The organism is Microbacterium paraoxydans (assembly GCF_019056515.1).
GTDB lineage: Bacteria > Actinomycetota > Actinomycetes > Actinomycetales > Microbacteriaceae > Microbacterium.
In genome coordinates, this window is the sequence record NZ_CP064873.1 from 1,747,034 (window position 1) to 2,635,600 (window position 888,567).

The 888,567-nt window shown below is 70.4% G+C and carries 887 protein-coding genes, 20 tRNA genes, 3 rRNA genes, 2 other RNA genes, 7 pseudogenes and 1 riboswitch (2 of these 920 only partly in view); of the genes and pseudogenes, 326 read left to right on the forward strand and 593 right to left on the reverse strand.

Annotated features, from left to right (window positions below):
* The 14 genes from metK to efp all read right to left on the reverse strand — a co-directional run.
* Positions 1-123, reverse strand: the beginning of a protein-coding gene (metK, locus tag IZR02_RS08315) for a methionine adenosyltransferase (protein ID WP_025103489.1). It extends 1,071 nt beyond the left edge of the window; the window shows 123 of its 1,194 coding nt (coding positions 1-123); it begins with the start codon at positions 121-123; its stop codon lies off the left edge, out of view.
* Between the two features lie 88 nt (positions 124-211).
* The gene (rpoZ, locus tag IZR02_RS08320) at positions 212-466 is read right to left on the reverse strand and encodes a DNA-directed RNA polymerase subunit omega (protein WP_025103490.1); all 255 of its coding nucleotides are present in this window, start codon (positions 464-466) and stop codon (positions 212-214) included.
* Positions 467-575: 109 nt separating this feature from the next.
* Positions 576-1,487 carry a guanylate kinase gene (gene gmk, locus IZR02_RS08325; RefSeq protein ID WP_025103491.1) on the reverse strand — a complete coding sequence of 304 codons (912 nt, stop codon included), beginning with the start codon at positions 1,485-1,487 and terminating at the stop codon, positions 576-578.
* A complete protein-coding gene (pyrF, locus tag IZR02_RS08330; protein ID WP_025103492.1) occupies positions 1,480-2,325 on the reverse strand; it encodes an orotidine-5'-phosphate decarboxylase in 846 nt (281 codons plus the stop codon). Before pyrF ends, gmk begins: the two co-directional genes overlap by 8 nt.
* Positions 2,322-5,609: a carbamoyl-phosphate synthase large subunit gene (gene carB / locus IZR02_RS08335; protein WP_025103493.1), complete on the reverse strand. Its 3,288-nt coding sequence runs from the start codon at positions 5,607-5,609 to the stop codon at positions 2,322-2,324. The genes pyrF and carB overlap by 4 nt, the downstream gene beginning before the upstream one ends.
* Positions 5,609-6,787, reverse strand: a complete 1,179-nt coding sequence (gene carA, locus IZR02_RS08340) for a glutamine-hydrolyzing carbamoyl-phosphate synthase small subunit (RefSeq protein WP_025103494.1) — start codon at positions 6,785-6,787, stop codon at positions 5,609-5,611. Before carA ends, carB begins: the two co-directional genes overlap by 1 nt.
* Positions 6,784-7,296: a PH-like domain-containing protein gene (locus tag IZR02_RS08345; RefSeq protein WP_025103495.1), complete on the reverse strand. Its 513-nt coding sequence runs from the start codon at positions 7,294-7,296 to the stop codon at positions 6,784-6,786. Before IZR02_RS08345 ends, carA begins: the two co-directional genes overlap by 4 nt.
* Positions 7,293-8,597: a dihydroorotase gene (locus tag IZR02_RS08350; protein ID WP_025103496.1), complete on the reverse strand. Its 1,305-nt coding sequence runs from the start codon at positions 8,595-8,597 to the stop codon at positions 7,293-7,295. The genes IZR02_RS08345 and IZR02_RS08350 overlap by 4 nt, the downstream gene beginning before the upstream one ends.
* On the reverse strand, positions 8,594-9,559 hold the full coding sequence (locus IZR02_RS08355; RefSeq protein ID WP_217316376.1) for an aspartate carbamoyltransferase catalytic subunit: 966 nt from the start codon (positions 9,557-9,559) through the stop codon (positions 8,594-8,596). Before IZR02_RS08355 ends, IZR02_RS08350 begins: the two co-directional genes overlap by 4 nt.
* On the reverse strand, positions 9,556-10,086 hold the full coding sequence (gene pyrR / locus IZR02_RS08360) for a bifunctional pyr operon transcriptional regulator/uracil phosphoribosyltransferase PyrR (RefSeq protein ID WP_025103498.1): 531 nt from the start codon (positions 10,084-10,086) through the stop codon (positions 9,556-9,558). The genes IZR02_RS08355 and pyrR overlap by 4 nt, the downstream gene beginning before the upstream one ends.
* A gap of 84 nt (positions 10,087-10,170) precedes the next feature.
* Positions 10,171-11,748, reverse strand: coding sequence for a Rieske 2Fe-2S domain-containing protein (locus IZR02_RS08365; protein WP_025103499.1), 1,578 nt, complete (start codon positions 11,746-11,748; stop codon positions 10,171-10,173).
* Between the two features lie 80 nt (positions 11,749-11,828).
* On the reverse strand, positions 11,829-14,783 hold the full coding sequence (locus IZR02_RS08370) for a DEAD/DEAH box helicase (protein ID WP_025103500.1): 2,955 nt from the start codon (positions 14,781-14,783) through the stop codon (positions 11,829-11,831).
* Positions 14,784-14,826: 43 nt separating this feature from the next.
* Positions 14,827-15,237, reverse strand: coding sequence for a transcription antitermination factor NusB (nusB, locus tag IZR02_RS08375; protein WP_025103501.1), 411 nt, complete (start codon positions 15,235-15,237; stop codon positions 14,827-14,829).
* 3 nt (positions 15,238-15,240) lie between these two features.
* Positions 15,241-15,801, reverse strand: coding sequence for an elongation factor P (efp, locus tag IZR02_RS08380; RefSeq protein WP_025103502.1), 561 nt, complete (start codon positions 15,799-15,801; stop codon positions 15,241-15,243).
* 175 nt (positions 15,802-15,976) lie between these two features.
* Between efp and IZR02_RS08385 the strand changes: the two genes are divergently transcribed.
* Entirely contained in the window at positions 15,977-16,315 is a 339-nt protein-coding gene (locus tag IZR02_RS08385; RefSeq protein WP_025103503.1) for a hypothetical protein, read from the forward strand.
* A 10-nt stretch (positions 16,316-16,325) separates the two neighbouring features.
* Here IZR02_RS08385 and aroQ read toward each other — a convergent pair whose 3' ends face one another.
* The 12 genes from aroQ to IZR02_RS08445 form a co-directional block, all read right to left on the reverse strand.
* Positions 16,326-16,766 carry a type II 3-dehydroquinate dehydratase gene (gene aroQ, locus IZR02_RS08390; protein WP_025103504.1) on the reverse strand — a complete coding sequence of 147 codons (441 nt, stop codon included), beginning with the start codon at positions 16,764-16,766 and terminating at the stop codon, positions 16,326-16,328.
* On the reverse strand, positions 16,763-17,287 hold the full coding sequence (locus IZR02_RS08395) for a GNAT family N-acetyltransferase (RefSeq protein ID WP_025103505.1): 525 nt from the start codon (positions 17,285-17,287) through the stop codon (positions 16,763-16,765). The genes aroQ and IZR02_RS08395 overlap by 4 nt, the downstream gene beginning before the upstream one ends.
* Positions 17,284-18,372: a 3-dehydroquinate synthase gene (aroB, locus tag IZR02_RS08400; protein ID WP_025103506.1), complete on the reverse strand. Its 1,089-nt coding sequence runs from the start codon at positions 18,370-18,372 to the stop codon at positions 17,284-17,286. Before aroB ends, IZR02_RS08395 begins: the two co-directional genes overlap by 4 nt.
* A complete protein-coding gene (locus IZR02_RS08405; RefSeq protein ID WP_025103507.1) occupies positions 18,369-18,887 on the reverse strand; it encodes a shikimate kinase in 519 nt (172 codons plus the stop codon). Before IZR02_RS08405 ends, aroB begins: the two co-directional genes overlap by 4 nt.
* Positions 18,871-20,100 carry a chorismate synthase gene (gene aroC / locus IZR02_RS08410; RefSeq protein ID WP_025103508.1) on the reverse strand — a complete coding sequence of 410 codons (1,230 nt, stop codon included), beginning with the start codon at positions 20,098-20,100 and terminating at the stop codon, positions 18,871-18,873. Before aroC ends, IZR02_RS08405 begins: the two co-directional genes overlap by 17 nt.
* 57 nt (positions 20,101-20,157) lie before the next feature.
* Complete coding sequence (locus IZR02_RS08415) at positions 20,158-20,970, reverse strand: shikimate dehydrogenase (protein WP_025103509.1); 813 nt, start codon at positions 20,968-20,970, stop codon at positions 20,158-20,160.
* 4 nt (positions 20,971-20,974) lie between these two features.
* Positions 20,975-22,516, reverse strand: coding sequence for an endolytic transglycosylase MltG (gene mltG / locus IZR02_RS08420; protein WP_025103510.1), 1,542 nt, complete (start codon positions 22,514-22,516; stop codon positions 20,975-20,977).
* 2 nt (positions 22,517-22,518) lie between these two features.
* Positions 22,519-22,992, reverse strand: a complete 474-nt coding sequence (gene ruvX, locus IZR02_RS08425) for a Holliday junction resolvase RuvX (RefSeq protein ID WP_025103511.1) — start codon at positions 22,990-22,992, stop codon at positions 22,519-22,521.
* Positions 22,989-25,649 (reverse strand): alanine--tRNA ligase, encoded by a 2,661-nt coding sequence (gene alaS, locus IZR02_RS08430; RefSeq protein WP_025103512.1) that lies wholly within the window; start codon positions 25,647-25,649, stop codon positions 22,989-22,991. Before alaS ends, ruvX begins: the two co-directional genes overlap by 4 nt.
* Positions 25,650-25,704: 55 nt before the next feature.
* A complete protein-coding gene (locus IZR02_RS08435; protein ID WP_025103513.1) occupies positions 25,705-25,893 on the reverse strand; it encodes a hypothetical protein in 189 nt (62 codons plus the stop codon).
* A gap of 110 nt (positions 25,894-26,003) precedes the next feature.
* On the reverse strand, positions 26,004-26,633 hold the full coding sequence (gene rpsD / locus IZR02_RS08440) for a 30S ribosomal protein S4 (protein WP_025103514.1): 630 nt from the start codon (positions 26,631-26,633) through the stop codon (positions 26,004-26,006).
* A gap of 181 nt (positions 26,634-26,814) precedes the next feature.
* Positions 26,815-28,179 carry a replication-associated recombination protein A gene (locus tag IZR02_RS08445; RefSeq protein ID WP_025103515.1) on the reverse strand — a complete coding sequence of 455 codons (1,365 nt, stop codon included), beginning with the start codon at positions 28,177-28,179 and terminating at the stop codon, positions 26,815-26,817.
* A 100-nt stretch (positions 28,180-28,279) separates the two neighbouring features.
* On the opposite strand from IZR02_RS08445, the gene IZR02_RS08450 reads away from it, so the two are divergent.
* Positions 28,280-28,582 (forward strand): hypothetical protein, encoded by a 303-nt coding sequence (locus tag IZR02_RS08450; protein ID WP_025103516.1) that lies wholly within the window; start codon positions 28,280-28,282, stop codon positions 28,580-28,582.
* Positions 28,583-28,597: 15 nt separating this feature from the next.
* Here IZR02_RS08450 and IZR02_RS08455 read toward each other — a convergent pair whose 3' ends face one another.
* A complete protein-coding gene (locus IZR02_RS08455; protein WP_025103517.1) occupies positions 28,598-29,350 on the reverse strand; it encodes a winged helix-turn-helix domain-containing protein in 753 nt (250 codons plus the stop codon).
* Positions 29,347-31,137: an FAD-dependent oxidoreductase gene (locus IZR02_RS08460; protein ID WP_025103518.1), complete on the reverse strand. Its 1,791-nt coding sequence runs from the start codon at positions 31,135-31,137 to the stop codon at positions 29,347-29,349. Before IZR02_RS08460 ends, IZR02_RS08455 begins: the two co-directional genes overlap by 4 nt.
* A 278-nt stretch (positions 31,138-31,415) precedes the next feature.
* Between IZR02_RS08460 and IZR02_RS08465 the strand changes: the two genes are divergently transcribed.
* Complete coding sequence (locus IZR02_RS08465; RefSeq protein ID WP_025103519.1) at positions 31,416-32,768, forward strand: DUF349 domain-containing protein; 1,353 nt, start codon at positions 31,416-31,418, stop codon at positions 32,766-32,768.
* A gap of 59 nt (positions 32,769-32,827) precedes the next feature.
* Positions 32,828-33,376: a type IV toxin-antitoxin system AbiEi family antitoxin gene (locus IZR02_RS08470; RefSeq protein WP_025103520.1), complete on the forward strand. Its 549-nt coding sequence runs from the start codon at positions 32,828-32,830 to the stop codon at positions 33,374-33,376.
* Here the strand turns inward: IZR02_RS08470 and IZR02_RS08475 are convergent.
* The 10 genes from IZR02_RS08475 to pdxS all read right to left on the reverse strand — a co-directional run bounded on the left by IZR02_RS08475 (position 33,363) and on the right by pdxS (position 43,612).
* Complete coding sequence (locus tag IZR02_RS08475; protein ID WP_025103521.1) at positions 33,363-35,615, reverse strand: RelA/SpoT family protein; 2,253 nt, start codon at positions 35,613-35,615, stop codon at positions 33,363-33,365. The two genes, IZR02_RS08470 and IZR02_RS08475, sit on opposite strands and share 14 nt — an antisense overlap.
* A gap of 65 nt (positions 35,616-35,680) precedes the next feature.
* Positions 35,681-36,670: a protein translocase subunit SecF gene (gene secF / locus IZR02_RS08480; protein WP_025103522.1), complete on the reverse strand. Its 990-nt coding sequence runs from the start codon at positions 36,668-36,670 to the stop codon at positions 35,681-35,683.
* A complete protein-coding gene (gene secD, locus IZR02_RS08485; RefSeq protein WP_025103523.1) occupies positions 36,670-38,400 on the reverse strand; it encodes a protein translocase subunit SecD in 1,731 nt (576 codons plus the stop codon). The genes secF and secD overlap by 1 nt, the downstream gene beginning before the upstream one ends.
* A 55-nt stretch (positions 38,401-38,455) precedes the next feature.
* Entirely contained in the window at positions 38,456-38,857 is a 402-nt protein-coding gene (locus IZR02_RS08490; protein WP_308195758.1) for a preprotein translocase subunit YajC, read from the reverse strand.
* A 72-nt stretch (positions 38,858-38,929) separates the two neighbouring features.
* Positions 38,930-39,955, reverse strand: coding sequence for a Holliday junction branch migration DNA helicase RuvB (gene ruvB, locus IZR02_RS08495; RefSeq protein WP_025103525.1), 1,026 nt, complete (start codon positions 39,953-39,955; stop codon positions 38,930-38,932).
* Positions 39,948-40,568 (reverse strand): Holliday junction branch migration protein RuvA, encoded by a 621-nt coding sequence (gene ruvA, locus IZR02_RS08500; RefSeq protein ID WP_025103526.1) that lies wholly within the window; start codon positions 40,566-40,568, stop codon positions 39,948-39,950. Before ruvA ends, ruvB begins: the two co-directional genes overlap by 8 nt.
* A 9-nt stretch (positions 40,569-40,577) precedes the next feature.
* Positions 40,578-41,162, reverse strand: coding sequence for a crossover junction endodeoxyribonuclease RuvC (ruvC, locus tag IZR02_RS08505; RefSeq protein WP_025103527.1), 585 nt, complete (start codon positions 41,160-41,162; stop codon positions 40,578-40,580).
* Between the two features lie 45 nt (positions 41,163-41,207).
* A complete protein-coding gene (locus IZR02_RS08510) occupies positions 41,208-41,969 on the reverse strand; it encodes a YebC/PmpR family DNA-binding transcriptional regulator (RefSeq protein WP_025103528.1) in 762 nt (253 codons plus the stop codon).
* A 169-nt stretch (positions 41,970-42,138) separates the two neighbouring features.
* Positions 42,139-42,729 (reverse strand): pyridoxal 5'-phosphate synthase glutaminase subunit PdxT, encoded by a 591-nt coding sequence (gene pdxT, locus IZR02_RS08515; protein WP_025103529.1) that lies wholly within the window; start codon positions 42,727-42,729, stop codon positions 42,139-42,141.
* Positions 42,719-43,612 (reverse strand): pyridoxal 5'-phosphate synthase lyase subunit PdxS, encoded by an 894-nt coding sequence (pdxS, locus tag IZR02_RS08520; RefSeq protein WP_025103530.1) that lies wholly within the window; start codon positions 43,610-43,612, stop codon positions 42,719-42,721. Before pdxS ends, pdxT begins: the two co-directional genes overlap by 11 nt.
* Positions 43,613-43,701: 89 nt before the next feature.
* Between pdxS and IZR02_RS08525 the strand changes: the two genes are divergently transcribed.
* Together IZR02_RS08525 and pdxY are read left to right on the forward strand one after the other, a co-directional pair.
* Positions 43,702-45,009: an aminotransferase class I/II-fold pyridoxal phosphate-dependent enzyme gene (locus tag IZR02_RS08525; RefSeq protein ID WP_217316377.1), complete on the forward strand. Its 1,308-nt coding sequence runs from the start codon at positions 43,702-43,704 to the stop codon at positions 45,007-45,009.
* Between the two features lie 46 nt (positions 45,010-45,055).
* Positions 45,056-45,907, forward strand: coding sequence for a pyridoxal kinase PdxY (pdxY, locus tag IZR02_RS08530; RefSeq protein ID WP_025103532.1), 852 nt, complete (start codon positions 45,056-45,058; stop codon positions 45,905-45,907).
* A gap of 119 nt (positions 45,908-46,026) precedes the next feature.
* Here pdxY and IZR02_RS08535 read toward each other — a convergent pair whose 3' ends face one another.
* The 3 genes from IZR02_RS08535 to IZR02_RS08545 form a co-directional block, all read right to left on the reverse strand.
* Positions 46,027-46,581, reverse strand: coding sequence for an HIT family protein (locus tag IZR02_RS08535; protein ID WP_025103533.1), 555 nt, complete (start codon positions 46,579-46,581; stop codon positions 46,027-46,029).
* The gene (gene thrS, locus IZR02_RS08540) at positions 46,578-48,530 is read right to left on the reverse strand and encodes a threonine--tRNA ligase (RefSeq protein WP_231729614.1); all 1,953 of its coding nucleotides are present in this window, start codon (positions 48,528-48,530) and stop codon (positions 46,578-46,580) included. Before thrS ends, IZR02_RS08535 begins: the two co-directional genes overlap by 4 nt.
* 121 nt (positions 48,531-48,651) lie before the next feature.
* On the reverse strand, positions 48,652-49,011 hold the full coding sequence (locus IZR02_RS08545; protein ID WP_025103535.1) for a YnfA family protein: 360 nt from the start codon (positions 49,009-49,011) through the stop codon (positions 48,652-48,654).
* A gap of 50 nt (positions 49,012-49,061) precedes the next feature.
* Between IZR02_RS08545 and IZR02_RS08550 the strand changes: the two genes are divergently transcribed.
* The 6 genes from IZR02_RS08550 (at position 49,062) to IZR02_RS08575 (ending at position 53,954) form a co-directional block, all read left to right on the forward strand.
* Positions 49,062-49,439 carry a DoxX family protein gene (locus tag IZR02_RS08550; protein ID WP_025103536.1) on the forward strand — a complete coding sequence of 126 codons (378 nt, stop codon included), beginning with the start codon at positions 49,062-49,064 and terminating at the stop codon, positions 49,437-49,439.
* A complete protein-coding gene (locus IZR02_RS08555) occupies positions 49,436-50,785 on the forward strand; it encodes a cryptochrome/photolyase family protein (RefSeq protein ID WP_025103537.1) in 1,350 nt (449 codons plus the stop codon). The genes IZR02_RS08550 and IZR02_RS08555 overlap by 4 nt, the downstream gene beginning before the upstream one ends.
* Before the next feature lie 61 nt (positions 50,786-50,846).
* Positions 50,847-51,551: a hypothetical protein gene (locus IZR02_RS08560; RefSeq protein WP_025103538.1), complete on the forward strand. Its 705-nt coding sequence runs from the start codon at positions 50,847-50,849 to the stop codon at positions 51,549-51,551.
* 14 nt (positions 51,552-51,565) lie between these two features.
* On the forward strand, positions 51,566-52,186 hold the full coding sequence (locus tag IZR02_RS08565) for a copper resistance CopC family protein (RefSeq protein ID WP_025103539.1): 621 nt from the start codon (positions 51,566-51,568) through the stop codon (positions 52,184-52,186).
* An 11-nt stretch (positions 52,187-52,197) separates the two neighbouring features.
* Positions 52,198-52,728, forward strand: coding sequence for a copper chaperone PCu(A)C (locus tag IZR02_RS08570; RefSeq protein ID WP_025103540.1), 531 nt, complete (start codon positions 52,198-52,200; stop codon positions 52,726-52,728).
* Positions 52,728-53,954, forward strand: a complete 1,227-nt coding sequence (locus IZR02_RS08575; RefSeq protein WP_025103541.1) for a Dyp-type peroxidase — start codon at positions 52,728-52,730, stop codon at positions 53,952-53,954. The genes IZR02_RS08570 and IZR02_RS08575 overlap by 1 nt, the downstream gene beginning before the upstream one ends.
* 10 nt (positions 53,955-53,964) lie before the next feature.
* On the opposite strand, the gene IZR02_RS08580 is transcribed toward IZR02_RS08575, so the two are convergent.
* Both IZR02_RS08580 and IZR02_RS08585 read right to left on the reverse strand, forming a co-directional pair.
* The gene (locus IZR02_RS08580) at positions 53,965-54,717 is read right to left on the reverse strand and encodes an MBL fold metallo-hydrolase (protein ID WP_029989313.1); all 753 of its coding nucleotides are present in this window, start codon (positions 54,715-54,717) and stop codon (positions 53,965-53,967) included.
* On the reverse strand, positions 54,714-55,208 hold the full coding sequence (locus IZR02_RS08585; protein ID WP_231729437.1) for a DUF6098 family protein: 495 nt from the start codon (positions 55,206-55,208) through the stop codon (positions 54,714-54,716). The genes IZR02_RS08580 and IZR02_RS08585 overlap by 4 nt, the downstream gene beginning before the upstream one ends.
* A 200-nt stretch (positions 55,209-55,408) precedes the next feature.
* Here IZR02_RS08585 and IZR02_RS08590 point away from each other — a divergent pair, with 200 nt between their 5' ends.
* On the forward strand, positions 55,409-55,882 hold the full coding sequence (locus IZR02_RS08590; RefSeq protein ID WP_025103544.1) for a DUF4383 domain-containing protein: 474 nt from the start codon (positions 55,409-55,411) through the stop codon (positions 55,880-55,882).
* A gap of 76 nt (positions 55,883-55,958) precedes the next feature.
* Here IZR02_RS08590 and IZR02_RS08595 read toward each other — a convergent pair whose 3' ends face one another.
* The 5 genes from IZR02_RS08595 to IZR02_RS08615 form a co-directional block, all read right to left on the reverse strand.
* Complete coding sequence (locus IZR02_RS08595; RefSeq protein WP_025103545.1) at positions 55,959-56,288, reverse strand: DUF7882 family protein; 330 nt, start codon at positions 56,286-56,288, stop codon at positions 55,959-55,961.
* Positions 56,289-56,460: 172 nt separating this feature from the next.
* Complete coding sequence (locus tag IZR02_RS08600) at positions 56,461-56,781, reverse strand: hypothetical protein (RefSeq protein WP_025103546.1); 321 nt, start codon at positions 56,779-56,781, stop codon at positions 56,461-56,463.
* A gap of 206 nt (positions 56,782-56,987) precedes the next feature.
* A tRNA-Val gene (locus IZR02_RS08605) sits at positions 56,988-57,062 on the reverse strand.
* Positions 57,063-57,089: 27 nt separating this feature from the next.
* Positions 57,090-57,160, reverse strand: a tRNA-Cys gene (locus IZR02_RS08610).
* 52 nt (positions 57,161-57,212) lie between these two features.
* Positions 57,213-57,285 (reverse strand) — tRNA-Gly (locus tag IZR02_RS08615).
* A 151-nt stretch (positions 57,286-57,436) separates the two neighbouring features.
* Here IZR02_RS08615 and IZR02_RS08620 point away from each other — a divergent pair.
* Positions 57,437-57,509: transfer RNA gene (locus IZR02_RS08620), tRNA-Val, on the forward strand.
* Between the two features lie 52 nt (positions 57,510-57,561).
* Here IZR02_RS08620 and IZR02_RS08625 read toward each other — a convergent pair.
* Positions 57,562-59,226, reverse strand: a complete 1,665-nt coding sequence (locus IZR02_RS08625; RefSeq protein ID WP_217316378.1) for an alpha-amylase family protein — start codon at positions 59,224-59,226, stop codon at positions 57,562-57,564.
* A complete protein-coding gene (locus IZR02_RS08630; protein ID WP_025103548.1) occupies positions 59,223-60,188 on the reverse strand; it encodes a TIGR03885 family FMN-dependent LLM class oxidoreductase in 966 nt (321 codons plus the stop codon). The genes IZR02_RS08625 and IZR02_RS08630 overlap by 4 nt, the downstream gene beginning before the upstream one ends.
* A 103-nt stretch (positions 60,189-60,291) precedes the next feature.
* Here IZR02_RS08630 and IZR02_RS08635 point away from each other — a divergent pair, with 103 nt between their 5' ends.
* On the forward strand, positions 60,292-60,717 hold the full coding sequence (locus IZR02_RS08635) for a GIY-YIG nuclease family protein (RefSeq protein WP_025103549.1): 426 nt from the start codon (positions 60,292-60,294) through the stop codon (positions 60,715-60,717).
* Positions 60,718-60,828: 111 nt separating this feature from the next.
* Complete coding sequence (locus tag IZR02_RS08640) at positions 60,829-61,002, forward strand: hypothetical protein (RefSeq protein ID WP_153244978.1); 174 nt, start codon at positions 60,829-60,831, stop codon at positions 61,000-61,002.
* Positions 61,003-61,062: 60 nt separating this feature from the next.
* On the opposite strand, the gene IZR02_RS08645 is transcribed toward IZR02_RS08640, so the two are convergent.
* The 4 genes from IZR02_RS08645 to zapE all read right to left on the reverse strand — a co-directional run bounded on the left by IZR02_RS08645 (position 61,063) and on the right by zapE (position 64,556).
* Entirely contained in the window at positions 61,063-61,449 is a 387-nt protein-coding gene (locus IZR02_RS08645) for an SPW repeat domain-containing protein (protein ID WP_025103550.1), read from the reverse strand.
* A gap of 83 nt (positions 61,450-61,532) precedes the next feature.
* Positions 61,533-62,126 carry a type II toxin-antitoxin system PemK/MazF family toxin gene (locus tag IZR02_RS08650; protein WP_025103551.1) on the reverse strand — a complete coding sequence of 198 codons (594 nt, stop codon included), beginning with the start codon at positions 62,124-62,126 and terminating at the stop codon, positions 61,533-61,535.
* A gap of 19 nt (positions 62,127-62,145) precedes the next feature.
* Positions 62,146-63,384: an ammonium transporter gene (locus IZR02_RS08655; protein ID WP_025103552.1), complete on the reverse strand. Its 1,239-nt coding sequence runs from the start codon at positions 63,382-63,384 to the stop codon at positions 62,146-62,148.
* A gap of 134 nt (positions 63,385-63,518) precedes the next feature.
* Complete coding sequence (gene zapE / locus IZR02_RS08660) at positions 63,519-64,556, reverse strand: cell division protein ZapE (protein ID WP_025103553.1); 1,038 nt, start codon at positions 64,554-64,556, stop codon at positions 63,519-63,521.
* A gap of 144 nt (positions 64,557-64,700) precedes the next feature.
* Here zapE and IZR02_RS08665 point away from each other — a divergent pair, with 144 nt between their 5' ends.
* A complete protein-coding gene (locus IZR02_RS08665; protein ID WP_025103554.1) occupies positions 64,701-65,594 on the forward strand; it encodes a sulfurtransferase in 894 nt (297 codons plus the stop codon).
* Between the two features lie 18 nt (positions 65,595-65,612).
* Complete coding sequence (locus IZR02_RS08670) at positions 65,613-66,044, forward strand: SufE family protein (protein WP_025103555.1); 432 nt, start codon at positions 65,613-65,615, stop codon at positions 66,042-66,044.
* On the opposite strand, the gene IZR02_RS08675 is transcribed toward IZR02_RS08670, so the two are convergent.
* Positions 66,028-67,185, reverse strand: coding sequence for an alpha/beta hydrolase family protein (locus IZR02_RS08675; protein ID WP_025103556.1), 1,158 nt, complete (start codon positions 67,183-67,185; stop codon positions 66,028-66,030). The two genes, IZR02_RS08670 and IZR02_RS08675, sit on opposite strands and share 17 nt — an antisense overlap.
* A 25-nt stretch (positions 67,186-67,210) precedes the next feature.
* Between IZR02_RS08675 and IZR02_RS08680 the strand changes: the two genes are divergently transcribed.
* The 4 genes from IZR02_RS08680 to IZR02_RS08695 all read left to right on the forward strand — a co-directional run bounded on the left by IZR02_RS08680 (position 67,211) and on the right by IZR02_RS08695 (position 72,395).
* Entirely contained in the window at positions 67,211-67,792 is a 582-nt protein-coding gene (locus IZR02_RS08680; protein WP_025103557.1) for a DUF3000 domain-containing protein, read from the forward strand.
* Positions 67,785-68,978: a ribonuclease D gene (locus IZR02_RS08685; protein ID WP_025103558.1), complete on the forward strand. Its 1,194-nt coding sequence runs from the start codon at positions 67,785-67,787 to the stop codon at positions 68,976-68,978. The genes IZR02_RS08680 and IZR02_RS08685 overlap by 8 nt, the downstream gene beginning before the upstream one ends.
* Positions 68,979-69,051: 73 nt before the next feature.
* A complete protein-coding gene (locus IZR02_RS08690) occupies positions 69,052-70,257 on the forward strand; it encodes a thiolase family protein (protein WP_062766611.1) in 1,206 nt (401 codons plus the stop codon).
* Positions 70,254-72,395 carry a 3-hydroxyacyl-CoA dehydrogenase NAD-binding domain-containing protein gene (locus IZR02_RS08695; RefSeq protein WP_025103560.1) on the forward strand — a complete coding sequence of 714 codons (2,142 nt, stop codon included), beginning with the start codon at positions 70,254-70,256 and terminating at the stop codon, positions 72,393-72,395. The genes IZR02_RS08690 and IZR02_RS08695 overlap by 4 nt, the downstream gene beginning before the upstream one ends.
* Here the strand turns inward: IZR02_RS08695 and IZR02_RS08700 are convergent, their stop codons facing one another.
* The 3 genes from IZR02_RS08700 to IZR02_RS08710 are packed head-to-tail and all read right to left on the reverse strand — an operon-like array spanning position 72,396 to position 76,597.
* Entirely contained in the window at positions 72,396-74,060 is a 1,665-nt protein-coding gene (locus tag IZR02_RS08700) for a GMC oxidoreductase (protein ID WP_025103561.1), read from the reverse strand.
* Positions 74,050-74,964, reverse strand: coding sequence for a YegS/Rv2252/BmrU family lipid kinase (locus IZR02_RS08705; RefSeq protein WP_025103562.1), 915 nt, complete (start codon positions 74,962-74,964; stop codon positions 74,050-74,052). Before IZR02_RS08705 ends, IZR02_RS08700 begins: the two co-directional genes overlap by 11 nt.
* 1 nt (position 74,965) lies before the next feature.
* The gene (locus IZR02_RS08710) at positions 74,966-76,597 is read right to left on the reverse strand and encodes an FAD-binding oxidoreductase (RefSeq protein WP_231729438.1); all 1,632 of its coding nucleotides are present in this window, start codon (positions 76,595-76,597) and stop codon (positions 74,966-74,968) included.
* A gap of 20 nt (positions 76,598-76,617) precedes the next feature.
* On the opposite strand from IZR02_RS08710, the gene IZR02_RS08715 reads away from it, so the two are divergent.
* Both IZR02_RS08715 and IZR02_RS08720 read left to right on the forward strand, forming a co-directional pair.
* On the forward strand, positions 76,618-77,226 hold the full coding sequence (locus IZR02_RS08715; protein ID WP_025103564.1) for a TetR/AcrR family transcriptional regulator: 609 nt from the start codon (positions 76,618-76,620) through the stop codon (positions 77,224-77,226).
* Positions 77,223-78,665: a glycerol-3-phosphate dehydrogenase/oxidase gene (locus tag IZR02_RS08720; RefSeq protein WP_025103565.1), complete on the forward strand. Its 1,443-nt coding sequence runs from the start codon at positions 77,223-77,225 to the stop codon at positions 78,663-78,665. The genes IZR02_RS08715 and IZR02_RS08720 overlap by 4 nt, the downstream gene beginning before the upstream one ends.
* A 28-nt stretch (positions 78,666-78,693) precedes the next feature.
* On the opposite strand, the gene dxs is transcribed toward IZR02_RS08720, so the two are convergent.
* The 5 genes from dxs to dut all read right to left on the reverse strand — a co-directional run bounded on the left by dxs (position 78,694) and on the right by dut (position 85,563).
* Positions 78,694-80,634, reverse strand: a complete 1,941-nt coding sequence (gene dxs, locus IZR02_RS08725) for a 1-deoxy-D-xylulose-5-phosphate synthase (RefSeq protein WP_025103566.1) — start codon at positions 80,632-80,634, stop codon at positions 78,694-78,696.
* A gap of 155 nt (positions 80,635-80,789) precedes the next feature.
* Entirely contained in the window at positions 80,790-83,669 is a 2,880-nt protein-coding gene (locus IZR02_RS08730; RefSeq protein WP_197426452.1) for an aconitate hydratase, read from the reverse strand.
* Positions 83,670-83,777: 108 nt separating this feature from the next.
* Positions 83,778-84,512 (reverse strand): DUF3159 domain-containing protein, encoded by a 735-nt coding sequence (locus tag IZR02_RS08735; protein ID WP_025103568.1) that lies wholly within the window; start codon positions 84,510-84,512, stop codon positions 83,778-83,780.
* Positions 84,509-85,096 (reverse strand): DUF3710 domain-containing protein, encoded by a 588-nt coding sequence (locus tag IZR02_RS08740; RefSeq protein ID WP_025103569.1) that lies wholly within the window; start codon positions 85,094-85,096, stop codon positions 84,509-84,511. The genes IZR02_RS08735 and IZR02_RS08740 overlap by 4 nt, the downstream gene beginning before the upstream one ends.
* Positions 85,093-85,563 (reverse strand): dUTP diphosphatase, encoded by a 471-nt coding sequence (dut, locus tag IZR02_RS08745; RefSeq protein ID WP_025103570.1) that lies wholly within the window; start codon positions 85,561-85,563, stop codon positions 85,093-85,095. The genes IZR02_RS08740 and dut overlap by 4 nt, the downstream gene beginning before the upstream one ends.
* Positions 85,564-85,575: 12 nt before the next feature.
* On the opposite strand from dut, the gene IZR02_RS08750 reads away from it, so the two are divergent.
* The gene (locus IZR02_RS08750; RefSeq protein ID WP_025103571.1) at positions 85,576-86,040 is read left to right on the forward strand and encodes a DUF3093 domain-containing protein; all 465 of its coding nucleotides are present in this window, start codon (positions 85,576-85,578) and stop codon (positions 86,038-86,040) included.
* 75 nt (positions 86,041-86,115) lie between these two features.
* Here the strand turns inward: IZR02_RS08750 and IZR02_RS08755 are convergent, their stop codons facing one another.
* The gene (locus tag IZR02_RS08755; RefSeq protein ID WP_025103572.1) at positions 86,116-86,409 is read right to left on the reverse strand and encodes a DUF4193 domain-containing protein; all 294 of its coding nucleotides are present in this window, start codon (positions 86,407-86,409) and stop codon (positions 86,116-86,118) included.
* 199 nt (positions 86,410-86,608) lie between these two features.
* Between IZR02_RS08755 and sepH the strand changes: the two genes are divergently transcribed.
* Entirely contained in the window at positions 86,609-87,658 is a 1,050-nt protein-coding gene (sepH, locus tag IZR02_RS08760) for a septation protein SepH (protein ID WP_025103573.1), read from the forward strand.
* A 15-nt stretch (positions 87,659-87,673) separates the two neighbouring features.
* Here sepH and IZR02_RS08765 read toward each other — a convergent pair whose 3' ends face one another.
* Positions 87,674-88,795, reverse strand: a complete 1,122-nt coding sequence (locus IZR02_RS08765) for an alkaline phosphatase family protein (protein ID WP_025103574.1) — start codon at positions 88,793-88,795, stop codon at positions 87,674-87,676.
* Between the two features lie 44 nt (positions 88,796-88,839).
* On the opposite strand from IZR02_RS08765, the gene IZR02_RS08770 reads away from it, so the two are divergent.
* A complete protein-coding gene (locus tag IZR02_RS08770) occupies positions 88,840-91,281 on the forward strand; it encodes a DNA gyrase/topoisomerase IV subunit A (RefSeq protein WP_025103575.1) in 2,442 nt (813 codons plus the stop codon).
* 60 nt (positions 91,282-91,341) lie between these two features.
* On the opposite strand, the gene IZR02_RS08775 is transcribed toward IZR02_RS08770, so the two are convergent.
* Positions 91,342-93,453, reverse strand: coding sequence for a DNA gyrase/topoisomerase IV subunit B (locus tag IZR02_RS08775; RefSeq protein WP_025103576.1), 2,112 nt, complete (start codon positions 93,451-93,453; stop codon positions 91,342-91,344).
* Between the two features lie 181 nt (positions 93,454-93,634).
* On the opposite strand from IZR02_RS08775, the gene IZR02_RS08780 reads away from it, so the two are divergent.
* Positions 93,635-93,853 carry a DUF7455 domain-containing protein gene (locus IZR02_RS08780; RefSeq protein WP_025103577.1) on the forward strand — a complete coding sequence of 73 codons (219 nt, stop codon included), beginning with the start codon at positions 93,635-93,637 and terminating at the stop codon, positions 93,851-93,853.
* A gap of 26 nt (positions 93,854-93,879) precedes the next feature.
* Here IZR02_RS08780 and IZR02_RS08785 read toward each other — a convergent pair whose 3' ends face one another.
* Together IZR02_RS08785 and IZR02_RS08790 are read right to left on the reverse strand one after the other, a co-directional pair.
* The gene (locus IZR02_RS08785) at positions 93,880-94,917 is read right to left on the reverse strand and encodes an alanine racemase (RefSeq protein WP_025103578.1); all 1,038 of its coding nucleotides are present in this window, start codon (positions 94,915-94,917) and stop codon (positions 93,880-93,882) included.
* An 11-nt stretch (positions 94,918-94,928) separates the two neighbouring features.
* Positions 94,929-95,633 (reverse strand): alanine racemase, encoded by a 705-nt coding sequence (locus tag IZR02_RS08790; RefSeq protein ID WP_231729440.1) that lies wholly within the window; start codon positions 95,631-95,633, stop codon positions 94,929-94,931.
* 84 nt (positions 95,634-95,717) lie between these two features.
* Here IZR02_RS08790 and IZR02_RS08795 point away from each other — a divergent pair, with 84 nt between their 5' ends.
* Positions 95,718-96,734, forward strand: coding sequence for a sugar-transfer associated ATP-grasp domain-containing protein (locus IZR02_RS08795; protein ID WP_025103580.1), 1,017 nt, complete (start codon positions 95,718-95,720; stop codon positions 96,732-96,734).
* 98 nt (positions 96,735-96,832) lie between these two features.
* Here IZR02_RS08795 and IZR02_RS08800 read toward each other — a convergent pair whose 3' ends face one another.
* From IZR02_RS08800 to IZR02_RS08810, 3 genes are all read right to left on the reverse strand, one after another.
* Positions 96,833-97,525 (reverse strand): coenzyme F420-0:L-glutamate ligase, encoded by a 693-nt coding sequence (locus IZR02_RS08800; RefSeq protein WP_029989267.1) that lies wholly within the window; start codon positions 97,523-97,525, stop codon positions 96,833-96,835.
* The gene (locus tag IZR02_RS08805; RefSeq protein WP_370670652.1) at positions 97,525-98,718 is read right to left on the reverse strand and encodes an RNA polymerase sigma factor; all 1,194 of its coding nucleotides are present in this window, start codon (positions 98,716-98,718) and stop codon (positions 97,525-97,527) included. The genes IZR02_RS08800 and IZR02_RS08805 overlap by 1 nt, the downstream gene beginning before the upstream one ends.
* A 215-nt stretch (positions 98,719-98,933) precedes the next feature.
* Positions 98,934-99,875, reverse strand: a complete 942-nt coding sequence (locus IZR02_RS08810; protein WP_025103583.1) for a proteasome assembly chaperone family protein — start codon at positions 99,873-99,875, stop codon at positions 98,934-98,936.
* A 114-nt stretch (positions 99,876-99,989) separates the two neighbouring features.
* On the opposite strand from IZR02_RS08810, the gene IZR02_RS08815 reads away from it, so the two are divergent.
* The 3 genes from IZR02_RS08815 to sucB all read left to right on the forward strand — a co-directional run bounded on the left by IZR02_RS08815 (position 99,990) and on the right by sucB (position 104,683).
* The gene (locus IZR02_RS08815; protein WP_025103584.1) at positions 99,990-101,468 is read left to right on the forward strand and encodes a leucyl aminopeptidase; all 1,479 of its coding nucleotides are present in this window, start codon (positions 99,990-99,992) and stop codon (positions 101,466-101,468) included.
* 5 nt (positions 101,469-101,473) lie between these two features.
* Positions 101,474-102,847, forward strand: coding sequence for a dihydrolipoyl dehydrogenase (lpdA, locus tag IZR02_RS08820; protein WP_025103585.1), 1,374 nt, complete (start codon positions 101,474-101,476; stop codon positions 102,845-102,847).
* A 66-nt stretch (positions 102,848-102,913) separates the two neighbouring features.
* Positions 102,914-104,683 carry a 2-oxoglutarate dehydrogenase, E2 component, dihydrolipoamide succinyltransferase gene (sucB, locus tag IZR02_RS08825; protein ID WP_025103586.1) on the forward strand — a complete coding sequence of 590 codons (1,770 nt, stop codon included), beginning with the start codon at positions 102,914-102,916 and terminating at the stop codon, positions 104,681-104,683.
* Between the two features lie 16 nt (positions 104,684-104,699).
* Here the strand turns inward: sucB and IZR02_RS08830 are convergent, their stop codons facing one another.
* Positions 104,700-106,133, reverse strand: coding sequence for a hypothetical protein (locus IZR02_RS08830; protein WP_157544461.1), 1,434 nt, complete (start codon positions 106,131-106,133; stop codon positions 104,700-104,702).
* Positions 106,134-106,297: 164 nt separating this feature from the next.
* Between IZR02_RS08830 and IZR02_RS08835 the strand changes: the two genes are divergently transcribed.
* Entirely contained in the window at positions 106,298-107,008 is a 711-nt protein-coding gene (locus tag IZR02_RS08835) for a DUF4191 family protein (protein ID WP_025103588.1), read from the forward strand.
* Positions 107,009-107,065: 57 nt separating this feature from the next.
* Here the strand turns inward: IZR02_RS08835 and IZR02_RS08840 are convergent, their stop codons facing one another.
* Positions 107,066-108,253, reverse strand: a complete 1,188-nt coding sequence (locus tag IZR02_RS08840; RefSeq protein WP_025103589.1) for a RimK family alpha-L-glutamate ligase — start codon at positions 108,251-108,253, stop codon at positions 107,066-107,068.
* 18 nt (positions 108,254-108,271) lie between these two features.
* Between IZR02_RS08840 and IZR02_RS08845 the strand changes: the two genes are divergently transcribed.
* Complete coding sequence (locus IZR02_RS08845; RefSeq protein WP_036292426.1) at positions 108,272-108,760, forward strand: ATP-dependent zinc protease family protein; 489 nt, start codon at positions 108,272-108,274, stop codon at positions 108,758-108,760.
* A 3-nt stretch (positions 108,761-108,763) separates the two neighbouring features.
* Here the strand turns inward: IZR02_RS08845 and IZR02_RS08850 are convergent, their stop codons facing one another.
* Positions 108,764-109,159 carry an RDD family protein gene (locus IZR02_RS08850; RefSeq protein ID WP_025103591.1) on the reverse strand — a complete coding sequence of 132 codons (396 nt, stop codon included), beginning with the start codon at positions 109,157-109,159 and terminating at the stop codon, positions 108,764-108,766.
* 147 nt (positions 109,160-109,306) lie between these two features.
* On the opposite strand from IZR02_RS08850, the gene glnA (IZR02_RS08855) reads away from it, so the two are divergent.
* The 6 genes from glnA (IZR02_RS08855) (at position 109,307) to IZR02_RS08880 (ending at position 113,286) form a co-directional block, all read left to right on the forward strand.
* A complete protein-coding gene (glnA, locus tag IZR02_RS08855) occupies positions 109,307-110,731 on the forward strand; it encodes a type I glutamate--ammonia ligase (protein ID WP_025103592.1) in 1,425 nt (474 codons plus the stop codon).
* Between the two features lie 204 nt (positions 110,732-110,935).
* A complete protein-coding gene (locus tag IZR02_RS08860; protein WP_025103593.1) occupies positions 110,936-111,121 on the forward strand; it encodes a hypothetical protein in 186 nt (61 codons plus the stop codon).
* 103 nt (positions 111,122-111,224) lie between these two features.
* On the forward strand, positions 111,225-111,947 hold the full coding sequence (locus IZR02_RS08865) for a hypothetical protein (RefSeq protein ID WP_025103594.1): 723 nt from the start codon (positions 111,225-111,227) through the stop codon (positions 111,945-111,947).
* 92 nt (positions 111,948-112,039) lie between these two features.
* Positions 112,040-112,429, forward strand: a complete 390-nt coding sequence (locus tag IZR02_RS08870) for a hypothetical protein (RefSeq protein ID WP_025103595.1) — start codon at positions 112,040-112,042, stop codon at positions 112,427-112,429.
* Positions 112,426-112,710 (forward strand): WXG100 family type VII secretion target, encoded by a 285-nt coding sequence (locus IZR02_RS08875; RefSeq protein ID WP_025103596.1) that lies wholly within the window; start codon positions 112,426-112,428, stop codon positions 112,708-112,710. The genes IZR02_RS08870 and IZR02_RS08875 overlap by 4 nt, the downstream gene beginning before the upstream one ends.
* A 90-nt stretch (positions 112,711-112,800) precedes the next feature.
* A complete protein-coding gene (locus tag IZR02_RS08880; protein ID WP_025103597.1) occupies positions 112,801-113,286 on the forward strand; it encodes a hypothetical protein in 486 nt (161 codons plus the stop codon).
* 66 nt (positions 113,287-113,352) lie between these two features.
* Here the strand turns inward: IZR02_RS08880 and IZR02_RS08885 are convergent, their stop codons facing one another.
* Positions 113,353-113,745: a VOC family protein gene (locus IZR02_RS08885; protein WP_025103598.1), complete on the reverse strand. Its 393-nt coding sequence runs from the start codon at positions 113,743-113,745 to the stop codon at positions 113,353-113,355.
* Positions 113,746-113,881: 136 nt separating this feature from the next.
* Between IZR02_RS08885 and IZR02_RS08890 the strand changes: the two genes are divergently transcribed.
* Positions 113,882-115,261 (forward strand): serine/threonine-protein kinase, encoded by a 1,380-nt coding sequence (locus tag IZR02_RS08890; protein WP_139833344.1) that lies wholly within the window; start codon positions 113,882-113,884, stop codon positions 115,259-115,261.
* A 148-nt stretch (positions 115,262-115,409) separates the two neighbouring features.
* Positions 115,410-116,513: an AI-2E family transporter gene (locus IZR02_RS08895; RefSeq protein ID WP_374460143.1), complete on the forward strand. Its 1,104-nt coding sequence runs from the start codon at positions 115,410-115,412 to the stop codon at positions 116,511-116,513.
* Here IZR02_RS08895 and IZR02_RS08900 read toward each other — a convergent pair whose 3' ends face one another.
* Genes IZR02_RS08900 through IZR02_RS08915 form a run of 4 tightly spaced genes read right to left on the reverse strand, consistent with a single transcriptional unit; the run spans position 116,514 to position 122,045 of the window.
* On the reverse strand, positions 116,514-117,434 hold the full coding sequence (locus IZR02_RS08900; protein WP_025103601.1) for a diacylglycerol/lipid kinase family protein: 921 nt from the start codon (positions 117,432-117,434) through the stop codon (positions 116,514-116,516).
* Between the two features lie 48 nt (positions 117,435-117,482).
* Positions 117,483-120,458 (reverse strand): bifunctional [glutamine synthetase] adenylyltransferase/[glutamine synthetase]-adenylyl-L-tyrosine phosphorylase, encoded by a 2,976-nt coding sequence (locus IZR02_RS08905; protein WP_062766617.1) that lies wholly within the window; start codon positions 120,456-120,458, stop codon positions 117,483-117,485.
* Positions 120,459-120,465: 7 nt separating this feature from the next.
* Positions 120,466-121,803 (reverse strand): type I glutamate--ammonia ligase, encoded by a 1,338-nt coding sequence (gene glnA / locus IZR02_RS08910; protein WP_025103603.1) that lies wholly within the window; start codon positions 121,801-121,803, stop codon positions 120,466-120,468.
* A 2-nt stretch (positions 121,804-121,805) separates the two neighbouring features.
* Positions 121,806-122,045, reverse strand: coding sequence for a hypothetical protein (locus IZR02_RS08915; RefSeq protein ID WP_025103604.1), 240 nt, complete (start codon positions 122,043-122,045; stop codon positions 121,806-121,808).
* An 81-nt stretch (positions 122,046-122,126) separates the two neighbouring features.
* On the opposite strand from IZR02_RS08915, the gene ppgK reads away from it, so the two are divergent.
* Positions 122,127-122,873 (forward strand): polyphosphate--glucose phosphotransferase, encoded by a 747-nt coding sequence (ppgK, locus tag IZR02_RS08920; protein ID WP_025103605.1) that lies wholly within the window; start codon positions 122,127-122,129, stop codon positions 122,871-122,873.
* An 89-nt stretch (positions 122,874-122,962) separates the two neighbouring features.
* On the opposite strand, the gene rnpB is transcribed toward ppgK, so the two are convergent.
* The 4 genes from rnpB to IZR02_RS08940 form a co-directional block, all read right to left on the reverse strand.
* An RNA gene (rnpB, locus tag IZR02_RS08925) (RNase P RNA component class A) lies at positions 122,963-123,319 on the reverse strand.
* Positions 123,320-123,343: 24 nt separating this feature from the next.
* Complete coding sequence (locus IZR02_RS08930) at positions 123,344-125,044, reverse strand: bifunctional 3'-5' exonuclease/DNA polymerase (RefSeq protein ID WP_025103606.1); 1,701 nt, start codon at positions 125,042-125,044, stop codon at positions 123,344-123,346.
* 22 nt (positions 125,045-125,066) lie between these two features.
* Complete coding sequence (locus IZR02_RS08935) at positions 125,067-125,804, reverse strand: zinc ribbon domain-containing protein (protein WP_025103607.1); 738 nt, start codon at positions 125,802-125,804, stop codon at positions 125,067-125,069.
* Positions 125,805-125,841: 37 nt separating this feature from the next.
* Positions 125,842-126,225 carry a YchJ family protein gene (locus IZR02_RS08940; RefSeq protein ID WP_217316379.1) on the reverse strand — a complete coding sequence of 128 codons (384 nt, stop codon included), beginning with the start codon at positions 126,223-126,225 and terminating at the stop codon, positions 125,842-125,844.
* A gap of 100 nt (positions 126,226-126,325) precedes the next feature.
* Here IZR02_RS08940 and IZR02_RS08945 point away from each other — a divergent pair, with 100 nt between their 5' ends.
* A complete protein-coding gene (locus tag IZR02_RS08945; protein WP_025103609.1) occupies positions 126,326-127,165 on the forward strand; it encodes an aldo/keto reductase in 840 nt (279 codons plus the stop codon).
* Between the two features lie 11 nt (positions 127,166-127,176).
* Here the strand turns inward: IZR02_RS08945 and IZR02_RS08950 are convergent, their stop codons facing one another.
* Entirely contained in the window at positions 127,177-128,013 is an 837-nt protein-coding gene (locus tag IZR02_RS08950; RefSeq protein ID WP_025103610.1) for a helix-turn-helix transcriptional regulator, read from the reverse strand.
* A 100-nt stretch (positions 128,014-128,113) separates the two neighbouring features.
* Between IZR02_RS08950 and IZR02_RS08955 the strand changes: the two genes are divergently transcribed.
* A complete protein-coding gene (locus IZR02_RS08955; protein WP_025103611.1) occupies positions 128,114-128,878 on the forward strand; it encodes an SDR family oxidoreductase in 765 nt (254 codons plus the stop codon).
* 34 nt (positions 128,879-128,912) lie between these two features.
* Here the strand turns inward: IZR02_RS08955 and IZR02_RS08960 are convergent, their stop codons facing one another.
* Positions 128,913-129,866: an L-lactate dehydrogenase gene (locus tag IZR02_RS08960; protein WP_025103612.1), complete on the reverse strand. Its 954-nt coding sequence runs from the start codon at positions 129,864-129,866 to the stop codon at positions 128,913-128,915.
* Between the two features lie 64 nt (positions 129,867-129,930).
* Positions 129,931-130,818 carry a TIGR01777 family oxidoreductase gene (locus tag IZR02_RS08965; protein WP_025103613.1) on the reverse strand — a complete coding sequence of 296 codons (888 nt, stop codon included), beginning with the start codon at positions 130,816-130,818 and terminating at the stop codon, positions 129,931-129,933.
* Between the two features lie 128 nt (positions 130,819-130,946).
* Between IZR02_RS08965 and IZR02_RS08970 the strand changes: the two genes are divergently transcribed.
* The 3 genes from IZR02_RS08970 (at position 130,947) to IZR02_RS08980 (ending at position 132,372) form a co-directional block, all read left to right on the forward strand.
* Positions 130,947-131,108, forward strand: a complete 162-nt coding sequence (locus IZR02_RS08970) for a hypothetical protein (protein WP_217316380.1) — start codon at positions 130,947-130,949, stop codon at positions 131,106-131,108.
* A 140-nt stretch (positions 131,109-131,248) separates the two neighbouring features.
* A complete protein-coding gene (locus tag IZR02_RS08975) occupies positions 131,249-132,127 on the forward strand; it encodes a tyrosine-type recombinase/integrase (RefSeq protein WP_217316381.1) in 879 nt (292 codons plus the stop codon).
* On the forward strand, positions 132,124-132,372 hold the full coding sequence (locus IZR02_RS08980; protein WP_217316382.1) for a hypothetical protein: 249 nt from the start codon (positions 132,124-132,126) through the stop codon (positions 132,370-132,372). The genes IZR02_RS08975 and IZR02_RS08980 overlap by 4 nt, the downstream gene beginning before the upstream one ends.
* 15 nt (positions 132,373-132,387) lie before the next feature.
* On the opposite strand, the gene IZR02_RS08985 is transcribed toward IZR02_RS08980, so the two are convergent.
* The 21 genes from IZR02_RS08985 to IZR02_RS09085 form a co-directional block, all read right to left on the reverse strand.
* Positions 132,388-132,654: a hypothetical protein gene (locus IZR02_RS08985; protein ID WP_217316383.1), complete on the reverse strand. Its 267-nt coding sequence runs from the start codon at positions 132,652-132,654 to the stop codon at positions 132,388-132,390.
* An 11-nt stretch (positions 132,655-132,665) separates the two neighbouring features.
* Entirely contained in the window at positions 132,666-132,944 is a 279-nt protein-coding gene (locus IZR02_RS08990; protein WP_217316384.1) for a hypothetical protein, read from the reverse strand.
* The gene (locus IZR02_RS08995) at positions 132,941-133,645 is read right to left on the reverse strand and encodes a hypothetical protein (RefSeq protein WP_217316385.1); all 705 of its coding nucleotides are present in this window, start codon (positions 133,643-133,645) and stop codon (positions 132,941-132,943) included. Before IZR02_RS08995 ends, IZR02_RS08990 begins: the two co-directional genes overlap by 4 nt.
* Entirely contained in the window at positions 133,635-134,441 is an 807-nt protein-coding gene (locus IZR02_RS09000; RefSeq protein WP_217316386.1) for a hypothetical protein, read from the reverse strand. Before IZR02_RS09000 ends, IZR02_RS08995 begins: the two co-directional genes overlap by 11 nt.
* 12 nt (positions 134,442-134,453) lie before the next feature.
* Positions 134,454-136,154, reverse strand: coding sequence for a hypothetical protein (locus IZR02_RS09005; RefSeq protein WP_217316387.1), 1,701 nt, complete (start codon positions 136,152-136,154; stop codon positions 134,454-134,456).
* The gene (locus IZR02_RS09010; protein ID WP_217316388.1) at positions 136,151-136,510 is read right to left on the reverse strand and encodes a hypothetical protein; all 360 of its coding nucleotides are present in this window, start codon (positions 136,508-136,510) and stop codon (positions 136,151-136,153) included. The genes IZR02_RS09005 and IZR02_RS09010 overlap by 4 nt, the downstream gene beginning before the upstream one ends.
* Positions 136,507-137,787, reverse strand: coding sequence for a hypothetical protein (locus IZR02_RS09015; protein ID WP_217316389.1), 1,281 nt, complete (start codon positions 137,785-137,787; stop codon positions 136,507-136,509). Before IZR02_RS09015 ends, IZR02_RS09010 begins: the two co-directional genes overlap by 4 nt.
* Complete coding sequence (locus tag IZR02_RS09020) at positions 137,784-138,260, reverse strand: hypothetical protein (RefSeq protein WP_217316390.1); 477 nt, start codon at positions 138,258-138,260, stop codon at positions 137,784-137,786. The genes IZR02_RS09015 and IZR02_RS09020 overlap by 4 nt, the downstream gene beginning before the upstream one ends.
* A 7-nt stretch (positions 138,261-138,267) precedes the next feature.
* Positions 138,268-138,687 (reverse strand): hypothetical protein, encoded by a 420-nt coding sequence (locus IZR02_RS09025; protein ID WP_217316391.1) that lies wholly within the window; start codon positions 138,685-138,687, stop codon positions 138,268-138,270.
* Between the two features lie 6 nt (positions 138,688-138,693).
* Positions 138,694-139,116, reverse strand: coding sequence for a hypothetical protein (locus IZR02_RS09030; protein WP_217316392.1), 423 nt, complete (start codon positions 139,114-139,116; stop codon positions 138,694-138,696).
* Complete coding sequence (locus tag IZR02_RS09035; protein WP_217316393.1) at positions 139,106-139,528, reverse strand: hypothetical protein; 423 nt, start codon at positions 139,526-139,528, stop codon at positions 139,106-139,108. Before IZR02_RS09035 ends, IZR02_RS09030 begins: the two co-directional genes overlap by 11 nt.
* A gap of 19 nt (positions 139,529-139,547) precedes the next feature.
* A complete protein-coding gene (locus IZR02_RS09040; RefSeq protein ID WP_217316394.1) occupies positions 139,548-141,269 on the reverse strand; it encodes a hypothetical protein in 1,722 nt (573 codons plus the stop codon).
* A 3-nt stretch (positions 141,270-141,272) separates the two neighbouring features.
* Positions 141,273-142,379, reverse strand: coding sequence for a hypothetical protein (locus IZR02_RS09045; RefSeq protein WP_217316395.1), 1,107 nt, complete (start codon positions 142,377-142,379; stop codon positions 141,273-141,275).
* 37 nt (positions 142,380-142,416) lie between these two features.
* Positions 142,417-142,611: a hypothetical protein gene (locus IZR02_RS09050; protein WP_217316396.1), complete on the reverse strand. Its 195-nt coding sequence runs from the start codon at positions 142,609-142,611 to the stop codon at positions 142,417-142,419.
* Positions 142,608-144,236 carry a hypothetical protein gene (locus tag IZR02_RS09055; RefSeq protein ID WP_217316397.1) on the reverse strand — a complete coding sequence of 543 codons (1,629 nt, stop codon included), beginning with the start codon at positions 144,234-144,236 and terminating at the stop codon, positions 142,608-142,610. Before IZR02_RS09055 ends, IZR02_RS09050 begins: the two co-directional genes overlap by 4 nt.
* The gene (locus IZR02_RS09060; protein ID WP_217316398.1) at positions 144,233-144,409 is read right to left on the reverse strand and encodes a hypothetical protein; all 177 of its coding nucleotides are present in this window, start codon (positions 144,407-144,409) and stop codon (positions 144,233-144,235) included. Before IZR02_RS09060 ends, IZR02_RS09055 begins: the two co-directional genes overlap by 4 nt.
* Positions 144,410-144,488: 79 nt before the next feature.
* Positions 144,489-144,806, reverse strand: a complete 318-nt coding sequence (locus IZR02_RS09065; RefSeq protein WP_217316399.1) for a hypothetical protein — start codon at positions 144,804-144,806, stop codon at positions 144,489-144,491.
* Positions 144,807-145,067: 261 nt separating this feature from the next.
* Positions 145,068-146,363 (reverse strand): DNA primase family protein, encoded by a 1,296-nt coding sequence (locus IZR02_RS09070; RefSeq protein ID WP_217316400.1) that lies wholly within the window; start codon positions 146,361-146,363, stop codon positions 145,068-145,070.
* Positions 146,364-146,596: 233 nt separating this feature from the next.
* On the reverse strand, positions 146,597-146,854 hold the full coding sequence (locus IZR02_RS09075) for a hypothetical protein (RefSeq protein WP_217316401.1): 258 nt from the start codon (positions 146,852-146,854) through the stop codon (positions 146,597-146,599).
* Positions 146,851-147,078 (reverse strand): hypothetical protein, encoded by a 228-nt coding sequence (locus IZR02_RS09080; RefSeq protein ID WP_217316402.1) that lies wholly within the window; start codon positions 147,076-147,078, stop codon positions 146,851-146,853. The genes IZR02_RS09075 and IZR02_RS09080 overlap by 4 nt, the downstream gene beginning before the upstream one ends.
* Positions 147,068-147,271, reverse strand: a complete 204-nt coding sequence (locus tag IZR02_RS09085) for a helix-turn-helix domain-containing protein (RefSeq protein ID WP_217316403.1) — start codon at positions 147,269-147,271, stop codon at positions 147,068-147,070. The genes IZR02_RS09080 and IZR02_RS09085 overlap by 11 nt, the downstream gene beginning before the upstream one ends.
* 170 nt (positions 147,272-147,441) lie before the next feature.
* Here IZR02_RS09085 and IZR02_RS18105 point away from each other — a divergent pair, with 170 nt between their 5' ends.
* Positions 147,442-147,654, forward strand: coding sequence for a helix-turn-helix domain-containing protein (locus tag IZR02_RS18105; RefSeq protein ID WP_367997129.1), 213 nt, complete (start codon positions 147,442-147,444; stop codon positions 147,652-147,654).
* Here the strand turns inward: IZR02_RS18105 and IZR02_RS09095 are convergent.
* Positions 147,614-147,686: transfer RNA gene (locus IZR02_RS09095), tRNA-Val, on the reverse strand. The two genes, IZR02_RS18105 and IZR02_RS09095, sit on opposite strands and share 41 nt — an antisense overlap.
* A 153-nt stretch (positions 147,687-147,839) precedes the next feature.
* Here IZR02_RS09095 and aceE point away from each other — a divergent pair.
* The 6 genes from aceE (at position 147,840) to IZR02_RS09125 (ending at position 155,464) form a co-directional block, all read left to right on the forward strand.
* Positions 147,840-150,566: a pyruvate dehydrogenase (acetyl-transferring), homodimeric type gene (gene aceE / locus IZR02_RS09100; protein ID WP_025103614.1), complete on the forward strand. Its 2,727-nt coding sequence runs from the start codon at positions 147,840-147,842 to the stop codon at positions 150,564-150,566.
* Between the two features lie 31 nt (positions 150,567-150,597).
* Positions 150,598-151,794 (forward strand): PucR family transcriptional regulator, encoded by a 1,197-nt coding sequence (locus IZR02_RS09105; RefSeq protein ID WP_025103615.1) that lies wholly within the window; start codon positions 150,598-150,600, stop codon positions 151,792-151,794.
* A 97-nt stretch (positions 151,795-151,891) separates the two neighbouring features.
* Positions 151,892-152,812: an ACP S-malonyltransferase gene (locus IZR02_RS09110; RefSeq protein WP_025103616.1), complete on the forward strand. Its 921-nt coding sequence runs from the start codon at positions 151,892-151,894 to the stop codon at positions 152,810-152,812.
* On the forward strand, positions 152,809-153,810 hold the full coding sequence (locus IZR02_RS09115) for a beta-ketoacyl-ACP synthase III (RefSeq protein WP_025103617.1): 1,002 nt from the start codon (positions 152,809-152,811) through the stop codon (positions 153,808-153,810). The genes IZR02_RS09110 and IZR02_RS09115 overlap by 4 nt, the downstream gene beginning before the upstream one ends.
* 69 nt (positions 153,811-153,879) lie before the next feature.
* Positions 153,880-154,128 (forward strand): acyl carrier protein, encoded by a 249-nt coding sequence (locus tag IZR02_RS09120; protein ID WP_017202249.1) that lies wholly within the window; start codon positions 153,880-153,882, stop codon positions 154,126-154,128.
* Positions 154,129-154,225: 97 nt separating this feature from the next.
* A complete protein-coding gene (locus IZR02_RS09125; protein ID WP_025103618.1) occupies positions 154,226-155,464 on the forward strand; it encodes a beta-ketoacyl-[acyl-carrier-protein] synthase family protein in 1,239 nt (412 codons plus the stop codon).
* Positions 155,465-155,550: 86 nt separating this feature from the next.
* Here the strand turns inward: IZR02_RS09125 and IZR02_RS09130 are convergent, their stop codons facing one another.
* On the reverse strand, positions 155,551-156,228 hold the full coding sequence (locus IZR02_RS09130; protein ID WP_025103619.1) for a YczE/YyaS/YitT family protein: 678 nt from the start codon (positions 156,226-156,228) through the stop codon (positions 155,551-155,553).
* A 95-nt stretch (positions 156,229-156,323) separates the two neighbouring features.
* On the opposite strand from IZR02_RS09130, the gene IZR02_RS09135 reads away from it, so the two are divergent.
* A complete protein-coding gene (locus tag IZR02_RS09135) occupies positions 156,324-157,727 on the forward strand; it encodes a PLP-dependent aminotransferase family protein (protein ID WP_025103620.1) in 1,404 nt (467 codons plus the stop codon).
* 139 nt (positions 157,728-157,866) lie between these two features.
* Here IZR02_RS09135 and IZR02_RS09140 read toward each other — a convergent pair whose 3' ends face one another.
* Complete coding sequence (locus IZR02_RS09140) at positions 157,867-158,370, reverse strand: DUF3145 domain-containing protein (protein ID WP_025103621.1); 504 nt, start codon at positions 158,368-158,370, stop codon at positions 157,867-157,869.
* Positions 158,371-158,552: 182 nt separating this feature from the next.
* Positions 158,553-159,326: a hypothetical protein gene (locus IZR02_RS09145; RefSeq protein ID WP_025103622.1), complete on the reverse strand. Its 774-nt coding sequence runs from the start codon at positions 159,324-159,326 to the stop codon at positions 158,553-158,555.
* Between the two features lie 176 nt (positions 159,327-159,502).
* Here IZR02_RS09145 and IZR02_RS09150 point away from each other — a divergent pair, with 176 nt between their 5' ends.
* The 3 genes from IZR02_RS09150 to IZR02_RS09160 are packed head-to-tail and all read left to right on the forward strand — an operon-like array spanning position 159,503 to position 163,097.
* On the forward strand, positions 159,503-161,506 hold the full coding sequence (locus tag IZR02_RS09150; protein WP_025103623.1) for a DUF262 domain-containing protein: 2,004 nt from the start codon (positions 159,503-159,505) through the stop codon (positions 161,504-161,506).
* Positions 161,503-162,759, forward strand: coding sequence for an alpha/beta fold hydrolase (locus IZR02_RS09155; RefSeq protein WP_197426453.1), 1,257 nt, complete (start codon positions 161,503-161,505; stop codon positions 162,757-162,759). Before IZR02_RS09150 ends, IZR02_RS09155 begins: the two co-directional genes overlap by 4 nt.
* Positions 162,760-162,812: 53 nt before the next feature.
* Entirely contained in the window at positions 162,813-163,097 is a 285-nt protein-coding gene (locus IZR02_RS09160) for a hypothetical protein (protein WP_025103625.1), read from the forward strand.
* A gap of 69 nt (positions 163,098-163,166) precedes the next feature.
* Here IZR02_RS09160 and IZR02_RS09165 read toward each other — a convergent pair whose 3' ends face one another.
* The 3 genes from IZR02_RS09165 to glgA form a co-directional block, all read right to left on the reverse strand.
* Positions 163,167-163,424 (reverse strand): type B 50S ribosomal protein L31, encoded by a 258-nt coding sequence (locus IZR02_RS09165; RefSeq protein WP_025103626.1) that lies wholly within the window; start codon positions 163,422-163,424, stop codon positions 163,167-163,169.
* Between the two features lie 120 nt (positions 163,425-163,544).
* Positions 163,545-164,330: an ABC transporter ATP-binding protein gene (locus IZR02_RS09170; RefSeq protein WP_025103627.1), complete on the reverse strand. Its 786-nt coding sequence runs from the start codon at positions 164,328-164,330 to the stop codon at positions 163,545-163,547.
* Positions 164,331-164,347: 17 nt separating this feature from the next.
* A complete protein-coding gene (gene glgA, locus IZR02_RS09175) occupies positions 164,348-165,532 on the reverse strand; it encodes a glycogen synthase (protein ID WP_025103628.1) in 1,185 nt (394 codons plus the stop codon).
* A gap of 69 nt (positions 165,533-165,601) precedes the next feature.
* On the opposite strand from glgA, the gene IZR02_RS09180 reads away from it, so the two are divergent.
* Genes IZR02_RS09180 through IZR02_RS09190 form a run of 3 tightly spaced genes read left to right on the forward strand, consistent with a single transcriptional unit; the run spans position 165,602 to position 168,267 of the window.
* Complete coding sequence (locus IZR02_RS09180) at positions 165,602-166,843, forward strand: glucose-1-phosphate adenylyltransferase (protein WP_025103629.1); 1,242 nt, start codon at positions 165,602-165,604, stop codon at positions 166,841-166,843.
* Positions 166,844-166,891: 48 nt separating this feature from the next.
* Complete coding sequence (gene serB, locus IZR02_RS09185) at positions 166,892-167,527, forward strand: phosphoserine phosphatase SerB (RefSeq protein ID WP_025103630.1); 636 nt, start codon at positions 166,892-166,894, stop codon at positions 167,525-167,527.
* A 38-nt stretch (positions 167,528-167,565) separates the two neighbouring features.
* Positions 167,566-168,267 carry an alpha/beta fold hydrolase gene (locus IZR02_RS09190; protein WP_025103631.1) on the forward strand — a complete coding sequence of 234 codons (702 nt, stop codon included), beginning with the start codon at positions 167,566-167,568 and terminating at the stop codon, positions 168,265-168,267.
* A gap of 15 nt (positions 168,268-168,282) precedes the next feature.
* Here IZR02_RS09190 and IZR02_RS09195 read toward each other — a convergent pair whose 3' ends face one another.
* On the reverse strand, positions 168,283-168,993 hold the full coding sequence (locus IZR02_RS09195; protein ID WP_025103632.1) for a beta-ketoacyl-ACP reductase: 711 nt from the start codon (positions 168,991-168,993) through the stop codon (positions 168,283-168,285).
* 140 nt (positions 168,994-169,133) lie between these two features.
* Between IZR02_RS09195 and IZR02_RS09200 the strand changes: the two genes are divergently transcribed.
* Genes IZR02_RS09200 through IZR02_RS09215 form a run of 4 tightly spaced genes read left to right on the forward strand, consistent with a single transcriptional unit; the run spans position 169,134 to position 171,031 of the window.
* Positions 169,134-169,637 (forward strand): DUF4190 domain-containing protein, encoded by a 504-nt coding sequence (locus IZR02_RS09200; protein ID WP_025103633.1) that lies wholly within the window; start codon positions 169,134-169,136, stop codon positions 169,635-169,637.
* 52 nt (positions 169,638-169,689) lie between these two features.
* The gene (locus tag IZR02_RS09205) at positions 169,690-170,034 is read left to right on the forward strand and encodes a DUF3099 domain-containing protein (RefSeq protein ID WP_025103634.1); all 345 of its coding nucleotides are present in this window, start codon (positions 169,690-169,692) and stop codon (positions 170,032-170,034) included.
* Positions 170,031-170,225: a hypothetical protein gene (locus IZR02_RS09210; RefSeq protein WP_025103635.1), complete on the forward strand. Its 195-nt coding sequence runs from the start codon at positions 170,031-170,033 to the stop codon at positions 170,223-170,225. The genes IZR02_RS09205 and IZR02_RS09210 overlap by 4 nt, the downstream gene beginning before the upstream one ends.
* Positions 170,222-171,031 carry an SURF1 family cytochrome oxidase biogenesis protein gene (locus tag IZR02_RS09215; RefSeq protein ID WP_025103636.1) on the forward strand — a complete coding sequence of 270 codons (810 nt, stop codon included), beginning with the start codon at positions 170,222-170,224 and terminating at the stop codon, positions 171,029-171,031. The genes IZR02_RS09210 and IZR02_RS09215 overlap by 4 nt, the downstream gene beginning before the upstream one ends.
* Before the next feature lie 176 nt (positions 171,032-171,207).
* Here the strand turns inward: IZR02_RS09215 and IZR02_RS09220 are convergent, their stop codons facing one another.
* Both IZR02_RS09220 and IZR02_RS09225 read right to left on the reverse strand, forming a co-directional pair.
* A complete protein-coding gene (locus IZR02_RS09220; RefSeq protein WP_025103637.1) occupies positions 171,208-171,801 on the reverse strand; it encodes a pyridoxine/pyridoxamine 5'-phosphate oxidase in 594 nt (197 codons plus the stop codon).
* 22 nt (positions 171,802-171,823) lie between these two features.
* On the reverse strand, positions 171,824-173,422 hold the full coding sequence (locus IZR02_RS09225; protein ID WP_025103638.1) for an ABC-F family ATP-binding cassette domain-containing protein: 1,599 nt from the start codon (positions 173,420-173,422) through the stop codon (positions 171,824-171,826).
* Between the two features lie 167 nt (positions 173,423-173,589).
* Here IZR02_RS09225 and IZR02_RS09230 point away from each other — a divergent pair, with 167 nt between their 5' ends.
* From IZR02_RS09230 to IZR02_RS09245, 4 genes are all read left to right on the forward strand, one after another.
* The gene (locus IZR02_RS09230; RefSeq protein ID WP_025103639.1) at positions 173,590-174,207 is read left to right on the forward strand and encodes a DedA family protein; all 618 of its coding nucleotides are present in this window, start codon (positions 173,590-173,592) and stop codon (positions 174,205-174,207) included.
* 5 nt (positions 174,208-174,212) lie between these two features.
* Complete coding sequence (locus tag IZR02_RS09235; RefSeq protein ID WP_025103640.1) at positions 174,213-175,481, forward strand: sensor histidine kinase; 1,269 nt, start codon at positions 174,213-174,215, stop codon at positions 175,479-175,481.
* The gene (locus tag IZR02_RS09240) at positions 175,478-176,149 is read left to right on the forward strand and encodes a response regulator (RefSeq protein ID WP_025103641.1); all 672 of its coding nucleotides are present in this window, start codon (positions 175,478-175,480) and stop codon (positions 176,147-176,149) included. The genes IZR02_RS09235 and IZR02_RS09240 overlap by 4 nt, the downstream gene beginning before the upstream one ends.
* 96 nt (positions 176,150-176,245) lie before the next feature.
* Positions 176,246-177,553 (forward strand): acyltransferase family protein, encoded by a 1,308-nt coding sequence (locus IZR02_RS09245; protein WP_025103642.1) that lies wholly within the window; start codon positions 176,246-176,248, stop codon positions 177,551-177,553.
* Positions 177,554-177,556: 3 nt separating this feature from the next.
* Here the strand turns inward: IZR02_RS09245 and IZR02_RS09250 are convergent, their stop codons facing one another.
* Together IZR02_RS09250 and IZR02_RS09255 are read right to left on the reverse strand one after the other, a co-directional pair.
* Positions 177,557-178,150, reverse strand: a complete 594-nt coding sequence (locus tag IZR02_RS09250; protein WP_025103643.1) for a CbiQ family ECF transporter T component — start codon at positions 178,148-178,150, stop codon at positions 177,557-177,559.
* Entirely contained in the window at positions 178,147-178,860 is a 714-nt protein-coding gene (locus IZR02_RS09255; RefSeq protein ID WP_025103644.1) for an energy-coupling factor ABC transporter ATP-binding protein, read from the reverse strand. The genes IZR02_RS09250 and IZR02_RS09255 overlap by 4 nt, the downstream gene beginning before the upstream one ends.
* A gap of 50 nt (positions 178,861-178,910) precedes the next feature.
* Here IZR02_RS09255 and IZR02_RS09260 point away from each other — a divergent pair, with 50 nt between their 5' ends.
* Positions 178,911-179,495: a TetR family transcriptional regulator gene (locus IZR02_RS09260; RefSeq protein ID WP_025103645.1), complete on the forward strand. Its 585-nt coding sequence runs from the start codon at positions 178,911-178,913 to the stop codon at positions 179,493-179,495.
* On the opposite strand, the gene IZR02_RS09265 is transcribed toward IZR02_RS09260, so the two are convergent.
* The 7 genes from IZR02_RS09265 to sufB form a co-directional block, all read right to left on the reverse strand.
* Entirely contained in the window at positions 179,458-180,828 is a 1,371-nt protein-coding gene (locus tag IZR02_RS09265; RefSeq protein WP_025103646.1) for an MFS transporter, read from the reverse strand. The two genes, IZR02_RS09260 and IZR02_RS09265, sit on opposite strands and share 38 nt — an antisense overlap.
* The gene (locus tag IZR02_RS09270) at positions 180,825-181,979 is read right to left on the reverse strand and encodes a MalY/PatB family protein (RefSeq protein ID WP_029989286.1); all 1,155 of its coding nucleotides are present in this window, start codon (positions 181,977-181,979) and stop codon (positions 180,825-180,827) included. The genes IZR02_RS09265 and IZR02_RS09270 overlap by 4 nt, the downstream gene beginning before the upstream one ends.
* 93 nt (positions 181,980-182,072) lie before the next feature.
* Positions 182,073-182,402 carry a metal-sulfur cluster assembly factor gene (locus IZR02_RS09275; RefSeq protein WP_017202280.1) on the reverse strand — a complete coding sequence of 110 codons (330 nt, stop codon included), beginning with the start codon at positions 182,400-182,402 and terminating at the stop codon, positions 182,073-182,075.
* Between the two features lie 9 nt (positions 182,403-182,411).
* On the reverse strand, positions 182,412-183,182 hold the full coding sequence (gene sufC / locus IZR02_RS09280) for a Fe-S cluster assembly ATPase SufC (protein ID WP_025103648.1): 771 nt from the start codon (positions 183,180-183,182) through the stop codon (positions 182,412-182,414).
* A 3-nt stretch (positions 183,183-183,185) separates the two neighbouring features.
* Positions 183,186-183,512 carry a non-heme iron oxygenase ferredoxin subunit gene (locus IZR02_RS09285; protein ID WP_025103649.1) on the reverse strand — a complete coding sequence of 109 codons (327 nt, stop codon included), beginning with the start codon at positions 183,510-183,512 and terminating at the stop codon, positions 183,186-183,188.
* Entirely contained in the window at positions 183,509-184,714 is a 1,206-nt protein-coding gene (gene sufD, locus IZR02_RS09290) for a Fe-S cluster assembly protein SufD (protein ID WP_025103650.1), read from the reverse strand. The genes IZR02_RS09285 and sufD overlap by 4 nt, the downstream gene beginning before the upstream one ends.
* Positions 184,715-186,133 carry a Fe-S cluster assembly protein SufB gene (gene sufB, locus IZR02_RS09295; protein WP_025103651.1) on the reverse strand — a complete coding sequence of 473 codons (1,419 nt, stop codon included), beginning with the start codon at positions 186,131-186,133 and terminating at the stop codon, positions 184,715-184,717.
* Positions 186,134-186,365: 232 nt separating this feature from the next.
* Between sufB and IZR02_RS09300 the strand changes: the two genes are divergently transcribed.
* Positions 186,366-187,487, forward strand: a complete 1,122-nt coding sequence (locus IZR02_RS09300) for a COX15/CtaA family protein (RefSeq protein ID WP_025103652.1) — start codon at positions 186,366-186,368, stop codon at positions 187,485-187,487.
* 68 nt (positions 187,488-187,555) lie between these two features.
* Positions 187,556-188,041: a hypothetical protein gene (locus tag IZR02_RS17885; RefSeq protein ID WP_025103653.1), complete on the forward strand. Its 486-nt coding sequence runs from the start codon at positions 187,556-187,558 to the stop codon at positions 188,039-188,041.
* On the opposite strand, the gene IZR02_RS09310 is transcribed toward IZR02_RS17885, so the two are convergent.
* Positions 187,987-188,892 carry a heme o synthase gene (locus IZR02_RS09310; RefSeq protein WP_029989291.1) on the reverse strand — a complete coding sequence of 302 codons (906 nt, stop codon included), beginning with the start codon at positions 188,890-188,892 and terminating at the stop codon, positions 187,987-187,989. The two genes, IZR02_RS17885 and IZR02_RS09310, sit on opposite strands and share 55 nt — an antisense overlap.
* A 249-nt stretch (positions 188,893-189,141) precedes the next feature.
* On the opposite strand from IZR02_RS09310, the gene tkt reads away from it, so the two are divergent.
* Genes tkt through pgl form a run of 6 tightly spaced genes read left to right on the forward strand, consistent with a single transcriptional unit; the run spans position 189,142 to position 197,239 of the window.
* Positions 189,142-191,238, forward strand: a complete 2,097-nt coding sequence (tkt, locus tag IZR02_RS09315) for a transketolase (protein WP_025103655.1) — start codon at positions 189,142-189,144, stop codon at positions 191,236-191,238.
* Complete coding sequence (gene tal, locus IZR02_RS09320; RefSeq protein WP_025103656.1) at positions 191,235-192,347, forward strand: transaldolase; 1,113 nt, start codon at positions 191,235-191,237, stop codon at positions 192,345-192,347. Before tkt ends, tal begins: the two co-directional genes overlap by 4 nt.
* Entirely contained in the window at positions 192,344-193,951 is a 1,608-nt protein-coding gene (locus IZR02_RS09325) for a hypothetical protein (RefSeq protein WP_025103657.1), read from the forward strand. Before tal ends, IZR02_RS09325 begins: the two co-directional genes overlap by 4 nt.
* 20 nt (positions 193,952-193,971) lie before the next feature.
* Entirely contained in the window at positions 193,972-195,522 is a 1,551-nt protein-coding gene (zwf, locus tag IZR02_RS09330) for a glucose-6-phosphate dehydrogenase (protein ID WP_025103658.1), read from the forward strand.
* On the forward strand, positions 195,519-196,454 hold the full coding sequence (locus IZR02_RS09335; RefSeq protein WP_025103659.1) for a glucose-6-phosphate dehydrogenase assembly protein OpcA: 936 nt from the start codon (positions 195,519-195,521) through the stop codon (positions 196,452-196,454). The genes zwf and IZR02_RS09335 overlap by 4 nt, the downstream gene beginning before the upstream one ends.
* Before the next feature lie 5 nt (positions 196,455-196,459).
* A complete protein-coding gene (gene pgl, locus IZR02_RS09340) occupies positions 196,460-197,239 on the forward strand; it encodes a 6-phosphogluconolactonase (RefSeq protein WP_025103660.1) in 780 nt (259 codons plus the stop codon).
* Here the strand turns inward: pgl and IZR02_RS09345 are convergent.
* Positions 197,233-198,273 (reverse strand): DMT family transporter, encoded by a 1,041-nt coding sequence (locus tag IZR02_RS09345; protein ID WP_051582195.1) that lies wholly within the window; start codon positions 198,271-198,273, stop codon positions 197,233-197,235. The two genes, pgl and IZR02_RS09345, sit on opposite strands and share 7 nt — an antisense overlap.
* Before the next feature lie 61 nt (positions 198,274-198,334).
* Here IZR02_RS09345 and def (IZR02_RS09350) point away from each other — a divergent pair, with 61 nt between their 5' ends.
* Both def (IZR02_RS09350) and IZR02_RS09355 read left to right on the forward strand, forming a co-directional pair.
* On the forward strand, positions 198,335-198,901 hold the full coding sequence (gene def, locus IZR02_RS09350; RefSeq protein WP_025103662.1) for a peptide deformylase: 567 nt from the start codon (positions 198,335-198,337) through the stop codon (positions 198,899-198,901).
* A gap of 116 nt (positions 198,902-199,017) precedes the next feature.
* Complete coding sequence (locus IZR02_RS09355) at positions 199,018-199,533, forward strand: septum formation family protein (RefSeq protein WP_025103663.1); 516 nt, start codon at positions 199,018-199,020, stop codon at positions 199,531-199,533.
* Between the two features lie 64 nt (positions 199,534-199,597).
* Here the strand turns inward: IZR02_RS09355 and IZR02_RS09360 are convergent, their stop codons facing one another.
* Complete coding sequence (locus IZR02_RS09360; RefSeq protein WP_025103664.1) at positions 199,598-201,010, reverse strand: PucR family transcriptional regulator; 1,413 nt, start codon at positions 201,008-201,010, stop codon at positions 199,598-199,600.
* Positions 201,011-201,124: 114 nt separating this feature from the next.
* Between IZR02_RS09360 and IZR02_RS09365 the strand changes: the two genes are divergently transcribed.
* Both IZR02_RS09365 and IZR02_RS09370 read left to right on the forward strand, forming a co-directional pair.
* Positions 201,125-202,222 carry an alcohol dehydrogenase catalytic domain-containing protein gene (locus tag IZR02_RS09365; RefSeq protein WP_025103665.1) on the forward strand — a complete coding sequence of 366 codons (1,098 nt, stop codon included), beginning with the start codon at positions 201,125-201,127 and terminating at the stop codon, positions 202,220-202,222.
* A gap of 46 nt (positions 202,223-202,268) precedes the next feature.
* On the forward strand, positions 202,269-203,705 hold the full coding sequence (locus IZR02_RS09370) for an APC family permease (RefSeq protein ID WP_025103666.1): 1,437 nt from the start codon (positions 202,269-202,271) through the stop codon (positions 203,703-203,705).
* 118 nt (positions 203,706-203,823) lie between these two features.
* On the opposite strand, the gene IZR02_RS09375 is transcribed toward IZR02_RS09370, so the two are convergent.
* From IZR02_RS09375 to dusB, 5 genes are all read right to left on the reverse strand, one after another.
* Positions 203,824-203,899, reverse strand: a tRNA-Asn gene (locus IZR02_RS09375).
* Positions 203,900-203,996: 97 nt separating this feature from the next.
* Positions 203,997-204,770 carry an ATP-binding cassette domain-containing protein gene (locus IZR02_RS09380; protein ID WP_025103667.1) on the reverse strand — a complete coding sequence of 258 codons (774 nt, stop codon included), beginning with the start codon at positions 204,768-204,770 and terminating at the stop codon, positions 203,997-203,999.
* A 36-nt stretch (positions 204,771-204,806) separates the two neighbouring features.
* On the reverse strand, positions 204,807-206,675 hold the full coding sequence (gene dnaG, locus IZR02_RS09385) for a DNA primase (protein WP_025103668.1): 1,869 nt from the start codon (positions 206,673-206,675) through the stop codon (positions 204,807-204,809).
* Positions 206,675-208,060: a deoxyguanosinetriphosphate triphosphohydrolase gene (locus IZR02_RS09390; protein ID WP_025103669.1), complete on the reverse strand. Its 1,386-nt coding sequence runs from the start codon at positions 208,058-208,060 to the stop codon at positions 206,675-206,677. Before IZR02_RS09390 ends, dnaG begins: the two co-directional genes overlap by 1 nt.
* Complete coding sequence (gene dusB, locus IZR02_RS09395; RefSeq protein WP_217316599.1) at positions 208,050-209,222, reverse strand: tRNA dihydrouridine synthase DusB; 1,173 nt, start codon at positions 209,220-209,222, stop codon at positions 208,050-208,052. The genes IZR02_RS09390 and dusB overlap by 11 nt, the downstream gene beginning before the upstream one ends.
* A 40-nt stretch (positions 209,223-209,262) precedes the next feature.
* On the opposite strand from dusB, the gene IZR02_RS09400 reads away from it, so the two are divergent.
* Both IZR02_RS09400 and IZR02_RS09405 read left to right on the forward strand, forming a co-directional pair.
* Positions 209,263-209,757 (forward strand): glutathione peroxidase, encoded by a 495-nt coding sequence (locus IZR02_RS09400; RefSeq protein WP_025103671.1) that lies wholly within the window; start codon positions 209,263-209,265, stop codon positions 209,755-209,757.
* 143 nt (positions 209,758-209,900) lie between these two features.
* Complete coding sequence (locus IZR02_RS09405) at positions 209,901-211,097, forward strand: metallophosphoesterase family protein (RefSeq protein WP_217316404.1); 1,197 nt, start codon at positions 209,901-209,903, stop codon at positions 211,095-211,097.
* A 64-nt stretch (positions 211,098-211,161) separates the two neighbouring features.
* On the opposite strand, the gene IZR02_RS09410 is transcribed toward IZR02_RS09405, so the two are convergent.
* On the reverse strand, positions 211,162-211,836 hold the full coding sequence (locus IZR02_RS09410) for a DsbA family oxidoreductase (protein WP_025103673.1): 675 nt from the start codon (positions 211,834-211,836) through the stop codon (positions 211,162-211,164).
* 52 nt (positions 211,837-211,888) lie between these two features.
* Between IZR02_RS09410 and IZR02_RS09415 the strand changes: the two genes are divergently transcribed.
* The gene (locus IZR02_RS09415; RefSeq protein ID WP_025103674.1) at positions 211,889-212,497 is read left to right on the forward strand and encodes an ATPase AAA; all 609 of its coding nucleotides are present in this window, start codon (positions 211,889-211,891) and stop codon (positions 212,495-212,497) included.
* On the opposite strand, the gene IZR02_RS09420 is transcribed toward IZR02_RS09415, so the two are convergent.
* On the reverse strand, positions 212,440-213,240 hold the full coding sequence (locus IZR02_RS09420; RefSeq protein WP_025103675.1) for an isoprenyl transferase: 801 nt from the start codon (positions 213,238-213,240) through the stop codon (positions 212,440-212,442). The two genes, IZR02_RS09415 and IZR02_RS09420, sit on opposite strands and share 58 nt — an antisense overlap.
* The gene (gene recO / locus IZR02_RS09425) at positions 213,237-213,980 is read right to left on the reverse strand and encodes a DNA repair protein RecO (protein ID WP_025103676.1); all 744 of its coding nucleotides are present in this window, start codon (positions 213,978-213,980) and stop codon (positions 213,237-213,239) included. Before recO ends, IZR02_RS09420 begins: the two co-directional genes overlap by 4 nt.
* Positions 213,981-214,014: 34 nt before the next feature.
* Here recO and IZR02_RS09430 point away from each other — a divergent pair, with 34 nt between their 5' ends.
* Complete coding sequence (locus IZR02_RS09430; RefSeq protein ID WP_025103677.1) at positions 214,015-214,707, forward strand: trimeric intracellular cation channel family protein; 693 nt, start codon at positions 214,015-214,017, stop codon at positions 214,705-214,707.
* Between the two features lie 66 nt (positions 214,708-214,773).
* Here IZR02_RS09430 and IZR02_RS09435 read toward each other — a convergent pair whose 3' ends face one another.
* Positions 214,774-215,487 (reverse strand): TetR/AcrR family transcriptional regulator C-terminal domain-containing protein, encoded by a 714-nt coding sequence (locus tag IZR02_RS09435; protein WP_025103678.1) that lies wholly within the window; start codon positions 215,485-215,487, stop codon positions 214,774-214,776.
* A 66-nt stretch (positions 215,488-215,553) separates the two neighbouring features.
* Between IZR02_RS09435 and IZR02_RS09440 the strand changes: the two genes are divergently transcribed.
* Positions 215,554-215,934, forward strand: coding sequence for a VOC family protein (locus IZR02_RS09440; protein WP_025103679.1), 381 nt, complete (start codon positions 215,554-215,556; stop codon positions 215,932-215,934).
* A 73-nt stretch (positions 215,935-216,007) separates the two neighbouring features.
* On the opposite strand, the gene leuA is transcribed toward IZR02_RS09440, so the two are convergent.
* Positions 216,008-217,762: a 2-isopropylmalate synthase gene (gene leuA, locus IZR02_RS09445; RefSeq protein WP_025103680.1), complete on the reverse strand. Its 1,755-nt coding sequence runs from the start codon at positions 217,760-217,762 to the stop codon at positions 216,008-216,010.
* A gap of 168 nt (positions 217,763-217,930) precedes the next feature.
* On the opposite strand from leuA, the gene IZR02_RS09450 reads away from it, so the two are divergent.
* The gene (locus IZR02_RS09450; RefSeq protein WP_025103681.1) at positions 217,931-218,578 is read left to right on the forward strand and encodes a hypothetical protein; all 648 of its coding nucleotides are present in this window, start codon (positions 217,931-217,933) and stop codon (positions 218,576-218,578) included.
* Here the strand turns inward: IZR02_RS09450 and IZR02_RS09455 are convergent.
* From IZR02_RS09455 to lepA, 15 genes are all read right to left on the reverse strand, one after another.
* On the reverse strand, positions 218,575-219,516 hold the full coding sequence (locus tag IZR02_RS09455; protein ID WP_115642548.1) for a quinone oxidoreductase family protein: 942 nt from the start codon (positions 219,514-219,516) through the stop codon (positions 218,575-218,577). The genes IZR02_RS09450 and IZR02_RS09455 overlap by 4 nt on opposite strands.
* Positions 219,517-219,559: 43 nt before the next feature.
* A complete protein-coding gene (locus IZR02_RS09460) occupies positions 219,560-220,030 on the reverse strand; it encodes a hypothetical protein (RefSeq protein ID WP_025103683.1) in 471 nt (156 codons plus the stop codon).
* Positions 220,027-221,010 carry a hypothetical protein gene (locus IZR02_RS09465; RefSeq protein ID WP_025103684.1) on the reverse strand — a complete coding sequence of 328 codons (984 nt, stop codon included), beginning with the start codon at positions 221,008-221,010 and terminating at the stop codon, positions 220,027-220,029. Before IZR02_RS09465 ends, IZR02_RS09460 begins: the two co-directional genes overlap by 4 nt.
* Positions 221,010-221,531, reverse strand: coding sequence for an RNA polymerase sigma factor (locus IZR02_RS09470; protein ID WP_025103685.1), 522 nt, complete (start codon positions 221,529-221,531; stop codon positions 221,010-221,012). Before IZR02_RS09470 ends, IZR02_RS09465 begins: the two co-directional genes overlap by 1 nt.
* A gap of 54 nt (positions 221,532-221,585) precedes the next feature.
* Entirely contained in the window at positions 221,586-222,482 is an 897-nt protein-coding gene (gene era / locus IZR02_RS09475) for a GTPase Era (protein WP_025103686.1), read from the reverse strand.
* Complete coding sequence (locus tag IZR02_RS09480; RefSeq protein WP_025103687.1) at positions 222,475-223,767, reverse strand: hemolysin family protein; 1,293 nt, start codon at positions 223,765-223,767, stop codon at positions 222,475-222,477. The genes era and IZR02_RS09480 overlap by 8 nt, the downstream gene beginning before the upstream one ends.
* Positions 223,764-224,225 (reverse strand): rRNA maturation RNase YbeY, encoded by a 462-nt coding sequence (gene ybeY / locus IZR02_RS09485; RefSeq protein WP_025103688.1) that lies wholly within the window; start codon positions 224,223-224,225, stop codon positions 223,764-223,766. The genes IZR02_RS09480 and ybeY overlap by 4 nt, the downstream gene beginning before the upstream one ends.
* On the reverse strand, positions 224,222-225,247 hold the full coding sequence (locus IZR02_RS09490; protein WP_231919667.1) for a PhoH family protein: 1,026 nt from the start codon (positions 225,245-225,247) through the stop codon (positions 224,222-224,224). The genes ybeY and IZR02_RS09490 overlap by 4 nt, the downstream gene beginning before the upstream one ends.
* Before the next feature lie 46 nt (positions 225,248-225,293).
* The gene (locus IZR02_RS09495) at positions 225,294-225,641 is read right to left on the reverse strand and encodes an HIT domain-containing protein (protein WP_025103690.1); all 348 of its coding nucleotides are present in this window, start codon (positions 225,639-225,641) and stop codon (positions 225,294-225,296) included.
* Positions 225,642-225,678: 37 nt separating this feature from the next.
* Positions 225,679-226,407, reverse strand: coding sequence for a 16S rRNA (uracil(1498)-N(3))-methyltransferase (locus tag IZR02_RS09500; RefSeq protein ID WP_025103691.1), 729 nt, complete (start codon positions 226,405-226,407; stop codon positions 225,679-225,681).
* Positions 226,408-226,409: 2 nt separating this feature from the next.
* A complete protein-coding gene (gene dnaJ / locus IZR02_RS09505; protein WP_025103692.1) occupies positions 226,410-227,522 on the reverse strand; it encodes a molecular chaperone DnaJ in 1,113 nt (370 codons plus the stop codon).
* A 36-nt stretch (positions 227,523-227,558) separates the two neighbouring features.
* Positions 227,559-228,590, reverse strand: a complete 1,032-nt coding sequence (gene hrcA / locus IZR02_RS09510; protein ID WP_025103693.1) for a heat-inducible transcriptional repressor HrcA — start codon at positions 228,588-228,590, stop codon at positions 227,559-227,561.
* Between the two features lie 109 nt (positions 228,591-228,699).
* On the reverse strand, positions 228,700-229,917 hold the full coding sequence (gene hemW / locus IZR02_RS09515; protein WP_025103694.1) for a radical SAM family heme chaperone HemW: 1,218 nt from the start codon (positions 229,915-229,917) through the stop codon (positions 228,700-228,702).
* Entirely contained in the window at positions 229,917-230,570 is a 654-nt protein-coding gene (locus tag IZR02_RS09520) for a DUF1990 family protein (RefSeq protein WP_025103695.1), read from the reverse strand. Before IZR02_RS09520 ends, hemW begins: the two co-directional genes overlap by 1 nt.
* 203 nt (positions 230,571-230,773) lie before the next feature.
* Positions 230,774-232,642, reverse strand: coding sequence for a translation elongation factor 4 (lepA, locus tag IZR02_RS09525; protein ID WP_025103696.1), 1,869 nt, complete (start codon positions 232,640-232,642; stop codon positions 230,774-230,776).
* Positions 232,643-232,884: 242 nt separating this feature from the next.
* Here lepA and IZR02_RS09530 point away from each other — a divergent pair, with 242 nt between their 5' ends.
* The 5 genes from IZR02_RS09530 to IZR02_RS09550 all read left to right on the forward strand — a co-directional run bounded on the left by IZR02_RS09530 (position 232,885) and on the right by IZR02_RS09550 (position 239,383).
* On the forward strand, positions 232,885-233,868 hold the full coding sequence (locus IZR02_RS09530; RefSeq protein ID WP_025103697.1) for an ABC transporter permease: 984 nt from the start codon (positions 232,885-232,887) through the stop codon (positions 233,866-233,868).
* Between the two features lies 1 nt (position 233,869).
* A complete protein-coding gene (locus IZR02_RS09535; RefSeq protein ID WP_025103698.1) occupies positions 233,870-234,808 on the forward strand; it encodes an ABC transporter permease in 939 nt (312 codons plus the stop codon).
* Positions 234,805-236,733: an ABC transporter ATP-binding protein gene (locus IZR02_RS09540; RefSeq protein ID WP_025103699.1), complete on the forward strand. Its 1,929-nt coding sequence runs from the start codon at positions 234,805-234,807 to the stop codon at positions 236,731-236,733. The genes IZR02_RS09535 and IZR02_RS09540 overlap by 4 nt, the downstream gene beginning before the upstream one ends.
* Positions 236,734-236,865: 132 nt before the next feature.
* A complete protein-coding gene (locus IZR02_RS09545) occupies positions 236,866-238,578 on the forward strand; it encodes an ABC transporter family substrate-binding protein (protein ID WP_025103700.1) in 1,713 nt (570 codons plus the stop codon).
* Positions 238,579-238,651: 73 nt separating this feature from the next.
* Positions 238,652-239,383: an alpha/beta fold hydrolase gene (locus IZR02_RS09550; RefSeq protein WP_025103701.1), complete on the forward strand. Its 732-nt coding sequence runs from the start codon at positions 238,652-238,654 to the stop codon at positions 239,381-239,383.
* Here IZR02_RS09550 and IZR02_RS09555 read toward each other — a convergent pair.
* Together IZR02_RS09555 and IZR02_RS09560 are read right to left on the reverse strand one after the other, a co-directional pair.
* The gene (locus IZR02_RS09555) at positions 239,375-240,613 is read right to left on the reverse strand and encodes an MFS transporter (protein WP_025103702.1); all 1,239 of its coding nucleotides are present in this window, start codon (positions 240,611-240,613) and stop codon (positions 239,375-239,377) included. The two genes, IZR02_RS09550 and IZR02_RS09555, sit on opposite strands and share 9 nt — an antisense overlap.
* Entirely contained in the window at positions 240,610-241,983 is a 1,374-nt protein-coding gene (locus tag IZR02_RS09560; RefSeq protein WP_025103703.1) for a glycoside hydrolase family 1 protein, read from the reverse strand. Before IZR02_RS09560 ends, IZR02_RS09555 begins: the two co-directional genes overlap by 4 nt.
* Before the next feature lie 220 nt (positions 241,984-242,203).
* Here IZR02_RS09560 and rpsT point away from each other — a divergent pair, with 220 nt between their 5' ends.
* Complete coding sequence (gene rpsT / locus IZR02_RS09565) at positions 242,204-242,464, forward strand: 30S ribosomal protein S20 (RefSeq protein WP_025103704.1); 261 nt, start codon at positions 242,204-242,206, stop codon at positions 242,462-242,464.
* A 67-nt stretch (positions 242,465-242,531) separates the two neighbouring features.
* Here the strand turns inward: rpsT and holA are convergent, their stop codons facing one another.
* Positions 242,532-243,569, reverse strand: a complete 1,038-nt coding sequence (gene holA, locus IZR02_RS09570; RefSeq protein ID WP_025103705.1) for a DNA polymerase III subunit delta — start codon at positions 243,567-243,569, stop codon at positions 242,532-242,534.
* A gap of 34 nt (positions 243,570-243,603) precedes the next feature.
* Positions 243,604-245,967 (reverse strand): ComEC/Rec2 family competence protein, encoded by a 2,364-nt coding sequence (locus IZR02_RS09575; RefSeq protein ID WP_254385343.1) that lies wholly within the window; start codon positions 245,965-245,967, stop codon positions 243,604-243,606.
* A 261-nt stretch (positions 245,968-246,228) separates the two neighbouring features.
* Here IZR02_RS09575 and IZR02_RS09580 point away from each other — a divergent pair, with 261 nt between their 5' ends.
* Positions 246,229-246,978, forward strand: coding sequence for a DUF2510 domain-containing protein (locus IZR02_RS09580; protein WP_025104949.1), 750 nt, complete (start codon positions 246,229-246,231; stop codon positions 246,976-246,978).
* A 7-nt stretch (positions 246,979-246,985) separates the two neighbouring features.
* Here IZR02_RS09580 and IZR02_RS09585 read toward each other — a convergent pair whose 3' ends face one another.
* From IZR02_RS09585 to IZR02_RS09595, 3 genes are all read right to left on the reverse strand, one after another.
* Entirely contained in the window at positions 246,986-247,585 is a 600-nt protein-coding gene (locus IZR02_RS09585; protein ID WP_025104950.1) for a ComEA family DNA-binding protein, read from the reverse strand.
* Between the two features lie 169 nt (positions 247,586-247,754).
* Entirely contained in the window at positions 247,755-250,319 is a 2,565-nt protein-coding gene (gene leuS, locus IZR02_RS09590; RefSeq protein ID WP_029989824.1) for a leucine--tRNA ligase, read from the reverse strand.
* 46 nt (positions 250,320-250,365) lie between these two features.
* A complete protein-coding gene (locus IZR02_RS09595) occupies positions 250,366-251,688 on the reverse strand; it encodes an anthranilate synthase component I family protein (RefSeq protein ID WP_025104952.1) in 1,323 nt (440 codons plus the stop codon).
* Between the two features lie 41 nt (positions 251,689-251,729).
* Between IZR02_RS09595 and IZR02_RS09600 the strand changes: the two genes are divergently transcribed.
* Genes IZR02_RS09600 through IZR02_RS09610 form a run of 3 tightly spaced genes read left to right on the forward strand, consistent with a single transcriptional unit; the run spans position 251,730 to position 254,296 of the window.
* Entirely contained in the window at positions 251,730-252,401 is a 672-nt protein-coding gene (locus IZR02_RS09600; RefSeq protein WP_025104953.1) for a DedA family protein, read from the forward strand.
* Between the two features lie 4 nt (positions 252,402-252,405).
* Entirely contained in the window at positions 252,406-253,431 is a 1,026-nt protein-coding gene (locus IZR02_RS09605; protein ID WP_025104954.1) for an App1 family protein, read from the forward strand.
* A 1-nt stretch (position 253,432) separates the two neighbouring features.
* Complete coding sequence (locus tag IZR02_RS09610) at positions 253,433-254,296, forward strand: hypothetical protein (RefSeq protein WP_025104955.1); 864 nt, start codon at positions 253,433-253,435, stop codon at positions 254,294-254,296.
* Positions 254,297-254,299: 3 nt separating this feature from the next.
* Here the strand turns inward: IZR02_RS09610 and IZR02_RS09615 are convergent, their stop codons facing one another.
* From IZR02_RS09615 to IZR02_RS09635, 5 genes are all read right to left on the reverse strand, one after another.
* Positions 254,300-255,373: a glycoside hydrolase family 3 N-terminal domain-containing protein gene (locus IZR02_RS09615; protein WP_240183580.1), complete on the reverse strand. Its 1,074-nt coding sequence runs from the start codon at positions 255,371-255,373 to the stop codon at positions 254,300-254,302.
* Between the two features lie 140 nt (positions 255,374-255,513).
* Positions 255,514-256,170 carry an SDR family oxidoreductase gene (locus IZR02_RS09620; RefSeq protein WP_025104957.1) on the reverse strand — a complete coding sequence of 219 codons (657 nt, stop codon included), beginning with the start codon at positions 256,168-256,170 and terminating at the stop codon, positions 255,514-255,516.
* 28 nt (positions 256,171-256,198) lie between these two features.
* Positions 256,199-256,726 carry a hypothetical protein gene (locus IZR02_RS09625; RefSeq protein WP_025104958.1) on the reverse strand — a complete coding sequence of 176 codons (528 nt, stop codon included), beginning with the start codon at positions 256,724-256,726 and terminating at the stop codon, positions 256,199-256,201.
* On the reverse strand, positions 256,723-257,514 hold the full coding sequence (locus tag IZR02_RS09630; RefSeq protein WP_025104959.1) for a hypothetical protein: 792 nt from the start codon (positions 257,512-257,514) through the stop codon (positions 256,723-256,725). Before IZR02_RS09630 ends, IZR02_RS09625 begins: the two co-directional genes overlap by 4 nt.
* Before the next feature lie 42 nt (positions 257,515-257,556).
* A complete protein-coding gene (locus tag IZR02_RS09635) occupies positions 257,557-258,624 on the reverse strand; it encodes a flavin-containing monooxygenase (protein ID WP_025104960.1) in 1,068 nt (355 codons plus the stop codon).
* A gap of 135 nt (positions 258,625-258,759) precedes the next feature.
* On the opposite strand from IZR02_RS09635, the gene IZR02_RS09640 reads away from it, so the two are divergent.
* From IZR02_RS09640 to IZR02_RS09655, 4 genes are all read left to right on the forward strand, one after another.
* Positions 258,760-258,832, forward strand: a tRNA-Ala gene (locus IZR02_RS09640).
* Between the two features lie 173 nt (positions 258,833-259,005).
* The gene (locus IZR02_RS09645; protein WP_025104961.1) at positions 259,006-260,139 is read left to right on the forward strand and encodes a hypothetical protein; all 1,134 of its coding nucleotides are present in this window, start codon (positions 259,006-259,008) and stop codon (positions 260,137-260,139) included.
* A 195-nt stretch (positions 260,140-260,334) separates the two neighbouring features.
* Positions 260,335-261,537: a DUF3500 domain-containing protein gene (locus IZR02_RS09650; protein ID WP_062766681.1), complete on the forward strand. Its 1,203-nt coding sequence runs from the start codon at positions 260,335-260,337 to the stop codon at positions 261,535-261,537.
* Positions 261,538-261,640: 103 nt separating this feature from the next.
* Positions 261,641-261,814 (forward strand): hypothetical protein, encoded by a 174-nt coding sequence (locus tag IZR02_RS09655; protein ID WP_164498152.1) that lies wholly within the window; start codon positions 261,641-261,643, stop codon positions 261,812-261,814.
* A 63-nt stretch (positions 261,815-261,877) separates the two neighbouring features.
* On the opposite strand, the gene IZR02_RS09660 is transcribed toward IZR02_RS09655, so the two are convergent.
* The 11 genes from IZR02_RS09660 to rplU all read right to left on the reverse strand — a co-directional run bounded on the left by IZR02_RS09660 (position 261,878) and on the right by rplU (position 269,528).
* A complete protein-coding gene (locus IZR02_RS09660) occupies positions 261,878-262,135 on the reverse strand; it encodes a hypothetical protein (protein WP_164498151.1) in 258 nt (85 codons plus the stop codon).
* Between the two features lie 138 nt (positions 262,136-262,273).
* Positions 262,274-262,963, reverse strand: coding sequence for an SDR family oxidoreductase (locus IZR02_RS09665; protein WP_025104964.1), 690 nt, complete (start codon positions 262,961-262,963; stop codon positions 262,274-262,276).
* Position 262,964: 1 nt separating this feature from the next.
* Complete coding sequence (gene rsfS / locus IZR02_RS09670) at positions 262,965-263,345, reverse strand: ribosome silencing factor (RefSeq protein ID WP_025104965.1); 381 nt, start codon at positions 263,343-263,345, stop codon at positions 262,965-262,967.
* Positions 263,345-264,406, reverse strand: a complete 1,062-nt coding sequence (locus IZR02_RS09675; RefSeq protein WP_025104966.1) for a hypothetical protein — start codon at positions 264,404-264,406, stop codon at positions 263,345-263,347. The genes rsfS and IZR02_RS09675 overlap by 1 nt, the downstream gene beginning before the upstream one ends.
* Positions 264,403-265,005 carry a nicotinate-nucleotide adenylyltransferase gene (gene nadD, locus IZR02_RS09680; RefSeq protein ID WP_029989831.1) on the reverse strand — a complete coding sequence of 201 codons (603 nt, stop codon included), beginning with the start codon at positions 265,003-265,005 and terminating at the stop codon, positions 264,403-264,405. Before nadD ends, IZR02_RS09675 begins: the two co-directional genes overlap by 4 nt.
* A gap of 6 nt (positions 265,006-265,011) precedes the next feature.
* Positions 265,012-265,233 carry a hypothetical protein gene (locus IZR02_RS09685; RefSeq protein WP_025104968.1) on the reverse strand — a complete coding sequence of 74 codons (222 nt, stop codon included), beginning with the start codon at positions 265,231-265,233 and terminating at the stop codon, positions 265,012-265,014.
* A 67-nt stretch (positions 265,234-265,300) separates the two neighbouring features.
* Positions 265,301-266,554, reverse strand: a complete 1,254-nt coding sequence (locus IZR02_RS09690) for a glutamate-5-semialdehyde dehydrogenase (protein WP_025104969.1) — start codon at positions 266,552-266,554, stop codon at positions 265,301-265,303.
* 9 nt (positions 266,555-266,563) lie between these two features.
* Positions 266,564-267,349: a glutamate 5-kinase gene (proB, locus tag IZR02_RS09695; protein ID WP_025104970.1), complete on the reverse strand. Its 786-nt coding sequence runs from the start codon at positions 267,347-267,349 to the stop codon at positions 266,564-266,566.
* Complete coding sequence (obgE, locus tag IZR02_RS09700; protein ID WP_025104971.1) at positions 267,346-268,845, reverse strand: GTPase ObgE; 1,500 nt, start codon at positions 268,843-268,845, stop codon at positions 267,346-267,348. The genes proB and obgE overlap by 4 nt, the downstream gene beginning before the upstream one ends.
* A gap of 98 nt (positions 268,846-268,943) precedes the next feature.
* Positions 268,944-269,201, reverse strand: coding sequence for a 50S ribosomal protein L27 (gene rpmA / locus IZR02_RS09705; protein WP_025104972.1), 258 nt, complete (start codon positions 269,199-269,201; stop codon positions 268,944-268,946).
* 18 nt (positions 269,202-269,219) lie between these two features.
* A complete protein-coding gene (rplU, locus tag IZR02_RS09710) occupies positions 269,220-269,528 on the reverse strand; it encodes a 50S ribosomal protein L21 (protein ID WP_025104973.1) in 309 nt (102 codons plus the stop codon).
* A gap of 213 nt (positions 269,529-269,741) precedes the next feature.
* On the opposite strand from rplU, the gene IZR02_RS09715 reads away from it, so the two are divergent.
* Positions 269,742-270,011 (forward strand): DUF4031 domain-containing protein, encoded by a 270-nt coding sequence (locus tag IZR02_RS09715; protein WP_025104974.1) that lies wholly within the window; start codon positions 269,742-269,744, stop codon positions 270,009-270,011.
* Here the strand turns inward: IZR02_RS09715 and IZR02_RS09720 are convergent.
* Positions 269,973-272,426 carry an Rne/Rng family ribonuclease gene (locus tag IZR02_RS09720; protein ID WP_025104975.1) on the reverse strand — a complete coding sequence of 818 codons (2,454 nt, stop codon included), beginning with the start codon at positions 272,424-272,426 and terminating at the stop codon, positions 269,973-269,975. The two genes, IZR02_RS09715 and IZR02_RS09720, sit on opposite strands and share 39 nt — an antisense overlap.
* Before the next feature lie 282 nt (positions 272,427-272,708).
* Here IZR02_RS09720 and IZR02_RS09725 point away from each other — a divergent pair, with 282 nt between their 5' ends.
* Positions 272,709-273,320, forward strand: coding sequence for a vitamin K epoxide reductase family protein (locus tag IZR02_RS09725; protein ID WP_025104976.1), 612 nt, complete (start codon positions 272,709-272,711; stop codon positions 273,318-273,320).
* Positions 273,321-273,387: 67 nt separating this feature from the next.
* Here IZR02_RS09725 and ndk read toward each other — a convergent pair whose 3' ends face one another.
* From ndk to IZR02_RS09750, 5 genes are all read right to left on the reverse strand, one after another.
* Positions 273,388-273,804: a nucleoside-diphosphate kinase gene (ndk, locus tag IZR02_RS09730; protein WP_025104977.1), complete on the reverse strand. Its 417-nt coding sequence runs from the start codon at positions 273,802-273,804 to the stop codon at positions 273,388-273,390.
* Position 273,805: 1 nt separating this feature from the next.
* Positions 273,806-274,222, reverse strand: coding sequence for a DUF4233 domain-containing protein (locus IZR02_RS09735; protein ID WP_231919630.1), 417 nt, complete (start codon positions 274,220-274,222; stop codon positions 273,806-273,808).
* The gene (locus tag IZR02_RS09740) at positions 274,219-275,571 is read right to left on the reverse strand and encodes a bifunctional folylpolyglutamate synthase/dihydrofolate synthase (RefSeq protein WP_217316405.1); all 1,353 of its coding nucleotides are present in this window, start codon (positions 275,569-275,571) and stop codon (positions 274,219-274,221) included. Before IZR02_RS09740 ends, IZR02_RS09735 begins: the two co-directional genes overlap by 4 nt.
* Complete coding sequence (gene ileS / locus IZR02_RS09745) at positions 275,568-278,972, reverse strand: isoleucine--tRNA ligase (protein WP_217316406.1); 3,405 nt, start codon at positions 278,970-278,972, stop codon at positions 275,568-275,570. The genes IZR02_RS09740 and ileS overlap by 4 nt, the downstream gene beginning before the upstream one ends.
* A 312-nt stretch (positions 278,973-279,284) precedes the next feature.
* A complete protein-coding gene (locus IZR02_RS09750) occupies positions 279,285-280,136 on the reverse strand; it encodes an endonuclease domain-containing protein (protein ID WP_240183581.1) in 852 nt (283 codons plus the stop codon).
* 381 nt (positions 280,137-280,517) lie between these two features.
* Between IZR02_RS09750 and IZR02_RS09755 the strand changes: the two genes are divergently transcribed.
* Positions 280,518-281,159: a pentapeptide repeat-containing protein gene (locus IZR02_RS09755; RefSeq protein ID WP_025104982.1), complete on the forward strand. Its 642-nt coding sequence runs from the start codon at positions 280,518-280,520 to the stop codon at positions 281,157-281,159.
* Here IZR02_RS09755 and IZR02_RS09760 read toward each other — a convergent pair.
* The 11 genes from IZR02_RS09760 to IZR02_RS09810 form a co-directional block, all read right to left on the reverse strand.
* Entirely contained in the window at positions 281,149-282,657 is a 1,509-nt protein-coding gene (locus IZR02_RS09760) for an ATP-binding cassette domain-containing protein (protein WP_025104983.1), read from the reverse strand. The two genes, IZR02_RS09755 and IZR02_RS09760, sit on opposite strands and share 11 nt — an antisense overlap.
* The gene (locus IZR02_RS09765) at positions 282,654-283,466 is read right to left on the reverse strand and encodes an ABC transporter permease (RefSeq protein ID WP_025104984.1); all 813 of its coding nucleotides are present in this window, start codon (positions 283,464-283,466) and stop codon (positions 282,654-282,656) included. Before IZR02_RS09765 ends, IZR02_RS09760 begins: the two co-directional genes overlap by 4 nt.
* Positions 283,463-284,410, reverse strand: a complete 948-nt coding sequence (locus IZR02_RS09770) for an ABC transporter permease (protein WP_025104985.1) — start codon at positions 284,408-284,410, stop codon at positions 283,463-283,465. Before IZR02_RS09770 ends, IZR02_RS09765 begins: the two co-directional genes overlap by 4 nt.
* Positions 284,411-284,456: 46 nt before the next feature.
* Complete coding sequence (locus IZR02_RS09775; RefSeq protein WP_025104986.1) at positions 284,457-286,070, reverse strand: ABC transporter substrate-binding protein; 1,614 nt, start codon at positions 286,068-286,070, stop codon at positions 284,457-284,459.
* Positions 286,071-286,152: 82 nt separating this feature from the next.
* Positions 286,153-287,703, reverse strand: a complete 1,551-nt coding sequence (locus IZR02_RS09780; RefSeq protein WP_217316407.1) for a serine hydrolase domain-containing protein — start codon at positions 287,701-287,703, stop codon at positions 286,153-286,155.
* Complete coding sequence (locus IZR02_RS09785) at positions 287,700-288,413, reverse strand: type 1 glutamine amidotransferase (RefSeq protein ID WP_025104988.1); 714 nt, start codon at positions 288,411-288,413, stop codon at positions 287,700-287,702. Before IZR02_RS09785 ends, IZR02_RS09780 begins: the two co-directional genes overlap by 4 nt.
* On the reverse strand, positions 288,410-289,522 hold the full coding sequence (locus IZR02_RS09790; RefSeq protein WP_029989836.1) for a dipeptidase: 1,113 nt from the start codon (positions 289,520-289,522) through the stop codon (positions 288,410-288,412). Before IZR02_RS09790 ends, IZR02_RS09785 begins: the two co-directional genes overlap by 4 nt.
* 1 nt (position 289,523) lies before the next feature.
* Entirely contained in the window at positions 289,524-290,411 is an 888-nt protein-coding gene (locus IZR02_RS09795; RefSeq protein WP_025104990.1) for an aminotransferase class IV, read from the reverse strand.
* 32 nt (positions 290,412-290,443) lie between these two features.
* Positions 290,444-291,460 (reverse strand): o-succinylbenzoate synthase, encoded by a 1,017-nt coding sequence (gene menC, locus IZR02_RS09800; RefSeq protein ID WP_254385345.1) that lies wholly within the window; start codon positions 291,458-291,460, stop codon positions 290,444-290,446.
* A 127-nt stretch (positions 291,461-291,587) separates the two neighbouring features.
* Positions 291,588-292,277 carry a MurR/RpiR family transcriptional regulator gene (locus IZR02_RS09805; RefSeq protein ID WP_025104992.1) on the reverse strand — a complete coding sequence of 230 codons (690 nt, stop codon included), beginning with the start codon at positions 292,275-292,277 and terminating at the stop codon, positions 291,588-291,590.
* Entirely contained in the window at positions 292,274-293,050 is a 777-nt protein-coding gene (locus IZR02_RS09810) for a GNAT family N-acetyltransferase (RefSeq protein WP_162817581.1), read from the reverse strand. Before IZR02_RS09810 ends, IZR02_RS09805 begins: the two co-directional genes overlap by 4 nt.
* Before the next feature lie 93 nt (positions 293,051-293,143).
* On the opposite strand from IZR02_RS09810, the gene IZR02_RS09815 reads away from it, so the two are divergent.
* The 8 genes from IZR02_RS09815 to IZR02_RS09850 all read left to right on the forward strand — a co-directional run bounded on the left by IZR02_RS09815 (position 293,144) and on the right by IZR02_RS09850 (position 302,687).
* On the forward strand, positions 293,144-294,292 hold the full coding sequence (locus IZR02_RS09815; RefSeq protein ID WP_025104994.1) for a M20/M25/M40 family metallo-hydrolase: 1,149 nt from the start codon (positions 293,144-293,146) through the stop codon (positions 294,290-294,292).
* A gap of 314 nt (positions 294,293-294,606) precedes the next feature.
* Positions 294,607-296,412 carry an ABC transporter substrate-binding protein gene (locus tag IZR02_RS09820; RefSeq protein ID WP_240183582.1) on the forward strand — a complete coding sequence of 602 codons (1,806 nt, stop codon included), beginning with the start codon at positions 294,607-294,609 and terminating at the stop codon, positions 296,410-296,412.
* 71 nt (positions 296,413-296,483) lie between these two features.
* Positions 296,484-297,527 (forward strand): ABC transporter permease, encoded by a 1,044-nt coding sequence (locus tag IZR02_RS09825; RefSeq protein ID WP_025104996.1) that lies wholly within the window; start codon positions 296,484-296,486, stop codon positions 297,525-297,527.
* Positions 297,524-298,438, forward strand: a complete 915-nt coding sequence (locus IZR02_RS09830) for an ABC transporter permease (RefSeq protein WP_025104997.1) — start codon at positions 297,524-297,526, stop codon at positions 298,436-298,438. The genes IZR02_RS09825 and IZR02_RS09830 overlap by 4 nt, the downstream gene beginning before the upstream one ends.
* 1 nt (position 298,439) lies before the next feature.
* Positions 298,440-300,089: an ATP-binding cassette domain-containing protein gene (locus IZR02_RS09835; protein ID WP_025104998.1), complete on the forward strand. Its 1,650-nt coding sequence runs from the start codon at positions 298,440-298,442 to the stop codon at positions 300,087-300,089.
* A complete protein-coding gene (locus IZR02_RS09840) occupies positions 300,086-301,048 on the forward strand; it encodes a S66 peptidase family protein (protein ID WP_025104999.1) in 963 nt (320 codons plus the stop codon). The genes IZR02_RS09835 and IZR02_RS09840 overlap by 4 nt, the downstream gene beginning before the upstream one ends.
* Positions 301,045-301,878 (forward strand): serine hydrolase, encoded by an 834-nt coding sequence (locus IZR02_RS09845; RefSeq protein ID WP_025105000.1) that lies wholly within the window; start codon positions 301,045-301,047, stop codon positions 301,876-301,878. The genes IZR02_RS09840 and IZR02_RS09845 overlap by 4 nt, the downstream gene beginning before the upstream one ends.
* Complete coding sequence (locus tag IZR02_RS09850) at positions 301,875-302,687, forward strand: serine hydrolase (protein WP_025105001.1); 813 nt, start codon at positions 301,875-301,877, stop codon at positions 302,685-302,687. The genes IZR02_RS09845 and IZR02_RS09850 overlap by 4 nt, the downstream gene beginning before the upstream one ends.
* Before the next feature lie 12 nt (positions 302,688-302,699).
* Here the strand turns inward: IZR02_RS09850 and IZR02_RS09855 are convergent, their stop codons facing one another.
* Entirely contained in the window at positions 302,700-303,749 is a 1,050-nt protein-coding gene (locus tag IZR02_RS09855) for a P1 family peptidase (RefSeq protein WP_025105002.1), read from the reverse strand.
* Positions 303,750-303,906: 157 nt separating this feature from the next.
* On the opposite strand from IZR02_RS09855, the gene valS reads away from it, so the two are divergent.
* Together valS and IZR02_RS09865 are read left to right on the forward strand one after the other, a co-directional pair.
* Positions 303,907-306,501 (forward strand): valine--tRNA ligase, encoded by a 2,595-nt coding sequence (valS, locus tag IZR02_RS09860; RefSeq protein ID WP_025105003.1) that lies wholly within the window; start codon positions 303,907-303,909, stop codon positions 306,499-306,501.
* Complete coding sequence (locus IZR02_RS09865) at positions 306,501-306,710, forward strand: hypothetical protein (protein ID WP_025105004.1); 210 nt, start codon at positions 306,501-306,503, stop codon at positions 306,708-306,710. Before valS ends, IZR02_RS09865 begins: the two co-directional genes overlap by 1 nt.
* 83 nt (positions 306,711-306,793) lie before the next feature.
* Here IZR02_RS09865 and IZR02_RS09870 read toward each other — a convergent pair whose 3' ends face one another.
* Genes IZR02_RS09870 through tdh form a run of 4 tightly spaced genes read right to left on the reverse strand, consistent with a single transcriptional unit; the run spans position 306,794 to position 309,899 of the window.
* Positions 306,794-307,012 carry a hypothetical protein gene (locus IZR02_RS09870; RefSeq protein ID WP_025105005.1) on the reverse strand — a complete coding sequence of 73 codons (219 nt, stop codon included), beginning with the start codon at positions 307,010-307,012 and terminating at the stop codon, positions 306,794-306,796.
* Entirely contained in the window at positions 307,009-307,623 is a 615-nt protein-coding gene (locus IZR02_RS09875) for an ArsR/SmtB family transcription factor (protein WP_025105006.1), read from the reverse strand. Before IZR02_RS09875 ends, IZR02_RS09870 begins: the two co-directional genes overlap by 4 nt.
* Before the next feature lie 54 nt (positions 307,624-307,677).
* Positions 307,678-308,856 (reverse strand): glycine C-acetyltransferase, encoded by a 1,179-nt coding sequence (locus IZR02_RS09880; RefSeq protein ID WP_025105007.1) that lies wholly within the window; start codon positions 308,854-308,856, stop codon positions 307,678-307,680.
* Entirely contained in the window at positions 308,856-309,899 is a 1,044-nt protein-coding gene (tdh, locus tag IZR02_RS09885; RefSeq protein ID WP_025105008.1) for an L-threonine 3-dehydrogenase, read from the reverse strand. Before tdh ends, IZR02_RS09880 begins: the two co-directional genes overlap by 1 nt.
* A gap of 81 nt (positions 309,900-309,980) precedes the next feature.
* Here tdh and IZR02_RS09890 point away from each other — a divergent pair, with 81 nt between their 5' ends.
* From IZR02_RS09890 to IZR02_RS09900, 3 genes are read left to right on the forward strand one after another with little or no spacing between them, the layout of a single operon-like run.
* Entirely contained in the window at positions 309,981-310,913 is a 933-nt protein-coding gene (locus tag IZR02_RS09890) for a LysR family transcriptional regulator (protein ID WP_025105009.1), read from the forward strand.
* 9 nt (positions 310,914-310,922) lie between these two features.
* The gene (locus tag IZR02_RS09895; RefSeq protein ID WP_217316408.1) at positions 310,923-312,974 is read left to right on the forward strand and encodes a M3 family metallopeptidase; all 2,052 of its coding nucleotides are present in this window, start codon (positions 310,923-310,925) and stop codon (positions 312,972-312,974) included.
* A 19-nt stretch (positions 312,975-312,993) separates the two neighbouring features.
* Positions 312,994-313,491 carry a GyrI-like domain-containing protein gene (locus tag IZR02_RS09900; RefSeq protein ID WP_025105010.1) on the forward strand — a complete coding sequence of 166 codons (498 nt, stop codon included), beginning with the start codon at positions 312,994-312,996 and terminating at the stop codon, positions 313,489-313,491.
* Positions 313,492-313,499: 8 nt separating this feature from the next.
* Here IZR02_RS09900 and clpX read toward each other — a convergent pair whose 3' ends face one another.
* From clpX to IZR02_RS09955, 11 genes are all read right to left on the reverse strand, one after another.
* The gene (gene clpX / locus IZR02_RS09905) at positions 313,500-314,768 is read right to left on the reverse strand and encodes an ATP-dependent Clp protease ATP-binding subunit ClpX (RefSeq protein WP_025105011.1); all 1,269 of its coding nucleotides are present in this window, start codon (positions 314,766-314,768) and stop codon (positions 313,500-313,502) included.
* Between the two features lie 117 nt (positions 314,769-314,885).
* Positions 314,886-315,410, reverse strand: a complete 525-nt coding sequence (locus IZR02_RS09910; protein ID WP_029989844.1) for a hypothetical protein — start codon at positions 315,408-315,410, stop codon at positions 314,886-314,888.
* A gap of 103 nt (positions 315,411-315,513) precedes the next feature.
* Positions 315,514-316,365, reverse strand: a complete 852-nt coding sequence (locus IZR02_RS09915; RefSeq protein WP_025105013.1) for an aldehyde dehydrogenase family protein — start codon at positions 316,363-316,365, stop codon at positions 315,514-315,516.
* The gene (locus IZR02_RS09920) at positions 316,362-317,804 is read right to left on the reverse strand and encodes an aldehyde dehydrogenase family protein (RefSeq protein ID WP_025105014.1); all 1,443 of its coding nucleotides are present in this window, start codon (positions 317,802-317,804) and stop codon (positions 316,362-316,364) included. Before IZR02_RS09920 ends, IZR02_RS09915 begins: the two co-directional genes overlap by 4 nt.
* Positions 317,805-317,814: 10 nt before the next feature.
* Positions 317,815-318,816, reverse strand: coding sequence for a deoxyribose-phosphate aldolase (gene deoC / locus IZR02_RS09925; protein WP_025105015.1), 1,002 nt, complete (start codon positions 318,814-318,816; stop codon positions 317,815-317,817).
* Positions 318,813-319,748, reverse strand: coding sequence for a sugar-binding transcriptional regulator (locus tag IZR02_RS09930; RefSeq protein WP_025105016.1), 936 nt, complete (start codon positions 319,746-319,748; stop codon positions 318,813-318,815). The genes deoC and IZR02_RS09930 overlap by 4 nt, the downstream gene beginning before the upstream one ends.
* A 154-nt stretch (positions 319,749-319,902) precedes the next feature.
* On the reverse strand, positions 319,903-320,544 hold the full coding sequence (locus IZR02_RS09935) for an ATP-dependent Clp protease proteolytic subunit (protein WP_025105017.1): 642 nt from the start codon (positions 320,542-320,544) through the stop codon (positions 319,903-319,905).
* Between the two features lie 17 nt (positions 320,545-320,561).
* Complete coding sequence (locus tag IZR02_RS09940) at positions 320,562-321,149, reverse strand: ATP-dependent Clp protease proteolytic subunit (protein WP_025105018.1); 588 nt, start codon at positions 321,147-321,149, stop codon at positions 320,562-320,564.
* An 81-nt stretch (positions 321,150-321,230) separates the two neighbouring features.
* Positions 321,231-321,725 carry a tetratricopeptide repeat protein gene (locus tag IZR02_RS09945; RefSeq protein ID WP_025105019.1) on the reverse strand — a complete coding sequence of 165 codons (495 nt, stop codon included), beginning with the start codon at positions 321,723-321,725 and terminating at the stop codon, positions 321,231-321,233.
* 72 nt (positions 321,726-321,797) lie between these two features.
* Entirely contained in the window at positions 321,798-323,276 is a 1,479-nt protein-coding gene (gene tig, locus IZR02_RS09950) for a trigger factor (RefSeq protein ID WP_025105020.1), read from the reverse strand.
* Positions 323,277-323,336: 60 nt separating this feature from the next.
* Positions 323,337-323,410 (reverse strand) — tRNA-Pro (locus IZR02_RS09955).
* Positions 323,411-323,504: 94 nt separating this feature from the next.
* Between IZR02_RS09955 and IZR02_RS09960 the strand changes: the two genes are divergently transcribed.
* A tRNA-Gly gene (locus IZR02_RS09960) sits at positions 323,505-323,578 on the forward strand.
* Positions 323,579-323,649: 71 nt separating this feature from the next.
* Positions 323,650-324,879, forward strand: coding sequence for a hypothetical protein (locus IZR02_RS09965; RefSeq protein WP_025105021.1), 1,230 nt, complete (start codon positions 323,650-323,652; stop codon positions 324,877-324,879).
* A gap of 56 nt (positions 324,880-324,935) precedes the next feature.
* On the opposite strand, the gene IZR02_RS09970 is transcribed toward IZR02_RS09965, so the two are convergent.
* The 16 genes from IZR02_RS09970 to IZR02_RS10045 form a co-directional block, all read right to left on the reverse strand.
* Positions 324,936-325,289, reverse strand: coding sequence for an RNA polymerase-binding protein RbpA (locus IZR02_RS09970; RefSeq protein ID WP_025105022.1), 354 nt, complete (start codon positions 325,287-325,289; stop codon positions 324,936-324,938).
* Entirely contained in the window at positions 325,289-325,537 is a 249-nt protein-coding gene (secG, locus tag IZR02_RS09975; protein ID WP_025105023.1) for a preprotein translocase subunit SecG, read from the reverse strand. The genes IZR02_RS09970 and secG overlap by 1 nt, the downstream gene beginning before the upstream one ends.
* An 80-nt stretch (positions 325,538-325,617) precedes the next feature.
* Positions 325,618-326,409: a triose-phosphate isomerase gene (gene tpiA, locus IZR02_RS09980; protein WP_025105024.1), complete on the reverse strand. Its 792-nt coding sequence runs from the start codon at positions 326,407-326,409 to the stop codon at positions 325,618-325,620.
* The gene (locus tag IZR02_RS09985) at positions 326,400-327,614 is read right to left on the reverse strand and encodes a phosphoglycerate kinase (RefSeq protein ID WP_025105025.1); all 1,215 of its coding nucleotides are present in this window, start codon (positions 327,612-327,614) and stop codon (positions 326,400-326,402) included. Before IZR02_RS09985 ends, tpiA begins: the two co-directional genes overlap by 10 nt.
* A gap of 10 nt (positions 327,615-327,624) precedes the next feature.
* A complete protein-coding gene (gap, locus tag IZR02_RS09990) occupies positions 327,625-328,635 on the reverse strand; it encodes a type I glyceraldehyde-3-phosphate dehydrogenase (protein ID WP_025105026.1) in 1,011 nt (336 codons plus the stop codon).
* Positions 328,636-328,750: 115 nt separating this feature from the next.
* Positions 328,751-329,377, reverse strand: a complete 627-nt coding sequence (locus tag IZR02_RS09995; RefSeq protein WP_025105027.1) for a superoxide dismutase — start codon at positions 329,375-329,377, stop codon at positions 328,751-328,753.
* Between the two features lie 161 nt (positions 329,378-329,538).
* The gene (gene whiA, locus IZR02_RS10000; protein WP_025105028.1) at positions 329,539-330,516 is read right to left on the reverse strand and encodes a DNA-binding protein WhiA; all 978 of its coding nucleotides are present in this window, start codon (positions 330,514-330,516) and stop codon (positions 329,539-329,541) included.
* A 63-nt stretch (positions 330,517-330,579) separates the two neighbouring features.
* Positions 330,580-331,452: an RNase adapter RapZ gene (rapZ, locus tag IZR02_RS10005; protein WP_025105029.1), complete on the reverse strand. Its 873-nt coding sequence runs from the start codon at positions 331,450-331,452 to the stop codon at positions 330,580-330,582.
* Between the two features lie 35 nt (positions 331,453-331,487).
* Positions 331,488-333,392, reverse strand: coding sequence for an excinuclease ABC subunit UvrC (gene uvrC / locus IZR02_RS10010; RefSeq protein ID WP_025105030.1), 1,905 nt, complete (start codon positions 333,390-333,392; stop codon positions 331,488-331,490).
* On the reverse strand, positions 333,392-336,280 hold the full coding sequence (gene uvrA / locus IZR02_RS10015) for an excinuclease ABC subunit UvrA (RefSeq protein WP_025105031.1): 2,889 nt from the start codon (positions 336,278-336,280) through the stop codon (positions 333,392-333,394). Before uvrA ends, uvrC begins: the two co-directional genes overlap by 1 nt.
* Before the next feature lie 9 nt (positions 336,281-336,289).
* Positions 336,290-336,865, reverse strand: a complete 576-nt coding sequence (locus IZR02_RS10020; RefSeq protein WP_025105032.1) for a hypothetical protein — start codon at positions 336,863-336,865, stop codon at positions 336,290-336,292.
* Complete coding sequence (locus IZR02_RS10025; RefSeq protein WP_025105033.1) at positions 336,862-338,169, reverse strand: DUF58 domain-containing protein; 1,308 nt, start codon at positions 338,167-338,169, stop codon at positions 336,862-336,864. The genes IZR02_RS10020 and IZR02_RS10025 overlap by 4 nt, the downstream gene beginning before the upstream one ends.
* On the reverse strand, positions 338,166-339,137 hold the full coding sequence (locus IZR02_RS10030; RefSeq protein ID WP_025105034.1) for an AAA family ATPase: 972 nt from the start codon (positions 339,135-339,137) through the stop codon (positions 338,166-338,168). Before IZR02_RS10030 ends, IZR02_RS10025 begins: the two co-directional genes overlap by 4 nt.
* Positions 339,134-339,604 carry a hypothetical protein gene (locus IZR02_RS10035; RefSeq protein WP_240183583.1) on the reverse strand — a complete coding sequence of 157 codons (471 nt, stop codon included), beginning with the start codon at positions 339,602-339,604 and terminating at the stop codon, positions 339,134-339,136. Before IZR02_RS10035 ends, IZR02_RS10030 begins: the two co-directional genes overlap by 4 nt.
* Complete coding sequence (locus tag IZR02_RS10040) at positions 339,601-340,356, reverse strand: DUF4129 domain-containing protein (RefSeq protein ID WP_025105036.1); 756 nt, start codon at positions 340,354-340,356, stop codon at positions 339,601-339,603. Before IZR02_RS10040 ends, IZR02_RS10035 begins: the two co-directional genes overlap by 4 nt.
* A gap of 63 nt (positions 340,357-340,419) precedes the next feature.
* The gene (locus IZR02_RS10045; protein ID WP_025105037.1) at positions 340,420-340,863 is read right to left on the reverse strand and encodes a MarR family winged helix-turn-helix transcriptional regulator; all 444 of its coding nucleotides are present in this window, start codon (positions 340,861-340,863) and stop codon (positions 340,420-340,422) included.
* 39 nt (positions 340,864-340,902) lie between these two features.
* Between IZR02_RS10045 and IZR02_RS10050 the strand changes: the two genes are divergently transcribed.
* A complete protein-coding gene (locus tag IZR02_RS10050) occupies positions 340,903-341,151 on the forward strand; it encodes a hypothetical protein (protein WP_025105038.1) in 249 nt (82 codons plus the stop codon).
* 12 nt (positions 341,152-341,163) lie between these two features.
* On the opposite strand, the gene IZR02_RS10055 is transcribed toward IZR02_RS10050, so the two are convergent.
* From IZR02_RS10055 to coaE, 3 genes are read right to left on the reverse strand one after another with little or no spacing between them, the layout of a single operon-like run.
* Positions 341,164-341,511 carry a TfoX/Sxy family protein gene (locus IZR02_RS10055; protein ID WP_217316409.1) on the reverse strand — a complete coding sequence of 116 codons (348 nt, stop codon included), beginning with the start codon at positions 341,509-341,511 and terminating at the stop codon, positions 341,164-341,166.
* 11 nt (positions 341,512-341,522) lie between these two features.
* Positions 341,523-343,595, reverse strand: coding sequence for an excinuclease ABC subunit UvrB (gene uvrB / locus IZR02_RS10060; RefSeq protein WP_217316410.1), 2,073 nt, complete (start codon positions 343,593-343,595; stop codon positions 341,523-341,525).
* Positions 343,596-343,652: 57 nt separating this feature from the next.
* Positions 343,653-344,252, reverse strand: a complete 600-nt coding sequence (gene coaE, locus IZR02_RS10065) for a dephospho-CoA kinase (RefSeq protein WP_025105041.1) — start codon at positions 344,250-344,252, stop codon at positions 343,653-343,655.
* Between the two features lie 126 nt (positions 344,253-344,378).
* Between coaE and IZR02_RS10070 the strand changes: the two genes are divergently transcribed.
* From IZR02_RS10070 to IZR02_RS10080, 3 genes are read left to right on the forward strand one after another with little or no spacing between them, the layout of a single operon-like run.
* Entirely contained in the window at positions 344,379-344,936 is a 558-nt protein-coding gene (locus IZR02_RS10070) for a hypothetical protein (RefSeq protein ID WP_025105042.1), read from the forward strand.
* Between the two features lie 36 nt (positions 344,937-344,972).
* A complete protein-coding gene (locus IZR02_RS10075) occupies positions 344,973-345,488 on the forward strand; it encodes a signal peptidase I (RefSeq protein WP_025105043.1) in 516 nt (171 codons plus the stop codon).
* The gene (locus IZR02_RS10080) at positions 345,485-346,015 is read left to right on the forward strand and encodes a hypothetical protein (protein ID WP_162817582.1); all 531 of its coding nucleotides are present in this window, start codon (positions 345,485-345,487) and stop codon (positions 346,013-346,015) included. Before IZR02_RS10075 ends, IZR02_RS10080 begins: the two co-directional genes overlap by 4 nt.
* A 26-nt stretch (positions 346,016-346,041) precedes the next feature.
* Here IZR02_RS10080 and IZR02_RS10085 read toward each other — a convergent pair whose 3' ends face one another.
* From IZR02_RS10085 to rpsA, 7 genes are all read right to left on the reverse strand, one after another.
* Positions 346,042-346,614: a CoA-binding protein gene (locus tag IZR02_RS10085; RefSeq protein WP_025105045.1), complete on the reverse strand. Its 573-nt coding sequence runs from the start codon at positions 346,612-346,614 to the stop codon at positions 346,042-346,044.
* Positions 346,611-347,915 (reverse strand): O-acetylhomoserine aminocarboxypropyltransferase/cysteine synthase family protein, encoded by a 1,305-nt coding sequence (locus tag IZR02_RS10090; protein ID WP_025105046.1) that lies wholly within the window; start codon positions 347,913-347,915, stop codon positions 346,611-346,613. The genes IZR02_RS10085 and IZR02_RS10090 overlap by 4 nt, the downstream gene beginning before the upstream one ends.
* On the reverse strand, positions 347,912-349,918 hold the full coding sequence (gene acs, locus IZR02_RS10095) for an acetate--CoA ligase (protein WP_025105047.1): 2,007 nt from the start codon (positions 349,916-349,918) through the stop codon (positions 347,912-347,914). The genes IZR02_RS10090 and acs (IZR02_RS10095) overlap by 4 nt, the downstream gene beginning before the upstream one ends.
* A complete protein-coding gene (locus IZR02_RS10100; RefSeq protein WP_025105048.1) occupies positions 349,909-350,766 on the reverse strand; it encodes an ABC transporter permease in 858 nt (285 codons plus the stop codon). The genes acs (IZR02_RS10095) and IZR02_RS10100 overlap by 10 nt, the downstream gene beginning before the upstream one ends.
* Entirely contained in the window at positions 350,763-351,803 is a 1,041-nt protein-coding gene (locus IZR02_RS10105) for an aliphatic sulfonate ABC transporter substrate-binding protein (protein WP_025105049.1), read from the reverse strand. Before IZR02_RS10105 ends, IZR02_RS10100 begins: the two co-directional genes overlap by 4 nt.
* On the reverse strand, positions 351,800-352,651 hold the full coding sequence (locus IZR02_RS10110; protein ID WP_025105050.1) for an ABC transporter ATP-binding protein: 852 nt from the start codon (positions 352,649-352,651) through the stop codon (positions 351,800-351,802). Before IZR02_RS10110 ends, IZR02_RS10105 begins: the two co-directional genes overlap by 4 nt.
* A gap of 144 nt (positions 352,652-352,795) precedes the next feature.
* Positions 352,796-354,250 carry a 30S ribosomal protein S1 gene (gene rpsA / locus IZR02_RS10115; RefSeq protein ID WP_025105051.1) on the reverse strand — a complete coding sequence of 485 codons (1,455 nt, stop codon included), beginning with the start codon at positions 354,248-354,250 and terminating at the stop codon, positions 352,796-352,798.
* 234 nt (positions 354,251-354,484) lie between these two features.
* Between rpsA and IZR02_RS10120 the strand changes: the two genes are divergently transcribed.
* The 3 genes from IZR02_RS10120 (at position 354,485) to IZR02_RS10130 (ending at position 356,765) form a co-directional block, all read left to right on the forward strand.
* On the forward strand, positions 354,485-355,018 hold the full coding sequence (locus IZR02_RS10120; RefSeq protein ID WP_205272909.1) for a hypothetical protein: 534 nt from the start codon (positions 354,485-354,487) through the stop codon (positions 355,016-355,018).
* A 263-nt stretch (positions 355,019-355,281) separates the two neighbouring features.
* Entirely contained in the window at positions 355,282-355,782 is a 501-nt protein-coding gene (locus IZR02_RS10125) for a hypothetical protein (RefSeq protein ID WP_162817583.1), read from the forward strand.
* Positions 355,783-355,814: 32 nt separating this feature from the next.
* Positions 355,815-356,765, forward strand: a complete 951-nt coding sequence (locus IZR02_RS10130) for a 5'-3' exonuclease (protein ID WP_036293159.1) — start codon at positions 355,815-355,817, stop codon at positions 356,763-356,765.
* A 12-nt stretch (positions 356,766-356,777) separates the two neighbouring features.
* Here the strand turns inward: IZR02_RS10130 and IZR02_RS10135 are convergent, their stop codons facing one another.
* A complete protein-coding gene (locus IZR02_RS10135; protein WP_217316411.1) occupies positions 356,778-357,764 on the reverse strand; it encodes a PHP domain-containing protein in 987 nt (328 codons plus the stop codon).
* A 2-nt stretch (positions 357,765-357,766) separates the two neighbouring features.
* Positions 357,767-358,836: pseudogene (trpD, locus tag IZR02_RS10140) on the reverse strand (anthranilate phosphoribosyltransferase).
* Positions 358,837-359,028: 192 nt separating this feature from the next.
* Here trpD and ctaE point away from each other — a divergent pair.
* From ctaE to IZR02_RS10175, 7 genes are all read left to right on the forward strand, one after another.
* Positions 359,029-359,682 (forward strand): aa3-type cytochrome oxidase subunit III, encoded by a 654-nt coding sequence (gene ctaE, locus IZR02_RS10145; RefSeq protein ID WP_025105057.1) that lies wholly within the window; start codon positions 359,029-359,031, stop codon positions 359,680-359,682.
* 20 nt (positions 359,683-359,702) lie between these two features.
* Positions 359,703-360,503, forward strand: coding sequence for a cytochrome bc1 complex diheme cytochrome c subunit (gene qcrC, locus IZR02_RS10150; protein WP_025105058.1), 801 nt, complete (start codon positions 359,703-359,705; stop codon positions 360,501-360,503).
* 36 nt (positions 360,504-360,539) lie between these two features.
* A complete protein-coding gene (gene qcrA / locus IZR02_RS10155) occupies positions 360,540-361,616 on the forward strand; it encodes a cytochrome bc1 complex Rieske iron-sulfur subunit (RefSeq protein ID WP_025105059.1) in 1,077 nt (358 codons plus the stop codon).
* Positions 361,613-363,427: a cytochrome bc1 complex cytochrome b subunit gene (qcrB, locus tag IZR02_RS10160; protein ID WP_025105060.1), complete on the forward strand. Its 1,815-nt coding sequence runs from the start codon at positions 361,613-361,615 to the stop codon at positions 363,425-363,427. The genes qcrA and qcrB overlap by 4 nt, the downstream gene beginning before the upstream one ends.
* Positions 363,428-363,505: 78 nt before the next feature.
* Positions 363,506-363,919, forward strand: coding sequence for a RidA family protein (locus IZR02_RS10165; protein WP_025105061.1), 414 nt, complete (start codon positions 363,506-363,508; stop codon positions 363,917-363,919).
* Positions 363,916-364,440: a GNAT family N-acetyltransferase gene (locus tag IZR02_RS10170; protein ID WP_025105062.1), complete on the forward strand. Its 525-nt coding sequence runs from the start codon at positions 363,916-363,918 to the stop codon at positions 364,438-364,440. Before IZR02_RS10165 ends, IZR02_RS10170 begins: the two co-directional genes overlap by 4 nt.
* A gap of 80 nt (positions 364,441-364,520) precedes the next feature.
* The gene (locus IZR02_RS10175) at positions 364,521-364,940 is read left to right on the forward strand and encodes a rhodanese-like domain-containing protein (RefSeq protein WP_025105063.1); all 420 of its coding nucleotides are present in this window, start codon (positions 364,521-364,523) and stop codon (positions 364,938-364,940) included.
* A 63-nt stretch (positions 364,941-365,003) separates the two neighbouring features.
* Here IZR02_RS10175 and IZR02_RS10180 read toward each other — a convergent pair whose 3' ends face one another.
* The 5 genes from IZR02_RS10180 to IZR02_RS10200 form a co-directional block, all read right to left on the reverse strand.
* A complete protein-coding gene (locus tag IZR02_RS10180; protein ID WP_025105064.1) occupies positions 365,004-365,438 on the reverse strand; it encodes a cytochrome c oxidase subunit 4 in 435 nt (144 codons plus the stop codon).
* Positions 365,439-365,441: 3 nt separating this feature from the next.
* The gene (gene ctaD / locus IZR02_RS10185; RefSeq protein ID WP_025105065.1) at positions 365,442-367,175 is read right to left on the reverse strand and encodes an aa3-type cytochrome oxidase subunit I; all 1,734 of its coding nucleotides are present in this window, start codon (positions 367,173-367,175) and stop codon (positions 365,442-365,444) included.
* A gap of 3 nt (positions 367,176-367,178) precedes the next feature.
* The gene (gene ctaC, locus IZR02_RS10190; RefSeq protein ID WP_051582271.1) at positions 367,179-368,105 is read right to left on the reverse strand and encodes an aa3-type cytochrome oxidase subunit II; all 927 of its coding nucleotides are present in this window, start codon (positions 368,103-368,105) and stop codon (positions 367,179-367,181) included.
* Between the two features lie 109 nt (positions 368,106-368,214).
* Entirely contained in the window at positions 368,215-368,577 is a 363-nt protein-coding gene (erpA, locus tag IZR02_RS10195) for an iron-sulfur cluster insertion protein ErpA (protein WP_025105067.1), read from the reverse strand.
* 67 nt (positions 368,578-368,644) lie between these two features.
* Positions 368,645-370,048, reverse strand: coding sequence for a dipeptidase (locus tag IZR02_RS10200; RefSeq protein ID WP_025105068.1), 1,404 nt, complete (start codon positions 370,046-370,048; stop codon positions 368,645-368,647).
* A gap of 45 nt (positions 370,049-370,093) precedes the next feature.
* Between IZR02_RS10200 and IZR02_RS10205 the strand changes: the two genes are divergently transcribed.
* Positions 370,094-370,666 (forward strand): DUF3043 domain-containing protein, encoded by a 573-nt coding sequence (locus IZR02_RS10205; RefSeq protein WP_025105069.1) that lies wholly within the window; start codon positions 370,094-370,096, stop codon positions 370,664-370,666.
* On the opposite strand, the gene IZR02_RS10210 is transcribed toward IZR02_RS10205, so the two are convergent.
* The 27 genes from IZR02_RS10210 to IZR02_RS10340 all read right to left on the reverse strand — a co-directional run bounded on the left by IZR02_RS10210 (position 370,641) and on the right by IZR02_RS10340 (position 398,973).
* A complete protein-coding gene (locus tag IZR02_RS10210; RefSeq protein WP_025105070.1) occupies positions 370,641-371,678 on the reverse strand; it encodes a quinone-dependent dihydroorotate dehydrogenase in 1,038 nt (345 codons plus the stop codon). The genes IZR02_RS10205 and IZR02_RS10210 overlap by 26 nt on opposite strands.
* A 10-nt stretch (positions 371,679-371,688) precedes the next feature.
* Positions 371,689-372,159, reverse strand: coding sequence for a transcriptional regulator NrdR (nrdR, locus tag IZR02_RS10215; RefSeq protein WP_025105071.1), 471 nt, complete (start codon positions 372,157-372,159; stop codon positions 371,689-371,691).
* Positions 372,160-372,169: 10 nt separating this feature from the next.
* Positions 372,170-373,474 (reverse strand): histidinol dehydrogenase, encoded by a 1,305-nt coding sequence (gene hisD, locus IZR02_RS10220; protein ID WP_025105072.1) that lies wholly within the window; start codon positions 373,472-373,474, stop codon positions 372,170-372,172.
* Between the two features lies 1 nt (position 373,475).
* Positions 373,476-374,738 carry a hypothetical protein gene (locus tag IZR02_RS10225; protein WP_025105073.1) on the reverse strand — a complete coding sequence of 421 codons (1,263 nt, stop codon included), beginning with the start codon at positions 374,736-374,738 and terminating at the stop codon, positions 373,476-373,478.
* Positions 374,739-374,805: 67 nt separating this feature from the next.
* The gene (dnaE, locus tag IZR02_RS10230) at positions 374,806-378,324 is read right to left on the reverse strand and encodes a DNA polymerase III subunit alpha (RefSeq protein WP_025105074.1); all 3,519 of its coding nucleotides are present in this window, start codon (positions 378,322-378,324) and stop codon (positions 374,806-374,808) included.
* 38 nt (positions 378,325-378,362) lie between these two features.
* Positions 378,363-379,427, reverse strand: a complete 1,065-nt coding sequence (locus IZR02_RS10235; protein WP_162817584.1) for a hypothetical protein — start codon at positions 379,425-379,427, stop codon at positions 378,363-378,365.
* A complete protein-coding gene (locus IZR02_RS10240) occupies positions 379,402-380,004 on the reverse strand; it encodes an RNA polymerase sigma factor (protein ID WP_025105076.1) in 603 nt (200 codons plus the stop codon). The genes IZR02_RS10235 and IZR02_RS10240 overlap by 26 nt, the downstream gene beginning before the upstream one ends.
* 39 nt (positions 380,005-380,043) lie before the next feature.
* On the reverse strand, positions 380,044-380,625 hold the full coding sequence (locus IZR02_RS10245) for a GNAT family N-acetyltransferase (RefSeq protein WP_025105077.1): 582 nt from the start codon (positions 380,623-380,625) through the stop codon (positions 380,044-380,046).
* Between the two features lie 57 nt (positions 380,626-380,682).
* A complete protein-coding gene (locus IZR02_RS10250; protein WP_025105078.1) occupies positions 380,683-381,603 on the reverse strand; it encodes an RluA family pseudouridine synthase in 921 nt (306 codons plus the stop codon).
* Between the two features lie 2 nt (positions 381,604-381,605).
* Complete coding sequence (gene lspA, locus IZR02_RS10255; protein ID WP_036293163.1) at positions 381,606-382,178, reverse strand: signal peptidase II; 573 nt, start codon at positions 382,176-382,178, stop codon at positions 381,606-381,608.
* A 9-nt stretch (positions 382,179-382,187) separates the two neighbouring features.
* Positions 382,188-382,790 carry a DivIVA domain-containing protein gene (locus tag IZR02_RS10260; RefSeq protein ID WP_025105080.1) on the reverse strand — a complete coding sequence of 201 codons (603 nt, stop codon included), beginning with the start codon at positions 382,788-382,790 and terminating at the stop codon, positions 382,188-382,190.
* Between the two features lie 181 nt (positions 382,791-382,971).
* The gene (locus IZR02_RS10265; RefSeq protein ID WP_025105081.1) at positions 382,972-383,271 is read right to left on the reverse strand and encodes a YggT family protein; all 300 of its coding nucleotides are present in this window, start codon (positions 383,269-383,271) and stop codon (positions 382,972-382,974) included.
* A gap of 3 nt (positions 383,272-383,274) precedes the next feature.
* Positions 383,275-383,748, reverse strand: coding sequence for a cell division protein SepF (locus tag IZR02_RS10270; protein ID WP_025105082.1), 474 nt, complete (start codon positions 383,746-383,748; stop codon positions 383,275-383,277).
* 43 nt (positions 383,749-383,791) lie between these two features.
* The gene (locus IZR02_RS10275; RefSeq protein WP_025105083.1) at positions 383,792-384,499 is read right to left on the reverse strand and encodes a YggS family pyridoxal phosphate-dependent enzyme; all 708 of its coding nucleotides are present in this window, start codon (positions 384,497-384,499) and stop codon (positions 383,792-383,794) included.
* Positions 384,496-385,650, reverse strand: coding sequence for a cell division protein FtsZ (ftsZ, locus tag IZR02_RS10280; RefSeq protein WP_025105084.1), 1,155 nt, complete (start codon positions 385,648-385,650; stop codon positions 384,496-384,498). The genes IZR02_RS10275 and ftsZ overlap by 4 nt, the downstream gene beginning before the upstream one ends.
* 162 nt (positions 385,651-385,812) lie before the next feature.
* Complete coding sequence (locus tag IZR02_RS10285) at positions 385,813-386,736, reverse strand: FtsQ-type POTRA domain-containing protein (RefSeq protein ID WP_025105085.1); 924 nt, start codon at positions 386,734-386,736, stop codon at positions 385,813-385,815.
* A gap of 3 nt (positions 386,737-386,739) precedes the next feature.
* The gene (murC, locus tag IZR02_RS10290) at positions 386,740-388,140 is read right to left on the reverse strand and encodes a UDP-N-acetylmuramate--L-alanine ligase (RefSeq protein WP_025105086.1); all 1,401 of its coding nucleotides are present in this window, start codon (positions 388,138-388,140) and stop codon (positions 386,740-386,742) included.
* Between the two features lie 42 nt (positions 388,141-388,182).
* The gene (locus IZR02_RS10295; RefSeq protein WP_025105087.1) at positions 388,183-389,259 is read right to left on the reverse strand and encodes a UDP-N-acetylglucosamine--N-acetylmuramyl-(pentapeptide) pyrophosphoryl-undecaprenol N-acetylglucosamine transferase; all 1,077 of its coding nucleotides are present in this window, start codon (positions 389,257-389,259) and stop codon (positions 388,183-388,185) included.
* Positions 389,256-390,461, reverse strand: a complete 1,206-nt coding sequence (gene ftsW, locus IZR02_RS10300) for a putative lipid II flippase FtsW (protein ID WP_025105088.1) — start codon at positions 390,459-390,461, stop codon at positions 389,256-389,258. The genes IZR02_RS10295 and ftsW overlap by 4 nt, the downstream gene beginning before the upstream one ends.
* On the reverse strand, positions 390,430-391,965 hold the full coding sequence (gene murD / locus IZR02_RS10305) for a UDP-N-acetylmuramoyl-L-alanine--D-glutamate ligase (protein WP_025105089.1): 1,536 nt from the start codon (positions 391,963-391,965) through the stop codon (positions 390,430-390,432). The genes ftsW and murD overlap by 32 nt, the downstream gene beginning before the upstream one ends.
* A complete protein-coding gene (gene mraY, locus IZR02_RS10310) occupies positions 391,955-393,061 on the reverse strand; it encodes a phospho-N-acetylmuramoyl-pentapeptide-transferase (protein WP_025105090.1) in 1,107 nt (368 codons plus the stop codon). Before mraY ends, murD begins: the two co-directional genes overlap by 11 nt.
* A complete protein-coding gene (locus tag IZR02_RS10315; protein WP_025105091.1) occupies positions 393,058-394,470 on the reverse strand; it encodes a UDP-N-acetylmuramoyl-tripeptide--D-alanyl-D-alanine ligase in 1,413 nt (470 codons plus the stop codon). Before IZR02_RS10315 ends, mraY begins: the two co-directional genes overlap by 4 nt.
* Before the next feature lie 27 nt (positions 394,471-394,497).
* Positions 394,498-396,267 (reverse strand): peptidoglycan D,D-transpeptidase FtsI family protein, encoded by a 1,770-nt coding sequence (locus IZR02_RS10320; RefSeq protein WP_025105092.1) that lies wholly within the window; start codon positions 396,265-396,267, stop codon positions 394,498-394,500.
* 25 nt (positions 396,268-396,292) lie between these two features.
* Positions 396,293-396,865 (reverse strand): hypothetical protein, encoded by a 573-nt coding sequence (locus tag IZR02_RS10325; protein WP_025105093.1) that lies wholly within the window; start codon positions 396,863-396,865, stop codon positions 396,293-396,295.
* On the reverse strand, positions 396,862-397,800 hold the full coding sequence (rsmH, locus tag IZR02_RS10330) for a 16S rRNA (cytosine(1402)-N(4))-methyltransferase RsmH (RefSeq protein ID WP_025105094.1): 939 nt from the start codon (positions 397,798-397,800) through the stop codon (positions 396,862-396,864). Before rsmH ends, IZR02_RS10325 begins: the two co-directional genes overlap by 4 nt.
* Positions 397,801-397,903: 103 nt before the next feature.
* On the reverse strand, positions 397,904-398,335 hold the full coding sequence (gene mraZ / locus IZR02_RS10335; RefSeq protein WP_025105095.1) for a division/cell wall cluster transcriptional repressor MraZ: 432 nt from the start codon (positions 398,333-398,335) through the stop codon (positions 397,904-397,906).
* A gap of 263 nt (positions 398,336-398,598) precedes the next feature.
* Complete coding sequence (locus IZR02_RS10340; RefSeq protein WP_025105096.1) at positions 398,599-398,973, reverse strand: DUF3040 domain-containing protein; 375 nt, start codon at positions 398,971-398,973, stop codon at positions 398,599-398,601.
* An 84-nt stretch (positions 398,974-399,057) separates the two neighbouring features.
* On the opposite strand from IZR02_RS10340, the gene IZR02_RS10345 reads away from it, so the two are divergent.
* A complete protein-coding gene (locus IZR02_RS10345; protein ID WP_051582272.1) occupies positions 399,058-400,161 on the forward strand; it encodes a polyprenyl synthetase family protein in 1,104 nt (367 codons plus the stop codon).
* 6 nt (positions 400,162-400,167) lie between these two features.
* On the opposite strand, the gene IZR02_RS10350 is transcribed toward IZR02_RS10345, so the two are convergent.
* Entirely contained in the window at positions 400,168-400,524 is a 357-nt protein-coding gene (locus IZR02_RS10350; protein WP_025105098.1) for an Rv2175c family DNA-binding protein, read from the reverse strand.
* A 130-nt stretch (positions 400,525-400,654) separates the two neighbouring features.
* Between IZR02_RS10350 and IZR02_RS10355 the strand changes: the two genes are divergently transcribed.
* Both IZR02_RS10355 and pknB read left to right on the forward strand, forming a co-directional pair.
* Complete coding sequence (locus tag IZR02_RS10355; RefSeq protein WP_025105099.1) at positions 400,655-401,791, forward strand: LysM peptidoglycan-binding domain-containing protein; 1,137 nt, start codon at positions 400,655-400,657, stop codon at positions 401,789-401,791.
* 76 nt (positions 401,792-401,867) lie between these two features.
* Positions 401,868-403,823, forward strand: a complete 1,956-nt coding sequence (gene pknB / locus IZR02_RS10360) for a Stk1 family PASTA domain-containing Ser/Thr kinase (RefSeq protein ID WP_025105100.1) — start codon at positions 401,868-401,870, stop codon at positions 403,821-403,823.
* 61 nt (positions 403,824-403,884) lie between these two features.
* On the opposite strand, the gene IZR02_RS10365 is transcribed toward pknB, so the two are convergent.
* Both IZR02_RS10365 and IZR02_RS10370 read right to left on the reverse strand, forming a co-directional pair.
* Complete coding sequence (locus IZR02_RS10365) at positions 403,885-405,225, reverse strand: class II 3-deoxy-7-phosphoheptulonate synthase (protein WP_029989865.1); 1,341 nt, start codon at positions 405,223-405,225, stop codon at positions 403,885-403,887.
* Positions 405,226-405,272: 47 nt separating this feature from the next.
* Positions 405,273-405,962 (reverse strand): lysophospholipid acyltransferase family protein, encoded by a 690-nt coding sequence (locus IZR02_RS10370; protein ID WP_029989867.1) that lies wholly within the window; start codon positions 405,960-405,962, stop codon positions 405,273-405,275.
* Between the two features lie 151 nt (positions 405,963-406,113).
* Between IZR02_RS10370 and IZR02_RS10375 the strand changes: the two genes are divergently transcribed.
* Entirely contained in the window at positions 406,114-407,946 is a 1,833-nt protein-coding gene (locus IZR02_RS10375) for an AMP-dependent synthetase/ligase (protein WP_025105101.1), read from the forward strand.
* Between the two features lie 92 nt (positions 407,947-408,038).
* Here IZR02_RS10375 and def (IZR02_RS10380) read toward each other — a convergent pair whose 3' ends face one another.
* The 3 genes from def (IZR02_RS10380) to IZR02_RS10390 all read right to left on the reverse strand — a co-directional run bounded on the left by def (IZR02_RS10380) (position 408,039) and on the right by IZR02_RS10390 (position 413,487).
* Complete coding sequence (gene def, locus IZR02_RS10380; RefSeq protein WP_025105102.1) at positions 408,039-408,530, reverse strand: peptide deformylase; 492 nt, start codon at positions 408,528-408,530, stop codon at positions 408,039-408,041.
* Complete coding sequence (locus IZR02_RS10385) at positions 408,530-410,014, reverse strand: MinD/ParA family ATP-binding protein (protein ID WP_025105103.1); 1,485 nt, start codon at positions 410,012-410,014, stop codon at positions 408,530-408,532. The genes def (IZR02_RS10380) and IZR02_RS10385 overlap by 1 nt, the downstream gene beginning before the upstream one ends.
* 65 nt (positions 410,015-410,079) lie before the next feature.
* The gene (locus IZR02_RS10390; protein WP_025105104.1) at positions 410,080-413,487 is read right to left on the reverse strand and encodes a pyruvate carboxylase; all 3,408 of its coding nucleotides are present in this window, start codon (positions 413,485-413,487) and stop codon (positions 410,080-410,082) included.
* 92 nt (positions 413,488-413,579) lie between these two features.
* On the opposite strand from IZR02_RS10390, the gene IZR02_RS10395 reads away from it, so the two are divergent.
* The gene (locus IZR02_RS10395; protein WP_025105105.1) at positions 413,580-414,392 is read left to right on the forward strand and encodes a ParA family protein; all 813 of its coding nucleotides are present in this window, start codon (positions 413,580-413,582) and stop codon (positions 414,390-414,392) included.
* 69 nt (positions 414,393-414,461) lie between these two features.
* Here IZR02_RS10395 and IZR02_RS10400 read toward each other — a convergent pair whose 3' ends face one another.
* The 3 genes from IZR02_RS10400 to IZR02_RS10410 form a co-directional block, all read right to left on the reverse strand.
* Entirely contained in the window at positions 414,462-415,007 is a 546-nt protein-coding gene (locus tag IZR02_RS10400; protein ID WP_025105106.1) for a MerR family transcriptional regulator, read from the reverse strand.
* A gap of 99 nt (positions 415,008-415,106) precedes the next feature.
* Positions 415,107-415,793: a transcriptional regulator FtsR gene (ftsR, locus tag IZR02_RS10405; RefSeq protein WP_025105107.1), complete on the reverse strand. Its 687-nt coding sequence runs from the start codon at positions 415,791-415,793 to the stop codon at positions 415,107-415,109.
* Positions 415,793-416,275: an FHA domain-containing protein gene (locus tag IZR02_RS10410; RefSeq protein ID WP_025105108.1), complete on the reverse strand. Its 483-nt coding sequence runs from the start codon at positions 416,273-416,275 to the stop codon at positions 415,793-415,795. Before IZR02_RS10410 ends, ftsR begins: the two co-directional genes overlap by 1 nt.
* 100 nt (positions 416,276-416,375) lie before the next feature.
* Here IZR02_RS10410 and IZR02_RS10415 point away from each other — a divergent pair, with 100 nt between their 5' ends.
* Together IZR02_RS10415 and lpdA (IZR02_RS10420) are read left to right on the forward strand one after the other, a co-directional pair.
* Complete coding sequence (locus IZR02_RS10415) at positions 416,376-417,029, forward strand: copper resistance CopC family protein (protein WP_025105109.1); 654 nt, start codon at positions 416,376-416,378, stop codon at positions 417,027-417,029.
* A 9-nt stretch (positions 417,030-417,038) separates the two neighbouring features.
* Positions 417,039-418,436 (forward strand): dihydrolipoyl dehydrogenase, encoded by a 1,398-nt coding sequence (gene lpdA, locus IZR02_RS10420; RefSeq protein ID WP_025105110.1) that lies wholly within the window; start codon positions 417,039-417,041, stop codon positions 418,434-418,436.
* Positions 418,437-418,489: 53 nt separating this feature from the next.
* On the opposite strand, the gene IZR02_RS10425 is transcribed toward lpdA (IZR02_RS10420), so the two are convergent.
* The 6 genes from IZR02_RS10425 to IZR02_RS10450 form a co-directional block, all read right to left on the reverse strand.
* Positions 418,490-419,611 carry an FAD-dependent oxidoreductase gene (locus tag IZR02_RS10425; RefSeq protein WP_025105111.1) on the reverse strand — a complete coding sequence of 374 codons (1,122 nt, stop codon included), beginning with the start codon at positions 419,609-419,611 and terminating at the stop codon, positions 418,490-418,492.
* On the reverse strand, positions 419,598-420,323 hold the full coding sequence (locus tag IZR02_RS10430) for a methyltransferase domain-containing protein (RefSeq protein ID WP_025105112.1): 726 nt from the start codon (positions 420,321-420,323) through the stop codon (positions 419,598-419,600). Before IZR02_RS10430 ends, IZR02_RS10425 begins: the two co-directional genes overlap by 14 nt.
* A complete protein-coding gene (locus IZR02_RS10435; protein ID WP_029989872.1) occupies positions 420,320-421,477 on the reverse strand; it encodes a type III polyketide synthase in 1,158 nt (385 codons plus the stop codon). The genes IZR02_RS10430 and IZR02_RS10435 overlap by 4 nt, the downstream gene beginning before the upstream one ends.
* A gap of 62 nt (positions 421,478-421,539) precedes the next feature.
* Positions 421,540-422,151, reverse strand: a complete 612-nt coding sequence (locus IZR02_RS10440; protein WP_025105114.1) for a CYTH domain-containing protein — start codon at positions 422,149-422,151, stop codon at positions 421,540-421,542.
* Complete coding sequence (locus IZR02_RS10445) at positions 422,144-422,359, reverse strand: hypothetical protein (protein WP_025105115.1); 216 nt, start codon at positions 422,357-422,359, stop codon at positions 422,144-422,146. The genes IZR02_RS10440 and IZR02_RS10445 overlap by 8 nt, the downstream gene beginning before the upstream one ends.
* Positions 422,360-422,406: 47 nt before the next feature.
* On the reverse strand, positions 422,407-422,877 hold the full coding sequence (locus tag IZR02_RS10450; RefSeq protein ID WP_025105116.1) for a prepilin peptidase: 471 nt from the start codon (positions 422,875-422,877) through the stop codon (positions 422,407-422,409).
* Positions 422,878-423,007: 130 nt separating this feature from the next.
* Here IZR02_RS10450 and IZR02_RS17890 point away from each other — a divergent pair, with 130 nt between their 5' ends.
* The 4 genes and pseudogenes from IZR02_RS17890 to IZR02_RS10465 all read left to right on the forward strand — a co-directional run bounded on the left by IZR02_RS17890 (position 423,008) and on the right by IZR02_RS10465 (position 428,798).
* Positions 423,008-423,403: a hypothetical protein gene (locus IZR02_RS17890; RefSeq protein WP_254385348.1), complete on the forward strand. Its 396-nt coding sequence runs from the start codon at positions 423,008-423,010 to the stop codon at positions 423,401-423,403.
* Complete coding sequence (locus tag IZR02_RS17895) at positions 423,394-423,810, forward strand: hypothetical protein (RefSeq protein ID WP_254385350.1); 417 nt, start codon at positions 423,394-423,396, stop codon at positions 423,808-423,810. Before IZR02_RS17890 ends, IZR02_RS17895 begins: the two co-directional genes overlap by 10 nt.
* On the forward strand, positions 423,807-425,342 hold the full coding sequence (locus tag IZR02_RS10460) for a DNA polymerase Y family protein (protein WP_025105118.1): 1,536 nt from the start codon (positions 423,807-423,809) through the stop codon (positions 425,340-425,342). Before IZR02_RS17895 ends, IZR02_RS10460 begins: the two co-directional genes overlap by 4 nt.
* Positions 425,342-428,798: pseudogene (locus IZR02_RS10465) on the forward strand (error-prone DNA polymerase). The gene IZR02_RS10460 and the pseudogene IZR02_RS10465 overlap by 1 nt, the downstream one beginning before the upstream one ends.
* A 33-nt stretch (positions 428,799-428,831) precedes the next feature.
* Here IZR02_RS10465 and IZR02_RS10470 read toward each other — a convergent pair.
* Positions 428,832-429,212 carry a hypothetical protein gene (locus IZR02_RS10470; RefSeq protein WP_025105120.1) on the reverse strand — a complete coding sequence of 127 codons (381 nt, stop codon included), beginning with the start codon at positions 429,210-429,212 and terminating at the stop codon, positions 428,832-428,834.
* A 388-nt stretch (positions 429,213-429,600) separates the two neighbouring features.
* Positions 429,601-429,816, reverse strand: coding sequence for a hypothetical protein (locus IZR02_RS10475; RefSeq protein ID WP_025105121.1), 216 nt, complete (start codon positions 429,814-429,816; stop codon positions 429,601-429,603).
* Between the two features lie 84 nt (positions 429,817-429,900).
* On the opposite strand from IZR02_RS10475, the gene IZR02_RS10480 reads away from it, so the two are divergent.
* Positions 429,901-430,764: a DUF72 domain-containing protein gene (locus IZR02_RS10480; RefSeq protein WP_025105122.1), complete on the forward strand. Its 864-nt coding sequence runs from the start codon at positions 429,901-429,903 to the stop codon at positions 430,762-430,764.
* 17 nt (positions 430,765-430,781) lie between these two features.
* Here IZR02_RS10480 and IZR02_RS10485 read toward each other — a convergent pair whose 3' ends face one another.
* Positions 430,782-431,363 (reverse strand): NADPH-dependent FMN reductase, encoded by a 582-nt coding sequence (locus IZR02_RS10485; RefSeq protein ID WP_029989877.1) that lies wholly within the window; start codon positions 431,361-431,363, stop codon positions 430,782-430,784.
* Between the two features lie 128 nt (positions 431,364-431,491).
* On the opposite strand from IZR02_RS10485, the gene helR reads away from it, so the two are divergent.
* The gene (helR, locus tag IZR02_RS10490) at positions 431,492-433,621 is read left to right on the forward strand and encodes an RNA polymerase recycling motor ATPase HelR (protein ID WP_025105123.1); all 2,130 of its coding nucleotides are present in this window, start codon (positions 431,492-431,494) and stop codon (positions 433,619-433,621) included.
* A gap of 43 nt (positions 433,622-433,664) precedes the next feature.
* Positions 433,665-433,823: a hypothetical protein gene (locus tag IZR02_RS10495; protein WP_162817585.1), complete on the forward strand. Its 159-nt coding sequence runs from the start codon at positions 433,665-433,667 to the stop codon at positions 433,821-433,823.
* Positions 433,824-433,826: 3 nt separating this feature from the next.
* On the opposite strand, the gene IZR02_RS10500 is transcribed toward IZR02_RS10495, so the two are convergent.
* The 10 genes from IZR02_RS10500 to IZR02_RS10540 all read right to left on the reverse strand — a co-directional run bounded on the left by IZR02_RS10500 (position 433,827) and on the right by IZR02_RS10540 (position 442,431).
* Positions 433,827-434,039 carry a DUF2188 domain-containing protein gene (locus IZR02_RS10500; protein ID WP_029989879.1) on the reverse strand — a complete coding sequence of 71 codons (213 nt, stop codon included), beginning with the start codon at positions 434,037-434,039 and terminating at the stop codon, positions 433,827-433,829.
* The gene (locus IZR02_RS10505; protein ID WP_025105124.1) at positions 434,039-434,356 is read right to left on the reverse strand and encodes a hypothetical protein; all 318 of its coding nucleotides are present in this window, start codon (positions 434,354-434,356) and stop codon (positions 434,039-434,041) included. Before IZR02_RS10505 ends, IZR02_RS10500 begins: the two co-directional genes overlap by 1 nt.
* Positions 434,357-434,476: 120 nt before the next feature.
* The gene (locus IZR02_RS10510; protein WP_025105125.1) at positions 434,477-434,932 is read right to left on the reverse strand and encodes a DUF6389 family protein; all 456 of its coding nucleotides are present in this window, start codon (positions 434,930-434,932) and stop codon (positions 434,477-434,479) included.
* Positions 434,933-434,940: 8 nt separating this feature from the next.
* The gene (locus IZR02_RS10515; RefSeq protein ID WP_025105126.1) at positions 434,941-435,291 is read right to left on the reverse strand and encodes a hypothetical protein; all 351 of its coding nucleotides are present in this window, start codon (positions 435,289-435,291) and stop codon (positions 434,941-434,943) included.
* A gap of 82 nt (positions 435,292-435,373) precedes the next feature.
* Positions 435,374-435,547: a hypothetical protein gene (locus IZR02_RS17900; RefSeq protein WP_254385353.1), complete on the reverse strand. Its 174-nt coding sequence runs from the start codon at positions 435,545-435,547 to the stop codon at positions 435,374-435,376.
* Positions 435,548-435,580: 33 nt separating this feature from the next.
* Positions 435,581-436,837, reverse strand: a complete 1,257-nt coding sequence (locus IZR02_RS10520; RefSeq protein WP_254385355.1) for a purine-cytosine permease family protein — start codon at positions 436,835-436,837, stop codon at positions 435,581-435,583.
* Positions 436,838-436,906: 69 nt separating this feature from the next.
* Positions 436,907-438,550 carry an amidohydrolase gene (locus tag IZR02_RS10525; protein ID WP_025105128.1) on the reverse strand — a complete coding sequence of 548 codons (1,644 nt, stop codon included), beginning with the start codon at positions 438,548-438,550 and terminating at the stop codon, positions 436,907-436,909.
* A gap of 19 nt (positions 438,551-438,569) precedes the next feature.
* Positions 438,570-439,673, reverse strand: a complete 1,104-nt coding sequence (locus IZR02_RS10530) for a C45 family autoproteolytic acyltransferase/hydolase (RefSeq protein ID WP_025105129.1) — start codon at positions 439,671-439,673, stop codon at positions 438,570-438,572.
* Positions 439,670-441,391 carry an amidase gene (locus IZR02_RS10535; protein WP_025105130.1) on the reverse strand — a complete coding sequence of 574 codons (1,722 nt, stop codon included), beginning with the start codon at positions 441,389-441,391 and terminating at the stop codon, positions 439,670-439,672. The genes IZR02_RS10530 and IZR02_RS10535 overlap by 4 nt, the downstream gene beginning before the upstream one ends.
* On the reverse strand, positions 441,388-442,431 hold the full coding sequence (locus IZR02_RS10540; protein WP_025105131.1) for an agmatine deiminase family protein: 1,044 nt from the start codon (positions 442,429-442,431) through the stop codon (positions 441,388-441,390). The genes IZR02_RS10535 and IZR02_RS10540 overlap by 4 nt, the downstream gene beginning before the upstream one ends.
* A gap of 72 nt (positions 442,432-442,503) precedes the next feature.
* On the opposite strand from IZR02_RS10540, the gene IZR02_RS10545 reads away from it, so the two are divergent.
* Complete coding sequence (locus IZR02_RS10545) at positions 442,504-443,142, forward strand: TetR/AcrR family transcriptional regulator (RefSeq protein WP_025105132.1); 639 nt, start codon at positions 442,504-442,506, stop codon at positions 443,140-443,142.
* A gap of 88 nt (positions 443,143-443,230) precedes the next feature.
* Here IZR02_RS10545 and IZR02_RS10550 read toward each other — a convergent pair.
* Positions 443,231-443,307 (reverse strand) — tRNA-Pro (locus tag IZR02_RS10550).
* A 108-nt stretch (positions 443,308-443,415) separates the two neighbouring features.
* Between IZR02_RS10550 and IZR02_RS10555 the strand changes: the two genes are divergently transcribed.
* The 5 genes from IZR02_RS10555 (at position 443,416) to IZR02_RS10575 (ending at position 447,102) form a co-directional block, all read left to right on the forward strand.
* Entirely contained in the window at positions 443,416-444,024 is a 609-nt protein-coding gene (locus IZR02_RS10555; RefSeq protein ID WP_025105133.1) for a GNAT family N-acetyltransferase, read from the forward strand.
* Positions 444,021-444,476, forward strand: a complete 456-nt coding sequence (locus IZR02_RS10560) for a hypothetical protein (protein WP_025105134.1) — start codon at positions 444,021-444,023, stop codon at positions 444,474-444,476. Before IZR02_RS10555 ends, IZR02_RS10560 begins: the two co-directional genes overlap by 4 nt.
* Positions 444,477-444,538: 62 nt before the next feature.
* A complete protein-coding gene (locus IZR02_RS10565; protein ID WP_025105135.1) occupies positions 444,539-445,207 on the forward strand; it encodes a lysoplasmalogenase family protein in 669 nt (222 codons plus the stop codon).
* Positions 445,207-445,581 carry an RNA-binding S4 domain-containing protein gene (locus IZR02_RS10570; RefSeq protein WP_217316413.1) on the forward strand — a complete coding sequence of 125 codons (375 nt, stop codon included), beginning with the start codon at positions 445,207-445,209 and terminating at the stop codon, positions 445,579-445,581. The genes IZR02_RS10565 and IZR02_RS10570 overlap by 1 nt, the downstream gene beginning before the upstream one ends.
* Before the next feature lie 39 nt (positions 445,582-445,620).
* Complete coding sequence (locus tag IZR02_RS10575) at positions 445,621-447,102, forward strand: HNH endonuclease signature motif containing protein (protein WP_217316414.1); 1,482 nt, start codon at positions 445,621-445,623, stop codon at positions 447,100-447,102.
* Positions 447,103-447,279: 177 nt separating this feature from the next.
* On the opposite strand, the gene IZR02_RS10580 is transcribed toward IZR02_RS10575, so the two are convergent.
* The 20 genes from IZR02_RS10580 to IZR02_RS10675 all read right to left on the reverse strand — a co-directional run bounded on the left by IZR02_RS10580 (position 447,280) and on the right by IZR02_RS10675 (position 470,073).
* Positions 447,280-448,227, reverse strand: coding sequence for an NUDIX domain-containing protein (locus tag IZR02_RS10580; protein ID WP_025105138.1), 948 nt, complete (start codon positions 448,225-448,227; stop codon positions 447,280-447,282).
* Positions 448,228-448,289: 62 nt separating this feature from the next.
* On the reverse strand, positions 448,290-449,810 hold the full coding sequence (der, locus tag IZR02_RS10585; protein WP_025105139.1) for a ribosome biogenesis GTPase Der: 1,521 nt from the start codon (positions 449,808-449,810) through the stop codon (positions 448,290-448,292).
* Positions 449,803-450,501 carry a (d)CMP kinase gene (gene cmk, locus IZR02_RS10590; protein WP_025105140.1) on the reverse strand — a complete coding sequence of 233 codons (699 nt, stop codon included), beginning with the start codon at positions 450,499-450,501 and terminating at the stop codon, positions 449,803-449,805. Before cmk ends, der begins: the two co-directional genes overlap by 8 nt.
* Positions 450,494-451,630: a prephenate dehydrogenase gene (locus tag IZR02_RS10595; RefSeq protein WP_025105141.1), complete on the reverse strand. Its 1,137-nt coding sequence runs from the start codon at positions 451,628-451,630 to the stop codon at positions 450,494-450,496. Before IZR02_RS10595 ends, cmk begins: the two co-directional genes overlap by 8 nt.
* Complete coding sequence (locus IZR02_RS10600; RefSeq protein WP_025105142.1) at positions 451,627-452,424, reverse strand: pseudouridine synthase; 798 nt, start codon at positions 452,422-452,424, stop codon at positions 451,627-451,629. The genes IZR02_RS10595 and IZR02_RS10600 overlap by 4 nt, the downstream gene beginning before the upstream one ends.
* A complete protein-coding gene (scpB, locus tag IZR02_RS10605) occupies positions 452,421-453,044 on the reverse strand; it encodes an SMC-Scp complex subunit ScpB (RefSeq protein WP_025105143.1) in 624 nt (207 codons plus the stop codon). The genes IZR02_RS10600 and scpB overlap by 4 nt, the downstream gene beginning before the upstream one ends.
* Entirely contained in the window at positions 453,034-453,906 is an 873-nt protein-coding gene (locus IZR02_RS10610) for a segregation and condensation protein A (protein ID WP_025105144.1), read from the reverse strand. The genes scpB and IZR02_RS10610 overlap by 11 nt, the downstream gene beginning before the upstream one ends.
* Positions 453,890-454,723: a ParA family protein gene (locus tag IZR02_RS10615; RefSeq protein ID WP_164498181.1), complete on the reverse strand. Its 834-nt coding sequence runs from the start codon at positions 454,721-454,723 to the stop codon at positions 453,890-453,892. Before IZR02_RS10615 ends, IZR02_RS10610 begins: the two co-directional genes overlap by 17 nt.
* Before the next feature lie 157 nt (positions 454,724-454,880).
* Entirely contained in the window at positions 454,881-455,783 is a 903-nt protein-coding gene (gene xerD / locus IZR02_RS10620; RefSeq protein ID WP_025105146.1) for a site-specific tyrosine recombinase XerD, read from the reverse strand.
* Between the two features lie 2 nt (positions 455,784-455,785).
* Entirely contained in the window at positions 455,786-456,382 is a 597-nt protein-coding gene (locus IZR02_RS10625; RefSeq protein WP_025105147.1) for an NUDIX domain-containing protein, read from the reverse strand.
* Positions 456,375-458,069 carry a CTP synthase gene (locus IZR02_RS10630; protein ID WP_029989884.1) on the reverse strand — a complete coding sequence of 565 codons (1,695 nt, stop codon included), beginning with the start codon at positions 458,067-458,069 and terminating at the stop codon, positions 456,375-456,377. The genes IZR02_RS10625 and IZR02_RS10630 overlap by 8 nt, the downstream gene beginning before the upstream one ends.
* 26 nt (positions 458,070-458,095) lie before the next feature.
* Positions 458,096-459,778 carry a DNA repair protein RecN gene (gene recN, locus IZR02_RS10635; RefSeq protein ID WP_025105149.1) on the reverse strand — a complete coding sequence of 561 codons (1,683 nt, stop codon included), beginning with the start codon at positions 459,776-459,778 and terminating at the stop codon, positions 458,096-458,098.
* Entirely contained in the window at positions 459,775-460,692 is a 918-nt protein-coding gene (locus IZR02_RS10640; RefSeq protein ID WP_025105150.1) for an NAD kinase, read from the reverse strand. Before IZR02_RS10640 ends, recN begins: the two co-directional genes overlap by 4 nt.
* Positions 460,689-461,486: a TlyA family RNA methyltransferase gene (locus IZR02_RS10645; RefSeq protein WP_025105151.1), complete on the reverse strand. Its 798-nt coding sequence runs from the start codon at positions 461,484-461,486 to the stop codon at positions 460,689-460,691. Before IZR02_RS10645 ends, IZR02_RS10640 begins: the two co-directional genes overlap by 4 nt.
* Entirely contained in the window at positions 461,483-461,662 is a 180-nt protein-coding gene (locus IZR02_RS10650; RefSeq protein WP_025105152.1) for a hypothetical protein, read from the reverse strand. Before IZR02_RS10650 ends, IZR02_RS10645 begins: the two co-directional genes overlap by 4 nt.
* 49 nt (positions 461,663-461,711) lie before the next feature.
* Positions 461,712-462,701, reverse strand: a complete 990-nt coding sequence (locus IZR02_RS10655; protein WP_115642589.1) for an HAD-IIA family hydrolase — start codon at positions 462,699-462,701, stop codon at positions 461,712-461,714.
* Positions 462,702-462,760: 59 nt separating this feature from the next.
* Positions 462,761-464,734: a primosomal protein gene (locus IZR02_RS17905; protein WP_231729467.1), complete on the reverse strand. Its 1,974-nt coding sequence runs from the start codon at positions 464,732-464,734 to the stop codon at positions 462,761-462,763.
* A gap of 75 nt (positions 464,735-464,809) precedes the next feature.
* Positions 464,810-464,926 (reverse strand): 5S ribosomal RNA (gene rrf, locus IZR02_RS10665).
* 111 nt (positions 464,927-465,037) lie between these two features.
* Positions 465,038-468,140 (reverse strand): 23S ribosomal RNA (locus IZR02_RS10670).
* Between the two features lie 408 nt (positions 468,141-468,548).
* A 16S ribosomal RNA gene (locus IZR02_RS10675) occupies positions 468,549-470,073 on the reverse strand.
* Together the 16S, 23S and 5S rRNA genes form the textbook arrangement of a ribosomal RNA operon.
* A gap of 596 nt (positions 470,074-470,669) precedes the next feature.
* On the opposite strand from IZR02_RS10675, the gene IZR02_RS10680 reads away from it, so the two are divergent.
* Positions 470,670-472,004: a CoA transferase gene (locus IZR02_RS10680; protein WP_025105253.1), complete on the forward strand. Its 1,335-nt coding sequence runs from the start codon at positions 470,670-470,672 to the stop codon at positions 472,002-472,004.
* A gap of 33 nt (positions 472,005-472,037) precedes the next feature.
* On the opposite strand, the gene IZR02_RS10685 is transcribed toward IZR02_RS10680, so the two are convergent.
* From IZR02_RS10685 to IZR02_RS10700, 4 genes are read right to left on the reverse strand one after another with little or no spacing between them, the layout of a single operon-like run.
* On the reverse strand, positions 472,038-472,850 hold the full coding sequence (locus IZR02_RS10685; protein WP_025105254.1) for a DUF4184 family protein: 813 nt from the start codon (positions 472,848-472,850) through the stop codon (positions 472,038-472,040).
* A gap of 12 nt (positions 472,851-472,862) precedes the next feature.
* Positions 472,863-474,164 (reverse strand): tyrosine--tRNA ligase, encoded by a 1,302-nt coding sequence (gene tyrS / locus IZR02_RS10690; RefSeq protein ID WP_157544335.1) that lies wholly within the window; start codon positions 474,162-474,164, stop codon positions 472,863-472,865.
* 52 nt (positions 474,165-474,216) lie between these two features.
* The gene (locus tag IZR02_RS10695) at positions 474,217-474,999 is read right to left on the reverse strand and encodes a hypothetical protein (protein ID WP_025105256.1); all 783 of its coding nucleotides are present in this window, start codon (positions 474,997-474,999) and stop codon (positions 474,217-474,219) included.
* Positions 474,996-475,640: a SatD family protein gene (locus tag IZR02_RS10700; RefSeq protein ID WP_025105257.1), complete on the reverse strand. Its 645-nt coding sequence runs from the start codon at positions 475,638-475,640 to the stop codon at positions 474,996-474,998. The genes IZR02_RS10695 and IZR02_RS10700 overlap by 4 nt, the downstream gene beginning before the upstream one ends.
* A gap of 59 nt (positions 475,641-475,699) precedes the next feature.
* Here IZR02_RS10700 and IZR02_RS10705 point away from each other — a divergent pair, with 59 nt between their 5' ends.
* On the forward strand, positions 475,700-476,284 hold the full coding sequence (locus IZR02_RS10705) for a DUF1349 domain-containing protein (RefSeq protein ID WP_025105258.1): 585 nt from the start codon (positions 475,700-475,702) through the stop codon (positions 476,282-476,284).
* 22 nt (positions 476,285-476,306) lie between these two features.
* Here IZR02_RS10705 and argH read toward each other — a convergent pair whose 3' ends face one another.
* The 23 genes from argH to infC form a co-directional block, all read right to left on the reverse strand.
* A complete protein-coding gene (gene argH / locus IZR02_RS10710; RefSeq protein ID WP_217316415.1) occupies positions 476,307-477,734 on the reverse strand; it encodes an argininosuccinate lyase in 1,428 nt (475 codons plus the stop codon).
* On the reverse strand, positions 477,734-478,663 hold the full coding sequence (gene argF / locus IZR02_RS10715; RefSeq protein WP_025105260.1) for an ornithine carbamoyltransferase: 930 nt from the start codon (positions 478,661-478,663) through the stop codon (positions 477,734-477,736). Before argF ends, argH begins: the two co-directional genes overlap by 1 nt.
* Positions 478,660-479,865 carry an acetylornithine transaminase gene (locus IZR02_RS10720; RefSeq protein WP_025105261.1) on the reverse strand — a complete coding sequence of 402 codons (1,206 nt, stop codon included), beginning with the start codon at positions 479,863-479,865 and terminating at the stop codon, positions 478,660-478,662. Before IZR02_RS10720 ends, argF begins: the two co-directional genes overlap by 4 nt.
* Positions 479,862-480,779 carry an acetylglutamate kinase gene (gene argB, locus IZR02_RS10725; protein WP_025105262.1) on the reverse strand — a complete coding sequence of 306 codons (918 nt, stop codon included), beginning with the start codon at positions 480,777-480,779 and terminating at the stop codon, positions 479,862-479,864. Before argB ends, IZR02_RS10720 begins: the two co-directional genes overlap by 4 nt.
* The gene (argJ, locus tag IZR02_RS10730) at positions 480,776-481,933 is read right to left on the reverse strand and encodes a bifunctional glutamate N-acetyltransferase/amino-acid acetyltransferase ArgJ (protein WP_025105263.1); all 1,158 of its coding nucleotides are present in this window, start codon (positions 481,931-481,933) and stop codon (positions 480,776-480,778) included. The genes argB and argJ overlap by 4 nt, the downstream gene beginning before the upstream one ends.
* Complete coding sequence (argC, locus tag IZR02_RS10735) at positions 481,930-483,006, reverse strand: N-acetyl-gamma-glutamyl-phosphate reductase (protein WP_025105264.1); 1,077 nt, start codon at positions 483,004-483,006, stop codon at positions 481,930-481,932. Before argC ends, argJ begins: the two co-directional genes overlap by 4 nt.
* Before the next feature lie 239 nt (positions 483,007-483,245).
* A complete protein-coding gene (locus IZR02_RS10740; protein ID WP_025105265.1) occupies positions 483,246-485,393 on the reverse strand; it encodes a bifunctional hydroxymethylpyrimidine kinase/phosphomethylpyrimidine kinase in 2,148 nt (715 codons plus the stop codon).
* The gene (thiM, locus tag IZR02_RS10745) at positions 485,390-486,238 is read right to left on the reverse strand and encodes a hydroxyethylthiazole kinase (RefSeq protein ID WP_025105266.1); all 849 of its coding nucleotides are present in this window, start codon (positions 486,236-486,238) and stop codon (positions 485,390-485,392) included. The genes IZR02_RS10740 and thiM overlap by 4 nt, the downstream gene beginning before the upstream one ends.
* A riboswitch (TPP riboswitch) is annotated at positions 486,229-486,322 on the reverse strand. (Overlaps the previous gene by 10 nt.)
* Before the next feature lie 7 nt (positions 486,323-486,329).
* Positions 486,330-487,301: an NAD-dependent epimerase/dehydratase family protein gene (locus IZR02_RS10750; RefSeq protein WP_025105267.1), complete on the reverse strand. Its 972-nt coding sequence runs from the start codon at positions 487,299-487,301 to the stop codon at positions 486,330-486,332.
* A gap of 259 nt (positions 487,302-487,560) precedes the next feature.
* Positions 487,561-488,280, reverse strand: coding sequence for a DUF402 domain-containing protein (locus tag IZR02_RS10755; RefSeq protein ID WP_062764620.1), 720 nt, complete (start codon positions 488,278-488,280; stop codon positions 487,561-487,563).
* A 59-nt stretch (positions 488,281-488,339) separates the two neighbouring features.
* A complete protein-coding gene (pheT, locus tag IZR02_RS10760; protein WP_126893644.1) occupies positions 488,340-490,859 on the reverse strand; it encodes a phenylalanine--tRNA ligase subunit beta in 2,520 nt (839 codons plus the stop codon).
* A complete protein-coding gene (gene pheS, locus IZR02_RS10765) occupies positions 490,859-491,899 on the reverse strand; it encodes a phenylalanine--tRNA ligase subunit alpha (protein ID WP_217316416.1) in 1,041 nt (346 codons plus the stop codon). The genes pheT and pheS overlap by 1 nt, the downstream gene beginning before the upstream one ends.
* Positions 491,900-491,948: 49 nt before the next feature.
* Positions 491,949-492,875, reverse strand: coding sequence for an amino acid ABC transporter permease (locus IZR02_RS10770; protein ID WP_025105271.1), 927 nt, complete (start codon positions 492,873-492,875; stop codon positions 491,949-491,951).
* Entirely contained in the window at positions 492,872-493,519 is a 648-nt protein-coding gene (locus IZR02_RS10775; RefSeq protein ID WP_025105272.1) for an amino acid ABC transporter permease, read from the reverse strand. Before IZR02_RS10775 ends, IZR02_RS10770 begins: the two co-directional genes overlap by 4 nt.
* Positions 493,520-493,604: 85 nt before the next feature.
* Positions 493,605-494,519, reverse strand: a complete 915-nt coding sequence (locus IZR02_RS10780; protein WP_025105273.1) for a glutamate ABC transporter substrate-binding protein — start codon at positions 494,517-494,519, stop codon at positions 493,605-493,607.
* Positions 494,520-494,565: 46 nt separating this feature from the next.
* A complete protein-coding gene (locus IZR02_RS10785) occupies positions 494,566-495,312 on the reverse strand; it encodes an amino acid ABC transporter ATP-binding protein (RefSeq protein WP_025105274.1) in 747 nt (248 codons plus the stop codon).
* Between the two features lie 262 nt (positions 495,313-495,574).
* Positions 495,575-496,537, reverse strand: a complete 963-nt coding sequence (locus IZR02_RS10790; protein WP_025105275.1) for a TAXI family TRAP transporter solute-binding subunit — start codon at positions 496,535-496,537, stop codon at positions 495,575-495,577.
* Positions 496,534-497,907, reverse strand: coding sequence for an ATP-binding protein (locus IZR02_RS10795; protein WP_025105276.1), 1,374 nt, complete (start codon positions 497,905-497,907; stop codon positions 496,534-496,536). Before IZR02_RS10795 ends, IZR02_RS10790 begins: the two co-directional genes overlap by 4 nt.
* Positions 497,908-497,910: 3 nt before the next feature.
* Positions 497,911-498,582 (reverse strand): response regulator transcription factor, encoded by a 672-nt coding sequence (locus IZR02_RS10800; RefSeq protein WP_025105277.1) that lies wholly within the window; start codon positions 498,580-498,582, stop codon positions 497,911-497,913.
* Between the two features lie 24 nt (positions 498,583-498,606).
* A complete protein-coding gene (locus IZR02_RS10805) occupies positions 498,607-499,419 on the reverse strand; it encodes a TrmH family RNA methyltransferase (protein WP_025105278.1) in 813 nt (270 codons plus the stop codon).
* An 88-nt stretch (positions 499,420-499,507) separates the two neighbouring features.
* On the reverse strand, positions 499,508-499,894 hold the full coding sequence (gene rplT, locus IZR02_RS10810; protein ID WP_025105279.1) for a 50S ribosomal protein L20: 387 nt from the start codon (positions 499,892-499,894) through the stop codon (positions 499,508-499,510).
* Between the two features lie 32 nt (positions 499,895-499,926).
* Positions 499,927-500,121, reverse strand: a complete 195-nt coding sequence (gene rpmI / locus IZR02_RS10815) for a 50S ribosomal protein L35 (RefSeq protein ID WP_025105280.1) — start codon at positions 500,119-500,121, stop codon at positions 499,927-499,929.
* Between the two features lie 72 nt (positions 500,122-500,193).
* Positions 500,194-500,808 (reverse strand): translation initiation factor IF-3, encoded by a 615-nt coding sequence (gene infC, locus IZR02_RS10820; RefSeq protein ID WP_102209100.1) that lies wholly within the window; start codon positions 500,806-500,808, stop codon positions 500,194-500,196.
* 257 nt (positions 500,809-501,065) lie between these two features.
* Between infC and IZR02_RS10825 the strand changes: the two genes are divergently transcribed.
* Positions 501,066-501,464 (forward strand): DUF1844 domain-containing protein, encoded by a 399-nt coding sequence (locus IZR02_RS10825; protein ID WP_025105282.1) that lies wholly within the window; start codon positions 501,066-501,068, stop codon positions 501,462-501,464.
* An 18-nt stretch (positions 501,465-501,482) separates the two neighbouring features.
* Here IZR02_RS10825 and IZR02_RS10830 read toward each other — a convergent pair whose 3' ends face one another.
* From IZR02_RS10830 to IZR02_RS10855, 6 genes are all read right to left on the reverse strand, one after another.
* Positions 501,483-502,280, reverse strand: coding sequence for an SseB family protein (locus IZR02_RS10830; RefSeq protein ID WP_025105283.1), 798 nt, complete (start codon positions 502,278-502,280; stop codon positions 501,483-501,485).
* Positions 502,264-503,010 carry a bifunctional 1-(5-phosphoribosyl)-5-((5-phosphoribosylamino)methylideneamino)imidazole-4-carboxamide isomerase/phosphoribosylanthranilate isomerase PriA gene (gene priA, locus IZR02_RS10835; RefSeq protein WP_025105284.1) on the reverse strand — a complete coding sequence of 249 codons (747 nt, stop codon included), beginning with the start codon at positions 503,008-503,010 and terminating at the stop codon, positions 502,264-502,266. Before priA ends, IZR02_RS10830 begins: the two co-directional genes overlap by 17 nt.
* Before the next feature lie 112 nt (positions 503,011-503,122).
* Positions 503,123-503,758, reverse strand: a complete 636-nt coding sequence (gene hisH, locus IZR02_RS10840; protein ID WP_025105285.1) for an imidazole glycerol phosphate synthase subunit HisH — start codon at positions 503,756-503,758, stop codon at positions 503,123-503,125.
* Positions 503,755-504,372 (reverse strand): imidazoleglycerol-phosphate dehydratase HisB, encoded by a 618-nt coding sequence (gene hisB / locus IZR02_RS10845; RefSeq protein ID WP_025105286.1) that lies wholly within the window; start codon positions 504,370-504,372, stop codon positions 503,755-503,757. The genes hisH and hisB overlap by 4 nt, the downstream gene beginning before the upstream one ends.
* The gene (locus IZR02_RS10850; RefSeq protein ID WP_029989964.1) at positions 504,369-505,463 is read right to left on the reverse strand and encodes a histidinol-phosphate transaminase; all 1,095 of its coding nucleotides are present in this window, start codon (positions 505,461-505,463) and stop codon (positions 504,369-504,371) included. Before IZR02_RS10850 ends, hisB begins: the two co-directional genes overlap by 4 nt.
* Positions 505,464-505,522: 59 nt before the next feature.
* Positions 505,523-505,891 (reverse strand): LysM peptidoglycan-binding domain-containing protein, encoded by a 369-nt coding sequence (locus tag IZR02_RS10855; RefSeq protein ID WP_025105288.1) that lies wholly within the window; start codon positions 505,889-505,891, stop codon positions 505,523-505,525.
* Positions 505,892-506,174: 283 nt separating this feature from the next.
* Here IZR02_RS10855 and lexA point away from each other — a divergent pair, with 283 nt between their 5' ends.
* The gene (gene lexA / locus IZR02_RS10860; protein ID WP_025105289.1) at positions 506,175-506,861 is read left to right on the forward strand and encodes a transcriptional repressor LexA; all 687 of its coding nucleotides are present in this window, start codon (positions 506,175-506,177) and stop codon (positions 506,859-506,861) included.
* A gap of 82 nt (positions 506,862-506,943) precedes the next feature.
* Here lexA and metE read toward each other — a convergent pair whose 3' ends face one another.
* Both metE and IZR02_RS10870 read right to left on the reverse strand, forming a co-directional pair.
* Positions 506,944-509,253, reverse strand: coding sequence for a 5-methyltetrahydropteroyltriglutamate--homocysteine S-methyltransferase (metE, locus tag IZR02_RS10865; protein ID WP_025105290.1), 2,310 nt, complete (start codon positions 509,251-509,253; stop codon positions 506,944-506,946).
* Positions 509,254-509,274: 21 nt separating this feature from the next.
* Complete coding sequence (locus IZR02_RS10870; protein ID WP_025105291.1) at positions 509,275-510,222, reverse strand: methylenetetrahydrofolate reductase; 948 nt, start codon at positions 510,220-510,222, stop codon at positions 509,275-509,277.
* Between the two features lie 184 nt (positions 510,223-510,406).
* Here IZR02_RS10870 and IZR02_RS10875 point away from each other — a divergent pair, with 184 nt between their 5' ends.
* Positions 510,407-512,269 carry a S9 family peptidase gene (locus IZR02_RS10875; RefSeq protein WP_025105292.1) on the forward strand — a complete coding sequence of 621 codons (1,863 nt, stop codon included), beginning with the start codon at positions 510,407-510,409 and terminating at the stop codon, positions 512,267-512,269.
* A 10-nt stretch (positions 512,270-512,279) separates the two neighbouring features.
* Here IZR02_RS10875 and smpB read toward each other — a convergent pair whose 3' ends face one another.
* From smpB to ftsE, 3 genes are all read right to left on the reverse strand, one after another.
* Positions 512,280-512,756: an SsrA-binding protein SmpB gene (gene smpB, locus IZR02_RS10880; RefSeq protein ID WP_025105293.1), complete on the reverse strand. Its 477-nt coding sequence runs from the start codon at positions 512,754-512,756 to the stop codon at positions 512,280-512,282.
* Between the two features lie 68 nt (positions 512,757-512,824).
* Complete coding sequence (gene ftsX, locus IZR02_RS10885; RefSeq protein ID WP_025105294.1) at positions 512,825-513,739, reverse strand: permease-like cell division protein FtsX; 915 nt, start codon at positions 513,737-513,739, stop codon at positions 512,825-512,827.
* Complete coding sequence (gene ftsE / locus IZR02_RS10890; protein WP_025105295.1) at positions 513,736-514,842, reverse strand: cell division ATP-binding protein FtsE; 1,107 nt, start codon at positions 514,840-514,842, stop codon at positions 513,736-513,738. Before ftsE ends, ftsX begins: the two co-directional genes overlap by 4 nt.
* A 174-nt stretch (positions 514,843-515,016) precedes the next feature.
* On the opposite strand from ftsE, the gene IZR02_RS17910 reads away from it, so the two are divergent.
* On the forward strand, positions 515,017-516,372 hold the full coding sequence (locus IZR02_RS17910) for a DUF2510 domain-containing protein (RefSeq protein WP_051582284.1): 1,356 nt from the start codon (positions 515,017-515,019) through the stop codon (positions 516,370-516,372).
* A gap of 57 nt (positions 516,373-516,429) precedes the next feature.
* On the opposite strand, the gene prfB is transcribed toward IZR02_RS17910, so the two are convergent.
* Complete coding sequence (prfB, locus tag IZR02_RS10900; RefSeq protein ID WP_025105296.1) at positions 516,430-517,539, reverse strand: peptide chain release factor 2; 1,110 nt, start codon at positions 517,537-517,539, stop codon at positions 516,430-516,432.
* A gap of 122 nt (positions 517,540-517,661) precedes the next feature.
* Between prfB and IZR02_RS10905 the strand changes: the two genes are divergently transcribed.
* Positions 517,662-518,903, forward strand: coding sequence for an MFS transporter (locus IZR02_RS10905; RefSeq protein ID WP_051582285.1), 1,242 nt, complete (start codon positions 517,662-517,664; stop codon positions 518,901-518,903).
* Between the two features lie 12 nt (positions 518,904-518,915).
* Here the strand turns inward: IZR02_RS10905 and IZR02_RS10910 are convergent, their stop codons facing one another.
* The 4 genes from IZR02_RS10910 to IZR02_RS10925 are packed head-to-tail and all read right to left on the reverse strand — an operon-like array spanning position 518,916 to position 520,359.
* Positions 518,916-519,356, reverse strand: a complete 441-nt coding sequence (locus tag IZR02_RS10910; RefSeq protein ID WP_025105298.1) for a pilus assembly protein TadG-related protein — start codon at positions 519,354-519,356, stop codon at positions 518,916-518,918.
* Positions 519,353-519,787, reverse strand: a complete 435-nt coding sequence (locus IZR02_RS10915; protein ID WP_025105299.1) for a TadE family protein — start codon at positions 519,785-519,787, stop codon at positions 519,353-519,355. The genes IZR02_RS10910 and IZR02_RS10915 overlap by 4 nt, the downstream gene beginning before the upstream one ends.
* Positions 519,777-520,178, reverse strand: coding sequence for a TadE/TadG family type IV pilus assembly protein (locus IZR02_RS10920; RefSeq protein WP_025105300.1), 402 nt, complete (start codon positions 520,176-520,178; stop codon positions 519,777-519,779). Before IZR02_RS10920 ends, IZR02_RS10915 begins: the two co-directional genes overlap by 11 nt.
* 1 nt (position 520,179) lies before the next feature.
* Complete coding sequence (locus IZR02_RS10925) at positions 520,180-520,359, reverse strand: hypothetical protein (RefSeq protein ID WP_025105301.1); 180 nt, start codon at positions 520,357-520,359, stop codon at positions 520,180-520,182.
* Between the two features lie 106 nt (positions 520,360-520,465).
* Here IZR02_RS10925 and IZR02_RS10930 point away from each other — a divergent pair, with 106 nt between their 5' ends.
* Positions 520,466-520,645, forward strand: coding sequence for a hypothetical protein (locus IZR02_RS10930; RefSeq protein ID WP_025105302.1), 180 nt, complete (start codon positions 520,466-520,468; stop codon positions 520,643-520,645).
* A 10-nt stretch (positions 520,646-520,655) separates the two neighbouring features.
* Entirely contained in the window at positions 520,656-520,928 is a 273-nt protein-coding gene (locus tag IZR02_RS10935) for a hypothetical protein (protein WP_126893634.1), read from the forward strand.
* A 24-nt stretch (positions 520,929-520,952) separates the two neighbouring features.
* On the opposite strand, the gene IZR02_RS10940 is transcribed toward IZR02_RS10935, so the two are convergent.
* Genes IZR02_RS10940 through IZR02_RS10970 form a run of 7 tightly spaced genes read right to left on the reverse strand, consistent with a single transcriptional unit; the run spans position 520,953 to position 526,052 of the window.
* Positions 520,953-521,249: a DUF7882 family protein gene (locus IZR02_RS10940; protein WP_025105304.1), complete on the reverse strand. Its 297-nt coding sequence runs from the start codon at positions 521,247-521,249 to the stop codon at positions 520,953-520,955.
* 40 nt (positions 521,250-521,289) lie between these two features.
* A complete protein-coding gene (locus tag IZR02_RS10945) occupies positions 521,290-522,228 on the reverse strand; it encodes a type II secretion system F family protein (protein WP_025105305.1) in 939 nt (312 codons plus the stop codon).
* Positions 522,225-523,082 (reverse strand): type II secretion system F family protein, encoded by an 858-nt coding sequence (locus tag IZR02_RS10950; RefSeq protein WP_025105306.1) that lies wholly within the window; start codon positions 523,080-523,082, stop codon positions 522,225-522,227. The genes IZR02_RS10945 and IZR02_RS10950 overlap by 4 nt, the downstream gene beginning before the upstream one ends.
* Positions 523,079-523,789, reverse strand: a complete 711-nt coding sequence (locus IZR02_RS10955; RefSeq protein ID WP_217316417.1) for an ATPase, T2SS/T4P/T4SS family — start codon at positions 523,787-523,789, stop codon at positions 523,079-523,081. Before IZR02_RS10955 ends, IZR02_RS10950 begins: the two co-directional genes overlap by 4 nt.
* Before the next feature lie 3 nt (positions 523,790-523,792).
* Complete coding sequence (locus IZR02_RS10960; protein ID WP_217316418.1) at positions 523,793-525,265, reverse strand: recombinase family protein; 1,473 nt, start codon at positions 525,263-525,265, stop codon at positions 523,793-523,795.
* Positions 525,265-525,717 (reverse strand): ImmA/IrrE family metallo-endopeptidase, encoded by a 453-nt coding sequence (locus IZR02_RS10965; RefSeq protein ID WP_217316419.1) that lies wholly within the window; start codon positions 525,715-525,717, stop codon positions 525,265-525,267. Before IZR02_RS10965 ends, IZR02_RS10960 begins: the two co-directional genes overlap by 1 nt.
* Positions 525,714-526,052 carry a hypothetical protein gene (locus IZR02_RS10970; protein ID WP_217316420.1) on the reverse strand — a complete coding sequence of 113 codons (339 nt, stop codon included), beginning with the start codon at positions 526,050-526,052 and terminating at the stop codon, positions 525,714-525,716. Before IZR02_RS10970 ends, IZR02_RS10965 begins: the two co-directional genes overlap by 4 nt.
* Positions 526,053-526,194: 142 nt before the next feature.
* Between IZR02_RS10970 and IZR02_RS10975 the strand changes: the two genes are divergently transcribed.
* The 6 genes from IZR02_RS10975 (at position 526,195) to IZR02_RS11000 (ending at position 529,618) form a co-directional block, all read left to right on the forward strand.
* Complete coding sequence (locus tag IZR02_RS10975; RefSeq protein WP_217316421.1) at positions 526,195-526,404, forward strand: hypothetical protein; 210 nt, start codon at positions 526,195-526,197, stop codon at positions 526,402-526,404.
* A 455-nt stretch (positions 526,405-526,859) separates the two neighbouring features.
* Positions 526,860-527,105, forward strand: coding sequence for a hypothetical protein (locus IZR02_RS10980; protein ID WP_217316422.1), 246 nt, complete (start codon positions 526,860-526,862; stop codon positions 527,103-527,105).
* Entirely contained in the window at positions 527,102-527,443 is a 342-nt protein-coding gene (locus IZR02_RS10985; protein ID WP_217316423.1) for a hypothetical protein, read from the forward strand. The genes IZR02_RS10980 and IZR02_RS10985 overlap by 4 nt, the downstream gene beginning before the upstream one ends.
* Positions 527,440-528,372, forward strand: coding sequence for a YqaJ viral recombinase family protein (locus tag IZR02_RS10990; RefSeq protein ID WP_217316424.1), 933 nt, complete (start codon positions 527,440-527,442; stop codon positions 528,370-528,372). Before IZR02_RS10985 ends, IZR02_RS10990 begins: the two co-directional genes overlap by 4 nt.
* The gene (locus tag IZR02_RS10995) at positions 528,369-529,193 is read left to right on the forward strand and encodes a recombinase RecT (RefSeq protein WP_217316425.1); all 825 of its coding nucleotides are present in this window, start codon (positions 528,369-528,371) and stop codon (positions 529,191-529,193) included. Before IZR02_RS10990 ends, IZR02_RS10995 begins: the two co-directional genes overlap by 4 nt.
* Complete coding sequence (locus tag IZR02_RS11000; protein ID WP_217316426.1) at positions 529,190-529,618, forward strand: HNH endonuclease signature motif containing protein; 429 nt, start codon at positions 529,190-529,192, stop codon at positions 529,616-529,618. Before IZR02_RS10995 ends, IZR02_RS11000 begins: the two co-directional genes overlap by 4 nt.
* Before the next feature lie 5 nt (positions 529,619-529,623).
* On the opposite strand, the gene IZR02_RS11005 is transcribed toward IZR02_RS11000, so the two are convergent.
* A complete protein-coding gene (locus tag IZR02_RS11005; protein ID WP_217316427.1) occupies positions 529,624-529,938 on the reverse strand; it encodes a hypothetical protein in 315 nt (104 codons plus the stop codon).
* A 26-nt stretch (positions 529,939-529,964) separates the two neighbouring features.
* Between IZR02_RS11005 and IZR02_RS11010 the strand changes: the two genes are divergently transcribed.
* The 13 genes from IZR02_RS11010 to IZR02_RS11070 all read left to right on the forward strand — a co-directional run bounded on the left by IZR02_RS11010 (position 529,965) and on the right by IZR02_RS11070 (position 535,914).
* Positions 529,965-530,786, forward strand: coding sequence for a DNA adenine methylase (locus IZR02_RS11010; RefSeq protein ID WP_217316428.1), 822 nt, complete (start codon positions 529,965-529,967; stop codon positions 530,784-530,786).
* Positions 530,787-530,949: 163 nt separating this feature from the next.
* Complete coding sequence (locus IZR02_RS11015; protein ID WP_217316429.1) at positions 530,950-531,348, forward strand: HNH endonuclease; 399 nt, start codon at positions 530,950-530,952, stop codon at positions 531,346-531,348.
* Positions 531,326-532,006 carry a hypothetical protein gene (locus IZR02_RS11020; RefSeq protein ID WP_217316430.1) on the forward strand — a complete coding sequence of 227 codons (681 nt, stop codon included), beginning with the start codon at positions 531,326-531,328 and terminating at the stop codon, positions 532,004-532,006. The genes IZR02_RS11015 and IZR02_RS11020 overlap by 23 nt, the downstream gene beginning before the upstream one ends.
* Complete coding sequence (locus tag IZR02_RS11025) at positions 532,006-532,347, forward strand: hypothetical protein (RefSeq protein WP_217316431.1); 342 nt, start codon at positions 532,006-532,008, stop codon at positions 532,345-532,347. The genes IZR02_RS11020 and IZR02_RS11025 overlap by 1 nt, the downstream gene beginning before the upstream one ends.
* Entirely contained in the window at positions 532,344-532,583 is a 240-nt protein-coding gene (locus IZR02_RS11030; RefSeq protein ID WP_217316432.1) for a hypothetical protein, read from the forward strand. Before IZR02_RS11025 ends, IZR02_RS11030 begins: the two co-directional genes overlap by 4 nt.
* Before the next feature lie 2 nt (positions 532,584-532,585).
* On the forward strand, positions 532,586-533,188 hold the full coding sequence (locus IZR02_RS11035) for a 2'-5' RNA ligase family protein (RefSeq protein WP_217316433.1): 603 nt from the start codon (positions 532,586-532,588) through the stop codon (positions 533,186-533,188).
* Positions 533,188-533,685, forward strand: coding sequence for a single-stranded DNA-binding protein (locus IZR02_RS11040; protein ID WP_217316434.1), 498 nt, complete (start codon positions 533,188-533,190; stop codon positions 533,683-533,685). The genes IZR02_RS11035 and IZR02_RS11040 overlap by 1 nt, the downstream gene beginning before the upstream one ends.
* Positions 533,669-533,935 carry a hypothetical protein gene (locus tag IZR02_RS11045; RefSeq protein WP_217316435.1) on the forward strand — a complete coding sequence of 89 codons (267 nt, stop codon included), beginning with the start codon at positions 533,669-533,671 and terminating at the stop codon, positions 533,933-533,935. Before IZR02_RS11040 ends, IZR02_RS11045 begins: the two co-directional genes overlap by 17 nt.
* Positions 533,932-534,318, forward strand: coding sequence for a hypothetical protein (locus tag IZR02_RS11050; protein ID WP_217316436.1), 387 nt, complete (start codon positions 533,932-533,934; stop codon positions 534,316-534,318). Before IZR02_RS11045 ends, IZR02_RS11050 begins: the two co-directional genes overlap by 4 nt.
* Entirely contained in the window at positions 534,315-534,920 is a 606-nt protein-coding gene (locus tag IZR02_RS11055) for a hypothetical protein (RefSeq protein WP_217316437.1), read from the forward strand. Before IZR02_RS11050 ends, IZR02_RS11055 begins: the two co-directional genes overlap by 4 nt.
* The gene (locus IZR02_RS11060; protein WP_217316438.1) at positions 534,917-535,312 is read left to right on the forward strand and encodes a hypothetical protein; all 396 of its coding nucleotides are present in this window, start codon (positions 534,917-534,919) and stop codon (positions 535,310-535,312) included. The genes IZR02_RS11055 and IZR02_RS11060 overlap by 4 nt, the downstream gene beginning before the upstream one ends.
* 28 nt (positions 535,313-535,340) lie before the next feature.
* Positions 535,341-535,712, forward strand: coding sequence for a hypothetical protein (locus IZR02_RS11065; RefSeq protein ID WP_217316439.1), 372 nt, complete (start codon positions 535,341-535,343; stop codon positions 535,710-535,712).
* Positions 535,705-535,914 carry a helix-turn-helix domain-containing protein gene (locus IZR02_RS11070; RefSeq protein WP_217316440.1) on the forward strand — a complete coding sequence of 70 codons (210 nt, stop codon included), beginning with the start codon at positions 535,705-535,707 and terminating at the stop codon, positions 535,912-535,914. The genes IZR02_RS11065 and IZR02_RS11070 overlap by 8 nt, the downstream gene beginning before the upstream one ends.
* A 123-nt stretch (positions 535,915-536,037) precedes the next feature.
* Here the strand turns inward: IZR02_RS11070 and IZR02_RS11075 are convergent, their stop codons facing one another.
* Positions 536,038-536,205: a hypothetical protein gene (locus IZR02_RS11075; RefSeq protein WP_217316441.1), complete on the reverse strand. Its 168-nt coding sequence runs from the start codon at positions 536,203-536,205 to the stop codon at positions 536,038-536,040.
* A 458-nt stretch (positions 536,206-536,663) separates the two neighbouring features.
* On the opposite strand from IZR02_RS11075, the gene IZR02_RS11080 reads away from it, so the two are divergent.
* From IZR02_RS11080 to IZR02_RS11105, 6 genes are read left to right on the forward strand one after another with little or no spacing between them, the layout of a single operon-like run.
* Positions 536,664-537,158 (forward strand): hypothetical protein, encoded by a 495-nt coding sequence (locus IZR02_RS11080; RefSeq protein WP_217316442.1) that lies wholly within the window; start codon positions 536,664-536,666, stop codon positions 537,156-537,158.
* Positions 537,151-538,485, forward strand: a complete 1,335-nt coding sequence (locus IZR02_RS11085; RefSeq protein WP_217316443.1) for a PBSX family phage terminase large subunit — start codon at positions 537,151-537,153, stop codon at positions 538,483-538,485. The genes IZR02_RS11080 and IZR02_RS11085 overlap by 8 nt, the downstream gene beginning before the upstream one ends.
* A 13-nt stretch (positions 538,486-538,498) precedes the next feature.
* Positions 538,499-540,058: a hypothetical protein gene (locus tag IZR02_RS11090; protein ID WP_217316444.1), complete on the forward strand. Its 1,560-nt coding sequence runs from the start codon at positions 538,499-538,501 to the stop codon at positions 540,056-540,058.
* Positions 540,051-540,311 carry a hypothetical protein gene (locus tag IZR02_RS11095; protein WP_217316445.1) on the forward strand — a complete coding sequence of 87 codons (261 nt, stop codon included), beginning with the start codon at positions 540,051-540,053 and terminating at the stop codon, positions 540,309-540,311. The genes IZR02_RS11090 and IZR02_RS11095 overlap by 8 nt, the downstream gene beginning before the upstream one ends.
* A gap of 16 nt (positions 540,312-540,327) precedes the next feature.
* The gene (locus IZR02_RS11100) at positions 540,328-540,741 is read left to right on the forward strand and encodes a hypothetical protein (protein ID WP_217316446.1); all 414 of its coding nucleotides are present in this window, start codon (positions 540,328-540,330) and stop codon (positions 540,739-540,741) included.
* Between the two features lie 46 nt (positions 540,742-540,787).
* Positions 540,788-541,972 carry a phage minor capsid protein gene (locus IZR02_RS11105; RefSeq protein ID WP_217316447.1) on the forward strand — a complete coding sequence of 395 codons (1,185 nt, stop codon included), beginning with the start codon at positions 540,788-540,790 and terminating at the stop codon, positions 541,970-541,972.
* A 118-nt stretch (positions 541,973-542,090) separates the two neighbouring features.
* On the opposite strand, the gene IZR02_RS11110 is transcribed toward IZR02_RS11105, so the two are convergent.
* On the reverse strand, positions 542,091-542,255 hold the full coding sequence (locus tag IZR02_RS11110) for a hypothetical protein (protein WP_217316448.1): 165 nt from the start codon (positions 542,253-542,255) through the stop codon (positions 542,091-542,093).
* 143 nt (positions 542,256-542,398) lie between these two features.
* On the opposite strand from IZR02_RS11110, the gene IZR02_RS11115 reads away from it, so the two are divergent.
* The 17 genes from IZR02_RS11115 (at position 542,399) to IZR02_RS11195 (ending at position 556,360) form a co-directional block, all read left to right on the forward strand.
* The gene (locus tag IZR02_RS11115) at positions 542,399-543,037 is read left to right on the forward strand and encodes a hypothetical protein (protein WP_217316449.1); all 639 of its coding nucleotides are present in this window, start codon (positions 542,399-542,401) and stop codon (positions 543,035-543,037) included.
* An 18-nt stretch (positions 543,038-543,055) separates the two neighbouring features.
* Positions 543,056-543,967: a P22 phage major capsid protein family protein gene (locus IZR02_RS11120; RefSeq protein WP_217316450.1), complete on the forward strand. Its 912-nt coding sequence runs from the start codon at positions 543,056-543,058 to the stop codon at positions 543,965-543,967.
* A gap of 12 nt (positions 543,968-543,979) precedes the next feature.
* Complete coding sequence (locus tag IZR02_RS11125) at positions 543,980-544,330, forward strand: hypothetical protein (RefSeq protein ID WP_217316451.1); 351 nt, start codon at positions 543,980-543,982, stop codon at positions 544,328-544,330.
* A gap of 48 nt (positions 544,331-544,378) precedes the next feature.
* Positions 544,379-544,439, forward strand: a tRNA-OTHER gene (locus IZR02_RS11130).
* 30 nt (positions 544,440-544,469) lie between these two features.
* Complete coding sequence (locus IZR02_RS11135; protein ID WP_217316452.1) at positions 544,470-544,946, forward strand: Rho termination factor N-terminal domain-containing protein; 477 nt, start codon at positions 544,470-544,472, stop codon at positions 544,944-544,946.
* 2 nt (positions 544,947-544,948) lie between these two features.
* A complete protein-coding gene (locus tag IZR02_RS11140; protein ID WP_217316453.1) occupies positions 544,949-545,368 on the forward strand; it encodes a hypothetical protein in 420 nt (139 codons plus the stop codon).
* A 10-nt stretch (positions 545,369-545,378) separates the two neighbouring features.
* Positions 545,379-545,723 carry a hypothetical protein gene (locus IZR02_RS11145; RefSeq protein WP_217316454.1) on the forward strand — a complete coding sequence of 115 codons (345 nt, stop codon included), beginning with the start codon at positions 545,379-545,381 and terminating at the stop codon, positions 545,721-545,723.
* Between the two features lie 9 nt (positions 545,724-545,732).
* Positions 545,733-546,098 (forward strand): hypothetical protein, encoded by a 366-nt coding sequence (locus tag IZR02_RS11150; protein WP_217316455.1) that lies wholly within the window; start codon positions 545,733-545,735, stop codon positions 546,096-546,098.
* 125 nt (positions 546,099-546,223) lie between these two features.
* Complete coding sequence (locus IZR02_RS11155; RefSeq protein WP_217316456.1) at positions 546,224-546,637, forward strand: hypothetical protein; 414 nt, start codon at positions 546,224-546,226, stop codon at positions 546,635-546,637.
* A 44-nt stretch (positions 546,638-546,681) separates the two neighbouring features.
* Complete coding sequence (locus tag IZR02_RS11160; protein WP_217316457.1) at positions 546,682-547,428, forward strand: hypothetical protein; 747 nt, start codon at positions 546,682-546,684, stop codon at positions 547,426-547,428.
* 20 nt (positions 547,429-547,448) lie between these two features.
* Positions 547,449-548,003 (forward strand): hypothetical protein, encoded by a 555-nt coding sequence (locus IZR02_RS11165; RefSeq protein WP_217316458.1) that lies wholly within the window; start codon positions 547,449-547,451, stop codon positions 548,001-548,003.
* 198 nt (positions 548,004-548,201) lie between these two features.
* Positions 548,202-551,192 (forward strand): phage tail tape measure protein, encoded by a 2,991-nt coding sequence (locus IZR02_RS11170; RefSeq protein WP_217316459.1) that lies wholly within the window; start codon positions 548,202-548,204, stop codon positions 551,190-551,192.
* Positions 551,185-551,982, forward strand: a complete 798-nt coding sequence (locus IZR02_RS11175) for a hypothetical protein (RefSeq protein ID WP_217316460.1) — start codon at positions 551,185-551,187, stop codon at positions 551,980-551,982. The genes IZR02_RS11170 and IZR02_RS11175 overlap by 8 nt, the downstream gene beginning before the upstream one ends.
* A gap of 12 nt (positions 551,983-551,994) precedes the next feature.
* On the forward strand, positions 551,995-554,754 hold the full coding sequence (locus tag IZR02_RS11180; RefSeq protein ID WP_217316461.1) for a hypothetical protein: 2,760 nt from the start codon (positions 551,995-551,997) through the stop codon (positions 554,752-554,754).
* Positions 554,755-554,772: 18 nt separating this feature from the next.
* Positions 554,773-555,495 carry a hypothetical protein gene (locus tag IZR02_RS11185; RefSeq protein WP_217316462.1) on the forward strand — a complete coding sequence of 241 codons (723 nt, stop codon included), beginning with the start codon at positions 554,773-554,775 and terminating at the stop codon, positions 555,493-555,495.
* Positions 555,495-555,995, forward strand: a complete 501-nt coding sequence (locus IZR02_RS11190) for a hypothetical protein (protein ID WP_217316463.1) — start codon at positions 555,495-555,497, stop codon at positions 555,993-555,995. The genes IZR02_RS11185 and IZR02_RS11190 overlap by 1 nt, the downstream gene beginning before the upstream one ends.
* Positions 555,992-556,360 (forward strand): hypothetical protein, encoded by a 369-nt coding sequence (locus tag IZR02_RS11195; protein WP_217316464.1) that lies wholly within the window; start codon positions 555,992-555,994, stop codon positions 556,358-556,360. Before IZR02_RS11190 ends, IZR02_RS11195 begins: the two co-directional genes overlap by 4 nt.
* Before the next feature lie 80 nt (positions 556,361-556,440).
* On the opposite strand, the gene IZR02_RS11200 is transcribed toward IZR02_RS11195, so the two are convergent.
* The 7 genes and pseudogenes from IZR02_RS11200 to IZR02_RS11225 all read right to left on the reverse strand — a co-directional run bounded on the left by IZR02_RS11200 (position 556,441) and on the right by IZR02_RS11225 (position 559,332).
* Entirely contained in the window at positions 556,441-556,728 is a 288-nt protein-coding gene (locus IZR02_RS11200) for a hypothetical protein (RefSeq protein ID WP_217316465.1), read from the reverse strand.
* Positions 556,725-557,021 (reverse strand): hypothetical protein, encoded by a 297-nt coding sequence (locus IZR02_RS11205; protein ID WP_217316466.1) that lies wholly within the window; start codon positions 557,019-557,021, stop codon positions 556,725-556,727. The genes IZR02_RS11200 and IZR02_RS11205 overlap by 4 nt, the downstream gene beginning before the upstream one ends.
* A gap of 46 nt (positions 557,022-557,067) precedes the next feature.
* A complete protein-coding gene (locus tag IZR02_RS11210) occupies positions 557,068-557,397 on the reverse strand; it encodes a hypothetical protein (protein ID WP_217316467.1) in 330 nt (109 codons plus the stop codon).
* 10 nt (positions 557,398-557,407) lie between these two features.
* A complete protein-coding gene (locus IZR02_RS11215; RefSeq protein WP_217316468.1) occupies positions 557,408-557,680 on the reverse strand; it encodes a hypothetical protein in 273 nt (90 codons plus the stop codon).
* A 110-nt stretch (positions 557,681-557,790) separates the two neighbouring features.
* Positions 557,791-558,087, reverse strand: a pseudogene (locus tag IZR02_RS17915) (DUF7882 family protein); the annotation flags it as partial.
* A gap of 203 nt (positions 558,088-558,290) precedes the next feature.
* A complete protein-coding gene (locus IZR02_RS11220) occupies positions 558,291-558,566 on the reverse strand; it encodes a hypothetical protein (RefSeq protein WP_217316469.1) in 276 nt (91 codons plus the stop codon).
* 424 nt (positions 558,567-558,990) lie between these two features.
* Complete coding sequence (locus IZR02_RS11225; RefSeq protein WP_217316470.1) at positions 558,991-559,332, reverse strand: DUF7882 family protein; 342 nt, start codon at positions 559,330-559,332, stop codon at positions 558,991-558,993.
* A 153-nt stretch (positions 559,333-559,485) separates the two neighbouring features.
* On the opposite strand from IZR02_RS11225, the gene IZR02_RS11230 reads away from it, so the two are divergent.
* Both IZR02_RS11230 and IZR02_RS11235 read left to right on the forward strand, forming a co-directional pair.
* Positions 559,486-559,827 (forward strand): DUF7882 family protein, encoded by a 342-nt coding sequence (locus IZR02_RS11230; RefSeq protein WP_217316471.1) that lies wholly within the window; start codon positions 559,486-559,488, stop codon positions 559,825-559,827.
* A 119-nt stretch (positions 559,828-559,946) separates the two neighbouring features.
* Entirely contained in the window at positions 559,947-560,255 is a 309-nt protein-coding gene (locus IZR02_RS11235; RefSeq protein ID WP_217316472.1) for a DUF7882 family protein, read from the forward strand.
* On the opposite strand, the gene IZR02_RS11240 is transcribed toward IZR02_RS11235, so the two are convergent.
* The 3 genes from IZR02_RS11240 to IZR02_RS11250 are packed head-to-tail and all read right to left on the reverse strand — an operon-like array spanning position 560,252 to position 561,587.
* A complete protein-coding gene (locus IZR02_RS11240; RefSeq protein ID WP_217316473.1) occupies positions 560,252-560,614 on the reverse strand; it encodes a hypothetical protein in 363 nt (120 codons plus the stop codon). The two genes, IZR02_RS11235 and IZR02_RS11240, sit on opposite strands and share 4 nt — an antisense overlap.
* 56 nt (positions 560,615-560,670) lie before the next feature.
* Positions 560,671-561,021: a hypothetical protein gene (locus tag IZR02_RS11245; RefSeq protein ID WP_217316474.1), complete on the reverse strand. Its 351-nt coding sequence runs from the start codon at positions 561,019-561,021 to the stop codon at positions 560,671-560,673.
* A gap of 35 nt (positions 561,022-561,056) precedes the next feature.
* Positions 561,057-561,587: a Flp pilus assembly complex ATPase component TadA gene (locus IZR02_RS11250; RefSeq protein ID WP_217316475.1), complete on the reverse strand. Its 531-nt coding sequence runs from the start codon at positions 561,585-561,587 to the stop codon at positions 561,057-561,059.
* A gap of 101 nt (positions 561,588-561,688) precedes the next feature.
* Here IZR02_RS11250 and IZR02_RS11255 point away from each other — a divergent pair, with 101 nt between their 5' ends.
* The 6 genes from IZR02_RS11255 (at position 561,689) to IZR02_RS11280 (ending at position 565,385) form a co-directional block, all read left to right on the forward strand.
* Complete coding sequence (locus IZR02_RS11255) at positions 561,689-562,081, forward strand: hypothetical protein (RefSeq protein WP_025105308.1); 393 nt, start codon at positions 561,689-561,691, stop codon at positions 562,079-562,081.
* 94 nt (positions 562,082-562,175) lie between these two features.
* Entirely contained in the window at positions 562,176-562,970 is a 795-nt protein-coding gene (locus IZR02_RS11260) for a glycosyltransferase family 2 protein (protein WP_025105309.1), read from the forward strand.
* Positions 562,967-563,815: an endonuclease/exonuclease/phosphatase family protein gene (locus IZR02_RS11265; protein WP_025105310.1), complete on the forward strand. Its 849-nt coding sequence runs from the start codon at positions 562,967-562,969 to the stop codon at positions 563,813-563,815. Before IZR02_RS11260 ends, IZR02_RS11265 begins: the two co-directional genes overlap by 4 nt.
* The gene (locus IZR02_RS11270; RefSeq protein ID WP_025105311.1) at positions 563,812-564,393 is read left to right on the forward strand and encodes a hypothetical protein; all 582 of its coding nucleotides are present in this window, start codon (positions 563,812-563,814) and stop codon (positions 564,391-564,393) included. Before IZR02_RS11265 ends, IZR02_RS11270 begins: the two co-directional genes overlap by 4 nt.
* A gap of 67 nt (positions 564,394-564,460) precedes the next feature.
* Positions 564,461-564,542 (forward strand) — tRNA-Leu (locus tag IZR02_RS11275).
* Between the two features lie 78 nt (positions 564,543-564,620).
* A complete protein-coding gene (locus tag IZR02_RS11280; protein WP_217316601.1) occupies positions 564,621-565,385 on the forward strand; it encodes a DedA family protein in 765 nt (254 codons plus the stop codon).
* 12 nt (positions 565,386-565,397) lie between these two features.
* Here the strand turns inward: IZR02_RS11280 and IZR02_RS11285 are convergent, their stop codons facing one another.
* Complete coding sequence (locus IZR02_RS11285; protein WP_025105313.1) at positions 565,398-566,210, reverse strand: Ku protein; 813 nt, start codon at positions 566,208-566,210, stop codon at positions 565,398-565,400.
* A 57-nt stretch (positions 566,211-566,267) separates the two neighbouring features.
* Between IZR02_RS11285 and ligD the strand changes: the two genes are divergently transcribed.
* A complete protein-coding gene (ligD, locus tag IZR02_RS11290) occupies positions 566,268-568,247 on the forward strand; it encodes a non-homologous end-joining DNA ligase (protein ID WP_025105314.1) in 1,980 nt (659 codons plus the stop codon).
* A 12-nt stretch (positions 568,248-568,259) separates the two neighbouring features.
* Here ligD and IZR02_RS11295 read toward each other — a convergent pair whose 3' ends face one another.
* The 4 genes from IZR02_RS11295 to murI all read right to left on the reverse strand — a co-directional run bounded on the left by IZR02_RS11295 (position 568,260) and on the right by murI (position 571,484).
* The gene (locus tag IZR02_RS11295) at positions 568,260-569,180 is read right to left on the reverse strand and encodes a cation diffusion facilitator family transporter (protein WP_025105315.1); all 921 of its coding nucleotides are present in this window, start codon (positions 569,178-569,180) and stop codon (positions 568,260-568,262) included.
* Between the two features lie 100 nt (positions 569,181-569,280).
* Positions 569,281-569,874 carry an RdgB/HAM1 family non-canonical purine NTP pyrophosphatase gene (gene rdgB / locus IZR02_RS11300; protein ID WP_029989975.1) on the reverse strand — a complete coding sequence of 198 codons (594 nt, stop codon included), beginning with the start codon at positions 569,872-569,874 and terminating at the stop codon, positions 569,281-569,283.
* A gap of 2 nt (positions 569,875-569,876) precedes the next feature.
* Entirely contained in the window at positions 569,877-570,614 is a 738-nt protein-coding gene (gene rph / locus IZR02_RS11305) for a ribonuclease PH (RefSeq protein WP_025105317.1), read from the reverse strand.
* A 33-nt stretch (positions 570,615-570,647) separates the two neighbouring features.
* Positions 570,648-571,484 (reverse strand): glutamate racemase, encoded by an 837-nt coding sequence (gene murI, locus IZR02_RS11310; RefSeq protein WP_025105318.1) that lies wholly within the window; start codon positions 571,482-571,484, stop codon positions 570,648-570,650.
* Positions 571,485-571,547: 63 nt separating this feature from the next.
* Here murI and IZR02_RS11315 point away from each other — a divergent pair, with 63 nt between their 5' ends.
* Positions 571,548-572,873, forward strand: a complete 1,326-nt coding sequence (locus IZR02_RS11315; RefSeq protein ID WP_025105319.1) for a nicotinate phosphoribosyltransferase — start codon at positions 571,548-571,550, stop codon at positions 572,871-572,873.
* 6 nt (positions 572,874-572,879) lie between these two features.
* On the opposite strand, the gene IZR02_RS11320 is transcribed toward IZR02_RS11315, so the two are convergent.
* Genes IZR02_RS11320 through IZR02_RS11330 form a run of 3 tightly spaced genes read right to left on the reverse strand, consistent with a single transcriptional unit; the run spans position 572,880 to position 576,098 of the window.
* On the reverse strand, positions 572,880-573,146 hold the full coding sequence (locus IZR02_RS11320; RefSeq protein WP_025105320.1) for a DUF3039 domain-containing protein: 267 nt from the start codon (positions 573,144-573,146) through the stop codon (positions 572,880-572,882).
* Between the two features lie 40 nt (positions 573,147-573,186).
* On the reverse strand, positions 573,187-574,752 hold the full coding sequence (locus IZR02_RS11325; protein WP_025105321.1) for a hypothetical protein: 1,566 nt from the start codon (positions 574,750-574,752) through the stop codon (positions 573,187-573,189).
* On the reverse strand, positions 574,728-576,098 hold the full coding sequence (locus tag IZR02_RS11330; RefSeq protein WP_025105322.1) for an ABC transporter ATP-binding protein: 1,371 nt from the start codon (positions 576,096-576,098) through the stop codon (positions 574,728-574,730). The genes IZR02_RS11325 and IZR02_RS11330 overlap by 25 nt, the downstream gene beginning before the upstream one ends.
* Here IZR02_RS11330 and IZR02_RS11335 point away from each other — a divergent pair.
* From IZR02_RS11335 to IZR02_RS11355, 5 genes are all read left to right on the forward strand, one after another.
* Positions 576,073-576,795 carry a hypothetical protein gene (locus IZR02_RS11335; RefSeq protein ID WP_162817589.1) on the forward strand — a complete coding sequence of 241 codons (723 nt, stop codon included), beginning with the start codon at positions 576,073-576,075 and terminating at the stop codon, positions 576,793-576,795. The genes IZR02_RS11330 and IZR02_RS11335 overlap by 26 nt on opposite strands.
* A 188-nt stretch (positions 576,796-576,983) precedes the next feature.
* Complete coding sequence (locus tag IZR02_RS11340; protein WP_025105324.1) at positions 576,984-577,676, forward strand: NTP transferase domain-containing protein; 693 nt, start codon at positions 576,984-576,986, stop codon at positions 577,674-577,676.
* A 79-nt stretch (positions 577,677-577,755) separates the two neighbouring features.
* Complete coding sequence (locus IZR02_RS11345) at positions 577,756-578,745, forward strand: hypothetical protein (protein WP_062764698.1); 990 nt, start codon at positions 577,756-577,758, stop codon at positions 578,743-578,745.
* Between the two features lie 87 nt (positions 578,746-578,832).
* Positions 578,833-580,422, forward strand: coding sequence for an acyl-CoA carboxylase subunit beta (locus IZR02_RS11350; RefSeq protein WP_374209026.1), 1,590 nt, complete (start codon positions 578,833-578,835; stop codon positions 580,420-580,422).
* Positions 580,419-580,661, forward strand: coding sequence for an acyl-CoA carboxylase subunit epsilon (locus tag IZR02_RS11355; RefSeq protein WP_308195714.1), 243 nt, complete (start codon positions 580,419-580,421; stop codon positions 580,659-580,661). Before IZR02_RS11350 ends, IZR02_RS11355 begins: the two co-directional genes overlap by 4 nt.
* 196 nt (positions 580,662-580,857) lie before the next feature.
* Here IZR02_RS11355 and IZR02_RS11360 read toward each other — a convergent pair whose 3' ends face one another.
* The 4 genes from IZR02_RS11360 to IZR02_RS11375 are packed head-to-tail and all read right to left on the reverse strand — an operon-like array spanning position 580,858 to position 585,049.
* On the reverse strand, positions 580,858-581,880 hold the full coding sequence (locus IZR02_RS11360; RefSeq protein ID WP_025105328.1) for a hypothetical protein: 1,023 nt from the start codon (positions 581,878-581,880) through the stop codon (positions 580,858-580,860).
* Positions 581,877-583,112, reverse strand: coding sequence for an ATP-binding protein (locus tag IZR02_RS11365; RefSeq protein WP_025105329.1), 1,236 nt, complete (start codon positions 583,110-583,112; stop codon positions 581,877-581,879). Before IZR02_RS11365 ends, IZR02_RS11360 begins: the two co-directional genes overlap by 4 nt.
* Positions 583,102-583,761 carry a response regulator transcription factor gene (locus IZR02_RS11370; RefSeq protein WP_060923517.1) on the reverse strand — a complete coding sequence of 220 codons (660 nt, stop codon included), beginning with the start codon at positions 583,759-583,761 and terminating at the stop codon, positions 583,102-583,104. The genes IZR02_RS11365 and IZR02_RS11370 overlap by 11 nt, the downstream gene beginning before the upstream one ends.
* A gap of 43 nt (positions 583,762-583,804) precedes the next feature.
* Complete coding sequence (locus tag IZR02_RS11375; RefSeq protein WP_025105331.1) at positions 583,805-585,049, reverse strand: class I SAM-dependent RNA methyltransferase; 1,245 nt, start codon at positions 585,047-585,049, stop codon at positions 583,805-583,807.
* A gap of 23 nt (positions 585,050-585,072) precedes the next feature.
* Between IZR02_RS11375 and IZR02_RS11380 the strand changes: the two genes are divergently transcribed.
* Both IZR02_RS11380 and IZR02_RS11385 read left to right on the forward strand, forming a co-directional pair.
* On the forward strand, positions 585,073-585,708 hold the full coding sequence (locus IZR02_RS11380; protein WP_029989986.1) for a Maf family protein: 636 nt from the start codon (positions 585,073-585,075) through the stop codon (positions 585,706-585,708).
* A gap of 78 nt (positions 585,709-585,786) precedes the next feature.
* Positions 585,787-587,553 carry an acetyl/propionyl/methylcrotonyl-CoA carboxylase subunit alpha gene (locus IZR02_RS11385; protein WP_029989988.1) on the forward strand — a complete coding sequence of 589 codons (1,767 nt, stop codon included), beginning with the start codon at positions 585,787-585,789 and terminating at the stop codon, positions 587,551-587,553.
* An 82-nt stretch (positions 587,554-587,635) separates the two neighbouring features.
* On the opposite strand, the gene IZR02_RS11390 is transcribed toward IZR02_RS11385, so the two are convergent.
* On the reverse strand, positions 587,636-589,084 hold the full coding sequence (locus IZR02_RS11390) for an NAD(P)H-quinone dehydrogenase (RefSeq protein ID WP_025105680.1): 1,449 nt from the start codon (positions 589,082-589,084) through the stop codon (positions 587,636-587,638).
* A 48-nt stretch (positions 589,085-589,132) separates the two neighbouring features.
* Between IZR02_RS11390 and IZR02_RS11395 the strand changes: the two genes are divergently transcribed.
* The 3 genes from IZR02_RS11395 to IZR02_RS11405 are packed head-to-tail and all read left to right on the forward strand — an operon-like array spanning position 589,133 to position 591,899.
* Positions 589,133-589,966: a purine-nucleoside phosphorylase gene (locus tag IZR02_RS11395; RefSeq protein ID WP_025105679.1), complete on the forward strand. Its 834-nt coding sequence runs from the start codon at positions 589,133-589,135 to the stop codon at positions 589,964-589,966.
* Positions 589,963-591,633: a phospho-sugar mutase gene (locus tag IZR02_RS11400; protein ID WP_025105678.1), complete on the forward strand. Its 1,671-nt coding sequence runs from the start codon at positions 589,963-589,965 to the stop codon at positions 591,631-591,633. The genes IZR02_RS11395 and IZR02_RS11400 overlap by 4 nt, the downstream gene beginning before the upstream one ends.
* A gap of 2 nt (positions 591,634-591,635) precedes the next feature.
* Positions 591,636-591,899 (forward strand): HPr family phosphocarrier protein, encoded by a 264-nt coding sequence (locus tag IZR02_RS11405; RefSeq protein WP_025105677.1) that lies wholly within the window; start codon positions 591,636-591,638, stop codon positions 591,897-591,899.
* A gap of 3 nt (positions 591,900-591,902) precedes the next feature.
* Here IZR02_RS11405 and IZR02_RS11410 read toward each other — a convergent pair whose 3' ends face one another.
* The gene (locus tag IZR02_RS11410; protein WP_025105676.1) at positions 591,903-593,825 is read right to left on the reverse strand and encodes a BglG family transcription antiterminator; all 1,923 of its coding nucleotides are present in this window, start codon (positions 593,823-593,825) and stop codon (positions 591,903-591,905) included.
* Between the two features lie 163 nt (positions 593,826-593,988).
* On the opposite strand from IZR02_RS11410, the gene IZR02_RS11415 reads away from it, so the two are divergent.
* From IZR02_RS11415 to IZR02_RS11445, 7 genes are read left to right on the forward strand one after another with little or no spacing between them, the layout of a single operon-like run.
* On the forward strand, positions 593,989-594,306 hold the full coding sequence (locus tag IZR02_RS11415; protein ID WP_025105675.1) for a PTS sugar transporter subunit IIB: 318 nt from the start codon (positions 593,989-593,991) through the stop codon (positions 594,304-594,306).
* On the forward strand, positions 594,303-594,584 hold the full coding sequence (locus IZR02_RS11420) for an HPr family phosphocarrier protein (RefSeq protein WP_025105674.1): 282 nt from the start codon (positions 594,303-594,305) through the stop codon (positions 594,582-594,584). Before IZR02_RS11415 ends, IZR02_RS11420 begins: the two co-directional genes overlap by 4 nt.
* Positions 594,581-596,266, forward strand: coding sequence for a phosphoenolpyruvate--protein phosphotransferase (gene ptsP, locus IZR02_RS11425; protein WP_025105673.1), 1,686 nt, complete (start codon positions 594,581-594,583; stop codon positions 596,264-596,266). The genes IZR02_RS11420 and ptsP overlap by 4 nt, the downstream gene beginning before the upstream one ends.
* Entirely contained in the window at positions 596,263-597,897 is a 1,635-nt protein-coding gene (locus IZR02_RS11430) for a PTS mannitol transporter subunit IICB (protein WP_025105672.1), read from the forward strand. Before ptsP ends, IZR02_RS11430 begins: the two co-directional genes overlap by 4 nt.
* Entirely contained in the window at positions 597,894-598,328 is a 435-nt protein-coding gene (locus tag IZR02_RS11435) for a PTS sugar transporter subunit IIA (protein ID WP_025105671.1), read from the forward strand. Before IZR02_RS11430 ends, IZR02_RS11435 begins: the two co-directional genes overlap by 4 nt.
* Positions 598,325-599,479 carry a mannitol-1-phosphate 5-dehydrogenase gene (locus tag IZR02_RS11440; protein ID WP_025105670.1) on the forward strand — a complete coding sequence of 385 codons (1,155 nt, stop codon included), beginning with the start codon at positions 598,325-598,327 and terminating at the stop codon, positions 599,477-599,479. The genes IZR02_RS11435 and IZR02_RS11440 overlap by 4 nt, the downstream gene beginning before the upstream one ends.
* Before the next feature lie 37 nt (positions 599,480-599,516).
* Entirely contained in the window at positions 599,517-600,263 is a 747-nt protein-coding gene (locus IZR02_RS11445; protein WP_025105669.1) for an alpha/beta hydrolase, read from the forward strand.
* Here the strand turns inward: IZR02_RS11445 and IZR02_RS11450 are convergent.
* From IZR02_RS11450 to IZR02_RS11495, 10 genes are all read right to left on the reverse strand, one after another.
* Positions 600,260-601,129: a carbohydrate kinase family protein gene (locus IZR02_RS11450; protein ID WP_025105668.1), complete on the reverse strand. Its 870-nt coding sequence runs from the start codon at positions 601,127-601,129 to the stop codon at positions 600,260-600,262. The two genes, IZR02_RS11445 and IZR02_RS11450, sit on opposite strands and share 4 nt — an antisense overlap.
* A gap of 27 nt (positions 601,130-601,156) precedes the next feature.
* Entirely contained in the window at positions 601,157-602,263 is a 1,107-nt protein-coding gene (locus tag IZR02_RS11455; RefSeq protein ID WP_025105667.1) for a polysaccharide deacetylase family protein, read from the reverse strand.
* A 1-nt stretch (position 602,264) separates the two neighbouring features.
* Positions 602,265-603,380 carry an adenosine deaminase gene (locus IZR02_RS11460; protein WP_025105666.1) on the reverse strand — a complete coding sequence of 372 codons (1,116 nt, stop codon included), beginning with the start codon at positions 603,378-603,380 and terminating at the stop codon, positions 602,265-602,267.
* Between the two features lie 48 nt (positions 603,381-603,428).
* The gene (locus tag IZR02_RS11465) at positions 603,429-604,742 is read right to left on the reverse strand and encodes a thymidine phosphorylase (protein WP_025105665.1); all 1,314 of its coding nucleotides are present in this window, start codon (positions 604,740-604,742) and stop codon (positions 603,429-603,431) included.
* The gene (locus IZR02_RS11470; protein ID WP_025105664.1) at positions 604,739-605,137 is read right to left on the reverse strand and encodes a cytidine deaminase; all 399 of its coding nucleotides are present in this window, start codon (positions 605,135-605,137) and stop codon (positions 604,739-604,741) included. Before IZR02_RS11470 ends, IZR02_RS11465 begins: the two co-directional genes overlap by 4 nt.
* Before the next feature lie 28 nt (positions 605,138-605,165).
* Positions 605,166-606,449: an ABC transporter permease gene (locus IZR02_RS11475; RefSeq protein WP_025105663.1), complete on the reverse strand. Its 1,284-nt coding sequence runs from the start codon at positions 606,447-606,449 to the stop codon at positions 605,166-605,168.
* Complete coding sequence (locus tag IZR02_RS11480) at positions 606,449-607,756, reverse strand: ABC transporter permease (protein ID WP_025105662.1); 1,308 nt, start codon at positions 607,754-607,756, stop codon at positions 606,449-606,451. The genes IZR02_RS11475 and IZR02_RS11480 overlap by 1 nt, the downstream gene beginning before the upstream one ends.
* On the reverse strand, positions 607,753-609,267 hold the full coding sequence (locus tag IZR02_RS11485; RefSeq protein WP_025105661.1) for an ABC transporter ATP-binding protein: 1,515 nt from the start codon (positions 609,265-609,267) through the stop codon (positions 607,753-607,755). The genes IZR02_RS11480 and IZR02_RS11485 overlap by 4 nt, the downstream gene beginning before the upstream one ends.
* A gap of 105 nt (positions 609,268-609,372) precedes the next feature.
* The gene (locus IZR02_RS11490) at positions 609,373-610,491 is read right to left on the reverse strand and encodes a BMP family lipoprotein (RefSeq protein WP_025105660.1); all 1,119 of its coding nucleotides are present in this window, start codon (positions 610,489-610,491) and stop codon (positions 609,373-609,375) included.
* A 147-nt stretch (positions 610,492-610,638) separates the two neighbouring features.
* Positions 610,639-611,754 carry a mannose-1-phosphate guanylyltransferase gene (locus IZR02_RS11495; RefSeq protein ID WP_025105659.1) on the reverse strand — a complete coding sequence of 372 codons (1,116 nt, stop codon included), beginning with the start codon at positions 611,752-611,754 and terminating at the stop codon, positions 610,639-610,641.
* A gap of 165 nt (positions 611,755-611,919) precedes the next feature.
* Here IZR02_RS11495 and sdhC point away from each other — a divergent pair, with 165 nt between their 5' ends.
* The 6 genes from sdhC (at position 611,920) to IZR02_RS11525 (ending at position 617,597) form a co-directional block, all read left to right on the forward strand.
* Positions 611,920-612,354, forward strand: coding sequence for a succinate dehydrogenase, cytochrome b556 subunit (gene sdhC, locus IZR02_RS11500; protein WP_081811659.1), 435 nt, complete (start codon positions 611,920-611,922; stop codon positions 612,352-612,354).
* Complete coding sequence (locus tag IZR02_RS11505) at positions 612,354-612,794, forward strand: succinate dehydrogenase hydrophobic membrane anchor subunit (RefSeq protein WP_025105657.1); 441 nt, start codon at positions 612,354-612,356, stop codon at positions 612,792-612,794. Before sdhC ends, IZR02_RS11505 begins: the two co-directional genes overlap by 1 nt.
* A 19-nt stretch (positions 612,795-612,813) precedes the next feature.
* Positions 612,814-614,640 carry a succinate dehydrogenase flavoprotein subunit gene (gene sdhA, locus IZR02_RS11510; RefSeq protein ID WP_025105656.1) on the forward strand — a complete coding sequence of 609 codons (1,827 nt, stop codon included), beginning with the start codon at positions 612,814-612,816 and terminating at the stop codon, positions 614,638-614,640.
* A 2-nt stretch (positions 614,641-614,642) separates the two neighbouring features.
* Positions 614,643-615,410, forward strand: coding sequence for a succinate dehydrogenase iron-sulfur subunit (locus tag IZR02_RS11515; protein WP_025105655.1), 768 nt, complete (start codon positions 614,643-614,645; stop codon positions 615,408-615,410).
* A gap of 132 nt (positions 615,411-615,542) precedes the next feature.
* A complete protein-coding gene (locus IZR02_RS11520) occupies positions 615,543-616,748 on the forward strand; it encodes a YihY/virulence factor BrkB family protein (RefSeq protein WP_025105654.1) in 1,206 nt (401 codons plus the stop codon).
* A 9-nt stretch (positions 616,749-616,757) separates the two neighbouring features.
* The gene (locus tag IZR02_RS11525; RefSeq protein ID WP_025105653.1) at positions 616,758-617,597 is read left to right on the forward strand and encodes an exodeoxyribonuclease III; all 840 of its coding nucleotides are present in this window, start codon (positions 616,758-616,760) and stop codon (positions 617,595-617,597) included.
* Here IZR02_RS11525 and IZR02_RS11530 read toward each other — a convergent pair.
* Positions 617,591-618,256, reverse strand: a complete 666-nt coding sequence (locus IZR02_RS11530; protein ID WP_231729471.1) for a DUF4166 domain-containing protein — start codon at positions 618,254-618,256, stop codon at positions 617,591-617,593. The genes IZR02_RS11525 and IZR02_RS11530 overlap by 7 nt on opposite strands.
* Before the next feature lie 62 nt (positions 618,257-618,318).
* Here IZR02_RS11530 and trpS point away from each other — a divergent pair, with 62 nt between their 5' ends.
* Both trpS and IZR02_RS11540 read left to right on the forward strand, forming a co-directional pair.
* Positions 618,319-619,323: a tryptophan--tRNA ligase gene (trpS, locus tag IZR02_RS11535; protein ID WP_217316476.1), complete on the forward strand. Its 1,005-nt coding sequence runs from the start codon at positions 618,319-618,321 to the stop codon at positions 619,321-619,323.
* 26 nt (positions 619,324-619,349) lie between these two features.
* Positions 619,350-619,973: a hypothetical protein gene (locus tag IZR02_RS11540; protein WP_025105650.1), complete on the forward strand. Its 624-nt coding sequence runs from the start codon at positions 619,350-619,352 to the stop codon at positions 619,971-619,973.
* Positions 619,974-619,994: 21 nt separating this feature from the next.
* Here IZR02_RS11540 and pth read toward each other — a convergent pair whose 3' ends face one another.
* A complete protein-coding gene (gene pth, locus IZR02_RS11545; RefSeq protein ID WP_025105649.1) occupies positions 619,995-620,576 on the reverse strand; it encodes an aminoacyl-tRNA hydrolase in 582 nt (193 codons plus the stop codon).
* 96 nt (positions 620,577-620,672) lie between these two features.
* Entirely contained in the window at positions 620,673-621,290 is a 618-nt protein-coding gene (locus IZR02_RS11550; protein WP_025105648.1) for a 50S ribosomal protein L25/general stress protein Ctc, read from the reverse strand.
* A gap of 224 nt (positions 621,291-621,514) precedes the next feature.
* Between IZR02_RS11550 and IZR02_RS18025 the strand changes: the two genes are divergently transcribed.
* Positions 621,515-621,640 (forward strand): hypothetical protein, encoded by a 126-nt coding sequence (locus IZR02_RS18025; RefSeq protein ID WP_255218687.1) that lies wholly within the window; start codon positions 621,515-621,517, stop codon positions 621,638-621,640.
* Here the strand turns inward: IZR02_RS18025 and IZR02_RS11555 are convergent.
* On the reverse strand, positions 621,625-622,149 hold the full coding sequence (locus IZR02_RS11555) for a gluconokinase (protein WP_025105647.1): 525 nt from the start codon (positions 622,147-622,149) through the stop codon (positions 621,625-621,627). The two genes, IZR02_RS18025 and IZR02_RS11555, sit on opposite strands and share 16 nt — an antisense overlap.
* Before the next feature lie 17 nt (positions 622,150-622,166).
* Positions 622,167-623,225 (reverse strand): D-2-hydroxyacid dehydrogenase, encoded by a 1,059-nt coding sequence (locus IZR02_RS11560; protein WP_025105646.1) that lies wholly within the window; start codon positions 623,223-623,225, stop codon positions 622,167-622,169.
* 163 nt (positions 623,226-623,388) lie between these two features.
* Here IZR02_RS11560 and gndA point away from each other — a divergent pair, with 163 nt between their 5' ends.
* A complete protein-coding gene (gene gndA / locus IZR02_RS11565) occupies positions 623,389-624,843 on the forward strand; it encodes an NADP-dependent phosphogluconate dehydrogenase (protein WP_025105645.1) in 1,455 nt (484 codons plus the stop codon).
* Between the two features lie 51 nt (positions 624,844-624,894).
* On the opposite strand, the gene IZR02_RS11570 is transcribed toward gndA, so the two are convergent.
* The 3 genes from IZR02_RS11570 to IZR02_RS11580 all read right to left on the reverse strand — a co-directional run bounded on the left by IZR02_RS11570 (position 624,895) and on the right by IZR02_RS11580 (position 628,455).
* The gene (locus IZR02_RS11570; RefSeq protein WP_025105644.1) at positions 624,895-626,145 is read right to left on the reverse strand and encodes an FAD-binding oxidoreductase; all 1,251 of its coding nucleotides are present in this window, start codon (positions 626,143-626,145) and stop codon (positions 624,895-624,897) included.
* A gap of 76 nt (positions 626,146-626,221) precedes the next feature.
* Positions 626,222-626,941 (reverse strand): ABC transporter ATP-binding protein, encoded by a 720-nt coding sequence (locus tag IZR02_RS11575; RefSeq protein ID WP_197426482.1) that lies wholly within the window; start codon positions 626,939-626,941, stop codon positions 626,222-626,224.
* Between the two features lie 47 nt (positions 626,942-626,988).
* Entirely contained in the window at positions 626,989-628,455 is a 1,467-nt protein-coding gene (locus IZR02_RS11580) for an ABC transporter permease (RefSeq protein WP_025105642.1), read from the reverse strand.
* A gap of 164 nt (positions 628,456-628,619) precedes the next feature.
* Here IZR02_RS11580 and IZR02_RS11585 point away from each other — a divergent pair, with 164 nt between their 5' ends.
* Positions 628,620-629,348 carry a response regulator transcription factor gene (locus IZR02_RS11585; RefSeq protein WP_025105641.1) on the forward strand — a complete coding sequence of 243 codons (729 nt, stop codon included), beginning with the start codon at positions 628,620-628,622 and terminating at the stop codon, positions 629,346-629,348.
* A 26-nt stretch (positions 629,349-629,374) separates the two neighbouring features.
* Positions 629,375-630,862, forward strand: coding sequence for a sensor histidine kinase (locus IZR02_RS11590; protein ID WP_025105640.1), 1,488 nt, complete (start codon positions 629,375-629,377; stop codon positions 630,860-630,862).
* A gap of 432 nt (positions 630,863-631,294) precedes the next feature.
* Here the strand turns inward: IZR02_RS11590 and IZR02_RS11595 are convergent, their stop codons facing one another.
* The 6 genes from IZR02_RS11595 to IZR02_RS11620 form a co-directional block, all read right to left on the reverse strand.
* Positions 631,295-632,869: an FAD-dependent oxidoreductase gene (locus IZR02_RS11595; RefSeq protein WP_217316477.1), complete on the reverse strand. Its 1,575-nt coding sequence runs from the start codon at positions 632,867-632,869 to the stop codon at positions 631,295-631,297.
* Entirely contained in the window at positions 632,866-633,759 is an 894-nt protein-coding gene (locus IZR02_RS11600) for an FAD:protein FMN transferase (RefSeq protein ID WP_025105638.1), read from the reverse strand. Before IZR02_RS11600 ends, IZR02_RS11595 begins: the two co-directional genes overlap by 4 nt.
* 15 nt (positions 633,760-633,774) lie before the next feature.
* Entirely contained in the window at positions 633,775-634,251 is a 477-nt protein-coding gene (locus IZR02_RS11605) for an FMN-binding protein (protein ID WP_025105637.1), read from the reverse strand.
* A gap of 92 nt (positions 634,252-634,343) precedes the next feature.
* The gene (locus IZR02_RS11610) at positions 634,344-635,378 is read right to left on the reverse strand and encodes a ribose-phosphate diphosphokinase (RefSeq protein WP_025105636.1); all 1,035 of its coding nucleotides are present in this window, start codon (positions 635,376-635,378) and stop codon (positions 634,344-634,346) included.
* 7 nt (positions 635,379-635,385) lie between these two features.
* Positions 635,386-636,816, reverse strand: a complete 1,431-nt coding sequence (glmU, locus tag IZR02_RS11615) for a bifunctional UDP-N-acetylglucosamine diphosphorylase/glucosamine-1-phosphate N-acetyltransferase GlmU (protein WP_025105635.1) — start codon at positions 636,814-636,816, stop codon at positions 635,386-635,388.
* Position 636,817: 1 nt separating this feature from the next.
* Positions 636,818-636,889, reverse strand: a tRNA-Gln gene (locus tag IZR02_RS11620).
* 123 nt (positions 636,890-637,012) lie between these two features.
* On the opposite strand from IZR02_RS11620, the gene IZR02_RS11625 reads away from it, so the two are divergent.
* Positions 637,013-637,522 carry a GNAT family N-acetyltransferase gene (locus tag IZR02_RS11625; protein WP_025105634.1) on the forward strand — a complete coding sequence of 170 codons (510 nt, stop codon included), beginning with the start codon at positions 637,013-637,015 and terminating at the stop codon, positions 637,520-637,522.
* Positions 637,519-638,013 (forward strand): MarR family winged helix-turn-helix transcriptional regulator, encoded by a 495-nt coding sequence (locus tag IZR02_RS11630; RefSeq protein WP_025105633.1) that lies wholly within the window; start codon positions 637,519-637,521, stop codon positions 638,011-638,013. Before IZR02_RS11625 ends, IZR02_RS11630 begins: the two co-directional genes overlap by 4 nt.
* A 178-nt stretch (positions 638,014-638,191) precedes the next feature.
* Here IZR02_RS11630 and IZR02_RS11635 read toward each other — a convergent pair whose 3' ends face one another.
* Positions 638,192-638,662, reverse strand: a complete 471-nt coding sequence (locus IZR02_RS11635; RefSeq protein WP_025105632.1) for an RrF2 family transcriptional regulator — start codon at positions 638,660-638,662, stop codon at positions 638,192-638,194.
* Positions 638,663-638,724: 62 nt separating this feature from the next.
* On the opposite strand from IZR02_RS11635, the gene IZR02_RS11640 reads away from it, so the two are divergent.
* Positions 638,725-639,474, forward strand: a complete 750-nt coding sequence (locus IZR02_RS11640; protein WP_025105631.1) for an SDR family oxidoreductase — start codon at positions 638,725-638,727, stop codon at positions 639,472-639,474.
* 218 nt (positions 639,475-639,692) lie between these two features.
* On the forward strand, positions 639,693-640,616 hold the full coding sequence (locus IZR02_RS11645) for a pseudouridine synthase (protein WP_025105630.1): 924 nt from the start codon (positions 639,693-639,695) through the stop codon (positions 640,614-640,616).
* 6 nt (positions 640,617-640,622) lie between these two features.
* On the opposite strand, the pseudogene IZR02_RS11650 reads toward IZR02_RS11645, so the two are convergent.
* The 6 genes and pseudogenes from IZR02_RS11650 to IZR02_RS11675 all read right to left on the reverse strand — a co-directional run bounded on the left by IZR02_RS11650 (position 640,623) and on the right by IZR02_RS11675 (position 647,933).
* Positions 640,623-641,281, reverse strand: a pseudogene (locus IZR02_RS11650) (methionine ABC transporter permease).
* Positions 641,281-642,324, reverse strand: coding sequence for a methionine ABC transporter ATP-binding protein (locus IZR02_RS11655; RefSeq protein ID WP_025105628.1), 1,044 nt, complete (start codon positions 642,322-642,324; stop codon positions 641,281-641,283). Before IZR02_RS11655 ends, IZR02_RS11650 begins: the two are co-directional and overlap by 1 nt.
* Positions 642,325-642,429: 105 nt before the next feature.
* Positions 642,430-643,332, reverse strand: coding sequence for a MetQ/NlpA family ABC transporter substrate-binding protein (locus tag IZR02_RS11660; protein WP_025105627.1), 903 nt, complete (start codon positions 643,330-643,332; stop codon positions 642,430-642,432).
* Between the two features lie 101 nt (positions 643,333-643,433).
* Complete coding sequence (locus IZR02_RS11665) at positions 643,434-645,218, reverse strand: Na+/H+ antiporter (RefSeq protein WP_025105626.1); 1,785 nt, start codon at positions 645,216-645,218, stop codon at positions 643,434-643,436.
* Between the two features lie 39 nt (positions 645,219-645,257).
* The gene (locus IZR02_RS11670) at positions 645,258-647,126 is read right to left on the reverse strand and encodes an ABC-F family ATP-binding cassette domain-containing protein (protein ID WP_025105625.1); all 1,869 of its coding nucleotides are present in this window, start codon (positions 647,124-647,126) and stop codon (positions 645,258-645,260) included.
* 42 nt (positions 647,127-647,168) lie between these two features.
* Positions 647,169-647,933, reverse strand: a complete 765-nt coding sequence (locus tag IZR02_RS11675) for an alpha/beta fold hydrolase (protein ID WP_025105624.1) — start codon at positions 647,931-647,933, stop codon at positions 647,169-647,171.
* Positions 647,934-648,035: 102 nt separating this feature from the next.
* Between IZR02_RS11675 and IZR02_RS11680 the strand changes: the two genes are divergently transcribed.
* Together IZR02_RS11680 and IZR02_RS11685 are read left to right on the forward strand one after the other, a co-directional pair.
* On the forward strand, positions 648,036-649,442 hold the full coding sequence (locus IZR02_RS11680; protein WP_062764752.1) for an HNH endonuclease signature motif containing protein: 1,407 nt from the start codon (positions 648,036-648,038) through the stop codon (positions 649,440-649,442).
* Positions 649,443-649,540: 98 nt separating this feature from the next.
* Entirely contained in the window at positions 649,541-650,722 is a 1,182-nt protein-coding gene (locus tag IZR02_RS11685; protein ID WP_025105622.1) for a Cmx/CmrA family chloramphenicol efflux MFS transporter, read from the forward strand.
* A 113-nt stretch (positions 650,723-650,835) separates the two neighbouring features.
* Here the strand turns inward: IZR02_RS11685 and IZR02_RS11690 are convergent, their stop codons facing one another.
* The 7 genes from IZR02_RS11690 to rsmA form a co-directional block, all read right to left on the reverse strand.
* A complete protein-coding gene (locus IZR02_RS11690; RefSeq protein WP_025105621.1) occupies positions 650,836-651,954 on the reverse strand; it encodes a substrate-binding domain-containing protein in 1,119 nt (372 codons plus the stop codon).
* Positions 651,955-652,013: 59 nt separating this feature from the next.
* Positions 652,014-653,384, reverse strand: coding sequence for a multiple monosaccharide ABC transporter permease (mmsB, locus tag IZR02_RS11695; RefSeq protein ID WP_025105620.1), 1,371 nt, complete (start codon positions 653,382-653,384; stop codon positions 652,014-652,016).
* Entirely contained in the window at positions 653,381-654,994 is a 1,614-nt protein-coding gene (gene mmsA, locus IZR02_RS11700; protein WP_438803943.1) for a multiple monosaccharide ABC transporter ATP-binding protein, read from the reverse strand. Before mmsA ends, mmsB begins: the two co-directional genes overlap by 4 nt.
* A gap of 60 nt (positions 654,995-655,054) precedes the next feature.
* A complete protein-coding gene (locus IZR02_RS11705; protein WP_025105618.1) occupies positions 655,055-656,068 on the reverse strand; it encodes a LacI family DNA-binding transcriptional regulator in 1,014 nt (337 codons plus the stop codon).
* 120 nt (positions 656,069-656,188) lie between these two features.
* Positions 656,189-657,121, reverse strand: coding sequence for a 4-(cytidine 5'-diphospho)-2-C-methyl-D-erythritol kinase (locus IZR02_RS11710; protein ID WP_025105617.1), 933 nt, complete (start codon positions 657,119-657,121; stop codon positions 656,189-656,191).
* A 7-nt stretch (positions 657,122-657,128) separates the two neighbouring features.
* Positions 657,129-658,196, reverse strand: coding sequence for an L-glyceraldehyde 3-phosphate reductase (mgrA, locus tag IZR02_RS11715; RefSeq protein ID WP_025105616.1), 1,068 nt, complete (start codon positions 658,194-658,196; stop codon positions 657,129-657,131).
* 9 nt (positions 658,197-658,205) lie between these two features.
* Positions 658,206-659,075, reverse strand: coding sequence for a 16S rRNA (adenine(1518)-N(6)/adenine(1519)-N(6))-dimethyltransferase RsmA (rsmA, locus tag IZR02_RS11720; protein ID WP_025105615.1), 870 nt, complete (start codon positions 659,073-659,075; stop codon positions 658,206-658,208).
* Between the two features lie 73 nt (positions 659,076-659,148).
* Between rsmA and IZR02_RS11725 the strand changes: the two genes are divergently transcribed.
* Positions 659,149-660,435, forward strand: coding sequence for an MFS transporter (locus IZR02_RS11725; protein WP_025105614.1), 1,287 nt, complete (start codon positions 659,149-659,151; stop codon positions 660,433-660,435).
* On the opposite strand, the gene IZR02_RS11730 is transcribed toward IZR02_RS11725, so the two are convergent.
* The 10 genes from IZR02_RS11730 to rsmI all read right to left on the reverse strand — a co-directional run bounded on the left by IZR02_RS11730 (position 660,414) and on the right by rsmI (position 672,486).
* Positions 660,414-661,292, reverse strand: coding sequence for a TatD family hydrolase (locus tag IZR02_RS11730; protein WP_025105613.1), 879 nt, complete (start codon positions 661,290-661,292; stop codon positions 660,414-660,416). The genes IZR02_RS11725 and IZR02_RS11730 overlap by 22 nt on opposite strands.
* Positions 661,293-661,309: 17 nt before the next feature.
* On the reverse strand, positions 661,310-662,887 hold the full coding sequence (gene metG / locus IZR02_RS11735) for a methionine--tRNA ligase (protein ID WP_025105612.1): 1,578 nt from the start codon (positions 662,885-662,887) through the stop codon (positions 661,310-661,312).
* 49 nt (positions 662,888-662,936) lie between these two features.
* Positions 662,937-664,106: a glycoside hydrolase family 1 protein gene (locus IZR02_RS11740; RefSeq protein WP_217316478.1), complete on the reverse strand. Its 1,170-nt coding sequence runs from the start codon at positions 664,104-664,106 to the stop codon at positions 662,937-662,939.
* 41 nt (positions 664,107-664,147) lie between these two features.
* Positions 664,148-665,848 (reverse strand): ABC transporter ATP-binding protein, encoded by a 1,701-nt coding sequence (locus IZR02_RS11745; protein ID WP_029990120.1) that lies wholly within the window; start codon positions 665,846-665,848, stop codon positions 664,148-664,150.
* A gap of 5 nt (positions 665,849-665,853) precedes the next feature.
* The gene (locus IZR02_RS11750; RefSeq protein ID WP_025105609.1) at positions 665,854-666,786 is read right to left on the reverse strand and encodes an ABC transporter permease; all 933 of its coding nucleotides are present in this window, start codon (positions 666,784-666,786) and stop codon (positions 665,854-665,856) included.
* Positions 666,783-667,763 (reverse strand): ABC transporter permease, encoded by a 981-nt coding sequence (locus IZR02_RS11755; RefSeq protein WP_025105608.1) that lies wholly within the window; start codon positions 667,761-667,763, stop codon positions 666,783-666,785. The genes IZR02_RS11750 and IZR02_RS11755 overlap by 4 nt, the downstream gene beginning before the upstream one ends.
* A complete protein-coding gene (locus IZR02_RS11760; protein ID WP_062764756.1) occupies positions 667,760-669,424 on the reverse strand; it encodes an ABC transporter substrate-binding protein in 1,665 nt (554 codons plus the stop codon). Before IZR02_RS11760 ends, IZR02_RS11755 begins: the two co-directional genes overlap by 4 nt.
* Positions 669,425-669,580: 156 nt before the next feature.
* Positions 669,581-670,675 (reverse strand): LacI family DNA-binding transcriptional regulator, encoded by a 1,095-nt coding sequence (locus IZR02_RS11765; RefSeq protein WP_025105606.1) that lies wholly within the window; start codon positions 670,673-670,675, stop codon positions 669,581-669,583.
* 210 nt (positions 670,676-670,885) lie between these two features.
* On the reverse strand, positions 670,886-671,524 hold the full coding sequence (locus tag IZR02_RS11770; RefSeq protein ID WP_025105605.1) for a class I SAM-dependent methyltransferase: 639 nt from the start codon (positions 671,522-671,524) through the stop codon (positions 670,886-670,888).
* Between the two features lie 140 nt (positions 671,525-671,664).
* Positions 671,665-672,486: a 16S rRNA (cytidine(1402)-2'-O)-methyltransferase gene (gene rsmI, locus IZR02_RS11775; RefSeq protein WP_025105604.1), complete on the reverse strand. Its 822-nt coding sequence runs from the start codon at positions 672,484-672,486 to the stop codon at positions 671,665-671,667.
* 83 nt (positions 672,487-672,569) lie between these two features.
* Between rsmI and IZR02_RS11780 the strand changes: the two genes are divergently transcribed.
* Positions 672,570-674,123 (forward strand): dolichyl-phosphate-mannose--protein mannosyltransferase, encoded by a 1,554-nt coding sequence (locus IZR02_RS11780; protein WP_025105603.1) that lies wholly within the window; start codon positions 672,570-672,572, stop codon positions 674,121-674,123.
* 33 nt (positions 674,124-674,156) lie between these two features.
* Here IZR02_RS11780 and IZR02_RS11785 read toward each other — a convergent pair whose 3' ends face one another.
* From IZR02_RS11785 to IZR02_RS11815, 7 genes are all read right to left on the reverse strand, one after another.
* On the reverse strand, positions 674,157-674,636 hold the full coding sequence (locus IZR02_RS11785; RefSeq protein ID WP_025105602.1) for an Lrp/AsnC family transcriptional regulator: 480 nt from the start codon (positions 674,634-674,636) through the stop codon (positions 674,157-674,159).
* Position 674,637: 1 nt separating this feature from the next.
* A complete protein-coding gene (locus tag IZR02_RS11790; RefSeq protein ID WP_025105601.1) occupies positions 674,638-676,029 on the reverse strand; it encodes an amino acid permease in 1,392 nt (463 codons plus the stop codon).
* Complete coding sequence (gene hisC / locus IZR02_RS11795) at positions 676,026-677,129, reverse strand: histidinol-phosphate transaminase (protein ID WP_025105600.1); 1,104 nt, start codon at positions 677,127-677,129, stop codon at positions 676,026-676,028. The genes IZR02_RS11790 and hisC overlap by 4 nt, the downstream gene beginning before the upstream one ends.
* Before the next feature lie 165 nt (positions 677,130-677,294).
* Positions 677,295-679,094, reverse strand: coding sequence for a thioredoxin domain-containing protein (locus IZR02_RS11800; protein WP_025105599.1), 1,800 nt, complete (start codon positions 679,092-679,094; stop codon positions 677,295-677,297).
* Between the two features lie 40 nt (positions 679,095-679,134).
* Positions 679,135-679,704 carry an FMN reductase gene (gene msuE, locus IZR02_RS11805; protein WP_025105598.1) on the reverse strand — a complete coding sequence of 190 codons (570 nt, stop codon included), beginning with the start codon at positions 679,702-679,704 and terminating at the stop codon, positions 679,135-679,137.
* Between the two features lie 163 nt (positions 679,705-679,867).
* Positions 679,868-680,704, reverse strand: a complete 837-nt coding sequence (locus IZR02_RS11810; RefSeq protein ID WP_025105597.1) for an aldo/keto reductase — start codon at positions 680,702-680,704, stop codon at positions 679,868-679,870.
* 55 nt (positions 680,705-680,759) lie between these two features.
* Positions 680,760-681,983, reverse strand: coding sequence for a heparan-alpha-glucosaminide N-acetyltransferase domain-containing protein (locus IZR02_RS11815; RefSeq protein WP_231729478.1), 1,224 nt, complete (start codon positions 681,981-681,983; stop codon positions 680,760-680,762).
* A gap of 66 nt (positions 681,984-682,049) precedes the next feature.
* Between IZR02_RS11815 and hrpA the strand changes: the two genes are divergently transcribed.
* Positions 682,050-686,024 (forward strand): ATP-dependent RNA helicase HrpA, encoded by a 3,975-nt coding sequence (gene hrpA, locus IZR02_RS11820; RefSeq protein ID WP_217316479.1) that lies wholly within the window; start codon positions 682,050-682,052, stop codon positions 686,022-686,024.
* Positions 686,025-686,047: 23 nt separating this feature from the next.
* Positions 686,048-686,992 (forward strand): quinone oxidoreductase family protein, encoded by a 945-nt coding sequence (locus tag IZR02_RS11825; RefSeq protein WP_025105595.1) that lies wholly within the window; start codon positions 686,048-686,050, stop codon positions 686,990-686,992.
* A gap of 4 nt (positions 686,993-686,996) precedes the next feature.
* On the opposite strand, the gene IZR02_RS11830 is transcribed toward IZR02_RS11825, so the two are convergent.
* The 8 genes from IZR02_RS11830 to IZR02_RS11865 all read right to left on the reverse strand — a co-directional run bounded on the left by IZR02_RS11830 (position 686,997) and on the right by IZR02_RS11865 (position 695,979).
* Positions 686,997-687,605: an alkylhydroperoxidase domain protein gene (locus tag IZR02_RS11830; protein ID WP_025105594.1), complete on the reverse strand. Its 609-nt coding sequence runs from the start codon at positions 687,603-687,605 to the stop codon at positions 686,997-686,999.
* A complete protein-coding gene (locus tag IZR02_RS11835) occupies positions 687,602-688,249 on the reverse strand; it encodes a CMD domain protein (RefSeq protein WP_062764760.1) in 648 nt (215 codons plus the stop codon). Before IZR02_RS11835 ends, IZR02_RS11830 begins: the two co-directional genes overlap by 4 nt.
* Positions 688,246-689,313 (reverse strand): putative FMN-dependent luciferase-like monooxygenase, encoded by a 1,068-nt coding sequence (locus tag IZR02_RS11840; protein WP_025105592.1) that lies wholly within the window; start codon positions 689,311-689,313, stop codon positions 688,246-688,248. Before IZR02_RS11840 ends, IZR02_RS11835 begins: the two co-directional genes overlap by 4 nt.
* Complete coding sequence (locus tag IZR02_RS11845) at positions 689,310-690,938, reverse strand: dipeptide ABC transporter ATP-binding protein (protein ID WP_025105591.1); 1,629 nt, start codon at positions 690,936-690,938, stop codon at positions 689,310-689,312. Before IZR02_RS11845 ends, IZR02_RS11840 begins: the two co-directional genes overlap by 4 nt.
* A complete protein-coding gene (locus IZR02_RS11850; RefSeq protein WP_025105590.1) occupies positions 690,935-691,828 on the reverse strand; it encodes an ABC transporter permease in 894 nt (297 codons plus the stop codon). The genes IZR02_RS11845 and IZR02_RS11850 overlap by 4 nt, the downstream gene beginning before the upstream one ends.
* Positions 691,825-692,802 (reverse strand): ABC transporter permease, encoded by a 978-nt coding sequence (locus tag IZR02_RS11855; protein WP_025105589.1) that lies wholly within the window; start codon positions 692,800-692,802, stop codon positions 691,825-691,827. Before IZR02_RS11855 ends, IZR02_RS11850 begins: the two co-directional genes overlap by 4 nt.
* 16 nt (positions 692,803-692,818) lie before the next feature.
* Positions 692,819-694,453: a TIGR04028 family ABC transporter substrate-binding protein gene (locus IZR02_RS11860; protein WP_025105588.1), complete on the reverse strand. Its 1,635-nt coding sequence runs from the start codon at positions 694,451-694,453 to the stop codon at positions 692,819-692,821.
* 131 nt (positions 694,454-694,584) lie between these two features.
* Positions 694,585-695,979: an NtaA/DmoA family FMN-dependent monooxygenase gene (locus tag IZR02_RS11865; RefSeq protein WP_025105587.1), complete on the reverse strand. Its 1,395-nt coding sequence runs from the start codon at positions 695,977-695,979 to the stop codon at positions 694,585-694,587.
* 103 nt (positions 695,980-696,082) lie between these two features.
* Here IZR02_RS11865 and IZR02_RS11870 point away from each other — a divergent pair, with 103 nt between their 5' ends.
* Together IZR02_RS11870 and IZR02_RS11875 are read left to right on the forward strand one after the other, a co-directional pair.
* A complete protein-coding gene (locus IZR02_RS11870; RefSeq protein WP_025105586.1) occupies positions 696,083-697,078 on the forward strand; it encodes a Gfo/Idh/MocA family protein in 996 nt (331 codons plus the stop codon).
* Positions 697,071-698,051 carry an NYN domain-containing protein gene (locus IZR02_RS11875; RefSeq protein ID WP_025105585.1) on the forward strand — a complete coding sequence of 327 codons (981 nt, stop codon included), beginning with the start codon at positions 697,071-697,073 and terminating at the stop codon, positions 698,049-698,051. Before IZR02_RS11870 ends, IZR02_RS11875 begins: the two co-directional genes overlap by 8 nt.
* A gap of 25 nt (positions 698,052-698,076) precedes the next feature.
* On the opposite strand, the gene IZR02_RS11880 is transcribed toward IZR02_RS11875, so the two are convergent.
* From IZR02_RS11880 to IZR02_RS11910, 7 genes and pseudogenes are all read right to left on the reverse strand, one after another.
* Complete coding sequence (locus IZR02_RS11880) at positions 698,077-699,084, reverse strand: sugar phosphate isomerase/epimerase family protein (protein WP_217316480.1); 1,008 nt, start codon at positions 699,082-699,084, stop codon at positions 698,077-698,079.
* A 44-nt stretch (positions 699,085-699,128) separates the two neighbouring features.
* The gene (locus IZR02_RS11885; protein WP_025105583.1) at positions 699,129-699,980 is read right to left on the reverse strand and encodes a sugar phosphate isomerase/epimerase family protein; all 852 of its coding nucleotides are present in this window, start codon (positions 699,978-699,980) and stop codon (positions 699,129-699,131) included.
* Positions 699,981-700,058: 78 nt separating this feature from the next.
* Positions 700,059-701,264, reverse strand: a pseudogene (locus IZR02_RS11890) (substrate-binding domain-containing protein).
* Positions 701,265-701,266: 2 nt separating this feature from the next.
* The gene (locus IZR02_RS11895; RefSeq protein ID WP_025105581.1) at positions 701,267-702,316 is read right to left on the reverse strand and encodes an ABC transporter permease; all 1,050 of its coding nucleotides are present in this window, start codon (positions 702,314-702,316) and stop codon (positions 701,267-701,269) included.
* Positions 702,313-703,449, reverse strand: coding sequence for an ABC transporter permease (locus tag IZR02_RS11900; protein ID WP_025105580.1), 1,137 nt, complete (start codon positions 703,447-703,449; stop codon positions 702,313-702,315). The genes IZR02_RS11895 and IZR02_RS11900 overlap by 4 nt, the downstream gene beginning before the upstream one ends.
* The gene (locus IZR02_RS11905; RefSeq protein ID WP_025105579.1) at positions 703,446-704,966 is read right to left on the reverse strand and encodes a sugar ABC transporter ATP-binding protein; all 1,521 of its coding nucleotides are present in this window, start codon (positions 704,964-704,966) and stop codon (positions 703,446-703,448) included. The genes IZR02_RS11900 and IZR02_RS11905 overlap by 4 nt, the downstream gene beginning before the upstream one ends.
* Positions 704,963-706,072, reverse strand: coding sequence for a Gfo/Idh/MocA family protein (locus IZR02_RS11910; protein WP_025105578.1), 1,110 nt, complete (start codon positions 706,070-706,072; stop codon positions 704,963-704,965). The genes IZR02_RS11905 and IZR02_RS11910 overlap by 4 nt, the downstream gene beginning before the upstream one ends.
* Positions 706,073-706,187: 115 nt before the next feature.
* Between IZR02_RS11910 and IZR02_RS11915 the strand changes: the two genes are divergently transcribed.
* Entirely contained in the window at positions 706,188-707,405 is a 1,218-nt protein-coding gene (locus tag IZR02_RS11915) for an ROK family transcriptional regulator (protein WP_025105577.1), read from the forward strand.
* Here IZR02_RS11915 and IZR02_RS11920 read toward each other — a convergent pair.
* Entirely contained in the window at positions 707,357-708,493 is a 1,137-nt protein-coding gene (locus IZR02_RS11920; protein ID WP_025105576.1) for a Gfo/Idh/MocA family protein, read from the reverse strand. The two genes, IZR02_RS11915 and IZR02_RS11920, sit on opposite strands and share 49 nt — an antisense overlap.
* Positions 708,493-709,299 carry a sugar phosphate isomerase/epimerase family protein gene (locus IZR02_RS11925; RefSeq protein WP_029990100.1) on the reverse strand — a complete coding sequence of 269 codons (807 nt, stop codon included), beginning with the start codon at positions 709,297-709,299 and terminating at the stop codon, positions 708,493-708,495. Before IZR02_RS11925 ends, IZR02_RS11920 begins: the two co-directional genes overlap by 1 nt.
* Before the next feature lie 105 nt (positions 709,300-709,404).
* Between IZR02_RS11925 and IZR02_RS11930 the strand changes: the two genes are divergently transcribed.
* Genes IZR02_RS11930 through IZR02_RS11940 form a run of 3 tightly spaced genes read left to right on the forward strand, consistent with a single transcriptional unit; the run spans position 709,405 to position 711,671 of the window.
* Positions 709,405-710,046 (forward strand): TetR/AcrR family transcriptional regulator, encoded by a 642-nt coding sequence (locus IZR02_RS11930; RefSeq protein ID WP_025105574.1) that lies wholly within the window; start codon positions 709,405-709,407, stop codon positions 710,044-710,046.
* A gap of 9 nt (positions 710,047-710,055) precedes the next feature.
* Positions 710,056-710,688, forward strand: coding sequence for a DUF4166 domain-containing protein (locus tag IZR02_RS11935; RefSeq protein ID WP_025105573.1), 633 nt, complete (start codon positions 710,056-710,058; stop codon positions 710,686-710,688).
* Positions 710,685-711,671 (forward strand): epimerase, encoded by a 987-nt coding sequence (locus tag IZR02_RS11940; protein ID WP_025105572.1) that lies wholly within the window; start codon positions 710,685-710,687, stop codon positions 711,669-711,671. The genes IZR02_RS11935 and IZR02_RS11940 overlap by 4 nt, the downstream gene beginning before the upstream one ends.
* Positions 711,672-711,690: 19 nt before the next feature.
* Here IZR02_RS11940 and IZR02_RS11945 read toward each other — a convergent pair whose 3' ends face one another.
* Genes IZR02_RS11945 through IZR02_RS11970 form a run of 6 tightly spaced genes read right to left on the reverse strand, consistent with a single transcriptional unit; the run spans position 711,691 to position 715,666 of the window.
* Positions 711,691-712,494: a MerR family transcriptional regulator gene (locus IZR02_RS11945; protein ID WP_025105571.1), complete on the reverse strand. Its 804-nt coding sequence runs from the start codon at positions 712,492-712,494 to the stop codon at positions 711,691-711,693.
* Positions 712,484-713,026, reverse strand: a complete 543-nt coding sequence (locus tag IZR02_RS11950) for a VOC family protein (RefSeq protein WP_025105570.1) — start codon at positions 713,024-713,026, stop codon at positions 712,484-712,486. Before IZR02_RS11950 ends, IZR02_RS11945 begins: the two co-directional genes overlap by 11 nt.
* Positions 713,027-713,059: 33 nt before the next feature.
* Entirely contained in the window at positions 713,060-714,004 is a 945-nt protein-coding gene (locus IZR02_RS11955) for a DUF1214 domain-containing protein (RefSeq protein ID WP_025105569.1), read from the reverse strand.
* Positions 714,005-714,037: 33 nt separating this feature from the next.
* Positions 714,038-714,424, reverse strand: a complete 387-nt coding sequence (locus IZR02_RS11960) for a PLDc N-terminal domain-containing protein (RefSeq protein ID WP_025105568.1) — start codon at positions 714,422-714,424, stop codon at positions 714,038-714,040.
* 39 nt (positions 714,425-714,463) lie between these two features.
* Positions 714,464-715,393 carry an aldo/keto reductase gene (locus tag IZR02_RS11965; RefSeq protein ID WP_025105567.1) on the reverse strand — a complete coding sequence of 310 codons (930 nt, stop codon included), beginning with the start codon at positions 715,391-715,393 and terminating at the stop codon, positions 714,464-714,466.
* Between the two features lie 54 nt (positions 715,394-715,447).
* Positions 715,448-715,666, reverse strand: a complete 219-nt coding sequence (locus IZR02_RS11970) for a helix-turn-helix domain-containing protein (RefSeq protein WP_238695601.1) — start codon at positions 715,664-715,666, stop codon at positions 715,448-715,450.
* A 94-nt stretch (positions 715,667-715,760) separates the two neighbouring features.
* Between IZR02_RS11970 and IZR02_RS11975 the strand changes: the two genes are divergently transcribed.
* From IZR02_RS11975 to IZR02_RS11985, 3 genes are read left to right on the forward strand one after another with little or no spacing between them, the layout of a single operon-like run.
* Positions 715,761-716,132, forward strand: coding sequence for a helix-turn-helix domain-containing protein (locus IZR02_RS11975; protein WP_231729480.1), 372 nt, complete (start codon positions 715,761-715,763; stop codon positions 716,130-716,132).
* Positions 716,133-716,156: 24 nt separating this feature from the next.
* Positions 716,157-716,549, forward strand: coding sequence for an ImmA/IrrE family metallo-endopeptidase (locus tag IZR02_RS11980; protein ID WP_025105565.1), 393 nt, complete (start codon positions 716,157-716,159; stop codon positions 716,547-716,549).
* 38 nt (positions 716,550-716,587) lie between these two features.
* Positions 716,588-717,190 (forward strand): GNAT family N-acetyltransferase, encoded by a 603-nt coding sequence (locus IZR02_RS11985; protein ID WP_025105564.1) that lies wholly within the window; start codon positions 716,588-716,590, stop codon positions 717,188-717,190.
* Between the two features lie 24 nt (positions 717,191-717,214).
* Here IZR02_RS11985 and IZR02_RS11990 read toward each other — a convergent pair whose 3' ends face one another.
* Positions 717,215-717,421: a hypothetical protein gene (locus tag IZR02_RS11990; RefSeq protein ID WP_025105563.1), complete on the reverse strand. Its 207-nt coding sequence runs from the start codon at positions 717,419-717,421 to the stop codon at positions 717,215-717,217.
* A gap of 88 nt (positions 717,422-717,509) precedes the next feature.
* Here IZR02_RS11990 and IZR02_RS11995 point away from each other — a divergent pair, with 88 nt between their 5' ends.
* Positions 717,510-718,121, forward strand: coding sequence for a flavodoxin family protein (locus tag IZR02_RS11995; RefSeq protein ID WP_025105562.1), 612 nt, complete (start codon positions 717,510-717,512; stop codon positions 718,119-718,121).
* A gap of 9 nt (positions 718,122-718,130) precedes the next feature.
* On the opposite strand, the gene IZR02_RS12000 is transcribed toward IZR02_RS11995, so the two are convergent.
* The 4 genes from IZR02_RS12000 to galU all read right to left on the reverse strand — a co-directional run bounded on the left by IZR02_RS12000 (position 718,131) and on the right by galU (position 721,082).
* Complete coding sequence (locus IZR02_RS12000; protein WP_025105561.1) at positions 718,131-718,442, reverse strand: DUF7882 family protein; 312 nt, start codon at positions 718,440-718,442, stop codon at positions 718,131-718,133.
* Between the two features lie 149 nt (positions 718,443-718,591).
* Complete coding sequence (locus IZR02_RS12005; RefSeq protein ID WP_025105560.1) at positions 718,592-719,455, reverse strand: hypothetical protein; 864 nt, start codon at positions 719,453-719,455, stop codon at positions 718,592-718,594.
* Positions 719,456-719,537: 82 nt separating this feature from the next.
* Positions 719,538-720,149 carry a GNAT family N-acetyltransferase gene (locus IZR02_RS12010; protein ID WP_029990092.1) on the reverse strand — a complete coding sequence of 204 codons (612 nt, stop codon included), beginning with the start codon at positions 720,147-720,149 and terminating at the stop codon, positions 719,538-719,540.
* Positions 720,150-720,194: 45 nt separating this feature from the next.
* A complete protein-coding gene (gene galU, locus IZR02_RS12015; RefSeq protein ID WP_025105558.1) occupies positions 720,195-721,082 on the reverse strand; it encodes a UTP--glucose-1-phosphate uridylyltransferase GalU in 888 nt (295 codons plus the stop codon).
* A gap of 40 nt (positions 721,083-721,122) precedes the next feature.
* Here galU and IZR02_RS12020 point away from each other — a divergent pair, with 40 nt between their 5' ends.
* Genes IZR02_RS12020 through mscL form a run of 3 tightly spaced genes read left to right on the forward strand, consistent with a single transcriptional unit; the run spans position 721,123 to position 722,463 of the window.
* Positions 721,123-721,719 carry a 5-formyltetrahydrofolate cyclo-ligase gene (locus IZR02_RS12020; protein ID WP_025105557.1) on the forward strand — a complete coding sequence of 199 codons (597 nt, stop codon included), beginning with the start codon at positions 721,123-721,125 and terminating at the stop codon, positions 721,717-721,719.
* Between the two features lie 15 nt (positions 721,720-721,734).
* Positions 721,735-722,007, forward strand: coding sequence for an FmdB family zinc ribbon protein (locus tag IZR02_RS12025; protein ID WP_025105556.1), 273 nt, complete (start codon positions 721,735-721,737; stop codon positions 722,005-722,007).
* A 24-nt stretch (positions 722,008-722,031) separates the two neighbouring features.
* Entirely contained in the window at positions 722,032-722,463 is a 432-nt protein-coding gene (gene mscL, locus IZR02_RS12030; protein WP_025105555.1) for a large conductance mechanosensitive channel protein MscL, read from the forward strand.
* A gap of 71 nt (positions 722,464-722,534) precedes the next feature.
* Here the strand turns inward: mscL and IZR02_RS12035 are convergent, their stop codons facing one another.
* Entirely contained in the window at positions 722,535-722,732 is a 198-nt protein-coding gene (locus tag IZR02_RS12035) for a hypothetical protein (protein WP_025105554.1), read from the reverse strand.
* Positions 722,725-726,405, reverse strand: coding sequence for an AAA family ATPase (locus IZR02_RS12040; RefSeq protein WP_231729482.1), 3,681 nt, complete (start codon positions 726,403-726,405; stop codon positions 722,725-722,727). The genes IZR02_RS12035 and IZR02_RS12040 overlap by 8 nt, the downstream gene beginning before the upstream one ends.
* 227 nt (positions 726,406-726,632) lie before the next feature.
* Between IZR02_RS12040 and IZR02_RS12045 the strand changes: the two genes are divergently transcribed.
* Positions 726,633-727,145 (forward strand): methylated-DNA--[protein]-cysteine S-methyltransferase, encoded by a 513-nt coding sequence (locus IZR02_RS12045; RefSeq protein ID WP_025105552.1) that lies wholly within the window; start codon positions 726,633-726,635, stop codon positions 727,143-727,145.
* A gap of 63 nt (positions 727,146-727,208) precedes the next feature.
* Here the strand turns inward: IZR02_RS12045 and IZR02_RS12050 are convergent, their stop codons facing one another.
* Both IZR02_RS12050 and IZR02_RS12055 read right to left on the reverse strand, forming a co-directional pair.
* Complete coding sequence (locus IZR02_RS12050) at positions 727,209-728,846, reverse strand: solute symporter family protein (RefSeq protein ID WP_025105551.1); 1,638 nt, start codon at positions 728,844-728,846, stop codon at positions 727,209-727,211.
* On the reverse strand, positions 728,843-729,190 hold the full coding sequence (locus IZR02_RS12055) for a DUF485 domain-containing protein (protein WP_025105550.1): 348 nt from the start codon (positions 729,188-729,190) through the stop codon (positions 728,843-728,845). Before IZR02_RS12055 ends, IZR02_RS12050 begins: the two co-directional genes overlap by 4 nt.
* 109 nt (positions 729,191-729,299) lie before the next feature.
* Here IZR02_RS12055 and IZR02_RS12060 point away from each other — a divergent pair, with 109 nt between their 5' ends.
* Together IZR02_RS12060 and IZR02_RS12065 are read left to right on the forward strand one after the other, a co-directional pair.
* Positions 729,300-730,157: a LuxR C-terminal-related transcriptional regulator gene (locus IZR02_RS12060; protein ID WP_025105549.1), complete on the forward strand. Its 858-nt coding sequence runs from the start codon at positions 729,300-729,302 to the stop codon at positions 730,155-730,157.
* A 90-nt stretch (positions 730,158-730,247) separates the two neighbouring features.
* Positions 730,248-730,610 (forward strand): histone-like nucleoid-structuring protein Lsr2, encoded by a 363-nt coding sequence (locus IZR02_RS12065; protein WP_025105548.1) that lies wholly within the window; start codon positions 730,248-730,250, stop codon positions 730,608-730,610.
* Positions 730,611-730,627: 17 nt separating this feature from the next.
* On the opposite strand, the gene IZR02_RS12070 is transcribed toward IZR02_RS12065, so the two are convergent.
* Positions 730,628-731,260 carry a MarR family winged helix-turn-helix transcriptional regulator gene (locus tag IZR02_RS12070; RefSeq protein WP_025105547.1) on the reverse strand — a complete coding sequence of 211 codons (633 nt, stop codon included), beginning with the start codon at positions 731,258-731,260 and terminating at the stop codon, positions 730,628-730,630.
* A 75-nt stretch (positions 731,261-731,335) separates the two neighbouring features.
* Here IZR02_RS12070 and idi point away from each other — a divergent pair, with 75 nt between their 5' ends.
* The 8 genes from idi to IZR02_RS12110 are packed head-to-tail and all read left to right on the forward strand — an operon-like array spanning position 731,336 to position 739,240.
* The gene (idi, locus tag IZR02_RS12075; protein WP_025105546.1) at positions 731,336-731,857 is read left to right on the forward strand and encodes an isopentenyl-diphosphate Delta-isomerase; all 522 of its coding nucleotides are present in this window, start codon (positions 731,336-731,338) and stop codon (positions 731,855-731,857) included.
* 3 nt (positions 731,858-731,860) lie between these two features.
* Entirely contained in the window at positions 731,861-732,943 is a 1,083-nt protein-coding gene (locus IZR02_RS12080) for a polyprenyl synthetase family protein (protein ID WP_025105545.1), read from the forward strand.
* The gene (locus IZR02_RS12085) at positions 732,940-733,848 is read left to right on the forward strand and encodes a phytoene/squalene synthase family protein (RefSeq protein ID WP_025105544.1); all 909 of its coding nucleotides are present in this window, start codon (positions 732,940-732,942) and stop codon (positions 733,846-733,848) included. The genes IZR02_RS12080 and IZR02_RS12085 overlap by 4 nt, the downstream gene beginning before the upstream one ends.
* Positions 733,845-735,437 carry a phytoene desaturase family protein gene (gene crtI, locus IZR02_RS12090; RefSeq protein WP_025105543.1) on the forward strand — a complete coding sequence of 531 codons (1,593 nt, stop codon included), beginning with the start codon at positions 733,845-733,847 and terminating at the stop codon, positions 735,435-735,437. The genes IZR02_RS12085 and crtI overlap by 4 nt, the downstream gene beginning before the upstream one ends.
* Entirely contained in the window at positions 735,437-735,784 is a 348-nt protein-coding gene (locus IZR02_RS12095) for a lycopene cyclase domain-containing protein (protein WP_025105542.1), read from the forward strand. The genes crtI and IZR02_RS12095 overlap by 1 nt, the downstream gene beginning before the upstream one ends.
* Complete coding sequence (locus IZR02_RS12100; protein ID WP_025105541.1) at positions 735,781-736,119, forward strand: lycopene cyclase domain-containing protein; 339 nt, start codon at positions 735,781-735,783, stop codon at positions 736,117-736,119. Before IZR02_RS12095 ends, IZR02_RS12100 begins: the two co-directional genes overlap by 4 nt.
* Positions 736,116-737,009 (forward strand): prenyltransferase, encoded by an 894-nt coding sequence (locus IZR02_RS12105; RefSeq protein WP_025105540.1) that lies wholly within the window; start codon positions 736,116-736,118, stop codon positions 737,007-737,009. Before IZR02_RS12100 ends, IZR02_RS12105 begins: the two co-directional genes overlap by 4 nt.
* Positions 737,010-737,053: 44 nt before the next feature.
* Positions 737,054-739,240, forward strand: coding sequence for an MMPL family transporter (locus tag IZR02_RS12110; protein ID WP_025105539.1), 2,187 nt, complete (start codon positions 737,054-737,056; stop codon positions 739,238-739,240).
* An 18-nt stretch (positions 739,241-739,258) separates the two neighbouring features.
* Here the strand turns inward: IZR02_RS12110 and IZR02_RS12115 are convergent.
* From IZR02_RS12115 to IZR02_RS12130, 4 genes are all read right to left on the reverse strand, one after another.
* A tRNA-Arg gene (locus IZR02_RS12115) sits at positions 739,259-739,332 on the reverse strand.
* A 48-nt stretch (positions 739,333-739,380) separates the two neighbouring features.
* Positions 739,381-739,878: an HNH endonuclease gene (locus IZR02_RS12120; RefSeq protein WP_025105538.1), complete on the reverse strand. Its 498-nt coding sequence runs from the start codon at positions 739,876-739,878 to the stop codon at positions 739,381-739,383.
* A gap of 307 nt (positions 739,879-740,185) precedes the next feature.
* A complete protein-coding gene (locus IZR02_RS12125) occupies positions 740,186-740,905 on the reverse strand; it encodes a M23 family metallopeptidase (protein ID WP_231729484.1) in 720 nt (239 codons plus the stop codon).
* Positions 740,906-741,249: 344 nt separating this feature from the next.
* Complete coding sequence (locus IZR02_RS12130) at positions 741,250-741,951, reverse strand: metal-dependent transcriptional regulator (RefSeq protein ID WP_025105536.1); 702 nt, start codon at positions 741,949-741,951, stop codon at positions 741,250-741,252.
* Between the two features lie 101 nt (positions 741,952-742,052).
* Here IZR02_RS12130 and serC point away from each other — a divergent pair, with 101 nt between their 5' ends.
* Positions 742,053-743,165, forward strand: a complete 1,113-nt coding sequence (serC, locus tag IZR02_RS12135; protein ID WP_025105535.1) for a phosphoserine transaminase — start codon at positions 742,053-742,055, stop codon at positions 743,163-743,165.
* Between the two features lie 9 nt (positions 743,166-743,174).
* Here serC and IZR02_RS12140 read toward each other — a convergent pair whose 3' ends face one another.
* Together IZR02_RS12140 and IZR02_RS12145 are read right to left on the reverse strand one after the other, a co-directional pair.
* Positions 743,175-743,798: a DUF3027 domain-containing protein gene (locus tag IZR02_RS12140; RefSeq protein ID WP_025105534.1), complete on the reverse strand. Its 624-nt coding sequence runs from the start codon at positions 743,796-743,798 to the stop codon at positions 743,175-743,177.
* Complete coding sequence (locus IZR02_RS12145) at positions 743,782-744,162, reverse strand: cold-shock protein (RefSeq protein ID WP_025105533.1); 381 nt, start codon at positions 744,160-744,162, stop codon at positions 743,782-743,784. The genes IZR02_RS12140 and IZR02_RS12145 overlap by 17 nt, the downstream gene beginning before the upstream one ends.
* Before the next feature lie 116 nt (positions 744,163-744,278).
* On the opposite strand from IZR02_RS12145, the gene IZR02_RS12150 reads away from it, so the two are divergent.
* The 3 genes from IZR02_RS12150 to IZR02_RS12160 are packed head-to-tail and all read left to right on the forward strand — an operon-like array spanning position 744,279 to position 747,945.
* Positions 744,279-744,554, forward strand: a complete 276-nt coding sequence (locus IZR02_RS12150; protein WP_025105532.1) for a hypothetical protein — start codon at positions 744,279-744,281, stop codon at positions 744,552-744,554.
* 10 nt (positions 744,555-744,564) lie between these two features.
* A complete protein-coding gene (locus IZR02_RS12155) occupies positions 744,565-746,268 on the forward strand; it encodes a helicase-associated domain-containing protein (protein WP_025105531.1) in 1,704 nt (567 codons plus the stop codon).
* A gap of 36 nt (positions 746,269-746,304) precedes the next feature.
* Entirely contained in the window at positions 746,305-747,945 is a 1,641-nt protein-coding gene (locus IZR02_RS12160) for a DNA repair helicase XPB (protein WP_217316482.1), read from the forward strand.
* Between the two features lie 15 nt (positions 747,946-747,960).
* On the opposite strand, the gene IZR02_RS17920 is transcribed toward IZR02_RS12160, so the two are convergent.
* Both IZR02_RS17920 and IZR02_RS17925 read right to left on the reverse strand, forming a co-directional pair.
* Entirely contained in the window at positions 747,961-748,179 is a 219-nt protein-coding gene (locus IZR02_RS17920) for a hypothetical protein (RefSeq protein ID WP_051582300.1), read from the reverse strand.
* 45 nt (positions 748,180-748,224) lie between these two features.
* Positions 748,225-749,028: pseudogene (locus tag IZR02_RS17925) on the reverse strand (hypothetical protein); the annotation flags it as partial.
* A 58-nt stretch (positions 749,029-749,086) separates the two neighbouring features.
* Here IZR02_RS17925 and IZR02_RS12170 point away from each other — a divergent pair.
* The 3 genes from IZR02_RS12170 (at position 749,087) to IZR02_RS12180 (ending at position 751,946) form a co-directional block, all read left to right on the forward strand.
* Complete coding sequence (locus tag IZR02_RS12170) at positions 749,087-749,779, forward strand: response regulator transcription factor (RefSeq protein WP_025105529.1); 693 nt, start codon at positions 749,087-749,089, stop codon at positions 749,777-749,779.
* A 61-nt stretch (positions 749,780-749,840) separates the two neighbouring features.
* Positions 749,841-751,532, forward strand: a complete 1,692-nt coding sequence (locus tag IZR02_RS12175; protein WP_025105528.1) for a sensor histidine kinase — start codon at positions 749,841-749,843, stop codon at positions 751,530-751,532.
* Between the two features lie 126 nt (positions 751,533-751,658).
* Complete coding sequence (locus tag IZR02_RS12180; protein WP_025105527.1) at positions 751,659-751,946, forward strand: WXG100 family type VII secretion target; 288 nt, start codon at positions 751,659-751,661, stop codon at positions 751,944-751,946.
* 72 nt (positions 751,947-752,018) lie between these two features.
* On the opposite strand, the gene groL is transcribed toward IZR02_RS12180, so the two are convergent.
* From groL to IZR02_RS12200, 4 genes are all read right to left on the reverse strand, one after another.
* Complete coding sequence (groL, locus tag IZR02_RS12185; RefSeq protein ID WP_025105526.1) at positions 752,019-753,638, reverse strand: chaperonin GroEL; 1,620 nt, start codon at positions 753,636-753,638, stop codon at positions 752,019-752,021.
* 124 nt (positions 753,639-753,762) lie between these two features.
* Positions 753,763-754,329, reverse strand: coding sequence for a LytR C-terminal domain-containing protein (locus tag IZR02_RS12190; RefSeq protein ID WP_029990089.1), 567 nt, complete (start codon positions 754,327-754,329; stop codon positions 753,763-753,765).
* Between the two features lie 71 nt (positions 754,330-754,400).
* Positions 754,401-754,661: a DUF3263 domain-containing protein gene (locus tag IZR02_RS12195; protein ID WP_025105525.1), complete on the reverse strand. Its 261-nt coding sequence runs from the start codon at positions 754,659-754,661 to the stop codon at positions 754,401-754,403.
* Positions 754,662-754,670: 9 nt separating this feature from the next.
* Positions 754,671-755,663, reverse strand: a complete 993-nt coding sequence (locus IZR02_RS12200; RefSeq protein WP_025105524.1) for a DUF2332 domain-containing protein — start codon at positions 755,661-755,663, stop codon at positions 754,671-754,673.
* A 71-nt stretch (positions 755,664-755,734) separates the two neighbouring features.
* On the opposite strand from IZR02_RS12200, the gene msrB reads away from it, so the two are divergent.
* Complete coding sequence (gene msrB / locus IZR02_RS12205) at positions 755,735-756,139, forward strand: peptide-methionine (R)-S-oxide reductase MsrB (protein WP_025105523.1); 405 nt, start codon at positions 755,735-755,737, stop codon at positions 756,137-756,139.
* A pseudogene (locus tag IZR02_RS12210) lies at positions 756,136-756,738 on the forward strand (nitroreductase family protein); the annotation flags it as partial. The gene msrB and the pseudogene IZR02_RS12210, both read left to right, overlap by 4 nt.
* A 77-nt stretch (positions 756,739-756,815) precedes the next feature.
* Here IZR02_RS12210 and IZR02_RS12215 read toward each other — a convergent pair.
* Complete coding sequence (locus tag IZR02_RS12215; RefSeq protein ID WP_036293476.1) at positions 756,816-757,730, reverse strand: DMT family transporter; 915 nt, start codon at positions 757,728-757,730, stop codon at positions 756,816-756,818.
* A 164-nt stretch (positions 757,731-757,894) separates the two neighbouring features.
* Between IZR02_RS12215 and IZR02_RS12220 the strand changes: the two genes are divergently transcribed.
* The 4 genes from IZR02_RS12220 to IZR02_RS12235 are packed head-to-tail and all read left to right on the forward strand — an operon-like array spanning position 757,895 to position 761,539.
* Positions 757,895-758,806: an ABC transporter ATP-binding protein gene (locus tag IZR02_RS12220; RefSeq protein ID WP_025105520.1), complete on the forward strand. Its 912-nt coding sequence runs from the start codon at positions 757,895-757,897 to the stop codon at positions 758,804-758,806.
* The gene (locus tag IZR02_RS12225; protein WP_025105519.1) at positions 758,803-759,627 is read left to right on the forward strand and encodes an ABC transporter permease; all 825 of its coding nucleotides are present in this window, start codon (positions 758,803-758,805) and stop codon (positions 759,625-759,627) included. Before IZR02_RS12220 ends, IZR02_RS12225 begins: the two co-directional genes overlap by 4 nt.
* Positions 759,628-759,635: 8 nt before the next feature.
* Complete coding sequence (locus tag IZR02_RS12230) at positions 759,636-760,874, forward strand: sensor histidine kinase (RefSeq protein ID WP_025105518.1); 1,239 nt, start codon at positions 759,636-759,638, stop codon at positions 760,872-760,874.
* Positions 760,871-761,539 (forward strand): response regulator, encoded by a 669-nt coding sequence (locus tag IZR02_RS12235; protein WP_025105517.1) that lies wholly within the window; start codon positions 760,871-760,873, stop codon positions 761,537-761,539. Before IZR02_RS12230 ends, IZR02_RS12235 begins: the two co-directional genes overlap by 4 nt.
* Positions 761,540-761,546: 7 nt before the next feature.
* Here IZR02_RS12235 and IZR02_RS12240 read toward each other — a convergent pair whose 3' ends face one another.
* The 3 genes from IZR02_RS12240 to IZR02_RS12250 form a co-directional block, all read right to left on the reverse strand.
* A complete protein-coding gene (locus IZR02_RS12240; RefSeq protein WP_025105516.1) occupies positions 761,547-762,500 on the reverse strand; it encodes an aldo/keto reductase in 954 nt (317 codons plus the stop codon).
* Between the two features lie 192 nt (positions 762,501-762,692).
* Positions 762,693-762,765, reverse strand: a tRNA-Thr gene (locus IZR02_RS12245).
* Positions 762,766-762,807: 42 nt separating this feature from the next.
* Positions 762,808-763,758: a DsbA family protein gene (locus IZR02_RS12250; protein WP_025104315.1), complete on the reverse strand. Its 951-nt coding sequence runs from the start codon at positions 763,756-763,758 to the stop codon at positions 762,808-762,810.
* Between the two features lie 228 nt (positions 763,759-763,986).
* Between IZR02_RS12250 and IZR02_RS12255 the strand changes: the two genes are divergently transcribed.
* A complete protein-coding gene (locus tag IZR02_RS12255) occupies positions 763,987-765,090 on the forward strand; it encodes an ABC transporter ATP-binding protein (RefSeq protein WP_025104314.1) in 1,104 nt (367 codons plus the stop codon).
* 77 nt (positions 765,091-765,167) lie between these two features.
* Entirely contained in the window at positions 765,168-766,469 is a 1,302-nt protein-coding gene (locus IZR02_RS12260) for a DUF4032 domain-containing protein (protein ID WP_025104313.1), read from the forward strand.
* A gap of 36 nt (positions 766,470-766,505) precedes the next feature.
* Here IZR02_RS12260 and IZR02_RS12265 read toward each other — a convergent pair whose 3' ends face one another.
* From IZR02_RS12265 to IZR02_RS12285, 5 genes are all read right to left on the reverse strand, one after another.
* Positions 766,506-767,147 carry an NAD(P)-dependent oxidoreductase gene (locus tag IZR02_RS12265; RefSeq protein ID WP_025104312.1) on the reverse strand — a complete coding sequence of 214 codons (642 nt, stop codon included), beginning with the start codon at positions 767,145-767,147 and terminating at the stop codon, positions 766,506-766,508.
* 15 nt (positions 767,148-767,162) lie between these two features.
* Positions 767,163-768,167 carry a 23S rRNA (guanosine(2251)-2'-O)-methyltransferase RlmB gene (rlmB, locus tag IZR02_RS12270; RefSeq protein WP_025104311.1) on the reverse strand — a complete coding sequence of 335 codons (1,005 nt, stop codon included), beginning with the start codon at positions 768,165-768,167 and terminating at the stop codon, positions 767,163-767,165.
* The gene (gene cysS, locus IZR02_RS12275; protein ID WP_025104310.1) at positions 768,160-769,566 is read right to left on the reverse strand and encodes a cysteine--tRNA ligase; all 1,407 of its coding nucleotides are present in this window, start codon (positions 769,564-769,566) and stop codon (positions 768,160-768,162) included. Before cysS ends, rlmB begins: the two co-directional genes overlap by 8 nt.
* A 9-nt stretch (positions 769,567-769,575) precedes the next feature.
* On the reverse strand, positions 769,576-770,823 hold the full coding sequence (ispD, locus tag IZR02_RS12280; RefSeq protein WP_025104309.1) for a 2-C-methyl-D-erythritol 4-phosphate cytidylyltransferase: 1,248 nt from the start codon (positions 770,821-770,823) through the stop codon (positions 769,576-769,578).
* 68 nt (positions 770,824-770,891) lie between these two features.
* Complete coding sequence (locus IZR02_RS12285; RefSeq protein ID WP_025104308.1) at positions 770,892-771,374, reverse strand: CarD family transcriptional regulator; 483 nt, start codon at positions 771,372-771,374, stop codon at positions 770,892-770,894.
* 134 nt (positions 771,375-771,508) lie between these two features.
* Between IZR02_RS12285 and IZR02_RS12290 the strand changes: the two genes are divergently transcribed.
* The gene (locus tag IZR02_RS12290; protein WP_025104307.1) at positions 771,509-771,979 is read left to right on the forward strand and encodes a hypothetical protein; all 471 of its coding nucleotides are present in this window, start codon (positions 771,509-771,511) and stop codon (positions 771,977-771,979) included.
* A gap of 58 nt (positions 771,980-772,037) precedes the next feature.
* Here IZR02_RS12290 and IZR02_RS12295 read toward each other — a convergent pair whose 3' ends face one another.
* Both IZR02_RS12295 and IZR02_RS12300 read right to left on the reverse strand, forming a co-directional pair.
* Positions 772,038-772,721: a response regulator transcription factor gene (locus IZR02_RS12295; protein ID WP_025104306.1), complete on the reverse strand. Its 684-nt coding sequence runs from the start codon at positions 772,719-772,721 to the stop codon at positions 772,038-772,040.
* The gene (locus tag IZR02_RS12300) at positions 772,718-773,941 is read right to left on the reverse strand and encodes a sensor histidine kinase (RefSeq protein WP_025104305.1); all 1,224 of its coding nucleotides are present in this window, start codon (positions 773,939-773,941) and stop codon (positions 772,718-772,720) included. Before IZR02_RS12300 ends, IZR02_RS12295 begins: the two co-directional genes overlap by 4 nt.
* A 214-nt stretch (positions 773,942-774,155) precedes the next feature.
* On the opposite strand from IZR02_RS12300, the gene phoU reads away from it, so the two are divergent.
* Positions 774,156-774,854, forward strand: a complete 699-nt coding sequence (gene phoU, locus IZR02_RS12305; RefSeq protein ID WP_025104304.1) for a phosphate signaling complex protein PhoU — start codon at positions 774,156-774,158, stop codon at positions 774,852-774,854.
* Positions 774,855-774,933: 79 nt separating this feature from the next.
* Here phoU and IZR02_RS12310 read toward each other — a convergent pair whose 3' ends face one another.
* Positions 774,934-775,683, reverse strand: coding sequence for a phosphoglyceromutase (locus tag IZR02_RS12310; RefSeq protein ID WP_025104303.1), 750 nt, complete (start codon positions 775,681-775,683; stop codon positions 774,934-774,936).
* Between the two features lie 59 nt (positions 775,684-775,742).
* Between IZR02_RS12310 and IZR02_RS12315 the strand changes: the two genes are divergently transcribed.
* Positions 775,743-776,564 carry a class I SAM-dependent methyltransferase gene (locus IZR02_RS12315; RefSeq protein WP_025104302.1) on the forward strand — a complete coding sequence of 274 codons (822 nt, stop codon included), beginning with the start codon at positions 775,743-775,745 and terminating at the stop codon, positions 776,562-776,564.
* A gap of 15 nt (positions 776,565-776,579) precedes the next feature.
* On the opposite strand, the gene ygfZ is transcribed toward IZR02_RS12315, so the two are convergent.
* The 3 genes from ygfZ to IZR02_RS12330 all read right to left on the reverse strand — a co-directional run bounded on the left by ygfZ (position 776,580) and on the right by IZR02_RS12330 (position 778,748).
* Positions 776,580-777,695 carry a CAF17-like 4Fe-4S cluster assembly/insertion protein YgfZ gene (gene ygfZ, locus IZR02_RS12320; protein ID WP_025104301.1) on the reverse strand — a complete coding sequence of 372 codons (1,116 nt, stop codon included), beginning with the start codon at positions 777,693-777,695 and terminating at the stop codon, positions 776,580-776,582.
* Between the two features lie 12 nt (positions 777,696-777,707).
* Positions 777,708-778,310 (reverse strand): FABP family protein, encoded by a 603-nt coding sequence (locus IZR02_RS12325; protein WP_025104300.1) that lies wholly within the window; start codon positions 778,308-778,310, stop codon positions 777,708-777,710.
* A 147-nt stretch (positions 778,311-778,457) separates the two neighbouring features.
* Entirely contained in the window at positions 778,458-778,748 is a 291-nt protein-coding gene (locus IZR02_RS12330) for a hypothetical protein (protein ID WP_025104298.1), read from the reverse strand.
* A gap of 74 nt (positions 778,749-778,822) precedes the next feature.
* On the opposite strand from IZR02_RS12330, the gene IZR02_RS12335 reads away from it, so the two are divergent.
* The 7 genes from IZR02_RS12335 (at position 778,823) to pstB (ending at position 787,030) form a co-directional block, all read left to right on the forward strand.
* On the forward strand, positions 778,823-779,506 hold the full coding sequence (locus IZR02_RS12335) for a winged helix-turn-helix transcriptional regulator (RefSeq protein WP_025104297.1): 684 nt from the start codon (positions 778,823-778,825) through the stop codon (positions 779,504-779,506).
* A 45-nt stretch (positions 779,507-779,551) separates the two neighbouring features.
* On the forward strand, positions 779,552-781,720 hold the full coding sequence (locus tag IZR02_RS12340; RefSeq protein ID WP_025104296.1) for an RNA degradosome polyphosphate kinase: 2,169 nt from the start codon (positions 779,552-779,554) through the stop codon (positions 781,718-781,720).
* Positions 781,717-782,703 carry an NUDIX hydrolase gene (locus IZR02_RS12345; RefSeq protein ID WP_025104295.1) on the forward strand — a complete coding sequence of 329 codons (987 nt, stop codon included), beginning with the start codon at positions 781,717-781,719 and terminating at the stop codon, positions 782,701-782,703. The genes IZR02_RS12340 and IZR02_RS12345 overlap by 4 nt, the downstream gene beginning before the upstream one ends.
* A 225-nt stretch (positions 782,704-782,928) precedes the next feature.
* Positions 782,929-784,032, forward strand: a complete 1,104-nt coding sequence (locus tag IZR02_RS12350; RefSeq protein ID WP_025104294.1) for a phosphate ABC transporter substrate-binding protein PstS — start codon at positions 782,929-782,931, stop codon at positions 784,030-784,032.
* Between the two features lie 106 nt (positions 784,033-784,138).
* Positions 784,139-785,122, forward strand: coding sequence for a phosphate ABC transporter permease subunit PstC (gene pstC, locus IZR02_RS12355; protein WP_025104293.1), 984 nt, complete (start codon positions 784,139-784,141; stop codon positions 785,120-785,122).
* A 1-nt stretch (position 785,123) separates the two neighbouring features.
* Entirely contained in the window at positions 785,124-786,221 is a 1,098-nt protein-coding gene (gene pstA / locus IZR02_RS12360) for a phosphate ABC transporter permease PstA (RefSeq protein WP_025104292.1), read from the forward strand.
* 29 nt (positions 786,222-786,250) lie between these two features.
* On the forward strand, positions 786,251-787,030 hold the full coding sequence (pstB, locus tag IZR02_RS12365) for a phosphate ABC transporter ATP-binding protein PstB (protein ID WP_025104291.1): 780 nt from the start codon (positions 786,251-786,253) through the stop codon (positions 787,028-787,030).
* 79 nt (positions 787,031-787,109) lie between these two features.
* Here pstB and IZR02_RS12370 read toward each other — a convergent pair whose 3' ends face one another.
* From IZR02_RS12370 to IZR02_RS12390, 5 genes are all read right to left on the reverse strand, one after another.
* A complete protein-coding gene (locus IZR02_RS12370; RefSeq protein WP_025104290.1) occupies positions 787,110-787,994 on the reverse strand; it encodes an aminodeoxychorismate lyase in 885 nt (294 codons plus the stop codon).
* 171 nt (positions 787,995-788,165) lie between these two features.
* Complete coding sequence (locus IZR02_RS12375) at positions 788,166-788,795, reverse strand: hypothetical protein (RefSeq protein WP_025104289.1); 630 nt, start codon at positions 788,793-788,795, stop codon at positions 788,166-788,168.
* Between the two features lie 29 nt (positions 788,796-788,824).
* Positions 788,825-789,604 carry an anti-sigma factor gene (locus IZR02_RS12380; RefSeq protein WP_025104288.1) on the reverse strand — a complete coding sequence of 260 codons (780 nt, stop codon included), beginning with the start codon at positions 789,602-789,604 and terminating at the stop codon, positions 788,825-788,827.
* The gene (sigK, locus tag IZR02_RS12385; RefSeq protein ID WP_025104287.1) at positions 789,601-790,203 is read right to left on the reverse strand and encodes an ECF RNA polymerase sigma factor SigK; all 603 of its coding nucleotides are present in this window, start codon (positions 790,201-790,203) and stop codon (positions 789,601-789,603) included. Before sigK ends, IZR02_RS12380 begins: the two co-directional genes overlap by 4 nt.
* Positions 790,204-790,234: 31 nt before the next feature.
* A complete protein-coding gene (locus IZR02_RS12390) occupies positions 790,235-791,947 on the reverse strand; it encodes a cytochrome c biogenesis protein DipZ (RefSeq protein ID WP_025104286.1) in 1,713 nt (570 codons plus the stop codon).
* A gap of 167 nt (positions 791,948-792,114) precedes the next feature.
* Between IZR02_RS12390 and IZR02_RS12395 the strand changes: the two genes are divergently transcribed.
* Both IZR02_RS12395 and IZR02_RS12400 read left to right on the forward strand, forming a co-directional pair.
* Complete coding sequence (locus IZR02_RS12395; RefSeq protein WP_025104285.1) at positions 792,115-792,774, forward strand: fasciclin domain-containing protein; 660 nt, start codon at positions 792,115-792,117, stop codon at positions 792,772-792,774.
* Between the two features lie 135 nt (positions 792,775-792,909).
* Positions 792,910-792,982: transfer RNA gene (locus IZR02_RS12400), tRNA-Lys, on the forward strand.
* Positions 792,983-792,990: 8 nt separating this feature from the next.
* Here IZR02_RS12400 and IZR02_RS12405 read toward each other — a convergent pair.
* The gene (locus tag IZR02_RS12405; protein WP_029989569.1) at positions 792,991-793,455 is read right to left on the reverse strand and encodes a hypothetical protein; all 465 of its coding nucleotides are present in this window, start codon (positions 793,453-793,455) and stop codon (positions 792,991-792,993) included.
* A gap of 158 nt (positions 793,456-793,613) precedes the next feature.
* Between IZR02_RS12405 and IZR02_RS12410 the strand changes: the two genes are divergently transcribed.
* Positions 793,614-794,159, forward strand: a complete 546-nt coding sequence (locus IZR02_RS12410; RefSeq protein ID WP_025104283.1) for a type 1 glutamine amidotransferase domain-containing protein — start codon at positions 793,614-793,616, stop codon at positions 794,157-794,159.
* Positions 794,160-794,162: 3 nt separating this feature from the next.
* Here the strand turns inward: IZR02_RS12410 and IZR02_RS12415 are convergent, their stop codons facing one another.
* Positions 794,163-794,681 (reverse strand): CGNR zinc finger domain-containing protein, encoded by a 519-nt coding sequence (locus IZR02_RS12415; RefSeq protein WP_025104282.1) that lies wholly within the window; start codon positions 794,679-794,681, stop codon positions 794,163-794,165.
* A 25-nt stretch (positions 794,682-794,706) separates the two neighbouring features.
* Between IZR02_RS12415 and IZR02_RS12420 the strand changes: the two genes are divergently transcribed.
* Positions 794,707-794,925, forward strand: coding sequence for a hypothetical protein (locus IZR02_RS12420; protein WP_025104281.1), 219 nt, complete (start codon positions 794,707-794,709; stop codon positions 794,923-794,925).
* Here the strand turns inward: IZR02_RS12420 and IZR02_RS12425 are convergent.
* From IZR02_RS12425 to IZR02_RS12480, 12 genes are all read right to left on the reverse strand, one after another.
* Positions 794,906-795,439 carry a DUF1697 domain-containing protein gene (locus IZR02_RS12425; RefSeq protein ID WP_025104280.1) on the reverse strand — a complete coding sequence of 178 codons (534 nt, stop codon included), beginning with the start codon at positions 795,437-795,439 and terminating at the stop codon, positions 794,906-794,908. The genes IZR02_RS12420 and IZR02_RS12425 overlap by 20 nt on opposite strands.
* Positions 795,436-796,017 (reverse strand): isochorismatase family protein, encoded by a 582-nt coding sequence (locus IZR02_RS12430; RefSeq protein WP_025104279.1) that lies wholly within the window; start codon positions 796,015-796,017, stop codon positions 795,436-795,438. The genes IZR02_RS12425 and IZR02_RS12430 overlap by 4 nt, the downstream gene beginning before the upstream one ends.
* 77 nt (positions 796,018-796,094) lie before the next feature.
* Positions 796,095-796,167 (reverse strand) — tRNA-Thr (locus IZR02_RS12435).
* A 69-nt stretch (positions 796,168-796,236) separates the two neighbouring features.
* Positions 796,237-797,790 carry an alpha/beta hydrolase gene (locus tag IZR02_RS12440; RefSeq protein WP_025104278.1) on the reverse strand — a complete coding sequence of 518 codons (1,554 nt, stop codon included), beginning with the start codon at positions 797,788-797,790 and terminating at the stop codon, positions 796,237-796,239.
* Positions 797,787-798,944 carry a DNA polymerase III subunit delta' gene (locus tag IZR02_RS12445; protein ID WP_025104277.1) on the reverse strand — a complete coding sequence of 386 codons (1,158 nt, stop codon included), beginning with the start codon at positions 798,942-798,944 and terminating at the stop codon, positions 797,787-797,789. The genes IZR02_RS12440 and IZR02_RS12445 overlap by 4 nt, the downstream gene beginning before the upstream one ends.
* An 87-nt stretch (positions 798,945-799,031) precedes the next feature.
* Positions 799,032-799,661, reverse strand: coding sequence for a dTMP kinase (gene tmk, locus IZR02_RS12450; RefSeq protein ID WP_025104276.1), 630 nt, complete (start codon positions 799,659-799,661; stop codon positions 799,032-799,034).
* The gene (topA, locus tag IZR02_RS12455) at positions 799,658-802,534 is read right to left on the reverse strand and encodes a type I DNA topoisomerase (RefSeq protein ID WP_025104275.1); all 2,877 of its coding nucleotides are present in this window, start codon (positions 802,532-802,534) and stop codon (positions 799,658-799,660) included. Before topA ends, tmk begins: the two co-directional genes overlap by 4 nt.
* Before the next feature lie 78 nt (positions 802,535-802,612).
* Positions 802,613-802,942, reverse strand: coding sequence for an Rv3654c family TadE-like protein (locus IZR02_RS12460; protein ID WP_025104274.1), 330 nt, complete (start codon positions 802,940-802,942; stop codon positions 802,613-802,615).
* Positions 802,942-803,322: a TadE family type IV pilus minor pilin gene (locus IZR02_RS12465; RefSeq protein ID WP_025104273.1), complete on the reverse strand. Its 381-nt coding sequence runs from the start codon at positions 803,320-803,322 to the stop codon at positions 802,942-802,944. The genes IZR02_RS12460 and IZR02_RS12465 overlap by 1 nt, the downstream gene beginning before the upstream one ends.
* Positions 803,319-803,519 (reverse strand): DUF4244 domain-containing protein, encoded by a 201-nt coding sequence (locus tag IZR02_RS12470; RefSeq protein ID WP_025104272.1) that lies wholly within the window; start codon positions 803,517-803,519, stop codon positions 803,319-803,321. Before IZR02_RS12470 ends, IZR02_RS12465 begins: the two co-directional genes overlap by 4 nt.
* 37 nt (positions 803,520-803,556) lie before the next feature.
* Positions 803,557-804,456 (reverse strand): type II secretion system F family protein, encoded by a 900-nt coding sequence (locus tag IZR02_RS12475; RefSeq protein ID WP_025104271.1) that lies wholly within the window; start codon positions 804,454-804,456, stop codon positions 803,557-803,559.
* Positions 804,450-805,454 carry a TadA family conjugal transfer-associated ATPase gene (locus IZR02_RS12480; protein ID WP_025104270.1) on the reverse strand — a complete coding sequence of 335 codons (1,005 nt, stop codon included), beginning with the start codon at positions 805,452-805,454 and terminating at the stop codon, positions 804,450-804,452. The genes IZR02_RS12475 and IZR02_RS12480 overlap by 7 nt, the downstream gene beginning before the upstream one ends.
* Before the next feature lie 400 nt (positions 805,455-805,854).
* Between IZR02_RS12480 and acs (IZR02_RS12485) the strand changes: the two genes are divergently transcribed.
* Positions 805,855-807,822, forward strand: a complete 1,968-nt coding sequence (acs, locus tag IZR02_RS12485) for an acetate--CoA ligase (protein ID WP_025104269.1) — start codon at positions 805,855-805,857, stop codon at positions 807,820-807,822.
* Between the two features lie 98 nt (positions 807,823-807,920).
* Here acs (IZR02_RS12485) and IZR02_RS12490 read toward each other — a convergent pair whose 3' ends face one another.
* Together IZR02_RS12490 and IZR02_RS12495 are read right to left on the reverse strand one after the other, a co-directional pair.
* Positions 807,921-808,379: a RidA family protein gene (locus tag IZR02_RS12490; RefSeq protein ID WP_025104268.1), complete on the reverse strand. Its 459-nt coding sequence runs from the start codon at positions 808,377-808,379 to the stop codon at positions 807,921-807,923.
* Positions 808,376-808,600 carry a hypothetical protein gene (locus IZR02_RS12495; RefSeq protein ID WP_025104267.1) on the reverse strand — a complete coding sequence of 75 codons (225 nt, stop codon included), beginning with the start codon at positions 808,598-808,600 and terminating at the stop codon, positions 808,376-808,378. Before IZR02_RS12495 ends, IZR02_RS12490 begins: the two co-directional genes overlap by 4 nt.
* An 89-nt stretch (positions 808,601-808,689) precedes the next feature.
* On the opposite strand from IZR02_RS12495, the gene IZR02_RS12500 reads away from it, so the two are divergent.
* The 5 genes from IZR02_RS12500 to IZR02_RS12520 all read left to right on the forward strand — a co-directional run bounded on the left by IZR02_RS12500 (position 808,690) and on the right by IZR02_RS12520 (position 813,688).
* Positions 808,690-811,251: a transglycosylase domain-containing protein gene (locus tag IZR02_RS12500; RefSeq protein WP_025104266.1), complete on the forward strand. Its 2,562-nt coding sequence runs from the start codon at positions 808,690-808,692 to the stop codon at positions 811,249-811,251.
* Positions 811,242-812,183 (forward strand): metallophosphoesterase, encoded by a 942-nt coding sequence (locus tag IZR02_RS12505; RefSeq protein WP_025104265.1) that lies wholly within the window; start codon positions 811,242-811,244, stop codon positions 812,181-812,183. Before IZR02_RS12500 ends, IZR02_RS12505 begins: the two co-directional genes overlap by 10 nt.
* 119 nt (positions 812,184-812,302) lie before the next feature.
* Positions 812,303-812,379 (forward strand) — tRNA-Pro (locus tag IZR02_RS12510).
* Between the two features lie 68 nt (positions 812,380-812,447).
* Positions 812,448-812,924 carry a VanZ family protein gene (locus IZR02_RS12515; protein WP_025104264.1) on the forward strand — a complete coding sequence of 159 codons (477 nt, stop codon included), beginning with the start codon at positions 812,448-812,450 and terminating at the stop codon, positions 812,922-812,924.
* Positions 812,921-813,688 (forward strand): HAD-IIB family hydrolase, encoded by a 768-nt coding sequence (locus tag IZR02_RS12520; protein ID WP_025104263.1) that lies wholly within the window; start codon positions 812,921-812,923, stop codon positions 813,686-813,688. Before IZR02_RS12515 ends, IZR02_RS12520 begins: the two co-directional genes overlap by 4 nt.
* 85 nt (positions 813,689-813,773) lie before the next feature.
* On the opposite strand, the gene IZR02_RS12525 is transcribed toward IZR02_RS12520, so the two are convergent.
* From IZR02_RS12525 to ffs, 16 genes are all read right to left on the reverse strand, one after another.
* Complete coding sequence (locus tag IZR02_RS12525; protein ID WP_025104262.1) at positions 813,774-815,051, reverse strand: alpha-hydroxy acid oxidase; 1,278 nt, start codon at positions 815,049-815,051, stop codon at positions 813,774-813,776.
* A 10-nt stretch (positions 815,052-815,061) separates the two neighbouring features.
* Entirely contained in the window at positions 815,062-815,784 is a 723-nt protein-coding gene (locus IZR02_RS12530; protein ID WP_025104261.1) for a FadR/GntR family transcriptional regulator, read from the reverse strand.
* A 154-nt stretch (positions 815,785-815,938) separates the two neighbouring features.
* The gene (locus tag IZR02_RS12535) at positions 815,939-816,592 is read right to left on the reverse strand and encodes a thymidine kinase (RefSeq protein ID WP_025104260.1); all 654 of its coding nucleotides are present in this window, start codon (positions 816,590-816,592) and stop codon (positions 815,939-815,941) included.
* A 9-nt stretch (positions 816,593-816,601) separates the two neighbouring features.
* On the reverse strand, positions 816,602-818,074 hold the full coding sequence (locus IZR02_RS12540; protein WP_025104259.1) for a malate:quinone oxidoreductase: 1,473 nt from the start codon (positions 818,072-818,074) through the stop codon (positions 816,602-816,604).
* A gap of 46 nt (positions 818,075-818,120) precedes the next feature.
* Complete coding sequence (locus tag IZR02_RS12545) at positions 818,121-819,191, reverse strand: aspartate-semialdehyde dehydrogenase (protein ID WP_025104258.1); 1,071 nt, start codon at positions 819,189-819,191, stop codon at positions 818,121-818,123.
* Between the two features lie 351 nt (positions 819,192-819,542).
* Positions 819,543-820,823, reverse strand: a complete 1,281-nt coding sequence (locus IZR02_RS12550) for an aspartate kinase (protein ID WP_025104257.1) — start codon at positions 820,821-820,823, stop codon at positions 819,543-819,545.
* Positions 820,824-820,904: 81 nt separating this feature from the next.
* Positions 820,905-821,819 carry a DMT family transporter gene (locus IZR02_RS12555; RefSeq protein WP_062765027.1) on the reverse strand — a complete coding sequence of 305 codons (915 nt, stop codon included), beginning with the start codon at positions 821,817-821,819 and terminating at the stop codon, positions 820,905-820,907.
* Positions 821,816-822,409 carry a recombination mediator RecR gene (gene recR, locus IZR02_RS12560; RefSeq protein ID WP_025104255.1) on the reverse strand — a complete coding sequence of 198 codons (594 nt, stop codon included), beginning with the start codon at positions 822,407-822,409 and terminating at the stop codon, positions 821,816-821,818. Before recR ends, IZR02_RS12555 begins: the two co-directional genes overlap by 4 nt.
* On the reverse strand, positions 822,409-824,667 hold the full coding sequence (locus tag IZR02_RS12565; protein WP_062765031.1) for a DNA polymerase III subunit gamma and tau: 2,259 nt from the start codon (positions 824,665-824,667) through the stop codon (positions 822,409-822,411). Before IZR02_RS12565 ends, recR begins: the two co-directional genes overlap by 1 nt.
* 126 nt (positions 824,668-824,793) lie before the next feature.
* Positions 824,794-827,301: a glycoside hydrolase family 65 protein gene (locus IZR02_RS12570; protein WP_025104253.1), complete on the reverse strand. Its 2,508-nt coding sequence runs from the start codon at positions 827,299-827,301 to the stop codon at positions 824,794-824,796.
* The gene (locus IZR02_RS12575) at positions 827,298-828,056 is read right to left on the reverse strand and encodes a beta-phosphoglucomutase family hydrolase (protein WP_025104252.1); all 759 of its coding nucleotides are present in this window, start codon (positions 828,054-828,056) and stop codon (positions 827,298-827,300) included. The genes IZR02_RS12570 and IZR02_RS12575 overlap by 4 nt, the downstream gene beginning before the upstream one ends.
* 99 nt (positions 828,057-828,155) lie before the next feature.
* Positions 828,156-829,376, reverse strand: coding sequence for an acetate/propionate family kinase (locus IZR02_RS12580; RefSeq protein WP_025104251.1), 1,221 nt, complete (start codon positions 829,374-829,376; stop codon positions 828,156-828,158).
* The gene (gene pta / locus IZR02_RS12585; RefSeq protein ID WP_025104250.1) at positions 829,373-831,502 is read right to left on the reverse strand and encodes a phosphate acetyltransferase; all 2,130 of its coding nucleotides are present in this window, start codon (positions 831,500-831,502) and stop codon (positions 829,373-829,375) included. The genes IZR02_RS12580 and pta overlap by 4 nt, the downstream gene beginning before the upstream one ends.
* 62 nt (positions 831,503-831,564) lie before the next feature.
* On the reverse strand, positions 831,565-832,314 hold the full coding sequence (locus IZR02_RS12590) for a hypothetical protein (protein ID WP_254385359.1): 750 nt from the start codon (positions 832,312-832,314) through the stop codon (positions 831,565-831,567).
* A complete protein-coding gene (locus IZR02_RS12595) occupies positions 832,259-832,867 on the reverse strand; it encodes a rhomboid family intramembrane serine protease (protein WP_025104248.1) in 609 nt (202 codons plus the stop codon). Before IZR02_RS12595 ends, IZR02_RS12590 begins: the two co-directional genes overlap by 56 nt.
* A 48-nt stretch (positions 832,868-832,915) precedes the next feature.
* Positions 832,916-833,012: signal recognition particle sRNA small type (gene ffs / locus IZR02_RS12600), an RNA gene on the reverse strand.
* Between the two features lie 116 nt (positions 833,013-833,128).
* Between ffs and IZR02_RS12605 the strand changes: the two genes are divergently transcribed.
* The 3 genes from IZR02_RS12605 to IZR02_RS12615 are packed head-to-tail and all read left to right on the forward strand — an operon-like array spanning position 833,129 to position 837,570.
* On the forward strand, positions 833,129-834,118 hold the full coding sequence (locus tag IZR02_RS12605) for an AAA family ATPase (RefSeq protein WP_025104247.1): 990 nt from the start codon (positions 833,129-833,131) through the stop codon (positions 834,116-834,118).
* A gap of 10 nt (positions 834,119-834,128) precedes the next feature.
* On the forward strand, positions 834,129-835,319 hold the full coding sequence (locus tag IZR02_RS12610; RefSeq protein WP_025104246.1) for a DUF58 domain-containing protein: 1,191 nt from the start codon (positions 834,129-834,131) through the stop codon (positions 835,317-835,319).
* Positions 835,306-837,570: a transglutaminaseTgpA domain-containing protein gene (locus tag IZR02_RS12615; protein ID WP_025104245.1), complete on the forward strand. Its 2,265-nt coding sequence runs from the start codon at positions 835,306-835,308 to the stop codon at positions 837,568-837,570. The genes IZR02_RS12610 and IZR02_RS12615 overlap by 14 nt, the downstream gene beginning before the upstream one ends.
* Positions 837,571-837,589: 19 nt before the next feature.
* On the opposite strand, the gene trhO is transcribed toward IZR02_RS12615, so the two are convergent.
* The 12 genes from trhO to mpaB form a co-directional block, all read right to left on the reverse strand.
* The gene (gene trhO, locus IZR02_RS12620; RefSeq protein ID WP_025104244.1) at positions 837,590-838,498 is read right to left on the reverse strand and encodes an oxygen-dependent tRNA uridine(34) hydroxylase TrhO; all 909 of its coding nucleotides are present in this window, start codon (positions 838,496-838,498) and stop codon (positions 837,590-837,592) included.
* Between the two features lie 29 nt (positions 838,499-838,527).
* Complete coding sequence (locus tag IZR02_RS12625) at positions 838,528-839,259, reverse strand: hypothetical protein (protein WP_062765034.1); 732 nt, start codon at positions 839,257-839,259, stop codon at positions 838,528-838,530.
* Positions 839,256-839,984, reverse strand: coding sequence for a hypothetical protein (locus IZR02_RS12630; protein ID WP_025104242.1), 729 nt, complete (start codon positions 839,982-839,984; stop codon positions 839,256-839,258). The genes IZR02_RS12625 and IZR02_RS12630 overlap by 4 nt, the downstream gene beginning before the upstream one ends.
* Positions 839,981-840,703, reverse strand: a complete 723-nt coding sequence (locus IZR02_RS12635) for an ATP-binding cassette domain-containing protein (protein WP_115642562.1) — start codon at positions 840,701-840,703, stop codon at positions 839,981-839,983. Before IZR02_RS12635 ends, IZR02_RS12630 begins: the two co-directional genes overlap by 4 nt.
* On the reverse strand, positions 840,700-842,385 hold the full coding sequence (gene mpaP, locus IZR02_RS12640) for a daptide biosynthesis intramembrane metalloprotease (RefSeq protein WP_157544375.1): 1,686 nt from the start codon (positions 842,383-842,385) through the stop codon (positions 840,700-840,702). The genes IZR02_RS12635 and mpaP overlap by 4 nt, the downstream gene beginning before the upstream one ends.
* On the reverse strand, positions 842,382-843,194 hold the full coding sequence (gene mpaM / locus IZR02_RS12645; RefSeq protein ID WP_025104239.1) for a daptide-type RiPP biosynthesis methyltransferase: 813 nt from the start codon (positions 843,192-843,194) through the stop codon (positions 842,382-842,384). The genes mpaP and mpaM overlap by 4 nt, the downstream gene beginning before the upstream one ends.
* A gap of 68 nt (positions 843,195-843,262) precedes the next feature.
* Positions 843,263-843,382 carry an MpaA3 family daptide-type RiPP gene (gene mpaA3, locus IZR02_RS18030; RefSeq protein WP_301178377.1) on the reverse strand — a complete coding sequence of 40 codons (120 nt, stop codon included), beginning with the start codon at positions 843,380-843,382 and terminating at the stop codon, positions 843,263-843,265.
* A gap of 10 nt (positions 843,383-843,392) precedes the next feature.
* Entirely contained in the window at positions 843,393-843,518 is a 126-nt protein-coding gene (gene mpaA2 / locus IZR02_RS18035; protein WP_257721411.1) for an MpaA2 family daptide-type RiPP, read from the reverse strand.
* Positions 843,519-843,561: 43 nt separating this feature from the next.
* Positions 843,562-843,696: an MpaA1 family daptide-type RiPP gene (mpaA1, locus tag IZR02_RS18040; RefSeq protein ID WP_255218700.1), complete on the reverse strand. Its 135-nt coding sequence runs from the start codon at positions 843,694-843,696 to the stop codon at positions 843,562-843,564.
* Between the two features lie 271 nt (positions 843,697-843,967).
* Positions 843,968-844,873: an iron-containing alcohol dehydrogenase gene (locus IZR02_RS12650; protein WP_217316483.1), complete on the reverse strand. Its 906-nt coding sequence runs from the start codon at positions 844,871-844,873 to the stop codon at positions 843,968-843,970.
* The gene (gene mpaD, locus IZR02_RS12655; RefSeq protein ID WP_025104237.1) at positions 844,870-846,129 is read right to left on the reverse strand and encodes a daptide-type RiPP biosynthesis aminotransferase; all 1,260 of its coding nucleotides are present in this window, start codon (positions 846,127-846,129) and stop codon (positions 844,870-844,872) included. The genes IZR02_RS12650 and mpaD overlap by 4 nt, the downstream gene beginning before the upstream one ends.
* On the reverse strand, positions 846,126-847,193 hold the full coding sequence (gene mpaB / locus IZR02_RS12660; RefSeq protein WP_231729494.1) for a daptide biosynthesis RiPP recognition protein: 1,068 nt from the start codon (positions 847,191-847,193) through the stop codon (positions 846,126-846,128). The genes mpaD and mpaB overlap by 4 nt, the downstream gene beginning before the upstream one ends.
* Before the next feature lie 165 nt (positions 847,194-847,358).
* Between mpaB and IZR02_RS12665 the strand changes: the two genes are divergently transcribed.
* Positions 847,359-847,446: transfer RNA gene (locus IZR02_RS12665), tRNA-Ser, on the forward strand.
* Between the two features lie 52 nt (positions 847,447-847,498).
* Here IZR02_RS12665 and IZR02_RS12670 read toward each other — a convergent pair.
* The 7 genes from IZR02_RS12670 to IZR02_RS12700 form a co-directional block, all read right to left on the reverse strand.
* Positions 847,499-848,101: a GNAT family N-acetyltransferase gene (locus tag IZR02_RS12670; RefSeq protein ID WP_157544377.1), complete on the reverse strand. Its 603-nt coding sequence runs from the start codon at positions 848,099-848,101 to the stop codon at positions 847,499-847,501.
* Positions 848,102-848,119: 18 nt separating this feature from the next.
* The gene (locus IZR02_RS12675) at positions 848,120-848,761 is read right to left on the reverse strand and encodes a phosphatase PAP2 family protein (RefSeq protein WP_231729495.1); all 642 of its coding nucleotides are present in this window, start codon (positions 848,759-848,761) and stop codon (positions 848,120-848,122) included.
* Between the two features lie 47 nt (positions 848,762-848,808).
* The gene (locus tag IZR02_RS12680; RefSeq protein ID WP_062765042.1) at positions 848,809-849,975 is read right to left on the reverse strand and encodes a cystathionine gamma-synthase; all 1,167 of its coding nucleotides are present in this window, start codon (positions 849,973-849,975) and stop codon (positions 848,809-848,811) included.
* A 54-nt stretch (positions 849,976-850,029) separates the two neighbouring features.
* The gene (locus tag IZR02_RS12685) at positions 850,030-851,400 is read right to left on the reverse strand and encodes a cystathionine beta-synthase (RefSeq protein WP_062765045.1); all 1,371 of its coding nucleotides are present in this window, start codon (positions 851,398-851,400) and stop codon (positions 850,030-850,032) included.
* 122 nt (positions 851,401-851,522) lie between these two features.
* A complete protein-coding gene (locus tag IZR02_RS12690; protein WP_025104231.1) occupies positions 851,523-852,491 on the reverse strand; it encodes a carbohydrate ABC transporter permease in 969 nt (322 codons plus the stop codon).
* A complete protein-coding gene (locus IZR02_RS12695) occupies positions 852,491-853,828 on the reverse strand; it encodes a carbohydrate ABC transporter permease (RefSeq protein WP_025104230.1) in 1,338 nt (445 codons plus the stop codon). The genes IZR02_RS12690 and IZR02_RS12695 overlap by 1 nt, the downstream gene beginning before the upstream one ends.
* Before the next feature lie 111 nt (positions 853,829-853,939).
* Positions 853,940-855,262, reverse strand: a complete 1,323-nt coding sequence (locus IZR02_RS12700; protein WP_062765048.1) for an ABC transporter substrate-binding protein — start codon at positions 855,260-855,262, stop codon at positions 853,940-853,942.
* Positions 855,263-855,545: 283 nt separating this feature from the next.
* Here IZR02_RS12700 and IZR02_RS12705 point away from each other — a divergent pair, with 283 nt between their 5' ends.
* Positions 855,546-856,550 carry a LacI family DNA-binding transcriptional regulator gene (locus IZR02_RS12705; RefSeq protein ID WP_062766962.1) on the forward strand — a complete coding sequence of 335 codons (1,005 nt, stop codon included), beginning with the start codon at positions 855,546-855,548 and terminating at the stop codon, positions 856,548-856,550.
* 66 nt (positions 856,551-856,616) lie between these two features.
* Here the strand turns inward: IZR02_RS12705 and rplL are convergent, their stop codons facing one another.
* The 3 genes from rplL to IZR02_RS12720 all read right to left on the reverse strand — a co-directional run bounded on the left by rplL (position 856,617) and on the right by IZR02_RS12720 (position 858,824).
* The gene (rplL, locus tag IZR02_RS12710) at positions 856,617-857,000 is read right to left on the reverse strand and encodes a 50S ribosomal protein L7/L12 (protein ID WP_025104227.1); all 384 of its coding nucleotides are present in this window, start codon (positions 856,998-857,000) and stop codon (positions 856,617-856,619) included.
* Positions 857,001-857,048: 48 nt separating this feature from the next.
* Positions 857,049-857,537 (reverse strand): 50S ribosomal protein L10, encoded by a 489-nt coding sequence (gene rplJ / locus IZR02_RS12715; protein WP_025104226.1) that lies wholly within the window; start codon positions 857,535-857,537, stop codon positions 857,049-857,051.
* A gap of 327 nt (positions 857,538-857,864) precedes the next feature.
* Entirely contained in the window at positions 857,865-858,824 is a 960-nt protein-coding gene (locus IZR02_RS12720; RefSeq protein WP_217316484.1) for a hypothetical protein, read from the reverse strand.
* A 255-nt stretch (positions 858,825-859,079) separates the two neighbouring features.
* Between IZR02_RS12720 and IZR02_RS12725 the strand changes: the two genes are divergently transcribed.
* Complete coding sequence (locus IZR02_RS12725; RefSeq protein WP_025102329.1) at positions 859,080-859,760, forward strand: YqaJ viral recombinase family protein; 681 nt, start codon at positions 859,080-859,082, stop codon at positions 859,758-859,760.
* A gap of 30 nt (positions 859,761-859,790) precedes the next feature.
* On the opposite strand, the gene IZR02_RS12730 is transcribed toward IZR02_RS12725, so the two are convergent.
* Positions 859,791-860,675: a LysR family transcriptional regulator ArgP gene (locus tag IZR02_RS12730; protein WP_217316603.1), complete on the reverse strand. Its 885-nt coding sequence runs from the start codon at positions 860,673-860,675 to the stop codon at positions 859,791-859,793.
* Positions 860,676-860,744: 69 nt separating this feature from the next.
* On the opposite strand from IZR02_RS12730, the gene lysE reads away from it, so the two are divergent.
* Positions 860,745-861,398: an L-lysine exporter gene (gene lysE, locus IZR02_RS12735; protein ID WP_217316485.1), complete on the forward strand. Its 654-nt coding sequence runs from the start codon at positions 860,745-860,747 to the stop codon at positions 861,396-861,398.
* Positions 861,399-861,402: 4 nt separating this feature from the next.
* On the opposite strand, the gene IZR02_RS12740 is transcribed toward lysE, so the two are convergent.
* The 9 genes from IZR02_RS12740 to IZR02_RS12780 all read right to left on the reverse strand — a co-directional run bounded on the left by IZR02_RS12740 (position 861,403) and on the right by IZR02_RS12780 (position 867,130).
* Entirely contained in the window at positions 861,403-861,759 is a 357-nt protein-coding gene (locus tag IZR02_RS12740; protein ID WP_217316486.1) for an iron chaperone, read from the reverse strand.
* Positions 861,760-861,799: 40 nt separating this feature from the next.
* Entirely contained in the window at positions 861,800-862,603 is an 804-nt protein-coding gene (locus IZR02_RS12745; RefSeq protein ID WP_302183145.1) for an amino acid ABC transporter ATP-binding protein, read from the reverse strand.
* Complete coding sequence (locus IZR02_RS12750) at positions 862,590-863,255, reverse strand: amino acid ABC transporter permease (protein ID WP_217316487.1); 666 nt, start codon at positions 863,253-863,255, stop codon at positions 862,590-862,592. Before IZR02_RS12750 ends, IZR02_RS12745 begins: the two co-directional genes overlap by 14 nt.
* Before the next feature lie 3 nt (positions 863,256-863,258).
* The gene (locus tag IZR02_RS12755; protein WP_217316488.1) at positions 863,259-864,074 is read right to left on the reverse strand and encodes an amino acid ABC transporter substrate-binding protein; all 816 of its coding nucleotides are present in this window, start codon (positions 864,072-864,074) and stop codon (positions 863,259-863,261) included.
* A 197-nt stretch (positions 864,075-864,271) separates the two neighbouring features.
* Positions 864,272-864,961, reverse strand: coding sequence for a 50S ribosomal protein L1 (gene rplA, locus IZR02_RS12760; RefSeq protein ID WP_025102336.1), 690 nt, complete (start codon positions 864,959-864,961; stop codon positions 864,272-864,274).
* Between the two features lie 11 nt (positions 864,962-864,972).
* Positions 864,973-865,404, reverse strand: coding sequence for a 50S ribosomal protein L11 (gene rplK / locus IZR02_RS12765; RefSeq protein WP_025102337.1), 432 nt, complete (start codon positions 865,402-865,404; stop codon positions 864,973-864,975).
* Positions 865,405-865,668: 264 nt separating this feature from the next.
* Entirely contained in the window at positions 865,669-866,703 is a 1,035-nt protein-coding gene (gene nusG, locus IZR02_RS12770) for a transcription termination/antitermination protein NusG (RefSeq protein WP_025102338.1), read from the reverse strand.
* Positions 866,704-866,745: 42 nt separating this feature from the next.
* Positions 866,746-867,018, reverse strand: coding sequence for a preprotein translocase subunit SecE (secE, locus tag IZR02_RS12775; RefSeq protein WP_025102339.1), 273 nt, complete (start codon positions 867,016-867,018; stop codon positions 866,746-866,748).
* A 39-nt stretch (positions 867,019-867,057) separates the two neighbouring features.
* Positions 867,058-867,130: transfer RNA gene (locus IZR02_RS12780), tRNA-Trp, on the reverse strand.
* A 192-nt stretch (positions 867,131-867,322) separates the two neighbouring features.
* Between IZR02_RS12780 and IZR02_RS12785 the strand changes: the two genes are divergently transcribed.
* Together IZR02_RS12785 and IZR02_RS12790 are read left to right on the forward strand one after the other, a co-directional pair.
* A complete protein-coding gene (locus IZR02_RS12785) occupies positions 867,323-869,143 on the forward strand; it encodes an HSP90 family protein (RefSeq protein WP_217316489.1) in 1,821 nt (606 codons plus the stop codon).
* Positions 869,144-869,171: 28 nt separating this feature from the next.
* Entirely contained in the window at positions 869,172-871,964 is a 2,793-nt protein-coding gene (locus IZR02_RS12790; RefSeq protein WP_217316490.1) for a hypothetical protein, read from the forward strand.
* A gap of 63 nt (positions 871,965-872,027) precedes the next feature.
* Here IZR02_RS12790 and poxB read toward each other — a convergent pair whose 3' ends face one another.
* The 8 genes from poxB to gabT form a co-directional block, all read right to left on the reverse strand.
* The gene (gene poxB / locus IZR02_RS12795) at positions 872,028-873,752 is read right to left on the reverse strand and encodes a ubiquinone-dependent pyruvate dehydrogenase (protein WP_025102342.1); all 1,725 of its coding nucleotides are present in this window, start codon (positions 873,750-873,752) and stop codon (positions 872,028-872,030) included.
* A 40-nt stretch (positions 873,753-873,792) separates the two neighbouring features.
* A complete protein-coding gene (locus tag IZR02_RS12800; protein WP_025102343.1) occupies positions 873,793-874,230 on the reverse strand; it encodes a pyridoxamine 5'-phosphate oxidase family protein in 438 nt (145 codons plus the stop codon).
* Positions 874,231-874,352: 122 nt separating this feature from the next.
* Complete coding sequence (locus IZR02_RS12805) at positions 874,353-875,717, reverse strand: NAD-dependent succinate-semialdehyde dehydrogenase (protein ID WP_062765093.1); 1,365 nt, start codon at positions 875,715-875,717, stop codon at positions 874,353-874,355.
* 25 nt (positions 875,718-875,742) lie between these two features.
* A complete protein-coding gene (locus IZR02_RS12810) occupies positions 875,743-877,209 on the reverse strand; it encodes an NAD-dependent succinate-semialdehyde dehydrogenase (protein WP_060923240.1) in 1,467 nt (488 codons plus the stop codon).
* 14 nt (positions 877,210-877,223) lie between these two features.
* Complete coding sequence (locus IZR02_RS12815; RefSeq protein ID WP_062765097.1) at positions 877,224-878,780, reverse strand: APC family permease; 1,557 nt, start codon at positions 878,778-878,780, stop codon at positions 877,224-877,226.
* On the reverse strand, positions 878,780-879,664 hold the full coding sequence (locus tag IZR02_RS12820; RefSeq protein WP_062765100.1) for a universal stress protein: 885 nt from the start codon (positions 879,662-879,664) through the stop codon (positions 878,780-878,782). Before IZR02_RS12820 ends, IZR02_RS12815 begins: the two co-directional genes overlap by 1 nt.
* A complete protein-coding gene (locus tag IZR02_RS12825; protein WP_062765104.1) occupies positions 879,664-881,046 on the reverse strand; it encodes a flavin monoamine oxidase family protein in 1,383 nt (460 codons plus the stop codon). The genes IZR02_RS12820 and IZR02_RS12825 overlap by 1 nt, the downstream gene beginning before the upstream one ends.
* 91 nt (positions 881,047-881,137) lie before the next feature.
* Complete coding sequence (gene gabT / locus IZR02_RS12830) at positions 881,138-882,499, reverse strand: 4-aminobutyrate--2-oxoglutarate transaminase (protein WP_062633027.1); 1,362 nt, start codon at positions 882,497-882,499, stop codon at positions 881,138-881,140.
* A gap of 93 nt (positions 882,500-882,592) precedes the next feature.
* On the opposite strand from gabT, the gene IZR02_RS12835 reads away from it, so the two are divergent.
* Positions 882,593-884,101 carry a PucR family transcriptional regulator gene (locus tag IZR02_RS12835; protein WP_217316491.1) on the forward strand — a complete coding sequence of 503 codons (1,509 nt, stop codon included), beginning with the start codon at positions 882,593-882,595 and terminating at the stop codon, positions 884,099-884,101.
* A gap of 330 nt (positions 884,102-884,431) precedes the next feature.
* On the opposite strand, the gene IZR02_RS12840 is transcribed toward IZR02_RS12835, so the two are convergent.
* Positions 884,432-884,821 (reverse strand): riboflavin kinase, encoded by a 390-nt coding sequence (locus tag IZR02_RS12840; protein WP_062765112.1) that lies wholly within the window; start codon positions 884,819-884,821, stop codon positions 884,432-884,434.
* Complete coding sequence (locus IZR02_RS12845; RefSeq protein ID WP_060923367.1) at positions 884,818-885,327, reverse strand: flavin reductase family protein; 510 nt, start codon at positions 885,325-885,327, stop codon at positions 884,818-884,820. The genes IZR02_RS12840 and IZR02_RS12845 overlap by 4 nt, the downstream gene beginning before the upstream one ends.
* Before the next feature lie 103 nt (positions 885,328-885,430).
* Here IZR02_RS12845 and IZR02_RS12850 point away from each other — a divergent pair, with 103 nt between their 5' ends.
* Entirely contained in the window at positions 885,431-886,033 is a 603-nt protein-coding gene (locus IZR02_RS12850; protein ID WP_085606337.1) for a PadR family transcriptional regulator, read from the forward strand.
* A gap of 31 nt (positions 886,034-886,064) precedes the next feature.
* Here the strand turns inward: IZR02_RS12850 and IZR02_RS12855 are convergent, their stop codons facing one another.
* The 3 genes from IZR02_RS12855 to IZR02_RS12865 all read right to left on the reverse strand — a co-directional run.
* Positions 886,065-886,949, reverse strand: coding sequence for a ribokinase (locus IZR02_RS12855; protein WP_217316492.1), 885 nt, complete (start codon positions 886,947-886,949; stop codon positions 886,065-886,067).
* Positions 886,942-888,321, reverse strand: a complete 1,380-nt coding sequence (locus tag IZR02_RS12860; RefSeq protein WP_062765121.1) for an NtaA/DmoA family FMN-dependent monooxygenase — start codon at positions 888,319-888,321, stop codon at positions 886,942-886,944. Before IZR02_RS12860 ends, IZR02_RS12855 begins: the two co-directional genes overlap by 8 nt.
* Positions 888,322-888,431: 110 nt before the next feature.
* Positions 888,432-888,567, reverse strand: partial view of an ABC transporter permease gene (locus tag IZR02_RS12865; protein WP_062765124.1) — the end only. The gene runs 713 nt beyond the window's last position; only the last 136 of its 849 coding nucleotides appear in the window; the start codon falls outside the window, past its right edge; the stop codon is at positions 888,432-888,434.

Genomic DNA, 888,567 nt, shown 5'->3' on the forward strand with positions numbered 1-888,567 from the left:
GACCCGGGAGGCCGGGTCCTTCGCGAGTAGTCCGTCGAGGATGCTGTCCGAGATCTGGTCGCAGATCTTGTCCGGATGCCCTTCGGTGACGGACTCGGACGTGAACAGACGCAGCGCGCTCATCGATGCTCCAGAACGGGGACGGACGGTGGGAGGGTGTGGCACCCATTCTGGACCGCGCCACCGACGTCGGGGCGGCGCGGTCGTCGAGTTACTCCGCGTGACGCAGGCGGAGCTTGTCCTCGTTGATCTCGTGCAGGGCGATGGTGAGCGGCTTGTCCTCGACCGAGGAGTCGACGAGCGGGCCCACGTTGTCGAAGAGGTTCCCCTCGTGCAGGTCGGAGTAGTAGTCGTTGATCTGACGGGCGCGCTTGGCCGCGTAGATCACGAGCTCGTACTTGGAGTCGACGCGCTCCAGCAGGTTGTCGATGGGGGGATCGATGATGCCGTTGTTGCGTCCGGCCATGGGTGGACCTCCTGATCAGGCGACGGGATTCGCCGCGAAGACGGTGCTGCGGGCGCGCGACCCTTCGACGAGCTCAGGGACCGGCGTGGTGCTCGACCCTGGAATCAGGTCAGCGCGCAGAGCTTGTAGACAAGTCTACGACCTCGCGAGCGGCGGTGGCGACGTCCTCGTTCACGATGAGGTGGTCGAACTCGTTCTGCGCCGCCAGCTCGACCTTCGCGGTCCGCAGCCGGCGGGCTCGCTCCTCGGCGTCCTCGGTGCCCCGGCCGACCAGTCGGTGCACCAGCTCGTCCCAGCTCGGCGGCAGAAGGAAGATGAGGGTCGCCGACGGCTCGGCCGCGCGCACCTGGCGCGCGCCCTGCAGGTCGATCTCCAGCAGCACCGTCTTCCCCTCGGCCAGGGCGGCGTCGATGGGAGCGCGCGGGGTGCCGTAGCGCGAGCGGTTGTGCACGACCGCGTATTCCAGCAGCTCGCCGTCGGCGATCAGGCGGTCGAACTCGGCGTCATCCACGAAGTAGTAGTGCACGCCGTCGATCTCGCCCGGGCGTGGAGGTCGGGTGGTCGCCGAGACGGACAGATGGATCTCGGGGTTGTTCTCGCGGATGTGCGCGGCGACGGTCCCCTTGCCTACGGCCGTGGGACCGGCGAGGACGAGCAGTCGGCTGCGCGCCCCGCGGGGCGCAGGTACGGGGAACCGGTCGTCCAGCCACTCCTCCAGCACCCGGCGCTGCCGGGCGCCCAGCCCGCCGAGCCGCTTGACCGGAGAGATGTGGAGCTGCTCCAGCACGCGGTCGCGCTTTCCCGCGCCGATCGCCGGGAGGGCCAGGAGGAAGTCGGTGATGCGCATGGACCCCTCGACCGAGTCGGGGTCCTCCGTCGCGCGATGCAGCACGGCCTGCGGGGTGACGACGCGCATCGTCAGATCCCGCTTGAGCGAAGCCCTGGCGCGTCGTCTCTCGACCGCACGGCGGGCGGCGGCGGCCCTGTCGACCTCGGGGACGGTGCGGCGTTCCTCAGCCACGGCTGACCTCTCGATACTGGGCGGCGCGGTCGGCGATCGTCTCGGCGAGGGCCGCCGGGCCCGCGGAGAGGAGGCTGCGGCTCTCGCTCGCGATCACCGAGGCGGCCTGGGGGCCGAAGCGGCGGGCGAGATCCGCGGGAGTGGCGCCCTGCGCGCCGAAGCCGGGGGCGAGGATCGGGGCGACGGGCGCGAACGGCGCGAGGCCGGCCTCCGCCGCGTCCACGGTGGCGCCGATGACGAAGCCGAAACTCCCCCACTCCCCCGCGGGCGTCGCGGCGGCGTTCCGGCGCGACACCTCGGCGACCACGGCCGCGGACACGGTCTCGCCGTCCGCGGTCGTCGCGCGCTGCAGCACGGTCGCCTCGGGGTTGCTGGTCGCCGCGAGGACGAAGAGCCCCTTGCCGTGCTCCTCAGCCAGGGCGAACGCGCCCTCCAGCGCACCGACGCCGAGGTACGGGTTCACCGTCAGGGCGTCCGCCTCCAGAGGCGCACCGGCGGGCAGCCAGGCCTGCGCGTAATCCACCATCGTCGATCCGATGTCCCCGCGCTTGGCATCGGCGATCACGAGCAGTCCGGCCGCCCGCGCGGCGGCGAGCACGTCCTCCAGCGCGGCGAACCCAGCGGCGCCGTACCGCTCGAAGAACGACACCTGCGGCTTCACGACACCGACGCGACCGGCGGCCGCCTCGACGGTACGGAGCCCGAACTCCCGGACTCCGGCGGCGTCGGCGGTCAGCCCCCACGCCGCCAGCAGAGCGGCGTGGGGGTCGATGCCGACACAGAGCGGACCGTGCGCCTCCAGAGCGGCGCGGGCTCGCCTGCCGAAGCGTTCCGTCATACCGCGGCCATCCGGTCCTGGGCGTACTCCTGCAGGCTCTTGACCTGGAAGCCCTCGTGCGCGGCGTCCATCCCGCTCACCGCCGCGCCGAGCACGGCGATGGTCGTGAAGAGCGCCTTGTCGGCGGCCACCGCGGCGGCGCGGATCTCGTAGCCGTCCGCACGGGCTGCCCCACCGGACGGGGTGTTCACGACGATGTCGATCTCCCCGTCGTTGATGAGGTCGACGATGTTCCGGGCGCCGGACTCCTGAGTCTCGCTGTACTTCTCGACCACCGTGACCGCGATGCCGTTGCGGGACAGGATCTCAGCCGTGCCCTCGGTCGCCACGATCGTGAAGCCGAGCTGCTGGAGGCGGTGCGCCGGGAGGATCACCGCGCGCTTGTCGGAGTCGGCGACCGAGATGAACACGGTTCCCGAGGTCGGCATGCCGCCGTAGGCCGCGGCCTGGGACTTCGCGAACGCGGTCGGGAAGTCGCGATCGATGCCCATGACCTCGCCGGTCGAGCGCATCTCCGGGCCGAGGACCGAGTCGACCGTCTTGCCGTCGGCGGTGCGGAACCGCTTGAAGGGCAGCACGGCCTCCTTGACCGAGACCGGAGCGTCCAGCGGGACGCGCGAGCCGTCCTGCGCGGGCAGCATCCCCTCGGCGCGGAGATCGGCGATGGTGGAGCCGGCCATGATGCGGCTGGCGGCCTTCGCCATCGGGATGCCCAGCGCCTTGGAGACGAAGGGCACCGTGCGGCTGGCCCGGGGGTTCGCCTCGATGACGTAGAGCACGCCGGCGCTGATCGCGAACTGCACGTTCAGCAGACCGCGCACGCCGACGCCCTGCGCGATGGCGAGGGTGGCCTCGCGGACGCGGTCGACGTCGCTGCGGCCGAGCGAGACCGGCGGCAGTGTGCAGCTCGAGTCGCCGGAGTGGATGCCGGCTTCCTCCAGATGCTCCATCACGCCGCCGATGAAGAGGTCGGTGCCGTCGTACAGGGCGTCCACATCGAGCTCGATCGCGTCGTCGAGGAAGCGGTCGACCAGGAGCGGCTTGCCCTCCTCGATCACGACCTCACCGGCGGTCCGCACGAAGTAGTCGCGCAGCGCGTCGGTGCCGTAGACGATCTCCATGCCGCGGCCGCCGAGCACGAAGCTCGGGCGCACGAGCACCGGGTAGCCGATCTCCTCGGCGATGCGCACCGCGCCCTCCACGTCGATCGCCGTGCCGTTGCGCGGCGCGAGGAGTCCGGCCTCGTCGAGCAGGCGCGAGAACAGCTCGCGCTCCTCGGCCAGGTCGATGGCCTCCGGGCTCGTCCCCAGGACCGTGTAGCCAGCCGCCTCGATGCCCTTCGCGAGCCCGAGCGGGGTCTGCCCGCCGAGCTGGCAGACGACGCCGAGGATGGTGCCGCTCGCCGCCTCCGCGTCCAGGACCTCCAGCACGTCCTCGAGCGTCAGCGGCTCGAAGTACAGCCGGTCGGACGTGTCGTAGTCGGTCGACACGGTCTCCGGGTTGCAGTTGATCATCACGGTCTCGAAGCCCGCGTCGGACAGCGCGAACGAGGCGTGCACGCAGGAGTAGTCGAACTCGACGCCCTGACCGATGCGGTTCGGGCCGGAGCCGATGATGACGACCTTGGTGCGGTCGGACGGCGCGACCTCGGTCTCGGCGTCGTAGCTCGAGTAGTGGTACGGCGTCAGCGCGGGGAACTCCCCTGCGCAGGTGTCGACCGTCTTGTAGACCGGGCGGATGCCGAGGCCGTGGCGCACGCCGCGGATCTCGGCCTCGCTCTCGCCGCGGAGCTGGGCGATCTGCACGTCGGAGAATCCGTGCTCCTTGGCGTAGCGCAGAGTCGCGTCGTCCAGCTCGCCGGCGGTGCGGACGACCTCGGCGACCTCGTTGATGAGGACGATCTGGTCGAGGAACCAGGGGTCGATGGCCGTGGCCTCGAACGCCTGCTCGATGGTCGCGCCCTTGCGCAGCGCCTGCTGCAGGGTGACGATCCGGCCGTCGGTCGGGGTCTTCGCGATCTCGAGCAGTTCCTCGACGGTGCGCGGCTCCTCGCCCCAGTGGAAGCTGGAGCCCCGCTTCTCGAGCGACCGCAGCGCCTTCTGCAGCGCGGTGGCGTAGTTGCGGCCGATGGCCATCGCCTCGCCGACCGACTTCATGGTCGTGGTGAGGGTGGCGTCGGCGGCCGGGAACTTCTCGAACGCGAAGCGCGGGACCTTCACGACCACGTAGTCGAGCGTCGGCTCGAAGCTGGCCGGGGTCACGCCGGTGATGTCGTTCGGGATCTCGTCGAGGCGGTAGCCGAGGGCGAGCTTGGCCGCGAGCTTGGCGATCGGGAAGCCGGTGGCCTTCGACGCCAGGGCGCTCGACCGGGAGACGCGCGGGTTCATCTCGATGACGATGATGCGCCCGTTCTCCGGGTTGACCGCGAACTGGATGTTGCAGCCACCGGTGTCCACGCCCACGGCGCGGATGATGTCGATGCCGATGTCGCGGAGCTTCTGGTACTCGCGGTCGGTCAGGGTCAGCGCCGGCGCCACCGTGATCGAGTCGCCGGTGTGCACGCCGACCGGGTCGACGTTCTCGATGGAGCAGACGACCACCGTGTTGTCGGCGGTGTCGCGCATGAGTTCGAGCTCGTACTCCTTCCAGCCGAGGATCGACTCCTCCAGGAGCACCTCGGTCGTCGGCGAGTCGCGCAGGCCGGCGCCGCCGATGCGGCGCAGGTCCTCCTCGTCGTAGGCGAACCCGGACCCCAGCCCACCCATCGTGAAGGACGGGCGCACCACGAGCGGGTAGCCGAGCTGCTCGGCACCGGCGAGGAGGTCGTCCATGGTGTGGGCGATGACGCTCTTGGCGACGTCCGCGCCCGCCTCGAGGACGAGCTCCTTGAAGACCTGACGGTCCTCGCCCTTCTTGATGGCGTCCACCTTCGCGCCGATGAGCTCGACGTCGTACTTCTCGAGGATCCCCTGCTCGTGCAGCGCCATCGCGGCGTTGAGCGCCGTCTGACCGCCGAGCGTCGGCAGGATCGCGTCGGGCTTCTCCTTGGCGATGATCGTCTCGATCACCGCGGGGGTGATCGGCTCGATGTAGGTCGCGTCGGCGAAGTCGGGGTCGGTCATGATCGTCGCGGGGTTGGAGTTGACGAGGATGACCCGGACGCCCTCCTCACGGAGGACGCGGCACGCCTGGGTGCCGGAGTAGTCGAACTCGCAGGCCTGGCCGATGACGATCGGGCCGGAGCCGATGACGAGGACGGAGCGGATGTCGTCGCGCTTGGGCATTACTTTGCGTCCTTCTTGTTCGCGATGACCATGTCGCGGAAGCGGTCGAAGAGGTAGTTGGCGTCGTGCGGTCCGGCCGCCGCCTCGGGGTGGTACTGCACCGAGAAGGCGGGGATGTCGAGGGCGCGCAGGCCCTCCACGACGTTGTCGTTGAGGCCGACGTGGCTGACCTCGACCTTGCCGTAGCCGTGCGGGCTGTCGAAGGAGCCCTCCAGGGGCGCCTCGACGGCGAAGCCGTGGTTGTGCGCGGTGATCTCGACCTTGCCCGTCTGCTTGTCCAGCACGGGCTGGTTGATGCCGCGGTGGCCGAACGGCAGCTTGTACGTGCCGAGACCCAGGGCCCGGCCGAGGAGCTGGTTGCCGAAGCAGATCCCGAAGAAGGGCAGCCCGTCGTCGAGGACCGCGCGCAGCAGTTCGACGTGGTCGCCCGACGCCGCGGGGTCGCCGGGACCGTTCGAGTAGAAGACGGCGACCGGCTCGATCGCCCGGATCTCGTCGATGCCCACGTCCTGCGGGAGGACGTGCACGTCGAACCCGCGGGCCGCGAGGTTGTCGATCGTCGCCTGCTTCACGCCGAGGTCGAGCACGGCGAGGTTGCCGATGCGCTCCCCCCTCGCCGGGGTGACGGTCGCGCTCTGGACGGACACCTGCGCGGAGAGGTTGAGGCCGGTCATCTCCGGGGCCTCGCGGACGATGCGCAGCTGCTCCTCCGGGTCGAGCTCCGCCTCCGCACCCGAGAAGATGCCGCCCCGCATGGAGCCGGCGGAGCGGATGTGGCGGGTAACCGCGCGCGTGTCGATGCCGCTGATGCCGACGATGCCGTCCTCGACGAGGACCTCGTCGAGAGAGGCGTTCGCCCGCCAGTTCGAGACGACGCGCGAGGGGTCTCGCACGATGTAGCCGGCGACCCAGATGCGGCGGGACTCGGTGTCCTCGTCGTTCATGCCGGTGTTGCCGATGTGCGGGGCGGTCTGCAGGACGATCTGTCCGGCGTAGGACGGGTCGGTGATGGTCTCCTGGTATCCCGACATGCCGGTGGCGAACACGACCTCGCCGAGGGTGCGCCCGCGCGCGCCGTACGCGCGTCCGCGGTGTCGGGTGCCGTCCTCCAGGACGAGGACGGCGGGGTCGGGAAGGCGGGCCGCGGAGGCCTGCGGGGAGGAAGTCGAGAGGGTCATGACGAGGCTCCTGTGTCAGGGGCGGCGGGGATGAGCCGCTGCAGGTCGGAGATGAGGGTCGGGAGGTCGCCGCCGGTGAGGCGCACATAGCTGTCGACGACGGTCGTGTCGTCGACGTGCCACGAGATGCGCACGAGCCCGCCGGGCTCCACGACGCGATCGATGGTGACGGTCGCGCGGTCGATGGAGACGAGGCGGTCGGCGGCGAGGAAGACGGTGGGGGCACCGTCCAGGGCCAGCGCGATGCCGCGGTCGGTCACAGCCAGCTCGCCGCGTGCGCGGAACGCCAGCGGGGTGATCGCGAGCCGTTCGAGGGGCTGCTCGTGCCGAGTTGTGGACACGTAGAGCACCTCGTCGCGGCGCGTCACCTCCGCGTGCTCCGGCACCCCGAGCGGGGCCGTGTACGCGGCATCGCGCCGCACTCGTCGTCGCCAGGCGAACAGCATCGAGAGCAGGATCAGCAGCGCGACGGCGATGATGATCGCGACCGCGAGGTCCCGTGCGCTCATGCGCCGAGCTCCTCGACGACGGCGCCGCCGTCGACCGTGAGGACGCCGCCGTGCACGGTGTACTCCACGCGGCCCGGCAGGGCGCGGCCCAGGTAGGGCGAGTTCACGCTGCGCCCGTGCAGGTCCGCGGCGGTGAACACACCGTCGACCGCGGGGTCGTACAGCGTGATGTGCGCGGGCTGCCCGGCTTCGAGCGGCGTGCCGTGGCCGGAGAGCCGGCCGATGCGGGCGGGCGTCGCGCTCATGACCCGGGCCACGTCGGCCCAGCCGATCAGGCCGGTCTGCACCATCGACTGGTGCACGACCCGCAGGGCGCTCTCCAGACCGACCATGCCGTTCGCGGCGGCCTGCCACTCGCACGCCTTGTGCTCGCTGGGGTGCGGTGCGTGGTCGGTCGCGACGATGTCGATCGTGCCGTCGGCCAGGCCCTCCCGGACCGCGAGGACGTCCTCCTCGCGGCGCAGCGGCGGGTTGACCTTGAACCGCGCGTCGTAGCCGCGGACGAGTTCGTCCGTGAGCAGCAGGTGGTGCGGCGTGACCTCCGCCGTCACGTTGACACCGCGCTTCTTGGCCCAGCGGATGATGTCCACCGAGCCTGCCGTCGACAGGTGGCACACGTGCAGCCGCGAGCCGACGTGCTCGGCGAGGAGCACGTCGCGGGCGATGATCGACTCCTCGGCGACCGCCGGCCACCCGGCCAGCCCGAGCTCGGCCGAGACGGTGCCCTCGTTCATCTGGGCGCCCTCGGTGAGTCTCGGGTCCTGCGCATGCTGGGCGATGACGCCGTCGAAGGACTTCACGTACTCCAGAGCCCGGCGCATGATCAGCGGATCCCACACGCAGAAGCCGTCGTCGCTGAAGACCCGAACCTGGGCACGGGAGGTGGCCATGGCGCCCAGCTCGGCGAGGCGCTCGCCCTTCTGCCCCACCGTGACGGCGCCGATCGGCTGCACGGTCGCGTAGCCGGCCGCCTCGCCGAGGGCGAGCTCCTGCTCGACCACGCCCGCCGTGTCGGCGACCGGGGAGGTGTTCGGCATCGCGAACACGGCGGTGAACCCGCCCGCGGCGGCCGCTCTGGTGCCGGTGAGGATCGTCTCGGAGGCCTCGAACCCCGGCTCGCGCAGGTGGGTGTGCAGGTCGACGAGGCCCGGCAGCGCGACCAGGCCCGCGGCGTCGATCACCCGCGCGCCGGTGCGGGTGAGCCCCGTCCCGACCTCGGCGATGACGCCGTCCTCGATGATGATGTCGGCGCCGTCCGCGCCGAGCAGCTGTGCACCGGTGATGACGAGGGTCTCGCTCACAGGTCTCCCCCTCGTTCGTCGTCTCGTTCTCCTGCCAGCAGCAGGTACAGCACCGCCATGCGCACGGAGACCCCGTTCGACACCTGTTCCAGCACCGTCGAACGGGGGGAATCGGCAGCTTCGGAGGAGATCTCCAGTCCCCGGTTCATGGGTCCGGGGTGCAGGACAATGCTACCGCCCGGCAGAGCCGCCACGCGCCGTGCGTCCAGGCCCCACCGGCGCGAATACTCCCGCTCAGTCGGGAAATACGCCGCGTTCATCCGCTCGAGCTGGATGCGCAGCATCATCACGGCGTCCGGCCCCTCCGCGAGGGCTTCGTCCAGGTCGTAGACCACGCGGACCGGCCATAGGGACACGTTCTGCGGAACCAGGGTCGGCGGCGACACGAGCGTGACCTCGGCGCCGAGCGTGGTGAGCAGCCAGACGTTGGAGCGCGCCACGCGGGAGTGCAGCACGTCGCCGACGATCGTCACCCGGAGACCGGAGAGGTCGCGTCCGCGGCTCTCCGCACCGAAGCAACGCTTGCGGATGGTGAAGGCGTCGAGGAGCGCCTGAGTGGGGTGCTCGTGCGTGCCGTCGCCCGCGTTCACGACGCCGGCGGAGATCCAGCCGCTCGTGGCGAGCGTCTGCGGGGCGCCGGAGCCGGGGTGCCGCACGACGACCGCGTCGGCGCCGATCGCCTCGAGCGTCTGCGCGGTGTCCTTCAGGCTCTCGCCCTTGGAGACGCTGGAGCCCTTGGCGGCGAAGTTGATGACGTCGGCGGACAGGCGCTTCGCGGCGGCCTCGAAGGAGATGCGGGTGCGCGTGGAGTCCTCGAAGAAGAGGTTCACGACGGTCTTCCCGCGGAGCGTCGGGAGCTTCTTGACCTCGCGGGACTGGGTGTCGGCCATGTCCTCCGCGACATCGAGGATGCGCAGGGCGGTCGCTCTGTCGAGCGTGCGGGTGTCGAGGAGATGCCTCATTCGCCGATCGTCACCTCCTCGGCGCCGTCGTTCTCGAACAGACGCACGTTGACGCGCTCGGTGCGCGCGGACGGGATGTTCTTGCCGACGAAGTCGGGGCGGATGGGAAGCTCCCGGTGTCCGCGGTCGATGAGGATCGCGAGCCGCACGACGGCGGGACGGCCGATCGACTGCAGGGCGTCGAGCGCGGCGCGGATGCTCCGGCCGGAGAACAGGACGTCGTCGACGAGGACGACCGTCTTCCCGTCGATGCCGCCCGCGGGGATCTCCGTCGGCTGCGGCGATCGCGTCGGGTGCTTGGCGAGGTCATCGCGGAAGAGCGTCACGTCGAGGGATCCGACGGGGACGGAGACCTGCGCGATCTCGCTGATCAGCGCGGCGAGCCGGTGGCCCAGCGTCACGCCGCGGGTCGGGATGCCCAGCAGGACGAGGTCGTCGGCCCCGCGATTGGACTCGAGGATCTCGTGCGCGATCCGGGTCAGCGCTCGTGAGATGTCGGCTTGGTGCAGCACAGTGCGCACACCCATCAGCCGCTCCCTTCTCCGCCTCACAGGACGGTGTTAAAGGTTGCTTGTGATCTCAGTCTATCGGAGCGCTCAGGCCTCCGCAGATCAGCTCGCCTCGCGGAGCACCGGATCCGTCACGTCGTCGATCTTCGAGGAACGGATCGGGTGGCCGCTCGTGGAGAGGCAGCGTCCGGTCTTCAGGTCCCACTTCCAGTCGTGCATGCTGCACGTGAGGATGCCGTCCTCGTCAACCTTCCCCGTCTTGGTGAGGTCGGCGCGCAGGTGCGGGCAGCGGCGCTGGACGACCCAGTCGCCGATCTCCGCGTCCTCGGTCTGGTCGGTCTGCTCCTGGTACCAGTTCTCGACGTACTCGATCCGGTCGACCGAGAGGCACTTCAGGAACGTGGTGAGGAACTCGTTGAACTTGCCGCTGCGGCCGACCGAGAACTGCATCGACAGGAAGATCGAGTTCGACCAGTCGATCTCGTGGTCGCGGATGTTCGTCGAGACGAGGTCGGCCGGGATCGTGTACCAGTACACGCACTCCTCCCCCGCGTACTCGCGGACCTTGGCGCGCGGGAAGTCGACCACCATGTCCAGCTCCCCGATGCGGAAGCGGACGTGCCCGCCGACCCCGAGGCGGATGGTGCGCGACTTCTTCAGCAGCGGCTCCCACCACTCCTTGATCGCGGCCAGCATCTCGTCCGGCGGGATGATCTCGGCGCGCGAGGCCTCCTCGTCGCGGATCTCCTGCTGGCGGGTCGCGCGCTGCTCCTCCAGGTACTCCCACTTCTCGTCGAAGATGTGGGCGAGCTCGGCCTCGGTGTAGAGCGTCTGCTCGGTGGTCACCGCACCGCCGTCGATCGTGACGAGCGTGCCGGGGACGAAGAGCTGCCCGTCGTACTTCGGGGCCAGCTCCTTCATGTGCGCGATGAACTGCTTCTGGTCCGTGAAGATGGACTCGCCGTTGCGGCCCATCCCGTTGAAGTCGAAGAGGTCGTCGCGGAGGAACATGGGCGGACCCGCCATCGGGAAGACGTGCGGAGCGTCGACCTTCTCGATGTAGTACATCGCGCGCTTGTTCTGCGCCTCGCGCTTGAGGCGGGCGAAGTTCTGCTTCGCGTCCAGCGGCAGGTCGTAGACCATGGGCCACCAGATCGCCCCGGAGACCTGCGTGAAGTAGGCGTCGGGCTTCCCGAAGTGCAGCAGCTTGTCGAGATCGAGCGGGTGCGAGTCGTTCTGGTTCAGCATCGAGCCCGTGCCGTCGTCCACGCTGAGCGACGAGTCGCCGATCGGGCCGTCGCTCGGTGCGCGCAGCGGGGTGATCATCATCTTGAGCGCCCCGCGCTCGATGATCTCGCCGGCGGGCGCGTAGGTGATGTTCGTGTAGCCGAGCGCCCGGATGTCCTGCTCCAGGTCGTCGATCGGATACTCCGGCAGGAGCACCTCGATGTCCTTGCGGATGTACCGCTCCAGGAGCGCCGGGTCGAAGTGGTCGCGGTGCCGGTGCGAGATGTAGAGGAAGTCGGCTTCACGACCGTAGCGCTCCCAGTCGAGCGCGCGGTTGTCCGGGAACGGGAACCAGGACCCGAAGAAGGACGGGCCGAGCACCGGGTCGCAGATGATGTTGCCGCCCACCGTCTCGATGAACATGCCGGCGTGGCCGAGTCCCGTGATCCGCATTGCATTCCTCTCGAAGATGAACCGTTCGATTGTACCGACGGCTCCCTGAGCTCCCGGCGGGACGGGCCGGGGAAAACGGTCTAGTCGTCGAAGAGACCGCGGATGTCGTCGGCCGTGAGCGCCTGGGCGAAGAGCGCGTCGTCATCGAGCACGGCGGTGAACAGGCGGGCCTTGCGGCGTTGCAGCGCGAGGACCTTCTCCTCGATCGTTCCGCTGGCGATCATGCGGTAGACGAACACCTGGCTGCGCTGGCCGATGCGGTGCGTGCGGTCGACGGCCTGGGCCTCGGCGGCGGGGTTCCACCACGGGTCGAGGAGGAACACGTAGTCGGCCTCGGTCAGCGTGAGCCCGAACCCGCCGGCCTTCAGGCTGATGAGGAAGACGGGCTGCTCCCCCTCCGCGAAGTCCGCGACCACCTGCTCGCGATGACGCGTCGAGCCGTCGAGGTGCGCGTACGGGATGCCGGCGGCGTCCAGACGCGCGGCCGCCATGTCGAGGAAGGACGTGAACTGGCTGAACACGAGCGCGCGGTGCCCCTCCGCCTGCAGCTCGACGATCCGCTCCAGGAGCTCGTCGAGCTTGCGGGAGCCGAGGCGCGCGTCGGCCGGGTCGATCAGCGCCGGAGCGAGGCTCAGCATCCGCAGCAGCGTCAGGGAGCGGAACACGATGAAGCGGTTGCGGTCGAGATCCTCCAGCAGGCCGAGCACCTTCTGCCGCTCCCGCTGCAGCACCGTCTCGTAGAGCTCGCGATGCCCCGCGCTCAGCTCGATCTCCAGCACCTGCTCCTGCTTCGGCGGGAGGTCCGGGGCGACGAGCTCCTTGGTGCGGCGGAGCACGAGCGGGCGGATCCGTCGTCGGAGCTGCGCGAGGCGGCGCTGCCGGTACGGTCCGCCCTCCGCGTTCTCCGGGACCTTCCCCTGCTCGATCGGCTGGATGTAGTGCTCGCGGAACTTCCGCGCGGAGGCGAACAGGCCGGGTGCCGTGAGCTTCAGCAGCGCCCAGAGCTCCTCGAGGCTGTTCTCCAGCGGCGTGCCCGTGACCGCGATGGTGACGTCGGACGGGAAACGCGCGACGGCACGATGCAGCTTCGTCGCCGGGTTCTTCACGAACTGGGCCTCGTCGAGGATCAGCCCGGCCCAGGTGACGCCCGCGAACCCCTCCTCGTCGAGCCGCGCGACGGCGTAGGTGGTGAGCACCACGTCGGCCTCGCGAGCCACGGCGGCCACGGCAGGCCCGGCGGTCGAGTCGCGGGTGATCACGCGGAGACCCGGAGCGAACCGCGCCGCCTCGGTGCGCCAGGTCGCCAGCACGGATGTCGGCACCACCACGAGGAAAGCGCGTCCCTCCCCCGCCGCACGGGCGTGCAGGATGAGCGCGAGCAGCTGGACCGTCTTCCCGAGACCCATGTCGTCGGCGAGGATGCCGCCGAGCCGATGCGACCAGAGGAACGCGAGCCAGTCCAGCCCCTCCTTCTGGTACGGCCGCAACTGTGCGGTGAGCCCCGGAGGGAGGGGCACCGCCGGCACCGCAGTGGCGCTGCGCAGTCCGTCGGCGGTGGCCCGCCAGCTCACCGCGGGAAGGGCCTCGTCCGCCAGATCCTCGAACTCCTCCCACAGATCCGTCTGATGCCGACTGATCCGCGGGCCCGTCTCCCACTCGTCCAGATCCCCGGCCTCGTCCAGGAGGTCGCGCAGACGGTCGAGCGCCGGGTGGTTCAGGGAGAAGTAGCTGCCGTCGACGAGCAGGAGCTTCCGCCGGCCCGCGCTCAGGGCCGTGAACAGCGGCTCGAAGGGGATGTTCCGCCCGTCGATGCGGACGATCACGCCGAGGTCGAACCAGTCGGGGTCGGTGCTCTCCACGGTCGAGACCGTGATCTCCGTCTCCCCGGCGAGCTCGCGATACGTCTTGCGTCGGCCCGACACCTCCACCTCGACGCCCTCCGCCTCCACGGCGGGGACGACGCGGGTCATGAACTCCGCGGCCGCCACGTCGTGGAACGCCCCCGCGGGGGCGAACGCGACGCCGTGCTCCTGCCAGACGTTCCGGATCCGATGCGTCACAGAGGCTTCGGCGTCCGGATCGCGCACGGCCTCCGGACCCGGCGTGAACGGCACCCGCCCGAAGCCGCGATAGTCCCACTCGACGGTGTACCCCACGGTGTCTCCGCGACGGAACGCCACCCGGAGCACGGCACGGGGCGGTGGGAGGTCGGGGAGCGCGACGCGGCCGACCGCGCGGACGGGAAGACGGCGCGCGAGGAGTGGATAGGCGTCCTGGAGGAAGGCCGCCTCCTCCGCTGCGGGGACGACGAGCATCCCGGCCCGGAGCAGCGACGGCGCGGGCCCTGCGAGCGGAAGCTCCGCGAGCGTCACCTGCAGGCGCGACCCGCTCTGCGCGACCTCGTACACGCCGGAGCGCCCGAGGGCGCGGATGCTGCCCGGCAGCGTCTCGCGCCCGTCCAGGGTCACGACCGGACGGACGACGAGGCCGCCGTCGTCGTCACGGGACACGGTCGCCGTCAGTTCTGCGGTGTCGGCGAGGACGAGCGTCGTCGACCGCTGGGCCGCCACGAGCGGGATGCCGAGGTCGGTTGCCGACCGCAGATGCCCCCAGAGGAGCCGCGACTCGATGAGGTCGGCGACGAGCCAGTCCCCCGCCGTGCCGGAGAGCAGCGCGTCGCGCGCGATGCTCAGCAGATCGGCGAACCACCGCGACTGCTCCCGACCGTACTGGTCCGGCGCGCGGCGGACCGCGTCCCAGGTGGCGGACCCGAGCACCCAGGACCCCGTCGCCGCGCTCCGCTCCAGCGGACGGATGCCGAGGAGGATCTCCCCCACACCCTTGGCGACGTCACGGGGAGTCGCGGTGCGCTGCGGGCGTGAGGCCCACGGGTTGGCTCCTCGGGCGTCGCGGACGCGCACCTCGAACCCGAGCGCGAGGGGGGTCGCCGCCGCCGGGGCAGCGCCGGCGTCCAACAGGGCACGCCAATCCCGCGCCCCGTCTCCCGGGGTGGCGGAGGCGGGCGGGCGGATCATGAGACGATCCTGCCCGCCACCGCCGACACCGCTGCTGCGGCGCTCAGGCCGAGCGGGCGACGCGGGCGAGCACGCCGTGCACGAACGCGCCCGACTCGTCGGTGGAGAACTCCTTCGCGAGCTCCACCGCCTCGTCGATCGCGACCGCGGTCGGCACGTCGTCGTTGTAGAGGATCTCCCACGCGCCGATGCGCAGCAGGGCGCGGTCGACGGCGGGCATCCGCTCGAGCTTCCAGTCGCGGCTGTGGGTCGTGATCTGCTCGTCGATCTCGTCGCGCTGGTCGATGATGCCGTCGACGATCTCGCGGGCGTACAGCCACGACGCCTCACGTGCGGGCTCGTTCGCCGCGCGCTTCGCCTCGGCGGCGAGGGCCACCGCGACCTCGTCGCCGCGGACGTCGGCCGAGAACAGGATGTCGAGCGCGCGCTTGCGCGCCTTCGTGCGGGCGCTCACGCCTTACTTCTCGCGGCCGAGGTACTCGCCCGTGCGGGTGTCGACCTTGACCTTCGTGCCGGTCTCCAGGAACAGCGGGACCTGGATCTCGTAGCCGGTCTCGAGCGTCGCGGGCTTGGTGCCGGCGGACGAGCGGTCGCCCTGCAGACCGGGCTCGGTGTAGGTCACCTCGAGGATGACCGAGGCCGGGAGGTCGATGTAGAGAGGGTTGCCGTTGTTGAGGGCGATGGTGACCTGCTGGTTCTCGAGCAGGAAGTTCTTCGCGTCGCCGACCGTGGCCGCCGGCAGCGTGATCTGGTCGAAGTCGGTCTGGTCCATGAACACGAACCCGTCACCGTCGGTGTAGAGGTAGGTATAGTCCCGGCGGTCGACGTTCTCGATGTCGATCTTCGCCCCGGCGTTGTACGTGCGGTCCACGGTCTTGCCCGAGACGACGTTCTTCAGCTTCGTGCGGACGAAGGCGCCGCCCTTGCCGGGCTTGACGTGCTGGAACTCGATGACGCTCCAGAGCTGCCCGTCGATGCTGAGGACGACGCCGTTCTTGATGTCTGCGGTGGATGCCATGTGCGAGGAGTTCCGTTCCTGAGTCCGTGGGGGCCGGGGTCGGCCGACAGTCGATTCTACGGGATGCCCGGCGCAGGCCGTCGCGGGGCACGATAGACGCTCCTCCGCGAGACCGGAAGCCCCGTGACGATGCCCGTGGCCCCGGGCAGCGTGGACGAGGACAGGAGGAATCGACATGAGCGAAGACGATCGCGACCGGGACCCGACCAGGATGGCGAATCAGCCGGCGCTGCGGACGTCGTCCGGGGCGGTCTGGCTCATCGTCGCCACGATCTTCACGGCGGTCAGCCTCGTGCCCCTGATCGGGATCGTCCGCAGCGGCGGCGCGGCGGGAACCGTCGGCCTGGTGACCGCGATCATCCTGGTCATGGGCCTGGTCGCGATGGTCGTCATCCGCCTCGCGGTGTCGAGCGTGCGGCCGCGGCTCCGTGCGCTGGCCGCCTGCTTCGTCGCCATGGCCCTGGTGACGCTCGTGGGCATCACGGTGTGCGTGCTGCTCGTCGGCCTGCCCTGATCCCGCGCGCTCAGAGCTGCGCGACGAGGTCCCGCACCGCGTCGGCGTAGCCCTCCACGCCGCGTCCGATGACACGGACCGCGGCGACGTCGTGCAGGTACGAGTGGTGACGGAACTCCTCGCGGGCGTAGACGTCGGAGATGTGCACCTCGGCGAACGGCAGGGCGATGCCGGTGAGTGCGTCGCGCAGGGCGACGGAGGTATGGGTGAGGCCGCCCGGGTTGATGACGATGCCCGCGCAGTCCGCCCGCGCGTCGTGGATCGCGTCGATGAGCACGCCCTCGTGGTTGCTCTGCAGCGCCCGCACCTCGAACCCGAGCGCGGCGGCGGCCTCGGCGGTGATCCGCTCGACGTCGGCGAGGGTCGCCGTGCCGTACACCTCGGGTTCGCGGGTGCCGAGGAGGTTGAGGTTGGGGCCGTTGACGAGCAGCAGCCGACGCGGGGCGCTCATGCGGGCACGCTCCCGGTGTCGACCAGCTCGCGGCGCATGACCCATTCCCGCCCGAAGTTGGCCGTCTCGATCTCCCCGGTCCGGACGAACCCGTGCCGACGGTAGACCGCCTGCGCGCGCTCGTTGTCGACGTGCACCTCGAGTACGAGCGCGCGGAGGCCGCGATCGCGGGCCCAGGCCGCCGCGGCGTCGAGGAGCGCATCGATGACGCCCGCACCGCGATGCGTGTCCACCACGTAGACCCCGACGACCAGCCCCGCCTCGTGCTGCTCGCGATGCGGAAGCACGGTCACGGTCCCGGTCCAGGCGCCGTCGTCGGCGATCGCGACGAACTGCGCCGCGGCGGCGTCGCCCGCGGCATTCGCGGCACGCTCCTGCCAGAAGCGGTCGGGCTGTGCGGCGGCGTGCTCGACGGTGTCGAGGAAGGCCATCGGTGCGGCCGGGTCGGCGAGGGCCTGCAGCCGCAGCGCCTTGACCTCCCGCCAGTCCTCCGGTGTGATGCGCCGGACGGCGATGCTCATGCGCCGATCTCCTGGTAGGCGGCGAAGAGCAGCGACTCATCCGGCGCCTGGAGCACGGTGGGCTTGGCGATGTCGTCCAACAGGATGAAGCGGAGCATGCCGCCGCGGCTCTTCTTGTCGCGCTGCATCGTCGCGAGCAGCTGCGGCCAGGCACCGGCCCGGTACGACGTCGGCAGGCCGAGCGACTCGAGGATCGTGCGGTGGCGCTCCGCGGCGGCGTCCGACAGCCGCCCCGCGAGCCGGGACAGCTCCGCGGCGTACAGCATGCCGATCGAGATGGCCGCCCCGTGCCGCCAGCGGTACCGCTCGGCGTGCTCGATCGCGTGGCCGAGCGTGTGGCCGTAGTTCAGGATCTCCCGCTGCCCGGCCTCGCGGAAGTCATCCGAGACGACCTGCGCCTTCATGTCGATCGCGAGCTCCACGGCCCGGCGGAACTCGTCCGTCGTGGTGTCGACCGCGCGCGCCGGATCGGCCTCGACGATGTCGAGGATCTCCGGGGCCCAGATGAAACCGGCCTTGACGACCTCCGCGAAGCCGGCGGTGGCCTCGTTGGGGCTCAGGCTGCCCAGTTCGTCGAGGTCGCCGACGACGGCGCGCGGGGCCCAGAAGGCGCCGACGAGGTTCTTGCCCTCCGCGGTGTTGACGCCCGTCTTGCCGCCCACGGCGGCGTCCACGAGGCCGAGGACGGTGGTGGGCACCTGGACGATCTGGATGCCGCGCAGCCACGTCGCCGCGACGAAGCCGGCGAGGTCGGTCACCGCTCCCCCGCCGTAGCCGACGACGGCGTCCGTCCGGGTGAAGTCGGCCTGGCCCATGACCTGCCAGCAGAAGGCGGCGACCTCGATGCGCTTGCCCTGCTCGGCATCCGGGATCTCGGCGAGCAGCACCTCGCGCGGGCCGTCCGCGGTGTCGGCGAGGAGCCGGTCGCGGAGCTCGGCGGCGCGGGCCGCGAGGGTCGGCGGGTGCACGACGAGGATCTTGCGGACGCCCGGCGCGAGAGCCGCGGACACCTGGTCGAGGATCCCCCGTCCGATCGTGATGTCGTAGGCGTCGTTCCCGGTGACGCTGATGGTCGTCGTGCTCATCGCTGTTCTCTCCTCCATGCCACGATCTCGTCCGCGATGCGCTGCATCGGACGCCGCGAGGTGTCGAACGTGGTCGACGCCACCTCGTCGTACCATCCTCGCCGTTCGGCGAAGATGCGCTTCCACTTCTCGACCGGGTCCTCGCCCGCCAGCAGCGGGCGCGTCCCGCCGCGCAGGCGGTCGGCGACGGCGGCCTCGCTCACGGTGAGGAAGACCACGGGGTGGGCGCGCAACAGCGCGCGCGTCTCCGGATCCGTGACGGCGCCGCCGCCGAGGGAGATCACGCCGCCCTCGGCGAGGGCCTCCCGGACCGCCGCGCGCTCCAGGTCCCGGAAGTGGGCCTCGCCATGCGTGGCGAAGATCTCGGGGATCGGGCCGTGCGCGGCGACGATGCGCTTGTCGGTGTCGACGAAGGCGACGCCCAGCCGCCGCGCGACCCGTCGCCCGACGCTGGTCTTGCCGGCCGCCATCGGTCCGACGAGGACCAGCGTCAGGGGCTCAGCCTCGTTCGTCATGCGCGATGAGCGCCGCCTCGGACGCGGGGGCCGTGCGCAGCTCCGCCGGGATGCCGTCGAGGTACCCCTCCAGGTTGCGGCGCGTCTCGCGGATGCTGTCGCCGCCGAACTTCTCCAGCACGGCGCGCGCCAGCTCGATCGCGACCATGGCCTCGGCGACGACCCCCGCCGCGGGCACGGCACAGACGTCGGAACGCTGGTGGTGCGCGGTCGCCTCGTCACCGGTCGCCACGTCGATCGTGCGCAGCGCATGAGGCACGGTCGCGATTGGCTTCATGCCGGCGCGGACGCGCAGCACGGTTCCGGTCGACATGCCGCCCTCGGTGCCACCGGCACGATCGGTGCCGCGGGCGATGCCGTCGGCGGTGGCGAAGAGCTCGTCGTGGGCGGCGGAGCCGCGGCGGCGCGTGGTCTCGAAGCCGTCGCCGACCTCCACGCCCTTGATGGCCTGGATGCTCATGAGCGCCTGGGCCAGCCGGGCGTCCAGGCGGCGATCCCAGTGCACGTGGGAGCCGAGCCCCGGCGGCAGGCCGTACGCGAGGACCTCGACGATGCCGCCGAGGGTGTCGCCGTCCTTCTTGGCGTCGTCCACCTCCGCGACCATGAGCGCCGAGGTCGCGGGGTCGAAGCACCGCAGCGGGTCGGCGTCCAGGGCGTCCACGTCGTCCGGTGTCGGCAGCGCCGCGCCATCCGGCACGCGCACCGGCCCGATGGAGAGCGTGTGGCTGACGAGTCGGATGCCGAGCTCGCCGAGGAAGGAGCGGGCGACGGCACCGAGCGCCACGCGGGCGGCGGTCTCCCGGGCGCTCGCGCGCTCGAGGATCGGACGGGCCTCGTCGAAGTCGTACTTCTGCATGCCCACGAGGTCGGCGTGGCCCGGACGGGGCCGGGTCAGCGGGGCGCCACGTCCGCGAGAGCGGTCGGTGAGCTCCACCGGCTCCGGGTTCATGACCTCGATCCACTTCGGCCACTCGGTGTTGCCGATGCGCAGGGCGATGGGACTGCCCAGCGTCTTCCCGTGCCGGACGCCACCGGAGATCGTGAGCTCGTCCTGTTCGAACTTCATCCGGGAGCCGCGTCCATAGCCGAGCTTGCGGCGGGCGAGGTCGGCCTGGATGGCCTCGGACGACACCGGGACGCCGGAGGGCAGACCCTCCATGACGGCGATGAGTTCTGGGCCGTGCGATTCGCCGGCCGTGAGCACGCGGAGCATGTGCTCTAGTCTCCCATGCGTTTCCCCCGCGCCGTGCCGCGTTTCGTCGGGCGGCGCTCAGAGGGTGGCACGCATCGCGGCGAGGACGGCCTCCTCGTCCGGCAGCGGCGAGACCGGGTCGCCGTGCAGGAAGATCCGGATCTGCCGGACCGCCTGATGCAGCAGCATCCCGAGCCCGGAGACCACCGGCGCCGGACCCCATGCCGCCGCCAGGGCGGACGGCCAGGGCGCGTAGGCGGCGTCGAACAGCGTGCCGCCGCCCTGGGCCAGTCGGGCGGCACTCTCCGGCGGAAGCACGGTGCCGGAGGGCAGGGTCGCCACCGTGAGGTCGACGGCGCCCTCCACCTCGTCGAGCGGTCGCGGGGTGACCACGACGCCGCGTCGCTCCCCGATCCCGACGAGCCCCGCGGCGCGCTCCGGCCGACGGGCGGCGACCTCGACCCGTGTCGCCCCCAGGTCGGCGAGAGCGACGAGGGCCGAGGCCGCCGTGGCTCCGGCGCCCAGGATCCGCGCCGTCCCGATCTCGCGGATGCCGGCGTCCCCGAGCGCATCGACGATCCCGCCGACGTCGGTGTTGAATCCGGCCGGGGTCTCCGAGAGCAGGAGCGTGTTGACCGCGCCGGTCAGCTCCGCGTGGGCGTCTCGGGTGGCGGCGTATCGGTACGCCTCCTCCTTGAGCGGCATCGTCAGGGACAGGCCGCGCCAGGTGTCGTCGAGCGCCTCGACCGCGTCCGTGAAACCCTCCGCGCCGACCTGACGGCGCCCGTATTCCCAGTCCAGTCCGAGCACCGCGTAGGCCGCAGCGTGCAGCTCCGGCGACCGTGAGTGCCCGATCGGGTCGCCCCAGACCGCCAGCCGTCTCCGGTTCACCGCGTCAGCAACCGGCGTCGGGGTTCGCGCGGCACCAGTCCCGCCACTTCTCCACGCCCCGCTCGTGCTCCGCGAGGGTCTCCGAGAACTGCGTCTCGCCGGTCTCGAGGTTGACGGTGACGAAGTAGATCCACGGCCCGTCCGCGGGGTGCATCGCGGCATCGATCGCGGCATCGTTCGGGCTCGCGATCGGCGTGGCCGGAAGCCCCTTGTTCACGTAGGTGTTCCACTCGTTGGGGTCTTCCAGAGCCTCGGCCGAGCTCGAGACCACGCCCTCGTGCAGGGAGCCATACCCGTACTGCGCCGTCGAGTCCATCTGGAGCAGCATGTCGTCGTCGAGGCGGTTCTGGATCACGCGGGACACCTTGGCGAAGTCGTCCGTGCGGCCTTCGCGCTGGATGATCGAGGCGATCGTGAGGATCCGCTGCGCGTCCTCGTCCGGGACGCCGGCGGCGGCGAGCGATTCGCGCGTCCGGTCGACCATGCGCTGGATGACCTGCGTCGCGGTGACCTCGGGGTCGAACGTGTACACCGCGGGGAACAGCCACCCCTCCAGGCTCTGCGCCTCCACCCCGTACGCGGACGGATCGGCGACGGCTGCCTCGAGGTCGGCCAGCGGCATCCCGAGAGTCTCCGCCATGGACGGCAGGGCCGATTCGATCGTCCCGCCCTCCGGCATGGAGACGGTGTTCTCGAGCTTGTTCTCCTCGTTGCGGAGCGCGGCGAGGGCATCCTCCGCCGTCATCTTCTTCTGCAGGCGGTAGACGCCGGGATAGAAGGTCACCGCGATGTTCTCGTCGATGAGGTAGTCGTAGAAGACGTCCTCGGTCTTCGTAACGCCGGCTTCGTACAGCGCCGTCGACACGGGGCCGCCCGTGTCGCCCTGCTTGATCGTGACGTATACCTCACCGGTCGCCTGACCGGGCTCCCAGTCCTTCGGCTCCCCCCACCCCATGGCGTCGGCGATGCGGTCGCCGAAGGTGTTGGCGACCCAGACTCCGCCGGCGGCGATGCCGCCGAGGATCACCAGGACGATGATCAGGGCGACGAGGCAGCCCTTGCGGCGCTTCTTCTTGGTCGGCGCGCCGTGATCGCGGCCGTCGTCCTGGGCGGCGAAGATCTCGTCGAGCCCGCCGCCCAGCGCCGGTGCGGGGTCTTCGGTGCCGGTCGACCGGCGCGGCCCCGGAGCGGGGGTCTCATCCGCGCTCGTCGCGGCGACGGGCATCGCGCGTGTCGCGACCGGTTCGGCATCCGCGCCGGGCACGGCCGGCCGCTGGTCGTTCGCCCGTGTCTCCGCAGTGGTCGCCGCCGACGCCGAGACCGGACGGGCGGGCACATCGGCAGCGGGTGCGACACCGGGGTCCGGAGCGGGCGGGGCCTCCTGCTCGCGCGCCGCGGCCTCCCTGGCCGCACGGCGGGATCCGGGCGCCGGCGTGTCGTCTCCGGCGGTCGGGACCTGCGGGGACGGAGCGGGGAGGTTCTCGAACAGATCCCCCAACCGGGTGCTCTGCTCGTGCTCGGGCGCACGGCTCTCGCGTTCGGACATGTTCAGGCGGGCTCCTCGTCAACGGGGACCGGGGCACCGGCCGGGTTTCCGGTGCTCTTCTCCGTGTCGATCGCCTGCTGCAGCAGCACCACGGCGGCGACCTGATCCACAATGCTACGAGAGTTCTTCTGTGATCGCCCAGAACTCCGCAACGCCGCATGCGCGGAGACGGTGCTCAGACGCTCGTCGACGAGGCGTACCGGCACACCGCTCCGCGCCTGGAGAGCCGCCGCGAACTCGCGCGCATCCACCGTCGACGGCGTGTCGGCACCCTGCATGTTCACGGGCAGCCCGACGACGATCTCCAGCGGCTCGTACTCCGCAGCCAGCTCCGCGATGCGCGAGAGCGAGCGCTCGTCGCGGGGCACGGTCTCGACGGGGACGGCCAGCATGCCGTCCGGATCGGACCGGGCCACGCCCACGCGGGCCCGGCCGACGTCGATGCCGAGCCGGACCCCGCGGCGATAACCGCTCACGCGCGGCGCAGCTCCTGGGAGACGGCCTCGAGCGCGGCGGGCAGCGCCGCCGCGTCGGTGCCGCCGCCCTGGGCGACGTCGTCACGCCCACCGCCGCCTCCGCCGAGCACACCGGCGGCGCGCTTCGCGAGCGCACCCGCCTTCGCACCGGCACTGCGCGCAGCCTCGTTCGTGGCGACGACGACGACGGGGCGACCGTTGACGACCGCACCGAGCGCGACGACCGCGGGATCGGAACCCAGCCGGTCGCGCACGCCGTTGACGAGCTCGCGGACATCGTCCGCGGAGGCCACATCGCCCAGCGTCTGCGCCGCCACGCGGAAGTCTCCGACGCGCGTCGCGGCCTCGGCGATGGCGGGAATGCGCCCCGCCCGCTCCTTCGCCTCGAACTGCGCGATGCGCTTCTCCGCGGCCTTGAGGCTTGCGGCGAGATCGGCGATCCGCTCAGGGAGCTGCTCGCGCGGGGTCTTCAGGGAGGCGGTGAGCTGCGACACGAGAGCCCGCTCCGCCGCGAGCTCACGGAACGCATCCGCGCCGACGAGAGCCTCGATCCGGCGGTTGGAAGCGCCGACCGACGACTCCCCCACCACGCTGACCAGGCCGATCTCCGCGCTGGTCGACACGTGCGTGCCGGCGCAGAGCTCGCGCGACCACGGGCCGCCGATGTCGACCATCCGCACGACGTCGCCGTACTTCTCGCCGAAGAGCGCCATGGCGCCGGCTTCCTTGGCCTCGTCGAGCGTCACGATGCGGGTGGTCACCTCGAGGGCGTCCTGCACGGCGCGGTTCGTGATCTCCTCGATCTCCGTGCGGGTGTCCGTCGACAGCGCCTGCGACCAGGCGAAGTCGAATCGCATGTACCCGGCGCGGTTGAGCGACCCGGACTGCGTGGCCGTCGGACCGAGCGTGTCGCGGAGGGCGGCGTGCACGAGGTGGGTGGCGGAATGCGCCTGGCGGGCGGCGCGGCGGTTGGCGGCGTCGACGATCGTCGTCGCGATGTCGTCGACCGCGACCGTGCCGCGGGAGACCTCGACCGTGTGGCTGATCAGCCCGGGGACCGGACGCTGCACGTCGAGCACCTCGAGCTCGTAGCCCGGGCCCACGATGGTGCCCTTGTCGGCGACCTGGCCGCCGGACTCGGCGTACAGCGTCGTCTCGGCGAGCACCACCTCGGCGATCTGGCCCTCGGCGGCGCTGCGCACCGGCGCGCCGTCGACGAGCAGGCCGAGCACACGCGACTCCACCTCGAGGGCCGTGTAGCCGTCGAAGCCCGTCTCGCCCAGCGCGCGCAGGTCGCGGTACACCGAGACATCCGCGAGCTGGCGCTTGCGGTTGCGGGCGTCGTCCTTCGCGCGCTGACGCTGCTCCTGCATGAGGGAGTCGAACGCGGCGCGGTCCACATCCAGCCCGGCCTCTTCGGCGACCTCCAGGGTGAGGTCGATCGGGAAGCCGTAGGTGTCGTGCAGCAGGAACGCCTCGGAACCGCTGAGGGTCTTCCCGCCGCCCTTCTTCGTCTCGTCGAGCGCGAGGTCGAGGATGGTCGATCCCTGCGCCAGGGTGCGCCGGAAGGTCTCCTCCTCGGCGAAGGCCGCCGAGGAGAGCACGGACCAGTCCCGCTCCAGCTCCGGGTACGCCGACTTCATCGCGTCGCGGGAGGCGGCGAACAGCTCGGGGAACGCGGGGTCGTCGACACCGAGGAGCCGCATGGCGCGCACGGTCCGGCGCATGAGGCGCCGCAGGATGTAGCCGCGGCCCTCGTTCGACGGACGCACGCCATCGGAGAGGAGCATGAGCGAGGAGCGCACGTGATCCGCGATCACCCGGAAGCGGACGTCATCCTCGTGGACCGCACCATAGCGGCGGCCGGAGAGCTCGACGGCGCGGTCGAGCACCGGACGCACCTGGTCGGTCTCGTACATGTTCTCGACGCCCTGCTTGAGGAACGCGACGCGCTCCAGTCCCATGCCGGTGTCGATGTTCTTCATCGGCAGTTCGCCGACGATGTCGAACTCGGTCTTGCCGCGGATGTTCTCGATGAAGTCCTGCATGAACACGAGGTTCCAGATCTCCAGGAACCGCGAGTCGTCGACAGCCGGGCCGCCGTCCTTGCCGTAGGCCGGGCCGCGGTCGAAGAAGATCTCGGAGTCAGGGCCACCGGGACCGGGCTGCCCGGTGTTCCAGTAGTTGTCCGCGCGGCCGAGGCGCTGGATGCGCTCCGGCTTGAGTCCGATGATGTCGCGCCAGATCGCCTCGGCCTCGTCGTCGGTCTCGTAGACGGTGACCCAGAGATCCTTCTCGTCGAAGCCGAGGCCGCCGTCGGCCTCCGAGCTCGTGAGCAGCTCCCAGGCGTAGCGGATCGCGCCTTCTTTGAAGTAGTCGCCGAACGACCAGTTGCCGAGCATCTGGAAGAACGTGCCGTGACGCGCGGTGCGCCCGACCTCCTCGATGTCGTTGGTCCGGATGCACTTCTGCAGGTCGGCGATGCGCGGATGCGGCGCCGGGACCACGCCCGTGAGGTACGGGATCATCGGGACCATGCCGGCGACCGTGAACAGCAGCGAGGGGTCGTCGCTGACCAGGGATGCCGAGGGGACGATGAGGTGGTCGTTCTTCTCGAAGTAGGAGAGGTAGCGCTGCGCGATTTCCGCAGTTTTCATAGGAGTGCCGGATGTCCTTGCGTGAGGTGGCGCGCCGAGGCGCAGATGCGGGGGGTCAGTTCTCGCCCGGCTCGGTCAACCGAGCCTCCTGCGCGCGATACGCGTCGCTGAGGATCGCGGCGAGGCCGTTGAGGCGGGCGTCGACGTCGGCCAGGATGTCGTGGCCCCGCGGGTCCTTGTTCATGAAGTGAGCCGCGACGAAGCCGCCGATCACGCCGATCAGGAACCACAGCACATTCTTCATGTCGTCATCCTTGCCCTAGAGCCGCGAAGGCGCGGTCTCTCCATCGTAGGCGGAAACGACAGGAGGCGTCGGGAACCCCGACGCCTCCTGCCTGATGCTCTTCCGCTGGATCAGCGGGCCGCGTAGTACTCGACGACGAGCTGCACTTCACAGGTCACGGGGACCTCGGCGCGCTTCGGACGACGGACCAGACGGGCCTGGAGCTTGTCGAGCTCGACCTCGAGGTAACCCGGAACGGCCGGCAGGACCTCGGCGTGACCGCCGGCGGCCGCCACCTGGAAGGGCTCGAGGCCCTCGCTCTTGGGCTTGACGTGGATGAGCTGACCCGGCTTCACGCGGAACGACGGGCGGTCGACGAGCTGGCCGTCGACGAGGATGTGACGGTGCACGACGAGCTGGCGCGCCTGTGCCGTGGTGCGGGCGAAGCCCGAACGCAGGACGAGGGCGTCGAGACGCATCTCGAGGAGCTCGACGAGGTTCTCACCGGTCAGGCCGTCCTGACGACGGGCCTCGTTGAACGCGATACGCAGCTGCTTCTCGCGGATGCCGTACTGCTCGCGCAGACGCTGCTTCTCACGCAGACGGACGGCGTAGTCGCTGTCGGCCTTGCGCTTGGTACGGCCGTGCTCACCCGGAGCGTAGGGACGCTTCTCGAGGTAGCGGGCGGCCTTGGGGGTGAGGGCCACGCCGAGGGCGCGGCTGAGACGCACCTTGCGGCGGTCCTGGGACTTCGTGACCACGAAGTTATCCTTCCGATGACGTGGACGTGGATTTCACGTCCGACGGACGTATCACCGCGTTCTGCCTCGGGGCGCACGCCGGGGTGCCGTCGAGGTGGGGTGTGAACGAGGAGATGCCCGAAAACTCGGTTTCGAGCCGCTCAAGTCTAACAGACGGCGACAGACGCCCGAGGTCGTCGGCTCACCGGTCGCCGAGGATGCGCCGGATGCGCTCCAGCCGTGCGCTGATGTCGCGCTCCGCGCCGAGGTTCTTCGGCTCGTAGTAGTGCCGCCCGTCGAGCTCGTCCGGCAGGTACTGCTGCGGCACGATCCCGAACTCGCTGTCGTGCGCGTAGCGATAGCCGCGGCCGTGCCCGAGGCGCTTCGCCCCGGGGTAGTGCGCGTCGCGGAGGTGAAGGGGCACGCGCCCGAATCCCCCCGCGCGGATGTCGGCGATGGCGGCGTCGATGCCGACGTAGGCCGCGTTCGACTTCGCGGTCGTCGCCAGATACACGGTGGCCTCGGCGAGCGGGATGCGCCCCTCCGGCATCCCGATGAAGGCCACCGCGTCGGCCGCAGCCACCGCGATGCCGAGGGCCTGGGGGTCGGCGAGCCCCACGTCTTCGGAGGCGGAGATGACGAGCCGACGGGCGATGAACCTCGGGTCCTCCCCTGCCTCGATCATGCGGGCGAGGTAGTGCAGCGCGGCGTCCGGGTCGGAACCGCGGATCGACTTGATGAAGGCGCTGATGACGTCGTAGTGCTCGTCGCCCTGGCGGTCGTAACGGAGCAGAGCCTTGTCGACGGCCTGTGCCACGTCGTCGGCGGTGACCTCCGGGACGACCGTCTCCCGGTCTTCGCCGTCGTCGTCGGCCTCGGAGGCGGCGGCGTGCGACAGCGCCACGGCAGCGGCGGCCTCCAGTCCGGTGAGGGCACGACGGGCGTCCCCCGACGCGAGGCGGATGAGCGCCGACCGCGCCTCATCGCTGAGCGCGACCGTACCGGAGAGTCCGCGGGCATCCGACACCGCGCGGTCCACGAGCACCCCGATGTCGTCATCGGTGAGCGGCTGCAGCGTGAGCAGCAACGACCGGGACAGCAGCGGCGAGATCACCGAGAACGAGGGGTTCTCCGTGGTCGCGGCGATGAGGATGACCCACCCGTTCTCCACGCCGGGCAGCAGCGCGTCCTGCTGGGCCTTGGTGAAGCGGTGGATCTCATCGAGGAAGAGGATCGTCGTCTGCCCGTAGAGGTCGCGCTGGGTGATCGCCTCCTGCATGACCTCCCGGACGTCCTTGACGCCGGCGGTGATGGCCGAGAGCTCGACGAACCGGCGGCCGGACGAGCGGGCGATGGCCTGCGCGAGCGTGGTCTTGCCGGTGCCCGGCGGCCCCCAGAGGATGATCGACACCGCGCCGGGCGAGCTGGCCTCCGGGTCGGCGAGAGCCACGATGGGCGACCCGGCCCGCAGCAGGTGGCGCTGCCCCGCGACCTCGTCCAGCGACACCGGGCGCATGCGCACGGCGAGCGGTGTCTGCCCGGAGAGCAGGGCGGAGGGAGAGGACATTCCTCCAGGCTAACGGCGGCCGGGGACACGAGGCGAGGCCGGGCCCCCGGTAGGCTCTCAGGCGACGTCGTGGACCGGCGTCGGACGGGAGAGACAGGGCATGGCCGCACGCGGTTCCAAGAAGGCGCAGACACGCACCGAGGCGGAGCGCGCTCGGCTGCACACCGCCCGCACCCGCTGGCACCAGGATCAGATCCGCCGACGCACCCGCGACAACGCCATCGCGATCACGGTCGGCGCCCTCATCGTCGTGGGCGCGATCGTCAGCCAGGTCGTGCATGCGCAGGTGACCGCTCCGGAACCGACGCCCACGCCGTCGCCGACCTCGTCGATCGCTCCCTCCCCGACCCCGAGCGATGCGCCCAGCCCGGTGCCGACGGCTTCCGAGACGCCGACGGAGTGAGGCTCTCCGGCGTCGTCAGTCCTCGTCGAGGACGGCGAGCCGGTACCCGCGCTTGACCACGGTCTGCACGAGGTCCCCGTCGCCGAGGGCGTCCCGCAGCCGCGCCACCGCCACCTCGACCGCACGGGCGCTGCGTCGACCGCCGGGCAGCACCTGGCCGATCTCCGCCCTGGTGAGCACGCGCCCGTCGGCGATGAACAGGGCCTCGAGGATGCTGACCGCGCCGCGGGAGAGCGGGACGAAGCCTCCGTCGATCAGCGCGCCTCCGCTGCGCACCGCCAGGCGCCCCACCGCCGTCCGTCGCTCGAGGACCCCGTACGTGAGCGGGGCGAGAGCGCTCCGGGCGAGGTCGTCCGCGGTGGGCCCGCACGACGTCGATGCGGGCAGGCCGCTCTCCGCCAATCGCGCGGTCGCGGCGGCGTCGGTCGTGGCGAGCAGCAGGCGGGACGCACGTGAGCGTTCGCGGATGGCGTCGAGCATGCCCAGTCGTTCCACGGTGGCGAGCCACCCGGGTAGGGCCTCCGCCACGGGGAACAGCACCGCGTCCACCTGACCGGACGCGATCCGGTACAGCGTCCGCTTGGTGCCGGCCGGGATCGCGTGGTCCGTCCGGGGCGAGGTGATCCGGACGACATCCGAGCCGGTCGCAGCGAGGATCCGCAGAAGCGTGTCGACGTCGACCGGCTCCGGGCGCACCGGCCGCGGCACCTCGACCACCACGACGCGGCAGCCGACGAGCGCCGGAGCAGGACGCGGGGGCGCACTCATGCGGAGCCCTCCGCCGACCTCGCAGTACCGGCGCGTCGCCGTGTCCGCGGCGGGTGCCGGACGACGCCGATCGGGCCTCCGGGCCGCGCGAGGTCCGCCCCGCCGATCAGGGTCTCCGGAACGACGGCGCCGGCGCTCCGCAGGTCCGCGAGTGCATCCGGTATGTCCTCCGCCCGGAGCCCACTGACGGCGAGGAGCCCTCGATCGACCCGTACCGTCGCCTCGCGTCGTGCCGCGAGATGACCCACGACGAGGAGCAGCGTCCCGTCGGACTCGTCGCCGACGCGCACCTCCAGGACGGGAGCGGCCGTCGTCCCGCGGAGACGCACCTCGGAGCGAAGGCTTCCGCGGTCGCCGGGCCGTACGCCGACGTTCACCTCGGCGCGCCCCTGCAGCGCGAGCGCGAGACGGCGGAGGCAGGGGCCGCAGCCGCGGCTCTCGACCGCACCGTTCAGAGCCTCCGCGACGGTTCGGATCCCGCGGTCCGCGAGCTCCGCTGCCAACACCTCCAGCGGCGAGCACCGCAGCCCATGTGCGCAGGCCTCCGCACCGTCCGCGGCCACGGCGGCGGCCAGGAGCGCCCGCGCCGCCCTCTGACCGTCGAGCGACCCGGGCGCGAGACCGGCGAGAGAGGCATCCGCCGACGCGCCGATGACCGTCACGCGATGCACCACGCGGGCATCCTCGGAGAGCACGACCTCCCCGAACACGCGGTCTCCCCCGCTCGGAAGAGGGATGTCGACGGTCGGCCCGTCACCGTCCGGGAGACGCAGGGTCACGACCTCGATACCGCCGGGACTCCCGCGCCATCCGTGTCCCGCGGGGCTCGCGATCCGAGCGCCGAGCAGGGCGGCCGCCGCTCGATCCGCGGACGCCAGGGCCGCCTCCGTGCCGCCGGATGCCGGGTCCGCGGCGACGTCGCCGATCGCGAGGACGCGCGGGTCGGACGTCCGCCCGTCCGCGTCCACGAGGACACCGCCGCCCGGCCGCGTGGGGAGCCCGGCGTTCCGTGCCAGCTCATCCCGTGCCCGCGCACCCGTCGTCAGGATGAGGTCGGTCCGTGCGAACGTGCCGTCCTGGAACTCCACGGCCGTCACCGCGCCCGTCGCGTCGGGGTCGACGCGGGTCACCCGCGTCCGCGTCCGGACCGCGATACCGCGCGCCTCGACGATCCCGCGGAGTGCGCTCGCCCCGGGAACCGTGAGCTGTGCGGGCAGCAGGCGGTCCGCGGTGTCCACGATCGTCGTCTGCACCCCGGCGTCGTGCAGCGCGCATGCGGCGTCCACTCCGCCCTCGTCGCCGCCGACGACGACCGCGCGCAGCGCCCGCGGCATCTCCGTCGCACGGACGGCGAGGAACGCACGCAGCATGTGCGCGTCCTCCATCGCGCGCAGGACGAACGAGCCACGGGCACGGATCCCCGGCACGTCGAGCCGCTGGGCATGGGTGCCGGTCGCGAGGACGAGCGCGTCGTAGTCGTACCACCGGTGCGACCGCGTCCGCACGCGGTGCCCTCCCCTGTCGATCCGCAGGACCCGGTCGTCGTCGATGAGGCGGACGCGGTCGTCACGGAACGGCGCGCGATCGAGCTCGCCCGCCGACGCCGGAGTGCCTCCGACGATGCGCGCCACGACGGAGCGGTCGTAGGGCAGGCGCCCCTCGTCTCCGAACACCGTGATCCGCACGGCACGGTCCGGGTCCTCCAGCATCCGTGCGACGAAGCGGTGCGCCGCCGCCCCCGCCCCCACGACGACGATCTCCGCTGTGCGCGCTGCGTTGTCGTCCATGGAACTCCTGTCGACCTGGGGACTGTCGTGGTCGCGACGATAGGAGCGCCGTGTTACCCGCAGATGACGCGCAGTGTGTCCTGCATCGAACGTTCTGCTCACGAAACGGTAACGTCCCTCCCCGCGAGACCCCGCCTCGTCGCCGAGACCCCGCCTCGTTCGCGCACGAATCGCGGGGTCTCGGCGGGAAGACGGGGTCTCGCGGATCAGAGAGGGCGTACTAGGCTGAGCCTCGTCCTTTCCGCCTCCCGCGGCGTGACCGCGCAAGGAGAATCACCGTGTCTGCCAACGAGCCCGCGAAGCCGACCCCGCCCGTTCCCACCCCGCCCGCCGTGCCGATGCCGCGGAAGACGCCGACTCCGGCCGCCGTCGCCCCGGCCGCCGCGAAGCCGACTCCGGTCTCGTCCGCCGGCGAATGGGGCCGTGTCTCCGAAGACGGCACCGTCGAGGTGCGCGAGGGTGAGTCCTGGCGCGTCGTCGGTCAGTACCCGGACGGCACCCCCGACGAGGCCCTGGCCTACTTCGTCCGCAAGTACGACGACATCGCCTTCAAGGTCGTCGCCCTGGAGCAGCGCCACCAGGCCGGCGGCGCCTCCGCGAGCGACCTGTCGAAGCAGGCCGCGCACCTCATCGACGAAGCCACGGACGCCGCGGCCGTCGGCGACCTCGCCGGTCTCCGCGATCGTCTCACCGCGCTGACCGCGTCGCTGTCCGAGGCCACGGCCCAGGAGGCACAGCAGGCGAAGGAGCTCGTCGAGCAGGCGGTCGCCGAGCGCACCGCCCTCGTCGAGCGTGCCGAGGCCATCGCCGCCCGCGACCTGAGCAAGGTGCAGTGGAAGCAGGTCACCGCCGAGCTCAACGAGCTGTTCGAGGCCTGGCAGGCCCAGCAGCAGAACGGTCCGCGCCTGTCCAAGGGCGTTTCGCAGCAGCTCTGGAAGCGGTTCCGCGACGCCAGGGCCGTCGTCGACAAGCACCGCCGGGCGTTCTACTCCGAGCTCGACGATGCGCACAAGGCCGCGCGCGACGCGAAGTCCCGACTGGTCGAGCGGGCCGAGGCGTTGGCGCCGCGCGGCGTCGACGGCATCCCCGCCTACCGCTCCCTCCTCGACGAGTGGAAGACGGCCGGACGCGCCGGACGCAAGGCCGACGACGCCCTGTGGGCACGGTTCAAGGCCGCCGGCGACGCCCTCTACGCCGCCCGCGCCGAGCAGGCCGCCGCCGAGGAGGCCGACTCCGCTCCCAAGATCGAGGCCCGGCAGGCGCTGCTCGAGCAGGCCAAGGCGGTCGCCGACGAGCCGAACATCAAGCGCGCCCGCGCCCTGCTCACGCGCATCCAGCGGGAGTGGGACGAGGTCGGCCGCATCTTCCCGCGCGACAAGGAGCGTGCGCTCGACGACAAGCTCCGCGTCATCGAGCAGGCGCTCAAGGCCCGCGAGGACGTCGACTGGAAGAAGAACAACCCGGAGACCAAGGCGCGAGCGAACGACATGAGCTCGCAGCTGCACGAAGCCATTGAGAAGCTGGAGGCCGAACTGGCCGCCGCCGAGAAGGCCGGTGACAGCAAGGCCGCCAAGGAGGCCGCGGACGCCCTCGAGGCCCGTCGCGCCTGGCTCAACGCCCTCGGCGGCTGAGCTCTCCACAGGTCCGGCCATCTCCGTCTGAGCGGGGTGCGCGACGCCACACTGGCGTCATGCACCCCGCTCTGCTCTATCTCCCCGGTTCGCGCCTCAGCCGGCCGGAACTCTGCGCCGCCCGCCTGGACGGTCATGTCGTCGAGATCGGCGACGCCTACATCCCCGCGGACCTGCCGGAGTCCGCCGACGTGCGGGCGAGCAGCATCGCCACGCTCATCCAGGAGGGCGCCGCCGCCTGCGGGCCCAGTGCCGCCTGGATCCACGGCGCCCGCGACGAGCCGCCGGCCGTCCATCACGCGCGGCGCTGCGTCGAGCGGCGGGTGCGTCCGCGCGTGCACGCCAGAGTCGTCTTCCACGACACCAGGCTTCCTCGGACGGACGTGCAGCTGCTCGGGGGGATCGCCGTCTCCACGCCCGTCCGGACGATGTGCGACCTGGCCACGAGTCTGCACCGGGACCCGCGGGTCCTCCCGTGGATGCAGGCGCTCGCTCAGGCCCACCCGGAAGCGCTCGACGACGCCATCGGCAGCCTGCGGACCCGGTCGCGCGTTCCGGGCAGCGTCAGCGGCCTCGCCGCACTGGAGCGGCTGGTCAGGAGGAGGTGACGCGGTACACGTCGTAGACCGCGTCGATCCGGCGCACCGCGTTCAGGACGCGGTCCAGGTGCACGGCGTCGCCCATCTCGAACACGAAGCGGCTCAGCGCCAGGCGCTCGTCGGTCGTCGACACGGTCGCCGAGAGGATGTTCACGTGATGCTCGCTGAGAACCCGCGTGACGTCCGAGAGGAGGCCGGAACGATCGAGGGCCTCGACCTGGATCTGCACCCGGAAGACGCTCTTCTTCGTCGGCGCCCAGGAGACCTCGACGAAGCGGTCCTGCTCGCCGCTGAGGGCCTTCACGTTCACGCAGTCCGCCCGGTGCACGGAGACGCCGCTCCCCCGGGTGACGAACCCGACGATGGGGTCGCCGGGGACGGGCGTGCAGCACTTCGCCAGCTTCACCAGGATGTCGTTCGCGCCGCGCACGAGCACGCCCGAGTCGCCACCCCGGGTCTCTCGGGTCTGGACGCTTCCCGGCAGGTCGATCGCCCCGGTGGTGGGCTCGTCGGTGGCGACGAGCGCGGTGACCTTCTCGAGCACCGACTGCGTCGAGACGTGCCCCTCGCCGACGGCGGCGTAGAGACCCGAGACGTCCTCGTAGTGCATCTGGTGGGCGACCTCGGTGAACGAGTCCTGGCTCATCAGACGCTGCAGCGGCAGGTTCTGTCGGCGCATCGCGCGCGCGATCGCCTCCTTGCCCTGCTCGATGGCCTCCTCGCGGCGCTCCTTCGTGAACCAGCCGCGGATCTTGTTCCTGGCTCGCGTGCTCTTGACGAAGCCGAGCCAATCCTGGCTGGGCCCCGCGTCCGGGTTCTTCGAGGTGAAGACCTCGACGACGTCGCCGCTCTTCAGCTCCGACTCCAGCGGCACCAGGCGTCCGTTGACCTTGGCGCCCATGGTGCGGTGCCCGATCTCGGTGTGCACGGCATAGGCGAAGTCGACCGGGGTGGCGCCGGCCGGGAGGCCGATCACCCGCCCCTTCGGCGTGAAGACGTAGACCTCCTTGGCGCCGATCTCGAACCGCAGGGAGTCGAGGAACTCCCCGGGGTCCGCGGTCTCGGCCTGCCAATCGGAGATGTGCGCCAGCCACGCCATGTCGGTGTCGGAGGCGCGGACCTCGGCCTTGCCGCCGCCGTTCATCCGCTCCTTGTACATCCAGTGCGCGGCGACGCCGTACTCCGCCTGGTGATGCATCTCGTGCGTGCGGATCTGGATCTCGACCGTCCGTCCGGCCGGGCCGATCACGGTCGTGTGCAGCGACTGGTAGAGGTTGAACTTCGGGGTGGCGATGTAGTCCTTGAACCGGCCGGGCAGCGGCGTCCAGCGGGCGTGGATGGCGCCGAGCACGGCGTAGCAGTCGCGCACGGAGGACACGAGGACCCGGATGCCGATCAGGTCGTAGATGTCGTCGAACTCGCGGCCGCGGATGACCATCTTCTGGTACACCGAGTACAGCTGCTTGGGCCGGCCGACGACCTTGCCGCGGATGCGCAGGTCGCGGAGGTCCTCGTCGATCTCCTCGATGACCTGGCTCAGGTACTTCTCCCGCTGCGGGGTGCGCTGGGCGATGAGGCTGTGGATCTCGTTGTAGATCTTCGGGTGGAGGACGGCGAAGGAGAGGTCTTCGAGCTCCGACTTGATCGCCTGGATACCGAGGCGATTGGCCAGCGGCGCGTAGATCTCGAGCGTCTCCTTGGCCTTCTTCGCCGCCTTCTCCGGCGGGACGAAGCCCCAGGTGCGGGCGTTGTGCAGCCGGTCGGCGAGCTTGATGAGCAGCACGCGGATGTCCTTCGACATCGCGACGATCATCTTGCGCACGGTCTCGGCCTGTGCGCTCTCGCCGTACTTGACCTTGTCGAGCTTGGTCACGCCGTCCACGAGCATCGCGACCTCGTCGCCGAACTCGGCGGTGAGATCGGTGAGCGCGTAGCCCGTGTCCTCGACGGTGTCGTGCAGCAGGGCGGCCGCGATCGCCCGCGGGCCGAGCCCGAGCTCCGCGAGGATCTGGGCGACGGCGAGCGGATGCGTGATGTACGGCTCGCCGCTCTGCCGCTTCTGTCCCTCGTGCTTCTCCTTCGCCACGGCATAGGCGCGGGAGATGACCGCGAAGTCGCCCTTGGGGTGGTTCGCCCTGACGGTGCGGATCAGGTTGTCGAGATCGTTGATCCGGGACGCACGCGAGAAGATGCGGGGCACCAGCCGTCGCAGACTCGAACCCTGCGATGCCGTCTGCGGCTCCGCCATCCACTCACCTCCGAATCAGACAATCCTACGCGCGCTGAGCGGGGGTCGGCCCCGCGGCGGGGGCGTCAGGCGTCGACAGCCGCTTTGCTCCGTGCCGCGCGGATACGCGCGTCGCGCTCCTTGATCTGCGGCTCGTTCTCGCGGAAGAGCGAGTACAGCGGCGCGGCCACGAAGAGCGTCGAGTACGTCGCCACGAGGATGCCCACGAAGATCGACAGCGAGATGTCGGTCAGCGTCTCCGCCCCGAGCCAGAAGGCGCCGATGAAGAGGATCGCACCGACTGGCAGCGCGGCCACCACGGACGTGTTGATCGAGCGGATGAGGGTCTGGTTCACCGCGAGGTTGACCGATTCCCCGAACAGTCGCGACGTCTTCTCCCCGTCCTCCGTCGTGTTCTCCCTGATCTTGTCGAACACCACGGTGGTGTCGTACAGGGAGTACGCGAGGATCGTCAGGAAGCCGATGACGGCCGCCGGCGAGATCTCGAATCCGGCGAGGGCGTACACGCCGACGGTGATCACGAGCACGTCGAGCAGACCGATGATCGCGGCCGCCGACATCTTCCACGTGCGGAAGTAGATCGCGAGGATCAGGAAGGTCAGTGCGAGGAAGATCGCCAGGCCCCACAGCGACTGCCGGGTCACGCTCTCGCCCCAGGCCGGGCCGATGAACGAGGAGGCGACGGCGTCCGGCTCGACACCGTAGGCGTCGGCGAGGGCGCGCGCCACCTGCTGCGTCTCACCCTCGGTCATCTGGTCGGTCTGCACGCGGACGTCCTGGTCGTTGACGATGACCACCTTGGTCGCCGCGCCGGGGACGACCGACTGCACCGCTTCGGTCGCGGTGTCCTGATCCGTGGTGTCCGGTGCGGTCACCGTGAACTGCGAGCCGCCGGTGAACTCGATCGAGAACTGGATCGGACGGAACAGCGGAACGAGCGCGGAGCCGACGACCAGGGCGATCGCGATGATGAACCAGAGGCGGCGGCGCCCCACGAACGGGAAGGAGGTCTTGCCCGTGTAGAGGTTGTTGCCGAACTCATTCATGGAAGGCATCAGTTGTCTCCCTCCCTTCCGGCCGTGGTCTGTCTCTCGGCGGCGAGGGCCTCCGCCCGCTTGCGCTCGGCGATGGTCTGCCGGCGATCCGCCTCTCCGCGCGAACGCGCGTTCTTCGCCCCGCGCCCCGCGGACGCCGTGGCGACCTCGCGGTATTGCGAGCGGCTCCGGTACACGGCGCCCAGGGCCTCCGGATCCAGACCGGAGAGCTTGTGCCCGCCGCCGAAGAACCGCGTACGAGCGAGCAGCTGCATCACCGGGTGGGTGAAGATCACGAAGATCAGCACGTCGATCACGGTGGTGAGGCCGAGCGTGAACGCGAAGCCCTTCACCGTCGAGTCGGCGAGGATGTACAGCACCACCGCGGCCAGGACGTTGATCGACTTGGAGATGTAGATCGTCCGCTTCGCCCGACCCCAGCCGTCCTCGACGGCACCCGTGATCGACTTGCCGTCGCGCAGCTCATCGCGGATGCGCTCGAAGTAGACGATGAAGGAGTCGGCGGTGAAGCCGATGGACACGATCAGGCCCGCGACGCCGGCGAGCGACAGGCGGAAGCCGATCCGCCACGCCAGGATGCAGATGACGATGTAGGTCAGCACCGCCATCACCGCGATGGACGCGATGATCACCGTCCCGAGCGCCCGGTACGACAGCAGCGAGTACACCGCCACGAGCGCGAGGCCGATGAGGCCCGTGATGAGACCGATCTGGAGCTGCTGAGTGCCGAGGGTCGCGGAGATCGTGTCCGAGCTCTGCACCTCGAAGCTGAGCGGGAGGGCTCCGAACTTGAGCTGATCGGCCAGGGTCGTCGCGCTCTCCTGCGTGAAGCTGCCGGAGATGCTGGGGCGGCCGTCGAGGATGACGCCGTTCATGCGTGGCGCGCTGATGACCTCGCCGTCGAGCACGAAGGCGAACTGGTCGCGCGGCGACAGCCCGTCGATGCGATTCTGGTTGAGCCGGGTGCTCACCTGGCCGAAGGCGTCCGCGCCGTCGCCGTTCATGGTGAGCTGCACGATCCAGGCGCCCGAGCGCGGGTCGCGTCCCGCCGTCGCGTCGGTGATCGCGCGGCCGTCGAGTTCCGCCGGGCCGAGGATGAACTTCGCGGTGTCGTCGGGCGAGCAGGCGATCACCGGCTCGTCCTTCGGCGCCTTGGACGGGTCGTTGGACGGGTTGGCGCAGTCGTACGCCTGGAACTCCGCCGCGAGCTTGTCCGTGACCCACGACAGGTCGCTGGCGTCGGTGGGCTCGGCCGTGGGCTCGGCGTTCAGCGAGGGGTCAGGGCTCGGGTACGGGGTGGAGTTGCCGTCCTCTCCGACGAACTCCGTGCTCGCGGCCGTGGTGTAGAGCACCGGACGGAACTCGAGCTGGGCGCTGGACTGGATCCGCTGCCGCGTCTGCTCGTCCGCCTCACCGGGGATCTGGACGACGATGTTGCGTCCGCCCTCGGTGGTGATGTCGGCCTCGGCCACACCGGAGGCGTCGACGCGCTGGCGGATGATCGCAGCGGCCTGGTCGAGCTGCTCCTGCGTCGGCGCTGCTCCGTCCTCCGTCTCGGCACTCAGGATGATCTGGGTGCCGCCCTGCAGGTCGAGCGCGAGCTCGGGTGTCCACGAGCTCTGCTTGAAGACGTACACACCCAGCGCGTTGATGCCGAAGAGCACGCCCGTCACGAGGAGCAGGCCGAGGAGGACCCGCCAGGCGTGACGGACAGGAGAGGATGAAGCCACGTGTGTTCAGCTTTCTGGAAGGACGGTGATCCGGGAGGCCGCGACGGCCTTCGTCTTACTTGTCGTCGGCGTCCCGCTCGAGGCGGGCGCGGGTCTCCTCGGGCGTCTCGACCGCGGGGGCGGCGGTCTCGTCGACGCTGTGATCGTCCACGCCGTCGACGGGCGCGTCGACGATGGCGTCCTTGGGCTCCACGATGCGGAGGATCGCCTGGCTGTGCACCTCGATCACGGTGCCGGGCGCGATCTCCACCAGGGCCGGGGAGTCGAGGTCTTCGGCGTCGTACGCGACGATGGTGCCGTAGATGCCGCCCTGCAGCAGGACCTTGGCGCCGGGAACCGTCTTGGTCGCCTTCTCCTCCTGCTCGGCCTTCATCTGCCGGGTGCGCTTGCGCGTGTTGAAGATCATGAAGATCAGCAGGACGGCGAGGAGTCCGAAGAGGACAAATTCCATGGGCATGGGGATGGCGCCTTTCTCAGGTGCACGCACCAGCCTTTGGGCGCACAGCGGTATCGGGGAAGTCTTCAGCGATTATAGGTCATCCAACTTCAGCATCCCGTCCGGGTGCGCCACGCCGAGGTGGGCATACGCCTCCGGCGTCGCGACCCGCCCGCGGGGGGTGCGACCGAGGAAGCCGATCCGCACGAGATAGGGCTCGACCACGCTCTCCACCGTCTCCGGCTCCTCTCCCACCGCCACCGCGAGGGTGCTGAGGCCGACCGGTCCGCCGCGGAAGCGCCGCACCAGGGCGTCCAGCACCGCGCGGTCCAGTCGGTCCAGGCCGATCGCGTCGACGTCGTAGAGGTCCAGCGCGGCCTGGACGCCGCGCAGGGTCGCCGCACCCCCGCCATGGACGAGCGCGTAGTCGCGGACGCGACGCAGCAGGCGGTTGGCGATGCGCGGGGTCCCGCGGGACCGTCGCGCGATCTCGGAGAGCGAGTCCGTCGGGAGGTCGACGCCGAGCACGGAGGCGGAGCGTCCGATGACCTGCTCGAGCTCGCCCTCGTCGTAGAACTCCAGGTGACCGGTGAAGCCGAAGCGGTCGCGGAGCGGATTGGGCAGCAGCCCGGAACGCGTGGTGGCGCCGACGAGCGTGAACGGGGAGAGCTCCAGCGGGATGCTGGTCGCCCCCGCGCCCTTGCCGACCATGATGTCGATCCGGTAGTCCTCCATCGCGAGGTACAGCATCTCCTCCGCCGAACGGGCCATGCGATGGATCTCGTCGATGAAGAGCACCTCGCCGGGCACGAGGCTCGACAGCAGCGCCGCGAGGTCGCCGGCGTGCTGGATGGCGGGACCGCTGGACATGCGCAGCGGGCGGTCGCTCTCGTGCGCGACGATCATCGCCAGCGTGGTCTTGCCGAGTCCCGGGGGCCCCGCGAGCAGGATGTGGTCCGCAGGACGGGACTGGATGCGGGCCGCCTCCAGGAGCAGCTGCAGCTGTCCGCGCACCTTCTGCTGCCCCACGAACTCGCCGAGGCTCGACGGCCGGAGAGCGCCCTCGATGGCGAGCTCGGACTCGTCGGTCGGCTCAGTCGGATCGAGGGCGTCAGCCACGGCTCTGGCCTGCCTGCGCCGGACCGAGCAGCGCGAGCGTGCGCCGCAGCAGCAGGGCCACGGAGGCTCGCTCGGCATCCGTGGCGTCCGTCGCCGTCTGGGTCGCCGCCTCCGCCGCGACCTTCTCCGACCAGCCGAGGCCGACCAGAGCCACCGTCACCTGGGCGACGACATCGTCCCCTCCCGAGGCGGCGGGCGCCGACGGGGCGGCCACGGCCTGGACCTTGCCGGCGAGCTGCACGACGATGAGCTTCGCGGTCTTCGGTCCGATGCCGGAGACCCGGCGGAACGGCGCATCGTCCTCTGCGGTCACGGCCTCCGCGATCTGGTCAGCGGTGAGGTGCGACAGCACCCCGAGCGCCGACTTCGGGCCGACGCCGGTGACGCTGAGCAGCAGGGTGAAGATCTCCAGCTCGCCGCGGTCGGCGAAGCCGAACAGCGAGAGCGAGTCCTCCCGCACGATGAGGCTCGTGTGCAGGAGGAGCTTCTCCCCCACCGTCGCGGTGTGGGCGACATCGGCGGGGACGGCGACCGCGAAGCCCACGCCCCCGACGTCGATGATGACCTGGTCCGGCGTCGTGTGCAGCACGGTGCCGTGCAGAGAGGAGATCATTCCGACAGTCTAGGAGCCGGCTCGTAGATATGTTCGAGCGACACGCTCCGCGTCGGCCCAGGCACGCTGCGCGGGAGTGAGGCCACCCTCCGTCCGCCTCGTCGAGGGAGCGCCGCGGCGCCAGGCGTGACACAGGGCGATCGCCAGGGCGTCTGCCGCGTCCGCGGGCTGCGGAGGCGCGTCCAGCCGCAGGATCCGGGCGATCATCGCCTGGACCTGGCGCTTGTCGGCGGACCCGTACCCGGTCACCGCGGCCTTCACCTCGCTGGGCGTATGGGTCGCCGCCGGCAGGCCGGCCTCGGCCGCGATCAGGAGGGCGACCCCGCTCGCCTGCGCCGTGCCCATCACCGTGTGCGTGTTCTGCTGGGCGAACACCCGCTCGACCGCGACGGCATCGGGCCGGTGCTCGGCGATCGCGGCGCGGATCCCCGCAGCGACGATCGCGAGCCGGTCGCCGATCTCCGCATCCGGGGCGGAGCGGATGACCCCGACGTGGACGAGCGTGCCCCGACGAGCGCGATCGACGTCGACGATGCCGACACCGCACCGGGTGAGTCCCGGGTCGATTCCGAGCACGCGCAACGAAGTGGTCACCTGACCAGGCTAGGCCGCGCGCCGCGTCGCCGGCTCGCGCCGCGCCTACGCGTCGTCGTTCTCGAGCTCTGCCTGGACCTCGGGCGACAGATCGAAGTTGCTGAAGACGTTCTGCACGTCCTCGCTGTCCTCGAGCGCATCGATGAGGCGGAACACCTTGCGAGCGGTCTCGGCGTCGATCTCGACCTTGAGGTTCGGCACGAACTCGACGTCGGCCGACTCGTACTCGATCCCCGCGTCCTGCAGCGCGGAGCGGACGGCCACGAGGTCGCTCGCCTCGGTGATGACCTCGAAGCCCTCGGCGTGCGGCTCGATCTCCTCGGCCCCGGCCTCCAGCGCCGCCATCATGACGTCGTCCTCGGTCGTTCCCTCGGAACCGACGACGATGACGCCCTTGCGGCTGAAGTTGTACGCCACGCTGCCCGGGTCGGCGAGGGTGCCGCCGTTGCGGCTGAGCGCGGTGCGCACCTCGGCCGCGGCGCGGTTCTTGTTGTCGGTCAGACACTCGATCATGAGGGCGACGCCGTTGGGCCCGTAGCCCTCGTACATGATCGAGGTGTACTCGACGGCCTCACCGCCGATGCCGGCGCCGCGCTTGATGGCGCGGTCGATGTTGTCCTTGGGGACCGAGGTCTTCTTCGCCTTGAGCACCGCGTCGAAGAGCGTCGGGTTGCCCTGCAGGTCGGCGCCGCCCAGCTTGGCCGCGACCTCGATGTTCTTGATGAGCTTGGCCCAGGACTTCGCACGGCGCGCGTCGATGACGGCCTTCTTGTGCTTGGTCGTGGCCCACTTGGAATGCCCGGACATAAGTCTCCGCTCGTCGTCTGCGCCCCGGAACGCCGCCCAGGGCGTCGTCCAGTCTATCGAACCGTGCCGCGGCACCGCTGTTGTCCCGCTCGCGCAGGCGTTCGCGCGAGTTCAGGCACCTGCGCGCGCACGCGCCTGATCTCGCGCGCGGGCCTGACCCACGACACCGTCAGCGGCGCGAGACCCGGTCGAGGAAGCGTCGGTGGAACCGCGTCTCGTTGGTGATCTCCGGGTGGAAGCTGAGTCCGAGCAGTCCGTCCTGCTCCACTCCGACCACGCGACCGTCGGGCAGGGTCGCGAGCACCGAGGCCTGCGGCCCGACCGCCTCCACGACAGGTCCGCGGATGAAGGCGGCCGTCACCGGCTCGTCGAACGCGGGCACGGTCAGCTCGGCCTCGAACGATTCGGCCTGACGCCCGAACGCGTTGCGCCGCACGACCGCATCGAGTCCGCCGAAACTCTGCTGTCCGTCGATCGCGTCGACGACCTCATCGGCCAGCAGGATCAGCCCCGCGCAGGTGCCGAGCACCGGCATCCCGTCCGCGATCGCGTCGCGGATCGGCTGCTGCAACCCGAACAGCCGGGCGAGCTTGTCGATCACGGTCGATTCGCCCCCCGGGATCACGAGTCCGTCGACCCGGGCGAGCTCCTCAGGCCGACGGACCAGCGCCACGTCGGCGCCGAGCACTTCCAGGAGCGCGGCGTGCTCCCGCACGTCCCCCTGAAGCGCGAGGACGCCGACGCGCGGGCTACCAGCCACGCTCGGCGAGGCGGTGCGGCGCAGGCAGGTCGCTGACGTTGATGCCGACCATCGCCTCGCCCAGGCCGCGCGAGACCTCGGCGATCACCTTCGGGTCGTCGAAGAACGTGGTGGCCTTGACGATGGCCTTCGCCCGCTCCGCGGGGTTGCCGGACTTGAAGATGCCGGAGCCGACGAAGACGCCGTCGGCGCCGAGCTGCATCATCATCGCCGCGTCGGCCGGGGTCGCGACGCCACCGGCGACGAAGAGCACCACGGGGAGCTTCCCGGTCTCGGCGATCTCCGCGACGAGCTCGTACGGTGCCTGCAGCTCCTTCGCGGCGACGAACAGCTCATCCTTCGGCAGCGCGGTCAGCGCCGCGATCTCTCCCCGGATCTTCCGGATGTGCTTCATCGCCTCGGAGACGTCACCCGTGCCGGCCTCACCCTTGGAGCGGATCATCGCGGCGCCCTCGTTGATACGACGCAGCGCCTCCCCCAGGTTCGTGGCTCCGCAGACGAACGGCACGGTGAAGCCGAACTTGTCGATGTGGTTCACGTAGTCGGCGGGCGAGAGCACCTCGGACTCGTCGATGTAGTCGACGCCGAGCTCCTGCAGCACCTGCGCCTCGACGAAGTGCCCGATCCGCGCCTTCGCCATGACGGGGATGGACACCGCGTCGATGATGCTGTCGATCATGTCCGGGTCGCTCATCCGCGAGACCCCGCCCTGCGCACGGATGTCCGCGGGGACACGCTCCAGCGCCATCACGGCGACGGCACCGGCGTCTTCGGCGATCTTCGCCTGCTCGGCGGTGACGACGTCCATGATGACGCCCCCCTTGAGCATCTCGGCGAGACCGCGCTTCACGCGTGCGGATCCGGTGGTGGGCTGCTCGGTCATGGGGGTCTCCTGTCGGATGATCCGAAATCGGTTTTGATCTAGATCAAAGGTAGCACTGTCCGATCCACCTAGAATCTCGGAGGAGGATCATGAGCGAGCAGATCAGGGGAACCACCGCGGCGGAGATCGCGGACAGCGTGCGCGCCCTCCGGGATCATGGCACGCTCCGTCCCGGCGAGGTCCTCCCTCCCGTGCGCGAGCTCGCGGCGACGCTCGGCGTCAACCGCAACACCGCCGTCGCCGCGTATCGCCAGCTCGCCCAAGCGGGACTCGTGCACTCGCGCGGGCGCGCGGGCACGGTCGTCGCGGGCGTCGACGTCGTGCCGCAGGAGGGCTACGCGCCGGACACCGTGCTCCGCGACATCGGCACCGGCAACCCTGACCCGGCGCGCATCCCCGACCCGTCGCAGGCGCTCGGCACGATCGGTCGTCGTCCCGTGCTCTACGGAGAGCCGGTGATCGACCGCGGTCTCGAAGCGTGGGCGCGGGAGTGGATGGGCGCCGACCTCCCCGGTCACGACTTCCGGGTCACCGTGACCAGCGGTGCGGTGGATGCCGTGGAACGTCTGCTCGCGCAGGCGCTCATGCGTGACGACGCCGTGGCGCTCGAGGACCCCTGCTTCCTCGCGAGCATCCACACCGTGCGGCTGGGCGGATACCGGGCCATCACGGTGCCGGTGGACGAGGAGGGGATGACCGTCGACGGTCTCCGCGCCGCTCTGGACGCGGGCGTCCGCGCCGTCATCTGCACCCCGCGCGCGCAGAATCCGACGGGGGTGAGCCTCTCCCCCGCCCGCGCCGAGGCGCTGCGGGGCGTGCTCGCCGACCACCCCTATGTGCTCGTCATCGAGGACGACCACTTCTCTCTGCTCTCCCAGCGTCCCTACGAATCGCTGATCGGACCCGAGCACCGGCGATTCGCCCTGGTCCGCTCGGTGTCGAAGTTCCTCGGCCCTGACATGTGCCTCGCGCTCGCGGCGACCGACCCGGAGACGGCGGAGCGCCTCGCGATGCGGCTCAGCCCCGGTACCACGTGGGTCAGTCACCTGCTGCAGCGCCTCACGCTCGCCCAGCTCACCGACCCCGACGTCCGCGAGGAGATCGCGGAGGCGGGCCGGCACTACGCCGCGCGGAACGCCGCGTTCGCGGGACGCCTGCGCGCGGAGGGGATCGACGCGCCCGACCCCGACGGCCTGAGCCTGTGGGTCGGATTCGAGAAGCCCGCGCGCACCGTCGCCGACCACCTCATGCGGCGCGGCTGGCTCGCGCGCACCGGTGACGACTTCGCGCTCGACGAGCGCGCCGAGCCCTCGCATCACCTCCGACTCACCGTGCACGACCTCTCCGAGGACGACACGGAGACCCTCATCGCCGACCTCGTCGCCGCCGGACGATGACCACCCGACGCGGGCACCGCCCCGCCAAGAATGAAAGGGACCGGGTATGAAGATCCTGTCCATCCAGTCCGCCGTCGCGTACGGTCACGTCGGCAACTCCGCCGCCGTCTTCCCGCTGCAGCGCATCGGCGTCGAGGTGCTGCCGGTCTACACCGTGACGTTCTCGAACCACACCGGCTACGGCGCCTGGCGCGGCCCGCTGATCGACCCGGCCGACGTCGGCGAGGTCATCACCGGCATCGAGGAACGCGGCGTGTTCGGTTCCATCGACGCCGTGCTCAGCGGCTACCAGGGCAGCGAGGGCATCGGCGACGTCATCATCGACGCGGTCTCCCGGGTGAAGGCGGCCAACCCGGAGGCGTTGTACGCATGCGACCCGGTCATGGGCAACGCCAAGTCCGGCTGCTTCGTGGCTCCGGCCATCCCGATCCTGCTCCGCGAACGCGTGGTTCCCGTGGCCGACATCATCACGCCGAACCAGTTCGAGCTCGGCTTCCTCACCGAGACCGAGCCGGACACGCTCGAGTCCACCCTCGCCTCGGTCGACCTCGCGCGGGCGATGGGGCCGCGCACGGTGCTCGTCACGAGCGTCGAGCGGCCCGACCGCGAAGAGGGCACGATCGAGATGCTCGCCGTCGACGACGCGGGCGCCTGGCTCGTGCAGACGCCGCACCTGCCGATGAAGGCCAACGGCTCCGGAGACGTGACGGCCGCGCTGTTCACCGCGCACTACGTCGCCACCGGAAGCGCGCAGACCGCTCTGGAGCGCACCGCCTCGAGCGTCTACGACCTGCTTCAGGCCACGCTCGACTCGGGCGAGCGCGAGCTGCAGCTCGTCGAGGCGCAGGAGTTCTACGCGAACCCGCGGATGCAGTTCACCGCCCGCCACGTGCGCTGACTCCTCCCCGACCTGGGTCCCTGAGCGGGCCCGCCTTGGGTCCCTGAGCCTGTCGAAGGGCCTGAGCCTGTCGAAGGTGGGTCAGCGACCCAGAGGCGGCTCAGCGACCCAGAGGCGGCTCAGCGATCGGCGGCGGGCCAGGCCTCCGCGACGGCCTCCCGCACCTCACCGAGGAGCTGCGGGAGCGCCTTCGTCTTGGCGATGATCGGAAAGAAGTTCGCGTCCGAGCGCCACCGAGGCACCACGTGCTGATGCAGATGCGCGTCCACGCCCGCTCCGGCCACCGCTCCCTGGTTCATCCCGAGGTTGAAGCCGTCGCAGCCCGAGACCTCGCGGAGCACGCGCATCGCGGTCTGCGTGAGCGCACCGATCTCCGCGACCTCCTCGGGCGTCGCCTGGTCGTAGGTGGCGATGTGCCGGTACGGGCACACGAGCAGGTGCCCCGAGTTGTACGGGAACAGGTTCAGCAGCACGTAGGCGGTCTCCCCACGCGCCACGATGAGCCGCTCGGCATCCGGGTACTTCGGCGCCTCGCAGAACGGGCATTCCTCGCGCAGTGGTTCCGGCCCGGCCTGGATGTACGCCATCCGATGCGGGGTCCACAGCCGCTGGAACTCGTCGGGCACCCCGACGAGACGGGAGGCGTCCTCGAGGTCCGCCTCACCGCCCGTCATGCGAGGTCACCCGCCTTCAACACCAGCGCGTGCGAGGCGATGGCGGCGCTGATACGGCGCACCGCGTCGGCCACCGGCACGCCGTTCTCCTGCGTGCCGTCGCGGAAGCGGAACGACACCGTGCCGGCGGCGCGGTCCTGCTCCCCCACGATGAGGATGACCGGGACCTTCGCCGTGGTGTGATTCCGGATCTTCTTCTGCATGCGGTCGTCGGAGTGGTCGACGTCGGCCCGCACGCCCGCCGCGCGCAGCTGCGCGATGACGTCGTCCAGGTAGTCGCCGTACTGCTCGGCCACCGGCACACCCACCACCTGGCTCGGCGCGAGCCAGAGCGGGAAGTCGCCGGCGTAGTGCTCGAGGAGGATCGCGAAGAAGCGCTCGACGGAGCCGAGGAGCGCCCGGTGGATCATCACAGGCCGGTGCTTCTGCCCGTCGGGACCGGTGTACTCCAGCTCGAAGCGGTCGGGCTGGTTGAAGTCGAGCTGGATCGTCGACATCTGCCACGTGCGGCCGATGGCGTCGCGGGCCTGCACCGAGATCTTCGGGCCGTAGAAGGCGGCGCCGCCCGGGTCGGCCACGAGCTCGAGACCGGACTCGATCGCGACCTCGCGCAGCGTGTCGATCGCCGTCGACCACTGCTCGGGCTCGCCGAGGAACTTCGGGTTGCCCTCCTCGTTCGTCGAGAGCTCGAGGTAGAAGTCGTTGAGGCCGTAGTCGCGGAGCAGGTCGAGGACGAGGTTCAGGTTGGTGGTGAGCTCCTCCTTGACCTGGCCCTGGGCGACGTAGATGTGCGCGTCGTCCTGGGTCAGACCGCGCACGCGGGTCAGCCCTGACAGCGTTCCGCTCTTCTCATAGCGGTAGACCGTGCCGAACTCGGCCAGACGCAGCGGCAGCTCCCGGTAGGAGCGCCCGCGCGAACGGAAGATGAGGTTGTGGAACGGGCAGTTCATCGGCTTGAGGTAGTAGTCCTGGCCCTGGCGGGTGACGTTGCCCTCGTCGTCGACGACCTCGTCGAGGTGCATCGGGGGGAACATGCCGTCCGCGTAGGTCTGCAGGTGCCCCGACGTCATGAAGAGATCCTTCTTCGTGATGTGCGGGCTGTTGACGAGGTCGTAGCCGTTGCGCAGCAGGTGCTTGCGCAGGTTCTCCTCGATCTCGTAGCGGATGATGCCGCCCTTGGGATGGAAGACCGCCAGCCCCGAGCCGATCTCGTCCGGGAAGGAGAACAGGTCCATCTCGGCGCCGAGCTTGCGGTGGTCGCGACGCTCGGCCTCGGCGATGCGCTCCTGGTAGGCGCGCAGCTCGTCCTTCGTCGGCCATGCGGTGCCGTAGATCCGCTGGAGCTGCGGGTTCTTCTCGCTCCCCCGCCAGTACGCGGCGGCGATGCGGGTGAGGTCCCAGCCGTTGCCGATCATGCGCGTGTTGGGCAGGTGCGGACCGCGGCAGAGGTCCTTCCAGACGACCTCGCCGTCACGGGTGGTGTTGTCGTAGATCGTGAGCTCGCCCTCGCCCACCTCGACGGAGGCCCCCTCGGCGATCTCGGCAGCACCCTGGGTCCCTGAGCCTGTCGAAGGACCCTTGAGTCCGATGAGCTCGAGCTTGAACGGCTCGTCCGCGAGCTCCGCACGAGCCTCTTCGTCCGTCACGACGCGACGGACGAAGCGCTGGCCCTCGCGGACGATGCGCTGCATCTCCTTGGAGATCGCCTTGATGTCCTCCGGCGTGAACGGGGTGTCGACGCCGAAGTCGTAGTAGAAGCCGTCCGTGATGGGCGGACCGATGCCGAGGTTCGCCTGCGGGTTGATCCGCTGCACCGCCTGGGCCAGCACGTGCGCGGTCGAGTGACGCAGGATGTTCAGGCCGTCGGGGCTGTCGATCGTGACGGGCTCGACGTCGTCGGTCTCGGTGACCGTCGCGGCGAGGTCCTTGAGGACGCCGCCGACGCGCATGGCGACGACGTTTCGGTCAGAGAACAGGGCGAAGCCGTCGGTCGGCTGGGCGTTTTCAGGCACTGATCACTCCATCTGGGTCTGGATCTAGGCTACTCGTCCGCTCGCGGGTCGCCGACCGTCACGCGGCGGTCTCGGACAGCGGATCCGCGACCGTCGGCGCGAAGATGATGATCGCCGCCCCGGCCAGCGCCACCACGGAGCCGATCACGTCCCACGACGTGGGGCGGAATCCGTCGACGATGACGCCCCAGGCGAGGGAGCCGGCGATGAAGATCCCGCCGTACGCGGCCAGGACGCGGCCGAAGTTCGCATCCGGCTGGAGAGCCGCGATGAATCCGTAGGCGCCGAGCGCCATGACCCCGAGGACCGCGAACAACCAGCCCCTCTCCTCCTTCACCGCCTGCCAGATGAGCCAGGCGCCGCCGATCTCGGCGATGGCGGCGAGGAGGAAGAGGACGGTGATGCGCAGCACGGTCATCGCCTCAGTGTGGCAGGCACGGCGTCCGACGGGGACGGTAGCGTGGGCGCATGACACGGACGATCGCCCGCTGGCTCCTCGCTCTCGCCCTCGGCGCGATGGGCGTGCTGCACTTCACGCAGACACGCGGGTTCCGGGTCGTCGTGCCCGACTGGGCGACCCGCCTCACCCGGATGGACAAGGACGCGATCGTCCTGGCGTCCGGTGCGGCCGAGGTCGCGCTCGCGGCGGGGCTGGTGGCGCTGCCCCGCGAGCGCCGTCGGATGGGAGTGGCGACGGCCGGTTTCTTCGCCGCGGTCTTCCCCGGCAACTGGCATCAGTGGCGCACCGGGCGATCGACGCCGGGGCTCGACACGGACCGGCGGCGGTTCGGCCGCCTGTTCCTGCAGCCGCTGCTGGTCGCCTGGGCGCTGTGGGCGACCCGATGACGTCGCCCTCGATCGTCTGGTTCCGCGACGATCTCCGCCTGGCGGACAACCCCGCGCTGCGTGCCGCCGTCGAGCGCGACGAACCGATCATCGCGCTCTTCGTCCTCGACGAGGAGTCCCCCGGCATCCGTCCGCTGGGCGGCGCGGCGCGCTGGTGGCTGCACCATTCGCTGGCCTCGCTCGCCGAGCGGCTGCAGGAGAAGGGGGCGACGCTGGTGCTGCGGCACGGGCCCGCCGACCGGATCGTGCGGGAGCTGGTCGCCGAGTCGGGCGCCGGAGCGGTCTTCTGGAACCGCCGCTACGGGGCGGCCGGGCGCGAGATCGACGCGGGGCTGAAGGCGACGCTGCGCGACGACGGCCTCCAGGTCGCGTCTTTCGCGGGGTCGCTCCTGCACGAGCCGTGGACGGTCACCACCGGGAGCGGCACGCACTATTCCGTCTTCACGCCGTTCTGGCGGGCCTGTCTGGCCCTTCCGGCCCCGCGCGCTCCGCTCCCCGAGCCCCGCGAGCTTCGCGGCGCCGGCCGGCGGCTCCGCTCCGATCCGCTCGACGACTGGGGCCTGCTGCCGACCGCCCCGGACTGGGCGGGCGGACTCCGCGAGACGTGGGAGCCCGGCGAGCCCGCCGCACGCCGCCGGCTGCGGCACTTTCTCGGCGAGGACCTCCGCACGTACGATCGCGCTCGCGACGCCCCGGCCGCCGGTGCCACCTCCCGGCTGTCTCCGCGACTGCGCTGGGGCGAGCTCAGCCCCTTCACCGTGTGGCACGAGGCGATCGACGTCGACGGGGCCGGCGGATTCCTCTCGGAGATCGGCTGGCGCGAGTTCGCCTGGCACACGCTGTTCCACTTCCCGGATCTCGCGACGAAGAACCTGCGGCGCGAGTTCGACGCGTTCCCGTGGCCTCCCCTGGACCCCGCACGCCTGGAGCGGTGGCAGCACGGCGAAACCGGAGTCCCCCTCGTCGACGCGGGGATGCGGGAGCTCTGGCACACCGGGTACATGCACAACCGGGTGCGGATGGTCGCCGCATCGTTCCTCGTCAAGAACCTCCTCATCGACTGGCGCCTCGGCGAGGAGTGGTTCTGGGACACGCTGGTGGACGCCGACGACGCGAGCAACCCGTTCAACTGGCAGTGGGTCGCGGGTTCCGGCGCCGACGCCGCCCCGTACTTCCGCGTGTTCAACCCGGAGTTGCAGGCCAAGAAGTTCGACGGCGAGGGGCAGTACGTGGGGCGCTGGGCCGCAGACGCCCCCACCGAGCCGATCGTCGACCTCGGCGAGACCCGCAAGGCAGCGCTCGCGGCCTACGACGTCGTGAAGCGCTCCGGAGCACCGCGGAGCTGACGCCCGGCTCACGCCCGGCTCATGCCCGCGGCGACGGCCGCCGCATGGCAGACTGGTGCCCGTGAGCCCGTCCCGCAAGCCCGCCGTCGTGCGGGGCTTCGCGACCTCGTCGCTCGCGATCTTCGTGGCTCTCGCCGGTCACGTGAGCGGCGGCGGAGAGATGCCGGGCCCTCTGGGCATCCTGGTGCCCTGGCTGTTCGCCTTCATGGTGAGCGTGCTCCTCGCCGGACGGACGCTCTCCCTCACCCGTCTCACCCTCTCGGTGGCTGTGAGCCAGTTCCTCTTCCACGTGCTCTTCGTGCTCGGCACGGTCAGCGCGTCCGGCGTGGCTCTCCGTCACGTGCACGGCGCTCCGCTCGTGCTCCCCGCGGCCGAGGGCACGGCCGTCGTCGCGACCGCCGACGCCTCGATGTGGCTCGGGCACGCCCTCGCCGCCCTCCTCACCGTGACGGCGCTCCACCGCGGGGAGCGGCTGCTCCTCACCCTGCGCGCTCTCGCCGTCCGACTGGTCCGCTGGGTGCGTCGGCGTGCGGACGCGACGCTCGCCCCGCGCGCCGCTGCTTCTCCGTTCCGCCTCGCCGGGCTCTTCCTCGTGCCGGCGGGCCGCGGTCTTCGCCTCCTCACTCCGCTTCTCGGGCGCGCCCCGCCCTCTCTCCCCGCGCTCTCATCCGCGCCCGCGGCCTCCCGCCGTGCGGTGCGTCCTCGCGCCGTCCCCGGTGACGCGCGCGTCCGAACGCAGGTACCCGCGTCGCTCGGCGACGTCTGAAGAGAGGCTCTTCCATGTCCCCTGTCCGCAGATTCGCGGTCGGGGCGGTGCTGGCGGCTGTCGCGATCCTCGCGACGGCGGCGCCGGCGACCGCCCATGACCAACTCATCGAGAGCAGCCCCGCCGACGGGGAACGGCTCGACACCGCGCCCGTCAGCGTCACGATGACGTTCTCGGGCGAGCTCCTCGTCCTCGACGAGTCGACCGCCGGGGCCGTCGTCCTCGTCGTCGACGCGGAGGGCGAGGACTGGGCGACGGGCGAGGTGGAGGTGCGCGGACGGAACGTCACCGCTGCCCTCCTGCCCGACATGCCGGACGGCGGGTACCAGGTGCGCTGGCAGGTCGTCTCCGAGGACGGGCACCCGATCGCGGGGGTCATCCCCTTCGCCGTCGGAGACACCGTTCCGCTGGAGTCGACAGGGAACCCGGAGCCGACCGCGTCCGCCACGGGCGGATCGTCGACCGCATCGGATCAGAACGCAGACGAGACGGGCGGCCCGGTCCGGGTCCTGCTCGTCGGCGGGGCGGGCGCGGCACTCGCCGTCGCCGCCTTCGCCCTCCTCCTCATCCTCCGCCGCCGTCGCGCGGCCGCCGTGCCGCCGGAATCCGGCGACGACACGGCAGAGAACTCCTGAAAGGCATCATCATGAACATTCGCACTTCCCTCCCCCGCCTCGGCGCGGCGATCGTCCTCTCGCTCGTCGCGCTCACCGGGTGCACCGCGCCCACAGCCGAGACACCGACCAGCGCCCCCGCCGGTGACGATCTCCGGATCGACGACGCCTGGGTCAAGGCCGCCGACGACGGCATGTCCGCGGCTTTCGGCGTGCTCGTCAACGAGGGCGAGGAGGACGTGACGGTGACATCGGTCGCCTCCGCCGCCTCGCCGATGATCGAGCTGCACGAGACCGTGGAGAACGAGGCCGGAGAGATGGTCATGCGGGAGATCGCCGGGGGTTTCGTCGTCCCCGCCGGCGGCAGCCTCGCCCTCGAGCCCGGGGGGAATCACATCATGATGATGGACCTCTCCGAGCCTCTGGAAGCCGGTGACGAGGTCGCTTTCACCGTCACCCTGTCGGACGACTCCACGTTCGAGTTCGCCGCGCCGGTGAAGGACTACTCCGGCGCGAACGAGAACTACGACGGCGCCGACGACCACGAGGGCATGGACCACTGATGGCCGCGCGCGTCTCGGGCGCGCGCACCGGCCGCACCGGCTCGACCCGGCGGCAGTTCCTCCTCGGAGGGGCTGTCGCCGGTGTCGGCGCCGCCGTCGCGGTCGGGGCCGACCTCGCCCTCACGCGAGCGGACACGGAGGCTCCCGCGGCCCCCGCACCGCTCAACGGCTCCCTCACAGTCCCGTTCCACGGTGTCCATCAGGCCGGGATCGACACCCCTGCCCAGGCGCACGGCTCGTTCGTGGCGCTCGACCTCCGGCCGGAGGTCGACCGCGACGGACTCCGCCGGCTCCTGCGTATCCTCACGGACGACGCGGCGCGGCTCACCCAGGGACGATCGGCGCTCGCGGACTCGGAGCCGGAGCTCGCACTCGCCCCGGCCCGGTTGACCGTCACGTTCGGCTTCGGCCCGACTCTCGTGGCACGGGCCGGCAACAGCAGTCCGTCCTGGCTCGCTCCGCTGCCCGCCTTCCGCGTGGACCGCCTGCAGCCGGAGTTCTCGGATGGGGACCTGCTCCTCCAGCTCGCCGCCGACGACCCTCTGACCGTCGCGCACGCGCAGCGCATGCTCCTGAAGGACGCGCGCGGCTTCGCGACCGTGCGATGGATCCAGCAGGGCTTCCGCCGGGCACACGGCACAGAGCGACCGGGCACGACCATGCGCAATCTCTTCGGCCAGGTCGACGGCACGAGCAATCCGCAGCCGGGGACGGACGACTTCGACCGGGTGGTCTGGAGTGAGGACGGCTGGCTGGCCGGCGGCACGGGCATGGTCCTGCGCCGCATCCGCATGGACCTCGACGCCTGGGACCGCCTGGATCGCGGGGGCCGCGAGGCCTCGGTGGGGCGGACGCTCCGCGACGGTGGGCCGCTCACGGGGACGTCGGAGTTCGACGAGCCGGACTTCGACGCGACGACGGCCATCGGGTTCCCCGTCATCCCGGCGTTCGCGCACATCCGGCGCGCACGCGGGGACGGGACGGAGCGCATCTTCCGACGGGCGTACAACTACGACGAGCGCCCGGCCGGAGGCGGCGTCTCCGAATCCGGGCTGCTCTTCGCCGCGTTCCAGGCCGACGTCGCGCGGCAGTTCGTCCCCATGCAGCAACGGCTCGACGAGCTCGACCTGCTCAACGAGTGGACCGTCCCGATCGGATCCGCCGTGTTCGCCGTACCCCCGGGATGTGCGGAGGGCGGCTACATCGGGGAGACGCTGCTCGACTGAGGCCGAGCAGTCAGTGGGGTCCGCGTCGCCGCGCCGCAGCGACCGCGGGCCCCACACCGTCCAGGATGGGTTCTCCGTGGCCGGTCAGGACGACTCGCGCGCTCGTCCGGGCAAGAGTATCCAACGAATCCATCGCTTCGGTGGTGTCGGCCGTGGCCGCCCTGGCGACGATCTGGGGCACGGTCTCGCCGGTGTACGGGTCGAGCGTCACGAGGGCGTCGCCGGCGATGAGCACCCCGGACTCCTCGAACAGGTATGCGCAGTGCCCTTCCGTGTGCCCGGGAGTCCACAGCGCGATCGGGGTGCCTGGGGTATCGATCGGATGCTCGTGCCGCACGCGCGGCTGCGCCTCGACGCCCCGGACGTTCAGCGCTCCGGCGAGTGCCATCCGGGTGATGGTCGGGATCCCCCGCGGATGGGTGAGCACGTAGGGGACGCGCGGTGAGGCCGGACGGTAGCTGTACGGATGACGAGCCAGGTGTGCGTCGCGAGGGTGGACGAACACGGAGACCCCCTCCTCGTGCAGCCCGCACGCGACACCGACGTGGTCGAAGTGCCCGTGCGTCAGGACGACCGCATCGATGTCTGTCTCTTTCGCCGCGAGGTGACCGAGCAGGTCGCGCAGCACGCCCCTGCTGCGCGGCAGTCCCGCATCGAACAGCGTCAGCCCGTCCGCGGTCTGCACGAGGTAGCAGTTGACGTCCGCCACGCTGATGCTGAAGAAGCCGGGAACGACCTCCGTCCACTGCCGCCCTCTGCTCATCCCCGGTCCTCCTCGTCGTCGGCGGGCCCGCGCCCCGCATCGAAGTTGCGCTCGTACCGCTCCCTGGCCTCGAGCAGCACGTGTGCGCCGATCACGGCGATCGGCTCCACGTCCGTCAGCAGCGGCTCGCAGTCCGGGCCGCGGCCGCAGTGCTCGCCCCGGAGGACCCAGGCGATGCGCTGCGGATCCTGCTCGGCGAGGTGCCGGTACTGGCAGAGTTGGCGCGCCAGCCAGTCCTCCAGGGGACGCGTCCACCACCGCTCGGCGTCGAGAGGATTGACGGAGAGCCCGGGGAGCTCCAGTCCGCTCTCGGTGTCGACGCTGGAGCGGCGGGCGTCCGCGTCCGGTCCCTCGGAGTAGCGGACATGCAGACCGGGGCATGCGCGGACGACCGCGGCCAGCTGCGCCAGGTGGTCGATGCGTCGCAGCCCGGTCGCAGCGTCGCGATCGGTCGAGGTGCCGCAGGTGCGGTCGAGAGCGGCGTCGGTCATGGGCTGAGCGTAAGAAGCGGCCGTGACGACGCCGAGGGGGATTGACAATCCGGGCTTGGAGCTCATCATCGCCGGAGCGACCGCGGACGCGGACGCGGACGCGCGAGAAGTTACCGCGCCGCTTCCGCCGCGTCAATGCCCTCTCAGCCCGCACCCAGGGGTTCTACCTTCGGGCAACCGCACCCACCTTGGAGGGGATCATGAGCGACACCACCCGCACTACCCGCTACGCCGAGACACCGATCCAGAAGACGGCGCTGATCGTCGGCATCGTCTTCCTCATCGTCGGTATCGCCGGCTTCATCCCGGGCCTGACCCACTCGGCCGAACACCTGCACGGAGCCGGAGCAGCATCGGAGGCCCTGCTCCTCGGCCTCTTCCAGGTCTCGGTCCTGCACAACGTCGTGCACCTGCTGTTCGCCGTCGCGGGCATCGCGCTCGCCGCCTCGCCGCGCGCCTCCCGCCTCTACCTCATCATCGGCGGGCTCGCGTACCTCGTCGTCTGGCTGTACGGCCTCGTCGCGGTCGGCAACGAGCAGCTGAACTTCCTGCCGGTGAACAACGCCGACAACTGGCTCCACCTCGGTCTCGCGATCGGCATGGTGCTGCTGGGCATCTTCGTCAGTCGAGAGCCGCGCGTCCCGCGGAACGGCGCAGGCACCGCGCGCGTCTGACACTCGGTGCACCCCAGACGGGACGCCTCCTCCTCGTCTCGCGGAGGGGGCGTCCCGTCTGTCGCCGTCCCGTGCCCTACGACAGGTCCAGGTTGCCGGTGACGGCTCTCCCGGCCGGCTCCGGCACGAGATACAGGCCGCTCGGCGAGTTCGCCGTGTACGCCAGCGCGTCGACCCAGGCGCGGTTGATCTCCGGCTGGCGGCTGCCGACGTACTTGAACACCATAGAACTCCCGGCGTGGAGCCAGACGGTGATCCGTCCGCCCCCGACGCTGGCGTCCTCCTTCCAGGTGTACGGGAAGGGCTCGCCCCGCCGCAGCTTCGCGGTCATCACCAGCTGCAGATGCCGCAGCGCGCGGTCCTCGACCTCGACCTTGGTGCTTCCGTCGTAGATGAATCTGCCCATGTCCGCCCTTCCTGAGATGATCGCCACGAGGTCTCGTCCCACGGAGGTGCGATCGTCGATCGCCGGTGGTGATGTCCGTCCACCCTGTCACCGGCACCGCACCCGGGAAGACGAAGACACCGTTGTGCGGACAGGAAACGAACAGTTCGTGCGAGCGGTGTCCATTCCCCGGTCACCCCTCCGCCGGCTGCACGGCATTCCCCCAGACCCAGCAGCGGTAGGTGCGCTCGCCGGCACGGAACTCTATGCCCGCCGCGAGCGGAGTGGAGCGGACGACCTTGGCCTCCACGCGGATCGCCTCCGGGCCGAACCGCACCCACGCCCGCACCCGCCGCTGGAGCGCGTGCGGATAGACGGTGACGGCGGACTCGCGCAAGGCGAGCTCGCGATCGGACAGGGACTGCAGGGGGCCGCGGCGTGCGGCGGCCTCGATGGCCTGATGCTGCGACCGCATGTCGTTGTACGCGGAGAGCGCGCGACCCGAGTTCCCCACACCGGCTCCTTCCTCCGGCCTCTTCCAGGATACCGATACTCGAACACATCTTCGAACTCGATCCCGAGGGCGCAGACACGCAGATTCGCACCGAGGTCGCAGGGCTCCGCCGTGAGACTGCGACCTCGCGCGGATCTGCGACCCCGCGCGGGGGAAGGATGCCCCGCGGGCAAGAAAAAACCCCCGGCAGAACCGGGGGTTTCAGGTGGTGCGCGATACTGGGATCGAACCAGTGACCTCTTCCGTGTCAGGGAAGCGCGCTACCGCTGCGCCAATCGCGCCCGTTGGGGCTATTCAGTTTTCCCGTGAGGTGGCGACGGGATTCGAACCCGTGTAAACGGCTTTGCAGGCCGGTGCCTAGCCGCTCGGCCACGCCACCGTGTGGATTGACCCCACGTGCCGCCGATCTTCGAGAAGATCTACTGCACTCGAGCGGATGACGAGACTCGAACTCGCGACCCCAACCTTGGCAAGGTTGTGCGCTACCAACTGCGCTACATCCGCATTTCGTTCCCGGTTGTCCCGGGCACTTATGAAACATTAGCCGATGATCCGCGCTCCGCCAAACCCGTGGCGAATCTCGCGCGTGTCTCCCCGACTGGTCATCGAGGCGCTCGCGGGTCGGGTAGTATCGGTTGACGTACCCCGCGGGTATGGGCGATTGGCGCAGTTGGTAGCGCGCTTCCTTCACACGGAAGAGGTCATCGGTTCGAGTCCGGTATCGCCCACAGAATCCCTCCGAAGGCCCCGATCATCCGGGGCCTTCGGTGTTTCCACCGGTCACAGGACCCTGCCGTCCCCCGGTCGCGAGACCCGCAGCCACCGATAGCCGTACGCGGGAAGCTCCAGCTCCACCCCGCCGTCGTCGTCGAGGGGCACGCGCCGCGCGTCGAGGAGGTCGACCAGGGTCGTGCCCGCGGGCTCCTCCCCCAGTCGGAACCGCGTCGTCGCCGGCCGCTCCGCGAAGTTGTGGACGGCGATCGTGCGCCCGACATCCGCCTCCAGGGAGTGCACCAGCAGGGCGTCCTGCGGCTGGTCGATGACGCGGAACATCCCCCACCCGAGCTCGGGCGACACCCGGTAGCGCGCGGTCAGGTCGCGGATGAAGTGCAGCAACGATCCCCGGTCCTCGAGCTGCGCGGCGGCGTTCACGTGCGTGGGCGCGTACCCGTCCGTCGGCACCGGCGCGACCAGCCGGGAGGGACGCGCATCGGAAAAGCCGCCGTTGCGATCCGCCGACCACTGCATCGGGGTGCGCACGGCCTGCCGCCCCTCGATGGCGATGTTCTCGCCCATCCCGATCTCCTCGCCGTAGAACAGCACCGGGGTTCCGGGGAGGGTGAAGAGCAGGCTGTAGGCCATCCGGATCCTCCGGGGATCGCCTTCCAGCATCGGCGGGAGGCGTCGGGTGATCCCGCGCCCGAACACCCGCTGCCGCTCGTCCGGCGCGAAGGCCTCGAAGACCTCCTGGCGCTCGGCGTCGCTCAGCTTGTCGAGGGTGAGCTCGTCGTGGTTCCGGAGGAAGTTCGCCCACTGCACCTCGGGCCCGAGGACCGGGCGGGCCGTGAGCGCCTCGACGAGCGGCGCGGGATCGCGGCGGGCGAGCGACAGATAGAGCGCCTGCATCGCCACGAAGTCGAACTGCATGGTCAGCTCATCGCCGTCCGCACCCCCGAAGTACGCCCGCTGCTCCTCGTACGGCAGGTTGACCTCGCCCAGCAGGATCGCCTCACTGGACCGCCGCTGCAGGAAGCGCCGCATGTCGCGCAGCAGCTCGTGCGGGTCGGGGAGGTCGGACGTCTTCGGGACCTCGAGGAGGAACGGCACCGCATCGACCCGGAACCCCGAGACGCCGAGCTGCAGCCAGAACCCGATCACCTTCGCGATCTCATCTCGGACCACGGGGTTGGCGATGTTGAGGTCGGGCTGGTGCTCGTAGAAGCTGTGCTGGTACCACTGCCCCGACTTGTCGTCCTTCGTCCAGATCCCGTCGGCCTGCCCGGGGAACACCGTGTTCTTCTGGCCCTTCGGCGGTGCATCGTCCCGCCAGACGTAGTAGTCGCGATAGGGCGAGTCGACGCTCCGGAGCGCCGCGCGGAACCACGGGTGACGGTCGGAGGTGTGGTTGACGACGAGGTCGACGATCACGCGGATGCCGCGGTCACGGGCGGTGCGGATCACCTCCACGAGGTCGCCGTGGGTCCCCAGGCGAGGGTCCACGCCGTAGAAGTCGCTGACGTCGTAGCCGTCGTCGAGGTCAGGCGAGGGGTAGAACGGCATGAGCCACAGGCACGTCACGCCCAGCTGTGCCAGATAGTCGATCCGCTGCGCGAGGCCGCGGAGGTCGCCGACGCCGTCGCCGTCCCCGTCCAGGAAGGTCTCCACGTCGAGGCAGTAGACGACGGCCGTCTTCCACCACAGGTCGCTCGTGTCGGTGATCTTCATGTGCGCTCCCTCAGGGCGGGCAGGATCTCGGACGCGGCCGCCTTCAGGAACCCGGTCTGCTCCCGACCGACGTGGTGCAGATAGATCCGGTCGAAGCCGACACCGACGAGCTCCGCCAGTCGTCCCGCGAGGGAACGGGCGTCATGATCGACGAGGACCGCCTTGCGCAGCCCCGCTTCGTCGACCTCGCCCACCGCCGCGTCGAAGTCCTCCGGCTGCTCGATGTTCCACGCGAGCGGCGGGGTGACGACGCCCTGCCGCCACTGCTCCTTCGCGGTCGCGTAGGCCTCGGCATCGTCGGCGCCCCAGCTCACGTGGGTCTGCAGGATGCACGGCCCCTGTCCCCCGGCGGAGCGGTAGGCCTCGACCACCCTCCGGAGCGCGGACGGCTCCTGGGCGACGGTCGCGAGCCCGTCCGCCCACCCGGCCGCCCACTCCGCGGTCTCCGGGCTGACGGCGGTGGCGAAGAGGGGTGGCGGCTGCGCCGGTCGGGTCCAGATCCGCCCGCGGTGCACGCGCACGAGACCGTCATGGTCGACCTCCTCTCCGGCCAGCAGCCGGCGGATCACGTCCACGCTCTCGCGTAACCGCGCGTTCCGGACGTCCTTGGCGGGCCAGACGTCGCCGGTCACGTGCTCGTTCATGGCTTCCCCGCTGCCGAGCGCGGCCCAAAACCGTCCGGGGAACATCTCCTCCAGCGTCCCGAAGGCCTGTGCGACGATCGCCGGGTGGTATCGCTGTCCCGGCGCGTTGACCATGCCGATCGGGAAGCGGGTGCGGGCCAGCGCCGCGGCGATCCAGCTGAACGCGAATCCCGACTCCCCCTGCTCGGGCAGCCACGGGGCCAGGTGATCGGAGCACATCGCCCCGTCGAAGCCGGCCCACTCCGCGCTGACGACCGCGTCGAGCAAGGCGCTGGGCGGGATCTGCTCATGGGAGGCGTGGAATCCGATGAAGACCATAGGCCGAGTCTGGCAAGCGACGACGCCCCACGGCAGTGGTTGACAGAAGCGCCGGGTACTGGCAGGTACGGCCGATGTCCGAGGGCGGACGTAGGCTGCACCGGTGCCGAAACCCCGCCTTCTCCCCGGACCCTGCCCGCTCTGCGGCGGTGTCACCGGGCTGCGGACGGACGATGCCTGGCATTGCGCGCTCTGCGGCTGGCGCTACGGAGACTCCCCCGACCCCGACCTGCCGTTCCCGCGGATCGACGTCGTGTACTACCTCCGGTACGACCGCAGGGTGAAGATCGGCACGAGCAGGCAGCCACGGCGCAGACTCGCGAGCATCCGTCATGACGAGCTCCTCGCCTTCGAACGGGGCGACCGGGTGCGCGAACAGCAGCGTCACCGCGAGTTCGCCTCCGCGCGCGAAGGCGGCGAGTGGTTCACCCTGACGCCCGAGATCCGCGCTCACATCGCCCGCTTGCAGCAGGACGGCGACCCCTGGCACCAGTACGCCCGCTGGCTCAGCGCCGCTCTCCGGGGCTGAGCCGCCTATCACCACGCGCCGGATCGCACCAGGGGATCCCGTCCTTCGCGGACGGCAGGCAGACTCGCCGATGAACGGGCGCACCCGGCGCCCCGCGTGAGAGGACCGGACATGAACGGACGAGAGAACATCCCCGCCGACGACGTCAGCGCGCAGGATCCGCTCGCCGGCGACGGGAGCGGCGACCCGAACAGCGACCGCCAGTTCCTGCAGGATCTGCCTCCCGCCCAGGTCGACACCGAGCAGCAGCAGGAGCATCAGGCCGAGGCCGACGACGAGGAGTAGTCCTCGCGACGACGAGGGGCGACCGGATCGGCATCCGGTCGCCCCTCGTCGTGTCCGGCGTCAGGCAGTCGCGGCGCGTCCGCGGGTGCTCTGCGGCTGCGGCTGGGAGAACAGCACGACGACGATGACGGCGGCACCGACGACGACATGCGGGAGCCAGACATTCAGCGCCTCGCCCGCGAAGCCGAACAGCCACGGCGACAGGGCGAGGAAGAGGCTCGCGACGATGTCGAAGACGAGGTGCACGGGCATGGGGATCAGACCGAACGGACCCCACTCGTACTTCGTGAAGAGGCTGTAGACGATGAGGCCGACGCCGAGGACGATCGGGATGACGACGGGGGCTCCGCCCATGCCGGCGAAGCCGAAGAGCCAGGGCGCGGCGATCAGAGCGATTCCGACGACGTAGTCGAGAACTCCATGGACCTTGGTCGGGATGAAACGCATGATTCCTCCTTGGGTGCCGCCGGCGGCGACTCACAGGTAGGTTCGGAGCCCTGCCCTCATCGGATGGGAACGCGGCATCCGCCTCAGCTCTGTGCCCACCCGTATCGCCGCTGGAGCGCCGCAGCGACCCGGGCGTACCGGGTACGGTCCAGGGCCGCTGCCTCCCGGCGGAGACCACGCTCGTGGACGCTGTAGAGCTGTTCGATGTCGACCCAGGACTCGCGGCCCTGCCCGTCCCACTCCCCGCTCCCGATCGAGAGGTAGTCGCGGTCGCCGTCGTGCGGCCGGCTGGTCATCCGCACCGCGTACACCCGCTCGGAGGACTGCCGCCCGATCACCAGCACCGGTCGGTCCTTGCCTCGGCCGTCGTTCTCCTCGTACGGCACCCAGGTCCAGACGACCTCGCCCGCATCCGGGGCCCCGTCCCGCTGCGGCGCGTAGGACACACGGACGGCCGGCATGCGCCCGGCGTCGAGCCGCACGGTCTCGGTGCCGCGGGCGCGTCCCGGCTCGACGCCGGCATCCGATGCCGACCGCCGCTCGCGCTCCTCGGCCGTCCGCAGACGCGCGTCCGGGCGCCGCGGACCGGGAGAGGTCCGCGACGCCCGGGGGGAGCCCACTGCTCGGCGCAGGAGATCCGCGAGTGTCTTCAGGATGCCGTTGCTGGTCGTGCCCACACGGTCACCCTAACCGTCGTTACGCGTTCGCGAGTGCGTAGCCCTCCTCGCCGTGGACGACCTGGTCGACACCGGCGATCTCGTCCTCGTTCGTGATGCGGAACCCGATCGTCTTCTGGATCACGAAGCCGATCACCCAGGCGACCACGAAGGAGTAGATCAGCACGCCGGCGGCGGCGATCACCTGGACGGCGAGCTGACGGGCGTCGCCGCCGACGAAGAGGCCGGTGCCGGTGGCGAAGAAGCCGAGGTACACGGTGCCGATGAGACCGCCGACGAGGTGGATGCCGACCACGTCGAGCGAGTCGTCGAACCCGAGGCGGAACTTCAGCTCCACCGCGAGGGCGCAGACGATGCCGGCGACCGCGCCGAGCAGGAGGGACCACCCGGGGGTGAGGTTGGCGCACGCCGGGGTGATCGCCACGAGACCCGCCACCGCACCGGAGGCGGCTCCGACGGAGGTGGGCTTGCCGTCCTTGATGCGCTCGATGAGGATCCAGCCGAGGATCGCCGCCGCCGTCGCGCCGAGCGTGTTCAGGCCGATGAGGCCGACGCCGCCCATGTCCTCGGCGAGCCACTCCGCACCGGCGTTGAAGCCGAACCAGCCGAACCACAGCAGGGCGGCGCCCAGCAGCGTCAGCGGCACGTTGTGCGGCTTGAGGATGCCCTTCTGGAAGCCGATGCGCTTGCCGAGCACCAGGGCGAGGGCCAGCGCCGCGGCGCCCGCGTTGATGTGCACCGCGGTGCCGCCGGCGTAGTCGATCACGCCGATGCCGCTGTCCTCGCCGAACAGGGTGGTGCCGAGGTTCATGATCCAGCCACCGCCCCAGACCCAGGCGGCGACCGGGAAGTAGCCGACCGTGGCGAAGACGCCCGCGAAGATCAGCCAGCTGCCGAACTTCGCCCGATCGGCGATCGCCCCGGAGATGAGGGCGACGGTGATGATCGCGAAGGTGGCGCCGTACGCGACGCTGAGGAGGGCGACGTTCGACCCCTCACCCGAGGCGAGGCTGGACAGGCCGATGTCCGCGAACGGGTTGCCCGCGAAGGCCGTCGGGCTGTCCACGGCGCTCATCGAGAAGCCGAAGAGAATCCACAGCACGGCGACGAGTCCGATCGAGCCGAAGCTCATCATCATCATGCTGACGACGCTCTTCGCCTTGACGAGACCGCCGTAGAAGAACGCGACGCCGGGGGTCATGAGCAGCACCAGTGCCGTCGCGGTGATCGCCCACGAGATGTTGCCGGGAGCATCCATAGGAAAACCTCACATCCGAAGTAGTTGAGAGCTTCAGTGTGACCACGGGCGATTTCGCCCATGCGTGAGGTTTGTTTCCCCGCGGTTACAGCCCGGCTCCGCGTGTGAACATCGCGTTACGCGGGCCTGCGGGCTTACGCAGAATGCGTGAGCGCGTTGAGCCGGGAGATGGCGCGCAGGTACTTCTTGCGGTAGCCGCCGGCGAGCATCTCGTCGGAGAACACGGCGTCGAGCCCGAGGCCCGTCGCGAGGATCGGGATCTGGGCGTCGTAGACGCGGTCGACGAAGGCGACGAACCGCAGGGCCTCGGACTGGTCGGTGAGCTGGCGCACGCCCCGCAGCCCCACCCGGTGCAGGCCGTCGATGAGCCGGATGTAGCGCGAGGGGTGCACCTGCGCCAGGTGCCGGATGAGGTCGTCGAACGCGTCGTCAGAGACGGCGCCGTCCGCCGCGGCGGCGTCCACGGCGGCGCTGTAGGCGGCATCGTCCAGCGCCACGGCGTGACCGTCGATCGCGCGCTGCCGGAAGTCGACGCCGTCGATGCGCAGGGTCTGGAAGCTGTCCGACATCGCGTGGATCTCGCGCAGGAAGTCCTGCGCGGCGAAGCGCCCCTCGCCGAGCGCGTTCGGCGGCGTGTTGGATGTGGCCGCGAGCCGGGTGCCGGTGGGCACGAGCTCCCCGAGCAGGCGCGTCATGACCATGGTGTCGCCCGGGTCGTCGAGCTCGAACTCGTCGATGCAGAGCAGATCGGCGCCCTTCAGGAGGTCCACGGTGTTCTTGTAGCCGAGGGCACCCACCAGGGCGGTGTACTCGATGAACGAGCCGAAGTACTTCCGTCGCGCCGGCATCGCGTGGTAGATCGAGGCGAGCAGATGGGTCTTGCCCACGCCGAAGCCGCCGTCGAGGTAGACGCCGGGCTTGAGCTCCGGCTCCTTCTTGGCCCGGCTGAACAGACCGCCGCGCTTGACGGGAGCGCCGCGTCCTGCGAAGCGGAGCAGCGTCTGCTTCGCCTCCTCCTGGGACGGGTACGCGGGGTCCGCCCGGTAGCTGTCGAACGTGGCGTCGTCGAACTGCGGCGGCGGCACGAGGCTCGCGAGCATCTCGGGTCCGCTGACCGTCGGCGTGCGCTCGGTGAGGTGGACGGTTCCGGTGCGGGTGGTCGGGTCGGTCATCACGGTCCTGAATCAGGCAACGGCCTGTGTCGAAGTCTTACGGATCGGGTCCCGGGGGCGCGCGGAGGATCTATCGTCGAAGGGACGGATCCACACTACGCCGTCCGCACCGCACGCTCGCCCGCTCACCGCTACGGAGACCCCATGGCCATCGAGTTCGACTCCTCCTCCCCCAAGTTCGCCGAGTACGCCGAGCCCGGCCGCCTGGTGACGACCGAGTGGCTCGCCGCCCACCTGGGAGAGCCCGGCCTCGTGGTCGTCGAGTCGGACGAGGACGTCCTCCTCTACGAGACGGGCCACATCCCCGGAGCGGTGAAGGTGGACTGGCACACCGAGCTGAACGACCCGGTGGTGCGGGACTACGTCGACGGCGAGGGCTTCGCCGAGCTGCTCAGCCGCAAGGGCATCGCCCGCGACGACACGGTCGTGATCTACGGCGACAAGAACAACTGGTGGGCCGCCTACGCGCTCTGGGTGTTCTCCCTCTTCGGCCACGAGGACGTGCGCCTCCTCGACGGCGGTCGTGACCGCTGGATCGCGGAGGGCCGCGAGCTCACCCGCGAGGCGACGAACCGCCCCGCCACGGAGTACCCGGTGGTGGAGCGGGACGACACGGCCATCCGCGCCTACAAGGAGGACGTGCTCGCCCACCTCGGCAACCCGCTCATCGACGTGCGCTCGCCGGAGGAGTACAGCGGCGAGCGGACCACGGCTCCCGCCTACCCGGAGGAGGGGACGCTGCGGGCCGGCCACATCCCCACCGCGCAGAGCGTGCCGTGGGCGAAGGCGGTCGCCGAGGACGGCGGCTTCAAGAGCCGTGCGGAACTCGACGCCATCTACCGGGACGGCGCCGGGCTGCAGGACGGCGACGACGTCGTGGCCTACTGCCGCATCGGGGAGCGCTCGAGCCACACGTGGTTCGTGCTGAAGCACCTCCTCGGCTTCGAGAACGTCCGCAACTACGACGGCTCGTGGACCGAGTGGGGCAGCGCGGTGCGCGTCCCGATCGTCACGGGCACGGAGCCCGGCACCGTCTGAGGTGGGAGAATGGCGGGGATGAACGCCTCCGCCCTGCCCGAGACCCTCGCCGAGATCCGCGACGGATTCCTGGAGACCCCGGAATCGGACCGCCTGCTGCTGCTCCTGGAGTACGCGGACGAGCTGCCCGCCGTCTCCGACGAGGTGGCGGCGCATCCGGAGATGTGCGAGCGCGTCGCGGAGTGCCAGTCGCCGGTCTACATCTACGTCGAAGTCCACGACGACGTCGTGACCATGCACGCCACGGCTCCGGAAGAGGCGCCGACGACCCGGGGCTTCGCGAGCATCCTCGTGCAGGGCCTCACGGGGCTGACGGCGGACGAGGTCCTGGCGATCCCCGAGGACTACCCGCAGTCGATCGGGCTCACGAAGGCGGTGTCACCGCTGCGGATCGGCGGCATGACCGGCATGCTGATGCGCGCCAAGAACCAGGTCAGGCAGAAGCGCTGAGCCCCTGCGCCGCGAGCCACTCCGTGATCGCGGTGGTCCAGCCCTTCTCGTCGTAGTTCCAGAGCTTGGTGTGCCTCGCGACCGTGAAGCGCGGCATGGTGACGAGGTCCGGCCGCGCCTCCTGCAGGGCGTGCGAGGCGTCCGCGGGAACGAAGCCGTCGTCGTCGCTGTGCAGGATGAGGATCGGCGCGTGCAGTTCGTCGGCACGGGCGACCATGTCCAGGCGGTCGAACAGGATGGGTTCGTCCGCACCGCTGAGCTTCGCCGTGAGCGGCAGCTGCAGCGCCCCCATGGCGAGGGCGGGCAGGGGCTCGCGCACTCGGGCGACCCGCGCCTGGAAGCGCAGCACGGTGCGCCAGTCCACGACCGGCGACTCGAGGATGATGCCCGCGATACGATCGCGATGGCCGGAGTTGACCGCAGCCTGCAGGGACACCGCCCCTCCCATGGACCAGCCCATCAGCACGACCCGCTCGGCGCCGTGACGCAGCGCGTAGGCGATCCCGGCGTCCACGTCGCGCCACTCCGACGCCCCGAGGGCATAGGCGCCCGCTCTGGTGCGCGGGGCCTCGCCGTCGTTGCGGTAGGACACGACGAGAGTGGGCAGCCCAGCCGCGTGCATCACCGGCACGGCACGGAGGCATTCGGCCCTGGTCGTGCCCCGACCGTGCACCTGGATGACCCAGGTCGAGGAGTCCCCGGGGAAGAACCATGCGGGGCACGGCCCGGCCGGAGAGCCGATGAGCACGTTCTCCCAGCGCAGGTGCAGCTCGCTCGGCGACGTGTAGTAGCTGCCGCTGAAGGACGCTCCTCGGTCCACTCTGGCGCCGGGTTCGATCTTCGTGAGGAGCTTGCGCCGCACCGTCGTGCCGTCGGCGCTGAGGACGGCACCGAGCTTGACGTAGCCGTAGGTGCCCGTCGTGAACAGGCCGTATCGCCCCGGGAGCTCGGTGTCGAGCGTGCGGCGGAGCTCGATCGTCTGAGCGCCGGTGTCGATCGCGAGGATCTCGGTGTCCTGGATGCGGCTTCGCAACGGGGTGACGACCCGGCGCGCCACCGCGATCACGAGGACCCCGACGGCAGCGCCCACAGCGAGGAGCGCGGGGACAACGATCGCAACGGCGTGCCTGAGACTCTTCATCGCCTTCCGACTCTAGCCTGTTGCCGTGACCGCACACCCCGAGGCCGGGACGCCCTTCGACGCCGCCGTGGCCGAACTGCGCGCGACCGCGTTCCGAGACGACATCGCGGTCCGTGAGATCCCCACGCCCCAGAATCTGGCCCCCTTCGCGATCGCCCTGTCCGCCGACGTCCGCCCGGGCGAGGACGGCGACTCCGTGTACGGGACCGGACGGTTCATCCTGCTGCACGATCCGGACGAGCCGGATGCCTGGGGCGGCGCCTGGCGCATCGTGATCTTCGCCCAGGCGCCACTCGAGACCGAGATCGGCACCGACCCCCTGCTCGCCGACGTCACCTGGTCGTGGCTCGTGGACGCGCTGGATTCCCGGGACGCGATCTACCACTCCCCGTCCGGCACGTCGACGAAGACGCTGTCGAAGGGATTCGGGGGCCTCGCCGACGAGGGCGACGGCGCACAGATAGAATTGCGGGCGTCCTGGACTCCGGAGGGCCCGTTCCGACCGCACGTCGAAGCATGGGCCGAGCTGGTCGGAATGCTGGCGGGGCTTCCGCCGGGTTCCGAGGGCATCGCCGTGATCGGCGCGCGAAAGGCTGTACGTGACTGAATACTCCGTGATCTCCGAAACCGAGGAGTTCCGTGCCGCCTGCGCTGCGCTCGCCGCAGGCACCGGGCCGGTCGCCGTCGATGTCGAGCGGGCGTCCGGCTTCCGCTACTCGCAGCGGGCCTATCTGGTTCAGGTGTTCCGGCGCGAGGCCGGGGTGTTCCTGTTCGACCCGCCCGCGATCGGCGACTTCGCTCCCCTGCAGGAGGCCATCGGCGACGTCGAGTGGGTGCTCCACGCGGCCAGCCAGGACCTCCCGTCGCTGCGCGAGCTGCACCTGGAGCCGAAGGAGATCTTCGACACCGAGCTGGCGTCCCGTCTGCTCGGTCACGACCGGGTGGGTCTGGCCGCCGTCGTCGAGGACACGCTCGGCATCACCCTGAAGAAGGAGCACTCGGCGGCCGACTGGTCCACCCGTCCGCTGCCCGACTCCTGGCTGGACTATGCCGCGCTCGACGTGCTGCACCTCGTCGACGTCCGCGACGCCCTCGTCGCCGAGCTCGAGGAACAGGGCAAGACCGCGTTCGCCGCGCAGGAGTTCGCCGCCACCCTGGCGCGCGCCCCGAAGGCCCCGCGCGAAGACCCCTGGCGGCGGCTGAGCGGGCTCCACCAGGTGCGCGGCGCCCGCAACCTCGCCGTCGCCCGCGCCCTGTGGGAGGCGCGCGAGATGTACGCGCAGCAGCAGGACATCTCGCCCGGGCGCCTCGTTCCCGACCGCTCCCTCGTCGCCGCGGTCCTCGCCAACCCCCCCTCCAAGCAGGCTCTCGCGGGAGTCAAGGAGTTCCAGGGTCGCGCGAGCCGCACCCAGCTCGACCGGTGGTGGCAGGCGATCGTCGACGGCCGTGCCGCCGAGACGCTGCCGCGCGAGCGTGTGCCCAGCGACGCACTCCCGCCGCCCCGCGCCTGGGGCGACCGCAACCCGGAGGCGGACGCCCGCCTGAAGGCCGCCCGTCCCGCCGTCGAGGCCGTCGCGGAGGAGCTGGGCATGCCCACCGAGAACCTCCTCACGCCCGAGTACCTGCGCCGGGTCGCGTGGGACGGCCCTGGGACGACGGCGGAGGAGATCGGCGCCGCGCTCTCCGCGCTCGGAGCCCGCCCCTGGCAGGTTGAACAGACTGCACAGAAGATCGCCGACGCCTTTGTAGAGGCGGCGCAATCGCCGGACACCACGTCCGCGACCGCTTCGTAGGTTCGATCCAACCGATTCCTCCCGGTTTCCGGCCGTTCATAGACTGAGGCCACCGCACTAACTTGGAGGCAGAGTGGCCGAGATCTCGGACGTCTTCTTCGTCGATGGAGTGCGCACCCCCTTCGGGCGCGCCGGCGAAAAGGGCATGTACTGGAACACCCGCGCGGATGACCTCGCCGTGAAGGCGACCATCGGCCTGATGGAGCGCAACGCGGCCGTACCGGCGGACCGCATCGACGATGTCGCCATCGCCGCGACGAGCCAGACCGGCGACCAGGGGCTCACCCTCGGGCGGTCGGTGGCGATCCTCGCCGGACTCCCCCAGACCGTCCCCGGACTCGCGGTGGAGCGCATGTGCGCCGGCGCGATGACGAGCGTGACGACCATGGGCGCCTCGATTGGCGTGGGCATGTACGACCTCGCCCTGGCGGGCGGTGTCGAGCACATGGGGCACCACCCGATCGGCGCGAACGCCGACCCCAACCCGCGTTTCGTGGCGGAGAAGATGGTCGACCCCGGAGCCCTCAACATGGGCGTCACCGCGGAGCGCATCTTCGACCGCTTCCCGCACCTCACCAAGGAGCGCTCCGACCGCTACGGCATGCGCAGCCAGCAGAAGGTGCAGGCCGCCTATGACGCCGGCAAGATCCAGCCGGATCTCGTGCCGGTCGCGATCAAGGGCGCCGACGGCGCCTGGGGCCTGGCCACCGAGGACGAGGGCCGCCGACCGCAGACCACGATGGAGGACCTCGCCGGCCTCAAGACGCCGTTCCGTCCGCACGGCCGCGTCACCGCCGGAACGTCTTCGCCGCTCACCGACGGCGCGACGATGTCGCTGCTCGCCGGCGGCAGCGCCGTCAAGGAGCTCGGCCTCGCGCCGAAGATGCGGATGGTCTCGTTCGCCTTCGCCGGCGTGCAGCCCGAGATCATGGGCATCGGCCCGATCCCGTCGACCGAGAAGGCGCTCAAGAAGGCCGGCCTCAACATCTCCGACATCGGTCTGTTCGAGCTCAACGAGGCGTTCGCCATCCAGGTCATCTCCCTCCTCGATCACTTCGGCATCGACGACGACGACCCCCGGGTGAATCCGTGGGGCGGCGCGATCGCGGTCGGCCACCCGCTGGCCGCTTCCGGCGTCCGGCTCATGATCCAGCTCGCGGCGCAGTTCGCGGAGCGCCCCGACGTGCGCTACGGCCTGACGGCGATGTGCGTCGGTCTCGGGCAGGGCGGCTCCGTCATCTGGGAGAACCCGCACTACGACGGAAAGAAGAAGAAGTGAGCTACGACGACGTCGACTTCTCGCCCATCCAGGCGCTCACCGAGGGAGAGGTCGTCACGCACTCCCCCGTGCGCGACATCCGCCTCGCATCGGGCAAGGTCCTCGCCCTGATCACGCTGGACAACGGTCGTGACCACACCCGTCCGAACACCCTGGGTCCGGCCACCCTCACCGAGCTCGGCGCGACGCTGGACGGCCTCAAAGCCCGCGCGGCGGCCGGCGAGATCCAGGCGGTCGGCATCACCGGCAAGCAGTACATCATGGCCGCCGGCGCCGACCTCTCGGACATCAGCAAGGTCGGTTCGCGTGACAACGCGCGGCTGATCGCCCAGCTCGGCCACAAGGTGCTCGGGAAGCTGAGCGAGCTCGGCGTGCCGTCGTTCGCGTTCGTGAACGGCCTGGCGCTCGGCGGCGGGCTGGAGATCGCCCTGAACTCCACGTACCGCACGGTCGACGCCTCGGCCGCGGCCGTGGCACTGCCCGAGGTCTTCCTCGGCATCATCCCCGGGTGGGGCGGCGCCTACCTCCTGCCGAACCTCATCGGCATCGAGAACGCCCTCGAGGTGGTCATCTCCAACCCGCTCAAGCAGAACCGCATGCTGAAGCCGCAGCAGGCCTTCGACCTGGGCATCTTCGACGCCATCTTCCCCGCGGCGAACTACCTCGAGAACTCGCTCGCCTGGGCGGACGCGGTCCTCGGCGGCACGAAGGTCGTGCGCAAGAACGAGCCGGGCAAGATCGAGCGCCTCACCAAGTGGCCGATCGCCATCAAGATGGCGCGGGGCATGCTGGAGTCCAAGATCGGCACCGTGCCGAAGTCGCCGTACGCGGCTCTCGAGCTGCTCGACAAGGCGAAGAGCGGCACCAAGGCGGAGGGCTTCGCCCGCGAAGACGAGGCCCTGGCGGAACTGGTGACCGGCGATCAGTTCGCCGCGTCGATGTACGCCTTCGACCTCGTGCAGAAGCGCGCGAAGCGCCCGGTCGGCGCCCCTGACAAGGAGCTCGCGAAGAAGGTCACCAAGGTCGGCATCATCGGTGCGGGTCTCATGGCCAGCCAGTTCGCGCTGCTGTTCGTGCGCAAGCTCCAGGTGCCCGTGCTGATCACCGACCTCGACCAGGCGCGCGTCGACAAGGGCGTCGCCTACATCCACGAGGAGATCGGCAAGCTGGAGGCGAAGGGCCGCGTGGACGCGGACACCGCGAACAAGCTGCGCGGTCTCGTCACGGGCACGACCGACAAGACCCTCTACGCGGACTGCGACTTCGTCATCGAGGCGGTCTTCGAAGAGGTCGGCGTCAAGCAGCAGGTCTTCGGCGAGATCGAGAAGATCATCGCGGAGGACGCGGTGCTCGCCACGAACACCTCGTCGCTGTCGGTCGAGGAGATCGGCGCGAAGCTGGCCCACCCGGAGCGGCTCGTCGGCTTCCACTTCTTCAACCCGGTCGCGGTCATGCCGCTGATCGAGATCGTGAAGACGCCGGCGACGGCGGACACCGCGCTGTCGACCGCGTTCGTCGTCGCCAGGAACCTCGGCAAGAACGCGGTGCTCACCGCCGACGCCCCGGGCTTCGTGGTGAACCGTCTGCTCGCAAAGGTCATGGGCGAGGCGGCGCGCGCCGTCTACGAGGGCACCCCGATCGCCGACGTCGAGAAGGCGTTCGCACCGCTCGGCCTGCCGATGGGCCCCTTCCAGCTCATCGACCTCGTCGGCTGGAAGGTCGCCGCGCACGTGCAGGACACGATGGTGCGCGCGTTCCCGGACCGCTTCTACGCGAACGAGAACTTCCACGCCCTGGCCGAGCTCGACCAGGTCGTCGAGAAGGACAAGGGCGGCCGTGTGGTCGGCTGGACGAAGCAGGCCGAGAAGGTCCTGGCGCCCGCCGTCGGCAAGAGCCCGGCGTCGGCGGCCACGATCCTGCAGCGCGTGCAGGACGGTCTCGCGACCGAGATCAAGCTGATGCTCGACGAGGGCGTGGTGCCGGAGGTCGAGGACATCGACCTGTGCCTCATCCTCGGCGCCGGCTGGCCGTTCATCGATGGTGGGGCGTCGCCGTACCTCGACCGCGAGGGGGCCTCCGAGCGCGCATTCGGCGGCTCGTTCCACACCCCGCAGATCCGCGGCATCCAGAACCGCTGATCAGCTCTCCGCAGGGGGTCGCGCCGTGGGCGTGGCCCCCTGTGTCGTCCGCGGCGTCGGACGGGTATCCGGCTCGCCGTTGCGCGGCCAGTGCGACAGCGCGTGCTCCGCGAGGGCGGTGATGGTCAGGGACGGGTTCACCCCCGGATTCGCGGGCACAGCGGCGCCGTCGACGACGTGCAGCCCGGGGTGCCCCCAGACGCGCTGATACTCGTCCACGACACCCTCCTCCGGTGCACCGGAGATCACCGCTCCCCCGAGGAAGTGCGCGGTGAGCGGGATTCCGAAGACCTCGGGCCAGGAGCCGCGCGCCGCCGTGGGCACCCCGCCCTCACGCTGCAGACGCGCGGCGATGGCTCGGGCGGCGCGATGCGCCTCGGGCAGGTGACTGGGGTTCGGCGCGCCATGCCCCTGGGCACTCGTGAGCCGCGTCCGGCCGAGGCGACGCCGCAGGGACAGGGTGAGCGAGTTGTCGGCGGTCTGCATGACGAGCGCGATGATCCCCCGTTCGCTCCAGCGCCGGAGGGAGGCGAGGCGGAGGGCCTGCACGGGTCGGCGCAGCACCTGCCCCGCGAGTGCGGCGAGGCGGCCCGGCAGGGCGCGGTCGCCGGGGACCAGCACGGTGGCGAGAGCGCCCATGAGGTTGGATCCCGGACCGTAGCGGACGTTCTCGACATGGGTGCGGTCGTCCACGTGGAATGAGGTGGTGATCGCCACGCCCCGCGCCAGCTCCACCCGCTCCGGCACCCGGACGGCGACGGCGCCGTCCAAGGCCTCCGAGTTCGTCCGGGTGAGCCGGCCCACGGCGTCGGAGATCCGCGGAAGCGCGCCCGACGCCTTCATCCGATGGAGGAGCTGCTGGGTGCCCCAGGTCCCCGCCGCCAGCACGACCTCTCGTGCGATGACGGTCTGCTCACGCCGCCGGAACCAGGCACCACTGCGTCGTGTCGTGACCGAGAAGCCGCCGTCCGGCAGCTCGCGCACCTCGGTGACGGTGCGCAGCGGCTCGATGACCGCCCCGCGGCGCTCGGCCAGGGCGAGGTAGTTCTTCACGAGGGTGTTCTTCGCGCCGACGCGGCAGCCGACCATGCAGTTCCCACAGAGCGTGCAGCCTGTGCGCTCGGGGCCCTCCCCGCCGAAGAACGGATCAGCGACCCGCTTCCCCGGTTCCCCGAACCACACGCCGACGGGTGCGCGGCGGAACGTCGCGCCCACCCCGAGGTCCTCGGCGGCTCCGGCCATGATCCGCTCGACCGGTCCGTCGTGCGGATAGCGGTCCACCACGCCGAGCATGCGCCGGGCTGTGGCATAGTGCGGGGCGAGCGCGGTGCGCCAGTCCCGGATCGATGCCCACTGCGGGTCGGCGAAGAACGCCGCGCCCGGTTCGTACAGCGTGTTGGCGTAGTTGAGCGACCCCCCGCCCACTCCCGCACCGGCGAGGATCATGACGTGCGGAAGCCGATGGATGCGCTGCACCCCGAAGCACCCGAGCGCCGGGACCCAGAGGTAGCGACGCACGTCCCAGCTGGTCTTCGCGAAGTCCTCGTCGGCGAATCGCCGCCCGGCCTCGAACACGCGGACGCGGTAGCCCTTCTCCGTGAGCCGGAAGGCCGCGACGGAGCCGCCGAAGCCCGAACCGACGATGACGACGTCCTCATCGAACATGCGCGTCCCTCCGCTCCACCCGGGTCATGACGGTCAGCGCGCCCGCGCGGATCGAGATCGTGCAGGTCTCCTCGCCGACACGCTCGCCGTCCGCGTAGGCCACGAGACCCGGGGCGGCGACGGTGACCGTGCGGGCCCGGACGTGCCGCACCTCCCGGCGCGCCAGGTGCGTCCCGCGCAGGAGGAGCGGGAACAGTCGCACCAGGCGGAGGCGGCCGAGGGGACCCACGGCGACGATGTCGAGGACGCCGTCGTCCGGGGCGGCGCCGATGCACACCGGCATACCCCCGCCGTAGCTCGCGGTGTTCCCGACCGCGACGAGCGTGCCGGGTGCCGCCGTCTCCGGGCCGTCATCGACGCGGATCGTGAAGTCGAACGGACGCAGCCGGACGAGCTCGACCAGCAGCGCGAGGTAGTACCGCAACGCGCCGGAGGGCCAGCGGAGGCGGTTGGTGCGATCGCTCACCCGGGCATCGAAGCCCAGCGCCGCCACCGTGAGGAACAGCGAGGTGCCCGTCGCGGTCCGCACCTCGCCGATGTCGATGGCACGGGGCACGCCGGTCAGCGCGAGTTCCACGGCCTCCGACACGTCCGCGCGCGGCAGCCCGAGCGCGCGCGCCAGATCGTTCCCCGTGCCGGCGGGAACCACCGTCACCGGGACACCCGCCGCACACACGACCTCGAGGATGCCCGAGAGGGTGCCGTCGCCGCCCACGACGACGAGTCCGTCCGGTCCCGCGTCCAGGGCCACCGCGGCCAGCCGCCTCGTGTCGGCAGCCGAACGCCCGGCGTACACGCGCACGTCCGCCCCGCGCCGTCGGAGGTGAGCGAGCGCGTCGTCCGCGACCCGCTGCCCGCGGCCCTTGCCGGACAGCGGGTTCGACAGCACCGCGATGTGCCCCATCTCAGACGGTCGTCCCGATCGGGACATCGGCGAGGACGGCGCCCGGGTTCATGATGCCGCGGGGATCGAGCTCCCGCTTCACGGCAGTGAGGATCCGCATGCCGGTGTCCCCGATCTCCTCCGCGAGCCACGGGGCATGATCGCGACCCACGGCGTGATGGTGGCTGATGGTCCCGCCGTTCGCGAGGATCGCGTCGTTCACTCTCCCCTTCACGAGCGCCCACGCGCCGAGGGGGTCCCGTCGCAGCCCGGCGAGGACCGTGAAGTAGAGGGAGGCGCCCGTCGGATACACGTGGGAGACATGGCACATGATGTATGAGCGGGCATCCGCCGCGTCGAAGCCGTCCCGCAGGGCCGCCTCGACCGCTTCCTTCAGAGTGCGCAGGTTCGACCAGGTCGTCGCGGTCTCCAGCGTCTCGCAGAACACCCCGGCGTCGAGCAGAGCGTCGCGCAGGTACGGACCGTCGAATCGTCCCGCCGCCCAATCCTCCGCGTCGCCGGTGCCGGCACTGCGGCCGCCTGCCGCAGCGAGGATCGCGGCGGTCCGGTCCCGGCGGCCGGCGGCGTCCTCGCCCTCGAACACCGTCACGACGCCGGCTCCCTTCGCGAGAGCCTTCCCGATCCGGCCGACCTGGGCGAGGCTCACCGCGGTCTCGGCTTCGTCGGAGAGGCGGATGACCGTGGGACCCGCACCGTGCTGCACCACCCGCCGGAGCGCATCGGCGCCGCGGTCGAAGTCCGGGAAGGTCCACGACTCGAAGATCCGGTCCGTCGGCACCGGATGCACCCGGACCCGGACCTCGGTGATCACGCCGAAGATCCCCTCAGAGCCCAGGAAGAGGCGGACGAGGTCGGGGCCGGCGGCCGATCCCGGTGCGCGGCCGAGGTCGAGGTCCCCCGTGGGCGTCGCGACCCGGATCCCCGTCACCATCGCGTCGAAACGCCCGTTGCCCGCGGAGTTCTGTCCGGAGGATCGGGCGGCGGCGAAACCGCCGATCGTGGCGTACCGGAAGCTCTGCGGGAAGTGCCCGAGCTCGAACCCCTGGGCGCCGAGCAGCGCTTCGGCCTCGGGTCCCGTCGTGCCCGCCGCGAGAGTCGCCTGACCACTGAGCGGGTCGAGGTGGAGCAGCCCGGAGAGTCGACGCAGGTCCAGGCTGACGACGGCACGATGCCGGCCGGTCTCCGGATCCAGCGCACCGACCACGCTCGTTCCTCCGCCGAACGGGATGACGGCGATCCCGCGCTCCCCCGCCAGAGCGAGGCAGGCGCGCACGGCGTCGTGGTCCGCAGGGAACACCACGGCGTCGGGCGCATCCTGCTCGGGATGCCGTCGTCGCAGAAGGTCGGGGGTGGAGCGTCCTCCGGCGTGCCGCAGGCGCACCGACGTCGTGACGTCCACCGCATCGGGGCGGACCACCGCCGCCAGCGCGTCGCGATCATCCGCGGTCAGTCGCGAGGGCCGCACCCGCACGTCATCCAGCGCCGGCGGACGGGGCGGACGGGGAACACGACCCAGCAGCAGGGGCAGCAGGCCGCGCACCGCGAGCGGAAGGTCTTTCGCCCGGTCCGGATCGCCCCAGCCGTTCCAGCGCATCTCGGGCCTGTCGGCCCCTCTGCCGTTCGCCTGCTCCATGGGTTACAGTGTGACACATCATGGAAGAACGTCAACCGCTCGCCGTGCGCTCGGAGATCCTCGCGCCGACCTGGGACGCCACGCAACGCCGGGTGCTCGACGCCGCCGACGAGCTGCTCGTCCGCGCCGGCGTCCACGGGGTGACGATCGCCGCCCTCGCGCGTCGTTCCGGTCTCAGCCGGCCCACCATCTACCGGACGTGGCGGGATGCCGACGACGTCGTCCGATCCGCGCTCCTCCGGCGGGTCGCCGACCTCCTCAGCCGGTTCCCCGCGACGACCGGCTCCCGGGACGCGCTCGTCGCGGACGTGCTGCGGTTCACCTCCCTGTTCCGGGCCGACCCCGTGTACGGCCACCTCCTCGACGAGGAACCCGAGGCGTTCACGCGCTACACCCTGCACCGGGTGGGGTCCAGCCAGCGACTCATCCTCCAGTGGCTCGCCGACGCGATCGCGGCGGCGCAGGCCCAGGGCTCGGTTCGCGCGGGTGACCCCGGCGAGATCGCCGTCATGCTGCTCCTGATCGCCCAGTCCGCCGTGCTGTCGCACGGCACGGTGGCCGACCTCATCGACGAGAAGGCGTGGGAACGCGAGCTCCGCGCCGCGCTGGACGGCCACCTCCGGCCATGACCCCCGCCCCGACTGCCCTCCACGCGGCCCGCCGCCGAAGCGATCTCGCCGCGGCGGCAGACGGCACCTGCGACGTCCTCGTGGTCGGCGGCGGGATCACCGGGACGGGCGTGGCCCTGGACGCCGCGTCGCGCGGTCTCCGGGTGACCCTCATCGAGGCGGAGGACCTCGCCTTCGGGACGAGCCGGTTCAGCTCGAAGCTCGTCCACGGCGGCCTGCGGTACCTCGCGACGGGCGACGTGGCGACGGCGCGCGAGAGTGCGCGGGAGCGGCATCTCCTGATGTCGGTGATCGCGCCCCACCTCATCCGTCCGCTCGGACAGCTGCTCCCGTTCGCCCCCGGTGTCAGCGGCCGCCAGCGGGGGGCCGGGGCGGCGGGGATGGCGATGGGCGACCTCCTCCGGCTGCAGGCGCGCACGAGCGCGAAGACCCTCCCCGGGCCGCACCCCGTCGGGGCCGCGAGGGCGCTGCGCCTGTTCCCCGCCCTGAACCCCCGCGGACTGCGCGGCGGCATGGTCACGTACGACGGCCAGCTGTCCGATGACGCCGCCCTCGTCGTCGCGGTCGCGCGTACGGCGGCCGGTCTCGGCGCGCGGATCCTCACCAGGGTCCGCGCCGAGCGGCTGCACGCGGACGGCGCTGCAGCGACGGACACGCTCACCGGGGAACGCATCGATATCCGGGCGCGGACGGTCATCAACGCCACCGGGGTGTGGGCGGCGACCCTCGACGACGGCCTCACCCTGCGCCCGAGCCGCGGCACCCACATCGTCCTGGACGCCGCGGATCTCGGCGATCCGGCCGCGGCGCTGACCATCCCGCTGGAAGGTTCTGTCAGCCGCTACGTGTTCGCCCTGCCACAGCGCGGCGGGCGTGTCCTCGTCGGTCTCACCGATGTCGACGCGCCGGGTCCCATCCCCTCCGTCGCCGAGCCCACCGAGGCCGAGATCGGCTTCCTCCTGGAGACACTGAACCGCCTGCTCGCGGTGCCGGTGGCGCGGGACCGCGTCCGCGGAGCCTTCGCCGGCCTCCGTCCGCTCGTCGACACCGGAGCGGCCGAGACCGCAGACGTCTCCCGTCGGCATCTCGTGCGCGCCTCCGCCTCGGGGGTGATCTCCGTTCTCGGCGGCAAGCTGACGACCTACCGGCGGATGGCCGAGGACGCCGTGGACCTGGCGGTGCGGCAGTACGGCCTCCGTGCCGGCCCCAGTGGCACCGCGACCCTGCGCCTGATCGACGATTCCGCACCGGGCGATGTCGTCGAGGGCGGCGCACTCTCCCGCGCCGCCGTCGAGCACGCTGTGCGTTCGCAAGGCGCGATGACCGCAGCCGATGTGCTCGACCGCCGCACGCGGATCGGGCTCGTCTCCGACGACCGCGCCCGAGCCCTTCCGGCGGTGGAGCGGATCGTCGCCGAGACCCTCGCCGACCTGCCCTGACGGGCAGCGGACGCCGGGGGATCCTCCGTCAGTGACGCTCGTGGAGCGGGAGCTCGATCGCGCCGGTCTCACCGGCGTGGCGGGCCTTCGGGATGCGGGTGCCCAGCACCTGCGCCACGACGTCCTGGGCGATCTTCGAGGCGGTGAGACCGGCGTCGGCGAGGATCTGATCGCGCGACGCGTGATCGATGAACTCGTCGGGAAGGCCCAGCTCGTCCACCGCAGTGTCGATCCCCGCCTCGCGGAGCACCTGCCGCACGCGGGTGCCGATGCCACCCACGCGGATGCCGTCCTCCAGCGTGATCACCAGGCGATGCCGCGCCGCCAGCTCGACCACCGAGGGCTGCACCGGGATCGCCCACCGCGGGTCGATCACGGTGGCGCCGATGCCCTGGGCGCGCAGCCGGTCGGCCACGTCGAGAGCCAGAGCGGCGAACGGGCCGATGGCGACGATGAGGACGTCTTCGCCCTCGCCGCGCGCCAGCACGTCCACGCCGTCCGCGAGGCGCTCGAGCGCCGGCAGATCGGCCGAGACGTCGCCCTTCGGGAAGCGGATGACGGTCGGAGCGTCCTCGACGGCGACCGCTTCGTCCAGCGCCTCGGTCAGACGCGCACCGTCACGGGGCGCCGCGATGCGGATGTGCGGGACGATCTGCAGCATGGCCAGATCCCACATGCCGTGGTGACTCGGGCCGTCGGGACCCGTGACGCCGGCCCGATCGAGCACGAAGGTCACGCCCGCGCGGTGCAGCGCGACGTCCATGAGCACCTGGTCGAACGCCCGTCCCATGAACGTGGCGTACACGGCGACGACCGGGTGCAGGCCGCCGTACGCGAGTCCGGCGGCCGAGGCCACCGCGTGCTGCTCGGCGATGCCGACGTCGTAGACACGGTCGGGGAAGCGCTCCGCGAAGGGGGCGAGGCCGGTGGGCCGGAGCATCGCCGCGGTGATGGCGATCACGTCCGAGCGGCGCTCGCCGACCTTCACGAGGGCGTCGGAGAAGACGTCGGTCCACCCGCGGCCGCCCGAGGACAGCGTCTCCCCCGTCGTCGGGTCGATCTTGCCGACCGCGTGGAACTGGTCGGCCTCATCGTCGCGGGCCGGCTGATACCCGCGGCCCTTCTCGGTGATCGCGTGCACGATGACGGGTGCGCCGTAGGACTTCGCCAGCTCCAGGGTCTCCAGCAGCGCCGGAAGATCGTGGCCGTCGACGGGACCGAGGTACTTGATGTCGAGGTTGGAGTACAGGGCCTCGTTGTTGGTGAACCGCGAGAGGAATCCGTGGGTGCCGCCGCGCACTCCGCGGAACACCGCTCGACCCACCGGCCCGAACGCGCGGAAGAGGCGATCGGACTTGTGGTGGAGGTCCTTGTACGCCGCCGCAGTGCGGACCCGGTTCAGGAAGCGGGACATGCCGCCGATGGTCGGCGCGTAGGAGCGGCCGTTGTCGTTGACGACGATCACGAGGTTGCGGTCGTTGTCGTCGGAGATGTTGTTCAGCGCCTCCCACGTCATGCCGCCGGTCAGCGCGCCGTCGCCGACGACCGCGACGACGTGTCGGTCCGCGCGGCCGGTCGCGGTGAGTGCTCGGGATACGCCGTCGGCCCAGCTCAGCGAGCTGGAGGCGTGAGAGGACTCGACGACGTCGTGCGGGCTCTCCGCACGCTGCGGGTAGCCCGCGAGCCCCTCCCGGACGCGCAGCTTCGAGAAGTCCTGGCGGCCGGTGAGTATCTTGTGGACATAGGACTGGTGGCCGGTGTCGAAGATGAAGGGGTCGTCCGGCGAGGAGAACACACGGTGCAGGGCGATCGTGAGCTCCACGACACCGAGGTTGGGACCGAGGTGCCCACCCGTCTGCGAGACGTTCTCGACGAGGAAAGCCCGGATCTCCGCAGCGAGTTCTTCCAGTTGCTCCGGCGAGAGCCGATCAAGATCGCGCGGTCCAGAGATGCTCGGAAGAATGGGCATCTGCGCCTCCTCACAGGCCTCGGCAGAGCGTCCGAACGGGTGCGGACGTCTTCCCGATCCTACCGCTCGGAGCCGGGAATCCCCCGAGGGCGGGAGACCCTTGACACGCCGAAGGGGCCCGTGTCCGTGGACACGAGCCCCTTCGTCGTCGCGGCTCAGACGAGCGAGCGCAGCACGTACTGCAGGATGCCGCCGTTGCGGTAGTAGTCCGCCTCACCGGGGGTGTCGATGCGGACGACCGCGTCGAACTCGACGGTCTGCTTGCCCTCGGGCGAGTGCTCGCTCGGGGTGGCGGTGACCTTGACCGTCTTCGGGGTGACGCCGTTGTTGAGCTCCTCGAGTCCCGTGATCGAGACGATCTCGGTGCCGTCGAGACCCAGCGACTCCCAGCTCTCGCCGGCGGGGAACTGCAGCGGGACGACGCCCATGCCGATGAGGTTGGAGCGGTGGATGCGCTCGAAGCTCTCCGTGATCACGGCCTTGACGCCCAGGAGGCTCGTGCCCTTGGCCGCCCAGTCGCGGGACGAGCCGGAGCCGTACTCCTTGCCGCCGAAGACGACGAGCGGGGTGCCCTGCTCGGCGTAGTTCATGCACGCGTCGTAGATGTACGACTGCGGGCCGCCCGGCTGCGTGAAGTCGCGGGTGTAGCCACCCTCGACGACCTGTCCGTCGTTCACGGCCGAGACCATGAGGTTCTTCAGGCGGATGTTCGCGAAGGTACCGCGGATCATGACCTCGTGGTTGCCGCGGCGCGAGCCGAAGGAGTTGAAGTCCTTGCGGTCGACGCCGTGCTCCGTGAGGTACTGGGCCGCGGGGGTACCCGGCTTGATGTTGCCGGCCGGCGAGATGTGGTCGGTGGTGACCGAGTCGCCGAGCGTCGCCATGACGCGCGCACCTTCGATGTCCTTCACCGGGGTGAGCTCCATCGTCATGCCGTCGAAGTACGGGGCCTTGCGCACGTACGTCGAGTTCTCGTCCCACTGGAACGTGTCGTCGTCCGGCGTCGGCAGGTTGCGCCAGCGCTCGTCACCGTCGAACACGGTGGCGTACTGCTTGATGAACTGGTCGCGCGAGATCGACGAGTCGACGATCTCCTGGACCTCGTCCGGCGAGGGCCAGATGTCCTTGAGGAACACGTCGTTGCCGTCCGCGTCCTTGCCGAGCGCGTCGGTCTCGAAGTCGAAATGCATCGAGCCGGCGAGGGCGTACGCGATGACCAGCGGCGGGCTGGCCAGGTAGTTCATCTTCACGTCCGGGCTGATGCGGCCCTCGAAGTTGCGGTTGCCCGAGAGGACGGCCGTGACCGCGAGGTCGTGCGAGTTGATCGCCTCGGAGACCTCTTCGATGAGCGGTCCCGAGTTTCCGATGCAGATGGTGCAGCCGTAGCCGACCGTGTAGAAGCCGAGGCCCTCGAGGTCCTTGTCCAGACCCGACTTCTCGTAGTAGTCGGTGACGACCTTCGAGCCGGGGCCGAGCGTGGTCTTCACCCACGGCTTCTGCTTGAGGCCCTTCTCCCGCGCCTTGCGGGCGAGGAGGCCGGCGGCGATCATCACCGACGGGTTGGACGTGTTGGTGCACGACGTGATGGCTGCCAGGGTGACGGCGCCGTTGTCGAGGATGTACTTCTCGCCCTCGGGAGTCGTGACCGGGACCGGGTTCGACACGTTGGCCGGCGCACCGCTGCTGATGTGCACGGGACGCGTGGTCGGCTCCTCCTCGCCGGGGACCTGACCGGGGTCGGACGCCGGGAAGGAGTGCTTGGACTCGAGGTCGACGATGTCGTCGCTGGTCGACGCCGTGGCGTAGTTCAGGATGTCCTGCTCGAACTGCGTCTTCGCCTCGGAGAGGAGGATGCGGTCCTGCGGGCGCTTCGGGCCGGCGATGGACGGGACGACCGTGCCGAGGTCGAGCTCCATGTACTCGCTGAAGACCGGCTCGTGGGAGGCGTCGTGCCAGAGCTTCTGCTCCTTGGCGTAGGCCTCGACGAGCGCGACGGCCTCCTCGCTGCGGCCGGTGAGGCGCAGGTAGTCGAGGGTGACGTCGTCGATCGGGAAGATCGCGGCGGTCGAGCCGAACTCGGGCGACATGTTGCCGATCGTCGCGCGGTTGGCCAGCGGCACCGAGGCGACGCCCTCGCCGTAGAACTCGACGAACTTGCCGACGACGCCGTGCTTGCGCAGCATGTCGGTGATGGTCAGCACCACGTCGGTCGCGGTCACGCCGGCGGGGATCTCACCTGAGAGCTTGAAGCCGACGACGCGCGGGATGAGCATCGACACGGGCTGGCCGAGCATCGCGGCCTCGGCCTCGATGCCGCCGACGCCCCAGCCGAGCACGCCCAGTCCGTTGACCATCGTGGTGTGCGAGTCGGTGCCGACACAGGTGTCGGGGTAGGCCTGGAGGACGCCGCCGTTGGTGCGGTCGTAGATGACCTTCGCCAGGTGCTCGATGTTCACCTGGTGGACGATGCCGGTGCCGGGGGGTACGACCTTGAAGTCCTGGAACGCGGTCTGGCCCCAGCGGAGGAACTGGTACCGCTCGCCGTTGCGCTCGTACTCGATCTCGACGTTGCGCTCGAGGGCGTTCTCGGTGCCGAAGAGGTCGGCGATGACGGAGTGGTCGATGACCATCTCGGCCGGCGAGAGCGGGTTGATCTTGTTCGGGTCGCCGCCGAGCGCCGTGACGGCCTCACGCATCGTGGCGAGGTCGACGATGCAGGGCACGCCGGTGAAGTCCTGCATGACCACGCGCGCCGGCGTGAACTGGATCTCCGTGTTGGGCTCCGCGTTGGCGTCCCACGACCCGAGCGCCTCGATCTGCGCCTTCGTGACGTTCGCGCCGTCCTCGGTGCGAAGCAGGTTCTCCAGGAGGACCTTGAGGCTGAAGGGGAGCTTGTCGAAACCGGGCACCGTGTCGATGCGGAAGATCTCGTAGTCGGTGCTGCCGACCGTCAGGGTGCTCTTGGCACCGAAGCTGTTCACCGTGGACACGAATCCGTCTCCTTCTATTCGGATGGGAGCGACAGGCGCCTCCATCTTGCTCGCCGGTGCGGCCGCGCGGCTAGCAAGGGGGACCTAACCAGTCTGCTCCGCGCTGGTCACCGGCGAAAGCCCGTGATTTATCTTGATGTCGAGATAAATCTATCACGCCGCCGCGGGGTCGTCGTGCGACGACGCGCGGGGATAGAGCGCACGGACGACCAGCCAGGTCACCGCGATCAGGGGCGCGAACAACGGCAGTCCCATCACGAGCTTGAGGGTCCCGAGAGCGGTGACGTCGCCGGCCAGGTACAGCGGGAACTGCACGATCAGTCGGGCGAAGAACAGCGCGGCCCAGGCGATGCCCAACCAGAAGAAGGCCCGCCGCTTGCGACGGTCCGCACGCCAGGCGGTTCCCTCCCCCATGAGGAAGCCGACCGCGAGACCGATGACGGACCAGCCGATGAGCGCCGAGACGAGGATCGCCGACCCGTAGACCGCGTTCGTGATGAGGCCGGGGACGAAGTTGTCCTCGCCGCGGCCCGTCCACAGGGCCAGACCGGCGGCGGCCACGGCCGCGATCAGTCCGCCGAGGGCGGCCGACGGCGGAGACTTCTGCACCAGCCGGACGACGGTGAACACGGCGGCCAGACCGACGGACACTCCGAGGGGCAGCAGCAGGGGCTCAGGCCGAAGGGTGAACAGGATCACGAACGCGAGGCTCGGGAGCACCGACTCAAGGATCCCGCGCCAGCCGCCCATGGCCGACCAGACGACCTTGTGCGTGCTCGCGCTCTCGGACGGGTCGAGCCCGGCCTTGCGCGCGGCGCCGCCGAGTGCTGCTCCGAGGATCTCCGACGCGCTCTGCGTGCGCGGCTCCTCGGCGTCCGGCGTGGTCACGCGGAGCCCGGCGTCGCCGGCATCTTCAGCGGGATGAGGTCGCGCGGCGGCATGGGCGCTCCCCCGCGGACGACGACGATCGAGCGGAAGAGGTCCTCGACCTTCGCCGCCGCCTCCGGGTCGGACGCCGCCGCACCGCCGATCACACCGCGCAGGAACCAGCGGGGCCCGTCGATGCCGATGAAGCGCGCGAGGCGCAGGCCGGAGCCTTCACTGGCGGTCGCGGGCACCTCCGCGAGCAGCTCCTTGCCGAGCGGCCCCTCGCGCTCCTCGACGCGACCGCCCTGCGCCTTGACCTGGTCGCGCAGCTGGACGCGCGTCTCGTCCCACAGACCGCCGCTGCGCGGAGCCGCGAACGGCTGCACCTGGAGCGACGACTCGGCGTAGTCGAGCCCGACCGCCACGATGCGCTTGCTCTGCTCCTCCACCTCGAGCCGCAGGTTCAGTCCCTCGCGCGGCAGGATCTTGATCCCGCCGAGGTCGATGTACGGGCGGACGGGGTTCGCCTCGGAGTCGTCGAACGGGCCCTCGGTGGCGCGGTTCTCCGGCGCCGACTTGGAAGGAGTCTCGTTGCTGTCGGTCATTTCGCCTGTCCTGCTTCGTTCTCGGGGGTCTGTGCCTGGTAGCCGGTCGAGCCGAATCCGCCGGCGCCGCGAACGCTGTCCGGCAGCTCGTCGACCGGGAGGAACCGGGCACGGGTGACGGGCATCACGATGAGCTGTGCGATGCGATCGCCGACGGCGACATCGTACGCGCTGTGGATGTCCGTGTTGATCAGGCTGACCTTGATCTCGCCCCGGTAGCCGGCGTCGACGGTGCCGGGAGAGTTCACGATCGAGATACCGTGCTTCGCCGCGAGACCGCTGCGGGGCACCACGAAGGCCGCATAGCCGTCCGGCAGCGCGATGCGCACGCCGGTGGGAACGAGAGCGCGCTCCCCCGGCTCCAGCCGCACGGCCTCGGCGGCGACGAGATCGGCTCCGGCGTCACCCGGATGCGCATAGCCGGGGACCGCTGCGGCGATAATGGGGACATCAACGGAATCGGTCACCCCATGAGGCTAATGCAGAACCCCGCAACGGACGCACGTCCCCGCTACCACGAACGCCTGGCCCCCAGCCTGTGGCTGCTGGTCACGATCGCCCTGGCGGGACCGATGGTGTCCCTGATCTTCGTGCCGGTCGGCTCGACCTTCGCGCTGCTGCTCGGCGGAGCGGTGTCCGCGCTGCTCGTGGTGGCGGCCATCGCCCTGGCTCCGGTCGTCTCGGTGCAGGACGGCGTGCTCCGCGCCGGACCCGCCCACATCGACGTGCGCCACCTCGGCGAGCCGGTGGCGCTGACCGGCGACGAGGCACGGGCCGCACGAGGACCGGAGCTCCCGGCTCGCGGGTGGCACCTCATCCGCGGCGGCATCGACGGTGTCGTCGTGGTGCCGAACATCGACGAGGCAGACCCCGTCATCGCGTGGACGATCTCGACCAGGACGCCCGATCGGCTCGCCGCGGCCATCCGCGCGGCGCGGGGCTGACCGCCCCCCGGAGAAACGACAGCGCGCCCCTGACCGGATGGTCGGGGGCGCGTGAGGCGTCGCGCAGAGGGCTGCTCAGGCAGCGCACTCCTTGCAGATGGGGCCATCGGGTCCCTCGTGGTCGAGCTGCGAGCGGTGCTTCACGAGGAAGCAGCTCATGCAGGTGAACTCGTCCTGCTGCGCGGGCAGCACGACGACATCCAGCTCGAGATCGGAGAGGTCCGCGCCCGGGAGATCGAAGTTCGACGGGTTGTCGGAGTCCTCGTCTCCGGTCGTGCCGGACAGCTTGTCCGGCACACGCTCCTTGAGGGCTTCGATCGACTCGGAGTCGTCTTCACTCTTTCGGGGAGCGTCGTAATCGGTTGCCATGCGGTGAATCTCCACTTTCATGGTGCGAGTGGGCGGGTGCGCCGTCGGGTAATCGGCGGCCATAGTTTGCATGACCGGCGGGCGTTTCGCAAATGCCCTCCCATGCGACAGGGCAAACTCACGGCACGCCCGCCGTATTCCCTCTCCCGACGCGTCTCCCGTGACACCATGAACGCACACCCATCAGAGGGGCATTCGCATGGAAAACGTCACCATCGTCGGCACAGAAGCAGGAGTGCTCGTCCTCGCGACCGAGGCGGGCGAGCGGTTCGCGCTGCCCATCGACGCCGTGCTGCAGCGGGAGATCCGCCGCGCGACCCGCCAGGCCGAGCCGGCGGCGCAGAAGCTCGCCGCGAGTCCGCGGGACATCCAGGCCCAGATCCGCGCCGGTCTCACCGCCGCAGAGGTCGCGGAGCTCCTCGGGATCAGCGTCGACGACGTCGCGCGCTTCGAGGGTCCCGTCCTCGCCGAGCGGGAGCACATCATCGGGCAGGCGCTCGCCGTCCCCGTCCTCATCGGCAGCGAGGTCGAGCCCGACGCGCAGCCGACGTTCGGCGCCGCGGTGCGCGCCAAGCTGGCCGAGGTGGGCGCGTCGTCCGAGCGCTGGGCGAGCTGGAAGGAGGAGTCCGGCTGGATCATCAAGCTGGAGTTCTCCGCCAACGACGTCGAGCACGACGCGCGTTGGAGCTTCGACCCTCGGCGGAGCGCCCTCTCGCCGCTGAACGCCGACGCCACGCAGCTCTCGCGACAGGGGTCCCTGCCGGAGGGCCTGATCCCGCGTCTGCGAGCCGTGGAGGCCGACCGCGCCGCCTCGCCCTACAAGGACGACAGCCGCTTCGACTCCGGCGCCTTCGGACCGCGCCTCGTCCCGGCTCCCGCGGCCGAGGCAGAGGAGCCGGCGCAGCCCGAGCGCTCGGCGCCGGCGGTCCAGGACGCCGCGATCAACCGCGCCCCCGACGCCGCCTCGACGAGCCCCGAGACCGCCGATCTCCTCGAGGCCCTGCGCCGTCGCCGCGGCCAGCGCGAGGCGGCGCCGATCGAGCACGAGATCGAGGACGTTCAGGACGACACCGATCCGATCGCCCTCTTCGCCGCATTGGAGGAGCCGGACGACGAGCCCGCGGCCCCGGAGCCCACGCCTCGTCAGCCGTCCTCGAACGACGCCGGCGACAGCGGCGGCCGTCGGCGGCGCCGCAACGCCATGCCGTCGTGGGACGAGATCGTCTTCGGAGCACGCACCGACGAATGACCGCGGTCGCTCGCGTCAGGAGGCGAAGGCGCCGAGCCGCAGGAACGGCACCCTGGTCTCCTCCGGGGTGAGTGCGCCGTGCTGCCCGATCATGCCGCGGTTGCGCTGGTCCTCGGCCGTGCCGTCGTAGAGAGCGCGCACACCCGTGGCGGCGATCAGCACGTCACCGATCCGGGACCGGGCGTCGTCGCTGACGACGGGGCCGAAGAGACCGGCCCGCAGCGCCTCCTCCCGGGTGGCGACCTCGGCCACCCCCTCCAGATCGCGGCGCAGACGCGTGGCCAGCACCGCGGTGTCGGAGTCCGGCTCCCGGTACAGGTGCAGCATGCGAGGCTCGCCCCCGACGTGCCGGATGCCGACGAGATGCTCCTCCTCGAGCACGACCTGCCGATGGGACGGTACGTCGACCATGCCGTGATCCGAGGTCACCACCACGCCCACGCGCGGCGGGACGCGGACCGAGAGCGCGCCGTCGATCCGCTCCAGCGCGGTGACCCATTCCGCGGAGTCCACCCCGTGCTTGTGCCCCGCCTTGTCGACCTCGGGCAGGTAGCAGTAAACGAGGGAGCCCGGGTTCTCCGCGGCCAGCGCGTAGGAGGCCTCGACCCGTTCCTCCGGCGTCGCCGCGGGGACGAATGTCGCGCCGCGGAGGGTCGCACGTGTGAAGCCGCTGTGCGCGTACGCCGCCAGCCCCACGGCGAAGGCCGGCCGGCCCGTCGCCGCCATGCGCTCGAACACCGTGGGGGCGGCCTGCCAGGTGAGCGGGTCCAGACCGTCCGTCTCCCACCCGCTGAGCTGATTCACGAGGACATCCCGCTCCGGATCCCGGACGCGATAGCCGACGAGACCGTGCTGCCCCGGCCAGACCCCGGTGGTGAGACTCGTGAGGGCGGCCGCCGTCGTCGTCGGGAAGACCGTCTGCGCGATGTCCTTCTTCGTCATCGTCGCGGTGAGCGAGCGGGCGTGACCGGCGTGCCCGCGGAGGCTGATCGCCCCGAGGCCGTCGATCACCACGAGCACGGTCGAATCGACGCGCGGCAGCGTGGCGGATTCGCCGCGGAGAGCGGCGCACAGGTCGTCCGCCACCCCGACGACGCTCCGGGCGCCCGGCGGCGCGGACGGTAGCATGAAGGACATCCGAGCCAGTCTGACACAGGCTCCCGTACGCCCTCAGGAAGTCCATGCCGAAAACCCCGCCGCCCGAGCCTGTCGAGGAACGCATCCAGGACATCGATCTCTCTCACGAGATGCAGGGCTCCTTCCTGGAGTACGCGTACTCCGTCATCTATTCGCGGGCACTCCCGGACGCCAGAGACGGCCTCAAGCCGGTGCAGCGCCGCATCCTGTTCCAGATGGCCGAGATGGGCCTGCGCCCGGACCGCGGCCATGTGAAGAGCGCCCGGGTCGTCGGCGAGGTCATGGGAAAACTGCACCCCCATGGCGACTCGGCGATCTATGACGCGCTCGTCCGCCTCGCGCAGGAGTGGGCCCTCCGGGTGCCGCTCGTCGACGGTCACGGCAACTTCGGATCCCTGGACGACGGCCCCGCCGCCGCGCGGTACACCGAGGCGCGTCTCGCCGCCCCCGCGCTCTCGCTCACCGAGAACCTCGACGAGGACGTCGTCGACTTCATCCCGAACTACGACGGCCAGTTCCAGCAGCCGGCCGTGCTGCCCGCGGCTTTCCCCAACCTGCTCGTCAACGGTGCCAGCGGCATCGCGGTGGGCATGGCGACCAACATGGCGCCGCACAACCTCATCGAGGTCGTCGCCGCGGCGACCCACCTGCTCGAGAACCCGGACGCCACCACCGAGGACCTCATGGAGTACGTCCCCGGTCCCGACTTCCCGTCGGGCGGGATCCTCATGGGGCTCGACGGCGTCAAGGACGCCTACACGACCGGGCGCGGTGCCCTCAAGGTCCGCGGGCGGACGTCGATCGAGCCGCTGGGCCCCCGGCGCACGGGCATCATCGTGTCGGAGCTGCCCTACATGGTCGGTCCGGAGCGTCTCATCGAGAAGATCCGCGACGCGGTGCAGGCGAAGAAGCTGCAGGGCATCAGCGACGTCACCGATCTCACCGACCGCAACCACGGCCTCCGCGTCGCCATCGGGATCAAGACCGGTTTCGATCCGAACGCCGTGCTGGAGCAGCTCTACCGGCTCACCCCGCTGGAGGACTCCTTCAGCATCAACAACGTCGCCCTCGTCGACGGCCAGCCCCGCACCCTCGGGCTCAAGGAGATGCTCAGCGTCTACGTCGGCCACCGCATCGAGGTCATCACCCGCCGCAGCCGGTACCGTCTCGCCCGCCGGGAGGAGCGCCTGCACCTGGTGGAGGGTCTGCTCATCGCGATCCTCGACATCGACGAGGTCATCCAGGTCATCCGGTCGTCGGACGACACCGAGCAGGCCCGCACCCGGCTCCGGTCCGTGTTCGACCTCAGCGAGCCGCAGGCCGAGTACATCCTCGAGCTGCGGCTGCGACGTCTGACCAAGTTCTCGCGCATCGAGCTCGAGGCGGAACGCGACGCCCTCCTCGCGGAGATCGCGTCGCTGCGCGAGCTGCTCGCCAGCCCGGCCCTGCTGCGCGCGGCCGTCGCCCGGGAGCTGGACGCCGTGGCCGAGGCGTACGGGACGCCGCGGCGCACCCTGCTGATGAACGCGGCCCCGCCGAAGCCCCGTGCGACGAAGGGCGCCGTCGACCTGCAGATCGCCGACGCGCCGACCACCGTCGTCCTCTCGACGACGGGCCGCGCCGTGCGCGTGGACCTCGGCGAAGGACAGGAGTTGACGGCTCCGGCCCGGCGGAGCAAGCACGATGCCATCCTCGCGACGGTCGAGACGACGGTCCGCGGCGAGGTCGGGGCGCTCACCAGCACGGGACGCGTCGTCCGCTTCTCCCCCGTGGACCTGCCCTCGGTGCCGGGCACCTCGGTGCAGCTCGCCGCGGGGACTCCGCTTCGCGACTACCTGGGGATCACGACCAAGAGTGAGCGCATCCTCGGGTTCGTCCGTTTCGACAGCGAGACCCCCGTCGCGCTCGGCACCGCCCAGGGCATCGTGAAGCGCATCGTGCCGTCGACCCTGCCCGTGCGGCCCGACCTGGAGGTCATCGGCCTCAAGACCGGAGACTCCGTGGTCGGTGTGGCCGACGCGGCGGATGACGCCGACCTCGTGTTCCTGACGACGGATGCGCAGCTGCTGCGGTTCTCGGCCTCGACGGTCCGCCCCCAGGGCGCGCCGGCCGGCGGCATGGCGGGCATCAAGCTCGGCTCGGGCGCCTCCGTCCTCTTCTTCGGCGCCGTCCGCCCGGACACCGATGCCGTCGTCGCCACGGTGTCGGGCGCGGAGAGCATCCTGCCCGGCACCGATCCCGGCCGCGCGAAGGTCTCGGCCTTCACGGAATACCCGTCGAAGGGCCGCGCGACCGGCGGCGTCCGCGCCCACGCCTTCCTGAAGGGCGAGGACCGCCTCACCGTCGCCTGGGTCGGCCCGAACCCGGCTCTGGCCGTCGACCCCACCGGCGCGGTGCGCAAGCTGCCGGACGTGGGGGCACGACGCGACGCCTCCGGTCAGCCGATCGACGGCGTCATCGGCAGCATCGGCCGCACGCTCGTCTGATCCGTTCCACGAAGAAGGGGACCCGGCCGCGCCGGGTCCCCTTCTTCGTGACTTCTGCTCTCAGGCGTCGATGGACTCACGGGAGAGCTGGTCGGCGGAATCGATGATGAACTCCCGCCGCGGGGCGACCTCGTTGCCCATGAGCAGTTCGAAGACGCGGCCCGCCGCCTCGGCGTCCTCCATCCGGACGCGGCGGAGCAGACGACCGGAGCGGTCCATCGTCGTGTTCGCGAGCTGCTCGGCGTCCATCTCGCCGAGACCCTTGTAGCGCTGGATCGGCTCGTGCCAGCGCTTGCCGGCCTTGCGGAGCTTCGCGAGCAGCGCGTGCAGCTCCTGCTCGCTGTAGGTGTAGATCGTCTCGTTCGGCTTGGATCCCGGGTTGATGACGATGATCCGATGCAGCGGCGGCACGGCGGCGAACACCCGTCCGTGCTCGATGAGGGGCCGCATGTAGCGGAAGAACAACGTGAGCAGGAGGGTGCGGATGTGCGCGCCGTCGACGTCGGCGTCGCTCATGAGGATGATCTTCCCGTAGCGCGCGGCGTCGATATCGAAGGTCCTCCCGGAGCCGGCCCCGATCACCTGGATGATCGACGCGCACTCGGCGTTGGACAGCATGTCGCCGACCGACGCCTTCTGCACGTTGAGGATCTTCCCGCGGATCGGCAGCAGCGCCTGGAACTCGCTGTTGCGCGCGTTCTTCGCCGTGCCAAGGGCCGAGTCTCCCTCGACGATGAAGAGCTCGCTGCGCTCCACGTCGTTCGTCCGACAGTCGACGAGCTTGGTCGGCAGGGTCGAGGACTCGAGCGCGTTCTTCCGGCGCTGCGTCTCCTTGTGGGCGCGTGCCGACACGCGGGCCTTCATCTCGGAGACGATCTTGTCGAGCAGCTGCGTGGCCTGGCTCTTGTCGTCGCGCTTGGTGGAGGTGAAACGCTGCTGGAGGTCCTTCCGCATCACCTGGGCCACGATCTGGCGCACGGCGGGCGTGCCGAGCACCTCCTTCGTCTGACCCTCGAACTGCGGCTCCGGCACGTTGACCGTGAGGACCGCGGTGAGGCCGGCGAGGACGTCGTCCTTCTCGAGCTTGTCGTTGCCGACCTTGAGCCGGCGGGCGTTCTGCTCGACCTGGCTGCGGAGCACCTTCAACAGCTCCTGCTCGAAGCCCTGCTGATGCGTACCGCCCTTCGGCGTGGAGATGATGTTCACGAAGGAGCGGATGCGGGTGTCGTAGCCGGTGCCCCAGCGCAGGGCGATGTCGACGGCGCAGACGCGCTCGACCTCGGTCGCCACCATGTGCCCGTCCGGCTGCAGGACCGGGACGGTCTCGGTGAACGTCCCCTCCCCCTGGATGCGCCAGGTGTCGGTCACCGGCGGGTCGACCGCGAGGTAGTCCACGAACTCGGAGATGCCGCCCTCGTAGAGGTACGACGTCTCCACGGGGCCGGTCGGCGCACCGTCCTCCCCCACCCCGGCGCTCGCGGCGCGCTCGTCGCGCACCACGATCTCGAGCCCGGGGACCAGGAAGGCCGTCTGACGCGCCCGCGTCTCGAGCTCGGCGAGCTGGAACGCGGCGTCCTTGGTGAAGATCTGGCGGTCGGCCCAGTACCGCACCCGGGTGCCGGTGACGCCGCGCGGCGCCTTGCCGACGACGCGCAGCTCGCTGTTCTCCTCGAACGGGGTGAACGGCGCATCGGGCCGCTTCTCCCCCGAGTCCTGGAAGATGCCGGGCTCACCGCGGTGGAAGGACATCGCGTAGGTCTTGCCGCCGCGGTCGACCTCGACGTCGAGGCGCTCGGAGAGGGCGTTCACGACCGAGGCCCCGACGCCGTGCAGACCGCCCGATGCCGCATAGGAGCCACCGCCGAACTTCCCTCCGGCGTGCAGCTTCGTGTAGACGACCTCGACGCCGGTCAGACCGGTTCGCGGCTCGACGTCGACGGGGATGCCGCGACCGCGGTCATGCACCTCGACGCTGCCGTCGTCGTGGAGGATGACGTCGATGCGCGAGCCGTTGCCGGCCACCGCCTCGTCGACGGAGTTGTCGATGATCTCCCAGAGGCAGTGCATGAGCCCGGGCGAACCGTTCGAGCCGATGTACATGCCGGGGCGCTTGCGGACCGCCTCGAGTCCTTCGAGCACCTGGAGATGATGGGCGGAGTACTCGGCATTCACAATCTCCGAGTCTATTCGCGGGAGGGAGCCGCCCCTCGCAGACACTCCCCGGGTCGCCGCGTTCGCGGGTGCGCGCGTACGCGCTGAGCGAAACACGCCGTCGACCGGGCATGCCCCCAGGTGCAGCGTGGTTGTATTGAGCACGACCAACAAGGACGCCGACACCCGAGGAGGCCCCGAGATGAATGCAACGACCGAACGTGAGACCTCCGCTGTCGAGTACCGCCTGACCGCGATGGACCGCTGCGACTCGTGTGGAGCGCAGGCCTACATCGCCGCCGAGGTCAACGGTTCCGAGCTGCTCTTCTGCGCCCACCACGGCCGCAAGTACGAAGAGAAGCTGCGCAGCGTGGCCACGAGCTGGCACGACGAGACCGCTCGTCTCATCGAGACGGTCTGATCAGCGCCTGAGCCGGTCGAACCGGTTCAGTCCACGACCCTCCGCCGAATCCGCGGACCGAGGCGGGTGAGGATCTCCTCGCCCACCGTATCGATCCGCTCGGCGAGGGTCGTTGCTGTCTCCTCCCCCTGTGCGCCGGGGCCGAAGATCGTCACCTCGTCGCCGACCGCCATCCCCGGCCAGCCTTCGACAGTCATCGTGGCGACATCGATGGTCGAGACCGCACGCGAGCCGGCGGGGGTGCCCACCGTCATCCCGGCCAGCGTGGAGGGGACGCCGTCCAGGCTCCCGACGGCGACGATCGCGCTCTCGCCCTCCACCCGCACGACCGGCGCGACGAGACGCGCCGCGGGACGAACCCCGTCGAGGTCCGGACCGTCCGCCGAGCGGATGCCGTAGCAGAACGCGCCGATCCGCGACACGGTCCCGCGCAACTCGGGTCGCCACCAGGACGCGGCCGAGGCCGTGAGGTGTACAGACCCCGGCTGCGGCCCGGTCAGGCCGACCTGCCGGACGGCGTCGAGGAACACGGCCTGCGCCTCGTCGTCCTCGGCATCGCTCGCCTCGGCGATGTGGCTCCAGACGCCGACGAGGGCGAGTGCGCCGGAGCGCTCGGCGTCTCGGGCTTCGGCGACCGCGGCCGCCCAGTCCTCCGGGCGCACGCCGTTGCGATGCAGCCCGGTGTCGATCTTGAGGTGGATCCGTGCGCGCACGCCGAGGACCTCCGCCCGCGCGGCGATGCGCCGGAGATACTCGACCGTGCCGACGCCGAGCTCGATGTCCTGCAGGAGCGCCTCGTCGATCTCCTCATCGGTCGAGGTCGCCCAGGCGAACACCGTCACCTCTCCGCCCGCGATGCGCCGGACCTCGACGCCTCCGCGCACGTCATAGCTGCCGAACGAGGTCACCCCGGCCTCGAGGGCCGTCTCGACCGCCCAGCGGAGCCCGTGGCCGTAGGCGTCGTCCTTGAGGACCAGCATCAGCGTGGAGTCGCCGAGGCGGTCACGGACCGCCGCGATGTTCGCGCGGAAGACGGCACTGTCCAGACGCAGTTCGGGGCGCATCGGGCCTCCCATCATGCCTCCCATCCGCGCACGGCGTGCGCTCCCGGGACCGCGACGAGCTCGGCCGGGGTCATCCGGGTCAGCTCCGCCCAGCGCGCGATAGCGCCGGAGGCGGGTCCGGTCCCTCCGAAATAGGTCACCGCGTCGCCCACCTCCGCGAGAGCGCCCTGGAGGTCGATGACGCAGACGTCCATCGCGACACGCCCGACGATAGGGTGCAGTGCGCCGTCGATCTCCACGTCCGCGTGGTTGCCCAGGGCCCGGACGACGCCCTGAGCGTAGCCGCCCGTCACGAGCGCGACCGTGGTGTCCGCCGCCGCCCGGAAGGTGTAGCCGTACGAGACGGCCTCTCCCGCCCGCAGGCGCTTGGTGGACATGACACGGCCAACCAGACGCATGACCGGAGGCGTCGTCGGGAGGCCCTCCGCGGATGGCAGCCCATAGAGGAGACGGGGATCGAGGTCCGGCTCTCCAGTGGTCGTGGCGGTGATGCCTTCGAGACGGAGCGCCTCGACCTCTCCGGGAGAGTCCACGAGGACCTCCTCCGCTCCCGCCGCGGTCACCGCCTGGGCGACGGCGAGCAGACCGTGACCCCACGCATCGCGCCGGAGGTCGGCCCGGCGACCCCCCGCCCGGATCGCCGCGGACGCGCCGGCAGCGAGGGCCGAACGCGAGATCATCGCCTGCGGAAGCGCACTCGAACTCGTCTCACACACGTGCTCCAGCCTAGCTTCCGCGCTCCCAGGAGCCTGGGGGCTCCCCGCGTAGACTGGGACGTCGATCCCTAGACCCGGAGCTTCATGTCTCGTCTTTCTCTCGCGCCCCGCATCCGCTACCTCCTCGGCCGTGCCCGCCGCATCGACGTCGGTTCCGTCTTCGAACGTGCCAAGGAGGCCTCGGCCCAGCATCACCGGCCCGTGCCCACGATCGTCGCCGACATGCTCTGGTCGGCGGCCCGTCACAACGTCGGCTTCCAGGACTACATCGACTACGACTTCGCGATGCTGAACCGCGCCGAGCGCGAGACGTACATGACGCACCCCGTGTCCAACCAGCTCTCGCAGAAGTACGACCACCCCGACTTCCGCTGGATCTTCCAGGACAAGATCGAGTTCAACCGCAAGTTCTCCGCGCACCTGCACCGCGAGTGGATGGTGGTCGAGGAGGGGAACGCCGACGAGGTCCGCGCCCTCACGGAGCGCCTCGGCACGATCGTCACGAAGGAGCCGGTCGGTCAGGCCGGCACCGGTGTGCACCGGTATCACGCCGCCGACATCACGGACTGGACCGAGTTCCACCGCGGCCTCCTCGATCGCGGCGAGCTGCTGATCGAAGAGGTCATCCGTCAGCACGACGACCTGGCAGCGGTGTGCCCCGGGACTGTGAACACCACGCGCATCACCGCGTTCTTCGACGGCGAGAAGGCGCACATCCTCGCGATGGCGCAGAAGTTCGGCCGCGGCGCGGTGAGCGATCAGATGACATTCGGCGGCTTCTACACGATGCTCGACGAGAACGGGCACGCGGTGGGGGCCGGCTACGACTCGCACGGCCACGTCCACGAGACGCACCCGGACTCCGGGTTCCGCATCGCCGACTTCCAGCTGCCGTACATGGACGAGGTACGCGCGTTCATCGATCAGGTCGCCCGCGTCGTGCCGCAGGTGCAGTACGTGGGCTGGGACGTCGTCGTGACCCCGGACGGCCCCGTGCTCGTCGAGGGCAACTGGGGCGCGGGCGTGTACGAGAACAAGCCCAGCGTCACCGGTATCCGGACCGGGCACAAGCCGCGCTACCGCGAGGTCATCGGCTTCTGACCCTGTCGAAGCGTCGACCCGGCCCCTTACGCGCAAACCGGCCCCTTGCGTTCGCACGCAAGGGGCCGGTTCGTTCGTAAAGGGGTGGGTCGACCTGCTCAGACCGCGCGGACGATGCCGAGCGGGGTGGACTCGAGGCCCTGACCGAGCGGGTTGTCACCCAGGATCTTCACCAGCCGCAGCTCCCCCGCCTTGTCCAGCGTGGAGCCGAGGATGTTGCCGCCGAGATCGTTGATGTCGACCACGGCCACCTCGGCCTGGCCGCCGATCAGCGTCTTCAGGTGCGCCGCGACCCGGTCCGGGTCCTTCGGCCCGAGCACCACAGCCTCGTTGTACGGAGGGATGGTGTGCTTCGTCGGGCCGTCGATCGCGCGCGCCTTGTCCCCCGCGATGCGGTAGAAGTCGCCCTTGCGCCCGAAGGCCTTGGTGACCGCCGAGACGGCCGCCGCGAAGAGGATGCGCGGCGTACCGCACTCGCGCAGCGCCATCTCCATCGTCTCCGGCATGCCGAGACCGATGCCGTACGGCGTGCGGGTGACGTACTTCGACAGGAACAGCGCGAGCTTGCGCGGCTTGATCTCGTCGAGGCGGTAGGACCGCCCCTGCGTGATCGCGACGATCTTCTCGGTCACGAAGAGGAGGTCGCCCGGTTGGACGGCATCCTTGGCGTACTCCGTGATGATGGCGTCGAGATCGTCGTCCGGCATCACGACACGGGTGCGCAGCGGAATCCGCGCGTAGCTCTTTCCGTCGACGCTCGCCTCGAGCGCCTTGCCCTCGTTCGCCTGCATCACTCGAGGTAGTCCCGCAGCGACTGCGAGCGGCTCGGGTGGCGCAGCTTGGCCATCGTCTTGGACTCGATCTGGCGGATGCGCTCACGCGTCACCCCGAACGTGTCACCGATCTGGTCGAGCGTCTTCGGTTGACCGTCGCCCAGGCCGAAGCGCATCCGGATCACGCCGGCCTCGCGCTCCGAGAGCGAGTCGAGGAGCTGCTCGAGCTGACGCTGCAGCATCGTGAAGCCCACGGCATCGGCGGGGACCACGGCCTCGGTGTCCTCGATGAGGTCACCGAACTCGCTGTCGCCGTCTTCGCCGAGCGGCGTGTGCAGGGAGATCGGCTCGCGACCGTACTTCTGCACCTCCACGACCTTCTCCGGAGTCATGTCGAGCTCGCGGCTCAGCTCTTCCGGAGTGGGTTCGCGACCGAGGTCCTGCAGCATCTGGCGCTGCACGCGGGCGAGCTTGTTGATGACCTCGACCATGTGCACCGGGATGCGGATCGTGCGGGCCTGGTCGGCCATGGCGCGGGTGATGGCCTGACGGATCCACCAGGTCGCGTAGGTCGAGAACTTGAAGCCCTTGGTGTAGTCGAACTTCTCGACCGCGCGGATGAGACCGAGGTTGCCCTCCTGGATCAGATCCAGGAACTGCATGCCGCGACCGGTGTAGCGCTTGGCGAGGGAGACGACGAGACGGAGGTTCGCGCCGAGGAGGTGGCTCTTCGCGCGCTGACCGTCACGGGCGACCCACTGCAGGTCGAGTCCGAGCTGGCTCGTCTTCTCGGCGGGAGACATCGCGGAGAGCTTCTCCTCCGCGAACAGACCCGCCTCGATGCGCATCGCGAGCTCGACCTCTTCGGCCGCGTTCAGCAGTGCGACCTTTCCGATCTGCTTCAGGTAGTCCTTGACCGGGTCGGCGGTCGCGCCGGTGATCTGGGTCGAGTAGACCGGGACCTCTTCGTCGTCCTTGGAGGAGATGACGATCGCACCGGTCGGCAGCGGCTCGGTGAAGGCCGGCTTCGCGTCATCCTCCTCCTCGTCGCCCGCGGCGTCTTCGGAGCCCTCGGCCGCAGCGGCGTCGTCTTCCTCGACGACGTCGTCCGACTTCTTCTTCTTCGCGGGGGCGCGCTTGGCCGCGGCACGCTTGGGCGCGGGAGCCGCTTCGGTCGCTTCGACGTCCTCGACCTCGGGATCCGCGGTGATCTGATCGGCCTTCTTCGTCCGCGTGTTCTTCGTCGTGGCAGGAGTCACGTTTCGCCTTTCACGGGGCCGCTGGGAGACCCCGGGACATTTCGGACACTAGTAAGACCCTTGTCAAGTCCAGCGCTCGAAAACACTGATTGACAACGGGTCGGACTCCTAGTATCGCACACGTATGGCGATGAGGACGCATTCGCGCCCGATCTGCACGGACGGATTCAGCCGCGGCCCGGCTTGTCGTCGTCGCCCGACGGACGGGTGGCGAGGTAGCGCTCGAGTTCGGCCGCGAGCTCATCGGCGCTGGGCAGGTCGCGTTCGCTGAATCCGCCCTCGTCGTACGAGTCGTCCTCGGGGTCACGGCCGGCCATGTAGGCGTCGTAGCGACGTTCCAGGTTGTGCACCATCTGCTGCAGCTCGTCGTTCGCCGCGACCTGCTCGTCGACCCGGGCGATGTAGTCCGCGCGCCGCTCCTGCACGGCGTCCAGCATGAGCACGAGACCGGTCGACGCCATGAGCTTCTCCGCCGCCGCGCTGACCGCCTCGGGGTTCTCGGTCTCGGCGAGGTAGTGCGGCACGAGGAGGACGAAGCCGACGACGCGTTCCCCGCGCTCCGCGAACCGGTACTCGAGCAGGTGACCGGCAGTGGCGGGCACCTGCGTGCGCGGACGCCACACGGAGTGCGACACGACGAGGTCGCGCCGGTTCCCGCTCACCGTTGTCCCGATGGGACGCGTGTGCGGCACGGGCATGGCGATGGAGTGCACCCAGTGCAGTCCCGACGCCTCGAACTCCGCTGCGAGGTCCAGCACCGTCTCCGCGAAGGCGTTCCAGGCGAAGTCGGGCTCGTAGCCCGTGAGGAGGAGGAACGGACGACCGAGCGCGTCCGTGGCGAGGGAGAGCTCGAGTCGGGGCGGGCGGAACTCGGCGAGGTGGTCCTGGTCGAACGAGATCACGGGGCGACGCGCGCGGTAGTCGAGGAGCACGTCGTTGTCGAAGATCGCGAGCGGCTGCGGCGACGTCGTCTCCCTCAGGTGATCGATGAGCCCCGACACCGCACTGCCCGCGTCGGTGAATCCGGTGAGCAGCATCACGAGAGGCAGGCCGTGGGGCACCGTGGGAGCGTTCGCGACGCGTTCGTGGATCTCTCCGGAGAAGGGCATGTCTCCATGCTACGAGCCGCACCCGGACCCGGGCTCTGACCTGTCTCGCTGAGAGCGAACACACCCCGCCGGGCGGGCCGACGACCCCGGGGCGGAGATCCTAGGATGGAGACCATGACGCTTCCCGTGCTCTCGCACACCACCGATCAGTTCCCCGGAAGCGCTGCCGATGCCGCAGTGCTCGTCGTCCCCGATCTCTCCGAGTCGGCCGAGTCCCTGGCGGCTCACCCCGGTCTCGCCGACGTCCTCGCGGGCATCGGCTTCACCGGCGCCGCCGGAGCGTTCGCGCGGGTCTACGCCCCCGAGGTGACGACGCTCCCCTTCGCGGTCGTCGGCGTCGGCTCCACCATCGACGACGCGTCCGTGCGCAGCGCCGCCGGCACGGCTCTCCGGTCCCTCACCGGCTTCGACACCGTCTCGCTCGGCCTCGCCTCCGGACTCGAGGCGCACGCGGCCGCGGCGGCGGAAGGCGCCGTCCTCGGCGGCTACCGCTTCGACGACTATCGCGCCGAGAACGGCAGGAAGAAGCGGGCGACGGCGGTCGTCGTCCACGCCCCGCTCGACGACGCGACGATCGCCCGTGCCCACGCGACGGGCGAGGCCGTCGCCCTCATCAAGGACCTCGTGAACGTGCCCGCCGAGTGGCAGAGCCCTGCGCAGCTCGCGCAGAGCGCCGCCGACAGCGTCGCCGACCTCGACGTCACCGTGCAGATCCTCGACGAAACCGCTCTCGCGGAACAGGGCTTCGGCGGCATCCTCGGCGTCGGCCAGGGCTCCGACCGGCCGCCGCGTCTCGTCCGCCTCGACTATGCGCCGGCGGACGCGCAGCGCCACATCGCCCTCGTCGGCAAGGGCATCACCTTCGACACCGGCGGCCTGTCGCTGAAGCCCGCGGCCTCGATGGTCGGCATGAAGTTCGACATGGCCGGTGCCGCGACCTCCCTCGCCGCCCTCCGCGCCATCGCCGCCCTCCGCCTCCCCGTGCATGTGACGGCGTGGCTCTGCATCACCGACAACATGCCGTCCGGCCGCGCCCTCCGCCCCGGCGACGTCATCCGCATCCTCGACGGCACCACCGTCGAGGTGCTGAACACCGACGCGGAAGGGCGCCTCGTCCTCGCCGACGGTCTGGTCGCCGCGAGCCGCGAGAACCCCGACGTCATCATCGACGTCGCGACCCTGACCGGCGCGATCGTCGCGGCCCTCGGCCACCGTCACACCGGCGTCTTCGGCGACGACGAGACGGTCGCGGAGTTCCTCGCCGCCGCCGCGCGCACGGGGGAGCCGGCGTGGCACATGCCTCTGCCCGCCTACATGGAGGAGACGCTCGACTCCCCCATCGCCGACATGATCAACGCCAACATGGGAGATCGGATGGGCGGCGCGTCCTTCGCCGGCCTCTTCCTGCGGCGCTTCGTCGGCCGTACCTCGGACGCGGACGACGCGCCGCGCATCCCCTGGGTGCACCTCGACATCGCGGGCTCCGGTGAACACGCCGGCGCCCCCTACGGCTTCACCGAGAAGGGCCCCACGGGGGCGATGGTCCGATCGATCATCGCCTTCGCCGAAGCAGCATCCCACCCGGAGGCATGACACCCATGACAACCCACACCTTCGACATCGTCGTCCTGGGCGGCGGCAGCGGCGGGTACGCCGCGGCACTGCGAGCGAGCGAGCTCGGCAAGTCCGTCGCACTGATCGAGAAGGACAAGGTGGGAGGCACATGCCTCCACCGCGGGTGCATCCCCACGAAGGCGCTGCTGCACGCCGCCGAGGTGGCGGACCACGTGCGTGACGCCTCCTCCGTGGGAGTCACGGCCTCGTTCGGCGGGATCGACGTCGCCGGGGTGCGCACCTACCGCGAGGGCATCGTCGCCAAGAAGTACAAGGGTCTCGAGGGGCTCGTGAAGGCGCGCGGGATCACGACGGTCACCGGACTCGGTCGCCTGAACGCGGACCGGAGCGTGAGCGTCGGCGACGACGTCTACGTCGGCACGGACGTGATCCTCGCCACCGGCTCCTACAGCCGCTCGCTGCCGGGGCTCGAGATCGGCGGCCGGATCCTGACCAGCGAGCAGGCCCTCGCCCTGGACGTCATCCCCGAGCGCGTGCTCATCCTGGGCGGCGGCGTGATCGGCGTCGAGTTCGCGAGCGTGTGGCGCTCCTTCGGCGCCGAGGTGACGATCGTGGAGGCCCTGCCCCACCTCGTCCCGAACGAAGACATCGCGATGAGCAAGGGGCTCGAGCGCGCGTTCCGCCGCCGCGGTATCCAGTACTCCCTCGGCGTGCGCTTCCAGAGCGCCACGCAGGACGACTCGTCCGTGACCGTCACGCTGGAGGACGGCACGGAGTTCACCGCCGACTACCTCCTCGTCGCCGTCGGCCGCGGCCCCGCCACCGCCGACCTGGGCTTCGAGGAAGCCGGCGTGCGTCTGGACCGCGGGTTCGTGACGGTGGACGGCGACCTCCGCACCGATGTCCCCGGTGTGTGGGCGGTCGGCGACATCGTCCCGGGTCTCCAGCTCGCTCACCGCGGGTTCCAGCAGGGCATCGCGGTCGCCGAGCGCATCGCGGGTCTCTCCCCCGTGAACGTGCCCGACGTGCAGATCCCGAAGGTCACCTACTCCAGCCCCGAGGTCGCCTCGGTCGGTCTGACGGAGGAGGCGGCGGTCGCCGCGCACGGTGCCGACGCCGTCCACTCCTACGAGTACAACCTCGCGGGGAACGGGAAGAGCGAGATCATCGGCACGGGTGGCCTCGTCAAGGTCGTCCGCCTCAAGGACGGACCCGTCCTCGGTGTGCACCTCCTCGGCGACCGCGTCGGAGAGCTCATCACGGAGGGGCAGCTCGCGGTCGCGTGGGAAGCCCACCCGGAGGACATCGCGCCGCTCATCCACGCCCACCCGACCCAGAGCGAGGCCCTCGGCGAAGCCTTCCTCGCACTGGCCGGAAAGCCCCTGCACGCCCTCTGAGCACCAACCGGTGCCCGAGTCACTAAGCTAGACAAGCGTCATACAACTTCTGAAGGAGACTCAGTCATGAGCACATCCGTGGTCCTCCCCGCTCTCGGTGAGAGCGTCACAGAGGGTACGGTCACCCGCTGGCTCAAGCAGGTGGGAGACACCGTCCAGGCGGACGAGGGCCTGCTCGAGATCTCGACCGACAAGGTCGACACCGAGATCCCCTCCCCCGTCACCGGCGTGATCGAGGAGATCCTCGTGGCCGAGGACGAGACCGTCGAGGTCGGTGCTCTGCTGGCCCGCATCGGTGACGGCAGCGGCGCGGCCCCTGCCGGCGATGCCCCTGCCGCCGCCGAAGCCGCTCCGGCCGAAGCCGCCGCCCCCGCCGCTCCGGAGCCCGCCGCGGCTCCCGCAGCGGAGCCGCAGGCTCCCGCCGAGTCCGCGCCCGCCGAGGCCGCCCCTGCGGCTCCGTCCGGCGACGCGACCGACATCGTGCTCCCCGAACTCGGCGAGAGCGTCACCGAGGGCACCGTCACCCGGTGGCTCAAGCAGGTCGGCGACTCGGTCGAGGTCGATGAGGCGCTCCTCGAGATCTCCACCGACAAGGTCGACACCGAGATCCCGTCGCCGGTCGCCGGCGTGCTGCAGGAGATCGTCGCCGGCGAGGACGAGACCGTCGAGGTCGGCGCCGTGCTGGCACGTGTCGGTTCCGGTGCTGCTCCCGCGGCTCAGCCCGAGGCTCCTGCCGCTCCGCAGGCCGAGGCTCCCGCCGCGCCGGCCCCGCAGGCCGAGACTCCGGCTGCACAGCCCGATACTCCGGCTGCTCCCGCTCCGCAGGCCGAGGCCCCCGCCGCGCCGGCCCAGCCCGCTGCTCCCGCACAGCCCGCTGCTCCGGCACAGCCCGCGCAGACCGAGGCTCCCAAGCTGTCGCTGCCGACCGAGAGCGACAACCTCTACGTGACCCCGCTCGTCCGCCGTCTGGCTGCGCAGCAGGGCGTGGATCTGGCCACGGTCAAGGGCACCGGCGTCGGAGGCCGTATCCGCAAGGAGGATGTCCTCAAGGCGGCCGAGACGGCGACCGCCGCACCGGCCGCCGCCGCGGCACCGGCTCCGGCACCGCTCGAGGTGTCGCCGCTGCGCGGGACCACTCAGCCGATGTCGCGCCTGCGCAAGGTCCTCGCCAAGCGCGCGGTCGAGTCGATGCAGCAGACCGCTCAGCTCACCACCGTGGTCGAGGTCGACGTCACCGCTCTCGCCGAGTACCGCGACAGCGTCAAGGCGTCCTTCCTCGAGAAGACGGGCGACAAGCTCTCCTTCCTCCCGTTCTTCGCGCTGGCGGCGGCGGAGGCCCTGCAGGCCTTCCCGATCATCAACGCGACGGTCGACGGCGAGCAGATCGTCTACCCGGCCTCCGAGAACGTCTCGATCGCGGTCGACACCGAGCGCGGTCTGCTCACGCCGGTGCTCCGCGACGCGGCCTCGAAGAACATCGCCGAGATCGCCCACGAGATCGCCGACCTCGCGGCGCGCACGCGCGACAACAAGCTGAAGCCGGACGAGCTCGCCGGCGGCACGTTCACGCTGACCAACACCGGTTCGCGCGGCGCGCTGTTCGACACCCCCGTGGTGTTCCTGCCGCAGTCGGCGATCCTCGGCACCGGCACGGTCGTCAAGCGCCCGGGTCTGGTCAAGGTCGGCGGCACCGACGCGATCGCGGTCCGCTCCTACGTGTACCTGGCTCTGTCGTACGACCACCGCATCATCGACGGTGCCGACGCGGCCCGCTTCCTCGGTGCGGTGAAGGCCCGCCTCGAGGCTGCGCAGTTCAGCGGTCAGCTCGGAGCCTGATCCGGCGGCTTCGCCCTCACCTCGGCTGGTCCGCGACGCGATACGCGTCGCGGACCAGCCATTTCTCGTCCACCCACACCAGTACGACGATCATCGCCCCCGCGCCTGAGCCTTCTCGAGCCGCGGACGACGACGACAGCTCCAGCACGGCGATGTCTCCGTAGCGATCCACCAGCACAGGGTCGTCACCGCCGATGAGCTCTGCCGCGACCGCCCTGATCGCCGGCGCTCCCCCCGCGATCGCCGTCGCGCACACCGGATCCTCTCGCGACTCGCACTCCGCGATCCGCGTGATCACGTCCGGCAGGGCGGCCAGCGGATCATCGACCGCCGGTGGCGTGGCGCCCGCGGTGGGCGACGGCATCGGCGACCGCGCGGGTTCCCGCGAGGTCTCGTGCGCGGGATCCGACGTCGACGGACGCGCGGTCGTCGCCGTACCCGCATCGGGGCTTCCGACCGCAGACCCCTCTCCTCCGCTGGGCCACAACGACCCGGCGACGAGCACAGCCGCCGCGCAGACTCCGGCGACGACGAAGATCCGCGCCCGGCGGGGCCGTGTGCTCCGCCGCTCCGTCCCTCGGGGCGCTGCGACCTCGCGCGGGCGGACGAGGGCGCGCGCTCGGCCGGAGAGGTGGTCGAGGAAGGCGCGAAGGGCGGCGACGACCGTCGCTCGCTCGCGCACGCGGAGACGGTCCCGCGGCACGCCGGTCTCCCGCAGCCGACTGCGCGTGGCGGAGTCGGCTCGGAGGCGCCGGAGCGCCGTGGCGGCGCCGACGGAGGCACCCGTCTGATCCTCGGTCGCAGACTCCAGCGGCCGCGGCGCCGCGATCTCCAGCAGCTCCCGCTCCCCTTCTTCGAGCAGCCGTCGCGGTACACGGCGTTGCGCGGCAGCCGTGCGGAGATGCTCCCGGAGGCGATCGAGGACGCGGATCAGCGCCTTGTCCGCGCAGTCCGCGTGCAGGCGATCCAGGACTGCCAGGACCGCCGACGCCGCGTCCTGGCCCGCTCCCGGCACGAAGACAGGACGGCCGCGTTCGGTGAGCCACCAGGCCCCCGGCACCTCGGCGGCCGGCATCGGCCCCAGCTCGCTCAGCCCGCGCAGCATGCTCACGACGACCGTGCTGATCTCCCCCGAGGACAGCCCTCCCCGCGCTCGACCGGCCCGCTCCAGGAAGACGTGCAGAGTCTCCGTGCACCACGGAAGCAGCACGTCGTGTCCGCGCGCGCGACGGACGACGTCGAGAGGGGCGGCGACGTGCTGCGACCCCGCGTACCGCCACCCCGCCCATCCGGTGAGGCCCTCCGCATCGCGGCGCACGACCGGACCATCCGGCGAGGCGACGAGAGCGCCCTCCAGGGGTCCCTCCCCAGGATCCAGGAGCCGGATCGTGCGATGAGCCTGCGGCAGTACGGCCTGGTCGAAGGGCGGATTCTCACGCTCATCTGTCATGCGACCCATCCCAACCGATCGCCACGGTCCCGTCCGCGCATTCATCCGCTCCGGGACGGGATCCGGAACCGGGCCGGACTGTGCAGGAGAGATCAGGCGCCGTCCTCTCCGCTGCACGCGAACGGCGGCATCGCAAGGCTCTCGGACTCGGTAGGCTGGTCTCCATGGCAAAGCGTGCTCCCGAACCCGAGAAGCGTCCTGGGTTCTTCTCCCAGATCAAGTCCCTCTTCCGGTTCACGCGCGAGGCCTACCCCTGGCTCCCCTGGGCGCAGGCCGCGATCCTCATCGGCGGCGTGCTCCTCGGTCTCCTGGCCGGCTACCTGATCCCGCCGTTCCAGGTGTGGACCCTCGTCCTGTGGGCCATCACCGGCCTCATGCTCGGCGTCCTCGGCGCCCTCTTCCTCATGACCCGACTTTCGACCTCGGCCATGTACACGAAGATCGACGGCATGCCCGGTGCGACGGGTCACGTGCTCAGCACCAGCCTGGGTCGTCAGTGGCAGGCCTCCGAGACACCGGTGGGCATCAACCCGAAGACGCAGGAGGCCGTGTACCGGACGGTCGGCCGCGGCGGCATCGTCGTCGTCGGCGAGGGCGCCCGCGGACGCCTCACTCGACTGGTGAACGAGGAGCGCAGCCGGGCGCAGCGCGTCGCCCACGGCGTGCCGATCACGGTGCTCTACGTCGGACACGGCGAGGACGAGGTGCCGATCGCCGACCTCGCGAAGACCATCAAGAAGCTTCCGAAGGCCATCGACAAGGCCACCATGGCGGCCGTCATCCGCCGCATCGACTCGGTGTCGCAGTCGCTGTCGTCGCTTCCCATCCCGAAGGGCATCGACCCGACGAAGGTACGGGCGCAGCGTCCGCGCTGACCCGCGCCCCGGAACCGCGAAGCGCGGCCGTCCTCATCGAGGGCGGCCGCGCTTCTCTCATTCCGAGAGCGGCTGCTTGGGGAGGCGGCGCACCTTCGCCCGCCGGCGACGACGCTCGGGGATCATCGAGCGCATCTCATCGAGCTTGCCGAAGCAGAACAGGCGGTCGTCGGCCTCGAGGACCACGTGCTTGCGCGGGTTCGGGATGACGCTGACTCCGCGGTGCAGCGTGAGCACCGTGATGTCGCGTTCCCACAGGCCCGCCTCCCCCAGCGTCTTCCCGACGAGGTCCGCGGCGCCGTGGACCATGAGCTCGGCGACGCCGTACCCCGTGGAGACGGTGAGGCGCTGCCGCACGTCGATCTCCGGGAAGGCGACCTGACCGGCGATGTAGTCGATGATCGCTCCCGCGACGTCGAGCTTGGTCGCGGTCTCGATGCCCTGCAGGCCCGGGGAGGAGTTGACCTCCATCACCAGGGGTCCCTCGTCCCCCTCCAGCATGTCCACGCCGGCGACACGGAGGCCCATGATCTGGGCCGAGCGCACCGCGGCCCGCTCGTAGACGGGGTCGAGCTCGATCGCCTCGACCGAGCCGCCACGATGCACGTTGGAGCGGAACTCGTCTCCGGCCGCCGAGCGGCGCATGGCCGCGACCACGCGGTCCCCGACGACGAGCGCGCGGATGTCGCGCCCCCGGCTCTCGGCGATGAACTTCTGGATGAGCACGTTCTGCTTGGTGGAGTGGAGCGTCTCGATGATGGCCTCGGCCACCTTCACCTGAGGCGCGAGGATGACGCCGATGCCCTGGGTGCCCTCGAGCAGCTTGATCACCACGGGAGCGCCGCCGACGCGCTCGATCGCCGGTCGCACGTCGGCGCGGTTGCGCACGAAGGCGGTCGGCGGCATCGCGATGTTGTGCCGGGAGAGGATCTGGTTCGCCCGCAGCTTGTCGCGCGCGCTGGAGATGCCGTTCGCCGTGTTGGGGGTGTAGACGTCCATCTGCTCGAACTGCCGCACCACGGCGGTGCCGAAGTACGTGATCGAGTTGCCGATGCGGGGCAGGATCGCGTCGTAGTCGCTGAGCTGCCGGCCCCGGTAGTGCAGGTCGGGCTCATCGGAGGTCAGGTCGATCGCGAAGCGCAGCGTGTTGAGCACCTTCACGTTGTGGCCCCGCTGCAGTGCGGCCGCGCGGAGGCGTTGGGTGGAGTACGCCTGCGGCGCACGGGACAGCACTGCGATCTTCACGGGGGATTTCCTGCCAGGATGTATCAGGTGAGTAGGTCTACCCATTCAAACACCCTTACGGGGTGGCGCGAGTGGGTGAGCCTGCCCGATCTCGGCGTCGACTGGATCAAAGCCAAGATCGACACCGGCGCCCGCACCTCGTCCCTGCACGCGTTCGACATCCAGGAGTTCGAGCGCGACGGCGAGGCCTGGGTGCGTTTCCGCGTGAAGCCCTGGCAGGACAGCCAGGAGGACGCGGTCGTCGTGGAGTCCCCCATCCACGATCGCCGGGCCGTCCGGAGCTCGTCCGGGCACGCGCAGGAGCGTCTCGTCGTGCAGTTGATGATCCGGCTCGTCGACCGCGAGGTGATGGCCGAGGTCACGTTGAGCAACCGGGACGAGATGGGATTCCGCATGCTGATCGGCCGGGAAGCGCTGCGTCGCGGCTACGTCGTGGATCCGGCGCGTTCCTTCCTCGGAGGTCGCGCGCCCCGTGAGGCACGTCGGCGCAACCGCGGCCGCGCCTGAGCGTCAGGCGCGGATGAGGACCGTTCCCACGGCCTTGTCGTGCAGGCCACGCTGATCCGGATCCCACACCACGGCCGGGATCACGATCAGGAGCAGCAGCGTGCGCACGATCGGGCGCCACAGGCCGACCCATCCGCCGTCGAGACGGACGACGCGCATGCCGAGGATGCGGTGCCCGGGGCTGCCGCCCGCGGTCGGGATGAAGAGGATCTGCACCACGCCGAAGATGAGCAGCGTGGCGAACGGGTCGTACTGGAAGAACGCGACGGAGAGGATGACAGCTGCCGTCCAGTCGATCGCGAGGGCCCCGATCCGACGTCCAGGGCGACCGATGCTCCCCGGTCCGGACTCCGGGAGTCCGAGTCGCTCACCGGGGTACGTGTTCACAGCATCCGTCACCCCTCCAGCCTACCGAGGCTGTGGATGCCCTCTGATCCTGCTCACGCTGTAACACGGACGAAACAAAGCGGATACCGTGGAGAAATCCCCCGTCCGTACTGTGCAGAGTGGCCCCGAAGCCATCGATCCGCATCACAGGAGTCGTACATGTTCAAAGATTCGTCCGAGGTACTGGCCTACATCAAGGAGAACGACGTCAAATTCCTTGACATCCGTTTCACCGACCTCCCTGGTGTGCAGCAGCACTTCAACATCCCTGCGGCGACGGTCGACGAGGCCTTCTTCACGGACGGACAGCTGTTCGACGGCTCCTCCATCCGCGGCTTCGCCAGCATCCACGAGTCGGACATGCAGCTCATCCCGGATGTGACGACGGCGTACATCGACCCCTTCCGCGAGGCGAGCACCCTCGTGATGATCTTCGACATCTACAACCCGCGCACCGGCGAGATCTACTCGAAGGACCCGCGTCAGGTCGCGAAGAAGGCGGAGAAGTACCTCACCTCCACCGGCATCGCCGACACCGCGTTCTTCGCCCCCGAGGCCGAGTTCTACATCTTCGACGACGTGCGCTACTCCGTGACCGCCGGCGAGAGCTTCTACAAGGTCGACTCCGAGGAGGCCGCGTGGAACACCGGCCGCGAGGAGGAGGGCGGAAACCTCGCCAACAAGACCCCCTACAAGGGCGGCTACTTCCCCGTCAGCCCGGTCGACAAGACGGCCGACCTGCGCGACGACATCACCCTCAAGCTCATCGATGCGGGCTTCATCCTCGAGCGCTCCCACCACGAGGTGGGAACGGCCGGCCAGCAGGAGATCAACTACCGCTTCGACACCATGGTGCACGCGGCGGACGACATCCTGAAGTTCAAGTACATCGTCAAGAACACCGCCGAGGAGTGGGGCAAGGTCGCCACCTTCATGCCGAAGCCGCTGTACGGCGACAACGGCTCGGGTATGCACACCCACCAGTCGCTGTGGAACGACGGCAAGCCGCTGTTCTACGACGAGGCCGGCTACGGTCAGCTCAGCGACATCGCGCGGTGGTACATCGGCGGCATCCTGGCGCACGCGCCGGCACTGCTCGCCTTCACCAACCCGACGCTGAACAGCTACCACCGTCTGGTTAAGGGCTTCGAGGCTCCGGTCAACCTGGTCTACTCGGCCGGCAACCGCTCCGCCGCGATCCGCATCCCGATCACGGGCTCGAACCCGAAGGCCAAGCGCATCGAGTTCCGCGCCCCCGACGCCTCGGGCAACCCGTACCTCGCCTTCGCCGCGCAGCTCATGGCGGGCCTCGACGGCATCAAGAACCGCATCGAGCCGCACGAGCCCGTCGACAAGGACCTCTACGAGCTTCCGCCCGAGGAGGCCAAGAACATCCCGCAGGTGCCGAACTCCCTGCTGGACTCCCTCGAGGCGCTCCGCGCCGACCACCAGTTCCTCCTCGAGGGCGGCGTGTTCACCGAGGAGCTCATCGAGACCTGGATCTCCTACAAGTACGAGAACGAGATCCTGCCGATCGCTCAGCGCCCGCACCCGTTCGAGTACGAGCTGTACTTCGGCGTCTGAGCCGACCGCGGATCGCGAGAGAGCCCGTCCCCATCTGGGGGCGGGCTCTTTCGCCGTCCGGGGGCCGGGAGATGACGGCAGTCCTACCCCTCCGTACTCATTCGAGGTTTTTTCATTCACGGATCCAGACATATCGCTGTCTTCTGACTCCGTCTTCGCCTATGCTCGATCCCGCAGCCGGGGGGCTCGCAGGAAGAGGGCGGCATGTCGCAGGACTATGAGGTCGACACGGACGTGTTGCGGACGATGGCGGCGAAGACGCGGCGCATCGTCGCAGACATCGGGGCGACCGACCTCACCCCGCCGACGAGCGCCGGCCACGAGTGGGTGGTCGCAGAGCCTCTGAGCGGTTCGCCGAAGCCTGGTCTGCGGGCCTCGCAGCCCGGGTGACGGACTCCGACGAGTTCACCGAGCGTTTGGCGACGACGGCCCGGGTCTTCGACGAGGGGACGGATGCCGCGAAGGCCGAGGTCGACGCGATGATCTGGGAAGAATGATGGAGCTCGGGCAGACCGGCTCCGCGGTGTTCACCCTTGCTGTCGTGCAGCCGTTCCAGGCCACGATGGACATGCTCGCCGTCTCCGCGCAGACGCTCTGGGAGCACCCGGACATCATCCTCGAACTCCTCGGCGGGGCTGCGACCTTCATCGGAGGCGCCGCACTCGCTGTCGGCGGCGCAGGCCTGACGGTGACCGGCGTCGGTGCCCTCGCCGGCGCTCCCGCCATCGCCGCAGCAGGCATCGGCGTCGCCGGCGTCGGTGCAGGACTCATCGGCGATGCAACCGGGCGGTCGTTCCGCGAAACCGACCGAGCCTCCGACTCCCGCAAGGGTGTCGATCGCGGGGATGGGCGCGACACCGGTGGGCGCTATGCGAATGGCCAGGAGATCAGGCCCTGGGTCGACAAGGAGAAAGTCGGACTCGACGAGTATGCCTCTGAGGCAGGGGTCGACGTGATTCGAAGGAAAGTTCACGTCACCTATGAGGGCGCCCCGCAAGCGAGCCGCTCGTACGACGGGTTGGTCAAGAATAATGACGGGTCGAACACCTATACCGGAATCGAGGTCAAGTCCGGCTCGGCTATCGATGAGTATGGCAGGGCATCGAGCACCCAGCGCCAGTTCGACGATGCCGTAAACGCAGGTACGCCCGCGCGCGGCAAACTAGACGGTGATGACATCATCATCACGCGAGTAGAGAGCAGGGATGTCCCATGAGAGCGCCATTTACGCATGGCGAAGAAACACCCAGCGGGCAGCGCGGCTGGATCACGGACAGCTTCCGCCCCATTCCCGCGCATCTGAGGCTCATGCTGGGCCACCTGGACGGCGAGCGAAAGCTGACCTACATAATCTGGCCCGGATCCGATCCCTCCAGCACCGTGGGCTTCCGCGAGCCTGCCGGGGATACCTTCATGCAGGCGGCAGGCTCTGCCGACGCAATGACGGTGGAGGTGAAACTGCCTGGACCTGACGGTGAGAGCCACTTGTATACGGTCGGGCGTGCCGAGCCCGTCGACGGGACGACGACGCTGATCCCGATCAGTCAGACCCGTGCGGTGCGCGTGTTCTCGAACGAGGTGTTCACAGCAGACGAAGCCGCGGTCATCTTCTACACGTACTACCTCACCGACGCCGTCGCTCAGCCGTACGTCCTCCGCGAGCTCGACCTCAGCCAGGAGCTGTCGGAGGAACGATGAGAGTCGCGGTCCGCCACGACGCCATTAGCGACACGGTCGCGCGTCTCGCTCTCACCGTCCGGCGATTCGAAGACGCGCTCGATGGCCTCGACGCGGAGGCCACCCTGCTGCGATCCTCATGGTCCGGTGAGGCCCATGCCGCATACGACCGCGCCCACCACGACTGGGACACCGCCATCCGCGGCATGAAGGCCGCCCTCGCCGAAGCCAATCGACGACTCATCACCGCCAACGCCATCTCCATGGAGACCGCCAGCACCGCCGCCCGCCTCTGGAAGTGACGCTCATACGGTTCGGGATGGAACCCCCGCCCGCGCCAAACCGGACGGCGAAGACATCGTCGTCACACGAGTAGAAACGCAGGTTGTGCCTTGACGTTCAAGCCCACCCACGCCTCGGCCTCTCCCTCGGGACTCTACGGATTCGTCACGGACGCGTACCGTCCCATCCCTGACGAGCTCTGCTTCATGTTGGGACGCCTCGACGGGGAAACGAAGTTCACGTGCAGCATCTGGCGAGCCGAGAACCCTGAGAAGGGATTCGTCACGCCGGAAGACCTGACCGGCTCCTTCATCCAGGCGGCGGGATCAGCCGATGGCATTACTGTCGAAGTCCGACTTCTTGGACCTGACGGCAAGAGCCACCTCTATACGATCGGGCGCCCTGAGCCCGTCGACGGGACGACGACGCTGATCCCGATCAGTCAGACCCGTGCGGTGCGTGTATTCTCGAACGAGGTGTTCACAGCAGACGAAGCCGCGGTCATCTTCTACACGTACTACCTCACCGACGCCGTCGCTCAGCCGTACGTCCTCCGCGAGCTCGACCTCAGCCAAGAGCTGTCGGAGCAACGATGAGAGTCTTGGAGACCGCCAGCACGCCGCCCGCCTCTGGCGGTAACGGCGCTCCGGGCAGGGCCCGCGTCAGCGCTCCTCGGCGACGATCTCGGCCTTGAAGCCCGCGGAGTTCTCCAGCCATCCGGCGTAGTGATCCGGCCCACCGGCGTGCGGGTAGCGCTCCGCGTACAAAGGCCGCCAGCCGTGCTCGGGCGCCGCCGCCATGATCGCGTCCACTCGGTCCCGCGGGCCCGCAGCGAAGGCGAGATGGTTCACGCCCGGGGCACGACGATCGTGTTCACTGCCGCTGAGGTTCGGGGATGTCGTGAGGGTGACATACGCGCCACCCGCCTCCCAGGACTCGCCCTCGGGCCACGCGCTGGCGCGGACGAAACCCACCGCACCGAGCAGCCACCCCCACTCCGCTCGCGACGACACGAGGTCGGCGACCCAGACCTCCACGTGGTGAATCCCTGCCATCCGTCCAGTCTCTCAGCTCCCCGTGGATCCTCCATTGCAGGTGTCGGGCTCTACGTCAACCCCAACGCGTCGCTTTTTTTGCGCGGATACGGTGAAGACATCGTCGGGATACCCGGTCCCGCCAGTGGAGGACGCCGTGATCACCCAGGAAGCCCCGCCCACCGCCGCGCTTCTGGACGGCCGCTACCGCCTGGCGGAGGCCGTCGGCATGGGCGGGATGGCGACCGTGTACCGCGCGGAGGACATCGCGCTCGAACGCACCGTCGCGGTGAAGATGTTCCGCGAGTCCGACGATGCCGTACTGTCCGTGGAGCGGGTGCATTCGGAGAAGGCGCTCCTCGCGGGCCTCAACCACCCGGGCCTGGTCACGCTCCTGGACGCGCACCTCGAGCCCGGACGACCGAAATACCTCGTGATGGAGTACGTGCCGGGACCGACGCTGAGCAAGCGCATGGCCCGCGCGACGGTGACCCCGCGCGAGATCGCCACGATCGGGGCGGACATCGCCTCCGCCCTCCACGCCGTGCACAGCGCCGGCATCGTGCACCGCGACATCAAGCCCTCGAACGTCCTGCTCACGCCGCCCTTCGACACGAACGGCAGGTGGAGCGCGAAGCTCGCCGACTTCGGGATCGCCTGCGCCATCGACATGTCCCGTGTCACCACCCCCGGGATCGTCCTCGGGACGCTGACCTACATGGCACCCGAGCAGCTGCGGAACGGCGACATCCGTCCCGCGGTCGACATCTACGCGCTCGGTCTCGTCCTGTTGGAGGCGCTCACCGGCAAGCCTGGGTTCGCCCCCACCCTCAGCGTCGAATCCGCCCTCGCCCGTCTCCACATCGCGCCGGAGATCCCCGCGGAGTTGGGATCGGAGTGGGCCGCACTGCTCACCGCGATGACGGCGATCGAGCCCGAAGCACGGCCGCACGCTCTGGAGGTCGAGAGCGAACTGCGCCGGCTGATCGATCTCCCCGTCACCGAAGAGGTGGCAACGGATGTCACCGTGCCGCTTCCCGCGCCGACCGCAGGCGCCCTCCCCCGGACGCGCGCCGAGGCTCGCGCCCGCCGTCGCGCCGCCGCGGCGCACCCCGCCCCGTCCCCGGCACGGCGTACGCGCCGTCGTCGCGAGTCTCTCCTCATCGCCGCGGTGGTCGTGCTCGGCGTGGTGACCACCGCCTCCGCAGCACTGCTCGGACACGGCGAGCAGGCTCTCGCGAGCTCGGGCGCCGTGTCCGATGGCGCGTCGAGGATCGTCGAGGGCGTCGAGGACCTCGTGCCGGTCGAGCCGGCTCCCGCGGACACCCTCGTCGACTCGGAGCCGGCAGAGACCGTCGCCGTCGAGCCGGTGGCCGCGACCCCTGTGGCACCGACCGCATCGGTCACCGAGTCGGTCGCCGAGGAGAGCCTGCCCGAGAACGCCGCACCGCAGGCGCAGGAGAACCGAGGCAAGAGCCCCGGCCGCGACGGCAACAACGGCAAGGGCAACAGCGGCAAGGGCAACAGCAGCCACTGATCCGACGCTCCCGACGCCCGCCGAGCCGGCGGGTGTCGCTGAGCAGCGCGCGGGACCGGGTGGAGGATGATCGAGTGTCGAGTATCGACAGAGGGAGGGGACCATGCGTCGCAGGAAGTTGATCGCACCGCCGGATCAGGCACCCAGCGTGTCCGCGCAGCGACGGTCGCCGTCGAGTGTGGTCGCCGGCGCCAGGGCGAACCCGTTCATGTTCGGTCTCCTCGGTGCCCTCGGGGTTCTCGTCGCGCTCATGATCGGCGGCATCGTCGGCCAGCTCGCCACCGTGCTGGTCTACATCGGCGTCGCGCTCTTCCTGGCGCTCGGCCTCGATCCGATCGTGCGGTTCATCGAGCGCAAGCTCCCCCGTCCGGCGGCGGTCGCCGTAGTCGTGATCGGGGTTCTCCTCGCCTTCGCCGGGATCATCCTCGCCATCGTCCCCACCCTCGCGGAGCAGATCGGGAACCTGATCAAAGACGGTCCGAAGATGATCGAGGACTTCACGAACAGCGCCTGGTTCCAGGACGTCAGCGGACAGTTCGGCGGCACGATCAAGGACGCCGTCGACGGCGTGGTCGGCTTCGTGCAGAACCCGGACAACTTCCTCGACATCGGCGGCGGTGTCTTCGCCGTCGGCGCCGGAATCGCCGGCGGCCTGACGGGCATCACGATCGTGGTCATCCTCACGCTCTACTTCATGGCGTCGCTGCGCAGCATGAAGCGGGTGGCTGCCCGGTTCGTCCCGGCGTACCAGCGCGACACGTTCAGCGAGCTCCTGGAGGACGTCTCCAGTGCCGTCGGGCGCTACGTCATCGGTCAGGCGAGCCTCGCGCTCACCAACGGCATCCTGAGCCTCATCTTCCTGACCATCATCGGAGCGCCGGTGCCGGCGCTGCTCGCACTGATCGCCTTCATCGGCTCGATGATCCCGCTCGTCGGAACCCTCTCGGCGTCGATCATCATCTCGCTCATCTGCCTGTTCGTCTCGCCGACGACCGCGCTGATCGCGATCATCTACTACCTGATCTACATGCAGATCGAGGCGTACGTGCTCTCTCCGCGGATCATGAACAAGGCCGTCGACGTCCCGGGCGCACTGGTCGTCATCGCCGCAGTGGCCGGTGGCGCGCTCGGCGGGATCCTGGGTGCGCTCGTCGCGATCCCGGTGGCCGCGAGCATCATCATCATCGTGCAGAAGGTCGTCTTCCCCAACCAGGACAGGAAGAAGACGCCGCCCGCGGTGACCGTCGCCTGATCAGCGGACGAGGACGGCGCCCGGCTGCACGCGCACGGTGAAGGCGTCGATCTCGCCGACCTCCTCGCCGTCGATCTCGAACATCTGCGGCGTGGCGAGCTGCACGCGGATCCGCTCCGCCGACACGTGGGTGGTGGAGTCCGTGCTGACCGCCTGATCGACGTTCCCGATCATGCGACGGATGCCGTTGTCCCAGACGACCGAGCGGACGGTGTCGAGCCACTGCAGCGCGCCGTCGGAGCTGATGAGCAGCATGTCGAGGAGGCCGTCGTCGAGGACGGCGTCCGGAAGCAGGCGGATGCCGCCCTGGAGCATGCCGCAGTTGCCGACGAGCAGCGTGTGCCCGCGCACCTCCTCCGGCTCGTGGTCGTCGAGCTGCAGCGTGATGTCCGTCATCTCGGTGCCGGCCAGTGCGCGCCCCATCGCCTCGACGTAGGCGAGCCAGCCGGCGCGATCCTTGAGGTCGTCGTTGGTCTCCACGAGCATCTGCGCGTCGACCCCGAAGCCGACCATGACGGAGAAGGCATGCTCCTCGCCGTCGAACTCCACCCAGCCGAGGTCGATGCGGTGGGGCTCCGAGTCGCGGATGTGCTCGAGCGCCGGCAGCACGCCCTCCAGCGGCACACCGAGGTTGCGCGCGAGCAGATTGCCCGTGCCCTGCGGCACGATCCCGAGAGCGACATCGGTTCCGACCAGAGCTTCCGCGACGGCGCGGATCGTGCCGTCGCCGCCGACCGCGATGACGAGAGCGCAGCCCTCCTCCACGGCCTTCGCCGCGACGCCGCGACCGGGGTCGTCCGGGGTGGTCTCCCCCCAGCGCACATCGGCTTCCTCGCCGAACGCGAGGGTCACCGCTTCCCCGAGGACATCCCGGTCGGACTTCGTCGGGTTCCAGATCACGCCGATGCGAGGAGAGGTCATACGCTCACTCTGAGCGACGGAGGACGATCGTGCAACTCGACCGGCCGTCTAGCCGTAGAAGAGCTGCTCGAAGGTCCGCCGGGCGCGCCGCGTGACCGCCAGGTAGTCCTCCTCGAGTGGTGTCGCCGACCGGGGCGGATAGCCGAGCAGACGGGCCAGGGCATCCAGCTGACGGCGGTCGGCCGGCAGGATGTCGCTCGTCTGCCCCGTGAGCAGGGTGATGCCTGAACGGAGACGGCTCGACAGCAGCCAGGCCGCCCGCAAGCGCTCGGCGTCGTCCTCCTCGACGAGCCCGGCGGCGACCGCGGCGTCGAGTGCGTGCAGCGTGGACGTGGTGCGGAGGCCCGGGACGTCGGTCGCATGCTGCAGCTGGAGGAGCTGCACGAGCCACTCCACGTCGCTGAGAGTCCCCGGCCCGAGCTTGAGGTGACGACGGGGGTCGGTGCCCTGCGGCAGCCGCTCCCCCTCGACGCGCGCCTTGATCCGCTTGATCTCCCGGAGCCCTTGGAGGTCGACCGTCTCCGGGTACCGGATGCTGTCCGCGAGCTCCATGAACCGTCCGATGAGCTTCGTGCTCCCGGCGACACCGCGCGCCCGCAGGAGCGCCTGCGCCTCCCAGGACAGCGACCAGCGGCGGTAGTAGGCCGCGTAGGCGTCGAGGGACCGCACGATCGGACCGTTGCGCCCCTCGGGCCGCAGACCCGCGTCGAGGTCAAGGGGCAGGCGATGATCCGTCAGATGCTCGCGGAGCCCGGCCACGATCCGCGTCGCGAGCTTCTCCGCTCTGCCCGGGTCGACGCCGTTCGCGTCGTACACGTACAGCACGTCCGCATCGGACCCGAAGCCGAGCTCGGCGCCGCCGAACCGCCCCATGCCGATGACCGCGAAGTCGAGCGCCGTGTCCTCGGGCGGCACGACCTCGCGGAGGACGGCGCGGAGGCCGGCCTGGATCGTCGCATCCGTGATGTCGGTGAGCGCGGTGGCCACCTCCTCGATGGTGACGACATCGAGGACGGCCGCCATCGCCGTGCGCAGGAGCTCGCGACGCCGCAGGGCCCGGACGGCCCGCAACGCGTCGGCGACCGTCTCATGGCGCGTCTGGATTGCTCGGGCCTCGTCGTCGAGCGCCTGCGCGCTCCGTGGACGCAGTCGCTCGGCGCTGTCCAGCCACGCCACCGACTCCGGGATCCACTCCAGCAGCTCGCCGATGTACCGCGAGGACGACAGCAGTCGGGTGAGGCTCTCTGCCGCACCGGAGGAGTCCCGCAGCATGCGCAGGAACCACGAGGTATCCCCCAGCCGCTCGCTGATGCGGCGGAACGCGAGGAGGCCGTAGTCGGGGTCGCTGCCGTCCGCGAACCAGCGCACCATGACGGGCATGAGGTGCCGCTGGATCGTCGCCTTGCGGCTGAGTCCGCGTGTCAGCGCGCCGATGTGGCGCAACGCTCCCGCCGGGTCGCGGAACCCGATCGCGGCGAGCCGGTCGTGAGCCTGCTCCGCGGAGAGGGTGCGCTCCTCCTCGGGCAGTCCGGCCACGGCGCTCAGCAGCGGGCGGTAGAAGAGGCGGGTGTGGATGTCGCGCACCTCGCGGCGGACGCTCTCCCAGCGCGCCCAGACGCCCTCCCCCGTCTCAGCCAGCTTCGTGCTGCGCGCCAGGATGCGCAGGCCGGCCGGCGTCTTGGGCATGAGGTGGGTGCGGCTGAGGTCGCGCAACTGCAGACGGTGCTCCATGAGCCGCAGCACCCGATAGTCGTCCGCGAAGGTGCCCGCATCCGCCCGGCCGATGTAGCCGCCGGCGACCAGGGCGTCCAGGCTCTCCAGCGTGCCACGCGTGCGCAGCGACTCGTCGGTGAGACCGTGTACGAGCTGCAGGAGCTGCACCGTGAACTCGATGTCGCGCAGCCCGCCCGCGCCGAGCTTGAGCTGGTACGGGGCGTCCTCCGGGTCGATGTGCTCCATGACCCGCTCGCGCATGCGCTGGACGCTCTCGACGAACTCCTCCCTGGCGGCACTCGACCACACGCGCGGCTGCACCGCGTCGATGTAGGCAGCGCCCAGGTCGGGGTCGCCGGCCAGCGGACGAGCCTTCAGCAGAGCCTGGAACTCCCAGCTCTTCGCCCACCGGTCGTAGTACGCGACGTGCGACGCGAGGGAGCGCACGAGGGCGCCCTGCTTGCCCTCCGGGCGCAGCGCCGCGTCGACCTCCCAGAGCGGCGGCTCGACCTCGATGGCGCTGAGGTTGCGCATGGTGTCCCTGGCCAGGCGCGTGGCGATGTCGATCGCCTGCGGCTCGGAAAGCGCCTCTTCATCCGCCGTGCCGCCGACGAAGATGACGTCGACGTCGCTGACGTAGTTGAGCTCCCTCGCGCCGGCCTTCCCCATGCCGATCACGGCCAGCTGAGTGGCAGCGACGGCGTCCCGACCGGCGGACGGCGCCTGGTGGGTGCGGGCGATCGCGAGCGAGGCCTCGAGGGCGGCGCCGGCGAGATCCGCAAGGGAAGCGGCGACCGCGGCGACGACCTCTTCGGGGCGCGAGTGACCGAGATCGAAGGCGGCGATCTCCGCGAGGTTCCGCCGATACGCGACGCGGAGCGCCACGACCGTCCCGTCGTCCGCCGCGTCGGCGAACCCGTCCTCCGCCCCGACGGCGGCGAGGAGGCGATCGCGCCACACGTCCGCCGTGGGGAGCACGTCGATCGGTGCGGCCAGCACGTCCAGCTCGTCGGGATGCCGCAGGAAGAACTCCGCCAGTCCTACAGAGGCACCGAAGACGCGCCAGACGCGCCGGCGCGTCTCCTCGTCGTCCGCGAGCGCCCGCAGCGGGGCAGGGTCTCGTCGAGCGACCCGCAGCATCCCGCGAACCGCCGCATCCGGGTCCGCCGCGACGGCCGCCTCGAGCAGCATCGCGCGCGGCACGCCGAGCAGGCTCTCGAGCTCCGCCAGCGACGCCGCGGCCTCGCTCAGCTCAGCGAACCCGAGCCGGGCGAGGGCCGAGAGCGAGACGGAGGCGTCGGGGCGAGCCATGCCGCGCTCAGAGGAGCTCGAGGTTGTTCTTCAGCTCCAGCGGCGTGACCTGGCCGCGGTACGCCTCCCACTCCTTGCGCTTGTTGAGCAGCACGTAGTTGAACACCTGCTCCCCCAGCGTCTCCGCGACGAGCTCGGAGGCCTCCATGTACTCCAGGGCGTGGTCGAGGCTGGCGGGCAGGGCGGAGTAGCCCAGCGCCCGGCGCTCGGCGTCGCTCAGCGCCCAGACGTTGTCCTCCGCCTCCGGCGGAAGCTCGTACTCCTCCTCGATGCCCTTGAGACCGGCGGCGAGCATGAGCGCGTACGCGAGATACGGGTTCGCCGCGGAATCGAGCGCGCGGTACTCGACGCGCGAGGACTGCCCCTTGTTCGGCTTGTACATCGGGACGCGGACGAGAGCGGACCGGTTGTTGTGGCCCCACGTGATGAAGCTCGGGGCCTCGTCGCCGCCCCAGAGCCTCTTGTACGAGTTGACGAACTGATTCGTCACGGCGGAGATCTCGTTGGCGTGCTTGAGCAGGCCCGCGATGAAGTGACGGCCCGTCTTGGAGAGCTGGTACTTCGCGCCCTCCTCGTAGAACGCGTTCTGATCGCCCTCGAACAGCGACATGTGCGTGTGCATGCCGCTGCCGGGCTGGCCGCTGAGCGGTTTCGGCATGAACGTGGCGTACACGCCCTGCTCGATCGCGACCTCCTTGATGACCGTGCGGAAGGTCATCACGTTGTCTGCGGTGGTGAGGGCGTCGGCGTAGCGGAGGTCGATCTCGTTCTGGCCGGGGCCGCCCTCGTGATGGCTGAACTCCACGGAGATGCCGAGGTCTTCCAGCATGCGGACCGAACGACGACGGAAGTCGTGCGCCGTGCCCCCGGGGACGTTGTCGAAGTAGCCGGCGGAGTCGACGGGGACGGGCCCCTCAGGACCGAACGACGACGACTTGAGCAGGTAGAACTCGATCTCCGGGTGCGTGTAGAACGTGAAGCCCGCATCGGCGGCCTTCGCGAGCGTCCGCTTCAGCACGTGACGGGGATCGGCCACCGCGGGCTGTCCGTCGGGCGTGGTGAGGTCGCAGAACATGCGCGCGGTCGGGTCGATCTCCCCGCGCCACGGCAGCGTCTGGAAGGTCGTCGGGTCGGGCTGGGCGAGCAGATCGGACTCGTACGTGCGGGTCAGCCCCTCGATCGCGGAGCCGTCGAACCCGATGCCCTCGGCGAAGGCGCCCTCGACCTCGGCCGGCGCGATGGCGACGGACTTGAGCGTGCCGATCACGTCGGTGAACCACAGGCGCACGAACTTGACGCCGCGCTCCTCGATCGTCCGGAGGACGAAGTCCCTCTGCTTGTCCATGGCTACTCTGCGCCCTGGCCCTTCTCCGCACCGAAGCCGCTGGACGGCTTCGCGTCCCAGCCCTGCTCCGCGGCCTCTTCCTCGGCCCAGGCACGCGACCGCTCCTTGAGCACCTCGGGGGCGCGACGCGCCTCGGCCTCGGTGTCGAACGGGCCGATGCGGTCGATGGACGGCGACAGCATGCCGAACTCGACCTCGCCCGTGACGGAGTTGTACCAGTACTTGTGATCGCCGTCGGTCATGGCTGCTCCTTCTTCCCGCGAGCGGTTGGGGTGATGTCATCGATCCTACTGGCGTGCACCGTGGTCGCTAAGCTATCGGCCATGGCAAAAGCGATCGGCGTCGACATCGGCGGCACGGGCATCAAAGCGGGAATCGTCGACCTCGAACACGGCACCATGGCCTCGGATCGGGTGCGCGTGCCCACTCCGGCCGGCGCGGCACCGGAAGACGTCCTCGTCGCGGTGCAGACGGTCCTGAAGACGCTCGACGTCCACGAGTCGACCCTGCCGCTCGGCGTGGCGTTCCCCGCGATCGTCAAGCGCGGCAAGACCCTGTCCGCGGCGAACGTCTCGAAGGAGTGGATCGACTTCGACGCCGAGCGCTTCTTCCGCGACGGCCTCGGCCGCAACATCGTCTTCGTGAACGACGCCGACGCCGCCGGTGTCGCGGAGGCCCGCCACGGAGCCGCCCGCGACGTGCTCGGCTTCACGCTGCTGACCACGCTCGGCACCGGGATCGGCTCCGCGTTCCTGTACGACGGCGTGCTGCTTCCGAACACGGAGCTCGGCCACCTGAACTTCCGCGAGTACGAGTCCGTCGAGACCTATGCGGCCACCTCGGCGCGCGAGCGCGAGGGCCTGAGCTGGGAGGAGTGGGCCGAGCGCCTGCAGGCGTTCTACTCCCACATCGAGTTCCTGTTCAGCCCCGACCTGTTCGTGGTCGGCGGCGGCGTGTCGAAGAACGCGGGCGACTTCCTGCCCCTGCTCGACCTGAAGACGCCGATCGTCCCCGCGATCCACCGCAACAACTCGGGCATCATCGGCGCGGCCTCGCTCGCCGGCGACTGACCCTTCGACACGCTCAGGGCCCTTCGACAGGCTCAGGGACCCAAACGAGAAGGCCCCGATGGAGTCATCGGGGCCTTCGGCGTTCGAGGCGAATGGGCCGACCTGTACGCCGGGTTCTGTTCCGGGGTTCTTCGCCCCTTCGACGGCCATCTCTCTCGGCGACACGTTGCCGTGCCGCTCCAGCGGTCTACCCGAGGACTCGGCGGGCCGCGTCATCATCCTCTGTCTGACCTTGCTCCGGGCGAGGTTTACCTGGCGGGCCGTGTCACCACGGCCCCCGGTGGTCTCTTACACCACCCTTTCACCCTTACCCCTCGCGGGGCGGTCTGCTCTCTGTGGCACTGTCTCGCGGATCACTCCGGGTGGGTGTTACCCACCGCCCTGCCCTGTGGAGCCCGGACGTTCCTCGGTGCGGTTGCCCGCCACGCGACCGTCCAGTCGACCCATTCGCCCCTCCAGTCTACGGGGCCTCACTTCTCGGCGGAGTCCGCAATGCGCAGATCGAGCGGCACGTCGATCGGGAAGGTGCCGAACAGGCGGGTGGTGGCGACGGCAGCGGCCTCGCGGACGGCGTCGGCCGCGGCCTCCGCGTGCTCCTGCGGTGTGTGCAGGATGACTTCGTCGTGCAGGAAGAACGCCAGGTGCGGCTCCCGGGCGAACGGCCCCGATGCCTCGGCCGCGCCGAAGACCTCGGGAAGCTGTGCCAGGCGGTGACGGATCTCGGCGAGCCAGATGAGCGACCACTCCGCCGCGGTGCCCTGGACGACGAAGTTCCGGGTGAAGCGCCCCCACTCCCGTGCGCGGCGGCGGGCGTGGGAGACAACGGCGGGATCGGCGTCGGCGCCCGTGGCATCAGCCTGCAGCCGCATCCACTCCGTGGGCGGACGCGGCGAGGAGCGACCGAGCCAGGTGGACACGATGCCGCCGTCCTCCCCGACACGCGCCGCGTCGTCGACGAGCGCCATGGCGCGGGGATAGACCTTCCGCAGCCGGGGAACGAGTCGCCCGCTGTCGCCGCTGGTGGCGCCGTACATCGCACCAAGAACCGCGTACTTCGCCTCCTCGCGGGTCGCGACGGCACCCGACGCGACGACCCCCGCGTAGAGATCGCCGCCGCGTGCCGCGGCCGCCATCGCCTCGTCGGCCGCCATGGCCGCGAGCATCCGCGGCTCGAGCTGGGCGACGTCCGCGACGACGAGGGCCCAGCCCGGATCCGCACGCACAGCGGGGCGGAGGTTGCGCGGCAGTTGCAGCGCGCCGCCGCCGGCCGATGCCCACCGTCCGGTCACGACGCCCCCGGGGATGTACACCGGGCGGAAGCGGCCGTCCTGCACCCATTCCGACAGCCAGGTCCAGCCGTTCGCGCTGAGCAGTCGAGACAGCTTCTTGTAGGCGAGGAGCGGTTCGATCACGGGGTGTTCGTGGGCCGACAGCTCCCACTTGCTCGTGGACTCCACCGACACGCCCACGCGGTGTAGCGCCCGCAGCAGCTTCGGCTGACTGTCCAGGTGCAGCGTGGGGTCGTCGAGCAGCGCCCGCACCTCGTCGCCGCGCTCCACCATCCGTCGGGGCAGCCCGCCCGCAGCCGGACGAGCGCCAAGGGTCTCGGTGAGGATCGCGTCGTGCACCCCGGCGTCCCACGGGAGCCCCGCGACGCGCATCTCCTCGGCGATCAGCCCGCCGGCCGACTCTGCGGCGCACAGCAGCGTCAGGCGTCCATCGGCCGCCTCCGCCATCACGGTCCGCTGCGCGCGGTACTGCTCGAGTGCCGCGGCGATCGCGTCCTCGCCGGACTCCTCGTCGAGGACATCGAACAGGGAGGGGGTCGTGTCGACCGGGTCGCGGCGCTCCCATGCCGCGGCGGGTGCCAGCGGCGTGGACACCATGGCCGTGTCGCGCAGGATCGCGTGACAGAGGACGAGGTCGTGGCTGCGCGTGATCCTGACGCCTTCGCTCAGGAGCAGCGCGTAGATCTCGGCCGCGCTGCGGATGATCCACCGCGGGGCGTCGGCGGCTTCGACCGCGGCCACCCATCCCGCGAGTTCCGCCGCGGGCAGGAGCGTGCGCTGCTGCTCCTCGTCGTGCTCGTCCAGCTCGATCGCGGCGTACTCCCCCGCACCGAGGCCGACCAGCGCGAGGCGTCGCTCCGGGCCCGACGCCGGCGCCGTCACGGGCGGTGCAGGCCGGATGCGCTCATGACGAGAGTCCCGACTCCTCGGTGCGCACGAGGATGCAGCCGCACTCGGGGCAGGAGACGACCTCGTCCTCGGGCGCGCGACGGATCTCGTTGAGATCGGTGCCGGGCAGCATCATGCGGCAGCCTTCGCAGGTTCCGCGGGTGAGGAGCGCGGCTCCGGCGCTGTTCGCGGCGCGGCGATCGTACTCCGCGAGAAGCGGCGCGGGAACGGTGGCGGCGACCGCCTCCCGGTCGCGGGCGAGCTGGGCGCCGAGCTCAGTCGCCGCGGCGACGTCGGCCTTGCCCTGCGCGGTGAGGGCACTCCCCTCCGCGGTCGTCGCGTCCAGCAGCGCCTGCTGGGCGGCCACGGCGGCGTCGGCTTCCTCGACTCGGCCCATGACGTCGAGCTCCGCGTCCTCCAGGTCACTCAAACGCTTGGCGAGGCTGGCGAGCTCGTGCTCCAGAGCCTGCGCCTCCTTCGGGTTGGTTGCCGCCGCGAGGCGCTGGGCGTCGCGGTCGCGCCGCTGCTCGGCCAGCGCGACGTCCGACTCCAGCCGCGAGAGCTCGGTGCGGGCGTCGTCCCTGGCGCCGGTCAGGACCGTGAGCTCGCGGAGCTGCTCCTGACGGATGGCGACGAGCTCGGCGATCCGGCCCGCCTGGCTCGGCTGCGTGCGGGCGCGCTCCGCCTGCGCGATGCGCCGGTCGAGGTCCGCGATGTCGAGCAGGGTGCGCTGGTTCTCCGGGGTGCCGTTCACGCTCTCAAATCTACTCGCTGCCGGGCCGAGGGCCGCATCACCGGATGTCGCCGTCCACGTAGAACCACGTCCGGTTCTCACGGAAGAAGCGACTGCGCTCGTGCAGCGATCCGCGCGTGCCGCCCTGCCGCCAGAACGCCTCGAACTCGACCACGCCCTCCGTGTCGAACGGGCCGCCCGCCACGCGGTCCACGATCAGCAGACGCCGCCACTCCAGGTCCGCCTCGAAGGTGATCGTCTCCGGTCGCGTCTCCGGGTGCCAGGTGCGGAGCAGGTACGCCCCGTCCTCCCGCACGAAAGCGGTGTACCGGGAGCGCATCAGCCGCTCGGCGGTCGGGGCAGGAGCGCCGTCGAGGAGCGGTCCGCAGCAGGCGGCGAACGTATCCCCCGAGGCGCAGGGGCAGCGGGCGGACTCCGTCATGGGAGCGCGACGATCAGGGTCATGCCTGCCAGCATCGCGCGGAGGACCGTGTCGCGCCAACTCGCCCTACGCTGGAGGCACGCCAACGCCAGGAGCACCGATGACCACTGTCCCCACCTTCCGCGCCCACAACGGCTTCGCCCTGCCGGCACTCGGCCTCGGCACGTATCGGCTGAACGGCGACGCCGGAGCCGACGCGGTCGCCCAGGCCCTCCGTGCGGGATACCGCCTCGTGGACTCCGCGTTCAATTACGAGAACGAAGGCTCCGTCGGGCGCGGCGTCGCGGCCTCCGGCGTCCCCCGCTCCGAGGTCATCGTGACGACGAAGCTCCCCGGACGGCACCATGCCCGCGCGACGGCGACCGCCAGCATCGAGGAGAGCCGTTCCCGCCTCGGCCTCGACGCGACCGACCTGCACCTCATCCACTGGCCGAACCCGAGCCAGGACGAGTACGTCGAGGCGTGGGAGGCGCTCGTGGACGCCCAGGCGCGGGGCGTCGTCCGCCAGATCGGCGTCTCGAACTTCCTCCCCGAGCATCTCGAGCGCATCGAACGGGAGACCGGGGTCCGGCCGGTCGTGAACCAGATCGAGGTGCACCCGTACTTCCCGCAGGAGGAGCAGCTGGCCTACCACCGGGAGCACGGCATCCTCACCGAGGCCTGGAGCCCGCTGGGGCGTGCGCAGGCCCTCCTCGACGAGGACGTCGTCCGCGAGGTGGCCGCCGCTCACGACATCACGCCCGCGCAGACCGTCCTCGCCTGGCACGTGGCCAGGGAGACGGTCGCGATCCCGAAGGCGTCGTCCGCGGAGCACCAGGCCGCGAACCTCGCCGCCGCCGCCGTCGTGCTCGACGACGCGGAGGTCGCCGCGATCACCGCACTCGGACGCGCGGACGGGCGCCTGTTCGACGGCGATCCCGCGGTGCACGAGGAGTCCTGAGCGGGGAGGGCTCAGACGCTCTGCGTGCCGAGCACGCGCAGGAACTCCAGCTTCCCGGCCGCCTCGCTCCCCGGCTGCGCCGTCAGGACGATGAGCGCCTGCGACTCGTCCTCGGTGAACAGCGCCTGGCAGTCCACCTCGATCTCCCCGAGCTCCGGATGCACGATCACCTTGTGCTGCTCGAAGCGACGGGCGACCTCGTGGGCCGCCCAGAGCCGCACGAACTCGGGACTCCGTTCCGACAGATCCGCCACGATCTCCCCCGCCCGCGACCGCGCGCCCATGGTGCCGTACGCCGCGCGCAACGCCGCCACCAGCGCCCGTGACTGCCGGGGGTGATCGACCTCCCGGTACCGACGCCGTTCCTCCTCCGGTCGCGCGAACCAGCGATGGATGCCGCTCCGGTCGAGCCCGGTCAGACCGCTCGCGTCTCCGATCAGCGCGCGTGAGGCGTCGTTCTGCACCAGCACCTCGTCGAGAGCCGAGACCACGAACGCCGGGGTGTCGTGCAGACGGTCGAGCACGCGGAGGATGCCGGGACGGACGTAGTCGGTGATCACCGCGCGATCGGGAGCGCTGAGCCCGCTGAGCCGGTAGAGGTAGTCGCGCTCGTCCGAGGACAGCCGCAGCGCACGGGCGAGGGCGGCGAGGATCTGCGCGCTCGGCTGCGGGCCCCGACGCTGCTCGAGACGCGTGTAGTAGTCCGTCGACATGGTCGCCAGCTGTGCGACCTCCTCGCGGCGCAGTCCGGCCGTCCGTCGCCGAGTCCCCTCGGGCAGGCCCACGTCGGCAGGACGCAGCGCCTCCCGACGGCGCAGGAGGAAGTCGGCCAGGGCGTCACGATCCATCCGTGCAGTATCCCCCGGACGCGTGAGGGGATCCAGGGACCGCCGATCCCCCGATCAGCCGTCTCTGGAACGGCGCGGGCGCAGCGCCGAGGCTGGGGCCATGGACATCACCGGAAACACCATCTTCATCCCCGGCGCGACGAGCGGGATCGGTCTGGCGCTGGCCCTCCGGCTGCAGGCGCGCGGCAACACCGTGATCGTCGGGGGACGCCGAGAGGACCGGCTGGTCGCGATCGCTGCCGCGCATCCCGAACTCCACACGATCCGCATCGACACGGCCGACCCGGCGAGCATCGACGAGGCCGCGGCCGCGGTGCTCGCCGCGCATCCGACGCTGAACGTGCTGGTCACGATGGCCGGCATCATGCGGGCGGAGGACTGGACCGCGCCGGCCGGCTTCCTGTCCACCGCCGAGGAGACCGTCACGACGAACATCCTCGGCCCGATCCGCCTCATCGCGGCCTTCATCGAGCACCTGCAGGCCCAGCCCTCGGCGACCATCATGACCGTCTCCTCCGGTCTCGCCTTCGCACCCCTGAAGGTCACGCCCACGTACAACGCGAGCAAGGCGGCGATCCACATGCTCAGCGAGTCGCTGCGGCTGCAGCTCGCGGGCACGACTGTCGCGGTGCAGGAGCTCGAGCCGCCCGCCGTGCGCACGGACCTCATGCCCGGGCATGCGGAGAACGAGGCCGCACTGCCCCTCGACGCGTTCATCGACGAGGTCATGACGCTCATCGAGACCCAGCCCGACGCGACCGAGATCCAGGTCGAGCGGGTGAAGTTCCTCCGCTACGGCGAGGCGCGGGGCGACTACGACGAGGTCGTGGCGGTGCTCAACCGCACGGATCCGCACGGCCGGTGAACCCCGGTGGGGCGGTCCGCCGCCCCACCCGCCGTCACTCCTGCAGGGATGCGGCGACCGCGGTGAGCGCCTCGGCGGACTGCCGCAGCAGCTCGAGCTCGCGATCCGAGAACGCGGTCGTGCGGATCGGGAGGGCCCCGGCGGCGCTGACGATCGACGGCACGGACAGGGCGACGCCGTCGATCCCGTGGAAGTCGCGGAGAACCGTGCTCACGGGCATCACCGCATGCTCGTCCCGGAGGATCGCCTCCACGATGCGCGCGCTGGAGAGCCCGATCGCGTAGTTCGTGGCGCCCTTGCCCTGGATCACCTTGTAGGCGGCGTCGCGGACGTCGACGGCGATCTCGTCCAGCTCCTCCAGAGTGAAGCGCGGGTGCCCCGGGGTCTCCCAGTCGAGGATCGGGACCGTGCCGATCGTCGCCCGCGACCAGAGCGGGAACTCGGTGTCGCCGTGCTCTCCGATGATGTGGGCGTGCACGCTGGCCGTGGACACGCCCGCCCGCTCCCCCAGCTTCCAGCGCAGCCGAGACGTGTCGAGCACGGTGCCCGACGCGAAGATGCGCTCCGGCGGCAGTCCTGTCTCCTGCTGCGCGATGACCGTCAGCACGTCGCACGGGTTCGTGACGATGACGTAGACCGCATTGGGCGCGACCGACAGCAGCTCCGGCATCATGCGCCGGATGATGCCGGCGTTCACTCCGGCGAGCTCGGTGCGCGTCTGACCCGGATTCTGCTTCGCTCCCGCCGTGATGACCACGACATGGGACCCGGCCGCCACCGAGATGTCGCTGCCGCCGATGATGTCGCTGCTGCCGGTGAACTGCGTGCCGTGCGCGAGGTCGAGCACCTCCGCCTCGACCTTCTCCGTCGCGATGTCGTACAGGACGACGTGGCGGGCCGAACCGCGGATCAGAGCCGCATAGGCCACGCTCGATCCGACGCTTCCGGCGCCGACGACGGTGAGCTTCGAGTTCTCGATGATCTCCATGCGCCCATCCTGACAGCGCGGGCGCCGCGACGGCAGGGGTCTCGCCGGGAGAATCGCGTCGTCGTCAGACCGCCGCGGCCACCGCATCCGCAGCGGTGCGATGGGTGAAGCGGAAGCCGGACTGCTGCAGCGCCTCAGGCCGCACGTCCGCATCCGGAAGCAGCAACGATTCGGCGGCGTCGCCGAGAGCGAGGCGTAGGGCCCACCGGGGAGCGGGCACCCAGAACGGCCGATGCATCCGCTGCGCGAGCGCGCGACCGATGTCGTTCGCGGACGCCCGGGTGGGCCCGGTGAGGTTGACCGGCCCCGCGAGCTTCGCGTCGAGGACATGGCGGATGCCGCGCACCTCGTCGTCCAAGGAGATCCACGGCCAGATCTGCGTACCCGGCCCCAGCGGGCCGGCGAGGCCGAGCTTCGTCAGCGTGATCATCGGACGGAGGACACCGCGGCGGTGGATCACCGGCGCGGTCCGCAGCAGGGCGACCCGGGTGTGGTCTTCGGCCCGTCGCGCCGCCGTCTCCCAGCGCACGGTGAGGTCGGCGAGGAAGGTGCTCCCGGGACCGGAGTGCTCGGTGAGCACCTCGCCGGGCGCCGATCCGTAGTAGCCCACGGCGGAGGCGGAGAGGAACGCCGGCGCGTCGGTGCGCAGCGCACGCAGGGCCGTGGTCAGGGTGTTCGTCGCGTCGAGCCGCGACTCGACGAGCTGACGGCGATATGCTCGCGTCCACGGGAGCCGGCCGACGCTCGCGCCTCCGAGGGCGACGACGGCCTCCGCTCCCGCGAGCGCATCCGGGTCGAGCGCGGTGTCCCCCGGCGACCATTCGATCTCGCCCTCCGCCTGCGGAGGACGTCGCACGAGGGTGCTGACCTCGACCCCGTCCGCCCGCAGGGAGGCGGCCAGAGCGGAACCGATGAGGCCTGATGCCCCGCTGATGACGATGCGTCGCGCCATTGCCGCTCCCCGCTGCAAACGTTACGGGTGGGCCCTGCCGGGATCGAACCGACGACATCCACGGTGGAGTCCCCACGATTGGCACCAATCGTAAACCTCTTCGCGGGACGGGAGGCATCGTGACTCGCATGGTGAACGCCGCGGTCGTCGCCGCCGCGCTTAGCCAGATGACGGAGGTCGCGATGGATCGGGACAACATGCAGTCCGTGCGTCTCTCGATCTTGAAGCGCCGCATCGTGTCACTCCAGAACCACGTCGACGAGCAGTCCGTCGAGGTCGATACACCGTAGCGGCCGCGTGCTCGCGTGAACGACGCGCTCAGCGAATCGCCGCGATTCCTGGGCGCGTCGGTCGTCGCGGGCGTTTTGCAACGCTCCGTACGGTCATCTCACAGGCTCTGGAGGGGGCCTTCCATACCGAGGAGAGACACATGCACTTCCAGGACATCACCGCCCTTGAGATGTTCATCGACTACCAGCGCGCGCAGAACCTCGCCGTGACGACGATCCGCAACCGAAGGAGCATCCTGACGACCTTCGCACGGCGGACCGGGACGCTCGTCGAGTGTGACGTGTTCACCCTGCGCCGGTACATCGGCCGCGACGACGCCGTGAGCGCCGGCACCCGCCGCACCGAGCGCGGCGCGCTCATCGCGTTCTACACGTTCCTGCAGGACGAGGGCCTGCGGGCTGACAACCCCGCGGCGAAGCTGCCGGTGGTGCGCGTGCCGAAGGGGCAGCCGCGGCCGTTCACGCCGGAGCAAATCGACGCGATGCTCACGTCGGGCGCGTACGCGAAGACGCGGGCGATGATCCTCCTGGGGTACTACCAGGGCTTCCGTGTCTCGTCTATCGCTCGCGTGCACGGCCACGACATCGACATCGAGGGGCGCACCATAGCGACGCTCGTCAAGGGCGGCAAGGAGCGACGTCTCCCGCTGCACGAGGTCATCGCCGACCTCGCGCTCACGATGCCCCGTGACGGCTACTGGTTCCCGGCTCGCGGCGGGCAGGGTGGCCACATCCGAGCATCGTCCGTAACCGACCTCATCACGAAGGCGAAGGTGCGCGCTGGGATCACCGACCCGAAGCTCACGCCGCACTCGCTCCGCCACGCGTTCGGCACAGACCTCGTGGAGCAGGGGGTGGACATTCGCGTCGTCCAAGAGCTGCTCGTGCATGAACACCTGTCGACGACGCAGATATACACCGCGGTCAGCGAGCGCCGGAAGCAGGACGGCATCCGCACGCTCGCCCCGCGCGAGGTGCCCGCTCGGTCCGGGAGGGGTGCCGCTAAGATCGCGGCATGACGAAGCAGACCCGGATCATCGTGATTGTCGGCTCGGCCGTGGCCGCGCTACTCGTCGCCGCGATCATCGTGGGCGCCGTCATCCTCAACACGCTGCGTCAGCAAGCGGAGAACGATGCCTATCAGGAGTGCATGGCGCGTCACGGGTACGCGGCGGACGCTCCTCCGCCTGCCGCGGGTGAGGCCGATCAGGACGCTTTCCTGAGAGACATCACCGCGGCGGCGGAGGAGTGCTACCAGCGTTAGCTTGAAGGTGGTCGGCTAGCGCGGGGTGTTCTTCGCGGCTAGGGCGAGCCCGCCGATCGCGAGGAATGCGGCGACGACGTTGAGGACGTGGGCGCCGATCTCCGTGGAGAACACACCGAGCACCACCAGTAGCGGCACCAGGGCCGCGATGATGCCGTACAGCCACGCCCGGACGGCGGGAGAGGGCACCCAACGGTTCGGGGTGAGCGTTGCGCGTTCCTTCGCCTCAGCGCGGGATCGCGGAACGTCGCCGAATGCGGTGCGCAGATTGTCGTTGCTCATTGTGCTTCCTTTCATGGGGTGATGATGTTCCAGAGGGCGACTCCGGCGCTGACGAGCAACGCGAGGACGCCCATCACGCGGCCCCACTGTGCGGCGCTGTCCTCTTCGAGGTCGAGGAGTCGTTCGTCGTGTCGGGCGATGGTCTTGCCCTTCTCGTTCAGCCGGCCCTCGTGCTGCTTGATGGTGTCCTCGTGCTGGTCGAGGCGCTGGTCGTGGCGGGCGAGTGTCGCGGTGAGCATGCCCTTGATCTCGGCGACGCTGATGCGGAGGTCGTTGTCGCTCTCGCTCACTCCTCCTTCACCGCCTCGCCAAGCGCGGCGCTGATCTTCTGGTCGAGCTCGTCGAGCCGCCGGCGCGTGCTGCCGCCCGCTCCTGGTGCGTTGCTGCCGCCCTCCGCGACCTTGAGCCAGTCCAGGTCCTGGCGGACGGTGGTCTTGCGGGCTGTCGAGCCGCCGACCTGGTTCTTTACGTGCAGAGCGTCCGCCGCGGCGGCCTCCGCTGCTGCCTGAGCGGCCTTGGCGGCGTCCACTGCTGAGCGGAGTAGCGCGCGGGCTTCGTCGTCGAACATGTCGTCTTCCTCCTGGTGTGCGGGTGTTGGGTAGCTGATGGGCTGGTCGAAGATGTGGTCTGTCCAGCCGAGGTAGGGGCGGTTGATCTGGCGCTGTCGCTCGTCGATGGTGCAGACGCCGACGACTCCGAAGCGCGGATAGTCGGTCGCGACGACGCGACCATCGCCGAGGCTGATGACGACGTCGCCGGCGGCGGACCCGGGGCGGGCTCCGAACCACACGGGCACGCCGGGCGGTGGGTTCCGGTCGCCGTGGTGGCCTTCGGTGCGCTCCCACGCCTGCAGGGCCGTGTAGGCGGATCGGCCGGTGGATGCGCCGTGTGCCTTGTATGCCTGCCACACGTAGTGCAGGCATGCGCCGTGGTGTCGGAGGGTGCCGAAGTTGAGCAGCGTCTGCGCCGCTGCGGTGCCGTCAACGCTCATCGGGGGCCTCCAGTGCGTCGAGGCGCTGCGCGAGGAGGTCGACCGCCTGGTGGAGCTGCGCGTTCTGAGCGATGAGGAGCGCGATGAAGTCGATGCTGTCGGGCACCAGTTCGCCGTCGTGCTCGGCGTAGACGACGAACGGCTGCAGGTCGTCGGACTCGGCGAGGCGTTCGGCGATCCATCCGTACTTCCATGAGCCGTCCCCGGTGCGCATCTGGAAGCGGTGCAGGTCGGGGAAGATGTCGCCGAGGCTGGCGGGGTCTATCGCGCTGATGTACTTCTTGTACCGTTCCGACGACGCACCGCGCGAGAGCCGGCCGTCGCCGTTGATGTACGCGACGGCGTAGCTGACGGTGGCGGGGGCCGCGGCGGGCACGATGAGATGAGCGCCGTCGAGTCCGAGGTTGCCGGTCATGGTGTCGCCGGTCTTCTTGACGAGACCGGACGTGTCGATTCCGACGCCCGCGACGGCCTGATCGACGTACAGCTTCGGTGCGTACTCGCCATTGGTGGACGGCATCGGGCCGGTGAGTGACCCGTTCGACCAGCGCCGGGCGACGGCGCCGCCTGTGGGGCTGGTCTCGGCGTCCAGGGTCGCGGCGCTACCGAGCCCGAGGTTGGATCGCACCTGCGCGGTCGTGGGTGCGGTGGTGCCCTTGACGCCGGCCCACACGCGGTTGAAGAACCGGGCGATGTAGTCGCGGGTCGTGTTGTCCTCGTCGTCGAGCGTGTTCGCGAGCGCTGCGCCGTTCACGAGCGCCATGCCCGCGGCGAGAGCGTCGTCTCCGGTAGCCATGTGCTTCCTCCCTTACAGGTCGTTGATGGTGCCCGTCAGGGCGTTGATGGTGCCGGCGAGCAGGTCGATGCTCCCGGCCGGGACGAGAGTGGTTCGCGACTGGATGGTGAGGGTGTCGTCGCCGAGGTTGAATGTGACCGCGCCGATGGTGCCCTTGAGGGTGGAACCGTCCTCGCGGGCGATGCTGAGCAGCTGCTCCGCCCGTTCGGTCCACAGCGGGATACCGGCGACCGTCGTCACCCGGCCGCGGTCCTGCGCCCGCCGCACCATGGCTTCCGCCCGCCCGGGTCCAGGCCACGGGTCGGTCAGCTCGACAGAGGCGACCTTGCGGGGCGTCGGAGTGAGGGCGAAGGTGTCGCGGCGGACCCGGTAGATGCCGTCGCGCCCCGTCCACCGGTACGTATAGACCGCGGCGTCGAACCATCCATCGTCCGTGTCGATGCTGATCTCGTCCTCAAGGCGCGTGAGGTTGACACCCCACCGCCACGCCGACGAGCCCGCGGCCTGATACTTGGCATCGCGGAGTGTCCAACCACGCTCTTCGTCGCACACGAGGCGGAGGCCGTTGGCCTTAAGGAGCGGGGCGAGGAAGTCGAGCACGGACTGTCCCGGTTGCCACACTAGGGCGTCCGGGTCGCGCTCGATGGTCGGTTCGCGGTGCGAAGTGGACAGGTTCGCGTCGCCGGTCCAGGTGTAGGCATAGATCGCGTCATTGATGGTGTACCCGTCGAAGTACGGCGCGAGCTCGTCCGACTGGACAAGCTGCCAGCATGTCGCCTCTACCGTCGATCCGGCTGCGAGCGGACCGGCCACGCGCATGATGAGCCGCGCCTGTGTCGCGCCGCTGGGAGCCTTGACGTTTTCGAGGGTGAGCCACGCCCATGGCGAGGAACCGGCCCCGGGGTCGCTCATGGTGACCGTTGGGCCGGCCACTTCGCCGAGCGGGTTGCCGTCCTTGTCCAGCCAGAAAATGCGAGCCCACGCCGAGCGGACGGCGGCGCCGCCGCCAGCGATGGAGAACCGGCCGGCGACGCGGAAGCTGTAGACCTCGCCAGGGCGGACGCTGGCGGTCTTGCGCCACTCCGCCCACGTCGATGCGACCGCGGTCAGGGTGGCGGTCGCGCAGGTGGTCGTACCGGTGCCGAGCACGCTGCTGATCCCGGTCGTGTTCGCCAGGGTGGCCGTAGCGCCACCGAACGCTACCGATGTCGTGGTTGTCGATCTCGGGTCTATCGCGAGGTTGTCGAGCGCCCACTGTGCGGTCACGTTCGCGTCGGTGGTTCCCGCGGCGAGGGATGCCCCGATCTTCCCGAGCACGTAGTTGCACACCGCGCGCAGTGACGCCTCATGAGCGCGAGGAGCGCGGTCCTGAGTCAGGGGCGCGTAGTCCGCTGCGAGGGCCTCATCGCTCGCGAGGGTGACCGTCGCGGTGCCCGTCGCATGGTCGGGCACGACCCGCCGTACAGCGAGGTTGAAGACCCGAGGGGCGTCGTCGTCGCGCCGCGCTTCGATCACCACGCGCCGGCCGGCGCGCGGGTCGATCCGGTCGAGGAGTGCCGCGTCGGCGGTGATGGTGATCGTCGCCTGGACGTGTGGGATGCGCGAGGCGTCGAGAGACACATCACCGGGGTTGTCGAGGTCGAGCGCGAGCGGCACGTCGCCTGCAGGGTCCAGCAGCCGCGCGGCGTAGGTGTGAGTGGAGGCGACGGTCACGGGAGCACCTCGCGGAAGGGAACGTCGAGCAGCCACACCTTGCGCGTCTCGTCGTCGAGGCGTGGCGTCAGTTCGCCCGGACCGACGACGAACGCCATGCCGACCTCCGGCAGGTCGGGGTCGTCGTATGTGAACACTTCTCCGCGCACCAGGACGGCGGCGGCCGCCCACGCTGCCGCCCGATCCGCGAACACGAGCGGCAGGGTGCCTGCACGCATGCCGGCGGGGCGGAAGGTTACGTCGGGGTCGGGGCGTCCGAGGATGTCGTGGACGAGCGTCCGCGTGGGGATGCTCGCCGAATACCCGTCCTGGATCGTCGGGGTGATGACGCCGTTCGCGTGTGTGATCGTGGTCACTTGTCCCACCCCATATGGTTCGCGAACCCGGCGTTGAGGCGCGCTGTAACGGTCATGGTGCGAGGTCGCGTGAGGGCGTCGAGGTCGACGCGCACCTTGTCGAGCCCCGTCACCTGCGCATTGAAGGTGGTGGTGTGGGAGTCGGGCACGGCGTTGATGTCACCCTCCACACGCTTGATGTCTTCGGTGGCTCGCTGGGTCGCGGCGTTGATAGCGACTTCTGTCTCGTCAGGGAGCCGGTAGATCGCATTTCCGACCTCATCGACTTCACCCGTGGCAACGCCCGCCGTGGTCGCGAACTCGTAAAGCGCGCGCTCGTTGAGCCGTACGGCGTCGGAACCGCTGAGGTATCCCTCCTCGGTAGCCTTGAGCACGGCCTCCAGTTCCCGCACGCGACCGGACGTGACGGAGGTCGTCATGCCGTTGCTTGCGAAAGCCTCGGTCAGCCGGTCGAGCTTGTCCCCACCGGACGCCAGAGCGTCGATGACGTCCACCCGATCCCATTCCGAGACGTTCGCGAGGTCCAATACCTGCTTGTACTTCTCGGTCTCGCTCGTCCAGGCGGCGATGCGCTCCGTGTACCCGGCTGCCGAGAGAGCGCCCGCAACGTCGTACGCGAGACCGAACGCGGACTCGCGAGCCTCGTCCGCGGCCTCCTGCACTTCGTTGAAGTGATTGACCATGACGCCCGCCGCTGCTGCGACGGCGAGGCCCGCGGCCGCGCCAGCAGGACCGAAGTCGGCGAAGGCGTTGGCAGCGACTTCTTGGCCCAGCTCGGCGATGGACTCGAAGGAACCGTCGAAGCTCGCCGCCGTCTCGCGAGCGGACTGCATCGCCTCATCTTTGAGGCCCTTGACGCCTTCCTCGGCCTTCTGGAAGCCGCGGGCGCTGGAGTCGCCGATGTCGTCGAATGCGTCCTCAGAGCGACGCTGCACGTCCCGGAGCGAGTCTTCGATCCCGTCGAGAGCACGCTCGCCGTCGCGGCCCGCGTCCTTGAGTCCGTCGCCGACACCCTCGACCGCGCGTTCCGCCTGCCGCGCGGAAAGGCCCATGCCGCGCAGAGCGTCCTTGATGTCGTCGTCGGACTTGCCCGCCTTGCGAGACGCCTCCACGAGCTTGGACGCGAACGAATCGACGGGCCCGCCCGCGCGCGAGGACTCGGCGCCCACGCCGTCGACCGCGGCCTCCAGGTCGGAGAGGGCCTTCTGGCCGTCCTTCGCGCCCTTCGCGACGCCGGATGCGTTGAGGCCGATGTCGATTTCGAATCGCTTGCTCATGCTCCTGTGGCTTTCTCGATGGTTTCGGCGACCGTCCGGTAGGCGGTCTGTGCGTAGAGGGACCAGGCCCGCGGGATGAACTCGCGGAGCGCTGGATAGACGACTCGGCCGGCCTTGGCGTAGTGCCAGAACTGGCGTTGCGTTCGTCGGGTAACCGAGCCGCGGCGGGTCTGATAGGTCGCGTAGTCCTCGCGGTACGCGCCGAACTCGGTCTCGCGGGGGAACTTGCCATTCGCCCCGGCGATGAGCTTCGCGCCACGGTCGGAGACGTAAACGGTGGACGGGCCCACGAGGCGCTTGTGGAAGATCGCCTCGCCAGGAGCTTTCTCGGCCAGGACCTTCCGCCACTCCGGGACGATGACCGCCTTCGTCTGCGCGCGGGCTTCCCTCGCGACCTCACGCGGGATGGTGGCCATGACCTGCACGAGCGCGGTCAGCGTGGGGCTGCGCCGCACGTCGAGCTGCATGGCCACCACCCGCTTACGCGCCGGAGCCCACGGGCACCGGGCGCGGACGACCCTGCACGCCGTGGGACACCGAGGATGTAGCCACGGTGTTGACCTGCCCACCGATGGAGCCGGGCGCGATGAACACGTCGACCTCCCACCCGAGGCCGCCGCGCTTCGGCTCGAACAGGAGAGTGACCATCTCACCCTCGTGCTCGAACAGGAACATCGAGAGCGAGTCCGGCGTCTCCCAGTCCTGCGCGTAATCGAGCTGCGTCGCCCACACCGTCGAGGTCGGGAAATTGTAGGTCGCGTCCGGGCTGAGTCCGTTGAAGGTCACCGTGCCCGTCGTCGGGGTGATGGTCACACCCGAGATCGCCTTCTCGAAGTCGAAGGTCGCGGCACGGACGAGACAGTCGCGGAGGACGATGGGCTTGGCATCGATCTGAGGCATGGTTATCTACTCCTGTGTGAGGTCGGCGGGCGCCGGCGGGTCGGTGGTCGGGTTCGTGGTGGAGATGGTGATGCTGAGCCGCCACCCGAAGTAGGCGTCCCAGAACACCGACTTGGTGGCGCTGATGCGGTAGACCGCGGGAGCCGTATAGACGGCCTCGAACAGTTCGGCGACCGACTCGTCGGCGTCCGCCTCTCCCTTGCGCACGTCGGTCTTGTTCGTGACGATGCACACGTCGACCGTCGCCGCGATCTTCGCGAGCGGTGCCTCGGGGAGCGGCTCGAACGCGGTGTACTCCAGCCACATGAGCGGGCCCGCGAGCGAATGCATGGACGACGGGATTCCGCCCTCGATCTTCCAGTCCTCGGGCACCCGAGGCGCAAGCAGGCCGAGGACGTACTCGCGGACAGTGGGAGTCTCATCGGACACGAGGGCCTCCCTGCACCGGGCGGATGATCTGCTTGATGGTCTTGTCGAGCGGCCTCGGCGTGAACGTGAACTGCTCCATTCCCGCGTCGCCGCCGCCGGACACGCGCCCGGCGTTCCAGAGGTTCGTGGCCTGCTGGAGCTGCGCGTACACGAAGTTGATCGGCGGGTCGGTCGGGTCGACGCCGAGCAGCGCGAGAACGTCTCCGAGGCGCTCGGCGAGGCCGAACCGGACGAGTGCCAGCTCGACCGCGCCAGTAAGCGTGGCGGTCTCGGGAGCGTAGGCGAGGACCTGGATGCGGGCGGTCTCCAGGAGGAATCCGCACACTTCGAGGTTCTCGATGGGGGCATCCGGCCACGCGGCGATGAGACGCTGTTGTGCCTCGTCGCTCGTGGCGGTGTACCACTCAGCCATGCCTACGCTCCCGTTCGGCTCAGGCGTCAGCGACGCCGATGTGGACGACCGCCTCCGGGCGGACGATGAGACGCTGCAGGTAGCCGTGGATCGCCTTGTCGATGCCACCGCGGGCGAGGTCAATCGCGTCGATGTGGAGCGGGCCATTGGAGAGCTCGTCGAAGTCGACGGCGTTCTTGGTGCCGACGATGACGGACGGGGTGTCCTCGATGCCGGTGTCGCCGACCACGATGCGCAGACCGTCCGCGGTGATGCCCTCGTCGGTGTTGGCTCCGAAGTTCACGAACTCGGGCACGAGGTCCTTCGGCGTGTAGAGGATCTCCTCGTACGCCGCCTCGTTGGCAATGGCGAAGGTCGGCACGTCGCGGCGCCCGTCGGCCTTCTTACGCCGCACCGCCAGCACGCCCTGGATGAGCTGGCCCATCGCTCCGGCGTAGTCGTGGCCGTCGACGCCGGGGTAGACCTGCGGGGCGATGGGCGCGCCCGCGACCTGGACCCAGGTGTCGAGTGCGATCTCGTCGGACCAGACGAGGTGGTCCTCGACGATGAGGCGGAGGAACGCCTCGACGACCTCCGCTCCACCGGGCAGGTCGAAGAACTCGCGGGCGATGTCGACGCCGAACGCGAACCGGAACAGCTCCGACGCGGCCGACTCGGTGAACCCCGTCCCGGACTTGATGGGCTGCTTGTTGCCCGCCCAGGTGCCGTCGAAGTGCTCGACTCGCGCACCCGCGGTGCCCCGCTCCAGGGTGTAGCCCTTCTTGCCGGCGGCGGTGATGTTCGTGCCGAGGTTGCCAAGGGTGATGTACTGCCGCTCGTACGGGATGCCCTGGTAGAGCGGGCCGAGCCAGTTCGGCTGGAGCACTTCGCCACCAGCGGGCAGGGAGCCCGCGCCGCTGATGGTGATGTCCGAGAGAGCGGCGAGGACCGCGGCGGCTTCGGCGGGCGCTTCGCCGCCGAGCTTGAAGGCGTCCTTCGCTGCCGCGAAGGCGGCGAACACGGGCTGGAGGTTCGCCGGCCGCGGCGTCGTGGTGGCGGCCGGGGCACCGTTGCGGTGCGTGGCGGGGATAGCGGTTGCGGACACTTCGTTCTCCTGTTCGGTTTCGACCTCGGCATCCGCTTCGGTCTGTTCCTCGGTGATGGTGGTGGTGATGGTGGTCTCGGTGCCGTTCTCGGTGGCCTCCTCCGTGGTCACGGAGTCGTACACACGGCGGTAGGTGCGACCGTCCTCGTCGGTGTAGATGACCTCGGAATGGTCTTCGGCGACGGTGGCCTCCTCGCCGGTCTCCAGCTCGACGGTCTCGTCGTCGATCTCGGCGTCCGCCGCGAGGACCTGAGCGGACGGGAACGCACCGCGTGCGACCTTGGCGGCGGCGGCGAGCACACCGCCCGTGGCGCGGCCGTTCTTGATGCCAGTCTTGAACTCGGCAGACAGGCACCGCCGGGTGGTGTCGGCGAGGGCGGCGTCCCCGGCGGCAGTGCGGCCGATTGCGAACGTGGCCATGATGCCGACGGTGGTCTCCCATAGGCGCGTCGCGCGTCCGATGGGACGGAAGCGGTCGTGGTCCTCGTTGATGGACACGACCGAGGGGTCCTCGGGGATCGCGATGTCGCCCGCCATGACCGTGAATCGGCCGACGTTGGTGCGGCCCTCCTCGCCGTAGGGCAGGAGCAGGCCGGTCAGGGTGCGCTCGTCGAGGTTGGCGAGGACCTCGCCACCTTCGATCTGGATGTCGGGCATGGGTCAGTCCTCACTCGTGGGGTTCGTGTTCGGGGCGGGGATCGCGTTCTGCGCTGTCAGGTCGCCGCGGATGGACAGGCCCTCGTCGCACACGTCGTCGAGCGACATCCGCGCCTCGAAGGCGAGCATCATGCCGCGAGCGAGACCGAAGTCCCACAGGTCGGAGCGGGCCCCGCCGTTCGCGACGCCCTGGTAGCGCATCTCGGTGCCGCCTCCGCCGCCTCCCTGGCGGACGGCCTCCAGGATCGAGGCGGGTAGGGCGGTGTGATTCGCGATGTCGAGGCGGGCGGCGTTGCGCCCCGTCTCGTACAGGTCGACCTGCACCTGACCGGGCATCCCGACCTTCACGTAGGACGGGTGCACGGCGGTCGCATGCTTGGTACGGTTCCGGATCCACTGGTCGAGGAACTCATCGATCTCGGGGTCGTCCCACTGGTCGTACACCGAGCCGTCGACTTCGAGGGTCGTCAGCGGGATCGGGTTCTCCAGGCGCTGCTGGTAGACGGCCTCGACGTTGCGGGCCTGCCGGATGGTGTCCGCTCCATCGACCAGCAGACCGTTCTCTCCGTAGCCGAGGGGAATGGCGATGATCTTGGCGGTGTACTCGGTGGGCACGCGCTCGTCGGTGATCTCGATGATGCCGTGCTCGTTGATCTTCCACAGGCCGAACGGGATGTGCAGGCAGTCGGTCATGTCCTCGGTGAAGCCGAACGCGGCCCACCCGTTGAAGAACCAGTCCGACGCGGCGCCGTACATGCGGTGGTACGGGGCGACGCCGGACTGCGAGTTCGTCAGCCACTCGGGCTGGTCGTCGGTGCGGGCGTCGTTGTCCATCTGGAAGAACGGGATGGACGCGAGCTGCCGGCAGATGATGCCGTGCGCGCGCTTCACGCCCGGGAGGCGGAGCGCGATCTCGCGGGTGAGCGGGAGGACGGTACGGTCGAGGAGCCCGCCGAGCGCGTCGTCAACCGCCCAGGTAACGATGTTGTCCTGCGGCGACCACGGCGAGACGATCGACACCGGAGGCTTCGCGGGAGGCGTGAGCAGCTCGGTCGCCGCGCGCTTGGCGTAGACCTGCTCGATGTTCCGTCCGAAGATTGAGAATCCCACGTGATGAACGATCAGGCGGGTATCCCACAGCGGAAAATCAGACGGCGTGTCGGAGCTTGCGACGGAGCTCCGACAGTGCGTCCTGCGCCTGCGTGTCCCCGGGGTGTGCGCGCTTCTCGTGAGCCGCGGCGCGCTCCCATGCTTCGAGCTTCGAGAACGCGAACGCATGCCAGACACCGCATGTCTCGCAGACGATCACGATGCTGATCTGCGTGCAGTCGAGACGAATCATCGGGTGCCTCCGAATCGGAACATGTCGCGCGGGCTCTTGGTATGGGGCACCTCGTCGAGGAACCGGAGCGCGAGCGCCGCCGCCTCGATGGGCGAGGTGTCCAGCTCCGGGTCGGAGTCCGGCGGGCCGAACCGGAACGTGCCGTAGTTGCCGAACTTCTGCCGCTTCACCGCCCGCGCCGCGCGCTCCAGAGCGGGGTGGTAGTAGATCACGAGGTCGTCGTCCTCGAGAGCTTTGAGCATCCCCACCGTGGACTTCGGGATGTCGGCCTGCCGAGTGCCCTCCATCACCGGCCGAGGGCTCGCCTTCGCCAGCGCCCCGGCCACCTGCTCGGTGTAGCCGAAGGCGTCGTACCAGAGCTTCGCGCCCGTGCGGCGCAGGCGGAGCAACACCTCACGCTCCAGGTTCGTCGTGCCCTGCTGGTGCCACCACAGCGCGACCGCGCGCTTCCGCCGCGGCTCCTCCTCGCCCGCGATCTCCAGCGCCTCCGTCACCAGGTCACCCGGCTCGTGGTAGTCCCATGCGATAGCGAGCGACCCGCCCAGGCCGAGGTGGTGGACCTTCAGCGCGGCGGCGTACCGCTCGGGGAGCGCCTCGGGGAACGGGAGCTTGCGGAGCGCGCGGTCAAGCTGCGCCGGTGGGATCGCGACGTCGGCCGCGCCCTCGGTCCCGAACTGGCCTCCGTACTCGATGAGGAAGTCGTCGAGGGGCCAGCGGTCGAACGACCGGCGCACTGCCTCGACTGGCGTGGTGAATCCGACGCCGGGGTGGTGGAGCTCGATGAACTCCCGCATCCGGCCGCCCGTCGCTCCCGTCTTCGGGTGCGGCTGGTCCGGCTCCCACGACCCGAGCTGTGCACGGTCGACGGTCTCCGGGATGCCGTGCCACGCGACCGCGGCGTCCTCATCGTGCAGCGCCTCCCACAGCAGGTTCCCGGTCCGCCACTTCTGCCCGGTCCCGGCGAGCACGAACTGGGCGCCGATCTTCGTGTCCATCGTCGGGATGACCGCGCGCGTCACGTCCTCGCCCTGCTCGATGTCGGCCTCCGCCGCCTCGTCGCCGAACGCCATGTCGAAGCCGCCCGACCGGAATCCCTCACCGTTCGGCGTGTACACGTTCAGGTACGAGCCGGTCGCCGTGAAGTGCAGGTGCTCGGTGCCCTTGCCGACATTGATCTGGACCGGGCTGTCGCGCCGCGACGGGTATAGCCGGTCGAGGTGCGACACGATGTCCTTCCGGAACCGCTCCCCCGCCTTCGCCCCGGTCGTGAACATCGTCCACCCCACCTGGTAGTCCTCGCGGTGCCAGCACCGACCGAGCATGACCGCCTGCACCCCCGTCGTCTTCGTGGACCGGCGCGGCTCGAAGATCGCGTTCATGAAGCGGCCGGCGGCGAGGAGGTCCGCCACCATGAGCTGCATCGGCGACGGCCCCTTCCCGCCGTCGCCCGCGCGCTGCCGCTCGTCCAGGCGGAGGAGCCGCGCCCCCGTGATGAACTCCCCGCGCGACTGCTCCGTCGTCACGAGGTCGTCGAGCCGGATCGCGCCGAGGTGCTCAATCTTCGACCGCCACTCCAGCCAGTTCGCTTCGGACCGCAGGTCGGCCAGCGTCGGCGTCGCGCTCACCGCTCCTCCACCCATTCTGCCTTGATCCGCCAGCCACTCCCGTCACGCTGCCAGTCCCATGACTCGACGGTGACGAACGCCTCACCGGGGAGCAGCGCGAGCGCGGCGAGGAGCTGCTCGGCGCGGGGCGTCCCGTCGAACGGTCCGACCTCGGTGGACATCTGAATCTTCATCGTTTTCTCCAGTTCAGGGGGGGATTTTGCTCTTGGAGCCGAAGGCGGGGGTTGCACGGCGACCCAAAAAAAGACGCGGTCACCATGGCGCGAGCCCTTCGCGCGTCGTCGCCCGGCGTGGTGGCGGCTGAGGTCGAGAGACGCGACCGTTCGTGATCGCGGCGCCACGACGTCCACCCTCTGACCGGTTGCTGCTCACGGTCTCGGGCGCGAGGTTCGAGATCGCGTGTCCGCCTTCCGGGTCGAGGTGCCCCACGTCGAAGGGCCGACCTGGCGTGAGGAGCTTGCCGGTCCGCCAGCAGTACACGTCCTGCCCATGGCGCCAGGCGGCGCGCACCTGGGCGCGCACGATGCGGGCGTTCGCGAGGTACTCGGGGTCGCGGTGCTTGCTGGTCATGTGGTCCTCCCGGTCCAGGTGGTCCAGGCAGTTCGCCTATCTCTTCTTCTTCTCTCTTATGTGTGATGGGTTGGAGAGAGGGTGGACCGCCTGGACCAACCCGCTCCCCCACCGGCATCGCGCCTGGACCAGTGCCTGGACCGCGCCTGGACCCGGGGCTGGACCACCCGCATTCCATCGGCCGAAGGTCTCTCGATGAGGGGCGCGGGGAGCGGGCGCGGGTGGACCGCCCCGCTGCCTGGACCGCCTGCCTGGACCGCATCAGTCGACCGTCGAAAGGGTCACGGCGATGCCCTCGTAATGCCAGGTGCGCGAGGAGCCGACGCGGGGGCGGGTGCGGGTGATGCCCATCTGCTTGAGTCGGAGCCCGAAGGGGCCCGACGCGAGCGGTGAGTAGCCGTTGCGGCGGCACCACCCGGAGTACTTGCGGTACACGTCGGCGGTGGGGCTCATGTGCTCGGGGCCGAGGAACACGGCCTCGTCCTCGTCGAGCCACAGCATGAGCGGGTCGGCGGCGTCGTGGAGACGGGTGGTGGCTTCCTGAGCGGCCTGGGGCGGTGCGAACTTGCCCCGCTGCATGAGGCGGCGAAGTCCCTCCATTGCGTAGCGGAAGATGCCGGGGGCGTCGTCGAAGAGGAGTTGCTCGTCGAAGGGGCCGGAGCCGTCGACTTTCTGCACGAAGTCAATGACCTCCCAGCGTCGGCGCCAGCCGATGGAGTTGTCGGAGGTGCGGAAGAACTCGTTCGACGCGAAGATCGGGACCGCGTAGGGCACGAACTCGAAGGAGTGGCCGAACTTGCGGGATGCGCTGATAGAGTCGCCGCCGGTGATCTCCTTGAGGATTTGGGGGTCGGACAGGAACCGACTGGAGAGGTCGCCGCTGATGTTCGCGGTCTTGCCGTACAGGCCTGAGGTGGCGAAGCGGTCGTCGACGAGCTGGTGCATGCTGATGCTGGAGTAGTTCGCGCGCCCGAGGAGGTAGCGGATGACTCGGAGCATGGTGCCCTTGCCGTTGCCGCCCTCGCCGTAGAGCAGGAAGATCTTCTGCAGCGGGTTGCCGGTCATGAGCAGGTACCCGAGGACCTCCCACATGTGTCGGTGGAGCTCCGGGTCTTCGCCGAGCACCTGCTGGAGCCATTCGAGGAAGGTGTGTGGGATCGCGATGGGGTCGTACGCGATCGGAAGCTTGGTCAGCGCGCCGAGCATTTCGTTGTGCTCGGTGAGCCGGTCCTCTTGCCACCAGTAAATGCCGTTCTCCAGCACGATGTAGTCGAGGTAGCCGCGCGGGAGGTCGGGGAGGCCGACCTCGGGAAGATCGATGTTCAGGAGGTGCGCTTGGACCTGCCCGAGGACCGTGGTGGAGAACTTCGCGCCGAGGGCCTTTGCGACGCGCTTGGTGACGACGTTCTCATCGCGGACGTAGACGCCCTCGCGGTACTCGTATAGGTCGCCTTCGACACCGCGGCCGAGCCGCGTGGGCTCAGCCGCGATGTAGTCAGCGAGGAGGGTGGCGTCAAACTTGCCCGTTTCGGCGTCCAGGAACGATGGGGCGCTCATCCGTCACCTCCTCGGCGATCCTCACGAGGCAGCGCGCGCACCGGATGCCGGCGACGACGACCATGCGTCCGCCTCGGACTTCGACCACGCCAACGGGCTCGGGCGAGTGAAGCCCGAACAGGCATCCGAGGCTCACTGGTCGCCTCGGGCTTCGGAGTGGTCATGGACCCAGCAGCCGAGGCGATAGGCGAGGTATGCCCCGGCGATGATGAGCAGGTAGGTGCCGTTCACGATCACGACTCGTCCTCCGCTTCGTCGGAGAGGCGAAGGGCGAGCTGCCCGAGGAGCATACGAGCGTCCTGGAGCTGCACCTGGACAGCCTCGTGGTCAATGCCGCGGGTGTTCGGCTTCTCGGGCAGGTAGCCGAGATAGAACTCGACCTTGCGGATGTTCTCCAGGCATGCGCGCAGGTCACCCCACATCGACACGATGCGGTGTGTCGGGCGGAGCTTTATGATGCTCTCCGCTGCCGCTTCCACGTCGCGGGTCACTTCGTCGTCCTCACGCCGTCCGGCCATAGCCATGCTCCGTTCTCGTCGAGCCCTTGGCTCGCGCGGTGGTAGAACTCCGCGAGTTCCTCGGGTGTGTAGTTCGCTTTCGCGTACCAGTGGTCGCGGTCGACCGTGACCGCGTGCAGCTCGTCGAGCAGGCGCTCCCGCTCGCCGATGAGCCAGAGGTACGCCTCGTGCGATACGTGCGGTCGCTCATGCGGCATCCCAGGGCCCCTGTGCGAGTCGCGCCTCGATGGACGCTTCCAGGTACCGGCGGTGGCTACCCTCGCCGCCCGGGCGGATCGCGACGATGACGCCCTTGTCAGCGAGGCGGGAGAGGGTGCGGGGATCGACGCCGAGAGCAGCCGCCGCGACGCCGGGAGTGACCCATCTGTCCTGAGTAGGCTGATTCGTCATACCGGCGAGAGTACAGGACAAAACGGACTAATCAAGCACTTCGGTCAATTCACTTGTCGAAGTGTCCGAAATGTCCATATGATGTCGATATGGAGACACAGCAGCAGAATCGAGTCCAGGCCGTCAAGCGTCAGATGGACGCCGAGGTCGGCCGCCGCGTCCACATGCTCATGTGGGACCAGCAGCTCACGCAGACCGCCTTCGGCGCGCGGGTCGGTATCGACCAGAGCGCACTGGCCAAGAAGCTGCGCGGCCAGCGCGGCTGGAGCCTCGACGAGGTGGCCACCGTTGCCGCCGAGCTGGGCGTGAGCGTGTCCTACCTGTTCGGTGAGGGTGAGGGTGTGGGCCCTGCCGGGATCGAACCGACGACATCCACGGTGTAAACGTGGCGCTCTACCAGCTGAGCTAAAGGCCCTGGTGCGCTCAGTCTATCCGGGCGCGGATGCGCACCCGTGTCGTGGAAGAGGGATAGGCTGAGGTCGGCGCGCGTTGTGCACGGCCGACAAGGCTGCCCGTGTCGCTTCCCGTTTCCTTGGCATGACCTGCCAGCTTGACGAAAGGTTCCCCCGTGACCGTCCACGACCAGGATCCGTACTCTCAGGGCCCCCTCGACAGCGATCCGGAAGAGACCGGTGAGTGGCAGCAGTCGCTCGACGAGCTGGTGGACGCCAAGGGCCACGGCCGCGGGCGCGAGATCATGCTCAGCCTGCTCAAGCGCTCCAAGGAACTGCACCTGAACGTGCCGATGGTTCCGACCACCGACTACATCAACACCATCGCCCCGGAGAACGAGCCTGAGTTCCCCGGCGACGAGGAGATCGAGCGGCGCTACCGCGCCTGGATCCGCTGGAACGCCGCCATCACGGTGCACCGCGCCCAGCGCCCCGGCATCGGCGTCGGCGGTCACATCTCCACCTACGCGTCCTCGGCGGCGCTGTACGAGGTGGGCTTCAACCACTTCTTCAAGGGCGCGGACCACCCCGGTGGCGCCGACCAGATCTTCATTCAGGGCCACGCCTCCCCCGGCACCTACGCCCGCTCCTTCCTCGAGGGTCGCCTCACCGAGGACCAGCTCGACGGCTTCCGCCAGGAGAAGTCGCACGCGCCGAACGGCATCCCGTCGTACCCGCACCCGCGCCTGATGCCGGAGTACTGGCAGTTCCCGACCGTGTCGATGGGTCTCGGCCCGATCAACGCGATCTACCAGGCGATGTCGAACAAGTACCTCGAGAACCGCGGCATCAAGGACACCTCGCAGTCGCACGTCTGGGCCTTCCTCGGCGACGGCGAGATGGACGAGGTCGAGAGCCGCGGTCAGCTGCAGGTCGCCGCCAACGAGGGCCTCGACAACCTCACCTTCGTCGTGAACTGCAACCTGCAGCGTCTCGACGGCCCGGTGCGCGGCAACGGCAAGATCGTCCAGGAGCTCGAGTCGTTCTTCCGCGGCGCGGGCTGGAACGTCATCAAGGTGATCTGGGGCCGCGAGTGGGACGACCTGCTCGCCCGCGACACCGAGGGCGCACTGCTCAACCTCATGAACGTCACCCCCGACGGCGACTACCAGACGTACAAGGCCGAGTCCGGCGCGTACATCCGGGAACACTTCTTCGGCCGCGACGAGCGCGCCGCCGCGCTGGTCAAGGACTACTCCGACGACGACATCTGGAACCTCAAGCGCGGTGGCCACGACTACCGCAAGGTCTACGCCGCTTTCAAGGCCGCGACCGAGCACAAGGGCAAGCCGACGGTCATCCTCGCGAAGACCGTCAAGGGCTACGGGCTGGGCCCGCAGTTCGAGGGCCGCAACGCGACCCACCAGATGAAGAAGATGACGCTGGACAACCTCAAGACGTTCCGCGACGCGATGCACATCCCGATCACGGACGCGCAGCTCGAGGAGAACCCGTACCTGCCCCCGTACTACAACCCGGGACCGCAGGACGAGACGATCCAGTACATGCTCGAGCGCCGCAAGGCCCTCGGCGGCTTCCTCCCGGAGCGCCGCTCGACGCACGTCGGCCTGTCCCTTCCCGAGGAGAACGCCTACGCGCTCCCGAAGAAGGGCTCCGGCACGCAGGAGATCGCCACGACCATGGCGTTCGTCCGTCTGCTGAAGGACCTGCTGCGCTCGAAGGAGTTCGGCCACCGCATCGTGCCGATCATCCCCGACGAGGCGCGCACGTTCGGCATGGACGCGTACTTCCCGACCGCGAAGATCTACAACCCCAACGGCCAGCACTACACGTCGGTCGACCGGGAGCTGCTGCTCGCCTACAAGGAGAGCCCGCAGGGACAGATCGTCCACGTCGGCATCAACGAGGCCGGTGCTCTCGCGGCGTTCACCGCCGCGGGCACGTCGTACGCGACGCACGGCGAGCCGCTGATCCCGATCTACATCTTCTACTCGATGTTCGGCTTCCAGCGCACCGGTGACGCCCAGTGGGCCGCCGGCGACCAGATGGCCCGCGGCTTCATCATCGGCGCCACCGCCGGACGCACCACCCTCACGGGTGAGGGCCTCCAGCACGCCGACGGACACTCGCACCTGCTCGCCTCGACCAACCCGGCGACGGTCTCCTACGATCCCGCGTACGGCTACGAGATCGCGCACATCATGCGTTCCGGTCTCGAGCGGATGTACGGCGGGCAGCACGAAGACCCGAACGTCATGTACTACCTCACGGTGTACAACGAGCCGATGGTCCAGCCCGCGGAGCCGGCCGACGTGGATGTGGACGGCATCGTCCGCGGCATCCACCGCGTCTCCGTCGGCGAGGGCGACGGCCCCCGTGCCCAGCTCTTCGCCTCCGGCGTCGGCCTGCCGTGGGCGCTCGAGGCCCAGGAGCTGCTGAAGAAGGACTGGGGTGTCGTCGCCGACGTGTGGTCGGTCACCTCGTGGACCGAGCTGCGCCGCGACGGCCTCGCCGCCGACGAGCACAACTTCCTCCACCCGGACCAGGAGCCGCGCACCGCGTACCTCACGCAGAAGCTCCAGGGCGCCGAGGGTCCCGTCGTCGCGGTCAGCGACTTCATGCACGCCGTGCAGGACCAGATCCGCCCGTGGGTCCCGAACCGCTTCGCCACGCTCGGCGCCGACGGCTTCGGCTTCTCGGACACCCGTGCCGCGGCCCGCCGCTTCTTCAAGATCGACGGACCGTCGATCGTCGTGCGCACGCTGCAGGCGCTGGCCGAGGAGGGCAAGGTCGACCGCGGCCTCTCCGCCCAGGCCATCGAGAAGTACCGCCTGCACGACGTGAACGCCGGCACGAGCGGCAACGCAGGCGGCGAAAGCTGAGCCCTCGGTGACAGCTGCCTCCGCCGCTGGCATGGACAAGGCCGCCACGCTCACCTGGCTGCGCCGGATCTCCGGCGACATCGCCACGGTGACGATCAAGCGGCTGGAGGACACCCTCCCCTGGTACGCCGACATGCCACCGGCCCGCCGCTCCGCGGTCGGGCTGGTGGCGCAGGCGGGCATCACCTCGTTCATCCAGTGGTACGACGACCCGACGTCCACCCCGTGGATCGCCGCGGACATCTTCGCCGCCGCTCCCCGTGAGCTGCTGCGGAGCGTGAGTCTGCAGCAGACCCTCCAGCTCATCCGCGTCACGGTCGAGGTGACCGAGGAACGGGTGGCGGGCAAGGGCGAGCACCTTCGCGAGGCCATCCTGCTCTACTCGCGGGACGTGGCGTTCGCCGCCGCCGACGTCTACGCGCGCGCCGCCGAGGCCCGCGGCCTCTGGGACGCGCGGCTCGAGGCGCTCGTCGTCGACTCGATCCTCACGGGCGAGGCCGACGAGGAGCTTCCCAGCCGGATCGCCGCTCTCGGGTGGCACGGCCACGGAGAGGTCGCGGTCCTCGTGGGCACCACGCCTCCGCAGTTCGACGTCGACCTCGTGCGTCGCACGGCGCGGAAGCTCGCGGTCGACGTCTTGATCGGCGTGCAGGGCTCGCGCCTCGTGCTCGTGCTCGGACGCGCGCGCGTCGAGGGCCAGGAGGGCGAGGACGAGGAGCTCGGGTTCCAGGAGATCGCGGCCCGTCTGGAGCCGTCGTTCGGCCCGGGGTTCGTCGTGCTGGGGCCGGCTGTCGCTGCCCTCGTCGACGCCAGCCAGAGCGCGCGTGCGGCGCTGGCCGGATTCGCGGTGGCTCGCGCCTGGCGGAGCGCACCGCGGCCCGTCGAAGCCGACGACCTGCTCCCGGAGCGCGCCCTCGCCGGCGACCCTCTCGCGAAGCAGACCCTGATCGAGCGCATCTACCGCCCGCTGCAGGCGCACTCGACCGACCTCGTCACGACGCTCTGGAGCTATCTCGACAACGGCCGTTCCCTCGAGGCGACGGCCCGCGAGCTCTTCGTGCATCCGAACACCGTCCGCTACCGCCTGAAGCGGGTGAGCGAGGTCATCGGGTGGGACGCGACCGGGCCCCGCGAGGCGCTCATCCTGCAGACGGCGCTCATCCTCGGCTCCATCGGGGCCGCGGAGCAGGTACGCCGCCGTCCGCCGCTGCGCCGCCCTCCGCGCTGACCCACCCGGTGCATTCTGTGCGCCACACACAAGGGTTCCGCGCAATCTTGTGATGGATCATCCACCGTTCTGCCGCGATCGTTGGCAGACTGGGTGGGTGATTGTCGTCGTCTGCCCTGGACAGGGCTCGCAGACCCCCGGATTCCTCGCCCCCTGGCTCGAGCTCGACGGAGTGGAGGAGCGTCTCGCCACCTACTCCGAGGCCGCGCAGGTCGATCTCCGCACGCACGGCACCGAGTCGGACGCGGACACCATCCGCGACACCCGGGTCGCCCAGCCGCTGATCGTGGCCGCCTCCCTCGTCGCCGGTGATGCTCTCGTGGCCGCCGCCGGTCGCCGCGCGGACGGCATCGCCGGGCACTCCGTCGGGGAGATCGCGGCGCTCGTCGGCAGCGGCGTGCTTGACGCCGCGACGGGCATGCGCCTCGTCGGCATCCGGGGGCGGGCGATGGCCGATGCCGCCGCCCAGACCCCGACGGGGATGAGCGCGGTCCTCGGCGGCGATGAGGAGACGCTCCTCGCCCGCCTCGCCGAGCTCGGCCTCGCGCCGGCGAACTTCAACGGCGGCGGGCAGATCGTCGTCGCCGGTCCTCTCCCGGCCCTGGCAGCTCTCGCCGAGGAGCCGGTCAAGGGCACCCGCGTGGTGCCGCTCCAGGTCGCCGGAGCGTTCCACACCGACTACATGGCCTCCGCCGTCTCGGCGCTCCGCGACGCGGTCGCCGACGTGCAGCCGTCCGACCCCGAGATCACGCTCTGGACCAACCGCGACGGCTCGGTCGTGACCGACGGAGCGACGGCGCTCGACTACCTCGTCGATCAGGTCTCCTCCCCCGTCCGGTGGGACCTCTGCATGACCTCCTTCGCCGACGCCGGGGTGACCGGCGTCATCGAGCTCGCCCCCGCGGGCGCCCTCGTCGGTCTCGCCAAGCGCGGCCTGCGCGGCGTGCCGACGGTCGCCGTGAAGACCCCCGAAGACCTCGAAGCCGCCGTCGCGCTGCTGAACGGAGAAGCCGCATGACCGCCTCCCTCGCCCAGATCGCCGGGCCCGCCTACACCCGCATCTACGCGTTCGGCGCGGCTCGCGGCGAGAACGCGGTGCCCAACGAAGACCTCATCGGGCCGATCGACTCCAGCGACGAGTGGATCCGTCAGCGCACCGGCATCGTCACGCGCGCCCGGGCGGACAAGGAGACGGACGCCATCGACCTCGCGACCGCGGCGGCAGCCGAGGCCATCGAGAAGTCGGGTGTCCCCGCCGACCAGGTCGATCTCGTCATCGTCGCGACCATCAGCAACCCGAAGCAGACGCCGTCGGTCTCGGCCATCGTCGCCGACCGCGTCGGGGCCAACCCGGCCGCGGCGTATGACATCAACGCGGCCTGCGCCGGCTACGCCTATGCGGTCGCGCAGGCGGATGCGCTCATCAAGGCCGGAGCCGCCCGCCACGCCCTCGTGATCGGCACGGAGAAGCTCTCCGACGTCGTCGACCCGGCCGACCGCAGCATCTCGTTCCTCCTCGGCGACGGCGCCGGCGCCGCGCTCATCGGCCCCAGCGACACGCCGGGCATCGCCCCCGCGGTCTGGGGCAGCGACGGTTCCAAGGCCGACGCCGTCGGTATGAACGGCACCCTCACCGACTTCCGCGACGGCGTGGTGCCGTGGCCGACACTCCGCCAGGAGGGCCCGACGGTCTTCCGCTGGGCCGTGTGGGAGATGGCCAAGGTCGCCCGGGAGGCGCTGGCCAAGGCCGGGATCGAGGCCTCCGACCTCGCCGCCTTCATCCCGCACCAGGCCAACATGCGCATCATCGACGAGTTCGCCAAGCAGCTCGGTCTGCCGGAGACCACCGTCATCGCCCGCGACATCGAGACCACCGGCAACACGTCGGCCGCCTCGATCCCGCTCGCCAGCCACCGCCTCATGGCCGAGCACCCGGAGCTCTCCGGCGGCCTCGCCCTGCAGATCGGCTTCGGCGCCGGCCTCGTCTTCGCAGCCCAGGTCGTCGTCCTCCCCTGAAGACGCGTCGACCTTCCCTAGACTGTTCCACGGTTCCGAATACAACCCGCAAGAAAGAGGAAGACCACCATGGCTTTCACCAACGATGAGGTCCTCGCCGGCCTCGCAGAGCTGATCACCGACGAGACCGGCATCAACGCCAGCGAGGTCGCCCTGGAGAAGTCGTTCACGGACGACCTCGACATCGACTCGATCTCGATGATGACGATCGTCGTCAACGCCGAGGAGAAGTTCGGCGTCACCATCCCGGACGACGAGGTCAAGAACCTGAAGACCGTCGGCGACGCCGTCAACTTCATCGTCGCGGGCCAGGAGTAATCCCGGCAGGATGCCACCCTCGCCCCGCGCGGGGCGTGGCATCCTCCGGCCCTGCCCATCCCCCGCACGAACTCGTTTCGACAAGGAACCACACCTCATGACCAAGCGCATCGTCGTCACCGGCATCGGCGCCACCTCCGCCATCGGCGGGACGGCCCCGGAGAACTGGGACAACCTTCTCGCCGGTGCCTCCGGCGCCCGCACGATCGAGCACGACTGGGTGCAGGAGTACGACCTGCCCGTCACGTTCGCCGCCTCCGCGAGCGTCCGCCCGGAAGAGGTGCTGCCCCGCCACGAGGCGAAGCGTCTCGACCCCTCTTCGCAGTTCGCGCTCATCGCGGCGCGCGAGGCCTGGGAGGACGCGGGCTCGCCCGAGGTCGCTCCCGAGCGCCTCGGCGTCGACTTCGCGACCGGGATCGGCGGCCTCTGGACGCTGCTCGACGCCTGGGACACGCTGCGCGAGAAGGGCCCCCGCCGGGTCATGCCGCTGACCGTGCCGATGCTGATGCCGAACGCGGCCGCCGGCAACCTGTCGCTGCAGTTCGAGGCCCGCGCCTATGCGCAGACCGTCGTCAGCGCGTGCGCCTCCAGCACCGAGTCGATCATCCACGCCTTCCACCACCTGCAGGAGGGGCTGGCCGACGTCGTCATCGCCGGCGGCACCGAGTCGGCGATCCACCCGATCACGATGGCCGCGTTCGCGTCCGCGCAGGCGCTGTCGCGCCGCAACGACGACCCGGCCCACGCCTCCCGACCCGGCGCGATCGACCGCGACGGCTTCGTGATGGGCGAGGGCGCCGCGGCCCTCATCCTCGAGACCGAGGAGCACGCCAAGGCCCGCGGCGCGAAGATCTACGGCTACGTCCTCGGCGGTGGCGTGACCGCCGATGCGTACCACATCACCGGCAACGACCCGGAGGGCAAGGGGGCGGCGCGTGCCGTGATCCAGGCACTCGAGGAGGCCGGCATCACGCCCGACCAGGTGACGCACATCAACGCCCACGCGACCTCGACCCCGGTCGGCGACCCCAACGAGTACGTCGCGCTGAAGAACGTCTTCGGCGACCGGATCGACGAGATCCCGGTGTCGGCCACCAAGGCGTCGACCGGGCACCTCCTGGGCGGGACCGGCGCGCTGGAGGCGATCTTCTCCCTCCTCGCGCTGCGGGACCGCGTGGCTCCGCCGACGATCAACATGACCGAGCCGGACCCGGAGGTGCCGTTCCGTCTGTCCGGAGAGGCGGCTCCGCTCGGCGACGGCCCGCAGATCGCCATCAGCAACTCGTTCGGCTTCGGCGGACACAACGCCGTGCTCGTGCTGGGCGGCGTCGACTGACCGTTTCCGCGTCCACGATGAAGGCCCCCGGGATGTGATCCCGGGGGCCTTCATCATGCGCGGTCCGCTCTGCCCCTTCGACGGGCTCAAGGGCCCAGGGGCGCGCTGGCCCCGACGGCGAGGCGCTGCGAACGCTCCCGGCGGCGGCGCTCGATCCGCGGGAGGAACCAGCCGATCAACGGGCCGACGCCGAAGGCGAACAGCACGGTGCCGACGCCCACCGGACCGCCGAGCAGGAAGCCGATCAGCAGCACGGACCCCTCGATGACCGTCCGCGCCAGCCAGACCGGCCATCGGGTCACCCGGACGAGCCCCGTCATGAGTCCGTCGCGCGGTCCGGGGCCGAAGTCCGCCGCGATGTAGAGCCCGGTCGCGAACGCCAGCAGCACGAGTCCGAAGACGAACATGGGCGCCCCCACCCACACGGACGGCGGAGCCGGCAGCACGAGGAGCGTGAGGTCGGCGAACGGGCCGATGAGCAGCGCGTTGAGCAGGGTGCCGAGACCCACCCGTTGGCGGAGCGGGATCCACAGCAGCAGGACGACGATCGAGATCAGCACCGTGACGAGTCCGTACCCGAGTCCCGTCCAGCGCGCGACACCCAGCGAGAGCACGTCCCAGGGCGCGACGCCGATGCCGCCTCGCACCATGAAGCCGAGGGCGACGCCGTAGAGGAAGAGCCCGCCCACGAGCTGCACCAGCCGCTCGACCAGGTCTCGACGGCTGGTCGCGGTGAACGGCAGGAAGACGGCACGGAAGAGCATCTCTCCATCGTGGCCCGGACGAAGGCGGGACGAGGCCGACCACTGAGCGAAAAGTGGTCTGCACATGGAAGGCCACTTTGCGGCAGGCTGGAGGCATGGCCTCCCGTCTCGTCACTCAGCTCGGCACCCAGGACATCGACGATGCCTCGGCGTCGGGCCTGGCTGACCGCATCAGGGCCCTCATCCTCGATGGACGACTCACGGTCGGCGAGAGACTGCCGAGCGAACGAGCCCTCGCCCTCGAGCTGAGGCGGTCACGCTCGACCATCACCCGCGCCTACGGCGTTCTCGAGGCCGGCGGCTACGTGTCCCGGCATCATGGCGGAAGCACCAGAGTGACCCTCCCGCACGGCCCGTCGGCCGCCGCCCCCGACGCGGACGACGAGGCGATCGACCTGTCGATCGCCTCGATGGACTCGACCCCCGGCCTGTACGACGCGACCGTGCGGTCCCTCCCCCGGCTGGCGGCCCTGCGGGGGACGAGCGGCTACTCGCTGCAGGGCCTTCCCGAGCTCCGAGAAGCCGTGGCCCGCCGATTCACCGAACGCGGCGCGGCGACCTCGGCCGACGAGATCATGATCACCTCGGGCGCCCTGAACGCCGTCAACCTCATCCTCACGGCGATCGGCCGCCGCGGCGAACGCGCCCTCGTGGAGCAGCCGACCTTCCCGCATGCGCTCGAGGCTCTGCACCGGCACGGCTACCGCCTGGTGCCGACACCGGTCGACACCGACGGCTGGGACGCCCGGCACCTCACCGACACCCTGCGGACAGCGCGCCCGCACGTCGCGTACCTCATCCCGGACTTCCACAACCCCACCGGAGCGACGCTGCCGCAGGAGGAGCGGTCCCGGATCGCGACGACGGCCCGCAACACCGGCACGCACCTGATCGTCGACGAGACGACGGCGGAGCTGGACATCGACCGGGGATGGGCCCCGACGCCGATGGCAGCCGAGGGCCCGAACGTGATCACGGTGGGATCGATGTCGAAGATCGCGTGGGGAGGCATGCGCATCGGGTGGATCCGCGCCGAGCGCTCGGTCATCGCCCGGCTGCTGGCCGCCCGCCCCTCGTTCGAGCTCGGCACGGCCCTCCTCGAGCAGTGCATCGCCGTGGAGCTGCTCGACGACGTCCCGGCACTGACCCAGCACGTCCGGCGACGCCTCACGGCCGGACGGGAGGCCGTGACCGCGGGAATCGCCGGGATCCCGGGGATGCGGATGCCGGAGACGCCCGGCGGCCTCTCCGCCTGGATCGATCTCGGCGCTCCCCTGTCGACGACCCTCTCCCTCGCTGCCCGCGAACGGGGACTCATCCTGCCGCCCGGACCGCGCTTCACGACCGGCGGCGTGCTGGAGCGGCGACTCCGGATCCCGATCACGCTCCCGCCCGAGCGTGCGACGGAGGCGATGACGCGCCTGGCGCAGGCCCGGGCGGACGTGCGCGGCGGTGGAGTGAACACCGTCGACGACCTCGCGCACGCGGCCGTGATCTGACCGGCGCAGACGAAGACCCCGCCCGGTCTCCCGGGGCGGGGTCTTCGTCGAGCGGAGCGCGGATTCGTCTTCTCAGCGTCCGGGATCACTCACCGGAATCCGATACTCACGCCTCCGCGCTCCCGGTATCGACGGTCGGTCAGCCGACCTTGTGGAGCCAGACGACGCGCGCGTCGTCGCTGGCGTGACGGAAGGGCTCCAGCTCCTCGTCCCAGGCGGAGCCCAGGGCGATGTCGAGCTCGCGCTGCAGCTCGACGGCGTTGCCCGCGGCGATCTCCATCGCGTAGCGGATGCGGTCCTCGCCGATGACGATGTTGCCGGCGGCATCGGTCTGGGCGTAGTGGATGCCGAGGTCCGGCGTGTGCAGCCACCGACCGCCGTCACTGCGCGGCGTCGGGTCTTCCGTCACCTCGAATCGGAGGTGCTCCCAGCCCCGGATCGCGGTCGCGAGGGCAGCACCGGTACCGACGGGACCGTCCCAGTAGAACTCGGCGCGGCGCGCGCCGGTCAGCACGGGCTGCTCGGTCCAGTCGAAGTTCACCGCACGCCCGATAGCGCGACCCACCGCCCATTCCAGGTGCGGGCAGAGCGCGCGAGGCGCCGAGTGGATGAACACCACTCCGCGTGCGTAAGCCGTCGCCATGATCTCTCCGTTTCATCAGGTGCGTCTTCCCCTACGACCTGAACCACGAAGTGGCGAGAGTATGCGGTTGTGCGCCCATTCTCGCCGAGTTCCCGCGAAATCACAAGCGTGTGATTCGACGACGAAGGCCCCGGTCCGTGGACCGGGGCCTTCGGGCGCTTCGACGAGCTCAGCGACCCAGCTCAGGCCTCGCTCATGGCCTGCTTGACCTGCTGGCCCTTCGCGGCGTAGTAGGCCGCGCGAGCGGCGTCCTTGCGGGCCTGCTCGGCGTAGCCGAACTCGAGCACGTCCTGCGGGACCTCGACGTTCGGGACGTCGTCGGTGCCGTGGTACTTCTCGATGTAGGCGTCGAGCTCAGGACCGGAGGTCCACGAGGTGATGAGGCAGTAGCGCGGGTCGGTGCCGTTGTGCGTAGCCGCGTGCCACAGACGCTGGGTGTCGACGATGAGTTGCGCGCCGGCCGGGAGGGCGATGCGGTACTCGATGCTGGGGTCCGTGCGGTTCTCACGCAGGACGAAGTAGCTGTCCTTGTCGTCCGTCAGGTTGAAGAACCCGCGGACGACCCAGCCGGTGCCGTCCGGGTTCAGGCGGTTGTTGTCGTCCTGGTGGAGGTTGTAGAGGCAGTCGCCGTACGGGGTCGGCTGCAGCTCGATGACGCGGCAGCGGCCGACGTTCGCACCGGGCTCCTGCGCGCGGCGCGTGAGGTTCGGGGCCTTGGCGGTCTGCTCGTCGATCCAGACGCCGTCCTTGTCGGTGCGCGGCGGCTTGTGGTTCCAGAAGCCGTTGCACTCGATGTCGCCGAAGGCGCTGGCGAGGGGCGCGAACCGGGTGTCGCCCGAGGACTTCCAGTCGACGTACTCGATGTCGAGCCATTCCTTGGGGTCGGCCTCCTGGTCGTAGCTGTCGAGGACGACGAAGCCCTTCTCCTCCAGCGCTGCGGACTTGATGTATCCCATGATCGAGTCATGTTCCTTTCATCGGGGGCCAGCACGTTTTAACAGGCCCTGATAAGGCAAGGCTAACAGCGGGACCTGGCCCTCCCCCGGAGGGTCGCCGTGGATAAGCGAATAGACTGGGCGGGGCACCCGGCGCGTCCGTGGCGCCTGTCGCTACGGGAGGACGAGACACCAGCATGAGCACCGCGACCAACGTCGAGGCGACGGCAGTCAACACGATCGAATGGCTCGCGGCGGGACGCACGACCATCGTCGTCCCGGTCTACCAGCGGCAGTACCGCTGGGACATCGGCGGCTGCGAGCGGCTCCTCTCCGACGTCAGGGCGGTGGCGGCGGAAGACGACGCGCATCGCCACTTCATCGGTTCGATCCTCTCCGCCGAGGACGGCTCCGGTCCGGACGCCGACCTCATCCTCATCGACGGGCAGCAGCGCCTCACCACGCTCATGCTCCTCGTCGCCGCGCTGCATCACGCGGTGCGAGACCGCGATCCGGAGCTCGCCGCCGACCTCGCCCGCGTGCTGGTCCGCCCCGACGATCCCGAGCGCACGAAGCTCCGTCCGCACGACGCCTGGGCCGATCTCTACGAGTCGGTCGTGCTCGATCGCCGGGACGACGTCGACCGCGAATCGCGCTTCGACGACAACTACGCGTTCTTCCGCAGCCAGATCCATGCCGACGAGGTGCCGTTCATCTGGCAGGGGCTGCAGCGCCTGGAGCACGTCTCGATCACGCTCGGCGCCCAGGCCAACGCGCAGCAGATCTTCGAGAGCCTGAACTCCACCGGCGAGCCGCTGCGGGATCACGAGCTGATCCACAACTACATCCTCATGGGGCTGAACCACGCCGAGCAGTTGGATGTGGAAGCGCGGTTCTGGCTGCCGATCGAGCAGCACACGGGCGAGGCGATCGGCGCGTTCTGGCGCCACTACCTCGTGCTCGTGACGGGGCGTGAGGTGGCGGCGAACGGCGAGCACGGCGTGTACAGCGCCTTCCGCCAGTCGTTCCCGCGCGTCGACGTCGCCCACCTCCAGGCCGACGCCGAGACGTGGCGGCACTATGCGGAGATCTACGGCATCCTCCTCGATCCGACGAAGGAGCAGGACCCGGAGATCGCGCGGCAGCTGAGGTACGTGAACACGTTCGGACGCTCCTCCTCCCCGCTGGTCATGAGCGCCTACAGCGATCACGCGCGTGGCCTCATCGACCGGAGTCAGCTCCTCGAGACGCTCGAGTGGCTGCAGGCGATGTTCCTCCGTCGCGCGCTCGTGAACCTTCCCGCCGAACGCCTGATCGCCCGTCTTTGCCGTGCCCGTCGCGACGGACACGACGCCCTCGCCCGCGCCATCGCGCGCATCACCCCGTCGGACGAGCGGGTCAGCGCCGTGCTCAAATACAGCGAGCTGCCGTATCCGGCCTACGTGCTCGGTCGGCTCGAGGGCGTCGACGACGTGGACGGCTTCGACGTCGAGCACATCGTGCCCGCCGTGCCCGGCGACGCCTGGTCCGGCGACGGCGTGCGTCCCTGGAGCGAGCACTCCGAGGACGAGCAGAACAGCCACCGCGCCCTCGCACCGACCCTCGGCAACCTCACGCTGCTGGAACAGGGGCTAACGGAGCGGGTGTTCGGCGCTTCCTTCCCCGCCAAACGCGATGAGGCCTACGCCCGCAGCGCGGTACCGGCCACCCGCGCCCTCGCCGCGGAGGAATCCTGGGGCACGGCGGCCATCACCGCACGAACAGTGGCGCTGACGGACGACCTCGTCCGCGTGTGGGCACGGCCCGCGCTGCCCGAGATCGACGACGACGGCCTCACCCCGATCCTCGACGCCGTGCGCCGCCGCGGCTGGCCCGCGGGGTGGGAGCGCGAGTTCGACTACGTGGAGTACCGCGGCGAGCGGTGGGAGGTCTACGACGTCAAGCACCTGTTCAACCGTGTGTTCCGTCGCGCCTGGACCGACACGACCGAGGCCGCTCTGGCGTACTGCGCGACCCACGGCGGCCCGATCTACCGCGACAAGGCGTGGAAGGGGCAGTGGGACGACCTCGATGACACGCACTTCCTCTACATGGGCTGGGACTCGAACTACATGATGACGGCCGTCCAGGGCGTCCTCGACGAGTCGGGCATCGCCGCGGAGGTCTTCGTGAAGTACTCCTACATCGGGAATGTGATGTGACCATGACCACTGTCATCCGCCGCCGCCTGCTCGACCTCGCCGTCGAGGAGCACACGCTCACGGTCCCCCTCGTCTGGGACGACCCGGCAGACACCCGCACGATCGACGTGTTCGCCCGCGTCGTCGCACGCGAGGGCGGCGAGGCGCTCCCCTATCTGGTCTTCCTGCAGGGCGGGCCGGGCCACGAGGCGCCGCGCCCCTTCCACTCCTCCGCGGCACCGGCGTGGCTGGATCAGGCCCTCGCGCACTACCGGCTCGTGCTCCTGGACCAGCGCGGCACCGGCCTCTCCTCCCCCGTCGGCGACGGCGACCTCGCGCAGGGCGCCGAAGGCGTCGCCGAGTACCTGACGCACCTGCGTGCCGATGCCATCGTGCGCGACTGCGAGGCACTGCGGGAGCATCTGGGGGCATCGACCTGGAGCGTCCTCGGTCAGTCGTTCGGCGGCTTCACGACGCTGGCCTACTTGTCCACCCACGCGGATTCCCTCGACGACGTCTTCATAACCGGCGGTCTCAGCACGGTCGAGCGCGATCCGGACGAGGTGTACGCGCTCTGCTACGACAAGATGCGCACGGCGTCCGAGCGGTACTACCGGCGCTTCCCGGAGCACCGCGACGTCATGCGACGCCTGATCGATCTCGCGGACGCCGGTGACCTCGTCCTCCCCGACGGCGAGGTCGTATCGCGTTCACGCCTCCGCTCGGTCGGCTCCGCTCTCGGCACCGACGACGGCTGGCAGACGGTCTGGTCGCTGCTGGAGCGGGATCCCGCGTCCAACGCCTTCCGGCACGACCTCCAGCACGCCATGCCCTTCGGCGGCCGCAACCCGCTGTACTACGCCTTCCACGAGTCGAGCTATGCGAACGGACACACCACGCGGTGGTCCGCCGAGCGCGTCGAGCCGACCGATTTCCGCGACGATCCGACGCTCTTCACGGGCGAGCACATCCGCCGCGAGTGGGCCGACACCGTCCCGGCGCTGCAGCCCTGGCGGGAGGTGACGTCGATCCTGGCGGAGCACCCCTGGCCGCGGATCTACGACACCGCCGCCCTCGCCGCCTCCGGGGCGACGGGCGCGGCCGCCGTGTACGTGAACGACGTGTACGTGCCCGTGGAGTTCTCGCTGGAGACCGCCCGTCTCCTCCCCGGCGTGACGCCCTGGGTGACGAGCGAGCACGAGCACAACGGCCTGCGGACGGGGCCCGTGCTGGAGCGACTGATCGACCTCGCCCACGGACGCCGCCTCCGCTGACCTCCGCCGCGCGACGGGTGCCATCGCCGCGCTCGGCGATCTATCCTGGGGCCATGGAACATCTGCTCGGGTGGACCACGATCGTCCTCGTGCTCGGCACGGGACCGGTGCTGTTCTTCGTGGGCATCCGGCATTCCCTCTCCCGTCGTCCCGTCGAGGAGAAGTACGAGCAGGCCGGGTCCGGAGGGCTGGTCGGCGTCTTCGACGCGGTGTGGTCCCCCACCGCGCACGAGGCCGGCCAGGAGCGGGACCGGCAGACCCGGCGCACGGCCCCGGCGCCGACCCCCGGAGATCCGCCGGGCCGCATCGAGCGCGGACGCATCGTCGTCGACGTCTGAGCGACTCGCCCACCCCGCGCATGACGAAGGCCCCGCACTCCGAGGAGTACGGGGCCTTCGTGGGCGGTCTTACTTGGAGGAGCCGCCGAAGCCCTTGAAGCGCTGGTTGAACTTCTCGACGCGGCCGGCCGAGTCCATGATGCGCTGCTTGCCCGTGTAGAAGGGGTGCGAGGCCGAGGAGATCTCGACGTCGATCACCGGGTACTCCACGCCGTCCAGCTCGATCGTCTTGTCGCTCGTGACGGTGGAGCGGGTAAGGAAGGTCTCGCCCGAACCCAGGTCGCGGAACACGACAGCCTTGTACTCGGGGTGAATGTCAGTCTTCATGGGATTCCTTTGTTGCTGCCCTGGATTGTGCCAGGGACGAGGGAAGTCTGTGGTGCCGAACGCACCAAGGATCGATTCTACCAGTACTTCGACAAGCTCAGTAACCCATCGGAACCGAGGTCAGGAGGCGGCGCGGGCGGAGTAGCGCCCGTCCTCGCTGCTGAGCGCGATCGGCATGCCGAAGGTCTCGCCGAGGGCGTCCGCGGTGAGCGTCTCCGCGATCGGGCCCGCGGCGACCACGGCGCCGTCGCGGATCAGCAGCACGTGCGTGAACCCGACGGGGATCTCCTCGACGTGGTGGGTGACCATGAGCATCGCGGGCGTCGTCGGCGCCGACGCATAGCCGCCGAGCAGAGCCAGCAGCTCCTCGCGCGACCCGAGGTCGAGCGAGGCCGTCGGCTCGTCGAGCAGCAGGAGCTCCGGGTCCGTCATGACCGCCCGGGCGATCTGCACGCGCTTCTGCTCGCCGTCGCTCAGCGTGCCGAAGGTGCGGTCGGCGAGGTGCGCGAGACGCCAGTCGCCCAGCACGCGCAGCGCACGCCGCTCATCGATGTCCTCGTAGCTCTCGTTCCAGCGCCCGAGCACGGAGTACGCCGCCGTGAGGACGGTGTTGAGCACCGTCTCGTCACGCGGGATGCGCTTGGCCATGGCGGACGATGCGAACCCGATCCGCGGACGGATCTCGAAGACGTCGGCGCGTCCGAGTGTCTCGCCGAGGACGGTGACCGTGCCCGAGGTGGGGTGCATCAGCGTGTCGGCGAGCTGCAGCAGGGTCGTCTTCCCCGCACCGTTCGGCCCGAGGATCACCCATCGCTGATCGTCAGAGACCTGCCAGGTCACGTGATCGATGATGTTGCGCCCCTCTCGGCGCACGACGACGTCGGTGAACTCCAGAGCGATCGGCATACCGAAAGCCTATCGGCTCAGGCGGACAGCTCTGCGTAGAGCGCGCGGGTCTCGTCGGCGATCGCGCCCCAGCTGAATTGCGTGCGGGCCCGCTCCCGACCGGCCTCGCCGTACTCCCGCGCCCGCGCCGGATCCGTGGCGACCTCGGTGAGGACTGCCGCGAGATCGGCGACGAAGCGGTCGGGGTCGGTCGGTGTGCCCGTGCCGTCCTGCACCTGCTCGATGGGGACCAGCCGGCCCGTCACGCCGTCGTCGACGACCTCGGGGATGCCGCCGGTCGCGGTTCCCACGACGGCGGCTCCGCAGGCCATGGCCTCGAGGTTCACGATCCCGAGCGGCTCGTAGACGGAGGGGCAGACGAAGGTGGTCGCCGCGGCCAGGATCGCCGACAGCTCGTCCCGCGGCAGCATCCGCTCGATCCACACCACGCCCTCCCGGGTCTGCTGCAGCAGCCGCACCCCCTCCTGGACCTCCGCCATGATCTCCGGCGTGTCCGGAGCACCGGCGCAGAGGATGAGCTGGACCTCGGGCGGCAGCAGCCGTGCCGCCTGCAGGAGGTAGGGCAGCCCCTTCTGCCGTGTGATGCGTCCGACGAAGACGACCGAGGGGCGCTCAGGATCCATGCCGATCGAGGAGAGGAAGGCCGGATCCTGCACCGGACGCCAGCGCTCGACATCGATCCCGTTGTGGATCACCCGGACCCGCGCGGGGTCGACCTGCGGATAGCTGCGGAGGATGTCCGCGCGCATGCCGGCGCTCACGGCGATCACCGCGGCGGCGTTCTCGTAGGCGAGCTTCTCGATGCCGCTCGACACGGCGTAGCCGCCCCCGAGCTGCTCGGCCTTCCACGGCCGCAGCGGCTCGAGGCTGTGCGCCGTGAGCACGTGCGGGATCCCATGGAGCTGGGAGGCGAGGTGTCCGGCGAAGTTGGCGTACCAGGTATGGCTGTGCACGACGTCGGCGCCCGCGATGGCCGACACGATCTCCAGGTCCGTTCCGAGCGTCTGCAGCGCCGGGTTGGCGGCGGAGAGGCTCTCGGGAGCGCGGTAGGCGAAGGTGCCCTCCTCGTCGCGCGGCGCGCCGAATGCTCGCACCGTCACATCGATGTCCCGACGCAGTGCGGAGACGAGTTCGGCGACGTGCACACCCGCGCCTCCGTAGATCTCCGGCGGATACTCCTTGGTGATCATCTCGACTCGCATGCCTAGACGCTATCGAGCGGGTTGTCCAGATGCTAGTTCCCCGCGCCGAACGGGATCTATGGTGGACCCATGTCCGCTCCAAAGAAGGTCTTCGGGATCATCCTCGCCGGCGGCGAGGGCAAGCGACTCATGCCGCTGACGGCCGACCGCGCAAAACCGGCCGTCCCGTTCGGCGGCCAGTACCGCCTGATCGACTTCGCCATCTCGAACCTCATCAACTCCGGGCTGAGACAGATCGTCGTCCTGACCCAGTACAAGTCGCACAGCCTCGACCGGCACATCTCGCAGACGTGGCGGATGTCGGCGCTGCTCGACTCGTACGTCGCCTCGGTCCCGGCCCAGCAGCGGCTCGGCAAGCGGTGGTTCTCCGGATCCGCCGACGCGATCCTGCAGAGCATGAACCTGATCAACGACGAGAAGCCCGACATCGTCGTCGTGATCGGCGCCGACCACGTCTATCGGATGGACTTCCGCCAGATGCTCGAGGCGCACATCGAGTCCGGCGCGAAGGCGACGGTCGCGGGCATCCGTCAGCCGCTCGCCCTGGCGTCCCAGTTCGGGGTCATCGACGCCGATCCGGAGTCCGGACGCATCCGGCAGTTCCTCGAGAAGCCCACCGACGCCACGGGTCTGTCGGACTCCCCGCACGAAGTGCTGGCCTCCATGGGCAACTACATCTTCGACACCGACGCCCTCATCGCGGCGGTCGAGGCCGACGGCGAGCTGCCGACGTCGAGTCATGACATGGGCGGCGACATCGTCCCGTACTTCGTCGACCGCGGCGAGGCCGGCTACTACGACATGAAGCAGAACGAGGTCCCGGGGTCTTCCCCGCGCGACCGCTCGTACTGGCGCGACGTGGGGACGATCGACTCGTTCTTCGACGCGCACCGGGACCTGATCTCGACGCTTCCGATCTTCAACCTCTACAACATGGAGTGGCCGATCCACTCGCAGGCGGTCAACTCCCCGCCGGCGAAGTTCGTCCGCGACTCCGTAGGGCGGATCGGCAACGCGATCGACTCGATCGTCTCGCTGGGGTCGGTGCTCTCCGGCACGCACCTCGAACGCAGCGTCGTGGGGCCGTGGACCCTGGCCGGCGGCGGCTCGACCATCACGGACTCCGTGGTGTTCGATCACGTCCACGTCGGTCAGGGCGCCCGCGTGCACCGCGCGATCCTCGACAAGAACGTCGTGCTCGCCGACGGCGCCACGGTCGGCGTCGACCGCGAACGCGATCTCGCCCGCGGGTTCACGGTCACGGAGTCGGGGATCACAGTCGTGGGCAAGGGCGTGTTCATCGAACGCTGACGCGTCATGCGGCGTGGGCTCCGGTCCCCCGGTCGCTAGGCTCGGGGGGTGACCACCGCGCGATTCCTCGTCGTCCTCGATGCCGATTCCACGCTCATCCGGAACGAGGTGATCGAGCTCCTCGCCGAGGAGGCCGGCCGTCGCACCGAGGTGCAGGCGGCCACGGAAGCCGCGATGCGCGGGGAGATCGACTTCGCGACCAGCCTCCGCTCCCGGGTGGCTACCCTCGCGGGCGTTCCCGTCGAGGCGTTCGCCCGCGTTCGCGCCCGCGTCGAGCCGACTCCGGGCGTCCGCGACCTCACCACCGCCGTACACGCACGGGGCGGCGTCGTCGGCGTCGTCTCCGGCGGGTTCCACGAGATCCTCGACGACGTCGCACCGGGGCTCGGCGTGGACCGGTGGCGGGCGAACCGCCTCGAGGTCGCCGACGGCGCGCTCACGGGGCGGGTGGGCGGTGACATCGTCGACGGCGCGGCCAAGGCCTTCTGGCTGCGCACCTGGGCGGAGGAGCTCGGCGTGGCGCCGCACGCGACCATCGCGATCGGCGACGGCGCCAACGATCTCCCGATGATGGCGGTCGCCGGCCTGGGGCTCGCTTTCAACGCCAAGCCCGCCGTCCGCGAGTCCGCGAGCCTGGTCATCGGCCCGGTCGACCTCGGAACGGTCATCCCGCTCCTCCCCTGACCCTGGCCGATGTCCGGGGCCGGGTCTACGGTCGGGTCATGGACATCATCCTCATCCCCGGCCTCTGGCTCGACGCCTCCAGCTGGGACGACGTCGTGCCTGCCCTCGAGCGCGCCGGCCACCGCCCTCATCCGCTGACCATGCCCGGGCTCGACGCGTCTGCGGAGACGGCGGCGGGTGTCGGGATCGACGACTGGGTCGCCGCCGCGGTCGCCGCCGTCGATGCCGCGGAGGGCGACGTGGTGGTCGTCGGACACAGCGGCGGAGGCAACGTCGCCTGGGGCGTCGCCGACGCGCGACCGGACCGCGTGGCCCGGGTCGTCTTCGTCGACACCGTGCCGCCGCCCCCGGGCTCGGGCATCAGCGAGTTCCCGGTGCAGGACGGCGTCGTCCCGTTCCCGGGCTGGGGTTTCTTCCCCGACGAGGACGTGCACGATCTGGACGACGAGACTCGTGCGAGGACGGCCCCGCTCACGCACAGCGTCCCCGCGCGGGTGCCGACGGACGAGCTCGCTCTGCACGACCACGACCCGGCACGGTATCGCATCCCGGTCACCCTGCTGATGGGAGGGCTGGACCAGGACGCCTTCGACGCGGTGATCAGCCAGTGGGGTCCGTACGCCGAGGAGTATCGGGCGATCGGCGACGCCGAGGTCGTCCGGATCGGCTCGGGACACTGGCCGCAGTTCTCGGCGCCCGAGCGTCTCGCGGAGCTCCTCGTGCGCGCGATCGATCGCTGACGAGGACCGCTGGGGTCAGTGCCCCATGCCGAGACCGCCGTCGACCGGGATGACGGCGCCCGAGATGTAGCCGGCGTCGTCGCTCGCCAACCAGGTCACGACGCCCGCGACCTCATCCGGCGTCGCGAACCGCCCCGCGGGGATGTTCGCCTTGTACTGCTTCTGCGTCTCCTCGGGGAGCTCCGCCGTCATGTCGGTCTCGATGAAGCCGGGTGCCACGACGTTGGCCGTGATGCCGCGCCCGCCGAGCTCGCGCGTGAGCGAGCGGGCGAAACCGACCAGCGCGCTCTTGGAGGCGGCGTAGTTCGTCTGCCCGGCGGAGCCGTACAGGCCCACGACGCTGGAGATGAGGATGACCCGTCCGAACCGTGCCCGCAGCATCGCCTTCGACGCACGCTTGACGACGCGGAAGGTGCCGCCGAGGTTCGTGGCCACGACGCTGTCGAAGTCGTCCTCGCTCATGCGCATGAGCAGGGTGTCCTTGGTGATGCCGGCGTTGGCGACGACGATCTCCACCGGACCCAGCTGCTGCTCCACCTCGGTGAAGGCCGCGTCGAGAGCGGCGGCGTCCGTGACGTCGGCGCGCACCGTCAGGGTGCCTTCCGGACCCTCTCCGCTGCGAGCGGTCACCGCCACCCGGTAGCCCTCCCGCACGAAGCGCTCGGCGATAGCGCGGCCGATGCCGCGGTTGCCTCCGGTGACGAGGACGACGCGCTCCGCGCTCATGGGACACTCCTGGGTCTGGGGTCGAGGGCCGGGGTTCCGGGCCGTGATCGATCCTAGCGACGTTGCCGTGCCGCCTTCACGACGACGGTTTGACAGACCGGGAGCCTCCTGGGACTCTGAGGGCGACGAAAGGCACCAGCGTGAGCGATCCCCGTATCTCAGGTTCGTCCGGCGAGCAGCCCCCGGCCTTCCCCCCGGCTCCCGGTTCCGCCCCGGCGTACCCGGGGTTCCCGCCGGCACCGCAGGCGAACGCCGCCACGCAGTCGTCTTCGGCGCCTCAGCAGTACTCGGCGCCTCAGCAGTACGGGGCCCCGCAGCAGTACGCGGCCCCGCAGCCGTATGGAGCCGCGCCTGCGCGGCCGTCCAGCGGACTCGCGATCACCTCCCTCGTCTGCGGCATCGCCGGTGTCGTGCTGTTCTGGGCGATCGTGCCGATGCTCGCCTCGATCGCGGCCGTGATCACCGGTCACATGGCGCTCGGACAGATCCGTCGCACTCCCGGTCTCGGCGGCCGCGGCATGGCGATCGCCGGGCTCATCCTCGGCTACGTCATGATCGGCGTGCTGGTCTTCACCATCGTCTCGACAATCATCGGCCTCGTCGTCTTCGGCGCCTTCACCCTGCCGTTCGTCTTCGCGAGCTGACGCCTCGCCCGGGCATGCCGATGTCGCCACGGCGGCGTAGGCTGGAACCATCGTGAAGAACGCACGTCGAGTCCCGGCCGTCACCTCACTGCCGCAGTCCCCGCGGGATGAGGGAGACCATCGTGTGCGCCGGTATGCCCTGACGATGACGATCCGCATCGTCTGCTTCGGGCTGATGTTCTTCGTGCAGCCGTTCGGCTGGTGGACCTGGGTGTTCGCGCTGGCCGCCGCCGTGCTCCCGTACATCGCCGTCGTCTTCGCGAACGCCGGCAGCGACAGCACGGAGACCGCCGCCGAGTCGCCGATGCGCGAGATCGACGCGCCGCCCGCACCGTCGCTTGCTCCGGAGACCGCCCCCGACGTCATCACCATCCGCGAAGGCCGCACCGACCGATGAGCGCGCTCATCTGCTCGCGCGCCGGCTGCCGGAGCGCGGCCACGAGGCAGGTCGTCTGGCGCAACCCGCGTATCCACTCCGCCGATCGCGAGAAGATCTGGCTGGCGTGCGAGGAGCACGTCGGCTTCCTCCACGACTACCTCGCCGCGCGGGACTTCCCGGTGACGGTGCGAGACGGGGTGCCTTCATGAGCAACCGCCTGACCCGCTGGGGCGTGTACGTCCTCATCGCCATCGGCTTCGCGATCGCCTGCGTCTTCCTCTCCAACTGGCAGTTCGAGAGGAACGAATCCCGCGCTGAACAGATCGCGCTGGTGGAGCAGAACTACGATGCCCCGGCCGTCCCCCTCGCCGACGTGGTCGCCGACGACGAGCTCGACCCCGCAGACGAATGGCGCCCCGTCACGCTGCAGGGCGAGTACCTCGCCGACGAGCAGCTCCTGGTCCGCAACCGTCCCCACGGCGGAACGAGCGCGTTCGAGGTGCTGGTCCCCTTCCGCGATGCCGACGGTCGTGTGCTCATCGTCGACCGCGGCTGGGTGGCCCCGGGCGAGGGCGAGCTCCCGGACGCTGTCCCCTCTCCGCCGTCCGGTGAGGTCACGGTGACCGTCCGCCTGCGCCCCGGCGAGCCGCTTCCCGGGTCCGGACGCGGGGCTCCGGAGGGCCAGGTGCCCACGATCCACCTCCCGTCCATCGCCGACCTCGTCGGCGACGAGGTGATCACCGGTACGTACGGACGCCTGGTCGAGGAGCAGCCTGCCGCCGACACGGCGCTGGGCGGCTTCGAGTCCCCCACCGACGACCCGGGTCCGCACCTGTCCTATGCGATCCAGTGGATCCTGTTCGCCATCATGGGCTTCATCTTCATCGGGTACATCATCCGCACGGAGATCGTGAAGCACCGCGAAGAGGTCGAGGGGAAGCCGGCACCGGTGAAGGCACCGAAACGCCGCGACCGCGACGCGGATGCCGAGGACGAACTGCTCGACGCGCGCTGACCGGGCCGGGGAGCGTCACGCGAACGCGAGAACACGCCGGACGTTGCGCTGCCCGGCACCCTTTCGATCCCGGACGGCCCGCCCTGCCGACCCAGGATGGGAAACGGGCCTCTTGGACCGTCGGCACGCACCATTTCGATCCCCGCCTGCGGGGCGCCTCCGGTCGTTCTCGATGTCTAGCGCTCGCGAGCAGAGCCCGTGACGGCATGCCGCCATCCGCGGCCGACGACGTCATAGACGATCCGGGTGTGGTTCCGGTCGGACGCCCCCTGCCAGAACTCGACCCGCGTCGGAACCACCCGCCACAGCACCCAGTCCCCCGGTCGGAGACCCGCGCGGGCGCTCTCGGAGCGGGCCGCGAGGTCGGCGTCGCTCTCGGCCGCCGACGCCTCCTCCACGGTTCCTCGGACCCGGATCGCGCGCCGCTGCGGCTGCCACCAGAGGTTCAGTGCCGCAGCCGGACGCGTACCGAGCTGCGCGGCCTTCCGGGAGGACCGGGCCCCGGCGAACGCCCAGCCGCGCGCGTCCACGTCCTTGAGGATCAGGGTGCGCGCGTCCGGGATGCCGTCGGCGTCCACCGTCGCCAGCGTCGCCGCGTGCGGTTCGGGGACGCCGGCCGCGGCCGCCGCGCGGAGCCACTCCCGGAAGAGCAGCACCGGATCGTCGGGAAGGTCGTCGAGGTGCAGCGGCGGCGCCGTCCCGGTGAGGGTGGGCTGCGCACGCAACCACGCCGCGAGTTCCGAGGGAGGAAGGATCGGGTGCGCCGCCATCCTCCGACTATGCCACGTCCCGCTACGCGAGCTCGATGAGGTCCTGGTACTCCTGGCTCCAGATGTCCTCGACGCCGTCGGGCAGGATGAGGACACGCTCGGGGTTCAGCGACTGCACCGCGCCGGGGTCGTGCGACACGAGCACCACCGCGCCCTCGTAGTGGGCCAGTGCCCCGAGGATCTCCTCGCGGGAGGCCGGATCGAGGTTGTTCGTGGGCTCATCGAGCAGGAGGAGGTTCGCGGACGACACGACGAGCGTCGCCAGCGACAGCCGGGTCTTCTCGCCACCGGACAGCACGCCCGCCGGCTTGAGGACGTCGTCGCCGGTGAACAGGAAGGAGCCGAGGACCTTGCGGGCCTCCGTCTCCGTGATGTGCGGAGCGGCCGACACCATGTTCTCGAGGACCGAGCGGCTGACGTCGAGGTTCTCGTGCTCCTGCGCGTAGTACCCGACCTTGAGACCGTGTCCGGGCTCGAGCTGCCCGGTGTCCGGCTTGTCGACACCTGCCAGCATGCGCAGCAGCGTCGTCTTCCCCGCACCGTTGAGACCGAGCACGACGACCTTGGAACCGCGGTCGATCGCGAGGTCGACGTCGGTGAAGATCTCCAGCGAGCCGTACGACTTCGACAGCCCGGAGGCCATGAGCGGGGTCTTGCCGCAGGGGGCGGGCTTCGGGAACCGCAGCTTCGCGACGCGGTCCTCCTGACGCACGTCCTCCAGCCCGGAGAGGAGCTTCTCGGCGCGCGCGAGCATCTGGTGCGCTGCTGCCGCCTTCGACGCCTTCGCTCCGAACCGCGCCGCCTGCTGCTGCAGGGTCGTCGCCTTCTTCTCGGCGTTGGCCCGCTCCTTCTTGCGACGCTCCTCGTCCGCGGCGCGCTGCCGCAGATAGTTCTTCCAGTTCATGTTGTAGATGTCGATGACCTGGCGGTTGGCGTCGAGGTAGAACACCCGGTTGACCGTCTCGCCCACGAGCTCGACATCGTGGCTGATGACGATCAGCCCGCCCTTGTAGTTCTTGAGGAACTCGCGCAGCCACACCACGCTGTCCGCGTCGAGGTGGTTGGTCGGCTCATCGAGGATCATCGTCTGCGCGTCGGAGAAGAGGATGCGCGCGAGCTCGATGCGACGACGCTGGCCGCCGGAGAGGGTCGACAGCGGCTGGTCGAGGATGCGGTCCGGCAGCGAGAGGTTGTGCGCGATCGACGCGGCCTCGGCCTCGGCCGCGTAGCCGCCCTGCGCCTCGAACTTCTCAGTGAGCGCGGCGTAGCGCTTCATCGCCTTGGCGGCCACCGCAGGGTCGTCGGACCCCATCGCGAGCGAGGCCTCCGTCATGCCGAGGTTGAGCTGGCCGAGTCCGCGGGCGTCGAGGATCCGGGTACGGGCGAGGTCTTCCGGATTGCCCGAACGGGGGTCCTGCGGCAGGTAGCCGAGCTCACCCGACCGGGTGACGGTGCCACCCGAGGGCAGCACGTCGCCGGCGAGCACCTTGGTGAGCGTGGTCTTGCCCGCTCCGTTGCGTCCGACGAGGCCGATCTTGTCGCCGTCGGACACACGGAACGAGACGTTCTCCATCAGCAGGCGCGCGCCAACGCGGATCTCGAGGTCGTGCACGGCAAGCACAGCGGACGTCCGTTCGTTCGGGAGGAGGGTGATGGCCGAGCGGCCAGCCAACCAGTATATGCCGCCGCGCCTGTGGCGACGCCCGGCACGGATATCCCTCTCCAGGGTGACCGAGGCGATACCCCGGAGTGATGTCCCTCTCCCCACCCGCTGCTTACGGTGCCGGAGTGGACATCCTCAACGATCTCATCCTGCAGGCGATCGCCTCCCCCTGGCTGTACGCCGTGCTGTTCGCGGTGACCGTGATCGACGGGTTCTTCCCGCCGGTCCCGAGCGAGACGGTCCTCGTCGCCGCGGCGGCGGTGGCCGCGTCCACCGGTGACGGCGACATCGTGCTGCTGGGCGCCGTCGCCGCCCTGGGGGCCGCGATCGGCGACAACATCGCGTTCCTCATCGGGCGCCGACTGGGCACGACGAGGTTCGCCTGGATGCGGCGCCCCCGCGTCGCCGCCGCCTTCGCCTTCGCGCAGCGCGCCCTCGACCGCCGCAGTGCCACGCTGATCCTCGGCGCCCGCTACATCCCGATCGGACGCGTCGCGGTGAACATGTCCGCCGGAGCGCTCGGGTTCCCCTGGCGGCGGTTCCTCCCGCTGAGCCTCATCGCCGGTGTGAGCTGGAGCGTGTTCAGTCTCGCGATCGGGCTGCTCGCCGGCGCCTGGCTGCACGACCAGCCCGTGCTCAGCGCCGCGATCGGCATCGTCGTCGCGTTGCTCGTCGGTGTGATCATCGACCGGATCGCGGCGCTCCGCCGACGCCGTACGCCGGTCGCGCACCTGGCAGGATGAGACGCATGGCACGCCGCCGAGAGCGCACCCCGCGCCCGCCACGGATGAGCCGTCGCACCGGCGCCCTCGTGGCGCTGACTGCGGCGGTCGTCGTGCTGTACGCGCTCCTCGTCTCCCTGCAGACGGTGCTCTCCGGCACGCCGCTGCCCCTGTCCTTCCTGCTCGGCGCCGCCGTGTGCGGCGCTCCCCTCCTCGTCCCCTCCCGGCCGCGGACGGCGATCGTCGTCTTCGCCGCCGGCGCCTTCCTGCTGCCGCTCCTCGTCGAGCCGGCGCGCGCGATCCACTCCCCCTGGCCCTGGTCGGTACCGGCGCTCCTGGCCTTCGTCCTCCTCGTGGGCGTGATGTCCTTCGTGCAGGGAGCCCGCCTCGGAGGCCTCACCCTCGTGATCGGCGCACTGACCTCGCTGACGGCGCCGCTGCTGCGCCCGGACATGGTCGCGACGCCGGCGAGCTCCGGCAGCACCACCGCCAATCTCATCGTGACGACCTCGGTCGCTGCCGCGATGCTGCTCATCGCCGTCCTCGTCGCCGGTCGCGTGCGTGTCGCCGCGGAGCTCACGAGGGAGAAGGAGCACAGCGCGCTGGAGGAATCCCGGCGCGCTCTCGTGGAGGAGCGCACCCGGATCGCCAGGGAGCTGCACGACGTCGTGGCGCACAGCATGTCGGTGATCCAGGTGCAGGCGTCGACCGCGCGCTACCGGATCGCGGACCTCGACGCCGAGGCCGCCGCCGAGTTCGACGACATCGCCGCCACCGCGCGCACGTCGCTCACCGAGATGCGGCGCATGCTGGGAGTGCTCCGCACCGAGGACCAGCACGCCGAGCTCGCACCGCAGCAGGGACTGGACGACGTTCCGGCCCTCGTCGACACGATCCGCCGGGCAGGAGTGGAGGTCGGCCTCGTGCTGGAGGGGATGGAAGCGGCCTCCGCGGCCGGACCTGGCGTGCAGATCGCCGCCTTCCGCATCGTGCAGGAGGCGCTGAGCAACGCCGTCCGCCACGCGCCCGGTGCCCGCGTCACCGTCCGGCTCCATGCCGACGCCGATGCCCTGCACATCCGTGTGCACAACGCCGCACCGCCGCAGGCGACCGAGAGCCCCTCCGGCGGCTACGGCCTCCGAGGAATGCGCGAGCGCGCCGAACTGCTCGGCGGAAGCCTCGCCGCCGGGCCCTCCGACGACGGCGGCTGGACCGTCGAGGCCGCCCTGCCGCTGTCTGCAACGGCCGTACCGCCCACCCCGACCGCCTCGGCGGAAGACAAGGAGAACCCGTGACGATCAGCGTGCTCATCGCCGACGACCAGGCGATGGTCCGCGCCGGTTTCGCCGCCCTGCTGGACGCGCACGAGGGGATCCGCGTGGTGGGCCAGGCGGCCGACGGCGCGGAGGCCGTGACGCTCGCCGCGCGGCTCGATCCCGACGTCATCCTCATGGACGTCCGCATGCCGGAGCTCGACGGCATCGAGGCCACCCGCCGCATCCTCGGTCCGTCGTACCCTGCCGCGCACGTGCCGCGGATCCTCATGCTCACCACCTTCGACATCGACGACTACGTCTACGACGCCCTCGCCGCCGGGGCCAGCGGGTTCCTCCTCAAAGACGCTCTGCCGGAGGAGCTCGTCCATGCGGTCCGCGTGGTGGCCGGCGGCGATGCGCTCCTCGCCCCCAGCGTGACCCGGCGCATGATCGAGCAGTTCGCCGGACGGCGGCCGGCCTCGCGGCGGTCGGCGACGGCCCTCGCCGAACTCACCGACCGCGAGCGGGAGGTCCTCGTCCTCATCGGCAAGGGCCGGTCGAACACCGAGATCGCGGGCGACCTGTTCATCGCGGAGCAGACCGTGAAGACCCACGTCGGCAAGGTGCTCGCGAAGCTCGGCCTCCGGGACCGCGTGCACGCCGTCATCCTCGCCTACAACACCGGCCTGGTCGAGCCCTCCGCCTGAGTCACCCCTGCGTAGGGGTCAGGACGGCACCACGGAGTGATGTCCCGCCCACCACCGCCTCCATAGCCTCCGAGGACACCGTTCCCAGGAGGACTCATGGTCATCGCCGCGGCTCCACGCCTCAGCACCCCCGCCCCCGCCCCCGCCCCCGCTTCATCCGGCCACGCGGGTCACCGCGACACCGGCATCGACGTCGTGCGCGCCCTCTGCGTGCTCGGTGTCGTCCTGCTGCACGCCGTCATGGTCGGGGTCACGGTGTCCGAGACCGGACCGGTGTTCGAGAATGCGAGCGACGGCACGAGCTGGATCGCCCCGCTGAGCTGGCTGCTGCAGGTGATGCCGCTCTTCTTCGTGATCGGCGGATTCTCCGGGCTCCTCGCGTACCGCCGCCTCCGCGCCCGCGGCGGGAGCGCGACCGCCTTCGTGGCCGGTCGGGTGCACCGGCTCCTGCGCCCGGCCCTGTTCACGGTCGGCGCGGTCGGGGTCGCGCTCGCGGTGCTCACCGTCCTCGGTGTCGCGCCGGATCTCATCGCCGTCGCCGGCTTCCGATACGGACAGCCGCTGTGGTTCCTCGGGGTCTTCCTGCTGTGTCAGGCGCTGCTCCCCGCGCTCGTCGCCCTGCACGAGCGCGCGCCCCTGCGCACGATCACCGTCCTCGCCACCGCGGCCGTGGCGGTCGATGTCCTGCGGGCCGTGACCGGGACGGACGCCGTGGGCTTCCTCAACCTCGCTTTCGTGTGGTTGACGATGCAGCAGCTCGGATTCCTCCTCGCCGACGGCCGCGTGGACGCCCTTCGTCGCCGGACCCGCGTCACGATAGGCATCGGCGCCCTCGGGGTGCTCGTCGTCCTGTTCCTCATCGGCGCGTACTCCCCCGACCTCATCGCTAACATCAACCCGCCCACGTGCGCCCTGCTGCTGGTCGGGCTGATCCACACGATCCTGTTCTCCCTGTACCGGCCGCACATCGGGCGCCTCAGTCTTCGCCGTCCGGTGGCCGCGTTCACCGCCTTCGTCACCCGGCGGACGATGACGATCTACCTCTGGCACATGCCGGTGCTGCTGGCGATGGCCGGGGCGACGGCCCTGGTCGCCCTCCTCGGCGGATTCACTCTGCCCACGCTCGACAGCGCGGAGTGGTGGGCCGCCCGCCCGCTGTGGCTCCTGACGGCTGTCGTCCTCACCGCGCTGGTCGCGGTCCGTGTCGACCGGTTCGAGAATCACCCCTCGCCGCAGGCCACGTCCTCGCGGCGCCGCCTGGCCGTGGGAACCGTCCTCGGTCTCGCCGGAGTGGTGCTGCTGCTCGTCCTCGGCACGACGGTCTCCACCGCCGCCCTCGCGGTGCTGCTCCTGGTCGCGGCGCTGCGGCTTGCTGGTCACACCGGACGCCCCGTCCTGGCGTGACCGTCAGCCGACTCCGCGGGCCGCGAGGGCATCGCCGACCTGATCCGCGTGGCGCAGCGTCAGCACGAGCAGCGGCACCACGCTGCGCACGCCCAGGCGGACTCCTCGTGCGCGCTCCGCGTCCCGCACCCGCTGCGCGAGTCCGGCCACGACGGGAACCATGGTCAGCGTGAGCGACACCGCCATCGACACCGCCTCCGGATCGACCCCGACGCGCCGCAGCGGACGCAGGAGGCGCTGCAGCACGGCCAGGAGATCGGCCATGCGCGTGGTCAGGGTGAGGAGGGCGGCGAGCAGCAGCAGCACGGCGACCCGCCCGGTGCTCACCCAGGCGGCGACGGGAGACACGAAGACGGCGAGGGCGATCGCGAGCACGAGCAGGACCGCACGCAGCCGCCACAGCTCCGTCACCGCGGCGGAGAGCGGCACCCCCGCGATCGGGTAGAGCGCGAGCACGGTCGCGAGGCAGACCGCGATGATGAGCGGCCCCTGCGGGAACAGCGTCAACGGGAGCGCCGCGATGGCGAGACCCGCCAGCTTCGGACCGGCCGGCACCCGATGCAGCAATCCCGCACCGACCGGGGACGGCACGATCATGCGCACAACCGACGGTAGCGTGCGATGACCGCCTCGGGCTCTCCCTGATCGACGACGCGCCCGCCGTCGAACAGGACGGCGGTGTCGCAGCGGGCCGCGAGCTCGAGATCGTGGGTGACGATCAGCACCTGCGCCTCCTGCGACAGAAGGAGGTCTCCGATCCGCCGCGCGTTGCGCAGGTCGAGGAGTGTCGTCGGCTCGTCCGCCACGATCAGCGCCGGCTCGGCGAGGAGCACCGCGGCGAGGGCCAGCATCTGCTTCTGTCCTCCCGAGAGCGACGACGCCGGGATGTCGGCGTGGGCACCGAGACCGTGGCGCTCCAGGGTCTCCTGCACGCGGGCGGCGATCTCGTCACGGGGCCGCCCTCGGAGCGACAGCGCCAGATCCTCGGCCGGAGTCGGCATCAGGATCTGGGCATCCGGATCGGTGAAGACGAAGCCCACCCGGCGGCGCACGGCGGTCCGCTCCCGGAGCGCGTCGAGGCCGTGGACGGTGACCGTTCCTGTGGTCGGCGTCATGAGGCCGTTCAGCAGCCGGGCGAACGTCGACTTCCCCGAGCCGTTCGCTCCGATCACGGCGATGCGCGGTGCGGTGAGCTCCAGCGTCACGTCGTCGAGGAGCACGCGGTCGTCGACGGTCACGCCCACGCCGTCGAGACGCAGCGTCCCCGGCTCCGCGATCGTCGTCGCGTCCCGCTCCCGCCAGCGCATGCATCCTCCTGAACACCGTTCACCTGAACGCCGTTCACTATAGTGGGGGCATGAGTCCCGAGACGAATCCCGCCCGTCACGATCGGGAGAGCGTCGCACGGACCGCCCTCGCCCTTCTCGACGAGGTGGGGTTGGCCGATCTCTCCATGCGCCGCATCGCGGCCCGGCTCGACGTGCAGCCGAGCGCTCTCTACTGGCACGTGGCGAACAAGCAGGAGCTCCTCGCCGACCTCGCCGATCGGATCACCGCGACCGTCCCGGACGGAGCGGAGGGCGTCCTCGCGACCGCCCGCGCGCTCCGCGACGCCCTCTTCGCCTACCGGGACGGCGCCGAGCTCGTCCTCAGCACCTACGCGCTCCAGCTCGGCTCCGCGCATGCCCGCGACGCCCTGGTCGCCGCGCTCCGCACCGAGGGGGCCGCCGATGCCGAGGACCGCGGGGCGGCGATCCTGCACTTCGTGCTCGGCCATGCCACCCTCGTCCAGCAGCGGATGCACGCCGACAGCCATGGCGCACTCCCGGCCTCCGGCGAGGTCGACGTCACCGCGGGCCTGGACCGGGTGTTCGACCTCGGCGTCCTCGCCCTGGCCGGTGAGCTCAGCGCACCGATGACTCCGCGGCGTGCCCGAGCCTGAGCCCGGGGATCACCGCGAGCAGCACCAGCCCGACACCGAGGACGAACACGACGGCGAACGCGTCCGCGCCGCCGCCGAGGGTGGCGACGGCGAGCCCCGCCAGCGCGATGGCCACCGCCGAACCCGTGGCATCCGAGATCGACAGCGCCGAGGAGTTGAATCCCTGGTTCGTCTCGTCCGAGTAGGCCAGCGTCAGCACGGTGAGCCGCGGATACAGCAGCCCCATGCCGCCCCCGGCGAACGCCCACCCGACGATCACGAAGACCGGGGAGGCATCGAACGCCGCTGCGGCCAGGACGCAGAGCATCGCCACGAGCAGTGCGCCGAGGCTGAGCGCCGTGATGCGGTGATTGCCCAGCCGCTCACCGTAGCGGCCCTGCGCAGCCGACGCCCCGGCCCAGGCGAAGGCCGCGAGCATCAGGGCGACTCCGGCCCAGGTCGCGGAGAAGTCGAACTTCCGCATCAGCAGGTACGGGATGTAGGCCTCGGCGGCGAAGAACGCCCCGGCTGCGATCCCGCGCATGAGCACGACGCTGGGGAGCCCGGCGCCCGCGCGCAGCGTCCGTCGTGGCAGGAGCGGCAGCACGACGACGCCGATCGCGAGCACGGCCCCCAGTGCCACCGGCCACCCGATCGCCGGATCCAGCTCGGCGGACAGTCCGATCACCACCGCGAGCACCGCCACGACGACGGCCAGCAGCAGACGGGTGAGCAAGGCCCGGCGGTCTTGCGGCTCCCCGCGGCCGAGATCGACACCCCGCAGACGGGTCGCGATCATCGAGAACGCGATCGCGGTCAGGACCGCCACGCCCAGGAACGCCCAGCGCCAATCGAGGTACTCCGCCACCGCTCCCGCGAGGAAGGGTCCGATCATCGACGGGACCACCCAGGCGGCCGCGAACGCCGCGAACACCCGGCCGTGCAGGTGCGGCGGATACAGCCGCGCGACCACGACGTACAGGGCCACCGTCTGCCCACCCGCGCCCAGCCCCTGCACCAGTCGTCCGATCAGGAACTGGGGCATCGTCGTCGCGAACCCGGAGATCAGCAGCCCCAGGATGAAGAGGCCGACGGCGGCGTACAGCGCGCCGCGCGGACCACGCGCGTCCGACCAGGACCCCGCCGCGACCATCCCGATCACGCTGGTCGCGAGCGTGCCGGCGAAGGCGACCGCATACAGCGACTCCCCGTCCAAGGCGTCGCTGACGATCGGCATGACCGTGGTCACCGCCAGGGCCTCGATCGCGGCGAGGAAGATCAGGGCGACGGCACCCAGGGTCACCCAGAACCGGCTGCGGTCCCAGATCGTGGCGGTGGGATCCGCCGCCGTCATCGCTCGACGAGCGCGGCGATGCGCTCGATCGCCTCGGTGAGGATCTCCGGGCTCGTGCCGAAGTTGAGTCGCACGTGCCCGGCCCCTTCCTCGCCGAAGGCCGGGCCGAAGTGCAACGCCACCTTCGCCTCGCGGAGGATCTTCCGGGCGGGGTTGTCTCCCCAGCCGAGGGCGGAGAGGTCGATCCACGCGAGGTATCCCGCGTCCGGAAGGCGATAGCGGGCGGCGGGGAGGTGACGGGCGAGCAGGTCCTCCAGCAGGACACGGTTCTCGTCGAGCGTGCACAGGAGGCCGTCGAGCCACGCGTCGCTCTCCTCCGAGAACGCGGCGACGGCGGCGAGCAGACCGAACTGCCCCGTCCGCCACTCCACCTCGACCGGCAGGTCGCGCACGACCGCGGACGTCTCCTCCGCGGCGGTGACCATGAGCGCGCACTTCAGCCCCGCGAGGTTGAACGCCTTGCTCGCGCTGACGACCGCATAGCCGATGCGAGCCGCCGCGTCGCTCACGGCGAGGAACGGCGTGAATCCCGCGCCCGGCTGGGTGAGCGGCGCATGGATCTCGTCGGAGACGATCGTCGCGCCGTACTCCTCGGCCAGTTCGGCCAGCGCGGACAGCGTCTCCCGATCGTGCACGGTGCCGGTCGGGTTGTGCGGGTTGCAGAGGAGCATGGCCGTCGCGCCGTCCTCGAAGGCGGCGCGGATCCCGTCGAGGTCGAGCTCCCAGCCGGTCCCCGTGTCGCGCAGCGGGACGCGCTGCACCTCGGCACCGGCCTCGGCGACGAGGTCGTAGAAGGGCGGGTAGACCGGCGGCGTGACGACGACGCGCTCCCCCGGCTGCGTGACGCGACGGAGGATCTCGACGATGCCCATGCTCACGTCCGCCGTGCTGCGCATCCGCGCCGGGTCGGGGCGCCAGCCGAAGCGACGCTCCGCGAAACCCGCATACGCCTCCGCCAGCGGTGTCCGCGAGGCGATGTACCCGGTGTCCCCGAGATCCAGCGCCCGCTGCAGTGCGGCGGTGATCGCCGGGGCGAGCGGGAAGTCCATCTCCGCGACGAAGAGGGGCAGCACGTCCTCGGGATACTCCCGCCACTTCTCGCTGGTGCGCTCGCGCAGCTCCGACAGCGGCAGGGCCTTCACCGACAGCATTCGTCCTCCGATTCTCCCCGCGTCGATGCGGAGACGTCGAAGCGGGCGTGCCCGGCACGCCCGCTTCGTCTGGTGGTCAGGTGACCGGAACGCTCAGATCGCGAAACCGAGCGCACGCATCATGTCGCGCCCGTCGTCCGTGATCCGCTCGGGTCCCCACGGCGGCATCCACACCCAGTTGATGCGGAAGCGGTCCACGACGTTGTCGAGGGCCTGCGCCGTCTGGTCTTCGAGGACATCCGTGAGCGGGCAACCCGCGCTGGTCAGCGTCATGTGGATGACGAGAGCGTCGTTCTCGTCATCCCAGGCGAGGTCGTAGATGAGTCCGAGGTCGACGACGTTGATCCCGAGCTCAGGATCCATCACGTCCTTGAGAGCCTCGGTGACCGCGTCGTACTTCTCGTCCGTCAGGGTCGCTGTCATGCGATCAGCCTACGCCTCGATGGGAGCGGAGGGGTCGAGGAACCGGTCGTAGCCCTCGTTCTCCAGACGGTCGGCGAGCTCGGGGCCGCCCTCCTCGACGATCTTGCCCGCGACGACCACGTGCACGTAGTCGGGGCGGATGTAGCGGAGGATCCGGGTGTAGTGCGTGATGAGCAGCACACCGAGGCCGGTGGACTCCTTCGCGCGGTTGACACCCTCGGAGACGATCTTCAGCGCGTCCACGTCGAGGCCGGAGTCGGTCTCGTCGAGCACGGCGAACTTCGGCTTGAGCACCTCGAGCTGGAGGATCTCGTGGCGCTTCTTCTCGCCGCCCGAGAAGCCCTCGTTGACGTTGCGCTGCGCGAACTTCGGGTCCATGCGGAGGTTGGCCATGGACTCCTTGACGTCCTTGGTCCACTGCCGGATCGAGGGCGCCTCGCCGTCGAGCGCGGTCTTCGCGGTGCGCAGGAAGTTCGTCACGGTCACGCCGGGGATCTCGACCGGGTACTGCATGGCGAGGAACAGACCGGCGCGGGCGCGCTCGTCGACGCTCATCGCCAGGACGTCCTCACCGTCGAAGGTGATGGAGCCGGAGGTGACCGTGTACTTCGGGTGGCCGGCGATCGTGTAGGCCAGGGTGGACTTGCCGGAGCCGTTGGGGCCCATGATGGCGTGGGTCTCACCGGTGTTCATGGTGAGGGTGATTCCGTTGAGGATCGGGGTGGTCCCCGCCTCGGTCTCGACCGTCACATGCAGGTCGCGGATCTCGAGAACAGACATTCTTCAGACTTCCTTCGTCACAGCGGGATCGATGAGCACGTCGTCGCCGTCGATCTCGACGACGTAGACCGGGACGGGCTCATATGCGGGGAGATTCTGGGGCTTGCCGGTGATCAGGGAGAAGGCCGAGCCATGCGCCCAGCACTCCACCGTGTCACCTTCCACGAAGCCCTCGGACAGCGAGATGTCGCCGTGCGTGCAGGTGTCGCCGATGGCGTGGATGACGCCCTCGCCGTCCTTGATGACCGTGATCGGCACACCGTCCGGCTCGACGCGCAGCGGCGTGTCCTGCTCCAGCTCGGAGACGCCGCAGACGCGCTGCGCGGTCACGCGTCCACCTCGGCGAGCTCGGCCTCGATGGCGGCCAGCAGCTCCGACTCCAGGTCGGGGATGCCGAGGCGCAGCACGATGTCGGTGAGGAAGCCGAGCACCACCAGTCGTCGGGCCTCGTCCTCCGGGATGCCGCGGGCCTGGAGATAGAAGAGCTGCTCGTCGTCGAAGCGGCCGGTGGCACTCGCGTGCCCGGCGCCGACGATGTCGCCCGTCTCGATCTCGAGGTTCGGGATGGAGTCGGCGCGTGCGCCCTCCGTGAGCACCAGGTTGCGGTTGGCCTCGTAGGAGTCGGTGCCGGTGGCCTCCGCCCCGATCAGCACGTCGCCGATCCACACGCTGTGGGCGCTCTCGCCCTGCAGCGCACCCTTGTAGAGCACGTCGCCGGTCGTGTGCGGGCCTTTGTGGTGCAGGTACACCTGGCTCTCCAGGTGCTGACCGGAGTCGGCGTAGGACAGCCCGTAGAGGTATCCCTCGGAGCCGGCACCGGCGAGCTCGACGCTCGGGTTCACGCGCACCACGCCGCCGCCGAAGCTCACGACGAAGTGCTTGAGCGTGGCGTCGGCCGCGACCCGCGCCTGGTGGGCGGCCGCGTGCACGGCGTCGTCGTCCCACTGCTGCACGGAGACGACGGTGAGCTTCGCGCCGTCGCGGACGATGATCTCGACGTTCTGGGCGTACTGCGCCGAGCCCTTGTGCTGCAGCACCACCGTGGCGGCGCTGTGCTCGAGGGCCTCGATCACGATGTGGGCGTCCGCCCGGCGGTCGGCACCGGCGCCCGTGAGCGACAGGAAGATCGGCGATGCGACCTCCTCCTCGCGCGGGATGCGGATGTGCAGGGCCTCGGAGGCGCCCCGCCACGCGACGGCGGCGGTGATGTCCTCGGCGAGGAAGACCTCACCGCGCGGAGCGGTGCCCGCCGTGAGCGGTGCGGCCACATACTGCTCACCGGACGTGAAGTGGTAATGCACGCCCTCCTCGCCCTCGGCCGTGCGGAACAGCGGCGTGAGCGCGGCCACCGGCGTGTGCTTCCAGTTCACCTCGCGGCCGGTCGGCGTGCCGAAGTCGTCCGGGTCGAACGAGTGCGGACGCTCGGAGCGGGTCTGCACCGGGACGAATCCGGCGTCCGCCACCTGGGCGGCCGGGTCGATGTGCGCGTTCGTGTGCTGCGCCTCGCTGGGCGCTGTCGTCGAGGCCGCCATTTAGCCGACCGATCCTTCCATGCCCATCTCGATGAGCTTGTTCAGTTCCATCGCGTACTCCATCGGCAGCTCGCGCGCGATCGGCTCGATGAAGCCGCGCACGATCATCGCCATCGCCTCGTCCTCGGGCATGCCGCGGGACTGCAGGTAGAAGAGCTGCTCCTCGCTGACCTTGGAGACCGTGGCCTCATGGCCGAGCTGCACGTCGTCGACCCGGATGTCGATCGCCGGGTAGGTGTCGGAACGGGACTTGGTGTCGACGAGCAGCGCGTCGCAGCGGACGGTGTTCGCCGAGTGATGGGCGGCGGCGTCGACACGGACCTCGCCGCGGTAGCCGGCACGGCCACCGCCGCGGGCGATCGACTTCGAGACGATCGACGACTGCGTGTACGGCGCCATGTGGATCATCTTCGCGCCGGCGTCCTGGTGCTGACCGGGCCCGGCGAAGGCGACGGAGAGGGTCTCGCCCTTGGCGTGCTCACCCATCAGGTAGATCGACGGGTACTTCATCGTCACCTTGGAGCCGATGTTGCCGTCGACCCACTCCATGGTCGCGCCCTCGTGCGCCACGGCGCGCTTGGTGACCAGGTTGTAGACGTTGTTCGACCAGTTCTGGATCGTCGTGTAGCGCACGCGGGCGTTCTTCTTCACGATGATCTCGACGACGGCCGAGTGCAGGGAGTCCGACTTGTAGATCGGGGCCGTGCAGCCCTCGATGTAGTGGACGTAGCTGTCCTCGTCGGCGATGATCAGGGTCCGCTCGAACTGGCCCATGTTCTCGGTGTTGATCCGGAAGTAGGCCTGCAGCGGGATCTCGACGTGCACGCCCTTGGGGACGTAGACGAACGAGCCGCCCGACCAGACGGCGGTGTTCAGCGCGGCGAATTTGTTGTCGCCCGCGGGGATGACCGTGCCGAAGTACTCCTCGAAGAACTCGGGGTGCTCGCGCAGGGCGGTGTCGGTGTCCATGAAAATGACGCCCTGGGCCTCCAGGTCCTCGCGGATCTGGTGGTACACGACCTCGGACTCGTACTGCGCGGCGACGCCGGCGACGAGGCGCTGACGCTCGGCCTCGGGGATGCCCAGGCGCTCGTACGTCTCGCGGATCTCCTCGGGGAGGTCTTCCCAGCTCTGCGCCTGCTTCTCGGTGGAGCGGACGAAGTACTTGATGTTGTCGAAGTCGATGTCGCTGAGGTCGGCACCCCAGGTCGGCATCGGCTTGCGGCCGAAGAGCTGATAGCCCTTGAGACGGGTCTTCAGCATCCATTCCGGCTCGTTCTTGAGGGCCGAGATCCCGCGGACGACCTCTTCCGAGATCCCGCGTTTCGCGACGGCACCCGCGGCATCCTCATCGTGCCAGCCGAATTCGTACACCCCCAGACCATCGAGCTCCGGGCGGTCGATCAGCACATCCGACATGCAACACTCTCCTCACAGGTCCCAAACGGTGTCATCCGCCCCGACACACCTGATCCCCGTCGAGTCTGCGGGAGCGGGTGCCGTTGGTGGGGCCCTCATCACGGGCGCTTCCATCGCGCCTAAACTGTTGACGATGCTTCAGCGCTGTCAGCGCTCATCGCAACAATCCGATTCTACAGGTTCCGCCTGACGGACGGGCCGTGCGCCACGTCTTCGACGGGCCGGAGGACTTATGCCCGAGACGACCATCCCCGCCCCCTCGACGACCGGGGCGACCGCCTCCCCCCGCTCCGCGGTGTGGGGTCGTGCGCTCACCGTCTTCGCGTGGCTGTCGTTCCTCAGCGAGACGATCATCATCGGCACCGGCGGCGCCGTGCGGCTGACTGGATCCGGCCTCGGCTGCACCGAGTGGCCGCTGTGCACGCCCGAGTCGCTCGTCCCGATCGTCGAGGTGCAGGGCATCCACGGGATGATCGAGTTCGGCAACCGGCTGATGACCGGCGTCGTCGGGATCATCGCGATCGCCGTCGTCCTGCTCGTCCTGCACACCATCAGCGGCCGCCGGGCGCTCATCGACGCCCTGTGGTTCGCCGTCGGCGGTCTCGCCGGCGCGGCCGTCGCCTTCGCCCTGGTCTCGCTCACCGACTTCCCGGCGTTCCCCGTCGCGTCCGCCGTCCTCCTGGTCGCGGTGATCGCGGCGGCGGTCCACTCGGTGCGCACGACGCCCGCCCGGCGGGATCTCGTCCTCCTCGCCTGGCTCGTGCTGATCGGCGTCGTCGCACAGGCCCTGGTCGGCGGCATCACCGTGCTCACCGGCCTGAACCCCTTCATCGTCGGGTTCCACTACACGTCGTCGCTCCTGCTCGTCTGCATCACCGCCGCGTTCCTCGTGCGGCTGGCGACTCCGGAAGGACCGCGCGAGCGGGCCGTCCCCACCTGGTTCGCGATCGTGACGCACGTCACCGGCCTCGCCCTCGCCGTGACCATCCTGTTCGGCGTGCTGACGACCGGATCGGGCCCGCACTCGGGCGACGCCGACGTGCTTCGCCGCGGCTTCGACGCCACGGTCCTCGCCCACGTCCACTCCTGGCCGGGCTACATCCTGGCCGCCCTCGTGCTCTTCCTGACGGTGTCCGCCTGGGTCCTGCGCCTCGAGCCCCGGCGGTGGCTGCTCGTGCTCGTCATCGCGATCCTCGTGCAGGTGGCCGTCGGCGTCTGGCAGGCGCGGGAGGGGCTGCCGCCCGTGCTCGTGGGCATCCACATGGTCCTTGCATCGCTGTCGGCCGCGACCTACACGGTCGTCGTGCTGCACCTCAAGCGCACCGCGTCCGTCGTACCCGCCCCCGTCGATTGACCTGCCGCACAGACGATCCATAGCGCGCGCACCGGGCGCTCATCACCGCATCGACCATCGTGGTCGACATGAACAAGACACTCACCCGCAGCGCCGGGTTCTGGCTCCTCATCGTCGTCTCCCTCGCCGCGGTCGGGGTCGGCGGCTGGATGATCGCCGGACAGGTCGGCACGATGACCACGACCCTGATGGACGGCACCGCCACCGGTGTCGAGGTGTACGTCGGTCAGTCGCTCGTCGTCGTCGGCGCGGTCGTCCTCGGCGCGGGCCTGGTGGGCCTGCTCCTGTCGCTCGGCCTCGTCGCCGCGCGCACGCTCGTCGCCACCCCCGTCACCGCCGCGCCGGTCGTCGAGCACGAGGCGCCGAGCATCCAGGACGAGACGATCGAGACGGTCTCAGTCCCGCGCGACGAGCCCGCTCTCCGGACCGCCGATGCCGAGTTCGCAGAGCCGCAGGTCGATGCGGAGCCTCAGGCTGACGAGCCCCAGGCCGACGAGGATCAGAAGGGCAGCAGCGGGTCGATCGCCACGGCGACGAACAGCAGCGTCAGGTAAGTGATCGAGGCGTGGAAGACTCGCATCGGCCGCGCCTCGGTCCCCCGCACTGCCTGGTTATACAGGCGGTGCGACTCATAGATGAACCAGCCGCCGAACACCAGGGCGGAGACGGTGTAGACGAGGCCCATGCCGGCGATCGGCACGAGCAGCAGCGAGCAGGCGACCGTGGCCCACGCGTACAGGATGACCTGCAGGCCGACCTGCGACGCGTTGCGGGTGACGCCGAGCATGGGCACGTCGACATCGTCGTAGTCGTCCTTGTACTTCATGGACAGCGGCCAGTAGTGCGGCGGCGTCCAGAGGAAGACGAGCAGGAAGAGGATGAAGGCCGGCCAGTCGAGCGAACCGGTGACGGCGGACCAGCCGATGAGGACCGGGAAGCACCCCGCGATTCCGCCCCAGATGATGTTCTGCTCGGTGCGGCGCTTGAGGATCATCGTGTAGATCACGACGTAGAAGAAGATCGCGGAGGCCGACAGGATCGCCGTGAGCGGGTTCGTGGTGAACCAGAGCCACACGGTCGACACGATCGCGAGCGTCCACGAGAAGATCAGGGCGCCACGCGGGCTGACCTCGCCGGTCACGAGCGGCCGGTTCTCCGTGCGGTGCATGTGCGCGTCGATGTCGCGGTCGAGGTACATGTTGAACGCGCCCGCCGAACCGGCGCTCATCGATCCGCCGATGACCGTCGCGAGGACCAGCCAGAGATCGGGCAGTCCGCCCTGCGCGAGGAACATGACCGGAACGGTCGAGACGAGGAGGAGTTCGAGGACCCGGGGCTTCGTCAGAGTGACGTAGGCGCTCACCGTGCGACCGATGGACGACTTCCGTACGGTCTGATCAGACATCGTCGAGATCTCGATCGCCTCCTCCGCGCGCGTTACCGGACAACCTCTCCAGTGTATGACACGCCGTGACGCGTTCCGCGCCTTCCACCCCTCAGTCGCCGGGACCGTCCCCGCTATGCTGAGAGCACTCGCGCGCCCGGTGCTGCGCACAACCCCGCCCGTCTCCCGGACGATGCGGGATGCGCCAGGGAAGTTGCGGATGCGCCAGGGAATACCGGCGCCCTCGAAACTGTCGGAAAGGGCATGAACGTGTCGGAATTGCAGTGGGACGAGATCGATCGACGCGCGGTGGACACCGCCCGGATCCTGGCGGCCGATGCGGTCGAGAAGGTCGGCAACGGTCATCCCGGCACGGCGATGAGTCTGGCTCCCGCCGCCTATCTGCTCTACCAGCGGGTGCTGCGGCATGACCCGACCGACACCGACTGGCTCGGCCGCGACCGCTTCATCCTGTCGGTCGGCCACTCGTCGCTGACGCAGTACGTGCAGCTCTACCTGGGCGGTTTCGGGCTCGAGCTCGACGACCTCAAGGCACTCCGCACCTGGGGCTCGAAGACCCCCGGCCACCCCGAGTACGGCCACACCAAGGGCGTCGAGATCACCACGGGCCCGCTGGGCCAGGGCCTCGCCTCGGCGGTCGGCTTCGCGTACGCCGCCCGGTACGAGCGCGGCCTCTTCGACCCCGAGGCCGCAGCGGGCACGAGCCCGTTCGACCACTTCGTCTACGTGATCGCGGGCGACGGCGACCTGCAGGAGGGCGTCACCAGCGAGGCCTCCTCGCTCGCCGGCCACCAGCAGCTCGGCAACCTCATCGCGATCTACGACTCGAACCAGATCTCCATCGAGGACGACACGAACGTCGCCTTCACCGAGGACGTCGCCGCTCGCTACGAGGCCTACGGCTGGCATGTGCAGACCGTGGACTGGAAGAAGACCGGCGAGTACGTGGAGGACGTCGCCGAGCTCCACGCCGCGATCGAGGCGGCCAAGGGCGAGACCGACAAGCCGTCGCTCATCATCCTCAAGACCATCATCGGCTGGCCGGCTCCCGGCAAGCAGAACACCGGGAAGATCCACGGATCGGCGCTCGGAGCCGACGAGCTCGCCGCCACCAAGAAGGTCCTCGGGTTCGACCCGGAGCAGACCTTCGTCGTCGCCGACGAGGTGCTGGAGCGCACGCGCGGCCTCGCGGAGCGCGCCGCCGAGGCCCGCGCCGCCTGGCAGGAGTCGTTCGATGCCTGGGCGGCCGCCAACCCCGAGCGCAAGGCCCTGCTCGACCGTGTCGAGGCCCACGAGCTCCCCGCCGACATCGCCGACGCGCTCCCCGTCTTCGAGGCCGGCAAGGACGTCTCGACCCGCGCCGCGTCCGGCCAGGTCATCAACGCGCTGGCCGCGCAGCTCCCCGAGCTCTGGGGCGGCTCCGCCGACCTCGCCGAGTCGAACCTCACGACGATCAAGGACGCGCCGTCGTTCATCCCCGCCGAGTGGTCGACCCACGAGTGGTCGGGCACCCCGTACGGCCGGGTGCTGCACTTCGGCATCCGTGAGCACGCCATGGGCGCGATCGTCAACGGCATCGTGCTGCACGGGCCCACGCGCGCCTTCGGGGGCACGTTCCTCATCTTCAGCGACTACATGCGTCCGGCCGTGCGCCTGGCCGCGCTGATGAACGTGCCGAGCGTCTTCGTCTGGACGCACGACTCCGTCGCCCTCGGCGAGGACGGCCCGACGCACCAGCCGATCGAGCAGCTCGCGACGCTGCGCGCGATCCCGAACCTGGCCGTCGTCCGCCCGGCGGACGCCAACGAGACCGCCGCCGTGTGGCTCGAGATCCTCCGGCGCCACGAGGGCCCGGCCGGCATCGCGCTGACCCGCCAGAACATCCCGGTGTTCCCGCGCGGCGAGGGCGAGGCCTCGGGCGACACCTTCGCCTCCGCCGCCCAGGCCGCCAAGGGCGCCTACGTCCTGGCCGAGGCGCCGAACGGCACTCCGGACGTCATCATCGTGGCCACCGGCTCCGAGGTGCAGCTCGCGGTGAACGCCCGCGAGGTGCTCGCCGGCGAGGGCGTGAACGTCCGCGTGGTCTCCGCCCCCTCGCTGGAGTGGTTCGCGGAGCAGGACGAGGCCTACCGCGAGAGCGTGCTGCCGTCGTCCGTCACCGCCCGCGTCTCGGTCGAGGCCGGTTCCGTGCTCACGTGGCGCGGCATCGTCGGCGACCGCGGCCGGTCGGTCGGCATCGACCACTTCGGCGCCTCCGCCGACTACAAGACCCTCTTCGAGAAGTTCGGCATCACCACCGAGGCCGTCGTCGCGGCCGCCCGCGAGACCATCAAGGAGAACGCATGAGCACCCCCACCGCCCAGCTCGCCGCCGCCGGCGTCAGCATCTGGCTCGACGACCTCTCGCGCACCCGGATCTCCTCCGGCAACCTCGCCGAGCTGATCGCGTCGCGCAACGTCGTGGGCGTCACCACGAACCCGACCATCTTCGCGAACGCGATCACGGACAAGAACGACACGTCCTACGACGCGCAGGTCACCGAGCTCGCCGCGTCCGGAGCCTCGGCCGAGGACGCGGTGTTCGCCGCGACGACCCAGGACGTCCGTGCCGCGCTCGACGTCTTCCGCCCGGTGTGGGAGGAGTCCGGCCACGTCGACGGACGCGTGTCGATCGAGGTCTCCCCCGACCTCGCCCACGACACCGACGGCACCGTTGCGCAGGCCAAGGAGCTCTGGGACCGGATCGACCGCCCCAACCTCCTCGTGAAGATCCCGGCGACCAAGGCCGGCCTCCCGGCCATCACCGAGGCGATCGCGAACGGCATCAGCGTCAACGTGACCCTCATCTTCAGCCTGGAGCGCTACGCCGAGGTCATCGAGGCGTACCTCACGGGACTCGAGCGCGCCAAGGAGGCGGGCATCGATCTGTCCACCATCCACTCCGTGGCCTCGTTCTTCGTCTCCCGGGTCGACACGGAGACGGACAAGCGCCTGAGCGCGATCGGAACGGACGCGGCCGCCGCGCTGAAGAGCAAGGCGGGCCTCGCGAACGCCCGACTCGCCTACGAGCTCTTCGAGAAGACGTTCGCCGAGAAGCGCGCGCAGGATCTCCTCGCCGCCGGCGCCAACGTCCAGCGCCCGCTGTGGGCGTCCACCGGCGTCAAGGACCCGAACCTCCCCGACACGCTGTACGTGACCGAACTGGTCGCGGACGGCGTCGTGAACACGATGCCGGAGAAGACCCTCGAGGCGACGTTCGACCACGCCGTCGTCACCGGAGACACCATCACCGGCGGCTACGAGGAGGCCCGCGAGGTCTTCGCCGGGCTCGCCGAGGTGGGCGTCGACTTCGACGCCGTCACCGAGGTGCTCGAGAAGGAGGGGGTCGCGAAGTTCATCGACTCCTGGCACGACCTGCTGGCGCAGGTCACCGAGGCTCTGGAGGCACAGCGATGACCTTCGCCATCCACGCATCGGGCGCGGCGCGCGTCGCCATCGAGGAGACCGTGCCGGCCCTGGTCCACGACCTCGTCGCCTCCCGCATCACCGGTGGCGACGCCACGCTCTGGGGTCCGGCCGCCGAGGCCGAGGCGTCGGTCCGGCTCGGCTGGGTCCAGGCTGTCTCGGTCTCCCGCCCGCTGGTCGCGGAGATCGTCGCACTGCGCGAGGAGCTCGCGGCGAAGGGCGTCACGCGCGTGGTCCTCGCGGGGATGGGCGGCTCCTCGCTCGCTCCCGAGGTGATCGCGCAGACGTCCGGCGTCCCGCTCACGATCCTCGACTCCACCGCCCCGGGACAGGTCCTCGCGGCGCTCGACGAGGGTCTCGCCGAGACGGTCCTCGTCGTGTCCTCGAAGTCGGGCTCCACGGTCGAGACCGACTCGCAGCGCCGCACCTTCGAGGCCGCCTTCCGCGACCTCGGCATCGACCCCACCGAGCGGATCGTCGTGGTCACCGATCCCGGTTCGCCGCTCGACGCCTCCGCGCGCGAGGCCGGCTACCGGGTCTTCAACGCCGACCCGAACGTGGGCGGCCGCTACTCGGCGCTGACCGCCTTCGGCCTCGTGCCGTCAGGACTCGCCGGCGTCGACATCGACGAGCTCCTGGACGAGGCCGAGGCCTCCCTGCTCGAGGTGGCCGTGGACTCCGCCGACAACCCCGCGCTCCGTCTCGGGGCCGCGATCGCCGCCACGAGCCCCCGCCGCGACAAGCTGGGCCTGATCACCGACGGCACGCACATCAAGGGGCTGCCGGACTGGATCGAGCAGCTGATCGCCGAGTCCACGGGCAAGGAGGGCACCGGCATCCTCCCGGTCGTCCTGCTCCCGGTCTCGCCGGAGCTCGACCCGGTCCCCGCCGACCTCCAGATCGTGCGCCTCGTCGACGACGCCAACGAGTTCCACCTGCACGAGCGGCACGAGGGCGAGATCCTCGTCAGCGGCACGCTCGGCGCGCAGTTCATCGTCTGGGAGTACGCGACGGCCATCGCCGGGCACCTCCTCGGCATCAACCCGTTCGACCAGCCCGACGTCGAGTCGGCCAAGGTCGCCGCCCGGGGCCTGCTCGACGCCCGCCCGGAGCCGACGGCGCCCGCGTTCGTCGAGAACGGCGTCGAGGTGCGGGTCTCCGATCCCGCCCTCGCCGTCTCGGGCACGGTCGAAGGCGTGCTGGACGCCCTCTGGGCCCAGCTCCCCGCCGACGGCTACGTGTCCATCCAGGCCTACGTCAACCGCCTCGAGGTGCCGCAGCTCCAGGGCCTGCGCGAGCTGGTCGCCGCCGACTCGGGGCGTCCGACCACGTTCGGATGGGGACCGCGCTTCCTGCACTCCACGGGCCAGTACCACAAGGGCGGGCCCGCGCAGGGCGTGTTCCTGCAGATCCTGGAGCGCACGGACGTGGATCTCGAGATCCCCGACCGCCCGTTCACGTTCGGGCAGCTCATCCAGGCGCAGGCGGCCGGTGACGCGGGTGTGCTCGCGGAGCACGGACGGCCCGTCGTCTCGCTGACGATCACCGAGTCCTCGGATGACGTGCTCGCCCTCTTCGAAGCCGCACAGAAGTAACCGCAGGAGAGCCCCCACCGATGTCTGTACCCATCTCGCGCGGGCACAACCCGCTGCGCGACCCCGACGATCGTCGTCTCAACAGGATCGCGGGGCCCAGCGCCCTCGTGATCTTCGGCGTGACGGGTGATCTGTCCCGCAAGAAGCTCATGCCGGCGGTCTACGACCTCGCGAACCGGGGGCTCCTGCCTCCGGGGTTCGCGCTCGTGGGCTTCGCCCGCCGCGACTGGGAGGACCAGGACTTCGCCCAGGTCGTCTACGACGCGGTGAAGCAGCATGCCCGCACGCCGTTCCGCGAGGAGACCTGGACACAGCTGCTCCAGGGCATCCGGTTCGTCTCCGGCGAGTTCGACAACCCCGACTCCTTCCGCAAGCTGCGGGAGACCGTCGAGAAGCTCGACGTGGAACGCGGGACCATGGGCAACCACGCCTACTACCTCTCGATCCCGCCGAAGGACTTCCCGCTCGTCGCGAAGCAGCTCAAGGACTCGGGGCTCGTGGGCGAGGACGCGGACGACGACGAGCGCTGGCGGCGCGTCGTGATCGAGAAGCCGTTCGGGCACGACCTCGAGTCGGCGCGCGCTCTCAACGCGGCCCTCGAAGTGGCGTTCCCCGCCGACTCGATCTTCCGCATCGACCACTACCTCGGCAAGGAGACGGTGCAGAACATCCTCGCGCTGCGCTTCGCGAACGAGCTGTACGAGCCGATCTGGAATCGCAACTACGTCGACCACGTGCAGATCACGATGGCCGAGGACATCGGCGTCGGCGGTCGTGCCGGATACTACGACGGGATCGGCGCCGCACGCGACGTCATCCAGAACCACCTGCTCCAGCTCCTCGCGCTCACGGCGATGGAGGAGCCCATCAGCCTCTCCGCCGAGCATCTGCGGGCCGAGAAGGAGAAGGTCCTCGCGGCGGTGCACGTGCCGGAGGATCTCTCCCTCGCCACGGCGCGCGGACAGTACGCCGGGGGCTGGCAGGGCGGCGAGAAGGTCACCGGCTTCCTCGACGAGGAGGGGATGAACCCCGAGTCGACGACGGAGACCTACGCGGCCATCAAGCTGGAGATCGACACCCGTCGCTGGGCGGGCGTGCCGTTCTACCTGCGGACGGGCAAGCGCCTCGGCCGTCGCGTGACGGAGATCGCGGTGGTGTTCAACCGTGCGCCGCAGCACCTGTTCGGCCGCGGCAACGCCTCGGAGCTGGGGCAGAACGCCCTCGTGATCCGCGTCCAGCCCGACGAGGGCGTCACGATCCGCTTCGGTTCGAAGGTGCCGGGCAACGGCACGAACGTCCGCGACGTGACGATGGACTTCGGCTACGGCCACGCGTTCACGGAGGCGAGCCCGGAGGCGTACGAGCGTCTGATCCTCGACGTCCTCCTGGGCGACCCGCCGCTGTTCCCGCGGCATGAGGAGGTCGAGCTCTCCTGGAAGATCCTCGACCCGGTGGAGAAGTACTGGGCCGCCCAGGGCGGTCCGGTGGAGCAGTACGCGCCCGGCTCGTGGGGACCGGCCTCGGCCGACGACCTGCTGGCCCGCGACGGACGAGTCTGGAGACGCCCGTGATCATCGACCTTCCCGACACGACCGTCAGCCAGGTCGCCAAGCAGCTCGTCAAGGTGCGCGAGGAGGGCGGCGCCGTCGCCCTCGGCCGCGTCCTCACCCTGGTCATCGCCGCGCGCAAGGGCGTCGCGGAGGCCGCGATCGACGCCGCGAACGATGCGTCGCGCGAGCACCCGATGCGCGTGATCGTGCTGACCACCGGCGACGGCGAGTCCCGTCTCGACGCGCAGATCCGCGTGGGCGGAGACGCCGGAGCCAGCGAGGTCGTCGTGCTGCACGCGCACGGCGACGCCGCGAGCAACGAGGAGAGCCTGCTGACCGGCCTGCTCCTCCCCGACGCCCCGGTCGTGGCCTGGTGGCCGGACGAGGCCCCCACCTCTCCCGCGACCTCCCCGCTCGGCCGCATCGCCCAGCGCCGGATCACCGATGCCGCCACCTCGCCCGACGTCCGCGACCGGCTCGCCCTCCTCGGACGCACGCACGCCCCTGGTGACACCGATCTCGCCTGGACGCGCCTGACGCACTGGCGCGAGCAGCTCGCCGCGGTGCTGGACCAGCCGCCGTACGAGACCATCACCGCCGTCGAGGTCCGGGGCGGGAGCGCCTCGCCCTCCACCGCGCTGCTCGCCGCGTGGCTGCAGATGGCACTGGACGTCCCGGTGCGGTGGTCGTACGAGGACCCGGAGCACTGGCAGGAGGGCATCAAGTCGGTGCGCCTCACCCGGGAGTCCGGCGACATCCTCCTCGAGCGCCCCTCGCCCGGCGTCGCCGTGCTCACCCAGCCGAACCAGCCCGACCATGACCTGCACCTGCCGCGGCGGACGCTGCGCGAGTGCCTCGCGGAGGAGCTGCGCCGGCTCGACCCCGACGTCCTGTACGGTCGAGTGATCACGGAGGGCTGGGAGAAGCTCGGTCCGCCCGAGACAGGAGAGTGATCTCGATGCCGGGATCGTCCGCAGAGAAGCGAGTCGTGGTCGAAGCCACCCCGACCGCCCTCGCCCTCCGGGTCGCCGATCGCTTCCTCACCCGCGTCCGCGCGCGCACGCGCAACGGGCGGTTGGCCCACATCGCGCTGACGGGCGGGTCGATGGGCGGTGCCGTCCTGCGCGCCGTCCGGGACAACCCGCGGTCCGCCGAGATCGACTGGTCCCTCGTGCACTTCTGGTGGGGGGACGAGCGGTACGTGCCGCGGAACGACGCGGACCGCAACGCCCTCCAGTCCCGGGAGGCACTGCTCGACCACATCGACGTCCCCGCGGAGAACGTGCACGAGGTCGCCGGCTCCGACAGCGGTCTCGAGCTCGATGAGGCCGCCGCGGCGTACGCCGCCGAGCTCGCCCGTTTCGGCACCGACGACCACCCCTGGCCGTCCTTCGCCGTGTGCTTCCTCGGCGTCGGACCGGACGGCCACATCGCCTCGCTGTTCCCGGACCGCGAAGAGGTCACCGTGACCGATGCCGCGGCGCTCCCGGTGCGGGACTCCCCCAAGCCCCCGCCCGAGCGGGTGACCCTCACCCGCCCGGTGCTGAACGCCTCCAAGCGGGTCTGGCTCGTGCTCACGGGCGCCGACAAGGCGTCGGCGCTGGGCCTCGCCCTCGCCGGTGCCAGTTACACGAGCGTTCCCGCGGCCGGCGCCAAGGGGCGCAAGCGGACGGTCTTCTTCGTCGACGAGGCCGCGGCATCCGAGGTCTCCCCCGACCTCATCGACCAGGCCTACTGAGCGTCGGGGTCGCGCCTCTCGGGCGTGTCCGGGTGCTCCGGCGCGCTCGGCGCCGGCGAGGTCGGAGGGGCCACCGGGTCGCTGCCCCGGGTGATCCCGAGGTCCTGGCTCTCGCTGAGGACCTGCGGATGGAAGCGGGCGAGTCCGACCACACCCCAGACCGCGATGCCGCCGGCGACGCCGAAGATGATGAAGACCCACCAGGGCGCCGCGGCGGCCTCACCGAGCACGAGCATGCCGATGAGAACGGCCACCATGGGGTCGACCACCGTCAGGCCCGCGATGACGAGGTCGGGCGGACCGGAGCTGTATGCGGTCTGCACGAAGTACGCGCCGACGGCACCCGCCGAGAGCAGCGCGAGCAGGCAGACCGCGGTGATCCACTCGAACTGGCCCGCCTCGATGCGCTTGATGATGACCTTCGCGAGGGTGGCGACGAAGCCGTAGAGGATGCCGGCGCCGATGATGTAGAACAGCGCGCGCATCCGATGCCGGAGGATGAGCCAGCACGCCCCGAGCACGATGATCACGACGAGCAGGATCGCGAGGATGACGAACAGCTCGCGGTCCGTGACCTCCTTCTCCGTGGCGTAGATCGCAGCGAAGAACACGAAGAGGAAGATGCCGCCGACGCAGGCGATGATCGCGGTGAGGGACTGCCTCGTGGGGGCGTGACCGGAGATGCGGGCGTTGAGGAGCGTCGTGATGACCAGGGCGATGGCGCCGAGCGGCTGCACCACGATCAGCGGCGCCTTGACGAGCGCTGCGAGCTGGCAGACGATCGCGAGGCCCAGCATGAGCGTCCCGATCACCCAGGACGGTCGCGTGAACAGGCGCTTGAGCTGATCGAGGCTGAGACCGGCCGCGCCGTCGGAGCCGCTGAGCCGCTCGACCTTCTCCACGCCCCGGTGCTGGTACTGCGCGCCGAGCGACATGAACACCGCACCGGCGAGGGCCAGCGGGATCCCCAGGAGGAGGCCGGGGTTCTGGAACGCTCCGACCAGCTGGTCGCCGACGTCCTCGACCGTCCCCATCCACACCCCTGCGCTCACAGTACGACCCTACCCGGAGAGTGCCGCCGACTAGGGTTGTGACGTGGCTGTCCTTCCGATTCGCATCATGGGCGATCCCGTCCTGCACTCCCCCGCCTCCCCCGTCGAGGCGATCACCGACGAGATCCGCACCCTCGTCGCCGACATGTTCGAGACCATGGATGCCGCGCCCGGCGTCGGCCTCGCCGCCCCTCAGGTCGGCGTGCCGCTGCGGATCTACACGTACTCCTACGTCGACGACGACGACCAGCCCTGGCGCGGTGTGCTCATCAATCCGGAGCTGTGGATGACGCCCCCGGAGCCGGGCGCGCCCGACCCCGAGCTGGAGTCGGAGGGCTGCCTGTCCTTCCCGGGCGAACGGTTCCCGTTGCGTCGCTCCGATCGCGTCCGCGTGACGGCGACCGATCTGGACGGCGGCCCGGTCACGCTGGAGGTGGACGGCTGGCGCGCTCGCATCATGCAGCACGAGTTCGACCACCTCGACGGCGTGCTCTACATCGATCGCCTCTCGGACTCCGACTGGAAGACCACGCAGAAGATCGCCCGCAAGCGGGGCTGGGGGCGCCCGGGGGCCAGCTGGCTGCCCGGCGTCGACGACCTCGAAGGCTGATCGCGTTCAGCCGGCGCACAGCATTCTTCAAGTTGCATCATAGACTCCGGGCACTATAGCGTGTTCGCGGCGGGGATATTCAGCATGCCCCGCGTCACGCTCTGAAGGGGAAATCCATGATGAAGTCGCGCACCCGTCGCGCACTCGTGCTCACCGGTTCGGCCGTCGCCGTCTCGCTCGCTCTCACCGGTTGCAGCGCGATCAACAGCATTCTCGGCGGCGGTCGCGCCGACGCCGACCGCGACGAGGAGACCGGCCAGGTCACCGAGAGCGCGAACATCGACGTCTTCTCCGTGAAGCTCGGCGACTGCATGCTCGAGACCGGCTCCGGGATGCTCACCGACGCGAACGTCGTGCCGTGCTCCGAGCCGCACGACGAAGAGGTCTTCTACGAGATCAAGATGGACGACGGCGAGTACTCGGAGGACGCCATCAGCGCCGCGTCCGAGGAGTGCATCGGCGACGCGTACACGTCCTTCGTCGGCGTCTCGTACCAGGACTCCGCTCTGGACGTGACCACGCTCACCCCCAGCCAGGACTCGTGGGAGCAGGCCAACGACCGCGTGATCCAGTGCATCATCGTCGACCCGGCCGGCCAGGTCGAGGGATCGCTCAAGGGCGCCGCGCGCTGATCCGACCGCGTCTCCACGAAGGGCTCCGCCGCAAGGCGGGGCCCTTCGTCGTCCCGGTGGCTCGTCAGCCGTCGGAGGCGCGGAGGGCGAGCCACGCGGCGACGCGGTCGTCCGGATCGGAGAGGGAGAGCCCGGTGAGATCCTCGATCCGTCGGACGCGGGTCGTCAGCGTCTGTCGGTGGATGCGCAGCCGCGCCGCGCTCTCGCTCCACGCCCCATTGCACGCGAGGAACACCCGGAGGGTGTCGAGGAGCTCGGCGGGCCGCTCGGCCGCGCGCAGGGGGTCGAGCAGACGCGCGAGGCGAGTGGTCTGATCCGGGTCCAGCGCCCCGAGCACGAACGACACCGTCGGAATGGCCTCGTAGCGGACCACGCGTTCGCCGCCGGTGCGCGCGGCCTCGCAGGCGTGCCGCGCCTCGTCGATGCTGCGGGCGAGGGCATCCGTGCCCGCCGGTCGGCCGAGACCGAGATAGAGCGTCGATGCGAACGCCCGGGCGCGATGCGCGATCTGCTCGGCGTGGTCTTCGCGAACGACACCCTGGACGATTCCCCGTTGTGACGTGAAGACGTGCTCCGCACCGAGCTCGTCGAGCCAGAGGCCGAGCAGATGCTCGACGTCGACACCGCTGGTGCGGGAGGCGAGGGCGAAGCCCACCAGCACGCGCTCGTGCACGCCCCAGCGGCGGAGCAGACGAGCGGCCTCCTCCCCTCCCTCGCGCACGGTCTCGAACATCATGGAGCGGCCGAGGCGCTCCAGCTGACTGCTGTCCCGGGTGCGCATCAGGAGATCGAGCAGCGCCGCGGCCTGCGAGCTCAGTTCCCGACCACGGCCGGAGCTGTCGTTGCGCGGAGCGGTCACGAGCTGCGCGGTGATGTCCTGGCCCGGACCGACCGGGTGCACCTGCAGAGCGCGATGCCGCACGCGCACCGGGCGGCCGACGGCGACGGCGATCGCGTCGTCGATGTGCAGGCTTCCGGCACCGGCCGTGGTGATGACCTCGCCGTGCCGATCCAGGAGCACCGCCCACCCGTCGATGCGGTGCGCCAGCTCCGCGATGACGCCGGTGATGCCGCTGCGCCGCGCCGCCAGGGTGAGCACCCGCATCGCCGAGGTGATCGCGCGGGCCTCCGCCGCCTGATCGACCGCGAGGAGCGAGGTCAGCGTCGGGACGAGCAGCGACGGCGGCATCGGCGCCCCGACGATCGCCGTGATCCCCGCGTCCCGCACGGCTTCGCGAAGACGGGGGCCGTCGTCGCTGGTGACCACCACGGTCTCCCCCAGCGCGGCACCGCGGTCGCCGTCGACACCGAGGAGCGCGGCCTCTTCGGCCACGACGAGCGTCGCATGGAGCGGATCCACCGGCGGACCGAAGTCGTCGAGGGGAAGGACCGCGTTGACCGGCCGCGCTCCGGGGACAGCGCCCGGCAGCAGTTCCGCACGGAGATACCTGGCCACGGAGGCGACGTCACGAGCCACCTTCCGATCATACAGATTGTCGAAGAGCGCTCACTCTGTTCACCCTTCTGTCGGATGCCGAGGGCTTCCGCTCTCTCCTAGCATCGTGCGCATCCCCACTTCCCGAAGGATGTCATGAAAGCTGTTGTCTTCCGCGACCCCCAGTCGCCCATCGAGTTCGTCGACGTCGACCTCGCTCCGCCCCGCGCCGGTGAGGTGCGCGTGCGCATCGCCGCCGCCGGTGTCTGCCACTCCGACCTGCACGTCAAGCGCGGCGAGTGGGATGCCGCCGCTCCCCTGGTCATGGGCCACGAGGGCTCCGGCGTCGTCACCGAGCTGGGCGAGGGCGTCACCACGCTTGCTGTCGGCGACCACGTCGTGCTGAGCTGGGTGCCGCCGTGCGGCGAGTGCCGCTACTGTCGCGCAGGTCACGAGGCGCGCTGTCAGAAGGTCGCCACCGTGGTCGCTCCCCTCGGCGTGCTCTTCGACGGCACATCCCGGCTGAGCCGCGACGGCGAGCAGCTGCACCACTACCTGGGCGTCTCGTCCTTCGCGGAGGAGGTCGTCGTCCCCGCATCCGGAGCCGTGAAGGTCCGCGACGACGCGCCCCTCGACGTCATCGCCGTGGTCGGCTGCGCGGTCGCGACCGGTGTCGGCGCCGTCCTGAACACCGCCGCCGTGGAACCGGGGTCGACGGTCGCCGTCATCGGCTGCGGTGGCGTGGGCCTCAACGTCGTCCAGGGCGCACGGCTCGCCGGTGCCGAGCGCATCGTCGCGATCGACGTGCGGCCGGAGAAGACGCAGATGGCCCTGCAGTTCGGGGCCACGGACCGCATCGACGCCTCCCAGGGCGATGCCGTGGCCCAGCTGCGCGAACTCATCCCCGACGGCGTCGACTACGCCTTCGACGCGATCGGACGCACCTCCACGACCGAGCAGTCCATCCAGATGCTCGGACTCGGCGGCGCCGCCGTCATCGTCGGGCTGCCGCCCACGGGAGCACGCGCCTCGTTCGAGCCGCTCGTCCTCGCCGAGGCCGACCAGCGCATCCTCGGCTCGAACTACGGCTCGGTGCGGCCGTCGATCGACGTCCCCGCGCTCGTGGACCGCTACATGGACGGGCAGCTGAAGATCGATCCGCTGATCTCCGGTCGCCGTCCGCTCTCCGAGGCCGCCGCCGCCCTGGACGACCTCGACGGCGGCTCGGCACTGCGCACCCTCCTCATCCCCTGACCGCCGCGCGCGGCCCCCATCCCTGAAACCCGAATCCAGGAGAACCATGTCAGACACCGTCGTCGCCCCGCCCGGCGCCCCGCAGGATGCCGGGCTCCGCACCGGCGTCATGAGCGGACCCGAGCTCGCCGCCCAGGCCATCGCCAACATCGCCCCCAGCGCCGTCATCGCCTTCACGGCCGCCGCCATCTTCCTCGGCGCCGGGAACGGCACCATCTACGCCTTCGCACTGGCCACCATCGTGATCCTGTGCGTCGGCTACTGCGTGGTGGTGTTCGCCCGCAAGCACGCCTCCGCAGGCTCGCTGTACACCTACGTGTCGAAGGGCCTCGGCCCGTTCGGCGCCTTCCTCGCCGGGGTCACCCTGCTGATCGGCTGCTTCGGCATCGCAGCGGCCTCCCTCAGCGGCTCGGTCAGCTACATGGGGCAGTTCCTGAGCATGCTGGGCCTCCCCGCCCAGGGGCTCGGCTGGGACATCGGCCTGGCGATCGTGCTCGGCGGGCTGGCGACGCTGTTCACCATCCGCGGCATCCGGCTCTCCGCCCGGGTCTCGCTCGTCCTCGAGCTGCTCTCCGTCGGCATCATCCTCGTGCTCCTCATCGCGGCGCTCGCGTGGGCGGGCCCCTCTGCGTGGGACCCCGCGCAGGTGCTCGCGACCGGCTCGTCGTTCCAGGGCATCGCGTCCGGCATGGTGCTGGGCATCCTGGGCTTCGTCGGCTTCTCCTCTGCGGACGCCCTCGGACGCGAGGCCAAGGAGCCGTACAAGGCGATCCCCCGCGCCATCATGTGGAGCGCCCTCGGCGTCGGCGTGCTCTACGTCTTCGCCGCCTACACGCAGATCGCGGTCCTCGGCGACGACCTCGCCACCGCCGCGAGCCCGCTGGAGAGCATGTCCGCCCTCATCGGCATGCCGGGCTGGTTCGCGGCCGTGCTCACGTTCGGCGTCTCGGCGTCGTTCTTCGCGGTCGTCGTCGCGCCGCTCAACGTGATCGGCCGCATCGTCTACGTGATGGGCAAGGAAGGCGTCGTCGCGGAGCGCTTCGGCCGCACGCACGAGCAGCACCTCACGCCACACCGCGTGCTCATCCTCGCCGGCGCCGCGGCGATCACCGTCGACATCGTGCTGCTGGTGGCGGGAGCGGCGACGGGCGACATCCTGGTCTGGGTCAACACCTGGGGCACCTACGGCTACATGGTCGCCTACGCCCTCGTCGCCATCGCCTGCGTGGTCTACACGCAGCGGGCGAAGATGCGGAACGGCCTCGTGAAGGTGTGCGCCACGGTCGCGGTCGTGACGATGGCGTACGTCTTCTTCGCGAACGTGTGGCCCGTGCCGTCCTTCCCCTACAACGTGATCCCGTACGTGTTCCTCGTGACCGTCGCCCTCGCGCTCACCCGGTACGCCTACCTCGCCCGTCGTCGCCCTGACGTCATCGCCCGGATCGGCAACACCGAGACGAGCGCCATGGAGGGCGTCGGCTGAACCGTCCTCCCCGACAGGAAGAGCCCCTCCGCGAGGAGGGGCTCTTCCTGTGTCCCGGGGCGCAGACGAGCGGTCCGGGAACGAGAGAAGCCCCCTCCGTGGAGGGGGCTTCTCTCGTTGGCTCCCCGGCTTGGACTCGAACCAAGAACCTGCCGGTTAACAGCCGGCTGCTCTGCCAATTGAGCTACCGAGGAATGTGCGCCGCGGTGCGGGCAACTCGTCAAGCTTAGCAAACTCGAGACGCTGTTCGTGACACCGCGCCGCCTTCCGCGACCCTCGGGCGTGTCGCGCTCAGCGGCGGGAATCCGACTCCGCATTCGGCACCCAGAGCAGGTCCTTGCCGACGCCCCGCGCGACGACGTGGCCCCCGCGCAGCATGAGCGTCTCCGCGTTCAGCTCGCGGATGAAGTCCGCGTCGTTGGTGACGAGGAGAGCCGCCATCCCCTCCTCCTTGCGGCGCCGGGTGATGGCGTCGAAGACGACAGGTCGCACCTCCAGATCGAGGTTCGCGAGGATCTCGTCGGCGATGAGCACCCGCGGCTCCAGCACGAAGGAACGGGCGATCGCGACCCGCTGGCGCATGCCGGCGCTGAGCTCGTAGGGGAACTTCGCGGCGGTCCCGAGCGGCAGGTGGAGCTCGTCGAGGAGCGTCGCCACCCGGATGGAGAGCGCCCGGGTGTTGACGCGCTTCTCCCGGATGAGGATCGGCTCGGCGATGACCTCGTTGACCGTCAGCTGCGGCGGCAGGTCCGCCCCGGCACCCTGCGGCACGAAGCCCGTGCGGTAGGTGAGGATGCGGTGCTTGCGACCCGGACGACGGATGTCGATGCCGCAGACCTGCGCCCGGCCGCCGACGACGCGCACCGAGGGATCGGTGGAACCCGCGAGCGCGGCGACGAGGGTCGACTTGCCCGAGCCGGTCGGCCCCGCGACGCAGATGAGCCCGCCGGGGGCGAGCGAGAACGTCACGCCGTCGACCGCGCGATTGGGCGTGCCGTGGCCGATCCGGTCGATGACCAGATCGGAGCACTCGATCGCATTCGAGGATTCGGGCGTGCGGGGCATGTATCCATCCTGCCGTCTCGTCCGGGACCGTTCCGGTTACGACTCGGCGAAGAACCGCTGCCGCTCCACGTCGATGTCCCGCAGTCGTACCCGCAGCGCGCGCCCGCCGTCGGAGTCCGCAGGGACGCGCTGGACCGCGCCCAGCAGCTCCTGCTTCTCGTGCTCGAGCTGCCGCACCACCAGCCGTCGGGCGAGATCCGTCGCCGACGCCACCGCGCCGGCCTCGTCCCGCGCCGGGAACGGCGTCATCAGCAGCTCGCCCGCAAGCGAGCGGTACGGCTCGCGCACGCTGTTCACCGCGTCCGTCACCCAGCCGGGACGGCTGCGATCGGGGGCGGCGGCGACCGCCTCGCGCACGGCATCGAGGCCGGGCGTGCGGAACGGCTCCGCGAGCGCTCGCGTCAGCAGCGCCGCATCGATCTGGTGACCGTACTGCAGGGCGCCCATGAGCGCATCGCGCTCCACGGCGACGTCGGGCGAACGGGGCAGGCTGGCGAGCGTCACGGCCGCGACGACCGGCCCGCCCGTGGCGGGATCGACCCGCGGCGCGGCCTCCCGACGGGCCTGAGGAGCGGCCGCCTGCGCACCGCGCGCGGCGCGCTCGACCTCCCCATGCACCTCGGTCGGGTCCATGCCGAGTCGGCGTGCGAGTACCCGCTCGTAGCCGGGGCGCAGCAGGCGGTCGCGGATCTCCGCCACGATCGGGGCCGCGGCACGGAGGGCGCCGACCCGGCCCTCGACCGTGGAGAGGTCGAAACCCGCGAGCTTGCGGTCGATGGCGAACTCGAACATCGGCTGCTTCGCGTCCATGAGGCCGCGCACCGCCGCGTCCCCGCGCTGCAGCCGGAGGTCGCACGGGTCGAGGCCGTCCGGGGCGACCGCGACGAACGTCTGCGCGTTGAACCGGTCGTCCTCCGTGAACGCCCGCAGCGCGGCCTTCTGTCCCGCCTCGTCGCCGTCGAAGGTGAACACCACCTCACCGGACGCGTTGTCGTCGCCCATGACCCGGCGGAGCACCTTGATGTGCTCGGCGCCGAACGCGGTGCCGCAGGTCGCGACCGCGGTCGTGAGCCCGGCGAGGTGGCAGGCCATCACATCGGTGTAGCCCTCGACGACCACGACCCGGCGCGGGTCGCCGCGGGCGATGTCGCGCTTGGCGAGGTCGAGCCCGTAGAGCACCTGGGCCTTCTTGTAGATCGGGGTCTCGGGGGTGTTGAGGTACTTGGGGCCCTGGTCGTCATCGAACAGCTTGCGGGCGCCGAAGCCGATGGTCTGCCCCGACACGTCGCGGATCGGCCAGACGAGGCGGCCGCGGAACCGGTCGTACACACCGCGCTGGCCCGTGGAGACGAGTCCTGCGGTGCTCAGCTCCTCGCGCGTGAAGCCCTGGGCGGTCAGCGCCTTGAGCATGCCGTCCCATCCCCGAGGGGCGAAGCCGACGCCGAAGTGCGCAGCCGCCCCGGCGTCGAAGCCGCGCTCCCCGAGGAACCGGCGGGCCGCCTCCGCATCCGGCGACAGCAGCTGGGACCGGAAGAACTCCGCCGCGGCCGTGTTCGCCGCGTACAGCCGGCTGCGGCCACTGGTCTCCGGCGCCGCACCTCCGTCCTCGTAATGCAGGGTGTAGCCGATGCGGCCCGCGAGCCGCTCGACCGCCTCCGTGAAGCTCACGTGGTCCATCGCGCGGAGGAAGGAGTACACGTCGCCCGACTCCCCGCAGCCGAAGCAGTGGTAGTAGCCGACCTGCTGACGCACGTGGAAGCTGGGGCTCTTCTCGTCGTGGAACGGGCACAGTCCCTTGAGGGACCCGACCCCCGCCGATTTGAGGGCGACGCGCTCCCCCACGATGTCCGCGATGTTGGTGCGGGCCTTGACCTCGTCGACGTCGGCCTGCCGGATGCGGGGCATCAGCGGGCGCCTTCTGCGACGGGCCGCCTCTCGACAGGCGTGCGCGCGCCGGGGCGCGCATGACGCGGCGTCCAGATGCCGACCTCCGCCGGGTCGATCTCCCCGACCAGGCGGTTGTGCCAGTCGATCGCACTCTGATCGGTCAGGCTCGCGATCTGATCCACGACGACCCGCGCCCGCTCCGCGTCGCTCTCGGCGGCGACGAAGTCGGCGGCGAACGCGGGCTCCAGCACGTCGGCGCCGGCCGACCACAGGGTGTCGGTCGACCACAGGGCGTCGGCCAAGCGCTTCAGCACTCGGCGCTGCTCCTTGTATACGCCCTTCCTGGCATCGATCGTGACGATCGCCTGACCCATGATCCCCTTGAGAACCGCGATCTCGACCTCGACGACGCGAGGCACGATCACGTGCGCGTTGTAGCGGACCAGGCGCGTGCCCCCGAAGGCCTCCCGGGTGGCCGAGACCGCCGCGCGCGCGAACCGGCCGATGAGGTCGCTGGTGAGGTTCTTGAGCCGGGCGAGATCCTGCCGGGAACGATCGAAGGACGCCAGCCACATCGGCTGCGAGGCGAGCCGGTAGAGGGCGTCGGCGAGTTCGTCGCGCGTGAAGTCGTAGCCGACCCATTGCTGGATCCGGCTGAGCAGGGCCTCGTGCGCCGCCGGGTCGGCGAGCTGCGCGACGTCGACGTAGCCGTTGACGATCGCGTCCTCGAAGTCGTGCACCGAGTAGGCGATGTCGTCGGAGAGGTCCATGATCTCGGCCTCGATGCAGCGCAGCCGCCCCGGTGCTCCGTCGCGCATCCAGCGGAACACGGCCTCGTCCTCCGGGTACACGCCGAACTTGAGCCGACCCCCCGGGTCGGGGACGGGGCTGTCGACGGTCCACGGATACTTGCAGGTCGCGTCGAGACTCGCCCGCGTGAGGTTCAGGCCGACGGAGGAGCCGTCGGAGTCGAGCACCTTCGCCTCCAGCCGGGTGAGGATGCGCAGCGACTGGGCGTTGCCCTCGAAGCCGCCGATGGCCGCCGCCCACTCGTTCAGCGCCCGCTCGCCGTTGTGACCGAACGGCGGGTGGCCGAGGTCATGGCTCAGACACGCGGTGTCCACCACGTCCGCGGAGACCCCGAGCGCCGCGGCGAGCTCCCGGCCGACCTGCGCGACCTCGAGCGAGTGGGTCAGACGGTTGCGGGCGAAGTCGGCCGTGCTGGCGGGGCTGAGCACCTGCGTCTTCGCGGCGAGCCGCCGCAGAGCCGCCGAGTGCAGCACGCGCGCGCGGTCGCGGGCGAAGTCGTCCCGCTCGGAACGATGGGTCTCCGCGATGAAGCGCTCCGCGTCGCGCGGGTCATAGCCGTCGGCGCGCGCGCCGACCCGGGGGTCATCCGCCACTGTTCTCGATCTCCGCTCCACGCATCATCTCCGACGCGGACGAGGCGAGCTCGCGCGACTCCAGCCACTTCTCCGGAAGGGCCGTCTTCTTCGGGTGTCCCGCGCGGCCGCGCTGCCCTTCGGCGTCCGCGCCGGGGTACGGAGCCGCACGGTCGAGTCGGCCCAGCAGGTCGTCGATCTCCTGCAGGCTCGACGCGGTGGCGAGGCCCGTGCGGATGTCGCCGCCCACCGGGTAGCCCTTGAAGTACCAGGACACGTGCTTGCGGATGTCGCGGCAGCCGCGGTCCTCGTCCTCGAAGAACTCGACGAGCAGCTCCGCGTGCCGGCGGAAGGCGTCGGCGACGAAACCGAGGGTCGCGTCGACCGTCTTGCCCTCGCCCCCGAAGGCGAGAGCCAGCTGTCCGAACAGCCACGGGCGGCCCAGGCACCCGCGGCCGACGACGACCCCGTCGCAGTCGGTCTCCGCCATCATGCGCACGGCGTCGTCGGCCGACCAGATGTCGCCGTTGCCTAGCACGGGAATGCTGGTCACGGCCTGTTTGAGCTCACCGATCGCACTCCAGTCGGCGTGACCGGAGTAGAACTCGCTCGCGGTCCGGGCGTGCAGAGCCACGGCGGCGGCTCCGGCATCCTCCGCGGCACGTCCGGCGTCGAGGAAGGTGAGGTGGTCCCGGTCGATGCCCTTGCGCATCTTGACGGTGAGCGGGATGTCGCCGGCGGCCTTGACGGCCTGATCAACGATGTCTGCGAAGAGCTTCGACTTCCACGGCAGCGCCGCACCGCCGCCCTTGCGCGTGACCTTGGGGACCGGGCAGCCGAAGTTCAGGTCGATGTGATCGGCGTGGTCTTCCGCGACGATGATGCGGACGGCCTCGGCGATGGTCTTCGGATCGACGCCGTAGAGCTGGATGGAGCGTGGCGTCTCGGACTCATGGTGCCGGATGAGACGCATCGTGGTCTCGTTGCGTTCGACCAGCGCGCGCGAGGTGATCATCTCGCTCACGTAGAGGCCGGCCCCGTACTCCCGGCACAGGCGTCGGAAGGCCGTGTTCGTGATCCCGGCCATCGGCGCGAGGACGACCGGCACGTCGAGGTCGATCGGGCCGATGCGGAGGGGGCGGGCGGGGCGGTGGCGAGAGTCATGGCGTGTCCATTCTCCCAGACCCGGAGCCGGTGGGGATGCGGCGACCTAAGCTGTGCATATGACCGATCCCGCCCTCCGTTCCATCCCCTTCACCGACGCCCAGGGCCAGCAGAAGACTCTGGACGATCTCGGCGCCGACGTGGTGCTCGTGGTGAACGTCGCCTCGAAGTGCGGGCTCACCCCGCAGTACGAGCAGCTGGAGGAGCTGCAGCGCCGGTTCGGCGACCGCGGCTTCACCGTTGTCGGCTTCCCCTGCAACCAGTTCTTCGGCCAGGAGCCCGGTTCGGTCGACGAGATCCTCGAGTTCTGCTCCACGACGTACGGCGTCTCCTTCCCGGTGAACGACAAGGTCAAGGTCAACGGCAAGAACGCCGCCGAGCTGTACAAGGCTCTCAAGGAGACGCCGGATGCCGGCGGCAAGGCCGGCCGCGTCGAGTGGAACTTCGAGAAGTTCCTGGTGCTCCCGGACGGGGATGTGCTGCGCTTCCGCCCGAAGCAGAAGCCCGATGCGCCGGAGATCGTCCAGGCGATCGAGGCCGCGCTCCCCCGCTGAGCGTCGTTCACCTCCGCGTCACGCGCGCACCGCGTCCCGGCGCTCGACGAGGCCGCCGTCGTTCACCGTCCGGTCTCTCCGCGGACATCTGGCGTCCCTAGTCTCACCGCGGCGACACGCGCCGAAGACGAAGGAGACCACGAATGCCCGACCGACTGCCCCTCAGCCGGCGAACTGTCCTCACGGCCGGAGCGCTCGGCGCGCTCGGCACCGCCCTCCCCCTCGGAGCCGCTCCTGCCGCCGCGGTGACCGTCCCGGCATCGCCCGGCGCGGCCCACGCGCGCAACCTGCGCTTCCGCGCGGACGGCACCTTCAAGGTGGTGCAGTTCAACGACACGCAGGACGACGAGCTGACCGACCGCCGCACCGTCGAGCTGATGGAGAAGGTGCTCGACCAGGAGAAGCCGGACTTCGTCGTCATCAACGGCGACGTGATCACGGGCGGCTGCGAGACGCGGCTGGCGGTGAAGCAGGCGATCAACAACGTGGTCATGCCGATGGAGTCCCGTCGCATCCCCTGGGCGGTCACCTACGGCAACCACGACGAGGACTCGCTGCCGCAGTCCGGCGTCGATGAGGCGGGGATGCTGCAGATCTACCGGTCGTACGAGTACAACGTGAACGCCGAGAACACGCGCGGCGTGACGGGCACGAGCAATACGATCGTGACGATCGGCTCCGCCGCGAAGAAGAACCGGGAGGCGTTCGCGCTCTGGCTGATGGACTCGGGCCGCTACGCGCCGGACGCCATCGACGGCCAGGACTTCGCCGGCTACCCGGCATGGGATTGGCTGCGCATGGACCAGGTCGCCTGGTACCGCGACCAGTCGCAGCGGCTGGAGCAGCGCCGAGGGCGCAAGGTCCCGGGCCTCATGTTCCTCCACATCGCCCTGTGGGAGCACCGCTTCATGTGGTGGGGCGGTGTGGACACCCGCACGGCGGCCGATGCCGCCCGCGGCAGGGCCCGCCACGGCATCGTCGGGGAGCGCAACGAGGACGAGTGCCCCGGGCCGTTCAACTCGGGGATGTTCAACGCGATCCTCGAGCGCGGCGACGTGAAGGGCGTGTTCGTCGGCCACGACCATGTCAACGACTACATGGGCGACTACTACGGCGTGATGCTCGGATACGCTCCCGGCACCGGCTTCGGCGCCTACGGTCTGGCCGGCGCGGAGCGCAATCGCCTCCGGGGCGGCCGGGTGTTCGAGCTGACGGAGGCCGGCGAGGAGGTCACGATCGCCACGCGCGTCGTCTATGCGCGGGACGTCGGCATCGACCTGACGGCGAACGATCAGCCGATGGAGCCGCTCCCCCTCGGACCGCGCCAGCAGCGCCTCTGAGCCCGGGCAGCAGAACGGCGGGGACCCCCGACCCGGGGTCCCCGCCGTCGTCTGTCGATGCGGGTCAGGCCTCGACGGCCGCGCTGCGCTGCGCCCAGAGATCGCGGATCACGTTCTCGAACGCCGCCGGTGGCTGCGCGCCGCTGATGCCGTACTGACCGTCGACCACGAAGAACGGCACCCCCTGGATCCCGTAGGCGCGAGCCTGCGCCTGGTCCTGGCGGACGTCGGCGAGGTACTGCTCGCTCTCGAGTGCGGCGCGGGCGCGATCGGCATCGAGGCCCACCTCGGCGGCGAGGGCGACGAGATCGTCGATGCGTCCGACGTGCTTGCCCTCGGTGAAGTAGGCGGACATGAGCCGCTCCTCCATCTCGTGCTGGCGGCCCTCGGCCTTCGCGAAATGCAGCAGCTCGTGCGCCTTCACGGTGTTCGTGTGCTGCAGCAGGTCGAACCGGTACTGCAGGCCCGCGTCCGCGGCGACGTTCGTGACGTTGGCGAGCATCTGCTCGACCTGCGTGCGCGGCATCCCCTTGTGCCCGGAGAGGAAGTCGATCTCGTCGCCGTCGAAGTCGACCGGGGTGTCCGGGGAGAGCTCGAACGAGTGGAAGGTGACCGTGACCTGCGGAGCGTCCTCGTCGGCGGAGACCGCCTCCAGCCCCTTCTCGAGGTTGCGCTTGCCGATGTAGCACCAGGGGCAGGCGATGTCGGACCAGATGTCGATGGAGATGGGTTCAGTCACACCGTGATCAACCGCTCGGGCGTCCGACGTATTCCGTCAGTAGAATCCTCGGATGCTCTCCGCCGACGATCCCCTGCCCTTCCGGCCCGCTCGGGTGCTCGTCGCGGGCGTCACAGGGTCGGGGAAGACGACTCTGTCCCGACGGCTCGCCGCCCTCTGGGACCTCCGTCACGTGGAGATCGACGGCCTGTTCCACGGCCCGGACTGGACCCCGCGGGCGGAGTTCCTCGACGACGTGCGCGCCTTCGCCGCGGAGGAGCGCTGGGTGACCGAGTGGCAGTACACGAGCAAGGGCACCGACGAGATCCTGACCCCGAGAGCGCAGCTCGCGCTCTGGCTCGACTACCCGTACCGCGTGGTGCGGTCGCGTCTGCTCCGGCGCACCCTCAGCCGCAGCATCCTCCGCACCCGGATGTGGAACGGCAACGTCGAGAAGCCGATCTGGCGGATGCTGGGGGCCCCGCCGGAGGAGAGCATCCTGGCCTGGCAGACGAAGACGCTGCGAACCTGGTCCGAGCGCTTTCCCGCGGTGCAGGAGCGCTTTCCCCACCTCACGATCGTACGACTCACGCATCCGCGCGAGACGGAGCGCTGGCTGCGGGCTCAGGCCGAGGTCGGGGTGTCCACGGCGCCGCCGAAGCGTCGGTCGCGGGAGAGGTAGACCCCGATCGCGCGCCAGAGCTCCTCGCGCGAGAAGTCCGGCCACAGGGTGTCGAGGAACACCATCTCGGCGTAGGCCGACTGCCACAGCAGGAAGTTGGAGGTGCGCTGCTCCCCCGAGCTGCGCAGGAACAGGTCCACGTCCGGCATGTCGGGCACGTAGAGGTGACGACGGATCATCTTCTCGCTGATCGCGTTGGGCTTCACCCGCCCGGCCGCGACATCGGCTGCGATGGCCCGCATCGCGTCGACGAGTTCGACCCGACCGCCGTAGTTGACGCACATGGTGAGGGTGAGCACGTCGTTGTCGCGGGTCAGCTGCTCGGCGTACTGCAGCTCCTTGATGACGCTCCCCCACAGGCGCGGCTTGCGCCCCGCCCACCGCACACGCACACCCCACTCGTTGAGCTGATCGCGGCGGCGGTGCAGCACATCGCGGTTGTACCCCATGAGGAAGCGGACCTCCTCGGGGGAACGGGCCCAGTTCTCGGTGGAGAACGCATAGACGGAGAGGTGCTTCACGCCGGCCTGGATCGCGCCGGCGACGACGTCGAGCAGCACCTCCTCCCCGGCCTTGTGGCCCTCGATGCGGTTGAGGCCCCGGCGGTTCGCCCAGCGCCCGTTGCCGTCCATGACGATGGCGACGTGCTCCGGGACGGCCGGGAACGCGGGCGGGTACACGCCGGTCCAGTCGATCGGCCGATACGGCACGGCGTCCTTGTGCGTGTAGGGCTTCGGGCTCACCGTGCTCCTTCTCCGGGGGTGGACGACACGTGCGCGAGCGAGCGGATGCCCCGCTCCAGGTGCCACTGGGCGTACGCCGCGACGAGACCCGAGGCGGCGGCGGTGTCAGCGTGCGGCGCCGCGTCGATGAGGTCCCAGTCGCCGCGGATCAACGCGCGCAGCAGTGTCAGGGTCTTCTCGGCGATCCGCGGGCTCCCGGCGGGTGCATCGGCGTGGCAGACCAGGCCGCCCAGCTGCGCGACGAAGACGGAGTGCGGCCCCGGAGCCCCGCAGCGCGCGCAGTCCTCGAGGGACGGTGCCCACCCCGAGAGGGACATGACCCGCAGCAGGTACGAATCGAGGATGCTGCGCGGAGCGTGCTCGCCGCGGGACAGCGCCCGCAGCCCGCCGACAAGCAGGAGGTACTGCTCCGGGGTGGCCTCGGCGTCGCTGAGCCGATCCGCCGTCTCGACCATGGCGTTCGCGGCGGTGAACCGGTCGTAATGCGCGGCGATGTCCGTGCCGTAGGCTCCGAGCGACTCGGCCTGCTGCACGATGTCGAGCGAGCGGCCTTCGTAGAGCTGCACGTCGGCGACCATGAACGGCTCGAGGCGGGAGCCGAACTTCGACGAGGTGCGCCGCACGCCCTTGGCCACCGCGCGCACCTTGCCGTGCCGCCGGGACAGCATCGTGACGATGCGATCCGCCTCGCCCAGCTTGTGGGTGCGCAGGATCACCGCTTCGTCTCGGTAGGTGGGCACCCTTCGATTATCCTCCGTGCGCGACAATGGACGCGTGACCGAACCGCTCTTCACCATTCCGCTGTGGGCGGACCTCCTCGGCGTCGGCCTCGGCGGAGTGCAGGGCGCGATGTTCGCCGCCGGATTCCAGGGCCAGCGCCGGCTCGACTGGCTGGGCGTCGCGATCATCGGGATCATGATCGGCATGGGCGGCGGTCTCATCCGCGACATCCTGCTCGGACAGACGCCCGCCACCCTGCAGAACCAGTGGTACCTGGTCACGGCCGCGGGTGCCGCCCTGCTCGGCATGCTGCTGGCCGGACTCTTCACGCGGCTCAACACCGCGATCGTGGTGCTGGACGCCGTCGTGATCGGCATGTTCGGCGCCTTCGGGACGAGCAAGGCGCTCGCCTTCGGCATCCCGGAAGTGCCCGCGGTGTTCATCGGGGTCTGCGCCGCGGTCGGCGGGAGTGTGCTCCGCGACATGCTGATGGGCCTGCCGACGGCGATCATGCACGTCGGCTCGCTGTATGCCGTGGCCGCGGCCGCCGGATGCACGTTCATCGTCGTGGCGAACGCCGTCGGGATGCCCATCCCCCTCGCGGCCGTCATCGGCATCGTCGTGACCGCCGTGATCCGGATCCTCGCCGTGACGTTCGATGTTTCGCTTCCCGAGCAGCGCCGTCTCTACCGCCGCAAGGTCGCCGCCGAGACCGGTGCCATCCCGATCGTGAAGCCCCAGGACTGACTTCGAATCGCCCGATTGGCTCCATCCCGCCGCTGAATACGACCGATCGCGCGATTCGAACGACGATCAGGTGGCGGCGAGCCCGTCGATCACGCGCGCGAGGCCGAACTCCCACGCTGTTCGAGCGTCATAGGGCGCGCCCAGGGCTTCCCCGGCAGCCTGGCCCACCGACCGGGCGAGCGGCAGGTCGTCACCCAGGTAGGCCGCCAGACGCGGTGCCGCTTCCGCCCACGAGGCGGCGAACGACTCCGCACTCTGCTGCTCGCGCATGCGCGCCGCCGCGGAGAGGGTGAAGTCCAGCACGAAGCTCAACGCCGCGTCGCGCTCCACGGCGCCGAGGCCGAGGCCGTCGAAGGCGTGGAGCTCCCGGTCGTACTTGGCGATGGTGCCGGGGCCGAGTGCGACCCGCGGATCCCGGACATCGATGAGCCACGGGTGGGTGCGGAAGAGGCGCAGGTTGTCCTCGGCGATCGCCCGAACCGCCGCACGCCATCCGGAGGCCTGCGCAGGCGCGACCAGCATCCTGGCGTGCATCGCGTCCGCCATCAGGACGAGCAGGTCGGCGCGGCTGTTGACGTGCGTGTAGATCGACATCGGCGTCAGGTCGAGGCTCTGCGCGAGAGACCGGATGGTCACCGCGCCGAGCCCGTCGGCGTCAGCCAACACGACAGCGCGGTCGACCACGTCATCCGTCGAATGACGCGCCTTCGGTCCGCGCTGTGGGGTCGCGGGAGCCACGGGGCTGTGCCGCCAGAGCAGATCGACGAGGTTCTTGGTCATCGGGAATAGCCTAGACCGCTCGCGCCTTAACACTGTACACTGTACAGACTTTCGATAAGGAGAACCGTGAACATCACGCAGACCGCCCTCTCGCTCAACGTTCCCGACGTCGCCGCCTCCGCCGCCTTCGCCATGACGCACTTCGGGTTCGAGGAGGCGATGTCCGCGGAGGGCTTCGTCTCGTTGCGGCACCCGGGGCCGGTGCCGAACGTCATCTTCCTCGAGACGGGGCTGTCGACGTTCCGCCCGGAGGAGATCGCCGGATCCGCCGGTCAGGGAACTCTGATCGTCTTCGTCGTCGACGAGATCGACCAGGAGTTCGCCCGGATCGCCGCCGCGGGCGCTCGCGTGGTCACCCCTCCCGAGACCGAACCCTGGGGCGAGCGGTACTGCCAGTTCGCCGACCCCAACGGCCTCATCTGGCAGCTGGTGCAGTGGGTGGCCTGATCCCCCACTTCGAATCGCGCGATTGGCCCCATCCGGCGGCCGGAGACGACCGATCGCGCGATTCGAACGAGGATCAGACGGCGGCCAGCTCCTGCTGACGGCTGCGGATCGACCGGTTCACACCGGACACGATAGCCTTGAGCGATGCGGTGGAGATGTCGCCGTCGATGCCGACGCCCCACAGGCGCTGATCGCCCACCTGCAGCTCGACGTAGGCCGCGGCCTGCGCGTCCCCACCGGCACTGAGAGCGTGCTCGACGTAGTCGTAGACCGTGATGTCGAAGCCCTGACCACGCAGCACCTCGACGAACGCGGCGACCGGACCGTTGCCGTTGCCCGACACGGAGACCTCCTGGTCGTCGTCCCGCAGCACGACGTCGAGCACGACGTCGCCGGACATGTCGCTCCGAGTCTGCGTGGCGAGCAGTTCGAACCGGCCCCACTTCGCCTCGGTGTCCACGGCGGGCAGGTACTCGTCGGTGAAGATCGACCAGATCTGCTCGCTGGTGACCTCGCCGCCCTCGGCATCCGTCTTGGCCTGCACGACCCCGGAGAACTCGATCTGGAGCTTGCGCGGCAGGTCGATCGCGTGGTCGGACTTGAGCAGGTACGCGACGCCGCCCTTGCCCGACTGGGAGTTCACGCGGATGACGGCCTCGTAGGAGCGACCGAGGTCCTTCGGGTCGACGGGCAGATACGGCACGGCCCATTCGATCTCGTCGACCGTCACGCCCTGCGCCTCGGCCCTGGCGGCCATGGCCTCGAAGCCCTTCTTGATGGCGTCCTGGTGCGAGCCGCTGAACGCCGTGAAGACGAGGTCACCGGCCCACGGGCTGCGCTCGGGCACCGGCAGCTGGTTGCAGTACTCGACCGTGCGCTTGACCTGGTCGATGTCGCTGAAGTCGATCTGCGGATCGATGCCCTGCGTGAACATGTTGATGCCGAGCGCGACGAGGTCGACGTTGCCCGTGCGCTCCCCGTTGCCGAACAGGCACCCCTCGATGCGGTCGGCTCCGGCCATGTACCCCAGCTCGGCCGCGGCGATCGCGGTCCCGCGGTCGTTGTGCGGGTGCAGCGACAGGATCACGTTCTCCCGGTGGTTCAGGTGACGGCTCATCCACTCGATCGAGTCGGCGTAGACGTTCGGCGTCGCCATCTCCACCGTCGCGGGGAGGTTGATGATGACCTTGCGGTCCGGCGTGGGTTCGAAGATCTCGATGACCTGGTTGCAGACGTCGACCGCGAACTCCAGCTCGGTGCCGGTGTAGCTCTCCGGGGAGTACTCGTAGTACACCTGCGTGTCCGGGATGGTCTTCTCGAACCGGCGGCACAGCCGAGCGCCCTCGAGCGCGATGTCGATGATGCCCTGCTTGTCGGTGCGGAAGACGACCTCGCGCTGCAGAACGCTCGTGGAGTTGTACAGGTGCACGATGGCCTGCTTCGCACCGGCGATGGCCTCGTAGGTGCGGGCGATCAGGTGCTCGCGCGCCTGCGTCAGGACCTGGATCGTGACGTCATCCGGGATGAGGTTCTCCTCGATCAGCTGACGCACGAAGTCGAAGTCGGTCTGGCTCGCCGAGGGGAAGCCGACCTCGATCTCCTTGTAGCCCATGCCGACGAGCAACTCGAACATGACGCGCTTGCGCTCGGGCGACATGGGGTCGATGAGAGCCTGGTTGCCGTCGCGGAGATCGACCGCGCACCAGCGGGGCGCCTCCGTGATGCGGGCGTCGGGCCAGGTGCGGTCAGGCAGGTGGACGGCGATCTGCTCGTGGAAGGGCCGGTACTTGTGGATCGGCATCGCGGACGGGCGCTGGGTGTTCTGCATGATGGGGCTTCTTCTCTTCGTCACAATGAACGGGCCAACACAAGCGCCGCGACGAGGCAGGCCCTAGCTCTAGGACTCGTCGCGGCAGCTAAGAAGAAGCAGACCGCCGAAAGGCATGTGGTCATGCTAGCACCTGAGACGATCCGTCCACGCGCGACACTGGTCGGTATGAGGTCCTTCCGCGATCGCTCTCCCCTCGCCTTCGGCGCCGCGACGGCTCTGCTGCTCCTGGCCGGTTGCACCACCGCCCCGGGAGCGTCCGCACCGCCGACGAGCACGACGGTGCCGTCAGACACGCGCTGGGAGGAGGCGGAGCCCGCGCCACCGACAGGACCCGTGGTCGGCACCGGAACCGTGCTCGACGAGTCCGGGGATGTCCGGCTGTGCCTCGGCGCGATCCGCGAGTCGTATCCCCCGCAGTGCGACGGTGTGCCGCTCGACGGGTGGAGCTGGGACGGCGTGGACGGCCGCGAGACGTCCGGAGAGACGCAGTGGGGGGCCTACGCGGTCACCGGCGCCTGGGACGGCGAGCGGTTCACGGTGACCGAGCCGCCTGCTCTCCTCGCGCTCTACGATCCGATGGCGCCGGAGGACCCCACCGGCGGCGTGGACGGCACCAGCACGGCGGAGGAGCTCGACCGCGTGCAGAACGACATCGCCGGCCGCCTCGGCGCGGAGGCTCTCGCGCTGTCCACCGATCGCGGCTACGTCTGGCTCCAGGTCGTCTGGGATGACGGTTCCATGCAGAACGCCGCGGATGAGGAATACGGCGAGGGCGTCGTCATCGTGACCTCGGCATTGCAGGAGATCGGCTAGCCGTCGGGGATCAGCGCGAGCTTGCCGCCCGGGTGCCCGGTGGCGAGGAGGCGATGGGCCTCCGGCGCCTCGGTCAGCGGGAAGGTCCGTGCCACAGGGACCACGAGGTCGCCGTTCTGCGCCAGAGCGAGGAGTTCGCTGCGCACCTCGTCGCGGAACCGGGCGCTCTCCGTCATCGACCCGGCGATCGCGAGGAAACCCTCGGCGGACGCCCGCGACGGGTTCGCGATCGTGACGATCCTCCGGCGGTCCGCCACCAGGCTCAGGGAGACGTCGACGGCTTCGTCGGTCCCCACCGCATCGAGAGCCGCGGCGACCGGATTGTCCGCCAGCGCGCGCACCCGATCCGCGAGCCCGGCACCGTAGGCCACGGGGATGCCGCCGAACCGCCGCACCTCGTCGAAGCGCTCCGGGCTCGCCGTGCCGATCACCCGGACGTCCCGCAGCCGGGCCTGCTGCAGCACGCTGACCCCCACCGCACCGGATGCACCGTGCAGCAGGATCGTCTCGCCCGGGGCCGCACCGGTGACGGCGAGCATCTCGGACGCGGTCGTGCCGACGAGCAGGAGGTTCGCCGCCTCGGGGTGCGCGAGCGTCGTCGGCTTCGCGAAGACCGTGGCAGCCGGCACCGTGAGCTCCGTCGCGTACCCGCCCCGGACGCGGAAGGCCACGACCTCGTCGCCGACCCCGGCGTCGCCCGAGCCGATGCGGGTCCCGGGGCCGATCGCCACGAGCTCACCCGAGAGTTCGTACCCGATGGCGACCGGGAACTCGAGCCCCGGCCGAGCGGCCGCCACATGCTTCGCGTCGGCCGGATTCACCCCGGCGGCACGCACCCGGATCGTGACCTCGCCCTGGCGCGGCGGCGCGGGGACGTACTCCTCGAAAGCCCACGACTCGGGAGGCCCGGCCGTCGTCGCGACCCAGTGCTTCGCCATGCCCTCGCCCCTCATCGTCTCCTGTACCGGCCCGCCCCGGCTCTCAGAGGAAGCAGCGGATGTTGGTCGCGGAACCCGAGACGTTGCTCCAGGCATTGGCGTTGACGGTCGCCAGCACCGAGGCCCCGTTACGCACCTGCATGTACCCCGAGGTCCGCGCGTTCGCCGCGGAACGTGTGGCGAACGACGACGGGATGGTGATGGTGGTGCAGCTCCCCCAGCTCAGCATGCCGCCGCCGAGGTTGGAGGCGTTGTACGCGCAGATCCGCCCGGTCGCGCAGGAGCCGACGGAGCGCGCCGCGACCCGCGACGTCGCCGGGGCCGGTCGGTACTCCATGTCGAGTTTCGGCCAGACGGCGCTGCCGCCGTCGGTCACCACACCGCCGGGAACCTCTTCGAGCAACTGGGAGAGCTGGGGATCGACGGGCTCCTCGGCTGCCGCGACGGCGGGGCCGCCGGTCACGACGAGAGCCAGGGCCACGAGAACCGCGGTCAGCGGGCGCGAGTGCTTCATTGCACGACCTCCTCAGGGATGTCCCACATCCGGTAGTCCACGACCGCACCGGCCGGGAAGACGCCGTCGTCCTTCAGGACGGTTCGCTCGATGCCGACGATGCGGCCGGTGTCGAGGGACACCAGAAGGTCGTCGCTCACGATGCCGTCCGCGGACAGCACGCGGATACCGGCGACAGGACGCCCGAGGCGGTCGGTGGACTCGCCGAGCGCCTGCGCTCCTCCGGAGGCCTCGATGAGCGTCAACACCTCGGCGTGCTGCGCGTTGGTGAGCGTCCACTGACCGAAGACCGAGGTGAGGGCGGTCACCACCTCGAAGGCCGTCGGGTCGTCCGGCATGCCGAACGCCTCCAGGAGCGCCCGCACGTCGGCGGCGGACTCCCCCGGCGCGGCGACGACCGGGGTCTCGAACTCGCCGGGGGCGAAGGTCACGCGCGAGGCCACCTCGCCGCTGCTCACGATCTCGGAGTCGCCGTTCGCGACCGCGTCCTCGGGATCGTAGGGGACGCCATTGATGGCGAGGGCCTCCCCGGAGAGGTCTTCCCGCCAGGTGAACGTCGAGAACTGCGGCATGACCTCGGTGCGCCCCGTGTCCATCTCCGCGTTGAACGACCAGGACGCGGTCCGCACCGAGCGCTCCGGGTCGGCGGGCGGCGCGAACACCGTCAGCTCGGTCTCCGCGTCGGCCACGATGTCGCTCAGAGAGCCGGTGCTCTCGAAGACCAGCGGCGACGGAGTACCCGCGACGGCGGACTGCGGCGGAGTGAGGGCCGCGAAGGCGATGGCGACCGACGCGGCGGCGGCGGCCAGCCCTGCGGCCCAGCCGATCGTCCGGGTCCGCCGGCGGCGCTGCGGCGCGCGAGCGGACCGGATGATGCGGTCGCGCGCGGCGATCGCACGCGCGTCCGGCTCGGCGTCGCGCGGCGTGCGCGCGGGATCGGCCTCGACGAGCACGCGCTCGAGCAGGGCATTCTCAGGCATCACGCACTCCCCGTCTCCTCCAGTCCCAGCGTGGCGCGCAGCCGTTCCTCGGCCCGCGCCAGCGTCTTCCGCACCCGGGACTCGGAAGCGCGCAGCAGCTCCGCAATCTCCCCCACCGCGAGTCCATCCCAGTACGTGAGCATGATGATACGCCGTTGCCCCGGAGTGAGGACACCCAAAGCTCTGAGGACTTCGCTGCGCCCGAACCCGCCGAGGGTCTCCGGGTCGCCGGAGAGCCCCGCGTGCACGGCATCGATCGCACCGTGCGCGGTGGGAGAACGCCGAGCGCGGGCACGAAGGTGGCGGTCGGTCTGTCGGAGCAGCCAGACCTTCCCGGGGGGACGGGTCGGGCGCAGCCGTGACCACGCGACGAGGAACACCTCCGACACGATCTCACTGACCTCGTCGTCATCGGGGACGACGCCCTCGATGTGGTGGCGCACCGTCGCCCAGTGCTCGTCGAACACTCGTGTGAAGACCTCGTTCCGCAGCGAGCTCGGGTCTTCGCCGCGGCCGATCATGTCGGTGGGGTCGGCGGTCGGCCCGCCGCCTCCGACGTCCTGCTGCCCGGCATGTCAGAACCCGAGCCGCCCGAGCTGCTTCGGATCGCGCTGCCACTCCTTCGCGACCTTGACATGGAGCCCGAGGAAGACGCGGGTCCCGAGCAGTTCCTCGATGCCGGCGCGGGCGCGCGCTCCCACGTCGCGGAGGCGCTTGCCCTTGTGGCCGATGATGATCGCCTTCTGGCTGTCCCGCTCCACGACGATGGAGGCATGCACGTCGGTGAGGTCGCTGTCTTCGCGCGGGGCGATGTCATCGACGACGACGGCGATCGAGTGCGGGAGCTCGTCGCGCACGCCGTCGAGGGCGGCCTCGCGGATGATCTCCGCGATCCGGTCCTCGGCGGACTCGTCGGTGGTGACGCCCTCGGGGTAGAGCGCGGGCCCCTCCGGCATGAGCTGCAGGATCTCGTCCGCCAGCACCTCGAGCTGATCCCGCGTCAGCGCCGACAGCGGGATCACCGCCGCCCAGTCCTCGCGGAGGGAGTCCACCTCCATCAGCCGTTCGGTGATCTCATCGCGCCCGGCGGCATCGGTCTTCGTGACGAGGGCGATCTTCTGCGCCCGCGGGTAGCCGTCCAGCGAGGCGGCGATCCGGCGGTCGCCGGGACCGACCTTCTCGGTGGCGGGCACGCAGAAGCCGATCACGTCGACGTCGCCCAGGACCTGCTCGACAAGATCGTTCAGCCGCTCGCCGAGGAGTGTGCGCGGCTTGTGGATGCCGGGGGTGTCGACGATGACGAGCTGCCCGTCCGGACGGTTGAGGATGCCTCGGATCGCGCGGCGCGTGGTCTGCGGCTTCTCGCTGGTGATGGCGATCTTCTCGCCGACCAGGGCGTTGGTGAGCGTGGACTTGCCCACGTTCGGCCGCCCGACGAAGGTCACGAACCCGCTCCGGGTGTCTTCAGTCATCGCGCCGCTCTCCTTCATCCTGCACTTCTTCGGGCTCTGCCGCCCGTTCCACGAACACCGTCGCGATCCCGCGCCCCCGCCCGCGCGACGCGCCCCCGGTGAGCACGAGCCCGTGGACGGTCGCCGTCGCACCGGGCTGCGGCACCTGGCCGAGCGTCTTGCCGAGCAGGCCGCCGATGGAGTCGACGTCCTCGTCCTCGAGCTCCAGACCGAACAGATCGCCCACGTCCTCCAGCGAGAGCCGGGAGCTCACCCGATAGCGGCCGTCGCCCAGGTCGACGAACTCGGCGGACACCTGATCGTACTCGTCCGAGATCTCCCCCACGAGCTCCTCGATGAGGTCCTCCAGGGTCACCAGGCCGGAGATCCCGCCATGCTCGTCGATCACGAGGCAGACGTGCACGGCGTCGCGCTTCATCTGCTGCAGCAGCGTCTCTGCGCGCATCGACTCGGGGACGAACGTGGCCGGCCGGGCGATCGGACGGATGGAGGCCGCGCGCCAGGCGCTGTCGTCCCGGTACGCGAACTGCACGAGGTCCTTGAGGTACAGCACCCCGACGACGTCGTCGGCCTCATCGTCGACGACGGGCATGCGGGACACCCCGCGATGAAGGAAGAGCGACATGGCCTCGTCGGTCGTCGCCTCCGCACCCACGGTGACCATCTCGGTGCGCGGCACCATCACCGCCCGGACGAACTGGTCGGTGAAGTCGAACACCGAGTGGATGAGGTCGCGGTCGTCCTCCTCGATGAGGTCGTTGGACGCGGCCTCATCGACCATGCTCAGCAGCTGGTCCTCGCTGGAGAACGAACTGCGTCCGGTCCCCGGCGTGACACGGTTTCCGAGGACGACGAGCCCCTGGGCGATGGGACCCAGGATGATCCGGAGTCCGCGCACGATGGCCGCGCTCCCGCGGATCATGCTCTCGGCGTGCTGGTGACCGAACGTCCGCGGACTCGCCCCGACGAGGACGAAGGTGATGCCGGTCATCAGGATGGCGGCGGCGAGCATCGCCCACCAGATGTTCTCGAAGACGATCGTGAACGCCACGGTGACGAGCACGGCGGCCGTCACCTCCGCGAGGACACGGATGAAGGCGACGGCGTTGACGTGCGCGTCGAGGTCGGCGGCGATGCGCCCGAGGGCCTTCGCACGGCGTCCCTCGGTGGCCATGTCCTCCAGCCCGGCGCGCGAGGTCACGCCGTATGCCGCGTCGATCGCGGCCATGAGGCCGCCGAACGCCACCAGCAGCACCGCGGCGACGAGCAGCAGCAGCTCCGTCATCGCCGGCGGCGCTCGGACGCGGCGAAGCCCTGGATGAGCTGCTTCTGCAGCCCGAACATCTCCCGCTCCTCATCCGGCTCGGCGTGGTCGAACCCGAGCAGGTGCAGCAGTCCGTGCGTGGTGAGCAGGATGAGCTCGTCCATGAGGGTGTGGCCGGCGGCCTGCGCCTGCGTCTCCGCGACCTGCGGGCAGAGGACGATGTCGCCGAGCAGCCCGGGAGGCGTCGGACGGTCCTCGGTGCCGGGCCGGAGCTCGTCCATCGGGAAGCTCAGCACGTCGGTCGGCCCCGGCTCGTCCATCCACTGCACGTGCAGCGCCTCCATGGCGCCCTCGTCGACGAGCACGATGGCCACCTCGGCGTCCGCGCTGACGTGGAGCTGCGCGAGGTTGAAGTCTGTCAGCCGCTGCAGCACGGTCTCGTCGACATCAATGGCCGACTCGTTGTTGATCTCGATCATGAGAGCCCTCGTTTCGGCATGCGGTCGCGTGGTCCGGGTCGCTGGGCGCCGCGGCGCTCGGCGCGGTTGGCGAACTCGTGCGCCTGCTCGCGCTCGGCCCGCTGCGCCACGCGCCGCTCGTCGTACTCGCTGTAGGCGTCGACGATGCGCCCCACCAGGGAGTGCCGGACCACGTCGTCACTGGTGAGACGGGAGAAGTGGATGTCGTCGATGCCGTCGAGCACCCGGGTGACCAGGCGGAGGCCGGAGGCGCCCTGCGGAAGGTCGACCTGGGTGATGTCGCCGGTGACGACCATCTTCGTGCCGAACCCGAGACGCGTGAGGAACATCTTCATCTGCTCGGGCGTGGTGTTCTGCGCCTCGTCGAGCACGACGAAGGAGTCGTTGAGGGTGCGCCCGCGCATGTACGCGAGGGGCGCGACCTCGATGGTGCCCGTCGCCATCAGGCGCGGCACGATCTCCGGATCCATCATCTCGTTGAGCGCGTCGTAGAGCGGCCGCAGGTACGGATCGATCTTGTCGGTGAGCGTGCCGGGGAGGAACCCGAGGCGCTCCCCCGCCTCGACCGCCGGACGGGTGAGGATGATGCGGGTGACCTCCTTGCGCTGCAGCGCCTGGACCGCCTTCGCCATCGCCAGGTAGGTCTTGCCCGTTCCGGCCGGACCGATGCCGAACACGATCGTGTTCTCCTCGATCGCGTCGACGTACTCCTTCTGACCGAGGGTCTTCGGCCGGATCACCTTGCCGCGCGTGGAGAGGATCGCCTCGCCCAGCACCTCGCTGGGCCGCGGGCCACCGTCCTGACGCAGCATGCGCGCCGAGCTGGACACGTCGCTCGGGGCGAGATCGTGCCCGGCCTTGGTCATCGTGAGGAGCTCGTCGACGAGGGTCTTGGCTTTGGCGACGGCCTCGCGCGCGCCCGTGAGCGTGATCTCGTTGCCGCGCACGAGCACCTGTACGTCGCGGTGCTCGCGCTCGAGCATCCGCAGCAGACGGTCCTGCGGTCCGAGCAGCTGCACCATCGCGACGCCGTCGGCGTAGAGCCGTTCGGTGACGTTTTCCTGATCGTCAGAAGCCAACGAGCTTGTTCTCCTCGAGGTTGCCGAGCACATGGGCGTGCACGTGGAAGACGGACTGCGCGACGGTCGCGCCGTTGTTGAAGATGAGGCGGTACTCGCCGTTGGCGTGTTCCTCCGCGACGCGCTTGGCGGCGGCTACCATCTCGGCCAGCAGCGCGGGATCCCCGGCCGCGAGCTCGGTCACGTCGCGGTACTCCTCGGTCTTGGGGATGACGAGCACATGGAGCGGCGCCTGCGGATCGATGTCGCGGATCGCGAAGACGCGGCCCGTGTCGAGCAGGATCTCCCCGGGGATGTCCCCGGTGAGGATGCGCGTGAAGATCGAGGGTTCGCTCATGCTCTCAGCTTACTGGGGGGACGCGCGGCGCGGCCGGTCACCAGCGCCCGAGGGCCGCGGACAGCACGGCGATGGCCGCGGGGCCCGCCGTGGACGTGCGCAGCACGGTGTCGCCGAGCAGCACGCGTTCGGCGCCCGCGGCGGTGAGCTTCTCGAGCTCCTCCGGAGCGATCCCGCCCTCCGGACCCACCACGAGCACCAGGTCACGGTCATCCGGCACCAGGGCGGAGAGCCGCGCGGGCGCGGTCGGGTCGAGCAGGAGCACGCGCTGCGTCGCCGCGCGGGTCGCGAGCTGTGCGGTCGTCTCCGGGGCGGCCACCTCGGGTACCCAGGCACGGTGCGCCTGCTTCGCGGCCTCGCGGACGATCGTCGCCCAGCGCTCGCGTCCCTTCACCGCCTTCGGCCCCTCCCAGCGCGACACGCTGCGACCCGCCTGCCACGGCACGATCTCATCGACGCCCAGTTCGCACGCGGCCTGCACGGCGAGCTCGTCGCGGTCGCCCTTTGCGAGCGCCTGCACGAGCACGAGGCGCGGGCTCGCCGGCTCGTGCTCGACGCGCGCGGTGATCCGGACATCGACGCGCGACGGCGACACCTCTTCGGCCACGCCGGTCAGCCAGATGCCCCGACCGTCACCGACCGTGACGGCCTCGCCGACGCGCAGCCGCCGGACGACGGCCGCATGCTTCGCCTCGGCCCCGGTCAGGGAGACGAGGCCACCCACCGCGGCATCACCCGCGGATTCGACGAGGAAGTGCAGCGCCACGATCAGTGGGCGCGGAACCGGTCGCGCAGCTTGGAGAACAGGCCCTGCTGGAACTGCGCGAGCTGCGGGCCCGGCGCCTTGTTCTTCTTGGCGAAGTCCTCGATGAGCTTGCGCTGCGCGGAGTCGAGCTTGGTGGGGGTGACGACCTGCACGCCGACGCGGAGGTCGCCGCGCTGGGTGCCGCGCAGCGGCGTGATGCCTCGGCCCTTGATGGTCAGCACGTCACCGGACTGCACGCCGGCGCGGATCTCCAGGTCGACCTCCCCGTCGAGTCCCTCGATCGAGGTCTCGGTGCCGAGGATGGCGTCGGTCATGGACACCTCGAGCGTGGCGAGCAGGTCGTCGCCGTCACGGCTGAAGGCGGGGTGCGGGTTGACCGTGACCTCCACGTAGAGGTCGCCGTTCGGGCCGCCCGCGCGGCCGACCTCGCCGGAGCCGGGGAGCTGCAGCCGCAGTCCGGTCTCGACGCCCGCCGGGATGTCGAGGGACACCGTGCGGCGCGAGCGGACGCGTCCCTGCCCGCCACAGGTGCCGCAGGGGTACGGGATGGTCGTGCCGTAGCCCTCGCAGGTGCCGCACGGCTGGGAGGTGACGACGTTGCCGAGAAGGCTCCGCACCTGACGCTGCACGTGCCCCGTGCCGCCGCAGATGTCGCAGGTGACGGGCGACGTGCCCTCCTGGCAGCACGAGCCCTGACAGGTCTCGCAGAGCACGGCCGTGTCGACCTCGATGTCGCGGTGTGCACCGAAGACCACATCGCCGAGGTCGAGGGTGACCCGGACGAGCGCGTCCTGACCCCGCTCTCGCCGCGACCGCGGGCGGGCGCCGCGTCCGCCACCCTGCGACGCGCCGAAGAACGTCTCGAAGATGTCGCCGAAGCCTCCGAAGCCTCCGAAGTTGTTCGCGCCGTCACCGCCGCCCATGTCGTACCGGCGGCGCGACTCCTCGTCGCTGAGCACGTCGTAGGCGTGCGTGACGAGCTTGAACTTCTCCGCAGCCTCCTCCCCCGGATTCACGTCCGGGTGGAGCTGCCGTGCCAGGCGCCGATACGCCTTCTTGATCTCGTCGGTGGAAGCGTCCCGGGACACCCCGAGAACCTCGTAGTGGTCCGCCACAATCGCCTTTCTGCGTGTGATTTCCGTGGGGCCGCGTCAGCGGCCGGCCTCGTCGTCGTCGAGCATGCGTGACAGGTAGCGGGCGACCGCCCGCGCTGCCGCGAGGTTGCTCGGATAGTCCATCCGGGTCGGGCCCATGACGCCGACCCGCGCGGTCCCCGAAGGCGCCGCGTAGTTGCTGGCGACGATCGATGCCTCGCCGAGCCCGAAGGAGGCGTTCTCGGTGCCGATGCTCGCCGCGAGGCCGTGCTCGTCCGGCACCATCTCGCTCATCAGCCGCAGCAGCGTGACCTGCTCCTCGATGGCCTCGAGGAGGGGGTGGATGCTGCCGCGGAAGTCCTGTTCGCGCCGCGCCAGGGTCGCTGCTCCGGCCATCACGAGCCGCTCCTGCCGGAAGCCGCCGAGTTCGTCGATCACGACGCCGGCGAGGGTGCGGAGCACGCGATCCTGCGGCGTCTCCTCCGTGGCGAGCAGCGCCTGAAGCCGGTCGGAGGCCGCCGCGATCGCCTGCCCGGTGATGAGGGCGGACAGTCGCGCGCGCAGCACGGCGAGGTCGGCCTCGTCGATCGCGTCCGGCAGAGCGGTGATCCGCTGCGACACCCCACCGGCGTCCGTCACCAGGACCGTGAGGAGCCGGTTCGGGGCCAGCGTCACGAGCTCCACGTGAGTCACGTGCGCCCGCGCGAACGACGGATACTGCGCCAGCGCGACCTGGCCGGTGAGCTGCGTGAGGACGCGGACGGTCCGGACCATCAGGTCGTCGAGGTCGGCCGGGTCGGCGAGGAACGACTCGATGGCGGAACGCTGAGCGGTGGAGAGAGGACGGAGCTGGGCGAGGTGATTGACGAACACCCGGTAGCCCTTGTCCGTGGGGACGCGCCCGGACGACGTGTGCGGAGCCGTGATCAGCTCCTCGTCCTCCAGCTGCGCCATGTCGTTGCGGATGGTCGCGGCCGAGACCCCGAACGAGTGCCGGTCGACGATGGAACGGCTGCCCACGGGCTCGTGCGTCTCGACGTAGTCCTGCACGATCGCGCGGAGGACCTGCAGCCCTCGCTCTGTGACCATGGCTTCCCCTTCCCGCCGACCGGATGCTGGCACTCTGCTGCCCTGAGTGCCAATCCTACCTCCTGCGACCGGGAGATCTCCGAAGGCGGGGCAGCGCCGGTGGAGCCGCTCAATCCGTCAGTTCGCGCACGACGGCGTCGGCGAGGAGGCGGCCGCGGAGCGTGAGCTGCACGCGCCCGCGGATCGCCGCCGGCGCATCGATGAGCCCGTCGGCGATGAGGCCGGCGATGCGGTCCCGGTTCTGCTCCGGGACGTCGGTCACCGCGATCCCCTCACGGATGCGGCTGAGGAGGAGGATGCGCTCCAGGGTCCGCGCCTCCGGGTCCGGACGTTCGCGCCCGGCCGCCGGCGAGGACGAGGCGGCCAGTCGCTGCGCGTAGGCCGCCGGGTGCTTGACGTTCCACCACCGGAGTCCGGCGACGTGGCTGTGGGCGCCGGGGCCGAAACCCCACCAGTCGCTCCCCCGCCAGTACGCGAGGTTGTGCCGCGACCGCTGCCCTTCGCTGCGGGCCCAGTTGCTGACCTCGTACCACTCGAACCCGGCGGCGGCGAGGCGCTCGTCCGCCAGCTCGTACATGTCCGCCTGCAGGTCGTCGTCCGGGGTCGGCACCTCACCGCGACGGATCTGTCGCGCGAGCTTCGTGCCGTCCTCGATGATGAGGGCATACGCGGAGACGTGGTCGGACTCCAGGGCGAGGGCGGCGTCGAGCGAGGCCTCCCAGTCGGCGAGGCTCTCCCCCGGTGCGCCGTAGATGAGGTCGACGCTGACCGCGAGTCCTGCCTCCTTCGCCGCGGCGACGGCGGTGCGGACGTTCTCGGGCCGGTGCGTCCGGTCGAGCGCGGCGAGGACGTGCGGGACGGCGGACTGCATGCCGATGGACAGCCTCGTGACCCCCGCCTCGGCGAGGATGCGCGCGACCTCCGGGGTCACGGTGTCGGGGTTGGCCTCGACCGTGACCTCCGCGCCCGGTGCGAGTCCGAACGCCGCGGTGGCCGCTCCCAGCATGCGGGCGAGATCTCCCGCGGGAAGCAGCGTGGGCGTGCCGCCGCCGAAGAACACCGTGTCCATCGGGCGCAGCGCTCCGGCCTCGTCCAGCACCGTACGCGCGAGGGCGATCTCGCCGATGAGGGTGGACGCGTAGTCCTCCTGCTTCGCCCCGCGGAGCTCACCGGACGTGTACGTGTTGAAGTCGCAGTAGCCGCAGCGCACGCGGCAGAACGGGATGTGCAGGTAGGCGGAGAACGGCGTCTCGACGGAGATCGGGAGATCGGCGGGGAGTCGCCCGTCCGCGGGCGCCGGATCCCCGAGCGGAAGTGGTCCCGCCATCACACCGGAGTCGCGTAGAGCGGGGAGATCGCGCGGAGGTAGCGCGCGAACAGCTCGCGACGGCGGCGCTTCATCAGGGCGGGGACGAGCCGATAGAGCAGCGTGTTCGGGGCGTCGAAAGCCCGGACCGTGAACCAGACCTCGTCGTTGTCCTCGCGCCAGTCCACGTCGAACGACTCCTCGCCGCTCACAACGGAGCCCCCGACCGTGCCCAGCACGAAACCGATTCGCCGGGTCTCCTCGGTGACCGAGATCACACGCAGCTCGGAGTCGGCGCGCATGCCGCCGACGCGACCGCGGAGGTGGAGTGTCATGCCCGCGCCCACGAAGGGCATCCCCTCGGCGTCGTAGCGCGGCTCCACATCCCGCTTGCTCGGCGCGATCGGATTGCCCTCGGCGTCGAAGCTCACGCCCGCATAGGCGGGGCCGGGAGCAGGGCGGACGTCTTCCACGGACAGCCCGGCCGCACGCTGCGCCGTCCACGACAGCAGGGCTTCGCCGGCCGTCTGGAAACGCTCCTCGCCACTGCCGATCCGCCAGGATTCCTCCGCCGGGATGCTGCGCTCCGGCGGGTACTGCATCAGATCGGGGGCGTGGGTCGCACCCACGGCCGCATAGTCCACCGTGTCGTCTCGGAAAGTCCCGCGCCGCATGAGATCCAGCCTACTTCGGGTTCCCTGAGCGAACACCCCCCGCGCCGCACGCCGTCACATCCCCGGGAGGGCTGGGCCCCTGATGCTGGGTCCCTGAGCCTGTCGAAGGGTGGGTCCCTGAGCCTGTCGAAGGGTGAGTCCCTGAGCCTGTCGAAGGGTGGGTCCCTGAGAACCGCGCGCTTCGACAAGTTCAGCGGGGTGGGCTACTTCTTGTCCTTGGTCTCGACGTCGCCGGAGAGCGCAGCGATGAACGCCTCCTGCGGAACCTCGACGCGGCCCACCATCTTCATGCGCTTCTTGCCCTCCTTCTGCTTCTCGAGGAGCTTGCGCTTGCGGGTGATGTCACCGCCGTAGCACTTGGCGAGCACGTCCTTGCGGATCGCGCGGATCGTCTCCCGGGCGATGATGCGCGCACCGATCGCGGCCTGGATCGGCACCTCGAACTGCTGGCGAGGGATGAGCTTGCGCAGCCGCTCCGCCATCATCGTGCCGTAGGCGTAGGCCTTGTCCCGGTGCACGATCGAGCTGAACGCGTCGACCTTCTCGCCCTGCAGGAGGATGTCGACCTTGACCAGGTCGGCCTCCTGCTGCCCCGACGGCTCGTAGTCCAGGGAGGCGTAGCCCTGCGTCTTGGACTTGAGCTGGTCGAAGAAGTCGAACACGATCTCGCCGAGGGGCATGTTGTAGCGCAGCTCGACGCGCTCCTCGGAGAAGTACTCCATGCCCAGCAGCGTGCCGCGCCGCGACTGGCACAGCTCCATGACGGTGCCGACGTAGTCCTTGGGCAGCAGGATCGCCGCCTTCACCATCGGCTCCGACACCGAGCCGATACGGCCGTCCGGGTACTCGCTCGGGTTCGTCACGGTCACCGTCTCGCCGGTGTCGCTCGTCACGACCTCGTAGATCACGCTCGGGGCGGTGGTGATGAGGTCGAGGCCGAACTCGCGCGAGAGGCGCTCGGTCACGATCTCCAGGTGCAGCAGGCCGAGGAAGCCGCAGCGGAACCCGAAGCCGAGCGCCACGGAGGTCTCCGGCTCGTACTGCAGCGAGGCGTCGGAGAGCTTGAGCTTGTCGAGCGCCTCGCGCAGTTCCGCGTAGTCGCTGCCGTCGATCGGGTAGATGCCCGAGAACACCATCGGCTTCGGGTCCGTGTAGCCGGGAAGCGCCTCCGCCGCGGGCTTGCGCGCGTTCGTGATCGTGTCGCCGACCTTCGACTGCCGCACGTCCTTCACGCCGGTGATGAGGTAGCCCACCTCGCCGACGCCGAGACCCTTGGTCGGGGTGGGCTCCGGGCTCGACACGCCGACCTCGAGGGCCTCGTGGTTCGCGCCGGTGGACATCATCTGGATGCGCTCGCGGGGCGAGAGGCTGCCGTCGACCATCCGCACGTAGGTGACGACGCCGCGGTAGGCGTCGTACACGGAGTCGAAGATCATGGCCCGCGCGGGTGCGTCCGCATCCCCCACCGGAGCCGGGATCTCCTCGACGATCCGGTCGAGCAGATCCTCGACCCCCATGCCGGTCTTCCCGGACACGCGCAGCACGTCCTCCGGCTTGCCGCCGATGAGCGAGGCGAGCTCCTTCGCGTACTTCTCGGGGTCTGCGGCGGGGAGGTCGATCTTGTTGAGGACAGGGATGATGTGGAGGTCGTTCTCCAGCGCGAGGTAGAGGTTGGCCAGCGTCTGGGCCTCGATGCCCTGCGCGGCGTCGACGAGGAGGATGGCACCCTCGCACGCGGCCAGCGACCGGGACACCTCATACGTGAAGTCGACGTGACCGGGGGTGTCGATCATGTTGAGCGCGAACACCTCGTCCGGGCCCTGCGCCTGCCCCAGGGCCCACGGCATCCGCACCGCCTGGCTCTTGATCGTGATGCCCCGCTCCCGCTCGATGTCCATGCGGTCGAGGTACTGGGCGCGCATGTCCCGCTCCGCGACCACGCCGGTGATCTGGAGCATGCGGTCGGCCAGGGTCGACTTGCCGTGGTCGATGTGGGCGATGATGCAGAAATTACGGATCTGCGCAGCCGGCGTCGCGGCAGGCTGAAGCGGGGTGAGAGCGCGTGGGGACATGTCCCGTCGATTCTACGGTGAGGGTCCTCATAATCCCCATTCGTGCGTATCGGTGATAGTCTCCCGAAGTTGCCCGGGATCAATCCGTGACACCGGATCCCGTAAGCGATACGACTCCGTCACAGACTCCGTGAGGGCTGTCGCGTCGCGCGGAACGGCGGATGAAACCCGATCATCCGCCCGGCTCAGCGTTGCGTCGGCAGACCCCGAGCGCGTCTGGAGAAGAGAAAGACAAATCCCCCTTGATCAAGTACCTCGCGCGCCGTGCCCTCGGCTGGCTGCTCATGATCGTGGTCGCGACGAACCTCACCTACTTCCTCGCGTGGGGCTTCCTCGATCCGCGCAGCAACTACGTGGGTCGTCGCCCTCCGCTCACCGAAGAGCAGATCGTGAACACCCTCGCTCCCCGCAACCTGAGCGACACCGTCCCGCTCATCGAGCGGTGGTGGACGTGGCTCACCGGCATCCTGCTCCGCTGGGACTGGGGCGTGAGCCCGACGGGCGGATCCGTCAACGAGCAGGTCGCCTACCGCATGTGGGTCAGCGCGGAGCTCGTCCTCGGCGCGACGATCCTCACGACGGTCCTCGGCATCGCGCTCGGCGTGTACACCGCGTCTCGGCAGTACAAGCTCGCCGACCGCATCGGCCAGGCGACGAGCATCATCACGCTCAACATCCCGATCGTCGTCGCGGCGTTCGCGATCGTCCTGCTCGCGATCGGCCTGAACAACGCCACCGGCACCCGCATCTTCTACGTGACCGGTAACGCCAGCCAAGGGGTCGAGGGCTTCTTCCCCACCCTCATAGACGTGCTGCAACACCTGACGCTGCCGACGATCGCGCTGGTGCTCACCGGGTACGCGAGCATCCACTTCCTGCAGCGGTCGCTCCTGCTGGACAACATCAACGCCGATTACGTCCGCACGGCCCGCGCGAAGGGCCTGACCAAGCAGCAGGCCATCCGCAAGCACGCGCTCCGGACGTCGCTCATCCCCGTCGCCACGCAGGTCGCCTTCACGATCCCCGCGATCTTCACCGGAGCGGTCCTGACCGAGACGATCTTCGCGTGGAACGGCATGGGCCGGTACTTCATCGAGACCATCACCAAGAACGACATCCACGGAACCGTCGCGATCGCCGCCTTCGGTGCGGTCCTCACGGCGATCGGCGCCATCCTCGCCGACATCGCCGTCGTCGTCCTCGACCCGCGCGTGAGAGTGAGCTGACATGAGCACCGACATGCTCGACCCGACCATCCACCCGGAGCCGGAGACCGCCGGCCCCGAGACCACCCGCGTCGCCACCAAGCGGCTGTCGAAGTGGACGCTGTACTGGCGACGCTTCTCCCGGAACCGCGGAGCCCTCATCGGCCTCGTGATCTTCGTCGTCCTCGTGCTGTTCGCCATCGTCGGGCCCTTCATCGCCCGGTACGACCACATCGAGCTCGACTTCCTGAACCTCAGCACTCCCCCGTCCGCGGAGCACTGGTTCGGCACGAACAACGCCGGAAACGACCTCTTCGCCCAGGTCGCCGTCGGCTTGCAGCGGTCGCTCATGATCGCCATCACCGTCTCCGTCGGCGTCACGATCGTGTCCGCGCTCGTCGGCACGGCCGCGGCCTACTTCGGCGGCTGGACCGAGCGCATCTCGCTCCTGGTCATCCACTTCATGATGGTGATCCCGAGCTTCCTCATCCTCGCGATGATCTCGAACAAGGCCGGCGGTGACTGGCGCGTCATCGCCCTCATCATGATCTTCGTGATCGGGTGGTACTTCCCCGCCCGCGTCATCTGGACGATGGCCCTGTCGCTGCGCGAGCGCGAGTACGTCAGCGCCTCCCGCTACATGGGCGTCGGCGGCATGCGCATCGTGCTCCGCCACCTCCTGCCCAACATCGGCTCGCTCCTCGTCATCAACTTCACCCTCGGCGTCGTCAACGCCGTGGTGACGGAGACGGGCCTGTCCTTCCTCGGCTTCGGCGTCAAGATCCCCGACGTGTCGCTCGGTGCCCTCATCGGCGCCGGCTCGAGCTCGCTGACCACGGCGCCCTGGCTGTTCTACTTCCCGGCGGCGGCGCTGACCCTGCTCACCGTGTCGATGGCGCTCATCGCCGACGGCCTGCGCGACGCCCTCGATCCCACCTCGGCTGCTGGAGGCCGCGCATGACCAACGTCCTCTCCGTCCGCGACCTCAAGGTCAGCTTCGCCTCCGAGGCCGGCCGTGTCGACGCCGTCCGCGGCGTCTCCTTCGACCTCGAAGCCGGCAAGACCCTCGGCATCGTCGGCGAATCCGGTTCCGGCAAGTCCGTGACCTCGCTCGCGATCATGGGTCTCCTCGACGAGAACGCCAAGGTCACCGGCTCGATCATGTACGACGGGCAGGAGCTCGTCGGCATGAGCGACAAGCAGCTGTCGGTCATCCGCGGCAACGGCATGTCGATGGTCTTCCAGGACCCGCTGACCTCGCTCACGCCGGTCTACACGGTCGGCGATCAGCTCATCGAGGCCCTCACGGTCCACCGCGGCCTGTCCAAGAAGGACGCCTGGGACCGCTCCGTCGAGCTGCTCAAGCTCGTCGGCATCACCGAGCCCGAGCGCCGGATGAAGTCCTTCCCGCACGAGTTCTCCGGAGGCATGCGGCAGCGCGTCGTCATCGCCATCGCGATGGCCAACGATCCGAAGCTCATCATCTGCGACGAGCCCACCACGGCCCTCGACGTCACCATCCAGGCGCAGATCCTCGACCTCATCGAGAAGGCGCAGGACGAGACCGGCGCCGCGGTGATCATGATCACGCACGACATGGGCGTGGTCGCCCGCACCGCCGACGACGTGCTCGTGATGTACGCCGGCAAGCCCGTGGAGCACGCGCCCGTGCGCGAGCTGTTCCACAAGACCCGCATGCCGTACTCGATCGGCCTGCTCGGCGCCATCCCCCGCGTGGACAAGGCCGAGAAGGAGCCGCTGACCCCCATCAAGGGCAACCCGCCGCTGCTCATCAACCTGCCGGACGCCTGCCCGTTCGCCGACCGCTGCCCGATCGTCATGGACGCCTGCCGCGCCAAGGAGCCGGAACTGCTCCCCGTGCCGACGGGCTCGGGCGACCTGCACCAGGCCGCCTGCATCCGCGCGCACGAGATCGAGGACGGCGGCCTCCTCGGGGGCCTGCCCGTCTACCCCGTCCGCCCCGTCCCGGAGAGCGACCTCACACGGACGCCCCGCGAGGAGCGGCCGATCACGCTCGAGGTGAAGAACCTCCGCAAGACGTTCCCGTTGGTCAAGGGCGCGTTCCTGAAGCGCAAGGTCGGCGAGGTCCAGGCGATCAAGGGCATCAGCTTCGACGTGCGCGAGGGCGAGACGATGGCCATCGTCGGCGAGTCGGGCTCGGGCAAGACGACCACGCTGCTGCAGATCATGGACATGGTCAAGCAGACCGACGGCGACATCGTCATCGCCGGCACCAGCGTCAACGACATCCACAGCCGCAAGGTCGAGCGCGCCCTGCGCCGCGACATCCAGATCGTCTTCCAGGACCCGATGGGAGCCCTCGATCCGCGCATGACGGTGGCCGACATCATCTCGGAGCCGCTCTTCGCGATCGGCACGCCGAAGGAGGAGGCGCACCGGCGGGTGGACGAGCTCATGGACCTCGTCGGGCTCAACCCCGCGCACAGCGACCGCTTCCCGCAGGCGTTCTCGGGTGGTCAGCGGCAGCGCATCGGCATCGCCCGGGCCCTGTCGACGAACCCCAAGATCGTCGTGCTCGACGAGCCGGTGTCCGCGCTCGACGTGTCGATCCAGGCCGGCGTCATCAACCTGCTCGACGAGCTCAAGACCAAGCTCGGGCTGTCGTACCTCTTCGTCGCGCACGACCTCTCGGTGGTGCGTCACATCGCCGACCGCGTGGCCGTGATGTACCTCGGCGAGTTCGTGGAGCACGGCGACGTCGACCAGGTCTTCGACGACCCGCAGCACCCGTACACGAAGGCGCTGCTGTCGGCGATCCCCGTGCCGGATCCCGACATCGAGCGCACCCGCGAGCGGGTGGTCTTCGACGCCGAGACGATGTCGACGAAGCCCGCGACGGTCTGACCCGGATCCCATGCGCGCGTTCCTGGTCACCGTCCGATAACGGTTAGGCGGCATTCACCGCAGCGCCGTGTTCCGGGATACAGCGCGAACTAGTCTTCCCTTTATGAAACGCCGAAAGGCGAAAGGAGCACCATGAAGAACAAGAAGTTGCTGGGGGCGGTCGCGGTCGGCGGCGCCCTCGCACTCGCCCTCGCGGGCTGCGCGAGCGGTTCCGGGAACACCGGTGGCGGGGACAACGGCGAGAAGGTCGAGACCAAGACCGCCGACTACAACCCGCAGGACCGCAGCAACCTCCAGGAAGGTGGCGAGGTCAACTTCCCCATCAACGAGATCCCGGAGCAGCTGAACGGCTTCAACAGCGATGCCAGTGCTGACACCGCTCGCCTGTGGTCGTGGTACATGCCGCAGATCCTCCTGGTCTCGCCGGAGGGCGAGGTCACGAAGAACGACGCCTACCTCGACGCGTACGAGATCGGCGAGGAGGATGGCAACACGACCATCACCTTCACGTTCAAGGACGAGGCGCACTTCAACGACGGCACCGACATGGACTGGACGTCCGTCGACGCCACGTGGAAGGCCAACCGCTCCTACGACGAGGGCTTCAACCCGAACGCGACCGACGGCTACAAGCAGATCAAGACCGTCGAGCAGGGTGACACCGCGAAGACCGCCGTCGTGACGTTCGACGGCATCTACGCCTGGCCGTCCATGGCGTTCCTCACGGGTGGCGTCCTGCACCCGGACATCGCCGACCCGGCCGTGTTCAACGAGGCCTTCATCGGCAACATGCACCCCGAGTGGGGCGCCGGCCCGTACACCGTCGACACGTTTGACGCGAACGGCGGCTTCGTCTCGTTCAAGCCGAACCCCGAGTGGTGGGGCAACGCGCCGCTGCTCGACACGGTCACCTTCACGGCCATGGAGCCCGACGCCTCGATCAACGCCTTCAAGAACGGCGAGATCGACATGGTGGGCGCCAACACCAACGACCGCCTGAAGCAGGTCCAGGAAGTGGACGACACCGTCGTCCGCCGTGCGCAGCAGACCGCCAAGACGGTCCTGCTCGTCGACGCCGACAAGCCGCAGTTCGAGGACATCGACGTGCGCAAGGCGTTCTTCCTCGGCGTGAACGTCGACCAGCAGAAGCAGATCGCGTGGAACGGCCTCGGCTACGAGGAGCCGGTCGCCGGTTCGCTCAACCTGTACTCGTTCCAGGACGGCTACAAGGACTCGTTCGCCGAAGCCGGTCTGAAGCACGACGTCGAGGGCGCCAAGAAGCTCCTCGACGACGCCGGCTGGACCGAGGGCGAGGACGGCATCCGCGAGAAGGACGGCGAGAAGCTCTCCGTCACCTTCCCGATCTTCGGTGAGGACCCGACCATCGAGGCCCTCGCGAAGTCGCTGCAGGCGCAGCAGAAGGAGATCGGCATCGACCTCAAGATCGATGTCCGTGCCTCCGCCGACTTCTCCAGCGACTTCACCACGAAGAACTGGGACGTCGTCTCGCTCCGCTTCACCGACTCCGACCCGTTCGGCCCGGCCTGGTTCTGCCAGCTCTACTGCTCCGACAGCGGTCTGAACCTGTCGGCGACCGGCACGGAGGAGATCGACCAGCAGATCGCCGACGAGGTCGAGAGCCAGAAGGACGCGGAGTCCTGGACCACCGCGGCGATGGACCTCGAGCCGAAGATCATCGAGCAGACCTGGGGCCTCATCCCGCTGTACAGCGGCCCCTCGATCTACGTGGTCAAGAACGGCCTGGCGAACCTCACGCCGGAGCCCTACGTCGGTCTCGACCTGTTCGGCGTCACGCCGGTCGAGAACGTCGGCTGGGAGAAGTAACATCCTCTGACACCTCGTGTCGAAGCGGGGTCGGTGGTCCATCCACCGGCCCCGCTTTCCTTATGCTGAAGGCGTGACCGTCCAGACCGTCCTCGTGCACGGCATCCGCACGTCGGCCACCATGTGGCGGTCGCAGATCGAGTACCTGGGGGCACGCGGGCTCCCCGTCACCGCCGTCGACCTCCCCGGCCACGGCAGCCGGATGGACGAGGACTTCACCCTCCACGAGGCGCTGCACACGATCGATGCGGCCGTCCGCGCCGCGGCCGAGACGGGCCCCGTGCTGCTGGTCGGCCACTCCATGGGCGGGCTGCTCTCGCTCGCGTACACCGGTGGCGCTGAGCCTCCGCCCGTCGACGGACTCGTCGCCGCCGCATGCACCTCGCTTCCCCGCGGCGCCGGGCTGCGCGCGTACCGCCTGTTCGCCCGGGCGGTCGACTCCCTGCCCGACCGTGGCATGTGGCTGACGCAGCGCATGCTCGCCGCGACGATCCCCGAGGAGAATCGCGGAGACTTCGCCGCCGGTGGGTACGCCCTCGACATCCAGGACCAGACGCTGCGCAGCCTCGCCACCCTGGATGTGGCGGCCGCCGTCCCCCGCATCCAGGTGCCCCTCTGGTTCGTGAACGGCCAGTACGATCAGCTCCGGCTTAACGAACCCCTGTTCCGGCGCCTGGCCCCGGAGGCGGAGCTCATCGTCGTGCCACGGACCACGCACCTGATCACGGCCATGCGCCCGCGGGTGTTCAACGCCGTCCTCTCCCTCGCGATCGCGACGATCGAGCAGCGCACGGCGTCAGGCTGAGAGCACCCGAGGCCGCGCGGCGGCGGTGAGCGCTCCGCCGACGAGCGACAGGATGGCTGCCGCGAGGAAGACGAGCCAGAACCCGCCGGCCAGCGCGACGAGGCCGGCCCCGAGGACGGGCCCGATGAGCTGTCCGAGGGCGGCGGTGACGTTCACGATGCCGAGGTCGCGCGCGTGGTCCTGCTCATCCGGGAGCAGGTCGGCCGCGAACGCGAGCCCCACGGTCGAGAAGGCGCCGTAGCCGACGCCCATGAGCGCGGCGGCGATCATCGTCATCTCGAAGGTGGGCAGAGCCACGATCACCACACCCGACGCCGCCTGGACGACCGTGGCCCCCACGGCGAGCCGGCGGCGCTCCCCGGTGCGGTCGGAGATGATCCCGGTGATCACGGAGGCGAGTACCACGAAGACCGTGTAGACGACGATCAGCAGGAGGAGGTTGTCCTGTGCGGTCGTGCTCTCCTGTCCGAGCCCGTGGAGGAGGAAGAAAAGGAACAGCGCCGTGCCGAGGGCGTTGCCGATGTTGGTGACGAGCCGGCCCGAGAGCATCCAGGCGAAGTCGCGGTCGCGGAGCGACGCCAGGCGGGGCCGCCCGATGCGCTGAGGGCGCAGCGCCTCCGTGCTCGGCGGGTCCGGCAGCCGCAGTGCCGCCGCGACGCCCACCACCGCGATGATGCCGGCGAGGAGCAGATACCCGGCGACGATGCCGAGGCCGAGCAGCACGACGAGTCCGACCCCGAGCACGATCCCGACCGCCTGGCTCGACCCGACCGCGGCGGATGCGGCACCGCGCTGCGTCGTCGGGAGCTGGTCGGCGATGAGCGCGGTGAACGCGGCGGAGGAGACGGCGACGCCGATCGAGACGCCGACCCAGCCGGCGCCGACCGCCCACGGGCCGTCGGCGAAGCCGGTGAGGACGAGACAGGCAGCCGTGAGCGCGACCCCTCCCAGAGCCCATGGCCGCCGCCGATGCGCGCCGGCGCGGGCGCGATCCGAGAGTGCCCCGGCGAGCGGCCCGGCGACGACGCCGGCGAGGCCACCCAGTCCGAGCACGATCCCGGAGGAGACGACGCCGCGGATCCAGTCGTCCTCCGGAGTGTCGAGCTGCAGCGGGAGGAGGAGCTGGACCGGGGTGAGCTGGACGGTCCAGATCGCGAGCCAGGCGAGGGTGAACAGCGACATCCAGCGCAGGCCCGCTCGGTGGGTGCCGAGGCCCGGGGTCGCGCTCATGCGCGTGCCGCCTCGGCGTCTTCGGCTGCGCGCGCACCCGCGATGAGGTCGCGGTACCAGCCGTAGGAGGCCTTCGGGGTGCGCTCCCCCGTCGAGAAGTCCACGTGCACGAGGCCGAACCGCTGCGTGTAGCCGTCCGTCCACTCCCAGTTGTCGAGCAGCGACCAGACCGTGTACTCCTCGACGGGGACGCCGGCGTCGATGGCCTCGCCCACCGCGTCGATGTGCGCGGAGAGGTAGGCGATCCGATCCGTATCCTCCACAGGGCCGGCGACGTCGGGCTCCGGGAAGGATGCCCCGTTCTCCCCGATGATGATCGAAGGCATGCTCGGGTGGCGGCGGTGCAGATCGATCAGGAGGTCGCGCAGCGCGGACGGCATGATCGGCCACTCGGGACCGAACCCGGTGACGGGCACTCCGGGAGTCGGAACGATCTCGAACGGGATGTCGTCCTCGGCGGCGGCGGCGGTGACCGTGGTCGGGTTGTAGAAGTTCACGCCGTAGAAGTCGATCGATCCCGCGATGCGTGCGAGGTCGTCACCGAGGACGGGCAGCGGCGGGAGCCCGAGGACCTCCAGGTCCGGTGTCGTCCCGGAGAGGAGCGGCTCGCTGAACAGCCGGTTGTGCAGGAGGTCGTACACCGCGGCCGCGGCCTGATCCTCCTCGGTGTCCCGCAGCGGCAGGACCCAGGTGTGGTTGTTGACGAGTCCCACGCTCGCCGCGCCACGGGCATGCAGCGCCTCGGCGGCTCGGGAATGGGCGAGCAGCTGGTGATGTGCGGTCGGAAGGGCGCCGTAGAGGAGCTGCCTTCCGGGTGCGAGCGCGCCGACGGCGTAGCCCTGCAGAGTGGTCATCGCGGGCTCGTTCAGCGTGTACCAGGACGACACCCGGTCTCCGAGGCGTGCGGCGACGAGGGCGGCGTACTCGCCGAAGCGCTCGACGGTATCGCGGGCCAGCCAGCCGCCGTCGGCCTCGACAGCGCTCGGCAGCTCCCAGTGATAGAGGGTCGGGAACGGGGTGACGCCGGCCGCCAGCAGACCATCGACGACGCGCGCGTAGTGGTCCAGCGCCGCGACGTTCCCGGGGCCGCGTCCGTCCGGCTGCACGCGCGCCCAGGGGATCGAGAACCGATACCGATCGAGCCCGAGACCGGCCACCAGGGCGAGGTCATCCGCCACGCGGCGATAGCTGTCGCAGGCCGGCTCCGCCGTCGAGCCGTCCCGGATGCGTCCCGGCTTGGCGATCTCGTCGTCCCAGATCGACCGGCCCGCGCCGTCGGCGCGGCGGGAACCCTCGATCTGGACGGACGAGGTGGCGGCGGACCAGCGGAGCCGCGCACGCGCGGCCGGGTCGGTGCTGAGGGGGGTCATCGGGCTCCTGACGTCGTCGTCGTTGTGGATGATTCTGCACCCGGTCCCACCTCCCGCGCGACGGCGTCTCGCCCGAGTGGCGTCGTTTCGCACGATCCCGCCCGGTACTGGTAGACTCGACTCTTGGCTTGCGTGTGGGTTCTTCCCTCACGACCGCCGTGCAGCAGCCCTCTTCTGCTGCCGGCACTCCGAATCACTCCTGTACAGAAAGCGTCCACACGTGGCAAACATCAAGTCGCAGATCAAGCGCAACAAGACCAACGAGAAGGCTCACGAGCGCAACAAGGCCGTGAAGAGCGAGCTGAAGACTCTCGTCCGCCAGACCCGCGAGGCCGTCGCCGCCGGCGACAAGGCCGCCGCCGAGAAGAGCCTGAAGAAGGCCTCGGTCAAGCTCGACAAGGCCGTCAGCAAGGGTGTCCTGCACAAGAACCAGGCGTCGAACCGCAAGTCGGCGATCGCCAAGCAGGTCTCGGCTCTCTGAGCTTCTGACTTCCGAAGGCCCGTCTCCTCGTGAGGCGGGCTTTCTGCTTTCCCGGGAGGCGGGTGCCCTAGCCTCCGAACGGCTCACGGGTGGCGATGACCGTCACCATGCGCTCGAGCGCGAAGATGGGGTCGCGCGCCGCACCCTTGACCTCGGCGTCGGCGCGCGCGGTCGCCTGGATCGCCATCCCCAGGGAGCGCTCGTTCCAGCCCGCCAGGTCGCGACGCGCGCGGTCGACCTGCCAGTCCTTCATTCCGAGGCGCTGGGCGAGCTGTCTGCTGGGCTCACGGTTGCCGGCGACGCGCGCCATCGTGCGCAGCTTCATCGCGAACGCGGCGACCATCGGCACCGGGTCCGCGCCGGAGGACAGGGCATGGCGGAGCGCCACGAGAGCCTCGCCGTAGCGTCCGGCGATGGCGGTGTCGGCGACGACGAATGCCGACACCTCGACCCGGCCGCCGTAGTACTTCGTGACGACCTCTTCGGTGATGTCGCCCTCGACGTCGCCGATGAGCTGCTGACAGGCGGCGGCGAGCTCGGTGAGGTCGTCGGCGAAGGCCGAGACGAGCGCTCGGAGTGCCGGCGGGGCGATGCGCTTCTTCGCCGCCTTGAACTCCCCCGCCGCGAAGTCGACCCGGTCGCCGTCGCGCTTGATGGCGGGGCACGCGATCTCGATCCCGCCGCCCGTCCCCGCGCGCAGCGCATCGAGGAGCTTCTTCCCGCGGACGCTGGCGCCCGTGTGGCGGAGCACGACCGTGGCCCCCTCCTGCGGGTTCTCCAGATACCCGATGGCCTCCTGGAGGAAGGCGTCAGAGCACTTCTCCACGCCGGACACGCGAACCAGGCGCGGTTCTCCGAACAGCGACGGCGAGGTCAGGGAGAGCAACGTGCCGGGAGCGTAGTCGTCGGCACGGACGTCGCTGACCTCGAGCGCCGGATCCTCCGCACGGAGGTAGTCGCGCACCCCGGCGATCGCGCGCTCGGCGCAGACCTCTTCCGGGCCCGAGACGAGCACCAGCGGCGCGGGGTGCGGCTCCCGCCACGACACCTGCGGGATCTTCGTGGCCTTCGCGCCGCCGCGGGAGGGAGGACGGGAAGCTGCCATGGGACCAGCCTACCGGCGGTGTCGGACACCCGACTCAGGGCGGCGCGACATCGGTCCAGACGCGGAGGGCATGGTCCTCGATGCCGAGCAGGGTGCGACCGTCGCGGTCGGTGCGGTAGACGTGCGCGCCGAGAGCCGACAGCAGCTCCAGGGTCTCCCGACGCGGGTGTCCGTAGTCGTTGCCCGCGCCGACCGTGATGAGCGCCGCGCTCGGATGCAGACCCTCGTACAGAGCGGGCTCCTGATCAGCGCTCCCGTGGTGGGCGATCTTGACCACGTCGTATCGTGTCAGCGGCGTATCGCGGAGCAGCGCGCGTTGCGGGGCCGCGGAGAGGTCGCCCAGCAACAGGGCGCGCGGCACTCCTCCCCCGGCGAACTCGGTGACGACGCTCGCATCGTTGCCCGGCGGGAAGGCGACGCTGTCCTTCCGCGGCCAGAGCACCCGCCACGATGCTCCGCCGAGAGTGCCCCGGTCTCCGGCGCCGACCGCGCGGAGGGCCGCGCCCGCCCGCGCCAGGCCATCGAGCACGCGCGCATCGGCATCGTCGGCGGGTGGTCCGTGCAACACGGTGTCCACTCGCCCTTCGAGCACGGCCGCACCACCGACGTGGTCCGCGTCGAAGTGCGTGAGCACGAGCAGGTCGATGCGGTCGATGCTCAGCGAGCGGAGGCAGGCGTCGAGCGCCCCGGGGTCCGGACCGGTGTCGATGAGGGCGATCGCGTCCTGCGAACGCACCAGGATCGCGTCGCCCTGGCCCACGTCGCACGCGGCGATCGCCCACCCGTGCGGCGTCACCAGCGGGGCGAGCGGACCGTCGACCAGCACGCGGGAGGCGCCAATGGACGCCACGACGATGAGAACGCCGGCCGCCACGCATCGGACGATGGTGAGGACGCCGCCGGACATCGAGGGCCCCGGCCGACGAGACCACACCGTCACGACGTCCGGGCGCGTGACGTCCCGTAGGCGCGGCCTTCCGCGGCAGCACACGATGGCGATCGCGACGCTCACCAGCGCGACCAGGGCAGCGCTGCCGAGCCCCGCGGGGAGGAGCACCTGAGCGCCGGGGAGCCCGGAAGTGACATGCGCGACGGTCGCGATCCACGCAGATGGCAGCCAGGCGCACGCGGTGAGCAGATCCGCGACGGGTGGGAGAGGCGCAGCGAGACAGGCGACGAGCCCGATCACCGTGGCGACCGGCGCGGCCGGCTCGGCGAGGAGGTTCGCGACGACCGAGACGAGCGACTGCTGCTCCGCGAACAGCGCGATGACGGGCGCGCACGCGAGCTGCGCCGCCAGAGGGACGGCGATCGCGAGGGCCAGCGGACCGGGCAGCCAGCGAGCAATTCCGTTCGCCAGCGCCGGGGCGAGCAGGATGAGGGCCCCGGAGGCCACGGCGGACAGCGCGAACCCCGGCGTCGATGCGAGCCAGGGATCGGCGACGAGGAGCGCGCCCACGCACAGGGCCAGGATCCCGGCGCCTGCGCTCGGCCGCCCGACGAGGATCGACAGCATGCCTGCCGCGGCCATCGTGGCGGCCCGGATGACGCTCGGCTCCGGCGTCACGAGCACGACGAAGGCCGCCAGCGCGAGGGCCGCGAGCACGACCCGCAGCGCTCGCGTCCCGCCGCTCAGCGCCGCGATCGCGAACACCGCGGCGACCACGATCGCGCAGTTCGCCCCGGACACGGCGGTGAGGTGGCTGAGGCCGCTCGTACGCATGTCGGCGTCGACTGCGGCAGGCACAGCGGTCGTGTCGCCCACCGCCAGCCCCGGAAGGAGCCCGGCGCCGGGTTCCGGGAGCCGCGTCGCGCGCTCCACGAACGACCGGCGGAGGTCGGCAGCGAATCCGAAGACGCCCGGTGCGGACCGTTCCACCGTTCCCGCGGTGACGAAGACGACGAGGGCCGCCCGCTCCCCCGCATCCGTTTCCGCACTCTCTCCGGTCACCCGCACCTGCGCACCGAGGACGAACCCCTCCCCTTCCTCGATGCCGATGCGCACCGGACCGGCCGCCGGCGCCACGGCCCCGGGCGCACCGATGCCGCTCAGCTGCACGTCCATCCACAGACGCCCATCGCGTCCCACGGACGCCGACGACGAGACTTCACCGACCGCTTCGACGGCTCTGCCTCCCCACGCGTGCACGGCGTCACGGCCCGCGGACTGTGCGAACACGGTGAACGCCACGGCCGCCGCCGTCGCGAGAACCACGATGACCAGTCCCCCGATCGTCGCGACTGCGCGGCGCCGGATCGCCAGAGCGGCGCCGATGATCCCCGCGGCCGCCAGGCATCCACCCGCCACCCACGCCGCCGCTCCCGGCACGAACACGCAGACCAGGGCCACACCCCAGGCACCGACCGCCACCGGCAGTAGGCGCAGATCGCCCGTCACGCCGATCCCTCCTCGGGCCCCAGGGACGAACGCTGCCTCTCATGCATCGGATCACCCTAGAGTCGCGCCGGCGCCCACTCCGCCCGCCGCGACCGCCGCCGCACGAGCGGAGGACAACGACCCCGGAGGTCAGGGTGTGGAGGAGCACTTCTCCGATGAGGAGACCGCCGGCGTCGGACGCGGTGACGACCTCGTCGGAAGCGATTGAGTAGCCTGGGTACTGGCGCGCGGCGGACGCTGCCGCGACGAGGAGGAGAGCGCATGAGTGTCCCGGCTGGGTGGTACGACGATGGTTCCGGGCGCCAGCGGTGGTGGGACGGAGCACGGTGGACCGACGCCTACGCTCCCCCTTCGGCTCCGACGAATCCCTCGCTGCCTCATCCCGAGGCGCCGACATACGGGTCGGCCGCCCCGGCGCAACAGGTCCCTGACGCTGCTTCTCGGCCGACGCCGGTCCTCGGGTTCATCGGGCTGGGCCTGGCCGTCCTCGGCGCCGTTCTCGCCTTCATCCCCGTGTTGTTCGTGGTCGGCGCGGTGATCCTGTTCGCCGGGTTCGTCGTGTCGCTGATCGGGTTGTTCACGAAGAACGCCGCGAAGTGGCCGTCGATCGTCGGCATGGTCGTTTCGGTCGTCGGCGCCGTGATCGGGGTCATCGTGCTCATCGTGTCGCTCGTGCTGGCCTCGTCGGCGCTGAACGACTCGTTGCCCGCCGAAAGCGCGCCCCCGGCCAGCGCCCAGCCATCGGACCCGCCGAGCAGCGCCAGTGAGAGCCGTCCGACACCTGAGGAGATCGGCGCGTCCGCGGAGGAGATCAACCGGTCGAACGGCCTGACCACCTATGACGATATGCCGGACTTCTATCCCTGCGTCGGGCAGTACGTCTACGACTCCGCGTTGTCCGATGAGAGCGTCCAGCTCCTGGTCGACGGACGCGATCCGCTCGAGTCCGAGCGGGAGCTGGCGACCCAGGTGATCACGGATGCCACGCTGACCTGCGATCCCCAGGGGTAGGCGACTCTCACACGCGCACCCCGTCTCGCAGCCCCTCCAAGACCTTCTCCCCGATCCCCGGCACCGCCAGGAGATCGTCGACCGTGCGGAACCGACCGTTGTCCTCGCGCCACGCGACGATACGCTCGGCCAGCGCCGGCCCGATTCCCGGGAGCTCCTCCAGAGCCGCCTGATCCGCGGTGTTCAGATCGACGGTCCCGTCTCCGGATGGCGGCGCCGACGGGTCGGCGACAGCACCTACGACCGGAACCAGGATCTGCTCACCGTCCTCGACCCGGCGGGCGAGATTGACCCCCGCAAGGTCGGCGGCGTCCGTCGACCCGCCGGCGGCCGCGAGAGCGTCGACGACCCGGGAGTCGGCGCGCAGGACGTACAGGCCCGGGCGCTCGACCGCCCCGAGCACATGCACGTAGATCTCCGCGGGCGCGGGCTCGACCGACGCCGAGCTCTCCGCGAGCGGAACCGCCTCGACGGACGACGGTTGACCCCGCACCAGCCCGAGGCCGACGGCCGTGGAGAGCGCGACGATCGCCAGCACGACCGCCGCGCCGAGTCCGAGGCGGAGCCTCCGACGGGGCGGAGGAGGTGGAGGCGGGGACGAGGTCATCCGGTCACCCTAAGCTCCGCGCCCACCGCCTCCCGGCTCCGGACACAGCGACCGTGGAGAGACGCTCAGACGGGACTCGTCGTGGAGGACGGCCGTTCCCGGTCGCGACGTGATCCGGGCATCATCCCTTCGCACCGGGGGAGGCGGAACCGCGGAGCACGCCGAGGACTCAGCCCTTGACGACGATGCTGACGATCTTCGGGGCCCGCACGACGACCTTGACGATCTCCCGATCGCCGATCGACCGGATGACGCGCTCATCGGCGCGCGCCAGCGCCTCGAGCTCGGCCTCGCCGATGCGTGCCGGCACCTCGAGCTGCGCGCGGACCTTGCCGCCGATCTGCACGACCGCGGTGACGGTGTCCTCGACGAGCAGCGCCGGATCGGCGGAGCGCCACGACACGAGGCCGACGGACGGCTCGTGTCCCAGGATCTCCCACATCTCCTCCGCGGTGTGCGGGGCGATGAGGTCGAGCATGACGGCGATGGTCTCCGCCGCCTCACGGACGGCGGGGTCGGCAGCACCGGCAGCGCCGTCGATCGTCTTCCGGGTCACGTTGACCAGCTCCATCAGACGGGCGACGAGCACGTTGAACTTCGTCTGCTCGACCAGCGCGGGCGCTTCGGCGAGCAGCTTGTGCGTCGCGCGGCGCAGGGCCGCGTCGCCCCCGTCGAAGACGACGTCGACGGGGCTGGCGACCTCGTGCGCGATCCGCAGAGCGCGCGCGAGGAACTTCTGCGCACCGGTGGTCGACACGTCCGCCCAGTCCTTGTCGTCCTCCACCGGACCGGCGAAGGCCAGACCGACGCGGAGCGCGTCGGCACCGTGGGCGTCGAGCTCCTCCTGGAACAGCACCAGGTTGCCCTTGCTCTTCGACATCTTCTGGCCGTCGAGCAGCACCATGCCCTGGTTGATCAGGTTGGAGAACGGCTCGGTGAAGTCGATCAGCCCCATGTCGAAGAGCACCTTCGTGATGAAGCGTGCGTACAGCAGGTGCAGGATCGCGTGCTCGACACCGCCGATGTACGAGTCCACCGGGGCCCAGCGCGCCGCCTGGGCGGGGTCGAACGCCACCGTGTCGCTGTTCGGCGACAGGAACCGGAGGAAGTACCAGGAGCTGTCGACGAAGGTGTCCATCGTGTCCGGATCGCGCAGCACCGGGTCGCCGGTCTCCGGATCCGTCGTGCGCACCCAGCTCTCGGCGCCGCCCAGCGGGGACGTCCCCTTCGGCTTGAGGTCGAGGCCCTCGACGCTCGGCAGCTTGACCGGCAGCCGGTCCTCCGGCACCGGGACGATGCGGCCGTCCTCGGTGTGGAGCATCGGGATCGGCGTGCCCCAGAACCGCTGCCGCGAGATCAGCCAGTCGCGCAGGCGGTAGTTCTTCGCCGCCCGGCCCGTCCCCGTGGCCTCCAGCTGCTCGATGGCGCGTGCGATCGCGTTGCGCTTCGACAGTCCGTTCAGCGGACCGGAGTTGATCATGCGTCCTTCGCCGGTGAGGGCGACGCCGGTCTTCGCCGGGTTCTGCTCGTCGAGCGCGGCGTCCGCATCGATCGGGACGCCGTCCTCGTCCACCTCGATGACCGGCATGGCACCGGTGACCGGAGCGGTGGTGTCGACGACGACCTTGACCGGCAGGTCGAACGCGCGTGCGAAGTCGAGGTCGCGCTGGTCGTGTGCCGGGACCGCCATGACGGCGCCGTGCCCGTAGTCGGCCAGCACGTAGTCGGCCGCCCAGATCGGCAGCTTCTCGCCGTTGACCGGGTTGATCGCGTAGCGGCCCAGGAAGACGCCCGTCTTGGGACGGTCGGTGGACTGCCGATCGATGTCGGTGGTCTTCTGCACCTCGGCCAGGTAGGCCTGGAAGCGCTCGCGCACCTCGGGCTCGGCGTCCGCCGCGATCTCGGCGGCCAGGTCACCGTCGGGCGCCACGACGAAGAACGTCGCGCCGTGCAGGGTATCCGGACGGGTCGAGAACACCGTCACCGGCTCCTCGCGGCCCTCGATGCGGAAGTCGACATCGGCGCCGACGGAGCGGCCGATCCAGTTGCGCTGCATCTGCAGCACCTTGTGCGGCCAGAACCCCTCGAGCTGGTTCAGGTCGTCGAGCAGGCGGTCCGCGTAGTCGGTGATGCGGAAGTACCACTGGGTGAGCTTCTTCTTGACGACCTCGTAGCCGCAGCGCTCGCAGCGCCCGTCCACGACCTGCTCGTTGGCCAGCACGGTCTGGTCGTTCGGGCACCAGTTGACCGGGCTCTTCTTCCGGTACGCCAGGCCCCGCTCGTACATCTTCAGGAAGAGCCACTGGTTCCAGCGGTAGTACTCGGGGTCGGACGTGTGCAGCACCCGGCTCCAGTCGAAGGAGACGCCGTACTGCTGGAAGCCCACCTTCTGCTGCGCGATGTTCTGGTACGTCCACTCGCGCGGGTCGGCACCCTGGCGGATCGCGGCGTTCTCCGCCGGCAGGCCGAAGGAGTCCCACCCGATCGGGTTCAGGACGTTGTGGCCCCGGTGCCGCCAGAAGCGGGCGACGATGTCGGAGTACAGGTAGTTCTCCGCGTGCCCCATGTGCAGGTCGCCGGAGGGGTACGGGAACATGGCCAGCACGTAGCGCCGCGGCCGGGTGTCGTCGTCTCCGCCCGTGAGGAACGTCTCGTGCTCCGCCCAGTACTTCTGCCACTTGGCCTGGATGGCGTGCGGCGAGGAGAACTCCTCGTCGACGGGAGCGGTGGACATGTTCTCGGACAACGAACGCACGACCAATCTGAAGGGAAAAACGGGATCAGTTCAGGATATCGGAACGCCAGGTGGCGGGCATTTCCGCGCCCAGCGCCGCGAGCGGGGCGCGGGCCTTCGTGGCGACCTCACGCACCTCGGCCGCGGGCACCGATCCCCACGTGATCCCGCCACCGGCGCCGACGAACGCCGCCTCCTCGTCCACGACGATGCTGCGGATGACCATCGCGAGATCGAGAGCACCGTCGACGCCGATGTAGCCGAAGCAGCCGGCGTAGATGTCGCGAGGGGCGCCCTCGAGGTCGTGCAGCTGCGTCATCGCCGACAGCTTCGGTGCTCCGGTCATGCTGCCGGCGGGGAACGCCGCCTCCAGCAGTGCCCCGACCGTGATCCCCTCCGCGGCCGTGCCGCTGACCGTGCTGACGAGCTGATGCACGGCCGGATAGCTCTCGACCTCCCAGAGACCGTCGACCCGGATCGACCCCGGCACGCACACCCGGGAGAGGTCGTTGCGCATGAGGTCGACGATCATGACGTTCTCGGCCCGCTCCTTCGGATCCGCGGCGAGCTCTGCGGCGAGCGCGGCATCGGTCGCGGCATCGGCACCCCGAGGACGCGTGCCCTTGATGGGACGGGTGCGGATGACGCCACCGCCGGCGTGGAGGAACTGCTCAGGGCTGGCACTGAGGAGCGCACGTCCCCCGATGCGCAGGAATCCCCCGTGGTGCGCCGGCGTCGCCGCCCGGAGCCGCCCGTACACCGCGACGGGGTCGTGGGCCCCGGGCACGGTGAACCGCGTCGTGAGGCAGAGCTGGTAGGCGATCCCGGCGTGGATGAGGTCGCGGCAGCGGTCGATGAGCTGCTCGTACGCGGCGGGAGTATGGCGGGCCTCGGCGACGTGTCGGTCCTCCACTGCCCGCGGCGTCGGCGCCTCGGGGCCGGCGTCGCTCAGAAGGGACTGCAGCCAGCGCTCCCCCTCACTGGTCTCCTCCTCCGGGGCCAGCAACCACAGGCGGTGCGCGTCGTGATCGACCGCCACGGCCCTGGTCACGCGCAGCCACGTCCGGGCTTCCGGCTCCGGCTCGGTGGCGACCGGAGCTCCCGCGCGCGCGGCTCCGCTCTCGTAGTCGCGCCAGCCGACCCATCCCCCGCGGAACGGCGGCATCCCGGCCTCGACGGACCCGGCATCCAGGCGCACGTCCTCCGGAAGCGGCTCCGCGACCCCGGTGCCGAGGAAGCTCCATCCCTCGACGGCGTCAGCGCCCGCATCGAGCCAGAACACGTCCGCCGGCCGCTGCGCGAGCACCCCGAAAAGTCGCTCCGGCGCCACCCAGGACGGCAGGGCTCGGGGGGTCAGGCGGTCGGGCACCTTTCCAGCCTAGGACCGGGCTGCTCCCGTATCCTCATGGGGTGGACGACCTCCTGCTCTGGCTCCTCGACACCGTGCAGTCGATCGATCCGGTCACGCGCACCTTGGTCGCAGGTCTCGCCGTCATGCTGGAGACGAGCATCCTCATCGGCCTCATCGTCCCCGGCGACACGATCGTCATCATCGCCTCGATGGGCGTCGCCACTCCCCTCGAGGGCATCGCGATGGGCGTGGCCGTCGTCGTCGGCGCCCTCATCGGCGAGAGCATCGGCTTCTGGCTCGGCCGCTGGCTGGGCCCGTACATCCGTGCCTCCTGGCTCGGACGGCGGATCGGCGAGCACAACTGGGTGCGCGCGGAGAACTACCTGGCCCGACGCGGCGGCATCGCCATCTTCCTCTCCCGCTTCCTCCCGGTCCTCCATTCCCTCGTCCCCCTCACGGTGGGGATGAGCGAGTACCCCTACCGGCGCTTCCTGGCCTGGACGACCCCGGCCTGCATCATCTGGGCCTCGGCGTACGTGAGCGTCACCTCGCTGGCGGCCGGGAGCTTCCGCGAGCTCGTCGACCGCGTGCACTTCGCGGGCTACCTCTTCGTGGGAGTCATCGCCCTGTTCCTCGTGCTCGCCTACCTGGGCAAGCGGCTGCTGCACCGTCTCGAAGCTCGTCATCTGGAGGCCCCGGCGGCGGAGTCCGACGCCGACGTGAAAGACTGAGGCAATGGCCCCCGCACCCCCGGCGCCCAGGATCCACTGGTTCGCCCGTCTCGAGCACCGCCTGCACGTGTGGCGCGAGGGACGAGCGCGCCGCCGCGGCCGGAGCGCCACCGTGCTGCCCTTCCCGGGCTACGGCGGCCCCGGGTGGGTCCGTGTGCTCGGTCGCGTGCTGATCGTCCCGCCGCAGCGCCGCGGCCGCGACGGGGAACCGGCGAGCATCCGCGGCTGGCGCAGCTTCGTCGGCATCCCCGTGGGTTTCGCCTCGGTCGACGTGCATGTCGGCGACAGCACGCATCGGGTGGTCGCCGACCGCGGCGGCGTCATCGACACCGTCATCCGCGCCGACCTCGAACCCGGCTGGCAGACCTTCACGATCACCGTCGAGGGACAGGAGCCGATCGAGGCGCGGGCCTTCGTCGTCGCGGAGAGCACCCGGTTCGGCGTCGTCTCCGACGTCGACGACACGGTCATGGTCACGGCGCTCCCCCGGCCCTTCATCGCCTTCTGGAACTCGTTCGTCGTCGACGAGCACGCCCGCATCCCGGTCCCGGGGATGGCCGTGCTGCTCGACCAGCTGCTCCGGCAGCACCCGGGGGCTCCGATGGTCTACCTCTCCACCGGCGCCTGGAACGTCGCCCCCACGCTGTCGCGGTTCCTCGGTCGTCACCTCTTCCCCGCCGGCTCGCTGCTGCTGACCGACTGGGGCCCCACGCACGATCGCTGGTTCCGCAGCGGGCGCGACCACAAGCTCACGAACCTCCGGCGACTGGCCACCGAGTTCCCCGACATCAAGTGGCTCCTGATCGGCGACGACGGCCAGCATGACGAGGCGATCTACACGCAGTTCCAGGAGGAGTACCCGGATTCGGTCGCGGGTGTCGCGATCCGGCGGCTGCTGCCTGCCGAGGCGGTGCTCGCCGGCGGCCGTGCCGAGATGGAATCCCATGACGCGGACGAGGTGCCGTGGGTGAGTGCCGAGGACGGCGCGGGCCTGCGCGACCAGCTCGGCGACGCCGGCATCCTGCACTGACATGATCCTCACCCGTGACGACTGGCTTCGGCGCGAGGACGCGCATCGGGAGCGGGCCGACGCGCTGACCGCCTCGCACCGAGACCGTGTGACGCGCGGCGAGAAGCACCCGGTGTGGGACTTCCTCTTCACCTACTACGGCTACAAGCCCGCGCAGCTCCGCCGCTGGCATCCCGGAGCGGGTGTGGAGCTGGAGGAAGCCCCCGAGCGGGCGGCATGGCGCTGGTACGCCCCCGGGGTCACCCCCGCCGGCGTGACGCCGGATGCCGGGCGCTTCGCCGCCGAGAAGCCCGAGCTCGCTCGCCTCGTCGCCCTCATGCTGCGCCGCACGGGTTCCCGGCCCGGGCAGTTCGGCTGCTTCGGTCTGCACGAATGGGCGATGGTCTACCGCGCCGCAGAGCATCGGCATGCCGTCCCCCTCCGGCTGGGGCAGGCGGGCACGGATGCCGTGGTGGAGGCGCACGATCTCCGCTGCACGCACTTCGACGCCTTCCGGTTCTTCACGCCGGAGGCGGTGCCTCGCAACCGGGCGGCGTTGACGAGAGAGGATCAGCCCCTCCTCGAACAGCCCGGCTGCCTGCACGCCGGCATGGACCTGTACAAGTGGGCGATGAAGCTCGGCCCGCTCGTTCCCGGAGAGCTGCTGCTGGACGCGTTCGAGCTGGCGCGCGACATCCGGCTGCTCGACATGCAGGCCGCCCCGTACGACCTGTCGGCGTGGGACGTCGAACCGGTACGCATCGAGACGCCGGAGGGCAAGGCCGAGTACGTCCGGCGCCAGCGTGATTTCGCGGACCGTGGCGCCGCCCTCCGCGCCTCCCTCCTCACCGCCTGGCTCGGCCCGGACGAGCGCGCCGCCGCCTGAGCGTCAGCCGGCGCCGCAGTCCCCGCAGACCGCCCACGACGACGACGCTGCGGCGAGCTGCAGACGCAGGGTGAGCACCCGGGTCGCCGCGTCCTCCAGACGCTCGGCGGGCAGCGTCCCGGCGTCGACCGCCGCGGCGATCCCCGCGGCCATGTCGGTCGCGGTCTGGGCGGTGGACCCCGCGATCATGAGCACGAGGTCGTTGCCGGCCGCGACTGCGGCGACGCCGTTCGCGACCGGATCGGCGTACGCGGGGTCCCCCGAGGACAGCAGCATGCCGAGGTCGTCCGTCACGGCCACGCCGTCGAAGCCGAGCTCCTCCCGCGCGATGCGATGCCACTCCGCGGAGAGCGACGCCGGACGGGAGTCCACGGCGGTGTACGCGAGATGGCCGTACATGAGCACCGAGGCGCCGGCGTCGATGCCGGCGGCGAACGGCACGGCATCCGCTTCGCGCCAGGCGGCCTTCGTCATGCCGGTGCTCGGGATCGCGTGATGGGAGTCGCCCGGCGCCGCTCCGTGCCCGGGGAAGTGCTTGAGCGTCGACGCGACGAAGTGCTCCTGCGCCGTAGTCGCCGCCGCGGTGCGGTCGGCGGCATTCTTTGGATCGATGCCGAGGGCCCGCCCGAAGATGAACGAGCCGCGGTCCGCGGGAACGTCGGCGACGGTACCGAAGTCGACGGTGATCCCGGCGCGCGCGACGAGCGCGCCCCGGGCCGCGAAGGCTGCCGAGGTCTCGGCGACCGGACGGCTCTTCAGGGTCGTCGACGCCGGGAAGGTGTCCCAGGGCAGGCGCGAGACGATGCCGCCCTCCTGGTCCACCGCGATCAGCGGCGGGAGGGAGGGGTCGACGGTCAGCGCGGCCGTCAGCGTGCGGAGCTCTTCCTCCGTGGCCGGGATGTTCCCGCCCATGAGGATGAATCCGCCGAGCCCCGACTGCATATAGGCACGCAGCGCCGCCGGATCGGTCCCGCCGATGTGTCCCATCACGATGGACGATGCCTGCTCCGCGGTACTCATGTCCGCGACGAGAGCGGCGGCCTGCTGTCGGAGCTCGCCGGGCTCTGCGGCCTGCACCGATACCGCCTCAGCGGGCTCCGTGCTGGACTGGGCAGCCGCCGACGCGCAGGCACCTCCCACGAGGACGATCAGGACGAGCGCGGCGCCGGCACCTCGCCGTGCCCGGCGCCCGAGGGACCGACTCCGCTTCATCGCCCTCAGCGCGCGAGCGCCTCGGCGATCGGCACCGAGGTCTCCTCGTCGCCGTTGCCGAAGCGGATCGTGCGCCCGATCGTGCCCGGGTCCTCCAGGGTCGCGACGATGACCGCCGCGACGTCGGCGCGGGAGACCTCGCCGCGCCCCTCCGGATCGATGCGGATGCGACCGGTCGGGTCATCGAAGGTCAGCGTGCCGGGGCCGAGGATCGTCCCGTCGAGGTCGGAAGCGCGCAGGTGCTCGTCTGCGGCCCACTTCGCGTCGGCGTACGGGAAGAAGGAGTCGTCCTCCGGGACGCCGTGATCGGCCGTGGAGCCGATCCACGACACCATGACGTAGCGTCGCACGCCCGCGCGCTCCGCCGCGTCCATGGTCCGCTCCGCCGCGTCGCGGTCGACCGCGTACGTACGCTCCGGGCTCCCGCCTCCGGCACCCGCCGACCACACCACGGCATCGTGTCCGCGGATGATCTCGGTGAGGGCGTCGACGTCCATGGTCTCGATGTCGGCGACGAGCGCGATCGCGCCGCCGTCCTCCACCTCCGTCACGTGATCGGGGTTCCGGATCACCCCCGTGACCTCGTGACCGCGGGCGACGAGGAGCGGGGCGAGCAGCAGGGCGATGCGGCCGTGGCCGCCGAAGACGAGGATGCGCGACATGTCTTCACCCTACGCGCCCCGACTGACGTCAGCCCGGGGTCTGCGAACTGTCGATGACGAAGGCCTGCGGATGCGAGGGGAGGTACCGCACGACGACAGGCGTCCCGGTCGGGATCCACGCGTCACGGTCCGGGTACACGGCGGGGGTGAAGAAGTCGCTCTCCAGCGTGTACTCGGTGCCGTCGGCCGCCGTGAACGTCACCCAGTCCCCGTCGACCGTACCCGTGGTGGGACGACCGTTCTCGAAGATGTACGCGCGGGTCACCGGGACACCGGTCAGGCTCAGGATCCCGATGATGAGGGAACCGAGCATCACGAAGGCCAGGACGCGGAAGAACACGCGGACCACGGAGCCACCGACGCTGCCCCTGGATCGCGTGCCCGCCGGAACAAGGCCTTCCCGCTCACGGACAGCCCGCAGCGAGCCGCCTCCGGTCGTGCCTCGCGCGGAGACCGCGAACAGCCCGAGGATCGAGAACGCCGCGATGAAGACCATCGCATAGCCGTGCGCGGCGGGGAAGTTCACCAGCCACATCAGCGTGTCGAGGGGGTTCATCGTGCCGCCTCCTTCTCGATCGTGACGGCGACCGTGTGCGGGTCCTCCCGCCGGTAGAACGCCCAGATCGGTGCCCCGACCTGCAGGCGCGACACGGCCTGCGGGTAGACGAACACGGTGGTGTCGGCCTCCCACGACTCTGCCCCCTCGGGGGCCACGAGCACCTTCAGCGCGAGTTCGCTCTGCCCCTCACGGCGCCGTCCGGTCGGACGCACCTCGACGACGGACGCGGGCACCTGGGTCCCCGTCGTACGCGCGCGGACCTGGGACGGGTCGATGAGGCCCCGGTCGATGCGCCACTGGAGCATCGCCTCTCGGACGCTCGGGTCGCTGAGGTCGGCGAGCTCGACCGTGTCGGGGTCGTCGACGTTGTAGCGGACCGGGACGGGCTGCCCCACCTGCAGCGCTCCGACGTCACCGGCGTCGAGCAGCATGCGCAGCTGTCCGATGAAATCGTCGCCGACGCTGGGGCTGACCCGGATGAACAGGTCGTACTGGGGCACGTCGTTCACGGTCACGCCGGTGCGCGACATCTCGACGACGGTGCCGACGCCGATCTGCGCCAGCCCGCGAACCTTCTTGCGCCGCGCCAGACCCGACATCGATCCGCCGAAGGTGAGCAGCAGACCCCACGCCACACCGATCACGATGGGGCCGCCGAGACCGTCACCGCTCGCGAACGGGAGGATCGACTCGCGCTGGTTCACACCGAACAGGCCTTCCCCCACCCACACCACGAGCCACGCGGAGAGCAGCAGCCAGACGACGGTCAGGACGATGCGCAGCATGCCTCCCAGCGTATCCACAGGACGCGCCGGACGACGAACCAGTCAGGACGAGACCGCGGCTCCCGTCTTCGCGAGCGCCCGGACGACACCGGCCGCAGCGGCCCTCCCCGCCCGGTTCGCGCCGATGGTGCTCGCGGAGGGGCCGTACCCGACGAGCTGCACCCGGGAGTCGGCCACCGCCGTCGTACCGCGGCCGCCGCGGTCGAGCTGGATCCCACCCGCGGCACTGCGCAGGTGGAGCGGGGCGAGGTGGCCGATGGCCGGCCGGAACCCCGTCGCCCACAGGATCACGTCCACCCGCTCGAACGATCCGTCGGCCCAGCGCACGCCGTCGGGCTCGATGCGCTGGAAGAGCGGTCGACGGTCGGCGTACGCGCCCAGGCGCTCCGCTTCCCGTTCCTGGGGGCGCAGCATGAGACCCGTGACGCTGACCACGCTCTCCGGGGGCAGGCCGGCCGCCACGCGCTTCTCGACGAGCGCGACCGCGGCGGCACCGGCCTCCGGCGTGAAGTCGTCGTCGCGCCAGACGGGCGGACGTCGAGTGACCCACAGGGTCTCGGTGAGAGGAGCGAGGGCACCGAGGAACTGCACGGCGGACGCACCGCCGCCGACGACCAGCACCCGCTTGCCGAGGAAGTGCTCGGGGCCCGGGTAGTCGACGGTGTGGAACTGCTCCCCGAGGAACGTCTCCATCCCCGGATAGTGCGGGAGGAAGGGTTGCGTCCAGGTGCCCGTCGCGTTGACGAGGGTGCGAGTGCGCCACTCCCCCTCGTCGGCCTCGACGACCAGGACCCCCGCGTCATCGTGGACCCGACGGACGTGCACCGGCCGCAGCACCGGCAGATCGTGGGCCTTCTCGTACGCGGCGAAGTACTCCGGCACCGCGATGTTGGCCCGGCGCCCGTCCCGCGGCGGCGCGGTGTCTCCCGGGAGCTCCGCGACCCCGTGCACGTCGCGCATCGTGAGGGCGTCCCACCGGTGCTGCCAGGCTCCCCCGGCCCGCGCATCGGCGTCCAGCACGATGTGCTCGATCCCGCGGCGGCGCAGGTGGAACGACGCCGACAGCCCGGCCTGGCCGGCGCCGATCACGATGCTGTCGAGAGTGCTCACGATGGATCGAACGCCGTCGCTCCTCCGGATGTTCCTCGTGTACCGACGCGCCCGGGCGGCCCGTCCCGATTGGTGCGGATGCGGATTCGTGTAGTAGTGTTTTCACGTTGCCCGGAGCACTCCGGAACAGCGTCTGGGCCTGTGGCGCAGCTGGTAGCGCACCTGCATGGCATGCAGGGGGTCAGGGGTTCGAGTCCCCTCAGGTCCACGAAAAACCCTCGGTTCGCCGGGGGTTTTCGTGTTTCCGCGGCGTGCTGCATCACTCGAGATCAGGCGCCCGCGCTCCATCAGGCATTCACTGACCTCCCTGCCTGATGCCGCGCCATCGCCTGACTGAGGAGCATACGAAGACGAAACAGTCATCACGGTAGCGTGTTACATATGCATGCTTCCGTCGCGCGACGCGGTCGCCGCTTCGCTCCCGTGATCGTCGGTGTTCTCGCCGTCCTCGCGCTCGGCATCGGCGGGGTGATCGCGTGGCGCTTCCTCGCCCCCACCCCGTCGAACTACGAGGGACTCGACGCCACCGACAAGGAGATGCTCACCCAGCTGTCGGAGCAGGACGACGTCACAGCGGCACATGCCCCGGAGATCTGGACGGACGCCTACCGGTATGAGGACCAACCGCTGGTTCTGCTGCGCACGGACGGGGAGAAGAGCTCCTTCTGGTCGCACGCGATCCTCGTCAACATGAGCGGTGTCACGGACACCTCCGGCATGACGAAGATCGACGTCCCCGGGGCCACCCACCTCGATGACGTCCGCATCAGCCGGACGTTCGCCGTCGGGGACGCGCTGCTGTACGCCCCGTCCAACTTCGGTGTGATCGAGGTGGGCGGCGATGATGTCCTCGCGTTCAAGTACAACCAGACGATGCTCGACACCGAGACCACGACGTCACAGGGCTTTCAGCGCTTCTCCCTGCACGAGAACTTCCACGTCACGAAGCAGGGGCTCGACCCGGAAGCGCCCGGCGCCTGGCCGTGGGAGGCCGGCGGCGCGATACCGGACTACCCGCACACGGAGGCGCAGTACGAGCTGCTGCGCGTGGAGGCGCGGATCTTCGACCGGGTCGAATCGGAGACCGATCCGCAGGCGCTGGCGACCCTCGCGTCCGACCTCGCCACCGTGCGCATGGCGCGTTACACGACGTGGCCGACCCTGAAAGCGGAGATCGAGCTGGAGGCCATCGAGGGGACGGCGACCTACGTCGAGCGGGCCTTCGACAGAGCACGAGGTCTCACTCCCGTGCAGAGCACCTTCACCGACGGTCTCGACGCGCTGTTCGACGACCCGGAGCAGCAGACCGTCCTGGAACGCGACTACTCCTACTTCACGGGTGCACAGCTCGGCCTCCTCCTCGACCGCATCGCTCCCGACTGGAAGACGCAGATCGAGCCGGCTCCCGTCGGGTCCGCGTCGACCCCGTTCGCGACGCTGCAGCGCGTGACCGGCGTGACCACGGCACCCGACGAGGCACAGCTCCGCACGATCGTCGACCGCTACCTCCCCTGATCCCGCTCGACCTCAGGCATTCGCGCGACAACAGGCTCCGATGTGCCAGGTCGCCTGATCTCGCGAGCGGGCCTGAGGCGGCGTCCCGGACATCGCCCGGAAAAACACGGTGTGGCGTGGCCGCGGCTCCATCGTCATAGGAAGGACATCGACAGATCATAGGGCCGCCACCGGTCCCCTTTCTACCGTGGAGGCATGAACACGACATCCTCTCCCGCGCAGAAGCGCCTCGCCTGGCTCTCCGGCCTCGTCCTCGCGGGCGGCCTCGTCTTGAGCGGCTGCGCCGCAGCCACGACCGCCGAATCGACGACCTCTGCCTCGTCATCCGCCTCGGCTTCCGCCGCCGCGTCGACGGAAGCCGGAACGACGGCGGGGACGATCGCCGACACGTCCGCAGCCGCCGCAGCCTTCCTCGCGACGCTGACCGACGAGCAGAAGGAGACCGTTCTCTACGACTTCGACGACGAGACGAAGACGACCTCGTGGTCGAACTTCCCGGTGACCTTCGTGCAGCGGGCCGGTCTGAACCTCGTCGACCTGACCGAGGAGCAGCGGACAGCGGCGCTCGCCGTGCTGGAGTCTCTCCTCAGCAACGAGGCCTACGCCACCGTGACCGGGATCATGGGGGGCGACGAGTACCTCGCCGAGAACAGCAGCAGCACCGAGGATTCCCTCGGGCAGTACTACATCGCCTTCTTCGGCGATCCGACGGCGACCGACAGCGCCTTCGAGGTGCAGTTCGGCGGGCACCACCTCGGTATCAACGCCACGCTGGACGGCAGCACCGACGCGATCACGTTCGCGCCCACGCACCTCGGCGTCCAGCCCGCCGTCTACACGAACGAGGACGGCGAGGAGGTGCAGCCGTTCGACGGGATCTACACGGACGCCTTCGCGTTCTTCGACAGCCTCACCGCCGACCAGCAGGCCACGCTGACCTCCGGCGATGTGAGCATGTGCGCACCGGGCGACACGTGCGATTTCGTCAGCGGAGCCGGGCTGTCCGGGGCCGACCTCTCCGACGAGCAGCGGGACCTGCTGCTCCAGCTCATCGCGAACTGGGCCGGGATGAGCGACGAGGAGACCACGGCGTCCACGCTGGCCGACATCGAGGAGACGCTGGATGACACCGTCATCGCCTGGTCCGGGGCGACGACGTACGACATGAGCACCGGGAACGGCATCGACTTCTCGATCTCCGGCCCGAAGGTGTACGTCGCGTTCCAGGCGCAGCAGGGCTCTGCGGGCGCCGACGTCGACGGCGTGACCACGTCGGGCTGGGGGCACGTGCACACCATCTACCGCGATCCGACCAACGACTATGCGAACAGCGTCACCCAGCAGGCCGCGTCCGGCATGGGCGGCCCGGGAGGCGGCGGCACGCCCCCTGCTTCCTGAGGTCGGAGCCGGCTCCGTAGCCGCCCCCGCCACGGCCCGTCAACGGTCTCCCCAGGGTGCGCATGCCGGCGTAGACAGAGGGCATCCGACGAAAGGAGACGACATGTCCAACACGACTCCCCCGATCCCGCCTCTCCCGCCGATCGCCGACGGGGACGCCGACGACGTCCCGACGCGCGAGGTGGACGGCGAAGAAGTGCTCGACGAGGATGCGGACGACGCCCAGATCGACAGTGCGGAGGCCGACCGCGCCGCCGTCGCCGGCGACGACGACTGATCCGGACACAGGAAAGGGCACCGCCTCCTCACGGAGGGGTGCCCTTTCTCACGCGGAGCCGGCTCAGGTGGCCAGCAGCGGCGGTCGATGCGGGATCGCGATGGGACGCGTCGCCCGGCTCGCCCCCTGCATCCGCTCGACCTCCTCCAGCACCTCGAACGCCGTGCCGTATCGGATCGCGAGCGGAAGATCGCGCAGCCACGTCACCTCGACTTCGGTGTCGGCGAGCTCGTACACGCAGGCGACGACATGGCGCGGGTCGTTCGGGGGATAGCGCAGATCGTTGATCACCCACTCCGACGGCGTGATGCGGTGAAGCACGAAACGGGGATCAGGAACTTCTGACATCAGTCGGCCCTCCAGGACTCTCTGATGACGAGCCTCGGATACCCCGCCAGGGAAGGGAAGGGCCTTGACACCCTCACGAGGAGGTGCAGGAGAATGGTGTGATCGGCTCGTTCAGCCTTGGGGACGCACCGTGAGATCCGTGAGGTGGGCGTCCCGCGGCAGGTCGAGCGCGGTGAGGATCGTCGTCGCCACCGCCTCCGGCGTGATGAACCGCGTCGCGTCGTACTCCTGGCCTTCCTGCCGGTGCACCCGCTCCTGCATGGGCGTCGCCGTCCGCCCCGGATACACCGAGGTCACGCGGATACCGTGCTCGGCCTCCTCCTGCCGCAGCGCGTCAGCGAGAGCCCGCAGGCCGTGCTTCGAGGCCGCGTAGGCCGACCACCCCGGGCTCGCCCGGAGCCCGGCGCCGGAATTCACGAACACGACGTGCCCCCGCGAGACCCGGAGCACGGGCAGCAGGAGACGGGTGAGCTCCGCCGGGGCGACGAGATTGACGGCGAGCTGCTGGTCCCAGAGCGCCGGGGTGAGCTCCCCCACCGTCCCGAGATCGACGACGCCGGCCGCGTGCACCAGGGAGTCGATGCGATCCGGCAGACTCTGCTTCGAGAGCGCCCACGAGAGGCGTCCCGGCTGGGCGAGGTCGCCGACCAGGGTCGAGACCCCCGGCAGCTCCTCGGCGATCTGTCGCGCGCGTCCCGCGTCGCGCGCGAGCACCACGACGTCGTCGCCGCGCTCCACGAGCCGTCGGGCGAGGACCGCGCCGATGCCCGACCCCGCACCGGTCAGCAGGTGCGTGGCCATGTCAGGCGTTGTCAGCCGACGCTTCGGCGACTTCGAGCGGGATGACCGGGCAATCCTTCCACAGACGCTCCAGGCCGTAGTAGACCCGCTCCTCCTGGTGGAAGACGTGGACGATGAGGTCGCCGAAGTCCAGCAGCACCCAGCGCGCCTCGGCACGCCCCTCCCGGCGCACGCGCTTGTGTCCGGACTCGACGAGACGGTCCTCGATCTCGTCGGCGATCGCGGCGACGTTCCGCTCGCTGTTGCCGGTCACGAGGAGGAAGATGTCGACGAGCGGAAGCGGCTCGGAGACGTTCAGTGCGACGAGGTCCTCACCGCCCTTGGCCACGGCGGCGTCGGCGGCGATGCGCAGCATCTCTTCGGCGGTTTCGGGTGATTGCATCAGAAGACGTTTCCTGTGAAGGCGATGACCAGGGCCGTGCCCAGGCCCAGCGCGAGGGCGCCCGCGACGATGGCGGCGATCAGCATCAGCCGGTTGCCCTTCTCGGGTGCCGGCGGACGGATCACCTCGCCGGCGGGCTTGATGGTGCTGACCGCGGAGCTCGCCGCGATCGGAGTCGGGGACGACGCGGGCGGGAGTTCCCCGTCGATAAGGACGGCGTCGACCTCTTTGCCGTCCGTGGTGCCGTGAGCGTGCCCCTGCGAACCGAGCCCCTTGGGCAGTTCGTAGGACCCCGTGACGAGGATCTCGCCCGTGGAGGCCACCGGCCCGGACAGCGAACCCTCGCCGGCCGACGGCGTAAAGATCAGGGCGTTCGGTGCCGAGTGCTGGGTGCCCCCGGAGTCGTTCGAGGTGAGCAGCTCGTCGAACGAGGGACGGAACGGCGCGGGCTCGGCGGGTGCATCCTCCTGGAGCACCCCCTCCCCGAACGTCGGGCTCACGGTCGGGCGCTCGCCCGCCTCGATGTCGTCGTCGACCTCCTCCTCGAGGAGATCCTCGTCCGAGGCCTCGTCCTCCGCGGAGACGCCGAGTACCTCCGACAGATCCTCCGGAGCCGACTCCGTCTGCGCACCCTCGTCCTCGACGAGGGGCACCGTGCCGACGGTATCGGCGACGTCGGCGGCGCTGACGGGCTCCGCGGCGACCTCGTCATCGACGACGTCGTCCTCCTCCGTCGGTGCCGCCGGCTGCTGATCCGCCGCGACGTCGTGCCCGGCCTGATCCTCCGCGCCGTGGACCGGGACCGAGGCGGTCTTGATCTTCTCCTGCTCCCGCGCCTGGCGGCGGGTCAGCGGAGCGGCGCCGGGCTCGACGGGGCCTTCGGCGACCGGCGCCGGGGGGACGACGACGGGCTCGGCGGCGCGGGGCAGCGGCTGGGCGGGAGGAGCGGACTCCGCGGCGGCCTTGGCCTCTTCCTCGCTGATGATCGGGGTGGATCCCGTCAACCGGATCTCCCGCAGCTGCTTCCGCGTCAGCGGACCTCGCTGATCCGATGTGCTCATGCCTTGCTCCGATACAGATGATGCTTCGCGATGTACTGGACGACCCCGTCGGGGACGAGGTACCAGACCGGTTGATCGTCACGGACACGCTCACGACAGTCCGTCGACGAGATCGACAGCGCCGGCACCTCGAGCTGGCTGACGTCGTCGCTCGGGAGGCCGTCGATGCTCAGAACGTGTCCTGGGCGGGAGACCGCGACGAAGTGGGCCAACTCCCACAGTTCATCATGGTCTCTCCAACTGAGAATTTGCGCCACGGCATCGGCGCCACTGATGAAGAACAGCTCGGCGTCCGGACGCTGGGCCTTGAGATCGCGGAGGGTGTCGATCGTGTACGTCGGTCCCGCGCGGTCGATGTCGACTCTGCTCACTGTGAACTGCGGATTGGACGCCGTGGCGATCACGGTCATCAGGTAGCGGTGCTCGCTGGGCGTCACGTCCGCCTTCTGCCACGGGCGACCCGTCGGGACGAACACCACCTCGTCGAGATCGAACGAGTGCGCGACCTCGCTGGCGGCGACCAGGTGGCCGTGATGGATCGGATCGAAGGTGCCGCCCATCACGCCGATGCGCGGTGCGCGCGTGGTCGCGGTGCTCATGAGGGCCTAGTGGCCGTGTCCCGCCTCGTGGTCCTTGCCGTGCTTGGCCGCCCAGGCCTCGGCCTTCGCCGAGTGACGGTTCGCGACGTTCTTGTACGACAGCGTCACGATCCCGAGCGCGGCGAACACGATCGCGGCGATGACTCCGAAGATCAGGGTGTCGAGGGCCACGTTGCCGTGGTGCTCGGTCTCTGCGGCGGCCATCGCGATCTGTGCGACGAGGTTCATCCTGACTCCGTTCGTGGCGTGCTGTCTCGGGGGTCCTGTGGGGATACAGCGTCCCCCAGTCTAGCCCTCACCCGCGCGTCTGACCGGCCCCACGCGCGAGCCATTTCGTACTGGTCAGTTCGGCGAGCCCCATCGGACCGCGCGTGTGCAGCTTCTGCGTCGAGATCCCGACCTCGGCGCCGAAGCCGAACTCGGCCCCGTCGGTGAACCGGGTCGAGGCGTTGGCCATCACGACCGCGGAGTCGACTTCGGCCAGGAAGCGTTCCGCGTTGCGCGCGTCGGTGGTGATGATCGACTCCGTGTGACCCGTGCTGTAGCGGCGGATGTGGTCGAGAGCGTCGTCGAGGCTGTCGACCACCTTCATGGCGACGTCGAGGCTGAGGTACTCGGTGGCCCAGTCCTCCTCCGTGGCCGGGATCACGTTGGCGACGAGGCCCGCCACGACATCGTCGCCGTGGATCGCCACGCCCTCGCTCATGAGCGCGCTCGCGACGAGGGGGATCAGCCGCGGGGCGGCCTGCCGGTGCACGAGGACCGTCTCGACCGCGTTGCACACGCTCGGCCGCTGCACCTTGGCGTTCACGACGATGTCGCAGGCCCAGTCGTCCGGGGCGCTCTCGTCGAGCAGGATGTGCACGTTCCCCGCACCCGTCTCGATGACCGGCACGGTCGACTCCGTCACGACGGTCTCGATGAGACCGGCGCTGCCGCGCGGCACGAGCACGTCGATGAAGCCGCGGCCGTGCATGAGCGCCTTCGCCCCGTCGCGCCCGAAGTCGTCGACGGTCTGGATCGCCTCCGGCGTCACGCCCGCCGTCCCGACGGCGGCGCGCATCACGTCGACGAGCACCGTGTTCGAATCGCGCGCGGCGCTGCCTCCGCGCAGGACCACGGCATTGCCGGATCGCAGCGCGAGAGCCGCGATGTCGACGGTCACGTTGGGACGCGCCTCGTAGATCGCGCCGACCACCCCGAACGGGACGCGCACCTGCTCGAGGGCCACGCCGTTGGGCATCCGATGGCCACCCACCACCCGGCCGACGGGATCGGGCAGCGCGGCCACCTGCCGGACGGCGGCTGCGAGAGCCGACACCCGCTTCTCGTCGAGGCGGAGCCGATCGATGAGGGACTCGCCGATTCCGTCGTCACGCCCGCGCGCGACATCGCGCTCGTTGGCCTCGATGATCCGGGCGGCGTTCGCCTCGAGGGCGACGGCGACGGCTTCCAGCGCCCGCGCCTTGTCGTCGCTGGTGAGGGCGGCGGTCTCCCGCGAGGCCTCCTTGGCCCGCTCCAGGCGCGTCTGAGGGGTGAGGTCGGTCATCCGCCCAGTCTAGGAGGTGGCCGGCTCGAACCAGGTTCCGATGTCGGCACCCGCGAGCGCCTGGGCGACGAGGTCCGCGCTGGTCACGAGGACGCCGATGCCGGAAGCCGCGGCCAGCCGGGCGGCGGAGACCTTCGTGGCCGCTCCCCCGGTGCCGACGCTGTTGACGACGGTGGCGCCGAACTCCAGCCCGGAGAGATCGGCGTCGGGGGCCACGATGTCGATGGGCTCCGCACCGGGGTCGCTCGGCGGGCGCGTGTACAGCGACTCGATGTCGCTGAGGAGGATGAGCGCGTCGGCCTCGATGAGCTGGGCGACGAGAGCGCCGAGCCGGTCGTTGTCGCCGAAGCGGATCTCCTGTGTCGCAACGGTGTCGTTCTCGTTCACGATCGGCAGGATGCGCAGCCCCAGCAGACGCTCCATGGCGCGACGCGCGTTCGACCGCGACGTCGGGTTCTCGAGGTCTCCGGTGGTGAGCAGCACCTGACCGGCGACGATGTCGAAGGGCCGCAGGGCCTCCTGATACCGGTAGACGAGGATGTTCTGGCCGACCGCGGCCGCGGCCTGCTGCGTGGCAAGGTCGGTGGGCCGCGCGTCCAGGCGGAGGAAGGGGATGCCGGACGCGATCGCTCCCGACGACACGAGCACGACCTCTGCTCCGCGGGCGTGCGCCGCGGCCAGCGCCTCGACGAGCACCGGGATGCGCCAGGACGACTCGCCGCTGATGGACGACGAGCCCACCTTGACGACGATCCGCGTCGCCGTCGCGAGGTCGGCGCGCGTGCGTGCGGTCACGCCTCGTCCTCGCGGTAGGTGGCCAGGCGCTCGGCCTCCAGCTCCGCGCGCGCCTGCGCCTTGGCGTCCATGCGCTCGTAGTACTGCTCGCGCCGCTCGGACGTGGTGCGGCGGGCGTTCGGCGCCAGACGCGGGTCGGTGCCGCGTGGCGCCGTCATGAGCTCGGCGGCGGAGCTCATCGTCGGCTCCCAGTCGAAGACGATGCTGTCGCCTTCGCCGATGACGACGGTCGAACCCTGCACGGCGCCGAGGCGGAAGAGCTCGTCCTCGACGCCCAGCTTCTCCAGACGGTCGGCGAGGTAGCCCACGGCCTCCTCGTTCTGGAAGTCGGTCTGCTGCACCCAGCGCACCGGCTTCTCGCCCAGGATGCGGTAGATGTTGCCGTAGGTGCCGCCCTCGACGCGGATCGTGAACGGCTTCACGGAGCCCTTCGGCCGGATGACGACGCGCTCGCGCGGCGCCTCGACCGCGGTCTCCTTGCGGTGCTGCTCGACCAGCTCGCCGAGCGCGAGTGTGAGGGGGCGCAGCCCCTCGTGCGAGACCGTGGAGATCTCGAACACCCGGAAACCACGGGCTTCCAGGTCAGGACGCACGAGGTCGGCGAGGTCACGGGCCTCCGGCACGTCGACCTTGTTCAGCGCCACGAACTGCGGGCGCTCCAGCAGCGGCGTCTGCCCCTCCGGCACCTCGTACGCGGCCAGCTCGGCGAGGATGACGTCGAGGTCGGAGATGGGGTCGCGGTTCGGCTCCAGCGTCGCGCAGTCGAGCACGTGCAGCAGGGCGGAGCAGCGCTCCACGTGCCGCAGGAACTCGAGTCCGAGCCCGCGGCCCTCGCTGGCGCCCTCGATGAGGCCGGGCACATCGGCGACGGTGTAGCGGAAGTCCTCCACCTGGACGACACCGAGGTTCGGGTGCAGCGTCGTGAAGGGGTAGTCGGCGATCTTGGGCCGTGCGGCCGAGATCGCGCCGATGAGGCTCGACTTGCCCGCGGAGGGATAGCCCACGAGGGCCACGTCGGCGACGGTCTTGAGCTCGAGCACGACATCGCCCTCGAAGCCCGGGGTGCCGAGCAGAGCGAACCCGGGAGCCTTGCGCTTGGGGGTCGCCAGGGCCGCGTTGCCCAGTCCGCCCTGACCGCCCGCGGCCACGACGAAGCGCTCGCCCGGCTCGATCATGTCGATCAGGACGTCGCCGTTCGGGTTCTTGACCACGGTGCCGACCGGGACGGGAAGCTCCAGGGTCTCGCCGTCGAAGCCGGAGCGGTGGTCGCCCATGCCCGGTCCGCCGTTGCCCGACGAGCGGTGCGGCGAGTGGTGGTACGACAGCAGCGTGCCGGTCTGCGTGTCGGCGACGAGCACGATGTCGCCGCCGTCGCCGCCGTTGCCGCCGTCCGGACCGCCGAGGGGCTTGAACTTCTCCCGGTGCACGGAGACGCAGCCGTTGCCGCCCTTGCCTGCACGCAGGTGCAGAGTGACGGTGTCGACGAACGTGACCATGTGCGAGTCCTTCGGTTGCTCAGGGTGCCTGACGGCAGATACACGGACGGGGCGAGCCGAAGCCCGCCCCGAACCGGATGTTTAGCGTGGTGCTGTGATCACTCAGCAGCAGCGACGATGTTGACGACCTTGCGGCCGCCCTTCGCGCCGAACTCGACCGCACCGGCGGCCAGAGCGAACAGCGTGTCGTCGCCACCACGGCCGACGTTGGCGCCGGGGTGGAAGTGGGTACCGCGCTGGCGGACGATGATCTCGCCGGCGAGGACCTGCTGACCGCCGAAGCGCTTCACGCCGAGGCGCTGTGCGTTGGAGTCACGACCGTTACGGGTGGAGCTTGCGCCCTTTTTGTGTGCCATGTCCTGGTCTCCTCGGTCTTACTTGATGCCGGTGATCTTGACGCGCGTGAGCTCCTGGCGGTGGCCCTGACGCTTCTTGTAGCCGGTCTTGTTCTTGTACTTCTGGATGACGATCTTCGGGCCGCGGAGGTTGCCGACGACCTCAGCCGTGACGGTGACCTTCGCCAGCGCGTCGGCGTCGGTGGTCACCGTGGAGCCGTCGACGAGCAGCACGGCGGGCAGCTGGATCTTGTCGCCCTGGGCAGCCTGAACACGGTCGAGCTGAACGATGGTGCCGACCTCGACCTTCTCCTGCCGGCCACCGGCGCGCACTACTGCGTAAACCACTTCATACCTGTTTCGTTGGGGAGCACGCGGCTCCGAGAATCTCACGGGAAGACTGTTGCTTGCATGCGTCGCTGGTACGACGGGCGCGAATGCAAGACTCTCCGCTTCGGCCGTCGAGGACGAGGCGGCATGCGCACCAAGGGACTACTTTACCGGATGCCGGACGACCTCGCAAAGTGAGCCGGGTGACGGGGCCGGTCGTAGGCTGACGGAGTGACCGTACTCGTCGACGACCCCCGCTGGCCCGCCCACGGACGCCTGTGGGCGCACCTGGTCAGCGACGACAACCTCGACGAGCTGCACGCGTTCGCGCGCAGCCACGGGATCCCGGCGCGGGCCTTCGACCTCGATCACTACGACGTCCCTGAGGACGCGGTCCCCCGGCTCATCGCCGGCGGTGCACAGCACGTCTCCGGCAGGGAGCTGGTGACCCGCCTGATCGCGTCAGGCCTCCGGGTCCGCGGACGCGACCGGCGCCACTGACGCCTCCGAGCTCACGGACACCGGCGTGCCGGAGAGCGCGGCGGTGGTGACCCGACGCCGTCCACGACCCTGACCCGGCGCCTTGGGCTCCGGGAGCGCGTCCAGGACCGAGTCGAGAAGCTCCTCGGTCGGCGTCTTCGGCCCCTTGCGGTCCCCGCGCTTCTTCCGGGCCTTCTTCGGGCGCTCCGACGCGGGAGCCGGTGCGGGCTCGGCGGCCGGAGCCTCGGCGACCGCGTCACCGGCAGGCGCGATCGTGGACGCGGCGATCTGCGCGAGGGCCGACTTGGCCCCCTCGGTGATGCTGTGGGTCACCGGCGGGGCGGCGGGGGCGGAGTGGTTTCCGCCGCCGTTGCCGTTGCCGTTGCCGCCGTTGCCGCGCTGGCGGCGTCCGCCGTTGCCGTTGCCGCCGTTGTTGTTGTTGTTGCCGTTGCCGTTCGCGCGGTGCTTCACGACCGGGTCGTGGTGGACGATCACGCCGCGACCCGCACACACCTCGCACGCCTCGCTGAAGGTCTCCAGCAGGCCGAGGCCGAGCTTCTTGCGCGTCATCTGCACGAGACCGAGCGAGGTGACCTCGGCGACCTGGTGCTTCGTCCGGTCGCGGCTCAGGCACTCGATGAGTCGACGCAGCACGAGGTCGCGGTTGGACTCCAGCACCATGTCGATGAAGTCGACGACGATGATGCCGCCGATGTCCCGCAGACGCAGCTGGCGGACGATCTCCTCCGCGGCCTCGAGGTTGTTCTTGGTGACGGTCTCCTCGAGGTTTCCGCCCGAGCCGACGAACTTGCCGGTGTTGACGTCGACGACCGTCATGGCCTCGGTGCGGTCGATCACGAGCGAGCCGCCGGAGGGCAGCCAGACCTTGCGATCCAACGCCTTCTCGATCTGCTCGGTGATCCGGAACGCGTCGAACGGGTCGACGTCGTCCTCATAGGCCTCGACGCGCTCGAGCAGGTCGGGCGCGACGCTCTCCAGGTACGCCCGGATCGTGCGCTGCGACTCCTCGCCCTGGATGAGCATCTTCGTGAAGTCCTCGTTGAAGACATCACGGACGATCTTCACGAGCAGGTCGGGCTCGGCGTGCAGGAGCGCGGGGGCCTGCTGGCTCTCGACCTGCTTCTGAATGTGCTCCCACTGCGAGGTGAGGCGCTGCACGTCGCGGGTCAGCTGCTCCTCGGTGGCGCCCTCGGCCGCCGTGCGGACGATCACGCCGGACGACTCCGGCAGCACCTCCTTGAGGATGCGCTTGAGTCGCGCGCGCTCGTTGTCGGGCAGCTTGCGGCTGATGCCGTTCATCGAGCCGCCGGGCACATACACCAGGTAGCGGCCGGGCAGCGAGATCTGGCTCGTGAGGCGGGCGCCCTTGTGCCCCACGGGGTCCTTGGTGACCTGGACGAGCACGCGATCGCCCGGCTTGAGCGCCAGTTCGATGCGACGGGGCTGGTTGCCGGTCTCGACGCCGTCCCAGTCGACCTCGCCCGAGTAGAGCACGGCGTTGCGGCCGCGACCGATGTCGACGAACGCGGCCTCCATGCTGGGAAGCACGTTCTGCACGCGACCGAGGTAGACGTTGCCGATCAGCGAGGCGTCCTGATTGCGGGCGACGTAGTGCTCCACGAGCACGCCGTCCTCCAGCACCCCGATCTGCGTGCGGCCGTTCTTGGAGCGCACGACCATCTTGCGGTCGACGGACTCCCGGCGTGCGAGGAACTCGGCCTCGGTCACGACCGGACGACGACGACCGGCGTCGCGGCCGTCACGACGGCGCTGCTTCTTGGCCTCGAGGCGCGTCGAGCCCTTGATCGCCTTCGGCTCGGTGATGTACTCGACGACGCGCTGGCGCTGCCGCGGCTCGTCGCGCTGGTCATCGCCCTCGGAGCCGCCGCGGCGACGACGCCCGCGGCGCCCTCCCCCGGACTCGTCCTGGTCGCGCTCCGGCGTACGGTCGTCACGACCGGGGCGGGCAGGAAGCGGGACGATCTCCGGTGCATAGAAGTGCAGCTGGGTCGACACCTGCGACACGAAGACCTCGGGCAGCAGTCCGAGCGACACCGCGGTGACGGCCGCGGGCTTCACCGGCTGCGCAGGGGCCTCGGGCTCGGCAGGGGCCTCGGGCTCGGCAGGAGCCTCGGACTCGGCAGGAGTTTCGGGCTCGGCAGGAGTTTCGGGCTCGGCAGGAGTTTCGGGCTCGGCAGGCGCCTCGGACTCCGCGGGAGCCTCGGACTCCGCGGGAGTTTCCGACTCCGCGGGAGCCTCGGACTCGGCAGGAGCATCCTCCGTCAGAGCCTGCGCCGCGGGAGCCTCGCTCTCCGCCTCGAGCTCTGCGGCGTCGGTGGGCGCCGTCAGCGGCTCCGCGGCATCAGCCGGGGCGTCGAGGGCGGGGGCGTTGTTGTCATTGTTCTCATCGGCCATCTCTGGCGTGCTCCCTGGCACGGTCCACTGCGTGTCCCGTGAAATCTCATGCGGCACCCGCGGGTGCCGCGAACTCAATCGGCCTGCGACCGGCTCATGGCTCTGGTCGCGTGGGGCATGGGCCCCGAAGTCTGCTCGACGCGTGTCGCGGCAACGCCGTTCATCGCATCACAGGTCATTATCGCACCAAGTCGGTCCGATCGCGGCATCCCGTCGCTCACCACCCGTTTTCTCCGGGCGGTTCTCGCCCTTTCCATAGCCGTCGCTGGGATAATCCTGAGCATGAGCGAGCAGCGCACCCGCCCCGTCGTCTATGCCGTGTGGTTGATCATCGCGAGCGTCATCGGCTGGTACGCCGCCTTCCAGCTCACCGTCGAGAAGTTCGCACTGCTGGAGAAGCCGCAGGAAGCGCTCGGGTGCGATCTCAGCCCGTTCATCCAGTGCAGCGTCAACCTGCAGTCGTGGCAGGGATCGGTGTTCGGCTTCCCGAACCCGATCATCGGTCTCACCGGCTGGATGGCGCCGCTCGTCGTCGGCGTCGCGATCCTCGCCGGGGCGCGGTTCCCGCGGTGGTTCTGGGCGGCGTTCGGGGCGGGCATCACCTTCGCCTTCGGCCTCGTGTGCTGGTTGATCGCGCAGAGCCTGTACAGCCTCTTCGTGCTCTGCCCCTGGTGCATGGTCACCTGGGCCGTGACGATCCCCACCTTCTTCGCCACGATGGTCCATCTGGCCCGCAACGGCACCTTCACAAGCAACGCGAAGGTCCGAGCGCGCGCCGAGAAGCTCATGCCGTGGGTGCCGCTGGCGACCGTCATCGCGTACGCGCTCATCATCTTCCTCGCGCAGCTGCAGGGACTCGACTTCCTCGGCGAGATGGCGAAGATCCTCTTCTGATCTCTCCGTGAGAACGACGAAGCCCGTCCGCCATTCCGGCGGACGGGCTTCGTCGTGAGGGTCGGGATCAGTCGAACCAGATGCCCAGCTCGCGGGCGGCCGACTCGGGGCTGTCCGAGCCGTGCACGAGGTTCTGCTGCACCTGGAGCCCCCAGTCGCGACCGAAGTCACCACGGATGGTGCCGGGCGCGGCGGTCGTGGGGTCGGTCGTGCCGGCGAGAGAGCGGAAGCCCTCGATGACACGGTTGCCGGCGAGACGGATCGCCACCGAGGGGCCGGACATCATGAACTCGAGCAGGGGCTCGTAGAACGGCTTGCCCTCGTGCTCGGCGTAGTGCGCGGCGAGCAGGTCGCGGTCGGGCTCGACGAGGCGGATGTCGACGAGGGCGTATCCCTTCGCCTCGATGCGGGCGAGGATCGTGCCGGTGAGGCCGCGGGCGACACCGTCCGGCTTGACGAGGACGAGGGTTTCTTCGGTGGCCATGTCATTCACTCTCTGTGTCTGCGTTCTGCGCGGTCGGAGCCCCGCTCGGGCGTCGTGCGTCCAGGCGTGCCCCCATGATGGTCGCATACGCCCACATGCCGCCGAAAATCAGGACGACGAGAAGCACCGCAGGGACGGCGATGGCCGACAACGCGACCACGATCTGCACGATCCACCCGGCGGGGATCGCCCAGGGCTTCGTGATCATGCCCGCGATGACGACGCAGGCCACGGCCACGACGGCACCGCCCACGATCCCCCACCACTGCTCGATGCCCGCCGGCAGAGCCTTCAGGCCGAAGATGGTGAGGCCGACGAGGAAGACGACGATCGCCTCGAAGCCGAGCACCACCGGGGCGAGCTTCTGCACGAGGGTGCGCGGGGCGCGCGGTCGACGCGGGGCGGCGGCGGCACTCATGCGCGCCACCCCGACTTCCAGTCCTCCTCTTCGGAGAGCGCGATCGCCTCGCCCGCGAGCACGACGGAGCCGGCGATGACCACGGCCCGACGATCCGACGAGGCCGCCCATTCCCGGGCCGCGTCCGCGGCGTCTGCGAGGGACGGGTGCACGGTGGCGCGCCGTCCGGCCTGTTCGACGAGATCGGCGATGAGGTCGGCATCGCTGGCGCGGTCCGACTCCGGCGCGGTCGCGAAGACGTGCGCGGCGGCCGGCGCGAGCCGCGCGACGATCCCCGCTGCGTCCTTGTCCGCGAGGACGCCGAGCACCAGGCCCCACTCGTCGAAGTCGAAGCTGTCGTCCAGCGCCTGGGCGAGCGCCGCGGCGCCGTGCGGGTTGTGCGCGGCGTCGACGATGACGGTGGGAGCGATGCCGAGGAGCTGCAGGCGGCCGGGAGACGTGCTGCCCTGGAGTCCGTCGGAGATCACGCCGCCGGCGATCGCCTGGCCGGCGCCGCCGATGAGCGACTCGACGGCGGCGACGGCCAGCGCGGCGTTGTGGCCCTGGTGCGCGCCGTACAGCGGCAGGTACTCCTCCTCGTACTGCCCCGCGAGGCCCCGGATGGTGAGGAGCTGACCGCCGACGGCGAGCTTCTGCTCGGCGAGCCCGAAGTCCTCGCCTTCGAAGGCGATGGTGGCATGGCGCTCCGCGGCCACGCGGCGCAGCACCTCGGCGGCCTCGGCGGGCTGGTGGGCGGAGACGACGGCGGCGCCCTCCTTGATGATGCCGGCCTTGACCTGGGCGATCTCGGCGATCGTGCTTCCCAGGCGGTCCGCGTGGTCGATGTCGATCGGAGCGAACACCGCCACGTCGCCGTCGGCGGTGTTCGTGGAGTCCCACTCCCCGCCCATGCCGACCTCGAGCACGAGCACGTCGACGGGTGCGTCGGCGACCGCGACGAAGGCGAGGACCGTGAGGAGCTCGAAGAACGTCAGCGGGGCCTCCCCCGCCGCCTCGAGCTCGGCGTCGACGATCCCCACGAACGGCTCGATCTCGTCCCAGGCGTCGGCGACGGCCTCATCGGAGATCGGCTCGCCGTCGATCATGATGCGCTCCGTGAAGCGCTCCAGGTGCGGGCTCGTGAACAGGCCGGTGCGCAGGTCATGGGCACGCAGCAGGCTCTCGATCATCCGCGCGGTCGACGTCTTGCCGTTGGTGCCGGTGATGTGGATGACGCGGTAGGTGCGCTGCGGATCGTCGAGGTACTCGAGGATCCGCGCCGTCCGCTCCTTGCGTGGCTGCACCCAGCGTTCCCCGGCACGGCTCAGCAGCGTCTCGTAGACGGCGTCGGCCCGGTCTCTCGCACTCATGCGCCCACCTTCTCCAGGTTCGTGTCGATCGTGACGAGGAGCGGCGCCTTCCCGGCCCCGAGGGCCTTCGCCCCGCTCCGATGCACGCCGTCTCCGGGGCTGGTGACCTCGTCGACGAGCCGGTCGAGGTCGTCGGTCGGCTGCACGGCGAACGCCACGGCGAGCGTCTCGGCGGCGATGAGGTCGGCATGGGTCTCCAGCGCCGCCGCCTCCGCGGGAGCGGCGTTGAGGGCCAGCACGATCCGGTCGCTGACGTCGAGCCCGGCGTTCTTGCGCGCCTCCTGCACGACGCGGATGGCGTCGCGGGCGATGCCCTCGGCTTCCAGCTCCGGCGTCGTGTCGGTGTCGAGCAGGACGAACCCTCCGGACGGGACGATGGCCAGGGCCTCCCCCTCGGGGCGACCCGTGGTCTCGAGGACGAGGTCGTACTCGGCGGGCTCCAGCTCGATGCCGCCGGCGGTCACGACGCCGTCGGTCTCGGACCAGTCACCCGAGCGCGCGGCCTGGATGGCCTTCTGCACGTCCTTGCCGAGGCGCGGACCCGCGGCGCGGGCGTTCACGCTCAGCCGGTGGCTGATGCCATACTCCCCGGCTGCCTCATCGGTCAGCGGGACGAGCTCGACGGTCTTCACGTTGAGCTCCTCGCGGAGGATGTCCTCGAACTGGCCGAGGTCGCCCGCGAGCGGAGAGACCACCGTGAGCCGTGCGAGCGGCAGGCGCACGCGCAGCTTCTCCTTCTTGCGCAGCGCGTTGCCGACGCTCGACAGCTCACGGACGGCATCCATGGCGTCGCGGATCTCGTCGGCGGCAGGGAACTGATCCGCATCCGGCCAGTCCTGCAGGTGCACGCTGCGCCCGCCGGTGAGACCCTGCCACACGCGCTCGCTGATCAGCGGGACGAGCGGCGCGGCCACGCGGCACAGCGTCTCCAGCACGGTGTACAGGGTGTCGAACGCCTCGCGGCTCTTCGGGTCGTCCGTCACGCCCACCCAGAACCGGTCGCGCGAACGGCGGATGTACCAGTTCGTCAGCACCTCGCCGAAGTCGCGCAGTCGCGCGGACGCGGTGGTCGAGTCCAGACCCTCCAGATCGGCCCGGACCTCGCGGACGAGGTCGCCCAGCCGCGCGAGGATGTACCGGTCGAGGACGTCGGTCGAGTCGGTGCGCCACGACGCCTCGTACCCGCCTCCCTGGGGTGCCGAGCCTGTCGAAGCATTCGCATACGTCGCGAAGAAGTACCACGAGTTCCACAGCGGCAGCAGGAACTCCCGCACGCCGGACCGGATGCCCTCCTCGGTGACGATGAGGTTGCCGCCACGGAGCACTGCGCTCGACATCAGGAACCAGCGCATCGCGTCGGACCCGTCGCGGTCCAGAACCTCGGACACGTCGGGGTAGTTCCGCAGCGACTTCGACATCTTGTAGCCGTCGCTGCCGAGCACGATGCCGTGGCAGCTGACGCCCGTGAACGCCGGGCGGTTGAACAACGCCGTCGAGAGCACGTGCATGACGTAGAACCAGCCGCGGGTCTGGCCGATGTACTCCACGATGAAGTCGGCCGGGGAGTGCGAGTCGAACCACTCCTGGTTCTCGAACGGATAGTGCACCTGGGCGTAGGGCATCGAGCCGGAGTCGAACCACACGTCGAAGACGTCGCCGATGCGCCGCATCGTGCTCTTGCCCGTGGGGTCGTCGGGGTTCGGCCTGGTCAGATCGTCGATGTAGGGGCGGTGCAGGTCCACCTCGCCCTCGGGGTTGCGCGGCAGCGTGCCGAAGTCGCGCTCCAGCTCCTCCAGCGAGCCGTAGGCGTCGACGCGCGGGTACTCCGGGTCGTCGCTCTTCCAGATCGGGATGGGCGAGCCCCAGTAGCGGTTGCGGCTGATCGACCAGTCGCGGGCGCCCTCGAGCCACTTGCCGAACTGCCCCTCCTTCACGTTCTCCGGCACCCAGGTGATCTGCTCGTTGTTCGCGAGGAGGTCGTCCTTGATGTCGGTGACCCGGATGAACCAGCTCGACACGGCCTTGTAGATGAGGGGGTTCCGGCAGCGCCAGCAGTGCGGGTAGGAGTGCTCGTAGCTCTGCAGCCGGACCAGGCGACCGTTGTCGCGGATGATCCGCACGAGCGGGGTGTTCGCGTCCATCCACAGCTCGCCCGCGACATCCGTGACGTTCGGGAGGAAGCGCCCGCCGTCGTCGAGGGACAGGATCGTCGGGATGCCCGCAGCGCCGGCGACGCGCTGGTCGTCCTCACCGTAGGCGGGTGCTTGGTGGACGATGCCGGTGCCGTCGGTGGTGGTGACGTAGTCGTCGACGAGGATGCGCCAGGCGTTCCCCGTGCCGTAGGTCTCCTCGTCCGCGTAGTAGTCGAACAGGCGGTCGTAGGTGACGTCGGCCAGCTCCGCACCGCGCAGCGTGGCGTCGACCGCGGCGAGCGCGTCCTCCGGGCTCTCGTAACCGAGATCCTTGGCGTACCCGCCGAGCAGATCCTTCGCGAGCAGGTAGCGGTGCGCAGAGGCCTCGACCGCGAGCTGGTCGGCCGAGGGAGCGGCGCGCCCCTGGTGCACGTCGGAGGCGCCGGCGGGACCGGCGGGCAGCACGACGTACTCGATGTCCGGCCCCACGGCGAGCGCGAGGTTGGTCGGCAGGGTCCACGGGGTCGTCGTCCAGGCGAGGGCGCGCACGCCGGTGAGCCCGAGCGCCTCGGCCTTGGCGCCGGTGAGCGGGAAGGTGACCGTGACCGACGGGTCCTGTCGCATCTGGTAGACGTCGTCGTCCATGCGCAGCTCGTGGGCGGACAACGGCGTCTCATCGCGCCAGCAGTACGGGAGCACACGGTAGCCCTCGTAGGCGAGCCCCTTGTCGTACAGGGTCTTGAAGGCCCAGAGCACGCTCTCCATGTAGCCGAGGTCGAGCGTCTTGTAGCCGCGCTCGAAGTCCACCCACCGGGCCTGGCGGGTGACGTAGTCCTCCCACTCCCGCGTGTACTTCAGGACCGAGGAGCGCGCCTTCTCGTTGAAGACGTCGATCCCCATCTCCTCGATCTCGCTCTTCTCGGTGATCCCGAGCTGCTTCATCGCCTCGAGCTCGGCGGGGAGCCCGTGGGTGTCCCATCCGAAGACGCGGTCGACCTTGTGCCCGATCATGGTCTGGAAGCGCGGGAACACGTCCTTCGCGTAGCCCGTGAGCAGGTGGCCGTAGTGCGGCAGACCGTTCGCGAAGGGAGGGCCGTCGTAGAACACCCACTCGGGAGCGCCTTCGCGCTGCTCGATGGAGGCGCGGAAGGTGTCGTCGGTCTTCCAGAAGTCGAGCACCTCCTCCTCGATCTGCGGGAAGCGGGGGCTCGGCGCCACAGTGGTGGCCTGGTCGGCGGCGGGGCCGAAGGAGGAGCGCGGGTAGGTCATGGTCTCTCGCAGTGGTCGTCGTGGCGGATGCTGCTGCGAGGACGATCCTCGCGGACCGCGGTACCACCTCGCGTGCCCCTGCGTCCCCTCGACAAGCTCAGAGACCCACGGACCACTCTCACTGCGGCTGTGACGGGCCTGCCCCGCTCGGTTCTACTGAGTCCGTCGCCGGACCGTTCTTCCGAGAGCTCCCCGGTGATGGCCGGATCGATGCTCGTGTGCCCATTGTACGCGTGCTCCTCCTCCCGCGGATTCTCTTCGACGTCGCAGGACCCGGGGACATCCCTGCGACCCGGGGCGGGATCTGCGACATCACGCCGTGCGAGCACGATGCAGTCCCTGGGCGACGGCGCGCATGACGAGGTCCTGCACCGCGGGCCACTCGTCCATCACCTGGTGGTAGCCCAGACGGATGACGTGGTAGCCGCGCAGCTTCAGCTCCGCCTCGTGGCGGTTGTCCTGGTCGCGCTGGGCTCCGACATGCGTGCCGCCGTCGATCTGCAGCACGAGCCGCTCGCCGATCAGGGCGTCCACTCGGTGCCCGGCGATCCACGTCTGGAAGCGCAGCGGCAGCCGGAGCCAGCGCAGTCGCACGCGCAGGTAGGTCTCGAGCCCCGCATCCGCGAACGGCAGCGCCTCGGCCAGGAGCCGCCGCGCGCGCGGTCCCCAGCGGAGTCGGAGCAGGCTCTCTCGATCGACGAGCCCCTTGTTCAATGCCGACTCCCAGGTCGCGAGCGCCTGTTCGTACGGCTCGCACGTGGACACCAGGCTCAGCACGTTCTCGATCGGGTCCTCCAGGGCATCGGGGTGTCGCGGGACCAGAGGCCGAGCCCAGTGCACGCGGGCCTCCGGCGGCTTCCCGCCCCGGCTGCCCGGGCTGGCCGCGAGGTGAAGGCGCGGTCTCTCGTCGTGCACCCAGATGCCCAGCCGCCGCGCCTGCGTCACGCACGTCAGCAGAACACCGTGTTGCGCCGCGGTCACCCGACGCGGATCGGCGTCGGGCAGCGCCACCCACCCCACCCGCACCCGCTGGATCATCCGCTCCGAGACCGCCGTCTCGAGGTCGTACCGGCTGACCCCGTATTCCCGGAGCCGCTCGACCCGCGCGACTCCGTCGACCTCGCGCATCGCCTGCAGCAGCCGTGCCCGCCTCATCCCGTTCATGCCCCCGATGCTGCTCCCCATCCCCTCCCGTGCTCCCCACCCCGGCCAGCTCCTCCCATTCCCTGTGCACAACTCCCCCCACACCCCCTCCCGTGCAGCCCGAGTCCCTCTCCTCCGGACCCCCGCTCGATGTCGCAGATTCCCGCCCACGTCGGAGGAACCCGCCGAGGGCCTGCGACGCGGCGCAGATCAGCGATCTCTCGCAGGCTGAGGCCCGGAGCCACGGAGCTGGGTCAGGGCCGCGGTGGGCCGGGGCCAGGTCGCAGATTGGGACTCCTGTCGCAGGGGCTGCGCGAGAGGGGGCGACACGGTGAGGATCTGCGACCTGGGACCGGAGCAGGACGGAGTGAGGGTGTCGGAGCGAGGACATAGCCTCGGAGGATGCCGAACTCCCCGACCGCACCCCGTGTGTCCGCGCCCGACCTCCCGCCCGTGCTGGAGCCCCGTGAAGCCGCGCGCCGGGCCGACCTCCTCGCCGCCGCGCTGGAGCTCACGGGCACCGTCGACCTCGCGTACGCCACGCTCGAGCAGTGCGCGGTCCAGGCGGACGCCGACAGCATCGACCTCACCGGGGCCACGCTCCTCGACGTCGACCTGCCCGAACCGCGCATCGCGTCGCTCCGGCTGCGGAACGCGAGCATCCGTCGACTCCGGATCACGGGCGGCCGCATCGGGACCCTCGACCTCGGTGACGCCCGCGTGGCCGAGCTCGAGCTGCGGGACGTGCGCATCGACTACCTGAACCTGGGCGCCGCCCGCGCCGAAGACGTCGACGTCGTGGGATGCGCCGTCCGCACGATCGACATCCCGCAGGCCGAACTGACACGCGTCCGGTTCCAGGCCACGCGCAGCGACGAGGTCGACCCCCGGGGCCTGCGCGCGAAGGACGTGGACCTCCGCGGCCTCGACGCGCTCTCCTACCTCGACGTCCAGAGCCTGCGCGGCACCACGCTCTCGTCGGTGCAGGTGCAGCAGCTCGCCCCGGTGATGGCGGCCGGGCTCGGGATCACCGTCACGGACTGACGGGGCCGCTGGCCGCGAGCAGCTCCCGGGTGAACGGATGCTGCGGCGCCGCGAACACCGCCGCCGTGGGCCCCTGCTCGACGATCCGGCCGTCCTGCATGACCAGGACGTCGTCCGCGACGGCGCCGACGACGTCGAGGTCGTGGGAGACGAAGACCATCGTGAGCCGCCGCTCCTCCTGCACCCGCCCGAGGAGCCGGAGCACCCGCTCGCGCACCGAGGGGTCGAGGGCGGAGACGGGCTCGTCCAGCACCAGCACGTCCGGGTCCGCCGCGAGAGCGCGGGCCAGGGCCGCCCGTTGCCGCTGCCCGCCCGACAGCGCCGCCGGCCGTCGGGCCGCCAGACTCGCATCGAGCCCGACCTCCGCGAGCAGCGCCGCCACCCGCTTCCGACGCGCACCACGCGGCACCCCTCCCGCCTCCAGTGCCTCCTCCAGCGACCGCCCGACCGTCCACCGCGGGTCGAAGGCGCCGAGCGGGTTCTGGTGCACGAGCTGCACGCGCGGCGTTCCGGTCCAGCGCAGCACTCCGGTGTCCGGCCTCTCGACGCCCACCAGCATCCGGGCGAGGGTCGTCTTGCCCGATCCGGATTCGCCGACGATGCCCAGCGTCCGACCGGCAGACACCGTGAACGAGGCGTCGACGACGGCGGCCACCCCGCCGAACGCCTTGGACACCTCCTCGGCGACGACCACGACGTCCGAGGACGCCGCACGCTCCTCCCGCGGCTCATGCATCGTCGCCGCGATGAGCTGCCGCGTGTACGGGTGCTGGGGGGCGGCGAGCACCTCCGCGACCGGGCCGGACTCCACGATCCGGCCGTCCTTCATCACGAGCACGCGATCCGCCACCCGCCGCACGGCCGCGAAGTCGTGGCTGATGAACACCACGGCGGTGCCGTCGTCGGCGATCTCCCGCAGCAGCACGAGGATCCGGGCCTGCACGGTCGCGTCCAGGGCCGTGGTGGGCTCATCAGCGACGAGCACCGCGGGGTTCCCGGCGAGCGCCGAGGCGATGAGCGCGCGCTGCCGCAATCCTCCGGAGAGCTCCTGCGGACGCTGCCGTGCACGGCGGTCGGGGTCGGGCATCCACACCCGTCCGAGAAGCTCCCGCACCCGCGCGGCGAGGGCCGCGCGCCCGCGCACGAGGCGGTGCAGCCGCAGCGGCTCGGCGATCTCGTCCGCGATCCGTCGCAACGGGTCCAGTGACACGAGGGCGTCCTGCGAGACGAGGCCGATCCTGGTCCCCCGGAGCCGCCGCCAGCCGCGCTCGGTCAGGGTGGCGGCGTCCACCCCGTCGATGCGGAGCCGGTCGACGGCGACGTCTGCCGTCGGCGGCGTGAGGCCGAGCAGAGCGCGGGCCGAGAGCGACTTCCCCGCCCCCGACTCCCCCACGATCGCCACGCACTCGCCGGCGTCCACCGTGAACGAGACGTCCTCCACGACGGGAGTCCCCGCGAAGGCGATCCGCAGCCCCTCGACCTCCAGCGCCGCACTCATGCGTCCCTCCCGTCCGCCCGCGCTCGGAGGATGCGTCCGACCACCGTCGCGCACACCACCGTCAGCGTGATCGCGAGTCCGGGGAAGACCGACACCCACCAGGCCTGTCCGAGCACATTGCGCCCGCCGGCGAGCATGAGGCCCCACTCCGGGGTCGGCTCGGACGGCCCGAGGCCCAGGAAGCTCAGTCCGGCGGCGGCGAGGATGCTCGACCCGATGCCGATGGTCGCCAGCACGCTCAGCGCACCCAGCACCCCGGGCACGACGTGGCGGCGGAACGCCCGCAGCGGCGGCACGCCGAGGATCCGGGCGGCCTCGACATGCTCGGCCACGCGCAGCGTCCTGGTCTGCACGCGGGCGAGGCGCACGTACACGGGTGCGGCGGCCAGCGTCACCGCGATGGCGATGTTCACCGGTCCCGGACCCAGCACGGCCACCACGACGAGCGCCACCAGGAACTCCGGGAACGCCATGAGCACGTCGTTGATGCGCATGAGCGTGACGTCCACACCCCGAGGCGACATGCCGGCGAGCGCCCCCACGAGCAGGCCCGCGGCGAGGGCGATGGCGGTGGCGAGAAGCCCGATCCCGACCGAGCGCCCCGCGCCGAACACCACGCGGGAGTACACGTCGCGGCCGCTCTGATCGGTGCCGAAGAGGTGCTCGGCGCTCGGCGGCAGCAGAGCGGCCCGGACCTCCGTCTGCAGCGGATCGTGCGTGGCGAGCAGCCCCGGCCACAGGGCGGCGACGGCGACCACGACCAGCACGACCGCGGCGGAGCCCAGCAGGATCCGCTGCCCCCGACTCATCGGACGACTCCGGGTCGGGAGGAGGCGGCGACACGGGGGTCGATCAGCGGATGCACGAGCTCCACCACCACGTTGATGACGACGAACACGAGAGCGCTCAGCAGGATGATCCCGGTGAGGACGGGGAGATCGCGGTCGTTGATGGCGGCGAGGGTGACCCGCCCCAGGCCGGGCCGGGCGAACACGGTCTCGACGAGAAGCGCACCCCCGAGGACCGAGCCGGTGAGGTAGGCCGCGAGGGTGACCGCCGACGCGGCGCCGTGGCGCACCCCGTGCCGCAGCGTGAACCAGGTGGGTCCGGCACCCCGCGCACGCACCGTCTCCGCGAAGGGCATCCGTTCCGCCTGCATCAGCCCATCACGCAGCACCTGGCTGAGCAGTGCCGCCACCGGGAGGGCGAGCGTGATCGCCGGGAGGACGATGGTCGCCGGATTGCGGGTGCCCGAGACGGGGAACCAGCCGAGACCGAACGCGAAGACGCTGAGCAGCAGCAGCCCGATCCAGAACACCGGCGAGGAGAGCACCACGAGCTCGACGCCGGCGGCCACCGTGCGCCCGACACGGCCCCGCACGAAGACCGCCACCGCGAGGGCGAGGACGACGGCGATCCCCAGCGCCAGGGCCGAGAGCTGCACGGTCGCGCCCAGTTGCCGTCCGATGACCTCGGTCACCGGCAGCCGCAGCTGGTACGACTCGCCGAGGTCACCCCGGGCGAGCTGCCCGATGAAGCCGACGTACTGCTCCAGCGGCGGGCGGTCGAGACCGAGATCGGCGCGGATGCCGTCCTTGACCGCCTCGCTCACCTGCGCCTGCGGCCCCAGCATCACCGAGACCGGGTCGCCGGGGATCACCCGGAAGGCCAGGAACGCCACCGTCGCGGCGCCCCACAGCACGATGACCACCGAGGCGAGGAGCCCGAGGGCGCGGCCGAGCACCGCCTTCACGGTTCGATCACTCCGCCCGCTCCCTCGAAACGACGGCCGCCGGATGTCAGCCGAGTCTCACATCGTAGAAGAGCGGCCGCCCGTAGAGGTCGTAGTCCAGACCCTGCACGCGCTCGCCGACCGCTGTGATCGCCGAGGGGCTGTAGAGCGGGACGATGGCCGTGTACTCCGCGTTCCACTCCTGCAGCTGCGTGTAGAGCTCGTTGCGGGCGTCCTGGTCGCTCGACGCGACGGCCTCTTCCAGGAGCGCGTCGATCTCCGGGTCGCTCACCTGCGAGGCGTTCTGGAAGCCGTCGGTGTGCAGGTGCGCACGGAGGAAGTCGGCATCCACGCCGGAGAAGCCCCAGTCGGTGAGGTCGAACGTCTTCGGCTCGTACTGGGCGTTGTAGGCACCGGGCTCCAGCTCCTCGCGCTGCACCTCGAAGCCGATGGCCTTGAGATCCGACTGGATCGCGTTGGCCAGCGCCGCGCGGTCGTCGGGGACCGGGGTCCAGGCGATCCATCGCACGGACAGGCGCTCGCCGTCCTTCATGCGGATGCCGTCGGCGTCGCGCTCCGTCCAGCCGGCCTCGTCGAGCAGGGCGTTCGCGGCGTCCTGATCGAACGGCCAGGAGTCCTCCAGCGACGCGTCATAGCCCGGGGTCGTGCTGCCGAGGACGCTCCACGCCCGCGGGAACTGCCCGAAGTAGATCTCCTCGACCGCCGCGTCGACGTCGATGCCGCGGGCGAACGCCTGCCGCACCTTCTCGTCGGCGAAGACGCCGTACTTCTCGTTCAGGTAGAGCGAGTAGGGCAGTCCGGGGTACTCCACCGAGTCGACCGTGACGCCGGCGTCGTCCAGACCGGCGACCTGGTTCGGCGGGATGTTACTGGCGAGGTCGGCTTCGCCGCTCTCGATCACTCCGGTACGCACCGACGCCTCCGGCTGGATCTGCACGCGCAGCGTCTCGAACGCCGGAGCCTTCGTCTCGTGCGGACCCCAGGCGTAGTCGTCGTTGCGCGTGTAGACGATCTCCTGGTCGGCGGTGTACTCGGTGAGCACGAAGGGTCCGGTGCCGACCGTGACGTCGGGGCCGCCCGCCTTGAGCTTGTCGGCCGACTCGGCGAGCACGGCCGGCGAGTAGAAGCCGAGCTGCGGGGTGCTGGCCGCCTGCAGGAACGGCGCATACGGCTGCGTGAACGAGACCTTCACCGTGTGGTCGTCGACGACCTCGGTGCCGGCGTAGAAGTCCGCACCGAGCATGCTCGCCGCCTGGGCCGAGGCGGTCTCCGGGTCGACGATCCGGTCGAAGTTCGCCTTCACGGCCTCCGCGTCGAACGGCTCGCCGTCGGTGAAGGTCACGTCGTCGCGCAGCGTGAAGGTGTACTCCGTGCTGTCCGGCGAGACGTCCCAGCTCTTCGCGAGCCACGGGCTGAACGTGCCGTCGTCCTCCTGGAACACCAGGGAGTCGAGCACCGCGCGCTGCACCATGCCGGAGACGTCGAGCTGGCTCACCTGCGGGTCCATGTGCCCCGCGGACAGGTTCGCGCCCTCGATCGACCACACGAGCTCACCGCCGTCGCTCTCCGTGGACGGGCCGGCGCACGCGGTCAGCACCAGGGCGGTGGCGGCGGCGAGCGCGGCGAGGGGCAGGAGGCGACGCACAGGGGTGGCGGGCATGGGGATTCCTCAGAACGGACGGGTCGGGATGTCTCCATCCTAGGGCGGTTTTTTGGACCCGGTCGATCTGTGCGACCCGGGATCAGGGCGACCGCAGGATGATCCGGTGTCGCTCTGCGGCCCCGGCCCCTTCCCCCTCGACACGCGTCTGCCCTGGCGCGACGACTGCCGCGCTCACCCCTTGCACGCGAGGCTCCGGCAGCCCGACCAGCCGCACGTCGACGAGGAGGTCGCCGCGGTCCCCCGCGATCCGCCAGCGCAGCTCGGCCTCCGTCGCCGCGGCCACCACACGGTCGGGGAACGGATCCTGGTCCGCGCGGAATCCGCCGATCTCCTGGACCTGTGCCTCCAGCCGGGCATCGCGGACGTCGGCCGGGATGTCATCGAGCACGTCGGCCGGGATGTCATCGAGCACATGGTCGGCGAGGAACGGGTACGTGGCGGCGGGCCGTCCCGAGCGGATCGCGGCGTCGAGAGCCTGCGCGGCGGCGACCGTCTCCGCCCACGGGTGCAGGACCGCGGAGGGGGCGTCCGTCCGTTCGAGCAGCTGCTGGAGCGCGGCGCCTGCGATCCGCCGGGCGCCGAACTCGTCGGAGTTCCCGAAGGCGACGACGCCGATGCCGCTGGCCGCGTGCCAGCGCATGTGCGCCGAGAATCCGGGAAGACCGCCGGAGTGCTGCACGATCCGCCCGAACCGCCGGTCGTCCTCGACGAAGAGGCCGTAGCCGTAGCCGGCCCCCGCGAGATCGCGCCCGTCGAACATCGCCGACGGCACCGGGATGGGGGTGCGGGCCTGCTGCAGCTCCCGTCGCGACGCCGGAGCCAGCACGGCGGGCGCCAGCGGGTCGTCGGTGAAGGCCGAGCCGAGGAACCACATCCATCTCGCGATGTCGTCGACGGTGCTGAACATGCTGCCGATGCAGCCGAGTGCGCCGGCCCCCACGAACGGCTCGGGGCGGAACGTGGTGCCGTCGTCGAACGTCCGGAATCCGCCGGCCAGCGTCTCCGGCGCGTAGCCGTCCGACACGTGCGCCGTCCGGCGCAGCCCGAGGGGCCCGAGCAGAGTCTCCCGGATCACGTCCTCCACGGCCCGGTCCGTCACCGCTTCCACGACGCGGCCGAGCAGCGACTGGCCGAGGTTGGAGTACTGGTAGACGGTTCCCGGCACGGCCGCGAGGTGCACCCCACCGGCGAACACGGCGGCGATCTCCGCACGGGAGGCGCCGAGATGCCGGTCCACCCAGGCGTTGTCCTCCCCCAGACCGGACCGGTTGGAGAGCAGCAGGTCGCCGGTGACCTCGACGTCCGCACCCCGATGCCGTAGCCGGACCTCCGGCAGATAGGTGCGGATCGGCGCGTGGAGGTCGAGCAGCCCGCGGTCTCGAAGGGAGAGCACGGTGGCGGCCAGGAAGCTCTTGGACATCGAGGCGATGCGGAAGACGGTGTCCCGCGTCGTCGGGGCCTCATCGGCGCGGGGATGGCCGTGGGTGAGCACTGCGCGGACGCTTCCCCGTTCGGCCACGGCGGCGATGGCGGCCGGGGCGGCACGACGCGCGCGCTCGTCCAGGCCGTGGCGGAGTGCCTCCGCGGCGGACTCGGCGGTGACGAGGAGATCCGCATCCTGCCCGGTCATACGGGGACCCCGGCGCGCACCTCGTCGGCGAAGGCCTCGATGAGCGCGCGGCTGGCCGCGGTGTTGTGGTCGTGCACGCGCTCGGCGGCGGCGATGAGGGCGGGAAGCGAGCGTCCCTCTCCCCGCAGTGCCGCGTCGTCCCAACGGGCGAGGTCGGCCGCGGAGGCCTCGGGATGGAACTGCACGCCGCGCACCCGCGCCCCCAGCCGGAAGGCCTGGTTCTCGACGTCGGCGCTCGTCGCCAGCAGCACCGCCGCGGTTGGCAGCCGCGTGATCATGTCCTGATGGTTCTCGATCATCGGAGCCTCATCGCCGAGGGCCGCGAACAGGGCGTCGGCACGTCCTGCGGCGGTGGGGCGGATGGGGGTCGCGCCGCGTTCGATGGGTCCGGTCTTCTCGGCGACCTCGCCGCCGGCCACGTGGGCGAGCAGCTGACCGCCCAGGCAGATGCCGAGGGTGGGGAGGTCGCGGTCGATGGCCTCCGCGGCGAGCGCCCGCTCTGCCGCGAGCCACGGCGCGCGGTCATCGTCGTCCGGCATGAGCCCGCCGCCCAGCATGACGAGTCCGGCGTATCCCTCCAGGGAGGCGGGCAGCGGCTGCTCGGCTCCCACGACCTCGTCGACGTCGATCGCCTTCTCCCGCAGCCAGGTGCCGAGGCGGCGCGGGCCGGAGCTCGCGGAGTTCACGATCACGAGGACGCGCGGGTTCACAGCGCCCCCTCCCGCGCCGTCGTGTCGACCGCCGGCACGAGCGCGGCCGCGGCGGGCTCTCCCGCGCGGCCGGCGAGGAAGGCCTCGTGGTCGGGGTCCGACGCCTCCAGCACGCGGAGGACGTTCTCGTGCGCCGCCGCCCGGAGGTCGTCCTCCGACCAGCCGCGATGCCGCAGCTCGGCGAACAGCGCCGGGTACCCCGAGACGTCGCCGAGACCGTCCGGCATCACATCGGAGCCGTCGTAGTCGGCGCCGATCCCGACCGCATGCGCGCCGGCCACGCGACGCACGTGATCCAGGTGATCGGCGACGTCCGCGACGCCGACGCGGGGGGCCTCTCCCTCTCCCCCGGCTTCCCACCAGTCGCGGCGGGCCTGCGAGACGAACGTGGGGACGAACGGCACCATCACGACGCCGCCCTGCGCGCCGATCGCGGCGAGCACGTCGTCCGGCACGTTGCGAGGATGGTCGCACAGGGCGAAGGCGCCGGAGTGGCTGACCATCACCGGGCGGGTCGTGATCTCCAGGGCATGCCGCATGGTCGTCGGAGCGACGTGCGAGAGGTCGACGAGCACACCGATGCGGTTCATCTCGCGCACCACCTCGCGTCCGAAGTCCGTCAGACCGCCGTGGCGCGCCTCGTCGGTCGCGGAGTCCGCCCAGGCGATCGTCCGCGACCAGGTGAGGGTGAGATACCGCGCGCCGAGACGCGCGAACTGCCGCAGCACGGCCAGCGATCCGCCGAGCTGGTCGCCGCCTTCGATGCCGATGAGCGAGGCGATCCTCCCCTCCGCCATCGCCGCACGCGCGTCGGCCGCCGTCCGAGCGATCGCGAAGCGCTGCGGGTGGGCGTCGACGAGGCGGTGCACGAAGTCGATCTGCTCGAGCGTGGCCACCACCTGCTCCGCCCCTTCCAGCACGGGATCGACCCAGACCGACCAGAACTGGCCGGCGACCCCGCCCGCGGTCAGTCGCGGCAGATCCGTCTGCGTGGCCGCCACCGGGCCGGAGAGCTCCGCGACCCGGTAGCCGAGCAGCGTCCTGCTCGCCCAGGCGAGGTCGTTGTGGCCGTCGATCACCCGATCGATCGGCAGGTCCGCGTCGACCATCTCAGTCCTCTCGTCCATCCAGCACCGTGTTCATCCGCGCGGTGAGCACCGGGTCCACGGCGTGCGCGACGCCGTCCAGCTCCCGCACGGGCACCGCACCGCGGGTGCTGGAGCAGAGCCAGAGGGCGTCCGCCCGCTCCAGATCGTCCCGCATCATCGGACCGACGCGGGAGGGCACCTCGGCGAGTCCCGCGAAGACGTCGGCCTGGGTCGTCCCGGGGAGCACCCCGTACTCGGGCGGTGGCGTGACCAGCGCCCCGTCGAGCCGCGCGATCAGCGTCGACCGCGGCCCTTCGAGGACGAACCCGTCGGCGCTGACGAAGACGACATCGTCCGCACCCCGGCTCCGTGCCTCCCGCAGGGCCGCCTGGTTCACGGCGTAGGCGAGGGACTTCGCTCCCTGCAGCAGCCAGGGCGCCGTCTCCATGACGTCGTGCCGGTACCCGCGGTCGAGCACCACCGCGGAGACGCCCCGCGCGCGGACGGCCTCCGGGTCCTCTCCCGCGAAGCCGAGCACCCACCCCGTCGGTCCGGCCGGGTCGATCTCGTCCCCGCGGGTCATCGCGAACTTGATCGAGGCGATCTCCCCGTCGCGGAGCACTCCGGGGCGGGAGACCTCGGCGGCCGCGCGGCGCACCGCCCGCGCCCACAGCTCGCGGCCTGGCGCGGGCAGCCCCAGGAGCTGCGCCGAACGCTCCATCCGCACGAGATGCGCCTCCAGGGCCTGCGGCCTTCCTCCGCGCACCACGGCGGTCTCGAACACGCCGTCGCCGCGGGTGACGCCGAGGTCGGTCGCCCGGATGATCGGCTCCCGCGGATCGACGGCATGGATTCCGTCCTCCGCCGCCTCGGCGGCGAGATCGAGCCGGTACAGCAGCAGTGCGCGCATGGGATTCCGCTCTCGCAGGGTTCGGGGGCCGGTCAGCCCGCGGTCAGGACGGCCTCAGGGGCCTCGGCCGCGGAGGAGTCGAAGACGCGGGACGCGTCACGGGCGATGCGCTCGGCGAGCACCTCGTGTCCGATCCCCGGTCCGGTGGGGACCGTGACGCGACCGGCGACGGCGGTCACCGGAGGTGCGATGATGTCCGACTCGTAGTACTTGTCCGATCCCGACACATCCGACGGCAGCAGGAAACCGGGGAGCGAGGACAGCGCGACGTTCGCAGCCCGCCCGACGCCGAACTCGTGCATCCCGCCGCACCACACGGGGATGCCCGCGTCCCGCGCCACGTCGTGCGCCGCGCGGGCGACGGTGAGCCCGCCCATCCGCGACACCTTGATGTTGAGGACCCGCCCCGCCCCCAGCCGGATCATGGTCCGCAGGTCGCCGAGGTCGACGACCGACTCGTCCAGGCACACGTCCGTGTCGAGCCGCGCCTGCAGATCAGCGTGGGCCACGAGATCCCGCGGCGCGAAGGGCTGCTCGATCATGGTGAGCGCCTCGCGATCCAGGCGTGCGAACACCGCGGCCGCCCGCTCGTCATCGGCATACGCGCCGTTCGCGTCCACGTGAAGGTCGAGGTCGGGGTAGGCGGCGCGCACCGCACGCACCGGCTCCACATCCCAGCCCGGAGCGATCTTGAGCTTGACTCGGGGGTAGCCGGCGGCGCGCTGCAGCTCCACTTGGGCCAGCAGCTCGTCGATCGACGGCTCGATGCCCAGCGACACCCCCGCGACGACCTCGTCGCGCGTCCCGCCGAGGGCCGCGGCGAGCGCGATCCCCCGCCTCCGGGAGGCCAGGTCCCACACCGCGCCGGAGAACCCGGCCTTCGCGAACTCGTGCCCGCGGACTCGCGCCCATGACGCCTCCAGCTCCGCCGGGTCCTCCCCCTCGGCACGGAGCAGCGCGGGCACCAGGTAGCGGGTCGCGATCTCCCACGCGGTGACCGTGGTCTCCGCTCCGTAGAACGGATCGGACGGCGACGCGATCTCCCCCACCCCGTCTGGCCGTCGGCATCGGTGACCTCGACGAGCACGTGCTCGATGCCGGACTTGCGGTGCGAGCTCGTCTCGAAGCTGTGACGCAGCGGCTGACGCAGGGCGAAGAGCCGGACGCGGACGACCCTCACGCGTCCTCCTCCGGGCGGGCCCGCGCGGTCTCGGGGCCGTAGAGACCCAGGCGCGCCACCAGCCGGTCACGTTCGGCGAGCCGCCGTCGCGCTCCCTTCGCGCTCGCCGTGGTGAGCGCGCTCAGCAGGTGGCACACCGCCGCGACCGGGGTCGGCGAGTCGGCGTACGACGCCGATCCCGTGCGCACCCGGATGAGCGAGGTCGCGATGGATGCGAGCGGGGCGTCCTCGCTGTCGGTGATCACGACGAGCTGACCGCCCGCCTCGTGGAAGAGCCGCCCGAGCCGCACGGTCTCCTCCCGGTAGCGCCGCAGGGAGAACGCGATGAGCACGTCGCTGGCCCGGACGTCGGTGAGCACGGTGAGCGGCTGCAGCGCGTGCCCGTCGACGAGGAAGACGTTCGACAGCGTCGCCGAGAGATCCGCGTTGAGGAGCTGCGCGTACGCCGCCGCCTTGCCCTCGCCGGCGACGTACCGTCGCCGGGCGCCGAGCAGCAGCGCCGCGGCCTGCGGCACCTGGGCCGAGCGGCTGAGCTCCTCGAAAGTCTGGGCGAGCGTGCGCTGCTCGGTCTCGATGATCCGCGCCTGGATGCTCTCGGCGGAGAGGTTGGTGCGGATGCGCTCGCCGTAGCGGTCTCGCGGAGAGACGAGGTCGCGATCCTCCTGGTCGTGATCGTGGTCGTTCATGCCGTGCCCTCTCGAGGTGTCGCGCGGTAGACCGCCGTGTCGTCGTCGAGGCGCGTGGCCCCGACGAGGACGTCCCCGCGGCGGAATGCCGCGGTCATCGTCCGCTCCAGATCCCGCCGCAGCACCGCGCGCTCCTCGGCGTCGAGGGCGCCGGGTCGCGTCGGGATCGCGATCCAGGTGCCGCCGTCCGCCGCCACGGCCCGCCCCCAGTCGTCCGGCCCGAGCACGGGAGGGACGGGAAGGGACCGGCGGGTCGGACGATCGGCGACGTCCAGATCCCAGGAGACCACCAGGCGGTCGGTGTCGGGGCGGGCGTAGTAGTCGCGCTCGTACGCGATGCCGACGGCGCCGAGAGAGCTCAGATTGAAGTGCGCGTTGCGTGACAGCAGCGGATCGAACGTCCACCGCATCGTCCGCTGCCCCCAACGCAGGGCCACGGCACGCTGCGCGAGCTTGAGCGCCTGGCCGACGCCGCGTCCCTGGTGCGCGGCATCGACGGCGGCCGCCTGCGAGTAGTGGAAGGACGCGCCGGTGGTGTCACAGCCGGCGAACCCGTACGCGAACCCGATCAGCTCCCCGTCGTCGGCGAAGGCGCCGACCGCGGAACCGCCGTTGCGGGCGAGGGCGGTGAGCAGGTTGGCGTTGAGGGCGTACTCGTTCTCCGTGTATGCGAAGACGCGGGCGTACAGCGCGGCGGCCTCACGGAACTCGGTGTACCGGGTGAGCTCGCGGCAACCGTGGGCGACACCGGCGGCCACCGAAGAATGAGGCACGATACGTTTCCTAAGATCGAGGAGTCCTGCTGCTGAGAGCGATGCTATCGGCGGGTTGCGGGGCGATCAAGGGGCAAGATACGGTTCGTAACCGTGACGACTCTCTCGGCAGTGCGCGACGGGGACCATCCTTCCGACGACATCATCGCGCTCGTGCGCGAACTCGTGCTGATCGAGACGCCGAGCCGCGACACGGAGGCGAGCGCCCGCATCGCCGACCTGCTGTCCGCCTGGTTCGCCGGCGTCGGCGGCAGCGTCCAGCGGATCCCGCACGAGCTCGGGACCGATCTCGTCATCGACGTCCCCGGTACCGGAGACCCGGTCCTCCTCGTCGGCCACACCGACACCGTCTGGCCGGCGGGCACGCTGTCGGACGACCTGCCGTGGGCCGAGGACGGCGATGTCGTGCGCGGCCCCGGTGCCTACGACATGAAGGCCGGCATCGTGGTGATGCTCGAGGCCCTGCGGCACCTGCAGTCCGTGCCGCTCGCACAGCGGCGCGCCGTGCGGATCGTGCTCGTCGCGGACGAGGAGATCGGCTCCCCCGTCTCGGGCCCCCAGCTCGCGGAACGGGCCAGGGGCGCGGCCTGCGCCATCGGATTCGAGTCCCCGCATCCCGACAGTGCCCTCAAGGTCGGCCGCCGCGGCAGCGCCCGGGTGCGCATCGCCGTCACCGGCCGCGCGGCCCACGCCGCCCTCGACCCCGAGCATGGCGTCTCCGCGATCGACGAGCTCGTCGACCAGCTCCTCCGGGTCCGCACGATCGTGGCCGACCCGGAGCTTCCGAGTCCGGTGCTGTGCAACGTCGGCGTCATCGACGGCGGCGCGAGGACCAACGTGGTGCCGGCGCACGCGGCCGCCGAGATCGGCCTCCGCTTCCAAGACCCGGACAGCGAGCAGCGCGTCCTCAGCGCCCTCCAGGAGCTGGCACCGGTGCGCCCCGGCGCCCGCCTCGACGTCGCCGTGCTGAGTGCCCGGCCCGCCTGGCAGGCCTCGGCGGAGGACACCGACCTCCTCGCCCGGATCGCCGCGGCTGGTGCCGCGCTCGACCAGCAGGTCGACGGCCGCCCCGCGGCCGGCGCGGGCGACACGAACCTCCTCGGCGGACAGGGTCTGCCGACCGTCGACGGCTTCGGCCCCCGGGGTGGCGGTGCGCATGCGCTGGACGAGCACTTCCTGCGCTCCTCCCTGCACGAGCGCATCGCGCTCCTGCGTGCCGTGCTCACCGTCCCGGCGGAGTGACGATACGATTCCGGTTCCCGTGCCCGACCCGAACCGGCCCGAGATACGTTCCGGATGTCCGCGTCGAGGAGTCATCCTTCACTCCCGTCGTTCCGATGCGCGCATCCTGGCATCCGCGTGTTTCCGCCGTGTTACACCCCCTCGACGGCCGGTGATCTTTCCGATCTGCGCGATTTTTCTTCCGCGATACGCATCGAATGTCTTGACCACGGGGCCGTCTTCCGCTTGCATGGTCAGCACCGACCCGGCTTCACTGTGGATCCGGGCGGCGCCCGAAGGGACCTTCCATGCGTCTTGCCCCCCGCTCCAGAACCGTGCGAAGTCTGACCGCCGCCGCGATCGCCTCCGCGCTCCTCCTCGCCGCTCCGGTCGGTGCCGCTCAGGCGCAGTCCGTCAGCGCCGCCACCGAATCCCCGGCCTCCGACACGACGCTCCGGATCGCCACCTCCGGATTCGTGGACACGTTCAACCCGTTCATCTCGATCTACCTGACGCCGACGAACATCATCCGGTACGTCTACGAGTCGCTCGTGCAGAACGACGCCGAGGACGGCTCCCCCACGAAGGGCCTCGCCGACAGCTGGGAGGCGACCGACGGCGGCCAGACGTGGACCTTCACCCTCCAGGACGATCTCGTCTGGTCGGACGGCGAGCCCATCACCTCCGCCGATGTGAAGTACACGTACGACCAGATGATGACGGTGCCCGCGCTCGGTACCGCCAACGGCAACCTCGTCTCCAACTTCGACACCGTCGAGACCCCGGACGACAAGACCGTCGTGATCACCCTGAAGACCCCGCAGGCCCCGAACCCCGGCTCGGAGATCCCGATCGTCCCGAAGCACATCTGGGAGGAGGTCGACGACCCGACGACCTTCACCAACGACGCGGACGTGGTCGGCTCCGGCCCGTTCGTCCTCGACAGCTACTCGGCCAACCAGTCCATCGTGCTGAAGGCGAACGAGAACTTCTGGCGCGGCGCCCCCAAGATCGACGCGATCCAGTACGTGTACTACACGAACTCGGACGCCCAGGTGCAGGCGCTCAAGGCGGGCGACGTCGACCTCGTCACCGGCCTCACCCCCACCCAGTTCTCGGCACTCGAGGGCGTCGACGGCATCACCACGCACTCCGGTGAGGGCCGCCGCTACCACTCGATCAGCATCAACGTCGGTCAGCAGACCCGCGACAACGTGCCCTACGGCACCGGCAACGCCGCGCTGAAGGAGCTCGAGGTGCGCCAGGCCATCCGTCTCGGCACCGACACGGCCACCCTCCTCGACAAGGTCCTGGACGGCGAGGGCACGCTCGCGACGAGCTTCATCCCGGCGTCCTTCCCGAAGTGGCACCTCTCGGATGACGACGACGTGATCGTCGGCTTCGACCCCGAGGCCGCGCAGGCGAAGCTCGACGAGGCGGGCTGGGTCCCCGGCGCCGACGGCATCCGCGAGAAGGACGGCCAGCGCCTGAGCCTGCGCCTGCTGACGGACGCGGACGACGCGAACGAGCAGTCCATCTCCGACTTCTTCGTCCCGTGGATGAAGGACATCGGCATCGAGATCACGGTCGAGTCCACCGACTCCGACACGATCAGCGCGAAGGCCACCTCCGGCGACTACGACCTGTACTTCAGCGGCTGGTCGGTCAACCCCGACCCGGACTACCAGCTGGGCATCAACACCTGCATGAACCTGCCGACCGCGACCGACGGCACCGGCGGCACCACGCAGGACGGGTACTGCAACCCGGAGTTCGACGAGATGTACGCCGCGCAGCGCTCCGAGATCGACGCCGAGAAGCGTCAGGAGATCGTGCACGACATGCTCGCGCTGAACTACACCGACACCGCGCAGGTCGCCACCTGGTACGCCAACTCGTTGGAGGCCTACCGCTCCGACCGCTTCACGGGCTTCACGCTGCAGCCGAAGGACGGCGGCATCATCGCCAACCAGGCCGGCTACTGGGGCTACCTCACCGTCGAGCCCGTCGAGGGCGCGACCGCCGGCGGCACCGGCACGAACACCGGACTCCTCATCGGAGGCATCGTCGTGGGGGTGGTCATCATCGGAGGGCTCATCTTCTTCCTGATCCGTCGCCGCAACATCGCCGACGTCGAATGAGTCCGGAGAGACGCCGCGGGTGGCGGGCCTCCGCCCCCGCGGCGTCTCCCGGTCCGCTGTAAGGAGACCCCATGTCCAACGCGGTACCCCCGTCCACCTCCGCCATCGCGACGAGCGCCGCGGCCGAGGAGCAGCCGAAGGGCGTCGGCGCCCTCCGCTACTTCCTGGTCAAGCTCGGCGGCGCGGCCATCAGCCTGGCGATGGTGATCCTCCTCGGATTCTTCGCCTTCAAGATCCTGCCGGGCGATCCGGTGGCCTCGATCGCCCGCGAGCGCGGGATGAGCGCCGAGCAGGCCGACCAGCTGCGCGAGCAGCTCGGTCTGAACAAGCCCCTGTGGCAGCAGTTCATCGACTACCTCGGCAACGTCTTCACCCTGAACTTCGGCACGAGCTACGTCTACCGCACGTCGGTGTCCGACCTCATCGGCCAGTACTTCTGGAACACGATCCTCCTCACCGGCACGGCGGCGATCATCGCGATCGCCCTCGGCCTCTGGCTCGGACAGAAGGCGGCCTGGAAGCACGGCTCCACCTTCGACCGCGTCGTCTCCGGCACGTCGCTCGTGTTCTGGTCGGTGCCGACCTTCTGGCTGGCCCTGCTGCTCCTGATGGTCTTCGGCGGCACGCTGCACTGGTTCCCGACCGGAGGCATGGTCTCCCCCAACCCGCCCACCGATCCGGTCGGCGCGGTCCTGGACGTGATCTCGCACATGGTGCTCCCGGTGATCACGATGGTCGCGGTCGTGTACGCGCAGTACCTCATGGTGATGCGCAGCTCGCTCCTCGAGGAGATGGGCGCCGACTACCTCACCACCGCGCGGGCCAAGGGCCTCCGGGAGGACCTCGTCCGCCGTCGGCACGCCGTCCCCAACGCCCTGCTGCCGACCGTCACCCTCGTCTTCATGCACATCGGCGGTCTCATCGCCGGGGCCGTCACGGTGGAGACGGTGTTCTCCTGGCCCGGGCTCGGGAAGCTCACCTTCGAGGCCATCTCCGGCCCCGACCTCCCGCTCCTGCAGGGCACGTTCGTGGTGTTCTCCACGATCATCATCGCGATGAATCTCATCGCGGACCTCATCTACCGGCAGCTCGACCCGAGGGTGAGGCGCGCATGACCACGGCATCCCCGACCATCCGTTCGCCCCGCGCCCTGGCGTGGCACCGCCGCGGCACCGCCTTCGTCGACTTCTGCCGGCAGTTCGCCCAGCACCGGGCGGGCATGGTGGGCCTCGTCTTCCTCGTGATCGTGGCGCTCATCGCGATCTTCGCCCCCGTGATCGCCCCCGCCAGCATGCTCGACGTCACGAAGCTCGTCGACGTGCAGCGCTTCGCCCCGCCGTCCTGGGACCATCCCCTCGGCACCGACCATCAGGGGCGCGAGATCTGGGTCCGCATGGTGTGGGGCGCCCGGGTGTCCCTGCTCGTCGGCCTCGCCGCCACGGCGATGTCGATGATCATCGGCACCCTCGTCGGTCTCTCGGCCGGCCACTTCACCGGCTTCTTCGGCGGGCTGATGATGCGCATCATCGACTTCTTCCTCGTGCTGCCGTCGCTGATCCTCGCGATCGTGCTGTCGTCGGTGCTGAGCCGCGGCGTCTGGACGATCATCATCGCGATCGGCCTGACCTCCTGGGCCGGCACCGCCCGCGTCGTCCGCGCGCAGACCCTGTCCGTCGAATCGCGCGACTACATCGAGCGCTCGCGGGCCCTCGGCGCCGGGCACTGGCACATCATCATGAAGCACCTCCTCCCCGGGGTGCTCCCGCTCGTGCTCGCCAACACGACCCTCACGGTCGGCTCGGCAATCATCTCCGAATCCACCCTGGCGTTCCTCGGCCTCGGCGACACCACGCTGCAGTCGTGGGGCTCGATCCTGAAGAACGCGATGGACGTCTCCGCCGCGACCAGCGGTTACTGGTGGTACGTGCTCGTGCCCGGCATCGCCATCGTCCTCGTCGTGCTGTCGTTCACCCTGATGGGCCGCGCCGTCGAGAACATCACCAACCCGACGCTGAGGAGCCGCTGAGATGCCCGACCTGATCTTCGACGACGTCTCCATCACGTACCGCACCTCGGGGCGGTCGGGTCGGGACGAGGTGGCGGCCGTGCGCAACGTCTCGCTCACCCTCCCCGCCGGGCAGACGCTCGGCATCGCCGGCGAGTCCGGCTCCGGCAAGTCCACTCTCGCCATGAGCGTCCTCCGGCTCCTGCCGCGCAACGCCCGGCTCAGCGGCCGCGTGCTGCTCGGCGACCGGGACGTCGCCACGTTGTCCTTCGGGCAGCTGCGCGCCGTGCGCTGGGCGCAGACGTCCATCGTGTTCCAGGGCGCGATGCACTCGCTCAACCCGGTCCGCACGGTGGGCTGGCAGCTCCTGGAGGCGCTGGAGCTGCACGCCTCCGACCGATGGAAGGGCGAGAAGGCGCGCAAGGAGCGGGTCCGGGAGCTGCTCGACATCGTCGACCTGCCGCAGCAGAAGAGCGAGTCGTACCCGCACGAGCTCTCCGGCGGCCAGAAGCAGCGCGTGATGATCGCGATGGCCCTCGCGTGCGATCCCGAGGTCATCATCGCGGACGAGCCGACCACCGCACTCGACGTGATCGTGCAGAAGCAGATCCTCGACATGATCTCGCGTCTGGTGGCGGAGCGCGGCATCTCGATGCTCATGATCAGCCACGACCTCTCGGTGCTCGCCACGGCGTGCGACCGGATCGCCATCATGCGCGACGGCGAGCTCGTCGAGGTCGGCGAGAGCTACGCGGTCTGCACGACCCCGCAGGAGGCGTACACGCGACAGCTCGCCGACGCCTTCCCCACGATCGGCGACCCCGCCTCGCGGATGGCCCCGGTGACGCGGCACGGCCGCGATGCGGACGAGGTGCCGGAGATCACCCACGGCGACGAGGTGCTGCTGGAGGCGCGCGGAGTCAACGTCACCTACCGCTCCGGCGGGCGCCCCGTGCATGCGGTCCGCGACGTCGACCTCTCGGTGCGCAAGGGCGAGATCGTCGCGCTCGTCGGCCAGTCCGGCTCCGGCAAGTCGACCCTCGCCCGCGCGCTCATGGGCCTGCAGCCCGCCGACCCCGGGTCGCAGATCCTCTTCGATGGCGCACCGATCCCGTCGAAAGGTCGCGACCTCGCGCGGTTCCGCTCGCAGGTGCAGCTCGTGCTCCAGGACCCGTGGGCCGCCCTGAACCCCAAGCACAGCGTCTACGAGTCCGTCGCCGAGGGGCTGCGCGTGCAGCGCTTCCCCGGCGACGAGCGCGAACGCGTGGCACAGAGCCTCGCCGACGCGGAGCTCACCCCGCCGGAGCGCTACTTCGGCGCCATCCCGCAGGAGCTCAGCGGCGGGCAGCGACAGCGCGTCGTCATCGCCGGTGCGCTCGCCGTGCAGCCGCAGCTGCTCATCGCGGACGAACCCGTCGCCTCGCTCGACGCGTCCGTGCGCGGAGAGATCCTCGGACTCATGCTGGAGCTGCGCCGCCGCCTCGGGCTCTCCGCCCTCGTCATCACGCACGACCTCGGTCTCGCCTGGAACATCGCCCACACGGTCGCGGTGATGTACCACGGACAGATCGTCGAGCACGGACCCACCGAAGAGGTGCTGCTGAACCCGCAGCACGAGTACACCCGGCACCTGCTGTCCGCGGCGCCGCGCATCGAGGAGAAGACGGCATGAGCACCCTGACGGAGGCGGCGGTGTCGCCGTATCTCGACACGGCTCCCCTGCAGCCCGGCGACACGGTGGCGATCGTCTCGCCGTCCGGTCCCGGCAACGAGGAGAACACGCAGCGCGCCGTCGGCTACTACGAGTCCTGGGGGCTGAACGTCCGGGTGGGTGAGCATGTCCTCACGCTCCACCCGCGCGCGTCGTACCTCGCGGGGCCGGACGACCTCCGCCGCGCCGACCTCGTCGACGCCTGGCTCGATCCGGACGTGGACGCCGTCGTCACGGCTCGCGGCGGCTACGGTGCCCTGCGCCTCCTCGACGGCATCGACTGGGCCGACATGCGCCGCGGGGCGCTGCGCCGGGACGGGCGGCCGAAGCTCCTCACGGGCTCGTCCGACGTGACCGCCCTGCACGAGACGTGGCGCGCGCACCTCGACGTCGCGACGCTCTTCTGCCCGATGGCAGGGAACAACGTCTTCCGCGATTCGGAGCAGGTGCGCGACGACGTGCAGCGCTGGCTCTTCGAACCCTGGCGCGGGCGGGAGCTCATCGGCCCGAAGACCGAGATCATGACGCCGGGCCGCGCCGAAGGGCGCTTCACGGGCGGCAACCTCAGCCTGCTCGCCGCCGGACTCGGCGCCCCGGAGGCGGACGTCCCCTCCCCCGGCATCCTGTTCCTGGAGGACATCACCGAGGAGCCGTACCGCCTGGACAGCTTCGTCACGCAGCTCCGGCGCGCGGGCCGTCTCGCCCAGGCGACGGGCATCGTGCTCGGCTCCTGGCACGAGTGCGGCGACCTCGACCTCGTCCACGCGCTCATGCGGGACGAGTTCCAGGACGCCGGGGTCCCCGTGCTGTGGGAGCAGGGCTTCGGCCACGACCCGCACGCCCTGACCATCCCGCTCGGTGTCGACGGGGTGCTGGACGCGACCGGCGACGAACCCCGCCTCACGGTGGGACGGCCATGATCGCCCTTCCGCCCCTCGATCCCCGCGTCACCTGGTCGATCCGGCTCGTCGACGCCGGCACCGGGGAGACCCTGGCCGAGCACGAGCCGCACACGCAGTGCGAGACCGCGAGCATCGGCAAGATCTTCCTGCTCCTCGAGGTCGCTCGACGGCTGGAGGCGGGCGCGCTCGCCGAGGACGACCGGATCGCGATCCCGGACGAGCACCGCGTCGAGGACTCCGGGCTGCTGTACCGCATGCACGATCAGCGCATCACGGTCCACGATGCGGCGCTCCTCGTCGCGGCGGTGAGCGACAACCTCGCCACGAACGCCCTGATCCACCTCTGCGGCCTGGAGGAGGTGCGAGCCGTCGCTCCGGCACTCGGGTACCGCGACACCGCCCTGCACGACTACATCCGCAATGAGCGCACCCCCGACCTGCCCTGGACGCCGTCGTTCGGCACCGCGGCCGAGCTGTCCGACGTGATGCGCCGACTCGGGGCGGGCGAGGCGTTCTCCCCCGCGGTGAGCGCCCGGGTGCTGGACTGGCTCGCCGCCGACACCGACACGTCGATGACCGCCGACGCCTTCCTCCTCGACCCCCTCGCCCACGTCGAGGCCGAGTATCAGGGCATGGTGCTGCGTCACAAGACCGGCAGCGTGAGCTTCGCCCGCGTCGACGTCGGACTGCTGCGGGGCCCGAGGGCCGCCGTCGCGTATGCGGTCGCGGCGAACTGGAAGGACTCCGCGGCCGACCTCCGCGCGCCCGTGCTCGACGACATGCGCGCCGTCGGCGAGCTCATCCGTGCGCACGTGACCGAGCGTGCACGGGACGAGGAGGACGTATGAGCGCGATCGACGTGGAGCTCCCCGACGAGAACGGCACGGTGTGGTCGATCCTCGTCCAGGACATCGACTCCGGCGAGGTGCTGCTGCGCCATGACCCGGAGGCGGTGCAGGACACGGCGAGCGTCGGCAAGATCTTCCTCCTGCACCGCCTCCTCGCCGAGGTGGACGCCGGCACGCGGACTCTGGACGAGCGCGTGACCCGAAGGCCGGTCGAGGCGATCGAGGACTCCGGCCTCTGGTACCTGCTGCAGGCGTCCGAGCTGTCGCTGTACGACGTGGCCGCGCTCATCGGGGCCGTGAGCGACAACGCCGCGACCAACACGCTGGGCCGCGTCATCGGCATCCCGACCGTGCAGGAGCACACGCGCGCGCTCGGCTACACCGCCTCGGCCCTCGACGACATCGTGCGGTGGCCGATCCCGCCCGGTGCCCCGAAGACGCTGTCGCACGCCAACGCCGCGGAGCTCGTGCTCTTCATGTCGCGCCTAGCCGATGGGACCGATCTCTCCCCCCCCTCGGCCGACACGCTGCGCCGCTGGCTGGGCGCGGGCATGGACCTGTCGATGGTCGCGTCGGCGTTCGACCTCGACCCGCTCGCGCACTGGGGCTTCGATCGCGGCGTCTGGCTGTTGAACAAGACCGGCACGATCTCCCGCGTCCGCGCCGACACCGGGATCGTCATGTCCCCTACCCGCCGGATCGCCTACGCCGTCCTGGCGAACTGGGACCGGGGTGCCGACGGACGCGGACCGGTGCTGGCCGCCATGCGCCGCATCGGCGAGGGCATCCACGCCGCGCTCGCCGACTGAGACCGCCGCGGCTCAGACGACCCCGGCGCGGGCCAGGCGTTCCCGCACCCGGTCGATCGGCACCGCGTGCGCCGTCCGCCCCTCGGGGCCCACGGTGGTCTCCGCGGCGAGCACCGAGTTGACCAGGGCCTCCTCGACCGCGTCCATCGTCGCGGCGAAGAGCGGCGAGAGCTCGTCGTCCGCCGCCGGACCGCCGTCCGCTTGGTCGTGCACCGAGAAGGCGATCGCGTAGTCGCCGCTGCCCTGCGCATAGTCGGCGCCGACACCGCGCATCGCGAACACGGCCCTGTTGGCCACGCGGCCCAGCTGCCGCCCCTCGACGGGCGCGTCCGTCGCGACGACGATCATGCAGGAATTGCCGACGGGCTGTGCCGGAGCATCGGCGAGGAGCTCCTCCGCGGGCAGCGGGACGCCGGCGATCCGCAGCGTGCCGCTGAAGTTCGTCTGCACGAGCGCCCCCACGGTGCGCGAGCGCCCCGCGACCTCGACCAGCCGCGATGCCGTGCCGATGCCGCCCTTGTACCCGAGGGCGACGGTCCCGGCACCGGCGCCCACACCTCCCTCGGCGACCGCACCCGGAGTCGCCGCGGCCAGCGCCGCCGCCACCTGCTCCTCCCCCACGGCTCGGCGACGGATGTCGGAGAGGAATCCGTCATTCGTCTCGCCCACCACCGGGTTCAACGTGGTCGTCCGTGCGTGCGCCGGCGTCGCCAGCAGATGCCCGAGCAGCGCGTCCGCGACGCGGAACACGGACAGCGTCGAGGTCAGCAGGATCGGCGTCTCCAGCGCCCCGAGCTCCCGGAGCTGTGTGGCGCCGACGAGCTTGCCGTAGCCGTTGCCCACGGAGAGGTTCGCGGGAAGGCTCCGACGCTCGGCGGCGAGGGCGTCGGGGACGATCGCCGTCACGCCCGTGTGCAGACCGTCGCCGTGCAGCGTGGCATGCCCCACCCGCACACCGGGGACGTCGGTGATCGCGTTCTCCGCGCCGCGCAGGAAGGCTCCGGACGGCACACCGAGGTCGGCGAGACGGGGACGGGAGGACGAGGACGACGGCGGTGTCATGCTCCGATCCTTCCAGCGTCGGAGGGACCGACCGCAGCGCCGCGCCGGAGGCTCCGCCGGGTCGAGCGCCCCGCCCGTGCGCTCGGTAGACTGGGCGGCACCACCCACACTCAGGCACGCTCACACAGTGCCGCATACATCGCTCGAGGAGACCTCCATGTCCGCCATTCCCGACAAGCCCGCACTCGAAGGTCTCGAAGCGAAGTGGGACGCCGCCTGGGCGGAGCAGGGCACATACCTGTTCGACCGTCTGCGCGCCGCCGAGCTCGGTCGTGAGGGCGTCTACTCGATCGACACCCCGCCGCCCACCGCCTCGGGCAGCCTCCACATCGGTCACGTGTTCTCCTACACGCACACCGACGTCAAGGCCCGGTATGAGCGCATGCGCGGCAAGACCGTGTTCTACCCGATGGGCTGGGACGACAACGGTCTTCCCACCGAGCGCCGCGTGCAGAACTACTACGGCGTGCGCTGCGACCCGTCCCTCCCCTACGACGCCGACTTCACCCCGCCGTTCGAGGGCGGCGACAACAAGTCGAGCCGGGCCGCGGACCAGCAGCCGATCAGCCGTCGCAACTTCATCGAGCTGTGCGAGCGCCTCACGATCGAGGACGAGAAGCAGTTCGAGGCGCTGTTCCGTCAGCTCGGGCTGAGCGTGGACTGGACGCAGACCTACCGCACCATCTCCGACGACACGATCCGGCAGAGCCAGCTCGCCTTCCTCCGCAACATCGAGCGCGGCGAGGCGTACCAGGCCCTCGCGCCGACGCTGTGGGACATCGACTTCCGCTCCGCGATCGCGCAGGCCGAGCTCGAGGACCGCGACCAGCAGGCCGCGTACCACACGATCGAGTTCCCCTTCGCGGACGGCTCCGGCTCCATCGCGATCGACACCACGCGCCCGGAGCTCCTCCCCGCGTGCATCGCGATCGTGACCCACCCCGAGGGACCGCACAAGCACCTCATCGGCACCAAGATCCGCACGCCCTACTTCGGCGCCGAGATCGAGATCCACGGCCACCACCTCGCCCAGCCCGACAAGGGCACGGGCGCGGCCATGGTCTGCACCTTCGGCGACGTGACCGACATCATCTGGTGGCGCGAGCTGCGCACCACCGCCGGCGAGTCCCTGCCGAACATGACGACGATCGGTCTCGACGGCCGCTTCCTCCCGGAGGCCCCCTCGATCGTGGCCGACGCCGACGCCCGCGCCTGGTACGCGGAGAACGTGGCGGGCAAGACCGTCTTCAGCGCCCGCAAGGCGATCGTGGAGAAGCTGCAGGAGACCGGCGACATGACCGCCGTCGGCAAGCCCTTCCAGCACGCCGTGAAGTTCTTCGAGAAGGGCGACCGCCCGCTCGAGATCGTCTCGACCCGGCAGTGGTACATCCGCAACGGCGCCCGCGACGGGGAACTGCGCGATCAGCTCCTCGCGCACGGCACCGAGCTGGCGTGGCACCCCGACTTCATGCGGGTCCGCTACGAGAACTGGGTCGGCGGCCTCACGGGCGACTGGCTCGTGTCCCGGCAGCGGTTCTTCGGCGTGCCGATCCCGCTCTGGTATGCGCTGGACGAGAACGGTGAGCGCGACTACGACCGGGTGCTCACCCCGGATGCGGCCGCGCTGCCCATCGACCCGACCACGGATGTGCCGGCCGGCTACACCGAGGCCCAGCGCGGCGTGCCGGGCGGGTTCGACGCCGAGGCCGACATCCTCGACACGTGGGCGACCTCGTCGCTGACCCCGCAGCTCGCGGGCGGCTGGCAGCGCGACGAGGAGCTGTGGCAGCTCACCGCTCCGTTCGACCTGCGCCCGCAGGGACAGGACATCATCCGCACCTGGCTCTTCTCGACCATGCTGCGCTCCACGCTCGAAGACGGCCGCGCCCCGTGGAAGAACGCCGCCATCTCGGGCTTCATCGTCGACCCCGACCGCAAGAAGATGTCGAAGTCGAAGGGCAACGTGGTCACCCCGGCCGACGTGCTCGACGCCCACGGCTCGGACGCGGTGCGGTACTGGGCGGCGTCGAGCCGCCTCGGCATGGACGCGGCCTTCGACCCGCAGAACCCGACCCAGGTGAAGATCGGCCGGCGTCTCGCGATCAAGGTGCTCAACGCCGCCAAGTTCGTGCTGTCGTTCCCCGTGCCCGAGGGCGCTCAGGTGACGCACGCGCTCGACGCCTCGATGCTCACGGCACTCGACGGCGTGGTGGCCGAGGCGACCGCGGCCTTCGACCGGTATGACGCGGCGCGGGCGCTGGAGCTGACCGAGGCGTTCTTCTGGACCTTCTGCGACGACTACCTGGAGCTCGTGAAGGAGCGCGCCTACAACCAGAACGACGTGGGCCAGGCCTCGGCCGCCCTCGCGCTGCGTCTGGCGCTGTCCACGCTGCTCCGCCTGCTCGCCCCGGTGCTCTCCTTCGCCACCGAGGAGGCCTGGTCGTGGTTCGAGGAAGGCTCCGTGCACACCGCAGCGTGGCCCGAGAAGCTCGGCATCGAGGGTGACCCGGCCGTGCTGGCCGCCGCGAGCGAGGCGCTCATCGGCATCCGGCGCGCGAAGACCGAGGCGAAGGCATCGCAGAAGACCCCGGTCTCCCGTGCCGCCATCGCCGCTCCCGCCGCGAAGGTCGAGGCCCTGCGCGCCGCAGCGGACGACCTCCGCGCGGTCGGCCGCATCGCCGAGCTCGAGATCACCGAGGCGGAGGAGTTCGCGGTCACCGCGATCGAGCTCGCCCCGGTCGAGGCCTCCTGATGCAGCTCGGCACGCGGTGGGCCACGGGTGCTCAGCCGCCCGCGTCGGTTCCCGAGGCGCTGCGTCCCGCGATCGCCGAGGTCGAGTCCCAGGGCCTCACCGGCCACTGGACCCTCACCTGGCTCGAGGGCCGCGCGATCGCCGAGCTCGACGCCGGCTGGGAGGTCCTCCAGACCCCCTCCGGCGAGGTCATCGCCCGCCCCTTCTGATTCCGAGACCCCGCTTCATCGTCGAGACCCCCTCCTTCCCGCGCGGGAAGGAGGGGGTCTCGACGCGTACCCGGGGTCTCGTGTCAGCGGCGCGGGGCTCCGAGCTGCGCGAGGAGATGATCCACGGCGTGCGGGTCGTGGCGGCGGGCCTGCTGTTCGCGGAGGAGGTCGAGGGCGAGGGTCCGCCGCTGTGCGCGCCGTTCGATCCGGTGCTCGACCACGGCGGTGACCCGGTCGGCGAGGCGCAGCAGGCCGCGCTCCGTCCGTGTGGGACGGACGAGGTGCAGCGTCGCGGCGGTCATGATGCCTCCCCCGTCTCGGTTGTGGCCGCACCGTCCGGAGTCGGCAGATCGAAGATCTCGGCACGGAGGGAGACGCGGCGCACGTCGGGTCCCTCCTGACCGCGGTACTGCGCGATCGCCTTCTCCACGACCGCCTCCAGCTCGGCCCGCAGCGACATCGCCTGCTCCGCGGTCATGTCGAGGTGCGTGGTGATCGTCACGCCGACGTCGCGCCAGCCCTCGGGGACCTCGGACTCCGGGCGGTTGAGGTACCGCATCAGCGTCTCGTGCCGGAGTCGGAAGAACTCCGAGGTCACGATCTGCGCCGCAGCGCGGTTCGCCGGCGACATCTGCTCGTCCGGCCCCGGCACGTCGATCCGGCCCTTCGGACGCTCCCACCATCGCTCCCGTGCCGTGCCCCGGCCTTCCACCTCGCGGATGAGGTCGTGAGCGGCGAGGGCGCGGAGGTGGTAGCTGGTGGATCCCGAGGTCTCCCCCACGAGCGCCGCGAGAGAGCTCGCCGTCTGAGGACCACGAGAGGCGAGCAGATCGAAGATCCTGACCCGCAGCGGATGGGCGAGCGCCTTGAGCGCCCCCGCATCGAGCGTCCGTACCTGCGTCTCGTTCGTCATGAATGCAAAGATACGCTTGCAAACAACTCTTTGCAAGCGTTTCTTTGCATACGGTCAGCTCACGGAATCCCGGGCCGCGACGAAGGCCGCCACGCACCGCTCCACCTGGTCGGGGGTGTGCGCGGCGGAAAGCTGCACCCGGATGCGCGCCTTGCCCCGCGGCACCACCGGGAAGCTGAACGCGGTCACGTACACGCCTTGGTCCTGCATCGCCGCGGCGATTCTGGCTGTGAGACCGGCATCGCCGAACATGACGGGCACGATCGGGTGCTCCCCCGGAAGCAGGTCGAACCCCTCCTCCGCCATCCGGGCGCGGAACAGGGCCGCGTTGTCGCGCAGCCGCGCTCGGAGGTCGGCCGATCCCTCGACCAGGTCGAGCGCGGTCAGCGTGCCGGCCACGATGGCCGGAGCGAGGGTGTTCGAGAACAGGTACGGGCGGGAGCGCTGACGCAGCAGCGCGACGATCTGCGCGTGCGAGGCGACGTACCCGCCGGAGGCGCCGCCCAGCGCCTTGCCGAACGTGCCGGTGTAGATGTCCACGCGATCCGCGACGCCGCACAGCTCCGGCGTCCCGCGTCCGTTCTCGCCGACGAAGCCGACCGCGTGCGAATCGTCCACGAAGACGAGCGCGTCGTAGCGTTCCGCCAGGTCGCAGATCTCGGCCAGCGGGGCGATGTAGCCGTCCATCGAGAAGACACCGTCGGTCACGATCACGCGGAACCGGGCATCGGCGGCCGCCCGCAGCTGCTCCTCCAGATCCGCCATCTCGCGATTGCGGTACCGGAGCCGGCGCGCCTTGGACAGCCGGATCCCGTCGATGATGGACGCGTGGTTCAACTCGTCCGAGATGATCGCGTCCTCGGCGGAGAACAGCGTCTCGAAGACACCGCCGTTCGCGTCGAAGCAGGAGGAGTAGAGGATCGCGTCATCGGTGCCGAGGAAGTCCGCGAGCCGACGCTCCAGTTCGAGGTGCTGCTCCTGCGTGCCGCAGATGAAGCGGACGCTCGCGAGCCCGTACCCCCACTCGTCCAGGGCCGTCCGGGCCGCAGCGAGGATTCGCGGGTCGTCGGCCAGCCCCAGGTAGTTGTTGGCGCAGAAGTTGAGCACCTCGGCGCCGTCGGCCGTGATCTCCGCCCGCTGCGGTCCGCGGATGCCGCGCTCGCGCTTGGTGAGCCCCGCCTCCTCGATTCCCGCCAGCTCCTGCGCCACATGGTCCTTGAATGTCGCGTACATCACAGCTCCGTCCAGTCGAGGATGATCTTGCCCGTTCCGGCGGACTCCGCCGCCGCGAATCCGCGCTCCCAGTCGCGCGCCGGCACGACCTCGGCGATCACCCGGCCGATCGCTTCGCGCAACGTCGCACTCGTCTGCAGCATCGCCCCCATGGCGTTCCATGTCTCGAACATCTCGCGACCGTAGATCCCGGTGATCGTGAGCATGTGCGTGACGAGCTTGCCCCAGTCGATGTCGAACCCGGTCGACGGCAGCCCGAGCATGGCGATGCGTCCGCCGTGGTTCATGTTGTCGATCATCGCCGGGAGCGCCGACGCCGCGCCGCTCATCTCGAAGCCGATGTCGAAGCCCTCGCGCATGCCGAGCGCCCGCTGCGCGTCGCGGATCTCCTGGCGGGAGACGTCGACGACCTCGTCGGCTCCCATCCCGCGCGCCATCTCCAGGCGCGGCGCGCTCACGTCGGTCCCGACGATGAAGCGGGCGCCCGCATGCCGGGCGACGGCGATCGCCATCAGGCCGATCGGACCGCACCCGGTGACGAGCACGTCCTCGCCGACGAGCGGGAAGCGGAGGGCGGTGTGCACGGCGTTGCCGAGCGGGTCGAAGATCGCGCCGAGCTCCGGGGCGACCTCGGCGTGGTGGACGCACACGTTCGTCGCCGGCAGCGAGAGGTACTCGGCGAAGGCGCCGTCGCGCTGCAGCCCGAGTCCGATCGTGCGGATGCACATCTGCCGCCGCCCGGCACGACAGTTCCGGCAGGTGCCGCAGACGATGTGTCCCTCGCCGGACACCCGGTCGCCGACCGCGATGTCGTGGACGAGCGGCCCGACCTCGACGACTTCCCCGTAGAACTCGTGTCCCGGGATGAGAGGCGCGGCGATCGCGGAGGCCGCCCAGTCGTCCCATCGCCGGATGTGCAGATCGGTTCCGCAGATGCCGGTGCGGAGGACACGGATGACGACCTCGCCGGGACCTGCGACGGGGTCGGGACGCTCCACGAGCGCGAGGCCAGCGCCGGGTTCCTCCTTGAACAGAGCTCTCATGCTCTGATCTCATCGCATCCGTTGCTGTAGAACAATCGGCATCTTCTGCATCCGCTCTGTAGTAGGAACTAAACTGTCGTCGTGGAACTCCACCAGCTCCAGATCCTCCGCGAACTCGGAGCGCTGGGAAGCGCGACCGCCGTCGCCGAGGCGCTCCGGGTCACCCCCTCCGCGGTCTCGCAGCAGCTCGCCGCGCTGCAGCGCTCCTTCCCGGCCCCGCTCACCCGTCGCCAGGGCCGCACCCTCGTGCTGACCGCCGCCGGCGAGGTGCTGGCGGCAGCCGGAGCCGAGGCCATCGACGCGATGGCGGCGGCGCGCCACGCGCTGGACGACTTCGAGGGCGCGGCGACGGGCGAGGTGAGCATCAGCGGCTTCCACAGCGTCGGTCAGGCACTCTTCGGCCCGCTCGTGCGGGAGCTGTCCGGCAAGGACCACGCCCCGACCGTGCGTCTCACGGACGAGGACGTCGCGCAGAGCGAGTTCCCCGGGCTCACCGCGCGGTACGACCTCGTCCTCGCCCATCGGATGGAGCACTCCGCGCCGTGGCCGACCGAGGGTGTCCGCGCCGTGGGTCTCGTCCGCGAGCCTCTGGACGTCGCCGTCTCCGCCGAGCACCCTCTCGCCGGTCGCCGCACCCTCTCGCCGGACGAGATCGCCGACGAGCAGTGGGTGACGAGCCGTGTGGGGTACTCCCCCGACGACGTGCTCCGCGCCGTCGCCGCCGTCGCCCGCCGCCCGGTCGAGGTCCGGCACCGCATCAACGACTACGGTGCGGTGTCGGCGGTGGTCGCGGCCGGCGGCGTCCTGGGGATGCTTCCCCGGTTCACCTCGCGCAGCGTGGACGATCGCGCCATCGTGCGCATCCCGCTCCGAGGCGTGAGCACGCACCGCATGATCGACGTCCTGGCACGACCGGAGAACCTGCGCCGCCGCTCGGTCCGTGTCGTCGTCGATGCCCTGCGAGAGGTGATGACCCGTCTGAGCGCGGAGCGTTCCGGGGACGGCGATGGCTAGGCTCGGAGGATGAGCGACGCCACGAACCCGCTGCTGCAGCCGTCGACCCTCCCCTTCGGGCTCCCGGACTATCGGGCCATCCGTCCGGAGCACTACCTCCCCGCCTTCCGCGCCGGGTTCGCGGAGCAGCTCGCCGAGGTCGCGAACATCACCCGCGTGCGGTCGATGCCGACGTTCGAGAACACCCTCGAGGCGCTGGAGAGGTCCGGCGCGCTCCTCGACCGAGTGGCGCACGCGTTCTACACGGTGAGCTCCGCCGATGCCACGCCGGAGATCCAGGAGATCGACGAGGAGCTCGCGCCACTCATGGCCGCCCACCAGGACGCGATCACGCTCGATGCGGCCCTCTACGCGCGCGTGGCCCACGTGTACGAGCAGCGCGAGGCGCTCGACCTCGATCCTGAGCAGCGGTATCTCGTGGAGCGCCACCACCGCGAGATGACGCATGCCGGCGCCGCGCTCAACGACGAGGCGAAGGCGCAGCTCACGGCTCTGAACCAGAAGCTGTCGGTGCTCACGAACACGTTCGAGCGGAACCTGCTGAGCGATACGAACGACCTCGCCGTGGTCTTCGACGCCGCGGCCGACCTGGAGGGCCTGAGCCCGGGTGAGCTGTCCGCCGCCGCACGCGCCGCGGCAGACCGCGGGCTCGACGGCCGCTACCTCCTCACGCTGCCGCTGTTCACCGGCCATCCGGCGCTCGCCCGGCTCGCGGTCCGGGAATCCCGTCGCCGGATCATGGCGGCGTCGCGCGCGCGGGGCTCGCGGGACAACGGCAACGACAACCGTCCGGTGCTGCGCGAGATCGTGCGCCTCCGCGCCGAGCGCGCGCGCCTCCTCGGCTACGCCTCGCACGCCGCCTACGTCACCGCCGATGAGACGGCGGGCTCCCCCGAGGCCGTCGAGCGGATGCTGCGACGACTGGCCGCGCCGTCCGCCCGCAACGCCCGCGCCGAACGGGACGCGCTCCAGGCCATCGTCGACGAGACCGAACCGGAGCCCTTCCCCGTGGAGGCCCACGACTGGGCGTTCTACACCGAGCGCGTGCGCACCGCCCGCTACGACATCGACACCGCAGCCCTGCGCCCCTGGTTCGAGGCGGAGCGCGTGCTGCAGGACGGCGTGTTCTTCGCGGCGACCCGCCTGTACGGGGTGACCTTCCATGAACGACACGACCTCGCGGCCTACCACCCGCAGGCCCGCGTCTTCGAGGTGCGCAACGCCGACGACTCCCCGCTCGGGCTCTACGTGCTCGACCTCTACACCCGGGACTCCAAGCGCGGCGGCGCCTGGATGAACGCGATCGTCAGCCAATCCCGTCTGCGCGGCAGCGCCCCGGTCGTGGTCAACAACCTCAACGTCCCGCAGCCCGGGGACGGCGAGCCCACCCTGCTGACGCTCGACGAGGTGACGACGCTGTTCCACGAGTTCGGGCACGCTCTGCACGGCCTGTTCGCCACCGTGACCTACCCGCATTTCGCCGGGACCAACGTGTTCCGCGACTTCGTCGAGTTCCCCAGCCAGGTGAACGAGATGTGGATCCTCTGGCCCGAGGTCCTCGACCACTACGCCCGGCACCACGAGACCGGCGAGCCGCTGGATCTCGCCATCGTGGAGCGGCTGCGGGCGACTGCGACCTTCGACCAGGGGCACGCGACCAGCGAGTATCTCGCCGCGGCGTGGCTGGATCAGGCGTGGCACCGGCTCTCCGCCGACGACGCAGTGGACGATGTCGCCGGCTTCGAGGCGGCCGCACTGGCGGACATCGGCCTCGACGATCCCGCCGTTCCGACCCGGTACTCCTCCACCTACTTCGCCCACGTCTTCTCCGGCGGCTACAGCGCCGGGTACTACTCGTACATCTGGAGTGAGGTGCTCGACGCCGACACCGTGGAGTGGTTCCGGGAGAACGGCGGCCTCACCCGCACCAATGGAGACCGCTTCCGCGACCGGCTGCTCGGCGTCGGCGGCGCGAAGGACCCGCTGGCCGCCTACCGCGACTTCCGCGGTCGAGACGCCGAGATCGAGCCGCTCCTGAAACGCCGTGGACTCGATTCCTGAGTCGTGAGACCCTGAGCGCATGGACGCATTCCCCGACGCTCCCTTCGGCCCCGCAGACACCCTGGAGCTGGACGCCGTCCCCCTGGCCGTCATCCGCCACGAGGGCATCCGGATCGCCGACCTCCGCGATGCCTTCGACTCCGGATACGCGGCGATCGGTGCCGCCTTCGCTGCGGGCACCCTGATTCCGGCCGGCCCGGCGCTCGCGATCTACCACGGCGATCCGATGGGCGTGTTCGACCTGGAGCTCGGCTTCCCGGTGCAGGCCCCACCCTCCGACCCGATCGCCACGGGCGACGGAACTGCCATCACCGCCTCGACCCTGCCGACCGGGCGGGCCGTCGCGAGCAGCGTCTTCGGTTCGTATGACGGTCTCGGTACTGGGTGGGCCGGGCTGGTCGCGCGCGCCGCGGAGGCGGGGCTGCACCCGCGCGGCGTCTGGATCGAGGTCTACGTCTCGGACCCCGGTGTCGATCCCGACGAGCTCCGCACGGACCTGCTCATGCCCGTGGCCTGAGCAGGCGTTCAGGCGCTCTTGCGCTTGCGCTCCATCACGATGGTGGGCGGGGCGCCCTCGTCGACGGCGGCACGGGTGATGATCACCTTCGCGACGTCCTCGGCAGAGGGGATCTCGAACATCACCGGACCGAGCACGTCCTCGAGGATGGCACGGAGTCCACGGGCCCCGGTCTTGCGCTCGACGGCGAGGTCGGCGATCGATCGCAGCGCGTCCTCCTCGAACTCGAGCTGGACGCCGTCGAGCTCGAACATGCGCTGGTACTGCTTGACGAGGGCGTTGCGCGGACCGGTGAGGATGTCGATGAGGGCGGCCTGGTCGAGCGGTGACACGTTCGTCACGACGGGCAGACGACCGATGAACTCCGGGATGAGACCGAACTTGTGGAGGTCTTCCGGGAGCACCTCGCTGAACAGGTCGAGGTCCTTGCCCTTGTCGTGCAGCGGAGCACCGAAGCCGACACCGTGCTTGCCGACGCGCGCCGAGACGATGTCCTCCAGACCGGCGAAGGCGCCGGCCACGATGAAGAGCACGTTCGAGGTGTCGATCTGCAGGAACTCCTGGTGCGGGTGCTTGCGACCACCCTGCGGCGGCACCGAGGCGACCGTGCCCTCGATGATCTTCAGCAGCGCCTGCTGCACGCCCTCGCCCGACACGTCGCGGGTGATCGACGGGTTCTCGGCCTTGCGGGCGATCTTGTCGACCTCGTCGATGTAGATGATGCCCTGCTCGGCGCGCTTCACGTCGTAGTCGGCGGCCTGGATGAGCTTGAGGAGGATGTTCTCGACGTCTTCGCCGACGTAGCCCGCCTCGGTCAGTGCCGTCGCGTCGGCGACGGCGAACGGCACGTTGAGGCGCTTGGCGAGCGTCTGCGCCAGGTAGGTCTTGCCGCAGCCCGTGGGTCCGATGAGCAGGATGTTGCTCTTGGCGATCTCGACCTCTTCGGCCTTCTGCTCAGCAGGCTGCAGGGTGCCGTGAGCGCGCACGCGCTTGTAGTGGTTGTAGACGGCGACGGACAGCGCACGCTTCGCGGGCTCCTGTCCGACGACGTACTCCTCGAGGAACGTGAAGATCTCGCGGGGCTTCGGCAGCTCGAACTCGGCGACACCCTCGGCGGACGACTCCGCCATGCGCTCTTCGATGATCTCGTTGCAGAGCTCGACGCACTCGTCGCAGATGTACACGCCGGGTCCGGCGATGAGCTGCTGCACCTGCTTCTGGCTCTTTCCGCAGAAAGAGCACTTGAACAGGTCAGCGCTTTCACCGATGCGGGCCATGCGCGTCCTCCTCGGGGGGATCAGGATCGTTCTTCGAGCCTAACCGCTGCATACGACACCGGGCCGCATTGGCGACGAGTCGTTCGGCGGGTCCGGCGGACGACGGTGTCTCCGACGTCATTCCGCGGGGAGGCAGCCGCCGTCCATGATGTATCCGCCGACCTCGACACGGACCTCGTCGGGACGCACCTCTCCGAAGACGCAGCCACCCTCGGGACCGTCGGCCCCGAACGCCACCGCGCGCGCATCTCCCCGGGCGACGTGATGGACGAGGCCGACCTCGCGCAAGGCATCCTGGACGGCGGTCACGGAGATCGTGCTCTCCGTGCGCAGCGCTTCGAGACGCACGCGGAGGTCCGCCACCGGCTGCTCGGCGGCCGCCCGCGCCTCGACCGACGTCTCCATCCGCTCACGATGCCGGTCGTTCTGCTCCATCGCGTGTTCCGGGTCGTACGGCGCACACTCCGGCGGAAGCTCGGCGCCGTCCACCTGCGGGCAGGCGGCGGTGGGCGTCACAGTCGGCGTCGGCTCTCCGGCGGCGACGCCGGCCGGCGCCGCAGCGCAGCCGCCGAGCAGCAGGATCGCCGCCAGCACGAGCGTCACTCGCCCGGGGCGGGCGCGGACGCCGGAGATCGCCATCATGCCGCCATGAAACCACAGCACCGGCGTCGCCCGCACGCTGCTCGCACGACGAGGGCCCCGCCGCGCGGTGCGCGACGGGGCCCTCGGTCATCCTGACGTGTCGTCAGACCATGCTCTTGGTGTGCCAGACCGTCTTGACCTCGGTGAACGCGGCGATCCGCTCCGGCGAGGCGACCACGTCGCCGGGGGCGAGCACGCGCTTCAGCGTCTCCGCCGCGGCGATCTGCATGTCGACCCACTCCAGCGCGCCCGCGCCGGCGAGATCGAGGGCGTTCACATCCTGGTGCGAGGCGAGCCACGGCGCGATCTCCGCCGGCGAGCCGGTGAGCACGTTCACCACGCCCCCGGGGACATCACTGGTCGCGAGCACCTCGGCGAGACTGATCGCGGAGAGCGGGTACTGCTCGCTCGCGACCACCACGACGGTGTTCCCGGCGACGAGGGCCGGGGCGACCACCGAGACCAGGCCGAGCAGCGCCGAGTCCTGCGGGGCCACGATGGCGACCACACCGGTGGGCTCGGGCACCGAGATGTTGAAGTACGGACCGGAGACGGGGTTCGCGTTTCCCGCCACCTGGGCGTACTTGTCGCACCAGCCGGCGTACCAGACCCAGAGATCGATCGCCTCGTCGACCTGCGCCGTGGCCGCCGAGGACGAGATGCCCTCCTGCGCCACGATCTCGTCGACGAACTGCGCGCGACGCCCTTCCAGGACCTCGGCGACCCGGTAGAGCACCTGGCCGCGGTTGTAGGCCGTCGCCCCCGACCAGCCCTTGACGGCGGCGCGCGCGGCGACGACCGCATCGCGGGCGTCCTTGCGGGAGGCCTTGGCGGCGTTGGCGAGGAAGGCGCCCTTGCGGGAGACGACCTCGTACGTACGTCCGGACTCGCTCCGGGGGAAGGCCCCGCCGATCGCGAGCTTGTAGGTCTTCGGAACGGTCAGTCGCTTGCTCATGCTGCGGCTCCCTTGAGATAGGCGGTGAGACCCTGGCGACCGCCCTCGCGGCCGTACCCGGACTCCTTGTAGCCGCCGAACGGGCTCGACGGGTCGAAACGGTTGAACGTGTTCGCCCACACGACGCCCGCGCGCAGCCGGTCGGCGACCGCGAGGATGCGCGAGCCCTTGTCCGACCAGATGCCGGCGGAGAGACCGTACGGGGTGTTGTTGGCCTTGGCGATCGCCTCGGCGGGCGTCCGGAAGGTGAGGACCGACAGCACCGGCCCGAAGACCTCGTCGCGGGCGATGCGGTGCGAGGCCTCGACGCCGGTGAAGATCGTCGGGGCGAACCAGAACCCCTGCTCCGGGATCGCGCAGTCGGCGGTCCAGCGCTCCGCGCCCTCGGCCTCGCCGATGTCGCTGAGCTCACGGATTCGGGCGAGCTGCGCGGCGGAGTTGATCGCGCCGATGTCCGTGTTCTTGTCGAGCGGGTCACCGAGACGCAGCGTCGACAGCCGGTTCTTCAGCCGGTCGACGACCTCGTCATGGATCGACTCCTGCACCAGCAGGCGGCTGCCCGCACAGCACACGTGGCCCTGGTTGAAGAAGATGCCGTTGACGATGCCCTCGACGGCCTGATCGATCGGCGCGTCGTCGAACACGATGTTCGCGGCCTTGCCGCCCAGCTCCAGCGTCAGCTTCTTGTTCGTCCCCGCCACGGCGCGGGCGATGTCGCGACCCACACCCGTCGAGCCGGTGAAGGCGACCTTGTCGACGTCCGGGTGACGGACCAGGGCGGCACCGGTCGCCCCGGCTCCGGTGACGATGTTCACGACACCGGCGGGGAGATCGGCCTGCTGCAGGATCTCGGCGAAGATCAGTGCCGTCAGCGGCGTGGTCTCGGCCGGCTTGAGCACGACCGTGTTCCCGGCCGCCAGCGCGGGCGCGAGCTTCCACGCGAGCATCAGCAGCGGGAAGTTCCACGGGATGACCTGACCGGCGACGCCCAGCGCACGCGGGTTCGCACCCAGACCGGCGTAGTCGAGCTTGTCGGCCCAGCCCGCGTAGTAGAAGAACCAGGACGCGACGAGCGGCACGTCCACGTCGCGGCTCTCCCTGATGGGCTTGCCGTTGTCAAGGCTCTCGGCGACGGCGAGCTCGCGGGCGCGCTCCTGCACGAGGCGGGCGATGCGGAACAGGTACTTGCCCCGGTCGCGGCCGCTCATCCGCGACCAGACCTTGTCGTAGGCGCGACGGGCCGCGGCGACGGCGCGGTCGATGTCCGCGTCGTCGGCGGAGGCGATCTCGGCGATCGCCTTCTCGGTCGCCGGGGAGATGGTGCGGAAGGGGGTGCCGGAGCCGTCGACGAACTCGCCGTCGATGAACAGCCCGTAGCTGTCCTTGAGGTTCAGCACCGCCGTGGACTCCGGAGCCGGAGCGTATTCCAGGAATGACATGTCGGGTGTCCTAGTCGATCGTGACGTAGTCGGGGCCGGAGTAGTGGCCGGTGGTGAGCTTCTGGCGCTGCAGGAGCACGTCGTTGAGCAGGCTCGAGGCGCCGAAGCGGAACAGGTGCGGCTGGAGCCACTCCTCCCCCACGGTCTCGGCGACGGTGACGAGGTACTTGACCGCGTCCTTCGACGAGCGGATGCCGCCGGCGGGCTTCACGCCGATGCGCTCCCCCGTCCCGCGATACCAGTCGCGCACCGTCTCCAGCATGAGCAGCGTGGTCGGCAGCGTCGCCGCCGGCTGCACCTTGCCCGTCGAGGTCTTGATGAAATCGCCGCCGGCGAGGATGCCGAGCCAGGAGGCACGCTTGATGTTGTCGTACGTGTTCAGCTCGCCGGTCTCGAGGATCACCTTGAGCGAGGCGTACGAGCCGTCCTCACGGCGGCACGCCTCCTTGACCTGAGCGATCTGATCGAACACCAGCCCGTAGCGGCCGGACAGGAACGCACCACGGTCGATGACCATGTCGATCTCGTCCGCACCCGCGGCGACCGCTTCCGCGGTGTCGGCGAGCTTGATCGCGAGGGAGGACCGGCCGCTCGGGAAGGCGGTGGCCACCGCGGCGACCGAGATGAGGCCGTCGTCGGGGTCGCCGTGCAGGCTGCCGAGAGCCTCGACCGCTCCGGCGACCATGTCGCCGTAGACGCAGACCGCGGCGACGCGGGGCGTCGAGGGGTCGGCGGCGTCGGGGTTCTTCGCCTTGGCGACGAGCGAACGGACCTTGCCAGGGGTGTCCGCCCCCTCCAGCGTGGTCAGGTCGATCAGCTTGATGATCGTGTCGAGTGCCCATGCCTTCGACGTCGTCTTGATGGAGCGCGTGCCGAGGCCGGCAGCGCGCTGCTCCAGCCCGACGGCGTCCACACCGGGGAGGCCGTGCAGGAAGCGACGGAGGGTCGCGTCGTCCGGCTCACCGCCGAGGACGTCCACCGCCGTCCTGCGGCTGAGTTCTGTCGTCGTCACTGTTCCTCCAACAATGCTCGTGCTGTGGTCTCATCGGTCACCAGGACCCCGCACAGGCCGCTGGTCACGACCGTGCGCGCGATGTCGTGCTTGGCGGGACCCGCCGTCACGAAGATGGCCCGCGCGGCGCCGCGCAGGCGGTCGAGCGAGACGCCGACCGTGCGGGCGTCCAGCTGCGGGTCGACGATGTTGCCCTCGGCGTCGACGTAGCGCCCGAGGACGTCGCCGACGGCACCGCGGCGCGCCAGCTCCTCCACATCGGCGGCCGTGAGATAGCCGTTCTCGACGTGGGCGGAGGTCGCATCGCACGGTCCGGCGGTGAACAGGAACGCCTGAGCGTCCGCGGCCTCCTCCAGCACGGCCGCGACGGTGCGGTCGCCCTCGATGGCCTGCTTCGTCTCGACGTGCTCCAGGATCGCGGGGCTCGGCAGCAGGGAGACCTGGCCGGAGGCGCGCTGGGCGATGGTCACCGCGAGTCCTGCGGCCCCGCCCGAGCGCCGGTTGAGGCTGACACCGCCGTTGAGCTGCACGACGGTGACGCCGTTCGCCCAGCCGTCGGGCAGGGCCTCGGCCACGGCGCGGAGGGTCTTGCCCCAGCTCACGCCGAGCGTGCGCGGAACCGGACGGAGGGCGGTCAGGAAGTCGGCGGCCGCCTGAGCGACGCGCTCCAGGGTGCCCTCGTCGCCCTCCGGCGAGGGGACGACCACGGCGTCGGTCAAGCCGAACCGCTCCGCGAGCTCGCGTTCGAGGCCGAGCCGACGGGCGCGCGGGTGGACGATCTCGATGCGGACGATCCCCCGCTGCCGCGCCTGCGTGAGGAGGCGCCCGACCTTCCAGCGGGAGATCTTCAGGAGACCACCGATCTCGTCCTGCGTCTTGTCCTCGTCGTAGTACAGCTCGGCGACCCGGACCATGAGCAGATCTTCTTCCACGGTGTCCTCCTTCCTCCTCCAGGGTAGGCCGGATTCAGCGTTCGCGCACCCATCTGCTCATATGCGCAGTCCCGCCATCCTCCCGCGCGCATCCGCCGGAGACGCGAGAAGGACGCCCGTCGATTCGACGGACGTCCTTCTCTGCGGATGCGGACTACGCGCGCTTGCGCGAGGTGAGCACCTGGTCGACGATGCCGTACTCCAGCGCCTCGTTGGCCGAGAGGATCTTGTCGCGATCGATGTCGCGGTTGACCTGCTCGACCGGCTTGCCGGTGTGACGGGCCATGGTCTCCTCGAGCCAGGTGCGCATGCGGAGGATCTCCGCCGCCTGGATCTCGATGTCGGAGGCCTGACCGTGCCCGGCCTCCCCCATCGCCGGCTGGTGCATCAGCACGCGGGCGTTCGGCAGCGCCAGACGCTTGCCGGGGGCACCGGCCGCGAGCAGCACGGAGGCGGCCGAGGCCGCCTGGCCGAGCACGACGGTCTGGATCTGCGGCGCGACGTACTGCATCGTGTCGTAGATCGCCGTCATCGCGGTGAAGGAGCCACCGGGCGAGTTGATGTACATGGTGATGTCGCGCTCGGAGTCCTGGCTCTCCAGGACGAGGAGCTGTGCCATGACGTCGTCGGCCGACGCGTCGTCGACCTGCACGCCGAGGAAGATCACGCGGTCTTCGAACAGCTTGTTGTACGGGTCCTGGCGCTTGAAGCCGTAGGCGGTGCGCTCCTCGAACTGCGGCAGCACATACCGGCTGGAGGGCAGGTTTCCGGCGGACTGGAACGTGGGTGTGTACATGGTGTCCTCTCGAATCCTTACTCGACGCCCGTGCCGCCGCCGCCGGTGACGTCGCTGGCGTGCTCGCGGATGTGGTCGACGAAGCCGTACTCGAGGGCCTCCTCCGCCGTGAACCAGCGGTCGCGGTCGCCATCGGCGTTGATCTGCTCGACGGGCTTGCCGGTCTGCGACGCCGTGATCTCGGCTAGGCGCTTCTTCATCGACAGGATGAGTTGCGCCTGGGTCTGGATGTCGCTCGCGGTGCCGCCGAAGCCGCCGTGCGGCTGGTGCAGCAGCACGCGGGCGTTCGGCGTGATGTAGCGCTTGCCCTTGGTGCCGCTCGTCAGCAGCAGCTGGCCCATCGACGCGGCCATGCCGATACCGACGGTGACGATGTCGTTCGGCACGAACTGCATCGTGTCGTAGATCGCCATGCCCGCGGTGATCGAGCCGCCGGGCGAGTTGATGTAGAGGTAGATGTCCTTCTCGGAGTCTTCGGCGGCGAGAAGGAGGATCTTCGCGCAGATCTCGTTGGCGTTGTCGTCTCGCACCTCCGAGCCGAGCCAGATGATGCGGTCCTTCAGCAACCTGTCGAAGACGCTTGTCGCGACGAGGGGTTCAGCCATGTCAGCTCCTGCTTCCGTGTTTCAGTGATTCGAATCTACCGGCGCGCGCACAGCCCCTAGGTCGTGTTCGCCGTCGGCATATCAGGTGTCGCTGCCCGCGATCTCGTGCGCGTACGCCGTCATCGACCGGTGGTAGCGCGGCAGGTGCGGGACGAGCGCGAGGATGGCCACCGACAGGCCCTGCGCGGGCCGGCCGGCACTCGCGAGGATGAGGGCGTGCACCACCGCGACCGCGTCCCGATACGGCCCGTCCGCCGCGATCTCCTCCTCGGCGCGGATCACCCGCAGCGCCTCGTCGTAGTCTCCGAGGTTGCGCAGCGAGCTCGCGAGCTGGATCACGCACTGCGGGCGATGCTCCTCGTCGAGGCCGAGCGCCAGGGCGCGACGGTACAGCTCCACGGCCTCCGCCGGGCGTCCCGCGGAATCGCGGGCACCGGCGCGCTCGAACTCGGCCCTGGCGTCGTCCGCACCCCGCTCGGCGGCGAGGGCGTCGATGCGCGCGATCGTCTCGTCGCCGACCTCCTCTCCGGAGGCCTCCGCCCACACCTGCTCGATGCGGTCGTCCCAGCTCGTCATCCCGTCGTCCTTCCCTCGATGAGAAAGAGGGCGGATGCCGCAGCACCCGCCCTCTTCACTCGACCGTGCCGATCACTCGGCGGTGTCGGCGTCCTTCTTGGCCGGAGCCTTCTTCGCCGCCGGCTTCTTGGCGGCGGGCTTCTTCTCCGCAGCGGGCTTCTCGTCCGCGTCGGCATCCTTCTTGGCGGCCGCCTTCTTGGCGGGGGCCTTCTTCTTCGCGGCCGGCTTCTCCTCGGCCTCGGCGGGCTTCTCGTCCGCGGACTCGGCCTCGTCGTCGGTCACGACGAAGTCGGAGAGGTCGACGGCCTTGCCGTTGGTGTCCACGACCTTGACCTTGCCCAGGGCGATCGCGAGCGCCTTGTTCCGGGCGACCTCGCCGACCAGCGCGGGGAGCTGGTTCGAGGACTGCAGCGCCTCGACGAACTCCTGCGGCGCCATGCCGTACTGCGCGGCGGACTGGATGAGGTACTGCGAGAGCTCCTCCTGCGAGACCTGCACGTCGGCCTGCTCGGCGATCGTGTCGAGCAGCACCTGCGTGCGGAACTGCTTCTCGCTGGCCTCGGTCACCTCGGCGCGGTGCACGTCGTCCTCGAGACGGCCCTCGCCCTCGAGGTGGTTGTGCACCTCGTCCTCGATGAGCTGCGGCGGGACCGGGATCTCGATCTGCGCGAGCAGCGTCTCGACGAGCTTGTCGCGGGCGGCGGAGCCCTGCGTGAAGACGCCCTGCTGCTCGACGCGCTCGCGCAGGCTGTCGCGCAGCTCGGCGATCGTGTCGAACTCGCTCGCGATCTGCGCGAACTCGTCGTCGGCCTCGGGAAGCTCGCGCTCCTTGACGGCCTTGACGGTGACGGAGACCTCCGCCTCCTTGCCGGCGTGGTCGCCGCCGACGAGGGCGGAGCGGAAGGTGGTGTCCTCACCGGCGGTGAGCGACTCGATCGCGTCGTCGATGCCCTCGAGGAGCTCGCCGGAGCCGATCTCGTAGGAGACGCCCTCGGCGCGGTCGATCTCGGCGCCGTCGATGGTGGCGACGAGGTCCAGCTCGACGAAGTCGCCCTTGGCCGCGGGGCGGTCGACGGGGATGAGGGTGCCGAAGCGGGCGCGCATGTTCTCCAGCTCGGCGTCGAGGGCGGCCTCGTCGGCCTCCACGGCGTCGACCTCGAGGGTGATGCCCGCGTAGTCGGGGAGCTCGATCTCCGGCCGCACGTCGACCTCGACGTCGACGAGCAGGTCGCCCGAGAAGTCCTTCTCGTTCGGCCACTGCGTGATCTCGGCCGACGGGCGTCCGACGATGCGGAGCTTGTGCTCGGCGGTCGCCTCGCGGAAGAACTTGTCCAGGCCCTCGTTCACGGCGTGCTCGATGACGGCGCCGCGGCCGATGCGCTGGTCGATGATCGGAGCGGGCACCTTGCCCTTGCGGAAGCCGGGGATCTGGACGTCCTGCGCGATGTGCTCGTAGGCGTGCGCGATGCTGGGCTTGAGGTCGTCCGGGGTGACCGTGATGGTGAGCTTGACCCGGGTCGGGGTCAGCTTCTCGACGGTGCTGTTCGCCATGCTGGTGTGTTCTCCTTGTGGTTTCCGCGCAGAACGCGGCTGGAAGGTCGTGGGGTCGAGTCGGGGCGACAGGAGTTGAACCTGCGACCTCCCGCTCCCAAAGCGGGCGCTCTACCAAGCTGAGCTACGCCCCGGGGAATCCGCACGCAGATTCAGCCCAACCGAGTCTAACGGACAGGAGCATGCCCGACCGTCCGCTATGATCGATGGAGTCCGGACTCCGGTTCCGGGGGTGTAGCTCAATGGTAGAGTCTCAGTCTTCCAAACTGATTGCGCGGGTTCGATTCCCGTCACCCCCTCCACGTTGTCACCTCGGTCGAATACGCTGACAGGATCAGCTCCCGACCGGAAGGCCTGCCGAGATGAGCGCCTCGTGACCGCCCCTCCGCCGTCGGTTGCCGCGACCGCCATGGTGCCGGCTCCGGGTGGGCATCGCCTCCCGGCCGTCCTCTCCTCGCCGTCAAGCGTGCCCCGGCCGCCGCGCGACCGGCGATCGCTCAGGGGCGTCCTCGCCGGCACCGTCGGCACGGTCGCGGTGTTGACGGGTCTCGGCATCACGCAGCTCGTCGCGAACCAGGGATACGACGAGGCCGCCAGCGGGGTCGAGGACGCCACCCGATCGGTGACCGCCCAGCAGACGGAACTCCGGCAGCGGACCGCCGATCTGATCGCGGCGACGGATGCCGGCCACATCATCATCGACACCGGCGCGCCCGCCCTCGCCGTCCCCGACGACCTCTGGGCGGCCCTGGACTCCGCCGTGGCGGAGGGCGAGACCACTGGCGGCGAGGCCGAGGACGTCCTCGCGACGCGGCTCCCGGCCGACGAGACGAAACCCGGCTGGTTCTGGGACCTCTTCGCCGCGACGAGCCGTCTCGCCGCGGACCAGAGCATCCTGCGCGACGTCGCCGAGTCGATGGACAGCGCCTCCGCGTCCGCCGCCGCGAGCGTGGACGCGGTGCGGACGACCGGCGTGTCCGTGCTCACCGCCGCGGCCGAGGCCGCGGGCGACTTCGAGACCGCGCATCCGTCCACTCGCAACGCCGCCGTGATCGCTCTGCGCGGAGCCGCATCCGACGCTCTCGCCGTCACCGAGGTCGACGACGCGGCCGCGGCCGCCTATGTCGCCCTGCAGCAGGCCGCCACTGAGGTCGTCTCCGCGGAGAACGCGGAGCTCGCGGAGAAGGCCGGTCCGCTGCAGAACGCCCGCCTCGAGGTGGAGGCGTTCGCGCGGTCTCTCGCGCCCGGCGTCCTGCTGGAGTTCGACTGGGCCCCGCTCGTCAACGGCGCCGGTTACAACGGCAGCATGGGCGGGTACACCACCTGGTGGTGGGACGATCCGGGGCGCGCGGTCATCCAGCTGTCGGACTCGGTGGCGGAGCAGTGGCCCGCCGAACGCAGCCGCGCGCTCGTCGCCCATGAGGTGGGCCATGCCATCAGCGTGAAGTGCGAGGGCATGTACGACTCGTCCACCCAGGACAGCATCGAGAAGTGGGCGACGGCCTGGGCGATCAGCATGGGCTTCACGGACGACGCCAACGGGGTCTGGGCCTACGGGTATCCCCCGCAGAACTACATCGACGCGGCGGCCGGCTGCCGCTGAGACGGAAGAAGCCGCCGTGGTCACCACGGCGGCTTCTCCTCTCGCTCAATCGGCGGTCACTGGCCCCGACGCTCGCGAAGCTGGGTGAGGGCGTCCTCCAGGAGCTGGACGGCCTCCTCGTCCGTGCGACGCTCCTTCACGTAGGCCAGGTGCGTCTTGTACGGCTCGGCCTTGGCGACGGCAGGAGGGTTCTCCTTGTCGCGCCCGGCCGGAAGACCGGACTGCGGGTGGTCGATGATCTCCGGGATCTCCTCCTCGGGGAGACCGGCGGCGAAGTAGCGGACCGTCTCGTTGCCGAGACCGTCCCAGTACGACACCGCGATGCGGTCGGCGTGGTAGCCGTGGTCCTGCTCCCCCATGGGACCGGAACCGACGCGGGTACCGCGGATCGCGTTTCCACCGGTAGCCATCAGATCACCTCGAACTTCGTGATGAGGCCGAGCGCCACGATGGCGATGAACCACGTGAGCGCCAGGACGACGGTGAAGCGGTTCAGGTTCCGCTCCGCGAGACCGGAGGAGCCGACCGCAGTGGTCATGCCGCCGCCGAACATGTCGGACAGGCCGCCGCCGCGACCCTTGTGCAAGAGGATGAGGAGAGTCAGCAGGACGCTGGTGATGCCCAGCACGACCTGCAGGACGAACTCGAGAATTGCCACGGAAAGAGCCTTTCGCTGGGGCCGGAGCGCCCCCGTAACGGTCAAGTATACGGTGCAGCGGGGCCGGAGCCCCGCCGCACTCACACGCCGACGTGCTTCTCGAAGCGGATGATCGCCGCGAACTCGTCGACGACGAGGCTCGCGCCGCCGACCAGAGCGCCGTCCACGTCAGGCTCGCGCATGAAGCTGGCGATGTTCGCCGCCTTGACCGATCCGCCGTAGAGGATGCGGGTGCGGGCCGCCGCCTCGTCGCCGAGGACCTTCGCGATCACGCCGCGGAGCGCCGCGCAGACGTCCTGCGCCTGTTGCGGGGTGGCCGCCTGGCCCGACCCGATGGCCCAGACGGGCTCATACGCCACGACGATGTCGGCCGACGGGGAGACGCCCTGAAGGGCGGCTTCGAGTTGTCCGGCCGGAACGGCGCTGGCACCGAACTTCTCCAGGTCCTCCGCCGTCTCGCCCACGCAGATCACCGGGGAGAGGCCGTGCTTGAGCGCAGCCTTCACCTTGCCGGCCACGATCTCGTCGGACTCGGCGTGGTACTCGCGACGCTCGGAGTGGCCGATGATGACGTACTTCGCGTCGAGCTTCGCCAGGAACGCCCCGGAGATCTCGCCGGTGTACGCACCGGAGTCGTGCGCCGAGACGTCCTGCGCACCGAACGCGAACGGGATCTTGTCCGCGTCGATCAGCGTCTGCACGCTGCGGATGTCGGTGAAGGGCGGGAAGACCGCCACCTCCACGGATCCGTCCTCGTGCTTGGCGTCCTTCAGCGTCCAGTGCAGCTTCTGCACGAACGCCACCGCCTGCAGGTGATCCAGGTTCATCTTCCAGTTGCCCGCGATCAGCGGGGTACGGGAGCTCACGCCCATCCGAGGACCTCCAGCCCAGGTAGTTTCTTGCCCTCGAGGAATTCGAGGCTCGCGCCGCCGCCGGTCGAGATGTGCCCGAACTGGTCGTCGGTGAATCCGAGCTGGCGGACGGCAGCGGCGGAGTCGCCGCCGCCGACCACGCTGAGGCCGTCGACCTCGGTCAGTGCCTGCGCGACCGCCTTGGTTCCCGCAGCGAAGGCCGGGAACTCGAACACGCCCATCGGGCCGTTCCAGAACACCGTCTTCGATCCGCGGATGACCTCGGCGAAGCGCGCGGCGGTCTCCGGTCCGATGTCGAGGCCGATGCCCGACGAACCGAACGCCGTCTCCTCGATCGCGTCCGCGGCGGCCACCTCGTGGTCCGCGTCCGCACCGAAGGAGGCGGCGACGACCACGTCGGTCGGGAGCACGAGCTCCACGCCGCGCTCGGCCGCCTCGGCGATGTAGCCGCGCACGGTCTCGAGCTGGTCCTCCTCGAGGAGACTCGACGCGACGGCGTGCCCCTGTGCCTTCAGGAAGGTGAAGAGCATGCCGCCACCGACGAGGATGCGGTCCACCCGCGGCAGCAGGTGCGAGATGACTCCGAGCTTGTCGCTCACCTTGGACCCGCCGAGCACCACCGCGTACGGCCGCTCCGGGTTCTCCGTGAGGCGATCGAGCACATCGAGCTCGGTCGCGATCAGGAGCCCCGCCGCCGAGGGCAGCAGCTTCGCGAGGTCGTAGACGCTCGCCTGCTTGCGGTGCACGACGCCGAAGCCGTCGGAGACGAGCACGTCGCCGAGCTCCGCGAGCTGCGCCGCGAAGGCACCGCGCTCGGTATCGTCCTTCGACGTCTCCCCCGGGTTGAACCGGAGGTTCTCGATCACGACGACCTGACCGTTCTCGAGGGACGCCACGGCGTCCTTCGCGGCCTCGCCCACGGTGTCGCCGGCGAAGGCGACCGGGGCGCCGAGCAGCTCGGACAGCCGCTGGGCGACCGGCTCGAGGCTGTACTGCGGGTCGGGCGCGCCGTCGGGGCGGCCGAGGTGCGAGCAGACGACGACGCGGGCGCCCGCGTCGATGAGGGTCTTCAGGGTCGGCAGCGAGGCGCGGACACGGCCATCGTCCGTGATGACCCCGTCCCGCAGGGGGACGTTCAGATCACAACGGACGATGACGCGCTTGCCCTCGAGCGAACCCAGTGAGTCCAGGGTGCGCAGAGTCATGTGTCGGAGCTCAGATGCGCTCGGCGACGTACTCGGTCAGGTCGACGAGACGGTTGGAGTAGCCCCACTCGTTGTCGTACCAGCTCGAGACCTTGATCAGGTTGCCGCTGACGTTGGTGAGCGTGGAGTCGAAGATCGACGAGTGCGGGTTGTGCACGATGTCGCTCGACACGATCGGGTCCTCGTTGTACTGCAGGTACCCGGCCAGACGCCCCTCGGCCGCAGCCTTCTTGTAGGCCTCGTTGACCTCGTCCACCGTGAGGTTCTCGCGGTCCGTGATGAGCGTCAGGTCGACGATCGAGCCCGTGGGAACCGGCACGCGGTAGGAGGAACCGCTGAGCTTGCCGTTCAGCTCCGGGAGGACGAGGCCGATGGCCTTCGCGGCACCCGTCGAGGCCGGCGTGATGTTGATCGCGGCGGCGCGGGCGCGGCGGAGATCCTTGTGGGGACCGTCCTGCAGGTTCTGGTCGGCGGTGTAGGCGTGGGCCGTCATCATGAAGCCGCGGTCGATGCCGAAGGCGTCGTTGAACACCTTGGCCAGCGGCGCGAGGCAGTTCGTGGTGCAGGAGGCGTTGGAGATGATGTGGTCCGTCTCCGGGTTGTACGTCTCCTCGTTCACGCCCATGACGATGGTGCGGTCGTCACCCGTGGCCGGAGCCGAGATGAGGACCTTCTTCGCACCGGCGTCGATGTGCTTGCGCGCGGCGTCAGCGTTGGTGAAGAAGCCGGTCGACTCGATGACGATGTCCACGCCCAGCTCGCCCCACGGGAGGTTGGCGGGGTCACGCTCTGCGAAGGCCTTGATCTCCTTGCCGTCGACGGTGATGCTGTCGTCGTCGTACGTGATCTCGGCGTCGAGGACGCCGCTGACCGAGTCGTACTTCAGCAGGTGTGCCAGGGTCTTGTTGTCGGTGAGGTCGTTGACCGCGACGATCTCAAGGTCTGCTCCCTGCGCGAGAGCTGCGCGGAAGTAGTTGCGTCCGATGCGGCCGAAGCCGTTGATACCGATCTTGACAGACACTCAGGTCTCCCTGTTTCTCATGCGCCGAGCGCCGCCGTCGAGCGTGCGCCATGCGCGGGTTTTTTGGCTGAGATGGCGCCCCGACGAGCCGTGGGCCCGCCGGGACGCGACCCGATTACGACAGTACCAGCAGGCCGTTCGTCTGCTGACGGGCGACCTCGAGGCGCTGGGCGACGTTCTCCCAGTTGGCGATGTTCCACGCGGCCTTGACGTAGTCGGCCTTCACGTTGAGGTAGTCGAGGTAGAAGGCGTGCTCCCACATGTCCAGCTGGAACAGCGGGATGGTGCCCTGCGCGGTGTTCGACTGCTGGTCGAAGAGCTGCTGGATGATGAGGCGCGAGCCGATCGAGTCCCAGCTCAGGACGGCCCAGCCGGAACCCTGGATCCCGGTGGCGGCGGCGGTGAAGTGCGCCTGGAACTTCTCGAAGGAGCCGAAGTACTCGTCGATGGCCGCCTTGAGCTCGCCCTCGGGCTGGCCGCCGCCGTTCGGCGAGAGGTTGGTCCAGAAGATCGAGTGGTTGACGTGGCCGCCGAGGTTGAACGCGAGGTCCTTCTCGAGCTTGTTCACATTCGCGAGGTTGCCGCTCTCGCGGGCCTCGGCCAGCTGCTCCAGGGCGGTGTTGGCGCCCGCGACGTAGGTCGCGTGGTGCTTGTCGTGGTGCAGCTCCATGATCTTGCCGCTGATGTGCGGCTCGAGAGCGGCGAAGTCGTAGGGAAGGTCGGGGAGCGTGTAGGTTGCCATATCGCATTCATCCAATCCGCGCCGCGCCGCGGCGCTTGCCGATGCTCCGCGTCGCCGATGTGCGACGGAGAGCGGACGACTTTCATCCTACTGACGACAACGCCTCGGGTGTCCGGATCCTTCCGGGGGTTGACACGCCGTCCAGGGCGGCGTCACCCGGATCAGACGTCGAGACCGGCGGGGACGGCGGCCTCGGTCCCCGGGATGCCCTCCTGCTGCGCGCGCTTGTCCGCCATCGCCAGCAGGCGGCGGATGCGGCCGGCCACGGCGTCCTTGGTGAGCGGAGGGTCGGCGTGGTGACCGAGCTCGTCGAGGCTGGCGTCGCGGTGTGCGAGGCGGAGCTCGCCGGCGACACGGAGGTGGTCGGGCACCTCGTCGGCCAGGATCTCGAGAGCGCGCTCGACACGGGCGCACGCCGCCACGGCGGCCTGCGCGGAACGGCGGAGGTTCGCGTCGTCGAAGTTGACGAGACGGTTGACGCCGGCGCGCACCTCGCGGCGCTGTCGCAGCTCCTCCCACGCGAGAGCGGTGCGCTGGGCGCCCATCTCGCTGAGGATGGTGCGGATCGCCTCCCCCTCGCGCACGACGACGCGGGGAAGCCCGCGGACCTCGCGCGCCTTCGCGGCGACACCGAGGCGGTGGGCGGCACCCACGAGCGCCATGGCGGCCTCGGACGACGGGCAGGCGACCTCGAGCATCGCGGAGCGGCCCGGCTCGCTCAGCGAACCCGCGGCGAGGAAGGCCCCGCGCCAGAGGCCGGCGATCTCCGCACGGGACCCCGTGGTGAGGCGGTTCGGCAGTCCGCGGACCGGGCGGCGACGCTGGTCGAGCAGTCCGGTCTGGCGGGCAAGGGTCTCCCCCTGCGCGATGACGCGGACGGCCCAGCGGGCGCCGTCGTTGGCGGTGCTCGACTGCACCTGGGCGATCTCCGGGCGGACGCCGTAGATCTCGGCGAGGTCGCGGGCCACACGGCGGGCGAGGGTCTCGGCATCGACCTCCGCTTCCACCGCCACACGGCCGGCGATGGAGTGCAGACCACCGGCGAACCGGAGGATGGCCGTCACCTCAGCGACGCGCACCGTCGGGGGTGCATTGCGGATGCTGACGAGCTCAGCCTTGACGTCGGTGGTTAGTGCCACGAGACTCCTTCACGTTCACGCGCCGGGTCGCGACGCAAACCTCCAGCTTACTCGCTCGGGGGCCTATTCCCTGCCGAGGTCACGGTGGCGGACGTTGACCGCGACGCCCGGGATTCCCGCCAGTCGACGGGCGAGCTCCTCGGACATGGCGACCGAACGGTGCTTGCCGCCCGTGCACCCGATGGCGATCGTGGAGTGGCTCTTGTTCTCGCGCTGATACCCCTCGAGGACGGGCACGAGAGCCTTCGCGTAGGCGTCGAGGAACTCCTCCGCGCCGTCCCGGGAGAGCACGTACTCCCGCACGGTCTCGTCCTGCCCGGTGAGACCGCGCAGGTCCTCGTTCCAATACGGGTTCGGGAGGAAGCGCATGTCGGCCACGACGTCGACGTCGGTGGGCAGCCCGTACTTGAAGCCGAAGCTGAGCAGGGTGACCCGGTGCCGCGCCTCGCCCTCCTCCGAGAAGATGTCCGAGACCTTGGTCGCGAGCTGGTGGATGTTCAACGCCGAGGTGTCGATCACCAGATCCGCGGCCTCGCGGATCGGGGCGAGCCGGGCGCGCTCGGTCCGGATGCCGTCGAGGAGGGTGCCGTCGCCCTGAAGCGGATGCGGGCGCCGTACGGCCTCGAAGCGACGGACGAGGACGTCGTCCGAGGCGTCCAGGAAGAGCACGCGGATGGATCCCCTGGTGCGCAGCACGCGAGCGACACCCGGGAAGTCGTCGAAGAGGTTGCGGCCGCGCACGTCGACCACCGCCGCGACCTTCGGCAGCGCGTCGCCCCCCATGCCGGTGAGATCGAGCAGCGGTCGGAGGATCTGCGGCGGCAGGTTGTCGACGACGTACCAGCTGAGATCCTCCAGCGCGTTCGCCACCGTGGTCCGACCCGCGCCGGACATCCCGGTGACGATGAGGAATTCGCCCTGTTCCCCGTCAGACATCGCTCACTGCTCCTTCTCCCCCTCGGCCTCCCAGCCTAGCGAGTGGACAGGTGCGTATGGATGTTCTGGGCGAGCACCGGACCGATCCCCTGGACCTCCTGGATCTGCTGAGGTTCCGCGGCACGCAGCGCGGTGACCGACCCGAAGTGCTTGAGGAGGACCTTGATCCGCGAGGCCCCGAGACCAGGGACCTCGGCGAGCACCGTGGTGATGTCCTTCTTGCGCTTCTTGCGCTGGTGCGTGATGGCGAACCGATGCGCCTCGTCGCGAAGACGCTGGAGCAGATAGAGGGATTCGCTCGTCCGCGGCAGGATGACCGGGAAGTCGTCTCCCGGCAACCAGATCTCCTCCAGACGCTTGGCGATGCCGCAGACCGCGATCTCCGTGTGTCCGGCGTCGCGCAGTGCTCGCGCGGCGGCCTCGACCTGCGGCTGACCGCCGTCCACGAGCAGCAGCTGCGGCGGGTAGGCGAACCGGGGCTTCCGGCGCACCCCCGCCTCGCCGACGTCTTCCGCGACCACCTCGTCGGTGGTGGGGTCGACGGTCTCCTGCTCTTCCGGGCGGTCGAGGTAGGCGAGCCGACGCCGCAGCACCTGGTACATGGAGTCGGTGTCGTCGGTGGTCTCCGCGATGTTGAAGGTGCGGTACTGGTCCTTGCGCGGCAGCCCGTCCTCGAACACGACCATGGACGCCACCACGTTGGTGCCGCCGAGGTGCGAGATGTCGAAGCACTCGATCCGGAGCGGTGCCTCCTCCATCCCCAGCGCCTCCTGGAGATCGGTGAGCGCCTGCGTGCGCGCGACGTAGTCGCTCGTCCGACGCGTCTTGTGCCTGATCAGCGCCTGCTGGGCGTTCAGGGTGGCCGTGCGCATGAGGTCGGCGCGCTGGCCGCGATGCGCCACGGCGATCTCGACCTTCCGGCCCCGGCGTTCGCGCAGCCACACCTCCAGCTCGGAAGCGTCGTCGGGAAGCACCGGCACGAGGATGCGGCGCGGCACGTCCTGGGCCTCGCCGTACGCCTGCTGGAGGACCTGCTCCACGAGCTCCCCACCCGTGATGTCGATCTCCTTCTCGATCGTCAGGGCCCGGACGCCTCGAACACGACCACCGCGGATGACGAAGTGCTGCACGGCGGCGGCGAGCTCGTCCTCCGCGATGCCGAACAGGTCGGCGTCCTCGTCGGCCGGGAGCACGAGGGCGCTCTTGCCGAGCACGGCCTCGATCGCCGAGAGCTTGTCACGGTATTTCGCGGCTGCCTCGTAGTCCATGGCCGCCGACGCCGCGAGCATGCGCTGCGTGAGCTCGCGGGTGAAGCGTTCATCACCGCCCGCCATGAATGCGACGAAGTCGTCGACCATGGCGCGATGCTCCTCGATCGACACCGTCATCGAACACGGCCCACCGCACTTGCCGATCTGCCCGGGGAAGCACGGACGCCCCGTCTGCATCGCCCGCTTGTAACTGGCGTCGCTGCACGTGCGGATCGGGAACGCCTTGATCATCAGGTCGATGGTCTCGTGCACCGCCCAGACCTTCGGGTACGGACCGAAGTAGCGGGCCCCGGGGATCTTCCGGTTGCGGGTGACCAGCACACGCGGCGCCTCGTCCCCGAGCGTCACCGCCATGAACGGGTACGACTTGTCGTCCCGGTACTTGACGTTGAACGGCGGATCGAACTCCTTGATCCACATGTACTCGAGCTGGAGGGAATCGACGTCGGTGGGCACGACGGTCCACTCCACCGACGCCGCCGTCGTCACCATCCGGCGTGTGCGCTCGTGCAGTGTCCGCAGCGGAGCGAAGTAGTTCGACAGCCGCTGACGGAGGTTCTTCGCCTTCCCGACGTACAGCACCCGGCCGTTGGCATCGCGGAACCGGTACACCCCCGGGTCGGTCGGGATCTCGCCCGCCCGGGGCTTGTACGGCAGCCCGTCGGCCATCAGCTGGCCTTCCGCGCGGAGCGCCCCTCACCCAGGATCTCGGCGAGGAACTGGCCGGTGTGGCTCTCCTCGACCCGCGCGATCTGCTCCGGCGTGCCGGTGGCGAGGATCGTGCCGCCGCCGGAACCACCCTCCGGACCCAGGTCGATCACCCAGTCGGCCGACTTGATCACGTCGAGGTTGTGCTCGATCACGATGACCGTGTTGCCCTTGTCGACCAGACCGTTCAGCACCTCGAGGAGCTTGCGCACGTCTTCGAAGTGCAGACCCGTCGTCGGCTCGTCGAGCACGTAGATGCTCCGACCGTTGCTGCGGCGCTGGAGTTCGGTCGCGAGCTTCACGCGCTGCGCCTCACCGCCGGAGAGCGTCGTCGCGGACTGCCCGAGGCGCACGTATCCCAGCCCCACGTCGACCAGGGTCTTCATGTAGCGGTGGATGGCCTGGATCGGCTCGAAGAACTCGGCCGCCTCCTCGATGGGCATCTCCAGCACCTCGGCGATGTTCTTGCCCTTGTAGTGCACGGCGAGGGTGTCGCGGTTGTACCGCTTGCCGTGGCACACCTCGCAGTCCACGTACACGTCCGGGAGGAAGTTCATCTCGATCTTAATCGTGCCGTCGCCCGAGCACGCCTCGCAGCGTCCGCCCTTGACGTTGAAGCTGAACCGGCCCGGCTGATAGCCGCGGACCTTCGCCTCGGGCGTCTCGCTGAAGAGCGTGCGGATGCGGTCGAAGACACCGGTGTAGGTCGCCGGGTTCGATCGCGGGGTGCGGCCGATCGGCGCCTGGTCGACGTGCACGACCTTGTCGAGGTTGTCGAGCCCGGTCACGCGCGTGTGCTTGCCCGGCACCGTCCGCGCCCCGTTGAGCCGCGACGCGAGCACCTGATACAGGATGTCGTTCACGAGGGACGACTTCCCGGATCCGCTGACGCCGGTGACCGCGGTCAGCACGCCGAGCGGGAAGTCGGCCGTGACATTGCGGAGGTTGTTGGCGCGGGCGCCCACGACGCTGAGCATGCGCTTCTTGTCGATCTTGCGGCGCTTCGCCGGCATCGGGATCTCCCGACGGCCCGAGAGGTAGTCCCCGGTCATCGATTCGGTGTCGGCGAGCAGCGCCGAGTAGGGCCCGGAGTGGACCACGGCACCGCCGTTCACGCCGGCCCCCGGGCCGATGTCGACGACCCAGTCCGCGGCCTCGATGGTCTCCTCGTCGTGCTCGACGACGATCAGGGTGTTCCCGAGGTCGCGCAGCGTGAGCAGCGTCTCGATGAGCCGGCGGTTGTCGCGCTGGTGCAGTCCGATCGACGGTTCGTCGAGGACGTAGAGCACGCCGGTGAGACCGGAGCCGATCTGCGTGGCGAGGCGGATGCGCTGGGCCTCGCCTCCCGACAGCGAGCCGGCCGAACGGCTGAGGTTGAGGTAGGACAGACCGACCTGGAGGAGGAAGTCGAGGCGCAGGCGGATCTCACGGAGCACCTGCGCGGCGATCTTGGCCTCGCGGTCGGTGAGGTGCAGCTTCTCCATGAAGGCCCGGGCGTCGGCCAGGCTCAGGTGGGAGACCTCGGCGATGGAGTGACCGTGCACCTGCACGGCCAGCACCTCGGGCTTGAGACGGTCGCCGTTGCAGACCGGGCACGGGACCTCGCGGAGGTACTCGCCCCACCGGCTGCGCTGGGTGTCGGACTCGGCCTGCAGGTACTGCCGCTCGATGTACGGCACCACGCCCTCGAAACCGGAGGCGTAGCGCATCTCACGGCCGTAGCGGTTCTTCCACTTGACGGTGACCTTGTAGTTCTCTCCGCGCAGGACTGCTTCCTTGACGTCGGAGTGCAGTTCGCGCCACGGGGTGTCGAGGGAGAAGTCGAGGTCGCGGGAGAGTCCTTCGAGCAGGCGCTCGTAGTACTGGAAGAGCCCCTTGCCCTGCGTGGTCCACGGGATGATGACGCCCTCGCGGATCGAGAGGTCTTCGTCGCCGAGCATCAGATCGACGTCCACCGACATGCGGGTGCCGAGGCCCGAGCAGGCGGGGCAGGCACCGAACGGCGCGTTGAAGGAGAACGTGCGCGGCTCGATCTCGGTGAGGGTGAGCGCGTGGCCGTTCGGGCACGCGAGCTTCTCCGAGAACGTCTGCCAGGCGTCGTCGCCCTCGCCGTCCACGTAGTTGATCTGCACGACCCCACCGGCGAGACCGAGAGCGGTCTCCACCGAGTCGGTCACGCGTCCGAGGATGTCGGGCGAGGCGACGAGGCGATCGACGACCACCGCGATGTCGTGCTTGTAGCTCTTCTTGAGCGTCGGAGGCTCGGCCAGCTGGATGAGCTCGCCGTCGACGATCGCCCGCGAGTAGCCCTTCGCCCCGAGCTCCCGGAACAGGTCGACGAACTCGCCCTTCTTCTGGGAGACGATCGGCGCGACCACCTGGTAGCGGGTGCGCTCCGGGAGCTCCATGAGCTGGTCGGCGATCTGCTGGACGGTCTGCCGCTGGATCTTCTCCCCGCACACCGGACAGTGCGGAACGCCGATACGCGCCCAGAGCAGACGCATGTAGTCGTAGATCTCGGTGATCGTGCCGACCGTGGACCGGGGGTTGCGGTTCGTCGACTTCTGATCGATCGACACCGCCGGGCTCAGCCCCTCGATGAAATCGACGTCCGGCCGGTCGACCTGACCGAGGAACTGCCGCGCGTAGGCGCTCAGCGACTCGACGTACCGGCGCTGCCCCTCGGCGAAGATCGTGTCGAAGGCGAGGCTCGACTTCCCCGATCCGGAGAGGCCGGTGAAGACCACCAGCGAGTCGCGGGGGATGTCGATGTCGACGTTCTTGAGATTGTGCACGCGGGCGCCGCGGACACTGAGTTTTCCTGGGGAAGCAACGGGGACGATGGGCACCGAACAAGTCTACGAGGGGCCACGGACATCGGCTCCGAGAACGCCGAACGCCCCGGTTCCTGCGGCCGCCACGTCAGCCCGTCTCGCAGCGCGGACCGCGAGCAGGACCCCACCCAGCAGCATCGCCGCGGCGACCGGTGCCAGGAGCGCGGTCGTCCCGGTGATCTCCCGCTCGGTGAGCAGCCAGACTCCGAACGCGACCGGCTGGGTGAGCAGCTGGACCGTGAGGAAGCGGCCGGCGGTCGGAAGCAGGACCGGGAGGGCCACCCGCGAGGACGGCGGCACCACGAGACTCAGCGACGCGCACACGTGCAGAGCATGCACGCACAGCAGCGCCAGCGCCGTCCGGCCGGGATCCGGCTCCGTGAGTATCACCCCGAACGGCAGGCACGCGAGCGCCACCCAGGCGGCGAGGCTGCGCGGGATCGCGGCGGCGACGAGCGCGGCGAGCACCGCGATGCCCTGCCACAGCGGGAACGGGATGAGCAGCAGGGCCCCGCAGGCCGCCACGGCGACCATCGCGAGCCGGATGACGATGCCCGGCACCGCGGCGCCGGTGCGGAACGAGCGGACGGAACGACTCATCGGCGCCCCGTCCCCCGGCGCGTGAGACGACGCGCCGCCAGCCGCATCGCCGCATCGGCTCCGCTCGACCACGGCACCACCTCGACGCCCGCGTGGTCCAGCTCCGTCAGGATGTCGGCGCGTTCGGCGAGCAGCGTGCGAAGCGCGATCCGCTGTTCCCTGGTGAGGCGGGTCGCCTCCGGCACAGGGAGCACGTCGACCGCCACGACGGCGTGGCCCGCGGCACGCCAGCTCGTCGCCAGCCGCGCGGCGACCCCGTCGACGAACGTCGAGAGCACGAAGACGATCGAGCCGGGCGGCACCACCGGCGAGCGACGATACGAGGGGTCGGCGCCGAGGCCGGTGGCCGCGATGGCGCGGCGGAGACGGGCGAGGTGCCGCACTCCTCCACCGGACGGCAGCGACACCCCGTCCGGGGAGAGCGCGTGATAGGCGACCCGGTCCCCGACGCCGATGGCGGCCGTGGCGATCGCGAGGGCAGCCTCACGCGCGTGATCGAGCGACGTGACCCCGGAGCGATCGGCGTCGCCGCTCCCCCACGCGGCGACGACGGCACCCAGGTCTTCCGCGGTGTCGATCGCGATGACCACCGAGGAATCGCTCAGCGCGCCGTCCCTGCGCACCAGGAGGTCGCCGGGGCGACGGGCGGCTCGCGCGGTCGCCCGCCAGTCGACCCGCCGGAGCTCATCCCCCGGGACGAAGGGCTGGATGTCGCGGAAGTCCCCACCCTGACCGGGGCGCGAGCCCGGATGGGCACCGTGGAGTCCGGTGAGTCGCGGCGCCACCGGGAGGGTGCTGATCCGCACGCCGCGCGGGGGCGCGTTCCAGGCGACGGCCGTCCGGGGAAGGAGCCCCGTGACCCACGCACCGTCGAGGTCGGATCCCCGCGCGGTCACGCCGAGCGGCTCACTCGGCCCGGAGTGCTGCAGAGCACTGCGGGCCGTGACGCACGCGGCGCCGGGCCGCACGTCCGCGAGGCCGGTCCGCCGCCCGTCCTGATCCACCGCGACCTGGACGGCGTCGGCCGTCAGCAGCACGTCCACGGTGGTCCGCACCTCCGGGCGGTCACCGTCGCCGACGGCCTGGGCCCGCAGCGCGATGCGTGCGTGTCCGGGACGGGGGCGCGAGAGGAGCGCCCAGCCCGCGGTCAGCGCCAGCGGCAGCCCGAGGGCGACGACGTCCGGACGCGAGGAGGCGAGCCCGACCGCCGCGAGGATCGCGCCGCCGGCGATCCCGAGCGCGATGACCGGCGTGCGCCGCCACGTGAGTGCGGCGGTGGACTCGACCGCCGTCTCGTCCGTCACGGCGTCGTCGCGACCGTCGGAGGCACCGGCGTCCGAGCCAGTGCCGCGTCCACCACCGTCCGCGGATCCACGCCCTGCGCCCAGGCCTGCGGCGTCAGCGTCAGGCGGTGAGCGAGGACGGGCACCGCGATGCGCTTGATGTCGTCCGGCCGCACATACGCCCGGCCGTCCAGCGCGGCGAGCGCGCGGCCGAGGAGGACGAGCGCCTGCGAGCCGCGCGGGGACGCGCCGACGGCCACCGTCGCCGCCTCGCGGGTGGCGCGGGCGAGTTCGACGGCGTACCGCACGACGTCGGGATCGACGTGGATGCGCTCGACCGCCGCCTGGAGGCGCTGGAGGCCCTCCGCGTCCAGAACGGGTGCGACCTCGACATCCGGGCTCTGCCGGTCGACGCGGTCCAGGATGATGCGCGCCTCCTCCTCAGCGCCGGGATAGCCCACGGAGAGCCGCACCATGAACCGGTCGAGCTGGGCTTCGGGCAGTGCGTACGTCCCCTCGTACTCGATCGGGTTCGAGGTCGCGATCACGTGGAAGGGTCCTGGGAGGGCGAACCGATTGCCCTCCACCGTCACCTGGCGCTCGGCCATGGCCTCGAGCATCGCCGACTGCGTCTTCGGCGTCGTCCGGTTGATCTCGTCCGCGAGCAGCAGGCCCGTGAAGAGGGGGCCGGGGCGGAAGGCGAACTCTCCGGTCGAGGGCGAGTACACGTACGAGCCGGTGACGTCGCCGGGAAGCATGTCAGGAGTGCACTGCAGCCGACGGAAGTCCAGGCCGAGGGCCCCCGCCAGACTCCGCGCGGCGAGCGTCTTGCCGAGGCCGGGGACGTCCTCGAAGAGCACATGTCCCCCGGCAAGGATCGTGGCGAGCGCCAGAGTCAGAGGCTCGTCCATCCCGACCACCGCTGTCCGGACGCCGGCGAGCACGCGGCGTCCGACGTCTGCGATCTGCGCGGTCTCATCGTTGGTCATGAAGTCTCCTCCGTGTCGGTCGGGATGCGGTCGAGGGCGTCGAGGACGCGCTCGATGTCGGCACGCTGCACGTCACGCGCGTGCAGGGACGCTCGAACGCCGTCCCCCAGCATCGCGTCGATGCGCGGGTGGTCGTCAGGATCGTCGAGGTCGAGGCCGCGATGGGCGAGGCGGCGCCGGACGACCCCCTGCACGCGCCGCACGACGACGTGCCCGGCGACGCCCGTGCGGGTGTTGATCGCCCAGGCCATCCGCGACACGTCCGAGCCGCGCGATTCCGCTCTCGGCGCCTCCGGCGGCCACACGACCGCCTCGTCGACGAAGACCTGTCGGGCGGCCCCGACCACCGCGAGCAGGAGGAGGGTCCAGGCCACGGCGAAGGCGGCAGGCACTCCGAGCACGAGGAGCACGGTGAAGAGAGCGGCCCCGACGAGGGCGCTGATCACCGTCACGACGATGCCCTTCACCGCCACCCCTCCTTGATGCCCCGGAGGGCGACCACGGCGCTCTGTCGGTCCTGCTCGTCTGCGACCAGCCCACCGAAGCGGACCCGCTCGTACAGCCCCTGGAGCCGGAGCACGTCGGCCGCGATGCTCCGGCGGGCACCGACCACCCGGGCTGTGAACTCCGCCGGCGTCTCAGCGGCTCCGCGACCGTGGCCGGCGTCGGCGGCGGATTCCTCCAGTCCGACCCACGCGGCGACGATCGCATCACCGGGATCGGGCCTCGCTGTCACGGTGCGCAACGCGGCGGAGACCCCGCGGCGGATGACCTCCTCGTTCGGAGGTACCGCGGGAGTGCTGCCACCGTCCTCCCCGGCGGCAGCGGTGACCTCACGACGATCGAGCGGACGTGCCTGCCACAGCCGTCGGAGGAAGCGGAGGAGCTGACGCAGGACCACGAGGACGAGGGCGAGGACGGCCAGCGTCAGCAGCGCCCCGAAGACCACCCCGAGAATCTGCGCGAGAGCGGATTCGCCCCAGGACTCCGGGGGCGGTGGTGTCCCGGTCGTCGACGGGACCGGGAGGACGAGGTCCTCCGGGGGCGGCGGCGTGCTCTCCGGTCGGGACGACGAGAACTGCGGGGTGCCCTGTCCCGCGGCAGCGAGCATGAGGACCCCGAACAGTCCGGCGATCGCGGCGAGGCCGAGCAGCGGCGCGGTCGCCCCTGACCGGCGCACGGCCTCCGGTGCACGGACCGGAGGCTCTGGGCGCGACATGCCTCCACCCTAGGGGCGCGGCCCGAGACGGCCCCGTTCCGCACCGGGGTGCCGCGGAACGGGTCAGCTCTGATCGGGGCGCCGCCCCGCGAAGGCCCCGAGCCCGTCACGGAGAGCGGCGATCTCGCCGATGCCCATCCCCACGGCGGCCATCACCTGCCGCGGCACATCCACGGCCCTCGCACGCAGAGCCGCTCCGGCATCGGTGAGCGTGATCTCCAGTCGGCGCTCGTCTTCACTGCTGCGCTGGCGCGTCACCAGGCCGTCGGCCTCGAGCCTCTTGACGAGGGGCGACGCGGTCGCGGGCTCCAGCGCGAGGTCGGCGGCGAGGTCGTTCAGGGTCCGCGGCGACCGCTCCCACAGGGCGAGCATCACCAGGTACTGCGGGTGCGTCAACCCGAGCGGCTCGAGGATCGGCCGGTAGATCGCCACGACGTTCCGCGCCGCCGTGACCACGGCGAAGCAGAGCTGATTCTCGAGCCGGAGCAGATCGTCGGTGTCAGTCACGGTCCCGACTATACATCTGCACGAATCATTAGTACACTAATGAACATGTCACGCGACTCCAGCCGCCCCCCTCTTCGCACCCGCATCCGCGAGGCGGGGGGCCTTTACGCCTGGGTGAACACCAACCTCGTGCGTCTCGCCGGTCCGGCCTCGGTCGGGCCGTACGAGAAGACGCCGCCGCCCAGCGCCGCGGAGCGCGCCGAACGGGCCTGTCCGCTGTGCGGCGCGCCGATGACCGAGCACGAGATCGATCGCTCGGGCCCGAAGACCCTGGTGCACTGCCCGTAAGCTCCCTCGGCGTCAGCCGTCGTCATCGGCGAGCGCGGCGCTGACCGACTCCCGGGCCATGTCGATCCACGTCATGAGCGCGGCATCGTCGGCGATCGCCGAGGCTGCGACATCGATCCAGCCGGACCCCATGGTGCGGGATCCCATCACGGCACGCGCGGCCCCGGGCAGCGTCACGGCGACAGCCCCGTTCTCCTCATCCACGCGGACGAGAAGCGTCCCGTCCTTCCGGGCGCCCACGAGGATGCGCCCCTCGTCGAGGAATGCCCTGGTCCCGAACATCCGGCGCTCCTCGATGGAAGGGTCGGCCCCGAGCAGTGCGCGGACGCGGTCCGCGAGTTCCTCTCCTGCGGCATCCATCTCGGCTCCGTCTACGCGTGCCCGGCCCGCTCCATCGACCGGAGCTCCTTCTTCAGATCCTGCACTTCGTCGCGCAGGCGCGCGGCGAGCTCGAACTTCAGCTCCGCGGCCGCCGCGAGCATCTGATCGGTGAGGTCCTGGATCGTGGCCTCCAGCTGCTGAGCGCCCTCGGCCGCGATCCCGGTGCGCCGCAGGTTCGGTGTCGGCGACTTGCCCTTGCCCGATGCGCGGCCCCGGCCGGACATCAGCTCCGCCGTATCCTGACCCTCGCGCGCCAGCACCTCTGTGATGTCGGCGATGCGCTTGCGCAGCGGCTGCGGATCGATGCCGTGCTCCTTGTTGTACGCGATCTGCTTCTCACGCCGACGGTCGGTCTCCTCGATGGCCTTGGCCATGGAGTCCGTCATGTTGTCCGCGTACATGTGGACTTCACCCGAGACGTTGCGCGCCGCGCGGCCGATCGTCTGGATGAGTGAGGTCCCGGAGCGGAGGAAGCCCTCCTTGTCCGCGTCGAGGATCGCGACGAGCGACACCTCCGGGAGGTCGAGTCCTTCGCGCAGCAGGTTGATACCGACCAGGACGTCGTACACACCGGCGCGCAGTTCGCTGAGGAGCTCGACGCGGCGCAGGGTGTCGACGTCGGAGTGCAGGTAGCGCACGCGCACGCCGTGCTCACCGAGGAAGTCGGTCAGCTCCTCCGCCATCTTCTTCGTGAGGGTCGTGACGAGGACGCGCTCGTCCCGCTCCACGCGAAGCCGGATCTCTTCGAGGAGATCGTCGATCTGCCCCTTCGACGGCTTGACGATGATCTCCGGGTCGACCAGGCCGGTCGGGCGGATGATCTGCTCCACCACGCCGTCGGCGATGCCCATCTCGTACTTGCCCGGGGTGGCGGACAGGTAGACGGTCTGCCCCACGCGGTTCTTGAACTCGTCCCAGCGCAGCGGTCGGTTGTCCATCGCGCTCGGCAGCCGGAATCCGTGGTCGACGAGGGTGCGCTTGCGGGACGCGTCGCCTTCGTACATCGCGCCGATCTGCGGCACCGTGACGTGGGACTCGTCGATGACGAGCAGGAAGTCGTCCGGGAAGAAGTCGAGGAGCGTGTGCGGGGGCTCGCCGGGCATGCGTCCGTCCATGTGACGCGAGTAGTTCTCGATGCCGGAGCAGAATCCGAGCTGCTGGAGCATCTCCAGGTCGAAGGTCGTGCGCATCCGGAGGCGCTGCGCCTCGAGGAGCTTGCCCTGACGCTCGAACTCCTTCAGCCGCTCCTCCAGCTCGTGCTCGATGGTGCCGATGGAGCGCTGGATGACGTCGGTGCCCGCGACGTAGTGCGAGGCGGGGAAGATCGGCACGGCGTCCAGTTTCTCGATGACCTCGCCCGTGAGCGGGTGCAGCGAGTAGAGCGCCTCGATCTCGTCGCCGAACAGCTCGATGCGGATGGCGTGCTCCTCGTACACCGGGATGATCTCGATCGTGTCGCCGCGCACGCGGAAGTTTCCCCGCGAGAAGTCGACGTCGTTGCGGTTGTACTGCATCGCGATGAACTGACGGATCAGGGCGTCGCGGTCGTACCGCTCCCCCACCTGCAGCGCGACCATGGCGCGCAGGTACTCCTCCGGAGCACCCAGGCCGTAGATGCAGGAGACGGTCGACACCACGACCACGTCACGCCGGCTCAGCAGGGAGTTCGTCGTCGAGTGTCGGAGCCGCTCGACCTCCGCGTTGATCGAGGAGTCCTTCTCGATGAAGGTGTCCGTCTGCGGGACGTAGGCCTCGGGCTGGTAGTAGTCGTAGTACGAGACGAAGTACTCGACGGCGTTGTTCGGCATGAGCTCGCGGAACTCGTTGGCGAGCTGTGCCGCGAGGGTCTTGTTGTGCGCGAGCACGAGCGTGGGACGCTGCACCTGCTCGACGAGCCAGGCCGTGGTCGCCGACTTGCCCGTTCCGGTGGCGCCGAGCAGCACGATGTCGGTCTCGCCCGCGTTGATACGGGAGGCCAGCTCGGCGATGGCCTGCGGCTGGTCACCGGCAGGGGCGTACTCGCTGATGACCTCGAAGGGGCGGACACTGCGGGTGGGCTGCATACATCAAGCGTATGCCGCCCCTCCGACATCGGGGCCGCGTCCGGCGGCGACACCGCTTCAGCTCGCGCGGAGCCGGTTCCAGAGCGCGTCCGTCTGGGCCAGCGTGTCCGCGATCGATCCTGCGGTGTCGATCACGACGTCGGCGATCGCGAGCCGCCGGTCGTCCGGAACCTGGGCGGCGATCCGTCCGCGGGCGTCGTCCGGCGTCATCCCGCGCAGGTGCACGAGCCTCTCGAGACGGACCTCCTCCGGGGCATGCGCGACGACGATCGCATCCCAGGGGTCGTCGACACGAGCCTCCACGAGAAGCGGCACGTCGTACACGACGACGGCATCCGGATCAGCCTGGAAGGCGGCGTCGAAACGACGCTGGGACTCGGCCCGTACGGCCGGGTGCACGATGGCGTTCAGCTGTGCGAGACGGCCCGGATCGGCGAACACGGTCGCACCGAGAGCGGCTCGGTCGAGCGACCCGTCTTCGGCGATGACCTCGTCACCGAACGTCCGCGCGATCGCGCCGAGCACCGCGGATCCGGGCGCCTGCACCTCGCGCACGATCCGATCCGCGTCGACGACCACCGCGCCGAGTTCGGCGAGCCGGTTCGCGATGGTGGACTTTCCCGACGCGATGCCTCCGGTGAGAGCGATGAGCGGCATCCGACCATCCTGCCACGCCTGTCCGAGGGCGGCGCACGACGCTGCCGCCGAACAATCGGGAAAGCTTCGGTCCCTCTTGAGGAAGACTTGACGGTCCCCTGAGGTGCGCTGCGTAACGTCGAAGCCATGACGAACACGGATGCCCCCGCACGCCCTGACCGCACCGAGCGACGCTCCCGGCGGCGCCCGATCATGGCGTTCGCGCTGGCCGTGCTCGCGACCGGAGGGATCGGTGCCGCGCTCACGAGCGCCGCGTGGACCGACAACACCTTCTTCAGCGCCCCGGCCGCAGGAGCCACCTTCAACCTCCAGGGTTCCACCGACGGGACCACCTGGAAGGAGTCGGCCGCGAAGAACAGCATCGAGCTCGTCGTGCCCGCGGAGAAGCTGGCCAACCTGCTCCCGGGCGAGGCCCGCACCATCAAGCTCTGGGTGAAGAACGCCAGCTCCGTCAACGCCGCACTCACCTCGACCGTCGAGTACGCCCCCGGCAACACGGCGACGGACTTCACGGTCAAGCCGACGGCGACGATCACCGGGCTCGCGGCGTCGCTGACCTCCTCCGGCTCCACGGCGACCGATGAGTTCGACCTCGTCGTCACCACCCCGGCCGACTGGCCGACGAGCAACCAGGGCAAGACCGGCACGATCCTCGTCACGGTCTCCGCCACCGCCACCAACTGACCCCTCGCCCCGCAGCAGAGAACGAAGAGACGAACCGTGGTGCAGATCCTCCGCCGGCTCGCCCTGCCCGTGCTCTGGGCGCTGGCTGCCACGGGCGTGGGCTGCGGCGTCGTCTGGGGCGCCACGGCGATCGGGCTCATCCAGCCGCTCGTCGTGATCTCGGGCTCGATGGAGCCCGGGATCATGACGGGCGATCTCCTCATCGCCACGAAGGTCCCCGCCGACTCTCTGGAGGTGGGCGACGTCGTCAGCCTCCGGAGCGCGCTGACCGACTCCCTGGTGACCCATCGCATCACCGCCATCGAAGCCGCCGACGGCGCGCGCACGATCACCATGAAGGGCGACAACAACGAGTTCTCCGACGCTCTCGACTATCCGGTGACCGGCGATGCCTGGAAGCCGGCGGTGCAGCTTCCCGGTTGGGGGACCGCCATCATGCGGATGACCACGCCCGCCGTCGCCGTCCCGCTGCTCCTCGGACTCCTGGGGCTGCTCGGCCTGAGCATGATGAGCCCCGGGGAGCGACCGGCGCGGAAGCCGCTGACCACGTGATGCCGGCACGACGGGTCTCCCCGATGGCCGGCTTCGCGGTCGCGATGGCGTTCGTCTTCCTGGCCGTCGCCCAGGGAAGCGTCTCGACCACCACCGCGGCGTGGACGGATCGAACCGTGGTCACGGCGACGGTGACGTCCGCCTCGACATGGTTGTCGCCGTTCGCGGGGAACACGTGCAAGGCCTACAGCAGCCCGTCGGCAGCTCCCACCAGCTGCGCGATCACGGCGATCCGCTACGAGGAGATCAGCGACACCTCCGGCCACTTCTACATCAGCACGAACGCCCCGGGCGGGTCGCACCACGTCGACGTCGACGTGGATCTGAAGAAGGCGACGGGCCTTCCCCGGACGTGGACCTCGTGGACCGCTGCGGGGGTGCTCCCGGGCAGCCACGTCACGCCGGACCCCGCGTGGACGTGCTCCTCGTTGCCCCGGCTCACCGGCCGCAGCCTCGACTGGCACCTCACCGACCTTCAGGTTGCCGTGACGCTGCAGCGCACCACGGCGAACACGATCTGCACCTGAGCCTCCTGGGCGGGGCGCGGCACCCCTCAGCGCGCGAGCAGCTGCCGTCGGGAGCTGATCACCCCGGTGTCGAAGCCGGCGAGATGCAGGCCGCCGTGGAAGCGGGCGTGCTCGATCTTGATGCAGCGGTCCATGACTACCGAGAGCCCGGCCGCCTCCGCGATCGCGGCGGCTTCCTCGTTCCAGGAGCCGAGCTGGAGCCACAGGGTCTTCGCGCCGCTGTCGATCGCCTCCTGCGCGACCCCTGGGAGGTCGTCGTGACGACGGAACACGTCCACGATGTCGGGCTGCACGGGCAGGGCACTCAACGACGGGTAGACCGGCTGGCCGAGGATCTCGGTCTCCCTCGGGTTCACGAGATAGACGTCGTAGGCCGTGCTCGAAAGCAGGTAGGTCGCGACGAAGTACGAGGCCCGCGACGGATTCCCGGAGGCACCGACGATGGCGATCGATCGCGCCCGCCGCAGCAGTCCGAACCGCTGCGGCTGCGAGGGCCCGGTCCAGGTGCGGCCCGGCTCGACGGCAGCGGGGAGCGCGCAGCTGGCGGCATCCGTGGTCGACGGGATGGCGCAGGCGTCGCCGGCGGAGGTCGTGCTCATCGGTGGGCTCCCGTCGCGAGGGTGAGGGCCTGGTCGAGGTCCCAGATGATGTCCTCCGCGTCCTCCAGGCCGACGGAGATGCGGATCAGGTCGGGGCGCACGCCCGCGGCGACGAGCTGCTCCTCGGTGAGCTGGCGGTGCGTGGTGGAGGCCGGGTGGATCACCAGGGTGCGGGCGTCGCCGATGTTGGCGAGGTGGGACGCGAGCTGCAGGTTCTCGATGAACGCCTCCCCCGCGGCGCGGCCGTCCTCGGCGGCGACCCCGAACGCGAACACGGAGCCCGGTCCCAGCGGCAGATATCGCGCGGCACGCTCGTGATGCGGATGACCGTCCAGCCCCGCCCAGGTGACGTAGGACACGCGGGGGTCGGCGGCCAGCCACTCGGCGACGACCCGGGCGTTGGCGATGTGGGCGTCGATGCGCTGCGGCAGCGTCTCCACGCCCTGCAGGAGCGCGAAGGCCGACTGCGGGCTCAGCGCCGGCCCGATGTCGCGCAGCTGCTCGGAGCGCAGCTTGGTCAAGAATCCGTACTCGCCGAAGTTCCCCCACCAGGAGATCCCGCCGTAGGAGGCCACCGGTTCGGTCATCTGCGGGAACTTGCCGTTCCCCCAGTCGAAGGTGCCCTTCTCGATGACCACGCCGCCGAGGGTCGTGCCGTGACCGCCGAGGAACTTCGTGACCGAGTGGATGACGATGTCCGCCCCGTGTTCCAGCGGGCGCGCGAGGTACGGGGTGGCCAGCGTGGCGTCGACGACGAGCGGCACCCCCGCCTCATGCGCGACGGCGGCGAGACCCGCGATGTCGGCGATCTCGCCCGACGGGTTCCCGATCATCTCGACGTAGACGACCTTGGTCTCCGGACGGATGGCCGCGGCGAAGTCGGCCGGGTCGGAGGAGCTGACGAACGTCGTCTCCACGCCGAACCGTCGCAGGGTGACGTCGAGCTGCGTCACCGTGCCGCCGTAGAGCTGCGCGGCGGCGACGACATGATCGCCCGCGCCCACGAGGGCGGCGAACGTGATGAACTCGGCGCTCATCCCGGAGGCGGTCGCCACCGCCCCGATACCGCCTTCCAGCGAGGCCAGCCGCTCCTCCAGGGCGGCGACGGTGGGGTTGCCGATGCGCGAGTAGATGTTGCCGTACTTCTGCAGCGCGAAGAGGTTCCCGGCGTCGGCCGCATCGTCGAAGACGAACGACGTCGTCTGGTAGATCGGCACCGCCCGCGCTCCGGTGGCGGCGTCCGGTGTGCCGCCGGCGTGCAGAGCGCGCGTGCGGAACCCGAAGCGGTGGTCCTCGGTCATGATGTCCTCGATTCTGCGGCGAGAGCGCCGGCGATGTCGTCGACGGCCCAGGGGTTCTGCAGTGACGTCGTGTCGCCGAGGGCCTGCGGAGTGCGTCCCGCGCGCCGATCCTGTTCGGCATCCCAGAGCTGCGCGAGCAGGCGGCGCATGATCTTCCCCGAGCGTGTCTTGGGCAGGTCCGGCACGACGACGACGTGCTTCGGCTTCGCGACCGGACCGATCGCGCGGGCGACCTCAGCGCGCAGCGCGTGCGCGTCGATCTCCGCCCGGCCGGACGGGGTGACGAATGCCACGACCGCCTGCCCGGTGACCGGATCCGCCACGCCGGCGGACCCGGCTTCGCCGACGGTCTCGTGCGCCACGAGCGCCGACTCGATCTCGATCGTCGAGAGGCGATGACCGGACACGTTCACGACGTCGTCGAGCCGGCCCAGGATCCAGATGAACCCGTCGGCGTCCCGGGCCGCCCCGTCTCCGGCGACGTAGTAGCCGCCGTGCGCGCCCACGCCGGCGTACGCGGACCAGTACGCGTCGCGGTAGCGCTCCGGGTTCCCCCAGACGGTCCGCGCCATCCCCGGCCACGGGCGCCGGACGACCAGCGTCCCGGATCGGCCCGGCGCCACCTCGTCCCCGTTCTCGTCGACCACCGCGACGTCGATGCCCGGAAGCGGGACCGACGCGGAGCCGGGCTTCAGCGGCGTGATGCCGGGCAGGGGGGCGATCATCGCGGCGCCGGTCTCCGACTGCCACCACGTGTCGATGACGGGGAGCTCCTCCCGCCCGAAGTTCCGGCGGAACCACACCCAGGCCTCCGGATTGATCGCCTCGCCCACCGTGCCGAGCAGTCGCAGGGTCGACAGGTCGTGGCCGCTCGGCAGCTCGTCGCCGAACCAGGTCATGAACGTCCGGATGAGCGTCGGGGCCGTGTAGTAGACCGTGACGCCGTAGCGCTCGATGATCTCCAGGTGCCGCTCGCGGCGCGGAGTGTCCGGCGTGCCCTCGTAGATGACCTGGGTGAGCCCGTTCGACAGCGGCCCGTAGATCTCGTAGGTGTGGGCCGTGACCCAGGCGAGGTCGGCCGTGCACCAATGGACGTCGTCGGGTTTGGCGTCGAAGTGCGCCCAGTGCGCCCAGCTCGCGTGGGTCAGGTAGCCACCGGAGGTGTGCACGAGGCCTTTGGGCTTCCCGGTCGTGCCGGAGGTGTAGATGATGAAGAGCGGGTGCTCGGCGTCGAAGGCCTCCGCCCGATGCACGGTGGGAGCCGTGTCGACGACATCGTGCCACCACACGTCCCGGCCTTCGGTCCACGGGACGCTCTGTCCGGTGCGACGGAGCACGAGGACGTGTTCGAGGTCCGGCAGTCCCGCAGCGGCGGCATCGGCGGCGGATTTGACCTCGGTCGCCGTCCCCCGCCGGAACTGGCCGTCGCTGGTGACGAGCAGCTTCGCCCCGGTGTCCTCGAGCCGGAACCGCACGGCCTCCGCGGAGAACCCTCCGAACACGAGCGAGTGGACGGCTCCGATCCGCGCGCACGCGAGCGTGACGACCACGGTCTCCACGAGCACGGGGAGGTAGATCACCACGCGGTCCCCCGGTCGGATCCCGAGGTCTTCCAGCGCGTGCGCCGCCTGGGCCACACGACGCTGCAGGTCGGCGTAGGTCACCGAGATCCGGTCGCCGGGCTCCCCTTCGAAATGCAGCGCGACCTTGTCTCCGCGTCCGGCATCGACATGACGGTCCACGCAGTTCACCGCGACGTTCAGCCGCCCGCCGAGGAACCACCGCGCCGCGGGGACGGCACCGTCGACGGGCGGCTCCCACTCGTGCACGGCCGTCCACGGCTCGGCCCAGTCCAGTCGGCGCGCCGCGTCCTCCCAGAAGGCCAGAGGATCAGCGGCCGCGCGCTCGTAGGCGTCCGCGGTCACGTTGGCGTCGAGGAACGCGGGCGACGGAGGATAGACCCGTTCCTCCTGAAGCCGAGCCTCGGTCGTCGTCACGTCCATCGCCGCAGCAGGTACTTCTCCAGCAGCGCGAGCACGCCGTTGGTGATCGTGCCGAGCAGCGCGAGCAGCACGATGGAGAGCAGGATGCGGTCGACGCGCCCCGTGCTCTGGGAGTCGGTCAAGAGGAAACCGAGCCCCATGGACGAGGCGATCAGCTCGGCGGCGACCAGGAACAGCCACGCCTGGGCGAGGGCGAGGCGCAGGCCCGCGACGACGGACGGCACGACGGCCGGGAGCTGCACCGTCCGGAACAATGACCATCCGTGCAGGCTGAAGGAGCGTCCCGCCTCGACGAGCTGCGGGTCCACGTGCCGGAGCGCGGAGGCGACGGTCGTGTAGACCGGGAAGAACGCACCGATCGCGATGAGGGTCACCTTGGACTCCTCGCCGATCTGCATCCACAGGATCAGCAGCGGCACCCAGGCGAGCGACGGCACCGCGCGAACCGCGGCGAGAGTCGGGCTGAGCAGCACGTCACCCCAGCGCGAGAGCCCGACGATGCCGGCTGCGGCGAGGCCGACGACCGAGCCGATCGCGAATCCGAGCAGCACCCGCTGGACGGAGATGGCGATGTGGGTCCAGAGCTGTCCGGTCTCGGCGAGTTCCACCCCGGCCTGGAAGACCGACGCCGGCGCCGGGAGGCGGTACGGCTCGATGAGGCCGGCCGTCGTGACCACCTGCCAGGCGATGAGGATCGCGGCCGGGAGCAGGAGACCCCCGACGATCCGTACGGCGGGCGGCAGACCTCGCCGTGATCCTCCCGTCCCCCGCCGGGGAGCACCCTTCGCGAACTCGAGCGCGTCCCGCGATTCCGCCGGGACGACCACCCGATCCTCAAGACCGGTCACTCGCCTGCGCCCGCCTTCGTCGCGAAGGTGTCGTTGATGATGCTGGACAGCGCCTTGTCGACGGATTCCTGCCCACCCTGGACGTCGCCGGACTCGACGAGCACCGGAGCGATCTTCTCGAGCACCGCGAGCTGGTCATCACCGGGGACGCCGTCCACGTCGAGGTTCGACCGCTCCTGGATGACCGTGGTCGCGACCTCGAGGTCGATACCGGCGACCTCTGCCAACAGGGCGGCGGTCTCCTCCGGATTCTCCAGCGCCCACGCACGCGCCTCCTCGTAGGCGTCGACGACGGCCTGAGCGAGGTCGGGGTGGTTGTCGATGAAGTCCTCGGTCGCGTTGAGGAAGCCGTACGTGTTGAAGTCGACGTTGCGGTAGATGAGCTTGTCGCCCGACTCCTGCTCCGCGGCGGCCATGATGGGGTCGAGACCCGCCCATGCGTCGACCGAACCGCCGTCGAGCGCCGCGCGGCCGTCGGCGTGCTGGAGGTTCTGCACCTCGACGTCAGCCAGCGACAGCCCGCCCTCCTCCAGGGCCTGGAGGAGGAAGAAGTAGGGGTCCGTGCCCTTGGTGGCCGCGACGGAGGCACCCTTGAGATCCTCCACCGAGGTGATGTCGCTGTCGGGCCCGACGACGATGGCCGACCACTCGGGCTGGGAGAAGATGTCGATCACCTGGATCGGCGAACCGTTCGCGCGGGCGAGCAGCGCGGCCGAGCCCGCCGTCGACCCCACGTCGACCGAACCCGAGCGGAGGAGCTCGTTGGCCTTGTTCGAGCCGGCGGACTGCACCCATTCGACGGTGACGTCGTCGCCGAGGATGTCCTCCAGGATGCCCTGGTCGCGGATCACGAGGCTGAGCGGATTGTAGGTCGCGAAGTCGATGGACAGCGTGTCCGCCGACCACTCGCCGTTCCCGGCCGGGGTGGACTCGGCCTCGGCGGACGCGTTCTCCCCGGCGACGCAGCCGGTGGCGACGAGCATCATCGTCCCGGCGACGGCGATCGCAGGGATGATGCGGCGGGTGATGGTGCTCATCGGGTCTCCTCGGGGGTGTGGTGGTGCGTGTCGACGCCGAGCCCTTCGAGGAGCTCGGCGCGCAGGTCGGCGAGGCCGCGGTCGGCGCGGTCTCGAGGGCGGATGCCGGGGACGCGGATCGTCCGCGCGACGGACGACGCGGTGTCGTCCGCGTCGCCGACGGTGCGCAGCAGCAGCACGCGGTCGGCGAGATAGAGCGCCTCCTCCACGTCGTGGGTCACGAGCAGCACCGTGGTGAGCTCGGCCGCGTGGATCTTCAGGAGCAGGTCGTGCATGCGGAGGCGCGTGAGGGCGTCGAGCGCGCCGAACGGCTCGTCGAGCAGCAGGACTCCGGGGTTCCTGGCGAGAGCCCGGGCGAGGGAGGCCCGTTGCGCCATGCCTCCCGACACTTCACGGGGGCGCTGGTCGGCGGCGTGCTCGAGTCCCACGAGCTGCAGGAGTTCGCGGACCCGGGCGCGTCCGGCGCGGCGGGAGACGCCCCGGGGAAGACCGAGCTCGACGTTCTGCGCGAGCGTACGCCACGGGAGCAGCCGCGGCTCCTGGAACGCGATCGCCGTGCGCTCGTCGACGTCGGCGACACCGGAGCCGTCCAGACGGATCGTCCCGCGCGTAGGGGTGTCCAGTCCGCCGATGAGGCGCAGCAGCGTCGACTTCCCGCACCCGGACGGACCGACGACGGCGACGATCTCCCCGGCGGCGATATCCAGGTCGATGCCGCGGAGCACCTCGCGTCGCCCCTGAGCGAGCGGGAACGACCGCGCGATGCCGTCCAAGCGCACGGGTTGTGCGGAGCCCGACGTCGTCGGGGCCTCAGCGGTGCGCGACGCAGCGGGCAGGAGGGCGGTCATGTCCCCATGCTGTCGGAGGCTCCGGAATGTTACGAATGCGGTCGTAACGTTGCGTCACGCAGCTGCTCCGCCGGATACCGGGCATGCGAAAAGGGCCGCCACACCCGCCGTGAGGCGGGGTGACGACCCTTTTCGGAGTGGTGCTTAGGAGTTGCCGCCCGAGAGCTTCTCGCGCAGAGCCGCGAGAGCCTCGTCATCGGCGAGCGTGCCGGCGCCGGCCGACTCGCTCGAGAAGGACTGGCCGCCGAAGTCGTCGCCGGCCGCAGCCTCGGCCTCGGCCGCCTTCGCGACCTGAGCCTTGTGCGCCTCCCAGCGAGCCTGGGCCGCAGCGTACTCCTGCTCCCATGCCTCGCGCTGGGCGTCGAAGCCTTCCTTCCACTGACCGGTCTCGGCGTCGAAGCCCTCCGGGTACTTGTACTCGCCGTTCTCGTCGTACTCGGCGAGCATGCCGTACAGAGCCGGGTCGAACTCGGTGCCGTTGGGGTCGACCGACTCGTTGGCCTGCTTCAGCGACAGCGAGATGCGACGACGCTCGAGGTCGATGTCGATGACCTTGACGAAGACCTCTTCGCCCACCGACACGACCTGCTCGGCCAGCTCGACGTGCTTGCTGGAGAGCTCGGAGATGTGCACGAGGCCCTCGATGCCGTCGGCGACGCGGACGAACGCACCGAACGGAACGAGCTTGGTGACCTTACCCGGCGTGACCTGACCGATCGCGTGGGTGCGGGCGAAGACCTGCCACGGGTCCTCCTGCGTCGCCTTCAGCGACAGGGAGACGCGCTCGCGGTCGAGGTCGACCTCGAGGATCTCGACGGTGACCTCCTGGCCCACCTCGACGACCTCGGAGGCGTGCTCGATGTGCTTCCAGGACAGCTCGGAGACGTGCACGAGGCCGTCCACGCCACCCAGGTCCACGAACGCACCGAAGTTGACGATCGAGGAGACGACACCCTTGCGGACCTGACCCTTGTGCAGGTTGTTCAGGAACGTGGTGCGCGACTCCGACTGCGTCTGCTCGAGCAGCGCGCGGCGGCTGAGGACGACGTTGTTGCGGTTCTTGTCGAGCTCGAGGATCTTCGCCTCGATCTCCTGGCCGAGGTACGGCGTGAGGTCGCGGACGCGACGGAGCTCGATGAGCGAGGCCGGGAGGAAGCCACGGAGGCCGATGTCGACGATGAGTCCACCCTTGACGACCTCGATGACCGTACCGGTGACGACGCCGTCGTTCTCCTTGATCTTCTCGACGTCTCCCCAGGCGCGCTCGTACTGTGCGCGCTTCTTGGAGAGGATCAGGCGGCCTTCCTTGTCCTCCTTCTGGAGAACCAGGGCCTCGACCTCGTCGCCGACCTTGACGACCTCGTTGGGGTCGACGTCGTGCTTGATCGAGAGCTCGCGCGAGGGGATGACACCCTCGGTCTTGTAGCCGACATCGAGCAGGACCTCATCGCGGTCGATCTTGACGATCGTGCCCTCGATGATGTCGCCGTCGTTGAAGAACTTCAGGGTCTTCTCGACCGCGGCCAGGAAGTCCTCAGCAGATCCGATGTCGTTGATGGCGACCTGCTTGGTGGCCGGGGCGGTCGTTGCGGTAGTCATGTAGTGGGTTGTCCTTGTGAATGGATACTCGGGCTGCGGAGCATGGCCGCGCACGGCCGGGATGTGCTTCGCAGCAGGTGGATTGTGGTGTGTTCGTCACCTGGGCATGCGTGTACACGCCACGAGTGACAGTTCAGGCTATCAGAAGTTGCCGTCCGCGAAAGAGCGGATTCGTGCGAGCTTCTCTGTGGATAACGTCGGCGCAGCTCCGTCCATTCCGCGTACGGTGGCCCGGTGATGTCGCCCACCGCTCTCCGCATGCTCGCCGTGCTGGCCCTCGGCGTCTCGGCCCTGTCCGCCTGCGCCCCCGCTCCGGAGCCCACGCCGACCCCCTCCCCCGCCTTCACCTCCGAGGAAGAGGCCTTCGCCGCCGCCGAGGCGACCTTTGCCGAGTACACCAAAGCGACCAACAGTACAGACCTGCAAGACCCAGCCACGTTTGAACTGGTCTACGCCTGGCTGGCCGACGACGCAGCTACTTCTGCGCGAGAGAACTACAGCCGGCTCCACGCCGCAGCCATAGTTCGCTCAGGTGAATCCAGCTTCGACCGGATGGAGATCCAGAGTTACGCCGACTCGGAAGTGACAGCCAATTTGTGCCTGGACGTCTCGGAGGTATCGCTGAAGAATCCAGACGGCACATCGGCAGTGCCAGACGATCGACCACCCCGCCAACCAGTCAATGTTGAGTTCGTCGCTGCCACCACGAGCACAGGCCTTGTGATCTCGTCGATCACCTCATCGGAGGCGCTGCAATGCGAGCCCTAGGTGGCGTCACGCTCACTTCTCTGGTCCTGTTAGCCGTGACGACGCTTGCCGACCTCCCAGACAACGGCCAACCCCAAGCCGGTTTCGATAGCGGATGGACGGCATCGCGCAATGGCTCGCTAGTTGTCCGTGCGCAGCAAGAACGAACTGTGACGAGCGATCAGTCAGCTGCCCAACGAGATCGCTCCGCCCCAGAACCAAAACGCGAACCGTGCAAGACGGACACGGCGCTGAGCCGGTCGTGCGGCATGTACGGAGTGCGGGTGACGGAGGAGTCCGAGCACCCGCTCACGATCGAGGACCTCGCACGGTTCGCGCCGGACCCCGTGACGACGACAGCGGAGCCCGGGAACGCCGGCGTCGTGGGGATGGCGACGAACTTCGTGGCGACCGTCGCGGCGCACACGGCGAGCGGCACACTCCTCGACCGGCCGGTGACGGTGCGCTTCACACCCGCACGGGTCGTCTTCGACCACGGCGACGGGACGACGGCCACCGCGCCGGACGGCGGCCGCACGTGGGCGACGCTCGGCCAAGCGCCCTTCACCGCGACCCCCACGAGCCACGTCTACACCCGACGCGGCACCTACACGACGAGGACGACGGTCGCCTACACGGCGGAGGTCGACGTCGGCGGGGGCTGGTTCCCGGTGTCCGGCGAGCTTTCGGTCGATGGCGCATCAAGGCAGATCCGCATCTACGAGGCGACCACCGCGCTCGTGGCACGGACGTGTGAAGAACGACCCGCGGCTGCGGGCTGCTGAGCACCCCGTGGGGCACGCTCTACCCTGAATCCATGACCCGCGCCGAACGCCTCATGCTGCTCGACACCGCCAGCCTCTACTTCCGCGCGTTCTACGGCGTCCCCGACAAGGTGACAGCCCCCGACGGCTCCCCCATCAATGCGGCGCGCGGCCTGCTGGACATGATCGCGAAGCTCGTGACCACCTATCAGCCGACCCACGTCGTGGCGTGCTGGGACGACGACTGGCGCCCGCAGTGGCGAGTGGACCTCATCCCCAGCTACAAGACGCACCGCGTGGTGGAGGTCGTGGCGGGTGCGCCCGACGTCGAGGAAGTGCCCGACCCGCTGGAGGCGCAGATCCCGCTGATCCGCGAGACGCTCGCGGTCCTCGGCATCCCGATCGTCGGCGTCGCCGAGCATGAGGCGGATGACGTCATCGGCACCCTCGCGACGCACGCGACGATGCCCGTCGACATCGTCACCGGCGACCGCGACCTGTTCCAGCTCGTCGACGACGAGCGCGACGTGCGTGTGATCTACACGGCGCGCGGCATGAGCAACCTCGAGGTCGTGACGGACGCCACTGTGGTCACCAAGTACGGGGTGCTCCCCTCGCAGTACGCGGACTTCGCGACGATGCGCGGCGATGCGTCGGACGGACTCCCGGGCGTCGCCGGGATCGGCGAGAAGACCGCCGCCACCCTGCTGCAGAAGCACGGCGACCTCGTCGGCATCCGGGAAGCCGCGGAAACGGGCGAGGGCATGAGCGCCGGCATCCGCGCGAAGATCCTCGACGCGCAGGCGTATCTCGATGTCGCCCCCACGGTCGTCGCCGTCGCCACGGAGCTCCCGATCACCGCTCCCGATGTCGCGCTGCGAGCCCTCACGCCGGACGAAGCGGCGGAAGCCACGGCCCTCGCCGAGCGCTGGAACCTCGGAAGCTCGATGACCCGGGCCGTCACCGCGGTCACCGCGGCCGCGAGCCAGATCACCGAGGGCTGACGCGGCCGGACCTCACTCCGCCCAGGCGAGGAGGCGCGACAGACCCCACGTCGTGACGATGCGCGACGCCGGCACCCCGGCGCGCTCCGCACGTTCGGCGCCGTGGTCCAGCAGAGAGAGCTGTCCGGGAGCGTGCGCGTCGGAGTCGATCGAGAAGAGGCATCCGGCCTCGAGCGCGATCGCGATGAGCTCGTCCGGCGGGTCCTGACGCTCGGGCCGCGAGTTGATCTCGACCGCCACCCCGTTCTCCGCGCACGCCGCGAACACCGCGGCGGCATCGAAGGCCGAGGGCGGGCGCGTGCCCCGGTCGCCCTGGACGAGCCGGCCGGTGCAGTGTCCAAGGACGTTCACCCGAGGATGCGAGACAGCCGCGATCATCCGCGCGGTCATCGCCCGTCCGTCCATGCGGAGCTTGGAATGCACCGAGGCGACGACGATGTCCAGGTCCGCGAGGAGGGCGTCCTCCTGATCGAGCGCTCCGTCTTCCAGGATGTCCACCTCGATGCCGGCGAGCAGTATGAAGCCGTCCCCCGACTGCGCCCGCACCTGCGGGATCTGCTCGCGGAGCCGCTCCGCCGACAGCCCTCGCGCCACACGGAGGCGTGGAGAGTGGTCGGTGATGGCCTGGTACTCGTGGCCCTGCGCGCGGGCGGCAGCGGCCATCACCTCGATGGACGTCGTCCCGTCCGACCACTCGGTGTGGGCGTGCAGGTCTCCGCGCAGCTTCCCGCGGAGCACCGACACCTTCTCTGGTTCCACGTCGCCGCGGAGCTCCACGAGGTACTCCGGCACCTCTCCTGCCTGCGCCTGGCGGATGACGGCGAAGGTCGACTCCCCGATGCCCTTGGCCGCTCGCAGACGCGTCGGGTCGCCCTGCACGTCGGACGGAAGATCCTGGAACGTGGCCGCCGCCTGGCGGAACGCCTTGGCCCGGTAGCGCGACGCCCGCTCGCGCTCCAGCAGCGAAGCGATCTCGAGCAGCGCGTCGACCGGGTCCATGCTCACTCCTTCGGCGCGGCCAGCTCGCGACTGACGCCGATCCACTGATCCAGCTTGGCCAGGGCGCGCCCGTCGTCCACTGCGGCGGACGCACGGGCGAGCGCATCGCGGAGCCGCTCGAGGATCGGCCGCTGCACCTGGGTCGCGTCCTGCGACAGCTCGAAGGCGACGATGCCGGCAGCGGCGTTGAGGAGCACGATGTCCCGTACCGGCCCCTGCTCCCCGCGAGCGTCCGGCGGAGGATCTCGGCGTTGTGGGCGGGAGAGCCGCCGATGAGGTCGGAGAGGTCGGCGAGCGGGATGCCGAGGTCACGGGGATCGAGGTCGTGCTCGTGGATGTCTCCACGGGTGACCTCCCAGATGCGGCTGTGCCCGGTGGTCGTGAGCTCGTCGAGGCCGTCGTCGCCGCGGAAGACCAGCGCCGTCGCTCCCCGGGTGCGGAAGACGCCGGTGATCAGCGGGACGCGCTCCATCTGGGCGACACCGACCGCGTTCGCCTCGGCACGCGCGGGGTTGCAGAGCGGGCCGAGCATGTTGAACACCGTAGGAACGCCGAGCTGCGAGCGGACGGCACCGGCGTGCTTGAACCCGGGGTGGAACGCCCCCGCCCAGGCGAAGGTGATGCCCGTCCGGTCGAGGATCGAGGCGACCGCCGCGGGGTCGAGGGAGAGCTCGAGGCCGAGTGCACCGAGGACGTCGGAGGAGCCCGAGGCCGAGCTCGCGGCGCGATTGCCGTGCTTGACAACGGGGATGCCCGTGGCACCGATGATGACGGCGGCCGTCGTCGACACGTTCACCGTCCCGACGCGGTCGCCGCCCGTGCCCACGATGTCCAGCACGTTCGGCGAGACCGGCAGAGGCACGGCCGCCTCGAGAATCGCGTCGCGGAAGCCGACGATCTCATCGATCGTCTCCCCCTTCGCCCGCAGAGCGACGAGGAATCCGGCGAGCTGCGCCTCGGAGACGTCGCCCTTCATGATCTGGCGCATGGCCCACGTCGACTCCCACACGCTGAGGTCGCGACGCTCCAGGAGAGAGGTGAGCACATCGGACCAGGTCAGGGAATCAGCCATGTGTGCGATCCTATCGGCGCGGAGAAAACGTGCAGATCGATCCGGGCGAGCGCGCAGCCCGCGGAAGAGCGACGTTTCCCGCGTATTCACCGGGTATTCGCAGTGTTTTCTTAGGGTCCCCTAAGTCCTCGACGGGCGAATCGAGGGGCGCGGGTGCAAGAATCACGCCCGCGGATCGGCCATAATGGAGGGGTGACGACCTCAGCGACGTATGCCCCGGCGGCGAGAACCATCAAGCGGCCCAACCCGGTAGCTGTCGGCACCATTGTGTGGCTCGGCAGCGAGGTGATGTTCTTCGCGGGACTCTTCGCGATCTACTTCACCCTCCGCAGCACTTCCCCCGAGCTGTGGGCCGACCGTACCGAGCTCCTGAACGTGCCGTTCGCGGCAGTGAACACGGCGATCCTCGTGCTCTCCTCGTTCACCTGCCAGATGGGCGTGTTCGCGGCCGAAGACCTGCAGCCGTACAAGATCGGCAAGGGCCAGAAGAACGGCGCCGGCCGCCGTCGCCTGTTCGGCTGGGGCATGGTCGAGTGGTTCTTCCTCACCTTCGCCCTCGGCGCGATCTTCGTGTCCGGCCAGGTGTGGGAGTACGCCCAGCTCGTCGCAGAGGGCATGCCCATCCAGGCGGACTCGTACGCCTCGGCGTTCTACCTCACCACCGGCTTCCACGCCCTCCACGTCACCGGCGGACTCGTCGCGTTCCTCCTGGTGATCGGCCGCGCGTACGCCGTCAAGAACTTCCGGCACAAGGAGGCGACCTCCTCGATCGTGGTGTCCTACTACTGGCACTTCGTCGACGTCGTCTGGATCGTGCTGTTCTTCGTTATCTACTTCCTGAAATAAGAGCGGAGCTGATCCCCGAGATGGCACGAGAGAAGAAGCGCCGTTCGAGCGGTCGTCGCAGCCCACTGGCGGCGGCCGCGCTCATCGGAGCAGGCCTCATGATCACCGGCGCGGTGTACGCGGGTGCGACCGCGGCATTCGCCGCCAACGACGCCCCCACGGCATCGACGCAGCTGACGGTCGAGGACGGCGAGAAGCTGTTCACGGCGAACTGCGCCACCTGCCACGGCCTCGACCTGGAGGGCACCCCCAACGGCCCGAGCCTCTACGGCGTCGGCGAGCTGGCGGTGGAGTTCCAGGTGTCGACCGGCCGCATGCCGCTGCAGATGCAGGGACCGCAGGCTCCGCAGAAGGAGCCGCAGTTCACCGAGGAGCAGATCCTCGCGATGGCGGCCTACGTGCAGTCCGAGGCCCCCGGCCCGACGTACCCCGCTGACGAGATCATCGACGGCGAAGGCGACGTGGCGCACGGCGCCGAGCTCTTCCGCGTCAACTGCGCGATGTGCCACAACGTGGCCGCCGCCGGTGGCGCTCTCACCGAGGGCAAGTACGCTCCGGCCATCACGGAGACCAGCGCGCTGCACATCTACGCGGCCATGGTCACCGGCCCGCAGAACATGCCGGTCTTCGGCGACATGAACCTGTCCGACGAGGACAAGCGCGACATCATCTCGGCTCTGCTCTTCCAGCAGCAGTCCGTCCAGATCGGCGGCTTCTCCCTCGGCTCGCTCGGACCGGTCTCCGAAGGCCTGTTCGTGTGGATCTTCGGTATCGGCGCTCTGGTCGCCATCACCGTGTGGATCACGGCGAAGTCCAACTGACGCTTATTCATCGAAGAGGAACGTACGAGGAGCACCATGGCACACGACGACGACTCGCAGGCTCTTGACAGGGCCTACCAGCCCTCTCCGGGGCTGGGTGTCGCAGTCAGCGATCCCGTGCAGAACCCCGGGCTTCCGCCGCACCGCGAGCGGATGACCGACAAGGACCCGCGCGCCGAGAAGGCCGCCGTCCGCACCGTCTACACGCTGTTCTACCTGTCGCTCGCCGGCAGCATCTGGGCGGTCGCCGCCTACATGCTGTTCCCGATCGAGAGCGGCGCTCTCATCGACATCCGTCAGAACAACCTCTTCATCGGTCTCGGCATCGCGCTCGCGCTGCTGGCCCTGGGCATCGGCGCGATCCACTGGTCGAAGGCCCTCATGTCCGACAAGGAGCACGTCGAGCTCCGCCACCCCACCCGGGGCAAGGACTCGACGCGTGAGGCGGCCATCAAGGCCTTCGCCGACGCCAACGAGGAGTCCGGCTTCGGTCGCCGCACGATGATCCGCAACTCGCTGTTCGCGGCGATCGTCGCGTCGATCATCCCCGGTGTGACGCTGTTCCGTGGCCTCGCCCCGCACTCCACGCCGGACGACCCCACCGCGGGCGACCCGGTCGCGCTGCTGAAGCACACGATGTGGGATGAGGGCATGCGCCTCGTCCGCGACCCCGACGGCACCCCCATCCGTGCCGCCGACGTCACGCTCGGCTCCGCTTTCCACGTGATCCCGGAGGACCTCGCGGAGCTCGGTCACGATGAGGGCTACCTCGAGGAGAAGGCCAAGGCCATCGTGCTGATGATGCGCCTCCGCCCGGAGCAGCTCATCGAGGCCGAGGACCGCAAGGACTGGTCCTACGACGGCATCGTCGCGTACTCCAAGGTCTGCACGCACGTCGGCTGCCCCGTCGCGCTGTACGAGCAGCAGACCCACCACCTGCTGTGCCCGTGCCACCAGTCGCAGTTCGACGTCACGGACCACGCGAAGGTCATCTTCGGCCCGGCCGCTCGGCCGCTGCCTCAGCTGCCCATCACCGTGGACGACGAGGGCTACCTCATCGCACGCAGCGACTTCACCGAACCCGTCGGCCCGAGCTTCTGGGAGCGCCATTGAGCACCGCAACGCTGTCCAAGGACGAGAAGGACACCAAGGCGCCTCTCGGCGGCCGCTTCGTCGGCGCCGCGTCGAACTACATCGATGAGCGCACGAGCCTCTCCGGCTTCGTCAAGGAGCTCGGTCGCAAGATCTTCCCCGACCACTGGTCGTTCATGCTCGGTGAGATCGCGCTCTGGAGCTTCGTCGTCGTGTTCCTCTCCGGAACCTTCCTGACGTTCTTCTTCCAGGCGTCGATGGTGGAGACCCACTACACCGGCGCCTACGCCCCCATGCGCGGTATCGCGATGTCCTCGGCTCTCGAGTCGACGCTGCACATCTCGTTCGACCTCCGCGGCGGCCTCCTGGTCCGCCAGATCCACCACTGGGCCGCGCTCGTCTTCATCGCCGGCATCGGCGTGCACATGCTGCGCGTGTTCTTCACGGGCGCGTTCCGCAAGCCGCGCGAGCTGAACTGGGTGATCGGCTTCGTGCTGTTCATCCTCGCGATGGCCGAGGGCTTCACCGGCTACTCGCTCCCCGACGACCTGCTCTCGGGCAACGGTCTGCGCATCATCGACGGCATGATCAAGGGTCTCCCCCTGATCGGCACCTGGACCTCCTTCCTCCTCTTCGGCGGCGAGTTCCCGGGCACCGACATCGTGGGACGCCTCTACACCCTGCACATCCTGCTGCTCCCGATGCTGGTGATCGCCTTCATCGCGGTGCACCTGATGCTCATGATCATCAACAAGCACACGCAGTTCGCCGGCCCCGGCCGCACGAACGACAACGTCGTGGGCTACCCGATGATGCCGGTCTACATGTCCAAGATGGGCGGCTACCTGTTCATCGTCTTCGGCACCATCGTGCTGATCGCGACGTTCTTCCAGATCAACCCGATCTGGAACTACGGCCCCTACGACCCCTCCCCCGTCTCGGCCGGTACGCAGCCGGACTGGTACATCGGGTTCGCGGACGGCGCGCTGCGCCTGGCCCCGTCGAACTGGGACATCGTGTTCCTCGACCACACCTGGTCGTTCGGAATCCTGGCTCCGGTCGCCGTGCTCGGTCTGTTCATCGTCATCGTCGCGATCTACCCGTTCATCGAGGCGTGGGTCACCGGCGACAAGCGCGAGCACCACATCGCCCAGCGTCCGCGCAACGCGGCCACCCGCACCGCGATCGGCGTCGCCGGCGTCATCTTCTACGCGGTCCTGTGGGCGGCGGCCTCGTCCGACCTCATCGCCACGCACTTCATGCTCACCATGGAAGGCGTCATCCACACGCTGCAGGCGCTGCTGTTCCTGGGCCCGATCATCGGCTACTTCGTCACGAAGCGCATCTGCATCGCGCTCCAGAAGAAGGACCGCGAGATCGTCCTGCACGGCTTCGAGTCCGGACGCATCGTCCGCCTCCCCGGCGGCGAGTTCATCGAGGTGCACCAGCCGGTCGACGTCTACGACCGCTGGAAGCTCATCGACGTCGACGGTTACGAGCCGCTGGTCGTCCGCCCGAACGCCAAGGGCCGCATCCCGTGGACGGAGAACCTCCGTTCTGCGATGTCCCGCTGGTTCTTCGAGGACCGTCTCGCCCCGCTCACGCAGGCCGAGATCGACGCCGCCGATGCGCACCAGCATCACGTCACTGCGGGGAACGAGGAGGCGGAGGCCGCCGAGATCCAGGGCGCTCACGAGCGTGCCGGGTTCCCGGACGCGCCGCTCACGGTCGACGAGACGCACGTCGACGAAACGCCGAACACGCCCAGCACGGTGATCTCGACCGAGCCCGTCAAGAAGCCTCGGAAGAAGAAGTCGGAGGACGACGAGTAGTCGTCACTCCCCTTCGATGAAGGCCCCGTCCGTTAGGACGGGGCCTTCATCGTTCTCCCCTGATGAGAGGATCGTCTCATGTCTTCGGTCGTCCGCCTGCTCCGTGCTCCCCTCCTCGCCGACACCCCGTACGCGTACGCCGCCACCGCCCCCGCTGACGCGCGTCTGGTCTTCCTGGCCGGAGCCTGCCCGTTGGAGGACGATGGGACGACCACCGCCCCCGGAGACTACGCCGCTCAGGCGGCACGGTGTGTCGAGACGCTGCAGGGCGCGCTCACGGCTGCCGGCGCCACTCTGACGGATGTCATCAGCACGCGGGTCCTGGTGGCCTCCTCCGCGCAGCGGGACCTCGTCACGGCCTGGGACATCGTCCACGCCGCGTTCGGGCCTCACGACGTCCCCAGCACCCTCCTCGGCGTGACTGTCCTCGGCTACGACGACCAGCTCGTCGAGATCGAGGCGGTCGCCGCTCTGCCCGCGGACCGTGCATGACCACCCTCATCCGACACGCGACGGATCAGGACCATGCCGTCCTGGAGGAGATCGAGCGCGCCGCTGACAGCCTTCTGACCGATCGCTTCGGTGCCGAGGACTGGCCCCCGCCGTCGACAGCCGACGACCGCCGGCGCGCCGAGGGATTCGTCCTGGTGGCCACCTGCTCCCCTACGACGGAGGCTTCCGGCGGACTCGAGGTGCCGGTCGGGTTCGTGCAGGTGCTGGAGGGACCCGGGTACGCCCATCTGGAGCAGTTGTCCGTCCACCCCGGCTCCGGTCGCCGCGGTATCGGTCGCGCCCTCGTCATGGCGGCCCAGGACGAGTCCCGCCGTCGGGGCCGCACACAGCTCACGCTGCGCACATACGCGGACGTCCCCTGGAACGCCCCTTTCTACTCCCGCTGCGGCTTCACGGAATCCACGCCGGACACCGACTTCCTCCGTGAGCTCGTCGCCGTCGAAGAGCGTCTGGGCCTGACCCGGTACGGACGGCGGATCCAGATGACCGCGGCGCTCTGACCGGCCACGACGGCAGGATTCGCGCGACGCACGACGGTATCCCTCGGTCGTCGGCGCCCGCGCGTCCCTAGTCTGGGCTCATGATCGATCGCCTTGACTACTTCGCCGCCCGCCTCGCCTTCGAGACCGACCCCAGCGACGTGCACGCCGACCGTGCCGCCGGCCGCGCTCTGGTCGTGGTCGACGTCCGCTCGAGCGAGGCGTTCGCTCAGGGGCGCGTGTCCGGCGCGCTCCACATGCCTCACAGCGAGATCGCGCACCGCGCCCCGGAGGAGATCCCGGCGGATGCTGAGGTCGTCGTCTACTGCTGGAGCCCCGGATGCAACGGCGGTGTCCGCGGCGCGCTCGAGTTCGCTCGTCTCGGCTATCGCGTGCGCGAGATGATCGGCGGCTTCGAGTACTGGGCCCGCGAGGGATATCCCATCGAAGACGCCGAGGGTGTGCACCACCGTCCCGTCGACCCGCTGACCGGGATCCCCCGCATCCGCACCCGCGTGTGAGCGGATCGCAGGAACGAAGAAGGCCCCCGGAGTGATCCGGGGGCCTTCGGGTTGTGAGGAGACTCAGCGGGCGAAGTTACCGCGGTAGTACTCGTAGACCCAGCCGACGATCGCGACCACGAAGATCGCGAGACCGATCGGGAGCAGGAAGTGACCGACCGCCAGGCCGACGACGAACACTCCCGCCGAAGCCGCGAGCACCAGCGGCCACCAGGACCACGGGCTGAACTCGCCGAGCTCGGGGTCACCGTCGTCGATGTCCGACGTGAGGATGTCCTCGGGCAGCTCACCGTTCTGCGCCTTGTGCGTCCGGTCGAGGTAGAAGGCGACCATCGCGCCCATGAAGGCCGAGAAGAACAGGGCGACGGTGCCGACCCACTCGATCTGGTTCACCAGCGGAAGCCCGGGATGAGCCAGGATGTTCCAGCCCGTGTAGACGACGCCGACGAGGGCGAAGAACGCGGTCAGGACCCACCAGATGATGACGTTGTCGCGCATGGCTCAGTGGCCCTCTCGCTCGCCGGGTGCGGTGGTCGCGAACTCCGCGGCCTCCGGGTGGTTCAGGTCGAACGCCGGACGCTCGCTGCGGATGCGCGGGATCGACGTGAAGTTGTGCCGCGGCGGCGGGCACGAGGTCGCCCACTCCAGCGAGGCACCGTAGCCCCAGGGGTCGTTCACGGTGACCTTCGGCGCCTTCCGCGCCGTGATCCAGACGTTCAGGAAGAACGGCAGCATCGAGGCGCCGAGGATGATCGCACCGATCGTCGAGACCTGGTTCTGCCACGTCCAGCCGTCCGCCGCGGAGTAGTCCGCGTAGCGACGCACCATGCCGTCGACACCGAGCCAGTGCTGGATGAGGAAGGTCATGTGGAAGCCGACGAACAGCATCCAGAAGTGCACGTAGCCGAGGCGCTCGTTCAGCATGCGACCCGTCCACTTCGGCCACCAGAAGTAGAAACCGGCGAACATCGCGAACACGACCGTGCCGAACACCACGTAGTGGAAGTGCGCCACGACGAAGTAGCTGTCGCTGAGGTGGAAGTCCAGCGGCGGGGCCGCGAGGATCACACCGGTGAGGCCACCGAAGACGAACGAAACGAGGAAGCCGAGCGAGAACACCATCGGGGTCTCGAACGTCACCGAGCCGCGCCACAGCGTCCCGATCCAGTTGAAGATCTTCACACCCGTGGGCACCGCGATGAGCATCGTCATCAGAGCGAAGAACGGCAGGAGCACGGAGCCGGTGACGTACATGTGGTGCGCCCACACGGCGACGGACAGGGCCGCGATCGCGATCGTCGCGTAGACCAGGGTCTTGTACCCGAAGATCGGCTTCCGGCTGAACACCGGGAAGATCTCCGAGACGATGCCGAAGAACGGCAGCGCGATGATGTAGACCTCGGGGTGTCCGAAGAACCAGAAGAGGTGCTGCCAGAGCAGGACACCGCCGTTGGCCGGGTCGTAGATGTGCGCACCGAGCACGCGGTCGGCGGCGGCGGCGAAGATCGCCGCGGCGAGGACCGGGAAGGCCATCAGGATCAGGAGGCTGGTGATGAGCGTGTTCCAGCTGAAGATCGGCATGCGCCACATCGTCATGCCGGGAGCACGCATCGTGATGATCGTCGTGATGAAGTTCACCGCACCGAGGATCGTGCCGAAGCCCGAGATGCCGAGACCGAGCATCCAGAGGTTTCCGCCCGCTCCTGGCGAGAACGACGCGTTGGCCAAGGGCTGATACGCGAACCAGCCGAACGAGGCCGCACCCTGCGGGGTGAGGAAGCCGGCGACCGCGATGGTCGAGCCGAACAGGAACAGCCAGAAGGCGAAGGCGTTCAGACGCGGGAAGGCGACGTCCGGAGCACCGATCTGCAGCGGCAGGATCGCATTAGCGAAGCCGGCGAACAGCGGCGTCGCGAACATCAGCAGCATGATCGTGCCGTGCATCGTGAACAGCTGGTTGTACTGCTCCTTCGTCGGGACGATCTGCATGCCCGGCGCGAACAGCTCGGCACGGATCACCAGCGCCATCACGCCACCCAGGAGGAAGAACATCACCGAGGCGATGAGGTACATGTACCCGATCGTCTTGTGGTCCGTGGAGGTGATCCACTTGACGACGATGTTGCCCTTCTGCTCGACGCGGGAGGAGCTCATCAGAGCAGCCTGGCGCGCGGGCAGGGTGGTGGGACGGGAGCGAGGTGCCTCGTCGGTGCGAGGAGCTTCAGTGGTCGACATGGCTTACTCCTCTCCTTCCTCGGTGTCGGTCTTCCCGGAGGTGCCGGGGAGGTTCGAGAGACGGTCGTACGCGTCGGTGATGTCCCCGGTGTTGCCCTCTTCCTCGAGGGACTCGAGGTAGGCGGCGTACTCGTCCTGCGAGACGACCTTCACGTTGAAGAGCATCATCGAGTGGTACTCGCCGCAGAGCTCGGCGCACTTGCCGGCGTACTCGCCCTCACGGGTGGGGATGAAGGACCAGGAGTTGTCCTTCCCGATGAACATGTCCTTCTTGTAGAGGAAGTCGATGATCCAGAAGGAGTGGATGACGTCGCGCGACTGCAGGTTGATGGTGACCTTCTGGTCGACCGGCAGCACCAGGGTCGGCAGCTCCGCCTGGTCGATGTTGCCTTCCGCGTCGGGCTGGGCCTGGATGCCCATGGTCCACACGGTGTCTTCCTCGGTCTCGCCGTTGTACTGGAAGTCCCATGCCCACTGCTTGGCGATCGCGGTGATCTCGACGTCGGGGTCGTCCCACTTCGTCTCGATCTCGGTCTGGTCGCGAGCCGTGAAGAAGAACATGCCCAGCACGAGGATGAGCGGCACGATCGTGTAGAAGATCTCGATCGGCATGTTGTAGCGCATCTGCACCGGGAGGCCGGTCTGGCCCTTGCGGCGGCGGTACGCGATCGCAGCCCAGGCCATGAGGCTCCAGGTGACGACACCCACCGCGAGGAGCACGATCCAGGAGTTCACCCAGAGGGACGACACGCGCTCCGTCTGGTTGGTTGCTGCCGGACCACCATCCACGAAGCCCGGAAGAAAGCCGTTCAGCTCGGTGGGAGTACATCCCGCCAGAGCCACAGCTGCCACAACTCCCACAGGGAGTGCGGCCCAACGAAGGCGGCGTTTCGAGGGCACGATGCACCTTTCAGATCGCGGACAAGGCATGTCCAAGTCTAGAGCAACCTCACACCTGATTCATGCCAACCATGCAGGTTGAGAAGCGGAACGGCCGCCGTCACGGGACGTGACGGCGGCCGTTCGCGGGAAGAACGTGTCAGTGGAAGCTGTCGCCGCAGGCGCAGCTGCCCGCCGCGTTCGGGTTGTCGATGGTGAAGCCCTGCTCCGAGATGGTGTCCTTGAAGTCGATCGAGGCGCCGTCGAGGTAGGGAACACTCATGTTGTCGACGATGACCTCGACACCGTCGAAGTCGACGGTCTCGTCGCCTTCGAGGTAGCGCTCGTCGAAGTAGAGCTGGTAGATCAGGCCCGAGCAGCCGCCGGGCTGCACGGCGACACGCAGACGGAGGTCGTCGCGGCCCTCCTGCTCGAGAAGGTTCTTCACCTTCGTGGCGGCGGCGTCCGTCAGCTTGACGCCGTGTGCGCGGGTGGTCTCTGCGGACAGGGTGGTGTCGCTCATGTCGCTCCTCGTGACGGGGCCGGGTACGTGCTCTTCGACGATTCTACCGCCGGTGCGGACGGAAGGCTCAGATCTCCCGCGCGTTCATGCGGGCGAGGAGCAGGGCCTCGGTCGCCACGGCATGCCGGAAGGTGTCGAGATGCAGAGACTCGTTCGGGCTGTGCGCGCGGGAGTGCGGATCCTCCACGCCCGTCACGAGGATCTGCGCCTCCGGGAACTCGCGCACGAGGTCGGCGATGAACGGGATCGACCCGCCGACGCCCAGGTCCACCGGAGCGACCCCATACCCGTCGCGCATCGCGTCGCGGGTGAGGGTGACCGCCCACCCGCTCGTGTCCACGAGGAAGGGGTTGCCGAGGTCGACGTCCGAGAAGGTCAGCTCGGCGCCGAACGGGGCGTGGGCACGGAGGTGCCGCTCGAGAGCCTCGTAGGCCTCCTGGCCGGACTGTCCGGGGGCGACACGTGCGCTGATGACCACGGTCACCTCCGGGAGCAGCGTGTTCGACGCCGCCGCGACGCTCGTCGCATCGATGCCGATCACGGTGACGGAGGGCTTGTTCCAGATGCGGCTGAGGATCGTGCCGTCGCCGATGGGCGTCGTCCCCGGGAGGAGCCCGGCCTCGTCGCGCAGCGTCTCCTCGGTGTACTCGGGTGTCTCGGCGTCCCGAGCGGTCATGCCCTCGACCGCGACGGAGCCGTCCTCGTTCCACAGGGTGGCGAGGAGACGCACGGTCGCCATCATCGCGTCGGGCACCGCGCCACCGAACATTCCAGAGTGGGACGCGTGGTCGAGCGTGCGCACCTTCAGGGTGAAGCGTGCGTTGCCGCGGAGGGAGACGGTCAGGCCCGGCGTGACGGAATCCCAGTTGCCCGAGTCCGCGACGACGATCGCATCGGCGCGGAGGGCGTCCTTGTTGTCGGAGAGGAATTGCGCGAAGGACCGCGAACCGTACTCCTCCTCCCCCTCGACGAACATCGCGATCCCGAGGTCGAGGTCGTCGCCGAGCACGTCGGCGACCGCGCGGATCGCGCCGATGTGGGCCATGATGCCGGCCTTGTCGTCCGCGGCGCCGCGTCCGTACAGGCGGCCGTCACGCACCGTCGGCTCGAACGGCGGCGTCTCCCACAGGGCGTCCTCCCCCGGAGGCTGCACGTCGTGGTGGGCGTAGAGGAGGATCGTCGGCTTCCCGTTCCGCGCCGCGCGCGTCGCGAGGACGGCGGGCTGGCCCTGCTCGTCGGTGCCGGGGATGTCGGCACGGAGCACCCTCACCTCGTCGAAGACACCGGTGCCGCGCGCGAGCGTGGCGACGGCGTCGGCGCTGCGCTCGAGCTGCGTCTGGTCGAAGGCCGGCCAGGCCATGCCGGGAATGCGCACGAGGTTCCCGAGGTCCGACAGCGCGGACGGGATACCGGTGGCGACTGCTTCGAGGACGGCGGCGTCGGACTCGCTGGGAAGTGCAGGTGAGGTCATGCGAGTAATCTTAAGGCGACCCACCCCAGCGAACCGAGGAACCTCGTGGCCACTACCCCCGCCTCCCCTTCGACGAACGACGACGCCCCCCAGACGCCTGCCGTCGGCAAGGGACGCGCGACGCCGACCCGCGCCGAGCAGGAGGCCGCCCGCCGCCGCCCCCTCGTGGCGAACACGAAGGAGGCCAAGGCCGCGGCCCGCGCCGAGCTCAACGAGCGCCGCGCGAAGGCACAGGCCGGCATGGCCGCCGGTGAGGAGAAGTACCTCCCCGCGCGCGACAAGGGCCCGCAGCGTCGATGGGTGCGCGACTACGTCGATGCCGGCTGGCACCCCGCCGAGTTCGTCATGGGCGTCATGGTCCTCGTCATCCTGGCCTCGCTGCTGCCGACGAACATGATGATCTCGTTCTACGCGTACCTGTTCATGATGGTGTACCTCGTGATCGCGATCGGCGGCATGATCCTCCTCGGCATGCGGGTCAAGCGCAAGGCGGCCGCGAAGTTCGGCAAGGACCGCGTCGAGAAGGGTCTCGGCTGGTACGCCGGCATGCGGGCTCTGCAGATGCGCTTCATGCGCCTGCCCAAGCCGCAGGTCAAGCGGGGGCAGTACCCCGACTGACCAGTCCGCGGTTGATCTCGCGGCCCCAGAACGGGCCGCGGTAGAGGAACGCCGTGTAGCCCTGGACCAGGGTCGCCCCGGCATCCAGACGCTCCTGCACATCGGCGGCCGTCTCCACACCGCCCACCGCGATCACGCAGAAGTCCTCCGGCACCGCCGCACGGACGACCCGGAGCACCTCCAGCGACCGCTGCTTGAGCGGAGCCCCCGAGAGCCCCCCGGCGCCGGCCGCTTCGACGACGGCCGCATCGGTCCGCAGGCCGTCACGGCTGATCGTCGTGTTGTGGGCGATGATGCCCGCGAGCCCTTCGTCGACCGCGAGCCGCGCGATCGCGGTGATCTCGTCATCCGGCAGATCGGGGGCGATCTTCACGAGCAGCGGAGTGGACGCGGCCGCGTCACGGACGGCGCGCAGCAGCGGCGCCAGGGTCTCGACCGCCTGCAGGCCCCGCAGCCCTGGGGTGTTCGGCGACGAGACGTTGACCGCGAGATAGTCGGCGAGCGGAGCGAGTCTGGTGGCGGAGGCGACGTAGTCGGCGACCGCGTCCTCGACGTCCACCACGCGGCTCTTGCCGATGTTCACGCCGATCACCGTGTCCGGCGCGCCGCGGCGGAGCCGGGCGAGGCGGCGGGCTGCGGCATCCGCGCCCCGGTTGTTGAAGCCCATGCGGTTGATGACCGCCCGGTCCTCGACCAGCCGGAACAGGCGCGGCTTCGGGTTGCCCTCCTGCGGGACTGCCGTGATCGTGCCGACCTCGACGTGGCCGAAGCCGAGCGCCGCGAGTCCGCGGACCCCGACGGCGTTCTTGTCGAACCCGGCGGCGACGCCGAACGGTGACGGGAACGTGAGCCCGAGGGCTTCGACCCGCAGCGAGGGGTCCGGGCGGGTCATCGCACGGGTGGCCCACGAGAACGGCGGCACACCGAGGACGCGGATCACCGCCATGCCGGCGTGGTGGGCGAACTCGGGGTCGAAGCGCGAGAGGACGGCGCGGAAGAGCAGCGGATACATCCCTGCCAGATTACCGGTCCGCCGCCTCCGCCTTCGCGTGGTCGGCCCGGAGGTCGCTGATCGCGGACTCGAAGTCCTCGAGCGAGTCGAACGCCTGGTAGACGCTCGCGAAGCGGAGGAAGGCGACCTCGTCGAGCTCACGCAGCGGGCCGAGGATGGCGAGGCCGATCTCGTTCGTGTCGAGCTGGGAGACCCCCGTCTGCCGGACCGCCTCCTCCACGCGCTGAGCGAGGATCGCCAGGTCCGCCTCCGTCACGGGACGCCCCTGGCAGGCCTTCCGCACGCCGGAGATGACCTTCTCCCTGCTGAAGGGCTCCATGACGCCGGAGCGCTTGATGACGTTCAGGCTCGCGGTCTCCGTCGTGGAGAACCGTCCGCCGCATTCCGGACACTGTCGACGCCGACGGATGGACAGGCCGTCGTCGCTGGTGCGCGAGTCGATGACGCGCGAATCGGGGTGACGGCAGAAGGGGCAGTGCATCTGACAGATCCTACGCGGTGAAACGGGCCTCGATCGCCTCGCCGTGGGCGGGGAGCACCTCGGTGTCGGCCAATGCGACCACGCCCTCCCGGACCGCCGCCAGAGCGGCACGGTCGTACGAGACGACCTGCTGCGGGCGGAGGAACGTGTAGGCGCCCAGGCCCGGGGCGTAGCGCGCCTGCCCTCCGGTGGGCAGGACGTGGTTGCTCCCGGCCATGTAGTCGCCGAGGCTGACCGGGGTCTGATCGCCGACGAAGAGGGCACCGGCGCTCGTGAACGCGGCTGCCGCCTCCTCCGCATCCGCGAGGTGCAGTTCCAGGTGCTCCGGGGCATACGCGTTGCTGAACGCGACAGCCATCGCCCGATCGTCCACGAGCACGATCGCCGACTGCGGTCCGGACAGTGCGGCCGCGACGCGCTCGCTGTGCCGCGTGCGCCCCGCCTGCCGTTCGACCTCTCCCCTGACCTGCTCCGCGATCTCCGCGGAGTCCGTCACGAGGACGGCAGAGGCCTGCTCGTCGTGCTCGGCCTGGCTCACGAGGTCGGCGGCGATGAGCCGCGGGTCGGACGTGGCGTCCGCGACGACGAGGATCTCGGTGGCCCCGGCTTCGGAGTCCGTGCCGACCACGCCCGCGACGGCGCGCTTCGCGGAGGCGACGTAGTTGTTGCCCGGTCCGGACACGACGTCGACGGGATCGAGTCCCAGGCTTCCGACGCCGTGGGCGAGGGCTCCGATGGCTCCGGCTCCGCCCATGGCATAGACCTCGGAGACCCCGAGCAGCGCGGCCGCAGCCAGGATGGTCGGGTGCACGCGGCCGTCCTCATCCGCCTGCGGTGGCGAGGCGAGGGCGATCTGCTGCACCCCGGCGACCTGCGCGGGCACGACGTTCATGACGACGCTCGACGGGTAGACGGCCTTGCCGCCGGGGATGTAGACCCCGACGCGGGAGACCGGCTGCCAGCGCTGCGTGATGGTCGCGCCGTCGCCGAAACGTGTGACCTGCGGGGCCGGCACCTGCGCGGCCGACGCCGATCGCACGCGTCGGATCGCCTCCTCCAGGGCCGCGCGCACTGTGGGGGCCAGCCCCTCCAGAGCTTCCTGGAGGTGGGACGCGGGCACCCGCACCGCGTGGCCGGTGACGCGGTCGAAGCGCTCCGCCTGCTCGCGGAGGGCCTCCTCGCCGCGCTCCCGGACATCGTCGACGAGACGCGCGGCGGTGTCCAGAGCCTCGGCCCGCGCCTGAGTCGCGCGCGGGACGGCCGCGAGCATGTCGGCGGGCGAGAGCTCGCGCCCCCGCAGATCGATCGTGCGCATGTCAGCCCTTCGTGATGCCGGCGATGTCGTGGAGGTAGCCGATGCGGCCGTCGTCATGACGGACCACGAACGCGCCGCCCCGATCCTCGATCACGAGGGCCCAGGCCGTCGGACCGATACGGAAGATCGGCTCGCCGCGCTCGTCGTGCACGTCGCGCTCCGTCGGCGCGAGGATCCAGAAGGGCTGCGCCACGTCCGCGTTCTCGCGCGGCGCGGCGTACCCGTCCTCACGGCTGTCGCCGACGACCGGGTGCACGGCCGTCGCGTCGTCCGCCTCCGGTTCCCGGTATGCGGCGAGCTCTTCCTCGGTGAGCGCCTTGGCTCCGAGGAGGGACTCGATGCTGCCGGTGTCCGACACGATCTCGGGCTGCTCGCCACGGGAGCGACGCGAGTACGGCGGGGCGTACTCCGGCTCGGAGGAGACGGGAACGGTTCCGGTTCCCCCTCCGGAGGCGTGCGCGGTGAGCGGGACCCGACCCGCGTCGTCCGCGATCCCGCCGTCGGCGGCGTCATCGGAGCCTTCATCGGAGGCCGCATCAGCGGTGCGGGCCTCTGCAGGAGCGACATCCGCCGTCGACGATGCGCTGTCGGGAGTCGCGATCACGGCGGTCACATCCTCCGCCGGAGCCGCGGTGGCCACGGACGGCGACGCGTCGGCCTCCGCGGCGGCGGTGGTGTCCGTGGTCGTCTCGGGACGCGGACGAGGGATCACGGGACGGACCGGGTTCGCGTTGCGGTGCGCGAGAGTGACGAGCCGCCCCTGGAAGTCCTCCTTGAGGCCCGGGATGAGCGGGGCGAAGACGGTGAGCACGACGAGCGCGGTCGACGTGATGACTTGCACGACGGCGTTCCAGGGCAGACCCCAGTTGCCGGTGGAGATGACGGCCGAGAGGGCGAGCCACAGGTTGCCGGCCCACACGCACGCCGAGACGGAGAAGGCCACGGAGGCGAACTGATCGATGCCGAGCGACCCCACGCGGCGGATGCCGTCGGGCGAGAACCGCCGGAGCACGAGGAGGAACACGGCGACCGTCGGCACGCCGATCGGCAGGATCCACTGGATGCCGATGCCCCAGAGCGAGATCCCCCCGCTGAGTGGGAAGAAGGACACGAGGAAGGAGACCAGCCAGACTCCGACGATCAGCAGCTCGCGCAGCGTGAATCCGAGGATACCGTACTCCGGCGTGACCTCGTCGTCGTAGAGGACGCCGTCCTCGTCGCTGAACACCGCCTCGGCATCCGGCTCGGGAAGATCCGTGCTCATAGTCGTCCTTTCCTCATCGGCGCACCACGACTTTCCGGTGCTCTCGACGGCTCCCGATCCTACCCGCTCACCCCAGACAGGTTGGTCCGAGCAGCGACTTGAGGTCGCCGAAGAGGTCGGCCGACACCTTCACGGGCATGGGCACCTCGAACACCTTCGCGGTGCCTCCGCGGTGCACGCGGAGCAGCACCTCGGTGTCGCCGCTGTGCCGTCGGAGCACCTCGGCCAGCTCGGTCATGACCCGTTCCGTCGCGCGCTGCTCGGCGAGGACGAGCGACAGGGGCCCTGCCGCATCGAAGGAGCCGACGTCGGGGGCGAAGGCGGACTGGGCATGCAGGTTCAGGCCGTCGTCGCGGCGGGAGACGCGCCCACGCACGGCGAGGATCGCATCCTGCTGCAGCGTGTGCTGGAACTCGAGGTAGGTCTTTCCCATGAACATCACGGTGACCTCGCCGTTGAAGTCCTCCACGGTGATCATGCCGTAGGGGTTGCCGCTCGCCTTCGCCACACGGTGCTGCACGCTCGTGACGAGGCCCGCCACGGTGACCTGATCGCCGTCCTGCAGGTCCTCGGAGTTGTTGAGGTCGTGGATCGAGATCGAGGCGTGCTTGGCCAGCGGCACCTCGAGACCCGCGAGCGGGTGATCCGAGACGTAGAGGCCGAGCATCTCGCGCTCGAAGGCGAGCTTGTCCTTCTTGATCCACTCCGGACGCGGAGGGACCTTCGCGGGTGCCGCCTCCTCCATGCCGTCATAGAGACTGTCGAAGTCGAACCCGATGGCGCCCTGCGCCTCGTTGCGCTTCCTGTCGACGGCCGCCTCCACGGCGTCTTCGTGGATCTCGAGGAGCGCCCGACGGGTGTCCCCCATCGAGTCGAAGGCGCCGGCCTTGATGAGCGACTCCACCGTGCGCTTGTTGGCGACGTGCAGCGGCACCGTGTCGAGGAAGTGATGGAAGGAGGTGAACCGCTCATCCTTGCGCGACTGCACGATGCCGTCGACGACGTTCGTGCCGACGTTTCTGACCGCCCCGAGACCGAAGCGGATGTCGTCGCCGACGGCCGCGAAGAAGTTGATCGACTCCGAGACGTCCGGCGGGAGCACCTTGATCCCCATCCGGCGGCACTCGTTCAGGTAGAGCGCCATCTTGTCCTTCGAGTCGCCGACGCTCGTGAGGAGGGCGGCCATGTACTCGGCCGGGTAGTGCGCCTTGAGGTAGGCGGTCCAGTACGACACGAGCCCGTAGGCAGCGGAGTGCGCTTTGTTGAAGGCGTAGTCCGAGAACGGCAGGAGGATGTCCCAGAGAGCCTTGACCGCTCCCTCCCCGAAGCCGCGCTCGGTCATGCCCGCCGCGAAACCGGCGTACTGCTTGTCCAGCTCGGACTTCTTCTTCTTTCCCATCGCTCGGCGCAGGATGTCTGCCTGACCGAGGCTGAACCCGGCCACCTTCTGCGCGATCGCCATGACCTGCTCCTGGTAGATGATGAGCCCGTAGGACTCCTCCAGGATCTCGGCGAGCGGCTCCGCCAGCTCGGGGTGGATCGGGGTGATCTCCTGCTGCCCGTTCTTGCGCAGCGCGTAGTTGGTGTGGGAGTTGGCTCCCATCGGCCCGGGACGGTACAGCGCGATGAGGGCCGAGATGTCTCCGAAGTTGTCGGGCTTCATGAGCCGCATCAGCGAGCGCAGCGGCGGACTGTCGAGCTGGAAGACGCCGAGCGTGTCGCCGCGGGCCAGCAGTTCGTAGACGGCGGGGTCATCGAGACCGAGGTGCTCGAGATCGAGCTCCTCGCCCCGGTTCATGCGGATGTTGTCGAGCGCGTCCGAGATGATCGTAAGGTTCCGGAGGCCCAGGAAGTCCATCTTGATCAGACCGAGGGACTCGCACGACGGATAGTCGAACTGCGTGACGATCTGACCGTCCTGCTCGCGACGCATGATCGGGATGATGTCGAGCAGGGGCTCGGACGACATGATGACGCCGGCGGCGTGCACGCCCCACTGCCGCTTCAGCCCCTCGAGGCCGAGCGCGCGGTCGAAGACCGTCTTCGCCTCGGGGTCGGTCTCGATGAGAGCCCGGAACTCGCTCGCCTCCTTGTAGCGCGGGTGCGCGGAGTCGAACATGCCGTCGAGGGGCATGTCCTTCCCCATGACGGCCGGGGGCATCGCCTTGGTGAGCCGCTCCCCCATGCTGAACGGGAAGCCGAGGACACGACCGGCGTCCTTGAGGGCCTGCTTCGACTTGATCGTGCCGTACGTGACGATCTGTGCGACCCGCTCGGACCCGTACTTCCTGGTCACGTACTCGATGACCTCGCCGCGGCGGCGGTCGTCGAAGTCGACGTCGAAGTCGGGCATCGACACGCGGTCCGGGTTGAGGAACCGCTCGAAGATCAGACCGTGCTCGAGAGGGTCGAGGTCGGTGATCTTCATCGCATAGGCGACCATCGAACCCGCACCGGAGCCGCGCCCCGGACCGACCCGGATGCCGTTGTCCTTGGCCCAGTTGATGAAGTCGGCGACGACGAGGAAGTACCCGGGGAAGCCCATCTGGAGGATGATGCCGGTCTCGTACTCGGCCTGCTTGCGCACCTTGTCCGGGATGCCGTTCGGGTACCGGTAGTGGAGGCCCTTCTCGACCTCCTTGATGAGCCAGCTGTCCTCGGTCTCGCCCTCGGGGACCGGGAACCGCGGCATGTAGTTCGCCGAGGTGTTGAACTCCACCTCGCAGCGCTCGGCGATCAGGAGCGTGTTGTCGCAGGCCTCCGGGTGGTCCCGGAAGAGCTGCCGCATCTCGGCCGCGGTCTTGATGTAGTACCCGTCGCCGTCGAACTTGAAGCGGTTCGGGTCGTCGAGCGTGGAGCCGGACTGCACGCACAGCAGGGCCGCGTGGGCGTCGGCCTCGTGCTGGTGGGTGTAGTGCGAGTCGTTGGTCGCCACGAGCGGGATGCCGAGGTCTTTCGCGAGACGCAGCAGATCCGTCATGACCCGGCGCTCGATCGACAGGCCGTGGTCCATGATCTCGGCGAAGTAGTTCTCCTTGCCGAAGATGTCCTGGAACTCCGCTGCGGCCGCGCGGGCGGCGTCGTACTGGCCGAGCCGCAGCCGCGTCTGCACCTCTCCGGACGGGCACCCCGTCGTGGCGATGAGCCCCTTGCCGTACGTCTGGAGCAGCTCGCGGTCCATACGCGGCTTGAAGTAGTACCCCTCCATGCTCGACAGCGAGCTCAGCCGGAAGAGGTTGTGCATGCCCTCCGTGCTCTGGCTCCACATGGTCATGTGGGTGTACGCGCCCGAACCCGACACGTCGTCGCTGCGCTGGTCTGCCGAGCCCCACTGCACGCGGGTCTTGTCGCTGCGGTGCGTGCCCGGGGTGACGTACGCCTCGAGGCCCACGATGGGCTTGATGCCGGCGTTGCGCGCGGCGTTGTAGAACTCGAACGCCGCGAAGGTGTTCCCGTGGTCCGTCACCGCGATCGCCGGCATGCCGTAATCGGCGGCCGCCTGCGTCATCGCGTTGATCTTCGCAGCCCCGTCGAGCATCGAGTACTCGCTGTGCACGTGCAGGTGGACGAAGGAGTCGGATGCCATGCTTCGAGTCTACGTACGGCCATCGACATCGGCCGGCCTCACGGCACCTCGTCCACAACTTCGGTGACGACGCTCGTCGTCGACTCCGGCGTGTCGCCGATGACCCCTCCTGACCCGTAGCCCTCCGCGATCGAGTCCACGAGTCCGTGATCCGTATCGACGACGATGGTCGTCGTCCGGTGGCCGGGAACCGCATAGCGCAGCGTCGCCGTGCCGTCACCCTCGTCGACCAGCTCGAAGCCCGGGATCAAGGCGATCGCGCGGAAGAAGGCCGCTCTCAGCTCGGCCGGCATGAGGTTGATCGCGGACGGGTCGGAGAGGCTCGCCACCACCCACCGATCACCCTCCGCACCGGTCAGGCCGGAGCGGGCACGCAGCCAGTCCCGCAACGCCGACGGTTCCCGCGGCATCTCCTCGTAGTACGGGCGATAGCCGTCCGCCAGGTGCGGGACGGGTGCCGGATCGCCGTCGCCGACCGGCCAGGCGCCGCCCGGGAGGACCTGCACAGTGCCGCGCTCGCGGATCGCCGCTCCGGGTGACGAGGGCCACTCCTGTGCGGCGCGCGTGCCCTGCGCGCCGAACGACCGTACGACTTCGGCGTTCCCCCAGTCGTAGAACCAGTCCGCCGAGCGGTCGGCAGGGACGTACAGCACCCGCGTGTCCCTGACCAGGACGGCGGCGTCCCCCGTGTCGCGGGAGGCGTTGAAGGCGAAGGTGTCGTCGTCGCCGTCGTCGGCGGCGTCTCGATCCCAGAACTGGACGAACTCGTCGACGGTCTCGATCCGGATGTACTGTCCCGCGCCCGGGGCGAGGTCCTGGGCGTCGACGGTGACGCTCGCCGCCTGCTCGAGCACCGCCGCAGCGGCGGCATCGGGCATCACCGGGAACAGGAGGCCTCCGGCTCCCAGCGCCACCACCGCGGCTCCGGCCGTCAGCCCCCCGATGACGAGGCCGGTCCACACCCGCGCCCGTCGTCGCCCGCCCCGCGGAGCATGTGCGGCGGACACCGCGGTCGCCAGAGCGGCGCGGGCACGGCGGACGCTCTCCTCCGACGGTTCCGCCTGATCCGCACCGAGGTCACGCACTCGTTCCATAAGCAGCATCGCTCTCCTCCTTCGCCATCCATGTCAGTCGGGTCTGCCCGCGCGAACCCGGCGGGGCGAGTCGTCGTCGCACCCGGTGGAGCCGCGACCGCACCGTCCCGACCGGGATGCCGAGGGCCTCGGCGATCTGCTCGTATGTGAGGTCGCCCCACGCATGCAGGAGAAGCACATCGCGGTCTCGGGCGGGAAGTCCGGCGATGCGGGGCGCGAGCGCTCGCAGGGCCGCGTCGGCGTCCAGCCGCGCATCCGAGGCCGCGTACGGGTGCTCCCCGGGTCCGGCCGCGGCGGACGTGGCTTCGAAAGCCCGCCACTGCCGCACTTCGGCGGCACGGTGCCGCTTGACCATCCGCGTGGCGATACCGAGGAGCCACGGGAGGGCCGACACGACATCGAGATCGAAAGACGCCCGACGGCGGAACGCGACCAGGAACGTCTCGCTGAGCACGTCGTCGACCGCATCCTCGCCCACCCGCCGCCGGATGTACCCGCCGACCGGGCGCACGTGCCGCTCGAAGATGGCGGAGAACGCCCGCGGCTCGTCGAGCGACCGGGCGATGACCTCGCTGTCTGTGTTCACACTCTGTATTGCCGTATTGCCCGGGAAGCGGAATCCGGTTCACGCTTTCTCGCGGAGGTCCAGCCGCATGAGCACGCGAGGGAAGCCGTCGAGGACCGAACCCGTGTCCGCCGCCTTCTCGAACCCCGCGTTCTCGAAGAGCCGCCGGGTCCCGACGTACGCCATCGTGAGATTGACCTTCGCCCCGGCGTTGTCGACCGGATAGCCCTCGATCGCGGGCGCGCCTCGTTCCCTGGCATAAGCGACGGCGCCTTCGATGAGAGCGTGGGAGACCCCCTGCTTGCGGTGCCCAGGGCGGACCCGGAAGCACCACAGCGACCACACGTCGAGGTCGTCGACATGCGGGATGAGGCGATTGCGCGCGAAGCTCGTGTCGCGTCGAGGGTGCAACGCCGCCCAGCCGACCGGCTCGTCGTCGAGGTAGGCGAGCACGCCGGGAGGAGGATCCTGGTGGCAGAGCTCACGCACCCGCTCGGCCCGTGCGGGACCGCGAAGGGAGACGTTCTCCTTGTTGCCGATCCGATAGCTCAGGCAGAAGCAGACGTTCGACGTCGGTTTCTTCGGTCCCACGACCGCCGCGACGTCGTCGAAGACCGTCGCCGGGCGCACCACGATGCTCATGCGGTCAGTGTGGCGGAGACCACGGACACCGGCGGACGGACGCCCCGACGGGTGCCGCTATTCCCCGCGCAGCACGTCCAGCGCGTGCTGGAAGTCCTCCGGATAGGGCGAGGCGAACTGCACCCACTCCCCTGTCGTCGGATGGGCGAAGGCCAGCTGATGCGCATGCAGCCACTGACGCGTGAGTCCGAGGCGGGCCGAGAGTGTCGGGTCGGCCCCGTAGAGCGGGTCCCCGACGCACGGGTGCCGGTGCGCCGCCATGTGCACGCGGATCTGATGCGTACGGCCCGTCTCCAGGTGGATCTCGAGCAGGGAGGCACCGGGAAAGGCCTCGAGCGTCTCGTAGTGCGTCACGGAGGGCTTGCCGTCCGGGACGACGGCGAACTTCCAGGAGTGGTTCGGGTGCCGACCGATCGGCGCATCGATGGTGCCCACGAGCGGGTCCGGATGCCCCTGCACCACCGCGTGGTAGATCTTCTCGACCGTGCGCTCCTTGAACGCCCGCTTGAGAGCGGTGTAGGCGGCCTCGCTCTTGGCGACGACCATGAGTCCGCTCGTCCCCACATCCAGACGGTGCACGACGCCTTGACGCTCCGGTGCACCGCTGGTGGCGACGCGGAACCCCGCGGCGGCGAGGGCACCGACGACCGTGGGCCCCTCCCACCCGAGCGAGGGGTGGGCGGCGACGCCCGTCGGCTTGTCGACGACGACGATGTCGTCGTCGTCGTAGACGATGCCCAGCTCAGGCACCGCGATGGGGACGATCTTCGGCCCCTCCTTCGGCTCCCACTCGACATCGAGCCAGGCACCGCCCCGCAGGCGGTCCGACTTGTCGAGGGTGACGCCGTCCAGGCGGACGCCGCCGGACGCGGCCACCTCCGCCGCGAAGGTCCTCGAGAACCCGAGGAGCTTGGCGAGGGCGGCGTCGACCCGCGTGCCGTCGAGCCCGTCCGGGACGGGCAGCGAGCGGGACTCCACGCTCAGCGCCCCTCGGACGCGGCGGCGGCCTCGGCGTCCTCGTCGGTCTCGACCGGGGCGTGGTCGCGCTCACGCGTGCCGTCGAACCGGAGGCCGAACACCACCAGCAGGGCGACCGAGATCATCCCGGTGACGATGAAGATGTCGGCGACGTTGAAGATCGCCGGCATCATCCACGGCATGGAGATCATGTCCACGACGTGACCCACGGGGAACCCGGGCTCCCGGAACAGACGGTCAGACAGATTCCCCAGCACGCCCCCGAGGAGGCAGCCGAGGACGACCGCCCAGAGACGCGACCGCAGGCCAAACGCCTTCCAGACGATGACGCCCGCGACGACCGCGAGGGCGATGGTGAAGATCCACGTCACGCCAGAGCCGAGCGAGAACGCCGCGCCGGGATTGCGCACGTAGTAGAGCTGCAGGAACTCTCCGAGAACCGGGACCGCCTCGTGCAGCGGCAGGTTCTCGATGGTGAGGTACTTCACAAACTGATCGGCGGCCAGCACGACCGCTGCGAGAATCGCAACGATCGCGCCGGCCGCCGACCGACGAAGGGGACGACGTCCTGACAAGAGGGCGCCTTACAGGCCGATCGCGGAGACCGGCGTCGAGTCCGTGGAGCCCGACTTCTCGTCGAGCTCGCGGAGCTGGCCCTCGATGTAGCCGCGGAGCTGCGAGCGGTAGTCGCGCTCGAAGTTGCGCAGCTCGGTGATGCGGGCCTCCAGCGTGTTGCGCTCGCGCTCGAGACGTGCGGTCTCCTCGCGCTGCTTCGCCTCGGCCTCGGTGCGGATGCGGGCGACCTCGGCCTCGGCCTCGGAGATGAGCTGGTTGCGCTTGGCCTCACCCTCGGCCACGTGCTCGTCGTGCAGACGCTGCGCGAGCTCGATGATGCCGGCGGTGGCGGTGGCGGAGCCGGTCGGTGCGGCGTCGGCGGCGGGGGCCTCGGCCGCGGGGGCCGGGGTGGATGCAGCGGCAGCCGGCTCGGCGGCGGCAGCGGGAGCAGGGGTGGAACCCGACTCGTACGCGGCGAGCTTCGCCTTCAGCTCGGCGTTCTCCTCGAGAGCCTTGCGCCACTCGATGACGATCTCGTCGAGGAAGTCGTCGACCTCGTCCGGGTCGAAGCCGTCCTTGAAGCGGACGTGCTGGAACTGCTTGGTGACGACGTCATCCGGGGTAAGTGCCATGGGTGGCTCCTCTTTCGATGAGTTCGATTGCCAGTACCGATGTATGGCGTGTTCGTGATGTGGCGCGAACCCGGGGCGCGCACCTGGGTGCCAGCATAGCCCCCGAGCCTTGGGGTCGCGATGCCACGACACCCAGGCTCGGAGAACTCGCAGCCGTCCCCGGGCGCGACACGCGGGGTGGTCAGCGGATGAACAACCGGACGATGTTCATCAGGATCAGGACGACCAGAAGGGTCAGCGCGAAGCCGAAGTCCAGCGAGAGCTGACCGATGCGCAGCGGCGGGATGATCCGCCGGAAGAACCGGATGGGCGGATCGGTGACGGTGTACACCGCCTCCGCGGCGACGAGGCCAAAGCCCTTCGGACGCCATTCCCGATTGAACATCGGGATGTAATCCAGGATGAGCCTCGCGAAGAGCACGAGGATGTAGACCAGCAGCACCAGATGGACGATGCTGGCGAGGACCGAGACCAGCTGCACGGTCTACGAGTGGTCGAAGCCCGCAGACTCGGCGTCTGCGTGCGCGATACCCCCGTGACCGGACACCGCGATGTTCTCCGGCGAGAGCAGGAAGACCTTGGAGGTCACCCGCTCGATCCGGCCGTAGAGGCCGAGGGAGAGACCGCTCGCGAAGTCGATGAGGCGGCGCGCGTCGGCGTCGCTCATCTGGGAGAGGTTGATGATGACCGGGACGCCCTCGCGGAAGCTCTCCGCGATCAGCTGGGCGTCGCGGTACTGCTTCGGGTGGACGGTGAGGATCTCGTTCACGGCTCCTGCTGCGGGCTGGCGGACGGCGACGGGACGACGGAGCGGCGTGACGGGGGCCGGAGCCGGCTCTTCGCGCTCACGCTCGCGCTCGCGCTGGGCGCGCGCGGGTGCCGGCGTCTCCTCTTCGTAGACCTCTTCCTCGTCGGCGAGGCCGAGATACACCATGGTCTTCTTCAGCGGGTTACCCATCGTGTCCTCCGGTTCGAACGTTTCGGGCTGGTCTTGTCACAGGTTAACCCCGGGCGGGGCGCGGTCCCGTGATTGCGGAACCGATCCGCAGGTGTGTCGCGCCGGCGGCGATGGCCTCGGCGAAGTCGCCGGTCATCCCGGCGGAGATCCACGTCGCGTCGGGAGCGACGGTCCGCACGTCGGCGGCGATGTGGTGCAGACGGGCGAAGGCGCTCGCGGGGTCCTCGTCGAGGGGCGCGACGGCCATCACGCCCCGGAGCCGCAGCGAGGGCAGGCTGAGCACGTGCTCGGCCAACGCCACCGCCGACGCCGGCGCCACCCCTCCCCTGCCCTCGTCCTCGGTGAGGTTCACCTGCACGAGCACGTCGAGCACCTCGTCGGTCTCTGCGGCACGATGCAGGGCGTCGGCGAACCGGTCACGGTCCACGGAGTGCACGACGTCGGCGCTCCGCCGGATCGCCGCGGCCTTGTTCGTCTGTCCCTGTCCGATGAAGTGCCACTCGAGGTCGAGCGCGGAGAGCTCGCCCGCCTTGGCGGTGAGCTCCTGCTGTCGGTTCTCCCCCACCGCGTGCACCCCGAGGGCATGCAGATCGCGCACCAGCGAAGCGGGGTGGAACTTCGTGACGACGATCCGGGTGATCTCCGCGGGAGACCGCCCGGCGGCACGCGCGGCGTCGGCGATCCTGTCGTCGATCGCCGACAGCCGCGCGGCCAGATCCGATGGCGCCGAGGCGCCGACCGGTGTCGTCACTTCAGGAATTCGGGGATGTCGATGTCGTCGTCGGCGAAGGCCGGCTCGATGCTCGTCGCCGGCGTGCGCGGTGCCGCGGGCGCCGGGGCGGGCTCGGGCGTGCTCTTCTCGGCGGCAGGCTCGCTGGTCTCCGACAGCGCCACCTCGGGAAGGGACGCGGTCGAGGGACGCGAGACGACCATCGGGTCCAGTCGCAGCGAGGGCTCCCCGCCGTCGAAGCCCGCGGCGATCACGGTCACCCGCACCTCGTCGCCGAGCGTGTCGTCGATGACCGTGCCGAAGATGATGTTGGCCTCGGGGTGCGCGGCCTCCTTGACGAGGTCCGCCGCGTCGTGGATCTCGAAGATGCCGAGGTTCGAGCCACCCTGGATCGAGAGCAGCACCCCGTGGGCGCCTTCGATGGAGGCCTCGAGCAGCGGCGACTCGACGGCGAGCTCCGCCGCCTTGATCGCGCGGTCGGCGCCGCGGGCCGAGCCGATGCCCATCAGGGCGGATCCGGCGCCCTGCATGACGGACTTCACATCGGCGAAGTCCAGGTTGATGAGACCGGGGGTCGTGATGAGGTCGGTGATGCCCTGCACACCGGCGAGGAGGACCTGGTCGGCGGTGGCGAACGCCTCGATCATCGAGATGCCGCGGTCGCTGATCTCGAGCAGACGGTCGTTCGGGACGACGATGAGGGTGTCGACCTCTTCCTTCAGCTTCGCGACGCCCGCCTCGGCCTGGCTCTGGCGGCGACGCCCCTCGAAGGAGAACGGCTTCGTGACGACACCGATGGTGAGCGCACCGATCGACTTCGCGATGCGGGCCACGACGGGAGCGCCACCCGTTCCGGTGCCACCGCCCTCTCCGGCGGTGACGAAGACCATGTCGGCACCGGTCAGCGCCTGCTCGATCTCCTCCGCGTGGTCCTCTGCGGCACGACGACCCACCTCGGGGTCGGCACCGGCACCGAGGCCGCGGGTGAGCTCGCGGCCCACGTCCAGCTTGACGTCGGCGTCGCTCATGAGCAGCGCCTGGGCGTCGGTGTTGACGGCGATGAACTCGACTCCGCGGAGACCGAGCTCGATCATGCGGTTGACGGCGTTGACGCCGCCACCGCCGACGCCGACGACCTTGATCACGGCGAGGTAGTTCTGGTTCTGGCTCATGGCCGGCCTCCGATTAGTAGAGCCTGGAAGGGGGAACCTTAAACCTCAACTAGAGGTGTAAAGTATTTCCCGGTATTGCGTTCTCTCAGATCGAAGGTAAGCGCCGCCCGCCCGCGCGCCCGCAACGCCGTGGGCGTGTCGCGCCATTCCTGCGGAAAGCGTTCAGCCGACGACCGCGACGTCGGGCGAGGTCACGTCGATCGACGAGGCCGTGGGGTTCTTCACGAGCGCCGCGGAGAGCGCGAGCGCCTTCAGCGCGCTGTCTTCCTCGCTCCCCCACACGACCGTGAGGCCGGAGTCGAGGGTGAGGGTCACGTCGTCCGCCGTCGAGGCACGGACGCCGGTGAGGGCGCTGCGGATATCGGCGGGGAGGGCACGCACGACGAGCCCGGCGCTGCGGAACGCCGAGGAGTCCACGCCGCCCTCGACCTCGACGAGCGGCTGACCTGCCGGGCGCTCCTCGGTCGTCGAGAGCGCGACGCCCGCGGCGTCCACGAGGGTGAAGCCGGCACCGGACTCGATCACGCCGATCGGTGTGCGCTCGACGATGCGGACCGTGAGGTCGTGCGGGGGTCTCGCCTCCAATGCGTAGGTCTCGATGAGCGGGAAGGCCAGCAGCGCGGCCTTGACCTCACTGGTGTCGACGAGCGCGAGCGGCGTTCCCATCTGGTCCGCCAACGCACCCTCGATCACCGCCGGATCGATCGTGGTCGTCCCGGTGACCGTGATGCGCTCGACCGCGAAGAGCGGACTGTAGGCCGCCGCGACGCTTCCGCCGATCAGCAGCACGATCGCGCCGACGACGCTCAGCCAGGTGATGCGGCGCCGACGCGAGCGCTGGGTGAACCGACGGATCTCCGCGCGGAGGGCCTTGCGACGCGCGCGCGCAGCCCGCCAGACGTCCATCGAGGAGCTCGGGACGTCCGCTTCCTGCTCCCCCTCGACCCCGGGGGCGACGAGATGGTCCTGGACAGCCTCGTCCGCCGGCGACGGAGCGGCACGGCGGCGGCGGAGGCTGCGCGCGGATGCGGCGTCCGTCTCCTCCGGTGCATCCGGGGCGCTCGGGAGCGGGGGCGGCCGGCGCATGGGCTACGCCCCGTCGGTCCGGCGCAGCGAGTCCAGCACCTGCGGGATGATCTGATAGACGTTGCCGCAGCCGAGGGTCACGACGAAGTCGCCGTCGGTCGCCACGGATGCCGTGTAGTCGGCCGCCTCCTGCCAGTCGGCGACGAAGTGCACGCGGGAGGGGTCGTGGAACGCGCCGCTCACCAGCTCGCCGGTGACGCCGGGCACCGGATCTTCCCTGGCACCGTAGACGTCCAGCATCACGGTGTGGTCGGCGAGCTCCTCCAGGACGTCCGCGAACTCCTGGTACATGTGCTGCGTCCGCGAGTAGGTGTGCGGCTGCTGGATCGCGATCAACCGTCCGGAGCCGGCGATGCTGCGCATGGCTTCGAGCGCCGCACGCACCTCGGTCGGGTGGTGGGAGTAGTCGTCGTAGACCGTGACCCCGCGCTCCTCGCCATGACGCTCGAGACGACGGACGGTCCCCGCGAAGCCTTCGACGGCGCGCACGGCGTCGCGGAGCGGGTGGCCGAGCGCGAGCAGCACGGCGACCGCCCCGGTGGCGTTGATCGCGTTGTGCACGCCGGGGACGGCGAGCTGCATTCGCTCGGTCTCGCCGCCGTGCGAGACGACCGCGGCGACGGGACCTGCCGTGACGATCTCGCTGACCCGGACGTCGGCACCCTCGGCCTGACCGAACGTCAGGACCCGCGGGTGGGACAGTCCTGCCAGCACCCGGAGCGCGCCAGGGTCGTCGCTGGAGATGACGACCGCCTCCGACGCGGCGTCCGCGAAGCGCACGAAGGCGTCGTGGAAGGCCTCGTCCGAGCCGTAGTGGTCGAGGTGGTCGGGGTCGACGTTCGTGATGAGCGCCACCGCCGTGTCGTAGAGGAGGAAGGTGCCGTCCGATTCGTCGGCCTCGATGACGAAGAGGTCGCCGCTCCCGGTGGCGCTGGACGTGCCGAGCTGCTCGATCACGCCACCGTTGACGAAGTGCGGATCGGCGCCGAGGTCACGCAACGCGGTGACGATCATGCCCGTCGAGGTCGTCTTGCCGTGCGCACCCGCCACCGAGACGAGGCGTCGCGTGCCGATCAGCCAGTGCAGCGCCTGGGACCGGTGGATGACGTGGAGGCCCCGCTCCTTGGCGGTGACGAACTCGGGGTTCTCCGGCCAGATGGCGCCGGTGTGCACGACCGTGTCGGCGTCGCCGAGGTGGGCGGCATCGTGACCGACGTGCACCGTCGCGCCCGCGGCGGCCAGCGCCCGCAGGTTGTCGCTGTCGGCACGGTCGCTGCCGGAGACGCGGATACCCGCGTCGAGGAACATCTTGGCGAGTCCGCTCATCCCGGATCCACCGATGCCGATGAAGTGCGCGGAGGTGATCGTGTCGGGGATGGGGAGGGAGAGGTCGGGTCTGATCATGTCCGCTTCAGTCTACTTTTCGTTCGCGTCCGGGCGGCGGCGTCACGCCGCACCGAGGGCACGATCGATCATCGCCACGACGTTCTCGGTCCCGGTGCGGGTGCCCACGGTCTCCGCGGCCTCCGCCATCCGCCGGATGCGGTCGGGATCGCCGAGCAGCGGCACGACGATCCGCCGGACGGCGTCGCCGTCGAAGGTCGCGTCGTCGAGGAGCTGCGCGGCACCGGCGGCCACGGCCGATCCCGCGTTCAGACGCTGCTCCCCGTTGCCCACCGAGTACGGCACGTACAGCGCGGGGATGCCGAGCGCGCTGATCTCGCTGACCGTCGCCGACCCCGAGCGCGACACGATGAGGTCGGCCAGGGCGAACGCCAGATCCATGCGGTCGACGTACCGCCGGAGGGCATAGCCGGCGACGCCCGGATCGGGAAGGCCGCTGCGCTCCCCCGTCACATGCAGCAGTTGCCAGCCCCCGGCGAGGATGTCGCGCCAGGAATCCGCCAGAGCGTCGTTCAAGCGCTGCGCTCCGAGCGAGCCGCCGAAGACGAGCAGCACGGGGCGATCGGGGTCGAGCCCGAAGTACTCCGCGGCCTCGGCGCGCCGTGCCACCCGGTCGAGCGTGATGACCTCGCGCCGCAGCGGCATGCCGACCACCTCGCTTCCGCGGAGGGGCGTCCCGGCGAACGCGACGCCCACGCCCGCGGCCGCACGGGCACCGAGCACGTTCGCCAGCCCGGGCTTCGCGTTGGCCTCGTGGACGACGAAGGGCACGCGCTCGCGACGCGCGGCGACGTAGGCGGGTGCGGAGGCGTAGCCGCCGAAGCCGACGACGACGTCGATGCCGCGCTGCCGGATGTGCGCGCGCACCTGCGCGATCGCCCGACGGAATCGCGCGGGGAACGCGGCGGCCTGCGCGTTCGGCCGCCGCGGGAACGGCACCTTGTCGACGATGAGCAGCTCGTAGCCGCGCTCGGGGACGAGGCGGGACTCCAGGCCTTCGGCCGTGCCGAGCACGAGGACCGTCGCGTCGGGGTCGCGCTCGCGGAGCGCGTCGGCGACGGCGAGCAGCGGATTGACATGGCCGGCGGTGCCACCGCCGGCGAGGAGGTACGAAGTCACCTCGCGACCCTACCCCGCTCGGCTGACTGCTTCTCGGCGACCGGGATGGTCCGCGCGAAGGCCAGCAGCACACCGCAGGCGATGAGCACGGCGAAGAGCGCCGTCCCTCCCTGGGACATGAAGGGAAGGGGCACACCCATCACCGGGAAGACCCCGATGACGACGCCGATGTTCAGGACGGCCTGGCCGACGATCCAGACCGTGATCCCCCCGGCCGCGACGCGGATGAAGGGGTCCGAGGTCTTGCGGATCACGTGGAACGCGCCCACCGTGAAGAACGTGAAGAGGGCGAGCACGACGATGCAGCCGATCAGCCCCAGCTCCTCGCCGACGATCGCGAAGATGAAGTCGTTGCCGGCGGCGGGCAGCCACCCGTACTTCTCCTGGGAATTGCCGAGACCGAGGCCGAAGACACCGCCGGAGGCCATGCCCCAGATGCCGTGGATCGACTGGTAGCAGTCCGTGTAGTACAGCGCCATGTCGTCGCAGGTGGCGGTGATGCGGCGCATGCGGTCCTCGCTGGAGAGCGCGTACGCCAGCACCGCGACCACGCCCAGGATCATCGGGATGATGAACAGCCGCAGCTTCACGCCGGAGAAGAAGAGGCAGCCGAGGAGGATGAGGACCATCACCATCGCGGTGCCGAGGTCCTTGCCCGCGAGCACGGTGCCGATCGCCAGCGCGCCGACCGGCACGACGGGGATGAAGACGTGGTGCCAGGTGCCGAGCATGGTCTGCTTGCGCAGCAGCACCGCGGCGATCCACAGGGCGAGCGCCAGCTTGAGGAACTCGGACGGCTGCATCTGGAAGCCCGCCACCTGGATCCAGTTCCGGTTTCCGCCGTCGGCGATGCCGAGCGGCGTGAACACCAGGAGCTGGAGGGCCACCGCGCCGAACAGCGCCGGCCAGGCCATGCGCTTGAGGAACTCCACGGGGAAGCGGCTGATGAGGAACATCATCGGGATGCCGAGCAGGGCGAACACACCCTGCCGGAGGGCGCCGTCCAACGGGTTCTGCGCGTTGGCCACGGCGGTGGCGCTCGTCGCGGACAGCACCATGACGAGGCCGAAGATCGTGAGGAGCAGGGCGGTCGACGCGATCAGCAGGAACTCGGTCGAGACCGGCGTGAACCGGCGCCCGAGCGAGACCCGGGCCGCGAGCCCGCCCGACTCAGACCGCGGAGGGCGAGCCACCTGCGTCATCGGTGCTCCCCCGATCGATCCATTCCTGCACCGCTTCGGCGAAGCGGTGGCCGCGATCCGCGTAGCTGGAGAACTGGTCGAAGGATGCGGCGGCGGGAGCGAGGAGCACGGTGCCCTCCCCGTCGACGATCCCCGCCGCGATCTCCACGACGCGGTTCATGACCTGTCCAGTGTCGCCAGCATCGACCTCGAAGACCGGCACCGTCGGCGCGTGTCGCTCGAATGCCGCGACAACGGCCGTGCGGTCCACTCCGATGACGACCGCCGCGCGCGCGGTCGAGCCGGCGTCCGCGACGAGATCGGCGATGTCGACGCCCTTGAGATCGCCGCCGACGACCCATACCGCGCCCGGGTACGCGCGCAGCGAGGAGGCGGCGGCGTGCGGGTTCGTCGCCTTGGAGTCGTCGATCCAGGTGATGCCGGCATGCCGCGCGACCACCTCGATGCGGTGCGCGTCCAGCCGGAAGCTCTGCAGCGCCCCGTGGATCGCCTCGGGCTCGATTCCGAGGGACCGGGCGAGAGCACTGGCGGCGAGGATGTTCTGCACGATGTGCGGGGCCGACAGGCCGGCGGCCTCCAGGTCGGCGACCGTCGTCAGCTCCAGGGCACTGCGGGCCCGGTCGTCGAGGAAGGCCCGATCGACGAGCAGCCCCTCCACGACGCCGAGGTCGCTCGGGCCGGGGATGCCCAGGTCGAAGCCGATGGCACGAGCGCCCTCGACGACCTCGGCCTCCTCGACCATCCGCCGCGTGGCCTCGTCGGCCTTGTTGTAGACGCAGGCGACGCGGGTGTTCCGATAGACCAGGGCCTTCGCGTCCCGGTACGCCTGGGCGCTGCCGTGCCAGACGAGATGATCGTCGGCGAGGTTGAGGCAGACCGCGGCGTGCGGGAAGAGCTCCCCCTCCGGGCGCGACAGGCCGAGATACCAGAGCTGGTGGCTGGAGAGTTCGACGACGAGCACGTCGAAGCCGGCCGGATCCCGGACCGCGTCGAGCACGGGGACGCCGATGTTGCCGCAGGGTGCGGCGCGCAGTCCGCCGGCGACGAGCAGCGTCGCCGTGAGCTGGGTCGTGGTCGTCTTGCCGTTGGTGCCGGTGATGAGCACCCAGTCGGCCGGCGTGCCGTCCGCGCGGAGGACCTTGTCGCGCACGCGCCAGGCGAGCTCGACGTCGCCCCAGAGCGCGATGCCCTCGTCCCGGACCCAGCGGATGACGGGGTGCGACGGAGCGAAACCCGGGGAGGCGATGACGACCTCGGGCGCGAACGCCGTCAGCGCCTCGGGCACGGCGTCCAGCGGACCGAGCTCCAACCGGGCGCCGATGACGGGGAGCAGACGGGCGTACTCCTCCTCCGCCGACGCGCTGAGCACGAGGACGTCGGCACCGAGCTCGGCGAGGGTGTCGGCGACGGAGAAGCCGGTCATGGAGAGGCCGAGGACGGCGACGCGCAGGCCACGCCAGTCGGCGTGCCAGCTCGTCAGCCCGGCCAGGCGCTCAGCCGACACGGGTCAGCCATTCCACGTAGAAGAGACCGACGGCGGAGACGGCGAGCAGACCCGCGATGATCCACATGCGCACCACGATGGTGACCTCCGACCATCCCCGCATCTCGAGGTGGTGGTGGAACGGGCTCATGAGGAAGAGCCGCTTGCCGCGGGTGATCTTGAAGTAGGCGCGCTGCAGGATCACGGATCCGGAGGCGAGCACGAAGACACCGGCGATGATGAGGAGCAGCAGCTCGGTACGGGTCATGACCGCCATCGCGGTGATGACGCCGCCGATGGCCATCGAACCCACATCTCCCATGAACACCTTGGCCTTCGGGGCGTTCCACCACAGGAAGCCGATGAGGCTGGCAGCGAACGAGGCCGAGATGATGGCGAGGTTGAACGGGTCGCGCACCTCGTAGCAGCCGCCGAGGGAACCGGGGTCTCCGCCGATGCAGGGCTGCTTGAACTGCCAGAACGCGATGAGGCTGTACGCACCGACGACGATCACGCCCGCACCGGCGGCGAGGCCGTCGAGGCCGTCGGTGAGGTTGACGCTGTTGGAGGTCGCGACCCCGATGATCGAGATCCAGGCGAGGTAGAGGATCCAGCCGAGGATGACGCCGAACGCGAAGAGGTTCAGCCACGTGATGTCGCGGAAGAGGGAGATGGACGCACTGGCCGGCGTCTGCCCCCACTTGTTCGGGAAGTTCAGCGCCACGATCCCGAACGGGATCACGACGATGAGCTGCCCGATCACCTTGCGCCACCCGGAGAGCCCGAGGCTGCGCTGGCTGCGCACCTTCATGTAGTCGTCGATGAACCCGACCACGCCGAAGCCGACCATGAGCCAGATGACGAGGATCGCGGACAGCGCCGGGGTCTCGCCGCTGACGAGGACGCCGGTGAAGTAGCCGACGATCGAGCCGAGGATGAAGATGACCCCGCCCATCGTGGGCGTGCCGCGCTTGGCCTCGTGGCTCGGGTTGCCGGCGGCTTCCGGGGTGCGGATGACCTGCCCCCAGCCCCACTTCCGGAAGAGCCGGAGGAAGACGGGAGTCAGGAAGAGAGTGAAGGCGAGCGAGATGGCCGCCGCCATGATGAGGGACCTCACGAGAACAATTCTCCCAGACGATCGCCGAGATGCCGGAGGCCCACGGAGTTGGACGACTTCACGAGGACCCGGTCGCCGTCGCGCAGCTCGGTGCGGAGGTACTCGAACGCGGCGTCCTGGTCCGGCAGATGCACGGCCTCGCTGTCCCACGATCCCTCGCCGACGGCGGCGAGGTACAGCCGACGGGCCTCCGGGCCGACCACGACGATGCGCCGGATGTTGAGGCGCACCGCGAGGAGGCCGATGCGGTCGTGCTCCTCCCCCGCGCTCTCGCCGAGCTCGCTCATCGCGCCGAGGACGGCGACGGTGCGCTCGTCGGGGCCGGTGATCTGGGCGAGGGTCCGCAAGGCGGCTGCCATCGAGTCGGGGCTGGCGTTGTACGCGTCGTTGATGATGCGGACGCGGTCGTTGCCCAGGGGCTGCATGCGCCAGCGCTCGGCGATCTCGACGGTCTCCAAGCGGGCGACGGCGTCGGCAGCGGCCACACCGAGCTCGACGGCCGCGGTGATCGCGGCGAGGGCGTTCGTGACGTGGTGCGCGCCGAGGACGCGCAGCCGCAGCGGCAGCCGCTCCCCCGCGACCTCGATCACGCACTGCGTGCCGGAGGCCGAGACCTCGATGTCGCGCGCGTGCACGGCGGCCGCGGCGGACTGGCCGAAGCCGACGACCCGGAGGCCGCGGCTCTCCGCGAGCTCGCGCATCGCCCACACCCGGGCGTCGTCGGCGTTGAGCACGGCCGTGCCGGGCACGCGGGCCGCGGCGACGAGCTCGGACTTGGCCTTCGCGGTGGCCTCGATGCCGCCGAAGCCCCCGGCGTGCGCCATCCCGACCATGAGCACGACGACGAGGTCGGGCTCGACGAGGCCGGCGAGCCGCGCGATGCTGCCCGGCGCGGCGGCGCCGAACTCGCTCACGAGGAAGCGGGTGTCGTGCGTGACGCGGAGCATCGTCACCGGGGCGCCGACCTCGTTGTTGAAGGACTTCACCGGAGCGACGGTCTCGCCCTCGTCCTCGAGGATGCGGGCGAGGAAGTTCTTCGTCGTCGTCTTGCCGTTGGAGCCGGTGATGCCGACGATGCGCAGGTTCCCGCCGGCGCGTACGCGCGCCACGACCTCGCGGGCGAGGTCGCCGAGCGCGGCGACGGCATCCGAGACGACGATCTGTGAAACCGCGACGTCGACCGGACGCTCGACGATCGCCAGCACCGCGCCGGCTTCGACAGCGGCGCCGACGAAGCGGTGTCCGTCCGTCTCGGCTCCGGGCTTGGCGACGAAGATCGACCCGGCCTCCATGGTTCGGGAATCGGTGTCGACGATGCCGTCGACCACCGTCTCCGGCGTGTGCTCTCCGGCCACGCGCAGCTCACCACCGACGGCGGCGGCGATCTCAGCGAGCGTCAGGGCGATCATGTCATCTCCATGCGCGGCTCTCGCCGGCTATCCGAACTTGGGGAGGAGCGCGTCCATCGGGACAGAGGACGGCATCACGCGATAGGTCTTCATCACCTGCGTCATCGCCTTCTGGAAGGCGGAAGCGGTGGCCGCGGACGATACAACCTTAGTCGGCTCGTCGAGGGTCACCACGACGACGTACTGGGGGTCGTCGACGGGAGCGAAGCCCACCATGCTGGTGTAGTAGACGCCCGCCTTGTAGCCGCCCTTGCCGTCGGACACCTGTGCGGTACCGGTCTTGCTGGTCACGCGATAGCCGGGCACCTGGATGCGATCCGCGTTCCCGCCCTGCACGGCCACGTTCTCGAGCATGCGCGTCAGATCGGCCGCGGTCTGCTCCTTCACGATCTGCTCGTGCTTCGGCTTCGGGGTCTCCGTGACCGTCCCGTCGGGTGCGGTGCAGGACTCGACCATCGTCAGGTCGATCTTCTCCCCGCCGTTGGCGATGGCCTGGTATGCGCCGGCGAGCTGAGGAGCCGTCACGGTGAAGTACTGGCCGAACGTCGTGGTGTAGAGCGACTGGCTGTCCCAGTCGCTCACCGGGTGGAGGATGCCCCCCACCTCGGAGGGGAAGTCCAGCGTCTTCTGACCCACGCCGAAGCGCTGCAGGTAGTCGTAGCGGACCTCGGGGGCGACCATCGTGCCGAACTTCGACAGCGCCGTGTTGGACGAGTCGATCAGTCCGCCGGCCAGCGTGTAGTTGTACGCGGGGTGGCTGAACGCGTCGTTGACCACGGCGCCGTTGGGGAAGGTCTCCCGCGACGAGGCCGTGACGGTGCTGAGCGGAGTGAGGCCGGCACCCTCCATCGCCGCCGCCGCCGTGATCGCCTTGAACGTCGAGCCCGGCTCGAAGTCGCGGTGGAAGATCTGGCTGTAACGGGTCTCCGGCGTCGAGGAGTCCAGGTCGTTGGGGTCCATGGCCGGCCACTCGGCGGCGGCGCGGATCTTGCCCGTGCCCACCTCGACCACCGTCACGGTCCCGCCCTTCGCGCCCTGCTTCTGGGCCTCCTCGCCGACCATCTGCTGGAGGTACCACTGGAGGTCGCTGTTGATCGTGAGCTGCACGGTGCCGCCGTTCACGGCGTCGGTGACGGACTCGCTGCCCGGGATCACGACCCCGTCCTTGCCCTTGCGGTACGTCTTCTCACCGTCCACGGGCGCGAGGCACGACTCCTCGAGCTGCTCCACACCGGCTTTGGCCTCGCCCGTGTTGTCGAGGAAGCCGAGCACGTTGCCGGCGACCGCGCCGTTCGGATAGACCCGCGTCTCACGCGGCTTCAACGCCAGGTAGGACCCGAGGCCGAGGTCGCGGAGCGCGATGTACTGCTCGGTGTTCAACCCGGTCTTCAAGGGCGCGTACTGGCTGTTCGGGTTCTCGGCCAGGGCGTCCGAGACCCGCTTGCGGATCTCGTCGCCCGGCACGCCCGTGATCTCGGCGATCTTCTCGGAGGCCTCGGCCCACGGCAGCGCCGGGTCCTTCTCCTCCGTGAGTCGGATCACCTGCGGGCTGAGCTGGGCGTCGTACACCATGACGCTCGACGCGAGGACGGTGCCCTCCGCGTCGACGATGGAGCCGCGCTGTCCGGGGATCGTCGACCCGTCCCCGATGTGCTCGAGGGACTGGCTGACGTGCTCGTCGGCGCTCACGACCTGGATGTCGATGAGGCGGACGACGAACGCCACCAGCACCGAGAGGATGACCGCCAGTGCGACGACGGTGCGTCGCCGCGGTCCGCGCGTGGCTCGTGTCGTCATGGGATCTCTCCGTCGATCGGGATGGTCAGTGGGTCGTGGGGCTGGGGAGGCCGTCGGTGAGGGCGGGCGGCAGATCCGTCGCGGGCGGAGTCCCGCCTGTGGACTCCTCCGCGGTCTGCTCCGCCGCGGGCGTCTCCTCGGTGACGAGGACGTTGCCGACGGCCGCCGGTCCGTGGGGGTCGACCGTCGAGATCCCCTCCGCGCCGGCACCGGCGCCGAAGACCGCGCCGTCGCTGAGACGCAGATACGAGGGCGCTCCCGCGACGACCATGCCGAGGTCGGCCGCATTGCCGGCGAGCACCTGCGGAGAGCTCAGACCCGTGAGCTCCTCCTTCAGTGCATCCGTGCGGAGATCGAGCTCGCGCTGCTGGGAGGTGAGCCCGGCGAGGGTGAACGAGTCCTGCGTGATGGCCAGGGAGAGTCCGACCTGCGCGGCACCGATCGCCAGGGCTCCGCCGAGGGCGACGAGCGCGTAGGCGAGCTTCGGCTTCCGCCGCCGCGCCGGCGCCGTCACGGGCTGGAGGCGGCGCTCCGGGGTCTTCTCCGGGACGACCGGCTGCAGCGGCAGGGTCGGCTTGCGGACTGCGTTCATGCTCATGCGCTCTCCCGCACCTTCTCGGCGGCGCGCAGGCGCACCGGTATCGCACGCGGGTTGCGTGCGCGTTCTTCGTCGTCGGCGAGTTCCGCCCCCTTGGTCAGGATGCGGAATCGGGGGGCGTGCTCCGGCAGCTCGACAGGGAGGCCGGCGGGCGCCGTCGAGGAGGACGCGGCGGCGAAGGCCTGCTTCACCAGCCGGTCCTCGAGGGACTGGTACGACATCACGACGATGCGACCGCCGACGGCGAGAGCGTCCATCGCGGAGGGGATGGCGTCCGCGAGCACGTTCAGCTCCGCGTTGACCTCGATGCGCAGCGCCTGGAACACGCGCTTCGCGGGGTGCCCCGCACGCTGTGCCGCGGCGGGCGTCGCCGCCACGAGGATGTCCACGAGCTCCCCGGAGCGGGTGATCGGCTGCTTCTGGCGGGCGTCGATGATGAAGCGGGCGTACCGTGCGGCGAGCTTCTCCTCGCCGTACCGCTCGAAGATGCGGCGCAGGTTCCCCTCGCTGTACGTCGCGATGACGTCGGCGGCGGTGATGCCCTTCGTCTGGTCCATCCGCATGTCGAGCGGAGCGTCCTTGGAGTACGCGAAGCCGCGTTCGGCCTCGTCCAGCTGCAGCGACGAGACGCCGAGGTCGAAGAGGATCCCGGCGGCGCCCTGGGCGTGCAGACCGATCTCGTCGTAGACCGTGTGGACGAGCGTGACGCGGTCGCGGAACCGGGCGAGCCGCTCCCCCGCGATCTTCAGCGCGTCGGTGTCGCGGTCCAGGCCGATCAGGCGGATGCCGGGGAAGCGCTCGAGCAGCGCCTCCGAGTGCCCGCCCATGCCGAGGGTGGCGTCGACGAGCACGGCGCCGTCCTCCTGGAGGGACGGCGCGAGGAGCTCGACGCAGCGGTCGAGCAGGACGGGGGTGTGGATGTCGCGGAGGTTCATGATCTCTCTCGGGTCCGACCTTCGGCTCTGATCCCCCTCCGCTTCTCGACCCGGCACCGGGGAAGTGTGTCGGGGCGGGAGCGGCGGGGCATCACAGCCGTGGTCAGAACAGTCCGGGAATCACCTCCTGCTCCAGCTCGGCGTAGGACTCCTCGCCGGCGGCGAGGTAGGCGTTCCAGCTCTCCGCATCCCAGATCTCGGCGTGGGCGCCGACTCCGGTCACGATGAGCTCCTTCTGAAGACCCGCGTACTGACGCAGGTGGGCGGGGATGGTGATGCGGTTCTGGCTGTCGGGCATCTCCGCACTGGCACCGGAGAGGAACATGCGCATGAAGTCACGCGCCTGCTTGTTGGCGAGCGGGGCCTGACGGATCCGCTCGTGCATCGCCTCGAACTCGGCCGTGCTGAAGACGTAGAGGCACCGCTCCTGACCCCGGGTGACGACGATGCCGCCGCCCAGGTCCTCGCGGAACTTCGCGGGAAGGATGACCCGTCCCTTGTCGTCCAGCTTCGGTGAGTGCGTGCCCAGCAGCATCGGCCATCACCCCCTCTCCGTCCGGCCAACTCGAGGTGCGCCCCACTTTACTCCACTTTCCTCCACATTCCTACGATGAATCCCGCGTATCGCGCCGCGGTTCGCGACCCGCACGCTCGCGACCCGCGAGATTCCGCGGTGGAGCAAGGTGGAGGGCGAGTGGAGGGCCAGTGGAGGACTCACACGGCGTCAACGGACCGAAGACACGAAAAAGCCCGGATGCTCAGCATCCGGGCTTCGTGGTGGAGGAGAAGGGAGGGGGCTCAGTGACCGTCCTGGCGCCGATCCCACCGGTCATTCATGCGATCCATGAAGGAGGAGGAGTCCTGCCGCTTCGGGGCGGTGCGCGTGCGCGTCTCTGCCGGACCGCTGCGCCGGACCGGGGTGACGGCCAGCATCACTCCGCCGAGCATGGCCGCGAATCCGATGACGCCGACCACGATGCCCCAGACGTCGCCGAGGATGACACCCACGACCAGTCCGCCGATGCCGGCGAGCAGGAGGAGGGCCCCGTAGACGAGGTTGCGATAGCTCAGCGTGCGATCACCCGACGGCGCGCTCACGACGTCGGCGTCATTGTGCAGGAGATGGCGTTCCATCTCGTCGAGCAGACGTTGCTCCTGTTCGGAGAGTGGCATCTCATCCCCCTCGGGTATCGTGCCCTCCAGTCTACGCGCGAGCAGCGTCCGGGGCTAGCGGTTCCCGCCTCACATCCTTTACGTATGCTGGGAGTCGTGCCGTCCCCCACCCCCTCCGTCGCTGAGGCCGTAGCCGCGCGACTGGACCTCTTCCTCGACCGCATGCGAGCCGAGTCGGCCGAGTACGGCGAGGACGCCGCCGCCTTCCTCGCCGCGGCGGCGGACACCCTCTCCGGCGGCAAGCGCCTGCGCGCCCGGTTCTGTCACGCCGGGTGGCGTGCGGTCGCCCGGTTCCGCGATCGTCGCGCGGTCGAGGACGACCACCTGTGGGACGCCTGCGCCGCCCTCGAGATCTTCCAGTCGGCCGCTCTCGTCCATGACGACCTGATCGACAACTCGGACACCCGTCGAGGACGCCCCGCCGCCCACCGCGCACTCGAGTCCTCGCACCGCGCCGCCGGATGGTGGGGCGACGCCGCCGCCTTCGGGCGCGCCGGATCCGTCCTGCTCGGCGATCTCCTCGTGGCCTGGAGCGACGACCTCCTGGAGTCGGCGCTCGACGGGCACGCCGAGGCGAGGACCGTGCGGGCGGAGTATGCCCGGATGCGGCGCGACGTCACGACCGGGCAGTTCCTCGACATCGCCGAGGAGTCGGCGTGGAGCGTGAGCGACGACCGCGAGCACGCCGAGCGGGCGCTCCGCGTCGCCTCGCTGAAATCGGCGCGCTACAGCATCGAGCAGCCGCTGGTCCTCGGAGCGAGCCTGGCCGGCGCCGATGCCGACCAGACACGGGCGCTGCGCCGCTTCGGGCATCCGCTCGGTCTCGCCTTCCAGCTGCGCGACGATGTGCTCGGCGTGTTCGGCGACGCCGCCGTCACCGGGAAGCCCGCGGGCGACGACCTGCGGGAGGGCAAGCGGACCGTGCTCATCGCCTTCACCAGGGAGCGCCTGGACACCTCGGCCCGCCGGGTGCTCGACGAGATGCTCGGCGATCCCGACCTGTCGGCATCCCAGGTCTCCTTCCTGCAGGAGACGATCGCCGGAACCGGGGCTCTGGACCGCGTCGAGACGATGATCGCCGACTACGCCAGGGACGCCGACCGCGCACTGACCGGCGCGCGCCTCGACGACGCAGCGGTCGGCGAGCTGCGCGACCTCGCCAGGGCCGCCACCGTGCGCTCCTCCTGAGCAGGCTCAGGCGAGCGTGCGCGCGAGCCGGCGCACCTCGCTCTTGTGCCCCGCGAGGAGAGAGGCGATCGGCGAACGCCCGAGGGTTTCGTCCTCGGCGAGCAGCCAGTCGATCAGCTCGTCGTCGGAGAACCCGGCGTCCTGCAGCACGATGATCGTTCCGCGCAGCGAGCTCAGCGGCTGTCCGTCCACGATGAACACGGAGGGGACCGCGAAGACACCGCTGCGGCGCGAGCCGACGAGGTAGTGCTCGTCGATCAGGCGTCGCACGCGACCCAACGGCTCGCCGAGGACCTCGACGAGGTCGGGCATGGTCAGCCACTCGAGCGCGGAGTCAGGGGTTGCAGCGACGTTCTCAGACACGGTGCCACTATCTCACCTCCACGGCCCGGTCGCATGTTCGTCACTTCCGTCCCATGCGTCACACCCGTCACTTCTGTTGACATCTCTATACATCCGTGTCAGCGTGAAGTGCTCGAAAAGGGGGCCCGACGTGATCCTGCAGACAGCCGTGGCCGGCGCTCTCGCCGCCACCCTGACGGCGACACCCGCCGCCGCACCCGCACCACCGCTCGCACCGCACGAACGCCAGCGCGTCGCTCCGACGCGCGTCGTACCCACGCAGAACGTGCCGCCGGGGCACGTCGTGCAGCCGGGCGACACGGTCGCCGGCATCGCCGGTCGGTACGGGCTCCGGACCGCCGACGTCCTCAGCTGGAACGGGCTCTCGATGCGCTCCGTGATCTACCCCGGGCAGACTCTCTCCCTGCGGGCACCTGCGGCGGCTCCGGCCCCGGCCGCGACGCTCGCCTCTGCCGCGGCGAAGACGCACGTCGTCGCGGCCGGCGACACGGTGTTCGCCATCGCCCGGACGTACGGGACCTCGGTGAGCGCCGTCCTCGCCGCGAACGGCCTGCCCCAGGGCGCGATCATCTACCCGGGCCAGAAGCTCGTCGTCTCCGCGGGTGCACCCGGAGCCCCCGCGGCCGCGCCGGCCGCAGCGCCGTCGACGCCCGCCCCCGCACCGGCCGCCGCCACGCACACCGTGGCCGCCGGTGAGACGCTGTTCTCGATCGCGCAGAAGTACGGCACCACGACGCAGTCCCTCTTCGCCTGGAACGGCCTCGAAGCCTCGTCGATCATCTATCCCGGTCAGAAGCTCGCCGTCCAGGGTGCTCCGGCGCCGACGCCCGCCGCCGCCCCGAGCGGCCAGCGCACCGCCGCCCTGAATGCGGAGCAGGCGGCCAATGCCTCCCTCATCATCCGCATCGGCCGTGAGCTGGGCGCCTCCGACCGCGCGATCGCCACCGCTCTGGCGACGGGGATGGTGGAGTCGGGTCTGCGGAACCTCGACTGGGGAGACCGGGATTCGCTCGGCCTGTTCCAGCAGCGCCCCAGCACGGGCTGGGGCACGCCGGAGCAGATCATGGATGCGGAACGGAGCACGCGGGTCTTCTACGGCGGAACCGGCGATCCCAACGGCGACGTCACCCGCGGTCTGTTCGACATCCCCGGGTGGGAGTCGCTGTCCTTCACCGACGCGGCGCAGGCCGTGCAGATCTCCGCCTACCCCGAGCGCTACGGGCAGTGGGAGACGCAGGCGTACGCGTGGCTCGCCCAGCACGGGTGACGATTCCGGAAATCCGGATGCGTCGAGGGGTGAGGCGTTCCCGGGGCTTTCAGCCAATCGTCCATAGACTTCTGTCGTGACGACCAACCATCAGGCCGACCCCCTCATCGGGCGGCTTGTCGACGGTCGCTACCGCGTCCGCGCGCGGATCGCCCGCGGCGGGATGGCCACCGTGTACGTCGCCACCGACCTGCGCCTCGAGCGCCGCATCGCCCTGAAGGTGATGCACGCGCACCTCAGCGACGACTCGGCGTTCCAGAGCCGGTTCATCCAGGAGGCCCGCGCGGCCGCCCGTCTGGCCGACCCGCACGTCGTCAACGTCTTCGACCAGGGGCAGGACGGCGAACTCGCCTACCTCGTCATGGAGTATCTGCCGGGCATCACCCTGCGCGAACTCCTCCGCGAGCAGAAGCGCCTGACCGTCGCCCAGACGATCACGATCATGGACGCCGTCCTCGCCGGACTGTCCGCTGCGCACCGCGCCGGGATCGTCCACCGCGACGTCAAGCCGGAGAACGTGCTGCTCGCGGAAGACGGCCGCATCAAGATCGGCGACTTCGGCCTCGCCAGGGCCACCACGGCCAACACGGCAACCGGCCAGCAGCTGCTCGGGACGATCGCCTACCTCGCGCCCGAGCTCGTTACGCGCGGCACGGCCGACGCCCGCAGCGACATCTACGCGCTCGGCATCATGCTCTACGAGATGCTCGTCGGCGAGCAGCCCTACAAGGGCGAGCAGCCGATGCAGATCGCCTTCCAGCACGCCACCGAGTCGGTGCCCCGCCCCAGCGTGCGCAACCCCGCGGTCCCGGAACAGCTCGACGAGCTCGTGCTCTGGGCGACGGAGAAGTCGCCGGACGAGCGGCCCGACGACGCACAGCAGATGCTGGAGCGTCTGCGCGGGATCGAGCGCGAGATCGGCGTCGCCCCCGCGGTGACCCGGACGACCGGCTCCGCCCGCGACCAGGCGGACTCCGGCGACCTCACCAAGGTCATGCCGGGCACGATGGTGCTCCCGGAGCCGGCGACGGCGACCTCCCCGGGGATCGACAACGCCACCATCCTCCGTCGGCGGGCCTCGAAGCGCCGCGCCCGCGGCACCTTCCTGCTGTCCCTCGTGCTCCTGCTCGCGGTCCTCGCCGGCGGCGTGGGCTGGTGGTTCGGCTCCGGCCCCGGTTCGCTCATCGCGGTCCCCGATGTCGCGGGACAGACGTACGACGAGGCGGCGGCCGACCTCACCGAGGCAGGCTTCGAACCGACGCAGCGCGACGAGTTCTCCGTCGACGTCGACAAGGGCATCGTCATCGAGACCGATCCCGGCACCGGGGCCAGGGTCGACAAGGGCACCACGGTCGCCGTCGTCGTCTCCGCCGGCCCCGCCTCGCACGAGCTCGCCGCCGTCGCCGGGCAGTCGGCCGACGACGTCCGCGCGGCGCTGGCGGCGGCGAACCTGGAGATCACCGACGACGAGGAGTTCTTCACCGACGCGGCGAACGGCTCGGTGATCAACGTGCGCATCACCCCTCGGGACGGCGGCGACGCCTTCGGCTGCGAAGAGGGCTGCACGGTGCATGAGAAGGACACCGCGACCATGCAGGTCTCCCGCGGCGCCGTGCCCGACGTCACGGACATGACCGTCGCTCAGGCCACCGAGGCGCTGACCGGCAAGGGACTCAAGGTCGCCGAGGAGAGCATCTACCGCCCGAGCGACTCCATCGGCAAGGACCGCGTCATCGGATACGCGGACCGCGCCGAGGAGGGTGCCTGGCGACCGGGCGAGACCATCCAGCTCATCATCTCGCAGGGGCCGCCGCTCTTCGACGTCCCCGATGTGTCGGGCATGACGCGCAACGAGGCCACCGCCGCCCTGCGTGACGCCGGCTTCACGTGGAGCTACACGAGCAGCACCGGACTCCCCGACTCCGTCTGGGACCTCCTCGCGAACGAGAACACGCGGGTGGAGTCGTACAGCCCATCCGAACCGCAGCGCAAGGGCACGAGCATCACGCTCACCATGGGCTTCGCCGGCTGAGACCGAGACGACGAAGGGGCCGGAACATCGTTCCGGCCCCTTCGTGCATCCGCCTCGCGGATCAGCGCTTCTCGAGCTCCTCGGCCACGAGGAACGCCAGCTCCAGCGACTGCATGTGGTTCAGGCGCGGGTCGCACAGGCTCTCGTAGCGGGTCGCGAGCGCGGCCTCGTCGATCTGCTCCGACCCACCCAGGCACTCGGTGACGTCGTCTCCCGTCAGCTCGACGTGGATGCCGCCGGGGAACGTGCCCACCGCACGGTGCGCCTCGAAGAAGCCGCGGACCTCGTCGACGACGTCGTCGAAGCGACGCGTCTTGTAGCCGGTCGGCGTGGTGATGCCGTTGCCGTGCATGGGGTCGGTGACCCACAGCGGCTGCGCGCCGGATTCCCGGACGGCCTCCAGCAGCGGGGGCAGCGCGTCGCGGATGCGTCCGGCGCCCATGCGCGTGATGAAGGTCAGGCGTCCGGGCTCGCGCTCCGGGTCGAGCTTGTCGATCAGCGCCAGCGCCGTCTCCGGCGTCGTGGTGGGACCCAGCTTCACGCCGATCGGGTTCCGGATCTTCGAGAAGTAGTCGACGTGCGCGCCGTCGAGCTCGCGCGTGCGCTCCCCGATCCACAGGAAGTGGGCCGAGGTGTTGTACGGGGTGTCCGTCCGGGAGTCGATGCGCGTCATCGGGCGCTCGTAGTCCATGAGCAGGCCCTCGTGCCCGGTGAAGAACTCGACGCGCTTGAGCTCGTCGAAGTCGGCGCCGGCGGCCTCCATGAACTTGATCGCCCGGTCGATCTCCGCGGCCATGCGCTCGTAGCGTTGGTTGGCGGGGTTCTGGGCGAAGCCCTTGTTCCAGGAGTGCACCTCGCGGAGGTCGGCGAATCCACCCTGCGTGAACGCCCGGATGAGGTTCAGCGTCGACGCCGCGGTGTGGTAGCCCTGCAGCAGACGACCGGGGTCGGCCTGACGCGAGCCCTCGGTGAAGTCGTAGCCGTTGACGATGTCGCCGCGGTACGCCGGGAGCGTGACCTCGCCGCGGGTCTCCGTGTCGCTGGAGCGCGGCTTGGCGAACTGCCCGGCCATGCGTCCCATCTTGACGACCGGCATCGAGGCGCCGTACGTGAGCACCACGGCCATCTGCAGCACCGTCTTGATGCGGTTGCGGATCTGCTCGGCGGTCGCGCCGGCGAACGTCTCGGCGCAGTCGCCGCCCTGCAGCAGGAAGGCCTGCCCCGAGGCGGCCCGGGCGAGACGGTCGCGGAGGTTGTCGACCTCACCGGCGAAGACCAGCGGCGGAAGGCTCGAGATCTGCCGGGAGACGTCGGCGACGCGGTCGGCGTCTGGCCACTGCGGCTGCTGCTTGATGGGAAGCGAGCGCCAGGCATCAAGGGCTTCGATGTGGTGCGGGAGCATGCGTCCAGCCTAGTGGGCGGCGACACCGCCGAGACGCGCCCTGGAGCCTATGTGACGCGGCTCGGGAGGCGGTCCTTGACGGTCGATGCGTAGACGTCCTCGTACTCCTGCTGACCGAGCCGCTGGAGCGCCACCATGATCTCGTCCGTGACCGAGCGGAGGATGTAGCGGTCGTTCTCCATCCCGGCGTACCGGGAGAAGTCGAGGGGCTCGCCGATGACGATCCCGACCCGCATGACGCGCGGGATCCGCCGGCCGATGGGCATGGCCGTGTCGGTGTCGACCATGATGACCGGGATCACGGGGACCTTGGCTTCGAGTGCCATCCGGGCGATGCCGGTGCGGCCGCGGTAGAGCTTGCCGTCAGGGCTGCGGGTGCCCTCCGGATAGATGCCGAGGAGGTCGCCCCCGCCGAGCACCTGGAGACCCGTGTTGAGCGATGCCTCCGAGGCCTTTCCGCCCGAGCGGTCGATGGGGAGCTGCCCGGTCGCCTTCATGAAGAAGCGGGTGGACCACCCCTTGAGGCCCCGCCCGGTGAAGTAGTCGCTCTTCGCGAGGAACGACATGGGCCGGTCGATCACGAGCGGTAGGAAGATCGAGTCCGCGAAGGAGAGATGATTGCTGGCGAGGATCGCCGCTCCGGTCGCGGGCACGTTCTTCCGCCCCACGATCCAGGGGCGGAACACGGCCTTGACCACGGGGCCGATCACGACGTACTTCATCAGCCAGTAGAACATCGAGGTGAAGTCTAGCGCCGTGTCGCGGATCGTCCCGCCGTTCCCCCTCGCGGCCTCGGGAAAGCGACTCAGTTTCACCCTGACCGCGACCCGGTGCCATGCCCTAGACTCGGACCAACGCCCGTGCCCGACCGGTACCGAAGGAGCTGCCGTGGTCCAGTTTGAAGTCCCCGCGATCGTCCCCGCCGATCCCGACGCGAACGTCGCCGACCTGCTTGCGAAGCGCGTCGAGGCGACTCCCGACCGGGCGCTGTTCTCCGTCCCGCAGGGCGACGGATGGCGCGACATCACCGCCGCCGACTTCGAGACCGCGGTGATCGCGCTCGCGAAGGGCTTCGCCGCCGCGGGCATCCAGCCCGGCGAGAAGGTGGGCTTCCTCGCCCGCACCACCTACGAGTGGAGCCTCGTCGACTTCGCCCTCTTCTACGCCGGTGCGGTGATGGTGCCGATCTACGAGACGAGCTCGCCGTCGCAGATCCAGTGGATCCTCGAGGACTCCGGCGCCATCGCCCTCCTCGTCGAGTCGCCGGAGCACTTCGCCCGCGTCGACGAGGTGCGCGGCGACCTGCCACTGCTCCGGGAGGTCTGGCAGCTGCACCTGGGCGCGATCGACACGCTCACCGCCCAGGGGGCATCGGTTTCCGACGAGGAGATCCAGCGCCGTCGGAACCTCGCCGTCGGCTCCGACATCGCCACCCTCATCTACACCTCGGGGTCCACCGGGCGACCGAAGGGCTGCGTGCTCACGCACAGCAACTTCGTCGAGCTGTCCCGCAACTCCGCGAAGGCCCTCGACGAGGTCGTGCAGACGCCGGGGTCCTCCACCCTCCTCTTCATCACGACGGCACACGTCTTCGCCCGCTTCATCTCCATCCTCAATGTGCACGCGGGGGTGCGCACCGGTCACCAGCCGGACACGCGCCAGCTGCTCCCGGCCCTCGGCTCGTTCCAGCCGACCTTCCTCCTCGCAGTCCCCCGCGTGTTCGAGAAGGTCTACAACTCCGCCGAGCAGAAGGCCGAGGCGGGCGGCAAGGGCAAGATCTTCCGCGCCGCCGCCGACGTCGCGATCGAGCACTCCCGGCTGCTGGAGGAGGGCAAGAAGATCCCGTTCGGGACGAAGCTCAAGTTCGCGCTGTTCAACAAGCTCGTCTACTCCAAGCTCCGCGAGGCCATGGGCGGCAAGGTCGTCTACGCGGTGTCCGGCTCCGCTCCCCTGGGCGCCCGCCTCGGTCACTTCTTCCACAGCCTCGGCGTCGTGATCCTCGAGGGCTACGGCCTGACCGAGACGACCGCCCCCGCGACCGTGAACCTCGCCTCGAAGTCGAAGATCGGCACGGTCGGTCCCGCCCTTCCCGGCGTCGGGGTGCGTCTCGCCGACGACGGCGAGATCGAGGTGCGCGGCATCAACGTCTTCAAGGAGTACTGGAACAACCCGGAGGCCACCGCCGAGGCGTTCAGCGACGGCGGCTGGTTCCACACCGGCGACATCGGCAGCTTCGACGCCGACGGGTTCCTCACGATCACCGGACGCAAGAAGGAGATCATCGTCACGGCGGGCGGCAAGAACGTCGCCCCCGCGGCCCTGGAGGACCCGATCCGCGCGAACCCGATCGTCGGGCAGGTCGTCGTCGTCGGCGACCAGCGTCCGTTCATCTCGGCGCTCGTCACGCTCGACCCCGAGATGCTGCCGACGTGGCTCGCGAACAACGGCCTCGACGAGAAGATGACGCTGGCGGAGGCCTCGACCAACCCGCAGGTTCGGGCCGAGGTCCAGCGCGCGGTCGACGCAGCGAACGAGCGGGTGTCGCGTGCGGAGTCCATCCGCAAGTTCACGATCCTCGACTCGGAGTGGACGGAGGCCTCGGGCCATCTCACCCCGAAGCTGTCGATCAAGCGGAACATCATCATGAACGACTTCGCCGACGAGATCTCCGCGATCTACGACGAGCCCGTCGCCACCACCAACGTCGCGATCGGCGGCTGACGCCCCTCGTCGACCCACCCCCTTCTGACCGAACCGGCCCCTTGCGCTCGCGCGTAAGGGGCCGGTTCGTACGAGAAGGGGTGGGTCGACAGCTAGAACCAGGAGCTCTCGCGCACCTCGCGCATCGCGACCTTCCGCGTCTCCGGGTCGAGCCGGGAGAGGAAGAGCGTGCCGTCGAGGTGGTCGGTCTCGTGCTGGAGCGCCTGCGCGAGCAAGCCGTCGCCCTCGAGCACCACGGGCTGTCCGTCGAGGTCGATCCCCTCGACGCGGGCCCAGGGATGGCGCTGGGCGTCGTGCCAGAGTCCGGGGACGGAGAGGCAGCCCTCCCCCGTGGGCTCCGGCTCGCCGCGCACCTCCGTGAGCACGGGGTTGAGGACGTACCCGATCTCGCCGTCGACGTTGTAGCTGAAGGCGCGCAGCGCGACGCCGATCTGCGGGGCCGCCACGCCGGCGCGCCCCGGAAGCTCGACGGTCTCCAGGAGATCGGTTACCAGGGCGCGCACGCCGTCGTCGATCTCCTCGATGGGCGCGCACACCGTCCGCAGGACCGGGTCGCCGAAGATGCGGATCTCGCGAACCGTCATCAGGCGGCCTTCGTCCGGAGGCCCTCGACGAGGAGCGCGGCGAGTTCCCGCGCCGCCTTCCGGGTCTCGGGGAGGAGGTTTGCGAAGACGATCGTCCCGCCCGCGGCGATCTGCGGGTCGTACGGCACGCGCACGACGCTGCGGGTCCGCGACGCGAAGTGCGCCTGCAGCTCTCCGAGGCGGACGAGCGGCGTGCCCGGGGTCGACTGGTTGAGCACCACGATGGCGTCGCGCGCCTGTTGCGCGTACCCGTTGGTCTCGAGCCACGTGAGCGTCTCGGAGGCCAGCCGTGCCTCGTCGACGCTGAGACCGGAGACGATGACGATCTGGTCGGCGAGATCGAGGGTCGCCGACATCACCGAGTGGACGATCCCGGTACCGGTGTCGGTGAGCACGAGCGAGTAGTAGTGCGCGGCGACGTCGGCGACATCGCGGTAGTCGCTGTCACTGAAGGCTTCGGCGACACGGGGATCGGCGTCCGACGCGAGCACGTCGAGGCGCGTCGCATCCCGAGCCACGATCGCGGAGATGTCGTGGTAGCCGCGCACGTCGTCCCGGATGCGGACGAGGTCGCGCACGGACTTGCCGTGCGCGGCGCGCTGCACCCGGTCGGCGAGAGTGCCCCGATCGGGGTTCGCGTCCACCGCGATGACACGGTCCTCCCGCGCGTCCGCGAGGGCCATGCCCAGGAGCGCCGTGACGGTGGTCTTGCCCACCCCGCCCTTGCGGGAGAGCACCGGCACGAAGCGGGCGCCGCCGGCGAGCGGGGCCGCGATGCGCGCGGTCAGCTCCTTGCGCTCGCGCGCACGGCGCCCGTCGCCGATGTTCAGCCGCCGACCGGACAACGTGTAGAGCAGGTGACTCCACCCGCCCTCGGGTTCGGGCTTGGCCACCCGGTGCGGGTCGAGGAGGCGATCGGTCGTGAGGAGGTCCGCGGACTCGCGAGCGGACTCCCCCAGCTCCCCCAGACGCTTCGCGGTGAGGGTCACATCCGTCCGGGGCGCCGGACGTGCGGGCACGGAGGCGGCGGGTGTGTCGTCGGCTTCGGGCATCGTGGTCTCCTTCTGCACGGGCACCTGCGGGGCCCGCGCCGGTTTCGCGGCCGGGACCTCCGCACGGTCGGCATCGGCCTTCGCGAGGAAGAGGGCGGCCGCCTTCTCTTCGGCGGCCCGCTCCGGCGCGGCAACCACGGCCGGCACCGGCTCCTCCACCACGACCGCGTCGATCACCTCGTGGATGCGCGGCGGGTCGAGGACGGGCGTCTGCGCGGAGGGGAGGGTGAGGTCGTCGACGACGAGATCGATCCCGACCTCTCCCTCCACCACGCCGTCATCGGCGAGGTCGTCGTCCTCCTCCGCCGGCAGGGTCACCCGCACCTGCGCGGTCCCGCCGAGGATGCCGATGCCGGCGGTGTCGACGGACGCGGCGTCGTCGAGCACTCCCAGCGGACTGTCCTCGGGGTCGGCGTTCTTCTTCGCGGTCACGTGTCACTCCCAACCTGTGCGGGCCTCGGGATGCGCCCAGGGTGCGCGGCCTCGCCCGCACAAGATTAGTGCGCCGGTCGGATCACGACCAAAAGATCACCCGCGTCCACCTGCTGCGTCTCGGCGATGGCATGCCGCTCCACGACCCCGTCCACCGGGGCGGTGATGGCGGCCTCCATCTTCATCGCCTCGATCGACGCGACCGGCTCGCCGGCCCGCACGGTCGCGCCCACCTCGGCCTTGAGCGTGACCACGCCGGAGAACGGCGCGGCCACCTGGCCGGGCACCGACGTGTCGGCCTTCTCCACCTCGTGCGCGTCGACAGCGATCGAGCGATCGCGCACGAACACGGGCCGGAGTTGACCGTTCAGAGTCGTCATCACGGTGCGCATGCCCTTGTCGTCCGCCTCACCGATGGCTTCGAGACCGACGTAGAGCTGTACCCCTCGGTCGATCTCGATGAGGTGCTCCTGGCCGGGGACCAGGCCGTAGAGGTAGTCGCTCGTGTCGAGCACGGACAGATCGCCGTACTGCTCGCGCCGCTCCGCGAACTCGGCCGTGGGGGCGGGGAAGAGCAGCGTGTTCAAGCGGGACCGGCGCTGGGCGCTCGTCCCCGCCAGCTCCGCCTCGTCCTGCTCCGTCAGCGCCGTGAGCCCCGTGCGCACGGAACGCCCCGCGAGCACCTTGGAGCGGAAGGGCTCGGGCCAGCCACCGGGGAGGTCGCCGAGCTCTCCGGCCATGAACCCGACCACGGAGTCCGGAACGTCGTACTTCTCGGGGTTCGCCTCGAAGTCTGCGGGGTCGGCCTTCACCGCGGCGAGGTGCAGGGCGAGGTCGCCCACGACCTTCGACGACGGGGTGACCTTAGGCACGCGTCCGAGGATGCGGTCCGCGGCGGCGTACATGTCCTCGATGAGCTCGAAGTCGTCCGCGAGGCCGAGAGCCTTCGCCTGCTGCCGGAGGTTCGACAGCTGTCCGCCGGGGATCTCGTGGTGGTACACGCGCCCCGTGGGCCCCGGCAGCCCGGACTCGAACGGCGCGTACTGGCGACGCACCGCCTCCCAGTACGGTTCCAGGTCGGAGACCGCGGCGAGGGAGATCCCGCTGTCCCGCTCCGTGTGGGCGAGGGCGGCCACGAGAGACGACAGCGACGGCTGGCTGGTCGTGCCGGACAGCGGGGCCGACGCGGCGTCCACCGCATCGACGCCGGCGGTGCTGGCCGCGAGCAGGGTGGCGAGCTGTCCGCCCGGAGTGTCGTGGGTGTGCAGGTGCACGGGCAGGTCGAAGCGCTCCCGGAGCGCCGAGACGAGCTTCGCGGCGGCGGCGGGACGGAGCAGTCCCGCCATGTCCTTGATCGCGAGGATGTGCGCACCCGCGGCGACGATCTGATCCGCGAGCCCCAGGTAGTAGTCGAGGGTGTAGAGCTCCTCCGCCGGATCCAGCAGATCGCCGGTGTAGCAGAGCGCGACCTCCGCGACGGCCGTCCCCGTGGCGCGGACCGCCTCGATCGCGGGGCGCATCTGCTCCACGTCGTTGAGCGCGTCGAAGATGCGGAAGATGTCGACGCCGCTCGCCGCCGCCTCCGCGACGAAGGCCTCGGTCACCGCCGTCGGGTACGGCGTGTAGCCGACCGTGTTCCGGCCGCGCAGCAGCATCTGGATCGCGACGTTCGGCAGGGCCGCGCGCAGCTTGTCGAGCCGCTCCCACGGGTCCTCGCCCAGGAAGCGGAGCGCCACGTCGTAGGTGGCGCCGCCCCAGGCCTCGACCGACAGCAGCTCCGGTGTCAGCCGGGCGAGGTACGGCGCGGCGGCGACGAGGTCCTTCGTGCGGACGCGGGTCGCGAGCAGCGACTGGTGCGCGTCGCGGAACGTCGTGTCCGTGATCGCGAGCGCGCTCTGCGCACGCAGGCCGCGCGCGAACTCCTCCGGGCCGACCTCGAGCAGCCGCTGCCGGGAGCCGGGCGCCGGTTCGGCGGCCAGGTCGATCGGCGGCAGTTTGGTCGCGGGGTCGATGACGCCGGGATGCGCACCGTGCGGCTTGTTCACCGTCACGTCGACGAGCCAGTTGAGGATCTTGGTCCCGCGGTCCTTCGACTCGCGTCCGCGGAGCAGCTCCGGGCGCTCGTCGATGAAGGACGTGCTGACGTCGCCTCGGATGAACGCCTCGTCGTCGAGCAGCGCCTGGAGGAAGGGGATGTTCGTGGAGACGCCGCGGATGCGGAACTCGGCGAGGGCACGGCGCGCGCGGGCGACGGCGGCCGGGAAGTCGCGTCCGCGGCACGTGAGCTTCGCCAGCATCGAGTCGAAGTGCGGGCTGATCTGAGCGCCCTGGTGCACGGTGCCGCCGTCCAGGCGGATCCCCGCGCCGCCGGGCGAGCGGTAGGTCGTGATCTTCCCGGTGTCGGGACGGAAGCCCTGCGTCGGGTCCTCCGTGGTGATGCGGCACTGCAGTGCGGCACCGCGCAGGTGCAGGTTCTCCTGCTGCAGTCCCAGCTCGGCGAGGCTCTGCCCCGCGGCGATGCGCATCTGGCTCTGCACGAGGTCGACATCGGTGACCTCCTCGGTCACCGTGTGCTCGACCTGGATGCGCGGGTTCATCTCGATGAACACGACCTCGCCGGCGCGCTCCCCCGCCGTCTCCAGGAGGAACTCGACGGTCCCCGCGTTCTCGTAGCCGATCGAGCGGGCGAACGCGACGGCGTAGCCGTGCAGGGCCTGGCGCACGTCGTCGTCGAGGTTGGGGGCGGGAGCGATCTCGACGACCTTCTGATGCCGCCGCTGCACCGAGCAGTCCCGCTCGAACAGGTGCACCGTCTCACCGGTCTTGTCCGCGAGGATCTGCACCTCGATGTGCCGGGGCCGCACGACGGCCTGCTCGAGGAACATGCGGGGATCGCCGAAGGCGCTGCCGGCCTCCCGCATGGCCTCGGCGAGGGCAGGGCCGAGATCGCCCATCGTCTCGACGCGCCGCATGCCACGGCCGCCTCCCCCGGCCACCGCCTTGGCGAAGAGGGGGAACCCGATCTCCTCCGCCTGGGCGACCAGGGCGTCGACGTCGTCCGAGGCCTCGGTGGACCGGAGCACGGGGACGCCCGCTTCGACGGCGTGGCGCTTCGCCTCCACCTTGTTGCCGGCCATCTCGAGGACCTTCGCAGGCGGCCCGATGAAGACGATGCCGTTCGCCGCGGCCTTCTCCGCCAGCTCGGGGTTCTCCGAGAGGAAGCCGTAGCCGGGGTAGATGGCGTCGGCGCCGGCCTCGGTCGCGACGCGGATGATCTCGTCGACGTCGAGGTAGGCGCGGACCGGATGGCCGCGCTCGCCGATCTCGTACGCCTCGTCGGCCTTGAGCCTGTGGACCGAGCCGCGGTCCTCGTGCGGGAAGACGGCGACGGTGCGCGCCCCCACCTCCACGGCCGCTCGGAATGCCCGGATCGCGATCTCGCCACGATTCGCCACAAGGATCTTCTGGAACATGCACACCTCTGAGAGCTCGATGCACGGCCGAAGCACGCACATGGGGCGGGGCTGAGTGTTCCCCCAGCCTAGGGGAAGGTAACGTGGAGTCCGTGCACGTACTCAGCGTCAGCTCTCTCAAGGGAGGCGTCGGCAAGACGACCGTGACACTCGGGCTGGCCTCCGCGGCTTTCGCCCGGGGTGTCCGGACGCTCGTCGTCGACCTCGACCCGCAGTCCGACGTCTCCACCGGGATGGACATCCAGGTCGCGGGACGACTCAACATCGCCGATGTGCTGGCGAACCCGAAGGAGAAGACCGTCCGTCAGGCGATCACCTCCAGCGGCTGGGCCAAGGTCCACCCCGGCACGATCGACGTGCTGATCGGCAGTCCGTCCGCCATCAACTTCGACGGCCCGCACCCGAGCGTCCGCGACGTGTGGAAGCTCGAGGAGGCCCTCGCGGCAGTTGAGGCCGACTACGACCTCGTGCTCATCGACTGCGCCCCGTCGCTGAACGCCCTGACGCGAACGGCGTGGGCCGCCAGCGACCGCGTCATGGTCGTCACCGAGCCCGGCCTCTTCTCCGTGGCCGCGGCGGACCGTGCGCTCCGCGCGATCGAGGAGATCCGCCGGGGCCTCTCCCCGCGCCTCCAGCCGCTGGGCATCGTGGTCAACCGCGTCCGTCCGCAGTCGATCGAGCACCAGTTCCGCATCAAGGAGCTGCGGGACATGTTCGGTCCCCTCGTGCTCTCGCCCCAGCTGCCCGAGCGCACCTCGCTCCAGCAGGCCCAGGGCGCCGCGAAGCCTCTGCACATCTGGCCCGGCGACTCCGCACAGGAGCTCGCCGCCGACTTCGACCAGCTCCTCGACCGCATCATCCGCACGGGCCGCGTCCCGGTGCCGGAGAACGGACCGCAGAGCTGACCCCGCGGAACGACGAAACGGCCATCCTCTTCGAGGGTGGCCGTTCTTCGTGAAGCGGGAGGGGACGCGTCAGGCGGTGCGCTTGGCGCGACGGGCCGACAGCTCGTCGACGGGGTCCGGTGCGGTCGGATCGAACGCGACGAGCGTCGACTCCACCTCGCGGAGGACCTTGCCCACCGCGATGCCGAACACGCCCTGGCCGCGGCTGACGAGGTCGATCACCTCGTCGTTCGACGTGCAGAGGTAGACGGAAGCGCCGTCGCTCATGAGGGTCGTGCCGGCGAGGTCGCGGATACCCGCACGGCGCAGCTCGTCCACCGCGGTGCGGATCTGCTGCAGGGAGATGCCGGTGTCGAGCAGGCTCTTGACGAGCTTGAGCACGAGGATGTCGCGGAAGCCGTAGAGGCGCTGCGATCCGGAGCCGTTCGCACCGCGCACGGTGGGCTCCACGAGCTCGGTGCGGGCCCAGTAGTCCAGCTGACGGTAGGTGATGCCGGCGGCACGGGCCGCCACGGCGCCGCGGTAGCCGACCTCGTCGTCCATCGCGGGCAGACCGTCCGTGAAGAGGAGTTCGGTCACGAACCGCGGGTCGCCTGCGAGCTCATCCGCATTCATCTGAAATCCTCCCTGGAACGGTTATCTCCACGGTAGAGCAGGGTCCCGGCACCGGCAACGACATCCGTGCGACGCCGAAGGTGTGTCGCAATCAGTTCGTTACGAAAGGATCCGGGTGAGCGCGTCCTTCACGAAGAGTGTCCGCACATCGTCGATCCGCGTGGCCAGCTCCGGGGCCAATTCGTTGGCGCGAGCACGGGACGCCGCGTCCGTGCGACGCAGCAGCGTGGAGAGCGCCGACTCGATGAGCGACACCTCACGCTCGGCGCCCTGCCGCAGGGAGCGCAGGTGCCGAGGCTCGATGCCATGCCGATCGAGGGCGACGAGCCCGCGGAGCAGCGCGACGGTGGATTCCGGGTACGTCTCCTGGGCGGTGATGACACCCGTGCTGATCGCGTCGTTCAGCAGCTGTGGTCCCGCGCCCGCCGCGGCGAGCATCTCCTCACGGCGGTACCGACGCGGCGCAGGGGCGATGGAGGGCGGCGGCGCGAGCGCGGCGGTCTCGCCGGACGCCTCCGCCTCATCGAGCTGCTCGCGGATCACGCTGAGCGGAAGGTAGTGATCCCGCTGCAGCGTGAGGCCCAGGCGCAGCCGCTCGATGTCGGACGCGGAGAACTTGCGGTAGCCGGATTCGGTGCGGGAGGGGCGGACGATGCCCTGCACCTCGAGGAACCGCAGCTTGCTGGAGGTCAGGTCGGGGAACTCCGGGGTGAGGCGGGCGAGCACCTGACCGATACTCAGCAGGCCCGCGGACGCCGAGCGTTCGCGGGCGGGAGTCGCCGCCATCAGGCGTTCGCCGCGCGGTCGAGCGGAGAAGCGAAGAAGTTCAGACGGAACTTGCCGACGCGCAGCTCGGAGCCGTCCGCGAGGGCGCTGCGATCGACGCGCTCCCCATTCACGTAGGTGCCGTTGAGGGAGCGCTGGTCGATGATCTCGAACGTCGTCCCGGTACGGGTGATCTCCGCGTGACGACGGGACACCGTGACGTCGTCGAAGAAGATGTCGGCCTCCGGGTGACGACCGACGGTGGTGACGTCGGTGTCGAGGAGGTATCGGGCGCCGGCGAGGGCGCCGGAGCGGACGAGCAGCAGCGCGGAGCCCGAGGGCAGCGCCGCGATGGCCGACTGCTCGACATCGGTCAACTCCACGCCGAACGGCACGAACGACAGATCGGAATCGTGCCCGAACGTCTGCGTCACATCGTGTCTCGGCTCGCCGGAGCGATGGATGGCGGCTTCACCGGCCGGTCGGCTGTCGCTGTCTGTCACTGTGCCCTCCTGGTCGTCCAGACTATCCGATCCGAAGGGGTGCGCGGGAGGCCGCTTTCGCACTCAGCGGTCCCATACCGGGGATTCATAGGCTGGACTCGTGAAGACCACAGCCCTGCGCCGCACGGCGGCCCCGATCGCCCTCGCGGCCACCCTCCTCGCCGCGTTCCTCGTCCTCTTCTCCCCGCTGTCGGCCTCGGCCCACGACGCCCTCGTGTCGTCGTCGCCCGCGGCGGACAGCAGCGTGGAGACCCTGCCGGCGGAGCTGACCCTGACGTTCAGCGCCAAGCTCATCGACGGGGAGGGGGCGACGGAGCTCACCGTCACCGATCCGGCCGGCGAGTCCGTGATCGACGGCGCCCCGACGGTCGACGGCGCGATCGTGACCCAGCCCCTGACCGGTTCGGGGCCCGCCGGCGAGTACCGCGTCGTGTGGAGGGTCGTCTCGAGCGACGGCCACCCCACGTCCGGCAAGTTCTCCTTCACCGTCACCGTCGGCGACGAGGGCGCCGCGACGGACGAGCCCACCACCGCTCCCCCGACGGCAGCACCGACGACGGAGCAGACCGCCACCCCCGAGGCGACCGCGACGACGACGCCGGACGCCGGAGAAGACGCCGGAGCCGCTCCGGCGTGGATTTGGGTGCTCGTGATCCTCGGCGCGCTCGCGGTGCTCGCCCTCGTCATCTGGCTCACCCTGCGCGGTCGTCGGCGCCCCGCTCCGACCGATTCCGACGCCCCCTCGGAGCGATAGGCTTAAGGCATGCCACACTACGACGTCGTCATCCTTGGTGCAGGTCCTGGCGGATACGTCGCTGCGGTTCGCAGCGCACAGCTCGGCCTGTCCACCGCGATCATCGAGGAGAAGTACTGGGGTGGTGTCTGCCTCAACGTCGGCTGCATCCCTTCCAAGGCGCTCCTGAAGAACGCGGAGATCGCGCACACCCTGAACCACAAGGCCGACTTCTTCGGGATCTCCGGAGAGTTCACGATCGACTACGGCAAGGCGTTCGACCGCAGCCGCGTCGTCGCGGACGGCCGGGTCAAGGGCATCCACTTCCTCATGAAGAAGAACAAGGTGACTGAGTACGACGGCCGCGGCACCTTCACCGGCCCCAAGGCCATCTCCGTCGCGAAGGCGGACGGCTCCACCGAAGAGGTCACGTTCGACAACGTGATCATCGCGACCGGCTCCAAGGTGCGCCTGCTCCCGGGCGTGCAGCTCAGCGACAACGTCGTGACCTACGAGGAGCAGATCCTCTCCCGTGAGCTGCCGAAGTCCATCGTGATCGTCGGCGCCGGCGCCATCGGCATGGAGTTCGCCTACGTGATGACGAACTACGGCGTGAAGGTCACGATCATCGAGTTCCTCGACCGCGCCCTCCCCAACGAGGACGCCGACGTGTCGAAGGAGATCACCAAGCAGTACAAGAACTACGGCGTCGACATCCTCACCTCCACCAAGGTCGAGTCGGTCGTCGACAACGGCTCCTCGGTGACCGTGTCGTACACGGGCAAGGACGGCCAGCAGGCGTCGATCGAGGCCGACAAGGTGCTCATGTCGGTCGGGTTCGCCCCGAACGTCGAGGGCTTCGGACTCGACAAGACGGGTGTGAAGCTCACGGAGCGCGGCGCGATCGACATCGACGACCACATGCGCACCAACGTCGAGGGCATCTACGCCATCGGCGACGTCACCGCCAAGCTGCAGCTCGCCCACGTCGCCGAGGCGCAGGGCGTCGTCGCGGCCGAGACCATCGGCGGCGCCGAGACCATGACGCTGGGCGACTACCGCATGATGCCGCGGGCGACGTTCTGCTCGCCGCAGGTCGCCTCGTTCGGACTCACCGAGCAGCAGGCCAAGGACGAGGGGCGCGAGATCAAGGTCGCGACCTTCCCGTTCATGGCCAACGGCAAGGCCCACGGCCTCGGCGAGCCGGTCGGCTTCGTCAAGCTCATCGCCGACGCCGAGCACCTGGAGCTCATCGGCGCGCACATGATCGGCCCCGACGTGTCGGAGCTGCTGCCCGAGCTCACCCTCGCACAGAAGTGGGACCTCACGGCTCTCGAGCTGGCCCGCAACGTCCACACGCACCCGACGCTGTCGGAGGCACTGCAGGAGGGCTTCCACGGCCTCGCCGGCCACATGATCAACTTCTGATCCGACGCCTCGAGAAGGCCCGGTCCGCGCATCGCGGACCGGGCCTTCTCGCGTCACAGGCCGCGCATGGTGATGAGGCCGGTCGTCCACCCGCGCAGCGCTGAGGAGCCGAGCACGCCGACCAGGCCCTCCCGCGCGGCGACGACCGGCGCGATCGCCGGAGCACCCATCGCCATGAAGAACGCGGAACGACGATGCGCCTTCCGCGCGGTCCGCTGGACCTCCCGGGCGAAGCCGTTCAGGACCGGGACGGCGCCCCGGCCGGTCCGGCTCAACGCGGCCGCCAGCCGGAGCGCATCCGCCCAGCCGAGGTTCATGCCCTGACCGCCGATGGGACTCACCTCGTGCGCGGCGTCCCCGAGCAGGACGATCCGTCCGCGGTGCAGCCGCCGTGCCGCGTGCTGAGCGGCGCGGAACGACGAGACCGCCGCCGCGGGGTCCACGTCGAGGAGGTTCCCCGTCCGGCGCCCGACGATGTCCGCCAGCTCGCCGGCGGACGCCACCGTCCGGTCGCCGTCTTCGCGCACCACCCAGCGGCACCGTCCACCCGGCAGCGGGAAGGACTCGACGAGGCCGTCCGGCTCGAAGTACAGCACGGCGCGATCGTCGGCCTGCGGATCGTCGACGTCGAGCATCGCGTAGCCGGCACTCCCCGACCGCCGACCCCAGCCGGCGCCGAACGCCGCCCGCAGAGGACTCCGCACACCGTCGGCGACCACCACGACCGACGCCGTCTCCTCGACGGGCCCGTGCTCACCGTCGATCCCGACCCGGACGAGCGGACCGTCGTCATGGACGGCCCGGACGGCGGAGCCGAGCTGCAGCGCATCGGGTCGCAGCGTCTGCAGGCGGTCGCGCAGCAGCTCCTCGGTGCGGGGCTGCGCCAGCGTGAGGATGGGACGCTCGGGAGGGAAGGTCAGGGCGGCGAGCCGTCGCCCGCGGCTGCGGACCTCGCCGCTCGAGAGGCGGAGCGCCGCGGAGCGGACGTCGGCGCCCACTCCGGCGGCGTCGAGGGCATCGAGCCCCGGACGATGGATCCCGATCGCCCGCGTCTGCAGGCCCGGCTCGGCGCGACGCTCGCATACGCGCACCCGACGACCGTCCTGCGCGACGAGACAGGCGAGGAGCAGCCCGACCGGACCGCCCCCGACCACGAGGACGTCATGGTCGACCATCCGCACCCTCCCAGCGCAGCTCCAGACGAGCGGGCAGGTGCGAGCGCACCTCCCAGCCCGGCGGGGCGACGGCCGCGAGCTCCTGCGGAGTGTACGAGCGGCGGATGCTCAGGAGACCGTCGACCCGGATGAAGGACCCGGCGAGGAGGTTCCGCGCGAACGGCCAGGTTCCTGCCGCGAACGCCCCGTAGGCCAGGCGGCTGCGGGCGATGTCGTGGTGGGAGATGAGTCCACGGTCACCCACCAGCGCACGGGAGTCGTCGAGCACCGCGTGCAGTGCTGCGGCGTCGAGGTGGTGGAGGACGTGGTTGGAGAGCACAACGTCATAGGTGTCGCCCGCCGCCACGAGGTCGCCGGAGAGCGCATGGCGATAGTGGATGCCTGCGCCGTCGTCGTGCGCCGAGGCCCAGCGGATCGCACGCTCGTCGGCGTCCAGAGCGGTGATGTCGGCGCGGAGGCCGTCGCGTCGCAGTCTCCGGACGAGGTCGCGGCACAGGTCTCCCCCGCCGGCGCCGATGTCGAGGATGCGCAGCGGACGCCCGGCGACCGCCCGCGGGCGGATGTCCCGCCGGTACAGCCGCCCGGGGCGCGAGACGACCGCGTTCACGGCGCTGAAGCGCCGGTACGTGCGACCGAGTGCCTCCTCGTCGGCGGCGGGGTCGTCCATGAGCTCGACGAGGTCGACGGCGCGCGCCGACAGATCCACGCTCACGGTGCGGGCGCGACGACGGTCAGCAGCGCGCTCTCGGCGGTGAGCCCCGGGCCGAAGGCCATCGCCGCCACGCGGTCGCCGGGTTCCGCATCCTCCTGCTCGAGGATGCGCTTCAGCACGAACAGCACGGTCGCACTCGACATGTTCCCGTACTCCCGGAGCGTCTCCCGCGCCGGTCGCAACTGCCCGTCACTCAGCGCCATCCGCTCCTGCACGCGATCGAGGATGCTCCGCCCGCCGGGATGGATCGCCCAGTGGCGCACCCGGTCGCCCACCCGCCCGGCGGCGAAGGCCTCCGCCAAGCCGTCCTCCCGCCCGTAGAGCGGGGCGAGCGCTCCGATGATCGACTCCCCGATGATCTGCGGGACGGCGGTGGAGAGGATCATCTCGAAGCCGGAGTCGCCGATCGTCCAGGCCATGTCGTCCACGCCCTCCGGCACGATCGCCGTGTGGAAGCCGTCGAGCCGGAGCGCAGGGACGGTCGTGGGAAGGTCCCGTGCCGTCACGATCCCGGCGGCCGCCCCGTCGGCGAACAGGGAGGAGGCGACGATGGTGTCCGGGTCCTCGGAGGAGCGCAGGTGCAGGGTGCACAGCTCGACGCTGACGACGAGGACGACGGCGTTCTCGTCGGCCGCGCAGAACTGGCCGGCGGCGCGGAGGGCCGGCATCGAGGCGTAGCACCCCATGAAGCCGAAGTGATAGCGCTGGACGGCATCGGACAGGCCGAGCCCGCGCACGATCTCGTACTCGGGGCCCGGGGCGTGGAAGCCCGTGCAGGAGACCGTGATGACGTGCGTCACGTCCGCCGGGCTCAGGTCGGGGTCCGCCTCGAGGGCGCGGCGCGCGACCTCGACGAAGAGACGGGAGGCCTCGCGCGTGTAGACGTCGTTGCGTGCCCTCGTACCCGGCGCCAGCAGCTGCCCGGAGACGCGATCGTAGAACAACGGGTCGTCCGGGGAGGCGTCGTCGGCCAGCTCCGCGATCACGGTGTGTCGCGTGTCGATGCCGGAGACGTTGAACGACGTCGCCACGATGCGCTGCGCCAGCCGTCCCAGGCCGGGCTGGGCGGCGAAGACGTCGCGCACCTGCTCCTGCACGAGGACGGTCTCGGGGACGATCGTCTGCAGCGATCGGAGCACGGGCGGTCGACTCATGTGGTCACTCAACCACCCTGCAACCGCACGCGGAAAGGGGTTGCATCCGAGGAGTCGGCGGCCTAGAAGCCGAGAGCCCGGGCGAGCTTCGAATCGGAGCCCGCCTCACGGCCGCCGGCGGCGTGCACCGCACGCTCGATCGCCGCGAAGAACGCCGCACGACCGGCGTCGTCGGACGGGCCTGCGGGGCCGAGCTCGACCTCCCACTCCCGCCAGGCTCGGCGAGTCCCGCTGCGCAGGTCGGTCGCGCGCACGTGGTCGTCCACGAACTCCGCCACGACGCCGTCCGGTCCGGTGAGGAGGTAGGCCGTTCGGTCGTTCTCGATGCGTGCGAGAGGCTCCAGCGGCGCAGTGGTCCAGGCGGCGATCGCTGCGCGCACCGCCGTCGGGACCTCCTCGCCGCCGAGGGGCCAGCCCTGCTCGACCCGGCCGTCGCCCTGCCGCGGGCCCTTGATGTGCCAGCCCTCGTCCGGTCCCCCGGAACGACGGCGCACCGCGACGCCGGCGCGGGCCAGCGTTCCGTCCGCGGTGTCCAGGTAGCGGGCGTCGAGAGCGCGATGCTCACCGGGCGAGACCGCATCGACGCCGGGGATCGCCGTCCAGTCGGGCAGGGGCGTCCCGTCGTCGACGTCGTACTTGCGCTCGACCTCGACGGTGCGAGAGGGCTCAGTCATCCTCGAGCGTGAGGTCTTCGAGGGCTTCCTCGAACCAGTAGTCGATCTCTGTGGGGCCGTCGCCCTCGCCCGTGTTCTGCGGCTCGCCGCGGCGGTTGTAGACCACCTGCGTCTCGCTGTAGGGGACGATCAGCTTGTCGTCCGCATCGTCGTCGAGGGGGATGATCTGCCCGTCCAGCGGGCCGCCGTGAAGTCGTGCGAGTGCCATGTGCCCAGGGTAGCGCCGCCCTCCCCCATTCGGGGCGACCTGCGCGGTCAGCCGCCGAGGACGCCGAGGACGGCCCCCGCGATCATCCACGGCCCGAAGGCGATGCGGGTCCTCCGATCGGCCCGGCCCGCGGCGAGGAGCACGAGCGCGTAGACCGCTCCGAGCACGAAGGCGGACACCGCGCCGAGGAGGAAGGCCCCCCAGCCGTGCCAGGCGAGGACGAGCCCGATCACCAGGGCGAGCTTCACATCGCCTCCGCCCATGCCCGCCCGGCTGAGCAGCCGCAGGGCCGCATAGAAGCCGCCGAGCACGAGGGCTCCGAGCAGGCCCCGCCCCAGAGCGGCGGCGTCGGTGGTGACGACGGCGTCGGCGACCGCCGCCAGGAGCAGCAGGAACAGGGTCGGCAGCACGATGCGGTTCGGGAGCCGATGCGTGCGCGCATCGATCACGGTCAGCAGGATGCCGATCGCGAGGAGGCCGCCGTGCACGAGGCCGAGGAGGGCGAGACGGATGTCCATCCCGGCAGGGTAGGGGGATCCGGGACGGCGCGGAGCGCCCTGTGGACAACCCGGAGGGCGATGTCGGATGTACGAACTAGCGTCAGTCGCGTCACTTGCTTTATTCGTACATATCTTCGAGGATGGACACATGGGGATCGGGCTCGATGCGATGACCGCGCTCTCTCCGACCAGCGATACCCGCGCCGGAGAGGTCCTGCGACTGCGCCGCGAGATCAGCCGGATGCAGCGGCGGCGCAGCGAGCACACCCTCCTCCCCCTCGATCCCGCCTTCGCCGCGCTGCTGCCGGACGAGGGACTGCAGACGGGCACCTCGTACACCGTCTCCCCCTCGCCCGCCCTCGTGCTCGCCCTGCTCAGCGCCTCCTCCGGCCGCGGGCACTGGTGCGCGGTGATCGGCATGCCCACCCTGGGGGTCGAGGCCGCCGCCGCCTACGGCATCGATCTGAGCCGCCTGATCCTCGTCCCCGACCCGGGGACCGCTGGCTCGCCGTCGCATCCGCGCTGGCCGAGGTGGTGCCCCTGATCGCCGTGCAGCCCACGACCAGGGCACGCGACGCCGATGTGTCCCGACTCAGCGCCCGTCTGCGCGACCGCGGGTCCACGCTGCTCGTGGCGGAGGAACCGGGTGCGGGGCGCTGGGCGCAGAGCGAGGGGACCATCCGGCTCCACGACCCGGACTGGCATGGGCTCGGCGAGGGGTGGGGGCTGCTCTCGGACTGCACGGTGACGGTAACGGCGCGGACCAGGCACAGCCCTCGCGCCTCGAGCGTGCGCGTCCGACTGCCCGGCGGACACGGAGCCGTGGAGACCGCGGCCGCGGAGCTGACTGCTCTGCCACCGCTCGTTCCCTCTGCGACGGGCAGCGCCGTGGCGACAGACGATGCTGTGGCCGGGTCGTCCGACCTCCTCTTCTGGGCGGAGGCAGGATGAACGCCCCGCTCCGCGTCCTCGTGCTCTGGTTCCCCGATTGGCCGCTGCGAGCGGTGCTGGGCGGAGGCCCGCACCCGCCGACGGCCCTGGTGCAGGCGAACACGGTCGTCGCCTGCACCGCATCGGCCCGCGCACACGGCGTCCGCATCGGCCAGCGCCGCCGCGTCGCCCAGGGCCTCCTCTCCTCCTTGCAGGTCCTCCCCCACGACGCCGAGAAGGACGAACGCGCCTTCGTCCCCGTGCTGCAGCTCATCGAGAAGCACGCCCCGGGCGTGACGCTGCTGCGCCCCGGCCTCGCGATCCTGCGCGCCCGCGGCATCGCCCGCTATCACGGCGGGGAGACCGAGGCGGCGACAGCCCTGTCCGCGGTCCTCGCCGCTGCCGGCTTCCCCGAAGTGCGTGTCGGCGTCGCCGACGGACCCTTCACCGCCGAGATCGCGGCCCGAGGAACGGCGTCCTGCACGGTCGTGCCCCCGGGCGGCTCCCGGGAGTTCCTGGCCCCCTACCCCGTGCAGGTGCTCCGCGACGAGCAGATCAGCGATCTCCTCCTCCGCCTCGGCGTGCGCACTCTCGGCGAGTTCACCGCGCTCGCCCCTCTCGACGTCCGCGACCGCTTCGGCGAGCACGGTGCCCGCCTGCAGGCCCTCGCCGCCGGCGCCGACTCCCGACCTCTGGCTCCCCGGCCGCCCGACCCCGAACTGGCCAGGACCATCGAGTTCGAGTCCCCTCTCGGGGGCACCGACCAGGTGGCCTTCGCCGTGCGGCAGACCGCCGATGCCGTGATGCTCGCCCTGGCGGACGCGTCGCTCGTGTGCACCGAGGTGCGGATCGACCTGACCGACGACGACGGCGCCGTCCACTCCCGCACCTGGCTGCACCCGACGAGCTTCGACGCCGCCGACCTCGTGGACCGCGTGCGCTGGCAGCTGGAGGCGCTGGCCGCCCTGACCGCGAGCGCGCCCGTCGACGAGGCCAGGGCATTCGGGGGCATCGTGGCCGCCCGCCTCCTCCCCGTCGCGGTGGATGATGCGGCCCACCACCAACCGGGGCTCTTCGGCTCGGGTACCGATGAGCGATTGCATCACGCGGTCTCCCGGGTGCAGACCATGCTGGGGCATCAGGGCGTGGTCACCGCCGCCCTCTCCGGAGGGCGCTGGCTCGCCGATCGTCAGGTGCTCACGCCGTGGGGCGAGCGCCCGGTCCCGCCTCGTGATCCACGGTCCCCCTGGCCGGGGAGCCTCCCCGACCCTCTCCCCTCCGAGGTGTTCCGCCCACCGCGCCCCATCGGCGTCGTCGCCGCGGACGGGAGCACGATCGACGTCGACGATCGCGGCGCCCTCACGCATGACCCCGCCCGCATCGACGGGGCGACCGTGCAGGCCTGGGCCGGCCCGTGGCCCGTGCACGAGCGGCGGTGGAGCACGGGCGGCGGCAAACGAGGCCACCGGCTCCAGATCGTCGACGACCGCGACCGCGCCTGGCTGGTCTTCCTGGCCGGCGAGCGCTGGTGGGCCGAGGGGAGGTACCGCTGATGGGCTGGCACAATCCGCCGTTGACCTGGGATCAGCTCGAGCGCACCCTCAGCGGCGAGTCCACTCCCGAAGCGACCTCCGCACCGCGGGGGCTCCGCCCGGATCCCGGACCGGTGAGTCGTCCGCGGAAGCTCGTCCCCCCGACCCTCCCGGAGCGCCCGGAGGAGGCGGTGCCCTATGCCGAGCTGCACGCGCACTCGTCCTACTCCTTCCTCGACGGGGCGTCCTCCCCCGAGGATCTGCTCGCGGAGGCCGAGCGTCTCGGCCTGAGCGCGCTCGCGCTCACCGACCACGACGGGTTCTACGGCGCCGCGCGCTTCGCCGAGCTGGCGGAGCTCATGGAGCTGCGGCTGCAGACCGTCTACGGCGCCGAGCTCTCCCTCGACCTCCCCTCCGCTCCGCAGGGGGCCGCCGACCCGCCGGGCACGCATCTGCTCGTGCTCGCCCGGGGCCTCGAGGGGTACCACCGCCTGTCGGGGGCGATCACTGCGGCCCAGCTCCGCGGCGGAGAGAAGGGACGCCCGGTCTACGATCTCGACGAGCTCGCGGCGACCGCCGACGGGCACTGGACGATCCTCACCGGCTGCCGCAAGGGGGCGGTACGACAGGGGCTGGAGGCCGGGGACGCCGCCGCGCCGCTGCGCCACCTCGTCGACCTCTTCGGACGCGACAACATCGCCGTCGAGCTCTTCGACCACGGCGATCCGCTGGACACCCGGCGCAACGACGACCTGGCCGACCTCGCCCGCCGGATGCGGCTGCCCGTCGTGGCGACCAACAACGTGCACTACGCCCGCCCGGATCAGGCCCCTCTCGCCGAGGCGGTGGCCGCGGTCCGCGCGGTCCGGAGCATGGACGAGCTCGACGGCTGGCTCCCGGCCCATGGCGGCGCGCACCTGCGCAGCGGCGCGGAGATGACGGCGCGCTTCCGGCGGTACCCCGGTGCGATCTCGCACGGCCTGGAGCTGGCTGCGGCCTCGGCCTTCCCACTTCGGATGGCGCGCCCGGCCCTCCCCCGCCAGGACGTGCCGACGGGACACACCCCGATGAGTTGGCTGCGGCACCTGGTCTGGGAGGCGGTTCCGTCGAAGTATCCGCGGCTGGACGAGGACGGCCGTCGGCGCATCGCCCGCGAGCTCGACGTGATCGAGGAGAAGGACTTCCCCGGATACTTCCTCATCGTGCACGGCATCGTGGCGGAAGCCCGGCGACGCGGCATCCTCTGCCAGGGCCGGGGTTCCGCGGCGGCGAGCGCGGTCTGCTACCTGCTGGGCATCACCGCGGTCGATCCGATCCTCTACCGTCTCCCCTTCGAGCGCTTCCTCGCCACCACCCGCACGGAGGAGCCGGACATCGACGTGGACTTCGACTCACGGCGCCGGGAGGAGATCATCCAGTGGGTCTATCGGGAGTACGGCAGGGAGCGGGCGGCCCAGGTGGCGAACGTCATCCAGTACCGTCCGAAGAACGCGGTCCGCGACATGGCCAGAGCCCTGGGGCACTCCCCGGGGCAGCAGGACTCCTGGTCGCGGCAGGTGGACGGCTGGGGATCGGGACTCGAACCCGTCGAGGGCCACGACATCCCCGAGACCGTGCTCGACTACGCAGCCGAGCTGCTGAAGGCTCCGCGGCACCTGGGGATCCACTCGGGCGGCATGGTCCTCACGGCCCGGCCGGTCGGCGAGGTGGTGCCGGTCGAGCACGCCCGCATGGAGGACCGCACCGTCATCCAGTGGGACAAGGACGACGCCGCCTTCATGGGGCTGGTGAAGTTCGACCTCCTCGGCCTGGGCATGCTCGCGGCGCTGCAGCACTGCTTCGACCTGGTCCGGGAGGCGACGGGCGAGGAGTGGACGCTGGAGACCCTGCCGAAGGAGGAGGCCGGCGTCTATGACATGCTCTGTCGGGCCGATTCGATCGGCGTCTTCCAGGTGGAGTCCCGCGCGCAGATCGGGCTGCTCCCGCGGCTGCAGCCGCGGCGCTTCTACGACCTCGCCATCCAGATCGCCCTCATCCGCCCCGGGCCCATCCAGGGCGGCGCCGTGCACCCGTTCGTCCGTCGGAAGATGGCGAAGGACAAGGTGGACGAGGCCAACCGGGAACGGGAGGCCAGGGGCGAGCCCCCGGAGGAGTTCCCCATCCCCTACCCGCACAGCGACCTCGAGGACATCCTCGAGCGGACACTCGGCATCCCCATCTTCCAGGAGCAGCTCATCCAGATGGCCACGGCCGTCGGGGACTGCACGGCCGACGAGGCCGACCTGCTGCGCCGGGCGATGGGGTCGAAGCGGGGTCTGGAGAAGATCGAGAAGGTCAGGGACAAGCTGTACGCCGGGATGGCCCGCCGCGGGCTCGTCGACGAGGCCGCCGACCGGATCTACGCGCAGATCCAGGCGTTCTCGAACTTCGGCTTCGCGGAGTCCCATTCGCTGTCCTTCGCCCTGCTCGTCTACGCGAGCTCATGGTTGAAGCTGCACTATCCGGCCGCGTTCCTCGCGGGCCTGCTGCGGTCGCAGCCGATGGGCTTCTACTCCCCCGCGACCCTCACGGCGGATGCCCGTCGGCACGGCGTGGAGGTCCGGCGCCCGGATCTCCACCTCTCCGGCGCCACCGAGACCCTCGAACCCCTCACGCCCGACGCCGCAGGGACGACCGGGAGGGACGACTGCCTGGCCGACCCGCAGCCGCCCGTGCATCGGTTCGACCGGAGCGCACCGGACGAGTCCGCGGCGCACCGGCGGGACGGACGGTACGCGGTGCGCCTGGGGCTCAGCGGCATCCGCGGGATCGGAGTGCCGATGGCAGAGCGCATCGTCGCCGAGCGGGAAGCGCACGGCCCTTACCGCGATCTGCACGACCTCGTGCGCCGGACCGACGCCACGGCCGCGCAGTTGGAGGCCCTCGCCACCGCCGGAGCCTTCGCGTGCCTCGGGTTGGAGCGCCGGGAGGCCATCTGGCTCGCCGGGGCCGCTGCGGAAGACCGCGCCCGATTCCTCCCGGGGACCACGGTGGCGGTGCAGCCGCCGCTGTTCGCCGACCAGACCAGCTACGAGCGCCTCTCGGCCGATCTCTGGGCCACGGGCATCTCGACCGACGACCACCCGATGACGCACTTCCGCGACGACCTCCGGGCTCGCGGCGTCCTGACGGCCGCAGACCTGCAGCGCCACGAGACCGGACGACGCGTCGAGGTGGCCGGTCTCGTCACCCATCGACAGCGCCCCGCCACGGCCGCCGGCGTCACCTTCGTCAACCTCGAGGACGAGAGCGGGTTGGTGAACGTGATCTGCTCGACGGGGGTCTGGGGCCGGTTCGGTCGCATCGCCCGGGAGTCCCCGGCGCTCATCATCCGCGGCATCCTCGAGCGCTCCCCGGAGGGGGTCGTCAATGTGCTCGCCGACGCCTTCGAAGACCTCCGCACGGGGGGTCATGCACCGCTCGCGGGACTTCCGATGACCCCGGTGCGGGAGGGGCCCCGGCCTCCGGCGGTCACCAGAAGCGTTCGGGCTCCTCCGGCGGGGGACGGTCCGATCCACCCCAGCGATCCGCCTCGGCCTTGGCCGCGTTGACCGCCGCATCCGCGCCGCGCAGAGCGATGCCCGCGCCGCTGGCCGACGGCCCGATGGGGTCGATGAGCAGCGACGTCCGCGGAGCGACGCCCACCGCCACCGTGCAGTCGAGGACACGGCCAATCCAGTGCGTCACCTCAGCTCGGGGCTCCTCGGCGCGGCGGTAGCGGATACCGGTGTCCAGGTCGAGCAGCGAGAGGACGACGGGCTCCTGCGTCTGGGGGTCGACGAGTTCGGAGACCTCGACCCGGTGCCCGACCGGGAGTGCGACCTGACCGGCGAAGACGAGCATCCTGTCCATGTCCCCACCCTACGGAACGGTCCGTATCGGCGACAGGGCCGGGAGCCGAGCAGAATTTTCGAAGAAACTTTTGTCCCCCAAATGGCGGACAAGAGGATTAAGGGATATTCTGCTCTTCGTAGCGGGGGCTACCGGCTGAATCTCTGGGGGATCGGCCGTAGAGACAGCGAGACTTCGCCGCCTCCCCAACCGTCCGGGTAGGACGGTGAGCCCTCTCGGCAGCACCGGGTTGGGGCGGTCCCGTCGAGAGGGCATACCCCGCGGCTAGCCATCGTCCCGCTGAGCGTCAACCCCGGCGAGGGAGCGCACCGCTCGGGCTACGGTCGTTCGTCATGACGCCTCTCCCCTGTCTCGAACGCCGCCCCGGCGCACCTGCTGCCGGAGGCCGTCAGTCGTCGGCGGGCTCGTCGAGGCCGTCCTCATCCAGCGGCACTTCGATGCGCTGCTCCGCGGCGTCCGCCGGGTCCGCCTCGATGGGGTGCAGCTCCGGCGCCGCGGGGGTCGGCGCTTCCGGATCCTCGGGAACCTCCTCGGCAAGCCGCTCCTGCTCCTGCAGGTCGGCCTCGGGCTTCACATCGTCGATCGGATGGTCATTGAGCGACATGGCTCGTCCTCCTTCGGTGTGGATGCCTCCAGCCTGCCGAGGCCGCACGACAGCGGCAAGGGGCTTGACCCGACGGAGCCGGCCATGAAGAGGAAGAGCACGCAGGGCCGGGTACGCATCGGCGTCTCCGGGTGGCGGTACGCCCGGTGGCGCGGCGACTTCTACCCGCGCGGCCTCCCGCAGCGTCGAGAGCTGGAGCACATCGGATCGCAGTTCCCCACCGTCGAGCTCAACGGCTCGTTCTACTCCCTGCAGCGGCCCGAGAGCTACCGCCGGTGGGGCGCGAGCGTTCCCGACGACTTCGTGTTCGCGGTCAAGGGCTCACGCTACGTCAGCCACATGCTGCGACTGCGGAACGTCGAGCAGGCACTGGCGAACTTCTTCGCGTCGGGCGTCCTCGCCCTCGGTCCCCGCCTCGGCCCGATCCTGTGGCAGCTCCCCGAGCGCCAGCGCTTCGACCCGGAGCTCCTGGAGTCCTTCTTCGACGCGCTTCCCCGGACGACGGCCGACGCTCTCGCGCTCGCCCGGCGGCATGACGAGCGGCTGCAGGACCGGGCGTGGCTGGAGATCGATGCCGACCGCCCGCTCCGCTATGCCCTCGAACCGCGTTCCGCTTCCTTCGCCGACCCCTCGAGCCTGAGGCTCCTGCAGCATCACGGGGCTTCCCTCGTCATCGCAGACACCGCAGGCAAATGGCCGCGATTCGATGCCCTCACCGCGGACTTCGTCTACATCCGTCTCCACGGCGCGCAGATGCTCTATCACAGCGCCTACACCGAGACCGAGCTGCGGGAGTGGGCGGCGCTCATCCGCGGGTGGGCCGACGGGACCGGCGCCGACGACGGGAGGCCACGCGACGTCTTCGTGTACTTCGACAACGACGCCCGCGGGCACGCGCCTCACGACGCGCTGGCGTTGAGCGCGCTCGTGGCGGACGCGCCTTCCTGACGCGGCGAGCGCGGCGGCTACCGGTCGCCGACGTGACCCGGAGCGGTGAGCGACAGCACCCGCTCGACGAACGCCGCGTACTCCTCCATGTAGTGCGCGAGGAACTTCTCGGTGTCGGCGTCGTGCACCTGACCGTCGGCGCCGAAGACCTCGGGCCGGAACGTGATGTACGCCTCCGGGGCGTTCAGCTGCGGCGCGTTGAGGAAGCTCAGCACGCTCCGCATCGACGACTGCATGACCGCGGTGCCGATGGCTCCCGTCGAGGCGCCGATGATGCCGGTGGGTTTGCGTGCGAACGAGTTGTGACCCCAGGGTCGCGAGCCCCAGTCGATGGCGTTCTTCAACGCCCCGGGGATCGAGCGGTTGTACTCCGGCGAGACGAGCAGCAGACCGTCCGCCCCCTCGATCGCGCTCTTGAACGCGGTGACCGCAGCGACGGGTTCGAGCTCGTCGTCGCGGTTGTAGAGGGGGAGGTCACGGATCGGGATCTCCACGAGTTCGAGGTCCGGCGGGGCGAGCCGTACGAGCGCCGTGGCCAGGACGCGATTGATCGAGTCCGATGCGAGGCTGCCGATGAGGTAGCCGATCCGATGGGTCATGGTGAGGTCCCCTCGTCTCCGTGCATCTCCAGGATATCGCCGGGGTGGGGGCTTGCCACAAGGCCCCCCTCGGGAGGCAGAATCGACGGCTCGCGTGCCCCCGCATGCCCTCGCGAAGGAGATGTCCCGTGCTCGACCCCTTTGATCTGTCCGACGACCACGCGGCGAAATCCGCAGACGACCTCATCGCCGCCGACCGCGCCCACCTCCAGCGCCTCGGCGCCGCTCTGTCCCGGGAACAGGACGCCCTGACCGCTCGTCTCGCCCTCGTGCGCCGGCAGGCCGCGGACGCGGGCGTCACGGCGGTCGATCGCGACCTGGAGATCCGCCGCCTCAGCGCGACGCTGCGCCTGCGGGAGCGGTACGGCATCGACATGTGCCTGGGCCGGATGACCCCGGCGGCCGGACCGCCGGTGTACATCGGTCGCGCCGGGGTGTCCGATGCGGACGGCACCCGCCTGCTGGTCGACTGGCGGGCTCCGGCAGCGGAACCGTACTTCGCCGCGACCTGGGAAGACCCCCGGGGCCTCCTCTCCCGGCGACGGTACCGGTGGAACCGAGGCAGGATCACGGACTACTGGGACGAGGCGCTGTCGCCGGAGGGCCTCGACGGCGCCGCCTCCCTCGACGACCAGTCCGCTTTTCTCGCGAGCCTCGGCGCACACCGGACCGGGCGCATGCGGGACGTGCTGGCGACGATCCAGGCGGATCAGGACGCCATCGTGCGCGTCCCTTCGCCCGGCGCTCTGGTCGTGGACGGCGGCCCCGGCACCGGGAAGACCGTCGTCGCGCTGCACCGGGCGGCGCACCTCCTGTACGCCGAGCCGCGGCTGACCACCGGCGCCGGGGGCATGCTGCTCGTAGGACCGAACCCGCAGTACCTCGGCTACGTCGAGGACGTGCTGCCGAGCCTCGGCGAGGACACGGTGCGGTTGTGCACTCTGCGTGATCTCACTCCCGAGGGCGCGGGCGCGATCGCGGAGACGGATTCCCGCGTGGCCGAGCTCAAGCAGCGCCTCGACCCGGAGCTGGTGATCGCGGCGGCGGTCTCCGAGCTCACCCGGCCGCCGATGCACGCGCTCCGCATCGAGGCGCCGTGGGCCGATCTCTGGGTGAGCCGAGAGGACTGGGCCGATCTGTTCGCCCGTGCGGATCCCGCGTCGCCGCACAACGAGGCTCGTGACGAGGTGTGGGAGGAGGTGCTGGAGATGCTGGTGGACCAGGTTCGTGATCCCGAGGTCCCGGAGTCCTCCGTCCGTCGGTGGCTGCGGCAGGACGACGATCTCACGACGACGTTCGTACGCGCGTGGCCGCTGCTCTCTCCGGCGGCGGTGGTCGCCACCCTGTGGGCGTCTCCGGCGCTGCTCTCCCGGTGCGCGCTGGATCTCCCGGCGGAGGAGCTCGCCTTGCTGCACCGCGCAGAGGGGGCGCCGTGGACGGACGCCGACCTTCCCCTGCTCGATGCCGCGCACCGTCGGCTGGGCGACCCGGAGGCCGTGCGGGAGCAGCACCGCCGGCAGGTCGCGGCCGCGGCGGCGCGGGAGCAGATGTCCGCCGTGGTCGACCACCTCGTCGAGAGCGATGACAGCGAGATGAAGGTGATGTCGATCCTGCGCGGTGCCGACGCGCGGACCGTGCTCGCAGGAGCGGACGTTCCTCCTCCGCTCCCCCCGGACGAGCTCGCCGGCCCGTTCGGGCACATCGTCGTGGATGAGGCACAGGAGCTCACCGACGCGCAGTGGCGCACCCTCATCGCACGGTGTCCGTCCCGCAGCTTCACGGTGGTGGGCGACCGAGCCCAAGCACGGAGGGCGTTCACGGAGTCGTGGAGCGAGCGTCTGCAACGCCTCGGCCTGCGGAACGTCCGGGTCTCGTCGCTCCGGGTGAACTACCGCACGCCCACGGAGGTGATGACTGTCGCCGCACCGACCATCCTCGAGGCCCTGCCCGACGCCAACGTCCCGGTGTCCGTGCGGGAGAGCGGAATTCCGGTCCGGCACGGGAACGCCGTCGAGCGTGACGAGGTGGTGGCGGAATGGCTCGCGGCGAACCCGGAGGGAGTCGTCGCGGTCATCGGCGACCCGGGGTTCGCTCCGCGGCCCCGGGTGCGCGCGCTGAGCCCGGAAGGGGCGAAGGGACTCGAGTTCGATCTCGTCGTCCTGGTGCGCCCGGAGGCGCTCGGCGAGGGCCGGACGGGAGCGGTCGACCGCTACGTCGCCATGACCCGTACGACGCGGGAGCTCGTGGTCCTGCGGTGAGCACCCCCTGGTCCTGGCGGACCGGGCGCTCTAGCCTGGGGCGATGACGAACGGCGAGGGGGCGGCACCGCATTGCCCGGAGGACGATGTCGTGATGCTCGCCATCCCCGGTGGCTGGAGGTGCCCGGATTGCGGACACCTCCAGCAGGCGCAGGATGTCGAGGAGCCGGAGGCTCCGGACGAGTTCACGCCGCGGCGGTGACGATCAGGCGTCGTCGGGTGCGCCGCCGTCGGTGATGGTGCCCGTCGGCTCACTGTGCTCGATCTCATGGCGGGCACCGTGCTCCGCCGCGAGGGCTTCCCCCTCCTCGATCGCCTCGTCGCGGCTGGTGTAGCTGCGGGAGAGCTCGGGAGCGCCGTCCACCTCGTTGACCCATTGCCCGTTCTTCGACCGGGTGACGACTGCCGTGATGGCCATCAGACGTCCCCCGGCCCCAGGTCGCCCTGTCCTTCTTCGCCGAGATCGGCGAGGACCGGGTCCTCTCCCTGGCTCTCCGGCTGCGGCGCGGAACCCGGCAGGTCCTCCGCCGGCACCTCATCGTCGGGGTCGGGGATCTCGTCGGGATCGCGGCCGGTGGCGGTCGACGGCTCCAGATCCTCCGGTGCCGCCCCCTCGTCGAGGGCTTCCGTGCGCTCCCAATCGGCCTGCGCGGGATCGTTGCTCGGGTCGGCCTCGGTGGTCGCGTCGCCGTCGCGCAGCGGCTGACCGCCGACGTCGTCGGGTGTCGATTCCATGTCTCCTCCTTCGATCGGGCTGCCCCCAGTCTCCCGGCTGGACTCTGAGTCGCCGAGGGGCTTGAGGAGACCTCGCCGAGCCGCTAGGTTTCGGAGCCGGATGGGACGGTCAGGAGCGGGTCAGGCGTAGCCGAGATCGGGAGCACCCACCCAGAAGAGGCCCTCCCTCGCGCCGGCCGGGAGCAGGCCTTCTATCCATTCGGCGACGACCACGAGGACGGCTTCCTCCAGGCGATCCCGCGCCCATCTGCGCGGGCGCGAGGGCACCGCGGGCTCCCAGCCGTCCGCGGTCCACTCCACACCGAACAGGTGGCGCTGGTCGTCGAACCGCCGGTCCAGGTCGAAGGCGTCGGCCCCGTCGAACCGCGCCCAGACGTCGAAGGGGCCCTCGCCGTCCTGGTCGACGAAGACGTCGATGAGGATCGCTTCCACACCGCTCTCCGCTTCGACGGCGGCCCGATGTAGGGCACCCAGCGCGGCGGCGACGCGCTCGCTCTCCCGGTCGAGCACGGTTCGCAGGGCGCGGGCGTAGGGCTCGGTGCCGTCCGCCTGCTCTGCTGTCTCCGGAGCGCTCATGGAAGGTGTCAGGCCTCGGAGTCGATGAGCTCGAGGAGCTTCCGCAGCTCGTCGCGGATCTCCTCGTGGTCATACTGTCCGGCGCGGCTCTCCCCCGAGATCACGCCGGAGCGACGCACCTTCCGGAAGTCGCCGAAGGGAAAGCTGTACGCCTTCTTCGTCTCCGGGTTCTCACTCTTGTCGATGCCGAGGTGCCAGTGGGCGAACTCCGTCCATCCGTGCTCGTCGATGAAGCGGTTCTCGTCTTCTGCGCTGGGCGCTGCCTCGGACCAGTCGTCGCGTTCATCCCGCACGACCTTGCCGTCGCGGACGAGGGAACGCGCGAGCTTCAGCGCCGGTCGGTTCAGTTCGATAGCCATGGGGGAACGGTAGGACGCGGGACGGTGGCGCCGCACCCCCTTGACGCCCGAGCCCGAAGAGAGCAACCGGAGGCCGCCCGGCTCAGCCGCCGATCTGCGTGCGCACCGTGCGTCCTGCGAGCACGGCGTACAGGCCCATCGAGACCAGGAGTCCCACCGGCACCGAGAGGTCGAGCCCGCCCAGCGCCGCGCCGAGCGGGCCGGTCCACACGGTCGTCGACAGGAACATCGCGGTGGCGAAGCCACCGGCGACCACGGAGACGAGACCCGGGATGCCGAACCCGCCGGTTTACCAGAACCTGCCGCCGGACCGTTCGTCGAACAGGTCGGTCCCGGAGTAGCGGTTGCGGCGCAGGACGATGTCGGCGACGTAGACGCCCATCGTGGGCACGGAGATGATCAGCAGGAACTGCAGCATCAGGTTGACGGCGCTGATCAGGTCGGATGCCACGACGAGCACGATCGTGAACGCGCAGCCGAGCGCACCGATGAGGATCGCGGAGGGGATGCGGCGGATCGGCACGCCGATCGACTGCAGGGCCATGCTCGCCGTGTAGGTCGTCATGCCGTTGAGCGAGATGCAGTTCACCAGGACGCCCAGTACGAACAGCGGGGCGAGCCAGACCGGCAGCTTCTCGAGCAGGGAGTACTCGATGCCGTTCGCGAGACTGTCGGGCCCGATGGAGCCGCCCAGCACGACGCCGAAGGCGGTGATGAGCACCGCGGGGAAGAGCTGTCCCAGCGCGGTCGCGCCGATGATGCCGGACGCTTTGGTGTCGCGTGGCAGATACCGGGCCATGTCGGCGCTGTTGCTGAACGACAGCGGCGACGATGCCATCAGCGCGAACGCGATCGTGATGCTCACCCACAGCGGCAGACCGCTGAGCGGCTCGGGCTGCGCGAATCCCCCATCCAGCGCGGGGGCGATGAAGCCGATGACGAGTGCGAAGATCACGAACAGCCCGATCGAGATCGCCAGGTAGGCCTTCAGGATGAGGGCGTGACCGTACACGGCGACGACCACGGTGATCGTCGAGACCACGACCGCCACCAGGATCGATGCCGCGATCGGATCGGGGAAGCCCCACCGCACGAGCAGTTCGCCGCCGATGAACGACGCCGCCACCCAGTTCAGCGCGAGGAAGACCCCCGAGATGAACCAGCCGTAGAACGCGATGACGATCTTGTTGCCGTGGATGCCGTAGATCGCTCGCTGGACCACCGAGCCGGAGGTGCCGGCTGCCGGTCCGGAGATGGCGACGATACCCGGCAGCAGAGCGAGCGCGCTCGATGCCAGAATCACGAGCAGCGCCTGCCAGATCTCCAGGCCGAGCACGAGCGTCATCGAGGCGCCGACCGTGATGTTCAGCACGCTGACGCCCGGTGCGCTCCAGACGAAGAACAGATCGCGCGCTCTCCCGTGCCGTTGGGCGTCGGTGATGAGTTCGATGCCCCGCGTCTCGGGGGTGCTCGCGGAGTCGACGAAGTCGGATTCGGATCCGGGCGCGACGGCACCAGGAGCGGGGATGGCGGATGTGTCGGACATGACGGTCCTTCCAGGACGGGCACCCTCCTGCGTCACTGCAGGGGGCGTTCGGGATTCAGGAGCGGGAGCTCATGGCCGCCGGTAGGCGACCTCGCCGTGCACGAGGGTGAGCAGCACGGCACCGGTGAGCAGGTCGTCGGTCGGCGCGGACAGCGGGTCGATGTCCAGCACGGCGACGTTCGCGAAGAAACCGGGCGCGATCCGGCCGTAGGCGTCGTCGATCGCGCCGACGTGGGCCGCGCCGGACGTCGCCGCAGCGAGTGCCTGCGCGGCGGTGAACGCACGCTCCGGGTGGTACGGCGGCAGCGCGCGGTCGATCGAGGATCGCCCGGACATCGCGATGAACAGGTTGTGCAGAGCCTCGTGGGGTGCGGTGGGGGCGTCGGTACCCAGCGCGATGGGAACATCGACGTCGCGGAACCAGTTCCACGGGAAGCCGTCCTCGGCGCGCTGATCTCCGAGCATCGCCATCCAGTTGTCCAGGATGGCGGGGTCGCAGTGCACCGGCTGCATGGATGCCGCGATGCCGTGCGCGCGCATCCGTGCGACCGTCTCGGGCGCGACCGACTCCAGGTGCTCGATGCGCGGGCGGCGGGCGGTGCCGGTGCCGTTCGCCCGCTCACAGGCCTCGACGAGGTCGACGGCTAGTGCGCTCGCCGCGTCTCCGATCGCGTGCATCGCGAGCTGCAGGCCGGCGTGGTCGGCGGCGATCGCGACCGGCGTCGCGGCCTCGCGGCTCCAGATCGGGTCGGCGTTCGAGCCGTCGGCGTACGGGCGCACCATCGCGGCGGTGCACGCGTCGATCACGCCGTCGAGGATGAACTTCACCCCGACGACCTTCAGCCACGGCGTGCCCGTGGCCTCGAGTTCGTCACGCAGCTGGACCGCACGCTCGACCTGGGCGAGATCGGATGCCGGGTCGCCGGTCGAGCTCAGCCACCAGTGCGCGGTGACCGGGAACGGCAGCCGACCGTCGCGGTCGAGCCGACGCCGCAGCGCCGCCATCGGCTGCTCCGTCATCCCCATGTCGGCGGCGCCGGTAACGCCGGCCGCCAGGTACGCGGCGAAGGCGAGCTCCAGGTGGCCGTCGACCTCCTCCTCGGTCCGGATGCCGTCGAGATAGTCCGCGAGCAGATCCATGGCCGCGGTCTCGAGCAGGAACCCGGTCGCCTCTCCGTCCTCGCCCCGCACGACCTGGCCGCCGATCGGGTCGACGGTGTCGCGGTCGATTCCGGCAGCGCGCAGCGCGGCTGTGTTCACCCAGGTGCTGTGCAGGTCGTTCGCGTCGAGGAAGACCGGGATGTCGTCGATCACCTCGTCGATCATCGCCGCGGTCGGCTGGGTGACGCCGTCGGGCAGCGCATCGAACAGCCAGCTGACGCCCTCGATGATCGTCGCGTCCGGGTTCATCCCCCGCGCCTCGAGCAGCCGCTGCTGGATCTGTGCCACCGAGGTGCAGTCGCGGAGTTGCACCTTGCCCTGCGCGTGGCCGAACATCGCCAGGTGCGCGTGCGCCTCGATGACACCGGGCATCACGAAGGCCCCGTCAAGGTCCACGACCGCGGCACCCTCACCTGCCGCGGAGCGGACCTCCGTCTCCGTGCCGACAGCGAGGATGCGATCGCCGCGCACGGCGAACGCGGACTGCACCGGAACATCCGCGAACCCGTCGAAGACGGTGGCGTTGCGATAGACGGTGGCGGTGTCGGTCATGGTGGTCCCTTCGATCGGGTCAGAGCGCGAGCGCCAGATGCGGGCGGGTGGCGGTTTCAGCCGGAGTGCCGTCGAGCACGTCGGCCCGACGACCGACGGGGTCGAGCACGACGGTGGCCAGGCTGGCCCACCGCTGTCCCATCGGAAGCGCGAGGTCGGGTACGCAGGTCACCGGAGGCTCGCGGTCGCCGGTCACGAGCATCGCGCGCAGCTGCTCGGCATCCGTCGGTGCGCTGGCCGACAGCAGTCGGCCCCGCAGGAAGTCCCAGCGCTGACCGGAGTCGGGCTGGTACAGCCAGGTCTTCTCGTGCGCCGCCGGCGCTTCGGTGAGGAAGTGATTCGTGCGCAGCCAGGTTCCCTCCGTGATAGCGGGCGCGGAGAACACGCCTTCAGGGCTGATGTCGAGCAGCACGGCGTCGCCCGCGGCGTCGAAGAGCGCGAACGAGCCGGAGCTCGTGACCGGCGCCTCGCGCACCAGTTCGACGGCGTGCGCGACACTGGAGGCCTCCTCGAGCACGAGAGCGGCGAGCACGTGCATCGGGATGCCCTCGGGCCGGTCGGACCGGTGCCCGAGGATGTTGAAGTGCAGCGCGACGCCGGCGCTGTTCAGGCCGATCTTGCCGAGGATGCCGCATTCGGTGAGCCCGGCGTAGTCGTGGACGCCGCCGCGCGAGATGATCGTGTGCCAGTACGGCGCGATCTCCATGTGCCAGTCCCACGTCTGCACGCCGAGGGTGCGCGCGCGGCCGTCCGCATCGCGGATCGAGCGCACGATGGTCGAGCACTCCCCCGGCGGTACGGCGACGCTGCGGGAGAGGATCTCCGTTCGCGCGTTCAAGGCTGCGACGCGCCAGATCTCGGCGTCCGCACCGGCGGCGATGCCCTCGATCTGCGCGCGCAGCGCCGGACGGTGGGCGTCGACTGCGTCGAGCAGCCGCTCGGCGTCGTCGCGCACGGTCTTCTCGTCGACGGCGCCGAGGCGGAAGAGCCGATCATACGCGTCGATCGTGCCGGGCAGAGTTTCCCGCAGCTGCCTGCCGCGCTCGACGCCGCGCTGGAGCGGATCCGAGGCATCGGCCGTGATCTGCAAGCGCCGCTCCGGGCGCGGAAAGGGCGACGTCACGAGATTTCCTCTCCGGGAAGAGCGGAAGTGCGCGGCGGTGCAGTACGGCGCTCGCCGGTCGCCTCGAACGCGGCGGCGAGGCGCAGCAGGGCGGTATCGTCCCAGCCGCGGCCCGCGATGGTCAGACCCACCGGCATCCCGATGTCTGCCGTCGTGCCCATCGGCACCGTGACGGTCGGGATGCCGAGATGTCGGATCGCGAGATTCCCGTTCGCGACCCACACGCCGTTGCGCCAACCCGCGTCGGCGGATGCCGGGTTCACGTCCATGTCGGCGGGGCCGACGTCGGCGACGGCGGGGAAGATCACGGCGTCGAGGCCGAGCGCGTCCATCCACTCCTCGAGGTCGACGCGGCGGGTCTCCTCGAGCCCGCGCACACCCTCCTCGAGATACGGGATGTCGGTGAATGACGCGTACGGGCGCTCGCGGACGAAGGCCGGATACTCGGCGATCTCGTCGTCGAAGCCGGTGTAGCGATCCGGGAGGGCACCTTCCGGATGCGGGAAGATGCGCGCGCCGTCGACGAGGTCGAGCCGATCGAGCGCGGGGTCGCCGTTCGCGCGCAGGAAGTCGTCCCACGCCCAGGCGGAGAGATCCTCGATCTCGGAGCGCAGGAACCGCTCGGACACCAGTCCCCTGGTGCGCACGGTCGGCGCCCCGGCGCGGTCACCCTCGTAGTTGGTGACGACCGGGAAGTCGACGTCGACCACGTGGGCGCCGGCGTCTTCGAGGTCTCGGCGCGCTTGCTCCCAGAGCTCGATGACGGACGCCCTGGTCACGATGCGCTGCCCGGTCGCGCCTCCGATGGTGGTGCCGGTGCCGGCATCCGGATCGGCATTGACGTACATGCGCGGCACGCCGAAGCGCCGGCCGGCGAGAGCGGAACGAGGGTCGGCCACGGCGAGGTCACGGTACGACGCCGGACGCACCTCGGATGCGGCAGGGATACGCGCCCACGGCTGGGCGCGCCAGAAGTCGCCGCGGACGTCGGCGTCGTCGGCGACGATCACGTCGAGCACCTCGAAGAGATCGGCCATCGTGCGGGTATGCGGCACCACGACGTCCATCGTGGGCACCAGCGGCCAGTTGCCGCGCACCGAGATGACGCCGCGGCTGGGCGTGTATGCGCAGAGGGCGTTGTTCGACGCCGGTGCCCGACCGCTCGACCAGGTCTCCTCGCCGAGTCCGAAGGCAGCGAAGCTCGCGGCGGTCGCGGTGCCCGATCCGTTGGAGGAGCCGGATCCGAACGCACTGGTCAGCCAGTCGGCGCTGTACGGACTCTCCGCCCGTCCGTACACACCGCGCTGCATCCCGCCGTTCGCCATCGGTGGCATGTTGGTCAGGCCGAGGCAGATCGCCCCACCGGCCCTGAGCCGTTCGATCGTGAACGCGTCCCGCTGCGCGACCAGATCCACGAACGCCGGGGAACCGCATGCCGCAGTGAGCCCGGCGACGAGGTAGCTGTCCTTGGCCGTGTACGGGATGCCGTCCAGCGGGCCGAGCGAGTGCCGGGCCGCCCTGCGGGCATCGGACGCCGCGGCTTCGGCGAGGGCGTCGGGGTTGCGGACGACGACCGCGTTGAGCGCGGTCTCGGTGCCGGGTGCGTCGTAGGCGTCGATGCGGGCAAGATAGGCCTGCACCAGCGCGACGCTGGTAGCTGCACCGGTCTCGAGTGCTCGCCGCAGATCCGCGATGGACGCGTCGACCACATCGATCATGCGGGTGCCTCGCTCGTCGCCGGCTGCTGCTGGGTGATGCAGTGGATGCCGCCGCCGCGCGCGAAGATCGGGCGTGCGTCGACGGTCACGATCTGTCGCCCGGGGTACGCGGCTCCGAGGATATCCCGCGCACGGGCATCGGCAGCGTCCTCACCGAACCCGCACGCGATCACGGCGTCGTTCACGATGAGGTGGTTGATGTAGCTCCAGTCCACGAAGCCGTCGTCGTCGCGGAGAGTCTCGGGGGCCGGGACGTCGATGATCTCGAGCGGGCGGCCCGCGGCATCCGACTGGTCCTGCAGGAACGCCTTCAGCTCCCGCGTGACGACGTGGTCGGGGTGTCCCGCGTCGTCCTGGCGGTGCAGCAGCACCCGGCCCGGAGCGGCGAACGCGGCGACGATGTCGACGTGTCCGTTGGTGCCGAACTCGTCGTAGTCGCGCGTGAGGCCTCGGGGCAGCCAGATGGCTGTGGTCGCGCCGATCGTGCGTGCGAGTTCGGCCTCGACGCGGCCTCTGTCGGCGTAGGGGTTGCGGTTCGGGTCGAGCTGCACCGTCTCGGTGAGCAGCACCGTGCCCTCGCCGTCGACGTGGATACCGCCGCCCTCGTTCACGAGCACCGAACTGATGTGCTCGGCTCCGACGTGTGCGGCGACGATGCGCGCGACGCCGGCCGACACCTGCCACTCGGCCCACGCGGGCGCACCCCAGCCGTTGAAGATCCAGTCGACCGCGCCGAGGACGCCGGGCCGATCGTCGTCGAGGACGAAGGTCGGGCCGAAATCGCGCATCCAGAACTCGTCCAGCGGCGACTCGACGATCTCGACGGCCGAGCCGAGCATGTCCCGCGCCCGCGCCATCTCGGTCGGGTCCACGACCATCGTCACCGGTTCGAACTCGGCGATCGCCAGGGCGACGTCGGTCCACGCGCGGTACGCGGTGTCGCGCCAGGCGGCACCGTCGCCCAGGTTGACGCCCACGCGCGGAAACGCCATCCAGGTGCGTTCGTGCCGATCGCCCTCGTGCGGCATCCGCCAGCCCATGTCATCTCCTTCGCCGACAACGGCTTGTTGGTCACGTGACCAATACAGGAATGTTCCTACACTGGAGGCACCATGTCAACATCCGATACGCGGCCACGGACCAGGAAGACGCCGGAGCAGCGCGCCGGCGAGATCTACGACGCCGCGATCGCGATCGCCAGGGAGAAGGGACTGTCCGCACTGACGCTGCGGGCGGTCGCCAGCAGGGCAGGGGTGGCGCCGGGGCTCGTCTCGCACTACGCATCGAGCATGGATGAGTTGGTCTCGCGCACCTTCCGCGAGCTCACGGCATCCGAACTGGACGACGTCCGCACCCAGGCCGAGACCGAAAGCGAGCCGGCGGCACGGGTGGCACGGATGATCTCCACGGTCCTCAGCAGCGATCACGACGACATCACGCTCGTGTGGGTGGACGCCTGGTCCCTCGGCCGCGGCAGCGCGGCGCTGTCGGTGGCCATCGACGAGCAGATGAGCGCCTGGCAGTCGTTCATCGCGCAGCTCATCGAGGAGGGCCGGCGCTCCGGCGTGTTCCGCACCGACGACACGGATGCCGTGGCCTGGCAGATCCTCGCCATGATCGACGGCATCGCAGCGCATGCGCTGACCCGCCGTACCGACGCCGCGCTGTTCGCCGCTCGGTTGGCACAGGCCTGCGAGACGCTGGTCGGCGCGCCCCAGGGGACGATCGCGGAGCTCCTTCCCACGCGCTGACGGTCGCGGAGGCGTGCCCTCTTCGTGCCCTCGGCGATCCCAGGAATGCAGAAGGGCCGGAACCTCGTGCGAGATTCCGGCCCCGAAATGGTCGGGCTGACAGGATTTGAACCTGCGACCCCTTGACCCCCAGTCAAGTGCGCTACCAAGCTGCGCCACAGCCCGTTGTTCTGCACTCTCGCGCAGGCAACTCCCCTATCTTAGCCGCACCAGAGGCCCTCTCGCGAACCGAGCCGTTGCGGGGTGTCGGAAGCTGCTTGTACCGTCGCCTGCATGTCGACGATCACGACCGCGCTGGCGACGACCGCCCGCTGGGATGACGTGCAGCACGCGCTCACCGGCGGGGGCGATGGGGCGAGCTGCCAGTGCATCTGGCCGGTGCTGCCGAACAAGGACTGGAATCAGACCACCACGCCTCAGCGCACCGATATGTTCCGCGCCGAGATCGACGAGGGTCCCCCTCCGGGACTGGTCGCGTACGTCGACGGCGAGGCCGCGGGCTGGATCCGTATCGGACCGCGCACCCGGCAAGCCCGGATCCCCCGCACCCGCATGATCGCCGCCTCGAGCACCGAGCCGTTCGACGACGAGTCCGTGTGGGCCGTCACCTGCTTCGTCGTCCGCAGGGAGCATCGGGGAACCGGGCTCAACACCGAACTGCTCGACGCCGCGATCGCCTTCGCGCGGGAGTCGGGTGCCCGTCTCATCGAGGGGTATCCCGTCGACACCCGCGGCGAGAAGCAGCGCGCGAACGATCTGTACCACGGCACGATCAGGACGTTCCTCCGCGCGGGTTTCACGGAGAAGGCGGTGATGAAGCCGGGGCGCGTGCTGGTCGCCCTGGAAATCGCACCGAACGGGAGCGATAGCGTGAAGGCATGAGCGCCGCGAACTCCTCCCTCGACGATCCCGACCTCGGACCGCTCCACCGGGCGACCTCCGAGCTCGACGACGGCTCCGTCCTCACCCACGACTGGTTCGTCGGCAGCGTCGAGGTCGACGGCAGCACCTACGAGCTGATGGTCGAGGGCGCATCGCCAGGCGTTGTCGCTCCGCTGCTCCCTCGGCTGCGTGCGGTCATCGCCGGCCTCCCGGGCCTCCGCCGCGTCGCCTCGGATGCCGTGGTGACAACGTCCAGCACCGGAGACCCAGACCCCAGCGACCTGGACGAGGCGGCGGACGACCTGGACCTCGAGACCATCGAGGCCTCCGGCGACGGCACCGTCGTCCTCCACTTCACAGACTCCTGCGGCGAGCACTTCCCGGAGGGCTACTGGCCCGCCGTGCACCTCGATGCCGAGGGTGCCGTCGCGACGGTCACCGTCGAGTCCTGACGCGGGCCGGTCCGATCGACCGCCTTCGGGACGACATGCCCCTCCGGTCATACGATGGAGGGATGCAGCGCCGCACCCTCCCGCCCGCGACCGTGTGGGCGTTCGTCCCCTACGCCGTACTCTCCGCCTTGCACGTCGCGCTTCTCGCACTGGACCACGATCTCGCGGCTCCGACGAAGCTGCTGCTGATGCCACTGCTCGCGGTACCGGTCCTGGTGGCGGCGCGGCGAATCCACCCACCCGTGACGGTGGCCCTGCTCCTCGTCGCCGTGCTCTTCTCCTGGCTGGGCGACGGCGCGGGCGCGCTGTTCCCCGCGGCACCCGAGCTTCCGCTCATGCTCGCCTTCTTCGGCCTCGCGCACATCGCCTACATCGTCCTCTTCGCCCGCCACCTCGCGCGCCGTCGCCTGCCGTGGTGGACCGCGATCTACGCCGTCTGGTGGCTCGCGATGATCCTCGTCCTCGGCCCGCACACGGGCCCGCTCCTCGTCGGCGTCGCGCTGTATGGCCTGCTCCTCGCGGGCACCGCGGCGTTCGCTGCGCGATGCCATCCGCTCGTCGCGACGGGCGGGGCGTTCTTCCTGGCGAGCGACACGATCCTCGCTTTCCGACTCTTCCTGCCCGACGCGCTCCCGGCCTGGAGCAGCCCCGCCGTGATGCTCACCTATACGCTCGGCCAGGGCCTGATCGTCGCCGGCGCCCTCGTCTCCCTGCAGCGGAGGGCCGCCTGATGGTCGACAGCGCGCGGGTGGACAGCTGGCTCTGGGCGGTGCGCGTCTACAAGCCCCGGTCAGCGGCGACCACCGCATGCCGTGCGGGGCATGTGCGCGTCAACGGCGACAAGGCGAAGGCTGCACAGGCGGTTCGCGTGGGCGACGAGCTCCGCATCCGCATCGCGGGTTTTGACCGGATCCTGATCGTGCGCCAGATCCTCGTCAAGCGCGTCGGCGCGCCGCTCGCCGCCCTCGCCTACGAGGACCGGACGCCGGAACGCGAGCCGCAGGCAGCCCTCGGCGTCCGGGACCGGGGCGCCGGACGACCGACGAAGCGGGAGCGTCGGGACATCGATCGCCTCCGCGGACGAGGCGATATACAACACGACTGAACCCTTCCGCGATTCGAACATACGTTCTAAAATCGAGGTATGACGAACCAGCCGACCGATCCCCTCAGCCTGGAGGAGCGGCGGCGCGTGCGAGACGCCTGGGCTGAGACTCGTCGACGCATCGCGGCGCTGGAGGCAGAGGCTGCCGAGCTGCTGGTGGCGCAGATCGCTTTCCATGACGAAGACGTGGCCGCGGCCCCGCACCACCGCGATGCCATCCACCGCTCGATGGTCGCCGAGTACGCCACGGCGGCGCGTCTTTCCACCGGCACCATGGAGTTCGCGTTCGCTGATGCTCTCGCCCTGAGCACGGCACTCCCCCGCGTGCGAGAGGCCTTCCACACGGGGGCTCTGAGCTCCGCACACGTCCGGGAGGTCGCACGAGCGAGCGCCGTGGTGGCCGAGGCCATCCGCAACCGTGTCGTCGCGCCAGAGACGATGGCACTGTTCGAGACGGCGGTGCTCGTCGTCGCCGAAGCCGAGACCGCGGCGCGCACGCGGGGGCATGCCCGCCGCGTCGCCTCCGCGCTCGTCGGCGAGACGATCACGGAGCGACACCGCCGCGCCGCAGACGAGCGCTGCGTCACGGTGCGATCGGTCGACGACGGCCTCGCGGTCCTGACGGCCATACTCCCGGAATGGGCGGCGGTGGCGATCGCCGACCGGTTGAGCCAGCTCACCCGCACGGTGATCCAGGCCCGCGATGCGGGTCCCGCGCGTGATGCGGGGACTGCGCGTGATGCGGAAACTGCGCGCGATGCGGCATCGGGGTCGGATGAAGCGACGCCGCGTCTGGCACCTGCGCACCACGAAGTGCTGACCGCCGACCGCTTCGCGACGGATCGCCCGTGCGGCGAGACTCGGTCGGACACAAAGATCTCCAGCGTCGACGGCGACACCTTCGCCCTCGATCCCGAGGCGGAATCGCTCCCCGCAGACACCCGCACCTGGAGCCAGGTGCAGGCCGACCTTCTGACCGATCTGCTCCTCACCGCCGATCCGAGCGCCGTCGAGGGCGACGGTCTCATCGGGGTGCGCGGCCGCCTGCAGGTGACCGTGGCGGCGACGACCCTCGCAGGGCTCGACAACCGTCCAGCCGAACTGGACGGACACGGCGCTCTGCACCCGGACATCGCGCGAGCTCTGGCCGGTCGCGACGGGGGCTGGACGCGGTTGTTCCTCGATCCGCACGGGCAGGTCATCGAAACGGACGCCTACAGCCCGACCGAGAACATGCGCCGGTTGCTCCGGGCTCGCGATCAGCACTGCCGGTTCCCCGGATGCCGCCAGCCGGTACACCGCTGCGACATCGACCACACCTGGGATCACGCGAAAGGCGGCCCGACCCGCGTCGACAACCTCGCGCATCTCTGCCGCGGGCATCACGTGCTGAAACACCCCGATATCCCGGAGGCTCACCGCTGGACGGTACGGCAGCACCCCGGCGGGGTCCTGGAATGGCGAAGTCCCCTCGGCGCGGTCCACACCGATCACGGCCCGCGTCGGGTCGCCTTCGTCTGAAACGCGCCGCCATCACGACGACGGGTCCTTCGAGCGCAGTGGCGCAGGCCACGTCGATCCGCGCCAGGCCAGACCACGTCGTGCCGCGCCACGTCAGACCACGCCGTACCGCGCGAAGTCAGACCACGCCACCGTACGAGTACCGGGATCCGCGGAGCGTGGCGCCCGCGTCTCGCTCTAGGCGTCGAGAAGACGGAGGAGCCAGCCGCTCGGGCGCACCTGCGCCCCGGCGGCCTCGACGCGGGACTGCAGCTCGCGGTCACTGGTCACCGCGAGAACCGGCGACGCGCCCGCGACCCGGCGTTCGACCTCGGCCACGATCGCGTCGTCACCGGCGCCCTCCGCACGCACGACGTCCAGGGCTGAGCCCGCGACTCCCGCTTCTGCGGCCGCCGCATCTGCCGGCGATCCCCCCGCAGCGGCCTCCGCGATGTCCCGCGCACGGCCTTCCACGACGAGCGAGACCTCCGGGAACCAGGCGTCCCCCGCGAGGCCGAGGTCGTCCGCGGGCACGGCCAGCCCGGTCAGACGATCGCGCAGTCGTGCGGCGGCTCCGGCGCGATCCTTCCACCAGCCGTCCGGCACCGAGCCCACGACATTGGCGGCGTCGACCACGACCACCGGGTGCGCCGAGAGCTGAGCCCGCAGCATCGGCCACGCCGCACCGAAGCCGGGGTGCAGGGGCAACCCGTCCACGTCCTCGACGGGCACCCACGACAGCGCGACGCTCTCGGGGTCGCTGATCACGGGGTCGAACGGCGTCCGCACATCGGCTACGACGGTGGTGTACGACCAGATGCCGAGGTCGAGCACGCTCGTGAAGCGCGGCCGCACCGCGCCATCCGGCACTCCCGCCTCCTCCTGCGCCTCCCGCACGGCGCCCACGATGGCCGCCTCGCCCTCGTGCAGCGCGCCGCCGGGCAGGCCCCACGTGCCGCCGAAGTGGCTCCACGCCACGCGATGCTGCAGCAGGATGCCGCGCTCCGGGTCGACGGCGAGGAGACCGGCCGCACCGAAGCGCCCCCAGTACCGCTCACCGGTGTCCGCGACCACCCAGGCATCGCCCGGATCGCGGGGCCCCTCGGGGCGACGCGGTTCACCGGCGGCGGGAGGTACGACAGTCACCCCCTCAGCTTTTCACAGCATCGGGGCTCCGGCGCCACCGCCGCGACATGCGCGGCAACGAGTCAGCGCTGGCGACGCTCCCGCACACGCATGTTGATGACGATCGGCGTGCCCTCGAACGGGTAGAGCTCGCGCAGGCGGCGCTGGATGAACCGGCGGTAGCCCGGGTCGAGGAAACCGGTCGTGAACAGCACGAACGTCGGCGGACGGGTCGAGGCCTGCGTCCCGAAGAGGATGCGCGGCTGCTTCCCGCCGCGCACCGGGTGCGGGTGCTCGGCGACGAGCTCGGCGAGGAACGCGTTGAACTTGCCGGTCGGGATGCGGCGGTCCCAGTTCTCCAGCGCCATCTCGAGCGCGGGGACGAGCTTGTCGAGGTGACGACCCGTCTTCGCCGAGATGTTGACCCGCGGGGCCCAGGCCACATGGGCGAGGTCCTGCTCGATCTCGCGCTCCAGGTAGCGGCGGCGGTCGGCGTTCTCCAGGTCGTCGTCGTTGAGGCGATCCCACTTGTTGAACGCCAGGACGAGCGCGCGACCGGACTCGAGCACGAGGTCGATGATCCGCACGTCCTGCTCGCTGATCGACTCCGACACGTCGAGGACGACGATGGCGACCTCGGCCTTCTCCAGCGCGGCCGACGTGCGCAGCGACGCATAGAAGTCGGCGCCCTGCGCCATGTGCACGCGGCGACGGATACCGGCCGTGTCGACGAGGCGCCACATCTTGCCGCCGAGCTCCACGACCTCGTCCACGGGGTCGCGCGTCGTGCCGGCGAGATCGTTGACGACCACACGCTCCTCCCCCGCGGCCTTGTTCAGCAGCGAGGACTTGCCGACGTTCGGGCGTCCGAGGATCGCGACGCGGCGCGGGCCGCCGATCTCCTGCTTCGCCACCGCGGAGATCTCCGGCAGCTTCGTCAGCACGGCGTCGAGGAGGTCGGCGACACCACGACCGTGGATCGCGGAGACCGGGTGCGGCTCCCCGAGACCGAGGTTCCACAGGGCGGCCGCTTCCGGCTCCTGACGCGCGTCGTCGATCTTGTTGGCGACGAGGAAGACCGGCTTGCCGCTCTTGCGCAGCAGCTTCACGACGTGCTCGTCGGTCGAGGTGGCGCCCACCATGGCGTCCACGACGAACAGCACGACATCGGAGAGGTCGATCGCGACCTCGGCCTGCGCCGCGACCGAACGGTCGATGCCGCGGGCGTCGGGCTCCCAGCCGCCGGTGTCGACGACCGTGAAGCGGCGGTCGTTCCACTCGGCCTTGTACGTGACGCGGTCGCGGGTGACGCCGGGGGTGTCCTCCACGACCGCCTCGCGACGGCCGAGGATCCGGTTCACGAGCGCGGACTTGCCCACGTTCGGCCGCCCGACGATCGCCACCACGGGGAGCGCAGGCAGGAACTCGATGCCGTCCTCGCCCAGCGCCACGCCGGCGAGGAGCGCGGCGTCCTCGTCGTCGAGTTCGTAGTCGGCGAGCCCGGCGCGCAGGGTCTCCGCGCGCTGCTCGGCGAGCTGGTCATCGATCTGCTCGAGCTTCTCGGCGAGCTGGTCGGGACCGCCTTCATATTCGTCGTCAGCCACGGTCTGCTCCTCGGAGTCGTTCGATCACCGAGAGGACGGCGTCGATGGTCTGGGGGAAATCGAGTGCGGTCGAGTCGACGACCTCCACGCCCTCCGCGGCGTTGAGGAAGTCGACGACCGCACTGTCGGAGGCGTCGCGCTTGTGCAGGGCATCCGCCACGGCGGCGGCGTTCTCGCCCGCGAGTTCGCCCGCGCGACGGGCGGCCCGCACCTCCGGTGCCGCGGTCAGCAGGATGCGCACGGGGGCATCCGGTGCCACGACGGTCGTGATGTCGCGTCCTTCGACGACGACGGCCGGGTACGGCGCCTCGGCGACCAGCGCCCGGAAGAGCTCGTTGACCTGGGCGCGCACCTCCGGCACGCGGGCCACGCCGCTCACGGCACCGGACACGCGGGGTTCGCGGATCGCGTCCGTCACGTCGACGTCGCCGACGCGCACCGTGCGGTCGTCCGGATCGAGCCCGAGGCGGACGGGGAAGTCGGCGGCCGCGGCGCGCACGGCCTCAGCGTCGTCGGTGTCTGCACCGCGATCGAGCACATGCCAGGCGAGAGCCCGGTAGGCCGACCCGGTGTCGAGGTAGCCGAAGCCCTCGCGACGCGCGATCGCCTTGGAGACGCTCGACTTCCCGGACCCGGCGGGCCCGTCGATGGCGATGAACTTCGTGGCGGAGATGGTGGAGGTGTCAGTCATTGGTGTTCCCTGCGATGCGCCAGCCGCGTTCCTGGAGCCCGGTGATCGCGCCGTGCAGCGCCGCGGGGTCGACACTGATCTCGGCGAGGCCGAACTGCGCGCCCGGAGAGTGCTCCAGTCGCAGGTCCTCGACGTTGACGCCCAGCTCGCCGAGCTCGCCGAACAGGCGACCCAGCTGACCGGCGGTGTCGTCGACCATGACGACCAGTGTCTCGAAGCGTCGGTTCTGCCCGTGCTTGCCGGGAAGGCGCTCGACGCCGTCGTTGCCCTGGCGGATGGTCTCGGCGAGCACGCGTCGGGCACCCGGGGCCCCGGGAGCGCGCAGCGCGTCGGCGACCTCGCTCAGGTCGGTCGCGAGCGCGTCGAGGATCTCGACGACGGGACCGGCGTTGGCCCCGAGGATCTGCACCCACAGTTCCGGAGCGGACGCGGCGATGCGCGTCGTGTCTCGCACGCCCTGCCCGGCCAGGCGGAGAGCGCCCTCCTCGGCCCCGGCCAGACGACCGGCGAGGAGGCTCGCGACGACCTGCGGCACGTGCGAGGTGAGGGCGACGGAGCGGTCGTGCTCCTCCGGAGTCATCTCCAGCGGCATCGCGCCGACGTCGAGGGCCAGCGCCTCGACCAGCGCGAGGTCGCGCGCGGTGGTGTCCTCGTCGCGGCACACGACCCACGGCCGGCCGATGAAGAGATCGGCCCTGGCCGAGATCGCCCCGCCGCGCTCCCGACCGGCGAGCGGGTGCGAGCCGATGTAGCGGGCGAGGTTCACGCCCCGCTCCCGGAGTGTGCGGAACGGCTCGAGCTTCACGCTCGCGACATCGGTCACGACGGCGTCGGGGTACCGCTCGAGCTCGGCCTGGATCACGTCGGCGGTCACGTCCGGCGGCACGGCCACGACGACGAGCACCGGGGCGTCGTCATCCTGCGGAAGGCGTCCGGCGCCGTAGTCGACGGCGAGGCGCAGCTGCGCAGGGGACGCGTCGGTGAGGACGACGTCGATGCCCTTCGCACGCAGGGCATGGCCGACGCTGGCACCGAGCAGCCCGGCGCCGACGATGCGCACGGTGCCGGACAGACGCGGCGCCACGGCACCGCTCTTCCGCGCCGCGGGCGCACTCGTCGTCTGGGTCATTCGCTCTCCTGCTCGCCTGGCGCCTCGGCGACACCGGATTCCCGGCGCGCGAGAGTCAGCAGCGCGCCGAGTTCGATTTTACTCAGTTCCCGCGTCCGGCCCGCCGGGAGGGTTCCCAGGTGCAACGGACCGAACTGCCGCCGCACGAGTTCCGTGACCGGATGGCCGACCGCGGCCATCATCCGGCGCACGATCCGGTTGCGGCCGGAGTGCAGCGTGAGCTCCACGAGGCTCGAGCCGCGCGACGTGTCCAGCAGCCGAGCCTTGTCGGCGGCGATGGGGCCGTCCTCCAGCTCGATGCCCTTCGTGAGCTTCGAGATGGTCTGCGCCGTCACGCTCCCCTCGACCTTCGCGATGTAGACCTTGGTGACGCCGAAGGAGGGATGCGCGAGGACGTGCGCGAGCTCGCCGTCGTTGGTGAGCAGCAGCAGTCCGCTGGTCTCGGCGTCCAGACGCCCGACGTTGTACAGCCGCTCCTCGTAGTCCTTCGTGAAGCGTCGGAGATCGGGGCGTCCGCTCTCGTCGCGCATGCTGCTGACCACACCCGTCGGCTTGTTCAACATCACGTACCGCTTGGACACGTCGAGCTGCACCGCGGTGCCGTCCACGTCCACGAGGTCCCGCTCCGGGTCGATGCGGCGGCCGAGCTCGGTGACCACCTGGCCGTTCACCCGGATGCGTCCCTCGACGATGTACTGCTCGACGACCCGACGGGAGGCGACACCAGCCGCGGCGAGCACCTTCTGCAGTCGCACGCCCTCGGGGGCGCTGGAATCGTGGGCGTCGGTGGTCATCGGACCGTCCCTTCGTCGAAGCCGTCGGCGCCGTCGTCGAGGAGCGGCGAGATCGGCGGAAGCTCATCCAGAGAGTTGATGCCGAGATGCTGGAGGAGTGCATCGGTTGTGCCGTAGTTGATCGCGCCGGTCTCGGAATCGGCGAACAGTTCGGTGATCAGCCCCCGCGCGAGGAGGGTGCGGACCACGGAGTCGACGTTGACCGCGCGGATCGAGGCCACCTGGCTCCGGGTCACCGGCTGCTTGTACGCGATCACCGCGAGCGTCTCCAGCGCCGCCTGGGAGAGCCGGGCCGGCGCCTGACCGCCGACGAACTCCGCCACGACCGGATCGAGGTCCTCGCGGACGTAGAGCCGCCATCCACCGCCGACCTCCCGCAGTTCGAAGCCGCGCCGCGGACCCGCGCCTCGACCGTCGTAGTCCTCGACCAGCGACTCGACCGTCTGCCGGACGGCGGGCACCGGCGCGCCGACCGCGGCGGCGAGGGCCACCAGGCCGATCGGCTCGTCGACGATGAAGAGGATCGCCTCCACACGCTCGCTGAGCGGCAGCTCGGAACCCGTCGCGGCGTCGGGCTCGTCGGGGAGGCCGGTCTCTGCCGCGGTCACGTCATCGGTCATAGTCGGCCCCCAGGGTCGCGAGTGTCTCGTCCGACCAGGAGTCGGCGGCCCAGCGGAGGGTGAGCTCCCCGAGCGGTTCCAGTTGTTCGAAGGAGAGCGCCGCGTGGCGGTACAGCTCCAACACCGAGATGAAGCGGGCCACGACGATACCCGGCTCCGAGACGCCCGCGACCAGCTCGCGGAAGCTCAGCGACTCGGTGCCGCGCAGCAGCGTGACGACGATCGCGGCCTGCTCGCGGATGCTGACCAAGGGCGCATGCAAGTGGTCGAGTCCGACGTGCGGGATCTCCTTCGGCGCAAAGGCCAGCAGCGCCAGCGCCGCGAAGTCGTCGGGCGTGAGCGACCAGACGAGCTCTGGTGTCTGCTTCCGGTGCTTCTCCTCCAGCGGTACCGCACGCACATGACGGCGGTCCTCCCGCTGCAGGCACCGCGAGAACCATGCGGAGACCTCTTTGAACGCGCGGTACTGCAGGAGACGGGCGAAGAGCAGGTCGCGCGCTTCGAGCAGGGCGACGGCCTCGGCGTCGACGAGCTCGCCCTGCGGCAGCAGGCCCGCCACCTTCATGTCGAGCAGGGTCGCGGCGACGACGAGGAACTCCGACGCCTGGTCGAGCTCCTCCTCGTCCTCCAGGTCGGCGAGGTACGCGATGAACTCGTTGGTGACGGCGCTCAGCGACACCTCGGTGATGTCCATCTCGTGCTTCGAGATGAGGTTCAGCAGGAGGTCGAAGGGGCCGTCGAAGTTGGACAGCGAGACGCGGAACCCAGCGGCATCGTCGGCGGAGGACGGCTCCGCGGTGTCGATCGCCTCGGCGGGTGCCGGGACCTCAGCGGTACCGAGCTCGTCAGGCGACGGCGCCACGGGCGACCAGCTCCCTGGCCAGCCGCAGGTATGCCTGTGCGGCCGCGTGCTCCGGAGCGAACTCGGTGATCGGGACCCCCGAGACCGACGCGTCCGGGAACTTCACGGTGCGGCCGATGACGGTCTCCAGCACGTCGTCGCCGAACGCCTCCACGACGCGCTCCAGCACCTCGCGCGAGTGCAGCGTGCGCGGGTCGTACATCGTCGCCAGCAGGCCGTCCATCTCGATGGAGGGGTTGAGCCGGTCGCGGACCTTGTCGATGGTCTCGATGAGGAGCGCGACACCGCGGAGCGCGAAGAACTCGCACTCGAGCGGGATGATGACGCCGTGCGCCGCCGTCAGCGCGTTCACGGTCAGCAGACCGAGCGACGGCTGGCAGTCGATGAGGATGACGTCGTACTCCCCCGCCACCTGGCGCAGCACGCGGGCGAGGATCGTCTCGCGGGCGACCTCGTTGACGAGGTGCACCTCCGCGGCGGAGAGGTCGATGTTCGCGGGAAGGACGTCGAGACCGGGCACGTTCGAGTGCACGATCGCGTCGTGCGCATCGCGCTTCGTGTCGAGCAGGAGGTCGTAGACCGTCGGGACGTCGTGTGTCTGGATGCCGAGACCGGCGGACAGCGCGCCCTGCGGGTCGAAGTCCACGGCGAGCACCTTGCGGCCGTACTCCGCGAGCGCGGCGGCGAGGTTGATGGAGGTCGTCGTCTTGCCGACGCCGCCCTTCTGGTTGCAGAGCGCGATGATGCGGGCCGGGCCGTGCGACTTCAGAGGCGCCGGGATCGGGAAGCCCTGGTACGGACGGCCGGTGGGTCCCATGGGGGTGTCGTCGGCCTTCTGCGCCTTCGCCCTGGACTTCGCCACTTTCTCAGCCACCGGTTCTCCTGCTCCTTCGTGCTTGCTCGATTGTAGCCGCCCAGCGTTCCCCAGCCGGCTCGGCGCGCGGCGGTCCCGGTACCGGCCGCGGCCTGCGCGGTCAGCGCGCCCGGGGATGAGAGGTCGCGTAGATGTCGCGGAGGGCGTCCACCGACACATGCGTGTAGATCTGCGTCGTCGCGACCGAGGAGTGCCCCAGCAGCTCCTGCACCACCCGCACGTCGGCACCGCCCTGCAGGAGGTGCGTCGCGAACGAGTGGCGCAGCGTGTGCGGGGAGACCTCGGTCGTGAGCTGTGCGCGCTCCGCGGCGGAACGGATCACCAGCCAGGCGCTCTGTCGCGAGAGCGGGGCACCGCGTGCGCCGAGGAAGAGCCGGGCCGATGCGCGGCCCTTCGCCGCGAGCTCCGGGCGAACCCGGGTGAGGTAGGCGTCGACGGCGGCACGGGCGTACGACCCCACCGGGACGATGCGCTCCTTCGAGCCCTTGCCCCGCAGGCGCAGCACCTCGCCGTGCGCCATGTCGTCGACGTCGAGCCCGACCGCCTCCGACACCCGGGCGCCCGTGGCGTAGAGGAGCTCCAGGAGCGCCCGGTCGCGGATGCCGAGCGGCTCCTCGGCCGACGGCGCGGCGAGCAGCCGCTCCACCTGGTCGATCGTGAGCGCTTTCGGCAGCGGGCGCGGGGTCTTGGGCGGGCGGAGCCGTCCGGTCGGATCGTCCGCCTCGATGCCCTCACGGGCGAGGAACCGGTGCCAGCCGCGCACCGAGGACTGCAGGCGCGCCAGACTCGTCGCGGCCGGGGGCGGCTCCGCCGAGGCGCGGTCGACGATGAAGCGGTCGACGACGGCGGGCGTGATGTCCGCCGTGTCGTCGATCCCCTCCGCCGTGAGCCAGTCCCGGTAGCCCTCGAGGTCCCGCCGGTAGGCGCCGACCGTGTGCGCGCTGAGCCCGCGCTCGATCGTGACGTGACGCAGATACGCGTCGAGAGCGCGATCGAGCTGCATGCTCAGCTCCGGTCGCGCAGCCTCTGCGCGGTCGCCAGCACGCCGAGCGCGAGGATGCCGTTGCGCAGGCGTCCCGCCAGGACTCCGGCGACCGCCTCCTCGAGGGGAAGCCAGGCGAGACGGATGTCCGCCTCCTCGTCTTCGCGGGCGTGCGCGGCCGCGGCGGCGGTGAGCCCCGTCGCGAGGAACACCTGGATGAGCTCGTCGTTGCCTCCCGGCGTCGTCCACGACGACACCAGGGGCTCCCAGTGCGCGGCGACGAGGTCGGCCTCCTCCGCGAGCTCGCGACGGGCGGCCGCCACGGGCTCCTCCCCCGCGATGTCGAGGAGGCCGGCCGGCAGCTCCCAGTCGCGGTGGCGGATCGGGTGACGGTACTGCTGGATGAGCAGCACCCGTCCCTCGTCGTCCAGCGCGAGGATCGCGACGGCCCCGGGGTGGGCGACGTACTGTCGCACGATCTCGCCCTCGCCGTAGCGGACCCGGTCGGAGCGCACGTCCCAGACGCGCCCCTCGTAAACGAGGTCGCTGCTCACGACCTCCGGCTCGAAGGGCTCGTCGCGCAGCGGCTCCGCGACGGCCGGCGCCTCCGACTCACTCATCGACGGGCACGTCGAACAGCTCGCTCGCGCGGTGGCGGGCGATGGCCGCGCCGACGAGCCCGCGGAACAGCGGGTGCGGGTCGGTCGGACGCGAGCGCAGCTCCGGGTGCGCCTGGGTGGCGATGTAGTACGGGTGCACGTCACGCGGCAGCTCGACGTACTCGACGAGGTCGAGTTCCGGGTTGAGGCCCGAGAACACCAGGCCGGCCTCGGACAGGCGATCGCGGTACGCGTTGTTCACCTCGTAGCGGTGGCGGTGACGCTCGGACACCTCGGCGGCGCCGTAGACCTCGCGCGCCAGCGAGCCCTCCGCGAGAGCCGCCTGGTAGAGGCCGAGGCGCATGGTGCCGCCCAGGTCGCCGCCGTCGAGGATCTCGATCTGCTCGGCCATGGTCGCGATGACGGGCTCCGCGGTGTCCGGGTCGAACTCGCTGGACGAGGCTCCGGCGATCCCGGCCACGTCGCGGGCGTACTCGATGACCATGCACTGCAGACCCAGGCAGAGGCCGAGGGTCGGGATGCCCTGCTCGCGGGCGAACTTCAGCGCACCCAGCTTGCCCTCGATGCCGCGGATGCCGAAGCCTCCGGGGACGCAGATGCCGTCCAGCTCGGCCAGCTGCTCCTGCGCGCCCTCGGGGGTCTCGCAGAGGTCGGACGGGATCCAGCGGATGTTGACCTTGGTCTCCTGCGCGAAGCCGCCCGCCTTGAGGGCCTCCGTCACGGAGAGGTAGGCGTCCGGAAGGTCGATGTACTTGCCGACGAGACCGATCGTGACCTCGTGCTTCGGGTTGTGCACCGCGTGCAGAACCTTGTTCCAGCGCGTCCAGTCGACGTCGTCCGCCTTCTGGTCGAGCCCGAGGCGGCGCACGATGTAGGAGTCGAGGCCCTGCTCGTTGAGGGTCGACGGGATGTCGTAGATGCTCGGCAGGTCGACGGTGTTGATGACGCCTTCGACGTCGACGTCGCACATCAGGGCGATCTTGTTGCGGTTGCTCGCGCTCACCGGGCGATCGCTGCGGAGCACGAGGGCGTCGGGCTGGATGCCGACCTGGCGGAGCGCGGCAACCGAGTGCTGGGTCGGCTTGGTCTTCTGCTCGCCGGACGCTCCCATGAACGGCACGAGCGAGACGTGCACGAAGAACACGCTGTCGCGGCCGAGCTCGTGACGCAGCTGGCGGGCCGACTCGAGGAACGGCTGCGACTCGATGTCGCCGACGGTGCCGCCGACCTCGGTGATGATCACGTCGGGACGCGGGTCCTCGGTGGCCTGCAGCCGCATGCGGCGCTTGATCTCGTCGGTGATGTGCGGGATGACCTGCACGGTGTCGCCGAGGTACTCGCCGCGACGCTCACGGGCGATCACCTGCGAGTAGATCTGACCGGTCGTGACGTTGGCCGCCTCGGACAGGTTGATGTCGAGGAAGCGCTCGTAGTGCCCGATGTCGAGGTCGGTCTCCGCACCGTCGTCGGTGACGAACACCTCGCCGTGCTGGAACGGGTTCATGGTGCCCGGATCGACGTTCAGATACGGGTCGAGCTTCTGCATGACCACGCGGAGTCCGCGAGCGGTCAGGAGGTTGCCCAGGCTGGCCGCGGTGAGCCCCTTGCCCAAAGACGAAACGACACCACCAGTCACGAAGATGTGCTTGGTCGTGTCGTTCTTGGGCCCCGCAGAAGAAGAGTTCATCACGGGCTTCTATCCTAACAGTTCATTCAGACGCCGAGGCTGAGAAGCTCGCGGGCGTGGGTGAGTGCGGCATCGGAATCCGCGAGTCCGGAGAGCAGACGGGCCATCTCGGCCTCGCGCTCCTCCCCGTCGAGCCGCCGCACGCTGGACGCGGTGACGGCGCCGTCGTGCGATTTCACGACGGTGAGATGGTTGTTCGCGAAGGCGGCGACCTGCGCGAGATGGGTGACGGCGATCACCTGAGACTTTTCGGCGAGTCGGGCGAGTCGCCGACCCACCTCGATCGCCGCCGCGCCGCCGATGCCCGCATCGACCTCGTCGAACACGAAGGTGGGCACGGGATCGGTCGCCGCGATGACGACCTCGATCGCGAGCATCACCCGCGACAGCTCGCCGCCGGAGGCGCCCTTGGCGACCGAGCGGGGTTCGGCGCCGGGATGCGGGGCGAGCAGGATGGCGACGTCGTCGCGGCCGTGGGTGCTCTCGGCCCCCGGGGCCACAGAGACCTCCAGGCGCGCGTCCGGCATCGCCAGCGCGTGCAGCTCGGCGGTCACGGCCTCGCCGAGTCGGCCGGCCGCCTCGCTCCGGGCCGCGGTGAGAGCGTCGGCCCGGGCGTCGAGCTCCGTCCTGGCCGCGTCGCGCTCGGCGGTGAGGCGTTCCAGGCGCTCTCCGTCGTCGTCGAGTTCGGCCAGCCGCGCGGATCCGGTCTGCCACAGCGCCAGGGCCTCCGCCAGCGAGCCGTGCTGACGGATGAGGACGCCGAGCGCGGCCCGCCGCTCCTCGACGGCGGCCAGCTCGTGCGGACCGGACTCGTCGAGGTCGGCGAGGAAGCCGGAGAGCACACCGGCGGCGTCGGCAATGCGGTAGCCGATGTCGGCCAGGGTCTCCGCGACCTCCGCGAGCTTCGGGTCGGACACGCGCTCGATCGCTCGGCGCGCTTCCGCGACCAGCGCCGAGGCATCGGGCTCGCCCTCCTCGTTCGAGAGGGCTCCGTGGGCCAGGGCGGCGGCGACGCGGAGTTCCTCCGCGTTCGCGAGGCGCTCGGCACGAGCCGCCAGCTCCTCGTCCTCGCCCTCCTCGGGGGCGGTCGCCTCGATCAGGGCGAGGTCCTCCCGCAGCCGGGCGGCCTCCTCGGCACGCCGGTCACGGTTCGCGGTGATGTCGATGATCTGGGCGTCGAGCGTTCGCCAGCGCTCGAACGCGGCCTGGTACTCCTCCAGCGCCCGGGCGATCGGTTCGCCGCCGAAGCGGTCGAGGGCGTCGCGCTGCGCGGCGGCCGACCGCAGCCGCAGCTGCTCGGACTGTCCGTGCACGACGATGAGCTCGTCCGCGAGCGAGGACAGCACTCCTGCCGGCGCGGCCCGCCCGCCGACGCTCGCGCGGCTGCGGCCCTCGGCGCTGAGGGTGCGCGAGACATAGAGCTCAGCGGTGCCGGCACCGGCCGGCTCCAGCTCTCCCCCGGCCTCGGCCACGATGTCGGCGACCTCGCCCTTCTCGGGCACGATCCACACCCCGGCCACCGAGGCCTGCGCGGCTCCCTTGCGCACGGCGCCCGAGTCGGCGCGCTGGCCGAGGAGCAGCCCGAGCCCGGTGACGACCATGGTCTTCCCCGCGCCCGTCTCTCCGGTGATGGCCGTGAAGCCGGGGCCGAGCGGTAGGACGGCGTCGGCGATCACGCCGAGCCCCTGCATGCGCATCTCCTCGATCATGCGTCGCTCCTCCGCTCCTGTCCGCGCCATCCTTCGACGGGCAGCTGGAACTTCCGCACGAGACGGTTCGTGAACGCCGTGGGGTGCAGACGCGCGAGGCGGACCGGGCGCGACGAGCGGCGCACCACGACGCGGGCTCCCGGCGGAAGGTCGTGGGAACGACGGCCGTCGCACCAGAGGATGCCGGAGCCATCCGTCCGCTCCAGCATCTCGATCGCCACGGCCGCCTCGGGGCTCACCACGAGCGGCTTCGCGAAGAGCGCGTGCGCCGACAGCGGGACCACCGCGATGGCCTCGACCGTCGGCCAGATGACCGGGCCGCCGGCGGAGAAGTTGTAGGCGGTCGAGCCGGTCGGCGTGGAGATGACCATGCCGTCGCAACCGAAGCTCGACAGCGGCCGCCCGTCGATCTCGAGCACCACCTCGATCATGCGCTCACGGCTCGCCTTCTCGACAGTCGCCTCGTTCAGGGCCCAGGTCTCGAAGACGACATCGCCCGAGGCGTCCTTCACGCGCACCGACAGTGCCAGGCGCTCCTCGACCTCGTAGTCACGGGCGATGACGCGGCGCATCGCGTCGTCCATGTCGTCCCGGTCGATCTCCGCGAGGAAGCCGACGTGACCCATGTTGATGCCCAGCACCGGAGCGCCGCTGTCACGGACGAGCTCTGCCGCGCGGAGGATCGTGCCGTCGCCCCCGAGCACGATCGCGAGCTCGAGAGTCGCCGGTCCGGAGGCGTCCAGCACCTCGACGTCCGCGAAGAACGCATCGACCGCGGCGAGCTCGGCATGGTCGTCGGCTGCCAGGACGGGACGGACCCCCGCACCGCGGAGGGCGTCGATCACCCGACGGGCGGCCGCGACGGTGTCGACGCGACCCGCGTGGGCGACGACCAGGATCCTGCGCTCGTTCATCGTCCCCCTGCCAGCCGGTTGATGGTGTCCATCCATTCTGTCGGATTGCTGCCGCCGCCCGGCACGAGGTGCACGAGATACTCCGCATTGCCGTGTGTCCCGAGGATCGGGGAGGAGACGATCCCCGCCATCCCCATCCCGGCATCCCACGCGCTCCACACCACGCGGGCGACGGCATCGGCCCGGGTGGCGGGGTCGGTGACGAGGCCGCCGCGCACCGCGGTCCTCCCGACCTCGAACTGCGGCTTGACCAGCAGCAGCACGTCGGCGCCCGGCGCGGCCACGGCGACCACCGCGGGAAGCACGAGCTCGAGCGAGATGAAGGAGAGGTCGCCCACCACCAGGTCGGGCGACGTGGACTCCCCTGTCGCTGCGGTGAGGCTGTCACGCGTCATGTGCCGCACGTTGAAGCCCTCGACGGCGATGACGCCGGGGTCGGCGGCGACCGCGGGGGCGAGCTGGCCGTGGCCGACATCCACGGCGAGGACACGGCGAGCGCCGCGTTCCCGCAGCACCTGCGTGAAACCGCCGGTCGAGGCCCCCATGTCGAGCGCGAGGCGTCCCTGCACCGGGATGCCGAAGCCGTCGAGCCCGGCGATGAGCTTGTGCGCCGCGCGGCTGACGTAGTGGTCGGCGCCGGCGACCGTGATGGTGTTGTCGTCGCTGACCGCGGTCGAGGCCTTCACGACCGGGCGGCCGTCGACGCTCACGAGGCCGTCGGCGATGAGGGTGGCGGCATGCGTGCGCGAACGGGCGAGTCCTCGGGCGGCGAGGGCGGCGTCGAGTCGCGTCATCGTGGTCCCGGGGTCTCCCGCAGGTCGTGCCGGGATCCGCTCTCGAGTCGTCGCGAGAGTTCGTCGTGCAGGGCCGAGTACGCGTCCGCGCGTGCGGCGAGCGGCTGCCCTTCGATCAGGCGCAGACGACTCCACAGGCCGTCCGTCGGCGCGCTGGTCGTCGTCTCATCGCTCACGCTTCCACTGTACGCGGCGCCGCCGACGGGCGGCGGCGCCACGCGTGGCTCAGGGGCGGTGGAACGGGTCCGCGTACAGCCGTTCCGGAACACGGAGGACGAACACCGGCGTCCCGGACGCCCAGATCGCGGCGGCGCCCGCACGGAGCAGATCGAGCTGGTCGCCGGACTCGGCGACGATCTCGACGTCTGCGCCTCGGACGCGGACGGCAGCGCCGTTCACGTCGAACACACCGTCGGTCACGGTGGGCTCGGGGTACGGCTCGTGCAGACCGCGCAGGTCGCCGAGGATGTAGGTCGGGCGCGATCCTTCGGGCGCGGCGAGGACGTGCTTGGGACGGTCGATACCGGTCAGCACCAGGGCGGACTCGATGCCCGCACGGCTGGCGCCCATGATGTCGGTGTCGAGGCGGTCACCGATGAAGAGCGCCTTCGCCGCGCCGAAACGGGCGAGCGCCTCCTCGAAGATCGGGGTCTCCGGCTTGCCCGCCACCGTCGCCAGGCGACCGATCGCGGTGTGCACGGCGGACACGAGAGTGCCGTTCCCCGGGGCGACGCCCCGCTCGCGCGGGATCGTCCAGTCGGTGTTCGTGGCGATCCACGGGATGCCGCCCTCGTCCTCGGGGACCTTGAGCGCGAACGCCGCCTCGGCGAGGTCGGTCCAGGCGACCTCGGGCGCGAAGCCCTGGACCACGGCCTGCGGCGCGTCCTCGGCGCTGCGCGTGACCGTGTACCCGGCCTTCTGCACCTCGTCGACGAGGCCGTCGCCGCCCACCACGAGGATGGTCGCCGGCGCCGGCACGATCCCGGACAGCAGACGCATCGCCGCCTGCGGGCTCGTGACGACGTCCTGCGGAGCCACGTCGAGCCCGAGACTCGTGAGGTGCGCGGCCACCGAGGCGTCGGTGCGCGAAGCGTTGTTCGTGATGTAGCCGAGGCGCACCGCGTGAGCCGCCGCATTCAGGCTCTCCACCGCATGCGGCAGAGCGCCGGGACCGGCATAGACCACGCCGTCGAGGTCGGCGAGGACGGTGTCCATGCCTTCGAGCGGCGTGCGTCCCGTCGGGCGCTTCCGCGCCTTCGCTGTGAAGAGCCCCACTACGCCTCCGGCTTCTCGGACGCGGAGGGCGAGTCGTCCTCCGTCTCGTCGTCGTCCGTCTCGTCGTCCTCGCCGAGCATCTCGCGCACCTCGTCCTCGATGGACGGCTCGGCGGGCTCGGGGGCCTCGGTCGTGTCGGGAGCTTCGGCCGCGTCGTCGGCTTCGGTCGCGTCGTCGGCCTCGTCCTCGGCCTCCTCCTCGTCCTCGACAGAAGCGACATCAACGTCGGAGAACTCGTCGTCGGAGAACCCGTCCTCGATGAGGCCGTCCTCCACGTAGAGCTCTTCGTCGCCGGCCTCGTCGACACCGAGAGCCTCGGCGGCGACCTCGGCACGGCGCGCCCAGAACTCGGCTTCGTCCGTACGCCCGAGGTCCTCCAGGACGGCGGCGCGCGCGGCGAACAGCGCGGGGCTCCACTCGAATGCGCGGTCCGGGTCCAGCTCCGGGATCTCGAGCTCTCCGAGCGCCAGCTCGAGGTCTCCCTGGTCGAGCCGGGCACCCGACATCGCGATAGCCAGGGCGACTCGCACGGGCGTGGTCAGAGCTGATCGGTCCACCGCCCGACCGGTCTCGAGGGCGCGGTCGGGGCGCCCGATACCGCGCTCGCTGTCGACCATGAGGGCGATCTGGTCATCCTTACCGGAGATCCGGCGGTAGGTACGCAGCTCGCGCAGCGCCAAGGCGAAGTCGCCGGTCGCATAGGCGGTGATGCCGAGGGTCTCGCGGACGATCGCGATCCGGCCGGCACGACGCGACGCCGCCAGCGCATGCTCGTGCGCCAGAGCGGGGTCCTCGTCGATCAGCCGGGAGGCCATCGCCAGGTGACGAGCGACGAACTCGGCGTTCTCTTTGCTCAGCGTCTTCAGCTCGTTGCGCGCGGACGGGTGCAGGTCGCGCGCGGTGACCTCGTCCGGGACGCGGGGCTCGTCGAAGCGCGGACGCTCGTTCGCCGCGTTGGCCGGACGCTCCCGCCCAGCCCCGCCGCGCTGCGGGAAGGGCCGCGACCGGTCACTCCCCCGCTCACGCTCGAACCCGCCCTCGCGACGCGGAGCGGAGTCACGGTTGTAGCCGCCCTCGCGACGAGGACCGGAGTCACGGTTGTAGCCGCCTTCGCGACGCGGAGCGCTGTCCCGGTTGTAGCCCCCCTCGCGACGGGGCGCACCACCGTCGCGGTTGTAACCACCCTCGCGGCGAGGGGCACCACCGTCACGGTTGTAGCCACCCTCACGACGGGGCGCACCACCGTCACGGTTGTAGCCACCCTCACGACGGGGCGCACCACCGTCACGGTTGTAGCCGCCCTCACGACGGGGCGCACCATCGCGGTTGTAACCACCTTCGCGACGCGGGGCGCCGTCACGGTTGTTGTAGCCGCCCTCGCGACGAGGCGCACCACCGTCACGGTTGTAGCCGCCCTCGCGACGCGACGCACCATCACGGTTGTTGTAGCCACCCTCACGTCGCGGAGCACCATCGCGTTTGTAACCACCCTCACGACGCGGAGCGCTGTCACGGTTGTTGTAGCCGCCCTCGCGACGAGGCGCACCACCATCGCGGTTGTAACCACCCTCACGACGCGGAGCACCACCATCACGGTTGTAGCCACCCTCACGACGCGGAGCACCGTCACGGTTGTTGTAGCCGCCTTCGCGACGAGGCGCACCACCATCGCGGTTGTAGCTGCCTTCACGGCGGGGGGCAGCACCGTCACGGTTGTTGTAGCCGCCCTCGCGACGAGGCGCACCACCATCGCGGTTGTAGCCGCCCTCACGACGCGGCGCACCACCATCACGGCTGTAGCCACCTTCGCGACGCGGGGCACCGTCACGGTTGTAGCCACCCTCACGACGCGGGCCGCGGTCGCCGGAGCGAGATGCGCCGTCGCGGTAGACGGGGCGACCTCCGGAAGGACGATCGTTGCGCTGGTTCCTGTCGTCGTTGCGACGTGGACGGCGCTCTTCCTCTTCCGGCATGGTGCTCCCTGTTCTCTTCGTGCTGTAAACGCAAAATGGCCACCCAACGATGGGTGGCCATTTCGACTAAAAGGAGTCCGGCGGTGTCCTACTCTCCCACAGGGTCCCCCCTGCAGTACCATCGGCGCTGTGAGGCTTAGCTTCCGGGTTCGGAATGTGACCGGGCGTTTCCCTCACGCTATGGCCGCCGAAACACTATTGATGTTTCAATCAAACCTAAAGCAATGATGAATCATTGTTGAAGGTAGTTCTCGACCGTACATCGAGAACCACTCAGTGGACGCAAGCACCAACAAACGGTGTGTTATCAAGTCATCGGCTTATTAGTACCAGTCAGCTGCACACGTTACCGTGCTTCCACATCTGGCCTATCAACCCAGTAGTCTGGCTGGGAGCCTCTCACCCGAAGGTATGGAAGTCTCATCTTGAGGCCGGCTTCCCGCTTAGATGCTTTCAGCGGTTATCCATCCCGAACGTAGCTAATCAGCGGTGCTCCTGGCGGAACAACTGACACACCAGAGGTTCGTCCAACCCGGTCCTCTCGTACTAGGGTCAGATCCTCTCAAACTTCCTACGCGCGCAGCGGATAGGGACCGAACTGTCTCACGACGTTCTAAACCCAGCTCGCGTACCGCTTTAATGGGCGAACAGCCCAACCCTTGGGACCTACTCCAGCCCCAGGATGCGACGAGCCGACATCGAGGTGCCAAACCATGCCGTCGATATGGACTCTTGGGCAAGATCAGCCTGTTATCCCCGAGGTACCTTTTATCCGTTGAGCGACAGCGCTTCCACAAGCCACTGCCGGATCACTAGTCCCGACTTTCGTCCCTGCTCGACCTGTCAGTCTCACAGTCAAGCTCCCTTGTGCACTTACACTCGCCACCTGATTGCCAACCAGGTTGAGGGAACCTTTGGGCGCCTCCGTTACTTTTTGGGAGGCAACCGCCCCAGTTAAACTACCCACCAGGCACTGTCCCTGAACCGGATTACGGTTCGAAGTTAGATATCCAGAGTGACCAGAGTGGTATTTCAACAATGACTCCACGGTAACTGGCGTCACCGCTTCAAAGTCTCCCACCTATCCTACACAAGCCACACCGAACACCAATACCAAGCTGTAGTAAAGGTCACGGGGTCTTTCCGTCCTGCTGCGCGTAACGAGCATCTTTACTCGTAATGCAATTTCGCCGAGTTCGCGGTTGAGACAGTTGGGAAGTCGTTACGCCATTCGTGCAGGTCGGAACTTACCCGACAAGGAATTTCGCTACCTTAGGATGGTTATAGTTACCACCGCCGTTTACTGGGGCTTAAATTCTCAGCTTCGCCTTGCGGCTAACCGGTCCTCTTAACCTTCCAGCACCGGGCAGGCGTCAGTCCGTATACATCGTCTTGCGACTTGGCACGGACCTGTGTTTTTAGTAAACAGTCGCTACCCACTAGTCTCTGCGGCCTCCAAACGCTTTCGGAGCAAGTCCTAATACGTCGAAGGCCCCCCTTCTCCCGAAGTTACGGGGGCATTTTGCCGAGTTCCTTAACCACGATTCTCTCGATCTCCTTGGTATTCTCTACCTGACCACCTGAGTCGGTTTGGGGTACGGGCGGCTAGAACCTCGCGTCGATGCTTTTCTCGGCAGCATAGGATCATCCACTTTTTATCCGCATCGTGTCTCAGCCTGTATGAGTCGCGGATTTGCCTACGACTCGGCCTACGCACTTGCACCAGGACAACCATCGCCTGGCTTGGACTACCTTCCTGCGTCACACCTGTTAATACGCTAACCGCACCAGCATGGGGTCACGTGCTCCCCTCCACGGTGTCACCCGAAGGCGACGATGTGAAGGCTCGGACGTTTAGCACCACTGGATTAGCTTGGGCGGTTCTTCGCCGGTACGGGAATATCAACCCGTTGTCCATCGACTACGCCTGTCGGCCTCGCCTTAGGTCCCGACTTACCCAGGGAAGATTAGCTTGACCCTGGAACCCTTGGTCTTTCGGAGGACGTGTTTCTCACACGTCATTCGCTACTCATGCCTGCATTCTCACTCGTGTAGCCTCCACGGCTGGTTTCCACCGCCGCTTCGCTGGCCACACGACGCTCTCCTACCCATCAACACGGCTGGACCACGAAGGCCTACCAATAATGTCAATGCCACAACTTCGGTGGCGTGCTTGAGCCCCGTTACATTGTCGGCGCGGAATCACTTGACCAGTGAGCTATTACGCACTCTTTCAAGGGTGGCTGCTTCTAAGCCAACCTCCTGGTTGTCAGAGCAACTCCACATCCTTTCCCACTTAGCACGCGCTTTGGGACCTTAGTTGGTGGTCTGGGTTGTTTCCCTCTCGACTATGAAGCTTATCCCCCACAGTCTCACTGCTGCGCTCTCACTTACCGGCATTCGGAGTTTGGCTGACGTCAGTAACCTTGTAGGGCCCATCGGCCATCCAGTAGCTCTACCTCCGGCAAGAAACACGCAACGCTGCACCTAAATGCATTTCGGAGAGAACCAGCTATCACGAAGTTTGATTGGCCTTTCACCCCTATCCACAGCTCATCCCCTCAGTTTTCAACCTAAGTGGGTTCGGTCCTCCACGACGTCTTACCGTCGCTTCAACCTGGCCATGGATAGATCACTTCGCTTCGGGTCTAGGACATGCGACTGAATCGCCCTATTCAGACTCGCTTTCGCTACGGCTACCCCACACGGGTTAACCTCGCCACATATCGCTAACTCGCAGGCTCATTCTTCAAAAGGCACGCTGTCACACCTACCAGGGGTGCTCCAACGGTTTGTAAGCAAACGGTTTCAGGTACTATTTCACTCCCCTCCCGGGGTACTTTTCACCTTTCCCTCACGGTACTTGTCCGCTATCGGTCATCTGGGAGTATTTAGGCTTATCAGGTGGTCCTGACAGATTCACACGGGATTTCACGGGCCCCGTGCTACTTGGGATACTCTCCACGCCAGAACACGCATTTCGACTACGGGGTTGGCACCCTCTATGACCGGCCTTTCAAGACCGTTCGTCTATACGCTTCTGTAACGTCGCCAGCTCGGCAGAACTGACTGGTGAGTCCCACAACCCCGAATATGCAACTCCTGCCGGATATCACACACACTCGGTTTAGCCTGATCCGGTTTCGCTCGCCACTACTAACGGAATCGCGGTTGCTTTCTCTTCCTGTGGGTACTGAGATGTTTCACTTCCCCACGTTCCCTCTACCCGCCCTATATATTCAGGCGGGAGTCACTAGGTCGGCACGCCGCCCAGCGGGGTTTCCCCATTCGGACACCCTCGGATCAAAACTTGCTTATCAGTTCCCCGAGGCTTATCGCAGATTGCTACGTCCTTCTTCGGCTCCAGATGCCAAGGCATCCACCGTTTGCTCTTAAAGACTTGAAATCACATGAGTTTGAATCAAAAACCCGACCAGTCCGAAGACTGAATCAGAAATTGACTAATGATCTTTAAGATCATCTTGCGCAACTGATCAAAGACCAGTTGCAAGATGCTCGCGTCCACTGTGTAGTTCTCAAAGTACGGGCGGTACCCCTCACCACCTCCCCAACCGGAGAGACAACAAGAGGCCCAGAGGTACAGACCAGATCCCGAAAGACCCGCATCCGGTCCCTCAGGACCCAACAGCGTGCAGGCACCGAAACCCATCCCCCCAACGTTCCTGCAGCAAGCTGCGTACTAATCAGAGAAACAATCTCGATGCCATGTCAAATGTTCCACCCATGAGCTCCCAGCGAAGAACGTGTGCCTTCGATCTGGGTTCTGGACGCCGAAGCGTCAGATGCTCCTTAGAAAGGAGGTGATCCAGCCGCACCTTCCGGTACGGCTACCTTGTTACGACTTAGTCCTAATTACCGATCCCACCTTCGACGGCTCCCTCCACAAGGGTTAGGCCACCGGCTTCAGGTGTTACCGACTTTCATGACTTGACGGGCGGTGTGTACAAGACCCGGGAACGTATTCACCGCAGCGTTGCTGATCTGCGATTACTAGCGACTCCGACTTCATGAGGTCGAGTTGCAGACCTCAATCCGAACTGGGACCGGCTTTTTGGGATTCGCTCCACCTCACGGTATTGCAGCCCTTTGTACCGGCCATTGTAGCATGCGTGAAGCCCAAGACATAAGGGGCATGATGATTTGACGTCATCCCCACCTTCCTCCGAGTTGACCCCGGCAGTATCCCATGAGTTCCCACCATTACGTGCTGGCAACATAGAACGAGGGTTGCGCTCGTTGCGGGACTTAACCCAACATCTCACGACACGAGCTGACGACAACCATGCACCACCTGTTTACGAGTGTCCAAAGAGTTGACCATTTCTGGCCCGTTCTCGTATATGTCAAGCCTTGGTAAGGTTCTTCGCGTTGCATCGAATTAATCCGCATGCTCCGCCGCTTGTGCGGGTCCCCGTCAATTCCTTTGAGTTTTAGCCTTGCGGCCGTACTCCCCAGGCGGGGAACTTAATGCGTTAGCTGCGTCACGGAATCCGTGGAATGGACCCCACAACTAGTTCCCAACGTTTACGGGGTGGACTACCAGGGTATCTAAGCCTGTTTGCTCCCCACCCTTTCGCTCCTCAGCGTCAGTTACGGCCCAGAGATCTGCCTTCGCCATCGGTGTTCCTCCTGATATCTGCGCATTCCACCGCTACACCAGGAATTCCAATCTCCCCTACCGCACTCTAGTCTGCCCGTACCCACTGCAGGCCCGAGGTTGAGCCTCGGGATTTCACAGCAGACGCGACAAACCGCCTACGAGCTCTTTACGCCCAATAATTCCGGATAACGCTTGCGCCCTACGTATTACCGCGGCTGCTGGCACGTAGTTAGCCGGCGCTTTTTCTGCAGGTACCGTCACTTTCGCTTCTTCCCTGCTAAAAGAGGTTTACAACCCGAAGGCCGTCATCCCTCACGCGGCGTTGCTGCATCAGGCTTTCGCCCATTGTGCAATATTCCCCACTGCTGCCTCCCGTAGGAGTCTGGGCCGTGTCTCAGTCCCAGTGTGGCCGGTCACCCTCTCAGGCCGGCTACCCGTCGACGCCTTGGTGAGCCATTACCTCACCAACAAGCTGATAGGCCGCGAGCCCATCCCCAACCGAAAAATCTTTCCAAACGCAGACCATGCGGTCACGTCACATATCCAGTATTAGACGCCGTTTCCAGCGCTTATCCCAGAGTCAGGGGCAGGTTGCTCACGTGTTACTCACCCGTTCGCCACTGATCCACAAGAGCAAGCTCCTGCTTCACCGTTCGACTTGCATGTGTTAAGCACGCCGCCAGCGTTCATCCTGAGCCAGGATCAAACTCTCCGTAAAAAGAAATTGCATACGAACCGGGGAAAAACCGGAACGCAGCGAGTTTGATGCTGACCAAAGAGACGAATTCATTGCTGACTTCATCCGTTGCCAACCCCACAAAGAGGTTGGTCTTTGATCCAAAGGAATTCTCACCCAGCCGAAGCTAGACGAGGATAATTTGGCATTTGACAAGTGCACGCTGTTGAGTTCTCAAGGATCGGATGCTCCCACGACCCAGCCATCACAACCAGGCCCGCAGGGCAACTTCTATATCTTAGCCATCCCGACCCGCTTGTCAAATCGGCGCGCCGCGCGGATCTTGGATCCGCTGCGCAGCCGGTGACAGCCGCAGAAGGGGTGGATCTCCCATCCTAGGCGCAAGCGCCGGATCTCTCAAGTGAGAGTGGATCGGGAGTGGTTCTCCGCTTGAGGGGGGTGAAGCTCTGGGCTTCTCCGCTTCCCTGTGGGGCGAACAAGTAATAAGTTACGTGGATTCCGGGGGTCTGGCAAATCGGGCGCACCACCCCGGGCGTGTCGCGGGCGCCCCGCGCCGGGATTCGGCCGGATCAGCGGCTGTTTCCGGCGGTATCCGGGGGCGGAGTAGCATCACGCCCATGCGCACTCCCTCCTCCGACACCACTGCCGATCTGCTCGTCCGTGTGTGGCGGGACACGGGCGTCGCGCCCCTCCCCGCGGACTCCCTCGCGTCACTCCGCACTCTCGATCCGGTGCCCCTCGCCTCGCGCACGGCGACCGCAGAGCTGGCTCTCGCCAGTGTGGCCGCGGTGACCGTGGCCGCCGGACTCGACCCCGGGTCCATCGATCCCCGACGCGTGGCCGTCGCCTACCGGAGCGACCGCTACCTGCTGGTCGACGGAACTCCCCCGCCGGTGTGGGCGCCGCTCTCCGGGTTCTGGGAGAGCGGCGACGGGTGGGTCCGCACACATGGCAACTACCCGCACCACGCTCGAGCGCTTCGCCGCGCACTCGGTCTGTCCGGCTCGGCGGGTGCGGAGACCGTGACCCGCAGGATGTCGACCCTCTCGACCGACGAGGCCGTGGGCCTCATCTCCGCGGCGGGCGGACTCGCCGTGGCCGTGCGTCACGAGGACCCCGAGGCCGACCGGGCGCAGCGAGCTGCTCCGCTCCTCGATGTCGCGGTCGCCGACCCCGAGGGCGGACGAGCGAAGGACCGACGGACCTCGTCTCCCGACGTCTCGGCGCGCGCTCCGCTCGCCGGCCTCCGTGTCCTGGACCTCACCCGAGTGATCGCGGGGCCGGTGTGCACACGGACGCTCGCTCTCCTCGGCGCCGACGTGCTGCGTCTCGACCCGCCGCAGCTCCCCGAGCTCCCGTGGCAGCACCTCGACACCGGCCATGGCAAGCGCTCCGCACGCCTCGACGCCCGGTCCCCCGAGTTGCACGCCCTTCTGGAGTCGGCGGATGCGGTCGTGCTCGGATACCGGCCCGCCTCGCTGGACCGGCTCGGCCTCTCCCCCGACGCTCTGGTCGAGCAGCACCCGGGTCTCCTCGTCGCGCAGCTCAGCGCCTGGGGACCCGATCATCCCGAGCGCGCCGGTTTCGACAGTCTCGTCCAGGCGGAGAGCGGCATCGCGATGATCGAGGGCGACGACGGACGGCCGGGCGCCCTCCCCGCCCAGGCGCTGGATCACAGCAGCGGATATCTTCTCGCCGCCGCACTCACCCGCCTGCTCCGTTCCCGCGACGGGCGCTCGCGCATCGTGCGCACCTCCCTGCGCCGGGTCGCCGCCGAACTGCTGGGGATGCCGCGCACGACCGCTGCCGTGCGCGCGCCGGAGATCGACGCCTCGGCGCATCTCGCGCGATTCGACGTGGACGGGACCCCGGTCGTGACGGCGGCACCCGCGCTCCCCGGGCTCAGGTTCGAGGCCCCGCACGCATGGGGCACGGACGCACCACGCTGGTGACCCGGCTTCCCGACGTGCCGCGTCCGCTGCGGGTCAGACCGCGGAGCGCGGCCGCCGCACGGCGAGGACCACGCAGAGGACCAGGGTGAGCAGGCCCCACACCGCACAGGCCGGCGGCAGCACCCGATACGCGAGATGCTGCACCGTGAACTCGGCGGAGAGCGGGCCGAACGCGAGCAGTCCGCCGACCCACGCGAGCACGAGGATCACCGGCAGCGAGAGCCACCACGCGACCCGCACGACCGTCGGAAGGATCCGGGGCGCATGCGTTCGCGGGGTCGCACGACGCAGCCACAGTGCCGCCCAGATCGCCAGACCCAGCAGGCCGAGCGCGCTCGAGGCGTACTGGAGCCACTTGTAGCCGTCGAACGGACCCCACGAGTTCGCGAGCGCGGGCAGCAGATCGACGCCCCACCGCGACTCATGCGTGAACGCGTCCCAGAGGATGTGCGAGAGCACCCCCAGTATCGCGGAGAGCACGAGCAGGACCGGATACAGCGACCGCGCACCCCGATACCGGGGACGATCGTCGCGGGTCAACGCCTCGACCCCGGCCCGGAGTCCGCTCGCGCCCCACCCGGCGGGCAGCCGCGTGCTCACCCAGTCGGGCAGCAGCTCCAGGGTCGCGGGGCGCAGCAGCACACGCCACAGCAGGAAGAGCATGAGCGCGAGCAGAGCCGTCCACAGGACGTTGACCGGATCGTGCAGGAAACCGTAGTTGAGCCCGACGTTCCGCAGGAACAGCGAGATGTCCGGCGTCATCGCTCCGATCGCGATCGCCGCGGGGACCAGGGGCGTGCGCACGAACGGCAACGCCACGATCGCGTGACTCGGGGTGAACGGCATGCCTGACCGGGATCAGCCGAGGAAGACGCCGGCGAGAGTCTTCTTCCCGCGACGCAGCACCGAGACACCCCCGGGAAGCGTGCCCTGCACGGTCGCGGAGTCGTCCTCCACCCGATCGCCGTCGAGGGACACCCCGCCCTGCGCGATCGCGCGACGGGCCTCCGACAGACTCGACACCAGCCCGGTCGCGACGAGTGCGTCGACGACCGGAGTACCGGCGGCGACCGTCGCGTGCGGGAGCTCGTCCAGAGCCGTGCGCAGCGTCGCCGCGTCGAGAGTGGTCAGGTCGCCCTGCCCGAACAGCGCCTCGGACGCCGCGATCACGGCCGCCGTCGCCTCCACACCGTGCACCGTCGCGACGACCTCGAGCGCGAGGCGCTTCTGGGCGGCGCGGCGGAACGGCTCCGTCGCCACGAGTTCGGCGTACCCCTCGATCTCGGCCCTGGTCAGGAACGTGAAGACCTTGAGGCGTTCGATCACGTCGGCATCGGCCGTGCTGAGCCAGAACTGGTAGAACGCGTAGGGGCTCGTGAGCTCCGCGTCGATCCAGATCGCGTTGCCCTCGCTCTTGCCGAACTTCGTGCCGTCGCTGTTGGTGATCAGCGGCGTGCCGATCGCGTGCACGGACGCGCCCTCGACGCGGTGGATGAGATCCGTCCCGCTAGTCAGGTTGCCCCACTGATCCGAGCCGCCCGTCTGCAGCACGCAGTCGTACTGGCGGTAGAGCTCGAGGAAGTCGAGTCCCTGGAGGATCTGGTAGCTGAACTCGGTGTAGCTGATGCCGGCGTCGGAGTTCAGGCGCGCGGCCACCGCGTCCTTCTTCAGCATCGTGCCGACGCGGTAGTGCTTGCCGATCTCCCGCAGGAAGTCGATCGCGGAGAGCGGCGCCGTCCAGTCGAGGTTGTTCACCATGCGGGCGGCGTTGTCACCCTCGAAGCTGAGGTACCGCTCGACCTGGCCGCGCAGGCGGTCGACCCATTCCGCCACCGTCTCGCGGGTGTTGAGCGTGCGCTCCGCAGTCGGCCGGGGATCGCCGATCAGGCCGGTGGAGCCGCCGACGAGACCGAGCGGCTTGTGCCCGGCGAGCTGGAGGCGGCGGAGCAGGAGCAGCTGGACCAGGTGCCCGAGATGCAGACTCGGTGCCGTCGGGTCGAAGCCGCAGTAATACGTGACGGGGTCTCCCGCGAGCAGGGCGCGCAGCGCCTCCTGGTCGGTGGACACGTGGACGAGGCCACGCCACACGATCTCGTCCCACACGTTCTCGAACGTGGGGTCGATCGCCTGCGGCGCGGTCGTCAGAGCGGGAGTTGACACGCGCTCCAGGCTAGCAGCGCGCGACCGTCCCGCTGCGTCGCGGGCGGGGGTGTCAGCTGTGCGCCGCCCACCAGACGAGGAAGGCTGCACCGAGGCCGATCACCCAGCTCACGAGGCTGCCGACGAGGAAGTACTCGGCACGCGCGCCGGTCTCCCCGTCTCGGGAGATCTCCGGGAAGCGGACGATGCCCTTGGCGGCGAGCATGGCCGCGAGCACCGGGTACGCCGCGGCGAGCGTGAGGATCATCACGAGCACGCGTTCCAGCGGGCCGATGAGCCGCCCGCCCTTGAATCCGTGGCGGGGATCGGCGGGGATCACGGCGGACACCGCAGGGGCGTCGGCCTCCGACCGGTCGGAGGGTACGGGCTCGGGCGCGACGGTCCCCGAGACCTCGGCCGGGCGCCAGGTGTGCTCGCCGTCGAGAGCCGCACGGACGACGAGGTTCGCGGATTCGAGGAGGAAGACGCCGGCACCGAGCGCGAGCACCGCGAGATCGAACGGCACCTCGCCGAAGGGCGAGCGGAGCGTCCAGAGCTCGCCGATGAGACCGGACGTGCTCCTCGACCCGCCCCAGACCACGGCGGCGATGCTGAGGGCGGCCAGCGCGACCGCCGGCCAGAACCCGGCCCGGGACGGCCCCTCGTCCGGCATGCTCCACGCCCACAGCGCCCCGGCACCGAGCCCCAGGAGCGCGGGCAGCAGCGCATCGCCGCCGATGCCGAGGAGGAGGACCACGGCCGCGGCCACGACGAAGCCGATCCACCGCCGCGGCACGAACTGCCGGACGAGGTCGGTCGCGCCGACGGCGAGGAGGACGAAGCCGGCGAGGATCATGCGGACTCCCCCCGGAGCGCGGCCACGCCTTCGATGAGAGCGGCGGCTCCCGCACTCCGCAGCGACTTGGAGACGCTCGGCTGCGAGATGCCCTCCTGGGCGGCGAGCTCCTGCTGGGACCGGCCGACCAGGCGTCCGTAGGTGAGGTGGCGTTCGCGCGTGCTCATCGCCCCCACCAGCTCGTCGCGCGCGAGGACGTAGGCGTTGGACGCGGCGATCACGGTCTCCATGACCTCATCCTGACCCGGGGCGCCGACAATCCAGGTGCGCGTGCGCGGCACGGCGCGCTGTTCGCGTGCGTGGACGGTCTCGATCGCGGCGCGTGCCGCGTACCACCCGGGTCCGTCGGCCAGCTCGCCGTGCACCGAGGTGACCGGCCTGACCTCGCCGACGCCGATGCCGAAGCGGAAGGCGAGACCCTCCGGGAGGCGGAGCTGGACCATGAGGAGGGAGAGGAGCGCGTCAGGCAGTGCGCGGTAGACGCCCTGCTGCTCGTCCCCTACCGTGGGCGTGAGCGGGTGGATGGCCAGCGGGCGATCCTGTTCCACCTGTGCGATGGTCTCGTCCAGCGCGCGCTGCGCAGCACCGCGGTCCCGGAGTTCCCGGGACCCGACGATGTCGGCGATCACAGCGACGACCATGACATAACCGTAGCACGAATATTCGCTGTTTATGCCCTTATCAGCTATAGATGGGAAATATGCCTGAATCACGCATCATCAACTGGACCGATGCCACCTGGACCCATGCCCCCGCCTGGACACACGTCGACGGTCACCTCGACGCCACCGCGGCCGAGGGCAGCGACGCCTGGCGCCACACCGCCTACGGTTTCGTGCACGACACGGAGCACGCGCTGCTCGCGCCGCTCGCGGTCGGCGAGGCGATCGAGGTCGCGTTCCGTGCGCCGTGGGAGGGGCAGTTCGACCAGGCAGGGCTCTTCGTGCGCGCCGATGAGGAGCACTGGATCAAAGCGGGCGTCGAGTTCGCCGACGGCCACCTCGGTCTCGGTGCCGTCGTGACCGCCGGCCGATCCGACTGGTCGGTCGGCTACGTCGACGACTGGCGCGAGAGCGAGATCACGGTCAGGGTCAGCCGCTGGGCGGACGCGATGATCGTGCGCGCCCGGGCGGACGACGGCCCCTGGCGCCTGGTCAGGGTGGCTCCCTTCCCCGGCGATGCGACCGTCTCCGCGGGACCGTTCCTCGCCGCGCCCACCCGCGCGGGCCTGACCGTCCGGTTCACCCGGTGGGAACGCTCGGCCGCCGACGGCGAGCTGCACTGAGGCGAGGCCGCCGCCGGAGCGATTACAGGCCGAGCGCGTGCGCAGCGGCCTGCGCGCGGGCGACGAGCTCCGCGCGCTGCTCGGCCACGCGCTCCGGAGCGGTGCCGCCGACGCCCGTGCGCGACGCGACGGAGCCCTCGATCGTGAGCACCTCGCGGACCTCGGGGACGAGGTGCGGCGACACCGACAGCAGCAGCTCGTCGGAGGCGTCCTCCAGCCCGATCCCCTGCTCCTCGCAGGCACGGACGAGCGCGCCGGAGATCTCGTGGGCGTCGCGGAACGGCACGCGCCGCTTCACCAGCCACTCGGCGACATCCGTCGCCAGGGAGAACCCCTGGGGGGCGAGCGCGGCCATCCGCTCCGTGTGGAAACGCAGCGTCGCGATCATCCCGGCGAACGCCGGCAGCACGACCTCGAGCGTCCGCACCGAGTCGAACACCGGCTCCTTGTCCTCCTGCAGATCGCGGTTGTACGCGAGGGGCAGGCCCTTGAGGGTCGCCAGCAGGCCGGACAGGTTGCCGATGAGACGCCCGGACTTGCCGCGCGCGAGCTCGGCGATGTCCGGGTTCTTCTTCTGCGGCATGATGCTGGATCCCGTGGAGTAGCCGTCGTCGAGGGTGACGAAGCCGAACTCCCGCGTGTTCCAGAGGATGATCTCCTCGGACAGGCGGGAGAGGTCGACCCCCGTCATCGCCGCGATGAACGCGAACTCCGCCACGACGTCCCGCGCAGCGGTGCCGTCGAGGGAGTTCTCCGCCGGCCGGTCGAGGCCGAGCTCCGTCGCGACGAGCGCGGGATCCAGGCCCAGGGTCGACCCCGCGAGTGCTCCCCCGCCGTACGGCGAGACACCGGCGCGACGGCGCCAGTCGACGAGGCGCTCGAGCTCGCGCACCAGCGGCCAGGCGTGGGCCTGGAGGTGATGGGCGAGCAGCACCGGCTGTGCGTGCTGCAGGTGCGTGCGGCCGGGCAGGATCGCGTCGGGATGCGCCTCCGCCTGTGCCACGAGCGCATCGATCACGCGCAGCAGGTCGCGCGCGATCACCCGGGCGTGGTCGATCAGGTACATCCGCACGAGCGTGGCGATCTGGTCGTTCCGGCTGCGGCCGGCGCGGAGGCGTCCGCCCAGCTCCGGACCGAGCTCGGCGATCAGCGCCTGCTCGAGTGCGCCGTGCACATCCTCGTCGGTGGGCAGCGGCTGCAGGGTGCCGTCGGCGACCTTGCGCGCGACGGCGTCGAGGCCCTCGTGCATCCGGGCGGCCTCATCCGGCTCCAGGTACCCCGCGGCGGCCAGCGCCGTGGCATGCGCGTGGGATCCCGCGATGTCGTACGGCGCCAGGATCCAGTCGAAAGGCGTCGACCGGCTCAGCTCGACGAGCTCCGGCGACGGACCGGTGGCGAACCGCGCGCCCCAGAGCGCGCCCTCGTTGGTGCCTTCGCGCGAACCGGCCATCACGCGTCCTTCTTCCCGAGAAGCCAGACCAGCAGGGCCTTCTGGGCGTGCAGGCGGTTCTCCGCCTCGTCCCACACCACGCTCTGCGGACCGTCGATGACCGCGGAGTCCACCTCGTAGCCGCGGTCAGCGGGCAGGCAGTGGATGAAGATCGCGTCGTCGTGCGCGAGCTCCATGGTCTCGGGCGTGACCTTGTAGCCCCCGAGATCGCGGATCCGCGCGAGCTTCTCCTCCTCCTTGCCCATCGACACCCAGGTGTCGGTGACGACGACGTCGGCGCCGGCGGCCGCCTCGACCGGGTCGGTGAAGAGCGTGATCGATCCGCCGGTCTCCCCGGCGCGGCGGTCGGCCGCTTCGATCACGTCGGCGCGCGGCGCGTAGTCCTCCGGCGAGGCGATGCGCACGTGCATGCCGGCCGTGACGCCCGCGAGCGCGTAGGAGTGCGCCATGTTGCTCTGGCCGTCGCCGAAGAACGTCAGCGTGAGGCCCTTGAGGTCGCCCTTGTGCTCACGGATCGTCAGCAGGTCGGCGAGGAGCTGGCAGGGGTGGAAGTCGTCGGACAGCGCATTGATCACGGGGACCCGGGTGCCGGCGGCCATCTCCTCCAGCCCCGACTGCGCGTAGGTCCGCCACACGATCGCGGCGACCTGGCGCTCGAGCACGCGGGCCGTGTCGGACGGCGTCTCCTTCCCGCCGAGCTGGCTGCTCGCCGTGGAGATGATGAGCGGCGTGCCGCCGAGGTCGGCGATACCGACGGCGAACGAGACGCGCGTCCGGGTGGACGACTTGTCGAAGATCACGGCGACGGTCTGCGGGCCGGCGAGGCTCTTGTCCGCCCAGCGATCCTTCTTGAGCTCGAGCGCGAGATCGAGGATCTCCGCCTGCTCGGCGGGCGTCAGATCGTCGTCGCGCAGCAGGTGGCGGGTCATGCGGGGACCTTTCCGGTGGCGGAGGTGTGGACGTCGGAGAGAGCGGCGGCGAACAGCTCGCGGAACTCCGCCAGCTCCGCGTCTCCGATGGTGAGCGCCGGCGCGACGCGCACGGTCTCGGGGTTGGCGGCGTTGACGATGAGACCGCGGTCCTGCGCGGCGGCGACCACCGCACCCGCCACGGGCTGCGTGAGCGCGACGCCCACGAGGAGTCCGCGGCCGCGGACGCCGCCGACCAGCGGAGAGTCGATGCCGAGGATGATGTCCCGCAGCTCGGCGCCACGGCGCGCGGCGTTGTCGACGAGGTCGGCGCGCTCGATCTCGGCCAGCACCGCGTCCGCCACGGCCGTCGCGAGCGGGTTGCCGCCGAACGTGGAGCCGTGCGAACCGGGTGTGAACAGGGCGCTCGCGGCCCCGTAGGTGACGAGGGCGCCGATCGGGAATCCGCCGCCGATGCCCTTCGCGAGCGTGATGGCGTCGGGCGTGATGCCCTCGTGGCTGAATCCGAACCAGGCGCCGGTCCGGCCCGCGCCCGTCTGGATCTCGTCGACGATGAGCAGGGCGCCGTGCGCGAGGGTCAGCGAGCGTGCCGCGGCGAGGTAGCCCTCGGGCAGCTCGACGACGCCGGCTTCACCCTGGATCGGCTCCACGATGACGGCGGCGACCCGGTCGTCCATCGCGGCCTCCAGCGCTTCGATCGTGGCCGGGATGTGCTCCACGCCTCCGGGCATCGGCGCGAACGGCGCACGCATCGACTCCTTGGCCGTGAGCGCGAGCGAGCCCATCGTCCGGCCGTGGAAGCCGTTCTCCAGTGCGAGGATGCGCGGACGCTCCGCCCCGCCGTGCAGACGGGCGAGCTTGAACGCGGCCTCGTTGGCCTCGGCACCCGAGTTCGAGAAGAACACGCGACCATCGATCCCCGCGCCGGCAAGGCGCTTGAGTCGGGCGGCGAGCGCGAGCTGCGGCGGAGTCGCGAAGTAGTTGGAGACGTGCGCGAGGGTGGCGGCCTGCCGGGACACCGCATCGACGAACACCGGGTGCGCGTGACCGAGGGAGGTCACCGCGATGCCGGCGAGGAAGTCGAGGTAGCGTCGGTCTTCGGCGTCCCACAGGTACGAGCCCTCACCGCGGGTCAGCAGCGCGAGGCGCTCCCCCGCGTTGAGCACGAGATCACGTGCCGCGTCGTCCTGCCAGACGGTCATGCCGTCGCCCCTTTCTCTCCCAGGACCACTTCGGTCCCGATTCCCTTGCTGGTGAACAGTTCGACGAGCACCGAGTGCGGCACCCGTCCGTCGATGATCGCCGCCGCGTCGACGCCGCCCTCGACCGCATCGAGGCACGCGCGCATCTTCGGGATCATCCCCGACTCGAGGCGCGGAAGCATCTCGACGAGCGCGTCCGACGTCAGGTGCGACACGAGCGAGTCCCGGTTGGGCCAGTCGGCGTACAGCCCCGGCACGTCGGTGAGGATGACGAGCTTGCGGGCCCCGAGGGCCACGGCCAGCGCGGCAGCCGCGGCATCCGCGTTGACGTTGAGCGACTGCCCCGGGTGGTCGAGGTCGGGCGCGATGCTCGACACGACCGGGATCCGCCCTGCGGCGAGATGGTCGAGCACCGGCGTCGGGTCGACCTGGACCACGTCGCCCACGCGGCCGAGGTCCACCTCCTCACCGTCGATCATCACACCGCGACGGCGACCGCCGAAGAGCCCGGCGTCCTCGCCGCTGAGCCCGGTGGCGATGGGGCCGTGCGAGTTGATCTTCGACACGAGTTGCGGGTTCACCTGTCCGGTGAGCACCATCCGCACGACGCCGATCGCCTCGGTGTTGGTGACCCGGTACCCGCCCTTGAACTCGCTGGGGATCTCCAGCCGCTGGAGCATGTCGGAGATCTGCGGCCCGCCGCCGTGCACGACCACGGGCTGCACACCGACGTAGCGGAGGTACGCGATGTCCTGGGCGAAGGCCTCCTGCAGCTCGTCCGAGACCATCGCGTTCCCGCCGTACTTGACGACGACGATCTGGTCGCGGAACTTCTTCAGCCACGGCAGCGACTCGATGAGGGTGGTGGCCTTCTGCGCCGCGATGTCCGGCGTGGTGTCCTGGATGTCGGTCATGAGGCGTAGGCGCTGTTCTCGTGCACGTAGTCGTGGGTGAGGTCGTTGGTGAGCACCGTGGCGGTGGCCTCTCCGACCTTGAGGTCGATCATCAGGTGCGTGGCCCGCGGCGTCAGGTCGACCTCCTCGCGGGGGCGGTCCGGCCCGCCGGCGGTGCAGACGCGGACGCCGTTCATCCACACGTCGACGTCGTAGGGGTCGAACTGCGCGGCCGTCGTGCCGATCGCCGCGAGGACGCGGCCCCAGTTCGGGTCGTTGCCGAAGATGGCCGCCTTGAACAGGTTGTTGCGGGCGACCGAGCGGCCGACCTCGACGGCGTCCTGCTCGGAGACGGCGTGCTGCACCTCGATCGTGATGTCGTGGCTCGCGCCCTCCGCGTCGCCCTGCAGCTTGACCGCGAGCTCCTGGCAGAGCGCGGTGAGCGCCTCGGCGAAGTCGTCGAGGTCGGGGACGACCTCGGAGGCGCCGTTGGCGAGCAGCGTCACCTGGTCGTTGGTCGACATGCAGCCGTCGGAGTCGAGGCGGTCGAACGTGCGTCCCGTCGCCCGACGCAGCGCCTCGTCGGCCTGGAGCGGTTCGAGCACGGCGTCGGTGGTGAGCACCACGAGCATCGTCGCCAGACCCGGGGCGAGCATGCCCGCGCCCTTCGCCATGCCGCCGATCGTCCAGCCGTCGCGGGTCACCACAGCGGTCTTCGCGACTGTGTCCGTGGTCATGATGGCGTGCGCGGCGCTCTCCCCGCCGTCCGCGCTCAGCGCGGTGATCGCCTGCGCGGTGCCGGCGAGGACCTTCTCGCGAAAGACCTCGTCCCCCGTCCCGATGAGCCCCGTGGAGCAGACGAGCACGTCGCCCGCGCTGATGCCGAGCAGTTCGGCCGCCTTCTCCGCGGTCTGGTGGGTCGTCTGGAACCCGAAGCTCCCGGTGAAGCAGTTCGCACCGCCGGAGTTGAGGACGACGGCCTCGACCACGCGGTCCGCGACGGCCTGCTGCGACCAGATGATGGGGTTGGCCTTGGCGCGGTTGCTCGTGAAGACGGCCGCGCCGACCTTGCGGGGGCCGCGGTTGACCACGACGGCGACATCGGGCTTGCCGGTCGACTTGAGTCCGGCGGCGACCCCGGCCGCCTCGAATCCTGCGGGGGCGGTGACGCTCACGGGGCGACTCCGTTCACTGAGAGGGCGCGGGTCTCGGGAAGCCCCAGCGCGATGTTCATGGACTGGACGGCAGCTCCGGCGGTGCCCTTGACGAGGTTGTCGACGGCGGTGACCACCGTCACGCGGTTCGCGGCGCGATCGATCGCGAGGCCGAGGAGGGCCGTGTTCGCCCCGAGCACGTCGGCCGTGCGCGGGAAGCTCCCCTCCGGCAGCAGCTGGACGAAGGTCTCGTCGCCGTAGGCGCTCTCCCACGCCTGACGGATCTCGGCGTCGCTCACACCCTCGACGATCGGCGCCGTGGACGTGGCGAGGATGCCGCGCGACATCGGCACGAGGACCGGAGTGAACGAGATCCGGATGTCCTGGGTCCCTGCTCCCTGGGTCCCTGAGCCCGTCGAAGGGCGGGCGGCGGCGAGCGCCTGACGGATCTCCGGGATGTGGCGGTGCGTGCCGCCGACGGCATAGGGGTTCGCGGAGCCGAGGATCTCGCTGGCGAGGAGATTCGTCTTCAGGCTCTTGCCCGCCCCGGACGGGCCGACGGCCAGGACGGAGACGACGTCGCCCGGGTCGATCACGCCGGCCGCGACACCGGGGGCGAGGCTGAGGCTCACCGTGGAGGCGTTGCAGCCGGGTGCGGCGATCCGGGTCGCGCTGCGGAGCGCGTCCCGCTGCTTGCCCCCTCCGACGAGGAGCTCGGGCACGCCGTACGTCCACGGCTCATGGAAGGACCCGCCGTAGAACGCGTCCCACTCCGCCGACGAGGTGAGCCGGTGGTCCGCTCCGGCGTCGATCACCAGCGGGGTGTCGCCGAGGGCGTCCGTGTACTGCCCGGACTGGCCGTGCGGGAGGGCCAGGAACACGATGTCGTGTCCGGCGAGGACCTCCGGTGTGGTGTCCTGCAGCGTCAGGTGGGCGAGTGAGCGGAGGTGCGGCTGATGGGCGACGAGGGGCTGTCCGGCGTTCGAGTGCGCCGTGACGGTGCGGATCTCGACGTCGGGGTGAGCGGCCAGGAGGCGCAGGATCTCGCCGCCTGCGTAGCCGGAGGCGCCGGAGACGGCGACGGAATACGTCATGCTTCTACCTTAACGGTCGGGTCCTCGACGATCTCGGGACCGGGGGCGGGGCCGGAGGCGGCGACACCGGCACTCGACCGCCGCGCGGACGCAGGCAGAAGGGCGGGGTCGCCTAGAATCGGCGGCCGCGACGTCGGCGCACGGCGATGACGCTCGGGACGAGCGTCGAAGGAGCGGTGGCGACCGAAGGCATGCGGCGACGATAGCGCGGCCGTGTTCGGCACCGCAAATCCGGGGCGTCACACGACAGCGCGCGCGACCGGTGCGGCGAAGAAGGCCCGTTCGTGCGCGCTCGATGCGAGGAAGGCTCGCCGCATCCGCTCTCGGCCGGTGTCGTCGGCCCTCGCGGCCGCGGCGGCGACATGCGCGACGGCCTGCCGGGTGGCCTCCGCGAATGCCGGATCCGCGTAGGTCGCCAGCCACGATGCGTAGGGATGCCGGGGGTCGCGGGGCGCCGCGCCGAACGCTCCGGCATGGAGCCGCTCCCCCAGGTCGGTGTAGAGCCAGAAGCACGGCAGCACCGCCGCGATCACCGTGGCGTAGTCCCCGCCGAAGGCGACGGCGCGCAGGTGGTCGAGGTAGGCGACCGTGGCCGGGGCGGGCTCGGCGGCGAAGGTCGCGCCGCTCACCCCGGTCTCCGGCGTCAGCCACGACGCGTGCAGCTCCAGCTCGCCGCGGATCGCGCCGTGCGCGGCCTCGGCCCAGAACGCCTGCTCGTCGGGGGTCGGAGCGAGACGTGACGCCTCCCCGAGCACCCGGGCGTACTCGCGGAGGTAGAGGGCATCCTGCGCGAGGTAGAAGACGAAGGCGTCGCGGTCGAGAGTCCCCTCGGCGAGCGCGCGCACGAAGGGCAGCGCGTCGATGTCGGCGCGGATCGCGGCGGTCTCGTCCCACCAGGCCGCGGCCACCTCCTCCGGTGTCGGCCGGGTCTCGACCCCGCCGCGCGCCCAGAGTCCCGAGAAGGGATGGATCGGGCCGTGTCCTCGCCCGATCTCCAGGTCGTCCGCCGCACGGAGGGACTCCCGTAACCAGGCGCGCGCGGCGCGCACCGCGGTCGCGGGATCGTCGCCCCGCGCCAGTCGTGTGGCCAGAGCCGCGGACAGCGAGCAGCCGGTGCCATGGGTGTTCTCCGTGCGGATGCGCGCCCCCGGGAATTCCGCGTGCGTACCGGCTGCCGTGTCGATCAGGGCGTCCGGTGCCTCGTCCCCGGGCAGATGCCCGCCCTTCACCAGCACCGCGGTCCCCATAGCGGCCGACAGCTCTCGCGCCGCGGCGAGCGCGTCCGCCCAGTCCGCCACCTCGTGACCGACGAGCACCGCGAGCTCGGCGAGGTTCGGGGTGACCACCGTCGCCAGGGACAGCAGGCTCCGCAGCTCGCGCTCCGCATCGGGGTGGAGCAGCCGATCCCCCGAGGTCGCGATCATGACGGGGTCGAGCACGACGATCGGGGGCTGTGTGTCCCGGAGCCACGCGGCGACCGTCCGGATCACCTCCACGTCCGCGAGCATGCCGATCTTCACGGCGTCGATGCGGATGTCGTCACCGACGGCGTCGAGCTGCGCCCGGAGGAAGTCCGCGGGAGGAACGTGCACGGCGCGGACGCCCTGCGTGTTCTGGGCGGTCAGGGCTGTCAGGGCCGCCATGCCGTAGCCCCCGTTCGCGGCGATCGCCTTGAGGTCGGCCTGGATGCCCGCGCCCCCGGACGGATCACTGCCGGCGATGCTGAGCACGTGCGGCACCGCCCGCCCCATCCAGCGCCGACGGAAGGCCGCGGCGGCTGTCCGGGGGTCGCCCGCCGCGCACAGCGCCGACACCACCGCGATCCCGGCCGCGCCGGCCGCGCGCAGCGCCGCCGTGTCATCGAGCTCCACCCCGCCGATCGCGACGCACGGCAGCGCACTGCGCGCGGCGAACGCGGCGAAGCCGTCGATGCCGAGCGGGGCCGGGTGGTCGGGCTTGGTGCGCGTGGGGCGGATCACGCCGACCCCGAGGTAGTCGACCGTGCCGGGCGGCAGCGCGGCGACCTCCTCGAGGTGCGCGGAGGTGTTCGCGGTCAGCCCGATCAGGGCCTCCGGGCCGAGGAGCTCGCGCGCGCGGAGCACCGAGGCGTCCGCCTGACCGAGGTGCACCCCGTCCACCCTGGCGCCGCGACGACGGGCCTCGACGGCCGCATCGAGGCGATCGTTCACGACGAGCAGCGCGCGACCGTCGATGGCCGCGGACAGAGCGAGGAGCTGCACGACGGTCTCCTCGTCCGTCGTCTCCTTGTCGCGCAGCTGCACGATGCGGACACCGCCGGCCACCGCTTCGCGGACGGTCGCGACCACCCCGCGTGCGCCACACAGCAACCGATCGGTGACGAGGTAGAGGGACAGGTCGACGGTCATCGGGTCTCCTCCTCGACGCGGGCGCGGTCCCGGAGATCCGCCGCGGTCACGGCGGACAGCGCATCGAGCAGTCCGACGGCGAAGCTGCCCGGTCCGCGGGAGGTCTCCGCCGCCTGCTCGGCCGCGACCGTGTAGACGAGGGTCGCCGCGGCCACCGCCGTCAGCGCATCGGTCCCGGTACCGCGGGACGCCCCGAGGAAGGCCGCCATCACGGCCCCCAGCGCGCAGCCGCCGCCCGTCACCCGCGTGAGCAGCTCGTGCCCGTTGGCGATGCGGATCACCCGTTCCCCGTCGGTGAGGAGGTCGACCGGGCCGGAGACGGCGACCACGGAGCCGTACCGGTCGGCGAGCTCGCGCGCAGACGAGGCCGCCGCCTCGGTGCCGTCCGTCGCATCGACGCCGCGGCCGCCGCTGCTGTGCCCGGCGAGCGCGAGGATCTCCGACGCGTTGCCGCGGATGGCGGTCGGGCGCCGCGCGGCCAGCTCGTGGGCCAGCGCCGTCCGCACCGGGAGCGCGCCGATCGCGACGGGATCGAGCACCCAGGGCGTGGCGGCGGCGAGCGCTCCGGCCACGGCTTCCCGACTCGCCTCCCGCTGCTCCGCGGTCGGCGTCCCGAGGTTGACGAGGAGCCCCGAGGCGGCACCCGCGAACGGTCCGGCCTCGCCGACGATGTCGACCATCGCCGGCGCCGCACCGAGCGCGAGCAGCACGTTGGCGGTGAACCCCGTCACGACGGCGTTCGTGAGGCAGTGCGTCAACGGCGGCGCAGCCCGGACCTCCTCCCGCAGCCTTCCCGCCGTGACGGCGAGGTCGAGGACGGATTCCGGACGCACAGGATCGCTCATTGCGACATCCCTTCGCTAGTACGAACTAGATCAGGTTCGACGGGTGTGATCTCAGCCGCGGATGCGGCACCCCGTGTCACTGCCTCGCAGTCTAGCGAGCGAAGGCGTCGAGCAGCGCCCGCTCCTCCGTCCGCGTGAGTCCGGCGCGGCGCTCCCGGTCCACGCCCCGTTCGCGCTCGTCCGCCACGACGCGTTCCAGCGTCTCTTCGAGGGGCCGGATCCTACCTCCGCTGCGCCGGTACCGCGCGTTCGAGCGGGTCATGAATCCGCTCATCTCGGGCGGCAGCCACAGCGGGAGCGAGCGCGGCCCCGCCCAGTATGCGACACCCTCCGCGACGAGACGCTCCTCCGTGCCGACGATGACCGGACCGGTGTGCCCGGTGGAAGCGCGCACCGTACGCAGCACGTCCTCCAGGTCGCGCACGTCGCCGATCGCGTTGACGGCGCCGGTGACAGTGGCGGACATGACGAAGGCGGCGACGTCCTCGACGTCGATGACCTCCGCCGTGCGCCCGTCGAGCGGCGGGAGCAGCACCGGCTCGTCCAGGGCCCGGAGGAACGCCGCGGCCCAGTAGCCGAAGCGATCGCTCGGGTCGCCGTCGCCGACGATGAGGCCGGGACGGACGAGGAGCGCGCGGTCGCCGAGGCTCTCCTGCACGGCGTCCTCCGCCGCGACCTTCTGCCGCGCGTAGTCGTCGTCCTCACCGGCCTGCGCCGCCGGGTGGCGCGGGGCCGACTCGTCCGTCCCGACCGTCTCGTCGTCGCGGTACACCGACATCGACGAGATGTACGTCCACCGGGCGGCACGGTCGCCGAGTGCGCGGACCGCCCCGGAGACATGTTCGACGCGGGAGGAGACGTCGACGACGTGGTCCCAGTCGGTGCGCGAGACGACGTCATAGGCGTCCTCGTCGTCGCGGTCGGCGAGCACGAGGGTCGCTCCCGGTGGCGCCGGCCGCCCGCCGCGGGCCAGGCAGGTCACCGACGCCCCCGCCCCCAACGCGTGCGCGGCGATGCGCCCCGACAGCCATCCGGTTCCCCCCAGGATCAGCACATCCGTCATGTGCCCATGTCATCAGGATCGACGACTCGGGGGAAGGGCCTCCGCTCAGAGCGGAGCGACACATCCCACCCCGCGAACACCGCCCACCGCGCGAGCACAGGCCATCACGCGGACACAGGCCCTCACGCGAACACCGCCCACCACGCGAGCTCAGGCCCTCACGCGAGCACAGGCCATGGGCGCTGCTGTCGCCTGATGCCGCGCGAACGCCTGATGCCGCGCGGGCTCGGCGCCGTCGCGGAGGCCGGCCCCGAAGCGGTCAGGGGATGACGATCTGGTCGAGGCCGTCCAACACCGGGATCGTCCACGACGGGTCCGGTCGCCAGTCGATCCACTCCCGATCGAACGGCCAGTCGCCGGCATGGAACGACGCGATGGCCGCGACCGCGTGCCGCTCGATCTGCGCGGCCTGCGCGGCGGTCAGCCGTCCCTGGTCGACGGCGGCGACCAGCTCGTCCTCGTCCTTCATCGCCACGCGCCCGTCCAGTGCGATCTCGACGTCGAGGACGTGATCGGAGGTGTAGGTGGCACTGTCGGTGCGCAGGTGCGCGTTCTCGAGGTTGACGTACCAGCCGGCGAAGTCCCACGTCGTCCCGGTGACCGAGCTCCAGAACAGCCAGACCGACCACGGCACTCCCGCGGGCGCGATGCGCAGGATGCCGTTGCCCCACCACTCCTCGACGATCCGGCGCCGGGGCTCCCGCCACCGCCGATCGAGCGGGACGGCCCGGATGCGCTCCCCGTCCCGCGTGCCCTGACCTTCCTGCTGCGTCCCGGCGGCGAGCCACGCGACGAGACCGCGCTCATCGTCACGGACGACGCGCATGGGGGTGACGGTCGCCGCCTCCCCCGTGGTCCACCCCGGCTTGCGGTAGTGCCAGTCGAGCTGCGCACCCGGCGAGAGGAACGGTCCCTCCCCGAGCGATCGCGCTCCGGCGGGGACCGAGGGTGGCGTGGGCTGCAGGAGGAGGCTCGTCATCCGGCCACGCTATCGCGAGAGCGCACGGCTCCCCGGAAAGGGGCCGTGCGCTCTCCCGATCAGTCGCGGAGGGCGGCGCCGAAGCGCTCCGCGGCCACGGCGACGCCCGCCATCTTCGCCTCGGAGGCCTCCGCGGCGGTCAGCGTGCGGTCGTCGGCGCGGAAGCGCAGGGCGAACGTCAGCGACTTCGATCCCTCGGGCACACCCTCGCCGCGGTAGTCGTCCACGAGCCGGACGGACTCCAGCAGCGCGCCAGCGCCCTCGGCGAGAGCCGCGCGGACCTCGCCTGCCGGCACCTCGGCCGGGAGCGTGAGCGAGACGTCCTGCGTCGCGGCCGGGAACGTGGACAGCGACGCCGCCACGATGCGTCCTCCGGCGAGCGTGAGCAGCCGGTCGAGGTCGAGCTCCAGCACGGTGGCGCGACCGGGCAGATCGGCCTCCTCGGCGACGGCCGGATGCAGCTCGCCGACGTAGCCGACCTCCTCGCCGGCGGCGACCAGCGCACCGGTGCGTCCGGGATGGAGCGCGGCGCGCTGCGTCTGCACGACGTCGATCTCGATGCCCGCGGCGGCCCCGATCACGCGGACCGCGTCGAGCGCCTCGACGAGCCCGGCGGCCTCGGCGGCACGCCCCGGCTGACGCGGCGACACATTGCCGGTCAGCAGCACCGCGACGTGGCGCTCCTGCGGGGGGATGGAGGCGTCGAGCTCGGCGAGCACCTCATCCGACGGCCGGACACCCAGCGGCGGGACCTCGGCGGTGCCGTACTCCACGCCGGGCTCCGGGACGAACACGGCCCCGGTCTCGAACAGCGCGAGATCCGTGAGCCCGCGCGAGATGTTGCGGTGCGCGGTCTGCAGCAGACCCGGGATGAGCGAGCGCCGCAGGAACGGCACCTGCCCGTCGAGCGGGTTCGCGAGGCGGATGCTGGGCAGGTGCTCACCGGACGCGGAGCCGTGCAGATCGTTCTGCGCCTCGGTCGTGAACGGGAACGCCGGAGTCTCCACGAACCCGGCGGCTGCGAGAGCGTTCGCCACGCGGCGACGCCCCTGCTGGTGGGCCGTGAGACCGCGACCGGACGGCGGCGTCGGCAGCACCGCGGGGATGCGGTCGAGTCCGTGGATGCGGGCGACCTCCTCGGCGAGCGACCACTTGTCGGTGAGGTCCGGGCGCCAGGTCGGCGGGATGACCGTCCACCCGCCCTGGGTCCCTGAGCCTGTCGAAGGGCTGACCTCCGCCCCGATCGTCGTGAGCGCCCCGGTGATCTCGTCGTCGGTGTAGTCGACGCCGATCAGCCCCTGTACGAAGCCGCGCGGGAGCTCGATCTCGGCGACGAAGACCTCGGCGAAGAGCGCTCCGCCCTCCTCCGTGAGCGTGCCGCCGGCGAGCTCGACCATGAGGTCGGCTGCACGCCGGGCCGCGACGAAGGGGATCAGCGGGTCGACGCCCCGCTCGAAGCGCTTGGACGCCTCGCTCGGGAGCTTGTGACGGCGGGCCGTGCGGGCGATGGTCGTCGCGTCGAAGGTCGCCGCCTCGATGAGCACGTTCCGCGTGGTGTCGCTCATCTCGGTGGTGCCGCCGCCCATGACACCGGCGAGGCCGATGGGACCGGAGTCGTCGGTGATGAGGAGGTCTTCGACGTGCAGCTTCCGCTCCACGCCGTCGAGCGTGGTCATCTTCTCCCCCGGCGTCGCGCGACGGACGGTGATGCCGCCCGTGAGCTTGTCGAGGTCGTAGCCGTGCAGCGGCTGCCCGAGCTCGAGCATGACGTAGTTCGTGATGTCGATGAGCACACCCAGCGACCGCATGCCCGCGAGGCTCAGGCGCGCGATCATCCACGGCGGGGTGGGTCGCGACGGATCGACGTCGCGCACGACCCGGGTGACGAACTCGCTCGCGCCGACCTTGCCGCGCACCGGCGCCTGGTCGTCGACCACGGCCGTGTGTCCGGAACCGGGCTGCAGCTCGGCGAAGTCGCGCTCGGCGGGGTCGCGGAAGGCCGCCCCCGTGGCGTGGGAGTACTCACGGGCGACGCCGCGCACCGAGAACGCGTAGCCGCGGTCCGGCGTGACGTTGATCTCCACCGCGACGTCGTCGAGGCCCAGCAGCGCGATCGCGTCCGTGCCCACGGGCGCATCGATGCCGAGGTCGCTCAGCACGACGATGCCGTTGTGCTCGTCGCCGAGACCCAGCTCGCGCGCGGAGGCGATCATGCCGTCGGAGACGTGACCGTAGGTCTTGCGGGCGGCGATGGGGAACGGACCGGGAAGGACGGCGCCGGGCAGGGTCACGACGACCTTGTCCCCGACGACGAAGTTGTGCGCGCCGCAGACGATCCCGCGGACACCGCCGTGCTCGGGACCGACGTCGACCTGGCACCAGTTGATGGTCTTGCCGTTCGACTGGGGCTCCGGTTCGAGCGAGACGACCTGGCCGACCACCACGGGACCCGTGATGTCGAAGCGGTGCACGTCCTCCTCTTCGAAGCCGACGGTCACCAGCGCCGCGAGGACGTCCTCGGGCGTGGCATCCGCTGCCAGGTCGACGTACTCACGCAGCCACGAAAGCGGGACGCGCATCACACCACCATCCCGTACTGCTCGCTGAAACGGATATCGCCCTCGGCCATGTCGCGCATGTCCTGCACATCGCTGCGGAACATCAGGCCCCGCTCGATGCCCATGCCGAACGCGAAGCCGCTGTACACCTCCGGGTCGATCCCGGCCGCGCGCAGCACGTTCGGGTTGACCATGCCGCAGCCGCCCCACTCGATCCAGCGCGCGCCGCCCTTGAAGGTCGGGTGCCACAGGTCGAGCTCGGCGGAGGGCTCGGTGAAGGGGAAGTAGTTCGTGCGGAAGCGGGTCTTGGCCTCCGGACCGAAGAGCTGCTTCGCGAAGTGGTCGAGCGTGCCCTTGAGGTGCGCCATCGTGATGCCCTTGTCGACGACCAGCCCCTCGAACTGCGTGAAGACCGGGAGGTGCGTGGCGTCGAACTCGTCGGTGCGGTACACGCGGCCCGGGCACAGCACGTAGATGGGGACCTCGCGGTTCAGCATCGACCGCACCTGCACCGGGCTCGTGTGCGTGCGCATGACGAGGTGGCGCGAGGTCGGGTCGACGTAGAAGGTGTCCTGCTCCTGGCGGGCGGGGTGGTCGACGTCGAAGTTCAGCGCGTCGAAGTTGAACCACTCGTGCTCGAGCTCCGGCCCCTCCGCGATCTCCCACCCCATGCCGACGAAGATGTCCTCGACGTGGTCCTGCAGGAGAGCGAGCGGGTGCCGGGCGCCCACACGCGTCCGCGACGGGACGGCGGTGATGTCGACGCGCTCGGCCTCCAGGCGCGCGGCGACCTCGGCGGCGGCCAGCTCGGCCTCCTTCGCCGCGAGCGCCTGGTTCACACGACCGCGGCCCTGGCCGACGAGCTTGCCGAACGCGGCCTTGTTCTCGGGGGCGACCTGGCGCATCGAGGCGTTCAGGACCGCGAGCGGCGATCCCTCCGCGACGTGCGCCGCACGGGCGGCTTTCAGCGCGGCGGTGTCGGCGGCCGCGTCGATCGCCGCGAGGGCGTCGGCGACAGCGGCTTCGACCGCTTCGGGGGTGATTTCCGGAGACTCTGACACGGGAGTCGAGTCTACCGGCGCGGGACGGGCGCCCCGCGCCGGTAGCGGCTCAGAGGCCGGAAGCGCCGGAGCTGTTGGCGTCGAACTTGCCCAGCCCGCGCTGCGCCACGATGAGCGACGTGTTCGTCTCGCCGTCGTGCTGGCGAGGGTCCGCCTCGTCCGGTCCGGCCTTGGCCGAGCGCTTCGCCCGACGCTGCAGGCGGTAGGCGATGTAGGACAGCACCAGACAGACCGCGACGTACATCGAGCCGCCGACGATCGCGGCGGGGATCAGCGGCGACCCGTAGGGCGCCTGGTTGCCGATCTGGTTGATGACGTACAGCAGCTCCTGGTACGTGATGATGAAGCCGAGCGCGGTGTCCTTCAGGGCCACCACGAGCTGCGCGATGATCACGGGCATCATCGCCCGGACGGCCTGCGGGATGAGGATGAAGTACATGACCCCGGTCTTGCGCAGGCCGATCGCGTAGCCGGCCTCCTTCTGTCCGCGCGGCAGCGACTCGATCCCGGCACGGAGCACCTCCGCGAGCACGGAGCCGTTGTAGACGATGAGCGCGATGACCACCGCGTAGTACGGGGGCATCCGGATGCCGATCACCGGAAGGCCGTAGTACAGCAGCATCATGAGGATCAGGACGGGGATCGCCCGCATGATCTCGATGATCCACCGCACCGGTTCGCGCACCCAGGCGTGCTCGGAGAGGCGGCCGATGCCGAGGACGAAGCCGAGGACCAGCGAGCCGACACCGGCGACGGCGAAGGCGGAGAGCGTGCTGAGCAGGCCCTCCCCGAAACGCACCCAGACCGCCGAGTAGGTGAAGATGTTCCACTTCTCCGCGGAGAACTGGCCGGTGGCGTACAGGCGCCAGACCACCCAGCCGAGCACGGCGAGGACGACGAGGATCGTGACGGCACCGATGATCCGGTTGCGGGCGACCGCGCGGGGGCCCGGGACGTCGAACAGGACGGAACTCATCGCGCGACCCTCCACTTGTTCTCGAGCACGCGCTGCACCCAGCTCAGGAGCAGCACGAGCACGACGAAGATGACCATCACCCAGAGCAGCACGACAAGGGCGTTCTCGCCCCGCTCGCTGAGCGCCGCCCGGATCGTGCCGAGGTTGACCACCGAGAAGCCGGCGGCCACCGTGGTGTTCTTCATGAGGGCGATCAGCACGCTCATGAGCGGCGGGACCACGGACCGCGTGGCCTGGGGCAGCACGACGAAGCGCATGACCTGGCCGAAGTTGAGGCCGATGGCGCGTGCCGCCTCCGCCTGTCCGACCGGCACCGTGTTGATGCCGGCGCGGATCGCCTCCGCGACGTACGTGGCGGTGTAGATGCCGAGGGCGATCGTGGCCAGCAGCAGGGAGTTGACCCGCTCCCCCAGCAGGATCGGAAGGCAGAACGCGAAGAAGAACATCACCAGCGTGAGCGGGGTGTTCCGGATCCAGTTCACGTACACGGCGCCCACGCCGCGCGCGATCGGGACCGGGGACACGCGGGCCGCTCCGACGATGAGTCCGAGCACCACGGCGATGAGGCCACCGCCGAGGAACAGCGCGATGGTTCCCCACAGCGCTTCACCCCAGAGGTCGAGGTGGTCCGAGATCACTCCCACTGCTGTGCCTTTCGGTTCGTTTCCGCGTCAGATCGACGCCGAGGAGGACGGGGGCGGCCGGTCGGACCGACCGCCCCCGGAGAGATCAACCGACCGGGTCGACCTCGGGCTGCTCGGCCTTCACACCGGAGGCGCCGAGGTTGTTGTCGAAGATCTGCTGCCAGATGTCGCCACCGTCGGTGAGCTGCGTGTTGAAGTACTCGACGAGCGCGTCGTCGCCCTTCGCCACACCGATGCCGTAGCGCTCCTCGCTGAACGGCTCGCCGACGACCTTGAGGTTGTCGGGGTCCTGCGCCGCGTAGCCGATGAGGATGGCCTCGTCGGTGGTGACCGCGTCGACCTGACCGTTCTTGAGGTCCTCGACGCACTTGGAGTACGTGTCGTACTCCTTCGTCTTCACCTCGGGGTAGTTCTCCTTGATGTTCTGGATCGGCGTCGAACCCGTCGCCGAGCAGACCGTCGTCGAGGAGTCCAGGTCGTCGACGCTCGCGATGTCGCTGTCGGCGGCGACGAGGAGGCCCTGGCCGGTGACGAAGTAGGGACCGGCGAAGGCGATCTGCTCCTTGCGCTTGTCCGTGATGGAGTAGGTGCCGACGTAGTAGTCGATGTCACCGTTGACGATGGCCTGCTCGCGGTTCGCGGAGGCGATCGCCTGGAACTCGATCTTCTCGGGGTCGACTCCGAGGGACGCCGCCATCCAGCGGGCGATGTCGACGTCGAAGCCGGTCCGCTCCCCGGTCACGGGGTCGAGGTAGCCGAGACCGGGCTGGTCCTCCTTGACGCCCACCTTGACGGTGCCCGACGAGGAGATGCGGTCGAACGTGGGGCTCCCCTCGATCGTGACGTCCTCCTCGACGGTCCAGGGCGTGCTGCTCGAGGTGTCGCCCTCGTCGCTTCCCGACGTGCCGGTGCTCGACGGCGTGCCGCTGTTGCAGGCCGTGAGCGCGAGCAGCGCCACCGTGGCGATCCCGAATCCGGCCAGTGTCCGTGTGCGTCGCATGTGCGTCTCCTTCGTGTGCTGTGCTGTGGGTGCTGGGTCTGGGAAGTCAGTGCGTGAGGAGCTTCGAGAGGAAGTCCTTGGCGCGGTCGCTCTTCGGGTTCGTGAAGAACTCCTCGGGCTTGGCCTCCTCGACGATCCGGCCGTCCGCCATGAAGACGACGCGATCGGCCGCCTTGCGGGCGAAGCCCATCTCGTGGGTGACGACGATCATGGTCATGCCCTCCTGGGCGAGCTCGACCATGACGTCGAGGACCTCGTTGATCATCTCCGGGTCGAGCGCGCTTGTCGGCTCGTCGAAGAGCATGACCTTCGGCTGCATGGCGAGGGCCCGTGCGATCGCGACGCGCTGCTGCTGGCCGCCGGAGAGCTGCGCGGGGAGCTTGTTCGCCTGCTGCGCGACGCCGACGCGCTTGAGGAGCATCATGGCTTCCGCCTCGGCGTCGGACTTCTTCAGGCCGCGGACCTTGATCGGGCCGAGCGTCACGTTCTCGAGGATCGTGAGGTGCGCGAAGAGGTTGAAGGACTGGAAGACCATGCCGACGTCGGCGCGCAGGTGCGCGAGCGCCTTGCCCTCCGCGGGCAGTTCCTTGCCGTCGATGCGGATCGAGCCGCTGGTGATGGTCTCCAGACGGTTGATCGTGCGGCAGAGCGTCGACTTGCCAGAGCCGGAGGGGCCGATCACGACGACGACCTCCCCCGCGTTGACGGTGAGGTCGATGTCGCTGAGCGCCTGGAACTCGCCGTAGTGCTTCTGGACGTTCTCGACGACGACGAGCGGGGTTTCAGAGGTCATCATTTCTCCAAACTAGCCACGCGATGCGCGCGGTTCCAGGCACCACGGTGAGGTTTACACGTTCGTAATCACCTGATCGCGGCGCCAATGCATCCTCGCAGGGGCACCCCACGGCCCGCCCCCTCGGGCCGCGGGATCGCCCTGCTGCCACGCTCCCAGCGACAGCAGGCAGCAGGTGTCCGATCGTGTGCGATCGACCTCACCCTGGCAGAGCCGGCGCACGGCTGTCAGGGATCTTGAGGATTTCTTGAGGGGGCGCCGGTCACCGGCGCAGATCGCGGTAGTACTGCTCCGCGCCGGGGTGCAAGGGCACCGGTCCGGTGAAGATCGCCGACCGGCGGTCCAGCAGCGCCGCCGCCGGCACATCGGCCGCGAGCGCGGTACGCGCCGCGAACAGGCCCGCGACGAGATCGTGGACGACGCCGGGCGGGGTGCTGCCGGCGGTGACGAGGTAGTTCGGCACCGCCATCGTCGTGACGGAGACGTCGAGTCCGTAGGTGCCCGCAGGCACGTCGGCGGGCCGATACGCGTGGGAGTACCGCTCGTTGACCGCGTTCACCCAGTCCTGCTCGACCGGGAGCAGGCGCACATCCACGGTCTCCGCGAGGTCCGCGATTCCGGGCGTCGGCAGCCCGCCCACCCAGAAGAAGCCGTCGATCTCGCCGCGCTCCATGGCGGCGATGGACCCGCCGAGGTCGAGCTGCGGATCGTCGATCGCGTCGGCGGCGACGCCGGCAGCGTGGAGCACCCGGGTGGCGATGACGTTCACCCCCGAGTTCTCGGCTCCGAGGGAGATCCTCCGCCCGGAGAGGTCGGCCAGGTCGTCCAGGGCCGAGTCGTCGCGCACGACGATCTGCAGGTACTCGTCGTAGAGACGGGCGATCGCCTGCACGTCCAAGGCCTCGGTGAAGGCGCCCGTCCCCGCCACCGCATCCGCCGCCGCATCACCCTGCGCGAAGCCGAGGAGGGCGTCCCCCGCGCTCACGCGCAACAGGTTGTCCACCGATCCCGCCGTCACCTCCGCCGTGAGGTCGACGTCGAGCTCACGCGACAGCTCGGCCGCGAGGTGGCTGCCGTAGTCGTGGTAGACACCGGTGGGGCTGCCCGCGGCGAGCACGGCGACGGTCTCCGTCCAGTCCGCGGAGCGCGGGCTGCACGCGCTCAACCCGACTGCGGTGACGAGCGCGAGCATGCCGGCGACGACACGCCGCCCCCACGCGCTCATGCCGCCGCCTCCGCCGGGAGGACGAGGGCCACGAGGAGCCCGCCGCCGTCGGCCCCCTGCACCCGCAGCTCGCCCCCGACCGTCGCGAGGAGGTCGGTCGCGATCGCCAGCCCGAGCCCGGTCCCCGGCATGTCGCCGCTGTCCGCGCTCCGCCAGAAGCGATCGGCCGCCGCCGACGCATCCTCCGGCGACAGTCCGGGGCCGTGGTCGCGCACGGTAAGACGGCATTCGTCACCCGCGCGCTGCGCGCCGACCTCGATGGACGAGCCCTCCGGCGAGTACTTCACCGCGTTGTCGATCGCGGCGTCGAGCGCGCTCTCCACGATGGTGCGGTCGGTGATCGTCATGACCGACGACTCCCCCGTCCGACGCAGCACGATGGCCCGCTGCGCCGCCACCTCCTGCCAGGCCTCGACCCGGCGTCCGGCCACGGCGGCGAGATCGACCGCCGACATGGTGGAGTCGGTGCGACCGCCGCGGGCGAGCCCGAGGAGGGTCTCCAGGATGCGGGTCATCCGCCGGCCCTCCTCCCTGGTCTCCTCCACGTCGTGGTCCCACTCGCGTCCCAGACCCGTCGCGAGGTGCTCGACGCGCAGCAGCAGCGCGTTGAGCGGATTCCGCAGCTCGTGCGAGGCGTTCAGCGCGAACTCCTGCTGGCGGGTCATGACGCGCTCGATCTCGTCGGCCATGCCGTTGAACACCCGCGTCATGCGCCGCAGCTCGGGCGGCCCGGTGCCCTCGGCCACCCGCGCGTCCATCTCCCCCCGCTCGATCGCCGCCATCGTCTCGTCGAGACGGCGCACCGGGGAGAGCACCCAACGGGCCAGCCCGGCGACCAGGAGGATGCCGAGCGCGCACAGCAGCACGACGATGAGGCCGAGCACGAGCGTCTGCCGGAGGATGACGGTCTGCGGCGTCTGGGTGCCTCCGGTCACGAGCACGGCGCCGATCACGTCGCCGTCGTCGAACACCGGCTCCACGAGCGCCGCATCGGACACGATCCAGGCGGAAGAGGTCGGCTGCTCGGCGCGGCGTCCGGAGAGCGCCAGCCGCACCCGCTGCGCATCCCCCTCCGACAGGACCGTGTCTCCGTGGTCCCCCGCCGCCCACGGGCTGCCGGTGAGATCGAACACGGTCACCTCGATCCCGTAGACCTCCTGGAAGCGGCGGACCTCCGCGTCCATCACCGCCGGGCTCCCGGAGCGCAGCGCCTGTCGGGCGCTCGTCGCGAAGTACCCCAGGTCGCCGAGCTGCTCGGCGTAGAACGACTGCTGGACGCTGCGAGCCGCGCTCCACCCCGTCACGCCGCCGAGAGCGACGAGCACCACGATCAGCGGCACGAGGAAGACGACGGTCAGGCGGCGGCGCACGTGTCAGGACCCCGCGAGCCGGTAGCCGACGCCGCGCACGGTCTCGATGAACGCGCGGTCGCCGCTCTTCTTCCGGATGGCCGCCACATGCACTTCCAGCGAGTGGCCGAAGCCGCGCCAGTCGGTGTTCCAGACCTCGCGGATGAGGCGCTCCTTCGGCACCGCGACACCCGGATACCGCGCGAGCACGCCCACGATGTCGAACTCCTTGCGGGTGAGCGCCAGCGGCACCCCGCCGACCTGCACCTCCCGCGCGACGAGGTCGATCTGCACCGCGCCGCCATGCAGCAGCACGCGGGTGTCCGGCTCCGTCCGCAGCGGCCGCGATCGCCGGGTGACCGCCTCGATCCGCGCCAGGAGCTCGTGCACGTCGTAGGGCTTCACCACGAAGTCGTCGGCGCCGGCGCGCAGTCCCTTGATGCGCTCGGCGACCTGGTTGCGCGCGGTGACGATGACGATCGGCACGTCGGAGCGCCCGCGGATGCGGCGGCAGAGGTCGATGCCGTCGACATCCGGCAGCCCGAGATCGAGCAGCACGACCTCGGTGTCGGCATCGAGGTGTTCCAGCGCCGCGTTCCCATCGGCCGCGTGCACGGTGGCATAGCCTGAGCGCGCGAGGAAGGCCTGCAAGGCCCCCGCCACCCGCTCGTCGTCCTCGACGATCAGAATCCTCATCTCCCCGCGCCCCGCCTCACCCGCTCAGCCGGCCGGAGCCGCGCGTTGGGCGAACGCGCTCTCGTACAGGCACACGCTCGCCGCGGTGGCCAGGTTCAGCGACTCCGCACGCCCGAAGATCGGCAGCCGGAGCACCCGGTCGGCCCTGGTCAGAGCCTCGTCCTCGAGCCCGCGCGCCTCGTTGCCGAACAGCCACGCGGTCGGCTCGCCGAGGACGCCGTCGGCGCGTGCGGCGAGGAGGTCGTCCCCCTTCACGTCCGCCGCGAGGATCTGCATGCCCGCCTCGTGCGCACGCCGGACGACCTCGTCGAGCTCGCCGCCCACCGAGACCGGGAGGTGGAAGAGCGAGCCGGTCGTCGCGCGCACCACCTTGGGGTTGTACGGGTCGACGGTGCGGCCGGTCAGCACCACCGCGTCGGCGCCCGCCGCGTCGGCCGCGCGGATGATCGTGCCCAGGTTGCCGGGGTCGCGCACCTCCTCGCAGATCGCGATGAGGCGCGGCGTGCCGTCGAAGATCTCGCGGACCGAGGTCGGCGTCTGGCGGACCACCGCGACGAGTCCCTGGGGCGTCACCGTGTCGGCCATCGCGTTGAGCACGTCCTCGCTCACGTACTCGACCTCGACGTCGGCGTCCGCCGCCTTCGCGCGGATGTCCGCGTGCTTCTCCCAGCCGTGCGGGGTCGCGAAGAGCTCGACGATCGCATCCGGGCGGTACGTCAGCGCCTCGCGGACGGACTGCGGACCTTCCAGCAGGAAAAGACCGGTCTCGGTGCGGGCGCTGCGCTTGGTGAGCTTGGCGACGGCACGGACTCGGGGGGAACGGGGGTTCTCCAGCACGAACTCAGTCTACGGTCAGCCCGACACCGTCCGGATACGCGGAACGGGCGCCTTCCCGGAGGAAGACGCCCGTTCGGAAGCGAGATGCTTACGCCGCCGACTTGGGCGCGTTGACGTCGGAAGGCAGAGCCTTCTTCGCCGTCTCGACCAGCGTCGCGAACGTCGCGGCGTCGTTCACCGCGAGGTCGGCGAGCATGCGACGGTCGACCGTGACACCCGCGAGGCCCAGCCCCTGGATGAAGCGGTTGTACGTCATGCCGTTCTGGCGGGCCGCAGCGTTGATGCGCTGGATCCACAGACGACGGAAGTCGCCCTTGCGCTTGCGGCGGTCCCGGTACGAGTAGACCAGGGAGTGGATGACCTGCTCCTTGGCCTTCCGGTAGAGGCGCGAACGCTGACCGCGGTAGCCGGAGGCGCGCTCGAGGATGACCCGACGCTTCTTGTGGGCGTTGACCGCCCGCTTGACTCTTGCCATTTTCCTGTGTTCCTATCCTGCGATCGGGCGCGTCAGCGACCGAGAAGCTTCTTCGCGACCTTGAAGTCCGCCTTCGCGAGCACCTGGTCCTGGTTCAGACGACGGGTGCGACGGCTCGACTTGTGCTCGAGGTTGTGGCGCATCCCGGCCTGCTGCTTCTTCAGCTTGCCGCTGCCGGTGATCTTGAAGCGCTTCTTAGCACCCGAGTGGGTCTTCTGCTTCGGCATCTTCTCTTCCTTCGTATGGCGCCTTCTCAGGCGACGGTGTCAACCCGCGGTGCGGGAGTTCTGGGGGCGGACCTACTCCGCCTTGGCGTCCGCGGACGCGTCCGCGTCGTTCTTCGCGTCGCGCGCGGCCTGCTTGTTCGCGGCGCGCACGGCGTTCTGCTCCTGCTTCGCCTCGGACTTGCTCTTGTGCGGCGCGACGACCATCACCATGTTGCGGCCGTCGATGGTCGGGTTCGACTCGACCGTGCCGAACTCGGCGACGTCCTCGGCGAACTTGCGCAGCAGACGGACACCCTGCTCCGGGCGCGACTGCTCGCGACCGCGGAAGAGGATCATGGCCTTGACCTTGTCGCCGGCCTTGAGGAAGCCCTCGGCGCGCTTGAGCTTCGTCGTGTAGTCGTGCGCCTCGATCTTCAGACGGAAGCGGACTTCCTTGAGGATCGTGTTCGCCTGGTTGCGACGCGCTTCCTTTTCCTTCTGCGCGGCCTCGTACTTGAACTTGCCGTAGTCCATGATCTTGACGACGGGCGGCTTCGAGTTCGGGGCGACCTCGACGAGGTCGAGATCGGCTTCCTGGGCGAGACGCAGCGCTGCCTCGATGCGGACAACGCCGATCTGCTCACCCGCGGGGCCGACGAGGCGGACCTCGGGGACGCGGATGCGCTCATTGGTACGGGGATCGCTGATGCGGAGCTCCTTAGACGATGTGATTCGGCCACCGCGATGCTGTCTGCATCCCGGGCGAAATCGGAGTCGTCCCCCACCCGCCGGCTCTCAGACGCCGGCTCCGCACCCTGTCTACCGGTCCTCTCGTGACGAGCGGAGCCGGCGGAGTGCAAGACCCGGTAGCCTGGAACGGCAAGCGCGGGTGGGAAGTGAATCCTCTTTCGTTCCGGAGCACGACGCTCCGGAGCCCGCCAAAGTCTAACAGAAAGCAAGGCGAAGTGACGAACCAGGCATCGGACGAGGCGGCCCGCGAGCGCGAGGAGCGATGGGCTCGGCAGGAAGAGGCAGCCTCCTCGGCCGTCCGTGACATCGCCGACGTCCCGGCCGTCGAGGTGATCACCACCGCCGCCGTGCACCTCATGAGCGCGGCAGCCGTGAAGCTCGGCCTCGCGGACGACCCGGACGCCGCGGCCCAGCTCGACCTGGACGAGGCGCGCAAGCTCATCAATGCCCTCGCGGGGCTCATCACCGCCGGCGCCCCGGAGATCAGCGACATGCACGCCCGGTCGCTGCGGGACGGCCTCCGGTCGCTGCAGCTCGCCTTCCGCGAGGCCTCGACGATCCCCGACCCGATCGGCAAGGGGCCGGGCGAGAAGTGGACCGGCCCCGTCACCTGATCCGGCCGACGCTCCGCCTCAGATGCTGCGGCGGAGCTTGACCGTCAGCGAGTCGGCGAGGACGGCGATCCGGTCGTCCGCCGCCCAGCGCTGAGCGAGCCGCGCGAGCACGGCATCCAGGACCTCTCGCTCCAGGCCATCGACGAGCTCCAGGACCACGATGAGCTCCGGTCCGCGGAGGCGCGCGTCCGGGTCACCCGGCGCGACGGAGACGTCGATCACGGCGAGCTCGTGGGCGATGCTCTCCCGAAGGGCGGTAACGACCTCGGGAGAGAGGAAGCTCGGCTCCCAGGCGTGCCCCTGCGCCACGGCCCAGACGGCGGGGCGGCGGATCACGAACTCGGTGTCGGACGTGGGGTCCAGCACGATGAGATCGGTGTCCTCCGACGACGCGGCCAGGGCCGCGCGAACGGCCTCGACCGGGATGGGGCGGGCCGACGGGTCCCAGCGCTGCATCGTCTCGACCGACGAGAACACCGGCTGGACGCGGCGCCCGTCCGGCGCGGCCACGGTGACGATCGAGAGCTCCTGCGTCTTGTCCACCGCGAGACCGCTGGGCGCCACGCCCTCCTCGCCCTTCTCCGCGATCAGGGGCACGAGCACCCGGGCGGAGCGGAACGCGTCGACGACCTCGGCCTGACTCCCCTCGCCCGCACGGAAGCGGTGCAGCGCGGCGAGCAGAGCCGGGTCCGCCGAGCCGTCGTCGGCCGCGTGCGGATTCGACTCGAAGCTGCGCCCCTCCCAGGGGACGCCGGCGGAATCGGCCCGGTTGTGCGACTCCGGACCGCAGGCGTGCGGATCAGTCTCCGGCGACATCCAGGGCCTCCGCGAGCGTGAAGGCGCCCGCGTACAGAGCCTTCCCGACGATGGCGCCCTCGACGCCCAGGGGCACGAGGTCGCGCAGCGCGGCGATGTCGTCGAGGTTCGAGATGCCGCCGGACGCGACGACCGGCTTCGGCGTGCGCGAGGTCACCTCGCGCAGGAGTTCCAGGTTCGGGCCGCGCAGCGTGCCGTCCTTGGTCACGTCGGTGACGACGTAACGGCTGCAGCCGGCGTCCTCGAGGCGCTCGAGCACCTCCCAGAGGTCGCCGCCCTCCTTCGTCCAGCCGCGCGCCGCGAGGGTCGTGCCGCGGACGTCGAGGCCGACGGCGATCGCCTCACCGAAGCGGCTGATCACGTCGGCCGCCCACTCGGGGTTCTCCAGAGCGGCGGTGCCGAGGTTGATGCGGGCGGCGCCGCTCTCCAGAGCGGCCTCCAGGCTCGCGTCGTCCCGGATGCCGCCGGAGAGCTCGACGTTGACGTTCTTGAACTGCTTGATGACCTTGCGCAGGATCGGCGCGTTGCTGCCGCGTCCGAACGCCGCGTCGAGGTCGACGAGGTGGATCCAGGAGGCCCCCTGCGACACCCACTCCCCTGCCGCGTCGAGCGGGTCGCCGTAGCTCGTCTCGGTCCCGGCCTCCCCCTGCGTGAGACGGACCGCCTTGCCGCCGGCGACATCGACCGCGGGAAGGAGCGTGAGCGAGGGGGACTGCGCGAAGTCGTTCATGGGGTCCTTGGTTCGGGTGGGTCTGCGGCCCGAGCGGGCACGAGAGACGAGGGTAGTCCGCCGCGGGGCGCGGGACAAACCGCGTGACGCCGGGCGCCGACGCGGCTGGGGGTCAGAGGCTCTGCACCCAGTTCCGGAGCAGCTGGATGCCGGCGTCCCCGGACTTCTCCGGGTGGAACTGCGTCGCCGAGAGCGGGCCGTTCTCGACGGCCGCGAGGAAGGGGCCGCCGTAGGTCGCCCATGTGAGCACGGGCTGCGGGAACGGCGGGATCACGTCGAGCTCCCAGGACTGCGCGGCATAGGAGTGCACGAAGTAGAAGCGCTCCTGCTCGATGCCGCGGAACAGGACGGTGTCCTCCCCCGGCTCCACCGTGTTCCAGCCCATGTGCGGCAGGACCGGGGCGTCGAGCTCCGTCACAGCACCCGGCCACTCGCCGAGGCCCGCGGTGTCGTGCCCCCGCTCGACGCCGTGCTCGAACAGCACCTGCATGCCGACGCAGATGCCGAGTACCGGTCGGCCCCCCGCGAGACGACGGCCGATGATCTCGTCGCCGCCGTGGGCGTGCAGGGCGTCCCGCACAGCCTGGAAGGCGCCGACACCGGGCACGACGAACCCGTCGGCCTCCAGCGCCTCGGTGCGGTCGCGGGTCAGCACGGCATCGGCTCCCGCGGCGACGAGCGCCTTCACGGCGGAGTGGACGTTGCCGGACTCGTAGTCGAAGACGGCGACCCGCGGCTCGGCGCTCACAGCGCCCCCTTGGTCGACGGGATGCCGTCGACGAGAGGATCCAGGGCCTTCGCCTGGCGGAACGCCCGCGCGAACGCCTTGAACTCGGCCTCGGCGATGTGGTGCGGGTCGCGCCCGCTCAGCACCCGCACGTGCACCGTCAGCGCGGCGTTGAAGGTGATGGCCTCGAAGACGTGCCGCACGAGGGATCCCGTGAAGTGCCCGCCGATCAGGTGGTGCTCGAAGCCCGCGGGCTCCCCCTCGTGCACGAGGTACGGGCGGCCGGAGATGTCGACGACCGCCTGCGCGAGCGCCTCGTCCAGGGGGACGAGGGCGTCGCCGTACCGGGAGATGCCGGACTTGTCTCCGAGGGCGGCCAGGATCGCTTGGCCGAGCACGATCGAGACGTCCTCCACGGTGTGGTGCGCGTCGATGTGGGTGTCCCCGGAGGCCCGCACGGTGAGATCCGTCAGCGAGTGCTTGGCGAACGCCGTGAGCATGTGGTCGAAGAACGGCACCGAGGTGTCGATGCGGCTCGCACCGGTGCCGTCGAGGTTCAGCTCGACCTCGACGGTGGACTCCGACGTGCTGCGCACGCGGCTCGCGGTGCGTGCGGTGGGCGCGGGGATGGTCATGATGCCGATCCTATCGAGGCCAGGGCGTCCAGGAACGCCGTCGTCTCCGCCTCCGTGCCGGCGCTGACGCGCAGGTGGCCGGGGATGCCGACGTCGCGGACGAGCACGCCGCGGTCGTACAGCTGCTGCCACGTCGCCTGCGGATCCGCGACGCCGCCGAACAGCACGAAGTTGGACCACGAGAGGTGCGGGGTGTACCCGAGGGCTTCGAGCGTCGCCGTGATGCGGTCCCGCTGCTCCACGATCTCCTGCACCATGCCGAGCATGACGTCGGCGTTGCGGAGGGCGGCGACCGCGGCGGCCTGCGTCAGAGCGCTCAGGTGGTACGGCAGTCGCACGAGCCGGAGCGCGTCGATGAACGCCGGGTCGGCCGCGAGGTAGCCGACGCGGGCGCCGGCGAAGGCGAAGGCCTTGCTCATCGTTCGGGAGACGGCGAGGCGCGGCCGTCCTTCCAGGAGGGTGAGGGCCGACGCCGCATCCCGTGGCGCGAACTCCTGGTAGGCCTCGTCGACGATCACCACGCCGCGGGCCGCCTCGTAGACGGCCTCCACGACGTCGAGCCCCAGCGGGGTGCCGGTCGGGTTGTTCGGCGAGCAGAGGATCACGATGTCGGGGTCGGCCGCACGCACCTGCTGCGCCGCCTCCTCCGCCGTGACGGTGTAGTCGGGCTGACGGGTGCCCGCGATCCAGGACGCGCCCGTCCCCTTCGCGATGAGCGGGTACATGGAGTACGTGGGCGCGAATCCGAAGGCCGTGCGTCCCGGCCCGCCGAACGCCTGGAAGATGTGCTGCAGCACCTCGTTGGACCCGTTGCCCGCCCAGATCTGCTCCGGCGTGAGGCCGTGACCCAGGTAGTCGGCGAACGCCTCCCGCAGCGTCGTGAACTCGCGGTCCGGGTACCGGTTCACGTCTCGGATCGCCACGGCGATGTCATCGAGGATGTCGCTCGCGACCTCGTCGGGAACCGGATGCGTGTTCTCGTTGACGTTCAGCGCCACCGGCAGCGGGGCCTGAGGCGCTCCGTATGGGGTGAGTCCGCGCAGATCGTCGCGGAGCGGGAGATCGTTGAGGGAGAAGGTCACCCTTCCCATCTTAAGAGGAGCAGGGAGAGCCGAGGTCATCGTGACGATTCGGCCGGGAGGACTCGGCGTCAGTCGGTGTACCGCGCCGGCAGTGCGAGCTCCTGGCCGACCTGGAGCTCCCCGCCGCGCAGCAGGTTCATGCGGGTGATCTCACCGATGACATCCCGCGGGTCGGCTTCGGGAGCGATGCTGCTCGCGATCGACCAGAGGGTGTCGCCGGGCATGACCGTGACGGTCTCGACGGAGACGGCCGGCGCATCCGCGCCGGAGGCGGTCGCGCTGCCCCCGCTGAGGGCGGCGAAGGCGATGCCCGCCGCGAGCGGGACCGACGCGAGCGCGAGCAGAGTGCGACGGCCGCGTGCCGTGATCCGCAGCCGGGTGGCCGGACGGGCCGATGCCGGGAGGGCGGTCGCGGTGCTGAGGCTGATGCTGCTCATGTCTGCTCCTTACTGTCCCGGCGCCGGAGCCCGGGGAGGTTGGCGTAGCTTTCGCATCCGCGCCTCGGCCGGGAGCCGTGGATGCGAAGCTACGTTCCGAAGATATCTTCGAGTTCGAACATCTGTCAAGCTGTCTTCGAAACCACGCTCCGCGAATCAGCCGACACGCTCGAACAGATCTTCCAGATCGGCGCTTTTCTCGGATACGGTTTCGATAAGGACACCCCACCACGGGCCACCGACATTCGAAGCGGCACGTCGGATCACGCAGTGAAGGAGCACCATGAGCGACACCTCAGCCCTCGAGTCCGAGGCGCCGCGCACCCGCCGTCGCAAGAGCCTCAGCCCGAAGCAGATGGCGATCCTCGAGGTCATCCAGGCCTCGATCGCGCAGAACGGCTATCCGCCGAGCATGCGCGAGATCGGCGACGCCGTCGGGCTCAAGTCGCTGTCCAGCGTCACCCACCAGCTCGGTCAGCTCGAGCTCAGCGGCTACCTGCGTCGCGACCCGGGCAAGACGCGTGCCATGGAGGTCCTCATCGACCTGCCCGGCACGGGCGCGGAGAACCCGGCGGACGTGGCGACCCCCGTGGGCGATGCCGCCCTGGTCCCGCTGGTGGGGCGTATCGCCGCGGGCGTGCCGATCACGGCGGATCAGCAGGTCGAGGAGATCTTCCCGCTCCCCCGGCAGCTCGTCGGCAAGGGCGACCTGTTCATGCTCAAGGTCTCCGGGGAGTCGATGATCGACGCCGCCATCTGCGACGGCGACTGGGTTGTCGTGCGCTCGCAGAACACGGCGGAGAACGGCGAGATCGTGGCTGCCATGCTCGACGGCGAGGCCACCGTCAAGGTGCTCCGTCGTCGCGACGGCCACACGTGGCTGCTTCCCCGCAACTCTGCCTTCGAGCCGATCCTGGGCGACGAGGCGGTCGTGCTCGGCAAGGTCGTCGCGGTCATGCGCGCCGTCTGAGTCACCGCATCGTCGGTGAGACGAGAACGAAGGCCCTCCCGGGCGCACCGGGAGGGCCTTCGTGTGTCCGGGGACGACCGCGTCAGGCGGTGACCACCACGTCTTCGCGCACGCGCCGCGTGGCCTCGACGATGTTCCGCAGCGACGCCGTGGTCTCGGCGTATCCGCGGGTCTTCAGACCGCAGTCCGGGTTCACCCAGAGCTGACGGAGGGGGATCTCCTCCACCGCACGCCGCAGCAGGGACTCGACCTCCTCCACGGTGGGCACGCGCGGCGAGTGGATGTCGTACACGCCGGGGCCGATGCCGTGGTCGAAGCCCACCTCGGCGATGTCCGCGACGACCTCCATGCGGCTCCGGGCCGCCTCGATGGACGTGACGTCCGCGTCGAGCGCACGGATCGCGTCGATCACGACGCCGAACTCCGAGTAACAGAGGTGGGTGTGCACCTGGGTCGCCGCCGCAGCGCCGCCCGTGGCCAGACGGAACGAGGCGACGGACCAGTCGAGGTACGCCGGCTGGTCGGCCTGCTTCAGCGGGAGCAGCTCCCGGAGCGCCGGCTCGTCGACCTGGATCACCTGGATGCCCGCGGCCTCCAGGTCGGCGATCTCATCGCGGAGCGCGAGCGCCACCTGGTTCGCCGTCTCCCCCAGCGGCTGGTCGTCGCGGACGAAGGACCACGCGAGGATCGTGACGGGGCCCGTGAGCATCCCCTTCATGTGCTTCGCCGTGAGCGACTGCGCGTACGCCGACCAGCCGACCGTGATGGGCGCGGGACGCGAGACGTCTCCCCAGAGGATCGATGGGCGCGTGGCTCGCGAGCCGTACGACTGCACCCATCCGTGCTGCGTGACCGCGAAGCCGTCGAGGTTCTCCGCGAAGTACTGCACCATGTCGTTGCGCTCCGGCTCACCGTGCACGAGGACGTCGAGACCGAGGTCCTCCTGCAGGGAGACGACCGCGGCGACCTCACGGCGCAGGAACTCCTCGTAGTCGTCCTCGGGGATCTCGCCGCGGAGGAACTGGGCGCGGGCGCGGCGGATGTCGCCGGTCTGCGGGAAGGAGCCGATCGTCGTCAGGGGCAGCGCCGGCAGGCCGAGGGCGTTCTGCGCCTCCTCCCGCTCCTGGTACGGGGCACGGGCGAAGTCGGCGTCGCTCAGCGCACGGGAACGCACCGCACCGTCGCGCACACCGGGAGCGGTCAGGCGGTCCTGCAGCGCAGCAGTCGCGGCGTCCAGCTCGGCCCCGATCGCCGTGCGCCCTTCGGACAGGCCGCGGGCGAGGGTCACGATCTGCTGCACCTTCTGATCCGCGAAGGCGAGCCAGGACACCAGGCGCGCGTCCAGCGCCGTCTCGTCCTCCACGTCGTGCGGCACGTGCAGCAGCGAGGTCGAGGTCGATGCCGCTACCGGGGCCCCGAGCGCGCGGAGCGCCTCCAGAGAGTCGAACGCCGCGGAGAGGTCGCCGCGCCAGATGTTGTGACCGTCGATCACACCGCCGACGAGGGTCTTGCCCTCGAGGCCCGGCACCGCGTCGGGCACGGTGCCGCGCACGAGATCCACGGCGATGGCCTCGACGGGGGCGGCGGCCACGGTCGCGAACGTCGCGCCGAGGCTCGCGTACGGGGCCGCGACGAGGATCGAGGGACGCTCTTCGGCGTTCCCGAGCACCGCGAGCGCGCGCTCCGCGGCGGAGGCGAGCTGTGCGGTCGTGGCCGGCAGGGACTCGCTCACGAGGGCTGGCTCGTCGAGCTGCACCCACTCGGCGCCCGCGGCGCGCAGACGGGCGAGCAGATCGACGTAGACCGGCAGGACGTCCTCCAGCCGCGAGAGCGGCTCGAAGCCCTCCGGCGCGTCGTCCGACGCCTTCGCGAGCGCCAGCAGCGTGACCGGTCCGACGACCACGGGACGCGTGACGAAGCCGGCGGCGACGGCCTCGGCGACCTCGCGCACCAGGCGGTCGCTGGCGAGGGTGAACACCGTCTCCGGACCGATCTCCGGCACGAGGTAGTGGTAGTTCGAGTCGAACCACTTCGTCATCTCCAGCGGCGCCCGCTCGCCCTCACCGCGGGCAACGGTGAACAGGGCGGAGAGGCCGATCGACCCGTCGGCCTCGCGGAGGTCGTCGAAGCGGGCAGGGATCGCGCCGACCGTGACGGCGGCGTCGAGGACCTGGTCGTAGAAGGAGAAGGAGTCCGGGATGGACGAGTCCGTGCGGCCGAGGCCGAGCCCCGCCAGGCGCTCGCGGGTCGCCGCGCGCAGGTCCGCGGCCGTCCGCTCCAGCTCCTGCTCGTCGATGCGGCCGGCCCAGAACGCCTCGACGGCCTTCTTGAGCTCGCGGCGACGGCCGATGCGGGGGTAGCCGAGGATGGTGCCCTCGGGGAATGCGGTCATGGTGTTTCCTTTCGGCGGGGACTAGTGCCGGAGCGCCGGGACGATGCCGGCTTCGGCGAGGACGGTCAAGACGGTCTCGTGCTGGTTGAAGGCGTACAGATGCACGCCGGGGGCCCCGCCGGCGACGACGTCGGCGGCGAGGCGCGCGGCCCAGGAGATCCCGATCTCCCGGCGCCCTTCGGCGGTCGGCTCGACATCGAGGGCGATCGCGAGCTCGCTGGGCAGGTCCTCCCCGGTCAGCTCCAGCACCCGGGCGAGCCGGGCCGGCGACGTGATCGGCATGATGCCGGGGAGGATCGGGATGGTGACGCCTCCGGCGCGGGCGCGCTCCACGAAGGCGAGGTAGTCATCGGGGTGGAAGAAGAGCTGCGTGATGGCGAAGGTCGCGCCCGCGGCCTGCTTGGCGAGCAGCGCCTCGACATCCTGCGTGCGGTGCGTGGCCCGGGGGTGCCCCTTCGGGAACGCGGCGACCGCGATGTCGACCTTCTGCCGCGGGGCCACGAGCGCGGCTCCGGGGAGACCGGGGACCGGAGACTCCTGGTACGGCGCGCGCTCGGCCTGGACGCGATCGATGAGCTGCACGAGCTGGGCGGCGCTCTCCAGGTCCCCCAGGAAGGGCTCGCGCTGCCCCGCGGGCGGGTCTCCGCGCAGGGCGAGGAAGCGGAGGATCCCGGCGTCGAGGAACTCCCGGATGAGCGCGGTGGCTCCGGCGTAGGTGTTGCCGACGCAGGTGAGATGAGCGAGGGGTTCGACGTCGGTGTGCTCCCGGATGAAGCGCAGCACATCGAGCGAGCGGCCGCCGGTCGAGCCGCCGGCGCCGTAGGTCACCGACAGGAACTCCGGGCCGGCCGCGGCGAGACGACGGACGGTCTCGTGCAGGGCCTCCTGGCTCGACTCCGAGCGCGGCGGGTAGAGCTCGAAGGAGAACGGCACGCGGGAGGCGCGGGAGGCGTCGAACGTGGAAGACATCTTCTCTCCAGGGGACAGGGGCCGGGGTCCGCGCACGACGAAGAGCACGTCGTTCGCGGGCGGGTGCCGGGCTCGGCTGTCGCTCCACGCCCGGGATGAACCGGGCGTTTCCAGAAACCTAGAACACGCCCTCGGCCCGCCGCACGAGTGTGACGTCGTGTGTCACCGCCCGTAGGCTCGAGGCATGTCCTCACCGTTCGGCTCCTGGTCCTCCCCCTTCACCGCGAAAGCCGTCGCAGGAGCGGCGCCGCGCATCGACGGGGCCCGCTTCGTGGGTGACGAGGTGTGGTGGGCCGAGTCCGTGCCCGCCGAGGGCGGACGCGTCACGGTGCGCAGCTCGACGGGCGCGGCGATCCTCCCGGCACCCTGGAACGCCCGCTCCCGTGTGCACGAGTACGGGGGCGGCGCCTGGACCGTCGACGGCGACACCCTGTACTTCGTCTCCGGAGCCGACCAGCGCGTGCACCGGATGGATCCGGGTGCCGAGCCGAGCCCCCTCACCGCCGCCGGCCCCGCGTACGGCGGGCTGCGCGTGCAGAGCGGCCGACTGCTGGCCGTGCGGGAAGACCTCTCGACCGACCCGCACCGCCGCGCGATCGTGGAGATCCCCGTGGACGGTTCGGCCGCCGAGGACGCCTCCGCGATCCGGGTGATCGTCGAGGGTCCCGGCTTCTTCGCCCATCCCGCGCTCTCGCCCGACGGCAGCCGCGTCGCCTGGGTCGAATGGCAGGCGGACGGCATGCCCTGGGAGAGAGCCGCGCTCGCGATCGGATCCGCGGCCGGCGGGACGATCACCCGGGTCCCCACCTCCGCCGCCCTGCAGCCGGAATGGATCGGCGACGACGCGCTCGTGTTCGCCGACGACGGCTCGGGACGCTGGCAGCTCCATCACCTCACGCTCGACGGCCTCCAGGCCGGTGCCTCCCGCCCGCTCACCTCATCCGACGCGGACACCGGCTACGGCCTGTGGGTGCTCGGCAACCGCTGGTTCCAGCCGCTGGCGGACGGCCGCCTCGTGGCCGTCCGCACCGACGGCCGCGACGAGGTGCAGCTCGTGTCCCCGGACGGCGAGACGCGCGCCATCGCGGTCCCGGGCGACGGGCATCTCAGTGTGGACGACGTCTCCGGCTCCCGCGTGCTGCTCAGCGGAGACGGCTCGCGCGTGACCTCCGGCATCTGGTGCGTCGACGTCGACAGCGGGGCCGTCGAGACCGTCACCGGCGGCGCTCCGGTCGACGAGGACTGGATGCCGGCGGCCCAGCAGCTCGTCGTGGAGGGGGCGCACGGCCCCGTGCACGCCTTCGCTTATCCGCCCGCCGCGCCCGGAGAGCCCCGCGGCGCCGACGGCGAGCTCCCGCCCTACATCGTGCTCGTGCACGGCGGGCCCACCGCCCATGTCACGGGAGCGGCCTCCGCCTCGATCGCCTTCTTCACGAGCCGGGGAATCGGGGTCCTCGACGTGAACTACGGCGGGTCCACCGGTTACGGTCGGGCGTACCGCGACCGCCTGCAGGGACAGTGGGGCGTCGTGGACGTGGACGACGTGATCGCGGCCGCCCGCGGGCTCACCGACGCCGGGCTCGCCGATCCCGCGCGCATCGCCATCCGCGGCGGCTCGGCGGGCGGCTGGACGGTGCTCTCGGCGCTCGTGCGGGGTGGCACGTTCGCCGCGGGCATCAGCCGCTACGGCGTCGCGGATCTGCGGATGCTCGCCGCCGAGACCCACGACTTCGAGGCGTCGTACCTCGACGGCCTCGTCGGTCCGCTCCCCGCCGCCGAGGACGTGTACATCGAGCGCTCGCCTCTGACCCACGCCGACCGCATCGACGTGCCGGTGCTGCTGCTGCAGGGCGGGGAGGACCGCGTCGTGCCGCCGTCCCAGTCGGAGGCCATCCGCGACGCGCTGGCGGCGAACGGCATCGACCACGAGTACGTGCTGTACCCGGGCGAGGGTCACGGGTTCCGCAGCGCCGAGACCATCGTCGACGCGCTGGAACGCGAACTCGCGTTCCTCGGCCGGGTGTTCGGCTTCACGCCGAGCCTCTGAGCGCGTGCGGCTACTCGCCCACCTGGTTGCGCAGCCGCATCGCCCGCTCGGCCTCACGGGTGTCCTGGCGTTCGCGGAGGGTCTGACGCTTGTCGTACTCGCGCTTGCCCTTCGCGAGAGCGATCTCGACCTTGGCGCGACCGTCGGAGAAGTACAGCTTGAGCGGGATGAGCGTGTATCCGCCCGCGGAGACGGCGTGGGCGAGCTTCGCAATCTCCTCCCGGTGCAGGAGGAGCTTGCGGATGCGCTTGGCCGAGTGGTTCGTCCAGTGCCCCTGCGAGTACTCCGGGATGTGCACCGCATCGAGGAAGACCTCGTTGCCCTTCACGAACGCGTACCCGTCGCTGAGGTTCGCGCGCCCCTGACGGAGCGACTTGACCTCGGTGCCGGTGAGCACCATCCCCGCCTCGTACGACTTCTCGATGTTGTAGTCGTGACGCGCGCGACGATTGGTCGCGATGACCTTCTCCCCGCGTTCCCTGGGCATGATGATCTCCTGTGCTGTGGTGCCGTGGACGGCTCGGCAGCGGATCGGCCGAGCAGCCTTTCAGGGTATCAGGTGCGCAGCCACCGTCGGATCGCGAAGCCCGCCGACAGGGCCGCGAGGACCACGCCGATCCCGACGAGGACCGGGACGACGAGGGCAGCATCCTGCATGGTCACCCAGGTGGTGATGAAGGGCACGCGGCCGCGCAGGTAGCCGTTCACGCCGAAGTGCATGCCCGCGACGACGGCGGCACTGGCGAGGGCGGAACCCAGCAGCGCGGCGAACACGCCCTCCAGCACGAACGGGGTCTGGATGAAACGGTTCGACGCGCCCACGAGGCGCATGATGCCGATCTCCTTGCGCCGCGCGTAGGCCGACAACCGGATCGTCGTGCCGATCAGCAGCGTCGCGGCGATGAGCATGAGCACGGCGATGCCGACGGCGATGTAGGTGGCCACCGTCAGCGCGGAGAACAGCGGTTCGAGGTATTGGAGCTGGTCCTGGACCTGCTCCACTCCGGCCTGGTCGCTGAACGCCTCGGCGAGCACCTGCGACTGGCCCGGGTCCTTCATGGTCACGAAGAAGACCTCGAACGCCTGGTCGGGCGAGAGCACGCTGGCCTGCTCCTCCCCCACCTGCTCGACGAGCTTGGCGTACGTCTCCTCCTTCGTGTCGAAGGTCATGGAGCTGATGAGCGGCGACAGCGCGTCGCCCTCGAGCTGGGCGCGCACGGCGGCCACCTGCTCCTCGCTCGCCGCGCCGTCCACGCAGGTGTCCGACTCCGACACCGCGGAGCACATGTAGACGGCCACCTGGGCGCGCTCGGACCAGTACCCGCGCATGACGCCGATCTGGGACTGCATGAGGATCGCGGCACCGACGAACGTCAGCGACACGAACGTGACGAGCACGACGGAGATCACCATCGAGATGTTGCGCCGCAGGCCGACGAGGGCCTCGGTCAGGATCAGGCCGATTCTCATGAGGTCGGGCCCACTTCCTCGTCGTCCTGGTCCGACAGGCCGAGGCGGTCCGCCACGCCGAGCTCGGCGACGTCCACCTCCGGGATCACGATCGGACGCGTCCCCGGCGCCCCGGGGGCGGGGCGCGCGGCGGCGGACGGCGGCGCGGCCGGGGGATGCACCACGTCCGGCGGTTCGACCACGCCCGGCTCCCGCGCGGGCTCCGGCGGCTCGACCACCTGCGGGGCCGGGTCGGCGGCGGGCTTGGTGACCGCGGGAGATGCGGCCGCGGCCCGGCGCTGGGCGTCCAGCTCCTCGGCCAGTGCGGCGCGCACCACGGAGAGGTCGGCGGTCTGGCGCTGCACCTCCTGCACGGCGGTGAGGGCGGCGGCGGCCGCGGCACCGCGGACCTCCTCCGGCACCAGGCGCGGGATGTTCGAGGTGTCGCCGTATCCGCCGTGCACCTCGTCGCGGACCATCTCGCCGTCGCGGAGCTCGATCACGCGGCGGCGCATCTGGTCGACGAAGCCGGCCTCGTGCGTGGCCATGAGCACCGTCGTGCCGCCCGCGTTGATCCGGGCGAGCAGCTGCATGATGTCGACGGAGGTCGCGGGGTCGAGGTTTCCGGTGGGCTCGTCGGCCAGCAGCACCTGCGGACGGTTGACGAGCGCCCTGGCGATCGCGACGCGCTGCTGCTCCCCGCCGGAGAGCTCGTGCGGCATGCGCTTCTCCTTGCCGTCGAGCCCGACGAGCGCGAGCGCCTCGGGAACGGCCTGCTGGATGAAGCCGCGGGACGAGCCGGTGACCTGCAGCGTGAAGGCGACGTTCTGATAGACCGTCTTGGACGGCAGCAGCCGGAAGTCCTGGAACACCGAGCCGATGTGCCGACGGAAGTACGGCACCTTCCGGTTCGCGAGCGCCCGCAGGTCGCGGCCGAGGACGGCCACCCGACCGCTCGTCGGCACGTCCTCGCGGAGGATGAGGCGCAGACAGGAGGACTTGCCGGACCCGGAGGCACCGACGAGGAAGACGAACTCCCCGCGCTGCACCTCGAAGTCGACACCGGACAGGGCGGGCTTCGACGTCCCGCGGTAGCGTTTCGTGACGTTCTCGAACCGAATCATGGCGAATCGAGCCTAAGCGCGCCACCGCCTCCGGCTCGGCACGACACCCCGCCGCGCAGCACGCCGACCCGCGATTCCTCCGCACCCCGGGCCCCACCGGCGTCGTCGCCCGCTGCTATACATGGAGTGTCGATTCGCGTGCCCCACGCGAGCGCACACACGGAGGGGATCCCCATGACGACACCTGCTGGTTGGTACGACGACGGGTCCGGGCGCCTGCGCTGGTGGGACGGCCAGCAGTGGACCGAGCACTTCGCCCCGGAGACGACGGCGACAGGCGACACCACCGCGACGGCGACAGGCGACACCACAGCGACAGCGACCGAAGACGCGGGCGCGGAGGGCACCCCGACGGAGAGCCCCGCCGCGGCGACCGACGACCGCGCTCCCCTCGGAGAGGAGCCGACGGCGTCGGCGGAGACCGTCGCTCCCGAGCCCGTCGCCGCTGAGCGCGAGATCGCTCCGGACGAGCCCGCGACCGAGTTCATCGTCGCGCCTGAGCCGGCACAGGACTGGACCGCACCGACCAGCGGCGCGCACGACCTCCCCGGCGCGGCGCCGATCGCCCCGCCGGCCGGTGCCGGTCAGAACGCGTACCAGGGCCAGGGCGGCTACCCGGCACCGGGCGCGTACCCAGGCGCGCAGGGCGCCGGCGGATACCCGGGCCAGGCACCGGGCGCTCAGGGAACGTATCCCGGTCAGGGTGCGTATCCCGGCCAGGGCGCGTACCCCGGTCAGGGCGCGTACCCCGGTCAGGGCGCGTACCCCGGTCAGGCGCCGGCTCCCGCGGCGCCGAAGAAGGTCTCGGTGCTCGGACTCGTCGGCCTCGGGCTCGCCGCGCTCGGCCTCCTCCTTGCGTTCATCCCCGTGACGCTGCCGTTCGCCTGGTTCCTCCTGGCGGCCGGGTTCATCGTCTCGCTCATCTCCCTGTTCCTGAAGGGCACCAAGTGGCCGGGGATCACCGGGCTCGGGGTGTCGGTGCTCGGTGGCATCGTCGCGATCGTCGTGAGCATCTTCTTCGTGCTAGCCGTCGCGAACACCGTGCGTCCGGTCACGCTTCCCGACTACGACGAGGGCACGACTCAGAGCCCGGCGCCGGAGACCGACGACACCGGCGACGCGGGTACGGGTGAGGTCGCCGAGGGCACGCTGGGAGAGCCGGTCACCGTGCCGCAGCTCGAGGGCACGGCCGAGGTCACCATCCGTTCCGCCACGTTCGGCCCGACCAACGGCACGGATTTCGAGCCCGCGAACGGCGGCTACTTGGTGATCGATGTCGCCTGGGAGACGCTCGACGGGACGACCTACGTCAACCCGCTCTACTTCTCCGTCGAGACCGCAGACGGCACCGAGGGCGACTACGACATCTTCGGCGAGGCGACGCTGGAGTCCAGCGAGCAGGACGCCGGGTCCACGGCGGAGGGCACCGTCTCGTTCGACGTCGCCGAAAGCTCGTCCTACGTGGTCGTCATCACGGACGAGATGCTGCAGGAGGTCGCGCGCGTGACCGTCGAGGCGTCGGCTCGCTGACCCGTCCGCACCGCACGACGAAGGCCCCGGGAGCTCCCGGGGCCTTCGTCGTAGGGGTCAGTCCTCGTCTTTGCGCTTGCGCCAGCGGATGCCCGCCGAGATGAAGTCGTCGAGGTCGCCATCGAACACGGCGGCGGGGTTGCCGGACTCCTGGCCCGTACGGAGGTCTTTCACGAGCTGCTGTCCGTAGAGGAAGTAGGAGCGCATCTGATCGCCCCAGCTCGCGGTGATGTTGCCCGCGAGTTCCTTCTTCTTGGCGGCCTCCTGCTCCTTCTGCAGCAGGAGGAGGCGGTTCTGCAGCACGCGCATGGCCGCGGCGCGGTTCTGGATCTGCGACTTCTCGTTCTGCATCGACACGACGATGCCGGTCGGGAGGTGGGTGATGCGCACGGCGGAGTCGGTCGTGTTGACGGACTGGCCGCCGGGGCCGGAAGAGCGGAAGACGTCGACCCGGATGTCGCTCTCGGGGATGTCGACCTCGGTCGCCTCCTCCATGAGCGGGATGACCTCGACGGCGGCGAACGACGTCTGGCGCTTGTCCGCGGAGCCGAACGGGCTGATGCGGGCGAGGCGGTGCGTGCCGGCCTCGACCGAGATCGTGCCGAAGGCGTAGGGCGCGTCGATCTCGAAGGTCGCCGACTTGATGCCCGCGCCCTCCGCGTACGAGGTGTCCATGACCTTCACGGGGTACTTGTGACGCTCCGCCCAGCGCAGGTACATGCGCATGAGCATCTCGGCGAAGTCGGTGGCGTCGTCGCCGCCGGCGCCGGAGCGGATGGTGACGATGGCGCTGCGCTCGTCGTACTCGCCGTCGAGCAGCGTCTGCACCTCGAGCTGGTTGATGAGGTCGGTGAGCGTCTGCAGCTCCTTGCGGGCCTCGATCGCCGACTCCTCGTCACCCATCTCGTTCGCCAGATCGACGAGCACCTCGAGGTCGTCGAGGCGCTGGGCGATGCCGGTGATGCGGGCGAGCTCCGACTGACGGTGGCTCAGCGCGCTGGTGACCTTCTGGGCGTTTTCGGTGTCGTCCCAGAGGTCGGGCGCGCCGGCCTCCTCGCTGAGACGCGCGATGTCCTCGCGGAGACGGTTGACATCGACGACCTCGCTGATGTCGCCGAAGGTGTGCCTGAGCGCCTGGATTTCGGCGGAGAGATCTAGTTCGAGCATGACACCTCAGCCTAACGTGCCGCCCGCGCGCGCGGGGACGGTGGTGTCCGGTCGTCCGCGCCGACCGGAGTAGCGTGAAGGGCGTGAGCAGTGCATCCACGGTCCTCCGTCAGTTCGGGCCGATGGTGTACCTGCCGACCGTCCTCTTCTCCCTCGGCGAGGGTGCGGTCATCCCGCTCATCCCGGTCATCGCCGCGTCCATGGGGGCCGACGTCGCCTTCGCCGCCCTCGTCGCCTCGGCGCTCGTGGTCGGTCAGCTGTGCGGCAATCTCCCGGCCGGCTGGGCCGTGGGGCGCATCGGCGAGCGCTTCACGATGGTGATCGCGGGCGTCATCGCCATCCTCGCCGCCGTCGGCATGGTGTTCGCGCCGTCGCTCGGGGTCCTCGCGGCGTCCGTGTTCCTCCTGGGCCTGTGCGCCGCGGCGTTCGGGCTCGCCCGGCACGCGTTCATGACCACGCGGGTGCCGCTGGCGTCCCGCGCCCGCTCGCTCTCCCTGCTCGGCGGCAGCTTCCGTCTGGGCATCTTCATCGGCCCGTTCGTCTCCGCGGGTCTCCTGCAGCTCTTCGGCACCGAGGCCGCGGCGATCTGGTTCTTCCTCGCCTGCCTCGTGGTCATGGTCGTGCTCGTGCTCTTCGGACCGGATCCGGAGAAGACGGTCGCACCGCTGCGGACGACGATCCGGTTCGCGGAGGACAGCGGAGAGGCCGTGACCGGGTCGATCCCCACCGTCGAGCGGGCCGGGATCTTCCAGACCATGTGGCGGCAGCGCGGAGTGCTCGGTCGGCTCGGACTCGCCGCGGCCTCGCTGTCCGCGGTGCGATCGGCACGGCAGGTCGTCCTGCCGCTGTGGGGGCTCTCGCTGGGTCTCGACGCGTCGACCATCGCCCTCGTCGTCGGCGTGTCCGGAGCCATCGACTTCGCCCTGTTCTACGCCAGCGGCCAGGTGATGGACCGCTTCGGCCGGCTCTGGGCGGCGATGCCCGCGATGGTACTGATGGGCGCCGGGTTCCTCGCCCTGTCGGTCACGCACGACCTCGACTCCGCCGTGCTCTGGTTCGGCATGTTCGCCGCGGTCCTCGGCGTCGGCAACGGACTGTCGAGCGGCATCCTCCTCACTCTCGGCGCGGACGTCGCCCCGAAGCACGACCCGGCCGCGTTCCTCGGGTCGTGGCGCACCCTCACCGATGCCGGCGGCGCGGTCGCCCCGCTCCTCGTCTCGGGCATCACCGCGGTCGCGTCCCTGTCGTTCGCGGCGGGGGCCATGGGCCTGATCGGACTCGTCGGCGCCGCCGGGTTCCTCCGCTGGATCCCCCGGTTCGTGCCCCGCACGCCGCCGCGCACGCCGGACCCGGCCGACGACTGAGTACCCGGTCGCTCAGCGCAGTGCCGTCCGGCTCGTGGCCGTCGCCTGGAGGGGCACCCCGTCCGGCACGAACGGCGAGAGCAGCGGCGGGTGCCAGGTCGCCGCGACGGTGACGCGCGCGCTCACGCCATCCGGGGTGGACGCGTCGACGACGGTCGCCTCGAACCCCGCTCCGCGGACGAGCGGCACCGCCTGCTCGGCCACCCCCGCGTCGGTGAGCGTCGCGCGCGGCACCTCCCTCTCCACCTGCAGCGTGAAGCCGTCCGCTCCGGCGAGCGCCGCCGCATCCGCGAGCCCGTCCAGCCGCTTCTGGGCGATGTAGAGGTCGGTGGCGCAGATGCACACGAACAGCACCGCGAGCGCGAGCATGAGGTAGCCGAGCACGAGCAGCAGCACGCTCCCGTCGTCGTCGCCCTCACCGTGCTGCTTCAGGGCCGGTACGCGTCCCCTCATCCCCCGCCCCATCGCCGCGACACCTTCTGCACCGACACCGCTTCGACGGGGACGGCGGTCGCCTGGTCGAGTCCGAGCACGCCCGGCACGAGCGGCAGCGGTACGCGCGTCGAGACCGTGACGACCACCGTCGCTCCCGCCGCCGGACAGGCCGCGGTCCGGGGACGGCACGACACGGAGACGTCGACCGCTCCGCTATCGATGCCGTACTCCGCGACGATCCCGTCCAGTACCTCCTCCCCGCGGTCGGCCGCCGCCGCGACGTCGGGTGCCGAGGCGATGGCTCGTGCGGCCTGGCGCGCCGCAGCCTCGACGCCCAGCGACTGCTCCTGCACCGAGCCCACGGCGATCACGAGGTACAGCAGCGGCACGAGCATGATCACCCCGACGGCGATGAACTCCAGCGAGCTCGACCCCGCGTCATCGCGCATCGAACGACTCCGCCGGTGCGTGAGCCTCCACCTGCAAGGCCGCAGGGACACCGACGAGCCCGAACACCGGGAGCGTCGTCCGGATCCGGACTTCGACGGTCTCCTGTCCGCCTCGCCGTGCCGAGGCCACCGTGATGTCGTCGGCATAGGAGGGGCCGACCGCGCGACGGATGACCTCGCGCGCCCGCTCCTCCCCCTCCGCGGCCGTCGTGTCGGCGAGAGCCGCGTAGTACGCTCCCTCCACGGCGGCGTCATGGACGACGTTGCGCACGTAGATCGCGAACGCCAGTTGCAGCACCGCGAGGGTGAGCGCGGTGAGCAGGGTGCCGACGAGGAGGAACTCCACCGGGTTCGATCCGCGGTCGTCGGTCACCCCCGCAGGCGCACGCATGTCAGAGCCCCGACACCCGCTGGATGGCCTGCTCGAAGAGGGAGGTGAGCGCCGGCCCCGCGACCGCCCAGATGAGCACGACGAGTCCCGCGGTCATCAGGGTCACGAGCACCCATCCCGGGACGTCTCCCCGTTCGTCGTCGTGGAGGGCACGGAGCATCGAGCGCGCACGAGAGATCATGCCGCCAGTGTGCATCGGAGACCCGCCGCGGCGCGGACGTTATCCACAGGGGCGGCCTTCATGGTCGTCTACCGGAAGCCGCGGGAGCGCAATAGGCTCCTGCCCCATGGAACCCAACCCCCTGCTGCCGTCCATTCCGGTGCTGATCGCGATCGTCGTCGGCGTGGTGATCCTCGTCGCCGTCGTCATCATCGTCGTCGCTGCGCGAAGGACGAAGCGGCGGGGTTCTGTACTCCCGTCGCACGATTCGCACAACCCCGGGTCCGGACACCACGACGAGGGATAGCCTGTCACGCATGCGCCCCGGACCTGACGATGAGATGCGGGCGCGGGTCGAGATCGACGGGCTCACCTATCCTCTGCCTCGCGGCACCGATGTCGTCGCCCTCCGAGAACGGATCGAAGCCGCCGCACGTACCGAGCCGACATTCGTCTCGTTCGCCACGTCGGACGGCCTCGCGAGTGTCCTCGTCCACCCGACGTCGCGAGTGTTCCTCTTCCGGGTCAAGGTAGCCGGCGAGGGAAGCCTCGCCGAAGACCTCGGGGGACTACCGGACTGGGACGTCTGAGCGCCGCGGGAAGCCGGGGCAGCGTCAGGAGGTGAACTCGTCGATGAGGAGCTCGCCGCGCGCGTTCAAGCGCTCCATCATGTGACTGACCCGGGCCGGGTCGATCGCCGGGACCGGGTCGGCGTCGAACTCGAGAACCAGCGGGATGGCCGGGTGCATCCACGCGGAGAGCCGACCGGGGCTCTTCTTGCCCGACGGCCACGTCATCATGAAGCTCTCCTGGCGCCGCAGCTTCGTGGAGATAACGATCTTCAGATGCGCCAGCAGGGTGTCCTCGACATCGATCGGCGGACGAGAGCTGTTGTACTCGAGACTTCCCATAGACAAAACGTAAGCCCTCGCGACCTCACCCGCCGACCACTCACCCGATGCCGAGGCGCAGGATGAACAGGCCCGGGTAGATCGCGAACACGACGGACAGCGGCAGGATCAGGAAGACCAGCGGCAGCAGCATGAAGATCTCCTTCCGTCCGGCCTGCTCGATGAGCGTGCGCTTGGCCTCCTCCCGCGTATCGTCGGCCTGAGCGCGCAGGACGGCGGCGAGCGGCGCTCCGTGCTCGAGCGCCGCGACGATCTGGTCCACGGCCCGCGTCAGCCCGGAAAGCTCCAACCGAGCCGCCATGGCCGTCAGCGCGTCCGCCAGCGGCGACCCCGTCCCGACTTCCAGTACCACGCGGCGCAGCTCGCCCGTGAGCTCCCCCGACCCCACACCGGCCACGCGCTTCACGGCATCGAGGAACCCCTCGCCCGCCGAGAGACAGAGCGCCAGGAACTCCAGCGTCGTCGGCAGCTCCTCGGTCAAGCGCACCTTCCGCGCGCGCACCCGCGTCGACAGTCGCAGGTCGTACGCCACACCGGCCGCCGCTCCCGCGAGGAGCGGGATCGACCCGACCGGAGGCGACCACCGACCGATCACGACGAGAACGATGACGGCGAGCGCTCCGGCAGCGATTCCGCCCACGATCACCGCGAGCTGACGACCGCGGAAGGCGACGGGATCGAGTGCGGAGCCCGCTTGCGCGAGCCGCCGTCGGAGAGCATCCGTCCCGCCGAGCAGACGGTCGAGCGCCCGCGCCCCGCGCGCGCCGAGGCGGAACCCTCCGGCGGGCAGGGTGCCGGGCCGGGCGAAGGCATCGCGCGGCAACACCTCGTCGTCGACGACGTCCCGCACGTACGGCGCGATCCGCGACGCGAGCGACGCCGCCCGCCACCGCGGGAGGCCCGCCAGAAGCGAGAGGACACCCCCGGCGAATCCCCCGCCGAGCAGCACGGCCACGGCGAGCGCGGAGAGCCCGCTCACCCGAACCACCGACGCGGCTCGGGCAGCCGACCGATCCGGATCATGAGGCGGAACGCGACGACGGACACGACCGCGCCCACGACGATCACGGCGATCCCTTCCGGCGTGCCATAGGCCTTGGCCCCCTCCGGCCGCAGGATCAGGAGGGTGAGGATGACCCACGGCGCCACGGCTCCGAGGACGGCCGCCCCGCGGATCCACGACTGCCGCGCCTCGACCTCGCCGCGGAGCGCCGCATCGGCACGGACCGACGAGGAGAGCGCCCGCAGCACGCCGATGAGCTCGGTCCCGCCGACCTGCCGTGCCATCCGCAGGGTCTCGATGATCCGGTCCCCGAGAGGGTCAGCGAGGACGGCCTTCAGCCGGTCGAGACTGGCGTCGAACCGTCCGCTGCTCCGCAGGTCTCGGGCGAACCCATCGAACGCGGGGCGGAGCGGCGGTGGAGCCGATTCCGCGAGGGTGGCCACCGCATCGGGGAGCGACAGACCGACCCGGATCGCGGCGATCAGCAGGTCGCAGACGTCGGGCCAGAGCTGGCGCCGCAGACGCCGCAGCCGCAGACGGCGGCCACGCAGGTAGGCGATCGGCGCCGTGCCTCCGGCCAGCCCGGCCAGAATCGCGAGCGCGGCGATCCCCGTGACGAGCCAGGCGAGGGAGGCGGCGCCGAGCGCGGCACCGGCGATGCCGATCAGGAGAGAGCGGGTCTGCACCGCCGGGAACCCCGCCTCGCCCGCGAGACGAGCCAGGCGACCGCGATGCGGAGAGGACGCGGAGCGTTCCCCTGCCGGCCACAGCCACGGTGACAGGATCAGGAGCACGCCGGCCGCGAGCGTCGCGCCGAGGAGGAACGTCATGCGAGAACCTCCGAGCCGGCCGGGGCCGATCGGCCGCGGGGGCGCCCGGCTCCGAAAATCGGCCTGCTGAGCACCCGCCCCTCGATCACCTCACCCGTCGGGGCGACGATCTCCTCGACGTATCGGCGCCCCGCCGCATCGCGCGTGCAGTGGACGACGAGGTCGACGGACGACGCGATCGCCGGGGCGACGAAGCCGCGGTCGATGTTCCGGCCGGCGAGGAGGGGCAGCAAGCACAGCTTGTCGAGCGCCTCCGCGGCGGAGTTGGCGTGGACCGTGCAGGCCCCGGGCACTCCGGTGTTGAGCGCCAGCACGAGGTCGAGTGCTTCCGCATCGCGCACCTCCCCCACCACGAGCCGGTCCGGTCGCATTCGCAAGGCCTCCTTCACCAATCGCCGCAGCGTGATCTCGCCGGTCCCCTCGAGGCTCGGCTGACGCCCCTGCAGCGCGACGACATCGGGGCCGTCCACCGCGAGCTCGAACGTCTCCTCCACCGTGATGATGCGCTGGTCCGCCGCGCAGGCGGCGAGCAGCGCTCCGAGCATCGTCGTCTTGCCCGCATGGGTCGCTCCCGACACGATCACGGACGCGCCCGTCCGCATCGCCTCACCGAGGGCCCGCGCGGCCTCGGGAGTCAGCGCGCCCTGTGCCGTGAGCGCCTCCAGCGAGCGGTGCCCGGGAAGGAACTTGCGGATGTTGACGGACAATAACTAACTACGGAGATCCCACTTCGGCACGATGCGGACGCGGCCGATCCCTCTGCCCTGAGTGATGAGCACCGCAGCGGCTACCTTCATCAGCGCCTGTCGGCGTTCGAACGTCTCGAGCGAGCGCCACGCGGCGGCGAGGGTGACGGCGACCTGACGCACGTCGGCTTCGCGCTGCGCGTTAACGAGCTCGAGCGACTTCTGGCGTGATGTCAGGCTGCTCCGCTCGGCGTCGAGCTTGCGGATCGTCGCCTGGTAGGCGGCTTCGGGGATCGTCTTGTCGATCGCCTGTATCGTCAGCGTCGCCATGCGTTCGTCGATGCGCGCCACCTTGCGGTCGATCGCCTCAGCGTCGTTCACCGAGCGAACGCGGCGCTTCGTCGTCGCCACGCGGGCGGCGAGCAGCGCATCGGTATCCTCCGCGAGCGCGAGAACCCACTCGGTGACCGCCGCCTCCGCGATCTCGTCGCTGATGGTGACGACGGTTCGTCCGAGGCCCTTCGATCTGGCGGCGGTTGTGCAGATGTACCGGTGGTGTGAGTAGTGCATGCGGCCGCCGCAGTCGGCGCAGTAGATGAGCCCGGTGAGGAGGTGCCGCGCCTCGATGGAGCGGGACGGCTCGGACAGCTCGAGGCGGCGTGCCCAGTATGTGGCCCACTCCTCGGCGCTGATCACCGCCTCGTGCGCACCGGGGTAGAAGTTCCACTGCGCCTTCGGGAGGCGCTTGTTCTTCCACCCCGGACGGTGAACGATAAGCCCAGCGCCGAAGCCTCCGTCGAGCATCTGGAACAGGTTCGAGTTGACCCACGGGAGCCCCTGCGAGGTGAGGATCCCCTGCTCGTTCAGCCAGCGGGTGATGCGCCCGGATCCGTCGCCTCTGAGGGCGCGGCGGTAGATCTCGGCGAGGATCGGCCCGGTGACCGGGTCCGGCTCGAATCGCCCGTCGACGAGCTGGTATCCGAACCGCTGGTGACCACCGTGGGGCAGGCCTGCGCGGCGTCGCCGGTCGTGCGTCTCTTTCCACTGCTCACCAATGAGCTCGGACTGGTAGGCGTTCAGCTCGCCGAGCATGCCGCGGGCGAAGCGTCCGGATGCGGTGGCGGACTCGATCGGCTCGGTGGCGGAGAGGATCGCGCCGCCGAGTGTGTCGACGCGGTCGAGGGCGACGGCCCAGCGGAGCCGTTGGCGGCCGACGCGGGAGAAGCGCCAGACGAGGATGACCTCGTACTCCCCCGCTTCCATGCGCGCGATCGATTCGTCGAGGCGTGGCCACCAGGCGGACTTCCGGTCTGACCCGGACTCGTCGATGCCTTCGACCCAGTCGACGATCTCGACGCCGTTCTGGTCGGCGCACTGCTGGATCGCGGTGCGTTGCATCTCGGGCGAGGTCATGCCCTCGCGCTCTTTGGAGACGCGGATCATGCCGATGCCGCGGCGGCGAGCTCTCGGCGCGGCTGCGTCGCGGAGCGCTCGCATCAGCCGACCTCGACGCGGTGGTGGTACTGGCCGGCGCCCATGCGCGGCGCGACGTAGGTGGTGTCGCCGATACGCTGCAGTACGCGCTGGTAGGCGTGCACGATCTCGTCGATGACGTCGAGGTCCTGCGCCATGAGCGCCACGTTGCCGTCGCGGAGGTGCTCCACCTCGCGGTAGTGCTTGTGCTCGATGAGGCGCAGCGCCGCCCACTCGTCTGCTCGGCGCTCCTGCTTCGCGTTGACGGGCCCGAACTTCGACGGGACGTCGCCGAACACGGCATGGCAGAGCTCGTGCGCGAACACGGAGCGCAGCAGGCGGCGGGACATGCCCTCCTGAAGCCGGATCGTGTTCGTCTTCGCGTTGTAGTCGCCGTCGCGGTCGAGATGCGCGAGGTCGGTGTGGATCACCCGCACCCCCAGCGCTGCCGCCATATGGAACAGCGGTGCGGTCACTCCATGTCCTCCCCCCGGTCACTGGCCCGCGGACGCGCGGCCAGGTCATAGTTCTCCTGATCTTCGCTGAGGGCAGGGACATCGGCGCGGATCTGGGCGCGGCGGTAGATCTCGGTGAGGTCGATGCCGGCGACGGTCGCGAGGTGGTTGGAGACGTCGAGGACGAAGTCGAGGGAGACGCGCGCGGTGCGGTCCTTCCCGGTCGGCGTGAGGTGCCGGTAGAGCGTCTTGTACGACATGCCGAGGGCCTCTGCGGCGATCTCGAGCGTGCCGTAGTGCCCGAGTAGGGCGAGGCGCAGCTGCGTGCGGATTGCGTCGGCCAGTTCGTTTCCCATGACGGAAAGACTAGTACCCATTTCTGGGAACGCAATGCAACGATTCGGGAAACTTGTAGAGAATCTACTTCCCAATTGTGGGAAACATAGAACATCCGTTCTTAACTCGCACTTCCCACAAGTGGGAACTAACGTTCTGGATATGGGAAACAGCGAACTGGCGGTGAACAACATCACCCGCCTCATCGAACAGCAGGAACGGTCGATCGCCTGGCTGTCGCGAGTCACCGGAATTCCGTACAAGCGACTGCTCGCGGAGCTCAAGCACCGCACCAAGCCGATGTCGCTCGACACGGCTCTGGCGGCGGCGAAAGCGCTCGGCGAGGAGCTTCCGGCGCTGGTAGCGGCATGACTCGCGACGAGTGCCTGGCCGACCTGGCCGAGTACCTCGCCGAGGTCGTCACAGCGAACGACGCCGCGCCTGCTGCGGCCTGACCACACGGAAACGCCCCCGTTGCAGCGGGGGCGAATCACGACATGAAAGGGAGCACTACAGATGCTCACGAAGATTATACCGGGCGAAGCCACTCGACCCGTATCCGCTCGCGTCGCTGCAGACGCACACCCACTTCCGGATCTGGGGTCCGGGAAGCCGGCTGGCGCTTCCGGCAAGGCCGACCGGGACACGGTGGGGACCGCTGCCCCGGTCGCGTCCCCGTGGCTCCGTGTCGCCTTCTGGCTCTCGATTTCCGTCGCAGGGTTCGCCCTCGGATGGACGGTCGGCGGTCACGTCGACATGGTGACGGGGGCCGGTGCTGTCGGCACCGTCGCTGCGGCTCGGCTCCACCGCCACTCGGGAATTGCGTCATGAGCTACGACGCCGCTCCGTTCATCCAGGAGATCGCGGAGTCCGACGTGTTCGGTGCTGCGAAGCAGGTCGCCGAGCAGCGCGCCGAGGCCGTCGACCTTACGGGCGCGTTCCTCGAGACGGTCTGCCCGAGCTGCGATCGCACGGTCGGCGCGCTCGTCATCGACGGCCCCGACCCGGTCTTCGTCGACGTCCAGTGCCCGCTCGCCGGATGCGGCCACGAGTGGACGGAGGCGATCACGTGATCCTCCTCCGCTGGATCGCAATCCTCTGGGCCGCGATCTGCCTCATCGGCCTGACATTCGCCTCACGCGGCTGGCTCTCCACCATGCTCACCGCTGTCTTCGCAGCCCTCTTCATCTTCATCCTCTGGACCTTCGGCACGTTCGCCCGGTCCGATCCGAACTCTCGAAAGGCCCCCGACATGGCTTCCGACCTGGACACCGCTCGGCACCGTCTCTCCATCGCCCGTACCGATGTCATCAACGCCGAGGACGCCCTCAGCGCAGCGCTCCGCCGCCGCGATGCCGCCGAGGAAGCGTTGTACCGCGCCGAGGAGGAAGACCTCGGAGGTGCGGCATGACTTTCGACGTCGTTCACGTCCAGCCGGACACTCCGGAGTGGGAGCAGGAGCGGCGCAGCAGCATCGGCGCGTCCGAACTCGCCGCCGCGATGAACCTCTCCCCCTATGCAACCCCGCTCGACGTGTACAAGCACAAGCAGGGAATCGATCGCCCGTTCGACGAGCTGCTGTCCTTCATCGGTCACGAGTCCGAGCACATCATCGAGAAGTGGGTGCACCAGTTCTCCGGCCTCGACGTCGCGCTGCGGCCGGCGTTCATGGCCCGCTCGGTCGAGTACCCGTTCCTGCACGCGTCGTTCGATCGCGTTAGCGAAGATCCGTTCACAACGTGGCAGTTCAAAACGGCGCACCACTACACCGGGCACAAGTGGGATGACGGGATCCCGACCGACATCCGTGTGCAGGTGCAGGGCGAGATGCTCGTCGCCGGCACACGCCGTGCCGCCGTCGTCGTGTGGATCGGCGGGCGGGAGTTCCGCCTGTTCTGGGAGGACCGCGATGACCGGTTCATCCGTGAACACCTGATCCCCGCCGCCCGCGACCTCTGGGCGCGCGTCCAGGCCGGCGACCCGCCGCCGCCGTCGACCATCGCGGAGGTCAACGAGGTCAGCACGGTCGACCGCCCCGTGGAGCTCTCAGACCGGGCGTTCGAGACCTTCGAGCGGATCCAGGTCCTCAACAGCGACATCAAGGCGCAGGAGGAAGAACGGGACGCCCTCAAGGTCGCATTCGCACAGTACGTCGGCTCGGCCGACACCCTCACCCGCGACGGCCGGAAGGTCGGCACGTGGAAGCAGCAGAAGGGCCGGGTCGGGTTCGACCGTGAGGGCTTCGCCCTCGATCACCCGCGCCTCGCCGCGAAGTACACCCGCACGGGCGCGCCGTTCCGCGTGCTCCGCGCCACGAAGCAGAAGGAGCAGAGCAAGTGACGAAGGACCTGTCCACCGCGGCCGCCGCGGCGAAGACCCAGCCGACGATGAAGGACCTCGTCGAGGCGCAGCTGCCCGCGATCGAGCGTCAACTTGGCGGGGCCATGAACTCCGACGCGTTCGTGCGCGCGGTGCTCTCCGAAATCGGGAAGTCCCCCGACCTGATGAACGCCGACCCGAAGACCCTCCTCGGCGGCGTCATGCTCGCCGCGCAGCTGCGCCTGGAGATCGGCTCCGGCCTCGGCGAGTTCTACCTCACCCCGCGGAAGGACCACGGCCGGCAGATCTGCCTTCCGATCATCGGGTACCAGGGCATGATCAAGCTCGCGCTGCGCTCCGAGTACGTGCTGAACGTGCAGGCGTTCCTCGTCCGTGAGGGTGACGACTTCGCCTACGGCGGGAACTCCGAGCGTGGCATGTTCTACGACTGGACGCCGAAGGACTTCGAGGAGTCCCGCCCGTGGATCGGCGTCGTCGCGACCGCGAAGATGCGCGGCGGCGGAACCACCTGGGTGTACCTCACCCGCACGCAGGTCATCGACCGGCGCCCGTCGTACTGGCAGTCCACCCCGTGGAAGACCAACGAGGACGAGATGGTCAAGAAGACCGCCGTCCGCGCGCTCGCGAAGTTCCTCCCGAAGTCGACCGACCTCGGCCGAGCGCTCGAGGCCGACGAGGCGAAGGTGCAGCACCTCAAGGGCGTCGACGAGGTGCAGGTCACACGTCTCGACGACGAACCGGACAAGTTCGTCGTGCGGGAGCAGGACCCCATGTCCCGCACCCCGGAGGAGCAGGCCGAGGACGAGGCGGCGCAGCGATGACCATCGTCGACATCCCTACGCCCGCGCGGTCACGTGGCCGCCGTCGCGTGCCGTGGCACCGCATCCAAATCACCGCCGGGTGCTGGCTGTGGATCGGGCCCGTGTGGAAGGGGTATGGCAAGTCGGGCGGGACGACCGCGCACCGGCACGTCTGGGCCGCCCTCGGCCGCACGATCGCGCGCGGCCTCGAGCTGGACCACCTCTGCCGGGTACCGCTGTGCGTGAACCCGGACCACCTGGAGCCCGTCACCCGCGCGGAGAACGCTCGCAGGCGTTCGCGCGCGCAGGTCTCGTGCGTCAACGGTCACGACTACACGCCCGAGAACACCTACATCAGGCCCGACGGGCACCGCGACTGCCGGACATGCATCCGCGCACGCGTCGCAAAGTACGCCCGAAGCCACCAGATCGGAGCAGCGGCATGAACCTCTCAGTTGCTGTGGTACTCCCGCAGCTGGGCCTCAAGTTGGGGGAGCGTCATCTCGTCGTTCGGCCGGTCGTACTTACTGGCGACCGGCGCGACAGCGAGGCTGACGCCGTTGCTCAGAACCAGCGTGACGTCCGTGATGTTCTCTGCGTCACCGAGGTAGCCAGTGACCGTGACCTGTTCGGCATAACCGACGGCGAAGGCCGACTGACCGGAGCGGCGGATATTGCCGAAGGATTCCTCAGCGAGTTGGAGCAAGATCTTCGCGGTCTCGTCGGAGACGTCGATGGTCAGGCTGCCGTAGTAGATGCGCTTCATGCCGGCACTCTATCGGGGGTGACCCGATGAGCGCGCTCAAGTCGCCGGTGCAGTACTTCGGTGCGAAGCAGCAGATCGCGGAGCAACTCGTCGCGCTGATGCCTGCGCACATCGGGTACATCGAGCCCTACGCCGGGTCGCTCTCCGTCTTACTGGCGAAGCCCGAGTCGAAGATCGAGGTCGTCAACGATCTCGACGAACGCCTCATGACGTTCTGGCGAGTGCTGCGCGACCGTCCAGAGGAGCTGCTCCACGTTGCGGAGTGCACGCCGCACTCCCGCGAGGAGCTCGAGCGCGCCGCGCGACTGGACGCTGAGACGGACCTCGAGCTCGCACGTCAGGTCTGGGTCATGTTGACGCAGGGGCGATCGCGAACGATGAAGCGCACCGGTTGGCGGTTCTACGCCGACCCTCGCGGAACGAACGCATCGTTCGCGACGTACATGAGCGCGTACCGTCGTCGGCTTCTTCCCGCGGCGGAACGACTTCTGAACGTCTCCCTCGAGAGCCGCCCGGCGCTCGAGGTGATCAAGAAGTACGGGGCTCACGCCGACAACCTGCTCTACGTCGATCCGCCGTACGTTCACTCGACGCGACGAGGCGCGCGCTACACGCACGAGATGACCGAAGGCGATCACCGCGAGATGGCCCGGGTGCTGCGAGCGTGCAGCGCATCCGTGATGCTCTCCGGCTACGCCTCCGAACTGTACGACGAACTGTTCGGCGACTGGCACCAGGTCCAGATCAGCGCCCGATCCGACAACGCCGTCGACCGCGACGTCGTCGAAGTCGTCTGGGCGAACCGCCCTGTCGGGAACTTCCTGTGGCACGACGAGGTGAGGACGTGAGGAATCTGCCGTGGGGCGCCGCCCCGGACACCCATCCCCGCGAAGTGCGCACGCCGTGCCGGCGCCGCTGCTGCTGGACACCGCTCGGTCACTCGACCGTCCGAGACCACCTGCCCGCCACCCACCCGCTGGCGTGCCACTGCCACCGAGAGGAGACGAAGCGATGACCGTGACCATGGCGACGAAGAAGGCCGTCATCGAGCGTGACGGCGGGTTCTGCCTCCTGGCCCTGCCAGGCTGCAGCGGTGAGGCGCAGACGACGGACCACCGCGCGAACCGCGGCTCCGGCGGGTCCACGATCCTCGACGACCCGGCGAACCTCGTCGCGGCCTGCACGCTCTGCAACGGCGCGAAGGCGGACGCCGGCGGGCTGACGCTCATGGAGCTTGAGGAGCGCGGCCTGTGGGTGCGGAAGGACTCCACGAACGCGAAGACCCTGCAGCGGTCACGCGAGACGCCGGTGGAGTACCTCGACGGCGAGCGGTTCTATCTCGTCTCCGCGACCGAGCGGCGACACATCAGCGAAGGGAGGCCCGACCGTGACGTGGTTCAAGGTCGATGACGGGTTCTGGTCGCACCCGAAGACGGCGATGCTGTCCGACGCGGCGGTGACGCTGTGGGTCCGGGCGGGAGCGTACTCGTGCCAGCACCTCACCGATGGGCTGATCGCCCGGCCTGTGCTCCGCCTCGTCGGCACCGCTGAGGCGGCGGCCGAGCTGGTCGCCGCGCAGCTGTGGATGGTCGACGGCGACGGATGGCGGTTCCACGACTGGGCGGAGTACCAGGAGACGTCCGAGACGGTGAAGAAGCGCCGGGAGGAGGCGCGGGATCGTCAGCGCCGTGCGCGTGCGTCACGGGACGAGAAGCGCAGTCGGTCACAGGGTGAGTCACGCGTGACATACGACGTGACCGACGGCGTGAGTTCGCAACCCCCGACCCGACCCGACCCGACCCGACCCGACCTCCCCTCTACTGACGTAGAGGGGACGCGCGAGGCGCGCTCCCCCTTCTGCGAGAAGCACCAGCCCAACGGCCCCGGCGGGAAGGCATGCCGAGCATGCGGTGACGCGCGGATGGCGTACACGCTCTCCGGTGCGGCGATGAAGTCCGCACCGATCCCGTTCACGGTCGTCCCCGGTGCCCGGTGCCCCGACGGGAAGCACACGCTGCTGCCCGACGGCACGTGCACACGGTGCGAGTACCGGGCGGAGGTCGCCTGATGGACGGCTACCTGCCGGTGAAGGTCCTCGTCCCCCTCGACGTCTTCGCGACGCTGCGCGCAGAGGCCGAGGCCCGGGGCATCACAACCACTCAGCGCATCGCCCAGCTGCTCGCGCCGACGAAGCAGGGCGGCCGCCGGCTGAGGTCCGGCCGACACAGCGGCTACACGACCGCCGCCGGCGAAGAGATCACGACCGACCGCCGCTTCGGGCGCTCCTGGGCTGAGGCCGGGGCTCCGTTCGGCATCACCGAGAAGACGGCCAAGGCGTGGGCGGCGAAGTACGCCACCGAAGTCAGAGAACAGAACATGCGCGACCGCGCAGAAAGGAACGCATCGTGAGCAAGGACACGCAGATCCCCGTCGGGGAGTTCATGAAGATCCGCGACGCCGTCGCCGGCGAGCTGCGGAAAGGCGCGAGCGCCCAGACCCAGAAGACGACGCTCGTGCGGCAGGCGGAGCAGCTGCTCATCAGCGGCTTCATCGACATCGACACCGTGCGCGAGGCCCTCGCCACGCCGACGAACCACCAGACGCTCGGACACCCCGACACCGTTACGACCGACGAGGAGAACTGACCATGAGCAACACGAACCAGTTCGTTGGGCGCGAGGAGACGCTCGCTTCCATCGGCGTCGACGTCAAGACGCTCGGATTCGTCGGCCTGACCTTCGACCCGCTCGAAGTCCGCCAACAGCTGGACAGGCAGAGCTGGGGCGTTCGCATCGTCGAGAGCGACTACGTCTATGCACCCGACGGTGACTTCCGTCACTGGGTACAGGGCCCTGTCGCCGAGCGAAGCGCGCACGTCACTGCGAAGTACGGTCTCCTCACCGCCGCGCACGAGCGCACGGAGATCGTCAACGACCTCATCGGATGGCCTCGCGAGGTGTCCGTCGAGGTCGTCGGCATCGAGGTCTTCCCGTCGCCGTACCCGGATCTCCCGTACGGATGCCTGGTCGCGCGCCTCGGCGGCGACGAACTCGCCGAGATGAACGCCGCGCTGAGCGTCCTGCCGCACGTCGACTCGTTCGCCGAATACAAGCCCCATCTCACGCTCGCCTACCTGCGGCCCGAGGTCGCGACCTACGCCGGAATTCCTGAGGCCCAGTCCTGGCTGCTCGGGAAGCAGTTGCGCGTCACCGGCATCGACTACGGGCGCGTCTACGGAGAGGTGAACTGATGTCCGGCGAGACCGTGATCACCGTGGTCGGCAACCTGACCGCCGACCCCGAGCTGCGGTACACGCAGAACGGCCTCCCGGTCGCGAACTTCACGATCGCGTCGACGCCGCGGAACTTCGACAAGGCGAAGAACGAGTACGTCGACGGGGAGGCGCTGTTCCTCCGCGCGTCGTGCTGGCGTGAGTTCGCGGAGCACGCCGCCGGCAGCCTCACGAAGGGCATGCGCGTCATCGCGCAGGGCCGTTTGCGTCAGCGCTCCTACCAGGACCGCGAGGGCAACCAGCGCATCGCGATCGAGCTGGAGGTCGATGAGATCGGCCCCTCGCTCCGGTACGCGACTGCGCAGGTCACGCGTGCAGCACGGCCGGAGGGCGGCCAGGCGGACCGCGGCCGCACGGAAACCGCGACGGACACCGGATGGGCCACGACGCCCGCCGGAGGCGCACAGGATGCGTGGCAGGCACCGGGAGGGTTCGGCGATGACACACCGTTCTGACCACGGCCGCCCGCTCGAGGCGCAGCTCGCGACCGCCCGGATGCTGCTCGGCCAGTACGCCGCGCAGATCGACGAGTACGACGGGATGAACCGGGAGCAGCGGCGCACCCCCCGCGGCCGCGACCTCGCATCCCGCATAACCGGACTCCGCGCCGGACTCAAGAAGTGGATGACCCGCGCCGCCGAACTCGAGAAGGCGCTCGAAGACGAACCGCATACCGACAACGAGACCGAAGGACATGAAGCATGACAAGGATCATCGGAGGCGGCAGCCTCAAACTCGACACCCGATCGATGCTTCCCGTTGCCTCGGGCACCTGCTACAGCGGTGGCTGCGAACGACGAGCAGTGACATTCGCCTACTCGTCGACCGGCTACGCGATCGGCCGCGATGGGCTGATCCCCGTCTGCCGCCGACACCTGCTCGTCTATCGCATCGGAAAGGGCAGCGGCGGCCCGTGGCAGGCGGAGGATGAGTTCGCGCAGCTGCGGTTCTGCCGCCGCTCCCGGTGGCGCTGGCTCGCTCAGTGGCGGATCCTCCTCGATCAGCGGGCAGCGCTCGCAGGGCGCGAGTCGCGAGGGCAGCGCCGCCTCAGGATCTCCAGGGATGCCGAGAATCGGAGGCACGTATGAACCAGATCCTCTGCGTCGCGGGGTGGCCCGGCGTCCCCTCGGTCGCACCGTGCAAGGCCGCCGACGTCCACCTGGAGACCTGCACAAGCGACGACTGCCGGGGATGCTTCCCGCGGTCGGCGGAGCGCGGGTTCCTGTGCGCGTCGCACTTCGACCGCGTCGAGCACGCCCTGGCTCGGTGGGACGACTTCTCCCGCCGGGCCCGGCAGTTGGGCATGTCAAAGGCCGTCCAGCGCGACAACGCCGGCGTGCGCACGACCGCCGAAGGGCACGTGAACCTCACGGGCGTGTACCTCGCGCTCGACGAGTGCCGACGCTTCCTGAGCAGCGAACCGGGCACCGCGGAGATGTGGGTGCAGACCGAGGCCGGCGCCGCCGACGCCATCCAGTTCGCGGCCGCCGCCGAACGCGCCTACCGCTCCCACGAGGTCGAGGAACGCCCTCACCGGATCCGCCGGGTCCGATGCCCCGAATGCCAGCAGCAGATGATCTGGCACCCGCCCGCCTGGTACGAGGGCCACGTGACCGTGAAGTGCTCGAACGACGAGTGCCGGCACGTGCTGAACCAGGACGAGTACGAAGAACTGGAGAACGCATCATGACCGACCACAGCACCGAACAGCTCGCGCTGTACATGAACGCCCGCGACGTCCGCGAATACGGCACGGCCGCATGGGACAGCCTCGACCTCGCGGGGCAGGAGGCGTACCTCAAGGACGCGACGGCGTTCGTCACCGCGATGAAGGCGATCGGGTGGGAACAGCCCCCAGCAAATGACCCCCTCGCCACACCCGTCGAGCGACCACCCGTCACGCTCCCTGACGGCCGCGTGGTCTATCCCGGCGACAACCGCTTCGCCGTCCGAGTCCGCACGATGTACGGCGTCCTCGACGAGCAGATCGTCGAGGCGTCGAATCTCGTCGAGGCGCTTCACACCGCGGCCAAGGTTCCACTGCCCGGGTGGTTCAAGACGATGGAGGAGCAAGCATCGTGACCGCTCTGCGTGCTGCTGGGGGTGCGCGATGAGCGACTACACGCCAACCACGGAGGAGGTGCGGGAGTTCATCGAGGCCGCCGATCGCGTCATCGCGGGCATGGTCGCGGGGTCGTCTGCGGTTGAGGCGTTCGACCGCTGGCAGGCTGCTCATGATGCCGAGGTGCGGGCTGGTGTCGTAGCCGAGGAACCGGAAGGCCGGCGCTGGTTCTCCGCCGCCTATCGAGCGCAGAACGGGAACATCATTCCGATCGGGGAAGAGACCGTGCTCGCAGAGTACGCACAGAAGACGGTCGACAAGTTCTCGCGTGAGGACGACGAAGGCCCGGACTACTTCTTGGCGTCTCGCATCCTCCCGCCGTGGGTGCCGGTGAAGCAGGAAGGAGCCGACGATGCCTGAGCCGAAGGAGTGGGTCACGGTCAAGGAGGCCGCGTTCCTCGCTGGCCGCAACGTCCGCCAGATCTACCGGTGGATCGACGCCGGCCGCCTCGCCACTCGACAGAGCATCGGCGGTGTCACCCTCGTCCTGTCGAAGGCCGTCGCCCGCATCGAGGCCGAGGTGAAGCGCGGTCGACCGAGAGGATCCGCGACACGCAGATGACACGACACACATCCGACGTGCATTAATTCGTCAAAGCCGTCACGATGGAAACAGCAGGACGAGTCTGTCCACAGCACGAAGCCCCGGCCCTCACTCGAGGATCACCGGGGCTTCGGCCGTGAGTCACTCCGCGTGACCGCCTGGTTGCGGACCGCCCGCCGCGTAGCGAACAGCCAGCGCTGCATCCCGAAGGATCTTCGCGCGATTCGACGGGCTCAGCCCCTTCGAGTCCTCAATGATCTCCACCGCGGCACTGTGCACAGCACGCCGTGCATCGTCGTAAGTTGCCATCTGCTTCTCCCTCCATGCTGACCCCCGCACCCTGCGCACGAGTACCGCACAGCATAGGACCGGCCACGGACATCACCGACGACGGCCATGCGTTGGCAGACCTCCGCGCACCACCTCGACCCCGTCGACAGCGTAGATCCGGCGATCAGCTGGTCTCGGATTCGCCCGACGCTTAGCCTCACTCGCTGCGCCGAAAGCCGCGCGCCTCTCCCGCTCCCCGGGATTGGTCCGCGAGAACGGCGCGCCGCGTCGAGGCGACCGTTTCTCCGGCTCCTCGCACCGCACACCATCAGCCGTCTCATGAATCGACATGCGGCCATCGCTACGGAGCGCATGCGACTCCCGACACACAGTGCACACCCTGAACTGCAGCATCCCCACAGCATCCCAGAACCACAGCGGATCAGGCCAGGCGCCACCGCGAACGCGTACAGGCTGCGCACGATGAGGTGACCGCCATGGCTCAAGGTCGCCCGGTCGAAGCCGCTACACGCGCACGCGCGATAGAACTCATCCAGGGCGGAGCGCCTCGGAACGCTGTGGCCCGCGAGTTGGGTATCGCCCCGTCGTCCGTGTCAGGGATCGCCCGTGACGCTGGCCTGTCGTTCGATCGCGCGACTCAGACGGCGTCGGCGACCGCTGCCCGCCAGCACGATCTCAAGGTGCGTCGGCTGGAGTTGATCGACGAGCTCGTGGCAAAGGCTGCGGATCATCTCGTGGCGATCGATCAGCCGTTCCTCGCGTTCAGCTTCGGCGGCAAGGAGAACGAGTACAACGAGCACCTGCTGGATCGGGCGCCGACTGGCGACATCCTGAACCTGCACCGTGCCGCGTCGCTCGCGTTGAAGGACGCCCGCGAGCTGATCAAGGACGACGACGATCAGGGTGTCGGCGAGGCCGAGTCGATGCTGATGAACCTGATCCTCGAGCTGGGGCTGAATGAAGATGAGTGACGTCGACGAGGCGGAGAAGTCGGACGTTCTCGGCCCGCAGCAGATGCGGTCGCTTCGCGAGTCGAAGGCCCGCGTGAACATCTTCGAGGGCGCGATCCGGTCTGGGAAGACGATCGTTTCCCTGCTGCGCTTCCTCATGGCGGTGCTGTTCGCGTCGGGTGGCGTGATCGTGGTGATCGCCCGTACCCGTGATTCCGCGTACCGGAACGTGTTCGAGCCGCTGATGAATCCGGCGCTGTTCGGTCCTCTCGCCCGGCTCGTGCACTACACGGCTGGCGCACCGACAGCGCGCATCCTCGGCCGCACGGTGCATGTCCTCGGCGCGTCCGACGCGAAGTCCGAGAAGGTGCTTCGTGGTCTGACGGTCGCGCTCGCCTACGTCGACGAGGTCACCGTCATCCCCGAGGAGTTCTTCACCCAGCTCCTCGGCCGCATGTCGCCCCCGAAGGCGAAGCTGTTCGGCACGACGAACCCCGACTCCCCTGCGCACTGGCTCAAGGCGAAGTTCCTCGACCGGATCGGTGGGACGCTCACCGGGTGGCGGTCATGGCACTTCCGCCTCGACGACAACCCGGCGCTGTCGGAGGAGTACAAGAGCCAGATCAAGTCCGAGTTCACGGGCCTCTGGTACCGCCGCTTCGTGCAGGGCGAATGGGTTGCAGCTGAGGGCGCGATCTACGACATGTGGGACCCCGAGAAGCACACGATCCCGTGGGACGACCTGCCGCCGATGCGTGAGCTGCTGTGCGCGGCCGGCGACTACGGCACCACGAACCCGACCGTGTTCGGCATCCTCGGGATCAGCGACGAGGTCGATGAGTGGGGCAACCCGGCTCCGCGCCTCATCCTGGTCGACGAGTGGACGTACGACTCGAAGGTCACGCACAAGGCCGTCACCGACGCCGAGCTGTCCGAGCAGTTGCGGGCATGGCTCGCGAAGGGCGGGCACACGCCCCGCGACGCCGACCGGCGCCTCAAGCCGCGACACACGATCCTCGACCCGTCGGCGGCATCATTCCGGGTGCAGCTGCACCAGGACGGCGTGAATTCCACCCCCGCCGACAACGACGTGCTGTACGGCATCCGCCTGCTCGCGTCCCTACTCGGCTCCGGGAAGTACGTCGTCGCCCGCCCCACGGAGAAGAACCCCGACCGCGGCTGCCCCCGTTTCATCCAGGAAGCACCGGGCTATGCCTGGGACCCGAAGGCCACCGTCAAAGGCGAGGACAAGCCGCTCAAGGTCGCCGACCACTCACTCGACCAGGCCCGTTATGGCGTGGTCACCACCGAATCGATCTGGCGTCACCACGTGAAGCTCGCCGCCTGAGAGGACGAACGCCATGCCCTCGATGCCCTGGCCTCCCGCACCGTTCGACACCGCGCTCGCGCAGTTCGAGGAGTGGGATGGCCTGTACACGGGCGTCACCCGTGTCGCTGGCGTCTCCCCAGCGGCGACACACGTGCACAACGGCGTTCCCCATCAGGGCGGGCTCGTCGGCGCGTACAACCGGACCATGTTCGGGCGTCCCGTCGTCCCCGGCGAAAACCGCACGTCCGTGCACATCCCGATTGCTGGCGACCTGGCGCAGCTGTCGTCGGAGCTGCTGTTCGCTGAGGCCCCGAAGATCCTGCTCCCCGACTGGGAGAAGGGCAACAAGGCCGCGCAGGAACGCCTCGAGCTGATCGTCGCCTCCGACGAGGGCCACGCCGAACTGCTCCGCTCCGGCGAGTACGCGGCAGCGCACGGCGGCACCTACCTGGCTGTCGCGTGGGATGCCGAGGTACGCGACCACGTCTGGTTCCGCTCGTACCGGGCCGACTGCGCGATCCCTGAGTTCCGGTACGGGATGCTGTTCGCCGTCACCGTGTGGACCGAGTACGCAGTGAAGGGCAAGGTGTATCGGCTCCTCGAACGGCACCGCCCCGGGTACATCGTGTACTCGCTGTGGCGCGGGTCCGAGCATGAGAAGGGCGAGCAGGTCCCGGTCGACGAGATCCCGGACACCGCGCACTACGCGAAGATTACCCCGAAGGTGGACGCCGACCGTCTCCCCGAGGCGGCGACGCTCGACATCATCACCCCGACCGGTGTTCCGTGGTTGACATGCGAGTACTACCCGAACATGCTCCCGAACCCGACGTGGGACCGTGAGGGCGCGCTCGCGAACCTCGGCCGGTCGGACTACTTCGGCATCGAGGACCTGTTCGGCACGGCCGACTTCCTCTGGTCGTCGCTGATCCGCGACTTCGTGAACGGGCAGGGGCGCCTCATCGTCCCCGAGTCGTACCTCGACACCGCGGGTCGCGGGCAGGGCGCGTCGTTCGACCCGTTCCGGCAGGTGTTCGCCACGCACGGCGGCCTCGACCGCGGCAAGGACGGCAACGCGATCGAGCAGGTCCAGTTCGCGCTCCGCGTCGAGGAGCACGTGAAGGGCATCGAGGCCGTGAAGCGGCAGATCGCCCAGTCCGCCGGCTACTCGGTGGCGCACTTCGGCATCCACGACCAGATCACCCGCACGGCGACCGAGGTCACGGACAACAAGGCCGACAGTGAGCGCACCCGCGACAAGAAGGCCCTGTACGTCCGCCCGGCACTGTCCCGGCTGGCGCGCACGGCTCTCGCGATCGACGGTCTCCTGTTCCGCGGGAAAGGCGGCGCGACGATCGACGGCCTCCCGGACGTGGTGTTCGCGGACGTGTCGCAGGTCGACCCGGAACGCAACGCCCGCACGATTCAGATGCTCGACGCTGCGAAGGCGATCTCCACGCTCGTGAAGGTCCGCGCCGCGCACCCCGAGTGGGACGAGACCGCGGTCGCCGAGGAAGTCGCCCGTATCCAGGCGGAGCAGGGCATGACCGCGCCGGACCCGGCCACGTTCACCGGAGGCGACGATGAGTGATCAGTGGTGGTCCTGGGCTCTGACGATCGTCGGCGTCGCCTGCTTCTTCCTCGCCGGTCGGAAGATCTGGTGGGCGTGGTACGTCGGCCTCGCCGGACAGATCACCTGGCTCGCCTACTCGCTCATTACCGAGCAGTGGGGCTTCCTCGTCGGCGTCCTGCTCTACACGTTCGTGTACACGGGCAACGCCGGGCGATGGACACGCGAGAGATTCGTGAAGGCGGCCCCAGCGAGGTTCGCTGGCGATGAGTAGCGCGCGTCGATGGTTGGTGACAACTCATGTCACGGGCAAGCCCCGTGCCGTCGAGGTTCGGCTGTACTCCGACGTCAACCACCTGCGAGGTGCGGCCACGCGGCACAGCCAATGGTCGGGAAAGCGCGATGAGTCATTCGCCCACGCTGTCGGCGTCTGCCATGGCTTCACCCGCAGCCGAATCGGCTCGGACGGCGAGTGGCACGAGGACGAGACGGTCGCGATCATCCGCCTCGCGGCGACACACATCTCCCCGCTCATCGTCATCCATGAGGCCGCACACGCCGCGCAGCACATCTACGGGCTCGATTATGACGACGGCAAGCCTCTCGAGGATCACATGCACTCTGGCAACGAGGACTTCGCTCATCTGATGGGCGAACTCGCCGCCGCGATCTGGGGCATCTTCGCAGCCGCAGCCGACGAGTGACCATTTTCGTCGGGTGACGAAAATGGTCTGACCGAAGGAGTGACCCGTGGCGGTGTACGTCCCCGACCCCGACGGCATCCCGGCCGACGAGCTGATCGAGCTGCTCGGCTGGGAGCTGGCGGAGCGGTTCACGGACGCCGAGAACGTGATGCTCGCCGAGGTCGCGCGCCGTGCACGCCAAATCATCCTCCTGGAGGCCGCGGGCATCGAAGCCGCTGACGAGGTCGCCCGGATGCGGGTGTCGCAGGAACTGTCGATGGAGCGGGCGCTCGCGTACCGGGCGCTGCAGGACCTCGCGCGCGACGTCGTCCGCGATATCCGCGACCGGGGCCTCGCCGAGTGGCTGATCGACATCGCAGCGAAGGAGGGCGAGGCGGCGGCCGCGGCACGGCTTCAGCTCGCCCGCCGCATCCCCGGCCGCGTGTTCCCGGGCTCGGCTTTACAGGCGGTCGGCGCGCTCACCCTCGACCTGTCGTCGCGGCTGGAGGCGCTCGAGCAGCGCATCCTCCGCTTCCCGCAGGACGTGTACCAGCAGGTGATCTCCGAGACCGCCCCGCGGGTGCTTCTCGGCGCCGAGAACTACGTGCTCAACCAGCGCACGGCAGTGCAGCGGTTCCTCGACCGCGGCGTGACCGGGTTCGTGGACCAGTCGGGCCGCCGGTGGACGATCGGTGCCTACGCGGAGATGGCCGGCCGCACTGCCTCGGCGCGTGCGTGGAATGACGCGAGCGTGTGGCGGATGCAGCAGGCCGGGCTGAACCTCGTGACTGTGCAGGGCGGGTTCGACGCCTGCAGGAAGTGCGCGCCCTGGATCGGGAAGGTCCTGTCGACGGACGGCACGACGGGCACGATCACGCTCCCCCACGCCACCCAGGACCGCACGCTCACCATCACGATCCACGGGACGGTAGAGCAGGCGCGCGCCGCCGGCTGGGGTCACCCGAACTGCCGCGACCGCCTCACCGCGTACCTCCCCGGGCTGTCCATCTCGCAGGCCGACTTCCAGTACAACAAGGCCGCGGAGAAGGAGCGGGCGCTGCACCGCGAACTTGAGCGCGAGGTGCGTGCCGCGAAGCGCCGAGAAGCGACCGCAATGGACGACACGTCCCGCGCGCGAGCACGCCGCGACATCGCCGACGCTCAGACCGAGCTGCGCGAGTTCACCCGCGAGACGGGTCGGAAACGGCAGTCGTACCGCGAGCAGCTCCACTTCGCCGACGGGCGATCCTGAACCATCCCGGCAGGGGTCAACGCGCAACCAACGGTCGTCACACCGGGCTCCACGCGAAGGCTGCTCACGACGCGCTCACCTTTCGGCGCGAGGTAGACCTGCCCCTGCCGGGAACCTGTCACTCGTCCTTGTACATCTGATCCGCGAGCGCCGCCACCGCGAGCGACAGCTTGTTCACCGCCAGCGCCAGCCGTTGCGTGTCCGCGTCGTCGGTCAGGTTCTTCGCCGCGTTGGCGTCCTTCGCTGCCTCGTTCGCCAGGTCGCGCGCATCTCGGTATGACATCTCGATCTCCTCTGATCCGGGGTGCCCACCCTACAAGCCCCGTGCCGTCGTCGGCCCTGCACTGCGACGGCACGGCCCCTTCTTCCCGCGCAGGGCGGGATGGACGCCAGGTGCGTCACCAACCGGAACCCAGGAGGCTCCACATGCCCGACGAAGACCCCACCCCGAACCCGCAGCCCACGCCTCCGGCACCGCAGCCGGCTCCGCCGAAGCCGCCGTGGGGTGACAACCCCGACCTGTACGACCCGGAGAAGGCCGCGAGCCTGATCGCTGGCCTCCGCGCCGACAAGGCCGCCGCCGACCAGCGCACCGCCGACGCCGTCGCGCAGGCCGTGCAGACCGCGCAGGCCGAGTTCACACAGAAGATCGGGAAGTCCCTCGGCCTCGTCGCCGACGACACCCCCGCCTCGGCCGAGGAGGTGACCGCGTCGATCCGCGAGAAGGACGACACGATCACCGCGCAGGCCGACCGCATCAAGGAGCTGACCGCAACGAACGCGGTCCTCCGCTTCGCTGGCGATCTGAACGCAGACGTCACCGAACTCACCGACTCCACCAGCTTCCAGCGGAAGCTCGTGGCCCTCGACACCAGTGCCAGCGACTACGACTCCCAGGTGGAGGCGCTGATCAAGGACGCCGTCGACAACAACGCCCGCTTCCGTAAGACCCAGGTGGCCTCCCGGAGCGGCGGAGAAACACCCCCCAGCGGAGGTCTGCCGTCCGGCGACCCCGACGACATCGAAGCCCTTCGGAAGAAGCGGCTCGAGGAGCGCTCGAAGTAGCGCAGAGAGGCCACCACCATGGCAAACCAGTTCATCACCCCCGACGTCATCGCGCGCCGGGCGCTCGCGGCGCTGTACGACCAGCTGGACGTCATGCCGCTGTACCACACCGACCTCACGCAGGAGTTCACCTCCCAGAAGGTCGGCGACACGATCAACGTGAAGAAGCCCGCGAGCTTCGAGGCGAAGATCTTCAACCGTGCAAACGGTATCGAGCTGCAGGACGCGACCGAGGACACCATCCCGGTCAAGCTCGACCACATCGCCGATGTGTCGTTCGCGGTCACGGCCGAGGACCTCACCCTTGAGATCGGCGCGTTCGACGAGCAGCTGATCACGCCCGCGACGCAGGCGCTCGCGAAGCACGTCAACGTCGCGGCCCTGTCGCTGCGCGACGAGATCACTCAGGAGGTCGGCTCCGGCTCGACCGCCGCATGGGACACCCCCGAGGTGCTCGCCGACGCCGGCATGATCCTCGACACGCACGACGTGCCGATGACGGAGCGTGCCGCGATCATCGGACCGCGCATGTACAACGCCTGGCTCAAGAACGAGCTCATCAAGCAGGCCGACAAGTCCGGCTCGACCGAGGCGCTCCGCCAGGGTTCGGTCGGCCGCGACGTCTTCGGCTTCGAGACGTTCAAGTCGAACCTCATCGCCGGACCCGCTGCGAACCCCGCGACCGGCGCCCCGACGACCGAGGTCGGCATGGCGTTCCACAAGAGCGCGTTCGCCTACGCCTCGGCCCCGCTCGCGGTCAGCCCCGGCTCGAACGGTGCGGTGGTCTCGTACCGCGGCATCAGCATCCGCGTGGTCTACGACTACGACATCAAGTACAAGCAGACCGTGGTCTCGCTCGACACGCTGTACGGCGTGAAGACGCTCGACCCGAACCGCGCGGTCCTGCTCAAGGGCGCCGACAAGGCGTAAGGGAGGCTCACCGTGGCACCGCACATCTACACGAACCGCACGAGCGAGCAGGTCGTCGTCTCCGACGAGCCGCTCGCTCACCTCGAGGGTGTCGCCCGCTGGGAGCACACCGAGGGGAAGGCGCCGAAGCAGGAGAAGACGGTCGAGATCCCCAAGGGCAAGCCCGAGGAGAAGTGGACCGTCGACCAGCTCAAGGCGTATGCCGACCGCGAGAACATCGCTCTCGGTGACGCCTCGAAGAAGCCCGACATCCTCGGCGTGATCGAGCGGCACGTCCCCGGTCAGCCGGTGGACGACGGCCCCTCTGCCGAGGGCAAGGAGCAGAAGTTCCCCGAGCCTGGCACCCCGGCGCCCAAGGCGTGAGCGACAGCCCGCCGGACCAAACACCGGTCCGGCGGGCTGTACCACCACCGACACGTAGCTCAGCGGATAGAGCCACGGTGCGCAGGTTCGAATCCTGCCGTGTCGACCAGTACCCACCGGACAGCCTGAGGAGGCCGCCATGCGCATCATCCACCCCCGCCCGCAGCTCGGCCGCCAGCGCGACCTCGGCGTCGAGTTCCGCGACGGCGTCGCCACCGTCGAGTCGCTGCACCCCGAGCGCGAACTCGCTCTCCGCCAGCACGGCTACACGATCGAGGCCGACCCCGAGGTCGCGGCCCCCTTCCAGGAAGCGCTCGGCGAGCCGATCATCGACCTCACCTCGCTCACCGTCCCGCAGCTGCGGGACATCGCGGAGGTCGAGGGCATCGAACTGCCGGCGAAGGCCCGCAAGGACGAGATCGTGGAGATCCTCGCGAGCACGTCCGCCCCGATCCCCGGCGCGACCCGCAACGACGACGGCTCCTGGACCATCGAGGGCCCGCCGGTCGACGAGGCCGACATCGCGAACGGGCCGTTCGGCACCGCGACCACGGTCGACGGCACGGTGATCGGCGATGGCAAGACGATCGCGACCCTGCCTGTCTTCGAGGGGTAAGCATGGCGACCCGCACCTACGCGACCCCTCAGGACTACGCGCGCCTCGCCGAAGAGGACTGGGACGGCCTCGAAGGGGCGCTCGAGAAGCGTCTCCGGTCGGCGTCGATCGAGGTCGAGGGCCTCACCCGCCGTGCCGTCTACGCCACCGACGACGACGGTTACGCCACCGACTCGGCGATATCCGAAGCGCTCACTGAGGCGACGTGCGCGATCGTCGAGTACTGGGGCGTCACCGACGACCCCACCGGCGCAGAAGCGAACGCGGGCGCCGTGAAGATCGGTTCCGTCTCGCTCGGCACCACCTCGTCGAACCAGGACGGCCTCACTGCCGCCGAGCGCCTGCAGCGCCGCATCGGCACCCGAGCGCTCAGCATCCTCACGAACGCGGGCCTCACCGGCTCTGCCGTCGCCCACTGGTAGGAGGTCCGCCGTGGCTCGTCTGAGAGCGAAGCACCTCCCCCACCGGGTCGACATCGTCGCGCACGAGGGTGACGGCGCCGAGGGCGACATCTGGGGCGACCTCCGCGAGGACCGCCCCGCGTACGTCGAGCAGAAGACCCGCCTCGTCGTCGACCGCCGTGCAACGTCGCCCACGCGCGGGCAAGAGATCACCTCGACGGCGTTCGTCGTCCTTCTCCTCGAAGACGACACCCCGCCGCGCTCTCGCGTCACGGTCTGGAAGGGCACACCGCGCGAGCGCACCTCGGCGGTGATCGACTCCCAGCGCTTCGAGTACCCGGGCACCCCGTCGCACGTCGAGATCTACCTCGAGTAGGAGGCCGCCATGGCTGTTCGTGGGCAGGTCTCGATGGTGAACAACTTCGGCGCGGTGACGGAGAAGATCCTGCAGCGGCTCGTCGTCGGCGAGAACAAGGCCGCCGAGCGTGGTGTGGCTCTCGCCGTCGACTTGTCCCCGATGGATCAGGGCAACCTTCGTGACGCGCACCAGGTCGAACCAGCCACGGACCCCACCGAGGGTGCGAACGTCGTCGTCGACGCGCCACAGGCCGCGCGCCTCCACAACCACCCCGAATACAACTTCTCCACGGACGCGAACCCGAAGGCGCAAGGACTGTGGGTCGAGACCGCGCTCATCGAGAACAAGGGCGAGCTCGGCGACATCATCCGCAAGGAGGTACGCGGTGGCTGACGCTCCAGTCTGGGCCGAGGCGGAGGGCCCGCTGGGCTCTCCCGAGTACTTCACCCGCGCATGCCCACCTTCCACACGATCCGAGGCGATCTGGGCCGAGACCGCGCGCCGCCTGGGGGTGTCCGATGTCTAATGCACCCGAGATCGTCCTGAACCGCGCGCTCGCGCAGCTGCTCCACGATCACGGCCTCGCGGTCTACCAGCCGGCAGGCACCATCCCGGAGCGTGGCATCCGCACCGACGGCATCATGCCGACGACCGTCGACGAGTTCACGCTGCTCACCCCGCTCCGCCCGATACCTGACGGCCGCGCTGGCATGACGTACCGGACGCAGGTCTTCACGCGTCGGAAGGGCTCGATCCTCGTCGCCCGCTCCTGGGCCGCTGACCTCCGCGCCGTGCTCGATCAGACCGAGTACACGCCCGCCGTGCTCGGCATCTCGTGGGCGTGGGAATTCTCCGGCGACGACTTCGAACCCGACTCGCAGGGCCGCTCCGCAGCGGTCGCGACCTACTACTTCCGCGGGCGCCGCCCGTAGAACCGCCGGGACCTTCCCGGCAGCCACCCACCGAAGGAGACGGCATGTCCGATCACACCCTCTACGACACGACGGCCCCTTCGGCGGGGTCGCTCGCGCTCGCCCACCAGAAGATCCTCCGCCTCAAGCAGAGCGGCGTCTTCATCAACATCACCGGCGACATCAACAACCTCGCCATGAACCCGACCAAGCTCACCGTCCCCCGTGAGGCGTACGGCACGAAGGGGCGACCGTCCGAGGACATCATCGGCTACAGCTACGCGCCGACGTTCTCCGTCGAGGGCGTCCGCGACGAGGTCACGAAGAACTTCGTCCCCTCGCAGGCGTGGGTCATCGACCTCCTCAACGCCGCCGCCTCCACCGGCGAGGCGAACAAGCGCGAGTTCCAGACGTTCGACGCGTTCGACGAGCGCGTGCCCGCGTTCGAAGGGAAGTACTCGGTCTCCGTCGCGGACCTGAACACCGGCTACGCCGACAAGGGCGGCTGGACGTTCACGCTCGCCAGCGACGGTGTCGTGGAGCGCATCACCTCCCCGATCGCAGGAGACGGCACGCCGGTCCTGGAGTCCGCCACCCCGGCCGGCCAGGCACCCGGTGACCTCATCCTCGTCCGCGGCTATGGTCTCGACACGATCGTCTCCGCGACGATCGACGGCATCGCCGTCGCCGAGTTCCGCGCTGTCGACAACGGTGTGGTGCTCCTCATCCCCGCGACGGTCTCGGGCACCGCCCCGATCATCGTCACGAACGCCGCCGGCGCCTCCGAGGCGCTGCCGTACACCGCGGCCTGACCGCAGGAAGCAGGGTTCCTATGGTCACCGCAACTGAGGTCGGCCGCGACCTGCATCTGACCGTGGAGGGCGTCGCACCGTACGTCGTGCGGCCCCTCCCCGGCCGGATTGGGGAGCAGATCACCTCCACCTACCTGAATGCTGCTGTCGGCATCGCCTCCACCGAGAAGATGACGGACGCGTTCCGCATCGCGCTCGACGGCGGCGTGCTCGACGGAGGCCGGTACGTGCCTCGCCCCGCCGACGAGCAGCACAACTACAACCGGATCCAGAACGAACTCCGCACCGCGGAAGCAGAATCAATCCTGATGCCCGCCTTCCTCTGGCAGACCGTGCTCGGCCTGTCCGGCGTCACGGCGTTCATCGAGGGCGGTGAAGGCGTCGCCGGCGGGGTAAAAGCCCTGTGGGCGCTGACCGCGCGTTTGGGGATCTCTCCCTCGCGGACATCGCCCAGTACGGCCTTGGACGACCTGATCCAGCTACAGGCCGCTTCCCCGAATACGCGTTCCCCCCAGGGTGGCGCGAAGCCCGGGAAGCAGCCGCGCGACAGGCAGCCGAAGCAGAACGGCAGCTGACCTCCGCGACGTCCCGCGACGTGTGGACGCACGCGCTCCCTCAGCTGTACGGCGAAGTCGAACTCGACCTCTCCCAGCATCACCTGATCTCTGACCTCGACCGCGCCCTCGACACGAGGACGTGGCACTTCGTCCGCTCCGCCGTTACCCGGCTGATGGACATCGACGCCTCGTGGCTGCGAAGGACGGTGATCGCCGATGTACGACGCCGGAGCGATCGTATTCAACATCCGGGCAGCGGGAGCGGCCCTGTTCCGCCAGGACATGACGGAGGCCGAGAAGGCCGCTGAGCGTCTCGGGCGCACGGTCGACACCGCGGCGTCGAAGACGGAGCAGCTCGGCTCGAAGCAGGAGACGGCGGGCCAGAAGGCCCGCCGTCTCGCGCAGGAGCAGGCCGCAGCGGAGAAGGCCGCCCGCGAGTACGCCGACGCGCAAGAGCACGTCGGGAAGGTGCTCGTCACCGCGGGAGCGGCAGTTGTTGCGACGACCGGTCTCACGGTCAAGGCCGCGATGGACTGGCAGTCCGCGTGGGCCGGTGTCACGAAGACCGTCGAAGGTACCCCGGAGGAACTCGCCGCCGTTGAGCAGGGTCTCCGGGACCTTACCGGCGTCCTGCCCGCGTCGCACGACGAGATCGCGGCCGTCGCGGAAGCCGCTGGCCAGCTGGGTGTGAAGACACAGGACGTCGTCGGCTTCACCCGCACAATGGTCGACCTCGGCGAGACGACGAACCTCACCTCGGACCAGGCCGCGACCGCGCTCGCCCAGCTCATGAACATCATGGGTACCGCGGGCGAGGACGTCGACCGGCTCGGGTCCACGATCGTCGCGCTCGGCAACGACGGCGCCTCCACCGAGGCCGAGATCGTCACGATGGCGCAGCGCATCGCAGGGTCGGGCAAGCTCGTCGGCGCGACCGAGGGAGAAGTACTCGCCCTCGCGAACGCCCTCGCCTCGATGGGTGTCACCGCCGAGCTCGGTGGCGGCGTCGCGTCCCGCGTCCTCCAGGACCTGTACTCCGCAGTGCAGACCGGCGGCGACAAGCTCGCCGGATTCGCCGACGTCGCGGGCGTCTCCGCCTCCGAGTTCGCCGCGGCGTTCCGGGACGACCCGGTGCGCGCGATGGGCGCATTCGCGACAGGCCTCAACGGCGTCGAAGCCTCGGGTGGGAACGTCGTGCAGACGCTCAACGACCTCGGCTTCAAGTCCACCGAAGAGCAGCGCATCCTGCTGCAGCTCAAGTCGTCCGGCGACCTTCTCACGGACTCACTCGAGCTGCAGAACACGGCGTGGCAGGAGAACTCTGCCCTGTCGCAGGAGGCCGCGAAGCGATACGAGACGGTCGAGTCGCAGCTCGGCATCATGCGCAACCGCATCACCGACGCCGCGATCGACCTCGGATCCGTGTTCCTCCCGGTGATCGCCGAGGTCGCGGACGCAGTGGGCGACTTCGCGTCGGGCATCGCTTCCCTGCCTGCCCCGCTCCAGGAAGCGATCGCCGTCGGCGGTCTTCTCATCGGGGCCATCACCCTCGTCGGCGGCACCGCCATGATCGCCGTGCCGAAGGTCGCCTCCCTGTGGGGGCAGATCCAGCTACTCACGGCCAGTGGCACCCGCGCCGGATCCGCTCTCCGCGGCGTGGCCGGGTTCCTCGGTGGCCCGTGGGGTGTTGCCCTCGTGGCAGCGACGGCCGTCATGGTGGCGTACAACAACGCCATGGAGGCGGGAATCCCCGCCCAAGAGGACGTCACGAACGCGATCCTGTCCACAGCCGCAGCGTCGGACAAGCTGGGCGGCGCGATCCAGAAGAACCAGTTCTTCCCGCAGGTCGATGACTCCACGCGCGAGCTGCTCGAAGACCTCCCATCGCTCCTGGAACAGTCCGCCGAAGCCGCAGATAACTGGGTCGTTGGGCTCGCCAAGTCCTCGACCGCATCCGACAACGCCTTTGATGCGATCGACCGGTACGGCGAAGGACTCGCAGCTCTCGCGGCGACGAATATGCCCGCCGCAGCGAAAGGCTTCCGCGAGCTCGTTGACGAGCAGAACCTCACCGACGAGCAGGCAGAGGAACTGCTCCGCAAGATGCCGAAGCTTCGCGAGGCGCTCCTTGGCCTTGCGAACGGCAACGGCGAAGCAGCCACCGAAACCGACCTACTCAACATGCTCCTCGAGGAGAGCGCGGAGGTGTCGCAGTCTGCTGCGCGCGGGTACATCGATGCTGCGGACGGTGCGTCGCAGCTCGAAGGCGAACTCCAGGAGCTGCTCGATCTCCTCAACGAGGCGAACAATGTCGGCCAGGACGCGATCACCACGAACATCGACTACCAGAACGCGCTCGCGGACGTCGACGAGACGATCAAGAATGCGCGCGACGGTGTCGAGGGGTATGCGATCACCCTCGATCAGGGCACGCAGGCCGGCCGCGACAACATGAGCATGCTCGTCGGCCTCGCGCAGGACGCGTGGAACGCCGCCGAAGCGCAGTATGCGCTCGATGGAAACACTGACGCCTACCGGCAGCGACTCGAAGACTCCCGTCAGGCGCTCCTCGACCGCATCAACGAGCTCGGGCTATCGGGAGACGCCGCTGAGGCTCTTGCTGACCAAATCATGCAGATCCCGTCCGAGACCGAATGGAAGGTGATCGCCGAGACCGCGCAGGCGCAGGTCGCCATCGACAATTTCGTTAACCGGAACGGTCAGAAGACGATCAACGTCTGGGTCAATCCGCGGGTGCAGTCGATGAACGACGCCTTCGCCGGGTACTTGAACTCGAAAGGGTTCAAGAATGCAGACGGCAACGTGGTCCGGTACTTCGCCAACGGCGGGGTCGAGCACCATGTCGCCCAGATCGCGAGGGCGGGTGACGTCCGGATCTGGGCGGAGGACGAGACCGGCGGTGAGTCATACATCCCCCACGCGCCTTCCAAGCGGGCGCGCTCGGAACAGATCATGGCGGAGACCGCGCGGATCCTTGGCGGGACTTACATTCCCGGCGACGCTCGGGCATTTGCGAACGGCTCGCCGGTTACCGGTGGCGGCGCCGAAACTTCCCCGGTCGTCGCTCTGCTCGAGCGGATCGCCGCGAAGCTCAACCGCCCGAACGTGACGCTCGTGAACCCGGTCACCCGTGACCCGATGCAGGACGCGTGGGAAGCCGCGCAGATCGGTGGTCCAGATGTATAGCGTCAACGGCATCCCGCTGGACAACCCCGCGATGGGGTGGGTCTTCCGGGCGCCGTCTCGGCCTCTCACGGAGTTGGTCGTGCGTCGCCCTTCGGTGACGCTCCCGGGCCGCCTCGGGGTGGTGCGTGGCATCTACGCATCCCCCGAGGCGGTGACGCCGACGTTCGTCGTGCAAACGCCTCGGGAGAACCTCGAGGCGCTATACAGCCTGTTCATGCGCGGGTGGCGGATCACCCGGACCGATGACCCGACCCGGAACGTGTTGTACGAGTTCCTGTCCGCGACGCCTGAAGGGTACGGCGAGGGTGACAAGATCGTCGACCTGAACGTGATCGTCCGATTCCCCGAGGTCTTCTGGCGAGCGACGGATCCGACGACGTCGGCGGCCGTCACGATCAATGCACCGTCGCAGGTCGTCACCGGCCTGTTCCCGGGCCTCTCGGGGGACATCGTCGACCCGGTGATCCGTCTCAAGGGCGCGTTCTCTGGGCTGCAGGTCACGGACTCGGGCAACTCGTGGTTCTCCTACTCGGGGGCGATCTCCGCAACGCAGTACCTGCGGTTCGATGCCGGGAGCGGGCGCGCGTGGGTGACGACGACTGATACCTGGTCAGGTGGCACCGAAGTGTCGGGGTCGATCGACTTCTCCTCGCCCGGGTTCCGTATCAGCCCGCACTGGCCCGTGGGCCTCGGCAGCAATGTCCGTGACGGCCGCTGCACCGTGGCCACCGCTACGCGCAGTGGCATGACCTTCGAGGTGCGCGGCAACGCGGCCTACGTCCTGTCTTGAAAGGGACTCTCCATGACTTTCGACCTTCGCCTCCGTCTGCACAACGCGGCAGGGGTCCGTGGGCGGGTGTTGCAGACGCTCACCCGCACGCTCGCTGGCACGGAGTCGACCGACGCGAAGCTGACCTTCACGATGTCGGCTGCCGCCGTTGAGCCGCCGCAGCTGCCGTTCATCGTCGGTGTCGAGTACACCTACGACGGGAAGTCGTGGAAGGCGCCGCGGAACAACCTCTTTATGTTCGACGAGGACTCCCGCGACGAGGCCGACGAGGCGCAAGCGGTGACCTTCTCGGGGCAGCCATACGTCACGTGGTTGATGGAGCGGGCGCGCCTGTACCCGCTCGCCTCGGCGACGATGAACGGCGACCGCGTGTGGGGCACCCCCTCGTCAGCCGGGCGGGTGCTGGCGACAATGATCAGCGAGGCGAAAGCCCGCGGGTGGGCACCGAACCTCACCTACCAGTTCGCCGCCGGCTACGACTCCAACGGAGTCGCGTGGCTCGACTCGGACAAGGTCGAGCAGTCGTACAAGCCGCTCGTCGCTATCAGCAGCGCACTGTCGTTCGCCGTCGAGCAGGGGCTGTGCGACTGGTGGACCGAGGGCATGGAACTCAAGCTCCTCCGCCCCGGCACCGGCACCGCCCGCCCAGACGTCGTGCTCGGCGGCTCCCGGATGAACCGCGTCCCCACGTCCCGGTCGTTCGCCGACGTGTTCACGCACCTCACCGTCGTCGGAGAGTACGCCGACCACCTGCTGCATCTGACGAACACAGGAGCATCAACCGCGTTCGGGCGCCTGGAATCGACGATGACGCAGTCCGGTGTCGGCCTCGACACAACCATGACCCGCATGGCGCAACCGCTCATGCAGGACTCCCGCGCCGTGAAGGCTGAGCTGTCCTATGAGTGGACGCCCCTTGACGATGACATGCCGCGTCTGTGGGAGAGCTTCCAGGTCGGCGACAACGTCACCTGCATCACCCGCGACGGCCGCAAGTCGCTCCGCGTGGTCGGGTTCGTTGTCACCATCGACGGGGACACCCCCACAATGCGGGTCGTCACCGGAGTGCGCCGCCTCACCCGCTCCGCCCAAATCGCGAAGCGCCTCGGCTCTGTCGCTGTCGCCGGCAAGGTCGGCGGCAGCGGCAACGCACTCCCGAACGCCGTCCCCGCGGTGTCCACGACCCCCGCCCCCGTTACCGGGGTGAGCGCCGCAACGAACACGGTGACGTGGACCTCGGACGGCACACCTGTCGCGGTCGTCACGCTCGGGTGGGAGCAGGTCACCACCGCAGTAGAAGGCTCCGGCCTCGACATCGCCGAGTACGAAGTGTGGTGGCGAACCGGAGATGGGCAGCTCCAACGCCTCACCGCCACCACGACGCTGTCGGTCACGACGCGGGCGTGGACGCCGGGCGTGCAGGTGCTCGTGCGCGTGCGAGCCCGGTCGGTGGGCGGCAAGTGGGGGGCGTTCTCGGCAGAGATGTCGGTGACGCCCGCCGTGGACACCACGCCCCCGGCGCGCCCCTCTGCGCCGACCGCGACCGCCCGCCTCGGTCAGATCATCGTCTCGTGGGATGGACTCACCTCCACCGGCGCACCGCAGCCTGTGGACTTCTCGCACGCCGACGTCCTCATGGCGACCACCGCCGCCGGTGCGGGCGTCGTCGTAGGGCAGATCGTCCCCTCCGGGACGTTCGTCGCACCCGAGCAGCCCTACAACGAACAGCGGTGGTTCAGTGTCATCGCCGTCGACACGACCGGGAACCGCTCGACGGAGTCCGCGCGCGTCACCGTGACCACGAAGCCCCTCGTCGACACCGACCTGATCGGCCGGATCATCGACGGCGCGAACGTGAAGCTCGACGCGATCACGAACGAGCTCATCGCGGCGAACGCGGTCGGCACGACAGAGATCTCCGACGACGCGATCACGACGCCGAAGATCCGCGCGGGCGCGGTCACCGCCGACGAGCTCGCGGCCCTGTCGGTCACGGCCGGGAAGATCGCGGCGCTCGCAGTGACGGCGGAGAAAATCGCGGCCCTCGCGGTCACCGCCGAGAAGATCGCGGCCAACGCGATCACCGCGGACAAGATCGCCGCCGGGGCGGTGACGGCCGTGAAAGTCGACGCGAACGCGATCACCGGCGAGAAGATCGCCGCCGATGCGATCGACGGCAAGACAATCACCGGGGCTCTCGTCCGCACGGCGGCCTCGGGCGCCCGCACGGAAATGGCGCCGAGCGGTCTACGCACGGTGAATGCCGCCGGGCAGGATCAGGTGCGGATTGGGTTCGGCGTTGCGACGGGGATGGAAGTGCGCGATCCGACGTCAGGGAACCTCGTTCCGCTGGCCGAGCACGTGTTCGGCACGTACAGCCGCATCACCAGCGGTGGCGTCAATGTGCCGTGGCCGACGAGCGAGAACACGTGGGGGTCGGCTCACGCGGGTGGCCTTGAGCCGGGAACGTTCTCGACGAGCACCGGAAGGCTGCTCGTGATCTTCGGTCTCGACGCCCCGCAAGGGTCGCAGCAGAACTACTCGCTGCGAATGATGTGTCAGGTCTTCCGGGCTACCGGCGGATCGACGCTCGCGAACACGCGTTACGCGACGGTCAGCGGTCTCTACGGGGCGTCGAACTTCGACATCCTCACGGGCCTGCCCGTGAACACGCCTCTGGCGGTGCAGTTCGCAACCCAGGCAATGAAGTTCTTCGGATCCACCGGCCCTGCACAGGCACTCGACCGACGAATCGTCGTCATCCCGATCTAGAACTCGAGAGGAACACTCATGGGTATCAGCTTCGCCGGCGGCGCCTACAACCGCGCCACCGGCACCCGCGGCGCGTTCAACGCGCTCTCGGACGACCTCGAACGCGAGGGACACCCGCCGATGGTGTCGATCTCGGGCGACCGGGAACCGGAGGACCAGGAGCGGATCTGGCGCGAGCGGATGACGCTCGCCCCCGGCAACCGCAAGGTCTACGGCTACCGGTGGTGGCAAGGGCAGAAGTGGTACCAGATCCACCCCGACACCGTCGCCCCACCCCGCTCGAGCAACCACGAAGCCCGCCGGTCGAACGACCTGAAGTGGCCGTACAACTCCGACACCCCAGCGGCCCGCCGCGCCGAGGAGCTCGCGCCGAAGCACAACATCACCCGCGAGGGCAAGAGCTTCCGCGAGCTCTGGCACTGGACCCACTGGGGTCCGCTCGGCCACATCGACACCCCGACCGGTTCAGGAGCCGGCACCATCACTGTCCCCGAGGAGGACGACATGACCCCCGAACAGGCCGCCCAGCTCGCCGAGATGGCCAAAGACGTCAAGTGGCTGAAGACCCGCGTCGGCGGGAAGGACACCCAGCCGAGCATCACCGACCTCATCCGCGGTTCGCTGCGGGCCATCAGCGCACTCGGCGCCGGAATCGACTGGCTCAAGGCCCGAATGGGCGGATCCACCAAGACCGCCCCGACGATCACCGACGATCTGCGCGGCCTGCGCGACGACACCTGATGGTGGGGACGGAGCCCGCGACCGCAACGCACCCGACCCAGCACTCAAGCAAGATCGGCTGGGGATGGTGGCTCGCCGCGATCGTCGGCGCGGCCGTCGCGGTCGCCGTCGTCGTTGTCGCCCTGGTCGCGTCACTGCGCTCAGGACGCGAGATCGACCCAAACCAGGTAATGCTCGCGCTCATCGCGCTCCTGTCGAGTCTCGGCGCGGTCATCATCCCGAAGCTCAACGCGGTCGGAAAGAACACCTCGCAGACCGCGGAGCACGTCGCGAACTCGCACACGACGAACCTCCGAGACGACATCGACGAGATCAAACGGATCGTCAAAGCCACCGACTCGCGGCTTCACGGCGTGGAGCAGACGCAGAACTTCCAGGCCCGAGACATCCTCGGCATCCGCGAGGAGATCGGTCAGATCCGCAAGAGCGAACGCGACCAGTGGGACGCGATCGAGACGACCGCCGGCAAGCGCCGGCAGAACCCAGGAGGCACTTCATGAGCAAGATCTGGTTCCCGCTGCAGCGAGCGATCCGCACCGCGGTGCAGGTCTTCATCGCCGCGGCGGCCGTCCTCGCGACGACCGTCGTCATCGCCCCGCAGATCATCGACGCGGTCGCCGACGTCGTGCCGGGCCCGGTGATCGCTTGGGCGACGGCCGCGGTCGCGACGCTCGCCGCGATCAGCGCGGCCATCGCCCGTGTGATGGCGATTCCCGCGGTCGACGAATGGCTCCGCCACATCGGCGCGGGCTCAGCCCCCGCGAAGTTCGTCGTCGCGCAGATCGACGGCAACACGACCGGCCTCACCCGCCGCCAGTGGCGCGCCATGCAGGACGGCGCCGACACCGGCACCGACGACATCTGATGCGAGAAGGCACCTGATCGGTTCAACCACACGAAGGCCCCCACCTAGCCGTATGGCTGGGTGGGGGCCCTTCCGCGGTTCTAGGGGTTCCGCGTCAGCATGTCGTGGTTGCAGTTGTTCCGTAGGACGATGATCGTCTTCTTTCCCACCAACTCGTAGTGGAAAGTGACCCGGTTGCCAGCATCGACGTATGCCTCCCAGACCTGATCCTTTGACCGCAGGCCCTTCATCTTGTGCGTGTTGAGGCCAGGGTGTCGGGGATTCTCCGACAGGCGGAGGATGCACTGCTTGACTGCCTCGCGCATCTCTTTCGGTTTCTTCTGGAGTACGCGCTTGAAGTTCGGCGAAACTCGGTAGGCGTACGTCACGCGTCGTCAGAATCGAGCCACGACAGGAGATCCTCTACGGATTCGAAGTCGTGGAATTGGCCTGCGGCGTACTCCTGCATCGCGCGCGCTTCCTCACGCTGCCATGCGGTGGTCCAGAAGTACCACTGGTCGGGAGAAACTCGCTCGACGGGCACGTTGCCGGCGCTGAGGGCCGACAGGGTCACGGTCGCGCTGCGATCATACGATAGGGGGGTGACGTGATCGCGGTCTAGCGTCAGGCCGGCATCTACCTCGACGTCCGGGAGCGCGATCGCGGCTGCGGGTGCCGCCACGATAATCGTCGCCGTAACCCCCGTCGAGACAGGGAAGAAGGTTCTTCTACTCATTGGCCCCGTCCAAGCTGGCGAACAGGTTGTTGAGGACATCGCGAAGGTGACGGAGCCGAGGCTCAGTGAACTCGAACAGTCCGACGGAAGAGATGAGGATGGGCTGGCTGCTCAGGATCTCCTGCATCTGCTCCGGCGGAAGATTCGCGGGGAGCATCGGCGGAGTCATGTGCCCAAGGGCGAGCATGTACGAATCCGCGCGCGTCTGTCCCTCGATGTTGGGCCCGCCGGTGATGGCGAACTGGTTGACCGGCGTCGGTACGGCGGTGGGGTCCTGCATCCACTGCACGCTGATCTCTACAGGTCCCTGGTTTACCGACATGATTCAAGTATCACAGATCACGGGATGGGTCGGCTACCGCCGCGGGAACATGGGCTTCCAGCCTGTGGACTTCAACGCTTTCGAGTTTCTGAATGCGGAGGTCTAGCCGGGCGATGATCCGGGCTTGTGCTTCGGTGATCGCGAGCAGGGTGTCGACGAGGTCGCTCATGTTGGCGTTCCCCGGGGCGTCATGCCATTGGATGGCGAGTGCCTGCACTTGTTCGGAGGTCGCGAGGAGCCAGCTGTTGGCAGATAACGGGAGTCGCGGATCGTCCAGTTCCATAGATGCGGGAGTAGTTCGTTGGTCGATCGCCTTCTGTCGAAGGTCCCTGGTGGGCGCGGCCTCGGACCCGGGCTACGCGAGCGCTTCCTGGGGGCGGCGGCAGCGCTGGTGTTCGCCGGCTCCGGGACGAGATAGAGCCCTGTTGGCGAGTTGGCCGTGAAGGCTAGTGCGTCGACCCAGGCGCGGTTGATGGCTGGCTGGCGGCTTCCGGAGTACTTGAAGACGAGAGAAGAACCCGCGTGGACCCAGACGGTGGTCCGCCCGCCCCCGATGCTGGCATCGTCCTTCCACGAGAAGGGGAACGGCTCTCCGCGCCGGAGCTTCGCGGTCATGACCAGCTGAAGGTGCGTAAGGGCGCGGTCCTCGATGTCAGTCTTCGGGCCGCCGTCGTAGATGAACTTGCCCATGGTGGGCTCCTCCGATCTGCCACAGGAACCTGTGCCAAGAGGTGCGACCAAGTTGATCGCTTCGTGGTGTATCCCCACCGTGTCACGCTTCCCGCTGAATTGGCACCCCACCTTCCTCCATCCTGACCAGTCTCTTTAGATCACCGGGCGTCGAGGATCGCGGGGTCCGTGGTGATGTAGAGCGGCGGCCCAGACTAGACGATCTACAGGTCCCACTCGGGATCGTAGGACTGGGCGGTTTCGATGGCGCCCGAGGGTGTGTAGTCCGGTTCCTGCTGGATGATGACGCGAGTGCTGGCGTTGATGAGCACGCTTGCGATCCCGTTGGTGGTGGCGAGCGTGAGGAAGCCGGGTTCTGTGCGGGCGATGTTCTGGATGCGAGACATCACATCGGTCAGGTCGGAGCCCGAAGTCAGGTAGAAGTCGTGGCCGTCGATCGCGACGCGGGTGCGTAGGGAGTCTTGGTTCCGCGAGTTCATGATTCCACCCTATGCCCGGCGGGGAATGGGGCACGTTGGGGGTTGAGGCTCGCGGGGTGATGGGAGTATCGTCCGTGGTTCCCCGGGACGGTTCCACAGAGTGATAGCGGGGGTTAGGCGGCTATGACTGCGGTGCCGCTCCTCGTGTCGCTCCCGTCGGCACACGAGGACAGCCCCCATGGTTGGCCCATGGGGGCTGCGCAGTCTCCGGTCGTCTTCCGAAGAAGACCCCGGTCTGTTGCCTCCCCCGAGGTGAAAGACCGGGTGAGGTCGGCCGTTGGCGGTCGAGCGCGCCCCCGCGCTCACGGCCCCAGCACGTTCGCCTAGCGGCGACCTCTGCAAGCTCGGGGGGACGAGCTCACAAGCAGAAAACCTACTCGCGTGGATTAACCCGCTCCTGGATGTTTCCTTAAAGCAGATCCAGCTAGTTGATTTCCGCGGCTCCGGCCGACGGGTCGAGCTGCTTCCCGGCGGGCGGCTCCGGGACAAGGTACAAGCCGGTGGGGGAGTTCGCGGTGAAGGCGAGCGCATCCACCCACGCCCTGCTCACTGCGGGCTGACGCCCCTGGGAGTACTTGAAAGTCAGGTTGCTGCCGGGGTGAATCCAGACCGTGGTGCGGCCGCCGCCAACGCTGGCGTCCTGCTTCCATGTGAACCCGAACGGTTCGCCGCGGCGGAGCTTGGTGGTGATGACGAGCTGGATATGGGCGAGGGCACGATCGTCGATTTCGATCTTCTGGTCACCTTCGTAAATGAAGCGGCCCACGGTCCCCATTCCCTTGATTAGACGCTTGAGAACGGCCCGTTGGACGCTCTTCGCGACTCCAAGATTGCCATACTCAGGCACGCGTTCTTGACCACGAGGCCGTGAATAATCACCCGGTGTGGAAAAACTACCTGGGTGGGGTATCTTCATCGAATGGGAACTATCCAATACGGCAGCGGCAGTGAGATCCACATCGAGGACCGTGCCCTCGCGCACCTCAAGGTCGCGATCTCGACGAAGCTGCGCCGCAACGAGAGCTTCACGCTCTCCTGGCGGCACCCCGACGGCGACACCCCCGGACGGTCCACGATCTGGCTGCATCCGTCAATCCCGCTGCGCTTCATCTTCGATGACGTCGAGACGCCGGACCTCAATGCCAAATGGCTGCAGGCGCTGATGATCGAAGCGAGCTCCTCCGGCGGAATCTCGCTCACCGACGAGGTCACTGACGGCCCAATGGAGCTCGTGCCCGGCGCCGCCGGCGCCACGACCTAACCCGTGCCGCCTAGTCCTGGCCCCCGTCGAGCATCCGTGCTCGGAGGGGGTCTTTCGCATGCCGCCGGCTGACGAGCCGGGTGGGAATCGGCGCCCGGCTGAGGGCTTATCTTTTCTTTATGGGAAAGCTCGAGTACAACAGTTCGCGTCCTCCGATCGAGGTTGAGGACGCACTTTTGGCGCACTTGAAGATCGTCATCGCGACGAAGCTGCGCCGCCAGGAGAGCTTCATGATGACCTGGCCGTCGGGATTGAAGCGGCCCGGGCGACTGTCTACTTGGATGCACCCCTCGATCCCGATGGTGATCGAGTTCGATGACGAGCAGCCCACGAAGATCGACCCTGTGCGCGTGAGCGCCATGATGGAACGGCTCAACGCCCGTGGTGAGCTCGTCCTCGACGACTTCACCTCCAACGACAGAGGCTAGGGCGAGTCAAGCACCGCGGGGTCGGTGGTCACGAACAGCGCGAGAGCAGCCGCCGATCCGTGCCCAAGGACCTCGGGAGTGTGCGGGGCAGGCAAGGACCGGCGGTGCTGGCCGAGAGCGATCCAGGGTTCGAGGCCGGGGAGCGTGCGCAACGCCGCGCAAAGGACGGCGGTGTGCTCGTCCTCGAAGTAGCCGACCCAGGTGCCGACAGCCTCGGCGAGCACGTCGTCTCGGTCGCCGGCGGCCGCGCGGAGCTCGGCGATCACTGGTGCCGGGTCGGTGGTGTACCGGTTGCGGGAGCAGATCGCGTCAAGGGCGATGCTGAGCTCCACCGTTGGGGAGAGGCCTCGAGTGGGCATGGCCGGGTGTCCTTCCTCCGGCCGAGAGGATTCGAGTCTACGTCGTGGCTACGACGTCAGGTAATGGTGAGGTCCGGGTCGCCTGCCTGGCCATCCTCGAACTTCACATTGCAAATCATGGACTTCCGGACTTCCTTACCGTCCTCCGAGTAGGTGAACTTCCCGGCCGCGGTGAAGAGCGCGTTCGCATCGTCCTCGTCGCGCTCGTCGGTGATCCCTGCCTCGTAGAGTGCATCCCCCATGTTCGCGGCTTCGACATCGACCAAACTGATCGACGCCCCAACCTGCTCCTCGGCTGCTTTCTTGCAGGCGTCGAGAGCTGCGTCGGCTCGACTCGCGGAGCATCCGGCGAGCAGGAGCGAGGAGGCGATGAGCGCGATGCCAGCCACAGCGATACGAGTCTTCATGCTGGCGAGCATAGCGGCCACGCAGACCCTCGCGCCTACGGCTTTCGGCTGCTTTTCGCGCGCGGGTGTGCATAGTTATACCCCGTGTTGACCGCCCACGCCCCGCGCACGACATCGGCGATCGCTACATGCAGCCGCGAGCCGTCCGGCAGCGATGCATCGACGAACGGCTGCCCGATGTCCACCCGCCGCCCCGTCGCCTGCAGCATCCTCTCCACCAGATCCCGCACCGTCGCCTCGTCCCACCGCAGCGCCGTCCGCTCCGCGACACCACCCCGCGCCGTGTGCACGGCACCATCGCCGTTGACCCACACCTCCTCGATGCCCGGGTCGTCGAGCAGCGGCTGCAGAGCACCGAAGCCACTCACCGCCGCCAGCACGTCCCGCACGCACGCCGCCTCGTCCTCGACCAGCACGCCGCCCCGCGCGAGCGCCCGATCATCGTGACGCCGCACCTCCGCCTGTGTGATCTCCCGCGCCCGCTCGGGATCGGTCGCCGGGTCCACCGCCTCGCTCCGCAGCCGACGCCGCACGAGGTCGGCGATGATCGACGCGGGCTGCTCCATCCCTGCATCCTCGCAACGATCACCTCCCGGCCCGCGGAGTTATCCACACCCCATCCGCCGCCTCCGAACGGAGGCCGTCCGGCACCCGGTACCGTGCAGGCATGAAGCGGTTCACTGTCTCGAGCGGCCTCCTCGGCGTTCTCCTCCTGTCCGGCTGCACCAGTGGTCCCGATCTCCTGCAGTGCCAGAGCGTGGCCGCCGTCGACACCGAACTCGAGGCCTACTTCGCCCAAGACACGGTCGGCGGTACGGCGAGTCCGGAGCAGACCGAGCGCCTGAAGGAGTTGGCGGACGAATACGCCGATCTCGACGTCGACGGCGAGGTACAGGAGGCTGCGACGGCCGTGAGCGACGACCTGCGCGCGCTCTACGATTACCGCGTCGGCGTCCAGAACGGCGACGACGCGGACCCCGACCGCGAACAGGAACTCCGCCGGACCGCGATCGATACGTTCGTCGAGGGACAAGCCGTCTGCATCGAGAGCTCCTCCTGACGCCGCCGTATCGAGCCGCCCGCCCCTGTGTCAACCGGTACGTCCCCCGTCGTCGCGCTCCCTAGGCTGAGGAGCAGACCTGCGAGGAGACGACGTGCACCGCGCCACACCAGCCGCCCCCGAACCGACCCTGAGCGTGGTCATTCCGGTCAAGGACGACGCGGCGGAACTGCAGCGGTGTCTCCGCGCCCTCGCGCGGCAGACGCTCCCGCCCGACGAGATCATCGTCGTGGACAACGCCTCGACCGATGAGTCGGCCGCCGTGGCTGCCCGGCACGGTGCACGGGTCGTGCGGTGCGACACCCCGGGCATCCCCGCGGCGAGCGCGACCGGATACGACGCGGCGACGGGCGACGTGATCCTGCGACTCGACGCGGACGGTGTCCCGGGGCCGCGGTGGATCGAGACGATGGCGACCGCATGCACACGCGATCCGCGGGTCGGCGCCTGGACCGGCGGTGCGCATTTCGTCGACGGCCCCCGGTTCCTGCGCCGGCCCCTCGCGGCGGCCTACCTGCTGTCCTACGTCGTCGTATGCGGCTCTGCCCTCGGCCACGCACCACTGTTCGGGTCGAACCTCGCCCTCCGCCGCTCGACGTGGCTCGCCGTCCGCGATCGCGTGCACGGCGACGCCGCGCTCCACGACGACCTCGACCTCGCCTTCCATGTCGGCGAACGCCACCGCATCCGCTGGCTCCTGCACACCGACATGGGCATCTCCATGCGCCCGTTCGGCAGCGGCCGCTCCTTCGCCCGCCGGGCCTGGATCGGCGCCCGCACCGTCCTCGTGCACTGGCCGGAGGACTTCCCTCCTGTGCGCTGGGTGCGGCTCGTGCTACGCCGCGCACTGCACCGGCTCGGCGTTCCCGCGCCCGGAGCCCGCCGATGACCGCCCCGCTCCTCGGAACACCATCCGCCACCGAGCTGCACGTCATGTCCCTCAACATCCGCCGCGACCTCGGTGCCCTCGCCTGGCCGCGCGCCGACCGCTGGGAGATCCGACGCCCCCGGCTGACCGCGCTCCTGCGCACCGAGCGGCCGGACGTCCTCGGTATGCAGGAGGCCCTTCCCGCGCAGGCCGCCGCCGTCTCCGCCGCGCTCGGCCCGTCGTTCCGCCGCGTCGGCCACGGCCGCCTCCCCGGACCCCGCGGCGAGGGCTGTCCCCTCTTCTACGACGCCGACCGGCTGGAGCTGCGCACCTGGCGACAGGTCGCGCTCTCCCTCACCCCCGATCGCCCCGGTTCCCGCTCCTGGCTGAGCGTCGCGCCGCGGGTGGCGGTGGAGGCATCCTTCCGCGACCGCCGCACGGGCGCTCCCGTCACCGTGCTCAACACCCACCTCGACGCCTTCTCGCCGTGGGCGCGACTCCGTCAGGCCCAGGCGGCGCACGACCTCGCCGCCGCCTCTGCGACACCCGTCATCCTCCTCGCGGACGTCAACGCCGCCGCGGGCTCGGCACCGTGGCGCGCCCTGGAAGCCGACGGCGTCCTCCGCGATTCGTGGACGGCCGCCGTGTCCCGCCGCACCCCCGCCTGGAGCACGTTCGCCGGCTATCGGACGCCCCGCCGCGGACGCCGCATCGACGGCATCCTCGTCTCCCCCGCGCTTCCCGTGCGCCGGGCCGGCATCGATGCGCGGCAGTATGGAGGGGGCTGGCCGTCGGATCACCTCCCCCTGCACGCCCTGATCGATCTCGCCCCGCCCGCCGCTGCCACACCCGAGGAGCCCGCATGAAGGAGGACTTCCTCCGCCCGCCGCAGTCCGTGGCGGAGTACGGCGCCGACGCCGTCCGGGTGATCGGCATCCTCAGCGTCCTCGTCGCGGCGATCTGGTCGACCCCGACCGACGCCGGCATCCTCGCGCTCGCTCTTCCCGCCCTCATGCTCCCCCGCGTCCTCGGGATGCGCGGCGGCATCGACCTCACGATCGGCCTGATCGTGCTCATCGCGGCGGCGAGCAATGTGTTCGACCTGTACCGCACGCTCACCGGGTGGGACCTCGTCGTGCACTTCGTCTGCACAGGCGCCCTCGCCGCCACCGGCTACCTCGTGCTCTCCCGCCTCGGCATCGTCACCGCGCAGGAGTCGCCGGCGTTCCGACCGCGCATCCCGATCGTCCTCTGCACCGTCATCGGGCTCGCGGCCAGCGCCGTGTGGGAGATGATCGAGTGGGCGGGACGCACCTTCATCACCGACGAGATCTTCGTCACCTACGAAGACACCATCGGCGACATGGCGATGGGCGGACTCGGTGCGCTCGCGGCGGGAGTCCTCGTCGCCGTCGTCCGGCTGGAGCGTCATCGCCCTGCGTGACGGCGCGGAACTGCGGGACGATCCCCAGGGTCGAACAGCGCGCGGGTCAGTAGACTGAAGCCACCGCGCGGGAGTGGTGGAATTGGCAGACACGCAGGATTTAGGTTCCTGTGCCCCAGGGCGTGTGGGTTCAAGTCCCACCTTCCGCACGACGGGTGCTTCGGCGCCCGCATCGCTCCACCGCCGACACCTCACGACCGACGGGAATCCCGCCAGTGCTCGAAAGCATGCTGCACGCCCCCACCGCGCTCATCCCGTGGCTCGATCCGCAGACGATCATCGGGGCGGCGGGTCCGTGGGCGCTCCTCGTGGTCTGCTTCATCATCTTCGCCGAGACCGGTCTGCTGGTCGGCTTCCTCCTGCCCGGTGACACGCTGCTCATCATCGCGGGCCTGCTGACCCACACGAGCAACGTCTTCGGCGTGAACATCTGGGTCGTCTCGCTGCTCATCGCCCTCTCGGCGTTCATCGGCGGCGAGGTCGGCTACGTCATCGGGCACAAGGGCGGCCCCGCGGTGTTCGAACGCAAGGAATCCGGCCTGTTCAGCAAGAAGAACGTCGAGCGCACCAACGCGTTCTTCGAGCGCTTCGGCGGCCTCACCGTGATCCTCGCGCGCTTCGTTCCGATCGTGCGCACGTTCGCTCCGGTCGCCGCCGGCGTGGGCCACATGCCCTGGCGGCGCTATTCGCTCTACAACTTCATCGGGGCGATGATCTGGGGCTTCGGCCTCACGATGGTCGGCTACCTCATCGCCTACATCCCGTGGGTGCGAGACCTCGTCGTCGAGTACATCGACATCATCCTGCTCATCGCCGTCGGCGGCACAGCGATCGTCACCCTGTGGCACTACCTCACCGAGCGCCGCAAGGCGAAGAAGGCCGCGGCCGCGGGCGAAGACGTCGTGACCGACCACGAGGAGGCGGAGGAGCTCGTCCTCGACGCCGACGTGTTCGACCGGGCCCCCGACCTCGACGGCGACGGCAAGCACTGATCCCGTCGCGGGTCAGCCCGCGTTCTTCGAGCGCTTCTCCTTGGAGCGGGCCACGCTCGCGCGCAGCGCCTCCATCAGGTCGATGACCTCGCCGCCGTCCGCCGCCTTCTCGCCGTCGCCGCCGAACGTCTCGGCCACATCGAACGTCTCCCCGGCCTCGATCTTCGCGTCGATGAGGGTGCGGAGCTCCTTCTGGTACTCGTCGACGAACTCCTCGGGATCGAAGTCGGCCGAGTAGCTGTCCACGAGCGAAGACGACAGCTCCAGCTCCTTCTTCGAGATCCGCACGTCCTCGTCGAGGGACGGGAACTCCGCCTCCCGGACCTCGTCCGACCACAGGAGCGTCTGGAGCACGAGCACCTTGCCCCGCACGCGCAGGGCGGCGAGCCGCGTCTTCTGGCGCAGCGTGAACCGCACGATCGCGGTGCGGTCGGTCTGCTCCAGAGTCTTGCGCAGCAGCACGTACGCCTTCGGCGACTTCGAGTCGGGCTCCAGGTAGTACGGCTTGTCGAGGGTGAGCGGATCGACCTGTTCGGAGGGCACGAACTCCACCACGTCGATCTCGCGGCTCTTCTCCGCCGGCAGCGCGGCGAGGTCGTCCTTGGTGAGCACGACCGTCTGCCCGTCGTCGACGTAGGCGCGGTCGATGTCGGAGTAGGCGACCGTCTCGCCGCACACCTCACACGTCCGCTGGTAGCGGATGCGGCCGCCGTCCTTGTCGTGCACCTGATGCAGCGGCACGTCGTGGTCCTCGGTCGCGGAGTACACCTTGACCGGCACGTTCACCAGCCCGAACGTCAGGGCGCCCTTCCAGATCGTCCTCATCACACCAGTAGACACCAGCCCCACCCGTCACGACCACCCCTTGACTACGCTGGCTCCATGGTGGGAGAGGCGCAGGTCGTGCAGGTCGACGGCCGACGACTGCGCGTGACCAACCTCGACAAGGTCGTCTATCCGGAGACGGGCACGACCAAGGGCGAGGTCATCGCCTACTACACCGCCATCGCGCCCCTGCTCCTGCCCCTCCTCGACGGCCGCCCGGTCACCCGCAAGCGCTGGGTCGAGGGGGTCGGCACCGCCGCCGCCCCGGAAGACTCCTTCTTCACGAAGCAGCTCGAGCCCGGGGCTCCGGACTGGATCCCGCGGCAGGACATCCAGCACTCCGACGGTCCCAAGGCGTATCCGCTGGTGGAGGACGTGCCCACGCTCGTGTGGCTCGCGCAGGTCGCCGCGATCGAGCTGCACGTGCCGCAGTGGCGCTTCACTCCCGAGGGCCTGCCTGGCCGCCCCGACCGCCTCGTCCTCGACCTCGACCCCGGTCCCGGCGCCGACCTCGCTCAGTGCGCCGAGGTCGCCCGGATCGCCAGGACGCTCCTCACCGGCATGGGCCTCGACCCCCTGCCCGTGACGAGCGGCAGCAAGGGCATCCACCTCTACGCGTCCCTGCCCGGCGAGCAGACCAGCGCCGAGGTCTCCGCCGTGGTCAAAGAACTGGCCCGCATCATCGAGAACGACCACCCGGACCTGGCGACGAGCGTCATGTCCAAGGCCGTGCGCGGGGGCAAGGTGTTCCTCGACTGGAGCCAGAACAACGGCAAGAAGACGACGATCTCCCCGTACTCCCTGCGCGGGCGCGCCCGCCCCGGCGTCGCGGCGCCGCGCACGTGGGAGGAGCTCGACGACCCGGGGCTCGCACACCTCGAACTGGACGACGTGCTCGCACGCGCGGCTGCGGGATTCGACCCCCTCTCGTCGCTCCGCCCCGACGCTCCGGCACTGCCCTCGAACGCGCCCGCCTCGACCCCGGCTCCCGCGATCCGGGCGGCGGCCCCCGCCCCCACCCGCCGCGGACGGCCCCTCGCCGCGCCCGCACCGTCACCCGCCGGGGCCACCCTCCCCTCCCTCGCCCCGATGCTCGCCGAGAACGGCACCCCCGCGATCGCTCGAAACCTCAGCACCCCGTCCTGGGTGGAGGTGAAGTGGGACGGCATCCGTGCGATCGGCACCTGGCGCGACGGGCACATGTCGCTGCACGCCCGTCGCGGCACCGACATCACCGCCCGCTACCCCGAGCTGACGGCCGACGGCGCCCCGTTCCTCCCGGTCGACGAGGCGATCGTCGACGGGGAGATCGTCGCCTTCGACAGCGCCGCCCGGCCGAGCTTCTCCCTGCTGCAGAACCGCATGCACCTCACCCGGCCCCGGGAGATCGAGCGTGAGGTGGTGCGCACACCGGTCGTGTACATGCTGTTCGACCTGCTCCGTCTCGACGGCCACGACCTCACCGGGATGCCGCTCCGCGAGCGCCGCACGCTCCTGGGTGACATCGTGGCGGGAGTCGACGCGCCCATCCAGGTCCCACCCGTCTTCGACGACGTGGACGCGGCACTGGCGGCGAGCGAGGAGTTCGGTCTGGAGGGCGTCGTCGTGAAGGATCCGGCGTCGCGGTACCGCGCCGGCCAGCGCTCGCCCTCCTGGCTCAAGCTCAAGAACACCCGCATGCAGGAGGCGGTGATCGTCGGTATCCGCCCGGGAAAGGGCGAGCGGGAGGGCACTCTCGGCTCTCTCCTCCTCGCGGTCCCGGAGGGCGGCGACCTCCGCTACATCGGCCGCGTGGGCACCGGATTCACCGACCGGATCCTCCGCGATCTCCTCGCCCGCCTGGAACCGCTGCGCGTGCCGCGCGCACCGCTCGACAGAGTCCCCCGACCCGATGCCTCCGACGCCCTGTGGGTGCGCCCCGAGCTCGTGGGCGAGGTGGAGTTCGCGAACTGGACGCCGGACGGCATCCTCCGGCACGCGCGTTGGCGAGGTCTGCGCCCGGACAAGACCGTCGACGAGATCACCGTCGAGGCGTGAGCGGCACGCCGCTCACGCGTGGTGCGGTTCGCAGTCGCTCTGCTCGGCCGGCTCGATCTGGAACGTGGAGTGCGCGACGTCGAAGTGATCCGCGAGGCACGCCTGCATCTCCGACAGCAGCGCCGCCGAGCGGCCGTCCGCCAGCAGGTCCGGTCGCACGCTGACGTGCGCGGTGAAGACGGGCGCCCCGCGGGTGAGCTGCCACACGTGCACGTCGTGGACCCCGACGACGCCGTCGTAGCCGAGCAGGTGGGTGCGGATCTCGCCGACGGCCATGCCCTTCGGGGCCGACTCGGCGAGCACGGAGAACACCTCCTTGAGCAGCACGAACGCCCGCGGGATGATCATCGCCGCGATGAACAGCGAGGCGAGCGCGTCGGCCGGCATCCAGCCCGTCACGAGGATCACGCCCGCCGCGATGATGACCATGAGCGAGCCGAGCAGGTCGCCCATCACCTCGAGGTAGGCGCCCCGCACGTTCAGGTTCGTGCGCTGGGCCCGGCTGAGCAGCCACATCGACACCGCGTTGGCGACGAGGCCGACGACCGCGACGACGAGCATGAGCCCGCCCGCGACCTCGACCTCGGAGGGGTTCAGCAGCCGCTGCACCCCCTGCACGGCGACGACGGTGGCGAGGGCGATGAGGATGACCGCGTTGATGAGGGCACCGAACACCTCGGCCCGCTGGTAGCCGAACGTCCGGCGGTCGTCCGCAGGACGCGCCGCAACGGTCGCGGCGATGAGGGCGATCACGAGCGCCGAGGCGTCCGTGAACATGTGCGCGGCGTCCGCGAGCAGCGCGAGCGAGCCCGTGAGAAGGGCTCCGACGACCTGCACGATCATCACGGTCGCCGTGAGGGTCAGCGAGATCGCGAGCAGGCGACGGCTGCTCGCCGAACGGAGACCGCCGGGCGCGGGCGCGTGATCGTGCATGCCCCCAGGCTAGCCCGGCATCGGGTGCGGAGAGGCCGTTTCCGCCTAGTCGGGAACAGTAACGATTCTCACCGTCAGCAGGGGTTCTTCTGCGGGATCCTCAGAGCGCGGCGAGCAGCGGCACGAGCGCCGTGAAGGCGCGGGCGCGATGCGACTGCGACTGCTTCTCCTCCGCCGTGAACTCCCCCACGGTGCGCTCCGCGCCGTCGGGCTGGCCGCCCGGGATGAAGATCGGGTCGTAGCCGAAACCGCCGCCCCCAGAGGCTTCGTGGGCGAGGCGTCCGGGCCAGATCCCCTCGACGACGTGCTCGCGACCGTCCGGGAGGACGAGGGCGATGGTCGAGGTGAAGTGCGCCGAGCGATGCGGGTCGGCGATGTCACGCAGCTGGTCGAGCAGCAGCTCCAGATTCGCCGTGGCGTCCTTCTTCTGTCCTGCCCAGTACGCCGAGAACACCCCGGGCGACCCGCCGAGCACGTCCACGCAGATGCCGGAGTCGTCGGCGAGCGCCGCGAGGCCGGTGTGCGCGGCGGCCGCTCGCGCCTTGAGGAGCGCGTTCTCGGCGAACGTCACCCCGTCCTCGACCGGCTCGGGACCGTCATAGCCGACGACCTCCAGGTCGGGCCGCGTCTGCTGGACGATCTGCTGGAACTCCGCGACCTTGTGCGGGTTGTGGGTCGCGAGGACGACGCGCATGCTCAGGCTCCCGCCAGAGCGGCAAGCTGCCGGTCCTTCAGCTCCGCGCAGCCGGCGACCCCGAGGTCGAGGAGCGCGTCGAGCTCGCGCTTGTCGAACGGCGCTCCCTCGGCCGTGCCCTGCACCTCGACGAACAGGCCGCGGCCGGTCACGACGACGTTCATGTCGGTCTCGGCCCGCACGTCCTCGACGTAGGCGAGGTCGAGCATGGGCTCCCCGTCGACGATGCCGACCGACACCGCGGAGACCGAGTCGAGCAGCGGCGTCGAGTTCTTGCCGATGAACTTCTTGTCCCGGCCCCATTCGATGGCATCGGCCAGGGCGACGTAGGCGCCGGTGATCGCCGCCGTGCGAGTGCCGCCGTCGGCCTGGAGCACGTCGCAGTCGATGACGATGGTGTTCTCGCCCAGCGCCTTGGTGTCGACGACGGCGCGGAGAGCGCGTCCGATGAGGCGGGAGATCTCGTGCGTGCGGCCGCCGATGCGCCCCTTCACGCTCTCCCGGTCGTTGCGGCTGTTCGTCGCGCGCGGGAGCATCGCGTACTCCGCCGTGACCCAGCCCTTGCCCTTGCCGGTGAGCCACCGGGGCACGCCGTTCGTGAACGAGGCGGTGCACAGCACCTTCGTCCCGCCGAAGCTGATGAGAGCCGAGCCCTCGGCCTGCGCGCTCCAGCCGCGCTCGATGGTGATCTCGCGGAGCTGCGAGGTGGAACGGCCGTCGGCGCGGACGATGTCGGTCATGTGCTTCTCTCGGTCGGGGATGGAGCGACGGGCTCAGCGCGCGTCGAGGGCGGAATCGGGAAGCGTGATGACGCCGGTCTGGACGAGCTGCACGTCGCGCACCTCACGGCCCATGAGCCGGTTCGCGAGCGCCGTGAAGTCATCGGCGGAGGCGCCCGTGGCTTCGTAGACGTAGCTCGCGGTGGCGTCGGGCGGCGCCAGCAGATCGCCGCGCACGAGCTGGCGGTACACGTCGCCCGCGGTCTCGTCGTCGCTGGAGACCAGGGTCACGCCCTCCCCCATGACGTAGCTGATGGCGCCACGGAGGAACGGGTAGTGCGTGCAGCCGAGGACGAGCGTGTCCACGTCGGCCTCCCGCAGCGGCGCGAGGTACTCCTCGGCCACGGCGAGCACCTCGGGGGTCCCTGTCACGCCGGCCTCGACGAACTCGACGAACCGGGGGCAGGCCGCCGTGAACACCTGCAGGCGCTCGTTCACCTCGAGCATGTCCTGGTAGGCCCGCGAGCCGATGGTGCCGACGGTGCCGATCACGCCGACGCGACCGTTCCGCGTCGTCGAGACCGCACGCCGGACGGCCGGACCGATCACCTCGACCACCGGGACGTCGTAGCGCTCGCGCGCATCGCGCAGCATGGCCGCGGAGGCGGTGTTGCAGGCGATCACGAGCATCTTCACGCCCTGGTCGACCAGCGTGTCCAGCACTTCGAGCGCGTAGCGGCGCACGTCGGCGATGGGCTTGGGGCCGTACGGCGAGTGCGCGGTGTCGCCGATGTAGACGAACGATTCGCGGGGCAGCTGGGCCCGGATGGCCCTGGCCACCGTGAGCCCGCCGACACCGGAGTCGAAGATCCCGATCGGCGCGTCGTTCATGACCCCCAAGCCTACCCGCGTGCGCGGCGCCGCGTGCATCGCGGCGCTCACTAAGCTGAGCGCATGACCACGTCGACGGCGCTGCTCACCGACCGTTACGAGCTCACGATGCTCGCCGCCTCGCTCCGGGACGGCACCGCGTCCCGACCGAGCGTCTTCGAGCTCTTCTCCCGGCGTCTCTCCGGCGGACGCCGTTTCGGCGTCGTGGCCGGCACCGGGCGGCTGCTCGGGTTGCTCCGTGACTTCCGCTTCGGGGACGACGAGCTGCGCTTCCTCCGCGACGAGCACGTCGTCGACGCCGAGACCCTCGCCTCCCTGGAGCGCTACCGCTTCACCGGGACCATCCGCGGCTACCGCGAGGGCGAGCTCTACTTCCCCGGGTCGCCCATCCTCACGGTCGAGGGTTCGTTCGCGGACGCGGTGGTCCTGGAGACCCTGGCGCTGAGCGTGCTCAACCACGACTCCGCCGTCGCCACGGCCGCCGCGCGCATGAGCATCGCCGCCGGGGAGCGGCCGCTCGCCGAGATGGGCTCGCGCCGCGCGGCGGAGCGCTCCGCCGTGGCCGCGGCGCGGGCGGCCTACATCGCCGGCTTCGGCGCCACGAGCAACCTCGAGGCCGGTCGCTCCTGGGGCATCCCGACCATGGGCACCGCCGCCCACTCGTGGACCCTGCTGCACGACAGCGAGGAGGACGCCTTCCGCGCGCAGGTCGAGAGCATGGGCGTGGACACCACCCTCCTCGTGGACACCTATGACATCCGCACCGGCGTCGAGACCGCGATCCGGGTGGCCGGGACCGGGCTGGGCGGCGTCCGCATCGACTCCGGCGACCTCCCGATCGTCGCCGCAGAGGTGCGCGCACAGCTCGACGAGCTCGGCGCCACCGAGACCCGCATCACGGTCACGAGCGATCTCGACGAGTACGCGATCGCCGCTCTCGCCGCGTCGCCCGTGGACGCGTACGGCGTGGGCACGTCCGTCGTGACGGGTTCCGGATATCCCACCGCGAGCATGGTCTACAAGCTCGTGGCCCGGCAGGATGCCGACGGCTCGTGGATCGGGGTCGCCAAGGCATCCGCCGACAAGGCCTCGTTCGGCGGCCGCAAGGCGGCGTTCCGCACGCTCAGCGACGGAGTCGCCGCGGCGGAGACGGTCGTCGTCTCCGACGGGTTCGAAGCACTCGACACGCCTGCCGAGCACCCGGACGGACGCCCGCTCCAGGTGACCCTCGTCGACGGCGGGGAGATCGACAGCGCCTTCGAGGGTGCTGCAGGGACCGCCGCTGCCCGCGCACACCACCTGCGCGTCCGCGAAGAGCTGCCGGTGCGCGCCCTCGCGCTCAGCAAGTCCGACCCCGCGATCCCGACGGTCTACGTCGAGGCCGACTGACCGGGGTCAGCGGACCATCGACTCGTAGATCTCCTTGCACGTCGGGCAGATCGGGAACTTCTCGGGGTCGCGGCCCGGCGTCCACTTCTTGCCGCAGAGGGCGCGGACGGGCTTGCCCGTGATCGCCGACTCGAGGATCTTGTCCTTCTTGACGTAGTGCGAGAAGCGCTCGTGGTCGCCCGGTTCGATGTTCTCCTCGCGGAGGAGTTCTTCCAGTTCGCGATCAAGCGTTGCCACGCCGCCCTGATCGGGGCTGTCCAGCGGAGTACTCATCCCGCGATTCTAGCCGCGTCTCCCCCTCGGCGGGGCGGTCTCACGCGGTCTCGACGAACTCCATCAGACGTTCGCCACTGCGCTCGAAGATGCGGCCGCCGAGCACGGCTCCCCCGAGGAACACCGCGATCCCGGTGAGGATGCCGACCCAGAACGCGGCGGGCGCGTAGCCGGAATCGGCGACGATGCTCGCCGCGAACAGCCACATCGTCGGCACACTCAGCACGATCGCGCCGAGGAACGCCGCCGCGGGGCCGTACACGCCGCGGGACGTCGGCCGCTGCGGCTGCTGGAACGGGCTGTCCCCCGGGCGGGAGACCGCGTAAGGCGCGACCACGGACACCACGCTGGAGATCCCGAGGGCGCTGAACAGCAGGCTCGCTCCGAGACCGACCAGGGGCAGGAGGAGGCTCCACCGACCGGCGAGGAGCAGCGAGAGCGGCACCGCGATCGCCAGCACGGGGACGGCGACGAGCAGCACCGGCACGAGGCGCCCGAGACGGTCGGGAAGACCGCGGACGCCGCTCGCGACGTGGGTCCACAGAGCCGTGGAATCGTAGGCGACGTCGTTGTGGGGCAGCCAGCCGAAGAACAGGGCCATGACGGGCACGGGCACGAGGGCGGCGATTTCGACCGGCACACCCGCGACGATGAGGGGGAACACGGTGAGCACGCCCGCCACCGGCACCACGATGATGTTCATGATGTACCGGCGGTCGCGCAGCCAGTACACGAGGCTCCGGGCCGCGATGGCGCCGAAGGCGTTCGAGGGCAGGAGACCGAACCAGCCGAGTCCGCTCCGTTCCCGTGCCGCCACCGGACGCTCGGTCGTGGTGAGCAGGCGACGCACGAACCAGGTCCAGGCGAGCCACAGCAGCGCCAGGGTGACGACGGCCACCAGGCCGCTGATCCAGGCCGCGGCCGTCTCCCCTTCCGCCGCCGCGAACATCGCCGCCGGGGAGGCCGCGAGCGGGGTGAAGCCGATCACGGAGGTCAGGGTCGCCAGCGATGCCGGCACCTCGCCGTCCCAGCGGAGGGAGCCGAGGAACACCGCGACGGGGAACGCGATGACGATCAGGGCGAGGGCGAACAGCGCGGTCAGCTCCCGGGAGCGGCGCTCCGGAAGCAGGAGCGCGTTGAGCGCCATCCCGACCCGCGAGAGGAGGATGGTCGACAGCAGCCCCATCAGCGCCAGGAGGACGGCCGGGAGCCACGGCGCGCCGGCCCTGATCGCGACGACGGTCACGCTGATGTAGACCGCGAGGAGTGCGAGGCTTGGGACGCTGACGAGCGACGCGATCGCGAGCACCCAGGGCATCTTCCGCTCGTCGACGCCGAACACCGCGAAGCGCCGCGGATCGAGCTGGTCGACGGCCCCCACGAGCAGGGGCCCCACGAGGAAGCCGAGCAGGACGGCCGCCCCGCCGAGCACGGTCACCGCCTTGGATACCGGGACGGGGGCGCCGCCGAGGCTGAAAACCGCCACGCACACCACCACGGTGACCGCGATCACCGCGCCGAAGGAGAGCAGGGTGCGCACCCGGTGTTCCCCGCGCAGAGCGCCCAGGAGGAGCGCGAACCTCAGTCGGAGAACGTGTGCAGCCACTCGAGCCCCTCCACCTCGCCGCTGGAGCCCGCGAGCTCCACGAATCGGGACTCGAGCGTCTGGCCCGCGCGCACCTCGTCGATCGTGCCCTCGGCGAGCACCTCGCCGTTCACGATGATCGCCACCCGGGAGCACACGCGCTCCACGAGGTCCATGCCGTGGCTCGACAGGATCACCGTGCCACCGTGCGACACGTACGCCCGCAGGATGTCGAGGATCACGGCGGACGACACGGGGTCGACGGACTCGAACGGCTCGTCGAGGACGAGCACGCGGGGCGAGTGGATCATCGCGCCCGCGAGCATGATCTTCTTCGTCATGCCGGCGGAGTAATCGGACACCACCCGGTTCAGGGCGTCGCCGAGGTCGAAGGCCCTGGCGAGGTCGCCGGTGCGCTTCTCGATGACGTCGGCGGCGAGCCCGCGGAGCAGTCCGTAGTAGTAGAGCAGCTGACGCCCGGTGAGGCGGTCGAAGGTGCGCAGCCGGTCGGGCAGCACGCCCATCACGCGCTTCGCAGCGAGCGGGTCGGTCGCCTGGTCGATGCCGCAGATGAGAACGCTGCCCTCGTCGGCGCGCAGGAGGCCGGCGACGATCGACAGGGTCGTCGTCTTGCCGGCGCCGTTCGGCCCGACGATGCCGTAGAAGGAGGCCGCGGGCACCGTGAGGTCGATGCCGTCGACCGCGCGGTTCTCACCGAACTGCTTCACGAGGCCGCGGATGCGGATGGCCTCGGTGCCGGGCTCCGCCGCCGCGTCGTCATCGGCTTCTGCCGGCGGCTCCTCGGCGATCACCGCGTCGACCACCTCGACGATCTCGACCTCCGCGACGCGGCCGTCTTCCGGTGCAGGCTCCGTCGTCACCGGCAGAGCAGTGTCGGACACCTCGACGGCGGGCTCCGTGGCACGGTCTTCGGTGACCGCGGGGTCCTCGACGAGCGTCGCAGCTTCGGTGATGCCGTCGTCCGACGCCGTCTCGGCCGAGGCGGTGTCGGTGGCCACTGCGGACGCGGTCGGCGACGACACGGGGCCGGAGTCCTCCGGCTGCGTCTCCGCAGCGGCCTCGGCGTCCGCGGCCTGTGCTTCCGCAGCCTCTGCTTCCGCCGCCTCTGCTTCCGCGGCTTTCGCGGCAGCCGCCTTGGCCGCGGCCGCCTTCGCCGCCGCGGTCTTGGCGGCGGTGGTCTTGGCCGTCGTCTTGGCCGCCGATGCTTTCGCGGCGGCCGTCTTCGCCGCCGCGGCCTTGGCCGCAGCCGTCTTGGCGGCCGTCGTCCTGGCGGCAGCCGTACTCGGCTTCGTGGTCGTCGCGGACGGACGCTTAGAGCCGGTGGTGCGCGCCGCGGTGTTCTTCATCGCGGCCGTTCGGGCTGCGGAGGCCGTGCGCGCAGCGGCGGGATCCACGCTCGCTGCGGGCGTGGGCTCCACCACGACCTCGGACGAGGGGGCCGCCTTCTCGGCCGCAGCCTTGGTCGGCGCGCCGGCCGGCTTCTTCGCCGCGGGAGACTTCGCCGCGGGAGACTTCGCCGCCGCGGACGACTTCGTCGTGGAGGACTTCGTCGTGGTGGTCTTCGCCGAAGCGGCCTTCGCACCCGCGGTCTTGCCTGCGCTCGACGTCGCACCGGCGGTCTTCGCCGCAGGCGACTTCGCGCTCGTGGTCTTCGCCGCCGGGGACTTCGCCGCCGGGGACTTCGCCGCCGTGGCCTTCGCAGCGGTGGACGTCGAGGCCGCGGTCTTCGCGCTCGTCGTCTTCGCGTTCGTGGTCTTCGCCGCAGCGGTCTTCGCCGCAGGGGTCTTCGCCGCGGTCTTCTTCTTCGCCGTCGACGCGTCCGCGGCGGACGTGCCGGCGGTCGAGGTCGCGGCTGCCTTCTTCGCGGCGGCAGAGGACGAGGCAGGCCTCTTGGCGGCCGGCTTCCGAACGGGCGCGGGGGCCTCGGCCGGAGTCTCGGCTCCCTCTGCCTGGGGGGTGGGGTCATCAGGGGAGGAAGTCACCGTCCTACGGTATCAACGGGTGGCTGAGAGCCAAGGCCCCACGCGCGATTCCGCCACCTGAACCCCTTGTCCGCCGGTTTTGCAAGGGGGTTGTCGTCCCTGTGCGTTGCGTGTGTACTCGGTCACGAAATGGCAACGGGGCCCACCTGGCCCCGGGCTTTCCAGGGGGAATCGCTACCATGATTCCCGGCACGACGAAGTGTCTGGTCGGTGAACCGGCCGTGAACACAACTTCCTTTAGGAGTATTCGTGACTCTTCAGACCGTCATCCTCGCCGCGGGCATGGGCTCCCGCCTCGGCCGCGCGCTGCCCAAGCCGCTCACCGAGCTCAGCGACGGCCGCACGATCATGGGCCAGCAGCACGACAACATCCGCGCCGCCTTCGGCTCCGACGCCCGCATCACCACGGTGGTGGGCTACCGCGCGGAGACGATCATCGAGGCCTTCCCCTCCGTGAACTACGTCCACAACGACCGCTACGACGAGACGAACACCTCGAAGAGCCTCCTGCGCGCCCTGGGCGCCACCGGCAGGAGCGGTGTGCTGTGGATGAACGGCGATGTCGTCTTCGACCCGATGATCCTCGGCCGCGCCGCCGCGTACATCGAGCGCGACCAGTCGTTCGTCACCGTCAACACCGCCAAGGTCAGCGACGAAGAGGTGAAGTACACCGTCACCGCGGAGGGCTTCATCAAGGAGCTGTCGAAGTCCGTCAAGGGCGGCCTCGGCGAGGCGGTCGGCATCAACTACATCTCCTCCGGCTTCAAGAAGGCGTTCATGCGCCAGCTGCAGCGGGTCGAGGATCAGGACTACTTCGAGCGCGGTCTCGAGCTGGCGATCGCCGAGGACGGCCTGCTGCTCGAGCCGATGGACGTCTCCGACCTGTACGCGGTCGAGGTCGACTTCGCGGAAGACCTGGAGCGCGCGAACCTCTTCGTGTGACGCTCCCCTCCGAGAGCCCCGTTCCGCCACGGACCGGGGCTCTCGGTGTTTTCGCGGTCGCGCTTCATAGGATCGGCACATGGCCCCCAAGGTGCACAAGATCCACTCCCTGCCGGACGACGCCCCGTGGGACAAGGGCGTGCCCCCGGTCGGCTCCCCCGAGCACCCGATGATGGTCCGCGGGCTCGATCGGGTGCTCTCGATCCAGCGCCCGCTGGTCCTCGCCCACATCCGCAGCATCCGGCTGCGCAACCCGCACGCGACCCCCGACGAGATCATCCGGATCCTGGAGCGCCGCTATCTCGCAGCCGTCACGACGGGCGGGGCCGCGGTGGGGGCGACCGCCGTGGTCCCCGGTATCGGCACGGGCATCACGCTCGCCCTCTCCGGCGTCGAGACCGTTGGGTTCGTGGAATCCACCGCCCTCTTCGCGCAGTCGGTCGCCGAGGTGCACGGCATCGCCGTCGGCAACCCCGACCGTGCACGCGCTCTCGTCATGACCCTCATGCTCGGTAAGGAGGGCGTCGACCTCGTCGGACAGCTCGCCCGGCAGGTCACCGGCCGCGGCAGCAGCCGATCCGCGTACTGGGGCGAGCTGGTGACGAAGTCGCTCCCCCGCGCCGCCGTGGGACCGCTCGTGGACCAGCTCAAGGGGATGTTCGTGAAGCAGTTCGCGGCCAAGGGCGGGGCATCGTTCCTCGGCAAGGCGATGCCGTTCGGCATCGGCGCGGCGATCGGCGGCGCGGGCAACCACATCCTCGGACGCCGGGTCCTCACCACCTCGCACCGGGCCTTCGGAGCCGCACCGCTCACCCTCCCCGCGGAGCTGGAGCCCGTACCCGGCGCCGAGAAGGTCGAGCTGCGGATGCTGCGCGGAGCGCGCTACGCCGGCAACGCGGTCGCGGGAGCCGCGGGCACCGTGGCGCGCGGCGCGGGATGGGTCGGGCACCGCGTCGGCGAGATCGCTGGTCGCCGACGCGAGCACCCCTCGGAAGAGCTCGACGCCGGTCCCGCCGATGGCGATCACGGGTTGCCGCCGCGACCGGGTTCCGACACGACCGCGGGGTGAGCGAGCGCGCACCTCGCCAAAGGATCCGCCGCCCCGTTGTGCCGATCATCCAACGGACGGCGCGGAGCCGACGCTAGGGTGGAATCCGTGACGGACAAGCCCGACCCCTTTACCACCGCCGGAAAGATCGCGGACCTGCGCGCTCGCTACACCGAGGCCGTCGTCGACGCCGAGGCCAAGGCGAAGGAGAAGCAGCACGCCAAGGGCAAGATGACCGCCCGCGAGCGCATCGAACTCCTCGTCGATCCCGGCAGCTTCGTCGAGTTCGACGAGTATGTGCGGCACCGCACCACCGCGTTCGGCATGGATCGCTCGCGTCCGTACGGCGACTCCGTGGTGACCGGCGTCGGCACCATCCACGGCCGCACCGTCGCCGTGTACTCGCAGGACTTCTCCACCTTCGGCGGGTCGCTCGGCGAGGTCGCCGGCGAGAAGATCGTCAAGATCATGGAGTTCGCCCTGGCGGGCGGCATGCCCTGCATCGGCATCCTCGACTCCGGCGGCGCGCGGATCCAGGAGGGCGTCGTCGCCCTCGGCAAGTACGGCGAGATCTTCCGCCTCAACACCCGCGCCTCGGGCGTGATCCCGCAGATCTCGATCATCATGGGCCCGGCGGCCGGCGGCGCGGTCTACTCCCCCGCCCTCACCGACTTCGTCATCATGGTCGACAAGACCAGCCAGATGTTCGTCACCGGACCCGACGTGATCAAGACCGTCACCGGCGAGGACGTCGGCATGGAGGAGCTCGGCGGCGCCTACACGCACAACACCCGCTCCGGTGTCGCGCACTACCTGGCCGAGGACGAGGACGACGCGATCGACTACGCCCGCACGCTCCTCGGCTTCCTGCCGGACAACAACATGGCGGAGCTGCCCTCGTACGAGAGCGCGTTCGAGTTCGAGACCACCGACGCGGACCGCACGCTCAACACGCTCATCCCGGACTCCCCGAACCAGCCGTACGACATCCACACCGTGATCGAGCACGTCGTCGACGACGGCGACTTCCTCGAGGTGCAGCCGCTGTTCGCGCCGAACATCGTCATCGGCTTCGGACGCATCGAGGGCCGCTCGGTCGGCATCATCGCCAATCAGCCGTCCCAGATGGCCGGAACGCTCAACATCGAGGCCGGCGAGAAGGCGAGCCGGTTCGTGCGCTTCTGCGACGCGTTCTCGGTCCCCATCGTGACCCTCGTCGACGTCCCCGGCTACCTCCCGGGCACCGACCAGGAGTGGACCGGCGTCATCCGCCGCGGCGCCAAGCTCCTCTACGCGTACGCGGAGGCCACCGTGCCGCTCGTGACCGTCATCCTCCGCAAGGCGTACGGCGGCGCGTACATCGTCATGGGGTCGAAGCAGCTCGGCGCCGACGTGAACCTCGCCTGGCCGACCGCCGAGATCGCCGTGATGGGCGGACAGGGCGCCGTCAACATCCTCTACCGCGGGGAGATCCGCAAGGCGGAGGAAGCGGGCGAGGACGTGGCGGCGGTCCGCACGCGCCTCGCGAACGAGTACACGTACAACGTGGCCTCGCCCTTCCTCGCGGCCGAGCGCGGCGAGCTCGACGGGATCATCGAGCCGGCGAACACGCGGGTGGCCATCGCGAAGGCTCTCCGGGCGTTGCGGGGCAAGCGTGCCGAGCTGCCCCCGAAGAAGCACGGGAACATCCCGCTGTGAGCGGCCAGGAACCCGCCGTCGACGGGGCGGCGCCTGCGCCCGTGATGCTGGAGGTCACCCGCGGCACCGCGACCGAGGAGGAGCTCGCTGCCCTCATCGCGGTGCTGGGGGACGCCTATACGAACGAGCAGGCGGAGGCAACGGTCGAGGAGCCGCGGGTCTCCGCGTGGACCCGTACGCAGCGTCCGCTGCGCCGGCCCCTGCGCCGGGACATCCCCTGGGGACGTTTCGCCGGCTGAGTTCCGGCCCGGATCTTGTCCCCCAAAATACCTACAGACAACCGTTGCTCGGGACCGCAGACTAGAGGAGACGCTTCGCGTTCGGCTGGTCTCTCTGTCCCAGGGTAGACAGACGCTGATCGGCCACCAGCGGACGGTTTTCGGGTAACTGTCCGCACGGCGAGGGGCAGGCGGATTCGCCGCCCCTCGCCCACTCTCATCTCCGCGCGTCCGACGTCGTCCCGCGCCGCTCCCTCGTGATCTCGTGCCACAGGTCCACGGAATCGTCGTCCGATGCCCGCAGACCCGCGCGACCGACGACGGTGACGGCGACGAGCGGGTCTCGTGCGGAGCGGATGATGATGCGCCCCGTCCCGGCGCTGCGGAGCACCGACGCGAGCTCGTCGCGGATCTCCATGCGGCGGCCCTCGTCGACGCCGTCGAGTCCGCCCTCGTCGAACACGGTCACCGAGGCGCCGCGACGTCGGGCGGCATCGATCGCGTTGCGGACGTCGTCGTTCAGCAGGTCCGCCCCGCGCAGCTCGTCCCGGAGGCGCCCCTCGGCGAGCCGCGCCTCCAGCCGCTCGTCCTCGTCGAGCTGGCCGCGTGACGCCACCACCCGGCTGAGGACGGGGCCGGCGACCGCGAGGGCGAACTGGGTACGGAGGCGGCGCTCGCGCTGGCGCACCCGTTGCGTCGCGTGCCAGGCCGACACCGCCTGCTGGATCTCCGACAGGCGCTCCGTGTCGCTCACGGCGCGGTCCCAGAACATCACCAGGAGCTGGGCGACCGCGACCCACATGATCGACCCCACGACGCCGAGGTTCAACGCCACTCCGAACCCGAGGGCGGCGGAGGCGGCGACGACGAGCACGACCAGCGTCGCCCAGCCCGCCCACGCGCGGCGACGGACCACGCAGACGATGCCGAGCAACCCCAGGGCTCCGATGTACCAGGTGGCGAAGGGCGCCGTCCGATCGTCGGGATCCAGCGAGAGGGTGACCAGCACCGGGATGACCGCGCTCGCTCCGAGGGCGAGGAGCGCCGACCACAACGGCATGCGCACCGTGACCGGACTCCCGAGGATCGCGATGTTCACCACCACGAGGTACACGGCGATGGCGAGGACCATGAGCAGCGGAGCCGTCGGCTGCTCGATCCACCAGATCCCGCGGGCGACGAAGTACAGCGCGAAGCCGACGGCGAGCGAGGTGGCGACGCTGCGGACGGTCCGGTTCATGAGCGCTCCCACCCCAGGGTCACGACGGTGCCTTCCGCATCCGAGGAGATGTGCGCGGTCCCGGCCACACCGGCCATGCGGGCGAGGATCGAGGCGCGGATGCCGAGCCGGTCGGGACCGATGGCGTCAACGTCGAAGCCGCCGCCGGTGTCCGAGATCGTCACGGCGATGCCCTCGTCACCGTGACCGACGACGAGGATGTGCAGACCACGACCGTGGGCGTGCGCGACGGCGTTCCCGATCGCCTGGCGGGCGGCGAGCACGAGGGCCCGCGCGGCCCGCCCCGGGACGAGGCCGCTGCCGCCGCGCTCCTCCACGATGGCGTCCGCGCCCAGCTCGGAGAGTGCTCGTCGCAGTTCCACGACGATCTGCGCGGCCCCCACCGGCTCGTCGCTGCCCTCCTCCGCGACCGCCGCCTCGGTGTTCGCGAGCCGCGTGAGGGCCTCCCTGGCCATCGCCACGGCGAGCTCCCGTGCCCGCTCGCCCTCCGCGCGCTCGGCGGCGATGAGAGCCGCGAGGACGCTGTCGTGCATGAGGGCCGACATCGCGACCCTCTCCTCCTCCGCAGCCGCGGCCGCGGCCGCCGTGGCATACGAGGCCACGGCCGTCCCCCGCGCTTCGTCCACGCCCGCGGCGACCGAACGGAACATCCAGCCGAGCGACACGATCACGACGCCGAGGATCAGCGTGAAGGAGACGTCGAACGCCGTCGTCACCCAGAACTCCCGGGAGAACTCCCCCTGCACCAGACGCACGTACCCGTAGACGAAGGGCACGCCGACGGCCCATGCGAACTGCAACCGCACGGGGAAGGCCAGCATCGCCGCCACCACGCCCACGTTCACGAGGAAGAAGATCCACGGCTGGTCGCCCGCCACCTTGTCCGTGGGGTCGACGACGACGGGCCACGCTGCGAGCGCGAGCACGTACACGACGGCGAACACCCCCGCGGCCAGGCGCACGCCGCGTCCGACCAGACAGGCGACGAGCATCGCGGTCAGCGGTAGGAAGACGGCGACGAGCATCGAGATGTGCGGCGCGTCCGCGCGGGACATCGTCTGCACGGCCGCGATCAGCGCCTGCGCTCCGAGCACGGCCGACCCCAGGGCGACGACGATCGCGAGGATGCGCTCCATCCGCTTGCCGGTGAACCGCTCGAAGCCGTTCTCCGCGCTGCCGGGAGAAGGGATCTTGCTCCAGGCGTCGCGGACGCTCAGCGGCTCAGCGGGCACTCGGCGCCCCGTCGGCCGTCACGATGCCGTCCTCCATCGCGCGCCGCAGCAGATCGACCTTGGTGGGCGCCGGCCGACCGACCTCGACGTACTTCACCCGGATCCGGGTGATGTTCTCCTTCGCCGTGGAGTACGCGACGCCGAGACGCTCGGCCACGGCCTTCAGCGGCAGGCCCGTCGCGTACAGACGCAGCACCTCCCGCTCGCGGCTGGACAGCTGGGCATCGGCGAACGCGCGGTCGCCGTCGACCGCACTCGCCCACTCGACGTTGTTCAGCGCCTCGCCCTGCGCCACGGTGCGGATCGCGTCCAGCACGTCGTCGAGGGCCGACGACTTGCTGACGACACCGGCCGCCCCCGCCGCCAGCGCCTCCCGTACCGCTGCGGGCCGGTCGGCGACGCTGTGGATCACGACGCTGGCGCCGTCGGCGACGAGGGACACGACGTTCTCCGTCACCGTCGTCCCGTCCCCCAGCGTCAGGTCGAGCACGACGACGTCGGCCGGCGGGGCACCCGTGGAGGACCGCCACACGAGGTAGGAGCCGACCGTGCTCCCGGTGAACACGACGGTCTGCCCGTCCCTGGCGCACGCGGCCTCGAGGCCGAGGCGGACGGACTCGTGGTCGTCGATGAGGGCGACGGTGCTCATGCCCACAGCCTAGTGAGTCGCGGACCGGGGGCCGGGAATGCGCTCACCGGGTGAGCAGGGCGACGACCTCGAAGTGATGCGAATGCGGGAAGAGGTCGAACCCGCGGAGCGCGTCGACCTGCCACCCGAGGCCCCGGAAGGTACCGAGGTCGCGCGCGAGGGCGACGGGGTCGCAGGCGACGTAGGCGATCGCGGACGGAGCCAGCGCATGCACGCCCTCCACGACCGCGCGTCCGGCGCCGGACCGGGGCGGGTCGAGCACCACCGCCCCCGTCGCGCCCCCGCGCCGCGGCTGCTGCAGGAAGCGGTCGACCCGGGCCGTGACGGCGGTCACGTCGAGCGGGGCGAGGTTCGCGGCGGCGTGCTGCGTCGCGCGGCGGCTGGATTCGACGGTCACGACGTCGGTGCCGCCGAGATCCGCGAGAGTCCGCGCGAACAGGCCCACTCCGCCGTACAGGTCGTAGTGCGTCGCGTCCGGCTCCACGTGTCCGTCGAGCAGCCCGTACACGGCGCCGTCGAGGACGGAGGCGGCGCGGGGGTGCACCTGCCAGAACCCGCCGGCGTCGACGTCGAACGTGCGGTCGCCGACGCGCTCCTGCACCACCTCGGGCTTCGGCCGGGGGCGGCGGTCCCTGGGCGCCCGGCGCTCGGCCTCGGGGTGCCGGAGGATGCGCACGCGACCGTCCGCGGGCTCCACGAGCTCGATGCGCCCGGGCTTCTCGCCCTGCAGGGCCAGGGCGGCCTCGGCGATCGCGGGGCGGGCGAGCGGGTAGGTCGACACCGGCACGACGCGGTGGCTGCGGGCGGCGAAGGGACCGATCCGCCCGGCATCGTCGACGTGCAGGGTCACCCGCGTGCGCCACCCCGTCCCGTCGCCGGACTCCACGGCCTCGATCTCCGGGGCGTCGAGTCCGGGACCGGCGAAGCGGTCGAACGCCTCCGCCAGCACCTGTCGCTTGAGCGCGCGCTGGTGGTCGAGCTCGATGTGCCCGAGGTCGGCGCCGCCGGGTCGCTGGGCGGGGTCGTGCGCGACGTCCGCCTCCGGCCAGATGTGCGGCCGGCGATGCGGTGAGGCGTCGAGGACCTCGAGCGTCTCGGCGCGCCAGAAGCTCCGGGTGTCCGGCTCCCCGGCGGCGGGGGACGGATCCAGCAGGCGGGCACGGACGCGCTCGCCCGGGATCGCGTCCGAGACGAAGATCACACGGCCTTCGTGACGGGCGATGAACGTGCCTCCGTGGGCGATGCCGGTGATGTCGAGATCGAGCACGTCGGCTGCGGAGGAAGTCATCCTTCGAGGATACGGTGGTCTCCATGCGCGTCTGCCTCGCCTCCACCTCCCCCGCCCGGCTCATGCTGCTGCGTCAGGCCGGCATCGAACCCCTCACGCTGTCGCCGGAGGTGGACGAGGACGCCCTCGCCGCCGCGGCCGAGGAGCGCATGGGTCCCGTCGCACCCGCCGACCTGGTGCTGCTGCTCGCCCGCGCCAAGGCCGCGGCCGTCGCCGAGCGGCTAGCCGCCGAGGGCGCGTTCGACGGCATCGTCATCGGCGGGGACTCGATGTTCGCGCTCGGGGAGCGGGTGTACGGCAAGCCCTACACGCCGGAGGAAGCCACGCGCCGGTGGCAGGAGATGCGCGGCGCCACGGGGGTGCTGTACTCCGGGCACTCCGTGTTCCGTGTCTCCCCCGGCGCGGCTCTCGTCGAGGCGGCCGCGGTCGCGGAGGCCGCCGTGACGTTCGCCGAGGACATCAGCGATGAGGAGATCGCCGCGTACGTGGCATCGGGGGAACCGCTGCACGTCGCCGGGGCCTTCACCGTGGACAGCCTCGGCGGCGCCTTCATCACCCGGGTCGAGGGCGATCCCTCCACCGTGGTGGGCATGTCGCTGTCCACCGTGCGCCGCCTCACCGCCGACCTCGGGGTCCGGTGGACGGATCTGTGGTCGTAGACTCCCCTCCACGTTTTTCCCTCTTTCTTGTCGAGAGTCGTCAAAAGTATCGGGATGCTACTCGCTAGGCTGGCAACCATGCCTGAAATCGCGAAGGTGCTCGTCGCCAACCGCGGCGAGATCGCCGTCCGCATCGTCCGTGCCGCTCGTGACTCCGGGATCGCCTCGGTCGCCGTCTACGCCGACCAGGACAGGGACGCGCTGCATGTGCGCCTGGCCGACGAGGCGTATGCGCTCGGTGGCGCGACCAGCGCCGAGACGTACCTCCAGATCGAGAAGATCCTCTCCGTCGCCCGCCGCGCCGGTGCCGACGCCGTGCACCCCGGCTATGGCTTCCTCGCAGAGAACGCCGAATTCGCGCGCGCGGTGATCGACGCCGGGATGATCTGGATCGGCCCCTCCCCGGAGGCGATCGAGGCGCTCGGCGACAAGGTCACCGCCCGCCACGTGGCCGAGAAGGTCGGCGCGCCCCTCGCGCCCGGCACCCCCGGCCCGGTTTCCGGTGCCGACGAGGTCGTCGCCTTCGCCCAGGAGTACGGTCTGCCGATCGCGATCAAGGCGGCCTACGGCGGCGGCGGACGCGGCCTCAAGGTCGCCCGCGAGCTCGACGAGGTCGAGGAGCTGTTCGAATCCGCCACCCGCGAGGCCGTCGCCGCCTTCGGCCGCGGCGAGTGCTTCGTGGAGAAGTACCTCGACAAGCCCCGCCACGTCGAGACCCAGTGCCTCGCCGACGCCGAGGGCAACGTCGTCATCATCTCGACCCGCGACTGCTCGCTGCAGCGCCGGCACCAGAAGCTCGTGGAGGAGGCACCGGCCCCGTTCCTCACGCCCGAGCAGAACGAGAAGCTCTACTCGGCCTCCAAGGCCATCCTCAAGGAGGTCGGCTACGTCGGCGCGGGCACGTGCGAGTTCCTCATCGGCGCCGACGGCACGGTCTCCTTCCTCGAGGTGAACACCCGCCTCCAGGTCGAGCACCCGGTGTCCGAGGAGGTCACCGGGATCGACCTCGTCCGCGAGCAGTTCCGCATCGCCGCCGGTGGCACGATCGACTACGACGACCCCCAGCCGCAGGGTCACTCCATCGAGTTCCGCATCAACGGCGAGGACCCGGGTCGCGGGTTCCTCCCCCAGCCCGGCCCCATCCACGTCTTCAAGACCTTCGGCGGCCCCGGCATCCGCCTCGACTCCGGCGTCACCGCCGGGGACGCGGTGTCCGGCGCGTTCGACTCGCTGCTCGCCAAGATCATCGTCACCGGCAAGGACCGCGCCGAGGCCCTGGAGCGCGCGCGTCGGGCCCTCGACGAGTTCGAGGTCGCCGGTCTGCCCACCGTCATCCCCTTCCACCGCAAGGTCGTCCGCGACCCCGCCTTCACGGCCGAGGACGGGACGTTCGGGGTGTACACGCGCTGGATCGAGACCGAGTTCGACAACGACATCCCCGCGTGGGACGGCGAGCTCGAGGCGCCGGCTCCGACGAACGCCCGGCACACCGTGGTCGTCGAGGTCGGCGGCAAGCGCCTCGAGGTCAGCCTGCCCGATCGCGTCGCGGTCGCGCCCGGCACCACCGGCCGCCCGGCGGCCGTCCCGCCGTCGCGCCGCAGCCACGCCACGGTCGCCAACGCCGGTGCGTCCGGTGACGCGGTGAAGTCGCCGATGCAGGCCACGGTCGTCAAGGTCGCGGTCGAGGAGGGGCAGCAGGTCGTCAAGGGCGACCTCGTCGTCGTCCTGGAGGCGATGAAGATGGAGCAGCCGCTGCAGGCGCACAAGGACGGCGTGGTGGGCAACATCGACGCCGCCGCGGGCACCACGGTCTCCGCCGGCCACCAGCTCCTCACGATCTCCTGACCCCGAGACCCCGCTTTCACGCCGAGACCCCGGGCTGCAGATGTCTGCAGCCCGGGGTCTCGGCGATTGCGCGGGGTCTCGGTCAGGAGATGTTCACGAGGTGCATCGCGCGGCTCGCGTCGGTGATGCTGCTCGACAGCGAGGGGTACGCGGCGAACACGCGGGAGACCTGGTCCACGGTGAGGCGACGCTCGACCGCGATCGCGATGGGGTAGATGAGCTCGGAGGCCTTCGGGGCCACGATCACGCCGCCGATCACCGTGCCGGAGCCCTTGCGGGCGATGAGCTTGACGAAGCCGTCCTTGATGCCCATCATCTTCGCGCGCGGGTTAGCGGCGAGCGGGAGCTTGTAGACCATGCCGTCGGCGAGGCCGTCCTCGACGTCCTTGACGCCGTAGCCGACGGTCGCGATCTCCGGCGCCGTGAAGATGTTGGAGGTGATCTTGATGAGCTCGAGCGGGATGACGATGTCCCCCAGCGCGTGGAACACCGCCGTCCGCCCCTGCATCGAGGCCACCGAGGCCAGCGGGAAGAAGTTCGTGCAGTCCCCGACCGCGTACACGTTCGGCACCGAGGTGCGCGCGACGCGGTTCACCCGGACGTGACCGGAATCGTCGAGCTCGACGCCGGCCTCCTCCAGGCCGATGCCCGCGGTGTTCGGGATGGAGCCGACAGCCATGAGGCAGTGGCTGCCCTCGACGGTGCGACCGTCCGACAGGGTCACGGTGACGCCGTCACCTGTGACCTCGACCTTCTCGGCCCGCGACTTGGACAGCACCTGCATGCCGCCGCGCTTGAACACCTTCTCCAGCACCCGCGCCGCATCCTGGTCCTCGCCGGGGAGGACCTGCTCGCGGCTGGAGACGAGCGTGACCTTCGCCCCGAGGTTCATGTAGGCGGACGCGAACTCCGCGCCGGTCACGCCGGAGCCGACGACGATGAGGTGCTCGGGCAGCGCCTTCATGTCGTAGAGCTGGGTCCACGTGAGGATGCGCTTGCCGTCGGGCTTAGCGGAGTCGAGCTCGCGCGGCGAAGCGCCGACCGCGACGACGATGGTGTCGGCCTCGACGCGGTCGAAGTCCGTGCCCCGCTCGCCCGTGGAGACGACGATCGCGTTCGGACCCTCCAGCCGGCCGTGACCGGAGAGGATCCGCACGCCCGCGTCGAGGAGGGTGGTGCGCATGTCCTCGGACTGCTGACCGGCCAGCGCCACGAGGCGCTTGTTCACGGCGGCGAGGTTGATGGCGATCTCCGGCTTGAGCGGCTTGCCGTTCTCGCCCTTGGCGTAGAAGTTCACGCCCAGGTCGCTGGCCTCGGAGATGGCGACAGCGGCGTCCGCCGTCGCGATGAGGCTCTTCGACGGCACGACGTCGGTGAGCACGGCCGAACCGCCGACACCGACGCGCTCGACGAGGGTGACCTCCGCTCCGAGCTGGGCGGCCGCCAGGGCCGCCTCGTAACCGCCGGGTCCGCCGCCGAGGACGGCGACGCGCTGAGTGCGCTCGAAAGTGGTGGAAGACATGCTCTCCATTCTTCCGCAATCCTGGCACCGGAGCCTGCCACTTCCTAGAGTGGATCCATGCCTGAAACCCACAGCAACCCCCTCGACGACCCCGCTGCGAACCCGTTCGAGGTCGCAGCCGAAGCCGCCGCCGACATCGCGCGGCTGACCGGCGTCGAGAAGCACGACATCGCCCTCACGCTCGGCAGCGGCTGGGGCAAGGCGGCCGACCTCATCGGCGAGACCGTCGCGACCATCCCCGCGACCGAGGTCACCGGATTCTCGAAGCCCGCTCTGGAGGGCCACGTCGGCACCCTGCGCAGCATCCGGACGCCGGGCGGGAAGAACGTCCTCGTCATCGGCGCCCGCACGCACTACTACGAGAACCACGGCGTGCGCCGGGTCGTGCACAGCGTCCGCACCGCCGCGGCGACCGGGGCGAAGATCATGGTCCTCACCAACGGCGCCGGCGGCATCCGCGAGACGTGGAAGCCCGGTCAGCCCGTGCTCATCAGCGACCACATCAACCTCACCGCCGACTCCCCGCTCGAGGGCGCGACGTTCATCGACCTCACCGACCTGTACGCGAAGCGCCTGCGCGACATCGCCCGCACGGTCGACCCCACGCTCGACGAGGGCGTCTACACGCAATTCCGCGGCCCGCACTACGAGACACCGGCCGAGGTGCAGATGGCGAAGCACATCGGCGGGCACATCGTCGGCATGTCCACCGCGCTCGAGGCGATCGCCGCGCGCGAGGCCGGCATGGAGATCCTCGGGTTCTCGCTCATCACGAACCTCGCCGCCGGCATCCAGCAGACGCCGCTCAGCCACGCCGAGGTCATCGAAGCCGGACGCGAGGCGGAGCCGGTGATCTCCGCCTTGCTGGCCCGGGTGGTCGAGGCCCTGTGAGCGAGGAGCGGCTCGCCCAGGCCCGCGCCTGGCTCCGCCAGGACCCGGATCCGCAGACCCGCGACGAGCTCGCCGGCATCGTCACCCGGGCCGCCTCCGGGGACGAGGCCGCCGTGGCGGAGCTCGACGACCGCTTCGGCAGCCGTCTCGCGTTCGGGACGGCGGGACTGCGCGGCGCCCTCGGGGCTGGGAGCAACCGGATGAACCGGGTGCTCGTCTCCCAGGCCGCGGCGGGCTTCGCGGCGTACCTGCGCGAGCGGGCCGCCGGGGCGACGCCGACGGTCGTGATCGGCTACGACGGACGCCGGAACTCCCGGGTGTTCGCCCAGGACTCCGCGGAACTGTTCGCCGGGGCCGGCCTGCGCGCGATCCTGCTCCCCCGCCTGCTGCCGACGCCCGTGCTGGCCTTCGCCGTGCGGCACCTCGGCGCCGATGCGGGCGTGATGGTGACCGCGAGCCACAACCCGCCGGACGACAACGGCTACAAGGTGTACCTCGGCGGCGCGGATGCCGGCTCGCAGATCGTCGCTCCCGCCGACGCCGAGATCGCCGCCCACATCCAGCGGGTCGCGGACAGCGGCGACGTGCGGGCTCTGCCGCGGTCCACCGCCTACGAGACCGCGGGCGAGGATCTCGTCCAGGCCTACGTCGCCGCCACCGCCGCCGTCGCCCCGGCGCCCGCGGGGGCCCGCCGCCTGCGCTGGGTCTACACCGCGATGCACGGCGTCGGCTGGGAGACGGTCGCCCGCATCCTCGATGCCGCCGGCTACCCGCGACCGATCGTGGTCGACGAGCAGCTGCATCCGGACGCGACGTTCCGCACGGTCTCCTTCCCGAACCCGGAGGAGCCGGGGGCCATGGATCTCGCGTTCGCCAGGGCCAGGAGGGCGAAGGCGGACTTCATCCTCGCGAACGATCCGGACGCCGACCGCCTCGCCGTGGCCATCCCGGACGAGACCTCCGCGGACGGCTGGCGCCGTCTCACGGGCAACGAGGTCGGCCTGCTGCTCGGTGCCCGCGCCGCGCGCGCCGCGGACGGCACCCCGGGCGCCTCGCTCGCCTGCTCGCTCGTCTCCTCCCCCGGGCTCGGCGCCATCGCCGCGCAGCACGGGCTGGACTTCCACGAGACGCTCACCGGGTTCAAGTGGATCTCCCGGGCCCCTGGCATCGTCTTCGGCTTCGAGGAGGCCCTGGGCTACCTCGTCAACCCCGAGACCGTGCGCGACAAGGACGGCATCTCCGCCGCGGTCGCCGTGCTCGGCCTGGCCGCCGAGGCCCAGGAGCGCGGGCTCACCCTCGCCGACCTCGTCCGCGAGGTGGGCGACACGTACGGGCACTTCGCGAGCGCGCAGGTGTCGGTCCGGGTGGCGGATCTGTCGCTCATCGGCACGGTGATGCTGTCGCTGCGCTCGCTTCCGCCCACGCAGATCGCAGGGCGTTCGATCGCGTCGGCCGAGGACCTGCTGCAGAGCGCTCCGGGGCAGCCCTCCGGAGACGTGCTGCGGTACCGGCTCTCGGACGGCTCGCGGGTGATCGTCCGGCCGAGCGGCACGGAGCCGAAGCTCAAGGTGTACATCGACGCCACGGGTGATTCCGCCGAGGCGGCCGCAACGGCCGTCGCCGAGCTGGAGGCGGGCGTCCGGGTCCTCCTGGACGAGCGCTCCTGACCATGCCCGTCCGCCACGTCGTCGTCAGCGCCCACAACGGCGTGCACGCACGACCGGTCGCGGAGCTCGTGCGCCTCGCGCAGGCGCACGAGCTCCCGGTCACGCTGCGCACCGCGGACGGCGCGGCCGTGGATCTGCGCAGCGTCCTCGCGGTGATGGACCTCGCCCTCGCGCCCGGAGACGTCGTGACGCTGGAGACGCCGGCCGGCCCGGCATCGGAGAGCGTCCTCGACCAGCTCGCCCTGGTGCTGGCCCCCGACGCCTGAGCCTCAGCCGTCGATCACGGCGACGAGCTCGTCGAGGAAGCCCTCGAAGGTCGCGCTGCGCCGGACGATCCGCTGCACGCTCTCGCGCTCGCTGAACACCTCCACGAGCTGCTCGAACACGGTCTGGAAGGCGGCGCGGTCGCTCTCGCTGAAGGCGGCCAGCGCGACGACCTGCACGCGTCCCTCGCCCCAGGCCGCCGACCCCTCCGCCACGCCGAGTGCGATCGCCGTGCGGGCCGCGGTCATCTGCAGCGCATGAGGCACGGCCAGCGCGTCGGTGAACGCCGTGGAGGACATGCGCTCCCGGACGATCGTGTTCTCCACGTAGTCGTCGCCGATCAGGCCGGCCCGCACGAGCGGCGCGCCGAGCCGCCGGATGATGGCCTCCTCCCCGTCGTCCGGAAGAGGATGCACGAAGGCGTCGGGGTGGAAGTAGCGCGCGAGCTCCTCTCGGAGCCGGGCCAGCCGCCGCCCCCGGCGCAGACGCCCGGCGGCCTGCTGGATGCGGTCGACGTCCGCGTCCGTGAGGAACGGCTGGATGCGCACGAACCGGTCGCCGGAGGCCCCGGGCTCGATCGTGCTCAGCACGAGGTCGGTGTCGAACGACGCCCAGTCCGGGTCGACGTTCGTGACGACGCTGGTGACCTCGATCGCGGAGCCCAGGGAACGGTCCACGCTCGAGCGCAGGAGTTCGTGGAGCTCGTAGTAGCCGGGGCAGACGATGGTCGCGGTGAGGATGGACTCCGCTTTGCGGCTCCGTTCCAGCCGTCCCCCGACGTGCATGGCGATGTAGGCGATCTCGTCGTCGTGGATGGGCGTGCCGAGCCGGTCGTGCAGACCGCTCGCGATCGACACCGCGACCTCGAAGATCATCGGGTAGGTCGTCTTCAGCGAGCGGGTCAGCGGATTGCGGGTGAGGGCGCTCTCCTCGGCGCGGCGCAGGAGGTTCTGCACGTGCAGCGCGAGACGGAGCACGAAGGTCTCGTCGACGAGGTCGACACGGTAGTCCTCCGCGGCCCGCGCGATCTCCGCCCGGACCGCCGCCTCCACGTCCGGGGCGACGCCGCTGCGGGCGAGCTCCTGCGCCGCCTCGCCGCCGGGGGCGACGATCCGGGTGAGGACCAGGGAGGCGAGGTGACCGCTGTCGCCCTCGCCCAGGACCACGGCGAAGTGCTCGGCCGCGAGGCGGGCGATCACCGCGCCCACCCGCGGGATCTCCGGTCGGGCTCCCACCGGCGGCGCGTCGAGGGCGCGCCCGGCGGCCACCCGCTCGGCGGCGATCGCGATGTGCAGCAGCACGTCGGCGATCGCGAGTTCGTTGACGTAGTAGCCGAGCTCGCCGAGCTCGCCCACCAGGGCGGACTTGAAGGGTCCCACCGCCCGCGCATCCACCGCCGTGCCGGAGAGGGCCCGCCGGAAGATCTCGGGGTGGAAGGAGGCGTCGTCCATCTCGTCGTGCGCGAGGCGGCTGAGCAGGCGGCGCTGGGCGGCCTCGTCTCCGCGGAGCCGCACCCGCTCCCGTGCGCGTTCGAGCGTCAGGTCGGTGCCGTCGAGGAGGCCGCGCACCCGCACGAGGTCCGCCTCCAGCGTCGCCTCGCTCACATGCAGGGCGTCCGCGGTGTCGAAGACGTCGATCCCCTCCTCCGCGTCCAGCAGCAGCCGGACCAGGGCGTGCAGCCGTTCGCGGGGCGCCGAGTCGCCGCCCTGCCGCACCCGGAGCGCACCGCGGGCACCGGGGCCCGCCCGATAGCCCGCCGGGCCGGACTCGACGACGGCGGCACCGGGCGTGCGGGCGTTCAGGGCCGCGACGTAGGAACGGATGCTCCGGGGGGTCACGCCGAGGAGGTCGGCCAGCGTGCCCGCGGTCGCCCAGCCCTCCTCGCGCAGCAGGGCGGCGAGGAGCTGGTCCTGACGCTGGCGCGACATGATCCCTCCGAGTTCCCGTGCTGACGGCACTGTCCGACTGCTCTCCATGATGACAGCCTCCGGCGACACGGGCGCGGCGAGGAGGGTTCCGCAGGGGCGGAAGAGAACGTGTTGGTGCCACCGCGGCCCGGTTTCCCAGACTGTTCTCAGGAAGGTGACATCGATGAGGATTCTCGTGGTCTGCGGCGCCGGCGCGTCGAGCACGTTCGTCGCCCAGCGCCTGCGCACCGCCGCCGCCGCGGCGGGACTGGACTGGGACGCGGACGCCGGCGTCGAGAGCACCGTCTCCCTCGGAGGGCACGACCTCGTCCTCGTGGGCCCACACCTCCGCGAGCGCCTCGGCGCCATCCGCGACCTGACCCGCGCGCCCGTCGCGGTCTTGCCGGATGACGTGTTCGCCGATCGCGACGGCGGCCGCACGCTTCTCCTCGCCCAGTCGACCCTCGCCGCTGCCGGCGGGGCCCCGAAAGGAACACCATGACCGCCACCCGCACCGTCCGCATCGGCTCCTCGCATGGACTGCACGCCCGGCCCGCCAAGATCTTCGCGCAGGCCGCGAAGGACTCCGGCCTCGCGGTCACGATCGCCAAGGACTCCGGCAAGCCGGTCAACGCCGCGAGCATCCTCGGGGTGATCGCCCTGGCCATCGAGCACGGCGACTACGTGACGCTCACGGCCGACGGCCACGGCGCAGAGGGGGTCCTGGACACGCTCACCGAGCTGCTGACCACCGACCACGACCAGGACGCCGCCGGATGAGCGCGCTGCGAGGGGTGGGCATCGGTCTCGGCGTCGCGCAGGGACCGGTCGTCCGCATGACCGAGGCGCTGCCCGCGCCCGAGAACACGCCGAGCACCGCGGGGGCGGACACCGAGCGTGCGCGGGTCCGCGAGGCCGTCGCCGTCGTGGCGCAGGAGCTGACCCAGCGCGGCGAGGCCGCCGGTGGTGCGGCGCAGGAGGTGCTCGAGGCGCAGGCGATGATCGCCGAGGACCCCACCCTGCAGGACGAGGTCGACAGCAGGATCGACGCCGGCGCCACCGCGGAGTGGGCCGTGCACGACGCCTTCGCCGGCTTCCGGGCCACGCTCGAGGCCGTCGGCGGGTACCTCGGCGAGCGCGCCGCCGATCTCGACGACATCGCGCAGCGGGTGCTCGCCCGGCTGCGCGGCGTGGAGGCCCCCGGCGTGCCCGACCCTGGGCACCCGTTCGTCCTCGTGGCGCGCGACCTCGCGCCCGCCGACACCGCGCTGCTGAACCTCGACCAGGTGCTCGCCCTCGTCACCATCGACGGCGGCCCGACCTCCCACACGGCGATCCTCGCCAGGGAGAAGGGCATCGTGGCCGTGGTCGGCGTGGGCGACGGCCACGCCCTGACGACCGGGGAGACCGTGATCGTCGACGCGGCCGCGGGAGTCATCACCCGTGAGCCAACCGATGACGAGCGCGCCCGCGCCGCCGAGCGCGCCGCCGCCCGCCGCGCCGCCGACGACGCCCCGCTCACCCCCGGCGCGCTCGCCGACGGCACGCCGGTCGCGCTGCTCGCGAACCTGGGGAAGCCCGCCGACGCCGCCGACGCGGTCGCGCGGGGGGCCGAGGGCGTCGGCCTGTTCCGGACGGAGTTCCTGTTCCTCTCCGCGTCGCAGGCCCCGACGGTCGCCCAGCAGCGGGACGCCTACCGCGAACTCCTGGAGGCCTTCCCCGGCAAGAAGGTCGTCGTGCGGATGCTCGACGCGGGGGCCGACAAGCCGCTGGCCTTCCTCAACGACGCCCACGAGGAGAACCCGGCCCTGGGATTGCGCGGCCTGCGGGCGCTCCGCGCGAGCGAGGACATCCTCCGCGAGCAGCTGACCGCGCTGGCCGAAGCCGAGGCCGCGACCGACGCCGACCTGTGGGTCATGGCACCCATGGTGGCCACCGTCGAGGAGACCGTGTACTTCACCGGCCTCGCCCGCGAGTACGGACTGAAGACGGCCGGCGTCATGGTCGAGGTGCCCTCCAGCGCCCTGCTCGCCGACCGGGTGCTCGCGCACGCCGACTTCGCGTCCATCGGCACCAACGACCTCACGCAGTACACGATGGCTGCGGACCGCCTCCTCGGCTCCGTCGCGTCGTTCCAGGACCCCTGGCACCCCGCGGTGCTGCGCCTGGTGCGCGAGGTCGGCGCGGCCGGTGCCCGTCTCGGCAAGCCCGTCGGCATCTGCGGCGAGGCCGCGGCCGATCCGCTGCTCGCCGTCGTCCTCGTGGGCCTCGGTGCGACGAGCCTGTCCATGGCACCGTCCGCCCTCGCCGACGTCCGCCAGGCGCTCGCCGCCCGGACTCGCGACGATGCCCTCCGTCTCGCGGAAGCCGCGCTCGACGCGGACGACGCCCCCTCCGCCCGCACCGCTGCGGCGACCCTCGCCGCGGCACTCCCCCCTCATCAGAAAGAGACCACATCATGACGACGACGTCACCCGCCGCCACCGCCCCCGGTGGCCTCCGCGTGGGCGTGCAGCGTTTCGGCACGTTCCTCTCCGGCATGATCATGCCGAACATCGCGGCCTTCATCGCCTGGGGCTTCATCACGATGCTCTTCATCCCGAAGGGCTTCTTCGGGGCCGAGAGCCCGTTCGGCTGGCACTGGGCCGGCGTCGCCGAGATCATCGGCGGCGGCGGCGACTCCGCCGTCCTCGGCTGGCAGGGCGCGATGACCGCGGTCGCCGAAGGCGCGGACGGCAACATCCTGGCCTATGTGGGCCTGGTCGGCCCGATGGTCACCTACCTACTGCCCCTCCTGATCGCGAACACGGCCGGACGCATGGTCTACGGCGAGCGCGGCGGCGTGGTCGCCACGATCGCGACCGTCGGCGTGATCGTCGGGACGAACATCCCGATGTTCCTCGGCGCCATGATCATGGGCCCGATCGCCGCCTGGATCATGAAGCAGGTCGACAAGCTGTGGGACGGCAAGATCCGCCCCGGCTTCGAGATGCTCGTCAACAACTTCTCCGCCGGCATCCTGGGCATGATCCTCGCCATCGTCGGGTTCTTCGCCTTCGGCCCGGTCATGCTCGGCATCAGCGCCGCGCTGGGGGCGGCCGTCGACTGGCTCGTCTCGCTCAACCTGCTGCCGCTCGTGTCGATCATCGTCGAGCCGGCCAAGGTGCTGTTCCTCAACAACGCCATCAACCACGGCGTGTTCACCCCGCTGGGGATCGAGCAGGCCGCGGAGACGGGCAAGTCGATCCTCTTCCTCATCGAGGCGAACCCCGGCCCCGGCCTCGGTCTGCTGCTCGCCTTCACCTTCTTCGGGGTCGGCGCGGCGAAGGCCTCCGCTCCCGGTGCCGCCATCATCCAGTTCTTCGGCGGCATCCACGAGATCTACTTCCCGTATGCGCTCAGCAAGCCGACCACGATCCTCGCTCTCATCGCGGGTGGAGCGGCCGGTGTGACCACCAACATGGTCCTCGGCGGCGGGCTCGCCTTCCCGGCGGCCCCGGGCAGCATCATCGCCGTGACCGCCGCGGCCATCGGCCCCGGCGTCGCCAACCTCCTCGTCGTCTACCTGTCGGTCATCATCGCGGCGACCGTGACGTTCCTCATCACCGGCGTCATCCTGCGGGCCTCGCGCAAGCGCGACCTCGCCGCCGAGGGCGACGCGTTCGGGGCGGCCATCGCACAGACCGAGGCGAACAAGGGCAAGTCGTCCGCGGCGATGGACGCCCTGCGCACCTCGACCGCGACGACGGCTCCGGAGACCACGCCGGCTCCCGCCACCACCGCCGTCGCGGCGGCCCCGATCGAGACCATCGTGTTCGCGTGCGACGCCGGCATGGGCTCGTCCGCCATGGGTGCCAGCGTGCTCCGCAACAAGCTGAAGAAGGCCGGCATCGAGGGCGTCACCGTCACGAACGCCGCCATCGCCAATCTCGACGGCGCCGCCGACGTGGTCATCACGCAGCAGCAGCTCACCGACCGGGCCACGGCGAAGTCGCCGGACTCCCTGCACGTGTCGGTGGACAACTTCATGAACTCGCCGAAGTACGACGAGGTCGTCGAGATGGTCAAGGAACAGCGAAAGGACGAAGAATGAGCGTTCTCACTGCCGAGCAGGTCCGCATCCACCCGGGAGGCGCGTCGCGCGACGACGCCCTCCAGGAGGCGACGGACATCCTCGTCGCCGCCGGTGCGGTGACCCCGGCGTACGTCGACGCGATGCGCCAGCGCGAGGAGACGGTGTCGACGTACATGGGCAACGGCCTGGCCATCCCGCACGGCACGAACGAGGCGAAGGACGCCATCCTCGCCTCCGCCCTCTCCGTCGTCCGCTACGACGGCGGCGTCGACTGGGACGGCGAGCAGGCGCGGTTCGTGATCGGCATCGCCGGCGTCGGCGACGAGCACCTCGACATCCTGTCGCGCATCGCGATCCTCTTCTCCGAGGAGGACGACGTCGCCCGGCTGGAAGCGGCGGCGACGCCGGACGAGCTGTTCGCTCTCCTCTCGGAGGTGAACGAGGGATGAAGGCGGTCCACTTCGGGGCGGGCAACATCGGGCGCGGTTTCGTCGGCCTGCTCCTGCACGAGGGCGGTTACGAGGTCGTGTTCAGCGACGTCGCGGACGCGCTCGTGGAGGCGATCGACCGGGCGGACTCGTACACCGTGCACGAAGCCGGCCCCGGAGGGACCGACCACGTCGTCTCCGGGTTCCGTGCGGTGAACAGCCGCACGGACCCCGCCGTGGTCGCGGAGGAGGTGGCGACGGCCGACGTCGTCACGACCGCCGTGGGCCCCACCGTGCTGCGGTTCGTCGCCCCGTCGATCGTCGCCGGACTCGCGCTGCGCTCCCCCGAGGCCGCGCCGCTGCAGGTGATGGCCTGCGAGAACGCCATCGGCGCCACCGATCAGCTGCGGCAGGAGATCGTCGCCGCGGCGGGGCCGGATGCCGATACGCTGCTCGGCCGCGCCGTGTTCGCGAACACCGCCGTCGACCGGATCGTGCCCGCGCAGCCGGAGGGCGGCGGCATCGACGTCACGGTGGAGCCGTACTTCGAGTGGGCGATCGAGGCCCGGCCGTTCGGCGACACTCCGCCGCGCATCCCCGGCGCCCACTTCGTCGACGACCTCGCTCCGTACATCGAGCGCAAGCTCTTCACGGTGAACACCGGTCATGCCGCCACCGCGTACTTCGGTGCACGGGCGGGCATCGAGCGGATCTCGGACGCCCTCGCGGACGAGGCGATCGCCGCGCAGGTCTCCGCCGCCCTGGAGGAGACCTCGGCGGTGCTGGTCGTCGAACACGGTCTCGATCCCGCGGAGCTCGCGCAGTACCGCGCGACCATCCTCGAACGGTTCCGCAATCCCGCACTGGTGGACACCGTGCAGCGCGTCGGCCGGCAGCCGCTGCGGAAGATCTCCCGGCACGAGCGCTTCATCGGTCCCGCGGCGATGGCCGCCGAGCACGGGCTGTCGACGGACGCGCTCGTGGCTGCCGTCGCCGCCGCGCTGGAGTTCGACGACCCTGCCGACGAGCAGGCGGTCGAGCTGCAGACGCTCCTCCGCTCCGAAGACCCGGCAGGCTTCACCGTCCGCGCCACGGGGCTCGATCCGGAGCACCCGCTCTTCGCCGCCGTCCGCGACGCGGTGGCGCTCCGTCAGGCGGCACTCGCCGGCTGAGCGGACGCGGCGTCCGGGCGGGAGTAGCGTTGCTGCTGTGCAGCAGAAGCCCCGACGCCGCGTCCTGAGACGAGTCCTGTGGAGTGTGGTGATCGTCCTCGTGCTCGCCGTCGGCGGGATCCTCGTGTGGAGCCAGGTCGGCGTCATGGCCGCGGAGCCCGAACCGCTCGCCGCCGTCCGGGAGAACCCCGCGATCACGGTGACCGATGCCGAGGAGGGGATCGTCCTGGAGCCGGCGGACGGCGCCTCGGACCGCGGACTCGTCTTCATCCCGGGGGCGAAGGTCGACCCGTGGGCCTACGCCTCGATCCTCCAGGGGATCGCGGAGGAGGGCACCACGGTCGTGATCACGCGGCCCTGGCTCAACCTCGCCTTCTTCGATCCCCGCGGCCTCGGCTCGTTCACGAGTGCCGCGCCCGACGTGGACACCTGGGCCGTGGGCGGTCACTCCCTCGGCGGGGTGCGCGCCTGCCAGCTCGCGACGGACGCCGATGCCCTCGTCCTCTTCGCCTCCTACTGCGCGACCGACCTCGCCGGAACCGGCCTCCCGGTGCTCAGCGTCTCCGGCAGTGAGGACGGCCTCTCCACACCCGAGAAGATCGCGGACGCCCGCTCCGAGCTCCCCGCGGACGCCGAGTTCGTCGAGATCGACGGCGCCTCCCACGCCTCCTTCGGCGACTACGGCCCCCAGTCCGGTGACGGTACCCCGACCATCGACGACGAGGAGATGCACGCCGAGGTCACCGAGGTCGTCGGCGGCTTCCTGGAGCAGATCGCTCCCTAGGCCGCCCGCGGATCCCCGAGGATGGGGTCGAGCAGCGGATGCAGGTGCCGGGTGGTGAGGACCCCGGCGGCAGACCGCGCGCCCGCCGAGAGCGCCGACGCCAGGTCCGCCCCCGCCAGCCGCGCGTCGAGGACTCCGGCCAGGAACGCGTCGCCCGCGCCATTGGTGTCGACGACGGTGGTCGGCAGCGCGGGCACCCGCAGCTCGGCGCCGTCCGCTCCGACCGCGACCGCTCCCTCCGCGCCGAGCGTGCACACCGCGAACGCCGCTCCCTCCGCGACGACGGCGCGGAGGAACTCCACCGGCGCGGCCAGCCGATCCGCGTTGCAGAAGACCGCCGCGGCCGCCGCCAGGAAGGGCCGGTGGTACCCGTCGACGCCGTCGTAGTCGTGCACGTCGACCCAGAGCGGCGTGCCACTGGCCGCCGCGAGCGGGAGCAGCCGCCGCGGCTCGGCGGCCAGATCGAGCACGACGGCGTCGGCCGCGGCCATCTCGGCGGCGTGCGCGGCGTCGTCCGCGCCTGTCGTCTCCGCTGGAGTGGAGAGGTACAGCGACACCCGGTCGCCCTGCGCCGTCATGAGGTTGAGGTGCCGCTCCGTGGTGCCGTCCGTCCACTGCGCGACCACCCCGGCCGCCTCCAGTGCCGCACGCACCCGGTGCCCCTCCTCGTCCTCCCCGGCGACGGCATGCAGCACGACGGATCGGCCGAGCGCCGTCAGGCTCAGCGCCTTGCCCGCACTCGTGCCGCCGACCGTCTCCCAGCTCGCCTGCGCGAACTGCATGTGCGGCACGGGCTCGGGGAGTCGGTCGAGGAGGACCATGCGGTTCCAGGAGGCGGGACCGGCGAGGAAGACGGAAGCGGGCATGCCCTCATCCTCGCGCCTCGTGCGGGGTCACCCGATGCGCGACACCAGGGCATCCAGGCCCATTCCGTAGTCGATGCGCACGACGGGGAGGGCCAGCTTGTCCGTCCCGATCACCACGTATCCGGGATCGATGGTCCGCGCCAGCTCGTAGCCCGCCTGGCGGACGCCCTCCTTCGCCGTGTCGTCGTAGTGGCCGAACGGGTAGGCCACCACCTCGCGGACGCCGAGCACGTCCCCCGACGTGGTGAGATCGGCGGCGATCTGCGCGGGCGTCCCGTTGACCATGCGTCCCCTGCCGTCCTCGCCCGCCTGATGCATGTCATGGGTGTGCGAGCGCCGCTGGACCCACGGCGAGGGCGCGGGGTCCTGACGATAGGCCGTGACCATGAACGAGGTGCTGAGGAGCCGGTGCGCGTCCACCACCGGCACCGCGAGGTCGAACCACGTCTGATCGGCGTCGTCGTCGGCGATGATGACGCTCCGCGCCGGGAGGGAGAGCCGCCCGTCGATGAACGCGCTGAGCTCGTCCCAGGTCGGCAGATAGAAGCCGGTGGTCGCGATGTGCGCCATGTGCGCCTCGAAGTCGCCGATGTACGCGTAATTGCCGCGAAGCCACCCCTTCTCCCCCGCCGGGTCGGCCGTGAACTGGTGGTACATCAGGATGGGCACGCGCACGCCCTCGGCCGCGTTCTCCTCGGGCGTCTTCCAGGCGGCGAAGAGCTCCGTCTGCTGCTGCTCGCACGCGACCGGATCCGCGCCGTTCACCCGAGCTTCCACCGTGAAGGCGGCGGCAGCGTCGGCGCTGGCGTACCAGCCCGCGAACACCCGGCCGTCGAGCCGCGGGATCGGCAGCCCCCGATACGGCTCGTCCTGGAGCTGCAGCATCGGCGCGGTCGGCGCCCCGTCGCCGCGGAAGGTGACCGCGCACGCGCGGGGATCGTCCGCGTCCGCCAGGATCTGCTGCGACGGCGTGAGCGGAGGCGCCGCGACGGTGCCCTGGGCCTTCGGAATCCGCTCCTCCGGCGTGCGATGGAGCCCCGCGAACGCCGCGACGGCCCCTCCGACGATGACGACGGCGACGAGCGCGCCGACGAGTCCGGCTCGTGACCGCGACGACCTCCCCCCGGAGCGCATGTCAGGTGTCGAAGCCCTCGGCGATCATCTCGACGAGTTCCTCCCGTTCCTCGACGGGGAGGAAGGCCGCGGCGGCGGCGTTGAACTGGAAGGCCTCGAGGTCGTCGAGGTCGTACTCGAAGGTCTGCACGAGGAGAGCCAGCTCCCTAGTGAGCGAGGTGGCGCTCATGGTGCGGTTGTCCACGTTCACGGTCACCGCGAAGCCGAGCTGGTAGAGCAGGTCGAACGGGTGATCGGCGAGCGTCTTGCCCCACGCGGCGACGGCCCCCGTCTGCAGGTTCGACGACGGGGAGAGCTCCAGCGGGATCTCCCGGTCGCGCACCCAGCGCGCGAGGTCGCCGAAGCGCACCTGCACCTCGTCGCCCTCCTGCGTGACGACCTCGAGGTCCTCCGCGATGCGGACGCCGTGTCCGAGCCGGAGCGCACGACCGTCCAGCAGGGCCGAGCGGATCGAGGCGAGGCCCGCCGCCTCGCCCGCGTGCACGGTCACCGGGAAGAAGTTCTCGGCGAGGTAGTCGAATGCCGCGCGGTGGTCGGACGGCGGGAAGCCGTCCTCGGGTCCGGCGATGTCGAAGCCGACGGCCCCCCGTCCGCGGAAGTCCACAGCGAGCTCGGCGATCTCCCTGGCGCGGTCGGTGTGCCGCATGGCGGTCAGGAGCTGTCCGACGCGGATGCTGCGACCGTCCCGGTCCGCCGCGTCCTCGCCCTCCTCGATCCCCTGCTGCACGGCCTCGACGGCGTCCTCCAGCGAGAGACCGCCGGCCTGGTGCTGTTCCGGTGCCCAGCGCACCTCGCCGTAGATGACGCCGTCGGCCGCGAGGTCCTGCACGAACTCGCGCGCCACCCGGGTCAGTCCCTCCCGGGTCTGCATGACCGCGGTGGTGAGCTCGAAGGTCTTCAGGTACTCCTCCAGCGACCCTGCGTCGCTCTTCTTCGCGAACCAGGAGCCGAGCGCCGCCGGGTCGGAGGCCGGGAGGTCGAGACCGATCGCGTCGGCGAGCTCGATGATCGTGGCCGGACGCACGGCGCCGTCCAGGTGGTCGTGCAGCGACACCTTCGGCAGACTCCGCAGGGAGACGCCCTGGATGGCGACGTCGCCGTTCGCATCGATCGACATGGGGATCCTCTCGGTCGCGGGGTGTCCGTCCAGGCTAGCGCCCGGGCCTCACGCCGTGATGCGCTCGCGGACGATCGGACCCACGGTCGGCGCCTCGTCGCCGAGCTCCCAGGCCCCTTCGAGTGCCTCGATGGCCCGGGGGAAGCGCGCCTCGTCCGCCGCCGACAGGGTGAACAGCGGCTGCCCGGCGGCGACCCGGTCGCCCGGCTTCGCGTGCAGGTCGATGCCCGCCTCGAAGATCACCGGGTCGTCGGCCCGCGCGCGGCCGGCGCCGAGACGCCACGCGGCGATGCCGAAGGGGAGCGCGTCCATCCGGGTCACGACGCCGTCCGCGGGCGCCGTGACGACGTGCGTCTCCCGCGCGACCGGGAGGGCCGCGTCGGGGTCGCCGTCCTGGGCGCGGATCATCGCCTTCCAGGTGTCCATGGCGCGGCCCTCGTCCAGCGCCGCCTCCACGTCCGCATCGGGCCGGCCGGCCAGGGCGAGCATCTCCCTGGCGAGCGCGATGGTCAGCTCCCGCACGTCGGCGGGTCCCCCGCCGGCGAGGATCTCGACCGACTCGCGGACCTCGTTGGCGTTGCCGATCGCGCGGCCCAGCGGGACGTTCATGTCGGTCAGCAGCGCCGTGGTGGCGACGCCGGAGTCGGTGCCGAGCGCGACCATCGTGCGGGCGAGCTCGCGGGCGCGGTCGATGTCCTGCATGAAGGCGCCGGAGCCGAACTTCACGTCCAGGACGAGGGCGTCGGTCCCCTCGGCGATCTTCTTCGACATGATGCTGGAGGCGATCAGCGGGATGGCCTCCACGGTGCCGGTCACGTCGCGGAGCGCGTAGAGCTTCTTGTCGGCGGGAGCGAGACCAGAGCCCGCGGCGCAGATCACGGCCCCGACGTCACCCTGCATCTGCGCGAACATCTCCTCGTTGCTGAGCGCCGCGCGCCAGCCGGGGATCGACTCCAGCTTGTCGAGCGTCCCGCCGGTGTGGCCGAGACCGCGGCCGCTGAGCTGCGGGACCGCCACGCCGAACGAGGCGACAAGCGGCGCGAGCGGCAGGGTGATCTTGTCGCCGACGCCGCCCGTGGAGTGCTTGTCCACGGTCTTCTTGCCGAGGGTCGCGAAGCTCATCCGCTCGCCGGACGCGATCATCGCATCGGTGAGCACGCGGATCTCGTCGCGCTCCATGCCGCGCTGGAAGATCGCCATCGCGAAGGAGGCCATCTGCGCGTCGGACACATAGCCGCGCGTGTAGGCGTCGACCATCCACCGCAGAGCGGGCTCGGGCACGACGCCCCCGTCGCGCTTGGCCCGGATCACATCGACCGCGTCGAACGGCTCGATGGCTCCCTGAGCCTGTCCAGCGGTCATCGTGCTTCCTCCAGGTCGCGCGGCCCGAACGCATCGGGCAGCACCTCGTCGATCGTGCGGATGCCGGAGACGGTCTCCAGCAGCATGCCGGGTACGGCGTGCTCGAACAGCAGCTGCCGGCATCGGCCGCAGGGCATGATGGTCTCGCCGTCGTTGTTCACGCACACGAAGGCGACGAGCTGGCCGCCGCCGGACATGAACAGGTCGCCCACGAGCGCGCACTCGGCGCACAGCGTGACGCCGTACGAGGCGTTCTCGACGTTGCAGCCGGCCACGATCCGCCCGTCGCTGACGAGCGCCGCCGCCCCCACGCGGTAGCGCGAGTACGGCGCGTACGCCTTGGTCATGGCCTCCGCGGCGACCTGGCGCAGCTCGTCCCAGTCGATGTCCGTCATGGTGATGGTTCCTTCTTCCCTGCGGGTTCTACGACTTGATGTACGGCTTGCCGCTGGCGGCAGGACCCCGGATCTGTCCGGCGAACCCGGCGACCGCGAGCAGCGTGACCACGTACGGCAGCATGAGCATGAACTCGCCGGGGATCGGCGTCTTCAGGATCGAGAGCAGGTTCTGCAGGTTCGTCGCGAATCCGAAGAGCAGGGCGGCGAGCGTCGCGCGGATCGGGTCCCAGCGTCCGAAGATCACCGCGGCGAGGGCGATGAAGCCGAGCCCGGCCGTCATCTCCTTGCCGAACTGCGGGACCGAGACGAGGGTGAAGTACGCGCCGCCGATGCCGGCGATCGCGCCCGCGAGCAGCACGTTCCAGAACCGCGTCGGGTTGACCCGGATGCCGACCGTGTCGGCCGCCTGCGGGTGCTCGCCCACGGCGCGGAGGCGCAGGCCCCACTTGGTGCGGTACAGGCCCCACGCGACGACGGCCACGGTGATGAACATGAGGTACACGATGAAGGTCTGGTTGAAGAGCACCGGACCGATGATCGGGATGTCGCTCAGCACCGGGATCTCGATGCGGGAGAAGCGCACCGGGGTGTTCAGTTCGGCCTCGTTCGGGGCGAGGAGCGCGCCGTAGAGGAAGCCCGTGAGGCCGGTGACGAGGACGTTGAGGACGACACCGACGATGACCTGCTCGACGAGGTACTTGATCGCGAACGCCGCCAGCACGCTCGCGACGAGAACGCCGCCGATCATGGCGCCGATGAGGCCCACGAAGGCGTTGCCGGTGATGCTGGACAGGAGCGCCGCCGAGAACGCGCCGAGGAGCAGCTGCCCCTCGATGGCCACGTTGACGACACCGGCCCGCTCGCCGATGACACCGCCGAGCGCGCCGAACACGAGCGGCACCGACAGCGACACCGCACCGAACAGCAGGCTCGTGACGGGGACGAGACCCCCGGCCGCGGCCCAGACGAGGAACGCGAAGACGGCGAGCACGCCATAGGCGACGATGAGCCAGATCGACGGCGCCCGGTACGTCCATGCCCGGAGGAAGGCCCCGACCGTGAGGACGACGAGCACGGCGAAGACGACCCAGAAGGTCGGCGCGGTGGGCAGCCCCACGTCGGGGAGCTCGAAGGCCGACGTGCGGTCCCCCAGGCGGAAGGTGCTGATACCGCTGCGCGGCACGGCGAGGAAGAGCACCGCCAGCAGCGCGGTGACGACCGCGAGGCTGATCGGCGCCTTGAGGTGGCGCTCCCGGACGGTGGCGAGCTGCACCGTGCCGTCGGCGGCTTCGGTCTGCACGAGCGACATCATGCCGTCACCGCCTTCTTCGCGGCCTTGGCTCTCGCCTTGGCCGCCTTCTCTGCGTCGGACTTGGGGAGGAAGAACACCGTGCGCAGCAGCGGCGGCGCAGCGATGAACAGCACGACGAGCGACTGCACGACGAGCACGATGTCGACGGGGATGTCCTGCGCCTGCATCGAGAACGAGCCCGCTTTGAGGGCACCGAACAGGATTCCGGCCGCGAAGGTCCCCCAGGCGCGGCTGCGCCCGAGGAGGGCGACCGTGATGGCGTCGAAGCCGATGCCGGCGTCGATGGTCTCGGTGACGCCGGTGGTGACGGCGCCCTGGAGCTGGTTCATCCCGGCGAGGCCGGCGAGGGCACCCGCGAAGAGCATCGCGTAGACGTAGACGCGCTTGACGCTGATGCCCGCGGCGCGAGCGGCGTGCGGGTTCTCCCCCACCGCGCGCATGCGCATGCCCAGCGAGGAGCGCTCGATGAGCCACCACACGAACACCGTCGCGATGACCACGATGACGAAGCCGAGGTCGAGCAGCGGGAACTGCGGGCCGAGCAGGGTCGGGAACTGCGCGCTCTCCGGCGTGGCCGAGCCGAGCGCCTGGTTGGTCCCCGGCTTCTGCAGGAGCCCGGGCGTGCGGATCATCCACAGCAGCAGGTAGTACGCGATGTAGTTGAGCATGATCGTGAGGATCACCTCGTGCGCGCCCGTGCGTGCCTTGATGAGACCGGCGATGCCGCCCCAGAGCGCCCCGCCGGCGATACCGGCAAGCAGCGTGACGGGGAGGTGGAACCAGATCGGCAGGTCGAGGTTGAAGGTCAGCAGGGCCGCGATCGCGACGCCGACGAGCATCTGACCGCGGGCGCCGATGTTGAACAAACCGACGCGGAAGGCGAGCGCGACGCCCAGACCTGCGGCGATCAGCGGAGCCGCGAAGCCCAGCGTGTTCGTCAGCGGACGGATCTGCGCGGCGAAGTCGGCGCCGCGGGCGTTGAAGATCGCTCCGCGGAACAGCGCCTCGTAGCCGTTGTAGACCGCGTTCCAGGCCGCGACGAACGTGTCGCTCGGCTTGGCGAAGAAGTACCCGGAGGCCTTCTGCACGTCTTCGTTGGTGAAGGCGATGAGGATGCCGCCGACGATGAGCGCGAGGACGATCGCCAGGATCGTCGTGACGGCGCTGCCGCGGAGGATCTCCTTGAGGACGACGTTGCCGCGCGGAGGCGGGGGTACCTCGTCCGCGAGGCCCGTGCTGGGCGGGAGCTGCTCGGGAGGCAGCCCCTTCGTGACGTCTCCTGCACCGGGTGTCGCGCCGCTCACGCGGTCACCTCCGCATCGGCCGCTCCGGCCATCATGAGTCCGAGTGTCTCCCGGGGCGTGTCACCGGGGACGATGCCGACGATGGTGCCGCGGTACATGACCGCGATCCGGTCGGCGAGGGCGGCGACCTCGTCGAGCTCGGTAGAGACGACGATCACGGGGATGCCCGCGTCCCGCGTCTCGATGATGCGCTTGTGGATGAACTCGATCGAGCCCACGTCCACCCCGCGGGTCGGCTGCGCCGCGACGAAGAGCCGCAGTTCGCGGCTCATCTCGCGGGCGATCACGACCTTCTGCTGGTTGCCTCCGGAGAGAGTGCCCGCGGGAGTGTCCGGGCCCTGCGTGCGGATGTCGTACTCCGCGATGCGCTCCTTGGCGAAGTCCTCCAGGGCGCCGCGGCGCAGCGTCCCGGCCCGGCTGAACGCGGGATCGTCTGAGCGGTCGAGGATGAGGTTCTCGGCGACCGAGAATCCGGCGACGAGGCCGTCCTCGGTGCGGTCCTCCGGGACGAACCCGACGCCGGCGTCGAGGATGCCGCGGACGCTCTTGCCCACGAGCTCGGTGCCGTCGAGAATGATGTTCCCCTCGACGCGTGCGGCGAGGCCCACGATGGCCTCGACGAGCTCGGTCTGGCCGTTGCCCTGCACACCGGCGACGGCGAGGACCTCGCCGGGTCGCACGGTGAAGTCGACGTCGTCGACGACGATCGCTCCGGTGGCGGTGAGCACGCGGAGGTTGCGGACCTCCAGGCCGCCCTCGCCCAGCCGCGGAGCCTCCTTGTGCACGGTCAGCTCGACCGCGCGGCCGACCATCAGCGAGGCCAGTTCGGCGTTGGTGGCGGTCGGCGAGGCCTCCCCCACCACCCGACCGAGCCGGACGATCGTGATGCGGTCGGCGACCTCGCGCACCTCGCGCAGCTTGTGCGTGATGAAGACGATCGCGGTGCCCTCGTCTCGGAGCTGGCGCATGATGGCCATGAGCTCGTCGGTCTCCTGCGGCGTCAGCACCGCGGTCGGCTCGTCGAAGACGAGGACCTTGGCGTCGCGGGACAGCGCCTTGATGATCTCGACGCGCTGCTGCACACCCACCGGCAGGTCGCCGACGACGGCGTCCGGATCGATGTCGAACCCGAACCGCGCGGCGACCGCGCGCACGTGCTCGCGGGCCTTCGCGATGTCGAGCGTGCCGAGGCCCTTGGTCTGCTCGTGCCCGAGCATGACGTTCTCGGCCACCGTGAACACCGGCACGAGCATGAAGTGCTGGTGCACCATGCCGATGCCGGCGGCCATCGCGTCGCCAGGGCCGCGGAAGTGCTGCACGACGTCGTCGAGGAGGATCTCGCCCTCGTCGGCCTGATACAGGCCGTAGAGCACGTTCATCAGCGTCGACTTGCCTGCGCCGTTCTCGCCGAGGAGAGCGTGGATCTGACCGGGTTCGACCACGAGATCGATGTGGTCGTTCGCCACGAGGCTGCCGAATCGCTTGGTGATGCCGCGAAGTTCGAGCTTCATATCTGCACCTTATCCAGAAGAGTCACCGAGGAGAATCGTCGCCGCCCACAGTGCGGGGCGAGTGGCAGCCTGCGCCACTCGCCCCGTGCTGGGTACGGCTCCGACTCAGCGGGTGGGAGAGTTCTCGGACTCCACCGTGATGTCACCGGAGATGATCTGCTCCTGCAGAGCGGACAGCTCGTCCGTCAGGCCCTCGGGCAGGTCTGCCTCGAAGTCGCCGAAGCCGGAGAGCTTGACGCCCTCGTTCTCGAGCGTGCCGATGTAGGGCTCCGGGTCGAACTCGCCGGCGGCGGCCGCGAGCGTCGCGTCGCGGACGGCCACGTCGATGGCCTTCATGATCGAGACGAGCGTGATGTCGGCGACGCTGGGGTCAGCGACGGCGAGGTCGCTGTCGACACCGAGCATCAGCGTGTCCTTGCCGCTGTCGTTGATCGCCGCTGCGGCGCTCTGGTAGACCGGGCCGCCGACGGGGAGGATGACGTCGACGCCCTGGTCGAGCACGCCCTGGGCGGTCTGCTTGGCCGTGTCGTTGGCGTCGAAGCCACCCGTGAAGGAACCCTTCTGGGTCTCGGCGTCCCAGCCGAAGACCTGGACGTCGGCCGACTTGTCCTCGTTGTACTTCTCGACGCCGAGCTGGTAGCCGTCCATGAAGACCGCGACCGACGGGATCTGCATGCCGCCGAAGGTGCCGACCTTGTTCACACCGGCCTCCGCGGACCAGGCGGCCGCCGCGTAGCCACCGAGGTAGGCGGCCTGGGCGGTGTCGAAGACGAGGGGCTTGATGTTCGGCGCGTCGGTGGTGCCGTCGAAGTCGTTGTCGGCCCAGTCGTCGATGATCGCGTAGTCGATGTCGGGGTTCGCGAGCGCGGACTCGACCGTGGCGGCGGACAGCTTGAAGCCGACCGAGACGATGAGCGAGCAGCCCTCGGAGACGGCGGTCTCGAGGTTCGGCGCGTAGTCGTTGTCGTTCGCGGACTCGAACTCCAGCGGCTTGATGCCGAGCTCGTCGGCGGCGCTGTCCATGCCCTCCTTGGCCGACTGGTTGAACGACTTGTCGTTCCAGCCGCCGGCGTCGGAGATGAGGCAGGGCTTGAAGTCGGAGTCGACGGGGGCGGATCCGCCCTCGGACTCGTCGGTCGGCGCCTGACCGCAGCCGGCAAGAGCGAAGACGACACCGGCGGCGACCGTCGCGCCGAGCAGCTTCTTGGTGGTGGAGATGGTCACGGATGCCTCCCTCAACGAACCCGCGGCCATCGCGGATCGATCAAAGTTACCTAGTGTTTCGACGTTCGTGCACGTCGGCCCCGGGCGGCCGGGCCAATGGTTACAAAGCTGAAATCAACCCTGCCGATGAGCACGGACCGATGCTCATCAGAGCACGTCGCCCTGTCCGTTGAGTTTCAACGACTCCACCACGCCCTTCACCCGCTGCGCGTTCTCGACCGTCGTGACCAGGAGCGCGTCGGGGGTGTCGACCACGACGATGTCCTGCACGCCGACGAGGCTGATCACGCGGCTGGTCTGGCTGACGAGGATGCCGCTGGCCGCGTCGGTGAGCACCCGGGCGCGGGGTCCGAGGACGGCGAGGTCGTTCTTGCGGCCGTTCGTGATGAGCTTCGTCAGTGACGCGAAGTCCCCCACGTCATCCCAGTCGAAGTGCCCGGGGACCACGGCGAGGCGCCCGCGCCGCGCCGCCGGCTCCGCGACGGCGTAGTCGATCGCGATCTTCTTCAACCGCGGCCAGATGCGGTCGACGGCCGGCCCGCGGAGCTCCCGGTCGTCCCAGGCCTCGGCGAGCTCGAGCAGACCGGCGTGCAGAGCAGGCTCGTTGGCCGCGAGCTCGTCCAGCAGGACGCTCGCCTTCGCGATGAACATGCCCGCGTTCCACAGATAGGTGCGCTCGGCGAGGTAGGCCTTGGCCGTCTCCAGATCCGGCTTCTCGACGAAGCTCTCGACGAGGGCCGCCTCCCTGGCGCGCTCGACGACCAGCTCCGGCCCCTTCTTGATGTAGCCGAAGCCGACCGCCGGCTCGGTCGGCGCGATGCCGATCGTGCAGATGTAGCCCTCCCTCGCGACCTCGACGGCGTCGCGGACGGCGAACTCGAAGACCCGCGTGCCCCGGATGACGTGGTCGGCGCTGAACGAGCCGATGATGACGTCCGGGTTGCGCCGGTGCAGCACGGCCGCCGCCAGCCCGATCGCCGCCGCGGACTCGCGGGGCTCGGATTCCAGGAAGACGTTGAGGTCGGCGATCCCCGGCAGCTCCGCCTCCACCGCCGCCCGGTGCGCGCGCCCGGTGACCACCGCGATCCGGTCCGGACCGGCGAGCGGCTCCAGACGGTCCCACGTGTCGCGCAGCAGCGAATGCCCGGACCCGGTGAGATCGTGCAGGAACTTCGGGGCGTCCGCCCGGGACAGCGGCCACAGCCGACTGCCGATGCCGCCGGCAGGGATGACCGCGTAGAAGTCTTCGATCGGCTCGCTCATGCAGGCCAGCGTAGCGGCGGGTCCGACTTAGGCTCCCCTTCGTCGCCCGGGGCGTCCGCGCGGGAATAGGATGGACACCGATCGGGCGTGCCTGACCCTCCTCCAGGCCAGATGTGGACGAAGCAGCGCACGCGACCGAAACACATCGATCCAGGGAGGACGACCGTGTCCACAAGCGCTCGCTTGACACCGTCGATTTCGGAAACCACGTCCAAGACCCCCCGCGGCACCCTCTATCGGGGTCGCGAAGGCATGTGGTCGTGGGTGCTTCACCGCATCACCGGAGTCGCCATCTTCTTCTTCCTGTTGGTGCACGTGCTCGACACGGCGCTGATCAGGGTGTCGCCGGAGGCGTACGACGCGGTCATCGGCACATACAAGAACCCGGTCATGGCGATCGGCGAGGTCGTCCTCGTGGCGGGCATCGTCTTCCACGCCATGAACGGCCTGCGCATCATCGCCGTCGACTTCTGGTCGAAGGGCGCCAAGTACCAGCGCCAGCTCTTCTGGGGCGTGCTGCTCGTGTGGGGCGTCATCATGGCCGGCTTCGTCCCGCGCCACCTGATGCTCGCGTTCGCCGGCTTCGGAGGAGGACACTGATGACCGCCCAGACCGTCGCCGCTCCCGCCCGTCGCCAGCGCGGCGTCAACCTCGAGAAGTGGGGCTGGGTCTTCATGCGCGTCTCGGGCGTCGTGCTCGTCGTGCTGATCTTCGGCCACCTCTTCGTGAACCTCATGGTCGGCGAGGGCATCCACGCCCTCGACTTCGCCTTCATCGCCGGCAAGTTCGCCACCCCGTTCTGGCAGTGGTGGGACGTGCTGATGCTCTGGCTCGCACTCATCCACGGTGCCAACGGCATGCGGACGATCGTGAACGACTACGTGACCAACCCGACCGCGCGCAAGGCGCTCGTCTGGGCCCTCGGCCTGGCCGCGGGCCTGCTCATCCTCCTCGGCACCCTGGTCGTCTTCACGTTCGACCCGTGCCTGGGTGTGACCGAGTCGAGCACGCTGTGGGAGACCTGCCAGGCGCAGGGCTAGAAGAAGAGGCAAACGAGAAGTGACTACCCAGACGCAGGATTCCGTCGTCCGTGACGGCGTGCACTACCACCAGTTCGACATCGTCATCGTGGGCGCCGGCGGCGCCGGCATGCGGGCGGCCATCGAGGCCGGCCCCGGCGCGAAGACGGCCGTGATCTCCAAGCTGTACCCGACGCGCTCGCACACCGGTGCCGCGCAGGGCGGTATGGCGGCGGCCCTCGCGAACGTCGAGGAGGACTCCTGGGAGTGGCACACCTTCGACACCGTGAAGGGCGGCGACTACCTCGTCGACCAGGACGCGGCGGAGATCCTCGCGAAGGAGGCCATCGACGCGGTCATCGACCTCGAGAACATGGGTCTCCCCTTCAACCGCACCCCCGAGGGCAAGATCGACCAGCGTCGCTTCGGCGGTCACACGGCCGAGCACGGCAAGACCCCGGTCCGCCGCGCCTGCTACGCCGCCGACCGCACCGGTCACATGATCCTGCAGACGCTGTTCCAGAACTGCGTCAAGCTCGGCATCAACTTCTTCAACGAGTTCTACGTGCTCGACCTCATCACCGTGAAGGACGCGGCGGGCGCGACGCAGATCGCCGGCGTGGTGGCCTACGACCTCGCCACGGGCGAGCTGCACGTCTTCCAGTCCAAGGCCGTGATCTTCGCGACCGGCGGTTTCGGCAAGATCTTCAAGACGACCTCCAACGCGCACACCCTCACGGGCGACGGCGTCGGCATCGTCTGGCGCAAGGGCCTCCCCCTCGAGGACCTCGAGTTCTTCCAGTTCCACCCGACCGGCCTCGCCGGCCTCGGAATCCTCCTCACCGAGGGCGCCCGCGGCGAGGGTGCGATCCTGCGCAACGCCTCGGGTGAGCGCTTCATGGAGCGGTACGCCCCGACGATCAAGGACCTGGCGCCCCGAGACATCGTCGCGCGCTGCATGGTCCAGGAGGTCGCGGAGGGACGCGGCGCCGGTCCTCACAAGGACTACGTACTGCTGGACTGCACGCACCTGGGCGCCGAGGTGCTGGAGACCAAGCTCCCCGACATCACCGAGTTCGCCCGCACCTACCTGGGCGTCGACCCGGTCGTCGAGCCGGTCCCCGTCATGCCGACCGCGCACTACGCCATGGGCGGCATCCCCACCAACAACAACGGCGAGGTGCTCGCGGACAACGACACCGTCGTCCCCGGCCTGTACGCTGCCGGCGAGTGCGCCTGCGTCTCGGTGCACGGCGCCAACCGCCTCGGCACGAACTCGCTGCTCGACATCAACGTGTTCGGCAAGCGGTCCGGCCGCAACGCCGTCGAGTACGTCAAGACGGCCGAGTTCGTCCCGCTGCCGGAGAACCCCGCCGGGTTCGTCTCCGACATGCTCGAGGGCCTGCGCAACAACCAGGGCACCGAGCGGATCGCGGTCCTCCGCAAGACGCTGCAGGACGAGATGGACAAGGGCGCGCAGGTGTTCCGCACGCACGAGTCGCTGCAGCACGTCCTCGGCGTGATCGCGGAGCTCCGTGAGCGCTACAAGAACGTGCACGTCGACGACAAGGGCCACCGGTTCAACACCGACCTGCTCGAGGCCGTCGAACTGGGCTTCCTGCTCGACATCGCCGAGGTCGTCGTCTACGCCGCACAGAACCGCGAGGAGAGCCGCGGCGGACACATGCGCGACGACTTCCCGAAGCGTGACGACGAGAACTACATGAAGCACACCATGGCGTACCTCACGGGCGACCCGCACTCCTCCGACCCGAGCGACCACATCAAGCTCGACTGGAAGCCGGTCGTCTTCACCAAGAACGACAAGGGCGAGTTGAACTACCCGCCGATGGAGAGGAAGTACTGAGCATGTCGAACGCCATCGCCGAAGCGCCGGCCGAGACGACCGAAGACACCGGGATCCAGTCCTTCATCGTCACCTTCAACATCCGCCGGTTCGACCCCGAGGTCGACGCCGAGCCGCACTGGGTCGACTACGACGTGGAGCTCTACTCCACCGACCGCGTGCTCGACGCCCTGCACAAGATCAAGTGGGAGGTCGACGGCTCGCTGACCTTCCGCCGCTCCTGCGCCCACGGCATCTGCGGTTCCGACGCCATGCGCATCAACGGCCGCAACCGCCTGGCCTGCAAGACGCTGATCAAGGACCTCGACATCTCGAAGCCGATCTACGTCGAGGCCATCAAGGGCCTGCCGCTGGAGAAGGACCTCGTCGTCGACATGGAGCCGTTCTTCGCGTCGTACCGCGAGGTGCAGCCGTTCCTCGTCGCGAACTCCGTGCCGGAGAAGGGCAAGGAGCGCACGCAGTCCATCGCCGACCGCGAGATCTTCGACGACACCACCAAGTGCATCCTCTGCGCCGCGTGCACCTCGTCGTGCCCCGTGTTCTGGACCGACGGCCAGTACTTCGGTCCGGCCGCGATCGTCAACGCGCACCGCTTCATCTTCGACTCGCGCGACGACAACGCCGCGGTGCGTCTCGACATCCTCAACGACAAGGAGGGCGTCTGGCGCTGCCGCACGACCTTCAACTGCTCCGAGGCGTGCCCCCGCGGCATCGAGGTCACCAAGGCCATCGCCGAGGTCAAGCAGGCAGTCCTCCGCGGGCGTCCCTGACGCGCCGGCACAGGCAACCACGCGAGAACAGGCGGTCCCGGACGGGGCCGCCTGTTCTCGCGTCTGCGCCTGTTCTCGCGGAGGCAGGCCGGGCGCGCGAGGGCGGGTCCCGCGCTTGGGTAGGGTGGGGGCGTGTCCGAGCCTGGTTCGGCGACCGACGGTCGCCTCGATGCCGCGGTCGAGCGCGCGACCGCGCTGACCCGGCGCACCCTCGGCCTCTTCCCGGTGCGGGTGTGGCGGCACTTCCTGCAGCACAACGGCTTCCTGCTCGCCGCCGGGGTGAGCTATCAGGCGCTGTTCGCCATCTTCGCCGCGATCTACCTCGCGTTCGCCATCGCGGGCCTCTGGCTCGGCGGCAGTGAGGAGGCGGTGAACGGCCTCATCGACATCATCAACAACTACATCCCGAACCTCATCCTCGACGAGGGCGGCGTCTTCACTCCCGCGCAGGTGCAGGAGATCGCCTCGAACACCAGCGGGTTCCTCGGAATCACCGGTCTCATCGCCCTCGGCACGGTGATCTGGACCGCGATCGGGTGGGTGACCTTCTCGCGGCGGGCCGTGCGGGACATCTTCGGCCTCGAGCCCGACCGGCGCAGCTACCTCCTCCTCAAGGCGCGCGACCTGCTCGCCGCCCTGATCTTCGGCGTTGCGCTCATCGTCGGCTCCGCACTGAGCTCGGCCAGCGCCGCGGTCCTCAGCTGGGTGCTGTCGCTGCTGGGCTGGGATGCCGGCTCCGACGGCCTCAACATCAGCATCCGCATCGGCACCGTCCTGGTGTCGTTCGTCCTGCTGACGGGAGCGCTGGCGGCGATGGTGCGCTTCCTCACCGGCACCTCGCTGCACTGGAGCACGATCTGGCCGGGAGCCCTCCTCGGCGGCGCGGCCATGACGGTGCTGCAGTTCGGGGTCGGGTTCCTACTGAGCTACACGCCGTCGAACCCGCTGCTGGCGACCTTCGCGATCTTCGTCGGACTGCTGCTGTGGTTCCGGGTGAACGGGGTGGTCATGCTCGTCGCCGCGTCGTGGATCGCCGTCGCCGCCCAGGACCGCGACCTCCCGCTCCTGCTGCCGACGGAGGCCGAGCGGCGGGTGGCGGAGCACGCCACGCTGCTCTCCGCGGCACGGATCCGACTGCGCGACGCCCGCGCCGCGCGCGACGGGGCCCCGTGGTACCGGAGCTGGGCGGCCGGACACGCCGTCCGCGCGGCGGAGGACGAGGTCGCGCGACTGGAGGCCTCCGCTCCCCCGCCCGCGCCTCCGACCTCCCCTCTCGCGCAGCGCCTGCTCTCCGAGCTCGATCACCGTCAGAACCGCGATGTCGGCGGTGCTCGTTAGGCTGGAGGAATGCCTCACCTGCGTATCGCCTCGGTCAATGTCAACGGGATCCGGGCGGCCGCCCGCAACGGGATGAGCACGTGGCTGGACGCCGCAGACATCGACATCCTCACCCTTCAGGAGGTGCGCGGGCAGGACGAGCACATCGAGGCCGCCCTCCCCGGCTGGACCTTCGTGCACGACGAGGCCACGGCCAAGGGGCGCGCGGGCGTCGCGATCGCCAGCCGCCTCCCCGCGCTCGCCTCCCGGGCGGACTTCGGCCCGGAGGACTTCGACTCCAAGGGGCGCTGGATCGAGGCCGACTTCCTGATCGGCGACCGTCCGCTCACCGTCGTCAGCGCCTACGTGCACTCCGGCGAGGCCGACACCCCCAAGCAGGACGAGAAGTGGAAGTTCCTCGACGCGTTCGAGGCTCGACTGGCGAGCCTGAACACCGACGGCGCCCTCGCCCTCGTCACCGGCGACCTCAACGTGGGGCACCGCGAGCTCGACATCAAGAACTGGCGCGGCAACCGCACCAAGGCCGGCTTCCTGCCGCGCGAGCGCGCCTACTTCGATCGCTTCCTCGGTGAGGCCGGGACATCGGTCACCGGCGTCGACGGCTCGGTCGGCACGGGCCTGGGCTGGGTCGACGTCGGACGTCGCTTCCACGGCGAGGTGGACGGGCCGTACACCTGGTGGTCCATGCGCGGGAAGGCCTTCGACAACGACTCGGGATGGCGCATCGACTACCACCTGGCCACGCCCGCTCTCGCCGAGCGCGTGCAGGCGTACCACGTGGCCCGTGCGGCCGCGTACGACCAGCGCTGGAGCGACCACGCGCCGGTCGTCGTCGACTACACCTACTGACCCGGTTCCGGCCGCTCGGAGGGCGACGGATCCGACTCCCGGTACCATCCGCGGTACTCCAGCACGGTGCCGAGCACGGGGTTCACGGCGCGCATGTCGATCGTGCGCCGGCGGTGCTCGGCGTCCCAGCCGTCGACGAGGTCCACGCGCACGCCGAGCGGTCCGGGCAGAGCGAACCGCCGCCCGAACAGCCGCAAGGCGACCCGGACGGTACGCATCCGCAGGAAGCCCTCCGCCGTCACACTGCACTCCTCGATGAGCTCCACGCGGCCACGGGCGCCGAGGAGATTCCGCACCAGCCCCGGCCGCACGCTCACCGTCAGCCGGTCCACGATCCGTGCCGTCCGACCGGGGAAGAGGAACTCGCGGGTGGAGTCGAGCGTCGCGCGGCCCGTCGCCGCGCGCCCGGTCGTCGTGCGCAGCACGAACGGCACGTCCCGCCCCGACGTCGGCACCAGCAGCCCCGGTCCCACGATCGGACGAGCGAGGGCCGCCCAGCGGCCGAACCGGCTCCCCGCGACCGCGAACACGCCCTCCGCGTGCCCCGCCGAGACGGGAGCACGGTACTGCGCGAGGATCTCGGGGTGGAGGCGCTCCGCCTCCGTGCCCAGGGCGTCGAGGAACACCTGTCCGCGTCTCAGGGGCATGCCGTCCGTCATGACGTCAGCGTAGGGGATCCGACGGCGCCGGGCACCGCGGCGCGGGCGCATAGGATTGACGGGTGAACAAGCCTCGCCTCTACTCCGGAATGCAGCCCTCCGCCGACTCCCTCCAGATCGGCAACTACATCGGCGCGCTCCTGCAGTGGCGGGAGCTCCAGACCTCGTATGACGCGTTCTTCTCCGTCGTCGACCTGCACGCCCTCACGGTCGCCCCGAACCCGGCCGAGCTGCGCGAGAAGACCCGCCGGACCGCCGCGCAGTACATCGCCGCGGGCATCGAGCCGTCGCAGTCGACGCTGTACGTGCAGTCGCACGTCCGTGCGCACGCCGAGCTCGCCTGGATCCTCAGCACGATCACCGGCTTCGGCGAGGCCGGACGCATGACCCAGTTCAAGGACAAGTCGGCCCGCTACGGCGCTGATGCGACCAGCGTCGGCCTCTTCACCTACCCGGTACTCATGGCCGCCGACATCCTGCTGTACCAGACCGATGTCGTGCCGGTCGGAGACGACCAGAAGCAGCACGTCGAGCTCACCCGCGACCTCGCGGAGCGCTTCAACTCGCGGTTCGGCGAGACCTTCACGGTGCCCGTCCCGGTCATCCAGAAGGAGACGGCGCGCATCTACGACCTGCAGAACCCGACGGCCAAGATGTCGAAGTCGGCCGAGAGCGACGCCGGTGTGCTGTGGATGCTCGACGACCCGGCGAAGTCGGCGAAGAAGATCATGCGCGCGGTGACCGACAACGAGGGCACCGTGCGGTTCGATCGCGAGGCCAAGCCGGGCGTCTCGAACCTGCTCACCATCTACGCCGCGCTGACCGGACGCCAGATCCCCGCGATCGAGGACGAGTACGCGGGCCGCGGATACGGCGACTTCAAGAAGGGCCTCGCCGAGGTCGTCGTGGAGGAGTTCGCTCCGGTGCGCAGCCGTGCCCTCGAGCTCCTCGACGACCCGGCGGAGCTGGACCGGATCCTCGCCGAGAACGCCGCCCGCGCCGACGCCGTGGCCGATCGCACGCTGTCCGACGTGTACGACCGCGTCGGACTGCTGCGCCGGGTGTGAGCCGCGGCCGAGCCTAGGATGACATCGTGACCGACCCGCAGCTTCCCCCTCCGCCCGGCGCCGTGCCGCCCCTTCCCTCGGTCCCGCAGGAGCCGGTATCCGGTGCGGTCCCGCCGCCCGCGTATCCGTCGACACCGCCGGCCGCTCCGGCGCCGTACCCGCCCGCGTATCCGCCGGCACCCCCTGCCGCGCCTCCCGGCGCGTATCAGGTGCCTGTGGGCGGCTACGCGGCACCGTCCGGCTCGTACACCGCACCAGATGCCGCGCCGAAGCCCTCGGGGTTCCTCGGCCTGCTCGCTCTCGGCCTCTCGATCCTCGCGGCCGTCGTCATGCCGATCATCGGCGGCGTCAGCGCCTTCGAGGTCGGCCGCCGCATCCCGCAGGGCGTCAGCGGCTCCACGAGCGATCTCGGGTTCCTGTCCCCCGCGCGGGACCAGGTGCTGTGGACGGAGCTGTCCTTCTGGGCCGGCACGGTGTTCGGCATCGCCGCGATCGTACTCGGCATCATCGCGATCCGCCGGAAGCGGGGGCGCGGAGCGGGCATCGCCGCGCTCATCGTCGCCGTCCTCGGCGCGATCATCTTCTTCGTCGCCGTCTTCACCGCTTTCGCCGTCGGCGGGGCGGCGGGGTACGCCACCTTCACCACCTGACGCGCCGCGCGCGCCGGAACCTCAGCGGGGGGCGTGGTGCTTCTGCTGTGCGGCGAGCAGTCCTTCGTCGACGAGGAGCTCGACGGCGTCGGCCGCGTCGCCCACGAGCAGGGGCAGGTTCGCGCGCTCGTCCTTGCCGAACGGGGAGAGCACCCAGTCGGCCGGGTCCTGACGCCCCACCGGGCGACCGATGCCCACGCGCACCCGGGGGAAGTCCGGGCTCGTGAGCGCTCGCGCGATGTCGCGGACGCCGTTGTGCCCGCCGTGGCCTCCCCCGGTCTTGAGCTTGACCGTGTCGAACGGGATGTCCAGCTCGTCGTGCACGACGACCACGTGATCGAGGGGGACGGAGTAGAACCGGGCGAGCGCCGCGACGGGCGTGCCCGAGACGTTCATGAACGTGTTCGGCTTCGCGAGCACGAGCTTGTCGGCGCCGGGGCGGAGCCAGGTCTCCACGACCCGCGCGCCCCCCTTGTGCTCCCGGAAGCTCTCGCCGCGGCGGGCTGCGAGCTCGTCGACGACCATCTGGCCGATGTTGTGGCGGGTCGCCTCATAGCGGGGTCCGGGGTTGCCGAGACCGACCACGAGCCAGGTCGCTGCCATTCCTCGTCCTCTCTCGCCGGAGCCGTCGCCCCGGTCAGGATACGACGGAGGGGACGCGATCCGATCGCGTCCCCTCCGTGATGAAGCAGGCGGAGATCACTCCGCGGCGGCCTCCTCGGACGCCTCGGCGGCACCCTCGGCGGACTCGCCCTCGGTCTCCTCGTCCTCGACCGGAGCGGCCGGGACGGAGATGGCGACCACGAGGACCTCGGCGTCGGTGAGGAGCGTCGAGCCCTTCGGGAGGGTGACGTCGGCGGCGGTGATGTGCGCGCCCTCCTCGAGACCCTCGACCGAGACCTCGATGTTCTCGGGGATGTGCGTGGCCTCGGCCTCGACCTGGATGGTCGTGGCGTCGAGGTTGACGATGGTGCCGGGGGCCGGCTCGCCGGTCACGACGACGGGGACGTCGATGGCGACCTTCTCGCCCTTCTTCACGACCAGGAGGTCGATGTGCTCGATGATCTGGTGCACCGGGTCCTTCTGCACGTCCTTGACGAGGGCGAGCTGCGAGGTGCCCTCGATGTCGAGGTCGAGCAGCGCGTTGGCGCGGCGGATGATCAGGGAGACCTGGTGACCCGGCAGCGCGACGTGCACGGGCTCGGTGCCGTGGCCGTAGATGACCGCGGGGATCTTGCCGGCGGCGCGCAGACGACGGGCGAAGCCCTTGCCGAAGCTGCTGCGCAGCTCGGCGTGGACCGTGGTGTCTTCAGACATGAGGTTCTCCTTCGGGCACGCAGCGAAGGCGCCGCGCGGTGGTCTTGGAATTGTGGACTCGAACGCGGACGCGTGAGGAAAGCCACCGGGCTTGCTTCGCCGCGTCGATCACGGACGTCCGCGCACGCGCAGAAGCGTCCCTCGCCGAGGTACGACTCCATGGTACCGGATGACCCGATAGGCTGAGGACACCGGTCCCCTCTGCAGAAATTCGGAGTACCTCCATGCTCGACGCCGCGTTCCTCTCTCACGTCCTCCTCTGGGTGATCGGCGCCATGTCGCTGTGCGCCGCCGTCGCGACCGGCGCCGCCCTGTTCTCCCTCGGCCGCTCGGGCTACCGCAAGGACTGAGCGTCCCCCGGCGCTCTCGTGATCGCGATGAGCGCCTTCCGGATCGCCGCCACCTCGCGCCTCAGCGGAAGCGCGGCATCGACGCGGAGCCCGACCTCGTCGTCCCGCAGCGGTTCCCACTCGTCGAGCTGGGAACCGAGCAGCGAGGCCGGCATGAAGTGATCGGGCCGATCGCCCAGCCGTCGTGCGAGCGTCTCCCGTGCCACGCCGAGCTCGACGAAGACGGCGTCCGGTGCCTCCGCCCTGATGGCATCCCGGTAGTGCCGGCGCAGCGCCGAACAGGCGACGACGATGCGCGTCTCGGCGGCGAGCGTCCGTCCGACCACGCGGAGCCACGGCATCCGGTCGTCGTCGTCGAGAGGGATGCCCGCCGCCATCTTCTCGACGTTGGTGAGCGGATGCAGGTCGTCCCCGTCCACGAAGCGCGCCCCGAGCTCCTCGGCCAGCGCCGCGCCCACCGTCGACTTCCCGGAGCCGCTGGGCCCCATCACGACGATGCGCACGCTCATGCCCGTCGCCTCCCGGCTCAGTAGAACTCGACCGTGTCGACCACTGCACGCAGCTCCCGGCCGTCGAGCAGCCGGGTGGCGTTCTCGGCGAACCTCCGTGCGATGCGCTCCTCCTCCTTCGAGCTCAGAGCCGCCGTGTGCGGGCTGACGAGGACGCGGGGGTGTGTCCAGAGCGGCGAGTCGGCGGGCAGCGGCTCCTGCTCGAAGACGTCCAGCCCGGCGAAGCCGACGCGGCCGTCATCGAGCGCGGCGAGAAGCGCCGTCTCGTCGACGACGCTGCCGCGCCCGACGTTGGTGAGGATGGCCCCGGGCTTCACGGCCCGGAGGACCTCCTCTCCGATGAGGTGCCTGGTCTGCTCCGTGCCCGGCAGCGTGACGACGATCGCGTCGACCTCGCCCACCGCGTCCACGAGCTCGTCGGGCGCGATGAGACGGTCGACGCCCTCGACCGCGCGGCCGGAGCGGCTGGTTCCCCACACCCGGGCGCCGAGCGCGTGGAAACGGCGGGCGCACTCCGCGCCGATCCCGCCGAGTCCGACGACGAGCACGGTCATCTCGTCGACCTGACCCATCTCCCAGCGGTCGGGCCAGGTGCGCTTCCGCTGGTCGTCGAGCAGCCGCGGGAGGCCCTTCGCCCCGGCGAGCACCGCGAAGAGCGCGAACTCGGCCAGCGTTCCGCCGTGGACGCCCGCGCTGGTGGTGAAGACGATGCGGTCGAGGTCGGCGCGGTCGAGTCCCGCCGCCTTGACGGTGCTGCCGCCCCCGGCCGCCGTGGTCATGACCCAGCGCAGTCCCGGATTGGCGGATACCGTCCGCGCCAGCGCCTGCGGGTCGACATCGGGGATGCCGAAGAGCACGTCCGCGGAGTCGACGAGATCGTCGAACGCGCGCTGCTGTTCCGGGGTCCGGCTGAACTCCGGGTCTCCCGACCAGTCGGCAGGGCCGCGCATAGGAGGCACGAGCGCCGCATCGTGGACGACCTCGAGCCGCGGCTCGAGCTCTTCGATAAGCCCGCACAGCTCCTCCGCCAACGGCACCGCGACGACGGCGCGGACCTTCTTCTCGGACTCCGTCACGACCGACTCCCTCCAGCTCCTGTGCTCTCCTCAGCGTAGAGGTCCCGAGCGTCCCGGCCGCCCGGCACCGCGGACGATGACCGGGTCGCGTCACGGGTGCGCCTCGATCCGCCCTACAGCGATACGCTGAACTCAACCCTTCTTCACGATCGAGGAGCCTTCCGTGCCCGAAGCATCAGCGAACATCGGAGTCGTCGGACTCGCCGTCATGGGGTCGAACCTCGCCCGCAACCTCGCGAGCCGCGAGGGCAACACCGTGGCGATCTTCAACCGCAGCTACGAGAAGACGCAGACCCTCCTCGACGAGCATCCCGAGGCGGGCTTCATCCCGGCGAAGACCTACCAGGAGTTCGCCGATTCGCTGCAGAAGCCGCGTACCGCCATCATCATGGTCAAGGCCGGAGCTCCGACCGACGCCGTGATCGACTCCCTCGTCGAGGTCTTCGAGCCGGGCGACATCATCGTCGACGGCGGCAACGCCTACTTCCCGGACACCATCCGCCGCGAGAAGGCCGTCCGCGAGACCGGCATCAACTTCGTCGGCGCCGGCATCTCCGGCGGCGAGGAGGGGGCCCTCACCGGCCCCTCGATCATGCCGGGCGGCTCCGACGAGTCCTGGGTCACGCTCGGGCCCATCCTGAAGTCCATCGCCGCGGTCGCCGAGGGCGAGCCCTGCGTGACGCACGTCGGCCACGACGGCGCCGGCCACTTCGTCAAGATGGTGCACAACGGCATCGAGTACGCCGACATGCAGCTCATCGCCGAGGCGTACGACCTCATCCGGCGCGGCACCGGCAAGACGCCCGCGGAGATCGCCGAGATCTTCGCCGAGTGGAACCGCGGCGAGCTGGAGTCGTACCTCATCGAGATCACCGCCGAGGTGCTGCGGCAGGTCGACGCGTCCACCGGCAAGCCGCTGGTCGACGTCATCCTGGACCAGGCCGGCGCGAAGGGCACCGGCGCCTGGACCGTGCAGACCGCGCTCTCCCTGGGCGTGCCGGTCTCGGGTATCGCCGAGGCGACCTTCGCCCGCTCCCTCTCCTCGCACCCCGAGCAGCGCGCGGTCGCCGCCGCGCTTCCCGGCCCGGACGAGGAGTTCACGGTCCCGGCCGACGAGGTCGACGCGTTCGTCGAGGACGTCCGCCTGGCGCTCTACGCCTCCAAGATCGTCGCCTACTCGCAGGGCTTCGACGAGATCCGCGCCGGTGCCGCCGAGTACGGCTGGAACATCGATCTCGGTGCGATCTCCAAGATCTGGCGCGGCGGCTGCATCATCCGTGCACAGTTCCTGAACCGGATCGCGGACGCCTACGCCGAGACCCCCGACCTGCCGGTGCTGATGACGGCTCCGTACTTCGCCGAGGCGCTCACCCGCGGCCAGGCGGCATGGCGCCGCGTGGTGGTCACGGCGGCGCAGTCCGGCATCCCGGCTCCCGCCTTCTCGTCGTCGCTGTCGTACTACGACGGCATCCGCGCCGACCGCCTCCCGGCCGCTCTCGTGCAGGGCCAGCGCGACTTCTTCGGTGCGCACACCTACAAGCGCATCGACAAGGAGGGCACCTTCCACACGCTGTGGTCGGGCGACCGCTCCGAGATCGAGGCCGAAGACACGCACTGACCTCGGGTCTTCGAAGGGCCGGGCACCGCAGGGTGCCCGGCCCTTCGTGCGTCAGACGAGGATGTTGTGGTTGCGGCGGAACACGTTCTGCGGGTCCCACTGCGCCTTCACCGCCCGCAGACGCTCGTAGGCGTCGCCGTCGTACATCCCGGACACCGCGTCCGGGCGCTCGCGGTCGACGAAGTTGCTGTACTCGGCGAGGCGGCCCCCGACGATCCGCTGCGCGTCGGCCGCGGCCTTCTCGCGCCCCTGCTCGTCGAGTAGCCCGGGGACGTCGAAGGCACCGGCCATGACGAACCAGGTCGCGGTGCGCGCCGGGAAGGCCGTCTCCTCCTGCGGTACGTCGCCGAACGCCCCACCGAGGGACCGGAGGAACACGACCGAGGCGGGGTACTCCCGCCGATAGGCCACCAGCCGATCGATCGTCTCGTCGTTGAGATCGGCGACGAGACCGTTCCCGCCGAGGAACCCGGGAGGGGCGGGGGCCTCGCCGCCCTCGGGCTGCGGCATCTCCATCAGGATGTCCCGGTAGGCGGGCTCGGTGATCTCCGTGGTGACACCGTCGAGCGCGGTGATCGGCGCGAGTTCCACGCGCAGCGCTTCCGGGTCGGGCCCCGCCCACACGGCGGTCAGCCGGGCACCGGCCGGCGCACTCGGGTCCATGGGCGGCACGTCCATGTACGTGACGGTGAGCTCGCTCGGGGCGTCGCGGAGGAGTTCGCGCGCGGCCCGGAGCACGGCGGTCGCGTCGCCCTCGACGACGGACTCGGCCAGCGCGATCCCCGGCAGGCGATGCGCTTCGAAGTCGAAACGGGTGACGATGCCGAAGTTGCCGCCACCGCCGCGCAGCGCCCAGAACAAGTCGGGATGCTGCGTGGCAGACACCTCCACCACGTCTCCGCTCGCGGTGACGACCTGGGCGCCGACGAGCTGATCGACGGCGAGGCCCCAGGCGCGCACCATCCAGCCGATGCCGCCGCCGAGCGTGAGACCACCGACACCGACGCTGGCCGTGTCGCCGGAGCTCAGGGCGAGGCCGTGGCCGGCGAGGGCTGTCGCGACATCGCCCCAGACCGCACCGCCACCGATGCGCACGGCGGTGCCGTCGACCTCGATCGAGGAGAGCTCCCCGAGTTCGAGCCGCAGACCGGGAACGGAGGCGTGGGACCAGGGCCCGTGGCCGCCGGAGACGACGGTCAGGGGGACCGCCCCCTGCGCGGCGGCGCGGACGAGCGCGGCGACCTCGGAGACGGTGGAGGGACGGTGGACGGTGGGCTGTGCGGATTCGACGTGGTCGACCATGAGCACACGGTAGACCCGGGGTCGGACATCGCGGAAGAGGGGCGGCCCACCGTCCGCCCCTCCCCCGCGCCGCCCGCTATCGGGTGATGTCCCTCACCGTCCCCTGCGTCAGACGCAGCCGTTTCGTCGCCCGCCGCGCCACCGCGGAGTCGTGCGTGACGACGACCATCGTGATGCCCTCCGCGCAGAGTCGCTCCAGCAGGTCGAGGATCTCGTCGCGCATCCTCTCGTCAAGGTTGCCCGTCGGCTCGTCCGCGAGCAGCACCCGGGGGCGCTTGACGATCGCCCGCGCGATCGCGACACGCTGCTGCTGTCCGCCGGACAGCTCCGCCGGACGATGGTCTCCGCGGTCCGCCAGGCCGACGTGGGCGAGAGCGGCGGCGACCCGGGTGCGTCGTTCCGCCGGGTCGATGCCGAGCGGCTCCAGGGCCATGTCGACGTTCTCCGCCGCCGTCAGCGTCGGGATCAGGTTGAACCCCTGGAAGACGAAGCCGATCTCCTGCGCGCGGATCCGCCCCAGCTCCGACGACGAGGCCGACGACAGTTCACGGCCGTCCAGCTGCAGCGTCCCGGAGGTCGGGGTGTCGAGCGCCCCCAGCAGCTGCAGCAGCGTCGACTTGCCCCCTCCGGTCGGCCCCTGGATCGTGACGAAGGCGCCGGGCATGATCTCCAGATCGACGCCGGTGAGTGCCGTCACCGTCCGTCCCCTCCGCGTATAGGTGCGGGTGACGCCCGTCGCCCGGTACAGCGGGGTCGCCGCCGACGGGGCCGGAACGCGGGCCTCGGAATCCGTCATCGTGGTCATCTCGGTCTCCTTCTCTCCTGTGTGGTTCGCGACGCCGCTCATACGACGGACCGCAGGGCCTCGGCGGGGCTCAGTCGCGCCGCCCGCCAGCCTCCGAAGGCGCCGGCGACGAGCCCGCCCAGCACCGCGAGGCCCACGGCGGCGACGAGCACCCAGGGGGTCAGCGGTGCCTGCAGCACGATGTCGGTGGCGGTCTCCGCGCCCGGGGCCATGCCGCCGGGGCCACCGAAGCCGCCTCCTCCCTCCGGGCCTCCGCCGACGGCCGCGGAGCCGGCGGCCACGGTCGGCTGCGCGACGGTGATGATCAGGATCCCGGCGAGGCCGAGCACGAGACCTGCCGCTCCTCCGAGGAGTCCCTGCACCATCGACTCCCCGGCGACCTGACGCACGACGCGGCCGTTCGACCACCCCATCGCCTTCAGGGTGCCGAACTCGCGGGTGCGGCGGCCGACGCCGGAGAGGGTGAGGAGCACCGAGAGCAGCACGGCGACGGCGAGGACGATGATCGACAGCCAGGTGCCGAGGTTCGTGACGAGCGCCGTCGCGTTCGAGAGCGAGCCGGACACGGTCGCGGCGAGCTCGGACTGCGAGGAGACTGTGGCGTCGGGAAGCTCCTCCGCCAAGGCCGTCTGCACCTCGTCGATGGACGCCGCCGAATCCGCCTGCACGTACACCGTGGAGATCACGTCCTCCACCCCGGCCAGCTCCTGCGCGGTGTCGAGCGGGAGGTAGACATCCGCCGCGGTGTCTGCGGCATCGGACGCCGACGTGAGGAGGCCGACGACCTCGACGTCGGAGCCTGCGACGTCCAGGGTGTCGCCGACGGCGATGTCCGCGGTCGCGGCGTACGTGCTGTCGACGAGAGCGACGAGGTCTCCGCTGTCGTCGGCGTCCAGCCCACGCCCCTCGCCGATGTCGGCGGAGGCCAGCGGGCCGACCTCCGTCGCGGACGGGTCGATGCCGAGGACGGTGAACGAGTCGATGCCGAACGCACCGCCCCCGCCGCCCCCGCCGCCCTGCGGAGGCGCCTGGCCCTCCGCGGGCGCCTCGCCGCCCTCCGCACCGTCCTGCCCACCGAAGCCGCCGCTCGGCAGCTCGCCCGAGAAGGTCGAGTTCGTCAGGCTCAGCGCACCGGTCGCGGCGGCGACGCCGTCCGTACCGGCCACCGTGTCCAGCACCGCGGCATCGAGCGTCGTCCGGCCGAAGTCCGTGCGCAGGGTCGACTGCTCCAGGGTGGTGGTCTCGCCGTCGCTCTCCCCCGCGTCCTCGTCGAACTCGAACCGCGGCCCCGTCCCGTCGCCCGGTTCCGCGGCGGCACCCGTGACGGTGAGATCCGTCCCGACCCCGTACACCGCCGCGAGCGACTGCGCCTGGGCGACGCGCACACCGGTCGTCAGGGCGTTCACCACGATCACGAGTCCGATCGCGATCGCGAGACCGATGGCCACGATCGCCGTCTGCTTCTTGCGGCCCGCGAGTTCGCGCCGCAGATATCGTCCGTACATGTCTCTCCTCCCGCCGCGACGATCGCGGCGCGGAACCGACGCTAGGGACGGCCGTTATGCGGATTCGAGGGACGGATGATGAGGGTTCTATGAGGCGGACATCTCCCAGAGAACCCATAGCCCGCTCCATAGAAATCACATAGGAACTTCCGCAGAATAGAGGCATGACCAGCGACCTGCCCGAACTGCGCCGCCCCGACGGCTCCCCTCTGCGCATCCTTGCCGTGGACGACGAGCAGATGCTCACCGATCTGCTCGCCATGGCCCTGCGCATGGAGGGCTGGGAGGTGCGCACCGCCTCCTCCGGTCTCGAGGCGATCCAGGTCGCGAAAGAGTTCGAGCCGGACGCCCTCGTGCTCGACATCATGATGCCCGACCTCGACGGGATGGCCGTGCTCAAGCGCCTCCGCGAAGCGGGCAATCTCGTCCCCGTCCTCTTCCTCACGGCGAAGGATGCCGTGGGCGACCGCGTCGCCGGGCTCACCGCCGGGGGCGACGACTACGTGACCAAGCCCTTCAGCCTGGAGGAGGTGATCGCCCGGCTCCGCGCGATCATCCGGCGCACCGGACACGCCAGCGCCGACGACGGGCAGTCGATCCTCCGGGTCGCCGATCTCACGCTCAACGAGGACAGCCACGAGGTCGTCCGGGACGGCGTGGAGATCGAGCTGACCGCGACCGAGTTCGAACTGCTGCGCTACCTCATGCGCAACGAGCGCCGGGTGCTGTCCAAGGCGCAGATCCTGGACCGCGTCTGGAGCTACGACTTCGGCGGCAAGTCGTCGGTCGTGGAGCTCTACATCTCCTACCTCCGGAAGAAGATCGACGCCGGGCGCACGCCCCTCCTGCACACCGTGCGCGGCGTCGGCTACATGATCAAGGCCCCGCAGTGAGCGGAGCGACGGTGACGCGACGGCCCATGAGCCTGCAGACGCGGCTGATGACCGCGGTGATCGGGTTCGTGTCGCTGATCCTCGTCATCGTCGCCGTCATCACCAGCGCCACCCTCGGCAGCACGCTCGAGGACCAGCTCGACAACAAGGTGAAGAGCTACGCAGCGACGATCCGGGATCGGATCGTGGAGGGCATCGCACCGTCCGAGGCCACCGTCGACAACATCCTGTATCGCCTGGACCCCATGCCCGGACTTCTGCTGTCGCTCGGCAGCCCCATCGCGGGACCGAGCGGCGTCGCTTTCGAGGACAGCCGCGGGGCGCTGAACAGCACGCCGCAGCCGCTCACCCCCGGTCAGCTGCAGCAGCTCTACGGAACGGTCGCACTCGGGACCCCTGCGACGGTCTCCTTCGACGGTCTCGGCTCGTATCGGGTCGTCGCGACCACCGCGAGCAACGGCGTCGTCGTCGTCACCGGGCTCCCGCGCGACGACATCCAGCATCAGCTCACGCAGCTCCTCACCGTGATCCTGCTCGCGACGGCGGGCGGCCTGATCCTCCTCGCCCTGACGACGGCGGTCACGATCCGTGTCGGGCTGCGGCCACTGCGGGCGGTTGCGGCGACCGCGACGAGGGTCGCCAATCAGCAGCTCGACCGCGGCGAGGTCAGCATCACCGAACGCGTGCCGGCGAGCGAGGCCGATCCGCGGACGGAGACCGGGCTCGTCGGCGCCGCGCTCAACAAGCTCCTCGACCACGTGGACACGTCCCTCTCGGCGCGGCAGAAGAACGAGGAGCAGATGCGCCGGTTCGTCGCCGACGCGAGCCATGAGCTGCGTACGCCCCTGGCCTCGATCCGCGGCTACTCGGAGCTCTCCTTGCGGGCACTGCGTCAGGCACCGGAGGCGACGAAGGAAGACGCGGTCATCGAGGGCACGACCTCCTCCCTGGAGCGCATCCAGGCGCAGTCGCTGCGGATGACGCGGCTCGTGGAGGACCTCCTGCTCCTGGCCCGCCTCGACGAGGGCCGCGAGCTCGTGTACGGCACGGTCGACCTCGCCCAGCTCGCCCTCGAGGGCCTCTCCGACGCGCGGCCGACCGCGGCCGACCATCACTGGAACATCGAGGTGCCGGACGAGCCGGTCACCGTCCTCGGGGATGCCGGGCGGCTGCATCAGGTCGTCGCGAACCTGCTGGCCAATGCCAGGACCCACACCCCCGCGGGGACCACGGTGACGCTGAGCGTGGCCCGGGAGGGCGACGAGGCCGTGCTCCGCGTGCACGACGACGGCCCGGGGATCGATCCCGCCCTCCGCGACGAGCTCTTCGCCCGGTTCGCCCGCGGGGACAGCTCCCGCGCCCGGCAGACCGGAGGGACCGGGCTCGGTCTCGCGATCGTCAAGGCCATCGTGGAGGGCCACCACGGCCGCATCTCGGTCGACAGCGAGCCCGGCGACACGACCTTCACGGTCCGGATCCCGATGACTCCTCCCGGCGAGACCCCCGACGCCTGACCCAGGGGTTCCTTCTACCCCGTTCAGCTGCACGACCGGAACCCGCCCGCACGACTGATCCGTTCCACACCCTCGTGCACCCGTCCCCCAGTCGTGCAGGTGTCCCGGCCGGTCTCCGAGGTCGAGACGAGCCCGTGCTCAGCCGCACGACCCGATCCCGCCCGCACGACCGAGCCGTCCATCCCCTCGTGCGCCCGTCCCCCGGTCGTGCCGGTGTCCCCCCCGGTCGTGCACCCGTCCCCCGGTCGTGCAGGTGTCCCCCAGTCGTGCAGGTGGCCCCCGGTCGTGCACCCGTCCCCCGGCCGTGCACCCATCCCATCGGCACGATCCGGGGGCGGATGCACGACGAGGCCGGGGATTCCGTCGTGCGGGTGTCGCGGGGTCGTGCAGGTCGCAGCGTCCCCGGGCCGAGGGGACGGAGGACGATCCGGGTCAGTAGCCGGCGAAGGCGTCGGTGGTGAGGGAACGGGCCTTCTGCAGCGCGGGCGCGAGGTCGGCGATGAGCCGCGGCGGCCCGGAGATGAAGGCGTGCCGCGCCGAGAGGCCCCCCACCGCGTGCTCCAGCGTCTCCGCGTCCAGGCGGGCCCCCTGCGCCCAGGTCCAGTGCGCGGGGAGGTCGTCCGGCTCGTCGCGGGTGAACACGACCGCTCGCACACCCGTCGCGGCGAGCTCGTCACGGAAGGCGAGCTCTTCCGCCGAGGACGCCACGTAGACGAGGACGATGTCGCGCCGCTCCCCCGTCGCTTGGAGCTGCCGGAGCTGCGACACGAACGGGGTCACACCGATGCCGGCCGCGACCATGAGCACCGGCTGCTCGCCGCGCGGGAGGATGAAGTCGCCCCAGGTTCCGGTCACGGCGAACGTCGCACCGGGCTCGGCCGCCGCAAGAGCCCGCTTGTAGCTCGACGGGTGCTGCTGGTCGCCGTTCTTGTACGCGATGCGAAGGGTCGGAAGGTCGGCCGGAGCGGACACGATGCTGAACTCGCGGCGCGTCCCCCGCGCGTCCGGCCGTCGGTGCGGCACGTCGAGCTCGAGATACTGCCCGGGGAGGAACCGCACGCGGCCCTTCGCGCGGAAGGTGAGCTCCTGGGCGGTCGGCGTCACGGAGGCGCGGCTCTCCAGGACGAGACGCACGGACCCGCGGAGCGCGAACGCGAAGGCCACGAGGTTCCCGATGAGCAGAGCGCGCTCCTGCCCGAGCGTGAACAGACCGGCCACCGAGATCGGCCAGCCCGCGAGCACGCCCACGACGACGGCGACGACGAGCTGCTGCCGGCGACGCGGCGGGAGCGTCAAGGGCTCCGACAGCATGAACGCGCCGAGGAAGAGGAACGGCGACTGGAGCACCGCGAACGACAGCGCCGTCACGACGTCGAAGGCCACGTCGAACTGCACGGCCTGCACCGCCTGCCGCACGATCGAGGTGGCGACGGCGACGACGAGGAAGAGCAGGACGACCCCGACCTTCTCCGTACGCCAGAGCACGGCGAGCCCGAGGAGGACGACGGGGATAACGAGCACCGGCGTGCCGACCCACCAGGAGGACGAGGTGCCGAGCCAGCTGAACGCCCCGAACGCCCCCAGGATCGACACGACCGCGGCACCGAACGCCGCCGGGTTGAAGATGTGGCGTCCTCGCCAGGCGATGAGGTACTTGGACACGCTGGCCACCGCGCCCGCGATGGCGAGGCCGAGCAGTGCCGACGGCTCGATGCCGGGACGCAGCACGAAGAGGAGGATGAGGGCCGTGACGAGTGAAGACTCCACGCGCCAGGGCAGGCGGAGCAGGCGCTGCGCGACCGCGTCCACGGCCGAAATCACGACCGCGAGCACGAGGAAGGATGCCACCAGCTCCACCGGCGTCGGAGAGACGATCACCCCGAGCAGGGACAGCACGAGCGCGATGAGTGCGAGGGCCGTCAGCGCGAACAGCACGAGACGGTACATCGACAGTGCGCCGAGCACGGCGAGGACGCGCTGGCGGGCGGCGGCGAAGGCGGTGGTCATGGTGTCCTGTCTCCCACGGTTCCGGCGGCTCGCGCAGGAGCTGCGGTGAAGAGCTCGGCCTGGCAGCCGGGCGAGCGCTGCACACGGCCGTCGGTGGTCATGCGCACCCACTCGACGCCCCAGCGGGCGGCCAGCTCCGGGCCGCCGTCGAAGAACAGCGCGGTGGCCACGGCATCCGCCGTCATCGCCTCCGGGGCGAGTGCCCACGTCGCCGCCCAGGTGCGGACGGGCTGTCCCGTCCGCGCATCGAGCACGTGGTGGAGGCCCTCGCCCCAGGCCCGTCGATTGATGGCCGAGGCGCACAGCGTGCCGTCGGTGATCTCGACGACGCCGATCGCCTTCCGCGCATCGAACGGGTGCTCGAGAGCGACGCGCACGCCGGCGCCGCGCACCCGGATGTCTCCGCCGGCATCCACGACCACGTCCCCGGGGACGTCGGCCAGCACCGCCATCACCCGGTCGACGAGACGCCCCTTGCCGAGGGCGCCCACGTCGAGGAGGGCGGGCCCGTGCGCCTCGACCGTGTCCGCCGACCAGGTCAGCAGGGACGTCCAGGATGCGGGAGCGGGGCGGGGCTCCCCGGCCCGCAGCGAGTACGCGGCGTCATAGCCCAGGGCCTCCAGGCTGTCGGCGACCAGGGGGTTCACCGCACCGGCCGTCGCGGCATCGAGCTCGCGATAGGCATCGAGCATCGGCCCCGCGTCCGGAGCGGACAGCGAGCCGCCCGACCGGCCGAGACGCACCACGTCGGAGTCGTCTCGGAAGCGGGACCAGAGGCGATCGAAGCGCTCGATCTCGGCGGTCACAGCCGCGCGGACGTCATCCGTGAGCGGGGCACCGGTCTCGATCTCCCACCCGGTGCCGATCGCCTCGAATCGCCACTCCCCCATGAGGACGCCTCGCGCCTAGGCGGCGGCCTGCTCCTTGATGGAGGCCACGGCGTCGTTGAAGCCGCCGCTCGTGAGCGACGACCCGGCGACCCGGCTGACGTTCAGCTCGTCGATCGGCTTCCCCACGACCTCGTCGGCGATCCCGTCGATGAACTCGCCCTGGTACCGCTCGGTCTCCGGAGCCTTCGGGTCGCCGGTCACCTCGACCTCCGTCACGACGCCGTCGGCGAGGGTGAGCGTGACGGTGATCTCCTCCACCGTCTCCGGGGTCTGGTACGAGCCGTCGGCGGTGTACGTGCCGTCGGTGTAGGTGCCGGAGGCGTCACCCCCGCTCGAGGAGGACGAGGAGCTCGACCCCGCGGTCTCGTCGGTGCCGGTCGAGGTGTCTGCCGCGTCGCCGGTCGACGAGCATCCGGCGAGGACGAACAGCCCCGCGATCCCGAGAAGGGCGGAGCCCGTGCGGACAGAGGTCGGAACGGTCGTGCGGATCATGGGGTCCTCCGTGGTCGTCGTCGGTCGACTCTTCCGTCGATGACTCGACCGTAAGCACCGGGGCTATGCGCGGGCTGTGCCGTCCCGATGAGTTACGCGTCCCCGCCGAACATGCTCGTCACGGAGCCGTCTTCGAAGACCTCATGGATCGCCCGCGCGAGCAGCGGCGCGATCGGCAGCACCGTGAGGTTCTCCCAACGACGCGACGCGGAGAGCGGGATGGTGTCCGTGACGACGACCTCGTCGATCGCCGCGTCCTGCAGCCGCTCGGAGGCCGGGTCGCTGAAGATCGCGTGGGTCGCCGCGACGATCACGCGGTGCGCGCCGTTCGCCTTCAGCGCCTGCGCGGCCTTGACGATCGTGCCGCCGGTGTCGATCATGTCGTCGACGAGGAGGCAGGTGCGCCCCTCGACGGTGCCGACGATCTCGTGCACGGAGACCTGGTTGGCGACCTTCGGGTCGCGGCGCTTGTGGATGATCGCGAGCGGCGCGCCGAGGCTGTCCGACCAGGTGTCGGCCACACGCACGCGGCCCATGTCCGGGGAGACCACCGTGAGGATCTCCCGGTCCTCCGGCGTGAGGGTGCGCTCGAAGTGGTCGAGGAGCACCGGCTTGGCGAACAGGTGGTCGACGGGGCCGTCGAAGAAGCCCTGGATCTGGGCGGCGTGCAGGTCGACGCTCATGACGCGGTCGGCGCCCGCCGTCTTCAGCAGATCGGCGACGAGGCGGGCGCTGATGGGCTCGCGGCCGCGGCCCTTCTTGTCCTGACGCGAGTACGGATAGTACGGGGCGACGACGGTGATGCGCTTCGCCGAGGCGCGCTTGGCGGCGTCGATCATGATGAGCGTCTCCATGAGCCACTCGTTGACCGGCTCGCCGAAGGTCTGCACGAGGAAGAGGTCGCAGCCGCGGATCGAGACCTCGAAGCGGGCGTAGATCTCGCCGGAGGCGAAGGTGCGGTGCTCGACCGGAGCGATCTCGGTGCCGAGCGACGCGGCGACGGCCGCCGTCAGCTCAGGATGCGATCGACCACCCGCGATGACCAGACGCTTCTTCGTCTTGGCGACGAGGCCGGGGGCCACGCCGTTGTCGCGATCCAGGTCGACCGTCTTCTTCTTCCGGGCCATGCTCCGCCTATTCCGCCGAATTCTCCCGGGCCGCGGCATCCGCCGCGCCCGTCCCTGCTCTGTTCTTCTCGACCCACCCCTCGATGTTGCGCTGGGGGGCCACGCTCATGGCCAGGGCACCGGCCGGGACGTCCTTGCGGACGACGGCGCCGGCGCCGGTCTTCGCACCAGGACCAAGCCTAACGGGCGCGACCAGCACCGTGTGCGAGCCGGTGTGCACCTCGTCGCCGATCTCCGTGCGGTGCTTGTTGACGTCGTCGTAGTTGGCGGTGATTGTGCTCGCCCCGAGGTTCACCCCGCGGCCGATGGTCGCATCACCGACGTACGACAGGTGCGGGACCTTGCTGCCCTCGCCGATCTCCGCGTTCTTCGTCTCGACGTAAGCGCCGATCTTGCCCTTCGGCCCCAGCACGGTGCCGGCGCGGAGGTAGGAGAACGGGCCGACGGTCGCCTCGGCGCCGATCACGGCCAGGGTCGCGTCGGTCCGGCGGACGACCGCATCCTCCCCGACCTCGCAGTCGACGAGCGTGGTGTCCGGACCGATCGTCGCCCCCGCGGCGATCGTCGTCGCGCGCAGGATCTGCGTGTTCGGCAGGATCGTGACGTCGGGGGCGAGCGTGGCGTCGTCGTCGATCCAGGTGGTCGCCGGGTCGACGATCGTGACGCCCTCGAGCTGCCAGCGACGGACGATGCGGGCGTTCAGACGACGGCCGACCTCGGCGAGCTGGGCGCGGTCGTTGACCCCGAACGTGACCTCGACGTCCGACACGATCGACGCCGCGACCCGGTCGCCGTCCCGACGCACGAGGCCGGGCACGTCGGTCAGGTACATCTCGCCCTGGGCGTTGTCCACGCCGATCCGCGGCAGGTAGGTGCGCAGCGTGGCGGCGCGGAACACGTACATGCCGGCGTTGATCTCGCTGACCGCCGCCTCCTCCGCCGTGGCGTCCTTCTGCTCGACGATCCGGTCGACCGTGCCGTCGGCGTCGCGGATGACCCGCCCGTAGCCGGTGGGGTCGTCGACGAGGGCGGTCATGAGGGTGGCCGGGGCTCCGGAGGCGCGGTGCTCGTCGAGGAACGTGGAGAGCGTCTCGGCATCGGCCAGCGGGCAGTCGCCGGAGAGCACGAGCACATCGCCGTCGAAGTCCGCGGGCAGCGCGTCGACCGCGACCTGGACGGCGCGGCCCGTGCCCGGCACGTCGTCCTGGTCGACGAAGACCGCGTCCGGGTAGTCCTCGCGCAGCGCCGCCACGACCTGATCGCGCTCATGACGCACGACCACCTCGATGTGCGCCGGCTGCAGACGCGTGGCCGTCGTCAGCACGTGTCCGACCAGAGGCCGCCCGCTGATCCGGTGCAGCACCTTCGGCAGGCGCGACTTCATGCGCGTGCCTTGGCCCGCGGCGAGGACGACGATGGCGAGGTTGTTCCCAGTCATGCTCCGCCGCCAGGACTCGAACCTAGACCTCACAGCTCCAAAGGCTGTCGTGCTGCCATTACACCACGGCGGACCGCGGCACCCCGGGGGCGCCGCCCGATAAGTCTGCCACGTCCCGGTGTCCGTTCCTGTGTGTGCGACCCGCGTCGCACCGGCCCGTCATCCGCCCGAAACACCGCTCTGCGATGCTGGGACGATGAGCCTCGTGATCGACCGTGTCACCGTCGCCACCCCCGAGATCGCGGCCTTCGTCGCCGCCCACCACGCGGAGATGGACGGCACCGCTCCACCCGAGAGCCAGCATGCGCTCCCGCTCGACCGGCTGCTGACTCCGCGCGTCCGGTTTTTCACGGGACGGGTCGACGGACGGATCGCTGCGACGGGCGCCCTCGCGGTCGTGGAGGACGGACATGAGGAGCTGAAGTCGATGCGAACCGATCCCGCCTTCCGCGGACGCGGGTTCGGGCGGACGATGCTCGGTCATCTCCTCGACGACGCCGACGCGCGGGGCGTCCGGCGGCTCTCACTCGAGACCGGCCGCGACCCCTTCTTCGCCCCCGCGCGCGCGATGTACGCCGCCGCCGGGTTCCGCGAGGGCGCCCCGTTCGGCTCCTACCTCCCCGACCCGCACAGCGCGTTCCTCACGATGCTCCTCCCCGCGTCCTCCGCGGCCACGATCTCGCCGCACGCGATAATGAACGGATGAGCGAGGCGGATGAGGTCGATCGGATCGTCGGCGCGTGGAACACGCAGCGCCCCGACCTCGACTTCTCCCCCCTCGAGGTGCTGTCCCGCATGGACCGCCTCTCCCGACACCTCGACCGCGCGCGCCGCGAGGTGTTCCGCCGAAGCGACCTCGAACCGTGGGAGTGGGACGTGCTGTCGGCGCTGCGCCGGGCCGGGTCGCCGTTCCAGCTCTCCCCCAAGCAGCTCCTGCAGCAGACCCTCGTGTCGAGCGGCACCATGACCAACCGCATCGACCGTCTCGTCGGCCGTCGCTTCGTTCGCCGTGAAGCCGACCCGGCGGACGGCCGCAGCGTGCTCGTGACCCTGACCGACGACGGCCGGGTCCGGGTGGACGCCGCGATCACCCGGCTCGTGGACGCCGAGGCCGACCTCCTGCGCGCCCTCTCCCGCGCCGACCGGGACCGACTGGCCGCCCTGCTGCGGAAGCTGAGTCTCAGCTTCGACACCTGACCCGCACCCTGTGTGGTTCGGTCCGGATCGGTCCGTTCCGTCTGTTCCGTCCGGCCTGTTCCGCCCGCACGATCCGCGCACGGCTGCCCGGGAGAAGTGGTCACCTGGTCGTGCATCCGGACCCGGGTCGTGCAGGCGTCGCAGGACCGACCCGGCACGGATCGTGCGAACGGGCAGGTCAGGGTCCGAGGAGGAGGCGCCGGTTCTTGGCCGGGACGGTGTCGGGGAGCGTGCCGACGACCTCCGCGATCGACACCGCCTCGAGAGAGGCCCTCCAGGCCTCGTGGGCACGGCGCATGACGACGGCGAGTCCGCACGGCGCGGTGCAGTCCTCCGGACGGGCGGCGCCTCTCCCCTGCTGACGGAGTTCGCGGCAGATGTAGGGGTCGGCGGCGCCGTCGACCGCGGTGACGAGGTCGAGGATGGTGATGCTCTCGGGCTCCCTGACCAGGCGGAAGCCGCCGCGGGGCCCCGTGCTCCCGGTGAGGATGCCGGCGCGGACGAGCTTCGCGAGCTGCTTCGACAGGTACGGCCCCCGCACGCCGAAGTGCTCGGCGAGCTGTGCTCCGGACACCGTCGAGCCCGCGGGGAGCTGAGCGATCACCGCGACGGTGTGCAGCACCCACTCGGAGGTCTCCGGGAGTTTCACTTGCCCATCGTATCCGGGCGTCCTATTGTGGACACGCAATATCCATGATTGAAGGAGTGGGCATGCGCATCGCGGTCGCAGGAGGAACGGGCCGGATCGGGCGCCTAGTCGTCGAGGAGGCCCGGCGTCGGGGGCATGATCCGCTGTCGCTCAGCCGCGGCGAGGGTGTCGACCTGACCGCGGGCGAAGGTCTCGCGACGCTGCTGCGCGGAGTGGACGCGGTCGTCGACGCGACGAATCCTCCGGTATCCGACGTCGCCGAGGCCGAGCGGGTGTTCACCACGCTCAGCCGCACGCTGCTCGCCGCCGAGGACGAAGCCGGGGTCGGCCACCATGTGGCCCTCTCGATCGCGGCGCTCGATCGCGTGCGCGGCAACCCCCACTACGCAGGCAAACGCGCCCAGGAGCGAGAGGTCACTCGTGGCCCCGTTCCGTTCACCATCGTGCGGGCGACGCAGTTCCACGACTTCCCCGCGATGATCGCCGAGTGGAGCATCGAGGACGGCGAGGGCGTCGTGCCCCCGCTGCTGCTGCAGCCCATCGCGCCCGCGGACGTGGCCGTCGCCCTCGTGGACGCAGCGGAGTCGCCGGCGCTCGGCGGCTCGTTCGACATCGCCGGACCCCGCACGGAGGACGCCGTCGACATGGCGCGCCGCACTCTCGCGGCGTGGGGACGCGACCTTCCGCTGCGCGCCGCGTGGAAGGGTGCCGCGCTCGGCGTCGAGTTCGCGGGTGAGGTGCTGCTTCCCGGCGACGACGCGCGCACGGCGACGACGACCTTCGACGACTGGCTCGCCGCCGAAACCCGCTGACACCCCGCCGGTTTCGGGGCCTCCCGTCCGGCCGCCTCGCTCCGGATGCACGACCAGGGTTCGGACGTGGGACGAGAACCCCGGAACGGTCGTGCAGGCGCAACGGGATCGTGCAACCGAGGCAGGAGTGGCCGCGGCCCTCGGACCCTGCCCGAGCGGTCGCCTAGGCTGGGAGCACCCGGTCGCAGCCCCGCGACCCCTGCTCCGAAGGCCGAGACATGGGCATGCCCTCCCCGCTTCCCGTGCGCGACGGGGTCGGCGCGACCCGGCTGCACGTGCCGCTGACGGGTGCGTGGCCGACCATCGCCGCCTACATGGTCGAGCGGTTCTTCCACCTCGATCCGGAGCGGCTGCTCGTGCGCTTCGACCGCGGGGAGATCGTCGCGCGCGATGGCCGGCCGCTCTCCCGGGACACGCCTCTCGGCGCCGAGGAGTTCGTCTGGTACTACCGGGAGCCTCCGGTCGAGAAGGAGATCCCGTTCACCGAGGAGATCCTGCACCAGGACGAGCATCTGGTGGTGGTGGACAAGCCGCACTTCCTCCCCACCACTCCGGGCGGCAAGTACCTGCAGAACTCCGCCCTCGTCCGGCTGCGCAACCGCCTCGGCAACCCGGATCTCACGCCCATCCACCGCCTCGACCGGGCCACGGCGGGGCTGCTGATGTTCTCCGCCCGTCCGGCCACCCGCGGCGCCTACCAGCTGCTGTTCGAGGACCGTCGTGTGGAGAAGGTGTACGAGGCGGTCTCCGCGCGCCCGGCGGACTGGGATCCGTCGCGGTTCCCCCTCGTCTACCGCAACCGGATCGAGAAGCTCCGCGGTCAGGTGTGCGTGCAGGTGGATGAGGACGGCGAGCCGAACTCCGAGACGCTCATCGAGGTCATCGCCGCCGATGATCGCGTCGTGCACACGCTTCTCCGTCCGCACAGCGGGAAGATGCACCAGCTCCGCGTACACCTCGCCGCGCTCGGCCTCGGCATCCTCCACGACGGCTTCTACCCCGTGCTGCAGCCGGAGCGTCCGGACGACTTCACCCGCCCGCTCCAGCTCCTCGCACGCGAGCTCCGGTTCACCGATCCGCTGACCGGGCAGGAGCGCACCTTCACCACGCGCCGGAGCCTGCAGGAGGCCCCGGCACGCTGATCGGCCTCAGCGGCGCATGACCTTCCGCGCGAGCCGGGTGCCGAGAAGCTGCACGAGGTGGACGAACACCACGATGAGGATGATCGCCGCCCACATCACGAGCGGCTCGAACTGCCGGAAACCGTAGATCTGCGCGAAGGCACCGAGCCCGCCGCCGCCGATGAGCCCGGCCATCGCGGTCATGTCGATGAGCGCGACGACGATGAAGGTGTAACCGAGGATGAGGGGGCCGAGCGACTCGGGGATCGCGACGGTGAAGAGGATCCGCCACGGCCCGGCGCCCATCGCCCGCGCCGCCTCGATCACGCCCGGCGACACGGAGACGAGATGCTGCTCGACGATGCGGCCGATCGCGAACGCCGCCGCGAGACCGATGATGAAGGCTCCGGCGGTGGTGCCGATGCCGCTGCCGACGACCAGGCGCGCGAACGGCTGCGCCACCGCCATGAAGATGACGAACGGGATCGGTCGGAAGAAGTTCACCACGAAGTTGATGAGCCCGGAGACGACGCGGTTCGGCATCAGTCCGCCGGGGCGCGTCACGTACAGCAGGACGCCCACCGCCAGCCCGAGGATCCCCCGAGCACGAGCGCGAACGACGTCATGTACAGGGTCTCGAGCGCGGCCTGCCAGAACTCCGGCCACAGTTCGTTCAGACGATCCATCAGCGACCCTCCTCTCCAGCGATGACGGTGACTTCGACACGCTCCGCGATACGCGCCAGGGCCCTGTCGATCGCCGCGCGGTCACCCCGGATGGCGAGCGTGAGGTGGCCGAACGCACGACCCCGGATGTCGTTGATCCCGCCGTAGACGAGCTCGAAGTCGAGACCCGCCGAGGCGAGGTCGAGGAACACCTGGGCCTGCGACGAGTCGCCGTCGCGGAACGACAGGGTCACCAGGCGTCCGGTATGCCGGTCCCGCAGCACCGCGAGTTCCGACGGCGAGGGCACCCCCTTCACCACCGTGCCGACGAACCGCTGAGACGCCGGATTCCGCGGGGCGGAGAAGACATCGAAGACGTCGCCCTGCTCGATGACCCGCCCGTTCTCCATGACGGCGACGCGGGTGGCGATGGTCTGGATCACATCCATCTCGTGGGTGATGACGACGATCGTGACGCCCTGCTCCTCGTTGACGCGCTTGAGCAGGTCGAGGACCTCGTGCGTGGTCTGCGGATCGAGCGCGCTCGTCGCTTCATCCGCGAGGAGGATGGCGGGCTTGGTGGCGAGCGCGCGGGCGATCCCGACGCGCTGCTTCTGTCCACCGGAGAGCTGCTCCGGGTATGCCTTCGCCTTGTCGGCGAGCCCCACGAACGACAGCAGCTCGGCGACGCGCGCCTCGATGTCCGGCTTCGACCAGCCGGCGAGCTTGAGCGGGTACGCGATGTTGGCCTTGACGCTGCGCGAGGAGAACAGGTTGAACTGCTGGAAGATCATCCCGATGCCGCCGCGCACGGCGCGCAGCTCGCTCTCCTTGAGCGCCGTGATGTCGACTCCGTCCACCGTGATGGTGCCGCGGGTGGCCGGCTCGAGCGCGTTGATGAGACGCACGAGCGTCGACTTCCCCGCACCGGAGTATCCGATGATGCCGAAGACGTCGCCCTTGTCGATGGAGAGGGTGACGTCGTCGACGGCGACGATCTCGCGATCGCCCTGGCTGCGGGAGGGGTAGGTCTTGGAGACGTTCGTCAGGGTGACGATCGGCATGTGGTGCTCCGGTCTGGTTCTCGGGAAACGGAGAATCGGGCGGCGCACGAAGCGCCACCCGATTCTCCCTCATCGAACAGGGGGCAGATGACGCCCCGCGGCCGACTACTTCTCTGCGGCGTCCTTCTGGACCTTCTCCAGCGAGGCCACGAGGTCCTCCACCGGCGTGCGCAGCGCCACCGCGGTGTCGCCGGAGGACTCGAGCAGCCCCGCCTGCACATCCTCGTTCGTCTGGAAGATCTCGACGAGCTTCTGGTACGTCTCGTTGTCCGCGTCCTCCGCGCGCGCGGCGAAGATGTTGACGTACGGGAGGGCGTTCGGGTCCTCCGGGTCGTCCTGCGCGATCGCGTCGTCGAACGTCAGTCCGGCGTCCTCGACGAAGTCGTTGTTGATGATCGCGGCCGCGACGTCCGGGAGCGAGGTCGGGATGAGCGCACCTTCGAGGGCCGTCACCTTCACCTTCGACTTGTCGGCATCGATGTCGGCGAGGTCGGAGTACGGCGTGCCGCCGCTCTTGAGCTCGAGCAGGCCCGCCTGCTGCAGCACGTTGAGCGCGCGTGCCTGGTTCGAGGCGTCGTCGGGAACCGCGACCGTGTCGCCCTTCTTGATGTCGTCGACGTCGTCGTACTTCGTCGAGTACAGGCCGAGCGGGTAGATGGCGGTCGAGCCGATGGGCGTGAGGTCGGAACCCGAGGCGTTGTTGTACTCCGCGAGGTACACGATGTGCTGGAACTGGTTGAGGTCGATCTCGCCCTCGGTCAGCGCCGGGTTCGGCTGCTCGTAGGACCCGAAGTCGACGAGCTCGACCGTGATGCCCTCGTCGGCGGCGGCCTCGACGAAGGGCGCCCACTGCGCGTCGCCCTTCCCGACGACACCGATCTTGACGGTCTCGTTCTCGGAGCCGCCGTCGCCGGAACCCGCGTCGGACGAGGTGGCGCACCCGGCGAGGGCGACGAACAGCGGGACCACGGCGAGCGCGGCGAGGGCGGAGGTGGTGCGGCGGGACATGATGAGGGTTCCTTCCTGGCGGGACTCGACAACGTTAGGCAGGAGGGCGCGCTGTCGCGGAATCGGGATGTCACACGGCGTCACAGCCGTGCGGGATCGGATCAGTCGAACTCTTCGATGCCCTGCAGACGCACCTGCTCCAGGTCGAGACGGGCGGAGATCCGACGGACCACCATGTCGTCCACGGTGCCGGCGCCGCGGAGCCCGAGCAGCACCTCGCGCTTGCGGTCGAGCAGCGCGAGCTTGAGCCGGGTGTGCTCCTCGTGCCGCACGAGCGGCGAGCGCTGGGCGAGGTCGACGTCGGCGGAGGTCGCGATCATCTGCAGCGTCGTGCCGTCCGTCGCCTCGGGGTCGGGGGCGGTCCCTGCCGACACCGCCACGTTACCCGCGTCCTCGTCATCGTCCTCGCGGCTGCGCGCCTCTCCCCCGGTGCCGTAGGGATCGGGGGCGCCGAGCATCTCGTCCAGGGCGTCGGCCTCGGCGTCGATGAGCGCCTGCTCCCGCGCGAGCGTCCGGGCGTTCGCGAACTCCAGCGCCTGGTACCCCTCGGCGCGCACCCGATCGCGCACCTCCTGGCCGATGCCGTGCTCCGCGGCGAGGTCGTCGAGCGCGGCCAGGGCCGCACCCGAGATCGCCCGCTCGGCGAGCTCGTACTCCTCGTCCTCGGCATGGTCGACCGGGAATCGCGCCCACCGCACGAGCGCGGGGAGGAGAGGCGCCTGCACGAGGAGGCTGAGAAGGATCACCCCGGCGGTCACGAAGACGATCTCGTCACGCCCGCCCACCATGCTCCCTGCGGAGACACCGGTCGGCACCGACAGCGCGATCGCCAGCGACACCGCGCCGCGCATGCCGGCGACCGTGGACACGAGTCGGGCGCGGGAGCGGGCGCCGCGCGGCGGGCGTTCGGCCGGGCGGCGCTGGAACAGCACGTTGAGGAGCTGGAACACGTACCGCACGGCGAAGAGCGTCGCCCACACGGCGAGTGTCACGAGCACCAGGCGGCCGATGGCGGCCGCGGAGATCTCGTGCGCGACGAACTGCACCTCGAGGCCGATGAGCACGAACAGCGCCCCGTTCAGCAGAAAGACGCCGAACGGCCAGGCCGCGTCGGCCTGCCGGCGCGAGGCCGCCGTCGTCACGCGCGGCGACACCCAGGCGACGATGAGTCCGGCCACGACCACGGCGAGCACGCCGGACGCGTGGACGAGCTCGGCGAGCAGGAACGCGGAGAACGGCACGAGCAGCAGCGTGACGTTGATCACGATGGTGGAGGAGATGCGGCGCAGCAGCAGCGTGGCCAGGGCCGCGACCGCGATGCCCGCGGCGATCCCGCCCACGTACGACACCAGCACGTCCCAGGTGACCGAGAGCGGCGTGACCTGGCCGCCCAGCGCGAGGGACACCGCGATGGCGTAGAGCACGAGCGCGGTGCCGTCGTTGGTCAGGCTCTCGGCCTTGAGCTTCATGAACATCCGACGAGGCAGCAGCCGGCCGAGGGCGGCGACGGCCGTGGCGTCGGGCGGCGCGACCGCGGCCCCGAGGATGAGGGCGATCTCCCAGGGCATGCCGAACAGCACGCCGATGCCGGCCACCGCGAACGCGGAGGCGACGACGAGGAGCGTGCTCATCGGCACGATGTAGCGGAAGTCGCGGCGGATAGACCGCAGCGATGTCGTGAGGCTCTCCCAGAACAGCATCACCGGCAGGAACAGCAGCAGGACGGTCTCCGGCGGCAGCTGGACCTCGCGCAGCGGCGGGATGAATCCCAGCAACAGTCCGAGGATGACGAGGACGAGGGGCAGCGCGAGACGCACGCGCGGGGCGATCAGGGTTCCGACGAGGATCGTGAGTCCGAGCAGGACGGTTACTTCGAGGCCTTCCATCGCTACTCCCAACAGTCGTGGGAGAAGGATATTCCTCCGTCAGCCGATCTGCTCCGTGAGTTCGAACCAGCGCAGCTCCAGCTCCTCGATCTCGGCCTCCTGCGCCGTGATCGCCTTCATCCGCTCGCCGAGGCCCGCATAGTCGGACTGGTCGTGGTCGGCGAGGGCGTGCTTGGCCGCGTCGACCTGCTGCGTGAGCTTCTGGATGCGACGCTCGAGGGCGGCGGCTTCCTTCTGCGCCGCCCGGAGAGCCGCGCCGTCGAGACCGCTCGCTGCGGGGGCCGATGCCGCCGTCGAGGTCGTCGAGGCGCTCTCGACGCGCTGCCGCAGACGAAGGTACTCGTCGACGCCGCCCGGGAGATGGCGCAGGCGCCCCGCGCCGTCCGGACCGGGAAGGATCGCGTACTGCTGATCCGTCACCCGCTCCAGGAAGTACCGGTCGTGGCTCACGACGAGGAGGGTGCCCGACCAGGAGTCGAGGAGGTCCTCGATCGCGGCGAGCATGTCGGTGTCCATGTCGTTCGTGGGCTCGTCGAGGATGAGCACGTTCGGCTGGTCGAGCAGCACGAGCAGCAGCTGCAACCGGCGCTGCTGACCGCCGGAGAGATCCTTCACCGGCGTCGAGAGCTGAGCCGAGGAGAACCCGAGCCGCTCCAGGAGCTGTCCTGGTGTGAGGTCCTGCGCCTTCGACCCGGCGCCGAGCGTGTACGACGTGCGCAGACCCGAGATGACCACGCGCACGGGGTCGTTCCAGTGCGGGAGGAGTTCGTCGAGGCGCTGCGTGAGCGTGCGCACCTGCACGGTCTTCCCCCGCTTGATCCGCCCCTCGGTGGGCTCGACCGTGCCGGAGATGAGCCCCAGGAGCGTGGACTTCCCGGCGCCGTTCACGCCGAGGATGCCCGTGCGCTCGCCCGGGGCGATCCGCCACTCCACATCCTTCAGCACGGTCTTCCCACCGGTTCCGGATCCCGCCTGGGTCCCTGAGCCTGCCGAAGCCTGGGTCCCTGAGCCTGTCGAAGGGTACGTCACCCCCACATCGAGCAGGTCGACGACGTCCTTGCCCAGCCGCGAGACGGCGAGCGACTGCAGCGAGACCTTGTCGCGGATCTCGGGCACGTCGGCGATGAGCTCGTTGGCCGCATCGATGCGGAACTTGGGCTTGCTGGTGCGGGCCGGGGCACCGCGGCGCAGCCAGGCGAGCTCCTTGCGGGCGAGGTTCTGCCGCTTCGCCTCGGTCGCCGCCGCCATGCGGTCGCGCTCGACCCGCTGCAGGATGTACGCCGCATAGCCGCCCTCGAAGGGCTCCACGATGCGGTCGTGCACCTCCCACGTCTCGGTGCAGATCTCGTCGAGGAACCACCGGTCATGGGTCACGACGAGGAGGGCTCCGGCGTTCGCGGGCCAGCGCTTCTTGAGGTGCCCGGCGAGCCAGGTGATCGCCTCGACGTCGAGGTGGTTCGTCGGCTCGTCGAGAGCGATGACGTCCCAGTCCCCGGTGAGCAGATTCGCGAGCGACACGCGGCGGCGCTGACCGCCGGAGAGGGAGCCGACCTGCGCGTCCCAGGGAAGATCGGTCAGCAGCCCCTCGATCACGTCGCGGACGCGGGCGTCACCGGCCCATTCGTGCTCGGCCATGTCGCCGACCACGGCGGCGCCGATCGTGATGTCGTCGGGGAGGGTGTCGGCCTGGTCCAGCACGCCGATGCGGGTGCCGCCGCGGACGGTCACCCGACCGGAGTCCGGCTGCTTCGTGCCGGCGAGCATGCCGAGAAGGCTCGACTTGCCGTCGCCGTTCCGGCCGACGATGCCGATGCGGTCGCCCTCCTCGATGCCGAGGGTCACGGCGTCGAAGACGACGCGGGTCGGGTATTCGAGGTGCAGGGCTTCGGCCCCGAGAAGATGTGCCATGTCCTCTCCAGGGTAGTCGCGCCGCGTCGGACGGTCTCCCGGTCAGACCAGCGACGGGGCGAAGAGCTCCGGCAGCGCGGCGGTGAAGACCTCGAAGTGGCTGTACCAGACGGTGTGAGCGGCCCCGGGGATGCTGCGCACCGTGACCCCGCCATGCTCGAACCGCCGCGCGTCCTCGTCGGTGACCCAGGCACTGGGTTCCGCGCGGACGACGATGGAGCCGGGGGCGGCGGTCCAATGACCGTCCTCCCCGCAGGAGACGGAGGCCGCGGTCGGCGGATCGAAGCGCTCGGCCGCCCGCGCCTCGACCGTGGCATCGTCGACGGAGTAGAAGGGCCGGAGCCGGCGGAGCTCGGCGGGCGACATGCGCGCGCGGCGGTCGTGCTCGTACTGCGAGATGAGAGAGGCGCGGTCCTGGCCGCCCTGGAGGGCGAGCGGCGCGTCGACGTAGACCGCGAGACTCGGATCGAGGCGGGGCGCGGCGGCGGCGAGCACGGTGGCGCCGAAGGAGTGCCCGACGGCGACGGCGAGCGGCGAGGCCGCCCCGTCCCCCGCTGCGGAACCTGCCCCCGGAGGGAGCGCCGTCTGCGCGAGCGTGGCGACGACGGCATCGGCCGCCGTCTCGATCGTGAGCTCCGGGTCACGCGGAGAGAGGCCGTGGCCGGGCAGATCGAGCGCGAGCACGCGGAAGCCGCGTTCCACGAGCAGCGGGACCACGCGGTGCCAGCTCTCGGCGGACCCCATCATGCCGTGCAGCAGCACGGCGACGCGGTCGCCCTCCCCGGCTTCGATGACGTTCAGGAGCACGGAGCCAGTCAACCACGGTCGTTATCCTTTCGTGATACGACTTTCGGCCAGAATCCTTCGAATCTTCGTTCGAATGTCGGTGGTCGGTGATGGACTGCCGTCATGCCCGCACTGCTCGACGCGACCGACTCCCAGATGGCGATGCTCGCCGATCTGGTGGAGGGGCTGGAAGCGGCGGAGAAGACGCTGAGCAGCATGCAGGCGGCCCGCGACGGACTGCTCGCGATGGCGGGGCGACTGGCGGTCGACATCGCCCGGCAGGCTCGGCATCCGGACGGCGGCGACATGGCGATCCGCACGGTCGCCGCGGAGATCGGGGCCGCACAGCGCGTCAGCGACCGCACGATCGAGCGGCGGATGTCCGATGCGTCCTGGTTGGTCGAACGGTTCCCCGCCGTCTGGGAGGCTCAGGGCGCCGGGCGGATCAGCGCCGCGCATGCACGCGTGATCGTGGAGGCGGGGGCTCACCTCCATGACCCGGACGACCGATCGCGTTTCGCGGCGGAGGCGATCGAGGTGGCCGCTGCGGAATCTCCGAACCGGATACGCCGACTCGTGCGCCGACTGGCCGACCGGTTCCGGGAGCGGACCCTCGTCGAGCGACATCGTGACGCCAGGGAGCTGCGCCGCGTCTGGGTGACCGATCTCGAGGACGGCATGGCCGAGCTCGGCGCGCGTGGCCCCGCGGCGCTCGTGCACGGGATGTACGACCGGCTCTCCCAGATGGCGCATGCCGTGCGGGAGGAGAACGCGCAGGCACGGCGTCGGGAGGCGGAGGAGAGCATCCTCGACGACAGGACCGTGGATCAGCTGCGCGCGGATCTGCTCGCCGACCTCGTCCTGACCGGCGCTCCGGCGGGCCATGACTCGGAAGAGGGGCTGCTCTCGGAGCTTCGGGCGCGCGTCGAGGTCACCGTGCCGGTGCTGACGCTGATGCACGGGGAGCAGGAACGGACGACAGAGGGCACTCGGATCCTCGCCGCCGAGCTGGACGGGGTCATCCCGATCGATCCGGCCACGGCCCGCCGTCTGGCCGGCGCGGCGAGCGGCTGGGACCGGGTGCTCACCCACCCGATCAGCGGGGCGCTGCTGGCCGTCGACCGGTATCGCCCGAGCGAAGACCTCCGCCGACACCTGCGGGCCCGCGATCAACGCTGCCGCTTCCCGGGCTGCGGCCTCGCACCGCGGAAGTGTGACCTCGATCACAATCACGATGCGGCGCTCGGCGGAGAGACCGCGCACGACAACCTCGCGATATTCTGCCGACGACATCACATGCTCAAACACCACTCCCCGTGGCACGTCGAGCAGGGGCCGGGCGGCGTTCTGGAGTGGACGAGCCCCACCGGCCGGACCTACATCGACCGACCGCCGCCTCCGCACACCGTCACCTTCGCCGAGGAACCTCCGTGGTCTCCCGCCGTCAGCCCTAGAGTGGAGGGCATGTCGAGCCCCGAATCAGACAGGTCGGGGGCTGCCGGTCACACCGTCAGCCCCGCGAACCGCTGATCCCTTCGTCCGCCCTGCCGGCGGGCGCGCGCCGGTGAGCCGGGCGCTGACCGTGGTGACGAGAAGCATTCCTCTTCCCTCTCACCTCGGAGCACTCGATGCCTTTCCCCCTCTATGCCCTTGCCCTGGCGGTCTTCGTCATGGGCACCTCCGAATTCATGCTCGCGGGACTCCTCCCCGCGATCGCGCACGAGCTCGACGTCCCGGTCGGCACGGCGGGCCTCCTCACCTCCGCCTTCGCGGTCGGCATGGTCATCGGCGCACCCGCCATGGCCGCGTTCGCGCGCAGCTGGCCCCCACGCCGCACACTCGTCGCCTGCCTCGCGCTCTTCGCCGCCTGCCATGCCGTCGGCGCGGTGACGTCCCTGTTCGAGCTTCTGCTCGTCACGCGCATACTCAGCGCCCTCGCGAACGCCGGCTTCCTCGCCGTCGCCCTGCGCACGGCGACCCTCCTCGTCCCCCGCGAGCGCACCGGACGAGCGCTCGCGGTGCTGCTCTCCGGGACGACCGTCGCCACCATCGTCGGCGTCCCTGTCGGCGCCATCCTCGGCACCGCGCTGAGCTGGCGGGCGACCTTCGCCGCTGTCGCGCTCCTCTGCCTCCCTGCGCTGCTCGGAATCCTCCGCGGCGTGCCGACGACGATCCCGGGCACGGAGCCCGACCCCGCCCCGGCACCACTCCCCCGGAAGGAACCGACCCTCCGCACGGAGCTCGCGCTCCTGGGGACACCGCGCCTGGCCCTCGCGATGACCCTGGCGGCCCTGGTGAACGCGGGGACCTTCGCGGTCTTCACGTTCCTCGCGCCGATCGTCACCGAGGTCGCGGGCCTGCCCGACGCTGCGGTCCCGCTCGCGCTGGTCCTGTTCGGCATCGGCTCGTTCCTCGGCGTGACCATCGCGGGTCGGTTCGCCGATCGGCATGCCGGTGTGCTCCTCGCGGTCGGCGGCCCGCTGCTCCTCGGCGGCTGGATCGTCCTGGCGGCGGTCGCGACGCAGCCGATACCCCTGCTGTTGCTCGTCTTCGTACAGGGGATGGCTTCCTTCGGCGTCGGAAGCACACTGATCGCCCGGGTGCTGTATGCCGCCTCCGGCGCCCCGACCATGGGAGGGTCCTACGCCACCGCGGCCTTGAACATCGGCGCTGTGATCGGACCGGCGTCGGGAGCGTGGGCCCTCGCGAGCGGGGCGGGTGCGCTCTCCCCCGTCGCTCTCGCGGCCACGCTGACGATGGCGGCGCTCCTCCTCGCCCTGGCGACGCGGCGATGGGGGCCGGTCGACTGAAGACAGGACGGGGACGCGCCGCAACGGCGACGAGCCGCCCGGACCCGAAGGTCCGGACGGCTCGTCGTGGCGTGTCCGTCGTTCGCGAGGAACGGGGACGGTCTCACTCGTCCTTACTCGTACGACTTCACGATCTCGAGGAGGCTCGGGACGTTGGCGTACGCCTCGGCCGCGTTCTCCTTGGTCACGATGACCGGCGGGAGCAGGTAGGCCGGGACGACCTTCTTGCCGTTGTCGTACTGGTCGGTGTCGTTGACGTCGACCTCGTCACCCTTCTGGAGCTGACCGACCATCTTGATGGCCTGCTCCACGAGCAGCGTGGTGTCCTTGTTGATCGTGGAGTACTGCACGCCCTCCATGATCGACTTCACCGACTCGACCTCGGAGTCCTGACCGGTGACCACCGGGACGGGCTTGCCGGCCTGCTGCGCCGAGGTGATGATGGCGCGGGCGAGGGTGTCGTTCGGGGACAGGACGCCGTCGAGGGTCTCCGAGCCGTAGCTCGACGTGAGGATCGAGTCCATCCGGCGCTGGGCGTTCTCCGGCTTCCAGCCCTCGGTCGCCGTCTGGGAGATCTCGGTCTGCCCGGAGACGACGTTCAGCGTGCCGTCGTCGATCTTCGGCTGCAGCACCTCCATCGCCCCGTTGAAGAACACCGCCGAGTTGGCGTCGTCCGGCGAGCCCGAGAACAGCTCGATGTTGTACGGCGCCTCGTGATCCGCGCGCTCGGCGAGCCCGTCGAGCAGCGCCTGGCCCTGGAGCTTGCCGACCTCGAAGTTGTCGAAGGCGACGTAGTAGTCCACCGCGTCGGTGTTCTCGATGAGACGGTCGTAGGCGATGACCGCGACACCGGCGTCGCGCGCGGCCTCCACCTGCGTGGTGAGCTGCTTGCCGTCCTTGGCGCCGATGATGATGACCTTGGCGCCACCGGTGACCATCGCCTGGATCTGGTTCTGCTGCTCGGCGACCGTGTTGCTGGCGGGCGCGTACTGCACGTCCGCCTTGAAGCCGGCCTTCTCGAGGCCGTCGGTGAACAGCTGACCGGCCAGGACCCAGTTCTCCGAGGTCTTGTCGGGCAGAGCGACACCGATCGTGGAGCCGGCGTCGAAGCCCGAGGAGGCCTCCTCGCCCGACCCCGAACCCGAGTCACCGCCGCGCTCCGAGGAGCAGCCGGTGAGGGCGAATGCGCCCGCGACGACAAGCGCTGTCGCCGACAGAAGGATCTTCTTCATGTGATCTCTTTCTCTGGTGTGTGCAGGTCCCGTCGCGCCTGCGTTGCGCGACGCGGCCCTTACTTTCCGCGCGTCTCCTCGACGGCGGGGGCTTCGTACTTCTGACTGGTGGGGTAGTTCGTCTTCGTGGGATCGAACGTGTCGGTGGCCGGATCCTGCTTGCGGCCGAGACGGCGCGTGAGGAACCCGATGATCGACGGACGGCCCTGCTGCTTGTTCCACACGTCGACGCCGACGGCGAAGAGGAGCACGAGGCCCTTGATCATAGAGACGACGTCGGCACCGGCGCCGAGCAGCGCGAGGCCGTTGTTCAGGAACGCCATCACGAGACCACCGATGATCGAGCCGATCACCGTGCCGATGCCGCCGGAGACGGCCGCGCCGCCGATGAAGACGGAGGCGATCGCGTCGAGCTCCCACCCGTTGCCGTCCTGCGGGCCGGACGCGGTCGCCCTGGCGACGTAGATCATGCCGGCGAGCGAGGCGAGGACCGACATGTTCATCATCACGAAGAAGTCGACCCAGCGGTCCTTCACGCCCGAGAGGCGCGCCGCCTGGCGGTTGCCGCCGACCGCGTAGATGTGACGGCCGAAGACGGTGTTGTTCGTGATGAACGAGTAGAGGATGACGAGAGCGAGGAGGATGACGCCAGAGATCGGGAAGCTCGTGCCCTCCCGTCCGGTGGCGAACAGCCAGCCGGCGACGAGGATGACGGCCGAGATGAGGACGACCTTCGTCACGCTCACCCACAGCGGCGCCATGTCGGAGCCCATCTTGCGCTGGATGCGCCGGGTGCGGATCTCCCAGAAGACGATCCATGCGACGCCGGCGAGCGCCAGCAGCATGGTCGGGATGTTGAACGGAAGCGGCAGGGCGATCTCCGGCAGGTAGCCGGCGCCGATGATCTTGAAGCCCTCCGGCACGGGCACCGACTGCGAGTCGCCCACCGCCTGGTTCGCACCGCGGAAGAACAGCATGCCGGCCAGCGTCACGATGAACGCCGGCACCCCGACGTAGGCGACCCAGAACCCCTGCCAGGCGCCGACGAGCACGCCGACACCGAGACCGAGGAGGATGCCCAGCGGCCAGGGGAGGTTCCAGTCCTGCATGGCCTTCGCCACGACGATGCCCGTGAACGCGGCGACGGATCCGACCGAGAGGTCGATGTGCCCCATGATGATGACCATCACCATGCCGATCGCCAGGATCAGGATGTACGAGTACTGGTTGACGACGTTGATGAGGTTGCCGGAGGACAGCGTGAGGCCGGTGCCCTTGAAGATCCACGTCAGCACCTGGAAGACGACGAGGATGACGACGAGGCTGCCGAGGATGCCGAACTGACGGAGGGTCGACTGCCCTCCCCCGAACATCTTCGTGATGTCCTTGAAGTGGAAGCCGCGCTTCGCGGTGGTCGAGTCGGTGGTCATGCGGATGCTTTCTGGGTCGCGGAGGTCATGCTGCGCATGAGGTCTTCGGGGGTCGCCTGGTCGGCCGGGATGCAGTCGGTGACCCGGCCTTCGAACACGGTGTAGATGCGGTCGGAGATGCCGAGCAGCTCGGGCAGCTCGCTGGAAATGACGATCACGCCCTTGCCCTGGGCGGCGAGCTCGTTGATGATCGCGTAGATCTCGTACTTGGCGCCGACGTCGATGCCGCGGGTGGGCTCGTCGAGGATCAGCAGGTCGGGGTCCGTGAACATCCACTTCGCCAGCACGACCTTCTGCTGGTTGCCTCCGGAGAGCTTGCCGACGCCCTCCTCGACCGACGGGGTCTTGATGCGCAGCGCCTTGCGGTAGCGCTCCGCCACCGAGAACTCCTCGCGGGAGTCGACGACGCCGTTGTGCGCGATCTTGGAGAGCTTCGCCGCGACGATGGACCGCTTGATGGTGTCGAGCAGGTTGAGGCCGAGCACCTTGCGGTCCTCGCTGACGTAGGCGAGGCCGTGCTTGATCGCGGCGGCGACGTCGGGGAGCTCGATCTCCTGGCCGTCCTTGACGAGCGTGCCGGAGAGGAACGTGCCGTAGGAGCGGCCGAAGATGCTCATCGCCAGCTCGGTGCGGCCGGCGCCCATGAGGCCGGCGATGCCCACCACCTCGCCGCGGCGGACGTTGATGCTCGAGCCCTTCACGACCATGCGCTCCGGGACGGTCGGGTGCTGCACCCACCAGTCCTTGACCTCGAAGAACACCTCGCCGATCTCCGGCGTGCGGTCCGGGTAGCGGCTCTCCAGCGACCGGCCGACCATGCCGCGGATGATGCGGTCCTCGTTGATCTCGCCGCGGGAGATGTCCAGCGTCTCCACCGTGCGGCCGTCGCGGATGATCGTGATCTCGTCGGCGATCTGCTCGATCTCGTTGAGCTTGTGGCTGATCATGATCGACGCGATGCCCTTGGCCTTGAGCCCGAGGATCAGGTCGAGGAGGTGCTGCGAGTCGTTCTCGTTGAGCGCGGCGGTGGGCTCGTCGAGGATGAGCAGCTTGACGTCCTTGTTCAGCGCCTTGGCGATCTCGATGAGCTGCTGCTTGCCGACGCCGAGGGTCTTGATCGGCACGTCCGGGTCCTCGTCCAGGCCGACGCGGGCGAGGAGCTCGATGGTGCGCTCCTTCTGCGCCTGCCAGTCGATGCGGCCGAAGCGACGGATCTCGTTGCCGAGGAAGATGTTCTCGGTGACCGAGAGCTCCGGGATGAGCGCGAGCTCCTGGTGGATGATGACGATGCCGGCCTGCTCGCTGGCCGCGATGTCCTTGAAGCGCTGCTCCTGGCCGTACAGGAGGATCTCGCCGTCGTACGTGCCGTACGGGTACACCCCCGAGAGGACCTTCATCAGCGTCGACTTCCCGGCGCCGTTCTCGCCGCAGATCGCGTGGATCTCGCCGGCGCGGACGGTGATCGAGACGTCGGCGAGCGCCTTGACTCCCGGGAACTCCTTGGTGATGCGGCGCATCTCCAGGATCGGGCCTGACACGGTCGGCAACGTTGCTGTGGTGCTCACGGATCTTCCTCGCGACGTGCGGTCACCTTCGATGTGACCGTTCACATCGGTATATCGTCGTCTTCCGCGGGAGCGGTGTCAAGTCCGCGGCGTGTTTTCGTGTCGCTACCGTGATGCAGCGGATTCGCGCGCCCGCAGGAGGGTCTGCAGCGGGCCGAACGCGGGGGCCTTCTCGCCCCGGATCTCGGCGAGGAGGATGCGCACGGCGCGCCGCCCGAGCTCGGGGAAGTCCTGGTGCACCGTGCTCAGCGTCGGCGCCACGTGCGCGGCAACCGGGATGTCGTCGAAGCCGATCACGCTCACGTCGTGCGGCACGCGCAGCCCGGCGTCGCGGAATCCGTGCAGCAGCCCGATGGCCATGAGGTCGTTGGCCGCGAACACCGCCGTGAAGTCGCGCCGCAGCGAGAGCTCCTTGCCGGCGAAGTACCCGAAGTCGGCCGTCCAGTCCCCGCGGATCGGCGGGAACGTGGGCAGGTCGGCGTCGCGGAGCGCATCCAGATACCCGCGCATCCGGGACTCCGCCTCGATCCAGTCCTGCGGCCCGGCGAGGTGGAGGATGTCGCTGTGCCCCAGCGCGATCAGGTGCTCGGTCGCCGCCTTCGCCCCCGCCACCTGGTCGGCGGAGAGGCTGACGCCGTCCGATCCCGAGGCGGTCTGCAGGGTCACGAAGGGCATGGTGACGTTCATGCCGCGCAGGACATGGAAGACGCGCACCTGCGGCGCGAGCACCACGATGCCGTCGACCTGCTCGCGTTCGAGCTGGCGGACCGCGTTGCCGATAGCCTCCGGCGTGGTCGCGGGGAGGTTGAGCGTGGAGACGGAGTACCCCTCCTCGCGCGCCGCGTCCTCGATGCCGGCGATGGAAGACGTCGGCCCGAACTCCCCGATGGTCGCGGACAGGATGCCGAGCATGTTCGACTTGCTCGTCACGAGCGCGCGCGCCGCGAGATTGGGACGGTAGTCCAGCACGGCGATCGCGTCGAGCACCTTCGCCTTCGTCTCCGGGCGGATGCTGGGATGGTCGTTGAGCACCCGGGAGACGGTCTGATGCGAGACGCCGGCGAGGCGGGCGACGTCGCGGATGCTCGGCATGCGGGCACGCTCGGAGGAGGTGGACATCCAGCCTCCTCGCGTGTGCACGGTCACATGACTACTTCATTATGTCTGCGATGACCCGCCGGGTGCACCTCGACCGCGCGCACGCTCCTCGCCGCGCGGACGCGAGGGAATCGGGCAGGCTCAGCCGATGATGCGGGCTCCGGGGACGGCGCCGTGCACGTGCAGCGGATCGAGCCCGTCCTCGCGGAGGGTCGTCTGCACCGCCTGCGCGGACTCGGGATCCGCGCAGAGGAGGGCCACGGTGGGCCCGGAACCGGACACGAGACCGTGCAGCGCACCGGCCGCGACCCCGCGTTCGATGGTCTGCGCCAGATCCGGTCGCAGGTCGAGCGCGGCCGCCTGGAGGTCGTTGTGGAGCGCGTCGGCGAGCTGCCAGGCGTCTCCGGTGCGCAGCGCCTGCAGCACCGGGATCGGCACGTCGAGCGAGAGCGGCGGATCGTCGGCGAGCGCCCCCTCCTCCTCGCGCAGCTCGTCGAGCCGGGTGTACACGGCGGGCGTGGACAGCCCCTCGTCGCTGGTCACGAGCAGCCAGTCGAAGCGCCCGCGGGCGAGCGCCGGGTTCAGCTGATCGCCGCGACCGGTGCCCACGGCGGTGCCGCCGTGCAGCGCGAAGGGGACATCCGCACCGAGCCGGGCCGCGAGATCGTGCAAGCGCGCCGCGGAGAGTCCCGTGCCCCACAGCGCGTCGCAGGCGACCAGGGCGGCCGCGGCGTCCGCGGAGCCCCCGCCCATACCGCCGGCGACCGGGACGCTCTTCCGGATCTGCAGCGCGACCCCGCCGGGGTGATCCGTCGCCGTCGCCAGCAGCTTGGCGGCCCGCATCGCGAGGTTCCGGTCGTCGAGCGGAACCGAGCCGTCGTCCTCCACCCCGGTCACCGTGATCGAGAAGTCGTCGGACTCGCGGGCGATCACGTCCTCGTACAGCGACACCGCCTGGAAGACCGTCGCGAGGGCGTGATAGCCGTCGTCATGGCGCCCGCCGACACCGAGGTAGACGTTGATCTTCCCCGGCGCGCGCACGTGCACGGACCCGGAGGACGTGGCGAGGCTCATGAGCGGGTCACAGGTCCGAGGAGGTCGCCCACAGGTTCACGTCGATGGCGCCCGCGAGCTCGTCGATGCGGCGGAGCTCCTCGTCGGTGAACGCGGGACCGTCGAGGGCGGCGAGGTTCTCGTCGAGCTGCTCCGTCCGGGAGGCGCCGATGAGCGCCGAGGCGACGACCGGGGTGCGCAGCGTCCACTGCAGCGCGAGCTGCGCGAGCGACTGCCCCCGGCCCTGCGCGACCTCGTTCAGCGCCCGGAGGGTCTGGACCGCGTCCTCGGACAGCTTGCCGTTCGGCAGCGAACCGCGCTGCTGTGCGCGCTCGGCCGTGCCGTCGCCGAGGTACTTGTCGGTGAGCAGCCCCTGGGCGAGCGGGGTGAAGGCGATGGCGCCGAGGCCCGACTCCTCCAGGGTCTGCGTGAGGCCGTCCTCGATCCAGCGGTTGAGGATCGAGTACGCGGGCTGGTGGATGACCAGGGGCGTCCCCAGCTCCTTCGCCACGGCGACGGCCTCGGCCGTGCGCTCCGCGCTGTACGAGGAGATGCCGACGTACAGCGCCTTGCCCTGGCGGACGAGGGTGTCGAGCGCGCCGATGGTCTCGGCGATCGGGGTGACCGGATCGACACGGTGGGAGTAGAAGATGTCGACGTAGTCCAGCCCCATGCGGGTGAGCGACTGCTCGGCGCTGGCGAGGATGTACTTCCGGCTCGCGTAGTCGCCGTACGGTCCGGGCCACATGTCCCAGCCGGCCTTCGACGAGATGATCAGCTCGTCGCGGTACGGACGTAGGTCCTCCGCGAAGATGCGGCCGAAGTTCTTCTCGGCCGAGCCGTACGGCGGGCCGTAGTTGTTCGCCAGGTCGAAGTGCGTGATCCCGTTGTCGAACGCGTGACGCAGGAGCGCCCGCTGGTTGTCGAGCGGGATGTTGTCGCCGAAGTTCCACCAGAGGCCCAGCGAGATCGGGGGCAGGTAGAGGCCGGAGGCGCCCACCTGACGGTAGGCGAACCGTCCGTAGCGGCCCTCGTCGGCGGCGTACGGACGGTGCAGTTCGGGGACGTCGGGGCGGAAGCGGGGGGAGTCGGTCACCGTGCCAGATTAGCCGCTGATGCCGGAACCCTCGATCGCCGTTGCGTGCTGGGCGATCCGCTGGTAGTCGTCGACCGTGAGGTCCTCCCCGCGGGCGGTCGGCGCGACGCCGGCGGCGGTGAGCACCTCCGTCGCCGCGGCGGAGCTGCCGAAGAGGCCGGAGAGGGCCTGCCGGAGCATCTTGCGCCGCTGGTTGAAGGCCGCGTCCACGATGGCGAAGGTGCGCCGGCGCTCCTCCACCGGGCCGCGCTCGCCCTCGGAGCGGTCGAAGCCGACGAGGAGGCTGTCGACGTTCGGCACCGGCCAGAACACCTGGCGGGAGACGTTCCCGGTGAGCTTCCACTCGCCGTACCAGGCGGCCTTGACGCTCGGCGAGCCGTAGATCTTCGACCCCGGCTTCGCGGCGAGCCGCTCGGCCACCTCCGCCTGCACCATCACGACGCCCCGCTGCAGGTACGGGAACGTCTCCAGGAAGTGCAGCAGGACCGGCACCGACACGTTGTACGGCAGATTCGCGACGAGGACGGTCGGCTCGCCGGGCAGCTCCGTGACGCGGAGGGCGTCCGCGTCGACCACCGTGAGCATCCCCTCCGGCACGCCGTGCTCGTCGGCGGTCTGCGGCAGGCGGGCGGCCAGGCGGTGGTCGATCTCCACGGCGGTGACGGCGGCCCCCGCCTCGAGGATCGCGAGGGTCAGCGACCCGAGTCCCGGTCCGACCTCGACCACCCGCTCCCCCGGCTGTACACGGGCGGCCTGGACGATCTTGCGGACGGTGTTCGCGTCGACGACGAAGTTCTGTCCGAGCTTCTTGGTGGGGGTGACATCGAGCTCGGCGGCCAGACGGCGGATCTCGGTGGCCCCGAGCAAGGTGACGGTCATGGTCCCATTCTCCCGGATGACGGGCCGTGCCCGGTTCCTGGGTGATGTCCGTGATCATCGCTATCCTTCGGAGGTGCCCTCCCTCGGTGAACTGATCGCTCCGCGGCGCCTGGGCAGGGATTTCCGCTGGCTGCTCGCGTCGTCGTGGACGAGCAACATCGGAGACGGTGTGGCGCTGGCCGCCGCTCCCCTGCTCATCGCGTCGATGACGTCGTCGCCGATCCTCGTGGCCTCCGGCGCCATCCTGCAGTTCCTACCGTGGCTGCTCTTCGGACTGCACGCGGGGGCCATCGCCGACCGCTTCGATCGGCGGCGCCTGGTGATGACCGCCAACGCCGTGCGCGCCGTCGTGCTCGCGGCCCTCTGTGTGTTCCTCGTGACGGGAACCGCGAACATCGGGATCGTCCTCGCCGTCGCGTTCCTCTACGGCACCGCCGAGGTCTTCGTCGACACCGCGGGGAGCACATTGCTGCCGATGCTCGTGAAGCCGGCAGACCTCGGTATCGGGAACGCGCGCCTGCAGGCCGGGTATCTCGTCGCCAACCAGTTCGCCGGGCCGCCGCTGGGCGCGTTCCTCTTCGCCGCCGGGAGCGCATGGCCGTTCCTCGTCGAGGTGCTGTGCGTGACGCTCGCGATCGTCCTCATCTCCCGCATGGCCCGCACGCCCGTCCCGCCGCGGGAGACCGAGACCCACCCGCCGGTGCACACCGACATCGCGGAGGGTCTGCGCTGGCTGTGGCGCAATCCGCCGGTGCGCATGCTCGTGCTCATCATCCTCGTCTTCAACGTGACCTGGGCCGCGCCCTGGGGCGTGCTCGTGCTCTACGCCACCGAGCACCTGCAGATGGGGCCCGTGGGTTACGGCGCGCTCACCACGGCGTCCGCGGCGGGCGGCATCCTCGCGACGCTGAGCTTCGGCTGGCTGGAACGGCACGTGTCGTTCGCGAGCCTGATGCGCATCGTCCTCTCCCTCGAGGTGCTCATGCATCTCGCGTTCGCGCTGACCACCACGGGCACGGTGGCCCTCGTCATCATGTTCTTCTTCGGGGCGTACGCCTTCGTGTGGGGCACGATCTCCACGACCGTCCGGCAGCGCCTCGTCCCCGCTTCCCTCCAGGGGCGCGTGGCCTCGGTCAACATGGTCGGCGTCTTCGGCGGCATGATCGTCGGCCAGGCCCTCGGCGGCGTCATCGCGCAGACCTGGGGCCTGACGGCACCGTGGTGGTTCGCCTTCGGCGGGGCGGCGATCACCCTGGTGCTGGTGTGGAAGCCCATCTCGCACATCGTCAGTGCCAAGCCCGTCGCCGAGACCGGGCCCGAGGACGTCGATCCGGAGGGTCAGCCGGCGAACGAGCCGTAGACCCGCAGCGTGTTCTCGGCGAGCTGCGCGGAGAGCTCGTCCACGTCCAAGTCGAGCTCCGCGGCCAGGAAGCGCACCGTGAGCGGCACGAGATACGGCGCGTTCGGGCGGCCCCGCAGCGGGACCGGCGTGAGGAACGGAGCGTCCGTCTCGACGAGGAGGCGATCGAGCGGGGTGACCTTCAGCGCGTCGCGCAGGTTCTGCGCGTTCTTGAACGTCACGTTCCCGGCGAATGACAGGTAGTAGCCCGCGTCGGCGCACACCCGAGCCATCGCCTCGTCGCCGGAGAAACAGTGGAACACGGTGCGCTCGGGGGCCCCGACCCGCGTCAGCGTCTCCAGCACGGCCTCGTGCGCATCCCGGTCGTGGATCTGCATCGCGATGCCGTGCTTCTTCGCGAGCGCGATGTGCGCCTCGAAGGAGGCGAACTGCGGCGCACGGCGCTCCGGTTCGGTGCGGAAGAAGTCGAGCCCGGTCTCGCCGATCGCGCGCGTGCGCGGATGGGCGGCGAGCTCGTCGATGACCGCGAGCGCCTCGTCGAGGCGCCCCTCCTCCGCGTACGTCGGGGCATCGTTCGGGTGGATGGCGACCGCGGCGAGGACCCGGGGGTCGGACGCGGCGGCTTCGACCGCCCAGCGGGACGACTCGATGTCTCCGGACGCCTGCACGACGCCGATGACGCCGACGGCCTCCGCCCGGTCGAGCTGGGTCTTGAGAGACATGGGCTGGTCACCATCGGCGATCTCGAGGTGCGCGTGGTTGTCGTACACGGGCACCGCGAGGGGCTCCGGGGCCGCCGGATAGGTCCGGTCCTTGCGCCCGTCGCCCGAGCGCTCGCGCACGTAGGTCTCCGCCATGGTGTCCTGCCCGGATGTCAGGCCGTGGACTCCACGCGCGGGAACAGCGGCGCGAGGCCGTTGACGCTCGTGCCCGGCTTCAGCACGCCCCAGGCCCCCGCCTCGCGGATCGGCTGGTCCTGCAGCCGCCCCAGGGTCTCCGCGGCGCCGAGCGCGATCCACAGCTTTTCGGTCGACTGCGGCATCACCGGCGACAGCAGCACGGCCAGCGCCCGCAGCCCCTCGGCGCACGTGTAGAGCACGGTGCCCAGACGCTCGCGCTGGTCCTCGTCGCGGGCGAGCGCCCACGGCTCGTTCTCGGTGATGTACCCGTTGAGCGCGTCGACGATGGTCCAGATCGCGGAGATCGCCTCGTCGATGCGGAACTGGCCGATCGCGGCGTCCGCCTTCGTCGCGGCGTCCGCGACGATCCGCTGGATCGCGAGGTCGGCCTCGGTGTACTCGGCCGCCGGCGGCACGATGCCCTCGAAGTACTTCTCGATCATCGCGGTCGTGCGCGAGGCGAGGTTGCCGAAGCCGTTCGCGAGCTCGGCCTGGTACCGCGCGGACAGGTCCTCCCAGGAGAACGAGCCGTCCTGGCCGAACGCGATCGCCGACAGGAAGTAGAAGCGGTACGCGTCGGAACCGAAGACGTCGGTGATCTCGGTCGGCGCGATGCCGGTGAGCTTCGACTTCGACATCTTCTCGCCGCCCACGAGCAGCCAGCCGTGCGCGAAGACGCCCTTCGGCACATCGAGCCCCGCCGCCATCAGCAGCGCCGGCCAGATCACAGCGTGGAAGCGCAGGATGTCCTTGCCGACCACGTGGTAGGCGGGCCACCGGCGCGCGAAGGTCTCCTCGTCGGAGCCGTAGCCGACGGCCGTGGCGTAGTTGAGCAGCGCGTCGACCCACACGTAGATGACGTGCGACTCGTCCCACGGCAGCGGGATGCCCCAGTCGAAGGTCGAGCGGGAGATCGACAGGTCCTTGAGGCCCTGGCTCACGAAGGAGACGACCTCGTTGCGCGCCGAATCGGGCCGCACGAAGTCGGGCTCGGTCTTGTAGAGCTCGAGCAGGCGGTCCTGGAACTCGCTGAGCTTGAAGAAGTAGTTCTTCTCCTGCAGCAGCTCGAGCGGCTTGGAGTGGATGGCGCAGACCTTCAGCCCCTCGAAGGGACCGGTGCCGTCGACGATCTCGGACTCCGGCTTGAACTCCTCGCAGCCCACACAGTAGAGCGCCTCGTACTCGCCCGCATAGATGTACCCGCGGTCGTAGAGCCGCTGGAAGAACGTCTGCACGTTGGTCTCGTGCCGCTCCTGCGTGGTGCGGATGAAGTCGTCGTTCGCGACGTCGAGGGTCTTCAGCAGCGGGAACCAGCTCTCGCTGACGAGCTTGTCGACCCACTCCTGCGGGGTGACGCCGTTGGCGGCCGCGGCCCGCAGCATCTTCTGACCGTGCTCGTCGGTGCCCGTCAGCATCCAGGTGTCGTCGCCCGCCTGGCGGTGCCACCGTGCGAGCGTGTCGACGGCCACCGTCGTGTACCCGTGACCGATGTGCGGCACATCGGAGGGGTAGTAGATGGGCGTGGTGATGTAGAAGGAGTCGCCAGCGGGCATGGGGACAATTCTAGGTGCCCCCATGCCCGTGGTTACGCCGTGCGGCTCGTCAGAGCCCATTGCGGCGGGCGACCTCGCCGAGCCAGGCCAGCGAGGGCTTCGGGAACCGCTCGAAGGTCTCGTGGTCGAAGCCGATCAGCCCGAACGTGGGCCGGAAGCCACTGGCCCACTCGTAGTTGTCGAGCGCACTCCAGTGCTGGTAGGCCCGCACGTCGATGCCGTCGGCGATCGCGCGATGCAGCCCCTCCAGCGCGCCCTGCGTGTAGGCGATGCGCCGGCTGTCGTCGGCCGTGGCGATGCCGTTCTCCGTGACGAGCACGGGGACGCCGCCGCTGCGCTCCCACGCGCTCCGGACGCCCAGCTCGAGGGCCTCGGGGAAGAACTCCCAGCCCGTGAGCGTCGTCTCCACGTCCGGTGACACCGGCAGTGGCCCCTCCGGACCGATGAACGTGCGGGTGTAGGCCTGCACGCCCACGAAGTCGTCTCCGGCGGACTGCTCCAGGTACCAGTGGTCGCGCGGGTCGCCGTACGTCGCGAGCATCTCGTCGGCGCCGGGCTCGCCCGTGGAGTGGAAGGCCTGGGTGGCGATCGTCCAGCCCGCCTGCACCCCGGGAACCGTGTGCAGGATCTCGGACGCGCGCCGGTGGGCCGTCAGCAGGGTGTCCGCGACGCCGAGGTCCGGATTCGGCAGGCCGTAGGCGACGAGGTTCGCCGCGTCCTCGCCCCCGGCCAGCATCGCCGCGATGTTCGGCTCGTTGATGGTGCACACGTAGCGCACGCCGTCGAGGATCGGCAGCACGGTCTCCACATAGCGGGAGAACAGGTCCACCGCGTCGTCGGCACGCCAGAAGCCGTCCTTCTGGAACCACTGCGGCACCGTGAAGTGCATGAGGGTGACCGTCGGGTCCAGCCCGCTCTCCCTGGCGGTGTCGATCATGCGGCGGTAGTGGTCGAGCATCGCCCGTGAGACGAACCCGCGCTCCGGCTCGATCCGCGCCCACTCAACCGAGAACCGGTAGGAGTTCAGCCCGGCCTCGGCGAGCAGCCGCATGTCCTCCGGGTAGCGGTGGAAGTGATCGGCGGCGTCACCGGAGGGCTCGACCATGGGCGAGTCGGGGGCGTGTTCCATCGCCCACCAGTTGCTCGTGGTGTTGTTGCCCTCCACCTGATGGGCGGCGGTCGCGGCGCCCCAGAGGAAGCCGTCGGGGAATGCGAGCACGGATGCGCTCCTCTCTCTTTCTTGCAGTCGTTCGGTGCGCGTCAGCGGGCGCGGGCGGGGTTCGGCACGGCGTCGAGCAGTTCGACCGTGTACGGGTCCTCCGGATGCTGCAGCACCTGGGACGTCTCGCCCCGCTCGACGACGCGGCCGCTGTTGAGCACGAGGATGTTCTCGGTGACGAGCCGCGCGCTCAGCAGATCGTGGGTGATGTAGAGCATGCTGATGCCCCACCGTTCGCGGAGGTCCTCCAGCAGCGCGAGCACGCCGGCGCGGAGCGACACGTCGAGCATCGACACCGGCTCGTCCGCGATGAGCACCTGCGGGTCGCTCGCGAGCGCCCTGGCGATCACCACGCGCTGCCGCTGCCCGCCGGAGAGCTGGTGCGGCAGCTTGGCGGCGAACTGCTCGACGGGCGTGAGGCCCACCGTCTCCAGCAGTTCGAGCACCCGGGCCCTGGCCTCCGCCCCGCGCAGCCTCGTGTAGTTCACGACGGGACGGGTCAGGGCGTACTCGACGGTGTGCAGCGGGTTCAGGGCCGCGTACGGATCCTGGAACACCATCTGCACGTCCTTGCGGAGGTCGCGGAGTCCTCGGCGCTTCAAGGACGCGACATCGGTGTCGCCGAAGCGGATGCGGCCGGAGGTCGGCTTCTCGACGCCGGTGAGCATCTTGGCGATCGTCGACTTGCCCGAGCCGGAGGCACCGACCAGCGCCAGCGCCTCCCCCGGCTCCAGGCGGAAGGACACGTCGTCGACCGCGACGACCGGGTCCTGACCGCGGCGCGGTGCCGGATAGCGCTTGGTCACGCCCTCCACCACGATCGCGGCATCGGCCCGCCGGGCGTCCCGCGGCGACACGGTCGGCAGGGTCTCGGTGACGTCCGTACGGCTGCGTCCCTCCCGGCGGCGGGTGCCGAGATCGACGAACCCGGGGATCTCGATCTTCTCGGCGCGCGGGTCGGCGTAGTGGCTCAGCAGCATCCGGGTGTACTCGTCCTGCGGGCGGTGCAGGATGTCCTGACTGCGGGCGTCCTCCACGATGCGGCCCTCGTGCATGACCATCACCCGGTCGGTCGCCTCGAGGACGATCCCGAGGTCGTGGCTGATGAGGATCGCCGTGAAGCGCTCGGACCGCTGCAGCTCCTGGATCGTGTCCATGACCGCGTGCTGGACGAGGACGTCGAGCGCCGTCGTCGGCTCGTCGAACACCATCAGCTGGGGTTCGAGCGAGAGGGCGAGGGCGATCGACGCGCGCTGGCGCATGCCGCCGGAGAGCTCACCGGGGTATCGGTCGAGCACCTCCGGCTTGAGCCCCACCTTGCCGACGAGCTCCCGCGCCCTGGCCTGGCGCTGCTCGGCGGGCACATGACCGTGCGCGGCGAAGATGTCGCGGAAGTGGTTGCCCACGGTCCGCACGGGGTTCAGCGCGTTCATGCCGGACTGCAGCACCATCGCGAAGCCGCCCTGCCGCTGACGCCGCAGTTCTTCGGCGTCGAGCTCGCGGATGTCGCGGCCGTCGAACAGGATGCGGCCGCCGCTGATGCGCGCCGGCGGCTTCTGCAGCCGCGTGAGCGCGAAGCCGAGCGTGGACTTGCCCGACCCGGACTCGCCGACGAGCCCGACGAACTCGCCGCGCCGGAGCGCGAACGACACGTCGCGCACGGCCGGCACCGGCTCCTGCCCCGGGGAGGCGTACTCCACGGACAGTGACTGGACGTCGAGGAGGATGTCGTCGTGCTCCATGGCGCTCATCGGCCCTTCCCTTCGCGCAGGCGCGGATTGGAGATGCCGTCCACGCCGAAGTTGATGAGTGTGAGGCTGAGGGCGAGCAGCGCGATGCACAGACCGGGCGCGAACAGCAGCAGCCACTGGCCGGTGAGCAGGGAGTTCGAGTTCTGCGCCCAGTAGAGCATCGTGCCCCAGCTGACGATGCTGGAGTCGCCCAGACCGAGGAACTCCAGCCCCGCCTCCGCGAGGATCGCCGCCGTCGCCGCCCCGAAGAGGGTGCCGGCGATGATCGACGTCATGTTCGGCAGGATCTCGCGGAAGACGATCCGCGCCCTGCTGTCGCCGGAGAACTGCGCCGAGGTGACGAAGTCGTTGCCGCGCAGGGACTGGGTCTGGCTGCGCAGCACGCGGGCACCCCAGGCCCAGCCGGTCACGACGATCACGGCGATGATCATGAGGATGCCGCCGTTCTGCAGGTAGGCCGCGATCACGATCATCAGCGGCAGGCCCGGGATCACGAGGAAGAGGTTCACGATGAACCCGACGACCTCGCCCGCGAAGCCGCGCATGTAGCCCCAGCTCAGACCGATCAGCACGGCCACGATCGTGGAGAGGAGCCCGGCCGCGAAGCCCACGAGGAGGCTGACCTGGGCACCGTAGATGAGCTGGCTGAGCACGTCCTCCCCGGCCGCGGTCGTGCCGAGCCAGTGCTCCCACGAGGCGTCGGCGTTGCGCGGGAACCCGTTCTCCTTCGGGCCGTACGGAGCCAGGAGCGGGGCGAACACGGCGACGAGCACGAAGAACGCGAGGAGGCAGAGGCCGATGCGGGCCTTGCCGTTGGACCACAGGGTGCCGACCATGCGGCCGAAGGCGCGCCACGGGCTGGGCGCCGCGATGCGGGCGGTGGGGACCTTGACGGTCACGGTGCTGGGGGTGGGGTTCGGGGTCGTCATCGGCGAGTCCTCGGGTCGAGAACCCCGTAGAGGATGTCCACGAGGAAGTTGGCGATGAGCACGCTCACGGTGATCATCAGGAAGAGCGCCTGCATGAGCGGGTAGTCCTGCCCGATCACGGCGTTGAACAGCAGGTAGCCGATGCCCGGATAACCGAACACCTGCTCGACGAGGATCGAGCCGCCCACCACGCCGCCGAGCGTGAGCCCGAAGCCGGTGAGGTTCGGCAGGATCGCGTTGCGGGCCGCGTAGCGGAGGGCGATCGTGCGGCCGCGGAGGCCGTTCGCCTCGCCGAAGGTGATGTAGTCCTCGCCGAGGGTATTGATCATCGCGTTGCGCATGCCGATGATCCAGCCGCCGAGGGAGGTGAGCAGGATCGTCAGCGCCGGCAGGAACGCGTGCCGGACGAGGTCGACGATGAAGTCCCAGGTGAAGCCCGGGGTGGTCGTCGCCGAGTAGGCGCCGGTGGTCGGGAACCAGTGCAGCACGTAGCCGAGGAAGAACAGCAGCAGCAGCGCCGTCCAGAAGTACGGGAACGTACTGAGGAACGACCCGGTCAGCGTCGGCAGGGAGTCCAGCCACGTGCCGCGCCTCCAGGCGGCCATCACGCCGATGAGGGTGCCGATCACGAAGGCGAGGATCGTGACGATGCCGACGAGGCCGAGCGTGTACGGCAGCGCGGTGGAGACCATGCTCGACACGGTCTGCGGGTAGAACGTGTACGAGACGCCGAAGTCGAGTCGCACGACCTGGCCGAGGTAGGCCACGTACTGGTCCCACATCGATCCGGTCGGCACTCCGAGCTGCGCCTCGATCGCGGCGCGCGTGGCGTCGGAGACCGGACCGTTCTGGGAGAGCTTCGCGATCGCGGCGTCGGCGGGAGAGCCGGGCATGAGTCGCGGGAGGAAGAAGTTCAGGGTGATCGCGGCCCACAGGGTGAGCAGGAACAAGCCGATCTTCTGGAGGACGTACTTCACTGGTCTCCCCCGTCCGTGCGCTTCAGGTGGGTGAAGATGCCCAGCGGTGCCGAGTCGTAGTTCTGCGGGATCATGTACGGATCGTCCGCGGAGGGCCAGCCGGTGAACTTCGCGTCGTTGAACAGACCCCAGATCCCGCCGTAGTACAGGCCGATCACGGGGACCTGCTCGTAGACGATGCTCTGCAGTTCGTGCACGATCTCGGTCTGGCGGTCGGGATCGATCGTGGCGCGGTACTCCTCCAGCAGGGCGTCGGCCTCCGGGGAGCGGTAGCGCTCGAAGTTGTTGGTCGTGACCTCGCCGGCCGGCACGTAGAAGTCGCTGGAGAGCAGGCTGTTGTAGGCCTGGTACACGTCGCCGTTGCCCATGCCGCCGATCGCCATCTCGAAGTCGCCGGTGCCGATCGCGCTCTGGTAGCCGGCGGGCTGCGGGAGCTTGAGCGACACCTTGACGCCGACGTCCGCGAGCTGGCGCTGCACGGTCTGGGCGGCGCGCGTCCAGTCGGAGTATCCGTTGGCCGTGGTCAGCGAGAACGCGAGCTGCCCGCCGTCCGGGCCGACGAGCTGATCGCCCTGCAGGGTGTACCCGGACTCGGCGAACGCCGCGAGCGCGGCGTCGCGGTCCTGCGCGAGCATGCCCTGGTCCGGGATCTCCGGGTCGAGGTACTTCTCCTGGTTGGGCAGGATGAGGCCGGTCTGCCCTGCGGGCTGCATGTACCCCTCGGAGGCGGTCTCGGCGATCTCCTCCCGGTCGAGCGCGAGCGCGATGCCGCGACGGACGTTCACGTCGTCGAACGGGGCGACCTCGAGGTTGGGCACGAGCGAGATGACGCCGCCCGGCGGGAACCACCAGGTGTTGTCGGGACTCGCCGCCCCCCAGGTCCCCTCGACGTCGGAGATGAAGGAGTAGCCCCAGTCGTAACCGCGGGTCACGGTGTCGAGCTGGGTGTTCGTGGCCGGCAGGATGATGTGCTCGATCTCGATCTTGTCCGCCTGCCAGTAGTCGGGGTTGCGGTCCATCGAGTACTGCTGGTCGTTGTAGTTCCCGAGCACGAACGGGCCGGTGCCGACCGGCTCCTCGTTGCGCCAGGTGGCCGGGTCCTCCACGTCGGCCCACAGGTGCTCGGGGACGATCATGGTCTGCCCGAGGATCGAGAGCGACGGCGCGTCCTCGCCCTGGAGGTGGAACACCACGTCGTCGCCGTCGACCTCGATGCGGTCGATGTGCTGCCACGCGCCCTTGATGTCGAGCGAAGGCTCGTCCTTGATGAGCTGGAACGTGAAGGCCACGTCCTCCGGGGTGAAAGGCTCGCCGTCGCTCCACTCCACGCCGTCGCGGACCGTCATCACGATCGTGCGGGCGTCGGGCTGGGTCCACTCGGACGCGAGCCACGGGGTGAGCTCACCGTCGAGCGGGTTCACCAGGATGAGCGGCTCGTAGATCCACCGCGAGGCCGTCCGGGTGTTCGTGAGGTAGGGGTTGAAGTTCTGCGTGAAGAACGGGTTGCCCTTGTCGGCGTTGATGAGCATCGTGTCGTCGCCGATCGAGGGGTCGGGCTGCGAGCTGATCTGGATGCTGCAGCCGCTGAGCGCGACCGCTGCGGCCGCGAGCGCCACGACGGCGGCGCGGCGCCAGCGTCGGAAGGTGTGCGTCTCTGCCACTGGATGACCTCATGTCGTCTCTGTCATGAAGGGCGCCCCGGGGGGTGGGGAGTCCTGCCGGCCGAAGCCGTACACGAGATTGTAAGCGCATACATTTTGAATCGGCAACCCCGTGATGAGCCAGGGGGTCGTCCGGGGCGGTGCGGTCGCGTCGGCTCAGGCCGGGCGCGTGGAGCTCTCGCGGAGGAGGATCTGGAGCGGCAGACGCGTGGTGAGCGGCGGGGCGTCCGGCTGTTCCAGCCGTCGCGCGAGCACCTGCACCGCCGCGCGTCCGAGCTCGATCATCGGCTGCCGGATCGTGGTCAGCGGCGGCGACACCAGGGTCGCCGCCTCGATGCCGTCGAACCCCGTGACGAGGACGTCGTCCGGCACCCGCACGCCCGCCCCGCGGAACACGTCCATCGCCCCGAGGGCCATCTGGTCGTTGGCGGCGATGAGCGCGGCGGGCACGCCCTCGTGCGCGAGCCGCTCCCCCGCCCGACGTCCGGAGGCGCGGGTGAAATCGCCCCGGAGGATGCGTACCGCTGCCGGATCGCGCCCCGCGGCGGCGAGCGCGGTCGACACGCCCTCCCACCGCTGCTCGGCGTCGGGCGAGTCGGCCGGGCCGGCGAGGAACGCGATCTCCCCCTCCCCGACCTGGGACAGCACGTGACGGGTCAGCTCCCCCATCGCCTCGACGTTGCTCACCGTGACGTGGTCGTAGGCATCGCCCCGCGGCGGTCCGGAGAGCACGACCACCGGGATACGGCGGGCCAGCCGGGCGAGCACGGCGTCCGGCACGCTGCGGGCGAGCACCATGAGCCCGTCCACGCGGCCGGCCATGTCGCGGACGGTGGAGCGGTCGGGATCGTCGCGGCCGACGCCCACCATGAGCACGAACCCCTGCTTCCACGCCTCCAGCTCGGCGCCGCGGAGGACTTCGTCGAGGAACAGCATGGAGGAGTGCGGCGCGTCCTGCTCGTCCGACACGACCGTGAACGGCGGGCGGGCGGCGGCGGACAGCACGTCGAGGGGCGGAGCGTCCTCGGCGGCGTCGAATCCGGGGAAGTACAGCCCCAGCACCCCGGTCCGGCGCTCCGCGAGACCCCGCGCGCTCCCACTGGGGACGTACCCCAGCGCGGCGACCGCGTCGAGCACCCGCTCCCGGGTCACCGGACGGACGGCCTCCGGCGAGCGCAACACCCGCGACACGGTCGCGATCGACACTCCGGCGCGGTCGGCGACGTCGTACACCGTCGCGGCCTTGCTCACGCGGACTCCTCTCGCTCGCGGGTTCTGGTTCTGGTTTCTGGTCCTGGTCCTGGTCCTGTCAGCGTAGGACAGTCTCCCCCGGTGCCCCCTCCCCTCCCGCGCGCCGGCGCAGATTCGCGTCGGTGTCGCAGGGATGGGGCCAGTCTCTGCGACACGGTGCATATGTCCGACACGGTGCAGACCTGCGAGGGCGTGCGTGGACGGGGCAGGTCAGGAGCGGAGGGCGCCGAGGGCTCCGTGCGGGCGGGAGCTGATCTCGCCGGGTTCGCGCTCGCGGGTCTCGGACCACTGCAGCTCGAGACCGGCCGCGGCGAGCAGCGGGGACAGGGCCTCCGCGGTCCAGAAGAAGGCGGGGGCGACGGCATGAGGGAAGATCACCCGGGGTTCGCCGACGAAGTACCCGAGGAGCAGGCTCCCGCCGGGGGCGAGCACCCGGGCGAACTCCGCGAACACGTCCGGGAGCTCGGCAGGAGGCGTGTGGATCACGGAGTACCACGCGAGGACGCCGCCGACGGTGCCCGATGCCTGAGGCAGCGTCCGGAACGACCCGTGATGGAACGAGAGGTGCGGGTACTGCGCCCGCGCCCCGTGGATGAAAGCCGAGGAGAGGTCGATCCCATCGACGTCCCGCCCCTCGCCCCCGTGCAGGAAGGCCGTCCAGTGCCCGGGGCCGCAGCCCGCATCGAGCAGCCGCCCCGGGGTCTCCTCGCGCCACCGCCGGATGAGCTCGCGGTCACGGGGATCCATCAGTCCCAGGTCTCCCGCGACCTCCCGGTACTCCGCGGCCCTCGCGTCGTAGGCGCGCGCGACCGGGTCCTGTCCCGCGGGAGGCCGCAGATCCGGGCTCATGCCGCAGCCGCCCCCCGCATCCCCGCAACCGGGGTGCGAATCTGCGGGGGAATCCTGTCCCGCGGGAGGTCGCAGATCCGGGCTCATGCCGCAGCCGCCCCCCGCATCCCCGCAACCGGGGTGCGAATCTGCGACGGGGGTCACCGCGACCGCGCCGCCAGGGCCGCCTGATACAGATCCCGGGAGGACAAGCCCGTCAGGGCCGCGACCTCGGAGGCCGCATCCTTCAGGCGGGTGCCGTCCGCGACCAGGGCCTGTACCTGGGCGAGGGCGTCCTCCGGGGAGGCCTCCCGCCGCGGTGCCCCCTCGACGACCACCACGATCTCGCCCTTCACGCCGTCGGCGGCCCAGGCGGCGAGCTCGGACGCGGTGCCACGACGGACCTCCTCGTAGAGCTTCGTCAGCTCCCGGCACACGGCGATCCGGCGGTCCGCGCCGAAAGCGGCCCCCATGTCGGTCAGGGTCGTCGCCAGGCGCGAGGGCGACTCGAAGAACACCATCGTGCGCGGCTCGGCGGCGAGGGCGGAAAGGGTCGCCCGGCGCTCCCCCGGCTTCCGCGGCAGGAACCCCTCGAAGGTGAAGCGGTCCGTCGGCAGCCCCGAGATCGCCAGGGCCATGAGCACCGCGCTAGGCCCCGGGATCGCGGTCACCGTGACCCCCTGCGCCACCGCCTCAGCGACGAGGCCGTATCCCGGGTCGCTCACGGTCGGCATGCCCGCATCGCTCAGCACCACGAGGTCGGTCTCCGCGGCGAGCGCGGCCAATTCCGCGGCCTTCTGCTTCTCGTTGTGGTCGTGCAGCGCGATCAGCCGGGGCCGGTTGTCGATCGCGAGGGCCTGCAGGAGGCGCTGCGTCGTGCGGGTGTCCTCCGCCACGACGATCTCCGCGTTCTCCAGCACCTCCACGAGGCGCCGCGACGCATCGCCCAGGTTTCCGATCGGGGTCGCGGCGAGGATGATCACCCGCCCAGCTTAGGCGTGGACCTGAGACGGGACCGGAGCCGGCATACCGGGAGCACAGGGCGGAGTGTGTCTAGACTGGACCGGTGACCGCGCCCGAGCCCCTCCTGCCCCTCCCCGAGGAGCGGCTCACGCGCTACGAGCGACTCCGCGACCGCGTGCTGCAGGCTCCGGACTGGGGCCGGGCGATCGGCTGGCTGGCCCCGCTGCTGGTCACGGCCCTCGCGGCGGTGCTGCGCCTGGCGAACGTCGGCCATCCGCACCAGCTCGCCTTCGACGAGACCTACTACGTCAAGGACGCCTGGTCGCTGTGGAGCCTCGGCTACGAGGGTGTGTGGGGCGAGAACGCGAACGACGCCTTCATCACCCTGCAGGAGCTCCCGCTGACGAACAAGGGCGCCTTCATCGTGCACCCGCCGCTCGGGAAGTGGCTCATCGCGCTGGGCATGGCCATCGGCGGCCCGGACAACAGCGCCGGCTGGCGTCTGGCGACCGCCGTCCTCGGTGCGGGATCGGTGCTGCTGGTCTTCCTCATCGCCCGGCGCCTGACCGGCTCCGTCGTGGCGGCGACGGTGGCGGGGACGCTCCTCGCGATCGACGGCCTCAGCATCGTGATGAGCCGCATCGCGCTCCTCGACGGCATCCTCACCTTCTTCGTGCTGCTGGGCGTGCTGTTCGTGCTCATCGACCGCCAGCGCACGATCCCCCTGCTCGAACGCCGGGACCCCGACGACGAGCACCCGCTGTGGGGACCGATCCTCTGGCGTCGTCCGTGGCTCGTCGCCGCAGGGCTCGCACTCGGCGCCGCCGCGGCGGTGAAGTGGTCGGGGCTGTACGTGCTCGCGGGCTTCGGACTCTACGTCGTCATCACCGACGCCCTCGCCCGGCGCCGCGGCGGGGTCGTCGTGTGGCCGGCGTCCGCGGTCTTCCGCCAGGGGCCGGTGTCGTTCGTCCTCCTCGTCGTCCCCGCGTTCGCGGTCTACCTCGCGAGCTGGACCGGATGGCTGGTGACGGCGAACGGCTACGACCGCGGCAGCGATCCGAACCCTCTCATCGCCCTATGGAACTATCACGAGGCCATGCTCGGGTTCCACGTGGGCCTCACCCGCGGGCACCCGTACGCGAGCCCGGCGTGGGAGTGGCCCTTCCTGCTCCGCCCCACCGCGGTGTGGGTCGACAGCGACCCCACCGGCTGCGGCGTCGACCACTGCATCGGCGTGATCTCGGCGATCCCCAACCCGCTCATCTGGTACGGCGGCGTCGCGGCCAGCGTGTACCTGCTCTACCGCCTCATCCGCGGGTGGATCACGCGGCAGCCGGTCGGCCCGGCGCTCAGCCTGCCGCTCGTGGGGCTCGCGGTGACCTATCTGCCCTGGCTCATGTTCCCCGACCGGACGATCTTCCAGTTCTACACGGTCGTGATGATGCCGTTCCTCGTGCTCGCGCTCACCGCCACACTGCGGATCATCGCCGGGCGCCGGGAGGACCCGCTCCCGCGCCGCCAGTCGGGACAGCGGACCGTCCTGATCTTCCTCGGCGTCGTCGTCCTCGTCTCGGCGTTCTTCCTGCCGCTGTGGACGGGGATGAGCGTGCCCTACGACTTCTGGCGCCTGCACAACTGGCTGCCGGGCTGGGTCTGACCGGCGTCTGACCGACCGGACCCCGAGCCCGGGTCAGGAGACCTCGTCGGCCACGTGCTCCACGAGCGGGAGCACGCGACCCGAGAGATGCGTGCGCATCGCGATGGAGGACGCGGTCCGCGCGACCCCCGGCACAAGGGCGACCCGGTCCAGCACCTCCTGGAGGCGGGTCGCATCGCGGGCGACGAGCCGAAGCTGCATGTCGCTCGCGCCGGTCACCGTGTGCATGTCGACGATCTCCGGCACCGCGTCCGCGAGGGCGGTCGCGACGTCGTCGTGCCCCACCTTCTGATCGATCTCGACGAGACAGAACGCCACGACGCCGTACCCGAAGCCGGCGGGGTCGATGCGCGGCACGATCGCCTCGATCACGCCACCCTCGTGCAGGCGCGCGAGGCGGCTCGTGGCCGTCCCCCGCGCGATGCCCAGCCGGCGCGCGCACTCCAGGAGGGGCAGCTGCGGCGACTCCGTCAGCAGCCGGATCAGCGCCGCGTCGAGGCGATCGATCCGCACGTCACTCCTTGACGATGCCGGGGCGGGAGACACCCCGCGTCAGGCGGGCGACGACGAGCAGCACCGCGGTGAGCCCGAGCGTGAGCAGCAGCTGGATGCGCGCAGCCGGGTCGATCATCGCGAGCGCGATCACGGCGGCGAGCAGCACGAGGCACAGCCACGACACCCAGGGGAAGCCCCAGAGCCGCATGGGCATCGCCTCGCCGGCACGGTCGGCCCGCCGGCGCAGCACGATCTGGGAGATCGCCGTCGCCGTCCAGATCACCAGCAGGGTCGACCCCACGACGTTCAGCAGCGCCGGGAGCACCACGTCCGGGAAGGCCCAGTTGAGTCCCACGGTCACGAAGCCGAAGGCCACCGAGGCGAGGACGGCGACGAACGGCACGCCCTTGAGGCTCGTCCGGGTGACGGACAGCGGCGCCAGCCCGCGTTCCCCCAGCGAGTACGCCATCCGGGAGGCGCCGTAGATGTTGGCGTTCATGGCCGAGAGCAGCGCGATCACCACGATGAGGTCCATCACGAGGCCGACGCCCGGCACGTTCAGGGTGTCCAGGACCGCCGAGAACGGACCAGCCTGCACGGCGGGGTCGTCCCACGGGAGCACCGCGACGATGACGAAGATCGAGCCGACGTAGAAGACGAGGATGCGCACCAGCACCTCGCGCACGATCCGGCGGATGTTGCGGGAGGGGTCGTCCGACTCGGCGGCCGCGATCGCGACGACCTCGGTGCCGCCGAACGCGAAGACGACGATGAGGAGCGCCGCGGCGATGCCGGTGATGCCGTGCGGGGCGAAGCCGCCCTCATCCACCAGGTTCGAGATGCCGGTCGCCGGCACGCCGGGGATGAGTCCGATGATCGCGCACACGCCGACGACGAGGAAGGCGACGATCGCGGCGACCTTGATCGCCGCGAACCAGAACTCGAAACGGCCGTAGTTGCGCACGCCGAAGAGGTTCACCGCGGTGAGCGCCACGACGAACACGAGCACCCACACCCACGCGGGGATCCCGGGTACCCAGTTCGCCACGATCCCGGCCGCGCCGGTCGCCTCGGCGGCGATCACGACGACGAGCTGGATCCAGTACAGCCAGCCCACCGCGCTGCCGGCGCTGCGCCCCATGGCCTTCTGGGCGTAGGAGCTGAAGGCGCCGGAGCTCGGCCGCGCCGCCACCATCTCGGCGAGCATCGCCATCACGAGCACGACGATGCCGCCCGCGACGAGGTAGGAGATGAGCACGGCGGGTCCCGCGATGCTGATCGCCTGCCCGGAGCCGACGAACAGCCCCGCGCCGATCGCGCCGCCGAGCCCCATCATGGAGATCTGGCGGCGGGTGAGGCCCGGGTGCAGGCCCTTCGTGGTCGTCGTGGTGACGGGGACCTCGGTGGTCACGCGCCCACCTCCATCAGGTCGGAATCGTGGTCGGACTCGTGCGCGGCGTCGCCGGAGACCGCAAGGGCGGCTTCCACCCTGTCGATGTCGGCGGCGGAGCCGGACGAGATGCGGATGCCCTCGCCGGGGAAGGCGCGGGCGACCACGCCGCCGGCATGCAGGAGGGCGTCGAGTTCGGCAGTGCGCTCCCCCGCGGGGACCCAGACGAAGTTGGCCTGCGAGCGGACGGCGGGCCAGCCGGCGGCGGTGAGCACGGTGTACAGCCGATCGCGCTGCGCCACGACCTCGTCGATGCGGACGGCGAGCTCGTCCTCCGCGGCGAGCGAGGCGAGGGCCGCGGCCTGGGCGAGGTCGGTGACCCCGAACGGCACGGCCACCTTGCGCTGCGCCTCGGCGATCGCGGTGGGGGCGATCGCGTAGCCGATGCGGAGCCCGGCCAGGCCGTACGCCTTGGAGAACGTGTGCAGCACCGCGACGTGCGGGTGACGGCGGAACAGCTCGATCCCGGCGCCGCGGCTGTCCGTGCGGTCGAAGTGCACGTAAGCCTCGTCGATGACGACGAGGACGTCGTGCGGCACCGCGGCGACGAAGCGCTCCAGAGCCTCGGCGTCGACGACCGTGCCGGTCGGGTTGTTGGGGTTGCACACGAACACGAGACGTGTGCGCGGGGTGATCGCGGCGCGCATCGCGTCGAGATCGTGTCCGTGATCGGCATCCAGCGGCACGGCGACGGGCGTCGCGCCCGCGATCCGGACGAGCGAGGGGTAGGCCTCGAAGGACCGCCATGCGAAGACGACCTCGTCCCCCTCGCCGGCGACCGCGTGGATGAGCTGGGCGGCGATCTCCACCGACCCCGCGCCGACGGTCACCTGCGCCGGGTCCACGGCGTACCGGGCGGCGAGCGCCTCCCGGACCGCGGAGGCGCTCATGTCCGGGTAGCGGTGGATGCCGGCCACCCGGTCCTGCACGGCGCGCACGACGGAGGGCAGCGGCGGATGCGGGGACTCGTTCGAGGAGAGCTTGGAGGCACCGGCCGGGGCGGAGCGCCCCTGTCGGTAGGCGGGCACGGCGTCGAGACCGGCGCGGGCGGAGAGAGTCATCGTCAGAGCATCCTTGCTGTGATCCGAGAGGGGTCGCGTCACCCTAGAACGGATCGCGGGCGCTGGGCAAACCGTGCACTCGAAGCTGCGCATCGCGCGCACTCGACGGGCAGACGGACGCCGCGCGGTAGGCAGAATGCACAGCGCTGCGCCGGGGAGGGGCGCTCACCGTGCGCGCGAGACCGCGGCCGGATCGCTCACCGGCAGGCGGCACACGAAGGCGCGGCAGTCGTAGGCGCGCTCGGCGGTCGCCTCCTTGCCCTCGAACAGCTCGAACCCCGCGGCGCCGAACGCCGCGGCCTGCGCCGGCGTGACGACGGCGACGACATCGGCATCGGCTCCGCGGGCCGCGGCGGCGAGCGCCCCACCCGGATCCTCCGTCACCACGACGAGCTGCCGCGGCGCGGTGGCGAGTCCGGCGGCGACCCGGAGCAGACTGCCGTGGGCGAAGGGCTGGGCGAGCGCCCGGGAGGCGAGGGCCTCCACCCGCTCCGCCGCTGCCGCGCGATAGCGGTCCCCCGCTCCCAGCCGCCAGGCGGTGAGCGCGGCCTGCGCGACCGCCGCCGTGTCGGAGGGGAGGTCGCCGTCGGTGTGGTCGGGCGAGGCGGCGATGCCCTGCGCGCGGAGCATCGGGTCGTCCCCCGCGGCGCCGTCCAGCGCTCCGTCGAGGAGGCTCAGGGCCGTAGCGGCCGGAGCGACGTCGCCCGTGGCCGCCGCGAGGGCGAACAGGCCCTCGGCGAGCAGCGCGAGGTCGGCGGCCGTGGCGACCGCGGCGGAAGCGCGGCCGTCCAGCGATGCCCGCACGAGCGCGCCGTCGGCCCCGCTGTTGGTGTCGAGCACGGCAGCGGCGGCCTCCGCAGCGGCGGCGATCCACGCGTCGTCGCCGAGCGCCGCCCCCGCCCGGGCGAGTGCCGCGATCGCGAGCCCGTTCCATCCCGTGATGACCTTGCCGTCCACGGCGGGCGGCTCCAGCGCCGCGCGCTCCGCGACGGGACGGAGGTAGTAGCCCCCCTCGCTGCGGGCCCCGTCGATCCACGATTCGGAATCCTGCGCAGCGCCGAAGCCGCCGCCCTCCTGCCGCAGCGTGCCGAGCAGGAAGCGGGCGATCCCGCGGGCGGTCTCCTCGTCGCCGGCGTCGAGGGCGACCTCGAGCAGCTGGGCGTTGTCGGTCAGCATGCGCTCGTAGTGCGGCACCGTCCAGTCACGCCGGGTCGCGTAGCGGAAGAACCCGCCGTCGGCGTCACGCAGATCTGAGGCCGCCATCGCCGCGAGGGCGCGCTCGGCCGCAGCCGCCGCCTCCGGTGCGGCCGCGCGGATGAGGGGCTCCTGGAGGAACCGCAGGGTCGTGGCCACCGGGAACTTCGGAGCTCCGCCGAAGCCGCCGAACTCCGCGTCCTCCCTGGCGACGAGACCGCGGGCGGCCTCCGCGAGGGCCGTGGCGTCCGGGAGGCTCGATGCCGTGGTCTCCGCCGCCTCGGCGAGCGCCGCGGTCACCGCGTCGGCGGACTCCTCGGCCTGCGCCCGTCGCGTCGTCCACGCCTCGCGCACCGCGGCCAGCACATCGCGGAACGCGGGCACCGGCGGTCGCGCCTCCGGCGGCCAGTACGTCCCCGCGTAGAAGGCGCGTCCGGCAGGCGTGGTGAACACCGTGAGCGGCCAGCCGAGGTTCTGCGTGAACGCCGACGCGGCGGCCATGTAGGCCCCGTCGACGTGCGGATGCTCCTCGCGGTCGACCTTCACCGCGACGAACCCCTCGTTGATGCGGGCGGCGGTCTCCGGGTCGGCGAACGACTCGCGCGCCATCACGTGGCACCAGTGGCAGGTGGAGTAGCCGATCGAGATCAGCATCGGCACGTCCCGGCGGCGCGCCTCGGCGAAGGCCTCCTCTCCCCAGGGATACCAGTCGACGGGGTTGTCGGCGTGGGCCCGCAGATAGGGGCTGAGGGTGTCGGCGAGACGGTTCATGCTCCCACGCTAAGCCGGGCTCACCGGCTCCGGACCAGGATCAGCCGACGAGCAGCTCCGCGGGACGGGACAGGGTGTAGCCGACGAGCGGGAGGGCCCGCTCGGCCGCGAGCGCGATCCGCGCACGCAGCACGTCCGTCGCCACCTCGTAGCCGTCGAAGTCGGTCGTGCTCGCGTACACGCCAAGCGGGAGGGTGAGCGCCTGGAAGAACGCGAACAGCGGGCGCAGCTGGTGCTCGATCATGAGCGCGTGTCGCTCGCCGCCACCGGTCGCCGCGAGGAGCACCGGCGTGCCGACGAGGGCGTACTGGTCCACGAAGTCGAACAGGTGCTTGAACAGCCCCGTGAACGAGGCGCGGTACACCGGGCTGCCCACGATGAGCAGGTCGGCTGTCTCGATCGCCTGCAGCTGTGCCTCCACCTCCGGCGGGAGCTGGTCACGGGTGAGAGCACCCGCGAGCGAGGGCCCGACCTGCGTGAGCTCGATCAGCTGCGCCTCGACCGGGGCGCGCTCGGCGACCGCGGCGGTGATCGCACGGAGGAGGGCGGTGGTCTTGCTCGGCTCGTGGAGGGAGCCCGAGACGGCGACGACGCGGAGCGGAGCTGTCATGGGCTCGACGGTACCCACGCGGACGCCCCGTGTCGCGCGAAGCGACACGGGGCGTCATGGAACGGAGACGAGCCGCGGGCCGCGGGCTCGGGAGCAAGGCTCCGGTCAGTGCTGGCCCGGTGACGGCGTCAGTGCCGAGCCCGCGGCCGGTATGAGGGCGGGATCAGTTGACCTCGTCCGGGTGCGAGCCCACGCGGCCGGAGCCGTCGAGCGGGTCGAGCGCGTCGATCGCGGCGATCTCGGCGTCGGTCAGCTCGAAGCCGAACACGTCGAGGTTCTCGCGCAGACGCTCCGGACGCACCGACTTCGGGAAGACGATGATGCCCTTCTGCAGGTGCCAGCGCAGGACGGCCTGTGCGGGGGTCACGCCGTGGGCGGCGGCCGCCTCCGCGATCGCCGGGGTGCCGAAGAGGTCGTACTTGCCCTGGCCGAGCGGACCCCAGGCCTCGATGCGGACGCCGTTGGCCTCGGCCCAGGCGACCTCCTCGCGGCGCTGGTACGCCGGGTGCAGCTCGATCTGGTTCACGGCCGGGACGACGCCGGTCTCCTTCACCGTGCGCTCCAGGTGCGGCACGAGGAAGTTCGAGACGCCGATGCTGCGGGTCAGGCCCGCGTCGCGCAGCTCGACGAGCTTCGCGAACGCGTGGACGTAGTCGTCCTTCGCCGGGGTGGGCCAGTGCACGAGGTAGAGGTCGACCTGCTCCAGGCCGAGCTTCTCGAGGCTCTCGCCGATGGCGGCGCGAGGCTCGTCGTCGTGGTGGCGGTCGTTCCACAGCTTCGTGGTGACGAAGAGCTCCTCGCGTGGGATGCCGGAGGACGCGATGGCCGCGCCGACGCCCTCCTCGTTGCCGTAGATCGCGGCGGTGTCGATGTGGCGGTACCCGATCTCGAGGGCCTCGCTCACCGCCTGCTCGGTCTCTGCCGGCGGCACCTTGAAGACGCCGTAGCCCAGCTGGGGGATGGAGTTGCCGTCGTTCAGTTCGAGTGCAGGAATGGTCATCCCCCCAGCCTAGGACCTGTGATGACAGGTGCGCCCGTGCGGATGACGAAAAGCGTCAGCGGCGAGGGACGGCGGCCATCGCGGCGGCGCCCTTTCCGACGAGGCGTTCCAGGGGACCACGTCCGACGAACATCGCCCACAGCGTCGTGACCAGCAAGAGCCCTACGGCGGTGAGCGCCCAGAAGGCGTTGTCCGCGATGAAGCCTCCGGGGCCGGCGACGAGGACGACGGAGACGACGTGCACACTGTATGCCGTGAGCGGCATGGACCCCAGCGCGCCGAGGGGCAGCAGCGGCCAGCGCAGCGGACGGCTCAGGAGCAGGCACAGGGCGATCACCGCGAGGGCGAACCCGCCGGAGCCCAGGATCTCGGCGGTGCCGCCGCTGTGCGGGTCGACGGCGAAGACCGCGCGGACCATGGAGCCGAGCGGATCCGTCGCGGCGAGCGCCTCAGGGTAGCTCTCCCAGCCGGACGGCGGCATCACATCGTCGGGGATGAAAGACGACGACAGGCTCTCGCCGGGAAGGATCTCGATGCTCTCGCTCCCGGAGGACGCGCTCGTCGAGGAGACGATCGACTCCGTCCCGCCCAGCCCCGCGCCCGCTCCGAGGGCACCCAGACCGTAGCCGATCGCGGCGAGGACCACGCCGACGACGAGGGCGACGACGGCCGTGCGCAGCTCCTGCACCCGGAGCCGGCCCAGAGCCATGCCGCCCAGCACGAGAGCCAGCCACACGGTGATCGGATAGGTGCCGTAGAGCACGAACCCGATGCCCGCACCGAACGGCTGCAGCGCCACCGCGCTGAGCAGAGCGAGCAGCGCCGGACCGGCGAGGGCGAGGACGGCGGCGCCGAGGAGCAGCTGCCGGGGCCGCCACCGCAGCACGGGGAGGACCGCGACGTAGAGCAGGCCGTAGAGGGTGAGGATCACGGCGATCGGCGTGTTGAGGAGCTCCAGGGCGAGGCCGATCACGAAGATCACCGCGCCGCGGCCCACGAGGTTGAGGCGGATGCCCGGGAGGCGCTCCCGTCCCGGCAGCACGTCGCGCCCGGTCATGAGGGCGATGGAGACGCCGGCGAGCAGCGCGAAGAGGATCGACGAGCGGCCGTGCACGAGGTCGGTCCACGTGGTCGGGTCGCCCCACTCGAACGCCTCCGTCACGCCGACGTGGGCACCGGCCATGCCGAGGATCGCCAGACCCCGCGCGACGTCGAGACCGAGGATGCGCGGCGGCCGCCCGAAATCACGGAACCAGCGCACGGGGCGGAGAGCAGTCATCACCCGATGATCGTATGCGGCGATCGCGGCGACCCCGGTGTGCATCCCGGCATACGATGGAGGGCTATGTCCTCCCCCGTGATCTCCTACCCTCCGGAGCTGCCCGTCAGCGCGGCCAGGGACGAGATCTCCGACGCCATCCGCGACCACCAGGTCGTCATCGTCGCCGGCGCGACCGGATCGGGGAAGACCACCCAGCTCCCCAAGATCGCGCTGGAGCTGGGCCGCGAGCGCATCGCCCACACCCAGCCCCGACGGCTGGCCGCCCGCACGATCGCGGAGCGCGTGGCCGAGGAGCTGCGGGTCGAGCTCGGCACGCTCGTCGGATACAAGGTGCGCTTCACCGACAAGGTCTCCGACGAGACCCGGATCGCGCTGATGACCGACGGGATCCTCCTCAACGAGATCCACCGCGACCGGCTGCTGACGCGCTACGACACGATCATCATCGACGAGGCGCACGAGCGCTCCCTCAACGTCGACTTCCTGCTGGGCTACCTCGCCCGCATCCTCCCGGAGCGCCCGGACCTGAAGGTGATCATCACCTCCGCCACGATCGACCCGGAGAGCTTCGCGCGGCACTTCGCCGCCGCTGACGGCACCCCCGCGCCGGTCATCGAGGTGTCGGGGCGCACGTATCCCGTCGAGATCCGCTATCGCCCGCTCGTCGACGAGGACGCGGAGCAGGACGCCGCCGGCGAGCCGGAGGACGAGGTGAGCGCGATCGTCGCGGCGCTCCGCGAGCTCGACCGGGAGGCGCCCGGCGATGTGCTCGTGTTCCTGCCGGGCGAGGCGGAGATCCGGGACGCGGCCGACGCCGTGCGGGCCGCCTACGCCAAGGATCGTTCGCCCACCGAGGTCCTCCCCCTGTTCGGCCGGCTCTCCGCCGCGGAGCAGCACCGGGTGTTCGAGCGCAGCACCGTGGCCGGCGTCCGTCGCCGGGTCGTGCTCGCGACGAACGTGGCCGAGACGAGCCTCACGGTGCCCGGCATCAAGTACGTCATCGACACCGGCACCGCGCGCATCTCCCGGTACAGCAACCGCTCGAAGGTGCAGCGGCTGCCCATCGAAGCCATCTCCCAGGCCTCGGCGAATCAGCGCTCCGGGCGCGCCGGCCGTACGAGTGACGGCATCGCCATCCGCCTGTACTCCGAGGAGGACTACGCGCGGCGTCCCGAGTTCACCGAACCCGAGATCCTGCGCACCTCCCTCGCCTCCGTCATCCTGCAGATGCTCGCGCTGGGCTTCGGCGACATCACCGCGTTCCCGTTCCTCACCCCGCCCGACTCCCGGGGTGTGAAGGCGGCGTTCGACCTGCTCACCGAGCTCGGCGCCCTCCGGCCGGCGCAGGGGCCGGACGACGGTCCCCGGCTCACCCGCATCGGGCGCGACATCGCCCGGATGCCGATGGACCCGCGGTTCGCGCGCATGCTCATCGAGGCGGGCCCTTCGACAGGCTCAGGGACCCAGCGGGGGTCAGGCCCTTCGACAGGCTCAGGGACCCCGTCGGTACTGCGGGACGTGCTCGCGATCGTGGCGGGGCTGTCCATCCAGGACGTGCGCGAGCGACCGGAGGAGCGGCGCGAGGAGGCCGACCGGCTGCACGCGCGCTTCGTGGACCCGACGAGCGACTTCCTCACCCTCCTGAACCTCTGGAACCACCTGCGCGAACAGCAGCGCGAGCTCGGCTCCAGCGCGTTCCGCCGGCTGTGCCGCAGCGAGCATCTCAACTACGTGCGGGTCCGCGAGTGGTTCGACGTGCACCGCCAGCTCCGGACACTCGTCAAGAGCCCCGACCGCGGGACGGAGCCGAGCGGCGCGGCCGATCCGGATGCCATCCACCGCGCGCTGCTCTCCGGCCTGCTGTCGCAGATCGGCGTCCTCGACGAGCGCACCGCCCCCGCGGGGAAGGCCCACTCTCCCGCGAAGGACGCCCGCCGCCGGATCACGGAGTACCGGGGCGCGCGGGGCATCCGGTTCTCGATCTTCCCGGGGTCGGGGCTGCGCAAGAAGAGCCCCCGGGCGGTCATGGCCGCCGAGATCGTGGAGACCTCCCGCACCTTCGCCCGCACCGTCGCCGCGATCGACCCCGCCTGGGCCGAGCCCCTCGCCGGCGACCTCGCGAAGCGCCAGGTCACCGAGCCGCACTGGTCCAAGGACGCCGGAGCCGCCGTGGCGTTCGAGAAGGTCACGCTGTTCGGGGTCGAGATCATCCCACGCCGACGAGTGCAGTTCGCCCGCATCGACCGGGCCGCCTCGCGCGAGCTCTTCGTCCGCCATGCGCTCGTCGAGGGCGAGTGGGACCCGTCCCGCATCGACAAGCGGGTCAGTGCGTTCTGGCGCAGCAACGCCGAGCTCCGCCGTCGTCTGGAGAAGCTCGAGGAGCGCGAGCGGCGTCGCGACATCCTGGCCGGCGACGAGGCCGTCTTCCGCTTCTACGACGAGCGCATCCCCGCCGACGTGTTCGACGTGCGGTCGTTCGAGAAGTGGTGGCGCGAGGCGCTGACGACGACGCCGAAGCTGCTCGTGATGCGCGAGAGCGACCTCATCGACGACGAGGACCGCGCCGACCAGCGCGAGTTCCCGACCCGGTGGACGCAGGGCGACCAGGTGCTCGGCCTCGCGTACCGGTTCGAGCCGGGCACACCGGACGACGGCGTGAGCGTCGTGCTGCCTCTGCCGCTTCTCGCCCAGATCGAGGACCGCGGCTTCGACTGGCAGGTGCCCGGGCTGCGCGCCGAGCTCGTCACCGGACTGCTGCGTGCGCTGCCCAAGGCCATCCGGCGCCACGTCGTCCCCGCCGCCGACTGGGCGGAGAAGTTCGGGGCGGCGCTGGCCGACGAGGGTCCGGAGGTGCACGGCGGTCTCCCCCCGCGCACCCTCAAGGAGGCGCTCGCGCGGCTCGTGCAGCCGCTCGCGAACCAGGTGGTCACAGCCGCCGACTTCGACGACGAACGGGTGCCGGCGCATCTGCGCATGAACTTCCGCGCCGTGGACGAGCGGGGACGCGTGGTCGGTTCGGGGCGCGATCTCCGGGCGCTGCAGGCTCAGCTCGCCGACCGCGCGCGCAGCAGCGTCGCCCGCTCCATCGCGCGCCCCGGGCGTGCGGAGGCACCGGGACCGCGCGGGGCGGAGCGCGTGGCCGCCGCTCCGGTCGAGCAGACCGGGCTGACGGCGTGGACGTTCGGCGACCTCCCGGCGGTCATCGACACCAAGGTCGCGGGCGGAGTCGTCCGGGGGTATCCGGCGATCGTCGATGCCGGCACGAGCGTGTCGGTGCGGGTCGAGGCGACTCCCGACGCCGCGGCCGCCGCCACGCGCGACGGCGTGCTCCGTCTCGTCCTGCTCGCGGTGCCGTCGCCGTCGTCGTACGTGCAGCAGCACCTCACCAGCCAGGAGAAGCTCGCACTCGCCGCCTCGCCGTATCCGTCGGCGGCCGCGCTCATCGAGGACTGCCGGGCCGCCGTCGCCCGTCGAGTGATCGACGCGTCGACCGGAGGCGCCGACGGCCGCGACCGCGGCGTCGTGCGCACCGAGGCCGAGTTCGCCCGCGTGCGCGACGCCGTCTCGGCCGTGCTCGTCGACGAGCTCTTCGCCTGCGTCTCCCTCGTCGCCCGCATCCTCACGAAGGCGCGGGAGGTGGAGCGGGGCATCAAGGCGCAGAACGCGCTGGCGCTGCTCGGCCCGCTGAACGACATCCGCACCCAGCTCTCCGGACTGCTGCATCCCGGCTTCGTCGCGGCGGCGGGGGTCGACCGGCTCGCCCACTTCCCCCGGTACCTCGACGGCATGATCGACCGGCTGAAGACCCTCGCGAACGAGCCGGGCAAGGACCGCGCGCGGATGACGGAGTTCGAGCGGATGGCGGTGCTGTTCGCGGACGCCGGCGGCACGATCCCCCTCGCGCCCGACGCTCCCCCCGCGATCGTCGAGGTGCGCTGGCTCCTGGAGGAGTACCGGGTCAGCGTCTTCGCCCAGCGTCTCGGCACCGCGCAGCCGGTGTCGCCGCAGCGGATCACCAAGGCCCTCGCGGGGAAGTGACCCCCGCCGGGTAGCCTGAGGGCATGGCCCGCGCGATCGTCTACACCGAGTTCGGATCCCCCGCTGTCCTCCACCTGATGGAGGTGCCTGACCCCGTGCCCGTCCGCGGCGAAGCGCTGGTGCGCATCGAGGCGGCCGGCGCCAACCCCATCGACGCCAAGCTCCGCGGCGGCAAGCGCCCCTCCGCGCCGATCACCGAGCCGCGTCCGGTCGGGTTCGACGGCGCGGGAGTCATCGAGGTGCTGGGCGAAGGCGTCGACGGGTTCGAGGTCGGCGACCGCGTCGCGATCCGCGACACGCTCGGGACCTACGCCTCCGCCCTCGCGGTCGAGGCCGACAAGCTCGTGAAGCTCCCGGACGCCGTCACCGCGGCCGAGGGGGCGGCGATCGGCATCCCCGCCGGCACCGCCTATCAGTCCCTCCGCTCGCTCGCCGTGACGGCCGACGACGTGCTCCTCGTGCACGCGGGCTCTGGTGCGGTCGGCCAGGCCGCCGTGCAGTTCGCGGTCGCCTGGGGCGCGACCGTGATCGCCACCGCGAGCCCCGCCCGGCACGACCAGCTCCGCGAGCTCGGCGCGATCCCCGTGACCTACGGCGACGGCCTGCTCGACCGCGTCCGCGCCGCGGCCCCCTCCCCCGTGACCGTCGTCCTGGACTGCGCAGGCACCGACGAGGCGATCGAGACCTCCCTCGCCCTGGTCGCCGACCGCGACCGCATCGCGACCATCGTCCGCGGTCCCGACGCGGCCGACTTCGGCATCCGGGCGTTCTCCGGCGGCTCGCCCGAGCCGCTCACGCCGCAGGAGCTGGAGTGGCGCGCCGAGGCGCTGCAGAAGACGGTCGACCTGCTGGCCGCGGGCGACTTCACCATCGAGCTCGGCCCGGAGCTGCCTCTCGCCGAGGCGGCGCGGGCCCATGAGCTCATGGAGACCGGCGCCGCCTCGGGGAAGATCATCCTCGTCCCCTGAGAGATCAGGCGGGAGCGACAGGGCGGCCGAGCGAGAGCATCAGCCGGTTCGCCCAGTTGAAGAAGGCCGCGCCGTGCACGACGTCCGCGATCTCCAGGTCGTCCAGTCCGGCCGCACGGAGGCGGGCGATGTGCGCGGCTCCGAACACGCGGGGCGTGTCGGTCAGCGCGACCGCGGCGGCGACGATCGCGTTCCAGCGCTCCCCGAGGTCCGCGTCCACGCCCTCGGCGAGGAGCGCGTCGACGTCCTCCGGCCGCTTGCCGTGATGCGCCGCGAACCGGGAGTGCACCGACGCGCAGAAGACGCAGCCGTTGCGGCGGGAGGCGGCGGTGGCCGCGAGCTCCCGCTCCGCGCGCGGGAGCCCCTCCGCGGTGTTGTAGAAGATGTCCTTGTCGACGAGGGTGCGTGCGCGGAGCACCTCGGGGTCGCGCGCGAGCAGCCGGAAGTACTCGTTCTTCGCGCGGGCGGCGTCAACGAGGCCATCGAGGTGTCGCGGGGTGAGATCCTCCTCCGCCAGCGGCGCGAGGTGCGGCGTCCAGCCGACCTCGGCGCGGGTGAAGGCGTCGGGATAGGGGGCGTCGTCGTGCCGGAGCACGGTGTCGGCGGCGGTCATGCGGCCTCCTCGTCGGTGTCGGTGTCGGCGGCGGTGTCGGTGGCTGTGGCGGTGGCGGTGAGCCCGGCGTCCTGGAGCACCCGCAGGCCGGTGACGACCCGCTGCTGGAAGGCGAGGAACGACACGAGCTGCGACAGCGTGACGATGCCGTCCGTCGACCAGCCGGCGTCGTGCAGGCGGCCGAGGTCGGCGCCGGATGCCTCGCGCGGGCGGAACACCAGCAGGTGCGTGTGCGCGAGAGCCGCCGCGAGGCGCTCCCCCAGGGCAGCCGACGCCGCCTCGTCCGGCACGTACCGCGCGCCGTCGGTGCTCTCGGCCTCCAGCCCGCGTTCGGTGTAGGCGCCGAACGGTCCGGTGGTCGCGGCGGCCTCGGCCTCCCGGGCGACGATCGCGGCGCGCTCCGGGTCGATCTCGCGGGCCTTTCCGGCGTAGAACTCCGCCGTGGGGTCGTCGGCACCGGCGAGAGCGGTCGCGAACGCCGCGATGAGCGCGCGCTCGGCGAGCGAGACGTGCTCCGCGGAGACCGGGTGGAACAGCGCGTCGAAGCTCGCCTGGAGCTGCTCCCTGGTCACGGGGCGGCGACGACGCAGCGCATCCAGCTCCGGCGTCACCCCCGTCAGCTGGTCGACGATGTCGGCGGTCATGCGTTCTCCTTCACGGTGGGGGTGTTCTCGGCAGTGCGGGTGCTCTCGGGATCCGGCGGGGTCAGCGCGTAGCCGAGGGCCGGGGCGACCTCGGTCGCGAACAGCTCGATCGAGCGCAGGACGTGGGCGTGCGGTGCGTCGACCGAGTGCACCTGGAATGCCACCTCGGTCGCGCGGTGCAGCGTGGTGTCGGCGGCGAGCGAGGCGGCGACCTCCTCGGGCGTGCCGAGATGCGTGTCGAGAGCGGCGATGAGGTCGTCGAGGTCGTTTCCGGGGATGGTCTGGCCCTGCCGACGGAAGCCCTCGGCCGCCCGCCGCAACCCGACCTCGGCGAACCGGAGCGCCTCGGCGCGGTCGTCCGCCACGAACACGGTGCGGGAAGCGGTGATGCGCGGGGTCGCCTCGGCGGGCAGCGCGTCGAGGTACGCGTCGATGATGGGGTCCTGCAGCGCGGACAGCGGCGCGTGCAGCCGGTCGTGGGGGCGGGGCTGCGTGCGGGACAGCAGCAGTCCGTGACCGTGGACGCCCGCCCGATGACCGCCGGGGGCCGAGAACGTCGCCTGCCAGATGCGCGCGGCCAGCGACCCCGCGTCCGGATACAGCGTGTTCCCCGCACCGATGTCCCGGCCGGCGAGAGCGTCGAGCAGGAGACTGAGCTTGCGGTCGTAGGTGGGCACCTTGTCGCGCACGTCCTCCCCGAAGGGCGCGAAGGATGACGGGGTACCGCCGCTGCCGAGCCCGAGGTCGATCCGCCCGTCGGCGAGCAGGTTGGCCACCACGGCGTCCTCGGCCACGCGGACCGGGTCTTCGAGGGGCAGGGTGATGATCCCGGTGCCGAGGCGGATCCGCGAGGTGCGTGCCGCCGCGTGCGCGAGGAAGACGAGCGGCGAGGGCAGCCCGCCTTCCGCCGCCCGGAAGTGGTGCTGCGCCACCCACGCCCTCCCCACGCCGTGCTCCTCGGCGTGCCGGATCTGCGCCAGGGCGAGGCGGTAGCGGTCGGCCGGGGACGCGTCGTCGAGGAGCCGCGTGAAGAACGCGACGGTGGGACGAGGGGTGGTGCTCATGCGAGGATCTCCGTTCGTCCGGGGACCGCGGCCAGCAGCTCCCGGGTGTTCTCGTGCTGCGGGTCGTGGAACAGCTCTTCGGTCGGCCCGTCCTCCACCACGCGACCGCGGTGCATGACGGAGACGGTGTGGCTGATGCGGCGCACCACGGCGAGGTCGTGCGAGATGAAGAGGTAGGTGAGTCCGAGCTCGGCCTGGAGTGCGGAGAGCAGTTCGAGGATGCGCGCCTGCACCGTCACGTCGAGCGCCGACACCGCCTCGTCGAGCACGAGGATCTCCGGGTCGACGGCGAGCGCCCGCGCGATCGCGACCCGCTGGCGCTGCCCGCCGGACAGCTCGCTCGGGGTGCGGCGTGCCGCATCCGCCGGCAGCGCCACGCGTTCGAGCAGCGCGACCGCCCGATCCCGACGCTCGGAGCGGGTCCCGATGCGGAAGTTGTGCAGCGGCTCGGCCACGATGTCGGCGATCTGCTGCCGTGGGTCGAGGGAGGCGAAGGGGTTCTGGTACACGAGCTGGATCCGCCGGCGCAGCGCACGCAGTCGCGCCCCCTCGACGGCCGTCGCGTCCTCCCCTGCGAGCTCCACGGTCCCGGCGTCCGGACGGAGGAAGCGCGTGACCAGGCGCGCGGTCGTGGACTTGCCCGATCCGGACTCGCCGACCAGCGCATGGGTCGTCCCGCGCCGCACCCGGAAGGAGACGTCGTCGACCGCCCGGAAGCGTTCGCGTCCCGAGACCCGGAACTCCTTCACGAGGCCCGCGGCCACGATCTCCCACGGCTTCTCGGCGGCAACCGCCGCGGCATCCCGGAGGAACGGCGGCGCGTCCGGGCGTCGGAAGCCGGTCGTGAAGGCCGGCGCGTCGGCGAGCAGCTGCCGCGTGTACGGGTCTTCCGGATCGGCGAGCACCTGCGCACTCGGCCCCTGCTCCACGATCCGGCCGTCCTTCAGCACCGCGATCCGCGCCGCCCGGTCCGCGGCGACGCCGAGGTCGTGCGTCACGAGCAGGATGCTCGTGCCGTCCTCGCGCTGCAGCTCGTCCAGCAGGTCCAGCACGCGGCGCTGCACCGTGGCGTCGAGGGCACTGGTGGGCTCGTCCGCGATGAGCAGCCGAGGGCGGAGGGCGATCGCGGCCGCGATGAGGACGCGCTGCCGCATGCCGCCGGAGAGCTCGTGCGGATACTGTCGGGCGCGCAGATCGGGGTCGTCCAGCCCGACGCGGTCGAGCAGCTCGAGCACGCGGGCGTTCCGGGAACGACGGTCGCGATGACCGTGCAGGCGCAGCACCTCGGCGACCTGCACGCCGACGGGGCGCACCGGGTCGAGCGACGTCGTCGGATCCTGCGGCACCAGCCCGATCTCCGACCCGCGGATGCCGCGGAACGCCCGATCCGACCATCCGGAGATGTCGAGGTCGCCGAGCCGGACGCGACCGCCCTCGACCCGTCCGCCCTCCGGCAGCAGGCCGAGGAGGGCGTGCGCCGTGGTGGACTTGCCGGATCCCGACTCGCCGACCAAGGCGAGCGTCTCCCCCTCGGCGATGGCGAACGAGAGGCCGCGCACGACCTCGCGGGCGGCGTACGAGACCCGCAGGTCCGTCGCGGTGAGGACGGGTGTTGGCGCGGTCATCGGGTGCTCCTTCCGAGCCGGTGGCTGACGCGGTTGGCGCTGAGCACGACGGCGACCACCACGAGGCCGGGCAGCGCCGTGAGCCACCAGGCGGTCGCGATGTAGTTGCGTCCCTCGGCGATCAGCAGCCCCCACTCGGGGGTGGGCGGCGGGGCCCCGTAGCCGAGGAAGCCGAGGGTGGAGATGGCGAGGATGGCCGTGCCGAACTGCAAGGCGGCGAGCGCGACGATCGGGGTGAGGGCGTTCGGGAGCACATGCCGGCGCAGCACGGCGACGAAGGTGCCGCCGCTGCCGAAGGCCGCCTCGACGTACTCGGTGCGCCGCACCCGCGCCACCTCGGCGCGCATGAGCCGGGCGAAGGCTGCGACGCTGCCGAGTCCCACGGCGATCGCCGCGTTGACGGTGCCGAAGCCGAGCAGGATGATGACGGAGAGCGACAGCAGCAGCCCCGGGATGGCCAGCAGCACGTCGACGATCCGCATCAGCACGTCGTCCACGACGCCGCCGGTCGCGCCGGCGACGGCTCCGAGGAGCGTGCCGAGCGCGAGGCCGACCGTCACCGCGATCAGCGCACCCGACAGCGAGTGCACCGCGCCGTGGACGACCCGGCCGAACAGATCGCGGCCGAGCGCGTCGGTCCCGAACCAGTGCGTGGCGCTCGGGGGCAGGAGCTTGTCGGCGGGCACGCCGGTCAGCGGGTCGCCCGGCGCGAAGACTCCGGGGATCACCGCCCACAGCACCGCCACGGCGACGACCGCGAACGCCAGGTACAGCCCCCAGGCGCGGAAGCGTCGTCGCGGACGGGAGGCCGAGGCGGGAGCCGGGGCGGACGGCGCGGGCGGGGCACCGGGCGTCTCGACGGTGGTCTCCGCGATCACGGGAGCGGTCATGCGGGCACCTCCTGGGCGGGACGGACGGGGCGGGACCGGGCGGCGCGCGCCGCCCGCCGCTGCCGCGGATCGATCAGGGGCGTGGCGAGGTCGACGGCGAAGCTGATCACCACGAACCCCAGGGCCGACAGCAGCACCACCCCCTGCAGCACCGGGATGTCCTGGTTCGCGACCGCCTGCTCCGTGAGGCGTCCGATGCCGGTGCGGCCGAAGACCGTCTCGGTGACCACCGCTCCTCCGACGAGCTCTCCGAACAGCACCCCCGCGATGGTGAGCGTCGGGACGGCGGCGTTGCGCGCGACCGAGCGCGTGAGCACCCACGCCGGCGGCGCGCCCTTCGCCCGCACCACCGTCACGAACGGCTGCGCCTGCACCCGGTCGATGGAGCGGACCAGCACCTGGGCGAGGGGCGCCGAGATCGGCACGGCGAGCGTGAGGACGGGGAGGAACAGGCCGCTGACGGGGTCGGCTCCCACGATCGGCACCCAGCCGAGCCCGAACGAGAACACCTGGATGAGGAGGATGCCGAGCCAGAACACCGGCACCGCGACGAACAGTCCCGGCACCTGCCGCAGGCCGTCCCGCAGCCACGCGAAGGGGGCGAGCGCGGAGAGCGCCGCGATCAGCACCGCGAGCACGACAGCGACCAGGAGTCCGAGCGCCGCGAGCAGCAGCGTGGCGGGCAGCGCCTCGGCCAGCATCGTCCGCACCGGGGTGCCGTACTGGGTCGAGTAGCCGAAGTCGCCCGCCAGGAAGCCGAGACCCGCGTGCAGGTACTGCTCCCCCCACGGCACGTCGGCGCCGTAGGTCGCGCGGATGTCGTCGAGCTGCTCCGGCGAGAGCCCCAGGCTCGGGTCGGAGAACTTGATGAGGATGGCGTCTCCCGGCAGCAGCTGCAACAGGAAGAACGTGGCCGTGAAGGCCGCGATCAGCACGATCGCGGCCTGCCCGGCCCGTCGGAGGACGAAGGTCATGGGGGCACCGTGGTCCTCAGTGCTCCGCGAGCCACACGCCGGAGAACGTGGGGCGGCCGACCGACTCGAACGCGACGCCGTGCACGTACGTGGCCGCACCGTAGACCTGCGGCTCCTCGAAGAGCGGGATCACGTACGCCTGCTCCGCGATGTAGTCCTGCACGGCCTGCGAGGCGGCCACCCGCTTCTCGGCGTCCGGCTCGGAGGCGACGGCGAGCAGCAGCTCGTCGAGCGTCGCGTCCTGAGAGATGAGCACGTCGCGGTTCTTCGTGAAGTACTGGCTCTTGATCACGTCGAGGTCCGCACGGCCGACCATCGAGTGGTAGAACCCCGTCTTCAGCGGATCACGGGTGTCCTCCGCGTAGCTGCCCGCATCGCCGGGCTTGACGGTGAGCTCCACGCCGACCGCCGCGAGCTGCTGCGCCACGAGCTCCAGGGTCTGCTTCGACAGGGGCTGCGGCTTGGCCTCGTAGACCGTGATGGACAGCCGCTCGCCGTCCTTCTCCCTGATGCCGTCGGCGCCGGGCACCCAGCCTGCCTCGTCGAGCAGCGCTTCCGCCTTCTCCGGATCGTGGGCGTAGTGCGCGGACTCGTCCTTGTATCCCGCGGCCTGCGAGGACAGCACCGACGTGGCCACCGGGTAGTTCTCGGTGAACAGGGTGTCGACGACCTCCTGCGCGTCGACCGCGGCGATGATCGCCTGGCGCACGCGGATGTCAGACAGCAGCGGGTTCTCCGGGCGGAGGGCGATCGAGTTGTTCACGCCGCGGGTCTGCGGGGCGTACAGCGTGAATCCGGCGCCCTCGACGCGGTCCTCGTCGAACGCCTGGACGTAGCGGACGTAGTCGGCCTGGCCCGCGAGCAGCGACCCGATGCGGACGGAGTCCTCGGGGGTGACCAGCACGTGCACGGCGTCGAGGTACGGACGGCCGTCGTTCTCGGCGCTGTCCGGGCCCCAGGCGTAGTCATCGCGGGCGGTGAGGGTGTACTCGGTACCGAGCTTCTCGTCCGTGACGGTGAAGGGGCCGGAGCCGATGATGTTCTCCGCGTTGCCCGCGCCGAAGTCCTCGATCGTGCCGTCCAGGGTCTCGGGGGACAGCAGTCCCGAGTTGATGGTCGACGTCGCCTGCAGGAATCCGGGCGACGGCGCGCTGAAGCGGAACGTCACGGTGTCCTCGTCGACCGCCTCGCTGCCGGCGTAGTTGTTGATGGCCTCGGAGACGGTGAGCCCGCGCTCGGCGTCGCCCAGCCCGTAGGTGTCGAAGTTCTTCGCCACGGCGGCGGCGTCCACGGGCGTGCCGTCCGAGAACGTCACGTCAGGGTTGAGGTCGAAGGTGTACTCCGTGGCGTCGTCGTTCACGGTCCACTCCGCGGCGATCCAGGGCTCGATCTCGAGCGTCTCCGGGTTCTGCCAGGTGAGCCGGGCGGCGATGTTGTTGACGATGCCGCCGTTCGGGTAGAAGCCGGCCTGCGGCGGATACAGGTTCGTGTAGGCCTGGTGCTCGAGGTAGGTGAGCGTGCCGCCGGAGACGGGGTCCCCCGCCGCGGCCGGGGTGTTCCCCGGGGCGGGCGAGCTGGCGCAGGCGGCGAGGCTGCCCGCCAGGACGAGCGGGACCGCGACGGCGGCGGTGCGGATGAGGCGGCGGTTCATGCGGAGGACTCCTCGGGTTCGGAAGGCAGGGTGTCGGGTGCGGGTGCAGTGCGGGTGGTGTTCACGGTAGGAAGCGGCGGGGTGCAGCGGCGAGGCCGCGGACTCCGGGTGTCGCGAGACGACACGCGTGGTCACGCGCCGACTCGCGACGTCACACGGAGGCGGTCGCGCAGCGTCTCCGCACCGGCCCCCTGACCGGTCTCCTCCGGGGTCCGGAGAAGACCGCGACGACGGAGCTCGGGGGCTGCGAGGCGGGTGAAGGCCTCGAACTGCCCGGGCTGGAACGCCGAGAGGACGTTGAAGCCGTCGGCGGCGCCCTCGTCGCGCCAGTGCGCGAAGTGGTCGGCGATCGTGCCGGCGTCGCCGACGACGAAGGCCGCAGGGACGGCGTGCGCGGCGACGAGATGCCGCCAGGTCGGGGCGTCCGGCGTCCCGACCCGGAGTCCGGCGATCCCCGCGAGCCGTTCGACGAGCGCGGCGCCCCGCTCCCCCAGGCGTGCGGCCTCGGCGACCGTCACCGGAGTGTCGAAGGCTGCGGCCCGCAGCGGGTCGTCGGCGGCCACCTCCAGCGCGTCGGCCAGAGCCTCCACCGTGCGGTTCGCCGGGAACCCGACGCGTTCCCGCTGCCCGCCCTCCGCGAGCGGGACGAGCTCCAGCAGCCGCCGGACGATCCGGTGGGCGGCGGCGTCGGACTCCGCGACGACGGGGAGCACCGGGGCGATGACCTTCAGCTCCTCCGCGGGACGGCCCGCCTCCGCCGCGATCTCCCGCAGCAGCCGCCGCGTGGCCACGGCGTCGGCGAGGGTGGGGGCGGCGATGAGGGCGAGGTCGGCGGCGGTCGCCGCGAGCGCCCGCGACCGCGGCGAGGTCCCCGCGTGCACGATCGGGATGCGCCCCTGCGGCGGGCGGGCGACGTTGAGCGGGCCGGCGACCCGCACGTGTGCGCCCTGGACGTCCGCGGCGCGCAGCCCCCGGGGGTCGATGAGCACGCCGCGCTCGGCATCCGCGATCCAGGCGTCCTCGTCCCAGGAGTCCCAGAGCCGGCGCAGGGCGACGACGAACTCCTCCGCCCGGTCGTAGCGCGTCTCGGTGTCGGCGTGGGCCTCACGGCCGTGGTTCCCTGCGGCCCGCGGCTCGGCGCCGGTGACGAGGTTGATCCCCGCCCGGCCGTCGGTGAGGACGTCGAGGGAGGCCAGGGCCCGCGCCGTGGCGTACGGGTCGGCATAGGTGGTGTTGACCGTCGCGATGAGTCCGATCCGGGAGGTCACCCCGGCGAGGAACAGCACCGCGCTCAGCGGGTCGATGCGGGCGAGCAGGTAGGGATCACGGAACTCCAGGTCGGGCCCGGTCGCCAGCCAGTCGCCGAAGAAGAGGTAGTCCAGGCCCGCGTCCTCCCCCTCACGCGCGATGCGGCGGAGGATGTCGGCGTCTCCCGCGGGGTCGCGGTGGGCTCCGGGGTACCGCCACCCGGAGGGGTAGGCACCGAGGGTGCGCACCATGGCGCCGATCACGAGGGGTTCCGTCATGCCGACACGGTAGGACCGCGGCCGCCACCCGGGCCACGGGGCGGAAGCCGGAGGTCACCGGATGTCACAGACGGTCACATGCGCCACCCTCTACGCTGAGAGGATGACTGGACTTCGTTGGGGAATCCTCGCGACCGGCGGCATCGCCGGCGCCTTCGCATCCGATCTGCGCACGGCCGGACTCGACCTCGTCGCGGTGGGCTCGCGCTCGCAGGAGTCGGCCGACGCCTTCGCCGCACGCTTCGACATCGCGCACGCGCATCCGTCGTACGAGGCGCTGGTCTCCGATCCCGACGTGGACATCATCTACGTCTCCACGCCGCATCCGATGCACCACGAGAACGCCCGGCTCGCCCTGGAGCACGGCAAGCACGTGCTCGTGGAGAAGGCGTTCACCCTCAACCGCGCCCAGGCCGAAGACCTCCAGCGGCTCGCCGCCGAGCGCGGGCTGCTCGTGATGGAGGCGATGTGGACGCGCTACCTGCCGCACATGGTCCGCATCCGCGAGCTCCTCGCCGACGGCGCCCTGGGTGAGATCCGCGCCGTGAGCGCCGACCACACGCAGCAGCTGCCCACCGACCCCACCCACCGTCTGAATGCGCTCGAGCTCGGCGGCGGCGCGCTGCTCGACCTCGGCATCTACCCGATCTCCTTCATCTGGGACATCCTCGGGGCACCGACCACCATCCGCGCCGTGGGGCGTCTGGTCGAGACCGGAGCCGATTCCGAGGTCGCCACCGTCATGATCCACGAGAGCGGGGCGGTCTCCACGAGCCTCTCCTCCTCGCGCGGTGCCGGCCCCAACGCCGCGAGCATCGTCGGCACCGAGGCCCGCATCGACATCGATCGGGTCTGGTACACCCCCACCTCCTTCCGCGTCGTGCGGCCGGACGGCACCGTGCAGGAGGAGTACGTCTCGGAGGTCGAGGGCCGCGGCATGCAGTACCAGGCACTCGCGGCCGAGCGTCTGGTCCGCGACGGTCTCCTCGAGGGCGACATCCTCCCCATCGCGGAGAGCGTCGCCATCATGGGGGCCCTCGACGAGATCCGCGCGCAGATCGGCGTCCGGTACCCCGGTGAGGAGGACGACCGTGGCTGAGACGACCGACGCCCGCGTGGCGGTGTACCTGGACTTCGACAACATCGTCATCTCCTGGTACGACCGCGTCCACGGCCGCAACTCCTACGGCAAGGATCGCCAGCGCATCACGGAGCACCCGAACGACCCCGAGGTCGCCGAGCGGCTGAACCGGGCGATGATCGAGGTCGGCGCCATCATCGACTACGCGGCGTCCTTCGGCACCCTCGTGCTGACGAGGGCGTATGCGGACTGGTCGTCGCCGGTCAACGCCGAGTACCGCTCGCAGCTCGTGGCGCGCGCGGTGGATCTCGTGCAGCTCTTCCCGGCCGCGGCGTACGCGAAGAACGGCGCGGACATCCGGCTGGCGGTCGACGCGGTCGAGGACATGTTCCGCCTGCCGGACCTGACCCACGTCGTCATCGTGGCGGGCGACAGCGACTATGTGCCGCTGGCCCAGCGCTGCAAGCGCCTCGGCCGGTACGTGATCGGCGTGGGCGTCGCCGGGTCCACGGCGAAGTCCCTCGCTGCGGCCTGCGACGAGTTCGAGTCCTACGACTCGCTCCCCGGCGTGGCGCGTCCGACGAAGGCGGCACAGCCCGCCGTCGCCCCCGCGGTCGAGGTTCCGGCGGAGCCGTCCGCGCCGGTCACCGCGGACACGGGCGCCCCGAAGCCCAAGACGGCGTCGAAGTCGCGCGCGAAGGCCAAGACGAAGACCGCCGGCGAGGAGCCCAAGGTCGAGGAGAAGATCGACGACCAGGGCGAGGCCACACGGCTCCTGGAGCGCGCGCTGCGTCTCGGCCACGACAAGGCGGACGCCGACGAATGGCTGCACAGCTCCGCGGTCAAGACGCACATGCGCCGCATGGACCCGTCCTTCAGCGAGAAGGCCCTCGGCTACCGGTCGTTCTCCGACTTCCTCAAGTCGCGCGACGACATCGCCGAGCTCGAGGAGACCGGGCACGAGCGCCTGGTCCGCCTGCGGGAGCCCTGAGCACGGCCCGGGGACACCGGGCCCGTCACTGGTGGCGGAACGCGGCGTCGAAGGCGGCCGCGGGCGGCGGCCACAGCAGGGAGCGCACGAATCCGAGCGCCTCGGGCGCGCCGTGCAGGCGGTCCATGCCGGCGTCCTCCCACTCGATCGAGATCGGGCCGTCATAGCCGATCGCGTCGAGCGCACGGAAGGCGTCCTCCCACGGCACGTCGCCGTGGCCGGTGGAGACGAAGTCCCAGCCGCGCCGGGGGTCGCCCCACGGCAGGTGCGAGCCGAGGACCCCGGCACGGCCGTTCCGCGGCCGCAGACGGGTGTCCTTGCAGTCGACGTGGTAGATCCGGTCGGCGAAGTCGACGATGAAGCCGACGGGGTCGATGTTCTGCCACATCATGTGCGAGGGGTCCCAGTTGAAGCCGAACGCATCGCGGTGGTCGATCGCGTCGAGGGCACGGTCGCTCGACCAGTAGTCATAGGCGATCTCCCCGGGGTGGACCTCGTGGGCGAAGCGCACCCCCTCCCCGTCGAACACGTCGAGGATCGGATTCCACCGGTCAGCGAAGTCCTGGAAGCCCTGGGCGATCACCGCCTCCGGCACCGGCGGGAACATCGCGACATAGGGCCAGATCGACGAACCGGTGAAGCCGACGACGGTGTCGACGCCGAGCTTCCTGGCCACCCGGGCCGCCCGCTTCATATCCTCCGCCGCCCGCTGCCGGACGCCCTCGGCCTCGCCGTCGCCCCAGATGTACGGGCGCAGGATGTCCTCGTGGCGGAAGTCGATGGGGTCGTCGCACACCGCCTGCCCGGCCAGGTGGTTGGAGATCGCGAACACCTGCAGGCCGTGCCGGTCGAGGATCTCGCGCCGGGAGGCGACATAGGCGTCGTCCTCGTCCGCCCGACGGAGGTCCAGGTGGTCGCCGGACGCGGCGATCTCCAGCCCGTCGTAGCCCCACTTCGCGGCGAGGCGGGCCACCTCCTCGAACGGGAGGTCGGCCCACTGGCCGGTGAACAGGGTGACCGGGTGACTGCTCATGGATACTCCTTCGTATCGCCGGGCTTCGTGCGGCGGGCGGGGGTTCAGGCACCGAGGGCGCGCAGGTGGGCGATGCTGCGGGCGGCGAGGTCGTCCTGACTGGCGGCGAGCGGTCTCCACACGGAGGCGGCGACGGCGATCGTCGCGTTCTCCCCCGTGAAGCTCTCCAGTCCCAGGGCGCCGCGGTAGCCGGCGTCGTCGAGCGCGCGGAGCATCTCCGGCCAGTCGGTGTGGTCGTCGCCCACGGCACCGCGGTCGCTGCCGCACACCTGCACGTGCGCGATGGCGGCGCCGGCCGCGCGGACCGCGTCGGCCGGCCTCTTCTCCTCGATGTTGAGGTGGTAGGTGTCGAGGGCCACCCCCACCCCGGCACCGAGCAGCGGCGCCAGCGCGTCGAGACTCTGCGCCACGGTGTTCAGCACGCTGGTCTCGTAGCGGTTGAGCGGCTCGACGGCCAGCGTCACGCCGATCGCCGCGGCCTCCCTGGCGAGCGGAGCGAGGTTCTCCCGGAGCTCGCCGACGACCTCCTTCCGTTCCGCCTCGTCCATGCGCCAGGTGACGCCGGTCGGCGCGTAGAAGGGACCGGCGACGACCGAGGCCCCGAGCACGGCCGCGGCGTCCAGGCACGCACGGAGGTAGTCCTGCGTCGCGGCGACGTCTCCGGCGCGCGCGAGCAGCGAGCGACCAGGACCCATCGCGCCGACCACGACCGCGCCCATGCCGAGGCCGTCCAGCACGGTGCGGGCCCGGAGGGGATCCCAGTCGCCGACGCTCTCCAGCGGCAGCTCCAGGGCGTCGTAGCCCATCCGCGCCGCCGTGCGGGCGAGCGGCTCCAGGGTGTCGTCCGTCAGCGGAGACGTCCAGACCCAGGTGTTGACGGCGATCGTGCGGGGCATCGTTGTCCTTGTGATCGTACGGGTGCTCCCACCCTCCCACTCGGCGCGGGCCGAGCGGAAGGGCGGGAGCACACGGGGTTACGGGATCTGACGCTCCTGCCAGACCGTCGGGTAGCCGGGGAGGTCCTCGCCGCCGAACTTGGCGTAGTGGCCGTCGGGCATCCCCTCGTTCGCCGCGAGGTAGTCGTCCAGCTCGGCCTCGGTGATCGGCTTCTGCGGGAGCACCCACTCCTTCGGCACCTCTTCACCCGCGAAGATCATCTGCGCCGCGAGCAGCGGGGTGCGCCACTGGAAGTTCGAGTACACCGGAGCGAGGCCGGTGAGACCCGTGTCCTTCCACTTGCGCAGGAAGCTCATCTCGTCCTCGCCGGTCATCACCGGGTAGTCGGCTCCGGCGTCCTCGAAGGCCTCGATGGCGGCGACGGCACCGTCACCCGCGTCCATCCAGATGCCCTGCACGTCACCCTTGGCGAGCTCGTCGCTGATGATGCTCTTGATCTCGGCGGGGTCGGCACCGGTGAAGTGGTCGACGGCCTCGATCCCGGCCTCCTCGAACAGCTTCTCGGCTCCGGCCAGCGGTGCTCCAGCACGTCGACGCCGGGGAGGATCCGGAGAGCCACGACCTTGTCGCCCTCTTCCAGGTTGTCGATGAGGAACTCCGCGGTGTCGATGCCCCAGGCGAAGCCGCCGATCGGGTGGATGAACGTGACAGGGCAGTCGGTGTTCACGCCGCGGTCGAACACGACCACCGGCTTGCCCGTCTCGCACGCCGCTCGACCGCGGGGGTCATCGCCGCCGTGCTGTTCGGCGAGATGAGGAAGACGTCGCAGTTCCCTCGGAGATGAAGTAGTCGATGTCGGCGATCTGGGTGTCGTCGGAGTCCTGCGCGTCGCGGGTCTCCATCTCGCTGATCGCGCCCGACTCCTGCAGCACCTTCAGCTGCTCGTTCATCGTGATCCAGCCCGTCTGCCGCCACGGGTTCGAGATCGAGGCGTTCGCGAAGCAGGCCTTCTTGGCGCCGGTGCTGGCGAACTCCGACGTGTCGACCATCTCGGCGTTGATGTGCTGCAGGTAGGGCTGGTCGGCGGGGCCCTGGGGGTCGACGCCGCGCTCCTCGTCCTGCTTGTCGAAGAGCTCCTGGTCGAACCACTCGGTGGTCTCGGCCGACTCCTCGGGGTTCTCCGACTCCGCCGGCGCCACGGACGGGTCGGTCGTGCACCCGGCGAGCGCGATGAGGCCGAAGAGGGCCACCCCTGCGGTGGCGATCTTCATCGATCGTCGCATTGCTAATCTCCTCTGGTTGTAGGGCTTGATGCGGTGGTGCGGTTCTCGGCGTTCTCGGTCCCCGCGGTAGGGACGTCCGTCGGCTGGGGACCGCGCCGGCGGCGGGCTCGGAAGGCGACCCCCGCATAGGCGACGGCCGCGATGATGATGACGCCCTGCACGGCGTCGCGGAGCGTGGAGGGCACGCCCGCGATGTTCAGGAGCAGGAACAGCGCTTCCAGCGCGAAGGCTCCGGCCACGGCGCCGACGATCCACCCTCGTCCTCCGCCGAGCACGACGCCGCCGAGCACCACCGCGGTGATCGCGGTGAACTCGTAGCCGCGGCCGACGGACGGGTGCACCCCCGCGTACCCGACGAGCAGGACGGCGGAGAGGGTGGCCGAGAGGGAGGACAGCACGAACGCGCGGGTCGTGACCCAGGCCCGGCGGGCACCGGCGTAGTCCACCGCGCGGGCGTTGTCGCCGATTGCGATGAGGGTCTTGCCCAGCGGGCGCTTGGTGATGACGATGCCGAGGGCGAGCCAGGCGGCGAGCAGGAGGACGGCCCAGGGCAGGAACTCCAGCACGGGGAGGTCGCGGATCCCGCCGCGACCGATCTCCCGGAAGCTGTCGGCCGGGTTCCCCGTGGCCGCGCCGCCCGTCCACCACATCACGCCGCCGAGCAGGGCGAGCATCATGCCCAGCGTGACGATGAACGACGGCACCTTGAGCAGCGTCGTGAGGACGCCGTTCACGAGCCCGACGACGACGCCGAACACGATCATGAGCAGCAGGACAGGGAGGGTGCGGGCGTCGTCCTGGCCGACGAGGTTGCCGGCGATGATGACCTGCGCCGTGATGAGCGATCCCTGGGAGAGGTCGAACTCCCCCGCGATGATCACGAAGTACTGCCCGATCGCGACGATCGCGATGGGGGCGACGCGCTGCAGGTAGCGCATGAACTGCCCGGGCTCGGCGAAGCTCGGGTTGAGCACGGCGACCGCGACGAGCAGGATCACGAGCAGCAGGAAGACCGCCCCGCGGGGGCTGACGAGCGTGCGCAGCGCGTTCATGAGCGTCCTCCTTCCCGCACGGAGGCGGTATCCCCGGCGCTGTCGACGGCGGCGACCTCGGTGGTCGGATCGGCGAGCTCGGCGGCCGCGACCGCCATGTCGGCTTCGGCCGCCTTCGCGGCGTCGTCTCCCCCGGTGCGCGTGCCGCCGGCGCCGAAGCGGGGACGACGCCGCACGATGGCCCGCCGGCTGTAGACGGCGACCGCGGCGACGATGACGATGCCGCGCACCACGTCCTTGAGGAAGGGATTCACCTGCAGCACGCTCATGACGTTGTCGACGACGGCGAGGATGGCGACGCCGCCGATGGTGCCCCAGATCGAGCCGCGTCCGCCGAGGAGCAGGGTGCCGCCGAGCACGACCGCGGCGATGGAGAGCAGCGCGTAGCCACCCTGCTGACCGACCGTCGGGCTGCCCACGCCGAGACGGCTGGCGAGCAGGAGTCCGGCGAGGCCCGCGAACACGGAGCACAGCACGTGCGCCCAGATCAGCGGGAGGCGGGTGCGCACGCCGCTGAGCCGAGCGATCTCGGGGTCGCCGCCGACGGCGTAGAGATGGGCGCCGGTGCGGGTGCGGTTCAGCAGCACCCAGACCAGCACGGCGAGCGCGATCATGATGAGCGTGGACACCGGGATCGGTCCGACGCCGGTCGCGCCGATGAGCTGGAACGCCCACGGGACCTCGCCCGCCGAGCCTTCGAAGTTCGTGTTGAGGATGCCCTGGAGGATCAGCCCGACGCCGAGCGTCGCGATGAAGCCGTTGACTTTGAGCACGGTCACGATGAGCCCGTTCACGAGCCCGATCCCCGCGCACACGAGGAGCGTCACGATCACGGCGAGCGGGATGTTCCCCGCGTTCCCGGCCATCATCGTCGCCGCGAGCAGGCTCGACAGGCTGATGACGTAGGTGACCGACAGGTCGAGCGAGGCCCCGAGCACCACGAGCGTCTGCCCGATGGCCACGAGGCCGAGCACGCTCATCCCGGTCAGGATGTCGCGGATGTTCCCCGGGCTGAGGAAGTTGCGACCGACCGTGGCGACGAGGATCGCGCCGACCACGAGCGCGAGCAGCAGGATGCCGAGCACGATGACGGTCGAGTCGATGCGGAGACGGGCTCCGGTGCGGCGGCTCATCGCGCACCCCCGTTCGTCGAAGGACCGCGGTCGGCGCCGGTGGCCGCCGCGAGGATCTCGTGCTCGGCCGCACCGGCCGGCAGCTCGGCGACGAGTTCGCCGTCATGCATGACGAGGATGCGGTCGCTCATGCCGATGACCTCCGGGAGCTCGCTCGAGACCATGAGCACGGCCTTCCCCTGTGCCGCCAGCTCGCGCATGAGCTGGTAGACGGCGTACTTGGCCCCCACGTCGATGCCCCGCGTCGGCTCGTCGAAGAGCACGATCTGCGGCTGGGTGAGCAGCCACTTCGCCAGCACCACCTTCTGCTGGTTGCCGCCGGACAGGAAGCGCACCTCCTGGTCGAGGCCGCGCGACGACACCTCCAGCGTGCGGAGCACCCCCGGCACCTCCCGGCGCGACGCCGCGGCGCGTCCCGCGAACACGTTCCGCACCACGAGCAGGGCGTTGTCGAGGATCGACTGTCCGAGCGCGAGCCCCTGCGCCTTGCGGTCCTCCGAGACGAGGGCGAGCCCGGCGCGCACGGCCGCGCGTGGTCCGCCGATCCGCACCGGCTTCCCGTCGATCCGCACGGCGCCGCGGGTGAAGGCCTGGATGCCGAACACGCCCTCCACCAGCTCGGTGCGCCCCGACCCCTGGAGCCCGGCCACCCCGACGATCTCCCCCGCACGGAGCATCAGCGACACCCCGTCCACGTAGGCGTTCCCGCAGCCGTCGAGCTCGAGTCGAGGCGCGCCGACCGCCGTGCCGGCCACCGGGTCGGGGAAGTACGACTGGATCGACCGCCCCACCATCCGGCGCACGAGCTCGTCGGTGGTCAGCGCCGCTGTCTCGTCCGTGGAGACGAGGGCGCCGTCCTTGAGGATCGTGATCCGGTCGCAGAGGTCGAAGATCTCCTTCAGCCGGTGCGACACGTAGATGACGGCGACCCCTCGGGACGTGAGCCGGCGGATGATCGCGTACAGCAGCTCCACCTCGCGGTCGCTGAGGGCGGCGGTCGGCTCGTCCATCGAGATCACCTGCGCGTCGAACGACAGCGCCTTCACGATCTCGACGATCTGCTGCTCGGCCACCGTCAGCGAGCCCACGCGGGACTGCGGATCGATGAAGGAGACGCCGAGATCGCTCAGCAGCTCCCCGGTACGCACGTTCATGGCCCGGACGTCGATGAGCCCCGCGCGCCGCGGCTCCCGGCCGAGATAGACGTTCTGCGCGACCGTGCGCTCCGGGAGCAGGGTGAACTCCTGGAACACCGTGACGATGCCGGCGTCCATCGCCTGCCGCGGGTGCGCGTGGCGCACTTCCGCGCCGCGGTACGTGATCGTCCCCTCATCGGCCGGCTGCACGCCCGCGATGATCTTCATGAGGGTGGACTTGCCCGCGCCGTTCTCGCCGACGAGGCCGTGCACCTCCCCGGGCCGCACGTCGAAGTCGATGCCCTTCAGCACCTCCACGCCGAAGAACGCCTTGCGGATCCCGGCCACCCGCAGCACCGGCTGCGTCGTCGTCGCGGTCATGCCGGCACCTCCGTCCAGCGGCCCTCGTGGGCGGCGGAATCGAGCACGGCCTCGGTCAGCACGGCCGCGCGGTGGCCGTCGGCGAACGTCGGCAGTCCATCGGGGACGTCGCCCGCGATCGCGGCGTAGACGTCGGCGACGAAACCGTTGAAGGCATCCTGATACCCCATGGCATGCCCGGCCGGGACACGCTGCAGCCGGGCGGACTCCGGGTCGGCCGTGGCGGGGTCGCGCAGCAGCAGCCGCGACTCCTCGCGCATGCCGACCCAGAGCTCCTCCGGCCGTTCCTGCTCGAACCGCAGACTCTGCCGCGTCCCGTGCAGCTCCAGGGTGAGGGCGTTCTTGCGGCCCGCCGCCATCTGCGAGATGAGCAGCGTGCCGAGCGCCCCCGCCGAGGTCTCGACGAGCACGGCGACGATGTCCTCCGTGTCGACGGCCTGCCCGGCCCGCTCGGCGAAGACCCGGCGGGTACGGGCGCTCAGGGCGCGGATCCGGTCACCCGTGACGAACTCGAGGAGGTCGCACAGATGCGAGCCGATGTCGGCGAACGCGCGGGAGGCCCCGCCGGACGAGGATCGCACCCGCCAGTCGTCGTCGGTGGGCCGCAGCATCCAGTCCTGCAGGTACGAGCAGTCCAGCGTGAGCAGCTCCCCGGCCTCGCCGCGGGCGATGCGCGCCCTGGCCTCCCGCACCATGGGGTGGTATCGGTACACGAAGGGGACGGCCGCGACGAGCCCGCTCTCGGCGGCTTCCGCGGCGAGCGCGGCGGCGTCGGCGGCGGTCGTGGCGAGGGGCTTCTCGCACACGACATGCTTGCCCGCCCGCAGCGCGCGCAGGGCGAGGTCGGCATGCGTGGCGTTCGGGGTGCAGATGTGGACGACGTCGATGTCGTCGGCGTCGAGCAGCGCCTCCGCGTCGTGCTCGGCGCGTGCGGCGCCGAGCAGCTGCGCGGCATCCCTCGCGCCTTGGGCGGACCGGGTGGCGACGGCGCGCAGCGCGCCGCCCGCGTCTCGGGCGGCCGTGCGGTGCACGCGGGCCATGAAGCCCCCGCCGAGGATCCCGGTTCGGATCGTCCCGAGACCGGTGTCAGTGACATCCGTTGTCATGGCGGCGAGTCTGACACAGCGGTCAGGACTTTTGCTAGCCCTTCGTCAAAAGTTGTTTGTAACGAATCTGAAGTCGCACAGCCGACTGCGAGAAGTGCTGTGCTTTACTGACGCCATGGTTGACGTGCTGAGGCCGCTCGCGACGCCCTCCCCCGGGACCGGCGAGATCTTCCAGATCCTCCGCGACGGACACGCGCGCACCAAGGCGGAGCTCGCCGCCCTCACCGGCCTCGCCCGCTCCACCGTCGCCTCCCGGGTCGACGCGCTGCTGGCCGCCGACCTGCTCCGCCCCGCCGGTGAAGCGGTGTCGACCGGCGGTCGTCCTCCCGCCCGCGTGGCGTTCAACCCCCGCGCCGGACTCGTCCTCGCGGTCGACCTCGGAGCCACGCACGCGACCGTCGCCGTGGCCGACCTCGCCGGCGTGATCCTCGACGCGCGCACCCGCGCGATCGACATCGGCGACGGCCCCGAGGCCCTCCTCGACGCGATCCTCGCGGAGGGGACGGCCCTGCTCGCCGCGACCGCCGAGGGCCTTCCCCTCGTGGGCGTCGGCATCGGCGTCCCCGGCCCCGTCGAGCACTCCACGGGGCGCCCGACCAACCCGCCGATCATGCCGGGCTGGGACCGCTTCGACGTCCCCGGCTATGTGCAGCGCACGTTCGACGTCCCGGTCCTCGTCGACAACGATGTGAACATCCTCGCGCTCGGCGAGCAGGCCACGAGCTGGCCGCGGGTGGACGACCTCGTGTTCGTGAAGGTCTCGACCGGCATCGGCGCCGGCATCATCGCCGGTGGTCAGCTCCAGCGCGGTGCCCAGGGATCGGCGGGCGACATGGGCCACGTCCAGGTGCCGATGAGCGCCGGCTCGGGGCGGGAGCCGGGCGACGAACGGGATCTCGAGGCCCTCGCGAGCGGCTCGGCCCTCGCCGTCGCGCTGCGCGCCGAAGGCCACGACGTGCACAACGCCTCCGACGTCGTCGACCTCGTCCGCGCCGGCAATGCGGCGGCCATCGAGGCCACCCGCCAGGCGGGTCGCGATGTCGGCGAAGTGCTCGCGACGGTCGTGAACCTGCTCAACCCGTCGATCATCGTGCTCGGGGGCAGCATCGCCCGCGCGGGAGAGCACCTGCTCGCCGGCGTCCGCGAGGTCGTCTACCGCCGCTCGATCCCGCTCGCCACCCAGCACCTCGCGATCGTGCAGTCGCAGGCGGGCGACCGCGCCGCGGTGCTGGGGGCGGCGATCATGGTCGCCCGCGAGGTGCTCTCCCCCGCGAACGTGGACCGCTACGTCGCCGCGAAGGGATCGAAGTCGGCGGGCAGCGCGCCCACCTGATCCAGCGTGCTCGCGACCTCCACGAACGTGCGCCGCGCTGCGGCCTCCTCGATCGAGAGGAGCGTGTCGAGCACGTGGTACCCGAAGTCGCCGGTGGCGACGTGCGGTCGGTCCTCCGCGATCGCGCGCACCATGTCGAGCAGCCCGAGCCCGCGCCCCGCGAGCACCCCCTCCGGCGCGACATCGACGACCTCCTGCACCACCGGCTCCGGTGGCACGAAGTGCCGGGACAGCGGCCGGGTGATCGTGATCGGCCCGCCGAACGTGTTCGGGTCGGGGATGACGAGGGTGCCCTCGGTTCCCGTGATCTCCACGATGCCCTGCCGCACCAGCGGCGAGTCCGTGCTGTAGAGGCTCTGCGCCTGACCGCCGCCTTCGAAGTCCATCAGGACGCTGAGCGTGGACGGGATCTCGACCGGGAACTCCTCCCCGGCGCGGTCGCCGACCTGCACGCGGCGGGTCGGCGACCCCTGCAGCCCGAGGGCGGCCACGGCGGCCACCGGCCCGAAGACGTGGACCAGGGTCGAGACGTAGTACGGCCCCATGTCGAGGAGCGGCCCCGCCCCCTTCGCGTAGAGGAACGCGGGGTTCGGGTGGAAGATCTCCGGTCCCTGCCACTGGAAGGTCGTCTGACCGAACAGCGGACGCCCGATGTCACCGCGGGCGATCGCGCGCTTCGCGGTCTGCACGCCGGGGCCGAGGACGGTGTCGGGCGCGACGCCGACACGGAGTCCGGCCGCTGCGGCCGTCTCCAGCAGGCGTCGCGCCTCCTCGCGGTCCACGCCGAGCGGCTTCTCGGTCCATACGTGCTTCCCGGCGGCGACGATCGCCTCCGAGACGGCGACGTGCGCGGCCGGGATCGTGAGGTTCACGACGATGTCGATGTCGGGATCGTCGAGCACGACCTCCACACCCCCGGCCCGCGGCACCCCGTACGCCGCGGCCTGCGCGCGCGCCCGCTCCTCGACGAGGTCGCCGATCGCCCGCACCTCCACGTCCGGGAAGCGCGTGAGGTTCTGCAGGTATTGATCGCTGATGTTTCCGGCGCCGATGAGGCCGACGCCGACGACGCCACCCCCGCGCACCATCAGCGCGCGGCCTCGGCGTCGAGGAAGACCCGGCTGCGCTCGATGGCGTCGAACAGGTCACCGTCGTAGTGGTCGAACTCCACGATGGCGAGTTCGAGCGCGGGCGCGGCGGCGATGGCCTCCCGGAGCGGCACGGCCCCGTCGCCCGCGGGCACCTGATCGGCCGGCGGGTACGCGTCCAGCAGCGCGGGGTCGAGGGTGCCGTCCTTCGCGTGCACCGCGATCACGCGCTCGCCGAGACGCTCCACGAGGGCCACCGGGTCGACGCCGCCCCGGGCGACCCAGTACAGGTCGACCTCCAGCACGACGCGCTCATCGAGGTGCCCCGCGAGGATCTCCAGCCCGGTCACCCCGTCGAACACCGCCTCCAGCTCATGCGCGTGGTTGTGGTAGCCGACTCGGACACCGGCCTCCGCGCCGATCTCCGCCGCCTCGTTGAGCAGCCGGGCGGTCTCGACGATCTGGTCGACCGATCCCCAGCGCGCCGGCTCGGTGTAGGGATCGATCACCGTGTCCATGCCGAGCGTCTTCGCGGCCGCGAAGACCTCCGCGGGCGGAGGGACGGGAGCCGTGGTGCCGGAGCCGTCCGGGCGCACGAAGGTCGGGGTCGCGAGGAACGCATGCCCGGACGGGGCGGTCAGTCCCGCGGCCGACACGGCGGCGGCCATGTCGTCCGCCCGGCGCACGAAGTCGTAGGGCTCGACCGCGGTGAACCCGCGCGCCGCCACCGCGGCGAGCGTGCCCTCGAGGTCGGCCTCCAGCTGCTCGCGGATCGTGAACAGCTGCAGAGAGGTCTGGATCGTCATCGGTCGTGCTCCTCGGTCGTCGGTGACAGGCGGGCGTTGGGCGCCTGCACGCACGCTAGCACCGAATACCTCCAGGTGGAAGTTTCTTGTCGATAGACTCGGGACATGCCCGCCGCCCCCTCCGACGACTCCGGACGCCCGCGTCCCCGCGGGACGTACGCCAAGGGCATCGCCCGCCGCCAGGAGATCCTGGACCGCGCGATCGAGGTGTTCGCGGCCCGCGGCGCCGACCGCACGAGTCTGCGGGCGATCGCGAAGGAGGTGGGGGTGACGCATGCCGCCCTCACCCACTACTTCGGGTCGCTGGAGGAGCTGCTCGTCGCGGTCTACGTCGAGAGCAACGCCCCGGGACGCAAGACCGAGCCGGAACCCGCGAACCCCGTCGAGGGGATGATCCGGTCGGCCAGAGCCAACCGCGAGGTCCCCGGTCTGGTGCAGCTGTACTCCACGCTCGTCGCCAGCGCGCTCGAGGAGGGCCATCCTGCCGCCCGCGCCTTCGCGACCGAGCGCTTCGCCCGCCTGCGGGCCGACATCGCCGAGACGGTCCGCGAGCAGCAGACGGACGGGCGCATCCGGGCCGACGTCGATCCTCTCGCGGTCGCCGCCCTCGTCGTCGCGGCCTCGGACGGCCTGCAGACGCAGTGGCTGCTGGACGACACGGCTCCGCAGCACGAGGCCCTCGCCCTCCTCGACCGTCTGCTCCGCCCGGCGGACGGCACGGGCCGGGGCGGCGTCCCCGAGGGCTAGGCTCGAACCGTGACGCCCGTGCCGCAGTCCCCGTACGCGAGGGCCCTCGGCGAGCGCCTCGCCGAGCTTCACCCCCGACTCCGGACCTACTTCCAGGCGGTCCCGGACGGGATGGTCGGCGTCGGCGAAGGCACGTTCCAGCGCGTCGGCACGCCGCGCCGCGCGCTCTGGCCGCTCCTCCGCCGCCTCGAGCGGCGCGGGGTGATCGCCGCCCGCTGGGAGCGCGACGTGCCCTTCCGCATCGAGAACCGGACCATCGCCTCCCGCGCGATCGCCGAGCGCACCTTCCGGTTCGCGAGCGGGCCGTGGGTCATGCGCGACGCCGTGGCACCGACGCGGCACGGCCGCATCGTCGACGAGCTCGGCGAGCCCGGGCTTGTCATCGCCTGCTTCGCCGTGGAGCCCCGCGCGGGCGCCCTGCACCTGACCAGTCGCGCGGTGGGCATCCGTCTCGGGCGCTTCCGGCTCCGCATCCCGCGGATCGTGGCTCCCGTGGTCCGGCTCGTCGAGCGCTGGGACGACGAGGCCGGTCGTCAGCGGGTGCGCCTGACGGTCGACGCCCCGCTCCTCGGCCGCCTCTACGAGTACCGGGGCGACTTCGACTACGCCCTCGAACCCGATCGGAAGGACGACAGCGCATGAGCACGGACCGGGCGGTCATCGGCGGGGCCACAGGGTTCATGGGGCGATTCCTCACGGCGCGACTCCGGGATGCCGGGCGCGAGGTCGTCACGATCTCCCGCTCGGGAAGCGACCTCACCTGGAGCGATCAGGACGGCATCGACGCCGCCGTCGACGGGGCCTCGCTCGTGATCGGCCTCGCGGGCAAGAGCGTGAACTGCCGCTACACGCCGCGCAACCGTGCCGAGATCTTCCGCTCCCGCCTGGACACGACCGCGGCCCTGAGCCGCGCCATCTCCCGCGCGGCCACCCCGCCCCCGCTGTGGATCAACTCCTCGACGGCGACGATCTACCGGCACGCCGAGGACCGGCCGATGACGGAGTCCTCCGGCGAGATCGGCACGGGCTTCTCGGTCGAGGTCGCCAAGGCGTGGGAGCGTGCACTCTTCGCCGACGCGCTCCCCGGCACCCGCCGCGTGGCCCTCCGCACCGCCATCGTCCTCGGCGACGGCGGTGTGCTGGAACCGCTGCGCACGCTCGCGCGGCGGGGGCTCGGCGGCCCGCAGTACGACGGGTTCTGGCCGGTCGGCCCCGCGCGCCGCGCCGCCGGCACCGCCCACCACCCCGGCGCCCGTCGCGGGCGACAGCGCTTCAGCTGGATCCACATCGAGGACGTGGCGCGCATCATCGAGTTCCTCGAAGCGACCCCCGCTCTGGACGGACCGGTCAACGCCGCCTCGCCGCACCCCGTCGACAACGCCGCCTTCATGGCCACCGTGCGCCGCGTGCTGGGGGCGAAGGTCGGCCCGCCGATGCCGCGCTGGATGCTCGAGCTCGGCGCCATCGGCATCCGCACCGAGACCGAGCTCGTGCTCAAGAGCCGCTGGGTCCTCCCCGAGAAGCTCACCGCCGCCGGCTTCACCTTCCGCTACCCGGACCTCGAGGAGGCCGTCCGTGCCTCGTTCGCCGTCACGGACGCGGATCCCCGGACGCACGCGGCCTGACCCGGCGGGCGCAGAGGGGTCACCGCCAGACCGCTGACTCCGGATCGATGCCATGACGCCGGGCCTCGGCCTCGATGCTGCGGCGGAACCACTCCGCCAGCCCCGCGCGGATGCCGTCGTAGTGCGCCGCGTAGCCGGGGTCGGAGACGAACAGCCGACCGAGCACGACCTGCATCTCCCTGCTCAACGGGAAGTATGCCGAGAACACCGCACGGTGTCGCTCGACGAGCGCATCGGCGTCCGCCGTCCCGGGAGCCACACCGGCATCCATGGCCGTCGCGAGGGCGGACTCGAACTCCCGCATCGCGTCCGCGACCGCCTGCCATTCCCCCGCATCGCGCGCGGCGGATCGCTCCGCGTACTGCTGCCACTGCACCGTGTCGCCCCAGCGGCGGCGCGCGTCGAGAGGCCAGGACGGGTCCCAATCGGGCCCGAACACCGCGCGCTGCTCGCCCGCGCTCAGCATCAGGCCGCGCTCGTGGGAGGTCACCATCCGCTCCAGTTCAGCCTGCAGATCGGTCAGGCGTGCGATCCGGGTCGCGAGCTGCTCCTGCTGCGCGCGCAGCGCGGTGAGGATGTCCGTGGCCGGATCGTCCAGCAGCCGGCGGATCGCCTCGAGGCCGAGACCGAGTTCGCGATAGACGACGATGCGCCGCAGGCGCTCCTGATCGACGTCCGTGTACACCCGGTATCCGGCCGCCGAACGCGCGGACGGACGGGCTAGACCGATGTCGTCCCAGTGATGCAGCGTCCGCACCGTCACCCCGGCGAGCGCCGCGGCCCGACCGACGGTCAGGTCCGCGGCGCCGCTGTCATCCGGCATCCACTCCTCCTCCGATCTCCGCCGTGTCCGCGGGCGGACGGATGCCCATCTCCGCGAGGGTGGCCGCCTCGACGCTCCCCGGCTCGTAGGGCTTCGCCGCCGTGAAGACGACGCGCACGTTCTCGGGGGTCACGATCTCCACATCCCGGGTGTTCCAGGGCGTGTCGATCGGATCCCCGACCGTGCCGGGACCCCACGCCCGGCAGGCCGCCACGAGCGGCTCGATCTGGCCGAGCACGCACGCGAAGCTGACCCGCAGGCCGGGTGCTGTCTCCTGTGCGGTCTCGCCCGGCACGAGCAGCACATCCTGGAAGACCCACCGCCGGAGGTGGACGATCCGCCCCGGCACCCCGAAGAGCTCGAAGAAGCCCAGGCCCCGCGTCCAGAACTCGACCGAGGCGGCGAGGTCCGTCGTGGGGATGGTGACGAAGGCGGGCATCCCGTAGATGCCCCGGAACAGCTCCGGTGCGACCGCGTCGGGGCCCGGCGCCGGCACCGGGCTCATCTCGAAAGCGTTGTAGTGATCAGTCATGACTCCACGATCGGGCCTCACGCGGCGTCAGGGTCAAGCCGATTCCCGGAGCGTCGGGAACGTCCAGCTGCCGTCGAGCACCTCGGGGCGGGGGCGGTAGAGGCGGACGAGGTAGTTCCAGCCCTCCGTGATCGGGAGCACGTTCGGCACGCCCTCCGGATGGTCGCCGAAGCGGACGGTGATCGTGCCGCCGTCGTTGCGGACGCCGGTGATGTCGTTGATCGTGTAGGCCTCGCGATCGTTCGGCTCGAAGAAGCCGTCGGCGTTGTACACCGAGATCGACCAGAAGCCGTCGACGGGGACCTCGTCGACCGTGAGCTCGTAGCGGCCCACCGGCAGACGCGGATCGACGCCGATGTAGCTCGCCTCGGATGAGGGAAGCCCTCCCCAGCCCGCCGCCGTGCCGATGAGGTGCCGCACCGGGTCGACCTCGTCCTCGCTGCCGAACATGCGGTCGAAACCCCGCAGGTTCCGGGCCAACGCGAGCAGCGCCTGGCGGGTCTCATCGAGGCTGACGGTGTCGTAGTCCGGCATCGCGAAGGGCGTGGCCGATCCGCTGTGCAGCGCGATGCGGTCCTGCAGCGCCCCCACCTCCGCCACATCCGCCGGGTCCGCGGGGTCCACGAGGATGCGCACGGCCAGCACGACGTACGGCGTCCCGAACTGCGCCTCCGTCAGCGTGTGCTCGCCCGCCTCGTGGAAGATCGCATCCACATAGTGGTGCTCGTTGACGACCATCGCCGAGAGGTAACGGTCGCCGTGCTCCGGGATGCTGAACGTCGCGCCCTCGCTGATGTCGAGGACCGCGAAGCTGTACAGCGTGTCGCGGTTCAGCCGGATCACGGTCTGCCGGTCGATCGCGGCCGGAGCCCGGTTGTGCAGGAACCGGTCCACACCCCCGGCCTCCTTCTGGAGGTCGCGCATCATGCGGTGGGTCTCGGCGAGGGCGAAGTTGTCGACGTTCACGAGGATGCTCATGACGGCATCCTGGCAGGCCGCACCGCTCGGCGGCTAGGACGACGGAAGAGCGTCGTCTCCCCGTTCCCGACGCCGCTTCTCGATCTCCTCGCGCAGCCGCCACTCCTCGATCTCCCGGTCGAGGTCCGCGATCTGCTGCTCGGTGGACCGGACGTCGACCGGCGGCGCGGGGCGTGCGACCGTCGTCGTCGGGGCCGCGGGGCGCTCGGCGCGCCGCATCCGCGGGAGCGGAACGCCACCCTCCCCGTACTCCCGCCCGAGCGCGAACCACAGCGCGCTGCCGATCAACGGCAGCAGGATCACGATGATGATCCAGACCATCTTCGGCAGGTGCTTCACCTGCGAGTCGTCGCGCGTGATGATGTCGATCAGCGCACCGATCATCAGCGCGATGACCAGGAGCGAGAACAGGAACGGCATGGGTTCAGGGTAGACGACGCACGGACCGGAGCCGAGGGTTCACGGCAGCAGGTGTCCGGCGGCACGGAAGAGCTCGTACCACTCCGGGCGGGTGAGCACGACGTCCACTCCGGCCGCTGCCTCCTGCACGCGGTGCGGCGTCGTGGTGCCGAGCACGACCTGCATCCCGGCGGGGTGCCGGGTGATCCAGGCGGTGGCGATCGCGGTCGGTGTCACTCCATGGACTCCCGCCAGGCGCTCGATCACGGCGTTGAGCTCGGGGTAGTCCGGGTGCCCGAGGAAGACGCCGCCGCCGAAGCCGCTCTGGTACGGAGACCAGGCCTGCACGGTGATGCCGTGGATCCGGCAGTAGTCCACGATTCCGCCGCCGTCGCGCCCGATGCTCTGGTCATGGCCCGCCATGTTCGCCGCCACCGGCTGCGCGATGATCGGCGCATGCGTGAGGGACAGCTGGAGCTGGTTCGCGACCAGGGGCTGCCGCACCGCGGTCTTCAGCAGCTCGATCTGCGACGGGGTGTGGTTCGACACCCCGAACGCGCGCACCTTGCCCGAGGACTCGAGGTGATCGAAGGCGCGAGCCACCTCATCCGGCTCGACGAGGGCGTCCGGCCGGTGCAGCAGGAGGACGTCGATGCGGTCGGTGCGGAGGGCCGCGAGCGAGCCCTCGACCTGCCCGACGATGTGGTCGTAGGAGAAGTCGAACATGCCCTGCGCCGGCACGATGCCGCACTTGGTCTGCAGCACGATCTCGTCCCGCTCCGTGGTGCTGAGCCGGAGAGCGTCCGCGAATCGCGCTTCGCAGTGGTGCATCTCCCCGCCGTAGATGTCCGCGTGGTCGAAGAAGTCGATCCCGGCATCCCGTGCGGTCGCATACAGGCCGCGGATCTGCTCGTCGTCGAGGCTGTCGATGCGCATCATCCCGGCGATCAGGGCCGGAGCGGTCGTCGATCCGAAGGGTACGGTCTTCATGCGCCCACGCTACTTCATCGCCTCGCCCCATCCGAGGCGCGGGCGGGCATCGTCTCAGGGCGCGCAGGGCAGCAGCCGGGTGACGGGGACCTCGAGCACCGCCGCGATCCCCGCCACATCCTCCATCGTGAAGTCCGCGCGCTCCTCGAGGAGGTCGGCCAGCGCGGCCGGCGCGATCCCTGTCTGCTCCGAGAGCTCGATGAACGACACTCCGGCGTGCAAGCGAGCGGCCTCCACGGCCGATGCCATCAGATGACGCAATTCTGTCCCCATGCGCCTACGGTACCGCCACGCACGGACACCGAGAGGGCCCTCAGCTACCAATATGACGGCATCCTGCTCTCGGTGCGCTGCTAAGGTGAGCCGGATGAAGACACCAGCCGAGCAGTTCAACGAGGCGGTCGGCCGTCAGATGCGGGCGGAGATCGCGGCGGCACGCAGCAGCATCGCCGCCATGGCACGCGATGTGGGCATCGCCCGGAGCGCCCTCGACAACTACGTCACGGGCAAGCGCGCCATTCCCGTGCCGGTGGTCTACGCGGTGTGCGCCACGCTCGGCGTCGAGCCGCACGTCCTCGTGGCCCGCGCCGAGGAGCGTCTGGCCGCCGACGGCATGTCGGCGATCGTCACTCCCCTCCGGCGCCGCACCGATGTCGCCACCCCACGCGATAATGCCCGCGAGGTCGCCTTCGAATCCGGATCCACCCGCGAGACGGACACCGACGACCTCTACGAGTAGACGACACCGACCGGACGGAGGCCCATGCAGCAGCTTCTCCGTCTGGCCGACGAATTCGGTCTCCGCGTGATCGAACGCGCAGGTCTCACCCCCGGGGGCTTCCAGCCCGTCACACGCACGATCCGGCTCGCCCCGGGGATGAGCAGGCGCACCGCCCGCAGCGTGCTCGCCCATGAGCTCGGTCACGCTCACCTCGGTCATCAGCCCACGTGGCAGGCAGCCCTTCGGGCTCGACAGGAGCGGCAGGCCGATGAGTGGGCCGCGCGACGCCTGATCACGCCGGCGGCGTACGCAGCGGCGGAGCAGCTCCGCGGCACACATCTGGCCAGCCTGGCCTTCGAGCTCGACGTCACGATCGAGATCGTCCTCGCGTTCCAGCGGGTGCTGCGCCGCGAGCACCTGGCAATCCCCGCCTGAGGGCCGGGCACAGCGGCCGACGCTGGTTGAATGACACCATGGCCTTCCACGTCGCCCCCGCCCCCGTCACTCTCACCGGCGAGCTCGTCGAGCTCCGCCCTCTCGACCGGTCGCACGTCGACGGCCTCGTCGAAGCGGTCTCCGAAGGCGACCTGTGGAAGACCGCCTGGTACACCTCGGTTCCGGCGCCCGACGGCGTCGCGGCCGAGGTCGACCGGCGCCTGAACCTCGTCGCCACCGGCGAGATGGTGCCCTTCACGGCCTTCGACGCCGCCGGACGCGTGCTGGGACTGACGTCGTTCTACGACATCGTCGCCGACGTCCCCCGACTGCACATCGGATACACCTGGAACCGGCCGTCCGCTCATGGCACGGGCACCAACGCGGAGTCGAAGCTGCTGCTCCTCCGCCACGCCTTCGAGACGCTGGGGGTCTTCCGGGTCGGGCTGACGACCCAGTGGGTGAACTTCCAGTCCCGCGCCGCGATCGAACGACTGGGCGCGAAGCAGGACGGTGTGATGCGGGCCATGAGCCGCTACCGCAACGGCGCACTCCGCGACAGCGTAGAGTACTCCATCATCGAGCCGGAGTGGCCTGCTGTGCGGGCGAACCTCGAAGCGAGGCTCGCCCGGCCACGGTGAGCGCGGGGCGCCGCCCCGCGGCGGTCACTCGGTCGGGCTGCCGGTCCAGTTCTTGGAGCGACGCGTGGCCGAACCGCGCTGGCGCATCGCGAACCCGAGAGCCAGCGAGACGAGCAGGATGCCGCCGACGAAGGTGAGCGCGGCGAGCGTGTCCGGCATCTCGTGGGCGATCCCCAGCAGCCAGAAGCCTCCGAGGAACATGATCATGAAGAAGAGAAAGCTGAGGATCACGGGATCTCCTGTCGTCGGTGCTCTACCAGAATAGCCCGGGCCCGGAAAGGCCCTGTGCCGCCGCCCGCATCTCTGATGGAGTCGGAGCATGGACACCTCCCTCACCGCCCTCGCGATCTCCTGCACCCTCAAGCCCTCCCCCGCGTCGTCGAGCTCCGATCTGCTCGCGCGTCAGCTGCTCGATGCCCTCGCCGAGCACGGGGTCACGGGTGACCTCGTCCGTGCCGTCGACCTCGACATCCGCCCCGGCGTCGAGAAGGACATGGGCGACGGCGACCAGTGGCCGGCCCTGCGTCAGCGCATCCTCGATGCCGACATCCTCGTCTTCGTCACGCCGACGTGGATGGGACAGCACTCGAGCGTCGCCCAGCGCGTGCTGGAGCGCCTCGACGCCGAGCTCAGCGAGACGGACGAGCGGGGCCGCCCGATCCTCTTCGACAAGGTCGCGATCGCCGGCGTCCTCGGGAACGAGGACGGCGCCCACCATATCTCCGCGATCCTCTTCCAGGCGCTGAACGACATCGGCTACACGATCCCGGCCCAGACGTCGGTGTACTGGAACGGCGAGGCCATGCAGACCGTGGACTACAAGGACCTCGATGAGACTCCGGAGGCCGTGAGCTCCGCGATCGCGACCGCGACCCGCAACGCCGCGCACCTCGCCCGGCAGCTCACCGCGCAGGCGTACCCCGCCGAGTAGCGGAGGCGTTCAGTCGGCGGGACCGTCGACGACCTCGTCCACGAGGCTGATGCCTCCCGACGAGCTCGCCTCGACCATGAGCGCCTGGATCCACTTGACGTTCAGCTCCGGCGTCTCCGGCTCCGAGAAGGTGAAGCGCAGCGGGATCGACGGATGCAGCCAGATCGTCGAACGTCCCGGCACGTCGCCGTCGGGGTGCTTCCAGGAGAGCGTGAAGCTCTCGTTCCGGCGGAGTTTGGTCGCGATCGCGACCTTCAGATGGGCCAGGGCGCGGTCCTCGATCTGGATCTCGCTGCCGGAGCCGTACTGCATGGTTCCCATCCCCCGACTCTACGGCCCCGAGCGGGCGGGATGCGAGGAGTGACACTCGCGCGCGTCTCCGGTGTGCCCGTGCGGCCGAGACGGCCGGAACCGCTCGCCGGGAGCGGCACGGAGGCGTCAGCGAAGGAGACCCGCGCTCACCGCGACGGTCACCCGGCGGCCCGACGCTGGAGGAGCTGGCGCACGTGCGCCTCGATCTCCGCGTCGTCGACGAAGCCCATGCGGGCGTACGGGGATTCCGCCGCTGCCGCCGGCGCCGCCGGGAGGCTGACAGGCGCTGCCGGCGCCATCTCCTCAGCGCGGGCACGGAGCGCGGCGACCCGAGCGGCCTTGCGGCGCTCCTCCTGCGCATCGATCTCGGCGCGAGCCGCCTGGGCGCGCGATCCCGTGACCGACACCATCGGCTCCGGGAGCGGACGCGGAGTCCAGGTGGCGGGGCCCTGGTCATGCAGGGCCGGAGCGACCCTCTCCGCGACGGTCTCGACGGCAGCGGGCTGCGGATGACGGGCAGCGCGCACAGCGACCGCGGCCATCCGCTGCAGGACGATGGTGGCGATGAGGGCTGCCACCCCGCCGCTCCAGAGGAGCACCGCTCCCCCGGTGGCCAGGAGCTGCCAGATGCCGAGCCCGACGGCGGCGAGGCCGAGGACGAGCGCGCCGGTCGCCGTCAGCCGCACGCGTCGGCGTGCACGGGCGCGACGGATCACGGGATCGGCCCGCGTGGCGGCGAGTTCCTGGCGGAGGGCCTCGAGCTCCGCGGCTTCCCGCTGGGCCTGCAGCCGCTTCGCGAGCTTCTGCTGCGCGACGACGGTACGGGCGTTGAGCTCCATGTGCACCTCGCTGGGCGTCTCGCTCGTCTCGGCGAGGATCCGCAGCGCCTGATTGAGCCGCACGGCGTTCCGCTCGGCCGCGTTGTACTGGAAGCGCCCGCGCCAGGAGGGCAGCAGGTACAGCATCCACAGGAGCACGGCGACGAGCACGATCACTCCCCCGCTCAGCACCGGCCCGTCCATAGGACAACGGTAACGGCGGCGGACCGGCCGCGCCGTGCAGTCGGGGCGCGTGTCGCGGCGTGTCCTTCCGCAACGGGCGATGTCAGAGGCTGATGCGGTCCGCCGGGGGGATCGTCGCCGCGTGCGGCGGCACCTGTCCGTGGAGCCACCGGGCGAGCACGCCCTGCGGAACCTCCTCCTGCGTGAGGGCGAAGGCGTAGTGGTCGCGCCAGTCCCCGTCGATGTGGATGTACCGCCGGCGCAGCCCCTCGTACCGGAAGCCGAGCTTCTGGACCACGCGAAGGCTCGCGGCGTTCTCGGGCCGGATGCAGATCTCCATCCGATGCAGCCCGTACTCCGTGAAGCAGGCGTCGGTCGCGAGCGCGACCGCGGTCGGGGTGATCCCCCGCCCCGCGAAGCGCTCGCTCACCCAGTACCCGATCGTCGCCGAGCACAGCGAGCCCCGAGCGACGCCCCAGACGTTCAGCTGCCCGGCGACCTCACCGTCGTACTCCATGACGAACGGGTAGCCGCCGCCATCCCGGTACTGCTGGAGCAGCCGGCGGATGCTGACTCGCATGTCGAAGGACACCGCCCCGTGCGGGATCGTCGCCTCCCACGGCTGCAGCCACGCGCGGTTCGCGAGCAGCTCCTGCTGCAGAGGCCGCGCGTCCTTCGTCCGGATCAGACGCAGCTCGACCGGTCCGTGCCGCATCCCCGTCGACAGCTCCACGCCGCACCTCCGACGACCGCGAGGCGCCTAGAGGCGCTCCGCGAAGTCCTTGAGCCAGGGGCGCAGCTCCGAGCCCAGGTCGTCGCGGTCGGCCGCGAGCTGCACGATCGCCTTGATGTAGTCCACGCGGTCGCCGGTGTCGTAGCGGCGGCCTCCGAAGACGACGCCGACCACGCCCGGTCCGCCGTCCGCCGTCGCGAGCTCCTGCAGGGCATCGGTGAGCTGGATCTCCCCGCCCTTGCCGGGCTCGGTGCGCTCGAGGATCTCGAAGACCGACGAGGGGAGCACGTAGCGTCCGATGATCGCGAGGTTGGACGGGGCGTCCTCCTTCGCGGGCTTCTCGACGAGGCCCGTGACACGAACGGCGTCCGACCCCTCGATCGACTCGACGGCGGCGGCCCCGTACATGTGGATGCTGTCCGGGTCGACCTCCATGAGGGCGATGACGGCGGCGCCGGTGCGCTCGTGCTCGGCGATCATCTCCGTGAGCAGCGGGTCGCGCTCATCGATGAGGTCGTCGCCGAGCAGCACCGCGAACGAGCTGTCGCCGACGTGCGTCCGAGCGCGGAGCACGGCGTGGCCGAGACCCTTGGGCTCGCCCTGACGGACGAAGTGGATGTCGGCGAGGTCGCTCGACTTCATCACGCGCTCCAGGCGACCGGTGTCGCCCTTCTCCATGAGCTTCACCTCGAGCTCCGGCACGGAGTCGAAGTGGTTGGAGATCGCGTTCTTGTTGCGTCCGATGATCACGAGGATGTCCTCGATCCCGGCGTTCGCCGCCTCCTCGACGACGTACTGGATCGCCGGCTTGTCGACGACGGGGAGCATCTCCTTCGGCATCGCCTTCGTCGCGGGCAGGAATCGTGTCCCCAGCCCGGCAGCGGGAATGACAGCCTTGATCTTCTCGTGAGCCATTCCCACAGCCTACCGGTGGGGGCCGCCCTAGACTCGGACCATGGCTAACGACGTCGAGCACGCCAAGCGAGCCCTCCGCGCGGAGCTGCGCGAGCGGCGGCAGCTGCTGTCCGATCCCCAGCGCGAGGCCGCTGCCACGGCGATCGGCGAACGGCTGGACGCCCTCGTCGACGAGCTCGGCGCCCGCTCCGTCTCCTGCTTCCTCTCCACCACCACGGAGCCGGGCACCAGGGAGTTCGTCACGCGCGCGGTCCGCCGCGGGATCCGGGTGCTCCTCCCTGTCACCCGCTCCGACGGACTGCTGGACTGGGCGGTCGCCGACGACACCGACGAGATCGCGGAAGGGCTGTACGGGCTGCCCGAGCCCACCGGCGAGGTGCTCGGGCCGATCGCGGTGAACGACGTCGATCTGATGATCGTCCCCGCCGCCGCCGTCGACCGCTCGGGGATGCGGATGGGCTGGGGCCGCGGCTACTTCGACAAGACCATCGGCTCCATGGAGAAGTGCCCTCCGGTGTACGCGGTGATCTATGATTCCGAGGTACTCGACGAACTGCCGCGCGAGGTGCACGATCAGCCGGTCGACGGCATCGTGACCCCGTCGCAGACGCTGCATCTGTCGCCTCGGCGACGCTGACCCGCAAGGACCGCCATGCCCACCTACGCCTATGCCTGCACCGCGTGCGGGCACCAGTTCGACGCCGTCCAGAGCTTCTCCGACGACGCGCTCACGGTCTGCCCCGAGTGCGGCGGCGCGCTGCGCAAGCAGTACGGCTCGATCGGCGTGACCTTCAACGGCTCCGGCTTCTATCGCACGGACTCGCGCGCCAAATCCGGGGGTTCGAAGGATGCTTCGGCATCATCGAAGTCGGATTCGACGACGAGCGCCAAACCGGCCGCTGCGTCGACTCCCGCCTCGAACTGAGGCCCAGTCGACTTGGGGGTTTCCATGCTCAAAGGTTTCAAGGACTTCCTGCTCCGCGGGAACGTCATCGATCTGGCCGTCGCGGTCGTCATCGGCACCGCCTTCACGGCGATCGTCACAGCGGTCGTGAACAGCATCATCAACCCGCTCATCGCGCTCTTCCTCAAGGCGGACGCCGCGGGGCAGTTCGGCATCCAGGTTCCGAACATCTACGGCGAGACCGTCACGTTCCCGATCGGCGACCTCATCTCGGCGATCATCAGCTTCCTCGCGGTCGCCGCGGTCGTCTACTTCGTCTTCGTGCTGCCGATGAACACCTTCAAGGCGCACGTCGAGGCACGCAAGGGCACGCCCGCCGAGGAGCCGGAGGAGGAGCCGGCCGCCGCGACCGAGGCGGAGCTGCTCGTCGAGATCCGCGATCTGCTCAAGACCCAGCAGGGTCCGCGCGGCGTCTGACCGCACCGCGCTCACGACCCACGGCTCTCCTCGGAGGGCCGTGGGTCTTTCTCGTTCCGGGTGCGGCCGCCTCAGTAGTGCGGAGGCACGTCGCGGAGGAGCTGGTCGTCGTTGGGACCCTTCCGATCGCCGGGGGCGGACCGGCGCGGCGTCTCACCCCCCGGGACCTCCGGCGCCGGGTCGCTGCCCTCGACGGGCGTCAGACGCGCCCGCCGGGAGCCCGGCACCCGGACGACCCGCTGACGCGGCTCGTCACGGCCGTCAGTCATTCCGGTGGTCGCCGAGGTCGAGGGGCTGCGTGTCGTTCTCCGCGCGCGGGGCCGACTCCGAGATGCCGAGCACCGTCGCGATCCGGGACGCCACCGTGCGCGGGTCGCTGTAGAGGTCGAACGCGTGCACGCGGACGTAGTGCCAGCCGAGGCGGCGGAGCACATGCGGGCGCAGCCGGAGCGTCTCGCGCAGCGACTCCCCCCGGGACTCCGGATCGGACTCGATCACGACGGCCTTGCCGTTGTGCTGCGCCACGAGCGGCAGGAGCCCCCGGTAGTCGACGTCGACGGAAGCGCCGAGACGCCGGAGCTCCCTGGCCAGTGCGAGCGTGAGCGGGTCGGCCAGATCCTCCAGGCGCGCATCGCGGGCGCGCGCCGCGAGACCGCCGAGGATCGACATGAGCGTGGCTGCGCCGTGCTCGAGACGCCCGTCGTCGAAGGCCGAGGGGCGGATGGACGAGACGATCACCATGGAGCGCCGCGCCCGGGTCATCCCGACGGTCAGCAGCCGCTCGCCGTCCGGCGTCGACAGGTCGCCGAAGTCGCTGAGGACGCGGCCGTGCTTGGTGAGTCCGAAGCCGAGCGAGAAGATGACGCGGTCGCGGCTCTCGGCGACGGACTCCTCGAGCGTGAGCACGGCGAACGGCTCCGCGGTGTCGCGGGCGACGAAGTCGGCGACGTCGGAGCGGCCGGCGAAGGCGGCGGTCACGGCGGCCCGCACGCGCTCCGCGTGACGGGTGCTGGCAGTGACCACCATGAGCGACTCCGTCGGGCGGTGCACGGCGTGCTCGACGACGAGCGTGACGACGCGGGCGACCTCGGCGTCCGGGCTCTCGACGGCGCCGGACACGGGATCGGGCGTCCCGGTGCCCCCTTCGACGTAGTCGACGGTGAGGCTGCCCCGGCCCAGGTACGACCCCGCCCACGGAAGGGAGACGATCTCGCCGCCGTAGAACGCGTCGTTGATGAGCTCCGCGAGGTCCTCACCGCCGGCACGGTAGCTCCGGGTCAGCGTCATCACGGGGAACAGCTCGGAAAGCCGCTCGAAGACGGAGACCTCGTCGAACGGGACCTCCTCCTCCCAGTCCTCCGCGGGGTCGACCGCGATGCGGAAGGGAGAGGGCCGCTGCGTGACCGGGTCTCCGAAGGCGACGACCTGCCGGGCACGGCGGATCGCCGGGGCCGCCTCGGCGAGGTTGATGGCCGCGGCGTCGACGAGGAGCACGGTGTCGAACTCCACCGCGTCCGGGATCTCCGGGACGAGGTAAGGCGACGAGATCCAGACCGGAGCCAGGACGTCGACGAGGGTCGGCGCGGCGCTGACGACCTCGGCGGCCGTCGTCGCGGACTGCGTCAGGGCGCGGCGCAGGTTCTGCGACTGCTCAGGCTCGTCGACGATGGCGATGCGCCACTGGTTCGCGAGCTGCCAGGCGAGCAGCGGTCCCGCCATCGCCGCGTGGGCCTCGTCGACCAGCCGGAAGTCGCGCTCGAGGCGGTCGACCACGGCGGTGTTCGCTCCGAGCAGCGCGCGGTTGTCCTGCAGCGCGCGCTCGAGGAGGGACTGCCACCAGGCGAACTCGAGCTCGTCCCCCACCCGCGCTTCGGAGACATGGCGAACCGAGAGCTCGGTCAGCAACGGCTCCAGGCCGAGGAGGGCGAGCTTGTCACGCAGCTGCGCGCGCTCGACGAGGTTCTCGAAGACGTCGGACTTCGCGGCGAGACCCGCGAGCATGCGCACGAGTCGCGCGACCGGCAGCGAGGACAGCGGTTCGCGGCGGCCGAGTGCCGCGTCCAGCTCTGCCAGCTCAGCCTCCACCCGCTGCCAAGAGGCGAACACGTCGGCGAGGCCGAGCGGGATCTCCGGCGCGACGCCCGCGTCGACGTAGCGCTGCCACTGGGTGCGCTGGGTCTGGATGCGCAGCAGCGCCTCGTGCATCTCCGTCACGTGCACGCCGGGGCGGACGTACTCCTTCGCGAGGCGGCGGAGGCGGCGACGGTTCGCTCCGGACATCCCGGGTGCGTCCCGGCGGGAGCCGTGCGCCTGGATGAGCTCCCCGAGCGGACGCTCGAACACCGTCGGGCTGAACCGGTCCAGGGTGTCGCGGATGCCCTGCAGCAGCTCGAGGTAGTCGCCGAGCTCGTCGATCGTCGAGAACGGTCGCATGTGCGTCTGCGCGATGAGCTCGTAGCCGCGCTCCAGCAGGGCAGGCACGCTGACGGCATGGAGGCGCCCGGCGAGCTCGTGGGCGGCGCGGGCGGCCTCGGTGCTGCCGAAGGTGACGCCGTACCAGGGCGAATCGTTCGGTCCGACGCGGAACTCGCCGAGTCGTGCGGCCTGAGCCAGTGCGGCGGCCGCCTCGGTGCGATCCTTCGCGAGCCGGCGCAGGGCGTCCACGCTCAGTCGGGCCGTGGTCGACGGCGGGACCGGCAGGGACGCGAGACGGGTGAGGTGCCTGGTCGCGTCCAGGACGGAGGCGTCGAGGCCGGGGATCGGAACGGTCAGAGCGTCGCGATAGTCGCGGAGCACCGTGCGCAGCCGCACGAGCGCGTCGTCGACCTCGCTCACCTTGGGCGCGGTCGCCTTCTCGTTCCTGCCGATCGCACGGACGAGGTCTCGGCGCAGGCTCGCCGGGGACACCGCGAGGCTGTCGAGGCCGATGCCGGCGAGGCGGTGGCGCACGCCGTCGAGCGTCGACCGGCGGGCCGAGACGACGAGCACCTTCTTGCCGGCGCGGACGAGCTCGCCCAGCGCGTTGATGACGGTCTGCGTGCCGCCGGTGCCCGGCAGCGTCGCCACGGTGAGGGAGTGACCGGCGGTGATGCGGGCCAGCACCGCCTCCTGCTCGGCATCCGCGTCGAGGAGGAGCGTGTCCGAGGCGGGCGCGCGGTCGTCCGGACCGACGTGGTGCGGGACGGCGCGCGGTGCCGTGACCTGCTCGCGATCGCCGACGTGGCCGCCGAGGGCGTTGAGGACCGGGTGGTCGAGGCTGCCGCCGTCCTGGGCCATGGCGCCAGCGACATCGGCGAAGGTGGAGACGACGAGTCGAGGCTCGACGGAGAACGTCTCGATCGATCGGGTCAGACCGCGCAGGCTGTCGATCACCGGCTGCGGCTTGAAGATGCCGCCGTCGTAGGCGAGCGCCGCGAGGGCTGTGGCGTCGAGCGACAGCCCGAAGTGCTCGCGGGCGACCCGGACGAGCTCCGGATTCACCTCGAACGCCCCCTGCAGCTTGAGCTCGAAGTCGGTGTGATGGCGGCGGATCGCGAGGGGTCGCAACAGGACAGGGGCGGCGAAGGTCGCCCCGCCGATGCGCCACCGCGCGACGCCGACGGCCAGGTGCACGGCTTCGATGCCGCGGACCGTGCGCAGCTCGGTGTTCTTGGCCGTGATGCGCTCGGCGGCCAGCCGCGCGGTACGCAGGCCCACCTCGTCGCGGAAGAGGTTGGAGAGGAGCGTCGACTTGCCGGTGATGAACTGCGGGAGACTGCCCGGGTGCGCCTTGGAGATGTCGATGCCGGATTCCGGCCCGTCGCGGAAGCTGCTCAGCGGCGAAGGGCCGCCCAGATCGGCGGCTTCGGCCCGCAGGCGCGTGCGCTCGGCCTCGGCGGCGTGCGCGATCCCGACTCCGGTGGACGAGTCGTGCAGGTCACCGAGGGACACAGCGTTGTCCACCACTGTGCTGTTCGCAGACCTGCTTTCCCGTCGCCACACACTCACACCCTAGGCGCGACACCGTCGGAGATCGGTATCCACGGCGGGTTTCCGGTGAAAAACAGCCCGGCACCGCGCTCCGCCGACTACTCCTCCCCTCGTGTCCGCACGCTGCCGTTCTCCACCGAACGCGGAACCGCTCCGTCTCGCGCCGTTCTGCGCCCGGATTCGGCGGCCAGGATGGGGACATGACTTTCCGCTATGACTTCGCTCCGACGCCCTTCGGCGACGCCCTCGCGGTCTTCTCCGACGAGGGCATCGTGCGCTTCGACCTCTCCGAGTCCGCAGACCCGCAGGTGCCGTGGCTGCTCGAAAGCGTCTCGCGGCAGCTCGGTGCCGTCCCGGAGCCCGACCCGGGCGCGGCCGACGAGCTCGTGCCGCTTCTGGACGCGTACTTCGACGGCGACCCCGTGCGCTTCGACGAGCATCTGCGTCTCGACTGGCGTCTCGTGGAGGGTTTCCACCGGGCGGCGCTGCACACCGTGTGCGACATCCCCTGGGGCCAGACCCTGAGCTACGGGGAGGTCGCGGTGCTGGCCGGCCACCCGGGGGCGGCGCGCACCGTCGGGACGGCGTGCCGCCTCACGCCGTTCTCGATCATCGTGCCCGTGCACCGGGTCGTGCGATCCGACGGCTCCGCGGGGCACTACGGCGGCCATCCGGAGCGGAAGCGCTTCCTGCTGGACCTCGAGTCGCGATGAACCCCGCTCCTGGGGTGCGGGCCCGGCGAGTAGGCCGCCGGGCCCGCACCCGAGGAGGTCGCGTCAGTGGTCGACGGCCTTCTCCGCGCCGAAGCCGGTGAGCGAGCGCACCTCCATCTCGGCCGCCAGCTCGGGAGACTCGCGCCGCGTGCTGGTGACGGTTCCGAGCCAGCCGAGCGCGAACCCGAGCGGTATGGACACGATGCCCGGGTTGTTCAACGGCCAGACGGCGATGTCGATCCCGGGGATCATCGACGTCGGCGTGCCGGAGAACACGGGCGACAGGATGATGAGGATGATCGCCGAACCGAGCCCGCCGTACATGCTCCACACCGCGCCCCGCGTCGTGAACCGGCGCCAGAACAGCGAGTAGAGGATCGTCGGCAGGTTGGCCGACGCCGCCACCGCGAAAGCGAGCGCCACGAGGAAGGCGATGTTCTGCCCCTGTGCCCCGATGCCGCCGACGATCGCGAGGATGCCGATGACGATCACGGTGCGACGGGCCACGCGGACCTCGCCGTTGGGATCGGGCTCGACCGGCTTCCCCGACGCGTCCTTCCGCCCCTTCTGGATGACGTTCGCGTAGATGTCGTGGGCGAACGACGCCGCCGCGGTGATGGTGAGTCCGGCGACGACCGCGAGGATCGTGGCGAACGCCACCGCGGAGATGAACCCGAGGAGCACCGGCCCGCCGAGCTTCAACGCCAGCAGCGGGGCGGCCGAGTTCACCCCGCCGGGTGCCGCGGCGATCACGTCGGCACCGACGAGGGCGCCCGCGCCGTACCCGAGCACGAGGGTCAGCAGGTAGAACCCGCCGATCAGCCAGATCGCCCAGACCACCGACCGCCGTGCCTCCTTGGCCGTCGGCACGGTGTAGAAGCGCATGAGCACGTGCGGCAGTCCCGCAGTGCCGAGCACGAGGGCCATGCCCAGCGACAGGAAGTCCCACGGGTTGGCGCCGTACTGCAGACCGGGCGCCAGCACCGCCTCGCCCTTGTCGGAGTTGGCCACCGCCGCCTCCAGGAGGGTGTTCAGGCTGAAGCCGTTGATCGCGAGGACCCAGATCGTCATCGCCAGGGCACCGCCGATGAGGAGCACCGCCTTGACGATCTGCACCCAGGTGGTGCCCTTCATGCCGCCGATGAGCACGTAGACGATCATGAGGATGCCGACGACGGCGATGACGACCGACTGCCCGATGCGCCCGTCGATCCCCAGCAGCAGGGACACGAGACCGCCCGCCCCCGCCATCTGCGCGAGGAGGTAGAAGAAGCAGACCGCGAGCGTGGTGATCGCCGCCGCCATCCGCACCGGACGCTGCTTCAAGCGGAACGAGAGCACGTCCGCCATCGTGAATTTGCCGGTGTTGCGCATGAGCTCCGCCACGAGCAGCAGCGCGACCAGCCAGGCGACGAGGAATCCGATGGAGTAGAGGAATCCGTCGTACCCGTTGATCGCGATGGCGCCGCAGATGCCGAGGAACGACGCGGCGGAGAGGTAGTCGCCGGCGATCGCGAATCCGTTCTGGGGCCCGGTGAAGGAACGACCGGCCGCGTAGTAGTCGGCGGCCGTCTTGTTGTTCCGACTGGCGCGGATCACGATGAACAACGTCACCGCGACGAAGGCGAGGAAGATCGAGATGTTGAACACCGGGTTGATGTCGAGGGCGACATCCTCGGTGGCCGTGCGGATGATGGTCATGCGTCCGCCTGCGCCTTCTCGAGTTCTTCACGGATCTCGGACGCCAGGGGGTCGAGCTTCCTATTAGCGAATGCGACATACGCCATCGTGATGGCGAATGTCGTCACGAACTGACCGAGCCCGAAGAGCAGCCCGACGGTGATATCCCCCCAGACGCGCTGCGCCATGAAATCGCGGGCGAATGCCGCCAGCAGCACGTAGACGAAATACCACACGAGGAAGAACGCGGCGAGGGGGAAGATGAAGGACCGCTGCGTCCGTTTCAATCGCAGGAATCGAGGGGATTGCTCGACGGCGACATAATCGATCGCACCGTTCTGAGGGGGCGGAACCTGTTCGCTCATGGGGCCTCCTTGCCACATGTCCGCTGCACGCGCGGCTGTCGCCGCCCGAGTGGTAGGGTCGACGCTACGAAACGGGGAACGGTGCCGTCACCCCCGAAAGTAGGTATTCGTGAGCTCTCCGATCACCGTCGAATCCGAGGCCGAGCTCGTCGCCAACGCGGTGCGCGAGCTCGCGCGGCGCACGCGCTTCCCCGTCGCGTTCGGCGGGCTGATCGAAGAGGGCGTCGTGAGTGTCACGAGCATCGTCGGGGCCCGCACCCGCGCTCTCGACGGGCTCCGCGTGCGCCCCGAGCGCGGTCTCGGCGGCCGCGCCATGATGGAGCTGCGCCCGCGGATGACGAGCGACTACGGCTCCTCCCGCCAGATCACCCACGACTACGACGTCTTCGTGCTCGGCGAAGGCCTGCGGACACTGCTCGCCCTGCCGATCGTCGTCCAGGGCCGCCCCCGCGGCGTGCTCTATGCCGGCGCCTGGGCCGAGGAGAGGATCGGCGGCGTGACGACGGCACCGGCGATGCAGGTCGCCCAATCCGTCGCCGATGAGCTGCGCATCCGTGACGAGGTGCAGCGCCGTCTGCGGGCCGCGTCCCCGTCGCCCGCCGCCGTCGCGCCGGCCCAGCGCGAGGAGTTGCGGGAGAGCTTCGCGGAGCTGCGCAGCATCGCCGCCACCGTCGACGACGCCGGCATCCGCGCGCGGCTGGCGCAGGTCGAGCGCCGACTGCTGACCCTCGCCGGCGACGACCTCCCGACGACGACCGGCCCCGTTCCCGTCATCCACCTCTCCCCGCGCGAGACCGACGTGCTCGCGTGCGCCGCCCTCGGATCGACGAATGCGGAGATCGCCGCGCATCTCGGTCTGCGGGAAGGCACCGTCAAGGCCTATCTCGGCACCGCGATGTCGAAATTGGACGCGTCGACGCGGCATGCCGCCGTGACCAAAGCACGTCGCGCGGGTCTGCTTCCCTGAATCGGGCATTCTCCGCGACCGCGTCATACGGCGCCATGAAGGAGCGGCTTTTGTTGTGCGCATTCCCGCCGCCGCGATAAAGTCGCCGTCATGGCGAGACGAATTGTGCACCAGCTGGTCGACGATATCGACGGCACCGTCCTGGAGGTCGGAGAGGGCGAGACCGTGCATTTCTCGCTGAACGGCACCTCCTACGAGATCGATCTGAATTCCGCGCACGCCGAGGAATTGCGCCAGGCCCTCGAGCCGTACATCACGGCAGGGCGTCGGGCGGGATCCGGTGCGTCCACCGGCGGAGGGCGCTCCTCGTCCTCCTCCTCGTCGCGGAAGCGGCCCTCACGCAACCCCGAGGTCGCGGCGATCCGCGCCTGGGCGAAGGAGAACGGGTACACGCTCTCGGAGCGGGGACGAGTTCCGGCCCCCATCCTGGACGCGTACCGCGCCGCTCATTGATCCGGTCCCGCCCCACCTCACGGTCGGGCGGGATCTTCGTGTGCGCCCTGCGCGGCCCACGGCTCGTCACGCAGGGTGATCTCCTCCGTCATGTCCTGGAGGAACCGGATCACCACATCGCGCTCCGCCGCCGACAACCGCGCGGCCGCGTAGAAGCGCTTGGCCTGCTGCCGCCCGACCGTCTCCATCGCGGCGTGCCTGGTCTCCGGAGTGATCGTGATCGCGAGGGCCCGTCGGTCTGTGGGATGCGGCGAGCGCCGGATGTGCCCGCCCTTCTCGAGCCGGTCGAGCAGCTTCGTCGTCGCTGCGGTCGAGACCCCGAGGTGATGGGCGATCCCGCTGGGGGTCGCCACCAGCGACCGATTCGCGCACACGATCAGATAGTGCAGCGCCCGCATGTCGGTCTCGTTCAGCTGCATGTACCGGCGCGACGCCTGCGACAGCCGCTGCTCGGCGTCGCGCAATCCGCCGAGCGCCTCCATGACGCGAGCGATCTGCCGCAGATCCTCCGGCGCGACGCCGGAGCGGTCGATGAGCGTGCTGCGCGGATCGCTGGCCTCGACGTCGTAGATCGCGCCATGGGTCAGGTCGTCCGGCCCCGCGGTCGCCGGCGCCTCGGCGACCGGGGTGGTGCGGGGCTCGGAGTGCATGCGATCATGTTACACACCAACAGCTTCATGCTAAGTTGATATTTCGCCAGGTTAGCTAAACGACGAGAGGGCGCCATGGACAACGTCACACTCCTCGCCGAAGACGGGACTGCCGTCGGCATCCTGCCCAAGAGCGAAGTCCACACGACCGACACGCCCCTCCACCTCGCCTTCTCCTGCTACGTGCAGGATCGGGAGGGACGCCTGCTCGTCACCCGTCGCGCCCTCGGCAAGCGCACGTGGCCCGGCGTCTGGACCAACAGCTTCTGCGGGCACCCGCAGCCCGGCGAGGACATGACCGACGCGGTGCGCCGGCGCGGCTCCGACGAACTGGGCATCCAGGTGACCGAGATCCGCCTCGCCCTCCCCGACTACCGCTACCGCGCCGTGGACGCGAGCGGCATCGTGGAGAACGAGATCTGCCCGGTGCACGTCGCCGTGATCGACGGGCAGCCCGCCGCGAATCCCGACGAGGTGGCGGAGTGGGAATGGGTCGACGTGGACGACCTGCTCGCCGCGGTCATCCGCACCCCCTTCGCCTTCAGCCCCTGGCTCGCGGAGCAGCTCCCGCTCCTCCGACGACACGGAGAGGTCTGAGCCATGGCCGTCACAGTGACAGAGGAAGACCTCGGCACCCGCATCGAGGCGGTGCTGCGACGACGCTTCGCCGAGCGCGCGGTCGCCGCCGAGCACTACGGGGCGGAGTTCGCCGCGCTGTGGCACACCGCGGCCGAGCACGCTCTCGGCGGGAAGCTCCTGCGTCCGCGGATGCTCATGGACCTCCTGTCCGCGCTCACCACGGCTCCCCTCACGGCGGAGGACACCGCCCGGGCGATCGACGTGGCCGCTCATGTCGAGCTCCTGCACTTCGCGTTCCTCCTGCACGACGACGTGATCGACGGCGACCTCACGCGCCGCCGCCGCCCCAACCTCATCGGCTCCCTCGTCTCCCGTCGCCCCGATGCCGGTGGCGAGGCGGCGCTGCATTGGGGCCGGTCGAGCGCCATCCTCCTCGGAGACCTCCTCCTGTCCAGTGCCGTGCTCGGGTTCGCCCGCGCCGACATCCCCGCCACGCGACGGGAGCGTCTCCTCGCCCTCCTCGAGACGACGGTGTTCGAGACCGTCGCCGGCGAGCACTCGGACGTCGCCCTCAGCGACGGCATCATCGCGGCCGACCTCCGCACCATCCTCGCCACGAGCGCGTCGAAGACGGCCGCCTATTCGTTCGTCCTCCCCCTCCGCGCGGCGGCCATCCTGTCGGGGGCGTCGACGGCAGCCGAGGAACAGCTGACCGAGATCGGCGGCCACCTCGGCCTCGCCTACCAGCTGCAGGACGACCTGCTGTGCGTGTTCGGGGATCCGGAGACGCATGGCAAGGACCCCTATTCCGACCTCCGCGAGGGCAAGGAGACCGCGATCATCGCCTACGCGCGGATGACCAGCCACTGGCCCAGCATCGAGCTGCGGTTCGGAGCCACCGACCTGAGCGTCGAGGACGCGGCGGAGATGCGCGACCGCCTCCGCGAATGCGGCGCGGAGGGCTTCGTCCGCGGTCTCGTGGAGGAGCAGCTCGCCGCCGTCTCGACGGTGCTCGCGGAAGCGGAGGAGGCGGGCACGCTCTCCGCCGATGCAGGACGCGTGGTCCTCGCGCTCGCCGACCGGATCGAGGGCCGCAGCCGATGACCGCGACCCCCGCCGAGCATCGCGACGACGCGGCGCTGCGCCGCTTCAGCCGCACCGCCGAGATCGCGACCTCCGACGTGATCCGCACCTATTCGACATCGTTCGGCCTGGCCACCCGCCTCCTCGGGCGACGTCATCGTCAGCACGTCCGGAACATCTACGCCATGGTGCGCATCGCGGACGAGATCGTCGACGGCGTCGCCGCCGAGGCCGGGCTCGACGCGGGCGCCCAGGCGGCCGCCCTGGACTCGTACATCGCGGAGACCCATCGGTCGATGCGGACCGGCTACAGCAGCGACCTCATCCTGCACGCGTTCGCGCGGACGGCGCGCGAGTGCGGGATCGGCGAGGACCTCACCCGGCCGTTCTTCGACTCGATGCGCGCCGACATCGCCGGCGACTCCGGCTTCACGGCCTACGACGCCGACGCGCATGCCGCGTACGTCTACGGGTCGGCGGAGGTCGTGGGACTCATGTGCCTGCGGGTCTTCCTCCGCGACGCCACGCGGACGCCGGCCGAGCTCGAGATCCTCGAGCGCGGGGCTCGGCGGCTGGGAGCCGCGTTCCAGAACGTGAACTTCCTCCGCGATCTGGCCGACGACACCGACCGCCTGCAGCGCGGCTACCTCGGCGGCTCAGCTCGTCTCACCGATGCCGACCGCGACGCCTGGGTCGACACCGTCCACCGTCAGCTCGCCGACGCGAGAGCTGCGATCCCGCTGCTCCCGAAGGACGCCCGTGCCGCGGTGCGCAGCGCCCTCGCCCTCTTCGCGGCCCTGACCCGGAAGGTCGCGCGGACGCCGGCCGCGGAGCTGTACCGCCGGCGGGTCCGCGTGCCGGATCCGATCAAGGCGCTGCTCGCCGCGCGGGCCGTCGTCGTCACGAGCATGGAGCGGGACCGATGAGCCGCATCGTCATCATCGGCGCGGGCGTGGCCGGCCTGGCCACGGCCGGGCTGCTCGCGCGCGACGGCCACGACGTCGTGGTCCTGGAGAAGAACGACCGCGTCGGCGGACGGGCGGGCACCATCGAGCGCGACGGCTTCCGATTCGACTCCGGCCCCTCGTGGTACCTGATGCCCGAGGTGTTCGACCACTACTTCGCGATGATGGGCACGAGCACCGAGGAGCAGCTCGACCTGACCCTGCTCGACCCGGGGTACCGCGTCTTCCGCTCCCCCGAGTCCGGCGACGCTCCGGTGACGGTGCCCGCCGGACGGGACGCCGTCTCGGCGCTGTTCGAGTCGATGGAACCCGGCTCCGCCGCCGCGCTCGACACCTACCTCACCTCCGCCCACGACGCCGGCGCCATGGCAAGGAGCTACTTCCTCTACAACCCGTTCACCCGGACCAGGACGCTGGCCGCGCCTGAGGTGGTGCGCGCGCTCCCTCGGCTCTTCTCGCTGCTCGGCACGCGCCTCCAGGCCTTCGCCGCCCGCCGCTTCCGGACCCCGGTGCTGCGCCAGATCCTGGGCTACCCCGCGGTCTTCCTCGGCACCGATCCCCGGACGGCCCCGGCGATGTACCACCTGATGAGCGCGCTCGACCTCGACCAGGGCGTGCTGTATCCGCAGGGCGGCTTCTGGCGCGTCGTCGAGCGATTGGCGGCGCTGGCCCAGGATGCCGGCGCCCGGATCGTCACCGGCGCGGAGGTCACCGGGATCCGCACCCAGGATGCCGACGGCGCGACCCATGCGACCGGGGTCGGCTGGACGGACCGCGACGGCCACCAGCACGTGGAGGACGCGGACATCGTGGTCTCCGGCGCCGATCTGCACCACACGGAGACGGCGCTGCTGCCCCCGACGCTGCAGTCCTATCCGGAGTCCTGGTGGGCGCGGCGCACGAGCGGGCCCGGCGGCGTGCTCGTGATGCTCGGCGTCCGCGGCGCCCTGCCCGAGCTCCCCCATCACTCGCTCTTCTTCACCGACGACTGGGATGCGAACTTCGACGCGATCTTCGGTCGCACCCCTGCCGTCCCCAGCCCGGCGTCCACCTACGTCTGCCGCCCCAGCGCCACCGACGCCGAGGTCGCGCCGGACGGGTACGAGAACCTCTTCGTGCTGGTGCCGGTGCCGGCCGACGTCGATCTCGGGCACGGGGGAAGCGACGGCGCCGGCTCCGCGGCTGTCGAGAAGGCTGCGGACGCCGCGATCGACCTGATCGAGACGTGGGCGGGGATCCCCGACCTGCGGGAGCGCATCGTCGTCCGGGAGACCGTGGGGCCGGCCGACTTCCGCGACGACTACCACTCCTGGCGGGGCGGGATGCTCGGGCCCGCGCACATCCTGTCGCAGAGCGCGATGTTCCGCGCGCAGAACGCGTCCCGGCGCGTGCAGGGGCTGTACTACGCCGGAGCGACCACCGCCCCCGGTGTGGGCGTGCCGATGTGCCTTATCAGCGCCGAGATCGTGCTCAAGCGCATCCGGGGCGACCACTCCCCCGGTCCGCTGCCGGAGCCGGCCCCACGCCCGACGAGCGCGGAGCGGGCATGATGGGCGCGATCTACCTGGCCGCCCTGCTCGTCTCCCTCGGCTGCATGCTGCTGCTGGACTGGCGGTTCCGCCTGTTCTTCTGGCGCGATGCCGTGGCGGCGGCCGTCGTCACCGCCGTCGGCCTCGCCTTCTTCCTCGTGTGGGATGTGGCCGGTATCGCGGCGGGGATCTTCTTCCGCGGTGAGGCGGCGATCGCCACGGGCATCGTCCTGGCTCCCGAACTCCCTCTCGAAGAGCCGATCTTCCTCGTCTTCCTCGTCGTGTGCACGATGGTGCTCTACGGCGGCGCCGTGCGCGTCCTGGAGCGCCGCCGCGGCACTTCCGAGGCGGAAGGAGCGGCGCGATGACCTACCTGCAGCTGTCCGCCGTGTTCCTCGCCGTCGCTGTCCTCGCCGCGGTCGCGCTCGGCGTCGCCGCGCGCCGCATCCCGCACCTCGGCGCCCTCGCGCTGACCGCCCTCGCCCTCCTCGTGCTGACCGCCGTGTTCGACACCGTCATGATCGCCACCGGACTCTTCCACTACGCGCCCGGCCCGCTCGCCGGCCTGCACATCGGGCTCGCCCCGATCGAGGACTTCGCCTACCCGCTGGCCGGGGTGCTGCTGCTCCCCGCGCTGTGGACCGCGCTCCGCGGGCGCCGCTCCCGGACACGCGCCGCCGCCCGGACGGAGGAGCAGGCATGACCGATCAGACGTCCCGCACCGGGGGCCTCGGCCGCGACATCGCCCAGGTCGTCCTCTCCTCCCGACCGATCAGCTGGATCAACACCGCCTTCCCCTTCGCCGCCGCCTACCTGTTGAGCACCAGGGAGATCGACGCGACGTTCGTGATCGGGACGCTGTACTTCCTCATCCCGTACAACCTCGCGATGTACGGCATCAACGACGTCTTCGACTACGCCTCCGATCTGGCCAACCCCCGCAAGGGTGGGATCGAGGGCGCGCTGCTGTCCCCGCGGATCCACCGTGCGACGCTGTGGGCAGCGGCGGTCACGAACGTGCCCTTCCTCGTCTACCTGTTCGCGGTCGGCACTCCGGCATCCTGGCTGTGGCTCGCCGTCAGCGTCTTCGCCGTCCTCGCCTACTCGGCACCGGTGCTGCGCTTCAAGGAGCGGCCCTTCCTGGACTCCGTGACCTCGAGCACCCACTTCGTCAGCCCCGCCCTCGTGGGCCTCTCCGTCGCCGGAGCCCCCGTCACCACGACCACCGTCCTCGTCCTCGTCGCCTTCTTCCTCTGGGGCATGGCGGCCCATGCCTTCGGCGCCGTGCAGGACATCGGACCCGATCGCGAGGGCGGCATCTCGTCCATCGCGACCGTGATCGGCGCCAGGGCCACCGTCCGGCTCTCCCTCGTGCTCTGGACGATCGCCGGCGCCGCGATGCTGCTGACCCCCTGGCCCGGACCGCTCGCCGCCGTGCTGGCGCTTCCCTACATCGTCAACGCCGCGCCGTGGTGGAACGTCACCGACGAGACCTCGGCCGGCACGAACCGCGCCTGGCGCCGGTTCATCGCGCTGAACTACATCGCCGGCTTCCTCGCCACGATGATCCTCATCCTCGCCTGGGTCTCCTGACCCCCGCGCCGCCTCCCCCGCCACCGCTCCCGAAAGGACCCCCGATGTCCCGCCCCGCCCCCGCACCGACGCCGCCGACCCGCGCGCGCACCCGACGCCACTCCTGGCTGCGGGTGTTCCTGCCCGTCGCCCTCATCCTGGTGTGGCTGGCGGGCGCGTCCTTCGGCGGTCCGCTGTTCGGGAAGGTCGACGAGGTGTCGTCGAACGACCAGACCACCTACCTCCCGGAGTCCGCGGACGCCACGACCGTGCAGCAACTCCTCGGCGAGTTCACCGACAGCGACGCCATCCCGGCGATCGCGGTGTTCACCTCGGAGGAGGAGCTGACGCCGTCCGAGCTCGAGGCGATCTCCGAGGCGGTGGCCGACGCGCCCGACGTGGAGGGCGTCGCTGACGACGTCTCCCCGGCGCTTCCGTCCGAGGACGGCCGAGCCGTCCAGGCCTTCATCCCGATCGACGGCGACGCCGAGCTCAGCGATGCCACCACCGCTCTCGGAGACGAGCTGCGCGCCGCGGTGCCGGACGGCATCACGGTCTACATCACCGGTCCTGCGGGCTTCACGGCCGACCTCGCCGCCGGCTTCGCCGGCATCGACGGCCTCCTCCTCGGCGTCGCCCTGCTCGCCGTGCTCGTGATCCTCGTCCTCGTCTACCGCTCGTTCCTGCTGCCGCTCGTCGTGCTCTCCACGAGCCTGTTCGCCCTGTGCGTCGCGCTCCTCGTCGTGTGGTGGCTGGCGAAGTGGGAGATCCTGCTGCTCAGCGGGCAGACCCAGGGCATCCTCTTCATCCTCGTGATCGGCGCCGCCACCGACTACGCGCTGCTGTTCGTCGCGCGGTTCCGGGAGGAGCTGCGGGTCGCGCAGGACAAGGGTGTCGCGCTCCTCGCCGCGTGGAAGGGGTCGGTCGAGCCGATCGTCGCGTCCGGGGGCACCGTGATCGCGGGGCTCCTGTGCCTGCTGCTCAGCGACCTGAAGTCGAACAGCACCCTCGGCCCGGTCGCGGCGATCGGCATCGTGTTCGCGATGCTGTCCGCGCTCACGCTCCTGCCCTCGCTGCTGCTGCTGTTCGGGCGCGCGGTCTTCTGGCCGCGGCGTCCCCGCTTCGAGCCCGAGGTCGTGGCCGAGGAGCACGGCATGCGCACCACCGGGCTGTGGGCGCGACTGTCCGGCCTCATCAAGAAGCGTCCCCGCGTGATCTGGATCGCGACCACGCTCGTCCTCCTCGCCGGCGCGGCAGGGGTCACCCAGCTGGACGCTCAGGGGGTGCCGCAGTCCGACCTCGTCCTCGGGGCCTCGGAGGCGCGCGACGGCCAGGTCGCGCTCGGCGAGCACTTCCCCGGCGGCTCGGGGAGCCCGGTCTCCGTGATCGTGGACGAGGACCGCCTGCAGGACGCCGCCGACGTGCTCCTCGCGAGCGACGGGATCGACGGGGTGACCGTCACCGCAGCCGATTCCCCGAGCGGGTCCGCTCCGGTGACGGCGGACGGGATCACGGCCGTCGGCCCTCCGGGGACCCCCGCTCCGGAGCCCACGACGGTCGACGGTCAGGTGCTCCTGCAGGGGACGCTGACGGACGCCGCCGACTCCGCCGCCGCGGCCTCCACCGTGCGCGAGCTGCGCGGAGAGCTCGACGACCTCGGAGCCGTGGTGGGCGGGGTGACGGCCACCTCGATCGACACGAACGACGCGTCCATCCACGACCGCAACCTCATCATCCCGGTGATCCTCGTCGTGATCATGATCATCCTCATGCTGCTGCTGCGCTCGATCCTCGCGCCGGTGCTGCTGATCCTGACGACGGTGCTGTCCTTCGGCACCGCCATGGGCGTCTCGGCGCTCGTGTTCAACGGCGTCTTCGACTTCCCCGGCGCCGACCCCGCCGTCCCGCTCTACGGCTTCGTCTTCCTCGTCGCCCTGGGCATCGACTACAACATCTTCCTCATGACGCGGGTGCGGGAGGAGTCGAAGCAGCACGGGACGAGGGAGGGCATCCTCCGCGGGCTCTCCATCACCGGCGGCGTCATCACCTCCGCGGGCCTGGTCCTGGCGGCGACCTTCGCGGCGCTGTCGGTGATCCCGATCCTCTTCCTCGTGCAGCTCGCGTTCATCGTCGCGTTCGGAGTACTGCTTGACACTTTCGTGGTGCGCTCGCTGCTCGTCCCGGCCCTGGCCTACGACATCGGCAAGGCCATCTGGTGGCCGTCGAAGCTGTGGCGGCGCGGCCGGCCCTGACGCGTGCGGAAGCGGGAGTGCCCTCGACAGGATTCGAACCTGCGACCTGCCCTTTAGGAGAGGGCTGCTCTATCCTGCTGAGCTACGAGGGCGCGCAGCCCAGTCTACGGGACCAGGGCTGCGCGCCCTCGCGCCGTCCGTCAGGCGGCGAGGGCGAGGTAGGGCTCCCAGCGAGGATCGCTGCGCTCCACCCCGCGCACCGTCCATGCGGTGCCGTGCGGGGGGCGCGGCGTGAACCGCAGCTGCCACCGCATCTCCTGCGGGGTGCGGTTGCTCTTGAGGTTGTTGCAGCGCAGGCAGCACGCGACGAGGTTCTCCCAGGAGTCCGCGCCGCCGCGCGAACGCGGCAGGACGTGGTCGATCGTCGCGGCCGCCTTGCCGCAGTATCCGCAGCGATGACCATCGCGTCGCAGCACGCCGCGGCGGGTCACCGGGACGCGCCGGCTCGTGGGGACGCGCACGTAGCGGGAGAGGATGATCACCGCCGGGCGGTCGTAGACGCCGTGGGTGCCCCAGACGGGGTCGTCCTCGACGCGTTCGATCACCGTCGCCTTGTCGTTCATGACCAGGACGAGGGCTCTCTTGAAGGACACGATCGCCAGCGGCTCGTATCCGGCATTCAGGACCAGTGTGCGCATTCGTCATCCTCTCGATCCGCCGGGACGGCTTCCCGGCACTCTCGACTCACACGACGTCGTGCAGGAGGAAGAGCGTTCGCAGGGACGAGAAAAGGCGCCGTCTAGAGACGGCGCCTTTCGCGCGCGGCTGGACCGCGGCATTCCTGCGGGCAATGCCGAAGGACGTGACGACCGAGAGCGTCCATGGTTCGGATGCTCGGTGTACGCTCCATCAGCCTCTCCCGCCTGTATGACGACGGGTTCAGGCTAACCCATCCCGCGCGGACCGCGGCGAAACGGGAGGTGAATGACCGAGAACGTGTCCCGCTCAGCCGGCGTTGACGGAGAGCCAGGACATCGGCTCGACGAGGCCGCCGTTGATCCAGACCTCGAAGTGGAGGTGGTTCGCGGTCGAGCGTCCGGTGCTGCCCACGTAGCCGATCAGCTGACCGGCAGCGACCGTCTGGCCGGCCTGCACCTGGCGCGACCCGTACAGCATGTGCCCGTACGTGGTCTGCACGCGCTGGCCGCCCACGACGCTGTCGAGCATGACCGCGACGCCGTAGCCGCCGATGCTCTCGGCGGAGGCGCGCACGACGCCCGAGGCGGCGGCGTAGATCGGGGTGCCGGCCGGAGCGAGCATGTCGGCGCCGTTGTGACCGCCGCCCACGGTGCGGCTGACATTCCAGGAGCCGAGGGGCAGCGGATAGCGGACCTCGCCCGAGCCCGGAGCCACGAGCGCGTACCCCGCGGTGTTGAACGTGCCGGAGGAGGGCGTGGAGGCGGACGCGGCGGCGGCTGCGGCGCGGGCGGCGGCGGCAGCGGCCTCCTCGGCCTTCTTCTTCTCGATCTCCTCGGGCGTGGTGGCGCTGAAGGCACCGCGGACGAGCGGGGCGGCCGTGGCCTCCGAGGCGACGACCAGCGACTGCGCGTCGACGGCGGCGAGCTGCTGGACGGTCTGCGCGGTGGCATCCGTCGGCTTCGACGCCGCGTAGGCGGGGAGCGCGACGGCGGCGACGAGGGCGCCGACGGCACCGAAGATCGCCACCGACCGGAGAGGGGCTGCGATCTTCCGAACGCCGATCCGGGCGCCGGAGCGTCGGGCGGGTACTCGGTCTTCAGATGTCTTCGCGGTCGGTTCGATGTCTGCGGCCAAAACGTGGTCCTCCTGAGCCCTCGCACCTCGGGTGGCGCTGGCTCGTCGACACTCTCTGCCCCAGGGCAGGGATGCACTGCTCGGGTTCGAGCGCATCCCTCTCGGGAAGACGACGAGCCGGAAGGCGGATCTTCGCGGTTCGCCCCCAGCGGGCTTCTTCGCTGAGGACCTGACCGAGGTTACCGGAAGATAACGATCATGTCACCCTGGGAAACTGACAATCCTCGGTGAGCCGATCAGGCGGGCTCGCCGACGAGGAAGATGTGCGAGGCGAGCTCGACCGGGAGCTCCAGACCCTCCTCCTTGCCGTCCATCTGGATGAGCACATAGCCCTCGTTGAAGCGGAAGTCTCCGCGCGCGCCAGGGACGACGCCCGCGTCACGCAGCTGCTCCAGGAGCTCGGGGTCGACCTGGGCCGGCTCGGCGAGACGGCGAACCGTCCCCTCGACCGGCTCGCCCGCGGCGTTCAGCCGCTGCACGAGGCCGATGACGCCCTCGTCGAAAGTGCGGGCGGGAAGGTCGCCGAGCTGGTCGAGTCCCGGGATCGGGTTGCCGTACGGCGACTCGGTGGGGTGACCGAGGAGCTCGACGAGACGGCGCTCGACTTGCTCGCTCATCACGTGCTCCCAGCGACAGGCCTCCTCGTGGACGAACGCCCAGTCCAGCCCGATCACGTCGGACAGCAGGCGCTCGGCGAGGCGGTGCTTGCGCATGACGTCGACGGCCTTGCGGCGTCCGGCGTCGGTGAGCTCGAGCGTGCGGTCTTCGGACACCACGACGAGGCCGTCGCGCTCCATTCGTCCGACGGTCTGCGAGACGGTGGGACCGGAGTGGCCGAGGCGCTCCGAGATGCGCGCCCGCAGCGGCACGATGTTCTCCTCCTCGAGCTCGAGGATGGTGCGGAGATACATTTCCGTGGTGTCGATCAGATCCGTCATGTGGCCCTCCGAAAGTTCTTAGGCAAGCCTACATTCCTCCGGCGACATCGGACGGGGCGCAGGCGGGAGGAACGGCGGCGCGATCCCCCTAGAATCTAGCCATGGCGATCGAGATTCCCCGTGACCTCCTGCCCACTGACGGCCGCTTCGGCTGCGGCCCCTCGAAGGTGCGCGGTGCGCAGCTCGAGTCGCTCGTCACGACGGGTGCCTCGATCCTGGGGACCTCGCATCGTCAGGCGCCCGTGAAGAACCTCGTCGGCAGCGTCCGCGAGCAGCTCGCCGCGCTCTTCCGTCTGCCGGAGGGCTACGAGATCATCCTGGGCAACGGCGGGTCGACCGCGTTCTGGGACGCCGCCGCCTTCGGCCTCATCGAGCGCCGCAGCCAGAACCTCGTGTTCGGCGAGTTCGGAGGCAAGTTCGCCAAGGCCGCCGCCGCTCCCTGGCTGGAGGCTCCCGACGTCCGCTCCGCCGAGCCCGGGTCGCGCAGCGCCGCCGAGCTCGTCGAGGGTGTGGACGTGTACGCCTGGCCGCACAACGAGACCTCCACCGGCGTGGCCGCGCCGATCGAGCGCGTCCACGCGGAAGGGGCGCTCACGGTGATCGACGCGACGAGCGCCGCGGGCGGCATCGACCTCGACATGGCGCAGGCCGACGTCTACTACTTCGCCCCGCAGAAGAACCTCGGCTCCGACGGCGGTCTCTGGTTCGCCGCGGTCTCCCCCGCCGCGATCGACCGCATCGAGCGGATCGCCGCCTCCGGGCGGTACATCCCGGAGTTCCTGAGCCTGAAGCAGGCGGTGGACAACTCCCGGCTCAACCAGACGCTCAACACCCCCGCCCTCACGACGCTGCTGCTCCTGGACGACCAGCTGCGCTGGATCCTCGACAACGGCGGGCTCGGCTGGGCTGCGGCACGTACGGCCGAGTCCTCCTCGGTGCTGTACGACTGGGCCGAGGCCTCGGCCGTGGCGACGCCCTTCGTCAGCGATCCGGCGCACCGCTCGCCCGTCGTCGCGACCATCGACTTCGACGACAGCGTCGACGCCGCGGCGATCGCGAAGGCGCTGCGCGCGAACGGCATCGTCGACACCGAGCCGTACCGCAAGCTCGGCCGCAACCAGCTGCGGGTGGCGACCTTCGTCTCGATCGAGCCGGACGACGTGCGTCAGCTCATCCGTGCCATCGACTTCGTGCAGGAGAACCTCGGCGGCTGATCGCCCGGCTCACTCCTCTTCGTCGCCGGCGTCCGCATCGCGGGCGTCGGCGTCGTCGTCCTCAGAGCCGTCTGCCTCGTCGTCCTCGGCTTCGTCGTCCTCGGGCTCGTCGTCCTCGTCGGACGCGTCGTCCTCGGAGTCGTCGAGCTCATCGATGTCCACCCCGTCGAGGTCGCCGGCGTGGAGGATGTCGGAGCCGTCCTCGTCGAGCTCGTCATCGTCGATGCCGTCGTCGTCGAGCTCGCCGTCGGCGTTCTCGTCGTCCGTGTCGGCCTCGTCGTCTCCGCCGCCGGCCGCCGCCTCGGCCAGCTCGGCCTGGTGCGCGCGGTACTCGGCCAGGCGCTCCGCCCACGGCACCCATTCCGGAGCGAGCAGCGCGCCGTCGCCGGGGAGCAGCTCGACCTCGAGGACGGTGGGCTCCTCGTCGTCCACGCGGGCGACCGTCACGGTCCAGTACCAGCCGGGGTAGCCGGGGAGCCGGTTCTCGAAGCGGAGGGAGACGGATCCGTCGTCCTCCGGGATGAACCCGGCAGCCGGGCCGATCGTGGCGGCAGGTGTGATCTCGCGCAGAGCGGAGAGCGCGAGGTCGTGCGCCTCGACGAGACGCGCGTCGGCGTCAGGCTTCGAGGTCATCGGCGACCTTGCGCAGGACGGCCGCGATCTTGCGACCGTGGCTGGAGGAGGGGTAGCGGCCGCGGCGCAGATCGCCGCCGATGCCGTCGAGGAGCTTCACGAGATCCTCGATGATGATGGCCATGTCGTCGGCGGGCTTGCGCTTCGCCTTCGCCAGGCTGGGCGGCGCTTCGAGCACGCGCACCGACAGCGCCTGGAGGCCGCGCTTGCCGTCGGCCACGCCGAACTCCACGCGCGCACCCGCCTTCACCGCGGTGCCGGCAGGCATCGCGGAGGCGTGCAGGAAGACGTCCTGGCCGTCATCGCTGGCGATGAAGCCGAAACCCTTGTCTTCGTCGTAGAACCTGACCTTGCCGGTGGGCATGGGAGAACCTCGCTGGGATCGAAATGCAGAACGGGACGCGCTCGTGCGCGTGCCCCCAGCCTACCGGTCACGGGCGGATCGGAGCGGCTTCCCGGCGTGCGAGTAGGCTGGGGCGGATGAGTACGCAGAGCCGTGGACCGGAGGTCCCCATCCGTCGGATCGACCGCATCCTGGCGTTCACCGCGCTCGGCATCGCCGCGGCGGCGGTGATCTGCTTCTTCGTCATCATCATCGGCACGGCGCTGGGCATGGACCGGGCGGCCTTCGGCGAAGGACTGTGGCCCGTGATAGCCGCGATCCCCTACTGGGGTCTGCCGCTCGCATTCGTCATGATCATCGTGCTGCTGGTGATGAGCTTCGTGCGGAAGGGCCGCGCAGAGTCGCGTCGGTGAGGCCGCACCGATGAGCACGCACGCACGCCCGCTGGCCGATCACCTGGCTGCGGCGAGCGATGACGAGCTGACGGCGCTGCTGAGCGCACGGGGCGTCCGTCCGGATGCCGGATGGCAGGACTTCTTCGACGCCGCGGAGGCGCTGCTGGAGCCGTCCTCGATCGCCCGAGTGCTGCCCGCTCTGACCGCCGCCGAGGCCACGGCGCTTCTCGATGCCGCCTCCGGGAGCGTCGTCGGCGCCGAGCGGGAGCGCCTGATCGCCCTCGCCCTCCTCCGCCCCGACGGCACCCCGCACCCGCCGGTGGCGGAAGCGGTCGCCGGGAAGACCCGCCCCGCGGTGCCGGACGAGACGGCGGCGCCGGCCTCCACGGAGTCCGTGGCCGCACACGCCGCCGAACGCGCCTTCACCACCGTCGGCGCGGTGGCCGACATCCTCCTCCTCGCCAGGGATCAGCCCTTCGCGCTGCTCATGGGCGGCGCCGTGAGCGCGGGGCAGAAACGCCAGCTCGCCGACGCCGGCCTCCCCGTCGAGAGCGTCGATCCTCTGGTGGCCCTCGCCGTCCGCGCCGGGCTCGCGACGCCGAGCGATCGACTGCTGCGCACGACGCCCGCCGCAGAGGAGTGGTTGCGCTCCCCCGCGATCGCACGCTGGAGCGTGCTGGCCACGGCCTTCCGCGACGCACTGCCCCGCGGTGTGCGCGCGGAGTCGGGAGGGTGGCTCCCGCTCACGCAGTGGCACCGCGCCCACCCCTGGGACCCGGCCTGGCCGGAAGACGCGGCGCGGCAGCTCGAAGGCGCCCGGCTCCTCGGTCTCGTCGCGGAGGACGGCTCCGAACCCGCCTGGTCCGAGGCCCTGCGGCGCGGAGCGGCGGCCGACCCCTCCGCCCTCGCCGCGCTCCTGCCCGCGGAGGTGGACCGGATCTTCCTCCAGAACGACCTCACCGCGATCGCCCCCGGTCCTCTGCAGCCCGCGCTGGACGTGCGCCTGCGCACCATGGCCCGCCGGGAGTCGGCCTCCCAGGCCTCGTCGTACCGGTTCACCGCGGAGTCGGTGGCGCACGCCTTCGCCGCGGGAGAGGACGAGGCCTCGATCCTGGAGTTCCTCGGCGGCCTCTCGCTCACGGGCATCCCCCAGCCCCTCGGCTACCTCGTCGCGCAGACCGGCCAGCGCCACGGACTCGTGCGGGTCTCCGTGGACGAAGAGACGGGGCGCACGCGGGTGGAGAGCACGGATGCGCACCTCCTCGAGGCCATGGCGGTCGACCAGTCGCTCCGCCCTCTCGGACTCACCGCGCACGTCGGCTCGCTGACGACCAAGGTCGGGCAGGACACGGTGTACTGGGCGCTGACGGATGCCCGGTATCCGGCGACCCTCGTCGATCGCGACGGCACCGTCGCGGTGCGGACGCGCCATCCGGCCGCCGTTCCCGACCACGCTCCCGCCCCCGACTACGGACCGCTGATCGCCCGGCTGCGCGAGCACCAGGGCCCCGACGCGGACGCCGCGTGGCTGGACAGGGAGCTGGAGGCGGCGGTGCGCGCGAAGGCCGTGCTGCGGGTGACGGTCGGCATGCCGGACGGATCCACCAGGGATCTCCTCCTCGAAGCCACCGGGATCGGCGGTGGTCGGCTGCGCGGCAGGGACAGGGCGGCCGATGTCGAGCGCACCCTGCCGGTGTCGAGCATCCGCGCCGCGACCGTCGTCCCGACCTAGGCCCCGTGCGGCCAGGGGCCGGTAGACTGGTCAGCTATGTCTGATGGCCCCCTGATCGTCCAGAGCGACCGCACCGTGCTCCTCGAGGTCGCCCACGCCGACGCCGAGAGCGCCCGTCACGAGCTCGCGATCTTCGCCGAGCTGGAGCGCGCCCCCGAGCACATCCACACCTACCGCATCACGCGCCTGGGTCTGTGGAACGCCCGCGCGGCCGGGCACACCGCCGACGACATGCTGGAGACGCTCGACCGCTGGTCGCGCTTCCCCGTGCCGCCCTCCGTCGCGGTCGACCTGCGCGAGACGGTCAACCGGTACGGGCGCCTGGTCATCGAGCGCGACGACGAGGACGTGCTCATCCTGCGTTCGACCGACCCCGCTGTGCTGGCCCAGGTCGCGAACAACAAGCGCATCCAGCCGCTGCTCATCGGGCACCCCACGCCGGAGACCTTCGTCGTCGACGCATGGGCCCGCGGCCAGATCAAGCAGGAGCTGCTGAAGATCGGCTGGCCGGCCGAAGACCTGGCCGGCTACACCCCCGGCACGCCCCACGAGATCGAGCTGGCCGAGGACGGATGGACCATCCGCCCGTACCAGCAGGACGCGGTCGATGCCTTCTCCAAGGACGGCTCCGGCGTGGTGGTCCTCCCCTGCGGGGCGGGAAAGACCATCGTCGGCGCGGGGGCCATGGCCGCCACGAAGACCACGACGCTCATCCTCGTGACGAACACCGTGTCCGCACGGCAGTGGCGGGACGAGCTGCTCAAGCGCACCAGCCTCACGCCCGAGGAGATCGGCGAGTACTCCGGGCAGGCCAAGGAGGTCAAGCCCGTCACGATCGCGACGTACCAGATCCTCACGGCGAAGCGGAAGGGCGAGTACGCGCACCTCGCGCTCCTCGACGCCCTGGACTGGGGCCTCATCGTTTACGACGAGGTGCACCTGCTGCCCGCCCCGGTGTTCAAGCTCACCGCCGACCTGCAGGCGCGGCGCCGGATCGGCCTCACCGCGACCCTGGTCCGCGAGGACGGCCGCGAGGGCGACGTGTTCAGTCTCATCGGCCCCAAGCGCTTCGATGCCCCCTGGAAGCAGATCGAGGCGCAGGGGTTCATCTCCCCCGCCGCCTGCTTCGAGGTGCGGGTCGACCTCCCCCCGGCGGACCGCCTGGAGTACGCGGCGGCGACCGACGACGAGCGCTACCGGCTCGCGGCCTCCGCACCGGCGAAGATCGATGCGGTGCGCGAGCTGATCGCGGCCCACCAGGGCGAGCAGATCCTCGTCATCGGCCAGTACCTCGACCAGCTCGACGCGCTCTCGCAGGCGCTCGACGCCCCGCAGATCACCGGATCCACCCCGGTCGAGGAGCGCGAGGAGCTGTACCGGGCGTTCCGAGAGGGCGACATCTCGCTGCTCGTGGTGTCGAAGGTCGCGAACTTCTCCATCGACCTCCCCGAGGCGTCGGTCGCCATCCAGGTGTCCGGCTCGTTCGGCTCCCGGCAGGAGGAGGCCCAGCGGCTCGGGCGGCTGCTCCGCCCCAAGCAGTCCGGCCACACCGCGAGCTTCTACACGCTCGTGGCCCGCGACACGATCGACCAGGACTACGCGCAGAACCGGCAGCGGTTCCTCGCGGAGCAGGGGTACAGCTACACGATCATGGACGCCGAGGCGATCGCCGCCTGAACAGGGTCGCGGCGCTCAGCCGTGCATCCTCCCCGGGAGGAGATGCGTTCCGCGGGCGACGGCGGCGGGCGACGCGGTCCGGGTGATCCCTCTCCGGCGCGCCCAGCGGTCTGCGACGACGGCGAAGACGAGCATCGCCGCGGCCGAGCCCAGGAGATCCACCGGCGACCCCGAGGTGGCGTTCGCATCGACCACGGCGACGGAGCCGAGCAGGAAGATCATCAGGTTGTTCACGATGTGCAGCGCGATCGCCGCCTCCAGCCCGCCCGTCCGCCACGTGAGCCAGGCGGCGACGACGGCGAAGAGGCCGACGCTCGCCGCACCCCACACGTCGTAGCCGTGCCCCAGCACGAACAGCGGCACCGGCAGCAGGATCGCGAAGGCGGGGTGCCGGAGCCAGGTCCCGACGAGCTGCATGAGATAGCCGCGGAAGACGACTCCTCCGCGGCGGCCTGGAACGGGATCAGCACGAGCAGGAGCACCACCATGAGCAGGAGCCCGGGGTGGGAGAAGTCCGGTGTCACCGCATCGCCGAGGGCCGCCGACCAGCCGAGCACCACGGCGAAGTAGACGACGAACACCGCGGACGCCAGCCCGAGGGTCCGACCGAGCCAGTCCATCCGCAGCCGCTCGGTGACCGACGACAGGAGCCCGACGCCTCGCCCTTGAACGACCCGCGAGGCGAGGAGCAGGGCGGGGATCATGAGGATGAGCGGGAGCACGAGCGCCACGAGGAGCCACGGACGGTCCAGCTGGAAGTACGCGGTGGTCCGGAACAGCATCTGCAGCTCGGCGCCCCACCCGGGCACCAGGGCCGACACGACCACGAGCGGCACGACGACGAGCACGAGGATCGCGAGGTAGAACGCGATGCCGAGGAGGCCGGTGAGCAGCGGCTTCCACCACCGGGGGCGCGGGCGGAGGAGCGCCAGACGGTGGTACTCGAGCCCGCGCTCGGACACCTCCGGGGACGGCGCGGACGGGGTGACGGGGGCGGCGGTGGCGTCCTCGATCGAACTCATGCCTCGATCCTCCCCCGGGCCGCCTGTGCGGCACATCCACCCGCCGACGGATCGACCGCATCCACGCCGTTCCGCAGGATAATCAGCCCGCGCATGGCCGAAGTCACCATAATGGGGTCATGACTGCTGCGCGCATCCTGGTCGTCGACGACGAGCCCAACATCCGCGACCTGCTTTCCACGGGTCTCAGCTTCGCCGGGTTCCAGGTGAAGACGGTGGCCAACGGCGCCGCCACGATCTCCGCCGTCCTCGAGGAGGAGCCGGACCTCATCATCCTCGACGTCATGCTCCCCGACATGAACGGGTTCAGCGTGACCAAGCGCCTCCGCGGCGCCGGATTCACCGCCCCCATCCTCTTCCTCACGGCCAAGGACGGCACGGAGGACAAGATCGAGGGCCTGAACGCCGGCGGCGACGACTACGTCACCAAGCCGTTCAGCCTGGACGAGATCGTCGCCAGGGCCCAGGCCATCCTCCGCCGCACGATGCAGGCCGACGAGGAGTCGATCATCCGCGCCGGCGAGCTCTCCATGGACCAGGACACGCACGACGTGCACGTCGGCAAGGAGCCGATCGACCTGAGCCCGACCGAGTTCAAGCTCCTCCGTTACCTCATGCTGAACCCGAACCGGGTGCTGTCGAAGGCGCAGATCCTCGACCACGTCTGGGAGTACGACTTCAACGGCGACGCCGGCATCGTCGAGAGCTACATCTCGTACCTGCGTCGCAAGATCGATCCGCACACGGAGGAGTCGCTGATCCAGACGAAGCGCGGCTTCGGGTACATGCTCAAGGTGGGCAAGACGGTCTGAGACCGTCGAGCCCGCACCCGCCGTCCCCGGACGGCATCGCCGCCGCACGAGGGAGGACCGCATGGCGCACAAGCCGGATGCGGTCACCGCCTGGTGGCGGCGCATCAGCCTCCGTGCCAAGGTCACCGGCGTCACGGTCGCCGTGCTCGCCCTCGGTCTCCTCGTCGCCGGGATCGGGACGGTGCCGCTGCTGCGGAACGCCCTGGTCGAGAACATCAACGCGCAGCTTCCGGCACTGGTGACCAGCGACCTCGTCGACCGGTACTTCGACACCACGACCATCGACGGCGTCACCACGTACACCCCGCGGGACGAGAAGCCCCGCGACTTCTCCTTCGCGATCTACGATGCGGAGGGCGCCCTGCGTGCGACGGCCCCCAGCGCCTCCGGTCGTGCCCCGGTCTTCCCCGCGGAGTACTCCCTGTCGGACGCCCAGGCGAATGAGGATCAGGTGCTCGCCCTCGAGGACACGGACGGCCGGGTCTACCACGCCGCCGCGGCCGTCGTGCAGCAGGAGGGCGACCCGCTGAGCATCCAGATGGTGGCGCTCCCCCTCGCCGAGGCCGACCGCATCATCAGCCAGTACTTCGGGATCTACATCACCATCGCCCTCATCACGATCCTCGTCGCGGCTCTTCTCACCCGCGGCCTCGTGACGCTGACGTTCCGCCGGCTCGGGCAGGTCGAGCAGACCGCCATGTCGATCGCCGCCGGCGACTTCCGGCAGCGGCTCACCGACCTGGAGCCGACCACCGAGGTCGGGCGCCTGAACGCGGCCATCAACACGATGCTCGACCGGGTGGATCGCTCCCTGGCCCAGCGCGATCGCACCGTCCAGCACATGCGACGCTTCATCGGCGACGCCAGCCACGAGCTGCGCACTCCGCTCGTCAGCGTCCGCGGCTATGCCGAGCTGTATCGCATGGGCGCGATCAAGGGCGAGGAGGACACCGCCAGGGCGATGGAGCGCATCGAGAAGGAGGCGATCCGCATGGGCGTCCTCGTGGAGGACCTCCTCGCGCTCGCCCGGCTCGACGAGGAGCGCGAGCCGCAGATCGTCCCGCTCGATCTCCGCCCCATCGCGCGCGATGCCGCCCTCGACGTGCGGGCCGCAGCTCCGGGCCGCACGATCTCCGTGATCGACCGCACGCTCGAGAACGTCCCGACCACACCCATCCGCACCTCGGTGGTGCCCATCGCCCCGGAGCCCGCGCCGAAGCCGCGCCCCCGTGCCACCCTGTCGCGCCTTCGTCGCCGCGCGCGGCCGCAGGAGCAGCCGCCGGCCATCGACTTCACCGAGGTCGCCGACATCCCGGTGCGGACACCGCCGATCGTGCTCGGCGAGGAGAACAAGGTCCGTCAGGTCGTCACGAACCTCCTCGGCAACGCGCGCCGCTTCTCCCCCGAGGACAGCCCGATCGAGATCGTCGTGGACTCCGACCGCACGGCGGGCACCGCGAGCATCTCGATCGTCGACCACGGCGAGGGTGTCCCTCCGCAGATCCGGGAGCAGATCTTCGAGCGGTTCTGGCGAGCCGACACCTCCCGCGCGCGGGAGACCGGCGGCTCCGGCCTGGGGCTGGCGATCGTCGCCTCCATCCTCAAGGCGCTCAACGGCGACATCGCGGTGTCGGAGAGCCCGGGAGGCGGCGCCACCTTCACCGTCACGCTCCCGCTCGCCCCCGCGCGCTCGACCCCGGAGCATCTCCTCGAGGACACTCAGCCGCTGGAGCGGCTCGACGACCTCCCGTAGGCACTCGCTCCTGCACAGATCTCTCGCGGCGCGTCCCTTCTCCCCGCTTCCGGACCGGACGCGGTCTCGCCTCTCCGACGGCGCTGCAGCCCCCGTACCGTCGGAGCTTCCTCGAAGGGAGATCCCATGACCGTCTTCACCGTCGACACCGACGCCGTCCACGCGGCAGAAGCCGCGACCCGCGCCACCATCGAGCGCCTGCGCGCCGAATCCGCCACGCTCATGTCTCAGCTTCGGAACCTGCAGACCGCGTGGGTCGGCACGGCCTCGGCCGCCTTCCAGAGCTGCGCCGAGGAGTGGCAGGGCGCCCAGCAGCACGTCGAGCTCGTCCTGGACGGTATCGGCACATCGCTCGGCGCCGTGGCCACCCAGTACGCCGAAGCGGATCAGTACTCGGCGAGCCTCTTCCGCTGAGGGACGCAGAAAGCCCCCGGCCGGAGCCGGGGGCTTTCTGTGTGAGACGGGGTCTCTGAACCTCTCAGAGGATCAGAAGTCCATGCCGCCCGTGGGGTCACCCGCGGGAGCAGCAGCCTTCTCGGGCTTGTCGGCGACGACGGCCTCGGTCGTGAGGAACAGGCCGGCGATCGACGCGGCGTTCTGCAGCGCGGAACGCGTGACCTTCGCCGGGTCGATGATGCCCTGTGCGAACATGTCGCCGTACTCGCCGCTGGCGGCGTTCAGGCCCTGGCCCGCGGGGAGCTCGGAGACCTTGTTGGCGACGACGCCCGGCTCGAGACCAGCGTTCAGCGCGATCTGCTTCAGCGGAGCCTCGATCGCGACGCGCACGATGTTCGCACCAGTCGCCTCGTCGCCCTCGAGCGAGAGAGCGTCGAGCGCCTTCGTGCCGGACTGGATGAGCGCGACGCCACCACCGGGGACGATGCCCTCCTCGACGGCTGCCTTCGCGTTGCGGACGGCGTCCTCGATGCGGTGCTTGCGCTCCTTGAGCTCGACCTCGGTCGCCGCACCGGCCTTGATGACGGCCACGCCACCGGCGAGCTTCGCCAGGCGCTCCTGCAGCTTCTCGCGGTCGTAGTCGCTGTCGGTGTTCTCGATCTCGCGACGGATCTGCGTGACGCGACCCTCGATCTGGTCGGCCTCGCCGGCACCCTCGACGATCGTGGTCTCGTCCTTGGTGACGATGACCTTGCGCGCACGGCCGAGCAGGTCGAGCGTGGCGTTCTCGAGCTTCAGGCCCACCTCTTCGGTGATGACCTGGCCGCCCGTGAGGATCGCGATGTCCTGCAGCTGCGCCTTGCGACGGTCGCCGAAGCCGGGAGCCTTGACGGCGACCGACTTGAAGATGCCCTTGAGCTTGTTCAGCACGAGCGTCGCGAGAGCCTCGCCCTCGACGTCCTCGGCGATGATGACGAGCTCCTTGCCGTCCTGGATCACCTTGTCGACGATCGGCAGGAGGTCCTTGATGTTGGAGACCTTCTGGTTCGCGATGAGGATGTACGGGTCCTCGAAGACGGCTTCCTGGCGCTCCGGGTCCGTGACGAAGTACGGGTTCAGGTAGCCCTTGTCGAAGCGCATGCCCTCGGTGAGCTCGAGCTCGGTGCCGAAGGTCTGCGACTCCTCGACGGTGACGACGCCCTCCTTGCCGACCTTGTCGATGGCCTCGGCGATGAGCTCGCCGATCGCGGGGTCGGCGGCGGAGATCGAGGCGGTCGCGGCGATCTGCTCCTTGGAGTCGATCTCCTTCGCCGTGCTCAGCAGCTCCTCGGTGATCGCGGCGACGGCCTTCTCGATGCCGCGCTTGAGGGAGATGGGGTCGGCACCGGCCGCGACGTTGCGCAGGCCTTCGCGGACCAGGGCCTGGGCGAGGACCGTGGCGGTCGTCGTGCCGTCACCGGCGACGTCGTCGGTCTTCTTGGCGACCTCCTTGACGAGCTCCGCACCGATCTTCTCGTACGGGTCGTCCAGCTCGATCTCCTTGGCGATGGAGACACCGTCGTTCGTGATCGTGGGGGCGCCCCACTTCTTCTCGAGCACGACGTTGCGACCACGCGGGCCGAGGGTCACCTTGACCGCGTCGGCGAGGATGTTGAGGCCACGCTCGAGGCCGCGGCGGGCCTCCTCATCGAAGGCGATGATCTTTGCCATGAGTTTTGTCGTCCCTCCTGGACGTAGACGGTGGGTTTAGCACTCAGAGTGAGAGAGTGCTAACGCCATTCTGGCACTCGACACCATCGAGTGCAAGCCGTGCGATCCGAGAGGGAGACGGGCGTCAGGGCGCGGGAGTCTCGGGCACCGACGCGGCCCGGTCGACGCCGATCACGATGGTGAGCTGCTTCTGGCCGTCCTCGGTCTGACCCGCGTAGTAGTCGCTCTGCTGCACCTCGGCACCGCCGATGACGCCGGCGAGGCCCATGGCCGCCTCCTCGTCCTCGGCGCTGACGTAGTAGACGGTCGTCGTGGCGAAGTCGTCGCTCTCGCTGTCGCTGGCGAGCACCGTGTCCGCCGCCCAGCCGGCGTTGATGAGGGTGTCGCGCATCTGGTCGTCGAGGCCGTTGTCCGGGGTCGCGTTGAGGATCAGCACCGAGTAGGTCGGGTCGATCACCCCGGTCTCCTCCGGCGTGGCGACCGCGGACGGCGCGGCATCGGGGAACAGCTCGATCCGCCCCATGACGGCCAGGGCGCCGAAGATGCCGGCGATGATGAGCACGAGGGCGGCGACGAACGACCACAGCAGCACGACCCAGCCGTTCATGCCCGGGGCTTCGGCGCGGTGCGCTCCTACGCGTCCGGTGGAACGGGGGACCTCGTCGAAACGGTCACGGGGGGGCTTGGACACCCCTCGATGCTAGCGGCACGTCCCTGGCAAACCGGTCCGCGACGGGCCCGATCCATGCGGTCGGCGTCCGCTCAGCCGGTGAAGTCGGGGATCCGCGCGGCCCGTCTGGCGCCGCGGGCGTCGCGGAGCCGACGCAGCCGCCGCACGACCATCGGGTCGAACTCGAGCGCGGCCTCGGAGTCGATCAGCCGCCCGAGCAGCTGGTAGTACCGCGCCGCGCTCATGCCGAGCCTGCTGCGGATGACCTCCTCCTTCATGCCGCCGTGGCGGGGCCAGGCGGCCTCCAGGGCGAGGATCGCGCGATCGCGCTCCGTGAGGTGGTCTGCGGACATGCCCTCAGATTAGGTCGTCGGACGGCGATCCCCGGCGCGCCACTCCCACCACGCGCCGAGCGGATCCGCGGCGGCGCGCACGCGGCCGTCGTGCGCGACGACGAAGCCCGGCCAGGTCTCGGCGGCGACCGGTGGCTCCCACACGTCGAGGAGGCCGGGAGGGTCGATCGTGACCCAGTGCGCCGGCAGTCCCGCGATCGTCGCGATGAGCTCCGACCGCTCCGCCCGCGGGATGTGCACCAGCACCCCCGGGGTCGTGATGACCAGAGTGGCGTCCGCCGGAGCCGACGCCGCCAGATGGTCCAGGTGGGCGGCCGCGTCGCCGGCGACGAGGAGCGGAGGGTCGGCGGCGACGATGTCGAGCGCGGCGGTGATGCGCTGCTCCCTCCCCTCCTCCCCCGGCCACACGAGTGCGCGGAGCCAGCGCCGGTCGTCGGCGGCCGCCGCGTCCAGCGGGGCGAGGTCGATACCCGCGCGCCACACGACCTCGGGCAGGCGCAGCGGCGGCAGGTCTCCGGACACGGTGCTCTCCAGCAGCACCGTCGAGGGGCCGTCGAGCGGATCGAGGGCGCGGCGGACGCGTCCTTCTCCGTCGGTGAAGCGGAACGAGTAGCGATCGGGGTAGAGGCACAGGCCCGCCGCGGCGCCGATCTCCAGCAGTGCGATCGGCCCGTCGATCTCGGAGAGCACGGGCAGCAGAGCGGCGGTCCGCAGAGGTTCGTTGGTCTGCAAGGCGCGCCGGGTGCACTCGGCGACGAGCCGGTCGGCCTGCGCGAGGACGAACTCACGCCACTCCCGGTACGGTCCGTGACCGGCGCCGAGCAGGCGGGACACGGCGAAGACGAGGGGCGGCTGGCGTCGGGTCGGCGGGATCCGTCGCAGAAGCTCCCTGATCGCCGGGTCGGCGGCGATCCCGGCCGCCCACTCCGCGTACAGCGCGCTGCGCCCAGGAGCCTCCGTCGCCGCGAATCGGGCATAGCGCTCCTGCACGGCGTCGGTCATGCGTCCATTCTGACGCGAAGCGCCACCGGCGCTCCGCACGAGAGAGAATGGAGAGGACTCAGGAGGACACGATGCCCTACAGCGTGAACAAGACCGAAGACGAGTGGCGCGACGAGCTCGGCGAAGAGCAGTACGCCGTGCTGCGCCAGGCGGCGACCGAGCGCGCCTGGACGGGTGAGCTGCTCGACGAGGAGCGCGCCGGCCTCTACACCTGCGGCGCCTGCGGTGCGGAGCTCTTCAAGAGCGGCACCAAGTTCGACTCGGGCTGCGGCTGGCCGAGCTTCTACGAGTCGGTCCGGCCGGATGCGGTCGAGCTGCTCGAGGACGACAGTCTCGGCATGGTGCGCACGGAGGTCCGCTGCGCGACCTGCGGTTCGCACCTCGGCCACGTCTTCCCGGACGGCTTCGGCACCCCCACCGGTGACCGCTACTGCATGAACTCGATCGCGCTGAACTTCACGCCCGACGAGTCGTGAGCGCCCTCGACGCCGTCCGCGCACGGCAGTCCTGGTCGAAGGTCGGCGACACCGCCCCGGGGCGCGAGGAGCTGGTGACGCTCGTCGGCGCCGCCGGCCGCGTCGCCGACCATTCCTCGCTGCGCCCCTGGCGTCTGATCGAGCTGCGCGGCGCGGACCGCGAGGCGCTCGGTGCCGCGATCGCCGAGGCTCAGGGAGACGCGGAGCCGTCGACGAAGCCGCTGCGGGCTCCGCTCCTCATCGCGGTGGTCGCGAGCTACCGTCCGAGCGAGAAAGTGCCGCGCTGGGAGCAGGAGGCGGTGGCCTCCGGCGTCGCGCATGTGCTGAGCCTGCTGCTCGATGAGGCGGGGTGGGGCGTCATCTGGCGCACCGGACACTACACGCGCTCAGAGCCCGTGGCGCGCATGCACGGGCTGGGCCCCGACGAGGAGCTCCTCGGCTGGCTCTACGTCGGCGCGAAGCCCGAGGGCAAGAGTCCCGGTAGGCGCAAGACGGTCGACGCCCGCGCGCTTCTCACCCGGCCGCCGAGGCTCTCTCCGGAGGAGCGCGCGGCAGCCGAGGCGGCAGCGCAGGAGGCCGAGAGGAAGAAGGCCGAGAAGGCCGAGAAGAAGGCCCACAAGAAGGCGGAGAAGAAGGCGAAGAAGAAGGCCGCGAAGGCCGCGAAGAAGAGCCGCTCCTAGAGCCGGCGTCGACGCCAGGGCACCGCGACCAGCACCGAGCCCACCGCCACGATGACCATCGCGATCACCTGCCACAGCGCCGGTCCCGCCTGCGCCGGCCAGAGCAGGTCGATCACGACGGACGTCACGAGCTGCCCGAGCACCGATCCCAGCCCCATGAGCAGCACGCCCGTGTGCGCGACGATGAAGGCGCCGAGCAGGATGTAGCCCGCACCGAGGAAGCCGCCGAGGTAGAGCCAGGGCTCGGTCGGCAGCGCGGCCGGCCACCCCCGCACGGCGACGCTGGTGCCGGCGGCGACCGCCAGGACCAGGGTTCCCGCGATGAAGCTCATCAGGGTGGCGGCGATCGGCGACTGCACGCGCTGGGCCAGCCGACCGTTCGTCGCGGCCTGCCAGGCGATGCCGACACCGGCGGCGAAGGGCAGCACCAGCATCCACAGCGGGGCGGTCGCCAGCACATCGCCCGAGAGGGAGATCCCCACCGCGGCGAGCGCGAGCACGCCGCCCATCACCCGGCCGGGGGTCACGGCCACGACGCCCGCCGGCCCGAAGCCGATGCGGTCGAGGACGAGGCCGTGCAGGGTCTGCCCTGCCACGACACCCACCGTGAAGAGGGAGACGCCGAGGATGCCCGCCGTCAGCCCCTGGGTGGAGACGGTGAGAGCGCCGCAGGCTCCGCCGAGGAGCATCCAGAACGGGATGCTCCGGTCGCGGATGCCGCGGCCGAGGCGCGCAGCGCCACCGCGCGCTGAAGGCAGGAAGGAGATGACGACGGCGAGGGCCACGAGCCCCACCGCGAAGGACAGGAAGCCGGCGACGATGCCGTTGTCGACGCGCACGCCCAGGACCCCGTTGATGCGCGCCTGGATCGCGGTCATGACCCCGATCGCGACGGCTCCCCCGAGCGCCAGAGGGGCGGGGAGGCGGCGGGCGGGAGTCACCTCTCGACACTATCGGAGCCTCCGCCGGCACCTGTCCTCCACGGCGCCGTCCTCCCGGAGGACGATCGCACCGCACCGGGGAATCGTCCTCCGGGAGGACGCGCCGCGCCCCGACGGTCCGTAGCGTGGGGACCATGATCACCGCAGAAGGCCTCACCAAGAGATTCGGGGACAAGACCGCCGTCGACGGCGTGTCCTTCACCGTGCAGCCGGGGACCGTCACCGGCTTCCTCGGACCGAACGGCGCAGGGAAGTCGACGACCATGCGCATGATCGTCGGGCTGGACCGTCCGTCGGCCGGCCGGGCGACCGTCGCCGGCCAGGAGTATCGCAAGCTCCGGGCGCCCCTCACCGAGGTCGGCGTGCTCCTCGATGCCAAGGCCGTGCACACCGGACGGACCGCACGCGACCACCTCCGGGCCATGGCCGCCACGCACGGCATCCCGACGTCGCGCGTCGACGAGGTCATCGAGCTCGCCGGCATCGGCGCGGTCGCCCGCAAGCGCGCCGGGAAGTTCTCCCTCGGCATGGGGCAGCGCCTCGGGATCGCCTCCGCACTGCTCGGCGACCCGCACACCCTCATCCTCGACGAGCCGGTCAACGGCCTCGACCCGGAGGGCGTCCGCTGGGTGCGCCAGTTCGTCCGGCATGCCGCCTCCGAGGGCCGGACGGTCCTGCTGTCCAGTCACCTCATGAGCGAGATGGCGCAGACCGCGGACCACGTCATCGTGATGGGACGGGGCAAGGTCCTCGCCGACGCTCCGCTGGCCGAGCTGGTGCGCTCCTGGACGACAAACCGCGTGCGCGTGCGGACACCCCGCCCCACCGACCTCGTGGCCGCGGTGGGCGGTCCGGACGTGGAGATCGTCAGCGCCGCTCCCGATCTGCTCGACATCGCGGGGCTCCCGGCAGCCCGCATCGGCGACCTCGCCGCGGAGCGCGGGATCCCGCTGCACGAACTCACCCCGACCACCGGATCCCTCGAAGAGGCCTACCTCGCCCTCACCGGCGACGCCGTCGAGTACCGCACGAAGGAGCTCTCATGACCGCCGCCCCCGCCGTGACGACCCCGGCCGTCGCGCCCCCTGCCGTCGACTCGGGTCGGCGCCTCACCTTCGCACGCGCCGTGCGCGGCGAGGCGATCAAGCTCATCACCCTCCGGTCGACGTGGTGGTCCATCGCGATCGCCGCCGTGCTGACGATCGGCATCGCCGTCCTCATCGCCCAGGCGATCGATGCCCCCGGGTTCGACCCGATCCAGGCCGTCGTCATGCCGATCCAGTTCACGATGCTGCTCGCCGGCATCATCGGGGCGATCTCGGTCACCGGCGAGTACTCCACGGGCATGATCCGCTCGACGCTGACCGCCGACCCGATCCGCGGGTCCGTGCTGCTGGCGAAGGCCCTCGTGCTCGCGGGCTTCCTGTTCCTGTCGTCGCTGGTCATCTTCGGCGCCGCGGCGGCCGCCGTGTCCGCCGTGGTCGCAGGACGGGAGCAGCGCATCGACTGGTCGGACCCCGCGGCCTCCGTCCTGCCGATCGTGGTCGCCTCCCTCGCCATGGCCGTCTTCGCGCTGATCGGCGTGGCCTTCGGCTTCATCCTGCGCTCGGGTGCCGGAGCGATCGCGGCGACGGTCGGTCTGCTGTTCGTCCTGCCGATCGTCGCGAGCTTCTTCGCGATGGCGGGAGAGGCCTGGGCCTGGGTGATCGACGCCTCCGCTTACCTCCCCGTCGCCGCCGCGCAGAGCGCGATCCTGCCCGGTGACACGGCGACGCTGGATGCGCCGGTCGCCTTCCTCACCCTCGGCTGCTGGGTGGTCGGCGGTCTGCTGGCCGCGTGGGCCGTCCTCCGCACGCGGGACGCGTAGGAGACCGGGTGCCGGCGAAGCGACGCGGAACGGACACGGTCCGGGAGGACGAGGGGCTGCGGCTCCCTCGTCCTCCCGGCCTGTTCCGGCGTTTCTGGGCGCGCCATCCCGTCCTCGCCGACGTCCTGCTCACCCTGCTCTGCATCGTCCTCACGATCACACCCGCCGCGCGCGTCGACGATGCCGACCGCGGCCACGTCGGGCTCGTGCTCGCCGCCCTGCTGCCGCTCTGCGCGGTCGCCGCCTCCGCCACCCTGCTCTGGCGCCGACGGAAGCCGTGGCTCCCGGCGATCGCGGCGATCCTGCTCGAGGTCTTCCTCCTGTTCACCGCGCTGCCGGGGAGCAGCCCGCTGCTGCTGTTCGCCGGCTACTCCCTCGCCGTCTACCGTTCCACCCGTGCCGCGTGGACAGCTTTCGGCATCGGCGTCGCCGCCAGCGCCTCGGGAGCCGGGCTCCTCCTCTGGTCCGGCATCTTCACACTCCAAGAGGCGGTCAACGCCCTGCTCGGCACGGTCGTGCTCGGCCTGATCGGCACCCTGATCGGCGCGAACGTCGGCAACCGGAAGCGCTACCTGGACGCCGTCATCGACCGCTCCCGGCAGCTCCTCGTGGAGCGCGACCAGCAGGCGCAGCTCGCCGCTGCGGCTGAGCGGGCGCGGATCGCACGCGAGATGCACGACATCGTGTCGCACTCCCTGACCGTGGTCGTGGCGCTGTCCGAGGGAGCGGCCGCCACCCCGGACCGCGAACAGGCGCGCGCGGCGGCCACCTCTGCGGCGGACACCGCCCGCAGCGCGCTCACCCAGATGCGGGCGATGCTCGGGGTGCTTCGGGACGACGACGCCCCGCTCCTCCTCGCGCCGGTCTCGCCCGCATCCCCGCAGGAGACCGTCGCGGCCGCGCAGCGGACCGGGTATCCGGTGACCCTCGCCACCACCGGCCACGCGGACGTCTCGTCCGACGTCGCCCACGCGCTCGGCCGGATCGTGCAGGAGGGGCTGACGAACGCGATGCGGCACGCGCCGACCGCGACCGCCGCATCCGTGCGACTCGAGTACACGCCCGCTTCCGTGGTCGTCGAGATCGTCAACGACGGCGTCGCGGGCTCTCCGGGCGAGGGAGGCTTCGGTCTCCGGGGTCTCCAGGAACGCGCCGCCCACGTCCACGGCACACTGGAGTCGCGGCCGGACGGTGCGGGCCGATGGATCCTTCGCGCCGTGCTGCCGACAGAGGAGGAGAACAGATGACATCACCCATCCGCGTGCTCCTGGTCGACGACCAGGAGCTGATCCGCCTGGGGTTCCGCATGGTCCTCGAGGCGGAACCCGACATCGTCGTCATCGGGGAGGCCGCCGACGGGAAGGCGGCGATCGCGCAGAGCGCCGCACTCGCCCCCGACCTCGTGCTCATGGACATCCGGATGCCGGAGCTCGACGGGATCGCGGCGACGACCGCCATCGTCGGCGCGCATCCCGACACGAAGGTGCTCGTCCTCACGACCTTCGATCTGGACGAGTACGCCTTCGGCGCGATCCGGGCCGGTGCCAGCGGGTTCCTCCTGAAAGACGCCCAGCGCCAGGAGATGCTCTCCGCCGTCCGTGCCGTCCATCGTGGAGACGCCGCGCTGGCTCCGCGGGTGACCCGCGTGCTGTTGGAGCATGTCGGCTCGCAGCTCGGAGCCAACGCTCTCGACGAGGTCGACGACGCCGGGTACCGCTCCCTGACCGAACGCGAGCGCGAGGTGTTCGTCGCGATCGGCCAGGGTCTCACGAACGCCGAGATCGCGGCGTCGCTCTACGTCGGCGAGTCCACGGTGAAGACGCACGTCGGGCGGATCCTGGCGAAGCTCGGGGCGCGGGACCGGATCCATGCCGTGATCCTCGCGCACCGGCTCGGCCTCGTCGGTCGGTGAGAGCGGGTCAGCCCTGCGGCGGCGTCCAGGCCGACACGCGGTTCAGGCGCTCGACCTCGTCGGTCGACAGCTCCAGCCGCGCTCCGGCGAGCAGATCCGGCACCTGATCCACCGTCCGGGCACTCGCGATGGGCGCGACCACGGTCGGCTGCGCACGCAGCCAGGCCAGGGCCGTCGCGGCGACCGAGGCGCCGTGCGCTCCGCCGATCTCGTCGAGCGCGTCGATGATCCGAAGTCCCGCCTCGGTGGCGTACTTCGCAGCGCCGGCGGCCCGCGGAGACCCCTCTCCCCCGGCGTCCGTCGAGCGGTACTTGCCGGTGAGGAAGCCGCTCGCCAGCGCGTAGTACGGCACGAGGCTCAGCCCAAACTCCTCGGCGACGGGGATGATGGTGTCCTCGACGTCATTGCGGTGCACGAGGTTGTAGTGCGGCTGGACGGCGACCGGTCGCGCGACGCCGAGGCGGTCCGCGATGTCGATCCACTGCCGGATGCGGTCGGCGGTGTAGTTCGACACCGCCACGTGCCGCACGAGCCCGTCCGTGACGAGGGCGCCGAACGCCTCGACCGTCTCCTCCAGCGGCACGGACTCGTCATCGAAGTGGGCGTAGTAGAGGTCGATCTCGTCGACGCCGAGGCGAGCGAGCGACGCCTCCGCCGCGCGGCGCACGTTCCCCGCCGAGAGACCGCGGAAGGCGGGGTGCTGGCTGACCTTGGTCGCGACGACGACGCCCTGGGGCTTCCGCGCCGCGAGCCACGCCCCGATGATCGTCTCGCTCTCGCCACCCTCGTTGCCGGGAACCCACGCACTGTAGGAGTCCGCCGTGTCGATGAAGTCGCCACCCCCGTCGACGAAGGCGTCGAGGACGGCGAAGGAGGCGTCACGGTCGGCCGTCCAGCCGAACACGTTGCCGCCGAGGGCGAGGGGGAAGACGTCGAGGTCACTGGAGCCGATGCGGGTCATGTCCGAGACAACCGCGACGAGCGGCGCGAACATTCCCGCGGTGACGCGAAAGGATGCGCAGGTGGCCGGGGCGGGGTGCCGACCACCTGCACCCCAGTAACATAACACCCTCCGAAGTGATACGCGATATGCGGGCGTGCGACAACGCACACGCAGAGGCGCCGCGATCACGCGAAGGGGTCCGTCAGAGAGAGCCGACTACGGGACTCGAACCCGTAACCCCCGTATTACAAGTACGGTGCGCTACCAATTGCGCCAAGTCGGCGGATGCCATCACAGCTTAGCGATGGCCGGGACGCTCGACGGACTACTTCGCCGGCGCCGAGGTGGCGGTCGGGGTGGGCGTCGGAGACGTCGACTCGTAGTAGGCCTCGCTGGCGACGGACATGACGAACGTCGACAGCTCCTGCGGGTCGTCCAGCGCGCCGACGTACGCCTCGCCGTTCACGACGATCATCGGGGCGGCGGTGAGCACGAGGTCGTCGGAGCCGGGGAGCGGCCCCTCGAGCGCGCGGGTCGTCGCCTCCTTCGCCCAGCTGACGTAGTCGCCGTCCTGGATGCAGGAGCGCACGGTCTTGGCGTTGTCCACGCCGACGGCACCCGCGAGGTTGGCGAGCTCCTCGTCGGACATCCCGTCGCTGCCCACGTCGGGCTGGTCGTCGAGGAGGTCGTGGTTGAACGCGTAGAACTGGTCCGGCGAGTGCGTCGCCACGCAGGCGGCAGCTGCGGCGGAACGCAGCGAGTACTTCGTGCCGTTGGAGCTGGCGGTGAGCAGAGCGACCGGGTGGTAGCTGACGGTCGCGGCGCCGTCCTCGATCCACTGCGCGAGCAGACGGGCGTTGGCGCGCTCGAACTTGCCCGCGTCGGGCGAGAGGTAGTCGACGTAGACGTGCACCTCGACGGCGCCGGCCGCGGACGGCTCGGGCGACGGCGTTTCGCTGGCGCCGGCCTCACTGGGCTCGGGGTCCGGTGTGGGGGACGCGGTGCCGGCGATCGCGGCGGAGGCGATGTCCGTCACCACGACGCCGTCCGCCTCCATGCCGCTGGGGCTGAGCTGCGGCTTGGACGTCTGCGAGGTCACGGCGAGCGTCACGGCGGTCCCGATCGCACCGACCGCGATGATCGCGACCGCACCGATGATGATCCGTCGCATGAGACGCGCCCGCGACTGCTGGGCGTGCACCTTCTGTGCCTTCTCCCGCACGGCCTCGCGCGAAGTGCGAGGGGCGGGGACGTTCGGCGTTTCGTCGCTCGACATCGTTCCTCTTGAGTCTCAGGGGGTCCGGGTTGGCCCCGACCACCGTCGGGCGGTGATCGCCGCTGCGCACGGCCGGGTTCGATGCTAACCAGTGAGGCTGAGAAATACCCAGGTGCGGCCGTTCGTGCCATACTGATCCCGACCCGATGGAGGGTCACGGCGGGTCGCTCCGCCGCTTCATTCACTACGGATCGTCCGGCACGTACCTGCCGGTGAAGGAGAAACACGATGGCATCTGTGACTTTCGACGAGGCCACCCGCCTGTACCCCGGCGGCACCCGTCCGGCTGTCGACAAGCTCAACCTCGAGGTGGGAGACGGCGAGTTCCTCGTCCTGGTCGGTCCCTCCGGTTGCGGTAAGTCCACCTCCCTCCGCATGCTCGCCGGCCTCGAAGAGGTCAACTCCGGCCGCATCCTCATCGGTGACCGCGACGTCACCGACGTGCCGCCGAAGGACCGCGACATCGCGATGGTGTTCCAGAACTACGCGCTGTACCCGCACATGACCGTCGCGGAGAACATGGGCTTCGCGCTCAAGATCGCCGGCGTCGGCAAGGAGGAGCGCGCCGCGCGCGTCCTCGAGGCCGCGAAGCTCCTCGACCTGGAGCAGTACCTCACCCGCAAGCCGAAGGCCCTCTCCGGTGGTCAGCGTCAGCGTGTCGCCATGGGTCGCGCCATCGTGCGTCAGCCCCAGGTCTTCCTCATGGACGAGCCGCTGTCGAACCTCGACGCCAAGCTCCGCGTCCAGACCCGCACGCAGATCGCGTCGCTGCAGCGTCGTCTCGGCGTCACCACGGTCTACGTCACGCACGACCAGACCGAGGCGCTCACGATGGGTGACCGCATCGCCGTGCTCAAGGACGGTCTGCTCCAGCAGGTCGGCTCCCCGCGCGACCTGTACGAGAAGCCGAACAACGTGTTCGTGGCCGGCTTCATCGGCTCCCCCGCGATGAACCTGTTCAGCGCCGACCTCGCCGACGGCGGCGTGCAGTTCGGCACCGAGGTCGTGCCGCTGGACCGCGACACGGTCGGCCGCGCGTCGGGCTCGCAGGTCACGGTCGGCGTCCGCCCCGAGGACATCACGGTCGGCCCGGCCGACGGTCGCGGCCTCTCGGTCGTCGTCGACCTCGTCGAGGAGCTCGGCGCCGACGGCTACCTCTACGGCCACACGGAGATCAACGGCAAGCGCACCGACCTCGTCGCCCGCGTCGACGGCCGCAACCACCCGAACGCCGGGGAGACCGTCACCCTTGCCGCGAACCCGGGTCACGTGCACGCGTTCGACCTCGAGTCGGGCGACCGCCTGAACGACAAGCCGGTCGTCTCGGCCTGATCGGACACTCCACCGCGGCGCGGGCTGACTTCGGTCGCCCGCGCCGCGTCGTTTCCCCGGCACCCTCAGGAGCCCCCATGCAGGAATCCCTCCGGATCACCGCCAAGACGGTCGACCCCGGTCTGCTCGCTCTGCCCTGGTCGACGCCTCTGGAGAAGTGGCCCTCCGAGCACATCGTCTCGCTGCCCAAGGGCCTCTCCCGCCACCTCGTGCGCTTCGCGGATCTCTCCGGGCGCGTGGTGGCGGTGAAGGAGACGACGACCGAGATGGCGCGCCGGGAGTACGAGATGCTCGGCAACCTGTCGCGACTCGACGTGCCGTGCGTGGAGCGCGTCGCGGTGATCGCGGGGCGCACCGACTCGTCGGGGGCGCCGCTCCCCGCGGCGCTGGTCACCTCACATCTGCGCTTCTCGATGCCGTACCGGGCCCTCTTCACCCGGGTGCTCCGCCCGGACACGGCCACGCGCCTCGTCGACGCGCTCGCCCTGCTGCTCGTGCGTCTGCACAACGTGGGCTTCTACTGGGGAGACGTCTCGCTCTCGAACACGCTGTTCCGCCGGGACGCCGGGGCCTTCGCGGCGTACCTCGTCGACGCGGAGACCGGCGAGCTGCACGAAGAGGGCCTCACCGACGGTCAGCGCGCCTACGACCTGGACCTCGCGCGCACGAACATCGCCGGGGAGATCATGGATCTCGCCGCGGGCGGCCGCCTGGAGCACGGGGTCGACGCCGTCGCCATCGCGGACGGCATCGTGTCGTCCTACCGCTCCCTCTGGGCCGAGCTCACCGCGCAGGAGTCCTTCTCCGCCGCCGAGACGTGGCGCATCACGGAACGTGTCGAGCGGCTCAACGCCCTCGGCTTCGACATCGACGAGATGTCGATGTCGACGACCGCCGACGGCACGGTGGTGGAGATCCAGCCCAAGGTCGTCGACGCCGGGCACCACCAGCGCCGACTCATCCGCCTCACCGGTCTCGACGTCGAGGAGAACCAGGCCCGGCGGCTCCTCAACGACCTCGACGAGTTCCGTGCCCGCTCCACCAAGCAGTGGGCGGACGAGGAGATGTACGCGCACGAGTGGCTCACGCGCGTCTTCGAGCCCGTCGTCCGCGCGATCCCCTACGACCTGCGCGCCAAGCTGGAGCCGGCCGAGGTGTTCCACCAGGTGCTGGAGCACCGCTGGTACCTGTCGCAGGCGCAGGGACGCTCTGTCGCCCTCGCGGAGGTGCTGACGAGCTACATCAACGATGTGCTCCGCCACCGGCGCGACGAGGCCACCATCATGGGGCCGCCGACCGAGACGATGGGCCTCCCCGTCGTCACCGGCACGCTGGCGCTCGGCGACGACGACGAGGTGGACTGGCGCGACCTCGTCTGAGACCGTGCCCGCCGGTCGGCGCCGCGCCGCACGGCGTCAGTAGCCGACCGTGAACCGCTCGCGGTGGTGGTTGCCCTGCTCGATCTCGTCGACGATCGCGACGGCGAAGTCCGCCCCGGAGATGTACGACTTCCCGTCCTCGCCGCGGACGAGGACGTCACCACCGTCCCGGTAGTGTCCGGTGCGGTCCCCCTCGGCCCACGGCCCGAAGACCTCGGCCGGGTGCACGAAGAACCAGTCCAGGCTCTCCGCGGTGCGCTCCAGGAGCGCGAGCGAGTCGATGCCGACCTGCGCCTCGTGCTTGTACTCCTCGGGGAACCCCTGATCGAACAGTCGGGGGCCACCGGGCGCGACGAGGCTGCCGCCCGCGCCGCCCACGACCCCGAGCCGGGTCTCGGTGCCGTCGAGCAGCGCGACCACGTTCGTCAGCGCCTCGAGGACACGGTCCTCCATGTCACCGCGCGGCGAGAGCGCGGAGACCACGGCATCCGCACCCGCGAACGCCTCGGTCAGCGTCGCGGGGTCGAGCGCGGACCCCTGCACGTACGCCGCACCCGCGACCGGATCCGCGGGGGTCGAGCGCGAGATGGCGACGACCGCGTGATCGCGGCTCACCGCCTCCGCGACGATGTGGCGCCCGGCGTAGCCGGTTCCTCCCAGGACGATGATGCGGGCCATGCGTGTTCCTCTCGGTCAGTCCGCGGCGCGGACGGTCGCGACCTGGTACAGCGCGACCGAGGCCGCGATGCCGGCGTTCAGCGACTCGGTCGCCGCGGAGATGGGGATGGAGACGATCTGGTCGCAGGTCTCGGTCACGAGGCGGGACAGGCCCTTGCCCTCCGAGCCCACGACGATGACGACGGGACGGTCCGCCAGCTCCAGCGCGGGCAGCGAGACGTCGCCGTCACCGTCGAGTCCGAGCACGAACACGCCCTGCTTCTTGAACTCCTTGAGCTGCGTGGTGAGGTTCGACGCCAGGGCGACCGGGATGCGCGCCGCCGCGCCCGCACTCGTCTTCCACGCCGCGGAGTTCACACCGGCGGAACGGCGCTGCGGCAGGATGATGCCGTGGCCGCCGAACGCCGCCGTCGAGCGGATGATCGCACCGAGGTTGCGCGGGTCCGTGATGCCGTCGAGGGCGACGAACAGCGGCGTCTCGCCGCGGTCGATGACCTGCTCCAGGAGGTCCTGCGGGTGCGCGTACTCGTACGGCGGCACCTTGAGGGCGACGCCCTGGTGCACGCCGTCGAAGCCGGCCATGCGGTCGAGCTCCTGGCGGGTGACCTCGAGCACCGGGATGTCGCGGTGGGTCGCGATCGACAGCATCTCCTTGACGCGGTCGTCCATCTCGACGCGCTGCGCGATGTACATCGCCGTCGCCGGGATCTTCGCGCGCAGCGCCTCGAGCACGGAGTTGCGCCCGGTGACCGTCTCGGTGTCGGTGGTGTTGTCCTTCGACCGGGCGCTGCGGTTCGGATTGCCTCCGGAGGCGGGGCGCCCACCGGGCTTGCCCTTTCCGCCCGCAGCCGCGTAGCGCTCGGCCGCGGCCTTGCGCTTACCGGCGGGGTGCCACGCGCGGTCCTCCGCCTTCGGCGTGGGCCCGCGCCCCTCGAGCGCCTTGCGCCCGAGACCGCCGGTGCCCTTGGTCGGGCCCTTCTTGTTTCCCTTGCTCGCGCCGGGGCGCCCTGGCTTAGCCATCGATACTCCAATGAGTTCCGGCCGGAGTGTCCTCCAGCGTGATTCCTGCGGCGGCGATCGCGTCACGGATGCGATCCGCCGCCGCCCAGTCCTTCTCCGCGCGCGCGGTGGCGCGCTGCGCGATCATCTCCTGCACCAGCGCGTCCAGCGCCGCTGCCTGCGCGCCCCCGGCGGCGCCCGATCCCGTGCGCGGGTCCAGACCGAGGATCCCGGTCATGGCGAGCACCGCCCGCGCCGCGTCCAGGGCCGTGCCGGTGTCGCCCGCGTCCAGCGCCGAGTTCCCGCTCCGCACGCTCTCGTGCACGACGGCCAGCGCCTGGGGCACGCCGAGATCGTCGTCCATCGCCTCGACGAAGGCGTCGGGCAGGCTCCGCGCGTCCTCGGCACCGATCTCCTCGCCGGCCGCGCGGAGCGCGCGATCGAGGAAGGAGCGGATACGGCCGAGCGCCGCGTCCGCCTCCGCCCAGGACGATTCCGAGAGGTCGAGGCTCGACCGGTAGTGCGCGGCGGCGAGGGCGTAGCGCACGACCAGCGGATCCCGCTCCGCGAGCACGTCCCGCGCGAGGGTGAAGTTGCCGAGGGATTTCGACATCTTCTGGCCCTCGACGGTCACGAGGCCGTTGTGCACCCAGTAGCGGGCGAAGCCGTCACCCGCGGCCGTCGACTGCGCGAGCTCGTTCTCGTGATGAGGGAACCGCAGGTCGAGGCCGCCGCCGTGGATGTCGAACTCCGCGCCGAGGTACCGCTTCGCCATGGCCGAGCACTCGATGTGCCAGCCCGGACGCCCCGGCCCCCACGGCGACGCCCAGGTCGCGTCGGCGGGCTCGTCGGGCTTGGCCCCCTTCCACAGGGCGAAGTCCTGGGGGTTGCGCTTGCCCCGCGGGTCGGCGTCCTGCGCCGCCTCCATCGCGTCCACCGACTGATGGGTGAGATCGCCGTAGGACGGCCAGGAGCGCACATCGAAGTACACGTCGCCCGACCCGTCGGGAGCGGGATACGCGTGGCCCCGGTCGATGAGCAGCGCGATGAGCTCCTGCATCTGCGGGACGGAGGCCGTCGCCCGCGGCTCGTACGTGGGCGGCAGGATGCCGATGCCGGCGTAGGCCGCGGCGAACTCCTGCTCCATCCGGTAGGCGAGCGCCCACCACGGCTCGGCGTCCGTGGCGTTGGCGAGCACCTTGTCGTCGATGTCGGTGACGTTGCGCACGAAGGTCACGCGGCCGTGGCGGTGCGTCAGCCAGCGGCGCAGGAGATCGAAGCTCAGGGCCGCGCGGACGTGGCCGATGTGCGGGCCGGACTGCACGGTGGGTCCGCACACGTACATCGTGATGTTCTCGGGATCGAGAGGCACGAAGTCGCGCAGCAGCTGTGCGCGGGTGTCGTAGAGGCGGAGAGTCACCGCTCAAGCCTACTCGGCGGGCGCTGAGAGACTCCGCTCCGGTCGCGGGGTGACGACCGCGACGGCCGTGACCGCGATCCCCTCGCCCCGTCCCGGGAAGCCGAGGCCGTCGGTCGTCGTGGCCGTCACGGCCACCGGAGCGCCCCCGAGCGCCGCCGACAGAGCAGCCTCGGCCTCCCCGCGTCGTCCGCTGAAGCGCGGGCGGTTGCCCTGGAACTGCACCGACACGTTGCCGATCGCGAAGCCCGCCTCCGCCAGGAGCTCCGCGGTGCGGGAGAGGAAGACATCGGCGTGCGCCCCCGCATACTCCGGGTGAGCGGTGCCGAAGTGCTCGCCGATGTCGCCGAGCCCGGCGGCGCCGAGCAGGGCGTCGACGATCGCGTGGGCGACCGCGTCCCCGTCCGAATGCCCGGAGAGCGCGCGCTCCCCCGGCCATTCCAGCCCGGCCAGCCACAGCGGCCCGTCGCCACCGAAGGCGTGCACGTCCGTGCCGATGCCCACACGGGGTGCGCCCCCGACGGGAGTCGACGGCCGCGCCGCCGAGGCGGGCGATCCCGACGACGTCGCGACGAGGAGGCGGGCGCGCTCCAGGTCGGCGGGAGTGGTGATCTTGAACGAACGCTCGGAACCCGGCACCAGGCGCACGGTGTTCCCGGCCGCGGCGAAGAGCGCGGCGTCGTCGGTGTACTCGGCACCCCGGGCGGTCGCCTCCGCGTACGCCGCTTCCAGCAGCGCGCGCGGGAAGCCCTGCGGAGTCTGCGCGGCCGCGAGCTCCGCACGATCCACGGCACCGACGACGAGACCGTCCGCGACGCGCTTGAGCGTGTCCACGACAGGCAGGCTCGGCACCGCACCGGCATCGGCGACCACGGCCGCCGCCACCGCGTCGATGACGCCGGGCGGCGTGAGGGCGCGCGCCGCGTCGTGCACGAGCACCGTCGTGACGTCCCCCCACAGGGCGGCGAGCCCCGCGGCGACCGACTCCTGCCGCGTCGCCCCTCCGGTGACCACGCGGCCCAGGTCGGCACGATCGCCGGCGGCCTCCCGCAGCTCCGTCTCCGCGTCGCCTTCGTAGCCTGCGGGCGCGACGACCACGACCTGCAAGGGCGCCGCCGCGAAGACGCCGTCGAGGGCGTGCCGCAGGATGGTGCGGCCGTCGATGCCGACGAACGCCTTGGGCGCTCCGGCCTCGAGACGGGTGCCGGAGCCGGCGGCGACGACGATGATCGCGGTATGCGGGACGGGGAGGATGCTCACAGCTTCACGTTACCGGCGGAGACGACGGAAGGCGGGTGCCGCAGCACCCGCCTTCCGTGAAGGACGTCTCAGGACGCGAGGACCTCGTCGAGCAGTGCGCCCGCCTTGTCCTCGTCGATCTTCTCGGCCAGGGCCAGCTCCGAGATGAGGATCTGCCGAGCCTTGGCCAGCATCCGCTTCTCACCCGCGGACAGGCCGCGGTCCTGGTCGCGGCGCCAGAGGTCGCGTACGACCTCGCTCACCTTGATGACATCGCCGGACGCGAGCTTCTCCAGGTTCGCCTTGTACCGGCGCGACCAGTTGGTGGGCTCCTCGGTGAACGGCGCGCGCAGCACCTCGAACACGTGGTCGAGGCCCTCCTTGCCGATCACGTCGCGGACGCCGACGAGGTCGACGTTCTCGGCCGGGACCTCGATGATGAGATCGCCCTGCGTGACGTTGAGCTTCAGGTATTTCTTCGTCTCGCCCTTGATGACGCGTTCCTTGACCTCGATGATGGTCGCAGCGCCATGGTGCGGATAGACGACGGTCTCGCCAACCTCAAAAAGCATAAAAACATGTCCTTTCGGCAACCTCAAGGATACCACAGGGGATATGCGCTAAGGTTCGCGCTTCCTGTTCCCAGCGGCTCCTCGACTTACCCATAGAATGGGGAGGGATATCCCGTCGGACCTCAGGAGGACCCGTGAAATCGCGCCTTGTCGCGTCTGCCGCCATCAGCGCCCTCGTTCTGCTCGGCGCGACCGGGTGCACGTTCATCACGCCGCAGTCGACGAAGATCGAGTACGCGGCCTCCGACGGCGTGAACGTGTCGGACGAGGACGGCCCCATCGCCGTCCGGAACGCCCTCATCATCGCGAACGAAGACGGCACGGCCGGGAACTTCGTGGGCGCGGTCGTCAACCCGACGCAGGACCGCGCCACCCTGACGGTCTCCCTCGAGGGCGGCGAGCCGTTCATGATCACCGTGCCCGCCGGCGGATCGGTCAGCCTCGGCGCCGACCAGGAGCCGGTGGAGATCGTCGGCCTCGACACCATGCCCGGCGCCACCGTCGCGATGCACTTCCAGTCCGGCGACTCCGCGGGTGTGACCACGCAGGTGCCCGTCCTCGACGGCACCCTGCCGTACTACTCGGACCTCGCTCCGCAGGACTGAGTCCGCAGACAGACAAGAGAGGCCGGCACCCACGGGTGCCGGCCTCTCTTGTGTGCGGTCACCCCTCGAAGCGATACCCCAGGCCGCGGACGGTCACCAGCATCACCGGTTCGCTCGGGTTCTCCTCGATCCGCGAGCGGATGCGCTTGATGTGCACGTCGAGCGTCTTGGTGTCGCCGAAGTAGTCACTCCCCCACACCCGGTCGATGAGCTGGCCGCGCGTGAGCACCCGGCCGGAGTTGCGCATCAGCACCTCCAGCAGCTCGAACTCCTTCAGCGGCATGTTGATCTGCTCGCCGGCCACCGCCACCGTGTGCCGATCGATGTCGAGCGAGACGCGCCCGCCCTCGAGCACCCGCTCGTCGAGCTCGGCCTCCGCCTGCACCACCCGCCGCAGCACCGCCCGCATCCGGGCGAGCAGCTCCCGCGACGAGTACGGCTTGGTGATGTAATCGTCCGCGCCGAGCTCGAGCCCCACGACGATGTCGACCTCGGAGTCCTTCGCCGTCAGCATGATGATGGGCACGGCCGACGTGGACCGGATCTGACGGCACACCTCGGTCCCCGGCATGCCGGGCAGCATGAGGTCGAGCAGCACGATGTCGGCACCGCGCTCCCGGAAGGCCGTCAGCGCACCAGGGCCGTCCTCGGCGATCTCCACCTCGTAGCCTTCGCGGCGCAGCAGGTAGGCGAGCGGGTCGGCGAGGTCGGGCTCGTCTTCGACGAGAAGGATGCGGGTCATGCGGTCTCTCCGTTTCGGACGCGCGTCGCCCCGGTGGCGGGGACGGCCTTGCGCGCGCGCTTCTTCTTGCTCTTCTTGCCCTGCCCGGTGTTCGCGGGGGCGTCGATCCGGGGCAGGCGGATGGTGAACGTGGACCCGCGGCCCGGGCGCGACCACAGCCGCACCTCTCCTCCGTGCCGCTGGGTGGCGTGCTTGACGATGGACAGCCCGAGGCCGGTGCCGCCGGTGCGCCGGGAGCGGGCCTCGTCCGCGCGGTAGAACCGCTCGAAGATGCGCTCGCGGTCGGCCTCCGCGATCCCGATGCCCTGGTCGGAGACGGCGATCTCCACGACGTCGTCGTCGGCCTTCACCCCGACGCCCACCCGGGAGCCGCGGGGCGAGTAGACGATGGCGTTGGCGATGAGGTTGCCGACGGCCTCGATGAGGATCTGCGCGTCGCCGCGGACCCAGACGCCGCGATCTCCACCGCGGGCGAGCTCCACACCGGCGGAGTCGGCCTGCACGACGTGGGCTTCGATCGAAGAGGCGATGACTTCGTCGATCGAGACCGGGGCGACCTCGGTCAGCCCGTCCTCCGCCTGCAGCCGGGACAGACTCATGATGCGTCCGGTGAGCTGACCGAGACGGCCGGCCTCCGCCGAGATCCGCGACGCGAACGCCCGCACCTGGGCGGGGTCGTCGGCGGCGGACTCGATGGCCTCGGCGAGCAGGCTCACGGCACCGACGGGCGTCTTGAGCTCGTGGCTCGTGTTGGCCACGAAGTCACGGCGCATCTGGTCGAGGCGCTCCTGCTCGGTCACGTCGCGGATGATGAGGAGCACGAGGCGCGTGCCGATGGCGCTCGCCCTGGCCGACACGAGGCGGGGGTCGAGGCTGAGACCGCCGCGGGTGATGCGCAGCGACTCGGTCGCCGTCTCCCCCGTCGAGCGGACGCCCCGCACGAGCTGCCGGAGCTCCGGGTTCTCGAGAGTCGATCCGACCTCGATCCCGAACCGTGCGGCGGCTTTCGACGTGGCGAGCACGAGGCCGGAGACGTCGACCACGCACGCGGCGTCGTCCATGCTGCGCAGCACGTCGGTGATCCCGGGCGGGATCGCCATCGACGTCTCCTCCTCCGCCCGCGCCCGCGCCCGATACGCCCAGACGACGAGGAGCGAGAGGCCCACCCCGATCGCCAACCCGATGGCGAGGGAGGACAGCGCGAGCTGCGGCAGGGTCATGACTCCAGCGTAGAGCGCGTTCACCGTCGATCCGGCGGGTTTCCGCGCCATCCCGGGGAGCGGAGACGTACTATTCACTCGCTGGGCACCGTTCGTTAACCTTCGGAGCAGACAATCGCTTCAGGCCTGCGCGCGCGCAGTGCTCTCCCCGCGGACGCCCCGCCGCCCCGCGCTGGACCGTCAGCCGGGATCCGAATGAAAGGTTGCGCCCACCATGCGCGAAGTCTTCCACCAGTCCCTCGAGGACCTGCAGTCCCGCCTCGTCGAGATCGCCGAGCTCGTCACGGTCTCCATCGACAAGGCGACCCGCGCGTTCGCCACGAGCGACGTCGCGCTGGCCGAGGAGGTCATCGCCGACGACGCGAAGATCGACGAGCTCGCCGTCGCGCTGGACGAGCAGGCCATCGAGATCCTCGCCCGACAGCAGCCGGTCGCGCGCGACCTCCGGATCGTCGTCACGGCGCTCCGCGTCAGCGCGTCCCTGGAGCGGATGGGCGACATGTCCGAGCACATCGCCCAGCTCGCCCGCCTGCGCTTCCCGGAGCGCGCGATCCCGAAGGGCCTGAAGGGCACGTTCGTGAAGATGGGCGAGCTGGACGTGGAGATCTCCCGCACGCTCACGGAGCTGCTCCGAACCCAGGATCTGAAGTTCGCCGACGCGATCCGCAACGCCGATGACGACGTGGACGAACTGCACGCCAGCGTCTTCGAGAAGGTGCTGAGCGACAACTGGAAGGGCGAGGCCGTCGCCACGGTCGACGCGACACTCGCCAGCCGCTACCACGAGCGGTTCGCGGACCACGCGGTCGCCGTCGCCAAGAAGGTCGTCTACCTCGCGACGGGCGACTGGCACGTCGAGGAGGAGGACATCGCCCTCGCGGTGGAGCAGCAGGAGCAGCTCGGCCACGCCTGACGAGACCCCGCCTCATCGCCGAGACCCCCTGCTGCAGTCGCCTGCGGCAGGGGGTCTCGACGTGAAACCGGGGGCTCGGTTACTTCTTGCCCTGGGCGGCCACGGCCGCGGCACCGGCGGCGGCGGCCTCCGGGTCGAGGTACCGGCCGGGACCGGTCGGCGCGTTGTTCTCGTCGAGCTCGTACACCAGCGGAATGCCGGTCGGGATGTTCAGGCCGGCGATGTCGTCGTCGCTGATGCCCTCGAGGTGCTTGACGAGGCCGCGCAGCGAGTTGCCGTGCGCGGTCACGAGGACGGTCTTACCGGCTTCCAGGTCGGGGACGATCTCCGCGTCCCAGTACGGCAGGAGGCGGTCGATGACGAGCTTGAGCGACTCCGTGCGCGGCACCTCGCCGTCGATGCCCTCGTAGCGGGCGTCGCCCACCTGGCTGAACTCGCTCGCGTCGTCCAGCGGGGGCGGCGGCACGTCGAACGAGCGGCGCCACAGCTGGAACTGCTCCGGACCGAACTCCTCGAGCGTCTGCGCCTTGTCCTTGCCCTGCAGCGCCCCGTAGTGGCGCTCATTGAGCCGCCAGGAGCGCTTCACCGGGATCCACAGCCGGTCGGCGGCATCCAGCGCGATGTCGGCGGTCTGGATCGCCCGGCTCAGCAGGGACGTGTGCAGCACGTCGGGCAGGATGCCGAACTCGGCGAGCAGCTCACCGCCGCGACGGGCCTCGTTCTTGCCCTGCGCGGTCAGGCGGACATCCACCCAGCCGGTGAAGAGGTTCAGTTCGTTCCACTCGCTCTGGCCGTGGCGGAGCAGGATCAGGGTGCGCTTCGCAGTCATGTCGCCAGTTTATCCGGGGCGCGCAGCGGGCACAGCGGCGGAGGAGGGAGGATGGACGCATGGCGTCATCTCCCCTCGGTCGGCCGACCCGCGGCACGACAGGGACGAACCGGCTGCGTCGGAACGACCGGTGGATCGCCGCCTCCCCCGCCTTCCGACGCGCGGCCGACCCCCTCGTCGTCGACCTCGGTTTCGGGGCGAGCGGGGTGACCGCGTTCGAGCTGGCCGCCCGACTGCGACGCGTGCGGCCGGACGCGGAGGTGCGCGGTCTGGAGCTCGACCCGGACCGGGTGGCCACCGCGGAGCAGCAGCTCGCCGAGGTCCGGGCCGGCCGCACGCCCTTCCCCGCCGACCTCCGCGTCTCCTTCGCCCGCGGCGGGTTCGAGGTACCACTCCCCGGCGGTCGGCGCCCCGCCGTCATCCGGACGATGAACGTCCTGCGGCAGTATGACGAGGCCGAGGTCGCCGCCGCCTGGCAGACGATGGCGCACCGCCTCGCGCCGGACGGGCTCCTGGTGGAGGGCACCTGCGACGAGATCGGGCGCGTGGCGAGCTGGGTCGATGTCGATCCTGGCGGCATGCCGCTCCGCTTCACCGTCTCCCTCCGCCTCCGCGGGCTCGAGGTCCCGAGCATCGTGGCGGAGCGGCTGCCCAAGGCCCTCATCCACCGCAACGTCCCCGGCGAGCGCATCCACGCCCTGCTCGTCGACCTGGACCGGGAGTGGGAGCGCGCTGCTCCCCTGTCGACCTTCGGGGCCACGCAGCGCTTCCTCGCCGCGGTGACCGCGCTACGCGATCAGGGCTGGCCTGTGCAGGGCGGACGGAGCCGGTGGCGGCTGGGCGAGCTCACCCTGCCGTGGGACGCCGTGGCACCGGCCTGACCAGGGTCCGGTGTCTCAGAGCCCGGCGTCGCGGGGATCGGGCGCCGTGGGTCGGCGGGACAGCCGCGTCAGGCGCGGGATGTCCGCGGTGGCGCCGGCGTCGGCCGGGACGATGATCTGCTGGGACGCGGCGATGTCGATCCCCTCGGCCCGGACGACGAGATCGCCGATCGGGGCGCGACGGGACAGGAGGGCGAGGGCGATCGGCCCGTCCTCATGATGCCGCGCGGAGGAGGTGACGTGCCCGACCTCGTCATCGCCCGCGAACACGGGGGCTCCGGGTTCCGGAAGCACGGCGTCGCTGCCGTCGAGCTGGAGCAGTGCGAGCCGCCGCGGTGGATGACCGAGGTTGTGCACCTTCGCGACGGTCTCCTGCCCGCGGTAGCAGCCCTTGTTCAGGTGCACGGCGCTGCGGAGCCAGTCCGACTCGTGCGGCAGCGATCGCTCGTCCACCTCGGCCGCCCACCGCGGGCGCCAGGCGGCGATGCGCAGCGCTTCGGCGGCGAGGAGTCCGGCGGCATCCTCCCGATCGAGCTCCGCGGCGAGCGCCCGCGCCGCCGTCCCGGGCACGATGCCGACCCGCCAGGCGAGGTCGGCCCCGGGGTGCGCGGCCACGTCGGCGTACTGATGGCCGCCGACGGCGACCTGCTGCCACGGGTCGACCCAGATCCGCACGTAGTCGAGGCCGCGCACGCGCTCGGCCGCGGGTCCGCCGTCGACGAAGCCGAGCAGCGCGAGGTCGGGGCGCAGCTCGACCGTGGCCTGGGTGCGGAACTTCATCCGCGTCAGCCACGTCGCGAGCCCCTCGGCATCGCCGGCATCCGCCAGGAGCCAGGTCGAGGTGCCGTCGTCGAGGACGCCGGCCGCGTGCTCCACCCGTCCCTGCGGATCGAGGACGAGGAGCTCGGTGCTCTCCCCCGCGCGCAGGCGACCCACCGCCTGCGACGTGATGGAGTCGAGCCAGGGGAGGCGTTCGGGACCGGACACCTCGATGACCGTCCGGTCGTCGAGGGGCGCGATCGCCGTTCCGGCCGCGAGGCGGCGCTGCTCCCGGAACGGATCACCGAAGTGGGCGATCCCGCGCTCCCCCGCTGTCGCGCCGGGGACGCCGTCGAAGACGCTGGTGCTCACCGTGTGCTCCGTTCAGACGCGGGCGAGACGCGCCGAGGCGTGCGCCCGCAGAGGTGTGCCGAGGGCGGCGATGTCCCACGCCCACAGCAGGTGCCCGTCGACGAGTCCGTACATCCGCGAGGCGGAGCCGTAGTCCTTGGCACCGGCGCCGCGCACGATCGCGTCCGACGCGAGGTCGACCCGCGGTCCGTTGATCTCGCCGAGGTAGTACTCGAGCATGCCGTCCGAGCGCGCCAGCGACACCTCGAGCGGGAACGCGCCGTTGTCCGACCGCAGCGCCTCCACGTCGTCGACCGTGCGGGTGACGGGAGTCGCCGTCGGCGGCAGCAGCGCCGGTCCCGCGTCGGTCGCCGCGGCCGGACGCGCCAGACGCCAGAAACCGGACTCGGCGGTCAGCGGGACGGCGGGCGCACCCTCGTCACCGACGAAGGTCGCCGTGGCCGCGTAGTTGAGGAACGGTCCCCCGTCGTGGCTGAAGCTGACGCGATGCGTGAACTCGCCCTGCAGACGCTCCTCGCCGACCGGGTAGTCGATCACCCCGGACCCCTCCCACACGCCGATCAGCCACGCCAGCGGGGCGAGGTCGGCGGGAAGGTCGGTGGGGAGTTCGATCATGTCGTCAGCGCTGGCCGCGGAAGAGGTTGCGCAGCACCACGGCCGACACGAAAACGATCGCGAGGCTCGCCAGGCCGAGCAGGCCGATGAAGAAGATTTCGAGCGCCATGATGTCCATGACCTCCACCTTACCCCCGGCGATCCGGGTCAGGAGGGGATGAGGGCGGCCAGGCCGAAGCCGACCGAGATGATCCCCATCAGCAGCAGCGCACCGGTCACGCTGCTCGCGACGCGGAAGATGAAGCCCTGCGTGCGCCCGTACCAGAGCTGCGCGGCGAAGGACAGCAGCACCACCGCCCCGAAGCCGACCAGCATCCAGGGGATGCGCCACTCCTCCGGAGCGAAGATCCCGATGACGATGCTGCCGACGAACGCGGTCGCCCAGACCGCGATGACGCCGGTGAAGGCGTTGCGGGGCGCGAGTGCCGGTTCTGACATGTCTCCATTCTTGCGCATCGGTGGCCGCTATCATGGCGGCACGGCGTCGATCCCCCCGCCGGTGAGGAGTGCGCGTGGCCCTGGTGCTGGTTCTGACCAATGCTCCGCTCTCGGAGCAGGTGCTGCCCGCCCTCGAGCTGCTGAGCCATCGCACGCGGCAGATCCCGGCGGAGCCGGCGCAGCTGATCAATGCCCCGGAGTACGACATCGTGATCGTCGACGGCCGCCACGACCTCGTCGGGGCGAAGTCGCTGTGCCGACTGCTGCGGGCCACCGGACAGGACGCACCGCTCCTGCTCGTGGTGACCGAGGGCGGCATGAGCGCGCTGTCGGGCGAGTGGGGCATCGACGACGTCCTGCTGGCGACGGCCGGTCCTGCGGAGATCGACGCACGCGTGCGTCTGGCGCTCGCGCGACGGGACGAGGTCGCCGAACCGGCGCGCGTGCAGGCCTCCGGCGTCACGATCGACGAGCAGTCCTACTCGGCCAAGCTCCACGGGCGGCCGCTGGACCTCACCTACAAGGAGTTCCAGCTCCTGCACTTCCTCGCCACCCACCCGTCCCGGGTGTTCACCCGCGAGCAGCTGCTCAGCGAGGTGTGGGGGTACGACTACTTCGGCGGCACCAGGACCGTCGACGTGCACGTGCGACGGCTCCGCGCCAAGCTCGGCGATCAGGAGCAGATCATCGGCACCGTGCGCAACGTCGGGTACCGCTTCAACGTCTACGAGGACGACAGCCTGGTCGGCTCGCGCTGACCGCCGTTCACACGCCCGACACCTGCCGGTGCTTAGATGTACCCCATGATCGATCCCGCACTCGCCGACGCCGGACTCGGTGACGCCGAAGACGACGACTTCGACGACGCCGTCGAGGCGCCGGACTCGCAGCTCCCCGACCATCGCTACCTGGACCGCGAGCTGAGCTGGCTCGCGTTCAACCAGCGGGTGCTCGAACTCGCGGAGGACCCGTCGCTGCCGGAGCTGGAGCGGGCGAACTTCCTGGCGATCTTCGCCAGCAACCTCGACGAGTTCTTCATGGTGCGCGTGGCCGGTCTCAAGCGGCGCATCATGACCGGTCTCGCCGTGCCGACCAACATCGGACGCTCCCCCGTCGACGCCCTCGCCGACATCTCGCGCGAGGCGCACGCCCTCCAGCTCCGCCACGCGGACGCCTGGACGAAGCTCGTCCGCCCCGCCCTCGCCGACTCCGGCATCGAGATCACGGAGTGGTCGGATCTCACCGACGACGAGCGCAGCGCGCTGTCCGACTACTTCGGCGCACAGGTCTTCCCGGTGCTGATGCCGCTGGCGGTCGACCCGGCGCACCCGTTCCCCTACATCTCCGGGCTCTCCCTGAACCTCGCCATCCGCATCCGCAATGCGCGGACCGGCCGCCAGGAGTTCGCACGCCTCAAGGTGCCGCCCATGCTGCCGCGCTTCGTCGAGGTGCCGTCGACGGGCGAGATCAAGCGCTTCCTCCGGCTCGAGGAGCTCATCGCCAACCACCTCGGCGACCTGTTCCCCGGCATGGAGGTGCTCGACCACCACGCGTTCCGCCTCACCCGCAACGAGGACGTGGAGATCGAGGAGGACGAGAGCGAGAACCTCATCCAGGCGCTGGAGGCCGAGCTGCTGCGCCGCCGGTTCGGGCCGCCGATCCGGCTCGAGATCACCGACGACATGGACGAGGTCACGATGGACCTCCTCGTGCGCGAGCTCGACATCACCGACCAGGAGGTCTACCGCCTCCCCGGGCCGCTCGATCTGCGCGGCCTCTTCGATCTGTCGCGCATCGATCGCCCCGATCTGCGGTACCCGCCGCACCTCCCCACCACCGCGGTGGCCTTCCAGCCGACGGGCTCCAACACCCGTGCGGACATCTTCAAGGCGATCCGGAAGTCCGACGTGCTCGTGCACCACCCGTACGAGTCCTTCACCACGAGCGTCCAGGCGTTCCTGGAGCAGGCCGCCCGCGACCCGCACGTGCTCGCCATCAAGCAGACGCTGTACCGGACGTCCGGCGACAGCCCCGTCGTGCAGGCCCTCATCGACGCCGCCGAGGCCGGCAAGCAGGTGCTCGCCCTCGTCGAGGTGAAGGCCCGATTCGACGAGGCCAACAACATCGTGTGGGCACGCAAGCTCGAGAAGGCCGGCGTGCACGTGGTGTACGGTCTCGTCGGACTCAAGACCCACTGCAAGCTCGCCCTCGTGATCCGCGAGGAGGAGGGCAGACTCCAGCACTACTCGCACGTCGGCACCGGCAACTACAACCCGAAGACGAGCCGCATCTACGAGGACTTCGGTCTGTTCACCGCCGATGCCCAGGTCGGCAAGGACCTCACCCGGCTGTTCAACGAGCTCAGCGGCTACGCGATCGAGAAGAAGTTCAAGCGTCTGCTCGTCGCCCCGCTCCACCTCCGCAAGGGCCTCGTGCGGCTGATCGACGCCGAGCGCCGGATCGCCGAGTCGGGCAAGCCCGCGCACATCCGCATCAAGGTCAACTCGATGGTCGACGAGGAGATCATCGACGCCCTCTACCGCGCCAGCGCCGCAGGGGTGAAGGTCGACGTGTGGGTGCGCGGAATCTGCAGCCTGCGGCCCGACCTCGACGGGATCAGCGACAACATCACCGTCCGCAGCATCCTCGGCCGCTACCTCGAGCACTCGCGCATCTTCACGTTCGAGAACGATGGCGACCCGCAGGTGTACATCGGCAGCGCCGACATGATGCACCGCAACCTCGATCGGCGCGTCGAGGCCCTGGTGCGGGTCACCGACCCCGCGCATCTCAAGGAGCTCACCGCCTTCTTCGACCTGGCGATGGATGACCGGACCTCGTCGTGGCACCTCGGCCGCGACGGCGTGTGGGAGCGCCACGCCGTGGATGCCGACGGCAAGCCGCTCACCGACCTGCAGGATAAGACCATGGGGATGATCCAGCGACGTCGTCGGGCACGGGCGGTTCGATGACGGCGCGGCAGGTCCAGCTCCCGCCGTCCGCGGCCGACGCGAAGTGGGCGGACAAGGCCGTGTACGCGGCCGGCGCCGTCGTCTGGCGTCTGGTCGACGGCAAGCTGCGGATCCTGCTCATCCACCGCACGAAGTACCGCGACGTCACCCTGCCGAAGGGCAAGGTCGACCCGGGCGAGATGCTCGCGGAGACCGCCGTCCGTGAGGTGCACGAGGAGACCGGCATCCGCGTGGCCCTCGGCGTGCCGGTCGGGATCAGCCGCTATCACCTCGCGTCCCGCAAGCAGAAGGTGGTGCACTACTGGGCTGCCGAGGCGACGGACGCCGCGATCCGCGCGTCGACCTTCGTGCCCAACCGCGAGATCGCCGCCCTCGAGTGGGTCAGCGTGAAGAAGGCCCGTGCCGCGCTGAGCTACCCCGTCGACCTCGAGATCCTCGATGCGTTCGCGGCCCTCGTCGACGACGGCGTGCTGCGGACCTTCCCGGTGATCGCCCTCCGGCACGCGAAGGCCCTTCCCCGTTCGGAGTGGGACAAGGCGGACGCGGCCCGGCCGCTCACCGACCGCGGGAAGCGCCAGGCCAAGGCCATCGTCGGACCGCTCCGCGCTTTCGGCGTGCGCAAGATCGTCACCAGCGACGCGGTGCGCTGCGTGCAGACGGTCACGCCGCTCGCCAAGGCCCTGGACCGCAAGCCGGTCCTCACCGAGAAGATCAGCCAGGACGCCTGGGAGGACGGCGTCGCCGATCTCCGCTCCGTCGTCGGCCGCCGCATCCGCGCCGGCAAGCCCGCCGTGCTCTGCAGCCACGGCCCGGTGCTGCCTGCGCTCCTCTCGGAGATCGCCCTCGCGACCGGCACCGTGCACGGCTCGTACGTCGGCAGCGCCGCCGACCTGGAGACCGGCGCGTTCTCCGTGGTGCACGTCTCGGCGACCAATCCCGGCTCCGGCATCATCTCGATCGAGACCCACGCCCCCAAGGTCTGACCCTCCCTCGTTCGAATCGCGCACTTCGCTGCATCTCGGCCGGGGATGGCGCAAAGTGGGCGATTCGAAACGGAGGGGGCCGCGCAGTGACGGGGATCGGCTCCAGAGAGTCGCCGGTCGTTCACCTGCCGTTCACCTGCGCGGGAGAGTCTCGTTAACCGTCGCCCCTAGCGTCACTGTGTGCCCTGCACCGGGCCCCACCCCTCCAAGATCGAAGGATCCACAGTGAAGATCTCCCGAATCGCACGAATCGGCGCCATCGGCGCCGTCGCCGCTCTCGCCCTCGCCGGCTGTGCCGCGAACGAAGGCGGAACCGGCGGCTCCAGCGAAGAGCCCTCGGAGTCCACGCTCTCCGGCACGATCGACGCGACCGGCGCGTCCTCGCAGACCGCAGCCCAGGAGGCCTGGGTCGCCGCCTTCCAGACCGCCAACCCCGACGTGACGGTCAACTACGAGCCCACCGGCTCGGGCACCGGCCGCGAGAACTTCCTCGAGGGCGGCAGCAACTTCATCGGCTCGGACCGCGCGTTCAACGACGAGGAGCTCGCCGCCGGCGGCTTCGGCGCCTGCACCACCGACGACATCGTCGAGGTCCCCCTCTACATCTCCCCCGTCGCCGTCGCGTTCAACCTCGAGGGCATCGACACGCTGAACCTCGACGCCGCCACGATCGCAGGCATCTTCGCCGGCACGATCACCAACTGGAACGACGAGGCCATCGCCGCCCTGAACGACGGCGTCGAGCTCCCCGACCTGGCGATCTCGCCGGTGCACCGCTCCGACCCCTCGGGCACGCAGGAGACGTTCGCCAAGTACCTCAGCGCGACGGCCCCCGACGTCTGGACCTACGAGGTCTCCGACGAGTGGCCGATCCAGGGTGGCGAGGCCGCTCAGGGCACCTCGGGCGTGAAGCAGGCCCTCACCGCCGGCAACGGCGCGATCGGCTTCCTCGACGCATCCCAGGCGGACGGCCTCGGCCAGGTCGCCGTGGGCGTCGGCGAGGACTTCGTCTCCTACTCGGCCGAGGCCGCCGCGAAGCTCGTCGAGGGCTCGCCGCTCGCCGAGGGCCGTGGTGAGGGCGACCTCGTCTTCGACGTCGACCCGGCCGCTGCTGCGGACGGCGCCTACCCGATCGCCCTGGTCAGCTACCTCATCGGCTGCGAGCAGTACGAGGACAGCAACGTCGCGGAGCTCGTGAAGGAGTACTTCACGTACATCGCGAGCGCCGAGGGCCAGGACGCCGCCGCCGAGAACGCCGGCAGCGCCCCGATCTCGGACGGCCTGCGCGAGCAGGTCCAGGCCGCGATCGACCTCATCCAGGTCGGCTGATCCTGCCGATCCACTGACGACGGTGCCCCCGCGTCCCCGAGCGGGCGCGGGGGCTCCGCCAGGTCAGCACCCGATCCATCTCCACCCGGCCCGAAACAGGGAGATCATGAGCACGACCGCGCAGGAGCCGACAACGGCACCGGCACCGACACCGGCGCCGCCCACACCGATCAAGGCCAAGCAGCGCCTCGGCGACCGGGTCTTCTCCGGCACGGCGCTGGCCGCCGGCATCATCATCCTGATCGTGCTGGCGCTCGTCGCCGCCTTCCTCATCATCCAGAGCCTGCCGGCGTTCCAGCTCGACACCTCCGACAACCACATCCTCCGGGGCGAGTCGTTCTGGGTGTACGTCTGGCCGCTCGTCTTCGGCACCCTCTGGGCCTCGTTCATCGCCCTGCTGATCGCCGCCCCCATCGCCATCGGCATCGCGCTCTTCATCTCGCACTACGCCCACCGGCGGCTCGCGTCGTTCCTCGGCTACATCATCGACCTGCTCGCCGCGGTGCCCTCCGTGGTGTTCGGCCTCTGGGGCGGCCTCGTGCTCGCCCCCATGCTCCAGCCGATCTACGTGTGGCTCAACGAGAACGCCTCGTGGGTGCCGTTCTTCGGCGGCCAGGTCTCCGCGACGGGCAAGACCATCCTCACCGCCGCCCTCGTCCTCGCCGTGATGTGCATCCCGATCATGACCGCCATCTGCCGCGAGGTCTTCCTGCAGACCCCCAAGCTCCACGAGGAGGCGGCCCTCGCCCTCGGCTCCACGCGCTGGGAGATGGTCCGCATGGCCGTGCTCCCCTTCGCGCGCGGCGGCATGGTGTCGGCGGCGATGCTGGCCCTCGGCCGCGCGCTCGGCGAGACGATGGCCGTGACGATGGTGCTCTCCCCCTCGGCGGTCGTCAGCTTCCTCGTGCTCACCGCCACGAACCCCACGCCGATCCCCGCGAACATCGCCCTCGCCTTCCCGGAGGCGCACGGCACCGGTGTGAACACCCTGATCGCGACCGGCCTCATCCTCTTCGTCGTGACCTTCGCGGTCAACGCGCTGGCGCGCTGGATCGTCGCCCGCCGCGCCGAGTTCTCGGGAGCGAACTGACATGACCGCCCTCACCAGCGCTCCGCCCGCCGCGAGCACCACCGCCCTCACCTCCGGCCGCCTGCCGAAGTGGGCTCCGTGGGCCCTCCTCGGCGTCTCGTTCGTCGTGTCCGCCGCCGTCTTCGGTGTCGCCGCCGCCGGCTCGGACACCCCGCTCGCCGACTTCAACATCGCGGGCACCGTCGTCGTCGGCATCCTGCTCTACATGGTGATCATCACGGTGATCTCGTCGATCGCGGAGAGCCGTCGCAAGGCCGTCGACCGCCTGATGACGGCCCTCGTCGCCACGGCCTTCCTCATCGCCCTGCTGCCGCTGATCTCCCTGCTGTGGACCGTGGTGGCGAACGGCCTCGAGCGCTTCGACGCCGAGTTCTTCACCTACTCGATGCGCAACGTCGTCGGTGAAGGCGGCGGTATCGTGCACGCCATCTGGGGCACGGTCCTCATCACGCTGACGGCCACGATCATCTCGGTCCCGGTCGGTCTGATGACCTCGATCTACCTGGTCGAGTACGGCCGCGGCAAGATCGCCAAGGCCATCACGTTCTTCGTCGACGTGATGACGGGCATCCCCTCGATCGTCGCCGGTCTGTTCATCTACGCGGTGTTCGCCCTCCTGATCCGTCCCGGGATCTCCATGGGCTTCATGGGCGCTCTCGCCCTCGCCGTGCTGATGACGCCTGTCGTGGTGCGCGGCAGCGAGGAGCTGCTCCGGATCGTCCCGAACGAGCTGCGCGAGGCCTCCTACGCCCTGGGCGTGCCGAAGTGGCTCACGATCCTCAAGGTCGTCCTGCCCACCTCGATCGCCGGCATCATGACCTCGGTCATGCTCGCCATCTCCCGCGTGATCGGCGAGACCGCCCCGCTGCTGCTCACCGCCGGCTTCACGCAGAGCCTCAACACGAACATCTTCGACGGCCAGATGATGACCCTCCCGGTGTTCGCCTACAACCAGTACATGAACCAGGGCACGAGCCCGGACGCCGCCGTCGCGCGCGCCTGGGCCGCCGCCCTCACCCTCATCCTCATCGTCATGGTGCTGAACCTGCTCGCCCGCCTGATCGCGAAGCTGTTCGCCCCGAAAGTCAACGGCCGCTGAGCGCCCGACCACTCAGAATAGGAATCCACGTGTCCAAGAGCATCGAAGTCAACGACCTCAACGTCTACTACGGCAACTTCCTCGCGGTCGAAGGCGTCTCCCTCGACATCCAGCCGCGCAGTGTCACGGCCTTCATCGGCCCGTCGGGCTGCGGCAAGTCCACCTTCCTCCGCACCCTGAACCGCATGCACGAGGTGATCCCCGGCGCCCGCGTCGAGGGCGAGGTGCTGCTCGACGGCAAGGACCTCTACGGCGCCGGCGTGGACCCGGTGCTCGTGCGTCGCCAGGTCGGCATGGTGTTCCAGCGGCCGAACCCGTTCCCCACGATGTCGATCAAGGAGAACGTGCTCGCCGGCGTGAAGCTCAACAACAAGCGCATGTCGAAGAGCGAGCAGGACGACCTCGTCGAGAAGTCGCTCACCGGCGCGAACCTGTGGAACGAGGTCAAGGACCGCCTCGACCGTCCGGGCTCCGGGCTCTCGGGCGGCCAGCAGCAGCGTCTCTGCATCGCCCGCGCGATCGCCGTCTCCCCGGAGGTGCTGTTGATGGACGAGCCGTGCTCCGCCCTCGACCCCATCTCGACCTACGCGATCGAGGAGCTGATCGGCGAGCTCAAGAACGAGTTCACGATCGTCATCGTGACGCACAACATGCAGCAGGCGAGCCGGGTCTCCGACAAGACCGCGTTCTTCAACATCGCCGGCACCGGCAAGCCCGGAAAACTCATCGAGTACGACGACACCACGAGCATCTTCACCACCCCGTCAGTGCAGGCCACCGAGGACTACGTCTCCGGCCGTTTCGGCTGACCCGCACTCTCTTCGGTCTTCGGGCCCGGACGCCTCGCGTCCGGGCCCGTTCTCGTCTCCGTCCGTCCCGCCGGAGGACTCAGTCGCGCGGGGAGAGGAGGTAGGCGTTGAGGTCGTCCGTGAGGGAGGTGTCCACGGCGACCGGCGTGCCGTCGATCGCGGTGATGGCGGTCGCGAGACGCACGCTCGACACGAGCCATGCGGCGTCGGCCCGCGTCAGATCGGCGGCGGGGATGCGGTCGTACCCCACCTCGAAGCCCCGCGCGAGAAGGTGGTCGTAGACGCTGAGCTGCGTGGTGCCATGCAGGATCCCGCCATTCGGGGCCGGGGTCGTGAAGCGGTCGCCGAAGCGCAGGATGAGGGAGGCCGTCGGAGCCTCCAGCACGAAGCCGTCGCTCGACAGGAAGATCGCGTCGTCGGCTCCGCGGCGCTTGGCCTCGCGCAGGGCCGCCATGTTCACGGCGTAGGACAGCGTCTTGGCGCCGAGCAGCAGCCAGGGCGCCCGTTCCGCTGCGCCGAGGTCGTATCCGCGGTCGAGGGTGACGACCTTGACACCGTTCCGCCGTACGGCCGCGAAGTCCGCCGCCGGAGCCGCCGTGACCCAGGCGGTCGGCGTCGGCCCGTGCTCGACGCCGCGACTGAGGATCAGCTTGATGACCGACTCCCCCGCCCCGAGCTGTGCGGCGGCCTGCTGGATCGCCCGCCGCCACTGCTCCTGGTTCGGCACCGGGAGGTCGCAGAGTCGCGCCGAATGCGCAAGGCGTTCCAGATGCGGGACGACCTCCTGCGCATGTCCGTCGACGACCCCGATGGACTCGAACACGCCGTCGCCCCGTTGCGTGCTCAGCTCGCCGACACTGAGGGCGGGGGCCGCGGCGTCCACCTGCGTGAACGTGTCGGCGTAGTCGGCACGCTGCTCGTCGGCGGCGACGGGATCGATCATGAGGGCGAAGCGACGGGTCATGTCACCGAGCCTAGGCCGCCGGGAATACCCACCGCGTCCTCGCGTTACACTGGAGTGGCCGGGCCGCATAACCCCGGGCTCCAATTTTCGCCGCTGCGAGCGGCCTTCCGCCGAGAGGCGTTCTTGCGGCCCGGTCTTTCTCTGTCCGGACGCCGTCCCGCCCGCTCGGACTCAGGCCAGGGCGCCGGTGCGCCACAGGGCCGCCGACGCCGCGAGGTCCTGGGCATAGCTGCTCAGCCGCAGCGCCCGCGTGGTGAGCTCGCTCGCCCGGGCAGGCTCCGTGGGCTCGTAGTCGTCGGCGGTGTGCGTCGCCCCCGAGGCCTGGACGCGGCAGAACGCCGCCGCCCGCTCCAGCGCCACGGCGAAGTCGCCGCGGAAGGCGCCGCGCAGGATCGTGTCGATGAGCGCGACGAGCTCGTCCGGGCTCGCCGGCACGGGCGCCCCGGCGACCACGGCGTCGGCCGACGGCAGCTCGACCCGTCCCCGGTCGTAGAGAAGGGCCGCGGTGCGCGGATCGCCGTGGATCGCGAGCTGGAGCACGTACATCCGCCACAGCGACCCGGGGAGGGTGCGCGACGGCGCCTTCGACCACAGCTCCGCGATCTCGTCGATGCCGTGCTCGCTCGTGAAGGCGATCAGCCGCTCGACGCTCGCCCCGCTCTCGTCCTCGCGGACGCGGGTCAGCAACGCGGAGGCGGTGGCGTGTGCGACACGCGTCTCCTCGGCGGGATCATGGGCGCCGACGATGTTGTCGAAGGCGCTCGTCGGACGACGCACGGGGCGGTGGTGCTGCTCGGGCATCCCTCCAGGGTACGCCCCGCCTCCGACGCTCAGGCCGTCGGGATGACGATCACCGGGTCGGTCGTGGGCAGCCCGGACGGCGATCCGCCCTCCTGCTCGACCGTGACCGCGATGGCGTCGCCCGCCTGCATCTCGCCCTCGAGGAGCGCGGTGGCCTCTCCGTCGTCGACGTCGAAAACACCCGCGGCGATGGGATCCTCCCCGCGCACGAACCACAGCTCATAGGTCTTGCCGTCCGCTACCTCGGGCAGTCCGTCCGTGACGAGCACGGCCTTGCCGACCGAGCCCGACCAGTGCGCCGTCGCCGTCGCGCCGTCGTCGAGCTCGACCGTCGCCTTCTGCGCGTCGCCCGCGGATTCGATCTCCTGCAGCGCGACGACACTCGCCGGGCGGTTCAGCTGGTCGTTCAGAGCGACCGCACCGATCCCGACGCCCACGAGGAGCGCGAGGCATGCGGCGAGCGCGAAAGCGAGCCGGGTCCAGCGGCGAGCCGGAGCGGGAGCGGCGGCACCGGAGGCAGGGCTCTCGTCCGCGGGTCCGTCGGGCTCGCCCGAGTCGGACGAGGAGTCCGCGGCGCCGCCCTGCGGAGTCTGGGCGATCTGCGCGAGCAGAGCCGCACGGATGCCGGCGGGCGGAGCGACCGGGGCCACGCCGTCGGCGAGGAGAGCGGCCGTCTCGGTGCCGGTGTCGTCCTGCGCCGCCCACTCCGGGTGCTCGGCGAGGGCACGGCGGTACCGGCGCTCGTCGTCCGCCGAGAGCGCGTGGAGCGCGGCCCCTGCTGCGAGTTCCGCGAAGTCCTTCTCGTTCATGCCGTCACCCCCATCGCCGTGCGGAGCCGGGTCAGCCCGTCTCTCATCCGTGTCTTGATCGTGCCCAGCGGTGCTCCCACGAGCGCCGCGATCTCGTTCTGACTGTAACCGCCGTAGTAGGCGAGGACGAGCGCCTCCCGCTGCGCCTCCGGAAGCCCCGACAGCGCCGCGACGACCCGCTCTCCCTCGATCCCCAGCTCCACCCGTTCCGCCACGCTGTCGTGCGCGACGCCGAGGTCCTTGAAGCCCGCGCGTACGTCCCGGTCCGCACTCGACTGCGAAGCCCGCACCCGATCCACGGCCCGGCGATGCGCGATGGTCATCACCCAGGTTCGTCCCTGTCCCTTGTTCGGAGCGAACCGGGAAGCGGATTGCCAGATCTCGAGGAACACCTCCTGCAGCACTTCCTCGCTCTGCGCGCGGTTCACGAGGACGCGCAGGATGAGGCCGAACACACGGGAGGAGAGGGAGTCGTACAGCGTGGCGAAGGCAGCCTGATCACCGGAGGCGACGCGGACGAGGAGGTCGGCGACAGCATCCTGCGGCGCCGTCCCGTCCTCGGGGACGTCCATCCCATCGATGACCATCTCCATAAGCATGCCGTATCTCCTCCCTCTTCCCGTGCAGACGTCACCCGAATGTGAACGAATACACCTCGACGCCGGTGGGGACCTCGAGCGTGAACGTGCCCTTCAGGATGTCGTCCTGCTCGAGCAGGCCGTAGGAGCGTGGCGTCCCGTCGATCCGGATCGTTTGCGCGTTCCCGTCGGCGTCGGTGACCACAACCTCGCCCGACCCCGCGACGACCATGCGCACCTCGGCCGCGCGATACTGCAGCCGGATCCGCGCGTCCTCAGCGGTCGGCGTGACGTACTGCGTGTCCACGGTCCAGTCGCCGTCCAGCGCGAAGCTGTCGTCGGGCTGGTCATCGGGGAAGCGGAAGCTGCCGTCGCCGCGGCGGTACTCGTCGCCGCCGCCGTAGTTGACGTCCTTCGAGGAGCCGAGGAAGGTCTCCCGGGTCGTGGCTCCCACCTCGGGGGTCTCGTCCTTCACGTCCGTGGCGGCGGGCAGCTCGACGTCGGGGTCGGCGTCCTGCAGCAGCTCCCGGATCATCGCCTCCGTCGCGGCGTAGTTGCCCTCGCCGAAGGAGATGTGGCGGACGGTCCCCTCCGCATCGATGAGGTAGTGCGCGGGCCAGTACCGGTTGCGGTAGTTGGTCCAGGTGGAGAGGGTGTTGTCGAGAGCGACCGGGTACTCGATGCCGAAGTCGCGCGCGCCCGCCGCGACGTTCCCCGGATCCTTCTCGAACGCGTACTCGGGCGAGTGGATGCCGATCACCTGCAGCCCCGCGTCCCGGTAGGCCTCGTCCCAGGCCACGACGTGCGGGATGGAGCGCTGGCAGTTGATGCAGGAGTACGCCCAGAAGTCGATGAGGACCACCTGTCCGCGCAGGTCCTTCAGGTCGATCGCCTCCCCGTCCGGGGTGTTGAGCCACTGCTGGATCCCCTTGATGGAGGGCGCCGTCCCGCAGGACTCCAGCTCGGTCGCGCCGTTCGTGCACTTGTCGAGGTCCTTGTTCTCCTCGTTCACCAGGCCACCGAGGTCGAGGGCGTCCTGCACCTGCTCGGAGTCGGCGATCTGCTCCTGCAGCGGCGCGGTGTAGTCCGGGAGCAGACGCTGCAGCGCCTGCGGCACGTTGAAGACGAGTCCCACGGCGAGGGCGATCATCGCCACGCCGGCGGCGATCCGCAGCGCGCGCTCCTTCGTCCGGAAGGCCCGGATGCGCTCGATGACGCTGCGACCCGCGAGTGCGAAGACCAGCAGCGGCACCGCGACGCCGATCGCGAAGGAGACGGTGAGGAGCACGGTGCCCACGCCGATCTGCCCTGTGGAGCCGGCGACGATGATGGCCGCGAGGACCGGGCCCGCGCAGGGGACGAACACGGCCCCGAGAGCAAGGCCGACGCCGAAGCCGTTGCCGCGGTTCTTCACCTCGCGCTGTCCGAAGCGCTGGAACGGCCGCTCCAGGATGTGCTGGAACCGCGGCACGATGAGTCCCACCCCGATGACGACCAGCACCGCGATGCCGACCCAGCGGATGATGTCCTGCGGCAGGTTCAGCAGGCCCAGCAGGAGCGACCCGGCGAGCGTCACGAGCGTGAAGCTCAGCACGAGGCCGGCGATGACGAAGTAGGGGCGGCTGCGCTTCGCCGGCACCGCCTCCCCCTCGTAGGACGCCGACTGGGCACCGCCGGTGAGGAAGATCACCGGGAGCACGGGCAGGATGCACGGCGAGATGCCGGTGATGAGCCCGCCGAGCAGGCCGATGATGATCAGGTCCATGAGGTCCTCGTCTCTGTCGGGTGCTGTTCGCGCCGACCCCCCGCAGCGGATTGGATCGGATCCGATTTCGGAGAATCTCGAAATTCCTCCCATCCGATCCGAAGAGGCTTCCGAACAGCCCTCGACGCCACGGAGAGGCCGTGGCCGGAGTTTCGAAGGAGCTCGACATGTTCAGCACCAAGAAGAAGGTCACCGCAGCAGTCACCCTGGGTCTGGCGAGCGCATTCCTGCTCTCGGCATGTTCCATGGGCAGCGGAACGAGCACGGAGGAGTCGTCGGAGCCGACGACGCCGGAGACGTCGGAGTCGACGCCGATGGAGATGGACCCCGCGGCGAACCTCGTCGGCCCGGGCTGCGCAGCGTACGCGGAAGAGGTCCCGGACGGCGCCGGTTCCATCCAGGGCATGTCCCAGGACCCGGTGGCGGTCGCCGCCTCGAACAACCCCATGCTGACGACGCTCGTGTCGGCGGTGAGCGGTGAGCTGAACCCCGACGTGAACCTCGTCGACACGCTCAACGGCGACGAGTTCACCGTGTTCGCCCCGGTCGACGACGCCTTCGCGAAGATCGACCCCGCGACCATCGAGACGCTGAAGACCGACAGCGATCTGCTGACCTCGATCCTCACGTACCACGTGGTCCCCGGCCAGATCGAGCCGTCCGACATCGAGGGCATGCACACCACCGTCCAGGGCGCCGACCTCGAGGTGACCGGCAGCGGTGACGAGTGGATGGTCAACGACGCCAACGTCATCTGCGGCGGCGTGCAGACCGCGAACGCGACCGTGTACCTCATCGACACGGTCCTGATGCCCCCGGCTGAGTAAGCCAGGGACGGTGCCGGCGACCCGACCGGCACACGGCCTCCCCTGTTGTCAGGAGGGACACGGGGCAGGTGAAGGGGCCGTCGGCGGCTGTGGCGCCGACGGCCCCTCGTCGTGCGCCCCCTAGACTGGGAGCACGGGCCTCTAGCTCAGTTGGCAGAGCATCGGACTTTTAATCCGCGGGTCGTGGGTTCGAGCCCCACGGGGCCCACCGCATCCTCAGTCGTCGCCGCCGACGTTCCCGGCGAGCAGGTCGTCGCGGATCCCCGCGACGCCGTCCGGCAGCGTCTCGCCGTGCATCACGAAGTCCGGCGCCTCCGGGCTTCCCCCGATGCCGCAGACGGCGACGTTGTCCTGACCGTCGATCGTCTCCGGGACGGCCACGAACCACACCGCCGACTCCTCCAGCCACTCCGTGGTCGCCATGTCGGCGAAGAACGTCGCATCCGGCGAGATCGAGCGGATCTTCTCGGTGCAGAGCGACACGAGCTGCCCCTTCGCGAAGGTGCCGGCGGCCGGGGGCGAAGACGTTTCCGTGGGCGTCGGGGCCGTGGTCGGGGCGGGCGAGGACGACGGCGTCGCCGAGGCGCTGGACGTCGCGGTCGGCGTCGGTTCCGGAGCGGGTGTGCAGCCCGCGAGCACGACCAGCACCGGCAGGAGGAGGAGAGCAGGACGGAGGCGCATGTCTGGATCGTATCGAGTCGACCGCGCCGCCCCGCGCCGACGCGGCTGTGCTGTATCACCCTCGCCGACGGCTGGCCACCCCCTGGCGAGGTCTGATGCGGTGGGAGAGGGTCGAGGAGTCCCCGGAACAGGGCGACTTCCCACCGAAAGGACGGACCATGACTCTCACCGGAAACCGCGTGGCATTCCTGGCGACGGACGGCTTCGAGGACAGCGAGCTCACGAGCCCCTGGGAGGCGGTGACGACGGAAGGCGCGAGCGCCACGCTCATCGCCCCGGACGGAGCGGCGATCACCGGCAAGAACGGTCACGAACAGGCCGTCGACCTGAAGGCCGCGGACGCCAGCGCCGACCAGTTCGATGCACTCGTGCTGCCCGGCGGCGTGGTGAACGCCGACCACCTCCGCATGGATCAGGCCTCCATCGACCTGGCCCGCGCGTTCTTCGAGCAGCACAAGCCCGTGGGCGTGATCTGCCACGGCGCCTGGATCCTCATCGAGGCCGGTGTCGTCGACGGGCGGACCATCACGAGCTACCCGAGCCTGAAGACCGACCTCCGCAACGCCGGCGCGAGCTGGGTGGACGAGGAGGTCGTGGTCGACGAGGGTCTCGTGTCGAGCCGCACCCCCGATGACCTCCCGGCATTCAACGCCAAGCTCGTCGAGGAGATCGGCGAGGGCAAGCACGCAGGGCAGACCGCCTGACCCTCAGCTGACCCGCGCCCGATGGCGCCGCACGGCCGCCCGGTTCGCGCACCTCACGGAGCAGAACCGCTGGCGGCCGTTGCGCGTCACGTCCGCGACGACGTTGGTGCACGGCGGCGCGTCACAGCGCCCGAGTCGGTTCATCCCCCTGGTCACGAGGTGCAGCGCCGTGCCGAGGTTGATGATCGCGCGCAGCACGAAGGGCAGCGAGCGCACGTCGTCCCGGTAGTGCAGGTGCCAGCCCTCGTCATCGTGATTGGTGAGCCGCGGATAGGCACCCGCGGTGGCGAGCTGATCGTTGAGCAGGGCGGCCCGCGCATCAGGGTCCGGCTCATCCACGATGGCCAGCCAGTCGTCGATCACGGCGCGCACCTGCGCGTGGTCGTCGGGGGCCGGCGGAAACGTCTGCGTCATCCCGAGCGCGAGCGACCGCTCCTCGATGCCCGCGCGATCGACCGGCCAGTCGTTCGCGAGGGAGGCGGCGAGGAGCACCGCATACTCACCGTAAGGGTTGAGATGCATAAGACCATTACATCACGCTGGTCCCATGACCTCCTCCGACACCCTCCCGATCCCCCGGCTCGCCTCCGCCGACGACATCCACGAGCACGCCTGGCTCGTGGAGTCGCGTCACCCCACCAGCGAGGGCGTCGTCGTCTACGTCCGGTGCGCGGGCTGCGACTCGCGCCGGGTCGACCTCGCCACGCATACCCCGATGCCGCCGACCGCGCTGAGCCGGGCCGTGGTCACGCCGTCAGCGCGATGAGCTTCCGCACGGTGCGGAGGTTGCGCGCCGTACCGGGAACCCCGAGCGCCCGGTCCAGCACGGCCTTCGTGAGCTTCGTCGTGTGCACCCCGCCGGGGGCGTAGTCGATCCACAGATCGTGTCCGACCAGGGCGAGACGCTCCCCCGGGACGAGGCGCTCGTGCAGCGCCTCGAGGGCGCCCGCGGCGGGAGCGCCCTCGAGGAACATCGCGTGCACGAGCTTCAGCTCCCCCTCCGGGAAGGGCTGGGCCGCTTCAGACTCGGCGAGCTCGGTGTGCGTGCGGTGGATCACCGGAGTGTCGACGCCGAACTCCGCCGCGATGAGCGCACGGACCGACGCGCAGGCAGCCGCGGGTTCCCGCGGCGTCGCGCAGAGGATGTTGCCGCTCGCGATGTAGGTGGAGACGTCCTCCAGGTCGGTCGCGGCGGCGAGCACCTCCCGCAACCGCACCATCGGCACACTGCTGCGTCCGCTGACGTTGACCGCGCGGAGGAGGAGGACGCTGCGGCTCACGCCTCCGAGCTCTCGAGGAGCTCGGCACCGGCATGCGCGAGCTCGGCGAGGGCCGCGGCACTGGGTTCGGGCGCCACTCCGGCGACCAGGTCGGCGAGGACGCGGACGTGGACGCCGTGGGCGATCGCATCGAGTGCGGAGGCACGGACGCAGTGGTCCGTGGCGATGCCGACGACGTCGGCCGTCACGACGCCGGCCGCGCTCAGCACCGCGGCGACCGTCGCCCCGTCGTCGGTCACCCCCTCGAACATCGAGTAGGCCGGACGGCCCTGTCCCTTGCGCACGTGATGGGTGACACCGTCGGTCACGAGCAGCGGGTCGTAGTCGGCTCCGGCCGTGCCAGCGACGCAGTGCACGGGCCAGGAGTCGGTGTAGTCCGGGGTCGTGGAGAAGTGGCCGCCGTTGTCGCCGTCGGGATCGTGCCAGTCCCGGGAGGCCACGACGACCTCGTAGTCGTCGGCGTGGGACGCGAGGTAGGCGGAGACGGCGGCGGCCACCGCGTCACCGCCCGCAACCGCGAGGGCGCCGCCCTCGGTGAAGTCGTTCTGCACGTCGACGATGAGAAGCGCTCTGCTCATGCTCCGAGCGTACGCCCCGCGGCCGGGCCCGGGAACGAGGAAACCCCCGGACCACGAGGGTTCCGGGGGTTTTCCTGAGCCGCTTGTCAGAATCGAACTGACGACCTTTTCATTACGAGTGAAATGCTCTGCCGACTGAGCTAAAGCGGCGTGCGACGCGTGAGCGGCGCGATCACCGATATTACCCTGTCTCGCGCTCGCTCGCGAATCGAGGCTCTCTCACTCGCAGCGCAGGCCGTCTTCCGGCACCACGTCTTCGAGGAGGAACGCCTCCACCGCCTCGTCGACGCAGACGTTGCCCTTGTTGTAGCCGGTGTGGCCCTCACCCACGCGGGTGATGAGGACGCCCTCGGAGAGCTGGTCGGCGAGCGACTCCGACCACTCGTACGGGGTCGCGGGATCGTTGGTCGTACCGACGACGACGATGGGACCCGCACCTTCCGCCGTGATCTTCTCGCGGGTGCCGGTGGGCGGATACGGCCACACCTCGCACGGGTCGGGTCCCGACCAGTACGGAGCGATGGTCGGCGCCCCCTCCGCGATCTTCTTCTCCGTGGCCGCCTCGGCCGCAGGGTCGTCCTCGACCGGGTAGTCCATGCAGTTGTACGCGCGGAAGGCCTCGGTCGAGTTGTCGATGTAGGTGCCGTTCTCCCGGCCGTTGTAGAAGTCGGCGAGGCGGAAGGCCGTCGACGGGTCGCCCTGCAGCGCCTCGTCCAGGGCCTGGGTGAGGATCTCCCAGCTGTCCTCCGAGTACAGCGCCGCGATGATCGCCGTCATCAGGGCGTCGGCGCCCATGAGCCGGCCGTCGCCGTTCTTCAACGGCGCGCGGTCCGCGCTCGCGAGCAGGGCGCCGAGATCGGCCATCGCCTCGTCGACCGTCCCGCTGAAGGGGCAAGAGCCGGAGTCGAGGCAGTTCTGCATGTAGGCCCGCAGGGCCGACTCGAAGCCCAGCGCCTGCGTGGCGCCGACCTCGAGGCCGGGGACGGAGGGATCGATCGCCCCGTCGAGCACGAGCCGCCCGGCCTTCTCCGGGTAGAGCTTGGCGTAGGTCGCCCCGAGGAACGTGCCGTAAGAGTACCCGAGGTAGTTGAGCTCCTTGTCGCCCAGGACGGCGCGGAGGAGGTCCATGTCGCGGGCGGCGTTCACGGTCGTGATGTACGGGAGGATGCCCCCGCTGTTGGCGTCGCACGCCTCTCCGAAGCCGCGGGCGGAATCGAGCAGCTCGGTCTCCCACTCCGGGGTGCCCCGCGGCGCCGAAGGGATGCCGTAGAGGTACTCGTCCATCTCCTTCGCGTCGTAGCAGGTGACGGCGGTGGAGGCGCCGACCCCGCGCGGGTCGAAGCCGATGACGTCGTAGTTCTCGATGAGCGCCGGACCCACCGCGTAGTCGAGGCTTCCCTGGATGAGGTCGACGCCGCTGGAACCGGGGCCACCGGGGTTCGTGAGCAGCGAGCCGATCGCCTCGCCCTCGGCCCGATGCCGCACGACGGCGAGCTCGATCTCTCCCGCTCCCGGGTCTTCCCAGTCGAGCGGCGCGGTGACGGTCGTGCAGTCGAAGCCCGGACCGCACTCGGTCCAGTCCAGCCCCTGGGAGTAGAAGGGAAGCAGATCTTCCGCGACACCCTCGGTGTCCGGGGCCTTCTCCACGGCCGGCTTCGAGGACTGCTCCGGGATCATGGCGTAGAGGCACCCGGAGAGCACGACCGAGGCGGCGGCCAGACCGGCGATGAGCGCCGCGGAGCGACGGAGGCGGGGCAGGGATCGAGTCTTCACGGTTTCCTCCCGCTCGTGACGGTCACGAGCAAACTCTCGAGTGCGAGCAGCGGGGCGACGTTGCGCTCCAGCGCCTCACGGGTCTCGGCCAGGTGGTCGAGCACGACGAGCGTACGCTCGACGCTCCAGGCGGCGGCGAGGGCGGCCAGCTCGGCGTGCAGCTCGCGATTGATGAGATCGTCACCGCGGCCGTACTGCAGCATCACGACATCGCGGAAGAGCGACTGCAGATCCGTGAGGACGCGGTCGATGCCGTCCCGCAGACTCCGCGTCGCCCGCTTCTTCTGTTCGTCCTCCAGCGCGGACACCTGGGCCCGCAGCGCCGGAGGCACGGCCTGCCCCTCGGCGACCCCGACGGTGCGCAGGAGCGCGGCGCGTTCCGCCGCATCCCGCTCGGCCGTAAGTGCCTTGGCGTCTTCCGTCGCCGCCTGGATGATGCGCCCCGCGACCTCGACCGCGTCGTTGACCCCACGCACGCCCATCACGGCGCGGAGCGTCTCGTCGCGGCGTCGCCGGGCGGCGTCGTCGGTGGCGAGTCGCTGGGCCATGCCGATGTGGCGCTGCGCGTGTCGGGCGGCCTGCTCGGCGACGGCCTCGTCCACCCCCGTGCGAAGGCTGATGAGGCGGGACACGTCCGCCACGTCGGGTTCGCGGAGTCGGAGCGACCGCACGCGTGACCGGATGGTCGGGAGGAGGTCGGCCTCACTCGGCGCGCAGAGGATCCATACGGTCTGCTCCGGCGGCTCCTCCAGCGCCTTGAGCAGCACGTTGGACGTGCGCTCGACCATCCGGTCGGCGTCTTCGACGACGATGACCCGGTAGCGACCGGCGGACGGGGCGAAGTAGGAGCGCTCGACGAGGGCCCGTGCTTCGGCGATGGTGATGATCACCTTGTCGGTGCGCAGCGCCGTCACATCGGGGTGGGTGCCGGCGAGGACCTGGCGCATCGTGGCCTCGTCGTCGGGCCCCTCGGCGATGAGCGCTGCGGCGAAGGCATAGGCGAGCGTCGAGCGTCCTGATCCCGGAGGGCCCGTGATCAACCAGGCGTGCGAGAGCGCGGCCGGATCGGCCGAGGCGGCGCGCAACGTCTCGACGGCGGCCTCCTGCCCCCAGACATCGGCCCAGGGAAACGGCGGGGCGAGGGTCGAGGGCATGCACTCAGCCTAATCGGGACCGCCGACGCTCCCACCACCCGCTGACGGGCCGTGCGTCCCGTCGGACGAAGCCCTCTCTGTGGAGGATCAGTCGAAGAGCGCCGAGACGCGGGCGCGGATGCGATCGGCGATGCGCTCGGGCGACGCCGCGGCGTCGATCACGAGGAACCGGGCGGGCTCCGCACGGGCCAGTTCGAGGTAGGCGTCGCGCACACGGGCGTGGAAGGCCTCCTTCTCGGCCTCCAGCCGGTCGAACGGCTTGTCGGCCGAATCGAGGCGCGTGCGCGCGGTGGCCGGATCAAGATCGAGGAGCACGGTGAGATCCGGAAGAGCACCCTCCGCAGCCCACAGTGAGAGGTCGCGGATCTCCGTGGCGTCCAGGACGCGTCCGGCGCCCTGATACGCCACCGAGGAGTCGAGATAGCGGTCCTGCAGCACGATCTCGCCGCGAGCGAGCGCGGGGCGCACCACCGTCGCGACGTGGTGCGCGCGGTCGGCGGCGTAGAGCAGCGCCTCCGCGCGCGGCGCGATGTCACCGCGGTGGTGGAGCACGATGTCTCGGATGAGCTGCCCGACCTCGGAGCCGCCCGGCTCCCGGGTGCGCACGACCGTCCGACCGCTCTGCTCGAGCCACGTGGCGAGGAGGTTCGACTGGGTCGTCTTCCCGGAGCCGTCCCCGCCCTCCAGCGTGATCCAGAGGCCGGGGCCTGCGGTCACGAGTCCGCCTTCTCTGCCGCCTTCGCCGCCGCGTTCGCGGCCCGGGTCGCCGCTGCCTTCTTGGCCGCCGCCGAGCGAGCTGCCGACGTGGTCGACGTCTTCGCCGCCGTGGACTTCTTCGCCGTGGACGCCTTCGCCGGCGTCTTCTTCGCCGGAGCCTTCTTGGCCGGTGCCTTCTTGGCCGGAGCCTTCTTCGCCGCTCCCCGCTTGGGCGACGGACCCTTGGCGCGCTTGTCCGCGAGCATCTGCACGGCGATCTCGAACGTGATGTCGTCCGGGGTCTGTCCGCGCGGGATGGTGACGTTCGTCTCACCGTCGGTGACGTACGGGCCGAAGCGGCCGTCGCGTACACGGATGGGCTTGCCGCTCACCGGGTCGGCGTCGAACTCCGCCAGCGCGCTCGACGCCCGGCGGGCGCCGTACTTGGGCTGCTGGTAGATCTCCAGCGCCTGTTCCAGCGTGACGTCGAAGATCTGCGACTCGCTCTCCAGCGACCGGGAGTCGGCACCCTTCTTCAGGTAGGGACCGAAGCGGCCGTTCTGCGCGGTGATCTCGTCGCCCGACTCCGGGTCGACGCCGACCACGCGCGGCAGGCTCAGCAGCTGCAGCGCGGTGTCGAGGTCGATCGTCTCGACGGACATCGAGCGGAACAGCGAGGCGGTGCGGGGCTTGGGCGCCGCTTCCTTCTTCGCGCCGCGCTTCCCCTTCGCGCTGGGTGCCTGAGCCTGTCGAAGGTCGACGACCTCGCCGGTGGCCTCATCGACGACGGCGTCGTCGGAGACCGGATCGTTCTCCTGCACGTAGGGGCCGAAGCGTCCGTCCTTGACGACGACGACCTTGCCGTTCTCCGGGTTCACCCCGAGGACACGGTCGCCGGCGACCGGCGCGTCGATGAGCTCCTGGGCCTTCTCCGCCGTGAGCTCGTCGGGCGCGAGATCTTCGGGGACGTTGACGATCCGCGGCTTGGCCTCCGGATCCTTCGGGTCCGTCACCTCGAGGTAGGGGCCGTACTTGCCGAAGCGCAGCGTCGCGGTGTCGGTGATCCGCGTCGAATTCAGCGCGCGGGCGTCGATCTCGCCGAGGTTGTCGACGACCTGGCGCAGACCCACGTGCGAGTCGGAGCCGAAGTAGAACGACTTCAGCCACTCGACACGGTTCTGCTCGCCGCGGGCGATGGTGTCGAGGTCGTCCTCGAGCGCTGCAGTGAAGTCGTAGTCGACGAGCTCGGCGAAGTGCTCCTCGAGCAGACGCACCACGCTGAACGCGAGCCACGTCGGCACAAGGGCCTGGCCGCGCTTGACCGCGTACCCGCGATCGAGGATGGTCTCCGGGATCGTGGCGAAGGTCGAGGGACGACCGATGCCCTTCTCCTCGAGCACCTTCACCAGCGAGGCCTCGGTGTAGCGCGGCTTCGGCGTGGTGCGGTGACCCTTCGCCTCCGCGGCGGACACGGCCAGCTCGTCGCCGACGGAGACCGCGGGCAGGGACTGGTTCTCCGCGGCGTCGGCGTCGCTGCGCTTCTCGTCGCGGCCCTCCTCGTACGCCTCGAGGAAGCCCTTGAACGTGTAGACCGTGCCGGAGGCGGTGAACTCCGCCGTCTGGCCGTCCGCCTCGACCGCGATGGTGACGGTCGTCGTCTCGTACTTGGCGTCCGACATCTGGCTCGCGACGGTGCGCTTCCAGATCAGGTCGTACAGCCGCTGCTCCTCGCGGTCGAGCTCGCCGGACAGCGAGGACGGCGTGCGGAAGTTCTCCCCCGACGGGCGGATCGCCTCGTGCGCCTCCTGGGCGTTCTTGCTCTTCGACTTGTAGACGCGCGGCTTGAGCGGCACCGCGTTGTCGCCGTAGAGAGCCACGGCCTGACTCCGGGCCGCCTGCACCGCCTGGGTGCTCAGCGCCGTGGAGTCGGTACGCATATAGGTGATGTACCCCTTCTCGTAGAGGCGCTGGGCGACGCTCATCGCCTGCTTCGCGCTCATCGAGAGCTTGCGGCCCGCCTCCTGCTGCATGGTGGAGGTCGTGAAGGGCGCGTAGGGGCTGCGGGTTCCCGGCTTGGCCTCGACCTTGGTGACGGTTCCCGCCCCGGCGGCGTCGACGGCGCGCGCAAGGGCCGCCGCCTTCGCCTCGTCGAGGACCACGACCGCCTTCTTGAGCTTCCCGGTGTCGTCGAAGTCGGAGCCGCGGGCGAGCTGGCCGCCGTCCACGCGCACCAGGCGGATGCGGAAGGACGTGCCGGTCGCGGCCGCGTCGGCGTCGACGTCCCAGTACTCCGCGGAGACGAAGGCCATGCGCTCGCGCTCGCGGTCGACGATCAGGCGGGTCGCGGCGGACTGCACGCGGCCGGCCGAGATCCCGGTCTTGACCTTGTACCAGAGCACGGGCGAGACGTCCCACCCGTAGAGGCGGTCGAGGATGCGGCGGGTCTCCTGCGCATCGACGAGGGCGTGGTCGAGTTCACGGGTGTTGCCGACAGCGGCCTGGATCGCGTCCTTGGTGATCTCGTGGAAGACCATGCGCTTGACCGGCACCTTGGGCTTGAGCGTCTCCAGCAGGTGCCAGGCGATGGCCTCGCCCTCGCGGTCCTCATCAGTGGCGAGCAGGACCTCATCCGCGTGCTTGAGCGCGCGCTTGAGCTCGGCGACCGTCTTGGTCTTGCGGTCCGACACCACGTAGTAAGGGTCGAAGCCGTTGTCGATGTCGATGGAGTACTTGCCGTACGCCTTCTTGTCCTCGGCCGGGATGTCCTTCTTGTCGGCGAGATCGCGGATGTGGCCGACGGAGCTGAGCACCTCGTAACCGTCGCCGAGGTATCCCTGAATAGACCGCATCTTCGTCGGGGACTCGACGATGACGAGCTTCTTGCCTTCAGCCAAGGGGCGTCCTTTCTTCGAAGCACACCATACACACCGCTATCAGGGGTCGTTCACAGCGGGCGAGGGGTAGAGCCGCCGTCATGGTTCCTCGGGTGGCCCGGCACGAGCGCGGGAGACGGCAGCGAGTCCAGCGTACGCCGCCTCCACCGACACGGTCGCCACATACCCTTCCAGCGAACAGCTCGTCAGGGCCGCCCCGCTCGCCGCGGCGACCCTGGCGGCCAACGCACAGGGCTCGTCCGCCGTCGGCACCGCGCCGCTCGCGGCATCGGCGGCGGCGAGCGCGGCGGCGTCGGCCGCGCCCGCCGCACGCTGTGCCGTGACCGCCGCACCGCCCACCGCCGCGAGACCGACGGACAGCGTGGCGCTCACCACGAGGAGCGCGGCCGCGAGCGCCGACCCCGCCATCAGCGGCCCCCGTCCAGGGCACAGCTCGAGGCGCGCAGCGGGACGCTGATGACCGCTCCGAGCGACACCCGGAGCGTCGCCGTGGCGCACACGAGATCGCCGGCAGGGGCGAACGCGGTACCGGCGCCCGGGATCGCCTCGTGGATGACCCGGGCAGCCGCCGCCGCGTCCTCACCACGACCGAGCAGTCGGGCGGCGTCGGCGGCAGCATCCTGCAGCGCGACCTGCCGCGACGCCGCCAGGAGAGCGCCCGCCCCCAGCAGCAGCACCAGCACGATGGCGGGCAGCGCCAGGGCGAGCTCCGCCGCGACGGCACCGCGGTCGCCCCGCCACCATGCCGGGGCCGCGGTCGCGCGAGCGTCGTGTCCGCCGTGCGTCATGACACGGTCAGGGCTCGACGGACGAGACCGGTGAGGATGCCCCGCACCTCGTCCGAGCGCATGATCGCCACGAGCAGACCGGCGAAGGCGACCGCGGCCATGGTGGTGATGGCGTATTCGGCGGTCGCCGCGCCGGTGTCGTCTCCGAAGAGCGCCCTGGCGCGGCGCCGGTCCAGGGTGGGGAGTGTGTCGTTCATCTTCGTACCTCTTTCTTTGTCGGTGATCACGGAAGGGTCAGGTCGGCAGCGGCGTGGAGGCGAGCACACTGAGCAGGAGGGGCGCCACACCGAGCAGGAGGAACGCCGGCAGCGTGCAGACGCCGAGCGGAAGCAGCAGGCGCGTGGAGAGACGCGCGGCGCGGAGACGCCCGTGCACCCTGGCGCGATGCCGGTCCTGCGCCGCCGCCGCGCGCAGCAGCTCAACGGCGGGGACGCCGGCCGCGCGGGAGAGCTCGAGCACCTGGCCGACGCGGTCGCGTTCGGCGGGGTCGACGACGCCGGTCTCGGTGACGAGCGCGACGGCGCGGTCGATCGGTGCGCCGCCGGCGAGCGCCACCGCGACGAGTTCCGCGGCCATGCCCGGCGTGCCCGGCGCTGGGCGTGCTTGGCGCAGCAGCCGCCCTGTCCAGAGCCGAGCGGCCGCGACCAGCAGCAGCCCCGCGACGACGCACACACCCCCGAGGGGGTTGCCGATGATCGCGCCCAGGGTGTCGAATCCCAGCGCGACGCCGAGCAGCAGACCGGCCAGCGGCATCCACAGCAGCAGTCGCGCCGTCCCCGCAGGCTCGGCGAGAGCCACTCGGACATCGTCGGCCGCCGACGCGGCATCGCGCAGCGCCTCGGCGATGGTGCGGAGCACGTCGGCCAGCGGTGCCCCCACCGTCGTGGCGACCTCCCACGCCGCCGCCAGCTCCGTCCACATGCCACCCTGCGCCTCGATCGCGGACACCAGCGGCATGCCCTCGCGCGTTCGTTCGAGCACCGCCGTCGCGGCGGGGTCCCCCGTGCCCGCGAGGTGCCGCCAGGCGACGAGGGGGATCGCCCCGGCCTGCAGGAGCACGGCGAGCGTCTGGACGGAATCCGCGACGTGCGGACCGGGATCCGACGCCGGACGCGCCGCCCGGCGCGTCACCACGGCTCGACCTCCTCGATCGTCAGGCGGTCGCCCGCGAGCGCGAGACGGCCGGCCTTCGCGATGCGTCGGATGCCATCCCGAGCCCGCTCCAGGTGCAACACGATGGTGAAGGCACTCACCGCCTGACGCGCGAGCGCTACCGCGTCCATGCCGGCGAGCGCTCCCAGGGCCTCCAACCGCGCGGGGACGTCGGCCAGACCGCTGGCGTGCAGAGTGCCGGCGCCGCCGTCGTGCCCGGTGTTGAGCGCGGTGAGCAGCTCCCGCACCTCCACTCCTCGGCATTCGCCCACCACGAGGCGGTCGGGCCGCATGCGCAGGGACTCCCGCACCAGCCGCGCCAGATCGATCTCACCGGCGCCTTCGAGGTTGGCCTGCCGGGCCTCCAGAGCGACATGGTGCGGATGCCGGGGCCGCAGCTCCGCGACGTCTTCGATGGTGACAATGCGCTCCTCGGGCGGGACCTCCGACAGCAGGGCCGACAGCAGCGTCGTCTTGCCGGAGCCCGTGCCCCCGGTGAGGAGGAGGTTCGCCCGGTCGCGGACCAGCGCGCCGAGCCATCGCCGCTGGCGCGGATCGAACGCTCCGCGCGCCGCGAGCGCATCGAGGTCGGCGGCATGCACGCGAGGGACGCGGATCGACAGGGCTGTGCCTCGCGCCGACACCGGAGCCAGCGCGGCGTGCACCCGGACCCCGGACCCGAGGCGGACGTCGACGCACGGCGTCTGATCGTCGAGGTGTCGCCCGCCGATCGCGACGAGCGCCACGGCGAGCTCCCGGACCTCCCGCTCCGTCGCCCGCCACTCCGGCACACGTACCGCGCCCCTCCCCCTGTCCACGAACAGCGCGTCCGCGCCGTTCAGGAACACGTCCGTGACCTCGTCGTCGATGAACGGCGCGAGCGGGGCGAAAGCCGGCTCACCCCGGAGAGCCTCCTGCGGCGAGCGTGGCGTCGCGCGCGTCTCGGACGAGCGCGGCTGGATGACGAATCGGTCAGGCATACGGCGACGGTAGGCCGCAGGCCGCCCACCTGGACCGCGCGGTGCCCGGGCTCCCGCGGCGCGTGTGCACAAGCCGGCGCCGTCTCCCGCAGTGGAGGAGCCGATCGCGAAGCGAGCGCGAATCGGGAGCGCTCCCATGAGAAAGGGCGGCACCTCACGGGGGGAATGAGGTGCCGCCCACGGCGGCTCTCGATCGGGGGAATCGGGCACGCCAAGGCCGGAATGAGATTTCGGCTGTCGTCGAGTGTACGCAAGGCGACCGTCCTGACAAAACCCACCCGACTACTGACTTTCGGCAGTATTCGACGGTGGGGGCCGGGGATAGATTCACCCTGACCTGGTCGCACTCCCCCTGCGGCCATGCCTGCACGACCCGAACGCCGCAAAGGAGCGCCTGCCGATGAGCAGTCAGATCGATCACCTTCTCGACGAGACCCGGCGCTTCGCGCCGTCGGAGGAGTTCGCCGCCCAATCCGTCGCCTCGAAAGAGCTCTACGAGCGCGCCGCCGCGGATCGCGAGGGCTTCTGGGCCGATCAGTCGCGCGAGCTCGTGCACTGGCACAAGCCCTTCACCCAGGTCCTCGACTGGAGCAACCCGCCCTTCGCCAAGTGGTTCGACGACGGCGAGCTCAACGTGGCCTACAACTGCCTCGACCGGCACGTCGAGGCCGGCAACGGAGACCGCGTGGCGCTCTTCTGGGAGGGCGAGCCCGGCGACAGCCGCCGCATCACCTACGCCGAGCTGACGGACGAGGTCAAGCGCGTCGCGAACGTGCTCGAGGGTCTCGGCATCGGGCAGGGCGACCGCGTCGCGATCTATCTGCCGATGATCCCCGAGGCGATCGCCGCGATGCTCGCCGTGGCGCGCGTGGGCGCCATCCACTCGGTCGTCTTCGGCGGGTTCAGCGCGGACAGCCTGCGCTCCCGGATCGACGACGCCGGCGCCAAGCTCGTCATCACCGCGGACGGCGGGTACCGCAAGGGCCGCGTCTCCGCGCTGAAGCCGGCGGTGGACCAGGCGCTGGCCGACCGCGGCGAGGGCGAGCAGCAGACCGTCGAGCACGTGCTCGTGGTCAAGCGCGGCGAGAACGAGGTGGAGTGGACGGAAGGCCGCGACCTCTGGTGGCACGACGTCGTCCCCGCGGCCTCGGCCGACCACACGGCGCAGGCGTTCCCCGCCGAGAACCCCCTCTTCATCCTGTACACCTCGGGCACGACGGGGAAGCCGAAGGGCATCCTGCACACCTCCGGCGGCTACCTCACCCAGGCGGCGTACTCGCACAAGAACGTCTTCGACCTGAAGCCGGAGACCGACGTCTACTGGTGCACCGCCGACATCGGCTGGATCACCGGACACAGCTACGTCACCTATGGTCCGCTCGCGAACGGCGCGACCCAGGTGCTCTACGAAGGCACGCCCGACACCCCGCACCCCGGCCGCTGGTGGGAGCTCATCGAGAAGTACAAGGTCTCGATCTTCTACACGGCCCCGACCGCGATCCGCTCGTTCATGAAGATCGGTCGCAGCGTCCCGCAGAAGTTCGACCTGTCCTCGCTGCGCGTGCTCGGCTCAGTGGGCGAGCCCATCAACCCCGAGGCCTGGATGTGGTACCGCGAGGTCATCGGCGCCGGCACGACCCCGATCGTCGACACGTGGTGGCAGACCGAGACCGGCGCGATCATGGTGTCGGCGCTCCCCGGCATCACCGCGACGAAGCCCGGCTCCGCCCAGGTGCCGCTGCCCGGCATCTCGATCGACGTGGTGGACGAGCAGGGCGTCGAGGTCGGCAACGGCAACGGCGGGCTCCTCGTCATCACCGAACCGTGGCCGAGCATGCTGCGCGGCATCTGGGGCGACCCGGAGCGCTTCCGCGAGACCTACTGGGAGAAGTTCGAGAAGCAGGGCTACTACTTCGCCGGCGATGGCGCACGGCTCGACGAGGACGGCGACCTCTGGCTGCTCGGACGCGTCGACGACGTGATGAACGTCTCGGGTCACCGCCTGTCGACCGCGGAGATCGAGTCCTCCCTCGTCGCGCACGAGGCCACCGCGGAGGCCGCCGTCGTCGGCGCCTCGGACGAGACCACGGGTCAGGCGGTCGTGGCGTTCGTGATCATCAAGGAGAGCTACCTCTCCGCGCACGATCCGGCGGGACTCGCCCAGCAGCTGCGGCTCTGGGTCGGCGAGCAGATCGGCGCGATCGCCCGTCCGCGTGACGTCTACATCGTCGGCGAGCTGCCGAAGACCCGCTCCGGGAAGATCATGCGGCGCCTGCTCCGCGACGTGGCAGAGGGTCGCGAGGTCGGCGACACGACGACGCTCGCGGACACCGCCGTGATGAGCATCATCTCCGCCCAGGTCAAGTAACGCGAGACCCCGGGTTCACGTCGAGACCCCCTGTTGCAGACGTCTGCAGCAGGGGGTCTCGACGTGTGCCCGGGGTCTCGGCGTGCCGGGCGCGGGAACTATGCGAGGCGGAACGTGACCTCGACCTCGACGGGGCTGCCGAGCGGGAGCTCGGCGACGCCGACGGCGGCACGCGCGTGCCGGCCCTCCTCGCCGAAGATCTCGCCGAGCACCTCACTCGCGCCGTTGATGACGCCGGGCTGTCCGGTGAAGCCCTCCGCCGAGCCGACGAACCCGCCGACCCGGACGACGCCCGCGATGCGGTCCACGCCGCCCGCGACGTCGGCCGCGGCGGCCAGCGCGTTCAGAGCGCACGTCCGCGCGTACGCCTTCGCGTCCTCGGCGGACACCTCCGCGCCGACCTTGCCGGTCGCGGGGAGGGCGCCGTCGACGAACGGGAGCTGGCCCGACGTGTAGACGAGGCCGCCGTGCACGACGGCCGGCACGTAGGCGGCGACCGGAGCGGCGACGGCGGGCAGCTCGATGCCGAGCTCGGAGAGGCGGGCGGCGATGCTCATGCCTGGCCTCCCTCGAACTGGCGCGAGGCCTCGGCGGCGGCGGCGAGACCGGCGTTGGTCGAGCCGTCCGTGGTCACGGGGCGCTTGAAGTAGGCGACCAGACCGCCTTCGGGGCCCTGCACCACCTGGACGAGCTCCCAGCCCTGCTTGCCCCAGTTGTTGAGGATGGCCGCGGTGTTGTGGATCAGCAGCGGCGTGGTGAGGTACTCCCACGTGGTCATGGCACTCCTGTCGATCAGGGCGCGTCCAGGGCAGACCGGGCCGCGCTCGTCAAAGCCGGTATTCAGGGAACTCCCCTACGATCAAGCGTATGCCCCAAAAGAACCGCACGGTGAAGGGCGTGCTCGGCGGTCTCGTCGGGCTCGTCGGACTGAGCGCCATCGCCGGTCTGCTGGTCACCGCCAGCGTCACCCCCGTCCTCGCGATGACCGGCGTCGCCGGCACCACGGCGCTGACCATCTTCGATGAGCTGCCCGAGGTGCTGAAGGTCGACACTCCCATGGAGCAGTCGACCATCTACGCCACGAACCCCGAGGGCAAGCCGGTCGTGCTGGCGTCGTTCTACGAGCAGAACCGCGTCCCGGTGAAGTACGAGGAAGTCTCGCCGGTCCTCTACGACGCGATCCTCTCGAGTGAGGACAAGAACTTCTACACCCACGGCGGGGTCAACCTCGGCGCGACGGTGAAGGCCCTCGTCGACAACGTGCGCGGCACCTCGAGCCGTGGCGCCTCGACCATCAGCCAGCAGTTCGTGAAGAACGTCCGCATCCAGCAGTGCGAGCAGAACGTCAGCACCGCCTCCGAGACCTATGCGGACGAGCTGCAGCAGTGCTGGCAGGACGCCACCAACGCGTCGGGCGTCGACGGCATCGAGCGCAAGCTCCAGGAGATGCGCTACGCCATCCAGATCGAGAAGGACTACTCGAAGAACGAGATCCTCCTCGGCTACCTGAACATCGCGAACTTCGGCGGCACGGTCTACGGCATCGAGGCCGCGTCGCGCTACTACTTCTCCACGTCCGCCAGCAAGCTCAGCGTCGCCCAGGCCGCGACCCTCGCCGGCATCGTGCAGAACCCGAACACCTACCGGATCGACAAGCCGGAGGGCACGTACACGACCAAGGACGGCGTCGCCCACAACTCCGCGGAGGACGGCTACAAGGACGCCAAGGACCGTCGTGACTACGTCCTCGGGCGCATGCTCGCCGACAAGAAGATCACCCAGGCCCAGTACGACGAGGCGATGGCCTCGGCGATCGAGCCGGCGATCACCGTTCCCGTCCAGGGCTGTGCGGCGGCCGGGCGCAACGCCTACTTCTGCCAGTACGTGAAGTCGATCATCGAGAACGACGAGGCCTTCGGCGAGGACATCCAGGACCGTCGGGATCTGCTCCGCCGCGGTGGCCTGAAGATCTACACGTCGCTCGACTTCCGGGTGCAGGACCCGGCCGCCGAGGAGATGGCCAACGTCGTCCCGGCCAACTTCGACAACAAGTACTTCGGCGCCGCGGGTGTCTCCATCGAGGTCGGCACCGGTCGCATCCTCTCGATCACCCAGAACACGATGTTCTCGGAGACGCCGACCACCGATCAGGCGTACTCCTCCCTCGTGTTCGCCGGTGACCAGAAGTACGGCAAGTCCGGCGGCTTCCAGGTGGGATCGACGTACAAGCTGTTCACCCTCATCGACTGGCTCGAGAAGGGGCACTCCGTCCGGGAGAACCTGAACGGCACCGTGCAGACCAATCTGCGGATCCCCGTCTGCGGCAGCCCGCAGGCGACGAACACGGCGGAGATCGGCAACTTCGGCCGCAGCCGCGGCTACCCCGGCACCCCGATGACCTTCACGGCCCAGTCGCTCAACAGTGGCTACTTCGCCATGGCGGCCAAGCTCGACGTCTGCGACATCAACAAGGTCGCCGACAAGATGGGCGTCACGCTGGCCAACGGCAACAAGGTCACCGAGGAGAACGTGCCGTACGACGTGCTCGGCCCGAAGAACATCTCCCCCATCGCGATGGCCAACGCGTACGCCACCGTCGCGAGCGGCGGCACGTACTGCACGCCGCGCGCGATCGACAAGGTGATCGACGCGGAGGGCAAGGAGCGCGAGCTTCCCAAGGCCTCGTGCACCGAGGGCGTGCTCGCCCCGGAGGTCGCCGCGACCGCCGCCTACGCGCTCCAGGGCGTCATGGCCGGCGGAGGCACCGGTGCCAGGGCCAACCCGTTCGACGGCACGCCGCTGATCGGCAAGACCGGTACCCACGACCTCTGGTCGACGATGATGATCGAGTCGAGCACCAAGGTCGCGACCGCGGTCTGGGCCGGCCGGTCGAACGGCAACCACGACAACGTCTTCAACGTCTGGACCGGCAGCCACCTCCTCAACGAGGTGCGCTATCCGCTGGCGAGGGCGGCTCAGCACGCGGCCAACATGGTCTACGGCGGCGACGCCTTCCCGCAGCCCGACGGCAACCTCATCCGGCAGATCCGGGTGGACGTGCCCGATGTGGTCGGACAGACGGTGGAGGAGGCGACGGCCACCCTCGAGCGTGCCGGGTTCACCGTCTCCGTGGGCGACCCCGTCGACAGCGACAAGGCGACCAACATCGTCGTCGCGCAGGATCCCAGTGGTCAGGCTCCGTCGGGCGCCACCATCACGATCTCGCCGAGCAACGGCGACGGAGCGACCGTCCCCGACGTTACCGGCCAGTCTCCGACCGCCGCGAACGCCGCGCTGATCGCGGCCGGCTTCACGTCGGTCGAACGCGCCGGATCGTGCAACGCGGACGATGCCAAGGTGACCTCGACGGACCCGGCCGCGAACACCGCGGCCACGAAGTCCACGCCGATCAGGGTGACGTGCAAGTAGGCGCGCCCCGCGCGGCACACCCGGCCCTCATCGCGCTCAGCGCGGTGGGGGCCGTCGGTGCGGCCGCCGCGGTGTGGGGCATCGGGATCGAGCGCTACCTGTTCACCGTGCGGGAGGTGACGGCGGAGGCCCTTCCCGCCGGCGCGGAGCCGCTGCGCATCCTGCACCTGTCCGATGCGCACATGGCGCCCTGGCAGCGTCGGAAGCAGGACTGGCTCGCCTCGCTCGCCGAGCTTCAGCCCGACCTCATCGTCAACACCGGCGACAACCTCGGTCACGAGGACGGACTGCAGGGAATCCGCCGCGCCTTCGCTTCCCTCGCCGGCATCCCCGGTGTGTTCGTGCACGGGTCGAACGACGTCAACGTCCCCACGCCGCGAAATCCGCTGCGCTACTTCGCGGGCCCGTCTCAGAAGATCCGACAGCCGGCGCTGCTCGACACCGCCGCGATGGACGACTACTTCACAGACGAGCTCGGCTGGGCCGATCTGAACAACGCCGCCGCACGGCTGACCGTCCGCGGAGCGCCCGTCTACCTGTTCGGCGTGAACGACGCGCATCGCGACTGGGATCGTCTGGACCTGCTCCCCGACGCCCTGGCCGGCCTCGGTACCCGCCCGGACGGTGCTCCCGTGCTGGGGGTGACGCACGCCCCCTATCAGCGGGTGCTCAACGGCTTCGTCGACCTCGGCGCGGACGCGATCCTCGGCGGACACACGCACGGGGGCCAGGTGTGCCTCCCCGGGTATGGCGCGCTCGTCGCCAACTGCGACATCCCCCTCAAGCAGGCCAAGGGGCTGAGCACCTGGACGCACGACGGGCGTTCGGCGCCGCTGAACGTGAGCGCCGGCTGCGGACACTCGATCTACGCCCCCGTGCGCTTCGCGTGCCGCCCCGAGGCGACGCTGCTCACCCTGACCCCGCGCGCCTGAGCCCGTCCAACACGGGCGCGGATCCCCGCGCCGACGGCTCCCGCACGGCGCGCCACGCGGATGTGCGCGCTCGATTCGGTGCTGGAGGCATTTCGCTGTAGACTCGGAGGGTTGCAAAACGGGGTGTGGCGCAGCTTGGTAGCGCGCTTCGTTCGGGACGAAGAGGTCGCAGGTTCAAATCCTGTCACCCCGACCAGTGACACGAGAAGGCCGCCCGCAGGGGCGGCCTTCTCTGTATCGGGATGTCGTGCGAGAGGGGAACGCATGGGGAGGCTTCTGCCGCCGCCGCGTCGTTCGACGCGCGTCTGGGCGCTCGCTCTCGGGCTGCCGTTCCTCGCCGGCATCGCGTTCCTCACGCTCACGCCCGCGCGAGTGGAGCAGACGATGCCCTCCGTGGTGGACCTCGCCCTCGGCGCACTCCACCGCGTCGGCTGGACGGGCCTCGACTTCACGCGCCTCGAGATCCTCGCGAACGTCATCGTCTTCGTCCCCGTCGGCATCCTCGCGTTCCTGCTCCTTCCCCGTCGGCTCTGGCCGCTGTCGCTGCTCGTGGGCCCGACCCTCTCGCTTGTGATCGAGACGGCGCAGTACCTGGCACTCCCCCACCGCGCCGCGACCGTGAGCGACGTGCTGGCCAACTCCACCGGGGCGACGATCGGCATCGTCATCGCGGTGTCCTGCACGCTGCTCGCCACCACACCCTCCTCCCGGCCGCGAACACCTACAGTGGAGGCATCATGACATCGCCCTCTCTCGTCGCCTTCGACCTCGATGACACGCTCGCGCCGTCCAAGGGCACGATCGACCCGCGGATCGCGGCGCTCCTGAACGAGCTGCTCCGGTCCGTCGACGTCGCCATCATCTCCGGGGGCAACGAGGCGCAGTTCCGCACGCAGGTCGTCGCGCAGCTCGCGGACGCCGACCCGGAGGCGCTCGCCCGCCTGCACCTGCTTCCGACGTGCGGCACGCGATACCTGCGGCATGACGGCAGCGACTTCGTTGCGGTGTACGCCCACGACCTGAGCGACGAGGAGAAGTCCGCCGCCCTGACCGCGCTGCGCGAGGAGGCGGAGCGCCTCGGGCTCTGGGAGACCGAGCCCTGGGGCGAGATCCTCGAGGACCGCGGCTCGCAGATCACGTTCTCGGCCCTCGGTCAGCAAGCACCGCGTGACGCGAAGCACGCCTGGGATCCGACCGGCGCGAAGCGCGGGGCCCTACGCGATGCCGTCGCCGCGCGGCTTCCTAGCCTCGAGGTGCGCTCCGGCGGCTCGACCTCCATCGACATCACCCGCGCCGGCATCGACAAGGCGTTCGGCATGCGACAGCTCGCCACGCACACCGGGATCGAGCTCACGGCGATGCTGTTCTACGGCGACCGTCTCGACGAGGGCGGCAACGACTACCCCGTCCTCGCGCTGGGCGTGCCGTCGGTGGCCGTCGAGGGCTGGGAGGACACGGCGGCCCGCCTCGAGGCTCTCCTGCCGACCCTCTCCACCCGGGTCTGACGCGCACGTTCGCACGACGTCGACCCGCCTGCACGACGGGACGAGCGAATCCGTCGTGCAGGCGTGGTCTGGTCGTGCAGGTGGGTCAGTGCACCTCGACGCCGGCCGCGCGAGAGACGGGCACCAGACGGGTGAGCTGGGTCACGTGTCCGGGCTCGAGCTCCGCGAGGGAGGCCACGCCCAGCAGCCGCATCGTGCGCTCGATCTCGCCGCGCAGGATGGCGATGGTGCGGTCGACGCCCTGACGACCTCCCGCCATCAGGCCGTAGAGGTACGCACGGCCGATCAGCGTGAAGTCGGCGCCGAGGGCGACGGATGCCACGATGTCGGCGCCGTTCATGATGCCGGTGTCGATCATGACCGTGAAGTCGTCGCCGACCGCACGACGGACCTCGGGCAGGAGGTGGAACGGGATCGGGGCGCGGTCGAGCTGGCGCCCGCCGTGGTTCGACAGCACGATGCCGTCGACGCCCGCGTCCCGCAGGCGCACGGAGTCCTCGATGTTCTGCACGCCCTTGATGACGATCTTGCCGGGCCAGATGTCGCGGATGACGGCGAGGTCGTCGTAGCTGATCGTCGGGTCCATCGCCGCGTCGAGGAGCTCGCCCACGGTGCCGCCGGTCGTGCTCAGCGACGCGAACTCCAGCTTCGGGGTGGTCAGGAAGTCGAACCACCACCAGGGCCGCGGGATGGCGTTGATGATCGTGCCGAGGGTGAGCTGCGGCGGGATGCTGAAGCCGTTGCGCTTGTCGCGGAGACGGGCACCGGCGACCGGGGTGTCGACGGTGAACTGCAGGGTGTCGAAGCCGGCGGCGGCGGCGCGGCGGGCGAGCTCGTACGAGATCTCGCGGTCGCGCATGACGTAAAGCTGGAACCAGTTCCGTCCGGGCACGGGGCCCTGCGGCTCCCGGACCGTCGCCGCCTTGACGTCCTCGATCGAGGTGGTCCCGAGGGTGGACAGCGTGAACGGGATGCCCGCAGCGGCCGCGGCTCCGGCACCCGCGACCTCGCCCTCGGTCTGCATGAGCCGGGTGAAGCCGGTCGGCGCGATGCCGAACGGGAGCGCGGACGGACCGCCGAGGATCTCGACGGCCGTGTCGACGTCCGGCGCCGGCTTGAGGATGCCGGGGTGGAACTCCACGTCCTGGAACGCCTGACGGGCGCGGCTCAGCGAGAGCTCGCCCTCGGCCGCGCCGTCCGTGTAGTCGAAGGCGGCCTTCGGTGTGCGGCGCTTGGCGATCGTGCGCAGATCGTCGATGGTGAGCGCGGCGTCGAGACGGCGCTTGCGCCCGTCGAGCTCGGGCTTCTTGAACTTCATGAGCTCCAACAGCTCGGCGGGGTTGGGGAGCTGGCGCTGGACCATGTTCTGCCTCTCAGTTCTGCGGGGTGATGGCGCGGGTGAGGCCCGCGGCGGTGTAGTAGCCGGTGATGTGGGCGCGGACCAGGCGCCGGGCGGTGTCGACCTCGCCCGCGTCGATCGCCGCGACCAGTGCACGGTGCTCGGACCGCAGGCGGTCGGCCATGCGGTCCCAGTCGTCGACGGTCGCCGCGCCCGCGAGCACGTACGACTCGATGGCGGAGCGGAGGCCCGCCATCATCGCCGCGATGACGGTGTTGCCGCTGCCCTCGGCGAGGGAGAGGTGCAGCTGCGCGTCGAGGGCCAGGAACTCGGCCGGAGTGAGGGCGCCGTCGTCCATGGCCGTGAGCAGCTCGTGCGCCCGGACGGTGTCCCGGTGGGCGGCCGATGCCATGGCGTCGACGACCGCGTCCTCGAGCACGAGTCGCGTGCGGACGACGTCGTCGAGCGGGAAGCCCTGCGCGGCCACCTGGAGCCGCAGGAGCGCGGACATCCCGCCGGTGGGGGTGGCGATGACGATGGCGCCCGCTTGGGGACCCGAGCCGGTGGCGGTGCGGATGAGCCCGAGCACCTCGAGCACCCGGAACGCCTCCCGTACGCTCGATCGCCCGACGCCGAGGTCGCTCGCGAGGTCCCGTTCGGACGGCAGTCGGTCCCCCGGCCCGAGACGACCGTCGAGCAGGTCACGCTCGATGTGCTCGAGCACGAGTCGCCATGCACGCGCCGGCTGCTCCGTCATCCCGCCTCCTGTGGTCAGACCACAGGTTAGCGGGTGTGGTCAGACCACGCAATGCGGTGATGCGGCGCGCGCGAGCCACCCCTCTTCGTGCGTCCCGGCCCGGTGCGTACGCACGCAGAGGGGTGGGGCGACCGGAAGGGGGTGGGTCGACGGGTCAGCCCAGACGGCCGCCGGACTCCTCCAGATAGCAGGTGCCGCACAGCGACTCGTAGGTCGTGAGCTCGGGCGAGGCGGAACCGTCGGCGCCCTCGTCGATCGCGACCTGGTCGCCGTCGAACACGAAGCGTCCGCCGACCACGCGGCCGTTGAACACCGCCTTGCGCCCGCAGCGGCAGATCGTCTTGAGCTCCTCCAGGGAGTGCGCGATGGCGAGGAGCCGGGCGGAGCCGGGGAACGCGTGGGTGCGGAAGTCGTTGCGGATGCCGTAGGCCATCACCGGGATGCCGTCCTCCACCGCGATGCGGAACAGGTCGTCGATCTGTGTCGGCGTGAGGAACTGCGCCTCGTCGATGAGGAGACAGGCCACGTCGATCGGGCCGGTCGGGAGGAGCTCCTCCTCCGTGGACCGCTGCATCCGCTCGCGGTGGACCCCGAAGAGCGCGCGCACGTCATCGTCCGGACCGACGAGGAAGTCGACCGGCCGCGTGACGCCGAGGCGACTCTCGATCTGCCCCGCGCCCTTGGTGTCGATCGCGGGCTTGGCGAGGAGCACGTGCTGGCCGCGCTCCTCGTAGTTGTAGGCGACCTGCAGCAGAGCGGTCGACTTGCCCGAGTTCATCGCGCCGTAGCGGAAGTAGAGCTTCGCCACGGGCCCAGGTCAGACGTTGATGCCGAGGAAGGCGGCAGTCGCGGCGGTCGACTCCTCCGCGAGCTCCGCGTCGCCGTTGAGCTTCCGGCCGAAGGTGGGGATGAGCTCGCGCAGCTGCGACTCCCAGCCCGGGTACTCGCCGGGGAAGCACTTCTTCAGCAGGTCGAGCATGATCGGCACGGCGGTCGAAGCCCCGGGCGATGCACCGAGGAGACCGGCGATCGAGCCGTCGCCCGAGGCGACCACCTCGGTGCCGAACTGCAGCACGCCGCCCTTCTTCGGGTCCTTCTTCATGACCTGGGCGCGCTGACCGGCGTCGATGAGCGTCCAGTCCTCGTCCTTGGCCGTCGGCATGAACGTGCGGAGGCTGTCGACCTTCTTGCGGTGGTTCTTCATCAGCTCGCTGATGAGGTATGTGATGAGGTCGGGGTTGGCGAAGGCGACCCGCAGCATCGGCCAGAGGTTGTGCGGCCGGACCTGCGTGACGATGTCGAGCATCGAGCCGTTCTTGAGGAACTTCGGGCTGAACGTCGCGAACGGCCCGAACATCAGCGACGCCTCACCGTCGACGACACGCGTGTCGAGGTGCGGGACCGACATCGGCGGCGCGCCGACCGAGGCCTGCGAATAGACCTTGGCCTTGTGCTGCGCGACGATCTTCGGGTTCGTCGTCTTGAGGAACTGGCCGCCGATCGGGAAGACGCCATAGCCCTTGATCTCAGGGATGCCGGAATTCTGCAGGAGCTTCAGCGCCCAGCCCCCGGCCCCGACGAACACGAACTTCGCCTTGATCTCGTTCGGGGTGCGGCCGACCGTCGTGCGGTACTTGATGAGCCAGGTGCCGTCCTTCTGACGCTTGAGCGACTTGACCTCGTGGTTCGTGCGCACGGCGACGCCCGAGTCACGCAGGTGATCGAAGAGCTGATGCGTGAGCGCGCCGAAGTCGACGTCGGTGCCGGCGGGCACCCGGGTGGCCGCGAACGGCTCGCCCTTCCGCCGCTTCTGCATGAGCAGCGGCGCCCACTGGTTGATGACGCGGGAGTCTTCGCTGTACTCGATGCCGGCGAACAGCGGCTGCTCCTTGAGCACCTCATAGCGCTTCTTGAGGTAGGCCACGTCCTTCTCACCCCGCACGAACGTCATGTGCGGCGTCGCGTTGATGAAGGTCGACGGCTCGTCCAGCACGCCCTTCTCGACGAGGGAGGACCAGAACTGGCGGCTCTGCTGGAACTGCTCGTTGATCGAGATCGCCTTGGCGGGGTCGAGCGGAGCGTCGCCCTGCTGCGGCATGTAGTTCAGCTCGCACAGGGCGGCATGTCCGGTCCCGGCGTTGTTCCAGGGGTTCGAGCTCTCCTGCGCCACGTCCGACAGCCGCTCGAAGGCGACGATCTTCCAGTCCGGCTGCAGCTCGTGCAGCAGGGTACCCAGGGTGGCGCTCATGATGCCACCGCCGATCAGGACGACATCGACGTTTTCAGTCACCCGAACAGTCTAGTTCGCGGGCAGGACCCCGCCGACCATCGGGCGGTCAGGACACCGGGGCGAGGCGCTCGGCGAGCACTTCGGCGATCTGCACCGCGTTCAACGCCGCCCCCTTGCGGAGGTTGTCGTTGCTGATGAAGAGCACGAGACCCTTGCCCTCCGGAGCCGACTGGTCGGCACGGATGCGGCCCACGAAGCTCGGGTCCTTGCCCGCGGCCTGCAGCGGGGTCGGCACCTCGTCGAGCACGACGCCGGCCGCCGCCCTCAGCACCTCCGTGGCGCGCTCGGGCGTCAGGTCGCGGGAGAACTCGGCGTGGATCGACAGCGAGTGGCCCGTGAACACCGGCACGCGGACGCAGGTACCGGCGACGCGGAGGTCGGGCAGCTCGAGGATCTTCCGGCTCTCGTTGCGGAGCTTCTTCTCCTCGTCGGTCTCGTTGTCGCCATCGTCCACGAGGTTCCCCGCGAACGGGATCACGTCGAAGGCGATCGGCGCGACGTACTTCTCCGGCTCGGGGAAGTCGACCGCGGAGCCGTCGTGCACGAGGCGGAGGGTGTCGCCCTGCGCGAGCACGCCCTCGACCTGGCCGAGCAGCTCCTGGGCGCCGGCGAGTCCGGAGCCGGACACCGCCTGGTAGGTCGACACGATCAGGCGCTCGAGGCCGGCCTCGGCGTCGAGGGCCTTCAGCACCGGCATCGCCGCCATCGTGGTGCAGTTCGGGTTCGCGATGATGCCCTTGGGCCGGTCGTCGATCGCGTGCGGGTTGACCTCGCTGACGACGAGGGGGACCTCGGGGTCCATGCGCCAGGCGCTGGAGTTGTCGACGACCACGGCGCCGGCCTCGGCGAAGCGGGGGGCGTAGGCGCGGCTCGCAGTGGCACCGGCGGAGAACAGCGCGATGTCGATCCCGGACGGGTCGGCGGCCTCGACGTCCTCGACGATGACCGTCTGTCCGCCGAACTCGATCGCCGTGCCCGCGGAACGCGCCGACGAGAACAGCCGCAGCTCGCGGATCGGGAACGAACGCTCCGCGAGAATCTCGCGCATCACGGTGCCCACCTGGCCGGTGGCGCCGACGATGGCGACGGAGAGTCCTGATTCGGAGATGCGGGTCATGATGTTCCTTGGCTTCGTGCGGTACGGCGTACGAGGCTTCGGGCGCGGCGTCGGGATGCTGATGCTGCGCCTGGCGCCGGTGTCAGGGTTTCCGCGAGTCTATCGCGCCACGACCACCCCGAAGCCCGTCCGTTTCACAAGCGCAGGCGCGCCCGGTACATCAGGCGAACGCGGGACAACAGGCACGCGCGGACAGGGCCGCCTGAGTTAGCGCGAACGCCTGAGCTGACGCGGGCCCGGGAGAACAGGCAGTCCCGCGAGAACAGGCGAACGCGGGACAACAGGCACGCGCGGACAGCACAGCCTGAACCCGCGCGAACGCCTGAGCTGGCGTGGCGCGCTGGCGTGGGGTCAGCGGCCGGTGCCGGCGTGGACCGTGGCCTCCGCGTCGCCGTCGAGACCGTAGGCGGTGTGCACGGTGCGGGCGGCCTCGGTGAGGTCGGTGTCGCGGAGCACGACCGAGATGCGGATCTCCGACGTGGAGATCATCTCGATGTTGATGCCGCCGGCGGACAGGGCCTCGAACAGGGTCGCCGAGACACCGGAGTGCGTGCGCATCCCCGCGCCGACCACGGACAGCTTGCCGATCTGGTCGTCGTGGATGAGGTTCTGGAAGCCGACCTCGGTCTGCTCGCCGGCGAGGGCCTTGAGCGCGGCAGCGGCGTCGGCCTTGGGGACCGTGAACGAGATGTCCGTGCGCCCGGTGGCGGAGACGTTCTGCACGATCATGTCGACGTTGGCGCCGGACTTCGCGACGATCTTGAAGATCTCTGCGGCCTTGCCCGGGACGTCGGGCACCCCGGCGACGGTGATCTTGGCCTGGCTGAAGTCGGTGGCGACGCCGGCGACGATCGGTTCTTCCATGACTGCTCCCTCGGCTTCGCGAGGGTTCTTCATGCCCTCGCCCAGAACGTATGTGCCCTCGGCCGACGAGAACGTCGACCGGGCGTGGATGAGGACACCGTGCCGGCGGGCGTACTCCACGGCACGGATGTAGAGGACCTTGGCGCCGTTGGCGGCGAGCTCCAGCATCTCCTCGCTGGAGACGTGGTCGAGCTTCTGCGCCTTCGGAATCACGCGCGGGTCGGCGGTGAAGATGCCGTCCACGTCGCTGTAGATTTCGCAGACGTCCGCCGACAGCGCGGCCGCCAGCGCGACGGCCGTCGTGTCCGATCCGCCACGGCCGAGCGTGGTGATGTCGCGGGTGTCGCGGTTGAACCCCTGGAAGCCGGCGACGATGACGATGGCGCCCTCGTCGAGCGCCTCGCGGAGCCGCACGGGCGTGACGTCGACGATGCGCGCCGCGCCGTGCTGCGAGTCGGTGATCATGCCGGCCTGGCTGCCGGTGAACGACCGCGCTTCGAAGCCCATCGAGTGGATCGCCATCGCCAGCAGCGCCATCGAGATCCGCTCGCCGCTGGAGAGGAGCATGTCGAGTTCGCGCGGCGCCGGGATCGGCGCGACCTCGTTCGCGAGGTCGAGCAGCTCATCGGTCGTGTCGCCCATGGCGCTCACGGCGACGACGACGTCGTGACCGGCGCGACGGGTGTCGACGATGCGCTTGGCGACGCGCTTGATGCTCTCTGCGTCGGCGACGGACGAGCCGCCGTACTTCTGCACGATGAGGGCCACGTTCACTCCCTGGGATGTCGGGCGGATCCGCCCACGGTCATTCTACGATCGGCGCGCATGCCGCCCCGCGCATGTGACGGCTCAGGCGGGGGCGGGCGGGACGGGCGTCACCGGGCGCAGGCGCCCTCCGGTGGCGGCGAACCAGCACCCGACGATGATCAGTGGGAATCCGAGGAGGAGCCCCGGGGTGAGGGGCTCGGCGAGCACGATCGCGCCGAGCACGATCGCCACGACGGGGTTCACGTAGGTGAACAGCGGCGCCCTGACCGGTCCGACCTCGCGGATCAGAGCGAAGAAGGCCAGGAACGCCAGCGCCGTGCAGATGACGGCGAGGGCGAGGAGGGCGCTGATCGACGGGAGCGTCGGCACCTCGTGCTGCGTGAGCAGACCGATCGGGAGATAGAAGATGCCGATCATGAGCAGGGACAGCGTGATCGTGCCGAGCGAGGGCACGTCGTTCAACTTGCGCGCCACGATGAACGGTGCGATCGCGTACAGCACCGCGACGAGCAGCACCTCCCCGGCCGCGAGCAGACTCACCTCTCCCCCGAAGAGCCCGGGCCCCGCCACGACGATGGCGACGCCGACGAAGCCGACGAGCAGGCCGATGCCGCGGGCGGGACGCAGCACGCCGCGGTCACCACCGCCCAGCGCGATGAGGGCGGCGAACAGCGGCACGGTCGCGACGAGGAGTCCGGTCATGCCGGAGGGCAGCGTCATCTCGGCATGCCCGAGGAGGAGGAACGGTCCGGCCATCTCCACGGCCCCGAAGGCCAGCACCCACGGCCAGTGCCGCAGCGCCGCGCGGAGGGCCCCACTGCGCAGGGCGAACGGCAGCAGGAGGAGGGCGGCGATCAGCGTCCGTCCCGCCACGATCGCCGGCGGGGAGATCGAATCCACCGCCACGCTGATGAAGAGGTAGGGAACGCCCCAGAGCAGGGCCATGGCCCCGAAGAGCAGCCAGCCCCGGCGGGAGAAGCCGGACTGCGGGGTCACAGCACGCGCCGGCCCTCGAAGGCCCGGCCGAGCGTCACCTCGTCCGCGTACTCGAGGTCGCCGCCGACCGGGAGGCCCGAGGCGAGCCGCGAGACCGTGATCTGCATCGTCGTCAGGAGCCGGCTCAGGTAGCTCGCCGTCGCCTCCCCCTCCAGATTGGGGTTCGTGGCGATGATGACCTCCTGCACGGTGCCGTCGGCGAGCCGCGTCATGAGCTGCGCGATCCGGAGGTCGTCCGGCCCGATGCCCGCGATGGGGCTGATCGCGCCGCCGAGCACGTGGTACAGGCCGCGGAACTCCCGCGTGCGCTCGATCGCCGCGACGTCCTTCGCGTCCTCGACCACGCAGATCAGCGCCTGGTTGCGGCGAGGGTCGCGACAGATCGCGCAGCGTTCCTGCTCCGCGACGTTGCCGCAGATCTCGCAGAAGCGGACCCGGATGCGGATCTCGGTCAGCAGCTCGGCGAGCCGGGCGACGTCGAACGTCGGCGTCTGCAGGATGTGGAACGCGATGCGCTGCGCCGACTTCGGGCCGATGCCGGGAAGGCGGCCGAACTCGTCGATCAGCTCTTGGACGATGCCGTCGTACATCAGGAGAACCTCGTGGGGGGCTCGTAGGGCTCTTCGCGAAGGAACGTCGCGCCGAGCACCTGGCGGATCACGGCCTCTCCGTAGCGCTGCACGCCGCCGGCGGCAGGGGTGCGCTCGACGACGACCGGTGGAGCGGCCGCGGGGACCGTGCGGGCGGCCGCCTGCGGGGCCGCCGCCGGAGTCGCGCGTGGGGAGGGAGGGCGGTCGTACGGAGCCGGGGGCTCGTAGGCCGGATCGTACGGCGGCTCCTCGTCGAACGCGGGAGCGTCGTCGTCGCCGGGCAGCGGCGGCTCATCGCGATCGATCCTGCCGTCGGCCGGCGGGGTCGGGGCGGCGGAGGCGGCCTCGACCTCCTCCGGCTCCTCGTCGACGGCGAGGGGCGCTGCGGGCGCGGCGGCCGCTGTCGTCGGGATGGGTGCGACCGCCCACTCCGTCACGGGGGCCGCGGCGGCGCGGGTCTGCGGGCGGGAGGGACGCGCTGACGCAGGCTCCGATGCGGGAGCGGTGTCGGCCGGGGCAGCGGATGCCGAGGAGGCGGGCTGCCGCGGCGCACCGCCGGGCGGCATCGGGGCCGGCAGGTACTTGACCCGCACCCCGACCTCCTGCTCGATGGCCGTGCGGAGGTGGTCGGACGGTCCGGAGCCGGGCGTGGTCCCCTTGAACTTCGCGACGTCGTGCTGACTCGTGAATCCGAGGGTCAGGACCTCGGAGTCGCCGTCGTAGGCCAGCGGCTGCACGGCGGTGGCGAGCAGCCAGGACGTGCGGCTGATGCCTTCGAGGCGCTTCAGCACGGCAGGCCAGGCGTCGCGGACGCGGTCGAACGTGACGGGGGCGGACGGCGCGGACGACGCCGGGGCCGGGGCCGGAGCCGGCGTGGGGTCGGGCTCCGCGGGACGGGCGGGTTCCGGCGCCGGCTCGGGCTCCGGAGAGCGCTCGGGCTCGGCAGCGGCCGCCGGGGCGGAGACGGCCGGCGCGGAGGGAGCCGGTGCCGCGGGCGTCGAGGGCAGTGCCGGCGCGGTCTCCGTGCCGGGCGCAGCCGTGGGAGACGGCGCCCCGGCCGCGGGCGGGATCACCGGCGGATGCGTGGTGGCCGGCGGCTGCAGCGCGCCCGACGCGGCCGCCCCGGACGAGGTCGACCCCCCGGATGCGGCGAGGACACGGGCCACCATGAGCTCGAGGTGGAGGCGGGGCGACGTGGCTCCGGACATGTCGTCGAGAGCCGCGCTGACCACGTCGGCCGTACGGGAGAGCCGCGCGGCGCCGAACGACTCTGCCTGGCGGCGCATACGGTCGAGCTCGTCTTCCGCGATCCCGCGGAGCACGGCGGAGGCACCGGAGCCCACGGCGGCGATCACGATGAGGTCGCGCAGGCGCTCCAGGAGGTCGTCGACGAAGCGACGCGGGTCTTGTCCGGTCTGCACGACGCGGTCGATGGCCGGGAAGGCGGTCGCGGCGTCGCCCGTCGCCAGCGCATCGACGATCTCGTCGAGGAGGGCCCCGTGGGTGTACCCGAGCAGCGCGACCGCGCGCGCGTAGCCGACGGTGACAGTCTCCGAGCCGGCAGGGGCGTCCGACCCCGCGATGAGCTGATCCAACAGCGACAGGGTGTCGCGGGGCGAGCCACCCCCGGCGCGGACGACGAGCGGGAGGACGCCCTGCTCGACGATGACCCCCTCCTCCGCGCAGAGCTTCTCGACGTAGTCGAGCATCGCGGCGGGCGGGACCAGCCGGAACGGGTAGTGATGGGTGCGCGAGCGGATCGTGCCGAGCACCTTCTCGGGCTCCGTCGTCGCGAAGATGAACTTGACGTGCGGCGGGGGCTCCTCGACCAGCTTCAGCAGCGCGTTGAAGCCCTGCGGGGTGACCATGTGCGCCTCATCGAGGATGAAGATCTTGAAGCGGTCGCGGCTCGGGGCGAAGGTCGCCCGCTCGCGCAGGTCGCGCGCGTCGTCGACGCCGTTGTGACTCGCCGCGTCGATCTCGACGACGTCGAGCGATCCACCGCCCGCCCTGGACAGCTCGACACAGCTCGGGCAGGTCCCGCAGGGGGTGTCGGTCGGTCCCTCCGCGCAGTTCAGGCACCGGGCGAGGATGCGCGCCGAGGTGGTCTTGCCGCAGCCGCGCGGGCCGGAGAACAGGTAGGCGTGGCCGACGCGGTCGCCACGCAGCGCGGTCATGAGCGGATCGGTCACCTGCGACTGCCCGATCATCTCGCCGAACGTCTCGGGTCGGTAGCGGCGGTAGAGGGCTGTGGTCACCCCTCCAGCCTACGGCGTGCCACCGACGTTGCTCCCCTCCCGGTCGACCCGGCCCCTTTCACGCGAGCCACCCCTCTGCGTGCGTCCGCAACGGGGTGGGACGCACGCAGAGGGGTGGGTCAGCGGTCAGTCGAGGTTCTCGATGACGGGGATCGCGCTCGTGATCACGGGGACCGAGGCCGAAAGACGCGTGCCGTCGTCGCGGCGGGCGTCGGCGAACTCCTGGAGGGTCGGGCGTCCGGGGATCACGGGTCCCTGGTTCGCGAGGGGGACGATGACCTCGTCCTCCAGCGTCGCGATGTACGCGTTGTCCCGCACGCTGAACGGCACCGGAGGTCCGCTGCGCACCTCGACGCGCAGCTCGTGCCGCGTGACGGTCACCTGCATCGCCGTCCCCTGCCACTGCAGCGGGAACGACAACGACGGCCAGGACTCGGGGAGCCGCGGGTCGAAGCTGAGGTCACCGCCGTAGTCGCGCATACCGCCGAAGCCGCAGACGAGGGCCGTCCACACGCCACCGGCCGAGGCCACGTGCACCCCGTCCGCCGCGTTGTGGTGCAGGTCGTGCAGATCGACGAACAGCGACTGCTCGAAGTACTTCTGCGCGAGGTCCTGATAGCCCACCTCTGCCGCGAGGATCGACTGCACGACCGCCGAGAGGGTCGAGTCGCCCGTCGTCAGCGGGTCGTAGTAGTCGAAGTCGGCCTTCTTCTCCTCGGGCGAGAAGTGGTTGCCCTGGAGGAACAGCGCCAGCACGACGTCAGCCTGCTTGAGCACCTGGAAGCGGTAGATCACGAGCGGGTGGAAGTGCAGCAACAGCGGGCGCTGGTCGGCCGGGGTGTTCGCGAGGTCCCAGACCTCCCGCTCCAGGAACAGCGAATCCTGCGGGTGGATGCCGAGGCTCTCGCTGTACGGGATGTACATCGCCTCCGCGGCACGCTCCCAGGACTCCGCCTCACCGGAGCCGAGGCCCGTGCGCTCGACGAGGGCCGCGTAGTCCTCGGGGTAACTGTCGCGGATCTCCCGCACGACCTTGGCCGCGTACCGGAGGTTGTACCGTGCCATGACGTTCGTGTACAGGTTGTCGTTCACGACGGTCGTGTACTCGTCCGGGCCGGTGACGCCGTGGATGTGGAACGTCTGGAGGCCGTCGCCGGCGCCGGACTGCTCCACGAGCCGCGATCCGCGCCAGAAGCCGAGGGTGGCCCAGAGCCGCGCGGTCTCGATCGCGACGTCGGCGCCCTCGCGCCGCAGGAAGGCCTCGTCCCCGGTCGCCCGCACGTACTTGCCGAGCGCGAAGCTGATGTCGGCGTTGATGTGGTACTGCGCGGTGCCGGCGGCGTAGTACGCCGAGGCCTCCTCGCCGTTGATCGTGCGCCACGGGAAGAGCGCTCCGGCCTCGTTGAGCTGAGCGGCCCGGCGGCGCGCCGCGGGGAGCATCTTCACCCGGGCCCGGAGAGCGTTGTACGCCCAGCGCGGCGTCGTGTAGGTGAGGAACGGGAGCACGTAGATCTCGGTGTCCCAGAAGTAGTGGCCGCTGTAGCCGGAGCCGGTGAGTCCCTTCGCGGGGACGCCGGCGCCGTCCGCCCTGGCCGAGGCCTGCGCGAGCTGGAACAGGCACCACCGGGTGGCCTGCTGCAGGTCGTCGCGCCCGCCGATCTGCACGTCGCTGCGCTCCCAGAACGCGTCGAGCCACTCGCGCTGACGACGGAAGACCGTCTCCACGCCCTCGTCCGCTGCCCGGTCGAGAGAGCGACGGCAGCGGTCGACGAGCTCCCGCGGGGGCACGCCGCGGGACGAGTGGTAGCTGACGAGCTTGGTGATCGTGATGGGGACGCCGGCCTTCGCCTGGACGCGGAAGACGTTCTTGGCGATGTCCGGCTCGATGAGCGTGCGGACGTTGTAGTCGTTCTCCGTCTCGATGATGTGATCGGCGACGACGGCGACGGTCATCCCGGACGCGGCGACTCGGTACGACAGCGCGGAGCGCAGGCCGTCCTGCCAGTGCTCGGCCGGCTCCAGCACGCGGTCCGCGATGCGCTCGGCCTTGCGCGGGTCGAAGGCGGCGCCCTTGGTCGTCATCGGGGAGCCGGCGTAGACGCCCGCCCCGTCCTGACGGTTGAGCAGCTGGCAGCTGATCGTGACCGGGGCGTTGGCGTTCTCGACCACGACCTCGAGCCGCAGCACGGCGAGGTGGCGCTCCTCGAAGCTCACGAGACGCTGATCCCGCATGCGTACCCGCTTGCCGGACGGGGTCTCCCAGACGACGCGCCGTTCCAGCACACCCGTGCGCATGTCGAGCGTGCGGGCGTACTCGCGCACGTCCGCGTCGTCGAGGGAGATCGGCTCGTCGTCGACGTAGAGGCGCATCACCTTGGCGTCGGGGGCGTTGACGATCGTCTGGCCGACCTCGGCGAAGCCGTAGGCCTGCTCGGCGTGCCGGATCGGCCACGTCTCGTGCAGGCCGTTGATGAAGGTGCCGTGCTCCTGCGCGCCGCGCCCCTCGATGTGGTTGCCCCGGAGCCCGAGGTAGCCGTTGCCGACCGAGAACAGCGTCTCGCCGACGCCCTCCTCCGAGTAGCGCGTCTCGATGAGACGCCACGGGTCGACGGGGAAGCGGTCGCGGTCGATCATGCGGTCTCCGGGGTGTCGGTGCGGGCGGCGGGAAGCAGGACGCCGAGGTCGTCGACGACGTGGGTCGCGCCGGCGGCGCGGAGTGCGTCGGCGCCGGCGCCGCGGTCGACGCCGATGACGACGGCGTATCCGGCGGCGGCGGCCGAAGCGGCGCCGGAGGTGGCGTCCTCGACGGCGATGCTGCGGGCCGGGTCGACGCCGAGGGCCGTGGCGCCGGCGGCGAACATGTCGGCCGCGGGCTTGGAGGCGAGGTGCTCACGCTCGGCGACGACGCCGTCGATCACGACGCGGAAGAAGGACCGGATGCCGGCGGCCGCCAGTACCTCCTCGGCGTTCTTGGAGCTGGAGACGACACCGAGCGGGATCCCCGCGGCGTGCAGCGCCTCGACCACGGCGAGGGAGCCGGGGAACGGAGCGATGCCCTGGCTGCGGAGCGACGCCGCGAACGCGGCGTTCTTGCGGTTGCCGATCCCGCAGATGGTCTCGGCGGACGGGTCGTCGTCCACCGAGCCCCAGGGCACCTCGACGTTGCGGCTGCGCAGCAGGCTCGCGACGCCGTCGTAGCGCTTCTTGCCGTCGACGTAGGCGAAGTAGTCCTCGTCGGTGTACGGCGGCGTGATGTCCCAGCGGGCGAAGACGTCATCGAAGACCGCCTTCCAGGCGCGCATATGCACCTCGGCGGTCGGCGTGAGGACGCCGTCGAGGTCGAACAGCACACCGTCGGCGTGGAACAGGTCGGGCAGCGCGTCTGGCACAGAGCCTCCAGGAGAAGGACGAGGGTCGGGTCGGCACCTCTCCGTGCCACTGTGCAAGCGTAATGGCGGCGGCGCGCGCGGGGTAACCCCGGACCCGGATCAGAGCAGTTCGGCGGTCTGCCTGGCGATCTGGAGCTCCTCGTCGGTGGGGACGACGAGGACCGTCACGGGCGAGGCGTCCGTCGAGATGACGCGGACGCCGCGCTCCTTCGCCTCGTTGCGGGCCGGGTCGATCTCGATCCCCGCGAAGCCGAGCGTCGCCATCGCCGCCGCCCGCACGGGCGCCGCATTCTCCCCGACGCCCGCGGTGAAGGACACGACGTCGACCCCGCCGAGCTGCGCGATGTACGCGCCGGCGTAGGCCCTCAGACGGTGGACGTACACGTCGAAGGCCAGCGTCGCGGCCTCCTCCCCCGCGGCGACGCCCGCGAGGATGTCGCGCATGTCGCTGCGTCCGGCGAGTCCCGCCAGCCCGCTGCGGGTGTTCAGCAGCGCGTCGAGGTCGTCGATGGTGTAGCCGGCGCGGCGGGACAGGTGCACGAGAGCGGCCGGGTCGATGTCGCCCGACCGCGTGCCCATGACGAGGCCCTCGAGCGGCGTGAGGCCCATCGAGGTCTCGACCGAGCGACCCCCGTCGATCGCGGTGACCGACGCGCCGTTGCCGAGGTGGAACACGAGCTGCCGGAGGGTCCCGAGGTCGCGCCCGAGGAAACGCGCGGCGGTCTCGCTGACGTACTGGTGGCTCGTGCCGTGGAATCCGTACCGACGGACCCGATGCTCGGCGGCGAGCGGCGCATCGATCGCGTAGGTGTAGGCCGCCGGCGGCAGCGTCTGGTGGAACGCGGTGTCGAACACCGCCACGTGCGGGACGCTGTCGAACACGGCGCGGGCCGCCCGGATGCCGGCGAGGTTCGCCGGATTGTGCAGCGGCGCGAGCACGGCGAGCTCGTCGATCTGCCGCTCGACGTCCGCGTCGATCAGGGTCGGCGCGTAGAAGCGCGCACCACCGTGCACGACCCGATGCCCGACCGCGACCGGGGGATGCGCCTCGAGGGAGGGGCCGTGCGCGGCGAACTGCGCGCGCATGACCTCGAAGGCGGCGGCGTGGTCGGGGATGGACTGTTCGTCGCGGTAGGTGGCGTCGAGCATCGTCGCCGACGGTCCGTCACCCGGCTCCGGGCGCACGGTGTGGGCGACGGGGCTGGAGTCCTGCCCGATGCGCTCGATGAGCCCGCTGGCGAGCTCGTCCTCGTGCGCCGTGTCGATGAGGCTGTACTTCAGCGAGGACGACCCGCTGTTGATGACGAGGATCGCGCTCATGCCTCCTCCCCCGCTCGCTCGTCGCCCTGGGCCTGGATCGCCGTGATGGCCACCGTGTTCACGATGTCGTCGACGAGCGCGCCGCGGGACAGGTCGTTGATCGGTCTGTTCAGCCCCTGCAGCACCGGACCGATGGCCACGGCGCCGGCGGAGCGCTGCACCGCCTTGTAGGTGTTGTTGCCGGTGTTGAGGTCGGGGAAGACGAACACGGTCGCCCGCCCCGCCACCGCCGAGTCCGGCAGCTTCGCCTTGGCGACCGCCGCGTCGGCGGCGGCGTCGTACTGGATGGGCCCCTCCACGAGGAGTTCGGGAGCGCGCTCGCGCACGAGCGCCGTCGCCGCCCTGACCTTGTCGACGTCGGCCCCTGACCCGGACTCGCCGGTGGAGTACGACAGCATCGCCACGCGGGGGTCGATGCCGAACTGCCGGGCGGTGGTGGCGGACGAGATCGCGATGTCGGCGAGCTGCTCGGCCGTGGGATCGGGGATGACCGCGCAGTCGCCGTACACGAGCACGCGGTCGGCGAGGGCCATGAGGAACACGCTGGAGACGACGTTCACCCCCGGCTTCGTCTTGATGATCTCGAAGGACGGCCGGATCGTGTGCGCCGTGGTGTGCGCGGCACCGGAGACCATGCCGTCGGCGAGCCCGAGGTGCACCATCATCGTCCCGAAGTAGGAGACGTCGGTGACGGTGTCCGCGGCCTGCGCGAACGTGATCCCCTTGTGGGCGCGCAGCCGGGCGTACTCGGCGGCGAAGCGCTCCACGAGCTCTGGGTCGGTGGGACTCACCACGTGCGCGCCGGCGATGTCGAGGCCGAGTTCCGCCGCCCGCGCGCGGATCGCCCCGTCGTCGCCGAGGATCGTCAGCTCCGCCACCTCGCGGGACAGCAGCGCCGCCGCCGCCCGGAGGATGCGGTCGTCGTCGCCCTCGGGGAGGACGATGTGGCGGCGGTCGGACCGCGCGCGTTCCATCAGGCCGTACTGGAACATGAGCGGCGTGACGACGTGCGCCTCCGCGAGCCCGAGCTGCTCGGTGAGCTCGGCCACGTCGACGTGCGCCTGGAAGAGTCCGAGCGCCCGGTCGTAGCGACCGCGCGAGTCGGCGGAGATGCGGCCGCGGGTGCCCATCACCCGCACCGCCGTGTCGTAGGTGCCGAGGTCGGTGGTGATGATCGGCACCGAGGAGGCGAAGCCGTCGAGCAGCTGGAGGATCGGGTCCGGCAGCGGGAACGGCCCGTTGAGGATGATCCCGGCGATCCGCGGGAACGTGCCGGAGGAGTCGGCGAGGAGGGCGGCGAGCAGCACCTCGGTGCGGTCTGCGGGGATCACGACCACGGCCTCGTCGGTGAGGCGCGGCAGGACGTTCACCATCGACATGCCGGCCACGACGATCGACAGCGCGACCGCGGTCAGACGATCCTCGTCGCCCTTGAGCAGCGTGCCGTCGACGGCCGACACGATGCCACGGATGGACGGCGCGACGAGCGCGCGGTCCTCGGGCAGCGCCCAGACCGGGGTGCCGGCGGGGAGGACGGCCCGCACCGCGTCGACGATGGCGTCGAGCCCGTCGGGGTCGGCCCTGTTCACGGCCACCGCGAACAGCTCCGCGCGCTCCTCGGCGAGTTCCGGCAGCGCCAGGGCGGCGATCTGGCCGACGGCGGCGGACTCCCGTGCCGTGGTCGTGCCGAGCTGCTCGGCCTGCCGCTGCTGGTCGCGTCCGCTCAGCACGAGCAGGACGGGGGCTCCGAGGTTCGCCGCGATCCGGGCGTTGAAGCCGAGCTCGGCGGGGCTCGCGACGTCGGTGTAGTCGCTGCCGACGATGACGACGGCGTCGCACTGCGCCTCGACGGCCTTGAAGCGCGCGACGATGGTCGACAGCGCGCCCTCGGGGTCGGCGCGCACGTCGTCGTAGGTGACGCCGATGCAGTCCTCGTAGTCGAGCTGGACGCCGTCGTGGGCGAGCAGCAGCTCGAGGATCTCGTCGCGCTCGGCGACCGCGCGGGCGATCGGGCGGAACACGCCCACGCGCGGCGACACGCGCATCAGCGCATCGAGCACCCCGAGGGCGATCGTCGACTTCCCGGTGTGGCCTTCGGCCGAGGTGATGTAGATGCTCCGCGACACGGCTCCAGCTTAGGCGGGCACCCCGACACCGCACCCCGCCGCTGCCGTGACAAACGCGCGCGTCACTCGCACGGGCCGGACAGCACGTCGACGACGGCCGTGGCATCCTCCTGGTACCGCGTGTAGTAGTCCCTGTCCGTGTTCACCTGCACCCGGTGGATGGCGTGCGAGGGCGCCATCGACCGCCAGTCGGGGACCCGCGCCAGGCGCTCGAAGAACAGGCGGGCCGCGGTGGCGGGATCCATCCGCTGCTCCGCGCTCCCCCACCACTCCTGCTGCTGGAAGAGCCCGATGCTCGTCGTGCGCGATCCATCCGGATTGGTCCAGCCGCGCGTCTCCCAGTCCCCGTAGTCGATGTTGCGCAGGCTGCTCTCCCCCATCGCGGTCATGACGCCGAGGATCTGACCGTCCCGCGCGAACCCGAGCTCGTCGGCGGTGCGGATGATGGTCGCGGCGTTCTCGAGCTGTTCGCCGCTCCATCCGGCGACGCCCGCCTGGGGGAAGGTCGACGGACGGTCGAGGCAGACCGGCGCCGGATCCCTCGCCAGCCCCAGCGGGATGAGCACGAGCAGCGCCGCCCCGCGGCCACCACGGCGGCGGACACGGCGACGCGCCGCAGGATCCGCTTCCGCTGTGCGCGCCGGGCGGCTCGACGGCGCGCCTCCCGGCGTCGGCGGTTGGCGGCCTCGCGCGACGCGGCGGGCCGCCGGGTCGACGTGGTCCGCGTCGCCGTCGTCCTCCTCGTGCGCGGAGCCGTCATCGTCCGACGGCGCGGCGCTGGTCGGGACGCCGTCCGGCGAGCGCGGCCGCACCGCCCCCGATGGCGCCGAACAGATGGCCCTGCCAGGACACGCCGTCCGCGACGCCGAACACCCCGGCCAGCATGGTGCCGCCGTACAGCCCGATCACGACGACGGCGATCACCGCGTAGAGGATGCGGTGCGACACGCGCCCGGGGGCGAACACCCGCATCACCACGTAGCCGAAGTACCCGAAGACGAGCCCGGAGGCGCCCACGGTCAGCGTGCCGGGGGCGTTCACGAGCCAGGTCCCGAGCCCGCCGACGACCGCGACGATCACGGTGACGGCCCAGAACCGGCGCGTGCCCTCGACCGCGACCAGGCAGCCGAGCACCAGGAACGGCACGGAGTTCGCGATCAGATGCGCCCAGCTCGCGTGCAGCAGTGGGGCGAAGACGATCCCCAGGAGTCCCGCAGGATCCCACGAGCGGATGCCGAGGCCGCTGAAGGAGCCCGGCAGCACGGCGTCCGCGAACTGCACCGCCCACATCGCCGCGAGCAGGAGCACGGGCGACGCGAATCGCCGCAGTGGATGCTCGGGCCTGGCCGACGGAGGAACGGTCACCGCTCGATTCTCGCAGGAGCACCCGGGGGCCGGCTGGACGCGGGCAAAAGAAAAGACCCTCCGCGCACCCAGCAGAGCCCGGTTACCCTTGCTGCGTTTCCGCCCTGGGGGAATTGGCCTGGATGCCGCCACGCGGAGAGCCGTCGTCCACTCTACCCGACGCCGACGGGACCCGACGACCGCAGCCCGGCATGGTCCCGCGGGCCGTGCGGAGCGTACGATCGATGCACGCGCATCGTTGCGCCGGACGAGAGGGAACGCATGCCAGAGAACGCCCCCCTGAGCCCGGTCGCGATCGACGCCGACGGATTCGCCGCCCGGACCGCGGCCATCCTCGGCTCGATCAGCCAGGTGATCGACGGGAAGCCCGAGGCCGTGCGCAGCGCCCTCGTCTGCCTGCTCGCCGAAGGCCATCTGCTCATCGAGGACGTGCCCGGCGTCGGGAAGACGATGCTGGCCCGCGCCCTCGCCGCGACCGTCGACGCCACCGTCCGGCGCATCCAGTTCACCCCTGACCTCCTGCCCGGCGACGTCACGGGGGTCTCGGTCTACAACCCCGTCGATCGCGAGTTCGAGTTCAAGCGCGGCGCCGTCTTCGCCCACATCGTCATCGCCGACGAGATCAACCGTTCCTCCCCCAAGACCCAGTCCGCACTCCTGGAGGCCATGGAGGAGGGGCAGGTCACGGTCGACGGCTCCACGCATCGGCTGCCCGACCCGTTCCTCGTCGTCGCCACGCAGAACCCGCTGGAGATGGAGGGCACCTACGCGCTCCCCGAGGCGCAGCGCGACCGGTTCATGATGCGCATCTCGATGGGCTACCCCGACCCCGCGGCCGAGGCCCTCATGCTGCGGCAGCGTGACGTCGTGAACCCGCTGGCGACCGTGACCCCGGTCGCGGACGCCACCGCGATCTCGCAGCTCATCGCCTGGGCCCGGGCCGTGCACGTGGCGCCCGCACTCGAGGAGTACGCGGTCGCCCTCGCCCAGGCCACCCGCACCGACCCGAGCCTGCACCTCGGCGCCAGCCCGCGGGCCACGCTGCAGCTCGTCCGCGCGGCGAAGGTCTGGGCCGCGCTGGACGGCCGCGACTACGTCATCCCGGATGACATCACGGACCTGCTGATCCCCGTGTTCGCCCATCGGCTGCTCCCCGCCCGCGGCGCGCATCGGGCGGGTGCCCAGCCGGTCGAGGCGGCGCTCACCCAGATCGCGGAGCGCGTGCGCGTGCCCGTCGCGACCCGCTCCTGAGGACACCGCCATGCGCCGACGTCGACTGCTCACGCCGCGCGGCACCGGTGCGCTCATCGCCGCGCTCGGATGCGTGATCGCGGCCAACATCCTCGGTGCGCGGATCCTGCTGTACCTCGGGGTCCTTCTGGCCGCGCTCACGCTGTTCGCGGCTCTCGCCGTCCGCCTCCCCCGCCGCTCCGGAACGGTCACCCGGCAGATCTCGACCGACCTCCTCACGGTCTCGGAGACCTCGCGCGTGACGGTCCGCTTCACGCTCCGGGCCCTCCGGGTGCCGCACGGGCTGTGGCACGATGTCCTCCCCTCCGCCGTCACCGGCGACTCGGGAGGCGAATACCCCGCCGACACCCCGCAGCTCAGCTACCTCGTCACCGGCGTCCGTCGCGGCGTCTGGCCCCTGGGGCCGCTCCTGCTGCGCACCGTCGATCCGTTCGGTCTGGCGCAGCGGGAGCAGGCGTTCGGCGACACGCGGACGATCACGGTGGTCCCGGAGGTCTTCGCGCTGACCCCGCTCGCCGTCCGCATCGGCGCGGCGGGCGGCACGGCGCACACCTCCTCCACCCGGCTCGGCCAGGGCAGCGACAACCTCTCGCCCCGCGGATACGCGCCCGGCGACTCGATGCGCCGCATCCACTGGAGGGCGACCGCGCACCGCGGAGAGCTCATGGTCCGGCAGGAGGAGGAGGAGTCGAGCCCGGACGCCGTCGTCGTGCTCGATCGCTCGGGCAGCGGGTGGACCGCGAATGCCGAGGAGATCGATCCGACGTTCGAGGCCGCGGTCTCGCTGTGCGCATCCGCCGCCCTCCATCTCGCCGCCGAGGGATACAGCGTCGACGTCCTGGACAGCGCGGGCACGCTCCTCGGTGCCCTCCGCGGACACGAGGACGACCGGGACGGCCTGCTGGTCGCGCTGGCGATGGTCTCGCCGCGCGGCGAGCGCCGCGACCTCGTCGCCCTGCTCGGCGGGACACCGCCCGGACCGCTCGTCTACGTGACCGGCCGACTGGACGAGGAGGACGCCGCGCTGCTCCGCCCCGCCGGCGCCGCCGCACCGCTCCTCTTCAGCACCGACCCGCCGCCGGGCACCGAGGAGGCCGCCCGACAGCACGGCTGGACCGTGGCGCGACTGGGCACCGACGTCGCCGAGGCATGGGACGACGCGCTCTCGGCACGGACGGGAGCCGTCGATGTTCCGGGATGAGCGGCCGCGGCCCGCCGTCGTGCCCACCGGCACCCGCCCGCGCTGGCACCGCGATCGGGAGGAGCCGGCCGGGATCCTCGCCCTCGGTGCCCTCGCCGCCCTCGCCGCGCTCACCGCGCTCTGGCCCTTCACCTCGGTCATCGCCCCCGGGGTCTGGTCGTTCGTCGTGACCCTCGTCGTCGTCGTGGTGATCGGCGCCGGCATGCTCGTACGGCATCTGCTGCGCGACCGTCCTGCGACCGTCGTCGGGCTGGTCGCCCTGCTCGCGCAGCTCCTCGTGGCCGTCGGTCTCCTCACCCTGCTCCTCGCGGGAGACACCGCCGTCGCGGGGGTGGTGCCGACGTCCGACACGCTCACGCTGTTCCAGGCCCTCGGCTCCGCAGCAGTCCAGGAGATCGTGTTCGGCTCGGCTCCGCTGGAGGCCTCCCCCGGGCTCGCGGCCGCCCTGGGTGCGGGCTTCGCCCTCGTCGCGATCCTGCTCGACCACCTCCTCGCCCACCGGGCCGCCGTCCTCGCCACCGTCCTGCTGGGGGCCGTCGGCGCGGTGCCGATGATCGTGACGCTGGGACCGCCGAACGTGGCCTGGTTCGCCATCGCGGCGGTCGTGGCCCTCCTCCTGTTCCGGGTCACGGCGCGACGGCACCCCGAGACCCCGCGCCGCGCCTCGGCGGGTGTCGCGGTCTCCGTCGGCGCGGCCGCCATCGCGACCACGCTCCTCGTGACCCCGCTGCTCCCGGTCGCGTCCAGCATCGCCGGGACCGGGGTCGGCGTCACGGTCGACGCCTCCCTGCGCCTGGGCGACGACCTCCGACAGCCGAGTCCGGTCGAGGTGCTGACGGTGGCCACCGAGGCGGATACCGCTCCCTACCTCCGCCTCACGACGCTCTCCCGGTTCGACGGCCGCGTCTGGCAGCCGGACCGCGGCGACCTCCAGTCCCAGGCGGACGGGTTCGGCGACGCGGAGTGGAGCGAGGACGTGACCGCCGCCGAGCAGACGACCTCGATCCGGGTGCTGCGGATGTCGAGCTCCTGGCTGCCCGTGCCGTATCCGGCCACGGACGTGCAGGGGCTCAGCGCGGCGTGGCGCGTCTCGCCCGAGAACCGCACGTTGTTCTCCCGCCGCGCCGACGCGGTCGGCAACGACTACACCGTGACCTCGCTCCGCGTGACGCCGACGCTGGAGCAGATCCGTGCGACGGAAGCGGCCCCGCCCCGCGAGACGGACCAGGACGAGGAGGTGGAGCTCCCGGCTATCATCCCCGAGCTCGCGGCCGAGGTGACCGCGGACGAGGAGACCGACTACGACCGGCTCGTCGCGCTGCAGGACTGGTTCCGGTCGCAGTTCGAGTACTCGCTGGAGACGCCGGTCGACGAGGGCTTCGACGGCACCGGCGCTGACGCCGTGGCGCGATTCCTCGAAGAACGCTCCGGATATTGCGTGCACTTCGCCGGCTCCTTCGCGCTCATGGCCGAGAGCCTGGGCATGCAGGTGCGGATCGTGGTCGGATACCTCCCCGGTTCGCCCACCGACGAGAAGCGCGGTGACGAGTCGATCTTCTCGGTGTCGAGCGACCAGCTGCACTCCTGGCCCGAGGTGCTGTTCCCCGGCATCGGCTGGGTGCCTTTCGAGCCGACCGCCTCGCTCGGTGTCCCCACGGCCTTCCGTGCCGGCACCACCGGTGCCGGGAGCAGCAGCGGCCCGGCGACCCCCGCACCCACGACGGCTCCGCAGACCGAGGAGACCTCCGGGCCGGAGGTCGACCGGAGGGATGCGGATGCCGGCTCGACGGACTCCGGGGAGCTGCGCCGACTCGACCCGACGCCGGTCCTCCTCACGACACTCGGTGTCGTGATCGTGCTCCTCCTCCCCGCCGTCGTCCGGCTCCTCGAGCGGCGCCTCCGGATGCGTCGCGCCGCCCACGGAGACGCCGCCGCGGCGTGGGCGGAGCTGCGAGACACCCTGATCGACCTCCGGATCCCCGTCTCGGACGCGGAGAGCCCGCGGATACGTGCCGCCGGGCTCGTCAGGGAGGCAGGTGCGGACGAGGCCGCGTTGGGCCGGTTGGTCACGGCGGTGGAGCGCGCGAACTACGCGCGCACGTCTGCCGCTGCCGACGACCTCGCCGTCCCCCTGCGGGCCGTGCTCGTCAGCCTCCGCGCGCACGTCGCCGGGGGGACTCGGGCCGAGGCGCTGCTGTTGCCGCGGTCGCTCTATGCGCCGCGGGGTTCCGACTCCCGACTCCTGGTCTGACGGTCGGCGTGCGCCGCGGTCAGAGGTGCGCGGCGGACGGCTCCGCGTGCGTCGGGCAGGCGACCGCGTCGCAGTCCGCACAGACGACGAACTGCGCCCGGCAGGAGGGGTCGGGGCAGTTCGCGGTGCGCTTCGTCGCCGCCCCGCATCCCGCGCAGACGCCGATCACCCGCGCGTGGTCCGAGAAGTCGACGGATCCGCGCCCGTCGAAGACGTAGAGCGATCCGTCCCAGAGGCCGTCGTCGCCATAGGTCTCGCCATAGCGGACGATCCCGCCCTCGAGCTGGTAGACCTCGCCGAAGCCGCGGGACACCATGAGGCTCGACAGCACCTCGCAGCGGATGCCCCCGGTGCAGTAGGTGACGACGGGCTTGCCCTTCAGGTCGTCGTACACGCCGGAGTCGAGCAGACGCACGAAGTCCCTGGTGGTCTCGGTGTCCGGCACGACGGCGCCGCGGAAGCGTCCGATCTCCGCCTCCAGCGCGTTCCGGCCGTCGAAGAACACGACCTCGTCCCCGCGCTCGGCGACCAGGGCGTGCAGCTCGTCGGGGGTGAGCCGCGCCCCTCCGCCGACGACGCCGTGCGCGTCGACCCGCAGCTCGTCCGGGGCGCCGAACGACACGATCTCGTCGCGCACCTTCACGCTCAGCTTCGGGAAATCGAGGCTGCGGCCCGCCTCGTCCAGTCCGGTGCCCTCGCTCCACTTGATGTCGGTGTCCCGGAAAGGGGCGTAGGAGCGGAACGACCGCGCCCACTTCTTCAGAGCCGGGAGGTCCCCGCCCAGAGTGCCGTTGACGCCGTGCGACGAGATCAGCAGCCGTCCGCGCAGCCCCAGCGCCTCGCCGAGGTCACGCTGCCAGACGCGGATGGCCTCCGGATCGGCGAGCGGGGTGAACGCGTAGAAGAGGACGATCTTGGGGGTGGACACCCAGGAATCTTACGTCGCCTCCCGTCGCGCTAGCTCACGTCCCGCCGCAGGAACACCACCGCTCCCGCCCCGACCGCGAGCAGGATCCAGCCCGCCGCGATCGGCACCGCCGCCGGCCCGAGCCCCTCGCCCGCGGGGATGCCCAGGGCGGCCACGTCGAACCGGAAGGCGTCGAGCAGGGCGGGAAGCGGCAGGTAGACGGCGCCGGCGCTCCAGAACATCGCCGCGAGGAGGCCCACCCCCATCGAGAGGGCGGCGACGAAGAGCGCCGCGAGATGCGCCTGCACGACGATGCCGACCCCCAGACCCCACAGCGCCGCGGCCGCACCGAGGGCGACAGCCGACGCGACGGCCGACGCGTGCACGGGGACGCCGCCCAGGGTGACGAGAAGCGCCGTGTGCCCGCCGACCACCGCGGCGACCGCCACGACCGCGCCGCCCAGCGCCGCGGCGGGCACGCGGACGACGAGCATCGCCCACCGCGACTCCAGCATCAGCCGCTGCGCGACGACGCCGTCCCGCCGGTCGATCGTGTAGCGGAAGGAGCCGTAGACGGCCGCGAGGATGCCGGCGTAGGTCGCGAGCACGGCGTCGAAGGGGGCGACGAGCTCCTCCCGGGCCGCCGACGGGGCCTCGGCGAGCTCCGCCGGGATGCTCGTCGCCAGGGAGAGGGACAGCAGGAAGGCCGCCAGCGCGACCCCGAAGAGGACGACGTCCCCGGCCGCGCCCCGCGCCTGTGCCCGCAACGCTCGACCGATCACGCGACGCTCCGGCGTCCCCGGACGGCGGCGAGCGCGACGAGGCCGACCGCCCACGCCGTCCCGATGGCGAGGGCGGGCGCGAAGGCGAGCAGTCGGCCCTGGTACTCCGGCACGCTCAGCGCCGCGATGGCCATTCCCGGCGAGAACCGCGCGATCTCGGGCGCCGTCCGCAGCATCGCGAACTCCAGCGCCATCGGGAAGACGAGGACGATGATCGCCGTCGCGTAGTAGTTCCGGGTGATCCAGCCGATCGCTCCGCCGATGAGGGCGCCGAGGACCACGCCGCCCAGAGCCCCCGCGACGATGCGCCCTGCCTCCGCCGTGAACATGAGGCTGAGCCCGTGCCGGGCGAGGAAGACGGAGATGCCGAGCATCCACAGCAAGATGACGACCACGGCCAGCGCGAGGGCGATGACGACGCCGGCGACCAGCTTCCCCGGGAAGGCGCGGCGGAACCCGACCGCCGTGAGCGTCCGGTCCATGGAGCCGTAGTAGTACTCCCGCGTCACGGGGTACGCGCCGACGAACGCCGCCGAGATGACCGACCACGCGAGCGGCTCCAGCAGCCGGGCTGTCGCCGCGCCCGCGTCGAGGCCGTCCACTGCGAGACGGGAGCCGTCGGAGAAGAGCACGAAGGCCGGCATGAGGACCGCGACGAGGTACACGGCCAGGATCGACAGCCCGCTCACCGCGCGCAGCAGCTCGCCCCGGATCACGCCGCTCATGCGGGGGCTCCTTCGACGAGATCGAAGTATCGGCTCTCGAGCGAGTCGGCCCCGCCCGTGACGAGGTCGTCCAGCCTCCCGGCGAAGAGCGCGCGCCGTTTGATCACGACCACCTCGTCCACGACCTGCTCGAGCTCGGAGAGTTGATGACTGGAGACGAGCACCGTGCCGCCGCGTTCGGCGAAACCGCGGAGGAACCCGCGCAGCCAGCGGATGCCGTCGGGATCCAGACCGTTGGCCGGCTCGTCGAGGATGAGCGTCCGCGGCCCACCGATCAACGCCGCGGCCAGGCCCAGCCGCTGCGCCATACCCGTCGAGTAGGTCTTCACGCGGCGGCGCGCATCGGCGGCGAGGCCCACCTCGTCCAGCACCTCGTCGACGCGGCCGCGCGGCGCACCGGCTGCGAGTCGGCAGATCTCCAGGTGCCGTCGCCCGGAGATGCCGGGCTCGAAGCCGAACCCGTCCATGTGGACGCCGACGTGCGCGGCCGGGTTGTCCAGCGCCCCGAACGGCGCCCCGTCGATCACGGCCTCGCCGCTGGTCGGCCGCACGAGACCGACGATCGCCCGCAGCGTCGTCGACTTCCCCGCGCCGTTCGGGCCGAGAAGCCCGACGATCGCCCCGCGGGGCACCGCGAACGACAGATCCTCGACAGCGGTGCGGCGTCCGAACCTCTTCGTGAGGCCGCGTACCTCGATGGCGTGCTGATTCATGGTCATCCTCTCTCCTCCTCGCTCGTGAGAGCTGCCAGCGGCGACGCGACCGCCGCCCAGAGCGCCTGCCAGAGCGGCGCCGTGCCGAGCTGCACGCGCGCCTGTCCCGCTGCCGGGAGGGCGCTGCGCTCCCCCGACACCTCCACCTCCGCCACGGCCGTCGCCGGGACCGATGCCCCGGGCGTCCTGACCGGGAAGAGCGCCTCGACCGGCACCTCGGTCTCCGTCGCAGGTCGGGTCCTGATCGTCCCCTCGCCGCGGTACTCGCTGGCGAGGATGCCCCGCGTCGACAAGACGACCGGGGCGCCGTCCGGGATGCGGGTGCCGGGATCCCGTCCGCCCCGCACCAGGACCACCCGGTCGTCGTCCACGGAGAACCCCAGCACCGCGGCCGTCGGGACCGGGACGAGGATGCCGGCGGCCACGATTCCGGCCGCGAGCGCGGCGGTCACGCCGACGAGGCGGAACCGCGAGGCACCGGATCGCCACATCCGGACCAGAGCGCGCACCAGGAGGACGACGCCCGCCACGACCACGACGGCCTCCAGAGCGAGCACGAAGAGGCTCGCCGCCGGGCCGGCTCCGTCGAGCAGCTGCGCGGTCCGGACGACCGCGAACAGCACCATGATGACCGGAGCCGCCAGGCAGCAGAGACCGAACGGCACGCTCCACCACCGCTCCAGCGCCCGCGGCTGCCGCGGCGCCCCGAACACGAGGCGGGCGAGGAAGCCCGCGCCGTCGCGGATCGACCTCCTCCGGAGATTCGGCTCGTCCAGGGCGCTCATCAGGGCGAGGTACCCGTCGAAGCGCACGAAGGGGATCAGGTTCACGAGCACGACGACCGTGCAGGAGATCGCGAGGAGCAGCAGTGTCTCGCGGGCCGCCGACGACGGCAGGGCGAGAGCGGCGAGCATCGCCACCGCCGCCACCGTGGCGTGGACGGCGGGGCCGGCCAGGGCGATCGCCACACGATGCCGTCGGTCGGGGAGCCGCCAGCCGTCCGTGACATCGACGAAGAAGGCGGGCGTGAGGTACAGGAGCATGAACCCCGCGCGCCGCGGCCGGCCTCCCAGCCGGGTGAGGGTGAGCCCGTGCGCGGTCTCGTGGACCAGGGTCGCGAGGCCGAGCGCCACGACGACGAGGGCGAAGCCGGCGAGCGGCACCGGACGAGCGAGCACGGCACCCAGCTCGCCGAGGTGCAGGGCCGCGCCGACGGTCCCGGCACCGACCACCGCGGCGACGACCGCGAGGACCGCACGATGCGGGACGGGCACGACCACACGGTCGAGACGCGCGAAGAGCGCGGACGCGCGGAGGGTCGCGAACTGCACGGTGAACGGCGGTCGATACGTGACACGACCGGGCAGCCGGGACGCACCCCCGTCCAGGAGCCCGGTGTCGCGGAAGCGTTCCATCAGTCGCAGCACGCTCTCATCGGTCTCCCCCGCCGCGAAACGGGCACGCAGCGCGGAGACCGCGGTGCGGCCGTCCATCGCCGTCAGCAGGTCGACGACCGGTCGGGACAGCCGCGCCGACGGCACGCCCTGGACAGTGGCGAGCCACCCGGAGCCCTCCGCCGTCGGCTCGAACGCGACGCCGGCGGCCAGGATCGGACACGACTCGGCGGTGAGGGCGTCCCGCCCTCGTCCGCGACGTCGCCACACGGTTCGTGGCCCTGCCGTCGTCATCGCCCGCCCCTTCCATCCTCGGCGCGGGTGGTGGTGAGGAGGAGGATCTCCACACCGACGGGCGTCCGCACCGGGGACGTCTCGGGCACCGCGAAATTGGCCTCGACGAGTTCGTCGGCGAGGAGTCGGGGGTTCAGCACGTGCAGGCGACTCGTGAGGACCGGCACCTCCGCGCGCGGGGCGATGTCCGCGAGGCGGACCCAGTTGACCAGCCGCACGGCGCCGTCGTCCTCGATCTGCTGCGCGAAGAGGTAGGGCTCGTCTCCCGCGCTGCCGGGGACCGTGATCTCGCGGTCGGTCGGGAGTACGAGAGCGTCCGCCGACGCCCCGTCCGCGATGGTGAGGGCGAAGACGCCGGAGGAGGCCAGATGACGTCGAACGCCCGCGTAGAGACGCGCCCGGTCTTCGCCATCGAGCAGCGTGATGGAGGTCGCCCCGAGGACGACGAGGCCGAAGTGCTCGCCGAGCGCGAGGTCGCGCATGTCCGCCACGACGCACTCGACGGTCGCCCCGTGCGGCACGGCGCCGCGGAGACGCGCGAGCATGTCCGCAGAGAGATCCACCGCCGTGACGCGATGCCCCGAGCGTGCGAGCGGGATCGTCAGCCGTCCGCTGCCCGCGGCGAGGTCCAGCACGGGTCCGGAGGCCGTGTGCGCGAGCCCCAGGACCTCGCGGATCTCGGCTCGGTCCGGGCCGACGAGCCGGTCGTAGAAGTCGGTGCCGGCTCCGGCGTACAGGTCCTGTGCCCTGGCGGTCGCGCCGACGAGGTCGAGCCGTGCCGCCACGGTCTCGGTGATCAGGGACGTCATCCGTGCATCGCCTCTCCTCGGCTGGATGGTCGGGGGGTGCGGGCGGACGATCCCGCCCGCACCCGCTGTCAGGTCGCGATGGCGGCGGCTCCGCCGATGATCGCGATGATGTAGCTCGCGTGCTCCCACCACTCGAGCGGGGTGTCGATCTGTTCGAGTTCCAGGAACTCCAGCGACGTGGACTGCACAGTGCACCTCCTAGGTCAGAGCGAGAATTCCGATGATCACGCCCACGGCGAAGCCGCGGATGTAGTCATCGGCATCGCCCGGCGCGTCCATGGCCTCGAGTTCGGTGAACTCGAGCGCCGGCAGTGCTGCGGTCATGCGTCCCTCCTTCCTTTCTCCGATCGGGTGCTGCCGGACGGCATCACGTGGCGGCTGCCGCACCGATCCCGATGAGGACCAGCGCGCCGATCACGCCCTGGTAGAAGCTGTCCCAGCTGGGGGCCTCCATCGGGTCGAGCTCCTGGAACCGGATGCTCATCTCCGTGCTTTCGTTCATTCCCATCACCTCCTCTCCGCTGCTCGGGCCGGCGATCGCCGACCGGGGACGGGCTCCACCGGGAGTCGTGGAGCACAGCGCGGACGTCCGCGGCGCGGACTCCGCGCAGCATGGGGCGGTGATCCCCCCACGCCGTCTCCACGGCGGCGGCGATCCGATCGATCTCCCGTGCGCTCGGGCGCGGCGGTGACGGGAGCCCTCCTTGATCGACGACGGCGGCGATGCCGGCGGCCGGGTCACGAGGCAGTGCTGTCCCCGCCGCGACGCCGGCCTAGAAGGCGTCGAGGCTGCCGCGGTCGCCCCAGCGCGGATCGCCCGCACCGATCCGGCGCCAGACGGCGGCGATGACCGCCGCCGTGGCCGGCATCTTGCGGACGCCGAGATGGAAGGCGACCTCGTTCGCGAGGTACCAGTGGCGGGCGCTGTACGGATCGGACCCGCGGAGGGCGGCCGTGCGCTGGGTCGCGGCGCTGAGCCGCGCGAGGCGCAGTCGTCCCGTCGTCGACATCACGTCCCGCGCGGCCGCCTCGAGCAGCGCCCGACCGAGGATCCGCGCGTCGCGGTCGGCCCGCGCCGTCCGTGGACTCGTCGAGGCGCCGGCCACCCGGAGGAACGCCTCCAGCGCTCCCTCTCGCACGGCAGCAGGGGTGAGCGTGGCGAGCTGGTCGGGATCGAGGACGGCGTGGCGCGGACGCAGCGGGCGACCGACGAGGAGCCGGGCTCCGCAGCGGTTCCGGAGGATGGCGACGCTGTTCGTCTCCGACGACGTGCCGAGCGTCGTCGGCATCGCGACGATGTCGACCGGCGGAGGCGCGTCGGGCAGGATCGTGAGCGCCGAGGTCGCCGCGTGCCGCAGGGCGAAGTCCAGGAGGCGTCCGCGGCTGAGCGCGAGGGCCGCGATCTTGCTCGCATCGAGGACGCTTCCGCCGCCGACGGCCACGATGACCTCGGGCGGTCGTCGGACGAGCTCGTCGGCGATCAGGACGACGCCGAGCTCGTCCACCCCCGAGGCGTCCACCGTCATCGTCCGGGCGGACGCTGCGGCGGGAAGCGGGCGCGCGACGGCCGCGTCGGCGATCACCAGCGTGTCGCGTCCCGCTGTCAGAGCCGCCATCGTCTCTCGTGCGCGCGGCCCGTGCCACAGCGTGGGGACGCGTGCGGTGAACGGCACGGTCATGCCGCCGCCTCCCGCACCCGTGCCAGGCCGCCTCGCACGGCCCGGTCGGTCTCGGCCACCTCCGCCGGGGTGAAGCCGTAGCCGGGGATGAGCTGGAAGGAGCTCGGACCGGGGTGCACCACGACGCCGCTGTCGGCGATGGCGGACACCACCTCCAGGACGTCGGTCCCGGAGAGCGGGGACGCGTCCGGGCCGCGGAGCCCCACCCCGACGAAGCAGCCGCTGCCGGTGACGTCGGTGACGATCCCGTCCTCCTGCCAGGTCCGCGCGAGGCGGCGCAGCGTCGACGCCAGGGCCTGCGTGGTGGCCTCGACGTCGATGCGGCGGAGCTCGTCGATCACGGCGAGGACCGCGGCCGCGCAGGCGGGCGTGCCCGCCTGCGTCTCCCCGTGGACGAACGTCCATCCGCCGCGGGCGAACGCCGTCGCGATGCGGTCGCCGACGAGGAGCGCCGCCGCTCCCATCGCCCCGTTCGTCAGCGCCTTCGACACGAGGAGGACGTCCGGCGCGGCCGCCCAGCGGTCGGTGGCGAACATCGCGCCCGTGCGCCCGAAACCGGTCGCCACCTCGTCTGCCACCAGCAGGAACCCGTGCCGCTCCCTCAGCTCCAGGAGACGACGGACGAAGACGGCGGACAAGGCATGGGCTCCGCTGCCGAGGACGGGCTCCACCACGACGGAGGCGACGCGGGAGCCTTCACGCTCCAGCAGCGCTTCGAGCTCCGCCCCGTCGTCGGCGTGCGACACGTGCCGCACCGTGCGCCGGTCGACGCCGTAGACCGACTGCAGCAGGTCGTCGCCGCTCAGCACGTGGCTGCCGTACATCGTGCCGTGATAGCTGCCGCGCAGGCCGACGACGAGCGACCGCGAGCCCGCGCCCTGCTGCGCCCAGTACTGCCGGGCGAGCTTCATGGCGGCGTCGTTGGCCGCCCCGCCGGAGGTGGAGAAGATCACCCGCCGGTAGCGCTCGGAACCCGCGAGGGCGATGAGGGCATCGGCGGCGTCCTCGGCGTACCGGTGCGGGGCGCGGAACAGCGAGAGGTAGGAGGCGTCGCGCGTCGCCCTGCTCACGGCCTCGGTCACCGCCGGGTTGCCGAAGCCGAGGGGCACATTCCACAGGCCGCTGGTCGCGCAGAGGCGGTCGGAGCCGTCGGCGTAGAAGAGGCGATGCCCGGAGGCGCCGACCGCCACCCGATCCGGAGGGAAGGCGGTGTCGGCGGGGAGCATCGACGTCCACAGCGCGTGCGGCGCGCTCATCGTGCTCCTCCCCCCGAGGTGTCCTCGATCCCCGCACCGAGGTGGACTCCGAGCGCGGCGAGCGCCTCCAGGCACAGATGCCGCGCGTGGGCATCGGGCACTCCGCAGGCGCGGGCCACGCGCGCCGCCGCACGTCCGCGTGTGCTCGAGGTCTGGATCGCGTCGACCACCGCAGCGGTCAGCGGGGACAGGAGGTGCCGGCGGAGCGTCCGGACATCGGCGAGCAGGAACCCCTCGGCGGTGTCGAGCAGGAACGGGTCGTCGGTCAAGGGTTCCGCGTCCGCGAGATCGTCATCCAGGAGCGCCCACCCGAAGCCCGCGATCCGAGCGGCGCCGTTCGGCAGGCGGAGCATCTTCCGGAGATCGGCCGCGTCGAGGTACCGGCGGAGCCACGGCCGGCGGTCGAGCTCGACGATGAGGTTCGCCGAGCCGGGCACGCCGCCCAGCGCCGACGCCAGGGGCAGGGCCTTCCCGAGGGCGGCAGGGAGGTCGTCCACGTGGCCGATCGCCTCCCCCTGCACTCCGAGATGCACACCGCCGTCCGCGTCGATGCGGAGGGCGCGCGGAGCCTCCACCTCCTGCGGCCGCGCGAGAGCGGAGCGGTCCGCGAGCAGCACCCGCGGGTCGAGCATGGCCGCGGCGAAGACTCCGGTGCCGCGCGCGAGATCGGCGTCGTCGAGGAAGGCACGCCAGCTCGCCTCGTCGAAGAAGCGCATCGCCGTCGGTCCGACGATCTGGACGAAGGAGGCCGCGATGTAGTCCTGGAGCTCGACGCCGCGCTCCCCCAGGAAGAGCTCGTCGCCGAGGTCGGCGAGCCGTCCTCCGTAGCCGACGACCCGCGCCGCCCCCGGCCGAGGCACCGATCCTGCGGGCTCGAGGATCACGTCCTCGGGGTCGGCCGCAGCCGCGAGGGCGTCAGCGCCGGTCTCCGCCTCGCGCAGGAACACGCGACCGCGTGCCGCATGCCCGCCCGTGACCCACGCCCGCAGGGCCTGCGGCCCGAGGAGCGGGTCCTCGCCCATCGACCCGTCGCTCTGCCGTGCCGTCGTCGCACTCGTCCCCATGATCCCCCCAGAGAACCGGATCCGTCTGACGCCGTTGCGTCTTCATATGAAGATATACAGGCCTCTGACGAGGTGCAATATAATAGCTTTCACGACCGCAGGCCTGGATCGCCGGTATGTCACGAGGCCCCCGGGACATCGGATAGGATGGACAGGTTGTTCCCTGGTGACGTGTCCGAGCGGCCGAAGGAGCACGCTTGGAAAGCGTGTGTTGTGCAAGCAACCGCGGGTTCGAATCCCGCCGTCACCGCCACAGACGAAGAAGACCTCCGCATCGCGGAGGTCTTCTCTCGTTTCGGGCGGCGTCAGCCCTCGAAGCGCACCCCGTACGTCAGACCACCGGGCGCGGACGGGAGCACGGTCATGCCGAGCCGCTCGTAGAACGCGGCCGCGCCGGAGTTCGCGGGGTCCATGCCGAGGTGCAGCGCCGGGACACCGCGCCGACGCAGCTCGGCGAAGAGCGTCTCGATGAGACCGCGACCGAGTCCTTGCCCCTGGGTCTCCGGCAGCAGGTCGATGTGCAGATGCGCCGGGTACTCGGCGGCATGCGGCTCGACCCCCGGCTCCCTGGTGTAGCCGTACTCGATCAGCTTCTCTTCGCGCGTCTGCGGGTCCGCCGATCGCGGATAGCGCGCGTGCAGGCCCGGCCACCACTCGTCGCGGAACCAGGCGTAGAAGGCGTCGGTGTCGTCGGTGGCGACGATGTAGCCGATGGTGCGCCCGTCCTCGGCCTCCACGACCCAGGCGAGGTCCGGGTGCCGCTCGACGTACGGCACCGCGAAGAGGTTCCCCCACAGCTCGTCATCGGACAGCACCCCGGTGGCGTCTCCCCCGGCGTCGGCCGTCCGCAGGCAGATCTCGAACATCGCCGGGCGATCGGTCGGACGGTAGGGACGGATGCGCGACACGGGGGCTCCTCGGACGGGTCAGGTTCCGCTCAGCCTATCGGCGCGGGCGGTCGCCTCGACGTCGCGTCGCACCCACGGCACCAGCCAGGCGGCGAGCACGAGGACGACGCCGGCGCCGACGAACGCCCCGCCGAGCGTGTCCGTGGCCCAGTGCACCGACAGGAAGGTGCGCGACAGGGCCATGAGCACGATCCAGGCCGCCCCCACGATCGCCACCCAGACCCGCGGGAAGAGCACCCAGAGCACCAGGGCGATGGTCGCCGCATTCGCGGTGTGACCGGACGGGAACGAGCCGTAGTCGCTCACGACGAGCATGTCGTGCGGGCGGGCGCGGCCGAAGACGTTCTTCAGGAGCTGGACGGCACCGGCGCTGACGAGGAAGCACAACGCGGCGAACAGCGCCCCCCGCCATCGGCGCAGGAGCACCAGGACGGCGATGGTCGCCAGCGGCACGGCGAGGATGGCGACCCAGCCACCGCCGATCCAGTTCAGCGCGAGGGCGAAGCTCAGCATCCAGTCCGCGCGGACCGCGGCGATCGTGTCGTTCCACCACTGGTCGAGCCCCGGCGTCTGCGGATACACGAAGACGACGAGTGCGCCGAGGGCAGTGGCGAGGACGAGGCAGGCGACGCCCCACCACAGCAGCATCCGTCGATTCATCGTCCCATTGTGACGGACGCCCCCGCGATCGCGGGTCGCCGTGCCGGTTAGCGGGCGATGCGGGCGAGACCCTCCTCGAGATCCGCGATGAGGTCGGCCACGTCCTCGATGCCGACCGAGAGACGCACGACGTTCTCCGGGACGGCGAGCTCGGTACCGCGGACCGACGCGTGGGTCATCTCCGGCGGGTAGCCGATGAGCGACTCCACGCCGCCGAGCGACTCGGCGAGCTGGAACACGCGGGTGCTCTCGGCGAAGGCCCGGGCGGCGTCCGCACCCGCGGCGAGACCGAGCGACAGCATGCCGCCGAAGCCGCTCATCTGCCGCGCCGCGATCTCGTGACCGGGGTGCGACGCGAGGCCGGGATAGAACACCTGCGCGAACTCCGGCCGCGCCTGGGCCCATTCGGCGATGGCCTGCGCGTTCTCGGAGTGCTGGCGCACCCGCACCGCGAGGGTCTTGATGCCGCGGGTCGTCAGCCAGGCGTCCAGAGGCGCGGAGACCGCACCCACCGCGAACTGCTGGAACTTCACGGCCTCGACGAAGCGGTCGTCACCGAAGACGACGGCACCGCCCAGGACGTCGGAGTGCCCGCCTAGGTACTTCGTCGTCGAGTGCACGACGAGATCGGCGCCGAGCGCGAGCGGCTGCTGCAGAGCCGGCGAGGCGAACGTGTTGTCGACCACGACGAGGGCACCGGCCGCGTGCGCCACCTCGACGATGAGCGCGATGTCGACGACCTTCAGCAGCGGGTTGCTCGGCGTCTCCAGCCACACGATGCGCGTCTCGGGACGGATCGCCGCGCGGATCACGTCGACGTCGGAGAGCTCGACCGTGGTCGTGTCGATCCCCCAGGGCGCGAGGACCTTCGTGAGCAGTCGGTAGGTGCCGCCGTAGACGTCGTTTCCGAGGAGAACGTGGTCGCCGGGCTTGAGGATGCCGCGCAGCAGCGCGTCCTCGGCCGCGAGACCGGACGCGAACGACAGCGCCCCGACCCCGCCCTCGAGAGCGGCGAGCTGCGTCTCCAGCGAGGAGCGCGTCGGGTTGCCCGCACGGTTGTACTCGTAGCCGTCCCGGAAGCCGCCGATGCCGTCCTGCACGTGCGTCGACGACTGATAGATCGGCGGGATGATCGCCCCGGTGATCGGGTCGGGCGCCTGTCCGGCGTGGATGGCTCGGGTGGCGAAGGCGTGGTCGTGGTCGTGGTCGGACATGCCCTCAGCCTACGTCCGGGCCCTCCGACGGGTGCCGGCCTGTTACGTCCCGCGTCACCGGGAGAGGTAGCCGAGCAGGTCCTGTCGCGTCAGCACGGTGTGCGGCTTGCCGTCCTCGGTGACGAGGAGGGCGTCGGCGTCGGCGAGCGCGGCCCGTGCCTGCGCGACCGACGCGTGGATGCCGATGAGCGGCAGCCGCTCCCCCACGTGTGCGCCGACGGCGTCGCTCGGTTCGGCGTCGCCCCGGAAGAGCAGGTCGAGAAGGCCCTTCTCGTCGACGGTGCCCACGACCTCGCCCATCATCACCGGCGGCTCCGCGCTGAGGACGACGAGCTGCGAGACCTCGTACTCCGTCATCATGCCGATCGCCTCGAGCACCGTGTCGGTGGGGTGCGCGTGCACGAGGTCGGGGAGGCCGTGGCGGGAGGCCCGGGCGGCGAGCACGTCGGCGACCGTCTCCCCCTCCTCCACCTCGCTGAACCCGTAGGAGCGCATCCAGCCGTCGTTGAAGATCTTGCCCAGGTAGCCGCGTCCGCCATCCGGGAGGAGCACGACCATGACCGCGTCCGCCGGCAGGTCCTTCGCCACCCGCAGCGCCCCGACGACGGCCATGCCGCTGGAGCCACCGACGAGGATGCCCTCCTCCCGGGCCAGGCGCCGCGTCATCGCGAACGACTCCGCATCGCCGACCGCGACGATCTCGTGCGGGACGGCGGGGTCGTACGCGCCGGGCCAGATGTCCTCGCCCACGCCCTCGACGAGGTAGGGCCGACCGGTGCCGCCGCTGTAGACGCTGCCCTCGGGGTCGACGCCGATGATGCGCACCGCGTCGTCGGACACCTCGCGCAGGTAGCGTCCTGTACCGGTGATCGTGCCGCCCGTCCCCACGCCGGCGACGAAGTGCGTGACGCGCCCGTCGGTGTCGCGCCAGATCTCCGGCCCGGTCGTCTCGTAGTGGCTGCGCGGCCCGTTCGGGTTCTCGTACTGGTTCGGCTTGAAGGCCCCGGGGATCTCCCGTGCCAGCCGGTCGCTCACGCTGTAGTACGACTCCGGGCTGTCCGCCGGGACGGAGGTCGGGGTCACGACGACCTCCGCACCGTACGCGCGGAGCACGTCGATCTTGTCCTCGCCCACCTTGTCCGGGAGCACGAAGACGCACCGGTAGCCGCGCTGCTGCGCCACAAGGGCGAGCCCGACGCCGGTGTTGCCGCTCGTGGGCTCGACGATCGTGCCCCCCGGCTGCAGATCGCCCGCGGCCTCGGCGGCGTCGATGATCCGTGCGGCGATCCGATCCTTCGCCGACCCGCCCGGGTTCAGGTACTCGAGCTTCACGAGCACCGTGCACGCGATGCCCTCGGTGACGTGCTGGAGCTTCACCAGGGGCGTGTCGCCGACGAGGTCGACGATCGAGTCTGCGTACTTCATCTGTTCAGGGTACGGCGCGGGCCCTCGCCTGCGGGGCTGTGTTTCAGCGCCGCTTCGACAGGCTCAGCGACCCAGAAACCTGGGTCCCTGAGCCTGTCGAAGGGCCTGAGCCCGTCGAAGGGTCAGCCCTTCGTCGCGCCGGCCAGCAGGCCGCGCACGAAGAAGCGCTGCAGGGCGAAGAACACGATCAGCGGGACGATGATCGAGATGAACGTTCCCGCGGACTGCAGGAACCACTTGTTCCCCCAGGTCCCGGAGAGCGAGTTCAGCGCCTGCGTGATCGGCAGGGCACCGGGCGAGGCGAAGATCGTCGCGACCAGCAGGTCGTTCCACACCCAGAGGAACTGGAAGATCGCGAAGGACGCGATCGCCGGAGCCGCCAGCGGCAGGATGATCCGGAAGAAGACCTGACCGTGTCCGGCGCCGTCCACGCGGGCCGCCTCGATGATCTCGCCGGGGATCTCGGAGATGAAGTTGTGGAGCATGAACGTCGCCAGCGGCAGCGCGAAGATCGCGTGCGCGATCCAGACGCGGGCGAAGCTGTACTGCACCTCGTTCAGCCCGAACCCGGGGAAGATCGGCACGTCGTTGATCGTCAGCCCGTCCGAGAACAGGCTCAGCAGCGGCACGAGGGCCATCTGCAGCGGCACGATCTGCAGCGCGAACACGAAGATGAAGAGCATGTTCCGACCCTTGAAGTCGATCCATGCGAACGCGTACGCGGCGAGCGACGCCATCACGATCGGGAACACGGTCGCGGGGATCGTGATCGCCAGCGAGTTGATGAACGCCGTCGCGAGAGTCGTCGAGGTGCCGCCCGAGTTCCACGCCTGCACGTAGTTGTCGAACGTGAACTCCGGGTTGGAGAAGACCGTCCACCAGCCGCTGTTCTGCGTGTCGGCGCCCGGGCGGAACGACGTCACGAAGAGACCGAAGGTCGGGATCGTCCAGAAGAGCGCGATCACCGCGGCCGCGATCGTCGCCCCCTTCGAGGTCAGCTTCTTGTGGGCGGTCGCCTCGTTGCGGCGCGTGTCCCGCGCCACCTGGCGCTTGGTGCGGTTGTCCACGACGGTGGCCTGCGTTGCACTCATCAGCGGATCTCCCTCTGCTTGGCCATCGATCGGGCGTTGTAGATGATCAGCGGCAACACGAACAGGAACAGCACGACGGCGAGCGCCGACGAGTGCCCGTAGCTCTGGAACCGCTGCTGCTGGTTGACCATCTCGAAGCCGAGGACGCTGGTCTCGTCCCGTCCGCCGGTCATCACGGCGACGATGTCGTACACCTTGAGCGAGGCGATCGTGATGGTCGTGAGCACGACGATCAGCGACGACCGGATGCCGGGCACGGTCACGTTGCGGAAGCGCTGCCAGGCGTTCGTGCCGTCGAGCTCGGCCGCCTCCATCTGCTCCACCGGCACGGCCTTGATCGCGGCCGAGAGGATGACCATGGCGAAGCCGGTCTGGGTCCAGATGAACACGATGAGCAGCATGAGCGTGTTGAGGATCGGCTTGATCGCCAGCCACTGCACGGGGTCGCCGCCGAAAGCGGTCACGATCGCGTTGAGGAGACCGATCTGGTCACCCTGCCGGGCGTCGTACATGAACTTCCAGATGATGCCGGCGCCGACGAACGAGATCGCCACCGGCATGAAGACCAGCACCTTGAGGAACTTCTCGCCGCGGGCCCTGTCGATGAAGACGGCATAGGCGAGGCCGATGACCACGGAGATGACCGGAGCGAGCAGCGCCCAGATGATGGTGTTGATCACCGACGACGTGCCGACCGGGTTGGTGAAGACCCAGATGTAGTTCTCGAGCCCGACGAACTCGTCGCCGGTCTTGTCGAAGAAGGACTTGAAGATCGTCGAGATCGCCGGGTAGATGAGGCCGAGCAGCAGCATGATGGCCGCCGGGGCCATGAACAGCACGAGCTGGAAGAGATAGCCCGCTCCCTGCCGCGCGCGGAAGTCCGCGAAGAAGAGGAGCGCCCCGACGAGGAGCGCGATCGCGACGACGTACACGACGGCGTTCGCGTAGGGACGGAGCAGCAGCAGCGCGAGCACCGGGATGACGAGGCACGCGACCAGCCGCATGATGAAGTAGCCGCGACCAGGGCGGGGCGCGAACTCGATCAGCACGAGGATGATCGCCACGACCACGCCGAACACGAGCAGCACGGCGGGGATCTGCACCAGCGGATTCAGACCGCCCAGCCACAGGAAGAAGCTGTTGAGCGAGAACCCGATCGTGATCCGCGAGGACTCCTCGGTCGGGGCGGTGAAGACGAGGAGGAGAGCCAGCGCGACGACGACCACGAAGCCGATCGCGAGGATCGTGCGTGTGGTCTTCCTCCCCTTCTCGTCGGTGCCGTGCGTCGTCGGCGGCGCGTCAGCCTCGACGGGTTTCTCGATGGTCGCGTGCGACATGAACGTCCCCTTCTGGATCGTGCTGGGTTCCCGCGCAGTATGGATGGGTGGAGCGGGGCCGGGCTTGTGCAGCCCGGCCCCGCTCAGCCTGAGAAGATCGCGTCGAGGCGATCAGTTCTCGTAGCCGGCCTGGATGTCGGAGAGCACCGTGTCGGTGTCCTTGCCGTCGATCCAGTCGACCATCCCCTTCCAGAACGAGCCCGAGCCGACGGTCGACGGCATCAGGTCGGAAGCGTCGAACCGGAAGGTCGTCGCGTCGTCCTGCATGATGGTCATCGCCTCCTGGAGGAACTCGCTCGAGGCGAGGCTCGGGTCGGCGTTCTTGTTGGCGGAGATGACGCCACCGAGCTCGACACGGGCGTCGGCGAACTCCGGCGATGCCATGAACTCGAGCACCTGCTGGGTGGCCTCGTCGTCGGAGAAGGCCGCGACGAACTCGCCGCCACCCTCGACCTGGAGCTCACCGGCGGTCTCGCCCGGCATGATGAACGCGTAGACGTCGCCGTCCGGCGCGACCTCGGGGACGTTGCCGTCCGCGGTCTCCGTGTCGAGGAAGTTCGCCGACAGGAACGACGCCTGGTGGGTCAGCGCGCAGTCGCCCTTGGCCACCGCGTTGGCGACGTCACCGAAAGCGGTCGAGTTGATGCTCTTGACGTCGCCGTAGCCCGCGTTGACGTACTCCGGGTTGAGCAGGATCTCACCGACGGCGTCGAAGGCCTGCTTGATCTCGGGGTCGGTGAACTTCACGTCGCCGGCCACCCAGTCGTCGTACACGTCGGCGCCCGACTGGCGCAGGACGAGGTCCTCGATCCAGTCCGTCCCCGGCCAGCCCGACGCCGCCTCGGAGGCGAAGCCGGCGCACCAGGCGGGACCGCCGGTCTTCTCGACGATCGTGTCGGTCAGGGCGATCATGTCGTCCCAGGTCTCCGGGACCTCGACGCCCCACTCGGCGAACTGCTTCGGCGAGTACCAGACGTAGCCCTTGAGGTTCGCGAGCATCGGCGCCGCGTAGAAGGTGTCGTCGAACGTGCCGTACTTCTTCCAGTCCTCGGACCAGTTCTCGTCGACGGCGGACTCGACCGCCTCCGGCGCCGGCATGACCTTGCCGGTGTCGACGAGGGTCTTGAGCAGACCGGGCTGCGGGACGATCGCGATGTCGGGGGCGTCGCCACCGGTCACCTTGGTGACGATGTTGCCCTCGAAGCCCTTGTCGCCGGTGTACTCGACCTTGATCCCGGTGTCCTTCGTGAACTGCTCGAAGGAGGCGTTCAGGTCATCGGCCTCGACGCCCGTGATGCCGCCGGAGATCCGGACGGTGTCCTTGGTCTCTCCGCCCTCATCGCCCCCGCCCTCGGCGCAGCCGGCGAGCGCGAGAGACGCGACGCCGACGAGTGCGATGGGGGCGAGCAGGCGGTATCGCTGTGACAAAGCCATGTACTTCTCCTCTTCAGGTGGATCTTCAGTCCGCCCAAGGAGAGCAATCGCCACATCCATTGGGGAACCGATTCCAGGCCAACCTACTCGGGTTCCTTCGCGCCGTACAACTGGGGAAGGTTACAAGATCACAACCGTTTGAGGTCGGTGCCCTCCGTGTGGTGGGAGCGCTCCCAGTTCCACGGGTCTGGAACCGGTTCCTCCTCGCGTGTGGAACGGCTACGATGGCTCCCGGCGAGCGCCCGATGGCTCGCCGTCGTGGAACCGGGTCGAGGAGGACACGATGAGCACGATCGCCGACGTCGCGACGCGCGCCGGTGTGTCCAAGGCGACCGCGAGCCGCGCCCTGAGCGGCCGCGGCTACGTCTCGGAGGAGACGAGACAGCGCGTGGAGGAGGCGGCGCACGACCTCGCGTACGTCGCGCACTCCTCCGCCACCAGCCTGGCGACCGGGCGCACCGGCACCATCGGCCTGGTGATGCCACCGGTCGACCGGTGGTTCTTCTCGGAGCTGCTGGCGGGCGTGCAGGAGGCGCTGCTCGTGCGCGACCACGACCTGTCGCTGTACGGCGTCCCTGAGCGCTCGGAGACCAGGGAGCGGCTGTTCGAGAGCGTGCTGCCCGGTCGGAGATTCGACGGCATCATCGCCGTCGGCATCCAGCCCAGCGCCCGCGAGCTGGAGCGCCTGCACCGCACCGGGCGCCCGCTCGTCAGCGTGGGGCCCTACAGCGCCGGATCGAGCGCCGTGTCGATCGACGACGCGGCCGCCGCCCGGATCGCCACCGAGCACCTGATCGAGCTCGGCCACACCGACATCGCCTTCGTGGGCGGCGCCACCGACGACACCGACCTCAGTTACGGCGACGCCCGACGCCTGGCCGGCTACCGGGAGGCGCTGCACGCGGCGGGGCTGACTCCGCGGGCGCGCATCGCCGGGGCGGCCCCCACGATGCCCGGCGGCTATGCCGCGGCGGCGGGACTCCTCGGCGACCGCCGCCACCGACCGACCGCCATCGTCGGCGTGTGCGACGAGGCGGCCATCGGCGCCGTGATCGCCGCCCGCCGCCTGGGCATCGCGGTGCCGACCGAACTCAGCGTCGTCGGCATCGACGACCACGAGCATGCGGAGATGTTCGCCCTCACGACCATCGGGCAGTCGCCGCGGGACCAGGGCCGGGAGGCCGTGCGCCTGCTCATGCGACGGATCAGCGAGCCCGACGCTCCGGTCGAGCACGTCGAGGCCGCTTCGGCGCTCGTCGTCCGCAGCTCGACCGCGGCGCCGCGCTGACCCCGCAGACGCACGAAGGCCCCGGGCGGAACCCGGGGCCTTCGCAGAAGCGCTGGTGCGCTGGAATTACTTGAGGGTGACGGTCGCGCCGGCCTCTTCCAGAGCAGCCTTGGCCTTCTCGGCCGTCTCCTTGTTGGCGCCCTCGAGGACGGCCTTCGGAGCACCGTCGACGACGGCCTTGGCCTCGCCGAGGCCGAGCGAGGTGAGCTCGCGGACAGCCTTGATGACCTGGATCTTCTTGTCGCCAGCAGCCTCGAGGATGACGTCGAAGGAGTCCTTCTCCTCCTCGGCCGCGGCCTCGCCCGCGCCACCAGCGGCACCGGCGACGGCGACGGGAGCAGCAGCGGTGACCTCGAACTTCTCCTCGAACGCCTTCACGAACTCGTTGAGCTCGATGAGGGTCAGGCCGGCGAACTGCTCGAGCAGCTCCTCGGTGGAAAGCTTCGCCATGATGTATCTCCTAGATAGATGGGGTTTGTAGACGAGATCGCCGGTCGCTTACGCGGCCTCGGCGGTCTCCAGCTTTTCGCGAAGCGCGTCGATGGTGGCCGCAGCCTTGCCCATCGTCGCCTTCATCATGCCCGCGGCCTTCGCCAGCAGAACCTCGCGGCTCTCGAGCGAGGCGTACGTGTTGACCTCGTCGGCGGTGAGGGCCTTGCCCTCGAAGATGCCCGACTTGATCACGAGAAGCGGGTTGGCCTTGGCGAAGTCACGCAGAGCCTTGGCGGTGGCGACGAAGTCACCGTGCACGAACGCGACAGCCGACGGCCCCTTGAGGTCGTCGTCCAGCGCGGAGATGCCTGCCTTGTTGGCGGCGATCTTGGTCAGCGTGTTCTTCACCACGGCGTACTCAGCGTCCTGACGGATGCTGTTGCGCAGCTGCTTGAGCTGGGCAACCGTCAGACCGCGGTACTCGGTCAGCAGGACGGCGTTCGAGTTCTCGAATGACTTCGTGAGCTCGTTGACCGATGCATCCTTCTGCGCCATGGTCACTCCTTGGTGTGTACGAGGCGCCGCACGGTGGTGGGGCGCCAGCCTCCGACCCCCCTGCAAAAGAGAAGAGCTCCGGCGCAAGCGCACGGAGCTCGGAAGTTCGTGACACCTGCGCGGGCCCCTGCGATGCAGAGCTTCGATCCTGTGCACTCGCGCGCACACGATGACCAGCGGTCTTCGGTTACGACCACTGTACCCCACCCCCACCTCTCCCCCAAATCCCCCCTCCTCTTCCCGTCGACCCACCCCTTTGCGTGCACCCCGGCCCCTTACGCCTGCACGCACGGGGCCGGAGGGCACGGAAGGGGGTGGGTCAAGGGTTCACCGGGCGAAGAGGCGGAAGGCACGGAAGTGCGCGTCGGCCGCGGCGAGGGAGGCGACGTGCTCGCTCGACACCCGGATCACCCGCCAGCCGGTGGTCCCGCGCACCCAGTCCTCGCGGATCTTCTCGTCGAGCACGACGCTCTCCGCCGTGCGGCCCCCGCGGTACTCGTCATCCAGGTACTTGTCCCGGCCGTCGCACTCCACGAAGGTGCGGGACTGGTCGACGGCGATGTCCATCCAGAACCGACCGCCGCGCGGTCCGTCCACCGGCACCTGCAGCCGCGGTCTGCCGAAGCCGAGCTGATGGAGCCGGTACCGCGTCACGCTCTCCAGAGGCAGTTTCGCGCGACCGTCGGCCAGGCCCACGATCCGGCGAGCCTGCACGATGCCGCGGAGCCGTGGACGGCGGACCCGATCCGCGAGGTCCGCCAGGAGAGCCTGCTCCGCGGTGTCGTCGAACTCCCACGGGTCACCGCCGACGAGGGCGAGCGCGGCATCGGCGGCCGCGAGGGCCGCCTCCGGAGCGACGGTCCGCGCGAGGTCCACCACGGTCCGGCCGAGAGAGGTGCAGCGGATGCCGTCGCGCTCCACGATGTCACCGGCGGGAACCGCGCCTTCGTGCCGGAGGATGCCCGGCGTGCTGTGCCGCTGGTCCGGCGAGGCCGTCACGTGGACCCTCGTCGGCCGCAGCCGATATAGCGGCAGTCCCCACAGCACCGCAGCCGAGGCATGCGAGAACACGGGCCGCGTCCCCGAGGCCGCGAGATCGGCGGCCACCACCTCCGCACGATGCCGGGACTCCGGGGCGAGCTCGCTCCAGGTCCGCAGCGCGAGGTACCACCCACGGCGCACATGATGCAGCTGCCGCCCTTCCACCGCGGCGTGGAGCGTCCGAGATCCCCAGCCCTCCTCCTCCAGCCGTCGACGACCGAGGAGCATCCCCCTGATCTCGTCCACGCTCACCTGTCTCACCCCTCCGACTCTCCCCTCTCCTCTCGCCACTCCCCCGCCCTCCCCGGTTTCTCCACACCCCTCTCTCCCCTCCCGCCCCCTGTGCAGGAACCGTCCTCCCCCGCCGACCCACCCCCTTGCGTTCGAGCCACCCCCTTGCGCGCGTGCGTAGGGGGCCGGGACGCACGCAAGGGGGTGGGTCGGCGGGAGGGGGCGGCGTGTACGACGGGAACGGGGGTGGGGGAGAGTTAGAGTCTTCTGGTGACCCCGGAACTCCAAGCTCGCATCGTCGCGGACTCACGCGACCGCGTGGCATGGATGAGGGCACGATCGCGCGGCATCACGGCCACCGACGTCGCCGGGCTCACCAGCGAGCGCTCGATCGCCCGTGCTGCCGACGCCAAGCTCGGCGGCGGGCCGCGGTTCGGCGGCAACGCCTACACCGACCACGGCCGGCGCCGCGAGCCGGAGATCGCCGCCTGGGTCGCGGCCACGCACGGCATCTTCCCCTCCTCAGCGCTGTTCCGCGCCGAGGTCGAGCACCGCCACTTGGCTACGCCCGATGGCATCTCGGTGGACGCGGACGGCCGTGTCAGCCTCGCGGAGATCAAGACCACCAATAAGGCCTTCCGGGGGATCCCCCGCACCTACCTGCGCCAGGTGTGGTGGCAGCAGCACGTGCTGGGCGCCGAGCGCACCCTGTTCGTCTGGGAGGAGCACGTCGACTTCTCCCCCGTCCACGACGAGCCCCGCTGCGTGTGGATCGACCGCGACGACCGCGAGATCGCCAAGCTCGTGGGGCTCGCCACCGACCTCATCGACGAGCTGTACCGCCGCACGACCGGACGCACGGTCCCGGCCCGCTCCGCATCCCCGGCGGACAGCCGTCGGGAGCAGCTCCGCGAGCGCGACGCCTTCCGCGCCCTCGCCCTCGCCGACTGACCGCGCGGCGGCGATGCCGTCCCGGCCGCGTCAGGGTTCGCGAGCGAGCACCCGACGCGCCTCCCCCGCGACCTCGGACGCGATCGTGTCGAGGAGCGCCGAGCGCAGGTTCCACTGCTGCCAGTACAGCGCCACGCGCAGGATAGGACCGCCGAGCGCCACGAGTCCCGGCACCTCCTGCAGCCGCGGCACCATCCCCCAGCCGAGGCCGAGGCCGACGGCCAGCGCATAGTCGTGCGACGCCGGGACGTAGTGCCGGGGAACGCCGGCCGCCGGCACGCCCCGCGCGGCCAGCCACTCGTGCTGGAGGGTGTCGCGGCGGTCGAAGTCGACGAACGGCGCGTACGCCAGAGCATCGGGGGTCACGCCGTCCGGGAACCATCGGCGGGCGTAGGCGGGTTCGGCCATGGCGCGGTACTCGAGCACGCCGAGGGGCGCGACCGTGCACCCCGCGACCGCCGTGGCTTCGCTCGTGACCGCCGCCATGACGGTCCCCGATTCGAGCAGGCGGGCGGTGAAGTTCTGATCGTCGCGGTGCAGGTCGACATCGATGTCGTGCGCGGCGGAGAGCCGGGCCATCGGTGCCAGGAACCAGGTCGCCATCGAATCCGCGTTGACGGCGAGCGGCACGCTGATCCGCCGCCCCTCGGCGCTCCCCTCGATCCCGACTCCCGCGAGAGCATCCTCTTCGAGGAGGGCGATCTGCCGCGCGAGCCGCACGACGGACTCCCCCGCCTCGGTGAGGCGGACCGGCTTGCTACGCACGAGGAGGATCCGCCCGAGCTGCTGCTCCAGCGCCTTGAGACGCTGACTGACCGCGGACGGGGTAACCTGCAGCCGACGCGACGCGGCATCGAGAGTGCCCTCGTCGGCGACGGCGGCGAGCGTGGCGGCGAGCTCCGGGTCGATCCTCACATCAGTCATGCTAATGGTGCGGTAGGAATCTTCGCTGCGCCTGATGCTCCGCCCTCATAGGCTCGACACATGCTCACCGTCCTCGCCGGTCTCGGCCTCGGTCTCTCCCTCATCGTCGCGATCGGCGCACAGAACGTGTTCGTGCTGCGTCAGGGCATCCGGCGCGAGCACGTCCTCGCCGTCGTGATCGTCTGCGCCCTCTCCGACGCCGTGCTGATCATCGCCGGTGTCGCGGGGCTCGGGTTCGTGCTGTCCGCCGCACCCTGGCTCGTCGTCGTGGCTCGCTGGGCAGGGGCGCTGTTCCTGCTCGGATACGGACTGCTTGCGGCGCGGCGGGCCTGGCGGGGCGGCGAGGAGCTGGTGGTCGACGGGGGCGACGCCCCGGTCTTCGAGGCGTCCGGGGGCACCGGCACGCTCACCCGCACCCGCCTCGCCCCGGTGATCCTCACGACGCTGGCGTTGACGTGGCTGAACCCGCATGTGTACCTCGACACGGTGCTGATGCTCGGGTCGATCGCGGCGACGCACGGGGACGAGCGGTGGCTGTTCGCGGCCGGGGCGGTCGCGGCGAGCATCCTCTGGTTCACCGCCCTCGGCTTCGGCGCCCGCTACCTCGGACGGTGGCTGCGCACCCCGCGCTCCTGGCGCATCCTCGACGCGGTGATCGCGGTCGTGATGATCACGCTGGCGGTGAGCCTCGTGCTCCCGGTGCTGGGCGGCTAGGCGTTCACCCGGCGTCGATCTGCGACACCCGCGCCCGGATGAGCGCGCGGACCGCCTCCGCCGGCAGGGGGTGCTCCGGCTGGAACCGGATCGTCCCCTTGTCGAGGCTGACCCCGGGGTGACCGGCGAGGAGGTCCGCCACGGCGGCGACCGCCTCGGGGCTGAACGGGTAGACGCCGATGTGCTTCTTCGCGCGCATCACCGAGAGCAGCGGCTTGCCGGCGTACACGAGCGCCGGCATGCCATAGCCGGTGCCCTGTGCCGCCTCCGGAACCTCCTCCGTGGCGATCGCATACACCCCATCGATCACCGCACGATCCGCGGCGTCGAGGTCGGTCAGGTAGTCGTCGATGGTGCCCACGCACCGCATCCTGCCATCGAATCCCCTCGGGGTCGAGGGCTCACGCGCCGTCGAGGGGCCGGAGGATGCGGGTGAGGAACCGCTGCGTGCGCTCGTGCTGCGGAGCGCTGAACAGCTGGGCAGGTGGTCCCTGCTCCACGACGACGCCGCCGTCCAGGAAGAGCACATGATCGGCCGCCTCCCGTGCGAAGCTCAGCTCATGCGTGACGACGGCCATCGTCCAGCCCTCGTCGGCGAGCTCCTTGATGACGAGCAGCACCTCTCCCACGAGCTCGGGGTCGAGCGCGCTCGTCGGCTCATCGAACAGCAGCAGGTCCGGCTGCAGAGCCAGGGCGCGCACGATGCCGACGCGCTGCTGCTGCCCGCCGGAGAGCTGATGCGGCCTCGCGTCGGCCTTGTCGGCGAGGCCCACCCGGGCGAGCAGGGCCTGCGCTTCGGCGACGACCTCCGCCTTCGGACGCCCCTGCACCCGCCACGGCCCCTCGATCACGTTCTCCAGCACCGTGAGATGCGGGAAGAGGTTGTGGTGCTGGAACACCATCGCCGACCGATCGCGGAGCGCGAGCCGCTGCTGCTTCGCGACGCGGGGCTTCGGGCGGACCTCCGGTGCGAAGTCGATCTCCGGGCCCCCGGCCATCGCGATGGTGCCGGCGTCCGGCGTCTCCAGGCCGTTCAGAGCTCGCAGGACGGTCGTCTTCCCGGAGCCGCTCGGCCCGATGAGCACCACGACCTCGCCGCGGTGCAGGGTGAGGTCGAAGCCGCGGAGCACCTCGGTGGCGCCGAAGCTCTTGTGCAGGCCCCGTGCGGTGAGCAGCGGTCCGGTCGTGGGGTCAGTGCGCGACACGACTGTCGAGCCTCCTCTCCAGGGCGCTCTGCCCGAAGGAGAGCACCAGGCAGATCACCCAGTAGACCAGCGCCGCAGCCAGATACAGCACCATGAACTCGAGCGTGGTGGAGGCGATCTGCTGCGCCACCTTGAACAGCTCCGTCACGAGGATCAGCGACGTGAGGGAGGTGTCCTTCACGAGCGAGATGAACGTGTTGGACAGCGGCGGCACCGACACCCGGGCGGCCTGCGGCAGGATGATGCGGGTCAGCGTGCGGGTGCGGTTCATGCCGACCGTGTACGCGGCCTCCCACTGCCCCTTCGGCACCGAGAGGATCGCCGCCCGCACGACCTCGGCGCCGTAGCCGCCGACGTTGAGCGAGAGCGCGATGATGGCGCTCGGCCACGGATCGAGGGTCACCCCGACGGACGGCAGGCCGTAGAAGATCACGAAGAGCTGCACGAGCATCGGCGTGCCGCGGATCACCGAGATGTAGAACCGCGCGATGCCGGACACCACCGGATGCACCGAGATCCGCATCAGCGCCATGCCGATCGCGATCACGAGCCCCAGCGCGAACGACACCAGGGCGAGCGGGATCGTCGCCGTCAGCCCCGCCCAGGCGATCGGCCCGAGCGAGGAGAAGAAGAGCTCCCAGGGATTCTGCATCGCCTACTGCGAGACGTCTTCGCCGAAGTACTTCTCGCTGATCTCGGCCAGGGTGCCGTCGGCACGGAGCGTGTCGAGGGCTTCGTCGACCGCATCGACGAGCGCCTCCTTGTCCTTCGTGAACACGAAGGCCTGCTCACCGGCATCATCGGTCTCCGCCGCGATCTTCAGACCCGTCGGGCTGTTGGTCGTCTCGTAGTCGAGGAACGTCAGCTTGTCGTTGACGGTCGCGTCCACCCGGCCCTGGCGGAGGAGCTCCACGGCCTGCGCCCACCCCTCGACGCCCTCGACCTTGGCGCCGGACTCGGTGGCCAGCTCGTACCAGTTGCTCGTGAGGGACTGCGCCGTCGTCTTGCCCTCGAGGTCGTCGAAGGACGAGATGGAGTCGTCGTCCTCCTTCACCACGATCACTCCGGGCGACACCGTGTACGGGGTGCTGAAGAGGTACTTCGCCTCGCGCTCCTCGTTGATCGACACCTGGTTCGCGATCACGTCGAAGCGGCCCGCGTCGAGACCCGCGAAGATCGCGTCCCACTGCGTCTCCTGGAAGTCGACCTTCAGGCCGAGCTCGTCGGCGACGGCCTGGATGATCTCGACGTCGTAGCCGGTGAGGTCGCCGGAGCCGCCGTCGTCGTGGAAGCTGAACGGGCGGTAGGTGCCCTCGGTCGCGACCGTCAGCGTGCCGTCCTTCACCAGGCCGAAGTCGGAGCCCGCGGCGCCCTCGCCGTCCGTGCTCGCGGGCGTGCTGGACCCGCTGCAGGCGGTCAGCGCCGCGGCGGCGACGACGAGTGCGGTGACGGCGATGAGACGACGGGACATGGACCCTCCTGGGGTGAGAAAGCGCGGGTGCGAGTTTACGCGACGACCGCGGGAACTCCCCTACAGTACGCGGCGCCTCCGACGTCCGCGCATCGGATGACGCCGGATGTCGCGCGCCGAACCGCCCCGGGAACGCAGAACGCCCCCGGGCGGACCCGGGGGCGTTCGGTGCGACAGGTGCGAGACCCGTCGACGCGTCAGATGGCGTTGACGTCCAGCGGGATGCCGGGGCCGAACGTGGTCGACACCGCACCCTTCTGGATGTAACGACCCTTGGCGCTGGACGGCTTGAGGCGGACGATCTCCTCGAGCGCGGCGTCGATGTTCTCGTTCAGCTGCTCGGCCGAGAAGGAGGCCTTGCCGATGACGAAGTGCACGTTGGCGTGCTTGTCGACGCGGAACTCGATCTTTCCGCCCTTGATCTCCTCGACGGCCTTGGCCGGGTTCGGAGTCACGGTGCCGGTCTTCGGGTTCGGCATCAGGCCACGGGGACCGAGCACCTTGCCGAGACGGCCGACCTGGCCCATGAGCTCCGGGGTCGAGACCGCGGAGTCGAAGTTGGTCCAGCCGTCGGCGACCTTCTGGATGAGCTCGGCGCCGCCGACCTCATCGGCGCCGGCCGCGATCGCCGCCTCGGCCGCGGGGCCGGTGGCGAACACGATGACGCGGGCGGTCTTACCGGTGCCGTGGGGCAGGATGACGGTGCCGCGCACCATCTGGTCCGCCTTGCGGGGGTCGACAGCGAGCTTCAGCGCGACCTCGACGGTCGAGTCGAACTTCGCCGAACCGGTCTCCTTCGCGAGCGCGACGGCCTCGGACGGCGTGTAGAAACGGTCTGCCTCGATCTTCTCGGCGGCAGCCTTGTAAGCCTTGGACTTGGTAGCCATGATTATTCTCCTCAGCCCTCGACCGTGATGCCCATGGAACGGGCGGTGCCGGCGATGATCTTCGAGGCGGCCTCGATGTCGTTCGCGTTCAGGTCGGCCTGCTTCTGCTCGGCGATCTGACGGACCTGGTCCTTGGTGATCTTGCCGACCTTGACGGTGTGCGGGGTGGCCGAAGCCTTCTGCACGCCGGCGGCCTTCTTGATGAGCTCCGCCGCGGGCGGGGTCTTCAGGACGAAGGTGAAGCTGCGGTCCTCGTAGACGGTGATCTCGACGGGGATGACGTTGCCGCGCTGCGACTCGGTCGCGGCGTTGTACGCCTTGCAGAACTCCATGATGTTGACGCCATGCTGACCGAGCGCGGGGCCGATCGGCGGCGCCGGGTTGGCGGCACCGGCGTTGATCTGAAGCTTGATCAGGCCGGTCACCTTCTTCTTCGGTGCCATTCTCTTTCCTTTCCTCGAGGCGGATGCGAGCATCCGCTTCTCCCACGGCTCCGGCCTCTCCGGCCCGTGGTCGTCTCTGTGCACGCCGAAGCGGCACACAAACCACGTAAGTCTACCTGATCACTCCCCCACTCGCGAGCCGGCCCCTTGTGTGCGAGCCGGCCCTCTGCGCGCATCCTCAAAGGGCCGGGAGACACGAAAGGGGGTGGGTCGGGGGAAAGAAAACGGCCGCCCCGGAAGAGGGCGGCCGTTCTCGTGACAGTGTCAGATCATCTTGGTGACCTGGTCGAACGACAGCTCGACCGGGGTCTCGCGCTCGAAGAGCGAGACGAGGACCGTGAGCTTGCCGCTCTCCGGCTTGATCTCGCTGATCGAACCGGGAAGACCCGCGAACGAGCCCTCCTTGATCGTGATGGTCTCGCCGACCTCGAAGTCGACCTCGGCGGGAAGCGGACGGGCGACGGCGACGCCGCCCTTGGCCGCGATGTTCTTGGCGGTCGGGACGTCCTTGACCTCGACGAGGGACTTCAGCATGTTGAAGGCCTCTTCGAAGCGCAGCGGCGTCGGGTTGTGGGCGTTGCCCACGAAGCCGGTGACGCCGGGGGTGTGCCGCACGACCGACCAGGTGTCTTCCGTCAGCTCCATGCGCACCAGCACGTAGCCGGGGATGCGCACGCGGGTGACCATCTTGCGCTGGCCGTTCTTGATCTCGACGACGTCCTCCATCGGGACCTCGACCTGGTAGATCTCGTCCTCGACCTCGAGCGTCGACTTGCGCTGCTCGATGTTCGCCTTGACCTTGCGCTCGAAGCCGGCGTACGAGTGGATGACGTACCACTTGCCGGGGAGCATGCGCAGGTCCATGCGGAAGGCCTCGTACGGGTCTTCCTCGGACGCCGACTCGTCCTCGTCGGACTCGGCGGCGGGACGGTCGTCTTCGCCGTTCACGTCGGGCCCCTCGTACGGGGTGACCTCGTCGGCCGCCTCGGCCTCCTGCTCCGCGACCTCTTCGGCCACGGAATCGTTGAGGACCTCGGCGGCGGCTTCGGACTCCGCGGCCTCGTCCAGGTTCAGAGCGTCGTTCACGATGGCGTCCGCCTCCGGGTCGTCGATGTCGATGTCGATGTCTTCCGTCTCCTGCTCGCCGTCCTCGTCCTCGACGTGGACCGCGACGTGCTCGGCAGAGGTGACCGAGAGCTCCTCCGCGGCGAGCACGTTGCCCTCCTGGGCCTCGTCCTCCTCGCTGGACTGCTCTGCGGCGGTCGCCCAGTCGGCGTCGTCGGAATATCGTTCAGACACGTTGCTTCTTCTCCATAGCTGCGGCGGTCGCCGCGGGGGTCATCAGCCAGGGATTCCGAACACGTAGTGCGTCAGGAGCCCGAAGACGTAGTCGAGACCGTAGACGATGCCCATGACGATCAGGACGAAGACGAGCACCACACCCGTGAACTTGAAAAGCTCCTTGCGGGTCGGGGTGACGACCTTGCGCAGTTCGGCGATGACCTGGCGGATGAACAGGGCGATGCCCCCGAAGAACCGGGAGAAGGGGTTGCCCTTCTTCTGGCGCGTGGCGCCGGCCGCGACGACGTCGCCGCGCGGTTCGTCCTGATCCATCCTGAATGTACCTTTCGTGTGTCAGCGTGCGCTGACGCGCAGGGCGGACAGGAATCGAACCTGCAACCTGCGGTTTTGGAGACCGCTGCTCTGCCAATTGAGCTACCGCCCTAGAGACCCGGAGGTCTCGGGGATGCCCTCCCCACCCTGTCACCGGCCGACGTCGTAGACGCCAGGCACGGCGAAAGAATGCAGAGAACAACTGCTCACCAAGCATACGGCATCGATCCGGTGGTGCCGAACAGGAAGCGGAACCGGCGTTGTTGCTAGGCTCGGCGGGCGGACGAAGCAGGAAGGGACGCATGTGAGTGGGGATGTGCAGCAGTTCCAGGTGGACCTGCGCGGAGTCGTCGATCTGCTCAGCCGGCACATCTACTCCAGTCCCCGGGTCTATCTGCGGGAACTGCTCCAGAACGCGAGGGACGCGATCGCCGCGCGCCGTGAGGTCGACGGCGGCGGCAGCCGCATCCGGATCACGCCGCTGACCGCGCAGTCGGGCGAGCTCGTGCTCCGCGACGACGGCGTGGGATTGACCGCCGCCGAGGTCGCCGATCTGCTCGCGACCGTCGGGCGCAGCTCCAAGCGGGACATCTTCGACCTCCCCCGGAGCGACTTCCTCGGCCAGTTCGGCATCGGGCTGCTGAGCTGCTTCATGGTCGCCGACACCATCGTCATCCGCTCCCGCAGCGCCAGAGGCGGCTCCGCGGTGGAGTGGACGGGCAGCGCGGACGGCACCTTCCGCGTCACGGAGATCGATGACGACCTCCCGATCGGCACCAGCGTGCACCTCGTGCCGCGCTTCGACGCCGACGAGCTGCTGCGGCCGGCGGCCGTGCACGACCTCGCGACCACCTTCGGGGAGTTCCTGCCGGTGCGGGTGACCATCGACGCGCCCGGCGGGGACATCGATGTGACGCGCGAGCCTCCCTTCCTCGACCCCGCCGCCGATGTCGAGGCGGCCGTGCAGTACGGTCGTGACCTGCTCGGGGCCGCCCCGCTGGACGTGATCCCGCTGAGCGAGCCGGCGACCGGGACGCAGGGCCTGGCGTACGTCCTGCCCTTCGCTCCTCCGCCCGGCGCCCGGCAGGCGACCCGCATGTACCTGGGGCGTATGCTGCTGTCTGAGCGCGTCGACGACGTGCTGCCCGACTGGGCCTTCTTCGTGCGCGCCGTCGTCGACTCCACCGGCCTCGCGCCGACCGCGAGCCGCGAGTCCCTCGTCGAGGACACGGCCCTGGAGCACGTCCGGGAGCAGCTCGGCGCCGGGATCCGCCGCTGGGTGCTCGAGCTCGGGCTGCGCGAACCGCATCGCCTCGCCCAGTTCGTCGCCGTGCACGAGGTCGGACTCAAGTCGCTGGTGCGTCATGACGAGGAGCTCGCGCGCTTCATCACGCGCTGGCTCACCGTGGAGACCACGCATGGCACGCTGCGGATCGGCGAGCTCGTGGAACGGTACCCGCACGTGCGCTACGCCCAGACGGTCGACGAGTTCCGCCAGGTGGCGGGCATCTCGCCCTCGGACGAGGTGCTCGTCAACGGCGGCTACCTCTACGACGCGGACCTGATCCGCCTGCTCCCCGACCTCTACCCGCACGTCACGGTGGAGAAGGTCGACGTGACCGGGGAGCTCGATCGCCTCGACCCGCCGCCGCTCGACGACCGGGACATCGCGATGGCGCTGGAGTCCCGCGCCGGCGCCGTGCTCGCCGCCTCCGACTGCGCCGTCGTCGTCAGGGCGATCGATCGCCCCGAGCTGACCGGACTCTACGTCGCGGATCCCGAGGTCCTGCGCACGATCGACCGCGGGCGCACCAAGGGCATCGCGAGCACGCTCTGGGGCGGGGTGCTCGACCGGATCGATCAGACGCTCTCCTCCGCACGGGACGACGACCTCACGGCGCGACTGTGCCTGAACTGGTCGAACCGCGTCGTCCGCGCCCTCGTCCGCGTCGACGACGACGCCGTGTTCGCGCGCACGGTCCAGCTGCTCTACATCCAGGCGCTCCTCGCGGGACACCACCCGCTCTCGGACGCCGACCGGGCCCTCATGACCAGCGCCCTGTCCGACCTCGTCTCGCTCTCCGCCGGCATCGAGGGGGACACGCTCCCCTTCGACGCGCGCTGACACCCCCGACTACCCGAAAGGGCCTTCCATGGCACGTCCGAAGAAGCGCTTCCAGCAGCTCATCGAGGAGATCGACCGCACCCCGTGGGGTCCGGCGGAGCAGGCCCTCGTGGCGGAGGCCGTCGCGCTGGCCATCGAGATCGGCGACGAACGGCTGGAGTACGAGGCCCGCATGCGCCAGACCGCCTCGGCGAACATGGTCGGGGCCACCGACGTCATGCTCAACTCGTTCGCCTGGTGCCTCGCGCATCACGACGCCGACCCGCAGCGGTTCCCCGCCGACCTCGACAACGGCGGGGCCGACCTCATGTGGCAGTTCAAGTGGATGGCGTCATCCCTGCGCTCCTCCCCCGCCTTCTCGCAGGAGCAGATCGCCGCGGTGCTCGATGACATGGAGGCGCACTACCGCGCCGCAGGTCTCGGCCTCAGCGGCGTGCTGACCGCACGTTTCGAGGACGCCTGGGACGCGGGCCGGTTCGACGCCGCCGAAGCCCTGCGCGTGCAGCTCGAGGCCACGCCGCGCGACGAGCACAGCCACTGCGACGCGTGCAGCCGCAGCCAGTTCGCAGGATTCTTCGCGGAGACCGATCGCGACGCCGAGGCCATCCGCCTCGTCGAGGAGATGATCGAAGGCGGCTTCTCCTGCGGCGAGGAGCCGGAGCATGCGCTCTCCCGCGTCCTCCTCCCGTACCTCCGCGCCGGCCGCACGGAGGAGGCGAAGACCGCGCACCTGCGCAGCTACCGCCTGGCGAAGGACAACCCGGACAACCTGCGCATCGTGGCCAACAACATCGTGTTCGCCGCGATCACCGGCAACGAGGCGCGGGCGCTGGCCCTGATCGAGAAGCACATCGCGTGGCTGGCCCACGATGGCCTCAACGTCGACGCGCACTTCGCCGCCCTCACCGCCTTCGCGGTCGCTCTCGACCGCGTCACCGCTGCCGGACACGGCGACACCCCGGTCCGCGGCGCCGACGCCCCGGCGCTCGTGCCGCTGCTGGGCACGCACGACGGCCCGTGGAGCGCCGCCGAGCTCGCCGCGACCGCCTGGTCGACGGCCGAGCGCATCGGCGCACAGTTCGACGAGCGGGACGGCACCGACGGCCACGCCCGCAGCCTCGCCCGGATGCGCGCTCTCGCCGACGAGAGCTACGACGTCCCGATCCGCTCCGACGCGTTCGTCGCCCCCGCGCCGGCCACGACCCCGACCGACCCGGACGGCTGGTTCGAGCGGGCGATGCAGCTCGCGCAGTTCGGCGCCGAGCAGGAGACCCTCGCCGCGCTCCCGCACGCCCTGGAAGTCGACGACGCCGCCAAGCGCGCGCAGCTCCTGTCGATGCACCTCGGCATCCTCGTCGCACTCGATCGCGTGGACGAGGCCGAGCGGCTCCTCCCCGAGCGGATCGCCGCGCTGCGGGCCGCCGGGAACGACGCGCAGGCCGACCTCGAGGAGCGGCTCGGACTGGCGACCTTCGGCCTGCACACCGACGAGACCATGGCGGCGCTCGAAGAGGAGCTGGCCCAAGCCGACCGTCTTCCCGCGTGGTCGCGCGGTGACCTGGCGATCAGCCGCGCGTCGCTGCACCTCCGGGCGGAGGAGCCGGACGCGGCGCTGGACCTCGCCGAGCTCGCCGCGCGCTCGTTCGCGGAGGCCGAGGACACCCGGCTGTCCAACACCACGACCCTCGTGGCGATCGGCGCCGTGCTGAGCAAGGGCGACCTCGAAGCCGGTCGCACGCTCCTCGACCGCTTCCTCTCCCAGGAGGACGTGTCCGCCGGACACCGGGCCCATGCGCTGCAGACCCGGGCCCGCGTGCGCGGCGGCACGGGTGCGTACCAGGACGGGGCCGTCGACGCCGACGAGGTGTGCCGGCTGCTCGCCGAACTCGGCGCCACCCGCGCTCTCGCCGAGGCCCATGTACTCGCGGGCGCGCTCTGGGAGGACGCCGAGGAGCCCGAGAAGGCCGTCGCCCGCTACCGTCTGGCCGCTCGGCTGCAGGATGACAGCGATCGCACCGGCGTCGACTTCCGGCTGGCCAGGGCGATGCTCCGCGCGGGAGACGCCGAGGAGGCAGCCGAGCTCTTCGGCGACGTGCTCCAGCGCGAGGAGAACGCCGAGACCCCTGCGGGTTCGCGCGCCATGACCGCCTCCCTCCTGGCGAGGTCGCTCGCCGAGTCCGGAGAGTACGGACAGGCGGTCGGCGCGCACGGCTACGCGGCCGAGCTGTTCGGACAGGCGGAGGCCCACGCCGACCAGGCCATGGCCATGACGGAGCAGGCGAAGATCCTCGCCCGCTTCGAGGAGCACGACGACGCGGTGCGGCTGCTGGAGGGCGCTGCAGACATCGTGCGGCGTGCCCCCGAGGCCGTCGGCGCGCTGTCCGAGGTGCTGCACAGCCTCGGCCAGGCCTATGCAGGCCGGGGTGACGAGCGCGCCTTCCCCCTCTTCGACGAGGTCGCGGCACTCGCCCAGGAGCACGAAGCCGGCTGGCTGCTCGCCGACGTGACCGACTCCCGCGGCCGCGCGCTGGCCCAGCTGGGCCGGATCGACGAGGCCGTCGCCGCTGCTCTCACCGCCGCCGACGGCTTCGCCGCGCTGGGCGATCAGGGCGCCGCCGGAAGCTCGGAACTGTTCGCGGGCCGGGTGCTCGCGGGGAACGACCGCCCGGCCGATGCCGTGCCGGTGTACCGGAGCGCCCTGGAGCATGCCGAGGGCTTCCCGCCGCTGCGTCAGGTCGCGGCGCTGGAGCTCGGCGACGTGCTGGAGGCGCTGGGGCGGCACGCCGAGGCCGCAGAGGTCAGGGCTCTCGTCGAGAGCTGACGCGACACCGGCGCGGGATCCGGAGGGGATCCCGCGCCGATGCGGATGCGGCGGAGGGCCGTGTTAGAAGAGCTGACGCCAGTTCGCCCGCGCGAGGTCGAGCAGTTCGTCTCCGCGACCCGACATGACCGTGCGGATCGCGTAGAGCGCGAAGCCCTTGACCTGCGCGGCCTCGATCGCGGGCGGCATGGACAGCTCCTGCCGCTCGGTCACGACGTCGAGCAGCGCGGGACCGTCGTGCGCGAGGACCTCGCGGACCGCCTCCGGCAGATCTTCGCTGCGCTCCACACGACGGGCGAAGATCCCCATGGCCTCGGCGATCGCGGCGAAGCTGGGGTTGTCCAGCCCGGTGCCGTAGGTGACGAAGCCGGCGGCCTTCATCTCCAGCTCCACGAAGTTCAGCGACGAGTTGTTCACCACGATCGTCTTGACCGGGAGCCCATTCTGGGTGAGCGTGAGCAGCTCGCCGAGCATCATCGCGAGACCGCCGTCGCCGGCGAGCGCCACGACCTGACGGTCCGGATGCGCGACCTGCGCGCCGATCCCGTGCATCAGGGCGTTCGCCATCGAGCCGTGCGTGAACGATCCGATCAGCCGGCGCCCCTCGGTCATGGACAGGTAGCGCGCGGCCCAGACGGTCGGCGACCCCACGTCGGCGGTGAAGATCGCATCGTCGGCGGCGTACTCGTCGAGCAGTCGGGCGAGGTACTGCGGGTGGATGGGGCGCGTGCCCTTGGCCGGCACCGCGAGCTCGTCGAGCTTCTTCCGCGTCTTCCGGTAGTGGGCGACGGCGTCGTCGAGGTGGCCGCGGTCGTCCTTCCGCGCGAGGCGAGGCAGCAGCGCTTCGGCGGTGGCCTTCACGTCACCGACGAGACCGAGGTCGAGCGGGTGGCGCTTGCCGAGCTGGGACCCGCGGATGTCGACCTGGATGGTGGTCGCGTGATCCGGGTAGAACTGCTCGTACGGGAAGTCGCTGCCGAGGACGAGGAGCGTGTCGGCCGCCTCCATGGCGCGGTAGCCGGACGCGAAGCCGAGCAGTCCCGTCATGCCGACGTCGAAGGGGTTGTCGTACTCGATGAACTCCTTGCCGCGCAGCGCGTGGACGATGGGGGCACCGAGCGCGTCGGCGAGCGCGATCACCTCGTCGTGCGCCCCCTCGACGCCGGCCCCGGCGAGGATGGTGACCTTCTTGGCCGCGTTCAGCATGGTCGCTGCCTTCTCCAGCTCCGGGCCGCTGGGCTGGATCAGCGGGCGGGTGCGCTCGATCACCACGGCGCGGTCGTCCGCGATCTCGGACAGCGCCACGTCGCCGGGGATCACGAGGACGGCGACGCCGCGCTGCTCGATGGCCGCGCGCATCGCGATCTCCATCAGCCGCGGCATCTGCGACGGGTCAGCGACGTATTCGACGTACACGCTGCACTCGCGGAACAGCTCCTGCGGGTGCGTCTCCTGGAAGTACCCGGTACCGATCTCGACGGTCGGGATGTGCGCGGCGATGGCGAGCACCGGCACGCGAGAGCGCTGCGCGTCGTACAGGCCGTTGATGAGGTGCAGGTTGCCGGGGCCGCACGAGCCCGCCACGACGGCGAGGTCTCCGGTGGTGCCGGCGTCGGCCGCGGCGGCGAAGGCGGCGGACTCCTCGTGGCGCACGTGCACCCAGCGGATCCGGCCGTCCTTGCGGAGGGCGTCCGTGAGACCGTTCAGGGAGTCGCCCGGGATGCCGTAGACCCGGTCGACTCCGTTGGCGTTCAGAGTCTTGACGATGTTCTCAGCGACGTTGGCCATACCCCGACCCTACGCCCGCCGAGGCCTCCCCGGGCCGGGCTCAGTACTCCTGCGGACCGTCCCGGTCGGGCTCGGGATCGCGCTGGAACGCGCGGCCGGACACCGATGCCGGGGCGATGCGCACGTACACCCGCTTGTCGGTCGGGATCCACGGGCGCAGACCCGCCGCCTCCGCCCGCTCGATGTCGGCGTCGGTCTCCAGTGCCTCGGCACGCCCGCGCACGATGACGCTCCACGCCGCAGTGTCGGTGTGGTCGTCGACCTCGAAGAGCACGTCGGCGTTGACCGTCAGCTCGAACAGCTTGCTCCCGGGGGCCGTGCGGAACAGGAGTCCTTCGCCGTCGACGGCGTAGTTCACGGGGAAGATGTCGATGGTCTCGCCGACCCTGGTGACGAGCCGCCCGAGCTCCTGGCTGCGCAGGTGCTCCCAGCTCTGCTCCGCGGTGAGGGACTGGACCGGATCCGTGTGCGCGCTCATGCCGCCATTGTGCCTCGTCCGTCTTCGACGCGCACCCCGTCGACCCGGCCCCTCTCGTGCGAGCGGCCCCCTTGCGTGCGCACGCAAGGGGGCCGCTCGGCCGCAAGGGGGTGGGTCGACGGTCAGCCGATGCGGATCAGCTTCTTGTTGACGAACTCGTCGGCGGCCAGGTGGCCGAGCTCGCGGGCCGTGCCGCTGCGCTTGATGCCGCCGAACGGGAGCTCGGGGCTGTCGGCGAGCACGAGGTTCACGTAGACCATGCCCGCCTCGATCCGGTCGGCCACCCGCTCCGCCTGCGCCTCGTCCGTCGTGAAGACGTAGGAGCCGAGACCGAACGTGGTGTCGTTGGCCAGCGCGACCGCCGCGTCCTCGTCCGCGACGCGGTACACGACGGCTGCGGGGCCGAACAGCTCCTCGCGGTAGACGTCCATCTCCGGGGTCACGTCGGCGAGCACGGTCGGTGCGAAGAACGCCCCGTCGCGCGTGCCGCCCGTGAGGAGGGTCGCGCCCTGGGCCACGGCGGTGTCGATCTGCTTCTGCAGGTTCTCCGCCGCCGCCTCCGACGAGACCGGACCGAGGACCGTGTCGTCCAGCGTGGGATCGGTCGCCTCGACGGCCGCCATCGCCGCAGTGAACTTCTCCACGAACGCGTCGTAGAGCTCGTCGACGATGATGAAGCGCTTGGCGCCGTTGCAGGCCTGGCCGTTGTTGTCGAGGCGCGCATCCACACCCGCCTGCACGGTGGCGTCGAGGTCGTCGGTGGAGAGCACGATGAACGGGTCGGACCCGCCGAGCTCCAGCGCGACCTTCTTGAGGTTGCGCCCGGCGACCTCGGCGACCGCGGCGCCGGCGCGCTCGGAGCCGGTCAGCGACACGCCCTGCACCCGCCAGTCCGCGATCATCGCCGCGATCTGGTCGTTCGTGGCGAGCACGTTCTGGTACGCGCCCTTCGGGAAGCCCGCGTCGTGGTAGATCGCCTCGATCGCGCTCGACGACTCCGGGCACTGCGGCGCGGGCTTGAGGAGGATCGTGTTGCCGACGATCAGGTTCGGCGCGGCGAAGCGCACGATCTGGTACGCCGGGAAGTTCCACGGCATGATGCCCACGAGCGGTCCCAGCGAGGAGCGGCGGATGATCGCCGAACCCTCCCCGAGGATCTTGATGGGCTGGTCGGCCATGATGTCCTCGGCCTGGTCCGCGTAGTACTCCGCGATGTCGGCGGCGAAGTCGACCTCGCCGAGTGCGGCCTCCCGCGGCTTGCCCATCTCGCGCACGAAGATGTCGGCCAGCTCCTCGCGGCGCTCCCGGTGGAGCTCGGCCGCGCGACGCAGCAGCGCGGCACGGTCGGCGACCGTGGTGGAGCGTGACCACTCGCGGTGCGCCTCGTCGGCGGCCGCGACGGCCTCCTCGATCTGGGCGTCGGTGAACGTGTCGTACGACGCCAGGGTCTCGCCGGTGGCGGGGTTGACGACGGCGTAGTCGGTCATGTGTCTCCTCCTCTTGCCGTGCCGGTCAGGAGACCGGGATCAGCGTGTACTTGGTGGACAGGTACTCGTGGATGCCCTCGAAGCCGCCCTCGCGACCGACGCCGGACTGCTTGACGCCGCCGAAAGGAGCCGCCGCGTTGGAGACGACACCCACGTTCAGACCCATCATGCCGGTCTCCAGCGCGTCGATCATCCGCTGACCGCGCTGCAGGTTCTCGGTGAAGACGTAGGAGACCAGGCCGTACTCGGTGTCGTTGGCGAGGCGCACGGCCTCGTCCTCGGTCTCGAAGGTCGCGATCGCGAGCACCGGGCCGAAGATCTCCTCGCGGAGGATCGCGGATCCGGGGACGACGTCGGTGAGGACCGTGGGCTCGTAGAACGTGCCGGTGCCCTCGAGCGCCTTGCCGCCCGCGAGCAGGGTCGCGCCGCGCTCGACGGCGTCGTCCACGAGCTCGCCGGCCTTGGCCACCGCGTCCTCGTCGATGAGCGGGCCGATCGCCACGCCCTCCTCCGTGCCGCGGCCGATCTTCATGCCGTTGACACGCTCGGTGACGCGCTTGGCGAACTCGCCCGCGACGTCCTTGTGCACGATGAAGCGGTTCGCCGCCGTGCAGGCCTGACCGATGTTGCGGAACTTCGCGGCGAGTGCGCCGTCCACGGCCTTGTCGAGGTCCGCGTCGTCGAACACGACGAACGGCGCGTTGCCGCCGAGCTCCATCGAGACCCGCAGCACGCCCTCCGCCGCCTGCGCGATGAGCTTGCGGCCGACCTCGGTCGACCCGGTGAAGGACAGCTTGCGCAGGCGCGGGTCGGCGATGATCGGCGCGGACAGGGCGCTCGACTTCGAGGTCTGCACGACGTTGACGACGCCCTTCGGCAGACCGGCCTCCTCGAGCAGTGTCGTGAAGAAGATGGTCGTGAGCGGCGTGAGTGCCGGGGGCTTGATCACGACGGTGCAGCCGGCGGCGAGGGCCGGCGCGATCTTGCGCGTGGCCATCGCGAACGGGAAGTTCCACGGCGTCACGAAGAACGACGGGCCGACCGGGCGCTGCGACACGATCATGTGACCGGTGCCCTCGGGGTTGAGGCCGTAGCGGCCGCTGATGCGCACGGCCTCCTCGCTGAACCAGCGGAGGAACTCGCCGCCGTACGCGACCTCGCCGCGGGCCTCGGCGAGGGGCTTGCCCATCTCGAGCGTCATCAGCAGCGCGAGGTCCTCCTTGCGCTCCTGCACGAGGTCGAACGCCCGGCGCAGGATCTCGCCGCGCACGCGCGGCGCCGTCGCGGCCCACTCGTCCTGCGCGGCGACGGCCGCGTCGAGCGCCCGGATGCCGTCCGCGGGGGTGGCGTCGGCGATCGTGCGGATCACCTGGTTGGTCGAGGGGTCCTTGACGTCGAAGGTCGCGCCGGTCTCCCCCTCGATCCACTCCCCGCCGATGAAGAGGCCGGTGGGGATGCTGTCGAGCAGCGCCTGCTCGTTCTGAGTGCTCATGGATTCTCTCTCTTTCAGACGGACGTGGGACGACGGCGGCGGCTGGGCGGAGCGTCCATACCCAGCGTCTCACCGCGGAAGAAGGCGGGGCGGCGGATGGCGTTCCAGATCATCACGGCGATGCCGACGACGATGATGAGGATGCCGAGGATGAAGACGATCCCGATGCCGCCGATCTCCGACCCGGAGCCGTAAGCAGGGTCCATGGAGTCGATCAGCGTGGTGAAGAACAGGATCGCCAGGATGATGCCGCCCACCAGCGGGAACAGGAAGGTGAAGAAGACGTTCCGCGCCGAGTCGAACCACTGCTTGCGGAAGTACCAGACGCAGGCGAACGCGGTGATCCCGTAGTAGAAGCAGATCATCATGCCGAGCGTGAGGATCGTGTCCCACAGCGTGTCCTCGCTGACCACGCGCATCACGGCGTAGAACGCGGAGGCCACGATGGCCGACACGATCGTAGCGTAGCCCGGGGTGAAGAACCGCGGGCTCACCTTCGCGAACGACTTCGGGAGCGCACCGTAGTGGCCCATCGCGAGCAGGGTACGGGCCGGACCGACGAACGTCGACTGCAGCGACGACGCCGAGCTCGTGAGCACCGCGAGGGAGACGAGGAACGCGAGCGGACCGAGGATCGGTCCGGAGAGGTGGAAGAACACGTTCTCCTGGATGTCGCCGTTGCCGAGGCCGAGCTCTCCGGTGCCGACGCCCGCGAACATGATCATCGCGACGGCGAGGAGCAGGTACAGCGAGACGATCGTGAGCACCGTGACGGTCGCCGCGCGACCCGGGGTCTTCTCCGGGTCCTTCGTCTCCTCGTTCATGGTGAGGGTGACGTCCCAGCCCCAGAAGATGAAGATCGACAGCGACAGACCCGCGGCGACGGCGCTGAACGACGAGATCGCGAACGGGTTGAACCAGTTGAGGTCGAACGGCTGGTAGTCGAAGCCATTGCCGCCCACGGCCTGCACGATCGCGGCGACCGCGAAGAACACGAGCACGAGGATCTGGAATCCGACCAGCCAGTACTGCAGCTTCTGCGTGGTCTGCATGTCGCGGTACGACACCCACGTCGCGCCGAGCATGAAGAGCAGGCAGACGCCGATGTTGATCCAGGTCACGCCGGCGAGATCAGCGATCTCCGGATTGCCCGTGATCTGCGACAGCAGCAGGAACAAGAAGTCGACCGCGACGCCGGCGAGGTTGGAGAGCACGAGGATCGTGGCGACCACGAGGCCCCAGCCGGCCATCCAGCCCACCCACGGTCCGAACGCCCTGGCGGCCCAGGTGAAGGACGTACCGGAGTCGGGCATGCGGTTGTTGAGCTCGCGGTAGCCGAAGGCCACGAGGAGCATCGGGATGAAGCCGACGAGGATGATTGCCGGGATCTGCGCGCCGACCTCGGATGCGGTGGGGCCGACGGCGGCCGTGAAGGTGTAGGCGGGGGCGATGCACGAGATGCCGATCACGACGGCGCCGATCAGGCCGACGGTGCCGGCGCTCAGGCCCTTCGTCGAGATTCCGGTCGTGACGCCGGATGCGGGCTCCGTCGCCCGGTTGGTGCTGCTCATCAGCGGTCTCCTGCTTCATCGCGGGTACGCGGGACGACGATCATGGGGACGGGCAGCTCGTGCAGCATCTTCGCCGCCGTGGAGCCCAGGAAGAGTCGGCGCGGCTGCGCCAGCCGGCTGGAGCCGACGAGCACGACCTCACCGGGGAGCCAGGAGAGCCCGGCGACGGCGTCCTCCACCGTCTCGCCGGGGGCCTCCTCGACGACGGCACCGAGACCGTCCGGCAGCCGCTCGGCGGCCACGGCCAGCACCTTGTGCGCGTGCTCGCTGCCGGCGAGGCGGATGGCGCCCGTGTCGAGCCCCGGCGGCACGTCGAACGGCACGAGGGACACCAGGCGCAGGCTCACCTCGGCGGCGCCGGCGAGGGCCACGGCCTGGTCGAGCACGCCCTCCGCGCCGGGACGGGTGCCGACGGCGACGGTGACGCGCGGGAGCACGTGGTCGTCCTGCTGCGCGAGACCGGACGGCGCGAGAGCCACCGGGATCGGCGAGGAGTGCAGCAGCTCCGATGCCACGCTGCCCAGGCGGTGCCGACCGAAGAGGCCCCCGCCGGCCGTGCCGATCACGATGACGCTGGCGTCGAACTCCTCACCGGCGGCGATGAGGCCCTCGGCGAACGACTCCGAAAAGCGCACGTGGCCGCTGCGCACGAGCTCCTGCGGCAGGCGCACGACCGCGTCCTGCAGCCAGCTCCGGGCCTGCTTCCGGATGACGTCCTCGTAGGCGCGCTCCGGCGGTACGGCGGCGCTCCGGGTGCCCTCGGTCGGCAGCACGATCACGAGGTGCAGGGTCGCCCCGATGCTGCGCGCCAGTCGCGCGCCCAGCGCCGCCGCGTCGGCCCCCGCATCCGTCGCCGTGTAGCCGACGACGACCGAGCCGGTCATCAGCCGATGCTCTCGGGAGCGCCGGTCTCGCGACGGGCGTCGACGATGTTCGCCGCGACGAGGTGGCCCATGCGGATCGCCCCGTCGACGTGCTGGTACCCCGCTCCGGCCATGTCGCTGCAGGCGAAGTGGATCGGTCCGACCGGCGTGCGCAGGTCGGCGCCGTAGCGGTGCAGTCCGCCGAGGTCGAAGCTCGCGGCGTACGCGCCGCGGGTCCACTCCTCGCTGCCCCAGTCGCTCTCGTAGTAGACGATGGGGTTCTTGGCCTCGGGACCGTAGTAGTGCGAGAGCGACTCGAGGATGCGCTCCTTGCGCTCCTCGGCCGACAGCTCGAACACGCCGTCGGCGTTCGCGTCGGACACGAAGCCGACCAGGGTGCCGCGCTCGTCGCCGTGGTTGGTGTTGTCGTACGCCTCGTGCGAGAGCTCGTACGGGCTGAACGCCGTACCGCTCAGGCCCTGCTCGCGCCAGAACGGGCGGTCGTAGACCGCGTGCACCTTGATGACGAAGCCCATCGACAGGTGCTGGTGCAGCTGGTGCTGGCGACGCGGCAGCGGCGGGACGAAGGAGATGCGGTTGTAGAGGATGGGGGCGTGCGCGAGGATCGCGTACCGCGCCCGGACCGTGAGGTCGTCGGTGGTCGCCACGACCCCGTCATCCGACCACTCCAGGCTGCGGACGGGCTGGTTCAGCAGCACGTCGTCGCCCAGGCGCTCGGCGAGGCGCAGCGGCACCTGCTGCAGACCGCCGACGACGCGCTTGTCGAGGATGAAGTCGGCGTCGACGAGGTTCGAGTAGGAGCCGGCCGAGGCGGCCATGAGCAGCGACTGCAGCAGCGAGAAGGCGTGGGTCGGCTTGGTCAGCATCGCCGAGCCGGTCGCGAAGGCGAGGTTGCGCACCGCCTCGTCGTCGTCGGTCTGCGAGCGCAGCCAGGCGTCCCAGGAGATGGAGTCCCACTCGGCCGCGTTCGGGTGCTCCCACGGGCGGTCCGGGTCGATCTCGGCGACGAGGGCGTCGAGGATGCCGGTGATACGGGCGATCACGGCCTCGGTCTCCGCCGACACCGGGAACATCTCGCCCGTGAAGCGATGGGCCTTCCCGTCCGGGCCGACGTAGACGCTGTCACCCTCGCGGTACCGGCTGTAGGTCTCGAGCCCCAGCTCCTCGATCGTGTCCTTGAGGGCGTCCTGGTCGGGCGAGACCCACTGGCCGCCGATCTCCAGCATGGCGCCGTCGATCACGTCGGTCCACAGCCGGCCGCCCACGCGGTCGCGGGCCTCCAGCACGGCGACCGACAGTCCGGCCTTCCGCAGGTCGTTGGCCGCCGTGAGCCCTGCGGCTCCGGCGCCCACGATCAGCACGTCGCGGGTGATCTCAGCCATCTGCAACTCCTTCGTCGTCGGGGGATGCGGGGGAAGAAGTACCGGTCGCGTCCCGAAATCCCCCGATCCGGGGACGCGACCGGACAGTGTGTCAGGCGCCAGCGAGCGCCTCGGCCACGACGTCGAGGCCCTCGTTCAGCAGCTCGTCGCCGATGGACAGCGGCGGGAGGAAGCGGATGACGTTGCCGTACGTGCCGCAGGTGAGGACGATGACGCCCTGAGCGATGCACGCCTTGGCCACGGCGGCCGTGAGCGCGGCGTCCGGAGCCTTGGTCTCCGGGTCCACGAACTCGGCCGCGACCATCGCGCCGTGACCGCGGACGTCGCCGATGCGGGCGTCCTCGGCCTGGAGGGCGGTGAGGCGGCCGATGAGGATCTCGCCGATCTCGCGGGCCCGCTCGATGACGCCGTCGTTCTCGAACACGTCGATCGCAGCCAGCGCCGCGGCACAGGCGATCGGGTTGCCGCCGTAGGTGCCGCCGAGGCCGCCGGAGTGCGAGGCGTCCATGATCTCGGCGCGACCGGTCACGGCCGCGAGCGGCAGCCCGCCCGCGATGCCCTTGGCGGTGGTGATGAGGTCGGGCTCGATGCCGAAGATCTCGCTGGCGAACATGTGCCCCGTGCGGGCGAAGCCGGTCTGCACCTCGTCGGCGATGAAGACGACGCCGTTCGCGCGGCACCAGTCGACGATCGCGGGGAGGAAGCCGTCGGCGGGGACGATGAAGCCCCCCTCGCCCTGGATGGGCTCGATGATGACGGCCGCGAGGTTGTCGGCGCCGATCTGCTTCTCGAGCTGGAGGATCACGCGGGCCGCGGCCTCGCCGCCCTCGAGTCCGTCGCGGAACGGGTAGGACATCGGCGCGCGGTAGACCTCGGGGGCGAACGGGCCGAAGCCGCTCTTGTAGGGCATCGACTTCGCGGTCAGCGCCATGGTGAGGTTCGTCCGGCCGTGGTAGCCGTGGTCGAACGCGACGACGGCCTGGCGTCCGGTGTGCTTGCGGGCGATCTTGATCGCGTTCTCGACGGCCTCGGCGCCGGAGTTGAACAGGGCGCTCTTCTTGGCGAAGTCTCCGGGGGTGACGCGGTTGAGCGCCTCGGCGACGCCGACGTACGACTCGTACGGCGAGATCATGAAGCAGGTGTGCGTGAACTGCGCGGCCTGCGCGGCGACGGCCGCGGCGACCTTGGGGTGCGCGTTGCCCACCGTGGTCACCGCGATGCCGGAGCCGAGGTCGATGAGCGAGTTGCCGTCGGCGTCGACGACCACCCCTCCCCCGGCCGCGACGGCGGCGACGGGCACGGTGTGTCCGACGCCGGCGGCGACCGCGTCCGCCTTGCGGGCGAGGACCTCGGCCGACCGCGGGCCGGGGAGTTCCGTGACGAGGCGACGCTCCTGCGGGAGGTCGGGGCCGCCGAGGGGGACTGCGGGTGCTGCGGTGTCGAGGAGAGCCATGTCGCGAGCGTACGGCGGCAGCGGAGACGCACGCATTCGCCGGGTCGTACAATCGGAGAATTGATTTCGCCGTCTCGTACAACCGGAGATCGCATGGCCCCCACCGATCCGCCCACGCTGTCCGCCCTGCTGCGGCGCCGTGATCTGGACCTGCGCCTCGTCTCCGCCGCCACCGACCTGCCGGACGGCGCACTCGACCGGCCGCTGCGCTGGGTGCACAGCTCGGATCTCGCGGACCCGACGCCCTTCCTCGCGGAAGACCTGGTGCTCCTGACCACGGGTACCCAGTTCGACGACGCGGACGCCATCCCGCCCTACGTCGTGCGCCTCGCCGAGCGCGGGGTGCTGGGGCTCGGGTTCGGCACCGACGTGCATCGCTCGGGAACGCCGGAGGAGTTGATCGCGGCGTGCGCCGACCAGGGCATTCCGCTGTTCGAGGTGCCGTACCGCACGCCGTTCATCGCCGTGGCCCGCGCGCACTCCGAGGCGATCGCGGCGCAGGCCTACGCCCGGCGCACCTGGGCGCTCGACACCCAGCGCGCCCTGGCCCTCGCCGCGCTCCGACCGCGGGGGCTGGACGCCATCGTCACCGAGCTCGGCCGTCGTCTCGGCGCCTGGGCCGGCATGTTCGACGCGGCGGGCGACCTGCTCGTCGCCCACCCCCGCGATGCGTTCTCGACGACTGTCCGGGAAGAGCTCGGGACGCGGGTCCAGGAGATCCTCGACCGCGGACTCGAGGCGGGGCAGTCCCTCACCCTCGAGGCGCACACCTTCATGCTCTTCACGGTGGGCCGGGGCGGGCACCTGCGCGGCGTCCTCGCCGTGGAGGCCGACGCCCTCGACCAGGAGGCCAGGGCCGTCGTCACGTCGGTCATCGCGATGGCCGGACTCGCGCGGGAGCAGAGCGAGCAGCTCACCCGCGGCCGTCGCCGCCTGCACACGCAGCTGCTGCGCTCGCTCCTGGGCGACGACCCCGGTCTCGCGCGCCGGGTGCTCGGGAGCCTCCCGCCCGCCCCCGTGGTGGTCGCCGTGACGGGAGACGCGCCGGCGGAGCCGCTCCTCGACTGGTGGGAGCGCCGGCGCCTCGACCACGGCACTCCCGCGTTCCTCGCCGATTCCGAGGACGGCGTCGTCATCTGCATCTCCGCGACCGAGGAGCCGCTTCTCGACGATGTGGCCGCCCGCTTCACCGCCCGCGTCGGCGTCTCCGCTCCGGAGGGGTACGACGCCTTCTCCCGGGCGCACGCGCAGGCGCTCGTCGCGCTCCGTCAGCCCGGCACGAGCGGCGCCGTCCGGTACGCCGACACGGTCGGGTCGAGCCTGCTCACCGCTCTGGCCACGGATGAGGCCCGGCTCGTCGCGGAGTCGCGGCTCGCCCCGCTCCGGGAACACGACGCCGCCCACGGCACCGCGCTCGAACACGCGCTGCGCACCTGGCTCGACCACGATGCGCGAGCCGAGCAGGCCGCGGCCGCCCTGGGCATCCACAGGCACACCCTCCGCTCCCGGGTTTCCCATGCCGGCGCCCTCCTCGGGGTCGACCTGACGACCTTCCCCGCCCGGGCCGAGGTGTGGGCCCTCCTGCAGACCGCCCGCGACTGACCCGGCCCCTTCCGTCCCGGCCTCTCCCCTCTCCCCCGCGACGCTTGCACGACCTCGCCACGTATGCACGACGGATCGCCCCGATGAGTCGTGCACCCGGACCGGGATCGTGCCGCCGGAACCGGTCGGCCCAAGACGGGGTCCGGGGTCGTGTCGGTCAGCAGAATCTGCCGCGACCGACCCGGCCCCATCGGTGCCCACCTCTCCCGCGACACCTGCACGACCTCGCCGCGTATGCACGACGGATCGGCCCGATGAGTCGTGCACCCGGACCGGGATCGTGCCGCCGGAACCCGGAACTCGAACCACGAAACCGGAGTCGGATCGGTGTCAGCGGGCGAGGAGCCGCCGGGAGGCGGCGACATCCGCGGCGGTGCGAGCGACGAGCTCCTCGACCCCATCGAAACGGAGGGTCGACCGGAGCAGCGCGACGAGCTCAACCGACAGCCGCTGTCCGTAGAGGTCGCGGTCGACGTCGTGCAGGTGCACCTCGAGTCGCCGCGCCCGGTCGCCGCAGAACGTCGGGTTGGCCCCGACGCTCGCCGTCGCCTCCCACCGCCGGTCGTCATCGGGCAGCCGCGCCCAGGCCGCGTAGATGCCGTCGTCGGGCAGCAGCCGCTCGGGCAGGGCGAGGTTCGCGGTCGGGAAGCCGAGCAGTCGCCCGCGGCCGTCGCCGGGGACGACGAGGCCGGAGAGCACCGGGAGCGCCGGTCCGGTCACACGTCTGCGGCGGGCGAGATCGCGCGGTAGCGGCTCTGGTGGAACACGAGCGGCTCGACGTCGTCGAAGAGCGTCACGTCCTGGATCTCGTAGAGCGCGATCTCGTGGTCGCCGCCGTCGAACGTGCTGTGCAGGCGGCAGGTGAGCCAGAGCGCGGCGTCGTCGATCAACACGGCCCCGCCCTCCGAGCGATGCCAGGCATGGCCGCCGAACCGGTCCCCTTCGCGCGCGGACAGCGAGCGGCTGAGCGGCTCGTGGTGCGCCGCGAGGACGCTCATCCCCAGCTCCGGGACGGCTCGGAGCACCGGCCAGGTCTTCGAGGTGCGGGCGGCACTCACCGCGACGAGGGCGGGTTCCAGTGAGATCGAGGTGAAGGAGTTGACCGCCATGCCGACGGCTCGATCGTCGACGTGCGCGGCGAGCGCGACCACACCGGTCGGATAGACGGAGAAGGCGCGACGGAGAGCGCGGTCCCGCGGCAGGGCGTCGGTCACGGCAGTGGTCATCACGAAGTCCTTTCGTTAGTCAACTTTGACTAGTTTGAATCATATGCATTTTTGACCATGCAAACAACAGGTTTCGCGACACCGAGCCGTTAGCATGAAGCACATGTCGACCACCCGCCTCGTCGTCCTCGGCGCTGTCAAGCAGTTCCAGCCCGTTCACGGCTACTTCCTCCGCCGCGAGCTCATGACCTGGCACGTCGACGAATGGGCGCACATCCAGCCCGGTTCGATCTACAACGCCCTCCGCGCACTCGAGGTCGACGGCTACGTGGCGGAGAGCGGCACCGAGACCGAGGGCAAGCGCCCGGCGCGCACCACCTACCGCATCACCCCGGCCGGCGAGGTGGAGCTGCAGCGCATGCTGCGCGAGAACCTGTGGAACGTCGCGGCATTCGACACGCAGGCGATCATGACCGTGGCCTCGTTCATGTTCGTGCTCAGCCGGCAGGAGGTCATCGCCGGCCTCGAGCACCGCCTCATCAAGAGCGATGCCATCATCACGCAGAACGGCTTCGACGTGCAGGACACGCTGCGCTCGGAGACGACCCCGGAGTACGTCCGCGAGATCTTCGACCTCTCCACCGCCCGGCTCACGGCCGAGAAGCAGTGGCTCCTGGCACTGCTGGAGCGGCTGCGCGCCGGGGCGTACACGTTCGCCGGCGAGACGGCGGAGACGACGGAGGCGGAACCCGCTCCCCCGCGCTGACCCCGGAAGGCGCACGCAGGGCGCACGCGACTCAGCGCCCGGCCACCAGAGCCTCCAGGGCCGCCACGGACAGCGCCGGAGTGGTCGCCCCGCGGTGCCGGGCGACGATCGCCCCCGCGGCACAGGCGCGCACGAGAGCGTGCTCGATGTCCTGGCCCTGGGCGAGGCCGGCGGCGAGGGCACCGCAGAAGGCGTCCCCGGCCCCCGTCGTATCGACGGCGTCGATGCGGAAGGCCGCTACGTGCGCACCGGGCTGTCCCAGCCGATGCAGCGTCACCCCCGCGGCCCCCTCCGTGAGCACGACAGCTCCGGCACCCGCCCTGAGGAGCCGCTCGACGCCGCCGAGCTCCGCGCACTCGGTCTCGTTCACGACCAGCACGTCCACCTCCGGCAGCAGCGCGACCGCCGCCTCGTGCGCGGGGGCGGCGTTGAGGATCGTGCGCACCCCCGCACCCCGGGCGGCCACGAGGGCGGCGGCGACCGCGGCGAACGGCACCTCGAGTTGAGCGAGCACCACAGCCGCTCCGGCGATCCCGGCCACGGCGTCCTCCGGAGTGAGCTCGCCGTTCGCCCCCGCCGCCACGAGGATGCTGTTGTCGCCGTCGTCGAAGGCCAGCACATGCGCGACCCCGGTCGGCGCGGACGCGGAGCGGCGGAGCACGGCGTCCACGCCCGCCTCCGTCAGCGCCGCCTCCAGCACGGCCCCCGCCTCGTCCGCTCCGACGACACCGCAGAACCGCGTCGAGGCTCCCGTGCGCGCCGCCGCGACGGCCTGATTGAGGCCCTTGCCACCGGGGAAGCGTCCCCCGGCACGACCGAGCAGCGTCTCTCCGACGCGGGGTGGGCGCGAGACCTCGACCACGAGATCGAGGTTCGCGCTCCCCACGACGGCGACGCCGGCGAGGGTCTCAGACACGGGCCATCGTCCGCCGGAACGACGAACCCACGTGGGACTCGGCGAGCGCGGGCGTCGGGGTGCCCATCAGCCGTTCCCGCAGCGACTCCGGCTCGGCGGCGGGGTCGCTGATCGCCCCGCGCTCTTTGAGGATCGGCAGCACGTGCTCGATGAAGTCGGCGGTCGAGGCCGGCGGGATCACCGGGGCGAAGAGGAAGCCGTCGAGATCGGCGCCGTCGGCGAGCTCCATCATCCGGTCCGCCACCTGCTCCGGCGTGCCCACGATGGGCCGGGCGCCGACCCCGTGCGCGTGCCAGTCGCCCAGCACGTCGCCCACCGTCTTGTCGGCGAAGCGGGCGACCTGCGTCTGCGAGAGCTCGGTGCTGAGCTCGGACATCGGGGTGCTCGGGTCGTACGACGACAGGTCGAGCCCGGTGAACCAGGCGTAGGACGCCACGGTGACCTGGGGGTTCTGCGCGTCGGCGACCTCCGCGTACGTGCGGCGCGCCTCCTCCTCGGTGCTTCCGACGACCGCGGCGAACGCCGACATGATCTTCACCTCGTGCGCGCCACGGCCGTTCTTCACCGCCTCCTCACGGATCGCCGAGGAGTGCGCACGGAGCTGCTCGACCGAGCCGCTCCCCACGAAGATCGCCTCGCCGTGCCTGCCGCCGAACTCGCGGCCGGCGGGCGACGCCCCGGCCTGGAACAGCACCGGCGTGCCCTGCGGCGAGCGCTGCGTGTTGCCGTAGCCGTGCGAGCGGAAGTAGGGCCCGTCGTGCGCGATGCGGTGCACCTTGGCCGGGTCGGCGAAACGGCCCGCCTTGTCGCGCTCCAGCGCCCCCTCCTCCCAGGCCTCCTCCCACAGCTTGTAGACGACCTGCATGAAGTCGTCCGCCATCAGGTAGCGCTCGTCGTGCCCGACCATCGGCACACCGAAGCCCTGCACCGCGGTGTCGGCGGTGCCGGTGGTGACGACGTTCCAGCCGATCCGGCCGCCGGACAGGATGTCGAGGGTGGCCAGGCGCCGGGCGAAGGAGTAGGGAGGCTCGAGCAGGGTCGACCCGGTGGCGACGAGGCCGAGGCGGGTGGTCTCCGGGATGAGCGCGGCGAGGATGATCGCCGGGTCGAGCCGCGGCAGGTCCAGGCCCTCGACCGAGCAGATGTCCGGGCGCTCGCCGGCGACGTCGGCCCAGCCCCACGCATCGGCGAGGAAGAGGAAGTCGAAGCCCGCGTCCTCGACCAGGCGCGCGGTGTCGCGCCAGTAGTCGAGCTTGTCGAACAGGTAGCGCCGGTTGTCGGGGTGGCGCCAGGTCGCGGTGCCGGAGTCGTTGGCCTGGGCGTTCTCGAAGAGTCCGAGCCGCAGGGTCTTCACGGGGTGCTGAGCGGTCATGGCGGATGCCTTCCTGGGAGTGGGGGATGGTGTCGTTCGGAGTTTCCGGGCACGCCGGGGGAACCCGGGGGCGCAGGGGTCGCGCCCCCGGGACCGGGGGGGTGGTGAGCTCAGCCCTTCGCGGTGACCTCGCCGTCGCTCCACCACAGGACGCGCCGGCGCACGACCGCGAGAAGCACGATGAGGAGCACCCCGAGCAGACAGAGCAGGGCGATGCTCGCCCAGGTCACGGGCAGGTTCGCCTGC

What these genes read in the sequence shown, in the direction of transcription:
- IZR02_RS09720 (WP_025104975.1), bottom strand. Translation starts at nt 272,426, where the DNA reads ATGGCCGATGAGAACAATGACAACAACGCCCCCGCCCTCGACGCCCCG.
- ileS (WP_217316406.1), bottom strand. Translation starts at nt 278,972, where the DNA reads ATGACCTACCCGCGCTCCTCCTTCGGCCCCGCCGCCGACCAGGCCACC.
- glnA (WP_025103592.1), top strand. Translation starts at nt 109,307, where the DNA reads ATGTTCAAAGATTCGTCCGAGGTACTGGCCTACATCAAGGAGAACGAC.
- IZR02_RS09985 (WP_025105025.1), bottom strand. Translation starts at nt 327,614, where the DNA reads ATGACTCTGCGCACCCTGGACTCACTGGGTTCGCTCGAGGGCAAGCGC.
- IZR02_RS08770 (WP_025103575.1), top strand. Translation starts at nt 88,840, where the DNA reads ATGCCGAAAACCCCGCCGCCCGAGCCTGTCGAGGAACGCATCCAGGAC.
- IZR02_RS09865 (WP_025105004.1), top strand. Translation starts at nt 306,501, where the DNA reads ATGCAGCTCGGCACGCGGTGGGCCACGGGTGCTCAGCCGCCCGCGTCG.
- IZR02_RS11845 (WP_025105591.1), bottom strand. Translation starts at nt 690,938, where the DNA reads ATGACCGCGCCAACACCCGTCCTCACCGCGACGGACCTGCGGGTCTCG.
- IZR02_RS12630 (WP_025104242.1), bottom strand. Translation starts at nt 839,984, where the DNA reads ATGAGCGGCGTGATCCGGGGCGAGCTGCTGCGCGCGGTGAGCGGGCTG.
- cmk (WP_025105140.1), bottom strand. Translation starts at nt 450,501, where the DNA reads ATGACTGACACCTCCACCATCTCCGCCACGAAGTTCATCGCCATCGAC.
- IZR02_RS10525 (WP_025105128.1), bottom strand. Translation starts at nt 438,550, where the DNA reads ATGACCGACACCGCCACCGTCTATCGCAACGCCACCGTCTTCGACGGG.
- IZR02_RS09120 (WP_017202249.1), top strand. Translation starts at nt 153,880, where the DNA reads ATGGCTTTCACCAACGATGAGGTCCTCGCCGGCCTCGCAGAGCTGATC.
- IZR02_RS10260 (WP_025105080.1), bottom strand. Translation starts at nt 382,790, where the DNA reads ATGGCACTTACCCCGGATGACGTCGTCACCAAGCAGTTCCAGCACGTC.
- IZR02_RS11640 (WP_025105631.1), top strand. Translation starts at nt 638,725, where the DNA reads ATGCGCATCGCGGTCGCAGGAGGAACGGGCCGGATCGGGCGCCTAGTC.
- IZR02_RS10970 (WP_217316420.1), bottom strand. Translation starts at nt 526,052, where the DNA reads ATGGGAAACGAACTGGCCGACGCAATCCGCACGCAGCTGCGCCTCGCC.
- IZR02_RS11040 (WP_217316434.1), top strand. Translation starts at nt 533,188, where the DNA reads ATGTCCGGCGAGACCGTGATCACCGTGGTCGGCAACCTGACCGCCGAC.
- IZR02_RS12265 (WP_025104312.1), bottom strand. Translation starts at nt 767,147, where the DNA reads ATGGCCCGCATCATCGTCCTGGGAGGAACCGGCTACGCCGGGCGCCAC.
- IZR02_RS11435 (WP_025105671.1), top strand. Translation starts at nt 597,894, where the DNA reads ATGAGCGTTCTCACTGCCGAGCAGGTCCGCATCCACCCGGGAGGCGCG.
- IZR02_RS10925 (WP_025105301.1), bottom strand. Translation starts at nt 520,359, where the DNA reads ATGATCTCTCGTGCGCGCTCGATGCTCCGTGCCCTCCACGACGACGAA.
- IZR02_RS12155 (WP_025105531.1), top strand. Translation starts at nt 744,565, where the DNA reads ATGAGCACGCACGCACGCCCGCTGGCCGATCACCTGGCTGCGGCGAGC.
- IZR02_RS08705 (WP_025103562.1), bottom strand. Translation starts at nt 74,964, where the DNA reads ATGGGGCACATCGCGGTGCTGTCGAACCCGCTGTCCGGCAAGGGCCGC.
- IZR02_RS09895 (WP_217316408.1), top strand. Translation starts at nt 310,923, where the DNA reads ATGAGCGACGCCACGAACCCGCTGCTGCAGCCGTCGACCCTCCCCTTC.
- IZR02_RS12835 (WP_217316491.1), top strand. Translation starts at nt 882,593, where the DNA reads ATGGCCCCCACCGATCCGCCCACGCTGTCCGCCCTGCTGCGGCGCCGT.
- IZR02_RS09400 (WP_025103671.1), top strand. Translation starts at nt 209,263, where the DNA reads ATGACCGATCCCGCCCTCCGTTCCATCCCCTTCACCGACGCCCAGGGC.
- IZR02_RS09275 (WP_017202280.1), bottom strand. Translation starts at nt 182,402, where the DNA reads ATGACAGCGACCCTGACGGACGAGAAGTACGACGCGGTCACCGAGGCT.
- IZR02_RS10975 (WP_217316421.1), top strand. Translation starts at nt 526,195, where the DNA reads ATGGGAAACAGCGAACTGGCGGTGAACAACATCACCCGCCTCATCGAA.
- IZR02_RS09195 (WP_025103632.1), bottom strand. Translation starts at nt 168,993, where the DNA reads ATGAGCGCGGAGCGCGTCGTCCTCGTCACCGGAGGCAACCGCGGCATC.
- IZR02_RS08450 (WP_025103516.1), top strand. Translation starts at nt 28,280, where the DNA reads ATGGCCGCACGCGGTTCCAAGAAGGCGCAGACACGCACCGAGGCGGAG.
- tig (WP_025105020.1), bottom strand. Translation starts at nt 323,276, where the DNA reads ATGGCGAACAGCACCGTCGAGAAGCTGACCCCGACCCGGGTCAAGCTC.
- IZR02_RS11975 (WP_231729480.1), top strand. Translation starts at nt 715,761, where the DNA reads ATGAAGACACCAGCCGAGCAGTTCAACGAGGCGGTCGGCCGTCAGATG.
- IZR02_RS11395 (WP_025105679.1), top strand. Translation starts at nt 589,133, where the DNA reads ATGCCTGAAACCCACAGCAACCCCCTCGACGACCCCGCTGCGAACCCG.
- IZR02_RS08395 (WP_025103505.1), bottom strand. Translation starts at nt 17,287, where the DNA reads ATGAGCATCGCCGTCCGGCGCATCACACCGGAGGACTGGCGGGAGGTC.
- IZR02_RS17890 (WP_254385348.1), top strand. Translation starts at nt 423,008, where the DNA reads ATGGGGATCGGGCTCGATGCGATGACCGCGCTCTCTCCGACCAGCGAT.
- rpmI (WP_025105280.1), bottom strand. Translation starts at nt 500,121, where the DNA reads ATGCCGAAGCAGAAGACCCACTCGGGTGCTAAGAAGCGCTTCAAGATC.
- IZR02_RS09140 (WP_025103621.1), bottom strand. Translation starts at nt 158,370, where the DNA reads ATGGCGACGGCTTACGCACGCGGAGTGGTGTTCATCCACTCGGCGCCT.
- IZR02_RS10345 (WP_051582272.1), top strand. Translation starts at nt 399,058, where the DNA reads ATGCTGGGAGTCGTGCCGTCCCCCACCCCCTCCGTCGCTGAGGCCGTA.
- holA (WP_025103705.1), bottom strand. Translation starts at nt 243,569, where the DNA reads ATGGCAGCTTCCCGTCCTCCCTCCCGCGGCGGCGCGAAGGCCACGAAG.
- IZR02_RS11440 (WP_025105670.1), top strand. Translation starts at nt 598,325, where the DNA reads ATGAAGGCGGTCCACTTCGGGGCGGGCAACATCGGGCGCGGTTTCGTC.
- metG (WP_025105612.1), bottom strand. Translation starts at nt 662,887, where the DNA reads ATGCCCGCTGGCGACTCCTTCTACATCACCACGCCCATCTACTACCCC.
- IZR02_RS11665 (WP_025105626.1), bottom strand. Translation starts at nt 645,218, where the DNA reads ATGGAAGGCCTCGAAGTAACCGTCCTGCTCGGACTCACGATCCTCGTC.
- IZR02_RS11170 (WP_217316459.1), top strand. Translation starts at nt 548,202, where the DNA reads ATGTACGACGCCGGAGCGATCGTATTCAACATCCGGGCAGCGGGAGCG.
- IZR02_RS12065 (WP_025105548.1), top strand. Translation starts at nt 730,248, where the DNA reads ATGGCGAGACGAATTGTGCACCAGCTGGTCGACGATATCGACGGCACC.
- IZR02_RS11950 (WP_025105570.1), bottom strand. Translation starts at nt 713,026, where the DNA reads ATGACTGATCACTACAACGCTTTCGAGATGAGCCCGGTGCCGGCGCCG.
- poxB (WP_025102342.1), bottom strand. Translation starts at nt 873,752, where the DNA reads ATGGCCAACGTCGCTGAGAACATCGTCAAGACTCTGAACGCCAACGGA.
- aroQ (WP_025103504.1), bottom strand. Translation starts at nt 16,766, where the DNA reads ATGAGCGCCCCGCGTCGGCTGCTGCTCGTCAACGGCCCCAACCTCAAC.
- IZR02_RS11090 (WP_217316444.1), top strand. Translation starts at nt 538,499, where the DNA reads ATGCCCTCGATGCCCTGGCCTCCCGCACCGTTCGACACCGCGCTCGCG.
- IZR02_RS08900 (WP_025103601.1), bottom strand. Translation starts at nt 117,434, where the DNA reads ATGACCTCTCCTCGCATCGGCGTGATCTGGAACCCGACGAAGTCCGAC.
- IZR02_RS11120 (WP_217316450.1), top strand. Translation starts at nt 543,056, where the DNA reads ATGGCAAACCAGTTCATCACCCCCGACGTCATCGCGCGCCGGGCGCTC.
- IZR02_RS12495 (WP_025104267.1), bottom strand. Translation starts at nt 808,600, where the DNA reads ATGACCACGTGGGAGTACCTCACCACGCCGCTGCTGATCCACAACACC.
- IZR02_RS09405 (WP_217316404.1), top strand. Translation starts at nt 209,901, where the DNA reads ATGCCCGACCGACTGCCCCTCAGCCGGCGAACTGTCCTCACGGCCGGA.
- IZR02_RS12605 (WP_025104247.1), top strand. Translation starts at nt 833,129, where the DNA reads ATGCCAGAGAACGCCCCCCTGAGCCCGGTCGCGATCGACGCCGACGGA.
- IZR02_RS12420 (WP_025104281.1), top strand. Translation starts at nt 794,707, where the DNA reads ATGACCTCCTCCGACACCCTCCCGATCCCCCGGCTCGCCTCCGCCGAC.
- IZR02_RS12685 (WP_062765045.1), bottom strand. Translation starts at nt 851,400, where the DNA reads ATGAAGTACGCAGACTCGATCGTCGACCTCGTCGGCGACACGCCCCTG.
- rpsA (WP_025105051.1), bottom strand. Translation starts at nt 354,250, where the DNA reads ATGACTACCGCAACGACCGCCCCGGCCACCAAGCAGGTCGCCATCAAC.
- IZR02_RS11455 (WP_025105667.1), bottom strand. Translation starts at nt 602,263, where the DNA reads ATGCGCTCCGGGGGGAGGTCGTCGCGGTCACGAGCCGGACTCGTCGGC.
- IZR02_RS11065 (WP_217316439.1), top strand. Translation starts at nt 535,341, where the DNA reads ATGAGCGACTACACGCCAACCACGGAGGAGGTGCGGGAGTTCATCGAG.
- IZR02_RS10655 (WP_115642589.1), bottom strand. Translation starts at nt 462,701, where the DNA reads ATGGACACCGTCCTCGCCGACCTCGACGGCGTGGTCTATGCCGGTCCC.
- IZR02_RS11910 (WP_025105578.1), bottom strand. Translation starts at nt 706,072, where the DNA reads ATGACAACGGATGTCACTGACACCGGTCTCGGGACGATCCGAACCGGG.
- IZR02_RS12705 (WP_062766962.1), top strand. Translation starts at nt 855,546, where the DNA reads ATGAGCACGATCGCCGACGTCGCGACGCGCGCCGGTGTGTCCAAGGCG.
- IZR02_RS11060 (WP_217316438.1), top strand. Translation starts at nt 534,917, where the DNA reads ATGACCGACCACAGCACCGAACAGCTCGCGCTGTACATGAACGCCCGC.
- IZR02_RS11235 (WP_217316472.1), top strand. Translation starts at nt 559,947, where the DNA reads ATGGGAAAGCTCGAGTACAACAGTTCGCGTCCTCCGATCGAGGTTGAG.
- IZR02_RS11915 (WP_025105577.1), top strand. Translation starts at nt 706,188, where the DNA reads ATGGTTGACGTGCTGAGGCCGCTCGCGACGCCCTCCCCCGGGACCGGC.
- lysE (WP_217316485.1), top strand. Translation starts at nt 860,745, where the DNA reads ATGCTCACCGTCCTCGCCGGTCTCGGCCTCGGTCTCTCCCTCATCGTC.
- IZR02_RS09880 (WP_025105007.1), bottom strand. Translation starts at nt 308,856, where the DNA reads ATGTACGCGACATTCAAGGACCATGTGGCGCAGGAGCTGGCGGGAATC.
- IZR02_RS11095 (WP_217316445.1), top strand. Translation starts at nt 540,051, where the DNA reads ATGAGTGATCAGTGGTGGTCCTGGGCTCTGACGATCGTCGGCGTCGCC.
- IZR02_RS12405 (WP_029989569.1), bottom strand. Translation starts at nt 793,455, where the DNA reads ATGCGCCTCCGTCCTGCTCTCCTCCTCCTGCCGGTGCTGGTCGTGCTC.
- mraZ (WP_025105095.1), bottom strand. Translation starts at nt 398,335, where the DNA reads ATGCTGCTGGGCACGCACTCACCGAAGCTGGACGACAAGGGACGGGTC.
- IZR02_RS17905 (WP_231729467.1), bottom strand. Translation starts at nt 464,734, where the DNA reads ATGCCGGAAGAGGAAGAGCGCCGTCCACGTCGCAACGACGACAGGAAC.
- IZR02_RS08955 (WP_025103611.1), top strand. Translation starts at nt 128,114, where the DNA reads ATGGACATCACCGGAAACACCATCTTCATCCCCGGCGCGACGAGCGGG.
- IZR02_RS09490 (WP_231919667.1), bottom strand. Translation starts at nt 225,247, where the DNA reads ATGGTGCAGCTGCTCGGACCGCAGGACCGTCTGCTGCGGATGCTCGAG.
- IZR02_RS09675 (WP_025104966.1), bottom strand. Translation starts at nt 264,406, where the DNA reads ATGAGCACATCGGATCAGCGAGGTCCGCTGACGCGGAAGCAGCTGCGG.
- IZR02_RS12460 (WP_025104274.1), bottom strand. Translation starts at nt 802,942, where the DNA reads ATGGCGGGGTCGGCGCTCGCGGCCGCGCTCCTCGTGGTGAGCGCCACG.
- IZR02_RS09115 (WP_025103617.1), top strand. Translation starts at nt 152,809, where the DNA reads ATGACCGCCTCCCTCGCCCAGATCGCCGGGCCCGCCTACACCCGCATC.
- IZR02_RS10020 (WP_025105032.1), bottom strand. Translation starts at nt 336,865, where the DNA reads ATGAGTCGTTCCGTCCGCTCGTTCCGCACCGGCGCCGCGGTGCCGGGC.
- IZR02_RS12790 (WP_217316490.1), top strand. Translation starts at nt 869,172, where the DNA reads ATGGCACGTCCGAAGAAGCGCTTCCAGCAGCTCATCGAGGAGATCGAC.
- IZR02_RS11530 (WP_231729471.1), bottom strand. Translation starts at nt 618,256, where the DNA reads ATGACGGACGGCATGCCCCTGAGACGCGGACAGGTGTTCCTCGACGCC.
- IZR02_RS11495 (WP_025105659.1), bottom strand. Translation starts at nt 611,754, where the DNA reads ATGAGCGAGCCGATCGAAGACTTCTACGCGGTCATCCCTGCCGGCGGC.
- IZR02_RS09300 (WP_025103652.1), top strand. Translation starts at nt 186,366, where the DNA reads ATGCCCGAGACGACCATCCCCGCCCCCTCGACGACCGGGGCGACCGCC.
- IZR02_RS11380 (WP_029989986.1), top strand. Translation starts at nt 585,073, where the DNA reads ATGCGCGTCTGCCTCGCCTCCACCTCCCCCGCCCGGCTCATGCTGCTG.
- IZR02_RS10520 (WP_254385355.1), bottom strand. Translation starts at nt 436,837, where the DNA reads ATGTCCGACACATCCGCCATCCCCGCTCCTGGTGCCGTCGCGCCCGGA.
- rlmB (WP_025104311.1), bottom strand. Translation starts at nt 768,167, where the DNA reads ATGGCTAAGCCAGGGCGCCCCGGCGCGAGCAAGGGAAACAAGAAGGGC.
- idi (WP_025105546.1), top strand. Translation starts at nt 731,336, where the DNA reads ATGGACAACGTCACACTCCTCGCCGAAGACGGGACTGCCGTCGGCATC.
- IZR02_RS11840 (WP_025105592.1), bottom strand. Translation starts at nt 689,313, where the DNA reads ATGAGCACCACCCCTCGTCCCACCGTCGCGTTCTTCACGCGGCTCCTC.
- IZR02_RS10850 (WP_029989964.1), bottom strand. Translation starts at nt 505,463, where the DNA reads ATGGGAAGGGTGACCTTCTCCCTCAACGATCTCCCGCTCCGCGACGAT.
- IZR02_RS17910 (WP_051582284.1), top strand. Translation starts at nt 515,017, where the DNA reads ATGACGACACCTGCTGGTTGGTACGACGACGGGTCCGGGCGCCTGCGC.
- IZR02_RS09685 (WP_025104968.1), bottom strand. Translation starts at nt 265,233, where the DNA reads ATGAACCTCGTCGCACAGATCGCGATGGCCGCCGCAGAGACCGAGCAC.
- acs (WP_025105047.1), bottom strand. Translation starts at nt 349,918, where the DNA reads ATGGACGTGACGACGACCGAGGCTCGGCTTCAGGAGGAACGGGTCTAT.
- argC (WP_025105264.1), bottom strand. Translation starts at nt 483,006, where the DNA reads ATGACGTATTCCGTCGCCGTCTCCGGCGCCTCCGGCTACGCAGGCGGC.
- IZR02_RS08860 (WP_025103593.1), top strand. Translation starts at nt 110,936, where the DNA reads ATGTCGCAGGACTATGAGGTCGACACGGACGTGTTGCGGACGATGGCG.
- IZR02_RS08830 (WP_157544461.1), bottom strand. Translation starts at nt 106,133, where the DNA reads ATGACAGATGAGCGTGAGAATCCGCCCTTCGACCAGGCCGTACTGCCG.
- IZR02_RS10510 (WP_025105125.1), bottom strand. Translation starts at nt 434,932, where the DNA reads ATGAGCGCTCCGGAGACAGCAGAGCAGGCGGACGGCACCGAGCCCTAC.
- mpaP (WP_157544375.1), bottom strand. Translation starts at nt 842,385, where the DNA reads ATGACGACGGCAGGGCCACGAACCGTGTGGCGACGTCGCGGACGAGGG.
- IZR02_RS11135 (WP_217316452.1), top strand. Translation starts at nt 544,470, where the DNA reads ATGCGCATCATCCACCCCCGCCCGCAGCTCGGCCGCCAGCGCGACCTC.
- IZR02_RS09480 (WP_025103687.1), bottom strand. Translation starts at nt 223,767, where the DNA reads ATGACGGAGCTGCTGCTGCTCGTCGCCGCGGTGCTGCTGGTGGCGTTC.
- IZR02_RS10800 (WP_025105277.1), bottom strand. Translation starts at nt 498,582, where the DNA reads ATGAGGATTCTGATCGTCGAGGACGACGAGCGGGTGGCGGGGGCCTTG.
- IZR02_RS12050 (WP_025105551.1), bottom strand. Translation starts at nt 728,846, where the DNA reads ATGACCATCATCCGCACGGCCACCGAGGATGTCGCCCTCGACATCAAC.
- IZR02_RS08345 (WP_025103495.1), bottom strand. Translation starts at nt 7,296, where the DNA reads ATGAGCGCACGGGACCTCGCGGTCGCGATCATCATCGCCGTCGCGCTG.
- IZR02_RS09545 (WP_025103700.1), top strand. Translation starts at nt 236,866, where the DNA reads ATGAAGAACAAGAAGTTGCTGGGGGCGGTCGCGGTCGGCGGCGCCCTC.
- IZR02_RS10980 (WP_217316422.1), top strand. Translation starts at nt 526,860, where the DNA reads ATGAGCTACGACGCCGCTCCGTTCATCCAGGAGATCGCGGAGTCCGAC.
- pdxS (WP_025103530.1), bottom strand. Translation starts at nt 43,612, where the DNA reads ATGACCGAGCAGCCCACCACCGGATCCGCACGCGTGAAGCGCGGTCTC.
- sucB (WP_025103586.1), top strand. Translation starts at nt 102,914, where the DNA reads ATGAGCACATCCGTGGTCCTCCCCGCTCTCGGTGAGAGCGTCACAGAG.
- IZR02_RS08665 (WP_025103554.1), top strand. Translation starts at nt 64,701, where the DNA reads ATGGCCATCGAGTTCGACTCCTCCTCCCCCAAGTTCGCCGAGTACGCC.
- IZR02_RS10695 (WP_025105256.1), bottom strand. Translation starts at nt 474,999, where the DNA reads ATGATCCTCGCCGGCTTCGTCCTCCTCGCCGTCGGCGCGACCGACCTC.
- pdxY (WP_025103532.1), top strand. Translation starts at nt 45,056, where the DNA reads ATGAAGATCCTGTCCATCCAGTCCGCCGTCGCGTACGGTCACGTCGGC.
- IZR02_RS11010 (WP_217316428.1), top strand. Translation starts at nt 529,965, where the DNA reads ATGAGCGCGCTCAAGTCGCCGGTGCAGTACTTCGGTGCGAAGCAGCAG.
- IZR02_RS10435 (WP_029989872.1), bottom strand. Translation starts at nt 421,477, where the DNA reads ATGAGTCGACCGCCCGTGCTCCGATCGCTGCAGACGATCGTCCCCGAG.
- rph (WP_025105317.1), bottom strand. Translation starts at nt 570,614, where the DNA reads ATGACCGACATCGTCCGCGCCGACGGCCGTTCCACCTCGCAGCTCCGC.
- uvrB (WP_217316410.1), bottom strand. Translation starts at nt 343,595, where the DNA reads ATGCAGCCCACCCGCAGTGTCCGCCCCTTCGAGGTCATCAGCGAGTAC.
- IZR02_RS09150 (WP_025103623.1), top strand. Translation starts at nt 159,503, where the DNA reads ATGAGCACCGCGACCAACGTCGAGGCGACGGCAGTCAACACGATCGAA.
- argB (WP_025105262.1), bottom strand. Translation starts at nt 480,779, where the DNA reads ATGACCGACATCCAGGACACCACGCCGGACATCGCGGCGCAGAAGGCC.
- IZR02_RS08715 (WP_025103564.1), top strand. Translation starts at nt 76,618, where the DNA reads ATGGAAGAACGTCAACCGCTCGCCGTGCGCTCGGAGATCCTCGCGCCG.
- rsfS (WP_025104965.1), bottom strand. Translation starts at nt 263,345, where the DNA reads ATGCAATCACCCGAAACCGCCGAAGAGATGCTGCGCATCGCCGCCGAC.
- IZR02_RS09725 (WP_025104976.1), top strand. Translation starts at nt 272,709, where the DNA reads ATGAGCGAGCAGCGCACCCGCCCCGTCGTCTATGCCGTGTGGTTGATC.
- IZR02_RS09650 (WP_062766681.1), top strand. Translation starts at nt 260,335, where the DNA reads ATGAACACGACATCCTCTCCCGCGCAGAAGCGCCTCGCCTGGCTCTCC.
- IZR02_RS09170 (WP_025103627.1), bottom strand. Translation starts at nt 164,330, where the DNA reads ATGCCGATCGCTCTGGAGTTCACCGACGTCGTCGTGCGCCGAGAGGGG.
- IZR02_RS11460 (WP_025105666.1), bottom strand. Translation starts at nt 603,380, where the DNA reads ATGTCGATCGATGCGAACGGCGACGTCGCCATCCAGGGCGTCTCCCTG.
- IZR02_RS12415 (WP_025104282.1), bottom strand. Translation starts at nt 794,681, where the DNA reads ATGCATCTCAACCCTTACGGTGAGTATGCGGTGCTCCTCGCCGCCTCC.
- IZR02_RS12345 (WP_025104295.1), top strand. Translation starts at nt 781,717, where the DNA reads ATGACGGCGCGGCAGGTCCAGCTCCCGCCGTCCGCGGCCGACGCGAAG.
- IZR02_RS11680 (WP_062764752.1), top strand. Translation starts at nt 648,036, where the DNA reads ATGCCCGCACTGCTCGACGCGACCGACTCCCAGATGGCGATGCTCGCC.
- IZR02_RS12700 (WP_062765048.1), bottom strand. Translation starts at nt 855,262, where the DNA reads ATGGCTTTGTCACAGCGATACCGCCTGCTCGCCCCCATCGCACTCGTC.
- IZR02_RS12395 (WP_025104285.1), top strand. Translation starts at nt 792,115, where the DNA reads ATGTTCAGCACCAAGAAGAAGGTCACCGCAGCAGTCACCCTGGGTCTG.
- IZR02_RS09310 (WP_029989291.1), bottom strand. Translation starts at nt 188,892, where the DNA reads ATGTCTGATCAGACCGTACGGAAGTCGTCCATCGGTCGCACGGTGAGC.
- IZR02_RS11965 (WP_025105567.1), bottom strand. Translation starts at nt 715,393, where the DNA reads ATGAAGACCGTACCCTTCGGATCGACGACCGCTCCGGCCCTGATCGCC.
- IZR02_RS12635 (WP_115642562.1), bottom strand. Translation starts at nt 840,703, where the DNA reads ATGACCATGAATCAGCACGCCATCGAGGTACGCGGCCTCACGAAGAGG.
- IZR02_RS12690 (WP_025104231.1), bottom strand. Translation starts at nt 852,491, where the DNA reads ATGAGTGCAACGCAGGCCACCGTCGTGGACAACCGCACCAAGCGCCAG.
- IZR02_RS11600 (WP_025105638.1), bottom strand. Translation starts at nt 633,759, where the DNA reads ATGGGGGAGTGGCGATTCGAGGCGATCGGCACCGGGTGGGAGATCGAG.
- IZR02_RS09470 (WP_025103685.1), bottom strand. Translation starts at nt 221,531, where the DNA reads ATGATCGGCCGCGGCGAAGACCCGAGCTCGCTGCGGAACGAGGTCTTC.
- IZR02_RS11270 (WP_025105311.1), top strand. Translation starts at nt 563,812, where the DNA reads ATGAAGGAGGACTTCCTCCGCCCGCCGCAGTCCGTGGCGGAGTACGGC.
- IZR02_RS11345 (WP_062764698.1), top strand. Translation starts at nt 577,756, where the DNA reads ATGGCCCCCAAGGTGCACAAGATCCACTCCCTGCCGGACGACGCCCCG.
- aroB (WP_025103506.1), bottom strand. Translation starts at nt 18,372, where the DNA reads ATGAGCACGACGACCATCAGCGTCACCGGGAACGACGCCTACGACATC.
- IZR02_RS10440 (WP_025105114.1), bottom strand. Translation starts at nt 422,151, where the DNA reads ATGACTGAGCCCTCTCGCACCGTCGAGGTCGAGCGCAAGTACGACGTC.
- serC (WP_025105535.1), top strand. Translation starts at nt 742,053, where the DNA reads ATGGCGATCGAGATTCCCCGTGACCTCCTGCCCACTGACGGCCGCTTC.
- IZR02_RS09875 (WP_025105006.1), bottom strand. Translation starts at nt 307,623, where the DNA reads ATGACGAACGAGACGCAGGTACGGACGCTCGATGCGGGGGCGCTCAAG.
- priA (WP_025105284.1), bottom strand. Translation starts at nt 503,010, where the DNA reads ATGAACGACTTCGCGCAGTCCCCCTCGCTCACGCTCCTTCCCGCGGTC.
- IZR02_RS10180 (WP_025105064.1), bottom strand. Translation starts at nt 365,438, where the DNA reads ATGCGCGACAACGTCATCATCTGGTGGGTCCTGACCGCGTTCTTCGCC.
- IZR02_RS08865 (WP_025103594.1), top strand. Translation starts at nt 111,225, where the DNA reads ATGATGGAGCTCGGGCAGACCGGCTCCGCGGTGTTCACCCTTGCTGTC.
- IZR02_RS09265 (WP_025103646.1), bottom strand. Translation starts at nt 180,828, where the DNA reads ATGACGGCGGCGGATCCCACCGCCACGATCTGGGACCGCAGCCGGTTC.
- IZR02_RS11850 (WP_025105590.1), bottom strand. Translation starts at nt 691,828, where the DNA reads ATGACCGCTCCCGTGATCGCGGAGACCACCGTCGAGACGCCCGGTGCC.
- IZR02_RS09805 (WP_025104992.1), bottom strand. Translation starts at nt 292,277, where the DNA reads ATGAACGACCACGATCACGACCAGGAGGATCGCGACCTCGTCTCTCCG.
- IZR02_RS12250 (WP_025104315.1), bottom strand. Translation starts at nt 763,758, where the DNA reads ATGTCGAGCGACGAAACGCCGAACGTCCCCGCCCCTCGCACTTCGCGC.
- IZR02_RS10340 (WP_025105096.1), bottom strand. Translation starts at nt 398,973, where the DNA reads ATGCCACTCTCCGAACAGGAGCAACGTCTGCTCGACGAGATGGAACGC.
- IZR02_RS12370 (WP_025104290.1), bottom strand. Translation starts at nt 787,994, where the DNA reads ATGACCCGTCGCTTCGCCCTCATGATCGATCCCGTCGCCGCCGACGAG.
- IZR02_RS12145 (WP_025105533.1), bottom strand. Translation starts at nt 744,162, where the DNA reads ATGCCCACCGGCAAGGTCAGGTTCTACGACGAAGACAAGGGTTTCGGC.
- pheT (WP_126893644.1), bottom strand. Translation starts at nt 490,859, where the DNA reads ATGCGCGTCCCGCTTTCGTGGCTGCGTGAGTACGTCGACCTGGCAGCG.
- IZR02_RS11155 (WP_217316456.1), top strand. Translation starts at nt 546,224, where the DNA reads ATGTCTAATGCACCCGAGATCGTCCTGAACCGCGCGCTCGCGCAGCTG.
- IZR02_RS11075 (WP_217316441.1), bottom strand. Translation starts at nt 536,205, where the DNA reads ATGGCAACTTACGACGATGCACGGCGTGCTGTGCACAGTGCCGCGGTG.
- IZR02_RS09970 (WP_025105022.1), bottom strand. Translation starts at nt 325,289, where the DNA reads ATGGCTACCGGTGGAAACGCGATCCGCGGTACCCGCGTCGGTTCCGGT.
- IZR02_RS09255 (WP_025103644.1), bottom strand. Translation starts at nt 178,860, where the DNA reads ATGCGCTGGCGGGAGCGGGACGCGACGACGATCGCGGAGCCGGGGACG.
- IZR02_RS11115 (WP_217316449.1), top strand. Translation starts at nt 542,399, where the DNA reads ATGCCCGACGAAGACCCCACCCCGAACCCGCAGCCCACGCCTCCGGCA.
- IZR02_RS10950 (WP_025105306.1), bottom strand. Translation starts at nt 523,082, where the DNA reads ATGACGTTCCTCCTCGGCGCGACGCTCGCGGCCGGCGTGCTCCTGATC.
- IZR02_RS08700 (WP_025103561.1), bottom strand. Translation starts at nt 74,060, where the DNA reads ATGTTCGATGAGGACGTCGTCATCGTCGGTTCGGGCTTCGGCGGCTCC.
- IZR02_RS11750 (WP_025105609.1), bottom strand. Translation starts at nt 666,786, where the DNA reads ATGACGACCCCGAACCCCACCCCCAGCACCGTGACCGTCAAGGTCCCC.
- IZR02_RS10920 (WP_025105300.1), bottom strand. Translation starts at nt 520,178, where the DNA reads ATGCGTGCGCCTGCGGGGGTGACCGACGACCGCGGATCGAACCCGGTG.
- IZR02_RS08595 (WP_025103545.1), bottom strand. Translation starts at nt 56,288, where the DNA reads ATGGGCAGATTCATCTACGACGGAAGCACCAAGGTCGAGGTCGAGGAC.
- IZR02_RS10640 (WP_025105150.1), bottom strand. Translation starts at nt 460,692, where the DNA reads ATGAACGAGCGCAGGATCCTGGTCGTCGCCCACGCGGGTCGCGTCGAC.
- IZR02_RS12340 (WP_025104296.1), top strand. Translation starts at nt 779,552, where the DNA reads ATGATCGATCCCGCACTCGCCGACGCCGGACTCGGTGACGCCGAAGAC.
- IZR02_RS12610 (WP_025104246.1), top strand. Translation starts at nt 834,129, where the DNA reads ATGCGCCGACGTCGACTGCTCACGCCGCGCGGCACCGGTGCGCTCATC.
- IZR02_RS08810 (WP_025103583.1), bottom strand. Translation starts at nt 99,875, where the DNA reads ATGCCCTTCTCCGGAGAGATCCACGAACGCGTCGCGAACGCTCCCACG.
- pstA (WP_025104292.1), top strand. Translation starts at nt 785,124, where the DNA reads ATGACCGCCCTCACCAGCGCTCCGCCCGCCGCGAGCACCACCGCCCTC.
- IZR02_RS09945 (WP_025105019.1), bottom strand. Translation starts at nt 321,725, where the DNA reads ATGACGAGCTGGGACGACCGCATCGAGCAGGTGTGGGCGGAGGCCTCC.
- hemW (WP_025103694.1), bottom strand. Translation starts at nt 229,917, where the DNA reads ATGGCGGGACCACTTCCGCTCGGGGATCCGGCGCCCGCGGACGGGCGA.
- mpaA1 (WP_255218700.1), bottom strand. Translation starts at nt 843,696, where the DNA reads ATGAACGAAAGCACGGAGATGAGCATCCGGTTCCAGGAGCTCGACCCG.
- hisC (WP_025105600.1), bottom strand. Translation starts at nt 677,129, where the DNA reads ATGACTCTCTCCGCCCGCGCCGGTCTCGACGCCGTGCCCGCCTACCGA.
- IZR02_RS10085 (WP_025105045.1), bottom strand. Translation starts at nt 346,614, where the DNA reads ATGAGCACGACCTCCGCCGGCGACGCCTGCGCCATCCCGTCGACCACG.
- IZR02_RS11265 (WP_025105310.1), top strand. Translation starts at nt 562,967, where the DNA reads ATGACCGCCCCGCTCCTCGGAACACCATCCGCCACCGAGCTGCACGTC.
- mpaB (WP_231729494.1), bottom strand. Translation starts at nt 847,193, where the DNA reads ATGGGGACGAGTGCGACGACGGCACGGCAGAGCGACGGGTCGATGGGC.
- IZR02_RS10990 (WP_217316424.1), top strand. Translation starts at nt 527,440, where the DNA reads ATGACTTTCGACGTCGTTCACGTCCAGCCGGACACTCCGGAGTGGGAG.
- IZR02_RS09850 (WP_025105001.1), top strand. Translation starts at nt 301,875, where the DNA reads ATGAGCGCGATCGACGTGGAGCTCCCCGACGAGAACGGCACGGTGTGG.
- murC (WP_025105086.1), bottom strand. Translation starts at nt 388,140, where the DNA reads ATGATCAGACCCGACCTCTCCCTCCCCATCCCCGACACGATCACCTCC.
- ligD (WP_025105314.1), top strand. Translation starts at nt 566,268, where the DNA reads ATGGTGGGAGAGGCGCAGGTCGTGCAGGTCGACGGCCGACGACTGCGC.
- IZR02_RS09465 (WP_025103684.1), bottom strand. Translation starts at nt 221,010, where the DNA reads ATGCCTGAGAATGCCCTGCTCGAGCGCGTGCTCGTCGAGGCCGATCCC.
- IZR02_RS12105 (WP_025105540.1), top strand. Translation starts at nt 736,116, where the DNA reads ATGACCGATCAGACGTCCCGCACCGGGGGCCTCGGCCGCGACATCGCC.
- IZR02_RS11955 (WP_025105569.1), bottom strand. Translation starts at nt 714,004, where the DNA reads ATGAGCATCCTCGTGAACGTCGACAACTTCGCCCTCGCCGAGACCCAC.
- IZR02_RS10050 (WP_025105038.1), top strand. Translation starts at nt 340,903, where the DNA reads ATGAACATGTCACGCGACTCCAGCCGCCCCCCTCTTCGCACCCGCATC.
- IZR02_RS11315 (WP_025105319.1), top strand. Translation starts at nt 571,548, where the DNA reads ATGACCACGTCGACGGCGCTGCTCACCGACCGTTACGAGCTCACGATG.
- IZR02_RS11390 (WP_025105680.1), bottom strand. Translation starts at nt 589,084, where the DNA reads ATGGAGAGCATGTCTTCCACCACTTTCGAGCGCACTCAGCGCGTCGCC.
- IZR02_RS08875 (WP_025103596.1), top strand. Translation starts at nt 112,426, where the DNA reads ATGAGAGTCGCGGTCCGCCACGACGCCATTAGCGACACGGTCGCGCGT.
- IZR02_RS08885 (WP_025103598.1), bottom strand. Translation starts at nt 113,745, where the DNA reads ATGGCAGGGATTCACCACGTGGAGGTCTGGGTCGCCGACCTCGTGTCG.
- IZR02_RS09015 (WP_217316389.1), bottom strand. Translation starts at nt 137,787, where the DNA reads ATGAGCAAGCGATTCGAAATCGACATCGGCCTCAACGCATCCGGCGTC.
- IZR02_RS10325 (WP_025105093.1), bottom strand. Translation starts at nt 396,865, where the DNA reads ATGAGCATGAACGCAGTCCGCAAGCCGACCCTGCCGCTGCAGCCGGTC.
- IZR02_RS08945 (WP_025103609.1), top strand. Translation starts at nt 126,326, where the DNA reads ATGACCACTGTCCCCACCTTCCGCGCCCACAACGGCTTCGCCCTGCCG.
- IZR02_RS08815 (WP_025103584.1), top strand. Translation starts at nt 99,990, where the DNA reads ATGACGCTTCCCGTGCTCTCGCACACCACCGATCAGTTCCCCGGAAGC.
- IZR02_RS08940 (WP_217316379.1), bottom strand. Translation starts at nt 126,225, where the DNA reads ATGACGGAGTCCGCCCGCTGCCCCTGCGCCTCGGGGGATACGTTCGCC.
- IZR02_RS10720 (WP_025105261.1), bottom strand. Translation starts at nt 479,865, where the DNA reads ATGACCGTCTGGCAGGACGACGCGGCACGTGATCTCGTGCTCAACGCG.
- IZR02_RS10105 (WP_025105049.1), bottom strand. Translation starts at nt 351,803, where the DNA reads ATGAGCACCATCACCCGCCGCATCATCCCTGCGATCGCCGTCGCCGGG.
- IZR02_RS12295 (WP_025104306.1), bottom strand. Translation starts at nt 772,721, where the DNA reads ATGACCCGCATCCTTCTCGTCGAAGACGAGCCCGACCTCGCCGACCCG.
- IZR02_RS11250 (WP_217316475.1), bottom strand. Translation starts at nt 561,587, where the DNA reads ATGGAGCAGCCCGCGTCGATCATCGCCGACCTCGTGCGGCGTCGGCTG.
- mpaM (WP_025104239.1), bottom strand. Translation starts at nt 843,194, where the DNA reads ATGACGTCCCTGATCACCGAGACCGTGGCGGCACGGCTCGACCTCGTC.
- IZR02_RS08475 (WP_025103521.1), bottom strand. Translation starts at nt 35,615, where the DNA reads ATGGCGGAGCCGCAGACGGCATCGCAGGGTTCGAGTCTGCGACGGCTG.
- IZR02_RS09620 (WP_025104957.1), bottom strand. Translation starts at nt 256,170, where the DNA reads ATGTCGCGCATCCTCGTCTTCGGCGGCCACGGCCGCATCGCCCTGCTG.
- IZR02_RS11110 (WP_217316448.1), bottom strand. Translation starts at nt 542,255, where the DNA reads ATGTCATACCGAGATGCGCGCGACCTGGCGAACGAGGCAGCGAAGGAC.
- IZR02_RS10615 (WP_164498181.1), bottom strand. Translation starts at nt 454,723, where the DNA reads ATGGGACCCACCGGCCGTCCGTACCAGGGCTTCCCGATCCCGGCGCCT.
- IZR02_RS09585 (WP_025104950.1), bottom strand. Translation starts at nt 247,585, where the DNA reads ATGACCTCGTCCCCGCCTCCACCTCCTCCGCCCCGTCGGAGGCTCCGC.
- IZR02_RS09245 (WP_025103642.1), top strand. Translation starts at nt 176,246, where the DNA reads ATGGTCATCGCCGCGGCTCCACGCCTCAGCACCCCCGCCCCCGCCCCC.
- IZR02_RS10500 (WP_029989879.1), bottom strand. Translation starts at nt 434,039, where the DNA reads ATGGCCATCACGGCAGTCGTCACCCGGTCGAAGAACGGGCAATGGGTC.
- IZR02_RS11525 (WP_025105653.1), top strand. Translation starts at nt 616,758, where the DNA reads ATGCCTCACCTGCGTATCGCCTCGGTCAATGTCAACGGGATCCGGGCG.
- IZR02_RS11360 (WP_025105328.1), bottom strand. Translation starts at nt 581,880, where the DNA reads ATGAACCGGACCGTCCGCAGCGTCGCCACCTCGCTCGCCGTCGGCTTC.
- IZR02_RS10370 (WP_029989867.1), bottom strand. Translation starts at nt 405,962, where the DNA reads ATGTTCTACTGGCTGATGAAGTACGTCGTGATCGGCCCCGTGGTCAAG.
- IZR02_RS09235 (WP_025103640.1), top strand. Translation starts at nt 174,213, where the DNA reads ATGGCACGCCGCCGAGAGCGCACCCCGCGCCCGCCACGGATGAGCCGT.
- IZR02_RS12005 (WP_025105560.1), bottom strand. Translation starts at nt 719,455, where the DNA reads ATGGACGGGCCGGTGCTGAGCGGGGGAGTGATCGTGCTCGTCGCCGTG.
- carA (WP_025103494.1), bottom strand. Translation starts at nt 6,787, where the DNA reads ATGACCCTCTCGACTTCCTCCCCGCAGGCCTCCGCGGCCCGCCTTCCC.
- IZR02_RS08975 (WP_217316381.1), top strand. Translation starts at nt 131,249, where the DNA reads ATGCACTTCCAGGACATCACCGCCCTTGAGATGTTCATCGACTACCAG.
- IZR02_RS08675 (WP_025103556.1), bottom strand. Translation starts at nt 67,185, where the DNA reads ATGAAGAGTCTCAGGCACGCCGTTGCGATCGTTGTCCCCGCGCTCCTC.
- IZR02_RS11610 (WP_025105636.1), bottom strand. Translation starts at nt 635,378, where the DNA reads ATGGCCCGGAAGAAGAAGACGGTCGACCTGGATCGCGACAACGGCGTG.
- IZR02_RS12160 (WP_217316482.1), top strand. Translation starts at nt 746,305, where the DNA reads ATGTCTGATGGCCCCCTGATCGTCCAGAGCGACCGCACCGTGCTCCTC.
- IZR02_RS11175 (WP_217316460.1), top strand. Translation starts at nt 551,185, where the DNA reads ATGTATAGCGTCAACGGCATCCCGCTGGACAACCCCGCGATGGGGTGG.
- IZR02_RS09665 (WP_025104964.1), bottom strand. Translation starts at nt 262,963, where the DNA reads ATGGCCACGCACCTGCTGACCGGTGCGGGGTCGGGCATCGGCGCGGTC.
- rapZ (WP_025105029.1), bottom strand. Translation starts at nt 331,452, where the DNA reads ATGTCTGACGGGGAACAGGGCGAATTCCTCATCGTCACCGGGATGTCC.
- IZR02_RS08640 (WP_153244978.1), top strand. Translation starts at nt 60,829, where the DNA reads ATGAACGGACGAGAGAACATCCCCGCCGACGACGTCAGCGCGCAGGAT.
- IZR02_RS10565 (WP_025105135.1), top strand. Translation starts at nt 444,539, where the DNA reads ATGCAGCGCCGCACCCTCCCGCCCGCGACCGTGTGGGCGTTCGTCCCC.
- IZR02_RS12325 (WP_025104300.1), bottom strand. Translation starts at nt 778,310, where the DNA reads ATGATCGAACTCCCCACCGACCTTCCCGCCGACCTCGCCCCGCTGGCG.
- IZR02_RS08460 (WP_025103518.1), bottom strand. Translation starts at nt 31,137, where the DNA reads ATGGACGACAACGCAGCGCGCACAGCGGAGATCGTCGTCGTGGGGGCG.
- rpmA (WP_025104972.1), bottom strand. Translation starts at nt 269,201, where the DNA reads ATGGCACACAAAAAGGGCGCAAGCTCCACCCGTAACGGTCGTGACTCC.
- argF (WP_025105260.1), bottom strand. Translation starts at nt 478,663, where the DNA reads ATGACCCGCCACCTGCTGCGCGACGACGATCTGACGCCCGCCGAGCAG.
- IZR02_RS10555 (WP_025105133.1), top strand. Translation starts at nt 443,416, where the DNA reads ATGTCGACGATCACGACCGCGCTGGCGACGACCGCCCGCTGGGATGAC.
- IZR02_RS09260 (WP_025103645.1), top strand. Translation starts at nt 178,911, where the DNA reads ATGAGTCCCGAGACGAATCCCGCCCGTCACGATCGGGAGAGCGTCGCA.
- IZR02_RS09025 (WP_217316391.1), bottom strand. Translation starts at nt 138,687, where the DNA reads ATGCCTCAGATCGATGCCAAGCCCATCGTCCTCCGCGACTGTCTCGTC.
- IZR02_RS10270 (WP_025105082.1), bottom strand. Translation starts at nt 383,748, where the DNA reads ATGGGTAACCCGCTGAAGAAGACCATGGTGTATCTCGGCCTCGCCGAC.
- IZR02_RS12615 (WP_025104245.1), top strand. Translation starts at nt 835,306, where the DNA reads ATGTTCCGGGATGAGCGGCCGCGGCCCGCCGTCGTGCCCACCGGCACC.
- IZR02_RS12570 (WP_025104253.1), bottom strand. Translation starts at nt 827,301, where the DNA reads ATGATCGACCGCGACCGCTTCCCCGTCGACCCGTGGCGTCTCATCGAG.
- IZR02_RS11230 (WP_217316471.1), top strand. Translation starts at nt 559,486, where the DNA reads ATGGGAACTATCCAATACGGCAGCGGCAGTGAGATCCACATCGAGGAC.
- IZR02_RS12195 (WP_025105525.1), bottom strand. Translation starts at nt 754,661, where the DNA reads ATGTCCGCAGACCACCTCACGGAGCGCGATCGCGCGATCCTCGCCCTG.
- tal (WP_025103656.1), top strand. Translation starts at nt 191,235, where the DNA reads ATGAGCACCCCCACCGCCCAGCTCGCCGCCGCCGGCGTCAGCATCTGG.
- hisB (WP_025105286.1), bottom strand. Translation starts at nt 504,372, where the DNA reads ATGACCATCCCCGCGCCCACCGCACGCACCGCGAGCCGCGTGCGCAGC.
- IZR02_RS09065 (WP_217316399.1), bottom strand. Translation starts at nt 144,806, where the DNA reads ATGACCAGCAAGCACCGCGACCCCGAGTACCTCGCGAACGCCCGCATC.
- IZR02_RS10475 (WP_025105121.1), bottom strand. Translation starts at nt 429,816, where the DNA reads ATGTCGCTCAATGACCATCCGATCGACGATGTGAAGCCCGAGGCCGAC.
- prfB (WP_025105296.1), bottom strand. Translation starts at nt 517,539, where the DNA reads ATGCTCGAACTAGATCTCTCCGCCGAAATCCAGGCGCTCAGGCACACC.
- IZR02_RS10705 (WP_025105258.1), top strand. Translation starts at nt 475,700, where the DNA reads ATGCCTGAATCACGCATCATCAACTGGACCGATGCCACCTGGACCCAT.
- IZR02_RS09070 (WP_217316400.1), bottom strand. Translation starts at nt 146,363, where the DNA reads ATGAGCGCCCCATCGTTCCTGGACGCCGAAACGGGCAAGTTTGACGCC.
- IZR02_RS08980 (WP_217316382.1), top strand. Translation starts at nt 132,124, where the DNA reads ATGACGAAGCAGACCCGGATCATCGTGATTGTCGGCTCGGCCGTGGCC.
- IZR02_RS11730 (WP_025105613.1), bottom strand. Translation starts at nt 661,292, where the DNA reads ATGGCGGAGACCTACGTGCGCGAGCGCTCGGGCGACGGGCGCAAGGAC.
- IZR02_RS12200 (WP_025105524.1), bottom strand. Translation starts at nt 755,663, where the DNA reads ATGACCGACGCCGTGCAGGAGCGCTATGCCCGATTCGCGGCGACGGAG.
- efp (WP_025103502.1), bottom strand. Translation starts at nt 15,801, where the DNA reads ATGGCATCCACCGCAGACATCAAGAACGGCGTCGTCCTCAGCATCGAC.
- IZR02_RS10470 (WP_025105120.1), bottom strand. Translation starts at nt 429,212, where the DNA reads ATGGACAGGATGCTCGTCTTCGCCGGTCAGGTCGCACTCCCGGTCGGG.
- IZR02_RS11295 (WP_025105315.1), bottom strand. Translation starts at nt 569,180, where the DNA reads ATGCACGATCACGCGCCCGCGCCCGGCGGTCTCCGTTCGGCGAGCAGC.
- IZR02_RS12545 (WP_025104258.1), bottom strand. Translation starts at nt 819,191, where the DNA reads ATGACCCGCATCTCCGAATCAGGACTCTCCGTCGCCATCGTCGGCGCC.
- IZR02_RS08915 (WP_025103604.1), bottom strand. Translation starts at nt 122,045, where the DNA reads ATGACCGACGGCGATCACAAGTACTGGTACAACTCCGTCACGGGCGAG.
- IZR02_RS09040 (WP_217316394.1), bottom strand. Translation starts at nt 141,269, where the DNA reads ATGCCCGACATCCAGATCGAAGGTGGCGAGGTCCTCGCCAACCTCGAC.
- ftsR (WP_025105107.1), bottom strand. Translation starts at nt 415,793, where the DNA reads ATGGCGGCGACTCCCGCCCGCGAACGCTCGGCGTCCGCGGGCCTGCTG.
- IZR02_RS09450 (WP_025103681.1), top strand. Translation starts at nt 217,931, where the DNA reads ATGAGGTCCTTCCGCGATCGCTCTCCCCTCGCCTTCGGCGCCGCGACG.
- IZR02_RS12070 (WP_025105547.1), bottom strand. Translation starts at nt 731,260, where the DNA reads ATGCACTCCGAGCCCCGCACCACCCCGGTCGCCGAGGCGCCGGCGACC.
- IZR02_RS09560 (WP_025103703.1), bottom strand. Translation starts at nt 241,983, where the DNA reads ATGACCCCCCTCAGCACCGACCCGGCCGCGCGTGCGCGGCTCCGCTGG.
- IZR02_RS12170 (WP_025105529.1), top strand. Translation starts at nt 749,087, where the DNA reads ATGACTGCTGCGCGCATCCTGGTCGTCGACGACGAGCCCAACATCCGC.
- lpdA (WP_025105110.1), top strand. Translation starts at nt 417,039, where the DNA reads ATGCCACACTACGACGTCGTCATCCTTGGTGCAGGTCCTGGCGGATAC.
- IZR02_RS08590 (WP_025103544.1), top strand. Translation starts at nt 55,409, where the DNA reads ATGAGCGACACCACCCGCACTACCCGCTACGCCGAGACACCGATCCAG.
- IZR02_RS12815 (WP_062765097.1), bottom strand. Translation starts at nt 878,780, where the DNA reads ATGAGCAGCACCAACCGGGCGACGGAGCCCGCATCCGGCGTCACGACC.
- IZR02_RS12750 (WP_217316487.1), bottom strand. Translation starts at nt 863,255, where the DNA reads ATGCAGAATCCCTGGGAGCTCTTCTTCTCCTCGCTCGGGCCGATCGCC.
- sufC (WP_025103648.1), bottom strand. Translation starts at nt 183,182, where the DNA reads ATGTCTGTTCTCGAGATCCGCGACCTGCATGTGACGGTCGAGACCGAG.
- metE (WP_025105290.1), bottom strand. Translation starts at nt 509,253, where the DNA reads ATGACCGCATTCCCCGAGGGCACCATCCTCGGCTACCCCCGCATCGGC.
- qcrC (WP_025105058.1), top strand. Translation starts at nt 359,703, where the DNA reads ATGGCACGAGAGAAGAAGCGCCGTTCGAGCGGTCGTCGCAGCCCACTG.
- IZR02_RS10225 (WP_025105073.1), bottom strand. Translation starts at nt 374,738, where the DNA reads ATGAGCACGGATCTTCCCGAGCCGGATGCCGAGGCGGTGTTCAGCGAC.
- IZR02_RS11505 (WP_025105657.1), top strand. Translation starts at nt 612,354, where the DNA reads ATGACCGCCCAGACCGTCGCCGCTCCCGCCCGTCGCCAGCGCGGCGTC.
- IZR02_RS17885 (WP_025103653.1), top strand. Translation starts at nt 187,556, where the DNA reads ATGAACAAGACACTCACCCGCAGCGCCGGGTTCTGGCTCCTCATCGTC.
- rsmA (WP_025105615.1), bottom strand. Translation starts at nt 659,075, where the DNA reads ATGACCGTCACCTTGCTCGGGGCCACCGAGATCCGCCGTCTGGCCGCC.
- argH (WP_217316415.1), bottom strand. Translation starts at nt 477,734, where the DNA reads ATGGCCGGTTCGCGCGAAGGCACCAACGAGGGCGCGCTCTGGGGCGCG.
- IZR02_RS12520 (WP_025104263.1), top strand. Translation starts at nt 812,921, where the DNA reads ATGACATCGCCCTCTCTCGTCGCCTTCGACCTCGATGACACGCTCGCG.
- IZR02_RS11945 (WP_025105571.1), bottom strand. Translation starts at nt 712,494, where the DNA reads ATGCCGGATGACAGCGGCGCCGCGGACCTGACCGTCGGTCGGGCCGCG.
- smpB (WP_025105293.1), bottom strand. Translation starts at nt 512,756, where the DNA reads ATGCCCAGGGAACGCGGGGAGAAGGTCATCGCGACCAATCGTCGCGCG.
- IZR02_RS08740 (WP_025103569.1), bottom strand. Translation starts at nt 85,096, where the DNA reads ATGACCGACAGCAACGAGACTCCTTCCAAGTCGGCGCCGGAGAACCGC.
- IZR02_RS08750 (WP_025103571.1), top strand. Translation starts at nt 85,576, where the DNA reads ATGCAGAACCCCGCAACGGACGCACGTCCCCGCTACCACGAACGCCTG.
- IZR02_RS10785 (WP_025105274.1), bottom strand. Translation starts at nt 495,312, where the DNA reads ATGACCTCTGAAACCCCGCTCGTCGTCGTCGAGAACGTCCAGAAGCAC.
- IZR02_RS08960 (WP_025103612.1), bottom strand. Translation starts at nt 129,866, where the DNA reads ATGGAGATCATCGAGAACTCGAAGCTCACCGTCGTCGGCGCCGGAAGC.
- IZR02_RS11830 (WP_025105594.1), bottom strand. Translation starts at nt 687,605, where the DNA reads ATGACCGCCGCCGACACCGTGCTCCGGCACGACGACGCCCCCTATCCC.
- rplA (WP_025102336.1), bottom strand. Translation starts at nt 864,961, where the DNA reads ATGGCTACCAAGTCCAAGGCTTACAAGGCTGCCGCCGAGAAGATCGAG.
- IZR02_RS11220 (WP_217316469.1), bottom strand. Translation starts at nt 558,566, where the DNA reads ATGAACTCGCGGAACCAAGACTCCCTACGCACCCGCGTCGCGATCGAC.
- IZR02_RS10425 (WP_025105111.1), bottom strand. Translation starts at nt 419,611, where the DNA reads ATGGTCGACCATGACGTCCTCGTGGTCGGGGGCGGTCCGGTCGGGCTG.
- IZR02_RS12260 (WP_025104313.1), top strand. Translation starts at nt 765,168, where the DNA reads ATGCAGGAATCCCTCCGGATCACCGCCAAGACGGTCGACCCCGGTCTG.
- IZR02_RS08655 (WP_025103552.1), bottom strand. Translation starts at nt 63,384, where the DNA reads ATGGATGCTCCCGGCAACATCTCGTGGGCGATCACCGCGACGGCACTG.
- IZR02_RS08585 (WP_231729437.1), bottom strand. Translation starts at nt 55,208, where the DNA reads ATGACCGACGCCGCTCTCGACCGCACCTGCGGCACCTCGACCGATCGC.
- ruvA (WP_025103526.1), bottom strand. Translation starts at nt 40,568, where the DNA reads ATGATCTCCTCTCTGCACGGCACCGTGCTGCACACGACGCCGGACCAG.
- IZR02_RS08445 (WP_025103515.1), bottom strand. Translation starts at nt 28,179, where the DNA reads ATGTCCTCTCCCTCCGCCCTGCTCTCCGGGCAGACACCGCTCGCCGTG.
- IZR02_RS11035 (WP_217316433.1), top strand. Translation starts at nt 532,586, where the DNA reads ATGAGCAACACGAACCAGTTCGTTGGGCGCGAGGAGACGCTCGCTTCC.
- thiM (WP_025105266.1), bottom strand. Translation starts at nt 486,238, where the DNA reads ATGAGCGATCCTGTGCGTCCGGAATCCGTCCTCGACCTCGCCGTCACG.
- IZR02_RS09160 (WP_025103625.1), top strand. Translation starts at nt 162,813, where the DNA reads ATGGAACATCTGCTCGGGTGGACCACGATCGTCCTCGTGCTCGGCACG.
- IZR02_RS09415 (WP_025103674.1), top strand. Translation starts at nt 211,889, where the DNA reads ATGCTCTCCGCCGACGATCCCCTGCCCTTCCGGCCCGCTCGGGTGCTC.
- ftsE (WP_025105295.1), bottom strand. Translation starts at nt 514,842, where the DNA reads ATGATTCGGTTCGAGAACGTCACGAAACGCTACCGCGGGACGTCGAAG.
- glmU (WP_025105635.1), bottom strand. Translation starts at nt 636,816, where the DNA reads ATGACTGGGAACAACCTCGCCATCGTCGTCCTCGCCGCGGGCCAAGGC.
- IZR02_RS09605 (WP_025104954.1), top strand. Translation starts at nt 252,406, where the DNA reads ATGGCCCCCGCACCCCCGGCGCCCAGGATCCACTGGTTCGCCCGTCTC.
- IZR02_RS11590 (WP_025105640.1), top strand. Translation starts at nt 629,375, where the DNA reads ATGAGCCTGCAGACGCGGCTGATGACCGCGGTGATCGGGTTCGTGTCG.
- ftsZ (WP_025105084.1), bottom strand. Translation starts at nt 385,650, where the DNA reads ATGAGCCAGAACCAGAACTACCTCGCCGTGATCAAGGTCGTCGGCGTC.
- IZR02_RS12010 (WP_029990092.1), bottom strand. Translation starts at nt 720,149, where the DNA reads ATGCGGCACGGACCGGTCGAGCTGCGTCTGATCCGGACGAAGGACGCG.
- IZR02_RS09250 (WP_025103643.1), bottom strand. Translation starts at nt 178,150, where the DNA reads ATGATCGTGCCGTCCCCGGTCGGTGCGGGATTGCTGCATCGGGTGCCG.
- IZR02_RS11465 (WP_025105665.1), bottom strand. Translation starts at nt 604,742, where the DNA reads ATGACCGCTGGACAGGCTCAGGGAGCCATCGAGCCGTTCGACGCGGTC.
- IZR02_RS09625 (WP_025104958.1), bottom strand. Translation starts at nt 256,726, where the DNA reads ATGAACCCCCTCGACACGCTGATGTGGCTGGTGAACTTCCCCGCCGCG.
- IZR02_RS18105 (WP_367997129.1), top strand. Translation starts at nt 147,442, where the DNA reads ATGTGGGACCAGCAGCTCACGCAGACCGCCTTCGGCGCGCGGGTCGGT.
- IZR02_RS11185 (WP_217316462.1), top strand. Translation starts at nt 554,773, where the DNA reads ATGGGTATCAGCTTCGCCGGCGGCGCCTACAACCGCGCCACCGGCACC.
- IZR02_RS09580 (WP_025104949.1), top strand. Translation starts at nt 246,229, where the DNA reads ATGAGTGTCCCGGCTGGGTGGTACGACGATGGTTCCGGGCGCCAGCGG.
- IZR02_RS11245 (WP_217316474.1), bottom strand. Translation starts at nt 561,021, where the DNA reads ATGAAGACTCGTATCGCTGTGGCTGGCATCGCGCTCATCGCCTCCTCG.
- IZR02_RS08710 (WP_231729438.1), bottom strand. Translation starts at nt 76,597, where the DNA reads ATGGAGCAGGCGAACGGCAGAGGGGCCGACAGGCCCGAGATGCGCTGG.
- IZR02_RS11195 (WP_217316464.1), top strand. Translation starts at nt 555,992, where the DNA reads ATGAGCAAGATCTGGTTCCCGCTGCAGCGAGCGATCCGCACCGCGGTG.
- IZR02_RS12515 (WP_025104264.1), top strand. Translation starts at nt 812,448, where the DNA reads ATGGGGAGGCTTCTGCCGCCGCCGCGTCGTTCGACGCGCGTCTGGGCG.
- IZR02_RS09270 (WP_029989286.1), bottom strand. Translation starts at nt 181,979, where the DNA reads ATGCTGTCGGTGAAGGCCCTGCCGCTGTCGGAGCTGCGCGAGCGCACC.
- IZR02_RS10170 (WP_025105062.1), top strand. Translation starts at nt 363,916, where the DNA reads ATGACCACCCTCATCCGACACGCGACGGATCAGGACCATGCCGTCCTG.
- IZR02_RS08780 (WP_025103577.1), top strand. Translation starts at nt 93,635, where the DNA reads ATGAATGCAACGACCGAACGTGAGACCTCCGCTGTCGAGTACCGCCTG.
- IZR02_RS10460 (WP_025105118.1), top strand. Translation starts at nt 423,807, where the DNA reads ATGAACGCCCCGCTCCGCGTCCTCGTGCTCTGGTTCCCCGATTGGCCG.
- mmsB (WP_025105620.1), bottom strand. Translation starts at nt 653,384, where the DNA reads ATGACCACCGACTCGACCACCGCGAAGCGCGGCTTCCACTTCAAGGAC.
- IZR02_RS12580 (WP_025104251.1), bottom strand. Translation starts at nt 829,376, where the DNA reads ATGAGCGCGATCCTCGTCATCAACAGCGGGTCGTCCTCGCTGAAGTAC.
- recR (WP_025104255.1), bottom strand. Translation starts at nt 822,409, where the DNA reads ATGTACGACGGCATCGTCCAAGAGCTGATCGACGAGTTCGGCCGCCTT.
- IZR02_RS10910 (WP_025105298.1), bottom strand. Translation starts at nt 519,356, where the DNA reads ATGAGGGGACGCGTACCGGCCCTGAAGCAGCACGGTGAGGGCGACGAC.
- IZR02_RS09460 (WP_025103683.1), bottom strand. Translation starts at nt 220,030, where the DNA reads ATGAAGCACTCGCGCCCGCTGACCGCGGTTCTCGTGGCCCTGGCTCTC.
- IZR02_RS08670 (WP_025103555.1), top strand. Translation starts at nt 65,613, where the DNA reads ATGAACGCCTCCGCCCTGCCCGAGACCCTCGCCGAGATCCGCGACGGA.
- IZR02_RS08570 (WP_025103540.1), top strand. Translation starts at nt 52,198, where the DNA reads ATGAACATTCGCACTTCCCTCCCCCGCCTCGGCGCGGCGATCGTCCTC.
- IZR02_RS11940 (WP_025105572.1), top strand. Translation starts at nt 710,685, where the DNA reads ATGAGCACGGACCGGGCGGTCATCGGCGGGGCCACAGGGTTCATGGGG.
- IZR02_RS09645 (WP_025104961.1), top strand. Translation starts at nt 259,006, where the DNA reads ATGCATGCTTCCGTCGCGCGACGCGGTCGCCGCTTCGCTCCCGTGATC.
- IZR02_RS11855 (WP_025105589.1), bottom strand. Translation starts at nt 692,802, where the DNA reads ATGACCTTCGTCCTCCGACGGGCCGGGCAGGCCGCGATCGTGCTGATC.
- IZR02_RS10505 (WP_025105124.1), bottom strand. Translation starts at nt 434,356, where the DNA reads ATGGAATCGACACCCGACGACGTCGGCGGTCAGCCGCTGCGCGACGGC.
- IZR02_RS08545 (WP_025103535.1), bottom strand. Translation starts at nt 49,011, where the DNA reads ATGACCGTGCTGCGCATCACCGTCCTCTTCCTCCTCGCCGCCATCGCC.
- glnA (WP_025103603.1), bottom strand. Translation starts at nt 121,803, where the DNA reads ATGGACAAGCAGAGGGACTTCGTCCTCCGGACGATCGAGGAGCGCGGC.
- IZR02_RS09740 (WP_217316405.1), bottom strand. Translation starts at nt 275,571, where the DNA reads ATGAGTGCGAGAGACCGGGCCGACGCCGTCTACGAGACGCTGCTGAGC.
- rplT (WP_025105279.1), bottom strand. Translation starts at nt 499,894, where the DNA reads ATGGCAAGAGTCAAGCGGGCGGTCAACGCCCACAAGAAGCGTCGGGTC.
- IZR02_RS10200 (WP_025105068.1), bottom strand. Translation starts at nt 370,048, where the DNA reads ATGACCTCACCTGCACTTCCCAGCGAGTCCGACGCCGCCGTCCTCGAA.
- IZR02_RS12095 (WP_025105542.1), top strand. Translation starts at nt 735,437, where the DNA reads ATGGGCGCGATCTACCTGGCCGCCCTGCTCGTCTCCCTCGGCTGCATG.
- IZR02_RS08470 (WP_025103520.1), top strand. Translation starts at nt 32,828, where the DNA reads ATGCACCCCGCTCTGCTCTATCTCCCCGGTTCGCGCCTCAGCCGGCCG.
- def (WP_025105102.1), bottom strand. Translation starts at nt 408,530, where the DNA reads ATGACGGTTCGCGAGATCCGCATCTTCGGCGACCCGGTCCTGCGGACG.
- IZR02_RS10040 (WP_025105036.1), bottom strand. Translation starts at nt 340,356, where the DNA reads ATGTCGCGCCCAGAGCCTCCGGTCCGTGCACCGGAGGCCGTGCGCCGG.
- IZR02_RS11415 (WP_025105675.1), top strand. Translation starts at nt 593,989, where the DNA reads ATGAGGATTCTCGTGGTCTGCGGCGCCGGCGCGTCGAGCACGTTCGTC.
- rdgB (WP_029989975.1), bottom strand. Translation starts at nt 569,874, where the DNA reads ATGCGCGTCGTCCTCGCGACCCACAACCCGCACAAGGTCGCGGAGTTC.
- IZR02_RS09060 (WP_217316398.1), bottom strand. Translation starts at nt 144,409, where the DNA reads ATGAAGATTCAGATGTCCACCGAGGTCGGACCGTTCGACGGGACGCCC.
- pth (WP_025105649.1), bottom strand. Translation starts at nt 620,576, where the DNA reads ATGGCAGCGACCTGGCTCGTGGTCGGTCTCGGCAACCCCGGACCCCGC.
- IZR02_RS08645 (WP_025103550.1), bottom strand. Translation starts at nt 61,449, where the DNA reads ATGCGTTTCATCCCGACCAAGGTCCATGGAGTTCTCGACTACGTCGTC.
- IZR02_RS08625 (WP_217316378.1), bottom strand. Translation starts at nt 59,226, where the DNA reads ATGAAGATCACCGACACGAGCGACCTGTGGTGGAAGACGGCCGTCGTC.
- IZR02_RS11430 (WP_025105672.1), top strand. Translation starts at nt 596,263, where the DNA reads ATGACGACGACGTCACCCGCCGCCACCGCCCCCGGTGGCCTCCGCGTG.
- IZR02_RS12845 (WP_060923367.1), bottom strand. Translation starts at nt 885,327, where the DNA reads ATGACCACTGCCGTGACCGACGCCCTGCCGCGGGACCGCGCTCTCCGT.
- msuE (WP_025105598.1), bottom strand. Translation starts at nt 679,704, where the DNA reads ATGACAGCTCCGCTCCGCGTCGTCGCCGTCTCGGGCTCCCTCCACGAG.
- IZR02_RS12175 (WP_025105528.1), top strand. Translation starts at nt 749,841, where the DNA reads ATGGCGCACAAGCCGGATGCGGTCACCGCCTGGTGGCGGCGCATCAGC.
- IZR02_RS09795 (WP_025104990.1), bottom strand. Translation starts at nt 290,411, where the DNA reads ATGCGCGCACTGCTGCTGTACCGGCTCGATCTCGCCGCCGAGGCGGCG.
- IZR02_RS10320 (WP_025105092.1), bottom strand. Translation starts at nt 396,267, where the DNA reads ATGACGACACGAGCCACGCGCGGACCGCGGCGACGCACCGTCGTCGCA.
- IZR02_RS11240 (WP_217316473.1), bottom strand. Translation starts at nt 560,614, where the DNA reads ATGCCCACTCGAGGCCTCTCCCCAACGGTGGAGCTCAGCATCGCCCTT.
- IZR02_RS11180 (WP_217316461.1), top strand. Translation starts at nt 551,995, where the DNA reads ATGACTTTCGACCTTCGCCTCCGTCTGCACAACGCGGCAGGGGTCCGT.
- IZR02_RS08525 (WP_217316377.1), top strand. Translation starts at nt 43,702, where the DNA reads ATGAGCGAGCAGATCAGGGGAACCACCGCGGCGGAGATCGCGGACAGC.
- IZR02_RS11900 (WP_025105580.1), bottom strand. Translation starts at nt 703,449, where the DNA reads ATGAGCCGCCGCACCGGAGCCCGTCTCCGCATCGACTCGACCGTCATC.
- IZR02_RS10570 (WP_217316413.1), top strand. Translation starts at nt 445,207, where the DNA reads ATGGTCGACAGCGCGCGGGTGGACAGCTGGCTCTGGGCGGTGCGCGTC.
- IZR02_RS09345 (WP_051582195.1), bottom strand. Translation starts at nt 198,273, where the DNA reads ATGGGGACGGTCGAGGACGTCGGCGACCAGCTGGTCGGAGCGTTCCAG.
- IZR02_RS11405 (WP_025105677.1), top strand. Translation starts at nt 591,636, where the DNA reads ATGCCCGTCCGCCACGTCGTCGTCAGCGCCCACAACGGCGTGCACGCA.
- IZR02_RS09130 (WP_025103619.1), bottom strand. Translation starts at nt 156,228, where the DNA reads ATGCTCTTCCGTGCCGTCTTCCTGCCGTTCACCGCGACCAGCCGTCGA.
- IZR02_RS09630 (WP_025104959.1), bottom strand. Translation starts at nt 257,514, where the DNA reads ATGCTGCGCATCGTCCTGACCGTCGTCTGGCTGCTGCTCTCCGCGTGG.
- IZR02_RS12755 (WP_217316488.1), bottom strand. Translation starts at nt 864,074, where the DNA reads ATGTCCCGTCGTCTCATCGCCGTCACCGCACTCGTCGTCGCCGCCGCG.
- IZR02_RS10780 (WP_025105273.1), bottom strand. Translation starts at nt 494,519, where the DNA reads ATGCGACGCACACGGACACTGGCCGGATTCGGGATCGCCACGGTGGCG.
- IZR02_RS11215 (WP_217316468.1), bottom strand. Translation starts at nt 557,680, where the DNA reads ATGGAACTGGACGATCCGCGACTCCCGTTATCTGCCAACAGCTGGCTC.
- IZR02_RS08785 (WP_025103578.1), bottom strand. Translation starts at nt 94,917, where the DNA reads ATGCGCCCCGAACTGCGTCTGGACAGTGCCGTCTTCCGCGCGAACATC.
- IZR02_RS08580 (WP_029989313.1), bottom strand. Translation starts at nt 54,717, where the DNA reads ATGAGCAGAGGGCGGCAGTGGACGGAGGTCGTTCCCGGCTTCTTCAGC.
- IZR02_RS11985 (WP_025105564.1), top strand. Translation starts at nt 716,588, where the DNA reads ATGGCCTTCCACGTCGCCCCCGCCCCCGTCACTCTCACCGGCGAGCTC.
- IZR02_RS11810 (WP_025105597.1), bottom strand. Translation starts at nt 680,704, where the DNA reads ATGACCATTCCTGCACTCGAACTGAACGACGGCAACTCCATCCCCCAG.
- IZR02_RS11015 (WP_217316429.1), top strand. Translation starts at nt 530,950, where the DNA reads ATGACCGTGACCATGGCGACGAAGAAGGCCGTCATCGAGCGTGACGGC.
- IZR02_RS11320 (WP_025105320.1), bottom strand. Translation starts at nt 573,146, where the DNA reads ATGAGTACTCCGCTGGACAGCCCCGATCAGGGCGGCGTGGCAACGCTT.
- rsmH (WP_025105094.1), bottom strand. Translation starts at nt 397,800, where the DNA reads ATGAACCTCCGCGACATCCACACCCCCGTCCTGCTCGACCGCTGCGTC.
- leuS (WP_029989824.1), bottom strand. Translation starts at nt 250,319, where the DNA reads ATGTCCACCGCTCCCGTCGACGAGGAGTTCTCCTCGCCGCACGCCATC.
- IZR02_RS09920 (WP_025105014.1), bottom strand. Translation starts at nt 317,804, where the DNA reads ATGTCATTCCTGGAATACGCTCCGGCTCCGGAGTCCACGGCGGTGCTG.
- IZR02_RS10315 (WP_025105091.1), bottom strand. Translation starts at nt 394,470, where the DNA reads ATGATCGCCCTGACGCTCGCTGAGATCGCCGCCGCCGTCGGTGGTGAG.
- IZR02_RS12850 (WP_085606337.1), top strand. Translation starts at nt 885,431, where the DNA reads ATGTCGACCACCCGCCTCGTCGTCCTCGGCGCTGTCAAGCAGTTCCAG.
- mpaA2 (WP_257721411.1), bottom strand. Translation starts at nt 843,518, where the DNA reads ATGACCGCAGCACTGCCGGCGCTCGAGTTCACCGAACTCGAGGCCATG.
- era (WP_025103686.1), bottom strand. Translation starts at nt 222,482, where the DNA reads ATGACTGAAGACACCCGGAGCGGGTTCGTGACCTTCGTCGGGCGGCCG.
- IZR02_RS09655 (WP_164498152.1), top strand. Translation starts at nt 261,641, where the DNA reads ATGTCCAACACGACTCCCCCGATCCCGCCTCTCCCGCCGATCGCCGAC.
- IZR02_RS11670 (WP_025105625.1), bottom strand. Translation starts at nt 647,126, where the DNA reads ATGGCACATCTTCTCGGGGCCGAAGCCCTGCACCTCGAATACCCGACC.
- murI (WP_025105318.1), bottom strand. Translation starts at nt 571,484, where the DNA reads ATGAACGACGCGCCGATCGGGATCTTCGACTCCGGTGTCGGCGGGCTC.
- acs (WP_025104269.1), top strand. Translation starts at nt 805,855, where the DNA reads ATGAGCAGTCAGATCGATCACCTTCTCGACGAGACCCGGCGCTTCGCG.
- aroC (WP_025103508.1), bottom strand. Translation starts at nt 20,100, where the DNA reads ATGCTCCGCGTGCTCACGGCCGGCGAATCGCACGGCCCAGAACTCATC.
- IZR02_RS12180 (WP_025105527.1), top strand. Translation starts at nt 751,659, where the DNA reads ATGACCGTCTTCACCGTCGACACCGACGCCGTCCACGCGGCAGAAGCC.
- pyrR (WP_025103498.1), bottom strand. Translation starts at nt 10,086, where the DNA reads ATGGGTGTGCGCACTGTGCTGCACCAAGCCGACATCTCACGAGCGCTG.
- IZR02_RS12820 (WP_062765100.1), bottom strand. Translation starts at nt 879,664, where the DNA reads ATGACCGGCTCGGTCGTCGTCGGCTACACGGCGACGGATGCGGGGGCC.
- IZR02_RS11070 (WP_217316440.1), top strand. Translation starts at nt 535,705, where the DNA reads ATGCCTGAGCCGAAGGAGTGGGTCACGGTCAAGGAGGCCGCGTTCCTC.
- IZR02_RS12465 (WP_025104273.1), bottom strand. Translation starts at nt 803,322, where the DNA reads ATGACGCACGGCGGACACGACGCTCGCGCGACCGCGGCCCCGGCATGG.
- IZR02_RS10495 (WP_162817585.1), top strand. Translation starts at nt 433,665, where the DNA reads ATGACGAACGGCGAGGGGGCGGCACCGCATTGCCCGGAGGACGATGTC.
- IZR02_RS09000 (WP_217316386.1), bottom strand. Translation starts at nt 134,441, where the DNA reads ATGGCTACCGGAGACGACGCTCTCGCCGCGGGCATGGCGCTCGTGAAC.
- IZR02_RS10235 (WP_162817584.1), bottom strand. Translation starts at nt 379,427, where the DNA reads ATGCTGCTTATGGAACGAGTGCGTGACCTCGGTGCGGATCAGGCGGAA.
- IZR02_RS10930 (WP_025105302.1), top strand. Translation starts at nt 520,466, where the DNA reads ATGGAACCCAACCCCCTGCTGCCGTCCATTCCGGTGCTGATCGCGATC.
- IZR02_RS08385 (WP_025103503.1), top strand. Translation starts at nt 15,977, where the DNA reads ATGAGCGAAGACGATCGCGACCGGGACCCGACCAGGATGGCGAATCAG.
- IZR02_RS11705 (WP_025105618.1), bottom strand. Translation starts at nt 656,068, where the DNA reads ATGTCCACCTCCTCCGAGCGTGCCCGCATGCCGAGCATCCGCGACGTC.
- IZR02_RS12430 (WP_025104279.1), bottom strand. Translation starts at nt 796,017, where the DNA reads ATGAGCAGAGCGCTTCTCATCGTCGACGTGCAGAACGACTTCACCGAG.
- IZR02_RS11255 (WP_025105308.1), top strand. Translation starts at nt 561,689, where the DNA reads ATGAAGCGGTTCACTGTCTCGAGCGGCCTCCTCGGCGTTCTCCTCCTG.
- dnaE (WP_025105074.1), bottom strand. Translation starts at nt 378,324, where the DNA reads ATGGCATCCGACTCCTTCGTCCACCTGCACGTGCACAGCGAGTACTCG.
- IZR02_RS10540 (WP_025105131.1), bottom strand. Translation starts at nt 442,431, where the DNA reads ATGGGCTGGCGGATGCCGCACGAGGGCGATCGGCACGAACGCACCTGG.
- IZR02_RS10390 (WP_025105104.1), bottom strand. Translation starts at nt 413,487, where the DNA reads ATGTTCCAGAAGATCCTTGTGGCGAATCGTGGCGAGATCGCGATCCGG.
- IZR02_RS08965 (WP_025103613.1), bottom strand. Translation starts at nt 130,818, where the DNA reads ATGGCGCGACGCATCGTCATCAGCGGGGCATCAGGCCTCATCGGTTCC.
- IZR02_RS09105 (WP_025103615.1), top strand. Translation starts at nt 150,598, where the DNA reads ATGGACAAGGCCGCCACGCTCACCTGGCTGCGCCGGATCTCCGGCGAC.
- IZR02_RS12255 (WP_025104314.1), top strand. Translation starts at nt 763,987, where the DNA reads ATGGCATCTGTGACTTTCGACGAGGCCACCCGCCTGTACCCCGGCGGC.
- IZR02_RS09380 (WP_025103667.1), bottom strand. Translation starts at nt 204,770, where the DNA reads ATGCCCCGCACGCCCGAATCCTCGAATGCGATCGAGTGCTCCGATCTG.
- IZR02_RS10515 (WP_025105126.1), bottom strand. Translation starts at nt 435,291, where the DNA reads ATGGCTATCGAACTGAACCGACCGGCGCTGAAGCTCGCGCGTTCCCTC.
- IZR02_RS12650 (WP_217316483.1), bottom strand. Translation starts at nt 844,873, where the DNA reads ATGACCGTGCCGTTCACCGCACGCGTCCCCACGCTGTGGCACGGGCCG.
- IZR02_RS11410 (WP_025105676.1), bottom strand. Translation starts at nt 593,825, where the DNA reads ATGTCGCGCCAGCGTCAGGACCAGCTCCTCGCCGCCCTGCTGCGCGAG.
- IZR02_RS12480 (WP_025104270.1), bottom strand. Translation starts at nt 805,454, where the DNA reads ATGCCTGACCGATTCGTCATCCAGCCGCGCTCGTCCGAGACGCGCGCG.
- IZR02_RS12055 (WP_025105550.1), bottom strand. Translation starts at nt 729,190, where the DNA reads ATGAGCGAACAGGTTCCGCCCCCTCAGAACGGTGCGATCGATTATGTC.
- IZR02_RS11575 (WP_197426482.1), bottom strand. Translation starts at nt 626,941, where the DNA reads ATGACGGATTCCGAGGCCCGCGTTCCGGCCCCGTCGGCGGCGACCCCG.
- crtI (WP_025105543.1), top strand. Translation starts at nt 733,845, where the DNA reads ATGAGCCGCATCGTCATCATCGGCGCGGGCGTGGCCGGCCTGGCCACG.
- IZR02_RS10450 (WP_025105116.1), bottom strand. Translation starts at nt 422,877, where the DNA reads ATGGACATCCGTCTCGCCCTCCTCGGCCTCGTGCACGGCGGCCTCCTC.
- IZR02_RS11645 (WP_025105630.1), top strand. Translation starts at nt 639,693, where the DNA reads ATGGGCATGCCCTCCCCGCTTCCCGTGCGCGACGGGGTCGGCGCGACC.
- IZR02_RS12000 (WP_025105561.1), bottom strand. Translation starts at nt 718,442, where the DNA reads ATGGGAACCATGCAGTACGGCTCCGGCAGCGAGATCCAGATCGAGGAC.
- IZR02_RS09370 (WP_025103666.1), top strand. Translation starts at nt 202,269, where the DNA reads ATGTCAGACACCGTCGTCGCCCCGCCCGGCGCCCCGCAGGATGCCGGG.
- IZR02_RS18025 (WP_255218687.1), top strand. Translation starts at nt 621,515, where the DNA reads ATGCTCGACGCCGCGTTCCTCTCTCACGTCCTCCTCTGGGTGATCGGC.
- tdh (WP_025105008.1), bottom strand. Translation starts at nt 309,899, where the DNA reads ATGAGAGCTCTGTTCAAGGAGGAACCCGGCGCTGGCCTCGCGCTCGTG.
- IZR02_RS11800 (WP_025105599.1), bottom strand. Translation starts at nt 679,094, where the DNA reads ATGAACCGTCTCGCCGACACCCTCAGCCCCTATCTGCGGGCCCACGCC.
- IZR02_RS11625 (WP_025105634.1), top strand. Translation starts at nt 637,013, where the DNA reads ATGAGCCTCGTGATCGACCGTGTCACCGTCGCCACCCCCGAGATCGCG.
- IZR02_RS08730 (WP_197426452.1), bottom strand. Translation starts at nt 83,669, where the DNA reads ATGGAGGCGCCTGTCGCTCCCATCCGAATAGAAGGAGACGGATTCGTG.
- IZR02_RS09830 (WP_025104997.1), top strand. Translation starts at nt 297,524, where the DNA reads ATGACCACGGCATCCCCGACCATCCGTTCGCCCCGCGCCCTGGCGTGG.
- xerD (WP_025105146.1), bottom strand. Translation starts at nt 455,783, where the DNA reads ATGCAGCTCGATCGCGCTCTCGACGCGTATCTGCGTCACGTCACGATC.
- IZR02_RS09610 (WP_025104955.1), top strand. Translation starts at nt 253,433, where the DNA reads ATGATCCTCACCCGTGACGACTGGCTTCGGCGCGAGGACGCGCATCGG.
- IZR02_RS11555 (WP_025105647.1), bottom strand. Translation starts at nt 622,149, where the DNA reads ATGAGCGTGCGCATCGTCGTGATGGGGCCCAGCGGCTCCGGGAAGTCG.
- IZR02_RS10940 (WP_025105304.1), bottom strand. Translation starts at nt 521,249, where the DNA reads ATGGGAAGTCTCGAGTACAACAGCTCTCGTCCGCCGATCGATGTCGAG.
- IZR02_RS09840 (WP_025104999.1), top strand. Translation starts at nt 300,086, where the DNA reads ATGAGCACCCTGACGGAGGCGGCGGTGTCGCCGTATCTCGACACGGCT.
- sepH (WP_025103573.1), top strand. Translation starts at nt 86,609, where the DNA reads ATGGAAAACGTCACCATCGTCGGCACAGAAGCAGGAGTGCTCGTCCTC.
- nadD (WP_029989831.1), bottom strand. Translation starts at nt 265,005, where the DNA reads ATGAGCACCGCGACCACGCGCGCACCGCGCATCGGCGTGATGGGCGGC.
- IZR02_RS09780 (WP_217316407.1), bottom strand. Translation starts at nt 287,703, where the DNA reads ATGACCGGGCAGGATGCGGATCTCCTCGTCACCGCCGAGTCCGCCGCG.
- IZR02_RS12490 (WP_025104268.1), bottom strand. Translation starts at nt 808,379, where the DNA reads ATGAGCATCGCCGCCCGCCTCTCCGAGCTCGGCATCGAGCTGCCCGCC.
- IZR02_RS09935 (WP_025105017.1), bottom strand. Translation starts at nt 320,544, where the DNA reads ATGTACACACCCACGTTCCAGTCCGCCGGAAACCTGCCCTCCAGCCGG.
- IZR02_RS11860 (WP_025105588.1), bottom strand. Translation starts at nt 694,453, where the DNA reads ATGAACCGCCGCCTCATCCGCACCGCCGCCGTCGCGGTCCCGCTCGTC.
- rplJ (WP_025104226.1), bottom strand. Translation starts at nt 857,537, where the DNA reads ATGGCGCAGAAGGATGCATCGGTCAACGAGCTCACGAAGTCATTCGAG.
- IZR02_RS11370 (WP_060923517.1), bottom strand. Translation starts at nt 583,761, where the DNA reads ATGAGCACCGTCGCCCTCATCGACGACCACGAGTCCGTCCGCCTCGGC.
- IZR02_RS08970 (WP_217316380.1), top strand. Translation starts at nt 130,947, where the DNA reads ATGGTGAACGCCGCGGTCGTCGCCGCCGCGCTTAGCCAGATGACGGAG.
- ndk (WP_025104977.1), bottom strand. Translation starts at nt 273,804, where the DNA reads ATGGCCACCGAAGAAACCCTCGTCCTCGTCAAGCCGGACGGTGTCGCC.
- IZR02_RS08755 (WP_025103572.1), bottom strand. Translation starts at nt 86,409, where the DNA reads ATGGCAACCGATTACGACGCTCCCCGAAAGAGTGAAGACGACTCCGAG.
- IZR02_RS10545 (WP_025105132.1), top strand. Translation starts at nt 442,504, where the DNA reads ATGTCAACATCCGATACGCGGCCACGGACCAGGAAGACGCCGGAGCAG.
- IZR02_RS11470 (WP_025105664.1), bottom strand. Translation starts at nt 605,137, where the DNA reads ATGACGGACATCGACTGGGACGAGCTGCGCCAGGTCGCCGCGGAGGCC.
- IZR02_RS12110 (WP_025105539.1), top strand. Translation starts at nt 737,054, where the DNA reads ATGTCCCGCCCCGCCCCCGCACCGACGCCGCCGACCCGCGCGCGCACC.
- IZR02_RS11630 (WP_025105633.1), top strand. Translation starts at nt 637,519, where the DNA reads ATGAGCGAGGCGGATGAGGTCGATCGGATCGTCGGCGCGTGGAACACG.
- IZR02_RS11385 (WP_029989988.1), top strand. Translation starts at nt 585,787, where the DNA reads ATGCCTGAAATCGCGAAGGTGCTCGTCGCCAACCGCGGCGAGATCGCC.
- IZR02_RS10855 (WP_025105288.1), bottom strand. Translation starts at nt 505,891, where the DNA reads ATGAGCAGCATCAGCCTCAGCACCGCGACCGCCCTCCCGGCATCGGCC.
- IZR02_RS11995 (WP_025105562.1), top strand. Translation starts at nt 717,510, where the DNA reads ATGGACACCTCCCTCACCGCCCTCGCGATCTCCTGCACCCTCAAGCCC.
- IZR02_RS11140 (WP_217316453.1), top strand. Translation starts at nt 544,949, where the DNA reads ATGGCGACCCGCACCTACGCGACCCCTCAGGACTACGCGCGCCTCGCC.
- IZR02_RS09940 (WP_025105018.1), bottom strand. Translation starts at nt 321,149, where the DNA reads ATGGCTGAACCCCTCGTCGCGACAAGCGTCTTCGACAGGTTGCTGAAG.
- IZR02_RS10935 (WP_126893634.1), top strand. Translation starts at nt 520,656, where the DNA reads ATGCGCCCCGGACCTGACGATGAGATGCGGGCGCGGGTCGAGATCGAC.
- hisD (WP_025105072.1), bottom strand. Translation starts at nt 373,474, where the DNA reads ATGCGCACGATCGATCTGCGGGGGCGCGAGCTCTCGCCCGCCGACATG.
- IZR02_RS09495 (WP_025103690.1), bottom strand. Translation starts at nt 225,641, where the DNA reads ATGAGCGAACCCTCGATCTTCACGCGCATCCTCACCGGGGACATCCCC.
- IZR02_RS08455 (WP_025103517.1), bottom strand. Translation starts at nt 29,350, where the DNA reads ATGAGTGCGCCCCCGCGTCCTGCTCCGGCGCTCGTCGGCTGCCGCGTC.
- ctaD (WP_025105065.1), bottom strand. Translation starts at nt 367,175, where the DNA reads ATGTCGACCACTGAAGCTCCTCGCACCGACGAGGCACCTCGCTCCCGT.
- IZR02_RS08795 (WP_025103580.1), top strand. Translation starts at nt 95,718, where the DNA reads ATGTCTCGTCTTTCTCTCGCGCCCCGCATCCGCTACCTCCTCGGCCGT.
- IZR02_RS11025 (WP_217316431.1), top strand. Translation starts at nt 532,006, where the DNA reads ATGGACGGCTACCTGCCGGTGAAGGTCCTCGTCCCCCTCGACGTCTTC.
- IZR02_RS11375 (WP_025105331.1), bottom strand. Translation starts at nt 585,049, where the DNA reads ATGACTTCCTCCGCAGCCGACGTGCTCGATCTCGACATCACCGGCATC.
- IZR02_RS08835 (WP_025103588.1), top strand. Translation starts at nt 106,298, where the DNA reads ATGGCAAAGCGTGCTCCCGAACCCGAGAAGCGTCCTGGGTTCTTCTCC.
- IZR02_RS08575 (WP_025103541.1), top strand. Translation starts at nt 52,728, where the DNA reads ATGGCCGCGCGCGTCTCGGGCGCGCGCACCGGCCGCACCGGCTCGACC.
- IZR02_RS10595 (WP_025105141.1), bottom strand. Translation starts at nt 451,630, where the DNA reads ATGACCCAGACGACGAGTGCGCCCGCGGCGCGGAAGAGCGGTGCCGTG.
- mscL (WP_025105555.1), top strand. Translation starts at nt 722,032, where the DNA reads ATGCTCAAAGGTTTCAAGGACTTCCTGCTCCGCGGGAACGTCATCGAT.
- IZR02_RS11515 (WP_025105655.1), top strand. Translation starts at nt 614,643, where the DNA reads ATGTCGAACGCCATCGCCGAAGCGCCGGCCGAGACGACCGAAGACACC.
- IZR02_RS08765 (WP_025103574.1), bottom strand. Translation starts at nt 88,795, where the DNA reads ATGTCCTTCATGCTACCGTCCGCGCCGCCGGGCGCCCGGAGCGTCGTC.
- IZR02_RS11885 (WP_025105583.1), bottom strand. Translation starts at nt 699,980, where the DNA reads ATGCCCCGCACGATCGCCGTCAACACCTGGGTCTGGACGTCTCCGCTG.
- tpiA (WP_025105024.1), bottom strand. Translation starts at nt 326,409, where the DNA reads ATGGGCGTGAGCTCCCGTACCCCGCTGATCGCGGGCAACTGGAAGATG.
- IZR02_RS10090 (WP_025105046.1), bottom strand. Translation starts at nt 347,915, where the DNA reads ATGACCGAGGACCACCGCTTCGGGTTCCGCACGCGCGCTCTGCACGCC.
- IZR02_RS10285 (WP_025105085.1), bottom strand. Translation starts at nt 386,736, where the DNA reads ATGCGCCGGCCGCCCCCGCTCCCGAGCGCCCCGGATGCACCGGAGGAG.
- IZR02_RS08950 (WP_025103610.1), bottom strand. Translation starts at nt 128,013, where the DNA reads ATGGATCGTGACGCCCTGGCCGACTTCCTCCTGCGCCGTCGGGAGGCG.
- sufD (WP_025103650.1), bottom strand. Translation starts at nt 184,714, where the DNA reads ATGGCGGCCTCGACGACAGCGCCCAGCGAGGCGCAGCACACGAACGCG.
- erpA (WP_025105067.1), bottom strand. Translation starts at nt 368,577, where the DNA reads ATGAGCGACACCACCCTGTCCGCAGAGACCACCCGCGCACACGGCGTC.
- IZR02_RS11980 (WP_025105565.1), top strand. Translation starts at nt 716,157, where the DNA reads ATGCAGCAGCTTCTCCGTCTGGCCGACGAATTCGGTCTCCGCGTGATC.
- IZR02_RS08510 (WP_025103528.1), bottom strand. Translation starts at nt 41,969, where the DNA reads ATGTCCGGGCATTCCAAGTGGGCCACGACCAAGCACAAGAAGGCCGTC.
- sigK (WP_025104287.1), bottom strand. Translation starts at nt 790,203, where the DNA reads ATGCTTATGGAGATGGTCATCGATGGGATGGACGTCCCCGAGGACGGG.
- IZR02_RS10700 (WP_025105257.1), bottom strand. Translation starts at nt 475,640, where the DNA reads ATGGTCGTCGCTGTGATCGCCGACATCGTCGGGTCCCGGGAACTCCGG.
- IZR02_RS10875 (WP_025105292.1), top strand. Translation starts at nt 510,407, where the DNA reads ATGTCCTCACCGTTCGGCTCCTGGTCCTCCCCCTTCACCGCGAAAGCC.
- phoU (WP_025104304.1), top strand. Translation starts at nt 774,156, where the DNA reads ATGCGCGAAGTCTTCCACCAGTCCCTCGAGGACCTGCAGTCCCGCCTC.
- IZR02_RS10135 (WP_217316411.1), bottom strand. Translation starts at nt 357,764, where the DNA reads ATGGACCCGGTCGACGCGCTGCTCGAGATCGCTTCGCTGCTGGAGCGC.
- IZR02_RS10535 (WP_025105130.1), bottom strand. Translation starts at nt 441,391, where the DNA reads ATGATCGATGTGGTCGACGCGTCCATCGCGGATCTGCGGCGAGCACTC.
- IZR02_RS08845 (WP_036292426.1), top strand. Translation starts at nt 108,272, where the DNA reads ATGTATCAGGTGAGTAGGTCTACCCATTCAAACACCCTTACGGGGTGG.
- IZR02_RS12825 (WP_062765104.1), bottom strand. Translation starts at nt 881,046, where the DNA reads ATGGCTGAGATCACCCGCGACGTGCTGATCGTGGGCGCCGGAGCCGCA.
- IZR02_RS11835 (WP_062764760.1), bottom strand. Translation starts at nt 688,249, where the DNA reads ATGACCGCCGACATCGTCGACCAGCTGACGGGGGTGACGCCGGAGCTG.
- IZR02_RS09910 (WP_029989844.1), bottom strand. Translation starts at nt 315,410, where the DNA reads ATGATGGCGATCTCCGGCGTCCGCGCCCGCCCCGGGCGAGTGACGCTC.
- IZR02_RS11710 (WP_025105617.1), bottom strand. Translation starts at nt 657,121, where the DNA reads ATGAGCCTCGCCACGTCCTCCGGGTCCGTGCACGTGCGCGCGCCGGGG.
- IZR02_RS08435 (WP_025103513.1), bottom strand. Translation starts at nt 25,893, where the DNA reads ATGAAGAATGTGCTGTGGTTCCTGATCGGCGTGATCGGCGGCTTCGTC.
- IZR02_RS09190 (WP_025103631.1), top strand. Translation starts at nt 167,566, where the DNA reads ATGGACATCATCCTCATCCCCGGCCTCTGGCTCGACGCCTCCAGCTGG.
- glgA (WP_025103628.1), bottom strand. Translation starts at nt 165,532, where the DNA reads ATGCGAGTCGAGATGATCACCAAGGAGTATCCGCCGGAGATCTACGGA.
- pstC (WP_025104293.1), top strand. Translation starts at nt 784,139, where the DNA reads ATGAGCACGACCGCGCAGGAGCCGACAACGGCACCGGCACCGACACCG.
- IZR02_RS11485 (WP_025105661.1), bottom strand. Translation starts at nt 609,267, where the DNA reads ATGAAGCTCGAACTTCGCGGCATCACCAAGCGATTCGGCAGCCTCGTG.
- ppgK (WP_025103605.1), top strand. Translation starts at nt 122,127, where the DNA reads ATGGCAAAAGCGATCGGCGTCGACATCGGCGGCACGGGCATCAAAGCG.
- secF (WP_025103522.1), bottom strand. Translation starts at nt 36,670, where the DNA reads ATGCCTTCCATGAATGAGTTCGGCAACAACCTCTACACGGGCAAGACC.
- IZR02_RS12500 (WP_025104266.1), top strand. Translation starts at nt 808,690, where the DNA reads ATGCCCCAAAAGAACCGCACGGTGAAGGGCGTGCTCGGCGGTCTCGTC.
- IZR02_RS11000 (WP_217316426.1), top strand. Translation starts at nt 529,190, where the DNA reads ATGACCATCGTCGACATCCCTACGCCCGCGCGGTCACGTGGCCGCCGT.
- IZR02_RS11770 (WP_025105605.1), bottom strand. Translation starts at nt 671,524, where the DNA reads ATGAGCCCGGATCTGCGGCCTCCCGCGGGACAGGACCCGGTCGCGCGC.
- ptsP (WP_025105673.1), top strand. Translation starts at nt 594,581, where the DNA reads ATGAGCGCGCTGCGAGGGGTGGGCATCGGTCTCGGCGTCGCGCAGGGA.
- ybeY (WP_025103688.1), bottom strand. Translation starts at nt 224,225, where the DNA reads ATGATCGAGATCAACAACGAGTCGGCCATTGATGTCGACGAGACCGTG.
- IZR02_RS09535 (WP_025103698.1), top strand. Translation starts at nt 233,870, where the DNA reads ATGAGCACCGACATGCTCGACCCGACCATCCACCCGGAGCCGGAGACC.
- IZR02_RS11970 (WP_238695601.1), bottom strand. Translation starts at nt 715,666, where the DNA reads ATGGGGACAGAATTGCGTCATCTGATGGCATCGGCCGTGGAGGCCGCT.
- IZR02_RS11925 (WP_029990100.1), bottom strand. Translation starts at nt 709,299, where the DNA reads ATGACGATCCAGACCTCTCTGCAGCTGTTCACGATCCGCGAGCAGCTG.
- IZR02_RS09180 (WP_025103629.1), top strand. Translation starts at nt 165,602, where the DNA reads ATGTCCGCTCCAAAGAAGGTCTTCGGGATCATCCTCGCCGGCGGCGAG.
- IZR02_RS11050 (WP_217316436.1), top strand. Translation starts at nt 533,932, where the DNA reads ATGACAAGGATCATCGGAGGCGGCAGCCTCAAACTCGACACCCGATCG.
- hrcA (WP_025103693.1), bottom strand. Translation starts at nt 228,590, where the DNA reads ATGGTCACAGAGCGAGGGCTGCAGGTCCTCCGCGCGATCGTGCAGGAC.
- ftsX (WP_025105294.1), bottom strand. Translation starts at nt 513,739, where the DNA reads ATGAGAATCGGCCTGATCCTGACCGAGGCCCTCGTCGGCCTGCGGCGC.
- valS (WP_025105003.1), top strand. Translation starts at nt 303,907, where the DNA reads ATGTCCGCCATTCCCGACAAGCCCGCACTCGAAGGTCTCGAAGCGAAG.
- IZR02_RS09790 (WP_029989836.1), bottom strand. Translation starts at nt 289,522, where the DNA reads ATGGTCGACGCGGACCTGCCGATCGATCGGGTGATCGACGGCCACAAC.
- IZR02_RS08985 (WP_217316383.1), bottom strand. Translation starts at nt 132,654, where the DNA reads ATGAGCAACGACAATCTGCGCACCGCATTCGGCGACGTTCCGCGATCC.
- IZR02_RS12285 (WP_025104308.1), bottom strand. Translation starts at nt 771,374, where the DNA reads ATGCTTTTTGAGGTTGGCGAGACCGTCGTCTATCCGCACCATGGCGCT.
- IZR02_RS08490 (WP_308195758.1), bottom strand. Translation starts at nt 38,857, where the DNA reads ATGCCCATGGAATTTGTCCTCTTCGGACTCCTCGCCGTCCTGCTGATC.
- IZR02_RS11960 (WP_025105568.1), bottom strand. Translation starts at nt 714,424, where the DNA reads ATGCCGTTCCTGTTCTCGCTCCTGGTCATCGCGCTGATGATCGGTGCG.
- IZR02_RS09540 (WP_025103699.1), top strand. Translation starts at nt 234,805, where the DNA reads ATGACCAACGTCCTCTCCGTCCGCGACCTCAAGGTCAGCTTCGCCTCC.
- IZR02_RS12380 (WP_025104288.1), bottom strand. Translation starts at nt 789,604, where the DNA reads ATGAACGAGAAGGACTTCGCGGAACTCGCAGCAGGGGCCGCGCTCCAC.
- IZR02_RS08720 (WP_025103565.1), top strand. Translation starts at nt 77,223, where the DNA reads ATGACCCCCGCCCCGACTGCCCTCCACGCGGCCCGCCGCCGAAGCGAT.
- IZR02_RS10625 (WP_025105147.1), bottom strand. Translation starts at nt 456,382, where the DNA reads ATGAGTGAGTCGGAGGCGCCGGCCGTCGCGGAGCCGCTGCGCGACGAG.
- IZR02_RS12315 (WP_025104302.1), top strand. Translation starts at nt 775,743, where the DNA reads ATGGCGTCATCTCCCCTCGGTCGGCCGACCCGCGGCACGACAGGGACG.
- IZR02_RS10750 (WP_025105267.1), bottom strand. Translation starts at nt 487,301, where the DNA reads ATGACGGATGTGCTGATCCTGGGGGGAACCGGATGGCTGTCGGGGCGC.
- IZR02_RS10770 (WP_025105271.1), bottom strand. Translation starts at nt 492,875, where the DNA reads ATGAGTTCCGTCCTGTTCGACGTCCCGGGCCCCCGCGCGGTCGCCCGC.
- IZR02_RS09325 (WP_025103657.1), top strand. Translation starts at nt 192,344, where the DNA reads ATGACCTTCGCCATCCACGCATCGGGCGCGGCGCGCGTCGCCATCGAG.
- IZR02_RS09455 (WP_115642548.1), bottom strand. Translation starts at nt 219,516, where the DNA reads ATGGCGAAGCACTGGGTCGCGACGACGGCCGGGCCTCCCGAGTCGTGG.
- IZR02_RS09755 (WP_025104982.1), top strand. Translation starts at nt 280,518, where the DNA reads ATGCCGAACTCCCCGACCGCACCCCGTGTGTCCGCGCCCGACCTCCCG.
- secE (WP_025102339.1), bottom strand. Translation starts at nt 867,018, where the DNA reads ATGGATCAGGACGAACCGCGCGGCGACGTCGTCGCGGCCGGCGCCACG.
- IZR02_RS10165 (WP_025105061.1), top strand. Translation starts at nt 363,506, where the DNA reads ATGTCTTCGGTCGTCCGCCTGCTCCGTGCTCCCCTCCTCGCCGACACC.
- IZR02_RS10915 (WP_025105299.1), bottom strand. Translation starts at nt 519,787, where the DNA reads ATGCGCGATGACGCGGGGTCGAGCTCGCTGGAGTTCATCGCCGTCGGG.
- IZR02_RS09435 (WP_025103678.1), bottom strand. Translation starts at nt 215,487, where the DNA reads ATGACCAAGAACCTCGTCGATCTGCTCTGGCGGCACAGCCCCGTGGCT.
- IZR02_RS10055 (WP_217316409.1), bottom strand. Translation starts at nt 341,511, where the DNA reads ATGGATGCCGCAGGAGAGGAACTCGCGGACCGCGTCCGCGCACTGCTC.
- IZR02_RS09765 (WP_025104984.1), bottom strand. Translation starts at nt 283,466, where the DNA reads ATGAGTCGGGGGCAGCGGATCCTGCTGGGCTCCGCCGCGGTCGTGCTG.
- IZR02_RS12100 (WP_025105541.1), top strand. Translation starts at nt 735,781, where the DNA reads ATGACCTACCTGCAGCTGTCCGCCGTGTTCCTCGCCGTCGCTGTCCTC.
- IZR02_RS09845 (WP_025105000.1), top strand. Translation starts at nt 301,045, where the DNA reads ATGATCGCCCTTCCGCCCCTCGATCCCCGCGTCACCTGGTCGATCCGG.
- IZR02_RS11285 (WP_025105313.1), bottom strand. Translation starts at nt 566,210, where the DNA reads ATGAGGACGATCTGGAAGGGCGCCCTGACGTTCGGGCTGGTGAACGTG.
- IZR02_RS11055 (WP_217316437.1), top strand. Translation starts at nt 534,315, where the DNA reads ATGAACCAGATCCTCTGCGTCGCGGGGTGGCCCGGCGTCCCCTCGGTC.
- IZR02_RS10645 (WP_025105151.1), bottom strand. Translation starts at nt 461,486, where the DNA reads ATGACGCGACTCGACGCCGCCCTCGCCGCCCGAGGACTCGCCCGTTCG.
- IZR02_RS12530 (WP_025104261.1), bottom strand. Translation starts at nt 815,784, where the DNA reads ATGACGGAGCAGCCGGCGCGTGCATGGCGACTCGTGCTCGAGCACATC.
- IZR02_RS09750 (WP_240183581.1), bottom strand. Translation starts at nt 280,136, where the DNA reads ATGAACGGGATGAGGCGGGCACGGCTGCTGCAGGCGATGCGCGAGGTC.
- IZR02_RS10685 (WP_025105254.1), bottom strand. Translation starts at nt 472,850, where the DNA reads ATGCCGTTCACCCCGAGTCACGCGATCGTGGCGTTGCCGTTCGTGCGC.
- IZR02_RS11080 (WP_217316442.1), top strand. Translation starts at nt 536,664, where the DNA reads ATGGCTCAAGGTCGCCCGGTCGAAGCCGCTACACGCGCACGCGCGATA.
- IZR02_RS10030 (WP_025105034.1), bottom strand. Translation starts at nt 339,137, where the DNA reads ATGACCAACGATGAGACCGCGCAGATCGCAGACGTCGGACGCCGCGTG.
- IZR02_RS11580 (WP_025105642.1), bottom strand. Translation starts at nt 628,455, where the DNA reads ATGTACGGACGATATCTGCGGCGCGAACTCGCGGGCCGCAAGAAGCAG.
- galU (WP_025105558.1), bottom strand. Translation starts at nt 721,082, where the DNA reads ATGGCTCACGAGAAGATCAAGGCTGTCATTCCCGCTGCCGGGCTGGGG.
- IZR02_RS12035 (WP_025105554.1), bottom strand. Translation starts at nt 722,732, where the DNA reads ATGACTGACGGCCGTGACGAGCCGCGTCAGCGGGTCGTCCGGGTGCCG.
- IZR02_RS11475 (WP_025105663.1), bottom strand. Translation starts at nt 606,449, where the DNA reads ATGTCGCTCGTGCAGACCGAAGCCGCCGACGGCACGGTGCAGCTCGCC.
- IZR02_RS11865 (WP_025105587.1), bottom strand. Translation starts at nt 695,979, where the DNA reads ATGACGGAACCCCTCGTGATCGGCGCCATGGTGCGCACCCTCGGTGCC.
- IZR02_RS10175 (WP_025105063.1), top strand. Translation starts at nt 364,521, where the DNA reads ATGATCGATCGCCTTGACTACTTCGCCGCCCGCCTCGCCTTCGAGACC.
- IZR02_RS09900 (WP_025105010.1), top strand. Translation starts at nt 312,994, where the DNA reads ATGGACGCATTCCCCGACGCTCCCTTCGGCCCCGCAGACACCCTGGAG.
- IZR02_RS10600 (WP_025105142.1), bottom strand. Translation starts at nt 452,424, where the DNA reads ATGACCACCGACGCCCACGATTCCAGCGCCCCCGAGGGCGTGCGACTG.
- mltG (WP_025103510.1), bottom strand. Translation starts at nt 22,516, where the DNA reads ATGTCCGAACGCGAGAGCCGTGCGCCCGAGCACGAGCAGAGCACCCGG.
- alaS (WP_025103512.1), bottom strand. Translation starts at nt 25,649, where the DNA reads ATGAAAACTGCGGAAATCGCGCAGCGCTACCTCTCCTACTTCGAGAAG.
- IZR02_RS09355 (WP_025103663.1), top strand. Translation starts at nt 199,018, where the DNA reads ATGATGAAGTCGCGCACCCGTCGCGCACTCGTGCTCACCGGTTCGGCC.
- zapE (WP_025103553.1), bottom strand. Translation starts at nt 64,556, where the DNA reads ATGACCGACCCGACCACCCGCACCGGAACCGTCCACCTCACCGAGCGC.
- IZR02_RS09735 (WP_231919630.1), bottom strand. Translation starts at nt 274,222, where the DNA reads ATGAGTGCCGCCGCCGCCCCGCGTCGACCGCGCGCCCCGCGCACCCTC.
- IZR02_RS12130 (WP_025105536.1), bottom strand. Translation starts at nt 741,951, where the DNA reads ATGACGGATCTGATCGACACCACGGAAATGTATCTCCGCACCATCCTC.
- IZR02_RS12120 (WP_025105538.1), bottom strand. Translation starts at nt 739,878, where the DNA reads ATGCGCACACTGGTCCTGAATGCCGGATACGAGCCGCTGGCGATCGTG.
- IZR02_RS10870 (WP_025105291.1), bottom strand. Translation starts at nt 510,222, where the DNA reads ATGTCTTCCACGTTCGACGCCTCCCGCGCCTCCCGCGTGCCGTTCTCC.
- IZR02_RS11895 (WP_025105581.1), bottom strand. Translation starts at nt 702,316, where the DNA reads ATGAACGCGCTGCGCACGCTCGTCAGCCCCCGCGGGGCGGTCTTCCTG.
- IZR02_RS11815 (WP_231729478.1), bottom strand. Translation starts at nt 681,983, where the DNA reads ATGACTGCTCTCCGCCCCGTGCGCTGGTTCCGTGATTTCGGGCGGCCG.
- IZR02_RS09855 (WP_025105002.1), bottom strand. Translation starts at nt 303,749, where the DNA reads ATGACACCGCCGTCGTCCTCGTCCTCCCGTCCCCGTCTCGCCGACCTC.
- IZR02_RS10830 (WP_025105283.1), bottom strand. Translation starts at nt 502,280, where the DNA reads ATGTCGCCGGAGACTGATCCGCACGCCTGCGGTCCGGAGTCGCACAAC.
- IZR02_RS08535 (WP_025103533.1), bottom strand. Translation starts at nt 46,581, where the DNA reads ATGACGGGCGGTGAGGCGGACCTCGAGGACGCCTCCCGTCTCGTCGGG.
- IZR02_RS11210 (WP_217316467.1), bottom strand. Translation starts at nt 557,397, where the DNA reads ATGTCGGTAAACCAGGGACCTGTAGAGATCAGCGTGCAGTGGATGCAG.
- IZR02_RS09215 (WP_025103636.1), top strand. Translation starts at nt 170,222, where the DNA reads ATGAGCAACCGCCTGACCCGCTGGGGCGTGTACGTCCTCATCGCCATC.
- IZR02_RS11605 (WP_025105637.1), bottom strand. Translation starts at nt 634,251, where the DNA reads ATGATCCGCACGACCGTTCCGACCTCTGTCCGCACGGGCTCCGCCCTT.
- IZR02_RS10445 (WP_025105115.1), bottom strand. Translation starts at nt 422,359, where the DNA reads ATGGCACTCGCACGACTTCACGGCGGCCCGCTGGACGGGCAGATCATC.
- IZR02_RS12675 (WP_231729495.1), bottom strand. Translation starts at nt 848,761, where the DNA reads ATGAATCGACGGATGCTGCTGTGGTGGGGCGTCGCCTGCCTCGTCCTC.
- IZR02_RS10575 (WP_217316414.1), top strand. Translation starts at nt 445,621, where the DNA reads ATGACGAACCAGCCGACCGATCCCCTCAGCCTGGAGGAGCGGCGGCGC.
- clpX (WP_025105011.1), bottom strand. Translation starts at nt 314,768, where the DNA reads ATGGCCCGCATCGGTGAAAGCGCTGACCTGTTCAAGTGCTCTTTCTGC.
- IZR02_RS09555 (WP_025103702.1), bottom strand. Translation starts at nt 240,613, where the DNA reads ATGAGCGCGACCCCGGGCCTCGGCACCCACCGAGCGGGCCTGCGCTGG.
- IZR02_RS11450 (WP_025105668.1), bottom strand. Translation starts at nt 601,129, where the DNA reads ATGCCCGCTTCCGTCTTCCTCGCCGGTCCCGCCTCCTGGAACCGCATG.
- IZR02_RS11685 (WP_025105622.1), top strand. Translation starts at nt 649,541, where the DNA reads ATGCCTTTCCCCCTCTATGCCCTTGCCCTGGCGGTCTTCGTCATGGGC.
- groL (WP_025105526.1), bottom strand. Translation starts at nt 753,638, where the DNA reads ATGGCAAAGATCATCGCCTTCGATGAGGAGGCCCGCCGCGGCCTCGAG.
- pgl (WP_025103660.1), top strand. Translation starts at nt 196,460, where the DNA reads ATGCCGGGATCGTCCGCAGAGAAGCGAGTCGTGGTCGAAGCCACCCCG.
- msrB (WP_025105523.1), top strand. Translation starts at nt 755,735, where the DNA reads ATGCCCTACAGCGTGAACAAGACCGAAGACGAGTGGCGCGACGAGCTC.
- thrS (WP_231729614.1), bottom strand. Translation starts at nt 48,530, where the DNA reads ATGCGCGTCGGCGGCGTCCTCAAGGACCTCGCCGCGACGGTCACCGAG.
- pyrF (WP_025103492.1), bottom strand. Translation starts at nt 2,325, where the DNA reads ATGACGGAACGCTTCGGCAGGCGAGCCCGCGCCGCTCTGGAGGCGCAC.
- coaE (WP_025105041.1), bottom strand. Translation starts at nt 344,252, where the DNA reads ATGCCGCTCATCGCTCTCACCGGAGGCATCGCGTCGGGAAAGTCCACC.
- IZR02_RS11330 (WP_025105322.1), bottom strand. Translation starts at nt 576,098, where the DNA reads ATGAAGAACACCGCGGCGCGCACCACCGGCTCTAAGCGTCCGTCCGCG.
- IZR02_RS11655 (WP_025105628.1), bottom strand. Translation starts at nt 642,324, where the DNA reads ATGCCGATCGTCACCCTGACGAACGTCTCCAAGACCTACCCCTCCCGC.
- sufB (WP_025103651.1), bottom strand. Translation starts at nt 186,133, where the DNA reads ATGTCGGATGTGCTGATCGACCGCCCGGAGCTCGATGGTCTGGGGGTG.
- IZR02_RS09825 (WP_025104996.1), top strand. Translation starts at nt 296,484, where the DNA reads ATGTCCAACGCGGTACCCCCGTCCACCTCCGCCATCGCGACGAGCGCC.
- rplK (WP_025102337.1), bottom strand. Translation starts at nt 865,404, where the DNA reads ATGGCACCGAAGAAGAAGGTGACCGGCCTGATCAAGCTTCAGATCAAC.
- IZR02_RS10365 (WP_029989865.1), bottom strand. Translation starts at nt 405,225, where the DNA reads ATGCTCCCGCACCACATCGAAGCCCTTGATGCCTGGCGCTCGCTTCCC.
- IZR02_RS12240 (WP_025105516.1), bottom strand. Translation starts at nt 762,500, where the DNA reads ATGACCCGCATCGGCTCCAGTGACCTCGACGTCTTCCCCCTCGCCCTC.
- IZR02_RS12310 (WP_025104303.1), bottom strand. Translation starts at nt 775,683, where the DNA reads ATGACTGCGAAGCGCACCCTGATCCTGCTCCGCCACGGCCAGAGCGAG.
- zwf (WP_025103658.1), top strand. Translation starts at nt 193,972, where the DNA reads ATGTCTGTACCCATCTCGCGCGGGCACAACCCGCTGCGCGACCCCGAC.
- IZR02_RS12810 (WP_060923240.1), bottom strand. Translation starts at nt 877,209, where the DNA reads ATGAGCACTCAGAACGAGCAGGCGCTGCTCGACAGCATCCCCACCGGC.
- rpoZ (WP_025103490.1), bottom strand. Translation starts at nt 466, where the DNA reads ATGGCCGGACGCAACAACGGCATCATCGATCCCCCCATCGACAACCTG.
- IZR02_RS12680 (WP_062765042.1), bottom strand. Translation starts at nt 849,975, where the DNA reads ATGTCCGACCACGACCACGACCACGCCTTCGCCACCCGAGCCATCCAC.
- IZR02_RS10245 (WP_025105077.1), bottom strand. Translation starts at nt 380,625, where the DNA reads ATGAGCATCGTGGTGCGCCCGGCGACGGTCTTCGACGACGTCGCGGCG.
- IZR02_RS12375 (WP_025104289.1), bottom strand. Translation starts at nt 788,795, where the DNA reads ATGCCCGAGCAGCACCACCGCCCCGTGCGTCGTCCGACGAGCGCCTTC.
- IZR02_RS12805 (WP_062765093.1), bottom strand. Translation starts at nt 875,717, where the DNA reads ATGACCGACTACGCCGTCGTCAACCCCGCCACCGGCGAGACCCTGGCG.
- IZR02_RS11085 (WP_217316443.1), top strand. Translation starts at nt 537,151, where the DNA reads ATGAGTGACGTCGACGAGGCGGAGAAGTCGGACGTTCTCGGCCCGCAG.
- IZR02_RS09835 (WP_025104998.1), top strand. Translation starts at nt 298,440, where the DNA reads ATGCCCGACCTGATCTTCGACGACGTCTCCATCACGTACCGCACCTCG.
- IZR02_RS09775 (WP_025104986.1), bottom strand. Translation starts at nt 286,070, where the DNA reads ATGCCCGCCACCCCTGTGCGTCGCCTCCTGCCCCTCGCCGCGCTCGCC.
- IZR02_RS10960 (WP_217316418.1), bottom strand. Translation starts at nt 525,265, where the DNA reads ATGCGAGCGCTCCGCGACGCAGCCGCGCCGAGAGCTCGCCGCCGCGGC.
- IZR02_RS11550 (WP_025105648.1), bottom strand. Translation starts at nt 621,290, where the DNA reads ATGTCTGAAGACACCACGGTCCACGCCGAGCTGCGCAGCAGCTTCGGC.
- obgE (WP_025104971.1), bottom strand. Translation starts at nt 268,845, where the DNA reads ATGGTCACGTTCGTCGACACCGTCACTCTGCACCTGCGTGCAGGCAAG.
- IZR02_RS11570 (WP_025105644.1), bottom strand. Translation starts at nt 626,145, where the DNA reads ATGGTCGACCACGTCGAATCCGCACAGCCCACCGTCCACCGTCCCTCC.
- IZR02_RS10400 (WP_025105106.1), bottom strand. Translation starts at nt 415,007, where the DNA reads ATGAATGCGGATGAGCTCGCAGGCGACCCGCGGTTCGTGACCGAACTC.
- IZR02_RS10560 (WP_025105134.1), top strand. Translation starts at nt 444,021, where the DNA reads ATGAGCGCCGCGAACTCCTCCCTCGACGATCCCGACCTCGGACCGCTC.
- IZR02_RS11595 (WP_217316477.1), bottom strand. Translation starts at nt 632,869, where the DNA reads ATGACCACCGCCTTCGCCGCCGCCCGCCAGCGCGTCCTCGCCGTGCTC.
- leuA (WP_025103680.1), bottom strand. Translation starts at nt 217,762, where the DNA reads ATGCAGAACACCCAGCGCCCGTCCGCGATGCCGATCCACAAGTACCGG.
- IZR02_RS11920 (WP_025105576.1), bottom strand. Translation starts at nt 708,493, where the DNA reads ATGGTGCGCGGGGGTGGCGTCGTCGGCGTCGGCCTCATCGGCGCCGGA.
- lpdA (WP_025103585.1), top strand. Translation starts at nt 101,474, where the DNA reads ATGACAACCCACACCTTCGACATCGTCGTCCTGGGCGGCGGCAGCGGC.
- IZR02_RS12390 (WP_025104286.1), bottom strand. Translation starts at nt 791,947, where the DNA reads ATGGACCTGATCATCATCGGCCTGCTCGGCGGGCTCATCACCGGCATC.
- IZR02_RS11930 (WP_025105574.1), top strand. Translation starts at nt 709,405, where the DNA reads ATGCCCGCCGCCCCCTCCGACGACTCCGGACGCCCGCGTCCCCGCGGG.
- IZR02_RS12800 (WP_025102343.1), bottom strand. Translation starts at nt 874,230, where the DNA reads ATGAGCGCGCACACGGATCCGGTCCAGTCCCTCACCGCGGAGCAGAGC.
- IZR02_RS12525 (WP_025104262.1), bottom strand. Translation starts at nt 815,051, where the DNA reads ATGGTCCAGCGCCAGCTCCCCAACCCCGCCGAGCTGTTGGAGCTCATG.
- IZR02_RS10070 (WP_025105042.1), top strand. Translation starts at nt 344,379, where the DNA reads ATGACGAACACGGATGCCCCCGCACGCCCTGACCGCACCGAGCGACGC.
- IZR02_RS12045 (WP_025105552.1), top strand. Translation starts at nt 726,633, where the DNA reads ATGACTTTCCGCTATGACTTCGCTCCGACGCCCTTCGGCGACGCCCTC.
- IZR02_RS09080 (WP_217316402.1), bottom strand. Translation starts at nt 147,078, where the DNA reads ATGCCGCATGAGCGACCGCACGTATCGCACGAGGCGTACCTCTGGCTC.
- mpaD (WP_025104237.1), bottom strand. Translation starts at nt 846,129, where the DNA reads ATGAGCGCGCCGCACGCGCTGTGGACGTCGATGCTCCCCGCCGACACC.
- IZR02_RS09220 (WP_025103637.1), bottom strand. Translation starts at nt 171,801, where the DNA reads ATGGCGGCGCACCCGATCCTTCCTCCCTCGGAACTCGCGGCGTGGTTG.
- IZR02_RS12695 (WP_025104230.1), bottom strand. Translation starts at nt 853,828, where the DNA reads ATGTCGCACGCGACCATCGAGAAACCCGTCGAGGCTGACGCGCCGCCG.
- IZR02_RS08555 (WP_025103537.1), top strand. Translation starts at nt 49,436, where the DNA reads ATGACGTCGCCCTCGATCGTCTGGTTCCGCGACGATCTCCGCCTGGCG.
- IZR02_RS10480 (WP_025105122.1), top strand. Translation starts at nt 429,901, where the DNA reads ATGAAGAGGAAGAGCACGCAGGGCCGGGTACGCATCGGCGTCTCCGGG.
- IZR02_RS09125 (WP_025103618.1), top strand. Translation starts at nt 154,226, where the DNA reads ATGACCAAGCGCATCGTCGTCACCGGCATCGGCGCCACCTCCGCCATC.
- IZR02_RS11745 (WP_029990120.1), bottom strand. Translation starts at nt 665,848, where the DNA reads ATGGAGCACGACGACATCCTCCTCGACGTCCAGTCACTGTCCGTGGAG.
- IZR02_RS12150 (WP_025105532.1), top strand. Translation starts at nt 744,279, where the DNA reads ATGAGTACGCAGAGCCGTGGACCGGAGGTCCCCATCCGTCGGATCGAC.
- dxs (WP_025103566.1), bottom strand. Translation starts at nt 80,634, where the DNA reads ATGCCCATTCTTCCGAGCATCTCTGGACCGCGCGATCTTGATCGGCTC.
- IZR02_RS08995 (WP_217316385.1), bottom strand. Translation starts at nt 133,645, where the DNA reads ATGAGCGTTGACGGCACCGCAGCGGCGCAGACGCTGCTCAACTTCGGC.
- IZR02_RS11165 (WP_217316458.1), top strand. Translation starts at nt 547,449, where the DNA reads ATGGTCACCGCAACTGAGGTCGGCCGCGACCTGCATCTGACCGTGGAG.
- IZR02_RS09035 (WP_217316393.1), bottom strand. Translation starts at nt 139,528, where the DNA reads ATGGCTGAGTGGTACACCGCCACGAGCGACGAGGCACAACAGCGTCTC.
- IZR02_RS12220 (WP_025105520.1), top strand. Translation starts at nt 757,895, where the DNA reads ATGATCACCGCAGAAGGCCTCACCAAGAGATTCGGGGACAAGACCGCC.
- IZR02_RS08370 (WP_025103500.1), bottom strand. Translation starts at nt 14,783, where the DNA reads ATGATCCGCCCGCCCGCCTCCGCCACCCCGGGAGACGGGGCGCGGGAT.
- IZR02_RS08405 (WP_025103507.1), bottom strand. Translation starts at nt 18,887, where the DNA reads ATGACGAACGAGGCTGAGCCCCTGACGCTGGTCCTCGTCGGACCGATG.
- hrpA (WP_217316479.1), top strand. Translation starts at nt 682,050, where the DNA reads ATGTCCTCCCCCGTGATCTCCTACCCTCCGGAGCTGCCCGTCAGCGCG.
- IZR02_RS11005 (WP_217316427.1), bottom strand. Translation starts at nt 529,938, where the DNA reads ATGAAGCGCATCTACTACGGCAGCCTGACCATCGACGTCTCCGACGAG.
- IZR02_RS11660 (WP_025105627.1), bottom strand. Translation starts at nt 643,332, where the DNA reads ATGTCCCGCCGCACCACCTCCGCCCTCGCCGCGCTCGCCGTGGTCCCG.
- IZR02_RS11870 (WP_025105586.1), top strand. Translation starts at nt 696,083, where the DNA reads ATGACTGGACTTCGTTGGGGAATCCTCGCGACCGGCGGCATCGCCGGC.
- IZR02_RS10210 (WP_025105070.1), bottom strand. Translation starts at nt 371,678, where the DNA reads ATGTATCCGCTGCTCTTCCGCGCCGTCCTCTCGCGCTTCGACCCCGAG.
- IZR02_RS11905 (WP_025105579.1), bottom strand. Translation starts at nt 704,966, where the DNA reads ATGACCGCGACGACGACGCAGCCGGTGCTGCGGGTGGCCGGGATCCGC.
- IZR02_RS09050 (WP_217316396.1), bottom strand. Translation starts at nt 142,611, where the DNA reads ATGATTCGTCTCGACTGCACGCAGATCAGCATCGTGATCGTCTGCGAG.
- IZR02_RS09135 (WP_025103620.1), top strand. Translation starts at nt 156,324, where the DNA reads ATGGCCTCCCGTCTCGTCACTCAGCTCGGCACCCAGGACATCGACGAT.
- IZR02_RS08905 (WP_062766617.1), bottom strand. Translation starts at nt 120,458, where the DNA reads ATGGCTCGCCCCGACGCCTCCGTCTCGCTCTCGGCCCTCGCCCGGCTC.
- IZR02_RS11585 (WP_025105641.1), top strand. Translation starts at nt 628,620, where the DNA reads ATGACCAGCGACCTGCCCGAACTGCGCCGCCCCGACGGCTCCCCTCTG.
- IZR02_RS11190 (WP_217316463.1), top strand. Translation starts at nt 555,495, where the DNA reads ATGGTGGGGACGGAGCCCGCGACCGCAACGCACCCGACCCAGCACTCA.
- IZR02_RS08630 (WP_025103548.1), bottom strand. Translation starts at nt 60,188, where the DNA reads ATGGTCTTCATCGGATTCCACGCCTCCCATGAGCAGATCCCGCCCAGC.
- IZR02_RS11420 (WP_025105674.1), top strand. Translation starts at nt 594,303, where the DNA reads ATGACCGCCACCCGCACCGTCCGCATCGGCTCCTCGCATGGACTGCAC.
- IZR02_RS10755 (WP_062764620.1), bottom strand. Translation starts at nt 488,280, where the DNA reads ATGACGAGCCTCCTCCTGCAGCCCACGCCACCCTCGGTCCCCGCCGGA.
- IZR02_RS08355 (WP_217316376.1), bottom strand. Translation starts at nt 9,559, where the DNA reads ATGAGGCATCTCCTCGACACCCGCACGCTCGACAGAGCGACCGCCCTG.
- IZR02_RS12410 (WP_025104283.1), top strand. Translation starts at nt 793,614, where the DNA reads ATGACTCTCACCGGAAACCGCGTGGCATTCCTGGCGACGGACGGCTTC.
- IZR02_RS11690 (WP_025105621.1), bottom strand. Translation starts at nt 651,954, where the DNA reads ATGAAGAAGATCCTTCTGTCGGCGACAGCGCTTGTCGTCGCGGGCGCA.
- IZR02_RS12860 (WP_062765121.1), bottom strand. Translation starts at nt 888,321, where the DNA reads ATGACCGCTCAGCACCCCGTGAAGACCCTGCGGCTCGGACTCTTCGAG.
- IZR02_RS10905 (WP_051582285.1), top strand. Translation starts at nt 517,662, where the DNA reads ATGGTGTACCTGCCGACCGTCCTCTTCTCCCTCGGCGAGGGTGCGGTC.
- IZR02_RS12140 (WP_025105534.1), bottom strand. Translation starts at nt 743,798, where the DNA reads ATGACCTCGAAGCCTGACGCCGACGCGCGTCTCGTCGAGGCGCACGAC.
- IZR02_RS10630 (WP_029989884.1), bottom strand. Translation starts at nt 458,069, where the DNA reads ATGAACTCTTCTTCTGCGGGGCCCAAGAACGACACGACCAAGCACATC.
- ctaC (WP_051582271.1), bottom strand. Translation starts at nt 368,105, where the DNA reads ATGCCTTGTCCGCGATCTGAAAGGTGCATCGTGCCCTCGAAACGCCGC.
- IZR02_RS12470 (WP_025104272.1), bottom strand. Translation starts at nt 803,519, where the DNA reads ATGAACGACACACTCCCCACCCTGGACCGGCGCCGCGCCAGGGCGCTC.
- IZR02_RS09995 (WP_025105027.1), bottom strand. Translation starts at nt 329,377, where the DNA reads ATGGCAACCTACACGCTCCCCGACCTTCCCTACGACTTCGCCGCTCTC.
- IZR02_RS12085 (WP_025105544.1), top strand. Translation starts at nt 732,940, where the DNA reads ATGACCGCGACCCCCGCCGAGCATCGCGACGACGCGGCGCTGCGCCGC.
- IZR02_RS11160 (WP_217316457.1), top strand. Translation starts at nt 546,682, where the DNA reads ATGTCCGATCACACCCTCTACGACACGACGGCCCCTTCGGCGGGGTCG.
- IZR02_RS08870 (WP_025103595.1), top strand. Translation starts at nt 112,040, where the DNA reads ATGCTGGGCCACCTGGACGGCGAGCGAAAGCTGACCTACATAATCTGG.
- recN (WP_025105149.1), bottom strand. Translation starts at nt 459,778, where the DNA reads ATGATCGAGGAGATGCGCATGCAGGGGCTCGGCGTGATCGCCGACGCC.
- IZR02_RS09870 (WP_025105005.1), bottom strand. Translation starts at nt 307,012, where the DNA reads ATGACCGCCGCGACGCTGCACCTCGTCCGTCCCACACGGACGGAGCGC.
- IZR02_RS09690 (WP_025104969.1), bottom strand. Translation starts at nt 266,554, where the DNA reads ATGACCGACCTCACCCCTCAGACGCGCCTGGAGCGGGCCAAGGAGGCC.
- IZR02_RS10110 (WP_025105050.1), bottom strand. Translation starts at nt 352,651, where the DNA reads ATGACCGCCCTCCTGCCCGCTGCGTCGCGCACCGCTGAGGCCCCGACG.
- IZR02_RS11280 (WP_217316601.1), top strand. Translation starts at nt 564,621, where the DNA reads ATGCTGCACGCCCCCACCGCGCTCATCCCGTGGCTCGATCCGCAGACG.
- IZR02_RS09145 (WP_025103622.1), bottom strand. Translation starts at nt 159,326, where the DNA reads ATGGGATACATCAAGTCCGCAGCGCTGGAGGAGAAGGGCTTCGTCGTC.
- lexA (WP_025105289.1), top strand. Translation starts at nt 506,175, where the DNA reads ATGAGCGACACCTCAGCCCTCGAGTCCGAGGCGCCGCGCACCCGCCGT.
- IZR02_RS09520 (WP_025103695.1), bottom strand. Translation starts at nt 230,570, where the DNA reads ATGCGGCGCGGGACTTTCCGAGACGACACGGTGGACTATGCGGCCGTG.
- IZR02_RS08550 (WP_025103536.1), top strand. Translation starts at nt 49,062, where the DNA reads ATGACACGGACGATCGCCCGCTGGCTCCTCGCTCTCGCCCTCGGCGCG.
- IZR02_RS10790 (WP_025105275.1), bottom strand. Translation starts at nt 496,537, where the DNA reads ATGAGCGCGTGGGGGCGGCGTGTCGTCGCCGGCATGCTCGCGCTCGTC.
- IZR02_RS11045 (WP_217316435.1), top strand. Translation starts at nt 533,669, where the DNA reads ATGACACACCGTTCTGACCACGGCCGCCCGCTCGAGGCGCAGCTCGCG.
- rplL (WP_025104227.1), bottom strand. Translation starts at nt 857,000, where the DNA reads ATGGCGAAGCTTTCCACCGAGGAGCTGCTCGAGCAGTTCGCCGGCCTG.
- IZR02_RS08365 (WP_025103499.1), bottom strand. Translation starts at nt 11,748, where the DNA reads ATGCGGATCACGGGACTCGGCCACGCCGGCATGTTCATCGAGACGGTG.
- IZR02_RS09165 (WP_025103626.1), bottom strand. Translation starts at nt 163,424, where the DNA reads ATGAAGACTGACATTCACCCCGAGTACAAGGCTGTCGTGTTCCGCGAC.
- gabT (WP_062633027.1), bottom strand. Translation starts at nt 882,499, where the DNA reads ATGGCTCTCCTCGACACCGCAGCACCCGCAGTCCCCCTCGGCGGCCCC.
- IZR02_RS11825 (WP_025105595.1), top strand. Translation starts at nt 686,048, where the DNA reads ATGGCCCGCGCGATCGTCTACACCGAGTTCGGATCCCCCGCTGTCCTC.
- qcrA (WP_025105059.1), top strand. Translation starts at nt 360,540, where the DNA reads ATGGCACACGACGACGACTCGCAGGCTCTTGACAGGGCCTACCAGCCC.
- IZR02_RS12020 (WP_025105557.1), top strand. Translation starts at nt 721,123, where the DNA reads ATGGCTAACGACGTCGAGCACGCCAAGCGAGCCCTCCGCGCGGAGCTG.
- lepA (WP_025103696.1), bottom strand. Translation starts at nt 232,642, where the DNA reads ATGTCCCCACGCGCTCTCACCCCGCTTCAGCCTGCCGCGACGCCGGCT.
- IZR02_RS09210 (WP_025103635.1), top strand. Translation starts at nt 170,031, where the DNA reads ATGAGCGCGCTCATCTGCTCGCGCGCCGGCTGCCGGAGCGCGGCCACG.
- nrdR (WP_025105071.1), bottom strand. Translation starts at nt 372,159, where the DNA reads ATGCACTGCCCCTTCTGCCGTCACCCCGATTCGCGCGTCATCGACTCG.
- scpB (WP_025105143.1), bottom strand. Translation starts at nt 453,044, where the DNA reads ATGACCGATGACGTGACCGCGGCAGAGACCGGCCTCCCCGACGAGCCC.
- IZR02_RS12225 (WP_025105519.1), top strand. Translation starts at nt 758,803, where the DNA reads ATGACCGCCGCCCCCGCCGTGACGACCCCGGCCGTCGCGCCCCCTGCC.
- IZR02_RS10680 (WP_025105253.1), top strand. Translation starts at nt 470,670, where the DNA reads ATGCGCACTCCCTCCTCCGACACCACTGCCGATCTGCTCGTCCGTGTG.
- carB (WP_025103493.1), bottom strand. Translation starts at nt 5,609, where the DNA reads ATGCCCAAGCGCGACGACATCCGCTCCGTCCTCGTCATCGGCTCCGGC.
- ftsW (WP_025105088.1), bottom strand. Translation starts at nt 390,461, where the DNA reads ATGACGCAGGTGGCTCGCCCTCCGCGGTCTGAGTCGGGCGGGCTCGCG.
- IZR02_RS10740 (WP_025105265.1), bottom strand. Translation starts at nt 485,393, where the DNA reads ATGACCGTCGACCTGTCCCTCTACCTCGTCACCGATCGGTTGCTGTGT.
- IZR02_RS11150 (WP_217316455.1), top strand. Translation starts at nt 545,733, where the DNA reads ATGGCTGTTCGTGGGCAGGTCTCGATGGTGAACAACTTCGGCGCGGTG.
- uvrC (WP_025105030.1), bottom strand. Translation starts at nt 333,392, where the DNA reads ATGGCCGACGGGCTGCCGTACAAGCCCCGGGCGGGCGAGATCCCGACC.
- IZR02_RS10485 (WP_029989877.1), bottom strand. Translation starts at nt 431,363, where the DNA reads ATGACCCATCGGATCGGCTACCTCATCGGCAGCCTCGCATCGGACTCG.
- IZR02_RS12025 (WP_025105556.1), top strand. Translation starts at nt 721,735, where the DNA reads ATGCCCACCTACGCCTATGCCTGCACCGCGTGCGGGCACCAGTTCGAC.
- IZR02_RS11880 (WP_217316480.1), bottom strand. Translation starts at nt 699,084, where the DNA reads ATGAGCAGTCACCCGGTCACCCTGTTCACCGGCCAGTGGGCCGACCTC.
- IZR02_RS12445 (WP_025104277.1), bottom strand. Translation starts at nt 798,944, where the DNA reads ATGCCCTCGACCCTCGCCCCGCCGTTTCCCTGGGCCGATGTCTGGGGG.
- IZR02_RS08800 (WP_029989267.1), bottom strand. Translation starts at nt 97,525, where the DNA reads ATGCAGGCGAACGAGGGCAAGGCGCTCGAGGCGAGCGTCGACGGAAAG.
- IZR02_RS09915 (WP_025105013.1), bottom strand. Translation starts at nt 316,365, where the DNA reads ATGAGCAAGCGACTGACCGTTCCGAAGACCTACAAGCTCGCGATCGGC.
- IZR02_RS09760 (WP_025104983.1), bottom strand. Translation starts at nt 282,657, where the DNA reads ATGAGTGCGGCGCTGGAGGTCGAGGGGCTGCGGATCGCCTTCGCGGGG.
- IZR02_RS09365 (WP_025103665.1), top strand. Translation starts at nt 201,125, where the DNA reads ATGAAAGCTGTTGTCTTCCGCGACCCCCAGTCGCCCATCGAGTTCGTC.
- IZR02_RS09085 (WP_217316403.1), bottom strand. Translation starts at nt 147,271, where the DNA reads ATGACGAATCAGCCTACTCAGGACAGATGGGTCACTCCCGGCGTCGCG.
- IZR02_RS12300 (WP_025104305.1), bottom strand. Translation starts at nt 773,941, where the DNA reads ATGACCCTGCCGCAGCTCGCGCTGTCCTCCCTCGCCATCGGGTTGGCG.
- IZR02_RS10130 (WP_036293159.1), top strand. Translation starts at nt 355,815, where the DNA reads ATGACCCGCGCCGAACGCCTCATGCTGCTCGACACCGCCAGCCTCTAC.
- dnaG (WP_025103668.1), bottom strand. Translation starts at nt 206,675, where the DNA reads ATGCCCCGCATCCGGCAGGCCGACGTCGACGAGGTCAAGGCCCGCACC.
- IZR02_RS12235 (WP_025105517.1), top strand. Translation starts at nt 760,871, where the DNA reads ATGACATCACCCATCCGCGTGCTCCTGGTCGACGACCAGGAGCTGATC.
- IZR02_RS08565 (WP_025103539.1), top strand. Translation starts at nt 51,566, where the DNA reads ATGTCCCCTGTCCGCAGATTCGCGGTCGGGGCGGTGCTGGCGGCTGTC.
- IZR02_RS12080 (WP_025105545.1), top strand. Translation starts at nt 731,861, where the DNA reads ATGGCCGTCACAGTGACAGAGGAAGACCTCGGCACCCGCATCGAGGCG.
- IZR02_RS12330 (WP_025104298.1), bottom strand. Translation starts at nt 778,748, where the DNA reads ATGTCAGAACCGGCACTCGCGCCCCGCAACGCCTTCACCGGCGTCATC.